Consider the following 922,746-nt stretch of genomic DNA (forward strand, 5'->3'; position numbering starts at 1 on the left):
CGATCGTGGTGTCGTCGCCGTGCCCGGTGTGCACCACCGTCTCCGGGGGCAGCGTGAGCAGCCGGGTGCGGATCGACTCGACGATGGTGCCGAAGTCGCTGTACGACCGTCCGGTGGCGCCCGGCCCGCCGGCGAACAGCGTGTCGCCGGTGAAGACCGCCCCCAGGTCGGGGGCGTACAGGCTGCACGCGCCGGGGCTGTGGCCGGGCGTGTGCAGCACCCGCAGCGTGGTCCCGCCGACGGTGATCGTCTGCCCGTCGGTCAGCTCGCCGTCCGGGGCCGTGTCCGGGTGCACCATGTCCCACAGCACCCGGTCGGCCGGGTGCAGCAGCACCGGCGCGCCGGTGGCCCGGGCCAGCTCGGGCGCGACCCGGACGTGGTCGTCGTGGGCGTGGGTGGCCACGATCGCCACCACCCACCGGTCGCCGATCAGCTCGCGGATGGCCGCCACGTCGTGTGGCGCGTCGAGAACGACGCACTCGGCGTCGTCACCGATCACCCAGACGTTGTTGTCGACGTCGAACGTCTGGCCGTCCAGGGAAAACGTGCCGGAGGTGACGGCGTGGTCGACGCGGGCGGTCACGGGAAGACCACCACCGAGCGCAGCACGTCGCCGTGGTGCATCCGGTTGAACGCCTCCTCGACCTGGTCGAGGGCGATCTCCTCGGTGACGAACGCGTCCAGGTCCAGCCGGCCCTGCCGGTACAGCTCGGTCAGCATCGGGAAGTCGCGGCTGGGCAGGCAGTCGCCGTACCAGCTGGACTTGAGCGCGCCGCCGCGCCCGAAGACGTCGAGCAGCGGCAGGTCGACCGTCATCTCCGGCGTGGGCACGCCGACCAGCACCACGGTGCCGGCCAGGTCACGGGCGTAGAACGCCTGCTTCCAGGTCTCCGGACGGCCGACCGCGTCGATCACCACGTCGGCGCCGAAGCCGCCGGTGGCCGCGCGGATGGCCTCCACCGCGTCGTCCTCGGAGGCGTTGACGGTGTGGGTGGCGCCGAACTTGCGCGCCCAGTCGAGCTTGCGGGAGTCGGTGTCCACCGCGATGATCGTGGTCGCGCCGGCCAGAGCCGCGCCGGCCACCGCCGCGTCGCCGACGCCGCCGCAGCCGATCACCGCGACCGAGTCGCCCCGGGTCACGTTGCCGGTGTTCATGGCCGCGCCGAGACCGGCCATCACGCCGCAGCCGAGCAGGCCGACGGCCGCCGGCCGGGCCGACGGGTCGACCTTGGTGCACTGCCCGGCGTGCACGAGCGTCTTCTCGGCGAACGCGCCGATGCCGAGCGCCGGGGTCAGTTCGGTGCCGTCGGTGAGCGTCATCTTCTGCGTCGCGTTGTGGGTGGCGAAGCAGTACCAGGGGCGGCCCCGGCGGCAGGCCCGGCACTGGCCGCAGACCGCGCGCCAGTTGAGCACCACGAAGTCGCCGGGGGCCACGTCGGTGACGCCGTCGCCGACCTGCTCGACGATGCCGGCTGCCTCGTGGCCCAGCAGGAACGGGTAGTCGTCGTTGATGCCGCCCTCGCGGTAGTGCAGGTCGGTGTGGCAGACGCCGCACGACTGGATGCGGACCACCGCCTCGCCCGGCCCCGGGTCCGGCACCACGATGGTGGTGACCTCCACGGGCGCGCCCTTGCGCCGCGACACGACTCCCCGGACTTCCTGGCTCACAGTGCCTCCCTTGTTGCGTACTTCTGCACCCCGAACCTACCGCTGATCATGACGCGCGAACCAATGAAGCCCGCCGGATTGTCCTGGTCATGACCGGGTACCCGGTGTGCCGGTTCTACCAGGTGGGACGGGAGTGATCATGAGGCTGTCGCATGCGCCGCTGCGGGTCGCCATCGGCGCGTACATCCTGAACTCCGGGCTGGGCAAGCGGGGCCTGGAGGGTGAGGCCGCCGCGGGCATGCACGGCATGGCGGTCGGCGCGATGCCGCAGCTGCGGCAGATCCCGCCGGACCGATTCGCCGTGCTGCTGTCCCGCGGCGAGACGGCGCTCGGCGCGGCGCTGCTCGCACCGTTCGTGCCGTCGTTGCTGGCCGGGGCCGCGCTCACCGCGTTCGGCGCCGGGCTGGTGCAGCTCTACTTGAAGACGCCCGGCATGCGGGAGGGCAGCAGCCTGCGGCCGAGCCAGGAGGGCATCGGGCTGGCCAAGGACGTGTGGCTGCTCGGCGCGGGGCTGACCCTGGTGCTCGACTCGCTGGTGCGGCACCGGCGCTGACGCGCCCGCGTACCACTGGTCCGTCCGCGTCCTCAGACGGGCGCCGCGGCCGTCGCGGCGGCCCGGTCGGCGGCGATCCGGCGCGCGGCGTTGCGGTAGCGCAGCACCTGCGCCGCGCCAAGCGCCCAGAGCAGGAACTGCACGGCGAACGCCCAGCGGAACGCGGACAGCGGCGGCGCGTCGTGACCGGCCGGGGTGGCCAGGTCGAGCACCAGGCCGACGGCCAGGATCAGCACGATCGAGGCGGCGAAACCGCCGACGTTGACGATGCCGGTGGCGCTGCCGATGCGGTGCACCGGGTTGAACGTGCGGGCGTAGTCGAACCCGATCATCGAGCCGGGACCGTTCACCGCGAGCACCACCACGAGCGCCACCAGCAACGCGTTCGGCGCCCGGCCGGGCCAGGCCAGCACCACCGCCCACATCCCGGCGGTGGCGGCGGTGATGGCGAAGACCAGCACCGAGCGGTGGAACGGGTAGCGGCCGCACAGGTGCGCGAGCACCGGCCCGCACCCGAGCGTCACCAGCGTCATCACGGTGAGCAGCCCGGCCGCCGCGGTGGGCGAGAAGCCCTGTCCCTGCACCAGGAACGGATAGCCCCACAGCAGCGCGAACACCGAGCCGGAGAACTGCGTGACGAAGTGCGTCCACAGGCCCAGCCGGGTGCCCGGCTCGGCCCATGCCTCGGCGAGCTGGCGCCGCACGGTCGCCAGGTCGGGGGCGAGCGCTGTGGCGGTCTCGGCGTGCGGGGTGTCGCGTACCGCGACGAGGATCATCAGCACCACTGTCGCGCCGAGCGCCGCGGCGGTCAGGAACGCCGGGGTCCAGCCCGCGCGGTGCAGCAACAGCACCAGGGGTACGGCGCCGAGCACCGCGCCGAGCTGGCCGACGGTGCCGGTGAGCTGCACCAGCAGCGGGTTGCGCCGGCCCGGGAACCAGAACGCCACGATGCGCAGCACGCTGATGAACGTCATCGCGTCACCGAGGCCGACCAGCACCCGCGCGGCGACGGCGGCCGGCACGTCGGTGGCGACCGCGAAGACGAGCTGCCCGGCCACCATCAGCACGCCGCCGGCCAGCAGCAGCCGGCGTGAGCCGTAGCGGTCCAGCAGCACCCCGACCGGGACCTGCATGGCGGCGTAGACGGCCAGCTGGGCGACGGAGAACGTGGCCAGCGCGGAGGCGTTGATGTGGAACCGCTCCGCCGCGTCGACCCCTGTGACGCCGAGTGAGCTGCGGTGGAACACGGCGGTCAGGTACGCGGTCAGCGCCACCGCGTACACCAGGGCCGCGGGCCGGCGGGACACGCTCACCGCAGCGTCCCGAGCATCCGCGCGGCGGTGTCGATGTGCCCGGCGACCGCGTCGCGCCACGCCTGCGGGTCGTCGCCGTCGAGCGCGGCGAGCTGACCGGCGTGCTCGGTCAGGGCGACCTCGGCCCAGCCGGGTGAGAGCCGGAAGCTCGCCTCGCCCATGCGCAGCTGCCGGTCGCGCAGCCGGTGGTAGAGCTCGGCCAGGATCTCGTTGCCGGCCGCCTCGACCACCGCGGCGTGGAACGAGCGGTCGGCGTCCATCAGCGCGCTGATGTCACCGGCGGCGTGCGCGCGGCGCATCTCCTCCAGCCACCGGGCCAGGTCGGCGCGCAGCGTGGCGCGGCGGCTCCAGACCCGCTCGGCGGCGTGCAGCTCGACCAGCCGGCGGGCCTCGATGACGTCGGCGATCTCCCGGGCCGACACCGGCCGGATCAGCGCGCCACGCTTCGGGTAGAGCTTGACCAGGCCCTCGGTCTCCAGCCGCAGCAGCGCCTCCCGGACCGGTGTGCGGGACACACCGGTCGCCTCGGCGATCTCACCCTCGCTCACGAGCTGGCCACCCGGGTAGACCTGTTCCAGGATGGCCTGCTTGAGGTGCCGGTACGCCCGCTCGGCGGCGGACAGCGCGGTCCGGCTGGGATGCGTCATGTATCTAAGCTTGCTCCCCGGGCCACCCGGGCGGTCCGGGGCGGGCCGGGACAGTGGCGCGGGCCACGGTCAGGCCCACAGCTCCCGCAGCAGCGTCTCCACCTCGGCGGTCCGCTCGATCTGCGGCATGTGCCCGGTGTCGCGGAACAGGTGGCTGCGCGCACCCGGCAGCCGGGTGCGGGCGTACGCCAGGTGCGCGGCGGGAAGGATGAGGTCGCGCTCACCCCAGACGAGCAGCGTGGGCAGGTCGAGCGCGGCCACCGCGTCGAGCAGGTCGGTGCGCCACCGCGGGCGGACCCCACGCCAGGTGCCCAGGTCGCGGACCAGTTCCCGCATCACCCGGGCCGCGTGCGGCTGCCCGGCCACGGCGAGCGCGAGGGCGATCCGCTCGTCGTTGACGTACGCCGGGTCGTAGAAGATGGCCCGCTCGGTCCGGCGGATGATCCTCGGATCGGGGCGCAGCAGCAGGCGGGCCAGCGGGCGTACCGCCAGCAGCCGCAGCGCCACCGTCACCTCGCGGCCGAAGCCGGCGCTGTTGAGCAGCGCCAGGCTGGCCGCCCGGCGCGGCGCGTCGGCGGCCAGGCGCATGGCCACCGCCCCGCCGAGGGAGTTGCCGACCAGGTGCGCCGAGCCGGTCACCCCGGCCACGTCCAGGAAGCGGGCCACCGCGGCGGCCAGCGCCGGGAGCGTGTGCGGGCCGTCCAGCGGCGCGGAGCCGCCGTGGCCGGGCAGGTCCACCGCGAGCACCAGGTGGTCGCGGGCCAGCGCCGTGTGCAGGGCGGTGAAGTCGTCGAGGGTACGGCCGATGCCGTGCAGCAGCACCACGGGCGGGCCGTCGCCGCTGATCCGGCAACGCACGCGCCGCCCGTCGACGGTGCGCTCGCCGGCCGGGGGCAGGGCGAGCGTCACGCCCGGCGCCCGGGCTCCGGCGCGGTCTCCTCGACGGTCCGGGGAGACGGAACCGGCACGGCGGCGCCGGTCGCGACGACGGGCGCCCCGGCGGCGGGCCGGGCCGGGACGGCGGGCGGCGTCGCGGGCGCGGCGCCGGGGCGGGCCGGACGCCGGCGCATGCCCAGGGCCAGCACCCTGCCGTACCCGGCCGGTGCGACGCGGGCGAGCAGGTCGGGCAGCTTCGCCGACCAGCCGATCAGCACCCGGCCGCGGCGTCGCTGCGCCCCGCGCAGGATCACCTCGGCGGCGACCGCCGGGTCGATGGTCAGCAGCTTCTCGAACTGCTTGCGCCCGGCCTCGTACTCCTCCCGGGAGACGCCGCTGCCCACGCGGGCGCTGGCGGCGATCCGGGTGCGGATGCCGCCCGGGTGCACCGAGGTGACGCCGATGCCGTCGTCGACGAGTTCGTGCCGTAGCGCCTCGGTGAAGCCGCGCACGGCGAACTTGCTCGCCGCGTACGCGGCCTGCCCGGCGGGGGCGATCAGCCCGAACAGGCTGGACACGTTCACCAGGTGGGCGCCGGGTTCGGCCTTGAGCGCGGGCAGCAGCGCGTGGGTCAGGCGCACCACCGCCCGGAAGTTGATCTCGATGACCCAGAGGAACTCCTCCAGGGTGACCTCGTCGAAGCGCCCGCCCAGGGCCACACCGGCGTTGTTGATCAGCAGCCGGATCCGGGGGTGCGCGCGGTGGATCTCGGCGGCGACCCGGTCGGTGGCGTCGGCGTCGGCCAGGTCGACCACGTGGGTCTGGACCTGCCGGTCCGGGTACGCGGCCCGGATCGCGGCCACGGTGGCGGCCAGGCCGTCGGCGTCGCGGTCGAGCAGGACCAGGTCGGCGCCGCGCCGGGCCAGGCCCTGGGCCAGCGCCGCGCCGATGCCGCCTGCCGCGCCGGTGAGCACGGCCGTGCCGCCGGGGAAGACGAGGTCACGCATCGGTTCCTCCCGAGGTGGTGGCGGCCGGGACGGGTGCGCCGGCGCGCGCGAAGCGTACGCCGTCGGTGAGCGGGCCGCGCCGCATCAGGCGTACGTCGCGGGGGTAGTTCTGGTGCAGCCGCCACGGCGCGCGCGGACCCTGCTTGGGCAGTTGGTCGACGGCGCGCAGCACGTAGCCGGACTTCAGGTCGATGATCGGCGCCAGGTCGTCGGTGTCCGGGGCGAGCGGCGTGACGATCTGCTGGCCGGTCTCGTCGAGGTGGCGCAGCAGCCGGCAGACGTACGTGGCGACGAGGTCGGCCTTGAGCGTCCAGGAGGCGTTCGTGTAGCCGATCGTCATGGCGAAGTTCGGCACGCCGGAAAGCATCATGCCCTTGTAGGCCACCGTCGAGGCGAGGTCGACCTCGGCGCCGTCGACGGCCAGTGTCATGCCGCCGAGCGCGAGCAGGTTCAGGCCGGTGGCGGTGACCACGACGTCGGCGGGCAGTTCCTCGCCGGAGGCGAGCCGGATGCCGTGCTCGGTGAACGTGCCGATGGTGTCGGTGACCACCGACGCGCGCCCGGCACGCAGCGCCGAGAACAGGTCCCCGTCCGGGACCACGCACAGCCGCTGGTCCCACGGGTCGTACCGGGGCGAGAAGTGCCTGTCGACGTCGTAGCCGGCGGGCAGCCGGCCCTTCGCGGCCCGGCGCAGGAACCGCGTCACCACGCCCGGGGCGCGGCGGCTGAGCTGGAAGTTGGCCACCCCGAGCGCGACGTTCTTCCACCTGGCCACCGTGTACGCGGCCTTCGGGGGCAGCCAGCGCCGCGCGACGTCGGCGAACGGGTCGCGCGACGGCAGCGCGATCACGTACGTGGGTGAGCGCTGGAGCATGGTGACGTGGGCGGCCCGCTCGGCCATCGCCGGCACGAGGGTGACGGCTGTGGCGCCGCTGCCGATCACCACGACCCGCTTGCCGGTGTAGTCCAGATCCGCCGGCCAGTGCTGCGGGTGCACGAGCGTGCCGGCGTACCGCTCGACGCCGGGGAAGCGCGGCGTGTAGCCCTCGTCGTAGCGGTAGTAGCCGGAGTTGGTGAACAGGAACCCGCAGGTGAGGGTGACGTCCTCGCCGGTGTCGTCGCGGCGGGCGTGGACCGTCCAGCGTGCGGTGGCGCTGTCCCAGTCGGCGCGCACCACCCGGTGGTGGAAGCGGATGTGCCGTTCCACGTCGTACTCGCGGGCGGTCTGCCGCACGTACGCGCGGATGGCGTCGCCGTCGGCGATGGCCTTCGGGTCGGTCCACGGCTTGAACGAGTAGCCGAGGGTGTACATGTCGGAGTCGGAGCGAATGCCCGGGTAGCGGAACAGGTCCCAGGTGCCGCCGATGGCGCCCCGGGCCTCCAGCACCGCGTAGGTCTTGCCGGGGCATTCGCGTCCGAGGTGGACGGCGGCGCCGATGCCGGACAGGCCGGCACCGACGATGAGGACGTCGACGTGGTCTGCGGCCATCGCTTCTCCCGTTCGCACCGGCGGTGGACGGACCCTATCCATGGCCGTCGAGCGCAGTCAACACCGTGTCGAGCTTAATCGACAGGGTGTTGAGCGGGTGTAGCATCAGCCGACATGACCACCGCCCGTACGCCGGCCGGCGCCGCGCCCAGCCGCGGGCGGCGGGCCGGCCGCTCCACCGGCGACGAGCGGGAGACCGCGATCCTCGCCACCGCGGAGCGGTTACTGCGGCAGCGCGCGTTCGGCGACATCTCCATCGACGACCTGGCGCGCGGCGCGGGCATCTCCCGTCCCACCTTCTACTTCTACTTCCCGTCCAAGGACGCGGTGCTGCTCACCCTGCTGGACCGGGTCACCGAGGAGGCCGACGCGGCGGCCGGCGGCGTGTTCGACCGGCTCGCCGAGGACCCGCGCGCCCGCTGGCGGGAGCTGATCGCCCGGTTCCACGCCACGTTCGGCGGGCACCGGGACGTGGTGCTGGCCTGCGCCCAGGTACGCGGCACCAACGCCGAGGTGCGGCGGCTCTGGGCCGAGGTGCTGGAACGCTGGGTCCGCGCGGTGCAGGCCGCGATCGAGGCCGAACGCGCGCGCGGCGCGGCCCCGGACGGGCTGCCCGCCCGGGACCTCGCCATCGCGCTGAACTCGATGAACGAACGCGTCTGGTACGCCACGTTCGCCGGGGACGGCCCGGCGGTGGCCGAGCGGGACGTGGTGGACGTGCTGCTCGACGTCTGGCTGACCGCGATCTACCGGACCACCACCCCGCCGGTCATGCCGTCCGCCGGAACTCCATGATCCAATTGGTCTCCCAGGCGTGCCCGCCGTCTGTGGAGAACGCCTGCTCCCAGCGGCAGGAGACCGGGGTGATCTCCGACCAGAGGAACCGGCAGCGCACCGGGCGGGCCTCGTCGGTGTCGTCGGCGTGGAACTCGCCGACACCATCGGTGAACCGGCCCACCACCGGCGGCAGCTCCAGCACGCCGCGGTGGCTGTGCATCCAGTAGATCGACCACAGCCCGGTCGACGGATTCAGGATGCGCACCGTGGAGCCGGAGAAGCCCCGGCTGGGGCAGCGCATCTCGTCGAAGCTGCCCGCGCCGTCGAAGAACGAGCGGGCCTCGCTGACGCCGGTGAACTCGTCCCAGTCGTCGCTGCCGACGTGCCGCTGCCGCAGGCGCCGGTTGGTCACGTCCCAGGCGCCGGCCAGGAAGTCGAAGTCGCCCATCAGCGCCCCACCGGCCCCTCGGCTCGGGCGTCGGCCAGGTAGCCCGCCAGGTCCGGCTCGTCCGGAGCGAGCACGTGCCGGATCCAGGCGGCGCGCTCGTGTTCCAGCACGCCCAGCTCCCAGACGCAGCCCACGCCGGGGCGGTCCAGGTCCACGAAGCGCGCCGGGTCGTCGTCCGGGCAGTTCAGCGCGGGCTGGCCGGCGATCGCGATGCGGCACTCGACCACGTTGTCGAAGAACCAGCTGTACGCCAGCAGGTACGCGCCGCTGTCCGCGCCCCGGTGCAGCACCGTCCAGCTCGCCGGCGGGGTGCCGTCCGGGGCGGGCAGCAGCTTCGGCAGGTACGCGTACGCGGCGTCGACCACACGTGGTTCGAGGCGGCGGTCCGGCTGGTCGATGTGGTAACGCTTGACGTGCCGGCCGGCGACCTCGATCGCCCCCGGCACAATCAGCTCCTTGTCGTGGAAAGCCATGATCGGGACGGTAGAGGCGGTCCCCTGACAGCTAGTGTCAGGAGAATGCGGGCCAGCCGACTCCTGTCAATCCTGCTGCTCCTGCAGGCGCACGGCCGGCTCACCGCCGCCGACCTGGCCGCCCGCCTCCAGGTGTCGGTACGCACCATCTACCGGGACGTCGAGGCGCTGCACACCGCCGGCATCCCGCTGTACGGCGAGGCCGGACACGACGGCGGCTACCGGCTCGTGGAGGGCTGGCGGACCCGGCTGACCGGACTGACCGCCGAGGAGGCCGACCGGCTGCTCTTCGCCGGGCTGCCCGGACCGGCCGCCGAGCTGGGCTACCAGTCGGTCGTCGCCGCCGTACAGCTCAAGCTGCGGGCCGCGCTGCCCGCGCCGCTGGCCGACCGGGCCGCCCGGCTGGAACAGCGGTTCCACCTGGACACGCCAGGCTGGTACTCCGACGGCGACCCGTCGCCGTACCTGGCCCAGGCGGCCGAGGCGGTGTGGCGCGAGCGCCGGATCCGGGTGCGTTACCGCGGCTGGCGCGGCGAGACGACCCGGGTGCTCGAACCGTACGGGCTGGTGCTCAAGGGCGGGCGCTGGTATCTCGTGGCCGCCCGGCCCGATCGCGCCGAGCCGGCCACCTACCGGGTCAACCAGATCCTCGGCCTGAGCCCGCTGGACGAGCGGTTCGAGCGGCCGGAGTTCGACCTGCCGGCCTGGTGGCGCGCCCACGTGGTGGAGTTCCGGGCCGGCCTGCACCGCGACGAGGCGCACATCCGGCTGTCGCCGCGCGGGTTCGCGCGGCTGCGCGAGATCGGCAGCGACGTGGTGGTGGCCGCCGCCGAGGCGAGCGCCGGCCCGCCCGACGACACCGGCTGGGTGCGCGCGGTCATCCCGATCGAGTCGCTCACCCACGCCCACGGCGACCTGCTGCGGCTCGGCGCCGATGTGGAGGTCCTGTCCCCGGAAGAGCTGCGCGCCCGCCTGGCCGAAACCGCCACCGCCCTGGCCGCCCTCTACCACCCCCCACCCCCGCCCGTCCCGCCTCTCCCGCCGGTCCCGCCCTCCCCGTCTCTCCCCCGTTGATCAAGGAGTTTGTGTCCGAAATGATCTCCGTACCGGACACAAACTCCTTGATCACCGAGGCGGGTGGGTGCGGCGGAGGGGCGGAGGGGGCGGGGTGGGTGGGTCAGGGGAGGGCGTGGAGGGCCTCGGCCACTGTGGAGAGGGCTCGGTCGATCTCGGAGGGCGGGGTGGCCGCGTATCCGAGGACCAGGCCGGGCGGCTGCGGGCGCTGACCGTGCCAGGACAGCGGGTGGGCCTTGACGCCCCGGCGCAGCGCCTCCGCCGCGAGCGCCCTGTCGTCCACGTCGCCGGGCAGCGTGACCATCAGGTGCAGCCCGGCGGCGGCGCCGTGCACCACCGCCCCCGGCAGGTACGCGCGGACCGCCCGGATCATCGCGTCCCGGCGGCGTACGTGCCGGTGGCGCAGCAGCCGCAGGTGCCGCTCCAGCGCGCCCGACTCCATCAGCTCGGCCAGCACGAGCTGCGGCAGCGCCGCGTTGCCCAGATCCGCCGTCCGCTTCGCGTCCACCACGTCCGCGTGCAGCGCCGGCGGCACGAGCGTCCACCCGATCCGCAGGGCCGGCGCGAGCAGCTTGGAGATGCTGCCGGTGTAGCAGACCCGGTCCGGGGCCATGCCGCGCAGCGCCGGCACCGGCGGCCGGTCGTACCGGTGCTCGGCGTCGTAGTCGTCCTCCAGCACCAGTCCGCCGTCGCGCGCCCACCGCAGCAGCCGGCGACGCCGCTCACCGTCGAGCACCACCCCGGTCGGGAACTGGTGCGCCGGGGTGAGCAGCACGGCCGGCGCGCCGCAACGCGCGAGCAGGTCCACGCGCAGGCCCCGGTCGTCCACCGGCACCGGCGGCGTCGCCATCCCGGCGTACGTCAGGTGCTGCCGCACGCCGAGCGAGCCCGGGTCCTCCACCGCGACGGTGCGCGCACCCCGCTCGTGCAACACCCGCGCGAGCAGGCCGAGCGCCTGGGACACCCCGGCCACGACCACCACCTCGGCCGGGTCGGCGCGGATGCCCCGGTTGCGGGCCAGCCAGTTCGCGACGGCCAGTCGCAGCGCCGGCGTGCCGGTCGGGTCGCCGTAGCCGAGCGCGGCGGGTGTCGCCCGGTGCAGCACGGCCCGCTCGGCCCGCAGCCAGGCCGCGCGGGGAAAGGCCGCCAGATCGGGTACGCCCGGCGTCAGGTCCACCCGCGCGGGGGCGGCGCGCAGCGCCTCGAAGACGTCGAGGCCGGGCCGTCCGGCGAACACCTCCGGCGCTCTCCTCGGCTCGGGCGGCCGGGCGCGCGCGGCGGCGGGTGTGGCCACCACGACGGTTCCGGCCCGGCCGCGCCCGGCGACCTGGCCGTCCTCGCCCAGCCGCTGGTACGCCTCGGTCACCACGCCGCGCGAGACGCCCAGCTCGGCGGCGAGCACCCGGCTGGGCGGCAGGCGGGTGCCGACCGGCGCGCGGCCGTCGGCGATCGCCGAGCGCAGCCGGGCGGCCAGCCAGTCCGCGCGGCCGCCGGGCGGCGCCTCGCCGACGTCCATCTGGAGGAAGTCCGCGCCAGCCGATTTGGACCTCTTGGAAACGGCGGCTTTGGCCCTGTCCATCGGACCATTATGGTCACAGGCTGGGACCGTGACCATCGCCTTTCTGCTTACCGCAATCGTCGTCGCGGTCACCCCGGGCACCGGGGTCATGCACACACTCGCCACCGCCGTCACCGCCGGGCGCCGCGCCGGTCTGGCGGCCGCCGCCGGAGCGACGCTCAGCCTCGTCCCGCACGTGATCGCCGCGGTCACCGGCCTGGCCGCGCTGCTGCGCGCCGGCACCCCGGCGTTCCGGATCGTGACCTGGCTGGGCGTGGCGTATCTGCTCTGGATGGCCTGGGCGGCGCTGCGCGACCGGACCGCCTTCGCCGTGAACGGCGACCGGATGCCGCGCCCGGCGTCCGCGGTGTTCCGCGACGGGGTGCTGCTGAACCTGCTGAACCCGAAGGTGACGGTGTTCTTCGCGGCTCTCCTGCCGCAGTTCGTACCACCGGACGTGCCCGCCGCCGCCCTGCGCATGCTCGCCTGCGGCCTGGTGTTCATGCTTGTCACGCTGCTGGTGTTCGCCGGGTACGCAGTGCTGGCCGACGCGTTACGCACCCGGGTGCTGTCCCGGCCCCGGCTGACCGCGCTGCTGCGGCACACGGCCGCCGGCAGCTTCCTGGCCCTTGGCCTCGGCCTCGCGTTCACCGCCTAGCATCCGCGGCCGTCTGATCGCCGCCGGACGGCGGGTTGCTTGGCAGAGTGAGTACTCACTCCGCAGGTTGAGGGCCGTGGAAACTGGTCCCCGAGCTTCACGGGCGCGCACCCGCGCCCCAGGCATGACGCCCGAGCAACGGCGCAAGACAGTCATCCAGGCGGCGCTCCCCCTCGTCGCGGAGTACGGAAGTGCCGTGACCACCCAGCAGATCGCCCGCGCGGCTGGCATCGGGGAGGCCACCGTCTTCCGCGTCTTCACCGACAAGGAGGAGCTGCTGCAAGCCTGCGTGGCCGAGGCGATGGACAGCACGACACTGCTGCAGGAGCTGCGCTCCATCTCGCTGGAGCTGCCGCTGGCCGAGCGCCTCGTCGAAGCCGGCGAGGCGCTCGACGGCTATCTCGGCCGGATGGGCGCCGTCATCTCGGCGCTGCACGCGACCGGTTTGCAGCGCGGCCGGGCACCCGTCGACGGCGGCGGCACGGCCGACGAGGGCGGCGCCGAACGCGGGCGTCCCGACCCCACCCGGGAGGCGATCTCCGAGTTGTTCGAGCCGGAGCACGACCGCCTGCGGCACCCGGCCGGCACGCTGGCGGAGGTCTTCCTCAGCCTGACGTTCGGCCGCGGCCGGTTCCTCGCCCGCGGCGACGCGAAGATCGGCGCGGCGGACCTCGTCGACCTGTTCCTGCACGGCGCGGTGGACCGGGAGGAGACGGCATGAGCGCCGAAAAGCGTTCCTCGGAGGCCAGCGATGACGAAAGAAGGTAGTGCCATCAGCGCCCAGATTCCGGCCGCCACCACACCGGTGCGCTCCCGGCGACGCGCGCGTGCCCTCGCGGTCGCCGCCGCGGTGGCAACGCCCACCCTCATCTGGATCGTGAGCGCGTGAGAGTTCGGGCACCGGCTGGTGGAGACCGACGGCTCGGGCAGCCGCTCCCAGGAGATCGGGCTTCCCGCGGTCATCCTGCTGAGCCTTTTCGTCAGCCTCCTCGGCTGGGGCCTTCTCGCGGCGCTGGAGCGATTCACCACCCGGGCGCGGGTGGTGTGGGCGGCCGTCGCGGTCCGTGGCGCTCGGCCTGTCGATGCTGCCCCTCACCGGGCCCGGCACGGCACCGGCCACGCGCGTCGCGCTCGGCCTGATGCACGTGACCGTCAGGGCCATCCTGATCGCGGTGTTCTACCGCACCAGTACCGGGCGCGGGCGCGGCTGACGTCGGCCCGCGCCGGTGGGACGAGCCCTCAGCGCCGCCAGGAGACGCCGTTGTCGTCGATGGGCTTCATCGCCGCGTCGATGCCGTGCGCGCTGCGGTAGTCGTGCACGGCTTCCCGGCACACCTTGATGTCGCACTCGTCCACCATGTGCACGGACCGTGCGCGGAAGGGGTCACCCACGGCCGGAGCCGGGCCGCGGCCGTCGCGTCGCGGCGGCTAGCCACCGGGTCCGACGACACCGCCGGGCGAGTCGGGGTCGTCCGCCCGGTTGCGACTGCCGTACGCGGGTAGTGCGCGGACATGCCCGAACGATACGAGGGCTCTCGACGCGCCGTTCCTGTGCTCGCAGCGGGCCGCCCGGCGGATGCGCGCGGCCGGTCGGGGTGGCCGGATCATCAGCGTCACCAGCGTGCACGAGCACGCCTCCGGGTCGGCTCGTCGGCGTACTGCGCCGCGAAAGGGCGGGCTCGGCCTGCTCACCAAGGTGATGGTGCAGGAGCTGGCAGCCAACGATGATCTTGGTGTGCGGTCGAAGTCCTGACGCTCGCCCCCGGGTCGATGAACCAGTCACCCGGCGGTCGTTGACGTAGTTGCCGGCGCCGCACGCAGGGTGAAGGCTGCGCCCACCCCGCGTGCGGAGAAAATCCATGCCGTCGACTCAGTCGCTGATGCTGCCTGATCCGTAAGGGGTGCGCTCGATTTCCAGGCGGTACATCGCGTAGAGGCCGTTCACCCTCCCACTGGTGCACCCGAAATAGGACACGCTCCCCAACTTGACGACATTCCCGTTGTAGCAGTCGCGGATCTTGAATGATTCGCCACCCTGAAATGGCGTACAGACATTGTAGTTGAGGTAGTGCCCGGACCCGTTCGCCGGAATGTAGTCGGCCACGCAAGATCCCGAGAGCGGACCGCTGACGACACAACTAACGGAGTTCGCGAATGCAGGCGACACGATGAATGTGCTGGCCGACACTCCCACCGCGACCGCGGCGAGCATGCGTGCCTTCGAGCGCGCAAAAGTACTCATAGATTCCCCATTAACGATTGACCAGGCCGACTGACGACTAACTCACCATGGAAGTCGGGTCTGTCAAGTTAACGGCTGAACTTGGTTGTTGAGGTGGTCAGGCGTTGGCCGGGGTGAGCCGACCCTCGAAGGCGATCTGGAAGGCGTTCAGCGGGGCCTTCCAGCGCATCGTCCAATGCCGCCGGCCGGTGTCGGTCGGGTCGCGGCTCATTCCGAGTAACGGTTGGGGGCGTCGTGTGATCACGTCGTGCGGCGGTGGTCGACGTGGAGCAGGACCAAGGCGGCAGCGGTGATCCGGCCAATGCTCCAGGGAGACAGGCTGACGGTGCGCAGCGCTTAAGGGTCTTGAGCAGGGAGTTCCCGCGTTCGCCGATGGCGCGGACCTCGTTGTGGGCCTTGTTGAACTGCTGCTGTGCTCGACCTGCGCTACTGCTGGTAAGTGACGGTGTCGCGGGTCGCCGTCCGCCTGAGGCCCGACGGCCGGTCCTGGTGGTGCCGCTGGGGCGAACGCAGGTCGTGCCCCACGACCTAGACCGGTGCGTCTGCTCCCCGGTCGCCGGCCGGCCCGGACGGTGTCGGCCGTCGTTCCACAGTGGCGCCGTCGGGTGAGATCACGGTCGGCTCCACCGTGGGCGATGATCGGATGCTGGCAGGCCGTGGTGCCATCCAACAGATACCACCCTGAACTACCTCAATGGTCATCAGACCCAGGTGGACGCCAGCTTCCAGGTGACCCGCCCGGACCACGTCGGTTCAGATGCTTGACCTGTCAGTTTTCCGCCGGTAGCTTAAATTCACAACGATAAGCATCGATCTGAAGGCAGGGAAACCGTGCTGTTGAAATCCATCGCCATCGCCGCGTCCGTCGCAGGCGTGCTGGCCACCGCCCCCGCCGCCTCGGCTGCAGCACCCGGAGTGTCGATACAAGGCTGGGGGTCCGGGAACTGCCCGCAGGGCATGCTCTGCATCTGGCCCAACTGGAATCACCCGCCGCAGGGTCCCGTGGAGACGCCGTCTCTGACGATCAACAGCGAGTGGACCGGCAGCATCCAGGGATTCAACTTCTACAACGGCACAGGCCGCGACGCCGTAATATCCGGGTTCACTTTCGGCTCGTCGATTCCCTTCAAGAACTGCGCTCCTGCCGGCGGGACCGGGGGCGACCTGTATATACCGGTCAACGTGACGAGGGTGACTTGGCAGCTGACCCCCTGCTGATCCTCCACTGGGCCTTTCCGAGTAAGGGTTAACGACGCGCCCGGATCCGTTGCGGTGCAACGAGAAGACGCAGAACCCCGGTATGAAGATGGTCCTTCCCGGGATCACCGTCATCGAGGTTCTGCGTCGCCATGAGCGTCACATATGCCGCCATCCTGCCCGTACGCGAGGCGACCGTGTCGTTTCTGTCCGGCCTCCTACACGCCGAACGGCAACGGCTCGGCACCCGCGCCGGGACCCGGTCGTTGGGCTGCTTCAAACAGGCTGGTCCTGCTCCACATCGACCCGCCGCACGAGGTGATCACACAACGCCACCAACCGTTACTCGGAAAGGCTCCGTGAGCACCTGCAGCCGGTGCTTCGCGCCCTGACCGCCGTCACCGGCCCAGATCCCGACGATGTCACGGTGCCCGTCGACGGTGACCGCCATGACGACGTAGATCAGCCGGTTCGCGACCTGACCGTCCCGGATCTTGACGTTGATGAAATCGATGAACACCACCGGATACACCCGATCCAGGGGCCGACTCTGCCGCTCGGCCATCCCCTCCATCACCTTGTCAGTGATCGTGGAGATGGTCTGCTTCGACACCTCGGCCCCGTAGACCACGACCACGTGGGCGCTGATCTCGCCGTGGGTCAGGCCCTTCGCCGACAACGACAGCACCATGTCGTCGACGCCGGACAGACGCCGCTGCCGCTTGCGCACGATCTGCGGCTCGAACGTCCCGGCGGCGTCGCGTGGGACCCGGACCTCGACCGGCCCGACGTCGGTGAGCACAGTCTTGGTCCGGCTGCCGTGACGAGTGTTCCCGCTACCCCGACCCGCCCGGTCGTGCTTGTCGTAGCCGATGTGGTCGGTGATCTCACCATCCAGCGCGGACTCCAGGGCCCCGCTCCATGAGCTGCTGCAACAGCCCGCCCTCGCCGGTCAGCTGCAGCCCATCGCCACGAGCCCGGTCGACCAGCATCGCGATCAACTGCGCATCCGTGTCCGCACCGGCCGACTCGGCGGCCGCTTGCCCCACAGGGTCTCGGTCGTCATCTGGCGTCTCTCTCTTGATCGGTCGATCAGCCGCTATTTGTACAGTCCCCATCCTGGCTGAACCTGGTCGAGCGCTGGTTCGCCGAACCGACCGACAAGATGATCCGACGCGGCGTGTGCCACAGCGTCGCCGACCTCGTCACCGCGATCGAGGAGTACCTGCGCGTACACAACGACGACCCCAAACCGTTCGTCTGGACCTCCACCGCCGAAACGATCCTCGCCAAGGTCCGACGTGGACGAGTCGCCCTCCAGCAAATGGCTAGTCAAAACTGAGACAGAACACTAGCTGGCGGGGTAGTGGCAGGCGGTTTGTTGGGTGCGGCCGTCGCGGGTGGTGAGCGCGGGTTCTTCGGTGGCGCAGTGGTCGGTGGCTTTCCAGCAGCGGGTACGGAAGCGGCAGCCCGACGGCGGGTTCAGCGGGGTGGGGACGTCACCGGTCAGACGGATGCGGCCGGCGGGGCCGAGCGCTGTGACGTCGGGGATCGCGGAGAGCAGCGCCCGGGTGTACGGGTGCTGCGGCCGGGTGTAGATGTCGTCCCGGTCGCCGATCTCGACGATCTTGCCGAGGTACATGACGGCGACGCGGTGGCAGAAGTGGCGGATGACGGCCAGGTCGTGGGCGATGAACACGAACGCCAGGTCGAGGTCGCGTTGCAGGTCGCGCAGCAGGTTGATGACCTGCGCCTGGATCGACACGTCCAGCGCCGAGACCGGCTCGTCGGCCACGATGAGCTTGGGTTTGAGCGCCAGGGCGCGGGCGATGCCGATGCGTTGGCGCTGCCCGCCGGAGAACTCGTGCGGGTACCTGTTGTAGTGCTCCGGATTCAGGCCGACGAGTTCGAGCAGTTCCTGGACCCGCTTCTTGACCCCGCCGGGCGGGGTGATCCCGTTGACCTGCAACGGCATGGCCACGATCCGCCCGACCGTGTGCCGCGGGTTCAACGACGCGTACGGGTCCTGGAAGATGATCTGCAGGTCCTGCCGCAACGCGCGCAACTCACGCCGCCCACCGTGGGTGATGTCCCGCCCCGCGAACTCGATCGACCCGGCGGTGGGCTCCAGCAGGCGCACCAGCATCCGCCCGGTCGTGGTCTTCCCACACCCCGACTCCCCCACCAGCCCGAGCGTCTCGCCCGGACGCACGTCGAAGTCCAGGCCGTCGACCGCCCGCACCGCACCCCGGGCGCGCAGGCCCTGCCGCACCGGGAAGTGCTTCGTCAGCCCCCGCACCCGCAGCAGCGGCTCGCCCGCGAGCCGGGCCGCGCCGCCCGGGCCGTTCCCCGCCCCCGAGACGGCCACCACCGCCTGCTCGTTCGCCACACCGTTCATCGGGCCACCCCCACCTGTGCGACCTCGTCCCGATAGATCCGCTCCCGCGCCGCGACCGGCAGGTGACACGCCACCAGATGACCCGGCGCACCAGCGGGGCCCAGCTCCGGGATCTCGGTGCGGGAGCGGTCGCCGTTGACATCGGCCCACCGGCAGCGCGGATGGAACGCACATCCCGACGGCAGGTTGATCAGACTGGGTGGGTTGCCGGGGATCGGCACCAGATCCGCGTCGGCGTCGGCGTGCAACGACGGCACGCTCGACAACAACCCCCAGGTGTACGGATGCTGCGGCGTCCGCAACACCCGCTCCACACTGCCGTGCTCCACCGCCCGGCCGCCGTACATGACCAGCACGTCATCAGCCACCTGCGACACCACACCCAGGTCATGGGTGATCAGGATGATCGCCGAGCGGAACTCCTCCTGCAGGTCGCTGAGCAGGTCCAGGATCTGCGCCTGCACCGTCACGTCCAACGCCGTCGTCGGCTCGTCGGCGATCAACAGATCCGGGTCGTTGACGAGCGCCATCGCGATCATCGCGCGCTGCCGCATCCCACCCGAGAACTCATGCGGATACTGGTCGAACCGCTTGGCCGGCTGCGGAATGCCGACCCGCTCCAGCATGTCCACCGCCCGCGTCCGCGCCTCGCGCCTGCCGGCCCTCGGGTGATGCACCCGGTACGCCTCGGCGATCTGCTTCCCCACCGTGTAGTAGGGGTGCAACGCCGACAACGGGTCCTGGAAGATCATCGCCATGTCCCGGCCCCGCAACCGACGTACCTCCTCCTCGGACAGCCCGACGAGCTGACGCCCACCCACGGAAATCTCCCCCGAGACAGCCGTGCGCTTCGCGTTGTGCAGACCCAGGATCGCCAACGACGTGACGCTCTTGCCCGACCCGGACTCGCCCACGATTCCCAGCGTGCGACCCCGCTCGACAGCGAACGACACCCCGTCCACCGCCCGCACCACACCGTCCTCGGTGTCGAACCGCACCCGCAGATCCGTGACCCGCAGGTACGGGTCCTCGCCGCGTCGCGGCGCCGGAAGTTCCACCATGTCCGATCCCTCCTGTCAGCTCAGCCGGACCCGCGGGTCGATCACCGCGTACAGCACGTCGACGACGATGTTGGCGACCACGATGAACACGGCCGCCAGCAGCACCGTCGCCATCACCACCGGCAGGTTGAGGAACTGCACCGCCTCCACAGTCGCCTTGCCGAGACCCTGGAGGCCGAAGATGGTCTCGGTGATGAACGTGCCGCCGAGGCTGGTGCCGATGTCCAGCCCGGCGATCGTCACGATCGGCGTGATCGCCGCCCGCAGCGCGTGCCGGGTGTGCACCTGCCGGGCGGGCAGTCCCTTCGCCCGCGCGGTGCGGATGAAGTCCTCCGACAGGGTCTCCAGCATCTGCGCCCGGGACAGCCGGGCGTACAGCGCCGAGTTGAGGAAACCCAGCGTCATCCAGGGCAGCAGCAGCCCGGCCGCCCAGCGGGCCGGGCTCTCGGTCAGCGGCGTGTAGCTGGGGAACGGCAGCAGCCCGGTGGAGTAGACCAGCAGGTAGAGCAGGATCAGCCCGAAGAAGTAGACCTGCATCGACGCGCCGGCCAGCGTGACGCCGATGGCGGCGCGGTCGAACGCCGTACCCCGGCGCAGCGCCGACACCATGCCCAGCGAGATGCCGATGCCGAGCCAGAGCACCGCGCCGCCGAGGACGATGCTGAACGTCACCGGGGCGCGCTGCGCGACGATCTCGGTGACCGGCTGGTTGTTGCGGAACGAGTAGCCCAGGCAGGGCGCAGGACAGTCCTGCCGGAAGTCCCCCTCGCCGTAGGTACGGCCGGCGAAGACACCCCCGACGAAGTCCGCGTACTGCCGGGGCAGCGGCTGGTCGATGCCGAGGCGGCGCTCGACCTGGGCGATGTCCTCGGCCGTGCAGTTCTTGCCGCACATCACCTTCGCCGGGCTGCTCGGCACCGCGAAGAAGAGACCGAACGTGACGAGGCTGATGACCACAAGGGTCAGGGCGGCGACGAGCAGCCGCCGGACGACGAAACGAAACACGGGAGCACCTCCCCCGGGTGGGGCGCGGGGACGGCCGGCCGTGCCTGCCGTCCCCGCGCGGCTGTCACTTCTTCACGTAGATGCCGTTGAGCGAGATGATCCCGAACGCGTCGCTGAGGAAGGCGTTGCCGACCTTCGAGCCGTGCAGCTCGTAGGTGGCGTCGTAGTAGCAGGGCACGACCGGCGCGTGCTTCTCCATGATCATGCGGTCGAGCGCCATCCAGCCGGCGTCCTGCTCCGCTGCGGGCAGGGTGCGGACCCGGTCGATCTCCGCGCTGACCGACGACTCGTTCAGGTACGACAGGTTCTGGTTGCCCTCGGCCACGATGTCCCGTCCGTCGTAGACCGGCGGGATGACTGTGGAGCCGGTGGGCCAGTCCGAGCCCCAGCCGGTGAGGTAGAGGTCGTAGGGGTTGTCCTTGCGGCCCACCTCGTCGTAGTAGCTGCTGTTGTCGATCGGCTTCATCACGATGTCGAAGCCCATGTCGGTGAGGTTCTTGCGCAGCGCCTCGGCCTGCTGGGTGCGCAGTTCCAGGCTGGAGTGGGCGAGCACCAGCTTCGGCCGCTTGCCGGCGAGCAGCTCGGCGGTCCTGGCCTTGTCGCCGGTGACCGGGGCGTTGAACACGTCGTACGGGACGAAACCGGCGGTGGTGGGTGACATCAGCGTGGTGGCCGGTGAACCGGCGGCCTGCCCGCCGAGGACCTTGAGCAGGGCGTCCTTGTCGACCGCGTAGTTCAGCGCCCGCCGTACGTTCAGGTCGGTGACCCGCTGGGTGTTGATGCTCAGCACCCAGTTGTACTGCGTCGGGCCGCGGACCACCCGGTCGGCGACGCCGGCGCCGGTGGTGCGGGGCAGCACCGACGGCGGCACGTCCGACCAGCTCAGCGCCGCCTGATCGGCGGGCCCGTCGGCGACCAGGCGCTCGGCGATCTGGGCCTGCTCCAGGCCGAACGTCATCCGGATCGCGTCCGGGTACGCGTTGCGGATCGGGTCGGTCGCCGGGTCCCAGTTCGGGTTGCGTTCCAGCTCCAGCGACACGTCGCGCTGGTAGGACTTCACCCGGTACGGTCCGGACGAGAACGGCCGCAGGTCGTAGTTGGCGCGGGTGTCCTTGGCGGCGGGCACCGGCGCGCTGGTGGGCAGCGCCGCCGCGTACGGCAGGTCGCAGTGCGGCTGCGGGAACGTGAACCGGATGGTCCGGTCGTCGGGTGTGGTGACGCCGTCGGGCACCGGCTTGCCGCCGTCGTACGGTCCCTTGTAGGTGGCGTTGTACGCCCCGCCCGGGTAGAGCCACTGCTGGATGTAGTGCGGGCCCTCGTTGAGGTTCGCCGCGAACGACCGGGCGAGGCCGTGGGCGACGTCCTTGCTGCTCACCGGCGTGCCGTCCTCGTACTTCACGCCGTCGCGCAGGGTGAACTCCCAGACCTTGCAGTCGCCGTCGACGTCCTTGCCGGGGTTGGTGGCCAGGTCGCCCACGAGCAGCAGCTTGCCGGTGCCGTCCTCCTTGTAGCCGTTGAGCGCGCGGTAGAGCATCCCGCCGGCGACCTGCTGCACGTTGACGTAGTTGCGGGCCGGGTCGAGGTGTTCGAAGTCGGCCGGCTGCATGACGGTGAGGGTGCCGCCCCGGGACGCCCCGTCGACGGGCTTCGCCGGGCCCTGGTTGTCGGCGGCCTCGTACGAGATCGAGCCGCTCTGGGTCTTCGTCTTCTGGTCCTCACCGCCGCCCTCGTCGGGGGTGGGGTTGCAGCCGGCGGCGACCAGCGCCGCCGCGGCGAGGACACCTGTGAGTGTCCGGGTTCGTGCGCGCACGGTGTGCTCCCTTCGTGCCCGGCGGCCCCCGCCGGCCGGGCGTGTGATGGCCGTGGGGACTACCGGGTGGAGCGGGGATCCAGCGAGTCGCGCAGCGCGTCGCCGAGCAGGTTGAACGCCAGGACCAGCAGGAAGATCGTCAACCCGGGGAACAGGGTGTACCAGGGGTCGCTCGCGACGTAGCCGATGCTGTTGAAGATCATGCGGCCCAGGTCGGGCGTGGGTTCGGTGACGCCGATGTTGACGAACGCCAGCGCCGCCTCGATGGCGATGAACTGGGGCACCATCAGCGAGACGGTGACCAGGATCGGCGCCCAGATGTTCGGCAGCAGCTGCCGCAGCAGGATGTGCGCGGTGCCGGCGCCCGCGGCCCGGGCCGCGTCGACGAACTCCCGCTCCCGCAGCGAGATCACCTGCCCGCGGACCAGACGCGCGGTGTACGTCCAGCTGAACAGGCCGAAGGTGGCGACGATCAGGGCGACCCGGAAGGCCGGCGACGGCGACTCCCGATCGGAGTAGAAGCGGTCCTGGAGGATCGGGATGACCGCGAGGGCGAAGATGAGGAACGGGAACGCCAGCGTGAGGTCGATCAGCCAGTTGACGAGACTGTCCAGCCAGCCCTTGGCCCATCCGGCGAGCACGCCCACCGCGACCCCGATGCACGAGGCCAGCAGCGCTGAGGTGAACGCGATGAACAGGGACGTCCGAAGGCCGTAGACCAGTTGCATCAGGATGTCCCGGCCGCTGCCGGGTTCGAGTCCCAGCCAATGATCGGAACTGATCCCGCCGGCGTACCCGATCGGCATTCCGAAATCGTTCAACCGGTCGACGAACTTGTCGGTCGGGTCGATTCCGGTGAGCCGCTCGAGCAGCGGCGCGCCGAGCGCGACCACGGCGGCGACGGCGAGCGTCACGGCGCTGGCCCGGGCGGTACGGTCCCGCTTGAGCCGCAGCCAGGCGAGCTGGTTGGGTGATCGGCCGACGAACTCGGCGGTCCGGCCGGCGGGCTCGGTCCCGGCCTGGATCTCGGGGCCGGGAATCGTCGCGTCGGCGGCCGGGGTCCGGGGCGGCGGGTGCGAGAGGTCGCTCATGAACAGTCCCTCCGACGGGGGCGAAAACGCCCTGCCACCCGACGGTAAAGGGACCGGTGGCACCGGAAAGAATCGTTACGGTAACGGCCGTTCCGGTTGTCGTGCATTGACAACGATCCGGCCTACGGAATGCATCGGCGCAATAACGGACCGATTCGGTTGTCAGCCGTTCAGGTGGGCGTCACGCTTATTCGGAATGCGTTTGCGCGAGGCGCGGAAGCGGTTGTCAGCCGTTCGGGCATTCCCGTGCACCGATGTCACGCCGGGCGTGCGACCCGGCCGAGGGGCGCAACACTTCGTGACTCTTCGCGTTCACACCGTCCACCTAGGGTTCTCGGCGGCCCGGTTCACACGACGTACCCGGTCGTCCACCGGCCCCTCACCCTGGGGCCCCGACGGAAGGACCACCCATGCCCTTCGCCCGACGTACCGCCGCACTGGCGCTGGCCGCCGCGCTCGGCGGCCTCGCCGCGCCGGCCTCCCCCGCGGACGCCGCGCCGCGCCCCGGCCCGCAGACGCCCTCGGTGCTGCTGCTCACCGTCGACGACGGCGCCGACGTGCGCGCCACGGTGCTGACCTGCGGGCCGACCGGCGGCCTGCACCCCGACCCGGTCACTGCCTGCCGTCTGGTCGCCCGCGTGAACGGCGACCTGGACGCGCTCGACGTGGACGGCGCGCCGCGCACCTCCCAGTACGCCCCGGTCGTCGCCCGCGCCGCAGGCTTCTGGCAGCGCCACCCGGTCTCCTACACGCGAACGTTCGCCAACCCCTGCCTGATGCACCGCACCACCGCGACCCTCTTCACCTTCTGACGCCGCCCCTTCCCGCCCCTTCCCGTCTCTTCTCGTTGATCATGAGGTTGGCGGCGGTTCCGGTCCGTTTTGTCGCCGTCAACCTCATGATCGACGGGGTGGGTGGGGTGAGGGCGGGTCAGGTGCGGAGAATGGGTGCGGGTGCTCGGAGGGGGGACACGGTGCAGGTGGACGGGGGCACGGTCGGTGGTGGGCGGGAGCTGCGGGCGGACTGCTCACGCTGCGCGGGCGTCTGCTGCGTCGCACCGGCGTTCGCCGCCTCGGCCGACTTCGCCATCGACAAGCCGGCCGGACGGCCCTGCCCGAACCTGGGCGCCGACTTCCGCTGCGGCATCCACACCGAGCTGCGGCAACGCGGCTTCCCCGGTTGCACCGTGTTCGACTGCTTCGGCGCCGGCCAGCACCTCACCCAGCACACGTTCGCCGGACGCGACTGGCGCGCCGACCCGGCCACCGCGCAGCGGATGTTCGACAGCTTCGCGGTGCTGCGGCCCCTGCACGAGCTGCTCTGGTACCTGACCGAGGCGGTACGCCTGAGCCCGCCCGGCCCGCTGCGCGACGACCTGGACGCAGCAGTGGACGAGACGGGCCGGCTCACCGACGGCACCCCGGCGGAGCTGCTCGCGCTCGACGTGGACGCGCACCGGGACCGGGTCAACCGGCTGTTGGCCCGCGCCGCCGACCAGGCCCGTGCCGGGCGGGCCGGCCCGGACCGCCGGGGCGCGATGCTGCTCGGCGTCGACCTGCGCCGTACCCCGCTGGCCGGAGCGAACCTGCGCGGGGCCTGCCTGATCGGCGCCGACCTGCGCGGCGTACGGCTCGGCGCCGCCGACCTGACCGGCGCGGACCTGCGCGGGGTCGACCTGCGCGGCGCGAACCTGAGCGAGTGCCTGTTCATACACCAGTCGCAGCTCGACGCCGCTCGCGGCGACCACCGCACGGTGCTGCCGCCGGGACTACGCCGCCCGGCCCACTGGTCCCTGAAGCTGACTCCGGCCGGCCCCCGACCGCGCCCGCGCCGCCGCCGCTGACCCCACCCCCGACCCGTCACCTGCACCCGCCTTCGCACGGCGTTGACCAAGGAGTTTGTGGCTGGTCCGGGGCCGGATCGGGACACAAACTCCTTGATCAACGCCGTGCGAAGGGGGCCGGTGGGGTGGGGTTTGGTGGGGGTGGGGTGGGGTAGGCGGCGCGGACGACGGTCGACCGACGGGAGGGCCACCGGTGGGGTATCGGGCACGCGACGGTCAGGAGCCGGTCGACCCGGCGCACGCCGAGGACGAGGCCGGGCAGGTTCCGCTGGTGCAGACGGCCGCGGACACCGACGTGCCGGCGCCCGCTCCCGGCGCGCCGAAACCGGACGAGGTGACCGAGGACGACGGCTCGGGCATGGCGGGCGGCGCATCCGGCAGCAGCTCGGGCGGCTCCTCGATGCCGACCCACCCGGACGCGGCCCGCGGACCGGACGCCGCCCGCTGAACGGATGCCCCCGCTGAACGGGCGCGGGCACCCACCGAAGCCAGGCCACCGAACGGGCGCGGGCCACCGGACGTTTGCCGTCACCCGCTGCGGGCAGGAGTGCGACATGACCAGTGAAGAGTCCTTCGGCCGCGCGGCCGGCGACGAACCCGACGGCGCCACCGCGTACGAGGCGTCCCTGCGCCCGCCGGGCGAGTCCCTGCACACCACCGACGACACCGGTGACGACTTCGCCGACCTGCCCGCGGAGGACCGCCGGTCCGCGCGGGAGGTCAGCCGCGCCGGCTACGACGTCGAGGCCGTCTCCGGCACCGGCGACCCGTCGGAGGAGCCGGAGGAGATCGAAGAGGGCCGCCCGCTGCGCTGAGCCGTGCGCGGGGTGGTGGCGACGCCGCTCCGCGCCTCGGTCATGCCCCGGTTCGCCAGCGCGTCGGCGCGCTCGTTCTCCGGGTGCCCGTTGTGGCCCTTCACCCACAGCCAGGTCACGTCGTGCCGGGCACAGGCCGCCTCCAGCGCCTGCCACAGGTCGGCGTTCTTGACCGGCTGCTTAGCTGCGGTCAGCCAGCCGTTGCGCTTCCACGAGTTGAGCCAGCCGGTGATGCCGTTGCGCACGTAGGTGCTGTCGGTGTGCAGCCGTACCGTGACCGGGCGGGTCAGGCTCTCCAGCGCCCGGATCGCGGCGGTCAGCTCCATCCGGTTGTTCGTGGTCGGGGTGGCCTCGCCGCCGCACAGCTCCCGCTCGTGCCCGCCCCAGCGCAGCACCACGCCCCACCCGCCGGGCCCGGGATTGCCGCTGCACGCGCCGTCGGTCCAGATCTCCACGACCCGGCCGGTCTCCGCCTCCGCCATGCCCGGCAACCTACCGGGTACGCGAGCACGCGGGACCACCCGACCCGCCGCGCGCGGCAAGCGTGCGGGCATGACCACTCCCCCGGACTTCGCCACGCTCTGCAACTTCCGTGACCTCGGCGGCTGGCGGACCGGCGACGGCCGCACTGTCGCCCGGGGCCGCCTCTACCGCTCCGACTCGCTGGCCAAACTGGCCGGTGCGGATCTGGAACGGTTCGCGGCGCTCGGCGTGCGCACCGTGATCGACCTGCGGTACCCGTGGGAGATCGCCGACCGCGGCCGGGCCCCGGAGAGCCTCGGCGTCACCTGGCACAACCTGAGCATCGAGCACCGGCCGTACGTGCAGGCCGACACCGATCCCGACGTGGACCCGTGGCGCTACCTGGCCGACCGGTACGCCGAGGTGGCCGAGGACGGCGTGGCCGAGCTGCGCCGGGCGATCGAGGTGATCGCGGACGGCGAGCACCCACTGGTGTTCCACTGCGCCTCCGGCAAGGACCGCACCGGGCTGCTCGCCGCGCTGGTGCTGTCAGTGCTCGGCGTGGACGACGACCAGATCGCTGCGGACTTCGCGCTCACCGAGCACGCCACCGACCGCCTGGTCGCCGAGTGGCGGGACCGCAACGGCGGCGCGACGCCGGGCTGGCCCGCGTACGGGCGGGCGCCCGCCGAGGTCATCCGGCTGGTGCTGGCCGACCTGCGGGCCGCCCACGGTTCCGTGCACGGCTACGTGACCGGCCGGCTCGGTGTCGACGCGCAGACGATCGACGCGCTGCGCGCCCGGCTGCTCACCGGCGACACGAAGCCGCTGCCCACCCAGGGCGCCACCGGCAGTACGCCGACGCCGGCCGCCCGCTGAGCGAAAAGCAGACGACGCCCGTGCCGCGGTCTGGCACGCTGCGGGATCGTGGACACGCGGTGGGAGGGCCTGCGGGCCGAGGTACGGGCGGCGATCGACGATCTGGCCTCCTCCGGCCGGGAGGCCGGTGTGCAGGTGGCCGCGTACCTGGACGGCGTCGCGATCGTCTCCGAGCAGGCCGGGCTCGCCGACACCGCCACCGGCCGGCCGATGACCGCCGACACGCCCGTACACGCCGTCTCCACCGGCAAGGGCCTCACCGCCACCGTGGTGCACGTGCTGGCCGAGCAGGGGCGGCTCGACTACGACCTGCCGCTCGCAGCGGTGTGGCCGGAGTTCGCCCGGCACGGCAAGGACGGCATCACGCTGCGGCACGTGCTCACCCATACCGCCGGCCTGCCCGCGCTGCCCGCCGACATCACGCCGGAGGACTTCACCGACTGGACGCGCATGTGCGAGCTGCTCGCCGACGCGCGGCCGCTGTGGGCGCCCGGCGATCGGCTGGCGTACCACGCCTGGACGTGGGGCTGGCTGCTCGGCGAGGTGGTCCGGCGGGTCACCGACACGCCGGTGTCGCGGGTGCTCGCCGAGGAGGTGGCCGGTCCGCTCGGCGTGGACCGGGAGCTGTTCCTCGGCGTACCGGAGGCGGACCTGCCCCGGCTGGCCCGGCTGGAGGACGCCGGCCTGTCCGCGCTGATGACCTGGGCCGGGGCGAACCTGCCGCACTTCGACGCGGTCGCCCCACCCGCGGTACGCCCGGACACCGTCATCGGCTCCCGCCCCGACGTGCTGCGCGCCGACGTGCCGTCGGTCGGCACGATGAGCGCCCGCGCCGTGGCCCGGATGTACGCGGCGCTGCTCGGCCCGGTCGACGGGGTGCGGCTGATCTCCGCCGAGCGGATGCGCGACGTGTCCGCCCCGGCGGTCCGCGCGCAGGAGTGGGTGTTCGGGCAGGAGAGCACGTTCGGGCTCGGGTACGCGGTCGAGGACGACGGATCGTTCGGCACCGCCGGCAGTGGCGGCAGCCTCGCGTTCGCGTACCCGGAACTGGGTTTGACTGTGGCGGCGGTGCGCAACCGGCTCGGCGCGGGCGACGGCGACCCGATGGAGCAGCTGCGGACGCTGGTGCGCGACCGCGTCGCCGAGGCGACCGGCCACCGAGACTAGCGGCGCAGGCGGGCCCGCAGCCGGCCGGTCGCGTCGCCGAGCACCGCGCCGGTCATCGGCAGCAGCGGGCTGGACCGCATGACGGCCAGGTCCTCGACCGGGCTGGTCACGCCGTCGAGGAACCGCAGCACCCGCTCCGGCGGGTTGCGGTCGAACAGCCGCTCGAAGAACTCCACCCCGCCGACGTGTCCCCGGTCCAGCGCGCGCAGCGCCACCGCGTCCATCCACAGGTGCCGCCCCGGGTACGCGGGCGCGGGCACCGGCGGGCGGCCGGCGGCGAGCGCCCCTGCCACCTGGTCGGCCTGGCGCAGCATCGCGGAGAACGTGAACCCGGTGGACGGGCGGGTCGCCCCACCGGCGGTGCCCAGCCGCACCACCCGAGGGCTCGGGCGGGACTCGAACGGGCCGTCGGTCATCGGGATCACGCCGTCCTCGACCTCCCGCACCCGCAGCACGGACAGGTCCAGCCCGAGCAGGTCGGCGTACCCGCGCAGCGCCGCGTCGTAGCCCGCGTCGTCGAGCAGCTCCGGCCCGAACTCGGTGTACTCGACGAGCGCGAAGCGGTCGTCGACCGGCAGCACGTACCCGAAGGAGACGCCGCGCTGCGGCTGCGGGGTGCGGAAGTCCATCAGCACCGCCCGCTGCGGGTCGAAGGTCGGCCGGTCGGCGGCCAGCCACCAGCCGCGGAAGTGCTGCAACCAGCTGGTGCGCCCCGGCCGCTTCGGCCGCCGGGGCCGCGAGTCCAGCACCCACCCGGCCCGCACCAGGTCCCGCCCGTCCGGGTCGCGGACCGTGACCCGCTGACCGTCGTCGTGCAGCTCCCCCGCCGGGGCGCTGATCCGGACCGCGTCCAGCCGCCGCTCGGCGTCGGCAGCCCGGTCGTAGACCGGGGCGGAGCGGAGCATGGCGTACCGCAGGGGGTTGAGCGTCAGGACGCGGCGGCCGGCGGGCGTGACCACGTCGACCTGCGACCAGCTCGCGCTCAGCAGCGGGTCCAGGTCGTCGCCGGGCAGGCCCCAGAACGCCCAGGTGCGGTCCTGGCCGCGCTTGTGCACCGGGTCGACCACCGCGACCCGCAGCCCGGACACGCCGTGCCGGTCCAGCGCGGCCAGGACCAGGGACGCGGCGCCGCCGCCGCCGACCAGCGCGAGGTCGACGTCGACCGCTGAGGTTGCGTGCACCCGACCACGCTGTCACATCAGCGGGCGCGGTCACCGGCCGCCCCGCTCAGGCCACCGGAGCCGGCTCCTGCGGGGCCGGCTGGGCGTAGGCGGCGGCCACCGTCGCCCGGTCGAAGACCCGCCACGTCGCGGCGATCACCGCGACCGCCACCACGAAACCCACCCAGTACGGCGCGGTGATGCCGAACCGGGCCGCCACCACGCCACCGAGCAGCGCGCCGACGCAGTTGCCGCCCGCCGCGACGAACAACGTGGTGCTGCCGACCCGGCCCATCAGCGCCGGCGGGGTGAGCCGCTGCCGCAGCGAGTTCACCACGATGTTCCACAGCGCGCTGTGCGCCCCGAACGCGAACAGCGCGAACCCGACCACCACCGCGCTGCGGGACGCGGCGAGCGCCAGGTGCAGCCCCGCCTCGACCAGCAGACCCGTCCGCACCGTCCAGGTGGGCGTGATCGCGGCGATCAGCCGGTCCCCCACCACCGAGCCGAGCACCCCGCCCACCGCCATACAGGTGAACAACGCGCCGTAGCCGACCGAGCCGAGACCCAGCCGCTCGGTGGCGAGCAGCACCAGCACCGCCACCGCGGCGGTGAGCGTGACGTTGAGCAGGCCGATCAGCACCGTCATGGTGCGCAGCAGCCGCTGACCCCACAGCCAGCGGAACCCCTCCGCCACCTCCGCCCGCACCGAACGCCGCTCCTGCGGCGCCGGCCCGGCACGGTACGTCCCGGCGAGCAGCCCGACCAGCACGGCGCTGAGCGCGTACGTGCCGGCGTTGAGCGCGAACGGCAGCGACGCCGCCAGCACGAACAGGAACCCGCCCACCGGTCCGGCGATCATGTTCTGCATCACCTGCGTGCCGCCGCCGAGCCAGCCGTTGGCGCGTTCCAGCAACGAGCGCGGCACCACCGCCGGCAGTACCGCCTGCGCGGCGGTACGGAACACCACCTCGCCGGTGTTCACCACGAACAGCACCGTGTAGAGCAGCGCGATCCCGGCCCGGTCGACAAGCATCGCCACCGCGAGCGCGGCGAGCGCGGCGACGCGTACCCAGTCGATGAGCACCATCAGCCGCCGCCGGTCCACCCGGTCGGCCAGCACGCCGCCGGGCAACGCGAACAGCAGCCACGGCAGCCACGACACCGCTGCCCCGGCCGACACCACCAGCGGATCGTCGGTGATCGACGCCACGTACAGCGGCGCGGCGACAGTCGCCGTCCCACTTCCCAGCGCGGACAGCGTGCTCGCCGTCCACAGTCGGGCGAAGCGCCCGCCCAGCCGTTCCCCCGTCACGGCGAGGCAAATTACCAGCGACGACGTTCCCCGCCGACCGGTTTATGCGCGGCGGGAGTTGAGGCGGGCCGCCTGCCGGTTCAGGTGGTCGCGTTCGGCCAGGCTGGCCGCACGGCGGGCCGCCTCCGCGTACAGCGCGGCCGCCCGGTCCGGGTCGCCGTCGCGTTCGTGCAGGTAGGCGGCCACCGCCGCGTACCGGGGCAGCGTGTCGTCCAGTACCGCGAGCGCCGCCAGCCCGGCGCGCGGGCCGTCCGCCTCGCCGACCCCGACCGCCCGGTTGAGGCGGGCGATCGGGTTGCCGGTCAGGCGGACCAGTTCGTCGTACCACTCGACGATCTGCACCCAGTCGGTCTCGGCCGCGGTGGGCGCGTCCGCGTGCAGAGCCGCGATCGCGGCCTGGGCCTGGAACTCGCCGAGCCGGTCGCGGGACAGCGCGGTCTGCAGGATGCCCACGCCCTCGGCGATCAGCGTGGTGTCCCACCGGCTGCGGTCCTGCTCGGCCAGCGGTACCAGGCTGCCGTCCGGCGCGGTCCGGCCGGCGCGGCGGGCATGGTGCAGCAGCATGAGCGCGAGCAGCCCGGCCACCTCGGGGTGATCGATGGCGGCGGCGAGCTGCCGGGTGAGCCGGATCGCCTCGGCGGCCAGGTCCACGTCGCCGGAGTAGCCCTCGTTGAACACCAGGTACAGCACGCGCAGCACGGTGGCGACGTCACCGGGCTGGTCGAAGCGGACCCCGGAGACGGTGCGCTTGGCCCGGCTGATCCGCTGCGCCATGGTGGCCTCCGGCACCAGGTACGCCTGCGCGATCTGCCGGGTGGTGAGCCCGCCGACGGCGCGCAGCGTCAACGCGACAGCGGACGACGGGCTCAGCGACGGATGCGCGCAGAGGAAGTAGAGCCGCAGCGTGTCGTCCACGGCGGACACCGGGCCGGGCGGCGGCTCCTCGTCGACGAGGTCCTCGCGCCGGCGCCGGGCGGCGTCGGCGCGGACCACGTCCAGGAAGCGCCGCCAGGCCACGGTGACCAGCCAGCCCAACGAATCGCGGGGCAGGTCGGCCGGCCAGGCGCGCAGCGCCTCGACCAGTGCGTCCTGCACCGCGTCCTCGGCCGCCGCGAAGTCTGCTCCGCGGCGGACGAGGACACCGAGCACGCCCGGGATGAGGCTGCGGAGCGCGACCTCGTCCATCGGACGGGTCACTCCGTGATGGTGGGCGGCCCGGTCAGGAACGGGCGCAGCTCCAGCCACTCGTGGATCGGCTTGCCGCCCTGCCCGGGCGCGGCCGACAGCTCCCCGGCCAGTTCGACGGCCCGCTCGTAGCTGTCCACGTCGATCACCATCCAGCCGGCGATGAGGTCCTTCGTCTCGGCGAACGGGCCGTCGGTGACCGGCGGGCGTCCCTCGCCGTCGTAGCGGACGAACGTGCCCTCCGGGGCGAGCGCCTGGCCGTCGACGTACTCGCCGCTCTCCTGGAGCCGGGCCGCGAACTCCTGCATGTACCGCACGTGCGCGGTGATCTCCTCCGGCGTCCACTTGTCGATCATCGGCATGTCGGTGACCGGGGTCGGGCCGCCGCGGTAGTGCTTCAGGAGCAGGTACTTCATGTGTGTCTCCTCGTGGAGGGTGCGACCCATTCTGGCCGCGTTCACTCCGGGGACGAAGCCGCCCGTCCGTTCTCGACATCGGTGGCGCAGGAATTTCCGGTGTCACATCGCGTAGTGCGTCCTAGGAGGCTAGTTCTGAGGGCCGGGCCGCCTGCCCCCGTCGCGGCGGCCCGGCCCCGTCACCCGGCGGCGCGGCGCAGGCCGGTGATGAGCACCGTGCCCGCGACCAGGTGAAACGCCACCAGCGTCAGCGTCGCCGCCCGGCCCACTCCCCCGCCCAGCGGCCCGAGCAGGGACACCAGCAGCACCAGCGCTGCGACAGCCGTCCAGACGGTCCGGGCGCGGGCGGTGAGCCGTTCCAGCAGGGCCAGCAGCGCCCAGCCGGCCAGCCCGGCGAGCAACGTGCTCACCGCCACCGCCACCGGCGTGACCCGCTGCACGTCGGAACCGGTGCGCGCGGTCAGCTCCACCCCGGCCAGCGGCACCGCGATCACCCAGCCCAGCAGCGTGGCCACGGTGGCGGCGAGCACCGTCAGCAGCCGCACCCGGCGGCGAGTCGGGCGGGTGACGGCGGTCGGAATCGTGGTTTCCATCGGTGGCTCCTCGACATCGGGACGACTGCCGCAGACGCTAGGTCCGGCGGGCTGTCGCGCGGATCGCGCCGCGGAGCGGTTTCCGGCTCCGTCGCCGGACCGATCACCGGCCCGGATCTCCGTCTGGCGACCGATGAGAAGCGGTGAGCCCGCGGCCTAGCATCCGGACATGAGGTGCGCGTCCCGGTCCCGGTTCCTGCTGCTGCTCGACGGCGGCATCGCCACCGTGAGCCTCGCCGTGTGCCTGCTCGCGCTGCTGGCCTCCGACGCCGGCCCGGACACGAGCGGCGCGACAGCCGTCGCGGTCGGCCTCGCCGTCGCGCAGGCCAGCTGTCTGCTGTGGATCAGGCGCCACCCGGGGTACGCCCTCACCGTCGCCGCGCTGGCCGGCGTCGGCCTGGAGGCGCTCTGCCCGCAGCTCGGCTGGCTCGGCCTGGTCGCGGTGCCGATGGCGTACGTGGCCCGGCTGCGCCCGCCCCGGTACTCGCTCGTCGCGCTCGGGCTGCTGCTGGCACCCACCCCGTGGAAGCTGGTCACCGGCGGCTGGCGGGACCTGCTGCTGGCGGTGATCGCGCTGGACCTGGCCTGGGCGCTCGGCGAGTTGCAGCGGGCTCAGGCGCAACGGCGCTGCGCATGGGAACGGCAGGTGCTGGCGGCCGAGCGGGAACGCATCTCCCGGGAGCTGCACGACGTGGTGGCGCACCACGTCGCGGTCATCGCGGTGCAGGCAGCCGCCGCCGAGGACGTGTTCGACGAGCAGCCGGAGCAGGCCCGGGCCGCGCTCGGCGCGATCGACGCGGCGGCCCGTTCGGCGCTCACCGAACTGCGGGCCATGCTGCACGCGCTCGCCCTCGACGACGGGTCCGAACCGGACGGACCACAGCCCGGGCTGGCGCAGCTCGACGCGCTCGCCGACGCGGTACGGGCGGTGGGCCTGCGGGTGACGCTGCGGCGCGACGGCGACGGCGAGGCGCTGCCCGGCGGGGTGCAGCTGTCGGCGTACCGGATCGTGCAGGAGTCGCTGACCAACGCGCTGCGCCACGGGCACGCCACACGCGCCGACGTGGACGTCCACTACCGCGACGGGGTGCTGCGGCTGGAGGTCGTCAACGACGGCCCGGCGCCCGCCCGCCGCCCCGGTACGGCCGTCGGGCGCGGCATCGTCGGCATGCGGGAGCGGGCCCGGCTGCTCGGCGGCACGCTCGACGCCGGCCCGCTGCCGGCCGGCGGGTTCCGGGTCCACGCCCGACTGCCGGTGGAGGCGGCCCGATGACGGTACGGGTGGTGGTCGCCGACGACCAGGAGCTGATCCGCGCCGGGCTGCGCACAGTCCTCGACGCGCGCCCCGACCTGAGCGTGGTCGGCGAGGCCGCCGACGGCGTCGAGGCGGTGGCGGTGGCGACCCGTACGAGGCCGGACGTGGTGCTGATGGACGTGCGGATGCCCCGGCGCGACGGCATCGCCGCCACCCGGGACCTGGTGGCCGCCGGCAACCCGGCCCGGGTGGTCATGCTCACCACGTTCGACCTGGACGAGCACGTCTACGCCGCGTTGCGCGCCGGGGCGAGCGCGTTCCTGCTCAAGGACACCCGTCCGGCCGACCTCGCCGAGGCGGTACGGGTGGTGGCCCGGGGCGAGGCGCTGCTCGCACCCACTGTGACCCGGCGGCTGCTGGACCGGTACGCCGACCGGCTGCCCGCGCCCGCGCCCACCGGCGACGTACTCGCCGCGCTGACCGCCCGCGAGCGGGAGGTGCTGACACTCACCGCGCGGGCACTGTCCAATGCGGAGATCGCTGCCCGGCTGCACCTGAGCACCGCCACCGTGAAGACGCACGTCTCGGCGATCCTCACCAAGCTCGGCCTGCGTGACCGGATCCAGGCGGTGGTGCTCGCGTACGACACCGGGCTGGTCCGGCCGGAACCGCCGGCCCGGTAGGCGCGAAACGGACAGCGGACCCAGACGCGTCGAACCGGGACGGCACGCCGTCCGGCCTGGCCCGGCATGTCCACCCTCTGGTGGCGGCAGGGAGCACACCGGACGGCAACGAAGATTTCTCAATTACCCCCAGTGACCGCCGCAACCCTCCTAGTGTTGGCCACACCGGTGCTCGTCACGGAGTTGGCCACCCGAACGACGTCCCACGCCTACAGCGGACGAAAAGTGAGGGAAGACGCGGATGAAGGCACAGTCATTTCTCGGATCGGCGGCGTTCGGCGTGGGCCTCGGCGCACTGCTGCTCCCGGCCGCCGCGCTGGCGGACACCAGAGTCTCACCCGCCACCACCCCGGTCGGCGGCACCGTCGTGCTGACCACCACGTGCAACCCGAACGCCGGTGACGCGATCTTCCGGGTCACCGGCCCGGACCGGGACCAGAACGTCCGGTCCACCACGGCCGCCGCGGGCGGTGGCCTGAGCGCCGAACTGTTCACCGCCGGGTTCACGCTCGGCACGTACACGGTCGCCACCACCTGCGGCGACGGCAGCGACGGTGGCAGCGCCACGTTCACCGTCACCCCGATCGGCGGCGCGCAGGCCGGCGGCGGCGGACGCGACGGCGACACCGGGGTGCTGGTCGCCGGCGGCGTGCTGGCCGCCGGGGCGCTCGCCGGCGGCGCGTACGCGGTCATCCGCCGGCGCCGGGCGGGCGCCGTCGCCTGAGCGGCTCACCGAGCGACCGCCCGCGCCGGCACAACCCGGCGCGGGCGGCGCCTCCCTGCCGGACGGAGGTGGCACCCTGTCCCCGTCGCAGCACGGCGGCCGGTCACGGCTGCGCACCGCCGTGGTGGTCAGCGCCGTCACGGTGGCCGCCGCCACCGGCGCCGGACTGGTCTCGGCCGGGCTCGGCAGCACGTCGACGACACCACCGCAGCCCGGCGCCTCCGCCGCGCCCGCCACCGAACGCCCCGCCGCCGCCGGAGCGGCGCTGCCCCGATCCGCGCCGGTGCGCGTCACCATCCCCCGCATCGCCGTCGACGCCGACATCGTGCCGGTGGCCACCGACGCCGACGGCGCGCTTCAGGTGCCGCCGCTGGAACGCCCGGAGGTCACCGGCTGGTACCACCCCGGTCCCGCGCCCGGCCAGGCCGGCAACGCGGTGCTGGTCGGGCACGTCGACTCGCAGCACGGCCCGGCGGTCTTCTTCGACCTCGGCCGACTGCGCCCCGGCGACACGATCCGGGTGCTGCGCGCCGACGGCCGGACCGCCGCGTTCACAGTGGACGGCGTCGGGGCGTACCCGAAGGAACGCTTCCCCACGGCGCGGGTCTACGGCGGCGACGCGGCGCCCCGGTTGCGGCTGATCACCTGCGGCGGGCGGTTCGACCCACGGACCGGCAGCTACCCGGACAACATCGTGGTCTTCGCCACCGCCGCCCGCTGACCCGGCCGCTCAGCCCGCCAGGTCGTCCAGTTCCGCGCCGAGCAGCTTCGCCAGCAGCTCCACCCGGCCCGGGTCGCTGTCGGCGGTGATGTTGCGGCTGGGCATCTCGACGGTCATCAGCAGGTAGAGATACAGCCGGTAGAGGCCGAGCCGCCGCCGCACCCCGGCGTCGAGCGGGAACGGCGCCACCGTCCGGTAGGCGCGCACCAGCGGGTCGCCCGGCTCGTCCTCGACGCGGCGGAACAGCAGCGGCGACACCAGGTCCATCAGCGGGTCGCCCCACAGGTACCGCTCGCCGTCGACCAGGCCGCTCAGGCGCGGCTCGCCGTCCGGCCCGTCGACGGCGAGCACGTTGCCGGCCCAGCCGTCGAAGTGCAGCAGCGCCGGGCGGCGTACCGCGTCGAGCACCTCCGCGTGCCGCGCCACCAGCTCCCGGACCCGGTACGCGGGCACCGGCAGCGGCACCGCCCAGTCGGCGGCGTCGGCGAGCATGTCGTCGATCATGGCCGTGTAGGCGTCCCGCCACGTCGCGCCGCTGGCCCGGTCGCCGTCGTAGCCGTACCGCTCGCCGGTGACGGCGTGCAACGCGGTCAACGCGAGGCCGAACTCGGCGCGCAGCGGCCCGACGTCCGCGCCGGCCTGCGTCAGGTCCCAGAGGGTACGACCGGGCAGCCGCGCCATGAGCAGCCAGTCGCCCAGGTCGGGGTGGCGGCCGTGGTGCAGCAGCGCCGGGGCCGGCACCGCGGGCGCCCGCGCCGCCACCAGGCGCAGATAGTGCGCCTCCGCGCCGATCATGTCCCGCTCGTAGCGCAGCAGCGGCACGTGCGGCGGCGGACCGACCTTGAGCACCACGTCCCGGCCGTCGGCCAGGCGTATCCACCAGACGGCGGCGAAGCCGCCACCGGACAGCGGGCCGCAGCTCTCCACCTCAGCGTCGGGCCCGAGCGAGGCGGTCAGGTAGCGGCGGACCTGCGCGGGATCGAGGACACGCTGAGTAGGACTCACACTCATGGTGCAGAAAGCGTAGTGCGTCCGAGGCTTAAGGAAGGGCCCCCTTTTAACGCCTCCGGTAGAGGAAGGGCCCCTTCTTAACACCTCCCCGCCGCTTGGGAGAATCGTGGCGTGGCGAAACGGGGTGAACGGACGAGGGCCTGCCCGTGCGGCACCGGCCGGCCGTACGCGGACTGCTGCGCCCCGGTGCACTCCGGCACGGCGACGGCGGCGACCGCGGAGGCGCTGATGCGGTCCCGGTTCAGCGCGTTCGCGCTCGGCGACGCCGCGTACCTGCGGCACAGCTGGCACTCGACGACCCGGCCGGAGCGGCTGGAGCTGGACCCGGGCACCCGCTGGCTGCGGCTGGAGATCCTGCAGACCGGGCAGGGCGGCCTGTTCGACAGCGCCGGGACGGTCCGGTTCCGGGCGCGCTACCGCGAGGACGGCCGGACGGGAGTGCTGGCCGAGCACAGCCGCTTCGCCCGCGAGGACGGCCGCTGGGTGTACCTGGACGCGCTGCCGGAGTGACGCCGCCCTGCCGCGGAGCGTCGGGCGTTAACAAGGGGCCCTTCCTCTACCGGAGGCGTTAACAGGGGGCCCTTCCTTGCGCGCGGGCTAAGCGGGACGTGGGGTGGGCTGGGCCAGCTCGCCGATCTCGCGCGGCAGCTGGGACAGCGCGCGGTTGAACCCGGCGGGCCCGACCACCCGGTGCAGCGCCTGCAGCACCGCCCGGGCGCCGCGCTCGGCGTCGGACGGGGTCGCGCCGGAGCGCTCGGCGACCCGGCGCAGGAACTCGTCGTACCCGAAGACCTCGGGGTCGTCGACCCGGGCGCGGGCCAGCAGCGGACGCAGCTCGTGCGCGACGTGCGCGGACAGGTCGTCGGCCTCGCCTCCGCTGATCCGTTCGGCGAGCGTGCGCAGTGTCGCCTCGGTCAGCGTGCGGGCGGTCTCCACCGGCACGCCGGCGCGGGCGGACACCCGCGCGTAGAACTCCGGTTCGGCCATCGTCGGTCCTCCCGTCGCAACGGCAGCGTGGCTACCCGCCGCCGGCCGCGGCAAACACCGCCCCGGGCCAGGACCCTGCCGCCGGTCCCGGCGAACACGATGTCAGGCCAGGGCCCGCGCCGCCGAGACGATCGCGCCGACGCCGATGCCGGCCAGGTCGAGCTGCTGGGTGGGGGTGCCGGAGCCGGGCAGCCCGCGTACCGCCAGGTGGTTGACCCGGGCCGGTTCGCCCAGGTCGGCGAGCGCCTCCAGCACCGCGGAGCCCAGCCCGCCCTGCGGGTAGTGGTCCTCGACCACCACCAGCCGCCCGCCGGTCTTCACGACGGTCTCGGCGAGGCGCTGCCGGTCGACCGGCTTGATCGAGTACATGTCGATCACGCGCGCGTCGATGCCCTCGCGGGTCAGCTCGTCGGCGGCGGCGAGGCAGAGGTGCACCGTCACGCCGGTGCCGAGCAGCGCCACGTCGCCGCCGTCGCGCACGATCCGGCTGCCGCCGATCGGGAACGGCTCGCCGTCGTCGTAGAGCACCGGGTACTTGCCGCGCGTGGTGCGCAGGTAGCTGATGCCCGGGTGGTCGGGCAGCTGGGCGACCAGGGCCGCGCAGGAGACCGCGTCGGCCGGGCTGAGCACCGTGGAGCCGGGCACCGCGCGCAGCGCCGCGATGTCCTCCAGCCCCATCTGGGACGGGCCGTCGGGGCCGATCTCCACCCCGGCGTGCGAGCCGACCAGCGCGATGTCGGCCCGGGACACGCCGGCCATCCGGATGAAGTCGTACGCGCGCGACCAGAACGCGGCGAAGGTCGCCGCGAACGGCCGGTAGCCACGTACCGCCAGGCCCACCGCCGCGGCGGCGAGCTGCTGCTCGGCGATGAACATCTGGAAGAACCGATCGGGGTACGCGGCGGCGAAGCGCTCGGCCCGGGTGGAGTCGCTGACCTCGCCGTCGAGCGCGACCACGTCGGGCCGGGCCGCGCCGAGGGCGTGCAGCGCGTCGCCGTACGCGTCCCGCGTGGCCACCTTCGTCCCACGCTCGTACCGGGGCAGTTGCGGCTGCCCGTGCTCGGCCGGGGCGGTGCGCGGCGCGGGCGGTGGCTTCGGACCGGCCACCCGGATGCGCCGAGGGCCGCCGAGCGCCCGCACGGCCCGGTCGGCCAGTTCCGGGTCGAACGCCTTGCCGTGCCAGGCCGGGTCGTTCTCCACCTCCGGTACGCCCTTGCCCTTGACCGTGCGGGCCAGCACCACCGTCGGCCCGGTGGCCTCGCGCGCCTGCCCGTACGCCTCGTCGATCGCGCCCAGGTCGTGGCCGTCGACGACCATGGCCCGGCAGCCGAACGCCTCGACGCGGCGCCGGTAGGTGTCCAGGTCCCACTCCAGCTCGGTGGGGCCGCGCTGGCCGAACCGGTTGACGTCCACGATCGCGGTGAGGTTGCGCAGCCCGTAGTGCCCGGCCTTGTCCAGCGCCTCCCACACCGAGCCTTCCGCGGTCTCGCTGTCGCCGCAGAGCACCCAGACGTGCGCGGGCGACCGGTCGAGGTACTGGGCGGCGAGCGCCACCCCGACGCCGACCGGCAGTCCCTGCCCGAGCGAGCCGGTGGCGACGTCCACCCACGGCAGCACCGGCGTGGGGTGGCCCTGCAGGCGCGACCCGGACTGCCGGTACGTCTCCAGCAGCTCCTGCTCGCTGATCGCGCCGGTGGCCCGGAACACCGCGTACAGCAGCGGCGAGGCGTGACCCTTGGAGAAGATCAGGTGGTCGTTGCCGGGGTTGCCCGGGTAGGACCAGTCGTAGCGCAGGTGCCGGGCGACGAGCACGGCGAGCAGGTCGGCGGCGGAGAGGCTGGACGTCGGGTGCCCGGATCCGGCCGTCGTGCTGCACCGGATCGCGTCCACCCGCAGCTGGGCGGCGAGCTCCGCCAGCCCGGTCAGGTCCTCGTCGTGCAGCGTGCGCTCTGCTTCCAACGTCACCGCGATCGTCTCCCCCGGGTCGCCGATTTCCGGACCCACGCTAGGCCGGAGAGGCGACCATTGGTCCCTTTTCTGGCGATTCACGCTCGACCGGTGAGCAGCCACAGCGCCACCAGCAGGTACGGCAGCACCGCGACCGCGAAGGCCGCCGGGTTACCGACCGCGCCGGCGAGCAGCCCGTACCCGCCGTAGAAGGCGACGACGGTCAGGTCGGTGGCCATCCCGGCGAGCGAGGTGACTGTGGCCCGGGCCGACCCGGCGATCCGGGCCTGGAGCCGCACGTCGGCGAGCACCGTGGCGAGCTGGAACGCGGCGAACGCGGCGGCCAGCAGCAGGAAACCGGCCGGATGCCGCAGCAGCGCGCCGGCCGCCGTCGCGCCCGCCGCGAACACCAGCAGGCCCGCGTACCCCCGGTGGGACAGCCGCTCGCCCAGCGGCGCGAGCAGCCCGCCCACAGTCATCCCGGCCCAGACCAGCAGGAGCAGCAGCGGCACACCCACCTCGCCCATGCCGGTGTCGGCGGCGAGCAGTCCGGTGTACTCGTCGAGCCCACCCCAGATCGCGGTGACGGCCGCGACAAGCAGCACGGCGGCGCGCACGCGACGGTCGCCCCGCACCTGGGCAAGTCCCACGCGCAGGCTGTCGAGCCAGCCGGGCTCCTCGTCACCCGGCCCGTCCCCGGCCTCGTCGCTCACGCTCGGCCCGCCCGGGCCGGCGCTCGGGAGCGGCGCGGCGGGTGGCGGGCGGTGCTCCGGGAAGCGGGCCGCGACGGCTGCCGCCAGCAGACACGTCGCCACGCTGGCCGCGCCGACCGCGAGGTAGCCGCCGAGCGCGTACGCCGGCCCGGCGAGCACCCCGGACCCGACGGCGCCGAGCACCTCGGCGGTGCGGGCACGGCCGATCAGCCGGGCGTACCGGTCGGCCGCGCCGAGACGCTCCAGCTCGGTGAAGACCAGCGCCTCCAGCGCGCCCGAGCGCAGCGCGCCACCGGCGCCCCAGAGCAGGAAACCCACGGCGAACGCCGGGTAGGAAGGCAGCAGCACCCAGAGCGCGAAACCGGTGGCGGCGAGCAGCGGCGCCAGGCACAGCAGCAGCCGGCGCGACACCGCGTCGGCCCAGACCCCGGAGGGCACCTCCAGCACGATGCCGGCGGCCGCCCAGAGCACGAACAGCGAGGAGATCTGCCCGACCGACAACCCGGTGTCGGCGAACAGCAACACGTAGAGCGGGTAGAGCAGGACCAGGTCGGTGAGGAACGCGTACCCGTAGAGCGTCGCCGCGAGGCGACGGGTCGCGGGCACGCGGGCAGGAGCGACGAGCATGGAACCTTCCCACGGGACGTGACGGACACCGGCCGGAATGCACGGCGTCCGCGGCGGCCCGCGGCCTCGTCGCTCAGTGAGGCATCAACATCGCCAGGTCATGCCGCGATCCTAACCGGCGTCCGGCCCGCGAGGGGTCCCCCGCACACGCGGATCGGGGCGGGACCCTGCGGTCCCGCCCCGAGTGTCACGGCTGCCGGGTCAGCGGCGGAACTTCTCCACGTCGGCCTGCGGGATGACCATGGTGGCCTCGCTGTCCGCGGCCTGCTCGGCGGCCGACTGGTGCGGGGTGGTCGGCTGGGTGCGGTCGGAGTCCGCGTACGCCGGGATGTGCTGGGTGGCCTCCGCGCCCGCCTGCGGCGGCACCGGCGCGGTGACGTCGGCGTCGCCCGCGGCCGTCGCCGGCTGGGTGCCCGGGTACGCGGGGACGGCCTGCGTCCGGTCCGCCTCGGTGTCCCGGCTCACCGGCTGGGTCAGCTCGGAGTCCGCGTACGGGCCGGCGGCGGCCAGCCGGGCCTCGACGTCGCGGCGTCCGGCCCGGTACGCGCGGGCGTGCGTGGCGATCGTGCGCGACTCCTCCTCGGCCCGGGTCAGCCAGTTCTCCCAGCGGCTCTGCATCGGCCGGATCAGGCCGCCGCCGACACCGACGACCAGGATGCCGCCCACGGTGGCGAGCACCGCGATCAGCACCGGGGTGGTGACCGTGGTGGCGACGCCGATCTGGTTGAGCGCGGCGATGACGCCGAGGCCCAGGATGAACACCGAGGCGAGATTCGCCAGCACCCGGCCGTAGGAGAGGCCGCCGAGCGCGCTGGAGATGATGTCCTTCACGGCACGCGCGATGGCCGCGGCGACCACCACGATGACGATGGCGACGAACGCCCGGGGCAGCCAGGCGATCACTCCGGCGATCAGGTCGGAGATCGGGTTGGGGCCCCAGATGCCGAACGCGAGCTGGAGCGTGACCAGCAGCACCCCGTAGTAGGCGAGCTTCGCGACGATGTCGCTGGCGTCGTACTTGGAGCGGGCGAGCGCGGTCTTGATCCCGCCACGCTCGACGGCGCGGTCGAAGTGGACACGTTCCAGAACCTTGTCCACCAGCTTCCGGACGGCCTTGGCGACCAGCCAGCCGGCGACCAGGATGGCGACGAACGCGACCGCCTTGGGCAGGAACAGCATCACCGATCGGAACGCGTCGCCCACCGCGTCCCCGAAGTTGTCTCTCATCGAAGGGCCTCCACGCACATGGTCCAGGTTTGTTCGGGTGGGGCTACCCGGACCCGCGCGCGGGGAAACGCGATCAGCCGCCGGGGCAGCGGTACCTGACGCGGGCGCCGGCCTGCATCGGCGCCGGTTCGATGATGTTGACGGTGGCCGTGCCGGCGGTCGTGCCCACTCCGGAGAACGTCCACTTGAGGGTGAGGGTCGCGGTGTGCTGCCCGCTGCCGACCCGCTCGGTGAGCACCGCGCCGGGCGGGGCGTCCGAGCGGAACCACTGGTAGCGGATCGTGCCGGCGCGCCCGTTGGTCCGTACCGTGGCCACCACGTCCACCGTCACGTCGCACGCGACGCCGGCCGGCCGGGTCGCCGCCACCGACACCTGCTCGACCTCCATCGGGCGCAGCCGCTGCCACAGGTAGAGGCCGACCGTCAGCAGCAGCGCGGCGGCGAGCAGCGTGGACAGCACCGAGACGACACGCCGCCAGACCGGCCGCGGCCGGATCGGGGGCGCGGTCGGCCAGGGCGGCGCGGGCGGCGGCGTCACCGGCACGCCCGGCCCGAAGCGCAGTTCGCCGCCGGGCGCGGGCGCCGGGGCGCCGCTCACCGCCCGCGCGCCCACGGTCCGATCCGGGTACGCCCCGACGCCCGTCGCCGTCGGCGGCCCGCCGGCCTGGTGCCCATGCGGTACGCCGGTGGGCTGCCACGACACGGTCGGCTCCACGCCCGGGCCCCTGGTCGGCGGCGCCGGACGCGGACGCACTGTCGCCTGCCCGGTCGCGGTGCCCCGGGCCGGAGTCGGAGCCGTTGCCTGAGCCGGGGCCTGGGGCTGGGGCTGCGTCAGGGCTGGAGCCGGGGCCGAGGCCGGGGTCGGAGCCTGGGCTTGGCGGAGATGCACTGTTGCCTCGCCGACCGCGCCCTCGGGAAGCGGACGCAGGCTCACTGTCGGCTCCTCGGCCGGGCCGCCCACGGCGGGGCGCAGGCTCACCGTCGGCTCACCGGCGGCGTCGTCCGGAACGTGGCGAAGCTGCGTCGTCGCCTCATCCGCCGGAGCCGGGCGCAGGCGCGCTGTCGCCTCCCCCGCGGTGCTGCCCGACGCGGGAAGATGCGCCGTCGGTTCGCCTGCCGTGTCACCCGGAACCGGGCCCAGGCTCACCGTCGGCTCTCCCGCAGCATTGCCCGAGGCCGGGGTCTGGGCCGTCACCTCGCTCTGCGCGCCGGACCGGAGGTCCGCGGTCGCCTCTTCCGCGGAGCTGTCCGTGGCCGGACGCGGGACGCCGGTCGGCTCCCCCGCGGCCGGTGCCGATGCGGCCGGACCGGTGAGGTCTGCCGTGCCGTCGTCCTCGGCCGGGATCGGGCTCAGGTGGACGGTCGGTTCGGCAGCGGGCGGCTGTTCCGCCTCAGGCCGGACGAGCTGCACTGTGGGTTCCGCGTCGCCGGTGTCCGCCGTGGCCGCACGTGGAACGGTCGGCTCCGCACCGTCCACCGACAAGGCCACGGTGGGTTCCGCGCTCACCGCGGACAGAGAAACGGTCGGCTCCGCCTCGGTGGTGGCGCGGGGCGCGACGAGGTGGACGGTCGGCTCGGCGGTGTCGGCGTCCCCGGGCGGGGTCACCGGCAGGGCGCGGGTCGGCAGCGCCTCGGTGGGCTCGTCGGGCCGGGTCACGCCGGCCGTTCCCGGAACGGGCTGCGGTGCTGGGCAGCGGGCACTGTCGTACTCCTAGCCGGGGGTGCAGTCGTGGTAGAGCGTCACGTACACCGGTGACGCCGAGGTGGTGGTGTTGCCGGCGGCGTCGGCGGCGGTGACGCGGATCGGGATGCGGGCGCTGCGCCTGGGTGTGGACAGCGGGCCCAGCGTGCCGGTGAACACGCCGCGGCCGGCGGCGGTCATCCGGATCGTTCCGGTGGCGCCGTCGAGGGTGTAGCCGAAGTCGACGGTCAGCGCGGCCGGGCCGCTGCGGTCGTCGGTGACGGTGGCGGTGACGGTGCTGCTCTTGGCGCCGTAGGGGCAGCCCTTCGGGTCCAGCTCGCCCGGGTCGGCGCGCACCCCGTCCACGACCGGCGCGGTCACGTCCGGCGGCGGGGTGGTGGTGCTGCTGCGCGACGCGCTGGGGGTGGGCGCGCCGGTGCGGGTCGGCGACCCGGTCCGGTCCGGGGTGGCCGACGGCGCGGCCGGTGACGCGGTGGACGGGGTGGGCGTCGGCGACGGGCTCGGCGTCTCGGCGGCGGTCGGGTCCGGTGTGGGCGCCGCCGCGGTGGCCGGGGCGGCGCTCGCCGGGCCGGTGGGGGCGGCGGCGTCGGTGCCGTCGTTGGCGGCGTAGCTGTAGCCGGCGCCGCCGGCCAGGACGGCGGCGGCCAGCGCGCCGGCGGCCAGCGCGGTACGGGTGCGGCCCTTGCGGAACAGTCCGCGCCGGCCGGAGCGCGCGCCGAGCGCCGTGTTCGCCACCGCGGTGTGGGCGACGGCGGTGGCGCCCTCGGCCCGCTCGGGGAACGGCCACAGCGCGGCCAGCAGCGCTGCCCGGCGGCCCAGCTCACGCAGCCCGCGTTCCTCCCATTCCGGGCCGTAGCCGACGCCGGCCACCTGTTCCAGCAGGCCGAGGAACGCCTCGGCGGACTCGGGCCGCTCGTCGGGGCGCTTGGCCATGCCGTGGCGCAGCAGCTCGTGCACCGGCGGTGGCGCCGCCTCGGCGGGGATCGGCGCGGAGGCGTGCTGGTCGCGCAGGGAGAGCAGGTCCGGTCCCTGGTACGGGGGCCGCCCGGTGAGGCATTCGAAGAACGTGGCGGTGGCGGCGTAGACGTCGCAGGCCGGGGTGGCGGGGGCGCCGGTCCACTGCTCGGGGGCCATGTAGCGGGGCGTGCCGGAGACCGTGGTGTCGGAGCCCTCGCCGATCGGCATGGCGATGCCGAAGTCGGCGAGCTTGCTCAAGCCGGCGCCGGTGACGAGCACGTTCTCCGGCTTGTAGTCGCGGTGCACGACGCCGTGGCGGTGCGCGGCGGCCAGGCCGGCGAGTGAGCCCTTGAGGACGCAGAGCGCGGCCTCGGGCGTGGTCGGGCCGTGCGCGCGCAGCATCTGGCGCAGCGACACGCCGTCGACCAGTTCCATCACGATGGCCGCGCCGCGCGGGGACTCGACGTACTCGTAGAGGCGGCTGACGTGCGGGTCGTCGATCTCGCCGAGCAGCCGGGCCTCGGTGCGGAAGGCGGTCCGGAACGACGAGTCTTCGCCGAGGTCGCGGACCAGGTACTTGATCGCGACCGGGGTGCCGGTCCGGTCGTGGGTGGCGAGCACGACGCTGCCGGACGCGCCGGCGCCGAGCCGGCGGACCGGCGTGTAGCCGGACAGTTCCCAGCCGCTCATGCGACCCACTCCACCGCGTTCCACGGGCGGGTGTCGGATGCCGCCTCGCGGGTCATTCTCACCGGGCCGGGGTCGCCGGCCATCGGCGCAACGGCTGCTTCCGGTCGCCGGTCGGCGGCTCGTTGGTCGCGCGGCACGGCACGGCACGACAGGTGGTCGGTATCGGACACACCGCCACGATTACCAGACCCTGGCAACCCCTCCTCGTCGATCATGAAGGGAGCGGGCGGAGGGTCAGAAGCGGCGGGGTGGGGAGATGCCCTGGGGTGGGGGCTCGCGGAGCAGCCAGAGGGGGTTGCTGGCGCCGACGATCTCGCCCTCGCGGTCGCGTACCTGGGTACGCACGTACGCGCCGGCGCCGACGCGCACCGGCAGATCGTGCCAGCCCGGCCGCAACTGCCGCCACGGGACCTGCCCGACCCGGACCGCCGGAGTCGGATCCGCGACACCGGCCCGGTCGACCTCGCCGGTGACCACCTCCAGTGTGGCCCCGGCGGGCAGGTCGGTGGCGCGCAGCCGCACCGTGACGGTGTCCTCGGCGAGCACGGCGAGGGCGCCCATGCCGCTGCGGCCACCGAGTTCCAGGTCCAGCGCGCCCCGGTAGCCGGCCAGGTCGGCGAACCACGCCTGCCCGGCGCGCAGCGCCGCGACCAGGTCGTCGCGGCCGGTCGAGGCCGCCCAGACGGAGGTGACGTTCCGGTCCCGGCCGGCCCGCCAGTCGGTGCCGTCGTGGTCGTCGGTGACCCCGACGGCGGTCAGCGGGATCGCGTTGCGGGCGGCGACGTCGTACGCCCAGAGGTAGTCCTCGACCGGCCGGCGCCCGATCTCGATCAGGTCGACGCCGAGCGCGTTGCGGCTCACCAGCAGCCGGGCCAGTGATTCGCGGCGTTCGGTGTCCAGCGGATGGTTCCAGCACACCACCCCGCCGTGCGAGTGCAGGAACTCCACCATCTTCTCGGTGGCTTCGACGTCGTTGTCCCGGTACGGCGGGGACGGGAAGCTCGGCAGCGTGCCGTCGCCGCCGAACCAGTTGAGGTGCCGCACCATGGACACCTCGTACGCGCGGTGGTGGGTCACGCCCGGGTACGCCCCGTCGTAGCCGCGCAGCACCTCGGCGCGCATCTCCTCGCCCGCCTGCCCGGCGCGGCGGGCACGGTCGAAGACGAGCCGGTCCACCAGGTACGCGCCGCGCGCGCCGCCGGCCACAGTGACGCCGAGGCGCAGCCCGCGCAGCGAGTTGTCGCCCGCGACCAGGTCGGGCCAGAGCCGCCGCACGTCGGCGAGCAGCTCGAAGGTGTGCCGCCGCCAGGCGCCGGCCGGGGCGGGCCGCTCGACGGTGCCGAAACGGCCGTCGACGGAGTGCCGGACCGCGTCGACGGCGCCGAGGCGGTAACGCAGCACGAGCTGCCCGGCGGGGCGGCCGGGTCCGGCCGGGTGGTGCGACAGCGCGATCTCCACGGTGAGCGTGGCGTCCGGGCCGGCCGACTCGGGGCGTACGTCGAGGTGCAGCGTCGTGTCGGAGATGTTTGAGGTGTGCGTCCAGTTCCACGCCTTGCCCGCGTACCAGTGGGTGCCGGTCCCGGCGGCGACCAGGCGCAGCGCGCGGCCGGGGCCGTCGGGGGCGTCGGGCACGTCGACGAAGTCGGCGGCCGAGCCGGTGAGCCGTCCCTCGGTGGCCGGTTGCCAGGTCCAGGCCAGGGCACCCTCGCGTTCCTCGGGGCCGTCGAAGTGGACGACCCGGCGGTGGTCGTGGGCGGCGACCCGGAAGTCGTGGTCGGTCCACCAGAGCACGTCGACGGCGTTGCGGCGGGCCTGGTCGAGGTGGGCGGCGTAGCTGGCCACGCCCTCGCTGAACGAGGCGTGCAGGTGCATCGCCATGCTGACCGGGCGGCGTCCGCGCGGCGCGGGCGGCGGCTGCCGGTCGTTCGTGGCGGCCAGCCCGACCGGCACGCCGATCCCGGCCACCGCGAGGCCGCCCGCCGCGACGAGCACGCTGCGCCGGTCCAGCCGTGCGCGACCTGCCATGCCTCTCCCCCATCCCGCCGGGGCCAGCGTACGGGCGGACGGTCAGCGCGGGGGCGCCGCCACCCGGGCGGCGAGCGGGCGTCCGGCCAGGCGCCGGATCGCCAGGTACGCCTCGCAGCCCAGGCAGAGCCCGAACGCGGCGTTGAGGAACGCCGCGGCCAGCGCCGCGCCGGTGGCGGCCAGGCCGAGCGCGGGCAGTCCGGCGAGCCAGCCGGCCGCGCCGAGGACGCTGAAGCCCAGCCCGACGAGCTGGGCGAAGCGCACCGGCGCGACCGGTTCCAGCTCCGCCGGCGGGTCCAGCCGGGGCGCCACCAGGGCGCGGAACAGCAGGCCGTACGGGCCGAGGCGCGGGTTGAGCGCGGTGAGCGCGAACACGACGGCCTGGGCGAGCAGGAGCAGCCCGGAGCCGGTGACGAGGACGATCGCGAGGACGGCTGTGGTGAGGACGGCGGCGAAGCGCGGTCCCCGGGGGTCGAGCAGCATGGGGTGGTCCGTTCGTGCGGGGGCGGTCGGTCAGGCGGGACGGGCCGCCGCACAGAGGCTCGTGGCGAGCCGGCCGTGGTCCACCACCCGGCGGCGGGTCAGCCGTACGCCGGTCATCGGGCCGCCCCGGCGGTGAGCGCGGCGATCAGCTCGTCCCGGTCGGGCACCCCGGCGGCCCGGCGCACGATCCGGCCGGCGCCGTCCACCACGAGCACGGTCGGGGTGCGCCACACGTCCAGCTCCCGGGCCGCGTCGAGGTGTTCGTCCACGCCGACCTCCCGCACCGCGACCCCGTCGAGGCGTGCGGCGACGTCGGCGAGGACCCGCCGGGCGGCCCGGCAGGGCGCGCAGACCGGGGCGGAGAACTGCACAAGCGTGCGCTCGCCGGGGCGTACCCCGAGGACGGTGAGGGTGGCCCGGTGCGGCGCGGCGGCGTCCGATGGGCGCTTCCGGACGGCGCGCAGCCGGCCGTCGTGGCGGCGGCGCCACCAGCCGAACGCGGTGGCGGCCGCGAGCACCGCGACGAGCACGAGAATCCCGGCCGGGCTGGGCGACTGCACGGGTCCAGGCTGCCATGGCCGATCACGACGCGACATGGTCCGTCCCGGTCAGCGGACGTGACATCGCCTACTCCGGCGGTAGGAGCGGCCGACGAACGTCGCTTTTGTCCTCTGGCGCGCCGCGCCGGGGTGGCAATATTCTCCACCTCGCGCGCATCTGATGGAGTTCCTTTACATCCCCCGGCCCCGCCGGGGGATCGAGGAGGCGGAATGCACTTCGACCACCCCGAGCTGGACCGCCGTACGCTGCTGCGGGCCGGCCTCGGCGCCGCCGCGGTCGCGGTCGTCGGGAGCGAGCTCGTCCGGCCGGCCGCCGCGCACGCCGCGCCGGGCGCGGACCTCGACTGGATCATCAGCTGCGACGAGTGGGCCGCCCGCCCGCCGGCCGACCCGCTGTCGGTCAGCGCGATCCCCACCAACAAGATCATCGTGCACCACATGGCGTTCCCGAACGTCACGGACTACTCCGAGGAGCACGCCAAGCAGCTCGCCCGCGACTGCCAGGACCTGCACATGGACGGCAACGGCTGGTCCGACACCGGGCAGCACTTCACGGTGAGCCGCGGCGGCCACGTCCTGGAGGGACGCCACGGCAGCCTGGACCGGCTGCGCGCCGGCGACCGGCAGATGATCGCCGCGCACTGCCCGGGCGAGAACGGGCGGGCCATCGGCATCGAGAACGAGGGCACCTACGTCACCGAGACGCCGCCGGAGGAGCTGCTCGACGGACTGGTCCGGCTCTGCACCACGATCTGCCGGCAGTACGGGCTGCACGCCCACGACATCTTCGGCCACTGGGACTTCCGGGCCACGCTCTGCCCGGGCGCGATGTTCTACCGGGAGTTCCCGGCGCTGCGCCGCGCGGTCTTCAAGCAGCTCGGCACCAAGCTCGGCGACGTGCCGGCCCGCCGCTGGCCGGACATCTGGCGTTTCGTCGGCGGCCCGGTGGTCCAGGTCGCCCAGCGCCTGCTCACGTTCCGCGGCTGCACCGTGCCGGTCACCGGCGTGTTCGACGCGGCCACCGTCGCGGCGGTGCAGGACTGGCAGGCGCGCAACGGCGTTCCGGTCGACGTCGACGCCACGCTGACCGCGCCGACCTGGGAGACCCTCGCCCCGGAACTGGACCAGAAGTCCAGCGGGATCCCGGTGGCCGCCGCGCAGTTCATGCTCGCCTCCAAGGGCTACGCCGAGGTGACCGAGACCGGCGAGTACGACCACGCCACCCGCACGGCGGTGAAGGACCTCCAGCGCCTGCACGGACTACCGCCCAACGGCAAGATCAGCACCACCACCTGGTGCGCGCTGGTGGGGGGTGTGGTGCGCCAGTCGTTCCACAAGCACTGACGGCGCACCGGCGGGGAGAGCGGTGGGGGTGGCAACGACGCCACCCCCACCGCGTCGTTACGGGGTGAAGTCGGCGAAACGTCGGCATTGGCGGCTGGTGAACGACGGCTATCCCGGACGGCGGTTCTGCGTCGATCATTGCCCGGAGATAGATATGAGTCATTCTCACCTCCGGGTGGAACGCCCGGGCGCGGAGGGCGAGACGCCGGCAGCCGGGCGTACCGAACGGTCCGGCTCCGCGTCCCCGGAGGACCCCGCCATGCCACGACCCACCCTTCGCGCCCGCCTCGCGGCGCTGACCGCAGCCGCCCTGACCGCGAGCGTCCTGACGGCCATCCCGCCGTCACCGGCACTCGCCGCCACCACGTTCACCCCCGACGACTACTGCCTCGGCCAGTGCGCCGACATCCTGCCGCCCGGGCAGAACGGCAACGCCACGCTCGCCGGCATCCTGGCCCACCAGGCGCTCGGCACCCGCCCCGCGCACTCCAGCGACCAGCTCGACGAGTACGCGAACCTGGTCTACAACTACGCCGGGTTGACCGACGAGCAGATCGCCCACTTCTACAACGACGCCTCCTTCGGCGTCCCCGACGCACAGGTGGAGAGCAGGATCTCGCCGCGCTCGGACGTCACCATCGTGCGGGACAAGGCCACCGGCGTCCCGCACATCACCGGCACCACCCGCGCCGGCACCATGTTCGGCGCCGGCTACGCCGGAGCCCAGGACCGGCTCTGGGTGATGGACCTGCTGCGGCACGTCGGCCGCGGCAACGTCAGCTCGTTCGCCGGCGGCGCCCCCGGCAACCGCGAGCTGGAGCAGAGCGTCTGGGCCAACTCGCCCTACACCGAGGCGGACCTCCAGGCCCAGGTGAACGCGCTGCGCCTCAAGGGCACCCGGGGCCAGCAGCTCTACACCGACGTGGCCGACTACATCGCCGGCATCAACGCCTACATCGACAAGTCGATCGCCGACGACAACTACCCCGGCGAGTACGTGCTCACCGGCGCCGGCAAGCCCAAGCACTTCACCATGACCGACCTGATCGCCACCGCCGGCGTCATCGGCGGGCTGTTCGGCGGAGGCGGCGGCAGCGAGGTCCGGTCCGCGCTGGTCCGGGTGGCCGCCCGCGCCAAGTATGGGGCCACCGAGGGCGACCGGGTCTGGGCGGCGTTCCGCTCGCAGAACGACCCGGAGACCGTGCTGACGCTGCACGACGGGCAGAGCTTCCCGTACGGCGCGACGCCGCCCGGCGCCACCAGCGCTGTGCTGCCCGATTCCGGCACCGTGGTCGCCGAGCCGCTCGCGTACGACGCCACCGGCGGGGCCGCCGCCCGCACCGGCAGCAGCGCCGCCACCAAGGACCTGCTCGGCGGCCTGTCCACCCTGCGCACGCACGGCATGTCCAACGCCGTCGTGGTCTCCGGCAGGCACACCACCAGCGGCAACCCGGTGGCCGTGTTCGGCCCGCAGACCGGCTACTTCGCCCCGCAGTTGCTCATGCTCCAGGAACTCCAGGGCCCCGGGATCAGCGCGCGCGGCGCCGCGTTCGCCGGACTGAACCTCTACGTGCTGCTCGGCCGCGGCCAGGACTACGCGTGGAGCGCCACCTCCGCCTCGCAGGACCTGACCGACACGTACGCGGTGCCGCTGTGCACCACCGACGGCACCGCGCCGACGCTGCGCTCCAACCGCTACCTCTACCGCGGGCAGTGCCTGGCCATGGAGGTGCTGGAGAAGCGCAACTCGTGGTCGCCGACGCTCGCCGACTCCACCCCGGCCGGCGCGTACACGCTGCGCGCGCTGCGCACCAAGTACGGGCTGGTCGCCTACCGGGGCATGGTGAACGGGCAGCCGACCGCGTTCACCAAGCTGCGCTCCACCTACCGCCACGAGGCCGACTCGGCGATCGGCTTCCAGGCGTTCAACGACCCGGCGGCGATGGGCAGCGCGGCGGCGTTCCAGGCGTCCGCCGCGAACGTCGGGTACGCGTTCAACTGGTTCTACGTCAACTCGACCGAGGCGGCGTACTACAACTCCGGCGCGAACCCGGTGCGCTCCTCCACCTCCGACCCGAACCTGCCGATGAAGGCCGAGCCGGCGTACGAGTGGGTCGGCTGGAACCCGGACACCAACGACGCCACCTACGCCCCGGCGTCGGCCCATCCGCAGTCGGTCAACCAGGACTACTACGTCAGCTGGAACAACAAGCAGGCGCGGGACTTCGGCGCGGCCGACGGCAACTTCAGCTACGGCGCGGTGCACCGCGGCCAGCTGCTCGACGGTCCGGTGAAGGCGGCCATCGCCCAGCGCAAGCTCAGCCGCGCCGACGTCGTCCGGATCACCGCCGAGGCGGGGGTGACCGACCTGCGGGGCCAGCAGGTCCTCGGTGAGCTCTTGCGGGTGCTGGACAGCACACCGGTCACCGACCCGGCGCTGGCCGCCGCGGTGACCAAGCTGCGGGCCTGGCAGCAGGCCGGGTCCCGCCGGGTGGAGACGTCACCCGGCTCGAAGGTCTACCAGCACGCCGACGCCATCCGGATCTTCGACGCCTGGTGGCCGCTGCTGGCCGCGGCGCAGTTCCGGCCCGGCCTCGGCCCCGACCTGTACGCCGCGCTGGTCGACGCCCTGCAGGTCAACGAGTCGCCCTCAGGCGGGCAGAACGCGGCGCGCGACGGCACCGTGAGCTGGGGGTCGCAGGGGCAGGCGCACAAGGGCTCGGCGTTCCAGTACGGCTGGTGGGGTTACGTCGACAAGGACCTGCGCGCGGTGCTCGGCGACCCGGTGGCCGGTGGGCTCGGGCGCACGTACTGCGGCAACGGCAACCTGGGCGCGTGCCGGCAGGCGCTGCTGGACACGCTCGGCCAGGCCACCGCCGCCCCGGCGGCCACCGTCTACCCGGGTGACTCGTCCTGCGGGGCCGGGGACCAGTGGTGCGCCGACGCGATCGCCCAGTCCGGGCTCGGTGGCATCACCCACCCGCTGATCGGCTGGCAGAACCGGCCCACCTATCAGCAGGTCGTCTCGTTCCCGGCGCGCCGCGGTGACACGGTGACCAACCTGGCGCAGGGCCGTACCGCCACCGCGTCCAGCACGCAGTTCCTGACCAGCAACACCCCGGCCAAGGCGGTCGACGGCAGCCTCGGCACCCGGTGGGCCAGCAGCTACAACGACAACCAGTGGCTGCGGGTGGACCTCGGCTCGGCCCGCACGATCAGCCGGGCGGTGCTGCGGTGGGAGTCCGCCTACGCCACCGGTTACCGGATCGAGGTCTCCGGTGACGGCAACTCCTGGCAGCCGGTGTTCAGCACCACCACCGGCAACGGCGGCGTCGACAACGTGACGTTCGCGCCGGTCAGCGCCCGCTACGTGCGGATGTTCGGCGTCACGCGGGCCACCTCGTACGGCTTCTCGCTCTACGAGTTCGAGGTCTACGGCAGGTGAGGCGCACGCGGCCGGCCGGCGGGAGCCATCCGCCGGCCGGTCGCGTGTGTCCGGGCAGGTGAACGCCATTCTTTCGAACAGGTGTGCGAGGATGTGGCGGTGTCGAGCGAGGCCACCATCCTGCACGCCGACCTGGACGCGTTCTACGCCTCGGTCGAGCAGCGCGACGACCCCCGGCTGCGCGGCCGGCCGGTGATCGTCGGCGGCGGCGTGGTGCTCGCGTGCAGCTACGAGGCGAAGGCGCTCGGCGTGCGCAGCGCCATGGGCGGACGGCAGGCGCGGCGGCTCTGCCCGGACGCGGTGGTGGTGCCGCCCCGGATGGCCGCGTACACCGCTGCCAGCCGGGCGGTGTTCGAGATCTTCCGGGACACCACCCCGCTGGTCGAAGGGCTCAGCATCGACGAGGCGTTCCTCGACGTGGGCGGGCTGCGGCGGCTCGCCGGAGCGCCGGCCGGCGTCGCGGCCGCGCTACGCGAGCGGGTCCGCCGCGAGGTCGGCCTGCCGATCACCGTCGGCGTGGCCCGGACGAAGTTCCTGGCCAAGGTGGCCAGCGGGGTGGCCAAGCCGGACGGGCTGCTGGTGGTCGAGCCGGAGCGGGAACTGGCCTTCCTGCACCCGCTGCCTGTGGAACGGCTCTGGGGCGTCGGTCCGGTCACCGCCGCCCGGCTGCGCGAGCGCGGCATCCGTACCGTCGGGCAGGTGGCCCGGCTGGACGAGCCCGCGCTGGTGTCGCTGCTCGGCGCGGGCGCGGGGCGGCACCTGCACGCCCTGGCCCACAACCGCGACCCTCGGGCGGTGCAGGTGGGCCGCCGCCGCTCCTCGATGGGCGCGCAGCACGCGCTGGGGCGCGGGCCGCACTCCCCCGCCGAGCTGGACGCGGTGCTGGCCGGGCTGGTCGACCGGGTCACCGGACGGATGCGCGCGGCCCGGCGCACCGGCCGCACGGTGACGCTGCGGCTGCGCTTCGCCGACTACACCCGGGCCACCCGGTCGCACACGCTCGACGAGCAGACCGCGCAGACCGCGCCGTTGCGCGGCGCCGCCCGCGACCTGCTGCGCGCCGCGCTGCCGCAGATCGCGCTGCGCGGCGTCACGCTGCTCGGCGTCTCCGTGGGCAACCTCGGCAGCGGGCACACCCAGCTCGCCCTGCCGTTCACCGCCGACCCGGGCCCGGCGCTGGACGCCGCCGTCGACGCGGTACGGGACCGCTTCGGGTCGCGGGCGCTCACCCGTGGCGTGCTGCTCGGCCGCGACCCGGGCGTCGAGATGCCCCGGCTGCCGGATTGACCGGTCCGCCTCCTCCCCCGGTAGGAGACGCGCTCCGACCCGGGGCCGGGAACGCGGCCTGCGGGCGGGCGCGCCCGGCCCGGCCCGCCGCGAGCATCTACAGACATGACTACAGTGCGGAACCGGGCGGCCGGATGGCACCGCCCCCTGACGCTCCTCGTGTCCGCGATGGCGGTACTCACCGTCGTCGCCGCGGTCGGCGTCCTGGCCGACCAGCGCGTGCTGACCGGCGCGCCGATCTGGCTCAAGCCGATGAAGTTCGCGATCTCGTTCGTGCTCTACGGCGTCACGCTCGCCTGGATGCTCTCCCTGCTGCCCCGGCGCAGCCGGGCGGCCGAACGGGCGGCCACTGTGATCGTGGCCATGGCGGTGCTGGAGATGGTCATCGTCGTCGGCCAGGTGCTGCGCGGCACCACGAGTCACTTCAACGGCACCACGACGCTCGACGCGCTGCTGTTCAGCGTCATGGGCACGGCGATCACCGTGCTGTTCGCCGCCCAGCTCGTGCTGGCGGTCGTGCTGTCCCGCCGGTCCCTCGCGGACCGCGCCGGCGGGTACGCGGTGCGGCTCGGCCTCGCCGTGTCGCTGCTCGGCATGCTCGTCGCGTTCCCGATGGTGGCTCAGCATCCGGCCGGCGCGCCCGCCGGGGTCAGCGGAGCGCACAGCGTCGGTGTGCCCGACGGCGGTCCCGGGCTGCCGCTGCTCGGCTGGAGCACCACCGGCGGCGACCTGCGCGTGGGGCACTTCGTCGGGATGCACGCCCTGCAGGCGCTGCCGCTGCTGGCGATCCTGCTCGACCGGTTCCTCGGCACGCGGCTGGACGAGCTGACCCGGGCCCGGCTGGTGCTCGTCGGCGGGGCCGCGTACGCGGGACTCACGCTGCTGCTGACCGCCCAGGCCCTGCGCGGGCAGCCGCTGCTCGCCCCGGACGCGCTCACGCTCGCCGCGGCGGGAGTGCTGGTGGCGGCCACGGCGGCGGCCTCCGCGCTGGTGCTCGCCCGCCGGGCCCGCAACGCCGGGGTGGTGCTGGTCGGATGACCGAGATCCTGTTCGGCCTGACGTTCACGCTCGCCGCGCCGTTCTGGGCGCTGATGATCCTGGCGCCGCGCTGGTCCTGGACCACCCGGATCGTCGGTTCGCCGCTGATCGTGGCGCCGGTGCTGCTGACCTACGCCCTCCTCGTGCTCCCGTCGCTCGGTGCGGTGCTGCCGGTGGTGACAGCACCCACCCTCGACGGTCTGCGGGACCTGCTCGGCACTCCCGACGGCGCGGCGGCGGCCTGGGCCCACATGATCGCCTTCGACCTGTTCGTCGGCCGGTGGATCTGGCAGGACGCGCGGGAGCGCGGCCTGCCGGCCCTGCTCACCGCCCCGGTGCTGCTGCTCACCATCCTGCTCGGCCCGCTCGGGCTGGCCGTCCATCTCGGACTGCGAGCCGGTTGGCGGCGGCGCGCCGACGTGGTGGCTCCGGCCACGCCGGTTGCCTAGGCTGGCGCGGTGGGCTGGGTCGGTCGGCTGTTCGACGCACGCGACACGTTCGCGCGGATCCTGCTGCTGGATCTCAGCGGCGTCGGCTATCTGGTCGTCGGCGTGCACGGCCCCCCGGGGCCCACCGATACGCAGTGGGCGCTGGCGGTCCCGGCGTTCGCCGTGGCGCTGGCGTGCCACCGCCGGCCGCTGCTGAACCTGCTCCTCCAGTCGGCCCTGCTGGCGGCGGCGTTCCCCCTGATCGATGACGTGATGATCAACCAGGTCGGCGCGAGCTGGGCGCTGCTGGAGCTGACCATGCGGGCCACCCGGCCCCGCACCATCTGGGTGGGCGCCGGGCTGCTGGCCGCCGTCGACCTGAGCGACCAGATCGGCGTACCGGTCCGCACGGCGCTCACCGGGCTGTTCGGGCTCGCCGTCACGGTCTGCCTGCCGCTGCTGCTCGGGCTGGTCGTGCGGACCACGAGGGAGCTGGGCCGGCAGGCCGAGGAGCGCGCCGAGGCCGATCGGCGCCGGCGCGAATCGGAGAGCCGGGCGGCCCGCGCCGACGAGCGGGGCGCCATCGCCCGGGAACTGCACGACGTGCTCGCGCACCACGTCGCGTCGATGGTGCTGCGGGTCGGGGTGGCCCGGCACGTGCTGCCCGACGTCGATCCGCGGGTCGGCGCGGTGTTCGACGACGTGCACGCCACCGGCACGGCGGCGCTGACCGACCTGCGGCGGCTGGTGGCGGTGCTGCGTGACCCGGACGGCGTACGCGGCGACGCCGCCCTGACCGCGATCGAGCCGGCGGCGCTGCCGAGCGCGCTCGGCGCGGCGGTGGACCGGGCCCGGCAGGCGGGCGTCGTCGTGGAGGCCGACGTCGACCCGGCCGTCGGCACCCTCGACGCGGTACGCGGCCAGGCGGTGCTGCGACTGACCCAGGAGGCGTTGACGAACGTGGCGAAACACGCGGGCGCGGCGGCGCGGGCGCGGCTGACCGTGTCGGTCGAGGACGGCGCGGTGCACTGGAGGGTGTCCGACGACGGGCGGGGCGCGGCGCCGGCCGGGATGCCCTCCGGCGGCGGCCACGGCATCGTCGGCATGCGGGAACGGGTGGAGGTGCTCGGCGGGCGGCTGGAGGCCGGGCCCACGGAGTCCGGCTGGCGGGTACGGACCGTGCTGCCGCCCGCCCACGCCACTCCCCGGCCCCGCCCGGGCGCGCCGGAGCCGGCGTGATCCGGCTGCTGCTGGTCGACGACCAGCACCTCATCCGGGCGGGCCTGCGGATGCTCTGCGACGCCCAGCCCGACCTCGACGTGGTCGGCGAGGCCGACAACGGCCGGGACGCGATCACCCTCGCCGCCCGGCTGCGGCCGGACGTGGTGGTGATGGACCTGCGGATGCCCGGCGTCGACGGCATCACCGCGACCAGCCGGATCCTCGCCGACCGGCCCGCCACCCGGGTCATGGTGCTCACCACGTTCGGCGACGACGACCACCTCTACCCGGCGCTGACCGCGGGCGCCTGCGGGTTCCTGCTCAAGGACGCGCCCCCGGCCGATCTGCTCGACGGCATCCGCCGCGCCGCCGCCGGGGACAGCCCGTTCAGCCCGGAGGTCCTGCGCCGGCTGGTCGAGCGCGCGGTGCACGCCCGCGCCGGCGCGCCCCGGCGCACGGCCGAGCTGACCGCGCGCGAGCGGGACGTGCTGGACCTGGTCGCCGACGGACTGTCGAACACCGAGATCGCCGACCGGCTGCACATCGGCGTGACCACTGTGAAGACGCACATCACCAGCCTGATGACCAAGACCGGCAGCCCCAACCGGGTACGCCTGGCGCTGTGGGCGCGCGGCGGCTGAGCGCCCGGCGGCTCACTCCTCGATCGCGCCGCCCACCGCGCGCAGGTGCGCCCGGAACGTCAGCGCCGGGTCGGCCGCGCGGGCCGTCAGGTAGGCGGCGAACCCGACCTGCGACCGCAGCGACTCCCCGGCCCGGATCCGGTCGGCCTGCCGCCGCTCGGTGTCCCGGATGGACTCGGCCAGGTCGAACAGCTCCCCGGCCCGGTCCGCCGGCACGAACAGCACGCCGTCGTCGTCGGCCAGGGCCAGGTCCCCCGGGCCGACGGTGAACGACCCGACCCGCGCCTGTGCCAGCGCCCCGTCCGGGCGCGGCTCCAGCTCCAGCGGCCCGCTCGGGGTGGCGCCGAGGCTGAACACCGGCAGCCCGACCGCCACCAGGTCTGCGGTGTCGCGGTGCGCGCCCCACACCACCAGGCCGGCCAGCCCGGCGGCCCGCGCCTCCAGCACCACCAGGTCGCCGACGCAGGCCCGGTCGGTGCGCCCGTCGTCATCGACGACGAGCACGTCACCGTCGGCGGCCTGCTCGATCGCCTCGAGGAAGACGTCCACGCTGCCCACGTGCCGGGCCGGGCGGACCCGGCCGACCAGCCGCCGCCCGGGCAGCACCGGGCGCACGGCGGCCGGGGCGCAGCGGACCTCGACGCCGGCGCGAAGGCAGGCGTCGGCGACGTGAGCGGTGGTCAGCGCGGCGAACCGCGCGGCCGGGACGCTGTGACGGATGTCCATGGCCCGACGCTAGCGAGCCGGACCTGCCGCGACAGGTGCCAGTTGCCGCCCGGTGGCCTTCGGCCGGGCGGGCCGGCTCATCCGGGCCCTCCCGCACCAGCTCCCGAGCCCTGCCTGCGCGGAGATCACCATGGTGATCTCCAGTTGGCGAAGCCGGTTCCGGCCGGCCGCACCGCCCTCGGCACGGACCCGGGCCAGCGCGCTGCCGCCCCGCTCGACCGCCCGGTCCAGGGGCGAGCGGACGGTGTCGCCACGGCGGTCGGTCATGGCGGCGGTTACCCGCCTCCGGGGCGGTGAATCGTCCGCCCGGCAGGGCCGGCGCCCGGATCAGCGCCCGAAGGTGCGGTCGAGCAGGTCGAACAGCGCGGTCCAGTGCCGCTTCGTGGCCTGCTCGTCGTACATCGGCGTGTCCGACTGGGTGTAGCCGTGACGGGCGCCGGGGTAGACCTCGGAGCGGTAGGTGACACCGGCCGTGGCCAGCGCCTTCTCCAGCACGGCGATCTGCTCGGCGGTCATCGACGGGTCGGCGTCGGCGTGCCCGAAGTAGAGCTCGCCGGTCACCGCGCCGAGGGCCAGGTGCGGGCTGTCCGGGGCGTCGGTGACCACCCGGCCGGCGTGGAACGCCGCCACCGCGGCGATCCGGCCCGGAAGCGCCTCGATCGCGCGCAGCGCGTTCATGCCGCCCATGCAGTACCCGGTGATCGCCGCCGGACCCGGCGCGACGTCCGGCTGGGCGGCGAGGAAGTCCAGGTAGGCGGCGGTGTCCCGGGCCACCGTGTCCGGCGTCAGCGCGGCCATCATCGGGCCGATCCGCTCGAACAGTGCGCTGCGGCGGCTGTCGTCGGCGAGCGCGCCGAGGTCGATCAGCGGGGCGCGCCCGGCGCGGTGGAACAGGTTGGGCGCCAGCACGACGTACCCGCGGCCGGCGATCGTCGCGGCCATCTCCGCCACCCGGGGCCGCAGCCCGAAGGCGTCCATGAACAGCAGGACGGGCGGGAAGGGTCCACCGGAGTCCGGCCGCGCCAGGTAGGCGTCCGCCGTTCCGTCGGGGGTGGGCACGTCGACGATCGTCGGCTGCACTGTCTCGACCTCCTCGCTGTCGGGTTTCCCGCCGCACGCTACTCCCGGCCCGGCCCGGCAAGGCCAGGACCTCGGGTTTCCGCTCCGGGACCCGCCCGTTTGCCGGGGCCGAGCGCGGGAATCCCGCTGTCCCGGCGGAGGAAGGCGGCGAGATGGACCAGGATCAGTTCATCGGCGCGGTGGCCCAGCGGTGCGGCGCGTCCGCGGAGCAGGCCACGGCGATCACCCGGGCGACGTTGACGACGCTGGCCGAGCGGATCGACGGCGGGGAGGCCCGCGACCTGGCCGACCAGCTGCCCGAGGCGCTGCGGGCCTACGCGTTCGGCCCGGCCGAGGCCGCCGAGCCGTTCGGGATCGACGTGTTCGTGGAGCGGGTGAGCGGCCGCGCCGACGTGGACGTGGACGCCGCCCGGGACGGGGTCACCGCGGTGTTCGACGTGCTGCGCGACGCCGTCGACCCGGCTGCGTACGCGCAGGTCGTCGGGCAACTGCCGGCCGAGTACGGCGACGTGGCCGACCAGAGCGCCCCGTACGTGCGGCGCACGGCGTGACGGGGGCGCGATGAGCGAGGACGCGCTGCGCCGCCCGCCCGAGGCCGACGCGCAGGAACAGCGGCAGGACGAGACGCTCGTCGGCCCGCCCGACACCGTCGACACGGCAGTGCCCGAGGCGAGCGAGGCGGACCTTGCCGAGCAGGGCGTGCTGCGCCCGCCGAGCGACCGGGCGGGCCTGGGCGAGTCGGTGCGCGGCGACCTGACCGCCGCCGACGCGGTGGAGCAGAACACGGAGATCCCGCTGCCCGAGGAGGAGCACTGGGCCTGACGGTCAGTGGTCCGGGCTGTCGGCCCGCGCCATCAGCCGCAACGCGTTCGGGTCCAGGCCGACGCGGACCGGGGTCTGCCCGTACGGCTCGCCGTCGACCTCGATGCGGGCCGGCCGGTCGGTCTCCAGCCACAACTGGCGTACCGCCAGGAACGGCTCGTCGCCGAGCGTGCGGCGGTGGCCGGCCGCCGCGTTGCGCGCCGTCTCGCGCAGCAGCCCGCGCCGGGTCGGCCCGCCCACCGGGTACGCGACCAGCAGCCGGTCGTCGGCGGTGGCGTCGGCGGTGATCGGGCGGCCGGCGTGGAAGCCGCCGTTGGCCACGTACACCTGGTGCGTGGTGAACGTGTGCTCGCGGCCCTCGGCGCGGACCGTCACGACCAGCGGCCGGTGCCGGGCCAGCAGTCCCAACCCGGTCATCGGATACGCGAGCCGCCCGGCGACCCGCTTCAGCCCCGGTGGCGCGGCCTGCATGATGTCGGCGGACAGCCCGATCCCGACGTGGTTGGTGAACCTGGTGTCGCCGATCAGGCCCAGGTCGACGTCGATCACCTTCCCGCCGGTGAGGACGCCGATCGCGGCGTCCAGGTCGAGCGGGACGCCGACGGTGCGGGCGAAGTTGTTAGTGGTGCCCAGCGGCAGCAGGCCCATCGCGATGTCCCGGTGGGCGAGCAGCCGGGCTGCCGCGCCGACGGTGCCGTCGCCGCCGCCGGTGACCAGCAGGTCCGGCCCGAGGTCGGCGGCCTCGGCGAGCACCCGGTCCAGTTCGCCGGGCCGCTCCACCGGGTACGCGCCGAGCAGCGCGAAACCGGCCGCGCGCAGGCGCGCATGGACGGTGTCGTAGAGCCGCCGGCCCCGGCGGGAGTGGGCGTTTACCACGAGCGCCGCCCGCCGTCGTTCCCGGATCGCCGTGGTCAGCTCCCGCTTGGTCCGCACGGTGGTGACCCTAGCCGCCACCGCGCGCCGCGGGCCGGTCGCGCTGCCGATGTTGACCGGGTCGGTTATCGTCGCGGCGGCCGTGATCTTCGACCCGCGAGGATGGATGTCCAGATGAGCCAGCCGGCAGTGCCACAGGCGACAGTGCCAGCGCCCCAGCCCACCCAGCCGAGCCGGCGGGCGCCGGCCCTGATCGGGCTGGCGCTGATCGTCCCGGCAGTGATCGCCTGGGTCTGGTCGTACGTCCTGCCCACCCTGTCCACTGTGGCCCGCAGCTTCGAGGGTGACGGGCTGCGCCGTCCGTACGAATCGGCGGGTGTGCGGAACTACGAGGTCGCCTTCACCTCCGGGTTCGTCGGACAGGTCGGGTTCGCGGTGCTGCTCAGCCTGATCCCGCTGGCGGTGGCGCTGCTCGCCGCGCCGCTGCTCGCCGTCCTCGCCGACCGGGCCGGCCGGGTCGCCCGCCTGGTCACCCGGGGCGTGCTGGCGCTGCCGCTCGCCGCGTACGCGCCGGTCGCCGTGTACCTCGGCCGACGCGCCGAGAACATCGAGAGCGGCACCTACACCGAGAATCTGCAGTCCCCCCGGACGTTCCTCGTCTCGGCGCTGGCACAGGTGACGTTCGGGCTGGTCGTCGCGGTAGCCGCGACTCTGTACCTGAGCGCCCTGCGCCGCCGCGAGCCCGACCAGCGGCCCGCGCCCGCCATGCTGGCCGTCGGCGGGCTGCTCGGCTTGGGCGTTCTCGCCGCCGGCCTGCAGACCTTCACCGCCCCGTACATCCTGACCGGCGGCGGACCGCGCGGCGACTACACGGCGACGCCGGTGTTCAGCATCGCGCAGACCTCGTTCCGGACGTTGCGCCTGGGCGTCGGATCGGCCACGTCGACCCTGCTGCTGGTGCTGCTCGGGCTGCTCGGGCTGGCCGCGGTGGCGCTCATCCTGGCCACCCGGCTGCGCATCGAGTTCGACGGCTGGCGGGACCGCCCGGCCGTCCGGGAGGCGGAGTCCTACTCCGGCCGCCGGCCGCTGTTGGTCGGGCTGACCGCTGTCGCGCTCGTCGTCGTCATCGGCGTCACCGTCTGGGCGTCGTCGCCGTGGCTGCGGAACCTCTCCTCCGACACCGGGCCCCTGCCCAGGGGAGTCGAGACGTCGAACCTGTTCGCCAACACCTGGGTGCCGCCGCTGCTGTCCACGCTCGTCGCGGTGGGGCTCGCGGCGCTGGCCGGATTCGGGATCGGCGCGCTGCGACCGCTCGGACGCTGGAGCGAACTGCTGCTGGTGCCGTTCGCGCCCTGGTTGTTCGTCGGTGCCGGCCCGCTGGCCATCGCCAATTTCGAACGCACAATGGAGCGCGAACAGCTGGGCCTGTTCCTCGGCCTGGTGCCGCCGACCTGGCTGTCGGTGCCCGCGCTGTTCGCGTTCACGCTGCTGTTCCGGGGCCAGCACGAGCGGTGGCGTTCCGGCGGCGGCGTCGGCCGTACGCTGCTGCTGCCGGCGTTGCCGATGCTTGCCGTGACAGCGTTGCCGACCTGGCTGGCGCACGCCCAGTCACCACTGTGGACGACGCTGGTGGGCAAGGGGCCCGACAGCCTCACCGCTCCCGTGCTGGTGCAGATGGTCGCCAGCCGCGCCTTCGGCGCCGGGGGTGAGCTTCCGCTGGGCCTGATCCTGCCGCTGCCGATGCTGATCCTGTTCGTGGTGCTGTTCGTCGCGCTCATGGTCGGCTACGTGGATCGGCTCGCCATCCGGGTGGGGCGGCGCAGCGGCGCGGACGCGCCGCCCGCCGGTGCGGGCGGGCCCGTCGGCAAGGTCACCGCATAGGGAAACCCCCGATTACGGGCGGTGACGTCGCGCCTAGCGTCGGACGCATGGCAACTGACGCGCTCACACCGGCCCGGACCGCCCGCCTCCACCGCGCCCGCCTGGCGCTGCCCCTGGTGCTGCTCGCCCTGCTCGCGCCGGCCGGGTGCGACGCCGCCGGCGGTGACCCGCTCGACCCCACTTCGGCCGACGTCGCCGAGGACGCGGACCCGGACGCGGGCGCGATGGGCGGCGTCAAGCCACCGTGCCCGTTCACCGCCGCCCAGGTGTCCGAGATCGTCGGACAGAGCATGCGCGACGACGGCAACTGCCTGTTCGGCGACGGCAAGGGCGTGGCCAGCCTGGCCGTCACCACCGCCTCGCCGGCCGCCGGCAAGATGACCTACGAGTACCAGTACGACCAGGCCGGCAAGCAGTACGAGAAGGTCGTCGACCTGGACCGGGGCGAGCAGGGCTACCTGGCGGTCAAGGACATCAGCGGTGAGGCGGTGCTGATCGACGGCAAGGGCACCTACACCGTGACGATCAGCAGCTTCGGCGGCGGCACCGCCGGCAACGAGAAGATCCTGCGCCGCGCACTCGACGCGATCCCGGCCTGAGCGGGGCAGGCGTGCGAACCCGAGGACTGATCGCGCTCGCGCTGACCGCGACCCTGCTCACCGCCTCGGCCGGATGCGGCGACGACGAACCGCCGGCCGTCGGTGGCACTGCGTCCGCCGCGGGCGCGCCGGTCGCAGACCCGACCGGGGACGCGCCGGCCGAGCCGAGCACCGAACCGGTGGACGACGCCGCCGGGCCGGACGCCTGCGCGCTGGTGTCCAAGGCCGACGCCGAACGTCTCGCCGGCACGCCGCTCGACGAGCCGGTCGCCGCCGGGCAGTCGTGCACGTACACCGGACCGACGAGCGGGCCCACCGCCCAGGTCGAGTCGTTCGTGGGCGAGGGCGCCAAGAAGTACCTCGACATCGAGCGGCAGCTCGGGCACGAGATCCGGGAGCTGAGCGGGGTGGCCGACGAGGCGCTGTTCACCGCGGAGGCGTTCTTCCTTCGCAAGGGCGAGCTGTGGGTCGCGGTACGGCTGGTGCGGCTCAACGACCCGCAGGAGAACCGGGCGCCGCTGGAACGGCTCGCCCGTACCGTCGCCGGCCGGATGTGAGGCGGCCGGTGCGCGGCCGTCGGCTGCTCGCGGCCGGCGTGGCGGCGCTGCTGGCGGTGACCGGCTGCGCCGGGCCCACGCCCGGCCCGGCCGACGCGGGCGACGGGGAGCAGCCCCGCTACGGGCAGGCCCCGGCGCCGGGAAAGGACGTCACGCTGCAACCGGACGTGGTGCTCGTCGGCGGCGGCAGCCGGACCGTGCGGTCGGTGAGCCCGGACGGGCTGACCTGGCGGCTCGACCCGGACGCGCGCGACGCCGACCGGCTCGCGCCCGGCAAGGTCATGTTCCTCACCGGACGCGGCGTGGGACGGGTGCTCGACCTGGCCGAGGAAGGCGGCGACCTGGTCGTCACGATCGGCCCGGTCGCACTCACCGAGGTGATCCGCGACGGCACGTTCGGCGGGGACGACGTCACCCTCGACCGGCCGACCGTCTATGTAGCGGGTGAACCGTCGTGGACCCGGGACGCCGCAGCGGCCGGTGGCACGCTCGGCCGGGCCCGTCCGCTCGCCGTCGCCCCCGCGCAGCCTCCGCCCGCGCCGGGCGGGCAGGCGGCCGCCACCGCCCAGGGCTACCGGGTACGGACGTTCTGCTGCGCCGGCGGTGTCGGCACGCACTTCACGTACGACGACGGCGGCGTCCGGCTCGCCGGCACCCTCACGCTGACCGTCGGCCGTCCGGCCGCGTCGTTCCATTTGGCCATCGGCGCCGGCCGGGTGACCCGGGCCGAACTGGAGATCGGCGGCGGCTTCGGCATCAAGGTGGACTTCACCGCCGGCGTCGACGGCGGGCAGAACCACCGCAAGACGTTCCCGATCCCGGTCGACATCGCGTTCCCGATCGGGCTGATCGCCGGCCTGCCGCTGTCGTTCACGGTGAGCCAGACGCTGGAGGTGGCCACCGCGTTCGGCGCCCGACTGGGCACGTTCCGCGGCGCCGGCGAGTACGCGCTGGCCGGCAAGCTCGGCTTCGGCTACACCAACGGCCAGGTGGGCTCGCGCGTGACGGAGGGCTTCGCGCGCCGGGTGAGCCTGCTCGACTCGCTCACCGGCGTGCCGGTCGGCGTGATGGGGCTGGTCATCCGGCACGGCGTGCGGTTCACCATGGGCATCAGCGCGTTCCTGTTCACCGCCGGTGTGTGGTTCGAGCTGGTCACCTCGTACGGGGCCACGATCGGGTCCGCGCTCGGCGCGCCGTACGCGCTGTGCCGCGGCGTCGGCCTCGGCGTACGGGCGAGGTTCGGGATCGGCTACCGCATCCTGGAACCCGTCGTCCAAGTGATCAACAAGTTCCTCAGCCTGCTCAGCCCGTCCCGGGCGCCCCGGATCCCGCCGATCGCGGCGACCGCCGGACCGAGTTGGAGCGCCGACGTCTACCACGACGAGGAGGTCATCCCGCCCGTCTCGATATGCAAACAGGTTCCAGGCTAGGCCGCGCCGACGCTGGGTTCGCGGGCGCCGCTGTGCCACGATCCCGCCATGGACGCCGCACTGGTCGGCCGCGACGCGGTCGTCGAGCGGGTGTGGCGCGCCCTGGCGGCGGGCACTCCGGTGCTGCTCGACGGTCCCAGCGGCATCGGCAAGACGGCGCTGTGGCGAGCCGTGCTCGACCACGCCCGGCGCACCGGCTGGCGGGTGCTGTCCGCCGCGCCCACCGAGGCCGAGACGGCGCTGCCGTACGCGGCGCTCGCCGACGTGCTCCGCCCGCTGGCCGACGCGCTACCAGGGCTGCCGGCGCCGCAGCGGGCCGCAGCCGACATGGTGCTCCTGACCGGCGAGCACGACGGCGCGGCGGTCGACGAACGAGCAGTGGGCGCCGCCACCCGCACCCTGCTCGACACGGCGGTGACGGATGCGCCTCGCCTCCTGCTCGCCGTCGACGACCCGCAGTGGCTGGACCCGCCGAGCGCCCGGGCGCTGCGGTTCGCGCTGCGCCGGCTGTCCCGGTGGCCCGCCGTCCTGGCCACCCACCGCACCGGCGAGAACCCGCCGGCGCCGGTGCCGCTCGGGCTGGACGACGACCCGACCGGCCGGCACCCGCTGCTGCGCGCCGACGTACCGCCGCTGCCCGCGCCCGACCTGCACCGCATCCTGCAGGCCCGCCTCGGCGGCACGCTCAGCCGCCCGCTCGTCGAGCGGCTGGCGCGTGACGCGGACGGCAACCCGCTGCTCGCCGTGGAACTGGCCCGGGCGGTGCTGCGGCTGCCCCGCCCGCCCGCGCACGACGAAGACCTGCCCGTGCCGTCGTCGCTGCGCCGGCTGCTCGCCGAGACGCTGCGGACGCTGCCCGGCCCGAGCCGGGAGGCGGTACGGCTGGCCGCGTTGCTGACCGTGCCGGACATGCGGGACCTGACGGCGGCGGGCGTACCGCCCGGCGCGCTGGACGCGGCGGAGGACGCTGGGCTGGTCGTGGTCACGCCGAGCCGGATCAGCTTCGCGCACCCCCGGTACGCGGCAGCGGTCCGGGAGAGCATCCCGCCGGGGGCCCGGCGGCGCCTGCACGCGGTGCTCGCCCGAGCGGTCGCCGACCCGGACGAGCGGGCCCGGCAACTGGCCCGGTGCGCGGTCGCGCCGGACGCGGACGTCGCCGCCGACCTGGCCGCCGCGGCGGCCCGGCAGCGGATGCGCGGCGCGGCCGCGCTCGCCGCCGACTGGTACGCGCGGGCGGCCGAGCTGACCCCGCCGGCCGCGACCGCCGACCGCAACCGGCGTCGCCTGGACGCGGTGCAGTGCCGCATCGACAGCGGGGACTACGCGGCGGCCGGCCGGGCCGCCGAGGCCGCGGCCGCGGAGCTGGCCGGCGCCGAGCGGGGTGAGGCGCTGCTGCTGCGCGCGCTCGTCGCCTGGTGCGCCGACGACCTGGTCACCGCCGTGCGGGTGGCCGAGCAGGCGCTCGCCGCGGCCGGAGGGGACGGGCACCTGGCCGGGCGGATCCACACGCATCTGACGATGTTCCACGACCAGCCGGAGGCCGCGCGGGCGCACGCGCGGGCGGCGATCGCCCGGCTCTCCGACCGCGACGACCACCGCCCGCTGCTCACCGCCGCGCTGCTGCTGCTCTTCTTCCACGAGGTACGCGCCGGCGGAGAGGCGCCGACCGGGCTGCTCGACCGGGCGCTGGCGCTGGAGGCCGGCGAACCGTCCTACCTGGCCGGTTCGGTGCCGGCGATCTGGTGGAAGGCCGTCGACGACCACGACCGGGCGCGGGCCCGGCTGCACCTGATGCTGGATCGGGCGGTGGCGCGCGGGGACGACCCGCTGCGGCACGAGGCGCTCACCCACCTCGGCGAGACGGAACTGCTGGCCGGGCGTTTCGCCGAGGCCGGTACGCACATCGCCGCCGCCCGCGACCTGGGTGAGCAGCTGGGCACGGGCCTGGTGGGCGAGAGTTGGCTGGCCGGCATGCTCGACGCGCACCGTGGCCGGCTGGCGCGGGCGGGCGCCGCCGCGGCCGGACTGCGCCGCGACGACGACCGCGGCGACACCTGGAGCCGCCGGCTGCACCGCCAGCTCGCCGGGCTGGTGGCGCTCGCCTCGGGCGAATGGGCCACGGCCGCGGCGGCGTACGGCTCGCTCGCGGCCGACCTGGACGGTTCGGGCATCGCCGAGCCGCTGGGGCAGCGGTTCGAGCCGGACTGGATCGAGGCGTGCGTGGGCGCCGGTGACCTGGACACCGCGCACGCGGCGCTGGACCGGCTGGCCCGGCGGCACGGGCGGCTGCCGCGACCGTGGACGACGCTCGGGCTGGCCCGCAGCCGGGTGCTGCTGGCCGGCGCGACGGGAGCGGACCCGGGCGAGGCGCTGGACGCGCTGGCGCAGGCCCGGGCCGCCGTGCCGGAGGCGGTGCTGCCGCTGGACCGGGCCCGCTGCCTGCTCGCCGCCGGCCAGGCGTACCGGCGGGTGCGTCGCCGGCGGGAGGCGCGGGCGGCGCTCGACGCGGCGGTGGCCGAGTTCGACGCCCTCGGCGCGTCCGCCTTCGCCGACCGGGCGCGGGCGGAGCTGGGCCGCATCGGCGCCCGCACCCCGGCCCCGACGACGCTCACCGCGACGGAGGAGCGGGTGGCCCGGCTCGCCGCCCGGGGGCAGACGAACCGGCTCATCGCCGACGCGCTCTACATCAGCCCGAAGACGGTCGAGGCGAACCTGGCCCGGGTCTACCGCAAGCTGGGCATCGCCAGCCGCGCCGAACTGGGCGCGGCGATGGGGCGGCCACCCGGGCAGTGACCGCGCTCAGGGCGCGGCGAACGTGTCCAGGTACGCGCCGAGCAGCTCGCGGGCACGCCCGGGCGGCATCCGCTCGGGGTACGTCAGCGCGTGCAGCGCGAGCCCGTCGAGCAGGGCGTGCAGCCGCGCGGCGGCCGCGGGGTCGGGCACCGGTTCCCCGGTGAGGAGACAGACGGCGAAGTCGACGGCGCGACGGATGCCGTCGTCCGCCTCGGTCATCCGGGACCGCGCGGCCGGGTCGGTCTGGGCGCGCGCGGCGAGCAGCAGCCACACCTCGGCCTCGCGGACGCGCTGGCGGTCCAGCGGCAGCAGGTGTTCCAGCACCCGCTGGGCGACCTCGCGCGGAGGGCCGGTCCGGTCGTCCGCGGCGATCCGCTCGGCCGCCTCGGCCTGTACGTGCTCCATGGCGAACACCAGCAGCTCGGTCTGGGTCGCGAAGTAGTGCCGCAGCGCGCTCGGTGACCAGCCCGCCTCGGCCGCGATGCTGCGCACGGTGGCGGCGCCGACGCCGTCGCGGTAGACGACCCGCCACATCGCCCGCGCCAGTTCGGCACGGCGCGCGTCGTGGTCGACGATCTTGGGCACGCGCCCTCCGGAATCTGGTTGACGGCCGCTGTTACGGTTATCGTACAGCGTACTAGAAAAGAGGGCCGCATGCTCGTGGCAGTGATCGTCGGGTGCGAGGTGGCGTTCTGGGTGGTCCTGCTCGCCGGACTGATCGCCCGGTACCCGCTGCGGCGGCCCCGCCTCGGCGCGGCGCTGCTGATCGCCGTGCCCGTGGTCGATCTCGTCCTGCTGGCCGCCACCATGATCGACCTGCGCCGGGGCGCCACCGCCACGTTCGCCCACGGCCTCGCCGCCGCGTACCTCGGGTTCTCGGTGGCGTTCGGGCACAGCATGGTGCGCTGGGCCGACGAGCGGTTCGCCCACCGGTTCGCCGGCGGCCCTCCCCCGCGCCGGGCCCCCCGGTACGGGATGGCGCGGGCCCGGCACGAGTGGCGCGAGTGGGGCAAGGGCATGATCGGCTGGGCGGTCGCCTGCGCCGTGTTGCTGGCCGGCATCGCAGTGGTCGGCGACGGCGAGCGCACCGCCGAGCTGTGGGCGTGGACCGGCCGGCTCAGCGTGGTGATGGCGGGCTGGCTGGTGTTCTGGCCGGTCGCGTACACCGTGTTCCCGAAGCGGGCACCGCGCGGCGCGTGAGACTCACCCCTCCGCGGGTGCTGCGCGGCCCATCGGGGCGGAGCGGCCCGGCGGTCAGCCGGCGTCCGGCCAGGCGGCACGGACCAGCGCGGGCAGCACCTCGCCGGCCGGGCCGCGCAGGTTCACCGCGCAGATCGCGTCCAGCGGCGTCGGCACCGGGTTCACCTGCACCACCGGCGCGCCGAGGCGGGCCGCCACGAGCGGGATCTCGGCGGCCGGATGCACGAGCGCCGAGGTGCCCACTGTCAGCAGCAGGTCGCAGGCGGACGCCGCCTCGACCGCCGCGCTGAGCGCGGTCTCCGGCAGCGCCTCGCCGAACCAGACCACGCCGGGCCGTACCGGCGCCCCGCATCCGGCGCACGCGGGCGGGATCAGCGGCCCGTCCGGCGGTTCCGGCGCGTGCGACTCCACCCCGCCGTGCGGTTCCGGCCCGCCGGGCGGTACCGGCGGATCGGCGGGCGGCGGCAGGTCGGGCGGCACCGGCGCGGGGCGGGCGCAGGCCGAGCAGCGGGGCGCGAACAGGCTGCCGTGCAGGCGTACCGGGGCGGGGACGCCGCCGCGCTCGTGCAGGTCGTCGACGTTCTGCGTGATCACCACCGTCTCCGACAGCCGGGCCGCGATCGCCGCGACCGCCCGGTGCCCCGGATTCGGGCGGGCCCGGCGCACCCCGCGCCGCCGTGCCTCGTACCATCCCCACACCAGCGCCGGGTCGGCCCGGAACGCGGCGGGGGTCGCCAGCTCCTGCGGGTCGTAGCGCTGCCAGAGCCCGGTCTGGGCGTCCCGGAACGTCGGCACGCCGCTCTCGGCGGACATGCCTGCGCCGGTGAACACCACCGGCCGCTGCGCGGCGGCGAGCAGCCGGCCCGCCTCGGCCAGCTCCGGCCCGGTCACACGTCCACCGTCAGCCGCACGTCGACCCGGTCACCCAGCTCGATGCCCTCGGCCCGGCGCGCCGCGACCCGCAGCGGCACCACGTACCGCCCGTCCTTCGGCCACAGCGACGTCCGCCAGTCGGTGCCGCCGATGCTCACCGTCACCGGGATCATGCCCCAGCCGTAGGTGACCGACGCCGAGGCGGCCTCGATCGCCGCGCTCTGCTCGTCGGGCACCGTGACGAAGTGGTACGGCGCCGGGCCGCGCCAGAACCACACCTCGCCGCTGAACGCCAGCTCCATCCGGTCAGGATAGGGGCCGGGACCGACGGAACCCGAGCAGCCGCAACCCGGCCGCCGTCACCCAGGCGAACAGCGGGAACACGGCGACGCGTTCCATGCCGCCCACGCCGATGCCGGCGTCCACCCGGGACAGGAACAGCACGGTGCCGGCCAGCCCGAGCAGGCCCAGGAGCGCGCTGACGGCCCGCAGCCCGCGCAGCAGCGGCGACCGGCCGGCGAGCGCGGCGGCGAGCATCGCGGCGTTGCCGAGGGCGAAGACCAGCAGCGCGCCGAGCACGTGAAGGTTCTCGTCCACGTCGGCCGGGTAGAGGCCGGCCAGCACGTACCCGCACCCGGCGGTCACGATCGACGCGACGGCGACGGCCGCGGCGCGACCCGGGCGCAGCGCGCGGTGTGCGAGCAGCGCGCCGAGCGCGAGCAGCAGCCCGGCGCCGACGAGGACGGCGTTCATGGCCGGGTGCCACGGCGAGCAGACCGGGCGCGGGCGGCTGGTGTCCCACACGCCGCAGGTCACGTTCCCCAGGTCGCTGATGTTGTGCTCGGCCCAGCTGAACCCGGGTTGCTCCCAGGCCAGGCCCACGATGACGTTGGCGGCCAGGAACGACGCGGTGGCGAGCAGCCAGCATGCGCCCGCGAGGCGGTTTCTCATCCGCCGAGTGCACCGTCTCGCGGCGGCCCGGCGCACGGGGTGTGGCGGGCCGGTTCGGGGTAGGGCCAGACCTACCCGGAGAGCGGGGTCCAGCCGGCTGGGCCGGGCGGCGCGGCCTGGCTAGCGTCGGGCCATGACAGTTGATCACGGGCTGGCCGTTGCGTTGCGCCGCCGCCGCTACCTGCTCTCCGCGTGGCCGTGGCGGGCGCTGGCGTACGCCCTCACGACCCTGCCCCTGGCCGGCGCGGCGGCGTTCGGGGCGGCGGTGGTCGCCGCGCCGCTGCTGCTGGTCGTCAGCGCGCTGCGGCGGGGCCGCCCGGTCGACGCCGAGGCGCTGGCGGTGCTGGCCGTGGTGGCGCTGGCGGTGGTGGCGTTCGCCCCGCTGGCCGGCGCGCCGGTGGCGGCGGTCGAGCGGTGGCGCCTCGGCCTGGTCGACGACCGTCCGGTGACCGCGCCGAGGTGGCGGGGACTCGCCGCCCGTTTCACCACCGCCACCGGGTGGCGGGAGGGCGCGTACCTGGCCGTGCTGGGGGTGGTGCTGCCGCTGGCGTACGGGATGTTCGGCCTGCTCGTGCTGCTGGACGTGGCGCTCGTCGCCGGTCCGTGGCTGGCCGGCGGCGAGGACCGGATCGTGCTGGTCTGGGCCACAGTCGACTCCCCGGCCGAGGCGGTCCCGTACGCGCTCGCCGGTCTGCTGGCCGTCCCGGCGCTGGTCTACCTGGCCGGGCTGCTGGTCGCGGCCCAGGCGGCGGTGGCCCGCCGGCTGCTCGACGACGCGCCCGGCGGCGCGGCCCTGCGCGAGGTGACCCGGTCGCGCGCCCGCCTGGTGGGCGCCTACGAGGCGGAGCGGCGCCGCATCGAGCGGGACATGCACGACGGCGCGCAGCCGCGCCTGACCGCCCTGACGCTTCAGCTCGGGTTGGCCCGCCTCGACGTGCCGGACGACTCCCCGGCGGCGAAGCCGCTCGCGGTGGCGCACGAGCAGGCCAAGGAGCTGATGGTGACGTTGCGCGGAATCGTCCAGGGCATCCGCCCGCAGCAGCTCACCGAACTCGGCCTGGCCGGGGCGGTCGGCGAGCTGGCCGCACGGTCGGTCGTACCGGTCACCGTGCGCGCGGACCTGACCCGCCCGGTGCCCGACCTGATCGAGACCACCGCCTGGTACGTGGTCTCCGAGACGCTCGGCAACGTCGCCCGGCACGCCGGGGCCGGCCGGGCGCAGGTGCGGCTGACCCGCGACGACCGGCGGCTGGTGGTGGAGGTGCGCGACGACGGCCGGGGCGGCGCCGACCCGGCGCGCGGCACCGGCCTGACCGGGCTCGCGGACCGGGTGGCGGCGGTGGAAGGGCGGCTGCTGCTGTCCAGCCCGCCCGGTGGGCCTACCCTCGTCCGGGTGGAGCTGCCGTGCCGTCCGTGACCCGGGTCGTCCTCGCCGAGGACGAGGTGCTGCTGCGGGAGGGCCTGGTCGGTGTACTGACCCGGTTCGGCTTCGCGGTGGACGCCGCCGTCGGCTCCGCCCCGGAACTGCTCGACGCGGTCCGCACGCACCGGCCCGACCTGCTGGTGACCGACATCAGGATGCCGCCGCAGCACCGCGACGACGGCCTGCGCGCCGCGGTCACGCTACGCGCGGAACGCCCGGACCTCGCGGTGGTGGTGCTCAGCCAGCACGTGCAGAGCGGGTACGCCGCCGCGCTGCTCGACAGCGGCGACGGCAACCGGGTCGGCTACCTGCTCAAGGACCGGGTCGCCGACGTCGCGGAGTTCGCCGAGACGCTGCGCCGGGTGGCGGCCGGCGGCACCGCCGTCGACCCGGACGTGGTGCGGCACCTGCTGCGCCGCCCCCGTGACCCGCTCGCCGCGCTGTCGCGGCGGGAGCGGGAGGTGCTGGGGCTGGTCGCCGAGGGCCACTCGAACACGGCCATCGCCTCCCGGCTGCACGTCACCGAGGCGGCCGTCGGCAAGCACGTGGGCAACATCCTGGCCAAGCTCGGCCTGCCGCCGGACGAGGACACCAACCGCCGGGTGCTGGCGGTGCTCGCCTACCTGCGCGCGGAGAGTTGACCGGCGCTACAGGCTCATCGGCACGGGGTCGGTGGCCAGCGCCCGGAACCGCTCGCGCGGGTCGGGCACCAGCCGCCGCTCGGCCAGGTCGAGCAGCCCGCCGACGCCGCTGACCGAGGCGACCGGGGTGCCGTCCGCGCGGGTGAACTCCTGGCTGATCCGGAACGTCTTGCCCTCGCCCCAGTGGAACTCGCAGGTGACGTCGACCTCGTCGCCGCCGCGCAGCTCCCGCAGGTAGCGCACCGTCACCTCCAGCGCGACCGGCCCGACGCCACCGGCGAGCAGCCGTTCCTGGCCGACGCCGGACGCCCGCAGACACTCCCAGCGGGCGTGCTCGGCGTACTGGAGGTAGACCGCCTGGTTGAGGTGCCCCTGCGTGTCGAGTTCGTAGCCGCGCACCGTGACGCGTACCCGGAACGGATCTGCCATGCCGGCAGCCTAGCCAGCGGCGCCGACAAATCGGCGTGCGGTCCGGGCCGCGCGGCTCTAGCCTGCCCGGCGTGACTCTGGAGATCGTGACCCTGGCGCAGCGGCCCGACCTGGCGCCGCTGCTCGACGCCGACTTCGACGGCGCCTGGCCGCCGTTCATGCTCTGGGACCCGATGGGCGCGCTCTACTACGGCGTCGCGCACGACCTCTACCCGGAGTTCGTCTTCGCCGCCGTCGACCCGGCCGAGCCGGGCCGGGCCGTGGCCCGGGGGTACGCGGCGCCGCTGCGCTGGACCGAGGACGAGCTGCCCGACGGCGGCTGGGACCGGGTGATCCAGCGGGCCACGCTCGGCCGCCTCACCGGGTCCACCCCCAACCTGGTGTCCGCGCTGGAGATCTGCGTGCGCCCGGACCGGCGCGGCGGCGGCGTGTCCGGGCTGATGCTCGACGCCATGCGCGCCGCGGTGGCCCGCGCCGGGTTCGACACGCTGGTGGCGCCGGTGCGCCCGAACGGCAAGGCCGCCGCCCCGGACGTGCCGATGACCGAGTACGCGGCCCGGCGCCGCCCGGACGGGCTGCCGGCCGACCCGTGGCTGCGGGTGCACGTACGGGCCGGCGGGGTGATCGAGCGGGTGGCGCCCCGGTCGATGACGGTGACCGGGACGCTCGCGGACTGGCGGCGCTGGACCGGGCTGCCGTTCGACACCTCCGGGCCGGTACGCGTGCCGGGCGCGCTGACGCCGGTGCTCGTCGACGTCGACCACGACCACGCCGCGTACGTGGAACCAAACGTGTGGGTGCGCCACCGTCTCTGACCGGTCAGGCCGGCCAGGCGTGACCGATCCCGTCGAGCAGCAGGACCACGCCCTCGGTGGCCGCCTCCCGGTCCCGGGAGATCTCCCGGTACTCCGGCGAGGTGGACCAGCGCTCGAAGTCCTCCCGGCTGTCGAACGACAGCAGAACCGCCTTCTGGTGCGGCCACTCCCCCTCGACCACGTGCGGGCTGGTGTCGGCGGCGAGCAGCCGCCCGCCGTAGCGGGCCAGCACCGGCGGGAAGGCGGCGGCGTACCTGTCGTAGCGAGCCCGGTCGTGGATGGTGAGCTGCGCGAGGGCGTAGACGGTCACCGGCTCAGGTTACCGATCGCCCGAGCGCTCCGACCTCGTCCGTCGGGCCGGATCCCGCGCCGTCGCGAGCCGGGTCAACTGTCCGGTGTGCTCTAGCCATTATGGTCCTGACCTGCGAATACTGGTGGCAGGTCCGCGCGGCGTGGGGGGAAGATGTGGGGACGACCTGTACCAGCAACTCGCGGTGCTGTCCCCGCGCGACCCCGGGCGGGCGGAGGCGCTGCGCGCGCAGCTGTCCAGGGTCGAGGGGGTGCTCGGGCGCAGCGGCGTGGTCGAGTGGCTGCGCGGCGGCAACCTGGAGTACGCGTGGCAGACCATCCACTCGGTGGAACGGGCCATGGTGGCGCTGCGCAGTTCGGACGAGCTGACCGGGCTGCTGCCCGCGTACCGCAGCGCGGCGGCGCAGGTGCTGCCGGCCGACGACAAGGTGTTCACCGATCTCGACCCGGCGGCCGGCGCCCCGTCCGAGGCGCTGCTGCGCGCCCGGGTGCAGGCGCTGCTGCTGCGCTACCACTCCGCGTCCGACGAGTTCCACGAGTCGGCGCGGCGGCTGCGCAACCGGATGCTGGGGCTGTCGGTGTTCGCGCTGCTGGCGGAGGTCCTCGTGGTGCTGGTGCAGTGGCGCAGCCACGACGTACGGCTGCTGGAGGCGCCGACCGACGCCGGTGGCGTGCCCGCCTGGCGGCTGCTGTTCTTCGTGCTGATCGCCGGGGCGCTCGGTGCGTTCCTCAGCGCGCTGCCCTCGATGATCACCTCCCGGTCCGGCGGGCTGCCCTACAAGCTGCCGTTCCAGCAGGGGCTGCTGAAGCTCGCGATCGGCCCGCTGGTGGCGGTGGTCGGCATCATGCTGGTCATCGGCGGCTTGGTGAAGACCAGTGTGAGCAGCACCGCCGCGCTGCTGGGCCTGGCGATCGTGTTCGGCGCCGGGCAGCAGGCGGTCACCGCGTTCGCCGACCGGCGGGCGGCCGAACTGCTCGGCCCGGCGGCCAAGAGCTGATCGGGCGCGGGTCACCGCCGGCCCTGGGTAGCCTGATCCCATGATCTTCATTACCGCCAAGTTCCGGGTCCGCCCGGAAGACGCCGACAACTGGCCGCGGATCGCCGCCGACTTCACCGCCGCGACCCGGGCCGAGCCCGGCTGCCTGTGGTTCGACTGGTCGCGCAGCCTGGACGACCCGACCGAGTACGTGCTGGTAGAGGCGTTCCGCGACGACGAGGCGGGCGCGGCGCACGTGCAGTCGGAGCACTTCCGGGCCGCCCAGCGCACGCTGCCGCCGCACCTGGCCGAGACGCCCCGGATCGTCAACGTGACGGTGCCGCAGCAGGACTGGTCGCGGCTGGGCGAGATGGCCGTACCCGGCGACGCCTGACCGGACGGCGCGGCCCGGGAACGCGCGGTCCGGCGCGGGCGGCGCGGCGGCCGCCCGCGCGGGCCCGTCAGGGGATCGTCAGGCCGTACGCGGCGAGGATCTCCAGGATCGGCTGGTAGTAGCTGGTGCCGCCGCTCGCGCAGTTGCCGCTGCCGCCGGAGAGGACGCCGATGACGGTGCCGGTCGCGGCCACGTAGAGCGGTCCGCCGCTGTCGCCCGGCTCGGCGCAGATGTTCGTGCGGATGAGCCCGGTGACGCTGCCCTCGGCGTAGTTGACGGTCGCGTTCAGCCCGGTGACCGAGCCGCACCGCACGCCCGTGGTGGCGCCGCTGCGGCAGACCGCCTGCCCGACGTACGCGCTGCCGGCCGCGGTGACGGTGACCTGCCCCGGGTAGGTGTGGATCGCGCTCGGGTGGGCGACGGTCCCGGTGTAGCGGACCACGCCGTAGTCGTTGCCGGGGAAGCTGCTTCCGGTCCGGCTGCCCAGCACCGTGGCGCGGGCGCTGTCGGCGTACCAGGTGGCGGCGAGGCGGGTGCAGTGCCCGGCGGTGACGAAGTACCAGGTGGCGCCGCTGCGCACGTTCGCGCCCAGTGAGCAGCGCCCGCTGCCGCCGTAGATCGCCTGGCCGCCGGCGATGAGCGTGCGCAGCCGCCCGGGTTCGTGGCGCAGGACCGCGCCGGCCCGGTCGGCCGTGCGGCGCAGCGCGGACAGTTCGCTGCCGCGTACCGTGTCGTCGGCGGTGACGGTGAGCCGGCCGGTGGCCGGGTCGTGTCCCCAGGCGGTGCCGGGCGTGCGGATCCCGGCGAGCACTGCGGGTCCGGCCGGCGCGGCGACGCCGGCGCGGGCGACCGCCGGGGTGCCGGCCAGCAGCGCGGCGAGGGCAAGTACGACGAGCGAGGGCCGGCGCATCCGGAGGACCCCTTCCATCGTCTACGGTCGATTAGCCAAGCATCGGTCCGGGGACGCGATCCACTCAAGCGGCAGGCACCGTCGCCGGCTCGCGCGCGGGCGGCTCGCCCCGAAACTTCCGGAGCCGCGCCGGGCGACGCAGCCATGCCCGCCCACCGTCCCCGCCCGGGGTTTCACCCCTCCACCCCGGCACCGGACGCCGGCAGGTCGACGCATCGAGGTGATTAAGTTTTCGGAACGCTTCCGGTAGGCTCCGGGCAGAGATTCGCTTCGATCCACTCACGATGTGCCGGGGAGTCACTCCCTGATCTGGCGCGGCCACCGGGCGGCCGCGCGGAGCCGACATCGTGGCGGGCGGTGGCCGGAGCGAGCCCATCCCTTTGACAGGCTAGGAGAGGCGTTCAGATGGACAAGTTGCTCGCCCGCGGCAGCGGGAGCGCGGCAGCCCGGTCACGCCCGCGGACCGCAGTGGTCGCGATGGTGGCGGGGGCCGCGGTGGTCGCCGCGACGATAGCGGTGGCGACCAGCGCCAGCGCCGGCACGACGCTCGGCGCGTCGGCGGCGGAACAGGGCCGCTACTTCGGCACGGCGGTCGCGGTGAACAAGTTGTCCGACAGCACGTACGTCGGCATCCTGAACCGCGAGTTCAACATGGTCACCGCCGAGAACGAGATGAAGTGGGACGCCACCGAGCCGTCCCGGAACCAGTTCAACTTCAGCAACGGCGACCGGCTCGTCGCGCACGCCCAGGCCAACGGCATGCGGGTACGCGGCCACGCGCTGCTCTGGCACCAGCAGCAGCCCGGGTGGACGGGAAGCCTGTCCGGCAGCGCGCTGCGCGAGGCGATGATCAACCACGTCACCCAGGTCGCCACCCACTACCGGGGCAAGATCCACTCCTGGGACGTGGTGAACGAGGCGTTCGACGACGGCAACAGCGGCGCCCGCCGCAACTCGAACCTCTAGCAGACCGGCAACGACTGGATCGAGGCCGCGTTCCGTGCCGCCCGCGCCGCCGACCCCGGCGCCAAGCTCTGCTACAACGACTACAACACCGACAACTGGTCGTGGGCCAAGACCCAGGGCGTCTACAACATGGTGCGGGACTTCAAGGCCCGGGGCGTGCCGATCGACTGTGTCGGGCTCCAGTCGCACTTCAACAGCGGGTCGCCGTACCCGAGCAACTACCGCACCACGCTGCAGAACTTCGCCGCGCTCGGCGTCGACGTGCAGATCACCGAGCTGGACATCGAGGGTTCGGGCAGCAGCCAGGCCACCGCGTTCGGCAACGTGACCCGGGACTGCCTGGCCGTGGCGCGGTGCAACGGCATCACCGTGTGGGGCATCCGGGACACCGACTCCTGGCGGGCCAGCGGCACCCCGCTGCTGTTCGACGGCAGCGGCAACAAGAAGCAGGCGTACACCGCCGTGCTGAACGCGCTCAACGAGGGCGGCACCCCGCCGCCGACCACCGCGCCGCCGACCAGCACCCCGCCCACGTCGACTCCGCCGACCAGCACGCCGCCGACCAGCGAGCCGCCGACGACTCCCCCGCCGACCGGCGCCTGCACCGCCACGATCACCACCAACCAGTGGCCGGGCGGCTTCGTCACCAACGTCCGCATCACCGCGGGCTCCAGCGGGCTCAACGGCTGGGCCGTCTCGCTCACCGTGCCGTCGGGCTCGGCGGTCACGAACACCTGGAGCGCCCAGGCCAGCGGCACCAGCGGTGCGGTGACCTTCCGCAACGTGGACTACAACCGCCAGGTCGGTGCCGGTGGCACCACCGAGTTCGGATTCCAGGGCACGGGTACCGCGCCCTCCGGCACGCCGACCTGCGCGGCCGGCTGACAGTCGACGCGACCCGGCACGGGACCACCGTGCCGGGTCGCGTCCCCGGCGGGCGCCGGTCCGCGACCGTACAGTGGGACAGGTCCTGTCCCACCGTTTCGCCGGAAGGACCACAGTGAACCGACGCATCAGGACCGCCCTCGGCGTCGCCCTGACCGCCACCCTCGTCACCACCGCCGCTCCGGCCCCGGCCGCCGCCCACGACCGCCGCCCGGCAGTCATCGCGCTGCCCGACGGCTTCCAGCCGGAGGGCATTGACACCGCCGGCCGCTACGCCTGGTTCGGGTCGCGGGCCACCGGTGAGATCTACCGCGCCGACCTGATCACCGGGGCGGGCAAGCAGGTCAGCCCCGCCACCGGCACGCCCTCACTCGGCCTCAAGGTCGACGCGCGGGGCCGGCTCTTCGTCGCCGGCGGCACCGCCGGGGACGCCCGGGTCATCGACACCCGCACCGGCGCCGTGCTCGCGAGCTACCGGTTCGCCGAGGCGCCGACGTTCGTCAACGACGTGACGCTCACCCGCGACGCCGCATGGTTCACCGACTCGAACCGGCCGGTGCTCTACCGCCTGCCGCTGGGACGCGGCGGCAAGCTGCCGCCCGCCGACGGCTTCACCACGCTGCCGCTGACCGGCGACTTCCAGCAGACCGGCACCGGCGTCAACCTCAACGGGATCGTGCCCACCCCGGACGGGCGCGCGCTGATCGTCGTGCAGTCGAACACCGGCACGCTGTTCCGGGTGGACCCGGCCACCGGTGTCACCACCGCCGTCGACGTGCCGGGCGCCACGTTCCTCAACGGCGACGGCCTGCTGCTGCTCGGCCGCACGCTGTACGTGGTGCAGAATTTCCTCAACCAGGTCGCCGTGGTCGACCTGAACCGCTCCGGCACGGCCGGCGTCACGCGCGGCGTCATCACCGACCCGGGCTTCGACGTGCCGACCACCGTCGCCGCCGCGCTCGGCCGGCTCTACCTGCCGAACGGCCGGTTCACCACCCCGCCGACGCCGACCACCCCGTACACGGTCGTCGCTGTCGACGCGCGCTGAGCCGCCCCGGCCGCCACCCCGTCCGGGTGGCGGCCGGCCGGCTCACTCCTCCATCTCCGGCCCGAGCAGCCGGATCTCCTCGATGTCGATGGCCGCCTGGAGCTGCCGCAGCACCGCGTCGTCGATCTGCCTGGTGTTGCGCAGCCGGGTGATCTCCTGCCGCTTGTGGTCCAGCACCCGCAGCCGCAGCCGGCGGGCCATCTCCCGCTCCCCCTCCGCGTCCTCGCCGCCCGGGTCACGAACGTCGGCCAGGTGGTCCTCGTAGTCGGCGCGCAGCCGGTCCACTGTGTCCTGGGTGGCGCCCACGTCGCTGGCGGCCCGGGGCAGCGCCTCCAGGGCGGCCTCGGTGGCCCGGATCCGGGCCCAGCGCACCTCCTCGTCCCGTTCCCGGTCGCCGTTCAGGCCGGCCCAGCCCACGACGGCCGGCAGCGTCGTGCCCTGCACCAGCATGATCAGCACGATCACCACGACGGTGACGAAGATGATCAGGTCGCGTTCGCGCACCGGAGTGCCGTCGTGCATGGTGACCGGCACGGCGAGCGCCGCGGCGAGCGAGACGGCGCCGCGGAACCCGGCCCAGCCCACAGCGGTACGCATCCGGAAGTCGAAGTGCCGCGCCCGGCTCGACTCGCGACGGTCCACCCGTTGCAGCACCGACACCGACAGGTGCACCCAGACCAGCCGGATGGCCACCACGACCGCCGCGACGAGCACCGCGATGCCGAGCGAGGCGGTCGGCGAGTGGCTGGTGATGCCGCGCAGCGAGCGGGGCACCTGCGTACCGAGCAGCACGAAGAGGCCGCCGTTGACCATGAAGGTGGACAGGTCCCAGAACGCGAACGCGGTGACCCGGGAGCGGGCCCGGATCACCCGGGGCGCGGCGTAGGACAGCACCAGCCCGGACACGACGACCGCCAGCACGCCGCTGGCGTGCACCGCGTCGGCGAGCAGGAACGCGACGAACGGGGTGAGGATGCTCAGCCCGCCCTCGCGCATCGGGTCGTCCACGTGCTTGCGGATCAGCACCACGACCGCGCCGACGAGCAGGCCGGCGGCCACCCCGCCGGCCGACTTGCCGATGAACTCGCCGGTGAGCAACAGCGGCCCGGGCACCGTCCCGCCCGCGACCACGCCCGCCGCCACGGCGAAGAGCACGAGCGCCGTACCGTCGTTGACCAGGCTCTCCGCGCGCAGCGTGGTGAGGATGCCGCGCGGCATCCGTTTGGCCAGGCCGGCCACGGCGGCGGCGTCGGTGGGCGCCAGGACCGCGCCGAGCACCCAGGCGGCGGCCGCCGCCACGCCGAGCGCCTGCGCGGTGAACGCGACGGCGGCCATCGTGACGATCACCAGCACGACGGCGAGGCCGATGATCACGATCAGGTTGGCCCGGATCTCGCGCAGGCTGATGACCAGGCTCTCCCGGTAGAGGATCGCCGGGAGGAACAGCACCAGCACGACCTCGGGTTCGAGGATCAGGTTGTCGAACGGCGGCAGCAGACCGATCAGCGCGCCCATGGCGATCAGCAGGACGGGCGGCGCGACACTGTAGCGACCGCCGATCGTGGTGCCGACAAGCACTGTCGCGCCGAGCACCGTGATCAGCAGGAGTGCTTCCACGCCGTACCCCCGTCACCGTCCCCCGGGTCCCTACCGTGCCCCACGACGGCGCCCGGACGGAGCGGAATCGGTGATCGCTACTCGAAGCGGGCCGGGTCCCCGGCGCCGCGACGCAGGATCTCCGGCTCGTCGCCGGACAGGTCGACCACGGTGGTCGGCTCCAGCCCGCAGTCACCGGCGTCGACCACTGCGTCGATCAGGTGGTCGAGCCGTTCCTTGATCTCCCAGCCCTGGGTCATCGGCTCGTCCTCGCCGGGCAGCAGCAGCGTGCTGGACAGCAGCGGCTCACCCAGCTCGGCCAGCAGCGCCTGGGTCACCGTGTGCCTCGGCACCCGCGCCCCGACCACCCGCCGCCGCGGGTCCTGCAACCGCCGGGGCACCTCGGCGGTGGCCGGCAGCAGGAACGTGTAGCTGCCCGGGATGACGGACTTGACCTGGCGGAAGACTGCGTTGCTGAGCTTGACGAACTGGCCGAGCTGGGCGAAGTCGGCGCACATCAGCGTGAACGGGTGCCGGTCGTCGAGCCGCCGGATCTCGCGGATGCGCTCCACCCCGTCGCGGTTGCCGATGCGGCAGCCGAGCGCGTAGCAGGAGTCGGTCGGGTACGCGATCACCCCGTCGGCGCGCAGCAGGTCCACCACCTGCCGGATCACGCGGGGCTGGGGATTGTCCGGATGCAGGTCGTAGTACCTCGCCACGACGGCCAGCCTATGTCCGCGTCGGGCCGGACGCAGGTTTGCCGGGCTGCGATTCCGGAAACAGGTGAGGGCCGTTCACGACAGGGGGACCGAATCATGTCCGAAGCCAGCACAGACCGCGTCGCCGACCGCCCCGCGGAGGTGACCGATCCGCTGCTGTGGGACCTGGCCGCCGCGGTGGCCGACGCGCACCAGCCCGACGCCGAACGTGTCTGCGCGAGCCCGAGCTGCGCCGGGGCCGCCTGGCCGTGCGCCGCGTGGAACGCCGCCCAGACCGCGCTGACCACGGCCCGGACGCCGCGGCCCGGCATGCCGTCGCGCCCCGCCGGGACCGGCGCCCCGGCCACCCGGCTGCACGCCACCGGCCAGCCGGCCGCCGCTGACGCCACGGAGCGGCTCGCCGCCACCGCCGCCTGAGCACGGGTACGCGCGGCGCCGCCCCGGTCACCGGCCGGGGGCGGCGCCGTGTGCGGTCGTCCGCCCTGCTCACCGGGCGTACGGGAGGCTGCTGCGGAGGGTCAGCTACAGCGGTGGAGAGCGCTCTCTTTGGTAACAGGACATTGACGGATCCGTAACCCGAACCTTAATGTCCCTTCTCAAGAGAGCGCTCTCACAGCGATCGACCATCACCCCGTACCCCCGCTTCTCCTCCGTGAAGGGGACCTCCATGACCCTCCTGCGGGACTTCTCCCCCGACCCCGTACCCGCGACGCCCATCCCGTCCCCGACCCGGCGGCGTGGCCGGCGGGCAGCCGCCCTCGTCGCCGCGTCGGTGCTCGCCGCCGGCCTGCTGGGCGTCGTCGTCGGCGGTGGCGGCACCGCCACCGCCGGCGCCGTCGGCGCTGGCAGCTACACCGAGACGCGACCGGCCGGCGCCCTGCTGCCGAAGGGCTGCGGCGCGATCAGCACCAACCCGAGGACGTTCACCACCGCCGACGCGCCGGCCGGCGCGATCCCCACCAACGACTGGTGGTCCTCGCTGATCTGGAAGCGCAACAACTGCACGGGCAGCGAGGTCCTGCACGCGCATCCGCTGGCGTACAAGGCCGAGAACAACGGGCTCGGACTCTCCTACACGACCACGCCGGCGATCAGCGGCACCGCCACCGGCGTGGGCGAGTTCCACTACCCGTACACCGAGGACGTGCGCGTCGGGATGCCCGGCCTGGCCGCGCCGGTGGTCAAGGCCGCCGGCTGGACCGACTGGACGGTCACCGCCGACTGGAGCGACGGCAGCCGCACCATGCGCGCCACCATCGGCCACGGCCTGCCGATCGGCTACTACACGGTCAGCGGCGGCACCGCGCAGCTCACCGCCGCCGGCACGCCCACCGTCTGGCGCAACTCCGGCGCCACCATCGGCTTCACCGTCCGCGGCCACGACTACGTCGCGTACGCGCCGACCGGCGCGACCTGGACCGTCAACGGCACCGGCATCAGCTCGACGCTGGCCGGCAAGGGGTACTTCTCGGTGGCCGCGCTGCCCGGCGGCGGCGACCGGGCCGCGCTCGCCGACACCTACGCCCGCTACGCCCACGCGCACGTCACCGGCACCCGGATGAGCTACTCCTACGACCCGTCCGCCGGCACCGTGCGCACCACGTACGCGTTCACCACCACGCCCCGCGAGGGCAGCGAGACGAAGACGGTGGTCGCGCTCTACCCGCACCAGTGGCGCAGCCTCACCGGCGCCACCCCGATCAGCCCGACGTACGTCTCGGCGCGCGGCGCCATGCGGATCCTCACCGGCGTGCCGTCGTTCACCACCACGATGCGCTTCACCGGCGTGCTGCCCGAGGTGCCCGCCGTCGGCGACTCCAGCGGCGCGGACCTGTCCACAGTCACCGGCTACCTGAACGCCGAGCAGGGCAACCCGGAGGGCGTCAGCGGCCCGGACACGTACTGGGCCGGCAAGGGACTCGGCCGGGCCGCACGGATCGCCGAGATCGCCGACCAGCTCGGGCAGACCTCGGTCCGTGACTCCGCGCTGACCGCGATGAAGAACCGGCTGACCAACTGGCTCACCGCGGGCTCGGGAGAGAGCGGCCAGCTGTTCTACTACGACCGCAACTGGGGCACGCTGATCGGCTACCCCGCCTCGTACGGCTCCGACGAGGACCTCAACGACCACCACTTCCACTACGGCTACTTCATCGCCGCCGCCGCCACGGTCGCCAAGTTCGACCCCGGCTGGGCCGACGACAGCCGCTACGGCGGCATGGTCGACCTGCTCATCCGCGACGCCAACAACTACGACCGCGCGGACAGCCGCTTCCCCTACCTGCGTGACTTCGACATCTACGCCGGGCACGACTGGGCCTCCGGGCTCGCGCCGTTCTTCGCCGGCAACAACCAGGAGTCCTCGTCGGAGGGGATGAACTTCGCCAACGCGCTGATCCAGTGGGGTCAGGCCACCGGCGACACCGCCGTCCGCGACGCCGGCGTCTACCTGTGGACCACCCAGTCCGCCGCCATCTCCGAGTACTGGTTCGACGTGTACGACCAGAACTTCCCGTCCGCGTTCGGGCACAAGACCGTCGGCATGGTGTGGGGCGACGGCGGGTCGTACTCCACCTGGTTCTCCGCGGCGCCGGAGATGATCCAGGGCATCAACATGCTGCCGATCACCGGCGGTCACCTCTACCTGGGCGACTTCCCCGAGTACGTCAAGGCCAACTACGCCGAGCTGGTCACCAACAAGGGCGGCCCGCCGACGGTGTGGCAGGACATCATCTGGGAGTTCCTGGCCCTCGGCGACGGCGAGCAGGCGTTGCGCAACTTCCGCGCCAACAGCGGATTCACCAGCGAGGAGGGCGAGAGCAAGGCGCACACGTTCCACTGGATCCGCAACCTGGCCGCGCTCGGCACCGTGGACACCACTGTGACCGCGAACCACCCGTTGGCGAAGGTGTTCGTCAAGAACGGCGTCCGCACCTACGTGGCGTCGAACATCACCGCCCGCCAGCTCACCGTCACGTTCTCCAACGGCGTCACGCTCACCGTTGCGGCCGGGAAGACCGCCACCTCCGGGGCGTACACCTGGAGCGGCGGCAACGCCACCGGCGGCGGAACCGTGCCGACCGGCACCCCGACGACCTCGACGCCCAGCCCCACCCCGACCACCGCGAGTCCCACGCCGACCAGCGCGAGCCCCAGCCCGAGCACGAGCAGCCCGGCGACACTGAAGCCGGTGCGGTACCTACGCTCCGGCGGCGGGCTCGACGGCGCCGCCGGCACGAGCGGCACGGTGAACGTGACGGCGGCGAACGGCAACCACGACGGCACGCCGGCCAACCCGCAGGTCTTCACCGCCACCGGGCTGACCGGCACGTTCACCGGCGGCGCCACCGCGTTCGACCTGGCCGTCGACGCGGGCACCGCGGTCGGCAACGGCGTCCAGATCCGGGTCTCCTACGACCTGACCGGCAACGGCAGCGCCGAGCGGGTGGAGACCTACCGGTACTTCGCCACCGACCCGATCCCGGGCGCGGAGCGCTACCTACAGACCCAGGGCCTGCTCTCGGCCACCGGCACGCTCGGCAACCTGTCGGGCGGGACGGTACGCGTCGAGGTGTGGAACGCCATCGGCGGCGCGCCCACGATCCTCGGCGTCGGCAACACCTCGACGGTCACGCTGCCGTACCGCTGACGGCACCGGTTCCGGCGCCCCGGCTCACCGCCGGGGCGCCGGTCCACGTCCGGGGTCACGGCCAGCGGGTGGCGGTGGCCTCGAACAGTTCGCCGTCGCTGGCCACCGGGATGACGCAGAGCAGATGCCCGCCCGGCGCGCGCAGCACGTGGCAGTCGAGCCAGCGGGACACCGGCGTGGCGCCCAGCCCACGCAGCCGCTCGACCTCGGCCGCCACGTCGTCGGTCTCGATGTCGAGGTGGTAGCGGGGCGCGTCGTCTACCGACTGCACGGCGGTGATCAGCCCTGGCACGACGTCGGCCAGGCCGGTGAACTGCGGTTCGGCCGGATCGGTGCGCAGGCCGGCGCCGAGCGCGGCGGACCAGAACGCGGCCGCCTTCCCCGCCTCGTCCCGCGGCGCGTCGATGATCAGGGCATACAACCGCGATCGATGCATCGTCCGAGCCTAACCGTGCCGGCCGTCGGCGGCGGCCCGGCGAGGTCAGGCGGTCACGTGGGCGCTGTCGCCCGCTGTCGCGGCGAACGACGTGCCGCTGACCATCCGCGCCGCGTCCGAGGCGAGGAACACCACGAGCGGCGCGACGTCCTCCGGCTCCACTCACGGCACGCCCAGCGGCGTCTTGGCCCGCAGCGCCTGGATCGCGGCGTCTTCCACCTCCGCGAGGTCACCGGAGGCCGGCTTCCCCGCCTCGACCAGCGCCTGCACGTAACGGTCCCGGCGCCGGGTCAGCGCGGTGTCGACCAGCCCTGGGATCACCGCGTTCACCGTCACGCCGTGCGGCCCGAGTTCCAGCGCGGCGGACTTCATCAGCCCGATCAGGCCCCACTTGGACGCCGAGTACGCGGACCCGTTCGTGGTGCCGTGCTGCCCCTGGGTGGACGACGTGATGATGATCCGCCCGCCGCCGCGCCGTACCAGCAGCGGCGCGAACACCTGCAGCACGTTGGCGGCGCCGGTGAGGTTCACGTCGATCTGGTCGTGCCAGTGCTGGTCGGCCATCTCCAGCAGCGGCGCGAACGCCTGGATGCCGGCATTGGCGAACAGCACGTCCACTCCGCCGTGCTCCCGTTCGACCGCCTCGGCCACCGCCCGTACCGCCCCGATGTCGCGCTGGTCGGCCTGGTGCGCCGACCAGCGAACGCCGGCCGCCGTCACCCGCCGGCCGGTCTCGGCCAGGTCGTCCGGGGTCGAGGGCTGCAGGTCCAGGATCGGGCTGACCGGCCCGGCGACGTCCATCCCGGCGACGTCCGCGCCCGCCTCGGCCAGCGCGACCGCGGCGGCCCGGCCGATCCCGCGTGCCGCGCCGGTGACCACAGCGACCCGCCCCGACAACATCCCCGCCGCCACCGCGTCACCCCTCCCGTGGACTCCCCCACTCGCACCGTAAGCCCTGCCGCCCTCGGCCCGCCCGCAATCGAGACCCTGGTACGCCCGCCCAGCTCAAGGCCCCCGGTCCGCTCACCACCGACGCCTCCCTCAACCGCCACACCGCCTCGATCACGCAACCCACGCGCCCTCGCCCAAGCCACAATCAGCACCACTACGGGGACGTGGTGCCATCCAACCCACCCGGACCCCACCACCACCCCGAACTGGTGTCGATCACGCAAGCAACCGGCACTCGACCGACGCCAAGGTCAACACCAGTGCGGGGAAATGGTCACATCGAACCCGCCTGAACCAGACCACTCCCCCGAGCTGGTGTCGATCACGCAACCCCACGCGCAACCGGCCAAGCCAAGGTCAACACCAGTACGGGGAAGTGGTGCCATCCGACCCACCCGGACCCCACCACCTCCCCGAGCTGGCGTCGATCTCGGAGGACGACACACCACTGCGCCGGACCGCTACGGCGAGGTGGCCTCGGCCAGCAGCTCCAGCAGGTGCCGGTACGGCTGCCCGGTGGCCCGCGCCAGCCCGATCTCGCAGGTGCGGTTCACCGAGGCGTACCCGCCGAAGGGCCGGGACGCGACGGCGGCGGCCTCGGCCCGGGTGGCCGACGCGGTCAGCTCCGGGTGCAGCAGTCCCCGGTCCCCGGCGAAGCCGCAACACTGCCAGCCCTCCGGGACCACCACCTCGTCGGCGACCGCGCGAGCCACGGTGAGCAGCGCGTCGTCCAGGCCGAGCCGGACCGACGAGCAGGTGGGGTGCAGCGCGAGCGAGCCGATCCGGCGGCGCACGGTCAGCCTGGGCAGCAGCGTGCCGGCGGTGTACGCGACCGCGTCGACGACCCGCACGTCCGCGGCGCCGTCGAGCAGCCGCTCGAAGCCCTCCGTGCAGGACGCGGCGTCGCTGACCACAGGCAACGTGCCGTCGCGGCTGGCCGCGCGCAGCACCGGCGGGACCCGGTCGCGCACGGCCCGGTAGCCGTCTGTGAGTCCCTTGGACGACCAGGGGGTGCCACAGCAGAGGTCGCCGATGCCGTCCGGCACTAGTAGCCGTACGCCGGCCCGCTCGGCGAGCGTGAGCAGCGCGGCGGCCACGCCGGTGCCGCCCTGCGCCGGGGCGAACAGCGTGCCCAGGCAGGAGGGCACGAACACGGCGTCCGGGTCGTCGGCCGGGTGGGGGTGCCGCGCGGTGCCGCCGCGGGGCAGGTCCCGTTGCCACCGCGGCACGCGGTCGGCGCCGAGCACCGCGCGGGCGGCCCGGGTGGCGGCCTCGGGCAGCGCCGCAGGCAGCGCGCCGGCCAGGTCGAGCCCGCGGGCCATGCCCCGGGTGGTCGCGCCCCACCGACGGGCCGCCGCCCGCCAGCCGGTCGACGTGGCCCGGCCGTGCTCCTCGGCGCGCAGCCGCTTGACCAGGTCACCTGTGTTGATCAGGACCGGGCAGGCGGTGGCGCACATGCCGTCGACGGCGCAGGTCTGCACCGCGTCGTAGTCGTAGTCGTCGGTCAGTTCCCGGACCAGCGCGGTGTCGCCGGCGGCCTGCGCGGCGGCGATCTCCCGGCGCAGCACGATGCGCTGCCGGGGCGTGGTCGTGAGGTCGCGGCTGGGGCAGACCGGCTCGCAGTAGCCGCACTCGACGCAGCGGTCCACCTCCTCCTCCACCGTCGGCACGGTCTTGAGGTGCCGCATGTGGATCTCCGGGTCGTCGCTGAGCAGCACGCCCGGGTTGAGCACGCCGTCGGGGTCGCAGAGCGTCTTCAGCTCCCGCATCACCTCGTACAGCTCGTCGCCGAACTGGCGGCGCACGTACGGGGCCATCACCCGGCCGGTGCCGTGCTCCGCCTTGAGCGTGCCGCCGTGGCCGAGCACCAGGTCGACCATCTCCTCGGTGAAGTCGGCGTACCGTGCCGGGGCCTCGCCGCCGTCGAACCGCTCGTTGAGCATGAAGTGCAGGTTGCCGTCCTTGGCGTGGCCGAAGATGACGCTGTCGGCGTACCGGTGCCGCTCGAACAGGTCGGCCAGCGAGGCGCAGGTGCCGGCGAGGGCCTCGACCGGCACGGCGATGTCCTCCAGCAGCGCCGTGGTGCCGGACGGGCGCGCGCCGGCCACCGCGGCGTACAGGCCCTTGCGGATGTGCCACAGCGCGGCCCGCGCGGCGGGCTCGCCGCTGAGCCGGGCCGGGGCGCTCAACGGCAGGCCGGCGAGCACCGGGCCGGCGTCGGCGACCCGCGCGGCCAGCGCCTGCGGGTCGGACTCCTGCCACTCCACGAGCAGCGCGGCGTGGCCCCGCACGGCCAGGCCACGCAGCGCGGCGTCCGCCTTCGGGTCACGCTGGGCCACCCGCAGGGCGACGGCGTCGAGCAGCTCGACCGCCGCCGGCCCGGCCGCCACCAGGGCGGGCATGGCGGCCGTCGCCGCGCCGAGGGAGTCGAAGACCAGCAGGCCCGTCGCGGCGTGCCGGTGCACGGGTACGGTGCGGAACGTCGCCGACGCGACGAACGCGAGCGTGCCCTCGCTGCCCACCACGAGCCGGGTGAGCAGATCGGCCGGGTCGTCGTGGTCGAGGAACGCGTTCACGCCGTACCCCATGGTGTTCTTCATGGCGTACTGGGCGCGGATGCGGCGCACCGAGTCGCTGTTGCCGCGTACCCGGTCGCGCAGCCGCAGCAGCCCGGCGTGCAGTGCCGGTTCGGCGGCGCGCAGCCGGGCGTCGGCGTCCGGGGCGCCGGTGTCGAGCACGGTGCCGCTGGGCAGCACGAGCACCAGCGACTCCAGCGTCCGGTACGTGTTGAACTCGGTTCCGCAGGTCATGCCGCTGGAGTTGTTGGCGACCACGCCGCCGACCGTGCACGCGGACTCGCTGGCCGGATCGGGGCCGAATTTGCGGCCGTACGGCGCGAGCCGGGCGTTGACCTGCCGGAGCACCACTCCCGGTTGCACCCGCACCCGCCGGCCGTCGTCGAGCACGCTCAGGTCGCGGAAGTGCCGCCGTACGTCGACGAGCAGCCGGTCGGTGACCGCCTGGCCGCTGAGGCTGGTGCCGCCGGAGCGGAACGTCAGCGGCGTGCCGGTGCGGCGGCTGTGCGCCAGCAGCGCGGCGACCTGGCCGGCGTCGGACGGGGTGATCACCGCGCCGGGGTGCAGCAGGTAGTGCGAGGCGTCGTGGGCCATCCGCAGCCGGTCCGCGGCCCGGGTCGCCACGCCGCCGGGCACCACCGCCTCAAGCCCGGCCCGCGCGGACGCGCTCAGCTCTCTCATGATCACCACAACCTCCCCCGCCCCACACTAGTCACGTCCCGGGCGGCCTCAGTCCGGGGCGATCCGGGCCAGCACCCGGCGCTGGAAGGCCCGCGCGGCCGGACCGGACGGCGGGATACCGCCCCGGCGGGCGTCGATCGAGGCCCGGATCAGCGCGGCGTCCGGGTCGTCGGCGGCGACCCGCAGCCCGGCCTCGACCTTGCCCAGCCAGACGCCGTCGCGGCTGCGCACCAGCGCGCGGCACGCGCCGAGCACCGCGTCCTCCGCGCCGGGGGCCGGTTCGTCGCCGGGTGGCGTGGGCAGCGCCAGCCACCAGCGCAGCGCGTCGGCCAGCAGCGCCCGCAGCTCCTGCGGGGACGGGTCGGCGAACATGTCGGCGGCGGGTGGGCCGAGCAGCGTCCGGCCGGACTGGCGCAGGATGCTGCGGTCCAGCGCGTACCAGAACCGGCCGTCGGCGGCGGGCCGGTCCGCCGGGTCGCAGGTGGCCCGGAACGGCATTGTGGCACCGGTGTTCAGCTCGACCTCGAAGCCCGGCTCCGGGGTGCCGGAGGCGGCCACGTCCCGGCGGTAGACCACCAGCTCCAGGCCGCGCGCCGGGCAGGGCAGCGACTCGTGCCGCAGCCGGTCCACCAGCGCCCGCTTGGCCGCCTCCGGCAGCGGCCCGGCGACCAGCAGCGCCACGTCCACGTCGCTGCGCCCCGGCTGGTACGCGCCCAGCCCGACCGACCCGGCCGCGTACGCCCCCACGAGGTCGTCGCCGAGCACGTCCCGGGAGCGGTGGACCAGTTCGTCCAGGTAGTCGCGGATGTCGTCGCGCATGCCGGCATCCTGCCCCGGCGCGGGCGCGGTCAGTCCGGCGGGTCGGGACAGCACACGGTCAGCGCGCCCGGCACCACCTTGACCTTGAGCCGTTTCGCCTTGCCCCGGGCGCCGCCGTCCAGCTCGTACGTCTTCGGCGCGTCGAACCGCACCGTGATCTTGCGGCCCCGGGTGATCCGCACGAACGGCGACTCCTCGGAGCGCCCGGCGGCCATCCGGCCCAGCGTGCGCGCCCAGTCCACGGCGCCGCTGGCGGTGGCCACGCCGACCTCCAGCGCCCCGTCGTCGGGGCGGGCGTCGTCGAAGGCCGGGATGCCGCCGGTGATGGTGCCGACGTTGCCGAACAGCACACAGCTCGCCTCGTCGTCGAACCAGTCCGCGCCGTCGACCCGGATCCGGGTCCGTACGCACTCGCCGCGCACGTGCCGCAGCCCGGTCCACACGTACGCGATCCGGCCGAACCGGCCCTTGAGCTGCCGGTCGGCGTCACGGATCAGGTCGCCGTCGAACCCGGCGCCGGCCATCACCGCGAAGTGCTCCCCGTTGATCCGGCCGAGGTCCAGCTCGCGGCGGCGGCCGTGCAGCGCGATCCGTACCGCCTTCTGCAGGTCGACGGGGATGCCGAGGTTGACCGCGAACAGGTTGGCGGTGCCGGCCGGCAGGATGCCCATCGGCACGCCGCTTCCGGCCAGCGCGTCGGCGCACCGCTGCACCATGCCGTCGCCGCCCCACACCAGCACCAGCTCGGCGCCGGAGTCCAGCGCCGCGCGGACCCGCTTGGGCGCCTTGCGGCTCTTCGGCACCTCGTACCAGAGAAGCCGCCCGACGCCGGCGCCGACGAGCCGCGAACGCAGCTCGTCGAGGCCGCCCCCGAAAGTCTTCTTCCGATGGGCGACGACAGCGACCACACCGGACGGAGGTACGGCGGGGGCGGTGTCCGGGCGTTCGGCAGTGCTCGTCTCCATGGCCCCGCTGGTACCCGGAGGGCGCGCGTCCCACGCCTGCGCCGGGCGCGACGCGCCCGGAACGCGACGCGCGCGAACCGGCCGGCGTCGTACTGTGCCCGGACGGCCACGTTCGGTACAGTGCGGGCGATGATCCGCGCCGCGGGGCGCGGATCCGGAGGGTGTGCGATGACGCGACGGACCGGGTGGGTGGCGCACTACACGCTGCGCCTCGGTCTGCTGCTCGGCGGCGTGGCCGCCGCGTGGGGCGCGCACGAGGTCGTGGCCGGCTCGGCCGCCCATGCCGCCGACCGCCCGCCGCTCACGGCCGCCGTGGAGACGCTCACCCACACGCTCGGCACGGTTCTCGGCCTGCCGACGTCCGGGTCCGACAACGTCGAGCCCACGCCCGCCGCCGCGCCGACGACGCCGGAGGCGGTCCCGGCCGCCGCGACGCCGGTCACCGAGGGCCTGTGCCCGGCCACCGGCCCGGTACGCGATCACCTGCTCACGCCGGTCGCGGAGGTCCTGCGCCCGCTCACCGGCCCGGTCACGACGGACGTGCTCGAACCGGTCGCGGACGTGTTGTCCCCGGTGGTGGAACCGCTGAGCCCGATCCTCGGCCCGGTCTGGCGGGGCCTGGAACCGGTGGTCGCACCGCTGGACCCGGTGCTCGACCCGCTCAGCCCGGTGACCGATCTGCTCGACCCACCGGCGGCGCCGGTGCCCGGACCGGCCGACCCGGCTGACGCGACCGATCCCGCTGACCTGGCTGACCCGGCTGATCCCGCCGACCTGGCTGATCCGACCGGCCCCGCTGATCCCGCCGCACCGGCCCCGACGGCAGCGCCCGCCCGCAGAAGCGCCGGCGTTCCGGTCGCCGCCTACCCGCAGACGCGGGCCTTCGCCGTCGGACCGCAGGGGGCCGCCGTCCGTACCGGCACACCTGCCGTCCGCACGGCGGCCGACTTCGCGCCGACACCCGTCGCGCCGCAGCCGTTCGACGGCGCGAGCCACGCCGGCGGCGCGGTGCACAGCGAGGCGGCCGACGCGGACGCGTGCCGCTGGGGGCTGCCGACACTCGCCCACCAGTACGGGCGCCCGGCACACGAACGCCTGCCGGCCTCCCGCACGTCGCGTCCCGGCACCAGACCCGCCTGACCGGGCTCCACAGGCACCACAGTCGATCCGGATCACGGGTGTGTCCCGCCCGACTGCCGCGTTCGCGCGGCGGCGCCGTCGTCCGGCGCCCGCAACCGACCCGATCAAGCCTGTGAAACAGGAGTTCGTTCATGAGCACTGCCCTGCCCGTCGCGCGCGCCCGGTGGTGCGACATCGGCCGCATCGCCGATCTCGTCGCCGAGGCCCTGACGCCCACCGCCCTGGCCGGCTGGCTCGTCCCCGACGCGCCGCGCCGCCTGCCGGTCCTCGCCGCCGTGGCGCGGATCTGGACCGAGCACGCGCTTCTCTTCGGTGACGCGTTCCTGCGCCCCGACGGCAACGCCGCCACCGTGTGGTTCCACCGCTACCGGCCGATCCCGGCGCCCCACCGGTACGCCGATCGTCTCGCCGCCGCCGCCGGCCCGCACGAGGAGCGGTTCCGCCGCCTCGGTGAGGCGCTGGCCGCCCGGCGTCCGGTCGAGCCGCACAACCACCTGGCGCTGCTGGCCGCTCCCCGGGGCGGAGCGGCGGAGGCGCTCGCCGGGGCACAGCGCCGGATGGACACATTGAGCCTGCCCACGTACGCGCACCCGTGCGCCGGGGAGCAGGAGGACCTGCTGCGGCGGCTCGGCTACACCGCAGGGGAGACCTTCGCGGCCCCGGACGGCACCGAACTGCGGGCGCTGTGGCGGTCAACGCCGTTGCGTGCGGGCGGCGGCGGCAACGACCGCTGGCCGGTACGCCACCGCGGCCCCGGCCGCGCGGACCGCGACGGCCGGGCCGCCCGCTGGGCGGCACGCTGACCGGTTGACCCGGGCCGGGGCGGCCGCTCAGCCGCCCCGGCTCCGGCTCGCCGACTGCCGGCAGCCGGTCCACGCCCGCCGCCGGTCAGCGGTGGGAGTCGCGGGCCGCGGACGCCGGTTCCCGCCACACCGGCCGACGTCGTCGGCCGGTGCCGTCGCCGCGGCTCGGTTAGCCTGCGAGCCGGGCACGACTTCGCCGAGCAGCCGGAGGTAACGGTGCGAGGAACGGGAGAGACCCGGGGACCGGCCGGCGCCACCGCCGCGAGCCCGAAGCGCAAGCGGCGGCGTCTGGCGGTCGTCCTCGCGGTCTGCGTGCTGCTGGCCGGGTGCGGGCTGGTCGCTGGCGGCTACTACTTCGACAGCGTGCCCACGCCCAGCGACCTGAAGCTGCCCGAGTCGACAACCGTCTACTACGCCGACGGGCGCACGCCGATGGCGAAGCTGGGCGCGCAGAACCGCACCATCGTGCCGTACGACCAGATGAACGACTCGGCCAAGCAGGCGATCGTGGCGGCCGAGGACCGGACGTTCTGGACCAACCGCGGCATCGACTTCAAGGGCGTGCTGCGCGCCGCCTGGGCCAACGTGAGCGGCGGCCAGCGGCAGGGCGCGTCAACGCTCACCCAGCAGTACGCGCGCATCGCCGCCGACCTGCGCGGGGTCACCTACTCCCGCAAGCTGCGCGAGGCGGTGATCGCCTGGAAGCTCGACGACGCGTACTCCAAGGAGGAGATCCTCGGCTTCTACCTGAACACCGTGCCGTTCGGCCGGGGCGCGTACGGGATCGAGGCGGCCGCGCAGACGTACTTCGGCAAGACGGTGCGCCGGGACGCGCCGCCCGAGCGGCAGCTCACCCAGGCCGAGGCGATGGTGCTCTGCGCCATGGTGAAGCAGCCGGAGGCGGATCCGGCCGACCCCGAGGGCACGCCCGGCTACGACCCGCGCCGCAACGCGCTTGCCAGACAGAACTCGATCGACCGCTGGAACTACATCCGCGACGGCATGGTCAAGCTCGGCTATCTGACGTCGCAGCAGGCGGCGGACCTCGCGTACCCGGACACGGTCCGCCCGATCGACAAGGACGCGGGCCGGTCCGACCTGGACCGGCCGACCGGCCTGGTGGTCAACCACGTGCTGGCCGAGCTGCGCGGGACCGAGCCGTTCCGCGGCAAGCCGGACGAGGTGATCCGCGACGGCGGCTACCGCATCGTCACCACCATCGACAGGCGCGTGCAGGACGCGGCCGAGGCGGCGGCGGACATCCGCCGGGACACCGCCCCGCGAGCGGTGCGCGGGCAACCGCGGAACTGGCAGGCGGCGCTGGTGGCGGTGGAGCCGGGCACCGGCCGGGTGCTCGGCTACTACGGCGGCGACAAGGGCTCGGGAGCTGACTACGCGGGCTGGTACTCCGACGAGGACGGCCAGGCCCGCGGCTTCGGCCAGCATCCGCCGGGGTCGTCGTTCAAGGTGTACGACCTGGCCGCCGCCGTACGCGACGGGATCTCGGTGAAGGAGCGGTTCGACTCGCCGGACACCAAGGAGTTCCCCGCCTCGGGGCGCACGAAGGGCAGCGCGGCCGGGCCGATCCGCAACGCCGAGCGTGCGCCCTGCCAGCCGGACTGCGCGCTCTGGGAGGCCACTGTCGCCTCGCTCAACGTCACCTATTTCGAGCTGACCGAGCGGCTCGGCACCGACAAGGTGATCGAGATGGCCCGGCAGGCGGGCGTGGAGTCGATGTGGGAGACGGTCCGGGGCAACCCCCGGCCGCAGCGCGTCGACCTGCGCAGCGACCCCGCCGACGAGGTGGCGGAGCGGTTCTCCACCGAGGTCGGCATCGGGCAGTACGGGATCACCGTGCAGGACCATGCGAACGGGATGGCCACGTTCGCGGCCGGCGGCAAGCGGGCCGACGCGCACTTCGTCCGGTCGGTGAGCAAGGACGACGAGGAGGTGTGGACCGAGCAACTGCGCACCACGGACCTGGGGCTGGACCGGGAGGCGATCGACCAGCTGAACTGGACGCTGCGCCGGGTCCGGGCGGCCAAGCTGGACAACGGCTGGGACTCCGCCGGCAAGACCGGCACCTGGCAGGCCGGGCAGAGCACCACCCAGAACGTGCACACCTGGATGGTGGGCTGGACCGGCGCGCTGGCCTCGGCGGTGTGGCTGGGCACCACCAACGGCAAACCGCTGCGGACGAGCGGCGGCAGCTACGAGGTGTACGGCTCCACGGGCGCCGCGCCGATCTGGCGGCAGTTCATGACCAAGGCCACCGAGGCGATGAAGCTCGACCCGGACAAGTACCGCTTCGGTGAGCCGAAGTTTCCCGGCGACGCCCCGGAGCCGACCGGGTCGGTGCCGCCGCCGTCCACCGCCGCTCCCACGCCGTCCGGCTCCCCGAGCCCGAGCCCGACCCCGTCGAGCCCCAGCCCGAGCCCGGAGCCGACCGGTCGGCCGACGTCGCGGCCCACGCTGACGCCCTCGCTGCCGCCGCCGCCCACCGTCGCGCCGACGCGGACCCGCGGCCCGCGCTGACGCGGCCGGGCGCCCGGCCCTGGTCGGCGGTGGGTCCGCGCGGCGGTGGCCGGCTCGGGGCGGTGGCCGGCTCGGGGCGGTGGCGGCCTCGCGCCTATGTGCGCCATTCGCGCACATAGGCAACGCCCGCAATTTGCACGGGACTCCATCCACGGTCGGCGATGTTCGCCCTGATCAGGCCCTATTGAAGATCATGGTTGCCTGAAACGACGCGCACGGCGACGCGCCCGACTGTCAGTCGTTGCCCAGGTCACCCATTGCTCCCGGCTCGCGCGGCGTGTGATTGTGCACCAGCGAGCCGCCGACCCCCGGTGACTCGCGACGGTCGATCTGTCGACCCGGAGCCACGCCGGCAGCTCCGGTGACCGGCCGTCACCCTGCCTCGCACCACCGCGCCGCCCGTCCCCACCGGGCTCCGTGCGGCGCGCCTGTAGAACAGGAGCAAACCCCCGTGAAACTCTCACCTCGCCTCGCCGCGCTCACCGGCGCGGCTGCGGCCGGCGTGATCGCCGCCGGCACCGCCGCAGCCGTGCAGGCCGCGCCACCCGGGCCCGCCGCCCCCAACCCGGCCCAGGCCCGCGCGGCCGCCGCCGACTCGACTCGCGCGCTGGTCGCGAACCGCCCCGCCTACCTGCAGGCCGGCGCCGACGACGCGTTCGTCCAGAAGCCGGTCATCTCCTCCGAGGGCACCCAGTACGTGCCGTACGAGCGCACCTACAAGGGCCTGCCTGTGGTCGGCGGCGACTTCGTGCTGGCCACCGACTCAGCCGGCAACCTCAAGTACGCCTCGGTCGCGCAGCAGCGGCCGATCGGCGCCCTCGCCACCACGCCCGCGCTGACCCCGGCCGCCGCCGCGACCACGGCGCGCGCCCAGTTCAAGACGGTCAGCGCGGTCGAGGGCACCACGCTCGTGGTCTACACGCTCGGCGCCGCACCGGCGCTGGCCTGGGAGACCACGGTGCGCGGCACCAGCGCGGACGGCCCCAGCCGGCTCACCGTCGACGTCGACGCCCGTACCGGCGCGGTCCTGCGCAAGCAGGAGCACGTGGTACGCGGCACCGGCACCGGTGCCTGGAACGGGCCCAGCCCGCTCACGCTCAACACCACCCAGTCGGGCTCCACGTACACCATGAAGGACCCGACCGTCACCAACCTGAGCTGCCAGGACTCGGCGAACAACACCACGTTCAGCGGCTCCGACGACGTGTGGGGCAACGGCACCGCCACCAACAAGGAGACCGGCTGCGTCGACGCGCTGTTCTCCGCGCAGACCGAGCACAAGATGCTCGCCCAGTGGCTGGGCCGCAATGGTGCCAACGGCAACGGTGGCTACTGGCCGATCCGGGTGGGCCTCAACGACCAGAACGCCTACTACGACGGCAGCCAGGTGCAGATCGGCAAGAACACCGCCGGCCAGTGGATCGGCTCGCTGGACGTGGTGGCGCACGAGATCGGCCACGGCATCGACGACAACACCCCCGGCGGCATCTCCGGCGGCGGCACCCAGGAGTTCGTGGCGGACACGTTCGGCGCGGCCACCGAGTGGTTCGCCAACGAGCCGTCCAGCTACGACGCGCCGGACTTCCTGGTCGGCGAGAAGATCAACCTGGTCGGCTCCGGCCCGATCCGCAACATGTACAACCCGTCGGCGCTCGGCGACCCGAACTGCTACTCCAGCAGCATCCCGTCGACCGAGGTGCACGCCGCGGCCGGGCCGGGCAACCACTGGTTCTACCTGCTGGCGAACGGCAGCAGCCCGACCAACGGGCAGCCGTCCAGTTCGACCTGCAACAGCAGCAGCGTGACCGGTCTGGGCATCCAGAAGGCCATCAAGATCATGTACAACGCCATGCTGCTGAAGACCTCGTCCTCGTCCTACCTGAAGTACCGCGTCTGGACGTTGCAGGCGGCGAAGAACCTCTACCCGAGCAGCTGCGCCGAGTTCAATGCGGTCAAGGCGGCCTGGGCGGCGGTCAGCGTACCGGCCCAGTCGGGTGAGCCGACCTGCGCCGGCGGCACCCCGACGCCCACGCCGACGGCCACCACCACCCCGCCGTCGGGCGGCTGCTCCGGCAACAAGCTCGCCAACCCCGGCTTCGAGTCGGGCAACGTGAGCTGGACCGCCTCGTCCGGCGTCATCACCACCGACAGCGGCCAGGCGGCACACGGCGGCTCGTACAAGGCGTGGCTGAACGGGTACGGCTCGTCGCACACCGACACGTTGAGCCAGTCGGTGACGATCCCGGCCGGCTGCCGGGCGACACTGAGCTTCTGGCTGCACATCGACAGCGCGGAGACGACCACGAGCACCGCGTACGACAAGCTCACCGTCAAGGCCGGCAGCACCACGCTGGCCACCTACTCCAACCTGAACAAGGCCACCGGCTACGTGCAGCGGTCCTTCGACGTCTCGTCGCTGGCCGGCACCACGGCGACCATCTCGTTCAGCGGCGTGGAGGACAGCTCTCTGCAGACGTCCTTCGTCGTCGACGACACCGCGGTCACCCTGAGCTGACCGTGGCGTAGCGCGGCCGGTCGTCGTCCTCCCGGCGGCCGGCCGCCTCGTCGTCTCAGGCCGGGCGCCCGGCCCGGGACGAGGTGCCGCGGTCGCGGTGGATCCGGGCGGCCGCCTCGTGCATCGCGCGGCCGAACAGCTCGGCCTGGTCGCCCATGCTGCCGAGCCGGGCGGCGAGCGCGTCGGCGTCGGCTCGCGCCGACGCGCTGACCTGGGCGTCCAGCTCGGACAGCGCGGCGTTGGCGGCGGCGACGAGGTGTCCGCTGAGGACGTCGAGGGGCTCGCCGGCCAGCTCCGGGTCGATCGTCACGGAATCCAGCCGGCCACCCTGGACGGCGACCGCGCGGACCCGCCCACCGGCCGCAGTGCCCTCGGCGCGCAGCAGGTCGGCCGGTTCGCCGTCGGCGTGCACCGAGGCCCGGGAGCGCATCGAGGTGAGCGCCTGCTGCGTGCGGGTCAGCAGCTCGTCGAGGCTCGCGGCCGCCGAGAACGGGTCGTTGGTCATATCCGCGCTTTCTTCACGTCTTAGCCGATCATCGTGACCCTAACAACCGGCTCCGACGAATCGCGGTCACCGGCCGTCGCGGGCCGCGTCCCGGCGCCGGGAGCAGGCCGGACACCGGCGACACGGCGTGTCGCGGACGGCCGGAAGCCCGGCCGGGACGAACCGGCCGGGCGTCCGGATCAGGTCAGCGCAGGCGCAGCCGCTGACCGGGGAAGATCAGGTCGGGGTCGTCGCCGACCACTGCCCGGTTGCGCTCGTGCAGGGCACGCCAGCCGCCGCCGACGCGCTGCGCCACGGCGATCTCCGACAGCGTGTCCCCGCGCCGGACCACGTACGTCCCGACGCCGGACGACGGCCGTGGCGCCGCCTTCGTCGCGGCCCGTTCCGCCGCGGCCCTGCGCGTGGCGGTCTTCTTCGGGGCGGCCTTCTTCGAGGTGGTCTTCTTCGGGTTCGCCTTCTTCGGGGTGGCCCGCTCGGACCGGGTCGCGGCGGCGCTCGCCGAGCCGCCCTTCCTGCCGCAGACCGGCCACGCGCCGATGCCCTGCCCGCGCAGCACCTTCTCGGCGACGGCGATCTGCTCGGACCGGCTGGCCAGGTCGGCCCGGGCGGCGTACTTCTGCCCGCCGTAGCCGTTCCAGGTGGCGCGGGAGAACTGGAGCCCGCCGTAGTACCCGTTGCCGGTGTTGATCTTCCAGTTGCCGCCTGATTCGCAGCGCGCGACCGCGTCCCAGTTGACGCCGGCGCTGGCCGGAGCGGCCGGGCCGAACAGGGTCGCGGCGCCGACGGCGGCGCCGGCCAGTACCGCTCCGAGAGCGGTGCGGCGGCCTCGGGCTGAGTATTCAGTTGCCATGTGGATTCCTCCACGCCGACGAGGTGAGCTGTCGGGTTCGGGCCGAGGAGCCCGGCCGCCGGTGGCGGCTTCACCCCGAGGTGACGAGGCACCGTGGTACGTGTGGTTCCCCCGCTCCCGCACGACGTCCGGTAACCGCAGCCGGCGGCGGGACTAGGCGTTTCCGGCCCACGGTGTCCACGAATGCGAACGGAACCGACGCTATGGACGGTTTATGACGATCGCCCACTTCTTGTGACCCTGTTCACCCGGCCGGGCTACCACCTGTGGAGCTACGGTGGCAGGGCTGAGCAAGATCACGGGAGGGCGGGACGGATGACCGATCGCGGACACGAGCTGACCTTCGGCAGCTTCATCACCCCCGCCGCCGGGCAGCCCGACCAGGTGGTGGCGCTGGCCACGCTCTGCGAACAGGTCGGGCTGGACCTTGTCACGTTCCAGGACCACCCGTACCAGCCGGGCTTCCTGGACACCTGGACGCTGATGTCCTACGTGGCCGCCGCCACCGAGCGCATCCGCCTGGCCGGCAACGTGCTCAACCTGCCGCTGCGCCAGCCGGTGGTGCTGGCCCGCAGCGTGGCCAGCCTGGACCTGCTCACCGGCGGACGAGTCGAGCTGGGACTCGGCGCGGGCGCGTTCTGGGACGCGATCGAGGCGACGGGCGGGCGGCGCCTGTCCCCCGGCGCGGCGGTCGAGGCCCTGGACGAGGCGATCCGGGTGATCCGCGAGGTGTGGGACACCGACCGGCGCGGCATGATCCGGGTCGACGGCGAGCACTACCGGGTGGTCGGCGCCAAGCGCGGCCCGGCGCCCGCGCATCAGGTGGGCATCTGGGTCGGCGCGTACAAGCCGCGCATGCTCCGTCTGGTCGGCCGCGCCGCCGACGGCTGGCTGCCCTCCCTGTCCTACCTGCCCAAGGGACCGGACGAGCTGCCCGCCCTGAACGCGCTCGTCGACGAGGGCGCTCAGGCCGCCGGGCGCGACCCGGCCGAGATCCGCCGCATGCTCAACGTGAACGGCACGTTCGCCCGCTCGTCGGCCGGCTTCCTGGCCGGTCCGCCGGAGCAGTGGGTGGAGGAGTTGGCCGGGCTCACGCTGGAGCACGGCGTCACCACGTTCATCCTCGGCAGCGACGAACCGCGCGCGATCCAGATCTTCGCCCAGGAGGTCGCGCCCGCGGTGCGGGAGCTGGTCGCCGCCGAGCGCACCGCGCCGGGCAGCGGCGCCCGCGCGGTCGCCGACGAGACGGCCGCCACCGGCGGCCCGGCCACGCTGGCGGTCACCCCCACCCCAGACCCGGGGGTACGCCTGAGCGCGCGCCGCCCCTGGGACGAGTCGACCCGGCCGACCGCCCCGCCGCCACCGGCCGGACAGGTCTACCCGGCCCGGGGACAGGCCGCCGGGCAGCACCTGGTGGACGTGCACGACCATCTGCGCCAGGAGCTGGCCCAGGTGCGCGACCTGCTGGAACAGGTCAAGCGAGGCACTGTCTCGCCGGGCCGGGCGCGGGCCGCGCTGAACGAGATGACCATGCGGCAGAACAACTGGACGCTCGGGGCGTACTGCGCGGCGTACTGCACCATGGTCACCCAGCACCACGGGCTGGAGGACGCCTCGATCTTCCCGCACCTGCGCCGCTCCGAGGCAGGGCTGGCGGCCGTGCTGGACCGCCTCGAGGAGGAGCACGTGGTGATCCACGGCGTGGTGGAGAGCGTCGACCGGGCGCTCGTGGAGCTGGTCCGGCGGCCCGGCGACTTCACCGAACTCCAGGAGGCGGTGGACCTGCTCACCGACACGCTGCTGTCGCACCTGTCGTACGAGGAGCACCAGATCGTCGAGCCACTGGCCCGGCACGGTTTCTTCCCCGGCCAGCTGTGAGGTAGCTGACTTCTGGTTTCCTAAGTCAGGGGGTACCGTCAACGTCATGACGGACCTCCTGGCGCAGCGTGACTCCTGGTCCACCGCCAACTGCTCGATCGCCCGGGCGCTGGAGGTGGTCGGCAACCGCACCACGCTGCTCCTGCTGCGGGAGGCGTCATTCGGCACCCGCCGCTTCGACGACTTCGCCCGGCGGGTCGGCGTCAGCGAGCCCGTCGCCGCCACCCGGCTCAAGCAGCTCGTCGCCGACGGGCTGCTCGACCGGCGCCCCTACCGCGAGCCCGGGCAGCGCACCCGCGACGAGTACGTGCTCACGGCCAAGGGCAGCGACCTCATCCCGGTGCTCGTCGCGCTGCGGCAGTGGGGCGACACGTACGCCGCCGACGAGGCGGGCCCGGCGGTCCGGGTGGCCCACGACGAGTGCGGCGCTGCCGTGCACGCCCGGCTGCGCTGCGACGCCGGGCACGACGTACCGCCCGGCGAGCTGGCCGTGCTGCCCGGTCCGGGCCTGCTGTCCGCCTGACCTCCCTTCCTCACCACCTCTCGGAGCGAGACATGAAGATCGCTGGAAGCACCGCCCTGGTCACCGGCGCCAACCGTGGCTTCGGCCGGCACCTGGCCGCCGAACTCGTCGCGCGCGGCGCCACCGTCTGGGCCGGCGCGCGCAACCCGGACACCGTGAACCTGCCCGGCGTCACCCCGGTACGCCTCGACATCACCGACCCCGCGTCGGTGGCCGCCGCCGCCGAGCGGGCCGGGGACGTGACGCTGCTGGTCAACAACGCCGGCGTGAGCACCGGCGCCGACCTGCTCGACGGGGATCTCGCGCAGATCCGGCTGGAGCTGGAGACGCACTACCTCGGCACACTGTCGGTGGTACGCGCGTTCGCGCCCCGGATCGCGGCGAACGGCGGCGGGACGATCCTGAACGTCCTGTCCGCGCTGTCCTGGTTCACGTTCCCCGGCATCGGCGCGTACGGCGCGGCCAAGGCCGCCGAATGGTCGATGACGAACGCGCTGCGCCTGGAGCTGGCCGGCCGGGGCGTCCGCGTCGCAGGGCTGCACGTGGGCTACATGGACACCGAGATGGCCTCCGCCGTGCCCGGCCCGAAGTCCGACCCGGCGGAGGTCGCCCGGCTCGCTGTCGACGGCGTCGAGGCCGACAGCTACGAGATCCTGGCCGACGACGTGGCCCGCCGGGTCCAGGCCGGCCTGTCCGGCGGAGTGGCCGCGCTCTACCCCGCGCTATGCCGACCCCCGGCGTGATCCACACCAGCTCGGCGAGGTGGCGGGGTCAGAGCCCGTCGGATGCGCCACTTCGACGCAATAGTGTCGATCAAGCAGCAGCCACGACAACCGCTCGGACACAGCCGATCAGCAGCCGCCGATATGAGCCCGACATCAGCCGGCGCCCGCCTCGCGGCGCTCCGCCACAACCACCCCGACCCACACCATCCATCCGGACCGCCCTTCCGACGCGGGCGGGCGCCGCAGGCCACCCCACCAGGGCACCCACTCACCCAGCGCCCGCCCTGGGCATCCCTCCACCTGGGATCGATCTTCCTCATTCTGGGAAACCCAGCGTGATCGACACCAGCTCGCCGGGGTGGCGGGGTCAGAGCGCGTCCGACACCACCACCTCGGCGAGCTGGTGTGGATCAAGCAGCGGCCAGCCGCTCGCACGAGCGCGCCGAAGGACTGACCCGACAACCGTCCGACCATCGACTTCCCGAACGTGATCGACACCAGCTCGCCGAGGTGGCGGTAGCGGAGGCATGCCGACACCGCCACCTCGGCGTAATGGAGTCGATCAAGCCAGCCGGCCAGGTCGGGCCGGGCTAGCCGGGCCAGGTCAAGCCAGCCGGGTCGCGTCGGGCTAGAGGCTGCGGGCCAGGCGGTCGGCCAGGATGCGGGTGAACCGGGCCGGGTCGGCCAGTTCGCCGCCCTCGGCCAGCAACGCCATGCCGTACAGCAGCTCGGCGGTCTCGGTCAGCGCGGCGGTGTCGCCGCCCTCGCCGTGCGCCTTGCGCAGGCCGGTGACCAGCGGGTGGGCCGGGTTCAGCTCCAGGATCCGCTTGACCTGGGGCACCTCCTGGCCCATCGCCCGGTACATCTTCTCCAGCGTCGGCGTCATGTCGTGCGCGTCGCCCACCACGCAGGCCGGTGACGTGGTCAGCCGGGTGGACAGGCGCACCTCCTTGACGCTGTCGGCAAGCGCGCCGCCGAGGAACGTGAGCAGGTCGGCGTACTCCTGCCGCTCGGCCTCGGCCTTCTCCTTCTCCTCCTCGGTCTCCAGGTCCACCTGGCCCTTGGCGACCGAGCGCAGCGTCTTCCCGTCGTACGCGCCGACGCGCTCGACCCACACCTCGTCCACCGGGTCGGTGAGGATCAGCACCTCGTAGCCCTTGGCGCGGAACGCCTCCAGGTGCGGCGAGTTCTCGATGGTGGCCCGGTTCTCGCCGGTGGCGTAGTAGATCTCGGTCTGACCGTCGCGCATCCGCTCGACGTACGCGCGCAGCGTGGTCGGCTCGGCCGGGTCGTGGGTGCTGGCGGCGCGGACCAGTTCCAGCAGCGTCTCGGTGTTGTCCGGGTCCTCCAGCAGACCCTCCTTGACCACCGCGCCGAACTCGGTCCAGAACGTGCGGTACGACTCGGCGGGCATGTCCTTGAGCGTGGCGAGGACCTTCTTGACCAGCCGGCGGCGTACCGCGCGGATCTGCCGGTCCTGCTGGAGGATCTCCCGGGAGATGTTCAGCGACAGGTCGTGCGCGTCCACCACGCCCTTGACGAAGCGCAGGTAGTTGGGCATCAGGGCGTCGCAGTCGTCCATGATGAACACGCGCTTGACGTAGAGCTGCACGCCGCGGCGGCCCTGCGGGGAGAACAGGTCGAGCGGGGCGTGCGACGGCACGAACAGCAGCGCCTCGTACTCGAAGGTGCCCTCGCCGCGCATGTGGATGGTTTCGAGCGGGTCGGCCCAGTCGTGCGCGACGTGCCGGTAGAACTCCTTGTACTCGGCCTCGTCGACCTCGTCCCGCGAACGCGCCCAGAGCGCCTTCATCGAGTTGAGCGTCTGCTCCTCGCGGGTGGTCTCGCCGTCCTCGCCGGGCTTGCCGACTGTCATCCGGATCGGCCACGAGATGAAGTCGGAGTAGCGCTTGACGATCTCCCGGATCGTCCACTCGGCCGTGTAGTCGTGCAGGTTGTCCTCGGTGTCGACGGGCTTGAGGTGCAGCGTGACCGAGGTGCCCTGGGGCGCGTCCTCGACCTCCTCGATCGAGTACGTGCCCTCGCCGGTGGACTCCCAGCGGGTGCCGCCGGACTGTCCGGCGCGGCGGGTCAGCAGCGTCACCTTGTCGGCGACCATGAACGTGGCGTAGAAGCCGACGCCGAACTGGCCGATCAGCTCCTGGGAGGCGGCGGCGTCGGAGGACTCGCGCAGCTTGCGCAGCATCTCGGCGGTGCCCGACTTGGCGATGGTGCCGATCAGGCGCACCACCTCGTCGCGGGCCATGCCGATGCCGTTGTCCCGCACGGTGAGCGTACGGGCGTCCTTGTCGGCCTCGATCTCGATGTGCAGGTCGGAGGTGTCGGCCGACAGGTCCTTGTCGACCAGCGACTCCAGCCGCAGCTTGTCCAGCGCGTCGGACGCGTTCGAGATCAGTTCGCGCAGGAAGACGTCCTTGTTCGAGTAGATCGAGTGCACCATCAGCTGCAGCAGCTGACGGGCCTCGGCCTGGAACTCCAACGTCTCGACCCCGTCGCTCACACCGACTCCCTTCGCTCTGGCGGCTCCTACGGCGAAAGGATACGAGGGGTCACCGCTGCGGTACGCACCGGCCGCCCCGGAATTCGACTGGTACAACCAGTTGACGGGTTGACGTGCGCGGGGCCACACTGCTGCGCATGACCTTCGATCCCGCGCCCCGCGTGTCGGTCTCCGACCACGTCTTCGGCCGGCTGCGCGACGCGATCGTCTCCGGCCGGTACGCGCCGGACGAGACGCTGCCCGGCGAGCGGGAACTGGCCGGCGCGTTCGCCGTCAACCGGCACGCGGTCCGGGAGGCGCTGCGCCGCCTGCAACAGCTCGGCCTGGTCCGGGTCAGCCAGGGCGGCGCGACCCGGGTGCTCGACTGGCGGGTGCACGCCGGGCTGGACCTGGCGCTGTCCCTGGCCCGCTCCGGCGACGTACTCCCGGTGGAGACGCTGGTGCGCGACATGCTGGAGATGCGGGCCTGCGTCGGGATCGACGCGGCCCGGCTCTGCGCCGAGCGCGGCGACGCGGCCGTCGTCGCCGCGGTGGTCCGGGCCGCCGAGGAGTACGGCGACCTGGCCCCCGACCTGGACCTGATGAACGAGGCGAACATCGCCATCTGGCGGCTGGTCGTGCGCGGCAGCGGGAACACCGCCTACCAGCTCGCCTTCAACAGCCTGGTGGCCGGCACGTTCGCGGTCGGCGACGTCCCCCCGGACGCCCGCGCGGCCGAACTGCTGAACGTCGCCGGGCACCGCCGTCTCGCCGCCTCGATCGCCTCCGGTCAGGGCGCGGCGGCGGCCCGGCACGCCCGGGAGCTGCTGACCGCGCCGGTCACCACCACCCCCACCCCCACCACCTCCGGAAGGGAAGCGCGCGCATGATCCCCGCCGTGCTGTACGCCGTCCCGGCGTTCCTGCTCCTGATCGTCGTCGAGGCGGTCTCCTACCGCTTCCTGCCTGACGACGACGAACGCGGCTACGAGCTGCGCGACACCACCACCAGCCTGTCGATGGGGCTGGGCAGCCAGATCATCGGCTTCCCGTGGAAGCTGCTCACTGTCGGCCTCTTCGCGGCGCTGTGGACCGTCGCGCCGGTACAGCTGTCCCCCGGCGACTGGTGGACCTGGGTGATCCTGTTCTTCGCCGACGACCTGGCCTACTACTGGTTCCACCGCTCGCACCACGAGGTACGCGTGCTCTGGGCGAGCCACGTGGTGCACCACTCCAGCGTCCACTACAACCTGTCGACGGCGTTGCGGCAGAGCTGGACGCCGATGACCTCGCTGCCGTTCTGGCTGGCGCTGGCGCTGCTCGGCATCCCGCCGTGGATGATCTTCCTCCAGCAGTCGGTCAGCCTGCTCTACCAGTTCTTCCTGCACACCGAGCGGATCAAGGTGCTGCCCCGGCCGATCGAGTGGATCTTCAACACGCCGTCGCACCACCGGGTGCACCACGGCTCGAACACCGAGTACCTGGACCGCAACTACGGCGGCATCCTGATCATCTGGGACCGGCTGTTCGGCACGTTCGAGCCGGAGCGGGCCACCGCGCGCTACGGGCTGACCAAGAACATCGGCACCTACAACCCGCTGCGGGTGGCCACCCACGAGTTCGCCGCGATCTGGTCCGACGTACGCCGGGCAAGCTCCTGGCGACACCGCCTCGGCTACCTGTTCGGCCGTCCCGGCTGGCAGCCGGTCCGATGAGGCGCTCCTGGCTGCTGCCCCTGTTCGGGCTGGTCGCCGCCGTCGAACTGGTCGGGGTCGCGCTGGACTCGACAGTGCTCCAGTGGCTGGCCAAGCCGCTGCTGGCGCCGGTGCTGCTGGCGTACCTCTGGGCGCACCGGCGCCGGGTGGACGCGGTGGCGGTCGGCCTGGTCGCCGCCACGGCCGGCGACGTCGCCCTGCTCCTGCCGGGCGACACCGCGTTCCTGGCCGGAATGGGGTTCTTCCTGGTCACCCAGGTCGCGTTCATCACCGCATTCGTGCGGCACCGTCGTGCGCCGGCCCTGGCGTGGGCCGGCTACCTGCTCGCCTGGGCCGGCGCGAACGCGCTGCTGTGGGGCATGCTCGGGCCGCTGCGAGTGCCGGTGCTCGGCTACAGCCTGGCACTGTGCCTGATGGCCGCCGCCGCCACCGGGGTGTCGGCGCGGGTCGCCGCGGGCGGCGCGTTCTTCCTCGTCTCCGACCTGCTCATCGGCGTGGGCGCGGCCGGGGTCGAGCTGCCCGGGCGGGGCCTGCTGGTGATGGTCACCTACTGCGCGGCGCTGCTGCTGATCACCACCGGCTGGGTGACCGCGACCCGCCCGGCGACCGGTCCGCAGCCGCCGCCCGCGGGTACCCTGCTCACGTGGCCAGGGAGAACGGGCGCAAGCTGATCGCCTCGAACAAGAAGGCACGGCACGACTACGAGATCCTCAAGACGTACGAGGCGGGCATCGTGCTCGCCGGCACCGAGGTGAAGTCGCTGCGCGAAGGGCGGGTGTCGCTGGTCGACGCGTTCGCCCAGGAGCGCGACGGCGAGATCATGCTGTACGGGCTGCACATCGCCGAGTACGGCTTCGGCACCTGGACCAACCACGCGCCCCGGCGCACCCGCAAGCTGCTGCTGCACCGGGTGGAGATCGCCCGCATCCTGGAGAAGCTGCGCGACGGCGGCGTCACGCTGGTGCCGCTGTCGATGTACTTCGCCGACGGCTGGGCCAAGGTGGAGCTGGGCCTGGCCCGGGGCCGCCGGTCGTACGACAAGCGTCAGGCGCTGGCCGAACGGGACGCCAAGCGGGAGATCGCGCGGGAGATGGGTCGCCGGCTCAAGGGCCGGACGACCGCGCGGCGGGGCTGAGCGCGCCGTTTTCTGTCCCAGGCCGATGGCAGGCTGAGCGCATGACCGACCTGACCTGGAACCCGCTGCTCCGCGAGCAGCTCACCTGGCACTGGACCTACCAGTTGCGGGACCGCCTCGCCGGACTCACCGACGCCGAATACCTCTGGGAGCCGGTCCCCGGCTGCTGGAGCGTGCGTCCGCGCGGCGACGGCGGCATCCCGGCGATCGACTTCGCGCTGCCGCAGCCGGACCCGCCGCCGTTCACCACCATCGCCTGGCGGCTGGCCCATGTCATCGTCGGCGTGCTCGCCATGCGCAACGCGTCGCACTTCGGCCGCGCGCCGACCGACTACGCCTCGTTCCCCTACTCCCCGACCGCCGCCGGCGCGTTGGCCCAGCTCGACGAGGAGTACGCCGCCTGGACGGCAGGGGTCGAGGCGCTCGGCGAGGACGGTCTGGCGCGCCCTTGCGGCCCGGCCGAAGGGCCGTTCGCCGACGTCCCGATGGCCACCCTCGTGCTGCACATCAACCGGGAGGTGATCCACCACCTGTCCGAGGTGTGCCTGCTGCGCGACCTGTACCGCCACACGCCGGCGGACGCGCGATAAATACAAGACTCCTTGTACATCATTCCTTGTCGGTCTAGCCTGGCGGCATGACGGACGGAACCGGCAACCGGCGAGTGAGCGACCCGCGAGCCATGCGGGCGCTGGCCCACCCCACCCGGCTGCGGCTGCTCGGCGAGCTGCGCCTGCGCGGCCCGCAGACGGTCGGCATGCTCAGCGAGCGGACCGGCGAGGCGGTGGGCTCGGTCAGCTACCACGTCGGCAAGCTGGCCGAGCACGGCTTCGTGACCGAGGCCCCCGAACTCGCCCGGGACCGGCGCGAGCGGTGGTGGCGGGCCGCGCACGCCACCACCGACTGGGATCCGCTCGAACTGCTCGACGACCCGGAGCGCCGGCTCGCCGGCAACCTGCTGCGCCAGGCCGCCATGCAGCGCTACGTGGACCGCTACCAGGCGTACCTGGATTCCGAGGCGAGCCTCGACCCGGCCTGGGTACGCGGCACCACCAGCAGCGACATCGTGCTGCGCCTGACACCGGAGGAACTGGTCGAGCTGCGCGACGAACTGTCCGCGCTGGGCCGGCGCTGGCAGGAGCGCGGCGCACCCGGCCGAGCCGGCGCCGAGATGGTCACGCTGATCTGGCAGGCGTACCGGGGGCCGCAGTGAACCGCGACCGCCGGCCCCTGGCCGGACTGCTTATCGGGCACGCCGTCTCGCTGACCGGCAACGTGCTCACGCTCATCGCGCTGCCGCTCTACGTGCTGGCCGAAACCGGCTCACCGGCCGCCACCGGGCTGGCCGGGGCGTTCGCCACCGCGCCGGTGGTGCTCGGCGGCGCGTTCGGCGGCGTGCTCGTCGACCGGATCGGCTACCGGCGCTCCAGCGTGCTCGCCGACGTGGTCTCCGGCGTGACCATCGCCGCCGTACCCCTGTTGCACGCCACCGTCGGCCTGCCGTTCCCGGCGCTGCTGGCCCTGGTCTTCGTCAGCGGACTGCTGGACACGCCGGGGCAGACCGCGCGCACCGCGTTGCTGCCGGAGGCCGCGGCGGCGGCAGGTGTGCCGATCGAGCGGGCGGCCGGGTGGGAGGACGCGACCTCGCGCGGCGCCCGGATGATCGGCGCACCCGTGGCCGGCCTGCTGGTCGGCGTGTTCGGGGCGGTGCCGGTACTGGCGCTGGACGCGGTGACCTTCGCCGTGTCGGCCCTCGTGGTGACGCTGCTGGTGCCGCGTGGGCTGCGACCGTCCGACGACGGGAGCGAGCCGGAGACCGGCGGCTACTGGCGGCAGTTCGCCGCCGGGCTGCGCTTCCTGGTCCGCGAGCCGCTGCTGCGCGCCATGGTCCTGCTGGTGCTGGTGACGAACCTGTTCGACGCGGCGAAGAGCAACGTGCTGCTGCCGGTGGTCGCCGAACGGGAACTCGGCGGGCCGGCCGCGTTCGGCCTGCTGGTGGGCGTCATGGGTGGTGGGGCGCTGGTCGGCTCGCTGGTGTTCAGCGCGATCGGGCACCGGCTGCCCCGCCGGGCCACGTTCGTCACCGCGTACGTGCTGTGCGGCGCCCCACCACTGTGGGCGCTCGCCGCCGCGCCGCCGCTGCCGGTGGTGGCCGCCGTGGTGGCGATGGCCGGGCTGGCCGCCGGCGCGCTCAACCCGCTGATGGGCGCGGTCCAGTTGGAGCGGGTGCCGCCGGCCATGCGGGCCCGGGTGTACGGCGTGATCGGCGCGGGCGCGTGGGCGGCCATGCCGGCCGGCGCGGTCGGCGCGGGATTCGCCGCGGACCGGTTCGGCCCCACGTCCACGCTGGTCGTGATGGGCGCCTGCTACCTGCTTGTGGTGCTCACGCCGCTGCTGGGCGGCCCGTGGCGGGACATGCGCCGCCCCGCTGTGGTGCGGCAGCGCGAGCCCGAGCCGACGTCGGAGCGCCAGCGGGAAACGCTCTCTTGACATCGACCGACTTCGTTCATACCTTCATCGAAGTCTATTTGTATGGTTTGTTTACCGTTGGGTGGGGCCGGCCGCCGTGACGGGAACAGCCACCACCCCCGCAGGAGGCGCCCCGTGCGCACCATCCGTACCCTCGCCGCCCTGGTGGTGACAGCGGTCGGCCTCACCGCCGCCCTCGCCGCCGTCCCCCACTCCCCCGCGATCGCCGCCCCCGGCGCGGTCACCTGGTCCGACGACTTCAACGGTCCCGCCGGCGCCGCGCCCGACGCGAGCAAGTGGCGCTACGACATCGGGGGCGGCGGCTGGGGCAACAACGAGTTGCAGTACTACACCAACAGCACCCGCAACGCCGCGCTCGACGGCAACGGCAACCTGGTCATCACCGCCCGCAAGGAGAACCCGGCCGGCTACTCGTGCTGGTACGGAAGCTGCCAGTACACCTCGGCCCGGCTGCTCACCAACGGCACGTTCGCCCAGGCGTACGGGCGGTTCGAGGCGCGCATCAAGGTCCCGCGTGGACAGGGACTGTGGCCGGCGTTCTGGATGCTCGGCAACGACATCGGCACGAACCCGTGGCCCGGCAGCGGCGAGATCGACATCATGGAGAACGTCGGCTACGCGCCGTCGACCGTCTGGGGCACGCTGCACGGCCCCGGCTACTCCGGCGGCAGCGGCGTCGGCGCGTCCACCTCGCTACCGGGCGGGCAGGCGCTCGCCGATGCCTTCCACACCTTCGCTGTGGACTGGGCGCCGGACTCGATCACCTGGTACCTCGACGGCGTGGCCTACTCGCGCAAGACGCCCGCCGACATCGGCGGCAACCGCTGGGTCTTCGACCACCCGTTCTTCATGATCATGAACGTGGCTGTCGGCGGCAACTGGCCCGGCTCGCCGGACGGCAGCACCACGTTCCCACAGACCATGACCATCGACTACGTCCGGGTGCAGGCCTGGGACAACGGCGGCGGGGGCACCGGCGGGCAGATCGTCGGGTACGGCAACAAGTGCGTCGACGTGGCCAGTGCCGACACCGCCAACGGCACGCCCGTGCAGCTCTGGGCCTGCAACGGCACCGCCGTCCAGCGCTGGAGCTGGAACGCCGACGGCTCGGTACGCGCGCTCGGCAAGTGCCTCGACGTGGCGGCCGGGTCCACGGCGAGCGGCGCCAAGGTGCAGCTCTACGACTGCAACGGCACAGGCGCGCAGAAGTGGGTGTTCAGCGCGGCCGGCGACATCGTGAACCCTCAGGCCAACAAGTGCCTGGACGCCACCGGTCCCAGCTCGGCCGACGGCACCCGGCTGCAGATCTGGGACTGCACCGGCGCCGCCAACCAGAAGTGGCGCCGCTGACCGGCGTCCCGGGCCGGGGCGGGCGGCACGAACCGCCCGCCCCGGCGTCGCCCTCTCCCCCGCCGCCCCTCCCCCGCGATCTTGCACTTTCGGCCCGAGCGGTGACGCGAATGTCCCATCTGCCCGGGCACAAACTGCAAGATCAGCAGGGCTGGCTGTCCTGGGGGGCACGAATGGCGTTGCGGTCTGGGATACCGTGAGGTCCGTTTCGCTGCCGCGAGACCAGGTCATCGATCTTCTGGAAGCGCGATCATGGATGAACTGACCGGCGCGCTGACGTCGATGAGCGGGTTCACGCCGGAACCCATCCCCACCGCACGGCTGAACCTGCTGCACCTGGCCGTCGAGCACGCCCAGGAGATGGCCGCCGTTCTCGCCGACCCGGCGCTGCACACGTTCATCGGCGGCGAGCCCGCTTGCCCGGCGGCGTTGCGGGCCCGCTACGAACGGCTGGTCGCCGGCTCGCCCGACCCGGCCGAGTCGTGGTGCAACTGGGTGATTCAGCTCCGGGACTGCTGCCGGCTGACCGGCTTCGTCCAGGCCACGGTCACCGAACCACACGGGACGGTGGCGGACACCGCCACGGCCGGCGCGCGGGCAGTCGGGCACCGGCACCTCGACGAGGCGACACCGGCCACCGCGGGACCGGTCGCGGAGATCGCCTGGGTGGTGGGAACACAGTGGCAGGGGCGCGGGATCGCCACGGAGGCCGCCCGTGGAATGGCCGGCTGGCTGGGGCGGCGCGGTGTGCGTACCCTCGTGGCCCACGTCCATCCCGACCACCGCGCGTCGGCCGCGGTGGCCACGGCCTGCGGCCTGGCCCCCACCGACGTGTGGCAGGACGGCGAGGTCCGCTGGACCGGACCTGCCGCCCCGCCTCCCCCGCCTGCCGGAGTTGACCAAGGAGTTCGTGTCGGAGACGACGTCTGATCCGGACACAAACTCCTTGATCACCGGGGCGGGCGGGGCGGGCGGAGGACGCGGGGGTCAGAAGGGGGCGTCCACGGGTAGGCGGCGGACCTGGGTGAGGTAGGGGTCCAGCTCGCCCACCTCGAACCGGCACGTGCCGATGACGTGCCAGAACTGGCCGCCCGGGTCACCGTCCAGCTTGTAGCGGCCGTCCGGGCTGACCGCCGCCCACCCGTCCGGCAGGCCGATCAGCGTGGTCCGCAGCTGGGCGTGCTCCGGGTCGGCCACGTCCCACAGCCGTACCGTGCCGTCGTCACCGGCGCTGGCGAGCAGGCTGCTGTCCGGGCTGAAGTGCACCGACCAGACGCGCCGGGTGTGCGCGGCCAGGGTGCCGTGCAGGCGGCCGGTGACCGGGTCCCACAGCCGGATCACCAGGTCGTCCCCGGCAGTGGCGAGCAGGTTGCCGTCCGGGCTGAACGCGCACGACCAGAGGCGGCCGTCGTGTCCGGTGAGCACGACGCGCGGCTGGCCGGTGTGCACGTCCCAGACCACCGCCGTGCCGTCGTTGCCGGCGCTTGCGAGCAGCGTGCCCTCGCTGTTGAAGCCGACCGAGTAGACCCGGTCGGTGTGGTGCTCCAGCGTCATCCGGCAGGTGGCGGTGGCGGCGTCCCAGAGCCGTACCGTCTGGTCGTCGCAGCCGGTGGCGATGGTCTCGCCGTCCGGGCTGAACGCCACAGTGCGCACCCGGCCCCGGTGCGGGGTGAGCGTGGCGAAGTGCCGGCCGGTACGGCGGTACCACAGGCGTACCGTGTCGTCGTCGTTCGCCGTGGCCAGCGCGTCGCCGTCGGGGCTGAACGCGACCGCCCAGACGTGGTCGGTGTCCACGTTGAGTTCCCGCTCGTCGGCGCCGGTGTCGGTGTTCCACAGGTGCACGCCGCCGTCGCCGCTGGGTGAGGCGACGAGCGACTCCTCGGGGCAGAACACCACCGACAGCAGCCGGTCGGCGGGGCTGGCGAGCTGCCGCAGCAGGCGGCCGGTACGCGGTTCCCAGAGCCGGATCACGCCGTCGTTGCCGCAGGCGGCGAGCACTTCCCCGTCGTCGCGGAAGGACAGCGCGGTGACCCGGCGGCCGTGCCCGCGCAGCGTGTGCTGGAGCTGCCCGGAGCGCACGTCCCACAGCCGGGTGGTGCCGTCGTTGCTGCTGGTGGCCACCTGGTTCTGGTCCGGCCGCCAGACCACCGGCCACACCGAGCCGCGGTGCCGGGTCAGCTCGTGCCGGACCTGCCCGTCGTCGGTGTCCCAGAGCTGGATCGCGCCGTCGCTGGCGGCGGTGGCGAGCAGGCTGCCGTCGCCGTTGAACCGGACGCTGTAGATGGCGCCCCGCTGCCGCCCGAGCACCCGGACCGGCCGGCCGGTCTCGGTCTCCCACAGCCGCAGCGCGCCGTGCGTGTCGCCGGTGGCCATCAGCGTGCCGTCGGGGTGGATGTCGAGGGCGTACACGTCGGCCTCGTGGCCGCGCGGCGAGCGCAGCAGCTCGCCGTCGCCGGCCCGGCGGATCCAGACCCGGCCGTGCTGCCCGACCGCGGCCAGCAGCCGCCCGTCCGGCGTGTGCGCCACCCGGTAGACGACTTCCGGCTCCCGCACCTCGAAGGCCAGGCGACCGGTGGGGATGTCCCAGCCGCGTACCGTGCCGGCGCTGTCGGCCACCACGACCCGCCGGCCGTCCGGGCTGAACGAGGTGCCCCAGATCGGCGCGGCGTGGCCGGGCCACTCGTGGCGCAGCCGGGCGGTGCGGGTGTCGTACAGCCGGACCACGCCGGCCGCGTCGCCGACCACCAGCCGGCCCCGGCGGCCGTCGGTGAGCAGCGGCCAGACCCAGCCGGCGAAGACGTCCTCGATGACGTGCCGCACGTCGCCGTGGTCGGCGTCCCACAGCCGTACGGTGAGGTCGGCCGCGCCGGTGACGAGCTGGTGGGAGGCGGCGTCGTAGCGGACCGCGTACACCCGGGACCGGTGTCCCTGGAGCGTGCGTACCGGCAGCCCGGTGGCGGTGTCGCAGAGCAGCACGCCGCCGTCGTCGCTGCCGACGGCGAGCACCGCGCCGTCCGGGCTGTACGCCACCGGCACCGGCAGCCGGCCCACCTCGAAGCCGTAGCCGACGCCCACGGCGGGCGGGGCCAGGCCGGGCGCGACCGGACGGCCCGGCGCGACGACGGCACCGCGCAGCTCCGGGGCGCGCAGCAGCGCCGCGTCGGCGCTGACGTCGATGAGCGCGGTGCGGTGCCAGCTGCTGCCGGCGACGCGCGCGCCGCGCAGGTCGGTACGGAACAGCCGCGCCCCGGCCAGCTCCGCGTCGCGCAGATCCGCCCCGGCGAGGCGGGCCTGGTCCAGGCGGGCGCCGCGCAGGCGGGCGTGTTCCAGCCGCGCCTCGGTCAGGTTGGTGGCGATCAGCCGCGCGTCGGTCAGGTCGGCGCCGGTCAGGTCGGCCCCGGCGAGTTCGCGGTGCGACAGGTCCTCGCCGCGCAGCACCGCGCCGCGCAGGTCGGCCCGGTCGGGCAGGCGCAGCCGGGCGGACAGCCGCAGCGCGTTGGCGCGCAGCGTCTCCCCCGCCGACTCGTCGCCGAGCACCCGCGCGGTCCAGGCGGTGCAGCGGGCCGGGTCGGCGAGGTCGCCGAGGAACTCCACGGCGAGCGCGGACAGCGACCGCACCGCCAGCGCGGCCGGCTCCTCGCCGCGGTTGAGCTGCTCGGCCACGCCCTCGGCGACGAGCCACTCCATGACCGAGGTGTGGATGAACCCGAACAGCCCGTCGTCGGTGCGGACCAGCAGGCTGCCCGCGCCGACCGCGTGCGCCGCCTGCGGGCCGGACAGCCGCGAGTCGGCCCGGCCGGCGAGCTGGCCGGTGGACTCGGCCAGCTCGGCCAGCCGCAGGTACGCCTCGCCGCTCTCCCAGAGCTGGAACGCCAGCCGGCTCACCGCCTGCCACAGCTCGGGGCGGCGCAGGCTCACCGGCGCGCCGGGGATGCCCTGGGTGCGGCGCTCCTCGAAGTCCAGCCAGGACTCCAGGATCTCCCGGTACAGCGCGGCGGCGCTGAACGTGCCGCCCGCGCCGGCGACGGCGGCGAGCCGCCCCTCGTCGAGGTTGGCGATGAAGCCGAGCATGCGCGGGTTGCGGGAGAGCCCGAGCAGGTCCTTGACCCCGGCGAGCAGGTCCATCCGTTCGCGGGCGGCCCGCTCGTCGCCGCCGTACCGGTTGCGCAGGAACGCCTCGATCTGCCCGGGGGTGAAGTCCTCCACGGCGAGCACGCGCCGGTGCGGCAGCAGGCCGACCCGCTCGCCGAGCGCGGTCAGCACCTGGGAGTTGGTCTTGAAGTGCTGGGTCCGGCTGCTCACCACGATCTTCGCGTTGCCCTCGGCGGCCTGCAGCAGCGTCTCCAGGTGGTCGGCGGCCCGGTCGTAGGTGACCCGGGCGACCAGCTCGTCGAACCCGTCGAAGAGCAGCACGATGCGGCCCTGGCGCAGCATGTAGCGGAACGCCTTGAGGTCGATGACCTGCTCGCCGTGGTTGGCCAGGTGCGCGGCGACCAGGCCGTCGACGGAGTGCGCCTTGTCCAGCGCGCGCAGCTCGACCAGGATCGGGATCAGGTCGGGCGCGGCGGTGGGCAGCCGCCGGGCCACCTCCCGCAGCGCGAACGTCTTGCCGCGGCCGAAGTCGCCGAGCACCAGCACGAACCGGCCGTCCGGGGCGGAGACGGTCTCCAGCAGCTCGTCCACCACGTCGTCGCGCACGCGCTGGTCGGCGCCGACGAGGTGGCGGTAGCGCTGCGGCACGTACTGCCCGGGCGGGTAGAGCCGGTCGGCCTGCAGGCGGGCGGTCTGCGCGGCGACGTACTCGCGCAGGTCGAGCAGGCCCTGGAACTCGGTCAGGTGCAGCACGCGCACGCCCCGGCGTTGCGCCTCCTCGGCCAGTCCGCGCGGCACCCGGTCACCGTCGTAGACCAGCTCGGAGGCGATGTCCGGGTCGGTGGCGTGCACCCGGCGGGCGAAGACGTCCACGTCGGCGGCGGTGGGGGTGCCCACGTGCGCGCCGACCCGCTGCTGGCGGACCACGCCGTCGGAGCGGTAGCTGATGTACAGGTGCGGCGGGTCGGTGTCGACGCGGCGTACCACCACCCGGTCGTAGCGGGCCTCGCAGACCTCGGCGAGCCGGTCCAGCAGGCGCTGCACCGGGGCGACCGGCGCGGCGGCCACCGCCGCGCCCTGGGTGGCTCCCTCGACCGCGACCGGGCGGCGCGGGTCGGGCACCTGGGCCGGACCGGACGCGCCGAAGGTGGCCTCGGCACCCGGCCAGTTCACCGCCGTCACCGTGCCGGAGTCGAGGCGGTCGTCGCGGCCGAGCACCCAGCGGGTCATGCCGTCGCCACCGAGCCGCAGCACCTGCGCCCGGCCGTCGCGGGGGGCCGCGGCCAGCGGCACCACCGGGTCCACCCGCGCCGACGGCGCGGCGTCGGAGAGCAGCAGGTTGAGCATCGGGCCGACCAGCCGGTTGACCGCGCCCCGGTCGCGCAGCGACACCGGGTCCGGCGGCACCTCGTCGGCGTACGGGCTGCGCGCCCCGGGGGCGTGCGCCATCGCGCCCAGCCGCAGCCAGCCGGACTGCTGGTAGTGGCGCAGCCGCTGGGCGAACCAGCTGGACTGCGCCTCGCCGAGGAAGCCGTACCGGTCCTCCTCGCGGTGGGTGATGGCGATGGTGGAGTTCAGCCCGGCCACCACCACCCGCAGGTCCGGGACCGGGAACAGCGTCCAGGGCTGCTCGCTGTCGAAGATCCGGTCGTCGAGGCCCTGGTAGAGGTCGTCGAACAGGCGCGCGTAGTGCCGCCACTTCGGCCAGTACGGCGGCTGCGGGTCGACGTCGTCGGCCTCGCAGGTGGCGAAGTACGCGCGGCAGGCCGCCATGGTCACGTCACGCGGCCCGGGCACCACGATCAGGCGGTGCGGCTCCAGCCCGAGCAGCACCCGCAGGCCGGTGAGGAAGCTCAGCGCGTCGGAGAACTCGCGCGGGCTGCCCGACTCGGTCAGGTTGCCGGCGACGACGAGCAGGTCCGGCCGGGGCACGCCGTCGTTCATCAGCAGCGTGAGGTCACCCATCAGGTGTTCCTGCACCTCGCCGGGGGTGACCGGCGCGCCGGGGGTGATCACGCCCCGGCCGAAGCGCGGCCCGGCGACCTGGAGCACGGTGACGGTGTCCCGGGCGGTCGGCGGCGCCACGGCGGCCGGCGGGAACGGCGGCGGGTTGATCGGGGTACGCCGGGCGCGGCGGGGCGCGGGCGCTCCGGCGGCCGGCGCGGCGAGCACCCCGTGCGGGTCGGCCGGGTGGTGCGGGAACGCCGGCTGCCGCATCGGTTTGGCCCGGCCGTCGAGCGCCTCACGGATGCGGTCGAGCACCCGGTTGCGGGCCTGCGCCGGATCGTCCACACCGACCAGGTCCACATAGGTGATGGTGGCGAGCAGCCCGTCGATCGGGCAGTCCTCGACGCGTACCGTGACGAGCTTGTTGCCGGTGCCGTCCGGGTCGGCGCGCAGCGCGGCCTGCCACTCCAGCTTGCCGTAGGTGGAGTGCAGGTAGCGTTCGGACAGCACCGCCACCACCACCTCGGCCTCACGGACGCCACGGTCCATGAAGTCGATGAAGTTGGTGCCGGCCACGAAGTCCCACGCCTGCAGCAGCGTGCGGTAACCGGCCGCCTCGAACTCCCACGCCAGCCACGTCGCCCAGCGCTCGTCGGCCGGGGAGTAACTGATGAAGAAGTCGATGGGGCGATCGGACCGGGTGGGGTGCGCGCCTACAGCCACATGGTCATTATGGCCACCGACGGTCAACAGATCGACACCCTCGGCAGCCCGGATCGCGACCACGTCGGGCTCCTGCGCCCGCACCGCCGTGTGCGAGGATCGTCACTCGTGGAGACCCCCGGCGATCCGCCGAACGCCGTGCCCGACCGATCCCGCTGGGGCCGTCTGCACGTGCTGGACTGGATCGCGATCGGGCTGGCCGTGGTCGGGCTGGTGTGCGTGCTCACCGGGTTGCTGCCCCGCGCCGACGCCGAGGCGACCATGCGGCGGATCGTCCCCATCCTGATCTTCCTCGGCACGGTGGTGGTGCTGGCCGAGCTGACCGCTGTGGCCGGGGTGTTCGACGCGCTCGCGACCCGGGTCGCGGTGACCGCGCGGGGCAGCTTCCGGGCCCTGTTCTGGCTCTGCGTCGGCTTCGCCTCGGTGACCACGATCGCGCTCAACCTGGACACCACGGCGGTCCTGCTCACGCCGGTGATGATCGCGCTGGCCCGGGCGCTGAACGTGCCGCCGACGCCGCTGGCGATGACCACCGTGTGGCTGGCGAACACGGCGAGCCTGCTGCTGCCGGTGTCCAACCTGACGAACATCCTGGCCAGTGACCGGGTCGATCTGGACCCGGTGCCGTGGGCGGCCCGGATGTGGTGGCCGCAGCTCGTCGCCGTCGCGGTGACCGCGCTGCTGCTGTGGTGGTGGTACTGGCGTCCGGCGCGCGCCGGGGCCGACCCGTTCGACCCGCCGCCGCCGTACGTGCCGCCGGACCGGGTGCTCTACCGCACGGCGCTCGCCGCCTGCCTGCTGTTCGTCGCCGGGATCCTCGCCGGGGTGGAGATCGGCGTCGCCTCCGGGGTGGCCGCCGCGATCCTCGTCGCGGGCTTCGCGGTCCGGGCCCGGCACCGGCTGCGGCTCGCGCTGGTGCCGTGGCGGCTGCTGGTCTTCGTGACCGGACTGTTCCTGGTGGTGCAGACCATCGGCCGGTACGGCCTGGACACCGTGATGGGCACGCTCATCGGCACCGACCCGGGCGCGGAGGGCGCGCTGCGGGCGGGCGCGGTCGGCGCGCTGTTCAGCAACGTGGTGAACAACCTGCCCGCGTACCTGGCCGGCGAGGCGGTGATCGCGGCCGACCGGCACACCCAGTTGCTGGCGCTGCTGATCGGCACGAACGTGGGTCCGCTGGCCACGCCGTGGGCGTCGCTGGCGACACTGATCTGGTACGAGCGCTGCCGGGCCGCCGGGGTGGGCGTGCCGCTGGGCCGGTTCGTGGCGACCAGCGCCGCGCTCGCCGTGCTGGCCACCGCCGCCACCGTCACGGCGCTTCTTGTCGGTCCCGGCGCCTAGCATCGCGCCCATGAGCAACCCGCCCGAGATCGTCCGCCGCTACTTCGCGCTCGCCGGCCAGGCCGACAAGGAGCCCTACCTGGCGCTGTTCGCCGACGACGCGGTGGTTGAGGACGAGGGCCGCACCCACCGCGGGGTCGCGGAGATCCGCGCCTGGCGCAGCGGCACGCCGCTGGTGTCGTACGAGATCACCGACGTCGAGCAGACGCCGGCCGGCACGGTGGTGACGGCGACGATCAGCGGCGACTTCCCCGGCAGCCCGTTCGCAGGGCTGCGGTTCCGGTTCGAGGAGTACGACGACACCCACATCCGCCGGCTGCGCATCGCCCCCTGACCCGGGGCGGGAAAACCGCTACGACCCGGCCGTGGGCAGTGACTACCGTGCCCGCATGACCGTCGCGCCCACCCTGCACTTCTGCACCGACCCGGACGAGTTCCTCGCCGCCGCCGAGGCGTACCTGGCCGCCGACCCGGTGATCAACACCGTCGTCGCCAGCGTCACGCGCCGGATGGCGGCCCGCCGCGCCGAGGGCGTCGCGCTGCCCGAGGACGACTGGTGGCTGGTGGTGCGCGACGGCTCCGGGGCGGTGGTGGGCGCCGCGATGCGTACCGCGCCGTTCCCGCCGCGACCGCCGTTCCTGCTGCCGATGCCGCCGGAGGCCGCCGTGGCGCTGGCCCGTGCGTGGCACCGGCGCGGCGAGCGGGTCCGCGCGGTCAACGGAGCGCTGCCCGCCGCACGTGCCTGCGCCGACGAGGCCGCACGCCTCGACGGCGGCCGGGTCGAGGTCGCCCAGCACACCCGGCTGCATGTGCTGGACCAGTTGGCGCCACCGGCCCCGGTGCCCGGCGCGCTGCGGGCCGCCGGGCCGGACGAGGTCGACCTGGTCGCCGCGTGGTTCGGCGCGTTCACGGCCGACGCCGACGAGCAGGCGGGCCGCCCACCCGGCACCAGCGCACACGAGACGCCCGACCGCGCCGAGTTGCTGCGCCGCATCCGGGACGGGCGGGTCTGGTTCTGGACCGACGGGTCGGGCGTCCCGGTGCACCTGACCGCCGCCAACCCGCCGTCGTACGGCGTGGCCCGTGTCGGACCGGTCTACACGCCTCCCGAGCAGCGCGGACGCGGCTGGGCCGGCAACGCGGTAGCCGAGGTGTGCCGGCTGCTCACCGCCGAGGGGGCGCGGGTGTGCCTGTTCACCGACCAGGCCAACCCGGTGTCGAACCGGCTCTACGCCGGGCTGGGTTTCCGGCCGGTGGTCGACATGGCCAACCTGGTTCTGGTCGACTGAAGCGGCTCCGGGTCAGCCGGCGAGACCGAGCGCGGCCAGCCGGCGCGGGTCGGCGATCACGTGCACGGCGGCGATCCGTCCGCCGGTGACGGTGAACGCCATCACCGACAGCGGGCGGTCCCCGGCGCTCACCAGCACCCCGGCGGCGCCGTTGACCAGCACCGGCCGGGCGTGCGGGAACAGCCGGCCGAACGTGGTGGCCTGCGCTGCCACCACCGTCGCGCCGGTGAGCACGACGGTGTGCCGGGCACGGGCGCTGCCGGCGTCGGAACGCAGCACCACGTCCGGGTGCAGCACCGCCACCAGGGCGTCGAGGTCGCCGTCGCGGGCGGCGGCGAGGAAGGCGTCGACCACCGCCCGCTGCCGGGTCAGGTCCGGGTCGGGCGCGGGCGCCTGTCCGCGTACCCGGCGGCGGGCCCGGCTGGCGAGCTGCCGGGCCGCCGCCGGTGAGCGGTCGACGAGCGGGCCGATCTCGTCGAACGGCACCCCGAACATGTCGTGCAGCACGAACGCGAGCCGCTCGGCCGGGGTCAGCGTGTCCAGCACCACGAGCAGCGCCAGCCCCACCGAGTCGGCGAGGACCGCGGCGTGCGCCGGGTCGTCGGCGCCGGTGTCCACCACCGGGTCGGGCAGGCGGACGTCCAGCGGATCCTCCCGGCGGGCGGCGCGGGACCGGAGCGTGTTCAGGCTGACCCGGGCGACCACAGTGGTCAGCCAGGCGTCCAGGTTGTCCACGGTGGCCGGGTCGGTGCGGGCCAGCCGCAGCCAGGTCTCCTGCACGGCGTCCTCGGCGTCGGTGAGCGAGCCGAGCAGCCGGTAGGCCACCGCGCGCAGCCGCAGCCGCTCCCGCTCGAACCGCTCCGCCAGCCCGTGGTCCATCACCTGAGCCTCCCCTCCCGCACGTCGTCTCGACCCGCCACGGCCCGCTGATGTGACCGGAGGTGACCGCTGTCACATCTGTCACGTCGGCGGGCCGCCGCGGGTCGACGTGGCAGCACAGGCGACGGAGGGGAAGACGATGAACCCACACATCCTGGTCACCGGCGGCACCGGCACGATCGGCCGGCACGTCGTACCGCTGCTGCGCGCCGCCGGGCACCCCGTGCGGGTGCTCAGCCGGCGCGGCGGGCGGTCCGGCGACGGCGTCACCCACGTGACCGCCGACCTGCTCAGCGGCGCCGACCTCGGCCCCGCCCTGCGCGGGGTGCGCACGGTGCTGCACCTGGCCGGCGGCGCGAAGGGCGACGACCGGGCCGCCGCCCACCTGGTCCGGGCCGCACGCCGGGCAGGGGTGACGCATCTGGTGCACATCTCCGTGACCGGCGCCGACCGGGTGCCGCTTGCCTGGATGCGGTCCAAGCTCGACGCCGAACGCGCGGTGGCGGACTCCGGCGTCCCGTGGACCGTGCTGCGCGCCGCGCAGGCGCACGACCTGGTGCTGACCATGCTGACGGCGATGACCCGGCTGCCGGTGGCGCCGGTGCCGGGCGGCCTGCGGTTGCAGCCGGTCGACGCCGCCGAGGTGGCGGCCCGGCTGGCCGAGCTGACGTCGGGCGCGCCCGCCGGGCTGGTGCCGGATCTGGCCGGGCCGCACACGTACGGGATCGGTGAGCTGCTGACCGGCTACCTGGCGGCCACCGGGAAGCGCCGCGCGCGACTGCCGGTCCGCATCCCCGGGCGGGCCGGCCGGGCGTACCGCCAGGGCGCGAACCTGGCCCGGCCGGGCGCCGCGAGGGGCGTGCGGACCTGGGCGGACTTCCTGGCCGCCCAGACGCCGTCAAGGCCCTGACCCGCCGCGACGCCCGTCAGGCGTCGGCGGAGCGCGACGCCGGATGGAACTGCTCGAACATCACCTCGTAGCCGTCCGGGTCGAGCCCGTAGAAGATCCGCGCCCAGCCCACGTCCTCGGGTTCGAGCGTGACCGGCAGCCCCTCGTCGCGCCACAGCGCGTACGTGGCGTCCAGGTCCGCGGTGGGCACTGTGAGCACGACACCGAGCCCCGGCGGCCCGGCCTTGACGTCGCGTTCCCGCTGCGCGTTGTGGTGGCCGTGGCGGTGCAGGTCGGACAGAATCAGCCAGGTGTGACCGAAGGTCAGGTAGCGCAGGTTCGTCTGCTCGGCGTTCGGGATCTCCTTGAAGCCGAGTCGCCGGTAGAGCCGGTGCGAGCGGTCCAGGTCGCGGACCCGGAGCCCGAGCTTGAGCTGTTTGGCGGCCATCCGGCCGAGGCTAGCGGATCGCGCCTCACCAGCCGACCGAGCCGAGGCTGACCGGGGTGAGGCGGCGCACCTGCGGCTCGATCCACTGTGCCGCGGTGACCAGCTTGACCAGCCGGTCGATGGTCTCCGGCGGCCCCGCCACGAAACTGCGCTGGTCCGCCGGGCAGCCGTACCTGTCGTCGAACGTGCCGCCGTCGAGCGCGCGTACCGCCATGCCGGCTTCGACGGCGAGCAGCATCCCGGCGGGCAGGTCGACCGCCTCGGGCCGGTAGCCGACGATGCCGTCGATGTCGCCGCGGGCCAGCATCACCCAGGACAGCAGCGGCGCCCACAGTTGCAGCACCCGGCGGGCGGTCGTGTCGAGCACCACCTTCAGTGCCCGGGCGGTGCTGTCGTCCCGGCGTACCTCGTGCCCCTGGGTCCAGGCCAGCACCGGAGCGGGCGGCACCGGGCGGTGCGCGGCGCGCAGCGGCCGCCCGGCCGCGCCGGAGGTGTGCACGAACGCGCCCCGGCCCCGCACCGCCGACCAGGTACGGCCGGCGACCGGGTCGTGGACCACGCCGAGCACCGGCGAGCCGTTGTCGCACAGGGCGATCCCGACCACGTACGCGGGCAGCCCGATCGCCACGTTGTTGGTGCCGTCGAGCGGGTCGACAAGCCACGCGAAGGCGGTGTCCGGAGCGTACTCGCCGCCCTCCTCGGCGATCACGCCGTGCTCCGGCCAGCGGGCCCGGATCCGGTCGACGATCAGCCGCTCGGCGGCCAGGTCGAGGTCGGTGACCAGGTCGCCGGTGTCGTTCTTGACCCGGGCGTGCACGTCCCCCCGGGTGCCCCGGCGCAGCAGCCGACCCGCCGCCTGGGCGGCCTCCACCGCGAACCGGTGCGCCTCGCGCAGGTCGGGCCCGCCTCTGCTCGGCTCCACGTCCATGGCTCCTCCAGCCAGTCAGCCCCGTGCCACAAGTCGCGCGATCGCCCGCGCCATCCGCGCGGTCTCCGCCGCGTCGCATCGGTCCCGGCGTACCCGGTGGCTGCGCCCGTCCACCGCGCCGAGGCTCAGGTCGCACGCGCCGGGAGTGGTCCGGCCGAGCGCCACTGTCACCGCCGGCTCACCGGCGTCGACCTCCGAGGTGTGGAAGCCGCCGGCGCGCAGCGCGTACGAGTCGCCGGCCGAGTGCGTCTCCACGGTGGCGGTCATCGCGGTGACCAGCCGATCGGTGGCGGCCATCTCGTCCACCTCGCCGAGGCTGCGCACCTCGTAGACCCGCCAGGACGGGTCGGCGGGCTCGTCGTCGACCTCGATCAGCTCGTTGCGGACGGTGCCGTGCAGCACGTGGCTGAGCAGGTCCCAGCTGTGCGAGTGCATGGTGGAGGTGGTCGGGCGCACCTGCGGCGGGTCGGCGGGCCAGGCGTGCACGCAGACGCCGTCGGGGCCGTCGCGTTCCACCGGCAGGCAGGTGAAGCCGAGCGGGTGCCGGACTGCGCGCAGCGGGCGCCGCCCCTCGGCGACGTCGTCGAGCACGTCCAGCACCCAGCCGCGTAGGAGCTCCGGCCGGGTGCCCCGGTCGATCTCCCGTTCGAGGTCTGTGTAACTGGTCATGAGTACGGATTCCTCGCCTGGACGGCTTTGCCGATGATGTCGGCCACCTCGCGGTCGCCGAAGGAGCGGGGCAGCGTCAGGCCGAGCGCGGCGAACAGCCGCCGTACCTGCTCGACCGACGGCTCGTCGTCGAGCTTGACCTGGGCCGCGGCCTCGATCGGCACGCGCCGGCTCTGCCGGCGGCTGTAGTCCAGCTCGATGTTGAAGCGGTTGTAGTAGACCTCGCCGCGGTCGATGCGCAGCGCGGGCGTCTGCGGGTTCTCCTGGGTGATGACGACGCAGGAGGAGGAGAGGTCGTAGCGGAACGTGGTCATCTGCGCGGAGAGCCGGACGTCGACGGTGAGCAGGCCGGAGCGTTGCAGGTGCCAGCAGGCGGCCAGCACCGTCGCGTAGGACTCCTTGCGGGTGCGGTCGACGGTCCACGGCTCGCCCGGCGCGTCCGGGTCGAGGCTGCGCCGGAACCGCGCGTACCGCTCGCAGACCTCCTCGTCGGTCGGGTCGATGATCTCGATCGCGACGGTGAGCGTGGCGTTGCGCCGCCGGGCGTGTTCCAGGCAGTCCGGCAGCGTGACCGCGCGCAGGAAGGTGCCGGTGCCGCCCTTGAAGCTCCACTGGTCGGTGTGCCGCCGCGCGTCGGCGAGCGCCTGCCCGACCTCGCTGCCGTGCAGGACCCGCACCATGGACACGCTGTCGATGGCCTCGCGGGCCCGGTTCAGCGCGCCTTCGGGGCCGGTGATCTCCTGCATCTGCGGCACCAGGTCGGTCAGCCGGTCGCGGGTGTCCGAGATGACCTGGCGGACCTCCCGCTCGGTGGTGCGCCGGCGCAGCCGGTCGCGCAGCATCGCCTGTGCGAGCAGACCCAGGACCAGCAGGATCGCGCTGTTGACGACCTCCTGGTCGACCGCGTTGGTCAGGCCGAGCACGGACACCGTGAGCGCCAGCACCAGGCCGATGAACGCGTCGAGATTGGTCACGACCCAGGCGAGCAGGCGCGTCATGACATCCCCCGGTCGACGACGGAACCTCCATGATAGCCCGCTGTCAATGTCGCCATCACACCCTGTTTCCGGCCGGTGGCGGCCCGCCCTGCCGGCGGGCGGCGCAGATCAGGGAGCCGCCGAGCCCGGGCGCGGCGCGGGCCAGCCGGCGCGAGGCCACCCACCGCCCGCCGGGCAGCCGCCAGCCGACCTCGTTGGAGCGCAGGGCCACCGGCGTGAACCCGGCGCGGCGCAGCGTCCGGCGCAGCAGCGAGGCGGTGAACGGGCGGATGTGCAGCCACAGATAGGGGTGCAGCGGGTCCACCTGGCGCGGCGCCCGGCCGGCGAGGAACGCCAGCCGGTCCTGCACCGGCGCCAGATTCGGGGTGGTGAGCACCAGCAGCCCGTCCGGCGCCAGCACCCGGTGACACTCCCGCAGCAGCGCCAGGGGGTCGTACACGTGCTCGATCAGTTCCCCGGCGAGCAGCCCGGCGAAGTGGCCGGCGCGGAACGGCAGCCCGCGGGTGGCGTCCAGGCAGACCGGCAGCGCCCGGCCGCCGGTCACCGCGCGGGCCGTGCCCAGCGCCGCCTCGGCCATGTCGGCGAGCACGAGCGGGCCGGGCAGCGCGTCCGGGTCGAGCATGCCGCGCGGCCCGCAGCCCAGTTCCAGCACCGGCCCGCCGCCGGTCACCCCTTCGGCCATCAGCCGGGCCGCGACGGCACGGCGCACCCGGTGGTACGGGTCGTCGACGTACCCGTCGACCTCCGCGCCGTCGTGGTACCGGCGGTGGTTGGCGTGCCGGCCGTGCGCCAGCGCGCGGTGCGACGACGTCCCGGTCGGCGGCTCGGCCATCACCCCTCCACAGCGGACACCGGCCCCGTCGGCGGTGTCCGCACCAAGCCTCGCACCGGTCGCGCCCGGCGGCGCGCACATCCGCACCGCCGGGCGTGGGGGCGGGCGTCAGAGCGCGCGGGCCCAGTCCAGCCGGGTGCTGTCGTCGTACTCGTCGCCGGGGATCCACCACTGCTCGCCGAAGCCGCTGGTGGACACGATGATGTTGCCGCCGTCGGGGTACTCGTTCTCCGGCGGGACCGACAGCGCGGCGCAGTACCGGCCGTCCGGGGAGAACACCGGCGACAGGTAGAACCGGGGTTCGCCGGTGAGTCTCTTCAGGCCGGTGCCCCCGATCCGCACCGACGCCAGCGAGTGGTTGCTGGACTCCAGGTCGGGATACCAGCGGTCGGTGCGGAACACCACGCGCCCGGAGTCGGGCATGAAGACCGGCGAGCCGAAGAGCTCGCCCGGTGCCCCGGGCGTGTAGAGCCGCCGCGCCGTGCCGGTCGTCAGTTCGAGCACGCGCAGTTGCGGGCCCTCCGAACGGCTGTGCCACCGCAGGACGATCATGGAGCCGTCCCGGGACCAGTCCGGGTCGGCCATGGAGTGCCCCTGGACCAGGACGCGGGTGCCGCCGGTCGCGACGTCGACGGCGATCAGCCGGTCGTGGTTCTCCCCGGTGACCAGGGCGATCTCGGTGCCGTCCGGCGACCAGGTCGGCGCGCCGTAGCGGACGCCGAACGGGTCGGCGAGCAGCGTGCGCTTCTGGCCGGTGATCCGGTCGTACACCGCCACGAACGGCTCCAGCGAGCCGTCGCCCGAGCGGGCCGTGTTGACCCAGGCCACGTACCGGCCGTCCGGTGAGGTCTTGGCGTGGTCCCCGTTCGGCAGCAGCTCCCGTGGAGTGGTGCGGCCCGGTTCGATCTGGAGCACACCCCAGCCGACGCTGACCAGCCACGGCCCGTTGACCGCCTCGGCGGCGGGCGCGGCGGCCCCGGCGGTGGACGTGGCGGCCAGCCCGGTCGCGGCCGCGACCCCGGTCAGCGCGGCGGTACGCAGCAGGGCACGACGATTCATTGCTGTCATTCGACAACCCCCGTGAGAGACGTGACCCTCACCCTCGCGAGTGGATCGATCGACCGGAATCGGACGAGCGGCTCCTTCACGTTCGGCTGCTCGTCCATCACCGGCGGTGAGAGCGGCGAGGACCGGTACGCTCGCTCCGATGACCTCCGACGCCCTGCGCCGCGCCCTCACCGAGCCGGGTGACCCGCCGCTGCTCCCGCTGCCCGGCGTCGCGGTCGAGCTGCTGGCCGCCGTCGCCGCTTCGCCGCGCCTGGGCGCGCACCTGCGGCTGGTGCACGACGTCGCCTGGCACCTGACCGCCGCGTTCGCCGACCGGTTCGCCGCGGTGCCGTTCGACAGGCAGGCGGTGCTGTTCGGCGCCGCGGTGCACGACTTCGGCAAGGTCGAGCATCCCGCCGAGCTGACCGGCCCGGGCTCCGCGCACGAGGAGGCGGGCTACCAGTTGCTGCTGCGCTTCGGCGTACCCGAGGAGCGGGCCCGCTTCGCCGTCACCCACGCCGCCTGGCACTCCCCCGGCGTGCAGTTGGAGGACCTGCTGGTCAGCCTCGCCGACAAGGTGTGGAAGGGCCGCCGGGTCACCGATCTGGAGCAGCTCGTGGTCGACCGGCTAACCGCCATCACCGGCCAGGAGCGCTGGCAGACGTTCCTGGAGCTGGACGACGTGCTCGCCGAGCTGGCCGCGGGCGCGGACCGCCGGCTGGCGTTCCAGGCCGAACACCCGGTGCACGACTGACGCCGGTCCGACGGCGGCGATGAGTCCGGCGCCGGTGCGCGGTCTTCACTGGGTCGGTGTTCTCCGATCTCCGGGAGGAAGCCTGAGCAGCAGCGAAGCGCGGGGCCGGGTGCGGGCGTTCGTCACCGTGTCCCTGGACGGCTACGTCACCGGTCCGGACGACCACGCGGGCCAGGGGTTCGGTGTCGGCGGCGAGCGGCTGCACCACTGGGTGATGGGCGGGCCGTGGACGTACGACACGCCGCGCGAGGCCGGCGCGGGCATGGCCGACGAGGACCGCGCGTACTTCGACGAGTTGCTGGCGGGCACCGGCGCCGCGCTGTGCGGCCGGGGCATGTACGACGCCGCCGGCGCCTGGGGCGGCCGCAACCCGTTCGAGGCGCCCCTGGTCGTGCTCACCCACCGCACCGCCGACCAGCCCCACCCGGACGCCGGTTTCCTCATGGTCGACGGGTTCGACGCGGCGCTGGCGGCGGCCCGGCGTACGGCCGGTGACGGCGCGGTGGTCATCGGCGGGGGCGCCGACGTCATCCGGCAGGCGCTCGCGGCCGGCGTGGTCGACGAGCTGGGCCTGTCCACCGCGCCGGTGATCCTCGGTCGCGGGAAGCGGCTGTTCGAGGGCTTCGACCGGGACGTCGACCTGGAGATCCGCGCCGTGCACCACTCGCGCTACGCGGTGCACGTCCGGTACGCCGTCGGCCGCCGCTCGAGAGGCACCGCCTGACGTCAGCGGCGTTCAGCCGGTGACGGCCTCCCACGCCTGCTCGGTGGCGTCCCGCGTCCGCTCGGCGGACCGGCCGTCGCGGGCGGTGACGGTCACGACGAGCGTGTCCGCCCGCCGCCAGCAGGTGGTCGACCCGTCGGCGCCACTGTGGCAGGTGGTCTCGGCGCCGGGCGCGGCCGTGCCGCCGCCGAGGCGCGACTGCAACGCCCGCCCCACAGAGGTGATGCCGACCGGATTGCCGTAGTAGGCCTCGAGGGTCAGCGGCGGCGGGATCGCCTCGCCGTACCCGTTGATCACCACGGCGAGCCCGGGTGGGCCGTCAACCAGCGGCGGGAGTTTGTCGCGCCCGGTGTCCTGACGGGGCAGGCCGGCCAGCTCGGCCGGAGCGGTGAGCCGGTCGAGCTCCAGCGGGCCGGACCGGGCCGGATCCGGCTCGTCCCGCCCACAGCCGGCCGAACCGATCGAGACGGCGACGGCCAGGGCACTGGCAGCCAGTCGGGCAGCGCGACGGGGATGTCCGGTCACGAGATCCTCCCTCACCGTGGGGCGACTGTGTAGCGTCGGTATCTCCAGGTCGCAAGCGGCGCGAACATGAGCAGGATGCCGATAGTCCATCCTATCGACATCCAAACCGGATGCTCGGCGGCGAATCCGTTCGGCGGTGCCGTGCCGGCCCCACCGGCCGCCTCTCGGACGGCCTGCGTCACCGCGCTCACCGGGTTCCAAGTCGCTATCCCCCGAAGCCCGGAGGGCAGTTGGTCGATCGGCACGAATGCGCTCGACAGGAACGTGGCCGGAAAGAGCCAGATGAGGCTCGCGCTCTGCGCCACCTCGGCGTTGCGCACCGCCAGGCCGAGCGTGGCGGTGACCCAGGTCAGCGCGTACCCGAAGCCCAGAACCAGCGCGCCACCGGTGAGCAGTCCGGCCGCGTCGCCGGCCGGCCGCCATCCCACTGCGAGTCCCGCGCCTGCGCAGACCAGGACCACGAGCACCATGCTGAGCAGATCCCCGGCCGTGCGCCCGACCAGGACCGCGGCACCCGCCATCGGCAGCGACCGGAAACGATCCACGATACCGCGTCGCACGTCGTCCGCGAGGCCGATGGCGGTGATCGCGGAGACCCACACCGCGCTCTGCACGATGACGCCCGGCATCAGGTACGCGCGGTAGTCCGACCCGGGCACCGTGATGGCATCCCCGAAGACGTACGCGAAGAGCACGACGAACAGCACCGGCTGGATCGTGGTGAAGACCAACAGGTCAGGCACCCGGCGGATGCGGATGGCGTTGCGCCAGGTCAGGATCGCGCTGTCGGTGAGCGCCCCGCGCAGGGTCGTCATCGGTGTCCGCCTTCCTCCGCCGCAGTCAGGGCCAGGAAGACGTCGTCTAGACTGGGCCGCTCCGTGCCCAGTTCCAGCGGCTCCACACCGTGCGCACGGAGGTCACCCGCCAGCCCGATCATCGCGACGGTGGCGTCGGCCACCGGCACGGAGAGCCGGCACCCGTCCGGGCTCCGGTCCGGCTCCCGCAGGCCGTGTGCCGCCAGTAGACGCGCCGCGCGGTCAGCGTCCCGCCGGTCCACTGTCACCGCCAAACGATCGCCGCCGAGGCATTTCTTGAGATCCTCGGGCGTGCCCTCGGTCACCAGGCGGCCGCCGGCGAGGATCGCGATGCGATCGGCGAGCCGGTCCGCTTCGTCCAGGTACTGCGTGGTGAGCAGCACGGTCACCCCGTCCTCGGCGAGCCCTCTGACGATGTCCCACAGGGCCCGGCGGCCGGCCGGGTCCACTCCCGTCGTCGGCTCGTCCAGGATCAGCACGTCGGGACGCCCGATCAGCGCACAGGCCAGATCGAGGCGTCGACGCATCCCGCCGGAATAACCTCGGGCCGGGCGGTCCGCGGCGCTGTCGAGCCCCAGCCGCCGGATCAACGATTCGGCTCGGCTGCGCGTGGTGCGGCGGTCGAGCTGGTAGAGACGGCCCACCATGGTCAGGTTCTCCAGACCGGTGAGGTACTCGTCGACTGCGGCGAACTGACCGGAGAGGCCGATCCGGCGCCGGACCTGGGCGGGCGCGGCCACCACGTCGACGCCGCAGATCCGGGCGCTTCCGGCGTCCGGTGGCTGCAACGTCGACAGGATGCGGACCAGCGTCGTCTTGCCGGCCCCGTTCGGGCCGAGGACCGCCACGATGCTGCCGCGCGGGACCGCCAGGCTGAGGCCGTCCAGAGCAGGCGTGCTGCCGTACGACTTGTGCAGATCGCGCACGTCGATGGCCGGCTCAGTCATCGGCCGGCTCCCCGACGAGACGGCGGGCCACGTCGACGGGCGCGGCGGCGAGGTAGCGGGACAACACCCGTCGCGCGGCCCGGCGGTCCTCGGCCGGCACCGCTTCCGCCGACGGGTGCCGGCCGGGCGAAGCGGCGTACTCGGTGGCGAGCAGCGACGAGACGACGGCGTGGTGGAAGCGCCCGTCGAGGTAGAAGTAGTCGCGGAGCACCCCTTCCACCGTCAGCCCCAACGCCGCCACCGTCTCGATCATCATGCGGTCGAAGGTGGCGGTGACCAGCTCCACGCGGTGGGCGTTCAGGGTACGGAAGAGGTAGCCGAACAACAGGGCGAACGCCTCCCGGCCGGCGTCGGCACCCCAGCGTTCCGGATCGCCCACCACGTGCTCGATCGTGTAGCCGCCGGTGACGCCGGCACGTCGCCACGACAGCGCGCCGATCGGGTCGCCGTGCGCATGCTCTACGACGAGAGTGGTCTGCCGGGTCCCCCCGATCACCTCCCGGGCCTGTGACGGCGTCAGGAACCGCGGCCCTCGCGACGAGTGCACCACGGTCTCCGCGGCCAGCCAGCGCGCCACCAGTGCCACGTCGTCGTCATCCAGGGCGCGTAACCGGACCGACGTCCCACCGAGCATGCTCATCGGGGCGCCCCGGACACCGTCATCGCGTGCTTGATCCTGCTGTACTCGTCCAGGGCGTAGATGGACAGCTCCTTGCCGTGACCGGAGACGCCGAAACCTCCGTGTGGCATCTCCGAGGCGAACCGCAGGTGCGTGTTGATCCACACGCAACCGAACTCGAGCCGCCGGACGAGCTCCATCGCCGTACCGTGATCGCGGGTCCAGACGCTTGCCGCGAGACCCTGTTCCACCCCGTTGGCCAGGTCCAGCGCCGTCTCCAGGTCGTCGAAGGGCTGGACGGTGACGACCGGGCCGAAGGTCTCCTCCTGCACCAGGCGGTCATGCTGTCGCACGCCGGACACCACTGTCGGTTCGAAGAAGTAGCCGGTCTCGCCGATCCGCCGGCCACCGGTGTGGATCCGGGCGCCCGGTGTCAGAGCGGACAGCAGGGAGGTCAGCCGGTCGAGCTGAGCGGCGTTGTGCAACGGGCCGAGGTCGCAGTCGTCGCCGGGCGGGCCCACCCGCAGCGACTCCGCGCGTTTCACCAGCGCCGCCACGAACTCGTCGTGCCGCTCGGCGGCCACGATCACCCGGGCCGCCGCCACGCAGTCCTGGCCGGCGTTGCCGAAACCGGACGTGGCGACCGCGTTCACGGCCTCGGTCAGGTCCGCGTCGGCCAGCACCACCACCGGCGCGTTGCCCCCGAGTTCGAGGTGTATCCGTTTCAGTCTGTCGCCAGCGGCCGCCGCGACTTCACGACCGGCGCGGGTGCTTCCGGTGAGCGACACCATGGCGACGTCCGGGTGGACCGCCAGCAGTCGCCCCGTTTCGGCGTCTCCGCAGACCACGTTGACCACACCAGGTGGCAGATGCGCGCCGGCGAGCTCGGCCAACCGCAGGGCCGTGACCGGGGTGGACGGGGCCGGCTTCAGCACCACGCAGTTCCCGGCGGCCAGAGCCGGGGCGAGCTTCCACACGGCGGTCAGCAGTGGGAAGTTCCAGGGCAGGATCTGCGCAGACACCCCCACCGGTTCCCTGCGCACGAGCGAGGTAAGGCCGGCTTCGTACTCCCCGGCGGCCGGCGCCAGTGCGAGGCGAGCCGCCCCGGCGAAGAAACGAAGATGGTCCACGGCCGGCGCGATCTCGTCGGCGGCGACCAGGCGGGCCGACTTCCCGGTCATGGCAGCCTCCGCCTCCGCGAGAGCGGTGGTCTGCCCCGCCACGGCGTCAGCCAGCGCCAGCAGCGCCGCCGCTCGGCGTGCGGGCGGTTGCCACCGCCAGTGCCCGAACGCCGACGTGGCGGCGCGCACCGCCTCGTCCACGTCCGCAGCGTCGGAGCGGGGTGCAAGGTACGCGGCCCGGCCGGTCGACGGGTCGTTCACCGTGTCCCACCGTCCCGACCGGGGCGGCACGGCCGCGCCGGCGATGTGGTTGTCGTATCGCGGTGGGTGATGGTGCTCCGGTGTGCCGGACATGCGCCCCCCTGGTCTGCCGCGGTTCATGTGGGGGCGAAGCTACCGCTCGCCGCGACGCGTTCCGTAGTGGCTGGCCGGTAGCGGCCAGCGGCGTTGACCAGCCGGCGCGGACGTTCCTACGTTCGGCGCACAGTCCGTATGACGAGCCGGGAATGGGGCTGATTCACCGTGCCGCAGAACGAGCGCGAACCGACCGCCGACAGCGCGAAGGCCGTTCCGGAGTTCGGCGGCCGGCGTCTGCTGCTGGTCAGCAGCGGCGCGGTGGCGGTGATGCACCTGCCGTTCTGGCTCAACTGGATCAGCACCAACTATCCGGATCTGCAGATCCAGGCGGTCGTCACACCGAGCGCCCAGCGCTTCGTCAGTCAGGACGCGCTCACCCTGCTGACCGGACGCCGGGCCCACCTCGACCGGTGGCCGGCGCAGACCGACACTGGCGCACTGCACGCGCAGTGGGTGGAGTGGGCCGACTGCGCCCTGGTCTACCCCGCGACGCTGAACTACCTCGGTCGACTCGCCTCAGGGCTGGGCGACAGCCCGAGTCTGCTCGCCCTCCAGTGCGCTGCCACGATCCCCATCGTGGTGGCGCCGTCCCTGCCCCCCGGTGCCACCGACAATCCGATCGTGCAGGAGAACCTGCGACGGCTGGCCACCCGGCCGAACCTCGTGGTCGCACCCACGCAGCCGGCCCGGAGCGCGACCACCGGCCGGCGCGACGCCGCGGGCGCGGTGCCGGTCTGGTCAGCGATCGTCCTCCTTGAGCGCTGCCGCCGGGCGCTGGCCGGAACCGGCGACGAGCAGGTGACACCACACCGCACGACCCAGCCTATCCGCAGCGCCTGAGGGGGACGCCGATGTTCGAGCTCAAACAGGTCTACTGCTTCGCCGACCAGGTCTTCTTCGACGACGTGAGCAACTGGCGGGACGGACCGGGGTTCGATACGGCGGCAGGATTCCGGGTCGACGTACGTCAGCCGCCAAACGGGTGGACGCGTGTCGAGCGCGGCATCTGGACGGTGCTACGTCCCGATCGGACGGAGGGTCCGGAGCAGGGGTGGAAGATCCACGCCGCTGCCACGCCGCAGAACGCGGACGAGGTAATCTCCCGGGTGTGGGACTACTGCACGGCGCGTGACATCCGGTTCAAGTACCTGCGGAACCCGAACGTGCTGGTCGCGCTGAATGCCAAGTACGCGCCACGCTCGGCCAGCGGCAAGGCCGTGACGATCTACCCCGTCGACGAGGCGGCGCTACGCCTGATCCTCGAGGAGCTCGATCCGCTGCTCGCCGGGCTCTCCGGCCCGTACATCCTCAGCGACCTTCGCTACGGCGCCGGCCCGCTGTACGTCCGCTACGGCGGCTTCCGCCGCATGGAGTGCCTCGACGACGCCGGTCAGCTCGTGCCCGCGATCCGGGACCCCGACGGGACGCTCGTGCCGGACGTCCGGCGGCCCGTCTTCGCGCCACCCTCGTGGGCGACCCTGCCGGAGTTCCTGCGGCCACACCTCGCAGCGCGTACCGCGGGCAGCGGCGGTGAGCTGCCGTACCGGGTGGAGCGGACCCTGCACTTCTCCAACGCCGGGGGCGTCTACCAGGCCGTCCGCACCACCGACGGCAAGCGGGTGGTGCTCAAGGAGGCGCGGCCGTACGCCGGTTTCGACGAGCACCGGCAGGACTCGGTGGCCCGCATGCGGCGGGAACGATGGGCGTTGGAGAAGCTTGCCGGTGTTCCCGGCGTGCCGGAGGTGTACGGCTCTGTCGAGGCCGGCGGCCACCACTTCCTGGTCCAGGAGTTCCTGGATGCTCAGTCGTTGCACGTCTGGCTGGGCTGCAACCACCCGTGGGTGGTACTGGCCGACCCGACCCCTGACGACTTCGCCGCCTTCACCAAGCGGGCGCTGGCCATCGCCGAACGGATCGAACGGCTCCTGGCCGCCGTCCACGAGCGGGGGGTCGTCTTCGGGGACCTGCACCTGGGCAACGTGATGGTGCACGCGGACGACTCGGTCTCCCTCATCGACTTCGAGCTCGCCTTCGATGCCGCGCAGGCCGACTGGCGGCCGGGGCTCGGGGCTACCGGCTTCACCAGCCGGGACCGCAGCGGCGCCGACCTGGACCGGTACGCGCTGGCCGCCGTCCGCCTCGGCATGTTCATGACCTTGAATCGTGTTGTCGCTCTCGACCCCGACAAGGTGGTCCAGTACGCCCGCGAGGCAGAGCGGCACTTTCCGCTCCCGGCCGGCTGGGCGGACGAGATCATCGCGGAGCTGCGCCCACCCGGCGCGAAGGTCCACAAGCCGTGTGGCGACGAGCCGCTCGCGGTCGACCTAGACGCGTCCCTCCCGGACTGGTCCGCTGCCACCCGGTCGATGGCACGGGCCATCATGGCCTCGGCCACCCCGGACCGGGAGGACCGGCTGTTTCCCGGCGACACCCGGCAGTTCTCGGTCGGCGGGCTGAACCTCGCCTACGGCGCGGCGGGAGTGCTGTGGGCCCTGTCGGCGACCGGGCAGGGGCGGTGGCCCGGTCACGAGGAGTGGTTGCTGTCGGCGGTACGACGGCAGACGGGCATGCGACCGGGCTTCTACGACGGGGCAGCCGGTGTGGCGTACGCCCTGCACCACCTGGGGCACGAGGAGGCCGCGTACGACCTGGTGGCACGCTGGGGTGGCGGGCCGGGCGCCGTGCTGCCGATGGACCTCTTCTCGGGGTACGCCGGCGTCGGGCTCAACCTCCTGCATCTCGGCCGAGCGGCCGGGGAGTCGAGCTGGCGGACCGACGCACTCGCCATCGGCGACCGCCTGGCCGACGCGGTCCGGTCCGGTAACCCGAATCTTCCCCGGGGCGAGCGGCGCCCGCCCCGCACTCCGGTGGAGGCGGGCCTGATGCGCGGCTGGTCGGGCGTGGCCCTGTTCCTGCTGCGTCTGTACGAGGAGACCGGTGACCGCGGCTTGCTGGACGCGGCGGTGACCGCGGTGCACCGAGACCTCGACAGGTGCACGACAACCGCCGACGGATCCCTCCAGGTCGAGGAGGTCGGGGTCCGGACGCTGGGGTACCTCGAGGTGGGCAGCGCCGGCATCGCCCTGGTCGCGGACGAGCTGCTGGAACACCGCGACGACGACCGGGTGCGGGCGAGTCTGCCCGCCCTGCTGAGTGCCTGTGCCCGGGGCTTCGTCATCCAGGTCGACCTGTTCCGGGGACGGATAGGGCTCGGCGCGACGCTCGCCCGGATCGCCGGCAGGCACGGCATCACCGACGTGGAGTCCGCTGTGGACCGGCATCTGCGCCGGCTCTCCTGGCACGCCATCGCCTACCGCGGTGAGCTCGCTTTCCCCGGGGACCTCGACTTCCGGCTGTCGATGGACCTCGCGACCGGCACCGCGGGTGTGCTCCTGGGTATCGCCGCGGCGACCGGGCGCACCCCGGACTTCCTGCCGTTCCTCTCACCCCGCCCTTGATCGCCCCCCGGGGCACCGCGCCGGTATGCCGCCGTCCGCACCGGACGGCCGTCTCACGAGGACAAATCCGGCGCCGTCCGGGGCACGGCCCTACAATGGTCGTGCCCCGGACGCCCACCCCCGGCTGAACCGAGAGGGACCACCCGTGACCAGGAGGCCACGATGATCGCCGGTCTCTTCGGCCTCGCCCTGCTGGACAGTCTCAATCCGTCGGCGCTCGCTGTCACGGTCTATCTGCTGCTCTCGACGAGACCGCCCGGGGCCCGCGTGCTCGTCTACGTGGGTGCCATCTACGCCTCGTACCTCGCCCTCGGCGTGCTGCTGTTCCTCGGCGCGGATTCGTTCCTCGACCGGGCGGGTGGATACCTCGCCAGTGACGCGGGCTACGTGCTGCAGGGTGTGGTCGGCGTGGCGCTGCTGCTCTATAGCTGGCTGGCCGGCCGTCGCCGAGGCGGCGAGCGGCTGACGCCCCGCCGGCCCCGATCCCACTCCTACGCCGCGATCGCGTTGCTCGGTGTGATCGTGACCGTCGCGGAGTTCGGCACCGCGCTGCCCTACCTCGGCGCGATCGGCATCCTGGTCGGCGCGGACACGTCCATCCCGCAGGCGATCGTGCTGCTGGCCGCCTACAACGCGGTGATGGTGTTGCCGCCGCTGCTGGTGCTCGCGGCCTACCAGGCACTGGGTAACCGGATCCGGCAACGGCTCGAGTCCGCTGGCACATGGCTGATGCGGCAGGCCGCTGAACTCTGGCTGTCGGTACTCAGTGCGGCAGGGGCACTGCTGGTCCTTAGCTGCGTGCATCACTTCGAGCTGTGGAAGAAGATCGGCTGAGTCAGTCGGCGCGGATCTCGTCGAGCGCCCGGTGCGGTGACCCGGTGCGGTCCGGATCCGCCAGCCGTGCCGCGACGAACCGCTCAATCGTGTTCACCGAGCGAAAGTCGGCCAGGTCGAGAGCGTCCTCGGCCAGCGGGACGGACCATCGGTCACCCAGCCAGGCCACCACGACATAGACGCCCAGGCTGTCCAGGATTCCGGTTGCCACCAGGTCTTCGTCGAAGGAGAGTTCGTTGGCCGGCACGCCGGGCAAGAACTCGGCCAGCAGGAAGTCGCGGATCTCGTCGTGGCGGCTCACGGCGTCGCTCCAAGATGGACGCGGGCGGTGGCGATCCGGTCCGGCTTGCCGCTGCCGGTGCGTGGCAGGGGTGTGGTGACCAGGTGGAACCTGCTCGGGACTGAGGTGCGGGCGAGCTGGCCGGCGCAGTGCCGCCGCAGAGCCATCTCACCGGCCGGGGCACCGCCGGCGGTGCGTACCACGGCGTGCAGGCGCTTGCCCGCCACCGGGTCGTCGAGGGCGACGACCACCGCCTCGGCTACCCCCGGACACTCCAGCAGGACCCGCTCCACCGCCTGCAGGTTCACCTGGACGCCCCGCACCTTGACGTGGAAGTCGATCCGGCCCTGCAGATGCAGCGCGCCGTCGGTGCAGCGCCGGACCACGTCGCCGGTGCGGAAGAACGGCTCGTGGGGAACGCCGGCCACCGGGACCGCGAACCGCTCGGAGGTACGCGCGGCGTCCAGGTAGCCGCTCGTCTGGAAGGGGGTACGCACCCACAGCTCACCGGAGCCAGGGCCGTCGACGGGCCTTCCGTGGTCGTCGGCCAGCAGCCATTCGACGCCGGGCACCGGTTCGCCCAGTGGCACCGGATCCGGCGCCGGCCGGCCGGGAGGTATCTGGTAGACGAAGGCATCGTTGATCTCGGTACAGCCGTACACGCTGCTGATCGCGGCCCGCGGTAGGAGACGAGGCAGTTCGGCGAGGAGCCGGGCAGGTGCCGCATCGCCGCTGTAGAGCACGTGCCGCACCGACGGCAGCGGCAACCGAGGCCGGGCGGCCACGAGGAGCTGGTAGAACATCGGCACGGCCTGGACTATCTCGGGCCGTTCCCGGGCGAGCAGATCGAGCAGCCGCCTTCCGTCGGTGGCGTCGTTCCGGGCGACGGGCACGACACAGCCGCCCCGGTGCAGGGTCGTCCATACATCGAGCAGGCTGAGGTCGAAGTTGAGCGGCGCGTAGCTGAGCACCCGGGTGCCGGGCCCGATCCCGAAACGTCCACCCGCCCATCCGGCGAACCGGTGGATCGCACGGCCGGAGACCGGCACCACTTTCGGCACGCCCGTGGACCCCGAGGTCGTCAGCAGGAAGGGGGTATCCGCCGGGACGGCCGCGGACGGGTCGGTGACCGGTTCGGCCGAGGGCACCACCGTCACCTCGTCACCGTCGGCGACGACCTGGTGCCGGCAGCCCGCCTGCCGCAGTAGCGCCGACAGTGTCTCGGCGGGCAGTTCCCCGGAGGGCAGCAGTACCGGCGCACCGATCCGGTGGCAGGCGAGGATGAGGGCGACGGTGTCGGGCGCGACCGGGGCCACCACCGCGACAGGGTGGCCAGCCCGGATTCCGAGCATCGTCAGCCGGCGTCGGTGGCGGTCGACGAGACGGGTCAGGTCGGCGTAGGTCACGTCCTCGCCGAGCCAGCGCATTGCCGTCGAGGCGGGCGCGCGCTCGGCGTGCCCGGTGACCCGCTCGGCCAGGGTTCGGATGCCCGGTCCCGGAGTCATCGGCTGCCGTCCTTGACCGCGCGCCGGTTCCGGTGATGTCGTAACGCGAGATGCATGCCGAGCTGGAATCGGCTCCGCGCTCCAGTGGTGGCCATCAGAGCCTGGATCTCCCGGCGGACGGTCCGTTCCCCGATGCGCAGCGCCGCGGCGATGGCGGCGTCGGTCAGTCCGCGAGAGAGTCCCGCCAGTATGGCCTCGCGGCGATCCCGGGGACCGCTGTCGCCGTCCGGGAGTGGATGGCTCGCCGCCCACATCCGCTCGAACGTACGGGTGAGTTCGTCCAGGGTGTCCGAGCCCCGCACGAGCACCGCTGAGCGCTCCGGACGCACCGTGTTGAGCGACACGATCGCCATCCTGCGGTCCACCATCACGATCGGAAGCGCTGCCGAGTCGACGGGCTGGATGCGGGCCTCGGTCGCCGGCAGCGCCTGCACCACCGGCGCCGCCGGGTCGGGCAGATGGATCAGCCGTTGGACGGTCTCCCCCTGGCCGCCCCGACACCTATCGACCAGATCGGGCGCGATCAGGCGCGTCACGCGGTAGGGCAGAGCGGCGGAGAACTCCGTCATGCAGCCACGGACCGCCTCTAAGTGCGTGTTTGAGAAGGTCTGTTGTGGACGGCGTGGCGGCATGACATCCAGCGATGGGGCGGGCAGGGTGGCGCGGTGTCTGCGCGTCGCGGTTACCCCTCGGACCTGACTGATGCCCAGTGGTCGCTGATCGAGCCGCTGTTGCCGGAGCCGAACACGGACGGCCGGCGGGAGAAGCATCCGCGGCGGGAGATCGTCAACGCGATCCTGTACGTGGTGCGGTCGGGGTGCCCGTGGCGCTATCTGCCGGCTGACCTGCCGCCGTGGCAGACGGTGTACTGGTACTTCACCCGGTGGGAAGAAGCCGGCGTGACGGAGAAACTCCTGACCACGCTGCGGATCAAGGCACGGGTGCAACAGGGCCGCCAGCCGGAGCCGTCGGCGGGGATCATCGATTCGCAGAGCGTGAAGGGCGCTGACACCGTCGGCCGGGACAGTCGGGGCTACGACGCGGGCAAGAAGATCAACGGCCGGAAACGGTTCATCATCACCGACACCCTAGGACTGCTGGTCACCGTCACCGTGCTCGCCGCGAGCTGGCAGGACCGCGACGGAGCCAAGACGGCCCTGCTCAGCGCTTACATGGTCACCCCGATCCGGCACGTCTTCGCCGATCAGGGATTCGCTGGGCGACTCGTCGACTGGACCCGCGACACGCTGCGCACCACGCTGGAGATCGTCCGCAAACCCGCCGACCAACGCGGCTTCGCTGTCCACCCACGCCGCTGGGTCGTGGAACGCACCCTGGCCTGGCTCACCGCCTGCCGCCGGCTCGCCCGCGACTACGAGCGCCAACCTGCCGTCTCCGCAGCCCTCATCCGCTGGGCCGCGATCGCCGGCATGACCCGCCGCATCACCCACGGCCAACCAGCACGCCGGCAAGCCCGCCGGACCTTCACCTGGACCTAACCAACCCCATCTCAAACACGCACTAAGACAGAGCGGAGATAGAGCTGGCGGTCGACTCGGACGATGGTGGCTTCCGCAGATCCTGGCGCTGCATCGCTACCTCCAATTGAGGAGACAAGACGGCGCAGTTCATGCATAGCGAGCCCCCGCAGCGCTTAGGTGCACTTCAATTATTGCCGAGAGATTACCTGGCATGAATCTTCGTAGCAACCCCTCGCAGGAAACTCACAGGCGCTCAATGCGGTCGAATGACAATTGCGAGTTCTCATTCCCCGTCAACACCCCGCCACGTGAACAATTCGGTCAATCCATCCTTGATCGCCCCGATCGGAGTGCCGCCATCTGCATGATGGCCGGATGCTGCCATCGGCTTGACGCTCACATTGAACCGACCATAACCTCTGACTCAGCCTCAACAAAGCTTTTCCGGTGCCACGAAACTCGCTGCGCCAAGCGCCCGAGACAAGCCCATAGGCACCGAGTTGACGCATCTGATCCGCTGGCCGATGCAGTCCGACGACTACGCGCGTCGCAATTGGCCAGCGCTGTTTTCGGAACACCATCCGGTGATTCCGTGAGCACGCACAGGGAAGGGGGTGGAGAAAATGGACCTGTCCAACGTTCTGGACCTTCAGGGCACCGAGGTGGTCGTCGAGCACGTCGACCTGCCGGCCAGCTTCGACAGCTCGACCTGCTGATCGCGGCGCACCACACCGCGCGACGTGGACCTCTCCGGTCCACGTCGCGCGGTACCCCATCGTTCGTACCCACCAGCCCGGCCCCTCCGGGAAGGAAGCCACCCATGACAGCGCAACAAGCACCGGCGGCCTACCGGGCGCTGACCGCGGGAGCGCCGGCCGTCCCCGTCGGCATCGTCGGCTCAGGGCTGTACGTACCCGAGCGGGTGGTCGGCAACTCCGAGATCGCCGACGGCCTGGACACCACCGAGGCGTGGATCGAAAGCCGGACGGGCATTCTGACCCGTCACTTCGCCGCCGCCACCGAGTCCACCTCCGACATGTGCCTGCGCGCCGTCCACAACGCCCTGGAGGGGGCACGGATCGACCCGGGCGAGGTGGACGCGGTCATCGTTTCCACCATCACCGCCGACCAGCCTCTGCCCTCCACGGCGGCGGCGGTCGCCGAAGCGCTCGGCGCTCACGCCGCCTGGCCGATCGACCTCACCCAGGCCGCCTGCGCGGGCGGGGTGCACGGCCTGGTGCTCGCCGCCCACCTCCTGCAGAACCCCGAAATCGGAACAGTGGTGGTGGCCGGCGCCGAGACGCTGTCCCGGATCACCGATCCGGCCGACCGCACCACCAGGGTCTTTTTCGGCGACGCCGCCGGCGCTGTGGTGCTACGCCGGACCAAGCCGGGTAGCGGCCTGCTCGCCTGGGACGCCGGCTACAAGCTCTCCTACCGCGTCGGCATCACCGCCGGCGGCAGCCGACGGCCTCTGACCCCGCAACGGGTGGCCGACGGCGAGCACTTCCTGCGGATGGACGGCCGGGCGGTCTGGCGGGAAGCCACCCAGGCTCTGCCCGCCAGCATCCGCAACGTCGCCCGGCGCGCGGGAGTCGCCCTCGACGATCTTGATCATGTGGTGCTGCACCAGGCCAACCTCAACATCATCCACGAAGTGATGGACCAGCTCGGCGTGCCCCGCGGCCGGGCCACGACCACTGTCGGCGACCTCGGCAACACCGGCTCCGCAACCGTCTTCACGGTGCTCCACCAGTTACTCACCTCCGGTCGGCTGCGCCCCGGCGACCTGGCCGTCGTATCGGCCATCGGCGCCGGGTTCGTCTGGGGATCGGTCTGCCTGCGCCACCATTGATCCGAAAGGTCTACACATGCGCGACGAACTCCGGGAGCTCTTCGTCTCCACCTACGATCTCGACCTGCCACCGGGCGATGTCGACCCCACCGAACCGCTGTTCGGCACCCGCTCACGGTTCGGCCTCGACTCGATGGACACCCTACGCTTCATCGCGCTGCTCAACGAGCGCTACGGCCTGGACATCGCCGCCACCAACACGGACACCTTCCGGACCATCGAGCGCATCGAGGCCGTTCTCGGACCCCGGCAGGCGACAACGGTACGGGAGGAGCGCTGATCGTGGAGGGCATGCTCGTCCGGCTCAGACCGGTCAGCGAGGACGACTACGGCCGGCTACCGACGTGGACCCGGCACTCGGCCGCCGGAGTACTGGTAGGCGGAGGACAGAGCGACGGGCTTGATGCCGCGGGATGGCGCTCGGCCATCGAGTCCGGCCACACCGAGTACGCCGCCATCGAGACCCGCATCGACGGCGAGACGATAGGGATGGTCTCCTGGCGGCCCCTGGCGCACGACCGCAGCTTCGCCGTCGGCGCGGTCGTGGGCGATGACCAGTGGTGGGACAGCGGAGCCGGCCTGGAGGGGGCGCTTCTGCTGGTCGACCACCTTTTCCAGCGGGAGCGGGCACACCGGCTGGAGCTGCTGGCGGCCTGTTACAACCGGCGCTCGGTGGCCTTTCTCGCCAAGGGGGATCTCGTCGTGGACGGCGTCCTGCGCGACTACCTTTACGTCGACGGCGGCTACCACGACGCCGTGATCTGCTCCATGAACCGCGAGGAGTACCTCGCTCCCCTCGACGGCTACCTGCCGTCGCTGCGGTTGATCTGCGACGCCGACGCCGACGCCGCGGCCGGCACGCTGCGCCGGTACCTCGCCGGTTCCGGCGGTGACCACCTGCGTGGTGTGCTCTCCGACTGGCGGATGCCGGAGGCCGCGCATGCCTGAGGAAGCGACCACTGCTGCCGCGGACCTGGTCGCCGATCTGGCGGCCACCGCGGAGAGGCTCGCCGGCCTCGGAGCGGTCCCGGACCGGCTGCTCCAGACGCACGCCGGCCAGATCCCGCGCGACCTCCTGGCCCGCCTGAGCAGGCAGGTGGGCCGGCCGCCGCGGCACAGTGGCGCACTGCTGGTCCGTGGTCTGCTCGCTCCGCTGGCCGCGAAGTGCGGGCCGACGCCCGCCCACTGGTCCGCCGCGCCCACCGGCCCGATGGACCTCGCCCTGGTGCTGGTCGCCGCCGCGCTCGGCCAGGTGTTCGGCTGGGCGGGGCAGCAGGACGGGCGTCTGGTCCACAACATCGTGCCCAGCCAGGGCTACGAGAACCTGCAGGTCGGTGCCAGCAGCAGCGTGCCGTTGGAATGGCACACCGAGGACGCCTTCCACCCCGGCCGGGCCAGCCTGCTGATGCTCGCCTGCGTCCGCAATCCCGCCGGCGTCGGTACCCGGATCGCGTCGGTACGTGAGCTGGGACTGCCGCACGAGGACCTGATCCGGCTCGGCCGACCGGTCGTGCGCATCTCCCCCGACGCGTCGTACCCGGCGACGGGGAGCGGGCCGGGTACGACGCGGCCCGGCGTACCGACGGTGTGGTGGGCGCCGGACGGCCCCTGCCTGCGTTACGACCCCGCCTACAGCACCCGCAGCCACGACGATCCCGCCTTCGAAGAGTCCTACCGGTCCCTGGCGGAGCGGCTGGAACAGGAGGCTCGTTCGGTGCCGATGGGCGCAGGCGATCTCGCACTGATCGACAACGATGTGGCGGTGCACGGGCGTGTGCCGTTCACACCGCGGTACGACGGCACGGACCGTTGGCTCAAGCGCATCATGGTGCGATTGCCCAGCCAGCGCCCGGAGGCCGAACGTCGCGAGGACGGCTACGGCCAGGTCGAGATCGTCCTGCCGACGACAGCCGGAGCCGTCCGGTGAGCCCGACGACGCGGATCGGCCTGCCCGAGCACCCGGTGCCGGAGTTGAACGACCTCCTGCGCGCGCCGGTCAACGAGCAGTTTCCCGGGCTGCGCGGCGCCGGCCACCGCTTCGACGCCCCCGGCGGCACATTGGTCCACGCCGCCGTGGTGCGGGCGATGAGCAGGTATCTCGGCAGCCGGCACGTGGCCAACGACCACGGCCCCTTTCCGGCCAGCGCCTACTCCGACGTGATAGTCGAATGGGCCGCCGACCGTGTCCGGGCCCTCCTCGGGGCCGCCGGTGGACACGTCCTGTTCGGCCCGAACATGACCACGCTCACCACTATGTTCAGCCGTGGGGTCGCCGGCGATCTGCGGCCGGGAGACGAGATCGTCTGCACCGAGCTCGATCACGAGGCCAACCACTGGCCGTGGCGTGCGGTGGCGGAGCGGACGGGCGCCCGGGTCCGCCTCGCGCGGTTGCACCCGGACGGCACCCTGCCGGCGGAGGCGATCATCCGCGAACTGACCCCACGGACCCGGTGGGTGGCGATCAGCGGCGCCTCGAACGCACTCGCCACCGTGCCGGATGTGGCCGCGGTCTCCGCAGCCGCGCACCGGGTAGGCGCGCGTGTCTACGTCGACGGGGTGCAGCGGGTGGCGCACAGCCGGGTGGCTGTCGACGAGTGGGGAGTCGACGCCTTCGTCACGTCCGCCTACAAGTGGTACGGCCCGCACTGCGCGGCGCTGTGGCTCTCCGACCACCTGGACCCACTGCTGCCGGAGCAGGTGCCGTCCGCCGGGGACGCCCTGCCCGGCAGGCTGGACCTCGGCACCACCCAGTTCGAGGCGGTGCTCGGCACCGGCATCGCGGCCGAGGTGCTGTTGGGCTGGGACCGGACCGCCATCGCCGAGCGCGAGCACGCCCTCGCGGAGCGGATTCGCACGTGGCTGCGGGCGGACAGCCGATTCAGGGTGCTCGGGCCGGCCGGGGGAACCCTGATGCCGATCATCACTTTCCAGGTGGCCGGAATGGCTGCGACGGCAGTGGCGACCAGCCTCGCGGCGCGGGACGTCGCGGTCTGGGACGGCACGTTCTACTGCGGGCCGGCGTTCCAGGCGTTGTCGCCCGCGACGTCCGGCGCCGTCCGGGCGGGCGTCGCCGCCTACACGACCGACAACGACGTCACGGCGTTCCTCGACGCGCTGGTCGAGGTGACGCGGAAGAAGCGGGCCGGCTGACGCCGGCCGGCATCCGGTAGGCAGGAGGAGAACGGGTGGACCTCACAGCTCGCGTCGCAATGGTCACCGGCGGGTCGAGTGGGATCGGGCGAGCGGTCTGCCTGCGCCTGGCGCAGGCGGGCGCCCGGGTGGTGATCGGCTATCGCGGCAACCGCGACGGCGCCGACACCACCGCGCAGGCGATCCGGGACAAGGGATGGCCGGAGCCCGCGACGGTCCGTGTCGACGTCACCGATGCCGAGGACACCCAGCGAGTCTTCGGGCACGTGGTCCGGGCGAACGGCAAGCTGGACATCCTGGTCAACAACGCGGGGGTGGGCCAGCCCTCCGCAGTCGTGCCGATGAACCCGGTCGGCGAATGGGCGGCCAGCGTCGAGACCAACCTGCTGGGAACGCTGCACTGCATCAAGGCGAGTTCCCTGCACATGCTCGTGGCCCGCTCAGGCTCGATCGTGAACATCTCCTCGATCGCCGGCCGCGTCGGCATACCCGGTCTGAGCTCCTACTGTGCGAGCAAGGCCGGCATCGAGGGGATGACCCGGGCATTGAGCCGGGAGTTCGCCCCGTACGACGTCCGGGTCAATGCGGTGGCGCCCGGGTACACCGCCGACACGGGGATGGTCGACCGGATCGACGACAAGCGACTGAGGGAGTTCCTCGACCGGATCGCGATGAAGCGGCTCGCGGACGCACACGAGGTGGCCAATGCAGTGGCCTTCCTGGCAAGTGACGAGGCGAGTTACATCACCGGGCACACGCTGGTGGTCGACGGAGGGCTGACCGCATGAACCGGGAGACGCCCGACGCGGTGCTGTTCAACCCCCAGGTGGTCGTCGAGCCCGGCGACCACCGGGACTTCTACGACGAGTTCCCCGAGGTGCGCCGCCGGATGGCGGAGGCGTCGGACGTGCTCGGCGTCGACCTCGCGGCGCGCTTCTACGCGGAGGACCCGGCGGCCATCAACGACGGGACTGTCGTGCGCCCGGCCTCGGTCGCGATCGCGGTGGCGATCTGCGATGTGATCGGCCTGCGTGAACGACCGCCCCGGTACATGGCGGGCCTGAGTCTCGGTTCGATCGTGGCCGCGCACCTCGGCGGATTCATGTCGTTCCGGGACACCATCCGGATGGTGTCCACCATGCCCGCGGTTGAGGACCGGGTGGTGGCGGGGCGGCCGTTGGGCGTGGCGTTCTACTACAACGTCGACCTCGACCGGTTCCAGGCCGAGATGCGGGAGGTATCCACCGCCGAGTCGCCGCTGCTGACCTGCGCGATCACCGCCGACAACCAGATGATTGCCACCGGCGCGGTGGCCGGGCTGCAGGAGCTCAATCTGCGGGCCGCCTCGATCGGCGGCGTCGGCCTGGTGATCCCCTACGGACCGCCCGCGCACAGCCCGCTGCCGGTGCTGTACGACATCAAGGAAACCTTCGCCCGCGAATGGAGCTATCTGGATCCGACGTCGGATCCGCAGGTGCCGCAGCTATGCAATCACACCGGGGCGGTCATCGACCGACGCGAGGACCTGATGGCCGCCTTCGTCGAGCAGTACACGAGAACGGTCCGCTGGGACCTGGTGGTGCGACGGCTCGCGGACCTCGGCGTCAAGCAGGTGACGGTCGTCGGGCCCGGGCACTTCGTGTACCGGTCGATGCAGTTCGTCGACGTGTCGTACCAGGTGCAGACGGTGCTGACCTGCGCCGAACTCCGGAGCGCGGCCGAATGACCGAGGCGGTGCTGCTTCCCGGGCTCGCCCCCTCGAATCACCGCGCGGTGGGTGAGTTCATGGTGACCGATCCCTATGCCCGCCGCCGGGTGGCTCAGGCCGACGCGGTGCTGGGCCGGTCGCTCGTGGACGGTTTCCGGACGGCCGGGCCGGCCGGCAACGCTGACAGTCAGCTCGCGTTCATGGTCAACTGCATCGCGCTGGCCGATCGCGCCGAACAGGCCGGCATGTCCGCCCGGCTGGCCATCGGTCCGAGCTTCGGCCAGTTCGCTCTCGCCGCGCACCTGGGCGTGCTGCCGTTCGAGATCGCCGTCGAGCTCGTCATCGCCTTCTCCGACTGCGAGCTGGAGTACTTCCGAACCCGGCACACCGGCCTGGTGACCCGGTTCTTCTACCGGCTCGACACGACAGGTCTGGCAGTGGTGCGCCGTGAGTTGACCGTGCGCGGCGCCTGGAACGAACTCTCCTGCGATCTCGACGCCGGCTTCGCCGCGCTGACCCTAGCCAGAGACGCGGTGCCTGCTCTGGACGCCGCGGTGCGAGCGATCGGCGGAATCCCCCTCTACAGCCTCTCGCCGCCCGTGCACAGCTCGGCCTTCGGTGAGCTCCGGGATCGGTGCGCCGAGGTCTGCCACGGTGTCGACTTCGCCGCGCCTCGCATGCCGGTTGTCTCCGACCACGACGGCACACTCGTCACGACCGGGCCAGGCGTACGTGAGCTCCTGCTGGCCGGGATCGTCCGCCCGGTGCGGTGGCCCGCCGCGATGGCCGCCCTGACCGGGGCCGGGGTGCGCATCGTCTGGGTTCCCGGACCGAGCAACCTGTTCGACCGGCTGGCGCGCACCGCCTTCGAGGTGCGCGCGGTCAACCCGGAGAACGCAGCGACAACGCGTGAGGCGATTGACTTTCGATAGGTTCCGCGCGATAGTCGATACATGCTTACGGCACACCGCGCGGTGACACCACTGCGCGCCTTCCTGGTCCTGCTGTTCGCGATCCTGGTGCTGTTCCAGACCATGTCGCTGCCCGGGCAGTTCGCGCACATGGCGCGCGAGAACCCGGACATGGCGTACCTGCGGTGGCCCGCCACCGCCGTGACGATCTTCTGGGTGCTGTGCGTGCAGGTGGTGATCGTCTGCACCTGGCACCTGCTCACCCTCGTCAAACGCGACCGCATCTTCACCGAGGCGTCCCTGGGCTGGGTCGACGGGATCGTCTGGGCGGTCGCCGCCGCCTGGGTGGTGCTGGTCGGCGTGTTCGGCTACGTCGGCTTCAACGCCGACGACCCGGGCCTGCCGCTGCTGCTGTTCCTGCTGGTCACCGGCGTCAGCGTGCTGGGGCTGCTGATGGTCGTGCTGCGCGCGCTGCTGCGGCAGGCCACCACGCTGCGCACCGACATGGAAGCGGTGATCTGATGCCGATCGTCGTGCGCATCGACGTGGAGCTGGCCAAGCGCAAGATGAGCGTCGGCGAGTTCGCCGAACGTGTCGGGCTCACCCCGGCGAACGTCGCCGTGCTCAAGAACGGCCGCGCCAAGGCCGTCCGGTTCAGCACCCTGGAGGCCATGTGCCGGGTGCTCGACTGCCAGCCCGGCGACCTGCTCGAATGGGTCGCCGACGAGGAGGACCGATGAGACACCTGGCCGCCGCCGCCGCCCTGCTCGCCGTCGTGCTCGGCGTCACCGGCTTCGTGTACGGCGAGGCCGACGACTCCCCCGGCCTCCAGTTCCTGTCCGCGCTGCTCGTCATCGGCGCGGTCGCCATCGGCGTGCGCGTCGCCCGGCGTACCCGATAGGGCCGGCGCCCCCTCGACGCCGGCCCTGTCGCTCAGCCCTTCACGCAGACGACCTGCTTGAGGTGGGCGACCACCTCGACCAGGTCCTCCTGCTGGGCCATCACCTCGGTGATGTCCTTGTACGCGCCGGGGATCTCGTCGACCACCCCGGCGTCCTTACGGCACTCCACCCCGGCGGTCTGCGCGGCCAGGTCCGCGGTGCTGTACATCCGCTTCGCCTGCCCCCGCGACATCCGCCGCCCGGCGCCGTGCGACGCCGAGCAGTACGCGTCCAGGTTCCCCTTGCCGCACACGATGTACGAGCCGGTGCCCATCGAGCCGGGGATGATGCCCAGGTCCCCCTTCCCGGCCCGGATCGCGCCCTTGCGGGTCACCAGCACGTCCACCCCGTCGTAGCTCTCCTCCGCCACGTAGTTGTGGTGGCAGGAGATCGGCTCGTCGTAACCCGCGTGCGGGAACGCCTCCCGCACCACCTGGCAGAGCAGCGCGAGCATGACCGCCCGGTTGCGGCGGGCGTACTCCTGCGCCCACCACAGGTCCCGCCGGTACGCCTCCATCTCCGGCGTGCCGGCGAGGAACACCGCGAGGTCCCGGTCCGGCAGGTCGGTGTTGTGCGGCAGCCCGCGCGCCACCGCCATGTGCCGCTCGGCCAGCTCCTTGCCGATGTTGCGGGAACCGGAGTGCAGCATCAGCCAGACCCGGCCGTCGTCCGGGCCGCCCTGCTCCAGGCACACCTCGATGAAGTGGTTGCCGCCGCCGAGCGTGCCGAGCTGCCGCTGCGCCCGCGTCTGGAGCTGCGCGACCTTCCGGTCCAGCGTGCCGAACCGCCGCCAGAACTCGTCCCAGCCGGACTGCTCCAGGCCCCGGACCCGGCGCGGGTCGACCGCGTCGTCGCGCATCGCGAAGCCGACCGGAATCGCCGCCTCGATCGCCGAGCGCAGCGGCGCGAGGTCGTCGGGCAGGTCGGCGGCGGTCAGCGAGGTCCGCACCGCGGACATGCCGCAGCCGATGTCGACGCCGACCGCGGCCGGCGACACCGCCTGCCGCATCGCGATCACCGAGCCGACAGTGGCGCCCTTCCCGAAGTGCACGTCCGGCATCACCGCGACGCCCTGCACCCACTGCAGCGCGCCGATGTTGCGCAGCTGCCGGGCCGCCTGCGCCTCGATCGTGTAGGGGTCGGTCCAGACCCGGACCGGCGCCCGGGTACCGGCCAGCGGGGTGAAACCCATCGTCGTCTCCTTGCTCGTGTCCGTCTGACGTAGGCCGTACGGGACTCGAACCCGTAGCCTCCCGGATGAGAGCCGGGTGAGCTGCCAGTTGCTCCAACGGCCCAGGACGGCGTACGCCGTCGGCGGAGCTGCCCCGGAAACGGAGAACCGCCCGGCTCCGGTCTCGGGGCGGGCGGTTCGCGCGGATCGTCGCGCCGGCGCTAGACGCGCCACCACCCTGGTTGCCACTGCCGTCGCCGGCCCGTGCCCGGTTCGGACAGCAGGACACCGGCGCGCGGCGCTTGCCGCTCGGCGCGGGTGCGGTTCTGCTGCGACACGGTGGACTCCCCTGGTGGATCAGAACGTTGCCGCTCACGGTACGGGGCACCGCGCACCGGCGGCAACGTGAATTTGCGAGTGAAGCCCTCGTATGAAGGAGGTCTCTGCGGAGGGATCAACTTCACGAGGAGCTTTAGGTGAGTACCAGCGACAGACCGTCAGGACGGAACCTGGGCAAGCCTGAGCACGTATTCGAATCCGCGTTTCTGCGCGGGCGAATCCACCATTGGCAGGATCAGCGCTGGTATGCCGACGGAAACCGATCCGCCGTCGCCAGCGGGATGATCACCGACCATCAGGGTCTGGCCCGGTGCGGCATGGAGGGCTTCGAGGGCGGCGACCCAGATCCGAGCGTCCGGTTTGACGAAGCCGACCTCGTAGGACAGTACGAACGCATCGACATAGCCGTCGAGTCCGTGCCGGGCAAAGCATTTGCGGATGTCCCAGCCGACGTTGCTGACGACGCCGATGCGAACACCGCTGTCACGCAATGCGGACAGGGTGGCGACGGTGTCGGCGTACGGCTCGATTGCTTCGGCGTGTGTTTCGTGCATGGCCGATGCCAGCGCCTGGTCAACCCCAGGAATCTGTTCCAGCACGGTGAGGATCGCCCGATCCCAGACTCGCGGATCTAGATCTCGGGCGATGTGGGCCGGATCCGCGGCCGTCTCCCGCAACAGGTCCGCGAAGTCGCCAGCAATACGGTGCGCCTCGCCGGCAGCCAATGCCCGGTCGATCGATGCCGCCGCGTTGCCCACCCAACGTTCCGAGTCTCTGGCGAACAGAGTCCAGGCGAAGTCGAACAATACTGTCGTCACGCGCCCGGCGGTCATCGCATCACCCTAGATCAACACGACGCGTCCGGGAGTGGTGGTCGACCTGGGTCGGGCAGGGCTGAGCCACCGGGCCTCACCCGGCGTGGGCGACCGGGTGGCGCCGCATCTCCTCCATGAACGGGTAACGCGCGGTCAGCTCGGCGAGCGTGATCCCGGCCCGCCAGGCGGCCGCGACCTGGGCGACCTGGAGCAGGTCGGTGGCGTCACCGCGGGCCTGGACGTCGCCGTCCACCCGCAGGTCGATCATGAAGTAGCGGGCCTGGGAACCGAGGCTGACGCAGACGACGCCCCGGGGTGAGGTCATCTCGGCGCAGGTGAAGCGGCTGCGCCCCTGCTCGGGCGCGGTGACCTCGCCGACGTCGAGCTGGTGCGCGGCGGCGGTCGCCACGAGCGCGGGCGCGAGACCGCCCGGCTCGACCAGGTCCGGGTAGAGGCGCACACCCAGTGCGGCGGACACGTCGCTCATGCCTGACTCCCACTTCCTTGTGACAGAGACCAGCAGCGCGCAGGTTACGGGTGTGTTACCGGCACGCACGGCCATCCTTTCCCGTACGACCGTCCCGGGGCAATAGGAACGCCCTCATCGAAGCCCTGCGAGGTACGCTGCCGCCTCATGGCGCACATCCGGTGTGACTTCTTCTCCGAGGCGCTCGGCGTGGGCACCTCGATGACGGTGCTGCTGCCCGACCGGGGCGCCGCCGGGATCGGCATGGCGGGTTCCGGCGCGGACGGTGACCCGCCGGTGCTCTACCTGTTGCACGGGCTGACCGACGACGACACGGTGTGGACCCGCCGCACGTCGATCGAGCGGTACGTGGCGCCGCTGGGACTGGCCGTGGTGATGCCGCAGGCGCAGCGCAGCTTCTACTGCGACGAGGCGCACGGCAACCGCTACTGGACGTTCCTGAGCGAGGAGTTGCCCGAGGTGTGCCGGTCGTTGTTCCGGCTGTCCGACCGGCGGGAGGACACGTTCGTCGCGGGCCTGTCGATGGGCGGCTACGGCGCGGTGAAGTGGGCGCTGCGCCGGCCGGAGCGGTTCGCGGCGGCCGCCAGCCTGTCCGGGGCGCTGGACGTGACCCGCCGCCGCCACCATCCGACCCACCCGGTCGACCCGGCGGTGTGGCACACGGTCTGGGGCGACGACCCGGTGCCCGAGGACGACGACACGGTGGGGCTGCTGGAGCGCTCCGGCGACGACCGGCCGGCGCTCTACGTCGCCTGCGGCACCGAGGACTTCCTGTACGAGGACAACCTGCGGTTCCTCGACGCGGCCCGGAAACGCGACGTGCCGGTCACAGTCGACTTCGGTCCGGGTGACCACGACTGGGCGTACTGGGACGCGCGCATCTCCGACGTGCTCGCCTGGCTGCCGCTGCGCGGGCGCTGACCGGGCGGGCTCAGACGCCGACGGCGCCGTCGATCGCCTCCCGGATCAGGTCGGCGTGCCCGTTGTGCCGGGCGTACTCGTGCAGCATGTGCAGCATGACCAGGCGCAGCGACACGTCCTCGCCCCAGCGCGCCTGGTGACCTGTCACGTCGAGCGACGCGGCCTCCCGCTCGATGCGCCGGGCGTACTCGATCTCCCGCCGCCACGCCGCGAACGCCTCCGCCACGTCGGCGTCGCGGGCGTCGTACGCCTGCTGGAAGTCGCCACTGTCCGACCACACCAGCGGCACGTCCTCGGCGGCGATGACCCGGCGGAACCAGGTGCGCTCCACCTCCGCCATGTGCCGGACCAGGCCGAGCAGGGACAGCGTGGACGGCGGCGACGCCTGCCTGCGCAACTGCTCGTCGGTCAGCCCTTCGCACTTGAGGGCCAGCGTGGCCCGGTGGAAGTCGAGGAACGCGCGCAGCGACTCCCGCTCGTCGGCGAGCAGCGGCGGGCCGATCCGTTCGGTCTTCACGAGGGTCCAGCCTAGCCGTCGTGGATCATGGGAGCGACCGGGTCACCGCAGCGACGAGCCGGCCACCGGGAAGTCGAACCAGGTGTCCGGGTACGGCTCGTCGACGTACCGGTAGTGCCACCACTCCAGCGGATAGTTCTCGAAGCCCTGCGCGGACATCAGCCGGCGCAGCAGGTCCCGGTTGGTCCGGGCGGTGTCGCTGATCCGCGCGTCGGCGGTGTGGGCGCGCGGGTCGAAGCAGTCGAACCCGGTGCCCATGTCGATCGAGTCGTCGGCGAAGCGGCGGCCGGCCGGGTCGGTGCAAGGCACCAGCGGCTGGCCCGGCGCGTACGCGGCCTGCGTCGGCCCGGACACCGGCACCAGGGTCAGGTCGACGGTGCTGCCCCGGCTGTGCGCGGTGGGCGCGCCAATGTACCCGTCGGCGAACAGCCGGTCCTTGGGCACGGCGGGGTAGAACTCGCCTTTCATCAGCTGGTCGCCGGGGAGTTTCGCCCAGGCGACGAAGTCGTCCGCCGCGCGCTGCGGCCGGTAGCAGTCGTACACCTTGAGGCTGTGCCCACCGGCCAGCGCGGCGGTCTGCACCCGGTGCAGCGCCTGCGCCGCCGGGCGGGTGAGCAGGCAGCGTGGTTCGGCGTACCCGTCGATCGGGCGGCCGACGAAGTTGTGCGGGCCCGCGTACCGGATGTCGGTGCGGACGGTGGGGTCGACGGCGCTCAGGTCCACGATGTCCGCCGGCGCGCGCGGCCCGGTCGGGGTGGGTGACGGCGGCGCGGACGGCGACGGCGACGGGGGCGGCCGCTGGCAGGCGGCGGCGAGCAGCGTGGCCGCCACGGCGAGGACCGCCGTCGTGCGTCTGCCGGTGCCCACCCGCCGTGTCTACCAGCCCCGGCGGGCCGGCATCGGCGGAACCGGTGGTCAGCCGCCCAGCGTGGTACGGAGGAAGTCGACAGCGGCGGCGTCGTCGTCGATGCCGCCCGCCTCGTGGCCGTTGAACCGCCACACCGTCAGGTCCTTGTCGCCGCGGTAGTCGTGGTAGGCGGCGTAGACCGTGGACGGCGGGACGATGTCGTCCATCAGCGCGACGGAGAACCGGGCGGGCGCCGTGGCGCGGCGGGCGAACGCGACGCCGTCGACGTAGCCGAGCGTACGCAGCGCCTGCTCCTCGCGGTCCCGGTGCACGGCGAGGTAGTCCCGGATCTCCCGGAACGGCGCGGTGTCGGTGATCGTGATCGCGCGCGGGATGTCACAGAGGAACGGCACGTACGCCACCGCCGCGCGTACCGACGGCGCCAGCGCGGCGGCGGCGAGCGCGGCGGCGCCGCCCTGGCTGTGACCGAGTACGGCGATCCGGTCCGGGTCGACGGCCGGCAGCTCGCGCGCGGCGTCCACGGCGCGGACCGCGTCGGTGAGGAAACGCCGGTAGTAGTACCTGTTCGGGTCCTCGATGCCGCGGGTGGCCATGCCCGGCGCCTGCGGACCGGCGGCGGCCACGTCCGGGGTGTCGCCCCGGCTCCACCCCGAGCCCTGGCCGCGCGTGTCCATCTGGAGGTGGGCGAACCCGGCGGCGGACCAGAGCAGGTTCTCCAGCGCGTGGCCGCGCCCGCCGCCGTACCCGACGTACTGGACGATCGTGGGCAGCGGGCCGGACGCGCCGCGCGGCACCCGCAGCCACGCGCGGATCGGCTGGCCGGCGAAGCCGGGGAAGGTCACGTCGAAGACGTCGACAGCGGTCAGCGGGGTCGGCAGCGGGGTCGCCGACACGGGGTCGCCGCACGAGCGCGCCTGTGCCAGAGTGTCAGCCCAGAAGGCGTCGAAGTCCGGCGGCTCGTGCAGGTCGCTGCGGTAGGTACGGAGTTCGGCCTCGGTCAGGTCGGTGAACACGCCTCGGTTTTCCTCGTCGTTCGTCGGGGGTGGACGGCGAGCCGTCGGGAGATGACGGGGGCATTTCCGGAAAGTTTCCGCAACTCGTGCGAACGCTAGGGCCGGTCCGGCCTGTCGTCAAGGGCTCGGCGTACGGCAAGATGTGCGTGGGGCGGGACGGTCTACCGGTCGGTTCCGGCAGCCGGCGAAGGGAACACGGGTGAGCGCGGACGACGAGCGCAGGGTGACCATCACCGCGATCGCACGGGAGGCCGGCGTCTCGGTCCCGACCGTGTCGCGCGTGCTCAACGGGCGTTCCGACGTCGCGCCGGACACCCGGGAGCGGGTCGAGGAGCTGCTGCGCCACCACGGCTACCGGCGCCGGGGCAGCCGTACGGTGCGCCGGGCGGACCTGGTCGACCTGGTCTTCAACGACCTGGACAGTCCCTGGGCCGTGGAGATCATCCGCGGTGTCGAGGACGTCAGCCACGCCGCCGGCGTGGGCACCGTCGTCTCCGCGATCCACCGCGAGTCCAGCTCCACCCGGCAGTGGCTGCACAACCTGCGCGCCCGCGCGTCGGACGGCGTGATCGTGGTGACCTCGCACCTGAGCGCGGCGGTGCAGGCCCAGTTGCGCCGCCTCAACGTGCCGGTGGTGGTGGTCGACCCGGCCGCCGGCGTGGCCGCCACGGACGTGCCGGCGATCGGCGCCACCAACTGGACCGGCGGCCTGGCCGCCACCGAGCACCTGCTCAAGCTCGGCCACCGCCGCATCGGTTTCGTGGCCGGCCCGCCGCACCTGCTGTGCAGCCGGGCCCGGCTGGACGGCTACCGCGCCGCGCTGGCCGCCGCCGGCGTGGCCGCCGACGACCGGCTGGTGCAGCCCGGCGACTTCTACCACGCCTCCGGCTTCACCGCCGGTGGCGCGCTGCTCGACCTCGACGACCCGCCGACGGCCATCTTCGCGGCCAGCGACCAGATGGCGTTCGGGGTGTACGAGGCGGTGCGCCGGCGCGGCCTGCGGGTCTGCGACGACGTGAGCGTGGTGGGCTTCGACGACCTGCCCGAGGCGCGGTGGGCCTCCCCGCCGCTGACCACCGTGCGCCAGCCGCTCGTGGAGATGGGCCGGCTCGCCGCGCGTACCGTGCTGCGGCTGGCCCAGGGCGAGGAGATCGACTCGCCCCGGGTCGAGCTGGCCACCGAACTCGTGGTGCGCGACAGCACCGCGGGGCCCGCCTGCCGCTGACCGGCCCACTCCCTTTCAGTCCTGTTCCGGAATTTCCGGCTCGCGCAGAACCGGCCCGGTCGACATGGCGGCGGCCGCCGCCGCGGCGTGCCGGCGACGCCGGGTCAGCAGCAGCGCTCCCCCGGCCGTCAGCACCGCGCCCACCGCCACCGTCACACCGGGGCCGGGCGCCGTGCCGGGACCCGTCGCGCCGCCGCGCAGGTCGGCGTGCCCGGCCAGGGCCGACGCCCCGCCGCCCGCCGGTGGCGCGGTACGGTCCAGCTCACCCGGCTCGACCAGCCGCCCGACCGAGGCGTCCCGGGGCTGCGCGAATCCCCAGTCCAGCAACGCGGCGCCCTGCTGCCAGCCCCGCTGGGCGGTCACCTCGGCGCCGAGCAGTGTGACCACGAGCCGCCGCCCGCCGCGTTCGGCGGCGCCGACGTACGTGTGCCGGGCCAGGTCGGTGAAGCCGGTCTTGCCGCCGATCGCGCCCGGGTACTGGTCCAGCAGCATGTTGTCGTTCGAGATCGCGAACGCCTTCTTCCGCAGCGCCGGCTGGGCCGGGATCTGCGTCGTGCGGGTGGCGGCGTACCGGCGGAATGCCGGGTTCGCGAAGCACGCCCGCGCGATCAGCGCCAGGTCGTACGCGCTGGTGAACTGGCCCGGACCGTCCAGCCCGGACGGGGTGACCGCGAGGGTCTGCCGGGCGCCGAGCCGGTGCGCCTCCTCGTTCATCGCCCGTACCCCGCCGGTCAGCCCGTCCGGTCCCCCGCCGAGGCGGGCCAGCGCGTTCGCCGCCTCGTTGCCGGAGCGCAGCAGCAGTCCCAGCCAGATCGTCTCGATCCGGTACCGCCCGCCCTCGACCAGCCCGACCGCCGAGCTGCCCGGCTCCACCGCGAGGTCCCCGGCGGTCACCGTGACCTCCCGGCCCGGGTCCAGCCGGGGCAGCATCGTGGCCGCCAGCAGCAGTTTCTGGACGCTCGCGGGCACGCCGTACTCGTGCGGGCCGCAGCCGCCGAGCACCGCGCCGCTGTCCAGGTCGGCGACCACCCAGGAGGTGGCGGTCACCGCCGGCGGCGCGGACGATGCGGGCGGGACGACCAGCCCGGCGGTGTCCAGCGCCGCGCCGCCGACCGCCCGCGCGGCCGGGTCGGGCGCGGGCGGCGGCTGCGGCGGCCGGGTCGCCGGGGGCGGCACGTTCGGGCAGGGCGGCGCGGACGGCAGCCGGCGTGCGGGCGTGCGGACGCCCGCCACGGCGGGTGTCGCCGACACCGGCACCAGCAGGGCAGCGGCCAGCGCCACGAAGGGTCCCCAGGTCCTCATGACCCGGACGCTAGCCACGCCGACCCGAACGGGTCACCGGCTCCGGGATTCGCGCCCCGGCGCCGGGGCCACGCGGTAGGCTCCCCCGCCGGCGCCCGGATCAACGCGCGGGCAGCCCGTGACCGCTGAGCGGGCCGACCTGCCATCCGCGGCGGCGGCACTCCGCCAGCACCCGCGGAAGCGCGGCGAGACCGGCGCGCCAGGCGCCCGGCGCGGCGGTACGGGAGGAGTCGTGCAGCAGGATCGTGCCGCCCCCGTCCAGCCCGGACAGGACGGTTCGCGCGACGGTGTCGGCGGTGGCCGTGGCGGTCCAGTCCCGCCCCCAGCAACTCCACAGCACCGGCCGCAGACGCAGCCGCCGGGCGGCCACCAGCGCGGCGGCGGTGAGCACGCCGTACGGCGGTCGCAGGAACCGGGGCGCACTGCCGGTCACGTCGGTGACCAGGTCGTACGCCCGGGTCAGGTCGCGGACGGTGCGGGCCGGGCCGCGCAGCAGCAGGTTGTCGTGCGTCCAGCCGTGCACGGCCACCTCGTGGCCGTCGTCGATCAGCCGGCGACCCAACGCCGGGTTGCGCCGCAGCATCGCGCCGAGCACGAAGAACGTGGCGCGGACCCGGTGCGCCGCCAGTACGTCCAGGACGTGGCCGGTGGACTCCGGGTCCGGGCCGTCGTCGAAGGTCAGCGCGACCCGGTCGGGCGTCCCGAGCCCGTGCAGCCCGGGCAGCAGCCGTCGCCGCAGCGCGGGCAGCGCCGTCACCGACGGCGCCGCGTGCAGCGCCGGCAGCGTGAGCGCGGCGACCCGGGCGAGGGTGGCCGCTCTCATCGCAGACCGCCGGTGGACTGCAGCAGCGCGGCGAGCACGGCGACCGCGTCGCCGACCGGGTCCAGCAACGGGCGGCGCGTACCGGCCGGGCCGGCGGGCGGCGCCCGGCGTGCCGCCTCGGCGACCAGGCCGGCCGGGTCCCGGGACGGGTCGTCGCGGGACGGGACCACCGGTGAAGTCCCGATCACCGCCGCGAGCACCGGCCCGAGCTGCTGCGGGGTGCCCGCCCACCGGCTCAGGCCGGCGCGGGCCAGGATCGCGGCGTTCGCCCGCCCGTGTCCGGCGATGGGCCGGTACGTGACCACCGGCAGCCCGGCCGCCAGCGCCTCCTGGCAGGTCAGCCCGCCGGCGTTCTCCACCAGCACGTCGACCGCGCGCATCAGGGCCGGCATGTCGTCGACCCAGCCCAGCACGTGCCGGCCGGCGCCGCGCAGCCGGTGGCGCAGCGCCGCGTTGTGCCCGCACACCACCACGGGGTGGACGCCCGCCGCGGCGACCTCGGCCACCGTCGCCGGAACCTCGCCGGCACCCCATGAGCCCGCGACGACAAGCGCGAGCACACCGTCGGCCGGCAGGCCGAACCGCTGCCGGGCCCGCCGCCGGTCCTCCGGGCCGGGCCGGGCGAAGGCGCGGGACACCAGCGGCTGCACCACCGTGACGTCGGCGGCGCAGTCCTGGTGCGTCTCGGCGTGAGGGACCGCGCAGTACACGTCCACGCCCGGCGCGAGCCAGGTCGGGTGCACCACGAAATCGGTGACGTAGGTGATCACCGGGACCCGGAGCCGCCCGTGCTGCCGCAACGGGCCGAGGAGCTGGTTGGCGAACGGATAGGTGCTGACCACGGCCCGTGTGTCGGGCGGGATGCGGCGGCGCAGGCGGCGGCGGAACGGCCGCAGCAGCGCGCGGATCGCGCGCACGGCCGTCGGCGAGCTGCCGGTCAGCCGGAACAGCGCGTGGTAGCTCCAGGGGAGCCGGTGCAGCACCCTTCGGTACGTCTCGCGTACCGCCCGGTGCACCGGTCGGGGCAGCAGGTGCAGAAGGTTCAGCCGGTCCACCGCGAAGCCCTGCGCACGCAGCCGTTGCGCCAGCTCGTCAGCGGCCCGGTCGTGTCCGGCCCCGATGTCCGCCGAGACCACCACGATCCGGCCCGGGTGCTCCATGCCGGGCGCATACCCACGGAATCGGCGTCCACGCGACCCGCCTCGGGCGCCGGGTCAGGCGCGGCGGCGTCCACGGCGGCGGGGGCGGCTCCGGCGGGCGGCGAGCACCGCCACCACCCCGCCGACGGTGAGGGCCAGCAGGCCGGCGACCGGCACGATCATCCGCCAGTCCCCGTCGCCGATGCGGCGCAGCGCGGTCCCGGCCGGCCCCCGCCACGGCGGGGAGACGGTACGGGCCGGCTCGGCGGCGGGAGCGATGCGGGGTTGCGCCGCCTCGGCGTCCCGCTCGCCCGGCTCCACCAGCCGGCCGACCGAGGCGTCCCGGGGCAGTCCGAAGCCCCAGTCGAGCAGCTGGGCGCCCTGCTGCCAGCCGCGCACCGGACGGGCCTCGGCGCCGAGCAGCGTCACCACGAGACGGCGTCCGTCCCGCTGCGCGGCACCGACGTAGCTGTGCCGGGCCAGCTCGGTGAAGCCGGTCTTGCCGCCGAGCGCGCCGGGGTAGCGGTAGATCAGCTGGTTCTCGTTCTGGATCTGGAACCCGCCCTTCTTCAGGGCGGGCTGGGCCGGGATCTGCGTGCGTTCGGTGAGCGCGTACCGGCGGAACGCGTCGTCGGCGAAGCAGGCCCGCGCGATCAGCGCCAGGTCGTACGCGCTGGTGAACTGGCCGGGACCGTCCAGCCCGGACGGCGTGACGGCGTGGGTCTGCCCGGCGCCGAGCCGCCGGGCCTCGGTGTTCATCTCGGCGACGCCGGCCCGCGTGCTGCCGGCGCCGAGGCGTGCCAGCATGTTCGCGGCGTCGTTGCCGGACTGCAGGATCAGGCCCAGCCAGAGCGTCTCCACGCTGTAGCGGCCGCCGACGAGCAGCCCGACGGCCGAGCTGCCCGGCTCGATGTCCAGGTCCTCGCGGGTGGCGACGGCGACCTGTTTCGGGTCGAGCCGGCTCAGCATGGTGGCGGCCAGCAGCAGCTTCTGGGTGCTCGCCGGCGTGCCGGGCACGTGCGGGCCGCACGCGCCGAGGACAGCGCCGGTGTCCAGGTCGGCCACGAGCCAGGTGGTGGCGGTGACCGCCGGGGGCGCAGGGCTGCCCGGTGGCGTGACCAGCCCGGCGCCGGCCAGCGCCTCGCCGCCCACCACCTGCTGCTCGGGCGTCGAGGGCGGCGGCGTCGGCCGGGGCGGCCGGCTGACCTTCGGGGCGGGCAGGCGCGGGCAGGGGGCGGTGGCGACGGGCGCGACGGCTGTCACGGGAGCAGCTGTCACGGGAGCGGGGGTCCCGGCGGCGAGCAGGCTGACGGCGGTGGCGGCGGCCAGGACCCGGGCTCTCATGAGAAGGCACCCTACCGAGGCCGATGATCTGTCCGCGTGGCTCACCGGGTCGTGACGCCGCGCCGATCGCGCCGCCCCGGTCGGTGACCGGCCGGGGGTCAGCGGACGCCGCGCAGCCACCACCGCTGCCACGGCGTCTCCACCGCTCGGCGGTGATAGCGGGCCCGAACCCAGGTCACCGCCTGGGCCGGCGGCAGCCCGTCCAGCACGGCGAGGGCGGCCAGCGCGGTGCCGGTGCGCCCGACGCCGCCGTGGCAGGCCACCTCGACCCGCTCCCCCGCGTACGCGCGCCGCCGCGCCTCGCGCAGCGCGTCGAGGGCGTCGGCGCGGTCGGCCGGGATCCAGAAGTCGGGCCAGCGGATCCGTCGTACCGGCCAGTCCGGCTCCGGGCCGGGTGCCAGGAGCAGCGCGAAGTCGGCGGGTGATCCGGGCTCCGCGACCCGGCGCCCGCGCACTGTGGCGCCGCCGGGCAGCGTCAGCAGCCCGGCCTGATCGGTCCACTGTCGCGTCGTCCCCATCGGCTCATTGTGCGCGACGGTCCGGACACGCGGGTGCCCGCCGGACCAGGTCCGGCGGGCACCCACGATCGGGCCGGTCGTCCCGGCTCGGCCTCGGGTCAGCCGAGGCGACGGCGGCGCCAGGCCATCGAGGCCAGCAGCAGCACCGCACCGGCGGCGGCCAGGCCACCACCGAGCTTCAGCGGCGTGCCGATGCTGTCACCGGTGACCGGCAGGCCGCCCTTGTGCGGCGGCCGGGTCGGCTTTGGCGGACAGACGGTGCCGGTGGCGCTCGCCTTCAGATCGGACGTCAGACCGGTGGCGGTGAACGTGTACCCGCCCGGCCGGGTCGGCCGGTAGGGAACGGTGAAGTTGCCGGCGCCGTCGGCCGTCACGGTGAACGTGGTCGGCGCGGGCTGCGGCTGAGCCCGGTTGGGCGTGTAGGCGACAGGCGCCATCGCCACCGTGCTGCCGTCGCTGCGCCGGGCGGTCCCCTCGGCCGGGGCGGCCGCGGGCAGGCCCGAGATCTCCACGTCGATCCGCACCGACTCGTTCGACGCGAAGTTCGAACCTACCAGGGTAAACGTCCCGCCGAGGCAGAAGGCCAGCGGCGACAGGGTCAGCGACTCTTTCGGCGCGTAGACCGGAGGCTGCGGCTGCGCCGCCCCGGCCGCGGTCGGCACGGCCGCTACGGCCAGGCCCACCGTGAGCGCCATGATGATGCGGGATAGCCGCATGATGGTTTCCCTCCTACTGTTCACAGCTTGGTGCGTTGACTACTTGGGTGGTCCATGGGGTGACGGTGGGCGTGTGCACCAGCTCGGCCGTCCCGGCGCCGGTCTGGCCGGTGAGCACCGTGACGTCGAGCGTGCGGGTCTGCCCGGGGCGGGTGTCGACCTTCGCCACCGCCACCTGGCGGCGGCCGTCGATCCCACTGCCCATAGCGGTGTCCCGGCCGTCCAGCCGCCCGGTGAGGACGACGCCTCCGGTCGGCGTGTGCACCGAGACGAAGGTGCGTGCGGTGTACTTGTCGCCGGAGAGGGCCAGCCCGGTGACCGACTTGCTCAGGCCCGACTTCGGGGCGGTGGAGTGCACCGTGACTCGCAGCCGCAACTCGCGGCGCCCGTCCGGCTGGCACTCGCCGACCGTCACGGTGGCCGAGAATCTGAGGTAGTAACCGAGCTTCGCGGCGCTGCCGTCGTTGAGGAACACGCCGACAGTCGGCACGGTGTCCTTCTCCGGGAGCTGACCCGCCAGCCGGGTGTCGGCCAGCGCGCGCTGCTCATCGGATCGGACACTCCAGAACAATATCCGACGTTCATTGATAGAACGGCTGAAAACGGTCAAAAGCGACCGAGGGTCAACCGTCTTGGTGAACAACGTGTCGAATACTCCCGACGCGGCCCGGGCGAAGAACACGTCCTGGTCCTTCGTGTCCAGGTCCCGGTACGAGTCACTCAGCAGCGTCCGCACGGCGGTGGCGGCGGCCAGCGACGGCCCGTCCGGCACCTTCACCGGGCCGACCACGCCGAGCAGGTACGACAGGACCACCGGGTCGACCGCCAGCACGCCGTCCACTGTGGTTCCGGTACGGCGGCGCACCATGTCCCGGTAGAGCGCGGCGGCGGCCGGGAAGTCCGGGTTGAGGTTCACGTCCGCCGGATAGATGCCCGGCAGGTCGCCCCAGAGCCGCCGCATCTCGTCGTCGATCTTGAGCGGCGGGTCGAAGGGCCCCATCCCGGACGACGTGCCCTGCTTGACCAGCCGGACCCGGCCGCCCTCGGCCCGCAGCACCGCGTACGCGCCGATCATGCCGCCGGTGGCGCGCAGCTCGGCCGGGTTCTGCGAGACGAGCAGATAACTGCGTGGCCCGTCCGCGCCGAGCAGTGGCGGCAGCAGCCGCGCGCCCCGGTCCGCCGCCGAGGTCAGCTCGCCCAGTTTGTCCAGCTCCGTGCGCAGCGCGGTGACCGCGTCGCGGACCTGCGCCACGAGGTCGTCCACCGGCACCTGCCGCAGCCGCTGGGCGGTGGTCCGGACCGCCTGGTCGGCGTCCGACACCTCGGCCGAGACCGCGCGCAGGCGGGCCAGGTCCAGCCGGCCCTGCTTCGGCACCAGCGAGGCGAGGTCCACCCGGAGCAGCGTGGGGAACGCGAGCCGGGCCAGGTCGTCCACCGCCACCGAGATCTGCCGTACCGCCGCCAGGTTGTCCCCCGCGTACGGGGTCTGCTGGCCGGCCCACCAGACCGGGTCCCCGGTCGCGCCGCGCGCGGCGGCCGCCTGCTCCTGCAACGCGGCGAGCGTGCGCTGTGCCCGGGCGACGTCGCCGTCGAGTACCTGGGCGCTGAGCTCCCTGGCCAGCCCGGCGGCGTTGACCAGGTGGGCGCGGGCCTGCCAGCCCCGGAACGCGACCCAGCCGCCGGCGCTGAGCAGGACCGAGACGACGACCAGCCCGGTCAGCAGGATCCGGCGGACCCGGGCGCGCCGGCGCCGCCGCGAGCGCCGCCGCCGGCCGGGCGAAGGACCGGGTCCGGACACAGAATCCTCCTACGGGACGAATAGGACACTTTTCGCAATCGAGTTGCTTTCTAGCATGGAAAAGCGCATGTAAGTCGGCTATTCAGCCACTCTGGTGCCTTACATCGCTTCGGCGAGGCTTCCCCGGCTCGGCTCCACGCCCGCCGCCTCGTGCAGCAGGGCCTCGATCCGGTCCACGCCGGCCCGCATCGACATCTCCCGCAGGTACGCGCCCCGGCCCCGCCTGCCCATGTCCATCCGGGCGGCCGCCGGGATGGCGGCGGCCAGCCAGAAGCGGTCGGCGAGCGCGGCCCAGTCCTCCGGCGGGCAGGACAGCCCGGCACGGGCCCGCTCGACCAGCTCCGCCGTCTCCCCTCCGGCGGAGGCGACCACCGGCGCGGCACAGGCGAGCGCGGCCTGGAGCTTGGCGGGCACGGTCCCCCGCAGCTCGGGCAGGTCGCGCTGCGCGACGAGCTGATAGTCCGCGGCCGCGTAGAGCTGCGGCATGTCCACAGCGGACCGCCGCTCCACGAACCGGACGTTGTCCGCGCCGAGGTCGGCGGCGAGCCCTCGCACCCGCCGCTCCTGCGGGCCGGAGCCGACCAGCACCAGGTCCATCCGGTCACCGAGCGCCGCCGCCGCGCGGACCGCCGTCTCCAGGCCCTGGCGCGCGCCGATCGTCCCGGCGTGCATCACCACGCAGCGGTCCTCCCGGCGGACCATCCGACGGACGGCCGGACCGGCCTGGGTCGGGCGGAAGATGCGCTCGTCGGTCCAGTTGAGCACCGTCCGCACCCGCGCCGGTTCGACCCCGCGGGCGCGAACCAGATCTCCCATGGACGGCGAGCTGACCGCCACCAGGGCCGCCTCCCGGTAGAGCCGGCGCGTGGCGGTCTCCAGCCGGGCCGGTTCCCGGCGGCTCCGCTCCGGGTCCGGCTCGTGCTCGGTCCAGACGTCCTGCACGTGCAGGACGGTGGGCGTACGGCCGAGCAGCCGCAGCAGCCCGGACGCCGCGAACGTGACCGCCGGGTGACCGAAGACGTAGAGCGCGTCGACGCCGCGCAGCAGGCCCGGCCCGGCGAGCGCGGCGCTGCCGGCGAAGGAGAGCCAGCTCGCGGTACGGCCCCGGGGCGAGCCGTCGCCCCCGGCGTACCGGGGCACCCGCCGTACGGTCAGCCGCTCGCTGTGCGTCTGGTGCCGCCAGCGCTGCCGCCAGCCGGGATAGACGTGGCCGCCCGGGTAGTCCGGGAATCCGGTGAGCACCCGCACCTCGTGGCCCCGGGCCACCAGTTCCTCGGCCAGGCTGCCCGGGACGAACGCCGGCTCCGGCGGGAAGTGGTAGGACAGGATGCCGATCCTCATGTCCACGCTCCCGGCGCGGCTTGCCGGACGGGCGCGCGGCGCGGCGCGTACGATTCCGGCAACCCCTCTGCGTCCGGCCGCGACCGCCGGAAGAACGCCGTCGCGGCACTCTGCGCCGCGACCGTGCCGACGAGAGGGGTGCAGATGGTCGACGAGGTCCTCTTCGTCTGCCACGCGAACATGTGCCGGTCACCGATGGCGGAGTTCATCGCCCGCCGGATGCTGGCCGGCCTGCCGCTGGCGGTCGCCAGCGCGGGCACCGACGCGATCGACGGGGCAGCCATGCACCCGTACGCGGTCGAGGTGACCACCCGGACCGGCGCGGACCCGGCGGCCTTCCGCACCCGGCGGCTGCGCCCGGAGCACCTGACCGGAGCGGCGCTGGTGCTGACCGCGACCCGACGCCAGCGCTCGGCCTGCACCGCGCTTGCCCCGGCCGCGCTGGCCCGGACGTTCACGTTGCGGCAGTTCGCCCGGCTGGCCGCCGAGGCCCGGGCGGACGAGGCGGAGGCGGGCACGCCGTTGCGGGCGGCGGTGTCGGCCGCCGTCCGCGCCCGGGGGCGGCTGCAACCCGCCGCCCCCGACGCGGACGACCTGCGCGACCCGATCGGCGGATCGCCGGCCGACTTCCGGCGCTGCGCGGAGGAGATCGAGCGGTCGATCCGCCCCGTGCTCGCGCTCATCGCGAAAGCCGGGTGAGTTCCTGCGTCCGGCCGCCCCCGGCCTTGGCGCCCCGGCGGCTGCCGGCCCGGTCGGCCGGCACGGAGGGCGCGGCGGGCGGCACGACCACCTTGTACGCCTCGTACTGGTAGGCGTCCGACTTGGCCACCTTGGCCATGTTGAGCACGCAGCCGAGCAGGCGCACCGAGACCGAGCTGAGCGCGTTCGCCGCCGCCGCCACCTGGCTGCGCGAGGTCCGGCCCTGCTGGGTGACCAGGAGCGCGCCGTCGGCCTGCACGGCCACCACCACGCCGTCGGTGACGGCCAGCAGCGGAGCGGTGTCGATCACCACGATGTCCGCGGAGTCCCGCAGCGCCACCAGCAGGTCCGCCATGGACTTCGAGCCGAGCAGCTCGCTCGGGTTGGGCGGGGTGGCGCCGCTGGGCAGCACCAGCAGGGACTTCTCACCCCAGCGCTGCACCACGTCACCGACCTGGACGTCGCCGACCAGCACGTCGGTGAGGCCGACGCCGCCGTCGAGCCCGAGGTAGTCGGCGACCTTGGGACGCCGCAGGTCGGCGTCGATCAGCAGCACCCGCCAGCCCGCCTCGGCGAGCGCGATGGCGGTGTTGCAGGCCATCGTGGTCTTCCCCTCGCCCTGCAACGCGCTGGTGACCGCGATGACCCGGGCCGGCTCGTGCACGTCCACGAAGCGCAGGTTGGTGCGCAGCTTGCGGACCGCCTCGGCGCGGGCGGAGGTCGCCGCCGCGCCGACGATCAGCGGCGCCGCCTTCGCGCCGGTCTCGTACGGGATCTCGCCGAGCAGCGGGCTGCCGGTCACCCGTTGCAGCGCGATGCCGTCGCGCATCCGGACGTCGGCCAGCCCGCGCAGCACTGCCAGCGCGGCGCCGAGCAGCAGGCCGAGCAGACCGCCCATGACCAGGTTGCGCGTGGGCTGCGGCGAGACCGGGCTGGAGGTCACCCGGGGACCGCTGACGACCTCGATCTTGATCGGCGGGGCCTTGCCGTCCGGCGGCGTCTCGACCTTGCGCACCAGCTCGGTGAACTTCGTCGCGAGCGTCTCGGTGGTCTTCAGCGCCCGGGTCTGGTCGGTGTCGGTGATCGTCGCCTTGAGCAGGACCGTGCCGGTCGTGCTGGCGGTACGGATCCGGCTGCGCACCTGGTCGGCGGTGAGGCCCAGCGGCGCGTCGGCCACCACGCTCTGCGCCAGCCGGTCGCTGGTGAGCAGGTCACCGTAGGACTTCACCCGCTGCTGGAGGAAGAGGCTGCCCTGGTAGGCGTCGGTGACTCCCTGGCTGGGCGTGGTGACGAAGAACGTCACCGAGGCCTCGTACCGGGGCGCCGTCCGGACCGTCACCAGCGCGGCGGTGCCCACGGCGAGCATCACCGTCACCAGCACGATCCACCAGTGTCGTCGGACCAGGCGCAGGTAGCCGAGAACGTCCATCACGCTCCCCCTCGCGACACGCCGGTCTGCCGATGAAACTGCACGAAAGCCCCCTAAAAGCCCCAGTCGCCGTGCCAGGATCGAATCGCCTATTCACGACGTTACGTGACTTAACGAATGTAAACGACCGAACAGGCACAGAAGGTCTAATCCTTTCAATCCGGATAGGACACAGAGGGCAGCCCATGGATAGTGAAGCCAGCACAGCCGTGCGACCGCACAGCCGGATCACCCACCGCGCCGCCACCCTTTCCCTGTTAACGCTGGACACGGCCGCGTGGTGCGGAGGATTTATCGGCGCCACCTGGACCCGGTACGAGCTCGACCTCACCGCCGCCGCCAGCGCCCGTACGCTCGGCCTGGCGCTTGCCTGCGCGGCGCTGTACGCCGCGCTCACGCTGCTGCGGTCCCGGCTCTACGGCCGCTACCCGATCGGCAGCTCCGGAGACGCGCAGGGACTGGCCGTCACCGTCGCGCTGGTGGCGATCGTCGGCTTCGCCGCCGTCCTGCCGTGGACGCAGCGGCCGGTACCGGCGAGCACGCCGCTCGTCGGCGGCGCGGTCGCGCTGGTGGCGATGGCCGCCGCCCGCGGACTCTGGCGGGCCTACGCCGACCGCCAGCACCCCGCCGCGCGACACGCCGAGCCTTGCCTGGTGTACGGGGTGGACGCGGCAAGCGAGCGGCTGGTCCGGGTGCTGCTGCACGATCCGGGTAGCCGCTACCGGCCGGTGGGCCTGCTCGACGACGCGCCCGACAGCCGCGGCCTGCGGCTGGAAGGGCTGCGCGTGCTGGGCGGTCGCGAGCAGGTCGGCGACGCGGTCCGGGCGAGCGGGGCGAAAACTGTCATCTTCTCGATGAGCGGCTCGAACCGGCAGCTGCTGCGCGACGTGCGCACCCGCACCCTGGAGGCCGGCGCGGCGTTCAAGGTGCTGCCGCCGGTGCGCGAGCTGCTCGACCGTCCGGTCGCCGCCACCGACGTACGCGACGTCCAGCTCACCGATCTGCTGGGCCGGGCGCACCGGGTGGCGGAGCTGAGCGTGGAGCGGGGCGGGCTGGCCGGCCGGCGGGTGCTGGTGACCGGCGCGGGCGGCTCGATCGGCTCGGAGCTGTGCCGGCAGATCGCCCGCTGCGAGCCGGACGAGCTGATGATGCTCGACCGGGACGAGTCGGCGCTGCACGCGCTGCAGATGTCGCTGCACGGGCGGGCACTGCTGGACGGGCCGGAGCTGATCCTGGCCGACATCCGCGACGCCGAGGGCATCGCCCGGGTGATCGCCGACCGGCAGCCCGACGTGGTGTTCCACGCCGCCGCGCTGAAGCACCTGACGCTGCTCCAGCGCCACCCCGGCGAGGCGATCAAGACCAACATCCTGGGTACGGTCAACGTGCTGGAGGCGTGCCGGGACGTCGCCGAGTTCGTCAACATCTCCACCGACAAGGCGGCGAACCCGGCGAGCGTCCTCGGCTACTCCAAGCGGATCACCGAGCGGCTCACCGCGTACCACGCGCAGCGGCTCAACGGCACCTACCTCAGCGTCCGGTTCGGCAACGTCCTCAGCAGCCGCGGGTCCGTGCTCACCGCGTTCCAGACGCAGATCCGCGCCGGCGTGCCGGTCACCGTCACCCACCCCGAAGTCACCCGTTACTTCATGACCGTCCAGGAGGCGGTGCACCTGGTGCTCCAGGCCGCGACCATCGGCCGGGGCGGCGAGGCGCTGGTGCTCGACATGGGCGAACCGGTCCGGATCGCGGACGTGGCGCGCCGGCTCGCCGCCGAGGCGGACCGGCCCGTGGAGATCGTCTTCACCGGGCTGCGACCCGGCGAGAAGCTGCACGAGCACCTGTTCGGCGCGGACGAGGTGGACACCCGCCCGCTGCACCCGTTGATCTCCCACGTCCCGGTGCCGGAACTGGACCCGGACGAGGTGCGGACGCTGGACCCGTACGCCGACCCGGACGAGCTGATCAAGCGGCTGGCGACGCTCTGCGAACCGGCCGGCGCCGTCCTGCCGGCGCTGCCCGGCCAGCGCTGACCGCACGCCGGTGGGACGCGCCCGCCCACGAGGCGCGCGGCGCGTCCCACCGGCCCGGCTCGCCGCCGGTCCCGGCGGACGTTAGGGTTGGTCCCGGTGTGCCGGGAAGCCTGGTCGGCGATGATTTCGCCGATCCCAGCTCCCGAACGGACGCCGCATGACCCACACCCCGCCCCCGTCGCGCCTGCTCTCGCGCCGGTCCTGGCCGGAAGCCCGGTTCCTGGCCGACGTGCTGCGCACCGAGACGGTCGGCGGCGCTCTGCTGCTGCTCGGCGCCGTGGTCGCCCTGATCTGGGCCAACTCGCCGTGGCGCGCGGGGTACGCGGAACTGGGCCACTGGGTGCCCTGGCCCGGCGGCGCGGCGCTGCACCTCGACCTCAGCCTGCGCACCTGGGCCGCCGACGGGCTGCTGGCGATCTTCTTCTTCGTGGTGGGCCTGGAGCTCAAGCGCGAGTTCGTCGCCGGTGACCTGCGTGACCCCCGCCGGGCCGCGCTGCCGGTGATCGCCGCCCTCGGCGGCATGGTCGCGCCCGCGCTGATCTACCTGGCGGTGACGCTCAGCGCCGGCGGGGCCGGACTGCGCGGCTGGGCCATCCCCACCGCCACCGACATCGCGTTCGCCCTCGCCGTGCTCGCCGTGGTCAGCTCCCACCTGCCGCAGGGGCTGCGCGCGTTCCTGCTCACGCTTGCCGTGGTGGACGACCTCTTCGCGATCACCGTCATCGCGGTGTTCTACACCGCCGACTTCCACCCGCTGCCGCTGCTCGGCGCGCTGCTGCCGATCGCCGCGTTCGGGTTGCTCGTGCAGCGGCGCCGCACCTGGTGGTGGGCGCTGATCCCGCTGGCCGTGACCGCCTGGGCGCTCGTGCACGCCTCCGGCGTGCACGCCACGGTGGCGGGCGTGCTGCTCGGCTTCACGGTGCCCGTGCTGCGCGGGCGCGACGGCGCGCCCGGCCTGGCCGAACGGCTGGAGCACCGGTGGCGGCCGGTCTCCGCCGGCCTGGCCGTACCGGTCTTCGCCTTCTTCGCCGCCGGGGTGACCCTGGTCGGCGTGGACGTGGGTGGCGTGCTGAGCAACCCGGTGGTGATCGCGGTGGCCGCCGGCCTCGTGCTGGGCAAGGTCGTCGGCGTGTTCGGCTCGACCTACCTGCTCGCCCGGTTCACCCGGGCCGAACTGGACGAGGAGATCACCTGGGCCGACCTGCTCGGGCTGGCGCTGCTGGCCGGCATCGGCTTCACCGTGTCGCTGCTCATCGGCGAGCTCGCGTTCGGCGCGGGCAGCCCGGAGGAGGACGGCGTCAAGGTGGCGGTGCTGCTCGGCTCGCTGACCTCTGCCCTGCTCGCCTCGGTGGTGCTGGTCCGCCGCAACCGGGCCTACCGCCGGATCAGCGAACGGGAGAACCGGGACGCCGACGGCGACGGCGTCCCGGACGTCTACCAGGGCGGCGCCGCCTGACCTGCGTCGCGCCGGCCGTCCCCGCGGGGCGGACGGCCGGCGCGACACCTGCGGCTCAGTTCAGCTCCGCCACCGCCTCGAAGATCAGCCACAGGCCGCAGATGGCGAACAGCACTGCGGCGCCGTAGCGGATCGCCCGTTCCGGCAGGCGCCGGCCGAGCATCCGGCCCACCAGGATCGCCAGCGCGTCCGCGGCGACCATGCCGAGCGTCGACCCGAGCCAGGTGCCGAACCAGCCGTACTTGGTGGCGAGCGTGATGGTGGCGAGCATGGTCTTGTCACCCAGCTCGGCCAGGAAGAAGGCCACACCGACCGCGAGGATCGCCGACCGGTTGCTGCGCTCGGCCTTGCGCTTCTCCTCCTCGGTCAGCTTGTCGCCGCGCAGCGTCCACGCGCCGAAGCCGAGGAACGCCAGGCCGGCGATGAGCGAGATCCATCCGGTGGGCAGCGCGGCGTTCAGGCCGTACCCGATGGCCACCGAGGCCAGGTGCACGATCGCGGTGGCGATCGTGATGCCGATGAGCACCGGTACCGTCTTGAACCGGGTGGCGAACGTGAGTGCCATGAGCTGCGACTTGTCGCCCAGCTCCGCAACGAAGATCACGCCGAAGCTGACCACCAGCGCGACGAAGAAACCCTCCATGTGAACCTTCCCGATCAAGCCGGGAGGAGGAACGGGGGCGCCCTCGACCCGGCTGCGACAGCCTGAGTCGAAGGTCTCGCCCGCCCCGGAGACCGGGGCCGCGTGGCCGGATGCGGAACGCACCAGTGTGTCGACCACGACATTGGGGGCTACTCCCCTTCGCGCCGCCAGCCTAACCGATCACCCGCAGCGCCCGTCAGCGGGTGTGGCCCGGACCACCCGGACCTCAGTCTGCCCGGGCCAGGCTCACCCCGAACAGCCCGTCCGGGTCGGTCCAGAACGCCTGCCTGTCGAACCCGGCGGCGGCCAGCTCGGCAGCGATCCCCTCCGGCCGGAACTTGGCCGACACCTCGGTACGCAGCTCCTCGCCGGCGGCGAACACGACGTCGATGTCCAGCACCCGCACCCGGGTCGGGCGCTCGGCGCGCAGCCGCATCTCGATCCACTCCCGCGCCGGGTCCCAGACCGCCACGTGCCGGAACGCGCCGAGGTCGAAGTCCGCGCCCAGCTCCCGGTTGATCACCCGGAGCACGTTGCGGTTGAACTCGGCGGTCACGCCGGCCGCGTCGTCGTACGCGGGCACGATCACGGCCGGATCCTTGACCAGGTCGGTGCCGATCAGCAGCCAGTCGCCGGTCTCCAGCGCCGCACGCATGGCGGTGAGGAAACCGGCCCGCTCCACCGGCAGCAGGTTGCCGATGGTGCCGCCGAGGAACGCCACCAGACGCCGGCCGCCGGTGGGCAGCCGGTCCAGGTGGCGGGTGAAGTCGCCGACGATCCCCCGCACCCGCAGTCCCGGGTACGCGGCGGCGATCTGCTCGGTGGACGAGCGCAACGCGCTCACCGACACGTCCAGCGGCACGAACGTGCCCAGGTCGCCGTGCCGGGTGAAGGCGTCCAGCAGCAGCCGGGTCTTCTCCGACGAGCCCGACCCCAGTTCGATGAGCGTCTTCGCGCCGGTCATGGCGACGACGTCGTCGGCGTGCGCGGCGAGCACGGCCCGCTCGGCCCGGGTCGGGTAGTACTCGGGCAGGCGGGTGATCTCCTCGAACAGCTCGCTGCCCCGGGCGTCGTAGAACCACTTCGGCGGCAGCCACTTCGGCGTCGCGGTCAGCCCCACCCGTACGTCCTCGCGCAGGCCCCGGTCGAGGTCACGCTCCTCCAGGTGGATCTCCAGCGGCTCCGCGCTCATCAGGTGTCCTCTCTGTCCTGCCGGTGGAAGGGGATGCTCAGGCGGCGGTCGGCTCCCGGACGTCGAACCCGCCCGTGGTCGCCACCACGAGCCGGCCGTCCGGCACCTCCTGCCAGGCCGGGTCGTCGTCGAACGGCTCGGACGCCAGCAGCACCGAGTCCGGGCCGCGACGCGCCGACAGCGCGTGGCCGGCCGTGCTCGCCACGACTGTCGTACCGTCGGTGAGCAGCAGGTTCAGCCGCGATCCGGGAGCGGCGGCGGCGACCGCCGCGACGGTGTCCGCGACCGCGTCGTCCGGCGGCGCCCCGGCGCGCAGCCGGTGCCGGACCAGCGCCCACAGCAGCGCCGAGTCGGTCGGCACGTCGAGCGTGATCAGGTCGCGCACGGGCAGGCCGGCGGCGAGCGGGACCAGGCTGTCCGGCCAGCCCCGCACCACGCCGTTGTGGCTGAACAGCCACCGCCCCTCGGCGAACGGCGCCGCCGCCGTCTCGTGCAACGGCATGCCGACGGTGGCCGACCGGACCGCCGCCAGCACCGCCCTCGCCCGCGTCACGGCGGCCAGCTCCGGCAGCGTGGTGTCGCTCCACATCGGCTGGGCCCGCCGGTACCGGACCGGGTCGCCGTCGTCCGGGTACCAGGCGACGCCGAAGCCGTCGGCGTTGATGGTGCCGCCGCCACGCATGTCACGCGGCGCCCACGACTGGCGCAGCAGGCCGTACGGCGGGTCGGACAGCAGGGTGCGCAGCAGCACGGGTGGACCGAGGTACGCGAGGTGACGGCACATCAGGCCGGCTCACTCCTCCGGGCCGGCGTCACGGGCGCAGCGGAAACCGCTGAAGATCTGCCGCCGGATCGGGTAGTCCCAGTTGCGGAACGTGCCCCGGCAGGCGGACCGGTCGGTGCCGAACGAGCCGCCCCGCAGCACCCGGTGGTCGTCACCGAAGAAGACCTCCGAGTACTCCCGGTACGGGAACGCGGTGAAGCCCGGGTGGCCCCGGAACGGCGACGAGGTCCACTCCCACACGTCGCCGACGAGCTGGTGCACGCCCAGCGGCGACGCGCCGGCCGGGTACGCGCCCACCGGCGCCGGCCACAGATGCCGCTGGCCCAGGTTGGCGTGCTCGGCGCCCGGGTCCTCGTCGCCCCACGGGTAGCGGCGGGACCGGCCGGTCGCCGGGTCCCAGCGGGCCGCCTTCTCCCACTCCGCCTCGGTGGGCAGCCGCTTGCCGGCCCACGCCGCGTACGCCTGCGCCTCGTACCAGCAGACGTGCACCACCGGCTCGTCGTCGCGGACCGCCGACCAGCGGCCGAACCGGCGGTACGCCCAGCCGTCGCCGTCGCGCCGCCAGTGCATCGGCGCGCTCAGGTCGGCCTCGGTCCGGTGCCGCCAGCCGGCCTCGCTCCACCAGCGCGGCTCGTCGTACCCGCCGTCGGCGATGAACGCCCGGTACTGCCCGTTGGTCACCGGGGCGGCGTCGATGAGGTACGCGGGCAGGTCGACGGTGTGCGCCGGGCGCTCGTTGTCCAGCGCCCACGGGTCGGTGGAGGTGCCCATGGTGAACGGCCCGGCCGGCACCCGTACCTCACCGCCGACCCGGGCCCGGGGCTCCGGCGGGGGCGGCGCGTGCAGCACCGGCGGGCCGGCCCGCAGCTGGTGGGTGGCGAGCATGGTCTCGTCGTGCTGCTGCTCGTGCTGCACGATCATGCCGAACGCGAACCCGTCGGCGACGAGGGGACGCTCGGTGAAGCGGATGCCGTCGAGCAGGTCGAACACCTTGTCCCGCACCGTACGCACGTAGACGCGCGCCTCGCCCGGCGGCAGCAGCGGCAGCGCCGGGCGGTCCTTGCGTGGCTGCTTGAACGCGTCGTAGAGGTCGTCGATGTCGTGGCGCACCGGTTCGCGTCCGCCGACGTCACGGACCAGCCACAGCTCCTCCTGGTTGCCGACGTGCGCCAGGTCCCAGACCAGCGGCGACATCAGTGTGGAGTGCTGCCGGACCAGGTCGTCGTCGTCCACCGCGTCGGTGAGCGACGCGGTGCGGGCGCGGGTCCGCTCCAGCTCCGCGGCGATCCGGTCGCGCAGTCGTTCGGCGTCAGTGCCCGGTCGGTCGGTGGTGGTCACCGGTGTCCCCTCTCCGTGGCGGCGCGGCGCCGCCGGATCGCTCGGTGGGTCTCCTCGTGGATGGCGGGCGGCAGGTCGAGCCGGGGCAGGGCCGTCAGGGCCAGGTCGAACAGCGCCGCCGCTGCGGTCGCCAGCGGGCGCTCGGCCAGTCCGCACCGGGCCGCCGCGCGCCACCGGTCGGCCACCGGCGCGGCCGCTGCCAGCGCGTCGCGGGTGGTCGCCGGGTCGGCGAAGAGCGCGGCCAGGACCACCAGCGGCACTGTCCACTCCGCGCCGGGCTGGGCGTCCAGGTAGCGCAGCTCCAGGTAGCCGCGCGGGCGTACCGGCGGAAACAGCGTGCTGACGTGGTATTCCAGGTCGTCGGTGGTGGGCGGGCGGGGCAGCGCGCCGGCCAGCCAGTCGGCGAACGTGACGTCCGGCGGCGCGGTCCAGTCGGGGCCGTCGCCGCGTACGCAGAGCAGCGGCGCGGCGAGCGCGTAGCCGGTCCAGGCGGCCACCGGATCCTCGTCGGCGCGGGCCGCCGACCACACCGGGCGGGTCCGGGCCGGGTCGATGGCGAGCCAGGTGGCCATCCGGGCGGAGGCCCAGCCGGTGGCCCGGCCCGCGTGCCGGCCGGCGGTGGCGAAGGCGGCCAGCAGCGGCGGGCCGACGGCGTGCGCGGCGGCCCACCGCAACGCGAGGTGTTCCGGCTCGCCCGCGTCGAGGCAGACCTGGAGCCCGGCCGTGCTGTACATCATCGCCCGCCCCGCCGGGCCGCGCCGGTCGAAGGCGCACCGCATGGCCCGGTAGCGGGGGGTTTCCACGACGGGTCGCGGCAGGCGCCAGGGGTCGATCCCGCTGCGGCCGAGCACCAGTCCGGCGGCGTCCAGCCGGGCCCGCAGCTCGGCGACGTCGGCCTCGGTGGCCAGGACGAGCGCGGCGACAGTCGGTCGCGGGGCTGCGGAGATCTCCACCTGCCCGCCGGGCTCGACTGTCACGGCGCTCGCGCGCCGGAGCTCGTCGGCCGGGCTGGTGGGGTCGAGCGTCACGGGGCTGTGCCGCCCCAGTGCCTTGCGTAGTCGTTCGCGGTCGACCGGGCGGGCCGGGTCCGCGGCGTCGTGCACGGTCCATTCCAGTTCGACGCCGACGAGCGTGGGCGGTCCGGTCTTGAAGCAGATCCGGGCGAGGTGGCCCCGGGCCGCCTGCTCGTCGCCCAGGACGACGGCGCGGTCCAGGTCCGGCGACATCACCATGGGGTGGCTCCTCCTCGGCGACGGGCGACCACGGTGTGGCGACGCGCCCGGCCCAGCCGGCGCGGGACGCCGTCCCACCATCCTCTGTCTAGCAGACGTGATCCGCTTGCCCGGAGAGATGAATTTTTGTCCGGAATCTGATTGCGCCTCGGCGCTCAGTCGTCCTCGTCCTCGTCCGGATCCGCGCGTCCGGGCTCCGGGCCCTCCTCCGGCGCGGCCACCAGGTCCCGGCAGTAGCTCTCCACGTGCTCGGGACCGCCCGCGGCGGCGACCAGGTCGGCGTAACCCGGCTTGGTCAGCGCCTTCTCCCGCTGCCGCTCCGGCTTGGCCAGGTAGGCACGGCAGTGGCCGACGAGCCGGTTGCCGGCCGCCGGGGGCGCGGGCGGCCGGGCCGGAGTGCTCGGCGTCGGTCTCGGCGTCGCCGACGGTGCCGGTGGTGACGCCGCGCCGGACGCCTCCCCGGCCGGTGTGCTCGGCGCGGGCCGGGACGGCCCGGTGGCGGTGGGCCCGCTGCCGGCCGGACCGGTCGTGGCCGGCGCCGGCGGGACCACCGGCTCGGGGTGGCGGTCCAGCTGGACGGCGGCGAAGGCCACCCCGGCGACCGCTGTGGCGGCCAGCCCGGACAGCGCGGCGGCGATCCGCAGGCGCCGGCGCGGCCGGGCCGCGGGCGCGGACACCGGCGCGGGCGCGGGCGCGGCGCGGGCGGCCCGGAAGGCGGCGACCGCCTGGTCCTCGCCGGCGACCTCGCCGGCGGTGGCCGGACCGGCCGCGGCCGACAGCAGCCGGGTCAGCGGGTCGGCCTCCGCCCCCGGTGGCGTCCCGGCGCGCGCGGCGTCGAGCAGCCGATCGGATTCCGCCCGGTCGCCGGGCCCGCCGGACCGGCGAGCGTGCATGCCGTCTCCCCTCACGTCAGCCCTCCGCCGGCTCGGCCTCGGGGGCGTGCGGCACCTGGCGGTCGGTACGGGGACGCGGCGCGACGGCGTACCGGGTGTCGTCCGGGACGCCGTCCGCCGCGGAGCGCTCCAGCATGCCGGCCAGCCGGCGCAGGCCCCGGTGCGCGGCGGTGCGCACGGCTCCGGCCCGCCGCCCCAGCACCCGCCCGGCGGTCTCCGCGTCGAGGCCGATGACGGCCCGCAGCATCACCGCCTCCGCCTCGGCCGGTGGCAGCGTACGGATCAGGGCCAGCGCGCTCTCGGTGGCGATGGCCTCACCGGCCCGGTCGGCGGTGTCCGCGTCGGCGGCCAGGTCGTTGAGCGCCTGCACCGGCACCGGGACCGACGGACGTCGCCGCTGGCGGCGCAGATGGTCCATGGCCCGGTTGCGGGCGATCGTGACCGCCCAGGCGCGGAACTCCCCACCGGTGAAGGAGGGCAGGTCGCGGGAGATCTGGAGCCACGCCTCCGAGGCCACGTCCTCGGCGTCGGCGCCGACGAGAGCGGTCAGGTAGCGCAGCAGAGCGGGCTGCAGGCTGCGGTAGAGGAACCGGAACGCCTCCTCGTCGCCGGCCTGCGCCGCGGTGACGGCCTCGTTCAGCTCGGCCGTCACGGTCGCCGTCCGGCCCGGGTCGCGTCCGGGCGACGGACGCGCCGGGGAGCCAGTGGCCACACCACCATCCGCACTCGCCCCCCGGTGAGTTGATCTCGCACGCGCACAACGATGCGTTGCGCCATGGACACTGCCGCGCGGCACGGGCGTCGGCGGACATACGGTACCGACGGCCCGGGGCGGCCGGGAGCCGGGCCGACGGCTAGGAAACATCGGGCGCTCCGGCAAGACGTTGAGGCCGGAGAAACAGAGAGAAATGTCTACGCCCGCCGGCGGCGTGTCGGGGTAACGCGACACACGGGATCGACGCTGTCCGGCGCGCGAGCGCACCCGGTCGCGCCGGGCGGGAAGCGCCGTGGTGTTCCCATTCTGGCCGATCGTGCCGGTCCGGTCACGGTGCGCCGATCGGCGTCCCGGCTGGTGGACGGGCCCGCTGAACGCCTTCGATAGGTCGCCGAGATCGCGGGAAATACTTCGGGCCTGCTGTGGGTACGGTATGGGGGTGCTGTCCTCAGACGTCGTACTCAGCGGTCGGTACCGCCTGGAAGACCGTGTCGCCACCGGCGGCATGGGCGACGTCTGGCGTGCCACCGACCTGGTCCTCGGTCGCCCGGTCGCGGTGAAGGTGCTCCTTCCCGCCCTGGTGTCCGACCCCGACTTCATCGCCCGTTTCCGTTCCGAGGCCCGGATCATGGCCTCGCTGCGCCACCCCGGCGTGGTCCAGGTCTTCGACTGCGGCGAGGACGATCTGCCCAGCGGCGGCCGGGCCGACTACCTGGTGATGGAGTTCGTCGCCGGTGAGCCGCTGTCGCGGCGGATCGAGGACGCCGGGCACCTCGAGGTCGCCGAGACCATGTCGATCGTGGCCCAGGTGGCACAGGCGCTGCACGCGGCGCACGGGCGCGGCATCGTGCACCGCGACGTGAAGCCGAGCAACCTGCTGGTGCAGGACGACGGCACCGTGGTGCTCGTCGACTTCGGGGTGGCCCGCTCGACCAACATCACGAGCATCACCAGCACCAACGCGGTCCCCGGCACCGCCCTCTACATGGCGCCGGAGCAGGCCGCCGGCCGGCCCGTCTCGGGCGCCACCGACGTGTACGCGCTCGGCGCGGTCGCCTACTGCTGCCTCACCGGCAGCCCGCCGTTCACCGGCGACAACCCGCTCCAGGTGGCCGTACGCCATCTCGACGACGAACCGCCGGAGCTGCCGGCGGAGATCCCGGATTCGGTGCGCGAGCTGGTGGCCCGGGCGCTGGCGAAGGACCCGGCCGACCGCTACCCGAGCGCCGCGGCGATGGCCGACGCGGCCCGGGCCGCGCGTACCGACTCGCCGACCGCGACTGCCACGCTGCGCGGCGCGGCGGGCCCGGGGCGGTCCCGCGACGACCAGCCGGCGGTCCGCCCGGGCGCCGCGGTGGCGACGTCGCGGCGGCGGAGCCGGCGCGGCACGCTCGTCGGGGCGCTGGGCGCGGTGCTGGTGGCGATGGGCGCGCTGGGCGCGCTCGTGGCCGCCGCGAACGACACCGCCGAGCCGGCCACGAAGATCGACTCGACACCCCCCGCGGTGGCGCCGAGCGACCCGGTCGCGGACCCGGTCGTCGACGAGCCCTCGCCGGGCGACGACTACACCTTCCGTCCGGTGGGTCCGGGCGACCGGCCGTCGGCCACGCCCTCGGTGACGCCGAGCGCCTCGGCGGTCCCGTCGGCGCAGCCGAGCGTCAGCGAGGAGCCGGCGCCCACCGGCGCGCCGACCACCACGCCGCCCAGCGCGCCGGCGACGACGGCACCCACCACTCCGCCGGCACCCGACCCGACCACCGCCGACCCCGGCACCGGCGGCGGCGGTGACACCGGCGGGCAGCCGGCCACCCAGCCCTGACCCACCACGAGCCGGCCCCGCCCAGGGCAGGACGAGGGTGACGTCCCCGCGGCGACCGCCGTCGGGTGGGTACGCCGGAAGAACACCGCCACCGCCGCCAGGCCGACCGCGAACGCCGGGACGCCGATCTGGCCGGCGACGTACGCGGAGACGGCGAAGAACACGACCACCCCGCAGAGGGCGGTGTCGAAGGCGATGCCGCGCAGCGGACGGCCGAGGATGAGGCGAGCCACGACTGCCCAGCCTGGGCCCGCTCTCCCGGCTACTCCCCCACCACCCCACGCCCCGGTGATCATGAGGTTGACGGACGTCGCCGTCCGATTTGTCGCCGCCAACCTCATGATCACCCCGGACGGGCGGGGTGTCGGGGGTCAGGGGGTCAGCAGGGCTCGCATGCGGGTGATCTCGGCGGACTGCTCGACGGCCACCCCGGTGGCGAACTCCTGCATGGCCTGATCGGCGCCGACCTTCAGCAGGTCGGTGGACATGACGATCGCGCCCTGGTGGTGGTCGGTCATCATCCGCACGAAGAGCTTGTCGAACGCCGCGCCGCGGGCGTCCGCGAGCTGCCGCATCGCCTCGGCGGACTGCATCCCGCGCATGCTGCCGTGGTCGTGTCCCGGCACGTCGGCGGGCAGGTCGCGGGTGCTGAGCCAGGCACGCAGCAGGCCGACCTCCGGCCCCTGGGCGGCACGGATCCGGTCGGCCACGGCGCGGATGCGGGGGTCGGCGGCGCGGTCGGGGGCGAGCGTCGCCATCTCCAGGGCCTGCTCGTGGTGCGGGATCATCATCCGGACGTACCAGACGTCGAGGCTGTTCCACCGGGGTGTCGACGCTCCCCGCACCTGGTCGGGCGCGCGGGTGGCGGCCGACTCCCCCGGACGGCCGGGGACCAGCAGCGGCGGCGCCGAGGGGGTGGCGCTCGCGCTCGGCGCGCCCGTCGCGGCGTTCCCCGCCGCCGTCGGGGGCCGGGTGTCGTCGCGCCCGGCGAGCGCCAGCCCGCCGATCACCACGAGCATGACGAGCGCTGTGACGCCCACCCACACGCGCGCCTGCCGGCTGGTCATACGACGCCTCCTCCGGTCAAGGTGAAGGCGATCCTATACATAGACAAAAGTTCCCTAGTGTGACCCGGGTCACATTGATGACGGTCTCCAATAGGTAAGGTTTGGCGAATCATCATCCCCTTTCGAAGGGTGTTGCCGGTGATCAGCCTCCGCACGTCCCGCACCCGCATCATCAGTCTCGCCGCCGCCGGCCTGCTGCTCGCCGGCGTGGTCGCCGCGCCGCCGAGCAGCGCCCAGGAGATCCCCCGCGCCCAGGCCGCGCCGGCCACCGTGGACAGCGCCGTCCCCGGTGTCGACGAGATCTCCAGCAGCCCCAACCTGCGGCAGGTGGCAAACCTGCCGAAGCAGGCGCCGTTCGACACCTCCGCCGCCCTCGGCACCGACATCGCCTTCCAGGGTCGGTACGCGTTCGTCGGCAACTACGACGGGTTCGTCATCTACGACATCCTGCGGCCGAGCCGCCCGACGATCGTGTCGCAGGTGCTCTGCCCCGGCTCGCAGAACGACATCTCGGTCCACGGCGACCTGCTCTTCCTGTCCACCGACTCCTCCCGCAGCGACGACTCGTGCGCCAGCACCAGCCAGCCGGCGTCGGTGAAGGAGTCCTGGGAGGGCATCAAGATCTTCGACATCCGCGACAAGCGCAACCCGCGCTACATCAAGTCGGTCGAGACGGCGTGCGGCTCGCACACCCACACGCTCGTGCCCGGCAAGGACAAGCGCAACGTCTACCTGTACGTCTCGTCGTACAGCCCGCGCGCCGAGTTCCCGGACTGCCAGCCGCCGCACGACTCCATCTCCATCGTCAAGGTGCCGGTGAAGAACCCCACCACGGCCTCGGTGGTCGCCACGCCGAACCTGTTCCCGGACGGCGGATACCCGGGCATCCCGGGCCAGACGTCGGCCACCACCGGCTGCCACGACATCACCGCGTACCCGGCGAAGGACCTGGCCGCCGGCGCGTGCATGGGTGACGGTGTCCTGCTGGACATCAAGAACCGTGAGGCGCCCCGGGTGATCGAGCGGGTGACCGACGCCGAGAACTTCGCATTCTGGCACTCGGCCACGTTCAACAACTCCGGCACCAAGGTCGTCTTCACCGACGAGCTGGGCGGCGGCGGCGCGGCCACCTGCAACGAGGTGGTCGGCCCGAAGCGCGGCGCGGACGCCATCTACGACATCACCGGCCGCGGTGACGCGCGCAAGCTGGAGTTCCGCAGCTACTACAAGATCCCGCGCGCCAACACCGACACCGAGAACTGCGTGGCTCACAACGGCTCGCTGATTCCGGTGCCCGGCCGCGACATCATGGTGCAGGCGTGGTACCAGGGCGGCATCTCGGTGTGGGACTTCACCAACTCCCGCAAGCCGACGGAGATCGCCTACTGGGAGCGCGGTCCGCTGGACGCCTCGCAGCTGCGCACCGGCGGGTCCTGGTCGGCGTACTGGTACAACGGCCACATCTACTCCAGCGACATCCAGAAGGGACTGGACGTGCTGGAGCTGCGTGACCCCCGTACCTGGCTGGCGCAGTTCCTGCTGGTTCCCGAGCTGAACGTGCAGACCCAGGCGGGCTACCTGAGCTGGTGACCCGCTGACCCGTCCCGGGCCCGGCGCTCCCCTCGCGGGGACGCCGGGCCCGGCGCGTGCGGCGGCCCGGAAACCCCTGGCCGCGCCGGCCGCCGCGGGCGATCCTGTCTGCGTGAAGCGGTACGTGAGCGACCCGCTCGACGGCGCCGACGTCGTGCTCGTCGGGCTCTTCCCGGCCAAGGACAAGGACTACGAGGCCCGACTCGACCGGCTCGCCGCCGTGGCCGAGGAACGCGGCGCCCGGGTGGTGGGCCGGTTCGCGCAACGCCGAGGCGTCTCCGACCGGTGGCACGCGCGTCCCGGCGGAGCTACCCGAATGTCCCGGCCGTTCTCCCGCCGGACGCTGCTGACGCACGGCAGGCTCCGCGAGATCGCCGAGGCGTGCCGGGAGGCCGGCGTCGACGTCGCCGTCTTCGTGAACACCCTGACACCGGTTCAGCGGACCGTGCTCGCCGACCTGCTGGGCTGCCTCGTGATCAGCGGCGACGACCTCGGCCGGAGCGGTCCACCTGGCCCGGATCAGCTCATCGGCAGGCGGTAGTCGCGGGCGCCGCCACCGGCCGTGACCACCCGCACCTCGCCGCTGCGCAGCCCGTACGTGACCGACCAGCGGGTGTGCGACTGGCGTACCGCGTTCAGCAGCCGCAGCGCCCCGGCCGCGTCGACCACCCCACCGGTGCGGTCCAGCTCCTTCGCCAGCACCCCGTACCGGCGGTCCTGGCGCAGTTCCCGGTCCGGCACCCCGACGGCCGGCACGTTCGTCAGCGCCTGCCACGGGCCGCTCCGCCGGTCCACTGTCATCTCCCCGTCGACGAACTCCACCACCGCGGACGCGCCGGTCGCGTCGGCCAGCAGGTAGTGCAGCGGCGGCCCGCCGTCGAAGTCCAGGTTGTAGCGCTTGAACACGGCGACCGCCTCGTCCACGGTGGCGGCCGAGTCGAGCACCAGGCGCAGGATGCGCACCGAGCCCACCTTCGGCAGGCCGGGCACCGGCTCGGCGCGCGCCCCGTCGTCGGCGGCCAGCCCGACCGCGAGACCCCGCTCGTTCATGCCGTCGAACGGCAGCAGCGGCGCGTCGAGCAGCCGCCGGTCCCCCGTCGGGTCGGCGGCCACGCCCAGGTAGGAGATGTCCACGAGGGAGATCGAGGCGTACCCGTCCGGCGGGTCGGTGCGCAGCACCAGCGCGGGGTTCGGCTCCCAGTCGAAGTTGCGGGCGAACATCGGCCGCTCCCGGTCGCCGAGCGCGGCGAACAGCGAGCAGCCGAACGGGCTCGGCGGCGTCGACCCGGCCAGCCCGGCGGTCGGGTCGTAGTCGCCGTCGTACGTCATCTCGTACATCGGCAGGTCGTCGACCTTGCGGAGGCTGGCCAGCGTCCGCTCGACCTGCCCCGGGTCCTGCCGCGAGGCGGTCGGCGAGCCGGCCGCGGCCGGCGGGTCGGACCGGCGGCTCTCCCCGCAGGCCGTGCCGAGCAGGAGCAGCGCGAGCCCGCCGGCGATGAGGGTCCTCCGCATGACAGCGACGCTAGAAGAGGCGTCCGCCGATGTCCATTCGGGACCCGGTCAGCTCCGCACGACGGCGAACATCCAGCAGCCGTACACGACGTTGCGGCTGTGCAGCAGGTCCACCGCCGGGTCGGCGAACAGCTCCGCGATCACCGCCTCCGGGTCGCCGCCGTCGTGTCGCCGTCCGCCTACGATGCGGCCCCGGCTGTCGTACGCGCGCAGCACCTGCTCCCGTCCGCGCCACTGGGACGGGTACGCCGTCACGTCGTCCGGGCCGGCGCAGCCGGCGGCGTGCGCGAACACCGGCCCCACCTCGCGGTACGGGCTCGGCGGCAGCGGCGGGGCGTACCCGAACAGCAGCAGCGCCTCGTCGGGCCGGGCGTCGCGCAGGCAGCAGCGCAGCGGCTCGCCGCCGGTGGCACGCCGGTGCTCGGGCGGCTGCCCGGTGGCGTCGCGGCCGGTACGGTGCAGCTCGGCGAGTGTCCCGGCGGGCAGCGGGCGGATCCGGAACGCGGTACGGGTGGTCGTCACGGTCCCAGCCTGGCGCGGCCCGGACCGCGGCGCTGGCGGTGATCGGACCTGGCATTCGGGTGTCGTGAGATTGAGCGCGGAACGGGCATCCGTCGGCCGCATCCCGCGCCGACAATGGCCGGATGGACGTCGACGACTACCGCGCCCACTCCCCGTACAGCGATCCCCGCCATCACGCGGCGCTGCTCGACGCCGTACCGGCCGACCTGCCCACAGTCGCGGCGACCGCCCGCAACGTGATCATCCACTACCGCGCCGGCGGCGTGGAGCTGCCGGACATCCGCCAGGCCGAGGTGAACCTGCGCTGGATGGACCGCATCCTCGACGCCGACCAGTCGCGGTTCCCGCTGCCGCTGACCGCCGAGCGCCCGGCCGCCGAGCGGGTCGCCGGCTGCTGCCGGGACCACACGCTGCTCACGGTCGCGGCGCTGCGCCAGCACGGCATCCCGGCCCGCAGCCGGGTCGGCTTCGTGAGCTACTTCCTGCCCGGCTGGCACCACGACCACGTGCTCGCCGAGTGGTGGAACGGAGAGCGCTGGGTCTGGTCCGACCCGGAGCTGGACCCGGCCGGCGACCAGCCGTTCGACGGCTACGACATCGACCCGGAGGCGGGGCACTTCGAGTCGGCGGCCCGGGTGTGGCTGGCGTACCGGGCGGGCCGGATCGACCCGGACACCTACGGCGTGGACCCGTCGGTGCCGATTCGGGGCGACTGGCTCATCCACGACTACGTGCTGCTGGAGCTGGCCCACCGGCACAAGGACGAGGTGCTGCTCTGGGACGAGTTCGGGGCGATGACCGAGGACCTGACCGCCGCCGATCTTCCGCTCGTCGACGAGGTCGCCACGCTGCTGGTGGCGGCCGACCGCGGCGACGCCGCCGCCGAGCGGGAGCTGACCCGGCGGTACGCCTCGGACGCCCGGTTGCGTCCGGGGCCGACGGTCCACTGCGCCGACCCGGTCTCCGGCGTGACCGCCGACGTGGACCTGCGGCGCTGACCCGGCTCACCCGGGCAGGGGCGCCTCGTCGCCTCGGGTGCGGCGCGGGTTGACCAGCCGCCGGACCATCGGCGCGGCGTTCCACCGGGCCGCGCCGACCAGGTCCCGGGCGTGTTCCAGCACCGTGTAGTCAGGCCGGGCCATGCCCTCGGCGATGGCCCGGTCGAGGTCGTTGCCGCACCGGGTGAGCACGCTGTCGAAGTCCCGCCGGACCGGTTCCAGCAGGTCGTAGCCGAAGGAGCGGTGCAGCCGGGCGAACAGTGGCTTGTAGAGGCGGGTCCGCTCGTGCAGGCCCGACGAGTACGACATCGGGTTCTTCGGCCGCTGCCGGACGTAGCCGGGCAGCAGATCGGCGAAGGCCTGCCGGACGATCCACTTCTCCTGCCCGTCGCGCAGCTTGAGGTCCAGCGGCAGCCGCATGGCCAGCTCGACGACGCTGAGGTCGAGGAACGGCACCCGCGCCTCCACGCCGTGCGCCATGCTGGCCCGGTCCACCCGTTGCAGCTCGGTCCGGCACAGGTTGCGGATCTTGTGCAGGAACAGCCGGCGGGACCGCTCCGGCCCGACCTGGTGGTACATCGGGTAGCCGCCGAACAGTTCGTCGGAGCCGTCGCCGGTGAGCACCACCCGTACGCCCAGCTCGCGCAGCCGCCGGAAGATCGGCACCGAGACGACGGCGTTGATGATGTCGCCGTACTCGGTCAGCTCGGAGACCCGGATCGCCTCGCGTACGTCGGCCAGCCGGATGTCGCGTGGGCGCAGCTCGATCACCTCGTGCGGCACGCCGAGGTCGGCGGCGAGCCGCCGGGCGTACGCGACGTCCGGGCTCTCCGGCACGCCGATGGTGACCGCCACGCAGTCCGGGTGCAGTTCCCGGGCGTGCAGCAGCGCCAGCGAGCTGTCCAGGCCGCCGGAGAGCACCACGCCGACGGTGAGGTCGGTGTCCAGCCGGGTCCGCATCGCGTCGGTGAGCGCGACGCGGACCAGCAGGGCCGCCTCGTCCGGGTCGTCGATCACCGGCAGGCCGTCGCCGAGGGTGAGCAGGTCGACGTGCGGACGCGGCCGGACCGGCCCGCCGGGTTCGACCCAGCCGTGATGTCCGGGCGCCACCTCGCTGATCGGCGCGCCGTGCCCGACCAGCGCCTTGACCTCGGAGGCGAGTTGCAGGCAGCCGGGCAGGCGGGACCAGTACAGGGGCTTGACCCCGAGCGGGTCCCGGGCCAGGTACGCCCGCCCGCTGTCCCGCTCGACGATGACGAACGCGTACTCCCCGCGCAGCCGGCGTACCGCGTTCTCGCCCCACTGGCGGAATGCGGTCAGCACCACCTCGGTGTCGCCGGTGGTGCGGAACTCATGCCCGAGCCGGGTCAGCTCGGCACGCAGCTCGTGGTGGTTGAAGATCTCGCCGTTGAAGCAGAGCAGGTGCCGCTCGTCCGGCGACATCCAGGGCTGCGTGGACCGCTCCCGGTCCACGATCCGCAACCGCCGTACGCCGGCGAGCAGGCCGTTCTCCTGGCGGGTCTCGGTGACCTCACCGCGCGGCGCGAGCGCGGCGAGCATCCGGCGGAAGGTGGCCGGGTCGGCCTCGGGGCCGATGCTCAGCGCGATGCCGCACACCGGGTCACACCCCCATCTCGGCCTCGTACGCCCGCCGGTAGCGGCGGCGGGCGTCCGGGGCGAGACACACGTGCCAGGCCTGTCCCTCGTCGACCACGTTCACCTCGCCCGCGTCCTGGCGGGCCAGCAGCAGTCCGGCGAGGGCCGAACGGGCGTCGAAGCGCTCGTACCACTCCAGCTCGACGTCGGCGGCCCAGCCGAGGCAGTGCCCGCTGGGCACCATCGCGGCGTACCCGAGGCGGCGCAACCGGTACTGGTGCTCGGCGCTGCGGGCCAGGCTGGTCACCCAGAGCGGCGGCGTGCGGTCCGGGGCGACGGCCGCGAACTCCCGGGCCAGGTCGTTGAGGAACGCGATCATCTCGCGGCGGGCCCGGCGGAACAGCAGACCGGCGGTACGCGGCGTGGCGTCCGGAAGCAGCCGCCGCCGCACCGCGCGCAGGCCCCGCCCCACGACCGTGGCGGCCTGCTCCTGATAGCGGAACTCGATCAGCCCGCGCCGGCGCAGCCACTCCAGGTCGACCAGTTCGGCGCTGGTGCGGACCTGGTCGTCGGTGAGGAACGTCGGGGCGTCCCGCCACCAGAGCACGTCGACGCGGGACAGCAGGTAGATCCGTACCAGCGCGGTGAGGTCCTGCGCCGAGCTGCGCGCGTTGGGCTGGTAGCGGGCCATCTCCAGCAGCAGCGTCTCGCGGGCCCCGATCAGCCCCTGGGGCGTGGCGTCGAGGACGGCGGCGATGGCCGGCTCGCGCAGCCGCTGGTCGAGCAGCACCTGGCGGGCGGTTGCCGACGGCGCGTCGGCCAGCGCGCCCACCTCGACCAGGAGTTCCGCCACCGCCGCCCGGTACGCGGACAGGTCCGGCGCGGCATCGGAGCGCCGGCCGGCGGCGGGCACCCGGCGGGCGGGAGCGGTGGACGTGACGGCGGGACCGGGCTGGCGACCGGGGCTGCGGCTGGGCACTCGCATGGTCTCCGTCCCCTCTCGGTCGGGACACGGCGTGACGTGATCTGCGCACACCGTAATTACCGAAGGGGGAGAGAATCTCCCATTTCTGGCGAAGGCGCCCGATCAGGTGGCGAACCGACGCGTTCGTTCCTGCACCTCGTCGTATCCGGGCGGCGCCGGCAGTCCCGCGTCGTGCCCGGCGGCGATCGCGTCCGCGAGGTGCAGCGCCGCGCCGAGGGCCGCCCGGAACAGCAGCGAGCCGGTGCTGACCCGGGCCGCGCCGAGCCGGCCCAGGGCGGCCGGGTCCGGGCCGCCCGGCCGGTACAGCACGTTCACCGGCAACCCCGCCTCGGCCGCCAGGACGCCCACCAGGTCGTCTGGTAAGCCGGGCACGAACAGGCCGTCCGCGCCGGCTGCACGGAACACCGCCGCTCGCCGCTGCGCCTCGCCCAGCGGCGACGGCACGTCCAGCCACCAGGCGTCGGTGCGGGCGTTGACGAAGATCCCCGGGACGGCCGCGCGGACCGCCGCGATAGTGGCGGCGACGTGCTCCGCGGGGGCCAGGCACCCGTCCGGGCGGCCGTCCTCCAGGTTCACGCCGACCACGCCGAGGGCGGCCAGCTCGCCGACGTAGCGCGCCACCTCGGCCGGGTCGTCGTGGAAGCCGTCCTCGATGTCGACGGTGAGCAGCGCCGGCAGGCGCCGCAGCCGGTACGCCAGCTCCAGCGTCTCGGCCCGGGTCGCGCGGACCGCGTCGGGCCGGCCGGCGGCCGCCGCGACGCCCAGGCTCGTCGTGCCGATCGCCGGGAATCCCCGGTCGGCGAGCGCCGCGGCGGACGCGTGGTCCCAGGCGTTCGGCAGCAGCAGCGGGTCGCCGGGCCGGTGCAGCTCACGGAACGCGCGGTACCTGTCGGTCATGGCAGGGTCACCTCCAGCCGGTCGGTCGGGAGCGGTTCGGTCGGGCGGCAGCGGCGGCGCAGCACGCCGACCACACCGGCGGCCAGGGCGAGCGCGTGCCGCTGCCCGGGGCAGGCGCGGGGACCGGTGCCGAAGGTCAGCGCCGCGCCCGTGGGATCGGTGCGGAACCGGCCGGGCTCCGGGAAGACGGCCGGGTCGCGGTTGGCGGCGTCGAACCGGAGCAGCAGCCGCTCCCCTGCCCGTACCGCCTGGCCGCCGAGACTCAGCGCGTCCGTGGTGACCCGGCGGGTGACCCGTACCGGTGGATCGAGGCGCAGCACCTCGGCGAGCAACGCGGCCGTGCCGAGCTCGTCCGGCGCGGCGAGCCCGTGCCGGACGGCCGCGCCGATCAGCCCGGCGGTGGCGTCGGCGGCCTGCACCAGCAGCCCGAGGAGGTTCGCTGTCGTCTCGGCCGGAGCCGGCGGGGACATCGCCAGCAGCGCCGCCACCGCCCGGTCCGCCCGCGAGACCGCCGCCGGGCCCGCGCCCGGATGGTAGGCGGCGGCCACCGCGGACACCTCCGCGACGGCCGCCGCCGGCTCGGCCAGGCCGAGCCGCTCCGCCAGCACCTCGACGGGTACGCGTCGAGCCAGCTCGCCCGTCACGTCCACGACGTCCTCGCGCGCCACGCCGTCGAGGATCTGCCCGGTCAACCGCGCGGCGGCAAGGCTCAGGTCCGACGGGTCGAGGGCGTCGAGTGCGGCCGTCCCGAGGGCGCGGCGCGCGGCGTGCTCGTCAGGTGGGCTGAACCGGCTCACCGTGCCGCGCAGCCACGCCAACGTGCCAGCCGCTCCGGCCGGCGCCGCCGGCACCACGCAGCGGCTGTCGGTCAGGGCGGCGACGACGTCCGCGTACCGGGTGACCACCCAGCCGTCGTCGCCGGAAGCCGGTGGTCCGCAGGGCGGGGTGCCGGGAGCGGCAGTGATCGTCGGTAGTTCCATCGCTCGACCGTATGGTGCGAACGGTTCGGTCCCGGCCGAACGATCCGCGCGCCCTCAGGCGCGTGCCGGGCCGGTGTCCCGGGAGGCGGGCGGGGCCAGCAGCGCCGGGTCGAGCGCGAGCGCCTCGGCCAGCGCGTCCCGCCCGGCCGCGGTGAGCCGCACCGCCCGCCCGGCGCCACGCGTCGTCCAGCCGAGGTCGAGGAAGCGACCGCACAGGGCCGCCCCGAGCGCCCCGGCCAGGTGTGGGCGCCGCTCGGTCCAGTCCAGGCAGTCGCGTACGAGGGGTCGCCGGGCGGCCCGCAGCGGTTCCACGGGTACGCCCAGTCCGGCCAGCCAGGACACTCCGGCGCCGGTCAGCGCCAGGCCGCCGGAACGGTCGAGCACGCCGCGGGTGAGCAGGGCGTCGTGCAGCAGCACGCCGAGCCGCCCGGCCAGGTGGTCGTAGCAGGTCCGGGCGTACGCCAGGGCGGTGGCGGCCGACGCGGCGCGCAACGTGCGGGGCGGGGTGTCCGGGGCGGGGGCCCGCGCGGCCAGGTCCTCGATGAGCTGGGCGACGGCCGGGCCGGCGAGGCGGACGTAGCGGTGGCGGCCCTGCCGCTGTTCGACCAGCAGGCCGCCCGCCACCAGCCGGGTGAGGTGGTCGCTGGCGGTGGACGCGGTGACCCCGGCGGCGCGGGCCAGCTCCCCGGCGGTCCAGGCGCGCCCGTCGAGCAGGGTGAGGCAGAAGCCGGCCCGGGTCGGGTCGGCGAGCAGCGCGGCGAACCCCGCCAGCCCTCGGCCGTCGGCGCGGATGGTCATCCGCCCATGCTGGCACGGCCACGGTTCGGGCCGCGCCGAACGGTGCCGGTGCTCTTTACACACGAGTCTCCAACGTTGTAGAAACGGTGGCACCGCACCTCCGTCTATTCCCGAGGGCAGGCCCGATGGGACACCTCCGCCGCGGTGGCGCGCTCGCCGCCGTACTCACGCTTCTGCTCGCCGGCGCGGCCCCCGCGTCCGCCGCCGGGCCCGACCGCTACCGCAACCCGGTCTCCGCCGGATTCGCCGACACCTTCGCCGACCCGGTCGTGGTACGCGGCGACGACGGACTCTGGTACGCCTTCGGCACCTCCGACCCGCTGCGCGAAGGCGAGGGCCGCGCGCACCGGGTGCCGATCGCCCGCTCCGCCGACCTCGTCGACTGGACCTTCGTGGGCGACGCGTTCACCGCCGGCCAGCGGCCCGCCTACGCCGCGCCCGGCTCGGCGTTCTGGGCGCCCGACGTGCGGCGCGTGGCGGGCCGGTGGGTCATGTACATGACCGTCACCGACACCACCGTCTCGGACGACACATTCGACACCGCCGTCGGGGTGGCCACCGCGCCGAGCCCGGCCGGTCCGTGGACGTTCGCCGACACGCCTGTGGTCGCGCCGCGGCCGGGCGCGGGCGGCGGTTACCTGTGGACCATCGACCCGAGCCAGCTCACCGGCGCCGACGGACGCCACTGGCTCTACTACGGCAGCTACTACGGCGGCATCTCGGTCACCGAACTGTCCCCGGACGGGCTGCGCGCCGTCGGCACGTCGACGCCGGTCGCCGTCGACAACAAGTTCGAAGGCGCGTACGTGCTGCGCCGCGACGGCTGGTACTACCTGTTCGCCTCCACCGCGAACTGCTGCGCCGGCCCGGCCACCGGCTACTCCGTCCAGGTCGGCCGCTCCCGTGACCCGCGCGGCCCGTTCACCGACCGCGACGGCCAGCGCCTCGACGTCTCCCGGGCCGGCGGCACCCCGGTGCTCACCCAGAACGGCAACCGCTGGATCGGCACCGGGCACAACGCGGTCCTCACCGACCTGTCCGGCCAGGACTGGATCGCCTACCACGCGATCGACCGCGCCGAGCCGTACCTGGACGAGCCGTTCGGCGTCAACGAGCGGCCGATGCTGCTGGACCGGCTCGACTGGATCGACGGATGGCCCACTGTGAACGCGGGCGCCGGCCCCTCCGACACCGCCCGCCCCGCGCCGGTCACCACCGGCCCGATCGACGCCCGCTTCGCCACCGCCGACCTGCGCGGCTGGCGGGCCGAACACGGCCGCTGGCAGGCCACCGGCGGAGCGCTGACCGGCAGCGGCACGCTCACCTCGCGTACCCGGATCGGCGGCGACCTGCGCGCGGAGACCGACCTGCGGCTGACCGGCGCGACCACCGCCGGGCTGCGGCTTCACGGCGTGGACGTCCGCGTCGGACGCGGCCGGCTCACTGCGGGCGCCGCGACCACCGCGCTGCCCGCCGGCCTCGACCTGCGCGACCGGCACAACCTCGCGATCGAGGTACGCGGACAGCAGCTCGTCGCCACGCTCAGCCCGTCGCGCCTCGGCGACCCGGTGGCCCAGGTGTCGGCACGGCTCCCCCGCCCCGCGACGGGCAACCTGTCGGTGCGCGCCGAGGGCGGGCGGGCCGAGTTCGACAACGTCAGCGCCGTCCGGCTGTACCGTCCGGCGCGGCACACCGTCCCCGACCCGCGGGTCGGCCCGGTGCTGCGCGGCTACTCCGACGAGTTCACCGGCGGGCTCGACCCGTCCTGGCAGTGGGTACGCCAGGACCCGGCCGCCACCGTGTCCGGCGGCGCGCTGCGCTGGCCGGTGCAGAACGCCGACCTGTCCGGCACCGCCAACAACGCCGGGGTGCTGCTGCACGACGCGCCGACCGGGAACTACGTCGCCGAGACGAAGGTGACGCTCGACCTGGGCGAGGACAGCGTGCGCAACTACCAGCAGGCGGGCCTGGTCGCGTACGTCGACGACGACCGGTTCGCCCGGCTGACCCAGGTGGCGATCTGGAACACCCGGCAGGTCGAGTACGGCTACGAACTGCCCTTCGCCGGGCAACCCGTGTACGGCGGCAGCATCGTCGGCACCCCGGGCACCACCACCTGGCTGCGGCTGGCCCACCGGGTCGACCCGGTCACCGGCGAGCACGAGTTCCGGGCCGGATCCAGCCGGGACGGCAAGCGCTGGACGTGGGGCGCGGTGTGGACGTTCCCGGCCGGCACCACGCCCCGGATCGGGCTGGTGGCGCACGGAGGGGCGACACCGGCGGTGACGGCCGAGTTCGACTACCTGCGCTTCCACAGCTGACGCTCGACAACGGCCGGCGGCGGCCCCTGCCTACGGGAGGAACGAGCCCGCCGCCGGCCCGGCTCGTCAGCCGCCCGGGGCAGCTCGGACACGTGGGTCAGATCGCGGTTCCGGGTGGAGATTTCAGGAAGGACGCCGCTTCGGCCGGGTAGCCGCCATGACCCGACCGGAGGGCGACGGCCGCCAGACGAATCAGGTCGATGTTGACGCCAGCGGCACCACTCGGGTCATGCACCTGCAGCCGCACCTCCACACTCACCGCCGTCTCGGCCCAGCCCTGCGCTTCGATGTTGAGGTGGGCGATCTTGTGGGATCGCAGATGCGGCATGTACGCCAGAGGCGCCATCTGGACCTTCCCGGACGACCCCAGGGCGTTCAGCTTGGACTGCTTCTTGGTGTTCGGGTTCTCGACCAGGTTGCGGAAGTCCTCGGTCCCGCCCAGATTGACCTGGTAGGAACTGCTCAGAGTGAGGCCACGCTCCTCGATCAGCCGCAGCAGTGCGTGGTGCAGCACGGAGGTGCCGAACTGGCTGGCCAGATCGTCGCCGAGCAACGGCACACGGGCTTCCTCGAAACGTGCCAGTAGTGACGCCTGCCTGGCCACCGGGTCCGACGTGGTGTTCACGAACGCGACTCCCGCCATCAGCGCCGCCTCGGCGTAAGCCCGAGCCGTGTCCGGCCGGCCGCTCGGAGCGGAGTAGAGCAGCACCTCCGCCCCTTCCAGCGCGTGCGCCACCCGTTCGACTTCCGTCGAGTCCACCAGGCCACGCCGCACCGTCACGCCGGCGGGCGGCAGTTCGGTGTCGAGGCGCGGGAAGTTGTTGGGCGGCATGAATATCGCCTCGTGGAGATCCTTGCCCACCTTTCGGTCGGACATGGCGAAAGCGGCGACGACGTCGATGTCGCTGACGCCCAGTCCCGCGATCTCTGGCCGGTGGAGCCCGACCAGGCTGCCGGTGTTGCGGTAGAAGGCGATGCCCTGCACCAACGCCGACGTGTTGTTGCCTACACCGACGACCGCCAATCGAACACTGTCGATCATGGGACGAAGAGTACCCGGATCTGCCCACGCCAGGGGTCCCGGTCAACGGAACCGACGGCCACCAGCGCCGGGTATGACTTCTCGGTCAGCCGCCGGAACGCGGGCAGGCGGTGGTCAGCTCGCTGACCGTGCGGGTGTCGCCGTCGTAGCTGCGCGCCGCCACGAACGCACCCGCCGGCGGGTGCGCCCCGGCGACCGCCCGGGCGCGGCGCCGGTCCGCCGCGCCGAACCGCAGCGCGAGGCTCAGGTGCGGCACCCACCGGCCGGGCTGGTGCCACGAGTGCCCGCCGGACGCCTCGGCGAGCACGTCCCAGACCGCGCCGTGCAGCGCGACGAGCTGCGGTGTCGGCCGGACCAGCCACACCAGCGGCGCGCTGCCGTCGAGGACGGCCACCCGGCCCAGCCGCACCGGCAGCGGCAGCGCGGCGTCGCAGAGGTCGGCCAGGCGCTGCTCGGCGCCGGGCGGAAACTCCTCGACCGAGGCGAGCGTCAGGTGCGGCCGGTTCGTCGGGTGCGTGTTGCGGGCCAGGCTGGGCAGCCCGGCGGCGGCGAGCCGGTCCCAGGCAGCGCGCACCGCCGCTTCCAGCTCCGGTGAGCAGAGCAGTTCGACCGTCCGCACGTGATCAGGCTAGTCGCCGGCGCCCGGCCATGCCGTCCCGTACGTCAGAGCCAGCCGGCCTCACGCGCCCGCCGTACCGCTTCGGCCCGGTCGGCGGCGCCGAGCTTCTGCACGCAGGCGCTCAGGTGGTTGCGGACCGTGCCGGCGGCCAGGTGGGTACGGCGGGCGATCACCGCGACCGGGGTGCCCAGCTCGGCCAGCCGCAGCGTCTCCAGTTCGCGTGGCGTCAACGGGCACTCGGGCAGGGTCAGCGCGTCGGCGGCGAGCGCCGGATCGACGTACCGCGCCCCGGAGTGCACCCGGCGGATCACGTCGGCCAGGGCGCTGCCGGGTGCGCCCTTGGCGAGGAACCCACGGACCCCGGCGGTGAGCGCCGGCCGGAGCTGGGCGGGGCGGCCGTGTCCGGTGAGGATCACCGGGGCGCAGCCGGGCAGCGCCCGGGTCAGCTCGGCGGCGACCTCGACCCCGCCGGGCGGCGGCATCTCCAGGTCGAGCACGGCCACGTCCGGGCGGTGGGCCAGCGCCGCGTCCAGGGCCGCGCGCCCGTCGCTCGCGTGCGCGACCACCTCGATGTCCGGCTCCAGGTCGAGCAGCGCGGCGAGCGCGAGCCGGATCAGCTCCTCGTCGTCGGCCAGCAGCACCCGGATCACTGGGACACCGGCACTGTCGCCACCAGACTGAACACCCCGTCGGCGGCGTCCGCCCGGACCCGGCCGCCGGCCGGGGCGAGCCGGTCGGCCAGGCCGCGCAGGCCGCCGCTGAGCCGGTCCGGGCCGTCGTCGTCACGGACGCCGTCGTTGCGCACGGTCAGCGTCACCGCGCCGTCCTCCCGGGTGATCTCGATCCGGCACCAGCCGGCGCGGCTGTGCCGCAGCACGTTCGTCCCGGCCTCGCGCAGCACGGCGGCCAGGTCGGCGGCGACCGGCGCGGGCACCTCACCGGCCGGCGGGACGACTGTCGTGCGTACCCCGCTGGAGCGCAGCACCTCCCCCACCGCGGCGGCCTGCTCGGCCAGGTCGACGGCGCGGTAGCCGTGCACCGCCGCGCGTACCCGGGTCAGCGCCGCGCCGGCGAGCCGCCGGGCCTCCGCCGCCTCCCCGGCGGCCCGGGCGGCGTCAACCGGCGCCAGCCGCTCGGCCAGCTCCGCCTTCAGCGCGATCACGGTCAGGTCGTGGCCGAGCAGGTCGTGCACGTCCCGGGCGAAGCGCAGCCGTTCCTCGGCGGCGGCGAGCCGGGCCTGGGCGGCCTGTCCCTGCCGGGCCTCGACCAGCAGGTCCCAGAACCAGACCTGGACCCAGGCGAGCGCGGCGATCCCGGTGCCCACCACGCCGGTGACCAGCAGCGCCCGGGGCATCGACCCGCCGGTCGACCCGGTGACGGCGGCGGACGCGGCGAGCACCCCGGCCGCCGCCACCGCCGCGACGGCAGGCCGGAACAGCAGCGGCGCCATGCCGACCAGTGACGCGCCCAGCCAGGCCCAGGTGGGCCAGGAGCCGGCCGCGACCGGGCCGAGCAGCGGCACGCTGAGCAGCGCCGCCACCGCCAGCGCGACGTGGCGGCGACGACGGGCCGGTACAGGCAGCCACGGGGTGACCGCCGCGTGCAGCACCGCGATCTGGGCGACGGCGAATCCGAGCAGCGCGGCGGCGCCGAGCGCGACGCGTACCGGGTCGGGCTCGCGGGCCAGGCCGACGACGGGCAGCAGCACCGTGGTCCACACGTTCGTGGCGAGCGACAGCAGGGTGACCCGCCGGGCCCGGCGCAGCCGGCGGTCAGCGGAATCGACTGTCATGCCCGCCGATCCTAGGGCGTGGACGGGCCCGCTCACGCCCGGGAGATGTCACGGCCGACCCGTGTGATCCGCACGGTTCTCCCGTGACGGACACGCCTGGTCCGGTGCGCCGGACGGCGGCAGGGTCGGGGCATGACAGAGATGACTGTGGTCGTACCCCGGCGGTGGGCCGGGTGGGCGCGGACCCGGCACCTGGCCGCGATGGTCGTGGCGATGCTGGCCGGAATGGTGCTGCTCGGGCCGCTGTGGCAGGTGGGCGCGGACGTCCTGGGCGGCGCGGCGGTGCTGGCGCGGCCGGACGTGGGCGCGCTGGTGATGGCGACGAACATGGCGCTGGGCATGACCGCCTGGATGTGGCACCGGGGGGACGGCTGGGCCGCCACCGGCGAGATGTCGGCGGCGATGTATGTGCCGTTCCTGCTGCTGCTCCCGCCCTGGTGGGCGGGGTGGGTCGGGGACGACACGCTGCTGCTCGGCGGTCACCTGCTGATGGTGCCGGCGATGCTGCTGGTGGCGCTGCGCCACCGGCACGCCGCCGTCGCGCCGCGCCGGCACCCGCTCGCTGCGGCGGTGGCGCGGGGGTGGCCGGCCGGGCTGGGCCTGCTCATGACGGTGGACATGTGGTTCGCGCCCACCGTCTTCGCGCCGTGGACGCTGCTGGTCCTGCCCGCCGGCTATCTGCTGCTCGGCACCTGGCGGCGGCAGTGGGGCGACCGGCGCGCGCTGGCCGTGCAGCTCGCCGGGGCGGCCGTGTGGGGCGGCCTGTCGGTCGTGGCGACGGTGGCGTCCGCCGACGTCGCCGGGGTGCTGGTGGGCGTGGGCTGGTTCGTGCACGCCGGCTGGGACGCCTGGTACCACCGCACCGGCACTGTGGTGCCGCGCGGTTACGCGCTGTGGTGCGCGGTGTTCGACGTCGGGGTGGGCCTCACCACGCTGCTGGCCGTCCTGTCCCGGTGATCCGGCGGGGGCACGGGGCTGCGCCGGATCACCCGGAGGGGACGGCACGGCGTGGCGTGGCGAACGTTTGCCCCGGTCGCCGCGACCGCCGGTGGGCGGTGATGAAAAACTTGCCGGATGAGCGCCGCACCGACCCCGACCGACCCTGCCATCTCCGCCGACGCCGAGGACACCGCCGCCTTCGCGGACCTCGGGCTGCGCACCGAGTTGCTGGGCGCGCTGGCCGCGCTCGGCTACGAGGAACCCACCCCGATCCAGCGGGAGGCGATCCCTCCGCTGCTTGCCGGGCAGGACCTGCTGGGGCAGGCGGCCACCGGTACGGGCAAGACCGCCGCGTTCGCCCTGCCGCTGTTGCAGCGGATGCCGGTGGGGCGGCCGGACGGCGACCCGGTGTCGCTGGTGCTGGTGCCCACCCGGGAGCTGGCCGTGCAGGTCTCCGAGGCGTTCCACCGCTACGGCAAGGACCTCGGTGCCCGGGTGCTGCCGATCTACGGCGGGCAGCCGATCGGCCGGCAGCTGCGCGCGCTCGACCACGGCGTGGACGTGGTGGTGGCGACACCGGGCCGGGCGCTGGACCACATCGCCCGGGGCACGCTGCGGCTGGGCGCGCTCAGCACCGTGGTGCTGGACGAGGCGGACGAAATGCTCGACATGGGCTTCGCCGAGGACATCGAGGCGATCCTGGAGCACGCGCCCGCCGGGCGGCAGACCGTGCTGTTCTCGGCCACCATGCCGGCCCGCATCGACGGGCTGGCCCGGCAGCACCTCACCGATCCGGTCCGTATCCAGATCGAGCGGGAGCGCACGGTCGCCGGGGAGGCGCCCCGGGTGCGGCAGAGCGCGTACATCGTGGCCCGGGGGCACAAGCCGGCCGCGCTGGGCCGGGTGCTGGACGTGGAGTCGCCCACCGCGGCGATCGTGTTCTGCCGCAGCCGCGAGGAGGTCGACCGGCTCACCGAGACGATGAACGGCCGGGGCTACCGGGCCGAGGCGCTGCACGGCGGGATGAGCCAGGAACAGCGGGACCGGGTGATGGGCCGGCTGCGCGCCGGCACGGCGGACCTGCTGGTCGCCACCGACGTGGCCGCCCGAGGGCTGGACGTCGAGCAGCTCACGCACGTGGTCAACTACGACGTCCCGTCGGCGCCGGAGTCGTACGTGCACCGGATCGGCCGGGTGGGCCGGGCCGGGCGGGAGGGTGTGGCGATCACGCTCGCCGAGCCGCGCGAGCACCGGATGCTCAAGACCATCGAGCGGGTCACCGGCCAGCGGATCGCCATCGACAAGATCCCCACGGTGGCGGACATGCGTACCCGGCGGCTGGAGCTGACCCAGGCCGCGCTGCGGGAGAGCCTGCTGGAGGACGACCTCGACCCGTACCGGGTGATCGTGGAGTCGCTGACCGACGAGTTCGACCTGGTCGAGGTGGCGCTGGCGGCGGTGAAGCTGGCGCACGAGGCGACGTCGCCGGGCTCGGACGACGAGGAGGAGATCCCGCAGGTTCCGGTCCGGGGCCCGCGCGAGGGACGTCCGGAGGCCGGCGGCCGGGGCGAGCGCCGGGGCGGGACGCGACCGCGTACCGGGGGGACCACCCAGGTCTTCATCGGGCTGGGCCGGCGCGCCGGGGTACGGCCGCAGGACCTGGTGGGCGCGATCACCGGAGAGACCCGGATCAACGGCCGGGACATCGGCTCGATCGAGATCGCCGACCGGTTCTCGCTGGTCGAGGTGCCGCAGGGGGTGGCCGACGAGATCATCGCAGGGCTGCGCGGCACCACCATCAAGGGACGTAAGGCGACCGTACGCCGGGACCGTGACGGCGACGGGCCGGGCGAGCGCCGCGACCGGGGGTACGAGCGGCGCGACCGCCGCTGAGCGCGACCGCGCCCCGGCCGCAGTGGGTCTGTGGCCGGGGCGGGTCGGTCGTCAGGCGGCGGCGAGCGCCTGCGTGTCGATCTCGGCCGGGCGCAGCGCCAGCGCGAGCACGTCCGCCACGTCGGACAGCGTGTGCACGGTCAGCGCCTCCCGCACCTCGGCCGGCAGGTCGTCCAGGTCCGGCTCGTTGCGCTTCGGGATGATCACCTCGGTGAGGCCGGCCCGGTGCGCGGCGAGCAGCTTCTGCTTCACCCCGCCGATCGGCAGCACCCGGCCGGAGAGCGTCACCTCGCCGGTCATCCCGAACTCGGGCCGCACCGGCCGCCCGGTCACCAGGGACGCCAGCGCGGTGACCATGGTGATGCCGGCGCTCGGCCCGTCCTTGGGCACCGCGCCCGCCGGGACGTGCAGGTGGATCCGCCGCCCGGCCAGCGCGTTCGGGTCCAGCCCGTAGCGCCGTCCGTTCGACCGCAGGTACGACCACGCGATGTGCGCGGACTCCTTCATCACGTCGCCGAGCTGACCGGTGAGCGTCAGCCCCGGCTCACCCTCCATGGTGGTGGCCTCGATGAACAGCACGTCGCCACCGGCGCCGGTGACGGCCAGCCCGGTCGCCACGCCGGGCACGGCGGTGCGTTCGGCCGACTCCGGGGTGAACTTCGGCCGGCCCAGGTAGCGGGCCAGGTTGCCGGCGTCGACGTGCACCGGCGCCGGGTCGCCGGCCAGCGCGACGGCCACCTTGCGAAGGATCTTGGCCAGGGCCCGTTCGAGCTGCCGGACGCCGGCCTCCCGGGTGTACTCGCCCGCGATCAGCGCCAGCGCCTCGTCGGCGATCGTGACCTCCCCGGTGGTCAGCCCGGCCCGTTCCCGCTGCCGGGGCAGCAGGTGGTCGCGGGCGATGGCCACCTTCTCGTCCTCGGTGTAGCCGTCCAGCGTGACCAGCTCCATCCGGTCCAGCAGCGGGCCGGGAATCGCCTCCACCACGTTGGCGGTGGCCAGGAACAGCACGTCGGACAGGTCGAGGTCGACCTCCAGGTAGTGGTCGCGGAACGTGTGGTTCTGCGCCGGGTCGAGCACCTCCAGCAGGGCCGCGGCCGGGTCGCCGGAGTAGCCGGCGGCCAGCTTGTCGACCTCGTCGAGCAGCACGACCGGGTTCATCGAGCCGGCCTCGCGCAGCGCCCGCACGATCCGGCCGGGCAGCGCGCCGACGTAGGTGCGCCGGTGGCCGCGGATCTCCGCCTCGTCCCGGACACCGCCGAGGGACACGCGGACGAAGTTGCGGCCCAGCGCCCGGGCGACCGACTCGCCGAGGCTGGTCTTGCCCACTCCGGGCGGCCCGGCCAGGGCGAGCACCGCGCCGGAGCCGCGTCCGCCGACCACGCCGAGGTTGCGCTCCGCGCGCCGGTTGCGCACCGCGAGGTACTCCAGGATGCGGTCCTTCACGTCGGCCAGGCCGGCGTGGTCGGCGTCGAGCACCGCACGCGCCGCGGCCAGGTCGGTGTTGTCAGCGGTACGCGTGTTCCACGGCATCTCCAGCACGGTGTCCAGCCAGGTACGGATCCAGCCCGCCTCGGGTGAGGCGTCGCTGGCCCGTTCCAGCTTGCCGACCTCGCGCATCGCCGCCTCGCGCACCTTCTCCGGCAGGTCGGCGGACTCCACCCGGGAGCGGTAGTCGGCGGACCCGTCCGGCTCGTCCTCGCCGAGTTCCTTGCGGATCGCGGCGAGCTGCTGGCGGAGCAGGAATTCGCGCTGGGACTTCTCCAGCCCCTCGCGTACGTCGCTGTTGATCTGCTCGGTGACCTCCTGCTCGGCCAGGTGCTCCTTCACCCAGCCGACCAGCAGTTCCAGCCGGGCGGTGACGTCCGGCGCGGCGAGCAGCTCGGTCTTCTGCGCCAGGCTGAGCCAGGGCGCGTAGCCGGCCGAGTCGGCCAGCTCGGACAGGTCCGTCATCCGCTCCATCGCGTCGATCACCTGCCAGGCGCCACGCTGCTGGAGCACTGACGTCATGAGCGCGCGGTACTCGCGGGCGAGTTCCCGGGCGCGGCCCGCCGGGGCGGGCTCGTCGAGGGTCGCCGCCTCGACCCAGAGGGCGGCGCCGGGCCCGGGCACGCCGGAGCCGATGCGGGCGCGGACGAGACCGCGGATCACCGCGGCCGGCTCGCCGCTGGGCAGCCGGCCCAGCTTCTCGATGGTCGCGACCACGCCGACGGAGCCGTACTCGCCGTCGAGGCGGGGCACGGCCAGGAGTTCCTTGTCGCCGGTGGCGCGGGCCGCGTCGACAGCGGCCTGGGTGGTGGGGTCGAGGGTCACCGGGATGACCATCCCGGGCAGCAGGACGGCGTCGGTCAAGGGAAGTACCGGAAGAGTTGCCATCGGACACCTGCCATCACGTCGGTTGAGCGTGTCTGGCTCAAGTAACAAAACGTGCCCCTTGTTCCGGGTTGTGACCCACGCCACTGCGGCCGCCACCCCGGCTCGGTTCGGGCACCGGCCCCCTATTGGCCGCGACGCTTACCGGCGCGACCCGCCGAATGCAAAGAGGCGGGTATTGTTGCGAAATTACCGCCAGGTAAGTCAGACTCTTAGCACACCCCGCCCGACACAGGGAGTAATGGCGATGGCAAGGAAAGTAATCACCGTTCTGACCGACGACCTCGACGGCGGAAAGGCCGATCGGACCGTCGAGTTCAGCCTGGACGGCGTGGCGTACACGATCGACGTGTCCGACGAGAACGCGGGCGTTCTGCGTAAGGCACTGGACCCGTACATCAGCGCTGGCAGGCGGATCGGCCGTGGTGCGGCCGAGGTCGCGCGCACCACCCGGCGCACGGGCCGGCCGAGCACCTCGGGAATGGACCGCGAGCAGAACCGCGCCATCCGCGAATGGGCGGCCAAGAACGGGCACGAGATTTCCGAGCGCGGGCGCATCCCGGTGTCGGTCGTCGAGGCGTACAAGAACCGCTGAGCGCTAAACACTCACCGTCGGGCATCCCGGGGTCACGCTGAGAAATCGGAGCGGGCCGCCCGGCCTATCGTGTCGTCGATGATTTTCATCGGGCTGGATTCCGACGGCACGAATTTTCTTCCCGGATCCAATCCCACGCTTCCCTGCCGGACCCGCCACGCGGACATGCGACGGCCGCGGCCACCCGGAAGGTTCCCCGGGCGACCGCGGCCGTCGCACGCTCTCAGTTGACCCGGATGCGCACCACGTCGATGGCGGGAGTCTGGTTCGCCCGCTCCATCATCGGGATGCGGTGCGAACCGTCACCGGCCCAGACCGCGCACTGCGCCACACCCGACTGCGCCAGGCCCGGGATCTGGATCAGCACGTCGTCCGGCTGGTTGCCGCCACGGCCGTCCTCGGTGGCGACGAAGAACGCCGGCACGTCCTGCGGGTTCGGGGGCTGCCGGGTGCTGCCGAGCATCCGGCAGGCGGTGTGGAAGTGGCCGCGCACCAGGCCCTCGCCGTTGAGCAGCGAGCTCTCCAGGTAGTAGCCGCCCTGCCCGGCCGCGAGGAAGCGGTCCCGCACCAGGTTCTTGGTGGTCACCCGGAGCGTGAACGGCTGATTGCGCCGCACCTGGTTCGGGAACTGCGTGATCAGCAGCGACGGGTTGTTCGCCGCGGCGCCCACCTCACCGAACGCGGTGCTGACGCACCGGTTGCCGTTCTGGAAACCGTCGTGCCCCTGCAGCTGGCTGCCGGAGCAGTCCTTGGCGAGCACGTTCAGCCCGTTGCCGCCACCGTTGTTCTGACCGCCGCCGTTGTTGTTCCCGCCACCGTTGTTCCCGGCGGTCGGACCGCCGGTCGGACCGCCGGTCTGGCCACCGTTGTTGCCCCCGTTCTGGCCACCGCCGTTGCGCGGGACGTCAGTCAACGCGCACCGGGCGAACTGGTCCAGGCCCTGCGGACGCTGGGCGAACCGGCCGATGGCCGTGGCGATCCGGTTGAGCGCAGCGGTCCGCTTGTCCGCGAGCGGGCCCAGGATCGCGTTGTTGATGAACTCGCCGCCGTTACGGCCCTCCGCCGCCAGCCGCCGGTTCGCGTCGGCGATCTGCGACGTCAGCGCCGCCAGTTCGCGGTCCACCTCGGCGCGGGCCCGGCCGGGCACCTGCGGCAGCCGGCCCTGGACGTCCGGGCAGGCCACGGTCGGGGTGCCGGCGCCGGCGCCGCCCGCGGTCGTCTGCTGGCACTCGGCCGGCGACATCTGACCGTCGCCCCAGTGGTTGCGGACCCAGCGGCCGTTCTGCCAGGTACGGGTGGTGCTGCCCTGGCCGTCCGGGGCGGTCGCCCCCGGGCTGGCGGGCACACAGGACGCCGAGGCGGCGCGGGTGGTCGTCCGCCGGTCCTGGGCGGACGAGATCTGGGTGACGGCGACGATGCCGCCGAAGACCGCGAGCGTGCCGACCACTGCCAGCACCCGCTTGCTCCGCGCGTTACCGGATGACCGGCGCGCCCGTGTGGACCTGCGCATCGAATTGCTCTCCTTCTCGATCCGGTAGTTGACTGGTGATCCCGGCGGACCGATGAATTCGGGGTGTGAGATCACTGCGACGCTCGGGTCGCGCGTCGATGGCCGACGATGCCCTTTCCGCACCGTCTCCGCGCCGTCCGGGCGCGGCGGGGAAATCTGCGTCCATTCCCGATGAGGTACGGAGCGCCGTCGGCGAAGGTTCAACCGGAGATCGAAAAAAAAATTGGGACGTGCCGGTGCGGCCACCGACCGCCCGGCGGAGAAGAAGGCCGTCAGTCGGCGCAGAGGTGGTCGAAGGCGAAGCCGCCGTCGAAGGAGTCCCGCCGGGCCGCGAGCGCGCGCACACGCCGGCGAAGCTCCTCCCGGTCCACCAGTGACGACGCGACCGCGTCGAGATCCCGCAGCCGCTCCCCCAGCGCCAGCGCGGCCAGGTCCTCGGCGAGCCGGCCCGGGTCCACGCCGCAGGAGAACCCCCGCGACGTCAGCCGGACCCGCTCCAGCAGGCAGCGGCCGGGCCGCACCTCGACCCAGCCCCAGCCCTCCGCCGGGCCGTCGGTCCAGCGCACGTGCAGCCCGCGCACGATCGGGTCGGCGAGCCGGCCGGCCACGTACGCCTCGACCGCCTCGACCCGCGCGAGCGCCCCGAGGTCGTTCACCGGTCCACGCCGGCCGTCGGGCAGCCGGCCGATGATGTCGCGGAAGCCGACCGCGTCCCCGGCGTCCGGGTCGATGCCCTCGGCGTAGGCCCGCGCGTCGAGCACGTACTCCGCGAAGCGGCGGACGTGATCGGCGCCGTCGAGCGTCGGCGACTCGATCCGCAGCAGCGGCAGGCCGACAGCGGCGGACACCGCGTCGGTCAGCCGTTCCTCCCGGCGGGCGGGCGACCCGTCGGACGCGGGCGCGGTGAACCGCACCGCGAAGCGCGGCAGGCCGGTGTCGGCGGCGCTGACCACCAGGTCCAGCGGCGCCCGTCCGGCCGTGCTCCACTGGTTGCCGGTGACCCCCGGCGGGCGGCCCTGCACCAGCTCGCCGAGCCGCCGGCCCGCGTACCCGACGTGCCCGCAGCGGGTCAGGCACGGCGTCGTGCCGGACGGGATCGGCCGCAGCCAGGAGGCGGTCACGCTGCCGGTGCTCGTCATCTCGCCCCGCTCCCCCCGTCGTCCGGTCGACGCCCGAGTGTAGGGCGTCGGGCGACCGCCTCGGCGGTGCGGTGGAGCACGTCGGGCCCGCCGACCGGTGCGCGGCCGCCTCCCTCCCTCTAGGCTCTGCCCGTGCACAGCGGACGGACCCCGGAACAGTTCACCAAACGCAGTCTCGTCGCCGTCTCCCATGCCATCGAGCGGGCCGCGCTCGCCGAGGCCGAGGACGGCCCGCTGGTCGTGTTCGCGCTGTTCCAGCGGCTGCCGTACTTCGACCGGGAGCGCGAGGTCTACCGGCGCGTCGCCGGCCGCGCCGCGGCGACGGTGGTGGCGATGGTCGGCGGGCCGCCGCCCGACCTGCCCGAACGCACGTACGGCGTGACGCTCGACGAGACGGAGGAACTGGCCCGCGAGTGGAGCGTGGTGGTGCTGAGCCCTCGCTTCGGCGCCACCCTCGTGGCCCACGACCGCGGCGACGTGGCGCCCGCGCCGACGCTGGAGTCCGGCCGGCTCTTCGACGGCCGGTGGGGATTCCGCCGGGACGAGGCGCTGCACGAGGCCATCCGGCTGCGCGAACAACTCGCCGAGCGGCTGCCCGCCGAGGCGCGCACCGCACTGGACGAGGCGATCGCCCGGGTGCGGGACATCCCGGCCGGACCGGGCGAGCCGCGCGCCGAGGCGGCGCTGCGGCTGCTGGCCCGCCGTGCCGACCGGAATACGCGGCCGGACACGCCGACCGAGGCGATCCTCGACGAGCCCGGCCTGCGCCTGTGGGCCGGCATGGACGGGGTGACGGCCTCCGGCACGCTGCCGGTGGCACTGGTCGGCCTGCGGGTGGACGAGCCGCCCGGCTCGCCGGAACGATTCCTCCGGCGCGGCGCCGCCCGCGAGGGGCACGCCGTGCTCACCGCGATCACCGCCGTGCTGCGGCCGGTCGACCGTGCGCTGCGCGTCGCCGACAACGAGTACCAGCTCCTGCTGCCCGGACTGGACGAGCCGGCCGCGCTGGAGGTGGTACGCCGCCTGCACGACGCGATCGGCGCGCTGGCCCGGTCGTACCCCTTCCTCGCGTACACGATGCACGCCGCGGTCGGGGTGACCACCCGGCGGCCGCTGCCCACTGCGGACCTACGGGCCGCTGTCGACTGGGCGGCGCGCAAGGGCCTGCCGGTGGCGGGCCTGCCGCCGGAGACGGCCGACGCCGCTCCGGCTCGCTGACCTGCGGTACGAGGAGGAGACGCCGTGCGGGTCGTGTCGCTGGTGCCGTCGCTGACCGAGGCGGTGGCGGCCACCCGCCCGGAGGTGCTGGTCGGGGCGACCGACTGGTGCACCCATCCGGCCGGGCTGGACGTCGCCCGGGTCGGCGGGACGAAGTATCCGGACCTGGACCGGGTGCTCGCCCTGGAGCCGGACCTGGTGCTGCTCAACGAGGAGGAGAACCGGCTGGCCGACGCCGAGGCGCTGCGCGGGGCCGGGGTGCCGGTCCAGGTGACCTTCCCGCGTACCGTGCCGGAGGCTCTCGACCAGCTCGGCGAGCTGGTCGTCACGCTCGGCGCGCCGGCCGAGCCGCCGTGGCTGACGGCGGCCCGCCGCGCCTGGGCGGCCGTGCCGGCCCCGGAGCGCGTCCGCACCGCCGTGGTGCCGGTGTGGCGACGCCCGTGGGTGGTGCTGGGCCGGGACACGTTCGCCGGGGACGTGCTGGCCCGGCTCGGCGTGGTCAACGGCTGGGCCGGGGACGCGGAACGCTATCCCCGGCCCGGTCTCGACGAGCTGCGCGCCCGCTCGCCGGAGCTGGTGGTGCTGCCCGACGAGCCGTACCGGTTCACCGCCGACGACGGGCCGGAGGCGTTCCCGGGGGTGCCGGCGGCGCTGGTGTCCGGCCGGCACCTCACCTGGTACGGCCCGTCGCTGGCCGAGGCGCCGGCGCTCCTCGCCGCCCAGCTCGCCGGCGCCACCGGATGACGGCGCCGCCCGGCGCGCTCAGGCGACCGGCGTGGCGTGCACCGGGTCCAGCTCCATCAGCGTGGTGTCGTCCAGGTCGTACCCGATCGCGTTGTGCACGGCGACCACGCCCGCTACCTGCCCGGCCAGGCGGCCGGCGAGCTCGACGGCGCTGCGCCGGTCCAGCCGTCCGTCCATGGTGACCTCGCCGCCGCGCACCTGCACCGTGACCAGTCCGTCGCGTACCGACAGCACCCGGCGCAGCACCTCGTGCACCACCTCCTCGCGGATCTCCGCGTCGGTGCGCAGGTGCACCCGGAGCAGGTCACCGCGGGTGACGATGCCGGACAGCCGGCCCAGGTCGTCCAGCACCGGCACCCGCTTGACCGCCTCGCGGTCCATCAGCCGGGCCGTCGCGGCGAGCGAGGCGCGTTCGTGGGTGGTGACCGGCGGGGCGGTCATGAGGTCCCCGGCCACCAGCGCGTCGGCCTTCTCCCGCGCGGTACGGCGCCGCCGCCCCTCGAACACCCGGCGCTCGTCCGGGTGACCGGCCCGCTCCACCTTGTGCAGCAGGTCCGCCTCGGAGATCACGCCGAGCACCCGGTGGAACGAGTCGACCACCGGCACCCCGCTGATCCGCTTGCGCACCAGCACGTCGACGATCTCGCGGTACGGGGTCTGCTCCGTCACCGCCGCGACGTCCCTGGTCATCACGTCGGCCACCTGCCACGTCCTCATCACGACCTCCTCGTGCCGGCCCTTCACCTACGACCGTAAGCGGCCACGAACGCCCTGGTCAGGGGCGGCGGACCGGTGGGGACGGGCCGACCGGACCGGGTACGGACGGGACCAATGACCCGGTCACCAGGGCACCGGTCGGCCCTGCTCCGCGACGCCGCGCGGCGGTGGAATGAATGTGCCACCGGAAAGCGCGGTGCGAGGCACAGGAAGGGACGTGGAGACCATGACCGCGACAATCGAGCGGACCCCCGCCGTCACCACCGCACCGGCGGCCGAGATCGAGACCACCCGGCAGAAGGCCACCCGGTACGTGTGGGCCGGTCTGCGGCTCGCGCTGGGCTGGGTGTTCCTCTGGGCCTTCCTCGACAAGATGTTCGGCCTCGGCCACGAGACCCCGGCGAAGAACGCCTGGATCAACGGCGGCAGCCCGACCAAGGGCTTCCTGGGCAACGCGGTGGAGGGCCCCTTCGCCGGCTTCTACCAGGGCCTGGCCGGCGCGGCCTGGGCGGACTGGCTGTTCATGCTCGGCCTGCTCGGCATCGGTGTCGCGCTGATGCTCGGCATCGGCATCCGGCTCGCCGCCGTCGCCGGCGGACTGCTCCTGATCCTGATGTGGACGGCCGTGCTGCCCCCGGCGAACAACCCCTTCATGGACGACCACCTCATCTACGCGGGTCTGCTGGCCGGTCTGGCCCTGGTGGGCGCCGGCAACACCCTCGGCCTCGGCCGGGTCTGGGCGAAGCTCCCCCTGGTCCAGCGGCTCCCCTGGCTGAAGTGACCAGCTCGCCCCGGAGCGGGCGTCGCCGAGAGGCGACGCCCGCTTCTTCGTGTCCCCGCCACGCCGGTGTGCGGGGACCGGCGCGTATCGGCCGGTCGCGATCCGGCAGGATCGACGGTGACCACACCGTCAGCACCCGAGGAGACCGTTCATGGACAAGCCCCAGGTCGGCCCGATCGAGGGCGCGCCGCCCGCCGATCTGGTCGTCGAGGACATCACCGTCGGCGACGGCCCGGAGGCCCGCCCGGGCCAACTGGTGAGCGTGCACTACGTGGGCGTGGCCCACTCGAACGGCCGCGAGTTCGACGCCTCGTGGAACCGGGGTGAGACGTTCGAGTTCCCGCTCGGCGGCGGCCAGGTCATCGCCGGCTGGGACCAGGGCGTCGTCGGCATGAAGGTCGGCGGCCGGCGCAAGCTCACCATCCCGCCGCACCTGGGCTACGGTGCCCGCGGCGCCGGCGGCGTCATCAAGCCGAACGAGACGCTCGTCTTCGTGGTGGACCTGCTCGGCGTTCGCTGAGCGTCAGCCGTTCACCGGGCCGTCGGCTACATGCCGGCGGCCCGGTCCGCGCTCAGGCCGGGTGCCCGCTCGGGCCGCCGCTCGCTCGCTCGCTCAGGCTGCGGCGCAGGTCACCAGCTCGCGGGAGCGGTCGGAGCGGCGCACGGGCAGGACCCGCTGCAGGCCGGTCACCCGCAGCACGCGGGCCACCACCGGGTCGGGATCGACGAGCACCAGCTCGCCGCCGCGGGCACGCACGCGCAGGTGGGTGGCGACGAGCGCGCGGACACCGGCGGCGGACAGCAGCCGCACACCGGACAGATCGACCCGCAGCACCGGCCGCGCCGGCGCCGCCCAGAGCGCGGCCCGGAACGCCGCCACGGTGGCGATGTCGATCTCGCCGACCGGACAGAGTTCGACCACGTGATCGTGCACGTCCATCGTCACGTGGAAGCGGTCGCCCGTGTGTCCCATGCGCTCGAACCTACCCGCGCCCACCGACATTTCCCGACGTCGCGGCGGGGGTTCCGGGTAGCGCCGGGGTACCGACCCCGAGCCGTCTCAGGGTCATCCCGCAGCTGCCGCGCCACGCCGCGCGGGGCGTGGCGAAACGCCGTCGGAGACTGCCGTCCGGGACGTCTCGGGGCCACAATGAGCCGATGGCCGTCCCGCGCCCACGCGCCCCACTGCTGATCCGGCCGGTCCGCGAGCCGGCGACCGTGCCGCCGCCGCTGACCGGCCCCTGGGCGCCCGAGGACACCCGGCTCGACCGGGCCGACCTGCTGCCGTTGCCGGCCGGCGGGCACGGGCCGGAGGACGTCGTCGTCGACGCCGACGGCCGGGTGGTCAGCGGCGACGAGGGCGGCCGGCTCTGGTGGTGGCCGGCCGACGCGCCGGCCGGCACCCGCCCCACGCTTCTCGCCGAGACCGGCGGGCGGCCGCTGGGCATCGAACGCGATCCGGCCGACGGCGGGCTGCTCGTCTGCGACGCGTACCGGGGACTGCTGCGGGTCGACCCCGCCGGCGTGGTGCACGAGCTGACCGGGACCGCCCCGCCGGTGCACCTGGCCGACAACGCCGCCGTCGCGAGCGACGGCACCGTCTACTTCACCGACTCCTCCGACCGGTTTCCGCTCTCGCACTGGAAGCGGGACCTGCTGGAGCACCGGCCCAACGGACGGGTGCTGGCCTACGACAGGCGCACCGGGCGCACCGACGTGGTGGCCGACGGGCTCTACTTCCCCAACGGGCTGGCGCTCACCCCGGACGAGTCGGCGCTGATGCTCGCCGAGACCGCCACCCACCGGCTGCTCCGGGTCGACCTGCCGGGCGGGCGGGCCACAGTGCTGACCGACCTGCCGGCATACCCGGACAACATCTCCGCGGTCGGTGACGGGACGTACTGGGTCGCGTTGCCCAGCCCTCGGCTGGCGGCGATGGAACGGCTGCTGCCGCATCCGCGCGTCCGCCAGCTCGTCGCGCTGCTGCCCGGGGCGGTGCAGCCGCGGCCGCGCCGCTACGGGCTGGTCGCGCTGGTCGACGGCGCGGGGCGGGTGCTGCGGACGCTGCACGGCCCCAGCGGGGCGTACCCGATGGTCACCGGCGTGCGACAGCACGGCCGCCGGCTCTGGCTGGGCAGCCTGACCGCGACCGGGGTGGCCCGCGTCGACCTGGACTGAGCACGGCACGGGGCCGGCCGCGCGACGCGGGCCGGCCCCGGGGCCGTTCCTCCCCTGGTTCAGCCGCCGCTGTTGCTCCGCGACGGGGCCGGGGCCGGGGCCGGTGACGACCCGCCGGCCACCGCGCCCGGGTGCGGCGTGGCGCTCTGCGTGGGCTTCAGCCCCGCCGGTACGGGCAGCGCGCTGCCCTTGGCGAACTCGTCCCAGCTGACGTTCCAGGCGGTGAAGCCGTTGCCCTGGTCGAGTTTCACCTCGGTGCCCCGCACTGTGACCAGGTCACCGACCTGCGTGACGCCCATCAGCCAGTCCGCGGCGGTGGCCGAGACGTTCGTGCAGCCGTGCGAGACGTTTGTGCTCCCCTGGTCCCCCTCCGACCAGGGCGCCGAGTGGATGAACTCGCCGCCCCAGGTCAGCCGCTGCGCGTCGTCCACGTCGACCACGTAGCCGCCGTTGGGCTCGCCCCGGGTGTCGAACGTGGTGTGCTCGTGCTTCTCCATGATCACCATGGTGCCGCTGGACGTCGGCGTGCTCGCCTTGCCGAGACTGACCGGGATCTTCTTGAGCACCTTGCCGTCCTGGTAGACGGTCATCTGCTTGGTCTCGTTGTCGATGTCGAGCGTCATCTGCCGGCCGACCTTGGCGGTGGCGACGCGGTCCGAGTCGCCGATCGTCTCCTTGCCGATGGGCAGCCCCTGCAGCGCGCTACGGACACTGATCTTCGTGCCCGGCTTCCAGCGGTCGGGCGCCCGGTACTCCGCCTGCTTGCCGTCGGCCACCCACGACCAGGTGCCCGGCTGCGGCGGATCGGTCTTCACGAACAACCGGCGCTGGACGTCCGCGCGCGCCTCCTTCGGAATCGGCGGGTCGAATCCGAGCACGACCGGCATTGCCGTCCCGTACGTCTGATTCGGCCGGAAATACAATTCGCTGGTGACGGCCGGTTTGGTGGACTTGGCCATCGTCGTGAACGTCGTCTTCTGCGTGGCGGTCTTTCCCGAATCGCCGGTGGCGGTCACCTCCGCCGTGTACGTCCGGGAATTGGCCAGCGGGCGGTCCGGCACCCAGCCGGAGCCGTCCTCGCGCGGCTGGGCCGGCACCTGGTTGCCCTTGTCGTCGGTGAGCTTCACCGCGGTCACCTTGCCGTTGCTGACCGTCGTGCCCACCTCCGCGCTGATCGGCACGCCCTTCGTGCGATCGGCGGGTGTCACGGTGACCGACGGCGGCGCCGCCTCGGCCTGTTTCCCCACCGACTTCGGGCCGGCGGTGCACGCGCCGACCGCCAGCGGCGCGGCTGCGACGGTCATCGCGAAAAGCGTCAGTCGGCGCCTCGCAAACATATTTCGCCCCCCATTTCCGAACCCTCTCGTCCACATTCTGTAGGCCCGGGATCACGCCGTGGCACCTTCGGCGGAATTGCTCGGAAAAGGCTGCGGAGAATCGTGCCGGACAGGTAATTCCCGTCCCGGCTTGCGCCCGACGCGCCCTCCGCCCGGTTCCCCACCCCTCACCCGCCTCTCGGCGCGCCCCCCACCCGTCGATCATGAAGTTGACGGCGAACGGCGTCCGTTTTGTCCCCGCCAACCTCATGATCGACGAACGAAGGGAGGCGTGAAGGGCCGGCCCGGGCGAGATCTCGGTACGAAACGGCCCTCATAGGGGCACTTTGCTACCAAGATCTCGACGAACCCCGCCCACGGCCCCGCAAGACGGGCAGCGCTGGACGTTCTCGCCCACGCCACCCGCACCGCTGCCGCGATCTTGCAGGACGGGCGCGGCCCCGGCCCTCCGTGAGGAGGGCCGGGGCCGGGAGCCGGGCCGGTCAGACGTTGGCGACCAGCAGGGCGGGCTGCTCGACGCAGTCGGCTACGTGACGGAGGAAGCCGCCGGCGACACCGCCGTCGCAGACGCGGTGGTCGAAGGTGAGGCTGATCTGGGTCACCTTGCGGACGGCGAGCTGCCCGTTGACCACCCACGGCTTGTCCACGATCCGGCCGACGCCGAGCAGCGCCGCCTCCGGGTGGTTGATGATCGGCGTCGAGCCGTCCACGCCGAACACGCCGTAGTTGTTGAGGGTGAACGTACCGCCGGTCAGCCGCGCCGGGGGCAGCGTGCCGGCCCGGGCCGCCGCCGTGGTCTCGGCAAGCGCGGCGGCGAGTTCCCGGGTGGTCAGCCGCTGCGCGTCGCGCAGCACCGGCACGACCAGGCCCCTGTCGGTCTGCGCGGCGATGCCCAGGTGCACGCCAGCGGACTGGATGATCCGCTGCCCCTCGGTGTCGACGTGCGCGTTGAGCTGCGGGAACTTCCGCAGGCCGCTGAGGCAGATCCGGGCCAGCAGGGCCAGGATGCTCACCGGCGTCTCCGGGGTGGCGGCGTTGATCGCGGCGCGCGTCTCCAGCAGGCCGGTGGCGTCCACGTCGACCCAGATGGTCACCTCGGGGATCTCCCGGCGGCTGCGGGAGAGCTTGTCGGCGATCACCTTGCGGATGCCGGTGAGCGGGATGACCGTGTCACCGTCGCCGGCCGGGGCGAGCCCGACGTGCGCGGCCGGAGCGTCCGGCACCGCGGCCAGCCGAGCTGCCGGGGCGGGAGCGGCCACGGCGGCGTCCAGGTCGGCCCGGCGGATCACGCCGCCCGGCCCGGTGCCGCGCAGCGACGCCAGGTCGATGCCGTGCTCCTTCGCCAGCCGCCGCACGATCGGCGAGATGACGAGCGGCGCTGCCGCCGGTCCGCCGGTCTGCGCCGGGTCGGCAGCACGGTCCGCCGAGGCGGGCGCGCCGGGCTCGGGGGCGAGCGCCAGCCGTGGGCGACGACGACGCCGGCCCGTGCCGCCGTGGCCGGTGCCGTAGCCGATCAGGACGTTGCCGGACCCGGCCCGCTCCTCCTCGCGATAGGTGGCGTGCGGGTCGGGGGCGTCGTCGAGCGGGGCGATGGTGATCAGCGGCTGGCCCACCGGGCGTACCTCACCGGCCGCGCCGTGCAGGGCCACGACCCGGCCGGCGTACGGGCACGGCACGTCGACAACGGCCTTGGCGGTCTCCACCTCAACCACGCTCTGGTCCACAGTCACCACGTCGCCGACGGCCACCCGCCACTCGACGATCTCCGCCTCGCTCAGTCCCTCGCCCAGGTCGGGAAGAAGGAAGTCGCGGGTCCCCACAGCCGTGGTCATGCCGTGCCGGCCGGGCATTGCCTCACGGCCCTCGCTCCGCTCGGTGCGTTCGCTCATGCCGCCACCCACCGGCTGTCGGGCTGGTCGTCCCACTGCAGGCGGGCCACGGCGTCCAGCACCCGGTCGACCGAGGGCAGGTGGGTGTGCTCCAGCATCGGCGCCGGGTACGGGATGTCCAGCCCGGACACCCGCAGCACCGGGGCGTGCAGCGCGTGGAAGCAGCGTTCCTGCACCCGGGCGGCGATCTCCGCGCCGACACCGGCGAAGCCCTGCGCCTCCTGGATCACCACGCACCGGCCGGTACGGCGTACCGAGGCGGTGACCGTGGCGTCGTCGAACGGCACGATGCTGCGGACGTCGACCACCTCCAGGTCCCAGCCCTCCTCGCGGGCGGCCTCGGCGGCGGCGAGCGCGACCGGCACCGCCGGGCCGTACGCGACAAGCGTGGCGTCGGTGCCGGGACGGCGCACCACGGCGCTGCCGATCGGCGCGGTACGGGCCGGCAGGTCCGCCTCGGCGCTGGTGAAGTAGAGCTTCTTGGGCTCCAGGAACACCACCGGGTCCGGGTCGTCGATGGCGGCTCGCAGCAGCGAGTACGCGTCGTCCACAGTGGCCGGGGTGACCACCTTCAGGCCGGGGGTGTGCGCGTAGTACGCCTCGGACGAGTCGCAGTGGTGCTCGACGCCGCCGATGCCACCGGCGTACGGCACCCGGATGACGATCGGCACGCTGAGCGCGCCTCGGGTGCGGTTGCGCAGCTTCGCCACGTGCGAGGCGATCTGCTCGAACGCCGGGTACGCGAACGCGTCGAACTGCATCTCCACGACCGGCCGCAGCCCGGACATGGCCAGGCCGACGGCGAAACCGACGATGCCGGCCTCGGCGAGCGGGGTGTCGAAGCAACGCTTGTCGCCGAAGCGGGCCTGCAGCCCGTCGGTGATCCGGAAGACGCCGCCGAGCTGGCCGACGTCCTCGCCGAAGACGACGACCCGCTCGTCGTCGAGCATCGCGTCGGCGAGCGCGGCGTTGAGGGCCTTCGCCATGGTCATGGTGGCCATCAGGCGTCCCCCTCCGCGTCGGCGGCCAGCTCGGCCCGGACCATCTCGCGCTGCTCGACCAGTTGCGGCGTCGGCTCGGCGTACACGTGGTCGAACAGGCTCAGCGGGTCGACAGTGGGCTGGGCGTCCATCCGGCGGCGCAGCGCGGCGGCGTACTCCTCGGCCTCCGCCGCGATCGCCGCGACGGCGGCGTCGTCCAGCACGCCCCGGGCCCGCAGGTACGCCTCGAGCCGGGCGATCGGGTCGCGGTCGCGCCACGCCTCGACCTCCTCGGCGTCGCGGTAGCGGGTCTGGTCGTCGGCGTTGGTGTGCGGCTCCATCCGGTAGGTGTGGGCCTCGATCAGGTAGGGGCCCCTGCCGGCGCGGGCGTGCGCGACGGCGCGCTCCAGCACCGCCAGCACGGCCACCGGGTCGTTGCCGTCGACCTGCTCGCTGGGTACGCCGTAGCCGACGCCCTTGTACGCGAGGCTCGGCGCGGCGGTCTGCCGGGACAGCGGCACGCTGATCGCGTACTTGTTGTTCTGCACGAGATAGACGACGGGGGCCTTGAACACGGCGGCGAAGTTGATGCCCTCGTGGAAGTCGCCCTCGCTGGTGGCGCCGTCGCCGATGAACGCCAGCGCCACTGTGTCGCGCCCCTGGTACGACTCGCCGTAGGCCAGTCCGGCGGCGTGCACGCACTGGGTGGCCAGCGGGGTGCACTGCGGCGCGGTGTGGGTGACGGCCGGGTCGTACCCGCAGTGCCAGTCGCCGCGCAGCAGCGTGAGCACCTCGACCGGGTCGATGCCGCGCGCGGTGAGCGCCATCGACTCGCGGTAGGTGGGGAACACCCAGTCGGTGTCGCGCAGCGCGAGCACGCCGCCGATCTGGCACGCCTCCTGGCCGCGCGCGGACGGGTAGACGGCGAGGCGGCCCTGCTTGGTCAGCGCGGTGGCCTGCACGTCGAAGCGGCGGCCGACGACCATCCGCCGGTACATCTCGCGCAGCGTGTCGGCCGGCGGCTCCGGGTAGTCGTCGCGGGCCGGCAGCGGGGTGCCGTCCGGGTTCAGCAGCCGGACGGGCTCGCGCTGCGGCATGAGGCCGGCCGACGGGTCGGGTGCGGCCGGGGTGGCCTTCCGGCGGGTACGCGGGGATGCCCTGCGGACCGCCTGGGGTGTGGTCGTCACGGCGGGGACCTCCTGGACGTGTGGTGGCCCTATGCTCCCGGTCGTGGATGATTGACTCAACATGCGGGATGAACGCGGGACGAATGGCACGGAAGGGCGGCTGAGGTGAGCCAGGAGACCGGCGCCACACCGGGCGCGGCGGGCGGAACGGGACGTTCGGCCGGGCCGCTGGACGAGGTGGACCGGCGGATCCTGCGCGAACTGGTCCGCGACGCCCGGACGTCCATCCGTACGCTCGCCGAACGGGTGCACGTCTCGCGCACAAACGCGTACGCCCGGGTCGAGCGGCTGCTGCGCGACGGGGTGCTGACCGGGTTCACCGCGCGGGTCGCGCCGGAGCCGGCCGGGCTGGGCACGTCGGCGTACATCGCGCTGACCATCGAGCAGAACACCTGGCGGGAGGTCTCCGCCGAGCTGGCCCAGGTGCGCTACATCGAGCACGCGGCGCTGCTCAGCGGCGAGCACGACGTCCTCGCGCTGGTCCGGGCGCCGGACAACGCGACGCTGCGGGACGTGGTGCTGGACCGGGTGCAGAGCATCGCCGGGGTGCTGTCGACCCGTACCTGGCTGGTGTTCGAGGAGTTCGACGGCACACAGAGCCCCTGGGACTGACCGGTCAGCGCTCCGGCGGCGGCTCCAGCCCTTCGGCGTCGGCCCGCTCCAGCAGGGGTTCCAGCGAGTACCGCCGCCCGTCCAGCCCGGCGTGCGGGTCGCCGCGCCCGGCGAACCGCGCGGGCATGCTGACCACGTCGAAGTCCTCCGGCCGGGCGTCGTCCAGCTCGGACCAGTCCAGCGGCGCCGAGACCAGCGCCGCGGGTGTCGGCCGGATCGAGTACGCGGAGGTCATCGTGTGGTCGCGGGCCATCTGGTTGTAGTCGACGAAGACCGGCCGGTCCCGCTGGTCGCGCCACCAGGTGGTGGTGACCAGGCCGGGCAGGCGGCGCTGCATCTCCAGGCCGAGCGCCAGTACCGCCCGCCGGCACTCACCGAAGCTCCAGCGCGGCTCGATCGAGACGTAGATGTGGATGCCGCGCCCGCCGGTGGTCTTCGGGAAGCCCTCCAGGCCCAGCTCGGCCAGGTACGCGCGTACCTCGTGCGCCACCGGCACCACCTGCGCGAAGTCGACGCCCGGCATCGGGTCGAGGTCGATGCGCAGCTGGTCGGGGCGTTCCACGTCGCCCTTGGACACCGGCCACGGGTGGAACCGCAGCGTGCCCAGGTTGGCCGCCCAGATCACCACCGCCAGCTCGCTCGGGGCCACCTCGTCGGCGGTACGGCCGCTGGGGAACGTGATGTGCGCGGTGCGCACCCAGTCGGGCGCGCCCGCCGGGAGCCGCTTCTGGTAGAACGCGTCGCCCTTGTTGGTCTGCCGGGTGGCCACCTTCGCGCCCTCGAACACGCCGCGCGGCCAGCGTTCCAGCATGGTCGGCCGGTCCCGCAGCGCACGCAGGATGCCGTCGCCGACGGACAGGAAGTAGCGGACCACGTCCAGCTTGGTCAGCCCGCGCTCCGGGAAGTAGGGCTTGTCGGGGCTGGAGACGCGGACCAGCCGCTCCCCCACCTGGATCTCCTGCGCCGCCGTGGTCGCCACCGTCACACCGTAGCGATCCTTCCCGGCCGCGGGGACCGGCTCACCGGGACTCCGCCGTCACCGACAACCGGATCCAGGCGTCCACCCAGGCCCGTACCGCCGGTTCGCCGGGGTCGGCGCCGAGTGCCAGGGCCAGGCCGGACAGGGCCGCGCCGCAACGGTCCAGGCCGACCCCGGCGAGCCCGGCCGCCGTCGCGCGCAGCCGGTCCGGGAAGCCGGCCGGCAGGTGCCGCAGGCCGGTGTGCGCGGCCTGCGCGAGCAGCGCCGACGCCGTACCCAGCGCCGCGGCGACCGGGTCGGGCCGGGCGTCGACCGCGCCGGCCAGCCGCCCGTCACCGGCGCCGGGCGCCAGATCGGGTACGACCACCGCGTCGGCGACCACCGCCAGCGGCTCGACGACGAGGCCGTCGGCGCCTCGGCGCACCGTGCCGCTGACGTAGCGCGGCGGCCCGTGGGTACCGTCGAGCGCCGCCGCGAGCGCGTCCAGCGCGCCTGGTGCGGCGGAGTGGTGGGTCGCGGTGACCGTCGCCGTGCCGCCGTCGGCCCCGGCCACCGTGGCGTCGAGGCGCTGCTCACCGGCCGCGTACCCGATGGCGCGCACCTCGCCCAGCGCGAGCACCCGCACCGACTCGGCGGCGGCGCGCGGGCGCAGCAGCCGGGGTGGTCGCGCCGCCAGCTCGGCGGCGAGCGCGTCCGGGTCGCGGGCCAGCAGGCCGGGCGGCAGCCCGGACCACTCTCCGGCGCCGGGGGTCACAGTGGTGCGGGCCAGCCGGCCGGCGGCGAACCGGAGCCGGTGCGCGGCGCTGCGCACCGCCGACTCGGAGACCACGTTGCCGGTGGCCAGCGCGCCGAGCGTGGCGCCGGTGACCCGCCGCCCGACCAGCTCGTGCCCGGTGGGTGCCCCGTCATCGGTGACCGGGTAGGTGCGCCGCAGCACCAGCACCGAGACGGCCGCCGGGTGGGCGAGCACCATGTCCACGGCTATCTCCCCGGCGCTCTCGCGGACCCGGGCGCCGAGACCGGTCAGCCGCAGCCGCCGCAGCGGTGTCTCGGCCGGCTCGTGCGCGCCGAGCACCCGCTCCGCCGGTGTCGCGCCCGCGTTGACCACCGCGCGCCGCCGCGCGGGCAGCTCGGCGAGCAGGTCGGCCAGGGTCTCCGGGCGGTACCGGGCGCCGCGAGCGGCGTACGCCTCCAGTTGCCCGGCCAGGTCGTCCACCGCCAGCAGCGGCCAGCGCAGCCCGGCCGCGTCGAGATCCCGCCGGACCGCCGCCAGCCGGGCGTCCGTGCCGGAGCCCAGGTGCGCGGCCCCGGTCAGCAGCACGTCGGCGGCCAGCGCCACCGCCGCGTCCAGCGCCGCCAGGTCCGTCACGGTGGCCGGCCCGCCGACGCGCACCTGGGCCTCGGGCCGGTCCGGGTGCTGCCGGTCGGCCGCCCGGCACGCCCACACGGCGAGCGCGATCGACTCGCCACCGTCGTCGGCCGCGTCGCCGCGCGCGTACCCGATCTGCCCCGGCACGAGGAATCGGACCGTGGCGGTGGGCAGCTCCACGCGCGGGACCGGATCGGCGGCGTCCGGCCGGTGGACCACGGCGGAGTAGCCGCGCCGCAGCCGTCGTCGAGCGGCGGCGAGCGCGGGCGCGCCGATCGCGACGGCCAGTTCCTCGTCGGTGACGTCGCCCGGCGACCACCGCGATGGCTCGCCACCGGCCGCGGCGTCCTCCCGGCCGGGCTCAGCTCCACGGTCCTGCGACGCGCCGGGGCCCGGAGCGGCCTGCCCGCCTGGGCCGGCGCGCCGGCCCGGCACGGCCTTCCCGTCCAGCGCGGATTCCCGGTCCGGTGCGGCCTTCCGGTCGAGGGCGGCGTCCTGGCCCGGCGCGGCGTCGTGGCCCGGCGCGGCGTCGTGGCCCGGCGCGGCGTCCTGGCCCGGCGCGGCGTCCTGGCCCGGGGCGGCGTCCTGGCCCGGCGCGGCGTCCTGGCCCGGGGCGGCGTCCTGGCCCGGGGCGTCGGCGTGCGTGCGCTGGTAGGTGAGCACGACGGCGAGCAGGTGCCGGCACACGCCGGGCGCCGGGCAGGAGCAGCGGGCGGCCGCCAGGCCGCCGCCGGGCGGGAGCGTGACAGTCACCCCGTCCGGGTACGCGGCGCGCACCGCGCCGTCCGTGTCCTCGGTGAGCACCGGCCGCTCACCGGCGTCGACCTCTTTGGTGGCGCGTTTCACCAGGCCCCTGTTGCTCAGCGCGGCCAGCACGTCCGGGGTGAGCGCGATCAGGTCCTCGCGGGTCATGGCGGTCCCCCTACCGGCCCACGTGCTCGGCCACGAACGCGGCCAGCTCGCCCGGCGTCATAGCGCCGACCGCCGCGCCCACGTCCGCAAGCCGCTGGGCGGTGTTCCGGTCGTAAGCCGGGTCGGCCTCCTCGTCCAGCGCGGCCAGGGCCAGCACGTGCGTGCCCTGCTCCACGAGCTGCTGCACCGACCGGACCAGACGCCCGGCGTTCCCGCCCTCGTAGAAGTCGGACACCAGCGCGACGATCGCGCGGCGCGGGTTCTCCACGAGCTGCGCGCCGTACGCGACAGCGCGGGCGATGTCGGTGCCGCCGCCGAGCTGCACCTTCATCAGCAGCTCCACCGGGTCGTCCACGTCGGAGGTCAGGTCGACCACGTCGGTGTCGAAGGCGACCAGGTGGGTCCGTACGCCGGGCAGCCCCCACAGGCAGGCGGCGGTCACCGCGGCGTGGATCACCGAGCCGAGCATCGAGCCGGACTGGTCCACCAGCAGGATCACCTGCCAGCGGTCCAGGTGGCGGCGGGTACGGGAGAAGAAGTGCGGCTGCCGGACGTGCAGCCGGCGCTCCCCCGGCTGCCAGTGGGCCAGGTTCGCCCGGATGGTGCGCCGTACGTCGAAGTTGCGGGCCTGCCGGAACCGGCTGGGTCGTCGCGCCCGGGGACCGGAGAACGACTGCCGCACCTCCGCGGCCAGCCGCTCGACGAGTTGCCGCACCACCGCCTCGACAAGTTTCCGGGCCAGCCGCAGCACGTCCGGGTTCATCAGGTGCTTGGTGCGCAGTACGGCGCGCAGCAGCGCCGGGTTCGGCTCGACCCGGGCCAGCACCGCCGGGTCGGTGACGACGTCGTGGATGCCGTACCGCTCGACCGCGTCCCGCTCCAGCCGCTGCACCGTCTCCTTCGGGAACAGCCGGGTGATCCCGTCCAGCCAGTCCACAGTGGTCAGCATGGACGGGCCGGACCCGCCCCGCCGCACGTCGCGGCGGCCGAGTTCGGCGTCGCGCCCGTAGAGCCAGTCCAGTGCCGCGTCCCGGCCCGCCGCCTCGGCCGACAGGCCGCCCAGGCTGTCCTGCGCGGCGTCGCCGAGCACCAGCCGCCAGCGTTCCCGCATCGGGTCGCTCACCTCCCGTCCCCCTCCCACAGCCCCTCCCGGATCAGCACCGCGTCGACCCGCTCCTCCACCGCGCGGGCGGCGGCCACCAGCAGCGGGTCCGCGTCCAGCCGCAGCACGTCACCGGGCGGCGCGTCGCCGCCGCGCAGCGCCTGCACGTGCCGGGCCACCGCCGCCCGCTCACGCGGCGGGAACCAGCCGAACGCCTGCCGCAGCGCCGGCAACGCCACCAGGAAGTCGTGCGCGCCCATCCCGGCCAGCAGGTCGTCGACGACTGTGAGCAGCGCGGCGTCGCCGGCCACCACCTCCTCCCGGGCCAGCGCGAACAGCCCGGACAGCCAGTCGCCGAGCGTGTCCGGCGCGGCCACGGCCCGGACCGCCCGGGAGGCGTCCGGCACGTCCCCGAGCGACCAGGCCAGGCCCAGGGCCGCGCCGCGCAGGTCCGGCGGGGCCGCCGCGTCGGCCGCGACCCGCCCGGCCACCGCCAGCGCGCCGTCCCGGTCGAGCCCGAGCGCCGGGCCGGCATGGCGGATCGCGTCCCGGACCGCCACGAGCGCGACCAGCCGTCCCGGGTCGGCCGGCACGGCCGCCGCACGTACGCCCTCGACAAGCCAGAGCGCCCGGCGTACGGCGGCGGTGATCAGCGCGCCGAGCGGGGCCGTCCCGGCGCTGCCGAGGAGATGGTCGTGCCGCCACAGGGCCAGCGCAACGGCCAGCGCCCGGCCCAGCGCCCGCAGGTCGGTGACCGAACCGGTGGCGCGGGCGATCGCGGTGAGGGTCCGGGTGGAGTGCTCGGGCAGCCCGGCCGGCGCGGTGTCGAACAGCGTCGTGGCGAGCGCGTCCACGTCCGCGCCGAGCAGCGTCACCCGCTCCTCGACCCGGGCGGTGACCGCGTCGGAGACGGTCGGCCCGTACCCGCCGGCCTCGATCACCCGGGCGAGCCGGTCCGCCGACGGCGCGGGCGACCAGCGTTCGGTGAGCAGCGCGTCGGCGCCCACGCGCGGGCCGCGTTCGCGGACATGACCGGGTACGTCGAGCAGCCGCAGCCGGTGCAGCAGGCGGCTGCGGGCCAGGTCGCCGGCGTCGGTCAGGTCCAGCTCGACCGTCTCGTGCGGGTCGATCCGGTGCCGTGCCAGCTCGGCGTCGACGTCGTGCACGAGCGGCGGCAGCGGCGTGCCCGGGTGCAGGCGGCCCACCCGGTCACCGCTGAGCGCGGCCACCATCTCCACCACCACCGGGTGCGCGCCGGGCGCCAGGGTTCCCCGGGTCGCCCACGGCAGCGGCTGGTCGAGCGCGTCGGTGACCAGCGCGGACACCAGCCCGTCGAGCACGTCGACGCGGCCCGGGTGGGCGTGGCCGCGCAACCGGGCGAGACCACCGGCCATCGTCCGGGCGGCGATCAGATCGGCGGTGGAGACGGGCTGCCGCCGGGCGCGCAGCCGGGCCGCGACCGCCTCGGTGAGCGCCTCCGCGGCCCGGCGCGGACCGTCCTGCCAGACCCGCTGGTAGTACGCCGGGGACGGCATCCCGGACTGGTAGCCGACGAACGCGTCGAGCCGCCGGAACGAGTACGGCACGAGATAGCTGCCCGCCACCGCGTCGGGCGCCGGGGCGGGCACCTGCGGCCAGTCGTCGTCCTCCGGCCCGTCGTCCCCTGCCCCGGCGGTGAGCCGGACCAGGGCGGGACGGTGGAAACCACCGGTCACCACAAGCACCGGGCGGCCGGCGGCCCGGCGGCGGGCGGCGCGTACCCAGCGGGCCATGTACGCCTCCCGGGCGGTGTCGTCAGCCCCGGCCGCCGACTCGCCGCGCAGCACGTCGAAGTACGTGTCCAGGCGCTCGGCCAGCCCGTCGTCCGGGCCGATCTCGAACAGGTGGTCCCAGAGCGCGTCCACGTTGTCCACTGCCAGCGTGGCGCAGAGCCGCCGGACCGCCTCGGCGTACCGCTGGTCGGCGTCGGCGTACCGGTTGGCGCGGTCGCTCAGCGCGGGATGCCACGCGGGCAGGTCGATGAAGCGCAGCTGCGCGCCCACCTCCCGGCCTGCGGTCAGCGCCACCCACTCCGGCGAGTACGCGCAGAACGGGCTCCAGGAGGCGTGCCGCCGCGTGCCCTCGCGGTGCGCGGTGAACACGGCGATCGGCAGCTCGTGGTCGAGCAGCAGCTCGTCCATCCGCCCGTTCAGGTCCGCCGGACCCTCCACCAGCACGTACGCCGGGCGCAGGCGCGCCACAGTGGCAGCCACAAGCCGTGCGCAGGCCGGGCTGTGGTGCCGGACGCCGAGGAACGTGACGCCGCCGGGCGCCTCGACGGCGCTCACCCGGGCAGCAAATGCCGGGCGTCGTGCACCGCCCGCCACTGCGCGCCGGAGCGGCGGGACACCTGCTGCTCCAGGTAGCGCCGCAGCCGGGCCAGGTCCTCCGCGTCGTCCTTCGCGGCGGTGCCGGCCAGGCAGGCGACCAGGTCGGCGGCGTCGCCGGGCTCCCCGCGCAGGAACCAGCCGCGCAGCCCGACCGCGTGCGCCACCGAGACCGCCTCGGCGGTGCTCATCACCGCGGACAGCCGCTCCATCGCGTCGCCGCGTTCGGTGATCCCGGTCCGCAGCTCCCGGAACGTGGTGACCAGCACCTCCAGCAGGTCCCGCCGGGGCGGCGCGGTCACGCCGGAGCGGCGCAGCAACTCGCCCGCCTCGGCCTCGACCAGTTCCAGCTCGGTGCCGAGGTCGGGGATCGGGAACACGGTCTCGAAGTTGAACCGCCGCTTCAGCGCGGCGCTCATCTCGTTGACGCCCCGGTCCCGGGTGTTCGCGGTGGCGATCACGTTGAAGCCCTCGCGGGCGAACACCATGGCGTCGGCGCCCGGCAGCTCCGGAATGGCGAGCACCCGGTCCGACAGCGGGGAGAGCAGGCAGTCCTGCACCTCCAGCGGACAGCGGGTGATCTCCTCGAAGCGGACCACCCGCCCTTCGGCCATGCCGCGCAGCAGCGGCGCCGGCACCAGCGCGCGCGGCGACGGGCCGTCGGCGACCAGCAGCGCGTAGTTCCACGAGTAGCGGATCTGGTCCTCGGTGGTGGCCGCGCCGCCCTGGATGGTGAGCGTGGAGTCGCCGCTGACCGCGGCCGCGAGCAGCTCCGACAGCAGCGACTTGGCGGTGCCGGGCTCGCCGACGAGCATCAGCCCGCGGCTGGTCGCCAGCGCCACCAGCGCCCGGTCGATCAGCGACGGATCGCCGACGAACTTGCGCCGGATCGCGGCGGCCGGGTCGCCGAGGATGAACCGGCGCGCGGCGCGCAGGCTCAGCCGCCAGCCGGGCGGGCGCGGATCGCTGTCGTTCGCGGCCAGCGCGGCCAGCTCGTCGGCGTACCGCACCTCGGCCGGAGGCCGCTGCGCCCGCTCGGCGGCCGGGTCGAGCACGGTCACCGGGTCACCTCCGCCAGGTCGCGCAGCACCTCGGAGACGGTGACGTCGTCCAGGTCGCGGAGGCGGACCTTGCCGCCGCGCTGGAACCAGTCGCCGTACGGCACGTCGTTGACCCAGATCGCCTCGATCTTCTGGTCGGGGAACATGTCCACCAGGCCGACCGCGATGCCGGGGTCGAGGTCGATCACCACGGCCCGGCCGCCGGGGACCTCGCGTTCCAGCCAGCTCTGGATGCCGGCGTCCTGCGGGGCGCCGCGCCGCCAGCCCCGCCGTTCCAGGCTGAGCAGCCGCCCGGCCGGGACCGTAACGCCCATGTGCCGGTGCAGCAGCTTCTCCGTGCGCTCGGCCTCGTCCAGCCGGTGCACCTCGCGGCCGAGCTGCGGGAAGGGCTGGAGGATCTCGTAGTCGGCGAAGACCTCGGCCCAGGCCGGCACCGCCGCGCCGAGGTGCAACGGGTGCGCGATGGTCACCGTCGCGTCGTCCGGCAGCGTGTACGTCTCGTCGTCGACGTCGGCGAGCGTGCGGTCCTCGGCAACCCGGAACGCGGCGCCCACCGCGCCCGCGTCGTCCACTGTGACCCAGACCAGCCGGCGCACGACGTGCCACAGCAGCGGGTGGGACAGGAAGTAGCGGCGGAAGTCCGCGGCCGGCCAGCGCCGCCCGGTCACCATGGCCGTCTCGAATCGGCGGATCTGATCGGCGGCGAGCGTGCGCACGTCCTTCTTCAGGCCGGCGAAACGCTTGTGCGCGGCGGGCGCCAGCGTGGCGTCGTCCCTGGCGCCGGGCTTGGGCAGATCCTTGCGGCGAGCCCCCGCTCCGTCCACCACGTACGGCTTGAGCTGCTCGTCGAAGCCCACAGTGAACCGGCGCGGCCCGTAGTCGAGGATTAGGCTGCCGTCGGCGTCCAGCCCGAGGTCGGGCACCAGCCGGTCGCCGAGCTGCTCGGGCGTCAGGCCCAGCCCGTCGGCGACCTCAATGACCTTGCGCGCCGCCTGCTCACGCAGGCCCCGGAACTTCACCTTCTGCGAGATGCCGTACAGGTGCATCAGCGCCACGTCGGTGCCGATCTGCGCCAGCACCTCCAGGCCGGTCACCGCCCGCGTGTGCTGGCTCTCGCCCGGCCAGGCCCGGACCAGCGGCGCGAGCTGCCGCGCTGTCGAGTCGTCGCCGAGCAGGCCCAGCCCGGTGAACGCCCAGCCGTCCTTCGACGGCGCGCCGGCGCCCTGCCAGCACTCGAACAGCGCCCAGGCGAACTCCGCCAGGGAGTCGGTGTCGCACGCCGCGCGGACGATCTCCACCCCCGGGTACGGCTCGCCGGGCGAGGAGATGGCGAGCATCGTGCAGAGGTGGCGTACCGCGTCGGCGGGCAGCGCCGCCGAACGGTCCCGCAGCAGCACCTGCGGCAGCACCGCCGGGTCCAGCCACGCCGGCAGGCTCGGCATCCGGGCCGGGAGCTGGGCCAGCGGGTCGGCGTCGAGCATCACCGTGGCGGCGGCGAGCGCCTCCTCGCCGTGCTCCCGGGCCACGCCCAGGACCAGATCCCGGTGCTCCGCGGCGACCAGGCGCAGCGCCCGCTCGGCGGCGCGGCGGCGTGACCCGGGCGCGCCGAGGGCCGCGGGAAGCAGCGCCCGCGTGGCGAACTCCGGGTGCCGCCGCAGCCAGGCCCGGGCGACCGGGCGGACCGTCTTGAGCCGGTCGAGCCAGTCGGCCATCAGGTCGGCGACCTCGCCGTCGGCGTACGGCAGCAGGACCTCGCCGACGCTCTTCGGCGCGGTGCGGGCCAGGTGCAGCGCGGCGGGCAGCGCGTCCAGCTCGTACCGGCCGGCGAGGCGGAGCATCCACCCGTCGGCGCCCCAGGACTCGTCGGGCCGCCAGCCGGGCAGCAGCGGCCGGGCCAGTTCCTCGCCGGCCCGGACGAAGAAGTGGATCGCGGCGTAGGACCCGGCCCCGCCGGCGGCGACCTCGGCGGCGAGCACCGTCATGTCGTTGCCCCGCCAGTAGCCGGACCAGCCGGGCACGATCGCGGCCCACCGCTCCCGCTCCCCCGGCAGCCAGGCCGTCGTGGAACCGGCGGGCCGGTCCAGCCCGCTCAGCACCGGCGGAGCGGATCGCGTCCGGCGGACCGACCAGGGCGGCGTCACCAGCACCGGCGGCAGGCGGTCCGGTCCGGCGACCGGCAGCCCGGAGGCGCTGTCGCGGACCTGCTCGATCCGTTCCCGCTGCGCCGGGGTCAGCACCGGCAGCGCCGCCTCGACAGCGGCCGGGTTGGCCAGCACGTGGGCGCGCAGCAACGTGGCGGCCTCCCGCGCGGCCGGGCTGCGCCCCTCGGCGGCCGGGGAGAGCAGGCGCACGCCGCGCACCGGGAAGCGGCGCAGCATCTCCGTCACCGCGGGCGGGACGTACCTGCGGTCCAGCCGGTCGAGCAGCGCCGCCATCGGCTCGTCACCGGGCAGGGCCGCCAGCAGCGACACCAGCCGCTGCCGCGCGTCCCCGCCACTGTGCTCGTGGTCGAACCAGCCGATCAGCACCGGCGCGATCGGCGACCCGACCGCCGCGGTGGCGGTGACGATCGGCGCCATGTCGTACATCAGCCGGTAGACCGTCTGCTGCCCCTGAAGGGCGTGGACGGCGTCCACGTCGTCGACCGCGCAGAGCAGCAGCTCCGCGAGCAGCGGACCCCCCTCGCGCGCCACGTCGGCGACGTCCCGGGCCACCCACTCCCGCTCGGTCGGCAGCAGGAACGAGGTGACCGCCCGCGCCGGCAGCGGCCCGGACCGGTACGGGACCAGCGCGGCGCGGGCCGCGCCGTAGTCGGCGTCGCCGGCCGCCGCGAGGTGCGCGCGGACCCGGCGCAGCACCGACCGGCGCAGGCGCCAGTGGATGTAGTTGTGGGCGTTCGTCGCCTCGGTGCGGCTCAGTGGAAACGAGGGCACCGATCCGGCGGCCACGGTGATCTGCTCGGTCGCGGCGACCGCCGCGCCGGCCGGGCCGAGGTCGGCGACCAGCAGGTCGGCGAGGGCGTGCCCCTGCTGGTCGCGCATCCGATAGTCCAGCGCCGCGCCCACCGCCGCCACCAGCGCCGCCCCGCCCAGCGGACCGGGCCGACCGTCGAGGTAGCCACGCAGCGCCGGGCCCAGCTCCGGATCGACGGAGACCCGTGCGGTGGAGGCGGCCTGGCCGGCCAGCGACTCCAGCAGTTTCTGCCCGGCGGCGCGGCCTTTCGCGGCGGACGGCAGGGCCGGGGCGGGTGTGCCGTCCCGGCGCGGGATCAGCATCCGTCGCCAGCCGGCCGGGACCTCGAACGCGTCCTCGTCCGGCAGCTCACCGGCGGGCGACGGCGCCCCGGCCGGGTCACTACCGGCCGAACCAGCGCCGGCCGAACCAGCGCCGGCCGGATCGGCGCCGGCCGCTTCCGGGTCGTGGCCCGGCGCAGTCGGCTCGACGACGGGCGCTCCGGTGTGCCCGGCGGAAGGCGCGACTGTCGTCTCGGCGTACCCCTTGCGCAGTTTCTCCGCGATCAGCCGGTCGGCGTGCGCGGCGGCCTCGGCCGGCGAACCCAGCTCCTTGACCTGGGTGCGGCCCTGGGAGCCGATGGATCCATAGCGGACCGTCACCGTCGCGTCGCTCTGCCCGACCTCCCAGAACTTGGCCGAACCGCCGCCCACGAACTCGAATCTGCGCACACCGTCTCCTTGATCGCCCGCAGTGTGCGGGGACCATAACCGGCCCCACCGACAGCGCGAAGATCAGGTGATCAGCAGCGCCCCGACGACGATCAGCGGCACCGAGACGAACAGGAAGATGCCGACGCCGGTAAGCACGCGGCCACCACCGCCGTCCTCCCGCTCCGGCGCCAGGCCGAACGCCGACCGGGCCGGCAGCATGCCGATGCGGCTCAACGTGAGGTCGCCGGTCATCCCGATCACGGCGCCGACGAGCATGAACGCGACGCCGAGCCGATGGACGAAGTTCCCGCCACCGACCGCGACCCAGATGCCGACCGCGGCAGCGATCACCACCGCGGCGATCAGGAAGAGCACGAGCGCCTCCCGCAGACCCCTGACCACCGTCGACATGTGCGCCCTCCCGCCCCGGACCGTCCCGAGCCGTGGGACATCCTGCCGGGTCGATGCCCTGCCGCGCAGCCCTCGCGAGCCACCCGTCCGGCGCGGTTATCCCCCGCCGTGCCCGGGTACCGGGAGCCGCATGGCGGAGTTGGCATCGCTCTGGATCGTCCGGCACGGGGAGAGCACGGCGAACGTCGCGGCCACGGCGGCCGAGACGTCCGGCGCCGAGCTGATCGACCTCACCCACCGGGACGCCGACGTGCCGCTGTCGCCCACCGGCGAGGAGCAGGCGCGGGCGACCGCCCGGTGGCTGGCCGAGCTGCCGGACTCGCAACGGCCGGACGTGGCGGTGGTGTCGCCGTACCTGCGGGCCGTGCGGACCGCCGAGCTGGCACTGGACGGCACCGGGATCCCGGCAAGCGTCGACGAGCGGCTGCGCGACCGGGAGCTGGGCATCCTCGACGGGCTCACCGGCCACGGCGTGACCCGGCGCTACCCGGATGAGGCGCAGCGGCGCACCCGGCTCGGCAAGTTCTACTACCGGCCGCCCGGCGGCGAGTCCTGGACCGACGTGGCGCTGCGGCTGCGGGCGCTGCTGGGCGACCTGCGCCGCGACCACGAGGGGGGCCGGGTGCTGCTGTTCGGCCACGACGCGCTGGTCTTCCTGCTGCGCTACCTGGTGGAGGGGCTCACCGAGGCGGAGCTGATGGCGCTGACCCGCGAGCACGTGATCGCCAACTGCTCGGTCACCGGCTGGCACGCCGACGACTCCGGCCGGCTCGTGCCGGACGTGTTCAACGACGTCGCCCACCTGCGCCGGCAGGGGGCGAAGCCCACCAGGGAGGACGAGGTCCATGCCGAGCCGGTCTGACGTGATCACCCCCGCGTTGCTGCGGGACTGGGCGCTGCCGGTGCCCACCGGCGGCAAGGAGGCGCGCGGCACCGTGCTGGTGGTCGGCGGTTCCCGGTTCACCCCCGGCGCGGTGCTGCTGGCCGGGGTGGCCGCGCTGCGGGCCGGGGCCGGGGTGCTCCAGCTCGCCGCGGCCGAGTCGACGGCCGCGTCGCTGAGCATCCAGGTGCCCGAGGCGCTCGTGGTGGGCCTGCCGGAGACCGACGACGGCGCGGTCCGCGGCGACCCGGGCGACCTGCTCGGCGGCCTGGTCGCCGAGGCGGACGTGGTGGCGGTCGGCCCCGGCCTGAAGGACATCGACGCCACCGGGGAACTGCTGCGCCTGGTCCTGGACGCGGCCGGCCGGAAGACCGCGCTGGTGCTCGACGCGTACGCGCTGGGCGCGCTCAGCCACGCCCCGGACCTGCTGGTCGGCTCCGGCCGCAAGGTGGTGCTCACCCCCAACCTGACCGAGGCGAAGCACCTGCTGCACCGCGATCCGGGCGACGACCTGGACGCCGAGGCGGTGGAACTGGCCGGCCGGTACGACGCGGTGGTGTCGCTCTACGGGCACATCGCGACGCCGGACGGCCGGGCCTGGCGGGAGGAGAGCGGTGACGCCGGGCTGGGCACCTCGGGCAGCGGCGACGTGCGCTCCGGGCTGCTCGCGGGCCTGCTCTCCCGGGGCGCCGACCCGGCGCAGGCCGCCTGCTGGGCCGCGTTCGCGCACGCGGTGAGCGGGCAGCGGCTGGTCCCCCGGTACGGGCGGATCGGCTTCCTCGCCCGGGAACTGCTCGACGAGATCCCGTACACGATCGCCACGGTCTGACGATCCACGGCTCGGCGGGGTGAGGTGTGTAACAACCCGCCATCGGTGGGCGCTGTTGCGGCGAGGCGTGCAGCCTGCGCGTCTCCACCGGGCCGTACCCCCGTCCAGGGAGCGGCCCGGCCGCACCAACCCCCTGGGAGTCTGTGTGAACAATCTCCGTCGCAAGACACTCGGCGCCGCGTCCGCCGTGACGCTCGGCGCCGGTCTCGCCCTGATCGGCGTCCCGGCGCCGGTGGCGGCCGCCGGACCGGAGACGTCGTACCTGGTCCTCGCCCCGCAGGGCAACGGCACCGCCAAGGCCGCGGCGCGGGTGGCCGCCGCCGACGGCACTGTCGTCGCCGCGTACGACAAGATCGGCGTGCTCGTCGCGCGCTCGTCCGCCCCGGACTTCGCCACCCGGGTGGCCGGCGCCGGCGTCGAGTCGGTCGCCTCCACCGCCGGTCTGGGCACCGCCCTCGACGAGGGCGAGACGGTCGAGGTCCCGGCCGCCGACATGGTCCGCGCCGCGGGCGACCCGACCGCCGAGCCGCTGTACGGCCAGCAGTGGGACATGGACATGATCCGCGTCCCGCAGGCCCACGCGGTCACCGGCGGCAGCCCGTCCGTGGTGGTGGGCGTGCTGGACAGCGGCATCTCCAGCAGCCACCCGGACCTGGCGACCCAGATCGCCAAGGACAAGAGCACGTCCTGCATCGGCGGCGTCACCGACACCGCCGAGCCGGCGTGGAACCCGACCACCAGCGATCACGGCACCCACGTGGCGGGCACCATCGCCGCCGCGGTCAACGGCGTCGGCGTCACCGGTGTCGCCCCGGGCGTGAAGGTCGCCGCCGTGAAGGTGGTGAACGACGACGGCTACATCTTCCCGGAGGCCGCGGTCTGCGGGTTCATGTGGGCCGCCGAGCACGGCTTCAAGCTCACCAACAACAGCTACTACATCGACCCGTGGCAGCTGAACTGCCGCAACGACGCCCGCCAGCGTCCGGTGTGGCAGGCCGTGCAGCGGGCGCTGCGCTACTCGCAGTCGCAGGGCGTGCTGCACGTGGCGTCGGCCGGCAACGCGAACTTCGACCTGGCCCACAAGATCACCGACACCGGCAGCCCGAACAACGGCACGCCGGAGGAGCGCCAGAACCTCACCAACGCCTGCCTGGTCCTGCCGGCCGAGGCGCCCGGCGTGGTGACCGTCGCCGCCGTCGGCCCGACCGGTGACAAGAGCTACTACTCCTCGTACGGCCAGGGCGTCATCGACGTGACCGCGCCCGGTGGCGACACCCGGTTCCGGACCCGGGGCGCGGCCTCGACGTCCACCGACGGCATCCTGTCCACCACCTTCAACACCGCCACCCGCACCAACGGGTGGGGCTACAAGCAGGGCACCTCGATGTCCGGCCCGCACGCCGCCGGCGTCGCGGCGCTGGCACTGTCCGCGCACCCGGGCATGACGCCGGGCCAGCTCTCCTCGTTCCTGGAGCGCACGGCGGTGGCGAAGTCCTGCCCGGCGGGCGTGTACAACCCGGTGCCGCTGATCCCGGCGGGCCCGAACGCCTACGACGCGACCTGCTCCGGCGGGAAGCGCAACGGGTTCTACGGCGCCGGTGTCGTCGACGCGTACAACGCGGTGAAGTAGACAGCGATCCCCGTGGACCGGGCCCGGCGCGTTTGCCGGGCCCGGTCTGTTTGTCCTGGTCGGGCGCCGGGTAGGGGGGCACCGTCAGCCGACTTAGGAGGTAACGGTGTCCACCGACGCGATCGTCCTGCTCAAGGAGGACCACAAGGAGATCCGCCGCCTGTTCAAGGCCTTCCAGGAGGCCGAGGAGGGACCGGCGAGCAAGCGCGGGAAGATCGTCAAGCAGATCCTCGAGGCTCTGACGGTGCACACCTACCTGGAGAACGAGGTGATGTACCCGGAGGTCCGCAAGCTGGTGCCCGACGTCGAGGACGACATCCTGGAGTCGTACGAGGAGCACCACGTCGCGGACGTGCTCTGCTTCGAGCTGTTCACCATGGACGCCGACGACGAGCGGTTCAACGCCAAGACGACGGTGCTGATCGAGAACGTGCTGCACCACGTCGAGGAGGAGGAGCAGGAGTGGTTCCCGAAGGTCCGCGAGGCGCTCGGCCGTAACCAGCTCCAGGAGATCGGCCAGCGCATGCTCGACCTGCGCCCGAAGGCCCCGAAGACGCCGACCGCCCCGAAGGCGCTGAAGAAGTCGCTGGACGCCATTGTCGCCTGACACCGCGCCCCGAACGCGAGCGGGACCGCCCCTTCCACCGGGCGGTCCCGCTCGCGTCGTGCTCAGTCGCCGGAGCCCGGCTCGGCCATCTTGCGGTGCTGCTCGGCCTTCAGCCGGTCCGGGATGATCTTGCCGGCGGCCACCTGGATCTTGTTGACCAGCGACCCGGCGGCGACCTTGTGCTCCCCCTTCATCAGCGCCTCGAACGCGTCCTCGGCCACCTTCCGGGGGTCGTCCTTGGGGCCCTGACCGACCCGGGTGTCCGCCATGTCGGCCCGGTCGAAGAACTCGGTGTCGGTCGGGCCGGGCATCAGCGAGGTCACCGTGACGCCGGTGTCCTTCAGCTCGTTGCGCACCCCCTCGGCGAAGGACTGCACGAACGACTTCGAGGCGTTGTAGACCGCCTGGTACGCCCCCGGCATGGTGGCGGCGATGGACGAGGTGAACAGCACCCGTCCGGCGCCCCGGCGGACCATCTCCGGCAGCAGCAGCTTGGCCAGGTGCACTGTCGAACGGACGTTAAGGTCGATCACGGTGAGCTCGTCGGCCAGGTCGGTGCCGCCGACGAAGCCCCCGCCCGCGCCGCGCCCGGCGTTGAGCGCCAGCGCGTCCACCGGGCGGCCCAGGCCGGTCACCTCGCCGGCCAGCCGTTCCACGCCCTCCGGGTCGGCCAGGTCCACCCGGACCGGGTACACCTCCGGACCGCCGTCGCGCCGCAGGTCGCCCGCCGCGCGCTCGATCGCCGCGTCCTCGGCGGTGACCACCACGTCGTACCCGTGTTCGACGAACTGGACCGCCAGCTCGTACCCGATGCCGCTGGACGCGCCGGTCACCACGGCGAGCGGCCGTCCGGTGCTCGGTGTGGTCATGGTCGTGCCTCCTCTCCCCGGCCGGGTCGGGGCCGGCCCTCCCTCACGGTGTGCCCCGCGACGGGCGGCCCAACCCCGCCGGCCCGGGCCGGGCCGGTAGGATCGGCACAGGCCGTGACTGGCGCGTGGAGATGGAGCACCATCGGAGCGGCCTCGTCATGAGGACGCATGCCGAGCGCCTGGGCCTTCCGCACGTCACCAGGAGGTCGCATGTCGCGCAACGCCGAGTCCACCGCCTTCCGCAGCGCGCTGGAGGTCGTCCGCGGCGTCGAGCCGCGCGTCGCCGACGCCATCGCCGCGGAACTGGCCGACCAGCGCGAGTCGCTCAAGCTCATCGCCAGCGAGAACTACGCCTCCCCCGCGACGCTGCTGGCCATGGGCAACTGGTTCAGCGACAAGTACGCCGAGGGCACCGTCGGGCGCCGGTTCTACGCCGGCTGCCAGAACGTCGACACCGTCGAGGCGCTCGCCGCCGAGCACGCCCGGGAGCTGTTCGGCGCGTCCCACGCGTACGTGCAGCCGCACTCGGGCATCGACGCCAACCTGGTCGCGTTCTGGGCGATCCTGGCCGACCGGGTCGAGTCCCCCGCTCTGAAGAAGGCGCAGGCCCGGCAGGTCAACGACCTCACCGAGGCCGACTGGTTCGCGCTGCGCCGCGAGCTGGGCAACCAGCGGATGCTGGGCATGTCGCTGGACGCCGGCGGCCACCTCACCCACGGCTTCCGGCCGAACATCTCCGGCAAGATGTTCGACCAGCGCAGCTACGGCACCGACCCGGCCACCGGCCTGATCGACTACGACCGGGTGGCCGAGGCGGCCCGCGAGTTCAAGCCGCTGATCCTGGTCGCCGGTTACTCCGCGTACCCCCGGAAGGTCAACTTCCGGATCATGCGGGAGATCGCCGACTCGGTCGGCGCCACGTTCATGGTCGACATGGCCCACTTCGCCGGGCTGGTCGCCGGCAAGGTCTTCACCGGCGACTTCGACCCGGTGCCGCACGCGCACATCGTCACCACCACCACGCACAAGTCGCTGCGCGGCCCGCGCGGCGGCATGGTGCTCTGCGGTCCGGAGCTGGCCGACCAGGTCGACCGGGGCTGCCCGATGGTGCTGGGCGGGCCGCTGCCGCACGTGATGGCCGCCAAGGCTGTCGCGCTGGCCGAGGCGCGCCGGCCCGACTTCGCCGACTACGCCCAGCGGATCGTGGACAACGCGCAGGCGCTCGCCGACGGGCTGCTGCGCCGGGGCGCGACGCTGGTCACCGGCGGCACCGACAACCACCTGGTGCTCATCGACGTGTCCGGGTACGGCCTGACCGGCCGGCAGGCCGAGCAGGCGCTGCTGGACTCGGGCATCGTCACCAACCGCAACTCGGTGCCGCAGGACCCGAACGGCGCCTGGTACACCTCCGGCATCCGCATCGGCACCCCGGCGCTCACCACCCGGGGCCTCGGCGCCGCCGAGATGGACGCCACCGCCGAGCTGATCCACACCGTGCTCAGCCAGACCACGCCCGGCACCGGGCCGGACGGCGCCGCGTCGAAGGCGAAGTACGTGCTGGACCCGGCGGTCGCCGAGTCGGTCGGCAAGCAGGCCGCCGACCTGCTCACGCCGTTCCCGCTCTACCCGGCGGTCGACCTGGGCTGAGCGCCTGAGCAACACGAAGCGGCACCCCGGGAGATCCTTCTCCCGGGGTGCCGGCGGTAACGGGGGGTCAGCGCAGCGGGCGCTTCAGGTGGTAGCGGTGGACCTCGGTGCTGCCCTGCACGTTGTTCACGTCCTCGGCGGCGGACACCAGTTCCCAGCCCTCCCGGCCGACCCGGTTCAGGTGCGCGATGGCGGTGTCGCCGTACGCGGTCACGTCGGTGCGTGACCCGTCCGGGCCGTACCACACGAACGAGACGTGGAAATTGCGTCCCTGACCCTGATACCGACGAACGAGCAACGCGTACTCCCAGGCAACCATTCGTCCATTATCAACAGAGAAACGGCGCCAGGAAACACGCGCTGTACCGGAACCCTGACACTCCGGCGTCACACCGGCGCGCCCACCCCGGCCGTGGTGTCCGCGACCAGCGCCGCGAGCCGGTCCAGCCCCAGATCGATCGACTCCGGTGTGACAGCGCTCACCGACAACCGCAACGCATTCACCGGTTTGCCCGCGTCGTAGAAGTGCGCCATCGGCGTCCAGAGCACGCCGTACTCGCGGGCCGAGCGGTGCAGCAGCGCGTCGTCCACCGGGAACGGCACGCTCACCACCACGAAGAACCCGCCCGCCGGCACGGTCCAGGTGACCGGCCCGCCGGCCGGGAAGCGCCGGGCCATGCCGTCGACCAGGTGGCCCAGGTTACGGGCGTACGCGGCCCGTTCCCGCACGTTCGCGGCCACCAGCGAGCAGTCGTGCGCCAGCAACGCGCCGCCGATCACCGCCTGGCTGATCGGTGACGTGTTCACGGTGACCATGCTCTTGATCTTCGCGAGGTGATCGGCCAGCGGCACCACGGTGCCGTCGGCCTCCCCCACCCGCTGGTCGGCGACCACGTAGCCGACCCGGGCGCCGGGCAGCACGGTCTTGGCGAACGAGCCGAGGTAGACCACCCGGCGCGCGGTGTCCAGCGCCTTGAGCGTGGGCCGCCGCGCGGTGCCGTCGGCCGGGAACAGGCCGTACGGGTTGTCCTCGATCAGCAGCAGATCCTCCTCGGCGGCCAGTTCCAGCAGCCGCCGCCGCTGTCCGGTGGTCATGCTGACCCCGGACGGGTTGGCGAAGTCCGGCATCACGTAGCAGGCCCGGGGCGCCAGCCCTTCCGCGCGGGCCCGGCGCACCCCGGCTCGCAGGTCGGCCAGGTCGACGCCGTCCGGCCCGCCGGCCACCGGGCGCACCGGCAGGTCCACCAGCCGCGCCGCGCCGGTCAGCCCGACGTACGTGGGCGCGACAGCGAACAACACGTCCGCCGGGCCGGCCCGCAGCGCGCGCAGCACCAGGAACATCGCCTCCTGGCAGCCGACGGTCACCACTATCGACTCCGGGTCGACGGTGAGCCCCTCGTCCACGGCGAGGTTGCGCGCGATCAGGTGGTGCACGACACCCTTGGTCCGGCCGTACTGCAGCAGCGTCCGGTCGACGGCGGCCCGGTCCAGCCCGAGGTCCTCGGTGAGGTGCCGGCGGAAGCGGTCCAGGTGCTCGTGCAGCAGCGCCGAGTCGAAGAACTCCTCGTACGGGCGCCCGGCCGCCAGCGACACCGCGTCCGGGTAGTGCTGCGCCACCTCGTTGAGGAAGTTCATCGAGTTCAGGGCCGGGTCGCCGACGCTGCCGTGCAGCGCCGTGACGGCCAGGTCGACCGGCTCCACGTCAGCCTCCGATCCGGGTGCGCAGCCGCCGGGCCGAGGCCGGGTCGGGGCAGCCGCTGAGGATGAGGGCGTCGCGCAGTTCCGCCGCGAGCAGCGCGAGCGCCGCCTCGGCGCCGGCCCGGCCACCGGCCGCGAGCGCCCAGAGCAGCGGCCGGCCGAGCAGCACGCCGTCCGCGCCCAGCGCCAGCGCGCGCAGCACGTCGACGCCGCCGCGGACGCCGCTGTCCAGCAGCACCGCGCACCGCTCGTCGACCGCCTCGACCACCTCGGGCAGCACGCTCGCGCTGGCCGGGGCGGCGTCGAGCTGCCGGCCGCCGTGGTTGGAGACCACCACGGCGTCCACGCCGGCGTCCGCCGCGCGGGCCGCGTCGCGCGCGTCGAGGATGCCCTTGACCAGCAACGGCACCGGGGTACGCGCGCGCAGCCAGTCGAGGTCCGCCCAGCTCAGCGCCGGGGCGAACACCGCGCCGGTGTGCACCGCCACCGCCGACACGCCGGGCGTGCCCTGGTGGGCCAGGTCGTCCCGGCCGCCGGGCAGGTTCGCGGCGGTGACGTGCGGCGGCAGCGCGAAGCCGTTACGCGCGTCGCGCAGGCGCCGCCCGAGCACCGGCACGTCCACTGTCACCATCACCGCGGCGCAGCCGGCCGCCGACGCCCGGTCCAGCAGGTCGGCCACCAGCGCCCGGTCGCGCAGCCAGTAGAGCTGGAACCACACAGTCGCGCCGGTCGCCGCGATCTCCTCGATCGGCGTGCTGGCCAGCGTGCTGGCCACGTAGGGCACGCCCGCCGCGCGGGCCGCCGCCGCGAGCGCCGGCTCGCCGTCGGGGTGCAGCAGCCGCTGGTACGCCATCGGCGCGACAGCCACCGGCAACGCGGCCCGGCCGCCGGGCAGCGTCGCCTCGGTGGACGGGTCGTCCACCCCGGCCAGCATCCGGGGCAGCACCGCCACCCGGTCCAGCGCGGCCCGGTTGGCGGCCAGGGCGGTCTCGGCGCCGCTGCCGCCGTCGACGAAGTCCCACACGTCGGGTGGCAGCACCGCCCGGGCCAGCGCGGCGAAATCGGCCAGGCTGACCGGCGGCACGAACCCGTCCGCCGGGTCAACCATGGCCGGCACCCGTCGCCGCCGTATGCGCCGGGTCGAGCCCGAATGAGCGGCGCAGGAAGGCGGCGGCCCGCTCCTGGGCCTGGCGACCCGCGTCGAACACGCCGGGCATGGCGAAGAACCCGTGCACCATCCCCGGATAGTGGGCCGTCTCGGTGGGCACGCCGGCCTCGCCCAACCGCTCGGCGTATCGCCGGCCCTCGGCGCACAGCGGGTCGTACCCGGCGGTGACCACGAGCGCCGGTGGCAGGCCGCCCAGGTCCTCGGCGAGCAGCGGCGACGCCAGCGGGTGCGCCGCGTCGCCGGGGTCGGGGAGGTAGTGGCTCCGGTACCAGCCCACCGAGTGCCTGTTGAACAGCATCGGGTCCTCGTCGTCGCCGGGGCGGTGCCCGGGCCGCTGGTCGGTGTTCGGGTAGACCAGCAGCTGGGCGGCGAGCCGGGGACCGCCGTCGGCGCGGGCCAGCAACGTGACAGCGGCGGCCAGGTTCCCGCCCGCGCTGTCCCCGCCCACCGCCAGCCGGTCCGGGTCGGCGCGGAACTCGGCGGCGTGCGCGGCGAGGTGCCGCACCGCGGCGTGGCAGTCCTGGACCGCAGCCGGGAACGGGTGCTCCGGCGCGAGCCGATAGCCGACTGTCACGGTCTGCACGCCGCTGAGATTGACCAGCCGGCGGCAGATCCCGTCGGCGGTGTCGACGCTGCCGAGCGTCCAGCCGCCACCGAAGAAGTAGACGAGCGTCGGCAGCGGGCCGTCGCCTTCCGGCCGGTGGATCCGCACCGGCAGCGGCCCGGCCGGGCCGGGCACCGTCGTGTCGCGTACCTCGGCGACCGGCTCGACCGCGCCGGAGCCGGCGCGGATCGCGGCGAGGTCGGCGGCGCGGGCCTGGGCGAGGGTCTGGGTGTAGAGCGGCACGGCGCCGCCGGCCGCCCGCGCGGCCCGCCACGCGACCACCTGCGGATCGAGTGTCATCCGGCCTCCCCTGTGGTGACGAAGAGTTTGTCGATGCCGCGCAGGAACAGGCTCCCGCTGTAGGTGTACGGCTGGGTGACGGCCAGCCGGGGGAAGCGCGCGAACAGGCGCGGCAGTGCCAGACGGCCCTCCAGCCGGGACACCGCCGAGCCGAGGCAGAAGTGCAGCCCCACGCCGAAGGCCAGCGACGGCGGGCCCGGACGGCGCGGGTCGAAGCGGTCCGGGTCGGGGAACCGGGCCGGGTCGCGGTTGGCCGCGGCGATCAGCAGCAGCACGTTGTCGTCGCGGTCGACCGGCACGCCGCCGAGGTCGACGCCGGCCGGCGCGGAGCGGGCCAGGAAGTGCACCGGGCTCTCCATCCGCAGCACCTCCTCCACGCAGCCCCGGGCCAGTGAGTCGTCGCCGGGCAGCGCGGCGGTCACGTGCGGGTGGTCCAGCAGCAGCGGCAGGCCGTTGCTGAACATGTAGACGGTGGTGACGAAGCTGGCGTTGAACAGCACGATCAGGTTGCTGATCAACTCCTCCTCGGTCAGGTCGACGCCGCCCGCGTCGAGCACCTCGACCAGCCCGCTGATCAGGTCGTGGCTCGGCGCGCGGCGCCGGTGGGCGATCAGGTCACGGTAGTAGACGCGCAGTTCCTCGGCGGCCTGGTTGGCCCGGGCCAGCCGCTCCGGCGTCTTGCCGGACACGTCCATGTACTCGTCGATCCAGTCGACCCGCTGCCGGTACCAGGCCAGGTCGGCCGCGGGCAGGCCGATGAACTCGGCCATCACCAGCGCCGGGACCGGGTAGGCGAAGTCGGCCACGAAGTCCACCTCGGCGCCGTCGGCGCCCGCCTCGGCCATGTGGTCCAGACGTTCGGCGACGACCCGCTCGATCACCGGCTCCAGCGCGACCAGCCGGCGCGGGGTGAACGTCTTCGCGAACACCGCACGCATCCGGGTGTGGTCGGGCGGGTTGACGAACATCATCGAGGTCAGGAACGTCCGCAGGATCTCCTGTTCCTCCCAGCCGGGCGGGAAGCCCTTGTACCAGCCGGGATCGCGCAGGATCCGGTCCACCATGTCGTACCCGCCGGCCACCGCGCTGACGGTGCTGTGCTCGGCACGGGCCGGAACGGCGTTTATCGGCCCGTGCTCGTGCAGGGCCGCGTAGAAGGGATAGGGGTTCTGCCGGCCCTGTTCGCTGTAGAGGCCGGTCAGGATCTCGCTGACGTCCACGGTCTTTTTCCTCCCCAGGAAAACGGCGGCGGGGGCGGCGTCGTGTCGACCGCCGCCCCCGCCCGGTGTCACAGTCCGAGCAGCTTCAATGGCACCGCGTTCGCCATCGCCGCGGCTCCTGTGTCGTTCGGGTGGATGTGGTCACCCGAGTCGTACGCCGGCAGCAGCCGGCTGGGCTGCGCCGGGTCGCGCATCACCGCGTCGAAGTCGACGATGCCGTCGAACTCGGCCCGGCCCGGCCCGCGCAGCCAGGTGTTGACGGCCTGGCGGGTGGCGTCCTTCTCCGGGGTCCACACGCCCGGCCCGCCGTTGCCCTCGTACGGCATGAGCGTGCCGGCGATGCTGGTCAGGCCGCGCGCCTGGACCTGCCGGTTGATCTGGCGCAGGGAGGCGATGATCGCCTCCGGGCTGTCATCGCTCATCCAGATGTCGTTGATGCCCAGGTGGGTGATGACGGTGCGCACCCCGGTCTGCGGGAACACGTCCTCGTTGAGCCGGGCCAGCGCGTTCGGGCCCAGCTCGTAGTAGCCGGGGAAGCCGCCCGCGCCGGGCTCGGTGCCCTCGTGGTTGAGCCGGTTGCCGGCCAGGCTGAGGTTGAGCACACCCGGCGTACGCGGCTCCGGGCGGGCGTCGATCAGCCGCTTGGCGAGCAGGTCGGGCCAGCGGCGGTCGGCGTTGACGGTGCTGCCGTTGCCGTCGCTGATGGAGTCGCCGAGCACCACCACGGAGCCGGGCGTCGCCTTGCGCTCCACGTCGATGCCGGACAGGAACATCCAGCAGCAGTTGGGCCGGATGGTGAAGCCGGCGCCGTCGGCCGCCGAGGTGAGGTCGGTGGCGCCGATGAAGTTGGTGACCCGGGACTGGCCGTGGAACGTGACCGGCCCGGTGAGCACCGGGAAGTACAGGGTGACCACCAGGTCCTCCTGCTCGGCCACCGGGAAGGCCACCGGGTCGCTGAGCAGTTCGGCGCCCTTGTTGATGGTCGCCGAGTCGGTGCCGGAGAACGTCAGCTGGCGGACGCTGGCCGGGACGATGTCGGACAGGTCGTCGGCGGTGGCGGTGTTCGGCCGGGCGATGGTGGCGCGACCGACCTGGATGGCCTGCTGGCCGTAGAGGTTGGTCAGCCGCACCCGCAGGCGCGGCCCGCCCACCGAGGTCTGCACTGTCATCCGGATGCTCTGGTTGTTCAGGCCGGTCTCGGTCAGGCCCACGGTGTTCCCGCGGGTCACCGCCGCGGCCCAGGTCCCGGCCCACTCGGCGCGCCCGTGCCCGGCGCGGTCCTTGTCGGTCGGGCCGGCGCTCGCGGTGACCGCCGGGGTGGCGGCGATCAGGAGCGTTACGGCGGAAGCTATGACGTGCCATCTCTTCGGGGTCGGCATCGATCCTCCATGGTCGGCAGCCCCGGGCGTGACGCGGTCGGCGGCACCGGCCCGGGCGATGGACCGGAAACTAGCTTCCGGCGGTGACGAGCGTCAATCAACCTGATCGACATGATCAAATGCCCACGGGGCGGGACGCAGCGACGATCGGCTCTGTCCGCCGTGGACCGCCGCTGCCTAGGCTCGGAGCTGGCGGCGGTGCGGTCGCCGACCTGGCACCTGCCGTCATGTCCCGGCCCTGACCTGGCCGGACGCCGCTCGCGGACCATGATGGGGGCTGCCCGATGACCGACCGGCCGAACTACGTGCACGAGGCGCTGGAGCTCTTCGCCGGCTTCGGCGACCGGGAGGCGCTCGTCGGCGGCGGACGCCGCCTCACCTACCCCCAGGTCGCCGCCGAGGTGCGCGGCCTGGCCGCCGCGCTGCGCCGGCACGGGGTACGCCCCGGCACGGCGGTGCTGGTGATGCTCGGCAACACGGTCGAGGGCCCGCTGCTGCAACTGGCGCTGCACCTGCTGGGCTGCCGGAGCATGTGGATCGCCCCGGTGACCTCGCGGCGGGAGGTCGACGAGTTCGTCGCGCTGTCCGCGCCGGAGGCGTTCGTGCACGACCCGCGTGACCCGCAGGCGGTGGAGATCGCGGCCGGCCTGTCCGGCGTACCGGTGCTCTGCCTCGGCCCCGGCGGCGCCGGGCCGGACCTGACCGCCGCGACCGGTGAGCCGGCCGCGGAGCTGCCCGCCGGGGCGTCCGCGCCGGAGTCGTTCCTGCAGACCAGCGGCACCACCGGCACGCCGAAGCTGGTGCACCACAGGGAGAGCTTCTACCGGCAGATCCTCGCCCTGGCCGCCGATTTCCGGGGCGCCGGGTTCCCGCTGCTACGGCACCTGTCGCACTCGCCGATGTGGCTGGCCAGCGGGCAGATCACCACGCTGTTCAACCTGTTCACCGGCGGCGTGCTGTTCCTGCGCGAGCAGTGGGACCCGGCCGCGTTCATCGCCACCGTGGACGCCGAGCGGCTCACCTCCACGTTCGTCACCCCGCCGATGCTCTACGAGGTGCTCGACCACCCCGACCTGCCGGGCGCCGACTTCTCCGCCATGTTCATGTTCAACGTGGGCGCCGGGCCCGCCGCGCCCGCCCGGCTGCGCCAGGCCATCGCCCGCTTCGGCCCGTGTCTGCGCATCGTGTACGGGCTCAGCGAAGCGGTGGTCATCTGCGCGCTGCCCGGGTTGACCGAGGACCCGGAGCACCCGGAGCGGCTGCGCTCCTGCGGCCGCCCGTACGGCGACGTGACCGTGGAGATCCGCGACGCCGACGGCCGGGTGCTGCCGCCCGGCGACGACGGCGAGGTGTGGGTCCGCACGAAGCTGAGCTTCGCCGGCTACCACGGCCGGCCCGAGCTGACCGCGGAGACGCTCGTCGACGGCTGGGTCCGCACCCGCGACATCGGCCACCTCGACGCCGACGGGTACCTCTACCTGGTCGACCGGTTGCAGGACCGAATCCTCACCCGGGCGCGCAGCTGGCCGATCTACTCCCGCCCGATCGAGGACGTGCTCGCCGGTCACCCCGAGGTGCGGGCCGCCGCCGTCATCGGCGTGCCGGACCCGGTGGCCGGGGAGCTGCCGTACGCGTACGTGGTGCCGGCGCCGGGCGCGTCGGTGACCGGCGAGGAGCTGATCGCGCTGGTGGTGCGGGAGCTGAGCGAGACCTGGGCGCCCGGCGCCGTGGAGTTCGTCGACGCGCTGCCGCTCAACCGGTCCGCGAAGGTGGACAAACGCGCGCTGCGGGCCCGGTACGCCGCCGCGCATCCCGCCGACGCCGACTCGCTGGGCACTGTGATCGGCAGCCCGGCATGAACCCGCGCCGGGAGTTGTACACCCTGGTCGGCGCCGACCTGCTGTCCAACCTCGGCACCCGGATCTCCGTGGTGGCCATCCCCTGGCTGGTGCTGGAGACCACCGGCAGCCCCACCAAGATGGGACTCGTCGCGGCGGCGGAGACGCTGCCGTACATGCTCTCCAGCGCGCTGGCCACACCGTGGGCGGACCGCTTCGGCATCCGCCGTACCTCCGTGTTCGTGGACGCGGCGAGCGCCGCCGCGATGGCGGTGGTGGCGCTGGCGCCCTGGCTCGGGTTCGGCACGCTGCTGGTCCTGGTGGCGGTCGCCGGCGGGCTGCGCGGCATCGGCGACCGGGTCAAGCACGTGCTGTTCAAACCGGCCGCCGAGCGGGCCGGGGTGCCGCTGATCCGGCTCACCAGCGCCTACGACGGCCTGGCCCGGGGCATGACGCTGTTCGGCGCGGTGCTCGGCGGCCTGCTCATCGACTGGGTCGGGCTGACCCAGGCCATCTGGATCGACGCGGCCACGTTCGCGGTCTGCGCGCTGCTGATCGGCGTGCTGGTGCGCCCGCACGCGCCGGCGCAGCCCGCGCCCCGGGAGCCGTACCTGCGGGCGTTGCGCGGCGGCTTCGCGTACCTGCGCACCGACCGGACGCTGATGATCATGCTGCTGGTGGTCTCGGTGTCGAACATGTTCGCCAACGCCAGCGTCGCGGTCTGGATCCCGCTCTGGGTCAACCAGGTGCTCGGCGACCCGGCCGGCTTCGGCCTGCTGCTCGGTGTGTTCTCGGCCGGCGCGCTGCTGGGCAACGTGCTGTTCACGATGTTCGGCACCCGGCTGCCCGCCGGGACGACGTTCGCGCTGGGGCTGACGCTCAGCGGCGCGCCCCGGCTGCTCGCGCTGGCGCTCAGCGACGACCTGGTCGTGGTGCTGGTGGTGACGTTCCTGTCCGGCATCGGCATCGCGGCGGTGAACCCGCTGCTCGGCGCGTCGCTCTACCAGCGGGTGCCGGGCGAGCTGCAGACCCGGGTGCTGGGCATCTCCGGGTCGGTGGCGTTCCTCGGCCTGCCCGTTGGCGCGCTGCTCGGCGGCTGGTCGGTGGCGCTGCTCGACCTGACCCCGGCGCTGCTGGTGATGTCGGTGGTCTGCCTGCTGCTGACCGTGGGACCGCTGCTGCTGACCCGCGCGTCCCGGCGCCCGGAGGTGAAGCCGGCCACGCCGACACCGGTCTGAGCCCTGCCGGTCCGAGCCGGCGTGTCGGTGGGCGGCGGTAGGGTCGGGGCCATGGCGACCTGGGACGACGTGCGGCGCATCGCGCTGGCCCTGCCGGAGACCACCGAGCGCGGCTCGTACGACGACCTGCCCGCCTGGCGGGTGCGCGACAAGATGTTCGTCTGGGACCGGCCGCTGCGCCGCAGCGACCTCGAGGCGCTCGGCGACACCGCGCCGGACGGCCCGATCCTCGGCGCCCGGGTGCCCGACCTGGGCGCCAAGGAGGCGCTGCTCGCCGACGACCCGGCGGTCTACTTCACCACGCCGCACCTCGACGGCTACCCGGCGGTGCTGGTCCGGCTCGACCGGATCGCCGTGGACGACCTGACCGAGCTGATCACCGAGGCGTGGCACGCCCGCGCGCCGAAGCGGCTCGCCGCAGCGCACCGGGCCGGGGCCGCGTGAGCCGCCCGGTGGACGCCGTCGTCTTCGACATGGACGGCACGCTCATCGAGTCGCACGAGGTGGTGCCGGCGGCGTACCGGGCGGCGGTGCGTGCCGGTGGTGGCCCGTCGTACACCGACGCCGAGGTCATCGCCGGCTACTCGATCGGCTCACCGTCCGACCTGCTGACGCACCTGCTCCGGCGCCCCGCCACCGCGGCGGACCTGGACCGCTACCACACCGAACTGGCCGCGACGGCCGGGCGGGTGAGCGTCTACCCCGGAGTCGCGGAGATGCTCACCGACCTCGCCGCCCGGGTGCCGGTGGGCGTGTTCACCGGCGCGAGCCACCGGGCGGCGGAGATCATGCTCGACCGGGTCGGCCTGCTCGGCCACTTCCGGGTGGTGCTCGGCGGCGACCAGGTCACCCGCCCCAAACCGGCGCCGGAGGGCGTCGAGGTGGCCTGCCGGCGGCTCGGCGTGCCGCCCGGCCGTGCTGCGTACGTGGGCGACTCGCCGCTGGACCTGCGCGCCGCCCGCCGCAGCGGCGCGGTGGCGGTGGCCGCCGCGTGGGGTCATCAGTACGACAGCGCCGAACCCGCCGACCTCAGCCTGTCCCGGCCCGGGGAACTGCTGGCCCTGCTGACCTGAGCCCCCTTTTGCCGCGCCGGACGCTCGGCTAGCCTGCCGATCATGCCATCGACGACGACCGAGGCGACGGACCCGTGGTGCCTGCGCCCGGGCGAGGCCACCGAGCTGCTGCGCGGGCACCCGTGGCGCCGGTTCGTGGTGCTCGGCGACAGCGTCGCGGAAGGACTGTGCGAGCCGGTCGACGGCTACCCGGACCTCCAGTGGGCCGACCGGATCGCCGCCGAGCTGCGGGCCGTCCGACCGGAGCTGGCGTACCTGAACCTGGGTCGGCGCGGGCTGCGCGCGCACGAGGTACGGGCCACCCAGCTGGCCGACGCGCTGGCCTTCGGGCCGGACCTGGCCCTTGTGGTGTGCGGCGGCAACGACGCGTTCCGGTCCGCCTACGACCCGGAGGCGGTCGACGCCGAGCTGACCGCCATGGTCACCGGGCTGCGGGAGGCCGGCGCGGACGTGATCACGGTGGGCATGTTCGACGTCTCGCACAGCCCGGCGGTGCCGGAGACGCTGCGCGCGGGCCTGGGCGAGCGGATGCGCCGGCTGTCCCGGCACACCCGGAGCGTGGCCGAGCGGCTGGGCACGCTGCACGTGCACCTGACCGACCACCCGCTGGTGGCCGACCCGTCGCTCTACAGCAGCGACGGCCGGCACGGCAGCGCCCGCAGCGACGCGATAGCCACAGCCGAAACCCTGAGGGTCCTCTCCACCCACCTCCCCCACCCCTGAACCCCTCTCCGCCCTCTCCCTTACGCGCCTGCCCTGCCCTGCCCTGCCCTGCCCTGCCCTGCCCTGCCCTGCCCTGCCCTGCCCTGCCCTGCCCTGCCCTGCCCGACGATCATGAAGTTGACGGCACTGAGTGTCCATTTTGTCCCCGTCGACTTCATGATCAGCGGGATCAGGGGCACCGGTCGGTCAACCTGCGGCCCAGATCCAATCCGTTGACCAAGGAGTTTGGGTCGGCGATCCGCCCCGGTGAGGACACAAACTCCTTGATCAACGTGCCAGGGCAGGCCTGAGGGACAAAAGACGAAACGGAGCGGCCGGACGGGCGGCCGACCCCGGTCCGGCCCAATCCAATCCAATCCAATCCAATCCAATCCAATCCAATCCACCGATCATGAAGTTGACGGCGTCGAGCGTCCGATTTGTTCCCGCTAACTTCATGATCAGCGGGATCAGGGGCACCGGTCGGTCAACCTGCAGCTGGGTCCACTCCGTTGACCAAGGAGTTTGGGTCGGCGATCCGCCCCGGTGAGGACACAAACTCCTTGATCAACGCTGGGAACGAGGGTGAGAAGGTGCGGGCGACGGCGGGTCAGTCGGTCAGGAGGATGCCGGTCAGGAGGACGCCTCGGGCCAGGTTGAGGACCTCGTCGCAACCCGGGTAACCCACCCGCGCGAGCGCGCCGGAGCCGGTGCGGCCGAACAGGTACGGGGCGAGGCTGTACGGGACATCGGCGGTGACCGTCTCACCGGTCTCGATCTGCACGAAGTCCATCGCCACCCGGTCGGCCTCGTGATAGCGCTGCAGGATGTTGCCGCCCTCGGCGATCGCCGCGCGTACCCCGTCCGCCCACGCCACAGCTGTCATCTCCCGGCCGATGAGCACCCCGTGCCCGGCCGATCCGCCGGCCGGCTTGGCGACCAGGTCGGCCTGTTCGGCGAGCGCCCGGTCGAGCTGGTCTGCGGTGAGCGCGACGGTGTGCGGCACGTACCGGCGGATCAGCGTCCGGTCGGCCTCCGGCAGCAGGTCCAGGTCGTCCCAGAGCCAGGCGTAGTTCAGCTTGTTGCTCAGCAGCCAGGCGGCGCTGCTGACGAACATCGGCAGCGTGCCCGCGGCGAGCGCGCCGGCCACCGCGTCCAGGCCGGGGCTGGGGGTGACCCGGTTCGGCACGAACAGCCGGAACAGGGCGTCCACCGGGGCGCCGCCGACGACCAGCCGACTCTGCTCGTCCAGGCCGGCGGTGGCGACCGGGGCGATGACCAGGTCGATGCCGAACGGGCGGGCCTGGTCGATCAGCGGGGACAGGATCCGGATGAACGTCTCCGGGTCGTCCAGGCCCGGGTAGTCGGCTTCGAAGTCCATCAGCAGCGCCACCCGGGCGCCGTCGGGCAGGCCGAGCGTGTCCCGGATGGCGGCGAACCGCTGGTCCAGCAGGGACGGCGCGGGCCGTGCGCCGTCGAGCAGGCCGTGCGCGCGGTACAGCTCGGCGTACCGCTGGATGACTGTGTCGGCGTCGAAGCCACCGCCGAGGCTGCTGTCGATGTTGTACTCCACGATGCACGGCACGCCGCCGGAGAACAGCACGTCCGGCCGGTACGCGGCGAGAAGCCCTTCGTGCAGCTCCTCGTCCGGGTCGAGCAGCTGGGTCTCCCCCTCCGGCACGTCGAGGAGCCGTTGCAGCTCACCGGCGGTACGCGCGCGGCGCCGGCAGGCCTCCAGGATGAGCTGGGCGATGCGGTCGCAGACCTCGTTCAGCTCGCCGAACGCGTCGGCGGTGAACACCGGCGGGCGGGCCAGCCGCCACTGCTTGTTGTACGTGGCCCGGCCGTGGAAGATCTTCTCCCACGCCGCGGCCCCGGTGGTCACCATCGCGGTACGGGTGGACTCGGGCAGGTCGGTCCACGCCTGACCGAGTGGCGGCCACGTGTAGTTCGGGTCCATCGTTCATCCGTCCTTGAGGGTCAGTTGGATGGCGGCGGTGAGCTGGTCGCGGCCGGGTTGCACGGCCCGGTCCAGGGCCGGGGCGAAGGGCAGCACGGCGCCGTCGGGGCGGGTGACCCGCCGGGGCGGCGCGGCCAGCCGCACCCGCTCGACCACTGTGGCGATGATCTCCCCGGCGATGCCGCAGGAGCGGTTGCCGTCGTCGACCACGACCAGGCGGCCGGTGCGGCTCACCGACTCGACCAGCCCGTCCCAGTCGAACGGGTAGAGCGTGCGGGGGTCGAAGACCTCCACCGACGCCTGCCCGGCCAGCTCCTCGGCGACGGCGAGCGCGTCGTGCACCAGGTGCCCGACCGCCACCACAGTCACGTCGGCGCCGGGACGGCGGACGATCCCGCGGCCCAGCGGCACCGGCGTCAGGTCGGTGACGTCGGCGCGCAGGTCAAGGGCGCCGGCCGGGGCGAAGACCACCACCGGGTCGTCGCAGCGGATCGCGGAGACCAGCAGCCCGTACGCGTCGGCCGGGGTGGCCGGTACGACAGTGGTCACGCCGACGTGGGCGAACAGCGCGTACGGGTGGTCGGAGTGCTGCCCGGCCCAGCCGGTGCGGGAGCCGGAGCCGGGCACCACGTAGGTGACCGGCACCGCGCACTGGCCGCCGGTCATCAGCGGGAACTTGTGCGCGTGGTTGACGATCTGCTCGAAGACCAGGAACAGCAGCGACGGGATCTGGAACTCCACCACCGGGCGGGCACCGGCCAGCGCCGCACCGGTGGCGAAGCTGGTGAACGCCTGCTCCGACAGCGGGGTGTCGCGGACCCGCTCCGGGCCGAACTTCTTCAGCAGGCCGGTGGTGACGTTGGCGGCGGCCACCCGGATGTCCTCGCCAAGCACCACGACGGACTCGTCGCGGGTCATCTCGTCGGCGAGCGCCCGGGTGAGCGCCCTGCGGTAGGAGAGCCGGGGCATCAGCCACCTCCGGTCCGGGCGGTGAGCCCGCTGGCGTACAGGTGGTCCAGGGCGGTCGCCGGGTCGGGGTGCGGACCGGCGAGCGCGAACTCGACGGCGGCGTCCAGTTCCGCCTCGACGCCGGCGTCCACCTCGGCCCGCACGGCCGGGTCCAGCCGCGCGCCGGCGATGTCGACGGGATCGCGGGACCGGCCCTGCGCCACCTCCTCCGGCGGCCGGTAGTCGAGGCGTACCTGATGTTCGAAGGTGTGGTGGGCGTCGAAGCGGTAGGTGCGGGCCTCGATCAGCTCGGGGCCGCCGCCGGCGCGCATCCGCGCGACGGCGGCGGCGGTGACCTCGCGTACCGCTTCGGGGTCCTGCCCGTCGACGGCGGCCGCCGGCATGCCGAAGGCGGCGGCCCGCCCGGCGATGGTGCCGGCGACCGCGCCCTCGACGGGCATGGTGGTGGCGTAGCCGTTGTTCTCGCAGACGAACAGCACCGGCACCCGCCAGAGCGCGGCCAGGTTGAACGCCTCCAGGAGCATGCCCTCGTTGACCGCGCCGTCGCCGAAGAAGGTGGCGCCGACGATGTCGGCGCCGCGCCGCCGGCGCTCCCACACCGCTCCGGTGAGGATCGCGCCGGCGGCTCCGACGATGGCGTTGGCGCCCAACACGCCGACGCCGAAGTCGGCGGCGTGCATCGACCCGCCCCGGCCCCGGTTGAGGCCGGTGACCCGGCCGCACAGCTCGGCCAGCATCCGGGCCGGGTCGGCGCCCTTTGCGAGCACGTGCCCGTGCCCGCGGTGGGTGCCGGTGACCAGGTCCTCGCGGTCCAGCGCCGCGCAGACGCCGGTGGCGATCCCCTCCTGACCGAGGTACGGGTGGATGCCGCCGACGATCTCCCCGGCGCGGACCAGCTCGATCGCGCGCTCCTCGAAGCGGCGGATCAGCCGGACCGTCCGGTAGAGCCGGAGCGGGTCGGAGCCGGTCACGCCGGACGGCCCTCCTTGACGGCGGCGAGGATGTCGTCCCAGAGGCGGGCGCGGGCGGCCAGCGCGGCGTTCACCGTGTCGGCGCACTCCTGCCACTTCGTGTCGTCGTCGCCGCACAGGTCGGCGAGCATCTGCATGGCCATCGGGGTGTGCTGCTCCCCGTCGACCTCGATGTGCCGCTCCAGGTAGTCGACGAACTTGTTGAGCCGGTTGCTGCGCTCGTTGACGGCGACGACCTGGGTGAACATCTCCGGGATCAGGTCCTCGCGGCCGAACGCGAACGCCGCCGCCTGGCAGTGCACCGGGGTGGTCTCGATGATCCGCCAGGTGGTGCCGGCGAACGCCGCCGACGCCGCGGGGACGCCCGCCGCGCCGAACGCCTCGGTGACCGGGGTGCCGTCGCGCAGCAGGTCGACGAGCTTGTTCACGGCCGTGGTGTCGGCGCCGGCCTCGGTCATGCCCTGCACGTACAGCTCGAAGTGGCTGATGTAGCCGTCGCCCAGCTCGTCGCTCTCCTCGACCATGACGATGTCGTTGATCAGGCGGCGGCTGCCGGTCGGGCCGGTCGGGATCCACGGGACCGTGACGCAGGTGAGCTGCCGCTGCAACGACTTCAGCAGCGACATGAAGTCCCACACCGCGAAGACGTGGTGCTCCATGAAGGTGACGAGCGCGTCGTGGGTGTCGAGGTTCGCGTAGAGCGGGTGCTTGACCACCACGTCGCGGCGTTCGGTCACCGCCCGCTCCAGCCGCTCGATGCCCGGGTGCGTCTTTCCCCAGTCGTACCGTGACATTGTCAGCCTCCCTGCTGGGCGCGGTCGCGCCAGATGACCGGGCAGTAATCGGGGTCCGCGTAGTCCGGCCGGCCCTCGTGGGTGCGGCGGACCAGCACGTCGTGGTTGTACGCGGCGAGCGTGCCGTCGGAGAGCGGGTACTCCCGCCAGGCGTTGTCGCCGTCCTGCAGGTGCAGCGAGATGGCCCGGCGGGGCCGCCCGCTGACGTTCGCACCGCTGCCGTGGTAGGTGCGGCAGTGGTGGAAACTCATGTGTCCCTTGGGGATCACCATGGGGATCTTGCGGATCGTTGCCCCGTTGTACGCCGCGTTCTCGGCGAGCATCGCCTCGAGCTGGTCGCGGTCCCGGTCGGCGAAGTGCCGCACCACAGTGTCGTCGGCGCCGATCTCCCGCCAGCGGTGGGAGCCGTCGACCATGGTGATGGTGCCCATCTCCTCGCCGCAGTCGTGAAACGGGATGAACGCGGTGAGCATGTTCTCCGACGACGAGGACGCCCAGTAGTGCTTGTCGAAGTGCCAGGGCACGATGTTCGACGGCTCACCGGCGATCGGCGGCTTCCAGATCAGCGTGGACTGGAAGATGCGGATCTCGACGGCCCGGGCCAGCCGGGCGGCGACCGCGCCGATCAGCGGCTTGCGCAGGATGCGCGCGATGCCGTCGTGCTCGTGGTGGACGTAGTCGTTGTGCCGCTGCACGTCACCCCTGGCCGGCTCCCAGTAGGCCAGCTTCGGCGGCCGGACCGGCAGCCGCCGGTCGCGTTCCCCGGCGTAGTAGCTGTCGGTGGCGGCGACCAGCTCGTCCACCTCGTCGTCGGTGAGCAGCTTCTTCGACAGGTACCAGCCGTGCTCGGCGTAGTGCCGGACGTCCTCGTCGGAGGGAAGCAGCGCCTCCTCCTCGGCGGTCAGCCCGGGATCGATGGTGGTCATGCCGTGCCGGCCGGGCATGGCCTCACGGCCCTCGCTTCGCTCGGTGCGTTCACTCATGCGCTTACCCCTCCGGCCGCGACGCCGGGGGTCGCCCCCGCCGCGGCCAGCTCGCGTTCCTTGGCCTCGTAGAGCGCCTTGATGTTGCCGCTGCCGAAGGTGCGCGCCCCGCGTCGCTCGATGAGTTCGAGGAAGAGGGTCCGGCGCACGTGCATCGACTCGGTGAAGATCTGCAGCAGCTGCCCGTCGTGGTCGGAGTCGACGAGGATGCTCAGCTCGCGCAGCCGGTCCACCGGCGCGTCCAGCCGGCCGACCCGCTGCTCCAGGCCGTCGTAGTACGCGCCGGGGGTGCTGGCGAACCGCACGCCCCGGCCGGCGAGCGCGCCGACGGCGGTGACGATGTCGTCGGTGCGCAGCCCCAGGTGCTGCACCCCGGCGCCGGCGTGCCAGCGCAGGAAGTCCTCGATCTGCCCCGGCCGGGCGCCGGTGTCCGGCTCCAGCAGGACGAACGTGACGGTCCCGGACGGACTCTGCACCACCTTGGAGTTCATCGCCTGGCCGGCGACCTCGATGTGCTCGGTGAAGATGTCGGCGAAGCCGAACACCTTCTCGTAGTGCGCGACCGTCTCGTCGAGCTGCCCCGGCGGCACGCAGATGGCCAGGTGGTCCACCTCGGCCAGCAGCGAGTCCCCGTCCGGCGCGGCCACCGGCTCGATCGCCCCGGGCAGGAACACCTCCGGGTCGCCGCGCCGCTCGACGAGGCGGTGCACGACGTCGCCGAAGCCGCCCACCTCGGCGACCACCACCTCGGCGTCCGCGCCGGTGAAGGTGCGCGGCGGGCTCAGCGCTGTCGCGCCGCGGGCCACCAGCTCCGCGTACGCCCCGGCGGCGTCGTCGACGGCGAGCGCCACCACGGCGATGCCGTCGCCGTGCCGGTGCACATACGTGGCCGCCGGGTGCTCGGCGGACAGTCCGGTGGTCAGCAGCAGCCGGATGCCGGCCTGGGCCAGCAGCAGCGAGCGCTGCCCGTCCAGCCCGGTCTCCGGCCCGCCCTGCCCGCGCAGCCGGAAACCGACGGCGTTGTCGAAGTAGAAGGCCGCCTGCCGGGCGTCTCCCACGTACAGTTCGAGATGGTCTATCCCGTTGATGGTCATGGGCTTCCCCTGTTCCCCCCGTGATCACGACCCGGACGACGCCCGGGATTGGAGTCCGGTCAGTCCGCAGCCGGGGTGGCGCCCCGGCGGGCCGGCCCGGAGAGCCGGCGCAGGAGCAGGCTGACGTTCTGGCCGCCGAACCCGAACGAGTTCGTCAGCGCGTGGTCGGCCCGGGTGGGCCGGGGCACGGCGCGGACGTGGTCCGCCTCGCACTCCGGGTCCGGGTCGTCCAGGTGGTAGGTGGGCGGCAGCAGGCCGCTGTCGAGCGCCAGCGCGGTGGCGGCGGCCTCCAGCACCCCTGATGCGCCGAGCAGGTGCCCGGTGAGCGCCTTGGTGGAGCTGACCGGCACGCCGCCGAGGCCGAACACCTCGACCAGCGCGGTGGTCTCGGCGACGTCACCGAGCTTGGTGCCGGTGCCGTGCGCGTTGACGTACCCGACGTCGGCCGGCCCGATCCCGCCGGCGGCGAGCGCCCGGCGCATGCACGCGGCCGCTCCCGCGCCGTCCGGGCGCGGCGCGGTCGGGTGGTACGCGTCGGTGTTCGCCCCGAAACCGGCGACCTCGGCGTAGCCGCGCACACCCCGTCCGTCGGCGTGCCCGGCGCGCTCCAGCACCAGCAGCGCCGCGCCCTCGGCCAGCACGAACCCGTTGCGCCGCTTGTCGAACGGGCGGCTCGCCTCGGTGGGCTCGTCCCAGCCCCGGGCCAGCGCCCGGGCGTTGCCGAACGTGTCGGCGAACGTGCCGAACAGCGGCGCCTCGCTCGCCCCGCACACCACCACGTCGGCCTCGCCGGAGCGGATGAGGCGTACCCCGTCGGCGACGGCCTGGGCGCCGGAGGCGCAGGCCGTGCCGACCGACGAGCTGTAGCCGCGGATGCCGTGCGCGATGGCGATCCGCGCCGAGGGCATGTTCGGCAGGATGCCGGTGAGCAGGTACGGGCTGACCGCCGCCCGGCCCCGGGCGGCCCGCGCCAGCACCTGGCTCTCCAGCGTGGACATCCCGCCGACGCCGCCGACGATCACCGCGATGCGCTCCGGGTCGACGTCGCGGCCCACCTCGATGCCGGCGTCGGCGAGCGCCTCGGCGGCGGTGATCAGGGCGAGCAGCACCACCCGGTCGAGCACCTTCGTCTCCGGGCCGGAGGCGACGCTGCGCGGGTCGATGTCCGGGAGCACGCCGGCCACCTCCAGGCTGCCCGCCGCCGGGTGTCCCTCGGGCGGGCGGCGCAGCCCGGAGCGGCCGGTGAGCAGCGCGTCGAACGTGTCCGCGACGCCGCGCCCGGCGGGGGTGAACAGGCCCATGCCGGTGACGACGGCGGTCACGACGGCGCCTCGGTCAGGTAGCGCTCGCGCAGCGCCACCTTGCGCACCTTGCCGGTGACGGTGACCGGGATGTCGTCGGCGCGCACCGGGACGATCCGGCGCAGCGTGGCGGCCACGTCCGGGCCGAGCGCGGCACGGACCTGCTCGGTGCGGTCCGCGTCCGGGTCGGCCCCGGCGGCCAGCTCCAGCAGCACGTCGGTGGTGACGGTGCCGTCGTCCGCCTTGACGATCACCACGGTGCAGTCGGTCACATCGGCGCAGGCGGCGAGGATGCGTTCCTCGGACAGCGCGGTGAAGAACCACTTCCCGTCGCCCGCCTCGACCGAGTCGACCGCCCGGTCCAGGTGGTAGTAGCGGCCGTCGTCGTCGGCGTACACCAGGTCGCCGGTGAGGTACCAGCCGCGCAGCCGGAACCGGTAGGTGGTGACCGAGTCGTTCCAGTAGCCGCGGAACAGCGACGGCGAGTCGATGCCCAGCCAGCCGACCTGCCCGGGCGGCAGCTCGTTGCCCTCGGTGTCGAGCACGGCGACCTTGGCGAACCGGTACGGCCGGCCGACGCAGCGGCCGTACCTTTCGGTGCCGGTGGTGTGGGTGATGTGGAACATCGAGTGGCCCATCTCGCTGGAGCCCAGGCCGTCGATGAACGCCGAGCCGGGTACCCGGGTCACGCCGCCGCGGGTCACCACGTCCCGGGAGCCGACAGCGACCAGCCGCCGGACGTGCGGCTCGTGCGAGCAGTCGCCGGTGTTGAACCACAGCCGCACCGAGTCCAGGTCGTAGCCGGACAGGTCGAAGCGGGCCAGCTCGGCCCAGGTGACCGAGAAGCCGAACACGCCGTCGGGACGCCACCGCTGGATCGCGTCGAGCACCCGCTCGCCGCCCTGCTCGGAGAGCAGGAACATCTCCGCCCGGTTGCCCAGCGCCTGGTTGACCATGAGCACCGTGGCGGTGTGCGGGGCGGGCAGCGCGTTGAGGATGCGTGTGGTGCCCTGCGCCTGCGGCATGGACAGCAGGTGGCGGGTGGCGGCGAACAGGCTGGCGTGCGAGTGCAGCACCGCCTTCGGCACGCCGGTGGTGCCGGAGGTGTGGGTGATGACGATCGGGTCGTCCGGGTGGTGCCGGTAGTGTGCCGGCGCGGCGTCCGGGTCGCCGGTCCCGGCCTGCGCGGGTTCGCCGAGCATCGGAGCGCCCAGGTCGTGCCCGGCCAGCGCCTCGGCGTGCGCGGCGTCGGCGAGCACCCCGGCGGCGCGCAGCCGGCGGATGTACTCGGCGGCGATCTCGGGGCGCAGCCTGCCGTTCATCAGCGCCGGGATGGCGCCGAGGCGGGTCAGCGCCAGGAACGACAGCACCATGTCGGCGGCCGTGCCGGCCCAGACCGCGACCGGGTCGCGGGGCTTCACCCCGCGTTCGTGCAGCCAGGCCGCCCGGGCGGCGACCATCCGGTCGAGCCGGCCCAGGGTCAGCGGAGTCTCGGCCGGGTGGCCGTCGATCTCGGTGTCGAACGTGAGCCCCGGCCCGTCCGGGTCGGCGCCGTGGGCCAGCACCCGGGCGAGCACGTTGCCCGCGCCCAGTTCCGCGTCGGCCGCGAGCGCGCCACGCAGTCCCTTCGTCCTCATTGACGTGTTCCCTCCCCCAGCAGCACCGCGGTCGCCTCGCCCGGCGTACCGTCCGGTGCCAGTTCGATCAGGATCAGCAGCGCCTGTGCGGCGTCGCCGTCGTACAGCAGCAGGTCCGCCTCGGCCTCCCCCTCGGCACGCGCGTCGCCGGTCGGGCTCAGGCACACCACCGGCCCGTCCAGTCCCCAGCGCGCCGCGACGTGCCCGGCCACGCTGTTCGGCACGGACTGGAAGAAGAACAGCGGCCCGATCCGGTCACCGGCGGCCACCGCGGCCCGGACGTGCGCCGCGCTGGCCGTGTCCCCGCCCGCGCTGACCAGCACCACAGCCGTCGCGTTGCCCGGCGGCAGCGGCCCGGTGCCGTACCGCCGCGCGAGACACCGCTCGGCGACCGCCACCACCAGCGGCGCGAACGCCGAGTGCACGAACCCCGGCACCCCCGCAGGCCCCGTATCCCCGTCCCCGTCCTCGGGCCACCGCGCCTCCGCGTCGTTGCGCGATCTTGCGGTTGGTGCCCGCTCGGCGGGCGTTGTGCCCGTTTCGCCGGGGCCGGGAGTGCAAGATCGCGGGGAGCCGGGGTGGGGGGTGGGGGCGGTCATGCGGCGCTCACCAGGAGGGCCGTGTTGGCGCCGCCGAAGGCGGCGTTGAGGGTCAGGGCGTGCTCGGTGCGCGCGGGGCGCGGAGCGTCGCGGATGACGTCCAGCGGGCACTGCGGGTCGGGGCCGAGCCAGCCGGCGGTGACCGGCAGCTTGCCGTGCCGCAGGGCCAGCACGGTGACCAGCAGTTCCAGCAGCCCGGATGCCTCCAGCGCGTGCCCGTGCACCGACTTGGTGGAGCTGACCGGCAACCGCCCGGCGCCGTCGCCGAACACCCGGGTCAGCGCCGCCGCCTCGGAGGCGTCGCTGAACGGGGTGCCGGTGGCGTTGGCGTTGACGTAACCGATCGCCGCCGGGGGCAGCCCGCCGCGGCGCAGCGCCGCCTCGACCGCCCGGGCCAGGCCGAGCCCGTCCGGGTGCGGCTGGCACGCGTGGTACGCGTCCCCGGCCCGCCCCCATCCGGCCACCGTCGCCACCGTCTCGGCGCCCCGCCGGGCGGCGGCGCCCGCCGACTCCAGCACCACGGCCGCCACCCCGTCACCGAGCAGCAGGCCCTTGCGGCCGGCGCTGAACGGGCGTACCGCGCCGTCGGCGGCGAGCGCCCGGCCGGCGTCGAAGAGCGCGTACTGGTCCGGTTCGACCAGGTAACCGGCCGCGACCACGACCCGTTCCACCTCACCCCGGCGGATCAGCGCGGCGGCGTCGGCGACAGCGGTGCTCGCCGACACGCAGGCTGTGGTGTAGACCCGGGTACGCCCGCCCAGGCCGCACCGCCCGGCCAGGTGACCGGCGAGCGCCGGCACCGTCGGCGCGTCCCGCCCCTCGGGTACGGGCAGCGAGGGCGGCCCGCCGTGGGTGGCCAGGAACAGCGCCGACTCCGCGCGCCCGGCCCGGTCCAGCCCGGCGGCCCGGGCGGCGGAGTCGATGGCGTCGGCCAGCTCGTCGGCGAGCGTGCCGACCTCCGGCAGGGTGGCCGCCACGGTGACCCGGCGGCCGGTGGTGTCGAAACGGCGCACCGGCGCGAACGCCGGGGCGCCGGTGAGCACCCCGGCCAGCAGCGCGTCCGCGCCCCTGCCGAGGGCGCTGAGCGCGTACGTGCCGGTGATCCGTACGGTTTCCCGCTCAGCCATCTGCGGGTGCGGTCAGCGAGCCGCGGAACACCGCAAGCGCGTCGTCGACGGTGCGGATGCCGGCGAGCTGGTCGTCGCTCAGGTCCAGCCGGCGGTCGTAGCGTTGCTCGACCATGTGCACCAGCCAGGCCAGTTCCATCGAGCCGAGCCGGTCCGGCACCTGGTCGACGGGCTTCGCGGTCAGTTCGGCGAGCATGCTCAGCAGGTCAGCTCGCCCCAGGTCGGGCTGACCGGACATCAGGACTTGTCGCTGTTCGCGGCCACCCGGTCGGTGACCATCGTGGTGAACTCGCCGACCGTCATCAACGCCAGCTTCTCCGACTCGTCGTCGGCGAACTTCAGGCCGTACCGGTCCTCGACGCGGACCGCGAGGTCGGCCAGGGCCAGCGACTCCAGGTCGACGCCGGAGGGGCCGAGCGTGGTGTCGTCGTCGAGCTCCTCCACGTCGTAGTTCATGTCGGCGAGCTGCTCGACGACGAAGGTGCGGACCTCGTCTCGCATGGATTCAGACCTCATTTCCGTGAACCAGCTGACGGTGCCCGGTCGGGACACCGCGTGCGTGTGGTCCGGGGTCACCGGCGGTCAGCGGACGCTGACGCGGTGCCGGCTCGGGCGCGCTGGTGGCGCGTTGCCCGGCCGGACCGGGGTGGGAATCGGGGTGGGCCGGACGCCCGGCGGGCGGCCGGTGGTGCTCGGACAGCGGGCCGGTCACGAGGCGGCGTCCCGCAGGGCCGGGACCGACCGGACCAGCTTTCCGGTGGTGGTGCGGGGCATCTGGTCGAGCAGATGCAGTGTGCGGGGACGCTTGAAGCCGGCCAGCCGCTCGGCGATCAGCTTGTCGAGCGTCTCCTCGCTCAGCGAGCCGTCGGTCTGGACGTACGCGGTGATGCCGTCGTCCCAGACCACCACCGCGGCGGTCACGCCGGGCAGCCCGGCCACAGTGGCCTCCACCTCGGTCAGGTCGACCTTCAGGCCGCCCACCGACACCTGCGAGTCGAGCCGGCCCTTGATGGTGACCAGGCCGGTGTCCGGGTCGACCACCCCGGCGTCGCGGGTGTGCAGCCAGCCGTCGGACCAGCGGGTCGGGTCGGCCAGCCCCACGTACGGGTTGTCCGGGCAGCTCACCCACAGCTCGCCGTCCTGCTCGCGGACGCGGATGCCGGGGGCCGGCGCGATGGCGGGCCGGTGCCGCCCGTGCAGGTCGGTGCCGATGACGCCGACCTCGGTCATCCCGTACATGTTGCCCAGCGGCACGCCGTAGCGGCCGGTGAACGCGTTCGCCACGGCGGCGCTCACCAGCTCGCCGCCGGTGGTCATGCGCTTGAGCTGGGGCAGCGGCCCGGCCGGTGTGGTGGAGGCGAGCAGCCCGATGTGGAACGGCACGCCGAGCACCGTGGCCGGGGTGTCCTGGGCGGCGACGGCGGCGAGGATCGCGTCGCCGCTGAGCCGCTCCGGCGGGCACAGCTCGACGCCCGCGTGCAGCCCGTAGAGCAGGCCGCCGACCAGGCCGAGCACGTGCACCATGCTGGGCAGCAGGATGATCCGTTCGCCGGGCAGCGCGACGCCGTCGATCCGGGTGTAGCGGTGCACCTCGGCGACCAGGTCGGCGGCGGTGCGGCCGATCACCTTGGACGGCCCGGTGGAGCCGGAGCTGAGCTGGATCACCGCATGCGGGCTGCCCGCCGGGCGGTCGGAGTAGGCGCTCACCCCGGCGGTGACGTCGACGAAGATCCGCAGCGCGCCGCCGCCGGAACGGACCGGCGCGACCACCACCTGCGGGCCGAGCCGGCGCAGGGCCTGGTCGACCTCGTGGTCGGTGAGCCGGTGGTCCAGCAGCACCGCCTGGGCCCCGGTACGCCAGGTGGCGAGCAGGTGCGCCACGTACGCCAGCGAGGGCGGCAGGCGCAGCGCGGCGGCGCCTCCGGCCCGCAGCCCGGCCTCGGTCAGCCGGTTCTGCGCCTCGCCGACGAGCCGGCGCAGCGTGCCCTTGTCGACCGGCTCGGGCAGGCGGAGACAGATGTCGGTGTCGCGTCCGGTGAGGAGGATGTCGTCCACCCAGTCCACCGTCGAGGCAGGGTCTTCCGCCACGGGATGTGCAGTCACGACCAGCCACTTCCACTGAGGAACTGGGCGGATCCGCCCAGCGGGTACGTCGTTCGGGTACGGACGGAACCCTACGACGCCCCTTCTCCGCATCGCCAGATGCAAATGGCTAGATCCAAAACGGCGGCTGGGTGGATTGCTCAGGCTCGATCGGACAGGCAGGATCGGGGCACGCCGGCAAGGTAGCCCGCCGGCCGCCGCATGCTGTGCGCGCGGCCCCCCGCGCGGACGGCGGGCGACTACGCTCCCGTTATGTTCCGTACGGCCCGGCCCGACGACTTCACCTCGGTCATCCGCCTCTACCGGCAACTGAACCCGGACGACCCGCACCTCGGCGACGGCTCCGACGAACGGGCCTTCGCGCGGATCCTGGCCACCGAAGGTCTGCACCTGTTCGTGCTCGAACTGGACGGCGCGGTCGTCGCCACCACGTACCTCAACGTGATCCCCAACCTGAGCCGGTCGGCGTCGCCCTACGCGGTCGTCGAGAACGTGGTGGTCGACGAGTCGCGGCGCGGCGCCGGCCTGGGCAGGCAGATCATGGCCGGCACGCTGCGGGCCGCCTGGGACGCGGGCTGCTACAAGGCGATGCTCATGACCGGGTCACGCTCGCCCGCGACCCACGCCTTCTACCTGGCCTGCGGGTTCTCCGGCGACGCGAAGACCGCCTACCTGGCCCGGCCGTCGTGACGGTCAGCGGTCGCCCGCCGGTGGGGGCGCGGCGCCGCGCAGCACCAGCGCGCTGTTGAAGCCGTCGAAGCCGCGCGCCCCGACCAGCGCGATCCGGCTGCGCGGCGGGCGTGGCTGCCGCAGGAACGTCAGCTCGCAGCCGGGCGCCGGCTCGTCCGGGCCGGCGGAGGCGGGCAGCATCCCCCGGCGGAACGCCAGCAGCGCGGTGGCCGCGTCCAGCGCCGACCCGCCCTGATGGGCGCGGCCGGTCAGCGGCTTCTGGGTGGTCACCGGCGGGGTCCGGGCACCGAACACGGCGCGCAGCGCGTCGGCCTCGGACCGGTCGTACGCGGGCACCCCGAGCGCGTCCGGCCAGATCACGTCCACGTCGTGCGGGCGTACCGCGGCGCGTTCCAGCGCCAGCCGCATCGCGCGGGCGTAGTGGGCCGGGTCCGGGCCGACGGCCGGGTCGGTGGGCGCGGCGTCGTGGGTGGCGGCCCAGCCGGTGATCTCGCCGTAGACGCGGGCGCCCCGGGCCAGCGCGTGGCCCAACTCCTCGACCACGAAGACCGCGCCGCCCTCGGCCGGCACGTAGCCGCTGGCCGCGACGTCGAACGGCCGGTACGCCCGCTCCGGGTCGGCCACGTCGCTGAGCAGGCCGGACCGTAGCTGGCAGGCGAGCGCGTACGGGCTCAGCGGGCACTCGGTGGCCCCGGCGATGACCACGGGCGTACCCCGGCGGACGGTGCGCACCGCGTGCGCCAGGCTGTCCAGCCCGCCGGCCGACTCGGAGACGGTCACCCCGGACGGCCCCTTGAACTGGTGGCGGATCGACAGCTGCCCGACGCTCGCCGCGTAGAACCAGGCGATCGACTGGTACGCCCCGACGGTGCGGCTCGGCCCGCCCCAGAGCCGTTGCAGCTCCCGCTGCCCGAACAGGTTGCCGCCCGAGGAGCTGGCGAGCGTGACCGCCCACTTGTACGGGTCCGGTGACACCTCTGGCAGCCCGGCGTCAGCCAGCGCCAGCTTGGTGGCGGCGAAGCCGAGGTGGGTCCACCTGTCGGTCTGCACCCGCTGCCGGGTGTCGCTGGACCCGGCCGGGTCGAAGCCGGCCACCTCCCCGGCCACCCGGGTCGGATACCGCTCCGGGTCGAACAGTGTGATCGGCCCGGTACGCCGGGTGCCGGCGAGCACGGTGTTCCAGTGCGCCTCGGCGCCGATGCCGCTGGGCGCGACCACGCCGATGCCCGTCACCACGGCCCGGGCGGTCACGGTGCCGTCCTTGTTCGCGACTGCGGGGCTCGCAAACCCGGCTCACTCCTCGCGCTCACAGTGGCGTCACCGCGAGCCGGCGGAACACCATCGCGGACTGGAAACCGCCGAACCCGCTGCCCACCGACAGCGCCACGTCCACCGGCACCTCCCGGGCCTCGTTCGGCACGTAGTCCAGGTCGCACTCCGGGTCGCGGGTGGTCCAGTTGGCGGTGGGTGGCACCACGCCGTACTCGATGGCCAGCGCGCAGGCGGCCATCTCGATCGAGCCGATGGCGCCGAGCGAGTGGCCGACCATCGACTTGATCGAGCTGATCGGCACCCGGTACGCCGCCTCCCCCAGCGCGCGTTTGAACGCGGCCGTCTCGTGCCTGTCGTTCTGCCGGGTGCCGGAGCCGTGCGCGCTGATGTACGACACGGCTGACGGGGCGAGCCGGGCCTGGCGCAACGCGTCGCTGATGGCCACCGCCATCTCGGCGCCGTCCGGGCGCAGCCCGGTCATGTGGAAGCCGTTGCTGCGGCTGGCGTACCCGGCGACCTCGCAGTAGACGTGCGCGCCCCGGCGGCGGGCGTGCTCGGCCTCCTCCAGCACCAGCACCGCGGCGCCCTCGGCGAGCACGAACCCGTGCCGGTCGGCGTCGAACGGCCGGGAGGCGTGCTCCGGGTCGTCGTTGTCCGGGCTGGTCGCGCCGATCGCGTCGAACGAGGCGACGGTGACCGGGGAGATCGGTGAGTCGGCGGCGCCGGCCAGCACCACGTCGGCCTCGCCGTCGGCGACGAGCTGGTGGGCGTACCCGATGGCGTCGATGCCGGAGGTGCAGCCGGTGGAGATGACCTGCGCCGGGCCGTGCAGGCCGTGCCGGCACGCCACGTCGGCGGCCAGGCTGCTGGGCACCAGCGCCTGGTAGAGGTACGGCCCGCCGAGCGCGTGGTCGACCAGCCAGTCCCGGCCGGAGTCGCTGACCCGCACGTACTCCTGCTCCAGCGCCATGGTCCCGCCGACCGCGGTGCCGAGCACCACCCCGGCGCGTTCGCGCTGCGCGTCGGTGAGGCTCAGGCCGCTGTCCGCGAGCGCCTCGGCGGAGCAGGCGAGCGCGAACTGCACGTACCGGTCGGCGCGCTGCCGCTCGGCGAGCGTGATCCCGGCGGCGTCCGGGTCGAAGTCGCACTCGGCGGCGATCTGCGAGCGGAACGGCGACGGGTCGAAGAAGCTGATCCGCCGGGTCGCGGTGCGCCCCTCGGTGATCGTCTTCCAGAACCGGTCCCGGGTGGCGCCGCCGGGCGCGACCACGCCGACACCGGTGACCACTGTGCGCCGGCCGGTCACGACGGCTCCCGTGGCGGCGGCGCCGCGCTCTCGGTGTCGACGTGGCCGAGCTCCGGGCGCGGGGCGAGGGGTCCGAGGTGGAACACCACCTCGGCGGGCTCGTCACCGGTGTTGCGCAGCCGGTGCCGCACGTCCTTCGGCACGTAGAGCGCCTCACCGGCGGCCACCGGCACCGGCACGTCGTCCAGGTCGACGGTGATCGCGCCGCGGGCGACGTAGAGGAACTCCTCGCTGTACGGGTGGTAGTGCTCGGCGATCCGCTCCCCGGACGCGAGCGTGGCCACGCCCATGAAACCGGAGGTGCTGCCGACTGTCTTCGGGCCGAGCAGCACCCGCAGCTCCCCGCCGCGGCGGCGGTCGGCCGGTACGTCGTGGACGGAGACCCGGGCGGTGGTGGTGTCGGTCATCGCGTGCCTCCCGCGTGCGCCCGCTCGATCTTTTCCTTGATCACGGCGAGCTGGATCGCGCTGTTGGTGTTGATCCGGTCGGTCATGCCGGCGTTGTCGACGGGTGCGCTCGGTTTCATCGCGAAGTCCTGCGTCCATGTCATCCGGGTACCGCCGGGGATCTCCTCGTACCGCCAGTGGATGCGCATGTACTCGAACGGCCCGGTCTCGACGCGCCGGGCGTGCACCTCGCGGGTGGCCGGGTCGGCGGTGCGTTCGCTGACCCAGCTCCACGCCACGCCGTTGGAGTCCGGGTGCATGGTGAGCCGGAAGCGGACCGTGTCGCCGTCGCGGTGCAGGATCTCCGCCACCGCGTACTCGGTGAACAGGTCCGGCCAGCGGGCCACGTCGTTGGTGATCTCCCAGACCAGCGGCAGCGGCGCGTCGATGTCGACGGCGTTCTCGGTGTGCCCGGGCGGGTCGGCCTTGCGGGCGACCAGGTCGGCGACGCCGGCGATGCTGAGCTGCCCGGCCTGTTCGGGGATCTTCACCCGCCACCGGTCGGCCACCACCGCCGACAGTTCGAGCAGCGCCAGCGAGTCCATGCCCAGCTCCTCCAGGCTCGCTGCGGGCGTGCTGGCGGCGGCGTCCGGATCCAGGCCGCAGTGCGTGACCAGAATGTCGGTGATCTCGCGGGCGAGCGGGCGGTCGGGGGCAACGGTCATCGGTTCCTCCAGGTGGTCGGGCCCGCGGCGGGCGCGGCGCTGACGGGGGTGCGGCCGGCCGGCTCGGCCGCGCCGCGCGGGTCGGGCACGGCGGCGCGTGCGGCGTCCTCGGCGGGCGGGGCGAGCAGGCGGTCCACGACGTCGGTGGTGTGCCGGGCGGCGCGGAACGCGGGGTCGCGCAGCACCCGCCGGGCGAACGGGATGGTGGTACGCACGCCGGGGCCGGCCACGTCGAACTCGGCCAGCGCGCGGTCGAGCCGGTCCAGCGCTGCGTCCCGGTCCGGCGCCCAGACGGCCACCTTCGCCAGCAGCGAGTCGTAGTGCGGGCTGACCAGATAGCCGGCGTGCCCGTGGGTGTCGACCCGGGTGAACGGGCCGCCGGGCGGCCGGAACCGGTCCAGCCGACCGGGCGCGGGCGCGAAGTCGCGGTCCGGGTCCTCCACGTTGACCCGGCACTCGATCGCCACGCCGGTCAGCCGGACGTCGGACTGCCGCAGGCGCAGCGGGGTGCCGAAGGCGATGTGCAGCTGCTCCTGCACCAGGTCCACGCCGGTGATCATCTCGGTGACCGGGTGTTCCACCTGGATCCGGCAGTTGATCTCCAGGAAGTGGCAGCGTTCCGCCTCGTCCACCAGGAACTCCACGGTGCCGGCGCCGGTGAAGCCGACCGACAGCGCGCCGCGCAGCGCCACCTCGGCGACGGTGTCCAGCGTGGCCTGCCGCAGCGCCGGGGCGGGCGCCTCCTCGATCAGCTTCTGATGCCGGCGCTGCACCGAGCAGTCCCGGGTGCCCAGGTGCACGCCGTTGCCGTGGCCGTCGCAGAGCACCTGCACCTCGACGTGGCGGGCGTCGGCGAGGTACCGCTCGACGTACACCCGGTCGTCGCCGAACGCGACCTGCGCGGCGGCGCGGGTGCGGGCGTACGCGCGGGGCAGCTCGGCGGCCGAGCGCACCACGGTCATGCCGCGCCCGCCCCCGCCCGCCGCGGCCTTGACGATGACCGGGTAGCCCACCTCGGCGGCCACCTCCTGCGCCTCGGCGACCGTCGCCAGCGTCCGGACGCTGCCCGGCGGCAGCGGCAGCCCGGCCCTGCTCATCAGCGCCCGCGCTGTCGACTTGTCGGCGAGCGCGGCCATCACCTGCGGCGGCGGGCCGACGAAGACCAGCCCGTTCCCGGCGCAGATCTCGGCGAAGTCGGCGTCCTCGGACAGGAAGCCGTAACCGGGGTGGATCGCCTGCGCGCCGGTCTGCCGGGCGGCCTCGACGATCGCCGCCGCGTTGAGGTAGCTGCGCCGGCTGGCCGCCGGGCCGATCCGGACCGCCTCGTCGGCCAGCCGCACCGGCAGCGAGTCGGCGTCCGCGCTGGAGTGCACCACCACAGTGCGCACGCCGAGTTCCCGGCAGGCGCGCAGCACCCGCAGCGCGATCTCGCCCCGGTTGGCGATCAGCACCTTGTCGAACATCAGCCGTCCTGTCCGGTGACCGGTTCCAGGGCGATCAGCGGCTGGTCGTACTCGACGGGCTTGCCGTCGTCGACCAGCACCTCGACCACACGTCCGGCCTGGCCGGCGGTCACCTCGTTCATCAGCTTCATGGCCTCGACGATCCCGACCACCTGGCCCGGCCGGACCATGTCGCCGACCGCGACGAACGGCATCGCCCCGGGCTCGGGGGCCCGGTAGAACGTGCCCACCACCGGCGCCCGCACCGTCGGCCGGTCGGCGGGCGGCGCCGCCTGCCGGGCGGCCTCCTCGATCCGCGCGCCCACCGGTTCGGCCCCGGCGCGCGGCGCCGGTGCCGCCGGGTCGTGCCACTCGACCTCCAGCACCGACTCGCCGCTGCGCAGCCGCACCCGGCGGACCGGCCCGGCCAGGTCGGCGACAAGCTTGCGGGCCTGCCGGCGCAGCCCGTCGAGCACCTGCTCGGCCTCCGCTTCGGCCATCACGCCACCTCCGGCCGCTCGGCGGCGGGCGCCGTCGGGGCAGGACCAGCGGCGGCCGAGCGGGCCGCCCCGAAGCGGCGGAAGCGCTGCCGGCGACGGCGTACCAGGGTGGCCGACGGGACGGTGAGCAGCGGGGCGAGGTTCGCCGCGACCGCGCGGCGCAGCAGCTCGGCCGCGCCGGACGGGTCGGCGTGCGCGGCGGGACGCGGTTCCGGCACCAGCTCGTCGACCACGCCGAGGCGGCACAGGTCGGCGCCGGTGAGCCGCAGCGCGCGGGCCGCCTGCGGGGCGGCCGAGCTGTCCGGCCAGAGGATCGCGGCGCATCCCTCGGGGCTGATCACCGAGTAGACGGCGTGTTCCAGCATGAGCACCCGGTCGGCGACCGCGAGCGCGAGCGCGCCGCCGCTGCCGCCCTCGCCGGTGACCACCGCCACCACCGGCGTGGGCAGCACGGTGAGCGCGAGGATGTTCTCCGCGATCGCCGCCGCCTGGCCCTGTTGCTCGGCGGTCACCCCCGGGTCCGCGCCGGGCGTGTCCACGAGCGTCACCACCGGCAGCCGCAGCCGGGCCGCGAGGCGCATCAGCCGCAGCGCCTTGCGGTGCCCGGCCGGGCTGGCCATGCCGAAGTTGCGGGTGACCAGCTCGGCGGTGGTGTGTCCCTTCTGGTGGCCGATCACCATCACCGGTCGGCCGTCGAGGCGGGCGATGCCGCCGACGACGGCTGGGCAGTCCGCGCCGAGCCGGTCGCCGTGCAGCTCCACGAACCCGTCGAACGCGGTCTCCAGGTAGTCCAGTGTGGTCGGCCGGCCCGGGTGCCGTGCCGTGCGTACCGTCTCCCAGGGGTCGCGGTCCGGCGCGGCGGGCACGGCGGTCACGGCGGGTGCCGGGCGCGGCGCGGGCGCGGTCACCGGCGCGCGGCGGCCGGAGTCGGCGGCGGCGAGCAGCGCGGCGAGCCGGCCCCGCAGCGCGTGCCGGGGCACCACCATGTCCACCTGGCCGTGGCGCACCAGGTACTCGGCGGTCTGGAAGCCCTCCGGCAGCGTGGCGCCGGTGACCTGGCGGATCACCCGGGGGCCGGCGAAGCCCAGCCGGGCGCCGCTCTCGGCGAGCACCAGGTCGGTGTTGGTGGCGAAGGACGCGGCCACCCCGCCGTACGTGGGATCGGTGACCACGCTGACCGTGAGCAGACCCGCCTCGCGCATCCCGGCCAGCGCCTGGCTGACGGTGGCCATCTGCATCAGCGACAGCGCGCCCTCCTGCATCCGCGCGCCGCCGGACGCCGTCACCAGCACCAGCGGGACGTCGTCGGCCAGCGCCCGCTCGGCGGTACGGGTGATCAGCTCACCGACCGCGCAGCCGAGGCTGCCGCCGAGGAAGCGGAAGTCCATCACCGCCAGCGCCACCGGGTGCCCGCCCACCCGGGCGGTGCCGCAGAGCACCGCCTCGTCCAGGCCGGTGCCCGCGCGGGCCGCGCCGAGCCGGTGCGGGTACGGCAGCGCGTCGACGAACTCGATCGGGTCGACGCGTACCGCCCGGTCCGGCAGCGGCGTGAACGAGTCCGGGTCGGCGAGCTGCGCCACCCGGTCCGGCGCGTCGAGCCGGGCGTGCGAGCCGCACTCCGGACACACGTCCAGGTTGCGGCGCAGCCGCTTGCGGTAGAGCAGCGAGGCGCACCCGTCGCACCGGGACCAGAGCTGCTCGTCGCGCGGGGCGGTGGTGGTCACTGTGGCCGCCCGGCGGCGTCGTGCAGGTGGGCCGGGGCGTCGTACCGGTAGAAGCAGTGCGCCATCGCGTCGCGGGGCGAGCGCCACGTCGGCAGGTACGGCGAGATGAACGGCCGCAGCCGTTCGCTGATCCGGACGAACTCCGGATGCCCACGGTTGTCCTCCACCGCGCCCTGCGCGGGCGTCTCCGTCTCCAGCAGATGGACGTAGAGATCGTGCAGCCGGTACAGCGAACGGTGCCGGACACCGACCAGGCCCGGCAGCTCGGTCGCGTCGGACTCGGCGAAGATCTCGGCCACCCGGTCCTCGGCCGTGGGCACCACCTTGGCGACGATGAGCGAACGGTCCATTCGCGGCCTCCCTGCGTACGTCCCGGTGCGCGGCGAACCGGTCGCGCCGCACGGATCGCCACACGGTGCCGCCGAGGCCGTCTACCGGGCGTCAACCGCGCCCCATCGCGCCACAAACATGGTGACGCTGCGTTGACGGAAGCTGTGCGCGAGCTATGGGAAGATCGCCTTCCGGGTTCCAGCGGCGACACTTATTCGCAGATCACGGGCGTGTCACGGGGCCTACTGCGGACAGTCGGGTGAACGACCGACCGTTGACTGAGAGTAACAGGCGTTGATATTCTCCGTCTCGGTCAGCCCGGCCACGGTGGAGGTTTCCGACCGTGGCGGAGGCGTTCCGACACCGGCGTCGCGGGCGACGGGCCGGGAGACGAGGTCGGGACGAGGGTTCCGGTGCTGGGGGGTGCGCCGTGTCGGGTGGATCGAGGATGCCGACGGCGGGCGAACCCGCCCCACGGGTGGCACTGCACCTGCTCGGCGGATTCCAGTTGCTGCACGACGACACACCGGTGGTCGTACCCCGGGGCCTGCAACGCGTCATCGCCCTGATCGGCCTGCGCCCGGCCGCCACCCGCAGCCACCTCGCCGGGCTGCTCTGGCCCGAGACCCCGGAGGAGCGCGCGTTGTCGTCGCTGCGTACCGCGCTGTGGCGGCTGCGGCAGGACCCGTGCTGCCCGCTGCGCACCGACGGCGACACCGTCCGCCTCGGCCCGACGGTCCGCCTCGACGTGGACGACCTGGTGGAGACGGCGACGCTGGTACGCGAGGGCGCCGTCCCACGCGGCGCGGCCGGCGCCGGCCGCCACGACCTGCTCCCCGGCTGGTACGACGACTGGGTGCTGCTGGAACGCGAGCGGCTGCGCCAACTGCGCCTGCACATGCTGGAGGAACTCGCCGGCAACCACCTCACCGCCGGCCGGCACGGCGAGGCGCTGGAGGCGGCGCTGGAGGCGATGGCCGCCGAACCGCTGCGGGAGACCCCGCACCGCCTGGTGGTCCGCATCCACCTGGCCGAGGGCAACGCGTTCGAGGCGGTCCACTCCTTCTACGTCTACCGTGACCTGCTCCTGCGCGAACTGCGTCTGGAACCCTCCCCGGCCATGACGGCGCTGCTGGACGACACGCTCGCGCCGATCCGCCGCGCCAGCCGGCCGGAACCGCCGCCACGGCGCGCGGACCGCAGCGCCAAGCCGGCGCCGCGCGCGCCCGCCGCTCCGCCGCCACCATCAAAGCCCCGGGGTACGCGGTGACGGCGAGGTGACAGCGCGACCGACACGGTGAGGCCAGCACCGGTGCGGCAGAGGGGGTCACGATGAGTCGACTGTTGGTGGTCAGCCGGATCGTGCCGGGCGCACAGGGACGGGTGGCGCAGATCTTCGCCGAGTCCGACGCGACGGAACTGCCCCACCTCACCGGCGTCCGGCACCGGTCCCTGTACTACCTGCACGACCTGTGCGTCCATCTGATGGAGACGGTCGACGTGGCGCCCGACCTGACCGCGGAACTGCGCGACAACCCGCTCTACGAACAGATGAACAAGCGGCTGTCCGCGCACACCTCGCCATACCTGCCGACCTGGGACTCGCCCCGGGACGCGGTGGCCGGCTGCTTCTACAGCTGGACCGCCGCCGGCACCCGTGCGCCCGACCGGATCCGCTGACCGGACACGGGCGACGGACGGGGCGCCCCGGAACCACGCACGGCACCCAGGTTCCGGGGCGCCTCCCGGCCGTTCACAACTCGATTCCCGCTGACCGCCTGGCCGTGCGCCGGCAGGTCCTCCACCGTCCGCCCGACGCACGCTCGGTCACTTTCCGGCCACCGGCGGGCACCGCCCGTCCCGCCGTCGCGGCCCGCCACCGGCCTGCCTGTCGTCGGCGGCGCGCGTGTGCGAAGCTGCCCCGAGTCTTTCGCCATCGTCGTGCACGTACATAGAAGGAGGTTGGCCATGCCGTCGAGCTTCGGGCAGTGGCTGTTCGTGATCCTGGCCCTGCTCATCGGACTGGTCGTCGGCTGGGTGGTCAGCGGCCGCCGGCCCGGCGCCGCGACGCCCACGGTGGAGACCACCCCCGCGGTGACCGCCACCATCGACGAGCCGCGTCCGGTCGCGGTCGTCGACGAGCCCCCGGCGGCCGCCACCGTGTCCGAGCCCGCCCTCGCCGAGTCCGCGACCGTCGAGCCGGCCGTCGCCACCGCCGCCCGCTCCGCCGACGAGCCCGCCGCGGCCTCCCTCGCCGCCTCCGAGCCGGTCGCCTCCGACCCGGTCGTGTCCGAGCCCGAGCCCGTTGTTTCCGACCCGGTCATGTCCGAGCCCGTCGTGTCCGAGCCCGTCGTGTCCGAGCCCGAGCCCGTTGTTTCCGAGCCGGTCGTGTCCGAGCTGGTGTCGACCCCCGCCGAGAACGAGCCGGTGGCCACCGAACCGATTGCCGCGCCCGCGCCCGTGGCCGACGCCGACCCGGTGACGGCTCCGGCCACCGTTGACGCCGACCCGGTGACGGCTCCGGCCACCGTTGACGCCGACCCGGTGACGGCTCCGGCCACCGTTGACGCCGACCCGGTGGCGGCTCCGGCCACCGTTGACGCCGAGCCGGTGGCGGTTACGGCCGCCCAGGACGAGCCGGTCGCGGAGCACGAGCCCGCGGTTGGCACGACCATCGACGCGCAGGCCGTCGAGGCCGCGCCCGTCGAGGTCACCGAGCCGGCCGCCGTGCCCGCGCCGCGTACCTCGGTCGAGAACGACGTACCGGCCGCTACGGACACCGACGTGCCGGACGACTTCCGGCGGATCCAGGGCATCGGGCCGAAGCTGGCCGCCGCTCTGCAGGAAGCCGGGATCCGCACCTACCGGCAGCTCGCCGAGCTGGACGAAGCCGCGCTGCGGCAGACGGTGAAGGCCGCCGGCCTGCGCTCCGCGCCGGGTCTGGCCACCTGGTCGCAGCAGGCGAAGGTGCTGGCGGGTGCCGGCGCGGACGCCGACCGGGTGCTCCCGGCCGCCGCCGAGTAGACGCTCCTCCGCATTCCGGGCCGGTGGTGACAATGGTCGCCACCGGCCCGGCGCGTTTCCCCACCCCGCCACCTCCCCGACCTGACAGCCCGCCCCGCCACAACCCCGAACTGGCTACCTCACCACCCCATCGACCCCGCCACCTCACCGAACTGGCGCACCAACCCGCCAGAACCCCGACGTGGTGGCATCACCACCCCGTCACCCCGGACCGGTATGCCGGAAAACTGACCGCACGCGGGCGGGCATGACTACGGTCGGTGAAGGGCCGGCACGGCCCGCCGCACGAACCGCCACCCGCAGGAGCAAGTCGTGCCCACCGCAGCGCCGGAGCCCGCCGGCCGGCGAGCGCCGGTCCGCGATCCGGAGGCGCCACGCCGGGTCACGCTGCTGGAGCTCTTCTTCGACCTGGTCTACGTGGTCGCGCTCACGCTGATCTCGCGCAACCTGGTGGCCGGTGTCAGCTGGCAGCAGGCCGCCGAGTCCCTGGTCATACTGATGGCGATCTGGTGGACCTGGGCGATCACCACGCTCGTCACCGACATCTACGATCCGCAGCGCACCGAGATCAAGCTGCTGATCGTGGCGGTCATGTTCGGCGCGCTGCTGATGACCACAGCAATCCCGGAGGCGTTCGCCTCCCGCGGCCTGGTGTTCGGCGGCACGTACGTGGCGATCCATCTCGGACGCGGCCTGTTCCTGATGCCCGCCGTGCGCCGGCATACGCAGAGCAGCCGCCGGGCCATCCGCATCTTCGTCTGGTTCGCCGTATCGGCGGTGCCCTGGTTGATCGGCGCGCTCGCCGCGCACGGCACCGCCCGGTTGTGGTTCTGGGCCGGCGCCCTGGCCATCGACTATCTCGGGTTCCGGCTGGCGTATCCGGTGCCCTGGCTGGGCGCGGTGCCGCACGCCCAGCGCAACGTGACCGCCGAGCACCTCTCCGAGCGGTACCAGCAGTTCTTCATCATCGCGCTCGGCGACGCCGTGCTGGTCGCCGGCACCGTGTTCAGTACGCACCACTCGGAGGTGGAGAACCTGGCCGCCTTCGCCGTCGCGTTCTTCACCACGCTGCTGCTCTGGCGCATCTACGTGCACAAGTCCGGTGAGTTGCTGCCGCACGCCATCGCGCGGGCCGCCCAGCCGAGCCGGTTCCTCAACACCGCGCCGTACACCCATCTGCTGATGGTGGCCGGCGTGGTGGCCACCGCGGCGGGCTTCGACCTGGTCCTGCTGGAACCGACCGGCCACACCCCGCCGGCCTGGCTGGCGGTGATCCTCGGCGGCCCGGCGCTGTTCCTGGCCGGTCGGGCCGCCTTCGAGTACGAGGTGTTCAGCCGCGTCTCGCGGTCCCGCCCCGGCGGGGTGCTGGCGCTGTTGACGATCGCGCCGGCCGCGTTGTTCCTGGCGCCGGTCTACGCCTCCGGGGGCGCGATGCTGGTCCTGGCCGGGGTGGCCGTCGCCGACTACCGCCGGAGCCGGGGCCGCCCGCCCGAGGAGCCGGTGCCGCCGCACTGACGGACGCCGCCGGTAATCGGAATCGGCCGCGCCGGGACCGGCGCGCCGTTTGGCGGATCACCCGCCCGGGGTACATGGCCTCCACCTCGAATCCACCACAACCCCAGTGGAGGCAACTGATGCGCGGCACCTCGATATTCGGCGTCCTGGTCGTCATCTGGCTCATCATCGGTGCCATCGCCGCCGGTCAGCGCGGCTACTACGGCAACGACGAGACGAACTGCGCGGAGGCGGGCACGATCCTGGTCACCATCGTGGCCGGCCCGCTGAACTACATCGGCGCCAACCCGAAGGTGGACTGCAAGCTTCCCGAGCCGTCCAAGTAGGCCGCCACCCCCGTACTCCCCTCTCGGCCCGCGCCCGCCCAGCGAGCGCGGGCCGTTCCGTGCGAGCCGGGCGGTGTGCCACTACCTCTCAGGCGTCCTAGGAGGCTGGGTTTAGTCGGGGTTTGCCGGGCGGAGGGGTGGGAACGGCAGCGGTTCGCCGACGACGGGAACGGAGAACCGGGCATGCGGATCGGCTACAAGCTCGCCTCGGAGGCGTTCGGGCCCCAGGAACTGATCCGGCAGGCGATCCGGGCCGAGGAGGCCGGCTTCGACTTCGTCGAGATGAGCGACCACTACCACCCCTGGCTGGAGTCGCAGGGGCACTCCTGCTTCACCTGGAGCGCGCTCGGCGCGATCGCCGCCCGTACCGGCACGCTCGGCCTCGCCACCGGGGTCACCTGCCCCACCGTCCGCTACCACCCGGCGATCGTCGCGCAGGCCGCGGCGACCATGGCGCTGATCTCCGACGGGCGGTTCACGCTCGGAGTGGGCGCCGGCGAGCGGCTCAACGAGCACGTCATCGGGCAGGGGTTCCCCAGCGTACGGGGGCGGCACGAGCGGCTGCGCGAGGCGCTGGAGATCATCCGGTTGCTCTGGCAGGGCGGTTACCGGTCCTACGAGGGGCGGCACCTGAAGCTGGAGGACGCCCGGATCTGGGACCTGCCCGACGATCCGCCGGTGATCGCCGTGGCGGCCAGCGGCCGGGAGTCCGCCGGCCTGGCGGCCGAGCTGGGCACCGGCCTGTTCGCCACCGAGCCGAAGTCGTCCATCGTCGACCAGTACCGCAACGCCGGCGGCCGGGGCCCCCGTTACGCGGAGGTGCCGATGGCCTGGGCCACCGACGAGGAGTCGGCGGTACGCGCGGCGAAGGAGACCAGCCGCTGGGCGGTCACCGGCTGGAAGGTGATGAGCGAGCTGCCGAACCCGGTGAACTTCGACGCCGCCACCACCTGGGTCGAGGACCACCACATCCGCAGGCAGTTCTCCGTCGGCCCGGATGCCGGGCCGCACGTGGAGAAGGCCCGCGCGTACGTCGAGGCCGGCTTCGACCACATCGTGCTGCAGAACGCCGGCCCGGACCCGGACGGCTTCCTCGACTTCTGCGCCCGCGACCTGCTCGCCCGGGTCCGCGCCCTCGGGTCCTAGCCGGGCGGGTCAGCCGCCGACGTGGATGCCGGGACGGCGGGTGGGATCCGGCTCGGACTTGCGGATGATCTCCCGCACCACCGGCGGGGTGTCGCCGCGGCCGAGGATGAGGTAGCGCAGCAGGTGAGCGATCGGGTTCCCCTCCGACCACTCGAAGTGGCAGTGCGGGCGTACCCCGGTGGCGTCGCGCAGCGCCAGCAGGATCGCGGCGATCGCGTTCGGCGCGGCCGGGCTGCCGGCGCGCAGGATCCGGTAGCCGCCGGCCTCCACCCCGTGCACCCGCAGCACCTGGCTGAACTGCGACGGGTCGCTCACGTCGATCTCCAGGAAGAGCACGTCGGCGGCGCCGGGCACCGGATTCATCGACCGTTGCGCCCGCTCCTTCACCCGGTACTCCTTGACCGACCCGCGCTGCCGCTTGTTGGCGATCAGGTGCAGCCGCCCGTCCCGGGCCACCGACTCGTCGACGAACCGGCGGGCCGTCTCGTCGAACTCGATCCGCTCGGCGCGCAGCTCGGTGGTCCGGGTGACCCGGGAGATCAGTGACACCGCGACGATCCCGGCGATGAAGAACCCGGAGATCGTGATCCCGTCGGGCTTGGCCACCACGTTCTCCGCCAGCGCGTACAGCAGCACGGCGGTGAGCAGCGCGAACCCGGTGCCGGCCGCGCGGCTGCCGGCCCGCAGCGCCGCGATGGTCACCGCTATCGCGCCGGAGACCATCATCGCCAGGATGCCCGTGGCGTACGCGCCGGCCTGGGCGTTGACGTCGGCGGAGAACGCGATGGTGATGGCGACGCTGATCGCGGTGTAGACAAGCACCACCGGGCGGACCGCGCGGCCCCACTCCGGCGCCATGCCGTACGACGGCAGGTAGCGCGGCACGATGTTGATCAGCCCGGCCATCGCCGAGGCGCCGGCGAACCAGAGGATGAGGATGCTGCTGATGTCGTAGACGGTGCCGAACGCCTGGCCGAGATGCTCGTGGGCGAGGAACGCGAGCGCCCGGCCGTTGGCCGGCCCACCGGGCTCGAACGCCTCGGGCGGGATCAGCACGGTGGTGACGAACGTGGTGGCGATCAGGTAGACCGACATGATCAGCGCGGCGGCGGTGAGCAGCCGGCGGGTGTTGCGGATGCGGGCGGCCAGCCGCTGCTCCGGATCGTCGCCGCCGCCGCGCACCAGCGGCATCATGCTCACCCCGGTCTCGAAGCCGGACAGGCCGAGCACCAGCAGCGGGAACGCGAGCACGCTGGTGGCCAGCACGTCCCCGGGCCCGCCGGCGTCGGCCAGCCGACCGGTCCAGTCGGCCAGCGGCGCCGGGTCGGCAGCCAGCTCGGCCACCCCGGCGACCACCACCACCGCGTTCAGCGCCAGGAACACCGCCACCAGCGGGATGGCGACCTGCACCGCCTCGCTGAACCCGAGCAGGAACACGCCGCCGAGCACGAGCAGCAGCGCCACGGTGACCAGCACCGCCGCGGTCTGCCCGTGCGGGAACGAGGCGGGCAGCACCGGGTTCTCCAGCAGGTGCACGCTGGCGTCGGCGGCGGAGAGCGTGATCGTGATGATCCACGAGGTGGCGACGAAGCCCAGCAGCACCAGCACGAAGACCTTGCCGCGCCAGAACGGCAGCAGCCGCTCCAGCATCGCCACCGAGCCCTGCCCGTGCGGGCTCTCCCGGGCCACCCGCCGGTACATCGGCAGCATCCCGAGCAGGGTCAGGGCCACGATCAGCAGGGTGGCCAGCGGGCTGAGCGCGCCGGCCGCCACGACCGCGATGCCCGGCAGGTAGGACAGCGTGGAGAAGTAGTCGACGCCGGTCAGGCACATCACCTGCCACCACGGGTGCGACCGGGCCTGGTGCTCCCGGACCTCCGGGCCGACCGGTTCGACGCGGTGGGCGAACAACCACCGGTGCAGCGGGCCGGGCGGTGGGGCCGGACGGGCCGGGGCGGCCACCCGTTCCGGCAGCTCCGGCACGGGACGAGCGGGCCGCTCGGCGTGGTCGCCGTGCCGGCCGGCCCGGGCGGCCGCGGCGGCGTGCGCCTCCCGGCGCCGCGCCCGCGTACGCCTGGGCTGTTCCGCGTCCCCCGCCTGCCCCATCTGCTCCCCTTCGTCCCCCTGGCAAAGACGGTAGGGGTTGTCCCGGCCGTGGCCCGGTCGAACCGGTCAAAGATCCGCTGCGTCGGCGGTCACCGCGTCGCGCAGCGCCGCCGGGTCGGCCACGGTGACGGTGACCGCCGGATGCCGTGGCCACGGACCGGGCGCCAGCGCCGGCACCGGCTCGGCGAACCGCAGGCAGACACCGGCGGCCACACCGGCGCCGAAGGTCACCCCGCCGTCGGCCAGCGACAGGTGCGGGCCGATCGCCCGCCACCAGCGGTACGGCCCGCTCAGCTCGGCGCCGGTGACGTTGTCCCTGGAGGTGCGCAGCAGCCACGGGCCGAACCGGACGAGCAGGCCGTCCGGGCCCCACTCGACCCAGGCCGTGGCGGGCCGTATGCCGAGCAGCGCCAGCGGCAGCCGGAACGCCGGGTCGAAGCGGAACGGGAAGCGGAGGGTCGGTTCGTCTCGCGGCACTGCGGCGAGGTACCCGGTCCGGCGGCGCCGACACCCGACGGCGGCGTCCCCGCGTCCCGCGCCCGGACGGCGGGACGCGGGGACCCCCCGTCCCGGCTACTGCAGGAACGCCCCGAGGGGCGACAGCAGCAGCCGGCCGAGCAGCGCGGCGTTGTCGTCCAGCCGCGTCCGCTCACACTCGCGGGCCTCCGGGTCGTGGCGGCAGCGCCAGATCTTCTGCGCGTTGCGCCAGGCCACGTTCCGGGTGTACTCCACCAGTTCGCCCTGGTACCAGTCGTCGATGTCGCCGTTCACCATGTCGATCATGAGCTGCCACCTGTCCAGGTAGCCCCGGCGCAGCTGCGGGATCCGCTCGGCGAAGATCTTGTTGATCTCCAGGTAGTCGCAGTGCTGGTCACTGCCGTCGATCGGCTCGGAGTCCAGGCTGTCGAACGTCGTCACCAGCGCGAACGGCAGGTCGTAGTTGATGTGCGCGTTGACGCCCGCGGCGGCCGAGGGCAGCGGGCGGGCGTCCGGGCCGCGCATCCGCTTGAACAGGCACTCCCACGCCCGGGGCGTGCTCGGGCTGGAGTCGGTCCAGAACCGCAGCGCCTCGAAGTAGCGGGCCGCGAACTCCACGTCCAGGCGGGCCAGGAAGGGCGGGTCGTGGAACCGGTCCTCGTACAGGCCGTCGAGCACGGTGCTGGTGATGACCAGGTAGAGCTTGTTGAAGTCGGCGAGGGGGCAGCTCTCCTCCAGCGGCGGGAGCCGGACCAGCAGATCCTGAAGCTTGGTGAGATGGTCCACGACCGCCGGCACGTCGGCCGGGTGATCGGCGAGCAACCCGACGATGTCCTGGTGCACAGGACCCCAGACCGGTTCGGTCATCTTTCCTCCACGATGGTCGGCGCCCCCACGATGCGCCACTGCTCCGGCGCACAGCGTGCCAGCCGGCGACCGCCCGCCGGATCGGTAGAACGACGTATTGCCGACGTACGTCTATGCCGGACGGTTACGCAGGAAGATGGCGCTGGCCTGCACCCGCGTACGGACCTGCAGCTTGTCGAAGATGTGCGAGACGTGGACGCCGATGGTCCGCTCACTGATGAACAGCCGCTGGCCGATCTCCCGGTTCGTCAGCCCCTCGGCGACCGCCGCGAGCACCTCCCGCTCCCGCGCGGTGAGCGCGGCCAGCTCGTCCACAGTGGGCCCGGCGGGGGCCGCCCGGGGCCGGGGCACCGGCGCCGGATCGGGCGCGGCGTCCACTGTCACCCGGGCCCGCGAGGCGATGGTACGGATCTCCGCGGTCAGCGGCGCCGCGCCGAGCGACTGGGCCGTCCCGTACGCCTGCCGCAGCAGCTTGCCCGCGGTCGCCACCCGGCTGCGTCGGGCCAGCAGCGCCTCGGCCTGCCGCAACCGGGAGTACGCCGCCGGATAGGGGTGGTTGCGCCGGTCCCACTCGAGCGCCGAGCGCTCCCACAGCGCGGGGTCGCCACGGCCGTCGTCGAGCCTGCTCAGCTCGGCGTCGCAGAGCGCCAGGAATCCGTCGGCGACGTACCGCACCGGCGCGCCCGCCTGAGCGCTCTTGCGGGTCGCCCGGTCGACCGCCTCGCGCAGCCGGCGTACCGCGTTCGGGTCCGGCTCGATGGTGCGGCCGGCTGCGGCCTCGGCCTCCGCGCGCAGCCCGTGCCAGGCCAGCGTGGCCAGCACGATCACGTCGTCAGACCGGCTCTCGGTCAGGCCCCGCTGCACCGCCTGCCGGGCCAGGTCGTGCCGGCCCTGCCACATCGACAGGCCGGCGCGCAGGATGAGCATCGGCAGCACGTGCCGGGCGCCACCGCCGGCCAGCATGGTGGCCACCGCCTCCAGGTCCCGGTCCGACGCCTCGACGTCGCCGTACCCGACGGAGAGCCGGCACCGGGCCAGCAGCAGCTCGACCGCGTCGGCGCCGGAAGGGCGGTGCCGCAGCGCGGCGGCGACGACCTTCTCCGCCTCGGCCCACTGCCCCACCCGGAACAGCCCGTTCGTCGCCACCGCCAGCAGCCGGGTCTCCCAGGTGCGGCCCAGCCCCAGCTCGGCGACCCGTTCGGCGCCGCGGCGGGCCACCACCACACCCTCCTCAAGGATGTTCAGCGGGCCGGTCATCAGCTCGGCCAGGTGCAGGTACGCGCACGCCACGTCCTCCGGGTGGCCGGAGCGCTCGGCGGTGTCCAGCGCCCGGCGCATGACCGCCAGGCCGGACGTCGGGTCCTCCAGGAACGCCTCACTGAACCCGAGCGCGGCGCTGGCCATCACCACCTCGGAGGTGGAGTCCGGCACGTCGGCGGCGAGCGCCAGCGCCTCCCGGGCCAGCTCACCGGCCTCGGCGTAGCGGCCCAGGTGCAGCAGCAGCTCGGCCAGCCGGGCCGCGGCGGCGCAGCGCTCGTACGGCGTGCAGTCGGGCGAGGCCAGCACCTGCCGGTACTCCTCCTCGGCCGGCGCGGAACGGCCCGCCGCCGCCAGGTAGCGGGCACGCCGGATGTGCAGCGCGCAGACCGGCGGCCCGGACGGGTCGGTGGCCAGCTCCTCCAGCAGGGTCAGGGCGCGGGCGTGCTCCCCGCTGTGGTGCGCGGCCTCGGCGGCGTTGCTGAGCAGCTCGGCGCGGTCCACCTGGACCGGCTCGGGCCGGCCGCCGTCCGGCAGCACGGCAGGCGGCTCGGTGGCGAGCGTCAGCGCGGCGGACCAGTGGCGGTGCGCCTCGGCGTACCCGTGCAGCCGCTCCGCCTCGCGGGCGGCGGCCATCGCGGCGGGCAGCGCCCGGGCCGGCTCGCCGGCGTGCCGCCAGTGGTGGGCCAGCCGGGCCTGGTGCAGCTCGCCCGGGCCGGCGGTGAGCGCCTCGGCGAAGCGGCGGTGCAGCGCGGCCCGCTCGGCGGGCAGCAGCTCGCCCGCCAGGACCTCGGCGACCAGCCGGTGGCGCAGCCGGTAGCCGTCGTCGGCGCCGACCAGCAGGCGGTGCGCCACCGCCTCACGGACCGCGTCGAGCAGCTCCTCCTCGGGCAGCCGGACCACCTGGGCCAGCAGCCAGTGCGCGACCGGCTCGACGCCCACTGCGACCGCGTGCACCACGGCGTGCGCGGGCTGCGGCAGCGCGTCGACCCGGTCGAGGAACACCTCGCGCACGGTGTCGGAGATGCCGTCGCGTCCGTCACGCCGGTCGCGGGCCAGCTCCTCGGCCACGAACGGGTTGCCGCCACTGCGCTGCCAGAGCTGGTCGGCAGCCTCCGGCGGTAGCGGCGCGCCGACCACGGCGGCGGCCAGCTCGTCGGTGGCGGCCCGGTCCAGCGGCAGCAGATCGACCACCCGCACCGAGCGCAGCCGGCGCAGTTCGGTGAGGACCCGGCGCAGCGGGTGCGCGCCGCGCAGCGACTCGGCCCGGATCGCGGCCAGCACGGACAGCTGGAGGTCGCCCAGGCCGGCGAGCAGGTAGAGCAGGAGCTGGCGCGTGCTGCGGTCGACCCACTGCAGATCGTCGAGGACGAGCACCAGCGGCCGCCCGCCGGCCACCAGGTGCAGACCCTGGGCGACGCGCTCCAGCAGCGCCCCGGCGCCGTCCGGGCCGGGCGTCTCCTCGTCGAAGACCTGCAACAACCCGCGGATCGCCGACGCGGTACGCGCCTCACCCTGCTCGGCGTCGAGCCGGCGCACCGCCTGGCGTACCGGGTGCAGCGGCGAGGCGTCGCCGATGTCCAGGCAGGCGCCGGTCAGCACCAGGGCCCCGGCCTGCCGCAACTGCTCACCGGCCTCGGTCAGCAGGCGGGTCTTGCCCACTCCGCTCTCACCGGTGAGGAACACCGCCCCGGTCCGCCCGGGCCGCAGGTCGTCGAAGAGCGCCGACCGCAGCGTCGCCATGGTGCCGGTGCGGCCGACGAGCGGTGCGGTGTCCACTTCGCTGGCCATGGGACGCAGCCTAGTCACAGGGCCCCGCACCGTTCTACGGCCGCGGGGCCGGACTCGTACTCCTCGCGTCGACTACACGACTAATGGTTGCGGGTGGCCGACATACGTCGTCCTACCGATCCCCCGAGAACCCGGTGGTGAAAGTCTTCGGAGGTCGTCAGGCACCGGACCAGGGAAAGGGTGGGTGCGATGTTGATCACCACGCCCGTGGGGAGCCGGGAAGCAGTCGTCGCGGTGTGCCGGCCGCTGCCGGAGGAACGCCGCACGGTGACCGTCCTCTTCGTCGACATCGTCGGCTCGACCCGGCTGGTCGAGCGCCTCGATCCGGAGGACGTTCGGGCGTTGCAGCGCGCCTACTTCGGCACCGTCGCCTCGGTGCTGCGCCGCTGGCGGGGCGTGGTGGAGAAGTACGTCGGCGACGCGGTGATGGCGTTGTTCGGCGCGTCCGCTTCGGACGGCTTCGACGCGTACCGGGCGGTGCGGGCCGGGCTGGACATCCAGGCCGCGCTGGACCGGCGGCGGCCCGGCGGGATCCGGCTGCGCGTGCGGGTCGGCGTGGCGACCGGCGAGGTGCTGCTCGACCTGGCCTGCGCCCACGACGGGGGCCACGGCGCGGCGAGCGGCGCGGTCATCACCACCGCGGCCCGGCTCCAGGAGCACGCGCCGCCCGGCGGTGTGGTGGTCTGCCCGGTCACCCGCGACGCGGTGGCCGGCCTGGTCGAGCAGCGTCCACTCGCCACCATGACCCTCGCCGGCAAGTCGCTGCCGCTGGACGTGTGGCGGGTGACCGGGACGGCCGGGCGCCGGCCGGCGCGGCACCGCGCCCCGCTGGTCGGGCGGCGGCGTGAGCTGGCCACCGCGGCCGAGGAGGTGACCGCGGCGCTCCGGCAGCGGCGCCCTCGGTGGATCTCGCTGGTCGGGCCGCCGGGCAGCGGCCGCAGCCGGCTGCTGCACGAGGTGATCCGCGCGGTGTCGCGGGTGGACGGTGTCCCGGTGTGCCGGCGCGTGGCGTACTGCCCGCCGTACCCGGCCGGCGAGCTGGCACCCCTGGCCGACCTGCTCCGTACCCGGGTCGAGGCCCTCCACCCGCTGCCGGGCGCGGCCGTCGCCGACGGTCCGGGCGGCGGGGCGCTGGCCGCGTTCCTGGCCGCGCCGCACGACGACACCGCGGCGGCGCGGGCCGTGGTGGCCTGCCGGGAGGCGCTGCTCGGCCTGGCCACCGAGGCGCCCGTGGTGGTGGCCGTTGACGACCTGGACCGGGCCGCACCGGCGCTGCGCCGGTTCCTGCGCCAGCTCCACGTCGCGGCGAGCGACCGCGGGCTGCCGCTCGCGGTGGTCACCACGTACGGCTCCGGGTCGGCCGACCCGCTGCCCGCCCCGGGAACCCGGCGGATCCCGCTGCGCCCGCTGGGCCCGCTGGAGACCGGACGGCTGCTGCGGCACCTGCTCGGCCGCGCCGGCCGGCCCCCCGCGCTCGCCGCGCGGCTGCTCCCGCTGGCCGGCGGCAGCCCGGCCGTCGCGACCGCGTACGCCCTGACCGACCCGGCGGACGAACCGGCCGGCGTGCCCGCCGCCGCGCGCCGGCTGGTGGACGCCCGGATGGACCGGCTGGACGGCACGCACCGGGCGGTGCTGATGGCCGGCGCGGCCCGCGGTGGCCCGGTGGCCGCCGCGACGGTGGAGGCGATGCTCGGCTGGCCCGCCGGCCGGGCGACACCGGTGCTGCGCGCCCTGGCGGTGGCCGGACTGCTGCGCCCCGCCGCGACGGGTGGGTGGACGGTCGAGCCGCTGGTGGGGCGGGTGGCCGCGCACCGGCTCTCCCGGGCCGTACGAGCGGACTTCGCCCGCCGCCTTCGCGCCGTGTCGGAGGGCGGCGACATCGGCGCTCCGGACGCGGTGGCCGACGGCGATCGCGTCGCAGCGCGCGCCGGTCTCCGGGCCGTCGGCGTGGCCGGGACGCCGGGCGCGGTGGCCGGTGGCGGACACGCCGCCGCCCGGGCGGCCGGAGCGGGCGCGGGTCGGCATCCGGCCCGCGTCCCGGAGGACACCGCTGCCGGCTTCGCGCCGGCAGCGGGAACCGGTGTCCCCACGTGGGACACCGACGAGCGGGGCATTTTCCCGCTCGGGGCGGGACGGTCGCGCCGGTCGGGTGGAGGGGCCCGACCGGCGCCCGTCCCGCCGGACCGGGGCGACGCGCTCCGGGCCATGCCCGGCTTGCCGGCCCGGGCCGGCCCGGCGGCCGGCGATCTCACGGCGTGGCCCGGGTGGCGGACCGTCCCGTTACCCGGAGCCGCGGCGCGGCCCGAGGGGGTGGGCCGCGCGCGGCGACGAGCCGGGCCCGGCGGGTACGCGCCGGGACTCGCCGCCTGACCGTGACGTCCGGGTCGGAGCGGGCACGGGGCCACTCCGGCCCGGACGGTCACCGGCCGGGCAGCACCAGGGCGACGGCCGCGGGAGGCGCCGGGGCGTCAGTCGCGGGCGATCGTGCGGCTGCGCCCCCGGAACTCCGCCACCACCTCGTCGCCGCGTCGCACCGTGACGTCGTAGATGCCGCTGCGGCCGTGCCGGACCCGCTCGGTGGCGTACGCCTCCAGCACGTCACCCTCGCGCACCGGGCGCAGGAAGCTGATCTCGCCGCCGGCCGCCACGGTGGCCGGGCCGTGGCTGTTGCAGGCGAGCGCGAACGCCGTGTCGGCGAGCAGGAACACGAAGCCGCCGTGCCCGATCGCGTGCCCGTTGAGCATCGCCGGTGTGACCCGCATCCGCGCCACGGCCGCGCCGTCGCCGGCCGAGACGAGCTCGATGCCGAGCCCCTTGGACGCCACGTCGGCGTCGAACATGTCGTGCGCCGCGGTACGGCCGCCGTCGCCGGCCATGTCAGGACTCCCGCCGCTGGTCGACGATGCGGCGCATCTTGCCCATCGACCGTTCCACGCCGTCCGGTTCGATCACCCGTACCGCGACGGAGACGCCGATGGTGTTCTTGACCTGCTCGGCCAGCGCCACGCCGGCCCGCTCGGCCTCGTCGGCAGCCGCGTCCGCGCGCCGCTCCACGTGGACGGCGAGCGTGTCCATCCGCCCCCGCCGGTCGAGCACGCACTGGAAGTGCGGCGACAGGGCCGGGGTACGCAGGATCAGCTCCTCGATCTGGGTCGGGAAGACGTTCACCCCCCGGACGATCATCATGTCGTCGGTACGCCCGGTGATCTTCTCGATCCGCCGCATCGGGCGGGCCGTGCCGGGCAGCAGCCGGGTCAGGTCGCGGGTGCGGTAGCGGATGACCGGCATGGCCTCCTTGGTCAGCGAGGTCAGCACCAGCTCGCCCCGCTCCCCGTCGGGCAACACCTCCCCGGTCACCGGGTCGATGATCTCCGGGTAGAAGTGGTCCTCCCACAGGTGCAGGCCGTCCTTGGTCTCCACGCACTCGACAGCCACACCCGGTCCCATCACCTCGGAGAGCCCGTAGATGTCCAGCGCGTGCATGTCCAGGCGCTGCTCCAGCTCACGGCGCATGTCCTCGGTCCACGGCTCGGCCCCGAAGATCCCGACCCGCAGCGAGGTGGCGCGCGGGTCGACGCCCTGGCGTTCCATCTCGTCCACGATGGCGAGCATGTAGCTCGGGGTCACCATGATGACCTCCGGCGCGAGGTCGCGGATCAGCATCACCTGGCGTTCGGTCATGCCGCCGGAGACCGGGACGACAGTGCAGCCCAGCTCCTCGGCGCCGTAGTGCGCGCCGAGGCCGCCGGTGAACAGGCCGTAGCCGTACGCGACGTGCACCCGGTCGCCGCGGCGGCCACCGGCGGCCCGGATCGAGCGGGCCATGAGCTTCGCCCAGGTGTACAGGTCGGCGCGGGTGTAGCCGACCACCGTGGGGCGCCCGGTGGTGCCGGAGGAGGCGTGCAGGCGGGCGATCCGTTCGCGGGGCACCGCGAACATGCCGAACGGGTAGTTCTCCCGCAGCTCGGCCTTGGTGGTGAACGGGAAGCGGGCCAGGTCGGTCAGCTCGCGCAGGTCGCCGGGGTGCGCGCCGGCGCCGTCGAACGCGCGGCGGTAGTGCGGCACGTTGTCGTACGCGTGGCGCAGCGAGTGGCGCAGCCGGTCCAGTTGCAGGGCGCGCAGCTCGTCGACGCCGATCCGCTCGACGGGATCCAGCTCGTCCGGACGAGGGGTGCGGTCCTGCACGGCTACCTCCTGGCGCGACGGGCCCCGGACGCCGCCGCGCCGGGCGCTGAGCCCACCGTACGCCCGCCCTCACCCTCCCGCCCTCCCCCGCCACCCCCTCCCCCGCGATCTTGCACTTGCCGCCCCTCGGGTGTCCCCTTCGCGCGCAATGCCGGGGCCGAAACCGCAAGATCGCCGGAAGCCAAGGGCCGGGGGTGGGAGAGCTTCGGGGTTATGCTCGCGGGTGGCGGTGGGGCCCGCCGTTCCGGCGGGCGCCGGGAGAACCGCGACGTCGCCAACGGTCCCTGCCAGTGACGAGTCCTGGTGGGAGGTGCCGTGTCCGATCCCCGCGTCGATCCGGACGTCGACCTGCGCGTACCGGCCGACCGGGCGGAGCTGCCCGCGCACCCGGCGGCGGTGCTCGGCGTGATCGCCGCCGGTGGCGTGTGCGGCGCGCTGGCCCGGGCCGGCGCGCAGGCCGCCGTGCCGCACCAGCCGGGCGGCTTCCCGTGGGCCACCTTCGCCGTCAACATGACCGGCTGCCTGCTCATCGGCGCGCTGATGGCGGTGCTCGCCGCCCGTGCGGCCCACCCGCTGACCCGGCCGTTCCTCGGCGTCGGCGTGCTCGGCGGGTTCACCACGTTCTCCGCGTACGCGGTCGACGCGCAGCGGCTGCTGACCGACGGCGCGGCCGGTACGGCGGGTGTGTACCTGGCCGCCACGGTGCTCGCCGCGCTGGCGGCGGTCGCGGTCGGGGACATGGTGACCGCGCGGCTGCTGGCCGTCCGGGACGGGAGGCGACGGTGACCGTCCTGCTGATCGCGATCGGCGCCGCCGTCGGCGCCCCGCTGCGGTACCTGACCGACCGGGCGGTGCAGGCCCGGCACGGCTCACCGTTCCCGTGGGGCACCCTGGCCGTGAACGTGGCCGGGTCGCTGCTGCTCGGCGCGCTCCTCGCGGCGCCGGTCGGCCCGGAGGTGACCGCGCTTGTCGGCACCGGCTTCTGCGGCGCGCTGACCACGTGGTCGACGCTGAGCTACGAGACGCTGCGCCTGGCCCGCACGGCGAAGCGCCGGCTCGCGTACGCGAATGTGGCGCTCAGTGTGGCCGCGGGCCTCGGCGCGGCGTTCCTCGGCTACGCCCTCGTGACCGCGGTGGCCGGCTGAGCGCGCAGGTCAGCGGGGCGGACCGTCAGCGGGCCCGGCGTTCCGGGTGCGCCCGGTTCCACGCCCGCATCCGCTCCGGGTAGCCGGTGCGGGCGGCCTCGTACAGCGGCAGCGCGTGCTTCTGCGCGATCTTCGCGGCGACCCGGGGCGAGCCGGTACGGCGGCGGATCCACTCGCCGTCGTGCGCGATGGCGACCACGGTCGTGTCGGTGGCGGTGGTCTCCGGTTCCAGGTAGAACTCGACTCCGCTCCGGCTGGTGACGAACGCCTCCAGCTGCGCGAGGTCCTCCCGGTTCGCCTCGCGGTCGAGCTTCGTCGGGGTCGTCGGGTCGGCGGCCCGGCGGCTGAACCAGCCCATGCCCGCCTCCTCTCCTCGGCGTTCGCTCCAGTGCAGCACGCCCGCCTGGCAGGCGGCTGGGAGCCCGGTGGGAGTCGACTGGGCCGGCTCGGCCGACCGTCACCCCCGGCTCAGCCGACCTTGATCCCTGGGGCGCCGGCCGGCGCGTCCGGCGCGGCGGGGCGCTCCCGCAGCACCGGCACCAGCGCGAGCGTGGGCAGCAGGAGCAGTGGCACCACGCCGAGCGCGGACAGCACGCCGAAGTGGTCGCCGAGGAAGCCGAGCAGCGGCGGGCCGGCGAGGAACGCGGTGTAGCCGATCACCGCGACCACGCTCACCCGGGCCGGGGCCTTGTCCTCGTCGTCGGCGACGGCGCTCATCCCGACCGGGAAGCCGAGCGAGGCGCCGAGTCCCCACAGCGCGACGCCGACCACGGCGAGGGGGCCGTTCCCGGCCAGCACGGCGAGCGCGGCGCCGGCGGACGCCATCGCGATGGTGGTGAACAGCACCGGCACCCGGCCCCACCTGTCGATGGCGACGGTACCGACGGTGCGGCCGATCGTCATGCCCACCACGAACACGCCGAACACGGCGGCGCCGACGGCCTCGTCGACCCCGTACCCGTCGACGAACGCCACCGCGAGCCAGTCGTTGGCGCTGCCCTCGGTGAACGCCATGACCAGCACGAGCAGCCCGATCAGCAGCGTGCGGGGCTCGCGCCAGGCGGCCAGCAGCGCCTGCCGCCGGGCCGCCGGCTCCCCGGCCCCGGCCGCCTCGGCGGTGGCCGCGAGGAACGCCCGGGCGCCGACCAGCGTGCCGGCCAGGATCAGCACGGACAGGACCGGCAGGTGTACGCCGACGGGTACGCCGAAGTGCGCGGCGCCGGCGCCGAGCCCGGCCCCGGCCACCGAGCCGAGGCTCCAGGCGGCGTGGAACCGGGGCAGGATGGTGTAGCCGAGGCGCTTCTCCACGGCCGCGCCCTCGACGTTCATCGCCACGTCGCACAGGCCGGAGCCGAAGCCGAACGCGGCGAGGCCGAGCCCCACCCCGGCGACCGAGCCGGCCAGGCTGGCGGACAGACCCGCCACGGTCAGGCCGAGCGAGACCAGCACCACCGAGACGGCCACCGTGCGCGCCGGCCCGAGCCGCTGGGTGACCAGGCCGGCGGTCGGCATGGCCAGCAGCGAGCCCGCCGACGCGCAGAGCAGCAGCAGGCCGAGCCGGCCCGGGCTGAGGTCGAGCGCATCCTGGGCCGCCGGGACCCGGGAGAACCAGCTCGCCACCGCGAGCCCGTTGAGGGCGAAGACGACGGCGACGCCGTTGCGGGCGCTTCGCACCGCCCGGGGCGCCGGTGGCCGCTTCCCGGCCGGTGCGTCGATGGTGCTGCTCACGGTGCGGTGGTCCCTTCCCCCGTCTGGTTCCCGACGACAATCGCACACCTGAGAGCGCTTCCACCACAAGCGCCGTTATGGCTTAGCCCATCCGCGCCCGAGCAGGCATGATGCGGACATGGATACGCCGACCGCACGGCCCGCCACGCTCGAAGACGTGGCCCGCGACGCCGGGGTGTCCCGGGCCACCGCCTCCCGGGTGCTCGGCGCCTACGGGTTCGCCTCGACGGACGCCCGCGCCCGGGTGCACGCCGCCGCCGAGCGCCTCGGCTACGTACCGGACGTCACCGCCCGGGCGCTCGTGCGCGGGGCCGGGGTACGCCTGGTGGTGGCCGTGATCGGCCGCGACGGCACGGTGCTGGACGACCCGTACGTGCACCGGGTGGTGAGCGCGGCGTCGCGGGTGTGCGCGCCGCACGGCGTCGGGGTGGCCCTGGAGTGGCTGTCGCTGGCCGACCCGTCGGGGCTGACCCGGCTCGGCGCGGACCGGGGCGCCTGCGGTGTGATCCTGGTCAACACCACTCAGGCGGCGCTGGACGCGGTGCCGCCGAGGCTGCGCGGCCGGGTCGTCTCGATCGGGCAGGGCTCGCCCACGGTGCCGTCGTTCGACGTCGACAACGCCGGTGGCGCGGGCGAGGTGCTGCGTCACCTGTACGCCACCGGCCGGCGTCGCATCGTCATGGTCACCGGGCCGCGCTGGCTGAGCTGCGCCGAGCGCTCGGTGACCACGTACCGGGAGCTGATGCGGGAGTCGGGGTCACCGGAGCGGCTGGTCACCGGCGACTTCACAGCGGCACGGGGCGGCCGGGCCGCGCTGGAGGCGCTGCGCCGGTGGCCGGACGCCGACGCGGTCTACGCGGCCAGCGACGCCACCGCGTTCGGCGTGATCGCGGCGCTGCGCGGGCGCGGCGTACAGGTGCCGCACGACGTGGCGGTGGCCGGGTTCGACGACCTGCCGTACGCGGCCGTGAGCAGCCCGCCGCTGACCACGGCGACCCATCCGGTCGACCGGATCGCCGCCGCGGCGGCCACGGCCGTGCTGACGCGCGCGCCGGCTGCCCCGAGCACCGCGTTCCCGTCGACGCTGGTCGCCCGGGAGAGCGCCTGAGCGCCGGTCAGCGCTTCGGCGGCGAGCGCGCCACCGGCGGCCCGGACGGCCTGGCCCAGGCTCCGCGGCGCGTCGCCCAGCCCGGCCGGGACGGGGGTGGACGGGTACGGGCCGATCGGCCCTGGCCGCCACCGCGCGCCTGCCGGTCAATGGGTACGGGCGAAGGAGGGGTCCGATGGGCGGTGTCATAACGTGGATGTACCGGGGCGGCCGGCCGAACCGGCCGGCCCGGATGTTGAACGCGCTGTCGGCGTGGCAGTACGGCGTCGGCCTCGCTCCGCGGCACTGGATGACCATGGAGGTGCCCGGCCGCCGCACCGGGCGGATCGTCTCGGTGCCGATAGTGGTCGCCGATCACGACGGCGAGCGGTACGTCGTGTCGATGCTGGGCGAGCGGGCCAACTGGGTGGCTAACGTGCGCGCCGCGGGCGGCCGGGTGGTGCTGCGCCGTCGCCGCCGCGAACCGGTCCGGCTGGTCGAGGTGCCGGTGGCGCAGCGGCCACCGATCCTGCGCCGGCACCTCGCGCTCGCCCCCGGCGCGCGCCCGCACGCGCCGGTGGACCGGCACGCCCCGCTCGCCGACTTCGCCCGGGTCGCCGCCGGCATCCCGGTCTTCCGGATCGTCGCGGCGGAGCCCTCGACGCGGTGACGGCGGGTCACGCTCCGGTGAACGCGCGCAGCAGGGTGCGTACCGCCGCTCTGAGGTCGTCCCGGCCGGCCGGGGTGCCGGGCGGTGGGGCGCTGAGCGCGCCCGCGCCGACCAGGCGGTCGAAGAGCAGCCCGTCGACGAACGCCACGAACTGGTCGCCCTGCCGCAGCGGTTCCGCGGCGCCCGCCCGGGACAGCAGCTCGCGGGCCTGGACGCGCAGGACGCTGCCGTGGTGCAGGATCGCGCGCAGCTCCGGCCGGTGGGTCGCCTCCAGCAGGCGGCCGTCGCGCTGCGTCGGCGCGGATGGCGCGTCACGGTGTTGGAGCGCGCGGACCGCCCGCGCGAACTCGGCACCGGCCTGACGCTGATGGCCAACGCGCTGCGCGGGCTCGACGCGCTCGGCCTCGGTGACGCCGTGCGGCGCGACGGCCGGCCCGACACGCCCGGTGGACTTCGCACCCGCGACGGCCGGTGGCTGTCCCGGATCGAGGGCGCCGACCTGGAGGCCACCCTGGGCACCGCGGCCCTCGGCATCCACCGGACCGCCCTGCACCGCCTGCTGCGCGACGCGCTGCCGTCCGGGGCGCTCCGCACCGGCGTCGAGGTCGTCGACGTCGACGCCACAGCGCCGTCGGTGACCTGCCGGACCGACGGCACGACCGACGTCCTCGCGGCGGACCTGGTCGTCGGCGCGGACGGGTTGAACAGCACGCTGCGCCGCCGGTTGTGGCCGGCGGCGCCGCCACCGGCGTACTCCGGCTCGACGGCCTGGCGGGCGGCGATCGCCTGGCCCGTGCCGGTGGCGACGGCAGTCACCTGGGGGCGGCCGCGAGTTCGGCACCGTTCCGCTCGGCGACGGCCGGCTCTACTGGTACGCGGCGGACGTCGCGCCGCCCGGCGGGCGCGAGCCGGACGAGCTGGCCGCCGTGCGGGAGCGGTTCGGCGACTGGCACGAGCCGATCCCGGCGTTGCTGGCGGCCACGCCACCGGAGGCGGTGCTCCGGACGGATCTGCTGCACCTGGACACTCCGCTGCCGACCTACGTCCAGGGCCGGGTCGCGCTGCTCGGCGACGCCGCGCACGCGATGACGCCGCACCTGGGCCAGGGCGCGGGGCAGGCGATCGAGGACGCCGTGGTGCTGGGCGCCGTCTGCGCCACCGGCACGGCGGACCTGGCCGGCGCGCTGGCCTCGTACGACCGGCAGCGGCGACCGCGCAGCCAGGCGGTCGCGCGCGCGGCCCTGCGCACCGCCCGGTACGGCCAGCAACTGCGCAACCCGGTGGCGGTGGCCCTGCGCGACACGACGATCCGGCTGACCCCGTCGAAGGCGGCGCTGCGCGGCATGGCCCGGTACGCCGACTGGCAGCCGCCGGGCTGACCGCGGGCCACCGGCCGGGCCGGCGCGGGGACCGTCGGCGAATCGGAGTCGCGACAATCCTTCAGAATATCGATCGCTCGCGTTTTCGAGGTCGTCCGAATGGGAGAGGTGGCCGGTAAGATCGGCGACAGAACTGCGACCGATCACGGACTGCCCGGCGGCCGGCGTCAGCTCACACTGAGCGCATGAATACGAGACTCCGCCGCAGCCGGGCATTCCGCCTCGCGGTGTGTCTCGCCCTCGTGGCGATATTGAGCGGCTGCATGCAGCTCAACCTCGGGCTGACCGTGAACGACGACGACACCGTCTCCGGCCAGCTCCTGCTCACCGCGCCGAAGTCCGTGCTCAGGCAACGCAACCCGGACCCGGCGGTCGCCTTCGCGCAACTGCGGCCGAACATTCCCTCACTTCCGCCCGGGGCGGAGAGCCGGTACGAGGACGCGACCTCGTACGGCATTCAGATCACGTACCGGAAAACGCCGCTGGCGCAATTCACGAGCGAAAGCGTGAATCTTGTTCGAGACGATGATCTGTATCGCTTCTCGCTCCCGCTGGACCCGAAGAAATACGGCGGGATGGTCGGGCAGCAGGATCCGCGCCAGCAGCAGGCTTTCATGACCCTGATGGCGTTCGAGATCTCGGTGACGTTCCCCGGCCGGGTGCTCGACACCAACGGCACGGTCACCGGGCGCTCGGTCAGCTGGAAGGTGGTCGCCAACCAGCCCAAGCCGGCCGAGCTGCGCGCCGTCGCCCAGGCGCCCCCGCCGCCGGCCACCAGCCCGGCCGCGGTGGTGACCGGGAACGGCTCCTTCCCCTGGCTGCCGGTCGTCGGCGCCGTGGTCGTCCTGCTGCTGGTCGCCGCCGTGGCGTTCGTGCTGCTGATGCGGCGACGGCGCTCCCGCGGCGGCCCGGACGCGACGGCCACCACCGACCCGGGCGGCACCACCGGCGCCGCCCTCGGCCCGGGCGCCCTCACCGGCCCGGGCGCGTCAGCCGGCCCCGCTCCGGCCACCACCGGCGCCCCGGCCGCACCCGACACGCCGACTCGACCCGCCGGTCCGCCGGCCTGAGCCGCTCCGACCACCGACGGCGCCCGCGCCGGCGGCCCACCACCGCACCGGGCGGAACCTGGGTCCAGCACCCCGGAACGCCGCCGCACCATCCCACCCCGGCCGCACCACCGCACCATCGAAAAAGAGGGGGATCGCCGTGAACGATCTCTTCACCTGGGCCGCCCTGGGCAGCCTCACCGGCGCCAGCGCCGCCACCCTGCTCGCCACGAACGTCATCGGCGGGCTGATCGGCCCGAGCGGCGACAAGGCCCGCAAGTGGATCGCGCTGGGCTTCGCGCTGCTGCTGTCCTACCTGACCGCCGCGTTCGCCACCGACGCAGGCCCGGAGAAGTGGATCATCGCGTTCTTCAACGGACTGGTGATCTTCTCCGCCGCGCTCGGCGTCAACCAACTCCCCCCTGGCAACCGGCAGGCGACGCAGGCGTCGCCGACCCAGCTCGCCCAGGGCCGCGAGCCCCGCTACGTCCGCTCCTGGGTCTGAGAGAGGTGACCCCCATGATCTTCGGCATCCTCAGCGCCGCCGTCCAGGTCGTCTTCGGCGCCGTACTCGGGCAACTCGCCGCCGGCACCGTCGGCCTGCTGGTCGGCGCGGTCGTCGGACTGCTCCTCGGCGCGCCCTTCGGCTGGGCGTCCGCCTCCGCCGGCACGTACGGCCCCGACCCGAAGGGGATCTTCCTCTTCGTGGTCGACCACACCTGGAGCCTGCTCAACACGTTCGCCGGGGCGCTCTTCCTAGCCCTGCACCTGGTCTTCGGCCACCAGCTCGACCGGATCGTCTCGGCCGGCAGCGGCCGGGTCAACGTGATCGAGGGCGTCTCCCCCCGGTACGCCACCACGATCGGCACCGTGTGCGCCGGATCCAGCCCGGGCATCCAGCGCCACGAGGACGTGCACGTGTTCCAGGCCCGGCTGCTCGGCCCGTTCTACCTGCCGCTGGTGGCGCTCAACTACGTGCTGTTCACCATCGCCCCGGTGTGGCTGCTCTGGCACGACCACACCAACGCGCCGATCAACCGGTTCACCCGCTACTTCGAAATCGGCGTCTACCCACACGTCTGGAACGAGGCCATCGCGTACCGGATCCAGGGGACGCCACCGCGATGACCGGAGCGATCGAGGCGGCCGTCGAGGACGTCGCGAGCTGGCTGACCGGAGCCGCGGGTGAGCCCGTACCGGTCGGTCCGCCGCGCGACGACCCCGACGGCGGCCTCACGGTCTGGCCGCTGGAGCTGCGGCCGGCCCGGCAGACCGCCGCCGGCGGCGCGGCGCGCGAGCCGTACCGGTTCGTGGTCCGGCTGCTGGTCGCGGGCGGCGGGCCGGCCGCCCTCGCGGCGCTGGACCGGGTGCTCGCCGCCGCCACCACGGCGGGCCGGCCGGAGCTGGTGCTCGCCACCGGCGACCCGGCGCTGTGGCGGGCACTCGGCGTGGCGCCCCGGCCGGCGTTGCTGCTGGACGTGCCGGCCCGCATCGACCGGCCGGTCCCGGCCGCGCCGCCGGTGCGGCACCCGCTGCGACTGCGGCAGCTCGGCATGCGCACGCTCGACGGCCGGGTGGTCGGCCCGCAGGACCAGCCGCTCGCCGCCGTCCGGGTGGAGCTGGTGGGCAGCGCCCAGGCCACCGAGACCGACGCCGCCGGCCGGTTCCGGCTGGCCGGCGTGCCGCACGACCCCGACTCGCCGGACGCTCCGGTGCGGATCCGGCTGATCGGCGCGGGCCGCGTCCACACCGCCGAACTCGACCCGGACGGCGACCACCTGGTCGTCGTCCGCGCCCCCGACTGACGTCCGAGGAGGACCGATGCCCACCTACTTCTCCCCCGGCATCTACGTCGAGGAGGTGCCCAGCGGGGCCCGCCCGATCGGACCGGTCGGCATGAGCACCGCCGCCTTCGTCGGGGTCGCGCCCAACCGGACCGCCCACGTCGGCGAGGTGCTGGCGGTGAACAGCTGGACCGAGTTCCTGCGGCTGTACGCCGACGGCGAGCACCTGGAGAGCACCCCGCTGGCCCGCGCCGTGTTCGGCTTCCTGGACAACGGCGGCACCCGCTGCTGGGTGGTGAACGTCGGCGAGGGCGGACGGCTCACCGGCACCGGCGGGCGGCGCGGCGGCCTGGAGCTGCTGGAGGCGATCGACGAGGTCTCCATCCTGGCCGCCCCCGGCTACCACGATCCGGTCTCGCACGAGGCGCTGATCAGCATGGCCGAGCGGCTGCGCACCATGGTGGCCATCTGCGACCCGCCGCCCGAGGTCACCGACGTCTCCCGGCTCACCCGGGTCGCCACCCCGGGCAAGCCGCCCAAGCCCGCGTCGGCCGCTTCGACCTCGACGTCCGACAAGCCCGCCGAGGGTACGCCGGGCGACGCCGACGACGAACCGCCCGGCACCGGCGGCGACCGGCCCCGGCAGTCGGACTTCGCCACCTTCTACTTCCCGTGGATCCGGGTCCGTGACCCGCTCAGCGGCGACCTCGTGCTCACCCCGCCGAGCGGGCACGTCGCGGGCATCTGGGCCCGCACCGACGCGCTGCGCGGCGTGCACAAGGCACCCGCCAACGAGCCGGTACGCGGCGCCGTCGACCTCGCGTACCGGGTCACCCGCCCTGAGCACGACGTGCTCAACCCCAAGGGCGTCAACGTGATCCGGTTCTTTGCCGGGGAGGGCATCCGGCTGTGGGGCGCCCGCACGCTCGCCGCCGAGGCCAGCGAGTGGCGCTACCTGAACGTGCGGCGGCTGTCCATCTCCATCGAGCAGGCCATCTCCAACGGCACCCGCTGGATGGTGTTCGAGCCGAACGACTTCACGCTGTGGCGCTCGATCCGCCGCGACATCGGCGCTTTCCTGACCCGGGTGTGGCGCGACGGCGCGCTGCTCGGCCGTACGCCCGAGGAGGCGTTCTTCGTCAAGTGCGACGAGGAGACCAACCCGGCCGACGTCCGCGACGCCGGAATGGTGGTGGCCCACATCGGCATCGCGGTGGTCAAGCCCGCGGAGTTCGTGGTGTTCAAGCTGAGCCAGTGGGCCGGCGGCACCGAGACCGAGACGATCGGAGGCTGACATGCCCACCACCGCGACGCCGCAGCCGGGAGCGCCCGTCGACCCGTACCGGGCCTACCACTTCAAGCTGCTGATCAACGGCGTCACCAACGGGCACTTCACCGAGGTCAGCGGCTTCGAGGTGGCGATACCGGCGCTGTCGTACCGGGAGGCGGGCAACGAACGCATCCGGGCCGTGCCCGGCCAGGTCGAGTACGCCCCGGTCACGCTCCACTTCGGCCTGACCAGCTCACGGGAGCTGTGGGACTGGGTGAACGCGGCGGCGAAGGGCACCGTCAACCGGCGCAACGTGTCGGTGGTGCTGCTGGACCCGGCCGGCACCGCCGAGGTTCTGCGCTGGAACATGATCAACGCCTGGCCGACCCGGTGGCGGGGCGCACACCTGAACACCCTGTCGCAGGAGATCGCCATCGAGGCGCTGACCCTGGCGTACGAGGGCCTGGAGCTGGAGGCCGGCGGTGCCGCCGCCCCGGCGACCGCGTGACCGGCTGGCCCGCGCGCTGCGGGCCACCGCCGACCGCCTGTCCGGTCCGGGCACACCGTCCGCGCCGGACGACGCGCCACGTCCTCCCGGCCAGGCTCCCGAGCACTGGCGGCGCCTGGTGGCGGCGCACGCCCCCGGCCTGCTGCGCGACCTTCCCCCGCCCGCCGATCCTCCCCTGCCCGCCGACCCTCCCGCGCTATCCGCTCCTTCCCCGCCCTCCGCTCCTTTCCCGACCTCCGTCGAACGGCGCCAGAGGGGCCGGTGGCGGAACTGGATGGCACGTTTGATCAACGGACTCGCCGCTTCCCGCAACGGCCCGCCGAGATCTTGGTACGAGATGGCCCCCATAGGGGCCGTTTCCTACCAAGATCTTCCGCATGTCTTGGAGGGTGGGACGGGGATCTCGGAGGGTGAGAGATCCGCTGGACCGCTCGGACGGGGTGCGGCACTGCTCGGGCTCGGAGCGGCGTCCACACGTCCGGACGGTGTGGAGGGCGCGGCGGGGCCGGAGACGTTCCCGCCGACGGTGGACACTCGGTGCCGCTCGGGCCAGGCGGTACGCCCGGACGGTGCCAGGTCACGTGAGGACGCTCCGGCGTGTGGGTGCGTAACGTCACGCGGCCCGGCCGGATCGGCGTGCGTCGCCGAAGGATCCGGGTCGCGGGACGCCTTCGGCAGACCACGCACCCACGGCACCCCGGCCACCGGCGTCGGCACCGGCACCGGCACCGGCACCGGCACCGGCGTCACAGCAACAGCCACAGAGAGCACAGCGACCGCCGGTGCCGGACGAACAACAGGGGCAGGGACCAGCAGCGCCGGCACCGGCACCGGCACCGGCACCGGCACCGGCACCGGCAGCAGTGATCGCAACAGCACCGACAGGTCAACCGGCGCCAGCAGGTCAACCGACACCGGCGCGCCCACCAGCACCGGCCGGCGCACCGGCCCGGACGGCAGCCGTGACGCGACGGGATCGCCGGGCCGCGTCACCTCAGGCGACTCGGCCCCGCCGTCAGCCGCGGAGCGGTGGCCCGGCCTCAGCACGGGCCGGGCGCTCCGGAGCCTCGCACAGGTCCGCCGAAGCCGCTCCCGGGAGGCCGCTGTTGAGGCGGACCTGCCGCCCGATCGAGGGGACGTGCCCTCGCTCGTCTTCGCCACGGCGCCACCGTCGTTGCCGCACGAACCAGCCGAACGCACGAGGGACGGCCGAACCGGATACGCGAACGGTCGCCGCGGGACCGGATCGGTCGACCGCCCCCCGGCGCGGACCGCGGGCTCGCCGTACCCCAATGGGCACGACCCGGCCCGCGGCGGCGAGCTCCGGCACGCGACCGACGGACCGTGGCCGGCCCTGCCGGACGACACCGGCCCGTCCCGGACGACGAACCCGGCCGGCGCGGGCCGGGCGACCGACGGTGGACCCACGGACCCGTGGCCGGCGCTCCCGGCCGAACCGGCGTGGCATCCCTCGCGGGCCACGCCGTGGAGTGACACGGCCCGGCTGGACCGGGAACAGGCGGGTGACTGATGGAACGCGTCGCCTTCCTCGTGGACGAGTCCGGCACCCGGGTCGACTGCCTGCTCAACCCGGAAACCGTGCAGGTGACCCGGCTGGCCGGGGTACGCCCGCGCGGCGGCCCGGACGGTCCGCTGACCGGTGCCGGGCTGGCCGACGATCCGCTGGTCTTCACCGGCGGCGGCCGTACCGAACTGGTCCTCGATCTGCTCTTCGACGTCGACTTCGTGGAGTCGCCGGCCCGGCCGCAGGACGTGCGCGCGCTGACCCGGCCGTTGTGGATGCTCGCCGAGAACTCGACGGTCGAGCACGGCTGGCTGCGCCCGCCGCTGGTCCGCCTGGTCTGGGGCAAGACCTGGAACGTCCCGGGCGTGATCACCGCGATCGCGGAACGCTTCGACGCGTTCACGCTCACCGGCACACCCCGGCGTTCCTGGTTGCGGCTGAAGCTGGTCCGGGCCGCGGAGAGCGCCGAAGCGGCACGCGCCGGATTCGAGGAGGAACTGGCCGCCGCGAGCACGCCTGCCGTCGCACCCGGCTCGGCGGTGGTCGCCGCCGCCGACGGCGCGGCCGAGCCGGGCTGGTCAGGGGTGCGCTTCGACCTGCTCGCCCACGACGCGCTGGGCTCGCCGCTGCGCTGGCGGCTGCTCGCCGAGCACAACCGCATCACCGACCCGCTCACGGTGCCCGCCGGCACCGCGCTGGCCGTGCCCCCGGTCGGCGCCGTCACCGTCCCGCCGGATGCCGTCACCACAGGGGGTACGCCGTGAGCCGGGCCGCAATGGTCACAGTCGACGGCCGGCCGCTGGCCGACCCGGCCCGGCTGCGCGCCGTCCGGGTCGCCGCCCGCCTGGACCGCCCGGCGCAGTGCGAGCTGACGCTCGCCGCCGCCCCCGGCGCGGGCCCTCTCGACCCTCCGGTACGCCCCGGCGCCACCCTTGACGTGCGCCTCGACGGGCAGGCGGAGGCGCTGTTCACCGGTGAGGTGACAGCCGTCGAGCGGGAGTACGCCGGTGACGGCGTGCCGCTGGCGCGGATCCGGGCGTACGACCCGCTGCACCGGCTGCGCAAGCGCCAGGAGCTGCGCGTGTTCGAGTCGGTGACCGCCGCCGAGCTGGCCGCCGAGCTGTGCGCCGGGCTCGGGTTGAGCGTGGCGGCCGAGGACGACGGGCCGCGCCTGGACCGGCTGCTCCAGCACCGGCACACCGACCTGGACCTGCTGTGCGAGGTGGCCGGCCGGGCCGGGCTGCACCTGAGCGTGGACGGCGACCGGTTGCGGCTCGTCACGCTGGACGGCTACGGAGAGCCGCTGCCGCTGACGCTCGGCGAGACGGTGCACGCGCTGCGGATCACCGAGAACCTGGACCGGGCGGGCGCGGCGTGCGCCGTCCTCGGCTGGCACCCGCAGCGCGCGGAGGCGCTGGGCCAGCGCGCGGACGAGGCCCGCAGCGGACGGCGCATCCCACTGCGCGCGGAGCCGGGTGACGTCGGCGCGGACGGCGTCCGTACGGCCGTCGACCAGCCCGGCCGCAGCGACGACGAGCTGGCCGCGCTGGCCCAGGCCGGGCTGGACGCCCGGGTCGCCGCGCTGGTCACTGCCGAGGGCACCGCGGAGGGCGATCCGGCGCTGCGGCCCGGCCGGCGGATCGCGCTGGCCGGCGTCCCGGACCCGGTCGCCGGGGTGTACGTGCTCACCGAGGTGGTGCACACGGTGGACGCCGACGGGCACCTGACCCGGTTCGCCACGGCGCCGCCCGGCCCGCCGCCGACGGCCGCGCCCCCGGCGGCGACGGTCACGCTCGGCACCGTCACCGACGTCGACGACCCGGACGGGCTGGGCCGGGCCCGGGTGACGCTTCCCGCGTACGGGGATCTGGACGCCGGCTGGCTCGCGGTGCTCTGCCCGGGCGCGGGCCGGGGCAAGGGCATCGTCGCGCTGCCCGACCCGGACGACACCGTGCTGGTGGCGCTGCCCGGCGGTGAGCCGGCCTCGGGCGTGGTGCTCGGCTCGCTGTTCGGCGCGGTCGAGCCGTACGACACCGGGATCGTGTCCGGGCGCTCGCGGCGCTGGTCGATGCGGACCGGCACCGGGCAGTCCATCGTGATCGACGACGACGGGCGCACGCTGCGGCTGGCCACCGACGCGGGCAGCTTCGTCGAGCTGCGCCCCGAGCTGACCACCGTGCACGCCGCCGGTGACCTGGTGCTCTCCGCGCCCGGCCGGGCCGTCGTGGTGCGCGGCCGCACCGTCGACTTCCTGCACGCCCCGGCGGCCGAGGACGCCGAGACCGCCGCCGCCCAGGCCCGTACGCTCGCCCGTTCCGCCGGAGGTGGCTGATGCGCTGGATCCACCGCGACTCGCTGATCACCTGCGGACACGACGGGCGGGTGAGCAACCGCCCGTCCCAGGAGTGGGTGACGGTCCAGGCCGTGCCGGTGCTGACCCGTCCCGACCCGGAGGGGCGCGACATCACCGCCTGCCCGAACTACGGCCCGACGATCAAACCGTGCCTGCACACGCTGACCGTCACAGTGGGTTACAGCACGTGGGTGCGGGTGGACCGGCAGCCGGTGGTGCTGTCGCACCTGGACGGCCTCACCGACGGCACCCCGCCGGGCACCGTGCACCACCAGGTCCGCGACGTGCGGCAGAGCTTCCTGGGGGCGGACGCATGAGGGCCTTCCGCTTCGTCGGCGCCGGCTTCGACGCCGGCCGCGCCGGTGGTCTCGCGCTCACCGCCGCCGGCGGGCTCGCCATGACCGACGGCGACGAGACGGTACGCCAGGCGCTGTACCTGCTGCTGTCCACCACGCCCGGGGAACGGCTGATGCGCCCCGGGTACGGGTCTCGGCTGCACCGGCTCGTGTTCGCGCCGAACGACGACACCACCGCCGGGCTGGCGATCCACTACGTGCGGCAGGCGATCCGCCGCTGGGAGCCCCGGGTCGAGGTGCTCGATGTGGACGCCGGCCCGGACCCGGACGACCCGTGGCGCCTGGTGATCCGGCTCGACTACCGGGTGCGGGCCAGCCTCTCCCCCGGCCACCTGGTGTTCTCCGTCGACCTGCTCCCCGCCGACGAGGAGACCGCAGACGAGGAGGGCACGTCATGACGCTGCCGGTGCCGCACCTGGACGACCGCGCCTTCCTCGACCTGGTCACCGAGGCGCGGGAACGCATCGCCCGGTCCTGCCCGGACTGGACCGACCTGTCGGCGCACGACCCGGGCATGGCGCTGGTGGAGGCGTTCGCCTACCTGACCGAGGTGATGATCTACCGGCTGAACCAGTTGCCGGAGAAGGCGTACGTGGCGTTCCTGAACCTGCTCGGCGTCACCCGGCACCCACCGGCGGCGGCCTGGGCGGACGTGCGCCTGACCCGCACCGGCCCGGACCGCGGCCCGGTGCGGGTGCCGGCCGGCACCCGGGTCGCCGCGGCCCGCGGCGCGGACCCCCGGCCGGTCGTCTTCGTGACCACCGAACCGGCGGTGCTGCCCGCCGGGGAGACCACCGTGACGGTACGGGTGCACCACTGCGAGCCGGTCGAGGCGGAGCTGCTGGGCACCGGCACCGGACAGCCCGGTCAGGTGTTGCGTGCCGCCCGCGCGCCGCTGGCGCGTACCACCGAGGCGCTGGACCTGCTGCTCGGGGTAGAGGTGCCGGCCGGCTCGGTGGAGCTGGGCGCCGCCGCCCGCGAGCACGAGGGGCGCACGTACGAGATCTGGCGGCCGGTGGACAGCTTCGCCGGTGTCGGCCCGCAGGCGAAGGTCTACCTGGTGGACCGGGCTTCCGGGGTGGTCACGTTCGCCCCGGCGCTGGACCTGCGCCCGGTCGTGGGCGCTGCGGCCGTCGAGGGGGCGGCCGGGGCGACCACTGTGGCGGCGGTGCCGCCGGCCGGGCGGCAGGTGCGGCTCTGGTACCGCTGCGGCGGCGGGCCGGCCGGCAACGTGGCAGCGGGTGTGCTGACCAGCCTGCGCGACCCGCTGCCCGGGGTGAAGGTGGACAACCCGGCGCCGGCCACCGGCGGACGGGAGCTGGAGTCGCTGGAGTCGGTGCTGGCGCGCGGGCCGTACGAGTTCTTCGCCCAGCAGCGCGCGGTGACCGCCCGGGACTTCGAGATCCTGGCCACCGGCTCCGGGGCGGTGGCACGGGCGCGGGCGTTCACCCGGTCCGCCGTCTACAGCTTCGCCCGGCCCGGCGAGGTCGAGGTGGTGCTGGTGCCGTACGTGCCGGACGCGGCCCGCCCCGGCGGACGGCTGCCGGTGGAGGTGCTGCGCGAGCACGAGGTGGAGGAGGCCCGCCGCCGGGTCGAGGCCGACCTGGAACGTCGCCGCGCCCTGGGTACGGCGGTGCGGGCGGGCTGGGCCCGGTACAAGGCGGTGTCCATCCAGGCCCGGGTGGTGGTGCGCCGCGAGGAGGACGTGGACGCGGTGCGCCGCCGCATCCACGACCGGCTGCACCAGACGCTCAGCCCGCTGCCCACGCCGCTGAACCCGGCCGGCTGGGCGTTCGGCGAGCCGCTGCGCGCCTCCAACGTGTACCGGATGCTGGAGCACGCCGAGCCGGGCGTGCGCTACGTCGAGTCGGTGCGGTTCGTGGTCGACGAGGCACCTGACGCGCAGGTGCGCACCGTGGCGGTGGACCAGTACCAGGCCGACACCTGGTACGCCGGCGGCGGCCCGGTGCTGTTCCGCTCCACGAACGCCGGGGCGGGCTGGGAACCGGCGGGCCGGTTCGACGGCGAGACGGTGGTACGGGTGGTGCCAGCGCCCGCCCCGGTACGCCCCGGTGTCGTCCCCCGGGCCGGTTCGGTGGCGGTGGTGACCACCCGCGACGCCGGTGGCTCCCGGGTCCGGCTGAGCACCGACCTGGGCGAGACGTGGACGCTGCTGACCGACCTCGACTCCGGCGTACGCGATCTGGCCTGGATCGACCGCGACGGCACCGGCGCGCTGCTGCTGGCCACCGACGCGGGCCTGTACGAGGTGCCGCTGCTGCCCGGCGCGGTGCCGTTGCAGATCCTGGTCGACCCGGCCGACGCGGACCGGGGCTTCTACGCGGTGCGCGCGTTCGTCTCCGAGCGCGGCGCGCCGGGGGTGGCGGTGGCCGCGCAGGCCGGGTTCGGGGTCTACCTGTCCACAGCGGCCGGACGGCCCGGCACGTTCGCCCACGTCGGCCTCGCCAACGTCGACAACCGGGTGCTCGCCGTGCAGTACGACGGTCCGGCCACGCTGCTGTGGTGCGGCGCGGGCGAGCCGGACCCGAAGAAGCCCGGGCAGGGCTGCCACCGCACCCGGCTGTTCGAGTCGGACGTGAAGTGGCAGTCGATGGCGTCCGGCTGGATCGGCGGCACCTGCCGGGACCTGGCGTTCAGCGGCCCGCTCGCGCTGGCCGCGACGCAGAGCGGCGGCGTGGTCCGCCTCGACACGCTCGCCGGGCAGCCGCAGTGGTCGCCGGTGATGGTCAACTGCGGGCTGCCGCTGCGGGACCGGACCCGGTTCGTCCCGGTCGACGCCATCGCCGCCACCGCGCCCACCGGCACGTCAGGCGCCGGGCGCCTGGTGCTCGCCGGTGGTGAGCGCGGCGTGTTCCGCAGCGGCGACGGCGAGGACTGGACGGCGAGCGCCAACCAGGCCACCGCCGACGTGGTCACCGTCCCCGGCACCTGGCTGCTCTGCTCCGGCGAGCACGACATCGAGGTGGTGCGGCAGGATGCGCCGAGCGGCGATTGAGCGGCTGCTGCCCGCCGCGTACCAGCGGGCCGCCGGGCCGGGCAGCGTGCTGGGCGCGCTGCTGGACGTGATGGAGGCGCTGCACGCCCCGGACGAGGCGGTGCTCGCCGACGTCGACGCGCTGTTCGGGCCGTACCGGACGCCGGACGGGTTCGTGGCCTACCTGACCCGCTGGGTGGCGATGGACCACGTGGTCGCCGCGCCCCGCGCCGACGCGCCACTGCCGTTGCCGATGGGCCGGCTGCGGGACCTGGTCGCGCACGGCGCGCTGCTGGCCCGGTGGCGCGGCACCCCGTACGGGATGCGGACCGCGCTGGAACTGGCCACCGGCGTGACCGGGTTCGTGCTGGACGAGCCGCCCGAACGGCCTTTCCACCTGGTGGTGCGGGTGCCGCCGGCCGCCGCCGACCGGCTCGCGCTGGTCACCCGCATCGTCGAGGCGGAGAAACCGGCAGCGGTCACCGTCGAGGTGCTCGCCTCCCCGGCCGACGCTGAGACGCCCGAGCCGGACGACGCCGAGCCCGCCGCCGGGGTGGCGACGGTCCGCGCTGTCGGCCGGGCCCACGTACCAGCACCCCTGCCCCACGATCCGCCCGAGGAGCCGTCATGACCACCGAATGGACAGTCGTCGCCGCCGCCGAGCAGTTCACACTGGACGCCCGTAACAACGGTGAGCTGACGTTCACCGTGTCGAACCCGGGCACCGCGCCGGACACCGTCGTCTTCGACGTCGCGCCCGGTGAGGGCAGCCAGCGTGCCTGGTTCACGGTGGCCGAGCCGCAGCGGGTGGTGCCCGGGCAGGGCTCGGTGTCGTTCCTGGTGCGCCTCGCCGTGCCACCAGGCACGCCGCCCCGGCGCTACGACATGACCGGGTTCGCGTACTCGGCGAACACCGCGCCGGAGGAGAGTTCCCGGTCCAGCGGCCGGGTCACGTACGACGTGCGGGCCGTCGTACCCCCGAAGCGCGCGCCGTGGCCGTGGATCGCGGCCGCCGCGGCGCTGGTGCTGGTCGTGGCCGGGGTGGTGGCCTGGCTGGTGACCCGCGGACCGGACACCCCGGCCCCGCCGCAGGCGAATGCGGTGACCGTGGAGGCGGAGACGCTCGTCTCCGGCGCGGCGGTGCAGTCCCCCACCGGCGTGAAGGCGGAGGTGGTGGCGCAGAAGAACTGCTGCGACGTGGTGTGGTCCGGTGACGCGCAGCTGTTCTTCCTGGGCCGGGGCGTGGGCGACCGGGTGACGGTGCAGGTGGACCTGCCGGCCGACGGCACCTGGCGGTTCTCCACCGTGCGGACCACGTCGTTCGACTACGCGAACACGATCTGGCTGGTCGACGGCCGGCAGGTCGGCGACACGTTCTTCGGGTTCAGCCCGACGGTGGTCCGCACCGACGAGGTGGACGTGGGCACCGTGGAGCTGACCCGCGGCCCGCACAAGCTGACGCTCGTGGCGGTGAGCAAGACCCAGGGCACCGACAGGTACTTCGCCGGGGTGGACGAGATCCGCTTCACGCCCGTCGTCCGGCCGTGAGCGCGAGGAGTGAGCCGGTGTTGCGAGCCCCGCAGTCGCGAACCGAGACGGCACCGTGAGCGGGCGGCAGAAGGTGCTGCTGGTGGCGGTGGCCGTGCTGCTGGTGGCGCTGTACGTGGTGGCGGTGGCCGGGGGCCACGACGACCCGGGCGACCCGGCGGCCGGGCCGGGCGCGCTCGCTCGCCTGGGGCGCGGATCCGGGACGGTCGACCCGGCGACGGTGGCGGTGACGTGCCTGCCGCCGGCCGCCGAACCGGCCACCACCGCCGACGGGGTGACGCTCGCCTTCGGGACGGTGTGCCGGCTGCGGGTGGCCGACCCGGGCGCGCTGCGCACGCTCGTGCTGCGCGGCACGACGCCGTTCCGGGTGACCGCCCCCGCTCCGGGCGACGCGGACGTCACGGTCACCGACGAGGTCGCCCCCGACGCGAACGGCCCGGCGGTGGCGAAGGTGGCCGTGGACCGGGAGACCGAGGTGCTCCTGCGCTGTCCGGGAGGTGGCGGATGCGCTGTCACGCTGGCCCGGTCCTGACCGGGACGGAGACGCGGCATGGGTGAGTTGCGCAAGCCGTTCCTGCTGCTGGCCCTGCTCGCGGTGGCGCTCGTGGTCGGCGTGGAGCTGGGCGCGGCGGCGCTGACCGGCGGCGGCGACGCCAGCGGCGCGCTGCGGGGCAGCGCCGGGCAGCTCGGCGTCGAGCTGGGCGATATCGGCGCGGTGTCCGAGCCGTCCGGGCGGGGCATCGGCTATCTCGCGCTGATCGACGTGGTGGCGCTCTGGACGACAGGGCTGTTCTGCCTGAGCCTGGTGCTGCCGGATCGGGTGCAGGGCCGGGTGCAGGGCGTGGCCACGCTCGTCTTCTCGATCGTGCTGCTGCTGGTGGCGCTGGTCCTGCTGATCATCGCGTTCGTCGAGCTGACCGTGATGGTCTCGCTGTTCCTGGCGCCGCCGTTCGGCACGCTGGCGTACCTCGCGGTGTGGGGGTTCTTCCCGGTCGACGACGCGGCGGCGCTGCTCGGGCTGGCGCTGCTGCTCAAACTGGTCTGGGCCGGGCTGCTGCTCGCCGCCCAGCCCCGGTTCCTGCGCAACAAAGGGCTGGTGCTGCTGGCGCTGACCACGCTGCTGTGCACAGTGGTGCTGCAGTTCCTGCACGCCCTGGTGCCGGTGATCCTGGTCAGCATCCTGGACGACCTGGGCGCCGTGGTGTTCGCCGTGGTGGCGCTGATCTGGGCGCTGGTGCTGCTGATCGGGTCGATCCCGGCGATCGTCAAGGCGGTCCGGACCACCGCCACCACGTCCGGCCGTACGGTCAGGTGACCGCGCTGCCGGCTGCGAGCGTGGCCAGGCGCGGCAGTTGCGCCGGGTCGGTGAGCGCCGACCCGACCGCCACCACTCGCGCCCCGGCGGCGAGGAAGTCGCCCGCGTTGCCGGCGTCGACACCGCCGGTGGCCACGAACCGGGCCTCCGGCAGCGGCCCGGCGACCGCCCGGAACCAGGCCGGACCGAGGCTGACCGCCGGGAACGCCTTGAGCCACACCAGGCCGTGGTCGAGCGCCCGCTGCGCCTCGGTCGGGGTGGCCACGCCGGGCAGGTGCGGCACGCCGTGCCCGGCCGCCGCGTCGGCCACCGCCAGGTCCAGGCCCGGCGCCACTGTGAACGCCGCCCCGGCGGCCACCGCCTGACCGACCTGCGCCGGGGTACGCACAGTGCCCGCGCCGACGATCCGGTCCCGCCGCCGCCCGGCCGTCACGGCAGCGCGCAGCGCCGGCACCGCTTCCGGGGTACGGATGGGCACCTCCACCACGGCGATGCCGAGATCCCAGGCCAGTTCCGCCAGCCGGACCGTCTCACCGGGCGGCAGGTCGCGCAGGATCACCATCACCCGCGCGTCGCCGAACAGGGCCTCGAAGTCGTGCCCGCTCATCCTCTGCTCCCTCCCCCGACCTGCTCGGTCCACATCGTCTCCGGCAGGGCCAGCGCACGCACGATCGTCTCCGGGTCCGGCGGCGGGGCGGTGTCGCCGGGCACGGCCAGCACCGGCGCGGCGGTGAGGTGCCCCAGCCGCAGGCAGGCTCGCAGGTCGAGGCCACGCAACAGCCCGGAGAGGAACCCGGCGGCGAACGCGTCCCCCCCGCCGACCGGCTCGACCACGTCCACCGGTAACGCCGGCACGAACACCGCCGGCCCGGTACGCGGCAGCGCCGTCGCGCCGACCGGACCGTCCTTGACCACCACCAGCTCCGGGCCGGGCAGCAGCGCACGAACAGCGGCCGGATCGTCCGCCGACCAGAGCACCGCCGCCTCGTCCAGGCCGACGAGCACCACGTCGGCGCGGTCTGCCAGGTCACGCAGGACCGGGCCGGCCCGGTCGGCGGGCCAGAGCGCCGGGCGGTGGTTCACGTCGAAGCTGACCCGGGCGCCGGGCAGCGCCCGCCCGTCCAACGCGGACACGAGCAGGTCACGGCAGGTGCCGGAGAGCGCGGCGGTGATGCCGGACAGGTGCAGCAGGCGTGCCCCGGCCAGCCCGGGACGCGCGAGGTCGGCGGCGCCGAGGCGGCTCGCGGCCGACCCGGCACGGTGATAGTGCACGCGGGTGCCGTCCGGCCCCGGATCCTTCAGGTAGAGCCCGGTCGGCGCGTCCGGATCCACTGTGACCAGGCCGACGTCCACGCCCGCGGCGGCGACCTCGGCCATTACCCGCCGCCCGAACGGGTCGTCGCCGACCCGGCTGACCCACGCCGCGCGGTGCCCGAGCCGGGCCAGCCCGGCCGCCACGTTGGACTCCGCGCCGCCCACGCCGACAGTCAACCGCGCGGCGTGCTCCAGCGACACGCCGTCATCAGGGGCGAGCACCACCATCGTCTCGCCCACGCAGACCACCTCCGGCCCGCCCCCGGCGCGGCCCCGGCCTGCGACCGCGGCGCCAAGCGGCTCGCTCACCGGATGACCGCCGCGTCCACCCGGCCCGCGATGTCGGCCGGGTCGAGGTGGCCGTCGGCGACCAGCACCCGGTGCCGGTTGTGCCGGGGCCGCCCGGCCGCGACCACCGCCGGGCTGTCGAACGCGTACGCGACGCAGACGCCCGGGTACATCGCGGTGCGCACGAACCACCTGTCGCCCGACCCCAGACCGGTGAACACCAGCGTGTACGCGCCACCTCCGGGCGCGGAGGCGGACAACGCCAGCCAGGGCGCGGCCGAGCCGTTCACCGCCTCCTCGCCCGCCGCCTCGGCGGTGCGCACCAGCGCTTCCCCGTCGGCCACGGCACGCCAGAAGAATCCGCCGTACCCGGCGCCGCCCGGGCGGCCGTTCGTGGCCGGGCTGCCCAGGCGCACGTCGGCGCCGGTGGCGGAGGTGAGCGTGGCGGACAGGTCCAGCCACCAGGCGTCCTCCCCGGCCGGGGTGGCGGTGATCCGCCGGTGCTCGCGCAGCAGCGCCCGGCCGTGCCGGTCGCGCCACTCCAGGTCGTGGTCGAGCCGGTCGGCGGTCCGCTCCCGCCAGCCGGTGTGCGCGATCACGCCGTGGTCGTCGCGCCAGGTGTAGCCGGTGCCGCGCACGTACGTCCGGCCGCCCCACAGGTTGACGCCGTTCACGTCCTGCACGGTCAGTGACGCGCCGAGGTGCCAGACGTGGTCGGCCGGGAGCGCGTCGGTGACCGGGGTGCCGGCCCGGGTCCGCACCGGATGCAGGTACGGCCGGGGCCCGTGGCGCGGGTCCAGGTCCGGCCGGACCAGGTACCGGGCCACCTCGACACCGCCCACCACCAGCCGGGGTTCGGCGGTCACGACGGGTCCGGGGCGGGGACCGGGCGGCGGGCGTCGAGCGCGTGCAGCGCGGCGAGGGCGTACCCGCCGAGGATCGGCACCGCGACCGGCGTGACCAGCACGCCCAGCAGCACGGCCAGCGCGCAGATGCCGGCGGCGGCGGCCCACACGCCGGGGCGCTCCGGGCAGGCGCGCGCCACCCGGCGGGCGGCGGCCCGCCACCCCTGGCCGCCGGTGCGCCCGACCGCGACGGCTACCAGGCCCGCGTACCCGAGCAGGACCGCCACCACGACGGCGGTGAGCGCGAGCGCGAGCCCGCCGCCGGGCACCCGGCCGGTGGCGAGCGCGACCAAATCGGCGGCGAGCAGCGCGGCGGCGGCGAGCGCGACGGCGCTGACCGCGAGCCCGGCGGGCAGCGCCCGGCCGAACCGGGCCAGGCTGGTCCGCGCGTCGGGCCAGGAGCCGGTGACCGACCTGTCGTGCAGCGCGGCGCTGGCGGTGGCGAGCGCCGGGGCGAGCGTGAGCACCGGCAGTGCGGCGAGCGCCACGGCGAAGCCGAGCAGCGCCAGGTCGGTCGCCTCGCGCAGCGTGTCCCGCCAGTCGGCGCGGGCCGACGCGGGGTGGGCGGGTACGGCGTCGGTGGAGGCGGACACGGTGGTCATCCCTTCAGCCCGCTGGTGTTGATGCCCTCGACGAGCATCCGCTGGAAGGCCAGGAAGAACAGGAACACCGGCAGCAGGGACAGCACCGACATGGCGAACATCGGGCCGACGGCGCTCTGGCTGGTCGAGTCGATGAACAGGGTCAGCGCCACCGGGACGGTGTAGTCCTCCAGGCTGGACAGGAACACCAGCTGCCGGAAGAAGTCGTTCCAGGTCCAGATGAACGAGAAGATCGCCGTGGTGACCAGCGCCGGGCGGCTCAGCGGCAGGATGACGTGCCGGAACACGCCGTACGGGGATGCGCCGTCGATGGTGGCCGCCTCGTCCAGCTCGCGCGGGATGCCGCGCATGAACTGCACCATGAGGAAGACGAAGAACGCCTCGGTGGCCAGGAACTGCGGCACCAGCAGCGGCAGGTACGGCCAGTCGCCGCCGACCAGGCCGAGGCTGCGGAACAGGATGTACTGCGGCACGATCAGCACGTGCCCGGGCAGCAGCAGCGTCCCGATCATGACGGTGAACCACAGCTTGCGCAGCCGGAACCGCAGCCGGCCCAGGGCGTACGCGGCGAGCAGGCAGGACAGCGCGTTGCCGACGACGGTGAGCCCGCTGACCAGCGCGCTGTTGAGGAAGAACCGGCCGAAGCTGATGTCGAAGTTGGTCCAGCCGTCGAGGTAGTTGCCGGGGGTGAACCGTTCCGGCAGCAGGCCGACGTTGTTGACGATCTCGGCCTGCGACTTGACCGAGGTGCCGAGCATCCAGAACAGCGGGTAGAGCACCACCGCGACGATCGCCACGAGCACGACGAGCCGCAGCACGTTCCGGCCGCTGCCCGGCCGGCGGGTGGCAGCGAGCGCTGTCATGAGTCGTCTCCGTCCGAGTAGTGCACCCAGAACCGGCCGGTGCTGAAGAAGACGGCGGTGATCACGCCGATCGCCAACAGGAACACCCACGCCATCGCCGAGGCGTAGCCCATCTCCAGGTCGGTGAAGCCGGAGATGTAGAGCTTCAGCGTGTACATGAGGGTGGAGTCGACCGGGCCGCCGGTGCCGTTGCTGAGCACGAACGCGGCGGTGAAGCCCTGGAAGCCGTTGATGGTCTCCAGCACCAGGTTGAAGAAGATCACCGGGGAGAGCATGGGCAGGGTGACCGCGCGGAAGCGCCGCCACGCCCCGGCGCCGTCCACCGCCGCCGCCTCGTACAGCTCGGTGGGCACCTGCTTGAGCCCGGCCAGGAAGATCACCATGGGCGCCCCGAACTGCCAGATCGCCAGCACCATCAGCGTCTCCAGCGCCCAGTCCGGGTCGCTGACCCAGGGCAGCCCTTCGACGCCGAACAGGGCGAGGAACGAGTTGAACGCGCCGTCCCGGTTGAACATGTTGACCCAGACGATCGCCAGCGCGACGCTGCCGCCGAGCAGCGACGGCAGGTAGAACAGGCTGCGGAACAGCCCGACGCCGCGCCATGCGCGGTTGAGCAGCAGCGCCACGCCGAGCGCGGCGGCCAGCTTCAGCGGTACGGCGATCAGCGCGAACGTCAGCGTGACCCGCACCGCGTGCCAGTACGACGGGTCGGCGGTGAACATCCGCTCGTAGTTGGCCAGCCCCACCCACTGCACCTCGGACAGCGGCGTGAGGATGTCGTAGTCGGTGAAGCTCAGCCAGAGCGACAGCAGCATCGGGATCGCCGTGACGCCCATCAGTCCGATGAGCCAGGGCGAGAGGAAGACGTACCCCGCCAGGCCCTCACCGAGCCGGGCCCGGCCGGCCCGACGCCGCGTGGGGCGGGGGCCGGCCGGTCCGGTGCGCGGGGTCCGGCCGGGCGCCGTGGTGAGAGCCACGGGACCGGTCCTTTCGTGGGGTCAGGCGATCGCGGACTTGCAGGCGGTGACGAACTGCTCCGCCGCCTGGGCCGGGGTGGCGCGGCCGTACTGGGCGTTCTCGGCGGCCTTGACCAGCTCGGACTTGACCTTGCTGTGCCCCTTGATCGGGACCTGCGGCGAGGCGCCGAACTTCTGCGCCAGGTCGGACTCGACCTGGATGGACTGCTTCATGGCCGGGTCGGTGGCGGTCTCGCTGACCTTGGCGCGCAGATCCATGTTCGACGGCAGACCGCGGTCGGTGCCGAGCAGCGCGACCGCCTCGGGGTCGTTGTTCAGGAAGTTGATCACGTCGACGGCGACGTCCTTGTGCTTGCTGCCCTTGAACACCGACCAGTACATCGAGGCGCGCGCCCACTGCGCGCTCGGGTCACCCGGGTACGCGACCACGCCCAGCTCGTCCTTGGTGTTCTTCTTCAGGTCGGGCATCTGGTTGACCCAGACCCAGGAGGTGGCCGACTTGCCGGTGACCACCAGCTGCTTGGTGATGTCGCTGGAGTTGCCCTCGTGGATGACATCAGGCGTCGGGGTGGCGCCCCGGTCCCGCGCGCCCTTCCACAGCTCGAACCACTTCTTCACGTCCTCGGCGGTGAACCCGAGTTCCTTGCCGTTGTACAGGTCCTTGCCCTGCTGGCGCAGCCACACCCAGAGCGCCTTGTAGTCGGCGCTCGGGTCCTGGGTGCCGGGCACCTTCGTCTTCTTCGCCACCTGCTCGGCCCAGGCGATGTGCTCCTCCCAGCTCATCCCGGTGGTCGGCTCGGGCAGCCCGTTCTTGGTCAGCAGCGTCTTGTTGTAGACCAGGCCCTGGGTGTTCTCCCCGGCGGCCACCCCGGCGAGCTTGCCGTCCACCACGCCGTACTCCAGCAGGCTCTTGGGGAACTTCGACACGTCGAGCTTGCCGGAATCGCTGTAGCTGCCCAGGTCGAGCGTGGTGCTGCGACCGGCGTACTCGGCCAGGTAGTTGTCGTCGATCTGGAACAGGTCCGGCGGGTTGCCGCCGGCGGTCAGCGTGGCGAGTTTGTCGAAGTAGCCCTGGTTGGCCTGCCAGGTCTTCTCGAACGTCACGTCCGGGTGCTTCTTTGTGTAGAGGGCCAGGGCGTCCTCGGTGAGCTTGGCCCGGGCCTCACCGCCCCACCAGAAGACGGAGAGTTTGACCGGGCCGCCGTCGTCGCCGGCGGAGTCGTCGCCGCAGCCGGCCGCGCCCAGGGCGAACGGCACGGCGAGCGCGACGGCGGCCAGGCCACTGACGAGTCGGCGTCGGGTCAGAGGGGTACCGTGATTCCGCCCGGCGGGTACGCCGGCGGTGGGGGACGTTGCGGGCTGCATCTGCGCTCACTCCTCGGCTGTGGGAGGCGACGACGTCACCGGCGGCCGTCCACGGGCCGCCCGGGTCCGCAGTGCTGTGCGGGCCCGGGCCACCTGCTCAGGCCCCGGTGCCGTCCCGGCCGGGCGCGGGGACGGGCCCGGTCGAGTCGCGGACGACCAGTTCGGTCTGGAGCATTACCTGTGCGGTGGTGCGACGGTCGCCGGCCGCCGCGCCCCGGCCCCGGACGCCGCGTGGCGCGTCGGAGTCGAGTTGCAGCAGCATGTCGACGGCCGTCCGGCCGGCGGCCGCGGTCGGCGTGGCCACCGTCGTCAACTTGGGGCGGGTGAGCCGGCTCAGCGCGATGTCGTCGACGCCGACGACGCTCACGTCGTGCGGCACCCGCGACCCGAGCGCGTCCAGCCCTTCGATCAGGCCGATCGCCATCAGGTCGTTGTAGGCGAGCACGGCGGTGACGCCGCTGCGGCGTACCTGTTCGGCCAGGGCGCTGCCGCCGGTCTCGGTGGGCTGGTTGGGTCCGAGGACGGTCAGCTCCGCTCCTCCGCCCCGGGCGGCGGCGGTCGCGGCGCGGCGCATCTCCCGGGCGGTCCAGGAGCCGCGCGGGCCGCCGAGCAGCGCGATCCGGCGGTGGCCGAGCCCGAGCAGGTGCTCGATCGCGGCCCGGGCGCCCTGCCCGACGTCCATCATCACGCAGGGCAGGCCGGCGACCTGGCGGTTTATCACCACCACCGGGACCTCGCGGCTGACCTGCTCGATCAGGCTGTTGCTCATCCGGGGACTGCACAGCAGCACGCCGTCGACCTGCTTGGCCAGGGCGTGGACCAGGTCCTCCTCGGCGACCGGGTCCTCGTTGGTGTCGGCCACGAAGACGTGGTAGTCGCGGTGCCGGGCCTGCCCCTCGGCCGCCTTGATCAGCGGCGGGAAGAACGGGTTGGCGATGTCGGCCACGATCAGGCCGATGTTGTGCGTACGGCCGGTGATGAGGGCCCGGGCGGCCCGGTTGGGCCGGTATCCGAGGTCCTCCGCGCAGGCCAGCACCCGGACCCGGGTCTCCGGGTTGACCAGGTGCGGGGCCGAGAACGTACGGGACACGGTGGAGATGTGCACACCGGAGGCGCGGGCGACGTCCCGGATGGTGGCTGGCACGGCGGGCTCCCTCGTCCGATGTGGTGGGGGTCACGGGTGCCGCCCATTAATGCAAACGGTTGCGCCCGTGTCAACGGTCCATTGTTGCGGCTCGATTGCGTCGACGGTCCTTCCGGGTGCGCGAAACCTCATCAATGCGGATGGATAGGGCGGCTTGACCGGCAACCGTTGACGACGTATCCACCGTCGTGGTTTCTTCGGCTGCAAACCTTTGCAGCCGACTGCCGGGGAGGCCGACGTCATGTCACCACCGGCCCGGGAACGGGTCCGCCACGCCCTGGTGGGCGCCGGGGCGCGCGCCGAGATGTTCGTCCGCGCCCTGGCTCTCGACCACGCCGACACCGCCGAACTGGTCGCGCTCGCCGACGTCAACCAGAGGAGGATGGACGCGCACAACCGCTGGCTGGCCGAGCTGGGCCACCCGCCGGTACCCACGTACGCCGCCGGCGACTTCACCGCCATGCTCGCCAAGGAGCGCATCGACGTGGCGCTGGTGACCAGCGTGGACGCCACCCACGACGAGTACGTGACGGCGGCGCTGCGGGCCGGCTGCGACGTGGTCGTGGAGAAGCCCATGACCGTCGACGCGGATCGGTGCCGGCGCATCCTGGACGCGGTCGCCGAGACCGGCCGGCGCGTCACAGTCGCGTTCAACTACCGCTACAACCCGCTGCACGAGCAGGTCCGGCGGCTGCTCGCCGACGGCGCGGTGGGCGAGATCGGGTCGGTGCACTTCGAGTGGCTGCTCGACGTGCGCCACGGCGCCGACTACTTCCGCCGCTGGCACCGCGACAAGTCCGTCTCCGGCGGGCTGCTCGTGCACAAGTCCGGCCACCACTTCGACCTGGTCAACTGGTGGCTGGACGCCCGCCCGGTCGAGGTGCACGCGTACGGCCGGTTGTTCTTCTACGGCGCGGACGGCCGCCGGCACGGCTACGCCCGCGACTACGACCGGGCGCACGGATCCCCCGCCGCCGACGGCGACCCGTTCGCGCTGCGCCTGGCCGACCACCCGCGACTGCGTGAGCTGTACCTCGACGCCGAGGCCGAGGACGGCTACCACCGCGACCGCAACGTCTTCGCCCCCGGCGTGACCATCGAGGACGACCTCGCCCTGCTGGCCCGCTACGACACCGGCGCGACAATGACCTACCACCTGACCGCGTACGCCCCCTGGGAGGGCTACCGGGTGATGGTCAACGGCAGCCGGGGCCGCCTCGAGCTGGAGGTGACCGAGAGCGACCACGTCAGCCCGGCCGTCGCCGGAGCGCTCAAGGGCGCGGCGCTGCACGGCGACGAGGCGGCCGTGGAGCAGGGCGCGGCCCGGCTCACGCTGCGCCCGTTCTGGGCGCCGCCGGTGGAGATCCCGGTCGACGGCTGGACCCGGCGCGGGCACGGCGGCGCGGACGCCCGGATGACCCGGGTGCTGCTCGGCGGCGAACCCGACCCGCTCGGCCGGGCCGCCACCGCCCGCGACGGCGCGCTGGCGCTGCTCACCGGCCTGGCCGCCAACCGCTCGCTGGAGACCGGCGCGCCCGTCCGGGTCGCCGACCTGCTCACCCTGCCCTGACCGAGGAGCCCGCCCCCGTGCCGATCATCTCCCCCAGCGATCTGCTGCTGCCCGCCGAGCCCGGCCTGCGAGCCCTGGCGCGCGAGCTGTACGCGCTCGCCGCCGAGCAGCCGATCATCTCCCCGCACGGGCACGTCGACCCCGGGCTGCTGGCCGAGGACCAGCCGTTCCCCGACCCGGCCCGGCTGCTCGTCGTACCCGACCACTACCTGACCCGGATGCTGCTCAGCCAGGGCGTGCCCCCGGCCGACCTGGGGGTGCCCAGCGTCGACGGCAGCCCGGTGGAGACCGACGGGCGGACCGTCTGGCGGCGCTTCGCCGCGCACTGGCACCTGTTCCGCGGCACCCCGTCACGCCTGTGGCTGGAGCAGACGTTCCGCAACGTGTTCGACGTCGACACGCCGCTGAGCCCGGCCACCGCCGACACCGTCTACGACGCGCTCGCCGCGCGCCTGGCCGAACCGGGGTTCCGGCCCCGGGCGCTGTTCGAGCGCTTCGGCATCGAGGTGCTCGCCACCACCGAGTCGCCGCTGGACGACCTGGGCCGGCACGCCAAGCTCGCCGCCGACGGCTGGGGCGGGCCGGGCGGCCGGGTCGTCACCACGTTCCGCCCCGACGACGTCGTGGACATGGAGTTCGGCAACTGGTCGGCCAACGTGGACCGCCTCGCCGAGGTCTCCGGCGAGGACACCGGCACGTACGCCGGTTACCTGGCCGCGCTGCGGGCCCGGCGGGAGGCCTTCGCCGCCGCCGGCGCCACCTCCTCCGACCACGGGCACCCGACCGCCCGTACCCTCGATCTCAGTCCGGCGCAGGCCGCCGCGCTCTACGACAGGGGCCGGCGCGGCCTGGCCGACGCGGCCGACGCGGAGGCGTTCCGCGCGCACATGCTGCTGGAGTTCGCCCGGATGTCGCTCGACGACGGCCTGGTGATGCAGCTGCACCCCGGCGCGGTACGCAACCACAACCGATGGCTGCACGCCCGGCACGGCCGCGACGTGGGCGGCGACGTGCCGCAGGCCACCGAGTACGTGCACGCCCTCGCCCCGCTGCTGGACGCGCACGGCAACGACCCGCGGCTCACAGTGGTGCTCTACACGCTCGACGAGGACAGTTTCAGCCGGGAACTCGCCCCGCTCGCGGGCGGCTACGCGGCGCTGCGCCTCGGCGCGCCCTGGTGGTTCCTGGACTCCCCCGAGGTGCTGCGCCGGTTCCGGGAGGCGGTCACCGAGACGGCCGGCTTCTACAACACCGCCGGGTTCGTCGACGACACCCGCGCGTTCTGCTCCATCCCGGTACGCCACGACGTGGCCCGCCGGGTCGACGCCGGTTTCCTCGCCCGCCTCGTCGCCGAGCACCGGATGACCGGGGACGAGGCCGCCGAGACGATCGTCGACCTGGCGTACCGGCTGCCGAAGCAGGTCTTCAAGTTCGGAGGTGGGCCTTCATGACCACGATCGTCGACGTCGAGGTGCACGACGTGCGCTTCCCCACCGCCGCCAGCGGCGACGGCTCGGACGCGATCAACCGGGGCGACTACTCGGCCACGTACGTGGAGCTGGCCACCGACGGCGGCCCGACCGGCACCGGGTTCACGTTCACCAACGGGCGGGGCAACGAGATCACCTGCGCGGCGGTCCGCGCGCTCGCCCATCACGTGCGGGGACGCACCGTCGCCGAGATCGCCGCCGAACCTGTCGCGTTCTGGCGCTCGCTCACCGCCGACGTGCAACTGCGCTGGCTCGGGCCGGAGAAGGGGGTGATCCACATGGCCACCGGCGCGCTCGTCAACGCGGTCTGGGACCTGCGCGCCAAGCTGGCCGGAAAGCCGATGTGGCGCTTCCTCGCCGAGGCGCCCACCGACGAGCTGGTGGCGACAGTGGACTTCCACCACATCACCGACGCGCTCACTCCCGACGAGGCGGCGGCCATCCTCGACAAGGGACGCGACGGCCTCGGCGACCGGCTCGCCGGGCTGGAACGCGACGGGTTCCCCTCGTACACCACCTCGGTGGGCTGGCTCGGCTACCCGGACGAGCGGGTGCGCGCGCTGACCCGCGACGCGTACGCGCAGGGGTGGCGCGCCATGAAGATGAAGGTCGGCGGGCGGATCGAGGACGACCTGCGGCGGGCCCGGATCATCCGGGCCGAGATCGGCCCGGACGCGCTGCTGATGATGGACGCCAACCAGGTGTGGGACGTGGACGAGGCGATCGCCGCGATGAGCGTGCTCGCCGAGGTCGACCCGTACTGGATCGAGGAGCCCACGCACGCCGACGACGTGCTCGGGCACGCCCGGATCGCCCGCGCGGTCACCGAGCTGACCGGCGGACGCTGCCGGGTCGCCACCGGCGAGGTCGCCGCCAACAAGGTCATCTTCAAGCAGCTGCTCCAGGCCGAGGCGATCGGCGTGATGCAGATCGACGCCTGCCGCGTCGGCGGCGTGGACGAGGTGCTCGCCGAGCTGCTGCTGGCGGCGAAGTTCGGCGTGCCGGTCTGCCCGCACGCCGGCGGCGTGGGCCTGTGCGAGTACGTGCAGCACCTCGCGATCTTCGACCACCTGCGGGTCGGCACGAACCTGGACGGCCGCATGGTCGAGTACGTCGACCACCTGCACGAGCACTTCACCGACCCGGTCCGCACCCGGGACGGCCGCTACCTGCTGCCCACCGCGCCCGGCTACAGCGCCACCATGCGCCCGGAGTCGATCGCGCAGTTCCGCTTCCCGGAGGGTCCGGCATGGCGCTGACCACCGACCGGCTCGGCCTTGCCACACTGCGCCGCCTACCAGAGGCCAGCCGGCCGCTGCTGCGCCCCGGCACCGTGCCGGCCGGCATCGTCCACCTCGGCGTCGGCGCGTTCCACCGCGCCCACCAGGCGGTGCACACCGAGGCGGCGGTCGGCGCGGCCGGCGGCGACTGGGGCATCGTCGGCGTCGCGCCGCGCAGCACCGGCGTGGTCGACGCCCTGGCCGCGCAGGACTGCCTGTTCAGCGTCACCACGCTCGCCCCCGGCGGCGCGGCGACCCGGGTGGTCGGCGCGCTCGCCGGGGTACGGCACGCCGCGAGTGACCCGGACGCGGTGGTCGGCCTGCTCGCCGACCCGGCGATCCGGGTGGTCACGCTCACGGTGACCGAGAAGGCGTACCGGATGGACCCGGTGACCGCCGCGCTGACTGTGGACGCGGACCTGACCGCCGACCTCACCACCGACCGTCCTCCGCGTACCGTGCCGGGCCTGCTGGTGCGCGGGCTGCTCGCCCGCGCCGCCGCCGACGCCGGGCCGATCGCGTTGGTCTGCTGCGACAACCTGCCCGCCAACGGGCGCCGGCTGCGCGGCCTGGTGGAGCAGTGCCTCGCGCTGGCCCGGGTGCCGGACGCGAGCGCCGAACGGGTGCTCACGGCGGTGACCTGCCCCGGCACCATGGTCGACCGGATCGTGCCGGCCAGCACCGGCGAGACCCGGGACACCGCGCGGCGGGCGCTGGGCGTGACCGACCTGGCGGCGATCGCCGCCGAACCGTGGTCGCAGTGGGTGATCGAGGACGACTTCCCCGGCGGCCGCCCGGCCTGGGAACACTCCGGCGCGGTGCTCACCGACGACGCCGGCCCGTGGGAGCGGCTGAAACTGCGGGCGCTCAACGGCGTGCACTCCGCCACCGCGTACCTGGGCGCGCTGGCCGGCGCGGAGACGGTGGCCGAGGCGCTGGCGCTGCCGCACCTGGAGGCGGTGCTGCGGCGGCTGGTCGCCGAGGAGATCACGCCGAGCTTCACGCCGCCACCCGGCGTCGACGTGAGCGCCTACGGCGAGCAGGTGCTCGCCCGCTTCGCCAACCCGGCGATCCGGTACCGGACGACGCAGGTCGCCATGGACGGCTCGCAGAAGCTGCCGCAGCGGGTCCTGCCCACCGTCGCCGACCTGCGGGCGGCCGGCCGGTCGGCGCGGTGGAGCGCGCTCGTGGTGGCCGCCTGGCTGCGGTTCCTGCTCGGGTACGCCGACGACGGCCGGCCGCTGCCGCTGGACGACCCGCTCGCCGACCGGCTGCGTGCCGCGCTGGCCGCCGGAGCGCACACCCCGGCCGGGGTGGTGGAGGCGGTCTTCGCGCTGCGGGAGGTGTTTCCGGCCGACCTGGCCGACGACGACGAGTTCCGCGCCGACGTGACCGGCTGGCTCACCGCGCTGGAACGGCACGGCGTCCGGGCCACGCTGGCGGACGCCCGGTGACCGGCGGCGGGCCGCGACCAGCCGGGGGTGGCCGGTGAGCGGCGGGCCGCCGCGGGTGGCGCTGATCGGGGCGAACGGGCACGGCCGCTGGCACCGCCGGACCATCGCCGAGCTGCACGCCGCCGGACGGGCGCGCCTGGTCGCGCTGGTCGACGTGCGCCCGCTGGAGGACGAACCGGACGCGCCGGTCCCGCCGGAGACCGGCGTGTTCACCGACCACCGCGCCATGCTCACCGCCGCCCGCCCGGACGTGGTGGTGATCTGCACACCGCCGCACACGCACCTGCCGATCGCGCTCGACGTGCTCGCCGCCGGCGCGGACCTGCTGCTGGAGAAGCCGCCAGTGCTCGACCTCGCCGAACACCGGGCCCTCTCCGCCGCTGCGGACGCCGCACGCCGGGCCGTACAGGTCAACTTCCAGGCGCTCGGCTCGGCCGCGCTGACCGAGCTGACCGGCACGCTCGGGCGGCTCGGCGCGGTCACCGGCATCGCCACGCTCGCCGCCTGGCAACGCCCGGACGCCTACTACGCCCGCTCCGCCTGGGCCGGGCGGCGAACTGTCGACGGCCGCCCGGCGCTGGACGGCGCGCTCGCCAACCCGCTCGCGCACGCGCTCATGCAGTGCCTGGCGGTCGCCGAATCGGTCGCCGGCGCGCCGGTACGCCCGGCCCGGATCGAAGTGGAGCGCTACCGCGTCCGCCCGATCGAGGTGGACGACACCGCAGTGCTGCGGCTGACCCCGCGCACCGGGCCGCCGGTGCTGGCCGCGCTCACCCTCGCCGCCGAGGAACACGTCCCCGGGGAGGTGCTGGTCACCGGCGAGCGGGGCCGGGCGGTACTGGAGTACCCGACCGACCGGCTGCGGCTACCCGGCGACGACGCCCCACGCCCGGTGCCCGGCCGCCGCGGACTGCTGGCGAACCTGCTCGACCACCGCGCTGACGGCACGCCGCTGATCGCGCCGCTGGCGCGTACCGGACCGTTCACCGCGGTGCTGGACGCGCTGCGGGACGCGCCCGTTCCGATGCTGCTCGACGGGGACCTGGTGCGCGTGGCGGGCGACGGCCCGCAGCGGGTGCGGATGGTGCGGGGCGTCGGCGCGGTGCTGCGGGCCGCCGCGGAGTCCGGCGCGCTGCCGTCCGAGGCGGGCGTGCCGTGGGCGGTCAAGCCGTACGTGGTGGACCTGCCAGTGCAGTGAATGTCCCTCCAGGAGAACGGAACGAGTCATGCGTACCCGAACCGCAGTCGTCGCGGCGCTGACCGCCGCGCTCGTCCTCACCACCGCCGCGCCCGCGCCGGCCGCGACCGGACGGCCGTCCCGGGCCGCCGAGCTGATCGGCCGCCAGGCCCTCGCCGCGAACGACGGCTGGGCCGCCGCCGGCACCGGCACCACCGGCGGGTCGGCCGCCGCGCCGGACCGGGTGCACGTCGTGCGTACCCGGGCCGAGCTGGTCGCCGCGCTCGGCGGCGACAACGCCACGAACGCCGCCGACGCCACCGGAAAGATCGTGTACGTGGCCGGAACAGCCGACGGTTTCGAAGGGCCCGACGGCACGCCGCTGGACTGCGCCGACCTGGCCGACCCGGAGTACTCGCTGCCCGCCTACCTGGCCGCGTACGACCCGCAGACCTGGGGCCGGGTGAACCCGAGCGGGCCGCTGGAGGCCGCCCGGGTGCGGTCGGTGGCCAACCAGACCCGCCAGACCCAGATCAACGTCGGCTCCAACACCACGATCATCGGCCTGCGCGGCGCCCGGCTCACCGGCCTGACGCTGATGATCGACCGGGTGGACAACGTGATCGTGCGCAACATCGAGTTCGCCGACGCCCGGGACTGCTTCCCGGCCTGGTCCCCCACCGACGGCGACACCGGCAACTGGAACTCCCAGTACGACCAGATCTCGGTGCGGCGCAGCGAGCACGTCTGGATCGACCACAACACGTTCACCGACGGCGACAACCCGGACAGCGCACAGCCCGTCTACTTCGGCCGGCCCTGGCAGGTGCACGACGGATCGCTGGACGTCACGCACACCGCCAGCCTGGTCACCGTCTCCTGGAACCGGTTCACCGGCCGGGACAAGGTGATGCTGATCGGCTCGTCCAACACCGTCGGGCCGGACGTGGGCCGGCTCAACGTCACCGTCCGGCACAACCTGTTCGACGGCACGCTGCAACGCCTGCCCCGGGTCCGGTTCGGCCAGGTCGACGTGCACGAGAACCACTACCGGCTCGGCGGGCCCGGCTTCGCGTACGCCCTCGGCGTCGGCGTGCAGTCCGCGCTGTACGCGGAGAACAACTTCTTCACGCTCACCGGCGACACCGGCCCCGCCGACCTGCTGTACGACTGGGGCGGCACCGCGCTCACCGAGCGCGGCAGCTGGGTGCGCCAGGGCGACCGCCTGCCCCGGCCGGTGAGCCTGCTCGCCGCGTACAACGCAGCCCACGACCCGGACCTGGGCGGCGACGCCGGGTGGACGCCGACGCTGCGCGCCGCGCGGCCGCTTCCGGCCCCGCTGGTCCCGCTCGCCGTCGACGCCTTCGCCGGCGCCGGGCGGCTGCCGCTCTGACCTGCCCCCGGGCCCGCACGCATACCGCCTCGACGCCGTCGGGGTGACCGCCGCCCGCGCGGGCCGCTCGTCCCGGGTCGGCGTCCCCTCCGGGGTCGCCGGCCCACTGCCGTTGCCGCCTCGCGGGGCCGCCGGCTGACACGCCGCCCTCGATGCGCAATGATCATGTTGACGGACAGCGCCGCCGGGGATTGAAACGGCGGTCACCGGGGACAACAGGGTGAGAATCGGGCGGTGGCAGCGCGAGTGGGCGCCCAGGTCCGAGGATGGGCACGGGACGGAGGGCCGGACGTGACGGGTGGGACATCCGGGGTCGTCGGCCCGGTCCTCACCATCGACCTGCCGGCCGACCCGGGCCAGCTGGCCGCCATTCGGGAGCGGCTGCGCGGCTGGCTGCACGCCCGGGGCGTCAGCGAGTGGGACGTCGAGACCGTCCTCATCGCCACCGGCGAGGCGTGCGCCAACGCCATCGAGCACGGGTACCGCTTCGCCCCCGAGGGGATCACCACGCTGCGGGCCGAGCTGCGTGGCGACCGGCTGGAGATCGAGGTACGCGACCACGGCGGCTGGCGGGCCGCCGACGGCGACGAGAGCGGCGACCGGGGGCGCGGGCGGCTGATCATGGCGCGGGTGATGGACGAGGCCACCATCGTCGGCACGCCGGAAGGCACCTGCGTACGCCTGGTCAAGCGCCTCACCGGCGACGTGAGCGGCCCGGCGGGCACCGGATCTAGCGAAGATCAGCTATAAGGGACGCATGGAGTTCCCCGCGTACCTCGCCACCATGCCGATGCACGCGATCACCGAGATCCACGGTGAACCCGGCCTGCTGGCCCGGTTCCGGCTGGAGATCGAGGCGTTCGACGAGGCCGACCGCGACCGGCTGACCGAGGCGCTCGACCTGGCCGCCGACCTGCACCGCGACGATCGACGGGTACGCGAGCCGTACCTCAACCACCTGCTGCGGGTGTCGATCCGGCTGATGCACCACTACCAGGTGCGGGACGTGGACGTGATCGTCGCCGGGCTGCTGCACGACGCGGTCGAGGACCACCCCGCCGAACTGGCCGGGCTCGACCCCGACACCGGATCGGACGCGACCCCGGCGGCGCTCGCCGCGCTGTCCGACCGGTTCGGGGCGCGGGTCGCCCGGCTGGTCGCTGCGGTCACCAACCCGCAATACGATCCGGAGCGGGACCGCGACGAGCAGTACCGGGAGCATGTGGCCGCCAGCCTGGAACGGGAGCCATGGGCCCGGGTGATCAAGGTGTCCGACTTCACCGACAACGGCGTGGGCGTGATCCACACGGTCGGGCCGAAGGTGACCCGCGCCGCCACGAAGTACCGGCCGCTGGTGCCGGTCTTCCGCGACCTGGTCGCCCGCCCGGACACGCCGTTGTCGGCGCCGGTCAAGGAGCACATCTTCGCCCAGCTGGACCTGGCCGAGGAGCGCTTCAGCGCCATCCTCGACCAGCCGGGCTGACGCCACCCGGCCCGCACTCACCCTCACCTTCGCCACTCCCTCGAAGTGGCGACCGCCCACGCCACCACCCCGAAGTGGCCGCAACCCCACTCACCGGACCCAACCACCTCCCCGAACTGGCGCACGGCCCACCACTACGGCGATGTGGCGGCAACCCCACCCACCAGGCCCCGCCACCTCGCCGAACTGGCGGCCATGATCACCGTCCGACATCGCCACTGGAGATCCGCGTGGGCGCGGCCGGGCCGGGCCGGCGGCTTCGGGGAGGTGGCGGGGAAACGGCACCCGGTCAGCCGGTTGCGGGAGGTGGGCCGGTGAGCCGTCCGCCGAGCACGGCGGCGACGCGGGCGCGCAGGGCGGGCAGCCGGGCCGGGTGGTCGCGCAGCACCACCCGCAGCGTCTCGTGACCACCGGCGGCGACCGCCCCGAGCACGTCGAGCAGCGTGCCGAGCTGGGCGGGTGGCTCGTCGGCGAGCAGGTCCGCCGCGTCGGTCACTACGACTGTCAGCGGACCGGCGTCGAGGCGGTCGGCGAGCGCGTCGGCGAACGCGTCCCAGTTTCGGCCGTACCAGTCGGGCAGCGCCAGCGCCGCGGCCAGCGTCTCGTGCAGCCCGGCCCGGGTGCGGGCCTGCGCGCCGGAGACCAGGACACCGTCCGGCTCGGACGGCGCACCGTCGTACGCCAGCCAGGCCGGCGGCCGCGTGGACGCTGCGCCCATGATCCGTCCTTTCCCGACGGCGCCGGCCGGGCGTCGCGGGCCCGGCCGGCGTCGAGGCTGCTCAGAGCCGGTAGAAGTTGGCGTAGTGGTCGGGTGAGAACCAGGTCACCCCGGTGCTCTTGTTGACCACGATCCGGTACGCGTCCCGGGAAGCGTTGCAGGCGCGCGGGTAGACGTCGTACTCGTAGTAGGTGGCGCCGGAGGGCAACTGTCCCTCGTAGTTGTAGAACCGGCCGCCGGCGAAGTTGCACTTGCCGCCGCTCCACGAGTTCCAGCCGCGGCTGGTCGGGAAGCTCTTCGCGGACCAGCCGGACCGCGCGGTACGCGCGTCGGCGCAGCGGGACTGGGTGCAGGAGCCGTAGACGGCGGCAGCGGCCGGTTCGGCGAGCCGGGTGGAGACCGTGGCGGGGGCGACGAGTGCGGCGGCGGCCACGGCGGTGACCAGGGCGGACGCGGCGAGGGCGCGGCGGACGCGGGTGACGGCGGCGCGGAACGGGGTCAAGGGATCCTCCTTGAACGGGACGACGGCACATCGATCGACGTTGATGGCCGATCGAAGCTCAGTCTGTCGGGGATCCTGCCCGCGGTACAGCCCTGATCGGGCGACGGCGCCCCGAACCCCGCGTGAACACACGGCGGCGGGTACGGACGGACGACCGGAGCCGCCCGTCCGCACCCGCCGCGTGGATCTAGTGCGAGAACGCCTGGAACTCGGCGATCCGCACGTTCTGCGCCTGCGGGCTGGCGGTGGCGCAGTCGGTCGCCGCCCGCGGGTCGTCGTCCTGCTCACCGGCGTAGTCCGGCGCGCCGGTGCACTGGTTGGTCAGCACCTCGACGCGCAGGTGCGTGGCCTTAATACGCGGGATGTCGAACGACCGCATGATCAGCTCGGGCGCCCGGGGACGCGGCGCCACCGACGGGAAGGCGTCCGGCTTGCTGGTGTAGACCGGCCGGAAGTCGGCCGCGTCGGCGCACGTCACCGGCCCCTGCGCGGTGCAGGCCAGGACCCGGAACTGCCGCAGCGCGGAGTACCGGCTCTGGGTGCCGGCGTCCGCGTCACCTGTGACGGGCGGGCGCAGCATCGCGCTGACCTGCACCCGGCGCACCTGCTGGACGCCGCCGACCAGGTCGACTGTCACCTGCCGGCCGGCGACCGGCGCGCCGAGCGAGGCCCAGTTGGTGGCCTCGTCGTCGTCGACGATCTGCGGCAGGTTGATGCCGTCACCGGCGACCGTCGCGCCGGTGGTCGCCGAGGCCAGGTTGGGTCGCAACGTCACCGGCAGCGTCCGGTTCTGACCCGCCTTGATCGTCACCGGGCCGATCCGGGTGTGCCCGTAGCCGGGGGCCCGCACCACGAACTCGTACGTGCCGGGCACCAGGTCCACCCGGTCGGTCAGCGGGGTCGCCGCGTCGGTGTCCGCGACCGGTACGGCCCGCGCCTGGTAGCGCCCGACGAACAGCTGCGCTCCGGCCACCGGCCCGCGCTCGCCCACCGGCAGGAGCCGCAGCGAGCCTTCCCGGGCGTACGGGGAGGTGAAGCCCGGCGTGGGGTCGGGGTCGGTGTGGCCGACGCTGGCCGCACCCTCCCCCAGGCCGCGCTTGGCGAACGCGTTCCAGAGCAGGTCCTGGTTGGCCCCGCCGAAGCGGATCCGGTCGGCGGCGAGCATCGCGTCCCGGGCGTCGACCATGCTGACCTGGCTGACCGCCATCAGCAGGAACGAGTCGAAGACCAGCTGGATCCAGCGCCGGTTGCCCGGGCAGGCGGTCACCTCGCGGGCGCCGGTGGCGCACGCCTTCTGGACGGCCGGGGTGCCGCTGCCCCAGCGGCGCATCATGGCCGCGCGGATGTCGGCGTTGGTGGCGCTCCACGTCTCTCCGGAGGCGTGTACCTGGAGGCCGACGAAGTCGTAGTCGAGCGAGCTGTAGTTCAGCGGGCTGTCGCTCATGTTGTAGTTGCGGATGCCCGCGTTCGGGTCCTGCGTGGTGTACTCGCCGACGGTGAAACCGCGCCGGCCGGGTGCCGCGTACCCGTGCTCGAAGAGGTACTCCACGGCGAGCTGGTCCGACCAGCTCTCGCTCATGCCCTGCGGCGTGCTGACCCCGGCGCTCGGGCCGGCGATCATGCGGTTGGTGACCGCGTGGCCGTACTCGTGGGCGATCACCGACATGTCGAAGTCGCCGTCGACGCAGGGCGCGTAGAACGAGCCGGCGGTGGGCTGCCACAGGTACATGTTGGTGGTCGGCGCGACGCCGTCCGGCGGGGTGATCTGGTTGGCGTTGTTGCGGGCCGGGAACGTCGGCGGGCCGCCGCTGACCCCACCGGCCTGGGCGTTGCCCTGCTCGGGGTCGTTACCGAGACCGCCCCGGCCCAGGTTGTCCTGCTGCATGTTCCAGGTCTCCTCGGTGAACCCGAGGTGGTACGTCCAGTCGTGCATCCGGTTGTGCATGGCGAACAGGTTGGCCCGCGCCGCGTCGATGTCGTTGGCGCGCGGCGAGGTGAACACCTCCGGGTTGCAGCGCTGCTCCTGCCACTGGTTGGTCCACGGGTAGGCGTACCTGCGGTCCGGGCGCGGCGTGGCGGTCTCGGTGCCGACGCTGAACGGGTCGTTGCTGAACCAGTTCTGCACGGCTATCGCGTTGTTGCCCTTGGTCGTGGTGGTGGACTCCCCGGTCGCCGGGTCCACGTCCCAGGCCGGGTGCCCGGGCACGCCGACCACTTCGGCGCAGCCGCGCGCCGGGACGGCGCACCACCGCTTGCGGGTGTCGACCGAGGACCTGTCGACCCGGGGCGAGTTCGGGAAGACCTCCCAGGACGGGTGGTCCGAGGCGTGGTCGATGAGGTCCTCGCGGACCAGCACGGCGCCGTCGCGGGCGTCCACGTAGGTGGAGTAGGCGGCCGGGTCCGCGCCGGTGGTGTCCGCGCCGAGGACCACCTCCCACGCCGCGCGCGGCCCACGGTCCGCGGTGGGCACCGCGACCAATGAGGTACGCATGACCTGCGCGTCGGCGCGGCCAGCGTCGGCGATCGCCGCCTTGCGGGCCTGCTCGGCGCTGATCGTCGCAGGGGCCGGCGTACCGGCGTCGCGGGCGAGCGAGGAGCTGACGTGCCACACCGCTTTGTCACGTACGCCGACCGACAGCATGCCGTCGACGGCGGCCGGCAGGTCGCCGAAGCGCTGCCGGAACAGCACCGTCGCGCCCCGCCCCATCGGCGCCACCGTCAGCAACTCCAGCGCGGCGGCACCCTCGGCGGTCAGGCCCAGCACGTCCCGGTTGGCGGCCACGTACGCGCGCGCGGCGGCGGCCGGGTCGGCGGGCAGGCCGGTCGCGAGCGGCTTGCCGGTCGAGGTGAGCGTGGCGGGCGTACCGAAGTCGGACCAGCGCACGCGCGCGCCGAGCGCGGCGGCGCGATCCCGCTGCCGCTCGGTGGCGGCGACGCGGCCCTTGCGGTTGTCAGTGGCCTTGGTGTCGTGCCGGTCGCCCGGCAGGTGGTCGGGTGGCGCCTGGGTACGGGTCTGTTCCCGGGGTGCCGCCTGGCCGCCGCCAGCGGCGGTCAGGACCAGGCCGGCTGCCAGCAGCAGCGCGGTGGTCCCCGTCAACGCACGGGATGGTGTGCGCACGGTCCCTCCTGTCATCGTCGAACGGCGATGTCCGTTCCGCCATCCGACCAGCACGATCGACGCGCCGACACCATCCGAACATCCATAAATGTTGTTGCGTCGATTTCTCTGCGGATCAGAGGAGGTGTGTCACGCGCACCGGCTCTGCGAGGGTCGCTTCCGCTCCCGGAAGGTCGGCGAGCCGCGATGCCAGGGTGGCGACGGCGAGCCGGTGCGGCAGGGCGGCGCTGAACTTCAGGCCGGTCACCGCGCGGTCGTCGACGAAGGGCAGGCACAGTCGACCGGCGGCTCCGCCGATCCCCGCGCGCAGCTCTTCGCGGGTCAGACCGGCCCTCAGCCGGATCGACGCGTCGTCGGGACGCTGGGTCGGATCGGCCAGTTCACTGAGCGTCGACACGAGGGTGGCGTTCGCTCGGTAGCCCGCCCACGTCCACCACCGTGCCTCGCCGTGACGGTCCTGCACCACAAGCGTGCCGGCCGGATGGACCAGCGCCGTGTGTTCCTCGCGCAGGCCGGCCAGCCGGTCGGTGGCACGTCCGGTCAACGCGACGGGCGGATCTGCGCCGAGGAGGACCTCCCGCATCGCCCGGACCATCCGATACGAACGCCCGGTCGGCGTCCCCCCGGTCATCCAGAGGGCCTTTCCACCGCCGTCGGCGGGTTCGACGAAGCAACGGTGGCGCTTCCAGTCGATGTGGGTCACCCGCCAGCTGCGCCCACCGAGCAGCAGTAGGCGTGGCCCCTCGGCCCGGGACGTGAGGAGAGCCGGGTCGGTACGGCCGATCTCGGTGCGACCCGACATCACCGTGAACTGGGGCGGCGCCGTGAAGACCGCCAGCATGTCCATGAAGTGCCGCCGGCCGTATCGCCGTTCCGCCTCCGGGCCGATGAACAGCAGTCCGGAGTCCGAGTCGAGATAGCCGTTGTCGACCAGGTGCCGCATGATCGGTTCGGCGCCGCTGTCGAACGGCTGCAGGTCGTTCCACTCGTGCCGCCAGAGCCGGTCGCCGACGCGGTTCTGCTGCAGCGCCAGCGCGAGCATCTGCTGGGCCACGATGTGCCGTGGTTCGGGGGGTGGCACGACCTCCTCCACCCAGCCCTGGCTCCAGAGGTGCAGCAGCGCGGTCGCCTGAAGCAGCCCGTCGCCGTCGAGGGCAAGGAACAGGCAGTTCCTCGTGGTGCCGGGGCGGCGTCCGGTCCGGCCGATCCGCTGCAGGAAGGCGGCGACGGTTCTCGGGGCACCGATCTGTACGACCCGGTCCAGGTCGCCGACATCGATGCCGAGTTCAAGGGTACTCGTGGCGACGATGACGCAGTCGCGTTCCTGCGCGAACGCCTCCTCGGCGCGACGCCGCTCGTCCACCGACAGCGAGGCGTGCGACAGGAAGGTGGTCACGCCGAAGCCGCGCAGCCGCTGTCCGAGTTCCTCGACGAGTGCCCGGGATTCGCAGAACACCAGCCGCTTCTCCCCCCGGTGCAGCGCGGCGAGGACCTTCGCCGCGTTGTGCACCGAGCCGACGTAGTCGACCTCGACCTCACCGGGCGGACGCCCGCCGCCCCGGGAGGCAGGCGACGGCGCGGGCGCGACGACCTGGCCGGGAGCGCGGTTGCGGCCGGAACCCTGCAGCCAGGCCAGAAGGGTGTCGGGGTTGCCGACAGTCGCGGACAGACCGACGCGCTGGACAGGGCGTCCGGCGACTCGGCTGAGGCGTTCCAGTACCGCCAGCAGGTGCCAGCCCCGGTCGTCCCCCGCGAAGGCGTGCACCTCGTCCACCACGACCGCCCGGACGCCACGGAAGAACTCGTCGTGGTCGACTGTCGCGCTGACCAGTATCGACTCGAGGGATTCAGGTGTGGTCAGCAGGACATCGGGGCGCTCTCGCACTATCGTCCGCCGCCGTGCCGTGCTGACGTCACCGTGCCACAGCGCGGCCCGTCGCCCCAGCCACCCGGTGTACGCCTCGATCCGGGGCAGCAGGTTGTTCAACAACGCCTTGAGCGGGCACACGTAGAGCACCGAGGTGCCGGACCACTGCTCGTTCTCCATCCGTGAGAGCAGCGGGAACAGCGCCGCCTCAGTCTTTCCGCCTGCGGTGGGCGCGAGGACGAGCGCATCCGACCCACCGAGCAGCGGCCGCACCGCCGCCTGCTGCATCGGCCGCAGGCCCGGCCATTGCAGCGAGTTCACCACGTGGTGCAGGAGCACGGGGTGGAGCAGCTCGGCATCGTTCGCCATACCGCTCGCCTACACGTCCAGCTCGACGTCGGCGGCGCTGGTGGCGTTCCGTTCCACCTCGGTCATCTCGGCCGTGGACAGGGTCGGCGCGTAGTGCAGACGCGGGTCGAACTCGGCGAACTGGTCGACCCGGTCGAGCACGTCGCCCACCAGTTTTTTGAGGAACAGCCGGGGCGCCACCCCGACTCTGCCACCCAGGCCACCGGCGACGGCCCGGGCCAGGTCACCGAGGTACGCATCGTCGACGAGTGTCAGTACACGCTCCGGGGCGGCGGAGCCGTGCGCGTACAGGTCGCGCACGCGCGAGCCCAGTTCGACCAGCGAGTCGACGGTGAACCCTGGCAGCCGCACCTGAACCGCGCGCGGGTTGTCGAAGCGGGGGTCGGTGGTGAAGTCGACCGCGAGCCGCTGTGCGAGCGGCGCCAGTCGCTGGACGCCCTGCGGTCCCTCGTAGAAGGCCGGTGTGCCGGTGATCAACAGGTAGAGGCCGGGAAAGCGGCCCGAGTGCACTTCGTCGATGAGCTGGCGCAGCGCGTTCAGCGCCTTGTCCCGGGCGTCGGAGCGGACCCGCTGCAGCGTCTCCACCTCGTCGAGGACCAGCAGCAGTCCGGGGTGGCCGCTGTCCCGCAGCACGGCGAGCAGGCCTTGCAGGAAGCTGAGCGCCGCGAAGTGGTCGAGATCCCCCCGTACACCCGCCACCCGGCGAGCGGACGCGGCGACATGCGGTTGACCACCGAGCCAGGCGAGCACGGCATCGGCCGTCGCCGGGTCACCTCCGAGGTTCGCGGTGCGGTAACCACGTAGCGCGGCGGCGAAGGCGGGCGCGCTACGGCTGACCTCGGCCAATCGCTGGTCCAGCAGCACACCCACCGCCCGGTCCAGCGCATCCGTGTCCTCGGGCGGCACCTCCCCGGCCGCGAGCACGTCCTCTTCGAGGGCGTAGAACCAGCCGTCGATGACGGGCCGCAGCGCGCTCGGCGGGAATGTGGCGGTGGTCAGACGCTCGGTCAACCGCCGGTAGACGGTTTCGAGCTTGTGCAGCGGTGTCTCGTTCTCGGAGATCTGCACCTCGGCGGTGGCGAGGTTGGCCCGCTTGGCCTGCTCCGCGATCCAGCGCGTGAAGAACGTCTTGCCGGAGCCGTACTCGCCGCGGATCGCCTTGAACACCGATGCGCCGGCGATGACCGTCTGCAGGTCCTCACCCACCGCGCCGGCGAACCGGTCCAGCCCGACGGCGAAGAGGTCCAGGCCGGCCGAAGGCACCGCCCCACGCCGCAACGCGTCGATGACCTCGCGCCGCCGGGCCGGACTGACGCCGCTCATGCCGCCACTTTCGGCAGCCCGAACTGGGTACGCAGCAACGCGACGTCGAGCCGGACGGTGCGCCCGTCGTCGATCACCGACAGCACCGGGTAGTTGTCGACGTTGAAGATGCGCTGCAGGGTGTTGACGAAGCCGCCGGCGCGCGCCGGCAACTCGCCGGCCCGCTGTGCGAGCACGGCGGCGGACAGCACGCCCTTCGCCTCGACGAGTGCCCGCATCGCTGCCGCGATCTTCGCGCGGTCGACCTTGCGCGGGGTCAGGCCGTGCTGTGCCGTGAACAGTTCGGTCCCGAGCAGCGCAGTCACGAGATCGCCGCCGGCCGCGGGTGCCGCGGACGGTGACGGCGGTTCGGGCATGTCGAACAAGGCGGCCTCCCCCGCGACCGCCGGTGCCTTGCGGCGGGTTCTCACGGGCGCAACCGCCGCGGGCGCCGTCTTGGCGACAGGTGCGCTCGCCTGCCACCATCCGGGTCGGCGCTCCTCCACCGGCGCCCAGCCCTGCGGGACGTCGGCGACGTTGGGCAACAGATAGGCCAGCAGTGGGATGGTCACCTCGGCCAGCGAGGCCCCGCCGTGATAGCCGGCCTTGGTGGGGCGGTAGCGCCGGAGGGGATCCCAGAGTGCGATGATCCGGTTCCCTTCGGACAGCACTCGCGGACCGCTCAGTTCCACCTCGCCCGGGCCGGCGGGGCCGGGACCGGTGCGGTGCCGGGCCGACGCGGCGTCGGCGGCCTTGACGTACTCGCCGCCGCGTTCGAGCACGTGTCCGTGGTCGCTGGTGATGACGACCGCCCGGCCGGAGGATCGGGCGAGGTCCAGCAGGCTCCGCAGGAATCCGAGATCCCCGAGCTGCCAGCCGGCCTCGTCGCCCTCCCGGCCGTGGGCCAGCGCGTCGTCCACCGTGTTGATCACCACGGCGACGAGGCGTGCCGGGCCGGCGAGCGCTTCGCTGAGTTCACCGGCGAGCACCTCGCCGGCACCACCGCGGCCCGGGCCCTTGTGGAAGATCCGGGCGTCGTCGCCCCACCGCCCTTTGTCGAAGATCTGCTGCTCGGTTGCCTGGGTGCCGAGCCGGAGCGCACCCGCGAACAGCGAGGTCCGCGACACGGCCGTCAGCGTCGGCAGGGCAGCCGCGACACCCCGGCGGCGCCCGGCGCCTCCGTGAGCCAGCGGGTCGTACTCGACCCAGTGCTGGGACAGTTCGTCGGCGAGTTCGACGCCGACTGCCGCACTCATTCCGTCGAGCACTACCAGCAACACCGGCCGGTCCGCGCGGACCAACGGATCGATGACCCGGTTGAGCAGATTCTCCACAGTCAGGAGGTCACCGTCGTTGCCCGGCCCGGCAGTAGCCCAGGCCGCGAGCCGGTTGGCGAAGGCAGCGTCAAGGTCCCGGCGTCGCTGCTGCGCGCGCTCGTGAACCGCACGGAAAGCGCGCTGCAGTTCGGGGTGCGCGTCTTCGCCGGCCCAGACGTGGTTGAGCGCCAGGTCGACCCAGCCCCACTCCGCGATCTGCCGCTGTACACCGTCTGCGACGCTGGCCGGTGGCTCGACAGTCGTCCCGAGCCACCGGACGAGCCGCTGGGCCATCCGTACCCGCCGGACCCGCTCCGCCTCCGCCTCCGCCAGCCGGTGCCCGGCCAGTCGGTCGACGGCGATGTCCAGGGTCGGATCGGCCGGATCCGTAAGGCCGGCGAGGAGCGCCTGCGCCGCGTCGCCCACCCGCCGAGCGAAGCCCGTACGCAGGACAGGGCTGTGAGCGGCACTGCCGGTGGCGTTGAACAGGATGAGCAGCTGCTCGGCGCGGTCCAGGACGGCATGCCCCTGCCGCCGGACGTCCGCGTCGCGGTCGGCCAGCATGGCACCGACCACCTGCACGGCCGACTCGGCGAGCCCGCGCACCGCCCGATCGTCGTCGAGGTTGCCGACGTACTGTTCGATGCGGCCCTGGGCCCGCACGGCGTCGGGCGTGTCGGTGGTCCAGAGCGCATCGCAGACCAGGCCCAGCGGCAACGCGTCCGCGCCACGGCCGGCAGCGACGAGCGCGAAGAGCGCCCGGGCGGGACTGCCGAACTGCTCGACCAGCCAGCGCGCCAGACCGTCGCGCTCCTCCTGGCGGATCAGGCCGAACGCCTCGACCGCCCCGGGCTCGACGCTCCACCGCAGCAGGGTCGCCACATCGAGATCGTCGGAGGCGTTTCCCCGCCGCTCCAGGCCGAGCCGCACGGCGGCCAGGTGACGGAGTGCGACGTCCCGCGTCAGCACCTTGGTGGTGAGCCGAGGCCACCCGCCCGGCGGCATTGCGTCGAGCAGCGCCGGGCCGGCCCATCGCTCCGCCTCCAGAGCCATGTCCGGCACCTGAGCCCCGAACGCGTCAACGACCAGGTCCCATGGCTCGACGGTGATCACCTGTTGCCGGAAGATGCGGCTGCGCACCCCGGGGCCGAGAACGGTCCCGGGAATGTCGGTGAGCACCACGAGCACCTCGTCACCACGTTCGGCGACGAGACGCTCCCAGACGGCCAGTGGCGAGACGCACGGCACGACGCGGGCCTGGCGGCCGCCGGGCAGCGGCAGCACCGGTTCGTGCGGCCAGGCCGGCTCCGCGCGGACCACAATGACCGGGTACGGATCCCCGTTGCGGTGCCGGTCGAGTTGCTGCGCCACCTTCTGAGCCAGCGCTACGGGGCTGATCCGCAGCGCTTGGTCGAGCGCCGGCGCCTGCGTCACGACGGCACTCTCCAGGTCACCTCGATGACGGCGCCGGGGTGGTCCCTGGCGAACGCTTGCAACTGCTCCACCGCCCGGTCCATCTCGCCGGCCGGAACCAGGACCCGGCCGTTCGGCAGGGCGCCGCCGCCCTTCGACACGTCGCGGACGTCCTCGTCTGTCCCGGAACGGATCTTGCGAGTGTCGTCGATGACCCTGGGCGGGGTGTTGCTGGTGGCGCGCTTGAGCAGCGCCGTAGCCTCGGTCTGAGCGCGGCGCAGCGCCGGGGCCAGAGGTGCGGTCAGTTCATCTGCCTGAGCGACCCGACGGAGTTCGGCGAGAATCGCCTCTGCTTCGGCCGAGTAGGGTTCCGGCAGACCGGCGACGATCTCGAACGTGTCCCAGGGCGCGGCGGCAAGCGCGGCCGCCACCTGGCCGGCGCTGCTGATGCTCTTGCCGGTCCGGTCCGCCGGACCGGCAAGTTCACCGCGCGCGAGCCGTTCGACGGCTTCCTTCGCCGACCGCCCCGTCGCCAGCGCCTCGAGCAGATCCGTTGCCGCACGAGCCGTGGCGAAGCGGCCGGTCTCCCGATCGAGCCGCAGCCAGTTCGCGTGCTGTTCGAGCCGGTTCGCCAGCGTTTGCGCGGCCTCCCGGTGCCGGGATGCCGCAGTGGCCAGATCCCGGCCGAAAATCGCCACCAGCCGGCCCCGGCGCAGGGCGAGCGGCTGGAATCCGAAGATGGCGGCGGCGCGTGTCCGGGCCCGGTCCCAGTCGTCCTGGCCGGGCAGGCTCTCCTCCCGCAGGGTGTGATCGGCGCTCACCTTGCCCGGCTCCGGTGCCGGGATCACCTGACTGCCGTGCAGATGGAACGCCCGGTCGGTCTGCTCCGCGAAGGCCGCCACCACGAGTTGCGCGACGACGGAGTCGAGGCCACGCGGTTTCGGCTCGTCGATCCAGCGCAGCAGGTCAGCCACGCGCAGCTCGCCGGTGATGCCCTCGGCGGCGGCCTTATGCTGGAAGTGCTGGACCCACTCCCCCTCGATGACGAACGCCGCCTCGTGCATGGTGCCGAGCCGCAGGGGGTTGGCGATGCGGCGCATGGTCTGCCGGTGCGCCCGCTCCACCTCCACCCGCCCCTCCGGCGACTCGACCGCCCGCTGGACGTACCCGAAAACGGTCTTGACCTCGGGGAGCCGCACCGGCTCGCCCTTGCGGTCGGGGTCGAAGTCCGGGTGGGCGGGGTACTGCTGGGTGAGCATCTGGTCGCCGATGCTGCGAAGCGCGTCGTCGAACGTGGCGCCCATCGGCAGCTTCGGCTCCAGCGCCCGGGTCAGTGAGTGGAGGTGGTCGTCGAAGCCCAGCTGCACATCGGTCGGCTGCTTGGCGGCCAGCCCGTACGCCTGACGCAGAACACCCTGCATCTTGGCCAGCAGCGCGCTGCGCTGGTTGGTGAGCGCCGCGTGCGCGCGCCGCCGGTCGTCGGGGTTGAGGTGCTCGGCGTGGCTGTCGAATCGCTGCCCCTCGAGCAGTTTGTCGATGATGACGAGCTTGCCCAGTTCGTTGCGGCGCTCGACGGTCAGCGCTGCCGGGATCCAGCAGACGGTGCGGGAGTTGCTCCGGCTGAGCAGGTCCTGCACCCGCTGCCGGTCGTCGGCCGGCCCGTGGTTGCCGTCGTCGAACGGGTAGTCGACGATCATCCGCCAGCCGGACGGGTCGTTCGGCTGGAACGCCTCGTCGCGGATGTCGTTGGGGTCGCGGACGTTGCCGTAGACCAGCTCGATGACGCGCCGGCTGCCCCGCCAGGTCAGCCCGGCCTCGGCGAAGAACGAGTCGCTCCACGGCACGCCGAGCTGCCTCCAGAGCAGCCGCTGGACGATGTGCTTGCGCGCGCCCTCGTTGTCGTAGTGCTTGGCGGTGGCGAGCACGCTGTCGACGTCGACGCCGACGAGTTCCAGCGACACCACCGGGTCGTCGCCTTCCCCGATCCGGATCTCGGGGAACTGGCCCGCCCAGTCGGCGAGTTTCCGATTGACCTGCGCGACCTCACCACCGGGGATCGGGCTGGTGATGCTGCCGTGGTTGAGCGCGGAGAGACGCCGGCCGGTGAGGTTGCGCAGGGCCGGGACGCTGGGGGCCAGGGCGGCCAGCAGCAGCGTCTTGATGAGCCGGTCGTCGCCGGTGAAGGCGCGGACGCGACCGGTCACCTCCGGGCTGAGCTGGTCTCCCCGGCGGGCTGCGTCGAGGTCCTCCTCGGTCAACCCGTGCTGGCCCAACAGGTGGGGGCGCAGTTTCAGGTCGTACAGCTTCTGGGCCATCTCGAACTCGGCCTTGAGCTTCTCGGTGAAGGGCTGGTCGCCGCCGCTGCTGATCACGTCGTAGAGGTCGCCGAGCGGGACGAGCTGGCCCAGGCGGAGCGTCTCCCGCCGGTCGACCAGGAGCTGCCGCATGAGCTTGAGCGCGGTGCGGGACCGCTGGAGCGCGCTGGAGACGTGCACCAGGGTGGAGATGAAGGCCGGGCTGAACGGGTACGTCGACCGGAACGCGTCGATGTCGGCGCCGCTGCCGGAGTCGCTGCCGAGCAGGGTGTCGAAGACCTCCCGGCGTACCTTGGTGGTGCTCTCGAAGGCGCGCGAGATCGCCTCGCCGGCCTCGGGCGTGACGGGCTTGAGCAGGCGCCGGCGAGCGATCTCGGGGAGGTTCCGGTCCTCCAGCCTGATCACGTCGAACCGGCCGCTGGCCAGGTTGAGGGTGTCCTGGTAGCTCAGCTCGTTCGCGCCGACGACCTCTTCGCCGACCAGCTCCCGCAGGTCCCGCTGGCGGGCGATGAAGCTGATCACGGGGATGGGACGGCGGGTGTCACCACCCTCGACGAAGTTGGTGATCTTCTGGATCTCCCGGGAGACGAACTGCTGGTCGCCGATCGAGTTGGCCAGCCAGAGGATCAGCTCGTCGAGGAAGAGGATCAGGCCGTGGTAGCCGAGCTCCTTCGCGTGCCGGCTGATCTCGGTGAGGCCCCGGTCGAGCGAGATGAAGGCCTCGGCGTCCTCGCGGGCGTTGCTGAAGAAGCCCTTGTTCCAGCTGGTCAGCAGGTCGTTGACGAGCTTGCGGCGCAGCTCGTCGCCGTACGCGCCGGCGAACGCCTGGTCCAGCCGCTCCGGTGTCCAGAACGCCTCGGTGTCGCCCCACTCGTCCTCGGCGTCGTCGCCGGGAAGCCCGGCGATGAACTGGGCGTCGCCGATCTTCTCCCGCAGCGAGGCGGCCTGCTCGAGCAGCGCGTCGGTGCGGTGGACCGCCGGGATCGGCGCCTCCGGGTGCAGCGCCCGTACCCGGTCGACGTAACCGCCGAGCACGCGCTGTTCCAGCGACCGAGCGTCGAGCAGGTGGTAGGGGATGAGCAGGAACCTACGGCCGTCCAGCCAGATGCTGTGCTTGGCCACCAGCGGGGCCATCTCGTCGCGGCCGCGGGCGGCCGGCTCACCCCGCAGCAGCGCGTGCAGCACCGCCATGAAGTGCGACTTGCCGGAACCGAATGAACCGTGCAGGTACGCCGCCTTGGAGGCGTGTCCCTCGACCGCGGAACGGATCAGCCCGAGCGCCTCGTCGAAGTTGGCCAGCAACCGATCCGTTACCACGTAGTCGCGGAGGGTGGCGTCGGCGTCGTCGACACTGTCGGAGAGCCTGAGCACGAAGTCGCTCACGCTCGTGCGCTCCGGGATGTCGATGAACTCCCGGAGCAGCGGCGCAGGGGTGGGCGAAGACATGCCGCATACCGTACCGAGTGAACCGGATACGCCCGGGCCGGCCACGCAATGCAGGCGACGAGATGGCCCAGATGGCGGATCAATTCGCAACCGGACAACGCCTGCCAGCCGGCATGGGCGCGGCACGGAACAACTGATCATGGGGTGGACAGCCGAAAGCCGACAGGGTAGGACATCTTCAGGGCCTATCGACGCCGCCCGAATCCTGCCCCACCGCAGATGGGGCTCGGGCTCGGCTTTCACGTTCTCACCATGAAGAGGTTGTTGACTGATGCACGTCGACAGGATCGAACGGTCCATCGGGAAGCTCATCGAGGAGATCTCGAACGGTGAAATTTTGCTTCCCGAGATTCAGCGTGAATATGTCTGGAAGCCGACACAGGTCGCCAAGCTGATGGACTCCATCTACCGCGGCTATCCCTTCGGATCGCTGCTGTTCTGGGAGACCGACGAGGCCCCGGAGACACGGGACATGTTCATCAGCGGACCCGAGGCGGCGCCGACGAAGCCGCCGTTGTTCCTTCTCGACGGTCAGCAACGCCTGACCTCGCTGCATCGGGTGTTCACCGACCACCCGGGGGCACAGGTCGTCTTCCACGTGGAGAACCAGAAATTCCAGAACCAGAGCGCGGCAACCCAACGCGACCCGAAATGGGTGAAGGTGGCGGACGTCCTCGACCAGAAGGCGTCGATAATGCGCCTGGCCCAGCGGCTGCTCGATGCAGGCTCGTCACTGCCGGACCACGAGATCGAGGAACGGCTGGGCAGGATCAAGGAGCTACGCAACCGCCGTTTCGTCATGGAGGTCCTCAAGGGCTTCCCTTATGAGGAGGTCGCGGAGATCTTCGTCCGCGTCAACAGCGGTGGACGTCGCCTCGGCACCCTCGACCTGGCGATGGCCACCCTGTCCACCCGGTGGAAGGGAGTGCTGGCCGAGCTGCAGAGCGAGTCGGAGCACTGGCTACGCCACGGCTACGGGCACATCGACGTCAACTTCCTGTCCCGCGCGCTGGCCGGGGTCGTCCTCGGCCGAGGCCTGTCCGTGTGGTCCCACAGCAAGCTGCGCCAGACCAGTGACACTGATCTGGAACGGGGCTGGGAGGTGGTCAAACGCGGATTGCGGCGACTGATCCCTCTGCTCCGGTCCCACCTCAAGCTGACCCGTTCCGACCCGCTGCCCTCGATGATCGTGCTGATCCCGTTGGTGGTGCTTCTCGGGGAGCGCAGAGATGACACCATCGACCCGGAGACCTCGAACGGCGTCATCTACTGGCTGCTGCTCGCCACCATCCGGACCCGTTACAGCGGGTCCACCGATACCCGGCTCAGCCAGGACATCCGCGCCGCCCGGCAGGAAGATCCGGTCCGCTCCCTGCTGGAAGGACTCAATGTCGAGAGTTCCCGGGCCGAGGTCACCGAACGAGCGCTGCGCGGGCGCACCAAGGAGAGCCCCTACTTCTTCCTGAGCCTGCTGGTGGCCCTGGTCGGCAACGCCCGGGACTGGTGGACCGGCACCGAGATCCTTCCGGACGTCGGCGACGCGCCGCGGCTCGAGCATCATCATGTCCATCCCCCGTCGACCCTCGACGACCCTCGGTTCGACAAGGGCATGATCAATGACCTGGCGAACCTCGTGTTCATCTCCGGGCAGGCGAACAAGAAAATCAACGGGCGGAGCCCGGCCGAGTACTTCCCGGAGTTGAGCGATGAGGAGCTACGGTCCCACCTGGTGCCTCTCGATGAGGCGCTGCGAAACCCGGACGGGTACCAGCGGTTCCTCAACAACCGTCGGGCCCTGCTCGCAGATGCCATGAACTCGCTTCTGGACCGGTTCCGTCCCCCGTTCCTCAACGAAGTGGCCACAGAGAACGCCGACCCGAGTGCCGGCCTGTCACTCGATCTGGCGCTGTACGGCGGGATTCGCGACGGCGGCCGGATCGTGTTCACCGCCTCCGGGGACGGCTTCGCTTGGGCTGGGTCGGCCAGCATGGGTGAATTGGACAACGCGATCGAGTCGGCCCGGGTCGCCGGAATCGACAGCGACGTGACGATCGCCGGCGAGTCCGTCCCGGTGGAGATGATCGAGGATTCACTACAGGTGCCGATCGGCCCGTTCCTGGTCACGGGGACACCGGAGGAATGGCGCGCCGTGTTCGACCGGGAACTCGAGACGTCGCAGCCGCTGTCCGCCCTGCCGCCAATCGATGCGAAGCAGTGGGACGGCAACCTGACCAAGTTCGCGATCACCAGCACCGACTGACCGCGTAGGGACAGAACTGGGGAACCACATGGCACAGGCGTGGATCGTGCGGGCCGGACGCGACGACAACTACGACGCGCTCGCCCTCGACAAGGACCTGATCGCGGTCGGTTGGGCCGCAGCAGGCGATCTGACCGATGCGGGCGATCCCCATGCGATCAAGGCACGTGTCCGGGCAGCCTACCCCGACGTCGAGAGACGCGCGATGGAGAACTACGCGATCCAGCTGATCGCGTTCCGCTCGCGTATGGCCGAGGGCGACATCGTGCTCTTCCTTCGCGCAACGAGCCCCGACGTCGCAATCGGCAGGGTGGTGGGGCCTTACCAGTACCGGACGGACCTGCCGTCCGGGATTCGCCATGTGCGCGCCGTGCAGTGGTCCCGTACTGACATTCCACGGACCTCGGTGGAACGTGAGGTGCTCGCCCTGCCGTCGCTCACCACTGTCTATCGGATCAACCAGGCCGAGAGCCTTGCCCGCCTCGAACGGCTGCTGGGAGCAGCGGTGCCGGTGTCCACCGTGCCGGAGCAGCCCGCCGTCACAGACCTCGACCACGACGACGTGCCGTTCACGAGCCTCAAGCGCAACCTGAACTACGCGCGTAGCCTGGCCACGGCCGGTCAGCATCTGGCACAACTCAAGGTGGGTGCCTTCGAGGTCTCCGACGTCTTCCGCGCCGCTTGGGTGCAGAGCGTGGCCGCCCTCGACCACTGGGTGCGCCAGGAGATCCGGGCCCGGATGCTCAAACTCGTCGCCCAGCCTTCGCTGCCGAAGCCCAGGGGGTTCGCCGCCTTTCAGATCTCACTCGGTCTGATCGAGGAGGTGCAGCTCGGAAAGAAGACGTGGGTGCAGGCGCTCGATCAGCAGCTACGCGACCAGGGCCACCTCGTCTACCAGAACCCGGACAAGATCCGGGACGGCTTCGCGCTCGTGCACGACGTGAAGGGTTTCTGGGATCGCGTGGCCAAGGTACTCACGCAACAGGGTGGGGACGGTGTCTCGTTCACCGGCAAGGAGGTCCAAGAGCAGCTCAAGCAGATTGTGCAGCGCCGGCACAAGATCGCCCACGAGTACGACGACGACCCGGACACCCCCGGGGGGAAGCGGCCGATCGACGGCGCCGAAACCACCCGGACGATCGACTACATCGAGCAGGTGGCGGCTGCGATCCTGGATGTCCTGCAGAGCGCCGAGCAGGCGGCGGCCTGATCCCATGGGGAAGTACGACGGGCTCCGTGACCACCTTCGACGGCGCACGGCAGAGGTCGACATGAGCTTCGAGGAGGTCGCCAACCTCGTTCCGGGCGGCCTGCCTCGCTCCGCGTACCGGCATCCGGCTTGGTGGTCGAACAACGACCGGACGCACCCGCAGTCGCATGCGTGGCGCGCCGCCGGCTTCGCCGCCCGCCCAGATCTGATCAGCCGCCGGGTTCGGTTCATCCACGTGAGCGACGGGCCGACTGTCGATCCTTGAACCACGATCCGCTTGGTGGCACTCTCCCTCCATGCCGTTGCCGATCCTCGCTCCGCCAGCGCCGGTATGACGCTGTTCCGCTCGCGGCCTCACATCGACCGCGACGGGAGCCAGGCGATCATTTCGGCGGCCACGTCGCTCTCGTCGATGTTCGATGTCGCCTGGGAGGTCGACGACGGAGCACCGGCACGAAGCCTGGGAACCAGTGTCGACATGCTCCGCCGAGGCGGGCGACGGGGCGCGCCCCTGAGGCTTCCTGCGGAAGCGCGAGAGTGGTTCGGCCTGACCTTCGAGATCCCCGAGGCCGCCTACGCCCTGGCGTTCATCCTCGTGTGGTCGATGGCCGCCACCGATACAGCGGCCGAGGCGTCGAGGCACGACCCCCTGCAGGTGGCGTTGTGGCACGTCACCCACCTCCTGCCGATGTCGGCACGTCGGGTGCTGCCCGATGTCGAAGAGGCGCTGCGAACCGCCGGCCAGGACTACCTCAGGTGAGCCGCTGGCTGCCTCGGCCCATCCCGCGGAAAGACCTCTCCAGGTGCATCAGCAGCAGAAAGGGCCTCGCCCGCTGCGCGGCTTTCCGCCACGTTAGGGCACGAAGCCCGTACTTGAAGACGACGGTCGGGGGCACTGTGGCACCGAGGACGTCCCAAACCACCTCCTGCGCCACCTGGCCGCCGATTTGTGGCCGAGCGAACTCGGCAATCGTCTCGCGGTAGCGACGGGTCAACTCACGGGCGGTCGCCTCCGGCGTCAGGACCGGGTCGTGCCCGCGCGCGACTGCCAGCAGAGATTCATCCAGCAGTGACCGGAAGCCGGCGTTGTAGCGGCGGGACTGCAGGATCTGGTCGACGGTCAGCAGGTGCAGTGGCCCGATCCTCAGTTGCCCCAGCACATCCCTGACCACCGTGGCCTCGAAACGTTCGGGCCCGGGCGGGCCGAGGTGTCGGGTGAGTTGGGCCCGCACCGCAGGGTTGGACAGCAGGCCGTCCTGCTTGAGTTCCGAAGAGATGACGAGCGACGCCATCTGATTGCGCAGGCTCACGATCTCCGCCGCCCCCTGGCGAAGCCGGCCGGTGTCGTCACCTTCCGAGCGGCGGTAGGCCTCCTCGCGGATCGCCCGCATCACCTCGTCCATGCGGATCAGGCTCGCGCGCATCTGCTCCTGCGGAATGACCAGATCAGCTCGCCGCCGTCGCCCCGATTCCAGTCCGAAGCGCAGTCTGCCGCTGTCATCGACCTCGTACTCGTGACCCCACAGCCGCAGCAGCCCGGCCTCATGCAGCTCATCGATCCGTCGGTTGATCTCATCTGCGCGCTCACGATAGGGACCCGCGATCGCGAAGGACGCCCGCAGGACCACGCGATCGGAGAAGAACACCACCGACTGGAGGACCCTGTCGATGGTGTAGGGATCGATGAGACCACTGTCCAGAAGCGTGAGCGACCGCTTCACGGCGCATCCGTCAGATAGGTGAGGTAGTCGACCTCGTAGATGTGGGCGCTCCAGGAGTGGTAGCAGATCCTGCTGCCCCTCATGCCGAGCGCGAGGGCGGCGTCCGCCGCCAGTTGGGCGAAGGTCAGCAGTTCGGGCACCAGGCCGACCCACACGTCGACGCTGCGCGCGGTCAGGAACAGCACCAGGTGGTCGTCCACGATTCGCAGGGCGCCGCCCACAGGCGAGACAGGAAAGCGGCCTCCCAGGTCCTCGTCCGGTCGCCACATCGAGAAGACCGCAGCCCTGTTGTGTTCGTCGTGTTGCAGGAGGGCCGTCGCCTGCGCAAACTGGTCCACCGGTGAGCCGTCCGGCCCGATCCATCCTCGTAGCCGCTGGTAGAGGAGAGACGATTCCCGCTGGTCACCGAAGATCCGGTCCCGGTAGTCCTTGATGAGTTCGGGATAGAGGTAGCCCTGTGGCGGGGTCAGGTCCGCCGGGTTACGGACCCACACGGTCAGGCCGGGGATGTCGAAGCAGACTCCGTGGCGCGTCGTGACCCGTGCTGGCTCCCGGCGCGAGAAGACCGACAACACGTCGGTCCAGCCCGACGCGACCGTGGCCGCCTCAATCTCCATGCGCAGGTCCCCCGACGACGTCTGCTCGTTGGTCGCCGCCTCGGGCGAAACTCGGCATGGGGAGCACCGGCAACCCGGCCGTAACGCCCCGATCAACGAAGGATGCCTTGGTGACAAGGCACATGTCGGTGGCGAGCAGGGGCACGTCCATGTCCAGCCCGTTCGCGGCGAGTGTCTGGCCGGAGGTCACCAGCAGCACCCCGGCGCCGTGATCGTCGACACGGATGATGCCCTCGGTCGAGCCGCGCATCCGTACGATCCGGGCGGAGTTCTGCCGCGTGTGTGCCCTCAGCCACGCCGCGGTGATCGCCGGGTACTCGGTGTAGATGGTTTCGACCTTCCTACCCGCGACTGTGCAGTAGGTGACAAAGGAAGTGCGAGTGGCGGGCAGGGCATACAGAGCGAGCGGCTCGTCATGAGCGAGGGACCACTCCACGCAGACGTCGTATCCGGTGACACCCGCGTCGACGGATCCCGATGCCACCAACTCGGGAACGTCGAAGCCTCGGCACTGGACGAGAACATCCGCGCCGGCTCGGTGCCACAGTGACCGTGATCCCGTTCCGTTCAGACCACTGAGAAGCCGGCCGACAACTTCGGCGGCAGGGCCGAACAGGCGGCTGGACGGACCGGGAGCGGCGATTATCACGGCGACCTCCGCGCCGCGACGTCGGCATGACCGATCGACCGCACGCCGTCGGTAATGGCGTCCACCGGCACGACGGCATCGACCAGCGCCCGTAACGCGAGTTCGGCCGGCTGCTCGGAGAACAGGATTGTCTTTCCCTGCCCGGCGGCATAGCCGACCTCGATGCAGACGCTTGCTCCCGCGTAGCCGTCGTTGGCGATCACGAATACGGCATCCGATCTGTCGATCTTCGCCAGGAACTCATGAGTGAGCCGGGCCTTGTCCGGCTCGTCAACGGTCACGAACTGCTCGTTGTAGTCGTAACGGGGGGTGTAGACGGTCATACCGAGGGCGCGCAGGGCCGCTTCCGCCTCCCGCGCTGTGTCATAGAACTTGGAGCTGCTGCATATCGTGACGGACGTGAGGACTGACATCGCTCCTCCAGAGGCAGGCGGAAATTCGTGCTCAGCTGAGCGGTACCAGATGACGCGGTCGGGCGAGGTATCCGACACCCACGTGTCTCCGGAGGATTCCTTCCCACGTGACTGAGGGAGCTTCACTCTCCGTCGGCCGCGGCAACCGCCGCCTGTCGGCCAACGCCGGATAGTCCAGGTGGAAGGGCCGGACCGCAAGGCGCCGTACAAGCCCGGGGCTGATCCGGGTCAGTTCCCAGAAGAGGGACTCAAGTTGTGCGGCGGACCAGTCGGTGGCCCCGATCGCCGGGAACACGTCGAAGCCGATGTCGAGTGCCAGGGCCAGGCCGTCACGGATGGCCGGCCACTCGCGACTGTCGGGCGGGTGGTGCAGCGTCGTGTGGAGCTTGATCCTGCGCATCGATGCGCGTTCGGCCGGGCCGGGGTCGGCGCGGCCTTGCCGCCACGCGTAGGTCAGGGCGGACAGGTTCGACTCCACTTTGAGGACCACGGCATCCAGTAGGTCACGCTCGGCCAGAACACGATGAATGTCGATGACGAGACCAGGTGCGAGCAGTGGCTCTCCGCCGCTCACGCGAAGCAGGCTGAGCCGTTGGCCGGCCCGAAGCGTTGCCGCTCTCAGCGCGATGAACTCCGCCACGACGGCGTCGGCGGTCGCGGTGAACCGGTCACCTCCGGCCAGGTGGGCGTAGTCGACGTAACAGTAGGAGCATCGGAAGTTGCAGGCGGCGACGTGCGTGATGGCCGCCAGGTTGTGCTCGGTCCAGTGGCCGCCGAGTTCCGCGGCGACCGTCACGGGGCTGTCGGACAGATTCGCCAGGTGCCGAAGTTCGGCAAACTCCGGCAGTGACGTGGGCAGCCGCATCCGCTGCCGCCTGATCGGTGTGAAGAGCCGGAACTGCCGTGTCCGCACATCACCCAGGCTCGTCTTGCGAAGGTCGGTGAAGGCATAGTGGCCGTCACCGGCGTTGACGATCTGATGCGATTTGAGCAAGAGCGGTCGTTCGCCCGGCGCGTTTGGCTGCACCCTGCCTCCCCGTACCACTGGCCAGCGCAAAAACAGCTACTCATCGATGCTCACCGAATCGTCGCGCCCGATGCCGGTCCGGGTCAAGGCGCGCGGCTAGATCTCGATCACCGCATTCGGGTCCGCCCAGACGGAGCGCAGTTCCACGATGTCGTTGAGCGGCGAGTGCTTGGCGACCTCCACGATTCCGGTCACGCAGGCGCGGATGGTTTCCGGGTCGCGGTCCTCGATGGCCTTGTCGAGCCGGGTGAAGAAGCCCTGATGCAGTTCCCGGCGCTCGGCGAAAACGCGATCCAGATAATCCCGCAGGCCCTGACTCGCCGCGCTGATCCTGGCGATCTCCTTGTCGCGTTCCGCTTCGATGCGGGTGCGTTCGGTCATGTTCGCGTCGACGCGCTTCGCCACATCGACGATCGCCATGAGGAACTGCGCGGCGTCCGGGGCAGTGGCCATCCAGCCGAGCTTTCCGTCGGCGCTTCCGCGGGCATCAGGCATGTGCGCGCTCCGGGTCGTAGTCGCGGTATTTGATCACGAGGAATTCACCACTGGGGTCGAGCGTCAGATCCTCGTTCACGACGGGCGCCGCGCTGACCTCGGCGACGCCCTTGACGACGAGCAGCGCCGTCTGGAGGAGGTGCGCGTGGTCGTCACGGGCGAGATCGAAGCCGCCGGGCTCGCGCTCGGCCTGCTCCAGGCTGTCGATCGTCTCGCCTGCGCGCCGCACGAGATCGGCCAGCACGTCCTGCATCTCGTCGACCCGCTCGTCGATGCCGCGAAGGAGTTCGTCCTGGTGGTGGAATTTGGCGATCGCCGTCTTGACGTCCGCGTCGTACTTGGCAATCGCCGTGTCGGCGTCGGACTTCGATTTGATCATCAGCCCGATGGTGAGCGCGACCGCCGGCACCGCGGTGATGATGTTGAGCCGGAGCGCACCCGCCGCGATCCCCCCGCCCCCGGCGACCTTGGCGCCGCCCCCGATCGCCGCGAGGGTGGCGTTCTTCGCCGCCGCACCGCTCAACGCGTTGATCGCCGTTCCGGTAGAAGCCGTGGCCACCTTCGCCACCGTGGCGTAGGCGGCGGCACCGAGGCCGTTGCCCGCGGCGGCGGACACGATGCCGGCCATCGCGGCCGCGACCTCACCGGGGCCGGAGACCTCGGGGGACGCCTCGATCTCGCGATTCTCGGGCGCCTCACCGTCCTCGACGATCTGGCGTCCACGCATCCGCAACTGGCGCTCGTTGCGCTCGGCGAACGCCTTCATGCGGGGGATCACGGAGTCAAGAGCCGCCTGCTGGTACTCGCCCAACCCTCTCAGCTTTTCCGAGGTGGAATCGGCGGCCGCCCGGTGCTTCGCGTACTCCTCGTCGTGCTCGCTGGTTATTTCTTCCAGCTTGCCCTTCGCCTGATTTTCAATGATCTTGTTTCCGATAAAGCTGACCGCCGTCGTTCCCGCGGCGACGGCGACCAGGACTATAGGGAACGGCACGGGTCCACCTCGAAAATTGATAGTTGCTTCCGCGAGCGACACCCTAGCAAGCACTTTCCCCTGAGCGCACCGGCCAACAGTCCCGGCATATTCATCCGACCGCCGCCGTCATGAGCTTCGCGCGCCACGTCGGCTCCTCCTCGCCGGTCAGCAACAGCACTCCGCTACCGGCGCAGATGGCCGGCCAGACCGGATCGGTGCACCGCGAGACCAGCAGGACAGCGGTGGCGGCAACGCCCCGGGCGGCCAGCCGGTGGCGGTACTCCAGCACCTGCCCGAGACCGAGCCGGAGCTGCTCGACCTCGTTGCCGTCGATCACGCTCTTCACCTCGGCGATGAACTGGCGTCCGTCGACGTCGCGCCACGCCAGGTCGACGTGCACCCCGGCCAGGCCGGATCCGGCTACCAGGCGCGAGCGGGACAGGTGGGCGATCAGCGTCCGGCAAAGGCGGTCGTGCTCGTCCACCCCGGCCCGGTAGGCGTCGGCGTCGAACGACCGCTGCGCCGGCAGGTCGCCGGTCGTCACACCGGTGTACGGCCGGTCGAAGCCGTTCCCGCCACCGGGCAGCGCGTCCGGGTCCTCGCCGTCCAGCAACTGCGACGCCTGCCACGCTCGTGCGACGACCTCCGGACGGTATCGGCTCTCGAACGAGTACGGTCCGGCGGCCACCCAACACGACAGCAGCCGCACACCGGCGATAACCGGCGGCTGCCGCAGCAGCCAGCGCGCCGTGGCGAGGTCGGGGCAGGTGAGGAGCACCTTGTCCTCCGCGAGGGTCCTGGTGCTGTCGTCCGCCACGTCGATACCGCGGCGCTGCCACTCCTCCAGATCGACGGCACCGGCGTCCATTGCCGACAGGATCGGCGCGGCGTGGGACCGGAGCCAGATCTCCTCACCCGTCTCGTACAGGCCGAGGATCTCCAGCATCCCGACCGTCAGCCGCAATGTGGCGGGTGCGGCATCGTCCAGGTGGGACAGAATCCAGTACCTGCCGGCGGTGCCCGTGGCGTCCGGAACCACAGTGCGGGCCACCCAGCCGGCGAGCGCCCACGCTTGACGGCCTGTCTCGTCGAGGCCGGACGCCCAGTCACCGTCGACGGCGTCGGGCGCCGGGTCGAGCGGCGACGGAGCAGGAGCCTCAAAGACCCAGGCGGCCAGATCGGCGGGAGCCATGAGCTGCCAGAGCCGGGAGCCACGCGCGGCGAGCATCTCGGTCACGTCCGCCACGTCGTCCGCGTTCCACCATCTTCCACCGGCATTGGCCTCGGCCTCGGTCAGGTCGGCCACGCGGCCTCCAGTTCTCGTCGTAGGAAGACGTCTCAACGCTTCTTCTCGTGAGGCCCCACGTAGGTGTGCGTGTCGGGCAGCTCGCGCTCCACGATCTGGAAGGAGCGCGCCGCTTCCTTGAATGCCTCGATCCGCTCTTCGGAAGCCTTCGCCCCAGGCGGGAGCCGTCGCAGGTGACCGGGCACTTTGAAGCCTCTCCGGTGCGGATGCCACTCCGTGGGCGTGGCCCGGCGCGTCTCCACGGCTTCCACTCGTGGGACGTACCGCAGCAGCGAAACGCGGTGTCGGTCCGGCTGAGGCGGGTACCAGGGCCGCCCACTGCCGTCCAGGCTGCCCTGCACGCGCTGAATACGACCGGAACGCAGCAGTTGGTCGACGGCGCTGCCGATGCGGCTCGCACGGTGGCGCGGAAGCCCGAGAGCGAGACAGTTCCGCACGAGTGCCTCCTCGACCAGCGTGGCGGTGCCGTCGACGCTCAGGTAGCCGAGCTTACGCAGGGCACGGAGGACCCAGCTCGCGTCGGACAGGTCCGGAACCTCCCGATCCTGGTCGAAGCCAGGGGCACTTTCCCGGGTCACCACCTGGGCGTCGTATCGATGCAGGAACTCGACGCCGTCTACCTGCTCCGGCTGCGGCAGCAGGGCCGTGCGCGCCTTGATCATCGAACCGCCCGGCCGCCGGCGGAAGGTAACGATGACACCCGGTGCGAGGCCGCGGGGCCAGCGAATGTCGCCGAGTTCCCACTGTCCGCCACGGCGGCGCACGGTCACCTCTTGGACCTGGCCGACCGACGGGCGCCGCGTCTCCTCGTGGTCTATCCGCAGGCGTAGTCGTCCCTCCTGCCATGACTCCCCCGTGCGTGGTTCGGGCAGCGCACACCATCCGCCGGCGATGTGCATCCGATACAGAGCGGTACGCCACGCCAGCTCGTGCGGACGGGACGGCCCGTTCTCCTGCGCCGGCAGCCACCAGGCGTGGTCGCTCTCCTCGTCCGGGCTGGTGGGCTTGTAGCCGACGCCCCTGCCGACTTTGCGAGCGATCATGTCGAGGTCGACGCGCACACGGCCCTTTACGCCCCGGCCCCCGTCTGCGGAGAGCGCGAGCGCGGCAAGGTGGCCGGCGGTCTCGGCACCACGGTGTGGACGCGGGCACAAATCGGCGTGGACAGAGATGTGCTGACGGAACGACGCCACGTCGACGAGAAGTTCGACTGTGTCGTCCGACAGCGAGAATCCCGGATCCGGCGGAACGGTGCCGGTCCGTAGGACGAGCTGCACGTAGGCGACCGCTTCGGGGTCCCGGGCGACCAGGTGTACGCGCGGCTGGTTCTCGCCGATCTCGAGAGCGGCTCGGCAGACGGCCTGGACCGACGCGTCCTGCGGGTTCGCCGCAGCGCCGACGCCGGTGTGCATCTCGCCGGCCTCCGTCACCCAGGCGTAGCCGAACCGTGGTGTGTCAGGCACCGTGTGCGTCTCTACCACCGCGAGCTCGGCCGGCGTCTCCGGTGCAAGCCGCTCCCGTGCTGCTGAGCAGACGAAGGCGGTCGGGTTGTCGGCGGCAGTGGACACCGGACCAGCCACCTGCTGTCTCAGTTCCGCGATGGCCTTGTCGGCCTTTGCCTCGAGCGTCACTTTCGGGGTGGGCACCGTCTCCGCCCGCTGCGGAGTTCGGTGCTGCCGTACCCGCTCGGCGACCTCTTGGACGCAGGTGGCGCACGGGTGCGGGTCGTTGACCTTCGCGCACCGGGCACGGTGGTCGGCGCATGCCGACGCGACCAGTGCGCCGAGTTTCGGGTCGGCGCGGGTGAGCCGGGCCGCGGCCTCGGTGAGACATGCGGCGCGCAGGCGTTGCATGGGAAGGGTCCGGTGGAATCGCACGGCGCGCAGCCGCAGTTCCTTTAGCCTGAGCCCGGACATGGCCCGACGCGCGCCGGCCCGGGCGACCGCCTGGACGTCTGCCCGCAGACGGTCGGGTCGCACGCCTGCCCTGATGCCTCCGGACGTCTCGAACTCGGCCGCGCTCTGGTCGCGGGCCGCCCTGATGTGGGAGTACACCTGGCCGGAGTGGGTGTGCCACCGTTCGACAACGGCGGGGTGGCCGAGGAAACCGTTCGGCCGGGTGCCGTAGGCGTCAGCGTGCAACACCCGCAGGAACGCGTGAGCGTCCATTCGCCGCAGTTCCCGCACCGGGGGCGGCAGGGCCCCTTCCGCGTACGCCGGGTCGATCCGGCTGTCCGCGAGCCAGGCCCAGTATCCGCTGGTCGGCACGTCGAGCGCACCGAGCTGCAATCCGCGCCGTCGAAGAACGGCGGCCAGGGCCTGCCGGAACGCCTCGCCGCCGACGTGCTGCATCACCATCGCGGCAAGATAATCCGGTGCCTTCGATGCCGCGCGGACGGCGGCGAGCCGCGTCTCGTACCGCTTGTGCAGCCGCTGGAGGGCGACGCCGCGCTCTGCGGCGAGAATGCCCGCGACGCGGGCGAACCGATGGTGGGATCGGTGGTCGAATTCGACCTGCGCCACCAGGGCGTCGCCCTCGGCCAGCAGTTCCGCATAGCGCAGGGCGACGGCTGTCTCGTTCTCGTCAGCCAACGCGGTCAGTGCCTTGAGGTCGGCCTTCGCGAGCCGGCGCTCACCCTCCTCGGCCCGGATCCGCAGCAGCTTCGCCAGCTCGGCGATGTTCTTGCGCAGGTGATCGGCACGGCTTCCCCGGGCACCACCCACCGAGGCGGGTACTTGCGTCGGCGCGTCGGAAGCAAGAGCATGCGCCGCGAGCGGGGCAGACGACGCCTGCTCCTTCGACAGAAGGCCGTAGCAGCCGTTGCAGAGCAGCGACGACCAATGCCCGGCAACGACGCAGACCAGCCGGGACGTCTTCTCCCGGTCGCAGCGCGTACAGCGGAACGCGACGCGGTCCTGGAGCCGGAACTGTTGCAGCCGCCCGCGAGCCGGAAGGGCCGTGCTGACCCTCCACCCGAACGGCAGACCCGCGTTCATCGCTCCTCCCCCGGGAGAGTGATCAGACACGTCGAGATCGCATGATCCAACCTCAGCGAGTGACACGAGTCGGCCCTTCCGGCGTGATTCTCAGGTCAACCAGTTCGGCAAGTCATCTTCGGCGAGCAGAACGACATCGCTGTCATCGCAGGTACCCCACCATGCGTGGTCGCGGTATTGCGACACCAGCAGGACGGCAGTGACCGGCACGTCGAGCATGGCCAAGCGATGGCGGTACTCCAGAACCTGACCGAGGCCGAACCGAAGCTGTTCGCTTTCGTTGCCGACCGTCGTGCTCTTCACCTCGGCGATGAACTGTCGATCCTGACCGTCCAGCCAGGCCAGATCCACCGGTACGCCGTGCAGGCCGGCGCCGGCTGTCAAGCCCGAGCGGGCCAGGTGCCCGATCAGGACCTGACAGAGCCGGTCGTGCTCCCGAACGCCGGCCAGGTAAGCGCGGCCGTCGTACGACCGCTGCTCCGGCGCCCGTGACGGTACCGTGTCCGGTGTGTACGGATCGTCGAACCCCTGGTGGGTAGCGGGGGATCCGGCCTGTACGGCGGCCCAGACCGCGCACCAGATCTCGCCCGCCAGCCATGCCTTCGTCGCGTAGTCACGCCGGTACTTGCGCTGGAACGAGTAGCCCTTTGTGGACAGACCCGCGCCGAGCATGCGAAGACCGGCCATGACCGGTCGCTGCAGCAGCAGCCCGAGCGCCGTGCTCAGGTCCGGGCAGGTGAGCAGGATCTTGTCCTCCTCGAAGGTCACCGTCGGGTCGTCGGTGAGTTCGATCCCCTGCTCGGGCCAGTCGTTCTCGACGTCCAGCATGCCGGCACCGGCCGCGATTTCGAGCGGCAGCTTGGCCAGCCGGAGCCGTACCTCTCCTCCGTCCTCTGGGAGGCAGAGGAGTTCCAGCGGCCCGACGACCAGCCGCAGCAACGGACCCTCACCGAGATCGAACCTGGCAACATGCCAGTGCTCACCCGCGGTGGACAGCGCCTCGGGTACAGCCATGCGGATCACGAAGCCCACCAGTGCCCAGGACATCAGCTGGGTGGCGTTCATCTGCTTCTGCCAGGCCGGGGCGATGTCCGCCGGAGCCGGTTCGCGGGGAGCCGGGACGGGATCGGCGAAGACCCAGTCGGCGACCGTGGCCGGTTCGGTCAGGTGCCACAGCCTGGACTGCATACGGCCCGTCAGCCACCACTCGACGTGGGCAACGTCCTCGGGGAGCCACCACGTCGTCTCCGCCTGGGCGGTCGAGCTCACTGCTTGGCCTTCCGGCCGCGGGTGGCCTTGGGCGGGCGCCACGAGCTGAGCGCCTCGTCGGTGAGGTGCAGCCGGTTGGTGGTCTCGGCGAGGAACCCGGCGTAAATGTCCGCGGGCGAGGCACCCCACTCCGGGTCGAACTCGCCGTGCCACTGGCGTACCCAGGGAAGGATCTCGCGCAACCCCGCGACCAGCGGCAACAGCCGGTCGGCGGCCCAGCCGTCCTCCTGCTCGCGGGCGACGACCAGGGTGGCGAGGGCCTGGGCCTGCTCGCGGTGGTCCCAGCCGGCCCAGCCGACCAGCAGCGACGGGTCACCGTCGCGACTGGCACCGGGGTACGAGACGAAGCGTTCCTTCGGTACGTCGAGCTTGCCCCGGTGCTTCCAGTAGCTGGCCTTGAGGAAGTCCGCCGAGGTGTACTTCGGTGGCACCGGGATCTGCTTGCGGAACTCCCGCTTTGCGGCCTCGTCGGGCAGTGCATCCTCGGCCCGCTGCAGGTCCCACACCTGCTCCCAGTCGGCCCGCTTGGCGAGACCGGAGTCCTTGTAGCGCAGCGCGGCCAGGTGCGGCACGTGCTCGTCGGCGACCAGGTCGGCGATCACCTTGCCGAGGTCCTGGCCCGGTGCGTAGAGGCCGGCGACGGTGAGCACGTCGTGGTCGCGGCGCAGCTCGTCGGCGAGTTGCGCGGTGGTCAGCGGGCGCGGCTGCTCAAGGCCGTCGACGTGGTGATACCACAGCTCCCGTGCCTCGCACCGGTCCAGCAGCCAGTCGCGCAGCGCCTTGCGCCGCATCACCTCCCAGCCGTCGGTGGCCCACCGCCGCTTGCACTCCGGCCGCTCGATCAGCCCGATGTTGCGGTTGCCCTCGATGAGCTCGATCCGCCGCTCCACGACCGCCCGGTACTCGTCGGACCAGTGGGCGGGCAGCTCGGTGATCGGCTTCGACTTGTGGCGCTCAAACCACTGCGTCTCCAGGCCCTCGTCGCGCATCTTGCGGGCGAGCACGATCTCGAACGCCCGCTCCCCCAGCGCCAGCATCGGCGGCCGGACGCTCTCCGGAGCGGTGAAGTCCTCGTCCAGCAGCCCGTAGAGCGAGTAGACCTGCCAGTCCAACTCCTCCTGCAACGCGATCATCGCGCCGCGCACGTAGTGCCACTCGTAGGCGGCGGCGTCCAGCCGCTCGCGGGTCGGCACCCCGGAGGCGGCGACCGCCGCCGGGGTCACTGTGGCGAGCCGCTGCGCCAGGCCGTCGATCTCCCGGCTCAGGTCGAGGGGGTACGCGGACGGAAGCGGAAACCGTGCGAGATTCGTCCCGTTGAATTGGTAGAAGTCTTCCCAAGGGACTGTTGTCTGCCTGGCACCCTGTGAGTCGACCGTGCTTCCCTTGCAGTGGCAAACCTGCTTCAGCCAGAAGCATGCCGTCGAGCTGCCCAAGAGCCCGATGACCTGCAGGTGATCTTCCTCCGTGGCCCCCCGCCGCAGCTTGACCAATGGGGCCGTCTGCTTGAATACGTTGTCGCCCCGATCGAGAACGACGTGATTATGGGTGGCAACCTCGGCCAGACAGATCGTCCATTCGTGCACGCTCGCGTCTCTGGTGAGTTGGTGCCACTCGTACCAGGGCCGGCCCTCGACAAAGTAGGTCTTCTTGCTGAAAGTCGCCCGGTTACCCATCACCGTTCGGCACGGCCACAGCCACTTATGCCAACCGCTGCCAGGTTGCAGCGGTCGGAGCGAGAAGTCCTCGCCGTAGGGGAAGAATGCAAACTCCCCATCCTCGAAGATCCAATTTCGGATCTCATCTCCGGCGACGAGACGGCGTCTCATCTCTGAACCACGAACGCGCCGGCGCCATGCTCCGTCAGGTGCGAGCATGACATCATCGGCGTTGGTCATGCCGAATACGCCGATTCGAGATGCATACGTTGCCAGGCTGGAACGGGAGCCTTCGATCGCTTCTTTTAGCGTCGTCGCTCCACCGCCACTCAGGCTCCAAGGGTGCGCTGCGAGTTGAGCGCGGGGTATGTCGCTCGCCGTCACCCACTGACTTTCCGAGCCGGGGTAGTCGACCTGGCCAACGATCGCCTGCCAGACAAGGCCCTGGCTGGGATCCTTGGGCGTGCTGGGCTCGCCCCGGATGCCCATGACGCTGCGGATGCTGCCGGTCCGGCCGCGGTTGGTGTTGCAACCTACGAGGATGACCGTCGGGGTGCCGTGGCCGGGGATGTAGGCACCGGAGGTGTCGATGACGTGGGTCAGGTTAACCTCGATGGCGAAAAGCTTCTCGATCATCTTCCTGCCGAACTCGCGCTTCATGAACGAGTTGGCCGTGATCTGCCCGACGCGCCCGGCACCCTTGCCTTCGCCGTCGCCGGGCTTGGCCAGCTGAAAGAACCGCTGCGCGAAGGGCACGGACAGGGCGTACTTGCCGGAGCATGCAGGATACATCTCACGGTAGGCGTCGTTGAGGCCCTTGTCCTTGACAGTGATGTAGGGCGGGTTGCCTACTACAACGTGATAACGCCCAGGGCTGAGGATGCCAGGGTGCTCTTTCAGATCCTCAGTCATATAGGCGAACTCCACCATTGCGTCGCCGCTCGCGTCCATACCGGGAAGCGTGTCCTGCCGCCGCTTGATGAGGGAATCACCGACAGCGAGGCGCATCGGAAAGACATAGCCGGCGGAGTCAGGGAGGGTCTTGATACTGCAGGCGCGGAGCGCAGCGACCAAAAGACGGAAGCGGGCGATGGCTACCGCGAACGGGTTGATGTCGACGCCGTGCACCGCGTCGAGCGCGAGGCGTACCCGCTCGTGGGGGTCGCGATTGGGAGCGTGCTGCTCCCACTCCTTCAACAGCCGTTGAAAGGCACCGAGGACGAAGTGGCCCGAGCCGCAGGTCGGGTCGATCATCTTGACCACGTCGTGGCCGAATTCGGCGATCGCCGGGGTCAGCGTCAGGTCAAGGATGAACTCCTCGACAAACTCGGGGGTCTGGAGCAGCGCGTACGTCTTGCGGGCAGCCTCGGACAGGTCCTGGTAGAGGTCGCCGAGGAAGCGGGTGTCCCACTCGGCGTCGGTGAAGTCGTGGACCATGCCGCCGGTCTCGCCGCGCCGACGCCAGAAGGCGATCAGATTCTTCGCCTCGTCGTGGGACATCGGGATCTGGTAGAGCGGGTTGTGCCGCCTGTCGAACAGCGATTTCCCGGCCTGGGTGCCGGCGATGGCGTCGAAGCCCTGGTGCAACCAGTCGCGGAGCGTCTTGTCGGGCTGGTCGCGGAAGAACTGCGCCTCGGCCTCCTCGGCGAGCACCAGACGGTCCCCCGGGCCGGCGAGGTAGGGGTCGGGCAGCAGGCCGTTGTCCTCGCAGAAGCGCACGAAGACGGTGCCGAGCACCCAGGCGACGGCGGCCTGTGTCACTCGCTCGTCGCGCCAGGTCGCCCAGGTGGCGGCGGTGCGCCCGACCTTGAAGGCGTGGTCGTACTCGCCACGCAGCTTGAGGCGCACCTCCTCGACCGACTCGGCCTGCTCCCGCAGGTCCTTTTCCAGGTTCTTGACCTGCTTCTGCAGGTCGGACAAGAGCAGCTTCCGGTCGATCACGCGAAGACTCTAGCCGTCCCGCCGTCGGGACTGCGGCACCCGTAAGTACCGATCTCCTCGACGGACCGCTACCTATGGCTCACGCATCCAGAGTTTCGGATCGTTCACGAAGACACCTTTGCCCTGGTGCCGCCAGATCACCCGAAGCGCTTCGAGCCGCACGTAGACCTGCTTGACGGTAGACGGGCTGACGCTGTGCGTCGCGGCGAGCCGCGAGATTGACGGCAGCTTGTCGCCCGGCTTGAGCCTCTTGGCCCTGATGTCGGCGACGATCTCGTCGGCGATCCGGATGTAGTCGGCGGTAATCGGCATGGCTCCCCCTGCGTGGCACGCCAATTCGATCACGCAACGACATCTTGCAACAACTCAACGTTTGACTAAGGTGACTGGGACAGCTAAGTTGGCAACGCCCCTTCCCTTGCGTGGCAACAAGGAGCAGGGGCTCCCCCGGTCGGGGCGGGTGTGCGTACCCGTCCCGACCCCTCCGGACTGCTCCGCCTCCGTACCGCCGATCTGGGCTGCGGGGGCGGAGCGGGCGGGCCACCCGCAGCCGGCGTGCGGACGGCCCGCCCTTCCAGACCCACCGCACCGACCCGCCGCGTCTCCGCCTGCCCCGGAAAGGACCGAAGTGACGCAGTATCGATCCGGCCGGATCTACCTGAACGGCCTACCGGCCCGGATGACCCCGCACGAGGTACGCACCCACGCCTTCGATCCCCGTCGGCGGGGTGTCGACCCCGATCAGGTACGCGAGTTCCAGGCCCGCGTCGCCGACGAGCTGACCGAGCTGCACCGGCAGGTACGCCTGCTCGCGCAGGAGAACGACAGGCTGAAACGCGCCCTGCGGGACTGGCAGACCATGCACGCCCGGGAGTGCCGCCCGCCGAACGACGGCCCCTGGTAGCGGTGCGCCCGCAACCCGGCGACCTGCTGCGGGTCGACGGCCGCGCGTCGGTGCAGTTCGGCGGCGATCGCGCCCTGACGTTCCGGGTCGTGTCGGTCGGCCCGGAGGTGCCGCACACCGGCTGGATCTGGCTGACCGGCTACGTGCTCAACCGTCGAGGCACCGCGACGGTCAAACGGGAGATCTTCGTCCAGCGCGCCGGCCTCCGCCGGGCCACCAGCACCCTGGCTCCGAGCCGCTCTCGTGTCACCCGCCCCTATGCTTCCCAGGCATGACAATGGTGACGGCGCAGCAGCTCGCGACGGCGCGGGGCTGCGTGCTCGGGCTGATGCTCGGTGACGCAATCGGTGCCACAGGCGGCAACGTGCCGGCCAGCGGGACTCTGCGGGCCACCAGTGCCGGCCAGCTCGCCTGCTTCACCGTGACGGGCATCATTCGAGCCAACATCCGAGCCACCCACAAGGGGATCTGTCATCCGCCCAGCGTGGTGCGGCACGCGTACACGAGGTGGGCGGCGCTGCAGGGCATCCCGGGGATCAAGCGCTGGCAGGAGGAAGACTGGCCGGATGGCTGGCTCGCCCAGGTGCCGGTGCTAGCGGTCCGGCGAGGATCCGCGCCGGCCACGGTTTCCGCCCTGCAGAGCCAGCCAGTCTGGGGTCACGAGGACAGCACGTGGACCAGCACCGGCGCACACGGGCTTACCCGAACTCTGCCTGCCGGGCTCATCCAGTGGTGGGGGCCGGAGCCCGGACGGTTCGCCGTCGAGGTGGCGGCCACCACGCATGGCCAGGAAGCAGCAGACGCCGCCGCGCTCGGCGCAACGGTGATTGGCAACATCGTCAAGGGCCAGGACGTCGAGCAGGCGGTGGAGCGGGCACAGCGGGAATGCGGGTCCTTCGTGCGAGTCATGACCGCACTGCCACTCTCCACCGCCGTGCACGGCGCACGGGAGCACCCACGCCTCGCCACGGTACTGGCTCAGCTCACGCCAGATGCTCGGGCGGCTTCGGCGCTGACCGGGGCCGTCTATGTGGCTCTCTCGTTTCCGGACCGAGCGCAGCTGCGCGATGCCCTCCTGTTCGCCGCGTCCGTACCGCACGGTAAGCACGTAGCCGCCACTGCTGGGGCGTTCCTTGGCGCCGTGCACGGCGTCGACGCCCTCCCGGTCGGGTTGGTCTCCCGGCTTGAGTTGGCGTGGGTCGCCGACATTCTTGCGCGAGATCTCATCACCGAATTCGTGGACAGACCGTCCGGCAGCGGGTATGGCGACGCAACCGATCCGAACTGGTGGAACCGGTACCCGGGGTGGTAGACCATTCCTTCCAGATGGTGTGACGAGGCGGGGCATCGGCCAGCAGTCGCGCCGTTGCACCAAGAGGCCGCACGTTCCACAACACGGAGCCGACACCGACGAGGACCAACCAAATGCGGGCGGTGGTGCGCGTCAGCTTTGGTGAGGCTCCGCCACTGGCGGCTTCACCTCCACGGCCAACCAGCGGAGCGTCCCGTGGGTGCCACCGATCTCGGAGTAGTCCTGCCAGGCGAGCGGATAGCTCCCGAACAGGTGTCGCTCGCTGGAGTCGGACCAGCTGCCCTCGATCCCCCACCGCAGCATCCCGGTGAGCGTCCGGCCCTCGTTGATCCGGAACTGATGGTCCCGGGTGCGCCGGGCCGTGGCAGCCGGGTTCCACAGCCTCTCGTCGTTCGACAACATGACGGCGAACCCGTTCATCTTTCCGTCGGGAACGCAGAACTGCTCCAGCCGGGCGATGTCGAAGACGAAGCCCTGCCGACCCAGGTCGGTTGCCTCGTGGCCGCGGAGGTGAAACGGCTCAGCCGTGTGCGGGTCGGCGCCGACCCAGAGCCTGGTGAAGTACTTGAGTTCGATCGCCGTTCGGTGCCCGTCGGCACCGAGACACAGGAGATCGAGATGGCGCCGGCCCCTCCCCAGCACCTGCGGGCCATCCTGTGGGACCTCCAGCCGGACGCCGACCGACGGCGCCAGCCTGTGCAGCGTCCACGCGAAAGCGTGCTGGAAGTCGGCCTCGGAGTGAAAGACGGGCCGCACCGTAGCCAACTCGGCCATGACGGCGGTGAGCTTCACGGATCCTGCGATCTCCATGTCGGCACGGTGCCACATCCGCAGGCTGCACGGCGTCCTCCGCGAGGCTGCCGGACGCAGCACGGTCAGCCCACCCGCACCCGGATCCGCTCGCCACAGTGACCGACATCGGCATGCGGAAGGCTCACGAGGCGGCGACGGTGCTCCGGTGGGCGTTGACGACCCAGGCGTCCGGCAGCCCGATCCATTCGTTGTCGCCCACCCGCACCACAGTGCCGTCCAGCTTCGGCAGCGTCGCCGGGTCGTCCATCGGGCACAGCACCCACAGGGCGCCCACGCCCCGCGCCGCGTCTGCCAGCTCGTGCAGCCCTGCCATCGCTCGGTAGCAGGCCAGCACCGCCGCGTCGTGCAGCAGCACCGGCCCGGCGTCGGCACGCAACTGGGCCCGCAGGCGCGGCAGGACGAGCCGCCACGCCTGCTCCACGTACTCGCCGAGCTTGATGGCGGCCCGCGAGTTCTCCGGCGCGTTGTCCGCGCCCACCACGGTCTCCCAGGTGGGTTTCGGCCGGGCGTCGACCAGGCCCCGCAGTTCCCGTACGAACTCGGCGGCCACGCTGACGGGCCGGGCGTCGAAGCGGCGGACCAGCTCGTCGCGGGCCGGCGCGGCGCGGTTGAGGCGTACCGTCAGGGCCCGGAACCCGCCCGCGGCCCGCGCGCCGGTCAGGCGTTCCTCAGCGCGCATCGCCTGGGCCAACTCCGGCGACTCGGCCGCCCACCGGCTCGGCAGGGCGCTCGCCGACGACTGCCGCTGGATGATCGACATCGATGACGAGCCGGTGCGGGGCGGCGGCGAGACATACCGGCCCCGGTCCCAGCGCAGCTCGAAGCCGGCCTCCACAAGCAGATGGCCCAGCTTCGGGTGCGGCGGCAGCGGGTCCAGCTCCGGGAAACGCGCCGTCACCCGCTGCTGCACCTGCTCGGGGCTCACGGCCCGCAGGTTGTCACTGCCCGGAGACACCACGCCGGCCTGGGCGATCCGCAGCGCGCGTACCGGGTCGAGGTCGCGCGGGTACAGCTCCAACCGTGTGGTGGCGGCGGCACGCTCCGACGCCACGGCGGCGAGCTGCACCCGCCGCCGCTCGTCGATGACGTCGGCGGCGCCGCCGGGAGCGGTCACCGTGGCGAGGGTGCGCATCACAGTGGCCGCACTGGGCAGCACCTCGCTGGCGGCGAGCCGGTCGGCGGCCTTGCCCAGCCCGTCGGCATAGTCCAGCAGGGCCGGAGCCGCCGGGGTGTCCGGGGCGTCGTCGTCACCGGCCTCCAACGCGACGAGCAGGCGGTCGCCGTGCGGGTGCGGCCGGCCGTCGATGTCGGCTCGGGCGTGCCGGCGCAGCAGGAGACGCGGTTCCTCCTCCAGCGCGTCGATCTCGACCGCGGCCCGCACGGCGGCCACCGCTATCGCCAGGCGCAGCGCGTGGCCGGTGCGGACCGAACCGCGGCTGGTCAGCAGCGCCGCCGCCAGCTCGGCGACGCCCATCACGCGGCCGCCGTCGCGCAGCAGCTCCACCACCTGGGTACGCACACTGCGCACCACCGGCAGGTCTTGCCAGCGCTTGCGCTGTTTGCCGAGGATCTGCGCGATGCGGCCGGGGGTCACACCGACGGCGGTGGCCACCAACGGCTGCTGCGGCCAGAGCGGCAGCGCGGACAGCGTGCCGGTGGCGTCGGGCAGGTTCAGCAGCAGCCGCGTCGCCTCGATCTCGGCGGTGTTGCGGCCGTTGGACGCGGGTACGAGCAGCGTCGCGATCGCGTCGAGACCGACACGAACCAGGTCGGCGCCGCCTCCGGTGGTCTCGGTAGCGGCCTCCGCACCGGCGGCCCGCCGCGCGGCCGGGGACGTCGGGATGGTCTCCCGCTCCCCCAGCCGGTTACGCCACTCCTTGACTCGCCGCTGCAGCTCCTTGCGCGTCTTCGCACCGAGGCCGGGAAGCGTGGCGAAGGTGTTGTTGCCCACCGCGAGCAGCTCGCCCACCGTGGTCGCCTCCACCCGGTGCGCGGCCGACACCGCCCGGGGGGTGAGCCCGGCGGCCTCCAGGACGGTCGCCCGGGTCGCCTTCGCCGCGGCTTCCTCACGAACCTGCTCGGCGAGCTGCTCGTCCGGCTCCTCGGTCTCCGTCTCCGGATGCTCGGAGCCCACCGGAGTGCTCGCGTCGGAGCGGCGGAACACCTGCTGCCAGGCGTCGCGCATGTCCTTGAGCGAGCCGAAGCGGCGACGGTGGTCGCGGTGCAGCGCCTGCTGGAAGAACTCGACCAGACCGTCGCGTACCGCCGGGTCGAACGCCTCGACCGCGAGCACCGGAGGACCCTCGGTCAGTTGCGGCTCGGTGCCCCCGTCGCCCCACACCGGCAGCTCACCGGAGGCCATCTCGTGCAGGGTGACCGCGAGGGCGTACCACTCGGCGTGCTTGTCGTAGACCTGCCGGTTCGCAGTGCCCAGGAACGGGTCCAGATAGCGGGGTGTGCCGGCGGACAACTCCTTGACCGAGACTCCGGCCAGGGAAAAGTCGAAGAGCACGAGCTGGCGGGTGCGGTTCGGCCGTACCCGGACGGCGATGTTGTCCGGCTTGATGTCCCGGTGGTAGACGCCCTCGCCCTCCAGGTAGTCAAGCGCGCCGAACAGGTAGTCGCTGTAGGTCTCCAGCTCGTCGACGGTGAGCCGGCCCTCGTCGCGGAGCTTACGGGCCAGCGTCAGCTCGCCGGCGTGCTCCAGCACCACCACCGTACGGTCGGCGATGCGCAGCGGCTCCGGCCGGGCCAGCCGGATCACCCGGGAATCGGTCAGCGGGCCGAGCACCTTCGCCTCGTGGGCGAGCCGGGCCGCCTTCTCGTCGGACAGGCCGACCTTGAGCACCTCGTCACGGCCCGTGCGCTCGTTGTGGGCGAGGAACGCCCGGCAGGTCGACCCGGTGCCCAACTGCTTGCGAATCGTCCACTCGCCGACCCGGTCGCCCCCGCGCGCCTCCAGCGGATCGGTCTCCTCCGGCTCCGGCTCGTCCCTGGGCGCGGGCGGGGCGGTCAGCTCGTTCTCGACCTCCTCCAGCATCTCCACGAAGTCGGCGACGGTGGTGAGGCGCTGCGCCGGCACCGGAGCGGTGGCCGCCTGGACCAGTTCGTCGGCGAACTCGCTTATCGCGTCGGTCGCCGACGAGGGGCGCAGGCCGTTGTCGCGGGCCAGCCGGGACAACAGCTCCTGGCGCTTCGCCGCCGGCGGCTGGCCGGTGAGAATCAGATAGGCCAGCGCGCCCAGCCCGAACACGTCCATCGCGATCGGGTCGGGTCGCGGCGCGCTCAGCTCAGGCGCGAGATACGCCTCCGCCGACAGCTCGATATGTGCGGCCGCGTGCGAGGAGAGGGTGACCGGATCGCCGCTGCTGCCCGCGTTGGTGTCCACCGCTCGGGTGGCGGCCTGCCAGTCACTGATATGAAGCTGAGGCGTCAGCCACGCCTCCTCCTCGCTGCCTCCGCGTCGCCGCCGGCCCGGCACGACCAGCACGCTGCGGGCAGAGAGCGCGCGGTGGTGCAGGTGGCGCCGGTGTGCGTACGCGATCGCGTCGGCGAGTTGGCGCACCATGGCCACCCGGGTCAGCGGGTCGAGCCGGTCGCCGTACTGCGCGACATAGTGGTCGAGGCGGACGGCGCGAGGATCGTGGCGGAAGATCAGCGCCGGTCCCGCCTCGTGCGACTCGAGCGAGTCGACCCGCACGATTCCCGGGTGGTTGATGCCGTGCAGCACTGTCATCTCACGCCGGGCCGCGCGCTCGATGCTGGCCCGGTCGGCCTGGACGGCGTTGCGTTCCACCAGGTAGATGCGGATCCGGCGGTGCTCGCGTTCCAGCTCGCGGTGCCGGGCGTGATGGTCCTGCCAGGTCGGGCCGAGGTCGTACGGCCGCGACTCCAGCTCCCATGCCCCGACCTGGTAGTGCTTGCGGCTACGCGCTATGCCCACGGCTTCGAGAAGACCGGGCAGGGCTGCGGAGACCTCCTTGCTGAGCCGTTGCCGCTCGTCCTGCGGGGGGCGTTGCAGAAGCGAGCCGATGGTGGGTAGCGACCCCGGCTGGTGTCCCGGGGCGGGCTCGGGACCGTAGACGTTGTGCAGGTGGTGCTCGGACAGCGCGATGTGCAGGCCGGGCTTGGACAGGAACACCGCCGCCTGGACGAACGGCACCCGGATCGGGGCGCCCGGACGGCGGCCGGCGGCGGCCTGGAGCAGACTCTTGAGCTTCTTGGCCTTCTGATCGGCCAGGTGCAGCGGGTTGTCGAAGGTCCGGGTGCGGCTCGGACTGGTCTGAATCCAGTTCGAGCCGCTGGACGTCAGCCGACCGGTCAGGCTCTTGATCTCGATCAGGTAGAGCCCGCCGGGGCCGGCCACCAGGAGATCCACCTCGTAGGGGTGCCCGGTCTGGGCGGTGAAGGTGAAGTTCGACCAGGCGCGGTAGGGCTCGGTGTCCGGCAGCAACGCCTGGACGTGCGCCAGCGCCTCCCGCTCGTGCGCGAACTGCGACGGGGTGATCGTCGTCCACCGGCCTTCCTGCATGCAGGAGATCCTAGGCCCCCAGCTGACCGACCTCGGCCTGCCGCTCGACGGCCACGTGGAGCCCGGCCCTGCCGGTCTTGAGGACACCCGATCAGTCCTGCGTGCCGGCGAACAGCGTCCAGGCGTCGATCTCGGTCGGGGCGAGGGGCCGCGCCGGCAGGTAGGACGCCAGGTCGCGGAAGTCCGCCACGGCGTTGTGCACGCACACCGCGAGCGAGAAGTGCAACAGTTCCCGCAGCGCCTGCGCGTCGGGCGCGGTGGCGTCGTCGAGCAGCGGACTGCGGACATCCAGCGCGAACACCACGTGGCAGGCGCTTTGGTCGGGCTTGACGACGCAGTAGTAGCGTCCCGCCTCGGCCAGCCGGTTGCGGATGTTCGCCCAGGCCATGGCCCCGGAGATGTCCGGCACGTCGGCACCGGCCGCGCAGGCCATCCGGAAGACCCAGCGGGCCGGGTCCTCCGGCGACACCGCGCCGTAGACCAGCACCAGGCCACCGCGGTGGAAGACGGCGAAGCCTTGCACGTCGGGGCTGAGGTGCAGGAAGTCCGGAGTCCAGACCCTGTCGTACTGCCGCTCGGCCAGGGACCGCACGTATGTCACGGTCTGGCCGGCGTCGTGGCGAGCGTCTACGCCCATGCGTTCTGGCCCTCCCCCGAAGGATCGCGGAGCCTCACGCTACGAAGCGCTTCGACAACAGATCAAGGCATGCCGATCGAGTTTGGATGGTCGGTCCCGTGAACGGGACCAAACCCGCCCGAGTCCCACGGATAGGACTACGGGACGGCTCGTCCGATCGGTCAACCGGCGGGGCGGAGCCGTCCGCGCGGCTGCGCGCGTACACCGGTCGCTGTTGTTAGCGTGGATCGCGGACCGCCAGGGCAGTCCGCCACCCCTCGCCCGACGGCCCGCGCGTCCCGGTGACGCCGCGGGACGCGGTGCCGCGATCCGGCATGGAGGGGGTGCGATGACCGCGGTGCCGGGGGATCCGGGGCCGGCCGACCAGCGGCCCGCGCCCGGCGACGGCTGGCGGCGGCGCTGGCGGGTACGGGCACGGGCGCTCGGCGACGCGGCGCGGCTGCGGACCCGGCGCTTCTGGGACGGCGCGCAGCCCACGCTGCGGCAGCTCTGGTGGACCGAGGAGCCGGAGACGCCCGTGACCACCGTCGACCGGCGCGCCCCGGAGCCGCTCGTGGTGCCGGCGCAGGGCCAGGTGTACGTGTTCCTGGTCCGGGCCACCTACACCTGGTCGTCGGAGACCGCCCGGCCGGAGCTGTTCGGCTGGTACGTCGACTACTTCCAGCAACAGGCCACGCAGCGGCTGCACCGGCTGGCTGTCCGGCACGCGGTCGAGGTGCCGCCGCACCGGCCGCGTGACCTGCACGCCGCGCTGACCGCCGCGCTCGCCGAGGACGATCCGCCGCCCTGGACGTACGCGCGGGGGGAGGTGACGTTCGCCTGCGAGCCGGACGTCACAGTGCATCTGGACGAGCGGGTACGCAGGCTGCTCCAGCCGTACTGGGAGCAGCGCATCGCGCTGGAGTGCGAGCGCGACCTGGCCCGCCGCCGCGCCGAGTTCGCCGACGAGCGCGACCGGCGCGACCGGCAGCCGGAGGCGACGGGCGCGAGGCCCGCGCCGCGAGCGCCGGACGCCAAGGACCTGTTCCCGTTGGAGCCGCTGCTCCCCCCGCCCGCGCCGCGCCCGGCCCCGGGTCAGCGACCGCGTCCCGGCGAGCCGCAGCCACCGGCGGTCTGACGCGGAAGTCCGCCGCGCCGCACGCGCGGACGGCGGTCAGCCCGCTACGGCGGCCTCCTCTGGGCGGGTCCGGCGGGCGGTCAGGTACGCGGCGAGGCCGGTGCCGTCCTCGCTGGCCAGGAACGCGCCACGCGCGTTGACCAGCGTCTCGTCGGCGTGAGTCAGGCAGCCCCACACCGTGTCGCCCCAGGAGTCGGCGAGCTTGACCTCGGCCGGGTCGGCGCAGGGCTCGCCGCGCGGTCCGCCGATCTGACAGTGGGCGGGCGCGCCGTCGCGCCGGGCGGCCACTGCGGCGGCCCGGCGGACGTGCGAGGGTCGGCCGTCCGGCTCGGCCTGCGGGGCCGGGGCGGGCCGGACCGGCGACCGGGTGAACAGGACCGTGTTGCCGTCGGGGTCGATGGTCCGGCACTCGCCACCGGGCACCTGGTCGACCGGGTGACCGGCCGCGACGAGGCGGTCGGTGGTCGCGGCGACGTCGTCGACGTGGAGGTAGAGCGCGGCCGGCACCGCTGTGGCCTCGACGAGCAGCAGTGTCAGCTCGCCGCAGCGCAGATGGAACCGCCCGTCCCCACCGGGCTGCCCGGTGTAGCCGAACAGCGCGTAGAACCTCCCGGCCGCGTCGGCGTCGCCGACGTACAGCACCGGCATCTGAGCCTGCACCCCACTGCGCACCGCGACACTCTACCTATCTGCGAGCCATAAATCACGTCTCGCAGATCGGGTTTCGGCCGGGCGGCCCACCGCCCGCGATCAGCAGCCGTTGGTGCTCTTCTGGTTGCGCTTCAGCCCGTCGGACCAGGTCACACCCTGGACGACGGCGACCACGACGCTGCCGTTGTGGATCTGCTCGTAGTGCAGGTGCGGGCTGAGGTCGTACTTCGCCGACGTCGCGCCGACCCGGCCGATGACGTCGCCGCGCTTCACCGTGTCACCAGTGGCCACCGCGCGGGACTTGAGGTGGGCGTACCGGGTGCGCCAGCCGTCGCCGTGCCCGATGACGATGGTGTTGCCGTAGCCGGAAGTGGTGGAGTAGTACGACTCCAGCACGGTGCCGGCGGCGCTGGCGACCGTCCGGCGGTTGAGGTCGTCGGGGCTGCCGTTGGCGTCATAGTGGTTCCAGTCGATGGCGTGGGCCGGGCTGTGCCCGTTCCAGTTGTTGCCCTGCCAGGTCTGGCCGCACAGGAACGGCATCCGGAAGCCCGGCCGGGCGGCCTGCGCGGGCTGCACGCCGAGCATGGCACCGGCCACGACGGCGACAGTGAGCATCGCGGGCACGCGCATCCGGGCAGCGGTGAACGTCAGGGACATCGCCTCTCCTCTTCATCGACAACGATGTAGATCGATGCTAGGGCCGCCGCCCGGACGGGTAAATAGCTACACAGATGAATGTCAGGGCAAAAGTTTTCTACATCTCCGTCGACCGCCGGCGGTGGCCGGGCCGGGCGCGCGTACGTCAGCCGACCAGGGCGGCGTAGCGGCCGCGCCGGTCCAGCAGCGCGTCGTGGGTGCCGGACTCGACGATCCGGCCGTGGTCGAGCACGGCGATGCGGTCGGCGTCGCGGACCGTGGAGAGCCGGTGCGCGATGGTCACCACCGTGCGGCCCCGGGCCAGCTCGTCCAGGGCCCGCTGGACCGCGCGCTCGGTCTCGGTGTCCAGCGCGCTCGTCGCCTCGTCCAGCACCAGGATGCGCGGGTCGCGCAGCAGGGTCCGGGCGATCGCCAGGCGCTGCTGCTCGCCACCGGAGAAGCGGTGGCCGCGCGAGCCGACCATGGTGTCGTACCCGTCGGGCAGCGCGGCGATGAGGTCGTGGATGCGGGCGGCGCGGGTGGCGGCCTCGATGTCGGCGTCGGTGGCGTCCGGGCGGGCGTACCGCAGGTTGTCCCGCACGGTGCCGTGCAGCAGGTACGTCTCCTGGCTGACCACGCCCACGACGGCGGCCAGGTCGGCCGGGCGCAGGTCGCGCAGGTCGATCCCGTCGATGGTGATCCGGCCGGCGTCCGGGTCGTGCAGCCGGCTGATCAGCGCGGCGAGCGTGCTCTTGCCGGAGCCGGTCTCCCCCACCAGGGCGAGGCTGGTGCCGGCCGGGACGTCCAGGCTGACGCCCGCGAGGGCGGCGGTGTCGCTGCCCGGGTAGCTGAAGGTGACGTCCTCGACGCGCAGGTGGCCGCGGGCGGTGGCCGGGTCGAGCGGGACCGGGCGGGCCGGCTCGGCGACCTCGACGGGCAGGTCGAGGTATTCGAAGATGCGGGCGAACAGCGCGAGGGACGCGGTGAGCGTGACGCCCACGTTGAGCAGCCCCATCAGCGGCCGGAACAGGTTGCCCTGCAGGGCGGTGAACGCGACGAGCGTGCCGATGGTGAGCGTGCCGGCGGTGCCGGGCAGCCCGGCGCCGAGGTAGATCACGGCGGGGATGGCGGCGAAGACGATGCTCATGGCGGCCATCCGCCAGCGTCCGGCCAGCTCGGAGCGCAGTTCCAGGTCGACCAGGCGGGCCGAGGACGCGGTGAACCGGTCGACCAGGGCCGGGCCGGTGCCGAGGGTCTTGGCCAGCCGGACGCCGCTGACCGACAGCCCTTCCTCGATGGTCACGGTGAGGTCGGCCAGCTCGCGCTGGCGCTGGGCGGTGATCTCCCGGCGCAGCCGGGCGACGCGGCGGGTGAGCCAGAGCGCGGGCGGCAGCACGACCGCTGACACGAGGGTGAGCCGCCAGCTCAGCGCCAGCATGGCGATGGTGGTGGCGACCACGGTGGTGAGGTTGGCGGCGATCGAGGTGGCGGTGGAGGTGACGACCGCCTGCATGCCGCCGATGTCGTTGGTGATGCGCGACTGGACCTCGCCGGTGCGGGTGCGCACGAAGAAGCCGATCGACTGCCGCTGGAGGTGGGCGAAGACGTCGGCGCGCAGCCGGTGCATGACCTGCTGGCCGACGCGGGTGGAGATCCACGTCTGCGCGACGCCGAGCACGGAGGTGACAGCTGCCACCGCGACCATGCCCGCGACCAGCCAGGCCAGCAGCGTCAGGTCACGCTCGGGCAGGGCCCTGTCGATCACGGCACGCAGCAGGAACGGCGTGGCCATCGCGATGATCGAGGACGCCACGATGATCGCCACCACGGTGGCGAGCGGGCCGCGGTGGGCGGTGAACAGGCCGCCGATCCTGCGCAGGGACACGTCGCGGGCCTGGGCCTTCTCGGCCGGGGAGACGGTTCGGCCGTCGCGGCGGCCGTCGGGGATGCGATCCAAGGGTGCTCCTCATGTGGGGATAGTGCTGAGGTTACCTCAACATGAGGGAACAACACGAAAGCCTGTTACCGTATTCCCCGTGGACGGCAGCGACGAGAGCCTGGCCGAGACGTTCTGGGCGGTGACCCGCCGGCTGCGGCACCAGACCAAGCGCGCGCTTGCGCCGTGGGAGATCAGCCCCGGGCAGGCGCGGGCGCTCGGCGTGCTGATGCGCCACGGCGCACTGCGCCCCGGCGCGCTCGCCGAGCACCTGCGCATCGCGCCGCGCTCGGCCACCGAGGTGGTCGACGGATTGCAGGAACGCGGGCTGGTCGAACGCCGCCCCGACCCGGCCGACAGGCGGGCCACGCTCGTCGCGCCCACCGCCGAGGGCGAGCGGGTGGGCACCGCGATCCGGCAGGCACGGGCCACCGAGGCGGAACGGTTCTTCGGCGTGCTCTCGCCGGACGACCAGGCCGAGCTGGCCCGCATCCTGCGCCGCCTGCGCGAGGAGTAGATCTCCCGGCTTCCCCGATTTCACCCGTTCCGGGTGAGGCGACAGGCCCCGTAGCGGGGAATAGCGCCATCGGGAGGAGGGCCGATGGTCGACGCCACCGAAGAGTTCTTCCGGGGCCTGGGGCAACGCAGGCAGCGCGGCCTGACAGCGCTCCACGAGGGCACCGTCCGGTTCGACATCGCCGGTGACGGGTCGGTCGACCACTGGCTGGTCTCCATCGCGCGGGGCGAGGTCACCGCGGCACGGCAGGCCACCGGCGGGGACGCGGTCGTCCGGGCGGACCGGGCCGTCTTCGACCGGATCGCGCGGGGCGAGGCGTACTTCCTGACCACCGTCCTGCGCGGCGAGGCCGAGGTGGAGGGCAGCCCGCGGCTGTTCGCGACCGTACGCCGGCTGTTCCCCTCCCCGCCCGGCTCCCGCCCGGAACGACACCGGGGCGACGGCCATGGGTGACGAGCACGTCGGCATCTTCGACGGGACGATCTTCCTGGTCTGCGACCGGGCGGGCGACATCGTCCCGGCGGCCGACGGCACCCACGGCCTGTTCGCCCACGACACCCGCCTGCTGTCCCGGTGGCAGCTCACCATCGACGGCGAGCGGCTCAGCACGCTGTCCATCGACGACATCCAGTACTTCGAGAACCGGTTCTACCTGGTCCCGGGCGCTCAGGACGTCTACGTCAACAGCACGCTCGAGGTGCGCCGCACCCACAGGCTGAACAGCGGACTCCAGGAGGAGCTGCTCCTGGTCAACAACGACCGGCGAGCCGTCGACCTGACCGTACGGATCGAGGTGGACGCGGACTTCGCTGACCTCTTCGCGGTGAAGGAGGGCACGACGAACCGCGAGGGACGGCACTACCGGCGGGTCGACGGCCCGCGACTCGTCCTGGGATACCAGCGCGAACGCTACCGCCGCGAGACGATCGTGTCGGCGACGGCTCCGGCGGAGGTGGACGAGGGCGGCCTGACGCTGCGCGTGCACATCGAGCCGCACGGCCGGTGGCAGACCCGGCTGACCGCCGAGCCGGACCTCAGCCTGCCCCGGGGGCTGGAGCGGCTCAGCCTGCCCGGACGGGTCGGGGGCCACGCCCGCAACAAGCCCGCCGAGCTACGGGAGTGGCTGGACCGGGCACCGCGGCTGGAGACCAGCTGGGGACCGTTGCAGAACACCTACCGGCAGAGCCTCATCGACCTGGCCGCGCTGCGGTTCAGCCCGTTCCTCGCCGGGACCGGGTGCGTGCTGGCCGCCGGGCTGCCCTGGTTCATGAGCCTGTTCGGCCGCGACAGCATCCTCACCAGCCTCCAGGCGCTGCCGTTCGCACCCGAACTCGCCGCCACCACGCTCACCGTGCTCGCCTTCCGCCAGGGCAGCCGGATCGACGACTTCCGGGAGGAGGAGCCGGGCCGGATCCTGCACGAGATGCGCTACGGCGAGCTGACCGTCTTCGACGAGACACCACACAGCCCCTATTTCGGCAGCGCGGACGCCACTCCCCTGTTCCTCGTGCTGCTCGACGAGTACGAACGGTGGACCGGCGACGCCGCCCTCGTCCGCGCGGTGGAGCAGGAGGCGCGGGCGGCCGTCGACTGGATCGACCACTACGCCGACCGGGCCGGCAACGGGTACGTCTCCTACGAGCGGCGCAACCCGGTGAACGGCCTGGAGAACCAGTGCTGGAAGGACTCCTGGGACAGCATCTCCTACCGCGACGGCCGGCTGCCGGGCTTCCCGCGCGCCACCTGCGAACTCCAGGGGTACGCGTACGACGCGAAGGTGCGCACCGCCCGGCTGGCCCGCGAGATCTGGCACGACCCGGCGTACGCGGACCGGCTGGAGCGGGACGCCGCCGAACTCAAGCGCCGCTTCAACCACGACTTCTGGATCGACGACGGCGAGTACATGGCGCTGGCGCTCGACGGCGACGGCAGCAAGGTGGACGCCCTGTCGTCGAACATCGGCCACCTGCTGTGGAGCGGCATCGTCGAAGAGCCGAAGGCCGAGGCCCTGGTGCGGCACCTGATGTCACCGGCGATGTTCAGCGGCTGGGGTGTCCGCACGCTGGCCGAGGGCGAGGCCCGCTACAACCCGGTGGGCTACCACGTCGGGACCATCTGGCCGTTCGACAACTCGTTCATCGCCTGGGGCCTGCGGCGCTACGGCTACGCCGACGAGGCGGCCCGCATCGCGGCCGGAATCCTGGACGCGGCGGCCTTCTACGACGGCCGGCTGCCGGAGGCGTTCGCCGGACACGCCCGGTCCGAGACCCGTTACCCGATCCGGTATCCGACCGCGTGCAGCCCGCAGGCCTGGTCGGCCGGGGCCCCGCTGCTGCTCCTGCGGACGATGCTCGGCCTCCGGCCGGTCGGCGACGATCTCGTGGCCCGGCCCGCCCTGCCTGCTAGCCTCGACTACGTGGCGCTGCTCGATGTCCCCGGCCGCTGGGGGCGCCTGGACGCCTTCGGCAGGAGCACCGCCGCCGGCGGCCTGAGCCGCTACGAGCTGGCGCCGCAGCAGCTCTCCGCACCGTGACGGGACCGACATGCAGCGCATCGACTGGACAGACACCGCGGTCGTGGGCGTCCACTGGCAACACGAGGTGGTCAGCCCGGACGGCGTCTTCGGCCCGTTCTTCGCCGGCCAGGTGGCCCGGCACGGCGTGGCGGCGAACGCGGCCCGGGTCGCCGCCGCCGCGCGGGCGGCGGGCGGCCTCGTGGTCTTCACCCGCGTCGCCTACCGGCCCGGCTATCCCGACCTGATCGCCAACACCCCGAGCTTCGCGATGATCAGGGAGCGCGGGGCGTTCCTGGAGGGCGACCCGAAGACCCGGATCGTCGACGAGGTCGCGCGACAGCCCGGCGACGTCGTCGTCACCTCCACCCGGCTCGGCGGCTTCTCCGGCACCGAACTGGACCTGATCCTGCGCGGCCGGGGCGTGCGGACCGTCGTGTTCACCGGCGTCGCGACGAACCTGGCCGTCGCCTCCACCGCCTACCAGGCGGTCGACCAGGGGTACCGCATCGTCACCGTCTCCGACGCGTGCACGGCGGCCACCGACGAGCTGCACGACGCCTACCTGAGCACGCTGGGCCAGCTCGGCGAGGTGGCCACCACCGGCGAGATCGCCTGACCGGCCGCCGGGGCGCTCAGCGCAGGCCGCCGGGAGCGCTCAGCGCAGGCCGGCGGCGATCGCGTCGACCAGCAGCGCGCCGAGCGTACGGGCCATCACGGCGCGGGCGGCGTCGACGTCGAGCTCCATCGAGTCGCGCATCATCGACCAGGCCGACCAGGTGCCGGCCACAGTGAGCGCGTCCAGCAACTGCGCCCGCCCCGGCCCGGCCTGCGTCAGCTCCGGGGCGAACACCGCCTCGATCTCCTGGCGGACCCGGGCGATGGCCGCATCCCGGTTGCGGCGCAACTGCGGGGAGAACGGCTCCCGCAGCGCCGACGCGCGGGCCGAGGGTGCCAGCAGCTCCAGCAGCCGGGCCCGCTGGTCGCAGAACGCGGCGATCCGGGCGGTGAGCGGCAGGTCCGGCGGCACCGGCTGCCAGGCCGCTGCCTGCCGTTCGCCGACCCGCCGCCCGGTCGCGGCGAACAGCGTCTCCATGTCCTTGAAGTTCGTCCAGAGCGTGCGCAGCGACACCCCGGCCCGCTCGGCGATCCGCTCCCCGGTGGGCCGCAGGTCACCGGAGTCGATCAGGGCCAGGTGCGCCTCCACGATCGCGGCCCGGGTCCGCTCGGCCCGCGCCGCCCGGCCGTCCACCCGTTCCGGCGGGTCGGTCTCCAGCTCGATCATGGGTACGGGTTCTCCTGTTGCTCGGGTACCGGCGGCCACTCTACGGTCGTGCCGCCGGGCAGCAGGCACCCGGCTGCCCGGCGACACGAGCGAGGTCAGGGGGTCGGTACGGCGTCCGCCGGCGGGGCGGTCGGCGGCTCGGTGAACTCGGTGACCGCGCCGTCACCGTCGTCGGTGGTGTACGCGGGACCGAAGTACGCCTGGGCGCCGTTGCTCACCTTGGTCAGCCGCACGCCGCCGTAGCCGGCGTGCACGCCGTCGGCGTACCGGAACGGAACCAGGCCGGGCCCGCGGAAGCCGCCCTTGCGCACGGCCTCGATCAGCTTCTCCCGGGTGGGGTCGGGCCCGGCGGCGAGCATCGCCTGGACGAACGTGTACGCCATCGAGTAGCCGTAGATCGCGTTGCCGTCGACCGGGTTGCCGGCGTTGTACTTCTGGTGGATCTTGGTGAACTCCTGGATCCACGGGTTCGCGGTGTCGCTCACGTTCGGCAGGTAGTTGTCGGCCACCATGCCCTCGAGGATCACCTTCTTGTCACCGAGCTGGGCGGCCAGCGTGGTGTAGTCGGCGCCCACGTTGGAGACCACCCACTGCGCCTTGAAGCCCTGCCCGGCGGCCTGGCCCATGGCGAGCGCGGTGAAGCCCGGGATGGTCGCCGAGATGACCACCTGGCAGCCGGCCGCGCGCAGCGCCCCGATCGCCGGGCCGACCTGCTGGTTGGTGGTGGTGTACGTCTGCTTCGCCGCCACCGGGCCGAGGACCTGCTCCACCCCGGCGAGCGAGTCCCGCCCGAAGTCGTCGTTCTGCCCGAAGTGGCAGACCTTAGCGCCGGGGAACTCGCGCTTGACGTAGCTGGCCAGGATCTTGCCCTCGACCGTGTAGTCGGGCTGCCAGCCGAACGTCGTCGGGTACTTGTCCGGCTGGTTCCAGTTGCGGCTGCCGGAGGCGACGAACAGGTCCGGCACCCGCTGCGTCTTGACGAACTCCAGAACGTTCGTGTGCGTCGGCGTGCCGAGGCCGCCGAGCAGCGCGAAGACCTTGTCGTCGAGCACCAGCTTGCGGACCACGTTCTCGGTGTTGGCCGGGTTGTAGCCGTCGTCCATGACCTTGTAGACGATCTTGCGGCCGTGCACGCCGCCCTTGCTGTTGACGTGCTCGAAGTACGCCTTGGTGGCGGCGGAGATCTTCGAGTAGCCGGGCGCGGCCGGTCCGGTGAGTGGTTGATGGGTGCCGATGACGACCTCGGAGTCGCTGACGCCGGGAACGTTCTCGGCGGCCTGCTTCTCGTCGTCGGCGCAAGCCGGCAACGCGGCCAGCAGGGCCAGGCCGGCGGCGGCCGCGAGAACGCGGCGGGTGGTGGTGCGCATGGTTCTCCATTCCGGTGCGACGGTGCGAACGGTGTGGGTGGAACCGGTGAGGTCAGCGGTCCGGCGACCGGCGGGTGGCGGGACGACGGCGGACGGCCCTGCGCAGGCGGGTGGTGAGGGCACGCACCCCGCCCTGCAGGCCGCCCGGGGCGGCGAGCATGACGACGATGAGGACCAGGCCGAACACGGCGAGCGCGAGGTTGCCCTCCAGCCGCTGGGCCAGCCCGGCGGACAGGCTGAGGTGCTCGGTGAGCAGGCCGGGCAGGTCCTGCAGCGCCACCAGCAGCAGCGCTCCCCAGACCGCGCCGGCCAGGCTGCCCAGCCCGCCGATCACGATCGCCATGAGCAGGAACAGCGACAGGTCCAGCGGGAACTTGCCGGGCGCGACGGTGGCGGTGAGCATGGCGTACACGCCGCCACCGAGGCCGGCGCACGCGGCGCTGACGACGAACGCGAGCACCTGCGTGCGGGCCACCGGGATGCCGGCGAGCCGGGCCGCGACCTCGTCGTCGCGGACCGCCCGCAGCGACCGGCCGAAGCGGCTGCGCGCCAGGTTGGCCAGCAGCAGCATGGTGAGCAGGGCGGCGGCCAGCGCGATCCAGGCCAGCCAGCGCTCGGGCTGGAAGTAGGCGCCGAGCGCGGCCGGTGGCGTCTGCGCCGGGAACGACAGCCCCTGTTCGCCGTTGAACACGCCGGTGAAGATCGTGGTGACCGCCGGGACGAGCGTCGCCACGGCGAGCGTCACACCGGCCAGGTAGGGGCCGCGCAGCCGGGCCGCCGCCAGCCCGACGACGAGCCCGCCGAGCGCGGTCACCGCGACCCCCGCGAGCAGCGACGCCGGCAGCGTCCACCACCCGCGTACGGCCCGCTCGTCGAGGGCCTGCTGGGTCAGCGCCACGGTGTACGCGCCGGTGGCCATCAGCGCGCCGTGCCCGAGGGAGAGCTGGCCGTTGAGCCCGACCAGCACGGTGTGCCCGGCGGTGACGCAGAGGAACGCGCAGACGCGGGCCACCTGGAGGTTCTGGTACGGCGCGAGCTGGTTGGTGACCAGCACGACGAGCGTGCCGACGAACACGGCCACGGCGAGGTGGCGCAGCAGCGTGGAGCCGCGCGGCTCGCGTCCGGCCGGCGCGCCCGGGAGCAGCCGGCGCAGCGGGGACGCCGGCGCGGGCGCGGTCTCGGTGGGGGTGGTCGTCACACGTGCCTCGCTCTCGCCGCGGAGAAGAGCCCGCCGGGGCGGACCAGCAGGACAGCCAGCAGCAGCACCAGGACGGCCAGCGGGGTGGTGTCCGGTCCCAGGTAGCCGGTGACGTAGGACAGGATCAGCCCGACCAGCAGGCCGCCGACGACGGCGCCGACCGGGCTGTCCAGGCCGCCGACCACGGCGGCGGTGAACGCGATCACGAAGACCAGGTCCATGGCGTGTGAGTGCAGGCCGAGTCCGGTGGGGACGACGAGCATCCCGGCCAGCGCGCCGACAGCGGCGGCGAGCGCCCAGCCCAGTGTGAGCATCCGGCCGACGCTGACGCCGAGCAGCCGGGACACCTCGGGGGCGAACGCGGCGGCCCGCATCCGCAGCCCGACCGGGGTACGGGTGAACAGCACCGCGAGCAGCGCCACCACCGTGAGCGCCGCGCCGAGCACCCAGAGGTCGTACGGGGACAGCGCGGCCACCCCGCCGATGGTGAGCGCGTCGGTGTCGAACGGCGCCGGGGCGGGCCGGTACTCGTTGCCGAAGATCATGCCGAGCATCGCCTGGATGACGAGCACCAGCCCGAGCGCGACGATCACCTGGTTGAGCGGGCCGCCGGGGCCGGCGAACCGCATCAGCACCCGCTCCACCAGCGCGCCCAGGGCCAGTCCGGACAGGATCGCGGCGGCCAGGCCCAGCCAGTACGAGCCGGTGGCGGAGACGACCGCGTAGCCGACGTAGGCGGTGGCCACCGCCATCGCGCCCTGGGCGAAGTTGACCACCCGGGCGGCCCGCCAGATGAGCACCAGCGCGAGCGCGAACGCCGCGTAGACCGCCCCGCCGGCGAGCCCGTCGAAGGTGAGGAACCAGAACCGCTCCATCCGCGACCCCTTCCTAGAATCCGAGGTACGCGTGCCGGAGCTGGTCGTCGTCGCGCAGCCGGGCGGCCGGCGCGGCGGTCACCACGCGTCCGAGCGACATGACGATGCCCTGGTCGGCGACGGAGAGCGCGCTGCGCACGTTCTGCTCGACCAGCAGCACGGTGAGCCCCTGTTCGTCGCGCAGCCGCCGCAGCAGCGCCATGATCTGCGCGGTGACCTTGGGCGCCAGCCCGAGCGACGGCTCGTCGAGCAGCAGCAGCCGGGGCCGGGCGATCAGCGCGCGGCCGATCGCGAGCATCTGCCGTTCGCCGCCGGAGAGCTGGTGTCCGGCGTGGTCGCGGCGGCGGGCCAGCGCCGGGAACAGCTCGTACACCTCGTCCTGCGCGCGCCGGGCGTCGGCCCGGTCGCGCCGCCACAGCCCGCCCAGGCGCAGGTTCTCCGCCACGGTCAGCTCGGTCACCACGCCGCGCCCCTCCGGCACGTGCGCCAGCCCGCGCCGGACCAGGTGTTCCACCCGGACGCCGCGCAGGTCCTCCCCCGCGTACCGGATCCGGCCGCTGGTGGGCCGCAGCAGACCCGAGAGGGTACGCAGCAGCGTGGTCTTCCCGGCGCCGTTGGCACCGAGCACGGCGGTGACGGTGCCGGCCGGGACGGTGAGCGCGACGTCGCGCAGCACCGGCACCGGGCCGTAGCCGCAACTGAGCGCCTCCACCTCCAGCACGGCGGTCACGACGCGCTCCCCTCGGCGGGCACCTCGGCGCCCAGGTACGCCTCGGTGACCCGGGGATCGTCGCGGATGCTCTCCGGGGACCCGGCGGCGATCACCTTGCCGAAGTCGAGCACCACCAGGTCGTGGCAGACGGACATGACCAGGTCCATGTGGTGCTCGACGAGCAGCACGGCGCAGCCGTCCTCCCGGTCGGGCAACGCGCGGACCAGGTCGGCCAGCTCGGCCACGTCGTCGGCGCCGAGCCCGCCGGCCGGCTCGTCGAGCAGCAGCAGCCGGGGGCGGGCGATCAGCGCGCGGGCCAGCGCGACCCGCTTGCGTACCGCATAGGGCAGGGTGCCCGGCGGGGCGTCGGCGTACTTGTCGATGCCCAGCTCGGCGAGCAGGTCCAGAGCCCGGGCGCGCAGCCGCCGCTCGTCGCGGTCGCTGCGCGGCAGGCCGAACAGCGCGGCGGCGAATCCGGCCCGTGCGGTGTGGCTCGCGCCGGCCACCACGTTCTCCAGCACGGTCAGCCCGCCGAACAGTCCGACGCCCTGGAGCGTGCGGGCGATGCCGAGCCGGGTGAGGGCGTGCGGGCGGGGCCGGAACGGCCGGCCGTCGAGGGTGAGCGAGCCCTCGGTCGGGCGGACGAAGCCGCAGACCACGTTGAACAGCGTGGTCTTGCCGGCGCCGTTGGGCCCGATCACGCCGACGACCCGGCCGGGCGGTACGCGCAGCGAGACGTCGTCGAGGGCGACCAGGCCGCCGAAGCGTACGCCGACGTGGTGCAGCGTCAGGCCCTGATCGTCGGCGGGGGTGGCCGGTGGGCTCATCGTCACCTCGTGCCGGTCGACGGAGCGGGAAAACTAATTACACCGGGAGTGTACTTTTCTCTGCCGCCGCGTCAATGCCCAGACGATCACGGTTCATTTCCCGGGTTAACCGGCCTCCAACGTGCACTGTCGGTGTGATCATCCCGCCATCCGGTCGCGGGCACGGCGCAGGAACGTCTGCTCCGCCGCGTTGCCGGTGCCGGCGATCGCCGCGTCGTACGCGATCCGGGCCTGCGCCGGACGATCGAGGCGGCGCAGCAGGTCGGCCCGGATCGCGTGCCACACGTGGTATCCGGTCAGGTCCAGCCGGTCCACTTCGGCCAGAGCAGCAGCCGGTCCGCGTACCTCGGCCAGCGCGACCGCCCGGTTCAGCGCCACCACCGGTCCGGGCGTGACGGCCGCCAGCCGGTCGTAGAGCGCGAGGATCTGCCGCCAGTCGGTGGCCGCGGCGGTGGGCGCGTCCGCGTGCACCGCGCCGATCGCGGCCTGGATCTGGTACGGGCCGGGCCGGTCCCGCCGCAGGCACCGGCGGACCAGATCCTGGCCCTCGGCGATCAGCTCCCGGTCCCACCGGCCACGGTCCTGCTCGGACAGCGACACCGGCGCCCCGTCCGGCCCGGTGCGGGCGTCCCGGCGCGCCTCGGTGAGCAGCATCAGCGCGAGCAGGCCGAGCGCCTCCGGCTCGTCCGGCATCAGCGTCACCAGCAGCCGGCCCAGCCGGATCGCCTCGGCGCCCAGCTCGGCGCGGCCCAGCCGCTCCCCCACGCTGGCCGTGTGCCCCTCGTTGAAGATCAGATAGACCACCGCGAGCACCCCGCGCAGCCGGTCCGGCAGGTCGGCGTCGCGCGGCACCCGGTACGGGATACCGGCGTCACGGATCTTCGCCTTGGCCCGGACCAGACGCTGCGCCATGGTCCGCTCCGGCACCAGGAAGGCGCGCGCGATCTCGGCGGTGCTCAGGCCGCCGAGCAGGCGCAGCGTCAACGCCACCCGGGCGGGCGCGGCGAGCGCCGGATGGCAGCAGGTGAAGATCAGGCGCAGGCGGTCGTCGGGCACGGGCCCCTCCTCGGCGGGCGGGTCGGCGGCGTGCAGCAGGGCGGCCTCGGCGTGCCGGGCGGCCCGGGTGGCCTCGCGGCGCAACCTGTCGATCGCCCGGTTCCGGGCGGTGGTGATGATCCAGCCGGCCGGGCTGGGCGGCGGCCCGTCGGCGGCCCAGCGCGAGACGGCGATCGTGAACGCCTCCTGGACCGCCTCCTCGGCGAGGTCGATGTCGCCGAGGAGACGGACCAGGACGGCTACCGCGCGGCCGTACTCGGCCCGGAAGACCCGTTCGAGTTCGGTCATCCCTCGCCCTGGAACGGGCGGACCTCGATCGGCAGCGTGGTGGCCAGCGCGTAGCGGCGGCCCCAGTCCAGCGCGGCGTCCAGGTCGGGCGCCCGGATGATGGTGACGCCGCCCAGGTACTCCTTGCCCTCGGCGAACGGCCCGTCGGTGACCAGCACCTCGTCACCGGCCGGGCGCAGCACGGTGGCGGTCTGCGGGTCGTGCAGGCCGTTGCCGAACACCCAGCACCCGGCCTCCCGCAGATCCCGGCCGATGGCCTCGACCTCACGCATCACCCCGGCCAGGAACTCCGGGTCCGGGCGGCCCTCGCCGGCGGGCTGGTACATGCTGATCAGGTACTGCTTCATCGGTTTCTCCTCACCGCCGTCGGACGGCCCCGCGCCGTCCCTTCACCCTCCACACGAACGACTGACGCCGGTTTCGACACGCCGGGCCGGGTGAATCCGGCCGGGAGCGGGGTACGCCGTCGCGTGCGCCGCCACCGGGTCGTCGTCGTGGGCGCCGGGTTCTCCGGTCTGGCCTGCGCGCTCGCGCTGGACGCGGCCGGCGCCGAGGTGCGGGTGCTGGAGGCGCGGGACCGGGTGGGCGGCCGGACGCTCAGCCGCCCGCTGCCCGGCGGCGGCTGGCTCGATCTGGGCGCGCAGTGGATCGGCCCCACCCAGGACCGGATGTACGCGCTCGTCGCCGCGTACGGCCTGACCACGTTCCCCTCCCCCGCGCACGGCGCGCCGACGCTGCTGCTCGGCGGGCGCCCGGCCACCGGCGAGCCGCCGGGACTGTCCGGGCTGCTGGGCACGCTGGACGAGATGGCGGCCGGTGTCGACCCGGCCGCGCCGTGGCGGGCCGAGGGGGCGGCGCGGTGGGACCGGATCACGTTCGGCGGCTGGCTCGACGCGAGCGCTGCCGGCCCGGTGACCGCCGGGTACGCCGGCCGGATGCTCGCCGGTGGCCTGCTGGCCGCCTCGCCGGACGAGGTCTCGCTGCTGCACATGCTGTTCTACCTGCGCAGCGGCGGCGGCACCCGGTCGCTGCTGCGCATGGCAGGCGGCGCCCAGCAGGACCGGATCGCCGGTGGCCCGGCCGCGCTGGCCGAGCGGATGGCCGCCGCGCTGCCTCCCGGGAGCCTGCGCCTGCGCGCGCCGGTGGACGGCGTCGCGCAGGACGACGGCGGCGTGCGGGTGCGCTCCGGCGACGAGACGCACCACGGCGACGCGGTGGTGGTCGCGCTGGCGCCGACGCTGGCCGGGCGCATCCGGTACGACCCGCCGCTGTCGCCGTTGCGCGACGGGCTGACCCAGCGGATGCCGATGGGCGTGGCGTTCAAGGTCCACGCGCTCTATCCGACGCCGTTCTGGCGGGCCGACGGCCGCTCCGGGGTGTCCAGCACGGACACCGGACCGCTGACCGAGACGGTGGACAACTCGCTGCCGGACGCGCCGGGCGGGGTCCTCACCGCGTTCAGCTACGGCGCGCAGGCCCGGGCGCTGCGCCGGCTGCCGGCGGACGCGCGCCGGGACGCGCTGCGCGACGCGCTCGCCGCGATCTTCGGCCCGGCCGCCGCGCGCCCCGACGACCTCGTCGAGTACGACTGGTCGGCAGACGAGTGGACGCGCGGCTGCTTCTGCGGCGTGCTGCCGCCCGGCGCGTGGCGCGACTACGGCCCGGAGTTGCGGACGCCGGCCGGGCGGGTGCACTGGGCCGGCACCGAGACCGCGACCCGGTGGAGCGGCTACCTGGAGGGCGCGGTGACCGCCGGCGAGCGCGCCGCCGCCGAGGCGCTCGCCCAGCTCGGCTGAGCACCCTATACAGCGAGATTCTTCGATGCGTTCTATTGAAAAGTTTCTCCGCCCTGTGCACTAATGACGACAGTTCCTTTCGTCATACTCCCGCCGCCGGAGCGCGGCAACCCCCAGGGAGGACAGATGCACGAATCGATCCGATCGGCGCTGCGCGCGGCCGGAGCCGCGCTGCTCGCCACCGTCACCGTCGCCGCCGCGGCCCTGTCCGGGACGGCCCCCGCCTCCGCCGCCCCGGCCGGACTGCCCGGCATGGACGTCTCCAGCCACCAGGGCAATGTGAACTGGTCCGGGGCGTGGGCCAACGGCGCCCGGTTCGCGTACGTCAAGGCCACCGAGGGCACCTACTACACCAACCCGTACTTCGCCCAGCAGTACAACGGCTCCTACAACGTCGGGATGATCCGCGGCTCGTACCACTTCGCCCGCCCCGACACCACCAGCGGCGCCGTCCAGGCCAACTACTTCGTCGACCACGGCGGCGGCTGGTCCAAGGACGGGCGGACGCTGCCCGGCGCGCTGGACATCGAGTACAACCCGTACGGCGCGACCTGCTACGGGCTGAGCCAGGCGTCGATGCGCAGCTGGATCGCCTCGTTCGTCAACCAGTACTACGCCCGCACCGGCCGGTGGGCCACCATCTACACCACCACCGACTGGTGGAGCACCTGCACCGGCAACACCTCGCAGTTCGCCGCCAACAACCCACTGTGGATCGCCCGCTACTCCAGCAGCGTCGGCACGCTGCCGGCGGGCTGGGGCACGTACTCGTTCTGGCAGTGGTCCTCCTCCGGTGTCTTCCCCGGCGACCAGAACGTCTGGAACGGCTCGCTCGACCGGCTGCGCGTCCTGGCCTGCAACGGACCCTGCTGACCCCGGCCCGGGCGTGGCGGGCGGTGCCGGTCCCGCCACGCCCGGCCGTCCCTCTCTCCCGAGGAGCTGCGATGTCTGTTCCTGTCCCCCGGCGGACCGTGCTGCGTGGCGCGGTCCTGCTCGGCGCCGCCGCCGGCGTCGGCGCGCTGACCCAGATCGGCTCCGGCCCCGACGCGCGGGCCGCCGCCACCCGTGTCGACCAGCCGACCATCGCCAACTGCGCGACCTGGGGCGCCCGCCCGCCCTCGTCGCCGGTGAGCGTGGTGGCCAGCCGACCCAACAAGATCATCGTGCACCACACGGCGTTCCCGAACACGACCGACTACAGCCTCGCCCAGGCGTACCGCAACTCGCGCGACATCCAGAACCTGCACATGGACAGCAACGGCTGGCTCGACTCCGGGCAGCACTTCACCAACAGCCGGGGCGGCTACCTGACCGAGGGCCGCCACGGCAGCCTCTACGCGCTGCTGCACGGCCAGACCATGGTGCAGGGCGCGCACTGCGTCGGGCAGAACAGCCAGGCCATCGGCATCGAGAACGACGGCATCTACGTGGACGTGCAGCCACCACAGGCGCTCTGGAACAGCCTGGTCACGTTCTGCGCGTTTACCTGCCAGCAGTACGGCATCCCGCCGAGCGAGATCTACGGGCACAAGGACTTCAACAACACGCAGTGCCCGGGGCTGCTGCACGACCGCCTGCCCGAGCTGCGCCGTACCGTCGCCGCTCGTCTCGGCGGCTGACCACGGGGGTACGCGGGGCGCCCGGGTGCGACGGGCGTCCCGCGTATGTCAGTCCTCTTGCGTCATTGCTCGCTTATATAAGCGTGGCCTGATATACATGGTTCGTGCACGCCTTCGACGTCCTCGGCGACCCGGTCCGCCGCCGGATCCTGGAACTGCTCGCCGACGGTGAGCAGCCCGCCGGGACGCTCGGCGAGACGGTCCGGCGCGAGTTCGGCATCAGCCAGCCCGCCGTCTCGCAGCACCTCAAGGTGTTGCGCGAGCACGGCTTCACCACAGTGCGCGCCGACGGCACCCGCCGGCTCTACGCCGTGGACCCCGGCCCGCTGCGCGAGATCGACGCGTGGCTGGCCGGGTTCCGCCGCTTCTGGACGCCGCCACTGGCGGCACTCGCCACCGAGCTGGCCCGGGGCCGCCGCGAACGGCGGCTGCGCGAGGACGACACCGACAACGAGAGGACCGACCCATGATCGACGTGACCGGACAGATCAGCGCCGTCGAGCGCCGCATCGGCGACCGTACGCTCCCCGCCGGGCAGGCGCGGGTGCTCACCATCGCCCAGACGTACGACGCGGCGGTGGCCGACGTCTTCGACGCCTGCACCAACCCGGAACGGATACCGCGCTGGTTCCTGCCGATCTCCGGCGACCTGAGCCTCGGCGGCCGCTACCAGCTGGAGGGCAACGCCGCCGGCACTGTCGAGCGCTGCGACCCGCCGCACGGCTTCGCCGCCACCTGGGAGTTCGGCGGCGAGGTGAGCTGGATCGAGGTGCGGCTGCGCGAGGCCGGCCCCGGGCGTACCCGCTTCGAGCTGGAACACGTCGCGTACGTCGACGACCAGCGGTGGGCCGAGTACGGCCCGGGCGCGGTCGGCATCGGCTGGGACCTGGCGCTGGTCGGGCTGGCCTCCCACTTCGCCGCCGACGGCACTGGCGTCGACCCGGCCGCCGCGGCCGAGTGGATCGCCTCGGACGAGGGCCGTCGTTTCGTCACCGAGTCCAGCAAGAGCTGGACGGAGGCAAGCATCGAGGCCGGCACCCCCGCCGACGAGGCACAAGCCGCAGGCGAGCGCGTGCGGTCCTTCTACACCCCCACCCCCACCCCATAACCCTCCGCCCGCACCCCGCCCGCGCCCGCAGCCCTCGCCGATCTTGCAGTTCGGGCCCTTGCGATGCCCGTTTTCACCTGGATTGCGGGGCACCAAAGTGCAAGATCGGCGAGGCTGCGGGGACATGGTGGACAGTTGATGTTCACCCGGCGAGCGAGGGCTCTTCGGGATCTCGTGGGTCCGGCCGCTGACGTCGGCGGCCTCGCGGTCGACACCAGCCACGTCCTGCTGAACGACCGCGCTCGCCCCGCTTTGCCGTGATCGCCCCGCTCCGCCGTGCTCGGCTCGGCGCCCCGCCGCGTTCACGTCCCATGACACGCTTCACCGGTCGCCCTGGCGGCTCTCGCCGGGCGCTTGGAGATCTTGGCAGGAAACGGCCCTCATAGGGGCCCTCATAGGGGCCACTTCCTACCAAGATCTCTCTGCGTCTCGGAGTGCGGCACACTTTTCCCTCGATATAGGAGACGTGCCTCGCACGACGGGCAGGAGGCGGACTCCCGACGAATACGGCGAAGGCGACGGGCGTGGCGAGGCGGTCAAGGCCGGTGCGCGGAGGGCGCCTGGGATGGAGACGGCTCACGGTGGCGTCCACAATGGTCGCGCGGCGGTGCGTTGTCGCGGGGAAATGCGGCGGTGGGATGTCGGTGGGGTGGGGCAGACTGCGGGGCATGCCGATCCGCTCCGTCGCCGACCTGACCGCCGCCGTCGACGCCGGTCAGACGTTCAAGTACCTGCGCTTCTGGGGGCACCGGCCGCAGCGCGACGGCAGTGTCGGCGCGGGTTGCCTGAGCCAGTGGTGGCCACAGGCGTTCACAGTGGACGGCCGCGAGTTCGCCACCGCCGAGCACTGGATGATGTGGCACAAGGCCACGCTGTTCGGTGACCACGCGGTCGCCGAGCGGGTGCTGACCGCCGGGCATCCGCACCGGGCCAAGGCGCTCGGCCGGCAGGTGCGCGACTTCGACGAGGCGACCTGGGTGGCCCGCCGCTACGAGATCGTGGTGGCTGGCAGCGTGGCCAAGTTCTCCCAGCACGAGACGTTGCGACGGTTCCTGCTCGGCACCGGCGACCGGGTCCTGGTGGAGGCCAGTCCGACGGACCGGATCTGGGGCATCGGCCTGACCGCCGACGATCCGCGCGCCGCCGACCCGGCGACCTGGCGGGGCGACAACCTGCTCGGGTTCGCCCTGATGGAGGCACGCGCCGTGCTCGCCGATGGAGGGGGGTGACGCCTGACCTCCGGTCCCGGATGCGGGTAACGTGCTGCGGCGTGATCCCGTACTCGCACTGCTCCTTCTGCGGCGCGGCCTACCCGGCGGGCGCCGGGTGGCCGCGGGTCTGTTCCTCCTGCGGGGAGACGGTGTGGCGCAACCCGCTGCCGGTCGCGGTGGCGGTGCTGCCGGTCCGCACGCCGCAGGGGCTCGGCGTGGTCGTCGTACGCCGCGACATCGAACCGGCGCGCGGGCTGCTGGCCCTCCCGGGCGGCTTCGTCGAGTACGGCGAGGATTGGTCCGAGGCGCTCGTGCGGGAGCTGCGCGAGGAGACCGGGCTGCTGGCCGAGGCCGGCGAGGCGCGGCTGTTCGCGGTGCACGGCGCTCCGGCGGGCGGCACCATGATGGTCTTCGGGGTGCTGCCCGAGCGGGCGATCGGTGACCTGCCGCCGTCGGCGCCGACCGAGGAGGCCACCGAATGGCTGGTGCTCACCGATCCGGTCGAGCTGGCCTTCTCCACGCACACCCGGGTGCTCGCCGACTTCCTCGCCGGGCAACGCCCGCTCTGACCGGAACCGGGGCCGCCGGACGGACCGGCGACCACTCCTGGCGCGGTCAGCCGCGGGCCGGGACCGGCTGGGGTGAGAACGGCACGGCGGCCGGCGCCTCGGTCTCCGGCTCGCCGGCCGGGTGCCGCCACAGTCCGCGCCGCCGCAGGATCGGCAGTACGCCCTCGCCGAACCAGTACGCCTCCTCCAGGTGCGGGTGACCGGAGAGGATGAACTCGTCCAGGCCGAGCGCGTGGTACTCGGCGATCCGGTCGGCGACCTCGGTGTGGCTGCCGACCAGCGCGGTACCCGCGCCGCCGCGGACCAGCCCGAATCCGGCCCACAGGTTCGGTGAGACCTCCAGCCCGTCGCGGGAGCCGCCGTGCAGGTCGAGCATCCGCCGCTGCCCCTCGGACTCGCTGCGCCGCAGCCCTTCCTGCACCGCGCGCACGTCGGCCTCGGGGATGCCGTCGAGCAGCTTTCGCGCCTGGGCCCACGCCTCCTCGGCGGTGTCCCGGCTGATCACGTGCAGCCGGATGCCGTAGCGCAGCTCGCGACCGGCCTCGGCGGCGAGCCCGCGGATCCAGTCCAGCTTGCCGGCCACCTGGGCGGGCGGCTCACCCCAGGTCAGGTAGACGTCGCTGTGCCGGACCGCCACCGGCCCGGCCGCGCCGGACGACCCGCCGAAGTAGACCGGCGGCACCGGGTCGGGCACGCGGCTGAGCCGGGCGCCCTCGACCCGTACGTGGGCGCCGTCGTGGTCGACCGTCTCACCGCGCCACAGCGCGCGCACCACGTGCAGGAACTCGTCGGTACGCGCGTAGCGGGCGTCCTTGTCCAGGAAGTCGCCGTACGCGCGCTGCTCGGTGGACTCGCCGCCGGTGACCACGTTGAGCAGCAGCCGGCCGCCGGACAGGCGCTGGAACGTGGCGGCCATCTGCGCGGCGAGCGTGGGTGAGAGCAGGCCGGGCCGGAACGCGACGAGGAACTTCAGCCGCTCGGTGACCTCGGTGAGCATGGCGGTGGTCAGCCAGGCGTCCTCGCACCAGGCGCCGGTGGGGGTGAGCGCCCCGGCGAAGCCGAGCTGTTCGGCGGTGCGGGCGATCTGCCCCAGGTACGCCACGCTGGCCGGTCGCGCGCCGCCGGCGGTGCCGACCGGTACGCCGTGACCGCCGCCCACGATGTCCCGGCTGTCGCCGTAGGTCGGCAGGAACCAGTGGAAGGTGAGCGACATGGTGTGCCTCCGGTGCGCTGTCGGACGGCCGCCTCCTGAGTGGTGGGACGACCACGCCGACACACTACCCATAAAACCTATCGGGTTGGTAGGTTGCTGTCGCCCGTCGATGCCGGGCCCTTCCCCTCCCCGAGGAGTCGCCATGCGTACCCCCAGATCGCGCCGCCGCCCGGTGGCCGCGCTGCTCACCACCCTCGCGCTGCTCGCCGCGACGGCGCTGACGGCCTGCGGCGGCGAGGCGGCCGACGCCAGCGGCGGTAGCGACGGCCCGCTGCGGATCGGCTACCAGCGCTTCGGCGGGCTCAGCCTGGTCAAGGCGCGCGGCGACGCCAAGAACGTCACCTGGTCGCTGTTCGAGAGCGGCCCGGCCCTCACCGAGGCGCTCAAGGCCGGATCGATCGACATCGGCCAGGTCGGCGAGGCCCCGCCGGTGTTCGCCGCCGCCGGGAAGATCCCGTTCTCCGTGGTCGGCACGTCCCAGCCGATCCCGCAGGGCGAGGCGGTTCTGGTCAAGGCAAACAGCCCGTATCGTGGATTCGCCGACCTGCGCGGGAGGACTGTCGCGCTGAACAAGGGCTCCAACGTGCACTGGCTGCTGGTGAAGCTGCTGGAGGCCAACAGGATGACGCTCGCCGACATCAAGGTGAAGTACCTCAAGCCCGCCGAGGGGCGGCCCGCGTTCGACAACGGGCAGGTCGACGCGTGGATCATCTGGGATCCCTACTTCGCGCTGGCTGAACAGCCCGGCGTACGGGTGCTCGCCGACGCCACCGGCCTGGCCGGCAACCGCGAGTACGTGCTGGCCGCGCCGGACGCGGTGAAGAACCGCACCGACGACGTACGGGCGTTCCTGGACACGTACCGGCAGACCACCGACTGGGGAATCGCCCAGCCGACCGAGCGGGCCGCCGTCCTCGCCCCGGAGCTGAAGATCCCGCTCGACGTGACCACCCGGGCGCTGGCCCGCAGCGCCAAGCCGCTCGCCCCGGTCACAGCGGAGATCGGCGCGGAGTTGCAGGCCATCGCGGACAGCTTCGTGGAGCTGAAGCTGGTGCCCGGACCGGTCGACATCGCCGGGCGGGTGGACGGCCGGTTCAACGAGGCGTTCCAGTGAGCGGTCCGGCGCTGGCCGAGGCGACCGCGCCTGTCGTACCCGATCAGGCGGCGCCGCGGCGGTCGCGGGCCCGCGTCTCGCGGCGGTGGCGGCGCGCGGTGAGCCCGGTTGTGCTGGTGCTCGCCTGGGAGGTCGCCGCGCGCACCGGCCTGCTCGCCGCGGAGAAGCTGCCCGCGCCCAGCGCGGTGCTGGCGACCGGGTGGCGGCTGGCGCGCGACGGCACGCTCGGCGTGCACCTGCTCGACTCGCTCACCCGCGCCGCGCTCGGCCTGCTCATCGGCGGCGGTCTGGCGCTGGTGCTCGGCGCGGCCGCCGGGCTGCTGCGCCTCGGCGACGACCTGGTCGACCCGCCGGTGCAGATGGCCCGGATGCTGCCGCACCTGGGCCTGGTGCCGCTGCTGATCATCTGGGTGGGCATCGGCGAGTCGCTGAAGGTCACGCTGGTCGCGCTGGGCGCGTTCTTCCCGATCTACTTCAACACGTACGCCGGCATCCGCGACATCGACGAACGGCTGGTGGAGGCGGCGCGCACCTGCGGTCTGGGCGCGGCGGCCCGGCTGCGGCACGTGGTGCTGCCCGGCGCGCTGCCCGCGCTGTTCCTCGGGTTGCGGCTGGCCATCGGCGCGGCCTGGCTCAGCCTGGTCGTCGGCGAGCAGGTGAACGCGCAGACCGGCGTCGGGTTCCTGATGATGGAGGCGCGCGAGTTCAGCCAGACCGACGTGGTGGTGCTCGGCCTGCTCATCTACGCGCTGCTGGGTCTCGCCTCCGATCTGCTCATCCGATACGCGGAGAGGAGGACGCTGGCATGGCGACGCGGACTGCGCGCGACCTGACCGGGCTGGTGCTCACCGCACGCGCGGTGACCCGGTCCTTCGGCCCGGCGGTGGTGCTGGCCGGGGTGGACCTGACCATCGCCGCCGGGGAGACGGTGGCGCTGCTCGGCGGCAGCGGCTCCGGCAAGAGCACGCTGCTGCGCGTGCTCGCCGGGCTCGACGGCGACGCGGGCGGCGAGCACGCGGTGCACGGCACCGCCGCGGTGGTGTTCCAGGAGCACCGGCTGCTGCCGTGGAAGCGGGTCGCCGACAACGTGGCGCTCGGCCTGGCCGGGCCGGACGTGAGCGACCGGGTCGGCCGCGCGCTGGCCGAGGTGGGCCTCGCCGATCGGGGCCGGGCCTGGCCGGCCGAGCTGTCCGGCGGGCAGGCGCAGCGGGTCGCGGTGGCCCGCGCGCTGGTCCGCGAACCGGACCTGCTGCTGCTGGACGAACCGTTCGGCGCGCTCGACGCGCTGACCCGGCTGCGCATGCAGGGGCTGCTGCGGCGGCTGCGCGCCCAGCACGGCTTCGCCGCGCTGCTGGTCACCCACGACGTGGAGGAGGCGCTGCTGCTGGCCGACCGCGTCCTGCTCCTCGACGACGGTGTGATCGCCGAGGAGGTGGCCGTCGGCCTCGGACCGGCGCCGAGCCCTGACGACCCGGCCCTCGGCGCGCTGCGCCGCCACCTGCTCGACCGTCTCGGCGTACCCGCCGGCTGACCGCGAGGGAGAACCGATGACCCGCTGGACCCCCGACCCGACCTTCTACCCGTCCCCCACGCTCGCCGCCGCCGCGCCGGCCGAGAAGCTCGCGTACGTCGCCGCGTTCGACCGCGCCGGCCAGCGCCCCGACGCCATCGCGGTGCTCGACACCGACCCGGACTCCGACTCGTACGGCCGGGTGGTGGGCTGGACCGAGCTGCCGAACACCGGCGACGAGCTGCACCACTTCGGGTGGAACGCGTGCAGCAGCGCGCTCTGCCCGACCGCGCCGCACCCGCACGTGGAGCGCCGCTACCTGATCGTGCCGGGCCTGCGCTCGTCCCGGATCCACGTGCTGGACACCAAACCCGACCCGCGCCGGCCGAGCCTGGTCAAGGTCATCGAGGCGGAGGAACTCGGCAAGCGCGCCGGGTACTCCCGCCCGCACACCGTGCACTGCGGGCCGGACGGCATCTACGTCTCCGCGCTCGGCGGCTCCGACGGGCAGGAGGGACCCGGCGGCATCGCCGTGCTCGACCACACCACGTTCGAGGTACGGGGCGCGTGGGAGGCCGACCGAGGGCCGCAGTTCCTGGCGTACGACTTCTGGTGGCACTACACCCAGGACGTGCTGGTCACCAGCGAGTGGGGCACGCCGTCGATGATCGAGGACGGCATCGTCGGGGAACTGCTGCTGGGTCGCAGGTACGGGCATGCGATCCACTTCTGGGACCTGGCGAAGCGCCGGCACGTGCAGCGCGTCGACCTCGGCGACCAGTACCAGATGCCGCTGGAGCTGCGCCCCGCGCACGACCCGACGAAGTCGTACGGCTTCGTCGGCGTGGTGATCAGCGTCGAGGACCTGTCCGCCTCGATCTGGCTGTGGCACCGCGACGGCGACACCTGGGCGGTCACCAAGGTGATCGACATCCCGGCCGAGCCGGCCGACCCGGCCGACCTGCCGGACCTGCTCAAGCCGTTCGGGGCGGTGCCGCCGCTGGTCACCGACATCGACCTGTCCGTGGACGACAGGTTCCTGCACGTCTCCTGCTGGGGCACCGGCGAGCTGATCCGCTACGACGTCAGCGACCCGTTCCACCCGGTACGCGTCGGCTCGGTACGCCTCGGCGGCATCGTCAACCGCACGCCGCACCCGGCGTTCCCGGACGAGCCGCTGGCCGGCGGCCCGCAGATGGTGGAGATCAGCCGGGACGGCCGCCGCGTCTACGTCAGCAACTCGCTCTACGGCTCCTGGGACGACCAGTTCTACCCGGACGGGGTGGGCGCCTGGGTGGCGAAGCTCGACGTCGACCCGGAGAGCGGCGGCCTCGTGCCGGACCCGCGGTTCTTCCCGCGCGGGGAGGAGTTCCGCGGCCTGCGTGTGCACCAGACCCGGTTGCAGGGCGGCGACGCCTCGTCCGACTCGTACTGTTTCCCGTGACCGGCGCGACCTGGGCGGCGCTGGCCGGACTCGGCGCGTTCCACGGCCTGAACCCGGCGATGGGCTGGCTGTTCGCGGTGGCCCGGGGCCTGCAGGAGCGCCGCCGGGCGGCGCTGCTGGCGGCCCTGCCGCCGATCGCCGCCGGGCACCTGGCGTCGGTGGCTGTGGTCGCCGCGCTGGTCAGCGCCACCCGGTCGGTCACGGCGAGCACGGTGGTGGCGGTGACCGGCGGGGTGCTGCTGGTCGGGTTCGGGCTGTGGCGGCTGCTGTCCGACCGGCACTTCCGGTGGGCCGGGATGCGGCTGTCGGCCGCGCAGCTCACCGCCTGGTCGTTCCTGATGTCGGCGGCCCACGGCGCGGGCCTGATGCTGCTGCCGGTGCTGCTCGCCGAACCGGCGGTCGGCGCCGGCCCGCACGCCGGGCACCTCGCCGCCGCGCCGGCCGGCGCGCTCACCGGCCTGTTCGCCGCGGCCGTGCACACCGCCGCCATGCTCGGCGTTGCGCTGGCCGTGGCCCTGCTGGTGTACGAGGTACTCGGCGTCGGCGTGCTGCGCCGGGCCTGGTTCAACGTCGACCGGCTCTGGGCCGGTGTGCTCGTGGCGGCCGGTGTGGTGACGCTGCTCGGCGCGGCGTGACATTGTCGCCGACCTGCGATGGATCGACGGGAAGTCCTACTGGTTCAATAGGAAAGGCAGCGTCGCCCACCCCGGAGGTCAGCCGTGAGTCAGTACCCGTCCCCCGCCGAAGCCGTCCACGACGCCGACCGGAGCCGGCAGTGGCTCGCCGGGCAGGCCCACGGGCCGGGCGTCGACCGCGACCGGCTGCTGGAGGTGGGCACGGCGATGGCCGCGGTGACCGCCGCCGCCGCGGAGCGCGAGCCGGTAGCGGTGGCGTCCGCGCCGGTCGGCGTCGACCCCGGCGCGCCGATCGTCAAGCCGCTGCCGCCGGAGCTGCTGCGCCCGCTGGACACCAACGCCGAGATGCGCTGGCCGTCGATGGCCGGCCAGGGGTACGTGGTCCCGATCGACCGCTTCTTCGTCCGCAACCACACGGTCACGCCGTACCTGGACGCGGCCACCTGGCGGCTGCGCCTGTTCGGTGACGGGCTGCGCGGCGCGCCGACCCGGGACAACCCGGTCGAGTTCGACCTCGACGAGCTGCGCCGGCTGCCCGCCGAGGAACACGCGGCGCTGCTGGAGTGCGCCGGCAACGGGCGGCGCTACTTCGCCGAGCAGCAGGGCGACCCGGCCCCGGGCGTGGCATGGGGGCTGGGCAGCGTCGGCGTGGCCCGCTGGCGCGGCGTACGGCTCGGCACGGTGCTGCGCCTGGCCGGGCTGCGCGACGAGGCGGTCGACGTGATGCCCGAGGGCCTCGACCCGGACTACGTCAGCGGCGGGGTCAACCTCGGCCGGGTACGCCGTCCGATGCCCATCGCGAAGGCGCTCGACGACGTGCTGCTGGCGTACGAGATGAACGGCGAGCCGCTGCCACCCGACCACGGCTTCCCGGTGCGGGTCGTGGTGCCCGGCTGGGTCGGCATCTCCTCGATCAAGTGGGTGGGCGCGATCGAGGTCTCCACCACTGCCCTGTTCTCACCCTGGAACACGCAGTTCTACCGGATGTTCGGCCCCGGCCACCCCGACGACGGCACCGCGCTCACCGCCCAGCCGGTGCGCAGCGCGTTCGAGCTGCCCTGGGACGTCCGGGTGCCGGCCAGCGAGGAGGTGCTGCTGACCGGCCGCTCCTGGTCCGGCAACGGCCCGATCGCGCACGTCGAGGTGGACACCGGCGACGGGTGGCGTCCGGCCGACCTGGTCGAGGCGGACCGGGGCGGCCCCTGGCAGCGCTGGACCGTCCGCTGGCGCCCGCCCGCCGCCGGCCGGCACGTCCTGCGCGCCCGCGCCACCGACTGCACCGGCGCCGTCCAGCCCGACCGGGCCGCCGTGAACGACCTCGCGTACCTCTTCGACGCAGTGGTGGCCCACCCGGTCACCGCCTGCTGACCGCCGCTCAGGGGGCGCCGAGGTAGGCCGGCGGCACGCTGTCGGTGAGCCACACCCCGTTTGCCGAACGGTAGAAAAGGTGACCGGCAGCGGCCATCGCCGCCGCGTCCACAGTCAGCACCACCACCGCGCCGCCCCGGCGCGCCCCGACGCGCCGGGCCGTCGCCACATCCTGTGACAGGTGTACGTGGTGCCGCCCGCCCCGGCGCAGCCCCTGCGCCCGGATGGCGTCCAGCACGGCCTCGCCGGTGCCGTGGAACAGCCGGGGCGGCGGCGCGGCCGGGGTCAGGCCGAGGTCGACCGGGACCGAGTGCCCCTGGCTGGCACGGATCCGGTCGGCCCCGTCCGGACCGGCCTCCACCGCGAAGCGCTGCTTGTCGTTGCCCGCGACCACGGCGTCCAGTTGGGCGCGGCTGATCCCCAGCCCGGCGAGCACGTCGGCCACCGGCGCCCAGCCCGCCCGGTCCAGTCGCAACCCGAACGCGTCGGGCCGGTGCCGCAACGCCAGCGACAGGCGCTTGCTCACCCGAACGAGATCCCGATGTTCCACCCGCCCAGTGTGGAGCCGTACCCTTCCTGTGTCGACGCAGTTCCCCACCCGCACTCCCCTAGCCGGCCCCGCGCCCGTCTCGCCCCTTCCCCTGCCCCACCCCACCCTGCCCTGCCTGCCCCCGTCGATCTTGCGGTTTCCGCCCCTCGGGTGTCCGGATCGCGCTGTTTCCCGGGGCCGAAACTCCATGATCGACGGGCGGGAGCTGAGGGTGGGGAGGGGGACGCGACGGGGAAGGGCGGGTGGGCGGGACGGGTCAGGCGGCGGCGCGGGCTGGGAGAGTGCGGCGTCGGTGGGACGGGTCGGTCAGGGTGGGCGGGGACCAGGCGCCGTCGGGCTGGTAGAGGTTCGTGCCGGGCGGGACGATCTCGTCGATGCGGTCCAGCACCGCGTCGTCGAGCGTCAGCTCCGCCCCGGCGAGCAGCGCGTCCAACTGGTCCATCGTGCGCGGTCCGATGATGGTCGAGGTGACCGCCGGGTGCACGGCGGTGAACGCCACGGCGAGCTGCGGCAGCGTGCAGCCCACCTCGTCGGCGAGCGCGACCAGTTCCTCGACGGCGGCGTACTTGGCGGTGTTGCCCGGCAGCGCCGGGTCGAACCGGGCCGGGGTGAGCGCCGGGCGGCCGGCACCCAGGTCGACGGGCCGCCCCTGCCGGTACCGGCCGGACAGGAACCCGGAGGCCAGCGGGCTCCACACCAGCACGCCCATCCGGTAGCGGCGGCAGACCGGCAGCACCGACGTCTCGATGCCGCGTGCCAGGATCGAGTACGGCGGCTGCTCGGTGCGGAATCGGCCCAGCGCACGCCGCTCGGCGACGTGGTGCGACTCCACGATCTCCTCGGCCGGGAAGGTCGAGCACCCGAACGTGCGGATCTTCCCGGCCCGGACCAGGTCGGTGAGCGCCCCGAGCGTCTCCTCGACGTCGGTGGTGTGGTCGGGGCGGTGCACCTGGTAGAGGTCGATCCAGTCGGTGCCGAGCCGGCGCAGGCTGTCCTCGACCGCCCGGACGATCCAGCGGCGCGAGTTGCCGCCCCGGTTGGGTCCCTCACCCATCGGGAAGTGCACCTTCGTGGCGAGCACGACGTCGTCGCGCCGGCCGCGCAGGGCCTTGCCGACGATCTCCTCGGACTCGCCGGCCGAGTACATGTCGGCGGTGTCCACGAAGTTGATCCCGCGATCGAGTGCCGCGTGCACGATCCGGGCGCAGTCGTCGTGGTCGGGGTTGCCGACGGCGCCGAACATCATGGTGCCGAGGCAGTGGATGCTGACCTCGATGCCGGTGCCGCCGAGGACGCGATAGCGCATGTGAACTCCGTGGGTGACGCCGCGCTGACCGGGCGGCGGCCGGTGCGCCCACGTTAGGAGTTCGAGTGTGCTGGAGGTCAACCGTCGGCGGCGGGTTCCGCGCTGCCGGCGAGGTAACCGGCCGCCTGCAATTCGAACAGCTCCCGGTAGAGCCCGCCCTCGGCCATCAACGTGTCGTGGTCGCCTGACTGCACGAGCCGGCCGTGGTCCATCACGAAGATCCGGTCGGCGTGCCGCACGTTCGCCAGCCGGTGGGTGATCAGCACGACGGCCCGGTCCGGGTGCCGCCGAAGGTGCTGGAAGAGGGCGTGCTCGGCACGCGCGTCCAGGGCGGCGGACGGTTCGTCGCAGATCAGCAGCCGGGCGTCACGGTAGAGGCCGCGCGCGGCCACCAGCCGCTGCCACTGCCCGCCGGACAGGTCCTGACCGTTCTTGAACTGCCGGTCCAGCAGTGTCTCGTACCCGAACGGCAGCTCGCTGATCATGTCGTGGGCGGCGGCGTCCCGGGCGGCGGTCTCCACGCTGGGGCCGGGCCCGTCGGCGCGGTCGTGGCGGCCGACGCGGATGTTCTGCCGGGCGGTGAACGGGAACTTCCACCAGTCCTGGCTCATCACCGCGACCTGCGCGGCGGTCTGCCGTGGGTCCAGTTCGGCGGCGTCCACGCCGTCCCAGCGGATCGTGCCGCCGGTGGGGCGGTAGAGGCCGGCGATCAGCTTCGCGAGCGTGGTCTTGCCGGAGCCGTTCTCCCCCACCAGCGCGACCACCTCGCCGCGCCGGACCGTCAGGCTGACCTCGTCGACCGCCGCCGTGTCGGTGTCCGGGTAGCGCAGGCTGACCCGCTCGACGTCGATCCGCGTGAACCCGTCGACCGGGAGGTGACCGCCGGCCGGGATCCGCCGGGTGGCCCGGTCGAGGAAGTCGCGGTAGTCCTGGTAGTAGAGGGCGTCCTCGTAGAGCGAGTTGGTGGCGAAGATCGCCGTACGCAGGCTCGTCCGCGCGGACTGGAGCGCGAGCAGCGCGGTGGCCGCCGCCGCCAGCGCCACCACGCCGCCGACCAGCAGCGCGCCCAGCACCACGTAGAGGCCGAACGTGGCGACGCCGGTGATGGACAGGCCGATCGCCCGGGTGACCGTCTGCGCGCGGGCCAGGCGCAGCTCAGCACGGGTCTCCAGGCGCGTCATGAGGTGGTATTCGGAGAGCAGGAAGTCGCGCATCTGGTACGCGCGGATCTCGGCCGCGGTGTGCCGGTTGGCCATCAGGTCGCCGAGCATCCACTTGCGTCGCCGCCGGGTGATCCGGGCGAGCCAGTCGACGTGCTGTCGGCGGGCCATCCGTACCGCGGTCACCGCCTCCGGCGCGGCGGCGACGACCAGGCAGGGCAGCAGCAGCGGGTGGATGATCGTCACCGCGGTAGCCGTGGCGATCACGCCGACCACACCGGTGACCAGGTTGACCGTGTCGTTGACCAGGGAGCCCGCCTCGGCAAGCCCTCGGTCGCGGGCGCGGTCCATCTCCTCGGCGAAGCCGGCGTCGTCGAAGGCCGCCAGTTCCACAGCGGACGTCGTCTCGAACAGCCGCCGCTCCACCGTGAAGTTGATCCGCGGTACGAGCCGGGCCTGCGCCCATCCGGCGGCGATGGTCAGCGCTCCCCGCCCGGCCACGGCGGCCGCCGCCACCGCCAGGGCGGGCAGCGCGGCCCGGATCCGGTCCGGTGTCGGGCCCGCCGCGAACAACTGGTGGAGTACCCCGGTGGTGGCGAGCAGGCCCAGCGTGGTGAGGACACCGGCGGCGACGTTGAGGCCCAGCGAGGCGGCGGTGTCGCGGCGGCTGGTCGCCCAGGCGAGGCTGATGGCCTCGCGGATCAGCGCGGGCAACCGGCGCGCCACCGACCAGAACCCGGTGTGGGCAAGTTCGGTGGCCCGGTGCATCCAGTGCGGATCGACGAGCTCGGGCAGGGTCGTCTCCCCTGCCGGCTCCTCCGGGTCGGACGGCGGACGAGGACGGATCACCCCGGCCATGGCACCCCCTCGACGCGTTCGGGCAGCAACGCTGGATACTACGGTCCGCTATCGAAGGATGTCATTGCGTGACCGGCGTGTCGTACAGACGTCCCAACGGCGTGTCCGAGGGCGGCGGACGGAAAGAACCGCCCGCACGGTGGTCGCCGCCGGGTCGCGTCGCGCGCGGCCGGTCCGGGTGGCAGGCTTGTGGGGTTCGCCGGCGCAGGCCGGCCGACCACCCGTCGTGAAGGAGAAGATCGACCCGATGGCTGTGGACGTCACCACCACGGACGAATGGCAGGCGCTGCGCAAGCACGCCGAGGCGATGCGCGGCACGCACCTGCGTGACCTGTTCGCCGCCGACGGGCAGCGGGGTGAGCGGCTCACCGGTGAGGTCGCCGACCTGCACGTGGACTACAGCAAGAACCTGGTCACCGACGAGACGATCGCGCTGCTGGGCGCGCTCGCCGAGCGGGTCGGGCTGGCCGACCGGATCGCGGCCATGTTCGCCGGGCAGCACATCAACGTCACCGAGGACCGGGCCGTGCTGCACACCGCGCTGCGCCTGCCCGCGGACGCCTCGCTCACCGTGGACGGCCAGGACGTGGTCGCCGACGTGCACGCCGTGCTGGACCGCATGTCGGCGTTCGCGCAGCGGGTGCGCTCCGGCTCGTGGCGGGGCCACACCGGCGAGCGGATCACCACTGTGGTGAACATCGGCATCGGCGGGTCGGACCTCGGGCCGGTGATGGCGTACGAGGCGCTGAAGGCGTACCGGGACGCTGGCATCAGCTGCCGGTTCGTATCCAACATCGACCCGACCGACATCCACGACAAGACCGCCGACCTGGACCCGGCGAGCACGCTGTTCGTGGTGGTCTCCAAGACGTTCTCCACCCAGGAGACGCTCGCCAACGCCGACCAGGCGCGGCGCTGGCTGCTCGCCGGGCTGGACGCGGACGACGACGCGGTGGCCCGGCACTTCGTCGCGGTCAGCACCAACGAGCAGCGGGTCCGGGACTTCGGCATCGACCCGGAGAACATGTTCGGCTTCTGGGACTGGGTGGGCGGACGCTACTCGCTGCCGTCGGCGGTCGGCCTGTCGGTGATGCTGGCGATCGGGCCGGACCGCTTCCGCGAGATGCTGGCCGGCTACCACGCTGTCGACGAGCACTTCCGGTCCGCCCCGGTGGAGCGCAACGTGCCGGCGCTGCTCGGCCTGCTCAACGTCTGGTACACCGACTTCCTCGGCGCGGAGACCCACGCGGTGCTGCCCTACTCGCAGTACCTGCACCGGTTCCCCGCCTACCTGCAGCAGCTCACCATGGAGAGCAACGGCAAGTCGGTACGCGTCGACGGCTCGCCGGTGACGTACCCGACCGGGGAGATCTTCTGGGGTGAGCCGGGCACCAACGGCCAGCACGCCTTCTACCAGCTCATCCACCAGGGCACCCGGCTGGTCCCGGCGGACTTCATCGCGTTCAGCCGGCCCAACCACGACCTGGGCGACATGCACGACCTGTTCATGTCGAACTTCTTCGCCCAGACCGCCGCGCTGGCGTTCGGGCGGACCCGGGAGCAGGTGGAGGCCGAGGGCACCGCGCCCGAGGTGGTGGCGCACCGGGTGATGGCGGGCAACCACCCGACCACGTCGATCCTGGCGCCGAAGCTCACTCCGTCGACGCTGGGCCAGCTGGTCGCGCTCTACGAGCACATCACGTTCACCGAGGCCGCGATCTGGGACATCAACGCCTTCGACCAGTGGGGTGTGGAGCTGGGCAAGGTGATGGCCAACGAGCTCGCGCCGAAGCTCACCGGGCCGGACCCGGACCTGGCCGACGTGGACACCTCGACCGCCGAGCTGATCCGCCGCTACCGGGCCGAGCGCGGCCGGAGCTGACCGCGTGCCCGTGGCGTCCCGCGCGTACCGGGCGGGACGCCACGGGTCAGCGGCGCAGCAGGTCGGCGTGCGCGGCGCGCAGCCGGATCAGCCCCGGGTCACCGGCCGGGGCACGGCGGTCCAGCTCGGCCCACGCCTCGGCCAGCGCGTCGGCGAGCGCCCGCAGCTCGGCGGCGTGCCGCCGGCCGGACTGCTGGTGCAGCTCCTCCAGGCGACGGGCCCAGCCGGCGCTGATCGCGGCCACGCGGTCGGCGTCGGCGCGCGCCTGGGCCCCGGTGCGGGCGGCCGGCGCGGGCACGATCGCGGCGATCGGGCGGGGATCGCCGTCGCGGGTGACGAGGGTGACGGTGTCGGTCAGCTCGGCCAGGGAGACGAGCTGGGTGAGCCGGGTGCGGACCTCGCGCAGCGGCAGGGCGCGCGGCTGCGGGGACCGGTCGGCCAGTGCGGGGACAGCCATGGACACATGTTCACGTCCGGGTACGACAGTTTCAGCGGTCAGGCCGTCCACTCCGGCGCCAGCACCGACCAGACCTCCATGTCGGCGCGGCCCTCCGGCGTCGCGGCGGCCCCGCGCAGGACGCCGTCGCGGCTCATGCCGAGCCGCCGGGCGACGGCGATGCTGCGGTCGTTGCCGGCCTTCGTGACCCACTCGACGCGGTGGATGCCACGCTCCCGCACCGCCCAGTCGATGACGAAGCGGGCGGCGCGGGTGACCAGGCCCTGCCCCTCGGCGCCCGGTTCCAGCCAGCAGCCCGCCTCGCACACCCCGCGCGCGGTGCTCAGCGACACGAACAGCACGCCGCCGACGAGCGTGCCGCGCTGCCAGATGCCCCAGAGGCCGCCGTCGTCGCGGGCCCACCGGTCGGCGTACGCCTGCAGTACCTTGCGGGCCGACTCGGCGTCGGTGGCGACGAAGGACGCGCCGACCCACGGCGAGATGTGCTCGCGGCAGCGGTCGAGGTTGGCCAGGAACTCGTCGGCGTGCCAGGGCGACAGTGGACGCAGCTCGGCGTCGTCGGTGAGGGCGTGGGCGAACATCCGAGGAAGCTAGCAGGACCGTCGCGCTTTTGTCGGTCGGTCCCTCTACGGTCTGCGCCGTGAACGCCGTTCAGACGTACCGATACCTCCAGCCGTCCGCGCTGCGCACCGCCGGTCTCGATCTGCAGACCTGCGGCGGCCCGGCGGCCAACCCGCGCTTCTTCGCCGGGTTCCTCACCGCCCCGGCCGCGGCGGCGGCCGGGCTGCTCGCCGTCGCCGAGGTGGCCCGCACCCGCTACCACCAGCCGGTCAACCCGGCCAGCCTGGATCCGGTGGTGACCGGCAGCCGGGGCCGCCTGCGGTTCGAGTCGTTCTCCGGCTGCTGCGGGGTGTACGCGCGGATGGACGTGCTGCCGGCCGGGCTGGACGGGGAGATCAGCGGCCACGGCACCACGAACGTGGACGTGAACCCGCCGCTGCGGGAGGCGCTGGCCCGGGTGGGCGGCATCGAGCCGCTGCACGTGGCGGTCGGCCCGGACGACCTGACGGTCTCCACCATGGACGGCTGCGTGGTCGAGCGGAAGGTGCCGCTGCCCGGCCGCTGGCTGCGCGGCTTCGCCGAGGTGCACGTGCTCACCGCCGGCTTCGAGCCACGCGCCGAGATCCCGGCGACGGAGGCGGCGGCGTTCCTGCGCCGGCTGCCCGCCGCGAACGACCGCAGCGTGCTGTGGGCGGTGCCCGCCGGGCGTACGCTGCGGCTGACCTCCCGCCCGGCGCCGGGCGCGGTCTGCCTGGCCGGCGCGGGCCGGCTCGCGGCGCTGCGCGGCGTGCTGCGGCACGCGCGCACGCTGCGGGTGTACGGCCCGGCGGCGCGGACCGGCTCCCCCGCCGTGCCGAGCACGTGGGAGCTGGACACCGGGGCGCTGCGGGTGTCGCTGACGCTGTCCCCCGAGCCGTATCGGGGGTTCTCCGGTGAGGGCGCGGCGCTGGCGGCGCTCGCCGGTGACGACGTGGTCGACGACGCGGAACTGGTGGGCGCGCTGCTCAACTGGGATCCGACGATCGACGTGGCCGCGCTGGCCGACGCCGCCGCGCTGCCCGACGAGCGGGTGCGTGCCGCGCTCGCCCAGCTGGGCACCGCCGGGCGGGTCGGGTACGACGTGGCGGACGGGGCGTACTTCCACCGGGTGATGCCCTACGACGCGGGCCGCGCGGAACGGGACAACCCGCGCCTGCTCGGGGCGCGGGCGCTGGTCGAGCGCGGCGCCGTCGAGCGCGACGGCGAGGACGCGACGGTACGCACCGACGCCGAGGTCTACCGGGTACGCCGCCACCCGGACGGCGCGTACTCCTGCACCTGCCGCTGGTGGGCGCGGCACCGCGGGCAGCGAGGGCCGTGCCGGCACGCGCTGGCCGTGTCGATGGTCGCGGCGCCGGTGGAGGCGCTGTCGTGACCGGCTTCGTCGAGGCGGTGATCAGCGGCGGGATGTCCGAGGTCCGGTCGGCCCTGGCCGGGTTGGACGAGCCGGCCCGGCGGGCGCTCGGCGACGAACTGGTCGCCGAGGTGCGCCGCAGGCGGGACGCCTGGTGGTGGCAGGGCGAGGCGGCGACGCTGGCGGTGGCCGCGGTGGGGACGCTGAGCACGCCGACGAAGGTGGCCGCGCTGCTCGGCCGCCGCTCGGTCTGGCTGAGCGGCGTCGACGCCGCGCCGGTGGTCGACGTCGCCCGGGAACGCGGGGTGACCTGGCTGGCCGACGTGGCGTACAAGCTGGCCGACCGGCTGCCCCGGGACCGGATGGTCGCGGGCTGGCGGTTCGTCGCCGGTCTCCTGCTGGCGGAGAAGGCGCCGCCGCCGACCGGGGACGACTTCGTGCGTGGCTGGGCCGCGGCGCAGGGCTGGCCGGCCCCGCGCGGGACGCGCCTGCCGACCGTGGACCGGCTACGCGCGGACCCGTTCCTTGACGCGCTGCTGCCGCGCCTGTTCGAGGTGGACAGCGTGGGTACCGAACTGGCCCGCGGCGACGGCGCGGGCACGGACTCGCATGCGCTGCCCCGGGCGCTGGCGGCGCTGGCGGCGGAGGGCCGGCTCGACCGGGCGGTCCTGCTCAACGGCGTGCTCGGCCGGCTGCTGCGCGGCGACCGGCCGGGCGCGCTGCGCCCGTTCCTGGCGCTGCACGACCTGCTCGCGCCGGCCCCGGACGAGGTGGCGGTGCGGTCGAACGCCTATCTGCGGCTGCTCACCGACGGGCCGGGACCGGTGGCCCGCGCCGCGCAGCGGACGCTCCGGGAGGCCGGCGACGCCGCCGAGCCGGAGGCGTTGTGGGAGGCCGCCCGGACGGTCCTGGCCCGGCCGGAGAAGGCGCTGGTCCGGGCGCAGGTGTCCTGGCTCGACCGGCTGGCCCGGCAGCACCCGGATCAGGCCGCGGAGATCGGCGCGGTGCTCGCCGTGGCGGCCGACCACCCGGACGCCGGCCTGCGCGAGCGCGCGCTGACGCTGGCGCAGCGCCACGGTCACCGGCCGGTGGCCGTGGCCACAGTGGTCGAGGCCCGCGACGACCTGCCGCCACCACTGCCGGCAGCGGCCGCGCCGCCGCCTATCGACGACGTGGACGAACTGGTGGAGGAGGTCGCCGCGGCCCTGCGCGGGCAGTGGCCGACAGCGGTTCTCGAACGGGTCGTGGACGGCCTGGTGCGGCTGGGCACCCGCGAGCGCGACCGGGTCGCGGCGGCGCTGGGCCCGGTGCTGCGCCGAGCGCAGGTGACCGAGTACCACCAGACCTGGGCCCGGTTCCTCCCCGCTGCGCAGGTGAACGGGTTGCTGCTGGCCGCCGCCGGGATCGGGGACGCCACGCGCCGCCGGGACCACTGGGCCTCGGTGCTGGCGACGTCCCGGTCCGCCGAGGCGGCATCCGGGCGTCCCGCACCGATGTGGCTCTACCGCCTGCGCCTGGCCGAGGCCGGGCAGCGGCTGGATGGTCACGACGATCCCGGGCTGTTGTCCGCGCCCACCTCGGCCACCGGGGCGATCGAGCCGCAGGTGCTCTACGAGCGGCTGGCGGCGCTCGGCGCCCGGCCGTACTGGCAGTGGGACTGCGGGCAGGCGTTCCTGCGCCTGCCGGCCGACGTCGACGAGCCGCTGGCGGCACGCGCGGAAGCGCTCGGCACGACGGCCGGGATCGAACTGGCGGCCTGGCTGCGCGGCGAGATCGTGCCGGTGCCGGCGCAGGAGGTGGTGACGGTGGGCCGGCGGGAACGGTCCCGCGGACACGACTGGATCTACGACTCGCTGCCGGAACGACGCCGGCTGGTCGCGCTCACCCCGTCGGCCGACGTGGACGACCGGTTCGGCCTGATCACCCTGACGCCCCCGACGATCGGCACCCGGATGTTCGGTGCCGGCGACCTGTGGCCGGCCGTGCTGCCCGGGCACCGGGGCGTGGTCGCCGCCCAGGTACTCCCCGAACTGGCCATGGCCGCACAGGAGGATCTCGGCGGACGAGGGCCGGTGCTGCTGGCGCTCGCCGAGTGCACAGGCGCGGGCGGGCCGGCGCTGGACCTGGCCGTGGCGTACGGGCTGTGTGCCCGGCACGAGGCGGACCGGGTCGCCGCGCTCGACGCCCTACTGCTGCTGGCCGCCGCCGGTGACCTGGACGCCCCGGCGGTCGGCGGGCACCTGGGCGAGATCGGAGCGCAGGGACAGGTGATCCTCACCCGGGCCGTCACGCCGCTGCGGGACGCGCTGGCGGCGGGCGCCCGGCTGAGCGTCTGGCGGCTGCTCGCCGCGGCGTTGCCGCCGCTGCTGGCCGGGCCGACGCCACCCCGGGGCACGCCGGACCTGCTCGCGCTGGCGGCGGAGGCGGCGACCGCGACGGGGATCCGGATCGAGGTGCCCGGACTGGCCGACGTGGTGGCCCGGGGCGGCGGCAGCCGGCTGGTCGCCGAGGCCCGCCGGCTCGCCGGCGTCCTGGCCGTCTGAACCGGCGCCTCGCCACCCAGGCGGGCTGCGGGCCGGCGTGCGGACGTGCGCCGGCCCGGCCGTCAGGCACGGCACCCCAGCCCGGCTGTCAGGCGCGGCGCGCCGGGGCGGGTTGTCAGGCGCGGCGCGCCGGGCGGCGGGTGAGCGCCACCCCGAGGGCGATCATGCCGACGCCGAGGAACAGGTGCAGCCAGTTGTCGGCGCCGTTGAGCGGCACGAAGTTGGCGCCGCTGTCGTGGTCGATCACCAGGCCGTAGAGCCAGAGCACCAGGTAGATGGCGCCGCCGCCGATCAGGTACGCCCGGGCGCCGGAGACCGTCCGGGACAGCGCCAGCCCGGCGACGCCGAAGAGCAGGTGCACGATGTTGTGCAGGACCGACACCTGGAAAAGGCCCAGCAGCTTCGCCCGGGACTCGTGCCCGGCGAACATCATCGTGTCGTAGTTCGTGGTGATGCCGGGGATGAACCCCAGCACGCCCACCACCAGGAAGACGATGCCGACCACCTGGGCGGCCCGGCGTACCGGGGACGCGGGGGCGGTACGGGCGACGCGGGAAGAACCGGCCATGACTGACACCTCCGTTGGCGAAGTCTTCCGCGCTGACGGCGGCCGGCGAGCGGAATCCGTCCGGATCCCCGGATCGAGATCAGCGGTTCAGCCGGGCGGGCAGGTATCCGCGCAGCGCCTCGAACTGCGCCACTGTCAGGTACGAGGGATTCGCCGCCTGCGGCTGCCGGAGCACCTCGGCACCGGCCAGCCGCGGGTCGGCGCGCAGCACCTCGCGGCGTACCCGCAGCGGCTCGTCCAGGATCGTCAGGTCCAGCGGCGCGGTCCACGCCTCGCCCGGCGCGCCCGGCTGCGGCGCAGCGGCGATCCGCCCGACGCCCCAGACGCCGTACGGCGCCCGGCCTTTGCTGCCGCTGGCCCAGAACACCACCGGCTGGCCGGCGCGCATCAGGCGTACCCGGTAGCCGGGGCGCACGCACCAGCCGGTGACTCGCGGGTCGGCGGCGAAGCGGGCCGCCAGGTCCACCGCGTCCGCGTTGCCCTTGATCAGCCAGGCGCCGAGGTCGTCGACTGTCACCCGCCGGTCGCTCATCCGCCCATTCTGCGGTCCGCCCGGGCGTGGCGCCGGACGACGGCGGCGGGGCGGGCCGGGCCGGGGCGGGGCGGGGCGGGGCGGGGCGGGGCGGTCAGATGATCAGGTGGGTCCAGTAGGTGAGCCACACCGCGAACAACGCGCCCTGCAGCAGCGCCAGCGCGGCGGTGAGCCAGCCGTCGAGACCGGGCCGGCGGGCCCAGCGGGCCAGCACGAACGCGACCGGGAACGCGGCGAGCAGGTAGCGCAGGAGGCTCTTGTACACCGGCGGCCCCATCGACAGCGGCACCAGCACCACGACGAGCGTGTAGACCAGGTACGGCCAGTCGGCCCGGCGGCGCAGCCCGACGACCGCCACCACCAGTATCGCCACCGCGATCCAGACCCGCAGCGCGTCGGCCGAGTTGCCGCCGGTCAGCGCGGACACCGCCGTCGCGACCGGGTTCTGCAACCGGATCCCCCAGCCGGTCTCCTGCGTGTGCTGGTAGGCGAACCAGTCCCCGCTCTGCCAGCGGCAGAACGCCATGAACGTCAGCCAGCCCGCCGGGACCAGCACCAGCGGCCACCCCTCGCGCAGCAGGCGCGGCCACGCGCGGGGGCCGGCCCGCCAGCCGTGCTGGCGCAGCAGCACCAGCGCCAGCGGCGCCACCACGAGGAAGCCGACCGAGCGGCTCATCGCCAGGAAGTAGCCGACCACGCCGACGACCAGCCAGCGGCGTCGTTCGGCGTACCAGAAGGTGGCCAGCGCCAGACAGACGAACAGCGACTCGGTGAGCGCCGCCTGGAACAGGAACGCCGTCGGCAGGAGCAGCAGGTACCGGACCGCTCGCCGGCCGTCGGCCGGTCCCGCGCCGCCGAGCAGCCGGCCCCCCAGCCGGTACGCGAAGTAGAGCTGGAACAGCAGCGCCACGTTGCTGACCAGCAGCAGAGCCCAGGCGGTGTGCCCGCCGAGCAGCGGCGCGAGCGGCCGGGCCAGGAACGGATAGAGCAGCGGGAAGCCGAAGTCCGGCCACGGCCGGTCCAGCGGCAGCCGGGCCAGGTGCTCATAGAGGAACGAGTCCCAGGCGAACCAGAGCGAGAACCAGCGGTGCGACGAGATCGCGTCCTGCTGCTCCCGCATCCCGGTCTCGCCGGGCGGCGGCGCGCCGGGCACTCCGTCCCAGGCGGCCAGCACCAGCACGCCGAGCAGGCTGAGCACGAGCTTCGAGCCGACGAAGACGGCGAACACGAATCCCCACGGCTCGGGCAGCCGGCGGACGACCGGAGTCCTGCGCGACCACCACCGGGTACGCCCGGAGCGCGCCCCGTCGGCAGGGCCGGCCGCGCGGTCGGGTTCGGCCGCGCCGCCGGGATCGACCCGCCGCTCCTCCGCCATCGCGCTCCCACCGGTCCGCCCCTGGCCGACGTGCCCGGCCGGGAAACCCGGCCCGCATTCCCCATCCGGCCCCACCCACACCCGTCCGGCCCACCCACACCCGTCCGGCCCGCCCGTGCCCGCGTCGATCATGAGGTTGGCGGCGACAAATCGGACACCGATCGCCGTCAACTTCATGATCGACAGGGCCGGGCCGGGGGCGGAGGGCGGGACGGGGTGGGGCGGGCGGTGAGAGGGGGCGGGCGGTGGGTCGGTGCGGGCGCGCAGGTGAGGACGCCGGCAGGACGGGTATGCGCCGTGCCGCATCGGGAAGCTGGCGGCGGGGGGCGCGGACGGCATGGGTGACGGCGACGGAACCGTGATCATCGGGGCGGGGCCGGCCGGGTTGACCGCCGCGTACGAGCTGCTGCGGCACGGCGAGCCGGTCCGGGTCTACGAGGCCGACGACGTGGTGGGCGGGATCAGCCGGACCGTGGAGCGCGACGGCTGGCGCTTCGACATCGGCGGGCACCGCTTCTTCACCAAGGTGTCCCGGGTCGAGGACTTCTGGCACGAGATCCTGCCGGACGAGGACTTCCTGCTCCGGCCGCGGATGAGCCGCATCTACTACCGCGGGGCGCTGTTCGACTATCCGCTCAGCGCCGGCAATGCGCTGCGCAACCTCGGCCTGCTGGAGGCGGCGCGCTGTCTGGCCTCGTACGGCCGGGCCCGGCTGCGCCCGCCTAAGGACCAGTCGCACTTCGAGGGGTGGGTGTCGGCCCGGTTCGGCTGGCGGCTCTACTCGATCTTCTTCAAGACGTACACGGAGAAGGTCTGGGGGATGCCGGCGGACCAGTTGCAGGCCGACTGGGCGGCCCAGCGGATCAAGAACCTGTCGCTGGCGACCGCGATGCGCAACGCGCTGCTGCCCCGGCGCGACCGCACGGACGTGACCAGCCTGATCGAGGAGTTCCAGTACCCGAAGCACGGCCCCGGGATGATGTGGGAGCGCTGCGCCGAGGAGGTCGGCCGGCGCGGCGGCACGGTACGCACCGGCGCCTGGGTGACCGAGGTGCGGCGGGACCCGGCGGCCCGGCGGGCGACAGCCGTGACGCTCGTCGACGCGGACGGCGAGCGGACCGAGCCCGCAGGTCATGTGATCTCCTCGATGCCGATCTCGGCGCTGGTGCGGGCGATGCGCCCGGAGGCGCCGCCCGAGGTGCGGGCCGCCGCCGACGACCTGCGGTACCGGGACTTCCTGACCGTCGCGCTCGTGGTGCCGGCGGAGTTCTCGTTCCCGGACAACTGGATCTACGTGCACGACCCGGCGGCGCGGGTGGGCCGGATCCAGAACTTCGGCTCCTGGTCGCCGTACCTGGTCAAGGACGGGCGGACCTGCCTGGGGCTGGAGTACTTCGTGTTCGAGGGCGACGAGATGTGGCGGACGCCGGACGCCGACCTGGTCGCGTTCGCCACCGCCGAGCTGGAGCGGCTGGGCCTGGTGAAGCCTGGCTGCGTGGAGGCCGGTTACGTGGTCCGGATGCCGAAGGCGTACCCGGTCTACGACGAGCGGTACCAGCGCAACGTCGACGTGATCCGGGGCTGGCTGGCCGCGAACGTGCCGAACGTGCACCCGGTCGGGCGCAACGGCATGCACCGGTACAACAACGCCGACCACTCGATGCTGACGGCGATGCTGACCGCCGAGAACATCGCGCACGGCGCGGAGCACGACGTCTGGACCGTCAACGTGGAGCAGGACTACCACGAGCAGCGCAGCCCGTCGCGGCACGGCACCGGCCGGGACGCGCCGGTCGTCCCGGCCCGGCGGTAAGGCGCTGGGCGTGAGGGTGGTCATAACCGCTGGACGACCGCCACGGCGGTGCTGCTAGCCTTCTGGGCAGGTCATGAGCGCCAGCGTCAAGCCCCGGCTCGCTGGCCGGCAACCCTCCTCCGCGGTGGGGTGCCCCGGGTGAAGACCAGGCACCGGCAGCCGCCGGTGCAAGCGTGGCCTGGCACCCAGGTCAGCACCAGACCAGGGAGACCGATGTCCGTACCACCTTCCACCCCCTCCGGCGACGTCGCCGCGTACCCGGCCCGCTTCGCGCTGGTCAAGCGCCGCCACGTCGACCTGATGCGGGTGTGCAGCGACGCCTGTCGCCTCGCGCGCTGAGCTAGCGCCAACCCCCTCTTCCCGATCCACCCTTCTCCGGCCCGGCCGTCTGTCCGGCGGGCCGGCGCCGACGCGCACCCCGCGCGTCCATCCACTCTGGAGAGACATCGTGCGTTTCCGTACCGTCCTGACCCGCGCCGTCGCCGTCGGCGCGGCGGCTCTGCTCGCCGTCACCGCGCTCACCGCCTGCGGCGGCGACGACACCGACGCGGCCGACAACCCGTACGGCCTGCTCCAGCCCGGCGTGATCCGCGCCGGCACGCTCACCGACGCCCCGCCGAACGTCTTTCTCAAGGACGGCAAGTTCACCGGCTTCGACAACGAGCTGCTGCGTGCCGTGGCCGGCAAGGTCGGCCTGAAGGTGGAGTTCGTCGGCACCGACTTCTCCGCCCTGCTCTCCCAGGTCAACAGTGGCAAGTTCGACGTGGGCAGCTCCTCGATCACGATCACCGAGGCCCGGAAGAAGACTGTGGACTTCGGCAACGGCTACGACTTCGGCTACTTCGGCCTGGACGTGCCGGCCGGCTCCGCGCTCACCGGCTTCGACCAGCTCGCCGGCAAGCGCGTGGTGGTGGTGCAGGGCACCGTGCAGGACGACTACGCCACCAGGCAGAACCTCGACCCGGTGCGCGTGCCCGACTACAACAGCGCGATCAACCAGCTCAAGGCCGGCACCGCGGACGCCTGGATCGCCCCGGCGGAGATCGGCGACAAGTCCGCCGCGGACAGCAACGGCAAGATCAAGGTCGCGGCGAAGCAGCTCAGCCCCACCCCGACCGCGTTCGCGGTGGCGAAGGGCAACGACAAGCTGCGTGAGGCGCTGAACAAGGGCCTGGACGAGGTGATCGCCGACGGCACCTGGACCCGCCTGCAGGCGGAGTACTACCCGGGGCGGCCCGTCCCGGCCGACTTCAAGCCCGGCAGCGGGTCGGTCGCGGCGCCGGCGCCGTCGGCCGCCTCCTGAGCCGGTAACCGAGCACGAGCAGGGCGGACGGAGCGGACATGGACCCACTGAGCACCCTCTGGGAGACGTTCTTCGACTGGGAGTCGATGCGCGAGGCGCTGCCCGAGATGGTGACCGTCGGGCTGCCCAACACGCTCACCCTGGCGGTCTCCGCCGCCCTGCTCGGCTCGGTGCTGGGCATGCTGCTGGCCGTCGCCGGCATCTCGCGTACCCGGTGGTTGCGGTGGCCGGCGCGGATCTACACCGACGTGTTCCGCGGCCTGCCGGCCGCGGCGACCATCCTGCTCATCGGCGTCGGCCTGGCGCCGCTGGGCATGCAGGTCTGGGGCCCGAACCCCTATCCGCTGGGCGTGCTGGCGCTGTCCTTGATCGCCGCCGCCTACCTCGGCGAGATCTTCCGGGCCGGCATCCAGAGCGTGGAGGCCGCCCAGCTGGAGGGCGCGCGGGCGCTCGGCTTCTCCTGGGGCGAGGCGATGCGCCTGGTGATCATTCCGCAGGGCGTACGCCGGGTGCTGCCCGCCTGGGTCAACCAGCTCATCTCGCTGATCAAGGACTCCAGCCTGGTCTACTTCCTCGGCCTGCTGGCCAGCCAGCGGGAGCTGTTCCGGGTCGGGCAGGACTACGCGGCGAACACCGGCAACCAGTCCGCGCTGCTGCTGGCCGGGCTGTTCTACCTGACGCTGACCGTGCCGCTGACGCACGCGGTCAACTGGCTGGACCGGCGGCTGCGGCAGGGCCGCCCGGCCGCACCGCCCGAGCCCGAGCCCGAACCCGATGCCGAGCCGGTCGACCTCACCCCGTCCGGGAAGGACCCGCGATGACCACCACCACCTCGGTCAGCCTGGCCGTCCGCGACGTGCACCTGGCCTTCGGCGCGCACCGCGTGCTGCGCGGCGCGGACCTGGACGTGGCGCGCGGTGGCGCCGCCTGCGTGATCGGCCCGTCCGGCTCCGGCAAGTCGACACTGCTGCGCACGATCAACCGGCTGATCGAGCCGGACCGTGGCGACGTGCTGCTGGACGGCCGCAGCGTGCTGCGCGACGACCCGGACGCGCTGCGCCAGCGCGTCGGCATGGTGTTCCAGCAGTTCAACCTCTTCCCGCACCTGAGCGTGCTGCGCAACGTCACGCTGGCGCTGCGCAAGTTGAAGAAGCTCGACGAGGACGAGGCGGTGGCGCTCGCCCGCGCCCAGCTCGACCTGGTCGGCCTGGCCGGCAAGGCCGATTCGCGGCCGGCGCAGCTGTCCGGCGGTCAGCAGCAGCGCGTGGCGATCGCGCGGGCGCTGGCGCTGCGCCCGCAGGTGATGCTCTTCGACGAGGCCACCAGCGCGCTGGACCCGGAGCTGGTCAAGGGCGTGCTCGCGGTGATGGCCGACCTCGCCGCGGCCGGCATGACGATGGTCGTGGTGACGCACGAGATGGGGTTCGCGCGCAGCGTCGCCGACACGGTGGCGTTCATGGACGCCGGGGTGGTGCTGGAGTCCGGCCCGCCGGAGGCGGTGTTCGAGGCGCCGGAGCACCCGCGGCTGCGACGCTTCCTGTCCCAGGTGCTCTGACGCGCGCGGAAAGCTCGGAGCGCCCCCTCAGCCCTTCACCGCGCCGATCAGCACGCCCTTGACGAAGTGCCGCTGGATGAACGGATAGACGGCGACGATCGGCGCGACGGTCAGCACCACGACCGCCATCTTGACCGCCTCGGTCGGCGGCATGGTCACCCCGCTGCTGCTGCCGGAGGTGTGCGGGGCCTGCCCGGCCAGCAGGTAGCTCTGGAGCACCCGCTGGATCGGGTACATGTCGTTGCGGTCGATGAACAGCAGCGCGTCGAACCAGACGTTCCAGTAGCTGACCGCGTAGAACAGGCCGACCACGGCGATCACCGCGCGGGACAGTGGCAGCACGATGCGCGCGAGCGTACGGAAGTCGCTCGCGCCGTCGATGCGGGCGCTGTCCAGCAGCTCCGACGGGATGCCCTGGAAGAACCCGCGCACCACGACCAGGTTGAACACGCTGATCGCCGGCGGCAGCACCAGCGCCCAGATGGTGTCCTTCAGACCCAGGCCGGTGACCACCAGATAGCGGGGCACCAGCGGCGGGTAGACCAGGAACGGGATCAGGAAGTACGCGAGCAGCCAGCGGTGCCCCAGCGAGCCGGGCCGGGACAGCCCGTACGCGGCGAGCACGGTGACCGTCAGCGCGATGGCGGTGCCGATCACTGTGACGAGCGTGCTGATCCACAGCGCCCGGGTCACCGCGCCACCGGCGAAGATGGTCTCGTACGCGGACGTGTCGACGCCCCGGGGCACGACCACCATGCCGCCGGCCCGGGCGATGGTCTCCCGGGAGGAGAGGCTGGTCACCAGGATCACCCAGAGCGGGAACAGCACGCCCGCCACCAGCACTGTGAACGCGACGGCCTTGAGCCCCTGCCCGAGCGGGGTGGGCGGCTCCTGCCACACCGGCCGGCGGCTTCGGTTGCCGGACGTCCGGCGGATGAGCGTGGTCATGACTTCGAGTAGATCCCTCGTTCGCCGAGCATGTGCGCCACGCGGTTCGCGGCCAGGATCAGCACCAGCCCGATGACCGCCTTGAACAGACCGGCCGCGGCGCCGTACCCGTAGTTCCCGGTGGCGATGGAGAAGTGGTAGACGAAGGTGTCGAGCACCTCGGCGGCCTGCCGGCCGACGGCGTCGCGTTGCAGCAGGAACTGCTCGAAGCCGACCGAGAGCGCGTCGCCCAGGCGCAGGATGAGCAGCAGCACGATCACCGGGCGCAGGCCGGGCAGCGTGATGTGCCACAGCCGCCGCCACCGGCCGGCGCCGTCCGCGGCGGCGGCCTCGTAGAGGTTCTGGTCGATGGTGGACAGCGCGGCCAGGAAGACGATGGTGCCCCAGCCGACGTCCTTCCACACCGCCTCGACGGTGACCAGCACGATGAACGTGTCCGGGTTGGTCATCACGTTCCAGGGTTGCATCCCGGCTTCGCGCATGGTCTGGGCGAGCAGCCCCGCGCCGCCGAGCATCGCCACGAAGAACGTGACCACCAGCACCCAGCTGAAGAAGTGCGGCAGGTAGACGACGGTCTGGATGAGCCCGCGCAGCCGGCTGGACAGCAGGTTGTGCAGCCCGATGGCCAGCAGGATCGGCAGCGGGAAGAAGAAGACGAGCTGGAACGCGGTGATCGCCAGCGTGTTGCGGAACGCGTCCCAGAACGCCGGGTCGTCGAACAGCAGCTGGAACTGGCCGAAGCCGATCCAGTCGCTGTGCGCGAACGCCTGCCACGGGTTGTCGCCCAGGTAGGGGTTGTAGTCCTGGAACGCGATGATGTTGCCGGCGATCGGCAGGTAACTGAAGACCAGCAGGATTCCGAAGCCGGGCGCCACCATCGCGAGCAGTTGCCAGTCCCGGCGCAGCCGGGTGCGCAGCGGCACCCGGCGGCGGGACGGACGGCGGCGGGGCGGGCGGCCCGGTGGGGCCGGGGCGTCCGGCCGGGCCCGCTCGGGCCCGGCCAGGACGGCCGGCTCGCTCATCGGCCCGCCTTGGGCAGCGAGTCGGCGAGCAGCTTGCGGGCCTCCTCGCCGCCGTTCGCCTTCCACTCCGCGACGATGGCGTCCACGTCGCTCAGCGGGCGGCGGCCGCGCAGCACGTCGGTGAACTTGTCCTCGGTGGGCACCTGGTTGGCCTTGTAGGCCGCGGGCATCTCCAGCTTCACCCCGGCCCACGGGTTGGGCTCCATGTGCTTCACCATCTCGTTGGAGTACGCGAGCACGTCCGGCACGAACCGCGGGGTGTCCGGGAACGGCCCGATGGTGGGGTTGCGGCCGCTGATGAAGAAGTACTGGTTGGCGATCTCCTTGAACGCCAGGTCGGTCTTGACCGGCCCGTTCGGCGACGGGTTGTGGTGCTTGCCCGCGACGCCGAAGTCCCGCAGCTGCGCCTCCTGGCTGCCCAGCGGCGCGGAGCACCAGTTGATGATCCGCAGCAGCTCCTGGACCCGGTCCTTGCCGAGGCCCTTCTTGACGAACGTGTAGGAGATCGGCTCGTCGTCGCCCCAGACCAGCGGGGCGCCGCCGGTGGCGGAGAAGATCGGCACCGGCTGGATGTTCAGCCGGGGGTTGGTCTTCTGGTGCTCGGCCTGGGCGCCCTGCCAGAAGCCGACGCCGTCCTGGAGGAACACGATCGCGCCGTTCTTGGCGAACAGCTGCTTGGCGTCCGCGCCCCTGCTGGCCACGATGTCCGGGTGGACCAGGCCGTCCGCGTAGATCTTGGCCACCACCTCCAGCGCGCGGCGGAACTCCGGGGTCTCGTACTTGAACTCGGGGGTGCCGTCAGACTTGACCCGCCATCCGCCCTTGTGGCCCGGCACCCGGTGGAACATCTGGATCATGGCGAAGACGTCGTTGAACGCCCACACCTTGCGCGCCGGGTCGGTCACCTGCTTGGCCACGGCGAGCAGGTCGTCCAGGTTCGCCGGTACGGCCAGGCCGCGCGCGTCGAGGATGTCCTTGCGGGTGAACAGCGCCCACGGGAACGGCCCGTCGGTGGGGTTGGGCACGGACATGAGCCGCTCGTTCCACACCGCCCGCCGCCAGGCCCCGGTGGGGAAGCTCGCCAGCATCGGGTACGCGGCGGCGGCGTCGCCGCTGAGATGGTCGGTCAGGTCCTCGAAGAGCACCTTGATGGCGTCGGCGAAGCGCGGGATCTTCTCCACCTCCCACCACGGTACGCACAGCAGATCCGGCACGTCGCGCGCGCCGAGCATCGCGTTGAGCTTGTCGGCGTACGTGTTGCCGTCCTGGGTGGTGAAGCTGACAGGGGTGCCCAGCTCGGCGTTCACCGCCTGGAGGTAGGCGCTCTGCGCGACGCCGGGCGGCGCCGGGCCCCAGGCCGGGGTCATCGCGGTGACCTGCTTGCCGCTGGTGCCGGGCTTGTCGGTGACGGCGTCGACGAGGCTGGCCGGGTAGCGGGTGTAGCCGTCGGGCACCGGGCGGGTGCCCACGATGTCGGGCTTGACGCCGCCGGGCAGGTCCTTGTGGGTGGGCAGCACGCCGGAGACGGCGTCGAGGTTCTGGGCGGCGCCGGAGCCGGCCGGCTTCTCGGAGCAGCCGGCGAGCAGCGGGCCGGCGGTGGTGGCGGCCACGCCGAGGCCGACCAGGCCGAGGAAGCGACGGCGGGAGGAGCCCGGGTCGGGGTGGTGCGTGGTCATCGGTCCCCCTTCGGGAAGGGATGCGCAGTGGATTAGTTCGTATGGATGGTCAACAAACTAATCACGACCGTGAGCTTGCACAAGGGTGGACCGGGCGGGACGACGGGTCAGGCCGGGCAGCGCTCGGACAGCGCGTAGCGGGTGAGCACCACGTCGCCGATCTGGCGCACCTCGATCACCCTGGCCCGACGGCCCGGGTGCCACGGGAAGCGGCCGTCCCCGACGAAGCGCGGCGCCCGCCGGTCCCCCACGAAGAACGGGGCGACCACCAGGTGCAGCTCGTCGGCCAGGCCGGCGGTCAGGAACTGGCGGTGCATCGAGCCGCCGCCCTCCACCATCAGGCGCGTCACCCCGCGCCCGGCCAGGTCGGCCACCACCGCCTCCGGCGTGGCCGGATCACCCGCGTCGACCACCGTGGACACCGCGCCGACCTGCTCGTGGGCCTTGTCCACCACGCCGCTCGGGCAGTACACCAGCTTGAGCCCGTCACCCGTGGTGAAGAACCGCGCCCCCGGATCGAGGTCGCCACCGCCGGTCAGCGTCACCTTCACCGGCGACGGGGGCAGGCCGCGCGCCACCCGGTCGGCGCGCCGCCGCTCGCTGCGCACCAGCAGGCGGGGGTCATCGCGGCGCACGGTGGCCGCGCCCACCAGGATCGCGTCGCACCCGGCCCGGGTCGCGTCGACCCGGTCCAGGTCGTCGTCGTTGGACAGCACCAGCCGGTCGGTGGTCGCGTCGTCGATGTAGCCGTCGATCGACATCGCGCAGCTGAGCAGCACGTACGGGCGGGTGGTCACGGCACGAACGGCAGGTCGAGGGCGTGGTCGGCGCGGGTCACCTTGGCCGCCAGGTAACCGGCGTTGGCCGGCGACAGGTGCACGCCCGTGGACACCCGGTCGGCCACCGTGACGCCCAGCCGCTCGAGCTGGGCCGCCTTGTCCGGGTTGTTGCTGAGCAGGGCCACCCGGTCCACGCCCAGCGCGCCGAGCATCTGCGCGGCCACCGTGTAGTCGCGCTCGTCCGCGCCGCGCCCGAGCGCCAGGTTCGCCTCGTACGTGTCGAGGCCGTCGTCCTGCAGGGCGTACGCGTCGAGCTTGGCGTACAGGCCGATGCCCCGCCCCTCCTGCCGCAGGTAGAGCAGGTAGCCACCGGCCTCGGCGATCCGCTCGACCGCCTCGCGCAACTGCGGCCCGCAGTCGCAGCGCTGGCTGCCGAACACGTCCCCGGTGAGGCACTCGCTGTGCGGGCGGACCAGCGGCGGGTCGGCGTCGACGTGCTCGCCGAGCCCGAACGCCAGGTGCTCGCGTCCGTCGACGAGACCGTGGAAGGTGTGCACGCGCGCGGTCGTCACGTATCCGTCGGGGAACCGTAGCGGGACCGTCACGCGGGTCCGGACCGTCGCGGTGGGCAGGGTTTCGTCCATGGTTCTCCTGTCGTCCGGTCGCCGGGCGGACCCGGCGACGCACACCTCGCTCCCCCACCGTAGGCGGGATCACCGACAGTTGCCGGGCTCCCGCCGGGGCAGCCGCCGCGCCAGCAGCACCGCGGCGCCGGGCAGGCTGGCCACCAGCACCAGCGCGCCGTACACCGTGCCGGTCGCCACACCCTGCGCGGCGGTCAGCCCGGCCGAGGCGAACGCCCATGCGGCGACCCCCTCGCGCGGGCCGAACCCGCCCACGTTGAGCGGCACCGCCATGGCGAGCAGGGCGAGCAGCGTCAACGGCAGCAGGCGGGACAGCGGGGCGTCCGTCCCGGCGGTGCGGGCGGCCACCACGAACGTGGCCAGGTGGCCGGCGAACACCACTGTCGAGGCGATCACCACACCGGCCCAGGTCCGGCGGCCCAGCACGCCGGAGCGCACGTCGGCGACCGCGGTCCGGGCCGCCCGCGCCCAGCGGGACGCCCCGGAGCGGGGCACCGCGCGGGCGGCGAGCACCAGCGCAAACGCCCCCACGGCCAGGCCGACCGCCAGCCACGGCAGGTACCGGCGCACCGGCGACGGGAACGCGGCCAGCAACGCCACCGCGATGACCATCTGCACCACCTGCCCGGCGGTGCGCTCCCAGACCACCGCCCGTACGCCCCGGGCCACGTCCCCGGCGTCGCGGCCGTGCCGTACCGCCCGGTGCACGTCGCCGAGCACGCCACCGGGCAGTGTGGAGTTGAGGAAGATCGCCCGGTAGCAGTGCGCCACCGCGGCCCGCATCGGCAGACGTACGCCCAGCCCACCGGCGACCAGCGACCAGCGCCATGCGCAGCAGACGGTGGTGACCACCCCGATGCCGAGCGCGGCGGCCAGCGCCGGCGCGTCGATCAGGCGCAGCCCGGCCAGGAACGGGCCGGTGCCCACTGACGCGACGAGCACGGCCAGGACGGCGAGCCCGAGCAGCGGACGTACCCAGGCCTGGCTCAACCATGCTCGGCCCGCCCGGGCCCGGTGGGGCCGGGACGGCGCGGACGTGACGGCGGGTACGGGCCCGGCGACGGCGACGTGTGACAAACGGTCCTCCTTGTTCCCACCGGTTGTCACGCGCCGGCGGCCGGTACGGTTCAGCCGGCGAGCAGGTCGGCGTGGTGCAGCACCACCTCGAGCCGGCCGGCGGCGGCCTCGGCGAGCCGCCACTTCTGATACGTCCGGGCGGGCCCGGACAGATGCGGTTGTTCCTCGACGGCCGCGCCGACCCAGCCGGTGAGCCATTCCGCGGCCAGCTCCGCCTGCTCCGGCCCGAGCCGCCACGGGGTGGATCGCACCAGCGTCTCGACGCCGTGCCGGCGGAACGCGGTCACGGCCACGTCCACCGCGTCCGGTCCGAGCAGGGCCCGGCCGTCCACGGTGCGGCGCTGGTGGGCGTTGAACGCGGCGGTCAGCTCGGCGTCGAGCGGGTCCGGTGGGGCGAACTCGGCCCGCCCGGTCACGGTGAGCGCGAACAGCGTCGGGTGGCCGGCGCAGGCCGCCGCCATCCGCTCGACCTCCTCGGCGGTGAGCATGTCCAGCAGCGCCGACGCGGTGACCAGGTGCGCGTCGGCCAGGTCGGCGGCGGTCAGCCGGGTGATGTCCGAGTCGAGCGCCGTCACGGTGACCTCGGCCCCGTCGGCGGCGGTGAGCCGCGCCGAGCGGGCCAGCGCCAGCAGGTTCCGGTCGCGTTCGTGCAGCACCCAGCGTTGCGGGCCGGGCAGCCGGGGCGCCAGCCAGCGGGCCATCGAGCCGGTGCCGCTGCCCAGGTCGTGCACGACGAGCGGCCGGCCGGCAGGCAACCGGTCGCGGACCGCGTCGGCCAGCTCGGCGCTGCGGGCCGCCGCGTCGGCGGGCTCACGCAGCCGCAGCCAGTCCGCGAAGCCGGGCGGGAGTGAGGTGGTCATACCGCTGTCGCCTCCTTCAGCGCCGTCGCCAGCCGGTCCACGGTGACCGGCCAGCCGGTGAGGGTGTGCCGCCGCTGCCGGGCGGCGCGGCGCAGCCGGTCCCGCAGGCCGGGATCGGTGAGCCAGCGGCGCAGCGCCGCGGCGGTCGCGCCTGGATCGTCAGGTGGCACCAGCAGGCCGGGCCGCTCGCCGCCGGGGGCGTGCCCGAGCGTGGCCGGCAGGCCGCCGGTGTCGCCGGCCAGCACCGGTACGCCCCGGGCCAGCGCCTCGGTGACCACCATGCCGTACGTCTCCCGCCGTGAGGGCTGGACCAGCAGATCGGCGGCGGCGTACGTGGCGGCCAGGTCGGGCCCGGTACGCGGGCCGGTGAGCCGGACCCGGCCACCCAGACCGGTGGCGGCGAGCCGCCCGCGCAGCCGGTCGGCGAATGCCGGGTCCCGGTCCAGCGGTCCCACCCAGTCGCAGCTCCAGTTCAGGTCCGCCACCTCGGCGAGCGCGGCGGCGAGCACGTCGTGCCCCTTGACCGCTGTGACGGCGGCGACGCAGAGCAGCCGTCCCCCGCCGGGCGTGCCGGTGGCGACCGGCGCCGGGTCGACGCCGGGTGGGGCGACCGTCACCCGCTGCGGTGGCAGCGCGTACCGGTCGAGCAGGCGGCGCCGGGTCCACTCGCTGGTCGCGACCACGGCGGTGGCCGCCGCCAGCGACTGCGCCTCGGTCTCGCCCTCGATCGGCAGGTGCACCAGGACGACCAGGCGCAGCCGCGCGGCGTGCGGGGCGAGCACGTCCGGCACGGTGGAGGCGACCAGGCCGTCGAGCAGCACCGTCGCGCCGTCGGGCAGCCCGCCGAGCAGTCCGGCCAGGTCGGCCCGTTCCCGTGGCCCCGGGTGCGGCCAGCCGCCGGGCACCTGGTGTTCCCGGACCGTCCAGCCACGTTCGGCCAGGCCACGGCAGACGTGACGGTCGTAGGCGTTGCCGCCGCTGGGGTCCGCCGGGTCGTCGATGTCACCCGGCAGCACCGCGTGGACGACTGTCATCCGGTCAGAGCGACCGCTCGTAGCTCGCCCAGGCGATGTGTGACTCGTGCAGGGTGACGGTGATCCCGGTCAGGCCGCGCGCGCCCTCCCCCAGCCGGCCGGCCGCCACCGCGTCGGCGAGCCGGTCGGCCACCGTACGGGCCAGCACCTCGGTGGTGGTGTTCACCCCGGTGAAGGCGGACTCGTCGTCGAGATTGCGGTAGTTCAGCTCGCCGAGCACGGCCTTGAGCTGCTCGGTGGCCAGCCCGATGTCGACCACGATCCCGTCGTCGTCCAGCTCCGGCCGGCGGTACGTGGCATCGACGACGAACGTCGCGCCGTGCAGCCGCTGGGCCGGGCCGAAGACCTCGCCGCGGAAGCTGTGGGCGACCATGATGTGGTCCCGGACAGTCACGCTGAACACGTTCACTCCTCGCCGTAGGTGATGAGATGACACAGCGCCGGCAGACGGCCCGAGGCGAGCCGGTCCAGCACGTCGGGCAGGTCGTCGAAGTGGGACCGGCCGGTGATCAGCGCGTCGAACGCCGGGTCGGCGAGCAGGTCCAGGGCCAGGGCGAGCCGGTCGGCGTAGCTGCGGTCGGCCCGCCGGGGCGACACCGTGCCCACCTGGCTGCTGCGGATGCCCAGCCGTCGCGAGTGGAAAGCGCCGCCGAGCGCGAGCGTGACCGGCCGGTCGCCGTACCAGCTCAGCTCCAGCACGGTGCCCTCGGGACGCAGCAACTCCAGGCCGCGCTGCAGCCCGTCGGCGGTGGCGCTGGCGTGCACCACCAGGTCGCGCTCGCCGGCCGCGTCGGCGGGCGCGGCGAAGTCGGCGCCGAGCGCGGCGGCCACCTCGGCGCGGGCCGGGTCGGCGTCGACCAGTTCGACCCGGACGCCGGGGAAACGGGCCAGCAACGCGGTCACCGCGCAGCCGACCATTCCGCCGCCGATCACCGTGACCCGGTCACCGACCAGCGGCGCGGCGTCCCACAGCGCGTTCACCGCGGTCTCCACGGTGCCGGCCAGCACCGCGCGCTGCGCCGGCACGCCGTCCGGCACGACAGTCACGGCGTCGGCCGGGACCACGTACGCGCTCTGGTGCGGGTAGAGGCAGAAGACGGTACGGCCGAGCAGCCGCTCGTCGCCGGCCTCGACAGTGCCGACGCTGAGGTAGCCGTACTTGACCGGGGCGGGGAAGTCGCCCTCCTGGAACGGCGCGCGCATCGCGGCGTGCTGGTCGGCCGGGACACGGCCGGTGAACACGAGCGTCTCGGTGCCCCGGCTGACGCCGGAGAAGCGGGTACGCACGAGCACCTCACCCGGGCCGGGCGGAGCGAGGCGGACCGGCCTGATCTCGCCCTCGCCGGGGGCGCGGAGCCAGAACGCGTGGGCGTCGACCGTCACGAACTCTCCTCTTCCCCGCATTCCGACCGAGTTGTCGATCATAAACACGGATGCGGGGCGTCCACGGTTCGAACCGCCCGCGACGTGATCTCAGGCGGCGCGCCGCCGCTCCTCCGTACGCCAGGTCGCGGGCTCGTCGTGCTCGGCGTCGAGGTCCCCGGCCAGGCGCATGGCGCGGTGGGCGGCGGTCAGCGCGTCGCACGGCCCGGGCCGTCCGTCGCACAGCAGGCTCTCGCACCGGCCCGAGTCGTCGGGCTGGTGCGCGGCGGCCACGTCGTAGGCGGCACGCCACAGCAACGGGTCGGTGACGCCCCGTGGCAGGGCGGCGTCCTGACTGGACCTGATCCGCATCGTGTCGGGCACCGTGTTCCCCTTTGCGTCGTCGCTACCGTCCCAGTGACCGGTAGAGCGCACGTCAAACCTCTCACCTGCGCACATGTCCTGACCAGCGGTGTTCGTCACGCCGGATAGGCGCGCGTCTCGGCTGCCTTGACCGCCGCCCAGACCGGTCGGCCGGGGGTCAGCCCGAGGTGGGCCGCGGCGGCGGGCGTGACGTCGGCGGCCACCTCCACCGGCCCGGCGAGCTGCACGCGCAGGTTGTCACCGTGTCGTTGCACTCCGGTCACCGTGGCCGCCCACACGTTGCGCGGGCTGCCCTCGGGCCGGGCCGGGTGCAGCGCGACGGCGGCCGGCGGGTACGCGACGAACGTGTCACCGTGGACGGTGTCGGCGGTGGTGAGCGTCAGCTCACCGACGGTGACCGTGTGCCCGTCGGCGCGTCCACGGTGCAGATTGAGGCCGACCAGCCGGGCCACGTAGTCGGTGCGCGGCCGGGCCGTGACCGTGGCCGCGTCGCCTTCCTGCACCACCCGGCCGTGTTCCACGATGACCAGCCGGTCGGCGAGCACCAGGGCGTCGAGGGGGTCGTGGGTGACGAGCAGTGTCGCGCCGGGATGCGCGCCGAGGTGGCGCTGGAGTTCGGCGCGGGTGTCCAGCCGGGTCCGCGCGTCGAGCGCGGCCAAGGGCTCGTCGAGCAGCAGCAGGGCCGGGTCGACGGCGAGCGCGCGGGCCAGCGCGACCCGCTGCGCCTGCCCGCCGGAGAGCTGCCGGGGCCGGCGCCGGGCCTGGTCGCCGAGGCCGACCCGGTCCAGCCACGCCTGGGCGCGGGCGCGGGCGGCGCGCTTGTCGGCGCCCCGGCGGCGCGGCCCGAACGCCACGTTGTCCAGCGCGTTGAGATGTGGGAACAGCAGGTAGTCCTGGAACACGACGCCGACCGGCCGCCGTTCCGGCGGCGTCCACACCCGGCGGTCCGGCCGGTCCAGGTCGGTGCCGTCGAGCGTGAGGTGCCCGGCGGTGAGCGGGTGCAGCCCGGCGAGCACCCGCAGCGCTGTGGTCTTGCCGGCGCCGTTGGGGCCGAGCAGCGCCACCACCTCGCCGGCGGCGATGCGCAGCCGCACGTCCAGGGCGAACCCGTCCCGGTCCGCGACCAGGTGCGCGTCCAGCCCGCTCATGTCGTCCCGATCCAGCGGTCGCGCATCGCGGCGAGGATGACCACGGAGACGGTGAGCAGCATCAGGCTGAGCACGATCGCGGCCTGCAGGTCGGTCTCCAGCGCCAGGTAGACCGCCAGCGGCATGGTCTGCGTGCGGCCGGGATAGTTGCCGGCGAACGTGATGGTGGCCCCGAACTCGCCGAGCGCGCGCGCCCAGCAGAGCACCGCCCCGGCTGCCACGCCCGGGGCGACGAGCGGCAGCGTGACCCGGGTGAAGGTGGTGAACCGCCCGGCGCCGAGCGTGGCGGCGGCCTCCTCGTACCGGGGGTCGGCGCCGCGCAGCGCCCCCTCGACGGCGATGACCAGGAACGGCATCGCCACGAACGCCTCGGCCAGCACCACCCCGGCGGTGGTGAACGGCAACGTCACCCCGAACGTCTCGTCCAGCCAGGAGCCGATCAGCCCGCGCCGGCCGAAGACCAGCAGCAGCGCCACGCCGCCGACCACCGGCGGCAGCACCAGCGGCACCGTGACCAGCGCCCGGACCAGCCGCCGGCCGGGGAACTCGACGCGGGCCAGCAGCCACGCCAGGGGTACGCCGAGCGCCACGCAGAGCAGCGTGGCGATGGTGGCGGTCTCCAGCGACAGCCGCAGCGCGGTGAGCACGCCCGGTTCGGTCAGTCGCCGGGGCAGTGTGGTCCAGGGCGTCCGGAGCAGCAGGCCGGCCAGCGGCAGGACGAGGAAGGCCAGCCCGAGCCCGGCGGGCACGAGCAGGGCGATCGGCACCCGTTGCCGGCGTACGGTGCGGCTCATCTGCCCGACGGGGCCTGGAACCCGGCGGCGGTGAGCACGGCGAGCCCGGCGTCGGAGCGGACGAAGTCGACGAAGGCGCGGGCGCCGGCCGGGTTGGCGGCGCCGCGCAGCACCACGATCGGGTAGTCGTTCACCGCACGCCCCGACTCGGGGAACTCGACCGCGTCGAGCCCGGGCGCGGCGCGTACGTCGGTGCGGTAGACGAGCGCGGCGTCGACCTCGCCGAGGCGCAGCTTGGCCAGCGCGCCCTTGACGTCCTGTTCGAGCGTGGCGGGGGTGAGCCGCACACCTGCGGCGTCCAGCGCGGTGCGCGCGGCGGCGCCGCAGGGCACCTGCTCGGCGCAGAGCGCCACCTTGACGCCGGGGCGGGCGAGGTCGGCCAGGCCGCCGACCCGGGCCGGGTTGCCAGGGGGCACGGCGACGACGAGCTGGTTGCGGACCAGCACCGTCGGCTCGCCGGCCGCGTCACCGGCGTCGGTGACCGTCTTCATGGTGGCCGGGGAGGCGGCGGCGAACACGTCGGCGGGCGCGCCCTGGGTGATCTGGGTGGCCAGGCCGGAGCTGCCGCCGAAGTTGAACGTGACGGTGCGGCCCGGGTGGGCGGCCTCGTAGTCCTTGCCGAGTTTGGTGAACGACTCGGTGAGTGAGGCGGCGGCGAACACTGTCACCGGGCCGGCGCCGTCGGGCCCGGCCGGTTCGTCCGCGCCGCCGCAGCCGGTCAGGCCGAGCGCCGCCACCAGCGCGGCGGCCAGGGCGGCGCGGATCCACCGTACGGTCACGGGCCGGTCCTTCCCCTGGGGGTGGCTCGCTCGACCACGACGGTGGTCGACTTGATCACGGCGACGGCGACGGAGCCGACCCGGAGGTCGAGGTCGTCGACGGCCTCGCGGCTCATCAGCGACACCACCCGGAACGGCCCGGCCTGGATGTCCACCTGGGCCATCACGGTGTCCTTGACCACGGCGGTGACGATGCCGCGCAGCCGGTTGCGGGCCGAGGACAGTTCGGGGTGGCCGGGGGCGCGGACGAACGCGGCCAGGTCGGCGCCGTCGAGCACGCGGTGGCCGTGCTCGTCGCGGGTGGCCGGCAGTTTGCCGGCGTCGATCCAGCGGCGGACCGTGTCCGCGCTGACCCCGAGCAGTTCGGCGGCCTCGCCGATCCGGAACTCCGTCACCGGCTCACTTTAGCGGTGCGCAGGTGCGAGCGGGAAGGGGCGTATCCGCTCGCACCCGCGAGCCGGCCGGCGGGGCAGGGCCGGGAAATGCGGATCAGTCGGCCGGCGCGATCCGCACCCGGCGCAGCAGTTGGGCGTTGAGCGCCACCACGATGGTCGAGGCGGACATCAGCACCGCGCCCAGCGCCGGGCTGAGCGCGATCCCGGCCCAGGCCAGCACACCGGCGGCGAGCGGGATCGCGACCACGTTGTAGCCGGCCGCCCAGGCCAGGTTCTGCCGCATCTTCCGGTACGAGGCGCGGGACAGCCGGATCACGCCGCCCACGCCACGCGGGTCGGAGCCGGCCAGCACCACCCCGGCGGACTCGATCGCCACGTCGGTGCCCGCGCCGATGGCCAGCCCGACATCGGCGCGCGCAAGCGCCGGGGCGTCGTTCACGCCGTCGCCGACCATCGCCACTGTGAGCCCTCGATCGCGCAACTCGGCCACCGCCTTGTCCTTGTCGGCGGGAAGCACCTCGGCGAAGACCTCGTCGACGCCGGGCCGGAACCCGAGGTCGGCGGCGACCGCCTCGGCGACCGGGCGGGCGTCCCCGGTGATCATCACGATCTTGCGTACGCCGAGGTCGCGCAGCTCCGCCACGGCGGCCCGCGCCTCCGGGCGGACCTGATCCTCCATCGCGAACGCGGCGGCCACCTCCGGCGGGCCGCCCTCGGGCAGCCGGACCAGGTGCAGCACAGCGGCGCCCCGGCCCGACCATTCCTCGGCCGCGCGGCGCAGGTCGTCCGGCACCGGGGCGTCCAGTTCACGCAGCAGAGCCGGGCCGCCGACCGCCCAGTCCACGCCGTCCACGGTGGCCCGCACGCCACGGCCGGCCAGCGCCCGGAAGCCGCGCGCGACCGGACGCGCCGGGCCGGCCCCGGCCGCAGACGTCGGCCCGGCGTCGGACCCGGTCGCGGACTTCGGCCCGGGAGACGTCGGCCCGGCGTCGGACCCGGCCGCGGACATCGGCCGCGCGTCGGCGGCGGCGACGAGCGCCCGGGCCAGCGGGTGTTCGCTGTCGGCCTCCACCGCGCCGGCCAGGGCCAGGGCGGTGTCGGAGTCCAGCCCACCGGTGGCGGCCACGCCGGTCACCGTGTGCCGGCCGGTGGTGAGCGTGCCGGTCTTGTCGAACAGGACGGTGTCGACGGTGCGCATCCGCTCCAGCGCGAGCCGGTCCTTGACCAGGATGCCGGCGCGCGCCGACAGCGCTGTGGACAGCGCCACCACCAGCGGGATGGCCAGTCCGAGCGCGTGCGGGCAGGCGATCACCAGCACGGTGACGGTCCGTACCACGGCCTGGTCGGGGTCGCCGAGCAGCGCCCAGACCGCGAATGTGGCAAGGCCGGCGAACGCCGCCAGGTAGAACAGCAGCGCGGCGAACCGGTCGGCGAGCACCTGCGCGCGCCCGCCGGAGGCCTGCGCCTGCGCCACGAGCCGCCCGATGCCGGCCAGCGCGGTGTCCGCGCCTACCGCCTCGACGCGTACCCGGAGGGTGGAGTCGGTGGCCACGGTGCCGGCGACCACCCGGTCCCCGGCGGCGCGGGGCACCGGCCGCGACTCGCCGGTGATCATCGACTCGTCCAGCTCGGCGGCGCCCTCGACGATCCGCCCGTCCGCCGGCACCCGGCCGCCGGGGCGCACCAGCACCAGGTCGTCCACCCGCAGGTCGGCGACCGGCACCGGATGTGGCCGCCCGGCGGCGTCGAGGCGTTCGGCGTCGTCGGGCAGCAGCGCCGCGAGTGCGCCGAGCGCGCCCCGCGCCTGCCCGACCGCCCGCATCTCCTGCCAGTGACCGAGCAGCATGATGGTGACCAGCGCGGCCAGCTCCCACCAGAAGTCCAGGTCGAACAGGCCGAGACTGGTGGCGGCGGAGGCGAGGTAGGCGACCACTATCGCCATCGAGATCAGCAGCATCATGCCGGGGGTACGTTCGCGCAGCTCCCGCAGCCCGCCGGTGAGGAACGGCCAGCCGCCGTAGGCGAAAACCACGGTGCCGAGCACCGGCCCGACCCAGCTCACGCCGGGAAAGTCCAGGGAGTAGCCGAACCAGTCCATCACCATGTGACTGGTGACGACGATCGGCACGGTGAGCGCCAGGCTCAGCCAGAACCGGCGGCGGAACTGCTCCGGGTCGTGCCCGGCGTGCGCGCCGTGGCCGCCGCCGTGATCGGTGCCGTGGTCGCCGTGGTGGCCGGTGTCGTGACCGGATCCGTGCTCCATCGCACCACCATACCCCCTGGGGGTACCGGCCGGCATCGGCTCGGCGAAGTGGCGAGGGCGACAGGCGGAGGTCACTACCGGTCGTAGACGGTCACCGGGATGCCGCGCTCGGACAACGCGCGCCGGATCAACGGCTCGATCCGCTGCCACGAGCCGCCGGCCAGCCCGCAGCCGATGCGCGGCATGTGCACCGACGCGCCCAGCTCCTCGGCCCGGTCGGCCACAGCTGCGAGGCAGCGCTCCACCGCGTCGTACCGGATCGGCGGCCCGGCGCTGCCCCGGCGCATCCCGCGCTGGCCCACCATGTTGGCCACCCACAGGTCCGGCGCGACCCGGACCAGCCGGACGGCGCCCAGCCCGAAGTCGTTGCCGGCCCGGTGCCGGTGCCACTCCCGGTAGTCGCGTTCCGGCTCGGGCCACCGCCGCGAGACGGCGAGGACGAAGCCCTTTCCCCAGCCGCCCAGATCGTTGCAGACGTGCGCGACGATCTTGGGGCCCTTCGCCTGCGGGCTCGTCGCGTCACCGCGCACGATCCGGAACTCCGCCATGCCCGGCATGCTGCCGCAGGGGTACGACGCTCAGCGCTGGGGACGGGCGCCCACGCTCGGCCGGTCCGCCGGAGGGCGGCCCTGCCAGGGCCAACGGCCGTCCAGCTCCACCTCCAGCGAGAAGCTGAGGAAGGTGCGGACCAGCACGATCAGCGCCAGCACGCCGACGCTGGTGAACGTGGGCGACACCGCGACGGTCCGGATGATGTCGCCGCCGACCAGGAACTCCAGGCCGAGCAGGATGGCTCGGCCCACCCCCTGCCGGTACGCGCGGTAGTGCGCCACCACCTGCCGGGTCCGGGCGCAGCGCACCGCGAACACCGCCGTGGCGACCGCGACGCCGACCGCGATCACCAGCACCCCGGCCAGGTCCAGCAGCGCCCCGACGTGCTGGACGATCTCCTTCGTCGGCACCCGGCACCCCCGCACCAGCCTCGCGTACGGCCGGTGGCGGGGACGGGGTTTCCGCGCTCCCGCCACCCGGAGGGCGGGAGCGCGGATCGGCTCAATCCTGGGCCTGCCAGCGGTAGAAGACGGTGGCCACCGAGTCCTGCGGGCCCTGCCACCGGTCCGGCCGGTACGGCTCGATGTACGGGCCGAGGTCCTGCATCACCTTGCCGAAGGCGGGCTTGTCGCCGTGCTGGTCCCGGGTGGCCTCGGCCGCCGACGACTCCTGTTCGAGCAGGTGGACGTAGACGTCGTCGATCGAGTACAGCCAGCGCCCGGTGACCCCGAGGTCGGTCGGGAGCGACCCGGCGTCGGACTCGGTGAAGACCCGCGCCACGTCCGGCTCGGCGCCGGGCTTGATCCGCCCGACGATGACGGTGAGCGTGGTGTCGGCGGGCGGCTCGCCCTCGGGCGCCCAGTGGTAGAACTCCTTGGCCACCGAGTCCGACGGGTTCTTCCAGTAGCGCGGGTACGGGGTGACGTACGGGCCGATCTCCTCGGCGATCTTCTGGAAGGCGGGCAGCCCGCGGGTCTGCCCGGAGATCCGCGGGTCCTGCTCCCGCTCGATCACGTGGAGGTAGAGGTCGTGGTGCGACAGCAGGTAACGGCCGATGACGCCGAGGTCCTGCGGCCGGGTGGCCTGGTCGTAGTGGCCGAAGACGTCGCCGACGATCTGGTCGCTGCCGGGGACCATGTGACAGACGATCACGTTGCGGAAGACCATGACTGCTCCTTGATGATTGCGACGAGGGCGGCGGCGCGAGGCGGCGGCTCCGTCAGGCGGTGAAGGTGACCGGCAGTTCCAGCAGGCCGCGGAACGGTGAGGCGGCCGGGAGCCGGCGCACCTCGGCGAGCGGCACGCCCAGGCGCAGTCCGGACAGCCGGCGCAGGAGCGCGCCGAGCGCGAGCTCGGCCTCCATCCGGGCCAGCGAGACGCCCAGGCAGTAGTGGACGCCGTGACCGAACCCGAGGTGCGGGCCCCGGACCCGGCGCAGGTCCAGCCGGTCCGGGTCGGCGAAGTGCGCCGGGTCGTGGTTGGCCGCGTTTATCGCGACGCCGACGATCGCGCCGCGCGGGATGCGTACGCCCTGGTAGTCGACGTCCTCGGTGGCGATGCGCGGGCTGGCCACCGGCAGCGGCCCGTCGAACCGGAGCAGCTCCTCGATCGCGGCCGGCAGCAGGCGCGGCGTGGCGCGCAGCAGTTCCATCTGCTCGGGATGGGTGAGCAGCGCCAGCACGGCGTTGCCGAGGAAGTCGGCGGTGGTCTGGTGCCCGGCGAACAGCAGCAGGAACGTGGTGGTGACCAGCTCCGCCTCGGACAGCGTCCCGTCCTGGTCGACGGCCTTGACGAGCGCGCCGATGATGTCGTCGGCCGGGTCGTCGCGCTTGGCCCGGACCAGGCCGGCCAGGTACTGGTGCAGGCGCAGCTGGGCGTCCTGCACCGCCGCCCGCTCCTGCTCCGGCGGCCGGCTGGTGGAGCCGGAGGTGCGAATGACCTGGGTCCAGTCCAGCACCTGCCCGTGGTCGGCCGGCGGTACGCCGAGCAGCTCGCAGATGACGGTCATCGGCAGCGGGATGGCGAAGTCGTGCATCAGGTCCGCCTCGCCGTGCGGGGCCATCTTGTCGATGAGCTGGTCGACGATGGTGGCCACCCGGGGGCGCAGCGCCTCGATCCGCCGGGGCGCGAACGCCTGCGACACGACCCGGCGCAGCCGGGTGTGCTCCGGCGGGTCGGAGTTGAGCATGTTGCGGTTCAGGCCCTCCGAGTTCGGGCCGAAGATCTTCAGGTAGTGCTGCTCCGGGCCGTACAGGTCCTTGGACAGGCGCGGGTCGGTCAGCGCGGTGCGGGCGTCGTCGAAGCGGGTGATCAGCCAGGAGTCGAAGCGCGGCGAGCCGACCGGGCAGACCGGCCGGTCCGCGCGCAGCCGCGCCAGCGCGGGGTACGGGTCGGCCGCGAACGCGTCGGTGTACAGCTCGCTCGCCGGCATCACGTCGTCGCTCATCGCCCCTCCCCCGGCCCGCCGGCAACGCTGTGCAGCACCTGGTAGGTGTGCCGGTCGGCGGACTCACGCAGTTCCCGGATGACGCGCAGCAGGCGGTCGCGATGCGTGCTGCGGCCGAACGCGTCCAGCCGCTCGCGGTCGGCCCAGTCGCTGATGACCAGGTAGCTGCGCGGGTCGTCGGCGTCGCGGACCAGGTCCTGGTGCAGGCAGCCGTCCAGCGTGCGGATCTCCTCGGCGGCGCTGAGCCACTCGGCCTCGAAGCGCTCCTCGCAGCCCTCGCGGGTCCGCATCGCCAGCACGGTCCGGACCCGGCTCACCGTGCGCTCCCGAACACCAGGTGCAGGTGCTTGCGCAGCGCGTCCGGGTCGACCGGCGCGCCCCGGAACCCGATGTGCCCGTCCGGGCGGATCAGGTACAGGCCGGTGCCGGTCAGGCCGTACCCGGCGCGGAACCGGCGCTCGGCGTCGCGCACCACTGGTGGGTCGAGCAGGCGCGGCTCGTCGGCGTCCGGGTCGAGCAGCAGGTACGCGTCGAGTTCCCCGCCGGCCAGCCGGCGCGCGTCGGCGCACAGGCCGGTGAACGCGGCCAGCTCCGCCGCTTCGGCCGTGCCGTCGGCGTAGAGCAGCAGCGTGTGCCGGGTGCCCCGGGTCAGGTCGCGCAGCCGCAGCGGGTGGCCGACGCCGCGCCGGAGCAGCCCGTCGACGTCCGGCGCGAGGTCGCCGGGGCGGGGCGCGTCACCGAGCGCGGCCGGGTCGGCGACGGTCTCCCCGACCAGCGGGCTGCTCGCGTAACTGAGCAGCATGGACATCTCCTGGAGGAACTGCCGTTCCAGGTCGGCGCGGTCGACCTCCTCGGTGCCGGCCATCCGTACCGCCCGGCCGACGATCTCCTCGCCCTCCGGCCGCCGCTCGGTCTCGTAGCTGTCCAGCAGCCCGGGCGCGGCGAGCCCGCGTACCGCCAGCGCGAGTTTCCAGGCCAGGTTCCAGGCGTCCTGGATGCCGGTGTTCATGCCCTGGCCCCCGGCGGGCGGGTGCAGGTGGGCGGCGTCCCCAGCGACGAAGATCCGGCCCTCGCGGTAGCGGTCGACGATGCCGTGGCTGATCCGGAAGACCGACGACCAGCGCAGGTTGCTCGCCCGGGTGCCGGGTGGCGCGAGGCGGTCCAGCGCGGCCTGCACGTCGGAGATGGTCGGCTCGTCGAGTTCCTCACTGAACCCGGGCGGTGCGTCGCGCCCGCCGGTCTGGGCGAAGAACCGGGGCGGGGCCAGGGTGGCGATGCGGTAGCGGTGCTCGCCGCGCAGCGGTACGCAGACGAGCATCCCGTCCATCTGCCCGTCGGTCACGTGCAGGAACCGCAGCAGGTGCCCGTCCGGCATGTCCCAGTCGACGTCGACGTCCACCAGCATGAACAGCTGCGGGAACCGGCCCAGCCCGCCGGTGAAGGTGAGCCCGAGCCGCTCCCGGACCCGGCTGTGCGCGCCGTCGGCGCCGACGACGTACCGGGCGCGTACCGTCTCGGTGCCGCCGTCGGCGGTGCGGACGGTGGCGGTCACGCCGTCGGCGTCCTGGGTGAGGTCGACCAGTTCGGCGCCGCGCCGCGGGCGCACCCCGAGGGTGGCCAGCCGGTCGGTGAGGATGCGTTCGGTCTCGTACTGCGGCAGGCCGAGGTGCGCGTACGGCAGGCCGGGCAGCTCCCAGCTCATCCGGTGGGTCTGCGCGCCGTTGACGAAGACCATGTTGCCGGTGAGCCAGATGCCGGCGTCCATGGCCTCCCGTACGACGCCCTGCTCCTCCCAGATCTCCATGGTGCGGCAGTGCACGCCGATCGCCTTGTCGGCGTGCCCGGGCGGGGTGGCCTGCTTGTCGATCACCAGGCAGTCGATGCCCCGGCGGGCCAGTTCGACGGCGGCGGTCAGCCCGGTGGGCCCCGCCCCGACGACGAGTACGTCTGTTGTCCTGTGCACGTCGGCCTCCCAGCCCGTGGTGGGGTGACGGCGGCCGTCCGCGTCGGGCACGACGTGGAACAGGCGGCGCCGGATGTCGAGAAGGAACGGGGCGATCGGCCCGGCCTGCGCGGAGGCGTGGGCCGGGTCGCCGATCCAGGCGAGGAACGGAGCGGCTCCGTCCCACTCGGCGAAGATGTGGTGGATGTCCGAGCCGGGTTCGCGCAGCAGCTGCTCGCGGCGGTAGCCGGGTATCGCGCTCATCCGCCGTACCACCTCGGGATAGCCCCTGTGGAACTCGGCGAGCCGGTCGCGCGGCACTGTCAGCTCGACGTCCACGTAGACCGGGCCCTCGCCGTTCCCGGTCTCGCGCAGCGGCGGATAGCTCGGGCCGTCCACCGGTTCGGTGAGCGGCTGGAGCAGGCCGGCCAGGCGGGCCGCCACCGGCCCGCGCCGGTACGCGCGCAGCGCCGCCTCGTCGGCCCATTCGGTGACGACGACGAAGCCGCGCGGGTCCAGGGCGTCGCGGAGCAGCTCGTGCCGGAGGTTGCCGGCCAGCGCGCCGAGCTGTCCGGCGACGGTCTCGAAGGCGGGCCCGACGGCGGGTTCGCACCCCGGACGCGCGCGCAGCCGGAGCATCGTCCTGATCATGCAGCCCCCTCGAACCGTGCCGTCGTCGTGCCGCGACCCTGCCGCAGCCCGCGTCACCCGGTCGTCACCGTCGCCCGGTCGCACGTCCGGTCCCGGTGACGCCGCCGCGACGCTCAGCAGTTGTTGCAAAACTATGGCAACAAGCCTCGACAGGCGCCCCGACGGTAACTATCGTCAGTGACATGACTCCTTACGACTTGGACGTACGCGCCTGGCAGGAGAGCTGGGACCGGCAGCAGGAGGCATTCATGCCGGACCGGGAGCACCGCTTCGCCGCGATGCTCGACGCCGTCGAGGCGGTCGCGGACGACCGGCCGCCGCGCGTGCTCGACCTGGCCGGCGGCACCGGCTCGATCAGCCTGCGGGCGCTGGCCCGCCGGCCCGACGCCGAGGTGACGGTGCTCGACCTCGACCCGGTGCTGCTCACCCTCGCCGAGGCGGCGCTGGCCGGGCGGGCCACAGTGGTGACCGCCGACCTCAACAACTCCGGCTGGGCCGCCGCGCTGCCGCACCGGGACTACGACGCCGTGCTCACCGCCACCGCCCTGCACTGGGTGGACGGCCCGCGCCTGACCGAGCTCTACCGCGAGATCCGTGACGTGCTGCGTCCAGGCGGCGTGTTCGTCAACGCCGACCACATGCCCGACGACGCGATGCCGACGCTCACCGCGCGGCTCGGCGCACGGTCACGGGCGCGCCGGGACGCCCGGTACGGCGCCGGCGCGGCGCTGTCCTGGCCGGACTGGTGGGCGCGGGCAGCCGACGACCCGGTGCTCGGCCCGCTGGTGGAGAAGCGTCGGCAGATCTATCCGACCGGGCACAGCCCGGAGTGGAGCCCGCCCGCGGCGTGGCACCTGGACGCGCTGCGCGCGGCCGGCTTCGCCGAGGCCGGCGTGCTCTGGCGGGGCGGCGCGGACGCCGCGGTGGCCGCGCTGCGCTGACGGCGCCCGTACCGGAGTCCGGCGGTCAGGCCAGCAGGCGGGCCAGCTCGGTGCGGGAGCGCACGCCCAGCCGGTGGAAGACGTTGCGCAGGTGGTGGTCGACGGTCCGGGTGGACAGGGACATCCGGGTGGCGATCTCCCGGTTGGTCGCCCCCTGCGCGACCAGCCGGGCGATGTGCAGCTGCTGCCCGGTCAGCAGCTGCTCCGGGCCGTGCGGCACCGGCCCGACCGACTCCCCCGCCGCGCGCAGCTCCTCGCCCGCCCGGTCGGCCCAGACGGTCGCGCCGAGCACTGTGAACGTCTCCCGCGCGCGGTGCAGGTGGGCCCGGGCGTCGCGCGGGCGGCGCCGGCGGCGCAGCTCCCGGCCGAACAGCAGCTCGGTGCGGGCGCGCTCGAACCGGTCGGAGTCGGCCGGGTGCAGCCGCAGCGCCGTGTGGAACTCCCGTTCGGCCTCCGGGCCGCCCCGGGGCGCGAGCAGCGCGCGGCAGCGCGCCGCCAGGGCCCGCCGCGACGGGCTCGCCGTGCTGCTGGCCCAGTGGTCGAACACGGCGAGCGCGGCAGCCGGGCGCCCGCCGTCGTGGGCGGCGGCCTCCACCAGGTACGGCGTGGCCATCACCTGCACCAGCACCTGCCCCCGGCCGGTGCCGGTACGGGCCAGCGTGGACAGCCGGGCGACCGCGTCGGCGTACCGGCCGTCGATGAGGTCCAGCACGCCGAGCGCCCACCTGGCGTACGCGTCCGGCCGGCTCCCGGGCGCGGCCCCGTCGCCGATCTCGGCGATCCGGGCCAGCGCGCCGGCCCGGTCGGCGCGTACCGCGGCCAGCACCGCGAGGATGCCGAGGTGCACCTGGGCGCAGGCGTGCTGGCCGGTGGCGCGGGCGGCGCGCACGCCCTCGCGGGCGGTCTCCGCCGCGGCCTCGTGCCGGCCCAGCCAGTACTCGGCGACGGCCCGCAGCTCCAGCGACCGGGGCAGCAGGGACAGCTCGCCGCGCGTGCGGGCCACCTCGACCGCCCGGCCGGCGAGCCGGTGCGCGGGCCCGTCGACCGCCACCAGCAACGCCGCCGCGGCGGCGCAGACCAGCGCGCCCGGAGTGAGCGCGGGCCCGGACAGCCGGCCGCCGAGGACGACGACCCGGCGCAGCGCCGGGCCGCCGCGGGCGTGGTCGCCGCGCAGGGTCGCCCCGACGCCCACCGCGAAGGTGGCCAGCAGGTCCAGGTCGGGCGGGTCGCCGGGCCGCCGCAGCGCCTCGGCGCGGCGCGCCACCTCGGCGTAGCGGAACTGATCGCCGGTGACGCAGATGGCCTCGCCGGCGCGGACCAGCGCGAGCAGGGCGGAGCGGCGGTCGGCCGGCGCGACCGCGTCGGCGGCGGCCAGCAGCGTGGCGACCGCGTCGGCGGGCGCGTCGCACCGTAGCTGCATGTCTCCCCGTACCAGTTCGGCCGGGCCGTGCGCCGGTCCGCCGGTCAGGCGCCGCAGCAGCCCTCGGGCCTGGTCCGGGTCGCCGGCGGTCCAGGCGCAGCGGGCCGCCGCCACGGTCAGCTCGGCCGCCCGCCCGGGATCGGCGGTCAGCTCGGCGGCGCGGCGCAGCGCGGCGGCCGCGGCGGCGCGGTCGGGCGCCCCGTCCACGGCCGCCGCCAGTTCGGCGGCGAGCACGTCGGCCGGGCAGTCGGGGGCGGTGGCGTGGCGCAGCGCGCGGCCCAGCGGACCGCCGGCGAGCGTGCCGGTCAGCAGCAGGTGCGCCGCGCGCAGGTCGGCCAGCGGCGCGACGGCGGTGATCATCGTGCGGGCGAGCGGGTGCGGGAACGTCACCCCGCCGGGCCCGGTCCGCAGCAGCCCGGCCGCCTCGGCCGGGGCGAGCGCCTCGACCGTCAGACCGGCGGACCAGGCGGCGCGCACCAGCGTGCCCGTGTCGTCGCCGTGGTCGAGCGCGGCGAGCAGCACCATCCGCCGGGTCGGCGCCGGCAACCGGTCGAGGCGGGCCCGGTATGCGGCGGCGAACGCGCCGTCCACCGGCGGCGTGCCGGGCAATGGCGCCTCGCCGCGCCACTGGGCCGGGGTGAGCGTGCCGGCCAGGTCGGCCAGCGCCGCCGGACTGCCGCCGCTCAGCTCGGCCAGCGCGGCGGCCACCGGCGCGGGTGGCCGGTGGCCGCGGTCGGTGAGCATCGCGTGGCACTCGTCGGCGTCCAGCGGGCGCAGCCGGTGCGCCGGCACCCCGTCGACAGTGGCCGGGGCGGTAGCGGTCAGCAGCACCGCCACCGGCAGCCGGCGCAGCCGGCGCGCCACCACGGCGAGCGTCCAGGCGCTCTGCCGGTCGCCGATGTCGAGGTCGTCCACAGTGCACAGCAGTGGCCGGTCCCCGGCGACGGCGGCGAGCAGGGAGCGGACCGCCGCGGCGAGGGCGAGCCGCTGGTCGGCCGGGCAGCCGTCGCCGCCGAGCACGCGGCGCAGCAGCCGCCGCTGCCGCACCGGCAGCGCGGTGTCCGCGTCCAGCACCGGGTCGAGCAGGCGGTGCAGCCCGGCGTAGGGCAGCGTCGCCTCGTCGGCCAGGCCGGCGCCGGTGAGCACCGTGCGTCCCGTGGCCCACAGGCGGGCGTACGCCAACAGGGCGCTGCGCCCTGCGCCGGGCGGCCCGTGGAACAGCAGCGCGCCGCCGGAGTCCCGGTCGAGGAGCCGGCGGATCGCGTCGCACTCGTCGTCCCGGCCACGGAGGGCTATATGCACTGTCGATGCAGAAAGCATGCGTGCAGTGTCACAGATGGGCAACCCGTCGGAAAAGAGGCAGACATACTGCCGGGGTGGTCGTCGCGACGACCACCCCGGCAGCGGACGGGCTCAGGCGCTGGGGCAGGTGTTGCGGTACTCCTGGATCGCCGACCCGCTCGGGCCGGGGCAGAGGAACTGCTCGTAGCGGGTGTCGTCGTCGACGAACCGCTTCAGCCAGGCCACCATCTGCTTCGCCGTCGGCGTGTTCGTCGTCTGCGGGAAGAAGTGGCTCGCGCCGTCCAGCTCCAGGTACGCCTTCTCCGACGACGCCGGGATGCTGTTGTAGAACGGGATCGAGTGGCTCGCCACCGGCGCGACACTGTCGGTCTCGCCGCCGATGATGAGCGTCGGCACCCGTACCTCGGACCAGGTCTTGTCCAGGTTCCACGGCGCGAGCGGGACGGCGGCCTGCAACGACGGCCGGGCCGCCGCGGCCTCCAGGCTGCCGCCGCCACCCATCGAGTGCCCGGCCACGGCGAGCCGGGAGGAGTCGATCCGGCCCCGCACCGAGCTGCGCTGGGTCAGGTAGTCCAGCGCGGCCAGGAGCTGGCGGCCCCGGCTGTCCGGCTGGTCCAGCCGGGTGTTGGTCTCGATGCCGATCACCACGAAGCCGTGCGAGGCGATCCGCGGTCCGAGCCAGCTCAGGCTGGACCAGGAGGCGGTGTAGCCGGGCGAGATGGCGATCGCGCCGAAGGTGCCCTCGGCGGTGCTGGTCGGGTAGTAGATGACGCCGCCGCCGAAGCCGGTCACGCTCAACGAGGAGACGTTGGTCGACGAGGTGGCGAACGGGCCGCGGCTGGCCTCCAGGATGGCGCTCGTGGGCGCCGGGCCGCGCTCGTAGGGGCTGGCGGCGCTCGCCGAGGCCGGGACGGCGAGAGCGCCGCCCGTGGCGAGCAGCGCCGCCACGGCGAACCGGGCCAGGGCACGGACGGGGGTACGGGAACGGATGGTGGTGGGCACGTCGGTCACTCCTTGCGCCGGAATTACATCGACATGCGTCAGCATCGATGGCTACGGCGCGCCGCGCATCGGTGAAATCACCGGTCCGCGCGGACGGGGGTGACCCGGCCGTGACATGCACGGCGGACGATGACCTCATGCACCTGACCCGACGGCACCTGCTCGGCGCGACCGCGGCGGCCGGTGTCACCGGCCTGGCCACCGGCTGCGAGCCGGAGCGCCCGGCGGCGCAGGACGGGGCGGCGGACGACCCGCCAGCCCTGGATCCGGCCAGCTGGGACAGCGTCCACGCCCAGTTCGCGCTGGACCGCTCCCGGGCGCACCTGGCCACCTTCGTCTTCGCGCCGCACCCGGCGCCGGTACGGGCCGCCGTGGCCACCCACCGCGACGGCCTCGACCGGGACGCCTCGGGCTACCTGCTGGCAAACGAGGAACGGCTGGACCGCGCGGTGCTCGACGCGGCCGCCGGGCACCTCGGCACGAATCCGGACCAGATCGCGCTCACCGACTCCACCACCATGGGCCTCGGCCTTGTCTACAGCGCCATCCGGCTGCGGCCGGGCGACGAGGTGCTGACCACCGAGCACGACTTCTACGCCACGCACGAGTCGCTGCGACTGCGCGCCGAACGTGACGGCGTGACGGTGCTCCGGGCCCGCCTCTACCGCGACGCCGCCACCGCCGGTGTGGACGAGATGGTGGCCGGTCTCGCCGCGGCGCTCACCCCGCGCACCCGCGTGGTGGCGCTGACCTGGGTGCACTCCAGCACCGGCGTGAAGCTGCCGGTGCGCCGCCTAGCCGAGGTGGTACGCGAGCGCAGCCCGGAGGCGTTGCTCTGCCTCGACGCGGTGCACGGCTTCGGCGCCGACGCGTCCACACCGGAGCAGCTCGGCTGCGACGTGCTGGTCTCCGGCTGCCACAAGTGGCTGCTCGGGCCGCGCGGCACCGGCCTGGTGTGGGCCACCGGGCGGGCGTGGGCCCGGATGACCCCGGTGATCCCCAGCTTCGACGGACGCGTCATCGGGAGCTGGCTCGCCGGCGGCGGCGGGCAGCCCGCGCCACCGGGACCGGCCCACACGCCCGGCGGCTACCACAGCTTCGAGCACCGGTGGGCGCTCGCCGACGCGTTCGGGTTCCACAGCCGGATCGGCCCGGCCCGGGTCGCCGAACGCACCCGGGAGCTGGCCGACCGGCTCAAGGAGGGTCTCGCGGGCGTCCGGGGCGTACGGCTGGTCACCCCGCGCGCCGCCGACCTGTCCGCCGGCGTGGTCTGCTGCGAGGTGCCGGGCGTGCCGGTGGGCGAGGCGGTGGGCCGGCTCCGGTCGGCCGGGGTGGTCGCCAGCAGCACCCCCTACCGGCCCTCCTACCTGCGCTTCGGCGCGACGATCGCCAACGGCGAGCAGGACGTGGAGGCGGCGCTGCGGGCGGTCCGCACGCTGGTGTGAGCCGGCCCGGCTGTCACTCGGTGAACTCGCAGAAGGACAGCACCCTGTCGAACCGCCGGGCGGCGAGGTCGTCGTGGCGGATCAGGAACCGCGCGTTGACGTACTCCTCGTCCGGTACGCCGAACTGGGCCAACGGCACCCATTCGCGCATCACCCGCTGCTGTTCCTCGTACTGGGCCACCATCCGCTCCGCGCGGGGCAGGGACCTCGCCTGCCGCTGCCGCTCCTTGTCCATCATGATCACCTCGGGCGGGTCCTGCGCCGAGATGGTGTAGCCGCCGACGAAGACGTCTTCCGGCAGCGACCACTGGCGCTCTGGCCAGAGCTGCTCGAGCAGCGCGCTCATCTCCTTGCGGTGCGGCATGTCGCGCAGGAGCTGGATCTGGGTGGCGCTCAGCCAGTTCTCCGAGCGGTCGAGCCAGTCCGGCAGTTCCGCCTGGAGACCGGCGTACATCTCGTGCTCGGGGGCGAGGAACGGTTCCAGATCGGTTCCGGTCGGTACGACGTACTCACCGTCCATCGTCTCGGCGCCGGCCGGGACGTACACGACCCGTGCGAACTCCTGCTCGGCCTCGATGCCGCAGGCGTCCAGTGCGCTCTCCTGGTCGAGGAAGAACAGCAGCGTGCCGTCGGCCGGCAGGGCGAGGTCGGGAACCCGGGGCAGCGCCGCGCAGTCGAGCCGGAGCAGGAACGGCAACGGGAAACCCTCCGACCCACCGTCCGACATGGAGTGTGTCCGGCGCGGGACGGGGTCACGGCCCGGCGCGCGGCCTCGACGCCGCCGACCAGGTCACGTCGTAGCGCTCGCCGGCCACCGCCTCGGCGAACGCGGCCGCCGCGGCGGGCGCGCCGGCGATGCGCCAGTCCTGCTCCTTGTCCACCTCGAACCAGATCAGCCCGATCAGGTCCGGGTAACGGGGCAGCGAGCCGAACGTCTCCCGGATCCACCGGGCCTTGCGTCCGGCGGTGTCGGCGGCGCCGGTCTCGGTGACCACAAGCGGCTTGCGGGTGACCTTGCGGATCTCGGCGATCGTCGGACCGAAGATCTGGTCGAACGACCAGTACGTCTTGGTGAACGCGCCGGTGCCGTAGTAGCCGGTGACGCCGACCCAGTCGACGTAGTCGTCACCCGGGTAGAGCCCGGTCAGCCCGGCGGTCGTCTTGTCCCAGCGGGCGTTCGGGCTCCACACCCAGGTGACGTTCGTGGCCCCGGCCCGGGCGAACAGGTCGTGCACGTGCCGCCAGGCCCGCACGTAGTCGCCGGGGCGGTTGCCGTTGGCCCGCTCGCACCACGGATACCAGTCGCCGTTCATCTCGTGCGCGAAGCGGATCGCGACCGGGTAGCCGAGCGACCGGACCCCCTCGGCCCAGGACCGCAGGTGGGCGTCGAAGTCGCCGCGTGCGATCCGGTCCAGCCGGTAGTCCGGCTGGGTGGCCCGGAGCCGGTCGATCTGCCGGACCGCCAGGCCGGTGCGCCGGGCCGCCAGGTCGATGCTGTAATCCCACGGCTCCCAGCCGAGCATGGGCATCATGCCCCGGTCGGCGATCCGGTCGAACAGGCTCCGGTCGAACTCGGCCGACACCCAGTCGGCGCCGAAGAGCATCACCTGCGGCGACCGCCCGGCCGCCTCGACGAACCGGTCGACCGTCGCGAAGTCGTGCGGTCCCTTGTCGGTCATCACCCCGAAGAACGCCTGTCCGGCCGGGGGGAACAGGCCGCCACCCGGCGCGTCGGCGCTCGCCTGCGGCGTCGCCGGGACGCGACCGTGCGCCGACGCGCCCGTGCCCGGGTCGCGCCACGCGCCGGGCGCCACCACGAAGGCGTACGCGAGCAGCAGCAACCCGGCCAGCGCGAGGCCCACCCGGGGCGCGGTCGGCCTCAGCACGGGACACCGCCCTCAGCCGCCGCCCGCGCCGCCGCCGGCTGCTTTCGCGCCGCCTCCGCCGAGCGGTGCCGGCGGGCCCGCAGGCTCTCCGCCCAGGAGATCAGCGGCGGGGCGAGGCCGGTCAGCATCGTCAGCGCCGGCCAGACCCGCAGCAGCGGGTAGTCGTGACCGAGCGCGAAGCTCACCGCGAGCAGCCCGGCCGCGGCGAGCGCCCAGCACAGGTGCAGCCGGAACGTGCGCAGGGACTCGACGGTGCGCAGCGCCCCCTTGGCGGTCACCACGAAACCGAGCCGGCGGCGCAGCAGCGCGCCGGCCGCCGCGGCCACGTAGACCGGCCCGGCGAACAGGGCGAGCGCCATGCCGGCCATGCCCACCTCCTCGCGTTCGTGCGGGGCGATGTTGAAGCGGCGCAGCCAGAGCCAGAGCAGGAACCAGGTGCCGACGGTGGTGCCCCACAGCGTCGCCCACACCTGCGGGTCGAGCCGGCCGGCGTCCACGCCGGTCAGCAGGTAGAGCGCGGTGGCGGCGTTGCCCAGCAGCAGGCTCACCGCGACGCTCGGGTAGTAGAACTGGAGCAGGCGGTACTGCCAGCGACGGCGGCCGGGCAGCGTACGCGGCGTACGCATCTCGCGCCGGAGCAGGATCTCGCAGATGCCGGCGGCCCAGCGCTTCTGCTGGTTGAAGTAGTCCGCCCAGGAGGTCGGCCCCTCACCGAGCGCCACCACGTCGGGGGTGTAGACGCCCTTCCAGCGGCGCCCGGTGGCCGGGTTGACGGCGGCGTGCACCCGGATGCTGGTGAGGTGGTCCTCGATGATCGAGTCCTGGTAGCCGCCGATGGTCCGCCAGGCCGCCGGGCGGTAGAGGTGCCCGGTGCCGGTGAGCAGCGGCGCGTCCAGGCCGTTGCCGCCCCGGGCGATCAGACCGTTGTAGAGGTACTGCTGCACCGAGGCGCCGTGGGCGACGAAGTTCTGGTGCATGTTGCCGTACACCTGGGGCGTCACCACGAACGCCACGTCCGGGTCGCGGAAGTAGCCGAGCGTGCGTTCCAGGAAGTTCGGCAGCGGCACGTGGTCCGGGTCCACGTTCGCGACCACGTCGTAGCGGTGCTCGTGCTCGGCCCGCCAGGCGTTGTGGTTGCCGGACTTGGTCCGGGCCCGGAACTCGCCGCCGGGCTGGTTGTACTCGGGCCGGCCCTTGCGGGTGAAGTGGCGTACGCCCAGCCGGTCGGCCATCGCCCGCACCGCCGGGTCGTCGCCCTCGTCGAGGATCCACACGTCGACGTGCCCGCAGTAGACGATCTCCCGGAGCCGGCGCAGCGTGCGCTCCGCGACGTCCAGCGGCTCCTTGCTCGGCACGATGGTGGTGAGCAGCGCGACCCGCAGGCCGACCGGCGGGTCGACCGGCACCGGGTCCCGGGCGTGGAAGGCGAAGACCCACACCACCACGTTCTGCGCCAGGCGGATCAGCTCGACGCCGACGACGACGCAGAACGCGAGCCGGGCGGCGGCGGTCTGCCAGCCGCCGAGCCCGACGACGCCGGGGCCGGGCACGTGCTGCGGCAGCAGCAGCCAGCCGACGAAGACCAGCCCGGCGGCGCTGTTGACGAGCACCAGCAGCGTCAGCATCACCCGCGCGGCCACCGAGGCGGTGGGGCGGAACTCGACCGCCGCGTCCGGGCCGCGAGGCGGGCGCAGCGGACCGGCGACGGCGCCGCACCGGGCGTACGCCAGGCGGGCGCTGACGTTGCGCTGCCGGCGGTCCGGATCGGCGGGCGCCCCGGGCGGGACGGGCGCGGTCGGGCGGTCGCCCGGCGTCCCGGCCGTCGTGGCGCGGGACGGGCGTGTATCGGCGGCGACGGCCACGTTTCCCCCATGGTCTGATTCGGCTCAGGAGCCGCCCGAATGCTAAGCCGACAAACAACCGTAAAAGGAGCGAATCACGCAGAGATCGCCCGTTCGTCGACCGGTCACGACGGAAGCTGGGCCGCCACCCCGAGCACCACGACGAGCGCCAGCACGGCGACGGCCACGGCGGCGCGCGCCCGGGACAGGGCGACCCCGCCGAGCACCGCCCAGGCCGGCGCCGTGAACAGCAGGTTCACCGCCGACCAGACCGGCACGGCCTGCGCCAGCGCCAGCAGCGCGAGCGCCGGCACCAGCGCCCAGGCGGTGCAGATCGCGGCGGCGTACCGCAGCGGCAGGCTGAACAGGGCCAGCCCGGCCAGCACGCCACCGAGCGCGGCGACGCCGAACAGCTCTCCGGGCGTGGCCGCCAGCACGGCGGCGCCGGATCGCACACCGGACGCCAGGTGCCCGCCGCCGCGCAGACCCGCGCCGAGCAGCGCGGCGACCGGGAGCAGCCCGAGGGCCACGGCGGCCAGCCAGCGGACGGCGGCGCGGCGACGGAACGCCAGCACGACCCAGCCGTGCGCGGCGAGCAGCAGCAACGCCACCGGCTGGCACAGGCCGAGCAGCAGCACCGCGCCCGCGTAGGGCACGAGCCGCCGCGGACCCGGCCGGTCGAGCGCGGGCACCAGCAGCCAGGTGGCGAGCACGGCGGCGAACACCGCCAGGGCGTACGGCTGCGCCTCCTGCGCGTACCGGGCCGAGGTCGGCAGCACCGCGAAGATCATGCCGGCGAGCAGGCCGGCGGCGGGCGTGGCGATCCGGGCGGCGAGCGCGCCGACGAGCGCCGCGGCTCCCACAATGGCCAGCAGCGACGGTACGCGCAGCGCGAGGTCCGCCGAGCCGAACAGCTCCGCCCAGCCGCGCAGGAGCAGGTGGTACGGCCCGAGTGCGACGTCGTCGCCGGTGAGCCCGATCCCCTGCCGGGGCGACGTCGCCGCCCGGCGGGCCGCCAGCTCTGCGGCGCTCAGTCCCGACGTCGTGATCCGGACGGCGCCGAGCGCGGCGGCCAGGGCCGCCGGCAGCAGCCACGCCGCGATCCGCCACCGCCTCACGGCGGCGGTCGCGGCGCGGGCGGTTGGACGGCGCGGACGGTCCTCGCCCCACGGGTCCTCGATCGCGGCATCCCCGATCCGGGGCAGGACCATGGTGTCCGCGTCCATCATCGTGACTCACGCATCCCTGTGGGTGCCGGCGACCGGGATCCAGCCAGGGCTGGATGACATCCTGGAAGCCTACTGAGCCAAATCCGACATAACGCCAATATGAGATGAAAGGGTCCGCCGCCCGCCCCGTGGACGACCGGCGGACCCGGCTCAGCGGAGGTCGGTGGTCGTCCAGCGGGGCGAGGCGGCGGTGATCTCGACGGTGTCGCCGGTCAGCGTGGTCCGCGCCTGGACGTCCCGCCGGGCGCTCGTGCCCACCCAGACGTCGACCTCCCCGGGCTCCACCACACGGTTGAGCGCGCGGTCGGTGAAGGCCAGCCGCGTGGTCGGCACGGTCAGCTCGACGGTGACCGAGGCGCCCGGCTCCAGACGCACCCGCCGGTAGCCGAGCAGCTGCGCCACCGGCCGGGTCACCGAGGCGACCAGGTCGCGGCCGTAGAGCTGCACCACGTCGTCACCGGCGACCGCGCCGGTGTTTGTCACCCGCACCGACACCCGCAGCGCCCCGTCGACCGGCGCCTCGGCCGGCACGGTCAGGTCGCTGTACGTGAACGTGGTGTAGGACAGCCCGTGACCGAACGGCGCCACCGGCGTCGCCGGCAGGTTGGTGCCGTTCAGGCCCTCCCCCAGCTCCGGGTGCAGGTACGAGTACGGCTGCGCGCCGGCCGAGCCGGGCAGGGTGACCGGCAGCCGGCCGGACGGGTTGACCCGCCCGGAGAGCACACCCGCGATCGCGCCGGCGCCCTCCTCACCCGGGAAGAACGTCTGCACCACCGCGGCGCACCGGGACAGCGCCCAGCCCAGCGCGTACGGGCGGCCGGTGAGCAGCACCAGGACGACCGGGGTGCCGGTGTCCAGCACCGCCTCGACGAGCTGGCGCTGCACGCCGGGCAGCTCCAGGTCGTCCCGGTCGCAGCCCTCGCCCACGGTGCCGCGGCCGAACAGGCTGGCGTGGTCGCCGACCACGAGGACGGCCACGTCGGCGGCGGACGCGGCGGCGACCGCCTCGTCGAAGCCGGACCGGTCCGCGGAGTCCACCTCGCAGCCCGCCGCGAAGGTGACCCGGTCGGCGCCGAACTCGGCGCGCACGGCTTCGAGGACGGTCGGCACCTCGATGCCGGTCTCCACGCCCGGGTGGTGGGCCAGCACGTGGTTGAGGAACGAGTAGCAGCCGAACAGCGCGCCCTGTCGGTCGGCGTTCGGGCCGACCACCGCCACCCGGCGGCCCGCCGGCAGCGGGAGCAGGCCCTCGTTGGCGACCAGGACGACCGACTCCTCGGCGAGCCGGCGCGCGATCGACCGGTGCTCCGGCGAGTCGAGGTCGACAGCGCCCGGCGGCTCGTCGTCGAACGTGGCGTCGAGCAGGCCGAGTTCCTGCTTCTGGCGCAGGACGCGCAGCACCGCCCGGTCGACCAGCGCCTCGTCGACAGTGCCGGCCCGCACCGACTCGGTCAGGGTCAGGAAGGCGTCGCCGGTGGGCAGTTCGATGTCCAGGCCCGCGGCCAGCGCCTGCGCCGCCGCGTCCGCGTTGTCGGCCGCGACGTGGTGCAGCAGGTTGAGGAAGGCGACACCGTAGTAGTCGGCCACCACCGTGCCGTCGAAGCCCCACCGCTCGCGCAGCAGGTCGGTGAGCATGGTCGGGTCGGCGGCGACCGGCACGCCGTCGATCTCGGCGTACGAGTGCATGACACTGCGCGCGTCGCCGTCGCGGATCGCCATCTCGAACGGCGGCAGCAGCACGTCGGCGAGTTCCCGGGGACCGGCGTGCACCGGGCCGAAGTTGCGCCCGGCCCGTGAGGCGGAGTAGCCGGCGAAGTGCTTCAGCGTCGCGAGCACGCCCTGCGACTGGAGTCCACGCACGTACGAGGTGCCGATGGTGCCGACGAGGTACGGGTCCTCGGCGATGCACTCGTCGACCCGGCCCCAGCGCGGGTCCCGGATCACGTCGAGCACCGGGGACAGTCCCTGGTGGATGCCGAGCGCGCGCATCGAGGCCCCGATGGCCGCCGCCATCTCGGTGACGAGATCGGGGTCGAACGCGGCGCCCCAGGCCAGCGGCGTCGGGAAGGTGGCCGCCTTCCACGCCGACAGGCCGGTCAGGCACTCCTCGTGCACGATCGCCGGGATGCCCAGCCGCGTGCCGGTCACCAGCTCCCGCTGGAACCTCCACAGCCAGGCCGCGCGGGTCGCGGCGTCGACCGGGCGGGTGCCGTAGGCGCGGGTCAGGTGGCCCAGCCCGTGCCGGGAGAAGTCGTCCAGCCGGCCGGTGTCGGCGAACTCGCCCTGCAGGGGCGCGACCGCCTCACCGTCCTCCTTCTCCCAGAACCCGACGATCTGCGCGACCTTCTCCTCGATCGTCATGCGACCGAGCAGTTCCCGTACGCGCGCGTCGGGGTCGTGCCCGTCCGGCCGGTCGTGGTCCGGACCCGCCTGAGCCGGCGCCGGGCCGTCCACCACCGCATGGACCTCTGTCATGGTGTGCCTTTCCACTGGTTGTGCTGGTACCGCTGCCGCTCAGCCCTTGACCGCGCCCTGGAGGCCCCCGACGATCTGCTTCTCCGCCAGGGTGAAGAACAGCAGCGCCGGCAACATCGCCAGCGACGTGAAGGCGAGGACGCCGGCGGTGTCGGTGGTGTACTGGCTGGAGAAGTTCTGCACGCCCAGCGGCAGGGTGTGCAGGTTGACGTCCCCGAGGACGAGCAGCGGCAGGAGGAACGCGTTCCAGCTCGCCACGAACGCGAGGATGCCGACGGTGACGATCGCGGGCCGCGACAGCGGCAGCACGATCCGCCAGAGGAAGCCGAGCCGGCCGGCGCCGTCGATGGCGGCCGCGTCCTCCAGCTCCCGCGGGATGGCCGACAGGAACGGCCGCAGGATGACGATGGTGAGCGGCAGCGAGAACGCCACCTGCGGGAGGATCACCGCGTAGTAGGAGTTGATCAGGCTCAGGTCACGCAGCAGGAGGTAGAGCGGCAGGATCGCCGCCCCGGCCGGGAAGAGCAGACCGAGCGTGAAGAAGGTGTAGAGCCACTCACGTCCCCGGAACGAGTACCGGGCGAGCACGAACGCGGCGGCCATGCCGAGCACCACCACGCCGAGCGTGGTGCCGAGAGCGATCACCGCGCTGTTGAACGCCTGCCGCCAGAAGTCGCTCTGCGTCAGCACCCGGTAGTAGTTGTCCCAGACCCACGGGTCGGGCAGGCCGGCGGGATCGTTCACGATCTGCGGCGTGGTTCGGAAGCCACCGACGATGACGTAGACGACCGGGGCGATCGACACGGCCGCGACCGCGAGCGCGATCGCGTACGTCAGCGGCGAGCTCCACTGCACCGGGCGGCGCCCGGCCGAGGGGGCGGGTGCGGAGTTCACGGCCACTGTCACTTCCCCTTCCGGGTGATGGCGCCCTCGATGTCACGGCTGAGCAGGAACCGCTGGAACAGCAGCGCCGCCACGAACGAGATGGCGAACAGGATCACGGCGACGGCGTTGCCGTAGCCCCACAGCCGGGCGAAGAAGCCGTTGTCCACCATGTACGTCGCCATGGTGGCCGAGGCGCCGAGCGACCGCACCGCGGGCACGGAGGTCACCCAGACCATGTCGAAGACCTGCAACGAGCCGATCATCGACAGGAACATCCAGATCCGGATGGTGGGGCCGAGCAGCGGCAACGTGACGTGACGCTGGATCTGCCACCAGCTCGCGCCGTCGATCTCGGCGGCCTCGTTCAGCTCGGGCGGCACGTTCGACAGGCCGGCGAGCAGCAGGATGATGGCGAAGCCGACGTACTTCCAGGTGAGGACGAACAGCAGGGTCCAGATGACCACGTCGAGGTCGGCCAGCCACGCCTGCACCAGCCCGCCCAGCCCCACCGACCGCAGCAGCGCGTCGAGCGTGCCGCCGTCGGTCAGGATCAGCTTCCACATGATGCCGACGGTGACCTCGGCGAGCACGTACGGCACGAAGACCAGGAGGCGGAACGCGGAGCGCCCGCGGAAGCGGCGGTTGAGCAGCAGGGCGATGCCGAGCGCGACGGGAGCCTGGATGAGCAGCGACCCGAAGACGATGATGGCGTTGTTGCGCAGCGCGTCGAGGAAGATCGGGTCCTGGAACGCGAGCGTGTAGTTACGGAAGCCGACGTACTCGGTGGGCGGCCCGACCCCGCGCCAGCGGAACAGGCTGTAGTAGAACGCGAAGCCCATCGGCACCAGCACGAACAGCACGTAGATGAGGACCGCCGGCGTGGTCAGCCCGATGATCTCGTACCACTTGCGGCGGGTCTCGGCGCGGCGTGAGGCGGCTCGTGCGCCGGGCCGGAGGCCCGCCGGCGGCGCGAGAGCGCCGCCGGCGGGCGTACGGGTCTGCGATGCGGACGTCACTTGCTTGCGGCCGCCTTCATGGCCGAGACAACCTTCTCAGGTGTCCCGTTGCCGGCGAAGATCGCGACGATCGCGTCGTTCATCGCGGTGCCGACGGTGCTGCCGAAGGCCGTGTCCAGCCAGAGCTGCACGTAGGTGGCCGACGCGGTGGACTCCAGGATGGACTTCAGCGCCGGGTCGGTGACGCCGTCGGCAGCGCCCTTGGCGACCGGCAGGCCGGTGCCGGTGGCGGCGTAGCCCTTCTGCACCTCGGGGCTGACGATGTACTTGAGGAACTCGACGCACTCGGCCGGGGCGTTCTTCGAGCAGGCGAAGCCGTCGCCGCCGCCGAGGGCCGCCTTCGGGTCACCGGCGGAGCCGGAGATCGCCGGCACCGGGAACCAGCCGAGGAACTTGCCCAGGGCCGCCTTGTCCGTGGCGACGGTGTCCAGGGTGCCGCGGTTCCAGTCGCCCATCAGCTCCATCGCGGCCTTGCCGTTGGCGAGCATACCGTTCGCGCTGGTCGGGTCGTTCTGGCCCGGCGTGGCGATGAAGTTGTTCTGGAACGGCTTGGTGTCGATGAAGGCCTTCAGGTCCTGACCGGCCTTGACGAAACACGGGTCGTCGAAGGTCCGGTCCTTTGTCGCCTTCTTCAGCGTGTCGACCGAGCAGGCCCGCAGCGCGAAGTTGTACCACCAGTGCGCGGCCGGCCACTTGTCACCGGCGCCCAGGGCGATCGGGACGACGTTGATGGCCTTGAGCTTGGTGACAGCGGCGTTGAGTTCCTCGAAGGTGGTCGGCGGCGCCGAGATGCCCGCCCTCGCGAACATGTCCTTGTTGTACCAGATGCCCTCGATGCCCATCCGGAACGGCAGGCCGTACTGCTTGCCCTCCACCTGCCAGATCTCCGAGGCGCTGCCGATGTCGGCCACCTCGCTCTTCACCTGGTCGGTGATGTCCTTGAGGTAGTCGGCCTCGACCTGCTCGCGCATCTCGCCGCCGCCCCACGCCTGGAAGATGTCCGGCGGGTCGTTGCTCAGCAGCGCGGCGGGCAGCCGGGTGCGCTGGAGTTGGTTCGTCTCGATCGCCTCGATCTCGATCTTGACCGTCGGGTGGGCCGCGGAGAAGTCCTTCGCGACCTTCTCCCAGTACGTCTTGCCGGGGCCGTCCTGCGAGGCGTTGTGCCACCAGGTCAGCGTCACCGGGTTCTTGAACAGCTCGCTCTCGGCGGCCTTCTCGTCGTCGCCACCGCTGGTGCACGCGGAGGCCAGCAGAGCGCTTGTCACAAACAGTGCCAGGACGGCACCAGCACGGCGCTTCATCGCCATAGATGTCTCCTCGACCACTTAGCCGGGTTACCTGCCGGGGAGTTTTACAGGGCCGTAACGTGAAGTCAATCGGTATCGATAACGTTTTCGACATCGTCTTCGATCCACCGGGAAGGGCCCTCTATCATCGTCGGCGTGGTGTTCCCGCAGCGCGTCAAGATGTCGGACGTGGCACGTACGGCCGGCGTCTCGGTGGCGACTGTATCGAAGGTTGTCAATGGCCGGTACGGCGTCGCACAGGCCACCGTCGAGCGCGTCCAGCAGGTGATCCACGAACTCGGCTACGAGGCGAGCCTGGGGGCGCAGAGCCTGCGCAGCCACCGCACGAACGTGCTGGGCATCCTGGTCGCCGAGTTCGAGCCGTTCTCCACCGAGCTGCTCAAGGGCGCGTCCCGCGAGGTCGCCGGCAGCGGCTACCAACTGCTCGCCTACTCCAGCGGGGACGGCGAGGGCGCGGCCATCGGGTGGGAGCGGCGCTCGCTGGCGCGGCTCTCCGGCACGCTCATCGACGGCGCGGTGATCGTGACGCCGACGGTGGTCGAGACCAAGCACGGCTTCCACGTGGTGGCCGTCGACCCGCACACCGGCCCGTCCGGCCTGCCCACTGTGGACTCCGACAACTTCGCCGGCGCCGTGCTGGCCACCGACCACCTGCTGTCGCTGGGCCACCGCCGGATCGCGCACATCAGCGGCCGCCCCGACCTGGAGTCGGCCCGCCTGCGCGAGGCCGGGTTCCGCAAGGCGATGGCCGACGCGGGCGCGCCGGTGGACGAGCGGCTCGTGCGGGTGGGCGGCTTCCGCGCCGAGACCGCCGCCAGCACGGCCGCCGAGCTGCTCGCGCTCCCCGACCGGCCGACCGCGATCTTCGCCGGCAACGACCTGTCGGCGATCTCCACCCTGGACGTCGCCCGCGGCCTCGGCCTGCGCGTACCGGACGACCTGTCGCTCATCGGCTTCGACAACATCCCCGAGTCGGCGCTCGTCGACCCTCCACTCACCACGATCCGGCAGCCGCTGCAACGCATGGGCGCCGAGTCCCTGCGGCTGCTGATCGACCTGATCGCCGGCGTCGAGCGGGACACCCACATCCAGCTCCCCACCGAGCTGGTCGTCCGGGCCTCCTGCCGGCCCCTGCGCTGACGCGCCCCGCGTCCGGCCCGGCCGGGCGCTCCTTCCCGAACGGTGATTGACGGGCGGCTATCGAGGTCCGTAAGGTTTCGGGCTACTTCCGGAAGATTCTCCGGAAGTTTTCGGAAGCCGCACCGCCCGCCCGGGCACCCGCCGCTCCGTTCCACGCCGCGGCAGCCCCGGCACCGCCACCGCCGGCCCTCGGGCCGAGCGCACCTCCCGGAAGGAACGAGATGAAGCTGAGACGCTGGCTCGCCGCCGGCGCGGTCGCCGTCGTGACCGCCACCGCCCTCAACGTCGTCCCCGCGACGGCGGGGCGCCCGTACGACCCGGCCGCGCAGAGCCTGCGCGAACTGGCCAAGCGCCACGGCCTGTACGTGGGCACCGCGGTGGACATGGCCGCGCTCAACGACGCCACCGAACCGCAGTACCGCCAGATCACCGCGTCCGAGTTCTCCACCGTCACCGCCGAGAACGTGATGAAGTGGGAGAGCCTGGAGCCCACCCGGGGCACCTACAACTGGGGCCCGGCCGACGAGCTGATCGAGTTCGCCCGCAAGAACAACCAGCGGGTCCGCGGTCACGTGCTGGTCTGGCACAACCAGCTGCCGGCGTGGCTGACCAGCGGCGTCGCGGACGGCTCGATCAGCAAGGCCGAGCTGCGCCAGATCCTGCGCAACCACATCACCGCCGTGGTCACCCACTTCAAGGGCAAGATCTGGCAGTGGGACGTGGTGAACGAGGCGGTCAGCGACCCCTGGGACACCCCGTCCACCCTGCACTACAAGGGGTTCTGGGCGCAGAACCTCGGGCCCGGCTACCTCGCCGACGCGTTCCGCTGGGCCCGCGCCGCCGACCCGAAGGCGCTGCTGTTCTACAACGACTACAACATCGAGGCGTTCGGCTCCGGCAACCCGGCCGACGACAAGACGCAGTTCGTCTACAACATGGTCCGTGAGCTGCGGGCCAAGGGCGTGCCGATCGACGGCGTGGGCGCACAGGGCCACCTGGGCACCCAGTACGGCAACTTCAGCACGCTCCAGGTGGTCGCGGCCCTGCGCAAGTTCGCCGGGCTCGGGCTGGCGACGGCGCTCACCGAGGTGGACGTGCGCAGCCAGATCACCGACGGGGTGGAAGCCGGCGACTCCGCGGAGATCAACCCGCGCCTGCAGGCGTCCGCGGCGAACTTCAGCGTGCTGATGCAGGCCTGCCTGGCCGAGCGGCACTGCCTGTCGTTCACCCTCTGGGGCTTCACCGACAAGCACTCCTGGGTGCCCGGCGCGTTCTCCGACCCGCCGGAGGGCCTGGCCACCGTGTACGACGAGAACTACCAGCCCAAGCTCGCCTACCACGAGCTCAAGGCCGACCTGATCTTCTCCGGTCCGCCCTACGTGCTCCCGCGCATCCCCCAGCATCCGCGCCGTTAGGCGACTGGTGCACCACGGCGGGGCCAGTCCGGTGACCGGCCCCGCCGCCTGTGGTGGCGCGGCCGGTCCGCGCTCACGCCGCGCGGCGGCGGCCCAGTTCCGACTCCAGCCGCCCGATGAGCGTCTTGCGGGCCTTGCCGCGCCGTTCCCGGCGCAGCGCCGCGTCGAGCTGGCGGGTGTCGAGGTCGCGGATCAGCTTGACCGCCTCGGTCACCGGCAACTCGTCGAGCTGCTCGGCGGCGGTGGCGTCCCGGCGGGCCCGCTTGGCCGGGCCGGTGTTCGGCACGTACTGGCGGCCGGAGCGCGACGCGCGACGCTTGCGGGTGTCGGTGTCGCGCCGCTCGGACTCCGACAACTCCTCCCACGCCTGTTTGGGCAGGTAACGACGGGTCTCGCCGCCGTTGCGGGCGCGCGCGTCACCGCTGCGGGTCTGCCACTGCTCGCCGCCCCAGCGTTGCAGGGAGCGCTGCCGTGCGTCCTTCGGGCCCTCGAATCCCCCGCCGGCCTTCTTGTACTCGTTCGTCAGCAGCTGCGACTTGCGGGCCGACCACTGCCCCGGCCGTCCGCCCTTGTCGGAGGCGCGGATCTCGGCCTTGAGGCGCTCCCGCAGCTCCGGCTCGGTGTACTTCGCCATGACGCAGCGTTACCCGCACCGGCGGCGGCCATGCCGGTCAGCCGGACGCCGGCCGGTAGACCAGATCCATCGTGTCGGTGCGGCCCGACCAGTCCAGCCGCAGCCGCCAGCACCCGGCGGCCGGCAAATCGACGATGGACGGCCCGGGCCCGCCGTCCACCTCGCGGACGACCGGGGCGCCCGTCCCGTCCTGCGTCGCGGTGATCACCAGAGGCGTCCGTGGCGCCGGTTCGGACCGGCCGGCCTCGGGGCGGGCCACCCAGAGGATCTTGTTGTTCGCGCCGTCACCGCGGTCGTGCACGAGCGGGTACGCGAACAGGATCGCCACGATCTCGCCCCGGGCGCCGAAGACGTGCCGCATGCTCGTGTCGCCGGTGAACCCGGCGTCCGCCCAGTCCGGCAGCCGGCCGGTCTCCACCCGTTCGGCGCACGCCGCCAGCACGGACGGCCCGGCGGCCGGGACCGTGGTCTGCGTGGTGGCCGGGACCGTGACCGGGCCGGTGCAACCGGCCAGCAGCAGGACCGGCGCCAGCAGAACTCTTCTCGGAACGGACATCCGCCCTCCCCCGTCGACGACTCTCGTCATCTCCGACACCGCCCGGCGCGCCGAGGTTCCGCCGCGCTCACTCCAGTGAGGACGCGACGTCCAGCGCCTGCTCGCGGGTCAGGTCGCCCTCCAGCCGGTAGCTCACCCCGGCCCGCTCCCAGATCAGCGTGGCGGCGGACAACCGCGCGGTCGCCACCCGTTCCGTCCCCGACCGGTCCACGTACGCCAGCGCGTGCGGCCCGCCGACCCAGACCGCGAACTCGCCGCCGACCTGGGTGAGCGTCACGTCCGCACCGGCGGTCCGCTTGTGGAACACGATGTCGAGCGAGCCGTCGAACGCGTCCAGCCGCACCGTGCCGCCCCGGTAGAGCAGGCTGGCGACCCGGTGGCCGCCGGTGCCGTCCGGGTCGGCCACCAGGACCCGTTCCGGCACGCCGAGGCGGGACGGCGCCCGGATCGGGAAGCGGACCTGGCGTTGCGCCTCGGCCAGGGCGACGTGACGCTGCGCGGGCAGCGGCGACGGCGTGCCGGGCAGCGGCGGGGCGGGCGCGGAGTCGACGACGACGCCGGAGAACCGCAGCAGCCCGGTCACCGCGTCGGCGAGCGCGGCCCGGCCCGGCGGCAGCGCCGCCACGAGCAGCGCGGCGAGCGCGGCGGCCAGCACGTACCGCCGACGACGGCGCGGCACCGGCGCGTCCAGCCGGGCCCGGACCCGCGCGGTGACGTCCGGCGTCCGCGCCGGCTCCAGCCAGCCGGTCAGGTCACGCAGCTCCCGCTCCAGGTCATCCACGGCGCGCCACCTCCCGGTCCAGCAGGGCACGCAGCTTCGCCAGCGCCCGGTGGGTCCGCGACTTCACAGTGCCCCGGGGCAGCCCCAGCACCGTGGCCGTCTCGTCCTCGCCGAGGTCAAGCAGGTAGCGGCAGACGATCGCCTCGCGGTCGCGGGCGGGCAGCCGCCGCAGCGCCCCCACCAGCGCGGCCCGGCGCTCGGCCGCCAGCACCGCGTCCAGCCCGTCGTCGACGCCGCTCGCCCCGACCGGGTCCGCCGCCGCCGCCGCGCGCAACACCAGGCCGTCGCGCCGGCTGCGCGTCCGGTGCAGGTTCCGGGTCTCGTTGGCGACGATCGCGAGCAGCCAGGACCGGAACGACGCCTCGGCCCGGTAGCGGGACAGTTTCCGGTACGCCTTGACGAACGCCTCCTGCACCACGTCCTCGGCGTCCGGCCCGGCGCCCAGCAGCACCGCCGTCCGGTACGCCGACGCGGAGTGCCGGGCGACCAGGGTGTCGTACGCCTCCCGGTCGCCGGCGCGTACGCGGGTGACGAGCTCGTCGTCGTCCAGGGCAACCTCCGCCGTCGGTCCGCTTCCATGACACCGCCTGCGGCGGCCGGGTTCCATCAGGCGTTTGACCGGTGACCGTGCCGGAAAGAGTGGCGGGATGAGCTGGGCGAGAAGAGCCGTACCCGCAGCCGTCGCCGCCGTCGCCGCGCTGGCGGCGCGGGACCTGCTGCAACGCGACCACGCGCTGCGCCGCAACTTCCCGGTGCTGGGCCGGGCCCGGTACCTGATCGAGTCGATCGGTCCGGAGCTGCGGCAGTACATCGTGGCCGGCAACGACGAGGAGCGGCCGTTCACCCGCGACCAGCGACGCTGGGTGTACGCCTCGGCCAAGCAGGAGAACAACTACTTCGGTTTCGGCACCGACAACGACATCGAGCACACCTCCGGCTATCCGATCATCAAGCACCGCACGTTCGGCCGGGCGGTGCCACCGTCGACGCCGACCGCCGGGCACGACGTGACGCTGCCCTGCGCCAAGGTGCTCGGCGCGGCGCGCGGCCGGGCGCGGGCGTTCCGCCCCGAGTCGGTGGTGAACATCTCCGGGATGAGCTTCGGCTCGCTGTCCGGCAACGCGGTGGAGGCGCTCAACCGGGGCGCCGCGCTGGCCGGCTGCCTGCACAACACCGGTGAGGGCGGGCTGTCGCCGTACCACCGCAACGGCGGTGAGCTGGTCTTCCAGCTCGGCACCGCGTACTTCGGCTGCCGGGACGAGCGCGGCCGGTTCAGCCTGGAGCGGCTCAAGGACCTCGTCGCGGCCGAGCCGGTACGGGCGCTGGAGATCAAGCTCAGCCAGGGTGCCAAACCGAGCCTGGGCGGCCTGCTGCCGGCGGCGAAGGTCTCCGCCGAGATCGCCGCCACCCGGGGCATCCCGGCCGGACGCGACTGCGTCAGCCCGTCCCGGCACGCCGAGTTCTCCGACTGCGACAGCCTCCTGGACTGGGTGGAGCTGCTCGCCGCCGAGACCGGCCTGCCGGTCGGCATCAAGTCCGCGGTCGGCGACCTGGAGTTCTGGGAGGAGCTGACCACGCTGATGCGCGACACCGGGCGCGGCGTGGACTTCGTGACCGTCGACGGCGGCGAGGGCGGCACCGGCGCCGCGCCGCTGATCTTCAGCGACTCGGTCTCGCTGCCGTTCCAGCAGGGCTTCTCCCGGGTCTACCGGACGTTCGCCGAACGCGACCTGCACGAGCAGGTGGTGTTCGTCGGCGCCGGCAAGCTGGGGCTGCCGGACAACGCGGTGGTGGCGTTCGCGCTCGGCGCCGACATGGTCAACGTCGGGCGGGAGGCGATGCTGGCGATCGGCTGCATCCAGGCGCAGAAGTGCCACACCGACACCTGCCCGACCGGCGTCGCGACACAGAACGCCTGGCTGGCCCGGGGCCTCGACCCGGCCCGCAAGTCGGTGCGGGCCGCGAACTACATCCGTACGCTGCGCCGCGACCTGGTCAAGGTGGCCGAGGCGTGCGGCGTCGAGCACCCCGGACTGATCGGCACCGACGCGGTCGAGATCCTCGACGGCCGGACCTCGTCGATCCCGCTGGACCGGGCGTTCGGCTACCGGCCGGAGTGGGGGATGCCGTCGGCAGCCGACCGGGCGCAGATCGTCCGGCTGATGACGGCCGAGGCGCCGCAGGGCGGCAGCGCGCCGCCCTCCCCCACCGCCGTCGGCTGACCCGGACCGCGGGAAATCCGGTCGGCCGCCGCACCGCCGCCGCGTACAGTCCGCCGCATGGCTGTGGACACCACGCCGGCGGTGCGTGCCGGCCGATTCCGGCTGCTCCCGCTGGGTGTGGTGTTCCTGACCGTCGGCCTGTCCACCGCCGTGGTGCTGCCGTTCCTGTCGCTGTTCCTCGACCGCGAGGTCCACGCCAGTCCGATACGGGTGACAGTGTTCCTGGTCGTCGCCCCGCTGTCCGGGGTGGTCGCCTCCGCGCTGATCGGCCGGCTGTCGGACCGCCGGCCGATCCGGCGCGCGCTGCTGGTCGGCGCCGCGCTGGCCGGCGTGGTGGGCGCGGGCCTGACCGCGTACGTCCGCGACTACTGGATCCTGCTGGGGCTGACCGCGACCGCCACGGCACTGGCGAACTCGCTGTTCCCGCAGTCGTTCGCGTACACCCGGGCGCTGTTCGACAGGGACGATCCGGCGCGGGCCGCGTTCGGCGTCAGCCTCATGCGTACCGTGTTCTCGCTGGCCTGGGTGGCCGGGCCGGCGCTGGCCGCGGTGCTGCTCGACGTCGGCGGCTTCCGCCTGGTCTACGGCATGGCCGCCGTCATGTACGCGCTGGCCGCGCTGGTGGCCGCGCTCCGGCTGGAGGAGCTGCCGCTGCCGGCGCGGCCGGTCGCGGCCGATCCGGACGGCTCGGCACCCGGCCCGCCCGGCGCGTCCCGGCTGCGGCTGGCGCTGACGGCGCTCACGTTCGTGCTGCTCCAGTGCCCGCTGACGGTCGGCGTGCAGGCGATGCCGCTGTTCATCGACACCGAACTGAACGACGACCCCTCCCGCGCCGGGCTGGTGCTGGGCCTGTGCGCGGCGCTGGAGATCCCGCTGATCCTCGGGCTGGGCGCGCTGACCGCGCGGGTCCGGCTGCGGCCGCTGATCCTGGCCGGAGGCGCCTGCGGGGTCGCCTACTACGCGAGCGCCGCGCTGGCGCCGAGCGTGCCGTTCCTGCTGCTCGCGCAGCCGGTGAACGCGCTGTTCATCGCCGCGGTGTCCGGCGTCGGCATCGCCTACGTGCAGGATCTGCTGCCGGGCGAGCCGGGCCGGGCCACCACGCTGTTCACCAACACGTTCCCGATCGGCGCCATGCTCGCCGGGCCGCTGCTCGGGCTCTCCGCGCAGGTCGGCTACCGGTGGGCGTACGGCATGAGCACCGCGCTGTGCGCGACCGGGCTGCTGGTGCTGCTGCTGACCCGGCCGGCCGCGCGGGCCTGACCGGCGCGGCGGTCAGCGGCGCCGCACCAGCACCACGTGGTCGATCAGCTCGCCGGTCTGGCCGTCCGGGCCGGTGGCGGTCCGACGCGCCGCGCCCAGCCGCTCGGTGTCCCAGCCGTCCGGGTCGAGGTCCATCGCGGCCAGGATCTCCTCCGGTTCGGCGAACCGGTGGTGGCCGGTGTCGGGTCCGGCCCACGGCGGCGGCGCGCCGTGCTCGACGACGAGCAGCCGGCCGCCGGGCGCGACCGCCTCGGCGGCCGGGGGCAGCACCTTCTCCCGGGGCAGGACGAGCGGCGACTGGAAGAACTGCGCGGACACCAGGTCGTACCGGCCGGGCGGGAAGCCCTGGGTGAGGTCGTGCCGGACGGTGGTGATCCGGTCGGCCACCCCGGCCCGCCCGGCCTCCACGGCGAGCCGGTCCAGCGCGACGGATGAGATGTCCACGGCGGTGACCCGCCACCCCTGCGACGCCAGCCACACCGCGTCGCCGCCCTCGCCGCTGCCCAGGTCGAGCACGGTGCCCGGGGGCAGCGTGCCGGCCACCTCGGCCAGGACCGGGTTCACCCGGCCGCTCCAGATCCGGTCCCGCTGGCCGTACCGCTCGTCCCAGAACCGGGCCGGGTCGGTGTCCGCCGCCGGGTGTTCGTGGTGGTGCCCCGTCATGTCCGCCTCCTCGCCGCCGGGCGTCTCCCCGCCCGGGCCCCACCATCGTGCGCCGCCACCCGCTCGGCAGCAAGGAACCTTGCCGTTCCGGCAAATACGCCGGGCGGCAACCGTGTCGGAATATACCCCCGGGGGTATGCGCTACAGTTGTCGTATCGCCCGACATCACTGCGCGAAGGAGTGCGTCCCATGCTGTTCACCCAGTACTACCTCGACTGCCTGTCCCAGGCCTCGTACCTGATCGCGGACGACCGCACCGGCCGGGCCGTGCTCGTCGACCCTCGCCGGGACATCGACGAGTACCTCACCGACGCGAAGGCGCACGGCCTGACGATCGAGGGCGTCGTCAACACCCACTTCCACGCCGACTTCCTCGCCGGGCACCTCGAGGTGGCCGCCGCGACCGGCGCGTGGATCGGCTACGGGAGCCGGGCCGAGACCGAGTACCCGAGCCGCAAGCTCGCCGACGGCGAACGGATCAGCCTCGGCGACGTGACCCTGGAGATCATGGAGACCCCGGGTCACACGCCGGAGTCGATCAGCGTCCTGGTCTACGAGCGCGCCGACGACCCGGTCCCGTACGGCGTGCTGACCGGCGACGCGCTGTTCATCGGCGACGTCGGCCGCCCCGACCTGCTCGCCTCGTTCGGCGTGACCGCCGAGGAACTCGGCCGCATGCTCTACGACAGCGTGCAGCGCAAGCTGATGGGCCTGCCCGACGAGGTGCGCGTCTTCCCCGCACACGGCGCCGGCTCGGCCTGCGGCAAGAACCTGTCCACCGAACGGCAGTCCACCATCGGCGAGCAGCGCCGCACCAACTACGCCTGCGCGCCGATGAGCGAGGAGCGTTTCCTCGCCCTGGTCACCGGCGGGCAGCCGGCCGCGCCCGGCTACTTCGCCTTCGACGCGGTGCTCAACCGCAAGGCGCGGGAGCTGTTCGACAACGCCCGGCCGGCCCGCCCGCTCACCCCGGCCGAGTTCCTGGCCGCCCGGGCCGACGGCGCCGTCGTGGTCGACGCCCGCGACCCGCAGGAGTACGCGACCGGGCACCTGCGCGGCGCGCTCAACGTCCCGGCCGACGGCCGGTTCGCCGAGACCGCCGGCAGCGTGGTCGCGCCCGACCGGCCGGTGCTCGTGGTGGCCCCGCAGGACCGGGAGGAGGAGATCGTCGTCCGCCTCGCCCGGATCGGCTTCGACCGGGTGATCGGCTACCTGCGCGAGCCGGAGACGGCCTTCCTGGAGATGGTCGCCGAGATGACCCGGGCCAGCCGGGTCACCGCCACCGAGCTGCGCGCGGCACTGGAGCGTCCGGACGCGCCGGTGGTGCTCGACGTCCGCAACGCCGGTGAGCGGGAGCAGGGCGCGGTGCACGGCTCCCGGCACATCCCGCTGGCCGAGCTGACCCACCGCCTCGGCGAGGTGCCCGCCGGCCGGCCCGTCGTCGTGCACTGCGCCGGCGGCTACCGGTCCTCGGTCGCCGCCAGCCTGCTGCGCGCCGCCGGTCACGCCGACGTGTCCGACCTGCTCGGCGGGTACGGCGCCTGGCAGGGCCTGCACGCCGCCGCGTGAGGCACAGGTCCGGCCCGGCCGCCAGGATTAGCACTCCCCTCGCATGGGCAGACATTTGTCATCAGTCACGCGACCCAGGGAGCTGACGGCATGGCGAAGGGCGACATCGACACCTACCAGCAGGACGGGCAGTGGAAGAACCGCCCGGAGGGCAACGAGCGCGCGAGCAGCCGCCACGACACCAAGGCGGAGGCGGAGGCGGCCGGCCGGGAGATGGCGGTCGAGCGCGGCACCGAGCACGTCATCAAGAAGCAGGACGGCACCATCGGCGAGAAGAACACGTACCCCCGCGAGCGCGACCCACGGGACATCCCGGGCTGAGCCCGCACCGCAGGCACGTCACGGCGCCGGACCCGCAACGGGTCCGGCGCCGTAGCGCGTACCGGCGGGTAGTGAGTGGCTGGCTAAAAAGTTTTGTTCGGTTCCTACAACGGCTCCCGCTCAGGCTTCGGCCGTTACGACATGGCGCCGCCCGCGCACAGGCGGAAGGGTGAGGCAAGCCGGGGGCATCGCCGCGCCCGGCGCGCCACCGTGGGTCTACCGAAGGGGACGGTCACGTGTTCAGCCGTGTCGCCATCGTCAACCGTGGTGAGGCCGCGATGCGGCTCATCCACGCGGTCCGGGAACTGGCCGCGGAGACCGGCACCCGGATCGAGACCGTCGCGCTCTACACCGACGTCGACCGTACCGCCACCTTCGTCCGCGAGGCGGACGTCGCCTACGACCTGGGCCCCGCGTCCGCCCGCCCGTACCTCGATCTCAAGGCGCTGGAGCGCGCGCTGGTGGAGACCGGCGCGGACGCCGCCTGGGTGGGCTGGGGCTTCGTGGCCGAGGACCCCGCGTTCGCCGAGCTGTGCGAGAAGATCGGCGTGACGTTCGTCGGGCCCAGCCCGGACGCCATGCGCAAACTCGGCGACAAGATCGGCGCGAAGCTGATCGCCGAGGAGGTCGGCGTGCCGGTCGCGCCGTGGAGCCGCGGCGCGGTGGAGAGCCTGGAGGACGCGCTGCGCGCGGCGGCCTCGATCGGCTACCCGCTGATGCTCAAGGCGACGGCGGGTGGCGGCGGGCGCGGCATCCGGGTGATCCGCAGCGACGCCGAGCTGGCCGACGCCTACGAGCGCACCAGCCAGGAGGCGGCGCGGGCGTTCGGCAGCGGCGTGGTGTTCCTGGAGCGCCTGGTCACCGGCGCCCGGCACGTCGAGGTGCAGGTGATCGCCGACGGTCAGGGCACCGCCTGGGCGCTCGGGGTACGGGACTGCTCGGTCCAGCGGCGCAACCAGAAGGTGATCGAGGAGTCCGCGTCGCCGGTGCTCGCCCCGGAGCAGGCGGCGGAGCTGAAGACGTCGGCGGAGCGCCTGGCGGTGTCGGTCGGCTACCGGGGCGCGGCGACTGTCGAGTTCCTCTACCACCCGGGCGACCGGCTGTTCGCCTTCCTGGAAGTGAACACGCGCCTCCAGGTCGAGCACCCGATCACCGAGGCGACCACCGGGTTCGACCTGGTCAAGGCGCAGCTGCACGTGGCCGGTGGCGGCCGGCTCACCGGTGAGCCGCCGGTCGAGCGCGGGCACGCGATCGAGGCGCGGCTCAACGCCGAGGACCCGGACCGCGACTTCGCGCCCTCCCCCGGGCGGATCACCCGGCTGGACCTGCCCGCCGGGCCGGGTGTCCGGGTGGACACCGGGGTCAGCGAGGGCGACACCATCCCGGCCGACTTCGACTCCATGATCGCCAAGATCATCGCGTACGGCCGGGACCGGGACGAGGCGCTGGGGCGCCTGCGCCGGGCGATGGCGAACACCACAGTGGTCATCGCCGGCGGCGCCACGAACAAGAGCTTCGTGCTCGACCTGCTCGACCAGCCCGAGGTCATCGACGCCAGCGCGGACACCGGCTGGATCGACCGGGTACGCGGCGAGGGCCGGCTGATCACGCACCGGCACTCCGCCGTCGCGCTCGCCGCCGCCGCGATCGAGGCGTACGAGGAGGACGAGACCGCCGAACGGCAGCGGCTGCTGTCCACCGCTGCCGGTGGACGCCCGCAGGTGCAGCACCGCAGCGGCCGGCCGCTGGACCTGAAGCTGCGCGGCGTGACCTACCGGATGCGGGTGGCCCGGGTCGGCGCACACCGGTTCCGGGTCGGCGTCGAGGCCGCAGGCGACGTGCGCACCGCCGACGTCGAGCTGGACCGCTTCGACCGGCACACCGGCCAGATCGCCGTCAACGGCGCCCGGTTCCGCCTGCTCACCGACACCCACGGCCCGGTGCACCTGGTCGAGGTGGACGGCGTGACGCACCGGATCAGCCGCGACGAGGGCGGCGTGGTGCGCTCCCCCATGCCGGCGCTGGTGGTCGCCACGCCGCTTCAGGTCGGCGCGGAGGTCGAGGCCGGCGCGCCGGTGCTGGTGCTGGAGGCGATGAAGATGGAGACGGTGCTGCGCGCGCCGTTCCGGGCCCGCCTCAAGGAGTCGTCGGTGCAGGTCGGCACCCAGGTGGAGGCGGGCGCGCCGCTGCTGCGCCTGGAGCCGCTCGCGGAGTCCGGCGCCGAGGCGGCCGACGACCCGGCGGGTCCCGCCGTCGAGCTGGACCTGCCCGTGCCCCCGGCGGACGTGCCGGCGCGGTCCCGGGCCGAGCGCGGCCAGGAGGACCTGTGCGCGCTGCTGCTCGGCTACGACGTCGACCCGCACGACGAGCGCCGGGTGCTCGACGACTACCTGGACGCGCGGCGCTCCGCCACCGAGGCGGGACACCGGCCGCTGGCCGAGGAGCTGGAGCTGGTCGGCGTCTTCGCCGACCTGGCCGAGCTGAGCCGCAACCGCCCCGGCGACGACGGGCCGGCCGGGCACGTGCACAGCGCCCGCGAGTACTTCCACACCTACCTGCAGAGCCTCGACGTCGAGCGGGCCGGTTCCCCGGAGTCGTTCCAGGCCCGGCTGGCGAAGGCGCTCGCCCACTACGGCGTCACCGAGCTGGACCGCTCCCCCGAACTGGAGGCCGCGGTCTTCCGGATCTTCCTGGCCCAGCAGCGGGCCGCCGCGGACGCCACGGTGATCGCCGCGCTGCTGCGCTCGTGGCTGCGCGAGCCGCCGCCGGACGAGGCGCTGCGCGAGCCCGCCGGCCTCACCCTGGAGCGCCTCGTCGCGGCCACCCAGGTGCGCTTCCCGGTCGTCGCCGACCTGGCCCGGGGCGTGGTGTTCGCCTGGTTCGCCCAGCCGCTGCTGCGCCGCAACCGGGCCCGGGTCTACGCGCGGGTCCGCGCGAACCTGCGGCACCTCGACGCGCACCCGGACGCGCCGGACCGCGCCGAGCGGGTCGCCGAGATGGTACGCAGCACCGAGCCGCTGGTCCGGCTGCTCGGGCAGCGCCTGGTTCGCGACGACCTGGACAACGCGACGATGCTGGAGGTGCTGACCCGCCGGTACTACGGCAACAAGGCGCTCAACGAGGTCAGCACCCGTACCGCCGGTGGCTGCACGTTCGTGGTGGCCGGGCGGGACGGGTCGAGCGTCGTGTCCGCCGCGGTGCGGTTCGACGCGCTCGGCGACGCGCTGCGCGGGCTGGCCGAGGTGGCCGGGGACCGCGACGCCGTCGACGCGGACGTCTACCTGTCCTGGGAGAACCAGCCCGAGGACTTCGACGCCACCGCCGCCGCGCTGCTCGACGTGCTGAACGCGCACCCGCTGCCGGCGGGGGTACGCCGGATCACCACCACCGTCGCCGGGCGCGGCGGCGCGGTGATGCACCACCACTTCACGTTCCGTCCCGGCGAGGACGGGATGGCCGAGGAGCGCCTGATCCGCGGCCTGCACCCGTACATCGCGCAGCGGATGCAGCTGGAACGGCTGCGCGAGTTCGACCTGACCCGCCTGCCGTCGCTGGACGAGGAGGTCTACCTGTTCCAGGCGGTGGCCCGGCAGAACCCGTCCGACCAGCGGCTGGTCGCGTTCGCGCAGGTACGCGACCTGACCGGGCTGCGCGAGCAGGACGGCCGCCTGGTCTCGCTGCCGACCACCGAGGACACGGTGGCGGCCTGCATCGACTCGATCCGGCGGGCGCAGTCGCGGCGGCCGTCGAAGGCACGGTTCCCGACCAACCGGATCGTCATCTACGTGTGGCCGCCGAGCGAGCTGACCCGCGAGGAGATGGAGCTGATCGCCGGGCGGGTACGCCCCACCACTGTCGGCGCGGAGCTGGAGGAGATCCTGTTCATCGCGCGCCAGCGCGACCGCCGTACCGGCGAGCTGACCAAGGTCGGCGTGCGGATCACCTTCGACGTCACCGGGCGCGCCCGGCTCGACATGGGTGAGCCGCCGAGCGAGCCGGTCGAGCCGCTGGACGAGTACCGGCTGAAGGTGCTGCGGGCGGCCAGCCGCAACACCGTCTACCCGTACGAGCTGACCGGGCTGCTGGGCGAATTCGTCGAGCACGACCTGGACGCCGACCACCGGTTGGTGCCGGTGGACCGGCCGAAGGGCCGCAACAGCGCGGCCATCGTGGCCGGCGTGGTCACCACCCCGACGCCCCGGCACCCGCAGGGCGTGACCCGGGTGGTGCTGCTCGGGGACCCGACCAAGTCGCTGGGCGCGCTGTCCGAGCCGGAGTGCCGGCGGGTGATCGCCGCGCTGGACCTGGCGCAGCGGATGGGCGTGCCGCTGGAGTGGTACGCGCTGAGCGCCGGCGCCCGCATCTCGATGACCTCCGGCACCGAGAACATGGACTGGGTCGCCGCGGCGCTGAAGCGGATCGTCGAGTTCACCCAGGACGGCGGCGAGATCAACATCGTGGTCGCGGGCATCAACGTCGGCGCCCAGCCGTACTGGAACGCCGAGGCGACGATGCTCATGCACACCAAGGGCGTGCTGGTCATGACGCCCGACTCGGCAATGGTGCTCACCGGCAAGCAGTCGCTCGACTTCTCCGGCGGCGTGTCCGCCGAGGACAACTTCGGCATCGGCGGCTACGACCGGGTGATGGGCCCGAACGGGCAGGCGCAGTACTGGGCGCCGGACCTGCCGGGCGCGCGGGACGTGCTGATGGCGCACTACGACCACACGTACGTCGTGCCGGGCGAGCACGCGCCGCGCCGGGCGGTCACCATGGACCCGGTGGACCGGGACATCTGCGGCTACCCGCACGCGGTGGCCGGCAGCGACTTCGCAACGGTGGGCGAGATCTTCTCCGCCATCGCGAACCCGGACCGCAAGAAGCCGTTCGACATCCGTACCGTGATGCGGGCCCTCGCGGACCAGGACCACCCGGTGCTGGAGCGGTGGGCGGGCATGGCCGACGCGGAGACGGCTGTGGTGCAGGACGTGCACCTCGGCGGCATCCCGGTGTGCCTGCTCGGCATCGAGTCCCGGTCGGTGCCGCGGCACGGCTTCCCGCCCACCGACGGCCCGGACACCTACACCGCGGGCACGCTGTTCCCGCGCTCGTCGAAGAAGGCCGCGCGGGCGATCAACGCGGCCAGCGGCAACCGGCCGCTGGTCGTGCTGGCGAACCTGTCCGGCTTCGACGGCTCACCGGAGTCGATGCGCAAGCTGCAACTGGAGTACGGCGCGGAGATCGGCCGGGCGATCGTCAACTTCCAGGGCCCGATCGTGTTCTGCGTGATCTCGCGCTATCACGGCGGCGCGTTCGTGGTGTTCTCCAAGGCGCTCAACCCGGACATGACAGTGCTGGCGATCGAGGGGTCGTACGCCTCGGTGCTGGGCGGCGCGCCGGCCGCCGCCGTGGTGTTCGCCGGTGAGGTCGCCGCCCGCACCGCAGCCGATCCCCGGGTACGCGAGCTGGAGGGCCGGGTCGCGTCCGCCACCGGCACCGGGCGGGCCACGCTCAGCGCGGAGCTGGACGAGCTGCGCGCGTCGGTGCGGGCGGAGAAGCTGGGCGAGGTGGCCGCCGAGTTCGACCGGGTGCACAGCATCCAGCGGGCGGTCGAGGTCGGCTCGGTCGACGCGGTGGTCCGCGCCGCCGAGCTGCGACCCCGGGTCATCGAGGCGATCGAGGCGCACCTGCGCTGACACGTTTCACTGCGGGGCGGCGGGCGGGCCTTCGGGTCCGTCCGCCGTTTCGCGTGCGCCGGCGCTGCTGTCGGCGGGGCGAGACGCGTGTTTGATAACGGAAACCGTGTTCGCCCGATGCGGGTCAGGCGGCGCAGCGGTCGCAGGTGCCGAAGATTTCCAGCGTGTGCCCGACGTCGGTGAAGCCGTGCTGGGCGGCGACCTGATCGGCCCAGCGCTCCACGGCCGGCCCGGCCACCTCCACGGCCCGGCCGCAGCGGCGGCAGACCAGGTGGTGGTGATGGCGGCTCTGGCTGCACCGCCGGTACAGGTGCTCGCCGCCGGGCAGCCGCGCCGAGTCGATCTCGCCGTTCTCCACCAGCAGCTGCAACGTCCGGTAGACAGTTGTCAGGCCCACCTTCGCCTGCCGCTGCACGAGCATCTGGTGCAGCTGCTGCGCGCTGTGGAAGCCGTCCAGCTCCCGTAGCAGCGCCAGCACCTCGGCGCGCTGGCGGGTGTTGCGGGTCGCCCCGGTCGTCGCCTGGGTCACCGTCCGCCCTCCCTCGTCCGGGCGCCCTCTCCGGCCACGGCCGCGCCCGGCGCGCCACGTGACACCCGGAACCATTATGCCTTCCGCGCGCGCCCCGGTCCCGGCCGCCGTGATCCCGGACGGCGTGTGACACGACCTACTCCCCGGGCCGGAACTATCCGCTGTTCCGCCCCGACCAACGGTACGAACACCGGATCTTCGAGGGGACGACGTCATGCCCAGCACCACCAGCCGCCGGTTCCTGCGCCCGGCGGCCCTGATCGGCGCCGCCGTGCTGGCCGCGTCCGTCGCCGCCTGCGGCTCCGCCGACGCCACGCCCACGGCCACGCCGTCGGCGTCGGCGCCTGCCTCGGCCCCGGCGAGCGCGGCGGCGGGCGTGCTCACGATCCGCGACCCGTGGGTGAAGGCCGCCGACAAGGGCATGACCGCCGCCTTCGGCACGCTCGTCAACGACAGCGACACCGACGTCACGATCACCGGCGTGAGCACCGACGTCTCCCGGGCCGAGCTGCACGAGATGGCGATGAAGGACGGGAAGATGGTCATGCAGGCCAAGCAGGGCGGCGTCGTGGTCAAGGCCCGCTCCCAGGCCGCTCTGGAGCCCGGCGGCGACCACCTCATGCTGATGGACCTGACCCGGCCGGTGCGCCCCGGTGACCAGCTCGACATCACGCTCACCTTCGCCGACGGCCGCACCCAGACGTTCACCGCCGTGGCGAAGCCGTTCACCGGCGCCCAGGAGTCGTACGCGCCCGGACACGGCGCCACTGGAGCGTCATGACCGAGACCACCGCACCCGCCCGCCGGATGAGCCGGCGCGGCCTGCTCACCGGCGGCGCGGTCGCCGCCGGGGGCGCACTGGCAGGCGCCGGCGCGCTCGCCGCCGCCCGTTCCGGCGATCCCGGGGTACGCGCAGCCGAACCCGTTCCGGTGGCCCACGTCGGCAGCGCTGTCGAGCCGTTCCACGGCGCGCGCCAGTCGGGTGTCACCACCGAGCCGCAGGCACACGCCGCGTTCGTCGCGTTCACGCTGCGCCCGGGCACCGACCGGGCCGCGCTCGGGCGGATGCTGCGGCTGCTCTCCGACGACGCCGCCCGGCTCACCCAGGGCCGCCCGGCGCTCGCCGACACCGAACCGGAACTGGGCCTGCTCCCGGCCCGGCTGACGGTCACGTTCGGTTTCGGCCCCGGGCTCTACACCGCCGCCGGGCTCGACGACCGGCGGCCCGCGTCGGTGGCCGACCTGCCGGCGTTGCGCATCGACCGGTTGCAGCCGCGCTGGTCCGGCGGGGACCTGCTGCTGCAGATCTGCGCCGACGACCCGCTCACCGTCTCCCACGCCCAGCGGGTCCTGACCAAGGACGGCCGCCCGTTCGCCACCGTCCGCTGGGTGCAGCAGGGCTTCCGCCGGGCCGCCGGCGCCGAGCCGGGGCGCACCCAGCGCAACCTGTTCGGCCAGCTCGACGGCACCGCCAACCCGAAGCCCGGCGCACCCGCCGACACCGCCGTCTGGGTGACCGACGGACCGGACTGGCTGCGCGACTCCACCACCCTGGTGGTACGCCGGATCAGCATGAACCTGGAGACCTGGGACCTGCTGGGCCGCGCCGACCGGGAACTCGCGGTGGGCCGGCGCCTCGACACCGGCGCGCCGCTGACCGGCCAGGCGGAGCACGACGAGCCGGACTTCGCCGCGCTCGGGCCGGACGGGCTCACCGTGATCCCCGACTTCTCGCACCTGACCCGGGCCCGCGTCACCGACGACCGGCAGAAGATCCTGCGCCGGCCCTACAACTACGACGGCGCGCCGACCGCCGAGGGACACGCCGACAGCGGGCTCGTCTTCGCCGCGTACCAGGCCGACATCGCCCGTCAGTTCCTGCCCATCCAGCGGCGGCTGGCCGAACAGGACCTGCTCAACGAGTGGACCACCCCGATCGGCTCCGCCGTGTTCGCCGTACCGCCCGGCTGCCCCGAGGGCGGCTGGATCGGCCAGCAGCTGCTCGGCTGACCACGACGCTGACCACTACCAGGAAGGCGCGTCATGCGTACCCGTACCGTCTCCGCACTCCTCGCCGCACTGTTCACCGCGGCGCTGCTGCTGGTCCCGGCCACGCCCGCCGCGGCGCACAACTCGCTGCAGGAGGCCACACCGGCGCGCGACGCCCGGCTCACCACCGCGCCGACGCAGGTGACGCTGCGGTTCATGCAACGGCTCAACCCGGCCTTCACCACCATCACGCTGCGCGACGCCGCCGAGCGTCCGGTGCCCGCCGGCGCACCCGCCGTGGACGGCGCGACGGGCACGGTGACGATCGAGGAGCCGCTGGGCAACGGCACCTACACGGTCGCCTACCGGGTGGTCTCCCGCGACGGCCACCCGGTCCAGGGCTCGTACCGCTTCACTGTCGCCGACCCGGCCGCTCCCCCGGCGGCCGTCCCGTCACCGACCGCCGACGCTTCGGCGGGCGCTTCCGCTTCGGCTCCGGCGGACGCTTCGACAGGTGCGGACGCCTCTGCGGCGGGCGCCGACGCCTCGGCGGGCGCCGACGACGGCGGTCTGCCGGTGGGGCTCCTGGCCGGCGGAGCGGTCGCCGCGGTGGCAGCAGCCGCCGTGACCACGCTGCTGCTCCGACGTCGCCGCCCTTCCTGACCCGTCACCCGCTACGCGGGTCCGCCCGGAGATCTTGGTACGAAACGGCCCTCATAGGGGGCTGTCATGTCCCGGGACATGTGTCAACGGGAAGTCCCGATAGATGTGTCAGGGGTTGTGGGTCATGGGGGTGGGGGTGAGGGGGATGTAGTTCTTGTCGGGGTTGAGGTGGAGGTAGCCGATGGGTTGGCCGTCGGGGTGGTAGATGGTGACGTGGTTGTTGTCGCGGATGGCGGTGACGGTGGTGCCGGCGTGGGTGGTGCCGACGCTGGTGCGGTGTCCGGCGACGGCGATGGCGCCGTTGCTGGCCACGGGGCAGTGGTGCAGGGTGGCGTCGGTTTGCAGGGGTGTGCTGGTGGGTCCGCCGAGGGTGGGTGCGTGGGTCCAGGCGTGGGCGGGTGTGGTGCGGCGGGGTAGGGCGCTGTGGCGGCGTTGGGTGTTGTAGTAGCGGCGGTAGGTGTCCAGGAGTGCTTGCAGGGCGGTGAGGGTCTGCGGTGGGGGTTGGGTGCTCAGCCATTTCTTGAGGGTTTGGTGGTGGCGTTCGACCTTGCCGCAGGTTTGTGGGTGGTAGGGGCTGGAGTTGATCGGGCGGGCGCCGTGGTCGATCAGGGTCTGCACGAAGGTGGAGATTGATCCGGGTCGGGTCCGGCGGCTGGTGAACGCGATGCCGTTGTCGCTGAGCACGATGGCCGGCACGCCGTAGGCGGTGAACGCCTGTCTGATCGCGGTGATCGCGGCTCGGGCGGTCTCCGCGGCGGCGGCGTGGCAGGCGACCAGGGTGCGGGTGCAGTCGTCCAGGACGTCGAAGACGACGACAGTGCGGCCGTCGGCGAGTTTCACTTCGGTGGCGTCGATCTGATAGCAGTCGCGGGGCCGGGCATAGCTGAAACGCCGCCACGAACTACGCGGTCGTTTAGCCGGAGTAGCCACGAGCAGGTCATGTCGGGCCAGCACCCGGTTGACCGTCGAGCGTGACGGCACCGACCAGGACGCGTCGGTGCGCCGGCGCACATCGTCCAACGCGTCTCGGATGAAGTCCGCCCCGTTGTCCGGGCCGAGTTCAGCGCGCAGTTTGCAGATCCACGCGTCCACCTCCGGCGGCGTGACCCGCGGACTGCTACGCGGACGCCGGGATCGTTCCTGCCACTGACCCTCGGCCCGGATACGTGCGCGGTGCCGGTACACCGTGCGCACCGACACCCCGTGCTCACGCGCGAACTCGGCCGCGTTCACCCGAACCCCCGCCGCCAGCTGCGCGTCCAGCAGGTTCATCACATGCCGCCGAGAAGCCATGCCCGGCAGCACATACCACCCGACCCAAGATCCCTACCACGTGACACATGTATCGGGACTTCAACGCTGACAGATGTCATGGGACTGAACAGCATAGGGGCGCTTTCCTTCCAAGATCTCCGGGCTTGCTATAGAGCGGGAGCGGTCGCGCTTGGCGCGGGACGGGCGGGGACACGGCGCCGCAGGGCGGAACGCGGGTCCCGGCGAGGGCGGGTCGGGGCTGGGTTAGGCTGCCGGGAGCGCTGGTTCACCCGGTCGGCGACGGCCGGGTGTCGTAAGAGGGAACCCGGTGGAAGTCCGGGACTGCCCCGCAGCGGTGAGTGGGAACGACCGCCGTCAACAGCACTGGGCCACCGGCCTGGGAAGCGACGGCCAGTAGGCGACCTCGTGTCAGGCCCGCGAGTCCGAAGACCTGCCCGCGTCGCGCGTACCACCGGTGCGCGCTGCCGTCGACCTCGCGGGTGGGTCGGGCGGGTGACACGCCGGGCGCGAGCCGTCGGCGTGCCTCGACGTGCACACCCCGTCCGGTCGGCGGTCCGCTTCTGCGTAGGACGGAACCGCACGATGACCGACGCCATCACCCTGACCGGCCGACCACCGTCGGCCTCGCACCTGACCCTGTCGCAGATCATGGACCAGCACCACACCAACCTGATGGGTACGGTGCACGGCGGCCGGATCCTCAACCTGATCGACTCGGTCGCCGGGGTGGTCGCCGCCCGTCACTCCGACGGACCGGCCGTCACCGCCGCGATCGACGAGACGGCCTTCCTGCGCGCGGTCCGCGTCGGTGACGTGGTCCACGTGGACGCCCGGATCACCTGGGCCGGCCGCAGCTCGATGGAGGTGGCGGTGAAGGTCAGCGCGGACCGCTGGGACCGTGCGGTGCCACCGGTGGACGTGGCCACAGCGCACCTGGTGATGGTGGCGGTGGACGACGAGGGCCAGCCCCGGCCGGTGCCGCCGCTGCTGCCCGGCACCGACGGTGACCGGCGGCGCTACCGGGAGGCGCAGATCCGGCGCGAACACCGGCTGGCGCTGCGCCGGGCGCTGCTCGACGGCGTCGAGGAGGGCTGAGGCGTGCTCGGACTGTCGGCGGCCACGCTCGCGGGTTACCTGGCCGCGATCGTGGTGCTCATGCTCACCCCCGGCCCGGACATGATGTTCGTGCTGGCGAACGCCACCCGGTACGATGCGCGGGCCGGGGCTGTGGCGGCGCTCGGGGTCGCGGCCGGGGAGGCGGTGCACGTCGCCGCCGTGGTGGCCGGTCTCGCCACCGTGATCGCCGCGTCCCCGGTGCTGTTCACCGCGATCCGGTGGGCGGGTGCGGCGTACCTGATCGTGCTGGGCCTGCGGGCGCTGCGCGGCACGGGCCGGACCGGTCCAGCGGCCGGTGGGCCGGACGGCGGCGCCTCGCGGGCGTTCCGGCGCGGACTGCTCACGAACCTGCTCAACCCGAAGATGATCCTGTTCAGCGTGGCGTTCCTGCCGCAGTTCGTCCGGCCCGACGCGGGCCCGGTGGCGGCACAACTGATGCTGCTCGGCGCGCTGTTCGTCGCGGTACAGCTCACCGTGGACCTGGCTCTCGGCCTGGGCGCGGGGCGCTTCGCCCGCCGCTGGGGCGACAGCCGCTGGTCGCGGCGGGTCGACCGGCTCTGCGCTGTCGCCTTCGTCGCGCTCGGCGTCCGGCTGGCCGCCGGCTGAGACGCGCCGGAGCCGGAGGCGCGACGAGGCGGGTCAGGCGGCTTGATCGACTCCAGCACGCCGGGGTGGCGGCATCAGGAGGGCTCCGACCCCGCCACCTCGGCGAGCTGGTGAGGATCATGCTCCGACGCCCGGGGCGGGGTGGCCGGCCGCTCGCGGTCCAGGTGCAGACGCAGCAGCACCCAGCCCAGCGACACGCCGCCGATGAACAGGTAGGCGGGCTGCGTGCCGAACGTGTCCCAGCAGGTGTGCAGCATGACGGCGGCGGCAAAGGTGAGCAGGAACGCCGCCAGTCTCCGGCCGCCGGGCGCGGCGGCGAACGTGAACAACGCGGCGGCGGTCAGCCCGGTCCAGGCCAGGTGCGCGGCGGGCGCGGTGAGACCGCGTACCAGCAGCGTCCGCTCGACCGCGCCGAGGCTGCCCTGCGACCCGACGAACGCGGCGAACGCGTACCCCATCGTCTCCAGCGCGGCGAACCCGGCACCGGAGGCCACCCCGATCACCAGGCCCTGCGCCGGTGACCGGTGCCGCCGCCAGAGCAGCAGGATGCCGGCCGGCACGATCAGCTTCGCGGCCTCCTCGGCCAGGCCGACGAACGCCATCGGCAGGACTCCGAGCCGGTGCAGCGTGCCGTACTCCAGCCAGCCGGCGGCGACGACGCCGATCACTCCACCGAGGAACGCGGCGACGCCGACGACCGGGCCGGGCACCCGGCGGTGGCCGGGCCGCCCCTGGGCGAAGGCCAGGAACGTGGCCGGGGCGACTGACGCGCCGAGCACGATGAGCGTCGGAACGAACGTGACGGTCCCGGTGCCGGCCAGCGTCTCCAGCACCAGCAGGTGAAGCCCGACGCCGACGAGCAGGACCGCTATCCACGCCCAGCGGCGCCCGGCATTCCCCATGCCGCCGAGTATCGCGCCCGCCGGGTCGCGCCGGAATCGGGGGTGGGCACTGTGGACGGTGAGATCAATCCGACACGCCGACACGACATCTGGTGTTGCCAGACATCCCTCACCGCCATATATGGTGGTGCCGCAGCTGGTTCGGCCGAGCCCACCCGGGCAGGGCCGAGGCAAGAGGGAACCCGGTGCAAGTCCGGGACTGCCCCGCAGCGGTGAGTGGGAACGACCGCCGTCAACAGCACTGGGCCACCGGCCTGGGAAGCGACGGCCAGTAGGCGACCTCGTGTCGTGCCCGCGAGTCCGAAGACCTGCCAGCGCGCCGTGCGCCTCCGCGTACGGCGGTCGGAGGTCGCGCGGGACGACCGACGCCAGCAGCCGGGCCGGCCGTGCGCCGCGCCCGTTGGCGTCTCCCGCCGTCTCCAGACGGTGACAGCGAGGAGAGGTCATGACGGTCGTGCAGGAACGTCCCCCGTCCACCGCCGGCGGGTCCGAGCCCCGCCGGCTGGCGATGCGGGTACGCAAGCGGGACGGCGACACCGAGCCGGTGGACGTCAACAAGATCGTCCGGGCGGTCGAGCGCTGGGTCGCGGACCTGGACGAGGTGGACCCGCTGCGGGTGGCCACGAAGACGATCAGCGGCCTCTACGACGGGGCGAGCACCGCGGAGCTGGACCGGTTGTCGATCCAGACCGCGGCGGAGCTGATCGGCGAGGAGCCGCAGTACTCGAAGCTCGCGGCGCGGCTGCTGGCCGCGTACGTGGACAAGGAGGTACGCGGGCAGCAGGTGGCGAGCTTCAGTCAGTCGATCGCGTACGCGCACGGGCTGGGGCTGATCGGCGACGAGACCGCCGCGTTCGTCTCGCGCCACGCCCGCAAGCTCGACGACGCCGTGGACCCGGCCGGTGACCTCCGGTTCGAGTACTTCGGGCTGCGGACGGTGGCGGACCGCTATCTGCTGCGGCACCCGCAGTCGCGGCTGGTGGTGGAGACGCCGCAGTACTGGCTGCTGCGGGTGGCCTGCGGGCTGTCCCGCACCCCGGGCGAGGCGGTCGGCTTCTACCGGCTGATGTCCAGCCTGGCCTATCTGCCCAGCTCCCCCACGCTGTTCAACTCCGGCACCCGGCACACCCAGATGTCGTCCTGCTTCCTGGTCGACTCGCCGCGCGACGAGCTGGACTCGATCTACGAGCGGTACCACCAGGTGGCGAAGCTGTCGAAGTTCTCCGGCGGCATCGGCATCTCCTGGTCGCGGGTGCGCGGCCGGGGCGCGCTGATCCGGGGCACCAACGGGCGGTCCAACGGCATCGTGCCGTTCCTCAAGACGCTCGACGCCGGGGTGGCCGCGGTCAACCAGGGCGGCCGGCGCAAGGGCGCGGCCTGCGTCTACCTGGAGCCGTGGCACCCGGACGTGGAGGAGTTCCTGGAGCTGCGGGACAACACCGGCGAGGAGTCCCGCCGGACCCACAACCTCAACCTGGCCAACTGGATCCCGGACGAGTTCATGCGCCGGGTCGAGGCCGACGCCGAGTGGTCGCTGATCGACCCGTCGGACGCTCCGGAGCTGCCCGACCTGTACGGGGAGGCGTTCAACGCCGCGTACCGGGCGGCCGAGAAGAACGCGGTGCGCACGGTACGGGCCCGGGATCTGTACGGGCGGATGATGCGCACGCTGGCGCAGACCGGCAACGGCTGGATGACGTTCAAGGACGCCGCGAACCGGCTGTCCAACCAGACCGGTGAGCCGGGCAACGTCATCCACCTGTCCAACCTGTGCACGGAGATCCTGGAGGTCAACGACGACGCCGAGACAGCCGTGTGCAACCTCGGCTCGGTGAACCTCGGCGCCCACGTCACCGCCGACGGCGTGGACTGGGAGCGGCTGCGCGCGACGGTACGCACGGCAGTGGTCTTCCTCGACCGGGTGATCGACATCAACTACTACCCGGCCGAGCAGGCGGCGGCGTCCAACCCACGCTGGCGGCCGGTCGGGCTCGGGCTGATGGGCCTGCAGGACGCGTTCTTCACGCTGCGCCTGCCGTTCGACTCGCCGGAGGCGAAGGAGTTGTCCACCCGGGTGCAGGAGGAGATCCTGCTGACCGCGCTGGAGACCTCCGCCGGGCTGGCCGAGCGGTTCGGGCCGCATCCGGCGTACCCGCAGACCCGGGCCGCCAAGGGTGGCCTGCACCCGGACCTGTGGGGCGCGGAGCCGGCGCAGACCGGGCGGTGGGCGGCGCTGCGCGAGCGGATCGCCGGGCACGGGCTGCGCAACTCGCTGCTGGTGGCGATCGCGCCGACCGCCACCATCGCCTCCATCGCCGGCTGCTACGAGTGCGTCGAGCCGCAGGTGTCCAACCTGTTCAAGCGCGAGACCATGTCCGGGGAGTTCCTCCAGGTCAACACGTACCTGGTGCGGGAGCTGAAGGCGCGCGGGCTGTGGACGCCGCAGGTCCGCGACCGGATCAAGCGGGCCGAGGGCTCGGTGCAGGGCGTCACCGAGCTGCCCGCGCCGGTGCGGGAGCTGTTCCGCACCGCCTGGGAGCTGCCGCAGCGGGCGCTGATCGACCTGGCCGCCGCGCGGGCGCCGTTCGTCGACCAGTCCCAGTCGCTGAACCTGTTCCTGAGCGCGCCGACCATCGGCAAGCTCTCCTCGATGTACCTGTACGCCTGGAAGGCCGGGCTGAAGACCACGTACTACCTGCGATCCCGTCCCGCCACCCGCATCCAGCAGGCCACCGTCGCGCCGGTGCTCGCCCCGGTCTCCGGCGTGGTTTCCGCCGTGAGTGACGACGAGGCGCTGGCCTGTTCCCTGGAGAACCCCGAGAGCTGCGAGGCATGCCAGTGACCACCACCGCGCCGACCCGGCACATGCTGCTCGACCCCGGCATGGACCTGACCCTGCGGCCGATGCGCTACCCGCGCTTCTTCGACCGGTTCAAGGACGCCATCAAGAACACCTGGACGGTCGAGGAGGTGGACCTGCACTCGGACCTGGCCGACCTGGCGAAGCTGTCGGCGGCCGAACGGCACCTGGTGTCGCGGCTCGTGGCGTTCTTCGCCACCGGCGACACCATCGTCGCCAACAACCTGGTGCTCAACCTCTACCAGCACGTCAACTCCCCGGAGGGCCGGCTCTACCTGTCCCGGCAGCTGTTCGAGGAGGCGGTGCACGTCCAGTTCTACCTGAACCTGCTTGATACGTACGTGCCGGACGAGAAGGAGCGGTTCGCCGCGTTCGCGGCGGTGGAGAACATCCCGTCGATCGCCCGCAAGGCGGAGTTCTGCTTCAAGTGGATCGACTCGATCTTCGAGCTGCGGGAACTCCGGACCCGCGACGACCGGCGGGCGTTCCTGCTCAACCTGATCTGCTTCGCCGCCTGCATCGAGGGCCTGTTCTTCTACGGCGCGTTCGCCTACGTCTACTTCCTGCGGTCCCGGGGCCTGCTCAACGGGCTGGCCTCCGGCACCAACTGGGTGTTCCGGGACGAGTCGATGCACATGGCATTCGCGTTCGACGTGGTGGAGACCGTACGCGCCGAGGAGCCGGACCTGTTCGACGCCGAGATGGAGCGGCAGGTGAAGGAGATGCTGGCCGAGGCGGTGGAGTGTGAGGTGAGCTTCGCCGCGGACCTGCTGGGGCAGGGCGTGCCCGGGATGTCGCTCGCGGACATGCGCGAGTACCTCCAGCACGTGGCCGACCGCCGGCTGGCGGTGCTCGGCATCGCCCCGATGTACGGCAGCGCCAACCCGTTCGCGTTCATGGAGTTGCAGGACGTGCAGGAGCTGTCGAACTTCTTCGAGCGGCGGGTGTCGGCGTACCAGGTCGGGGTGACCGGTTCCGTCACGTTCGACGACGACTTCTGACCGCCGGCCCCGCCCCGGCCGTCACGGCCGGGGCGGGGCCGGGCTCTCGCCGGGCAGCGCCGCCGCCCGGACCCGCCCGATCAACGCCACGACGGCAAGCGCCAGCACGGCCACCACCACGAACGCGGTACGCAGGTCCAGCGCGCCGGCGAGCAGACCGATCACCGGCGCCGCGAGCAGCGCGCCCGGCCACTGGCCCATCGCCACCACGGAGACGCCCTCGCCGGACGTGAGGCCCGGCTGCTCACCGGCGAAGCCGAGCACCGTCGGGGTCACGCACGCCAGGCCGAACCCGAGCAGTCCGAAACCGGCCATCACCGCCGCCGGATGGGGGTACGCCACCGGCAGCGCCACGCCGACGGTCGCGACGAGCGCGGACAGCCGGACGAAGCGGATCCGCCCGACCCGGCCGGCCAGCCGGTCGCCGAACAGCCGGGCGACGGTCGCGGCCAGCGAGAGACAGGTGTACGTGGCCGCGGCGAGCACCGCCGTGGCGCCGGCCACCTCGGTCGCGTACAGCGCGCTCCACTGGGCGCCGGCCATCTCGATGAACGAGGCCAGGAAGGCGATCACCGCGAGCAGCAGCAGTTGCGGGGTGAACCGGTCACGCAGCCGGCGCCGCGCCTCGCCGTCCTTCGTCTCCTGGCGGGGCGTGTCGGGCAGCCAGCGGTGCGTGCCGACCAGCAGCGCGCCCAGCAGGACACTGGTGACGGCCATCTGCGCCGACGGCGACATCCCGATCGCCGCGGCGCCGGTGCCGCAGAGGCCGCCGACCAGCATGCCGATGCTGAAGCCCGCGTGGAACGTGGACAGGATGGGCCGCCCGTACCGCTTCTGCACCTCGACCGACTGGGCGTTCATCGGCGTGGCCAGCAGATTCGCCGCGAAGCCCCAGACCGCGAGCCCGCCGACCAGCGCCACCACAGTGGTGGACGCGGCCAGCAGCGGCGCGTTGAGCAGGATCAGCGCCGCCCCGGCCAGCGCCAGCCGGCGGGTGTTGATCCGGCTGATCAGCACCGCCACCACGACCAGGGAGACCAGTTCCCCTGCGTTCGTGGCGATGTTCGCCAGGCCCCAGCCGGTGTTGCCGACCCCTACCGCGTCGCGGACGTCCGGCACACGGGCCGACCAGCCGCCGATGGCCAGACCCATGATGACGAAGAGCAGCACCACCGACCAGCGGGCCTGTACGGCCGCGCGTGGCACGGGCGGCGCGGGCGGCTCCGTCGTGTGCTGGTTCGTCGAGGTGTCCGTCATATCGTCGTACCTCTCTGGGAGCGGTCCGGTCCTCTCCTACCCGATCGCGTGGTCGAGGAAGCACGCACCGTCAGGCAGGCGCACCTGCCCCGGGGACATGTCGGGAGTGGTGACGAGTGCCGACACCACAGCGACGTAGTCGTCGATCAGCCCGCGGACGAGGTCGTCGCCGAAGACGCCCCGGTTGCGGATCACCACGCCCCCGGCCCGGTCGTCGTCCACCACGACGATCGGTGAGCCCCGCTTCACCCAGACGGGCAGGCACTCGGACGGCACGTCGGCGGCGACCACCGGCGGCGGGGTGCCGGGCGCGGGCCGGGCGGTGATGTCGACCGGCTCCACCAGCAGGTCCGGGCAGTGCAGCACCGGTGACGCCGACGCGGCGGACTGGAACCAGGCGTCGAACAGGTGGTTGTCCGGCCAGGGCCGGATCGCCGGGAAGTCGGGGCGGACCGACCGGGCCACCCGGTGGAACGCGGTGGCGTGCGCGACGGCCTCGGCCAGCGAGGCGTGCGCGGCCTCGACCACCGCGCGCATCGGCGCGTCCGGCTCGACGGTGACCGGCAGGTAGACGTTGTTCGTGAACTGACCGACGAGCCGGCGGGACAGCGGGCTCTCCCGGCCCAGCGTCGTGGTGCCCAGCACCACCCGGGACCGTCCGGCCCGCCGCGCCAGCAGCACCAGGTACGCGGCGAGCAGCAGCACGTACGGGCTGGTGCGGGCCCGCCGGGCGGCCGGGCGCAACCGCGCGGTGACCTCGGCCGGGAACGCGAAGCGGGTGGCCACCTCGGCGCTGAGCGCGACGTCCGGCGCCGGTGGCGACGCCGGGAAGAGCTGGTACGGCTCCACCGGCCGCAGCCGGTCCCGCCAGTACGCGGCCCGGGCGGCGGCGTCGACGCCGTTCCCGGCCTGCTCCGTCTCCTGGAGCGCGGCGAGCGCGGTGAAGTCCACGCCGAGCGGCGGCTGCGGGTCGGCCGCGCCGAGTCGGGCCGTGTACGCGTGGCACAGGTCCTCCACCACGACCCGGCACGACCAGCCGTCGGAGACCATGTGGAAGAAGCAGAGCGCGAGCACGTGCTCGGTCGCGGAGAGCCGGACCAGCGCGGCCCGCCACAGCGGCGCCCGGCCGGGGTCGAACGCGTCGTTGCGGTGCGCGTACGCGATCCGCTCCACGCGGGCCTGTTGCTCGGCCGGCGGCAGGCCGGACAGGTCGACGTACTCCAGCGGGGACTCCACATGCGGCAGGATCCGCACCGCCGGCTCCACGCCGACGCGGTCGAACCGCATCCGCAGCGCGTCGTGCCGGTCCACCACGTCCTGCATCGCCTGCCGCAGCACGTCGACCCGAAGCGTGCCCCGCAACCGGCGGAACTCCACCACCACGAGCCGGGCGGCGCCGGGGTGGGCCGGGTCGAGCGCGGTCATGAACTCCCACATCATCTGCTGGCCGGGGGCCAGCGGCAGCGTCGTCGCCACGGCCGCCCCCTCAGGCCGCCACCGGCGGCGCCGCCACCGGCGGGATCGGCTGGTAGTCCGCCTCGTCCGGCGCGCGGAAGCCGGTGAAGAGCAGGTCCGGGCGGCCGAGCCGCAGCGAGGTGACGAACGCGGCCCCGTCGAAGAGCGTCTCGATGGCCACGCAGGCCGCCGACTCGGCCACCGCGCGCGGTCCCCGGTCACCGCCGAGCCGGCCGGGTGTCTTCGCGGCGATCACGGCGACCGCGACGGCCGGCACCGCGAGCAGGCTGCGTCCCCCGCTGCGCCGAGCGGTCAGCAGCCCGGCCAGCGCGGTCACGGCGAGCGTGCTGGCGGTGTTGAGCACGAACCGGCGCCGATGCGGGTGGGCCAGGCAGAGCCACTGCTCGGAGCGCCCGTACGTGGTGAACCGGTAGGCGACCGCGCGGAACGTGTCGGCGACGCCGGTGTCGTGGGTGACCACGCCGTCCGGGTCGGTGAGCAGCACGTAGCCGGCGTCGGTGAGGAGCAGCCCGAGGTGCAGGTCCTCCCCGCCCAGCGGCATCGGGGAATCCTCCGGGAACCCGCCGACCGCTTCGAAGACCGCGCGCTTCACGGCCATGTTCGCCCCGGCGCCCCAGGACACGCGCTCGTAGTGCAGCGGCCGGGTCAGGTCGCCGAGCAGCAGGTAGGAGCGGCGCATCACGCGGAAGAACGCGCTGTCGCCGGGCTCCACGAGCACCGGGCCGGTGACGCCGGCGACCTCGTCGCCCGAGGCGCGCAGCCGGGCCGCGTACCGGGTGATCAGGTCGGCGGGCACCCGGCAGTCGGAGTCGGTGAACAGCACCAGGTCGTGGCGGGCGTGCCGGACGCCCAGGTTACGTTTGGCCCCGACGTGCCGGGGTCCGCGCACGTAGCGGGCGCCGTACTCGGCGCAGGCCGCGCGGTGGGCGGCGGCCGCGGCGGGCGCCGAGTCGTCGACGACCACCACCTCCACCGGCTCCGGGCAGTTCGGGGCGGCGTCGCGCAGGCTGCGCAGCTGGCGGCGCATCTCCGCCACCCGGTCCTTGACCGGGATGACCACGGAGACGCCGCGCGTGACGGCGTGGGGTTCGGTCGGTTCGCCCACGGGCGATGCGGATCGGCTCATGCACCGAGAGTCGACCACCGGGATACAACGCCGATACACGGCGCCGCCCGCCCCGGACATCGCGTGTGTACCGCTGATGTATCGACGAGCATCAAGGTCGAAGGCATGACGACCTCCATCCCCATCGACCGGCGGCTCGCCGTGGACGGCGGCCGGCCGGTCCGCCCGCCGGACCGCCCATGGCCACGCTGGCCGACCCCCGCGCCGGACGCCGCCGCCAACCTGACCGCGGTGCTGACCGGCGGCCGGTGGGCGATCAGCAGCCCGTCCGTCGGCGACGGCGTCCTGTTCGAGCGCCGCTTCGCCGCCGACTTCGCCCGCTACGTCGGCACCCGCCACTGCGTACCCGTCGACCACGGGTCCAGCGCCCTGGTGGTGGCCCTGGAATCACTCGGCCTCGGCTACGGCGACACAGTGCTCGTACCGGCGCTGACCTGGACCGCCTCCGCCACCGCCGCGCTGCGCGCCGGCCTGGTTCCGGTGCTCGTCGACGTCGACCGCGACACCGGCTGCGTCGGGCCGGACGACCTCGACCTGTCCGTGGACCCGCGGGCCGTGGTCGCCGTGCACTGGGCCTCCAACATGGCCGACGTGCCGGCGCTCGACGCGGTCACCCGGCCGCGCGGCATCTCCGTCGTGGAGGACTGCGCGCAGGCCCACGGCGCCACCTGGCAGGGCCGCCAGGCCGGCTCACTCGGCCGGCTCGGCTGCTTCAGCTTCCAGCACGGCAAGGTCCTCACCTGCGGTGAGGGCGGGGCCGTCGTCACCGACGACGACACGCTCGCGCCGGTGCTCGAGGAGCTGCGGGCCGATTCGCGCCGCTACCGCGGCGACCGGACGCCCCCGGGCGAACTGGACCTGGAGGAGAGCGCCGGCGTGCAGGGGGCCAACTTCTGCCTGGACGAGTTCTCCGCCGCCGTGGCCTGCGCGCAACTGGCCGTCCTGGACGACCAGCACGACGTGCGCAACCACAACTACCGGCTGCTCGCCGACCTGCTCGACGGCGTCGACGGCGTACGGCTGCTGCAACCCGCGCCGGAGCAGACCCGCATCTCGATCTACGAGGGCACGATCGTCTTCGACGAGCTGCCGGCCGGCCTGGACAACGCCGCGGTGGCCGCCGCGCTCACCGCAGAGCTGGGCCGGCGGTTTTACTGCACCGACGAGCCGCTGCACCGCAGCCGGCTGCTGCAGCCGTGGACCAAGCCGCTGCTCGCGCCGCTGGCCGAACGCTTCGCGGCGATCCACCGGGACCGGACGTACCCGAACACCGAATGGCTCGCCGCACACACCGTCCAGACGCACCACAGCACCTTCCTCGGCACCGAGCAGGACATGCACGACGTCGCCGCCGCCGTCGCCAAGGTGCTCGCCCGCTGATCCGCGCCATCGCCGGCGCACCAGAGAAGGGAACTTCCCGTGACCGTCACCCATCACGAGACCTCGCACGCCTCGACTCCGTCCCCCGACACGGACGCACCCGTCGGCGTGTGGCTCAACGGCGCCCGCGGTTCGGTCGCCACCACGGCGATCACCGGTCTGCTGGCGCTGCGCGCCGGCATGGCCGACTCGACCGGCTGCGTCACCGACACCGGCATGCTGCGCGACGCGCCGCTGGCGAGCTGGACCGACCTGGTGGTCGGCGGGCACGACATCGTCGACACGCCGCTGGAGAAGAAGGCCGAGTCGCTCGTCGACTCCGGCGTCATCCCGGCGCCGGTGCTGGCCGCCGTACGGGGCAGCCTGCCCGAGGTCGAGCAGAACCTGCGCACCGGCTACGACGCGCGTACCGAGACCGGTCCGCTGGCCGAGGTGGTCGAGCGGCTGGCCGGCGACATCGAGGAGTTCCGCGCCCGCAACGGGCTGTCCCGGGTCGTCGTCATCAACGTGTCCTCGACCGAGCCGCCGGCCGACCACCGGCCCGAGCACGACGACCTGGACGCGCTGACCCGCGCCCTGGCCGACCCGGACGACAAGGCGCTGCCGGCCAGCTCGGTGGTCGCGTACGCGGCGTTCCGGGCCGGCTGCGGCTTCGTCGACTTCACCCCGTCCACCGGGGCCCGGCTGCCCGCGCTGGAGATGCTGGCGCAGCGGGAGCGGGTGCCGTTCGCCGGCTCCGACGGCAAGACCGGGGAGACGCTGCTGCGCACCGCCCTGGCGCCGATGTTCACCAGCCGCGCCCTGCATGTGCTCTCCTGGGCCGGGGTGAACCTGCTCGGCGGCGGTGACGGCGCGACGCTGGAGGACCCGCGCAACGCCCGCAGCAAGCTCAGCTCGAAGTCGGGTGTGCTGCCCGCGCTGCTCGGTGAGGACGTCACCGCCCCGCTGCACATCGACAACGTGCCGGACCTCGGCGACCACAAGACCGCCTGGGACCACGTGTCGTTCGAGGGCTTCCTCGGCGTCCGGATGTCCATGCAGCTCACCTGGAGCGGGGTGGACTCCACGCTGGCCGCCCCGCTCGTGCTCGACCTGGCCCGGCTGACCGCCGCGGCGCACCGCGCCGGACACGTCGGCCCGATCGAGGAGCTGGGGTTCTTCTTCAAGGACCCGATCGGCACCGACGAGCACGCGCTGGCCGAGCAGGCGCACGCGCTCGCCGCCTGGGCCAACGGGCTGGACGGCCGCGGCGACAGCTGACCTTCTTCACCGGCCGCCGGCGCGGCAACTCCCGCGCCGGCGGCCCCGCCCCCACGTATCCGCATCGAGGAGCCTCCCATGTCCCCACACGTCCCGAACGCGCCGGACCGGCCGAGCACGGATCCGGTGTGGACGCCGATCCTGACCGGTCTGCACGCGACCGCGCTGGACTGTCTCCAGACGAGCTTCGCCCTGCTCGCCGACTACGCCAACGGGTCCGGCAGCCACCTCGCCCTCGGCGCCCGGTACGGGTTCCGCACCCGGGATCAGGACGCTCTGATCTCCGTCGAGGCGACCTCGGACGACCGGGCCGCCGAAGCGGTAGACCTGCTGGGCCTGCGGGTCGAGGGCCGGTGGATGCAGCTCGACGGCCCGCAGGTCCGCCGGCTGTGCGCCCCGGGCCAGCCGCTCTACGTCACGGCCGACGCGTACGACCTGCCGTGGTGTCCCTACCACGGGCACGAGCACATGCGGCACAGCTTCCTCGTCACCGACGCCGGGCCGGATCAGGTCACAGTGGTCGACGCCTACCAGAACGACACCGCCTGGGGCCCCGCGCGTCCCGGCGTGTGGCGGCTGCCCACCGCCGCGTTCGACGCGGCGCTGGCCGGGGGCGCGCACACGCTGGCGGTGACGGCACACCCGGCGCCGGCGATCGACGTACCCGCCATGCTCGCCGGCAACGCCGCCCGGGCCCGGCGGGCTCGCCCGGAGATCGCCCGCTACCTGGACCGCACCGGCGCCGCCCTGGACACCGTGGCCGGGCTGCACCGCTTCGTGCTCGACGTCTGGCTGCTGGCGCGCGCACGCGACCTGCACGAACGCTGGCTGGCCGCGGTCCGGCCCGAGGCCGTCGCCGCGCTGGCCGGGCAGGCAGCCCGCTGGCAGCAGCTCGCCACGCGCAGCTACGTGGCGCTGCGGCGGGCCCAGGCGGGCCGGCCGGCCGCGCCGGAGCTGGTGGACGCGCTCGGCACGCTGATCTCCGACCACCTCGCCGCGCTGGAGTCGATCGCCGAACCGGCCGCCATGCCCGGCCACGACGCCGTGCCGGCCGCGCCGGACCCGGCAGGCGGGGACGGCGTACGCGCGGCGGTGCTCGGCGCGCTGGGCGACACCCTGGACCTGGACGGCTCGACGCTGCGCACCACCGACGTGCTCCGGGAGCTTCCCGGCTTCGACTCGTTCCGGCTGGTCGACGTCATCGACCGGGTCGAGCGGCGGCTCGGCGTCGAGGTTCCGGCCACCGCGCTCTCCGCGGCCGACCTGCGCGACGTCGGCTCCCTGTGCGCCATGTTCGGCGCCGCCACCGGAGGTGCCCGATGAGTACCGAACTCCTGCACGACCTGCTGGACCGCACCGCCGGCGCGCGCCCCGACGCGCCCGCCGTCGGGGACGGGACCGTCGGGCGCACGTACCGCCAGGTGCGGGCCGACAGCCTGCGCCTGGCTGGCTGGCTGCGCGGGCAGGGCGTCCGGCGCGGCGACCGGGTGCTGGTGGCGCTGCCCGCCGACGCGACACTGCCGGCGCTGCTGTACGCGGTCGCCCGTACCGGCGCGGTCTTCGTCGTCCTCCGGACGCCGGCCCCCGAGGTCGCCCTCGCCCACGTGCTGGACGACGCGGAACCGGTCCTGGTCCTCACCGACGACCGGGTTCTCACCGACCTGTGCCACGCCCGTGGCGTCCGGGTGTGCGACGCCGCCGCGCTGCGGCGCGCGGCATCCGCCGTGGCCGGCGGCGACGCGCCGGCCGGGCCGGGCCCGCTGGCCGTCGACCCGGTCTGCCTGATCTACACCTCCGGCAGCACCGGCATGCCGAAGGCCGTCGTCTCCACGCACGCCCAGGTCACGTTCGCGGTCCGGGCGATCCAGTCGGAGCTGCGCTACCGGCCCGACGACGTGGTGCACGTCCTGCTGCCGCCCTCGTTCGACTACGGCCTCTACCAGATCTTCCTGAGCACCGTCGCCGGCGCCCGGCTGCGCCTGGGCGACAGCGCGGAGACCGGTGGCCGCCTTCTGGTGAGCCTTGTCGAGTCCGGCGCCACGGTGCTGCCCTGCGTGCCGTCGCTGGCGATCAACCTGCTGCGGCTGCTCGGCCGGGCGGGCGCGCCGCGCCCGCCACTGCGCCTGCTCACGAACACCGGCGCCGCCATGCCGCCGGAGGTGCTGGCCGGCCTGCGCCGGCTGCTGCCCGGCCTGGCCGTCCAACTGATGTTCGGTCTCACCGAGTGCAAACGCGCGGCGATCATGCCGCCGGACGCCGACCTGCGCCGGCCCGGCGCCTGCGGGCGGGCGCTGCCCGGCACCGAGATCTTCACAGTGGACGCCGAGGGGCGGCGTCAACCACCGGGCGTCCCCGGCGAGCTGGTGGTACGCGGCCCGCACGTGATGGCCGGCTACTGGCGGCGGCCGGAGCTGACCGCACAGCGGTTCCGGCGCGCACAAGGGCTCTTCCCGCAGCTGCACACCGGCGACCACGGCCACGTGGACGACGACGGGTACGTCCACTTCGCCGGCCGGCGCGACGACGTCTACAAGGAGAAGGGCACCCGGGTCAGCGCCACCGAGGTGGAGGCCGCCGCGTACCGGGTCGACGGCGTGGACGCGGCCGGGGTGCTGCCGCCGGCCGACGGCCACGACGGCGCGACGCTGTTCGTGGTGGCCGCGCTCAGCCCCGCCGACGTGCTGCGCCGGCTGCGGGAGCAGCTCGAGGAGATGAAGGTGCCAGCGCGCTGCGTCGTGCTGCCCGACCTGCCGCTCACCGGCAACGGCAAGGTGGACCGGCGGGCGCTGGCCCGGCTGGCGGGTGAGCACAATGGCTGACCTGCCCTTCGACACCCCGGCCTACCGCTACGACCTGGCCCGGGTACGCGCCAACCACGCAACCCTGGTCGCCGCGCTGCCCACGCCGAGCCGGCTGTTCTACTCGCTCAAGGCCAACCCGCACCCGGCGCTGGTGGCGGCGCTGCACACCGCCGGCTGCGACGCGGAGATCTGCTCCCCGGGCGAGCTGGCCGCGGCGCTGCGGGCCGGCGTGCCGGGCGACCGCATGCTCTACACCGGACCCGGCAAGCGCGACGCCGAGGTGGCCGAGGCGGTGCGCGCCGGTGTCCGCTGGTTCTCCGTCGACTCGCCCGAGGGCCTGGACCAGGCCGACCGGATCGCCGCCGCGCACGGCGTCGAACTGCGGTGCCTGCTGCGGGTCAACGACCGGGTGCCCAACCCGGGTCAGGGACTCACCATGACCGGCGTCGCGTCCCAGTTCGGCGCCGACGTCGACTGGATCGAGCAGGAACCGCAGCGGTTCCGCTCCCGCCCGTCGGCCCCGGTCCGCGGGTTCCACCTCTACACCGGCAGCAACGTCGACTCGGTGGAATCGCTGGTGGCCCAGTTCACCGCCGCGGCGCGTACCGCCCGGCGGCTGCGGGACCTGCTCGACATCGACCTGACCCTGCTCGACCTCGGCGGCGGCTTCGGCGCGCCGTTCGCCCGGCCCGGCCACAACGCGGACCTGACCGGTCTCGCCGACCGGGTCGGCCCGGCCCTGGACGGGCTCTTCCCCGGCTGGCGCGACGGCGCGCCCACGGTGGCCTTCGAGTCGGGACGGTTCCTCACCGCCACCGCCGGCACGCTGCTGACCCGGGTGCTGGACGTCAAGCGGTCGCAGGGCACGCCGGTGGTGGTGCTGGAGTCCGGCATCAACCACCTCGGCGGGATGTCCGGCCTGCGCCGGCTGCCGCCACTCGTGCCCACCCTGCACGCCGCTGACGACCGCGACGGCGCGCCGCTCGAGGCCGCGATCGTCGCCGGACCGCTGTGCACTCCGCTGGACACCTGGGCCCGCGCCGCGAGCCTGCCCGACGTACGGCCGGGCGACGTGCTCGCCGTGCCGAACGTCGGGGCGTACGGGCTCTCGGCGAGCCTGCTGGCCTTCCTCGGCCACCCGGCGCCGGCCGAGGTCGTCTGCGACGGCGACCACGTCGTCGAGACGTCCCGGCTGACCCTGACACGGCACCCGGTGGACACGCCGGGAGCCACTGACGAACCACGAGAAGAAAGGTGACGTCATGAACGCCGAATTCACCGAGCTGCTCCGGCCGTTCCTCAAGTTCGCCGGCCCGGACGAGATCACCGAGGACGCCCGGCTGCGCGACCTCGGCCTGGACTCCATGCGCGAGATCGAGCTGCTCTTCGCCATTGAGGAGACGTTCGGGGTCGCTGTGCCCGACGACAAGCTGGTCGACTCCACGTTCGCCACCGCCGGCGGGCTGTGGGGCGTGGTCGAGGAGCTGCGCACGCCGGTGGGCGGTGGTTCCCGATGACGGCCGTCGCCGGGTACGCCCCGGCCGTCGAGACCGTCGCCGGCGTCGCGGCGGAGCACGCCCGGGAGGCCGACGAGGCCGCGGCCTTCCCCACCGAGGCGCTGGCCGCCATGCGTCGTAGCGGGCTGCTGGGGCTGCTGGTCCCGGTCGCCGAGGGCGGCGCCGGCGGAACGCTGCCGGACCTGGTCGACGTCACGCTGGCGCTGGGCCGGGTGGACATGTCGGTGGCGATGGTCTTCGCCATGCACTGCCAGCAGGTCGCCGCGATCACCGCGTACGGCGGGGAGAAGCTGCGCGCCGAGGTGCTGCCGTCGGTGGCCCGGGGCGAGCGGTATCTCGGCTCGGTCACCACCGAGGCCGGCAAGGGCGGTCACCTGCTGACCGCCGAGTCGGCGCTGGAGCACGACGGCGAGATGCTGCGCGTCGACCGGCAGGCCCCGATCGTCACCGGCGGCCCGTACGCGGACGCCTTCCTGATCACCACCCGCGCCCCGGGTGCCGACTCGGCGGCTCAGGTGGACCTGGTCTACGCCGACCGGGACCAGGTGGAGGTCGAGGTGACCGGCGGGTGGCGTCCGCTGGGCATGCGGGCCACGCACAGCGTCCCGATGCGGCTGCGCGGCGCGGTGCCGCAGTGGCAGGTGATCGGCGAACACGGCGGGTTCCGGGAGATCGCCACCACTGTCTTCGCGCCGCTGGCGCACGTCGGCTGGGCGGCGGCCTGGATCGGGGCGGCGGCCGGCGCGTACGCCCGGGTGCTGCGGCACGCCCGCAGCGAGGCGGGACGGCGGCAGTTCGCCCCCTCCTCCGAGCTGGTGCTGCTGCGGCTGGCCGGGATCCGGGCCCGGCTGGACGCGGCGCACGCGCTGCTGCGGCACACCGTCTCGGTGGTCACCGACGCGCCGGACATGTCGGCGGCGCCGGTGCAGATGCTGCTCAACACGCTGAAGATCCGCGCGGCCGAGGAGTCCTTCGCCGCCGCGCACGAACTGGTCGAGCTGGCGGGCCTGCGCCACGGCTACCTGACCGACTCGCCGCTGGCGCTGGAGCGCACGTTCCGGGATCTGCGCTCGGCCTCGCTGAACTACGCGAACGACCGGCTGCGCCTGGCGAACGGGGCGCTGTCACTGCGCGACCCGGGGGTGCGTCTTGCCTGAGCCGACACCGACACCGACGCCGGCCGGGGACCACGCCGCCCCGGTGGGCGCCGCGCTGTCCGGAGTGGACCCCACCGACCCGGGTGCGGTGTGGCGCGCGCTGGGCGCCGCCGGGATCGTCGAGGCGCTCTACGGCGACGGCGTCCAGCCCGACCCCCGGCGGCTGTCGGCCCTGCTCACCGAACTGGACGCCCGGTGCCCGCTCGGCGTGACGCTGTCGGTCTGCGTCCAGGTCGCCACGGTGCTGCCGCTGCTGGCCGGCGCGACCGGGCCGGCGGAGCGCGCGCGGCGCGGGATGCTGCGCGGCGAGACCGTGGTGGCGCTGGCCGTCACCGACGCCGCCGGGTCGGGCTCGGACCTGCTCGACGCCGCGACCCGGGTGAAGCTGGGCGACGACGGCGCGGTCCTGGACGGGGGCAAGGACTGGATCACGAACGCGACGAGCTGTGACGCGGCGCTGGTGCTGGCCCGGCACCGCGAGGCGCGGCACTTCACCAGCTTCTGCTGGGTGCTGGTGCCGGCCGACGCGCCCGGCGTGACAGTCGGATCCGCCGGCCGGGCGTTCGCCGGGTCCGGCGTGGGCCACCTGCGCTTCGCCGGCGTGGCGCTCGGCCCGGACGCCGTGCTGGGCCGCCCCGGCCGGGCGCTGGCCGGGTTCGCCCGGCAGGTCGGCGTCGAACGGGTCGCCGGGGCGCTGTGGGCCCGGGCGATGTGCCACCGGATGCTGACGGGCCTGCGCGACTGGCTGCGGCGGCGGCCGGCCGGGGCGGGCACGCTGTGGGACCGCCCCGCGGTCCGCGAGCGGTACGCCCGGTGCCTGGTCGCCGTGCACCAACTCGACGCGCTGTGCGCGCCGCTGCTGGACGCGCCGGCGGCCGTCCCGTCCGCGGTCGCCGGGATGCTGCTGAAGGTCAGCGCCGCCGAGACCGTGGACCGGGTCGCCGCCGAGGCGGTGCGCCTGCGCGGCGCGGACGCGTTCCGCGACGGCGGGGAGGCTCAGCTGCGCACCGAGGCGGCCATGTTCGGCATCGCCGGTGGAGCAACCGGAGCGATGCTCGCCGGCATCGCCGACCACGCCGACGAGCTGGCCGGCGCGGTGACCTGACGGGCGTCCCGCGCCCGGTGGCGGCGGGACGCCGATCGACGACAGCACAGCGAAGGGAGCAACGTCGTGAGTCTCTACCAGTGGTTCGAGCGAACCGTGGCGCGGGTGCCGGAGGCGGTCGCGCTGGAGGTCGGCGGGGAGTCGGTGACCTACCGCCGGCTGCGCGACCTCGCCGACGGCCTCGCCGGCCGGATCCACGCCGAGGTGGGCCGACGCCCCCGCGCGGTCGGCCTGCTGGCCGCCCGCAGCCTGCCCGCGTACGCCGGCTATCTGGCCGCGCTGCGCGCCGGAGCGGTGGTGGTGCCGCTCAACCCGGCCTTCCCGCCGGCCCGCACCGCCCGGCTGTGCCGGGACGCGGGGGTGGACGCGCTGGTGGTCGACGACGCCGGCGCCGCGACGGCGGCGCAGGTCGCGGGCGGCGCCGTGACGGTACGCCTCGACGGCGCACCGGGCGTCCCGCCGCCGACCGCCCCGGTGGCGCCGGACGACGTGGCGTACCTGCTGTTCACCTCCGGGTCGACCGGGCGGCCCAAGGGCGTGCCGATCCGGCACCGCAACGTCGACGCGTTCCTCACGTACTGCCGGGACCGCTACCCCGTCGGCCCGGGCGACCGGCTGTCGCAGACCTTCGACCTGACCTTCGACCCGTCCGTCTTCGACTTGTTCGTCGCCTGGGGCGGCGGCGCCACGCTCGTGGTGCCGCAGCCCGACGAGGTGCTGACGCCGGTGCGGTTCGTCAACGAACGACGGATCACGCACTGGTTCTCGGTGCCCTCGGTGGTCTCGCTGGCCCGCCGGATGCGGATGCTCTCTCCCGGCGCCATGCCGAGCCTGCGGCACAGCCTCTTCGCCGGCGAGGCGCTGACGCTGGAGCAGGCGCGGGCGTGGGCCGCGGCGGCGCCGGGCAGCGGGGTGGAGAACCTCTACGGGCCCACCGAGCTGACCGTGACCTGCACCGGTCACCGGCTGCCGGCGGATCCGGCGGCCTGGCCGGCCACCTCGAACGGCACCGTGCCGATCGGTGACGCGCACCCCGGGCTCGACGCGATCCTGCGCGGCGAGGACGGCACCGTCGGCGGTGACGACGGCGAGCTGTGCGTGCACGGGCCGCAGCGGTTCGACGGCTACCTCGACCCGGCCGACGACGAGGACCGGTTCGTCACGTACGCCGGTCACCGGTACTACCGCACCGGGGACCGGGTCCGCCGCGAGCACGGCACGCTCGTGCACCACGGCCGCCTGGACGACCAGGTCAAGCTGCGCGGCTACCGGATCGAGCTCGGCGAGATCGAAATGGTCCTGCGCGGCCACCCGGGGGTGCAGGACGCGGTGGTGCTGGCGTTCGGCGCGGGCGACGACGTCGCCCTGCGAGCCGTCTACACCGGCGCCGCCGGGATCACCGCCGAGTTGACCCGCCGGTGCGCGGACCGGCTGCCCGGCTACATGGTGCCGGCCCGGATCCACCACGTGGCCGCGCTTCCCACGAACGCCAACGGCAAGACCGACCGACGCCGGACCGCCGACCTGGTCGGCAGCGCGACGAGAGGAGAACGACGATGACCGGGACAGGAAACGGACACGAGCAGGAAGGGGCGTTCCGTTCGGTGGCCGGGCGGTTCGCCACCGGAGTGGCGGTGGCGACGGCCGTCGGACCCGACGGCCCGGTGGGCATGACGGTGAACTCCTTCACCACCGTGTCGCTGTCGCCCCGGATGCTGCTGGTCTGCCTGCGGCGGGACTGCCGGCTGCTCGGCGCGGTCCGGCGTACCGGGCGCTTCGCGGTGACAGTGCTCGCCGACGACCAGCGCGCGGAGGCGGCCTGGTTCGCCAGCCGGGGACGGCCCAGCGGCGCCGACGGCTTCACCGGCGTCACCTACGACGCGGAGCGGGCGACCGGCTGCCCGCGCCTGACCGACGGGGTGGCGTACTTCGGCTGCGAGGCCGTCTCCGCCGACCCGGCCGGTGACCACGCCGTGCTGATCGGCGCGGTCCGCTCCGCCGGCCTGCTCCGGCCGACCCCGCCGCTGCTGTTCGTGGACGGCCACTACGCGCGGGTCGCCGCACCGGCGGAAGCGCAGGTGGCGCGATGAGCATCGGCGCCGCTCCCGGGGACCTGCGCTACCTGAGCCTGCGCGCCGCGCGGGCCGGGGCGGACGCGATCCGCGAGGCGCGGAGCCAGGGCTTCCGGACCATGCACAAGGGCGGGGCGGCACAGGACCCGGTGACCACCGCCGACCACGCCAGCGAACGGGCCATCCTCGACCTGCTCGCCCGCGACCGGCCGCAGGACGCCGTCCTGGCCGAGGAGTCCGGACTCAGCGCCGGCTGCTCCGGCCTGCGCTGGATCGTCGACCCGCTCGACGGCACGCTGAACTTCAGCCACGGGGCGAGCCGCTACGCGGTGAGCATCGCGGTGGCGACCGGCTGCGACGACGGCGACGGCCAGGTGGTCGCCGCCACCATCCTGCAACCGGCCACCGGCGCCTGCCTGGTGCTCGACGGCGACGGCGCGCTCGACGGCGACGTCCCGGTCACCGTCGACCGGGAGGCCGCGCCGGGGCACGCCCTGGTGGCGTTCGCGGTGCCGAACGCGCCCGGGCCGCGGCGGCGGGCGTACCAGTCGCTCGTCGGCGTCGCGCCCCTCGTCGCCGACCTGCGCAACTCCGGCTCCACGGTCTGCGACCTGGCGGCGGTGGCCCGGGGGGAACTGGACGCGTTCGTCAGCTTCGACCCCGCGCCGTGGGACGTCGCGGCCGGCACCGCGCTGGTCGAGGCCGCCGGCGGGGTGAGCCGGCGGTGGCGCCACGACGGGCTGGCGGTCCTGGCCACCGGCGCGCCGGCCGTCGTGGACGCGCTGGCCGGCTGGCTGAGCCCCGACCGTACGAACGGCGCCGACGAGAAGAAGGGAACCGACGATGACAGGCAGCGATGAGTTCCGGCTGGCACTTGTGGGAGCGGGCCGGATGGGCCGCCACCACCTGCGGGCCCTGGCCGACCACCGGACGGTCCGGATCCGGCACGTCGTCGACCCGGTTCCGGCGGCACGGGCGGAGGCCGCCGCGGCCGGGCTGCCCGCGTACCCGAGCGTGGCGGACCTGCTCGCGGACGCCGTGCCGGACGGTCTCCTGGTGACCGCGCCCACCGGCCGGCACGGCGAGCTGGTCGCGGCCGCCGCCGAGGCCGGGCTGCCGGTGCTGTGCGAGAAGCCGGCCGGGCTCGACCCGGCCGAGGCGGCGGAGGCGGGGCGGGTGGCCGCCGCCGCCGGGATCCCGTTCCAGGTCGCCTACTGGCGGCGGTTCGTCCCGCAGCTGCGCCGGCTGCGCGAGCGGATCGCCGGCGGCGCGCTCGGCGAGGTCCTGTTCGTGGCCGCGTCGCAGTGGGACGGCGAGCCGCCGGCGGCGGCGTTCCGCACCGGCAGCGGCGGGATCTTCGTGGACATGGGCGTGCACGAGTTCGACCAGATCCGGTGGCTGACCGGGCAGGACATCGACCGGGTCGCCGCGCAGCCGGCCGGTCCGGTCACCGACCCGGCGGTACGCGGCCGGGACGTGGACAGCGCGCAGGCGTTGCTCGGCCTGTCCGGCGGCGGTACCGCGCTGGTCTCGCTCGGCCGGCACCACCGGGGCGGCGACATGGCGACGGTGGAGGTGTTCGGCACCCGGGACCACGAGCGGCTGACCTTCCTCGACCCGGCCGACGGGGACGCCACCATGTACGCGGCCCTGGCGCGCCAGGCGGAGGACTTCGCCGAGCTGGTCCGCGCGGGCCGGTCGGCGGGCGCCGGGGTGGCGGACGCGGTGGCGGTGCTCGACGCGGCGCACCGGGCGACCGCGCAACTCACCCGGGGTCACGAATTACACACCGTTCGGTGACTACTTGCACCATCTGGGATCGAGGTATTCCCCAGCCGAAGGTGGGAAATCCAGCCGTACACCACACTGTGGACGGTACTGCGGAGCGGGGGAATACATCGATGCGATTCAGTGTCCTCGGTCCGCTGGCCCTCCACGTGGACGATCGCCCGGTCACGCTCACCGGCACCAAGCCCCGCCTCCTGCTCGCCGTGCTGCTGCTGAGCCCGGGGCGCACGGTCGCCACCTCCCGGCTGGTCGACGGCCTGTGGCCGGACTCGCCGCCCGCGTCGGCGGTACGCAACCTGCGGACGTACGTACACCGGCTGCGGCAGGCGCTGGACCGCGGCGGCGACTCGGCCGACCGGCTGGTCCACGACGGCACCGGCTACCACCTGCGGGTCGACGAGGACGAGCTGGACCTGCTGCGGTTCCGGCGTCTCACCGACGAGGCCCGCCGGGCCGCGCGGGGGGACCGGCCGGAGGCCGCCGCCGAGCTGTTCGACCGGGCGGTCGAGCTGTGGGGCGGGCACCCGCTGGAGGACCTGGCGGATCCGGGCACCGACCTGGGCGCGAACGTCACGGCGCTGCGGGAGCAGCACCGGGAGATCACGACCGAGCTGTTCGACCTGCGCCTGCGACTGGGGCAGCCGGCCCGGGTCATCCCGTCGCTGCGCCGGATGGTGGCCGAGGAGCCGCTCGACGAACGCTGGCAGGCGCAGCTGGTGACCGCGCTGACGCTGGAGGGGCGTGTGGCCGAGGCGCTGGCCGTGTACCAGCAGGCCCGGCGCGGCATCGTCGACGAGCTCGGCGTCGACCCCGGTCCCACCCTCCAGGGCGCCCTCCAGGCCGCGCTGGACGGGGACTCCGCCGAGGTCCGGCCACCGTCCGGCTGGCCGGCGGCCCTCGGCGCCGGGCCCGCGGCGCCGCCCGGCCCGCCGCCGAGCCCGCAGGCCCTGCCGATGAAGCCGCCGTCCCTGGTCGGCCGGGACACCACGGCCAGCCAGCTCCGCACCATCGCCGAGGGGATCGCCGACCCGGCCGGCACCGACGAGCACGCCGGGGTCGTGCTCGTCTCCGGCGCGCCGGGCGTCGGCAAGTCGTCGTTCTCCGTGTCCAGCGGGTACGACCTGGCCGACCTCTTTCCCGACGGTCAGCTCTTCGTCAGCTTCGACAGCAGCGACGAGCCACCCCGCGGCAGCGGGGAACTGATCAGGGAGCTGCTCGTCGAGCTGGGTGTACCGCTGGCCGGCGTGTCCGAGGACATCCGGGAGCGCTCCGCCGCGCTGCGGTGCGCGCTCGCCGGCCGGCGGCTGCTGCTCATCATCGACGACGTCGACTGCGCGCAGCAGGTGCGCCCGCTGCTGCCGGGGGCGGGCCGCAGCCTGGTGCTGATCAACAGCCGGCAGCGCCTGCTGGACCTGGACGTCGGCTGGCGGTTGACGCTCGGCGCGCTCGACCGTGCCGACGCGGTGGAGCTGCTGGCCACGATCGCCGGTGAGCGCCGGGTACGTGAGCAACCGGAGGTGTTCGGCCGGATCGCCGCGGCCTGCGACCGGCTGCCACTGGCGCTGCGGATCGTCGGCAGCCGGCTCGTCACCCAGCCCGACGTCGCCCTGCCCGGCTTCGCCGCGCACCTGGAGGACGAGGAGAACCGGCTGTCCGAGCTGGCCGTCGGGGACATCTCGGTGCGCGGCAGCCTCTCGGTCAGCTACCAGGCGCTGGACGTCGACGCCCGCCGGGCGCTGCGCGCGCTGGCCCGCGCCGGCTCGTTCATCACCCCGGCCAGCGCGGTGGAGATCCTGCGCCTGCCCCGGCAGCAGGCCAACCGGATGGTGGAGCACCTGGTCCAGCACAATCTGCTGCTGCCCGTCGACTCGGACGATCCGGGCCAGCACTTCCACCTGCCGGAGCTGCTGCGGCTCTTCGCCCGCGAGTGTGTGGACGCGCACGGCCGCCCGCTGCCGGCCACCTGACCCGCCGGAAGCCGGATCGGGGTGTGCGGGTCAGCCGACGCGCACACCCCGATCCGGGTCTCCTCACTTGAGGAAGCGGTCCAGCGCGGCCTCGATGGTGCCGCTGTCCGGCGACGCGTACGACTTCATCGTCACCTTGTTGTAGGAGATGAAGCTCGGGCAGCGGGCGGCCGGGGCCGTCACCGTGCCGCCGTCACCGACCTTCTCGCCGGTCTTGGCGGCGTGGAACGTCAGCGTGTACCGCGAGGAGATGTAGTCGACGGTGACGACCTTGTCCTCGCTGTTCTTGTACTGGCACTTCTTCGGCGTGCCCTCGCTGCCCTCGACCATCTTGAGGCAGCCGATGACCGACACGGTGGCGAAGTCCGCCGACTTGGCGTAGTAGGGCTTGGCCGAGCTGACCGTCTTCTGCGACCAGAACGTCGGCCGGTCCGGGGAGTTGGAGAAGACGTACGCCTTCGAGCCCGCCGGCGCGGTGTACGGGGCGGCGTTGAGGATCGCTCCCCCGTCGCAGACCGCCGACATCTCGCTGGCGTACCGCGCGGTGATCGAGTCGTTGTTGGCGGGGCCGTCCGGCCCGGGCGACTCCGGCCCGTCAGCGCTGGGGGTCGCGGACGGGCTGCCGTCCGGGCCGGGGGTGGCGCTGCCCGAGGCCACCGGCTTCGGGTCCTCCTCGTCGCCGTTGAAGGCGACGTAGGCGAGGCCGCCGCCGCAGCAGAGCAGGGTCAGCGTGACCGCGCCGGCGGCGAGGCCGACGATCAGCCCCTTGCTCTTGCCGCCGCCGCCCTGCGGCGTGCCGGGCGCGTAGGGCGCGGCCGGCGGCGGGAAGCCGGCCTGCCCCGGGTACGACACCGCGGGCTGCGGCGCCCCGTACGGCGCGCCGGAGGCGGGCTGTGATCCGTAGGGCGCGCCGGAAGCGGGCTGGGCGCCGTACGGCGCGCCGGAGGCCGGCTGTGATCCGTAGGGCGCGCCGGAGGCCGGCGGCGAGCCGTAGGGCGCACCTGACGCCGGTGGCGAACCGTAGGGCGCGCCGGAGGCCGGCTGGGCGCCGTACGGGGCGTTCGGGTCGGGCTGGTTGCCCCACGCTCCGGCGTTCGGGTCCGGATAGCCTCCGTAGGGAGGGTGATTGTCACTCATCTGAGGTTCTTCCACCTGTCGTCCGTGGTTCCGGCGATCAACCACTTCGCAGCGTAATGACGGCTGCAAATCCAGGATCGCCGACATTCGATCGGTCGTTTACCAGCCGTGCCGGGGTGGCTCCGGTGCGTGCCTTCGCAAATCCGGCCCCGGCCCGCCCACCAGGGATGACGGCGCCGGGGAGCGTTGCGCCGCAACGAATCGACCCGTGGGCACGCTCTCCGCACCCGGCTCCGAGCCAGCCCAAAAGTGTGACGTACGCAACATCGGCAGCCGCATGCCCGACCCCCCGCCGGGCGGCGCCGGACCACATCCCGGGACACCTTTTAATGAGCCCTGTCTATATTGACGTAAGTCACAGGCGTGGACAGAATCCCAGCACCACCACCAGGACCCCTCCGGGAGGGCCCCATGAACCGTCCCCGCCTGCCGCTGATGCGGACCGCCACCCGACTTGCCGCGGTCGCCGCGGCCACCGCCGGCGTACTGCTCGCGGTCACCGCACCCGCCGTCGCCGCCGCGCCCACCGGGCGGTACGTGGCGCTCGGCGACTCCTACACCTCCGCCCCGCTCGTGCCCACCCAGGTCGACCTGAACTGCCTGCGCTCCAACCGCAACTACCCGTCGCTGGTCGCGGCGTCCGCCGGCTCGTCGTCGTTCGCCGACGTGAGCTGCTCCGGGGCCACCACCGAGGACATCCTGTACGGCGGCGACGGCGCGCTGGGGATCGCGCTGCCGCCGCAGGTCAACGCGGTCACCTCCGGCACCACGCTGGTCACAGTCCAGATCGGCGGCAACGACATCGGCTTCTCCGGCATCATCGGCGACTGCGCCGAGGCGAGCGTGAGCAGTCCCCTCGGCTCGCCCTGCAAGGACCGGTTCACCGCGGGCGGCACCGACCAGTTGCGGGCCCGGGTCGCCGCCACCGCGCCGAAGGTGACAGCGGTGCTGCGGGCGGTCCGCCAGGCCGCGCCGAACGCGCGCGTGGTGGTGCTCGGCTACCCGGCGATCCTGCCCGACAGCGGGTACGGCTGCTGGCCGGTGGTGCCGATCGCCTACCAGGACGTGCCGTACCTGCGTGGCGTCCAGAAGGCGCTCAACACGATGCTCGCCGACACCGCGGCGGCGGGCGGGGCGAGCTACGCCGACGTCTACACCCCGTCGATCGGCCGGGACGCGTGCAAGAGCAGCGGCACCCGCTGGGTGGAGGGGCTGGTGCCGCAGAACTCCGCCGCGCCGTTCCACCCGAACGCGCGGGGCGAGCAGGGCATGGCCACCGCCCTGCTGGCGCACCTGAACTGACCCGGCCCGGGTGAGCCGGTCCCGCCGCGGCGGGACCGGCTCACGTCCCGCGGCTCAGACCCGGGTGATGCGGACCGCGTCGGCGACCACGTACCCGGTCCCGGCGCTCCAGCGGCTGACCCCGACCTTGTCGCCAGTCCCGGCGGCGAGCGTGAACACGCCGAGCGAGACCCAGCGTCCGCCGCCGGCGCGCTGGTCGACAGCCACCGTCCGGTTTCCGGTCGTGGTGACCACCAGGTACGGGGTGCGGTCGTTGTAGCCGCTGTCGGCCGGGTACCACACCGAGACCTCGTAGCTGCCCGTCACCGGCAGGGTCGCCCGGTACCAGGCGACATCGCTCGCCGCCGTCGGCGTGGCGAAGCGGTAGTCGGCGCCGTACCGCTGCCCGGAGTACGCCGAGGTGCCCCACGCCGCGCCGGCGGTGAACCCGCCCGCGGTGCCGTTGTCCACTGTCACGCTCCACGGCGCGGGCGTCGCCGTGCCGGCCCGGACGTCGAGGTAGTTGCGGTCGATCTTCATGGTCACGCCGCCCCACGTCTCGGTGACGTCCCCGGCGTACTGGTGCAGGCGCTGCTGGTCGGCGTACCGGTCGTCGGCGCAGTACGCGCCCCCGTCGGTGTCCGCGACGCCGTTCCACCAGGCGATCCAGATCTGGTCCAGACGCAGGTAGCGGGTGTCGTCGTAGGCGTCGCAGACGTCCTTGATACCGGACGAGCCGCTGGAGTACATGCCGGCGAGGTAGCCGCGCGTGTGCAGGCGCTCGACCCAGCCGGAGAGGAAGGAGAGCACCGCGGCCCGGCAGGAGGCGTTCGTCGGGTACTGCTCGATGTCGTTGTAGAGCGTGCTGCCGGCGCCGATGCCGAGCGCCGCCGCCGCGGCGACCGCGCTGTCCGCCGCGGTCCTGCCCTGCCCGCGGGCGGTGGCCGGGTCGGCGGACATCTTCGGCGTACGGGTGCCGCACGGCGCCTGGTAGCCCAGCTCGATCGGGATCAGCCGCCAGCCCTTGCGGGTCTGGTCGGCCACCCAGGTCGCGGTCAGGTTGGGCTGGGCGCACGTGCGGCTGCCGCCGCTGATGTAGACGCCGACCGCGCGGTACGGCGACGCGGCAAGCCAGGCGTCCATCGCGGCCTGGGACGGCGCGGTGCAGGTGTCGAAGCCCTTGCCGGTGAAGGTGCCGGGCTGCGGGCCGACCGCTGCCGCGACGGCCGGCTCGGCGGTGCCTGTCGTCCCGGCGCGGGCCGGGACGGCCGGAGCCGGGAGGGTCGCGGCCGCGACCACGGCGAGCAGTGTCAGGGCCGTGGTGATCGCTCTCATCGGCGCCCCTCCTGTGAAGGATTCCCCGCCGGACGGCGAGACCTGGGCAGGATTTCTACCACGCATCGACGGTTGACGACAGATGGCCGTGGCGAAAGTTTTCACAATGGAAACGATCATTGAAGGGTATCGACAAGCACCCGGTGCCGGGATAGCGTGCCAACACTCACATGCGTCGATCAGTGAAGCGCCGTCACCCGAGGAGCGCCATGCCCACGTCACGATCCCCCCGTCTGCGACGCCGAGGTCTGCTCGGCGTACCCGCCCTGGTGGCCGCCGCGGTCACCGTGGCCGTCCGTCCCGGCGCGGCGCACGCGGCGCCGAAGGCCGAGTGCCTCGCCGACCTGCTCCGGGAGCAGTGATGGCCACCATTCCCTGGCTGGTGGACGTGCTGCGGGGCGCCGGCGTGCAGGTCGTGGTCGAGGGCGACTGGCTCAACCGGATGCGCTCCGGCTCGTTCGACCCGATCGGCGTGCTGTGGCACCACACCGCGGCCACGTCCAGCGCCACCAACCCGCACCCGGCGCTGAACATCTGCATCAACGGCCGGTCCGACCTGCCCGGCCCGCTCTGCCAGGCGCTCGTGGACTACCACGGCGTGTTCCACGTGATCTCGGCCGGCCGGTGCAACCACGCCGGCACCAGCGGCGGCAGCGGCCCGATCCCGGTCGGCGACGGCAACACCCTGATGATCGGGTGGGAGATCGACTACAACGGCGTCGACCAGCGGATGACCACCGCCCAGTACAACGCGAGCATCGCCGCCACCGCCGCCGTGCTCAAGCGACTCGGCCGGGACTCCAGCTACGCCCGCGGGCACCGGGAGACCAGCACCACCGGCAAGATCGACCCGTCCTTCATCGACCTGAACACGATGCGCGCCGACGTGGCCGCCAAGATGGCCGGCGGCGGCACCGGCTGGACGTCGATAGTGGACAACGCCACGGCGGGCCGGTTCACCGCCAGCGCCAACTGGGGCACCTCGACGTACTCCGGGCAGCGCTACGGCGCCGACTACCGCTACGCGGACCCGGTCGCCGCGAGCGACGCGGCCTGGTACAAGTTCAACGTCCCGCGCACCGGCAACTACCGGGTCGAGGCGTGGTGGCCGGCGAACGCGGGCTACAACGCGGCCACGCCGTACATCGTCGCCACCACCACCGGCAACAAGACGGTCACCGTCGACCAGCGGGCGACCGGCGGGCAGTGGCGCTCGCTCGGCACGTTCACGCTGCCGGCCGGGGACGCCAACCGGGTGGCGGTCAGCCGGTGGAGCTCCGCCGCCGGCCTGGTCATCGCCGACGCGGTCCGGTTGACCGAGGTCTGACCCGGGCGTACGGACGCGGCCCGGTGGCGTCCACCCGGCCGCGTCCGGTCGTCGGTCAGCGCAGTGACCGGAAGGCCGCCCGCATCTCCTGCGCGAACAACTCCGGCTGCTCCCAGGCGGCGAAGTGCCCACCCCGGTCCAGCTGGTTGTAGTGGATCAGGTTCGGGTACGCCCGCTCCGCCCAGCTTCGCGGCGCGAGCAGGATCTCCTCCGGGAACTGGCTCACCGCGGCCGGCACCTGCACACCCTTCGCGGCGAAGAACGACAGCGCGTTCTGCGCGTACAGCCGGGCCGAGGACACGCCGGTGTTGGTCAGCCAGTAGAGCGTGACGTTGTCCAGGATGTCGTCGCGGCTCAGGCCGCCGGGGCGACCGGCGAAGGCGGCGCAGATCAGGTCCAGGCTGGCCGCGTCGTGGTCGAGCATGAACGTCGCCAGCCCGGCCGGCGAGTCGGCGAGCGCCGTCAGCGTCTCCGGACGGGTCGTCATCATCAGCGCGTACGCGGAGTGCTTCCAGAAGAAGTCGATCCGCTCGCAGGCGGCCCGCTCCTCGTCCGAGAGCCCGGCCGGCAACTCCGCGAGGGGGTTGTTCACGCCGGTGATGCCGCGCTGCAGCAACGCGTCGATGTCCGGCGGCACCACGCAGGGCATGTTGGTGTGGATGCCGGCCAGTTCCGGCGGCGCCTGCACGCCGAGCATGTCGGTGATCAGCGCGCCCCAGTCGCCGCCCTGGGCCACGAACCGGGTGTAGCCCAGCCGCCGCATCAGCTCGGTCCAGGCGCGGGCGATGTGCTGCGGGTCCCAGCCGGGCCCGTCCGGCTTGCCGGAGAAGCCGTAGCCGGGCATCGACGGGATGACCAGGTGGAACGCGTCCGAGGCGCGGCCGCCGTGCGCGGTCGGGTCGGTGAGCGGACCGATGATCTTCAGCTGCTCGATCACCGACCCCGGCCACCCGTGGGTGACGATCAGCGGCAGCGCGTCGTCGTGCCGGGACCGGACGTGGATGAAGTGGATGTCCAGGCCGTCGATCTCGGTGACGAAGTTCGGCAGGGCGTTGAGCCGCGCCTCGACCTTGCGCCAGTCGTACTCGGTCGCCCAGTACCGGGCCAGCGCCTGGCTGGTCTCCAGCGGCACGCCCTGGGACTGGTCGTCCACTGTCTGCCGCTCCGGCCACCGGGTGGCCGCGAGCCGGGTCCGCAGGTCCTGCAGGTCCGCCTCCGGCAAGTCGACGCGGAACTCGCGGATGTCGGTGCCGGTACGCGTCGGCGTCAGGGTCTTGACGGCCACGGGCTGTCCTCCTCGGGTCGGGTCAGGGACCGAACGTGAAGACGTACGCGCGGAGACCGGGCCGCTCGGCGCGCAGGGTGAGCCGGTGCTCCCCCGGCGGCGCGCCGTCGACCAGCCGGATCATGGCCGCCCGGTCGGCGGACGCCTATCGGGCGGCAGCCGGGTCGCCACGGCAGGGCCGTCACGCGATGCGCCGGTCATGCCCGGCTCCCTTCCTCGGCGGTCCGGCGGCGGTTACCCGGACGGCACGGCTTCGAACGGCCGCCCGCCGGATCCGCGCGGCGTTTGCCGACGGCCCGGCGGGGTAGGACGCTGCGCCGCCCGAGGGCGGGCCGTGCAGGCGGCGAGGGCGGCGCGGAGGGTCGATGACGGCTGGACCAGGGCGAGCGCAGGCCCCGTCGGGCGAGGTGGTGGAGCTGCGGGTGCACGGCGTCTCCTCGGCCGGCGCCGCCGAGGTGCTGGACCGGCCGCTGGTACGGCAGGTGGCGGGCGACCGCAGCGCCGGCTTCTACCGTCCCCGTCCCGGCCTGTCCGACGAGCGCGGCACGGGCGGCGTGACGCTGGAGGCGTACCGGTGGAGCGACCTGCCCTCCGGCACCGCGCTGCGGACCCTGTCGCTGCTGTTCCTGTTTCCGTTCATGCTGATCAACGTGGCCGTGTGGATGCGTCCGGGCGACGCGCTCGGCGGCGCGGTGGTACGGGCGCTGTGCCGGGTGCTGGGGCTGAGCCTGACCTCGCTGTACGTGCTCGCCGGCGCCGGGGTCGCGCTGGACCTGGTGGCCTGGCAGTGCCTGTCCTCCCCGGCCTGCCTGTCCGACCGCGAATGGCTGTCCTGGCTGGGCGGCCGGCCGGTGGGCCTGCGGCTCGTGGTGCTGGCGCTGGTTCCGTCCGCCGCGGTGAGCCTGCTCTGGTGGGGCGCCCGGCGGCCGGGCCGCTCGTTCACCGCGTTCCGGGCGCCGGAGCGGGCGTCCGCCGGTCCACCGTTGAGCACGATCGGGCAGTGGGACACCGAGCCGCTGATGGGCCGGCTGCGTTCGATCCACATCGCGGCGGCCTTCGCCACCCTCGACGGCAGCCTCCTCGCCGCCCGGGCCGCGCAGGGCGTCCCGCCCGCCGTGGCGGCGCTGCTGGCGGTGACCGGCGCGGTCCTGCTCGCCTGCGTGGTCCTGGTCTGCGTGCCGCCGCTCGTCGACCGGGCGCCCGGCGACCCGCGACGCGACCGGATCGCCCGGGCGCTGCGCGCCACCGCGATCGCCCTCACCGTCGCGGTGGCCGGCCACCTGCTGTTCGCCCCCGCCCGCTGGCGTGCCGACGGTGGCCTGCCCGGTTACGGCTCGATCCTGACCTGGCTGCTGGTGACGCACGCCGTGCTGCTGGGCGCGCTGGGCGTCGTGCTGCTCTGGCACCGCCTGCGGGCACGCGGTCACCAGCCGCCCAACGGACTCGGCGCGCTCGTGGTCGCGGCGGCGGCGGGTGGGCTCGCTGTCGCGTACTCCGCCGAACTGGTCCAGCGCGCCGCCGACCTGCTGGACCGGGGCAGGTCCCCGGCGGACGCCCTGCCGGGTCCGGCGCGCGCGTACGACTGGGCGATCTACGGCTTCTTCCGGGCGTTGCTGGTCACGCTGGTGGCCGCCGCCGTGGTGGCGCTGGTCTCCCGGCGCGGCCGGACACGGGCCGCCCAGGCGGTGGTGGAGCGCGACTTCCCGGCTCCACCGGCCGAGGCGGCGCCCCGGCTGCGGCAGGTCCGGGCGGCGATCGTCCGGGCCCGGTTCACCGACCTGCTGGTGCCGTTGGCGGTCCTGTTCGCGATCATGGCCGGGGCGGGCGCGGCGACCACCGCGATGGCGTTGCTTCGCCCCGACCCGGGTGAGGCGCTGCAACGCCGGACGCACGTACCGGCCGAACTGGTCATGTTCGGCATCGAGGTGGGCGGTGTGGCGCTCTCGGCGGCGGTGCTCGCCGTGGTGGTCGCCGCTGTCTTCGCCTACCGCAGTCCCGGGTTCCGGCGCCACGTCGGCGTGCTCTTCGACCTCGCGACGTTCTGGCCCCGGTCCGCGCATCCGTTCGCGCCGCCCTGCTACGCCGAGCGGGCCGTGCCGGAACTGGCCCGGCGCATCACGTTCCTGGTGCAGAGCGGCAACGGCGTGCTGCTCGCCGGGTACAGCCACGGCTCGGTGCTGGTCGCCGCCACCGTCCTGCAACTGCCCGCCGAGATCAGCGCGCGGGTCGCGCTGCTCACCTACAGCTCCCCGTTGCGCCGGCTCTACGCCCGGCTGTTCCCCGCCTACGTCGGCGACGAGATGCTGTGCGGCATCGGCGGCCGGGTCGGCTGGCGCTGGCTCAACCTGTGGCGGGACACCGACGCGGTGGGCGGATGGATCTTCTCCCCGCACCGCGCCGACGAGCCGGCCGGTATCACCGGCCCGGCGGCCACGGTGGACCGCCGGCTGCGGGATCCGGACGGCCTGGTCGCCCCGCCCGGGGACAGCGTCCCGCCGCCGATCAAGGGGCACTGGCCGGCCGAGTCCGACCAGGCGTACGGCGCCGCGGTGCGGGATCTGGCCGCTCGCCTGCGCGCCGCCGCGCCGTGACCGGCGCGCCGGTCACGGCGCCGGATGGTCCGCCTCGAACCGTTCCCGGGTCAGGAATGCCAGCCGGGCCCGCTTGTCCGGCATGTCGATCTCGTCGCCGAGCGTGAAGCCCTCGATCCGCAGCCGGCGCAGCATCGCGTCGTTTCGCACGTCCGGTTCGAGCACGATCCGTCGCGCGGCCGGGTCGCGCAGCAGGAACCGCATCAGGGCCGGGAAGACGGCGCTGGTCACGCCGCGCGGATACCGCCGGGGCGGATCGAGCAGCAGGTGCGCGCCCACGTCGCCGGGGCGCACCGGATACCGCTCGCCGACCGGGTCCGCCTCCGGCTGGTAGGTCTGGAACAGCCCGATCGGCTCGCCGTCGAGCCGGATCAGGTACGCGTGGTGGGTGTCCAGCCCGTCGACGAACGCGTAGATCTCGCGTACCTGGTCGACTGTGTGCGAGCCCATGCCCCAGAACCGGTTGCGGGGCCGGATCACCCAGCCGTGCAGCAGTTCGGCGTCCCGGTCGGGGCGGACCGGCTCCAGCGCCAGCTCGCCGAGGCCGGGGATCGGCTCCAGGTGGATCACGTCGTCTCGTCTCCCGTCAGTGGGCCGGCGGGCACCGGGATCAACGTCCCGGCGGCCCAGTGGGTCAGTTGGTCGGCGAAGTGCGGGTCCCCGGGGCGCCCGGACGCGCCGAACGGGACGACCCAGCGGCTGGCCGCCCGGTCGGTCAGGTCCCACACGTAGCGGGCCACCGGGCCGCGCCAGCAGGCGTCGGAGACGCCCGGCACGCTGGAGGTCGCCAGCACGCAGTCGGTGTCGCCGGACAGCGCCACCCGCTCCCGCATCGCGGTCACCGCGTCGGTGACCGCCGGGTCGACGCCCAGGTGCACCGGGTGCAGCAGGTGCCGGCTGCCCCACGCGCCGGGCGCCGGACCGGCGGCCACCTCGGCCAGCGCCTCGGCCGCCGGTTCCGCGAGGTCGAACCCGGCCGCGAGGTGGTCCAGCGCCAGGCCGATCCGGGCCGCCGGGTCGGTCCAGGGGGCGAACAGCTCGTCGAATCCGCACGGCTCGTCCAGGGCACGCAACAGCGGGTGTACGCGCAGCCGCCGCGCCAACGCCGCCCGCCAGGCCGCGTACGCGCCGGCCTCGGCCGATCCGGCCGCCATCGCGCGGTCCCATTGGCGCAGCCGCCGCAGCAGCGCGCGGGCGGGTTCGTCGAGCCGGCCCGGGTCGAGGCGGTCGAGCAGCCGGTACAGCGGTCCGGCCGGGAGCCGGTCGTCGGTGTGCACTGCGGACGCCTCGGCGCCCTCGGCGAGCAGCGCGCGGATCCGGCGCGCCCGGTGCGGCGGGGCGAAGTCGTCGCCGTGCGCGGCCACGTCGTCGCGGCGGTCGTTGGCGCACACCGCCACGCCGTCGACCGGCTCGTCCACCGGCGGCAGGTAGTCGCCCCGCCACCGGTAGGCCGGCTCCCAGGCCGGCACCGGCTCCCGGCGGCACCGCTCGTCGCGTACCGGGACCAGGCCGGCGACCAGCCGGCGGACGCCGCCCTCGGTGTCGGCGACGAGCACGCTGTTGACCGGCTCGACCCAGTGGCGCAGCGCGTCGGCGACGTCCCCGGCACGACGGGCACGCAGCAGCGGCAGCAGCGCCTCGAAGCCGAGCCGGGCCTCCACCCGGCTCGGGGCGCGAAGCGCGATCGCCTCGCCGGTGACCCGGTCGTGGTCGATCACCGGGCCGCGCGGCGTCTCGATCACCTCGACCGTCTCCGGGTCGCCGCCGCGAACCTCGATCTCCTCGACGTGGCGCGAGACCGGGGTCCAGCCGTCGACGTCGCGCGCCAGCACCCGGTCGCCGTCGCGGCGCAGCCGCTCGCGGTAGAGGTCCTGGTAGTCGGCCATCGCGTTGGTGACGGCCCAGGCGACACGCCCGGTGTGGCCGAAGTGCGGCAGGCCCGGCACGCCGGGGAAGGCGAGACCGACCACGTCGAACTCCGGGCAGGCCAGCCGGACCTGCTGGTAGACGCCGGGCAGTTCGAGCAGCCGGTGCGGGTCCCCGGCGATCAGCGGGCCGCGCCCGGTGGCCGGGTCGGCGGGCAGCGCCCAGGCGTTGCTGCCCGCCGACGACGGTCCCTCCACGGCGAACAGTCCGGCCGCTTCGGGGCCGAGCGTGCGGGCCACGTGCGCGCGCCAGAGCTTGTTCGGGAAGGTGGAGAAGAGCACGTGCTGGACGAGGAAGACGCCGAGCGGCGACCAGGGGCGCCAGGGTTCGGGCGCGCTGCCGGTGGCGGCGAACTCGGGCGCGGCGGCGGCGCCCTCGGCGAGTCCGGAGTTGACCCCGTCGACGTACGCCTCGACCCATCGCCGGGTGTCCGGGTCCAGCCGCTCGTAGCAGCGCCGGGCGGTGTCGTCGAGCCGTACGCGGCGGGCGAACCGGTCCCATGCCAGCTCGGACGGGCCGACGTGGGCGGCCAGGCGGCCCTCGGCGCGCCATCGTTCGACGCTGATCTGCCACGCCCGGTCCGTCGCGGCGACCCGGCCCTGCAGGCGGGCCAGCGCGTCGGCGTCGCCGGCCCACAGCTGCGGCACGCCCCACCTGTCGCGATCGACGCGCGTCACCGTCTTGCCCCGCCCTGGCGCCTCGGGCGGCGGTTCCGTTCCACAGTCAACTTAGGATAACCTCCCCTAACCGACGGCGACCTTACCGCGACTGGCGGGATGCGCCAACCGGCGGTACATCCGGGACAAAGCATCCCGAGTCGCGCTTGCTAGTTAGGCCAGCCTAACCTAACCTGATCGCCGCGGCTCTGGCCGCACGCCCTGTCCGTACGACCGCTGGGAAGTCGCATGAGTTCGATCGGGAGCCCGACCGGCGCCGCGCCCACCGACACCGGCCGCGCCGCCGCCACGGCCCGCGGCCACCTGTTCAACGCCGGCTCGCTCGGGCGGTACCGGGACGTGCTGGCGCGCGGCGTCGACCGGGTCGCCCGGCGGGTGGGTGAGGTGGACACGCCGTTCACCGGCGTCACGCCCGACGAGCTGGCGCCGCTCATCGGCGGCATCGACCTCGACCGGCCGCTGGGCGACACCGACGCCGCTCTGGACGAGCTGCACGACGTGTGGCTTCGCGACGCGGTCTGGTTCCACCACCCGCGCTACCTCGCCCACCTCAACTGCCCGGTGGTCATCCCGGCGCTGCTCGGCGAGGCGGTGCTCAGCGCGGTGAACTCCTCACTGGACACCTGGGACCAGAGCGCGGGGGCCACGCTGATGGAGCGGCGGCTGATCGAGTGGACGGCCGGGCGGATCGGGCTGGGTCCGACCGCCGACGGCGTGTTCACCAGCGGCGGCACCCAGTCGAACCTCCAGGCCATGCTGCTCGCCCGGGAGGAGGCGTACCGCCGGGCGGTGGGCGGCGCGGCCACCCGGCCCGACCGGCCTCAGGTGCTGTCCCGGCTGCGCGTCATCACCTCCGCGGCCGGGCACTTCAGCGTGCAGAAGGCCGCCAAGCTGCTCGGCCTGGCCGCCGACGCGGTGCTCACCGTGCCCACCGACGCGAGCCGCCGGATGCGCGCCGACGAGCTGGCCCGCACGATCGACCGCTGCCACCGCGACGGCGAGGTGGTGATGGCAGTGGTCGCCACCGCCGGCACCACCGACTTCGGCAGCATCGACCCGCTGCCGGAGATCGCCGACATCTGCGCCGACGCGGGCGTCTGGATGCACGTCGACGCCGCGTACGGCTGCGGGCTGCTCGTCTCCCCCACCCGCCGGCACCTGCTCGACGGCATCGAGCGGGCCACCTCGGTGACAGTCGACTACCACAAGTCGTTCTTCCAGCCGGTCAGCTCCAGCGCGCTGCTGGTACGCGACGGCCGGTCACTGCGCCACGCCACCTGGCACGCCGACTACCTCAACCCGGCCCGCGCGGTCGAGCAGGGCATCCCGAACCAGGTCGACAAGAGCATCCAGACGACCCGCCGGTTCGACGCCTGCAAGCTCTGGCTGACCCTGCGGATCATGGGGCCGGACGCCGTCGGCGAGCTGTTCGACCAGGTCGTCGACCTCGCCGCGCAGGCGTGGCGGCGCCTCGACGCCGATCCCCGGTTCGAGGTGGCCGCACAGTCGCAGCTGAGCACAGTGGTCTTCCGCTACCGGCCACCCGGGCTCGCCCCCGACCTGGCCGACGAGGCCAACCTGCACGCCCGCGACGCGCTGGCCGCCTCCGGCGCCGCCCTGGTCGCCGGCACCAAGGTCGACGGCGCGCACCACCTGAAACTCACACTGCTCAATCCCGAGACCACGGTGGACGACGTCGCCCACGTGCTGGACCTCATCGCCGACCACGCCGCCTGGTACGCCCGGACCGCGACCGCCGCCGAGCTGTCCTGCCCGGTCGGCTGACCCCCGTCGAGGAGAACGAGAACCCCATGTCGACCCACGACTTCATCGCCGTCGGGCTGGGCCCCTACAACCTCGGCCTGGCCTGCCTCACCGCACCGATCGACGACCTCGACGGGCTGTTCCTGGAGGCCCGCGACAGCTTCGACTGGCATCCCGGCATGCTGCTGGAATCCACCCGGCTCCAGACGCCGTTCATCGCCGACCTCGTGACGCTCGCGGACCCCACCTCGCCGTACTCGTTCCTGAGCTACCTCAAGGAGACCGGCCGGCTCTACCCGTTCTACATCCGGGAGAGCTTCTTCCCGCTGCGCGCCGAGTACAACGACTACTGCCGCTGGGCCGCCGCCAAGCTGCCGAACCTGCGCTTCCGGCACGCCGTCACCGCCGTCGAGTACGACGAGACCGACGACCGCTACGTGGTGCGCGCCGACACGCCGGACGGGCCGGTCACCCACCGGGCCCGGCACCTCGTGCTCGGCACCGGCACCCCGCCTTACCTGCCGCCGGCCTGCGCCGGACTCGGCGGTGACCTGATCCACAACTCGCGTTACCTGGAGCACCGGGAGGCGCTGCGGGCCAAGGACAGCATCACGATCGTCGGCAGCGGTCAGAGCGCCGCCGAGATCTACCACGACCTGCTCGGCGACATCGACACGTACGGCTACCAGCTCACCTGGGTGACCCGCTCGCCGCGGTTCTTCCCGCTGGAGTACACCAAGCTCACGCTGGAGATGACCTCGCCGGACTACGTGGACTACTTCCACGCGCTGCCCGAGCCGACCCGCTACGCGCTGGACGCCGCGCAGAAGCCGCTGTTCAAGGGCATCAACGCCGACCTGATCAACGACATCTACGACCTGCTGTACGCCAAGAGCCTGCACGGCCCGGCGCCGACCCGCCTGCTGACGAACACCGAGCTGGTCGAGGCGGCGTACGCCGACGGCCGCTACCGGCTCGGACTGCGCCACACCGAGCAGGACCGCGCGTTCACGCTGGAGACCGAAGGGCTGGTGCTGGCCACCGGCTACCACTACCGGGTGCCGGAGTTCCTCGCGCCGATACGCGACCGGCTGCGCTTCGACGCCCACAGCCGTTTCGACGTGGCCCGCAACTACAGCGTCGACCACACCGGCCGCCGGGTGTTCCTGCAGAACGGCGGCACGCACACGCACAGCATCACCTCGCCCGACCTGGGCATGGGCCCGTACCGCAACTCGTGGCTGATCCGGGAGATGACCGGCCGGGAGCACTACCCGGTGGAGAAGACCATCGCGTTCCAGGAGTTCGGCGCGCCGGCCGGAGTGCCGGCATGAGCGAGCGCACCGAGCGAAGCGAGGGCCGTGAGCGCATGCCCAGCCGGCCCAGCATGAGCGAGCGCACCGAGCGAAGCGAGGGCCGCGAGCGCATGCCCAGCGAGCCCCGCATGACCGTGTTCACCCGCGTCGACGACGCGCTGGGCGAGTTCACGCTGCGCCCGCTGGACCCGGACGCCGACGCGGCGCTGCTGCACCGCTGGGTCACCCATCCCAAGTCCGCGTTCTGGCTGATGCAGGACGCCGACGTGGCCGCAGTGGCCGCGGAGTACCGGCGCATCGCCGACCACCCGCACCACGACGCGTACCTGGGATCGTGGCGCGGCACTCCAGCGTTCCTGGCCGAACGGTACGACCCGGCGCACGTCGAGCTGGCCGGCCTGTACGACCCGGAGCCCGGCGACGTCGGCATGCACTTCCTCTGCGCGCCCGCCGACACGCCGGTGCACGGCTTCACCCGCGCCGTCATCACCACGGTGATGGCGTGGCTGTTCGCCGACCCCGCCACCCGCCGGGTGGTGGTCGAGCCGGACGTGCGCAACACCGCCGTGCACGCGCTCAACGCCGCAGTCGGCTTCACAGTCGTCGGCCCGATCCGCAAGCCCGAGAAGGAGGCGCTGCTCAGCGTCTGCACCCGGGACCAGTTCCGGGCCGCCACCGGCGCGCCCGCCACCGAGGAAGGGGCACCGGCGTGAACGCCAGCGCATCAGTGGACCACCTGACCCCCGAGGCGTGGGCGACCGCCAACCGGCTGCTGGTGCGCAAGGCGCTCGCCGAGTTCGCCCACGAACGCCTGATCACCCCTGAGCCCACCGGCCCCGGACAGTGGCTCGTCCGCAGCGACGACGGCGCCGTGGAGTACCGGTTCGCCGCGCAGCGGCTGGCGCTGGACCACTGGCAGATCGACGCGGACAGCATCGTGCGCCACCGCGACGGCGCGGACCTGCCGCCCGACGCCGTGGATCTCTGCGTGGAGTTGCGCGGCGCGCTCGGCCTCACCGACGCGATCCTGCCGGTCTACCTGGAGGAGATCACCTCCACGCTCGCCGGGACCGCGTACAAGCTCGCCAAGCCCGCGGTGAGCGCCGCCGAACTGGCCGCCGCCGACTTCCAGGCGATCGAGACCGGGATGACCGAGGGGCATCCATGCTTCGTGGCGAACAACGGCCGCATCGGCTTCGGCGTGCACGAATACCACGCGTACGCCCCGGAGGCCGCCGCGCCGGTACGGCTGCTCTGGCTCGCCGCGCACCGCGACCACACCACGTTCACCTGCGCCGACGACCTGGACTACGACACGCTGGTGCGGGCCGAGCTGAGCGAGCAGACACTGGCCGGGTTCACCGCCATGCTCACCGGGCTGGGCCTGGACCCGGCCGACTACCTGCTCGTGCCGGTGCACCCGTGGCAGTGGTGGAACAAGCTCGCCGTCACGTTCGCCGGTGAGGTGGCCGCGCGCCGGCTGGTATGCCTCGGCGAAGGCCCGGACGAGTACCTCGCGCAGCAGTCCATCCGCACCTTCTTCAACGTCAGCGACCCGGCCAAGCACTATGTGAAGACCGCGCTGTCGGTGCTGAACATGGGCTTCATGCGCGGCCTGTCCGCCGCGTACATGGAGGCGACGCCCGCGATCAACGACTGGCTGGCCGGGCTGATCGAGAACGACCCGGTGCTCAAGCGCACCGGCCTGTCGATCATCCGGGAGCGGGCCGCGATCGGCTACCGGCACCGGCAGTACGAGGCGGCGACCGACAGGTACTCCCCGTACCGGAAGATGCTGGCGGCGCTCTGGCGGGAGAGCCCGGTCCCCGCCCTGGAGCCCGGGCGGCGGCTGGCCACCATGGCGTCGTTGCTGCACGTGGACCGGGACGGGCGGTCCCTCGCGGCCGCGCTGATCGACGAGTCCGGGCTGGCCCCCGTCGACTGGCTGCGCCGCTACCTGGACGCCTACCTGGTGCCGCTGCTGCACAGCCTGTACGCCTACGACCTGGCGTTCATGCCGCACGGCGAGAACGTCATCCTGGTGCTGCGCGGCGGCGTGGTCGAACGGGTCGTCTTCAAGGACATCGCCGAGGAGATCGTGGTGATGGACCCGGACGCGGACCTGCCGGAGCGGGTACGGCGGATCCGGGCCGCGATCCCGGAGGACGAGAAGATCCTGTCCATCTTCACCGACGTGTTCGACTGCTTCCTGCGGCACCTCAGCGCCGCCCTGCACACCCAGGGCGTGCTCGACCAGGACGAGTTCTGGCGTACGGTCGCCGCGTGCGCCACCGGCTACGCCGAGACCGTGCCGCACCTGGCCGACCGGATGCGCCGGCACGACCTGTTCGCGCCGGAGTTCACGCTGTCCTGCCTCAACCGGCTCCAGTTGCGCAACAACCAGCAGATGGTGGACCTGTCCGACCCGTCGGCCGCGTTGCAGTTCGCCGGCACCCTGGTCAACCCGCTCGCCTCGCACGCGCGGCGCGGATGACGAAGCGGGCCGGCGCGCCGTGCGCCGGCCCGCTTCAACGGCGGTGGGGACGATCAGTTCTCCGCGCGACCGGCCCGCCAGTAGCCCATGAACGCCACCGCGCGCCGGTCCATGCCCCGCTCGGTGACCAGGTGCCGGCGCAGCCCGCGGATCACCGCCGCCTCCCCGGCGAGCCAGGCGTAGACCGCCGCGCCGTCGGGCCGCTCCGGCACCTCCCAGAGGATGTCCCGGTCCACGTCCACCTCGGCCAGCGGCGCCGCGGCCGGCCCGGCCGGTACGGGCACCAGCCGGTCGGCGAGGCTCGTCACGGCCTGGGTGAGCCGGCTGCCGTGCGGGGCGCCGGCTCGGGCCAGCCAGGTCACAGTGACGCCGGCCGGGGCCCGGCAGGGCAGTTCGTCGCCGGCCTCCGGCACCTCCACGAGCGCGTGCCCGCGCGTGCCGGCGGGCAGCCGCTCCAGGATCGCGCAGATCGCCGGCGCGGCGGTCTCGTCGCCGGCGAGCAGCAGCGTCGCACCGGCCGGCGGTTGGAACTCGACCCCGCCGTGCGGGCCGTCCCACCCGGCATCGGGGCCGACCACAGCGATCCGGTCGCCGAGGCGTGCCCGCCGCGCCCACCGGGTGGCCGGGCCGCCGTCGCCGTGCAGCGCCATGTCCACGTCCACCTCGTACGCCTCCGGGCGGACCGCGCGGACCGTGTAGGTGCGGATCGGGCTGCGCAGCCCGTCCGGCAGCTCACGCCACCGCGGGAACCAGTCCGGCCCGTCGGGCAGCTCCCCGGACGCGCCGTCGACCGGCGGCAGGGCCAGCTTGATCCGCTGGTCGTACCCGTTGTCGGCGAACCGGTCCAGGTCCGGGCCGGTGAGCGTCACGCGCAGGAACGACGGGCCGAGGCGGCGCAGCGCGCGGACCTCGACGGCGAAGACGCGCCAGGGCGCGACGGCCAGGGTGCTGGTCATGCGTTATTCCTCTCACGGCCGGCGGGCGGCGCGTCGGTGAACGGGCTAACGGGCGGCTGCGGCGGCGCGCGAACGCCACAGCAGCCAGACGAAGTACGGGGTGCCGATCAGCGCGGTGACCAGACCTGCGGGGACCTGGGCGGGCGCGATCACGGTGCGGCCGAGCGTGTCGGCGAGGCTGACCAGGGTGGCGCCGAGCAGCACCGCGACCGGCAGGACGCGGGTGTGCCGCCCGCCGACGAGCGCGCGGGCCGCGTGCGGCGCGACCAGGCCGACGAAGCCGATCACGCCGACCGCCGACACGGCGGTGGCGGTGAGCAGCGCCGCCAGGCCGAGCGCGACCAGCCGGGCCGGTTCCAGGCGCACGCCGAGCACCCGGGGGGTGTCGTCGTCAAGCGCCAGCAGGTCCAGCTCACGGCGCACGGCGGCCACCAGCGGCAGCGCCAGCAGCAGCGCGATTGCCACCGGCAGCACCTGCGGGGCGGTACGCCCGTAGGTGGAGCCGGACAGCCAGGTCAGCGCCTTGCCGGTGTTCCACGGGTCGGAGGACACCACGATGAACGTGATGATCGCCGCACCGCCCTGCCAGACCGCGAACCCGATCAGCACGAGCCGGTCGGAGTTGAGTCCCCGCCGCCGGGCCAGGCCGTAGACCAGCGCGAACGCGGCGACCGCGCCGATGCCGGCAGCGCCGGACAGCGCGAGCACGCCGGCCATCGGCGCGAACGTCAGCAGCGAGACCGCGCCGATGCCGGCGCCGCCGGTGATGCCGAGGATGCCCGGCTCGGCGAGCGGGTTACGGCAGACCGCCTGCACCGTGGTGCCGGCCAGGGCCAGCGCGGCGCCGGCCAGCAGCGCCGCGGCGACCCGCGGCCAGCGGGCGTCCAGCACGAAGGTGTACGCCGGGCCGGTGCGGCCCTGCAGCCAGTTGACGACGTCGCCCAGCAGCACCCAGGTGTCACCGAAGAGCATGCCGAGCACCAGCGCGGCGGTGACGACGACCGCGCAGACCGCGATGACTGTGGCGACGAAGCCGCGGGAGCGGACGGCGGCGTGACCGCCCGGCGCCTGCCGGGTCGGTCCGGCGTCGCGGTGGCGGCGGGCCAGCCAGATCAGCAGCACCGCGCCGAAGAGCGTGGTCACCACGCCGGTCGGCACGTCGACGCCGGCCTGCCCGCCGAGCACGGCCCGCAGCAGCACGTCGGAGCCGAGCACGATGACCACGCCGACGATGCCGGCCAGCGGCATCAGGACCCGGTGCCGGTGCACCTCGGGCACCCACTTGCCGAGCAGCCGGACGATCACCGGCGCGCCGAGGCCGACGAAGCCGATCGGCCCGGCCATGGTGACCGCCGCGGCGGAGAGCAGCACCGCCAGCAGCACCACTGTGAGCCGGGTGCGGCGCACGTTGAGCCCGAGCACGGTGGCGGTGTCGTCGCCGAGGGCGAGCAGGTCCAGCCGGTGCCCGAGCGCCACGAGCAGCAGCGCGGCGACCCCGATCACGGGGGCGAGCTGGGTGAACGCGACCAGGTCGCCCTGCACGAGCGAGCCGTTGCCCCAGGCGAACAGGCCGATGGTGGACTGCTCGAACAGCAGCAGGAGCAGCATGGTCACCGAGGCCAGCGCCATCGCGGTGGCCGAGCCGGCGAGGATGAGCCGGGTGGTGGCGGCCTGGCCGCCGGCCGAGAGCAGCATGACCAGCGAGGCGGCGGCGAGGCCGCCGCAGAACGCCAGGCCGCCCGAGGGCAGCGCCGGCAGCGCGATCCCGAACGCGGCGGTGGAGACGATCGCCAGGTGCGCGCCCGCGTTCACCGCGAGCGTGTCCGGCGAGGCGAGCGGGTTGCGGGTGGTCGACTGCAGCGCGGCGCCGGCGAAACCGAGCGCGACGCCGACGGCGAGGCCGGTGAGCAGCCGGGGCAGGCGGGAGGCGACAAGGATCCGGGCGGCCTCGTCGTCACCACCGGTGAGCAGCCGGAGCAGGTCCAGCGCCCCCACCGACGACGTGCCCTGGGTGACGTGCATCGCGGTGATCGCGACGAGCAGCGCCGCGGCGAGGGCGAACGCGCCGGCGACCCGGCGGCACCGGGCGGGCGGCGGCCCGACCGGGGCCGGCCGGGTGGCCGGCCCCGGCGGGGCGGGGGCGGTCATCGCGCTCAAGCCGTGTAGACCGCGACGAGCTGGTCGATGTACTGCTTCGCGGAGAGCGTGCCGCCGAAGGTCCAGATGCCGTTGGGCATCTTGTGCAGCTTGTTCTGCTGGACGAACGGCAGGGAACGCCAGATCGCGTTGCCGGAGAGGCCGTCGGCGAACACGTCGGTGCCGTCCGAGGCGTTGTAGAAGAAGTGCAGGTCCTGGCTCTTCAGGACGTTCAGGCCCTCGACGTCGGTCTGGCCCAGGCCCCACATCTCGTCGGTCTTGCCGGTCCAGGCGTTCTTGAGGCCGAGCTGGATGCCGAGCTGGGAGACGAGCGCGCCCTGGCCGAACATCCGGATCGAGACGGTGCTGCCCTCCTTCCAGCCGTCGGCGATGGCGAACTGCTTACCGGCCGCCCCGGCGTCGGCGATCTTCTTCTTGCCGTCGGCGAGCGCGGCGTCGAAGTCGGCGAGCAGCTTGTCAGCCTGCGCGGTGCGCCCGGTGGCGGTGGCGATCATCTTCAGGTCCGAGCGCATCCGGCCGATGTTGTCGGAGGCGTCGCTGCCCTTGGTGACCAGCACCGGGACGTACTTCTCCAGCTGAGTGACGACGGCGGAGCCGCGCTCGGCCTCCATCACCACGAGGTCCGGCTGGAGGGCGACGATGGAGTCGACGCTCGGCTCACCCCGGGTGCCGACGTCCTTGACGCCCGGGTCGAGCGGGGCGGCGGTCACCCAGGTGGCGTACCCCTTGGGGTCGGCCACGCCGACCGGCATGACGCCGAGGCCGACGAGCATCTCGACCTCGCCCCACTCCAGGCCGACGACCTTTGTGGCGGGGCTCTTGAGGGTGATGGTCTTGCCCCGGCTGTCGGTGACGGTGACCGGGCCGGTGGGCGCGGCGTCGGAGGGGGACGGTGCGGCGGCGGGCTCCTCGGTGGTGCCGCAGCCGGCGATCAGCAGCGCGCTCGCCGCAGCGGCGGCGAGCAGGGTCAGGCGGGTACGCAACATCGGTTTCTCTTCTGTGTGCAGGGATCGGTCAGGCGGGGATGCGGGTCGTGTGCCGGCCGACGGGACGTGTGGAGAGCAGGTTGGTGACCGGGTCGACGATCACCTCGACGCGGATGCCGTACGCCTCGGTGAGCGCCGCCTCGGTGAACACCTCGTGCGGCGTGCCGGTGCCGCGGACCCGGCCTTCGTGCAGGAGCACGACCTGGTCGGCGACGGCGGCGGCCTGGTTGAGGTCGTGCAGCACCACACCGACGGCGACGCCGGCGGTGTCCGCGAGTTCGCGCATCAGGTCGAGGATCTCCACCTGGTAGCGCAGGTCCAGGAACGTGGTGGGCTCGTCGAGCAGCAGGATCGCGGTGTCCTGGGCCAGGCAGGTGGCCAGCCAGACACGTTGCAGCTCGCCGCCGGACAGCTCGTCGACCGGACGGCCGGCCATGCCGTCGACACCTGTCACGCTCATGGCCCGGTCGATCGCCGCGGGCCCGTCGGGGTCGTTGGCCCGCCACCGCTGCCGGTACGGGTGCCGGCCGTAGCCGACCACGTCGCGCACCGTGACCCCGCTCGGGGTGGGGCGGCTCTGCGCCAGCAGCGTGATCCGGCGGGCGAAGTCCCGGGCGGACAGCGCCCGGGCCGGGGTGCCGTCGGCGAGCACGACCTCGCCGTGTTCCAGCGGGTGCAGGCGGGCCAGCCCGCGCAGCAGCGTCGACTTGCCGCTGCCGTTCGGGCCGACCAGCGCGGTCACCGCCGCGGGCCGCAGCGTGATGGCGGCGTCGTGCACCACCGTCTTGCCGTGGTAGCCCAGCCGCAGCTCACTGCCCGTCAGGCCGTCGGCCCGCACCGCTCCGCTCGTCACGCAGGTTAGGCTAACCTAAGACTCGATCATCCTGTCAAGCCGGTCCTTCGGTCGGATCTCCCCTCCCCCGCGCTCCCCCTCCCACCCCGCCCCACCCGGTCGATCATGAGGTTGACGGCGTTGTCGATCTCCGATCCGGCCGCCAACCTCATGATCAAAGCAGTGGGGGCGCGGGCTGTCAGAGGGAGACGGCGCGGCCGCCGAGGGTCACCGTGAGGCGGCCGTCGGCGGCGAAGGACCAGGCCAGAGCCCCGGAGTACGTGGCGCACCGGGAGCCGTTGGAGCCGGACCAGAACTGGTTCGAGCTGTCCACGTTGCCGACCGTCTTGTCGTTCGATCCACTGCCGGCGAAGCGGCAGGAGGTGTTGTTCCGGAACACCGAGGTGCCGGCGTCGAACGAGAAGTTCCGTTCGGTGCTGTCGATGCTCAGGTTGTTCGAGATCGTCATGGCGCCCGGGTTCCGGTTGTACGTGAAGCCGTGCTTGCCGTTGCGGTACGCGATGGTGCGCCGCACGGTGTGGTTGACAGCGATGTCCTCGCCGCCGAGCTTGAAGCCGTTGCGGTCGCCGTTGCCGTTCTGGGCGCCGTTGCTGAGCGTGCCGTTGCTGTACGCGAGGGAGTCCTCGATGGTCACCGGTCCGATCGCCCCGGTGTCGGACTTGGTGTAGAGGTCCCACCCGTCGTCGATGTTGTGGTGCGACACCGCGTACCGGAAGACGTTGCCACTGCCCACTGTGAGCTTGGCGGCGAAGCCGTCGGCGTCCTCGCCGTCGGAGTCGGCGTTGTCGTGCGACTCGACGCTGACCATCAGGTTGTTGGCGGGCCACTGGTCGCGGGGCGTGCTGGAGGCGATCCGGGACAGTTGCAGCCCGGTGTCACGGTTGAAGCGGGTCACCGTCCGTTCGATGACGTTGTTGCTGCCGCCGACGAAGATGCCGTTGTCACCCGCGCGCTCGACCACGAGCCCCCGCACGTGCCAGTACGAGGCGTTGAGCGCCAGTCCCCGGTTGGCCGGGTCCTCGCTCATCGCCGAGAAGTTCAGGATCGGCGTCTCGCCCGGGTAGGCGTACAGGTTCTTGCGGGCGCTCGACGTGCCGTCGTTGCCGGCGGCGACGGTGACCGTCTGGGACAGGTTGTAGGTGCCGCCGCGCAGGTAGATCGTGCCGCCCGCGCCGACGCGGGTGATCGCCGCGGCGATCGTGGTGGGGCTGGCCTGGGTGCCGGCCGCCCCGGCGGTTCCGTTCGGCGCGGCGTAGATCGCCCCGCCCGCCGGCGGCGGCGTGCTGGGCGGCGGGGTGCTCGGGGGCGGGGTGCTGGGCGGGGGCGTGCTCGGGGGTGGGCTGCTCGGCGGCGGCGCGCTGGTCGGCGGCGTGCCGGTGGTGGGGGTGACGCCGCCGGTGCAGGTGACGCCGTTGACCGCGAACGCGGACGGGACCGGGTTACTGCTGTTGTTCCAGGTGCCGTTGAAGCCGAACGACGTGGTCGCGTTGGTGCCGAGGCTGCCGTTGTAGCTGACGTTGGCGGCCCGCACGGACGCGCCGCTGGCGGTGATCTCGGCGCCCCAGGCCTGACTGACGGTCTGCCCGGCGGCGAAGGTCCAGGTGACGGCCCAGCCGTTGAGCGGGTCGCCGAGGTTGGTCAGGTTGACGTTGGCGGTGAAGCCGCCGCCCCACTGCGCCGTGACGGCGTAGTCGACGCGGCAGCCGGCGGCGGCCTGGGCGGCGGTCGCGCCGACGGCCAGGCCGGACGCGGCGAGCGCCGCCGTCGCCGCGGCCGAGGTCCACAACACCGTACGGCGGTGTCGGTTGATCATGCTGCTCTCCTCCGGGTGATGGTGCGGTGCCCGCGCCGCAACCGGCACCGATGCCCGGTCGGTGTCAGGGGCGGGCCTTGTCGCCCGGACGTCCGCGTCATCACGGACGAACGCTCACGTCTCCCGCACAGTAAGCGCTTTCAGCGCAGCCTAACGACGGACGTCGATGCGGTCAAACATCCGGCGCACTGAACGATCTCGCGCCTCGGTCCGTATCCACCGCCGACGGGAACATCGGCCGGAACCGCGATGCCGGAGCGGACACGAGCACGATTCCTCCAGTCGTCACTTCGCACCGCGGAGGCGGCGCGGCAGCGGCCGCACCCCTCCCGGTCAACCAGAGGAGAGGTGCATGGCCAGGGGTACGCGCAAGACCGCGGTCCTGAAGCTTGGCGGGGTGGGCGCCCTCGCGGCGCTGTTGTTCGCCGGTGGGCTGCAACTGGCGTCGGCGGGCGAGAACAACCGCCCGGCCACCACTGCCGCCGCGCAGACCGTGAACTGCCCGACGGTGCGCGACAAGCTGCCCGCCGTACCGGCGGCGGCATCGGCCCAGGTGGAGCGGGAACTGGCCAACCTGGACCAGGAGATCGCCCGGCAGAACGAGCGGCTGGCCCGGCAGGCGGTACGCCCCGAAGGCGGACCGAACTTCATCGACAACGCGATTCTCAGCCCGCTGCGCAGCAAGCGCGTCGCCGTGCTCGACCGCATCGAGATCGCGTTCAACCGGATCGGCGCGCAGCGCCCGGACCTGGACTCCCTTGCTACCTGCTCGCTCAACGCCCCGGGCGTGCCGAGCGCCGTCAACGGCGGCGCCGGCCAGAACGCCGGCGGACAGAACGGCAACGCGGGCGGCCAGAACGGGAACGCCGGGGGTCAGAACGGGAACAACGGCGGACAGAACGGCAACGCGGGCGGACAGGCCCGGACGGTCAACTGCCCGCGCGTCGCGCTGCCCGCCGTCCCGGCGGCGGCCGTCGGCCAGGTGCAGGCCGAACTGGCCACGCTGGACAAGCAGATCGCCGACGCCAACGCCCGCCTCGCCCAGCTCGCGGTACGCCCCGAAGGCGGACCGGCCTTCATCGACAACGCGATCCTCGGGCCGCTGCGCAGCAAGCGCGTCGCGGCGCTCGACCGCATCGAGATCGCGTTCAACCGGGTCGGCGCGCAGCGCCCGAACCTGGACGCGCTGGCCACCTGCGGCCTGAACTGAGCGCCCGGTAGCGGCCCGGCGGTGCGCATCCCGCCGGGCCGCGACCCGGGGTCACAGCGGTCCGAAGACGTCGGCCGGGTCGGCGTCCAGCGCCAGCGTCTCCAGCACTGTCAGAAGCTGCCGCTCCTCGTACCGGAAGTGCGACTCCATGATCGCCGCCACGCCCTCCAGGTGCCGGGCCAACTCCCCCGGCGGGGCGTCGCGGGCCACCGCCGCGCTCAGCCCGGCCAGCAGGTACCCGATCATCGAGTGGTCCTGCCGCAGCCGGTCCAGCGTCTCGCGCAGCCCGGGATGCCACGCCGCGATCGCCGGGAAGAGGCTGTGGTCCTCGCCCGCGTGATGCGCGGTGAGCGCCGCGCAGAACCCGTGGCAGAACAGCAGCAGGTCCCGCGTAGCGGGCCGCGCCGGCTCACCGGCGGCGAGCGCCTGCCGGGTCACCTCCAACGCCTCGCGCAGCCGCTCGTGGACGGCGCGCATCTCTCGGCTCCAGGCCACCAGCCTGGTCTGTTCGCCCTCAGCCATGGGAAGAGGGCGAAGGGACGACGAGTGTCATCGTCGTGCTCCCTTCGGTCCGGCGCCTCCATGCCTGACACGGTCTGCCACCGGCACGCGACGCTGCGCGGAGCCTAACCGGCGGCACCGGCCCCATCAAGTAGTGCCAGCGCTACCCCGGTTCGGGCAGCAGGCGGTATGGAACGTGGAGCCCGATTCTCCGAGGCTTGAGGCCGTACCCGTTCACCTCCGTCGAGGAGTTCCCATGACCCGCCGTACCTTCCCGGTCGCAGTCGGCGCCACGGCCCTGCTGACCGTCACCGCGCTCGGTGTGCCGGCCGCGTCCGCCACGACCACCGACACCCGGCGTCCCGCCGCCGACGCCGTCCAGAAGCAACTGGACGGCCTGGTCGCCGAGCACGGCTTCCCGGGGGCGCTGGCCTCCGTCCGCCGCGACGGCCGGGTGCGCGACTACACCGCCGGGGTCGGCGACCTGCGCACCGGCGCCGGGATTCCCCGCGACGCCCGGGTGCGCGTCGGCAGCAACACCAAGACGTTCACCGCCGTGGTCGTCCTCCAGCTCGTCGGCGAGGGGCGGGTCGATCTGGACGCGCCCGTCGAGCGCTACCTGCCGGGAATGGTGCGCGCCAACGGCAACGACGGGCGGCGGATCACCGTACGCCAGCTGTTGCAGCAGACCAGCGGCCTGCCCGACTACGACGAGGTCGTGTTCAGCAAGGCGCAGGATCTGGTGGACCGCCGCAGCGACTACTTCGACCCGCGCCGGCTGGTGGACGAGGCGCTCACCCAGTCCCGGCGCTTCCCGCCGGGTGAGAAGTGGGAGTACAGCAACACCAACTTCGTGCTGGCCGGGCTGATCGTCGAGCGGGTCACCAAGCGCCCGGTCGGTGAGGAGATCACCCGGCGGATCATCGAGCCGTTGCGGCTGCGCGACACCTACTGGCCGCAGACCGGCGAGCAGGACCTGCCGGGCCGGCTGCCGCGCGGGTACGTGGCGGTGGAGCCGGGCGCGCCGTGGGTCGACGTGACCCGGATGGACCCGTCGCTGGGCTGGGCCGCCGGTCAGCTCGTCTCGACGCCGTCGGACCTGCGGACGTTCTTCGAGGCGCTGCTGGCGGGCAAGCTGCTCAAGCCCGCCCAGCAGGCGGCCCTGACGCGCACGGTGCCGGCGGCCGACTTCGAACCCACCGGGGTGTGGGAGTACGGCCTGGGCATCGCCCGGCACGAGCTGCCCTGCGGCGGCCACGCCTGGGGACACGGCGGCGACATCCAGGGCTTCCAGACCCGCAACCTGGCCACCACGGACGGGCGCAGCGCCGTGGTCGCGGTGACCGCGCTGCCGACCAGCCTGGAGATGCTGGAGGCGGTCACCAGCACCGTCGACGCGGCCCTGTGCGGCACCCACCGCTGATCCGGGTCACAGCCGCACAAGCGCCGCCTCCCCGGTGAGGCGGCGCGCCTGCGTGCGAGGTCTACCGTCGGCCGTCGAGGTAGCGCAGCACGGCGGTGACCCGGCGGTCGGCGCGGTCGTCCGGCGGCAGGCCGAGCTTCGCGAAAATGCTGCGGATGTGCTTGTGCACCGCGCCGTCGGTGACGAACAGCCGCTCGGCGATCGCGCCGTTGCCGAGCCCTTCCGCCATCAGCGCCAGCACCTCGTGCTCGCGCGGCGACAGCTCGGCCAGCGCGGTGTCCGGCCGCCGGTTGCGGGCCAGCAGCTGCCCGACCACCTCGGGGTCGATCACGCTGCCACCGCCCGCGACCCGGTGCAGCGCGGCGAGGAACTCCTCGACCCGCCCGACCCGCTCCTTGAGCAGATAGCCGAGCCCGGACGCGCCGACCGAGAACAGCTCGGTGGCGAACGCCTGCTCGACGTACGCCGACAGGACCAGCACCGCGAGGCCCGGCCGGCGGCGGCGGGCCTCGACCGCGGCGACGATGCCCTCGTCGGTGTGGGTGGGCGGCATCCGCACGTCGACGATCGCCACGTCCGGCCGGTGTTCGTCCACAGCGGCCAGGAACTCCCCCGGCGTGCCGGCGGTGGCTACCACGTCCAGGTCCTCGGCGCGCAGCAGCAGCGCCAGCCCTTCGCGCAGCAGCGCGTCGTCCTCGGCGATCACAATCCGCATGGCAGCTCCACGTGCATCCTCGTCGGTCCTCCCGGTGGACTGGTGAGCGTCATCCGCCCGTCGTAGGCCTCGACCCGGCGACGGATGCCGGTCAGCCCCGAGCCGCGCGTCTCGTCGGCGTCGCCGCGCCCGTCGTCGGTGACGGTCACCAGCAGCCGGTCCCGCTCACGCCGCACGTCGACCTCGACCGCGTCGGCGCCGCTGTGCCGGACCACGTTGGTCAGCGCCTCGGCCACCACGAAGTACGCGGTGGCCTCGACCGCCGCCGCGCAGCGGACGTCGACGTCGACCCGCAGGCGGCACGGCACCGCGCACTCCGCCGCCAGCCCGGTCAGCGCCCCGGCCAGCCCTCGGTCGCCGAGCACCGGCGGCAGGATGCCGCGCACCACCGTACGCAGCTCGCCGAGCGCCTGCTCCGCCGCGTTCTGCGCGCGTTCCAGGATCTCGTCGGCGCGGGCCGGATCGCGGCGCAGCGCCCGACGCGCGGCGCCCAGCAGCACGTTCACCGCGACCAGACGGTTCTGGGTGCCGTCGTGCAGCGAGCGCTCGATGCGGCGCAGTTCCACCGCGTGCGCGTCGAGCGCCGCGGCCCGGGTGGCGGTGAGTTCGGCGACCCGCAGCGACAGGTCGAACCCGGGTGGCGGGGGCAGCAGCCGGCGGCCCGGCCGGGCCTGGAGCCGCGCCAGCGCCGGGCCGCTCGCGACCGCGAGGACCAGCCATCCCACCCCGAGCAGGGCGACAGCGAGCGCGTCGCCGAGCCCGTCGATGTGCCACCACCAGATCCCGGGCGCGCCGGGCCCCGGCGTCACCAGCCGGTACCAGAGCGGGAACGTGATGTCCTGCACGGCGTAGATCGGCAGCGTGAGCGCGAGCAGCCCGGCGCCGAAGCCCAGGGTGCCGTGGGTGGCCACCCATCTCAGCTCCCGCCGCACGACCGGGTCACGCAGCGCCGTGCGCAGCCCGGCCGGCACCGGCCCGGGCTCCGGGATCGGCGGCCCCCACCGGGACAGCCGGGCGCGCTCGCGGTCGGCCGCCGACCGCACGGCCTGGAGCAGTCCGGGTACGAGCAGCAGTCCGACTCCGCCGACGCAGGCCGCCGCGACGACGACCGCCCCGAGCAGCGTGCCCAGGGCCAGCACCGCGGTGCCCAGCCCGCCGACGAGGTGCTCCAGCGCGTCCACCGAGGCACGGACCCGCCTACGCACGTGTTCCATCGCGGCCCCACCCCCGGGCGACACGATAGGTCACCGCGGTCACGGTCCGGCAGCCCAGGGCGCGGAAAGTACAGCCTGCTGTACCAGGACTGTCGTGCTGGCGGGATCGTTCCCGACCGGCCGGCTCCCTAGTGTCGGTCGTAGAAGAAATCACCGAGGAGGCAGCCGTGAACGACCTGGACCGTACCGCCGAGACCGCCGCCGCCCCGACGTCCGTCACCCGGATGCGCCCGCTGCTCTGGCTGGTGCTCATCGTGAGCGTGGCCGCGAACGTGGTGCTGTCGAGCGTCGTCGGCAACCCGTGGGCCGGCTCCGCCTTCGGCGCGCTGGCGCTGCTGAGCGGGGGGACCCTCGCCGTCAACCACTACCGCAACCGCTGACCCGTCGCCGGCCGCGCCGGCGCCGGACAGCCGGGCAGGGCGGGCCGTGACGACGACGGCCCGCCCTGCGGCGTTCGCGGCGCAGGTGAGCGTGCGACGGGTGCGTTAACGCTGCGAATCGATTGACAGCCAGCTATATGAACGCCAGGCTAAGGGGCGTTGTTAGCGTTAACGCGGCCGTCATCTCCACCGCAGAGAAAGGCCCCCGTCGTGCCCCTGACCCGACGCGCGTTCACAGTCGGCGCCCTGTCCGCGGCTGCCGCCGCCTCCGGCGCGCTCAGCCTGCCCCGCGGCGCGCTCGCGGCGGCGAACACCGCCTACGCGATGGCCTACTTCACCGAGACGCCGAACGGCCTCGGCGCCGACTACGGCCTGCACCTGGCGGTCAGCCGGGACGGGCTGAACTGGACGCCGCTGAACCAGAACAACCCGGTGGTCACCCCGACCGCCGGGCAGCTCGGCCTGCGCGACCCGTTCGTGCTGCGCAGGACCGACGGCACCTTCGTGGTGCTGGCCACCGACCTCAAGGGCACCAACTGGGGGCTGACCAGCCAGTACCTGCACGTGTGGGACTCGGCCGACCTGACCGCGTTCACCGGCTACCGGCGCATCCGCATGCACACGCTCGACACCCACACCTGGGCGCCGACCGCGTTCTGGGACGCCGCCCGCGGCCAGTACGCCATCGTCTACTCCGCCAACAACGGCCGGGACGTGTTCCTGGTCAACTACACCAGCGACTTCCGCACCGTCAGCGCACCGCAGGTCTACTTCAGCCCTGCCTTCGGCGTGCTCGACGGCGACGTGGTGGTCGACGGCGGCACCACGTACCTCTACTACAAGAACCTTGACGACGGATACCTCTACGGCGCCCGCTCCACCACTGCCGCGCCGAACAGCTTCACCACGTACACCAGCGGGCTGCGGCAGGGCAGCGCGATCGAGGCGCCACTGCTGCTGCGCACCAACGAGGGCGGCTGGCGGCTGTGGGGCGACTCGTTCAGCCCGGTGAACAACGACTACTACGCCTGGTCCACGACGACCATCTCCGGCAACTCGTGGACGCCGCTGAACCAGCGGGACTACACCCCGCCGTTGAACTCCAAACACGGCTCGATGATCGGCATCACCGACGGCGAGTACGCAGCTATGGTCAACCGCTGGGGCACGCCGAACTGGGTCCGGCTCAAGTCGTCGAACCTGCCCGACCGCTACGTCCGGCACGCCGACCGGATCGCCCGCGTCGACGCGTACCCGTTCGACCCGTACCAGGACCAGATGTGGCGGATGGTCCCCGGCCTGGCCGACGCCGCCGGCGTCTCGTTCGAGTCGGTCAACTACCCCGGCAACTACCTGCGGCACTACGACTACGCGGTCCGGCTGGACCCGAACGACGGCACCGCCACGTTCCGCGCCGACGCCACCTTCCACCGCACCGCCGGCCTGGCCGACGCCACCTGGTCGTCGTTCCGCTCGTACAACTACCCCACCCGGTACCTGCGGCACTACGACTACCGGTTGCGCATCGAACCGCTCGGCGCCGGCTCCCCCGCCGTCGACCGGCACGACGCCACCTTCCGGGTCACCGCGTAACAGTCCCCCGCCACCACCGTCCCCGCCACGGAGGCCGTCCATGCCCGCTCCCCTGGTGAACCGCCGATTCCTGCTCCGCGCCACCGGCGCCACCGCCGTCGCGGCCACCGCCGGCGCCGCCGCCGGGTCCGTCACCGCAGGCGGTACGGCGCACGCCGCGCTGCCACCGGCCCGCCCCGACATCGGCGTGTCCGCGTACGCCTTCGACAGCGGCCAGGTCCGGCTGACCGCGAGCCGGTGGCAGGACAACCAGAACCGCACGGTGGCCTACCTGCGCTTCGTCGACGTCAACCGGCTGCTCTACAACTTCCGGGCCAACCATCGCCTGTCCACCGGTGGCGCCGCCGCCAACGGCGGCTGGGACGCGCCGAACTTCCCGTTCCGCACCCACATGCAGGGTCACTTCCTGACCGCCTGGGCGCAGGCGTGGGCGGTGCTCGGCGACACGACCTGCCGGGACAAGGCGCTCACCATGGTCGCCGAGCTGGCCCGCTGCCAGGCCAACAACGGCGCGGCCGGGTTCAGCACCGGCTACCTGTCCGGCTTCCCGGAGTCCGACTTCACCGCGCTGGAGGCCCGGACGCTCAGCAACGGCAACGTCCCCTACTACTGCGTCCACAAGACGCTGGCCGGGCTGCTGGACGTGTGGCGGCTGATCGGCAGCACCCAGGCCCGGGACGTGCTGCTGGCGCTGGCCGGCTGGGTCGACCAGCGCACCGGCCGGCTCACCTCGGCCCAGATGCAGGCCATGCTCGGCACCGAGTTCGGCGGCATGAACGCGGTGCTGACCGACCTCTACCAGCAGACCGGCGACGGGCGGTGGCTCACCGTCGCGCAGCGGTTCGACCACGCCGCCGTGTTCAACCCGCTCGCCGCCAACTCCGACCAGCTCAACGGGCTGCACGCCAACACGCAGGTGCCCAAGTGGATCGGCGCGGCCCGGGAGTACAAGGCCACCGGCGCCACCCGCTACCGCGACATCGCCACCAACGCGTGGGCCATCACCGTCGGCGCGCACACGTACGCCATCGGCGGCAACAGCCAGGCGGAGCACTTCCGCGCCCCGAACGCGATCGCCGGCTACCTGCGCAACGACACCTGCGAGGCGTGCAACACGTACAACATGCTCAAGCTCACCCGGGAGCTGTGGCAGCTCGACCCGGACCGGGTCGCGTACGCCGACTTCTACGAGCGCGCGCTGCTCAACCACATGATCGGCCAGCAGAACCCGGCCGACGCGCACGGTCACGTCACCTACTTCACCCCGCTCAACCCGGGCGGGCGGCGCGGTGTCGGCCCGGCGTGGGGCGGCGGCACCTGGAGCACCGACTACAACTCCTTCTGGTGCTGTCAAGGCACCGGGCTGGAGACCAACACCACGCTCGCGGACGGGATCTACTTCCACAACGGCACCACGCTGACTGTCAACCTGTTCATGCCCTCCGTGCTGACCTGGAGCCAGCGCGGCATCACAGTCACCCAGGCCACCTCGTACCCGGTCGGCGACACCACGACGCTGACCGTGACCGGCTCGGTGAGCGGGTCGTGGACGATGCGGATCCGGATCCCGGCGTGGACCAGCGGGGCGAGCGTCAGCGTCAACGGCGTCGCCGCGGGCATCGCCACCACGCCCGGCAGCTACGCCGTCCTGACCCGCGCCTGGACCTCCGGCGACACGGTCACGGTCCGGCTGCCGATGCGCGTGGCGACGGTGGCCGCAAACGACGACGCCGCGGTCGCCGCCGTCACGTACGGGCCGGTGGTGCTCTCCGGCAACTACGGCAACACCACGCTGAGCGCCCTGCCGACGCTGGACCCCGCCTCGGTCACCCGGGCCGGCACGGACAGTCTCGCCTTCACCGCCCGTGCCGACGGCGCCACCGTCAACCTCGGCCCGTTCTACGACGCCCACGGCCACAACTACACGGTCTACTGGCGCGTCGGCGCGGGCGGTGGTGGTGGCGAGGCGAGTTTCCGGCTGGCGAACGCGGCGAGCGGCCTGGTGCTCGGCATCCAGAACATGTCCACCGCCGACGGCGGCCTCGCCCTGCAGTGGGGCGACACCGGCACCACCGACCACGACTGGCAGCTCGTCGTCGACGGGTCGGCGCTGCGGTTGCGCAACGTCAACAGCGGCAAGGTGCTGGGCGTGGAGAACATGTCCACCGCCGACGGCGCGCGGATCCTGCAATGGGCGGACAACGGCACCGCCGACCATCTCTGGACCGTGGTCGACGTCGGCGACGGCAGCCACAAGCTGCGCAACGTGCACACCGGCAAGCTGCTCGGCATCTCCGGCGGGTCGACCGCCCAGGGCGCGTTCGCCGTGCAGGACCCGGACAACGGCAGCCTGGACAACCAGTGGCGGTTCCTGCCCAACGGGGCGCGGCGGATCCAGAACCTCGGCAGCGGGCTGGTGCTCGGCGTGCAGAACATGTCCACCGCCGACGGTGGGCTCGTCGTCCAGTGGGGTGACACCGGCACCGCCGACCACCTCTGGACCGCGCTCGTGGACACCGGCGGCTACCTACGGCTGCGCAACGGCAACAGCGGCAAGGTGCTGGGCGTCGAGGGCGGCTCGACAGCGGCCGGCGCCCGGATCGTCCAGTGGGCCGACAACGGCACCGCCGACCACAGGTGGCGGCTGCGTCACGGCGGCGGCGGATGGTTCCGGATCCAGTGCGCGAACGGGGGCCGCGTCCTCGGCCTCAGCGGCGGCTCCGCGGCCCAGGGCGCGCAGGCGGTCCTCGCCGACGACACCAGCGCCGCCCACCAGCGCTGGCGCTTCCTCTGACGCACCCCGCCCCAGCTCGCCGATCTTGCACTATCGGACCCCGCGAAGTTCCAACCGGACACCCTGAGGGCCCGAAGTGCCAGATCGGCGAGGGGGTGGGGCGCGGCGCGGGCGAGTGGGGTCAGCGGGTGGGGGGTGGGCCTACGCTGCGGCGCGGCACCAGGGTGGGCGCGATCGTCTGCCGCAGCGGCCCGGCCTGCTCCGACTCGATCTGGGCCAGCAGCAGGTCGAGGCTGGCCGCGGCCACCGCCGTGAAGTCGGGCCGCACCGTGGTCAGCGGCGGGATGAAGTACGCCGCCTCGGGCACGTCGTCGAACCCGACGACGCTGATGTCGTCCGGTACGCGGCGGCCGTGCTCGTGCAGCGCCCGCAGCACGCCGAGCGCCAGGTGGTCGTTCGCCGTGAAGACCGCGGTGACCTCCGGCATCCGGGCCAGCATCTGCCCGCACCGGTAGCCCGCGGCAGCGGACCAGTCCGCCGGGACCAGCGGGGGAATCTCGGCGCCCGCCTGTCGCAGCGCCTCGCGCCACCCCTCTATCCGGCCGGCGCTGTCGAACCAGTCCGACGGGCCGGACACGTGCCAGACGGTGCGGTGCCCGGCGGCGAGGAGGTGCTCGGTGGCGGCCTTGGCGCCGGCGACCTGGTCGACAGTGACCAGCGGGATGGGCCGCCGCGGATCGCCGTCGACGGTGACCAGCGGCACGTCCTGGGGCAGCCGTTCGAGCGCCTCCCCGGCGGACTCGACCGGCGCGATCACCACTATGCCGGCGACCCGGTGCGCCAGGTGCCGCTCCACCGCCGCCGAGATGGAGCGGTGGTCGAGGTCGCGGACACTGCCGATGCTCACCGCGAAACCGGCCTCGGCGGCGGTCTGCTCCAGCGCGGCCAGCAGCGACGCCGGGCCGTACAGCGTGGTGTTCTGGGCGACCACGCCGATCACCTGGGATCGGCCGGTCACCAGCGCGCGGGCCGCGCGGTTGGGCCGGTAGCCGAGCTCGGTGATGGCGGCCTGGACCCGCAGCCGGGTCTGTTCACGCACATTGGGATGCCCGTTGAGGACCCGGGAGACCGTCTGGTGCGAAACCCCGGCGAGGCGAGCCACGTCCGTCATCGCAGGACCGCGCACGGCCACCTCACTTTCGCCACTGCCCGCGGCGGCCGCACCCGGTCGATCTCGACCGGACCGTCCCGGGTGGCGACAGTCTACGCCAGCGGTCCCATCGGTATCGGCACCGCCGATCGACCGTTCCCACCGTGGCGCGCCGATATCGAGGAATCGACCGCCGACTCATTCCTCCCGTTACGCAGTGGCACGAACAGGCAGCTCGGAGCGGGTGGAATTGGACCCGGGGTGCGGCATTTCCGGCGATTGCCGGAGCCGCACCCCGGGCTATTGAAGATGTGTCAACGGTCGCGAATGGTGACCGTTGTCACGGTGTCGTCAGCGAGAACTGCCGCACCGTCACCGCGCCGCCAAGGGATTGGGTGGCGTAGTTGAAGAAGCCGAACCGGTAGCCCATGAAGAACTGCCACGCGTTGTTGAGCGTCAACGCGTTGCCCAGCGACACGAAGTTCACCCCGTCCGTGCTGTAGGAGAACCGCGCCTGCCGCCCGGAGCCGGGCCGGATGTCGGCGTTCGCGCGCAGCCAGATCCGCCCGCCGGACACCGCCGCGCTGGCGATCTCCGTCCCGGTGCTCGTGGTGTTCCAGTTCGAGCCCATGGTCAGACCGTTGGTCATCACCACCCGGGTCGCGCCGTTGTCCCGCCGTACGCCGATCCAGGCCGAACTGTCCCGCAGCATCGCCAGGCCGGCCCGGTCACCGTCGCGCATGGTCGAGTAGTCCAGCTCGATGGTGCCGGTCGAGGTCGGACCCTGGATCCGGTGGGTGAGCGTGTTGCGGGCCCGGTACAGGTCGTTCGTGACGGTGGCGGTCTGCAACCGCAGGCCGTTGTTCACCGACCACCTGCTGTTGTCCGGGTTGTGGTTCCACTCGTACTGCACGCCGAGCGTGGTGCCGGAGAACGTGTCGGTGCCGGTGAGCGGCTTGACCGGACGGGTCGGCAACGGGTTCGGGTAGCTGGCGCCCCAGGCCCCGTTGACGGTCTGCACCTGCGGCCAGCCGTCGGAGGTCCAGGTGATCGGCGCCAGGGTCGGCATCCGGCCACCGGGGTACGCGTCGGTGAAGGCCATGTAGTACCAGGCGCCGGTCTGCGTCTGCACCAGCCCGCCCTGGTGCGGCACGCCGCCACCGGAGATCGGGCCGGGCAGGTTCAGCAGCACCTGCCGCTGCTCGTACGGGCCGAACGGGCCGTTCGTGGACTTCAGCACGTACTGGCCGTTGGCCGGGCGGGTCAGCCAGATGTAGTACGCGCCGTTGCGCTTGTAGAAGCGCGCGCCCTCCAGCGTGCCGATGCTCGACGGCGTCTGGTAGACCTGCTGGGCCCGGACCTGGCTGCGCCCGTCGGCGGAGAGCTGGGCCACGCTGATCGTGCCGTTGCCGTACGCGACGTACATGGTGTCGTTGTCGTCGATCAGCATGCCGGCGTCGTAGTAGCAGTTGGGGATGGTGCTCAGGCGGCTCCACGCGCCGTCGACAGCGGCGGCGGTGTAGATGTGGGTCTGCGCGAAGTCGATGCACCCGGCCCAGTAGAACGTGCGGTTGCTCGGCCGGTAGTTGAGCGTCGACGCCCAGATGCCGTCCACGTACGCCTGCTCGCTGCCGCTCAGGTCGTACTTGGTGCCGAACTCCAGCCGCGGCACCGAGTGCCCGGCGAACTCCCAGTTCACCAGGTCCCAGGAGCGCAGCACCGGCGCGCCCGGCGAGTAGTGCATGGTGGAGGCGGACATGTAGTAGACGTCGCCGACCCGGATGATGTCGACGTCGGCGAAGTCCTGCCAGACGGCCGGGTTGGTGAAGCTGCCGCCCGGGTTGCCCGGGTTGCCGGGGTCGTCGCCGACGCGGACGAGCTGCCACTGCTGGTTCGCGCCGTTCCAGTCGTCGTACTGGACGATGTTGCCGCCGTCGGCGGTGGAGGCGTTCTGCACCTCCATCACCTTGTTCGAGTTCCGGTTGATCAGCCGGACGTACCCGCTGTCGGAGTCGGCCAGCCGGAACTGCTGGTTGTTGCCGCCGTGGTCGGTCCACTGGACCACCGCGGCGCCGTTGGCGGTGGACGCGCCGGTCACGTCCAGCACCTTGCCGGAGTGCCGGGAGCGCAGCCGGTAGTAGCCACCGCCGGAGTCCACGAACTGCCACTGCTGCCAGGCGCCGTCGTTGCGCGTCCACTGGGTGATCCGCGCACCGTCGTTGGTGGCCTGGTTGTACAGGTCCAGCGCCTTGCCGCTGTTGCGGTTCACCAGCACGTAGTAAGCGCTGATGTCCACAGTGGCCGCGGAGACGGGTGCGGGCACGGCGCCCACCACCACGCCACCGACCAACAGCGCCACCACCCCGGCCAGCAGCCGGGACAGGCGTCCACGTCCACGGGACAGTCGAGCTGTCACCATGATCCTCCTTCGTCGACCGGAGCCCGGGCACGGCGGCACGCGCCGACGACGTCGGCGTTATCGCTAACAGCGATGCCCACCCAGGCGGGAGTCGGATCCCTGGCAACTGCGGCGCAGATCGCGCCCGGAACGGCCCGCGAGCGGTGCCGGTGACCCTATCCATCGACTGTGAGCGATAACATGCCGTTCGTCAAGGCGTAACACGAGCCGCCCGCCACGCGGGCCGCGTGGCGGGCGGGCGGGCCGGCGTGGCGGGCGGCGAGTGCTCAGAATCCCCGGGCGAGCCGGTAGTACGCCTGGTTCCAGCGCAGCTCGTCGGCGAAGCGGTGCGGGCGCGTGTCGGCGTCGATGACCACCAGCTCGGTCCGGGCCATCGCGGCCAGGTCGCGCAGCTCCTCCACGCCGACGGCCTGGGAGAGCACCGTGTGGTGCGGCGCGCCCGCGGTGATCCACGCCTCCGCCGAACCGGCCAGGTCGGGCTGCGGACGCCAGACCGCGCGGGCCACCGGCAGCCGGCGCAGCGGGTGCGGCGGCGGCACCACGTCCACCGTGTTGGCGACCAGCCGGAACCGCTCCCCCATGTCCGCCATGCCCAGCACCACGGCCGGGCCGGGCGCGGCGTCGAAGACCAGGCGCACCGGGTCCTCCCGCCCGCCGATGCTCAGCGGGTGCACCTCCGCGCTCGGCACGTCGGCGGCGATGCTCGGGCACACCTCCAGCATGTGCGCGCCGAGGATCAGCTCCTGGCCGAACGTCAGGTCGTAGGTGTAGTCCTCCATGAACGAGGTGCCGCCGGGCACGCCGACGGCCATCGCCTTGAGCGTGTGCACCAGCACCGAGGTCTTCCAGTCGCCCTCGCCGCCGAAGCCGTAGCCGTCGGCCATCAGGCGCTGCACCGCGATGCCGGGAAGCTGGCGCAGCCCGCCGAGGTCCTCGAAGTTCGTGGTGAACGCCCGGAACCCGCCGGCTTCCAGGAACGCGCGCAGGCCCAGCTCCTGACGCGCCGCGTACCGCAGCGAGTCGTGCCGGTCCCCGCCGGGCCGCAGCTCCGGCGCCACCCGGAAGGTGTCGTCGTACTCCTTGACCAGGTCGTCCACCTGCGCGTCCCCCACCTGGTCGACGGCCGCGACGAGGTCGTTGACGCCGTAGGTGTTCACCGAGACGCCGAAGCGCAGCTCCGCCTCGACCTTGTCCCCCTCGGTGACCGCGACGTCGCGCATGTTGTCGCCGAAGCGCGCCAACCGCAGCGTCCGCAGCGCCGACCAGCCGACGGCGGCCCGGGCCCAGGCCGCGATCCGGCCGGTGACGCGCGGGTCGGTGACGTGGCCGGCGACGGTCTTGCGGGCCACCCCGAGCCGGGTCTGGACGAACCCGAACTCCCGGTCGCCGTGCGCGGCCTGGTTGAGGTTCATGAAGTCCATGTCGATCTCGTCCCACGGCAGCGCCACGTTCGCCTGCGTGTGCAGGTGCAGCAGCGGCGTCCGCAGCGCGTCCAGCCCGGAGATCCACATCTTGGCCGGGGAGAACGTGTGCATCCAGGCGATCACCCCGACCGCGCCCTGCACGGCCGCGTCCCGGCACACCGCCAGGATGTCCGCGCTGGAGGTGAGGACCGGCTTCCAGACCACGCGTACGGGGATGTCCGGCGACTCGTCCAGGCGCGCGGCGATCTGCCGGGACTGCTCGGCGACCTGCCGCAGGGTGTCCTCGCCGTAGAGGCCCTGGCTGCCGGTGAGGAACCAGACCTCGGGCTGGGGGTGAGTTGCCATGTTGTTGCCTTCCGCGCTAGGAACCGTCACTTGAACCGGATGCCGATGAGCCGCTGGAGGAGGATGAACGCGAAGAGCAGCCCGCCGATCACGATCTTGGTCCACCAGGAGTTGAGGCTGCCGTCGAACGTGATCAGGGTCTGGATCACGCCGAGCACCAGCACGCCGAGCACGGTGCCGAAGACGTACCCGGAACCGCCGGTGAGCACGGTGCCGCCGATCACGACGGCGGCGATCACGTCCAGCTCCATCCCGACGGCGATCAGCGGCGCGCCGGAGAGCGTGTAGAACGACAGCAGGATGCCGCCGATCGCCGAGCAGAGCCCGCTGATCGTGTAGACGGCGATCCGGGTCCGCGCCACCGGCAGGCCCATCAGCAGCGCCGACTGCGCGTTGCCGCCGACCGCGTACACGTTGCGACCGAACCGCGTGTACGCCAGCACGTACGCCGCGATCAGCACCACCGCGAACGCGATCAGCACGCTTATCGACACGAAGTTGCCGGCCGGATCGCCGATGCGCTGCTGCGACATCGACGTCCAGAAGCCGTCGGTGATGGAGATCGAGGAGTCGCTGATGAACGTGCACATGCCGCGGGCGAAGAACATCCCGGCGAGCGTGACGATGAACGGCTGGATCTCGAAGAAGTGGATCGCGCAGCCCATCAGGAAGCCCAGCGTCGGGCCGATCAGCAGCGCGATCACCAGCACCAGGGCCGCGGGCAGGCCGTCGCGCAGCAGCGACGCCGACACCATCGCGGTCATCGCGACCACCGAGCCGACGGACAGGTCGATGCCGCCGGTGAGGATCACGAACGTCATGCCGACCGCGACGACGAGCACGAAGCCGTTGTCGATGAAGACGTTGAAGACGACCTGGATGTTGGAGAACGCGCGGTACTGGGACACGCCGATGCCGTACATGACGAGCAGCAGGGCGAGCGTGGCCAGCACTGGGACGTGCCGCCGCGGCAGGCTGGGCCGCCAGGAGCGGCCGGTGCTCAACGACGTGCTGCTCATGCGGGCACCTGCTCCTTCTCCCGCTGCGGCGCCGCCGGCCCGGGCTCGGTCCCGCGCCGCCGGCGCAGCCGGGCGCGGAACGCCGGGGCCTGCACGAGGCAGACGGCGATGACGACGACCGCCTTGAACAGCAGCGACGTCTGCGGCGAGATGTTCATGGCGTACACAGTGGTGGTCAGGGTCTGGATGATCAGCGCGCCGAGGACGGTGCCGCCGAGGGAGAACCGGCCACCGGCGAGCGACGTACCGCCGATCACGACCGCCAGGATCGCGTCGAGTTCGATCCAGAGGCCGGCGGCGTTGCCGTCGGCGCTCGAAACGTTGGCGGTGACCATGAAGCCGGCGAGCGCGGCGCATACGGCGCTGATCACGTAGACGAGGAAGACGATGCGGCGCGACCGGATGCCGGCCAGCCGGCTGGCCTCGGCGTTGCCGCCGACCGACTCGACGATCAGACCGAGCGCGGTGCGCCGGGTGAACGCGGCCACGAGCAGCGCGGCGGCGAGCGCGATCAGGATGGCCAGCGGCAGCGTCAGGAAGTGCCCGAGCCCGATGGCCCGGTACGGACCGGAGTTGATCGTGATGATCTGCCCCTCGGTGACCAGCTGGGCGATGCCCCGTCCGGCGACCATGAGGATCAGCGTCGCGATGATCGGCTGGATGCCGATGACCGCCACGAGTATCCCGTTCCACGCGCCGAGCACGAGCGCGGCGCCGAAGGCCAGGGCCAGCGCGGTGGCCACCGTGGCCGGGCTGTTCTGGTCGGCCGCCCCGCTGATGTGCAGGCAGGCGATCGCGCCGCTGATGGCGCAGAGCGAGCCGACGGACAGGTCGATGCCGCCGGTGGCGATGACGAGCGTCATCCCGAGCGCGACGAGGATCAGCGGCGCGCTCAGCCGCAGGATGTCGATGGGCGTGCCGTACAGGTGGCCGTTCTTGACCTCGACGGCGAGGAAGCCGGGACGGTAGACGGTGTTCGCGGCGAGCATCACCACGAGCACCAGCGCCGGCCAGAACAGGCGGTGGCCGGTAAGCGGGCGGAGGCGGTCGGCGACGGCGGTCATCGGGTCACCTCCTCCCGGGGGGTTCCGCTGGCGATGGTGCGCATGACGCGGTCGGCGTCGAGCGTGTCGTCGTTGTCGAGCTGGGCGACCATCTCGCGGTCGCGCATGACCGCGACCCGGTGGCTCAGGCGCAGCACCTCCTCCAGCTCGGCGGAGATGAACAGCACCGCCATGCCGCCGTCGGAGAGCTGCACCACCAGCTTCTGGATCTCGGCCTTCGCGCCGACGTCGATGCCGCGGGTCGGCTCGTCCAGGATGAGCAGGCGCGGCTCGGTGATGAGCCAGCGGGCCAGCAGCACCTTCTGCTGGTTGCCGCCGGAGAGGTTGCGCACCGGCAGTTCCGGGTTCGCCGGGCGGATGCTCAGCGCCTCCACGTATCTGCGGACCAGCTCGTCCTGGCGGCGGCGCGGGATCGGACGCAGCCAGCCGCGCGCGGCCTGCAACGCCAGCATCATGTTCTCCCGGACCGTCAGCTCCGGGACGATGCCCTCGGCCCGGCGGTTCTCCGAGCAGAAGCCGACACCCTGACCGATGGCCTGGATCGGGTTGCGCACCGGCGCCCGGCCGCCGTCGAGCCGGACCTGGCCGTGGTCGGCCCGGTCCGCGCCGAAGATCAGCCGCGCCACCTCGGTGCGGCCGGAGCCGAGCAGGCCGGCCAGGCCGACCACCTCACCGGCGTGGATGCGCAGGCTGAACGGCGCGACCGCGCCGCGCCGGCCCAGCTCGGCGGCGTCCACGAGCGGTGCCTCGTCGTCGGCGTCGACAGTGGCGCGCTTCTGCTGCTCGTCGAGCCGCTCCAGCACGTCCAGCTCCTGTCCGATCATCTTCTCGACCAGGCTGAACTGCGGCAGCTCCTCGGTGCGGTACTCCCCCACCAGCGTGCCGTTGCGCAGCACGGTGATCCGGTCGGCGATGCCGTAGACCTGGTCGAGGAAGTGTGTGACGAACAGGATCGCGATGCCCTCGTCGCGCAGCTGGCGCATGATCCGGAACAGCTGCGCCACCTCGCCGGCGTCCAGGCTGGACGTCGGCTCGTCCAGGATCAGCACCCGCGCCTGCACGTCGATCGCCCGGGCGATGGCGACCATCTGCTGCACCGCGAGCGAGTACGTGCCGAGCGGCGCGGTGACGTCGAGGTCGAGGTCGAGCCGGGCCAGCAGGTCTCGCGCCCGCCGGCGCATCTCGCCCCAGCGGACCGCGCCGAGCCGGCGCGGCTCGCGGCCGATGAACACGTTCTCCGCCACCGACAGGTTGGTGCAGAGGTTGACCTCCTGGTAGACGGTGCTGACGCCCGCCGCCGCGGCCTGCATCGGGCCGCTGAACGAGACCTGTTCGCCGTCGAGGGTGATGACGCCCGCATCGGTCCCGTAGACGCCGGTCAGCACCTTGATCAGGGTGGACTTGCCGGCGCCGTTCTCACCCATCAGGGCGTGGACCTCGCCCGGGAACAGCCGGAAGTCGACGTCGTGCAGCGCGCGGACCCCGGGGAAGGTCTTGCTGATGCCGGTCATGGTCAGGACCGGACGGTTACCCGTCATCCCATCGGACCTCTTCTAGACGGTGGTGGCACGGGGGCCGCCGTCTCGCGACGGCGACCCCCGGGGTGGGTCAGTACTTGCGGTTGGGCAGTGCCTCCTTGGCCTGCTCCTGGGTGAAGGTGGTCTCCTCGGTCTCGATCCGGGCGGGGACCTCCTCGCCGGCCTTGACCTTCTTGGCCAGCTCCATCAGCTGCGGGCCGAGCAGCGGGCTGCACTCGGCGATGAAGTTGAACTTGCCGTCCGCGAGGGCCTGCATGCCGTCCTTCACCGCGTCGACGGTGATGATGGTGATGTCCTTGCCGGGCGTCTTGCCCGCCGCGCTGATCGCCTCGAGCGCGCCCAGGCCCATGTCGTCGTTGTGCGCGAAGAGCACGTCGATCTTCGGGTTGGCCTTGAGGAACTGCTCCATCACCTGCTTGCCGCCGGCGCGGGTGAAGTCACCCGACTGCGAGGCGACGATCTTCAGGTTGGGGTTGGTGGCGATCGCCTCGGCGAAGCCCTTCTTCCGGTCGTTGGCCGGGGCCGAACCGGTCGTGCCCTGCAGCTCGACGATGTTGACCGGGCCGGGCGCCGCCTTCTTCTGCTCCACCAGCCACTCGCCGGCGAGGCGGCCCTCCTTGACGAAGTCCGAGCCGAGGAACGTCTTGTAGAGCGACTTGTCGGCCGAGTCGACCGCGCGGTCGGTCAGGATGACCGGGATCTTCGCGTCCTTGGCCTCCTTGAGCACGGTGTCCCAGCCCGACTCCACCACCGGCGAGAAGGCGATCACGTCGACCTTCTGCTGGATGAAGTTGCGGATCGCCTTGATCTGGTTTTCCTGCTTCTGCTGCGCGTCGTCGAACTTCAGCTCGATGCCGGCCTCGGCGGCGGCTTCCTTGATCGAGGTGGTGTTCGCGGTGCGCCAGCCGCTCTCGGCGCCCACCTGGGAGAACCCCAGGACGATCTTGTCGTTCCCGTCACCGGAATCGCCGCCGGTGTCGCTGTTGCCGCAGGCCGCCATGCTGCCGGCGAGCAGCACGCCGGCGAACGCGGCGATGACCCTGCGGGCCGTGCTCCTGGTTCTCATCGGTTCTCCTCCGGGGTTGGATGTTCCGGACGCGCGGCGGGGAGCCGGTGCGGCCGGGTGTGGTGGTGGGGTGGATGCGCGGCGCCCGGTCCGGGGTCAGGGCGCCGGCGGGCGTTGGCCGTAGACGTTCTGGTAACGGTCGTAGAGCGAGTCGATGTCGGCCGGCGCGATCGGCAGCGGCTGCCCGAGCGCTCGGGCCAGGTGCGCGGTACGGGCGACGTCCTCGCACATCACGGCGGCCTTGACCGCCGCCCGGGCGTCCCGGCCGATGGTGAAGACGCCGTGGTTGCGCATGAGCACCGCGGGCGAGCGGTGCCCGGACAGCGTGCTGACGATCCCCTTGCCGATGTCGTCGCCGCCGATCAGCGCGAACGGCCCGACCGGGATCTCCCCGCCGAACTCGTCGGCCTGCGCGGTCAGCCAGCACGGGATCGCCTCGCCCCGGGCCGCCCAGGCGGTGGCGTAGCCGCTGTGGGTGTGCACCACGCCGCCGACCTCGGGCATCGCGCGGTAGACGTAGGCGTGCGCGGCGGTGTCGCTGGACGGCGAGCCGCCGCCGTCGACGACAGCGCCGCCCAGGTCGCAGACCACCATGGACTCGGCGGTCAGGTCGTCGTAGTCGACCCCGCTGGGCTTGATGACCATCAGGTCCTGACCGGGTACGCGGGCCGAGACGTTGCCGGCGGTCCAGGCCACCAGTCCGTAGCGGGTCAGCTCGCGGTGCAGGCGGGCCACCGTCTCGCGCAACGCGGCGACCTGGCCGACGACGCCGGCGCTCATCCCACCACCTCCAGGCTCGCGGGGGTACGCGCCGGGGCGGCGTCGGCCGCCGCGTTGCGGATCGCCCGCAGGCGCAGCATGACGTCGTTCGCGCCGCGGCCGAAGTGGTCGTGCAGCGCGCGGTACTCGGCGTAGAGGGCGTCGTACACCCGGACGTTCTCCGGTACGGGCCGGTAGACGGCCTCCTCGATCCGTCCCATGGCGGCGGACGCCTCGTGGATCGTCGGGTACGCGCCCGCGGCGACCGCCGCGTGGATGGCCGAGCCGAGCGCCGGCCCCTGGGCGGAGCCGATGATGCTCAGCGGCCGGTTCGTGACGTCGGCGTAGATCTGCATCAGCAGCCGGTTGGAGGTGAGCCCGCCGGCCACGACCAGGTCGTCGACCGGCACTCCGGCCTGCGCGAACGCCTCGACGATCATCCGGGTGCCGTACGCGGTGGCCTCCAGCAGCGCCCGGTAGACGTCCGGCGGCCGGGTGGCCAGCGTCAGCCCGACGATCAGCCCGCTCAGGTCGTGGTTGACCAGCAGGGACCGGTTGCCGTTCCACCAGTCCAGCGCCACCAGGCCGTGCGCGCCGACCGGCTGGGCCGCGGCGGCCTCGGTGAGCCGCTCGTGCGAGTCGAATCCGGCCGGGGCGCCGTGGCGCACGAACCAGCCGAAGATGTCCCCCACGCCGCTCTGCCCGGCCTCGAAGCCCCAGGCGCCGGGGCTGATGCCGCCGTCGACCACGCCGCACATGCCCGGCACCTCGGCCGGGTGGGTGCCGTTGAGCACGTGGCAGGTGGAGGTGCCCATGATGGCCACCAGCCGGCCGGGCCGCAGCGCCTGGGCGGCGGCGGCGGTGACGTGCGCGTCGACGTTGCCGACCGCTACCGCGATGCCCTCGGGCAGGCCGGTCCAGGCGGCGGCGCGGGCGTCGAGCGCGCCGGCCCGCGCGCCCAGCGGCAGCAGCGGACCGTCCAGCTTGGTCACGAAGTCGGTGAAACCCGGGTCGAGCGCGGCCAGGTAGTCGGGTGACGGGTACCGGCCGTCCTGCCGGATGCCCTTGTAGCCGGCGGTGCAGACGTTGCGCGTCTCGACCCCGCACAGCTGCCAGACGATCCAGTCGGCCGCCTCGATGAAGCGCTCGGCGCGCCGGTAGACCTCCGGGTCCTCGTCCAGGATCTGGAGTCCCTTGGCGAACTGCCACTCCGCCGAGATCTTGCCGCCGTAGCGGCCGATCCACGGTTCGTCCCGCTCGTGCGCCAGCGCGTTGATCCGGTCGGCGTGCGGCTGCGCGGCGTGGTGCTTCCAGAGCTTGACCCAGGCGTGCGGCCGGTGGCGCAGCTCCGGGATCTCGCACAGCGGCGTGCCGTCGGCGAGCGTCGGCAGGACGGTGCAGGCGGTGAAGTCGATGCCGATCCCGACCACCCGCGCCGGATCCACACCGGCAGCGGAGAGCGCGGCCGGTACGGCGTGGCGCAGCACGTCGCGGTAGTCGTCGGGATCCTGCAGCGCCCAGTCCGGCGGCAACGCCGGGCCGTCGTCGGGCAGCGCGGTCTCGATGACCCCGTGCCGGTACTCGTGCACCGCTGTGCCGAGTTCGGCGCCGTCGCGGACCCGGACCACCAGCGCCCGGCCGGACAACGTGCCGAAGTCGACCCCGATCACGTACCGGTCGGACGCGTCCACTTCGCTCATTTGCACCTCCGCCGTGTCACGGAGTTAGTGTTAGCGCTCACATACACATCCGTCAAGACACGTCCGGGCAACAGCTACGTAACGAGGATCGCCGTCCGGGACCGACGCCCGCGGGCCCCCGTGGACCGGCCCGACCGCCGACCGCGGAGATCCACGCCGGGAGCGCCGGCGAACCCCGGGCCAGCCCTCTGTTAACGACAACAATCAATGGAACTTCCGGAAATTCTCTCGGCGGTTCCGGCACCCCGGTCCCAAGCGACCAGGTCCCGCCGCAGGGCCGCTCAGAGGGCCTTTCAGCGGCCTTTTCTCTCGCCGCGACACCGCCGGCAGCCGGCCGCCGCGGGCGACCCGGGACCCGCACTCCTATTTACATCTCTTGATGTCAGCGATAACATTTTCGCCATCCCAAGCGTTGTGGCGCCGCCGTCCGGGAAACCCCGGCGCCGCAGCCGGGCGGCGACGGACGGCGACCCCGTCGACCGCCGGACCCCCACCACCCACGAGCGCCCGCCGGCACCGTCCGGCCCTCTGGAAGTGCCGTGCCGCGTCCGTCCCCGTGGACCACGGGCGACGCCGTGCGACCGGCGGGCTGCTCCTTCCGGGCACCGGCACCGACCGCGCCCGGCCACCGAGGAGGACCCGTGCGCAGATGGACCCGACGGACGCTCGCCGTCCTGGGTGTCGCGGCGGTGGCGCTCACAGCCACAGTCACCGACGGGGCAATGGCCCCACGCCCGGCCCGGGCGCTGGACAACGGCGTCGCCCGTACGCCGCCGATGGGGTGGAACACCTGGAACACCTTCGGCTGCAACATCAACGAGACCCTCATCCGGCAGACCGCCGACGCGATAGTCGCCAACGGACTGCGCGACCTCGGGTACAAGTACGTCGTCGTGGACGACTGCTGGTTCAACCCGGACCGGGACGCGCAGGGCAACCTCCAGGCGCACCCGCAGCGGTTCCCCAGCGGGATGAAGTCGCTCGGTGACTACCTGCACGCCCGGGGCCTGCTGTTCGGCATCTACCAGGTACCGCTGGACAAGACCTGCGCCCAGGTCGGCGGCGCGTTCCCCGGCGCCACCGGCAGCCTCAACCACGAGTACCAGGACGCGCGTCAGTTCGCCGCATGGGGCGTGGACTACCTCAAGTACGACTGGTGCTCCGGCACCGGCACCATCAACGACCAGGTGGCGCGGTTCGGCATCATGCGCGACGCGCTGGCCTCCACCGGCCGGCCGATCGTCTACAGCATCAACCCCAACAGCTACCACGCCAAGACCGGGCCGCAGCGCAACTGGAGCGACGTGGCGAACCTCTGGCGGACCACCGAGGACATCACCAACGCGTGGAACACCGGCCAGACCAACGGCTACCCGATGGGCATCCAGAACATCGTCGACGTCACGGTGCCGCTGGCCGGGTACGCCGCCCCCGGCGGGTTCAACGACCCGGACATGCTGGAGGTCGGCAACGGCGGCATGAACGACACGGAGATGCGCAGCCACTTCGCGCTGTGGACGATGCTGGCGGCGCCGCTGATGATGGGCAACGACGTACGCTCCGCCAGCTCGGCCACGCTGGCGATCCTGCGTAACGCCAACCTGGTCGCGATCAACCAGGACACGCTCGGCCGCCAGGCGGTCCAGGTCTCCTTCGACGGCACCCGGCGGGTGCTGGCCAAGCCGCTGGCGAACGGCGACGTGGCGGTCGCCCTGTTCAACCAGGGCAGCTCGACCACTACCGTCTCCACCACGGCGGCGGCGGTGGGCAAGAGCGGCAGCTCGTTCACGCTGCGCGACGCGTGGACCGACGCCACCTCCTCCAGCACCGGCACGATCTCCGCCAGCGTGCCCGCGCACGGCACCGTGGTCTACCGGGTCAGCGGCGGCGGCACCACCACCCCGCCGCCGGTCCCGACCACGTTCCGGCTGCGCAGCGAGTCGTCCGGCCGGTGCCTCGACGTCGACAACGCCGGCACCGCCAACGGCACCGGGACGCTGATCTGGGACTGTCACAACAACGCCAATCAGCAGTTCACCGCCAACGGGCAGGCGTTGCAGGTGCTCGGCAAGTGCCTGGACGTGCCGACGAACGCGACCGCCGGCACCCGGGTGCAGATCTGGGACTGCAACGGCGGCACCAACCAGCAGTGGACGATCAACGGCAACGGCACGGTGAGCAACGTGCGCTTCCCGTCGCTGTGCCTGGACGTCGACAACGCGGGCACCGCCAACGGCACCCGGGTGCTCGTCTGGACCTGCCACGGCAACACCAACCAGCGGTGGAGCCGGGCGTGAGCGGCTGCGGCCGGTGAACGGCGGTCGGCCGGACGAAGGGGCGAGCGTCCGGCCGGCCGTCACCGGGCGCCGGCGGCCCGGCGCTTGTTCCAGATGTCGAACGCCACAGCCACGAGCAGGACGAGGCCCTTCACCACCGACTGGACGGACTGGTCGACGCCCATGAGCTGCATCCCGTTGCTCATCACCGCCATGATCAGGCCACCCACCACGGCGCCGACCACGGTGCCGACCCCGCCGGTGACCGCCGCGCCGCCGATGAAGGCCGCCGCGATCGCGTCCAGCTCGAACATGTTGCCGGCGGCCGGCTGGGCGCCGTTGGACCGGGACGAGTAGATCACGCCGGCCACGGCGGACAGGAAGCCCATGTTGACGAAGATCCAGAAGTTGACCCGCTTCACCCGGACGCCGGACAGCATCGCCGCGGGCAGGTTGCCGCCGATCGCGTACACCTGCCGGCCGAACACGGTGCGGCGGGTGAGCAGGCCGTAGATCAGCACCAGCACGGCCAGCACGATGAGCACGATCGGCAGGCCGCGGGCGTTGGCGAGCTGCCAGGCGAACCACATGACCACGGCGCCGACCACCACGATCCGCAGGACGAACAGCGGGAACGACTCCACCGGCTGCTCGTGGCGCACCCGGGCGACCCGGGTCCGGAACACGCTCACCGCGTACCCGACCACGGCGAACGCGCCGATGAACAGCGTGAAGGCGTCGTAGCCCTCGCCGCCCAGCAGACCGTTGAGGAAGCCGGCGGCGACCCGCTGGTACTCGGCCGGGAACGGCGACAGCGAGATGTTGTCCAGCACCCGCAGGGTGAGGCCGCGGAACAGGAGCATGCCGGCCAGGGTGACGATGAAGGCCGGGATCCCGGCGTACGCGACCCAGAGCCCGTGCCACGCGCCGACCGCGACGCCCACCGCGAGCGCGGCCAGCACGCCGACCCACCAGGGCATGCCTTCCCGGATGACGAGCACCGCGGAGACCGCTCCGGTGAGCGCCACCACCGATCCCACGGACAGGTCGATGTGGCCGCCGATGATCACGACGACCATGCCGATCGCGAGCACCAGGATGTAGGAGTACTGGAGCACGATGTTGGTGAGGTTGCCGGGGCTCAGCGAGACGCCGTCGGTGAGGACCGCGAACAGCGCGACGATCACCACCAGGGCGATGTAGATGCCGCTCTGGCGCAGGTTGCCGAGGATCAGCGTGCGCGGATCGCTGGTGCCGGTGTGCAGGCTCGCGGCCGCGCCGGTGTCGGGCGCGGCGACCTTCGGGGAGGTGGGCTTCGTGCTGGTCATCGGACGAGATCCCTGTCCTTGGTCATGAGTTCCATCAGGTTCTCCTGGGTGGCCTCGCCCACCGGCATCTCCCCGGTGATCCGGCCGGCCGCCAGGGTGTAGACGCGGTCGCACATGCCGAGCAGCTCGGGCAGCTCGGAGGAGATGAGGACGACCGCCTTGCCCTCGGCCACCAGCCGGTTGACGATCGTGTAGATCTCGAACTTCGCGCCGACGTCGATGCCCCGGGTCGGCTCGTCGAGGATCAGCACGTCCGGGTCGGTGAAGAGCCACTTCGCCAGCACGACCTTCTGCTGGTTGCCGCCGGAGAGCTTGCCCACCACCGACATGACGGTCGGCGCCTTGATGTTCATGTCGCGCCGGCCCCGCTCGGCGACCTGGATCTCGCGGTTGCCGTCGATCCAGCCGTTGCGGGCGAGCTTGCCGAGCGCGGCGGCCGAGACGTTGCCCCGGACGTCGTCGATGAGGTTGAGGCCGTAGTGCTTGCGGTCCTCGGTCGCGTACGCGATGCCGTTGGCGATGGCCTCGGCCACCGTGCGCGCCCGCGCCTCGCGGCCCTTGACGAAGAGCCGGCCGCTGATGTCCCGGCCGTAGGCCCGGCCGAACACGCTCATCGCCAGCTCGGTCCGCCCGGCGCCCATCAGGCCGGCGATGCCGACGACCTCACCGGCGCGCACGTGCAGCGAGGCCCGGTCGACCACCAGGCGGTCCTGGGTCGGGTGCCGCACGGTCCAGTCCTCGATCCGCAGCACCTCCTCGCCGGGGGTCACGTCGCGGGTCGGGTAGAAGGTGGCCAGGTCGCGCCCGACCATACCGCGGATGATCCGGTCCTGGGTCGCGGCGCCGTCGGTCATGTCCAGCGTCTCGACGGTACGGCCGTCGCGGATCACTGTGGTCGAGTCGGCGATCGCCGTGATCTCACCGAGCTTGTGCGAGATCATGATGCAGGTGATGCCCTGGTCGCGGAGGCTGCGCATCAGGTCCAGCAGGTGCGCCGAGTCGACGTCGTTGAGCGCTGCGGTCGGCTCGTCGAGGATCAGCAGCCGCACCTTCTTGGACAGCGCCTTGGCGATCTCCACCAGTTGCTGCTTGCCGACGCCCAGCTGGATGACCGGGGTCACCGGGTTCTCGTGCAGCCCGACCGACCGCAGCAGCGCCGCGGCCTCCGCGTTGGTGCGGTGCCAGTCGATGAGCCCGCCGCGGCCCCGGCGCTCGTTGCCGAGGAAGATGTTCTCGGCGATCGACAGGTACGGCACCAGCGCGAGCTCCTGGTGGATGATGACGATGCCGCGCGCTTCGCTGTCCTGGATGCCCCGGAAGCCGACCGGCTCGCCGTCGAAAACGATCTGGCCGTCGTAGCTGCCGGCCGGGTAGACCCCGGACAGCACCTTCATCAGCGTGGACTTGCCGGCGCCGTTCTCACCGCAGATCGCGTGGATCTCGCCGCGCCGTACGGCGAGCGAGACGTCCTGCAGCGCGGTGACCCCGGGGAAGGTCTTCGTGATGCCACGCATCTCGAGGATGTGGTCGCTCATGGGTATCCGTCCTGCTCGTGGTCGTGGTGTCCGGAGCGGGGCGGGCCCGGTGGCACGGCACGCCACCGGGCCCAGCGGTCGGATCAGCCGGCTCGGCCGGCGGCGACCTCCTGCTCGGTCAGGTAACCGGAGTCGATCAGGACGGACTTGATGTCCTCCTTGTAGACGGTCTGGACCGGCAGCAGGAACGCGGGCACGACCTTGACGCCGTTGTTGTACGCCTTGGTCTCGTTGGCCTTCGGCTCCTCCTTGCGCAGGAACGCCTCGGCGGCGATCGCCGCCTGCTCGGCCAGCAGCCGGGTGTCCTTGAACACGGTGGAGCTCTGCACGCCGTCGTTGATGAGCTTGACCGACGCGACCTCGGCGTCCTGGCCGGTCACCACCGGCAACTTCTTGGCGCCGCCGCGGTAACCGGCGTTCTGCAGGGCGGTGATGATGCCCCGGGACAGGCCGTCGAAGGGCGACAGCACGCCGTCGACCTTGCTGCCGTCGTTGTAGCTGGAGGTGAGCAGGTCCTCCATCCGCTTCTGCGCGGTCTCCTGCTGCCAGCGCAGGATGGCGGCCTGCTCGATCTTGATCTGCCCCGACTTGACCTTCAGCGTCCCCGCGTCGAGGTACGGCTTGAGCGTGTCCATCGCGCCGTTGAAGAAGAAGCCGGCGTTGTTGTCGTCGAGCGAGCCGGCGAACAACTCCACGTTGAACGGGCCGGTCGCGGTCCCCTTGGACCCGTCCTTGTTCAGCAGGCCGAGGCCGACCAGCAGCGCGTTGGCCTGCGCCACGCCCACCTTGTAGTTGTCGAAGCTGACGTAGAAGCTGACGTTCGGGCTGTTGCGGATGAGCCGGTCGTAGGAGATGACCGGGATCTTCGCGGCCGCGGCGGCCTGGAGCTGGCCGCTGAGCGCGGTGCCGTCGATCGGGGCGATGACCAGCACGTCCGCGCCCTGGGTGATCATCTGGTCGATCTGCTGCGACTGGGTGGGGATGTCGTCCCCGGCGTACTGCAGGTCGACCTTGTAGCCCTTCGCCTGCAACTTCTCCTTCACCGAGTTGCCGTCGGCGATCCACCGTTCCGAGGTCTGGGTCGGCATCGAGACGCCGATCGTCAGGTCGCCGGGCTTGGCGGAGCTGGTGTCCGAGCCGCCTCCGGCGCCCTCGCCGCTGCACGCGGCCAGGCTGATCGCGAGCGCGGCGCCGCTGACTGCGGCAAGGAATCGTCTGCGCACGAGCGTCCTCTCCCCTCCGTGGGCCCCTGTGACACAGGTAACCGTCACGGCGAGTGTTAACGCTCACAAGTTGCCCCGTCAACCAATCGCGCGAAATGTGCACGTCTCTTTCTTGTAACAGAGACGGCGGTCCAGGTAGGACGCGTCCGGGACACGCGGGGACGGCACGTCGCGCCGCCCCCGCGGACCCGGCTCAGGAGGCGGAACAGGTGGGCGTCATGCCCGATCCGCTTCCGTTGCCCTGGAACCCGAACTCGGTGCTCTGGCCGGCGCCGAGCTGGCCGTTGTAGTCGACGTTCGCGAACCGCACCGTGCCGCTGTTCCCGCTCGCGGTGGCGCTCCAGGTGTTGGTGATGCTCGCGCCGCCCGGCAACGTCATGGTGACGGTCCATCCCCGGGTGCCCGACGAGCCGGCTGTCACCTTCACGTTGGCGACGAAGCCACCGGTCCAGGAGTTCAGCGTCACCGAGGCCGTACACCCGCCCTGACCCGGCGGTGGCGTCGTCGGGTTGTTCGGCGGCGGGGTCGTGGTCGGCGGCGGGTTGTTCCCGCCCGCGTTGAGCGCGTCGAGCACGGCGTTGTACGCCGCCTTCTTGTTGCCGGAGCAGTCGAACAGCAGCGCGTTGTCCGAGCCGCGCCACGAGTCGCAGTCCCGTACGCCCCACACCGTGATGCCGGTGCAGCGCGACACCGCCAGGCAGGCCCGGGTGACAGCGGCGTAGATGTTCGCCTGGTTGCCGCCGGTCATCACGTCCAGCTCGGTGATCTGCACCTCCACGCCCAGGTCCGCGAAGCGCTGGAGGTTGGCCTGGTAGTCACCCGGAATCGTGGTGCCCAGGTGCGACTGGAAGCCGACGCAGTCGATCGGCACGCCACGCGACCTGAAGTCGCGCACCATGTTGTAGATGCCCGTCGACTTCGCGTTGATGCCGTCGGTGTTGTAGTCGTTGTAGCAGAGCTTCGCGCCCGGGTCCGCGGCGCGGGCCGCGCGGAACGCGGCCTCGATCCAGTCGTTGCCGGTGCGCTGCAGGTTCGAGTCGCGGCGCCCGCCGCCGCCCCCGTCGGCGAACGCCTCGTTCACCACGTCCCAGGCGTAGATCTGCCCCCGGAAGTGGGTGGCGACCTGGGTGACGTGGTTGATCGCGGCGTTGCGCAGCGCGCTGCCGGACATGCTCTGCGCCCACGGCGGCTGCTGGGCGTGCCAGAGCAGCGCGTGGCCGCGCACCGACATCCCGTTCGCGCGGGCGTGGCTGACCAGCCGGTCGCCGCCGCTGTAGCTGAACCGCCCCTGCTGCGGCTCGGTGGCGTCCCACTTCATCTCGTTCTCGGCCACCACGGAGTTGAACTCGCGGTTCAGCACCGTGGCGTACGTGTTGTCGGACAGCTTGTTGGTGGCGACCGCGGCGCCGAAGTAACGGCCCTTCTCGGCCGCCGCCGCGCGAAGCGTGGTGCCGGCGCTCGCGGCCGGCGCCAGGGCCACCGCCATGCCGGCGGCTAGCGCGCCGGCCAGGATGCCGGTGGTCAGCAAGGCTCTCTTTCGTCTCATGCGGATTCCTCTTCCGGGGGTTACGCGATGGTGGTGGTGCGAGTCCCCGACTCCGCGTCCGGTGACGGTGTCGAGGTACGACCAGCGCGGCTCGCCCGGTGAGCCTTGCGGCGCTCATGCCCTGCCATCGACTGTGAGCGATAACATCCCCCGGCGTCAACCCCCTGCGAGCACCCCGGTGCTAGGGGTACACGTCCTCGTGCGCCTTGCGGTAGTCGACGATCTCGTCCAGCCGGCCGGTCGCGGCGTGCGTCACCCAGGCCGGGTTGCCGAGCAGCGCGCGACCCAGCGCGACCAGGTCGAACTCCCCGTCCGCCAGCCGCGCGGCCAGGCCCGCCACCGACTCCGGGCCGCCCTCGCGCAGAAACTCCCGGCGCAGCCCGACCGAGCCCACGGTGATCGACGGCAGGCCGGTGAGACGCTTCGCCCAGCCGGCCAGGTTCAGCGCCGAGCCGGGGAACGCCGGCTGCCAGAAGCGGCGCTGCGAGGCGTGCAGGACGTCCGCGCCGGCCTCGGCGAACGCGGTGAGGATCTGCGCCAGCTCGGCCGGAGTCTCCGCGATCCGCGCGTCGAACGCGCGCTCCTTGAACTGGGAGAACCGCACGATCACCGGCCGGCCGGCCGGGACCTGCGCGCGTACCGCGCGCACCACGGCCGCCGGGAACGCCGCCCGCCGCGCCGGGGAGCCACCGAACGCGTCGGTCCGGCGGTTCGTGTACGGCCACAGGAACTCGTCCAGCAGGTAGCCGTGCGCGGCGTGGATCTCGATCGCGTCGAAACCCGCCCGGACCGCCACCCGGGCCGCGTCCGCGTACGCCGCCAGCAGCTCGTCCGCGTCGGCGGCGGTCATCGCGTGCGGCGCGGGGCGGCCCGGCTCGCGTACCCCCGAGGGAGCCCACGCCGGGCGGCCGTCGACCGGCTCGCGCAGGCTGCCCAGGTGCCACAGCTGCGCGGCGATCCGGCCGCCGGCGGCGTGCACCGCCTCGACCACGCCCCGCCAGCCCGCCTCGGCCGCACCCGCCGTCATCCGGGGAACGGTGTCCTCGTGGCCGGCGCTGGGATGGTCCACCAGCACGCCCTCGGTGACGATCAGGCCGATGCCCGCCGCGGCGCGGCGCCGGTAGTACTCGGCCATCTCCGGCGTCGGCACGCCGCCCGGCGCGCGGTTGCGGGTCATCGGCGCCATCACGAAGCGGGACGGCAACGACAGCCCGGCGACGGTGACCGGTTCCAGCAGCGGCGTCACCGGCGATCCGGTGTCCAGAGTCGCGTTCATGACCCGACGTTAGGAGTTGACACCGGTGTCAAGGGCAAGCGCTCAGGCGGCCGGCTTCCGGGTGTCCTCGGTCACTGTCATGTCGGCCACCACGTCGTCGAGCACCGCGACGGCGTGCGCGAGCCGTGCCATCTCGGCGGTCATCCGGGCCCGTTCCTCGCGCAGCCGGTCGGTCAGCCATGAGGTGCGGATCTCCGGGTCGGTCACGCAGGGCAGCAGCTCGGCCATCCGGCGGCTGCTCAGCCCGGCGTCGAACAGCCGCTGGATGAGCCGGACCCGGTCCACCGCCGACTCGGCGAAGACCCGCTGGCCGCTCGGTGTGCGCAGGGCGGCGAGCAGGCCCTGCTGCTCGTAGTACCGGATGGACCGGGCGCTCACCCCGGTACGCGCCGACAGCTCCCCGATCCGCATCGCGCCTCCCCGCTCGCCGGACCTCCATCATCGGGCATGCCGCGCCGGTCAGGACAGCAGCTCGACGTACCCGGCGGTGCCGTGCACGCGGATCCGCCCGCCGTCGGGGATCAGCCGGGTCGCGTCCGGCACCGCCACCACGGCGGGCAGCCCGTACTCGCGGGCGATCACCGCGCCGTGCGTCATCTGGCCGCCCACCTCGGTGACCAGGCCCGCGACTGCCACGAACAGCGGCGTCCAGCTCGGGTCGGTGTGCGCGGTGACGAGGATGTCGCCCGGTTCCAGATCGGCCCGGGCCAGGTCCGTCACGATCCGCGCCCGCCCCTCGACCACGCCGGCCGAGACCGGCAACCCGGCCAGGGCGCCCGGGGGCACGTCTTCGCGCCGGTACGACCCGTTGAGGGCCTCGCCGTCGGAGGTGAGCACGCGGGGCGGGGTGAGCGCCTGGTGCGCCCGGAACTCCTCCCGGCGCCGCCGGATCAGCCCGGCGTCGGCCCACCCCGTGGCCGAGACCTCGCGGAACTCGTCGAACGTGAGGTGGAAGACGTCCTCCGGGTCGGCGAGCACACCGGCCCGCGCCAGCCGGCCGGCCTCCGCGAGCAGCGCGCGCTTGTAGACGGCGTAGCGGCTCACGATGTCGTACTTCGGGTACTCCCGGTAGCCGATGAACGTGCGTACCCGGTCGATCATGCGCTGCGTCTCGGCGGCCTTGCGTTCGCCGTCGGGCAGCGCGCGCAGCCGGTCGAGCACCTCCCGGGCCTTCGCCTCGGCCCGTTCCCGGCCGTGCGCGAAGCGGCGCGCGGCCGCGCCCGGGGTGAAGGTGCGGACGTTGTCCAGGATCAGCGGCACGAGCGTGGCGGGGCGTTCGCTCCACCGTGGCCGGGTGATGTCGATCTCGCCGACGCAGCGCATGCCGTACCGGTCGAGGTAGCCCTCGACGGCCGCGCGCGCCTGCGCGCCGCCCGGCAGTTTCGGCAGCTCGTCCAGGAACCCGTCGTCGGCGTGGTCGCGCAGGAACGCCACCACCTCGGGGTACGGGCGGATCACGTCGGCCACGTCGAGCAGCGCCAGTCCCATCTCGGAGGTGACGTTGCCGGGCGCGGACAGCGTGAGCGTGTCGGCGGCGTCGCGCTCGCCCAGCCACTCCCCCAGCTTGTCGTTGAGCCACCAGGTGGCCTGCATGCCCGCCATGATCACCTGGGCGCTCAACGGGTCGGTGAGCACCCGCTTGTGCTCGGCGAACGCCTCGGTGAGGAAGTCGAACAGTTCGGGTCCGGAGCGGGCGCGGATGTCGCGTTCCAGCGTGGCGACGGACTCCCGGCTGCGCGCGACGAGGCCGGTGACGATCGCCGGATCGGTCTCGATCGGCGGCGGGCCGCCGGCCGGCGGCCAGGCCGGAGCCGGGTCCGGCGTCGTCGGCACGACGTCACGCGCCAGCACGGTCTCCAGCGCGTCCAGGGTGAGCGGGTCGGCCCGGCCGATCAGGTCCAGGAACGCGGTACGGCCCGCCTCGGTGGCCAGGTGCGGCGTGGCGTCGACGAACAGCCGGCCGCCCGCCTCGTGCATGGTCGCCATGGCGGTGAGCCGCCACATCGACAGGCCCAGCGGCTTCATCGCGTCGGTCATCATCTGCTGGTGGCCGACCGACAGGTAGACGTGGAACGTCCCGTCGGCGGCGGCCGCCGGCACCGGGAACAGCGTGGTGATCGGCCGGCTCTGCAGGATGTGCACGTCGTCGCCGGTGAGCGCCCACTCGACGTCCTGCGGGCGGCCGAAGCGCGCCTCGATCCGCCGGCCCAGCGCGGCGAGGCGTACCGCCTGCGCGTCGGTCAGCGCCGGCTGTTCCCGCCGCGCCGGGTCGACCGCCCGTTCCCGGGTGCCGCCGCCGGGCGCCGCGTGCACGGCCCGCGCCTTGACTCCGATCGTCCTGGCGACGACCGCGCCGTCGCGCACCGTGAACACGTCCGGGTTCACCAGGCCGGAGACCAGGGCCTCACCCAGGCCGAAGCCCGCCTCCACCGAGACCACCGTCCGGTCCCCGGTGACCGGGTCGGCGGTGAAGAGGACCCCGGCCGCGTCCGGGAAGACCATCCGTTGCACCACCACTGCCATGTCCACGGCGCGGTCGTCGATGCCGTGCCGCCGCCGGTAGGTCACCGCCCGCTCGGTGAACAGCGACGCCCAGCACCGGCTGACGTGCCGCAGCACCTCGGCCTCGCCCACCACGTTGAGGTAGGTGTCCTGCTGGCCCGCGAACGAGGCGGTCGGCAGGTCCTCCGCCGTCGCGCTGGAGCGCACGGCGTACGCGGCGTCCGCGCCGAGCGCCGACAGCGCGCAGTCGACCGCCGCCGCGACGTCGCCGGGCAGGGCGATCCGCTCGATCGCGCGACGGACCTCGGCGGCGGCCGTCCGGAGCGCCGCCGGGTCGTCCGCGCCCACCCGGTCGAGCCGGTCCAGCGGGCCGGCGAGCGACGGCGTCCCCGCCAGGGCGAGACGGAAGGCGTCAGTCGTGACGCAGAAGCCGGCGGGCACACCGACGCCGTCGATCCGCGACAGCGCCCCCAGGTGCGCGCCCTTGCCGCCGACGGCCGCGATGTGCGTCTCGTCGATCGCGTGGAGTTCCCGTACGTACCGTCCGGTCATTGCCCTGCCCCCCGTTTTCGCAGCTCAACCGCATCCGGCCGAGAATTCTGCGGGATGACGGGGGCCTTGCGGCAAGACCAGGGGTGCGATATATGTTGATAGTGGCGAGGAGAGCTGTCTCCTCGCCTTCGTCTTGTGGTCCGCACGAATCCCTGCCCTCACCCTGGCGTCACGTGAGTCAGATCTCCCCGCCCCGGATGGAGTGCCGGGGGCGCGACGGGGCAAGAAGCGACCACGGGGACGCGGCGTGACACGGCGCGGACTGGACGAGCGGGATCGGTTGGGGTGGGGGAGACTCGGGCGATGAGCGGCGCAGACACCGACCCGCGTGCGCGTGGCGACGTCTTCGCCGTCGACGGTGAGATCGGGCCGGACCTGGCGCGGGTCGACTGGTCCGCGCACCCGCTCGGGCCGCCGGACACCTGGCCGCAGAGCCTGCGGACCTCGGTGCGGATCCTGCTGTCCTCCCGGTTCCCGATGTGGATGGCCTGGGGACCGCAGCTGACGTTCTTCTGCAACGCCGCCTACCGGCGGGACACGCTCGGCCGAAAGTACCCGTGGGCGCTGGGCCGCCCGGCGAACGAGGTGTGGACCGAGATCTGGGACGACATCGGCCCCCGCGTCGACACCGTGCTGCGCACCGGCGAGGCGACCTGGGACGAGGGCCTGCTGCTGTTCCTGGAACGCGCCGGCTACCGGGAGGAGACGTACCACACGTTCTCCTACAGCCCGCTGCGCGACGACGACGGCAGCCTGGTCGGGATGCTCTGCGTGGTCAGCGAGGACACCGAGCGGGTCATCGGCGAGCGGCGGATGGCCACGCTGCGCGACCTCGGCTCGGACCCGAGCGTCATCCGCACCGAGCAGGAGACCCTCACGTTCGTCAGCCGCCAACTGGCCCGCAACCGGCAGGACCTGCCGTTCACCCTCACCTACCTGTACGACGGCGGCGACGCCCGGCTGGTGGAGGCGACCGGGCTGTCGGCCGGCCACCCGGCGGCCCCGGCCGTGCTGTCCCTCACCGACCCCGCCGCCCCGTGGCCGGCCGGCGCCCTCACCGAGGGCGAGTCGGTACGGGTGGCGCTCGACGGCCCGACCTTCGCCGACCTGCCCGCAGGTGTCTGGCCCGCCCCGCCGGCCGAGGCCCTGGTGGTGCCGCTGCGGCAGCAGGGCGGCGCGCCGTACGGGTTCCTGGTGGCAGGGCTGAACCGCTACCGGGCGCTGGACGACGGCTACCGCGGCTTCGTGGAGCTGACAGCTGGGCACCTGGCGACCGGCATCGCCAGCGCCCGCAGCTACCAGGCGCAGCAGCGGCGGGCCGAGGAGCTCGCCGAACTGGACCGCGCCAAGACCGCCTTCTTCTCCAACATCAGTCATGAGTTCCGCACCCCACTGACGTTGATCATGGGACCGGTGGACGAGCTGCGCGGCCGGCTGCGCGACTCCGACGAGCGGGTCCGCGCGGAGCTGGACGTCATCCGCCGCAACGGGCTTCGCCTGGGCAAGCTGGTCAACAGCCTGCTCGACTTCTCCCGGATCGAGGCGGGCCGGATGCAGGCCCGCTACGAGCCGGTGGACCTGGCCGCGGTGACCGCCGACCTGGCCAGCATCTTCCGGTCGGCGATCGAGCGCGCCGGACTCTCCTTCGAGGTCGACTGCCCGCCCCTGCCCGAACCGGTGCACGTGGACCGGGGGATGTGGGAGAAGGTGGTGCTCAACCTGCTCAGCAATGCGCTGAAGTTCACCTTCGACGGGACCGTGCGGGTGCTGATGCGCACCGAGGACGGGATGGCCGTGCTGCGGATCGCCGACACCGGCATCGGCGTCCCCGCCGAGGAGATGCCGCGCCTGTTCGAGAGGTTCCACCGCATCGAGAACGCCCGCTCCCGCTCCGACGAGGGCAGCGGGATCGGCCTCGCCCTGGTCAAGGAGCTGATCTCGCTGCACGGCGGCGACATCGACGCCCACAGCACCGTGGGCGGCGGCACCACCTTCACCATCCGGGTGCCGTTCGGCACCGCCCACCTGCCCGCCGACGCGCTCGCCCCGGCCGCCGCCGGCCGCACGCCCGTGTCCGCCGAGCCGTTCGTGCAGGAGGCGCTGCGCTGGCTGCCCGCCGACCCGGGTGCCTCGGCCGGCGGGGACGACCCGGCCGCGGCGGACGGGCCGGTCCAGCCGCTGCCCGGTGGGGCGCCGGCCCGCATCCTGGTGGCCGACGACAACGCCGACATGCGGGAGTACCTCGCCCGGCTGCTCCGCTCGGCCGGGCACGAGGTGCACACGGTGGCCGACGGGCGGGCCGCGTTGGACGCCGCCCGCGCGCGGCGGCACGACCTCGTGGTCAGCGACGTGATGATGCCCCGGCTCGACGGCCTGCAACTGGTGGCCGCGCTGCGCGCCGACCCCCGTACGGCCGGCACCCCGGTGCTGCTGCTGTCCGCCCGCGCCGGTCAGGAGGCCTCGATCGAAGGGCTGGAGGCCGGCGCCGACGACTACCTGGTCAAGCCGTTTCCGGCCGCCGAGCTGCTGGCCCGCGTACGCGCGAACGTGGAGCTGGCGCGGCTGCGCAACCACCACGCCCGCTGGCGCACCGCGCTCGTCGACTCGTTGCAGGAGGCGTTCTTCGTCTGCGACGAGGACGGCGCCGTGGTCGAGATCAACGCGGCGTTCACCGACATCCTCGGCTACGGGACCGAGGGCCTGCCCTATCCGGCGGTGCAGCCGTGGTGGCCGGACCAGGAGGCCGAACCCGAGGCGCACCGCCAGGTGGCCGACGCGTTCTCCCTGCTGGTCGGCCAGTCCCGGGGCACCTACACCGTGCCGGTGACCCACCGCGACGGGCACCGCATCTGGATCTCGGCCGCGTTCAACCAGGTCGACGACCCGGACAGCGGCCGGCGGATGATCGTGGGCACGTTCCGCGACGTCACCGCCGAGCACTACGCCGTCCAGCGGGAGACCGCCCTGGCCGGGCTCAGCATGCGGCTGTCCCATGCCGACGACCTCACCGACGCGCTGCTCGGCGTGCTGGACGAGCTGCGCAAGCTGTGGCGGGCCGCGGGCGTGCTCACCGCCGTCTTCGGTGACGAGCCCGCCCCCCTGGTGACCGCCACCGACCCGGCGGCCCGGTGGGAGACGCTGCCCGGCAAACGCCGGCAGGCGCTGCTCGCGCTGCGGGACACCCCGCTGCTGACGCCGGTGGCGACGCGTACGCACGGCGCCGGCATCGCCGTCGAGCACCCGCACGGCACCATGGCGCTCTGGATCGACCTGGGCGAGAAGCGGCCCTTCACCGAGCAGGACCAGACCCTGCTGGCGCTGCTGGCCGGCCACATCGGTCAGGGGCTGCACCGGGTGCACCAGATCGACCAGCAGCGGGAGACAGCGCTGGCCCTGCAGCGGGCGATCCTCGGCCCGGCGCAACTGCCCGCCGGCTTCGCCGTGCGGTACTCCCCCGCCGCGGTGCCGTTGAAGGTCGGCGGCGACTGGTACGACACGGTGGAGCTGCCGGACGGGCGCATCGGCATCGTGGTCGGCGACTGCGTGGGACACGGCCTGGGGGCCGCCACCGTGATGGGGCAGCTGCGCAGCGCCTGCCGCGCCCTGCTGTTGCAGGACCCCGGCCCGGCCCGGACGCTGGCGGCGCTGGACCGGTTCGCCGCGCTGCTTCCCGGCGCGTCCTGCGCCACCGTCTTCTGCGGCGTCCTCGACCCGGCCACCGGCCTGATGCGCTACTCCAGCGCCGGTCACCCACCGGCCATCGTGGTCGGCGCCGACGGCACGCCCCAGCTCCTGCAGCACGGCCGGTCCCGGCCGCTGGCCGTGCGTCCGGGTGAGGAACGCCCGGAGGCGGAGGCGACGGTGCCGCCGCGCGCCACCCTGATGCTCTACACCGACGGCCTGGTGGAACGCCGCCGCCAGCCGATCACCGTCGGCATCGCCCGCGCCACCGACGCCATCCAGCAGGGACACCACGCGCCGGTGGAGGTGCTCGCCACCGAGATCATGGACCGGCTCACCCCCGACGGCGGCTACCACGACGACGTGGCGTTGCTGCTCTACCGCCACCCCGGGCCGCTGGAGCTGGACTTCCCGGCCGAGTCGACGCGGCTGGCCGAGGTTCGTAGCGCGCTGCGGGGCTGGCTGGACCGCTGCGGGCTGGCCCCGGCCCACGCCTACAACATCCTGGTGGCGGCCGGGGAGGCGTGCGCCAACGCCATCGAGCACGGGCACCGCGACAATCCGGGCGGGCGGATCCGGCTGCGCGCCGCCGCCACCGCCGACAACCTGCGCCTGAGCGTCACCGACAGCGGTCACTGGCGGGAGCGGGAGCAGGCTCCCGACCCGCACCGCGGCCGAGGGCTCGTGCTCATGCGCGCGCTGATGGACAGCATCAGCGTCACCCCGGGGGCCACCGGCACCACAGTCGACATGCAGGCGAGGATCACCGCATGAGCGCGTCCCTGACTCTGACCACGAGCGACCGCCCCGACGGCGTGCGCGTGCTGACCGCCGTCGGCGAGATCGACATGAGCAACGCGTCCTCGTTCGCCGAGGCGCTGGCGGAGGCGGCACGGCCCGAGGGCGAACCCCTGGTCGTGGACCTCACGAAGGTCGAGTACCTGGACAGCGCCGGCCTGGCCGCCCTGTTCCCGCACGCCGACCGGATCGCGCTGATCGCCGGTCCGCTGCTGGAGCCGCTGCTGGCCATCTCCGGGCTGGCCGACCTCACCACCGTCCGCCGCGCCTGACGTCGCCGCGCGGTCAGGAGGCGTTGCGCACGATCACCAGCGGGGACTGGGCGTGGTGCAGCACCGCGTGGCTGACCGAGCCGAGCAGCAGCCCGCCCAGCGCGCCCCGCCCGTGCGCGCCGACCACGACGAGCCGGGCGGACTTCGACTCCTCCACCAGCACCCGGGCCGGGGCGCCGCGGACCGACCGCTGCCGTACCGGCACGTCCGGGTAGCGCTCGGCCCAGCCGGCGATCGACTCGGCGACGACCCGCCGGGACTCCTCGGCCAACTCCGCCGGGTCGTACACCAGGGGCAGGATGTCGCCGGGCCCGAGCGGGGTGGGATAGAGCCAGGCGTGCACCACGACCAGCGGCGCGTCCCGGCGGGCGGCCTCCTCGTACGCGAAGCCGACCGCCGCGGTGGACAGCTCGGAGCCGTCCACACCGACCACGACGGGGCCGTCGGCGCGCGCCTCGCCGCGCGTCACCAGCACCGGGCAGTGGGCGCGGGCGGACACCTGGAGGGTGACCGAACCGATCAGCAGGCCGGCGAAGCCGCCCAGGCCACGGTGGCCGAGCACGACCAGCGCGGCGTCGCGGGACTCCGCGACCAGCACCGCCGCCGGCGCGCCGTCGACGACCACACCGGTGACGGGTACGTCCGGCGCGACCTTGCCGGCCTCGGCGACCGCCTCGGCGACGCAGCGTTCGGCCTGGTTGCGCAGGCCGGCGCCGGCGGGCGCGCCCGGGGCCGGGGTGAGCGGCGCGCGGGTCAGCGGCCAGATGAACGCGTGCACCACCTGCAGCGGCCGATTCCGGTCGGCGGCCTCGCGGGCGGCCACCCGGACCGCGTCCAGCGAGGCGGCGGAGCCGTCCACGCCCACCACGACGGGGGCCTGCGAGTGGATTGTCATGTCGTCCTCCTTCACTGATCCTCAGCCTGCCCGTCGGGCGGCCGGCCGGGCAGGGTCCGGGGTCTCGGCCCGAGGGCCGTTGGTCCCGTGGAAGCGGCGGGTCAGCCGCAGCGCCAGCCCGGGCAGCACGCCGATCGCGGCGCAGGCGAGCAGGTCGAGCGCGCTGAGCGGGGACGTGCCGAGCAGCTCGCGCAGCGGCGGCAGCAGCACGCCCGCCACCTGGAGGACCGCGGAGATGGCGACCGCCACCGGCAGCGCGAGGTTGCGCTCACGGGAGCCCGGGGTGCGGATCGCGCGGACGGCCAGCGCCACGCCGAGCTGGGCCAAACCGAGCACCACGAAGACCACCGACTGCCAGGGCCGGTCCGACGCCGCGGCCCACACGCCGGCGCCGAGCGTCGCGGCGGCGATGAGCGCGCCGGTGACCAGCACGTCCCGGCCGAGGCCGCCGCCGAGCACCGACTCCTGCGGCGAGCGGGGCCGGCGGCTCAGCGTGCCCGGCTCGGCCGGCTCCGCGCCCAGCGCCACCCCGGGTACCCCGTGGGTGAGCAGGTTGATCCAGAGGATCTGTGCCGGCAGCAGCGGTACGGGCAGCCCGAACAGCGGGCCGAGCAGCATCACCGCGATCTCGGCGACCCCGCCGGCGAGCGCGTAGCGCAGGAACCGGCGGATGTTGTCGTAGATCCGGCGGCCCTCGCCGATGGCGGTCGCCACTGTGGTGAGGTCGTCGTCGACGAGCACCAGGTCGGCGGCCTGCCGGGCGACCTCGGTGCCGCCGCCCATGGCCACGCCGATGTCGGCGCGGCGCAGCGCCGGGGCGTCGTTGACGCCGTCGCCGGTCATCGCGACCACGTGTCCCCGGTCCTGGAGGCCGGCGATGATGTCGAGCTTCTGCTCCGGCTGGGTCCGCGCGTACACCCGGGTGTCGGGGTGGGCGCCGCCCGGGTCGCCGTCGTCGCCGTTGGCGAGCGGGTCGCCGTCGCGCCAGAGCCCGAGCCGGCCGCCGATCGCGGCGGCGGTCGCCGGGTGGTCGCCGGTGATCAGGACCAGCCGGATGCCGGCCTCCTCGAAGCCCGCGGCGATGCCGGGGGCCGCCGCGCGCAGCGGGTCGCCGACCGCGACCAGTCCCAGCGGGCGCAGGCCGGTCGGCCGGGCCGGGTCCGGCGCGGTGTCGACCACGGCGGAGGCGACCGCCAGCACCCGCAGTCCTTCCGCGGCGAGCCGGTGCGCGGCGTCGGTCAGCTCGGCCAGCTCCTCGGCGCCGGCGTCCATCAGCGGCGGGGCCAGCAGGTTCTCCGGCGCGCCCTTGCAGACCACGAGGTAGCGCCCGTCGCAGCGGCGGTGCACTGTGGTCATCCGGCGCAGGTCCTGGTCGAACGGGGCCTCCGCCACCCGGGGCCAGGCCTCGCGGGTGGTCTCCGGGTCCAGGCCGCAGCGGGCCGCGAACGTGACGAGCGCCGCCTCGAGCGGGTCGCCGATCGCTGTCCACTCCGGCCGCTCGTCGGTCGGCGGGGTCAGCGTGGCGTCGTTGCAGAGCAGCCCGGCGCGGGCCAGGCCGCGCAGCTCGTCCGGGGCGCTCACCGGCTCGCCCCGGTGGTGCACCTCGCCGTCGGGCGCGTAGCCGGTGCCGGTCACGGCGTAGCGATCGCGGCCGGGCACGACGGCGTGCTGCACCGCCATCCGCCCCTCGGTGAGCGTGCCGGTCTTGTCGGAGGCGATCACGGTGACCGAACCGAGGGTCTCCACCGCGTGCAGCCGCCGGGGAATGGCCCGGCTGCCGGCCATCCGGCGCGCGCCCAGGGCGAGCGCGAGCGTGACGACGGCGGGCAACGACTCCGGTACGGCCGCCACCACCAGGCTCACCGCGGTGACCGCCATCTGCGTGACCGGGCGTCCGTCGAACACGCCGATCGCGAAGACCAGCCCGGAGAGCACCACGGCGGTCAGGCCGAGCACCCGGCCGAGCGAGGACAGGCGGCGTTGCAGCGGAGTGGGCGCCGGGCGGGTCGCGGCGACCAGGGCGCTGATGCGGCCCAGCGCGCTCGCCGCGCCGGTGCGCACCACGGTCCCGGTGGCGCGGCCGGTGGTGACCACCGTGCCGGCGCTCGCCTCCTCCCCCGCGACCCGGGTCACCGCCACCGACTCACCGGTGAGCGCCGACTCGTCCAGGCTCAGCCGCACCGCGTCGGTGAGGTCCAGGTCGGCGGGCACCACGTCGCCGGCCTCCAGCCGGACCAGATCGCCCCGGACCAGGTCGGCGGCGGGCAGCACGAGGTCACGGCCGTCACGGACCACCCGCGCCGTCGGCGCGGCGAGCCGGTCCAGCGCCGCCACCGCGCGGTCGGCGCGTACCTCCTGCACCACGCCGATCGCGGTGTTGATCAGGACGACCAGCACGATCACCGCGGTGTCGGGATAGTCGCGCAGCAGCGTGGTCACCACGGCGGCGGCCAGCAGCAGCGCCACCAGGGGGTCGGTGAGCTGGCGGAAGATCCGGCCGGCCAGCCCGCGCTTGCGCGGCGCGGCCACCGTGTTCGGCCCGTCGGCGCGCAGCCGGGCGGCCGCCTCGGCCGAGCCGAGGCCGCTCGCGGGGGCCGGAGAGATCTCGGTGGGCGTCGTTGTGCCCTGCCCGCCGTTGCTCACCACATTGCCCTCCATGTCGTCGCCGCCCGCGCCGGGCAATCCCAGCATGCCGCGCGGGCGGGCACGGATCGCAGGGCCGAGGGCCTGTCGGATCCGGGACCAACGGCCCCCGCGGTAGAGGGGGCAGCGCGGCGCGCGGCTCGCCGGTAACGTCCGCGCGGTGAACCGGACACGCAGCGCCGTCGGGCCGAAACCGCCGTCCCGTCACCGGCCGGTCCGCTGGGCGCTCGCGGTGCTCCTGCTCGCGTCGGCCGGATGCGGCAGGGGGATCGGGGAGCAGAGCGGCGACGCGCTGGCGCGCGACACCGCGGCGGTGGAGGCGAAGCAGCTCAACACGGAGCTGGGGCACCGCAACCGGGCGCGGGACGCCGGGTCGATCGCAGCGGCCGAGATCGTCCAGGATCCGAAGGACGCCGCGTCGGGCGGCGGAACGACGGTCCGGCGGGAGGCGCTGGCCTGGTCCGGCCGCACCGCCGGGGACGAGCGGGCCACCGTCGACGTGCGGTTCGTGGTGACAGTGCCGGAGCGGCCGCCGGTGTCGATCGGTGGCGCGAGCAACAGCGCCGGTGAGGCAACGCGCTGCTACCGCTACGAGTTCGAGCTCTACCGCTACACGACGTACAAAGAGATCGACTGTCCGAGCGGCCCCGCTCCCTCACCACCCACCGCCGCGCCGGTGCCGAGGGTGCCCGAGGACGGGCAGAAACGGCTCACCGCCGTGCTGCGTACCGCCACCCCGGAGACGCTGGCGAGCGCGGTGCGGGCGGCGTTCCCGCAGGACTGGATCACCGTCGACACGACAGCGCGCGACGGTGCGCTCGTCGCCGCCGTCGGCGTGCCTGCCGAACGGGACTGCCTCCTGCTCGTCCGCACCCCGGCCGGGAAGATCGAGTCCCCCGGGTACGACCGGATCTGGCTGGAGCCGGGCGAGATCGGCTGCCGGACCGCCCTGTACCTCGCGCCGCCGCGCTGACGTACCGGTTTGCCGCGCGGTCGCCGGGGCACCTGACGGTCATGACTGATCCGGAGCGGTTCCAGCGGCAGCAGGAGGGCGCGCTCGAGCGCGGGCAGGTGTTCCAGGACGCCGAGGGGCGGCGGACCCGGGACCCGGGCGCCGGGGCGGAGAACGCGGAGAGCGAGGCGGACCGCAACGCCGAGCGCCTGGCGCGCGGCGAGGTGGGCCCGGGCGTCCCGGAGGACTGACGCTCCGCAGCCACTTGTCAATGTAGCGTTGACGGGTGACCCTGGCCGGCCTGTCCGAGATCGCCGCGGCCCGGGTCCGGCTGGACGACCGCGAGCTGGACCTGATCGACCGGGCGCGGCATGACGGCGCCACCTGGGCCGAGATCGCGCGGGCGCTGGGTCTCGGCAGCCGGCAGGCCGCCGAGCAGCGCCGGCAGCGTCTCGCGGCGGCCCGGCGGGCCCGCGTGACCCGGCTCGACCCGGCCTGTTCCCCCGCCGTGCCGGCGCTCCGGGCCGCCGTCACCGACCTGCACCGCTGGATCGAGGCGGACCGCTCGTGGGACGCCCGCTTCCCCCGCGCGGCGTTGACGCGCCGCACCTGCGTGCTCGCGCTCGACGCCACCGCCGGGCCGCTGTACGCGTTGGCCGCGCACCTCGCCGACGATCTGGCCGGGGCCGGACCCCGGCTGCCGGCTCCGGCACGCGACGCCGCCGGGCGCATGACGGCGACCCTGTCAACAGGGCATTGACGCAGGCGAGAGGTATTGCCTGGCTGCGACTCACGTCCCGAGGATGAGTCCTCCAGGCTCAACTCTCGGGGGATCCATGCGCCGCAACGCCTGCCTGTTCGTGGCCATCTCGCTGCTGTCCGGCCTGGGCGGAAGCGCCATGGCCCTGGTCTCCGGCATCTGGATCCTGGACCTGACCGGCTCCACCGGGCTCGCGGCGCTGGCCGGCCTCTGCGTCTACGCCCCGACCCTGGCCGGCCCCTGGCTCGGCGGCCTGCTCGACCGGGTGCCCCGGCGGCCCCTGGTGATCGGCGTGGACCTCACGCTCGCCGCCGCGCTGCTGAGCCTGCTGGCGGTTCGAGGGCCCGGCGACACGTGGCTGATCTACGCCGTCTCACTCGCGTACGGCATCGGCTACGTGCTCGTCGACGCCGGCGAGACCGCGCTGCTGCCCGCCGCGCTCCCCCCGGCCCGGCTGGCCGACGTCAACGGCTGGCGGTCGAGCGCGCAGGAGGGCATGAAACTGGTGGCGCCGCTGGCCGGGGCGGGCCTGTACGCGTGGCGGGGCGGGCACGTCGTCGCGGTGCTCGCCGCCGTCGTACCGGTGCTCGTGGCCGCCCTGTACGGCGCGCTGCGCCTGACCCGGGCGGAACCCGCTTTCCCGACCGCGCCCGCGGCAGGGCTGCGGGACGGGCTCGCCGCGCTGCTGGCCCGGCGGGCGGTACGCGTACCGGTGGCGCTCGCGGCGGTGTCCATCGCGATGTCCGGCTTCACCACCGCGGCGCTGTACGACGTGGTGGTGACGAGCCTGGCGCTGCCGTCGACATTCCTCGGCGTGCTGGCCAGCGCGCAGGGCGGCGGCTCGCTGCTCGCCGGGCTGTTCGTCGGGCGGCTCGTCCGCCGCCACGGCGAGATCGCGGTCGGGGTCACCGGCGCCGTCCTGTTCGCCACCGGCTGTCTGGGACGCTGCCTGCCGTGGTGGCCGGGCACGCTCGCCGCCTCGGTGGTGATCGGCGTCGGCCTGCCGTGGACGCTCGTCGCGGCGGTCACCGCCGTGCAGACGTACACGCCGCAGGCGATGCTCGGGCGGGTCGCCGGGACGGCGAACACGGCGATGTTCGGCCCGATCACGCTGGCCATCCCGCTCGGGTCGGCGGCGGTCGCCGTCGGCGGCCGGCCACCGCTGGTGGCCGCCGCCGTGGCGTGCCTGGCCGCGGCGCTGGCGGCGTCCGTCCGGCCGGGTGGTCAGCCCGCGGCCGGCGGGCCGGACAGGTGGCGGATCAGCTCCGGCCGGGAGCGCAGCCGCAGCTTCCGGTAGACGTTGCCGAGGTGGTACTCGACGGTCTTCGGTGACAGGAAGACCCGGGCCGCGATCTCCCGGTTCGTCAGGCCCTCCGCCGCGTGCAGGGCGATCAGGCGTTCCTGGCCGGTCAGCCGGTCGACGGTCCGGTCGCCGGGGTCCGGCGGCCGCCGGCCGGTGGCGTCGATCTCGGTGCGGCACCGCCGCGCCCAGCCCTGCGCGCCGAGCGCCTCGAACAGCCGCAGCGCGGCGTGCAACTGGACCCGCGCGTCCCGGCGGCGCCGTGCCCGGCGCAGCCGCTGCCCGTAGCTGAGCAGCGTCCGGGCTCGTTCCAGCGGGACGACGGCGGGATCGCACCGGGCCAGCGCCGCCGCGAAGACCTCGTCCAGGTCCCGATCGGCGGCGAGCAGGCCCTCGACCCGCCCAGCGGCGGCGCGGGCGGCAGGCCCACCCGTGCCGGCCAGGTCGCGCAGCCGCCGCGCCGACCGCTGCGGGTCGGACAGGTGCGCGTACGCCTCGGCCAGCTCGCCCGCGACGGGGAGCCACCCCGGTTCGGCGATGCCGCCGTCGCGCTGGGCGCGGCGGACGAGTTCCAGCTCGGTCACGGCCTCGCGCCAACGCGCACCCACCACCGCCGCGACGCCGATGGCGTAGCGCAGCCGGACCTCGATCTCCCGGAACTCGCCGGGCAGGAGGCGGCGGGCGTCGTCGACGTGCGCGAGCGCCTCCGGCTCCTCACCGAGCAGCGCCTCCACCAGGGCCAGCGCGGCCAGCGTCTCCGCCCGCAGCACCGGAAGCGCCACCTGCTCGGCGATCCGGACCGCCTCGGATGCGGCCTGGTACGCCGCGTGCAGCCGGCCGGTGCGCCACTCCAGTCCGGCGAGCCGGGGCAGGGCGTACGCCAGCAGGAACACGTCGTCGGTGGCGCGCGCCGAGCCGCCGGCACTCGTCGGCGCGTCCGAGAAGGGCGTCCCCACCGGTGTCCGTGGCCGTGCCGACGCCACCGGCCGACGCCGGTCCGCTGCCCATGACCGCACGCTAGCCGCCGGCGTGGTCCGGGCGGGCGGGCTCGACGCGAACCCGACAGGGGCCCGGAACGCCCTCGTCGACTAGGAGGAACCCGGATCCAGGGACCGCCGGGAATCCCTAGCGTCTGCACCAGCCGTCCGGGCCGTGGCCGGACAGGGCCGGCAGATCCGGGGCGGCGGAACATCCGATCCGAGGGGAGACATCATGATCAGGAAGAGAGCGGCCACTACGCCATCGTCAACTACGGCAGCGGGAAGTGCCTGGAGGTGGACCGGTTCGGCACGCCGTCGTCACTCGGCGGGCCAGTGGTGCAGCGCACCTGCGACGGGCAGGCCGTGCAGCGCTGGTCGCCGGTGGGCCAGAGCACCTACACGTTCGTCAACCAGTTCAGCGGCATGTGCGTGGACGTCCGCAACGGGGTCAACGCCGACGGCACACCGTTGCAGCAGTGGGCCTGCACCGGCACGTCGAGCATGAAGTGGACGGTCAGCCCGAACTCCTTCGCCGGGGTGCACCAGATCAAGTCGCAGATCGGCGGCCGGTGCATGGACGTGCGGGGTGGATCGGACGCCGACGGCGCGACCGTCCAGATCTACCGCTGCACCGGGTTCGGCAACCCGGCCCAGGTCTGGTCGTTCGCAGCCGTCTGACCGGCGCGGATGCGGCCCGTCCCCGGAGGTGAGGGGGACGGGCCGCACAATCGTCAGCGCCAGGTGTCTGTGACGGCGCGGGTGCCGCCGGCCGGCGTGGTGAGCGTCCGGTTCGTGCCGGACTCCCAGGTCACCGTCCCGTCCGGGTTCTTCTTGACGTACTTGTACTCGACAGCGGTGTTCGCGGGCAGGTCGACGGTGGCCCGCCAGACCGGGTACGCGGCCGACGAGAGTGCCACGGCCGCCGCCGGGTTCCAGCTGCCGAGCGCCGGCGTGTTGCCGACGACGAACAAGTTCTGCCCGTAGGCGGTGGTCGCGGTGACGGAGAACGTGGTGGCGACCGCCGTGGAGACGGTGTCGCCGCGGAACGTCTCGGTCACCGCGTACGTGCCGGAGGCCGGGGTGGTGAGCGTCCGGTTCGCGCCGGACTCCCAGGTGACCGCGCCGGAGGCGGTCAGCTTGACGAACTTGTACTCCACAACGGTGGACCGGGGCAGGTCGACAGTGCCGCGGTAGACGCCGCCGCCCTGCGCGGCCAGCTTGACGCCGCCCGCGGGCGTCCACGACCCCAGCGCGGGGACGCTGCCGACGACCCGGACGTCCTGCCCGGCGGCCAGGTTCGCGGTGACGGTGAACGTGGTGGCGATCCGGTCACTCGGGCTGACCGTGGGGGACGCGGTCGGCGAGGCCGACGGGGACGCGCTGGTGCCGGGACGCGCGTTGACGTGGATCGCGACCGCGTCGTTGGCGGGGACGGACACTGTGGCCCGGCCGCCGGACACGGTCACCGTGCCGCCGGTGCAGCCGCTCGCGGTGGCGACGCCGGAGATGACGTCGCAGTACCGGCCGTCGGCGAGCCCGGTGGCGAAGGTGGCGGTGGTGGCGGAGCCGGAGTCGTTGATGCCGATCCAGGCCCGGTCGCCGCGGTGGAAGCCGATCACGTTGCTGTTCACGGTGGTGAAGTCCGAGACGGTCTTCACCGCGCGGGCGGCGTTGGCCCAGCCGACCATGCCCTTGACGCCGGTGGTGCGGCTCAGGCAGGTCCAGACCGCGCCGCAGACCGTGTCGGTGACGCGTCCGGTGCCGTCGTGCGGCGGGGACTGGTTGCGGTTGGACCAGGTGAAGCTGTCGTACACCGACGGCTTGCCGTGCGGGTAGGCCAGCGCGAAGTAGTTGGCCAGCACGTAGTCGGTGCCGTTCTGGTACGACAGGACCAGGCCGTCGCGCTCCAGGTCGTGGTTGGTGACCATGGAGAAGACGTTGGCGCCGGGCGCGTCGAGGTTCCAGTTCGGCACGTTCGCCAGCGCCGAGATGGAGCCTTGGAAGGCCGAGCGGATGCCCTTTGCGTACGCGAAGTCGAGCACGTCGCCGTTGCCGATGTACGCGCGGGCCTGCAACGCGGGGTTGCTCGCCCCGTCGAAGATCTCCTGCGCGACGTACGGCCGCCGGCCCTCGACGACGGTGTTGTTCAGCTTGCCGAGGATGGCCGCGAAGTCGTCCTTGCGGATGTGCTTGACCGCGTCGACCCGGAAGCCGTCGACACCGAGCCCGATCAGGTCGTTGAGATACGCCGCGATCTTGTTCCGGACCGCTTCCTTCTCGGTGTAGAGGTCCGACAGGGACAGCAGCTCGCAGCTGGTCACCTGGGACTCGTTGTTCCAGTCGCTGATCGAGCCGCCGGTCGGGCAGTTGTCGCCGGGGCGGTGGAAGTCGCCGGCGCCGTACGGCACGGCCGGGTAGCTGTAGCCGGAGAACTCGGTGCCGGCGTAGCCGCGCGTACCGGCCGGGTTGTTGGTGCCGGCCATGTGGTTGACCACGGCGTCGACGTAGACGCGCACACCGGCGGCGTGGCAGGCGGTGACCATGGCGACGAACTGCTGGCGGTTGCCGAACCGGCTGTCCAGCTTGTACGACACCGGCTGGTACACCTCGTACCAGGGGTAGGCGCCGTCGGCGCTGGCGGGCAGCTGCACCGACTCCTGCGGCGGGGCCACCTGCACCGCGCCGTAGCCGGCGGGTCCGAGGTGGTCGGTGCAGGCGGCGGCGACCGAGGTCCAGTTCCATTCCCAGAGGTTGGCGGTCACCTCGCTGTCGTTGAGCACGACGGCGGCGCGGGCGGGTGCGGCGGTGGTGGTGGCAGCCGCGACGGCAACCGTGCCGCCCGCCGCGACGAGCGCGGCGGCGAGCAGCAGGCGACCGGCACGGCCACGGGGGTGCGGCCTGACGGAATGCATGGCTGGGGGACCTCTTCCGTGGGTTCGAAAGGGTGAGCGGGGGTGGGGCGGCCGTCCCGGGTAGCGAACACCATGCGACATCCATGAAAGACTTTGCAATACCTTGCGGCAAAGTTTTCGAAACCAGCAGGCAACATCGAGGCACTTAGGTGGCCCTCCACCTGGATTCATCCAGACAGGACAGTGCGAATCGGCCACGGACGCGAGTCCCGGCGCTCGGGACAACCGGCCGTTTCGCGGGACGGTCGCAAGTTCCGAGCAGGTTTTCCAACGTTTGCGGCCCGACCGCATCCACCCTCGCCGGATCGCCCGCCGAAGGCGGGCCTGGGTGAGGCCGGCCGGGTCAGTAACGCCGGCGCGGCAGCCACCCCAGAAAGCGCGCCCTGGCCTGTGCGAGCGGCATGGCCGGCATGTCCTTGGTGGCGGCGACGAGACAGGCGCCGAGATAGACGGCGAGCCCCGCGGTCGTACCGCCGAACTCGACGAGCAACTGGCTCTGCTTGGTGGGACACGGCCAGGCGGCGGCGCAGCCGCTGCACTGCCAGCTCGGCGGCAGCGGCAGGTGCGCGGGCGGGGCGTAGCGGCGGGCCGCGCTGTTGCGGCTTCGCCGGTCCGGGCGCCCGGCTTCCGGCACCGGCCCCGCGAGGCGCTGGCGGGCCCGGGTCAGCGCCGCACCGACCTGGCCCAGCGCCTCCACCCCCACCCGCTGGGCCAGCACGGCGGTGAGCAGATGATGCCCCACCGCGTCGAACTCGGCCAGGGTCCATTCGCGTCGCTGGCAGAACTCGCGCAGCGCGTGGCCTTCGGCGCTGGACGGATGCGCCAGGGCCTCCTGCAGTGTCTCCCGCACCGCGGCGCCCAGCGCCGGCTCGTGCCCCCGGAGCCGGCCCACCACACGATGATCATCCAGCAGCTGCCGGAGCGACTCCGCGGCCGCTTTCCGGGCCACGTCCCGCGCGTACGCCATGTCCACCTGTGCCCCCTCGACCCCTCGCAGCGAGCCACAACGGCGTCGACTTTTCCGCACTGTCCAATGCGGAGCTAGACCCGTGAGCGCACAGAAGACACGCCACTGATCGCTTAGCGCAAAAACCATTGATGGGATTCACCATATGCAGGAATCCCATCAGGTAATAGCATTGGGAGAAGCGAGAATGTTTCGCGCTCGTTACGACGGCTTCCATTTCCGGGCGAATGCGGCAGGAGGGCGACGTGAGGTGTCACCCCATCGTCAGCCACCACTTCAGCAGCCGACGGCCGGACGTTGTTCACCATTACCTCACCGAGGCGTACGGCACGCAAGGCATGCGCATCCGCGGCGGCGGATACCGCCTCAGCCACCACCGAATCAACGCCGGCTCGTTCCGGATGGACCGGGTCGCGCAGTCCGGCGATCTGCGCATCGACGTCGAGCAACTCGATTCCGTTGTCGTCTGCCAGAGCACGAGCAGCATGGTGAGCCGTGTCAGTGACGGCGAACTGCGTCCCTTCCGCCCCGGAGACGTGTTCCTGAACGCGCATCCGGGCCGTCCGTACCGGATCCGGTGGCGCCGGGGCGAGGTGCTCCTGGTCCAGCTGGACGCCGGCCTGCTCCACCAGGTCGTCTCCCCCGCACCCGGACGCCGGCCCGCGCCGATCCGGTTCACCGACCTCCAGTCGGCCTCCCCGGTCCTGGCCGAACACTGGCGGTCCACCGCCCGCTACGTCCGCCATGCCGTGCTGGGCAACCCCGAGGCGAGCCGCCAGCCGCTGGTTCTCGGCGCGGCGGCGCGCACCCTCGCGACGGCCGCGCTGGCCGTCTTTCCCAACACCGCACTGACCGACCCGACGCGCCAGGACCGGCGGGACGCCGGAGCGCCGGCGCTTCGCCGGGCCATCGCCTTCATGGAGGAGAACGCCCACCGGGACATCAGCCCGGCGGACGTGGCCGTCGCCGCCGCCGTGTCCGTGCGATCCCTGCAGTTGGCCTTCCGGCGGCATCTGGACAGCACGCCGGCGGCCTACCTGCGGCGCATCCGGCTGGAGCGGGCACACCAGGAGCTGTGCATGGGCGATCCGCGGCGCGAGACCGTCAGCCGGATCGCCACCCGCTGGGGTTTCCTGAGCCACAGCAGGTTCACCGCTCACTACCGGTCCGTGTTCGGCATCCCACCGAGCCGTACGCTGCACGGCTGACCGGACGAGCCCCGGCCCGTCGCGGCGCGACGGGCCGGGGCTCGCTGGTGTCCGGCGGATCAGGCCAGGTCGAAGCGGTCCAGCTCCATGACCTTCGTCCAGGCGGCGGCGAAGTCGCGGACGAACTTCTCCCGCGCGTCGTCGCTGGCGTAGACCTCGGCGAGCGCCCGCAGCTGCGAGTTGGAGCCGAAGATCAGGTCGACCGCGGTCGCGGTCCACTTCACCTGGTCGGTCGCCAGGTCCCGGATCTCGTACACGTGCTCCTCGGACTCCGACGCCTTCCACCGGGTGCCCGGGGAGAGCAGGTTGGCGAAGAAGTCGTTGGTGAGCACGCCGGGCCGGTCGGTGAGCACGCCGTGCGACGCGCCGCCGACGTTGTTGCCGAGCGCGCGCAGGCCGCCGACCAGCACGGTCATCTCCGGCGCGGTCAGGTTCAGCATGTACGCCCGGTCGACGAGCAGCACCTCCGGCTGGGTCTTCTCGCCCGGCCGCAGGTAGTTGCGGAACCCGTCGGCGCGCGGCTCCATCACCCGGAACGACTCGACGTCGGTCTGCTCCTGGGTGGCGTCGGTACGCCCCGGGTGGAACGGCACGGTCAGCTCGACGCCGGCGTCCCGCGCCGCCTGCTCGACAGCGGCCGAGCCGGCCAGCACGATCAGGTCCGCCAGCGAGATCTGGGCGCCGCCCGCGGCGTTGAACTCCTGCTGGATGCCCTCCAGGGTGGCCAGCACGGTGGCGAGCTGCTCCGGCTGGTTGACCTCCCAGTTGCGCTGCGGCTCCAGCCGGATCCGCGCGCCGTTGGCGCCACCGCGCTTGTCGGTGGAGCGGTAGCTCGCGGCCGAGGCCCAGGCGGTGGAGACCAGCTGGGCGGTGGTGAGGCCCGACTCCAGCACCTTCGCCTTGAGCGCGGCGACGTCGGCGTCGCTCACCAGCTCGTGCGCGACGGCCGGCACCGGGTCCTGCCACAGCTGGGCCTCCGGCACCCACGGGCCGAGGAAGCGGCTGACCGGGCCCATGTCACGGTGCAGCAGCTTGTACCAGGCCTTTGCGAACGCCAGCGCGAACTCGTCCGGGTTCTCCAGGAAGCGGCGGGAGATCTTCTCGTACGCCGGGTCGACGCGCAGCGACAGGTCGGTCGTCAGCATCGTCGGCTTGTGCTTCTTCGACGGGTCGTGGGCGTCCGGGATGATCGCCTCGGCGTCCTTGGCGACCCACTGCTTGGCGCCACCCGGGCTGGTGGTCAGCTCCCACTCGTAGCCGAAGAGGATCTCGAAGAACCGGTTGGACCACTGCGTCGGCTTGTCGGTCCACGTCACCTCGAGACCGCTGGTGATCGTGTCCCCGCCCTTGCCCTTGCCGTACGTGCTGAGCCAGCCCAGGCCCTGCGCCTCCAGCGGCGCGGCCTCCGGCTCGGGGCCGACGTGCTGGTCGGCGGGGCCCGCACCGTGGGTCTTGCCGAACGTGTGGCCGCCGGCGATCAGCGCGACGGTCTCCTCGTCGTTCATCGCCATCCGGCGGAACGTCTCGCGGATGAAGTGCGCCGCCGCGAGCGGGTCGGCGTTGCCGCGCGGGCCCTCCGGGTTGACGTAGATCAGACCCATCTCGGTCGCGCCGACGCCGGCCACCATGTCCTTCTCGGAGGCGTACCGCTCGTCGCCGAGCCAGGCGTCCTCGGGGCCCCAGAAGATCTCCTCCGGCTCCCAGACGTCCTCACGGCCGAAGCCGAAGCCGAAGGTCTTGAAGCCCATCGACTCCAGCGAGACGTTGCCGGCGAGCACCAGCAGGTCGGCCCAGGAGATCTTCTGGCCGTACTTCTGCTTGACCGGCCAGAGCAGCCGGCGGGCCTTGTCCAGGTTGGCGTTGTCCGGCCAGCTGTTCAGCGGGGCGAACCGCTGGCCGCCGTCGCCGGCGCCACCGCGGCCGTCCTCGATGCGGTAGGTGCCCGCGGCGTGCCAGCTCATCCGGATCATCAGGCCGCCGTAGTGGCCGAAGTCGGCCGGCCACCAGTCCTGCGAGGTGGTGAGGACCTCGGCGATGTCCCGCTTGAGCGCCTCGACGTCGAGCTTGGCGAACTCCTTGGCGTAGCTGAAGTCCGGCCCGAGCGGGTTGCCCTTGTGCGAGTGGGTGTGCAGCACCGACAGGTCGAGCTGGTTGGGCCACCAGTCGCGGTTGGAACGCGGACGACCGCCGGTCTTCGGGGTGGGCGAGTCGATCGCCGGGTTCTCGCTCTCGCTGCCGTGCGCGGTCACGGAGTCGTGCGCGACCGGGCAGCCGGCCGCCTCCTTGGCGTCCACGCCCTGCGGGCTGACGGGCCGGTTGTCCTGGGTGTCGCTCATCTGTTTCCTTCCGAACTGGCGGATCACTGGGCGGTGCGGTCGGCCGCACAGCCGGGGCAGGTGCCCCAGTAGACGACCTCCGCCTCGTCCACCACGAAACCGTGGTCGTCGGAGGCGGTGAGACAGGGGGCGCTGCCGACGGCACACTCGACGTCGGCGATGGCGCCACAGGAACGGCACACGACGTGGTGGTGGTTGTCCCCCACCCGAGACTCGTAGCGGGCCGTGGCGCCGGCCGGCTGGATGCGCCGGATCAGGCCGGCGTCGGTGAGTGCCCGCAGCACATCGTAGACCGCCTGGTGGGACACGGTGGGCTGCTCTGCGCGGACCAGCGCGATCACGGTGTCGGTGTCGACGTGCGGGTGGTCGCGCAACGCCGCGAGCACCGCCAGCCGGGGCCGGGTCACCCGCAACGAGACCGCCCGGAGCTGCGTCTCGAAGTCGGCCGTCATGCGACGACCTTAGCCCGGTCTTTTGGAATGAATCAAGTTTTTGCCCAGGTGTGTCGGCCGCCACCGCGGCCGTCCGCACACGAAAACGGGGGTGCCGCGCCAGGCGCGGCACCCCCTCCCCGGAAGAGGGTTCAGGCGGCTGAGCAACTCGCGGTGGGCGTGTTGCTGTTGCCGTTCTTGTAGAGCGTGATGCCGAAGTTGTTGCCGTTGCCGTTGGGACGTGCGGTGAGCGTGCCGCTGGTGCCGCTGACCGACGCGTTCCAGCTGTTCTGCAGGCTCTGGCCGCCCTGGGTCTGGATGTTGACGACCCAGTTGCTGGAGCCGCTGACCGAGAAGGTCACGTTGAACCGGTCGCCCCACTCCTCGGCCCGGCTGACGCTGACCGTGCAGCCACCGTTGTTCGGCGGCGGGGTGGTCGGGTTGCCGCTGGTCCCGCCGATCGTGATGTTGGAGTTGCCGCTGCTCTGGTAGCCCTCGGTGGCCAGGATCTGGTAGTCGTGCGAACCGAGGTTCATGCCGTAGCGGGACCAGGCGTCGAAGTGGTTGCCGGAGGTGATGGTGCCACCCACGCGCTTCTGCTGACGGACGCTCCAGTACTGGTAGAACGTCCGCGTGCCCTCGATCGAGGGGGCGTTGACCCGCTGGGTGCGGTAGACGTCGTACGTGCCGCCGTCGGAGGACACCGAGCCCATGTAGCCGCTGCCCGGCGGGCGCCAGCTGCCCCAGCTGTCGACGATGTAGTACTCGACGAGCGGGTTACGCGTCCACCCGTAGAGCGTGAGGTAGGCGTTGCCGGACGGGTTGAAGCTACCGGAGTAGCTGACCGTGCGGCGGCTGCCCGGGTTCCAGCCCTTGCCGGCGACGAAGTTGTTGACGTTGCTCCACTGGGTGCTGTACTGACCACCGTTGCCCATGGTCATGGAGACGTTGCCACTGTCTTTCCAGAAGGAATAGAAGTAGCCGTTGTTGGTGCCGGTCGAGTTCGACGTGACGGTGGTGTCGGCGTAGGCCGGGCCGGACGTGACCGCCGTCGTCCCGGCGGCGATCAGCGCCACGGCACAGGCGCCGCCGAAGAGCATCCGGAGGCGTCCGCGCCTGCGGATGCCCGTGCGGACGGGGGCGTCGTTCATGGACGGGTTTCCTCCCTCTGACGGCTGGCGCGGCCAGCCGGGTGGCGCGAGCTGTGAGCGCTCGTCCCTGATGGACGGCGGGACGGGCGATGCCGCGCCAGGCGGTGGACGGACATCGACGTCAATCGAGATACGCCGATGGCCACAGTATTGGAGGATCGATTCACCGTGTCAACAAGTTCCGGAAATGTTGTGGAAACCCGAAGTACCACAAATCGGACTTAGCGCTACCGCGCAAGCCTGGCGCGGCCACGTCGAGGGCCTCACGAGCGAGCTGATTGGGTGATGGCGGCCGGAAGTTTCGGTGGCTTTCCGGATCAAGGCCGGCCCGCGCCGGCACCGCTATCCGGTCGAGCCCAGCAGCAACCCGAACACGCCGCAGCAGATCGCCCCGCCGACGACGAGCGTGACGAGGGCGACCGTGTAGTTCGACCACAGGCCGAACCGCGTCACGTCGGCGCCGTACCCATCGTGGACCCGGTTGCGCCACCCGCCGAAGCGGAACACCAGGTGGTGGGCGGCCCCCGGCTGGACCATGAGCGACGTTGTCATCAGCGGGACGCCCATGAAGTCGGTGTAGCGGACGTCGTGCGCGCCGGCCGGGACGGCGACGTGCCACGTACCCTCGCCCGGGATGGCGACCAGCTGGCGGTCGATCTTGAAGCGGCTGGTGACCGGCGCGGGAATCATGTACGGCCCCCGGTTCACCGAAACCACTAGTACTCCGCAGCCCGGCGGCGGGGCGATCGGGTGCGGGTAGGCGATCAGCGGGACGACACCGTGCATCGGCGGATACGGCTGCGAGGGGAGGTAGGACACGGCCAGATTCTGGCACGGTCGCGCCAGGTGTCGATCTCCCCCGGTCAGCCCGCGCCGGGCGCCGCGGCGCCGACGAGCAGGCGCTGTCGCATCAGGAACTTGCGGACCTTGCCGGTGGGCCCCATCACCACGTCGTCGTCGGGGACGGTCACCACCCGGCGCAGCGTCGCGGCCACCGCCGGGCCGAGCGCGGCCCGGACCCGGTCGGTACGGTCGCGCGCCGGATCCGCGTCCTCGGCGAGCAGGAGCAGCACGTCGGTCACAGTCGTGCCGTCCTCCCCCGCCGCCGCGACCACAGTGCAGTCACGGACGTCCGGGCAGTGCCGCAGGACGCGCTCCTCGGACAGCGCGGTGTACAGCCAGGTCCCGCCGCCCAGGTCGACCGCGTCGCTGGCCCGGTCGACGTGGTGGTAGTTCCCGTCGGCGTCGCGGTACATCAGGTCACCGGTGAGGTAGTAGCCGCCCAGCCGGGTGCGGTACGTGGTGACCGAGTCGTTCCAGTACCCGAGCGCCAGCGTCGGCGACTTCAGGCCGACGTGCCCCACCTGCCCCGGCGCGACCTCCTCGCCGGTGTCCACGTCGAGCAGCGCGATCTCGGCGAACGGGTACGGCTTGCCGACGCAGCGGTCGTAGCGGTCGCTGCCCAGCCGGTGGGTGATCCGGAACGCGCCGTGCCCCATCTCGGTGGAGCCGAGCATGTCGACGAACTTCGAGCCGGGGACGTCGACCATGCCGTCGCGGGTGTACGCGGGATGGCTGCCGACCGCGACCAGCCGGCGTACGTGCGACTCGTGCGCGCAGTCACCGGTGTTGAACCAGTTGCGCACCGAGCTGAGGTCGCGGGTGGTGAGGTCGACCCGGGCCAGCTCGGACCAGGTCACCGCGAAGCCGAAGACGCCGGTGGGGCGCCACCGTTCGATCGCGTCCAGGATCGTCTCGGCGCTGCGCGCGAACGGGCCGCCCTGCGCGGACAGGCAGAGCAACTGGTAGCCGTTGCAGAGCGCCTGGTTGAGGGTGATGATGCCGGCGGCGTGCGCGGCCGGCAGCGCGGACATCTCCCGTACCTCGCCGTACGGCCGGGACTCGGTGAGCCGGACCGCGCGGATCGCGGCGAACAGGCCGTGGTGCGAATGGACGATCGCCGCCGGCACCCGGGTGGTGCCCGAGGAGTGGGTGATGACCACCGGGTCCTGCGGATGATGCCGGTGGTGCGGCGGGGCCTGCGCCGGGTCGCCGGCGCCGGTGCCCGCCGCGTCGCCGAGGATCGGCGCGCCGAGGTCGTGCTCGGCCAGGGCGGCATGGTCGGCGTCGATCACCACCCCGGCGCCGCGCAGCCGCCGCACGAACTCGGCCGCCAGCTCGATCGGCATGTTGCCGTTCATCAGCGCCGGGATCGCACCGAGCCAGGTCAGCGCCAGGAAGTTGAGGAACACGTCGGGCGCGGAGGTCACGTACACCGCGACCGGGTCGGCCCGGCGGACGCCGCGCGCCCGGAACCACGCCGCCCGCGCCGCGACCCGCTCGGTCAGGGTGGCGAGCGACAGCGGCGTCCAGGCGGGGATGCCGTCGACGTCGACGTCGAACGTCACCCGGGGCATGTCCATGTCGGCGCCGTGCTCGGCCAGCCGGAGCAGCACGTTGCCCGCGCCCAGCTCCATGTCGGCCGCCAGCGTCGCGCGGAAGTTGTCGGCACCCAAACGAGTCGCCTCCTCAGCTGACACACGTCACGGCCGCGCCGCCGGCGTACCGGCCGCCGAGCGGGGACACGATCAGGCTAGAGCGCCCGCCACGCTGAGACAATGCTCGATGTACGCTCGGTCAGGACACGTCGCGGTTGAACAGGTGCGACGACCAGAACAGGCTCGCCGCGGCCAGCCCGGACATGATGAGCGCGCCCTGCCAGACCACGGCCTGGGTGATCTGGCCGGCGAACAGCGCCCGCATGCCGTCGGTGGCCCAGGCGAACGGGTTCCACACCGCGACCCGCTGGATCCACATCGGCGCCAGCACGAGCGGGATGAGCACGCCGGCGAGCAGCGACACCGGCTGCCCGACAGTGTTCACCAGCACGCCGAGGCTGTTCTCGTTGCGGACCAGCAACGCGATGTCGTACGAGATCGAGGTGCTCAGCAGCACCATGACCGACAGCAGCGCGTACGACACCAGCAGGTTCGCCAGGTGCACCCGCAGGCCGAACGGCAGCGCCACGAGCGTGACCACCATGGCCTGCACCACGTTGAGGCACACGTGCATCAGCGCGCGGCCCAGCAGCAGGCCGGTGCGGCTCACCGGCGTCACCCGGCACCTGTCGATGATGCCCGCGCGCAGCGCGCTGAGCAGCCCGTAACCGGCGAACAGGCCGCCGAACAGGCCCATCGCCACGAACAGGCCGGGCACGTAGATGCGGTACGCGTCGGCGTAGGTCGAGGCGCCCCGGTCGACCATCACCACCTTGAGGAACGGCGCGAAGAGGATCAGGTAGGTGATCGGCTGGGCCAGGCTGAACGCCACCATCACCGGGTTGCGCACCATCAGGCCGGCCTCCTGCTGGAAGATCAGCCAGGTGTCGCGGACGAGTTTCACGCCGTACTCCTCTCGGCGTCCGGTCACTCCGCGAGCGACCGGCCGGTCTTGGCCAGGAACACGTCGTCGAGGCTGGGCCGGCGGGCCTCGATCGCGCCGGGCTCGATGCCCCGGTCGTAGAGCGCCCGCATGACCTGCGGGATGGCCGTGGCGGCGCTGTCGACGTAGAGCCGCAGCGTGCCGTCGACCGGCTCGGCCGCGTGCACGTACGGCGCCTCGGCCAGCAGCTTCGTCGCGGCCGGCAGATCGCCGCCGGTTTCGTCCGCGACGTCGGCGGAGGCGAAGTCGACGGCGACCACGTCGCCGGAGATCTCGCGCTTGAGCGCCGACGGGGTGCCCTCGGCCACGATCCGCCCGGCGTCGATGATCGAGACCCGGTCGCAGAGGCTGTCGGCCTCGTCCAGGTAGTGCGTGGTGAGGAAGATGGTCATGCCCTCCTCGCGCAGCCGCCGCACCTCCTGCCACATCCGCACCCGGCTGGGCGGGTCGAGCCCCGCTGTCGGCTCGTCCAGGAACATCACCTGCGGCGAGTGGATGACGCCGAGCGCGACGTCGAGGCGGCGGCGCTGCCCACCCGAGTACGTCTTGATCTTGCGGTCGGCGAAGTCGTCGAGATGGAACGCGCGGATCGCCGCGACGGCCAGCTCCTGCGCCACCGATTTCGACAGCCCGTGCATCCGGGCCTGGAGCACCAGGTCCCGCCGGGCGGTGGAGTCGTCGTAGGTGCCGCTGGCCTGCGCCACGAAGCCGATCCGCCGCCGCACCTGCGCGGGCGCGCGCAGCAGGTCGACCCCGGCGATGGTGGCCACTCCGCCGCTGGGCCGGATGAGCGTGGCGAGCATCCGCAGCGTGGTGGACTTGCCCGCGCCGTTCGGGCCGAGAAAACCGACGATCTCGCCGCGCCGCACCGCGAAGTCGACGCCGCGTACCGCCTCGACTGTGGTGGCGCCACGGCCGCGTCCGACCCGGAACGACTTGCGTAGGCCGGTGGCCTCGATCATCGAGCCTCCTCGTGCGGCGCGACGCCGGCGCGGGTGCGTCAGGTCAGGCTAGTTCGGCCCCGACGGTTGGACAACGGTCGATGCGTCAGGTGTCGGGAGCCGTCCGTGCCAACGCGGCCAGACGCGCCGCCGCCGCGCGGGCGCCCCCGGCCGCCGCGAACGACTCCCCCACCCGGCGCGCTCCCGCCCGGTACGCCGGATCGTCGAGCACCGCGCTCAGCGCGGCGGTCAGCTCCGCCGGGGTCGCCGAGTGAAAGGAGACCTCCAGTCCGGCGCCGGCCCGGCGCACCTGCCGCGCCACCGCCGGGTGGTCGTGCCGGATCGGCGCGACCACCACCGGCACGCCGTGGGCGAGCGCCTCGGACACCGTGCCCAGCCCGCCGTGCGACACGACGGCGTCCAGCCGGGGCATCAGCTCCAGCACCGGCACCCGGGGCGCGACGAGCACGTGCGGCGGCGGGTCGGGCACCAGGCCGGCGCCGGCGACGAGGATCACCTGGACCCGGTCGGCCAGCGGCGCGGTCGCCGCCGCCACCCGCCGGTAGAAGTCGGCGGCGAGGTGCTCGGCCATCGTGCCGACGGTGACGAGCACGTGCCGGCGGCCGCGATCCCAGTCCTGCCAGGCGAACGCGGGCGCGTTGCGCCGCCGCCCCAGCGCCGGGCCGGTGAGCACGCAGCCGGGCGGCAGCGGCGCCGGGCCGGTGAGCGCCGTCGTGGTCAGGCCGATCACGAGGTACGGCGAGAAGCGCAGGTCGATCGTCTCGTCCACCGGCAGGTCGGTCATCGCCCACACCCGGCGGACCTGGGCGCCCACCCAGTCGGTGAACTCGGGCAGGTCCTCCGTCGGCGGCGTCAGCTCCAGCACGCCGACGCAGAACGTCGCCCACGGCAGCCCGCGGCGGTGCGCGGCGAGCGCGCCGGCCAGCGCGTACTGGTCGGCCACCACCACGTCCGGCCGGTACCGCTCGACGGCGGCGTCGGCGGCGTCGCGGATGAACCGGTTCGCGGGCAGCACGTGCCCCTCCCAGAGGCTGCGCACCGCTGCCATCCCGGACGCGCCGTCGGAGCGGTAGTAGCGCTTGCCGGTCGGGAACAGCGTGGCGTCCGGGCCGACCAGCGGGCGCAGGTCGCTGCGCGGCCCGACCCAGGCCACCTCGTGCCCGGCCGCCTCCAGCTCCTGGGCGATGGCGACCGGGGCGTTCAGATGGGACTCCACCGGCAGGACGACGAAGAGGAAGCGAGCCACGTCGATATGATCGCACGCGCGTTGACATCCATCGGCGTCACTGATCTGATCCGTGTCGTGACGGTACGCGCATGACGGCTATCGACGCCGTCTCGGTGTTCCTGCCGCAGCGCCGGGTGCCGGTCGAGAGCCTGGCCGCGCCGCTGGGCCTGACCGACATGCAGGTCCGCCTGTTCCGCCGCTTCCACGGCCTGACCGAGGTCCGCCGCGACCCCGAGCTGTCCCTCACCGACCTGCTGCTGCGCGCCGCGGACGGCCTCACCGCGCTGCACACGCTGCGGCGGCGGGTGCGGTTCGTGGTGTACGGGCGGGCCTTCCCGGTGGTCACCCCCTACCCGGTCAACCCGCTGTACGAGGTGTGCCGCACGCTCGGGCTGGGCCACGCGCTCGCGTTCACGCTCACCCAGCAGTCCTGCGCGAGCGCGCTGGCCGCGATCGACGTGTCCGGGCGGCTGCTCGCGTCCGAACCGGACACGCCGGACGGCCCGCCGCTGGCGCTCGTGCTGACCGGGGAGAAGGCGTTCACCCGCGACGCCCAGTTCATCCCGGAGACGTCGGTGTTCAGCGAGGGCGCCTCGGCCTGCCTGCTCAGCGCCGGTGGCGGCCGGGACCGGCTGCTCGCGTACGCCTGCCACCAGCGGGGCGAGTTCGACGTAGCAGGCGGCGAGTCCCCGGCGCGGTTCCAGCGGGCGTACCGGCCGGCCCTGGCCGAGGTGATCGGCCGGGCGCTGGACCGGGCCGGCACGGCGCTGTCCGAGCTGCGGCTGGTGCTGCCGCACAACGTGAACCTGATGACCTGGAAACGGCTCTGCCGGCTGATCGGGCTGCCGCTGGACCGGGTGCTGCTGGACAACGTCACCGAGACCGGCCACGTGTTCTGCGCCGACGCGTTCGTCAACTACCGCACCGCCCGGCAGCGCGACCTGCTCCGGCCCGGTGACCGCTATCTGGTCGCGGCGGTGGGCGCCGGGGACGGCGCGACGTTCGCCGCCATGGTCTTCGAGCACTGAGCGGCGGAGGCCACCATGGAGACCGGACTCCGCCTGCTGCGGGCCGCGCGACGCACGTTCACCGGCCCGGCCGCGCTGCTCGGCGACCCCGTGCTGCGCGAGCGCGCCGCCGGCTACCTGACGGACCTGACCCGGCCGTACGGGCTGCGGGTGCCCGACGGCCTGTTCGACGCGCCCTCGGCGGCGCTCGGCCAGTCGTACGGGGAGATGGCCGCCGAACTGATCCCCGCTGTCGTACCGCCGGACGAGCCGGTGGACCTGCTCGTGCTGGCGTTCGCCGTGCACGACATGCTGCCCGGCCGGGCCACCGCGGCGTATCTCAGCCACGTCTGCCCGGGCACCCCGATGTCGTTCGCGCTCTGCGACCAGGGTTCGGCGGCGGCGTTCACCGGGCTGCGGATCGCCCGCGGGTACGGGTGCCGACGCGCCCTGCTGGTCACCGTCGAGCAGGCCGTCCTGCCGTACGACGCGGCGGTGGCCGTACCGGCCCGCCACCGGGCCGTGGCCATGCTCTACGGCGTGGCGACCGCCGACCCCGCCCGCCACGCCGACGACGGCGCGACCGGCGGCCATGACGACAGCAGGAGCAACAGCGACGGCGGGGCCGGCGGTCCGGAGCGGATCGGGCTCGGCAGCGGCGCGCGGGTCACGGCGCTGCGCCAGCACGCGGACGTCCGCGTGGACGACGTCGCAGCGCTCGCGGCGGCCGAGGTGGCCGGGCTGACGGCCGGACGCGGTGATGTCGCGGTCGTGCTCGGCGCGGACCTCGCGGCGGCGTGGCCCGGGCCCGGCGGCCACGCGGTGACGACCGGTCCGGGGAGGCAGCCGTCCACCGGTGTCTGGTGGGCGCTGCTGGACCGGCTCGCCGGGGACGCGGCGCGGCCCCGGACCGTCCTGGCCGCCGACTACGAGCCCGGACTGGGCTACCTGAGCGTGGTCGCGCTGGAGCCGGCAGGCCGGTCAGAGCCCGTCGGCGAGCGCCGCGCGGACGAACGCGCGCAGCCGCTCGTTCGCCTCCGGAGAACCGACAGTGATCCGGACCCCGGCGCCGGGCAGCGCCATGACCAGGATGCCGGCCTCCCGGGCCCGGTCGGCGAACGGCACGGCCCGCTCCCCCAGCGGTAGCCACACGAAGTTGGCCTCGCTGGGCGCCACGGTGAGCCCGAGGCCGCGCAGCGCGCCGATCAGGCGGGTACGCTCCGCCACCAGCTCGGTGCACCGCCGGGTCAGCTCGGCGCCCACCTCCGGCGTCAGGCTCGCCACCGCCGCCGCCTGGGCGAGCGCGGAGGGGAAGAACACCGCCCCGGTGAGCGCGGCGGCCCGGGTGAGCCGGGGCGGCACCACGGCGTACCCGACGCGCAGCGCGGCCAGCCCGTACGCCTTGGAAAACGTGCGCAGCACGCAGACGTTGTCGTACGCCCGGTACAGGTCCATCCCGTCCGGCGAGCGCGGGTCGGTGACGAACTCGCGGTACGCCTCGTCCACGATGACCGGTACGTCGGCCGGGATGCGGTCCAGGAACGCCTCGACGTCGTCGCGGCGCAGCGCCGCCCCGGTCGGGTTGTTCGGGTTGCACAGCAGCACGCAGCGGGTCCGCTCGGTCACCGCGTCCGCCATCGCGGGCAGGTCGTGGGCGTACCCGTCCATCGGCACCGGCACGGCGCGGGCCCCGGCGTTGCCGATGATCAGCGGGTAGCCCTCGAACGACAGGGCCGGGTGGACGACGTCCGGCCGGGGCCCGAGGGACTGCACGAGGTGCTGGCACAGCCCGGCCGAGCCGGGGCCGACGAGGATCGCCTCCGGCCCCACGCCGAGGCGTTGCGACAGCGCGGCCACGAGCGCCGCCGACGTGCGGTCCGGGTAGCGCTGCAGCGCCGCGGCGGCGTCGGTGACCACCCGCCGGACGCCCGGCAGTGGCGGGTAGGGGGTCTCGTTCATGGACAGGTCGGCCGGCGGGTGCGTCCCGACGGCGGTGCCAGGCGTCATTGTCGCTCACTTTCCGAGGGGACCGGCGGGGTGTGCGCGTGCCGGTCGGCCAGGAGCCCGAGCTGGTACAGCCGGTCGACCGCGGACAGCGGCCGGACGTCGGTGCCGGAGAGGTTTCCGGCGGTGAGCCCGAGCAGGCGGGGGTTGGCGGCGGTGCGGCGCATCATCCGGGCGCCGAGCAGCTTCGGCAGCCCGGACAGCGCGGTGATCATGCGGGAGGCGTTGTGGCTGACTGTCGCGACGTGGTCCAGCCGGGGCCGCCGCGCCGCCTCGAAGGCGAGCAGCGCCCGGTCCACCGCCGCCGGGTCCGGCGTGCCGCCCTCGGCCGCCAGGCAGGCGGCGAGCGTCTCGGCGTCGCCGAGGGAGCTGTTGACGCCCTGCGCCGCCATCGGGTGCACCGCGTGGGCCGCCTCGCCGGCGAGCGCGAGCCCCGGCACGGCCAGGCGCGCGCTGCGCAGCCGATAGACCGCGAGCAGCTGGCGCCGGTCCAGGCTCGCGCGCAGGGCCGCGCCCAGCGGGCGGATCGCCGGCACGTCGGCGAGCAGCCGGTCGCACCACGCGCCCAGGTCGACGCGTCCCCGGAACTCGTCCGGCGCCACCTGCGCGTACAGGCGGCACCGCCCGCCCGGCAGCGGGTAGACCAGGCAGAGTCCCCGGCCGGTGCGGTAGGCGGACACCTCCTCGGCCACCTCGGCGCCGGCCACGTCGAAGGCGACCAGGCCGTGCGGGTACTCCTGGCGCCGCACCCCGATCCCGGCGCAGCGGCGCAGTGGCGACGACATGCCGTCGGCGGCGACCACCAGCGGCGCGCGGATCTCCTGCTCGGCGCCGTCCGCGACGACCCGGACGCCGCCGACCCGTCCGTCGCCGTCGCGCAGGACGTCTGTGACACGCGCTCCCCACCGGATGCGCGCTCCGGGGGGCAGCCGGTCGGTGAGCACGCGGCGCAGGTCGCCGTAGTCGGCGCAGAGGATCTGCCGGTACGCCCCGGGCAGCCCGGCGTAGTCCAGGCAGAGCAACGGCTCGCCGGCCGGGTCGCGGATGGCCAGCCGCCCGACCGGGCGCGCGCCGGTGGCCCGCAGGGCGTCCAGCAGACCCCAGGAGTCGAGGATGCGTACCGTTTCGGGCTGCAGGATCTCGCCCTTGGCGATCGACGCGGGGGTGCGCTGCCGGTCCAGCACCAGCACCCGCAGGCCGAGCGCGACGAGCGCCCGGGCGCAGGCCAGGCCCCCCGCGCCCGCGCCGGCCACCACCACGTCGGGGGTCATCGGGTCACCGCGCCCGGCGCGACGTCCGGCCGCGCGGCGGCGACCCGGCGGTACTCGCCGAGTGCTCGCAGCGCCAGCGCCTGGGTGATCACGGCGTTCGGGTAGCGCATGTGGTGGCGGATGTAGTTGCACACCCGGGCCGCCGGCCAGGTCCCGTCCGGCCCGGCGGCGGCGACCAGCCAGGCCACGCCCCGGTCCACCGCGCCGGTGGCGTCCGGGTCGCCGGTGGAGAGCAGGCCCTGGACCGCCCAGGACGTCTCCTCGACCGAGCCCGCCGTGCCGTCGCCCGGCCCCCACGAGCCGTCGGGCAGCTGGGTGTCGCGCAGCCACCGGGCCGCCCGGCGCACCACCTCGTGCCGGGCGTGCCCGACCCGGGACAGCGCGCCGACCACGACAGCGGTGCCGGAGGTGTGGTCGCGGTACCAGAGGTTCTCGAACGTGCCGTCGGGCGCGGCCCGGGTCAGCAGCCAGGCCGCCGCCCGGGTGATCGCGGGGTGGTCGCCCGGGTGGCCGGCGTCGTGCAGCGCGAGGATCGCCTGGCTGGTAATGGCCGGGCAGGGGCCGTCGTTGGCGAGCCGGGTGTCGCGTACCCACAGGCTCCACGAGCCGCGGCTGTCCTGGCGGCCGACGAGCCACGCCAGTCCGTCACGCAGGACCGGGTCGCCGTCGGCGCCGGGGAAGCCGGCCAGCGCGGAGAGGATCTCGGCGGACTCCAGCGTCACCGGCCAGCCGCGCGCGTTCGAGTAGCTCCACCCGCCCGGCGGCACGTCCAGCACCTCGAACGCCTCCGGTTTGCGGCCGGCGTGGAGGAACTCCCGGGTGGCGCGCAGCCGGGGGTCGTCGGCGTACCCGGCCGCGTTCAGCCCGGTCGCCGCGTACCCGGTCCGGGTCAGGTCCAGGTTGGTGACCGCGTCCCAGGCGCCGTCGGGGCGTACCGCCCGGCGCAGCCAGCCGACGACGGCGCGGGCGATGTCCGGCGCCTCACCGCTGCGGGCCAGGCCGAGCAGCACCAGCGCGGCCGGCCACGGGTCCTCGCTGAGCGCGCCGGTGCGGCCCTCGTGGTCGTGGATGGACCGCAGCAGCCGCAGCGCCGTCGGCCGGGCCCGGCGCAGCGTGGCCCGGCGCAGGCGGCCGGTCGGCAGCAGGTCCGCCTGCATCAGGGCGAGCCCGATGAACGGCGCGGTACGGAACGACAGGCGCTGCCGGCGTACCCGGTCGAACAGGACGATCTCCAGTGGCAGCCGGCGCAGCGGGCCGGCCTCGGCGGTCATCCCGGCCATGGTGAGCAGCTGGCGGCAGAGCAGGGAGATGGCCGGGTCGGTGACGGTGTCGACGCCGCCCAGCGCGGCCAGCCGGGCCCGGCCCGCCGCGATCGCCTCGGCGCTGTCGGACGGCGCGGTCAGGGCCAGCGCCGCGATCGCGACGGCGGTGGGCACGACAGCGGTTCCGGCGCCCACCACGCCGCCCCAGCCGCCGTCGTCGTGCTGCTGCCGGCGTAGCCACGCGGTTCCGGCGCCGACCAGGTCCGCGCTGCCGGCCGGGTCGGCGGCGTGCAGCGCGGCCACCGCGCCCGCGGTGCCCAGCACCGAGGCGGGCGGGTCGTCGCCGAAGGCGCCGTCGGGGCGACGCCGGCGGAAGAGCGCCTCGGCGCCGGCGGTGACGGCCTTCCCGACGGCCTCGGCGGTCACAGTGGTCATCGCGCGTCCTCCACCGGTACTCGACTGTGGGTGGCGAGGGTCAGGCCCGCGACCGGCGGGCCGAGTTCGTGCCGGGCGCGCATGGCGCGCTGCGCGACCCAGGTCAGCACGACCATCGGCAGCGCGAGCGCGAGCTGCACCGCGAAGCCGAGGCCCAGCCCGACCGCCGCGGAGGCCAGCGCGACCCGCTCGACCACCAGGACCGAGTGCGCGCGCAGCGCCACCACGACCGGCATTCCGCCGCGCCGCCGCACCAGCGGGGCCAGCGCGACGACGCCGGTCAGCAGGACCACGAGCACGGTGACCAGGTACGCGGTCCGCGCGCCCCGGCCGGCGAGCAGTCCGGCGGCGACGGCGGCGGCGATCGCGACGGCGTAGAGCGCCAGCACGGTCCGCACCGCGAACGGCACGCCCCGCCCCACCGGCAGTGTCCGGTAGCCGCCGGCGCGGTCGCCGTCGATGTCGCGCAGCGCGCCCACCAGGTTGGACATCGCGTCGTGCGACCAGAACGCGACGGCGAGCGCGAGCAGCACCGGCGCCGCCGAGGCGCGGTCCGGCGCGAGGCCGGCGGCGAGCGCGCCGTAGACGAGCGCGACCGCGCCGAGCGCGCCGCGGACCAGGTTGCCGGCGATGCCGCGGGCCTTGAACCACCTGCTGTACGCGACGATGCCGCAGCCGGCCAGCAGCGCGGCCAGTGTGGTGCCCCACCCGCCCAGCACGGCCAGGACGCCGAGCAGCGCGAACCAGGCGCAGCCGCACCACAGCGCGGTGCCCGCGCCCAGGCGGCTGGAGGGGATGGGCCGGTGCGGTTTGCTGCCGGCGTCCAGGTGCCTGTCGAAGTAGTCGCCGAGGTAGTGGCCGCCGAGCCAGCCGGCGGTCGGCGCGGCCCACGCCGACAGCAGCACCCACGGATGGTGCGGGCCACCGGCCACGGCGGCGCCGGCCAGGCCGACGAGCCCGACGTACCAGAGGGTGTAGGGCCGCCAGGTCTCGACGTGGGCCCGCAGTGCCCGCACGGCGGCGGCTGTGCTCACGCCGTCCCGCTCGTCATCCAGGCCGCGATGCCGGTGAGCACGTCCGTTCCCGCGGACGGGGTGAGCACGGCCAGCTCGGCGCGGGCCAGCTCGGCGTGCCCCACCATCCGCAGGCGGGCGCCGTCGACCGCGCCGACGTCGCGGAGCAGCGCGGCGATCCACTCGACGTCGCCGGGACCGGCGCCGCGCCGGTGCAGCACCGCCAGCAGCTCCACCCGGGTCGCGTCGGTGACCGCGTCGTACGCCAGCAGCAGCGGCAGGGTCGGGCGGCCGTTGTTGAGGTCGCTCGTCGCGGGCTTGCCGGTCTGTTCCGGGGTGGCCAGATAGGACAGCAGGTCGTCGCGGATCTGGAAGGCCATGCCGAGGTGCTCGCCGTACCGGGCCAGCGCCGAGGCCACCGGCTGGTCCGCGCCGCCGAGCAGCGCGCCGATCTCGCACACCGCGCGGAACAGCGCGCCGGTCTTGAGCCGGATCATCTCCGGATACCAGCGGGCGCCCGCGTCCAGGTCTCCGACGAGCCGCGCCTCCAGCGCCTGCCCCCGGCAGAGGTCCTGTCCCGCCTCGGCCAGCGCGGCCACGGCCGCGACGACCGGGCCCGGGGGCACGCCCCGGCCGCCCTCCACCACGGCCCGGAAAGCGTGGAAGATCAGGTGGTCGCCGGCCACGATGGCACCGGGGATGCCGTACTTCACCGGGACCGCCGGGCGGCCGCGGCGCAGCGTGTCGGCGTCGATGATGTCGTCGTGCACGAGCGTCGCGACGTGCAGGTACTCGGTGGCGAGCGCCGCGGCGAGGACGTCGCGGGGCGATCCGCCCACCGCCTCGGCCGCGTGCAGCGTCATCATCGGGCGCAGCATCTTGCCCGCCGGCAGCAGCGCGTAGCGCACTATCGCGTCGAGCTGGTCGGGTGTCTCGGGCCACCGCCGTCCGAGTTCGGCGCGCAGCAGCCGCCCCGATTCGCTGCGGGCGAGATCGTCGATGAAGGGCGGATATCGCGTGGAGCCAGCAACCGTCATGACGCGTCGACCCTTTCGCGAGGGATCGGCTAGTCGCCACGCGAGACGTTACCGGCCACCCGGTCCGCGGACAACCATTGATAAATGCGCGGGGATATGGGTGGTCGCAAATGTCGTGACCGCATTTCTCAGCACATTGACCGATGACCAGAGAAATCCGCCGTTCCACCCAGGGCCGCCATGTCGATGCATATACGTCAATGATCGGGCGCACGGGACGGCACCGGACAGGTGCGACGCGCCTCAGGCGCCGGCGGCAAACTCCATGAGCGTGAGCCCGTCGGCGCCGTGGTAGGTGCGCCGGGGCGACAGGCCCGCGGCGGCGGCCAGCTCGGCGTACTCGGGCACCCCGCGCTCGCGGCCACCGACGAGCACCAGCATCCGCAGGTCGTACGGGGACAGGTACGGCACGTGCGGCACTGTCGGCAGCACCTCGATGACGAGCACCCGTCCGGCCGCTCCGGCCGCCTCCGCGCAGCGCCGCAGGATCGCCGTGGCGTGGGCGTCGCTCCAGTCGGTGAGCGCGCGCGAGACCACGTACACGTCGGCGCCGGGCGGCAGCGGGGCGAAGAAGTCGCCGGTCACGGCCTCGGCCCGGTCGGCCAGGCCGCACTCGGCGAACGTGGCGGCGGCGGTGGCCACCGGCTCGGCCCGGTCGACGAGCGTGCCCCGCAGGTGCGGATGGGCGCCCAGCACCTCCCGCAGCAGCCCGCCCGCGCCCCCGGCCACGTCCACCACGTGGCGCGCCTCGTGCCAGGGATAGAGCGCCGCGACCTCGGGCGCGGTGAACCGCTGCTGGCTGAGCATCAGCGCGTCGAAGTAGGCCCGGTGGTCCGGGTGGGCGTCCAGGTCGGCCCAGAAGTCCCGCCCGTGCACCTCGCGGTAGCCGGGCCCGCCGGTGCGGATCGCGTGCGGCAGACCGGCCCAGGCCAGGTCCATCCGCGCGCCGAGGCCACCGAGGTCCAGGTAGGCGCCGAGGCCGCCGCCCTCGCGGTCGCAGAGCAGCTCGCCGACGTCGGTCAGTCCGAAGACGTCCGGCGACACCTCGACGAACACGCCCCGGTGCGCGAGGTAGCGCAGCAGGCGGCCCAGCGCGGCGGCGTCGGCGCTGCACGCGTCGGCCAGCTCGGGCAGACCGGTGACGCCGTCGGCGATCAGATCCGGCACGCGCAGCGTCACCACCGTGCGAACCGCGAACGGGGTGGCCAGGTCGGTGAGCCGGTCGAGCCGCTCGGCCGCGTCACCCTCGATCGGGGCATCGATCGCCACCCGCGCCTCCTCCCACGTCGCGGGGCGGCCTCGCCGCCCGCCGGCCCCGAATGGTTCCAGGCGCACGCGGGGTGAGTCAACGACGACGGCTGGTGAGGACATTCACGGACGTGGAACAATTCGCGGACCAGCCGTGGCGCGCAGACCGGAGGGATCATCGATGACCACATCCATCGCGGCCGAGGTCCGGCTCGTCTCCGGCGCGCTGGGCGCCGAGATCCACGGCATCGACCTCAACACGCTCACCGACGAGGGCTTCGCGCTGATCCACGACCTGCTGCTCAAGCACCAGGTGGTCTTCCTCGCCGGCCAGACCGGGCTGACGCCGCAGGCGCACGTGGCGTTCGGCCGCCGCTTCGGCGAGGTCGAGCTGCACCCCTACCTGCCCCGGCTGGACGGGCACCCGGAGATCGTCGTGATCGACTCCGCCGACGGCGGCAAGGTCGACGTCTGGCACACCGACATGACGTTCCACCAGAGCCCGCCGATCGCCTCGATCCTGCATCTGGTCCAGCTGCCCGAGGTCGGCGGCGACACCATGTGGACCAACCAGTACCGGGTCTACGAGGCGCTCTCCGCGCCGATGCGGGACCTGCTCGACGGGCTGACCGCCATCCACGTCATCCGGATCGGCACCGAGTTCACCAGCCGCGCCGAGCACCCGGTGGTCCGGGTGCACCCGGAGACCGGGCGCCGCTCGCTGTATGTCAACCGGCTGTTCACCTCGCACATCCCGCAGCTGACCCGCAACGAGAGCGACGCGCTGCTGGAGCACCTGTTCGCCTTCTCCGAGAGTCCCCAGTTCACCTGCCGCTACCGCTGGCGGGCCGGGGACGTCGCGGTCTGGGACAACCGGGTGACTCAGCACTACGCGGTGAACGACTACGAAGGACTGCGGCGCGGGCAGCGGATCACCGTGCTCGGCGACCACCCGACCGGGAACCCACCGCGCTGGGAGCACTACGTGCCCGCGCCCGGCCAGCGTTACTGGCCGGACCGGGTCAACGCGGTGGAGAGCTACTGACCGCCGTTCACCAGGTCACCGGGAACGAGGCGATGCCGCCGTTCATCCGGTCGTGCCGCCACGGGATCTCCGCCGGCGGCACCGCCGGCGACAGCGCCGGCATCCGGGCCAGCAGCGCGCCCAGCGACAGCTCCACCTGCATCCGGCCCAGCGCCGTGCCGAGGCAGAAGTGCGGCCCGAAGCCGAAGGTCAGGTGCGGGACGTCGGGCCGGCGGTCGATGTCGAAGACGTTCGGCTCCGGGAAGAACCGGGGGTCGCGGTTGCCGGCCCACGGGACCGCCATCACGCAGTCCCCGGCGCGCATTGCGACGCCGCCGAGGACCAGGTCCTCCCGGACCACCTGTACCCGGAACATGGCGCTCACCGAGGTGTAGCGCAGGATCTCGTCGGTGGCGCGGGAGAGCTTCTCCGGCGCCGCGCGCAGCTTGGCCAGCTGCTCCGGGTGCTGGAACAGCGCGAGCAGGCCCGCGCTCGTCGAGTTGATCTCCAGCCCGCCGAGCAGCACGCCCATGGCCAGCTCGACCAGCTCGGCGTCGGCCAGCTCGTGCGTGCCGCGGACCCAGGCCGAGAGCAGGTCGTCGCCGGGCTCGGCCCGCTTGCGCGCGAGCTGACCGGCCAGGTAGTCCCGCAGCTGGGCCTGCGCGTCCGCGGCGTCGGCCGAGCCGTACGCGGTGACCGAGTTCAGTCCCTCGATCCAGGCGTAGAAGCGGGGACGGTCGGCGGCCGGCACCCCGAGCACGTCGCACACCACGAACACCGGCAGCGGCGCGACCAGCCCGGCCACCACGTCGGCCGGGCGCGGACCGGCGAGCATCGCGTCGACCAGCTCGTCCACCAGCCGCTGCACCCGGGGCCGGAACGTCTCGATGCGGCGGGCGGTGAACGCGCGCGCGGCCACCCGGCGCACCGCCGCGTGCGGCGGACCGTCCATGTTCAACTCCCGGGGACCGCCGCCGTCCGGCGTCACGGTGGCGCCGAGCGGAAGCCGGGAGAAGCGGGGGTCGGCCAGGACGGTGCAGCAGTGCTCGTAGCCGAGCACCAGCCAGGCGGCCCGCCCGTCGGGCAGCCGAACCCGGCTGACCGGCTCGGCCACGACCATCTCCAGCAGCTCGGCGGGAAGATCGCCGGTGAATGGTTCGAACGGATAGGAACGCAACCCGGAATTGACGCTCACGGCACCACCCGCCTGCTGATCGCGGTCCACCTCGGGCATCGGCCAAGACTCCAGCATCGGTTAGCCCGGCGTCAATATCCATTGCGGTCGTGCGCGACCTTCCGCGTACCGCGTCCATCACCTAGCATCGGTTGGCCAGGACTGCCGTTTCGCGCGCGGATTGGTGGGATTTGACTGCGGCTCTGCGAATTCTGATGTCGACGTGGGGCTGGCGGTCGCATTTCTACAGCCTGGTCCCGCTCGGCTGGGCGCTTCAGGCCGCCGGCCACGAGGTGCGAGTGGCCAGCCACCCCTCGATGGTCACCGCGATCAGCTCGGCCGGGCTCGCCGCCGTGCCGCTGGGCGCCGACGTCGACTTCGCCACCGCGTTCGCCGGCCGGATCGGCGCGGTGGCCCCACTCGGCGGGCCCGCCACGACGGGCGCCGTCGAGCCGGCGATCACCGCCGACGGCGGGGTGGTCCGGTTCGCCGACGCCGTCCTCGACGAGCTGGTCTCCTTCGGCCGGTCCTGGCGGCCGGACCTGATCCTCTGGGAGCCGTTCAACCTGGCCGCGCCGGTGGCCGCCGCCGCGCTCGGCGTACCCGGCGTGCTGAACCTGTGGGGGCCGGACTCCTCGACCACGCTGCGCCTGGACCCGGACGCGGTGGTCGGGCCGCTCGCCGCCCGGTTCGGGCTCGCCGCCGCAGAGGTGGCGTTGGACGGCGTGCTGACGCTCGACCCGGTGCCACCGCCGATGCAGGTGCCGATGCGGCGCCCCGGCCGCCCGGTGCGGTTCGTGCCGTACAACGGCCCGGCCGTGCTGCCGCCCTGGCTGCGCCGCCCGGCGGACCGGCCCCGGGTGTGCGTCACGGCGGGCACCATGATGGCCGGCGCGGGCCTGGACGACCGGCTCGACCTGGTCGGGGTGATCCGCGCGGTCGCCGGCCTGGACGTGGAGGTCGTCGTCGTGGTCGAACCGCGCCAGCGCGAGGCGCTGGGGCCGGTTCCGGCCGGGGTCCACCTGGCCGACGGGCCGCTGGCGATGCGGCTGGTGCTGCCGACCTGCGCCGCGCTGGTGCAGCAGGGCGGGGCGGGCACCACCATGACCGCGCTCGCGTACGGCGTGCCGCAGCTCGTCCTGCCGCAGGTCAGCGACCAGCACTTCAACGGCGAACGGGTGGCGGCCACCGGCGCGGGCGCCTGGCTGACCCGCGAGCAGGCCACCGGCGCCGCGGTGCGGGACCTCGTCGGTGAGCTGGTCGCCGACGGCCCGTGGCGGCGCGCGGCGGCGCTGATGCGCGACCGGGTCCACGCCATGCCCGCCCCCGCCGAGCTGGTGCCGACGCTTGCCGCCCTGGCCCAGGGCCGCCCGATCTGACCGCCCTCGAAGGAGTCGCAGATGACGCAGGAGCCACCGGCCATCCCGTACCCGCTCGCGCCGGCTCCCACGATCTACCACCCGTCGCCGGACTACACCCGGATGCGCGAGACGTGCCCGGTGGCCCGGGTCGAGCTGCCCGACGGGGCGTGCGCGTACCTGGCCACCAGGCACGCCGACGTGCGCCGCGTCTTCACCGACCAGCGGTTCAGCCGGGCCGCCGCGGCCGGCCCGAACCGCCCCACCCGGGAGCTGGGCTCGCTCGCGGAGGACTCGCTGATCGGGATGGACCCGCCCCGGCACACCACGATGCGCCGGGCCGTGTCGCACGCGTTCACCGTCCGCCGGGTGGAGGAGCTGCGCCCGAGGGTGGCGGCGCTCGTCGACGTCATGATCGACGACCTGGTGGCCGCGGGTCCGCCCGCCGACCTGATCACCCACGTCTCCGGTCCGCTGCCGATCTCCGTGATCAGCACGCTGTTCGGCATCCCTGAGCGGGACCGGGAGCGGGTACGCCAGTGGTCGGACGCGCTCGTCGGCGACTGGGACGCCGACCCGGAGGCGCCCCGGGCCGCGCTGGAGGCGTTCCGCGAGCTGATCGAGCAGCGCCGGCGCGAGCCCGGCGACGACCTGATGAGCGCGCTCATCGCGGTCTGGGACGAGCACGACGACCTGACCGAACGCGAGCTGGTCTCGGTCACCGCCGGCATCTTCGTCGGCGGGCACGAGACCACCACCAACCAGCTCAACCTCTTCCTGCTCGTGCTGGCCCGCCACCCCGAGCAGCTCGCCGCGCTGCGCGGCGACGACCCGGTCGCGGTGGCCCGGGCGGTCGAGGAGCTGTCCCGCTTCATCCAGCTCGGCGACAACGGGGTGCTGCTGCCCCGGGTGACGACCGAGGAGGTGGAGCTGGGCGGCGTACGCCTGCCGGCCGGCGCCGCGGTGCTGCCGGCGATCGCGTCGGCGAACCGCGACGCCACCGTGTTCCCGGGCGCGGACACGCTCGACCTGACCCGCGCGCACAACCCGCACCTGGCCTTCGGCGCCGGCCCGCACCACTGCCTCGGCGCGGCGCTGGCCCGGATGGAGCTGCAGGAGGCGCTCGGCGGCCTGCTGCGCCGGCTGCCAGGGCTGCGGCTCGCGGTCGACGAGTCACAGCTGCGGTTCCGGCCGGGGCTGGTGGTGCGCAGCCTGGAGACGCTGCCGGTGACCTGGGACCGGTGACCGGTCAGCCGCCCGCCGATCCCGCTGTCACCCGGGTCGGCGCGGCGGGGTCGAGGGCCGCCTCCACCGCCACCTCCTCCACGCCGCGCAGCAGCCGTTCCGCCTGCGCCTCGGTGAAGCACCCGAAGTCGAAGATCACCTGGAGGTAGACCGTCTCCGGCTGGTCCTCGACGGTGATGAACATCTGCTCGGGCAGGTGGTCCAGCGGGCCGTCCCAGACCAGGAACGTCTCGTCGGACCGGCGGCGGAGCCGCTCGGCGGTCACCGGGTCGTCGCCCAGGCCGCCGTCGGCCGCCTGCCGCGTGGCCACCCGCCGGTCGTTGATCCGGCAGCTGATCCGCGCCGGATATCCGCGTTCGGCGTCCAGCCGGTCCGAGACCTCCGCGAGCTGGGCCGGGTCGTAGTAGGCGTACTTCCCGGCCGACACCGCGGCCCGGCGGGCACGCGCCACCACCTCGTCCACAGTGGTGTCGGCGGTGTCGAGGCGCAGCACGCCGTTCTGGCTCAGCGGGGCGATGGCCTCGGCGAAGCCCGGCCGGAACCGGTTGCCGACGATGAGCTTGGCGGTGAGCGGACTGACGCCGGTGGCCCGGCCGATCGCGACCGCGATGACCGCCAGCAGCACGCGCGAGGTGTCGGTCCGGGTCCGCGCCGCGATGGCCCGCACCGCCAGGTACGCCGCCGGTGAGCTGAACCGGCCGTGCCAGTACCGGTGCCCCTGGCGCCCACCGGCGGCCGGCTCGCCGAACGTCAGCGGCGGGATGTCCCGCAGGTGCTCCGCCCAGTGCCGGACGGCCCGGTCGCTGACCCGGCGCAGCGGCGGCGTCTCCTCCCGCCGGCCCAGGTCGAGGATCTGCACGGTACGCGGGTCGGCGACCCGGCGGACGGGGCGGCCGGCGAGGCCCAGATCGGCCAGGAGCAGCGACGTGGCGGTGCCGTCGACCACGAGGTGGTCGATCGTCAGCACCCGGTGCACCAGGGCGCCCCGGTGCCGGATCACCGCCATCTTCACCGACCAGTCGCGGTAGAGGTCGTAGTGGCTCAGCAGGCGGGCGTGTCCCAGGTCGTAGGCGAACGTGGCGACGTCGGCCGGGTCGGCGTCGTCGGGTACGTCCACCACGTCCAGGACCGTCTCGCCGGTGGCGGACACGACCTGGCACGGGCCGCCCCCGTCGCCGTCGCCCAGCCGCATGCGCAGCGCCGGGTGGCGGGCCATCAGCGCGGCGAACTCGGCCGTCACCTGCTCGACAGTGACGCCCGGCGGCACCGGGTGGGCGCCGCTGACGTTGTGCGTCCAGCCGGTTTCCCGCATGTCCTGCATGATCGCCTTCTGCCCCCAGGTCAGGGGCGCGACGCCGGCGCCCGGCCCGGCGAACGCGACGGGAACGTGGGCCTGGACCGTCTGCGCGAACACCGGTCAATGAGAGCAACGGGCATCGGTGTGTGTCAACGCGACGGCGCACCGTTACGCTGCCGTCCATGCGCGACGCCGTACGGGTCTGGGTGCTCCCGGCCGGGGCGGGCCCGGACGAGCTGGCCCGGTACCGGGCGGTGCTCGACCCGGCCGAGCGGGCCCGGGCCGCGCGGCTCGCCGCCGGCGCGCTGCGGGACCGGTTCACAGTGGCGCACGGCGCGCTGCGCGTGCTGGCCGGGCGGGCCACGGGCGCGTCACCGGCGGCGCTGACCTGGCACCGCGGCCGGTACGGCAAACCGGCGCTGACCGGGCCGTGGCGCGGCCTGCACACCAGCCTGTCCTACTCCGGCGATCTCGTCGCGGTGGCGCTCAGCGAGGGCCGCCCGGTCGGGGTCGACGTCCAGCACGTCGCGCCGGGCGGGGACCCGGTGTCGGCGTCCGCGCGCTTCTTCCACCCGCGGGAGGCGCGGCACGTCGCCGCCGGGTGCGACCAGGCTGTCCGGGGACGGCGGTTCGTCCGGCTGTGGGCCCGCAAGGAGGCGGCCGTCAAGGCGGCCGGGGGCCGGCTGTGGCCCAACCTCGGGATGCCGGTGGACCGGGCCGACGTGGTCGAGTGCGTCGACCCGGCCGGGCGGCACCGGCTCGCCGACGTGGTCGCGCCGCAGGGGTGCGCGGTGGCGGTGGCGCTGGCCGGCGACGAGCCGTACGCCGTCGAGTGCCGCGCCGATATCGGTGACTGCCGGTGACCATCACCGCACCCGTTGACACTCGCCGATGTCCCCTGCTCTGATGACTCCATGCTGGAGCGCGTGATCGATTTGTGGGAGCCCCGGTGCTAGAACACGACGCGCCGCCGCGGGACCAGGTCGTGGAACGCCTGACCGTGCTGCTGACCCGCATGCTGCGGCCGGACGCGCCGGTCACCGAGCAGACCCAGCTGATGGACGAGCTCGGCCTCAGCTCCTCGCTCGGCCTGGAGCTGCTGTTGGCGCTGGAGGACGAGCTGGAGATCCAGATCGACGTCGAGGAGCTGGACGAGGACCGGATGGCGACGCTCGGGGACCTGGCCGACTACATCACCGCCAACTCCACCGCGCGCTGAGCATGCCCACAGTGGACCGCCCGAGCCTGAGCGTGGTGGTGCCGGCGCACGAGAACCCGTCCGCGCTCGACACCACCCTGCGCTCGCTGACCCGGCAGACGCTGCCGCCCGGCGACTTCGAGGTCGTCGTCGGCGACGACGGGTCGGCTGTCGCGCTGGGCCCGGTGGTGGACGCGTACCGGGGCCGGCTGCGGATCGAGTACGTACGCAGCGACCGCAACCGGGGCCGCAGCGCCAACCGCAACGCGGCGGCGGCCCGGGCCCGCGCGGCCACACTGATGTTCCTGGACGCCGACACGGTGGCGCATCCCACGCTGCTCAAGCGGCACCGCGACTTCCACGCCGGGCGCGCCGGGCGGCCCGGGGTGCTGCTCGGGCAGCGGTACGACCTCGACTGGGCCGGCGCGGACGCGCTGCGCCGGGGCGAGCCGGTCGTCCCGGCGATGCTCGACGCCGAGCGCGGCGACCCGCGGCTGGAGGACATCGCCCTTCCGCAGCGGATGGGCGACTTCCCGAGCGCGCCCTGGGTGCTCGGCCTGACCCACAACGCGTCGGTGGACCACGAGTCGTTCCGGCGGGTCGGTGGCTTCGACGAGGCGATGGTCAAGTGGGGCTTCGAGGACCTGGAGTTCTTCTATCGGGTGTTCCACCTGCACGGCGCCCCGCCGGAGCTGTTCCGGCTGGACGTCGACGCGCTCTCCTACCACCTCCCGCACTTCCGCAAGACGTCCAACGGGATCGCCTCGATGGACAACATGAAGTACCTGCTGCGCAAGCACCTGCGGTACGACGTCGAGACGCTGTACGGGATCAACACGTTCGGCCGGCACCTGGGCCGGATCCGGCTCTACGGCGCGGCGATCGAGGCGTACCGCTCCGGTGGCCTGGGCCGGCCGGCCGCGCTGCCCGAGTCGCTGCGCGACGAGCTGGCCACGAGCGCCGCGCTTGTCGTCGGCAACGGCGTGTCCACGCTCGACCTGGGCGCCGGGTCGCACACGTTCGACCACGACGCGCCGGTCGGCGAGACGAACTCCCACCTGCTCGGCACAGTGCTCCAGCAGTTCAAGGCGGGCGCGCTGGACGTGATCGTCAACGTGGACATGTGGCGCTGCCTGCTCCCCGAGGACCTGCCGGCGTTTCTCACCCGAGGGCTGCTCAAGGCCGACCGGATCGAGCTGGTCGCCTCCCGTACCGGCCTCGACCAGCGCGCCCTGCTGCCGGTGCCGCTCGTCGCCGACCTGGACTACGTGGCCGACATGCTGCGCCCGCACTTCACCGTCGCCGTCGCCGCGTACGACGCCGCCACGGTGATCACGCTCCGCTGACCACCGTTCAGGCGGGGCGCGCCAGGACGAGGCTGACGTTGTGGCCGCCGAAGCCGAACGAGTTCGACAGCACCGCGTCCACGGCCGTCGCGCGTGCCCGCTCACGGATGTGGTCGACCTCGCCGTCGCGCTCCGGCTCGTCCAGGTTGTGGGTGGGCGGCAGCAGGCCGCGGCGCAGCGCCTCGACGCCGATGGCCGCCTCGATCACGCCGGAGACGCCGAGCATGTGCCCGGTCACGCCCTTCGTCGAGCTCAGCGGCGGCGGGTGCGCGCCGTAGACGTCGGCGAGCGCGGCCAGTTCGGCGGCGTCCCCGGCCCGGGTGCTGGTGCCGTGCGCGTTGACGTACCCGATGTCGCCGGGCGCCAGGCCGGCGTCGCGGACGGCCAGGCGCATGCACCGGGCCGCGCCGGCGCCGTCGGGGCGCGGCGTGGTCGGATGGTGGGCGTCGTTCGTGGCGCCCCAGCCGAGCACGTCGGCGTGCCGGCGGGCGCCGCGCGCGGCGGCGTGCGCGGCGCGTTCCAGGACGAACACGCCGGCGCCCTCGCCGAGGACGAGCCCGTTGCGGCGGCGGTCGAAGGGGCGGCTCGCGGCGGTCGGGTCGGCCCAGCCGTGGGCGAGCGCCCGGGCGTTGCCGAACGCGTCGGCGAACGTCGGGAACAGCGGCGCCTCGGCGCATCCGGCGAGCACCACGTCCGCGTCGCCGGCGCGCAGGATGCGCAGGGCCTCGCCGATCGACTGCGCGCCGGCTGCGCACGCCGTGCCGATCGACGAGGTGTAGCCGTGGATGCCGAACTTGATCGCGATCCGGGCCGCGCCCATGTTGGGCAGCGTGCCGGGCAGCATGTACGGGCTGACCCCGAACCGCCCGCGCGCGGCCCGCTGGAGCACCTGTTCCTCCAGTGTGGACAGGCCGCCTACGCCGGAGACGACGACGGCCACCCGGTAGCTGTCGACGTCGTGGCCGATCCGCAGCCCGGCGTCGGCGAGCGCGTCCTCGGCCGCGCGCAGCACCATCACTATCGACCGGTCCACGACGCGGGACTCGGGGCCGGGCAGTACGGTGGCCGGATCGATCGCCGGAGCGAACGCGGCGACGTCGACCACGCCGTGCAGCGGATGGTCGGCCGGTGGCCGGGTGAGCCCGGAGCGGCCGTCGCAGACCGCGTCGAACACCTCGGCGGCGGTGGCGCCGACCGGGCTGACGAGCCCGATGCCGGTGACCGTGACCCGTTCGCGCACGCTCACCGGACCCGGTGCACCGGCGTGGCCGCCGGGGCGTGACGCGGCCGGGTGCCGTGCCCTGGCATCGGTCAGTGCGCCGAGGCCGGGGCGATACGCGCCGCCACCGCGCGGCAGAACTCGCCGACTGTCATCATCGCGAGATCCTCCGCCTCGTCGTCGTCGAACGCGACCCCGAACCGGTCCTCCACCCGCACCGCGAGTTCGGCCAGGCCGAGGGAGTCCACGTCGAGCCCGGCCGGGCCGAAGACGGTGTCGTCGTCGACGTCGCTGACGTCGTACTTCATCTCGGTCAGTGCGGCGAGGAGGAACGCGCGGATCTCATCGGTCATGTCCGGTGTTTCCCTTCCACGATGCCCTGGCGGCGCGCTCGACCTGCTCGACGGAACCTCGGTGAGACACGGAACCGACACTCCGCGTAGCATCGACCTTACTCGATCAGGTTGGTTTGGCAAGGTACCTGGTCGGCCGATGGGTGGGCGCCGGTCAGCCGTACCGGCAGCCGGTCGTACCCGCGCAGCATCAGCGCGCGGCGCGGCCCGGGTTCGGCGGTCAGCGCCGGGAAGCGGTCCAGCAGGCGGGGCAGAACCAGCCGCCCCTCGGCGCGGGCCAGCGTCGCCCCGAAGCAGTAGTGCGGCCCGGCGCTGAACGCCAGGTGCCGGTTGTCGGCGCGGGACGGGTCGAACCGGTCCGGGTCGGGGAAGCGGCGCGGGTCCCGGTTCGCGGCGCCGGTCAGCACCACCACCGTCCGCCCGGCGGGCACCGGCAGGCCGGCGACCTCGGTGTCCGCGGCGGCGTACCGGACGGCGAAGTGCACCGGCGGCTCGTACCGCAGGATCTCCTCCACGTAGGACGCGGCGAGCGACGGATCGGCGCGCAGCTCGGCCCGGGCGCCCGGCCGCTCGGTGAGCAGCACCAGCCCGTTGCCGAGCAGGTTCGCTGTGGTCCGGAACCCGGCGTTGTACATGATGATCAGGTTGGCCAGCAGCTCGTCGGCGGTCAGCCGGCCGGGTTCGGCCTCGACGCCGCGCAGCAGCGCGGAGACGAAGTCGTCACGCGGCGTCGCCCGGCGCGCGGCGACCAGGCCGGTGAAGTACGCGGTCAGCTCCGCCGCCGCGACGTTGGCGGCCCGGACCTCGCGCATGGACCGGCGGCCGATCTCCAGCACCGCGTCGAACGCGCGGACCCGGGGCGGGAACCACTCCCGGTCCCCCTCCGGCACGCCCAGCAGCTCGCCGATGACGTCGCTGGGCAGCCGCAGCGCGAAGCGCGCCATGAAGTCGACGGGCCGCCCGTCCGCGCCCGCCTCGGCGAGCCGGTCGAGCAGGTCGTCGGCGATGCGCCCGATGGCCGGCTCCAGCGCGGCGACCCGGCGCGGGGTGAGCGCCTGGGAGAACAGGTGCCGGACCCGGAGGTGGTCGCGCTCGGCGGCGTTGAGCATGGACGACTGGAGGATCCGGGTCACCTGGTGCTGGCGCCAGCGGACGCCGGCCCGGTCCAGGTAGTCGGCGCCGAGCACCCGGAACACGGGGTCGCGCAGTACCCGGTTGACCGCGTCGTAGCCGTGCACGACGAGCGCGTGCGGGTCGGTGGGCCGCAGCCGGGCCGCCTCCCCCGCCTCGTGCAGCCGGGCGTAGAACGGGTACGGGTCGCGCCGCACCTCGTCGCCGAGCAGCTCGTCGAGGGAGACGGGGACGCCCATGGGCCACTCCTCGCGGTCACCGCAGTCCCGTGACCATAGACTCACCGGCGCCGATGTGTCCACGGACGGTCGGCGGTCACTCCAGGCCCGCCCCGCAGGCGTCCTCGCGTACGCCGGCGAGCATGTCGGCGGTCGTGTGCGCCTGGATGCCGGGCGGCACCGGATCGGCGAACCGCGCGACGACCGCCCGGACGTGCCGCTGCGCGGGTTCGGCCAGTCCGTCGTAGACGGCGGTGAACAGGTCCCGGGCCGGCCGGCGCAGCCATCCGGGCGGAAGCAGCTCCAGCGGCAGCCGCGGGTCGAGCGTGGGGAACCGCCGGTAGGTGTCCATCACCTCGGTGCGGGCCCGCACCGCCGCCGGGCCGTCGACGGACTCCAGCCGGGACGCCAGCGGGGTCCACCGGCGCAGGAACTCCTCGTACTGGGCGCTGATCGCGGCGATGTCCCAGGCGTCGACGGGGGCGCGCTGGCCGGTGACGTCCAGCGCGTCCTGCCGTCCCCGGAACACGGTGACCGCGCCGGGCGCGAGCTGCGCCAGGCGCGACCGGGCCGGTTCGCCCAGCTCGTACGGGGAGATCCACAGCCCGTCGTACAGCGGCGCGAAGCCGAGCCAGCGCAGTTGTCCGCGCAGGGCGCGGCGCTGTGTGCCGCGGTCCTGCGGCAGCGAGAACGCGACCACCGTCCAGCATCCGTCCCACGCCTGCGGGTCGACTGTGGAGGCGACGATCCAGCTCCCGCCGGCGGAGAGGTCGGCGGCGGCGGCGCGGCTGAGCCGGTAGAAGCTGTTGCGGCCCTGCCGGCTGCCCTCCAGCACACCGCGGCGGGCCAGCCGGCTGATCGCGGTACGGGCGCCGGCGCTCGTCACCCCGGTCTCGGCGAGCAGCTCGACGATCGCGGCGGACGGCAGCGGGGCCCGGGTACGCAGCGTGTAGTCGGCCAGGAGGGTCACCGCCACGCTCTGCGGAGAGGTGCCGGCCTGCCGCCGGGGCAGCCGCGGCGTGGGCGCCTCGTCCGGGTAGATCTCCTCGATGTCGAACGGGCTTGGCACACGCGCTCCGGGCTCGGCTCAGGGACGGAGCACCGACTCTAGACGAACGCCGCCGCAGCGCATCGGCGTGCTTCGATTGACAGTTCACCGCCCGACGGGAACACTATGTGCCATATGAGCGCGGAGCCGGGCCGGGCGAGCCACATTCCGTGAGCGAGGCGCGACACCGCTGCCGTCCGGGCGGCCGGCGCGGCGCGTGACCGCTCATTCCCGCCTGCACGCAGGCGATCGAAGGAGTCTCCGTGAAAATCAGAGCCAAGATGGTGGTGGCCCTGGCCGCGTCGCTGGTGGCGGCCGGCCTGGTCATCCCCACAGTGCAACCCGCGTACGCGGCGTCGCTGGCCGAGGTGACCAGCTTCGGCGACAACCCGGGGCGGATGCGCATGCACGTCTACGTGCCGGACAACCGTCCGTCCCGGCCGGCCACCGTGGTGGCCATGCACGGCTGCGGCGGTTCCGGCCCCGGCTTCTACTCCGGCAGCGAGTTCGCCGGGCTGGCCGACCGGTACGGCTTCATCGTGATCTATCCCAGCGCCACCCAGCAGGCCGGCTTCGGCAACTGCTTCGACACCTGGTCCGACGCGGCCAAGCGCCGCGGCGGCGGCAGCGACCCGGTGTCGCTCATCTCGATGGTCCGCTACGTGCAGCAGCAGTACGGCGCCGACCCGGACCGGGTCTACGCCACCGGCAGCTCGTCCGGCGGCATGATGACGAACCACATGCTGGCGCTCTACCCGGACGTCTTCAAGGCCGGCGCGGCGTTCATGGGGGTGCCGTTCAACTGCTTCGCCGGCGCCGCCGACTACCCGCCCGGGTCCAGCCAGTGCACCGGCGGGAACATGAACCGCACCCCGCAGCAGTGGGGCGACGCGGTCCGCCAGGCGTACCCCGGCTACACCGGGCCCCGTCCCCGGGTGCAGCTCTGGCACGGCACCAACGACACGCTCGTGCCGTACTCGCTGCTGCAGGAGACGATCGAGCAGTGGACGAACGTGTTCGGGCTCAGCCAGAACCCCACCTCCACCGACACGCCGCAGTCCGGCTGGAACCGGCGGCGCTACGCCGACTCCACCGGCACCGTCCAGGTCGAGGCGTACAGCATCCAGGGCGCCGGGCACAGCCTGCCGTCGTCCGGCATGGCCGCGGCGGCAGTGGCCTTCTTCGGCCTGACCACCACGCCCGGCCCGACCACGCCGCCGCCGGGACCGACCACGCCCCCACCCGGCCCGACCACGCCCCCGCCCGGGCCCACCACTCCGCCGCCGGGCCCGACCACGCCGCCGCCCGGCACCGGCTCCTGCTCGGTGAGCATCGAGCTGAACGCCTGGAACAACGGGCTGACCGAGAACATCACCATCAGCAACACCGGCTCGACCGCGGTGAACGGCTGGTCCCTGGCGTTCACGCTGCCCGGCGGCCAGACCATCACCTCCGGCTGGAACGCCTCGTACTCCCCCTCCTCGGGCCAGGTGACGGCGCGCAACGTCTCCTACAACGCGGTCATCCCGGCCCGTGGCTCGACCACCATCGGCTTCCAGGCCACCCACACCGGCAACACCGCGCGGCCCAGCTCGTTCACCCTCAACGGCCAGTCCTGCACGCTCACCTGACCGGCGCTCCCCGATCCCGGTGACGTCCGGCCGGCGGCCCCGCGACCCGAACGGTCGCGGGGCCGTCGCGCGTGTGCGGACCCGCGCCGCGCCGTCGAAGACATTGAACCGGAAGGTTCAGTGTCATACAGTGAACCATGTGGTTCAGCAAAAGACGCTCGACCGGGTCTTCGCCAGCCTGGCCGACCCCACCCGACGCGACATCCTGATCCGGCTCGGCACGGGTCCGGCCACCATCAGCGAGCTCACCGAGCCCACCGGGATGAGCCTCACCGGCATGCGCAAGCACGTACGCGCGCTGGAGGACGCCGGTCTCGTGGTGACGCAGAAGGTCGGCCGGTCCCGGCAGTGCCGGCTCAGCGAGGCCCCGCTGGACGCGGCGATGGCCTGGATCAGCTTCTACCGACGCCTCTGGGCACGCCGCCTGGACGGCCTCGACGCCTATCTCACTCTCACCACGGAGGACCGCGACCATGACGCTCCAGATCCACCTGACCCGACTCCTTCCGGGCACGCCTGAGGAGGCGTTCGACGCCTACACCGACGCCGGTAAACAGAAGATCTGGTTCGGCATCCTGGACGAGGAGCCGGGCATCGTGGAGATCGACGTCGACCTGCGGGTCGGCGGTAAGCAGACAGCGGTCTGGGGCCCCTCCCCCGAGATGCTGTTCCGCGAGACGCAGACGTTCCTGGAGATCGACCGCCCGCACCGCCTGGTCACCGAGTCGTCCGGCAGCAGCCCGGACGGCGAGACGATGACCACCCGCGTCGAGGTCACCTTCGAGGAGAGGGACGGCGGCACACTGATGACAGTGACGCAGAGCGGCTTCCCGGCCCCGGAGATGCGCGACTTCTTCGCCACCGAGGTGTGGACGGGGGCGTTCGCCCGCATCGAGGCGTACCTGGCACGGGAGCGCGGAACGCTGCCCTCGCCCGGCTGACCGGGCCGCCCCGTCACGCAGTGTGGTCGGGTAGACAGCGCCGGATCCCGCTTTTTGCCGACACCGTGTTGATAACATGCCGACATGATGTCGACAAATGTGAGAGGTGACGGCTGATGTTCCTGGCCATTCGCGAGCTGGGGTTCGCCCGGCTGCGGTTCGCCCTGATGGGGGCCGTGATCGTGCTGATCTCAGTGCTGATGGTGATGCTGTCCGGCCTGTCCGTCGGACTGGTCCGCGACGGCGTCTCCGGCCTGCAGAACCTGCCGGTCACCTCGTTCGCGTTCGCCCACGGCGTGCAGCACGACTCGGCGTTCTCGCGCAGCGTGGTGGACGCCTCGGCGGTGGACACCTGGCGCGACCAGCCGGGCGTGGCAGAGGCGACCCCGTTCGGCAACACGCTCATCAACGGGCGTACCGACCGGGGCACCGAGGTCGACCTGGCGCTGTTCGGCGTCGAGACCGACTCGTTCCTGTCGCCCGCGGTCAGCGAGGGCGACCGGCTCGGCCCGGCCGACGGAATCGTGGTGAGCCCCACCGTGATCGACGCGGGCCTGCGCGTCGGCGACACCGTGACGGTGGACCGGCTGGGCACCGAGCTGCGCGTCGTCGGCGTCACCGAGCAGCAGGACACCTTCGGCCACGTCGACGTGGCGTACGTGCCGCTGGCGACGTGGCAGGCGGTCAAGTCCGGCACCCCGGCCGGCACGCAGGTGCCGGCGCAGGCCGCCCAGGAGATCACCGCCGTCGCGGTCCGCGCGGCCGACGGCGACTCGGTGGACCTGGCCGCGGGCGACAAGGCCGCCGGCACGGAGAGCCTGACGCTGGAGGAGTCCTACGGCGCCTCGCCGGGCTACACCGCCGAGACGACGACGCTCCAGCTGATCCAGGGCTTCCTCTACGCGATCTCGGCGCTCGTGGCCGGCGCGTTCTTCGCGGTCTGGGCGATCCAGCGCAAGCAGGAGGTCGCCGTGCTGCGGGCGCTGGGGGCCTCGACCGGCTGGGTGCTGCGCGACGCCCTCACCCAGGCACTGATCCTGTTGGCCCTCGCCATCGCCGTCGGCATGGGGATCGGCCTCGGCCTCGGCGCGCTGATCTCCGGCGGCAACGTGCCGTTCGCGCTGCACCCGCAGAGCATCGCCGCCGCCGCTGCCGGACTGCTCGTGCTCGGCCTGGTCGGCGCGGCAGCCGCCGTCGTCCGCCTCACCTCCATCGACCCGGCGACCGCCCTGGGAGGCAACCGATGAGCAGCCGGCCCACCCCGTCCCCCTCGACACCGGGCACCGCCCCGGCCGACCTCGGCCTGGTCATGCGCGGCGTCCACCTGCGGCACGGCGACGGCGCGGAGACCGTGCACGCGCTCGACGACGTGGACCTGACCGTCGCGCCCGGCGAACTGGCCGCGATCGTCGGGCCGTCCGGCGCGGGCAAGTCCAGCCTCCTCGCCGTCGCCGGCGGGCTGGCCCGCCCGGACCAGGGCACCGTCACAGTGGCCGGCCAGGACATGACGGTGTCCAGCCGCCGAGCGCGCACCGAGCTGCGCCGCCGGCACGTGGGGTTCGTGTTCCAGTCGGGCAACCTGCTGCCCGCGCTGACCGCCGCCGACCAGCTGCGCCTGCCGCTGCGGCTGGGCGGGCGGCGGGACCGCACCGGACGCGACCCGCTGGAGATGCTCGCGCACGTCGGCCTGGCCGGTAAGGCCGACCGCCGGCCGCACCAGCTCTCCGGCGGCGAGCGCCAGCGCGTCGGCATCGCCCGGGCGCTGATGACGCAGCCGTCCGTGCTGCTGGTGGACGAACCCACAGCGGCGCTGGACCGGGCCCGCAGCCACGACATCGTCCAGCTGCTCGCACAGGAGGCACGGGAGCGGTCGGTGGCCGTGGTCATGGTTACTCACGATCACGACGTGCTGCAGTACTGTGACACCGTCTACGAGATGATCGACGGCAAGCTCGCCACGAGCAGCTGACCGCGACGGCAGGGCGCGACGCGGACCCGGTGCGCACACCGGAGACTTGGAGGTTGGCGTGCCGAAGATTCAGGCCTCAACCGTCGCCGAGCACCGGGCCGCCCAGCGGGCGGCGCTGCTCGACGCCGCCCGCGCCCTGCTGTCGCAGGACCCGGACCAGATCCCCAGCCTCGCCGACGTGGCGCGGCACGCCGGCCTGGCCCGGTCCAGCGCGTACTCCTACTTCAAGTCGCGCACCGACATGTTCGACGTGCTCGTCGCCGACACCTTTCCCCGGTGGTCGGCCTTCGTCGAGAACCAGATGGCCGAGGCCCACACGCCGGGGTCGAGGATCCTGGCGTACGTCGAGGCAAACCTGCAACTGGTTGCCCGGGGCGACCACGCGCTCGCCCGGGCGATGGCGACGGTGGGCAACAGCGAGGTGCTCGCGACCTCCAGCCGGCTCCTGCACGACAGCCTCGAGGCGCCGCTACGCGCCGCTCTCGCCGAGCACGGGGCGAGCGACCCGAACCGGATGGCCGAGGTCATCCAGTCGATCGTCTACGCCCTCAGCCGCATGATCGAGAGCGGCCTCGACCTTCCGACGGCCACCGGCCTCGCCCGCGAGCTGCTCACGCCGTACGTGCGCCCGGCCGCGGCCTGACCCTCACTCCGCACCCCCGCCCCGCGACCGCGGCTCCGACCGCCGTCGCGCGCGCCGGGCCGCCCGCCGGCGGATGTCCCTCCGAACCGGACGGTGCCGGCCCGGCCGACCGAACGCTCGAAGCGACCGCCGGCCGGTAGCCGGGCGGCGGCACTGTCATAGGGTCCGGCCACCCGAACGATCGAGCCACGAATCGACGAACCTGACCCGCCTGCGTTCCGCCTAGTGGAACAGCAGGTCAGAGGCAGTACGGTGGAGTAAGTTACCGATCAGTAGCCTGTTGACGGAGACCGGCGTCACCCCTACCGTTCCACTCAATCGAACGGCGTACGGTTCATCCGAACGCTCTCGGCCTCGCCGAGTGCGGCCCGAAACAGGAAGTCCGAGGCATGCCTGACGACAAGCTTCTCGCTCTTCTCTCCCCCACCCGGCTCGGGCGTCTCACATTGCGGAACCGGGTCTTCGTCCCCGGCCACACCACCAACTTCGGACTGAACAACGTGCCCACCGGGCGCCACGTCGCCTACCACGCGGAACGGGCCCGTGGCGGCGTCGGCCTGATCATCACCGAGGCGATCCGCGTGCACCCCACGAGCGCTGGCCGCAGCATCAGCCTCGGCAGCTTCGACGACTCGTCGATCCCGGCGTACGCGGCGGTGACCGAAGCCGTGCACGAGCACGGCGCCCGCATCTTCGCCCAGATCATGCACGCCGGCCGGCAGGCGAACGGGGACGCGACCCGCACCGCCGCCTGGTCCTCCTCGCCGGTGCCGTGGGCGGCCGGCTCGCACGTGCCGCACGCGATGGGCCGCCGGGACATCGCCGTCGTCGTCGAGGCGTTCGCCGCCGCCGCACGGCGGATGCGCGCGGCCGGCTTCGACGGCCTGGAGGTGCACGCCGGCCACGGCCACCTGCTGCAGCAGTTCCTCTCGCCGCACACCAACACCCGCGACGACGCGTACGGCGGCAGCCTCGACAACCGGATGCGGCTGACCCGCGAGGTGCTCACCGCGGTGCTGGCCGCCGCGCCGGACCTGCCCGTCGGCCTGCGGGTCAGCGCCGACGAGTTCCTGCCCGGCGGCCTCGACCCGGCCGCGGTGCTGGAGATCGTCGGAAAGCTGCGCGCCGACTTCCCGCTCACCTACGTGCACGTCAGCCACTCCGCCTACCACGGCAGCTGGTCGCTGGCGACGCAGATGGCGGACATGAGCTTCGGCCACGCCCCGTTCCGGCACCACGCGGCGCTGTTCAAGCAGGAGTTCCCCGACCTGCCGGTGCTGGCGGTGTGCCGGCTGGACAGCCTGCCGGAGGCCGCCGAGCTCGTCGCCGCGGGCGAGGCCGACCTCGTCGGCCTGGCCCGCCCGCACATCGCCGACCCGCACCTGGTCCGCAAGGCCGAGCAGGGCCGCCAGGACGAGGTGCGCGCCTGCCTCGCCTGCAACCAGGGCTGCATCGGCCGGCTGGAGACCAGCCTGCCGATCTCCTGTGTGGTCAACCCGGAGGTCGGCGCCGAGCGGGAATGGGCGCAGGCCTGGCCGGAGCTGCCCGGTCCGTCCGGCGCGCGGAAGGTCCTCGTCGTCGGCGGCGGTCCGGCCGGTCTGGAGGCCGCCCTCTCGGCGCACCGGGCCGGGCACCAGGTATCGGTGGTCGAGGCGCGCGGGCACCTCGGCGGGCAGGTGGAGCTGGCCGCGCGGGTACCCGGACGGGAACGGCTCGGCCTGCTCACCCGCGACCTGGCTCGCGACGTCGAGGCCGCCGGCATCCCGGTACGCCTCGGCCACCGGATCGGCGTCGAGGACGTGCTGGCCGGCGGCTACCAGGAAGTCGTCCTCGCCACCGGCTCCCGGCCCACCCGGCGGGAGCTGCCGGGCGGCCCGCCGGTGATCGACATCTGGCAGGCCGTCGACGCCCTGACCGACCCCGACTTCCGCCCCACCGGCGCCGTCGTCGTGCTCGACGACGAGGGCACCTGGGCCGCCGCCTCGGTGGCCGAAGGGCTGGCCCGGCGCGGCGCCCGCGTCCACCTCGTCTCCCCCACCGCCTCGGTGAGCGCCAAGATCACCACGTACTCGCGGCTGGCGCTGCTCAAGCGCTTCGCGGACCTGGGGATCGCTGTGCACCCGATGCGCACGGCGCGCCCGGCGGGCGCCGACGCGGTCGCCCTGGGCGGCCCGCTCGCCGGCGCCGACACCCTCGTCGAGGACGTCACCACTGTCGTCGACGCCGGCTCGGCGCAGGCCGCCGACGAGTTGTACCGGCAGCTCGACGCGCTGCCCGACGGCCCCCGGATCCACGTCGTCGGCGACGCGAACGCCCCCCGCACGGCCTTCGAAGCCGTCTACGAGGGGCGCATGGCGGGTGCGTTCCTCGGCAGCTACGACACCGCGTCCGCAGATCGCGTGCGGTACGCCCACTGACCCGTCCATCCCGGTCGCGGCCCGCCGCGGACCGGTCCCCTCCCCCACCTGAAGAGGAGACAAGCATGCTGGACATCGAGGAGCGCCTCACCCTGGATGAGCGTTCCGCCGTGGACTTCGTCCTCGGCCTGCGCAAGCGCTGGGCGGACACCGTCTACCCGGCGCTGCGCGAGGAGTACGGCGCCACCGGCGCGGCGGCCACCACGATCACCGACGCGAGCCAGGTGCTGCGCGGGCTTCCGCTCTACCCGTGGTTCAGCCACCTGGAGCGGGTACAGCAGAAGATGCTGTGGAAGGTCGCCGGCGACGCGGTGCTCAGCCGCCGCGAGGAGCTGACCGACCAGCTGACGTCGGTGCCCGAGCAGCCGAAGGGCTCGCTGGAGCTGAACCCCGACCTGGAACTGCCCGACTGGTACACCGACTACGACATCCACATCCAGCCCGGCAGCTTCTTCTCCGACGACATGTCGGCCTACGTGTACGAGTTCGGGGCGCGCATCGTCATGCTGCGCGACAACGACGGCTACAAGTTCCACACGCTGTTCGCCAAGACCGCCCTGCCCGAGCTGCCCGCGGCGACCCGGATCGTCGACATCGGATGCGGCTTCGGCAAGAGCACCCGGCCGCTGCCCGCCAAGTACCCGACCGCGCAGGTGATCGGCGTGGACCTGGCCGCGCCGGGTCTGCGGCTGGCCCACGCCGAGGCCGAGGCGACCGGACTGACGATCGACTACCGGCAGGCCGACGGCCGGGCCACCGGCATCGAGTCGGGCAGCTGCGACGTGGTCACCGGCACGATGGTGCTGCACGAGATGCCGGCCGCCGCGATCCGGGAAACGATCGTGGAGGCGGCCCGCCTGCTCAAGCCGGGCGGCTCGCTGCGCTTCCTGGAGTTCATGCTCACCGGCGACCCGCTGCGCGACGCCACCGTCTACGAGCACGCCGAGCGCAACAACGAGCCGTTCTTCCACGACCTGTTCGGCTCCGACCTGATCGAGGTCTGCGCCGAGGCGGGCCTGACCGACGTCTCGTGGACCCCGTTCGACGAGCGCCGCAACGGCGTCCAGCCGCAGGGCTGGGGCGACCGTCCCGAGTGGCACTTCCCCTGGGCCGTACTGGCCGCGACGAAGCCGGAGGCGTGATGAGCACCGAGTTCGACTACTTCGGAGACCCCAAGGTCGGCAAGCTGCTCGACCTGGTGCTGCAGCTCTCCACCGAGCTGCACGTGACCCGGCAGCGGGTACGTGTGGTCGAGACGCTGCTGACCCGTTCCGGCGTGCTGACCGAGGGCGCCGTCGACGGGTTCGTCTCCACCGAGGAGGAGCAGCGGGTCCTCGACCGGGAGCGGGACGCGCTGCTGGCCCGCCTGATGCGCATCCTCACCGAGCACGGCCCCGCGGAGCACCCGCTGCGGGACCAGTGGGAGGCGGCGCTGAGCGAGAAGACCGGCTGATGAGCGCACCGGACACGCCCGGCCTGATCGACCGGTACCTGCAGCTGTGCGAGGACCGCCGGCTCGACGAGGCCGGGAGCTTCCTCGCACCGCAGGCCCGGCTGGTCTTCCCGGGCGGCCGGGAGTACTCCTCGCTGCGGGAGATGGCGGCCGCGTCGACCGGCACCTACCGGTGGGTCCGCAAGCACCGGGACCGCTACCTGGTGGGTGACGACAACGGGCGGGTCACGGTGACCTCGCTCGGGCGGCTCTACGGGGAGTGGCTCGACGGCACGCCGTTCGAGGACATCCGCTACGCGGACGTGTTCGTGCTCGACGGCGCACAGATCGTCGAGCAGCACGTCTACAACGACCTGGCACTGGTCGCGTCGCTTCGCGACGCCTGATGGCACCGGTCGCGTCGCTTCGCGACGCCTGATGCGCAACGGACACGTCGCTTCGCGACACCTGATCCCCACCTCCGCCGCCACGGCGGCGGAGGTGGTCTCCCCCGACTCACGACGAGGTGTGTGCATATGAAACGGAAGTGGGCACTGCTCCCGGCGGCTCTGGCCGCCACGCTGGTTCTCTCCGCCTGCGGCGGCGGCTCCGACGACGACGCCGGCGGCGACGAGGGCAAGGAGGCGAAGCTGACCCTGGCCATCGCCTCGGCCGTCATCGGCCCGAAGGAGGAAGTGGCCGTCTACGCGGTCGCCAAGGAACTCGGCTACTTCGCCGAGGAGAAGCTGACCGTCGACACGATCAACACCGACGGCTCGGTCGCCGCCCTCCAGGCGGTCGCCTCCGGCAGCGGCGACATCACCCCGGCCGACGCCGGCTCGGTGCTCGGCGCGGCGGAGAAGAACGTGCCGGTCAAGGCCGTCGGCGGCCTGGTGCAGAACTGGCCGTGGGTGATGGCGGTCAAGCCCGACTCCCCGGTCACCGGCGGCGCGGACCTGCGCGGCAAGAAGATCGGCGTGATCAGCCTGGCCTCCGGCTCGGCCCCGTACGCCCGCGCCTACGTCAAGGCGGCCGGGCTGGACCCGGCCAAGGACGTCGAGCTGCTGCCGGTCGGCGTCGGCGCCCAGGCCGCCGCCGCGCTCAACGACGGCAAGGTCGACATGCTGGCGCTCTACACCCAGGCGTACGCGGTCATCGAGAACGCCGGCACCCAGCTGAAGTACCTGACCAACCCGGACGTGTTCTCCGGCATCCGGTCGCTCACCTTCAGCGTCGGCGCCCGTGACTTCGACGCCAAGAAGGACTCGTACGAGCGGTTCCTGCGCGCGGCGTACAAGGCGATGCTCTTCTCGGCCAAGAACCCCGAGGCCGCCATGAAGATCGGCTACAAGGTCTTCCCGCAGATCCTCGCCGGCAAGTCCGCCGACGAGCGGCTCAAGGCGGACACCGAGAGCCTCGCCGCCTGGCTGAAGACGGCCACGCCGGCCAGCGGTGAGCCGGAGCAGTTCGCCGACTGGGGCGCGATCAGCGACGACGAGTGGGCGAAGACCCAGGCGTACACCAAGGAGGCCGGCCAGATCTCCGGTGACGTCGACCTGAAGAAGCTCTGGGACCCGAGCCTGCTCTCCGGCGCGAACAACTTCGACAAGGCCGCGGTGCTGAGCAAGGCCGCGAACTACACCGCCTAGGCAGCGGACAGCGGAAGGGATTTCGATGGCCATCAAGGCGACGGCCCGCCGGGCGCAGACGCAGGCTCCGGCATCGGTGTCGGAAGACTCCTGGATCGAGATCGACGGGCTGGACAAGGAGTACCGGCCCCGAAAGTCGGCACCGACCCTGGCGCTGAGCGACATCAACCTGACGGTACGTCGCGGCGAGTTCATCTCGGTCGTGGGACCGTCCGGGTGCGGCAAGACCACTTTGCTGAAGATCCTCGCCGGGCTCAGCCCGAAGACCGGCGGCGCGGTAAGGATCGCCGGGCGGGACGTGACGAAGCCCCTTCCCGAGGTCGGGATGGTGTTCCAGGCACCGACGCTGCTGCCCTGGCGCACCATCTTCGACAACGTGATGGTGCCGGCGGAGATCCAGCGACTGGATCCCCGCCGGCACCGGGAACGCGCGCAGCAACTGCTCGAGATGGTCGGTCTCAACGGCTTCGAGCAGAAGTACCCGCACGAGCTCAGCGGCGGCATGCAGCAGCGGGCCGGCATCTGCCGCGCGCTCGTGCACGACCCGGCGGTGCTGCTGATGGACGAGCCGTTCGGCGCGCTGGACGCGATGACCCGCGAGTACATGAACGTGGAGCTGCTGCGCATCTGGCAGGAGAGCAACCAGACGATCGTGCTGGTCACGCACTCCATCCCGGAGGCGGTCTTCCTCTCCGACCGGGTGGTCGTGCTCAGCCCCCGGCCGGGCCGCATCGCGGAGGTCCTGGACATCGACCTGGAGCGGCCGCGTGACCTCGGCATCATGTCGTCCGACCGGGCCGGGGTCTACGTGGAACGGATCCGCCGACACTTCAACGCCGCCGGCGTAATCGACTGACGAGGGACAGCCATGGCAACAAGCAACCTGGTCCGCAAGCCGGCCCAGCCACCGGCGCCGTCCGCCCGGCCCGCCCGGCGCAAGTTCGACCTGCGGGAGAAGCCCCAGCTCTGGCTGGTCCCGACGGTCTTCGTCGTGGTCGTGCTGGCCTGGGAGTACGGCGTCCAGCTCCTCGGCGTGGACGAGTACGTCCTGCCGCTGCCGTCGAGCGTGGTCGAGTCGCTGTGGCAGCAGCTCGGCGACGACCAGTTCTGGGGTCACTTCTGGGTGACCACGCAGGAGGCGCTGCTCGGGTTCGTGATCGGCGTCGGCGCCGCCCTGGTGCTCGGCACGTTCATCTCCCAGATCAAGATCGTCGAAGCCACCTTGATGCCGTACATCGTGGCCTTCCAGACCGTGCCGAAGGTCGCCCTGGCCCCGCTGTTCGTGGTCTGGTTCGGTTTCGGCCTGACCAGCAAGGTGGTCATGGCCGCGGTGATCTCGTTCTTCCCGATGCTGGTGAACGTCATCGAGGGTCTGCGCGCGGCCGACGCCGACAAGATCCAGATGCTGACGGTGTTCGGCGCGAGCAAGACGCAGATCTTCCGGATGGTGCGGCTGCCCAGCGCGCTGCCGTTCATCTTCGCCGGCCTGGACATCGGCATCGTCTTCGCCATCCTCGGCGCGGTGGTCGGCGAGTTCATCGGCGCCAAGGAGGGTCTGGGCTACCTGCTGCTGCAGACGAACTACAACTTCGACATCGCCGGCATGTTCGCCGTGCTCGTGGTGCTGTCGGTGATGGGTCTGGTGGCGCACTTCGTGATCCGGCTGCTGCAGAAGCGGCTGGCCTTCTGGGCCGAGGACACGAAGGTGATCGGCGCGTGACGGCAGTTGACGGGACCGCCGTCACGTGTTGGGGGCACCGGTCGGGCGTGCGGCACGCCCGCCCGGCCGGTGGCCGGACCGGAAAGGCAGGACACGAGACATGAACACCGACCCGAACCGGTTCGACGGCCGGGTGGCAGTGGTGACCGGGGCGGCCCGCGGCATCGGCGCCCGCATCGCCGCGACGCTCGCCCAGCGCGGGGCCACCGTGGCCCAGGCCGACCTGCTCGACGACTGGGCCGAGGCCGAGCTGTCCGGGGGCGCGCACACCCGGCACCGGGTGGACATCCGGTCGGCCGGCTCCTGCGCCGCTCTGGTCGACGAGGTCCTGGACCGGCACGGCCGCCTGGACCTGCTGGTAAACAACGCCGGGATCGTCCGGCGCGGGCCCGCGGCCACCATGTCCGAGCAGGACTTCACCGACGTCCTGGACGTCAACCTCACCGGCACGTTCCGGATGTGCCAGGCCGCGTACCCGGCGCTGCGGCAGACAGGCGGCGCGGTGGTGAACCTCGGCTCCACGAACGGGCACATCGCGGTGCTGAACACGCTCGGCTACTGCGTGAGCAAGGCCGGCGTGATGCACATGGCGCGCGTGCTGGCCCTGGAGTGGGCGCCCGACCGAATCCGGGTCAACGCCGTCGGACCGACCATCGTGCCCACCGACATGACCTCCGACGTCCGCGGCGACGAGGCGTACCTCGCGGACAAGATGTCGAGCATCCCGCTGGGCCGGATGGCGCAGCCGCAGGACGTCGCCAACGCGGTCGCCTACCTGCTGAGCGACGCCGCCGCCATGACCACCGGCCAGACGATCTTCGTCGACGGCGGCGTCACCATCCACTGACTTCCCTGTCCGACCCCTTCTGTGAGGACCACCATGCCCAAACCGGATACCGCGGCCGCGCTGGCGGCCGTCGACGCGCACTTCGACGAGTTCGTCGAGGAGCTCCAGCAGCTGTGCCGCATCCGCAGCCGCCGCCAGGAGCCGGAGCAGATGGAGGCCACCGCCGAGTTCATCGCCGGATCGGTCCGCCGCTGGGGCGGCGAGGCCGAGATCATCCCGTGGGAGCAGTCGTACCCGTACGTGCTGGCCGAGGTGGCCGGCGAGGGTGACAAGGCGCTGCTGCACTTCACGCACTATGACGTGGAGGTCGAGCCGGCCGGTGACGACGCCGAATGGATCAGCCCGCCGTACGCGGCGGAGATCCACGACGGCCGGCTCTACGCCCGGGGCGTGGCCGACGACAAGGGCGTCATCATGTCCCGCATCCACGCGGCGGCGGCCTGGAAGCTGGCGGGGCTCACCCCGCCGGTGACCAACCGGATCATCTTCGAGGGCAAGAAGTGGCTGCACAGCCCGGGCCTGGGCTCGTTCGTGCAGGCGCACGCCGACCGCCTCGCCAGCGACGCGGCGCTGTGGGAGAACTCCTGGCTCGACGGCGAGGACCGGCTGCTGCTCAAGCTCGCCGAGAAGGGCGTGCTCTACCTGCGGCTCACCGCGCAGACCCTGCCGCGCGACCTGACCAGCCAGAACACCGCGCTGCTGCCGGCCGCCACGGCGCGCCTGGCCGCCGCCCTGGCGCAGCTGCAGCGTCCCGACGGCACCGTGACGATCCCCGGCTTCGCCGACGACGCCCGGCCGCCGACGGACGAGGAGCGGGCGCTGCTGGAGAAGGTGGCGTTCGCCGGGGACTTCCTGCGCGAGCGGGCCCAGGTCGAGCGGTTCACCGGCGACCTGGACGACCAGGCCGCGGCCGTGGCCATCCGGACCGTGCCGACGCTGACGGTGGCCGGCATCGCCGGTGGCGACATGCGTGACGACGTGACGCTGGGCATCCCGTCGACCGCCTCGGCGAAGCTGGAGATCCGGCTGGTGCCGGGCCAGGACCCGGAGCGCGTCCTCGGCTGCGTGCGCGACCACCTGGCCGCGACCGGCTTCGGTGACCTGCGCATCGAGGTGATGGCGACCAGCCGGCCCAACCTCACCGACCACCGGGACCCGTTCGTCGCGCTCGTCGCGGACGCGGCCCGCCGGGTGTACGGGACCGAGCCGGTGATCGAGCCGTACACGCAGTGGATCGGCAACCAGGGCGTGATCGCCGACCGGCCCATCGTCGGCGTCGGCGTCTCCCGCGCCGACTCCGGCGTGGACGGCCCGAACGAGAACATCCGGCTGGACGACTACAAGGCCGGCATCAAGCACGTCATCGAGGTCATGGCCGCGCTGGCGGTGGCCGAGTGACCCGGGCCCGCGGCAGGGCCCGCCGCGCCTACGTCGACGTGCCGTGGGGTCAGGTGCACTACCGGTACGGCGGCGACGCCGACGCCCCGGTGCTGCTGATCCTGCACCAGTCCCCGCTCTCCTCGGCCACCTACGACGCGGTGATCGAGCCGCTGGCCCGCCGCGGCCTGCGGGTGATCGCCCCGGACACGCCGGGCTTCGGCATGTCCGACGCGCCGCCGCGCCCGTGGTCCATCCCGGAGTACGCGGCCGGGGTGTGGCAGTTCGCCGACGCCCTCGGGCTGTCCCGGGTGCACCTGCTCGGGCAGCACACCGGCGCGATCGTCGGCGCGGAGGCGCTGATGTCGGCGCCGGAGCGGGTGCACCGGCTGATCCTGCAGGGCATCCCGCTCTACGACGAGCAGGAGCGGGCGGAGAAGAAGCGCTCGTACGCGCCCGGCTACGTGCCGGACCGCGACGGCGGGCACCTGAAGGTGATCTGGGACCGGGTGTACGGCCTGTACCCGGCGCTGACCCCGGAGGAGGCGAACCGCCAGGTCACCGAGTACCTGCTGACCGGTCCGGACTACGCCACCGCGTACCGGGCGGTGTTCGACCACCACGTCGACACGGCCGCCCTGGACGCGCTGCCCGTCGTGCTGCTGCACGGCGGCGACGACCTGCTGGACCGGATGACGCCGCAGGTGCGGGCCGCGCTGCCCAGCGCCGAGCTGGTCACCGTTCCCGGCGGCACCGACTTCGTGGCCGACGAGCAGCCGGAGGCGTTCGCCGACGCGGTCGCCGCGCAGGTGCACGCCGACCTGCGACGGGAGGTGCCGGCATGAGCGTCGGCACCCCGGCGTCCGAGGCAAAGGTCGTACCGGCGAACACCGTCTACACCGCGACTGTCGAGGTGTCCGGCGGCCGGGGCGGCAGCGCCCGGTCGCTGACCGGGTCGCTGCGGGTCGACCTGACCCGTCCCGCCCAGCGGGGCCCGGACGCGCCCGGCACCGATCCGGAGGAGCTGTTCGCCGCCGGCTACGCGGCCTGCTTCGACAGCGCGCTCGCCGTCGCCGCCCGCCAGGCCGGCGTGCGGCCCGGTCCGACGACTGTCACCGCCTCGGTCTCCCTCGGGCAGACCGACGACGGCCGGTACGCGATCGCCGTGGTGCTGGATGTGTCCGCGCCGCAGTGCCCGCAGGCCGACCTGGAGCGCGCGGTGGAGCTGGCCGACCGGATGTGTCCGTACTCGAACGCCCTACGGGGCAACACCGCGGTGGCGATCCGGGTCGATGGACACCGCTGACCTGACCCGGCCCGCGGCGGTCCGCCACCCGGCGGATCCGCCGCGGCCCGCCGGCCCGATGGCCCTGGCCGTCGGGCTCGGCGCGGTCTACCTGATCTGGGGCTCGACCTACCTGGGCAACCGGGTGGCCCTGGACAGCATTCCGCCGCTGGTGGCCACCTCGGCCCGGTTCCTGGCCGCGGCGCTGCTGCTGTTCGCGGTGGCGGCGCTGTGGCGGGGACCGGCGGGGCTGCTGCTGCCCCGGCGGCAGTGGACCGGGGTGGGGGCCAGCGGGCTGCTGATGGTCGGCGCGGGCAGCGCGCTGCTCGCGCTGGGCCAGCAGTACGTGCCGACGGGTCTGACCTCGCTGCTGGTGGCCGGGATGCCGCTGTGGGTGCTGGTGCTGCGCCTGGTGGTCGGTCCGCGGCCGTCCTCGCTGGCGGTCGTGGGCGTGCTCGGCGGCGTGGTCGGACTGGCGCTGCTGTTCGCGGTGCCCACGCAGGGGTGGCACCTCGGCGGGATGCTGCTGGTGGTGCTCTCCACGATGGTGTGGGCGCTGGGCTCGACGCTGTCGCAGCGGCTGCGCATGCCGGCGGACCACCTGGTCGGCACCGGCTGGCAGATGCTCGTGGGCGGCCTCGCGGTGGCGGTGGCCAGCGTGGTCAGCGGGGAGCTGGGACGGTTCCGCCCGGGCGACGTGACGGGCCGGTCCTGGCTGGCGTGGACCTACCTGATGCTCGTGTGCACGGTGGTCGGCTTCAGCGTCTACACGTGGCTGCTGCGCAACGCGCCGATCCAGCTGGCGTCCACCTACGCGTACGTCAACCCGGTGGTGGCGGTCCTGCTCGGCATGATGGTGCTGGATGAATCGTTGTCCGGACGCCAGGTGCTCGCCGGCGCCGTGGTGCTCGCCTCGGTGGCGCTGGTCATCGCGCGGGAGCGACCCCGGCAGGCGGACGGCCTGCCACCCGGGAAGACGCCGGTCGCGCCCGCCTGACGCCCGGCCGTCCCGCCCAACGTCGACAGTGGAGGAGAGAAGATGATCACCACAGCGGTTGTCGAGAACGCCGCCGCCGGCCGGACCCGCTCCGGCCTCGGGCGCGCCCTCGACATCGTCAACATCATCGCCGAACGGGCACCGGAGACCCTCGGCGTGTCGACGATCGCGCGGGAGCTGGGACTGCCGAAGGCGGTGGCGCACCGGATCCTCAAGGAACTGGTGGCCGACAGCTTCCTCACCTTCAACGAGGAGACCAAGCGGTACCGGCTGGGCAGCGGCGCGCTGGCGGTGGGACTGGCCGCGCTGCGCGCGCTGGACGTGCCGGACATCGCACGCCGGTACCTGGTCCGGCTGGTGCGCGACACCGGCGAGACCGCGACGCTGTCGGTGCGGCAGGGCTGGACCCGCGTCTACATCGACCAGGTGCTCTCGCCGCACGAGGTACGCATGTCGGTGTCCCTGGGCACCAGCCACGCCCTGCACTCCGGGTCGTCGTCGAAGGCGATCCTCGCGGCGCTGCCGGACTCGGAGGTCGAGGACTACCTCGACCATCACCCGCTGGACGCGGTCACGTCGGCCACCATCACCTCCACCGCGAAGCTGCGGTCCGAGCTGGGCCGGGTCCGCCGCCTGGGGTACGCGGTGAGCATGGGCGAGCGGCAGAACGGCGCGGGCAGCGTGGCCGCGCCGGTGCGCTACGCGACCGGGCAGGTGTTCGGCTCGATCTCGCTGTGCGGGCCGCAGAACCGGTTCACCCCGGAGGTGTGCGCCGCGCACGGGGCGCTCGTCGCCGCGGCGGCGGCGGAGATATCCGCCGAACTGGGTTTCCGGCCGCCGGCGCAGCGTGCCGCCGGCCGAACGGGTCAGGAACAGAACTGGGGAGGTGGAACAGGTGAGTGACGGACCGCTGACGGGCCTGCGCGTGCTGGACGTCTCGACGATTCTCGCCGGACCGCTGTGCTGTCAGATCCTCGGCGACTACGGCGCCGACGTGGTGAAGATCGAGCACCCGACCATGGGTGACAGCATGCGTGGCCACGGCAAGACCAAGGACGGCCATCCCCTGTGGTGGAAGGAGATCTCCCGCAACAAGCGGCTGGTCGGGCTGAACCTGTCCGCGCCGGACGGCGCGGCGCTGCTGCTGCGGCTGGCCGAGCGGGCCGACGTGCTGGTGGAGAACTTCCGCCCGGGCACGCTGGAGCGCTGGGGCATCGGCCCGGAGGAGCTGCACCGGGTCAACCCCGGCCTGGTGATCGCCCGGATCACCGGTTTCGGGCAGACCGGCCCGTACGCCTCCCGTGCCGGGTTCGGCACGCTGGCCGAGGCGATGAGCGGGTTCGCCCACCTGACCGGCACGGCGGACGGCCCGCCCACGCTGCCCGCGTTCGGGCTGGCCGACAGCATCTGCGGCATCGCCACCTCGTCCGCGGTGATGATGGCGCTGTGGCACCGGGAGCGTTCCGGCGGCCGGGGCCAGGTCATCGACATGAGCCTGCTGGAGCCGATCATGACCGCGGTCGGCCCGGGTCCCACCGTCTACGACCAGCTGGGCGTGGTGGAGCACCGGCAGGGCAACCGGTCGACGAACAACGCGCCCCGCAACACCTACCGGACCAAGGACGACTCGTGGGTCGCCATCTCCACCAGCGCCCAGGCGATCGCCGAGCGGGTCATGCGGCTGGTGGGCCACCCAGAGGTGATCGACGAGCCGTGGTTCCGCACCGGCGTCGGCCGGGTGGCGCACGCGGACCTGCTCGACGAGTACGTCGGGTCCTGGATCGGTGAGCGGACCCGCGACGAGGTGGCCGCGGCCTTCGCCGAGGCCGGCGCCGCTGTGGCCCCGGTCTACAGCGCCAAGGACATCGTCGAGGACCCGCACGTGCAGGCCACCGAGATGATCACGAAGGTCGAGGACCCGGACCTCGGAACGATGCGGATGCACAACGTCATGTGGCGGATGTCGGAGACGCCGGGCCGGATCCGCTTCACCGGCCGCTCCCCCGGCGCCGACACCGAGGCCCTGCTCGTCGAGGAACTCGGCTGCGATCCGGCCGAGATCGCCGACCTGAAAGCCCGTGGCGTCGTCGCCTGACGACGCCGACAGCCGAAACGCGAGGAACCCCGTGGGCACCACTGCCAGAACCGCCGACCGCCTGCTCGACGCCGTGCAGGCCGGCGTCACGATCTACGACCTGGGCCGGCGGCTGACCGTCGGCATGCCGCAGTCACCGAACCACCCGGCGTTCGGGCTCACCCTGCCGCGCCGGCACGGTGACATGGTGCGTGCCGACGGCGGCTCCGCCGCCAACGACCTGCTGGTCATGGGCACGCACGTCGGCACGCACGTCGACGCCCTCGCGCACGTGTCCCAGGACGGCCGGCTGCACGGCGGCGCCGACGCCGCCGCGGCGCAGGTCGGCGGCCGGTTCGACGAGCTGGGCGTGCACACCGTCGCGCCGATGGTCCGCCGCGGCGTGCTGCTGGACGTGCCCGCCACGCTGGGCCTGGACAGCTGCGAGGCCGGCTACGAGATCACCCCGGCCGACCTGGACGCCACAGTGTCCCGGCAGGGCACGCCGGTGGGCGCGGGCGACGTGGTGCTCATCCGCAGCGGCTGGGGCCGGTTGTTCGACCACGAGGACCGCAACCACTACATCGGCAAGGACTCCGGCGTACCGGGGGTCGGCGCGGACGGCGCCACCTGGCTGGCGCAGCGGGGCGTGCACGCGGCCGGCGCGGACACCATCGCCTTCGAGTGCCTGCCGCCGGGCAAGGGCCACAGCACGCTGCCGGCGCACCGGATCCTGCTGGTGGAGCACGGCATCTACCTGATCGAGACGATGGCGCTGGAGGAGCTGGCCCGCGACGAGGTGCACGAGTTCACCTTCGTCATGGCCCCGCTGCCGCTGTACGGCGCCACCGGCTCCCCGGTGCGTCCGCTGGCGGTGGTCAGCCGTGGCTGAGCCGACCCTGGGCCAGCACCTGGCCGCCTTCGCCGCCGACACCTCCGCCGCGACGCTGCCCGACGAGGTGGTCGCCAGCGTCCGGGCCCGCGTGCTGGACGTGCTCGGGCTCTGCGTGGCGGCGCAGCCGCTGCCGACCAGCCAGGCCGCGCTGGCGTACGTCGCCGAGCAGGGCGGCCGTGGCCAGGCCACCGCCGTCGGCGTGGACGAGAAGGTCCCGGCCGCGCTGGCCGCGTTCGCCAACGGGGTGCTGGCGCACTCGCTCGACTACGACGACACGCACCTGCCGTCGGTGCTGCACCCCAGCGCCACCGTGGTGCCCGCCGCGCTCGCCGCCGCCGAGATGTCCGGCGCCTCCGGGCAGGAGACGGTGGCCGCCATCGCGGTGGGCCTGGAGGCGTGCGTACGCCTCGGCATGGCCGGCTACGACCCGGCGGCCGGCAACTCGGTCTTCTTCGAGCACGGCCAGCACGCCACCTCGATCTGCGGCACGCTGGGCGGGGCGGTGGCCGCGGCCCGGCTGCTGAAGCTGGACGCGGGCGGCACGCTCGACGCGCTCGGGGTCTCCGCCTCGATGGCGGCCGGGCTTATCGAGTCCAACCGCAACGGCGGCACCGTCAAGCGGATCCACTGCGGCTGGGCAGCGCACGCGGCGGTCAGCGCCGCACAGCTGGCCCGGCACGGCGTGACCGGACCGCCGACCGTGCTGGAAGGACGCTTCGGCTTCTTCCAGGCGTTCCTGCGCGGCGAGTTCGACGGCGACGAGATCGTCCGCGGGCTCGGCTCCGAGTGGGCGGTTCCCGGCATCTTCTTCAAGCCGTACCCGGCGAACCACTTCACCCACGCCGCCATCGACGCGGCGATCGCGCTGCGCGAACGCGGGCTGCCGCTGGACGAGATCGAGTCGATCACGCTCGGCGTGCCCACGCCGACGGTGCGCACCATCGGCCAGCCGATCGAGCGCAAGCGTGCGCCGCAGACCGGCTACGAGGCGCAGTTCAGCGGCCCGTACGCGGTCGCCGCCGGCCTGGTCGGCGGCGGCGGTCTCGGCGTGGAGCTGGCCGACTTCACCGACGCCCTGGCGCACGACCCGCAGCGGCGGGCGCTGATGGCGCGGGTCGACGTGGTGGCCGACGAGCGGTGCGACAAGATCTTCCCGCACCAGTTCCCGGCGGTCCTGCGCATCGTCACCCGGGACGGACGTGAGTGGGTGCAGGAGGTCCTGGCCAACCGGGGCGGCCCGCAGCGTCCGCTGAGCGACGCCGAGCTGGCGGTCAAGTTCCGCACCAACGCCGCAGCCCTGCCCGAGGCCACCGCCGCCCGCATCGCCGACGAGGTCCACCGGCTCGACCAGGCCCCCGACGTCCACGGCCTGATGGGCCTGATCAACCGCCGCTGAACCGAGCACGAGGAGCAACACCATGAGCACCTACGACCTGCTGTTGACAAACGTCCGCGTCGTCCGGCACGACCGGCCCGAACCCGAGCTGATGGACATCGGCGTCACCGACGGGCGGATCAGCCGGATCGCTCCGCGCATCGACGCCGCCGGGGCGGCCCAGGTCGTCGACGGCGGCGGCCGGCTCGCCTTCCCCGGCGTGGTCGACGCCCACCAGCACTGGGGCATCTACAACCCGCTGAGCGAGGACGCCGTCTCGGAGAGCCGCGCCTCGGTGCAGGGCGGCGTCACCACGGCGCTGAACTACATGCGCACCGGGCAGTACTACCTCAACCGCGGCGGCCGGTACGCGGACTTCTTCCCCGAGGTCCTGGCCGCGACCGAGGGCCGCTCCTACATCGACTACGGCTTCCACCTGGCGCCGATGTCGCGCGAGCACATCGGCGAGGTGCCGTCGCTGGTGGAGGAGCACGGGGTCACCTCGTTCAAGATCTTCATGTTCTACGGCAGCCACGGCCTGCACGGCCGGTCCGCCGACCAGAACTCGTTCCTGATGATCCCGGAGGGCGAGCGGTACGACTACGCCCACTTCGAGTTCGTGATGCGCGGCGTCCAGGCAGCCCGGGAGCGTTTCCCCGAGCTGGCCGACGAGATCTCGCTGTCGCTGCACTGCGAGACCGCCGAGATCATGAGCGCGTACACCAAGCAGGTCGAGCAGGACGGCACGCTGCGCGGGCTGGAGGCGTACCACGCGTCGCGGCCGCCGCACTCCGAGGGACTGGCCGTGTCGATCGCGTCGTACCTGGCGCACGAGACCGGGCTGCCGAAGATCAACCTGCTGCACCTGACCTCGGAGAAGGCGGTCGACGCGGCGCTGCGGATGGCGCGGGCGTTCCCGCACATCGACTTCCGCCGCGAGGTGACCATCGGTCACCTGGTCGCCGACATCGACACCGCGCACGGTCTGGGCGGCAAGGTCAACCCGCCGCTGCGCCCGCGCGCCGACGTCGAGGCGCTCTGGGGGTACCTCCTGGACGGCAAGATCGACTGGGTGGTCAGCGACCACGCCTGCTGCCGGGACGAGGTCAAGTTCGGTGAGCCGCGCGACGACATCTTCGTCGCCAAGTCCGGGTTCGGCGGCGCCGAGTACCTGCTGCCCGGCCTGGTCACCGAGGGCAACCGGCGCGGCCTGTCGTACCAGCGGGTGGCGGAGCTGACCTCCTGGAACCCGGCGCAGCGCTTCGGCCTGCGCAACAAGGGCGCGCTGATGCAGGGCTACGACGCCGACATCTGCCTGGTCGACCCGAACTCGACCTGGACGGTGCGTGCGGAGGACTCCGAGTCGACGCAGGAGTACACGCCGTTCGAGGGCTTCGAGCTGACCGCCCGGGTCACCGACACCTTCGTCCGCGGGCAGCACGTGCTCGTCGACGGCAAGGTCGCGGGCGAGCCGGCCGGCCGCTACCTCGCCCGCCCGCAGCGGTAGGGGGAACGACTGATGGCGGCGGTGGCACGCAGCTACCTGTACGTGCCGGGCGACCGGGCGGACCTGCTGGACAAGGCGGCCGGGCGGGGCGCGGACGCGCTCGTGCTCGACCTGGAGGACGCGGTCACGCCGGCCCGCAAGGCGCAGGCCCGGGAGACGGTTGCCGGGTTCCTGGGCGCCGCCGCCCCGTCCGGACCCGAGCTGTGGGTGCGGATCAACAGCGACCAGGTCGAGGCGGACGTCGAGGTGCTCTCGAACGCGGTGGCCGGGGTCTGGGTGCCGAAGGCCGAGCCGGAGCTGCTCGCGGAGGTCGACGCCGCGCTGACCCGGGTGCAGCGGCGGCTCGGCCCGCACGCCCCGGCGTTCCGGGTCGTGGCGCTGATCGAGACGGCCCGGGGCGTGCTCACCGCGCCGCAGGTGGCCGTCGCGCCGCGGGTGCTGCGGCTCGGCCTCGGCGAGGCGGACCTCGCCGGTGAGCTGGGGTTGCAGCCGGGGCCGGACCGGGCGGAGTTCGCGCCGATCCGCTCCCAGGTCGTCGTCGCGTCGGCCGCGGCCGGGATCGCCCCGCCGGTGGGGCCGGTCGAGACGACGCTGCGCGACCCGGAACGGCTGGAGCGGACCACCCGGGCGCTGCTGCGGCAGGGCTTCCGGGCCCGCAGCGCCATCCACCCCGGGCAGATCGCGACGATCAACGAGGTGTTCACCCCCACCGAGGCCGAGGTGGCCTCGGCGCGGGCCGTGCTGGAGGCGCTGGAGCGGGCCGAGCGCGGCGGCTCCGGGGTGGCCACCGACGCCGACGGGCGGCTGCTGGACCGGGCGGTGGTGCGCGCCGCCGCCGAGGTGGTGCGCCGTGCCGAGGCGTCCGCCGGCTGAACCGCACGTCCCGGCCGGGGACCGTCGGCGGGTGCGACGCCGCCGGTCCCCGGCCCGGCGCGCGTCCGGCGCAGGTACGCCGCCGGTTCTCCCCCGGCGTCGAGAACGGACCGGACGGGGCGCCCACCGCACCCCCGCCCGGTCCGTTCTCCGCGCCCGGCCCGTTCAGACCACGGCGGGCTGGACCTCGGTGGCCATGGCGAGCGAGCCGAGCAGCGCGGCGTCCTGCGCGAAGTCCGACAGCACGATCTCCGGCGGGTACGGCAGCGTCCGGGTGAGCCGTTCGGTCAGCAGCGCCCGCACCATGTCGTTGCCCGCGACGCTGCCGACCAGCACGATCCGCTGCGGATCGAGCAGCAGGCAGCACGTCACCAGTTGGCGGGCCAGCTCGTCGACGCGCAGGCGGAGCTGGTCACGGACCGGGCCGGGCTGCTCCGCGGCCGCGCACAGGCCGGCCGCGCGGCCGTCCACGCCCAGCCGCTGCGCCAGCTCGTCCAGGGCCCGGCCGGAGAACGTCGCCTCCAGCATCGGTTCCAACCGGGGCGGCCAGCTGTTGTCGGTCAGCCCGTACGCGATCTCGCCGGACGCGCCGTGGCGGCCCGGCAGCACCTCGCCGTTGACGGTGACCGCCGCCGCCACCCCGGTCCCGAGCCCGACGACGAGTCCCGGATCGGCGTCGCGCAGCGCCCCGAGCCGCAGCTCGGCGTAGGCGGCGGCCTTCAGGTCGTTGGTGACCCGCACGTGCGCCAGGCTCAGGTGGGCGCGGACCGCGTCGGCCAGGCGCAGCTGCTCCCAGCCGGGCACGTTCGGCGCCAGTTCGATGCCGTCGTCGTGAACCACGCCGGGCGAGGCGATGCCGGCCGCGACGATCGTGCCGCCGGTCTGCTCGGCGAGTTCGCGGGCCCGGTCCAGCGCCCGGGTGAGGGCCTGCTGCGCGCCCTGCTCGGCGTTCGTGGGCAGGCGCTCGGAGACGAGCAGCCGGCCGTCGACGTCGCCCACGCCGATGGCCATCTTGGTGCCGCCGAAGTCGATGCCGAGCAGGCGCGGATTTGCCGGTCGTTCCATGGTGATGTCAGATCGCCCTTCGGGCCGTCGGTCCAGATCACGTGGTCGCCGCGACACGACGTCCGCGACCACGGCCAGCTGCGTCTGTCGCCCCGTCACGGGCCTACCCTCGCCGCGACCGCCTCGGCGAGAGCCGTGTCGGCACGGGTCAGCCGCTCGCGCAACTCCTGCGCCCGCTCCTGCACCGCGTCGAGCATTGTAGACAGTCGCCCGACCTGGTCCCGGACGGCCGCCTCGCCGGGGCCGTCGGCCTGGGCGCGGCGCAGCACGAGTTCGGGGCGGACCGCGGCGGCCAGCAGATCCTTCACCGCGGCGTCGTCGAGCGTCAGACCGAGGTCGGTGGCGGTGGACCGGACCAGCTCCCCGGTCCAGGTCGCGGGCGCGCCGCCGCGTACCAGGCGGCCGAGCAGCGAGTGGGCGCCCCGGAACGGCACGCCGTGGCGGGCCAGCGCGTCGGCCGCAGCGGTGGTGGTGGCGCCCGAGGCGACGATCTCCTCGCCCGACGGCGGGCGCAGCGGGTCCAGCTTCGCGATCAGGCCGCCGAGCAGCGAGAAGAACCGGTACGCCCGGTCGTCGCCGTCCCAGAGCCGCGCCTGCACGTCGGTGGTGGCGTTGTTGGAGTCCTCCCACCAGGCGGCGCCGACGTTGTTCAGCACGCTCGCCGCGTCGGCCGCCGCGGCGCCGGCCATCGAGACGAGGTGCTCCAGCACCACCGGGTTGCGCTTCTGCGGCATGATGCTGCTGCCCTGGGTGAACTCGCCGGGCGTGACCACCCAGCCCCAGGTCAGCCAGTCCATCAGCGTGCGGGCCAGGCGGGCGCCGGTGGCGAGCGCCTGCGCGTTGAGCGTGGCGACCCGGACCAGGTGGTCCGCGCCGGCCACCGCCTCGTACGAGTTGACGATCAGCTGGTCGAAGCCGAGCAGGTCGGCGAGCCGGCGGGGTGAGATGTCCAGGTCGGTGCCGGCGAAGGCGCAGGAGCCCAGCGGCGAGCGGTTCATCTCGTCCAGCAGGTCGGCGTACGCGGCCGCCTCGCCCGCCAGCGCCTCGGCGTAGCCGGCGAAGACGTGCCCGATGCTCGTCGGCTGGGCCGGGCGGCGGTGCGTGTAGCCGGTGACCACCACGTCGGCGTGCCGGTCCGCGCGGTCCAGCACGGTCCGGCCGGTGGCCAGCAGCGCGTCGAGCACCTGGAGCAGCTGGTCGCGCAGCACCATCCGGAAGACGCCCGCGTCGAGGTCGTTGCGGCTGCGCGCGAGCTGCACGCTGAGCTGCGACACCTCGATGCCGGCCGCGGCGGCGAGGCGCTTCTCCAGCGTGTAGTACACGTCCTCGACGCTGCCGTCGTACTCCAGGTCCCCGGGCCGGTCCCCGGCGAGGGCGACCAGGCCGCGCAGCATCGTCGCGGCGGCCTCGTCGGAGATCAGTCCCTGCTCGGCGAGCATGACGACGTGGGCCTTGCTGGCCGTGACCATCGCCGGGTAGAGGTGGGCGACGTGGTGCTCGAACACCACGCGGAGGTGGTGCTGTTGATAGACGGTCAGTGACGGGCTCATGGTGGCCTCCCGAGGTGGTGCGTTGTCGTGCGGCGTGCCGCGCGTGGTCATCCGGTCGTCTGGTCCGGCCGGTCGGCGCCGGGCGGTCCGGGCAGCGGCGCGGCCAGCCACGCCTCGACCAGCTCGCGCAGCCGGGCGCCCGCGGTGACGCGGATCCGCTCGCCGGCCTCCTCGCCGGCCAGCGAGACATGCCCCGACCAGCCCTGCCACGGGTCGGGCCGCGACTCCACGAGCACGTACGGGTACGGGGTGGGCAGTTTCGGCTTCGGCGGCAGGTCCGGCGCGGCGTCCAGGCGCACCGCGTCCGGGTCGAAGCCCAGCACCGCTGAGCTCTCGTACGCGCCGCCGTGTCCCCGGGCCGGCAGCTCACCGAACATCTCGGCCGTCTCGTCCGGGCCGACGAGCTGGAACCAGTTCACCAGCATCATGCTGGCCCGCTGCCGGCCGGACACCCACTCCATCGCGGCGCGGACGGTGGACATGTTGGCGTCGTGCCCGTTGACCACGAGCACCCGGGGGAAGCCCGCCTCGACGATGCCGGCGAGCACGTCGGCGAGGTAGCCGACGGCGATCTCCGGCCGTAGCGCCACGGTGCCCGGCCACTGCCGTGTCTGGCCCGGGCAGGCGGCGTACGGCGTGGCCGGGAACAGCACCGCCCGGGCGGACCCGGTGGCCAGTTCCCCGGCGAAGCCCTCGGCCAGGATCAGGTCGGTACCGATCGGCAGGTGCGGACCGTGCCACTCGACCGCGCCGACCGGCAGCACCGCCAGGTCGGCCGCCCCGGTCACGGCGGCGAACGCGTGCCCGGGTACCCGGGTGACCGGGAGAAGCCCTCCCCCGGTCCGCCACCGCTCGATCAGTTCGTCCACTGCTCGGCCCTCCGGGTCGCGGTCCGGCTGGTCTCCAGCCGCCCGGAGAACCACATCACCACGAAGATGAGCAGCACCTGGAGCATGCCGTAGGCGGCCGCGGTGCCCAGCTCGAAGCTGTACATCCGGTTGTTGATGGCGACCGAGATCGGCACCGTCGACGAGGTGTAGATGAGCACCGAGGCGACGAACTCGCCGACGCCGTGCACGAACGCCAGCAGCGCGCCGGCGAGCACGCCCGGCAGCATCAGCCGCACGGTGATCGTGTAGAACGCGCGCAGCCAGGAGGCGCCGAGGTTGCGGGCGGCGTCCTCCAGCGACGGGTCGATCAGCGCCAGCGTGGCGGAGCTGGACCGGAACACGATCGGCAGGAACCGCACGAAGTAGGCCAGCGGCAGGATCCAGAACGTGCCGACCAGCACCTGCCCGAAGCTGAACGCGTTGCCGGTGCTGAACGCCGAGATCAGGTTGATGGCCACGACCGTGCCGGGCAGCGCCCAGGCGATCATCACGGCCACGTCGAGCAGGCTGCGCCCGACGAACTTCAGCCGCCGCACCGCGTACGCGACGAGCACGCCGATCACCACGCAGCCGACGACCGCGAGCAGGCTCATCTGCACCGAGTTGAGGATCGGCTCGAACGCCTTGGGGTCGGTGAAGATGGTGACGAAGTTCTCCAGCGTGTACGTCGGCGGCAGCACCTCGGTGGTCCAGGACCGGTCCGCGGAGAAGGCGACGAGCGCGATCGCGGCGACCGGGGCGAGCAGGACCAGCGTGGCCAGCACCGAGGCGAGCGGGGCGAGCCAGCGGCCGATCGGGTTGGTGATCTCCCGCCGGACCGCCGAGATGCCCTTGGACTGCGACTGGTAGTTGCGCCGTCCCTCGTACCAGCGCATCGCCAGCAGGAAGATGATCGAGACGATGCCGAGCACCGAGGCGTACGCCGAGGCCATCGGCAGGTCGCCGTTGGTGCGGTTGATGTAGATCTGCATCGTCATGGTCTGGCTGACGTTGAACAGCAGCGGCGCCGTGTAGGACGCCAGCGACGTCATGAAGACCAGCAGCGACGCCGAGATCAGCGCGGGGGTGAGCATCGGCAGCAGGATGGTGCGCCACACCCGGAACCGGCCCGCGCCGAGGTTGTACGCCGCCTCCTCGACCGACGGGTCCATCCCGGCCAGCGCCGCGGACGCGGCCAGGAAGAAGAACGGGTACATGGTGAACGTGTGCACCACGAGCACCCCGGCGATGCCGTCGAAGGCCAGGACCGGCTTCTCGGTGCCGAGCAGCGCCTGCAGGCCGCGCGGCACGATGCCGATGTTGCTGTAGAGCAGCTGGAAGGAGACCGCGCCGATCAGCGGCGGCAGGGCCGCCGGCACCAGGATGATCGCCTCGATGAGCCGCCGGCCGCGGAAGTGGAACCGCTTGAGCAGGAACGCCATCGTCACGCCGACGATGCCGCAGAGCAGCACGCTCGCGGCCGAGATGAACAGCGAGGTGAACAGCGACTCGCGGGCCACCCCGGAGGAGGAGAGGAACTGGAGGTAGTTGTCCGTGCCGTTGGCGCTCACGCTCTCGCGGAAGGTGGCGAACATCGGCTGGACGACGAAGCCCCAGAGCACCAGGACCAGCGGCAGCACCAGCAGGTACGGGAACCACCGGGAGTTGGTCCCGCCGGCCAGGCGCCGGCCGAGGGCCACCGCCCAGCCGGGGGCGGTTCGGGTCGCAGCGGTCACGGCTTGACCACCCAGAGCCGCTCCGGTACGAGCCGCAGACCCACGACGTCGCCGAGCTGGAGGCCGGCCGGCGCGTCGATCAGGGCCGCCATCACCTCGTTGCCGTCGACGTCGACGCTGATGTGGGTGGCCATGCCGGTGAACTCGACGTGGCTGATCCGGCCGCGCATGGCCGCCGTGTCGTCGTCGCCGCCGAGCGCGATGTGCTCGGGACGCGCGGAGACGAGCGCGGTGTCGCCCTCGCCGAGCCCGTGCCCGGCGGGGGCGCCGACGTCGATGGTGGCGCCGCCGGGCAGGCGTACCGCGACGCTTGCGTCCGTCGCGCCGGTCACCGGCAGGCTCAGCACGTTGCTGCGCCCGATGAACCGGGCCACGAACGCGTTCGCCGGCTTGTAGTAGATCTCGTGCGGGGTGCCGACCTGCTGGACCCGGCCGGATTCCATGACCGCGATCCGGTCCGACATCGCCATCGCCTCGGCCTGGTCGTGCGTGACGTAGATCGAGGTGGTGCCGCTCTCGCGCTGGATGCGCCGGATCTCGGCGCGGGTCTCCTCGCGCAGCTTGGCGTCGAGGTTGGACAACGGCTCGTCGAGCAGCATGGTGCGCGGGCGGATGACCAGGGCCCGCGCCAGCGCGACCCGCTGCTGCTGGCCTCCGGAGAGCGCGTCGATGCGCCGGTCGCCGTACCCGGAGAGGTGCACCTGGGCGAGCGCCTCCTCGATCCGCCGGGCCTGGTCGGCGCGGGAGACCCGGCGGACCTTGAGCCCGTACGCGACGTTCTGCGCCACTGTCATGTGCGGGAACAGCGCGTAGTTCTGGAACACCATGCCGGTGTCCCGCTTGTTCGGCGTCCAGTGGGTGACGTCGTCGTCGCCGAAGTGGATGCGACCGGAGGTCGGGAAGTAGAAGCCGGCCACCATGCGCAGCGTCGTCGTCTTGCCACAACCGCTCGGCCCGAGCAGCGTGAAGAACTCGCCGGCTCCGATGGTGACGGTGACGTCATCGACCGCCGCGGAGTCGCTCGACTTGGCGAAGCGCTTACTGACCGCCGTCAGTCGGACATCGATCATTTCGTGGTCCTTCCAGGACGGAGCCGGGCCGTGCCGGAGCACGGCCCGGTCCTGAGCGTCTTAGCCCTTGCCCTTGATCTGGGCGTTCCAGTGGGTGATCCAGGCGGTCTCGTTCTTGCCGATCACGTCCCAGTCGACGTTCATCGGCTTGAGGTCGAGCTTGGTCAGCCACTCGGGCTTCTCGGCGATCTCGACCGCGGGGATCTGGAAGTAGTCCTTGGCCAGGCTGGCCCGCAGCGAGTCGTCGAAGAGGAACTCGAGGAACTTCTTCGCGCCCTCGGTGTTGCCGCCCTTGACGGCGGCCACGCCGTCGACGAGCACCGGCGCGCCGGAAGCCGGCATGACGTAGCCGAACGGCATCTTCTCGTTGGCCTGCAGCAGGATGTCCTGGAGGTTCCAGGCGCTGACCACGCCCTGCTCACGCGACATCTTCAGGTAGAGGTCGCTGGGGTTGGCGGCGTACTCGACGGTGTTGGCGTCGAGCTTGCGCAGCCAGTCGTAGCCGGGCTGCGGGTTCGACCCGTCGGGGGTGTAGCGCTGGATCATCGAGGCGTAGATCGAGCGCATGGTGCCGGAGGCGGCCACGTCCCGGATGATGATCTTGTCTTTCCACTTCGGGTCGACCAGGTCGTCCCAGTCCTTCGGCGCGGTCTCCGGGGTCAGCGCCTTGTTGTTGTACATGATGACCTCGGGCAGCAGGATCTCGCCGAACCAGCGGCCCTCGGCGTCCTTGTACCGCGCGTCGATCTTCGAGGCGAACGACGGCTGCCAGGGCTCCAGCAGCCCCTCGCCCGCGCCGGCGGCGAGGCCCTGCTGGGTGCCGCCCCACCAGACCGACGCCTGCGGGTTGGCCTTCTCGGCGCGGACCCGCTCGAGCACCTCCTGGGCGCCCATGTTGAGCACCTCGACCTTGCCCTTGTACTCGGGGTTCTTGGCCGTGAACTGCTCCACGACGTAGTCGGTGACCGACTTGTCGCGGGCGCTGTAGATGACGACCTTCTCGGCCGGCGCGGCGCCGGAGGAGCCGGCGTCCTTGTCGTCGTCGCTGCTGCCGCACGCGCTGACGGCCAGCAGCGCGCTGAACGCGACGGCCAGGGCCAAACGACGTTTCATTGGTACCTCCATTTTGCGGGGGAACTATCGGAAGCGGAGAAAGACGGTGTGTGCCCGGCCCGGGGCGCCGGCGGTGTGCGCCGGTTCCCCGGGGACGGGGTCGAAGGTCCGCGGGTCACGCCCGGAGCGGGGCGCGCCGCGTCGCGCCGCGACCGGTCGTCCGGGATACGGACGCGGTCGCCGCGACGGTGACTGTGGAGTGGGGTGTCGGGTCGGGGGGTGTCGGGGTCGTCGGGGGCCGGGGTCGGGTGGTGGTCAGGTGAGCGAGGAGCGGGGCACCGCCGCCGAGAGCGCGTAGCTGATCGCTCCGTGCAGCACTGCCTGGTCGCCGAGCGTGGCCCGGCGTACCTCGGTGGGGGCCGGGGTCCGGGCGGAGACGAGGGTCTGAAGCTGGTCGAGGGCCGCGTCGTCGAGTTCCGCGGCGGCGCCGCTGAGCAGCACCAGTCCCGGATCGACAACGCAGGCGCAGGAGAGGATGAGCCCGGCCCAGGCGCCGAGGACCTCGTCGAGGTACTCCCGGGCGGGCGCCGACGTCGCGGCGAGCCGGCTCAGCTCCCGTACCGGTGACTCGGGCCGGCGGCCCGGGTTGAGCGCGACGACCCGCTCCGCGATGGCGTTGACCGACCACCGGGCCTCGAAGTCGCCGACACCGCTGTAGCGGCGCTCGGTCGTGCCGCCCAGCGGCAGGAAGCCGACCTCGCCTGCGGCTCCGCTGGCGCCGCGGCGGACCTTGCCGTCGAGCACGAGGCCGGCGCCGATGCCGTCGGCGACGTGGATCAGCAGCAGGTTCGCCACGTCCGCGCCGGCGCCGGCGACGCACTCGCCGGCGGCCATGAGGTTGACGTCGTTGTCGACGACCACGGGTACGCCGAGCCGCCGTTGCACGGATTCGCCGATCGGCCACGCCTCGACCAGTCCGACCGACGGCGCGAGGCGTACCGCGCCGTTGCTGGACACGCCGGGCACCGCGATCGCGACGCCGCGCAGCGAGGGCAGGTTGTCGCCGACCAGGTCGAGGACGAACTCGCAGACGGTCTCCACCACGTTCGCACCGAGCCGCGCGACGCGGTGCGCGATGACCGCGCCCTCGCTGTCGGCGATCTCGCAGCTGATCCGGGGCGGCTCCAGTGACACCGCCGCGACGAGTTCGGCGCGGGGGTTGAACTCGAGCATCTCCCGGGGGCGGCCGGTGGTGGGCGCGCCGGGTCCGCGTTCGATGAGGTAGCCCTCGGCGACGAGTTCCCGCACGAGCGCGGTCACCGTGGCCGCCGAGAGGCCGGTCATCTCGGCCAGGTCCACTCGGGACAGCCGCCGGGCCTGCCGGGCGGCCAAGATCACCGAGAGACGCTTGATCTCACGGGACCGCTCACGGCTGACCGGGCTGGTCGGGGCTTTGTCAGACACGCTTTCTTCCTAGTGAGAAAAAAGTGTGGCGTCAAGTAACGAGATGATCTCGACGCTCCGACCAGGGAAATTCTGGGAAGCCGCAAGCCGGGCGCGCCGGGCCACCCCGACATGGCGCACAAAACTGGGCCGTCGCGTCCACATTGGGTGCCCAAAGCCGGGCAAAGAGTCCCCTAAGGCCGATGCCGCCCCCGAAGCCGGGTCGCTGAGCTGCGCGGATTGTTTCTTCGAATAAGGAAGAAAGTCGTCCGGACCTATTGACGACGCCTCCGCAAGATCCCTAGGTTACGGCCCGAAGGCCTTCCGGTGGATCGACCCGTTCCCACCGTCTGCACCGCTCACACCGTGACGGTGCGTGTACACCACCATCCCGTTGTCGAGCACCACGACCAGTGAGGACCTGACGGTCCTCAGTGGACAGCTGTCCGCGTCACGGCCCGGCACGAGCCACGTGTCAGCCGGCCCGCGCCGGGCCGTGACCGTCCCCAGCCGCAGCACTCTCGCTTCGAGACGAAGAGGTATGCCCATGAGATGGCGCACCACGGCAGCGATCGCCATGTGCGGTCTACTGTCGTTGGGCCTGGCCACTCCGGCCCAGGCCAACCCCCAGAACGCAGCACCGAAGCCACAGGCCAAGAAGTCCGACAAGCCCGTCGACCTGGACATCATGTTCATCGGCGCGCACCCGGACGACGAGGCGGGCCAGCTCGGCATGCTCGGATACTGGAACGAGTATCACGGCATGAAGGCGGGCGTCATCACCACCACCCGCGGCGAGGGCGGCGGCAACGCCTCCGGCCTCGAAGAGGGCCCCGAGCTCGGCATCCTGCGGGAGGCCGAGGAGCGCAAGGCCGTCGCCTGGGCCGGAGTCGACCACATCTACAACCTGGACGCGCTCGACTTCTGGTACACCGCGAGCGCCCCGCTGACCGAAGAGGTCTGGGGCCACCAGGAGACGCTGTCCCGGATCGTGCGGGTCCTGCGCACCACCAAGCCCGAGGTCATCCTCACGATGAACCCCTCGGCGACGCAGGGCAACCACGGCAACCACCAGAAGGCGGCCATGCTGGCCGTGGAGGCCTTCTACGCGGCGGCCGACCCGAAGGCGTTCCCGGAGCAGATCAAGAAGGAAGGGCTCCAGCCCTGGCGGGTCTCCCGGATCTTCCAGACCGGCGGCAGCGGCACCACCGGCACCAACGGCCCCGCCTGCGAGACGACGTTCACGCCGGCCGAGGCCAGCAACGTCATCTTCGGCACCTGGCAGGGCTACGAGTCGGCGCGGCACGACGGCAACCGGTGGAACACAGTCCAGACCTGGGCCCGCCGGGAGTACGTGTCGCAGGGCTGGGGCAACAGCTCCTTCCCGACGACCAACCCCGACAACATCGGCTGCAACCGGCTGACGCTGATCGACACCCGCACCGCGTACCCGGACCCGAACGTGGGCGCCGGCACCGGCGCGCTGCAGGGCGCCACCCTGCGTGCCCCGGGCGGGCTGCCGCTGGGCACCGAGGTCCACGTGCGTCCGCGCAACTGGGAGGCCGTCGGCGGCCAGTCCATCAAGGTGGACACCGTCCTCTACACCGAGAAGGCCATCCCGGGCGCCAAGGTCACCCTGGACGTCCCGGCCGGCTGGACGGTGAGCGGTAACGGCAACGTCGGCACGCTCAGCCCGCGCAAGGAGGTCGTGAAGACCTTCACGGTCACCCCGCCGGCGCAGGTCGAGGTGGGCACCCGCTTCAAGATCGACGCCACGCTGACCAGCAAGAAGGACGGCAGCGGCACCAGCAGCGCCCGAGTGCAGGGCACCGCTCCGGTGCGCGGCACCCTGGAGCCGCTGGAGGAGATCGCCGACTTCCGCGCCTGGACGGTGCGGAACAAGACGCAGCAGCTCGACGCGCTCATCGAGTCGCTGCTGAACATCCCCAGCGGCGGCACCCGCAGTGTCAAGGTCAACCTGACCAACCACGGCACCCGGGTCCAGTCCGGCACGGCAAAGCTGAACGTTCCCGCGGGCTTCTCCGTGGCCGAGCAGCAGCTGCCGTACAGCGGGCTCCAGCCGGGCGCCAGCACCTCGGTGACGTTCACCGTCACGAACACCGACACGTCGCTGCCGACTGCCAACCGGGCGCCGGACAACGGCGCCTACCGGGTGCAGATCGAGACCAGCTACGTCGGTGGCAGCGCCACCGAGCCGGGCGTGTTCAACCTGGTCCCGACCACCACGATCCCGAAGGCCGCCACCGCGCCGACTGTGGACGGTCACGGTCACGACCACGAGTACACCGGCGAGGTCATCGACATCTCCACCCGCTGGGAGGGCACCGCCGCCCCGGCGTCGGACATCTCCGGCACCGCCCAGCTGACCCACACCGACGACGCCCTGTACGCCATCTTCAACATCACCGATGACGTGCTCGGCACCGTCCTGCCGCCGGAGGACTGCAAGCGTCCGCGGCGTAACGACAACATCGAGTTCGGCATCGACCCGCGCGGCAACTCGGCGAACACCTCCACGGTGTTCAACATGGCGCTCTTCCCGGCCACGCGGGACCCGGCCAACGGCAACCCGCCGTGCTTCGCCCGGGAGCGGGACAACCACCAGGGCGGTCCGGAGACCGCGCCGGGTGTGGAGATCGCCTCCGTGGTGACCAGCAACCCGTACACCGGGTACCGGATCGAGGTCAAGATTCCGTTCAGCGTGCTGCCGGACACCATCGACCCGAGCCGGATGGGCCTGAACATCCTGGTCAACGACTCGGACACGCAGGACCTCAGCTCGCAGACCCGGGTCGGCTGGTCGACCTGGAGCGGCGTACGGGCGGACCCGTGGCGCTGGGGCAACGCGATCCTGCCGGACCTGCCGGCGAGGCCGTCGGCGCCCAAGGCTCCGATCATGCCCGACACCGCCGCGCTGAGCGTCGACTCGCCGCAGACCCTGCTGCAGTCGGTCTCGGACGGGGTGGCGCCGGGTGGGTACGCCAAGCTGGCGGACAACACCGTGAAGATCAAGAAGGTCACCCGCACCGCCAGCAAGGTCTCGGTGCAGCTCCAGGTGAAGAAGGCCGGCACCGCCCGGGTCTTCGTCTGGGACGGCAGCCAGGTCGTGGCGCAGACCCAGGCCAGCCTGCGGAAGGACGGCACCCTCGTCCTGCCGCTGAGCGGATCGCTCCCGGCCGGCACCTCGCTGCTCGTCTCGTACGAGAGCGGCGGCGCCACCACCGCTCTGGGGATGAAGCTCTGACCGGACGGTGAACGCGTCGACCTGACGCGCTGACGCGATGGGCCGGGCCGTGAGGTCCGGCCCATCGTGCCGTCTCCGGGCCGCTCAGCGTTCCGCCGCCGGGACCGGCCGGGGCCGGTCCGGCGATGCCGCGGCCGGAGCCGGCCACCAGCGGCGCGAGGCCAGCGCGGCCAGCCCGGCGCCGACGGTGTTGAGCAGGACGTCGTCCACAGAGGAGACGCGGTCGAGCCGGAGGACGTACTGCGCGACCTCGACCAGGATCGAGCAGGCCGCCGCGAGCGCCAGGATCCGCGGCACCGACGCCAGGGCCGCGAACCGCAGCGGGCCGAAGAATCCGAGCGCCGCGAACACCAGCAGGTTGCCCACGATCTGGACGGTCACCGTCAGCGGCCCGCTCGCCAGGACGGTGAGCAGGTCCCGCAGCGGCACCAGGCTCACCCGGCCGGGAACGGCGCCGGCCCGGTCACCCGGCAGCATGATCATCCAGACCCACGGCACGGTGCCGTAGACCATGCCGACCTCGGCCAGCGACCGGCGCCAGGCCGGCCCGCCGCCGCCGCGCCGGCGCGCCAGGAGCCACACCACCAGCGCGGCCAACGGCAGCGCGGCCACCGTGATGAGCACGACCCCGTTGATCGTGCCGAGCCAGCCGTGCCACCCCTTGATCACGCCGCCCCACTTTCTGTACGGCCGAGGATCCGCCCCCGGCCGGCGCGGGCCGGCTCCCCCGGCTCGCTCAGGGTGCCATCCTGCCCCCGGCGGTCCCGCCGTCGGCCCGGTGGCCTCCACCTCGGCAGCCGCGCCCGCACGACGGCCGGGCGCACGAGCACGGCACGGGCCGGCGGAACTACCGCCGACGCCCGCCGCCGAGCGTTCCCGGGCGCTCATTGAGCCTGTTCCACCTGGGTTTGCGCTGGTGGGGAGCAGGCAAGGGTGCCGGTGGCTGTGAGGTGAGGAAGCCCGGGCCGGTTGACGCCCCACCTCAATTTTGGTAAGACCTTAACATTATGGATGTCGCCACACTCTCGGCACAACGCCTCGTACTCACGCTTCACCGCGCCACCACGCTCGTCGACCGCGTCGCTGACACGCACCTGCGGAACATGCACGACGTGACCCTTTCGATGTTCGCCGCGCTGGTGACGATCCACGCAATCGGCCCTGCGCGACAGAGCAAGATCGCCCAAGCCCTCGACGTGTCCAGAGCGGCCGTGACGCAGCGCCTGGTCGAGCTCGTCGCGCGCGGGCTCGTCGAGGTCGCTCCGGATGCCACCGACCAGCGCGCGAATCGCGTCGCCGTCACGAGAAAGGGTCGGGAACTCCTCGACGCGGCATGGAAAGGGCTCGCCGAGATCGACGACGGCATCGACGACGGTGTCGATCTCGAAGCGCTGCAGGGCGCGCTGGACACGCTTGTCGCCAACGCCACACGCCATCTCGCCGGTCAGGCGGGGACGACATGAGCGTCGCCGCCGTCGTGGCCACCCTCGTGCTCACCGCACTCGCTGCGCTCCAGGTGCTCGTCGCGGCCGGCCGGCCGTACGGGCGGCTGGTATGGGGTGGGCAGCACGAGACACTGCCGCGGCGACTCCGCATCGGCAGCGCAGTGTCGGTCGTCGTCTACGCCGTCATAGCCTGGGTGTTGCTCGCGCGCGCCGAGATCTTCGGGCCCTCCAGGCCGTTCGTCGGCATCGCGACGTGGGTGCTCTTCGGGTACTTCGCAATCGGGATCGCACTCAACGCAATCTCGCGAAGCCGCGCCGAACGCCTGGTGATGACGCCGGCATGCGTGGTTTTGGCAGCGTGCTCGCTCACCGTCGCTCTCAGCTGAACCCGACCCCCTGGACCAGCGGCCAGGAGTTGCGCGCCGCCGGGATGCGTCGGCTACCGTTCCGACACCGCGCACGGTAATGCGATTGCACCGGCGGGGAGCCGATTACCGGTTCCGGCCCGTCGATTTCCGCACACCAATTCGCGTACCGTAACGGCGCCTGGAGCAGCGCGAGCGGGGCGCCGCACGCCCACCATGCGCCGGCAAACAAAGCCTTTCCTAACGAAGGTAAGCCTTATCTTGGTCGTCCGGAAGTTCGTGCGGGAACGGCTGCCAACCGCCGCCGAAGCCGCATTTCGCTGCTATGGTGAGCATGATCCTCACTTCGGGCGGACAGGTTTGACGCCCGGCCCGCACGGCTAATACCGAATGGCATTCGAGCACCACGAGGCCGGCCCATTGCTTCCGCCGGCCCGCATGACTTGGAGGCACCATGAAGACCCTGTTGCAGTCTCCGCCGGTACGTGAATGCGCCGCCACCGCGTGCAGTTTCAACGACAACGGGTGTCACGCCCCCGCGATCACCGTGGCGGCGAGCGCCGACGCCGCGTCCTGCGCGACGTTCGTCGAGTCGTCGCTGAGCGGCGGGATCGCGGAGGTCACCGGCGCGGTGGGCGCGTGCGCCCGGGCCGAGTGCGTGTTCAACACCAACCTCGCCTGCACAGCCGAGTCGATCACGGTCGGCCCCGGCGCCACGGTCAGCGACTGCCTGACCTACCAGCCCGCCTGACAAGCGGACACCACGCCCGGACGGGTCACGACGGTCACCGTCGTGACCCGTCGGCGTTGTGCGGCACCCGGCCCGCCGTTGCACAGGTAAGCCTTACCTACTACCGTCTGACCTGGCCGACTTCACCCTTCCCGGCCGAGGAGACAGACATGGCGTTGCACCCCGCCGGGCGTCCGGCCCCGCCGGCCGGCGTCGCCCCGGTCGCCGCAGGGCCGTCGGCGGTCACCTCCGCGCCCCGCGACGCCGTCGCCGCCCGGTGCGTGCTCACCGCCGCCTCCTCGCTGCGACTCACGCTCGGCGACACCACCGCCGACCTCCTCTCCGCCCACGCCGTCCTCCCGGACGGCACGATCGTCCTCGCCGTCGACGCGATGAGCCGCACCGGCGGCCTGCTGGTCGCCGCCCGGGGCCACGGCGGCGCGGTACGGCTCGACGTGACCCACCTCGCCCCGGTCGCCGTCCGCTCCCGGGTACGCGCCCGGCTGCGGATCACCGGCACGGCCCGCCGGTTCGACCCGGCCGCCCTCGACTCCTGCGACCCGGCCACCGTGATGTCGCTGCTCGACCTGCCCCCGGTGGCGTTGTGGGCGATCGAGCCGGCCGAGATCGTCCTGTTCCGCGCCGCCGGTTCCGCGTCGGTGGATGTCGGTGCGTACCGCTCCGCCCGGCCGGACCCGATCGCCGTCGACGAGGCCGCCCACCTTCAGCACCTGACGCGGTGCCACAGCGACCTCCTCGACCGGCTCGGCGCGCTCGTCGACCCCGCCACCGCCGCCGGATCGACCCGGATCGTCCCGGTCGCCCTCGACGCCGAGGGCATCGTGCTGCGCGCCGAGCGGCCGGACGGCCACGCCGACACCCGGCTGCCCTTCGCCCGCCCGGTCACCGCCGGGGGCGGCCTGCCCGAGGCGCTGCGGACGCTGCTCGGCTAGCGCGTCCAGCCGCTTTACCTGCCGGCCGCGTGTGCCGGCCCTTGAGGACCGCGGCCCGACCCGGTAGAAACGGCGGGACCGACGGGAGATCAGCCATGACCGAGGCCGACGGGCAGTTGTCCGCGACGCCGCGCACGAGCCTGCGCCGGATGAAGGAGAAGGGGCACCGCGACCGCGGCGCCCTGTTCGACGTGCTCCGGGCCGGCTTCGTCTGCCACCTCGGCGCGCTCGTGGACGGTGGCCCGATGGTGGTGCCGACCGTCTACGGGTTCGACGACCGGCACCTCTACCTGCACGGCTCGGTGGCCAGCCGGAGCCTCACCACCGACACCGACGTCTGCGTCACGGTCACCGTGGTCGACGGCCTGGTGCTGGCGCGCTCGGTGTTCGAGCACGGCGTCAACTACCGCAGCGCGATGATCTACGGCCGGCCCCGATGGGTGACGGACACCGAGGAGAAGCTGCACGGACTGCGGCTGCTCACCGAGCACGTCGCACCCGGCCAGTGGGACCACGCCCGCCGCCCGAACCGGCGCGAGCTGGCGGCCACGGCCCTGCTGGCGCTGCCGCTGGCCGAGGCGTCGGTGAAGACCCGCAGCGGCCCGCCGGACGACGGTGACAGCCCGGACGCCGCGCTCGGGCTCTGGGCCGGCGAGCTTCCGCTCGTGGCCCGCTGGGAGCAGCCGGTGACCGATCCGGCGCTCCCGCCGACCGCGCCGGTGCCGGCCCACGTAGCCGCCCGCGCGGGCACTCGCGCCGACCGCCGCTGACCGGCCGGGGCGCCCGCGCGTGCCACGCGGCCGCCCCGATCCACCGGTGACGTCCTACCGCAGTTGACGGGCGACCTCCGCGAGCGGCAGCCGGGGCTGGACGGCGGCGCGGGCGGCGACCACCGCCAGCGCCCGGGGCACGCCCGCGCAGTGGGCGATGATCTGCCGTACCGCCTCGCGTTCGGCGGTGAGGCGACGCTCGCCGAGACGGGCCGCCAGCAGCTCCCACGCCTCGCCGGCCGCCAGCTCGTCCACCACGATCGGACGCGCGGCCTCGCCGACGACCAGACCGGTGAGGCGGTCCCGGCTGGTCACCACCACCATGCAGCCGGGGACGCCGGGTAGCAGCGGCCGCACCTGGTCGGCGTCGCGCGCGTCGTCGAGCACGATCAGCATCCGGCGCCCGGCGAGCACGCTGCGGTACAGCCCGGCGCGCGCGGTCGGGCCGCAGGGAATGCCGCCGGGCACGTCGAGCGCCTCGATGAGGCCGCCGAGCGCCTCCGTGGGGGTCACCGCCGGCCGGCGCGGGTCGCTGCCGCCGAGCTGGACGTGCAGCACACCGTCGACGAACCGGGCGGCGGACCGGTGGGCCCAGCGCAGCGCCAGCGCCGTCTTGCCGATCCCGGAGCGTCCGATCAGGACGCACACCACGACACTGGACATCCGCCGCGGTCCGCCGTCGAGCAGCCGGTCGAGTTGCCGCAGTTGTGCCGATCGGCCGGTGAAGCCGGGAATCTCCAGCGGCAACTGCATGGGGCGGATCCGGGCCGGCGCCGGATGGGCCGGCAGGCCGAGCACGTCGCGCAGCAGCCGGACGGTCGCGGGCCGCGGGCGGGTCACCCGCGACGACTCCAGGTTCCGGATGCTCCGGACGCTCAGTCCGGTGCGGGCGGCCAGTTCCTCCTGAGTCAGGTTGGCCCGCCGCCGAGCGGTAGCAATTTCGTCACCCAACGTATCCATGTAGCCGATCACAGCGTCGTCTCCGTACCGGTTCTGGTGGATTCGTGCAGGAGGACCACCACGCCGCGGCCACTGAGCGGGCAGTCAGCGGCGCCATTGCCGGTGATCTGCCGGTGAAGCGCCTGTTGGCCAGACGAGGTTAGGTCCACAGTGGGACCGACGCTATCGACCGAAGTCGAATTGCCACTCCGGCAGGCGGCTGGCTCGGCGTCGCAGAAGCACCACTTACGGTCACTCTCCGCAAACCCTGATCCGTCCGGCGCGCCCGACGGGCGTCGCGCCGTCCAGGAGGACGAACATGCGAAGGTACGTCAGCGACACCGCCGAACTCACCGACGAGTACGGCATCCAGATCGGCCGCTGGACCCAGTACCGCGATCTCGGCCCGTTGCCGTTCGACGCCATGTGGTGCGTGATCCCGCCCGGCGGCAGCAGCAGCGAGGACGTCCACCCCGAGGTGGAGTTCGCCGTGGTGACCCGCGGCACCGCCATCTACGAGGCGGGCGGCGAGAAGGTCGAGGTGCCGACCGGCGGGGTGATCCTGCTCGAACCCGAGCAGCGCCACGTCATCCACAACCCCTCCCCCGAACAGCCGCTCACCATCCTGAGCATCTACTGGGTGCCGCGCCCCGAGACCGGGCAGCCGGACGCGGGTGACGGGACCGACCGTGGTTGACGGTCCGGCCGGGCGGGGCGCGGTGCTCCTGGTCACCCCGCCGCCGACCCCCAACGGTCCGCTGCACCTGGGGCACCTCAGCGGCCCGTACGTCGCCGGGGACGTCGCGGCCCGCGCGTTGCGCGCCGCCGGCCGCCGGGTGGTGACCCAGTGCGGGCTGGACGCCCACCAGAACTACGTGCTCGCCCGGGCGGAGGCACACGGCGAGACGCCCGCCGACACCGTTGCCCGCTACGGGTCGCTGATCCACACCGCGTTGCGCGCCGCGCGCATCCGGTACGACGTGATGGCCGACCCGCTGGCCGACGAGACGTACCGCCGGGCGGTGGCCGGCCTGCTCACCGAACTGGTCGCGGCGAAGGTGGTCGAGGTCGCCCCGGTGTCGCTGCGTGCCTGCGCGGCCTGCCGGCGGACCCTGCACCACGTCCGGGTCGCCGGGCGCTGCCCGGCCTGCGGGGCCGGCGCGAACGGCGGCACCTGCGAGGGGTGCGGCGGCTTCTGCACCGCCGCGAACCTGGTCGACGCGCGGTCGACCTGCTGCGACGCGCCACCGGAGCCGGTCACCCACACGGTGCCGGTGCTGCGGCTGGACGAGCACCGGGGACGGCTCGCCGAGTTCTGGTCAGGGGCGGTGCTGCCGCCAAGGCTGCGCCGGCTCGTCGCGTCGTACCTGGACGGCGGGCTGCCGGAGGTGCCGCTGGCGTACCCGACGGACTGGGGCATCGAGTGGGACGACGGCCTGCGCATCGACGTCTGGGCGGAGATGGCCCTTGCCAACCTGCTGCTGCCCGCCCGCCACCTGCGGCCGGACGCGGAGACGCTGGCCGGGTACCTCGACGCGTGGCAGGACGTGGACGAGCAGTGGATTTTCCTCGGGGTGGACAACGCCTTCTACTACGCGCTGCTCATCCCGGCCCTGCACCTGGCCGCCGGGCTGCCGGACCGGCCGACCGGCCTGGTCGTCAACGAGTTCTACCGGCTCACCGGCGCGAAGTTCTCCACCAGCCGTGGGCACGCGATCTGGGCGCACGAGCTCCTGTCCGGCGAGGACCCGGCAGTGGTCCGGGCGTTCCTGAGCTGGGACCGGCCGGACAGCTACGAGTCCGACTTCCGGCCGGAGGTGTACGAGGCGTTCAAGGCGCGGTACGCGGCGGCCCTCGCCGGCGCCGTACCCGGCCTGGACGGTGTGCTCGCCGACGTCGAGCTGACCCGGGGCGAGCAGGCGCTGCGCCTGGCGCACTTCGACCCGGCCACTGCCGTCCGGGCGGCGCTGGCCGCGTACCCCGGTGACCCGGACCGGGCGGCCCGCCTGCTCGGCGTCGTCGGCGGCGCGGAACCGGCGGCCTCCGATGGGTGAACCCCGGGTGCTCGTCGTCGGCGCCGGCCTCGCCGGCGTCCTGCTCGCCCGGCGGCTGCGGGACGCGGGCGCCGAGGCGGTGCTGATCGGCCCGCACGGCGGCGGCCCGGGCGGCCGGCACGCCGACGCCACCGCCGCCTCCGGCGGGCTGGTACGCGCCTTCGAGCCCGATCCGGTCGCCCGGTCCCTGGCCACCGAGAGCCTCGCCGAACTGCTGGACGAACCGGCCCTCGCCACGGCCGCCGGGTGGCGGGCCACCGGATCGCTCTACCTGCTCGACGCCGGGGCGGCGGCCGGGGCGGCCGGGGCCGAGGTGCTGACCCGCGACGAGGTCGCCCGGCGGTTCGGCTTCGACCGGCTGCCGGACGGCACGGTGGCGGTCTGGGAGCCCGGGGCCGGCTACCTCGACCCGGACCGGTTGCGCCGCAGCGTCCTGCGGGGCCTGGACGGGATCGAGACCACGCCGGTGGCCCGCCTCGGCGACGGCGCGGTCGAGCTGCGCGACGGCCGCCGGCTCACCGGCGACCTCGTCGTCGTGGCGGCCGGGGCCTGGACGCCGGGCCTGCTCCGCGCCGCCGGGCTGCCGACCACGCTGCGCACCAAGCACATCCAGTACGCCCACCTCCGCAGCGGCCGGGCCGACCTGCCGTGTTTCGTCGACGAGACGAGCGGCCTGTACGGGCGGCCCGCCGGTCCGGGGCGCGTCCTTCTCGGGCTGCCCAGCGACTGCTGGGACGTCGACCCGCCGGCGCCCGGGCCGGACACCGGGCTGGCGGCGCGGGTCCTCGCGGTCGCCGCACGGCGGCTGCCCGGCCTGGACCCGCGCCCGGACGGCCCGCCGGTCAGCGCCGCCGACTGCTACAGCGACCCGCCCGGCCTGGCCCTGCGCGCCGTGGCCGGCACCGTGCACACCTTCACCGGCGGCAGCGGCGGCGCCGCCAAGACCGTCCTGGCCGCCAGCCGGCTCGCCGCCACCGCCCTGCTGAACTCCCGATCCGCGATCCGTGTCCCGCACGGCTAGACACAGAGGCAGACTGATGACGCAGACCTATCACACAGTGGGAATCGGCGCGGGGCCGGCGAACCTGAGCCTCGCCGCGATGTACGACGCGCTCGCGCCGCACGACATCGCGCTGTTCGAGGCGCGGGACCAGCCGGGCTGGCACGACGGGATGCTGCACAGCGGCGTACGCATGCAGACCGGCTGGGTCAAGGACCTGGTCTCGCTCTACGACCCGACGCACCCGCTGTCGTTCCTCAACTACCTGGTCACCACCGGCCGGGTCTACGCCCTGCTGGGCGCCGGCTTCGACACCATCCCCCGGATCGAGTACCAGCAGTACCTGGTGTGGGCGGCGGAACAGTTGCCGCGCATCACCTACGGCACCCGCGTCGACCGGGTCGAGTTCGACGGCGCGATCGTCAGCCGCAGCGGCGGCGCGGAGGTCGCCCGCTCCCAGCACCTGGTGCTCGGCAGCGGGACCGTCGCTTTCGTACCGGACTTCCTGGACGCCCTGGATCCCCGGCACCTGTTCGTCGCCGACGAGCTGAACCGGCGCCTCGCCGGCGTGCCCGACGAGCCGGACCTGCCGTGGATCGTGATCGGCAGCGGCCAGACCAGCGCGGAGTGCGTCGCGGCCCTGCTCGCCCGCGGCTGCCGCGACATCACGTGGATCGGCCGGCGGTCCTGGTTCGCGCCGCTGGAGGACTCCCCCTCGGCGAACGACCTGTACCGGCCCGCCTACCAGGAGGCGTTCCTCAACCTGTCCCGCGACGTGCGGGAACGGCTGGTCTCCGGGCAGATCCTGACCAGCGACGGCATCTCCCCCGGCACGCTGCGCGGCGTCTACCAGCACAACTACGAGGAGCGGCTGCGGACCGGACGATTCCCGGTCACGATCATGCCGAGCCGTACCGTGACCGGCGCCCGGCAGCTCGACGGGGAGGTCGAGCTGGAGTGCCTCACCGCCGGCAGCGGCGAGGAACGGCACCGGGCGGTGAACGTGATCGTCGCGGCGGGACGGCGGCTGGCCCCGCTGCCCTTCGATCCGGAGCTGTCCGCGCTCATCGACGTGGACGAGCGCGGCGAACCGGTGATCGAGTCGGACTACTCGATCCGGTGGAAGCACGCCGACGACCACAAGATCTTCGTGCTGAACCGGGGGCGGTACGTGCAGGGGCTCGTCGACTCCAACCTGAGCATCCTGCCGATCCGCAGCGCCATGATCCTGAACTCGATCGCCGGCCGCACGGTCTGCCAGTTCCGTGACGACTACGTGAGCACCCGGTGGGCGTGAGCGCGATGACGACATTCGACTACGACGGCCGCGTCTTCGTCTCGGTGGACCACGACGCCGGTGACGGCGCCGAGCCGCTGCGGGGGCACTACCACCAGCGTGGCGACCTGGTCTGGGCGGAGATCACCGGCGGCCCGGTCCGGCACGGCCGGCTGGCCGGCACCTGCGACGCGCAGGGCGTCGTGCGCTTCGCCTACCTGGAGGTGCTCACCGACGGCACCATAGTGGTCGGCGAGTGCGAGTCCCGGCCCGAACGGCTGCCGGACGGCCGGATCCGGCTGCGGGAACAGTGGCGCCGGCACGGACCACGCCAGGACAGCGGCGTCTCCGTCATCGAGGAGGCAGTGCCGGCGCTCGCCGGAGGACAGGAGAGCCGGCGTCGTGTCTGACATCCAGATCATCAGTTTCGTCGCCGCCAGCCTGCTCATCATCATCGTGCCGGGCGTCGACTTCGCGCTCGTCACCCGGCAGACCGTCAGGTACGGCCGGCGGGCCGGGTTCGTGGTGCTGGCCGGGCTGTTCGTCGCCGCGCTGGTGCACGCGTCGTTCGCGACCGCCGGCCTGTCCGCCCTGCTGGTCTCCTCGCCGACGCTCTACACGGTGCTGCGCGTCGCCGGCGCGCTGTACCTGCTCTACCTGGGCGGCACGATCCTCTGGGCGACCCGGCCGCGCCGGACGGTCCCGGCGGCGCAGCCGGTCACTGTCGGCGCGGGCGGAGCCGGGCCGGACACGGACACCGGCGCGGCCGGGCCGGTTCCGGACAGGCCGGCCGCCGACGAGCCGCACGTGGCCCGCCGCTCGTTCGTCATGGGCGTCACCAGCCAGCTGCTGAACGTCAAGGTGGTCGTCTTCTACGTCTCGTTCGTGCCGCAGTTCGTCAAGCCCGGCGACGGGGCGGCGGCCCGTACGGCGGTGCTCGCCGCCACGTTCATCGGCCTCGCGGTGCTCTGGTGGGCCTGCTACATCATGCTCATCGACAGGTTGCAGCCCTGGCTGACCCGGCCGTCCGTGCTGGTGGTGATCGAACGGCTGACCGGGCTCATCCTGATCGTCCTGGCGATCCGGATCGCGCTGAGCCGGTGATCGACGACGGCGCCCGCCGAAAGCGGCGGGCGCCGTCGGTCTCACTGGTTGCGGGGGCGGTGGGCGACGGTGAGGACGTGGGTGGTCGGCCAGTCCAGCGGCCGGCCGTCGAGGTCGGTGAGGGACGCGACGGGTGCGATCCGGTTGTCGATCACCCACTCGTTGCGCACCGGCGCCGAGGCCGGGCCGATCTCGAACCCCGCCTCGGTGAGCAGGTCCGTCCAGTCGGCGAAGCTCAGGCCGCAGAACTGTTCCTGCGTCTCCGACAGCCAGTTGTCCGTGTAGTCCTTGCGGGTCAGATAGTCCATCGCGGCGCCCAGCGCCAGGCGTACCGCGCCGTCCGGGAGCGGCTCGTAGTCGAAGTCGAACGCGAAGTCGACGGCGAACTGGTCCAGCCGCGCCCGCGTCGACAGCCCGCCGACGTAGCGCCGGACCTCCGCCGAGGTCAGCTCGGCGAGATCCCGGCGGGGCGCGGCGGGGTTGTCGCCGTCGTCGGTGGACAGTCGCAGGAGCACCTGCCGCCGCGGGTCGTCCGGACCGCACACGTCGCTGTTGATCCAGACGCCGCCGGGCACCGTGTGGTCGTGGATGCGGCGGGCGAACTGCAGCAGTGACTCCCGCCGCCGCCCGTACGACCAGATCTCGTGGGTCAGCGCGAACGTGAGCGTGGTGTCCACCGAGCGGTCCTTGAACACCGCTCCGCCGAGGACGTTGCGGTGGAAGAAGTAGACGTTGGCGTTGCGGAACACGCCCTGCGCCTTCTTGTGCAGGCACTCCTGGTAGAGGTGGCGGGCGACCTCCACGCCGATCAGGTCGCTCTCGCGCAGCGCGGCCTCCCGGTCGGCGAGTTCCAGGACGGCGCCCGCGCCGCAGCCGATGTCCACGATGCGTCCGGGCTGCACGTACCGGCGTACCGAGTCCCACTTGCGCTGCGCGGCAGTGGCGAACGCCTCCACGTAGGTCCGGTAGTCGCGGGTCACTGTGAGACCGCCCTCGTCGCCGACGAGCGGGTCGTTCACCACCGACCGGATCGACTCGACCAGGCGGTAGCGCTCGAACACGTCGATCGTGGCCGGGTGGGTGAGCGCGCGCCAGGTCTCGTCCCCGGCGGCCAGGCGCAGCAGCACGTCCCACGGCCGTTCGGGCGGCTCGGGCAGGTCCGGGTCCGCCTCGACCTGCGCGATCGGGAAGCCGAGACGTTCGTACAGCTTCGCGACCTCCGGCGTGGAGCAGGCCAGCACGGTGTCGGCGGGGGTGAGTTCGAGCCCGGTGGCCACCGCGATGGACTTCAGCGTCACCTCGGCGAACGCGTCGGTGTACGCGGTGTCGAAGATCGGCACCACCACCGAGCGCAGCCCGCTCAGCACGCTGAACCGTTCGACAGCGGCTTCCCGCCGGTGGTACGGCACCGGGTTGCGCCTGGTGTTCTCGTGGTTGGCCGACGTCACCGCCCAGACCACAGTGGCGTCGTCCCCGGCCAGCCGTCGCAGGTAGCCGGCCTGGAAGCGGGTCAGCAGGTGGTGCCGACCCGGGAAGAGCACGAAGCGGGCCGGCGCGTCGGTCATGTTCCCCTCACCTGGGCCGATGGGCGGTGCGCGATCATACCGGGACGCTCCAGGAGCGCCACAGATGCCCGTACCGGCCGTCGGCGGCGAGCAGTTCTGAGTGCGTGCCCTGCTCCACGATCCGCCCGTGGTCGAGCAGGACGATCCGGTCGGCGGCGACCGCCTGGCTGAGCCGGTGGGCCACGATCAGCGTGGTCAGTCCCTCGGTGGCGGCCAGCGCCGCCCGGTCCAGGTCGCGGGCGCCGGCGCTGCCGGCCTCGGCGGTGGCCTCGTCCAGCACGGCGACGGCGGGCGCGGCCAGCACCAGCCGGGCCAGGGCGACCTGCTGGGCCTGCGCGGCGGTGAGCCGGTGGGCGCCCTCGCCGACCGCTGTGGCCAGCCCGTCCGGCAGCGCGCGCAACCAGGTGGTGGCGCCGACCCGGTCCAGCGCGTCGAGCAGTTCGGCGTCGGTGGCGTCCGGGGCGGCCAGGCGCAGGTCCTCGGCGAGCGACCCGGCGAAGACGTGCACCTCCTGGCTGACCAGCGCGACGTCGCGCCGCACGGCGTGCTCGCCCCGCTCGGTCAGCGGCACGCCGCCCAGGCGTACCGACCCGTCGGTGGGCGCGATGATCCCGGCGGCGATGCCGGCGAGCGTGCTCTTGCCCGCGCCGCTGGCGCCCACGAGCGCGACCCGCTCACCCGGGGCCAGGCGCAGGTCGACGTCGGCCAGGACCAGGGGGCCGTCGTCGTCGTAGCGGTGGCGGCGGACCGTGACGTCCAGCGCCGCCGGGCCGCGCCGCCCGGCCGGCGAGGGCGCCGGGCCGGACGGGGCGGTGTCGGGCAGCGTGGCCACGCCGACCAGCCGGGCGAGGCTCGCGCCGGCCTGCAGCACCGAGTCGGACTCCATCAGCAGCAGGCCGATGGGGTTGAACAGGCGGTGGAAGTAGAGCGCGGCGGTGGTCGCCGCGCCCACTGTGACCAGGTCGGCGCGGACCAGGAAGAACCCGGCGACGAGCACCGCGGCCAGGCCGAGGAACTCCGACCTGTTGATCCGCAGCCCGAAGCGGGTGTGCAGGTTGAAGATCTCCAGCGACAGGTCGCGCGCCACGCCGGAGCGCTCGGCGATCGCCGCGACGTGCGCGTCCTCGGTCCGGTACGCGCGCACGGTGGCCGCGCCGCGCAGCGCGCCGGCCATCGCCTGCGTCCGCTCGCCGGTGGCGACGCGCTCGCGGGCGTAGTACGGCACCGACCGGCGCAGGTACCAGCGCAGCGCCAGCGCGTAGGCGGGCGAGGCGACCAGCCCGGCGAGGCCGAGCCGCCAGTCGAGCGCGACCAGCCCGAACACGGTCAGCACCACTGACAACAGCGCGCCGACGAACGCCGGGCCGCTGACCGCGATCACGTTCGTCACCACCGCCACGTCGTCGCCGACCCGGGCCAGCAGGTCGCCGGTGCCGGCCCGTTCCAGCGTCGCCGAGGGCAGGTGCAGCGCCCGGTCGAGGACCCGCTCGCGCAGCCGGGCCAGCACCGTCTCCCCCAGGCGGGACGCGAGCGCGGCCCCGGCGGCGGTGAGCAGTCCGGTGAGCACTGCCGCACCGGCGATCACCGCCACCCGGCCGGCGATCCGGGAGACCGGAGCGTCGGCGATGACGTCGTCGACGAGGCGGCCGAGCACCCAGGGCGCGACCAGCCCGCCGGTGGCGGCGGCGACGAGCACGGCGGTCGCGGCGGCGCTGAGGCCGGGTCGCCGGCGGAACTCCGCGCCGAGCGTCGTCCAGGTCCGCCGGGCGGTCGCGGTGGGCAGCAACACCCGGGTGGGTTCGGCGGTACGCGGGTCAGCGGTCACCGCAGTGTCTCCTCGCGGTAGCGGGCGTCGGTGGCCAGCAGGTGCTCGTGCGTCCCCTCGGCGGCCACCCGGCCGTCGGCGATCACCACCACCCGGTCGGTGATCCGCAGCAGGGCGGGGCTGCTGGTGACCAGCAGGGTGCCCCGGGGCGCTTCGCGGCGCGCGCCGGCCAGTCCGTCGGCGAGTTGGGCCTCGGTGGCCGCGTCCACGGCGGTGGTGGGGTCGTGCAGCACCAGCACCGGCGGGTCGGCGTGCAGCGCCCGCGCCAGCCCGAGCCGCTGACGCTGCCCGCCGGAGAGGTTGGCGCCCCGCTCGACGAGCCGGTGGCCGAGGCCGCCGGGGTGCGCGTCCACCACGTCGTCCGCCGCGGCCGCCCGGACCGCGGCGCGCAGGCGCCCCTCCTCGGTCCTGCTCCCGGCGGCGACGTTGGCGGCCACCGTGCCCTCGAACAGCGTCACGTCGTGCGGCTCGACCAGCACGGCGCCGCGCAGCGCGTCGACGTCCAGGTCGTCGGCGGGTACGCCGTCGACGCGTACCGTGCCCCGGCGCCGGTCCGCGGGCACCCGCCCGGACAGCAGCGCCACCAGCGCGTCCGCGTCGGCCGGGTCGTACGCCAGCACGCCGACGATCTCTCCCGGGTCGACCCGCAGGCACACCCCGTCCAGCCCGGCGTGCCCGACGTGGTCGAGGACGAGCCGCGGCCCGTCCGTGCGGTCCGGCCGGGGCGCGCTGCCCGGCCGGGTCAGCGGCTCGGAGCCGAGCACGCGCGCGACCCGGGCGGCGGAGGCGCGGGCCATCGCGAACAGCTGCACGCAGTAACCCAGCGTCTGCACCGGCTCGGCGACGAACTGCGCGAGACCGACCACGGTGACCAGCTCGCCGATGGTGAGCCGGCCGCGCAGCGCGAGCCAGCCGGCGACCCCGGCGACGGCGGCGAGGAAGAGGCCGTTCGCGGCGGTGGTGAGCCCGAGGTGCAGGCCCTTGGTGTTGGCGGCGCGCAGCGTCACGGCGAGGGCGCGCCGGCTGGCCTCGGCGTACCGGCCGGCGGCGTGGTGCTGGGCGCCGATGCCGCGCAGCACGCGCAGGCCGGAGACGAGGTCCACGGCGAGCGCGGTGGTCTCCGCGAGGGCCTCCTGCTGGGAGGCGCTACGCCGGGACAGCAGCGGCGCCATCCGTTGCAGCGCCAGGACCAGCACCGGTACGCCGATGAGCACGCCGAGTCCGAGCGGGACGTCGATGACCAGCAGCGCGACCGCCGCGACGGTCAGCGCGCTCACCGCGGCGACGCCGAAGCCGGCCACCCGGACCACGTACGCGGAGAGTTCGGCGTCGGAGGCGGCGACCGAGAGCAGCTCGCCGTCGCGCAGGCCGGAACGGTGCCCGCGCGGGTCGAGCGCGCGCTCGGCCAGCTCGACCCGCAGCAGGTGCGCCTCCCGCTCCACAGCCGCGAACGCCTGGCGGGCGCCGTTGCGGTAGGCGAACGCCAGCACGGTGAACAGGGCGGCGAGGCCGGCGACGGAGTACGCGAGCGCCCACGGGTCGCCGGTCACCACGGCCCGGTCGATGATGACGCCGATCGCCACCGGCACGAGCGCCTCGGTGACCTGGTGCAGCCCGAGCAGGGTCACGCCGATCAGCACCCGGCGGCGCTGGCGGCGCAGCGCCTGGCGGAGCACGTGCCGGGCGGTGACGGCGTTGCCGGGGGGAAGCGGGGACACGAGGGGATGCCTCCAGTGCTGTGAAGTGAGGACAGCCTAACCTCAGCTTCACTGGTGGCCGAACCGCCGGGGGTGGCCGGGCTCACCACGCGCTCCGCCAGCGGGACGCGATCACCGCCGGTAATGTTGATCAGGCCGAGAGTATACGCAAATGTCCGCTGCCCCGAGGAGTGACAATGCTCGATCACGCATCCGGCCGCATCGACATCACACGCCTGCGGGAAGCGCTCGACGGCCGGTGGGCCGAGGTCCGCCGGGCGCACCGCGAACACCTCGACGAACGCTTCCTCCCGGTGTACGGCGAGACCGGTGACCAGGCCCGCGAGCGCATCACCCGGCTGCTGTCCGAACTCCCCGTCGAGCTGGGCATCGCCTCCGGTTTCCCCGCCGAGTACGGCGGCCGCGGCGACGTGGGCGCCTCGATCGTCGCCACCGAGATGCTGGCCCAGGTGGACCTGTCACTGATGGTGAAGGCCGGCGTGCAGTGGGGCCTGTTCGGCGGCGCGGTCGCCGCCCTCGGCACGAAGCGGCACCACGACGCCTACCTGCGGGACATCGTCGCGGGCCGGCTCTTCGGCTGCTTCGCGATGACCGAGACCGGCCACGGCTCGGACGTGCAGCAACTGCGCACCACCTGCACGTACGACCCGCAGACGCAGACCTTCGACCTGCACACCCCGCACGAGGCGGCGCGCAAGGACTACATCGGCAACGCGGCCCGGGACGGGCGGATGGCTGTGGTGTTCGCCCAGCTCGTCACCGGCGGGCACCGCCACGGGGTGCACGCCTGGCTGGTGCCGATCCGCGACGAGCACGGCAAGCCGATGCCCGGCGTGACCATCGGCGACGCCGGACCCAAGGCCGGCCTGCTCGGCGTGGACAACGGGCGGCTCAGCTTCGACCACGTGCGGGTGCCGCGGGACATGCTGCTGGACCGGTACGCGCAGGTCGCCGAGGACGGCACGTACGCCAGCCCGATCGAGAACGACTCCCGGCGCTTCTTCACCATGCTGGGCACCCTGGTCCGGGGCCGGGTGAGCGTGGGCGGCGCCGCGTCGGCGGCCACCAAGTCGGCGCTGGCCATCGCGGTGCGCTACGGCGACATCCGCCGGCAGTTCGCCGACGCCGACGGCGAGCGCGAGGTGCTGCTCAACGACTACCTGGCGCACCAGCGCAAGCTGCTGCCCGCGCTGGCCACCACGTACGCGCTGACCTTCGCCCAGGCGGAGCTGGTCGCGGCGCTCGACGAGATCCAGGGCGGCGACGGGCCGGTCGACGAGCACCGGCAGCGGGAGCTGGAGTCCCGGGCCGCCGGCCTGAAGGCGGCGCAGACCTGGCACGCCACCCGCACCATTCAGATCTGCCGGGAGGCGTGTGGCGGCGCCGGCTACCTGTCCGAGAACCGCCTGCCCAGCCTCAAGGCCGACACCGATGTCTTCACCACCTTCGAAGGCGACAACACGGTGCTGCTGCAACTGGTCGCCAAGGGGCTGCTGACCGGCTACCGGGACGAGTTCGGCTCGCTCGACGGCTGGGGACGCGCCTCCTTCGTGGCCGAGCAGGTACGCGAGATGGTGCTGGAACGCACCGCCGCGCGGGCGCTGATCGCACGTCTGGTCAGTGCCGTGCCCGGGCGCGACGACGAGGTCGCCGTCACCGACCGGGGCTGGCAGCTCAAGCTCTTCGAGGACCGCGAGGAGCACCTCCTCGACAGCGCGGTCCGCCGCCTGCGCGGTGGCGCGTCCACCAAGAAGGACCGCCCCTTCGACATCTTCAACGACGTCCAGGACCACGTCCTCGCCGTCGCCGCCGCGCACATCGACCGGGTGACGCTGGAGGCGTTCGTCGCCGGGATCGACGCCACCGCCGACCCGGCGGTCAAGGAGCTGCTCTCCCGGGTCTGCGACCTGTACGCGCTCACCGTGATCGAGGCGAACAAGGGCTGGCTGCTGGAGCACGGCCGGCTCACCCCGGCCCGCTCGAAGACCATCACCAGCGTGGTGAACGGGCTGCTCAAGGAACTGCGCCCGGACATGCGCACGCTCGTGGACGGCTTCGCCATCCCGGACGCGTGGCTGCACGCGGCGATCCTGCGCGAGGAGCCCGCCCGGCAGGACACGATGGCCGCGCACGACGCCGCCGGCGACCCGCAGGCCGTCCCCGCCTAGCCGGCCGGCGCCACGGCCCCCGGGTCAGCCTCCGGGGGCCGGCGCGGGTTCCGGCCGGGCCGGCGGGCCGGGCGTCGCGGCGGCGTCTCCGTCAGCGGCCTGCGAGGCGGTGTACGCACCGGCGCCGAGCGCCAGGTACAGCCCGCCGAACAGCCAGAAGGCGGCGAACAGGAAGCCGCGCTCGGCCATCGCGAGGACCATGACCAGCGCGCCGGCCAGCGCGGTCACGGCGTAGCCGGCCCGGATCCCGTAGGCGCACAGCGCGCCGGCCGCGAGTGGTCCGGCGATCCACAGCGCCGCGCCGACCCAGCCGATGCCGACCGAGCCACCGGCCGACGCGACCGCCACCAGCACGCCGGGCATCGCCACGAACCCACCGGTCAGATAGCGCCACCACCGTCCACCGGCTCCGCGCCGCACGGCCCACGGCACGATCGCCGCCACCCAGGCCATCAGCGCGAGCGGGAAGTAGTACAGGCCCGTCTCGCCGGCCGCGCAGGCGAACATCGTCAGGACCGTCGCGCCGGCGAACCGTACCCCGGCACGTACCCGGGCGGGCGCCACGAGCGGCGCGGCCGCGACGAGCGCGGGCAGCAGCGTGAGCAGCGCGACTCCCGGGCCGAGCCGGCGGAGGACGCCCTGCTCGCCGGCATCGGCCTGGATCGGCTCCACCGGCACCGTGGACGGCAGCAGGAAGCTCACGCACACGGCGATCAGCACGCCGACCGCCACCGCGACCAGGGACAGGGTCCGCCCGGCCCGGGCCGGGCGGTCCTGGGCCGGCAGCCCCAGTTCCTCCCGCGCCTGCCGGGCCACGTCCCGCGCGGCGCCGAGGCCGGCGAGGATCTCGCCGGTGCTCCGTCCGCTGTCCAGAGCGTCGGCGATGTGCGCGCGGACATCCGCGACGATCTCCTCCGCCGTGCCGGACGGGACGTCCGACAACTCCGCGTCAAGCGCGCGCAGATAGGTCCACGCCGCCTCCGGGAGGCCGTCGTCGCTCATGCTTCCTCCCCCATCAGCTCGTCCACGTGCGGCTGGATCTCCTGCCACACCGCCGCGAACACCCGCAGGTGCGCCCGCCCCTGGTCGGTGATCGCGTAGTACCGCCGGGCGTGCCCCTGCTCGGGGGCCACCCACCGGGTCTGCACGGATCCGGCCTGCCGCATGCGGGCGAGCAGCGGATACAGGCTGCCCTCGCTCGCGGTCAGACCGCGGACGGCAAGCCAGTCGGCCAGTTCCAGGCCGTACATGTCGCGCCGCGAGAGCAGGGCGAGCACGCAGTACTCCAGCACGCCCTTGCGGATGTTCGTGGTGATCCGCTCACGTGCCCCGTCCATGCCTCGCAAGATACCTTGCTATACAAGCCATCTTGCGAGGGGGCCGGAACGCGTACTGCCGGCCGCGCCCGTGGGCGCGGCCGGCAGCGTGGACCGGTACGCGGGGGTCAGTGCCCGTTCAGCTTGCTCTGGACGAAGTCGACGGCACGGTCGCCGATCTGCGGCGCGTACTGGTCGGCGGCCGCGACCGAGGCGGGGAAGTTCTCGCCGGCCCAGACCCGGCTCTGCCCGCACTCGGCGGCCCACTCCGAGTAGCTGTTCCAGGTGAGCATCATGTCGGCGGCCGGGGTCACGCCCGGTTCCACGATCGAGGAGCCCTTGCGGACCGGGATCACGACGGTCAGCTTGTCCGTGCCGGTGAACCGGCGCGCGACCTGGGCGTAGGCGACGCAGACCGCCGCGTTGACCGACGGGTACTCCGGCGCGGCGATGGCGACCGAACTGAGGTAGCTGCGCCACTCCTTGCCGGTGATGTCGTTGACCGTGCCCCGGCCCGGGCCGCCCCACGCGGTCAGCTTCTTGTTCGGGTACAGGTGGCGGATCGCGCTGAACGGCTGCACCGAGTCGTACTTGCGCATGTGGTACCAGGACGCGATCGCCACGTCGAACCCGGCGACGTCGGTCATCACGATGAACCGGACGGAGTCCTCGGTGTTGTACCGGCCCCGCAGGAGCGTGTGCGCGATGGCGCCGTACGGCGTGATGTTGTCGCTGAAGATCTCCGCGCTCATCTTCTTGCGGTCGTCCAGGCCCGCCGAGGCGCGCAGCACCTCGTCGGCCTGCTTCCGGTAGCCCTTCGGGTTCAGGAGATGGTGGTTCGGCGGCGGGGTGAGCCGGAACTGCTCGGGCCGCTCGAAGGTGATCGGCTTGACCCGGCCGAACTGGGGCGTCGCGAACTCCTGCGTCAGGACGACCTCGCGCTTGGAGATGGTGTTCGGCTGCCAGCGCGACGGGAAGCGCAGCTCGTACGGGCTGTTGACCGGCCGGTAGCCGGTGTAGTCGGCGTACGGCTCACGGTTGTAGCGACGGCCGCCCGCGTCGCCGTCGCGGTTCGTGCCGTCGTTCCGGCGCGCCGCCATCGCGTTCTTCGAGGCGAGGATGCCGATGCCGCTGGCGGTGGTCCGGTCCTCCGCGGTGACGGCCGGGTCCAGGCCGGCGGTGGCCATCATCCGCTGCCAGGTCGCCTCGTGCTGGGGGTAGAGCTTGCTGAGCGAGGTGTAGGCCGAGTAGATGACGGCGATGTTCTTGTTGCGCGTCGTGTGCTCCTCGGCGGGACGGCGGCCGATGGTGGAGAAGATGCCGACCGCGGTGGGGTGGTACGCCGCCAGGGCGTCGAACCACGGCAGTTCGATGAGCATGGCGCGGTCCGCGGCCCAGGACCCGGGCCGGCCGCTGTACTCGACCCGCGGCTCGGTGTTGAGGGCCGGGTAGATGACGTCGGTCAGGGCGTTCCCGTTGTCGAGGTCGAAGGTCGGCGCCTGCGGGGCAGCCGCCACACCGTTTGTCAGCGACGCCACCAGGGCGATCGCCGCGGCGACGGCCGCGACACCCCCGAGATGCCGTTTCCGCGGCCGCCTCAGAATGTTCACCGGGAATTCTCCTCTCCATTGGACCGCCGCAGAAATGTGCTCACAGAAAAATGAGGGGCAGCGGATCGAAGGAACATTAACGCGCGTTATTCAAGCCGGTCCACTACTCGATCGGGTAGTGGCCGCGACAGGTGGAATGCGACGCGCTGTCGGCAACCACCGTGAATATGCCGGCCGCCATTTTCACGCCCGGTCCTCCAGTTCCTGGGCGAACGCCAGCCAGGCGCTGGCGCACGAACGGGCCAGCTCGGCCACCGATTTGCGCCAGTACGGCGGCACGGCGTCGACGAACTCGCGCCAGGCTGCCGGATCCACCACGTGCCCGTCGGCCCAGCGGACGAAGGCCCGGCCCAGCTCGGCGTACTTCACCGCGGGGTCCCGGATCAGGTTGCCCCGTACCGCCGGCCAGTCGACAGGCGGCGCGGAGGGCTGGCCGAGCCGGCGTCGGCGCGCCTCCGGCCCGTCGTCGGCGGCCGGCTCGGGCTCGGCCGCCGGTCGCTGCGGGGTCAGGACGGGGTCCCGGCCCGCCTGCAACCGGGCGCGCACGTCCCGCGCCGTGCCCACCGACACCCCGGCCTCCTGCGCGATGGCACGCAGAGGCGCGTCCGGCCGGAGCGCGATGACCGCGCTGGCCCGCCGCCGGCCCGCCGAGCCGTCCAGCGGGCGCACCCGTCCGTCCCGTCCCACCCGGCTGCCCTCCCGCGCCGCCGGTTGCAGCAGGCGGCGCCGGATGCCGCTCGCCGTGGTCGGTGACAGCCCGGCGGCCGCGGCGACGGCGCGGTCCGACCACTGCGGATACAACCGCAGGATGCGGGTGGCGGCGGCCTCCCGGTCGGCGCGGGACAACGGCAGCCCGTGTTTGATGTTGGCGTCGACCGAGAGCAGGAACGCCGCGGCGTCGTCGCCGTCGAAGAACGTCACCCGCACCGTCTCGTCGCCGCGCAGCTTGGCGGCCCGCAGCCGGTGCATGCCGTCGATCACCCGCATCGTGCCGCGTTGCACCAGGATCGGCGGGAGGTCGTGCATCGCGGCCAGCAGCCGGATGTGCTCGACGTTCTCGCCCGCCAGCCGCGGGGAGTCACCGGGCAGCAGCGCGGAAACCGGAACCGTCTCGCCAAGCACAGACCGATCCTCCGTAGCTGCATCGGGCATGGGGAATCTCTCGTCGTTGCCCTTCACTTCCAGCGTGTTTGAGCTGCCCCACATTGGAAACACTCGCTTCAGCTGAGACAGGATTCAGTGCGGATAGGATGAGGTGCGCGGGTCACCGATCGAAGGATTGCGCCTTCTCACACATCATTGCGATGGGATTCCTGCTGAGCAACACCACCGACGGTCCCGGCACGGGTAGTTGACACTACCCACGCAAGTAGTGGACGACGAACTGCGGCGCGACTAGCCTGGCCGAATTTGCTCCGGCAGGTCTCCGTCTGTCAATTTTCCCGCAGTTCGGAAACGGTCGGCGCAAAGACCGGCGACGTCAGGCGGCGACCTCAGGCCGCGCCGAAGGGCCGGAGCGCCGCGGCCCCGGGCCGACCGTCGCGGTGTCCTTGGCCCACGCTTCGATCAGCTCAGTGGCCTGGCCCGGGTTGAGCCGCGGGTCGCACAGCGAGGTGTAGTGCCGCGCCAGGTCCTCCTCGCCGGCCACCGAACCGCCGACGCACTCGGTCACGTCGGTGGCGGCGACCTCGATGTGCAGCCCGGCGGCGTGCTGTCGCTGCTGGTCGAGGATGTCGCGGAACCACAGCGCCTCGGTGACCACGTCGGCGAGGTGGCGCGTCTTCAGGCCGACCGAGGCCTTGACGGTGTTGCCGTGCATGGGATCGCTCAGCCAGAGCACGGGGTGCCCCGCGTTCACCACCGCGCGGACGATCGGCGGCAGGGACTCCCGGATCCGGTCCCGGCCCATCCGCGGGATCAGGACGAGACGGCCCGGATCGCGCTGCGGGTCGAGCGCCTCGCACACCCGCAGGACGTCGTCCGGGTCGGCGTCCGGCCCGATCTTGCAGCCGACCGGGTTCACCACTGTGGACAGCAGGGCCACGTGCGCCTCGGCGGACCGGCGGGTCCGCTCCCCCACCCACGGGAGGTGGGTCGACGCCAGGTAGTGCTCGCCCGTGTCCGGGTCCCGGCGGATCAGGCGGGACTCGTAGTCGACGACCAGGGCCTCGTGGCTCGACCAGGGTCCCTCGGTCCGCGCGGCACGCCGGTTGCCCTCCCGGTGGGCGCGCAGGACCCGCTGCACCCGGTCGCTCGCCTCGTACGCCCACCACATGCGGCGCGGATCGGCCTTGCGCGTACCGGGCGCGGCCAGCTCGGAATTGATCATGTGGCCGCGGAAGGATGGGATGCTCAGCGCGTCGTGCCACTCCGTCGCCTGCGACCGGGGCTTGGCGAACTGCCCGGCCATCCGGCCCACCCGCAGCACGTTGCGCCCGGTGAGCTCGCTGAGCCGGTCCCCCAGCCGGTCGATGACCTCGATCTTGTCCGAGGTGTGCCGGGGGGTGCACTCGTAGAGGCTCTCGGCGCAGTCGCCCAACTGCAGCAGGAGCCCGTCGGTCGACGCCAGCTCCGACAACGCCTGCCGGAACCCCCGTACCTCCCCGGGTGGGACCAGCGGCGGGGCCGACGCCAACGCCTCACAGGTCTCCGCGTACGCCGGGTGGTCCTGCCAGTCCGGTTGCTGGACCGCCGGCATGCCCTCCCACGGCCCGAGTGGGCTGCGTTCCGCCGTTGAACCGGATTGCTGCATCTGTCCTCCAGTCGAGAGTCAGCCGGACCGGCCGGTCGCGTGTGCGCGTGACCCGGCCGCCGGTGACGGCACGTCGCGCCTATCCGCCACCCCGTACGCGCTGGACCACGGCGTCGGGGTCCGGCGGCGCGGTGTTGCCCCGCCAGGCGACGTGGTGGTCCGGCCGCAGCAGGACGAGGTCGCGTTCCCACAGCTCACGAGCCCGGGGGTCGGCCACCACGGTGTGGGTGACCGGGAGCCCTCGCGCAGCCGCCGCCGCCAGCAGCGGCCCGGCGGCGCCGTCACCGGTGAAGTCCACGAGGGTGAACGAGGCCGGGTCGAACCGGTCGAAGATCTGCTGCCCGTCGCTCAGCAGGAGGCTGGGCGGGCGGGCGCCGGGCCAGGTCGTCGGGGTGTACGCCCGCGGGTCGTCCGAGGGCTCCCCCGGGCCCTCCGGCCAGAGCACCGGCGAGCCGGAGTAGCGGTAGCCGAGCTCGATCCCCCGGTACTCGTTCTCGCCCCGCTCGGCGTCGAGGAAGGCCGCTACGGACGGCAGCGGGGCGCCGCCGCGCAGGAGCTCGCCCGCCCGCAGGTGCACGCCCAGGTGCCGGTGCGAGGTGTGCATGTTGCGCCGCCCCACCGGGCGGCGTTCGGCGTCGTAGCTGTCGAGCAGCGCGGGGCCGCCGAAGCCCCGGACGACAGCGGCCAGCTTCCAGGCCACGTCGACGGCGTCGCCGATGCCGGTGTTCATGCCGTACGCGCCGGTGGGGAACATCCGGTGGGCCGAGTCACCGGCGAGGAGCACCCGGCCGGCGCGGTACCGGTCGGCGAGCATGAAGCCGGGACGCCAGCGCGAGGTGAGCAGCACCTTGTCGATCCGCAGCTCGGTGCGGATCGTGTCGAGCAGGAACGCCTCCGGGTCGGCCGGCGGCTCGTCGAACTCGTTCGGGTCGACGCCGTTGACGTGCGCAGTCCAGGTGTCCACCTCGTCCTGGGCGATGATCACGTACCGGAACGCGAAGTAGTGCCAGAACCGGCCGTGCCGGTGCAGGCTGTCCAGGTCCCGGCTGGTGAAGTGCACCATGAAGGCGCCCGGCAGGCCGGGCACGTCGAAGCCCTCCTCGCCGATGCCCACGGCCCGGCGGACCTGGCTCGACGCGCCGTCGCACCCGACGACGTACTCCGACCGCACCCGGACCTCGCCGCCCGTGTCGTCGGCGAGGACGCTGGTGACCCCCGCGTCGTCCTGGGTCAGCGAGTCGAACCGCACGCCGAGGCGCAGGTCGACCAGGGGCTCCCGCCGGCAGCGGGCCCGCAGGACCGGTTCCAGGTCGATCTGGGAGATCCGCTGGCCGGGCTCGGCCGGCTGGGTGCCGTCGTTGTGCTCGGCGATGCGGCGCCACTCCTGCGTCACCGAGGGCAGGCCCCACCTGGTGATCGGCTCACCGGCCAGGCCGGTCGACCAGATGACGTCGGCCCCGTGCTCGGGCGCGACGCCGGCGGCGCGGACGTCGTCGGCGAGGCCGAACTGCCGGAGGAACTCCATGCTTCGGGCGTTGACGTAGTCCAGCTTGGGATGGACCGACGTCTCGAAGCCCTGGTCGACGAGGACGCAGGCGACGCCGTGACGGGCGAGCGCCAGCGCGGTGACCATGCCGACCGGGCCCGCGCCCACGACCAGAACCGGTACCGGATCCACAGTTGCCTCCCGAGGGGTGTGGGGCGGCGGAGGGGGCCGCCCCACACCGTTGCGGATGTTCAGCTCACCGGGCTGGGCGCCCGGTCCTGGCGGCCGTCGCGGTCCTCGTCGTCCACGGCGGCCGGCCGCGGCGGTCCCGTGACGACAGCTCCGGTGAGGGACCGGACCTGCATCTCGGCGAACGCGGCGTCGTCGCGCTCCCGGCTGGTGATCGAGCCGAGGTAGCCGAGCAGGAAGCCGACCGGCACCGTGATCAGCGCGGGCTCGACGTCCACGAACTTGAAGTTGCGGTCCGGGAAGATGGCGTCCGGCTCGCCCGAGACCCCGTTGGAGAACAGCACCAGGAACGCGGTGAGCGCGAGGCCGCCGTAGACCGTCCACTGCAGGCCGCGGGTGTTGAAGCGCCGCCAGAACAACGCGTAGACGACGATCGGCAGGACCACCGCGCCGGCAATGTCGATCGAGGTCGGGATGAAGATGTGGGTCCGTACCGGCAGCATCACGACCGCCAGCAGCACAGAACCGACGCCGATGATCAGGGTGTTGCGCTTGATGTCCCGCAGCTCGGCGGCCGGATCCAGCCGCCGGCCGCGGATCACGTTCAGGTCCTTGGTCACCGTCGTCACGGCGCTGTGCAGCAGCGGCGCGAAGACGCCGACGATCGTCAGGACCGCGACGCCGGCCAGGGAGCCGACCATCACCGGACCGCCGAGCTCGTCGGCGAGCTTGGGGAAGCTGATGTCGCGGTGGGCCTTGATGACACCGATGTTGTCCCGGCCGAGGATCGCGACGGCGCCCAGCCCGACGACGGACAGGCACTGGTAGAACCCGACGATGATCATCGACGCCCACCCGGTCGACCGGCGCGCGTCCCGCCCGCTGGTCACCGCGAAGTTGCGCATGAACAGGAACGGAATGGCCGCCACTCCCACGGCGATGGCGAACAGCTTCGACAGGTGCACGAGCGTGGTCGCGCCCTCGCCGAACAGCCGGCCCGGGCCCAGCAGGTCGCTGCCGCTGGGCACCGGCGCCGCGTTCGCCTCGGCCCGCTCCAGCAGGCTGAAGAGGTTCAGGTCGAAGCGGGCCAGCACCCAGGCGGTCAGCACGCCCACCACGACCACCGACAGCACCAGCTTGAACACCAGGATGCGGGTGACCCCGAGCATCCCGCCGAGGTACACGTACCCGACCGTGATCAGGCCGACGACGAACACCGGGAGGACCAGGCCGACGAGGGCGTCGACGCCGAACCAGCGGTTGAAGATGAACGCGATGGCGGCCATCATGATCACCGTCAGCATGACGTACGTCAGCAGCGTGAGCACCGCCGAGGCGATCCGCGCCGGCCGCTCGCGGGTACGGACCGCGAGCAGGTCACCGAGCGTGTAGCCGCCCACGTTGCGCACCGGCCCGGCGAAGAGGAGCAGCGCGAGCATGGTGCCCATGGTGAAGGCGGTCATCAGCAGGATGGCGTCGTAGCCGCTGAGCGCGATGTGGCCGGTGATGATGTACATCGTCGAGTACATCAGCGGCGCGGAGGCCACCGCCAGCGCGTTCTGCACCGGCCCGATCCGCCGGTCGGCCAGCAGGAAGCCGTCCGCGGTGGTGGTGCTGGCGCGCGCCGACCGGACCAGGTAGAGCACCGCGAGCGCGAGGACGACGGTGACCGGGACGGCGATCGCTGGCGTCGCCCACGTGTTGTCGACCGGGGGCGGCGGGTCGGCGAGGATGACGCTCATCGGGATGCTCCTTCCAGGTCGGCACGGATCTTCTCGCTGAGCGGATCGAGATGCGTGCGGGCGTAACGCAGGTAGAAGGCGGCGAGCGCCACCACGAATGTGAACGACAGGAAGACGAAGAGCAGGCCCACGTTGACCGGGCCGGCCACCTTCTCCCGGAAGAAGTCCGGCGCGTAGGTGGCGAGCAGGCTGCCGAGGAACCACCACCCGAAGAAGGCGACGCTGGCCCAGAGCGTGAACGTGCTCGATCGTCGCCGTAGTTCCCTGAACTCTGCGCTGTGATGGACGGCGAGGTAGCGACCGCCGTCCGTTGCCGGAGCTGCCGTGTCCATTGCTCTCTCCCCCTGGTGAGAACGTCGCAGACGATGCGGAGATGGGTGCGGCGTCAGTCTCGGCGACCGTTCACGCTCCGGCATGGCTTAATCACGGGATTTCCGGGGCGTGGCCGGCGCATTGGCGTGGCGGGTCCGGCCGAACCGCGTGAACGGGTGATGCCCACGCCCGGCCGGCGTCCGATGGTGACTGCATGACGTCGGCACTGAGAACCAGCGCGTGGACGTACGACGACTTCACCAGCCGCGAGCTGGACCCCGCCCGCTGGGCGATCATGTCGATCGCCGGCGCGGACGGGCAGACCCACAGGTACCAGGACCGCAACGCCCGCGTCCGCACCGGCGACGGGCGGCTGGAGCTGACCGTCGACCCGTTCACCCGTTTCCACGACACCGATCCCCGGCAGAACAACGCCAAGCAGATGTACCGGTCGGTGCGGCGCTTCGCCGTGCCGGCGGAGGGCTCGCTGACCGTCGAGGTGGAGATGGGCGTGCGGACGTACCGGCAGATCCCGCACGACCTGCTGGACGCGTTCGGCACGGTGAACCTGTTCGACCTGGAGACCGGCGTCGTGTTCAACGCTGCCGCCACGAACGACACCGTGTACGCGACGGTCGAGCGCCTGGTGCTGCCCGGCGTGACCCAGCCGCACGAGCACTACATCCACCGGGTGGTCCTGGACGTGCCGACGGAGCCGGGCCGGGCGCACGGATACGCCATCACCTACCGGGCGCCGACGTCGGAGGTGGAGTTCCACGTCGACGGCCGGCTCGCCTACTGGGCGCGGGTCCCGGTGCCGGTGGCCGGATTCCACGCCGGCATGGCGCTCTTCTCCGCCCGCGACCTGGCCCGGTACCCCCGCGAGCAGCGGGAGCACGGGCAGGGCGCGACCGGGTGGTGGGGGCCGTGGCGGATCGCCTCCGGCGTCAGATGAGCACGTCCCCGCCGTCGATGTTCAGGTTGACCCCGTTTATCGAGCGGTTCGTCAGCAGGAAGTCGATCGCCTCGGTGCAGTCCTGCATGGTGACCGGCCGGCGGCTGAGCGCGCGGGTCGCGGCGGCCTCCCGCGCGGCGGGCTTGTCGCTCCAGAACGGCGTGTCGGAGACGATGCTCGGGTGCAGGGCGTTGACCCGGACCGGCGAGAGTTCCACAGCCAGGGTCCGCACCAGCGCGCTGATCCCGCCGTTGGCGGTGGTGACGGAGGTGGAGCCGGGATACGGCCGGTGGCTGGCCAGGCCGCCGAGCAGCACGACAGCGCTCTCGTCGGTCATCCGCGGGGCGAGGGCGTGCAGGACCGCCGTGTAGCCGACCAGCTTGACGGTCAGCAGCCGCGCCGCGTCGCCCGGCCGGTACGCGCGGACAGTGTTGTAGTCGCGGTCCAGCGCCGCGATCACGAGCCGGTCGACGTGCGGCACGTCGGCGAGCGCGTCCGCGATCGTCTCCGGCTCGGCCAGGTCGAGAGCGAGCCCACGGGTCCGCCCGCCGATCTCGTCCGCGACGGTCTTGGTCCGGGCCGCCGAACGGCCGGTGATCACCACGTCGTCTCCGCGTTCGGCGCAGAATCGGGCGAAGTGCCGCCCGATCCCCGAGGTTCCGCCGACGACCACGACCCGAGTCCGATCCGACATCGAAAGTTCTCCTCATCGTTGGGTGCTGCTCTGATCCGGACGCGCCGCGCCGGCGGCGCCCGCCAGCCCGTCCAGCACATCCGCCGTCCACAACGGCACCGCGCAGCGGTCCGCGGCGTAGCGCAGCGCCATCAGGTGGTCCTCGCGCGACAGGTCGGCCAGCGCGTCCGCCACCAGGAACGCCTCGATGTCGCGGCTGAACGCGTCGCAGGCGGTGATCAGGCACCCCATGTGCGCGTACACGCCGCAGACCACGAGCTGGTCCCGTCCCGCACCGCGCAGTCGCTCCTCCAGGTCGCTGCGGAAGAACGCGCTGTAGCGCCACTTGGTCAGCACCGTGTCGCCCGGCTGCGGGGCGACGTCGTCGACGATGCCCCGGTCGTCCTCGGCGCCGCTCATGCCGGGGCCCCACAGGTCGTGCAGCAACCCGCGGTCCTGCCGGCTCATGCCGCCGGGCTGCGCCGTGTACAGCACCGGCACGCCGGCCGCCCGGGCCGTGGCGAGCAGCTTCGCGACGTTGGGGAGCAGTTCGGCCATCGGGGATTCCCCGGCCGCGAACGGGCGCAGGAAGTAGCGCTGCAGGTCGTGCACCAGCACGGCGGCCCGGTCCGGGTGCGGACGCCAGGGCAGCGCGGTGCCGGGCAGGTCGCCGTCGCCGGGCATGCGGTACGGCGCGATCGGGGTCATGGCCATCGGTTCTCGCCTCCGGTTTCCGTACGAGGGCGTCACACGTGCAGGGCCGCGCCGCCGTCGACGTACAGGTCGTGCATGGTCACGTGGCCCGCCTGGTCGGACACCAGATAGGCGACCGCCTCGGCCACGTCGCGCGGCTGCGCCAGCTTGCGCAGCGGGATGCCGACGCGGTACGCGCCCGGCGTGCCCTCGATCACCGCGCTCGGGTCGGCGCCCTCGCCGAGCATGGCCCGCAGCATGGGGGTGTCGGTGGAGCCGGGCGAGACCACGTTGCACCGGATGCCGTAGTCGGACAGCTCCAGCCCCAGGCAGCGGGTGAACTGCGCGGACGCGGCCTTGGAGGCGGCGTACGCGGCCATCTCGGTACGCGGCACCCCGGCGGCGTTCGACGCCACGGTGACGATCGCGCCACGACGGCGGCCCACCATCCGCCGCGCCACCGCCCGGGACACGTGGAACACGCCGTCGGCGTTCACCGAGAAGGTCCGGCGCCACTGCCGGTCCGACAGCTCGACGACCCGTCCGGTGTGCAGCACGCCGGCGGCGTTGACCAGGATGGCGACCGGCCCCATCTCGTCCTCGACCTGGCGCACCAGCGCGTCCACCGCCTCGCTGTCGCACACGTCGACGCAGTAGGCGCGCGCCGAGTCGCCCTCGGCGGCGAGCTTCGTCACGACAGTGGTCAGCGCCTCGGCGTTGCGGTCCACTGCCGCCACCTGCGCGCCCGCCCTCGCCAGGACACCGGCCACGGCGGCGCCGATGCCCTGCCCCGCGCCCGTGACCAGGGCGACCCTCGACTCGATCCCGGTCAGTTCCATCAGGCGCTCCCGCTGGTCGTGGTGGCTTTCTCGGCGTCGTACCCGAAGAGCCATTCGTGGCGGTCCAGGCCGGACGAGGATTGTGCGGCGACGTCCCGGCGGCGCTGGTCGGCGCCGTCGGCCAGGTGGAACATCTCGGCGTTGGCCCGGGACTGCCGCTGGATCCGGGTGGTCCGGGGCAGGCGGATCCGTTCGTAGCGGCGCAGCGCGGCGCCCAGGCCCGCCGGTTCCACGCCGGCCAGGCAGACCGCGAGCACCACCGCGTCCTCGACGGCCTGGTTCGCGCCCTGCGCCTGGAACGGCAGCATCGGGTGCGCCGCGTCGCCGATCAGGGTCACCCGCCCCGCGCTGAGCCGGTCGATGCTGTCCCGGTCGTGCAGCGCCCACCTGCCGACCCGGTCGGCCGCGGCGATCAGCCGGGTGACGTCCGGGTGCCAGCCCGCGTACGCGGCCGCGAGTTGCGTCACGTCGCCCCGGCCCGACCACGACTCCTGCCGCCAGTCGGTGGCGGGCACCGTCGCGCCGAAGCTCACCTGCCGGCCGGCGGACACCGGGTAGCAGACGCAGTGCTGGTCCGGCCCGAACCACAACTGCACCCGGGGTTCGGTGAGCAGGAACGGCACCCGCTCGGCCGGCACCAGCCCGCGGTAGATGGACTGCCCGGAGAAGCGCGGCCGGTCCGCCACGATCTGCTCCCGCGCGACCGAGTGGATGCCGTCGGCGCCCACGACGAGATCCGCCGCGACGGTGGTGCCGTTGGACAGGTGCAGGTACGCCTCGTCGGCGGTCTGCGTCACGGCGGTCAGGCGGGCGCCCAGGTGCACCCGGTCCGGCGGCACCAGCGACAGCAGGCTGCTGTGCAGGTCCGCGCGGTGCACCACGTAGTACGGCGCGCCGAAGCGGCGTCCGCACACGCTGCCCAGCGGGGTGCGTTGCAGCAGCGTGCCGTCGTCCCAGCGGCGCATCTCGATCGCCTGCGGCGCGACCGCCACCGTGCGCAGGCGGTCACGCAGGCCCAGCCGGTGCAGCAGCCGGGTGGCGTTCGGCGCGACCTGCACGCCCGCGCCCACCTCCATCAGCTCATCGGCCTGCTCGTACACGTGGCAGTCGATCCCGGTCCGGCGCAGGGCGGCGGCGAAGGCGAGCCCGGCGATGCCGGCGCCGGCCACGGCGACCCTCATCTGCGGCATGTCGGTTCCCTCAGTAGTAGAGGAGCGCTTTGCTCCAGTCCTCGTCCGGACCGAACAGGCTGCGTGGCTTCACCACGTCCGGCATGCTGGTCAGCGCGTCGAGCGGGATCAGGGTTCCCGGCGCCAGGCCGGTGACCTCGCTGTCCACGCCGAAGGCGGCCCGGATCGCGGCGGTCAGCTCCGCCTCGGCGGCGACCCGGTGCGCGGCGGCCACCTCGATCTCGACCCGCAGCAGCGCCGGCTCCGCCTTGGCCCGCCAGAACATCACCCGGTACGCCTCCGGCAGGGAGAAGACCAGTTCCTCCAGCTGGTGCTGGGTGATGGTGGTGCCGCCGACCCGGTAGCCGAACGCCGACCGGCCGAGCACCCGCACGGTGGGCAGCTTCCAGCCGCATCCGCAGTCGTCGTAGGAGACCGACACGTTGTCTTCCAGGTTGTACCGCAGCAGCGGCATCGCCTCCCGGAACAGCGGTGTGACCACGAGCTGGCCGGCGCCGTCCGCGCGGACGGCGCCGGTGTCCGGGTCGTACACCTCGAACAGCGCCCGGTCGGCCCACAGGTGCAGGCGGCCCTCGGGGCACTCCCCGGCCAGGCTGCCGGTCTCCGTCGAGCCGTACTCCTCGATGACCGGCACCCCCCACAGGCGGCTGATCCGCCGCCGGCGGGCGTCGGTCATCGGCTCGCCGCCGACGAACAGCGCGCGCAGCGCCGGGAAGTCGATGTCGGGCCGGTGCCCGGCCGCGATCGCCGCGGCGGCCCAGATCAGGCATTCCGTCGGCACCGACCAGGTGAGCGTGACGTCCAGGTCGTGCATCACCCGGACCACCCGGGCGTACGGCATCGCCAGCGACCGGTTGTCGCCGGGCACCACTGTGGCCCCGCGCAGCCGGGCGGCGGCGTGAGCGAGATGCCCGGTCAGCAGCAGCGCGTACGGCGTGCGGACCAGGAAGACGTCGTCGGCGGACATGCCGATCCACTTGCGGGCGAAGCGCTCCGCCAGGTCGGTCCAGTCCTCCGCGGTGTAGTAGGAGGGGGTGGGCTTCCCGGCGGTCCCACTCGACTCGTGGTAGGTCGCCAGCCGTTCGCGGGGCACGGCGAGCATGCCGAAGGGATAGTTGTCCCGCAGGTCCTGCTTGGTGGTCAGCGGCAGGTCGGCCAGGTCGGCCGGCGTCACCGGCGGCGCGCCGGACGCCAGCCGCGCCCGGTAGAACGGGGACCGGGCCGCCCAGGTGAACGTCTCCGCCAGTTGCTTCTCCTGGAGGCGCCGCAGGTCCTCGAGGCCGTGCCACTGGCCGAGCCGGGGCAGGCTCGAACTTGGCTCGCTCACCGCTTCTCCTCTCCTAGCAGTCGATGCGCGTTGTCCCAGGCGACCCGCCGCCACTGCTCCGGCGGCAGTCGCAACGCCTGGAACTTGGCCAGTTCCACGGCCGGGTGCTGCAGCGGGTACTCGGAGCCGAACACCACCCGGTCGTCGCCGAGGCGGCGCAGCGCCGCCTCGGCCACGCAGGTGTAGCCGCCGGAGGTCTCCAGCGAGATGTTCGGCTCGTCCTGGATCAGGGTCAGGGCGTAAAGGTCGATGTTGCCGACGCCGCTGTGCCCGAGCACGAAGCTCACCTGCGGGAACCGGCGGCTCAGGCCGACCAGGTCGGCCACGCCCGCGCCGGGCCGGTCCAGGCAGACCACGTACACCGGATGGTCGAACTCCGCCGCCACGGCCACGAGGTCGGCGACCCGCGGGTCGGTCAGGGCGACGCCGTGGACGGCGGGTGAGATCTCCAGGCCGCGGAACTCGGCGGCGCGGGCCCGGTACGCCTCGGCCGGCCGGTGCGGGTTGGCGAAGAAGAACGGCACCAGCCGGCCGTCGGTGCCGGCGCAGGCCGCCGCCACCGCGTCGTTGTCGGCGTCGGTCTCGACGTGGCCGCCGGTGACGAGCTGGCGGGACAGCCGGTCCAGGTCGATGGTGCCGCCCGCGCACACCACCGCCCGCGCCAGCCCGCACTCGCGCAGCGCGGCGAGCAGCCGCTCCCGCGCCCCGGGCCGGGGCGCCAGGCGTACGTGGAAGTCCAGCACCGGCTGCGCGGTCATCGCCCGCTCCTCTTCCCGCCGCCTGTCACTTCTCGATGCAGAACTCGTCGATCGGGTAGCCGACGTGCCGCTTCTCCACCGGCAGGTAACCGAGCACCTTCGTGCCGGCGGTCAGCTCGGTCACGTTGAGCACGGTGCCGCCCGGCCCGAGCACGCGCACGTGCCAGTCGTCCTGGACGATGAGGTTGACCCGTGTCCCGGAGGGGGAGACCGCGTCGATCGCCAGCAGCGGACGCGTCTCGATCTTGACCCGTCCCACTGTGACGACGCGGGACTTCCCCTGCGAGTCCACGGCGAGCACCCGGCCGCCGGACACCAGCTCGCTGAGGTAGTTGGTCCGCCCGCCGGCGGACAGCGTGTACGAGTGCAGCGCGCCGGCGTTTACCCGGAACGGCCGGGTCGGCATGTACGGCAGCGGGTGCGTCTCGCTGCAGCACAGGATCATGCCGGTGGAGTGCGAGCCGACCAGGATGCCCTCGTCCAGACGGAAGTTCGTGCACGTGTCGACGCAGGCGCGCTCGCCCATGCCCACCCGCCGGATGCCGGTGACCTCCAGCTCCACGAGCGACAGGTCCGCCGCCGTGCTCACCGCGGCGGTCCGCAGCTCGGTGGCCTCCCCCACGGCGCGGGGCGCCAGCATCACGCCGTCCGAGCCGTGCTCCAGGACGCCGAAGACGATCTCCGCCTCCTCGACGTCGGCGACCTGGGTGATGATGCTGCCCTCCGCGCCCGCCGCGGCGGCCAGCACGATCTCCAGCGGGATCTTGGTGGGGTCGCGGAAGTACAGCAGGCTCCACCGGTCGTGGCGCGCGGACCGGCAGGCGTCCTCCAGGCTGTCCGCGTCGACGATCTCGACGAACCGGCCGAACTCCACCTCCGGGTACCGGGCCGCCAGCTCGGCGGGCTCGCCGTGCCGGGCCGGCTCGACGATCACCAGGTCGGCCGGTTCCAACTTCTCCGGCAGCGGCCCGCCCTGCGGGAACAACACCTTCTTCACCGTCGGGGGAAGCGTCTCCAGGTCGGCCGGATCGGCCGCCACGACGGCGTCCACCCGCTGGTGGACCGCCTCCTCGACGATTGCCTCCTTGGCGCCGTTGACGTTACGGATGTCCAGCCAGCACAGCTTCACGGGTTTCTCCTCGGTGGACGGTCAGGAAGTCTCAGGACGTAAGGGCGAGCCGGTCGTCGACGTCGTACCGGTCCGGCACGTGCCGCGGCTCGTGCACCAGCCGTGCCACGGCGGCGGCCATCAGGCCGGGCTGCTCGGCCTGGAACACGTTGCGGCCCATGGCCATCCCGGCCACGCCGCCGCGCAGCGCGTCCGAGACGTAGGCGAGCACCGTCGGAGTGTCGGCCGAGCGCGGGCCGCCGGCCACGATCAGCGGGATCGGGCAGCCACGCACCACCTCGGCCATCTGCTCGGGCGTGCCCACGTAGTCGGTCTTGACGATGTCGGCGCCGAGGTCGGCGGCGAGCGTCGCGGCGTGCGCCACCAGCTCCGGCGCCCGGGAGTCGGTGATCTGCGGCCCGCGGGCGTACACCATGGCCAGCAGCGGGACGTTCCAGCGGTCGCACTCCCCGGCCACCGCCGCCAGGTCGGCGATCTGCCGCGCCTCCTGCGGTGAGCCGAGGTTGACGTGCACGCTGACCGCGTCGGCGCCCAGCCGCAGCGCCTCCTCCACGTGGGCGACCAGGTACTTCGCGTCCGGGTCCGGCGCGTGCCGGGTGCTGACGCTCAGATGCACGATCAGCGACATGTCGCCGAACCAGCCGTGGTCGACGTGACGGAGGCTGCCCTTGTGCAGCACCACGGCGTCCACGCCGGTGCCGGCAAGTTCACCGAGCAGCGAGTTCAAATCGCCGCGGCGCAGCGGCCCGTCGGTGACGGAGTGGTCGAGCGGGACGACGAGCAGGCGTCCGTCGCCGCGCCGGAACAGTCGGCGCAGACGCAGGCCACGAGCGAACGAAGCGTTGAGTACGGCCACGGTTTCCTACCTCTCTCAGGCGGTGGCGGAACGGCGGGAGGTCAGGGGCGTGGCGTCCGCCGGCTCGGGCCGGTCGAGGCGGAACGCGCGGTGCAGGGCTTCGACGGCGTCGACGGTGCGGTCCCGCGACACGATCACCGACAGCCGCATCTGGGAGGTGGAGATCCAGCTCGTCGAGATCCCCGCCGCGGCCAGCGAAGCCATCAGCCGGGCCGTGTGCTCGGGGCGGCTGAGCAGGCCCATGCCGACCACCGACACCTTGCCGACGTTCTCGTCGAAGTGGACCCCGCCGTCGAAGGACGCGGTGAGGTCGTGCAGCGCGGTCCGCACCGCTTCGGCCTGGCTGCGGCGGATGGTGAACCCCATCCGGAACTCGCTCTCGTAGGGTCCGGACCGGGCCACCAGGTCCGCCACCGCCCCCTGGGCGGCCAGCACCTCGAACACGTCGGGTGCCATGTCCCGGCGGCCGTCGCGGCAGTGCACCAGCACGCGGACGACATCGGTGTCGTGGGTGACCGCCACCACGGCCCGCCGGGTCTCCAGCGGCCGGTCGTCCGGCCGGTCCACGACTATCGTTCCGGGCGCCTGCGACGACGCGTTGCGCACGCGCACTTCGACCCCTTCCATGGCGGCCAGCTCGATGCATCGGGTGTGCAGGACCCGCGCGCCGGCGAACGCCATCTCCGCCATGACGCCGGGCTCCACCCACGGCAGGCAACGCGCCGCCGGAAGGATGCGGGGGTCGGCGCTGAAGACGCCGTCCACGTCGGTGTAGATCTCGCACGCCGACGCGCGGAGCCGGGCCGCGAGCGCCACCGCTGTCGTGTCGGAGCCGCCGCGCCCCAGCGTGGCGACGTCACCGGCCCGGTCGATTCCCTGGAATCCGGTGACCACGGCGACCTCGCCACGGCCCAGCGCCGCCTCCACCCGCGCGCCCCCGATCCGTGAGATCAGCGCGTCGCCGTGCCGGTCGGTGGTGTGGATCTCCGCCTGGTGCCCGGTCAGCGAGACGGCCGGCACTCCCAGCCCGGTCAACGCCAGCGCCATCAACGCCGCCGACTCGGACTCGCCGACTGCGAGCAACTGGTCGAGTTCCCGGGACGGGCCCGCGGCGCCGACGTCGGCCGCCAGCCGCAGCAGGTCGTCGGTCCGGCTGCCGCGCGCCGACACGACCACTGTCACGGCGGAGCCCCGCCGCCGCGCCTCCGCGATCCGCAGCGCGGCGTGCCGAACGCGGTCGAGGGTCTGCAACGAGGTGCCCCCGTATTTCTGGACCAGCACGTCCACAGTCGTCTTCACCGCCCTCGTCGTATCGGCATTGCGGTCGACAGTAATCGCGGTCGATCTGTGTGGGCACTACTCGCCCGAGTAGTAGCCAGCCGATTCAGTCGTTCACGCCATAACGTCGGCGCGTTACCGGAAACACGTGATGCCGTCGGCGACTTCACGTCATGTGCGACGCCTTTTGCCGGACGCAGTATCGACAGGCGATCTCTCAGGCAAAGGGAGCGACATGGACGGGACGGAATCGAACGTGACCGGATTCCAGGATCTGCTGTCCGGTCTCGGCGGCGACGGGCGCGCCTTCGCCCTGCTGCACCGGCCCGGCGCGGCCGGGTGCGCGTACGTGGAGGTTCTGACCGGCGAGGTGTGCGACGTGGACACCCTCGGCGAGCTGCCCCTGCCCACCGAGCCGGCGAACGGCGCGCGGCACGACCTGCTCGTGGCGGTGCCGTACCGGCAGGTCACCGAACGGGGGTTCGACTGCCACGACGACGGCGCGCCGCTGCTCGCGATGCGCGTCCACGAGCAGTTCGGGCTCGACCGCGGACAGGCGCTGGCGGGCCTGCCCGAACGCGGCGTGCCGGTGACCGACGCCGACTTCGACCTCAGCGACGAGGACTACGCGGCGATCGTCAAGCGGGTGGTGGGTGACGAGATCGGGCTGGGCGCCGGATCCAACTTCGTCATCCGGCGCACCTTCACCGCGCGGCTGGCCGACTACTCGATCGCCACGGAACTGGCGCTCTTCCGCCGGTTGCTGACCGGCGAACTGGGTTCCTACTGGACGTTTCTGTTCCACTCCGGCGCCGGCACGTTCATCGGCGCGTCACCGGAACGACACGTCAGCATGATCGACGGAACCGTCTCGATGAATCCCATCAGCGGGACCTACCGGCACCCCCCGGACGGCCCGGCCGTTTCCGGTCTGCTGGAATTCCTGAACGACCCGAAAGAGGCGAACGAACTCTACATGGTCGTCGACGAGGAACTGAAAATGATGGCGCGGATGTGCGCCTCCGGCGGCCAGGTGCACGGCCCGTTCCTCAAGGAAATGGCGCGGGTGACGCACTCCGAGTACATCCTGACCGGCCGCAGCGACCTGGACGTGCGCGACGTGCTGCGGGAGACGCTGCTCGCGCCGACGGTCACCGGCAGCCCGATCGAGAACGCGTTCCGGGTCATCACCCGCCACGAGACGACCGGCCGCGGCTACTACGGCGGCGTGCTCGCGTTGATGGGCCGTGACTCGGCCGGCAGCCGTACGCTCGACTCGGCCATCATGATCCGCACCGCCGAGATCGACGACGCGGGCACGCTCCGCCTGGGCGTCGGCGCCACCCTCGTGCGGGACTCCAAGCCGGAGTCGGAGGTGGCCGAGACGCGGGCCAAGGCGGGCGCCATGCGCGCGGCGCTCGGCCTCGGCGTCGACCCGGACGGCCCGGACGGCGGGCGGACGACGGCCGTGCGGGCGCGTTCGTCCCTGGCCACCGACCCCCGGGTACGGCGGGCGTTGCGCGAGCGCAACACCACACTGTCGAGGTTCTGGCTCGACGGCGCGGAGCGGCGAACCCCGAACCCGGCGCTGACCGGACGCCGCGTGCTCGTCGTCGACAACGAGGACACGTTCATGGCCATGCTCGACCACCAGTTGCGGGCCCTCGGGCTGCGGTCGAGTATCGCCCGGTTCGACAGCCGGCTGCGGCCGGAGGGATACGACCTCGTCATCGTCGGTCCCGGCCCCGGCGACCCGGGCGACCTGACCGACCCGCGTATGCGGACCCTGCGCGGGCTCACCCACGACCTGCTCGCCGGGACGGTGCCGTTCCTGTCCATCTGCCTGGGCCACCAGGTGCTCGCCGCCGAACTGGGGTTCCCCCTCGCCCGGCGCGCGGTGCCCAACCAGGGTGTGCAGAAGCGGATCGACCTGTTCGGACGGCCTGAACTCGTGGGGTTCTACAACACCTACACCGCCCGCTCCGCGCACGACGTGGTGGCCGGTGGCCGGCGGGGCCCGATCGAGATCAGCCGCAGCCCGGACACCGGGGACGTGCACGCCCTGCGCGGCCCGGGATTCCGGTCCGTCCAGTTCCACCTGGAGTCCGTCCTCACCCAGCACGGCCCACGGATCCTGGGCGACCTGCTGGTCTCCCTGCTCGCCGACGGCACGGCCGCCGCCGCGGCCGAGGCGGCGGGCGGGCGCGGGACCCGCCCGTGACGCCAGGGCGTTCAACTGTCCATGTTGACTGCCGTCGTGGCGTCCCCGCATTCTCCCGAGAACACATCGAGGCACCCGACCGGAGGCAACGCCGTGGATGAGGCCACTCCCCGATCTCCCGTCGCGGCGCGGCCCACCTGGTCGCCGGCCACCGCTCCGGTGTGGCTGGTCGGCGTGCTGGCCACCCTCGCCGGGGCCGTGGCCGCGGAGGCGTTCACGCTCGCCGCCCGGGGTTTCGGCGTACCGATGGAGGCGGCCGGCGTCTGGGAGGAGCAGGCGCAGGCGATCCCGGTGGGGGCCATCGCCCGCAGCGTCGTGCTCTGGTCGATCGGCGGAATCGTCCTGGCGGTGGTCGTGGCGCGGCGGGCCCGGCGGCCCGTGCGCGCCTTCGTGACCGGCACCGTCGCGTTCACCGTGCTGTCCCTCGCCGCGCCCGCCTTCGCCCGGGACACCGCGGTGTCGACGCAGCTGGTCCTCGCCGGCACCCACGTGATCGCCGGCGCCGTGATCATCTCCATCCTGGCCGCGCGGCTCGCCGCGTCCACCCCGCGCCGGTAAGGCACCCCGTCACCGCGTCGCGGCCACGGTGATCGTGGCCGCGACGTGGCCGGGCGTCGGTCGTCGGTCGTCGCGAGGTGGGGGGCGTCCGTCGGCGGCTCAGCCGCGGGCTGCCGGTTCGAACACCTCGACCAGGTTGCCCGCCGGGTCGGCGATCAGGAACTGACGGCCGCCCGGCCCGGCCACGACGTCGCTGCGCAACGTCACCCCGGCGCGCTCCAGCCGCTCCCGTTCGGCGTCGAGGTCGTCGACGATCAGGTGGATACGGTTGCGCCCGCACCCGGCCGCGTCCGCCGGGGTGACCCGGGCGCCCGAGCTGGTCGGCCCGGACAGCAGGAGCCGCAGCGGTCCGCGCACCACGTCTGCGAAGGCCGGCGGGAACGCGGTCGACACCGTGAAACCCAGGTGGGTGGTGTAGAACTCGATCGCCGCCGACACGTCGTCGACGATGTAGCGGACGCTGGCCAGGCCGTGCAGGTCTGCGGTCATGCGAGTCCCCTCAGTGTGCGTGGCTCGTGCTGGCGAAGGGCGTGGTGACACCGTCGTAGACGAGCCGCAGCATCATGCCCTGCTCCTGGTGCGGCAGGTTGTGGCAGTGGTTCATCCAGACACCCGGATTGTCCGCCCGGAACGCCACCTCCCACACCTCTCCCGGCCGCACGTCGAAGGTGTCCATCCACAGCGGGCTGCCGGAGTAGCGCCGGCCGTCGCGGGACAGGATCAGCACCGGATGGCCGTGCAGGTGCCACGGGTGGGTTTCCAGGCTCCGGTTGACCACCGTGAAGCGCACGACGTCCCCCTCCCGGACGAGCTGGTCGGGGACCGAGGGGTGTGCGCGACCGTCGACGGTCTGGGCGTAGGCGGGCTTTCCGTCGACCATGGCCAGGGCCCGGTCGAGGACGATGGTGAAGTGGCGGTCGGCGTCGTCGGCGTCGAACGGCACGGCCGCCGGCTCGCCGTAGTCCAGCAGGTCGAACTCGGGCCAGTCGGCGGTGTCCGGCAGCGGGCGGTCACCGCCGCCGACGCCCGGCGGTCGCAGCAGGATGCCCTGGTCGGAGTCGTTGTCGAGCAGCAGCGTGACCTTGGCCTCCGGCATGGCCAGGACCAGGTCGTACCGGCCTCCGGCGGGCAGGCGGAGCCCGACCTCGCGTACCTCGCCCGGCTGGTTGAGGTCGCGGCCGTCGACCGCCACCACCCGGAAGGACGAGCCGACGACGGCGAACCAGTGCGGGTTGGAGTCGGTGTTGATCAGACGCAGTCGCACCGGCTGGCCGGGGCGGACGTCGTGGACGGCGCGTCCCTCCTGGTCGCCGAGGATCACGACGTCGTCGAACGTGTGCACCGGCAGCGTCAGGTCCAGCCCGCGCTCCGCTTCCGGCCGGTCCTCGCGCGGCGTCACGACGAGCGTCCCGTACAGCCCCTTGCGCACGGCGGGGTGCGACGCCTGGTGGGTGTGGTACCAGTACGTCCCCACCTGGTCGGCCTGGAACCGGTAGACGAACTCGCCGCCGGGCTGCACGGCGTGCTGCGTGGCGCCCGGCGCGCCGTCCTCGCCGCACGGCACGTCGTACCCGTGCCAGTGCACGGTGACGCCGTCCTCGATGTCGGCGTTGCGGAGCGTCACCTCGATCAGGTCGCCCTCGGTCGCGGTGATGGCCGGCCCGGGCAGCCGGCCCTCGTAGCTCCAGGCATCGATAGCACGTCCGGACGGAATTGTGACGGTGCCCGTCCGGGCGGTGAGCACGTGGCGTCGCGCCGTGCCGCGCGCCGCCGGAGCGCCGGGGCCGCGCAGGTCCGCCACGGAGACCTGCGGGCGGGTGCCGCCGGCGTGTCCGGGGCCGCCTCCGGTGACCATCGCCTCGGGGTCGCGGAAGAGCAGGCCGACGCCGGTGGCGCCGGCGCCCGCCGCGACCACTCCCCCGGCCACGCCGAGGAACCGGCGGCGGGACAGCGCCGTGGGCCCGGCCGCCGCCGGCGTGTGCTCCGGGGAGCCGGCCTCCGCGGCCGGCGCGGCGGGTCGTCCGACCACCCGCGCGGTGAGCAGCGCGGCGGCGCAGACGAGGGCGACGGCGATCAGCGCGGTGCTCCACGTCAGCGGGTACCCGGCGGTGAACGTCACCACCAGGCCGGCCAGCGCGGCGAAGCCGGCGGTCAGCACCGCGACCAGCGCGCCGGCCGGCAGGCCCGCCGCCGGTGACTGCCGGGCCGCGAGCAGGCGCGGGCCGGCCAGGAGCACCGCGACGAGCCCCGCGGCGCCGAGCATCGGCAGCCCCAGCAGAACCTTCTCCTGGACGAACCACCAGCCGCGGTCGGCCAGCAGCGCCACGGTGCCCAGGCGGGCGACGGTCACCAGCACCGCGGCGCCGAGGAGGGCCAACGCGATCCGGTGGCGGCCGAGAGCTGCCGTGACACCGGTTGCGAACCACGTCGCGACACCGAGCAGCGCCACGACGTGGTCCACGAGGATCCATTGGAGCGTGCTCATGACGCCGTTCGCGCCGAGTCGGCCGCCGGACCGGTGACCGTCGTGTCCACGCCGGACGTGGTGGTCGTGTCCGGCGCCGCCCGGACGCTGCGCAGGATGACGCGGGCGACGGCCACCATCACCAGTCCGTTGACCGCGTGCAGGCCGAACACGTACCGGCCGACGGCCGAGTCGCCGAACGCCTTGGCGATGACCGCGATCAGGGCCTGCAGGATTCCCAGCCCGGCGACCAGGCCGGACAGGCCGATGATCCGGCCGGGCATCCGCATCACAGCGGCGGCCACCGTCAGCACCACGGCGACGAGGATGCTCCCCAGGCCCAGGATCCGGTGGGGGCGGAACGCCTCCTCGTTGGCCTCGCTGCTGAACGCGCCGCTGGCGGCCAGGAAGAACTGCACCACGAGCACGAGCAGCAGGAACGCTGCCAGTCCGGCGAACACTTTGCGCATGGGACTCCCCTTCGGGTTCGGTTGGGTCACCGGGGTGTTCGGTCGGCAGCGCCGGTCAGGCGGCGCGCCGGGAGCGGGTGAATGCCAGGCCGCCGACGGCGATCCCGATCAGCGCCAGCACGACGGCCACGATGGCGCCGCCACGGCCGTTGCCGCTGCCGACACCACCGTCGGAGCCGGCCAGGGCGACCACGCCGGCGATCAGGCCGGCCACCGCGAGCACCAGCGCGGCGATCGCGTTGCCACGACCGCCACCGCGCCCCGCGGAGCGCAACGCCCACCCGCCCAGGACGAGGCCGAGCAACGCGAGCGCGAGCGCCAGCACGGATCCGGCGCGGCCGGAACCACCGTCACCGTCGGCGGCCGTCACCTGGGCGGCCGCCGGTGCGACGAGTGCGAGCCCACCGAGGACGCCGACTGCGGCGGCGGTGAGCAAACGACGGATGAACATGGAAGCCCCTTCGGCTGCGGGAACAGGCATCTGCGCCAGCGTAGGTAACGACCCCGCTACGGGTCGTCATGCCGAAGGAGACAATCGATCTACTGCGGTGACGGTATCGGCGGGCTCCGGCGTCTGCGCGGGGAGCAGCCGCATACCGCAGCCGCAGCACTGCCGAGGCGACAGACCGGGCGGGCTGCCCGGTCAGCGATTGCCGGGTGACACCAGACCGGACTCGTAGGCGAACACCACCAGCTGGGCGCGGTCGCGGGCCTGCAGCTTGGTCATGGCGCGGTTGACGTGGGTCTTCGCGGTCAGCGGGCTGATCACCATTCGATCGGCGATCTCGTCGTTGGACAGGCCCCGGGCGGCCAGGGCGACCGCCTCGCGTTCCCGGTTGGTCAGCTCCTCCATGCCGGGTGTGACGTCCGCGCAGAGCGGCTCCGACACGTACCTGTTGATCAGCATCCGGGTGATCGACGGCGCGAGCAGCGCGTCACCGCGCGCGGCGACCCGCACGGCGTGCAGCAGGTCGTCCGGCTCGATGTCCTTGACCAGGAAGCCGGTGGCGCCGGCGCGCAGCGCGTGGAAGACGTACTCGTCGAGGCCGTAGTTGGTGAGGATGACGACGCGTACCCCGGTCAGCGCCGGGTCCGCGACGATCTGCCGGGTCGTCTCGACGCCGTCCATGACCGGCATCTGGATGTCGATCAGGGCGAGATCGGGCAGGTGCTGCCGGGCCAGCGCCAGGCCCTCCCGGCCGTTCCCGCCCTCGGCCACCACCTCGATGTCGTCCTCGGCGTCGAGGAGCGCGCGGAACCCGCTGCGCAGCAGCGGCTGGTCGTCGAGCAGCATGATCCTGATCATGGGACGCGCACCACCGGGAGTTCGGCCTGGACGGTGAAGCCGCCGCCGGTGCGGGGTTCCGCCCGCAGCCGGCCGCCCAGCGCGAGGACGCGCTCGTGCATCCCCAGCAGCCCGACGCCGGGCACCGGGGCGGCGCCCGGCCGGGCCGTACCGTCGTCGTCGATCCGGATGCTCAGCGCGTCCGGGCGGTAGTCGATCCGGACCGCGGCGGCCGCGGCGGAGGCGTGCCGGGCGGTGTTGGTGAGCGACTCCTGCACGATCCGGTACGCGGTGCGGCCCACCGCCTCCGGCACGTCCCGCTGGTCGCCCTCGATGGTCAGCGTGGTGGCCAGACCGATCTTCTCGGCCCCGGCCAGCAGCTCCGGGAGGTGGTCGAGCCCGTGCGACGGGGACTTGGTCAGGTCACGCAGCGTCTCCAGGGTCGCGCGCAGCTCCCGGGTCGCCGCCCGGCCGGCCTCCTGGATCGCCAGCAGCGACTCCGGCACCTGCTCGCCCCGCTTACGGGCCAGGTGGACCGCCACCTCCGCCTGCACCTTGATGATCGAGATCTGGTGGGTGAGCGAGTCGTGCAGCTCCCGTGCGATGTGCAGCCGCTCCTGGGTCGCGCGCAGCCGGGCGGTCTCCTCGCGGGTCCGTTCCGCCTCGTCCGCCCGCCGCTCGGCCTGCCGCAGCGCCTCGCCGGCCGCCGCCGCGGCGATCAGCCAGGCCAGTTCCAGCACGCCCCGCGACTGCGCGAGCGCCTCCTTGAGGGCGCCGTCCGCGGGCGAGACCATGATCGCCAGCGGCAGCACGACGAGCAGGGCGGCGCTCGCCCCGAGCGTGACGAGCCGGTGCCCGGCCCGGACCGCCGCGTAGACCGCGAACAGGTACGCGATGGCGGGCACCCCGAAGCCGATCGCGTTGTAGCCCACCACGCACAGCCCGGTGGCGACCAGCACGGCGACCGGGGCCCGACGACTGGCGGCCAGCGCCAGGCCGCTCGCCGTCACCAGCGCGAAGCCGAGCAGACCGAGGCCCTCGGGGGCGGGGTGGTCACCGGCCAGCGCGCTGATCATCAGCACCGCCGCCACAGCTACCGCGACGACCCAGTTCTTCACCCGGGCCCACACACTGGACAGTCCAGTCGTCATGCTCGCACTTTAGCGGAGCGCGCCAGTGTTGAACCCGAGCGAACAGGCATTGATCCCGGTTCCGCCGCCCGGCGCGTTCTCCGGCCCCGTGTCACCCCGGCCCGGCGGCGGAACCGGCCGGTGTGTCAAATGAAGTTCACCGCGCCCGGCTTCCATTTGTAGTGCGACTCGAGTTTGTAGTACTCGCCCTTGGGGGTCAGCGCCACGCCGTAGACGAACTTCCGGTCCCCGCCGCCGTACGGAACGCTTTTCACGAACTTCTCGATCTCCGGTTCCACGGGTACCGGAAGCGTGGTCAGGTCCGTGGTCGCCGCGGCATAGCAGATCCGCTCGATCTCCGGGGAGTCCCAGCCCAGCGTGACGTAGAGCCCGAACGCCCCGGCGCCGAGCCGGAGCATCTGCTCGCTCGGCTCGGCCATCCCGGTCCGCCGCAGCGTCGACCGGATGGTCTCCGGCTCGAAGCACTCACGCGGCACGTCGTTGAAGTAGACGTTCACGGTCCGGGCCGGGTAGTCGAATCCCAGCACGCCGACCCGGTCGTCGAGGCCGTGCCGGGTGAAGAAGTCGGCGTTCGCGGCGAGGCTGCGGGGCATCGCCGGAATGCCGGCGAGCGCCGTGGCCGCCTGAAGCTCGTCCGGGGCGAAGGCCGCGTAGATCTTCTTGAAGCCGCCGACCACCCCGAAGTCGATGCCGTGACTCTCCACCGGGCAGCGCCGGTGGACCTCGGAGAGCAGCGTGCCGATGGGGTGGTCCGTGCGCGGGGTGAGGCCCCGGGCGAGCGCCGAGGCGTACGGGTCCCGGTCGTCCGGATGCGTCCGGAACCGGCAGTCCAGCTCGCCCGCGTGACGCAGCGCGGTCGCCACCCGGAAGGCGACCACCGCCTCGGCATGGGCGAACGCGTCGCCGTACGCGGACAGGATGGGCCAGACCCGGTCGCGCGAACAGGGCACGTCCAGCTGCCGGGCCGATTCCTCGATGGTCGAGTAGAGCTCGGCCACCTCGGGAGTTCCGGACATCGATCCTCCAAGCATGGTTCGTTCGGTCAGGGCGGCCGGCGTGGCCGGTCCTATCGCGGCTCGTAGACGCGCTTGTGACCGGAGAGCCCGGCCAGCCGGTACGGCCCGGTGGTCACCGCCGGCGCCGGATAGTCGCCGCCGTCGACCGGGAAGGCGTGCTCGTGCAGCTCCCGGTACGTCGCGTAGTCGATCTCCTGCCGCCGGTCGATCGCCGCGCGGTGCTGGTCGGGTCGCGTGTGCGCGCGGTACCCGGGCACGACAGTGCCGGCGAAGAACTCGGCGACGCTGCCGGACCCGTAGCTGAGGAAGCCGACGGTCCGGCCGGTCAGGTCGTCGGCGGTGTCGAGCAGTGCCGCGAGCCCGAGATACATCGACGCGGTGTAGCTGTTGCCGATCTCGGCGTTGTACGCCGTGGTGCGCCCGACGGCCCCGGCGACCAGCGCGTCGTCGACGTCGCGCCCGCAGTAGTTGAGCAGGTGCCGGTGCGCCTTGTCGGCCATCCTCGGGAACGGCTGGTGGTAGCAGAACGCCCCGAACTCGTCCAGGGTGCGACCGCCGCGCTCGGTGTAGTCCTTCCACGAGCCCTCCAGCGCCTGCAGGTAGGCGGAGATGGACTCGTGCCCGTCGACCAGGGCGGTGGTGCGGTAGTTCGGCCGCCAGAAGTCCATGACGTCGGCGGTGTACATGCCCGACGGGTCCTCGACGCGTACCAGCGCCGGGTCCGCGCCGACGAGCATGGCGACCGCCGCGGCGCCCTGGGTCGCCTCGCCGGGCTCACCCAGCGCGTACTTCGACACGTCGCTGGCGATCACCAGGACCTGCTGCGACGGGTCACGGTGCACCAGGCCGATGGCGAACTGCAGCCCCGCCGTACCGCCGTAGCAGGCCTGCTTCAGCTCGACCACCCGGGTGGCCGAGGGGAGGCCGAGCAGGGAGTGGACGTGTATCCCGGCCGCCTTCGCCTGGTCGACCGACGACTCCGTGGCGAACACGATGGTCCGGATCCGGTCGGTGCCGTGGCGGGCGACCACCGGCGCGGCGGCGGCGGCAGCCATGGTCACGATGTCCTCGTCCGGGGCGGGCACGCTCATCGCCCGCAGCCCGATGCCACGGTGGTACTTGGCCACGTCGGCGCCGTTGCTCGCGGCCAGGGTCTCGTGTGTCAGCACGTGATGCGCCGTCGCGGCGGACAGGTCGTGGATGCCGACGGCGGGTCTCTCGGCCATCGTCAGGCTCCGATCTTCGTGGTCTCGGTCGGGCGTTCGAGCCGGACGTGCGCCCGCATCAGCTCGCCCGGGTTGGTCTGCGCGGCGAGCAGGGACAGCTCGCCGCAGAGCACCGTCGCGGCCGCGATGACCGCGAGCCGCCGGGCGTTCTCGCCCGGATCACGCGAGGCGCGGCAGCCGAGCCGCTCCAGGTTCTCCTCGACGAAGCCGAGCCCTTTGCCGTTGCCGACGGTGCCCACGATCAGGTTGGGCAGCGTGCAGGAGAAGTAGAGGTCGCCGTCGCGGTCCTCGGCGACCGTCACGCCCTGGGAGCCCTCGACGATGTTCGCGGCGTCCTGACCCGTCGCCAGGTAGAACCCGAGCAGCATGTTCGCGTAGTGGGCGTTGGCCGAGCGGATGCCGCCGGCGAGCAACGTGCCGATCATGTTCTTGTGCACGTTCAGCTGGGCGATCGCCGCCGCCGTCGTGTGCAGGCTGTCGTGGACGATCTCCCGCGGCACGACCAGTTCGGTGACCACGTTCTTGCCCCGGCCGAGAATGCCGTTTATCGCGGTGGCCTTCTTGTCGGTGCAGTAGTTGCCCGAGATCGAGCCGTACGAGATTCCCGGGATGGTGTCCAGGATGTGCCTCAGCAGCGCGTCGGCGGCCAGCGTCGCCATGTTGTGCCCGGACGCGTCACCGGTGGTGAAACTGAACCGCAGGAACAGCAGATTCGCGGTGATCTCGTGATGGAACCCGATCAGCTCGACGAACCTGCCGCAGGTGCGCACGATGTCACGCAGTTCGTCGAACCGCGCGTCGACCTCCAGCGAGGCCAGGTAGGCGGTCTGCGCGTCCTTGGCGCGTACGAACACGGAGCGGGTCATGCGCTCGTCGACGAGCGTGGCGACGATGCCCGCCTCGACCGTCCGGGAGATCTTCGCGCCCCGGCCGACGGACGGCCAGAGCGGCGATTCGTACGTGGCGAGCGGAACCTCCGTCTCGATCTGCGCCACGTTTCCCGAGATCCGCACGGGACCTACCCATTTCATGGGCACACCGGCGATCGCGTCGTTCATCGAATGCCTCCGATCATCTCGTGGGTGGCGCCGGAGCGGGTGGCGAGGCGGTGGGTGTCGATGCCCCGGGCCGCGCAGAACGCGCTCAGCCGACCCTGGATCAGCAGGTCGCAGCGGGTCAGGTCGGCCGGGGTCCGCGCGCCCAGGGCGGTCATCAGGGCTTCGATCTGGTCGAGCCAGGTGGAGATCAGCGACAGCAGCGCCGGCACGCCGCCGTCCAGGAGCGTGCGCAGGAACAGTCCGGACACCCCGGCCCCGCCGGCGCCGAGCGCCAGCCCACGGACCACGTCGAGCGGGTTGCGGATGCCGCCGGAGGCCAGCACGGGCAGGTCCACGCCCTGGGCGTCCAGCAGGCAGGCGGGTGCCGACTGTCCCCACCCGTCCAGGAAGGAGTAGTCGGCGGCGTCCCGCCGGTCGTTCTCGATGCGCGCGAAGTTCGTGCCGCCGCGGCCGGCGACGTCGGCCACCCGGACGCCCATGTCCCGCAGCCGCAGCAGCGTCTCGCGGCTGAGCCCGAAGCCGACCTCCTTGACGATCACCGGCACACCGACGCCGGCGACGATCTCCTCGATCCGCGGCCCCCAGGCGGCGAACGACCGGTCCCCCTCCGGCATCACCGTCTCCTGGATGGTGTTCAGGTGGATCTGCAGCGCGTCGGCCCGCATCAGGTCGACGGCCCGCCGGGCCCGTTCGACGGAGGCGGTGGCGTTGACGTTGGCCATGATGAACCCGTCGGGGTTCTCCCGGCGCATCACGCTGAACGTCTCGGCCACCGACTCGTCGGCGAAGTAGGCGCTCATCGACCCGGTGGCGATGGGTACGCCGGTCTCCCGGGCCGCGATCGCCAGGTCCCGGTTGATCAGACCGGTCTTGGTGCTGCCGCCGGTCATCGCGTTGATGCACAGCGGCACCGGCCAGTCGATGCCGCCGAACGACGTGGCCAGCGAGACGTCCGACCGGTCGATGCCGGCCAAAGCGTGGTGCACGAAGGACACGTCGTCGAACTCGTGGTGACCGCCGAGCCGGCCCTGCTGCTCGGCGGCGAGCCGGACGTGGTCGTCCTTGCGGTTGGCGATCATCGCGCGCTCCCGTTCGTCTGATGGACCTGGATCGGCATGGGGAGCACCCCGGCGGCGGCCCACTGCTCGCGCAGCCGCGTGGTCCGCGTCGCGGCGGTGGCGTCCAGCAACGCGATGCCGCAGTCCCCGCCACCGGCGCCGGACGGTTTGGCCGCGCCGCCGACGGTCTCTGCGGCGTCGCACAGCGCCGTCAGCCGGGGGGTGAAGATGCCGAGCCGGACCTCGTCGTCCAGCTCGGCAAGCACGTGCCGGGCCCGCCGGACCTGGTGCAGCAGTTCCTGGTCGTCTCCCCGTTCCAGCGCGTCGATGGCGGTACGCACACACTCCTGGCTACGGCTGGTGAAGCTCCACCGCGCCGGGCTGCCCCGCCACCGGGAGGCGGCCAGCCGCCCGGTCAACAAGCTGCTGCTGGCCGGCTCGCCGGTCCAGCCCACCTCCAGCGCGAGGCCACGCGGTGGTGGCAGCCGCCGGACCCGCAGGCCCGGCCAGGGCGCGCGCATCGTCTCCTCGACGCCGCGCCGCCGCGCCATCTCGCGCACGGCCGCGCGGTCGGGCGCCTGGTAGGCGATCCAGCCGCCCCAGACGCTCGCGGCCAGATCACCGCCGGAGGCGTCGGCGCCGTCGCGCACCGTCGCCAGCATCGCCAGCCGGAACCGCGATTCGAGCGACAGCTCCACCCCGTGGTACGCGGCCACTGCGGTCACCGTGGCGACTGTCACCGCCCCGCTCGACCCGAGGCCGAACTTCGTGCCGTCCCGGTGCAGCCGGCTGGTGATCGCCACCCGCATCGGCAGCGGGCGCAGCCCTCGCCCGGCCAGGAGTTCGCCGACCACCTCGATCGCCGAGACCACGGCGCCGAGGGCGTCGGGCGCCGGCTGCCCGTCGCCCGCGCCGACGAGCCGGCCGTCCTGCCACCGCAGGCACTCCTGCTCCGGGCAGAGGTCGGAGTCGACAACGAGGTGGGCGTCGGCGCCGGAGACGGTGACGTCCACTCCCCGGTCGACCGCCACCAGCAGCGCCGGGTGGCCCGGCTCCAGCACCGCGTACTCACCGGCGATGAACAGCTTGCCCGGCGCGTGGTGGCGCACGGCGCCCGGACCGGTCACGGCCGGCTGCCCGGGTCCGGCCGGGCCGCCGGCCCCGGTCCGGCGACGACCACGGCGCAGCCCGGCGCGGCGTCGCGCAGGGTGTCGGCAACCCGGTCGGCGTCCGCGCGGCGGCAGAGCACCTTGACGTTCGGTCCCGCGTCCATCGTGGCGTAGGCGGAGACGCCGTCGGCGCGCAGGCGCAGCACGCTGTCGAGCACGGCCACCGTGACCGGCGCCAGGTAGCGCACCGCCGGCCGGGCGGCCAGCATGGTCGCGTGCATGCCGAGGGCGTTGCGTTCGGCGATCTCGCCGACCGCGTCCAGGTCTGCCTGGAGCAGCGCGGCCCGCATCTCGGCCAGGTCGGCGCGGCCGGAGGCGACCCACGACGGATAGAGCGGGGAGGTCCGGACGGTTCGCCGCATCCCCTCGCGGCTCGACACCGCCTTCGGCCCGGCGTCGACGATCGCGATCACCAGCGCGACGTCGAAGGGCGCGACCGGCACCGGCTCGGCGTAGGAGCCGAGGTCCGCGGCGGCCCCGGCGCCGGGGCCCGCGTGGCACATCGCGAAGCCGCCGAAGACCGACCGGGAGGCCGACACGGATCCCCGCCGGGCCAGGCGGGACAGCGCGGTGGTGTCCAGGTCGAGGCCGTACGCGGCGGCGCCGGCGAGGGCGAGGGCGGCGAATCCGCTCGCCGAGGACGCCAGGCCGGCGCCGGTGGGCACGGAGTTGCGGGTGTCGACGCAGGCCCGTTCCGTGCGCCCGGCCAGCTTCCGTACCAGGTCCAGGAAGGTGACGACGCGCTGTCGCCGTTCGCCGTCGGTGGGCGAGCCGTCGAGGACGACCTCGTCGGCCGCCGCCCCGCTGTCGATCCGGACGGTGGTGGTGGTCGGGAAGACGTCGAGCGTCATCGACAGGCTGTCGGCGTACGGGATCATCAGCTGCTCGTCGCGCTTGCCCCAGTACTTGATCAGCGCGATGTTCGGATGGGCCACGGCGGTCGCCGGCCGGTTGAGCGCCGGCGCGGACGGCTCCGCCCGGTGGTCAGTCGTCATGGCCGGCGAACCTCCCCATCGGGACGGCCCAGGTGCGGACGGCGCCGGCCTGCTGGACGCTCCGCACCACCGCCGCGGACTCCCGGCGGTCCCGGGCCAGCGCGATCATGCAGCCGCCCAGGCCACCGCCACTGATCTTGGCGCCCGGGCTGCCCGCCGCGAGCGCGGCGTCGACCATCCGGTCGATCCGTCCGGTGCTGATGCCGACCTCGCGCAACAGCCGGTGGTTCTCGGTCAGCCGCGCGCCGAAGTCGGCGACCCGGCCCTGGAGCAGGTCGTGCGCCGCGGCCTCGGTCAGGCTGGTCACCCGGCTGACGAACTCGTCGCGCGTGCGCGGGGAGCGCTCGAAGGCGCCCCGCAGCAACTCCACCGCGTCCCGGGTGCTGCCGCTGACGCCGCTGTCGGCGATGACGAGCACCGCGTCGAAGCCGGCCGGGTCCGACCGTCGCGCGGTACGCGCGGTGCCCGCCATGGCGACCGGCAGTTCCCGGCCCACGCCGTTGCGGAAGATCAGCGGCGCGGTCGCACCGGTGGCCAGGGCGTCGATGCCGCTGGCCCGGCCGTGCGCCACGTTCTCCGAGGTCTGCACGAGATCGAACACCGTGGCGGCGTCGAGGCGGCGGTCGAACGCGTCCGCGAGGGCCAGCACCGCGGCGCGGGCGCAGGCGGCGCTCGACCCGAGCCCTCGGCCCTGCGGGATGGCGCAGTCCACGAGCACGTCGACGCGCATCGGCTCGGTGACGGCGGCCCGCTGCCGGAACTCCGTCACCAGATGTTGCAGGCCGTCGGTCGGAAGCGACGTCACCTCCGGGCTCTCCAGCCCGGCGATGGCGAAGGAGATCTCGTCGCCGCCGTCGCCGCCGGCCCGCCGCGCCTTCGCCACGGCGGTCAGTTGCGGCACCGGGACGGCGAGCGCCGGAGCGCCGTACACGACGGCGTGTTCGCCCAGCAGGATGGCCTTGCCGTGGGCGCGGCCGGTGCCGAGGCGGCCCGGCCCGTCACCCCGGTCGTCGAGAACGCCACGGGCGACGACGGTCACCGGCTCCGTGGACATCACTGGGCCCGCTGGGTGGCCTTGATCGCCATGTCGGCGAGCTGATGTTTCGCGGGGGCGGTGGCGCTGCTCGCCTCCAGCGCGGCCAGCGCCCGGTCGGTGCGCTGCGAGATCTGCCGCTCGATCTCCTCGACCGCACCGACGTCGCGGAAGATGCCGCGGATGCGGGCGATCTCCTCGTCCGCGAGGTCCGTGCCGACCTTCGCCCGCAGGTAGGCCGCCGCGTCCGGGTCCCGTTCGTCGGCGCGCTTGAGCGCCGTGGCGAGCAGGACCGTCCGCTTGCCCTCCCGCAGGTCGTCGCCGGACGGCTTGCCCGTCACCACCGGGTCGCCGAACACGCCGAGCAGGTCGTCGCGCAACTGGAAGGCGATGCCCACGTCGGCGCCGAAGGCGCGGTAGGCCGCGAAGAGGGCGTCGTCCGCGTCGGCGATCGCCGCGCCGAACTGCAGTGGCCGCTCCACCGTGTACGACGCGGTCTTGTACTGGTTGATGCGCAGCGCCGCGTCGACGTCCTCGCTCCGGCTCACCTGGCTGATCAGATCGAGCAGCTGGCCGTACATGACCTCGGAGCGCACCGCCGACCACACTGGCGAGACCCGCACGTGCGCGTCGGCCGGCAGGCCGGAGGCGCGGACCAGGACGTCGGCCCAGATCAGGACGAGGTCTCCGATCAGGATGGCGGTGCCGGTGCCGAACGTTCCCGGGTCACCGGAGAAGCGCCGCGCCCGATGCCGTTCGGCGTACGCGACGTGCGCGGCGGGATGGCCGCGGCGGGTCTGCGACGCGTCGATGATGTCGTCGTGGATGAGGCCGGACGCGTGCAGCAGCTCGAACCCGGCGCAGGCGTTCAGCACCGCGGTCGCCACCGGGTCCTCCGGGTCGCCGCCGGCGCCGATCCAGCCCAGCCAGGCGAAGGCGGGCCGGATGCGCTTGCCGCCCCGCAGGACGTAGCTCTCCAGCTCGGCGACCAGGGCCGCGAAGTCGTCGCCGAGCTCGCGTGCCTCGGCGCGGCGCTCGGCGAAGAAGTCTCGCAGCGCGGCGTCGACGGGCGCCGAGTCGGTGACCGCACCGAGATATCCGACGGTCATGCCCGCGTCTCCCGATCAAGACGGCAGTCACCATTACACTCACGCATCTCGGACTCCCCTGGATTCGCTGGACCAGTCGCGTCGAGCGGCGATTAGTCGATTCCGTTCCGGACGTTTGCGCCGGCGCGGAAACGACGCCGATCTCCCCATCGGCGTCGCCATTTCGTCCGCGCCGGCACGCCGAGTCCGGCATGGCCTGACAGTAATCGCGGCCCGACACCCTGCCCACTACTCACGCGAGTAGTGCGCGCTGCCAGCGACGTCGCCGACGAACGGCCGCAGATCCCGTATAACTGAGTAGCCCGCCCCGGTTCGGCGTTCAACTGTCCAGAACGGACGGTCGAACGCGGTGGGACATCGGCTCGCGGCGCACGTCGGACGATTCAGCAGAGGAAAACGGGATGGTCATCATGAATCGCATGGCGGGGCGCGGGCAGGAATTGTCCTCATTGGGGGAACTGCTCGACGCCACCATGCGGGGATCCGGGGGCTGCGTCGTCGTCGACGGGCCGTTCGGCATCGGCAAGACCCACCTGCTGAAGGTCACCGGCCTGGAGGCGGCGGCCCGCGGGCTGACAGTGGTGGCCGGGCGGGCAAGCGTGACGGATCAGCCGGTGCCCGTACACCTGCTCGTCAACTTCCTGCGCCACGCGATGCCCGGCGAAGCGGCTGTCGAGCAGCTCGCCCTGCCGGGTGCCAACCCGTTCTGGCTGATCGACCGGGTCGGCGATCTGGTCGAGGTCGCGGCACGCCGGCGCCCGCTCGTGGTCGCCCTGGACGACGCCCAGCGCATCGACGACGTCAGTGCCCTGGCCCTGCGCGGACTCGTGCCGCGGCTGGCGTCCTCGCCGGTGCTCTGGCTGCTGGCCCGCCGGCCGGTCGCCGCCGGGTCGATCGCTCAGCACGCCGTCGACTGGCTGGCCGAGCACGTCGCGGTACGGGTACGGCTGCGCGAGCCGGGCGAGGAGGCGGTGGCCGACCTGTGCGCCGGCATCCTCGGCGCCCGGCCGGACGCCTCCGTCCTGCGCTGGGCGGCCCGCTGCGGCGGCAACCCGAAGGTGATGGAGATCGTCTTCAGCGCGTTCATCAAGGCCGGCCAGATGATCATCGTGGACGGGGCGGCGTCGGTGGTGTCCGACGAGCTGCCCGACGGTGTCCTCGCCGGCGTACGCGCGCTGCTGGAGGAGCTGCCACCCTCGCTGCGGCGCCTGCTCGCGGCCGGCGGCCGGCACGGCCACACGTTCCCCGTCGACCGGGTGACGGGCCTGCTGGACGGGTCGGCCGCCGACGTGTCCGCCGCGATCGACGAGGCGGTGCGGGTCGGGCTGATACGACGCGACGGAGCGGAGCTGACCTTCGCCCACCCGGTGCTCGGAGAGGCGCTTCGCCACGCCGCGTACCCGGAACCGGAGCGTGCCGCGCCCGGATCCGCGCCGGCACCGGCGGCGGGCGACCCGGTCCGGCGCGGGCGGCCCGATCCGCGGCCCGTGACGCCCCACTCCCCCGCCGGCGTACGCGTCACGCGCTCCGCGCCGGACGCGGCCACGCCCGCCGCGACGGCGGAGCCGCGCTCGGGCCGGTGCGGGTGCGACGAAGTGGTGGCGGCCGCCGTGTCCCACCTGGAGAACCGATCCGCCGAGGCGCCACGAGCGCTGGCCCGTGCGCTGCGCCTGCTGGCCGGGGCGGGACGGGCCGCCGAGGCCGGCCGCCTCGCGGAGGTGATCCTCCGCCGCGACCTTCCGGCGGACGTCGAGGCGCAGCTCGTGCTCGAACTGGGACACGGGATGCGGGCCGCCGGCAGCCACCGCCTGGCGGCCGGCTTCCTGCGGCGGACGCAGGCCCGCCACGACGTGTGCGAGCTGGACCGCGCCAAGCTGGACCGGGCGCTCGCGGACACCACGAAGCACCTGGGCGGCGCCTCCCTCGCCGAGGCGGAGCCCTGGCACCAGTCGCCGGGCTGCGCGCCCGGCCGGCGGCCGCTGTGGACCTGGCTGGTCCGGGCGCTGGGCGCAGCCGATCAGCTCGACGAGGCGCAGGCGGTGCTGGCCACCGTGCGACCGCTGGCGCAGGAGCCCTGTCACACCGGCTCGGAGTCGCTCTGGCGCGGCCACCGGGCCGAGCTGCTGGCAGCGGCCGGACGGCTGGACGAGGCACGCGCCGAGGCGGAGGCGGCGCTGCGAGCCGCCGACCACTCCCGGCCGGCCGACTGCGTACCGGCGCGCCTGGTCCTGGCCCACCTGAGCGTGCACCACGGTGACCTCGCCACGGCCAGCGACCAGTTGCGGACGGCCGAGCGGCTGGCATCCGCCGACGACTCGGCGCGGACGGACTGGGCGCTGGCCCGGTTCCACGCGGCCAGCGGCCGTCCGGCGATGATGGTGCAGACGCTGATCAACGTCGCCGGACAGGTCGTACCCGATCCGCTGCTGTTCACCGAGGCGCCGGCCGCCGCGGCGACGCTCGTACGCCAGGCCCGCCGGGCGGGGCTCGACGCGGAGGCCGAGCGGGCCGTGGAGGTCGCCCGGCGCGTCGCCCGCGGCAACCCGTTCGTCCAGTCGCTGGCGGCGGCGGCCGAGCACGCCGCGGGTCTCCTGCGCGACGATTCGGCGGCGCTGCTGCGGGCCGCGGATCTGCACCGGCTCGCCGGCCGTACGCTCGCGGCGGCCGGCGCGGTGGAGGACGCGGCCCGCAGCACCCGGGACCGGGCCGAGGCCACCCGTCTGCTCGAAGCCGCGACGGACGGCTACCGGGAGTGCGGCGCGCGACGCGACCTGGAGCGCGTGGAGGCCGAGCTGCGTGTCCTGCCGGCTCACAACGTCCGCCCGCTGGTCCCCGACCGGCCCCGGTCGGGGTGGGAGAGCCTGACCAGCGCGGAGCTGCGGGTCGTGCGGGCCATCGTGGACGGGATGACCAACCGCGAGGCGGCGAGTTCGCTGTTCCTGTCCCCGCACACCGTCGACAGTCACCTGCGGCGCGTCTTCTCCAAGCTCGACATCAACAGCCGGGTGGAACTGACCCGCTGCTTCATCGCGCACGAGGCGGTCCGGCCGGCGCTGGCCACCACACGCCAGCCGGCGTCCGCCGGCTGAACCGGCCGGCGTGTGGTGGGGCGCGGTTCAGCCGGCGGACGCCGGAATGCGGTTCAGCTGGCCTTGCCGGTCATGGAACCGGCGCCCCAGTCCTGGTCGCCGCTCATGGAGTAGATCGCCGCCCGGCTGGAGTACGTGGCCGCGGCGTGCGCCAGCTCGGCCCGGGTGTTGAAACCCAGTTTCCGGTAGATCTTCCGCAGGTGGTAGTTGACGGTGTGCGCGGACAGGTGGACCTGCTTGGCGATCTGCCGGTTCGTCAGGCCCACGCTCACCAGGTAGGCGATCCGCTGCTCCATGTCGGACAGGGTCGACCAGCAGCTCGCCGGTGGGGTGGCGGCCTCCTCGGCGCGGGCCGGCGTCGCCGGCCGTCCCCCCGCCTGGGCCTGCGCGGCGTAGAGCTTGGCGAGTTCCTCGGTGGCCAGCGCCACCGAGATCGGGTCCCGTGACTGCACGATGATGAGCGCCAGGGCCGCCGGAGCGCTGTTCGCCAGCGCGTGGGCGTGCATGGCGGTGAGGCTGACGACCTGGATCCTGGGGTTGTCCGCGGCGAGCCCGTTGACCGTGTCGAGGACGCGGCGTTCGAGGTCACGGTCGTCCACGTCGCGGGCGAGCAGGACCAGGAAGGCGGCGGCGCTCGGCACCTCGACGTAGAGGCGGCGCTGCGTCGGCAGGCGGTGGTGCTTGCCCGCGAGTAGCTGGGCGGCGGCCCGCGGGCCTTCCTGCTTGACCGTGATCAGCACTTCCGCCCACGAGTACTGCACCGAGTCGAGGACCACTTGGCGGTCCGCGTCCCGCTGCCCCCGCCTGAGGTACTCGATCGCGGCGGGCAGGTCCCCCATGTAGAAGGAGGCGGTGCTGAGCACCGCGTAGGCGAGGGGCCGCAGCATCGGCACCGCGTCCCCCTCCACGGCGGTGGTGGCCAGCGCCGCCTCCCGACGCGCCTCCCCGATCCGCCCCGCCTGGAGCAGCAACCGGGACCGCATCACCGCCGTCGCGGCCGTCCAGATCGGCGCGGGCAGTCCGCGCAGGCCTGCTTCCGCCTCGTTGATCAACGCCTCGGCCTCGTCGAACTCGCGGAGGTTCGCGAGCTTCCCGGCGAGCGCGAGCTGGGCGTGCAGGCGCCACACCGGTTCGGCCTCCGAGCCCGCCCGCACCGCCGCCCGTCCCAGCTTCAGGCCCTCCGCCAGCTTTCCCGCCGACCACAGCCCGGTGGACCGGGCGGTCAGCGCCATCGCCAGCGCGGCGTCACCGGACTCGGCGTCGCGTTCGCGCAGGATCGCCTCGGTCATCGGGTCGCAGCCCTCCCCGCCGAGCAGCAGATCGGCCAGCACCAGACACGCCTCCGCGTCACGCCGGGCGGCGAGCGACACGGCCGGGCCGGCGAGAACCGCCTCGGCGACGCGTATACCGGCCTTCGCGTTCCCGTTCATTATCAGGCGGTGCGCCCGGGAACAGGATCCGGTGGCGTCCTCCCTGGTCGCGCTTACCGGCGCGGTAGGCGCCGCGTCCAACCGGCGATTCTGGTCGGCCGCCGGGCGCCGTCGCCCGGAAAGGCTCATCGCCTCGCGTCGTAAGGCGTCGCGGGCGGGTCCGGGAATGGACTCGATGATGCCGCGCAGCAGGAAGTCGCTCTGAAAGGCGAGCTGATGCTCGGCGGCGACGACGAAGCCCGAGGCGATCGCCTCGTCCACCGGCGGGAGCAGGGCCGCCGACGATCGGCCCAGCATTCTCGAAACGTCCTCCAGCATGAAGGATCTGCCCAATGCCGCGGCAACCTTCAAGAACTGCTGGCAGCCGGCGCTGACATCATTCAATCGCCGCATGACGAAACTCAGCACGCGCCGAGGAATTCGCCGGGACACCAATTCCGCCCGACCGTTTCTCTCCTGGATCAATCCCTCTTCGGCGAGCCCGCGCGCGAGTTCGGCGACCAGGTGCGGATTTCCGCCGGCGCCGCCCGCGAAGTCAATCAGCTCGCGGTGCACGTCGACCCCGAGGATCTCGCGCAGGACCTGCTCGTCGCTCCCTCCGCCCCACGGCTGGGACGCCGGCCCCCCGGCGGCGCACACCGGATTTCGTGCTGGGTCTGTCGCCTGGTTCTCCCGCGGCCGTCCCGTTGTCATAATCCCCCCGGAATATGCGCACACAGCTCAAGAAAAGCCTGGACTCGGCGGTGACGCTACCCCACTGCAACCACATTTGCCATCGATCACCGTCGTCGCTCATCATAGCTATCCGGCAGGCCCGGGCGTAGCCGTCATATATCAGGCAGCATCCCGCTGATATCGGACTTAACTAAACAATGCCACGATTGGCAGAACCCTCTCGCATGACCGAAATAGCCCTCGCGGGGAACCGCCCCGGCCGACGGCCCGAACGCCCGGAAGCCGCTCTGAGCAGGTGAAACAGACTGCGACCGAGCCGCGACGCCGAACCGGGCGGTCCGAGCCCGACCGGCCCTGCGGGCGCGTCGGCGGGCGGCGGGCGACCGCGACGCTCTGCCGACAGAGAAAGCGCAGGATACGGCGCTGACCGGATACCGACAGGTGTACTGCAAATGGAGTACCGCAACCGTGGTAGCGGCGACCAGGAAGTGCCTGCATCCGTACGGCGACACAGAAGTGCCTGTTCACGACCATTAGGTAGAGCGCTTATTGACTTGAGGAGAAGATGATGCCTACCGAGACTCCCCGCACAGACGGAGCTCTGGCGGGATTGGCGCGGTTCTGTTACCGGCGTCGTCGACTGGTGCTCCTGACCTGGATCGTCGGCGTCATCGCGCTGGCGTTCCTGGGCTTCCGCTACGGCGCCGCCCCGGACAACGTCTACTCCGGCGGAGACTCCCATTCGGCACGAGCCCAGGCCCTGATCGAGAAGCACTTCCCCGAGCAGCGGGGGGACACCCTCACCCTGGCCATCAAGGCCGAGCGGGGGATCGACGACCCGGCGGCCCGGCAGAAGATCGAGAAGGTCATCTCCGATCTGGACGCCTCACCGGTGACCGGACCGATCGTGTCGCCCTACGCCGACCGCAACCTGGTCACCTCCGACCGCCGCATCGCCCGGACGACGATCCCGCTGACCTCGATGGACGTGGAGAAGGCAGAGGCCAAGCCGCTCGTCGACACGGTCAAGGACGCCTCCGGCGACGGCGTGACGCTGGGGCTGGGCGGAGAGCGGGCGGAGAAGGCGGAGACGCCCCCACAGGGCCCGGCCGAGGCGGTCGGCGTGGTGACCGCCGCGGTGATCCTGTTCCTCGCCTTCGGCTCGCTCGTGGCGATGGGCCTGCCGATCGTGACCGCGTTGCTGGCGGTGCTCGGCGGGGTCGCGCTGATGAAGCTCGTCGGGCACCTGGTCCCCTCGCCGGACTTCACGGTGCTCATCGCCGTGCTGATCGGCCTCGGTGTCGGCATCGACTACGCGTTGTTCATCCTGACCCGCTACAAGGACAGCCTGGTGGAGGGGGACGATCCCGAGAGCGCCACTGTCAAGGCCATCACCACTGCCGGTCATGCCGTCCTCTTCGCGGGCACCACCGTGATGATCGCGCTGCTGGGCCTGATCGCCATGGGCCAGAAGATGATGAACGGCGTCGCGCTCGGGGCGGCGGCGACGGTGCTGGTGACGATGATCGCCGCGGTCACGCTGATGCCGGCCTTCCTGGGCTTCGCCGGTTACAAGATCCAGGGCCTGCGCGTGCCGCGCCGGGGACCCCTTCGCCAGGCCGACGCCGACTCGCCGAAGCAGGAGCGCCGCACGCTCGCCGAGCGCTGGGCCGGCGTCGTCCAGCGCCGCCCGGTCACCGCCGCGCTCCTGGCCACCGCGGCCCTGCTGGTGCTGACCGCGCCGCTGCTGTCGATGCGGCTGAGCCTGCCCGACGCCAGCGTCCAGCCCCGTGACCGGAGCAGCTACACCTCGTACGAGATCCTGTCCGAGGGCTTCGGTCCCGGCTACGGCGCTCCCCTGATCTTCGCCGCCGAGGTCGGCGACGGGAACAGCGACCTCGGTCCGGTCGTCGCCGCGGTGAGCGGCACCGAGGGCGTCGCGTACGCCACGCCGCCCCGGATCAGCCAGGATGGGCAGGCCGCCGTCTTCATGGCCTTCCCCCGTACCGGCGCCCAGGACGAGGCCACCGCGGACCTGGTGCACAAGTTGCGCGACGACGTGCTGCCCGCGGCCTCCGGGGGCCGCGAGGTCTACCTCGGCGGCCCGAACGCCGGCGCGATCGACCTCGCGGAGGAGACCAGCTCGCGACTGCCCGTGATGATCACCGTGGTCATCCTGCTGTCCCTGCTGCTGCTGGTCGTGCTGGTGCGGTCGGTCACGATCGCGCTGCAGGCGGCGGTGATGAACCTGCTGTCCATCGGCGCCTCCTTCGGTGTGCTGGTGGCGATCGTGCAGTGGGGCTGGCTCGGGTCCGCCCTCGGCTTCCCCACCTCGATGCCGATCACGACATGGGTGCCGATGATGATGTTCCCGCTGCTGTTCGGCCTCTCCATGGACTACGAGGTCTTCCTGATCTCGCGGATCCGCGAGGAGTACGAGCGCACCGGCGACACCCGCCAGGCCGTGACCCGTGGTCTGGCCCGGACCGCCAAGGTGATCACGGCGGCCGCCGCCATCATGATCGCCGTCTTCACCACCGGCATGCTCGGTCCCGACGTCTCGGTCAAGCAGGTCGGCCTGGGCATGGCCGTGGCGGTGTTCGTCGACGCCACCATCGTCCGGATGATCCTCGTCCCGGCCGTGATGGAGCTGTGCGGCAACGCCAACTGGTGGATGCCCGGACGGCGGGCGAAGACGACCCCGGTTCCCCCGGCCGGGGTCGAGGAAGCGGCCAGGATCTGAGCCCCTTCCCCCAAAGAGTGCGGGGAACCCTTGGACGGGTTCCCCGCACTCGCTGTCGTCCGGAACCGACGTAGGGTCACGCCATGCCCGAGCTGCTTCCTCCCCTCCTGGTCGCCCCGATGGCCGGAGGTCCGTCGAACCCGGCGCTGGTCACGGCCGCCGCCCGGGCCGGCTCGGTGGGATTCCTCGCCGCCGGCTACCAGTCCCCCGAGGCCGTCGAACACGAGGTACGCGCCATGCGCGCGGCCGGCGTGCCGTACGGGCTCAACATCTTCGTGCCGACCCCGGCCGAGCCGGACCCGGCGCCGGTGGAGGCGTACCGCCGGTTGCTGCTGCCGGAGGCGCAGCGATACGGGGTGGACCTGCCGCCGCCGCGCCCGCACGACGACGACCACTTCGCCGCGAAGGTGGACGTGGCGGTGGCGTACGCGGTCCCGCTCGTGAGCTTCGCGTTCGGCGTACCGCCGACGGGCGTGGTGCGGGCGCTGCGCGACGCCGGATGCCAGGTGCTGATCACCGTCACCTCGGCCGACGAGGGCCGCCGGGCGGTCGCCGCCGGCCCGGACGCGCTCGTCGCGCAGGCGGGCACGGCGGGCGGGCACGCCTCGACCACCGATCCGGCCGGCTACCGGCCGCGGGGCGAGGCGCAGGAACTTCTCGCCGCCGTACGGGCGGTCACGGATCTGCCGGTCGTCGTGGCCGGCGGAACGTCGTCCGCCGAGGATGTCGCGCGGCTGCGCGCGGGCGGCGCGGCGGCGGTCCAGAGCGGCACCGCGTTCCTGCTCGCCGACGAGGCCGGCACCCGGCCGGCGCAACGCGCCGCGATGCTCTCCGGCGACTTCCGCCAGACCGTGGTCACCCGGGCGTTCACCGGTCATCCGGCGCGGGCCCTGCGCAACCGCTTCACCGACGCCTACTCCGAGGCGGCGCCGGTCGCCTACCCGGCGGTGCACCACCTGACCGCGCCGATCCGGGCCGCGGCGGCGCGTCAGGGCGACGCCGAGGCGCTGAACCTGTGGGCCGGGACCGGTTTCGCGTCCGCCGTGCCGGGGCCGGCCGCCGACATCGTGGCCCGGCTGACGGGCTGACCGTCCGGACCGGGCCGGCAGGCGGGCGGAACGGGCGACGGGCAGGCGGATCGGGCCGAGGGGCGGAACGGGGCCGACGGCCGGGATGCCCTCACGGGGGGAACGGCCCGGTGCGGTCGCTCCCCTCGGCGGGCCGGCTCCACCTGGTCTGCCGAGGGGAGCCGGCCCGCCGGTCACCGGCGCCACTGCGGCCCGGTGTCGACAGTCGTCAGGGTGCGGTGGGACCGGCGGTGCCCAGGCCGGCGGGGTTGCTGATGACGCAGCGCCAGGCGCCGTCCGCGCCGCGCCGGAGCACGTCGACGGCGGTGCCCTCGATCCGTAGCGGGGTGCCGTCCGGCCCGGTTCCCTCGTGGACGTAGTCGTTGATCACCAGAGCGATGTCGCCGGTGACGTACTGGTGGCGGACGGCGGCCTTGATCGGCAGGAAGTGCTGCTCCTCCCGGCTGCGCGCGCGCCTCTCGTCGCCGGTCAGGACCGTGCCGGGGGCGAGGATCAGCAGGGCGTCCGGCTCGTAGAGCCGCTCGAGCTGGTCGAGATCGCGGTTGTTGAACGCGCGCTCGAACAGGGGCAGGAGCGCGGCGGGGTCGGTGGGTGCGGCGGGCGTTTCCTCGGAAGCGTTCGACATGGGCGCAGCACACCCGGATCAGGACGGACCGGTCAACGGCGACGAGCCGGTTCTGTCAGGTCGCGGGCCCGGCGGACGCCGAGGTGACTAACTAAGATCCGCGCCGTTTGCCGTGCGGGTCGCGGCCGACAGGATGCCCGTAGATGGTCCATGCGATGCCCAGGCGCATCGACTCGTGAGGAGCGTTCCTGTGATCAAGGTGGCAATCATCTTCCACTCCCGCAGCGGGAATACCTACCAGATGGCCGTTGCCGCCGCGGCGGCGGCGGTGAAGGCCGGCGCGGAGGCGCAGCTCTACAAGGTGCCCGACCTGCCCAGTCCGATGGTGCTCGACCACAAGGCGTACGCCGAGCTCAACGCCGAGACCGCCGACGTTCCGGTGGCCACGCTCGCGGACCTGGTCGCGGCGGACGCCATCATGATCGGCACTCCGGTGCACTACGGGCTGCCCGCTCCGCAGATCCTCGACTTCATCGACCACTCCGGACCGGTCGCGATCCCGGGTGATCTGGCGAACAAGGTGGTGTCCGTCTTCGCGTCCGGCTCGATGCCGCACGCCGGTCAGCAGGCGGCCATCCTGGCGCTGCACAACTGCATCTGCCACTGGGGCTCGCTGATCGTCCCGAACGGCTCCAGCGTGGAGGTGCTCGGCCTGCCGAACAACGGCGCGCCGTACGGCACGTGCAGCGTCTCCCGCCACGAGGCGAACAACGTCCACGAGGACAACCTCGCCGCCCTCGAGTACCAGGCGCTGCGGCTGGTCGAGGTGGCCACCGCGTACAAGATCGGCCGCGAGCAGACCACGTCGGCGATCAAGTACGTGGACCGCCGGCTGCTGGCGGAGAAGTTCGGCCTCTGACTCCGACGTGAACCGGCCCGCCCGGCGCGGGCCGGTTCGGCGTGTCCGGGGTCAGGTGGCGCCGACTCCGGCGCGGGCGGTCAAACCGTCCAGCACGTACGCCAGCCCGAGCGTGAAGTTCGTGTCCCAGTCGTCGTCCAGCAGGTGCCGCTGCGCGGCCAGGGTGGGATAGCGGGAGCTGTGCCGCTCGAGCATCCGCTGGCCCTCCCGGCGTTCCTCCGCCGACCACCGCAGCGTGGCCTGGCTGGCCGCTGAGCCCTGGACGTGGCTGTAGAGCACCCAGCTCGCCGCGGTGACGTCCCGCGACGCGAACCCGGCGCGGGTCAGGGCGGCCTGGAGGAACTCCATCCAGGCCAGGAAGCCGGGGCCGACCGCGGGACGCCGGCGCATCACCGCCGACCACGGGTGCCGCAGCAGCGCGGCGCGCCGCTCGGTCAGCAGCGTCGTGACGTCCGCCCGCCAGTCGTCGCCCGGCGGCGGTGGCGGCGTGGCGGCGAACACCGCGTCGACCGCGAGGTCGATCACGTCCTCCTTGGTGTCCACGTGCCAGTACAGCGTGGTGGTGCCGACGCCCAGGCGGTCGGCGAGGCGGCGCATGGTGAGCTGCCCGACGTCGTTCTCGTCCAGCAGCTCGACCGCGGCGGCGGTGATGCGCTCGAGGGTCAGCGGCGGATCGGGCCGCCCGGGGGACGTGGTCCGCAGCCACAGACTCCGGCTCCGCTCCGCCATCCCGTCACCCGCCTTGCCCGAAATCTGCCTGTTCCGCCCGTGAGCGTAGTACATTGGACGGGCACTGGAACGTTGTTCGAGTGCTGGACCATCGTTCGACCCTCGCGCCGGCGAAGAGGTGAAGCCAGATGAGACTCGTGGTGTTCGGCGCGAACGGGCCCACCGGCCGGCTGGCCACGGAGATGGCAATGACCCGGGGGCACGTCGTCACGGCCGTGACCCGGCGCCCGGAGTCCTTCCCGCTGCAGGGCGAGAGCCTGCGGGTGGTGGGGGCGGACGTGCTGGACGCCGCGGCTGTCGATGCCGCCGTCGCCGGTCAGGACGCGGTGATCTCCACGCTGGGTGTGCCGTACACGAAGGAGACCGTGCGGGTCTACTCGCAGGGCGCCACCAACATGATCGCCGCGATGCGGGTCCACGGCCTGCGCCGGCTGGTCTGCGTGACGTCGACCGGCACCAGCGGCGAACACGCCGAGGGCGAGACGTTCACCTTCAAGAAGATCATCGCGCCGATCCTGCTGAAGATGGGACGCACCGTCTACGACGACATGGCGCGGATGGAGAAGGTGGTGGCGGACAGCGGTCTGGACTGGACCGTCGTCCGCCCGGCCGGCCTCTTCGACGGTGACGGCGTCACCGACTACCGGGCCGAGCCGCGCCGGCTCCCCGGCCGGTTCACCTCCCGTACCGACCTGGCCGACCTGCTCGTCCGGGAAGCGACCGAGGACCTCCACGTCGGTCAGTTCATCGACGTGGTCACCACCACCGGCGCGCCGACCTTCGCGCAGATGTTCATCCGGGAGGCGCTGCACATCGGCAAGTGAAGGCCGCCCGCCACGCGGGCCGCCCGGCGACCTTGCGCCTCGGCCAACCACTGTGGCCCCGAGGGCGGTGCCGGCAGCACCTCGACCATCCTCGCCGCGGGTTCCAAGCTCGTTTGCATTCGCCGCCGCGCCGCGAGGAGGCAGGATGCTGCTGGACGAGGATCTGACGGATCTGTGTGACGACATTCTGGCCGGGCTGCCCCGCAGTGATCAGCGACGGCGCGGCCGGGAGTACGTCCGCGGGCTACTGCTGGCCCGGGGACGCAAGTCGATCCGCAACATCGCCGCGATCTCCACGGAACCCGCCGCGGAGCAGGCGCTGCACCATTTCGTCAGCGACTCGACCTGGGACTGGATGCCGGTCCGGCGGGCGCTCGCCCGGCACGTCACCCGGCTCTGCGGGGCACGGACCTGGGTGCTGCACCCGACTCTGATCCGCAAGGCCGGAACGCACTCGGTAGGCGTCGGCCGCCGGTACTCGCCGGGCCTGGGACAGTCCCTGAACGCGCAGCACGCGGTGGGTCTCTGGGCGGCCTCGGCGAGCGTCGTCACCCCGGTCAACTGGCGGCTGCACCTCAACGAGGACTGGTTGTCCGACGAGAAGCGCCGGCGCCGCGCGGCCATCCCGGACGACGCGGTCACCCAGTCGCTCGGGGCCTGCACTGTCGAGACGTACCTGGAACTGGGGGCACCGGCCGGCGAGCTGGTCGTGGTGGACGCGCGGGAGATGGACGTCGAGGCGGTGCTCCGCCGGCTGCGGGCCGCCGGAGCGCCGGTGCTGATCCGGGTGCCCGCCGGCCTGCGGCTGGTCCCGGCCGCGGGTTCGGCCGCCGAGCCGGCCGGTGACCTGGCGGCGACCGCGCGGCACCAGCGCCGGCCGGTCTTCGGACTCACGGCGAGCCCGCCGGTGCTGGCCGGCACCGTCGCGGTGCGGCTGCCCAGCACCCGCAGCCACGATCCCCTGCTGCTGGTGGAGTTGAGCGCGCCGGGCCGCCGCGAGCCCGGCCAGTTGTGGCTGACCAGTCGCGGCGACATCGGCCTCGCCGACCTGGTCCGCCGGACGGCGCTCGTCCGCCGGGTCACCGACGACCTGGAGGCCACCGGTGACCAGGTGGGTCTGCGCGACTTCACCGGCCGCTCGTACCGGGGCTGGCACCGCCATGTGACGCTGGCGTCGGCGGCGCACACAGTGCTCGCGATGCACAGCCGGCCGGAGCCGGCACTGCGACGCACCTCCTGACGCGGGCGGGCGCCGGTGACCGTGGGCCACCGGCGCCCGCCCCGGCTCAGCCGGCCCGGAGCAGTGTCATCCCCATGGACATCCCGCCGCCGAAGGCGGCGAGCAGCACGAGGTCGCCGGCGTGGACCCGGCCGGAGCGGCACAGCTGGTCGTAGGTGATGGGCACCGCGGCGGCGCCGGTGTTGCCGTAGGCGGCGTACGTGGTGGCGACGCGGTCGAAGGGGAGCCCGAGCCGCTCCGCCATCGAGGCGAGGATCCGGCCGTTGGCCTGGTGCGGCACCAGATGCCCGAGCCGGTGCGGCGCTACGCCGTGCTCGGCCAGGAACTCCGCGATGCCGGAGACCACGTGCGTGTCGATGAATTCGCGCACCCCGCGGCCGTCCATCCGGAAGTGGTGCGAGCCGTCGTGCAGCGTCTGCTCCGAGGCCGGCAGGCGACTGCCACCGGCCGCCACTCCGATCAGCCCGCGCGCCTCGGCGAAGCTGAGCAGCCGGGTGGCCACGACCCGGTGCGCGCCACCGACCCCGATGACCGCGGCGCCCGCGCCGTCGCCGAAGAGCACCACGGTACGGCGGTCCTGCGGCGACAGGATGCGCGAGTAGACGTCCGCGCCGATCACCAGCGCCGGACGGTCCCCCGCTGCCGTCACCAGCCGCTCGGCCACCGCGAGCCCGTAGCTGAAGCCGCTGCACACCGCGTTGACGTCGAACGCGGCGGTGCCCCGGCCGGCGCCGATCTCGTGGGCGACGACGCTGGCGGTGGGGGGTTGCGGCGAATCCGGCGTCGAGGTGGCCACCACGACGAGCGCCAGGTCCGCCGCGTCGACGCCGGCGTCCGCGAGCGCGACGCGCGCCGCGCCGATCGCCAGGTCGGAGGTCGCCTCGTCCGGCTTGGCCCACCGCCGCTGCCGGATCGCGGTCTTCTCGAACACCCAGTCGCCGGTCACCCCGGCGTGCTCGGCCGCCTCGTCGTTCGTCACCACCCGGCCGGGCAGGTAGGAGCCGGTGCCGAGCACACCGATCGGCCGGTCGCCACGCGAATAAGTGAGCATGCGCCAGGTCCATTTCTTCACCAGCCGTCGATCGCGGAATTGCGATAAGGACGGGCACCGACTTCGCGGCGAATAGTGTCGACGGTCCACCAGACCAGACCTGCGGTCAATGTATGGCAACCGAACCGGGCAGGGCAACCGCCGGAACCGACGTGACATATTAGCGCCGACCGCCTTGGCCAGGCGCGCTCCGATCACCACGATGCGGATGTGGACGCCAAACCCGTAATCGGTCCGGCCGGGTCACCGTGGATGGATGCCATCGACGTGCACCATCACATTATTCCCGATTTCTATGCCGCCGAGCTTCGCGAATTGGGCGGTTCCACGGTCCTTTCCGGAGTCGACCGTCCCACCTGGAGCCGGTCGGGCAGCATCGCCATGATGGATCGGCAGGGAATACGCGCCGCGATCGTCAGCCTGTGGCCGGGCGTACCCTCGCTGGACCGCGCCCGGGGCCGCGCTCTCGCGCGGCGGCTGAACGAGTACCTGGCCGAGTTCGTGGCGGCCGGCGACGGCCGCTTCGGCGCGTTCGCGGTGCTGCCCTTCCCCCACCTCGACGACTGCGTGGCGGAGTTCGTCCACGCGATCGACGTGCTCGGTCTCGACGGGCTCGGGCTGCTCACCAACTACGACGGGCTCTACGTCGGCGACCGCCGGCTCGATCCGCTGCTGGCCGAGGCCGAGCGGCGGCGCACGCCGATCTTCGTCCACCCGGCGGTGCCGCCGGCCGCCGGCCAGCCCAGCTTCGGGCTGCCGCTGTCGCTGTACGAGTTCCCGTTCGAGACGGTGCGGCTGGTGGCGCAGCTGCTCTACAACGGGACGTTGGAGCGGTTTCCCGAGCTCCGGATCATCCTGCCGCACGGCGGCGGCGGGGTCAGCTACTACGCCGACCGGCTCACCTACGGCCCGGTCATCAACGGCGACCTCGCCGACCGCCTGCCGGACGATCCCCTCGCCGTGCTCCGCCGCCTCTACTTCGACGTGGCGATGTGCGGCCGGCACGCGCTCGCCTCACTGCGGCTCTTCGCCGACCCGGAACGGGTCCTGGTCGGCTCCGACTACCCCTTCATGCCCGAGTCCTTCGGCGCCTCGATCGGTGCGGGAGTGGCGCGCCACGCGGACCTCGATCCGGCGTGGTGGGCCGCGGTCAACCGGTCCAACGCGGCGAAGCTGTTCGCCCGCTTCCCCTCGACAGGAGAGTGACCACATGCTCGACGACACGCTTGTCGACGCGTACCTGAACCGCATCGGTGTGGCCCGGCCGGAGCGGCTCGACGCCGAGGCGCTGCGGCTGCTGCACGCGCAGCACGAGCTGACGGTGCCGTTCGAGACCATCGACTACCACCTCGGCAAGGAGATCTTCATCGACGAGCGGGTGGTCGAGAAGATCGTGTACCAGAACCGCGGCGGCGGCTGCGGTGAGATCAACAACGCGTTCCACTACCTGTTGGAGGCGCTGGGCTTCGACGTCACGCTGCACCAGGGCCGCGTCTGGCTCGGGCATGCGTTCACGCCGCCGTACAACCACTCGGTGACCACGGTGCGCATCGGCGCGGACCGGTGGCTCGTCGACGTCGGCCTGGGCCGCAGCAGCCGCTACCCGCTGCTGCTGGAGTCGCCGCAGGCGCAGGAGGACCCGCACGGCACCTTCTCCACCAAGCGGGTCGCCGACAACGCCACCGACGTCTACCGGGCCGACGCGCTGCAGTACCGCTTCTACGACGAGCCGGTCGTGGCCGCCGACGGCATGCAGGTCCTGTGGTGGTACCGCACCTCACCGGACTCGCCGTTCCTGCAGAACCTGTCCTGCACGCTGCCGACCGAGAACGGGCGCATCATCCTGCGGGAGAACAAGCTCGTCGTCATCGACGGCGACGAGCGGCGCATCGAACGGCTCACCAACGACGACGACCTGCTGGCGGCGTACGACAAGTACTTCGGCATCAAGCTGGACGCGCCGCCGAAGCCGAGTCCGCACGTCAAGAAGTCGATGCGCATGTCGTACGAGCGGGACTGAGCCGTGCTGACCGACGAGCAGGTGCAGGGCTACCTGGACCGGATCGGCGCCGCGCGCCCCGAGCGACCGGACCTGGCGGCGCTGCGCGACCTGCAGGAGCGCCACACCTTCACGGTGCCGTTCGAGAACCTCGACTACCACCTGGGCCACGAGATCTACATGGACGAGCGGGTGCTGGACAAGGTGGTCCGCCAGCGCCGCGGCGGCGGCTGCTTCGAGATCAACACCTCGCTGTTCTTCCTGTTGCGGGCGCTGGGTTTCGCGGCGACCCTGCACCAGGGGCGCGTCTGGCTCTCCGGGCGGTTCAACGGGCCGCACAATCATCTGATGCTGACTGTGGACCTTCCGGAGACCGGCTCCCGCTGGCTGGTCGACGTCGGCTTCGGCAAGAACAGCCGTTTCCCGCTCCGGCTGGACGCCGCCGAGCCGTACGTGGACCCGCACGGCCGGTTCACCACCGAGCGGGTCGAGCCCGGGGCCGTCGACGTGTACCGCAACGGCGCGTTGCAGTACCGGTTCTACGACGGGCCGGCCGACCTGTCCGACTTCCGGCAGAACCTGTGGTGGTACCGCACCTGCCCGGACTCGCCGTTCCTGCGGAACATGTTCTGCACGCTGCCCACCGCCGACGGGCGGGTCACCCTGCAGGGCGACGTGCTCACCGTCATCGCCGGCGACCGCCGGACCGTCGAGACGCTCACCGACGACGACGCCCTGCTGGAGGCGTACCGGCGGTGGTTCGGGATCGTCCTGGACAAGCCGCCGACACCGAGCCCGTACGCGGACCAGTCCTCGCGCATGGCGTTCTTCCAGAGCGACGACGGCGGGCCGGCCCGCCGATGACGACAGTGCGGGCCGCCTACGTCGACCGGCTGGGCCCGGCCGCCGGGATCCGGTACGGCGAGTTGCCCGCGCCCCGGCCCGGCCCCACCGACGTGCTCGTCGACACGCTCGCCACCACCGTCAACCACGTGGACACGTTCGTGCGCGCCGGCACGTACCGTACGCCGGTCCCGCTGCCGTTCGTGGTGGGCCGGGACGTGGTCGGCGTCGTCGCGCACGCCGGTGACGGCGTCGCCGGCTTCCGCCCCGGCGACCGGGTCTGGTGCAACAGCCTGGGCCACGGCGGGCGTCAGGGCGCGGCCGCCGAGCAGGTGGTGGTTCCCGCGGACCGGCTGTACCCGCTGCCCGCGGCGGCCTCGGCGGAGGCGGTCACCGTCCTGCATCCGGCCGCCACCGCCTACCTGGCGCTGGCGGTGCACGGCCGCCTGCGACCCGGTGAGACGGTGGTGGTGGGCGGTGGCGGCGGCAACGTCGGCGCCGCGTTGATCACGACGGCGACGGCGCTCGGCGGGCGCGTGGTCGCCACCGCCGCGCCCCGGGACGAGGCGTTCTGCCGGGCCGCCGGCGCGGTCGAGGTGGTCGACTACGCCGCGCCCGACCTCGGTGACCGGCTCTCCGCGTCGTGCCCGGACGGCGTGCACGTCTACCTGGACACCTCCGGGACCAACGACCTGGACCTGGCGGTCGGGCAACTCGCCGTGCGGGGACGGATCGTGCTGCTCGCGGGGGCGCGGACCCGGCCGGCGCTACCCGCCGGCGAGCTGTACACGAACGACAGGTCGATAGTCGGTTTCGTCATCTCGCTGGCCACGACCGCGGAGCTCGCGGAGGCGGCCGGCTTCATCAACCGGCTGCTCGCGGCCGGCCGGCTGCGCCCGCGCGAGGTGGTGCGACTGCCGCTGTCCGCCATGCGGGAGGCGCACCGGATGGTGGAGGACGGCGAGATGCGCGGGCGCCGGGCCCTGGTCGTCCCGGACGGCGCGGCGTCACAGCTCGGTGAGCAGGCGGTGCAGTCGCAGCGCGAGCTGGATCTCCAGCGCCCGTGACGGGAGTTGCCAGGTCGGGCCGAGCAGGCGCTTCACCCGGTCCAGCCGCCGGGTGACGGTGTTCGGGTGCATGTGCAGCAGCTCCGCCGCATTGGTCGGGCTGCGGCCGGCCTCGAAGTACGCGTCGAGCGTGCGGGCGAGGTCGCCGTCGCGGTGCCGGTCGTAGTCGAGCACCGGCTGGAGGGTGGCGTCGATGAACTGGTCGATGCCCTCCCGGCCGGCCAGCAGCATCGGCAGGAAGCCCAGCTCCCGTACCGACACGCCACGACCGGCCAGCTCCATCATGATCATCACGTCGAGGCAGCGCAGCGCCTGCCGGTAACGCACGGCCACCCGCTCCGGCCCGGACCCGCTGTCGGACGCCGCGGCCGTCACCGGCCGGCCGAACAGCGCACCCGACTCCTCCGCGGCCGTCCGGGCGATCTCGGCCGGGTCGGCCTCACCCGGCAGCAGCAGCACGATGTCGTCGTCGTGCAGCGCGGAGAGGCCGTCACCACGGGCGGCGAACGCCGCGCTCCACATCGACGCCCAGTGCGGGCTGACCCCGTCCGGCCGCAGCACCACCACGACGTACGGCCGGTCCAGGTGCACGCCGAGGCGCCGGGCCCGCTCGACCAGCGTGCCCGGCGGCTGCGGCGTGGTGATCAGCTCGTTGAGCAGGGCACGGCGGGCCTGGCTCTCCCGGCTGTCGTCGAGCTGCCGCAGGATCACCGCCGCCGCCTGGGCGATCAGGAGCAGGAGCTGCCCGTCCGGATCGGCGAGCGGGCTGTCCATCTCCAGCAGCAGGTCTCCCATCCGCCGGTCGCCGGCCAGCACCGGGACGACCAGGCGGCGGCCGTCCGGCGCGCCCGGCTCCGGTCCGGCGGCGCCGGCGGCAGGCCGGCTCGCGGCGACCACGAGACCGTCGTCGGTGCACAGCCGCACCGACGCGCCGAGGCGCCGGTCGGCCTCCACGACGAAGGCCCGCGCGTCGCCGCGGGCCACGGCCAGGTCGATGAAGCCGTAGTGCGCCGAGCGCAGCGTCCGCAGCCGGTCCAGGTCGGCGGCGGTACGGGCGGACTGCTGCTCCAGCCCGTAGAGGCGGGCGATCGCGACGTCCAGCAGTTGCGTCTTCTCCATCGCCGCGCCGGCGAGCCGGGCGAACGAGGTCAACTGGACGCGCTCGCCCGCGGTGACCGTCCGAGGGCGACGGTCGGCGAGGTACAGCGCGGCCACGGTGCGGCGGGGGGCGTATCCGCGCAGGTGGCCCAGACGCACCGCGACCACCGCGTGCAGCGGCCCGTCGTCGTCCGGTCCGGTCACCGGCGCGGCGGCCGGCCCGGCTTCCGCGTCCCCGCACCACAGCGGCGACCCGTCCAGCAGCGCCGCGGCGGAGGGGTGGTGACCGGGCAGGTCCGGCGGGCCGCCCTCGTCGGGGCCGTCCACCGCCCGTACCGTGATCGTCGGTCCGTCCTCGGACACGACGGCGACGAAGGCGGCCGGCGCGTCGAGCAGCCGCCGGCCCTGACGGGCGATGTCCCGCAGCAGGCCGCTCTCGTCGTGCGGCACCTCGGGGTCGTCCGCCGGCTCGGCGACCGCTCCGGGCGCGGCGTCGTCGGCGGAGCCGGCCGGTAACGGCGCGTCCCCGGGCACGGCGGCGCCTTGTTCCCTGCTCCCCCGCATGACTCTTCCCGTGTCCGTAGTCGCGTCGCAGATCTGCGCCGGATTATAGGCGTCCCGGCGGCCGACGACGTCGAACCTGATGAATCAGAGTCGAACACTTTGACCCTTCGGGAAGCCGATAACGACGATTCTCCGCATGGCCGAAACCGAGACCACCACGCCACTGTTCGAATCGCAGGCGGAAATCGTCGTCGACGCCACTCCGGACGAGGTCTACGCGCTCGTCAGTGACCTTCCGCGGTGCCGGGAGTGGAGCACCGAGTGCACCGGAGGCGAGTGGATCAGCGGCCGTCCCGGCGCCGCCGGGGCGGTGTTCCGCGGCCACAACGTGCGTGGCGAGGACGTCGTCGCCTGGGCGCCGGTCGTCCGCGGCGTCTGGACCACGGAGTCGCAGGTGCACACCGCGATCCCCGGCGTCGAGTTCAGCTGGGCGATGCGGGACAGCCGGGGAAACGCCCAGAGCAGCGTGTGGGCCTTCCGGATGAGCCCGGAGGGCGCCGGCTGCCGGCTGACGCACCACTTCCGGATGGACCAGCCCACCGAGGGCATTCGCAAGATCACCCAAGACATGGACGACGACGAGCGCCGGCGCTTCGTCACCGAATGGGGCGCAAAAGTCGGTGCCGATCTGCACGAGACGCTGCGCCGCCTCAAGTCGATTATCGAGACCGAACGGTAGGAGCCGGACATGTTGCTGCAGACGATCGCCAATCGCGGCATCCGACTGGGCACACTCTTCGACCGGGCCGCGGCCCGGCACCCGGACAACAGCATCACCCTCGACCACGACCTCGACGTGGCGCCGGAACTCGGCCGGCGGCTCACCGTCGGCGCGGTCGCCGGCCTGGTCGCCGACCTGGCCGCCCGCCTGCACGCCGCTGGCGTGCGACCGGGCGACCGCGTGGTGGTCTACAAGTCGCACAACTTCGACATCACGCTGAGCGCGTGCGCGCTGGCCCGGATCGGGGCCGTGCCGGTGCTGCTCTCCCCCCACCTCGACGCCACCACCGTGGTCCACCTGATCCGCCGGGTCGGACGGCCGTACCTGCTGACCGACCGCACCACCCTCGACGGCGGACTGTCCGACACCGTGTTCCCCACGGTCGCCGGGGTGCTGCTCGCCTCCGGTGACCACCCGTCGGCCACGTCGCTGCGCGCCCTGACCGGTGTGCCGAACGTCCCGCCGATCCTCATGTCGCCCGACCACCCCACCCTGGTCACCCACACCTCCGGCACCACCGGGCTGCCGAAGCTGGCGGTGCACACCGGACGCACGCTGCAGGCGCGCTACCGCCCGCAGGCGTCGGTCGCCGCGCTGGTGCGGCGTCGCTGCCCGGTCGCCATCCACGTCTCGTTCGTGCACTCGCGGCTGTTCACCGCGCTGGCGATCACGATGTTGCGGGGCTTCCCGCTGCTGGTGCTCGCCGACAACGACCCGGACCAGGCCACCGACCTGTTCCTGACCCACCGTCCGGGCGTGCTGGAGACCCACCCCAACTCGTTCCTGCGGTGGGAGCGGCTGGCCGACGACCCGCGCGCGCCGCTGGCCACCGTGCGCTACTTCAGCAGCACCTTCGACGCCATCCACCCGCGTACGGTCCGGCGCATGCTCGGGGCCTCCGCGCATCCCAAGCCGGTGTTCGGCCAGCTCTACGGGCAGAGCGAGGTCGGCCCGGTCGCGGCCCGCGCGTTCACCCGCCGCCGGCCGGAGGACGCCGACGGGCGCTGCGTCGGCATGCCGTTCCCCGGCATGACAGACATCCGGGTGGTCAGCCGCAACGGACGCCCACCCACCCGCGACAACCCCGGCTACATCGAGGTACGCACCGACGGGCGCATCGTCACCTACCTCGGCGAGCAGCAGCGGTACGAGGGCCAGCGCCACGGCTCGTGGTGGCGGATGGGCGACCTTGGCTACCGCACCCGGTGGGGCTGCCTGCACCTGCTCGACCGCGAGGTCGACGAGATCGACGGGTTCGGCAGCACGCTGGCGGTCGAGGACACCCTCTTCACCCGGCTGGACGAACTCGTCGAGGTGATCATCCTGCCGGCGCCGGACGGGCCGCCCGTGCCGGTGATCTGCACCAGCGAGGACCTGCCGATCGACGTCGACCGCTGGGCCGGCGCGGTCGCCACGCTGCCCCCGATGGCCCGTCCGGTGCAGCGGCGCCTGGCAGACCTCCCGCAGACCGCCACCACCAAGATCAAACGGTTGGAGCTGGCCAAGCAGCTGCTCGACCGGGACAGCGCGGCCGGATGAGCACCCGGACGCCCGTGCGGGTGGTCGTGGCCGGGGGCGGCATCGGCGGGCTCGCCACGGCCCTGGCGGTGGCGGCGCACGGGCATCACGTGACGGTCCTGGAACGCCAGCCCGAGTTCACCGAGCTGGGCGCGGGCATCCAGCTGGCCCCCAACGGCCTGCACGCGCTGGACGCGCTCGGCGTGGGACCGGAGGTCCGGGCGACGGCGGTCGCCATGGCGGAACTGCGGTTCATGGACGGCGTGACCGGCACACACGTGACCAGCCTGCCGTTGACCGAGCGGTACCAGCGCCGGTTCGGCAGCCCGTACGTGGTGGTGCACCGCGCCGAGTTGCACCGCCGGCTGCTCGACGCCGCCCGGCGGCTGCCCCGGGTCACGCTGCGCCCGGCCGCCTCGGTGGCCGGCTACCGCCAGAGCGCCGCCGGAGCCGCGGTCCACCTGGACTCCGGCGAACGGATCCCCGCCGACATGGTCATCGGCGCCGACGGCATCCACTCCCGCATCCGCCGCCAGCTCGTCGGCGACGGCGAGCCGCGCAACTCCGGCATCACCGCGTACCGCGCCATCGTCCCCATGTCCCAGGTGCCCGACCGGGTACGCCGGGACGCGGTCACCTGGTGGGCCGGACCGGACTGCCACTTCGTGCACTACCCGATCAGCGGCGGGGCGTACCTGAACATGGCCGCCAGTCACGCCGACGGCGCGCCCACACTGTTCGCCGGCCGGCCAACCGACGGCGCCCTGGTCCGGGCCGCGATGTCGCGCCTCGGCGCGGTCGACGACCTGTTGCGCCTCACCGACGAGTGGCGGGCCTGGGTGCTCGTCGACAGGGCGCCCGTCGACGACTGGGCCGACGGCCGGGTCGCCCTGCTCGGTGACGCCGCGCACCCCATGCTGCACTACGCCGCGCAGGGGGCCTGCCAGGCCCTGGAGGACGCGGTGGTGCTCGGCGACCTGCTCGGCGACGGCGCGCAGCCGGTGCCCGAGGTGCTCCGCCGCTACGTCGCTCAACGGCGGGAGCGGACCGCAGCCGTGCAGGCCGTCTCCCGGGACAGCATCCGGCTCTGGCACGCCGCCGGGGAGGCGGCGACGGCCCGCAACCGGGCGCTCGCCGCCATGACGCCGGAGGAGCTGCACACGGCGGTGGCCTGGATGCACGCCGCCCGGGTGCGCGGCGAGCGCCCGAGCGAGGCCGTGCGATGACAGGCCCGCGGCATCTGCGGATCTGCATCGTCGGCGCGGGTCCACGCGGGCTGTCCGTCCTGGAGCGGCTCTGCGCCCAGGAACGGCACGAGCGGGCCTGCGCCAGCCTGACCGTGCACGTGGTGGATCCCGCCGCGCCCGGGGCCGGCGCGGTGTGGCGCACCGACCAGTCCCGGCTGCTGCTGACGAACACCGTCGCCTCGCAGATCACCGTCTACACCGACCCGAGTTGCCGGCTGACCGGGCCGATCGAGCCCGGGCCCAGCCTGTACGAGTGGGCCAGGAGCGTGGCGTCGGTGGGCCCGCTGGGCGCGTTGGACCGCGACGTGCTCGACGAGGCGCGCGCGCTCGGCCCCGACGACTATCCGACCCGGGCGTTCTACGGCCACTACCTGCGGGCCAGCTTCCGCCGGATCGTGCGCCGCGCGCCGCCGCACGTCTCGATCCGGTGTCACCGCTCCCGCGCGGTGGCCAGCGCCGACACGTCGGGCGTGCCGGGCGGTCCGCAGGGCGTACGGCTGGCCGACGGCACCCGTCTGCACCATTTGGACGCCGTGGTGCTGGCCCTGGGTCACGCCGCCGCCCGGCTGGATCCGCGGCAGGCACGCACGGCGAGCCTGTCCCGGGTCCACGGACTCACCTACCTCCCCCAGGCCAACCCCGCCGACGTCGACCTCAGCCACATCCCGCCGGGCGCCCCGGTGCTGCTGCGCGGGCTGGGCCTGACGTTCTTCGACCACCTGATCCTGCTCACCGTCGGCCGGGGCGGCAGCTTCACCGAGGAGGGCGGGCGGCTGCGGTACCGGCCGAGCGGCGCCGAACCGAGGTTGTCCGCCAGTTCCCGCCGGGGCATCCCGGCGCACGCCCGGGGCGACAACCAGAAGGGTGTGACCGGCCGGCACCTGCCCCGGCTGCTGACCGCGCAGGCCGTGGCGCGGCTGCGCGCCCGCCGCGCCCGCGGCGAGTCGATCCGGTTCCGCCGCGACGTGTGGCCGCTGATCGCCGCCGAGGTGGAGAGCGTCTACTACGCGACGCTGCTGCGCCGCACCGGGCACGCCGACCGGGCCGAGACCTTCACGGTGCGCTACCTCGCGACGCCGGCCGAGCGGCGGCCGGCGCTGCTCGACGAGTACCGGATACCGCCGGCGCGGCGCTGGGACTGGGACCGGCTGGCCCACCCGTACCGCGGCCGCGAGTTCCGCGACCGGGACGACTTCCGGGACTGGCTGCTGGACCACCTGGCCCGGGACGTGGCGCAAGCGCGGGCCGGCAACGTCGACGGGCCGCTCAAGGCCGCGCTGGACGTCCTGCGCGACCTGCGCAACGAGATCCGCCTGGCGGTCGATCACGGCGGGATCGACGGCGACTCGTACCGCGACGAGCTGACCGGCTGGTTCACCCCGTTCAACGCCTTCCTCTCGATCGGCCCGCCGGCCCGGCGCGTCGAGGAGACGATCGCGCTGATCGAGGCGGGTGTGCTGGAGCTGACCGGGCCGGACACCCAGATCGTCATCGACACCGAGACACCCGCGTTCGAGGCGACGTCCCGGACGGTGCCCGGTCCCCCGGTCCGCGCCGGCGTCCTCATCGAGGCGCGGCTGCCGGAACCCGACCTGCGCGGCACCGCCGATCCGTTGCTGCGCCACATGCTCGACACCGAACAGTGCCGGCCGTACCGGATCCCCTACGACGGCGGCACGTACGAGACAGGAGGACTGGCCGTGACCGAACGTCCCTACCGGGTCGTCGACGCCCAGGATCAGCCGCACCCCCGCCGGTTCGCGTTCGGTGTGCCCACCGAGTCGGTGCACTGGGTGACGGCGGCCGGCATCCGGCCGGGCAGCGACTCGGTCATCCTGGCCGACGCCGACGCGATTGCCGCCGAGGTGCGCTCGCTCGCGCCGGCCGGACATGTCGTGGCCGACCGCGCGGCCTCCGGGCCGGCCCGCTTCCCGGGGGTGATCGTGTGATCGACACCCTGGACGTGGCGGTCGACAGCGGCCTGCTCTCACCGGTGCGCGCCGGCACGAGCATCGAGCCGGTGGTCAGCGACCGGGCCTGGTTGCAGGCCATGCTGGACGCCGAGGCGGCGCTGGCCCGGGCCCAGGCGCGGCTGGGCACGCTGCCCGCCCAGGCCGCCGCGGTGATCACCCGGACCGCCCGGGCCGAGCTGTTCGACCTGCGGGACGTCGCGTTGGCGTCCCGGGACACCGCGAACCCGGTGGTGGCGCTCGTCGCGCAGCTGACCCGGGCCGTCGCCGAACTCGACCCGGCCTCCGCCGAGTACGTCCACCGCGGCTCCACCAGTCAGGACATCCTGGACACCGCGGCGATGACCGTCTCGCACCGGGCGCTCACCGTCATCGACGACCACCTCGCCGCCGCCGTCGACGCGCTCGCCGGACTGGCGCTGGCCCACCGGGACGTGCCGATGGCCGGACGTACGCTGGCCCTGCACGCCGCCCCCACCACGTTCGGGCTGAAGGCGGCGGGCTGGCACCAACTGCTCTGCGACGCCCGGGTGCGGCTGTGGCGGGTACGCGACCAGGGCCTGCCGGTGTCGCTCGGCGGCGCGGCCGGCACGCTGGCCGGCTATCTGGAGTACGCGGCCCTGGACGGTGCGGCCGAGCCCGATCCCGGCTACGTGGACCGCCTCGTGGCGGCGTTCGCCGAGGAGACCGGCCTGAGCCGGCCGACGCTGCCCTGGCACACCCTGCGTACGCCGCTGGCGGACCTCGCCGCGGTGCTCGCGTTCGTGACGGGCGCCCTCGGCAAGATCGCCGTGGACGTGCTCTCGCTGGCGCGCACCGAGGTGGGCGAGGTGGCGGAGCCGGCGGCCAGCGGACGCGGCGCCTCCTCCGCGATGCCGCACAAGCGGAACCCGGTCTTCGCCACGCTCATCCGCAGCGCCGCGCTCCAGGTGCCGCCGCTGGCGGCCGGACTCACCCAGGCGCTGCTCAGCGAGGACGAGCGGTCCGCCGGCGTGTGGCACGCCGAGTGGCTGCTGCTGCGCGAATGCCTGCGGCTCACCGGCGGCGCCGCGGAGGCGGCCGTGACGCTGACGCGAGGGCTCGTGGTGCGCCCGGAGCGGATGGCGGCCAACATGGCGCTGACGCGGGGCCAGCTCACCTCCGAACGGATCGCCGCCCGGCTCACCCCCGTCGTCGGCCGGGATCGGATCAAGGAGGTGCTGACCCGGGCCGCCGCGGAGGCCGACGTGACCGATCGCGCCCTGTACGACGTCCTGGCGGAGACGCCGGAGCTGCGCGGCCGCTACACCGCCGAGGATCTGGCCCGGATCGGTGACCCGTCGGGGTACCTGGGCGCGGCGGGCACGCTGGTGGACGGCGCGGTCGTGGCCCGGGTGGCACCGGAGCCGGCCCGGCGCTGACCTCTGCGCCCACGCGAACGGGTCCGCGGTCGGATCAGCCGATGCCGTCGACCGCGGCCCGGAGCGCGCTGATCGACGGGTCCCAGGTGAAGTTCAGGACGGGGATGCCGGAGGCGGCGGCGTTGCTGTCACCACCGAGGACCACCGCCCGCGGCTTGCCGGTGCCCTGGGGAACCACGAGATACCAGTTGCCCTTCACGTTCGCGATGAACACGTCGTCTGCCTCCTGGTCGGGCGGGTTCGGGTTGGCGACGTCTCCGGCCCAGCTCTCGAAATCGACTGTCGCGCGGAAATCCGTCGGGCTGGCGGTGTTCAGCCAGAGGCTGGTGTGCACGTGCGGTCCGACGCCGTACTCGCTGCCGTTGGCCGAGGAGCCGGAGTACGCGATCGTCTGGCCGCGCGACACACGCTGACCGGGTGAGACGGCGATCGCGGACAGGTGCAGGTGCCGGGTGTAGTTGCCGTCGTCGTGGGCCATCCCCACGACGCGCCCGGTCGCCGTGGAGGTGTCGGCCTTCACGAGACGGATCGTGCCGTTCGCCGCCGCCATGACGGGAGTGCCGGTGCCGACCGCGTAGTCGGTGCCCGGCTCGGCCGAGGGCGGCGTCCGGTTCCGGTGGTCCTGCCAGGAGCTGGAGATGCGGACGCGTCCGCACGGCCGCTGGTAGCCGCCGGCGGCGCGGGCGGAGCCGGGCAGCAGGGCGAAGGCGGCCGACACCCCGGACGCGGCCAGCGCGGCGCCGGTGATCAGCCCTCGTCTCGACAGTCCGCGCAGATAGGCGATGCCGCCGAGGTCCCCGGGCGGCGGAGCGCCGTGGCCGACGTCCCGGGACGACCCGTCACTGAGGATCATCGATGTAAGGTAAGACCACTTCCGGTCCAGGGCAAGGGTTCACCGGCGATCGCCGGCCGTCGGGATCACCGGGTTCGCGTCGTGTGCAGGAGTCATGGGCAGGGCCGGCCCGGGCAGACGTCGATCACCTTGCCGGTGAGCAGGAACACCGCCTTCTGCCGCTGCGCGCCGGGCTGCGCGCGCGGGAACTCGTGCGAGTCCTCGCCGTACTCCGGTCCGGCCGGGGCGAGGTTCGTCGGCGGTGGCGCGTACGCCGCACCGCTGTTCCAGACCACGATGGCCGAGCCGGCGTACGGGTACCTGCGGATCGGCGCGATGCCCCAGAACGGCCGCACGTCCGGCGACCAGCCGTCGGCGAGCGCCGGGGTGTGCAGGCGGGCGCCGATGGTGCGGGCCTGCACCTCCGCCGCCGCGGTGGAGACCTGCTGGTCGGCGAAGGCCACGTGCATCAGCACCCGGTGCGCCGGGGTACGCGGCAGCGGGCGGTCGGTCATGTGCTGGGCGTACCCGTTGGCCTCGGACCGGTCCCAGAGCATCTGCAGCAACGCGAGGATGAGCTGCTGGTCGATCTTGTCCGGGTAGTAGCCGTCCATGACCGTCTGGAACGGGGCGAAGTCGACGCTGCGTTGCAACAGCGTGGAGTAGTTCATCGCGGGCACGCCGAGCACCGAGCGGGTCCAGTCCTGGGCGATGGCGGTCAGCGCGCCGCCGTTGATGCCGCCCTGGCTGTTGCCGTCGTAGTGCAGCCCGCCGGCCACGTTGATCAACGGCAGCCCGGCGGCGTCGCGGAACGCCGGGTGGGCGGCGAACCCGTTGCGGTGGATCATCGTCCGGCCCAGGAAGAGGAAGTTCAGGAAGCTCTGCTGCAACCGGTCGGCCACCGCGGGGAAGGCGCTGAGGTCGGTGAAGGCGCCTGCGACATACGGGACGTCGGCTGCCGCCATGCCGATCCAACTCGTCGCGCAGAAGCTGAAGTCGTACGTCTGCGACATGGTCTTGACGTTGCCGGCGTTGATCTCGGTCGGCCGGCCGAGCAGCCCGTGGCCGTAGAGCGACAGGTGGGCCGGTTTCGCGGCGGACGCGCTGCGCGGGATGTTGCAGACGAAGTCGGCGGCCACCGTCGTGCCGGACGGTGTGGGCAGCGCGTTCGGCGTCGGCGGCGTGCCGTCGCCGCCGGGCGGCCCGTAGTGCAGCCGGGAGCCGGGACCGCCGTCGCCGGTCAGATAGGACGGTACGGCGACGGTGCCGGTCACCTGCCGGGCGATCAGCGGGTCCTGCTCGGGCGCGTAGTCGGTGACCTGGGTGACGGTGAACGAGGGGGCGCGGCGGCCGAGCGCGGCGAACGCGCTGTCCCGGACCGCCAGCATCCGCCCGGTCAGGCCGTGTCGGCTCGCCACTGTGAAGTCCCAGGCCAGGTAGAGGCTGTGCCGCTCGACGCCGGCCCGGCTCAGGTCGGCGAGGATCCGCTTCATCTGCGGCGCGCGGGGGTCCCGCCGGTCCAGGCCGGCGCCGGTCACGTACGCGCGGAACGCCTTCGGGGCCGGGATCAGCGCGCCGTCGCCGTCGCGCATGCCGCGCAGGCCGACGACGTACCGGGCGCCCTCGGTCAGCGCCACCGCCGGCCGGATGATCAGCACCTGCCGGTCCGGGCTGCCGGCGGCGTGCGCGTCCAGCTCGGCCCAGTACGGCGTACGCCGCCCGGTGCGGGCGTCGAGCAGCACGATCGGCGCGTCCGGCGCCAGCGAGCGGCCCACGTCGGTGACCGGCGCGATCCGGGTACGCGTGGCGTCGAGACCGGGTACGCGCGCCAGGATCGGCGAGCCGGGGCTGAACCCGTCCTGCCGGTTCCACTCCGCCGGGTCGATCGGGACGCCGAGCACGTTCGCCGGCATCGCGGAGGCCGCGAACCGCACCCGCTTGCCGGTCGGCGTGCTGCGGTCCGGCACTGTGAAGTAGTCGTTGGGGAACGGCAGCAGGCAGGCCGCCGGGTCGATCGGGTCGCAGGACCGCTGCCCGGCCGGGGCGGGAGGCGCGGACGGCGCCGCGGCGGCGCCGGAGCCGAGCAGCACTGCCGATGCGGTCACCAGCGCGGACATGGCGAGACGGAGCCGTCTGGGGGTGGGCACGCGCGTCTCCTTCGACATCGGACGGTGGTGTTCTTCCTACGCTCGTGAAGGGATCTCGGCAAGGGCCCGCAGGTCGGCGCTGCCGGATCAACGACGAAGAATCCGCAGGTCAGAGGCATAGCTCTACGGTGGGTCACGAAGTACTCACGTCCACTGGAGGACGTCATGACCACACCCGCCCCCACACCCCCGCCACAGCTCCAGGTCGCCCTCGGCACCGCCGGGGACCCCGGCTCGGTGCACGCCGTCACGGACACCGGCACGGCGCTGCTCGTCACCCACTACCCCGCATCCGGCGCCGGCCGGCTGCACGTGCTCGACCCCCGTACCCTCGCCCCGGTCCGCCCGTCCCTGCCGGTCGGCCACGAGCCGCGCGCGGTGGCCTGGCACCACGGACGCGGGCAGGCGTACGTGATGAACCGGGGGGTGCAGAGCTACAGCGTCTCCCGGTGCGACCTGGCCACCGGGACCGTCACCGACATCCCGATCGGCTTCGGGCTGATCGCGATCGCCGTGGACCCGGCGGCCGACCTGCTGTACACCGCCGACTGGGCGCACAAGCGACTGCACGTCATCGAGCTGGCCGACACCACGCAGCGGCACACGGTGCCGCTGCCGTCGGCGCCGATCCGGCTCGCGGTGGCCCCGGACGGCACCGTCTACGCGACGCTGTACGTCAAGGGCCTCGTCCCGGCCGACGACGCGCTCGCGGTGCTGCGCCCGGACGGGACGCTCACCGTGGCGCCGATCGAGCCCGCGCATCTTCAGCCGGGCGGCGTGGCGATCGCGCACGACGGGATGATCTACGTCGGCTCGCTCGGCGGCGGCACTGTGCACCCGCTGTTCGGCGTGCACGACCCGGACACCGGCCAGCGGCTCGGCGCGGTAAGGAGCGCGGCCGGCGTCCGCGACCTCGCGGCCGTGCCGGGACTGTCCCGGGCCTGGCTGGCCACCGACAAGGGCGTCCAGCTCGTCGACACCGCCAACCCGTACGCGCCGCGCACGCTCGACCCGATCACCACCGGCCACGCCCCGTACGCGGTGGCGGTCACCGCGAACGGCACCGCGTACATCGGCGACGTCGTGGACGGCACCGTGTCGCTGATCCGCCCGGACGTCGCGGACCTGCCCCTGGACGCGGTCGCCACGCTGCTCACCGAGGCGGGCTTCGCCCCGGCCGCCGGGCTCGGCGCGGCGATCCGGGCGTACCAGACGTTCCACGAGCTGCCGGTGACCGGACGGCCGGACGCTGTCACCGCCGCCCACCTGACCGCGCCCGGCTGCGGCAACCCGGACCGGACGACATCGGCGAGTTTCGTCCTGGAGGGACACCACTTCCGGCACACGAACCTGACCTACCACCTCGGCGACATGACGATGCCGCACGCCCGGGACGACTTCACCGAGGAGCTGAAGCACGACCTGATCAAGGTGTCGTTCGACGTGTGGCGCGAGGTGCTGGGCGAGAACTGGACCGGGCCGTTCGAGTTCACCCGGGTCTTCGACCCGGCCGAGGCGGACATCGTCTTCTCCGTCGGCGACGACCCGGTCTTCCACGACACCGGCTGGTTCCGGACCGTCTACGCGGTTACCAAGTGGGGGGCGGCTCCCGGCTGGCCGGACGCGGGCGGCCAGCTGCCGGTCATCTTCAACCGCGAGATCGGCTGGGACGCGCACGGGTACTTCGACGTCGACCTCTACGGACCGGACTTCCGGCACGTCGCCACGCACGAGATCGGCCACGCGTTCGGGCTCAACCACGGCAAGAGCAGCAACGTGATGCACCGCAACGCGAGCTGGTACCGGGTGCCCAAGTCCGACGACCGCAACGGCCTGTTCGCCATGTACGGGCGGCTGCCGTTCACCGACGGCGTCGGCCTGCGGGTGCTGCCGGACGTGGACCACGTCACCTACTCCGACTGCGAGCGGCACCTGGTGGTGCACTATCCGACGAGCGACGGGTGGACGTGGACCCGGCTCACGGACGAGGTGGGGGCGCCCCGGATGGCAAGGGGCAGCGCGCCGTCGCCGTTCTTCGCCCACGACGGCGTGCCGTCGTACGTCTATGCCGGCGACGGCGGCCACGTCTACCAGATCTGGTACGACCAGGGCCAGTGGTGGTGGGGTGACCTGACGCAGGACAGCGGCGGCCCGCCCGCCGTGCGGTACGGCCCGCACGCCTACCGCAACGGCGACACCCAGCGGGTCGTCTACAGCGCGACGGACGGCCGGACGATCCGGCTGTCCCAGGCGCCCGGGCAGGGCTGGGTCTGGCAGGACGTGTCGGTGGAGGGCGCGGTCGCGGCCGACGGCGCGCCCTACGGGTACGTCGACGGCGTCACCGCCCTCGACGTGATCGTCTACCGGGACGCCGAGGAGCACCTGCGGATGCTGTGGGAGGGCCCGAACGGCTGGGGGCAGATGTCGCTGACCTGGGCCACCCAGGCGGAGAACCCGCTACCGCTGACCATGATGCCGGTGTGGGGCGAACACCGCGCCGGCGAGCGGCACCGGGTGTTCGGCCTCGACCACCGGCAGGACATCCGGATGTACGCCGTGGGCGACGACGGCGCCTGGCACACGCGGTCGCTGACCGCCGAACTGGGCCTGCCGGAGTGCCGCGCGTCGGCGGTGCAGCGGCTGCCCGGCGTGGACGGCGCACCCGACGGCTGGCTGCTGGTCTTCGCCGACTTCGACGGCGGGCTGTGGAAGCTGACCGGCGACGGCGACACGTGGCAGCCCGAGCGGGTGCAGATCGACGGCATGCCGCCGGTCGGCTCGACCCTGCTGTCGGTGTGGCTCGGCGGCGGCCGCCTCCAGATCACCTACACGGCGGCGAACGGCAACATCCAGTTGCTGTCCCGCTCGCTCGGCGACCACGACTGGCAGCGCACCAACCTGACGCGGGTGTCCGACGTGGTGTGACGCGGTACCCGGCGCTCCGCCGGCCCGGCGCGGGTCGTCACCCGATCGCCGGGTCGGCGGGTTGTCGGGGCGCGACGAGCCGGGGCGGCCAGTTCCGGACCCGGGACGGATCGGCCCGGTGCAGGACGGACAGCCGCTCCCCCACCGACAGCGCGCGCGACAGTCCCCCACGCACCTCGTACCCGGCGGTGACGAACTTGGACAGGTAGTGGATGCCGACGCTGATCACGACCAGACCGAAGACGTACGCGTCGCGGTCGTGCAGGAAGCCGACCTGCAGACCGGCCGCGATGACGCAGATGACCGCCGCGTACAGCAGCATGGACCACCACCACTGTTCGAAGCCCCGCGCCACCCCGTCGCCGGCGGGCGGCACTGTCGACAGTCCGCTGGCCTCCCCGGCCCGCAGGATCCGCCGGCTGAGCAGCAGGAGCAGGAGATTCGTGACGGAGACAGCCACCGCCCCGGCCGCGCAGCCCCACGCCCACAGGGCGGGTTTCCAGAACACCGACAGCAGCACGGTCGGCAACGCGACGACGCACATCGCCCGCACCGCGACCTCCGTGCAGCGGGCCAGGGCGCCGGGAATGTGCCGCGCGGTGAGCCGCGCCAGCACGCTCTGGTAGTACTTCGCCCCGACCAGCGCCTGGCCGAACCCGATGATCACGGCCGCTCTCAGGTCGGCCGGAGGCAGCGGCTTGGCCGAGAAGGTCAGCACGTCGTCGACCTTCCACAGGGCCGTCTTGGCGCAGATGAACCACCAGCAGGCGGTGGCGACAAGCGCGAACCCCATCAGGTACGTGTCGTGCGTGACCTTCGCCGCCCGGGCCACCCGGAACTGTCTGTACTGCGTCCGGACCTCCCGGGAGGCGGGCGCGAGCCGGGCGACCCAGCGTCGCAGTGCCGACCGGCTGGTCTCCGACTCCTGCGCCGCCAGGTCGAAGGTGAGAACCATCAGCCGGTGCAGGTCGTCGAACCGGAACGGCCGGTCCGGCAGGAGCAGCAACCGGTCCTTCGGCTGCTCCTCGATGAAGTCGTCGAGCATCCGGGCGATGGTGGGACTTATCGCGTAGACGCGGTCCGGCACGCGCCCGTCGCGCGCGGCGCTGCCGACCATCACCTGGATGAGGATGATTCCCAACGAGTAGACGTCGGCCACCTCAGACTGGCCGCGGTTCTTCACCTCGGGCGCGATGTAGACGGCGTCGTCGTGCTCGGCGATGCCGACCTGGCGGCTGTACAGGTGGTTGACACCGAGATCGATGAAGTGGACCCGGCCGTCGGACAGGATGATGTTCCCGGGCGACAGGTCCAGGTGCTGTCGTTCCCGATGGTTCACGTCGACCGGCTCCGACCGCGCCAGCTTGTGCAGCGCCTCGGCGAGTAGAAGCCCGACCTGGCGGGCCTTGGCCACCCGGGCGCCCGGCGACGGCCCGGAACTCTCGAAGGCGATGAGGTGGTCGCCCAGTGTCTCGCCCTCCTGGTAGGGCATGAGCACCCACTGGTCGGTCGATGCGAGCGGATGCACGACCACGCTCGGTGTGTTGCCGGCGCCGTACCGGACCGCGTACTCGTCGGTGGCCTGCGCCACCGACGTCAGCTTGCTCCACGGAAAGAGCACGCACTTGAGTACCAGCTCGGGATGCAGGCCGGACTCGTCAACCGGTTCGAGCGTGGTGGCCTTGAGGATGAACGAGGTGGTCCCCGCGCGGTGGTACTCCAACGAGTCGAAGTCGATCTCGCGCCACCGGCGCAGGTCGATCTCGGAGATCGGCCGACTCACGCCCGGACGCCCGCCCGGCCGGTAGAGGGCCCGGATCGCCGCCGACACCGGCGTGGTCCGGAACAGTTCGCGGCAGTAGTCGTCCGAGGCGTCCTGCTTGGCGCGCTCGGGCGGCTCGAAGCGCCGGTCGAGGAGGGTGACGTTGAGGCAGAGGAAGGCCAGCAGCGCCGCCACCGGCGGGTCGTGGGGATCCGCGGCCTGGCGCAACCGTGCGAGCGCCGCCTGACAGCCGTCCAGGAAGGCGCCCACCCCGTAGATGGACTCGTGGTCCGCGGCCGTGTCCATCAGGTCGGCGAGGATCTGGTGTGTCGCGGCCAACCGCGCCTCGGGCGGCGACCCCAGCAGCCGTCCGGTCTCGTCGGCGCTGTTGCGGTCCCGGATCTCGCCGAGCAGAAGCTGCCGTACCGCCTCTACCGGCTCGCCGTCAGGTGCGGCGCCCCGTACGTCGTCCGCCACACCGTCAACCATAGGCGATCATCAACATGCCGGGGAGTGTCCGAAAGGCGACGGCCGGCCCCAGGCAGGCAGGCGCGCCGGCCGCCTCCCGCCGTCCGCCACCGAGGAGAGGGCGGACGGCGGGCGGGACCGGGCTGTCGGTCACCGGCTCGGTGCCGCCGTGACCTCCGGGCTGTCCGGAAGCGGCTCGCCCGCTCCGTCCGGCGGCGCGCCGAGGGCTGCCGACAGCTCCCGTCCGGCCCGCTCGACGCCGCCCTCCGCCGCCAGGGCGAACACGAAACGGTCCGGGCGCAGCACCACCAGGCCGGCGCGGTGACGCCGGAGCCATCCGTCCAGCACGCCGTCCACGTCCACGACGTCGACCCGGTCCGGCCGCTCGTCAGCGGACGGGTCCGGCAGGTCGGCGAGCGGCGTGCCGGACGGGTGGACCGCGACGAACCGCACCGGCAGCCCCGGCCGCCACGCTCCGAGCGGGTTGTCCACGCCGGCGCGGCCGAGCACGGCGAAACCGTCGCCGAGGGCCTCGTCGAGCAGGCGCTCCCCGGGCGCGCCCGGGACGAGGACCCGCGGCTGGGGGAACATGGTCCCGACCGCGCCGTCGCGCCGCCCGCCGGCCATCAGGCCCCGCCGGTACGCCGGCACCGGCTTGAACTCGAAGCGCTCCACGAACCGCCGTACCCGGGGGATCGTCTGGACGGCCCGCAGGGCGGCGTCGCGCAGGGCGGCGGCGACCCGGTTGCGGGCCAGGAAGACGTGCCCCAGCCGGACGCTCGTCCGCGCCATCTCCACAGTGTGCGGACGCCGCTCGGTCTCGTACGTGTCCAGGACGGCGGCGCCGGCGGCGCCGGACAGCACCAGGGCCAGCTTCCACGACAGGTTGGCCGCGTCGCGCAGTCCGCTGCACAGGCCCTGACCCATGAACGGCGGCATCTGGTGCGCGGCGTCGCCCAGCAGGAACACCCGTCCCTCCCGCCACCGTTGCGCGATGAGGTGGTGGAAGGTGTAGACCACCGCGCGGGTGACGGTGAACCGGGCCGGGTCGACGTACGGCGAGACGAGCGCGGCGACGGTCTCGGGCCGCCGCATCTCGTCCTCGGTCTCCCCCGGCCGCAGCATGAACTCCATCCGGTAGCTGCCCCCCGCGCCCGGGGACACGAACGCCGGACGCCGCCAGTCGCAGACGAACCGCGTGTCCCCGACCCGTACCGCGTCGGGCGGCACGTCGCCGGAGACCGCCAGCCACGGCTCGGCGTAGCTCGCCCCGGACAACGGGATCCGGACGGCGGCGCGGGTGGCGCTGCGCGCGCCGTCGCAGCCGAGCACGTACCGGGCGCGGACGGTCCGCCGCTGTCCGGTGGCCACGTCGGACAGCAGCACGGTGACCCCGTCCTCGTCCTGGGTGAGGCCGACCAGCTCGGTGCCGAGCGAGAGCTGGACGTGCGGGAAACGGTCCAGCCCGGCGCGCAACGTGTGTTCCAGTCGCGGCTGGTCGAAGAAGCGCAGCGGCGCGTGCCCGTACCCGAAGTCCGTCTCGGACAGCGCCATCCGGGCGAAGACCCGGCCGGCGCCGTTGACGTACTCGACGAGCGGCGGCGCGATCGTGGAGTCGCGTATCTCGTCGAGCAGGCCGGCCTGCTGGTAGATGCGCATCGCCTCGTCGTCGCAGGAGAAGGCCCGCGGCTGGCCGTGCGGGGCCGCGCTGCGCTCCACGACGAGCGTGGTGACGCCGCGGGCGCCGAGCAGGTTGGCGGTGAGCGCGCCCACCGGCCCGCAGCCGATGACGGCGACCTCGACCTCCTGGACCGCCTGACGATCCGGCGACTGAACTGATCCCATTGTGGTGCCCCTTCGGAACATGGTCCCGGACGGCTCAGGCCGTCCGACGCCGACCAGGGCACCAGCCCGGCGTGGAAAGGGTGTGGAGAAGGCGTGGAGGTGCGCCTCCACACCGGTCAGAAGGCCGCGAACCGGTGCAGCAGCAGCGCGGCTCCCTGGTCGGCGGCGATCCGGGCGCCGAGGTCCCACTCCGCGCGGTCGCGGAGCGCGGCCCCGCGGATCCGGTGCAGCTCCGCGACGAAGACGCGCTCGCCGAACCGGTCCGCCACGGCCAGCCCTTCCGCGGCCAGCGTCGCCGCGGTCTCCGGCCGGCCGGCGGCCAGGTACGCCTCAGCCATCGCGGCGCACGTGATGGTCCGGGTGGACCGCAGCCCGGGACGGTAGAACTCGTCGGCGGCGGCGCGCATCGCGTCGAGCCGGCCGTGGTCGCCGCCGAGCGCGGCGGCCCACTCCAGGAAGTACGCGCCGGTCGCCGTCATGTGCGGCAGGCCGGTGGCCCGGCCGATGTCCCGGCACCGGCTTCCCGCGGCGTCGGCCGCGTCGACGTCGTGTTCCTGCATCGCCAGCCAGGCCGCGTAGAGCGCCGCGTTCGCCCGGCCGTACGGGTCGTCCAGTTCCTCGGCGAGGGCCTCGGCGTCGGCGATGTCCGCCCGGGCGCCGGCCGGGTCGCCGCGCATCGACCGTACGAGCGCCCGGAAGTTGTGGCAGGCCAGCACCGGACGGCGGCCCACCTCCCGGCGCAGCAGCGCACGGTCGACGGTACGCAACCGTTCGATCCCGGCGCTGAGCCGCCGCTCGGCCTCGGCCTGGTGGCCGGTGAAGTAGCCGACCGCGCCGAGCAGGTACTCACCGGCCACGGTAATCAGACCGCTGCCGTCGTCCGCGGATCGCACCAGGCGCCCGGCGAGGTCGGCGCAGATCGCGAACTCGGCCCGGTTGGCGGCCAGCTCACCCAGCGCCCAGAGCGCGTGCCGGAGGTCGGTGTCCGGCCCGACGAGCGTCAGCAGCTCACGGGCACGGGCGCAGACCTGGTCGACGGCGTCGCTGCCGACGCCGACAGTCATCTGCAACAGCGACGCGCGGTGCAACTGGACGGTCAGTTCGGTGGACGCCGCGTCGGGCGAGACCTGGGCGGCCGGGGCCAGCCGGCGCGTGGCGCGTTCGAGGTGGCCGAGCGCGTCCTCGTAGGCGACCCGCCGCGTCGCGTCGTCGGCGGCGCGCAGCGACCACCGCAGGTGGTCCTCGCCGTGGCCGAGGCCGATCGCCTGACCGTAGTGGCGGGCCAGTTCGGCCGGCGCGACGCCGGCGGTCCGCTCGTACGCGCTCGCCAGCCGGGCGTGCAGCGCGGCGCGGCGCGGCGGGACCAGCTCGGCGTAGGTGACCTCGGCGATGAGCGGGTGGCGGAAGGTGACGGCGCCCGGCCCCGCCTCGGTGACCAGGGCGGCCGTGTACGCCGGGGCGAGCGCTTCGGCGAGCGCCGGAGCGGTGGTGTGCAGCGCCGCCGCCATCACCTGCAGGTCCAGGTCGTGTCCGGCCACGCTGAGCAGGTCGAGGCAGCGGCGGGCGGGCTCGGGCAGCCCGCCGATCCGCAGTCGTACCGTGTCGCGGATGCTCGGTGGCAGCTCCGCGTCGGCCGCCGGGTCGGTCCGGGCCCGCAGCAGCTCGGTGAGGAAGAACGGGTTCCCTCCGGTACGGGTGACGAGCCGGGCCACCACCGGCTCCGGCGGCGCCGTCCCGGTCCGGTGCCGGACGAGGTCGGCGACCGAGGAGGCGTCCAGCCCGGCGAGCCGGAGCTGACCGAAGTCCCGCCCGCGGGCCAGTTCGGCGACTGTGGCCACCAGGGCCGGGTCGTGGTCGTACGGCCGCAGGGTGGCGACCACGAGCGCCCGGGACGTGGACAGGCCGGCGGAGAGGAACCGCAGCAACAGCAGCGAGTCCGGGTCGGCGGCGTGCAGGTCGTCCAGCACGACCAGCAGACCGCGCCGCAGGGCTGCCGCGTGCACCAGGTCGGACGCCGCCTCGTACACCTGGAACCGCGCCGTGGGGTCGAGGCCGCCCTCTTCCGCCGGGCCGGGCAGCGACCCGGCGGCGAACCCGCCCAGGCGGCTCGCCGAGCCGGTGGCGCCGACGTCCGGCATGGCCGCGAGCGCGCGTACCACCTGGTTCCACAGCCAGAACGGCGGCGCCTGCCCGACGTCCGGACAGCGACCCCGGACGACCGGCACGCCGTCCGTGGCGGCCTGGGCGCCGAGCGCGGCGGCGAGGCTGGTCTTGCCGATGCCCGCCTCCCCCACCAGGGCCAGGACCCGCCCGCCGCGCCCGGTGGCCGCGTCGAGCGTCTCCCGCAGCCGCGCCAACTCGGCGCCGCGCCCCACGAGCGGGTCCGCGCGCCGGTCCGGCGACCCGCCGCCCGCGGCCGGGCCCGGTTCGGCACGGGCCGGCCGGGCCCCGGCCGTCCGCACGACCTGCCGGCCGGCCGCCGCCGGGGCTCCGGGCTGCGCCGGTACGGCCCGTTCCAGGATCAGCCGGTGCGCCGCCCGCATCTGTTCACCGGGGTCGAGCCCGTACTCGGCGGCGAGGACCCGGCGTCCCTCGTCGAAGGCCGCGAGCGCCTCGGTCTGCCGACCGGACCGGTACAGCGCCAGCATCAACTGCGCGCGGGCCCCCTCGCGCAGCGGATTCGCCGACACGAAGCGGCGCAGTTCCGCCAGCAGCGGCGCGTGCCGGCCCGCCGCGACGGCAGCTGTCAACCGGCCCTCCTCGGCGGTGAGCCGCAGTTCGGCCAGCCGCGCCACCTCCGGACGCACCGCGTTCAGCTCGCCGACGCCGGCGAGCGGCTCGCCACGCCACAGCGCCAGCGCCTCGGCGTACGTCCGCTCGGCGGCCGCCGGATTCCCGGCCGCGAGCGTGTCCGCCGCCTGGTCCACCAGGTGTCCGAATCGGATCGCGTCGACGGCCTCGGCCTCCACCCGCAGCTCGTACCCCCGGGGGCGGCTGCGCAGGACGCGCGCCGGCTCGCGGTGGGACCGCTCGGGCTCCACAGCCCGGCGCAGTCCGGCGACGTAGGTGCGCAGCGTCGTGTGGGCGCTGGCCGGCGGTCGCCCGTTCCACAGTGCCTCGACCAGCCAGTCGGCGGCGACGAACCGGTTCGGCCGCAGCAGGAACAGGGCCAGCAGGGCCCGCTGCTTCGGCCCGCCGAGCGGCACGCCTCGCCCGTCCCGGTCGAGGCCGGGCGGACCTAGCACCCGGAACCGCACGCATTCACCCTTACGACGACCCCACCTGTCCGATGCCGAGTATGGCAGCGGGGACACCACATCGGACATCGGCGAACCGGCTCGGGTCCGGCGCGTTCCGCGTGTCGCAGGGCGAACGTGCTGGTGACGGCCCGACGGCCTGGGAGCGGTACCAACCGGGGCCACAATTCGGGCCGCCCGGTCGCTACACTCCCCGAAAACGCCCGTAACCCCCCACGGACGGGCGGCGCTGATCCGAATCGAATGGAGACGCCTGTGACCCGCGACAAGGCGGCACCCCCCGGCATCGACCTCAACGTTCCCAGCGTCGCCCGGGTCTACGACTACTTCCTGGGCGGCAAGGACAACTTCGAGGTCGACCGGAAGGTCGCCGAGCACGCGCTGCGGATCACGCCGGACGGGCCGGCCGCCGGCCAGGCGAACCGGGCGTTCCTGCGCCGGGTGATCCGGTTCCTGGTGACCGAGGCGGGCATCGACCAGTTCCTCGACCTCGGCTCGGGGCTGCCCACGCAGGGCAACGTGCACGAGGTCGCCACCGAGCACAACCCGGCGGCCCGGGTGGTCTACGTGGACAACGACCCGATCGTGCTGACCCACGGGCGGGCGCTGCTCGCCGCGGAAGGCACCGCGACGGTGATCCAGGCCGACGTCCGGGAACCGCAGGAGATCCTCAACGACCCGGACGTCCGCCGGTTCCTCGACTTCGACCGGCCGATCGGGTTGCTGCTCTTCGCGATCCTGCACCACCTCGGCGACGACGAGGATCCGCGCGCGGTGGCGGCGGAACTGATCGACGCGATGCCGTCCGGCAGCTACGTGGCGATCTCGCACTTCCGCGACCCCGGCGAGCGCGACCCGGAGGGCTCCCGCAAGGCGCGCGAGGTCGAGCGGGTCTTCAACGAGTCGCTGGGCACCGGCCGCTGGCGTACCGACGAGGAGATCCTCGCCTTCGCCGACGGGCTGACGGTGCTGGAGCCGGGGCTGGTGCCGCTGGCCGAGTGGCGTCCGGATCCGGACGCGCTCGCGCCGCAGCAGACCGACACCTACCACACGTTCGTCGGGCTACTCGCCCGCAAACCGTAGGTCCGTCCCGGTCGCGCCGTCGATCGACACCGTCGCCAGCAGCGCCGGATGGTCGGTCGTCCCGCGCATGTCCACCGGCCGGTGGCAGCAGATCGTGACGTCGCTCGTCGTCACCATCTGCTGCCGGGCGCCGTCGTCGATCCGCCGGTAGCCCGCCGGCACGCACGATCGCACGTCCGGCGTGCCGCCGACGCGCAGGTTGAGGTCACCGGCGAGCACTGTCGGCGCGTACCCGCCGTCGCGGCGGATCGCCGGCACCACCGCGCCGACCAGTTGCGCGCACTGGGCCAGCGCGACGTCGCCACTGGTGTTCGCCAGATGCGTTGTGCACGCGTGCAGCAGCCCGGCGGCCCGCAGGCAGAGCCAGACCCGCTCCTCGGGGTCGGCGAAATCCTGCGCCGGGTAGGTGCCGCGGTGCACGGAGGGCCGCGCGTCGCGCGCGTCGAGGCGGGCCACCAACCCGATCCCGTACGGCTGGCCGTTGTTGCAGTAGGTGGGGGCGGCGTTGGGACGGTCACCGGCGGCCTGGAACGCGGACACCACGGTGCCGCCGGGACGGGCGCCCCGCAGCGCGCGCTCCAGCGTGTCCACGTCGTCGCGGCAGACCTCGTTGAGCGTGACCAGGTCGGGCCGCTCGGCGGCGATCACGTCGGCGGCCTGGCGGACGGCCCGGCCGGTGTAGCAGCCGGCCCGGCCGCTGTTGCACAGGTTCATCTGGAGCACCCGCAGCGTCCCCGACCCGGTGTCGCCGAGCGGCGCCGAGCCGGCGGGCAGCCCGGCCACGACGAGCAGGCACACCAGCGCCAGCACCCGGCGGGCACGCCGGGCGGGACGGGTGGCTGGCTGCTGGGACAGCGGGGCTCCGGCGGGTACGGGCGGCGGCGGGGTGCCGGTGATCCTATCCCCGGAACCGCTCCGGCCGCCGCCCGGTCAGGCGCCCAGGCGGCCTACCTCGGCACGGCCCTGAACCATGCCTCGCGGTCGGCCGGGTCGGGTCCGCGCCGGCGCAACGTCGGAGATTCCTCACCGGTGACCGGCGCGTAGTGGTCGAAGGTGGTGGTCAGGACCGCCTCGCCGCCGGTGAGGTCGGGAAGGGCGGCGACGACCTGCGGGACCCGCGCGGACGGCAGGGTGCCGCTCACCTCCAGGTATCCGCCGGCGACGCCGGTGTCGTGGACGACCGCTCCGAGCCGGGCGAGCAGCGCCAGCACCGTCTCCACCGCCTGCTGGGGAAGGTTGACGTCGAACCGCTCGACCGGGTGGCACACCCGGGTGCCGGCGCGGCGCAGCGCCGCGGCGACCACGACCGGGGCGAGGTGGCGGAAGTCCGCCGCCACGGTCGAGATCGACTTGTCGAACTTCTGGTGCGGCCTGCTCTGCCGGGGGAGGTACTGCGAGGCCGTCATGGTGACCACGCAGTCGGTGACCGGCCAGCCGTGCCGGCCCTGCCGCAGCGCGGCCCGCACGCCTTCCTCCGTGGCGGCGACGAACGCCGGCGGCAGCCGACCCCGCTCGACACCGGAGCGGAACTCGATGCCGTGCCCGACCGGGGCGGCCTCGATGCGCAACCCCAGCCCGGCCAGGTACGGGTTGCCGCGCTCCCGCACCCGCTCCTCGGCTGCGCCGGTGCCGGCGACCCGTTCGATGCAGGCGGTCAGCGTGCCGGAGAACCGCACCCGGACGCCGTACCGGTCCTCCATGAGGGCGGCCAGCACCTCCTTCTGGACCTCGCCGTGCAGGCGGATCACCGCCTCCGCCTGCTGCTCGTCGAGGCGCAGGTCCACCAGCGGGTCCTCGTCGGCCAGCTCGGCCAGGCCGGCGAACATCGCCAGGCGCTGCTCCGGTTCGACCGGCTCGACCACCGCCTGCCGGGTGGGCGGCGGGAACCGGTAGTCGTGCCGCCGCGGCGGCTGCCCGATGTGCTGCCCGATCCGCGCCGACACCCCCCGCACCGCGGCGATCTGACCGGCGGACACCGCCGTTCGCACCAGCACACCCTCGGGCTCGATGACGGCGATCTGGGTCACCGTCTGAGGTCGGGCTCCGGCGAGCAGCACCCGGTCCCGTACGCGCAGCCGCCCGGACCACAACCGCAACCAGACCCGCCGGCCGTGGCCGTCCCGGTCGACGGCGAAGACCGTGCCCGCCAGCGGACCGTCCCGCGTGTCGCCGTACGGCAGCAGATCGGCCAGGACGTCGCACAACTGGCGCACCCCGGCTCCGGTGATCGCCGAGCCGCACGCGGCCGGGATCAGGTCGCCACGGCGTACCGCGCCGCGGATCGCCCGCCGGACGTCGCGGACGCGTACCGGCTGATCGGTCAGCCACCGCGCCGCCACCGCGTCGTCGACCTCCGCCACCTCCGCGACCACCGGTTCGGCGTCGAGGCGCACGGCTCGCACCCGGGCCTCGCGCCCGCCCTGGCCGGCGACAGTGGTGAGCAGGACCGGACGCGCCCCGAGCCGCCGGCGTAGCTCGGCCGTCGCCCGGCCGACGTCGGCACCGCGGCGGTCGACCTTGTTGAGGAAGAACACCGTCGGTACGCCGATCCGGCGCAGCGCCCGCCAGATGGCGACGGTCTGCGGCTGGACCCCCTCCACGCTCGACACCACGAGTACGGCGGCATCCAGCACGGCCAGCGAACGCTCGACCTCAGCGATGAAGTCGGGGTGGCCGGGGGTGTCCAGCAGGTTGATGCTCAGATCACCGATGGTGATCGAGGTGACGGCCGCCCGGATGGTGATGCCACGCCGGCGCTCCAACTCCATCGAGTCGGTCCGTGTCGTGCCGGCGTCGACGCTGCCCGGCTCGGACACGGCGCCCGCCTCGTACAGCAGCCGCTCGGTCAGACTGGTCTTTCCGGCATCAACATGGGCGACGATTCCGAGGTTCAACAACGCCAAGGCAGGACTCCACGGTAGGACGGTCAAGGGTCCGGAGCGTGGAAGCTGCTCGCATTGTCACTCCTCGTCGTGGTCCTGGTGGCGGGCGTTCGCCGCCGGATGCAGTCCCACCTTGCCCGACCGTCGCGACCGCGGCGACCGAATTAGGTTTCGGTGGCGCCGGCTACGGCCGTCTCTGGTCGCAGTTGGCGCTGGTCAGGCGCACCGTGTACGCACGGTCGTCGGACGTGATGCCGGACGGCAGGCCGTCGAAGTGGGTCTCCACCTTCTCCCATCCCCGGCGCTGCTCGTAGTGCAGGTGCGGGGCGCCGGAGTCCCCGGTGCTGCCGACCCGCCCGAGCTGGTCGCCGCGGGCCACCCGCTGACCGGGCTTCACCAACGGCGGTTCGAGCAGGTGCAGGTACTGCGTCTCCCACTTCCCGCCGTGGTCGATCTTGACCCAGTAACCGCCGCCCCGCCCCTTCGGGCCGTTCGGGTCCTGCGGGGTGCGACCGCCGAGGGATCCGTTGACGCCCGCCACGGTGACCGTGCCCGCGGCGGAGGCAAGCACGGGCCGCCCCCACGCCTCGCCCGTGGTCGGGAACAGGTCGATGTCGTAGTCGTCGTGCCCGGGATAGGTCGAGAGACGCCACGTCTCGCCACAGGCCACAGGGAGCTGGAAGGCCGGTCGTGGGCCCGGTGGCCGCAGCAGCGGCACCACGACGTACGCGACGGCGGCCAATGCGGCGAGCACCCCGACGACAAACGCGGCGCGGGCCACGCGGCGGCGCGACCGACGGTGGTGGCGTGGGTCGCGCGGGCGCTCGGTGCTCATCGTTGCGAGCATGACACGAGCGGGCCCGGCTGCCGCCGCTCCCCCGGCCACCCCCGCCGCTCCGTCAGGTCAGCCGACCACCGCTGCTTCGCCCCCGCGAGTCGTACAGCGTCACCGGGGCCCCGGCCGCGAGCAGGTCAGTTGACCACGCCGAAGCCGCCGGACCAGGGAAGCTTCTCGTTCGCCGCCAGGCTGATCTGCAGGAAGCCGACGGCCTCCATCTCGCGGGCGCGGTGGAGGGAGCCGGCGTCGACGGCCTTCAGCCCGGCGGCGGTGACCACGCCCGCGAGGGCGGCCTTGGCGTCCGCGTCGTCGCCGGCGATGAGCACGGTGGTGGTGAGCGGTCCGACGGTCCCCTCGGCGAGGGTGCCGGCGAAGGTGGTGTTGAACGCCTTGACCACCCGGGAGCGTGGGAGCTTCGCCGCGATCTCCGCGGCGGCCGAGGAGTCGGCGGGAACGGTGAGCGAGTCGTAGGTCTCGAAGTTCAGCGGGTTGGTGATGTCGACGACGATCTTGTCGTCGAGCTGACCGGCGCGCTGAGCGAGCACCTGGTCCACCGCCGGGTAGGGCACGGCGAGCACCACGATGTCACCGGTGACCGGCTTGTCGAGATCGGTCTTGCCGAACAGTTCGACGCTGTTGTCGCCCTTGGCGGCTATCGCAGAGATGGCCTGGCCCATGTTTCCGGTGCCGATGATCGAGATATGCGTCATGAGGCTCTTCCTTCCAGGGATGTTGCCGATGCTTCAGAAGATTGAGCACGTAGTCGGTGATCCGCGGACAGGACGGCTATGTCTCAGCGGTGTGTCGGCAGCCACCTCTCGCGCGAGTGACGCTACCGATGCGCCCCACGGCGCGCCGCTGATTGGCCACCGTTCATCAGTGGGCCGCCTTCCGCCGGATCCGCCAGATCCGCAGCGCCACGACGGCGCCGATCAGGGCCAGCAGGACCCACTCCCCGATGCCCAGTTCCCGCTCCAGATACCGGTAGGAGGCGGCGCCCAGGTACCCCAGCACCGCCACGGCTGTCGCCCACACCAGCCCGCCGGCCAGGTTCGCCCGGAGGAACACCGGCCAGCGCATCCCACCGGTCCCGGCGATCAGGGGGACAACGGCCCGCAGCACCGCCACCCAGCGTCCGATGAGCACCGCCCACGCCCCGCGACGGGCGACCAGGCGGCGGGCCCGGGCAAGGTCGAGACGCCGGCGCAGCACTCGCGGGGCGCGGGCGAGCACGCTCGGGCCGTACCGGCGGCCCAGGGCGTACCCGGCCTGGTCACCGAGGCACGCCCCGACGGTCCCGGCGGCGACCACCGCCCACAGCGGTAGCGCACCACCGTGGGCCACCAGCCCGCCGATCAGGATCGCTGTCTCACCCGGTACGACCAGCCCGAGCAGCGTCGAGGACTCCAGAGCCGGCAGGACGACCACCAGGGTCAGGACCAGGACCGGCGGCAGCCCGACGAGCGCCTCCACCACCTTGTCCACCACCCGCTGATTGTCGCCCCCACCGGGTTGATCAGTGATGAACAAGACCGTCGGGTGGGTCGGCGATCCGTAGGGTTCGGGTCGACAGCAGGCATCTGTGCCGACTGAGGGGCGGCTCACCGCGCCGGGAGGCCGCCAACGCCACCTGAGGGGCAGCTGAGCGCACTCGCGCCGTCACTCCAGGGCATCGACGCCCACCGGCGTGGGGCGCCGGAACAGCCGCAGCAGGCGGGCCGCGACCTCGCCGTCGCCCCGGACGACGACGTCGGCGGCACGCAATGGCACGCCACCGAAGATGAGCGAGCGGAAGACCCCGACGCCGGCCTGGATCACCAGGTCGGAATCGGCGACGTCCACGCGTACCACGTCGAACCGTCCGTCCTCGACGGCGACGAGCAGGCTGTCGCCGTCGAGACGAAGCTGACACCGTACGGCGAAGTCGCGCGCCGCGGCCGGGTCGAAGGTGGTCTTCATGGCGAGGGCCAGCGCGTCCACACTCAGCTGCGCCGACGAGGCAAGCGGGCTCCGGCTCCCCCACCTGGCCAGCCCCAGCAGGGCGGGTTCGAGGTCCCGCCCCCATTCGGTCAGCTCGTACGCCCGGACGCCGGCCGGCGGACCGAGACGCCGACGGCGCACCACTCCCGCCTCCTCCAACTCGGCGAGCCGGGCGGTGAGCATGCTCTGGCTGGCACCGGGCAGGCCGCGCCGCAGGTCCGTGAAGCGCTTCGGGCCGAGCAGCAACTCGCGGACGACAAGCAACGCCCACCTGTCGCCGACCAGGTTGAGCGCCCGGGCCAGGCCGCAGGGGTCGTCGTATACGCGCGTCATGCACTGATGGTATTGTTACAGCACTGCTTGGTGCTAAATTCGCACCGTGACGACCTACATCCTGGTGCCCGGGGCCGGCGGCGACGCCTGGTACTGGCACCGCCTGGTCCCCCTCCTGGAGCAGCGCGGCCACGAGGCGACAGCCGTCGGCCTGCCGGCCGCGGACGACAGCGCGGGACTGCCGGAGTACGCGGACACCGTGGTCGACGCGGCCGGTGACCGCGGGGACCTGGTGGTGGCCCAGTCGATGGGCGGCCTGACCGCGCCACTGGTCTGCGGCCGGCTGCCTGTCGCACGGCTGGTCCTGGTCAACGCGATGATCCCGGCGCCCGGCGAGACCGGCGGCGACTGGTGGACAAACACCGGCCAGGACCAGGCCCGCCGTGAGTGCGACCGGCGCGAGGGCCGCTCCCCCGACGGGCCGTTCGATCCGCTCGTGTACTTCTTCCACGACGTCCCGGAGGACATCACCGCGCAGGCCATGGCGGGTGGGTCACCGCAGTCGGGCACCCCGTTCGCGCAGCCCTGGCCGCTGGACGCGTGGCCCGACGTGCCGACCGACGTCCTGTGCGGCAGCGCGGACCGGTTCTTCCCGGCCGAGTTCCAGACCCGGGTGGCCCAGCAGCGGCTCGGCGTCACGCCCGAGCGGCTGCCCGGCGGTCATCTGCTGGCCCTCAGCCGGCCGGAGGCGCTGGCCGCCGCGTTGAACCGCTGAGGCAACCGGTCCCCGCCGTGGCGGGGACCGGCAGACGCCGCGCCGGGCGTGTCAGGAGCCGGCGATGTCCGTGGTGAACGCGAGCTCGCGGCCGGCCTCGATGTCACCGGCGAGCGCCTCCACCCGAGCCTTGGCCAGGGCGTAGGAGTCGGAGCCGAGGACCTGGTGCAGCGGCGCCGCGCCACCGACGGCGACCTCGATGATGGCGGCCGCGGCCTTCACCGGGTCACCGAGCTGGCTCCCGGGCATCGCCAGGTGCGCCTCGGTCATCTCGCGGATCGCCCCGTAGCCGTCGGCGGTGCTCGCCGGCAGGCCGAGCGAGGACGTGCGCAGGAAGTCGGTACGCGTGTAGCCCGGCTCCACGACGTTGACCTTGATACCGAACTCGGCGACCTCGGCCGCGAGAGCGTCCGACAGGCCCTCCAGCGCGTACTTCGCCGAGCAGTACAGACCCCAGCCCGGGAAGGCGGTGAGGCCCAGAATCGAGGAGACGTTGATGATGTGGCCGCTGCGCGCCGCGCGCATCCCGGGAATGGCCGCGCGGAGCACGTTCCAGACGCCGAAGACCTGCACCTCGAACATCTTCCGCACCTCGGCGTCGCCGGCTTCCTCGACCGCGCCGAGGAAGCCGTAGCCGGCGTTGTTCACCACGACGTCGACGGCGCCGAAACGGTCGGTGGTGGCGCGGACCGCCGACGCCACCGCCGCCTCGTCGGTCAGGTCGAGTTCGAGGGGAAGCAGCCGCTGCCGGTCGACCGGACCGAGGGCCGCGCCGAGACGCTCGGCCGAGCGGGTCGTCGCCGCGACGTTGTCGCCCCGGTCCAGCAGTTGCCGGACCAGTTCGAGGCCGATGCCGCGGGATGTGCCGGTGACGAACCAGGTGGCCGGACGGGTGGTCGGGAAGGACATGAGAGCTCCTGAGCCTCGGTGCCGTGGCGTCCCGGCTGGGACACATCCCATGCTGCGGACGAGAAAGGGCCGAGAACACGGCGAGGCAGGCCCAGCGCTGCCTGGGAACGACACACCCACCCGGACGGTGTCGCGGAACGCCGGTCGCGGCCGATCATTGGGGCATGGCGGGACACTCAGACCTCGGCCGGTTCCTTCGCCGGTGCCGGGCCGCCCTGGCGCCGGAGGACGTGGGCATCGCCCCCGCGACGCACGGGCGCCGGGTCCGCGGGCTGCGCCGGGAAGAGGTGGCGTTGCTCGCCGGGGTGAGCGTCGACTACTACACCCGGCTCGAACAGGGCCGGCACACCAGCCCGTCCGCAGCTGTCGTCGAGGCCCTCGCGCGGGTCTTCCAGCTCGACGCCGCCGCCAGCGCCCACCTCGCCGACCTGGCGCGGCCCGTCCGGCGCGGCAACCAGGAGACGCCCGCCCAACGGGTACGTCCGGCGATGCACCAGCTGATCGCCTCCATGACGGAGCACCCGGCGCTCGTCCTCGGACGCCGGACGGACGTGCTCGCGTCGAACGCCCTCGCCCGTGCGCTGCTCACCGACTGGACACTGCTGCCGCCACGGCAGCGCAACTACATCCGCTGGATCTTCCTGGACCCGGCTGCCCGCGACGCCTTCCTGGACTGGCCCACGGTGGCTGCCGAGGTGGTCGGCACCCTGCGTCTGTATGCCGGCCGCAATCCCGACGATCCACAGCTCAGCCGGCTCGTCGGCGAGCTGACCATCAGGAGCCCGGAGTTCCGTACCTGGTGGAACGGGCACTACGTGCACGAGCGCACGTACGGCACCAAGCGGATGCGCCACCCGGAGGTCGGGCCGATCACCCTTCGCTACGAGGCCCTCGCGATGCCCGGCGACCCGGACCAGACGCTGTTCATCTACACCACCGACCCCGGCAGCCCGTCGCACGACAACCTACGCCTGCTGGGGTCACTGGTGGCCCGGTCCGGGTCGACGCCGGGCACCACCTCGGCCACCCGGACGCCGCGCGGCTGAGCCGGCCCGAGAGCGAACCCGGGCCGGCCCACCTTCCAGGCAGCGCGCGGTCAGACGCTGATCCGTCCGGCCCCGGCGCCCGCCGTCACGACGGCCTTCACGTCGCAGGCGGCATCCTGCGTGTACGGGTACGGGATGCCGGCGACGCTGCCGCCGGCCTGCCCGGCCCCCGAGTTGACGAAGCAGTTGTTGCGGGCGACCAGGGAACCGGGACCGGACGAGCCCTCGCCCCGGTGGTAGGGGTCGGCCGTGTTCTCGAAGTAGTTGCCCTCCACGAGGACCCCGGCGTTCATCGTCGACGCCACGCCGTAGCCGCCGACGTTGCTGTAGAGGTTGTTGTAGACGTGGACCGGGTTGCCGAAGCGCACCCGCGGGTGGCGCTGGTTGGAGCCGTCGAACCAGTTGTGGTGGTAGGTGACGCGCAGGTGCCCGACGTCCTGGCTGCCGTTGTCGTCGCTGTGGCCCAGCAGCATCGACTTGTCGTGACCGTAGACGCGGTTCCAGGACACGGTGACGAAATCGGAGCCGCGCTTGATGTCGACAGCGCCGTCGTACCCGTTGGTGAAGCTGTTGTGGTCGATCCAGATGTTGGTGGCCGACTGCTCGACGTTTATGGCGTCATCGCTCCAGTTGCGGAAGTTCAGGTTGCGGACGATGACGTTGCGGTCGCCGCTGACGGTGAATCCGCAGCCGGAGATCGTCGCGCCGGCATTACCGAGGATCGTCTTGTTGGAGCGGACCCGCAGCATGCCGGAGCAGGAGATCGTGCCGGACACCCGGATCACCGCGGCGCTGGACGACCCCAGCGCGCTGGACAGGGCGGACGCGCTGGTCACCGTGGTGACGGCGGCGTTGCCGCCACCGGTGGTGCCACCGTTCTGGGTGGCCCAGCCGACCAGCCCGGTCTGGGGCGTCCCAGGGCTGCCACCGCCGATCGGCACCAGTTGCCACTGCTGGTTGGCGCCGTTGAGGTCGGCGTACTGGGAGATCCGGCCGCCGTCGGCGGTGGACCACTCCCAGACCTCGACGGCCTTGTTGGAGTGCCTGTTGATCAGGCGGACGTAGCCGCTGTCCGAGTCGAGGACCCGGAACTGCTGGTTGGTCGCGTTCAGGTCGGGCCACTGCCGGTACTCCGCGCCGTCAGCGGTGTTCCATTCCCACAGGTCGACGACCTTGCCGCTGTTGCGGTTCTGCAGTCGGTAGTAGCCGCTGCCGGAGCTGACGAAACGGAACTGCTGCCAGGCCCCGTCGTTGCGGGACCACTGCTGGATCACCGCGCCGTCGGCCGTCGAGGTGTCCCGGACGTCGAGAACCTTGCCGCTGTTGCGGTTGACCAGCACGTAGTACGCGCCTGTGTCGATGGTGGCCGCCTGGGCCGAGGGCGACGCGACGACCGCGCCGACGGTGCCGACGACGAGGGCGCCGGCGGCGGCGACCAGGGACCGCCAGCGGTGCCGCCGGCGCCTTTCGGGGGTGGTGAGAGCCGTTGTCACGGGAACTCCTCCGGTGGACGGTGGTGGTGGGTGGTGGTACGGGGTGCGCGCCTGCGGCGCTCAACACCAGTTCAGCGTCGAGTTGACCCGCGTGACGTTGCTGATCGTGTTGTTCGCTCCGCCGCAGGGACTCTGGGTGATGTTCGTGTTGGTGACAGTCAGGTTCTGGAAGCGGATGCCGGAGGAGATCGGGAACTCGGTCCGGGAGGCGATGCGCACCTCGCCGCCGCCGGTCACCGTGCCGGACACCCCGGCGATCGTGACGTTGTAGCAGTTCTCCACGAGGATCGAGTTGTTGCCGGTGTTGGAGATCGTCACCCGGTCGATGACCGCGCCGCCGGACTCCGACACGCAGAAGATCCCCCGGCCGCCACCGGATGCGATGACGGTGCCGACCCGGATGTTCGTCGGGTACGAGTTGCCCACCCGGCCGTTGCGGTTGGCCATCCGGAACGCCGCGTAGCCGGTTCCGGTGCCGGCGCCCTGCGCGTCGACGGTGCCCACAGTGGCGTTGATCGTGTCGTTGAGCAGCAGACCGGAGTATCCGGTGTTGCGCGCGGTGACGGTGCCGATCGTCAGACCGTCCACGCCGTACGTCTCGACGCCGTGCGCGCCGGTCCCTGACACGTACACGGTGTCGATGCGCACGTTGCGCACCTTGACCGCCCGGTCACCGCCGTGGTTGTCGATCCGCACCCCCAGGCCGCCGGAGAGCCGCATGTCGATCTGGCCGAGCGTCAGGTTGTCGACGTTGCGCATGAAGATCCCGTACAGCGGAGCACCGGTGAGCGTCAGGTTCTGCACCTCGACGTCGGTGGTGCCACGGGAGTAGACGGGCGCGTAGTCGCCCGACCCCGAGCCGGTCACGTTGATCGTGCCGCAGACCGCCAGCGTCGTGTACGACGGCAGCGACAACCGAGAGCCCGCGCTCATCGAGCCGGAGCCGCGCACCACCACCCGCTGCTTCGCGGTCCGTCCCGCCGACAGCGAGTTCACCGCTGCCTGCACAGCGGCGAGCATGTCCGAGCCGGTGTACACGGTGGACGATCCGTTGCGGGCCGTCCAGGTGCCGCCGCCCAGCACCGCCTCGGCCTGGTACGAGCCGCTGCCGCACCCGGTGCTCGGTGGCGGCGTGGTGGGTGTGCCGGTACCCGTCGGGACCAGTTGCCACTGCTGGTTGGCGCCGTTGAGATCGGTGTACTGGCTGATCCGGGCACCGTCGGCGGTCGAACGCTCCCAGACCTCCAGGGCCTTGCTGGAGTGCCTGTTGATCAGGCGGATGTAGCCGCTGTCCGAGTCGAGGACCTGGAACTGCTGGTTGGTGCCGTTGAGGTCGGGCCACTGCCGGTACTCCGCGCCGTCGGCGACGTTCCACTCCCACAGGTCGATCACCTTGCCGCTGTGGCGGGCCCGCAGGCGGTAGTAGCCGCTGCCGGAGGAGACGAACTGGAACTGCTGCCACGCGCCGTCGTTGCGGGACCACTGCTGGATCACCGCGCCGTCGGCGGTCGAGGTGTCCCGGACGTCGAGGACCTTGCCGCTGTTGCGGTTGACCAGCACGTACCAGGCGCTGGTGTCGATGGTGGCGGCCTGCGCCGGTGGCGCGGCCACCACGGCGACGCCGACCGCGCCGGCCAGCGCCGCCACCAGGGCCAGCACCAGGCCGGCACGCCGGCGACGTGGGGCGCCGGGCGGCGACGTCACTGCGGGGTTGAGCATCGTGGACCTCCAAAGGGGTACGCCGAATGCGGCGTGACGGTTTTTCCGGGCGCCTACTCCAGGTGGAAGGTGGCCGCGGCCCGGTCGGCGCTGGTGCCCACCGCTTCGAGTTGGAGCAGTCCGTCGCGGTGGCGGACGTACCGGCCGCTGTAGTTCTGCGATTCGAGCGAGAGCGCCTCGGCCGCGGCCAGGCCGGGGCGGCGCTGGAAGCTCGCGTCGTTGTCGAACAGGGCCGAGCCGTCGTCGCGTTCGACGTAGAGGGCGAAGGCCCGGTGGCGCAGGAAGTAGCCGGGGAAGTTCGTCGACTCCAGGGACACCGATCCGCCGCCGGCGAGGCCGGGGACGATGCGGAACTGCGAGTCGGCCAGGTTCGTCACGTTCGGCTCGACCCGGGCCCGGTAGTCGTAGTGCCGGACGTAGCTCGTGGTCAGGTCGTGTGACCGCAGCCGGACCGGGGTGGCCCCGTCGGGTACGGGGATGCCGAAGTTCGGGGTGCCGTCGGCGTTCCAGTAGAGCTTCTGGATCCGGGTCCGCCGGTTCGGGTCGTTGAGCGGATCGCCGCTGATGTCCCGGTAGTTGCGGTCGTGGTAGACCAGGATGTCGCTCTGCCCGTCCTCGGAGACGGTGAAGGAGTTGTGCCCGGGGCCGTACTGGCCGGTGGCGGCGCTGCTGGCGAACACCGGGGCCGGGCTCTTGGCCCAGGCAGCGGCGTCGAGCAGGTTCGCGCCGGCGGACGCGGTCAGCATGCCGAGGCAGTAGTTGGCGTCGGTGGCACTCGCCGAGTAGGTGAGGAAGACCCGGCCGTTGCGCTGGATCACCGTCGGGCCCTCGGCCACCCGGTAACCACGGGTCTCCCAGTCGTACGTCGGGACCACCAGCCGGGTCACCGTGCCGGTGATCTGCCACGGGTTGGCGCCCATGCGGGCGAGGTAGACGTTGGAGTTGGTGGAGATGCCGGGCTCCTGCTGGGCCCAGGTCAGGTACCGCACCCCGTTCACCACGAACGTCGAGGCGTCCAGGCTGAACGTGTCCCACGGCGTGGTGATCCGGCCGCGTTCGGTCCACGAGCCGGACAGCGGGTTCGTGCTCGCGTTCTCCAGCACGTACATCCGGATCCGCCACACGTCGTCCGTGCGTCCGGCGGCGAAGTAGACGTACCACTTGCCGTTCATGAAGTGGATCTCCGGCGCCCAGATGTGGGCGCCCATCTCCCCGCTGGTGTGGCGGCGCCAGATCGTCGTCTCCGCGGCGCCGGCCAGTCCCTGCAGGGTGGTGGCCCGCCGCAGCACGATCCGGTCGTACTCCGGGACCGTCGCGGTCATGTAGTAGTAGCCGTCGGTGTGCTTGACGATGTGCGGATCGGCCCGCTGGTTCACCAGCGGGTTGGTGTGGTTCACGGCCGGCGCGGCCTGCGCGGGCCCGGCCACCGGCAGACCGGCGGTCACGGCGAGCACCGCGAGCGCCGCGGCCAGGACCGGCCGCAGGCGCCGGCGGGCAGGCGCGTCGGCGGGCGCCGCGCCGGCCCCTCGGCGGTGGGCCGTGCGGAGCAGGTGTCGAAGAGGCATGCGCCCTCCCAGGTGGGCCAGGTCGTCGGTCGGCGGCGGTGGGTCCGGGTCCCGGGTCAGTAGACGTAGGGCCAGGCGGCGGCGTCGTAGCCGATGCGGTTGATGCCGAGCAGCGACGCGCCGTTGTCGGCGTAGTAGTGGTAGAAGAGGACGTCGCCGTCGGTGTCGGCGAGGACCGCCTGGTGGCCGGGCCCGTGCACGCTGCCGTGCGAGGCCAGGATCTGGGTGCCGCCCCCGGCGAGCATGTCCCGGCCGGCGCGGTCCACGAACGGCCCGGTCGGGCTCGCCGAGCGACCGACCATGATCCGGTACGTGCTGGCGGCGCCCTGGCAGCATCTGTCGAACGAGACGTACAGGTAGTACCAGGCGCCGCGCTTGACCAGGACGGGCGCCTCGATGCCGGGGCCGTAGTTCGCGAGACCGTGCATGGAGGTGCCGAGCCGGCGTCCGGTGGCAGGGTCGATCGGGATCATCTTGATGCCGGACCAGAACGAGCCGAAGGTGAGCCACCAGCGGCCCTGGTCGTCCACTGTGAGGTTCGGGTCGATGGCGTTGAAGTCGTCGGTGGTCCGCGACTCGACGACCAGCCCCTCGTTGGTCCAGCTCCCGGAGGCTCCGGTGGTGCTGGTGGCCAGGAAGATCGCCGAGCGGTTGGAGCCGAAGGTCGAGGCCGAGTAGTACAGGTGATAGCGCCCGTTGCGGTACGACAGGTCGGGCGCCCAGAGGTTGCGCGCGCCGCCGGTGTACGTGGTGGTCCACGGTGCGCCACCGGGGAAGACGGCGCCCGCGTTGCGGTAGGCCACCCGGTCGGTGGAGGTCTTCAACGCGATGTTGTCGCCGGTGTGCGCGACGAGGTAGGTGCCGTCGGGGCGTCTGACCACTGTCGGGTCGTGCACGCCGATGTCACCGGTGACCCGGCCGGGCTGCGGATAGGCCGGCGCCGGAGTGGTCGGCGCCGGGCTGGTCGGTGTCCCGCCGCCGAGTCGGATCAGCTGCCACTGCTGGTTGGCGCCGTCCAGGTCGGAGTAACCGGCCAGCCGGCCACCGTCGGCTGTCGACCAGCCCCACACGTCGATCACCTTGCTCCACTGCCGGTTCACGAACCGCACGAACCCACCGGCGGAGTCCTGCAACCGGAACTGCTGGGTGGCCGACGACCGGTCGGTGGACTGCACCAACTGGGTGCCGTCGCCGCCGCTCGGCAACTCCAGCACCTTCCCGCTGTGCCGCGACCGCACCTTGTAGAACCCGCCACCGGCGTCCACGAACTGCCACTGCTGCACCGCGAGGTCGTTGCGCGTCCACTGGTTGACCGGCGCGTTCTCCGCCGTCGACCAGTCGTACAGGTCCATCGCCTTGCCACTGTGCCGGTTCACGAACACGTACGACGCGGTCGTATCCACCGTCGCCGCCGACGCCGGCGGAACCCCGGCCAGCACCCCCGCGCCGAGTGCCAGGGCCGCCGAAACCGCCACCGCAACCGTCCGTGTCGTCTGAGCGGTCCCTGCCACCGAAACCTCCTGCGCTTGGTCGCCTCCGCTCCGAGATCACGAACACGGGGCGAACGATCATGGCAGCGGCGTTACGTTCGGGTTACCAGTCATGTTTTCGATAACATAGACGGCTGTCAAGATGATGGCAGGCTCGAAGCTTTCGGAAGGCTTGCTTACGGTCGGCCCGCCGCACGCGTCAGAGAACCGCAGCGGCGCATGGTTAGCGCTAACAGTCCCGGCGGATCGGCCCTGGCGACACCGGGCCTCCGTCGGTCACCGCGGCTCGGCCGGACCCGGGTCGCTCGCGTCCACGAGGGAGACGGGTGTACCCAGCTCCACCGTCCGGGAGACGGTGCAGAGCCGGTCGTGCGACTGCCGCAGAGATCGTGGCAGGGCCGCACGGGCCCGATCGCCGTCCGCTCCGGCCGGAAACGCCACCGAGAAGGTGACGGTGAGGTTCCGCATCCGGTTACCGGCTTCCGGATCACGGATCTTGTCACCGCTCACAGTGACGGCGAACCGGGTCGGCTCGGCGCGACGGCTGGTCACCAGGTCGACGTCGACGGCGGTGCAGCCGCCGAGCGCCGCCAGCAGCAGTTCCACGGGCGTGAAGGTCTCGTCCTCCCCCGTGCCCATCGACATCTCGCCGCCACGGGCGTTGCGCACGACGTACCTGCCCACGCTGGTGCGCTCGATCTGCACCGACCGGAGCGTGTCCTCACTCATGCGACGAACCTACCGAAATCGCTCCGCGAACGTGCGGTATGGGCCGGGTCGCGCAACCCGTCCCGCACAGGGCATAGTGGCCCGCGGCTTCATCGACCGATGTTGCCCGCTCTCGGCGAAGGTGGTGGGAAGTGACGACGCGCTCCCGTGTCCGATGGGCCCGCGCGGCCGTACTGGCCACGCTGGCCGGAGGGACGTTCGCGGTGGCGGCAGCACCGGCCACGGCCGCGCCGGAGACGGTGAGCATCCTGAGCGTGTCGGCGGAGAACGTGAAACCCCGCGAGACGGTACGCGTGCAGTTCCGCGTCACCAACAACGGACGCCGGGCCGAGACGGCAATCGTGGTGGTGGGCGGCGGCCTGCGGTGCGCCACCGGCTGCCGGGCGGAGCCGAATCTCGGTCCCGGCCAGAGCCGAACCTTCGACGCGACACTCGTCGCCCCGGATGCCCGCCCGGGCGAGACCACCGGCCTCAACATCTCGATCGGCGTGCGGCTCGCCGGGCAGAACAGCTACGCCTACAAGATGGTCCACGTCCACGGAGCGGGTGCCTCGCCCACCGGCGGGGCCCAACCGGCGGCCGGGGTGAGTGGGGTCTCCGGCCGGGTCCTCGACGCCGACGGAAAAGCGATCGGCGGCGCGGACCTGACCATCCGGGACAGCGCCGGTCACGAGTACCGGACGACCAGCAACCGCAACGGCCAGTTCTCGATCACCTCCAAGGCCGGCCGGACGATCGCCGAGGGATCCATCACGGTCCGCGCGTCCATGGACGGCTACCGTGCCGCCCGCGCGACCGTCAGGGGCAGGGCCGGTGACGTAGCCACCGTACGGCTGACCCTTGCCGCGGTGGCCACGCCGACCACGATGTCGCCGTCGCCCGCCGCGGAGGCGAGCCCTCTCGCCGCAGCGGCCGACGACGACACGCCCGCGGCCGCGCCGCCCACGCTCAAGGCGGCCGGCGAGGAGAGCGGCAGTACGTCGATGTTCCTCCTGGGCGGCCTGCTGGTCGCCGCGGGCCTGGGCGCGCTCGCGCTGGCGCTGGTGCGCCGGAGATACGCACCGGTGGCGGTGGCGGCCGCTCCCCCGGCGACCTGGCTGCCGGCCGGCGGGAACCTGGCCGACGCGCCGACCGCGATCCTGCACCTCGGGCCGGCCGGCGGCGGGCCCGGCGGTCCGGAGAACGCGCTCCACGATCCGGCGCTCACGTACCGGCGCCGAGCTGCCACACCCGGAGGTTCCTGATCCGGGCGGCCCTGCCCGTGGCGCTCGGCGATCGCCCCGTCGGAAGACGTACGGTGAATCGGGCTCCCCGGCCCGGATGGCCCTCGGCCTCGATGGTGCCGTGGTGGCTGGTGACGACCTCCTGGAGCAGGGCCAGCCCCAGGCCGAAACGGCGGTCGCCGGCACCCGCGCCCCGGTGGAACCGGTCGAAGATGCGCCGGGCGTCCGCCTGGTCGAAGCCCTTCCCGGTGTCGGCGATCACGAACTCGGCGACGTCGTCAACGGCCCGCAGCGTCACGGTGATCCGGCCTCCCGCGGGGGTGTGGGCAAGCGCGTTCGCCAGCAGTTCGCCGACGACCCGGCGCAGGGCCGACTCGACACCCGGCACCGGCAGCGGGTCGCCCGGGACGTCCAGGACGAGCGTGACCTGGCGCTCGGCTGCCCGGTCGCCCTCGGCGGCGACTGTCGTACCGATCAGCGCGGTGAGGTCGACCGGCGGATCCGGCTCCCGGTCGGCGGGCGCGGCGGCGAGCCGGGCGGAGAGCAGCAGGTCGTCGACGATCTCGCCGAGCCGGCGGGTGGTGCCGATCAGCCGTTCCAGGTCGTCCAGGTTCGTGGCGGCGCCGTCGTTGCGCGCCCGGCGCGCGATCAACTGGGCCCGGGTGTGCACCTGGGCGATCGGCGTGCGCAGTTCGTGGCTGGCGTCCGCGACGAAGCGGCGCTGCCGGGTCAGGGCCTCCGCGAGTGGTGCGACGGCTCGACGGCCGACGACCATGCCGGTCAGCACGGCGGCGAGCAGCCCGACCACCGCCGCGAGGCTGAACGCGAGCAGGAGGTGCCGGCGGTCGGACAGCTGGAAACGGGCGTCGAACACCGCCTGGACGACGGTGTCGCCGCGGGCCTCGGTGCGTACGTGGTAGGTCGTGCCGTTACGCGTGAGAGTGGTGATCTCGGTGGCCCCGGTGGCCGCCACTGTGGCCAGCACGTCGTGCAGCGGGAAGCCCGGTGGTGGCGGCGGGTTCGCGCCGGTGTGCACGGTGGCGCCCTCGTACTCGAAGATCCAGCTACAGGCGGGCGGGCCGGCGATGGTGCCGTGTTCGGTGCCCCACGCCAGCTCACGCTGGATCTGCGCGTCCTGGCCCCGGACCAGTACCGCGTAGGAGATGCCGCCCGCCAGCAACAGCAGGGCACCGATGGTGAGGCCGACGAACAGGCCGATCCGGAGTCGGGTCCGCCGCACGATCGCCTTCTCGACCGCCTCCATCAGAGGGTCCCGAGGCGGTAGCCGAGGCCGTGCACGGTGCGTACCGCCGCGCGGCCGAGCTTGCGCCGCAGGTAGTAGACGTAGGTGTCCACTATCGACGCCCCGGCGGCCTCCTCGAAGACCTTGCGGCGCAGCACGGCTCTTGGATGCACGGTGTTCGGCCGGGCCGCCAGCACGCGCAGCAGCTCGAACTCGCGGGTGGACAGCGCCACCCGGGTGCCGTCGGCCAGCACCGCCTCGCGCGGCCCCAGGTCGAGCCGCCCGGCGCCGATGCGCAGCACGTCGGTCGGCTCGGGCCTGCGCCGGCACAGCGCCCGGACCCGGGCGCTCAGCTCGTCGAGGTCGAACGGTTTGACCAGATAGTCGTCGGCGCCCGCGTCCAGCCCGGCGATCCGGTCGTCCACGGTGCCGAGCGCGGTGAGCATCAGGGTCCGGGCCGGGATCGCCCGGGCGCGTAGCCGGGTGACCAGGTCGAGGCCGTCGAGCGCCGGCAACATCCGGTCGATGACCATCACGTCGTAGGTGCGGGTCAGCCCGAGATGCAGCCCGCGCTGGCCGTCGAAGGCCCGGTCGACCAGGTAACCTTCGTGGCCGAGCGTCTCGGTGAGCATCTCGGTCAGATCCGCATCGTCCTCGACCAGCAGCAGCCGGTTCGATGTTCCGCCCCGCATGTGTTAACGATCCCATAGATGACTGCCGATGGAAGCATCAGTATTTGCCTCTTCAACTATCTGAAACCGCCAGCGCGGGCTCGCGTACGGCGTCGTGCTGCCGGGCCTCCCGGCGCTCGATCCAGCTCAGCGTCGGCGTCGTCATCAGCGTGGTGACCAACGCGACCAGCACCAGCACTGTGAACAGGGCGGGGTTCACGATGCCCGCCTCCAGCCCGACGTTCAGCGCGATGAGCTGCATCAGGCCACGGGCGTTCATCAGCGCGCCGACCCGCATCGCGACGCTCGACGGCTCACCCCTCAGCCGGGCCGCCGCCCAGCAGGCGCCGAACTTGCCGACGATCGCCGCCGTCACGCAGGCCAGCGCGAACAACAGCACCGGCAGGGAGGCGAGCAGGCCGAACTCCGTACGCAGGCCCGAGTAGGTGAAGAACAGCGGCAGGAAGAGCGTCGCGGCGACCGGTGTGAGCGTGTCCACCACCTTGTCGGTGTTGTCGGTGCGGGGCATCACCACGCCGACCGCGAACGCGCCGAAGACCGCGTACAGCCCGATCTCGTCGGTGTACCAGGCGACCAGGAACAGCAGCGCGACGGTGCCGAGCAGCCGGGCCCGATCGTTGAGGGCCCGGTGGGTCATCAGCGTGGAGGCGGCCGCACGCCCGCCGAACCAGAGCACCAGCCCGAACAGGACCGCTCCGCCCGCGGTGACGATAGCGGGTCCGGCCCGGCCGGACGCGACCGCCAGCACGGCGGCCAGCATGATCCAGGCGACCACGTCGTCGATCGCGCCGCTGGCCAGGGAGAGTGTGCCGTGCCGGGTGCCGGCGTGCCCGTGCTCGGTGATGATCCGGGCCAGCATCGGGAACGCGGTGATGGCCAGGGCGACGCCGACGAACGCGGCCGAGACCCCGAGTGACGTCCCGTCGGCCTGGATCGGCACGGCGCCCGCCGTCACCAGCACCAGCAGCACTCCCAGCAGGAGCGGCGCGGTGACCCCGGCCAGCGAGATCACGCCGGCGGTGCCGGCCAGGCCGGTGACCCGGTGGGCGCTGAACGCGTACCCGGCCTGGAACATGAACAGCACCAGGCCGACCTGACCCACGACATAGAGGATCGGGAGCAGGGGGGCCGGGAACAGGGCGTCCTGCACGTCCGGCATCAGGAGCCCGAGCAGCGACGGGCCGAGCAGTACGCCGGCGAGCATCTCGCTGACCACGGCGGGCTGACCCGCCTTGCCGAGCAGCCACGCGACCCCTTTGCAGAAGATCAGGATCACGGTGACCGCGATGAAGAACCGTGGCGCCAGCTCCGTTGGTGTCATCGGACAGCCCTCTCGAAGTAGTTGGTGCACAAGCCCTGCCGGCGGGCGTCGACGACCATCCAGGTGCCGAACACCAGTTGCCGGATGCTGCGGCCCACGTCGGCCCACCGGTCCCGCGACCGCATCGCTGCGAGCCGCAGCCGCCCCGGGCCGGTGAGCCCGACCGGTGTCAGATACGCCGGGCCCCGGCTGGGCAGCGACCGGGTGTGTGAGGCGGAGGAGATCAGGACGTACCGGCGCAGCACCTCGCGGGTCGCGGCGCGCATCATCACCGGGGCGACGCCGCGGGCCGGGCAGGCCCGGTTCGCGGTGACCCCGTACGGGATGAAGTGCGCGTCGCCGCGCTTGAGCGCCAGCCACCGGTCCGGGTCGAACCGGTCGTCGCCGGCGGCCCCGCCGCGGTGGAACGCCAGGTAGTTGAAGAGCAGCACCGTTCCGGCGGGCAGTGCCGCCCCGGTGGGCAGCGTGATCGGCGCGGACGTGATCCGGTGCGCGACGCCGAAGAGCGGATGCACCCGCAGCGTCTCGTCGATCACCCGGTCCAGCGCGTCGTCACCGTCGAGTCCCCGCTGGACGTCGGGATGCGTGGCGAGGGCGAGCAGCACGTGCGCCATCGCCTCGGACATCTGCACGACAGCGGTGTTGAAGAACGCGCCCTGGAGGTACCAGGCCGTCTCCTGGGCAGTGAACGGCGGCGGCAGCGTCACCGGGCAGGTCCCCGCCTCGATCCGGTCGTGCAGATACCTGGTCAGCCGCTCGCGCCGCCGCATGTGCCGGAGTCCGGTGCACTTCAGCCCGCTGACCACGTCGTCGGCGTTGGCGACGATCAGCGCCCGCGCCTCCGGCGGGCACGCCTCACCGAAGACGAGTTCGTAGTAGACCTCGGCCCAGACCGGCATCATCAGGTCGCGCAGCCGGACGTGGCTGGTCCGGTCGGCCGGCAACCGGTCGAGGACACGCCGGGTGGCGGCGGTGGCGAGGTCGTCGCAGCGCTGGCGGCGTACCGCGAGCACCCGCCGGGTCGTGGCGGCCACGGTCCGGTAGCGCTCCCCCGGCTCCAGATGTTCCTGGTGCATCTGCGGTCCGGGCGCCAGCCAGTACCAGAACAGGTCCGACAGCCCGGCCCCGCGGCTGCGTCCGTCCGCCGCCGGATCGGAGTACACCCGCTCGAAGTGCTCCATGCCGACGGTGGGGCCCGGCACCGGAACGCCTTCGACACCGTTGACTCTGACGAACACCCACTCCCGCAGCCGGACCACCGTGCGGGGCAGCCAGTACGGGACGGTCCAGGCGATCCCCGCCAGGACCGGCAGGACGATCAGGGCGCTCATCCGCACGCCACCGTGGCGACCAGGTCGCCGCGCAGGTCGGCCGGCCCGGCGACGCCGGCCAGCGTCAGCGCCCGGTCGAGGTCGGCGTGGAGCAGGTCGAGCACGTGACGTACCCCGGCGGCGCCGCCCACCGCGAGCCCCCAGAGCACCGGGCGGCCGACCAGCACCGCGCTCGCGCCGAGCGCCAGCGCCACCAGGACGTCGGCGCCCCGCCGGACGCCGCCGTCGAGCAGCACCGGCACCCGCCCGCCGACGGCCTCGACCACGGCGGGCAGCGCGTCCAGGGTGGCCAGCGCCCCGTCGAGTTGCCGGCCGCCGTGGTTGGAGACCAGCAGACCGTCGAGACCGTACGAGACGGCCAGCGCCGCGTCGGCCGGATGCAGCACCCCCTTCAGCAGAATCGGCAGCGTGGTGACCTCGCGCAGCCAGGCGATCCGGTCCCAGTCCAGCCCGGCGTCCATCTGGATGTCGCGTACCCGGCCGGTCGCGTCGCGCATGTTCTCGCAGCTCATTCCGGGCGGCAGGTCGGCGAAGCCGTGCCGAAGATCGCGTTCCCGCCGGCCGAACACGGGCGAGTCGACGGTGACTACCAGGGCGGTGCACCCGGCTGCCTCCGCCCGCCGTACCACTGACGCGGTGAAGTCGAGGTCCGGCTGCGGGTACAGCTGGAACCAGAGCGGCCCGCCGGCGCCGGCGATCTCCTCGACCGGCCGGGTGGCCGCCATGCTGACCACCATGATCGTGCTCGCCTCGGCGGCGGCGCGCGCGGTGGCCACCTCGCCCTCGGGGTGGGCCAGCCGGTGGAACGCGGTCGGCGCGATCAGCACCGGCATCGAGATCCGGCTGCCGAACAGTGAGATCCGCAGGTCGCGCCGGCGCACGCCACGCAGGACGCGGGGCACCAGCCAGCGCCGGGTGAAGGCCGCCTCGTTGGCGCGCACCGTACGTTCCTCGCCGGCACCGCCGGAGAAGAAGTCCCAGTGCACCGGATCCAGGCGGCCCCGCGCGTCGGCGGCCAGGTCGGCCAGGTTCAGCGCCGGGCCGTCCAGCGCCGCGTCGAACGGACGCATCTCAACTGCTCAGGCAGCCGTCGAGGAACGCGACGAGCGGCGCGACGTGGGTCTCCGGCCGGTCCCATCGGTTCTCCAGGTTCTCCGCCAGGTGGTGGGTGGCGACGACCCGGCCCGCCCGGTGGTGGCGGACGACCGGATGCAGGTAGGCGGCGTCGTGGGCCTGGCCGGGGACGTCCTGGGCGACCCGGTGGACGGTGACGTCGAACGGGTCCACCTGATCGTGCTCGGGGCCGTACTCCAGGGTGACCACGAAGGCGTGCTCGTAGTCGTGGTCGGGGGTGCGCAGGCCGGTGCCGGTGAAGTACTCGACGGGCACCTCCTCGTGGTAGCGCGCGTCGGATCCGGCGACTGTGACCACGTCGGCGAGGAAGCCGAACTGCTGCCACAGCGCGGAGGTGCGGTTGACCCGCGCGATGACGGCGTCGGCGATCAGCTCCGCGGTGGCGTCCAGCTTCTCCGCCGGCCACGGCGTGTCCCCGTACCGTCGTTCCAGGATCCGGTGCAGCGCCCGGACGGCGTACCGGAAACCGTGGATGAAGCCGCTCGTCGAGCGTTTGAAGTCCCGTTCCTGGCTGATCGTGCCGGCGAAGTAGAGGCCGGGCACGTTCACCGACTCCCACTCCGGGGTCTGCGCCGGGAAGCGGTCCCGGATGGCGAGTTGCGGACGGCAGGTGTCGTCGAAGATGGACGCGTCGAAGGCGAACCCGGTGCAGGCGAGCACCCTGTCGTACCGCAGCTCCTTGACCACCTCGTCGGCGCGGGAGAACGAGAAGGTCACAGTGAAGCCGTCGCCGTCGCGCTCGATGCGTCTGACGTCGCCATCGAGGATCGCGTTCGCCGACTTCAGCTGGTAGGTGTCCAGGAAGTTGTTGTTCACCGCGCGCAGGTGCCCCACGTAGTGCGTGCGCCAGGCCATCCGGATCGAACTCGGCCCGGCCACGTGGATCAGCGTGGTGGTCTCCATCAGGCTGTCCGCGGTCTCGAACGCGGAGTTCCCCTTGCCGATGATCAGCACCTTCTGGTCGAGGTAGTCACGCGGGTCGACGGGCATCTCCGCGTACTGCTCGGCGAGCTCCAGGCCCGGGATGTCCGGCCGGTACGCCTGGGAGACGCCGGTGGCGACGACCAGCCGCCGCGCCCGGAAGACCTCCTCCCCCGCCCGCACCTCGAACACCCCGTCGACCTTGCCGACCGACGTCACCCGGGAGTTGTACCGGACCCGCGCCCCCGTCTTCGCGGCGAAGTCGGCCAGGTAGCGGACCATCACGTCGGCGTCGGGGAAGTACCGCTCCGTGTAGCCGGTGAACCGCAACGCCGGGTCGTCGCTGAGCAGTGAGTTCCAGTCCAGCCGCAGGTTCAGCTCCGGGTCGTCCGAGCCGGTGTGCGGCTTGTTGATGGAGATCAGTTGCCGGTGGCGGGGAAAGGTGGCGAAGAACGCCCCAGGGATCTCCGCCTGTTCCAGGACCAGATAGTCGCGCTTGCCGTCGGCCTCCAGCAGAGCCGCGAGTTGCAGGCCGGCCGGCCCGGCCCCGACGATCAGGTAGTCAAGCGTCATGTGCGTCCATCCTCAGGAGAAGGAAACGGAGAAATCCGCGATCACGTCGGCGGCGCGCCGCACGTCGGCGTCCAGCGGCCGGTCCGGGTCGATCGGCGGTACGGCCGCGGCCACCGCGGCCAGCGCCTCGGCACAGCCGGGCGCGGTCGGCGCACGCGCGCCGACGTACGCCGCCTGGCGCAGTCCCACCGCGAGTGACCCGACGACGAGGTGCAGCAACCGGGTCTGGTCCAGCGCCCGCAGCGCGGCCTGGGTGCCGAGCGGGACGACGTCCTGGTTGTGCAGGTTGGTCGGCACGCTCTGCATGCTCGCGGGCATGGTGTCCCGGCGGATCTCGGTGATCAGGGCGGTCGCCGCCAGTTGCACGCCCTGGAGTCCGTGCTGCTGTCCCGGGCCGGCCGCGAGCATCGGCGGCAGGCCGCCGTTGCGGTTCGGGTCGACGAGCAGGTCCAGTTGCCGTTCCGCGAGGTTGCCGACCTGCGCCACGACCATCGACAGCACGTCGGCGGCGAACGCGGCCGGCTGCCCGAAGAAGTTGCCGCCGTGCACCACGAGGTCCTCGTCGGGAAAGAACAACGGATTGTCGGTGACGCTCGCGAGGTCGGCCCCGACGACGGCGTCGACGTAGCGCAGCGCGTCCTCGGCGGCGCCGAGCAGTTGCGGCGCGCACCGGATGCTGTACGGCTCCTGCAACGGACGTGCCCCGGACGCGACGAGGCCAGCACCGACCCGGCGCATCCGCGCGCCCACGTCGACCGCGCCCGGGTGGCCGTACGCGGCCAGCAGCCGGGGGTCGAGGAACTGCGTGTCGCTGCCCAGCAGATCGGCGAGCAGGCAGGTGAGCACCTGGACCGCCCGGTGCGCGGAGCGGGCCGCGTCCAGCGCCAGCGCCGTAGCGGCGGTGGTCAGCGACGTGCCGTTGACCAGGGCGAGGGCGTCCCGGCCGTCCAGCGGCAGCGGTTCCAGCCCGGCCCGCTTCAGCGCCTCGCCCGCGGGTAGCCGTACCCCGTCCAGATAGGCGTGGCCCCGGCCCCGTAACGCCTGCGCGGCGGCGCCCAGCGGGATCAGGTCACCACTGGCGCCGACCGAACCGAGCCGGGGCACCGCGGGGACGAACGTGGTCGCGAGCATCGCCGCGAGGGCGTCGATGACGTGCGGGGAGACCCCCGACGCGCCGCGGGCCAGCGACGCGGCCCGCAGCAGCACTGTCGCGCGGACCACGTCCGGGTCGAGTTCCGGGCCCTGACCGGCGCCGAGGTGGGCGAGCGTGTTGTCGGCCTGGTCACGCAGGTCGGCGCGGCCCGCGTACCCGACGAGGGCGCCGAAACCGGTGGTGGCGCCGTACACCGCGCGGTCGTCGCCGAGCACCGCGGACAGGAAGGTACGGGCGGCCGTGACGCGCTCCCGGACCTGCGGTCCGACCACGACCTTGACCGGGTCGCGGGCGGCGCGGAGGTCGGCGATCCGCAGTGGGACATCGAGGTCCACCTCTGTCGTCATGCGATCGCACCCTAGAGACGAATTCTCAGAACGCTCTGAGATCGAGTCGCTACGTTGCGGCGCATGACGGTCGACTATCTGATCATCGGAGCCGGACCGGCCGGGTTGCAGCTCGCTCACCTGCTGGAGCGCGACGGCCGCGACTATCTGGTCCTGGAGGCCGGCCCGGCGCCGGGCACGTTCTTCACCACCTACCCCCGGCACCGGCAACTCATCTCGATCAACAAGGTGTGGACCGGATCCGACGATCCGGAGTTCAACCTGCGCGCGGACTGGAACTCGCTGCTCAGCGACGATCCGGCACTCCTGTTCAAGAACTACAGCCGGCGGTACTTCCCGGACGCCGCCGACCTGGTGCGCTACCTCGCCGACTTCGCCCGCGGCCTGCGGGTCAGGTACGACACCCGGGTCACAGAGGTCGCGCGCGACGGCGACCTGTTCGCCGTCCACATCGGCGACGACACCCTCACCGCCCGCCGCGTGGTCGTTGCCACCGGCGTGTCCCAGCTGTACGTCCCGCCGATCGAGGGCGCCGCGCTCGCCGAGCGGTACGACACCGTCAGCGTCGACCCGGACGACTTCACCGACCAGCGCGTCCTCATCATCGGCAAGGGCAACTCGGCCTTCGAGACCGCTGACGCCCTGGTCGAGACCGCCGCTGTCATCCACGTCGCCGGCCCGCACTCGATCAAGCTGGCGTGGCAGTCGCACTACGTCGGGCATCTGCGCGCGGTGAACAACAACTTCCTCGACACGTACCAGCTCAAGTCGCAGAACGCGGTCCTCGACGGCACCGTGGAGCGGATCGCCCGGCGCGACGACGGCGGCTACCGGATCGACTTCCGGTACGCCCGCACGGTCGAGGCGATCCGGCAGATCGACTACGACCGGGTCATCCTCTGCACCGGTTTCCGGTTCGACGCGAGCATCTTCGACTCGTCCGCCCGGCCACGGCTGGTCATCAACGACCGCTTCCCGGAGCAGACCCCGGCGTACGAGTCGGTGAACGTGCCCGGCCTCTACTTCGCCGGCACCCTTACGCAGCAGCGCGACTTCAAGCGCTCGACGAACGGGTTCATCCACGGCTTCCGGTACGGCGTGCGGGCCCTGCACCGGATCCTCGGCGCCCGCCACCACGGCACGCCGTGGCCGGCCACGCCGCTGGAGCCCACCCCGGAGGCGATCGCCGACGCGGTCATCGCCCGGATCAACCGCACCTCGGCGCTGTGGCAGCAGTTCGCCGTCCTCGGCGACGTCGTCGTCATCGACGGCGACACCGCGCGCTACCACGAGGAGGTGCCCGTCGCGTACGTGCACGACGGCGGCCTGGGCCCGGAACCGTTCGCGTTCGTGGTCACCCTGGAGTACGGGCCGGACCACGACCAGGTCGACCCGTTCGACGTCACGGTGCCCCGGATCGCCGAGAACGACGCCGCGCACGCGCACGACGCCAGCTACCTGCACCCGGTCGTCCGGGTCCACCGCGGCGGCCGGGTCGTCGCGGCGCACCACCTCGCGGAGAACCTGGAGAACCACTGGAATCTGCCGGACGTGCACCACCAGCCGCTCGTGCTCTTCGTCAAGGGCGTGCTCTCCGATGCCGGCTGAGGTCTGGCCGCAGCCCGTGCTGGACCTGCTCGCCACCGGTGACGACCGGCCGGTCTTCGAGGACGGCGACCGGACCGTCACCACGGCCCAGATGTACCGGCTGGTCCGGCGCATCGCCGCCGGGCTCCGTGCCGCGGGGGCCGGCCCCGGCGTCGGGGTGGCCCTGCGGCTCGGCGTCACCGCGGAGGCGTTCGCGGCGATCATCGCGGCGTTCGCGGTCGGCGCCCGGGTCTCCGGGATCCGCCCCGACCTGACGCCGGCCCACCGCGCCCGGCGCGGCGAGGGCGAACTGCTGCTCGACGACGTCCGGGTCGCCGAGCTGGCGGGCACCCCAGACGACGGAAGGCCGCTGATCGCCGCCGGTCGCCCGGACGACGTCGCCCGCATCATCTGGACCAGCGGCAGCACCGGCAGCCCGAAGGGCTGTGCGCAGACGTACGCGGCGATGAGCGCGGCCTGGGCCCCGTACCCGGACCGGTGGCCCCCGGCGATCGCCGACCTCGCCACCCGGCTCCGGCGCTATCTCGTCTTCGGCTCGCTGAGCAGCCAGGTGATGCTGGAGTACGGCATCCTCACCCTGGCCGCGGGGGGCACCCTCGTCGCGGCCCGGCCCCCGGGTTTCCCGGGCATGATCGCCCGGCACCGGGCGACCGCGAGCGTCATCACAGTGGGCAAGCTGTACCAGCTCGTGCACGACCAGCGCGCCCATCCGGTCGACCTGAGCAGTCTGCGGGCCCTGATGGTGTCCGGGTCTCCGGTCGCGCCGGGCCGGCTCGCCGAGGCGCTCGACGTGCTCGGTCCCGTCGTCTTCCAGGGCTACGGCCAGACCGAGACCGGAATGATCACGATGGTGACGCCGGCCGAGATGCTGGCGTCCCCGGCCGCGCTCGCCTCGGTCGGCCGCCCACCAGCGGTGACCGAGCTGTCCATCCGGGACGCCGACGGCCGCCCCGCCACCGAGGGGGAACTGTTCGTCCGCACACCGGCGCAGGCCGCCGCCTACTGGAACGATCCGGCCGAGACCGCCGGCGTCTTCGTCGACGGCTGGGTCCGCACCCGTGACCTGGCCCGGCTGGACGGCGACGGCTACCTGCACCTGCTCGGCCGGATCCGGGACGTCGTCATCGTGCACGCCAACCTGGTGTACGCCGGCCCGATCGAACGGATACTCGCCGCCGACCCGGCAGTCGCCGAGGCGTACGTCGTCGGCCGTCCCGACGACGTCACCGGGGAGGCGGTGCACGCGTACGTGGTGCCGGCCGCCGGTCACACACCGGATGCCGGACGGCTGCGCGCGCTGGTGGTCCGGGCGCTGGGGGAAGCGTCGGCGCCGCAGACGATCCGGTGGATCGACCGGGTGCCGGTGGGGCCGAGCGGCAAGCCGGACAAGCGCGCCCTGGCGTATCTGACGCTCACATGATCTTCACCGGTGGACCACCTGTGGCCTACCATCCGAGCATGACAGTCCTCGACGCCGCCGCGCTGCGTACCCGCTCCAGCCTGCGGAGAACCGCCGTCGGATTCGCCGCCCTGTGGTCCGTCGCCCTCGCCGCGTTCGCGGGCGTCAACATCCTGTTCGGGGCGCGGAACCGGGATTACCTGCTGCAGTACGGCAGCGACGCGGGTGACCGGTTCGCGACCAACGGCGTCATGCTGCTGTCGTGGCTCGGCATCGTCGCCGCTGTCGGCCTCGCCACGTGGATCACCACGCTGATCGTGCTGGCGCACACCCCCGAGATGCACAAGGGACTGCGTACCCGCGTCCGCGTCGCTTCGGCGGTGGTGCTCGTCGGCACGCCCGTCGTCACCGTCGCCGCGCTCGTCCTCGCGTACGCGCTGATCGTGCCGTGGATCTACGCGGGCGTGCAGGCGTGAGGCCCGGGGCGCCGTCCGCAGCCGGGAACACCTACGTGACGCGGTAGGCGGTGTAGCGCACCCGGTCGGCCTCGCGGATCGCCGAGGCCACGAAGACGCACTGCTCCAGCACTGCGAGCGCGGGCACCGACGTCTCCAGTCGTACGCCCAGCCGGAAGTAGTACTCGGCGGGGTCGACCGCGTCGCCGCGCAGCAACGCGTCGAGGATCTCCGGGCGGCCACTGCGGACGCCGAACGTCCGGAGGTAGACGTGGCCGCCGTCGGCGGTGCGCGCCGAGTAGCGCGTGTCGATCTCGATGGCGCCGTCGGGGCGGACCAGCTGCCAGTCGGCGCCGCCAGGGAGGATGTCGGCCTCGAACAGGCCGGTGACCCGGCCGCCGACGACAGGCACCACGCGACGGTGGCCCGCGCGGGTCATTCCGTGATCCTCCAGCGCGCCGAGCCGCACCTCCACCTCGAACGCGGCCTCCAATCCGGGAACCGCCGGGGCGCTCACCGCCCCGTGGCCGGCGGGTCGGCGCGTACTCATGGGGTGTCCTTGGTGTCCGCGAGCGCGTCGCGCAGGCGTTCCAACGCGGGCACCGCGGCGGCGAGGGCCGCGCGGTCCGCCGCCGGCAGGGTGGCCGCGGCGCGGGCGACCAGGTCTCCGCTCGCGAGGTCGAAGCGGTCGAACAGGTCGAGGGCCTTCGGAGTGGCGAGGACCTCGACGTGGCGGTGGTTGCCGGGACGAGGGCGGCGCTCGACGAGACCTTTGCCCTCCATCGTGGTGAGCAGGTTGCTGACCGTCGAGCGGCTCAGGCGGAGTCGTTCGGCGAGTTCACCGGGGCCGGACACGGTGCCGCGGGGCAGCGCCCGCACGATCTCGATCTGCGCGTCCGGGATCTCCGGCAGATGCTCGGCGGCGCGGGCGGCGGCGAGCAGCGTGCGGCGCAGCGGTGAGATCACCGACGCCAGGCGTGCCGCGTCCAGCTCGGTCGTCTCCGGGCCGGTCACGGCAGGACGCCCGAGAAGACCGTCGGCGTCAGGGAGGCCCGTTCGTTGAGATCGGCGGGCAGGAAGCCGGCCGCCTTCTTGTAGCCGGTGGCGATCTCGGTGAGCTCGTCCGGCGGGATGACGTCGTGGATGTGCGCGAACCCGTCCGGCGCGCGCTCGCGGGCGAGCACCATCACCTGCTCCGGGCCCTGCCGCCGGTTGCTCAGCACGAGCGCGGTGGTCGCCGGCCGCCGGTCCGCCGCGTAGGCGTCCAGCGCCGCCCGGACCGTCGGCGCGGTGGCGAGGTGGAAGGCGAGGGTACGCGCGTCCAGGATCGCCTGCGACGCCCCGTTGGAGCCGTTCGGATACATCGGGTGTGCCGCGTCCCCGAGCAGCGTCGTGTTCCCGTGGGTCCAGGTGTCGATCGGGTCGCGGTCCACCATGGGGTATTCGAGGATCTCGTCGGCGGCGGCCAGCAGTGCCGGCACGTCGAGCCACGGGAAGCGCCAGTCCGCGAAGAGCGCGACGACCGGCGCGGGGTCGACCGTCCGGTTCCAGTCCGCGTTCGGCCCGGCGAAACCGGGTCCGCGCCGCTCGGCCACCACGTTGATCACGCCGGGACCGATCGGGTACGCGACGAACTTCTGTTCCGCGTCCCCTGCCATGATCATGGTTCGCCCGTCCAGGAATCCGGGCGCCCGGGCCGTCCCCCGCCACAGCGTCAGCCCGTTCCAGATCGGCTCGCCCTCGTCGGGCTGGCGTTGCCGGCGCAGCGCGGAGTGGATGCCGTCCGCGCCGACGATCAGGTCGGCCGCGACGCTCACCTCCCCCGCCGCCGTCGCGAAGCGCGCGACGCCGTCGTGGACGCCGACCAGCCGGTGCCCGGTGCGCACCACGTCGGCGCCCAGCCGTTCCCGCACCGCGGCGAGCAGTTCCATCTGGAACCGGCCGCGGTGCACGGAAAGCTGCGGCCAGCGATATCCGGCGTCCAGCCCGCGCGGCTCGCTCCAGATCTGCTGACCGTAGCGGTTGTAGTAAGCCAGTGTGCCGGGCGCGGCGCCCAGCCTTTCCACTCGTTCCCCGAGGCCCAATTCGGTCAGCTCCCGGACGGCGTGCGGGAGCAGATTGATCCCGACGCCGAGTGGGCGCAGCGCGTCGGCGCGCTCATAGACGGCGATGTCACGGAAGCCGGCCCGGTGCAGGCTGAGCGCGGTGGTGAGGCCACCGATACCAGCGCCCACGATCACGATCGCCAAGTCGTCGCTCCCTTCGCCACCGCGCCACCAACCGCACAGTTTGGTCACAAAATCGTGGTGCGTCAAGACGCATTCTCATCGAGGTCGGACCACTCCGATCGCAATGCGAGTCGCCTTATCAGAATTCTTGACAATCAATCACCTCTGCATGACGCTGATCGACGCGGTCGGATGGTTCACCTCTCCTCGCCGGCCCCCACTCCTCCGGATGCACCAGCGCTTCGCACGGAAGGGCTCGTCCATGAAGAAGGTCACCGCCCTCGCTGTTCTGGCCGGCGTCGCGATCGCCCTCACCGGCTGCACGGACTCCGACGCCACCGATCCGTCCCCCGGGGCAAGCGGCGAACTGCGCAAGGTCCGCGTGGCGGCGTTGCCCATCAGCGAGACCGCCGCGCTGTGGGGCGGCATCAAGGCGGGCATCTTCCGGGAGCAGGGGCTCGACGTGGAGGTGGTGCCCGCACAGGGCGGCGCCCAGGCCATCCCGGCCCTGATCAACGGCGACATCGACTTCGCCATCGGCCAGCCGTTCGGCCCGTTCCGCGCCGACCTGCAGAACCTCGGCGTGGTGATCATCGGGAACTACGCGTCGTCCTATGCCGACGGTGACGACATCAACGCCGTGGTGGCGTCGCCGAAGTCCGGCATCACCCGGCCGTCCCAGCTCGCGGGGCGCAAGGTGTCGGTGAACAGCCTGGGCGCCGCCGGCGACGTCACGATCATGGCGGCGGTCGAGAAGGACGGCGGGGATCCCGCCAAGGTCAAGTTCGTCGAGGTGGCCTTCCCGGACGCGCCCGCCCAGCTCGCCGCCGGCAACATCGACGCCGCCTGGGTGACCGAGCCGTTCATCACCCAGCTGCGCAAGCGCGGCGACGTTCTCGTGGTCGCCCCGTACCAGGCCACTGTTCCCGGGCTCGCCACCCTGACCACGATCACGTCGAGCAAGCTGAAGGACTCCGACGCCGCGCTGGTCGCGGACTTCTCGTCGGCGATGAAGAAGACGCTCACCTGGGCCAAGGATCCGGCCAACGAGAAGGACCTCCGCCAGGCCATCAAGGACAACCTCGAGCTGCCGGAAGCGGTGGCGGACTCCGTACGGCTCCCGGCGTTCGGGTGGGAGCTCGACCGGGCCGGCCTGGAGCAACTGGCGACGCTCGCCCAGAAGTACCGCGTCCTCGACCGGCGACCCGACTTCGACCGCCTCATCCAGCAGCAGTAGCCGGCCGATGCGCAAGATCCTGCTGGGCGCCGTCGGCCTGCTGGGGTTCCTCGTCGTCTGGCAACTGATCCCGGCACTGGGACTGGTCGACCCGCACTACCTGCCGTACGCCACCGACGTGTTCGGACGGTTGGCCGAGGAGGTCCGCGACCTGGCGTTCTGGCGGCGGGTCCGGCTCACCATGACGTCGTGGGCGATCGGTCTGACGGTGGCGACGCTCGCGGCGGTCGCGCTGGGGACTGTGGTCGGGTTGGTGCCGTTCCTGCGTCGCGCGACGCACACGACAGTCGAGTTCCTGCGACCGGTGCCGTCGGTCGCGCTGATCCCGCTCGCGGTGCTGATGTTCGGCCTGCAGATGCGCGCCGCGCTGGTCATCATCGTCTACGCGGCGTTCTGGCAGGTGTTCGTGCAGGTGATCTACGGCGTCGCCGACGTCGACACCGTCGCCCGGGACACCGCGCGGAGTTTCGGCCTCACCCGCGCCGAGCGGCTGCGCTACCTCGTCCTGCCGACCGCTCTGCCGTACCTGATGACCGGCCTGCGCCTCGGCGCGGCGGTCGCGCTCATCCTGGCCGTCACCGCCGAGATGGTGATCGGCAACCCCGGCCTCGGGCGCATGATCGAGCTGTCCCGCTCCGCCGGGGACGCCGTCGGCCTGTACGGCCTCGTCGTGGTCACCGGGATCCTCGGCCTGCTGGTGAACGTCGTGTTCCGCTTCGTCGAACGCCGCTCGCTGGCCTGGCACCAGTCGGTGCTCGCGGACGAGGCAGCCCGGTGACCGCCCTCGGCGCGGGCCGCGCCCGCCCGCGCGGCCCGGGCGCGCGGGCCGCCGAGAACGTCCTGTTCGCGGTCGGGCTTCCCGTCCTGGCCGTGGGGCTCTGGGCCGTCTGGTCCACCCGGTCGGCGAACCGGTTCCTCGTCGGCCCCCGGGCGCTGCTCGACGCGTTCCGGCAGACCTGGATCGGCCCGGCGTTCGTCGACGACGTCCTGCCGAGCGTGTACCGGCTCCTGGCCGGCCTGTTCGCGTCGATCCTCCTCGGCGTCGCCGCCGGCGTCGTCATCGGCCGGATCCGCCCGCTACGCGAGATCCTCGAACCACTGCTGGAGTTCTTCCGCGCGATTCCGCCACCGGTGCTGATCCCGGTCGCGATGCTCCTGCTCGGCATCACCGACACCATGAAGGTCGTCGTCATCGTGTCCGGCGCGATCTGGCCGATCCTGCTGAACACGATCGAAGGCGTCCGGGCGACCGACAGCGTGATGCTGGAGACCGCACGCTCCTTCCGGATCTCCCGGTGGGACCGGCTGTGGCTGCTGATCCTCCCGGCGGCGAGTCCGCGCATCATGACCGGCGTCCGGCAGGCGCTCTCGGTGGCCCTGATCCTCATGGTCATCTCGGAGATGTTCGCGTCGTCAGCCGGCCTCGGCTACCGGATCGCCTACTTCCAGCGGAACTACCTCATCGCCGAGATGTGGAGCGGCATCCTCCTGCTCGGCCTCATCGGCGTCTTCCTCGCCGTGGTCTTCGGTGTCGTCGAACGCCGCGTCCTGCGCTGGTACCACGGAATGAAGGAGATCACCCGTGCCTGACGGGAGCCCGCTGCTGCGGGTCGAGCACCTGCGGAAGGTCTACGCCTCCGGCCGGGGCGAGGTCGAGGCGATCGGGGACCTCAGCTTCACGATGGATCCGGGCGAGCTGCTGTGCATCGTCGGTCCCTCGGGCTGCGGGAAGACCACGCTCCTGAAATGCCTCGCAGGTCTGCTCCGGCCCACCAGCGGCCTCGTCGAGATGGAGGGCTCACCGGTGACCGGGCCGAGCCCGGCGATGGCAGTGGTCTTCCAGGAGTACGGCCGCAGCCTCTACCCGTGGCTGACCGTCCGCGGCAACGTGGAGCTTCCGCTTCGCCACAAGAAGCTCTCCCGCGCCGAACGCGCCCGGTTGGTCACCGACGCCCTCGATGCGGTCGGACTTCCGCAGTCGGCGCGGAGCCACCCGTGGCAGCTCTCCGGCGGGATGCAGCAACGGGTCGCCATCGCCCGGGCCATCGCGTACCAGCCGGACGTGCTGATCATGGACGAACCGTTCGCCGCGGTGGACGCGCAGACCCGCGCGGACCTGGAGGACCTCGTCCGCGAACTGCACCTGACCCGGGGAATCTCCACTGTCTTCGTGACGCACGACATCGACGAGTCCGTGTACCTGGGCCAGCGTGTGCTCGTCCTGTCGAACTCACCGACCCGGGTGCAGGAGGACCTGGTGATCGACCTCCCGGGGGAACGCGATCAGCTCACCACCCGGGCGCTGCCCCGGTTCACCGAACTGCGGACCCACGTCTACGAGCAGATCCAGCGTGCCAAGCGCGGACCGGCCGCGGCGCCACAGCCGGCGCCGTGACAGCACCTCGCCGGCGCTACGGATCGGCGGCCGTCGCGCGACGTGGCGGGATCGACGCATCGCCATCGCGGGCCGAAGGTCCTGCGGCTTGCGGTCTGCGGCCCCGAGTGGCCGGGCCCGGCTGGGCCTAACCTGAGTCCGGACAAGACGAGATCAGTGAAAGGAAGCACGGTGACCGCGGTCGAATCCGAAATCCGTACGCTCGCCGAACTCGACGACACCGAACTCGCCGGTCTGGACGCGTGGTGGCGGGCGAACAACTACCTGACCATCGGGCAGATCTACCTGAAGGGCAACCCGCTGCTGCGCGAGCCCTTGTCGGCTGAGCACATCAAGCCGCGCCTGCTCGGCCACTGGGGAACGAGCCCCGGCCTGTCGCTGATCTACGCGCACGTCTCCCGGCTGATCCGGCACACCGGCCAGCAGGCGATCTACCTGGCCGGCCCGGGTCACGGCGGGCCGGCGCTGGTGGCGGCCGGCTATCTGGAGGGCGCCTACAGCGAGATCTACCCGGACGTCAGCCAGGACGAGGCCGGGATGCTGCGCCTGTTCCGGCAGTTCTCCAGCCCGGGCGGCATCCCGTCGCACGTGTCGGTCACCACCCCCGGCTCCATCCACGAGGGCGGTGAGCTGGGCTACGTCCTGGTCCATGCGTTCGGCGCGGTCATGGACAACCCGGACCTGCTGGCCATCGCGGTGGTGGGCGACGGTGAGGCCGAGACCGGGCCCCTCGAGGGCTCCTGGAAGGGCGTGTCCTTCCTCAACCCCGAACGCGACGGCGCGGTCCTGCCGATCCTGCACCTCAACGACGCCAAGATCTCCGGGCCCACCGTGCTGGGGCGCAAGGACCCCGAGGAGGTACGCCACCTGCTGCGTGGCCACGGTTACGACGTCATCGAGGTCGAGGGCTCCGACCTGCCCGGCATGCACCACCGCTTCGCCGCCGCCCTCGCCACCGCCTGGACGAGGATCCGCGACATCCAGACCGCCGCCCGTGACGGTTCCTGGGACGGCGCCCGCCCCACCTGGCCGCTGGTCATCCTGCGGTCGCCGAAGGGCTGGACCGGCCCGGACTCGGTCGACGGGGTCACCGTCACCGGAACGTGGCGGTCGCATCAGGTGCCGCTGTCCGGCGTCAAGGACAACCCGGAGCATCTGGCGCTGCTCGAGCGCTGGCTCAAGTCGTACCGTCCGGAGGAGCTGTTCGATTCCACCGGCGCGCCCGTGGCGCTGGTCCGGGACCAGGCCCCCGACGGTGACCTGCGGATGAGCGCCAGCCCGCACGCCAACGGCGGGCTGCTGACCCGGGATCTGGACCTGCCGGACTTCCGTTCCTACGCGATCGAGGTGCCCCGGCCGGCGCAGCAGCGGGCCGAGTCGACGCGCAAGCTGGGCGAGATGATCCGCGACATCTACACCCGCAACGCCGACCGGTTCCGGTTGTTCTGTCCGGACGAGACCAACAGCAACCGCCTCGGCAGCGTCTTCGACGTCTCCGACCGCGCCTTCATGGAGCGGGTGACACCGGAGGACGTGGCGATCAGCCGCGACGGCCGGGTCATGGAGGTGCTCAGCGAGCACAACTGCCACGGCTGGCTGGAGGGCTACAACCTGACCGGCCGGCACGGCATGTTCGCCACCTACGAGGCATTCGCCATGGTCAGCGCCTCCCAGACGGTGCAGCACGGCAAGTGGTTGCAGGAGGCGAAGCACCTGCCGTGGCGCGCGAAGGTGCCGAGCCTCAACGTGCTGCTCACCTCGACGGCGTGGCGCAACGACCACAACGGCTTCTCCCACCAGGGGCCGGGCCTGATCCAGGTGGTGCTCACCCAGCGGGGCGACGTCGCCCGGGTCTACCTGCCGCCGGACGCCAACACCCTGCTGTCGGTGGCCGACCACTGCTTCCGGTCGCGGTCGTACATCAACCTGATCGTCATCGACAAGCAGCCGCAGCTGCAGTACCTCTCCATGGACGAGGCGATCGAACACTGCGCCCGCGGCGCGGGAACCTGGGAGTGGGCCGGCACCGACGACGGCACCAGCGATCCGGACATCGTCCTCGCCTGCGCCGGTGACGTCGTCACCATGGAGACGGTCGCGGCGGCGCAGATCCTGCGCGACCGGCTGCCCGGTCTCAAGGTCCGCGTGGTCAACGTGGTCAACCTGATGACGCTGGCCCGGCCGAAGGACCACCCGCACGGCATGAGCGAGACCTTGTTCACCGAGCTGTTCACCGACGACGTCGACGTGGTCTTCTCCTTCCACGGCTACCCGGGCGCGATCCACCAGCTCGTACACGGCCGTCCGGACGCGGACCGGTTCCGCGTGCGCGGCTTCATCGAGCAGGGCACGACCACCACCCCGTTCGACATGACGGTGCGCAACAAGGCATCGCGGTACCACCTTGTGATGGACGCCATCAACAACGCCAAGCGCCTCCCGCGTGGCGCGGCGGACCTCAAGGCGTGGTGCCGCAGTCAGCTCGACCGCCACGAGACGTACGTCGTGGAGCACCTGGAGGACATGCCCGAGGTTCGCGACTGGGCCCTCGGCGACTGGGCCGAACGCGGCTGAGGTTGACGGAGACGGTGGCGCCGGTCGGCGTCACCGTCTCCGTCCGCGTACGCGCGGGTCCGCCGTCAGAAGACGCGCGTCCGGCGCGCCCCGGACGCAAGGCCCGCGATCGGGCCGACGGCGCCGTCCCGTCCAGGTTGCCGGGATTCCCCCACCAGGTCCACGTCCATGACGGCCGGGCTGCCGTCCGGCTCCTCGAACTCCGCGTCGGCGCACCGGACCCGTTCCAGGTCCCGGCCGGAGACCACGCCGACGCGAGCCTCGTCGAACGCCTCGGGCAGATCGGTGACGAGCCAGACCGCGTCACCCTCGGCGACGACCGCCGCCGACGCGGCGCTCAGTACCTGCGGCTCACGTTCACCCGCGAACGGCCGGGCCCCCGCGGCGTAGGCGTTCGCCCGGGCGTACACCGGTTGTTTCACGTCGAGGTACTTCTGCTGGTCGCTGGGCGGCTGTTCGTCGAGGCGGGTCAGGTACTCCGCGAACGACGCGGGATGGCCGTCGTATCCGGCGGTGCCGCCCAGCGGTGACCCCTGGCCCTCCGCGCCCGTGCCGTAGGCCGCGCCCGGGTCGCCGCCCAGGAAGAGGTTGCCCACGTACCTGTCGTCGCCGCCGTAGATCACCGCGTACCCGGCGACCTGGGTGCTGTGCGGCAGGTGGTACGGCGTAGCGCGGTCCAGCACCGGCTCCAGGCGCACCGTGCCGCAGATCAGGTTGTTGACGAAGGCGCCGCCCTGGCTGAACAGCTCCAGCGCGGCGGGTGAGCCGAAGATGTTGTGTTCGACCAGGTAGGGGCCGTGGCTGACCTCGACGAAGAGGTCCCGGCAGTTGTCGTGGTAGACGTTGCGGGAGAGCCGGGTGCCCTGCGCCTGCCAGTCCAGCCAGGTGCCGAGCGAGCAGCCGTGAATCCGGTTCTGCCGGATCACCACGTCGATGGCGGCGTGCAGCTTGATGCCGGCGATCTCGTACCCGTAGAACTCGCGCTTCACGCCGATGCCGTGGATGTGGTTGTCCTCGATCGTGGAGAACGCGCACCCGAGATGACCCACTATCGCGTTCTGCCCGCAATCGTAGATCGTGTTGCGGCGGATCACGTGCGAGCCGATGTGCTCGCGGTCCCACCCGATCTGGCGGGCCGCGAAGACCGACTCCAACTGGTACTGGTAGCCCGGCTTGTCGCCGCGCAGCGCCGAGAAGTTCTGCCCGGTGGAGCCCTCCTTCCCGATCGAGATCGCCGAGCACTTGGCGTCATGGATCACGTTGTCCTCGATGACCCACCCCTTCGCCCAGCCGGGCCCGATCAGGCCCGGCTGGTCGGCGGTCGGCGGCGCCCACGGGCTGGCCGCGTGCGCCAGCTCGAAGCCCCGGACGGTGATGTAGTCCAGGTGCGGCTGCTCCGGGTGGAAGACGCTGCGGCGTACGTTGATCTCCACCAGCTCCGTGTTCGGGTCGGCGCCCTGGAAGTTGGCCCAGATCGTCGTCTGCTCACCGACCTCGGCGTACCAGACGAGCCGGGTCTGGTCGGGATTGCCGATCGGGTGTGTCACGCCGGTCCAGTCGTCGACGACCTCGGTGCGCCGGGGCGGATCGTCGACCTCCGCCCGGGTCGCCACCTCGAAGAAGCTCAGGCCGTTCAGGTAGACGTCGCCGAGGTGCCGGCGTGGCGCGCCCTCGGGGTAGACGATCCAGTCACCGGCCACCTCCTGAGCGAACGGGTTGAACGAGCCGAACAGCGAGTTGTCGACGGTTGCCCGCCACACCGTCCCGCCGAGCGGCTCCCAGCCCGTGACGCGCTCCGATCCCTTGATCACCACGTGCTCTCCGGACGCCGCCTCGTAGGTGATGCGGCGGGAGTCGCTGAGGCCGCCGCGGCGTGGCTTCACCCACTCGCGGTACTCCCCCGCGTGCACCACCACCGTGTCACCGGGCTGGGCGACGCCGGCCGCCCGGTTGATCGTCCGGAACGGCCGCTCGGCGCAGCCGTCGGCGTGATCCGAACCGCTTGTCGCCACATGGAACACGAATGTCATCCGGGGAGCCCTTCTGGAGATGTCTGTTCAGGTCCACACCGGCAGGTCGATCCGGGAGGGGTGGGCGCCGCCGTGGGAGATCTCCTGCTCCGCCCGCACCGTGGTGGCCGCGGTGGCGGCCGGTTCTCCCGTGCCGGGATTGCGGGCGTAGCGCGGATGCGCTCCGGAGCTGACCTGCACGGCGACGCGGTGACCGGCGGCGAAGCGGTGGAACGCCGGCCACAGCGGCACCTCCAGCTCGACGAAACCGTCCTGGTCGGGCTGCGGGTCGGTGTCCGCGGCGCCGACGCCGCCGACGCGGCGGATGCCGTCGCACACGCTCATCGAGCGGCCGTCGGGGTGCACGTCGCAGAGCCGCACGAACACGTCCGCGCTGGCCGCCGTCGAACGGAACCGGACATGGGCGGTCGGCTCCCCGGCGAGGACGATCGGGTGGGCCAGCGGTGGACTGCGGAAGACGGCCACGTCCGCGCGGCGTTCGTGGGCGCTGTTGTCGACCGGCCCCGGGGCCGGGCCCATGCCGGGGCCACCGAGCGCGGGTGTGGGCCGGTCGGGATCGTAGGTGTAGCGGGTGCTGCCGGCGCGGGGGACGGCCGGGTCGAGCAGCCCGGACGGGTGCAGGTGCCACCGCTGCGCCGCGGTGCCCGGCGGCGGCCACGCGGGTAGGTCGCGCCACTGCTCCGCGCCGGTGAGGAAGGCGCGCACGGGCGCCGGCCGGGTCGTGGGCGCGCCGGCGAAGTGTTCCTTGAGGAACGTGATCGACTCGGCGAGAAACGGGCTCTGCGCACTGCTGTGGCCCCACGGTCCGATGGTCAGCCGGGGCGGACGACCGGCCGCGGCGAGTTGGGCGTAGTTGCGCAACTGCCAGGGCAGGAAGATGTCGTACCAGCCGGTGGCCATGTACACGGGCGCGGTGACGTCGGGCACCGACGCGGTGTGCGACTGCCGGGTCCAGTAGTCGTCGGTGAGCTTCTCGTGGGTCAGCCAGTCCTGGTACCAGCTGATCGGGTGGCCTGCCACCGCGGTGTCGCCGCGGGACAGCGGCAGCACGTCGAAGGCCGCCGCCAGTTCCCGGTCCGGCCGCCGCGCGAGCCGGGCCCGGACCAGGGCGCCGCGCAGGCCCCGCAGGTCCATCAGACGTGACCAGCCGAGCGAGCCCTCCAGCGAGAAGACGCCGTTGGTCCAGGTGATCGGGCCGAAGTCGGCCATCGTGACGTTCAGGCACAGGGCGTCCGGGGCGTTGCCGGGATCGTCCCGGCACATCCGTCCGGCCACTGCCCACTGGGTGTAGCCGAGGTAGCTCTCCCCGTACGTCGCGACGGCGCCGGTGCACCACGGCTGGCGGCGTACCCAGCGGTGGGTGGCCATGCCGTCGCGCTGCTCGTCGAGCTGGGGCCGGAAGCTGCCACCCGAGCCGCCGGTGCCGCGGCAGCTCTGCGCCAGCACCGTGAACCCCGCGCCGGCCAGCGCCGGCGCGTGGGTGAGCGAGCCGTGCCGGCCGTACGGCGAGCGGACGACGATCGTGGGCAACGGCGGTTCCACCGCGCCGACCGGCTGGTAGAGGTCCGCGACCAGCTCGACGCCGTCGTCCATCGGCACGCGCAGCCCGCGCCGCACGGTGAAGGTGTACGGGGGCTCCGTGGCCGCGTGGCGACGGGCGCGCCGGAGCCGGCCGGACAGTAGGCGGCCAAGACCTGTCATCGCTCACCCTCGGCTTGCCCGAGGCGGTTCGCGGCATCGACACTCATGACGGCGTCGTGCCCGTACGAGAAGGAGCGGAAATGGAACCGGAGCCCGCGTACGGCGAGTCCCTCGGCTACCGCAACCCGATCCTCCCGGGCTTCTGGCCCGATCCGAGCATCTGCCGCGCCGGTGACGACTACTACCTCGTGTGCTCCAGCTTCGAGTACACGCCCGGCGTGCCGATCTTCCACAGTCGCGACCTGGTCGACTGGCGCCAGATCGGGAACGTGCTCGACCGCGCCGGTCAGCTTCCGCTGCCCGCCGACACACTGGCCTCGCGGGGCATCTACGCGCCGACGATCCGCCACCACGACGACCGGTTCTGGGTCGTCACGACGAACGTCACGCTCGACCGGCACCTGATCGTGACGGCTACCGATCCCGCCGGCCCCTGGTCGGATCCCATCTACTTCGACCTGCCGCACGTGGACCCGTCGCTGGCGTGGGACGACGACGGCAACTGCTGGATGACGGTGTCCGGGGTCGAGTCGTACCGGATCGACCCGCGCACGGGAGAGGTGTTCGAAGGGCCGGTGGCGATGTGGTCGGGAACGGGTGGCCAGTACCCCGAGGCGCCGCACCTGTACCGGGTCGGCGAATGGTGGTACCTGCTCGTCTCGGAGGGCGGCACCCACACCGGCCACGCGGTGAGCGTCGCCCGCGCGCGCTCGCCGCGCGGGCCGTTCCAGCCCGGGCCGGCCAATCCGATCCTGACGCATCGCGGCACCGACCGGCCGGTGCAGGCGACCGGGCACGCCGACATGGTCGAGGCCGCCGACGGCAGTTGGTGGATGGTGCTGCTGGGCATCCGGCCGAAGGGCCACTGGCCGCCCTACCACGTCCTGGGGCGAGAGACGTTCCTGGTGCCGGTGCGCTGGGTCGACGGGTGGCCGGTGGTCGGTCCGGTCTCGGCCGACACCGGGTCGGCGGCGACGTCCCGGTGGGACGACCGGGACGACTTCGACGGCGACCGGCTGGGGCCACAGTGGATTTCTCCCCGGGTGCGGCCCACCTCGGCGTGGTCGTTGACCGACCGGCCCGGCTGGCTGACCCTGCACGCCACCGGCGACAGCCTCGACCGCGGTGGCGCCACCGTCGTCGGTCGCCGCCAACAGCACCATGACTGCCGGATCAGCGCCCGCGTCGATCCCGGCTCCGGCCGGTCGGGGCTGACGATCCGCATCGACGAGGCCCACCACTACGACCTGGAGCTCGCGCGGGGGCAGGCCCGGGTCATCGGCCGGGTCGGGCCGTTTCGTCAGGTGTTCGGGGAATGCCCGGTGCCCGCGGGCGCGGTGACCGTGGCACTGAGCATCCGGACCGCCGACGTGCTGCCCCCGACGGTCATCTCGTCCGACGCGCTGGCGCAGGCGGGCCTCGTGGGCGTGACGGCAGCCGGGAGTGACACGATCAGCTTCGAGGTCGAGACCGGGGACGGCTGGTCGCGCCTGGCGGAACTCGACGGCCGCTATCTGTCCACCGAGGTCGCCTCCGGGTTCACCGGCCGCGTCATCGGCATGTACGTCACCGAGGGGACCGCCGGCTTCGACTGGTTCGACTACCGGTCGGCCGGATGACAGGACCGGCACCTCATCCCTTGAACGCGCCTTCCATGATTCCCTGCACCAGGCGGCGTCCGACGAAGACGAACAACACCAGCAGCGGAATGGTGGCCAGGAAGGAGCCGGACATGGCCAGGCCCAGGTCGATGTCCCGGTTCTGCTGCAGGGCCTTGATGGCGATCTGGACGGTGTAGTTCTCCGGCGACTTCAACACGATGAACGGCCAGAGGAAGTCGTTCCACGCGTAGACGAACGTGAACAGGCCCAGCACGTACGCCGCCGGGCGTACCAGCGGGAAGGCGATCCGCCAGAAGATCTGCCAGGTGGTGGCGCCGTCCACGCGCGCCGCGTGCATCAGCTCGTCGTCGATGGTGCTGCCGATGTGCTGACGCATCCAGAAGATGCCGAACGCGCTTACCAGACCGGGAACGATCACCGCTTGCAGGCTGTCCACCCAGTTCAGCTCGGACATGATCAGGTACTGCGGTACCACTGCCAACTGCGCCGGCACCGTCATGGTCAGCACGACGATGAGGAACAGCGTGTTGCGGCCGGGGAAGGACAACTTGGCGAAGGCGAAGCCGGCCAGCGCGCAGAGCACCGCCTGGCCGACGGCGATCGTGGTGGCCACGATGAGGCTGTTGAGCAGGGACTGCACGAACGGCACGATGGTGAAGACCAGTTCCGCCAGGTGCAGGAAGTTGCCGCCGGGTGTGATCGTCGGCGGGAGGGTCGTCGCGGTGGCGGAGTCCGTCGTGGCCACCACGAACATCCAGTAGAGCGGGAAGACACTGACGAGCGCCACGAGGGTGAGCAGCGCGTACACCGCGATCGAGACGCGGTTGGCCTGGCGCCGCCTGGCCCGCTTGGGCGCGGCGGTCGAGGGTTCGGGCTTCATGGGCGCTCCGAGCGGACGCGGGTGACCAGCAGATAGTTGATTCCGGAGAAGGCGACCACGATGACGAAGAGCGCGACGCCGACCGCCGCGCCGTAGCCGAAGTGGAACTGTCCGAAGGACTGCTCGTAGAGGTAGAGGGTGACGGTCTGGCACTGCCGTGCCGCCCCGCACGTGAGCCCGCCCACCGGGTTGGCAAGCAGTGGCTCGGTGAAGACCTGCAGCCCGCCGATCGTCGACGTCACGACGGTGAACGCGATGATCGGCCGCAACGACGGGATGCTGATGTGCAGGAACTGTCTCCAGCCGTTCGCGCCGTCGGCGGCGGCGGCCTCGTACAGCTCCCGGGGAACCGCCTGGAGCGCGGCGAGGTACAGCAGTGTGTTGTATCCGGTCCAGCGCCAGGCGATCATCGTGGCGATCATGACGTGGCTGCCCCACAGCGAGGCCGTGAAGTCGATGTGCTCGAAACCCAGCAGCCCGAGGAACCAGTTGATCATGCCGTAGTCACGGTCGAACATCTGGGCGAAGACGATGGTCGTGGCCGCCACCGAGGTGACGTAGGGAACGAGCACCGACATCCGGAACAACGCGGCCAGCCGCAGCCGCGCGTGGTTGAGCAGGTGCGCCAGGCCGAGCGCCAGGAGCAACTGCGGCACCGTCGACATCACCCAGATGCTGAACGTGTTCCGCAACGCTCCCCAGAAGCGCGGGTCGTGCAGGAGTTCGGCGAAGTTGTCCAGCCCCACGAAGCGGTGCTCACCGATGGGATCCCAGTCGAACAGGGAGATGTAGAAGGTGAACAGCAACGGGAAGAGACCGAAGATCAGGAAGAGCACGAAGAACGGCGAGATGTACGCGTACGGCGCCAGGAACTCCCGTACGCCCTGCTTGATGCGCCGGTTGCGACCGGGCCTCCGGACGTCCGGCGGGATCGGGGCCGGGCCGAGCATGGTGGTCAAAGCGTCACCTTCCCGATGCGCGGCAGCCGGGCGGTACCCGGCTGCCACGCATCAGCCCTCCGTCATTCCCGTACGGCGTTCTTGACATTCGTCAGCGCGGTGTCCCAGGCGTTGGCCGGGTTCACCTTGCCCTGCTCGACGCTGGTGAGCGTGTTGAGGAACTCGGTGCCGATCGGGCCGTCCTGCGGACCGAAGTAGAAGGGCTTGATCCCCACCACCGACTGGGTGTAGATCTTGCCGATCGGCGCGTTGCTGAAGAACGGGTCGGTCTTCCCGACCAGCTGCGGGTCGGTGTAGACCGACGGCGTGGTGGGCAGCGATCCCTGCAGCAGGAAGTGGTCGAGCTGACCCTTCGGCGACTGCATCTCGGAGATGTAGTTCCACGCCGCCTTCGCGTTCTTGGCGCGCTTGGGAATGGCCAGGAAGCTGCCGCCCCAGTTCCCCGAGCCACCGGGAATGGTGGCGATGTCCCACTTGCCGTCCGTCTCGGGGGCGTTCGTCTTCATCTGGCTGAGCATCCAGGACGGTGAGCACACCACCGCGTAGTCGCCCTTCTTCATGGCCGCGGTCCAGCCGGAGGAGAACGACCCCTGCTTGGCGGAGATGCCCGCGGAGAACGCCTTCAGCGTGACGTCGAACGCCGCCTTGACCTGCTCGTTGTCGTAGTCCAGCTTGCGGTCGGCGCTGTAGTAGCGCTGGCTGCCCTGGTTGACCGCCTGGAAGAAGACGCTGGTCGGCGTGTTGTCCACGAACGGTTTGCCGGTCTTCTGGACGTACGTCTTGCCGACGTTGATGAACTCGTCCCACGTCGGCCAGAGCTTGGAGACCTCGTCCCGGTCGGTGGGCAGGCCGGCCGCCTTGAACAGATCGGTACGGTAGGCGACCGCCAGGCCGCCGACGTCGGTCGGCACACCGATGATCTTGCCGTCCTTGGTCGTCGACTGCGCCATCACCCAGTCGAGGTAGTTCCCCTTGATGTCGTCGGCGCCCAGCGTGGTGAGGTCGACGAAGTTGTCCGGAGACTGCATGAACTTCGGCAGGTCGTCGGCCTGGATCAGCACCAGGTCGGGCACCTTGCCGCCGGCCAGCGCGGCGGTGAGCGCCTGCGCGGTCTCGGTCGTGCTGCCCACCTCGGTGAGCTTGATACGCACATCGGGGTGCGCCTTGGTGTAGACGTCGACGTCGGCCTTCTGGTTGATGTTGGCAAACGACCAGAACTCGAAGGTCTTCGAGTCGGATTCGCCGTCTGATCCGCCACAACCGCCGAGGAGGAGCGCGGCGGTGGCGATGATGGCTACGGTGCTCCGGACGCGTTTCAACGGCCCTCCATACGGTGATCGTGCGGCGGTGGCGGGTGCCCGCGGCGAATCAGGGCGACGGTCCTACCGGCGGTGGGCACCGCAGGCAGAAGCCGACGAGTGGCCTCACCGACGGGTCAGCGGTGATCCCGTCGTCGGTGAGATCGTCGTCTCCGAAACTTATCGAGATATTTACATGCCACGATCGCGTGCGCTGAGGCTACTAAGTGCCCCGCCATCCGTCAACGACCCCGCTGCCAGCACGAGCGCCGGTCGGCGGGGAAACGTTCCGACCGGCACAGCGCCGAAAATTTTCGGAGCGAGCAGCGCGCCATGCGGCGGCTCCGATAGACCGAGGTAATTGGACGGCCCGCTAGCCCGCTCCCGGGCAGCGCCCTGCCACCGCTGTCGCCGCGTCGAACCCCATGAAACGGGCCCCGGCTCGACGGTCAGGCGAGATCCAGCTCCACCGTCACGTACGCGTGCGGGGGCAGCTCGACCTCCAGGCCTCGCGGGTGGTCAGCGACCCCGGCGTGCTCGCGGGGCGCGACGCCCGTGGTCGACGGCGTGTTGTGCGCGTCGAGCGCCTCGGCCGTCAGGACGGTGGCCCGGTGGGCCGTCACGTCCCGGCCGCGCAGGTCGAGGACGACAGTCACCGGACGCCGCGCGTCGAGATTCGACAGCGAGACCAGCGCCGTGTCGCCGCGCGTCGAGGCGGACGCCGAGAGCGTCGCCAGGCTCTCCCCCGCCACCTGGTGCACCGGGACATCGCCCTTGAAGGTCACGGCGAGCGACGCCGCGTCATGGTGGGCCCGGTTCATCGCGAACACGTGGTACGAGGGCGTGAGCACCAGCGCGCCCGTCTCCGGGTCGGTGAGAATCATGGCCTGGAGCACGTTCACGGTCTGCGCGATGTTCGCCATCACGACGCGCGCCGCGTGGCGGTGGTACGTGTCGAGGTGCACGGCGGCGACCAGCGCGTCGCGCAGCGTGTTCTGCTGGTACAGGAAGCCGGGGTTGGTGCCCGGCTCCACGTCCCACCAGGTACCCCACTCGTCCACGACGAGGCCGACCTTGCGCTGCGGGTCCCAGCGGTCCATGACCGCCTCGTGGCGCGAGACCAGTTCCTCGATCCGGGTCGCGTTCCGCAGCGCGAGGTACCACTCCTCCTCGTCGAAGCCGGTGGCCGCGCCCTTCGACGACCAGCCCCGGGTCATCGTGTAGTAGTGCAGCGAGACGGCCTGGAACGGCCAGGCGCGGGAGTCCGGCGCCGCCAGGTCGTCGAAGGAACGCATCAGCGTCTCGGTCCAGTGGTAGTCGTCGCTGTTCGCGCCCGCGGCGATCCGGTACACCGTGTTGTCGCCGTGGTCGCGGACGTAGGTGGCGTACTGGCGGGCCAACGAGGCGAACTGCTCGACGCGCAGGTTGCCGCCACAGCCCCACGCCTCGTTGCCCAGTCCCCAGAACGGGACCCGCCAGGGCTCGTCGCGCCCGTTCTCCCGGCGCAGGGCGGCCATCGGAGAGTCGTCGCCGCGGGTCAGGTACTCGGCCCACTCGGACATCTCCCGCACGCTGCCCGAGCCGACGTTGCCGGAGACGTACGGATCCGCGCCCAGCAGCTCGCACAGTGCCATGAACTCGTGCGTGCCGAAGGCGTTGTCCTCGACCACGTCGCCCCAGTGCGAGTTGACCATGCGAGGGCGCAGCCCGCGCGGGCCGATCCCGTCGCGCCAGTGGTAGTCGTCGGCGAAGCAGCCGCCCGGCCAGCGCAGATTCGGGATGCCGATGCGGCGCAGCGCCTCCACCACGTCGAGGCGGATCCCGTCCTCGTTCGGGATCGCGGGGTCCTCCCCCACCCAGAAGCCGCCGTAGACGCAGCGCCCCAGGTGCTCCGCGAAGTGGCCGTAGACGTGGCGGGAGATGGTGGGGCCGGTCAGGTCGAGGTCAATGACGGCGGTGACGGTCGAGGCGGTCATGGTCGTCCTTGGTGGAAGCGGCCTGAGGGGTGCGACGGGGCGGCCGGGCGGCTGTGCCGACCGGGGAACGGGGCTCGCGCCGTAACGTCGGCCACGATACAGGGACAGGCGATCATGTCGATCCCCCAGCCGCGGTCCACCCGCCGCGATCGTGCGGGCGCGTCGGCCTTCTTGACCGCCCACCTGCCGCTTTACTACGATACTAGTAAAGCAGCGAAGGGCTACCAGTGTTCGTCTTCCGGCTCGACAACCACTCCGGCGTGCCGCCGTACCTGCAACTCGTCCAGCAGGTCCGCCAGGCCGTGCTGCTGGGCTTCCTCCAACCCGGCGACCGCCTGCCGCTCATCCGCGAGGTGGTCGAGGACCTGGCGATCAACCCGAACACAGTCGCCAAGGCGTACCGGCAGATGGAGCAGGAGAACCTGGTCACCGGCCGGCCCGGCCAGGGCACGTTCGTCAACGAACAGCAGTCGGCCGCGATGTCGCCGTCGACGTACACGTCGCTTCGCCGCGGCCTGGCGACGTGGCTGCGCCGCGCCTACGCGGCCGGCCTCGACGAACAGGCGGTCGACGCGCTCTTCACTTCCGTCCACCAGCAGACGAGGAACGAGGACGTGGCGTGACAGGGACCGAGATCGCGCTGCGCACCGACGGTGTGGGCAAGCGGTACCGGAAGGGCTGGGCGCTGCGCGACTGCACCCTGGCCCTGCCGGCGGGCGGCGTGATCGCCCTGGTCGGGCCGAACGGCGCGGGCAAGACCACGCTGCTGCGCCTGGTCGTCGGGTTGCTGGCGCCGAGCACCGGCACGGTGGAGGTCCTCGGCCACGACGTCACGGCCAGCACCCCGCAGACCCTGTCCCGGGTCGGGTTCCTGGCCCAGGATCACCCGCTGTACAAGCGCTTCACAGTCGCCGAGATGCTCCGCTTCGGCCGGGCCTGCAACCTGCGGTTCGACCAAGGGCTGGCCGAACGCCGGCTGGCGAAGCTGGGCATCCCGCTCGACCGCAGGGCCGGCTCGCTCTCCGGCGGGCAGCAGGCCCAGGTCGCGTTGGCGCTGGCCCTGGCGAAGCGGCCGGACCTGCTTGTCCTCGACGAACCGGTGGCCAGCCTCGACCCGCTGGCCCGGCGCGAGTTCATGCAGGTCCTCATGGGCGCGGTGGCCGAAGGCGGGGTGACAGTCCTGTTCTCCTCCCACGTCGTGCACGAGCTGGAGCGCGTCTGCGACCACCTGGTCGTGCTCAACCAGGGCCGGGTCACGCTCACCGGTGACATCGACACCCTCCTCGCCGAGCACCGGCTGCTCGTGGGCCCGCGGACGGCCACCGACCTCGGCCGCTCCGGCGCGGTCGTGGAGGCCGTCCACAGCGATCGGCACACGACCCTGCTGGTACGCGACGGCGGGATCCCGGCCGCGCCTGGGTGGCAGGCCCAGCCGGTCGGGCTGGAGGACCTGGTGCTGGCGTACCTGCGCCGGCCGTCCGAGCCGGGCGCCGCGGTCCCGTCGGAGGTGGCGGCATGACGTGGTTGATCTGGCGCCAGCACCGCACCGAGGTCTGCGTCCTGGGTCTGCTCGTCGGCGTGTTCGGCATCGCCCTGCTCGTGCTCGGGACGCAGGCCCACGACCTGTTCCCCGGCGGTCCCGCCCGGTGCGCGGGAGAAGCAGGCGTCAACGAGACGTGCACGGTCGCCTTCCGCCGGCTCGACGAGGAGTACGGGTACGTCGAGAACCTCCTCGCGGCCTTCTATCTGGTCCCGGTCGTCATCGGCGCGTTCCTCGGCGCGCCGCTGCTCGCGCGCGAACTGGAGGACGGCACCTGGCAGCTCGCCTGGACGCAGGCCGTGCCACGGATGCGCTGGCTGGCGGCCAAGCTCGCAGCGCTGGCCGGCGTCACCGTCGCACTCACCGGGATGTTCACCGCGGTGCTCACCTGGTTCCGTCAGCCGTTCGACGCGTGGGAAGGACGGTTCCAGTACGACGCCTTCGACCTGGAGGGACTCGTTCCGCTGGCGTACGCGCTGTTCGCGTTCGGCGTCGCCACCGTCGCGGGGGCGATCCTGCGGCGCAGCCTGCCCGCGTTCGGCGTCGCGTTCGGGGCGTTCCTCGCCGCCCGGATGTCGGTGGCGCTGCTGGCCCGCCCCGCGTACGCCACGCCGCTCACCACCATGGAGCCGGTCCCCGCCGGCGGCACGAAGGGCCAGGCCGGGCCCAGCGTCGCCGACTGGATGATCGAACGCGGATACGCGGACGCCGCCGGGCGCAGGCTGAGCCGGAGCGAGTACTACGAACTGGAGGACGCCGCCAACCAGGCCGGCACCAACCTCAACCAGTTCCTGCACGCGCGGGGCATCCAGCAGTTCGGGGTCTATCACCCGGCCGACCGGTTCTGGACGTTCCAGCTCATCGAGGCGGCCCTGTTCGTCGCGGTCGCGGCGAGCCTGATCGGTGTGGTGGTGTGGCGGGTGCGGCGCCGAATGATCTAGCGCGCCGCGCGAGCGAGACCCCGTCCTCAACGAACAGGCGGTACGGACGCAAGGAATCCACAAGGAATCCGCCACGGGGGCTCGCGGAGCATGAGGCGACATCGCCGCATGAGGAGGTAGACCGGATGGTCAAATCGAAACTCGTCCGAATGCTCGCAGCGCTGCTTCTGGGCACGGGGCTCGCCGCCGTGGTGCCGCAGGCCGCCAACGCCAACGCCAACGCCAACGCCAACGCCAACGCCAACGCCTGTACCGATTTCTGCTACGACGGCAAGGACCCGGTGGCCCTCGGGTGCGGAAACACCAGCACGAAACACGCCGCACCCATCCAGGTCAGTGGCACCACGATCGGGATCATCGAGTTGCGTTACAGCTCGGCATGCCGCACCGCGTGGGGGCGAATCCAGATCTGGAAGGCGGAGTGGGAGAAGGGGGCGATCCCCTGGGCGTACGGCCAGGTCGTCCGCAACAGCTCCAGATACCCCGCGAACTACCGGTGCACAAGGCTCACCTGGAGCAGCGTCACCAGCTCATACACCTGCTACACGCCCATGGTCAACGACAAGAACCTCGTCTCGTTCGCCAACGCGGAACTGCAGTACTACAACGCCACGGGCATCTACGCCCAGACCGCAGAGTACTGACCGCGCGGAACCCGACACCTCGGCGCGACCGGAGCGCCATCGGTTGGTGGGAAGATTCACCCTCGTAGGAACGAATGCGCGGACGGCGTGCCATCGGGGGCGACAGGTGGATCTTCGGTTGCTCGGGGCGGTGGAGATATGGGGTCCGAGCGGGCTGGTCGATACCGGGCCGGCACGCCAGCGCACGGTCTTGGCCGCCCTGGCCTTCGACGCGGGCAACGTGGTCGACGCCGACCTGTTGATCGACCGGGTCTGGGGCGACCGGCCGCCGGATCGGGCCCGCGCGACGCTGCACTCCTATCTCGCTCGTCTACGCAGGATTCTGCTGGTGGCCGGCGGCGCGCGGCTCGTCCGCCGCTCCGCCGGCTATCTGCTCGACGGCGATCCCGAACTGGTCGACCTGCACCGGTTCCGGCGGCTGGTGACCCGGGCTCGAGTGCATCAGCACTCCGACGCCCAGCGGGCCAGACTGTTTCGGGAAGCCCTCCAGTTGTGGCGCGGCACCGCGCTCGCCGGCCTCAACAGCTCGTGGGCAGCCCAGGTCCGAGGTGTTCTCCGCCGCGAGTACCAGGACGCCACCCTCGCGTGGGCCGAGGTCGAACTGCGGGCGGGCAACGCCGCTGACACGGTCGGTCGCGTGACCCATCTCCTGGCCGCCGATCCGTACGCGGAGCCTGTCGCGGCGATGTTGATGCGCCTGCACTACAGCCTCGGCCGCACCGCCGACGCCCTCAATCTGTACGCGACCGTCAAGAGCCGCCTGGCCGAGGAACTGGGAGCGGACCCGAGCCAGGAACTGCAGGCGGTGCATCAGCTGGTCCTCCGTGGCGACGCGTCTCCCGCCGCACCGTGGCCGGCCGGACCGGCCGTGGGACCGACACTTCTTCCCCTCGACACCTACGGCTTCGTCGGTCGCAAGGAACCGCTGGACCGGCTCGACGAGGCCCTAACGCGCGCCGGCCGGCAGTCGACCGCCGTACCGCTCTGCCTCGTCACGGGACCACCGGGCGTCGGCAAGACCGCACTCGCGGTGCATTGGGCACATCGGGTCCGCGACCGGTTTCCCGGCGGGCAGATCTACGTCAACCTGCGCGGCTTCCACCCGAGCGGCACCCCGGTGAGTACCTCGGAAGCTTTACACATCCTCTTGACGGCCATCGGTGTGCCGCCCGCGCGCATCCCGGCCGATCCGGACGCGCAGGCGGCTCTCTACCGGACCGTGCTCGCTGACCGGCGTGTCCTGGTCCTGCTCGACAACGCTCGCGACGCCGACCAGGTGCGCCCGCTGCTGCCGGCGGCACCCGGCTCTCTCGCACTGATCACCAGCCGGCACGAACTCGCCAGCCTCGTCGCCATCGAGGCCGCCCATCCCGTACCCGTGGGCCTGCTCACGAGCGACGAAGCCCGGGCACTCCTCGCCGAACGTCTGGGCACGGACCGTACGGCCGCCGAGCCCGATGCCGTCAACATGGTCGTCGACCGCTGCGCACGCCTTCCGCTCGCGTTGGCCATCGCCGCAGCGCGCGCCGCCACCCGCCCGGGCGTGCCGCTCGCCGATCTCGCCGCCGATCTCGCGAGCGACGATGTCACCGGTTCTGTCACCGGCCCCGGCCGGCTCGACACGCTCAGCACGGGCGAGCCCGGGGCGGACATCCGCGCCGTGTTCGCCTGCTCGTACGACGCGTTGCGGCCCGACACGGCTCGGCTGTTCCGGCTGCTCGGCCTGCATCCCGGCGCCGACCTCCGCACGCCGGCCGCGGCCAGCCTCGCCGGGCTGCCGATCGCACAGACCGCACCGCTGCTGGCCGAACTCATGCGCGCCCACCTGATCGAGGAACCGGCCCGCGGCCGGTACAGCTGTCACGACCTGTTGCGGGCCTACGCCGCCGACCGGACTGCCGACGAGGATTCCGTACCGGCCCGCCGCGACGCGATCACCCGCCTTTTCGACCACTTCCTGCACAACGCCGAGTACGCAGTGGGCGTGCTGTTCCCGGCGGAGCAGAAGTCACCCTCGCGCACATCCGCTCCGGCGATCACCTTCGATGGGCCCGCCGCCGCGCGCGCCTGGCTGGACGCCGAACGTGCCAATATCGCCGCCCTCGCGTGCCACGAGGAGGTCCATGACTGGCCGGGCCGAACAACGGCGTTGGTCACGACGCTCTACCGCTACCTCGATTCCGGACACTGCACCGACGCGCTCCTGCTGCACACACGCGCCTATGACGCAGCGCGCCACGCGGGCGATCACGCCGCGGAGGCCAGAGCCCACAACGACATCGGCCAGGCGTACCGGCGATCCGGCCGCTTCGGTCACGCCCTGAGCCGTCACCGGCAAGCGCTGTCCCTCTTCCAGCGTGTCGGCGACCGCGCCGGCGAGGCCCGCACGCTGGGCCACCTCGGCGTCACCCAGTGGCGTCTGGGCGACTACCCGCAATGCAGGCAGTTCCACCAGGCTTCTCTCGACCTGTACCGCGAGATCGGTGACCGGCTCGGCGAAGCCAACCAGCTCAACGTCTTCGGCTTCGGCCATCGGCAGCTCGGCCAGTACGCAAAGGCCGTCGAGCTCCACCTCCAGGCACTCGCGCTCTTCCGGGAACTCGACGACCGGCTCGACGAAGCCGACACCCTCAACCATCTCGGCACCAGTTACCAACAGCAGGGCAGGTTCCCGGAAGCGGTCGACTGCATAGGCCGGGCCATCGAGGTGTTCCGGGAGCTGGGCTACCAACCCGGCGAGGTCCATGCCCTCAACAACCTCGGCCATACGTTGCTGCGATCCGGCCAGCACCGGGCGGCCTGCGAGCACCATCGCCGAGCGCTGAGCCTGGCCCGCGAAATCGGCGAACGCGTCTACGAGGCCGAGGCGCTCAACGGGCTGGGGATGGCGCTGCTGGCCGTGGGTGACATCGAAACGGCGCGTGCCCGGCTGCACGCCGCGCTGAGCCTCGCCGAACGGACCGGTGACCGCCGCGAACAGGCCAATGCACACGATGGCCTCGCTCACATCTGCCGCCACGTCGGCGACGTCGGCCAGGCCCGCCGACACTGGGAGGCCGCCCTGGCGGTCTACGCCGAACTCGGACTCCCCGAAGCCGACAGGATCGCAGACCAGATCAACGAGCTGTGACCGCCGGAGCCGACCCGGCGCCGGTCACCGGTCGGCGGAACGGATCACCGCGTCGAGCCAGCGCAGCTGCCGCCGGACGTGGACGGCCTCCCCGCCCTCGTGACCGTTGAACGGGTACGTGTGCATCTCCCGTAGCGGCACCGTCGATCCGGCGGCGGCGTACTGGTTGTAGGCGGCGAAGCCGGTGCTCGGTGGGCAGACCTCGTCGCGCAGACCGATCCCGAAGTGCGCCGGGGCGGTGGCGCGCCGGGCGAAGGTGACGCCGTCGACATAGGACAGCGTGCGTCGGACCGGTTCCTCGGCTTCGCGGTGCACCGCCAGGTAACTGGCGATCTCGCCGTACGGGGACGCCTCGGTCAGTTCGATGGCGCGCTGGATGTCGCAGAGGAACGGGGCGGTGACCAGGAGCGCGGCGAGGCCGTCGACGAGGCCCGCCGCCGCGAGCGCGAGCCCCCCACCCTGGCTGTTGCCCACCGCGGCGACGCGGGCCGGGTCCACCCCGGGCAGTACGCGGACGGCGTCGATCGCCCGGACCGCGTCGGTGATCAGCCGGCGGTAGTGGTAGTCGTCCGGAGACAGGATTCCCCGCGTGGCGGGGCTGGGCCCGCCGGGCGCGTCGTGCGGGTCGGGGGTGTCGCCGCGGCTGAACAGTCCGGCCTGTCCCCGGTTGTCCACCAGCAGGTGGGCGTAACCGGCGACCGGCCAGGTGAGCCGCTCGCCCGGCAGACCCCGGCCGCGCCCGTAGCCGGGGTATTCCACCACGGCCGGCAGTGGCGTGGACACCCCCGCGGGACGGGTGTACCAGGCCCGGACCGGTTCGCCGGCGAAGCCGGCGAACGTCACGTCCCACACGTCGACCAGCCGCAGATCGGTGGGTTCGGGACGGATGCCGACGAGCACCGGGGTGGCCGCGGCGGCGGTGAGGGTGGTGCGCCAGAACCGGTCGAAGTCGGCGGGTTCGACGACGTCCGGCGTGTAGCGACGGAGCTGTTCGAGGGAGATATCAATCGACGCTCTTGACACGATGATAACGATACCCATAAATTTCCGCAAAGCTTACGGCGCATTACCGGAAAGTTCCGGCCGACGTGCAGGCGGGAGGACGAGCTTGGCATCCCCGATCCCGCGCGGTCGTCGTACGCCCTGGCGGCGGGCCCTGCGCCGGGACTGGCAGCTCTACTCGCTGGCCGTCCTTCCGCTGCTGTTCTTCCTGACGTTCCGCTACCTGCCGATGCTCGGCAACGCGATCGCGTTCCGGCGCTTCCAGCCGGGCGGCAGCCTCTTCGGCGAGTACTGGACCGGGCTGCGGTACTTCCGGTTGTTCTTCACCGACCCGACCTTCTGGAGCGTGTTCACCAACACGCTCGTGCTGGGCGCGCTGACGCTGGTGTTCTGCTTCCCGCTGCCGATCGTGCTCGCGCTGCTGCTCAACGAGGTGCGCAACCGCGCGCTCAAGCGGTTCGTCCAGTCGGTGTCCTACCTGCCGCACTTCCTGTCGATCGTGATCGTGGCCGCCATGGTCCTCCAGTTGCTGTCGGTGGACGGCACGGTGAACCAGATGGTGAGTGCCGTGGGCGGTGAGCCGGTCCCGTTCATGCAGCAGGCCGGATGGTTCCGGACGATCTACGTCTCCTCCGAGGTCTGGCAGACCGTCGGCTGGGGCACCATCCTCTACCTCGCCGCGCTCACCACTGTCGACGGCGACCTGTACGAGGCGGCCCGCATCGACGGCGCCAACCGGTGGCGGCAGACCTGGCACGTGACGCTGCCGGGGATCCGACCGACGATGGTGACGCTGCTGATCCTCAACATCGGCACCTTCATGGCCGTCGGCTTCGAGAAGATCCTGTTGCTGTACAACCCGCTCACCTACCCGACGGCGGACGTGATCTCGACCTACCTGTACCGGGTGGGCATCGTCTCCGGGAACCTCAGCTACGCCGCCGCGATCGGCCTGTTCGAGTCCGTGATCGGGCTGACGCTGGTGCTGTCGGCGAACGCGATCTCCCGGCGCACGGTGGGGACGAGCCTGTGGTGAGCACGCAGGCCCGCACCCAGGCCCGTACGCGGGAACCGGCGGTCCGGCCGCGTGGCCCCCGGCCCACCCGGGGCTACCGGGTCTTCCAGGTGGTCAATGCCGTCGTGCTGACCGGCGTCGTGGTGGTGACCCTGTACCCGTTCTTCACCATCGTGGCCCGCTCGCTCAGCGACAACGCGTACATCGTCGCGGGTGAGGTGAACCTCGTACCGCGGGGGTTCAACCTCACCGCGTACCGCGTGGTGACGTCGGACCCGACGTTCTGGGTCAGCTACCGCAACACCGTGTTCTACACGGTGGTCGCCACGCTCATCTCCGTCGTGCTGACCACCTGCTATGCGTACGTGCTGTCGAAGAGACACCTGCGGGGCCGCACCGCGCTGGTCGGGATCGCCGTGTTCACCATGTTCTTCACCGGCGGCCTGATCCCCAACTACGTCCTGGTCACCAGCCTCGGGCTGAAGAACACCGTGTGGGCGATCGCCCTGCCAAACGCCATCAACGTGTTCAACCTGCTGGTGATGAAGGCGTTCTTCGAGAGCCTGCCGGTCGAACTGGAGGAGGCTGCCGCCGTCGACGGGCTGAACACGTACGGCACGCTGCTGCGGATCGTCCTGCCGCTGTCGAAGGCGATGGTCGCCACGATGGTGCTGTTCTACGCCGTCTCGTTCTGGAACTCCTGGTTCGCCGCGTTCCTCTACATGGACCGTCAGGAACTGCTCCCGGTGACCGTCTATCTGCGCAACCTGATGGCGGGCGCAACCGACGCCACGCAGACCGGCGGCGGCCTCGGCAGCGCCGGCGACGTCGTCCAGTCCGCCGCCACCATCCAGTCCGTGACCATCGTGCTGACGATCCTGCCGATTCTCGCGGTCTATCCCTTCATCCAGCGGTACTTCGTCTCCGGGATCATGCTCGGCGCCGTGAAGGGATAGCCGCCCAGGCACCACCACTCCACCACCGGAAGGAAGAATCCATGGCCAAGCTGTCCCGGCGCCAGGTGCTGCTCGCCACCGGCGCGGCCGCCGTCGTCTCCCTGGCGGGTTGCGGCGACGACGCCCCGGACAAGAAGGACCTCGACCGCAACCGTGCGGGCGCGATGGAGAAGTACGGCATCGGGGACCAGTTCAAGGCCACCGAGCCGGTCACGTTCTCGGTCCTCTACAACAACCACCCGAACTACCCGCTCAAGCCCGAGTGGTTGTTCTGGACCGAGCTGGCCCGGCGGACGAACGTCAAGCTGGACCCGGTCGCCGTGCCGCTGAGCGACTACGAGCAGAAGCGCGGCGTGCTGGTCGGCTCCGGCGACGCCCCGCTGATCATCCCGAAGACCTACCACCCGCAGGAGAGCTCGTACGTCTCCTCCGGCGCCATCCTGCCGGTCAGCGACTACCTCGACCTGATGCCGCACTTCAAGGACAAGATCGAACGGTGGAAACTCCAGCCGGAGATGGACACGCTCCGGCAGGAGGACGGCAAGTTCTACCTGCTTCCCGGCCTGCACGAGAAGCCCTGGCAGGACTACACCCTCGCGGTCCGCACCGACGTGCTGGAGCAGTTGAAGATCCCGTCCCCGACCACCTGGGACGAGGTGTACGCCATGCTCAAGGCGATGAAGGCGGCCCACCCGGACGTCATTCCGTTCTCCGACCGGTTCGGCAAGCCCAACCCGGCCGGCAACCTGCTGAACATGCTGGCCCTCGCGCACGGCCTGCCCGGCGCCGGCTGGAACTACCAGCCGACGAGCTGGGACGCCGGGGCCGGGAAGTACGTCTTCACCGGCGCCTCGGACGGCTACCGGCAGGTGGTGGAGTACCTCCACAAGCTGGTCGCCGAGGGGTTGCTCGACCCGGAGACGTTCACCCAGACCGACGACCAGGCCCGGCAGAAGCTCGCCAGCGGCAAGTCCTTCGTGATCAGCTCGAACGCGCAGACCCTGGTGAACGACTACCGCCCGGACATCGCGAAGATCAACCCGAACGCCCGGCTCGGCAAGATCCTCTTCCCGGTCGGGCCGGCCGGCCCTTTCAACGCGGCGAGCCGGCTGGAGAACGGCGTGATGATCTCCAGCAAGGCCCGCGACGGCAAGAACTTCGTGGCCATGATGCAGTTCGTCGACTGGCTCTGGTACTCCGACGCCGGCCAGGAGTTCGCCAAGTGGGGCGTCGAGGGGACCACGTACACCAGGGACGCCTCGGGCAAGCGCGCCCTCGCCCCGGACGTCAACGTCATCGGGCTCAACCCCAAGGGCACCAAGCACCTGCAGAAGGACTTCGGCTTCTACAACGGCGTCTTCGCCTACGGCGGCAAGCTCGACCTGGTGCAGTCGTTCTTCTCGCCCGAGGAGCTGGAGTTCCAGAAGGAGTTGAACGCCCGCCAGGCCGCGCCCTGGGTGACTCCGCCCCCCGCGCCGCTCAGCGACGAGGAGCGGGAGCAGACGACGCTGTGGGCGACCGCGCTGAAGGACCACGTCACCCAGAACACGCTGAAGTTCGCCCTCGGCCAGCGGCCGCTGAGCGAGTGGGACGCCTACGTCTCGGAGCTGAAGGGCAAGAACGCGCAGGCCTACATCGACCTGGTCAACAAGGCGTACGAGCGGTACCGCAAGAGCCACGGCTGAGCGGCGATGCGTGGCACCGTTCCCGAGCGGCCCGTCGGCCGGCTGACCGACGCCTGGCGTACGTGCGTGGGCACCGGCCGGTTCGACCTGGCGCTGCGACGCGACTACCAGGACTCGCTGGCGCTGGTGCAGCGGGACATCGGCTTCCGGCACATCCGCGGGCACGGGCTGCTCAGCGACGGCGTCGGCGTGCACCGCCCCTACACGTACCAGGGCGAGCGCCGGGTGCGGCACACCTTCACCTACGTCGACCAGGTCGTCGACGCCTACCTCGCAGTGGGCATCCGGCCCTTCGTGGAGCTGGGGTTCATGCCCTCGGCGCTCGCCTCCGGCGACCAGACGGTGTTCTGGTGGCGGGGCAACGTGACGCCGCCGGAGTCGTACACCGAATGGGGTGACCTGGTGCGCGCCACGGTGGCCCACCTGGTCGACCGGTACGGCCTCGACGAGGTGCGCGGCTGGCCCGTCGAGGTGTGGAACGAGCCCAACCTGCCGGCGTTCTGGGCGGGCGCCGACCAGGACGCCTACCACCGCCTGTACGAGGTGTCGGCGCACGCCGTCAAGGACGTCGACGCGGCGCTCCAGGTCGGGGGTCCGGCCCTCTCCCCCGGCGCCGACGAGTGGCTGAAGCCGTTCGCCGAGTTCGTCACCGACCGCGACGTACCTGTGGACTTCGTCAGCCGGCACGCCTACACCTCCGGCCCGGCGCGGCACCTGCCGTTCGGCACCCGGCAGACCCTGGCCCCGGCCGCGGAACTGCTGGAGCAGTTCGCCGCGCCCCGCCGGCACCTGGCCGGCACCGCGCTGGCCGACCACCCGGTGCACATCACCGAGTTCAACTCCTCCTACCGGCCGGACAACCCGATCCACGACACGGCCTTCCACGCCGCCTACCTCGCTCCGGTCCTGGCCGGCGGCGGGGACCTTGTCGACTCCTTCTCCTACTGGACCTTCAGCGACGTGTTCGAGGAGGAGGGGGTGCCCACCGCGCCGCTGCACGGCGGCTTCGGCCTGCTCACCCACCGGCAGGTCAAGAAACCCACCTACCACCTGTACGCGTTCATGGCCCGGCTCGGCGACGAGGTGCTCGCGCGCGGGCCGGACCACCTCGTCACCCGGCACCCCGACGGCCGGGTCGCGGTGCTGGCCTGGGCCCCGGTGGACGTCACCGGCCGGGAGCCGGCACCCGAGCGGCACACCCTGTCGCTGTCCGTTCCGATCGGCCCGCCGGGCACCACGTCGGCGTTCCTGCTCCGTTCGTCGGTGAGCGAGGACGCCGGCAACGCCTGGGCGGCCTGGCGGGAGATGGGCAGCCCGCACTCACCACGGCCCCGGCAGCTCGACGCGTTGCGGGAGGCCGCCGAGCCGGCCCGTACCCATCGCGCCGTGCCGGTCGCGGCCGGGCGGGCCGACGTCGACCTCGTCCTCGCCCGGCACGAGGTGACCCTCGCCGAGCTGACCGCGGTGGTGGACGAGACCCCGCCGTGGTGGGACGACAGGCTGCTCGACCCACCCGGGGACCGAGAGTGACCGGCGCGACCGGCGGGCTGCGGGAGTTCGGCGACGGGCCGTTGTCGCGGGCCGCCGCGATGGTCCACACCCTGCTCGTGGTCGAACTGCTGCTCCTGGTGAGCACGCTGCCCAGTCTGGCCGTGCTCGTGCTGCTCGACCGCGACAGCAGCAACCTCCCGCTGGTCGCCGCCGCCGCGCTGCCGGTCGGTCCGGCCGTCTCGGCCGCGCTGTACACGCTGCGGCACCAGCGCCCCGACCTGACCGATCTCCGTCCCGCCGCCGCGTTCCGCCGGGCCTACCGGGCCAACCTGCCGGGCGTGCTGCGCGTCTGGGCGCCGACGCTGCTGTGGCTGGCCGTCATCGCGGTCAACCTGGCGTACCTGCCCGCCGCCGCTGTCCCCGGGTGGTGGGCCGTGCCGCTGGTGGTGGTCGGGGCGGGGGTGGTCCTGGTCGGAGTCAACGCGCTGGTGATCGTCTCCCTGTTCACCTTCCGCACCCGCGACGTGCTCCGGCTCGCCCTGTACTACGTGGCGCGCAAGCCCGGCGTCACAGTCGGCAACGTCGCGCTGCTGGCCGCCGCCGCCGGTGTCACTGCGGTGTTCTCCGAGGCGGTGCTCGCCCTGCTGGCCGCGCTCCTGGTGCTGGCGCTGCTGCGGATCGGCGACCCGATGATCGACGACATCCGGGCGGAGTTCACCGCATGAGCGTTCCGGTCACCGGCCGGGCGTCGGCCGACGCCGGCGAGTCGGCCTGGCACGCCGCCTGGCTACCGCCCGCGGCGTTCCGCGAACTCGGCTCCCGCGGGGTGCTGGTGCACGGCGACGGCCTCCTGGTCGACACCGTCCTCGACGAGGTGAGCCGGGCCTGCGCCCGGTACGGCGGACGGGTCTGGCACGGTCCGCCGTGGCAGGTGGACGCCGAGCTGGTGCTGGCCCTGCGCGAGGCCGGCCCGGTGCCGAACGCGGTGGCGGAGGCGGCCCGGCTCGGTGCGACACCGGCGGTGAACGGCACTGGTGGCGGCGCCCTCGGCGACGAGGGGTACCTGCTGGCACGGGTGAACGGCGTGACTGTGGTCCTGGCCGACGCGCCGGCCGGCCTGCTGTACGGGATGTTCCACGTGGTCCGGCTCGGCGCCGCGGCCTTCGACGACGACCTTCCGCCGCGGCGGCACCGACCGGCGCTGGACCGGCGGATGCTCGACCACTGGGACAACGTGGCCGTACACCCGGTGTCGGGCCAGGTCGAGCGGGGCTACGCCGGCGGCTCCCTGTTCTGGCGTGACGGCGCCGCCCGGCGCGAGCCCGCCCGGCTCCGCGACTACGCACGCCTGCTCGCCGCCTGCGGCGTCAACGCGATCTCCGTGAACAACGTCAACGTGCACGACACCGAGGCGCTCCTGCTGACCGACCGGCTCGGCGACGTCGCGGAGATCGCCGAGGTGCTCCGCCCGTACGGCATCCGGGTTCATCTGGCGGTGACCTTCGCCGCCCCGGTCGTCCTCGGCGGCCTGCCCACCGCCGATCCGCTGGACGAGCGGGTACGGGCCTGGTGGGCCGCCGCCACCCGGCGGGTCTACCAGCGGATCCCCGACTTCGGCGGCTATCTGGTGAAGGCCGACTCCGAGGGCCGGCCCGGCCCTTTCGCGTACGGGCGCGACCACGCCGACGGCGCGAACCTGCTCGCCGAGGCGCTCGCCCCGCACGGAGGCGTGGTGCGCTGGCGGGCGTTCGTCTACGACCACCGTCAGGACTGGCGGGACCGGTCGACCGACCGGGCCCGGGCCGCCCACGACCACTTCGCGCCGCTGGACGGACGATTCGCCGACAACGTGATCCTCCAGGTGAAGTTCGGCCCGATCGACTTCCAGGCACGCGAACCGGTGTCCCCGGTGCTCGCCGCGATGCCGGCCACCCGGCTGGCGGTGGAGGTGCAGGCGACGCAGGAGTACACCGGCCAGCAGCGGCACGTCTGCTACCTCGGACCCTGGTGGAGTGAGGTGCTGCGGTTCCGGCCCTGGGGCGCGGCCGGGGACACGATCGCCGACGTGGCAGCCGGCCGGGCGGGCGCCGGTGGCGGCCTGGTCGCCGTGTCCAACGTGGGCGACGACCCGTTCTGGACCGGGCACCCGCTGGCCCAGGCGAACCTGTACGCCTTCGGCCGGCTCGCCTGGGATCCGCTGCTGGATCCCGGCGCGATCCTCGACGAGTGGATCGACCTGACCTGGCTGCCGGTCACCAAAGGCGATCCGGCACCGGTGCGGCGGACGATGCACGCGATCATGGACGACTCCTGGCGCACCTACGAGCGCTACACCGCCCCGCTCGGCGTCGGCTTCATGGTGCGGCCCGGCCACCACTACGGCCCGGACGTGGACGGCTACGAGTACACCCCGTGGGGCACGTACCACTTCGCCGACCGCGACGGCGTCGGGGTGGACCGCACCCGGGCGACCGGGACCGGCTTCACCGACCAGTACCCACCGCCGTGGTCGGAGGTGTACGAGTCACGCGAGCGCTGCCCCGACGAACTGCTGTTGTTCTTCCATCACGTCCCGTACCGGCACGTGCTGCACAGCGGCCGTACCGTGATCCAGCACATCTACGACACCCACTTCGCCGGGGTCGAGGAGGTGGCGGCGATGCGGGAGCGGTGGCGGCTCGTCGCCGGGGCGGTCGACCCGGCCGTCCACGACCGGGTGGCCGAGCGCCTCGACGAACAGTTCCGCAGCGCCGTCGAGTGGCGGGACCAGATCAACACCTACTTCTTCCGCAAGTCCGGGGTGCCGGACGCGCACGGTCGCCGCATCCACTGAACCGGCGCGTTCACCAGGGGTGCACGGTGCCGTCCGTCAGCCGGTTCACCGGCAGGTAGGCCGGCGCGTACGGGTAGCGGGCCGCGGCCTGTTCGTCGATGTCCACCCCGAGCCCCGGGGTCTCGGCCGGATGCAGGTAGCCGCCGTCGTAGTGGTAGCCGTGCGGGAACACCTCGTCGGTCGCCTCGGTGTGCCGCATGTACTCCTGCAGGCCGAAGTTGGGGATGGCGAGGTCCAGGTGCAGCGCGGCGGCCATGCAGACCGGGGACAGGTCGGTGGCTCCGTGCGAGCCGCTGCGCACGTGGTGCAGCGCGGCGAGGTCGAAGATGCGTCGCAGGTGGGTGATCCCGCCGGCGTGGACCACAGTGGTACGGACGTAGTCGATGAGCTGTTCCCGGATGAGCTGGGCGGCGTCCCAGATGCTGCTGAAGACCTCGCCGACGGCGATCGGCGTGGTGGTGTGCGAGCGGATGAGCCGGAAACCCTCCTGCAGGTCCGCCGGGACGGGATCCTCCATCCAGGTCAACGCGTACGGCTCCAGGCTCTTGCCGAGGCGCGCCGCCTCGATCGGGGTGAGCCGGTGGTGCACGTCGTGCAGCAGCCGGAGGGTGGGCCCGAACTCCTCCCGGACCCGGGCGAACACACTCGGCACGTGGGCCAGGTACGCCTCCGTCGACCAGGCCGTCTCGGTCGGCAACGCGGCGTCGGCGGGCTCGTAGAACATCTTGTCGGCGCTGACGCCGTACGTCCGGGGCAGGCCGGGCACGCCGCACTGCACCCGCACCGCGCGGTAGCCGAGGTCGACGAAACGGGCGACCTCGGTCAGCACCTCGTCGACCGTCTCGCCGTTGGCGTGTCCGTACACTGTCACGCCCTCGCGGGACCGGCCGCCGAGCAACTGGTAGACAGGCAGCCCGGCGACCTTGCCCTTGATGTCCCACAACGCGGTGTCCACGGCGGCGACGGCGCTCATCGTGACCGGCCCGCGCCGCCAGTACGACCCCTGGTAGAGGTACTGCCAGGTGTCCTCGATCCGGGCCGGGTCGCGCCCGATCAGCAGCGGCACCACGTGGTCGCGCAGGTAGGACGCGACGGCCAACTCCCGGCCGTTGAGGGTGGCGTCACCGACACCGGTGACTCCCTCGTCCGTGACGACCTTCAGGGTCACGAAGTTCCGGCCGGGGCAGGTCACGATCACCCGGGCATCGACGATTCTCATCCGGTCTCCCCTGCGGTCCGCGCGCCGGTCACCGCAGAATTATCCATCACCGTCGATCTGCCGGGCGCCCCGGTGCCCGCCGGTCAAGCCGGTTCGGGTACGCCCCCGGGCTCCCCGTCGTCGGGCATCGGCTCGACCGGCGCCTCGGGCAGTTCGCCGGGCGTGTCCGGGAGGAGTTCACCGGGGTCGTCCGGCACGTCCTCACGCGGGTCGATCGGCGGGTACAGCTCGGGATCGAGGTCGGGGTTGGTCATCGGCCCAGTATCCGACGCCACCGCCCGGACCGCCCGCCGAGCGCTCCGGCCCTTTCCCGCTCCGCCTTACGCATCGTCACGGGCTCTCAGCGTCGCCGGCCGCCGGCGTGGACGACCGGTCCGCCGGCTTGCGCAACCACAGCCACACCCCCGCCGACAGGCACGCCGCGCCCCCGATCGCGACCGCTGTCTCGGCCAGTTCGGAGAGATCGTCGAGGAACGGGAAGGTGTGGGTGGCCGCCATCGCCAGCAGCCCGATCAGCAACAGGAGGCCGGCGGCGATCCGCTGGAGAATCATGCGCTTCATTGGATCACGACGCTGCCACAGTCCCGCGGGGCGGGGAGCCGGTCAACGGCGGAAGGGTCCGGCGACGCAGTAGGTGATGCCGCCGGAGGACGAGCCGGTCGTGCCGCGCTGCGACGAGAAGTACAACCGGTGATGTCCCGCCCCCGCCGCTACGGACGCAGATCCGTCCTCGCCTTCCCGGTCGAGGGGTCGTACGGGTAGGAGAGGTGCTGGTGGGTCATCAGCCAGGCCCCGCCGCGTCGCTGGAAGACCCGGGTCCCCCGGGACCAGCTCTCGATCGGCGGACCACCGCTCGGGCTGACCGAGACGCGATTGAGGCCCCACGCGACGGCGAGGTCGCCGTCGACCAGGATCGTCAGGTCGGGCACGTCCCAGGCGACTGATCCGTCACCCGACGCCGCCAGGCCCGCCGCGCAGACCTCGCGGACCGCGTTCGCGCCGACGTATCGCAGCGGCTGGTCGTGCTCGTACGAGATCACGTCATCGGCGACGGCATCCATCAGGGCATCGAGGTCCTTGGCCGCGGTGCCGTCGAACCAGCGCCGGTGGAGCCGGCGCACCTCCGCCTCGGCGGCGGCCACGTCTGGAGCCGGCTCGGCGGTACCGACGAGCGGGAAGGAGTGGTGTTCGTGGGTGACGACCCATCGGCCCTCCCGCCTACACAGGCCGAAGGTCACCCGCAGGCGGTTCTCCGGATCCGCGGCGAAGTCGGCCGGCGTGCCGCAACGCAGGAGCGCGTACGCGAAGGCCACGTCCTCGCCGGCCTCGACGTCCAGCGACTCGACCTCGAACGACGCGCCCTGCGCCTGCCATCCGAAGAACGGCGGCCAGATCTCCCGGTAGGCGTCCAACCCGCGCACGCCCTCGTACGGCGGCGGCACGTCGAACATCACCATGTCCTCGGCATGGTCGGCCAGGACTCCGTCGAGGCTCCCCTCGTGAACCGCGGCGGCCCAGCGCTCGACCAGGGCGCGGATCTGTTCTTCGTTGCTCGGCATGTCGGCTCTGCCCTTCCTGGCTGGTGAACCCGTCAGGACTACAACCCCGGCCGAACCGCTAACTCATCGCCTCCGCGCGAACTTTCCGGCAGCCGGTCCGGTAGGTCGAAGGCAGGCAGGCGCGCGTCGAGGAACGAGACGACCTCGGCCACCCGGTGCCCCCGCAGCACGAGCAGGTCCAGCCCCGCCGGCAGGTAGGCGGCAGCCGCGTCGTTCCACAGGTACGTCCCGAAGGCGAGTTGCCCGTTGGCACTCGTCGGCAGGAACCGCCACCTCCGCCCAGCCGTCACCTCGGCCAGGAAACCGCGGAGCTGTTCGTGGCCCTCGTACCAGACGGTCAGCGGCGGCATCGAGTACCGCGCGTCCTCCGTCAGCATCGCCACGATCGTCTCGACGTCACCGGACTCCCACGCCGCGGCGTACCGCCTGGCCACCTCCCGCTGCCCCGCGTCGCCCAGTTCGGCGAGGATCCGCCGCTGGCTGCCGGACGGCGTCAGCCCGGCGACGATCCGGCGGGCCCGCTGCATCGCGCTGTTGACCGCGGCGACGGTGGTGACCAGCATCCCGGCGGTCTCCTCGGCGGAGTAACCGAGAACGTCACGCAGCAGCAGAACGGCACGTTGCCGCGGCGGCAGGTGCTGCAACGCGGCGACGAACGCGAGTTCCATGGTCTCCCGCGCGATCGCGCGAGTCTCCGGATCCGATTCGACGGACCGGACCGCAAGGCGGTCCGGATACGGTTCGAGCCAGCTCACCTCGGCCCGGGACATGCTCTCGGCAGTGAAATCGGTGGGCAGTTCACGCCGCCCGCGCGCGCCGAGGAGAGACAGGGCGCGGTTGGTGGCGATCCGGTAGAGCCACGGGCGGATCGACATGTGACCCTCGAACCTGTCGACGGCCCGCCATGCCCGGTCCATGGTGTCCTGGACCGCGTCCTCCGCGTCGTGAAAGGAACCGAGCATCCGGTAGCAGTGCGCACGGAGTTCGTCCCGCAGGGGTTCGACCAGGCGACTGAAGGCCGCGCCGTCGCCCGCGCGCGCCGCCGCCAGCATCCTCGCCGTCGCGTCCTCGCCCGACGGACCCGTTTCCGCCAATGGTTCGGCCTGACTCACCCGGCTCAATCTACTGCCCTGCAGCGCCCGGACCGGGAAGGAAACGAAGCTCGTCGATTCCTTGACACCCCAGATGCGATCGCCAACACTTGTCTGCAATGCGCACGTAACAACCAGAAGACATGTGTCTGCCTCGACGCAACGCGCCGGAGCTGCTCGGGCGGCACGTCAACGACGCCAAGACCGCGAAGCTCTTGGTTGTGCATGAATCAGCGATGTTAGCGCTAACAGAGCTGGCGTCCGGGGAGGACTTCACGCTGCCGCACCACGGCGGGCGGCGACGGCTTCGGGCGATCAGTCCGATGTCCGAACCCAGAGAGGCCAGATCAGTGATTGACCACCTCTTGACGCGGAGCACCCGGTCGTTACGCCGGCCGCTGATCGTGCTGGTGGCCGCGATGACGGCGATGGTTGGCGGCGTTGTCGTCATGTCGTCGCCGGCCATTGCCGCCACCAACCAGTTCCGCGGCATGAACTGGGCCGTGCTGGGTGACAACTTCAGCACCGGCCCCCTCGTCGTGCAGGGCCTGAGTTCCTCCGACAGCAACGCGACGGTACGGGCCAAGGCCAACGCCCTCTATGACGACATGGCTTCCACCATGGGGGTCAACACCGTCCGGCTGCCCATCAACACCCACACGGTCGGGACGGCGTGGTGGGACGCCTACCGAGGCGCCATCGACGCCGCCACCGCCCGCGGGTTCAAGGTCATCCTCGCCTACTGGGAGGACGGTGCCGCCTCCGGCGGCAGGATCACGAACCTCGCCGCGTGGAACGCGATGTGGTCCACGGTGACCAACACGTACGGCTCGAACCCCAACGTCTACTTCGAGCCGATGAACGAGCCGCACGGTTACAGCTCGACGGAGTGGCGCAACGTCGCGGCCAACTGGCTCAGCTACCACTACTCGGCGGTGCCCGGCCGGGTGCTCATCGGCGGCACCGGGTTCAGCCAGGACCTGCGGGACATCTGCAACGACACCCGCTTCGCCTCGACGCTGCTGTCCTTCCACCACTACGCCTTCTTCTACGGCGAGATGACCTACGACGCCTTCCGGAGCCACATCCAGACCCGCCTCGGCAACTGCGCCGGCCGGGCCGTCGCCACCGAGTTCGGCGCGCCCATGAACGACGGCCGCAACTACGCCGACGCGAACAGCACCGACAACTTCGTGCGCCACATCCGCGCCATGGCCCAGGTCATGCGCGACAACCGGATGGGCGGCACCTACTGGCCCGCCCTCGGCGGAAAGCCCGGCACCATCGGCTACGACTGGTACTCGATGTACTCGCTCAGCGGTAGCGGCACCGACCTCAACCTGACCGTCCGCAACACCTCCGGCGCCGACCAGATCCGGTATGCCTGGGGTGACACCATCGGCGGCGGCCCCACGACGCCGCCGCCGTCGACTGACACGTTCTACCGGGTCGTCGTGCGGCACAGTGGAAAGGCCATGGACGTCCAGGCGCCGAACACCGAGAACGGCTCGCGCGTCGGCCAGTACACGTACAACGGCAATACGTGGCAGCAGTGGCAGTTCCAGGACGCCGGCAGCGGCTACTGGCGACTCGTCAGCCGCAACAGCGGGAAGTGCCTCGACGTGGTGAGCGCGTCCACCGCCGACGGTGCCGAGCTGATCCAGTACACCTGTGGCACCGGCAGCAATCAGCAGTTCCAGATGGTCGCCAACGGCAGCTACTTCCAGCTCCGGGCACGACACAGCGGCAAGTGCGTGGACGTACCGGCCGCATCGACCGCAGACGGAGTGGTCCTCAAGCAGTACACGTGCAACACCGGCGCCAACCAGCAGTGGTCGCGTACGACCGTCTGACGAGCCCTTCCGGCCGCTGCCGGAAAAACGGGCCGGGTCGAGCAGGCCCACCGGCCACGGTCACCAGCCTGCCGCCCGCCGAGGATGCACGGCGGGCGGCGGTGCGCAGCCGGTGCCGGTCACCGGCGCAGGTGGCCGATGCCGTGCTGGTCGAGCCAGGCAACCGTCCGCGGCACGAACGTCGGCGCTCCCGAGCCGGCGCTGACGTCGGTGGCGACCAGCGGTACCTGGGCGGCGACCGGGAGCAGGGTGGACCGCCAGCAGGCCGGCGTGGCGCAGGCCGAGCGGTCGTCGACGCGCCAGGCCGCTGCCACGCTGCGACCGTCCGGGTCGGCCGGGCGGTACTCCAGCCACCGGCGCAGGTCGTTGCCGCCGTCGATCCCGGCGGCGAGGACCAGGTTGAACGAGCCCCGGACGCGAAGCAGGCGGATCTGCTCCTGCACGCCGAAGTTCGGCAGGCCGGCGCCGGCGCACTCGGTACCGCCGTCGCGCCAGCAGGTCCAGACCGCCGCGGGGTCAGTGCCGCCGGCCGCAGGGAAGTCGTAGGGCGAGATGTCGAAGACCACGGCGTTGTCGTCGCCGAACACCTCCGCCGCCGCGCTCCAGAAAGAACGGGTGGCGAGAATGTCGCTCTGGCGCAGCGACACAACGGGTGTGATGCCGGCCCGGACGAGCCGGTCGACGTACAAAGCCGCCTCGTCGAGGTAACCGACGCGGTTCTGCCTGTCGGCAGCGCTGCCGGTGTAGACGTAGCAGGCGTCGCTCAGCACGACCCGCACCGCGTTGACGCCGCGGGCCCGTAGCGCGCCCACGGACGCGTCGTCGACCGGGCCGTCCCAGCGGATCGGTCCCCACGCGCACTCGCCGGGCGCGGCCGACCTGATGATTCCGCGTGGCCGGTACGGCCTCGGGTCGGCGGTGACGGTGAGGATGCGGTTGCCGAATGCCTTCAGCGCGGGTGCGGCACCTGGTGCCTGCGGCGGGAGCACCCGGATGCCGCGGACCTCGGCGGTGGCCTGGGCACCGCCGCTGTCGTAGGCGGTGGCGGTCACGCGGGTACCGCTGTTCGGCGGCACGCCGCGCCAGTCGAACGCGTACGGCGCGGTGGTGTCCACGGCGAGCAGCCTGCCGCGCTCCCGGAACTCGACCCGCTCGATCCGCCGGCCGGCCGCCGCCGTGGCCTCCGCACGGATCGGGATGACGCCCGGCGCGGCGAAGAAGTCGTTGGGCAGGGGCGAGGTGAGCGCCACCGACGGCCCGCCCGGCAGCGGGCTGGGCAGCGGGCTCCCCGAGGCCGCCGGCGACGAGCCGGTCGGGCTGGCGACGTCCGCGTTGCACGGCTGGCCGCTCAACAGCCAGTCGGTCGGCTCGGGGTCGGCACCCCGGTAGTTGCCGCCGAACCGCACCGTCACCGAGGCGCCGGTCGGCAGCGTGGACCCCGCCGGTGGGCGGAGCATGGTCACCGGGTACATCTCGCCGCTGCCGAGCGTGTATCCGTCGGGCAGCCGGTCGAGGCCCATGGTGATCGTTTGGCCGTTGGCCTGCCGGAACCGCAGCCACCAGTCGGTGACGGGAGAGCCCAGGTTGGTGACCGTGAGCTCGGCCCAGAAGCCGCTGGACCATTCCCGGGTGATCTTGTAGTCCACCGTGCACGCCGTCGCGGCGTAGGCCGGCCGCAGCACCATCGTCATGGCCCCGCCGACGACGACCGCAGCGACCGTGGCCAGCGCGAAGATCCTGCGTCGCATCATGCCCCCCGCATTCATCGATACGCATCGCTTCACACAGCCTCAGCGGTCGGCGCACGTTCTGTCAATACCGCGAGCGCCAGAACGCCACCCATGCGTGGGCCGAGGTCGAACTGCGGTTGGGCAACGCCGCTGACACGTGGAACGCGTGACCCATCTCCTGGCCGCCGATCCGTAAGCTGCCCTCGCGCGCGCCGCTGGTCAGGTCCCCTCAGGACTCGGCGGTCGGCTCCAGCGTGTAGTGAATGGTCTGCGCGACGATCCAGCCGTTTTCGATGATGTACGAGTCGGCGCCGTCGCGGACCCGCACGCCCTGTGCGTCAGCGGTCCATTCCAGGAACCCGATCCGATCCTCGATCAGCACGGTCGTGTAGGTGAAGTGGGCGCCCGGAAGCTCCGCGCTCAGCCACTGAGCCAGCTTCCGCACCCCGGCGTGCCCCCGGAACACTCCCCTACGATCGAGGACAAGGCAGCCCGGCGACACGTTGCGCTCGATGTCCTCGGCGAATCGGCCCTCGTTCGACAGGTGCAGATGCTCGTCGAGCACCTCGCTTGCCGAGCGCGCCCGCAAGTGCTCGGTCATTCACCGCACCCTCTCCCGTACATGGACGACTCACCCCATCATCCAACGCCGATCGGTCGCTGCGTCGCCGATCAAGGATGAGGCCCAGAACCGGCAGTCCATCCGCACCGCCGTGCCGCAGCACCGCTGCGCCGTCGGTCACCCGACCCGCCCCTTTCGCTCGGGGTCGCAATGGCGACAGGCTGTGTTGGGCTGCTCACCCTACGCTCTGGTCGGATGCCCGCGGTGAAGGTCACGGCGGAGTCGGCCGGAGGAGTGTGGGGCCCATGCAGGCAGAGCGTACGGCTGCGCAGTTGCGCTATGACGAGACGGTCACGATCAAGGCGCTGCCGCGGCCGAAGGTGGAACCGACCCGGCCGACGGACAGCGAGAACCGGGTCTGCGGCGATGACCTGGTCTCGGCGTTGGACCGGCAGGTATACAAGACTCCACTGTTCATGATCGAAACCTGGGCGCGGGGGCAACAGGAGGCCTTCGGTCAGCAGCGCCCAGTGATCGCGATCGAGAAGTCGTACCGCAAGTGGGAAGGCACCGCCCACCTGGAGATCGAGTCGCCGGCGCTGCTGTCGGACGAGGGCCTGAAGCTGCACTTCAGCGTGACGGGCAACCCGCGGTACATGGCTCAGCCCCACGACCTGGTCCCGATCTACCTGGAGACGCCGACCGCGGACACGAAGAAGCCGGGCGAGCGGCAACTGTTGGTCGTGGTGATCGAGCCGACGTGGGACTACAACCACTGGGAGATCCGGGTCGAGTACACGCTGCGGCAGTTGGCGACGATTCTCAAGATCGATCCGAGCGGCCCGGTGACCGCTCACACGATCACTCAGCGGTACCGTGAGCTGGGCCTGCGTGCGCAGTGGCTCGGCGTGGCCGACCAGCAGCAGGTCCAGGTCAACGGGGTACGCCACGAGAGCGGCGGGCTGGATCAGAAGGGGGGCTCCGGCAAGCTGCGGCTGGTCCCGTACACCCTGCTGGAACTGACCGGCACCGAGAACCGGCGCAACACGTCCTGGAACATGAGCGAGAAGCTCAACACCAGCCGCCCGGTGTTCAACACCTTCCAGGAGATCCTGCAGGGCGGCAAGGAGATGATGACCACCCTGGAGTGCGAGGCGGAGTACAGGCTCGCCCGCGAGGGCGACCTCGCCCAGGTCATCGTCGCCATGAACAAGCTGCACGACGACGGCGAGATGCAGAAGCGGCTGGGCATCCTCAAAATGACCGGCGAGCAGAAGGTGTACGAGGACACCTACTTCGACCTGCCCAACCCGTACGACCTGCTGGCCAACCGGATCGTGCTGCGCCGACGGCACCGCAGCAGCGACGCCGGGGGCACGTTCCTGTTCGCGCTCAAGGGCAAGACGTACCAGGACGGCGAGGGCCGACGGCTGCGCCTGGCGGCGCAATGCCAGTTGAAGACCACCGCTCTGACGACCACGACCGGTCAGGCGCTGCTGCGGCGGTTCCTCACCGACGACTCGGCCGACAACGCGGTGGGCCGTACGATGCTGCACGCGCTGGACCACATCAAGCCTGTGATCAACCGTCTGAAGCAGGAGGACGTCGTCCCGGCGTTGACGGTCGTGTCGAACCGGGACACGTTCACGATGACGCTGGCCAACGGCACCCAGATCGACTTCAGCGCAGACAGGGCCACCGGCCGGCTCGGCGACGGGCGTTCGGCGACCGTGTACAGCTTCGAGTTCGGGGTGGGCCACCCGGCCCTGACCCAGGCCGCGACGACCGGAGGCCCGACCACCGGAGGGGACGGCGAGACGACCGAGAAGGTCTCGGTCAAAGACATGATCGGCCAGTTCGAGCGCGCCGCGCCGCAGATCGTACGGCCGTACCACGTGCCCGCCGACCTGGTGAACCCGGCGGTGTTCAACCAGCCCGACTACCAACAGTTCGTCAAGCTGCTGCACGCCGTCGTCACCGACGTGTTCCAGCTCGACATCAAACGTCTCGAACTGGGCGGCAACAAGGCCCACGACCTGGCGAAGCTTCTCGGTCTCATCTGACTCCTGGATCGTCACCACCGCTGACGTGGACCCGAGCGTGCTACCAACAGCCCACCACGAGGCCGCCACAGGGTTGACGCTGCCGCGCCTGAGCGGTTGGTGTTGACCTCGTGGCGGCGAGGCGGGTCAGGTCCAGCTACGCCGTGCCCTCACACGACCTCAACCGACCTGCCTGGCGGTACACCCACCTAGGTGAGCGCATGCACCAGTGCGGTCACCGCTCCGGCCAGGAGGGCCACGCCCGTGCCGGCACCGACGACGGCGCTAGGGGTCAGATTGCGTCGCCGGGCGACGGCGGCGCCGAGGAGCGCGACCAGGGTGACGAGCCCGGCCCAGATCGAGAGGGCCGGATACCCCAGAAGTGGCGCCAGGGGGAAGAAGTGCAGGCCGACGATCAGGGCGATCCAGACCGGAACCAGGGACGTGCGGCCGGCCCGCCGGAGCCAGATCGCGCCGGCGGCACAGAGGACCACCTCGATCAGGACGATCACACCGAAGAGCGGCCCCGTCCTCTCGTCCACGGAGTTGCCCTCGTCCCAGGTGCGCTCGGTGACGATGCCGCCGATGATCGCTGCCACCAGCGACAACACCGAGCCGATACCGAGCCACGGACGCCACGCCTTGGGCGGTGCCTCCTGCGCCCAGCCGAACCAGACCATCCCGAAGACTCCGAAGATCGCGGCGGTGGCGGCGGCGTTCGCGGCGAATTCAGCATCCATCGGCGCAGTCTAGGGGCAGATGACCGTCGCTCCGGACGGTGCCCGCGCGGGGCGCCACAACGCAAATCCGCTTGTGAACACGCTCAGGACGGCCCGCACCAGCGCCTCGCGGCAGGACGGAAGCAACAGGTGTCCTGGCCGGTGACACTGATCATTCCCTGGGGGTCGCGACGCACGACAATGACGCCTCCACCTTGGCGGATGGACGGTGCGGATGGCAGGGCAGCGGGTGTCGGCCGCTCGGTGTGGTCAGAGGCCGGCGGCGGCGTCGTACCGGCGCCGCAGGTCGGCCATCTCCGACGGGGGCAACGCTTCCCTGAGGGCCAGCTCCTCGTACTTGTCGGGGAACATCTCGCGAAGCCGGTCGACGAATCGGACGTCGGCGGTCGCCTCGACCACCTCGATGCCGGGAGGTCGGGTGGTCATGTCCATGATCAACGGGCCGACGAGTTTGACCGCTCCGTCCCAATGGCGCTTCTGTTCGGTGACGCCGCAGAGGTGGAAGCCGTAGACCGTCTCGACGTCGGCCAGTGTGGCGGCCCCGGCGGGCTCGTAGCCGTAGACATGGACTCCACAGACGATCGTCGGCGGGGCCTGCTCTCCGGCTGACGCCTCTGGGACGGTATGCCCGGCATGCTGATGATCTTTCGGGTCCGCCTGCTCGAGGGTCGTACGCATCCGGGTCAGGATCTCCTGGCGGAGAACTGCCGGGTCCGTCCTCGGGGTGGTCGAGGTGACCAGGGCGGCCACACCGATCGACGCGGCAAGCAGGCACACCTCGATCCATACGAAGACGCTTCGGTACCAGCCGCTGACGCCTACCCGGGAAATCATGGTCGTTCTTCACCTCATCGCGGTTCCTGGTGGTGGTGCAGGGCAGCAGGCGGGGTCTGTCGTGGTGGCGACCCCGCCGCACTGTCAGCCCCGGCGCAGGGCGACGGTGGGGTGGCGCGTGCCGCGCCACCCCACCGTCGATGCTGTTACCGGGCGGTGCAGGTGAGGGTGGGTGCGGAGTTGGTGCCGTTCCAGGAGGCGTTGAAGCCGAAGCTGGTGCTGGCGTTGGCGCTCAGGGAACCGTTGTAAGCGACGTTCGACGCGGAGACCGACGAACCGCTCGAGGTGACCGTCGCGTTCCAGGCGTTGGTGATGCTCTGGCCGTTGGGCCAGGTCCACGCCACCGTCCATCCGGAGATGGCGGCGTTGCCGGCCTGGACGGTGACCTCGGCGCCGAAGCCACCGGACCACTCGCTGGACTTGCGGTAGGTGGCGGTGCAGGCACCGTTGCCGGCCGGCGGCGGCGTGGTGGGCGGCGGAGTCGTCGGCGGCGGGGTGGTGGTGGGCGGCGGGGTCGTCGGCGGCGGGGTGCCGCCACCGCCGAAGATCACGTCACTGCAGAGGTAGTACGGCTGGTCGAGGTGGGATGCCTGCCAGATGGTGTAGACGACGTGCCGCCCGGTGCGGTTGCCCGCGTTCACCTGCGCCTCGTAGAGCCCGGTGGTCGGGTAGCTGCCGGTGCGCAGCACCAGTTCGAGGCTGTTCCAGGTGAGGGGCTGGGTGGTCGGGTCGAAGCCCTGCTTGGTGATGTAGATCAACATGTAGTCGGCACCGTGCTTGGCACCGTCGGTCAGCGTCAGCGTGAAGTTGTTCGGCATTGGCTTCGCGGTCCACGCGCCGACCGCGTCGAGCGAGGCGTACAGGCCACCCTGGGTGCGACCGCCGCTGCACAGCTGTCCGTCAGGGACGGCGGCCTGGTGGTTGCCGCCGACGTTCTCGCGGTACAGGCCGTTCCAGTTCCACATGGTGTTCGGGTTGGCCTGCCACGCCTGCCAGCACATCGGGTCGGTCTGGGCCATCGTGGGGTTGAGGTGGTCGGAACCCCAGCGCTCGTAACATCCGTAGTTGCGTGACGGCGGGTTGGTGACCGATCCGTGCGCCGAGGCCGGAGCGGCCTGGTTGACCACGACCATCGTGAACGAGGCGACGAGAACTGCAACCGCGCTCAGTCCCAGGCGGCGTGCTGTTCGTGAGATTTTCATCGATGCTCCAGTGGATGCGCCGGCGCCCAGTTGCCCTCGCTGGGTGCCCACCCCGGAGAATGTGACGCCGATCGATTAAAGCCGTCCGAGAGGTGGACGGCACTGCTGCCCAGCAGCGCTTGGCGACTCCCAGCCACGATGTTAGTAGAGACCGCCGTCAATGTAAATCGATACCGATGACACGACTCCCGCCTGGCGGTGGGCAGGTGGCCCGTGGGACGCTCCCGTCATGCGTATCGCCGAGCACATCGCCGTGCTGGATGAGGAGGGCGTCCGACTGGCAGAGGCGGCGCGCCGGGCGGGCCTGGACGCACCCGTGCCCACCTGCCCGGGATGGCAGGTCCGTGATCTGCTGCGCCATGTCGGCGGTGTACATCGCTGGGCCACTGCCCACGTGATCACGGGACGCCGTCAGCCTTTCTCCGATCGGGAAGAGGCGGAGTTCTTCGCCGCAGTCGATGACGACGAGCTGTCGGACTGGTTTCGGGAGGGCCACCGCGCACTCGTGGACACGCTGGCAGCGGCTGACGAGAGCGTGGAGTGTTGGATGTTTCTCCCCGCGCCCTCGCCGTTGGCGTTCTGGGCACGTCGGCAGGCTCACGAGACCGCAGTACACCGCGCCGATGCCGAGTCGGCCATCTCCACGGTTCCGCACTGGGACCCGTCCTTCGCCGCTGACGGCATCGATGAACTGCTCAGCGGCTTCTTCGGCCGGCCCGGTGGGCGTCTGGTGGCCGATCCATCCCGCAGCATGGCCCTGGTGCCCACTGACATCGACGCGGGATGGACCTTCCACATCGAGCCGGCCGGGCGCCGACTGGTCGCCGGTGAGATGCCGGCCCAGCTGACCATCGTGGGACCTGCATCCGAGCTCTACCTCTTGCTGTGGAACCGGAGCGGGACTGAACGCCTTGAACTACGCGGCGACGCGGCCGTCCTGGATCTCTGGCGGACACGGGCCACGGTCACCTGGAACTGACGCGGCATGTGCGGGTGCCTTCGACGTGCTGCTGCGCCGAGTATGAGCAGGCCGCCGCGAGGTGACGGGGAACGGGCCTGTCCGTTCGGTGGCGCCGCCGCCGGGCCACGCTCGGCCGAAGGCGCGACCCGACCCGGATCAGACCGCGAGGGCCGCGCGTACCTCCCGCTCCGCCGTCACTCCCCCGTCGCCGTGCGAGGTGACCCGGCCGGATTCGAGGACGTGGTAGCGGCTCGCCACCCGCAGCGCGAACCCGAGGTGCTGCTCGACGAGCAGCACGCTGAAGCCGGACTGCCGGGTCAGCTCGACGATCCGCTCCTGGATCTCGGCGACCACCGACGGCTGGATGCCCTCGGTCGGCTCGTCCAGCATGAGCAGCCGCGGCCGGGTGATCAACGCGCGGGCGATGGCGAGCTGCTGACGCTGACCACCGGAGAGCAGCCCCGCCCGCCGCCGCAGCAGCGGACGCAGCGCCGGGAACAGGTCCAGCACCTCCGCGGTCACCACCGCGCCGTCGCGCCGGGCGTCGGCGACGAGGCGCAGGTTCTCCGCCGCCGTCAGGTGCGGGAAGCACTGCTGGCCCTGCGGGACGTACGCCATGCCGCGCGCCACGCGCTCGTGCGGCGCGAGACGGGTGACGTCCTCGCCGTCCAGCTCGACGGTGCCGGCGGTCGGGCGCAGCAGGCCCGCCGCGACCCGCAGCAGGGTGCTCTTGCCGGCGCCGTTGTGCCCGAGCACCGCGGCCACCCCGTCGGGCGGGACGGCGAGGTCCACGCCGTGCAGCACCCGGGAACGTCCGTATCCGGCGTGCACCCCACTCAGGGTCAGCATCATGCCTCCAGACCGCTGGGGACCGACCCGGCGTCGACCGGATGGCCGAGGTAGACCTCCTGCACGCGCGGGTCCGCCTGGACCTGCGCCACAGTGCCCTCGCTGAGCACCTTTCCCGCGTGCAGCACGGTGACGCTGCGCGCGAAGCGACGCAGGAAGTCCATGTCGTGCTCGATCACCACCACCGTGCGATCCCGGCTCACCGTCGCCAGCAGGGCGCCCGTGGCGTCGCGCTCCTCGTGGCTCATCCCGGCGACCGGCTCGTCGAGCAGCAGCAGCCGCGCGTCCTGCACCAGCAGCATGCCGATCTCCAACCACTGCTTCTGGCCGTGCGCGAGCGTGCCGGCGAGCTGGTCGGCCCGGCCGGTCAGCCCGATGGTCTCCAGCGCGGCGGCCACCTCGTCGGGGATCCCCCGCCGACGCCGGGCGAGGGTGGCCCAGCTCCGGCGGGCGCCCGCGGCGATGTCGAGGTTCTGCACGACCGACAGCTCCTCGAAGATCGTCGACGTCTGGAACGTCCGGCCGACGCCGAGCCGGCTGATCCGGTGCACCGGGCGACCCAGCAGCTCCTGGTCGCCGAAGCGCACCGAGCCGGTGGCCCGCACCAGACCGGTGATCGCGTCGACAAGGGTGGTCTTGCCGGCGCCGTTCGGCCCGATCAGGAACCGGATGTCACCGGCGGGCACCTCCAGCGAGACGCCGTCCACGGCGGTGAAGCCGTCGAAGCTGACCCGCACGTCACGGACGGACAGCCCGTCCAGCCGGTCGTCGCTCATTGGTGCACCTCCGCCCGCTCGGCACGTCGTCGGCCCAGCACCGGCCAGCCGCGCCGGCTCCGCTCCGGGCCGGCGTCGCGGCGGCGGGCCAGCGCCCACAGCGACGCCAGGCCGCCGGGAAGGAACGCCACCACCACCACGAAGAGCAGACCCTGCAGGTACGTCCAGGTGCCCGGGAAACGTTCGGACAGGGCGGTACGCGCCCAGGCGACCGCCACCGCGCCGAGCACCGGCCCGAGCAGCGTGGCCCGGCCGCCCACCGCCACACCGATGACGAACTCGATCGACGGGACGATGCCGATGAGGGCGGGCGAGATGATGCCCACCGCCGGCACGAACAGCGCGCCGGCGAGGCCCGCCATGCCCGCCGCCACCACGTAGGCGACGAGCTTCACCGACGCCGGGTCGTAGCCGAGGAAACGGACCCGCTCCTCGCTGTCACGTACCGCCACCAGCAGTTCCCCGTAGCGGCTGTGGATGAGCTGGCGGGCCAGCGCGAGCAGCCCGAGCAGGACGCCGGCGATGATGAAGTAGACCATCCGCTGGTTGACCGGGTCGTCCAGGTCGTAACCGAAGAAGCCCTGGATGTCGGTGAGCCCGTTGGTGCCGCCAGTGGTCCCCTGCTGGCCGATCAACAGGATCACCATGGCGGCGGCGAGAGCCTGGCTGAGGATGGCGAAGTACGCGCCCCGCACACGACGGCGGAACACCAGCGAGCCGAGCCCGAAGGCGACGGCCATCGGCAGCAGAACCGTGGCCGGCAGCGCGAACCACGGGCTGGCGAACGGCCGCCACCAGACTGGCAGTTCGTCGAGCTGCCCGTACAGCTGCATGAAGTCGGGCATCCCACCGGGACCCGCGTCGGCGAGCTTGAGGTGCATGGCCATCGCGTAGCCGCCCAGGCCGAAGAAGACGCCCTGGCCGAGGGTGAGCATGCCGCCGCGCCCCCAGGCGATGCCGATGCCGACGGCCACCATGGCGACGCAGAGGTACTTGGCGAGCAGGGCCAGCCGGAAGTCCGACAGCGTCAGCGGCGCGACGGCGAACAGCAGCGCCGCGCCGAACGCGAACCCCGCCGCCGTGCGCAGCCGCGGCCGGTCACCGGACCGGCTCGGAGGCGCGATGTCGGCCGGGGCCGGTGCGCCCCCGGCGGTACTCGGCGGCGCGGGTGTCACGGCGGTCATGCGAGGCTCCTGGTCCGCAGGGTGAACAGGCCCTGTGGCCGCCACTGGAGGAACGCGACGATCGCCACGAAGACGATCACCTTGGCGACGCTGAGGGTCGTGAGGTACTCCCCGGTGGCCTGGAGGACCCCGAGGGCGAAGGCGACGATCACGCTGCCCTTGAGCTGACCGATCCCGCCGACCACGACGACCAGGAAGGCGTCGATGATCAGGTTGGTGCCCATGGTCGGGCCGATCGGGCCGAGGAGGGTGAGCGCCACCCCGGCGAGCCCGGCCAGGCCCGAGCCGAGAAAGAAGGTCGTCCGGTCGACCCGGGTGGTGGGGATGCCGGACACCGCGGCGAGGTCGCGGTTCTGCACGACCGCGCGGATCCGGCGCCCCAACGGGGTGAACCGCAGCGCCAGAGTGAGGGCGGCGACGGCGGCCAGGGCGAGGGCCAGGATGAACAGCCGGTTGTTGGCGACCGTCAGCCCGCCGGGCACCGCCACGTTGCCGGTGAGCAGGTCCGGCGCGCGGGTCTGCACGTTCGGACTGCCGAAGATGTCCCGGGCGAGCTGTTGCAGCATCAGGGACACGCCCCAGGTGACCAGCAGGGTGTCCAGGGGACGGGCGTAGAGCCGGCGGATCAGCAGGATCTCCAGCAGCACCCCCATCGTGCCGGCGACCACGAACGCCACCGGCAGCGCGACCAGCAGCGACAGGCCGGCGCCGGTGATGCTCTGTTGCAGCACGTACGTGGTGTAGGCGCCGGCCATGATGAATTCGCCGTGCGCCATGTTGATGACATTCATCTGGCCGAAGGTCAGCGCCAGCCCGAGCGCGATGAGCAGCAGCACCGCGCCGATGCTGATGCCGGTGAAGAGTTGACCGAAGAGGACTGTCACGGTGGGTACTCCCGTACTGCTGGTCGGGGACCCGGGCGGGGCGCGTCGTCGCGGTGCCCGCCCGGGGCCGGCGTCGTCAGCTCAGGCCGCTCGCCCACGGATAGGTCTTGAGGTACGGGTCCGGCGCGATCGGCTTGCCGGAGTTCCACACCTCGGTGATCAGGCCGTCCGCGCCGACCTTGCCGATGCGGGCGGTCTTGGCGATGTGCTGGGTCTTGCCGTCGACGGTGACCAGGCCCTCCGGCGCGTCGAAGGTGATTCCGTCGGAGGCGCCGCGGACCTTCTCGACGTCGAACGCGCCGGCCTTCTCGACCATCGCCTTCCACAGGTAGACGCTGACGTAGGCGGCCTCCATCGGGTCGCTCGTCGGCTTGTCCGCGCCGTACTTCGCCTTGTACGCGGCCACGAACTTGCCGTTCGCCGCGCCGGGCGTGGTCTGGTAGTAGTTCCAGGCGGTCAGTTGCCCCTCCAGGTACTGGGTGCCGATGCTCTTTACCTCCTCCTCGGCGATGGACACCGACACCACCGGCATCGCGGCGGCGGTCAGGCCGGCCGACTTGTACTCCTTGAAGAACGCCACGTTGCTGTCGCCGTTGAGGGTGTTGAAGACCGCCTTCGCGCCGGACGACTTGACCTTGTTGACGATCGTGCCGAATTCGGTGGACCCGAGCGGCGCGTAATCCTCGCCGACCACTGTCATCCCGTTCGCCGCCGCGTACGCCTTGATGATTTTGTTTGCCGTCCGCGGGAAGACGTAGTCGCTGCCGACCAGGTAGACCGACTTCGTCCCCTGGGCCTTGAGGTAGTCGAGCCCGGGGACGATCTGCTGGTTGGTCGTCGCGCCCGTGTAGAAGATGTAGGGCGACTGTTCCAGACCCTCGTACTGCACCGGGTAGAACAGCAGCGCCTTGTTCTTCTCGAACACCGGCTTGACCGCCTTACGGCTGGCCGACGTCCAGCACCCGAAAACGGCTGCGACCCGGTCCTCGGAGATGAGCTTCTCGGCCTTCTCCGCGAAGGTGGGCCAGTCCGAGGCGCCGTCCTCCCCGACCGGCTGGATCTTCTTGCCGAGGACGCCGCCGGCCGCGTTGATCTCCTCGACGGCGAGCATGATGGAGTCGCGGACGGTGACCTCGCTGATCGCCATGGTGCCGGAGAGCGAGTTGAGCAGGCCCACCTTGACGGTGTTGCCGGAGACGTCGGCGGTGACGCCGGCCGCGCCGCCCTCGTCACTGGTCTTGCTGCCGCACGCGGTCATGGCCGCCGCGGCGACGAGGGTCATGGCACCCGCCAGGATACGGCGGCCCCAAAGAACTGACATCTAATCTCCCTGCGGTGCACTCAAGTATCGAAAGGACGGTCGGTGCGGTCCGGTGGAGTTGGCGATGCCGAGGTCGACGGGTGGACGTCGCCTGTGGTCATCGCATCGGTTACGGGCACGCAAAGCGTTGACCGGCATGATTGCGCGGACGTTTCCCAGTCCTTAATTGACTGTTTCCCGCACACCTGGAGAGAACGCATGACACAACGGCTGACACCGTCGCACGTAAGACGGTTTCAGCCGTGATTAATTCGGTGAAGAATTGCCACCACAATGGTCGGCGGACAGATTCCGCCGACGGTGGACAGACGATCGTGGTATCCGCCCTCAGGGGTAGATACTTCACGCAGGAAGCATCTTATGGCCGGGCCGGGTGGACGTGTCAAGGGTCTGTACCGGGCGGTCAGAGCTGGGCGAGCACTGTGAAGTCGAGACCGTCGGCCTCGGCGAGGTAGATCCGCTGGCGCACGTGCCGTCGACGCAGCTGCAGCCGACCGCGCGGCCCGTGGTACGCCACCGTGTCGGCAGCCGTCTCGATCGCCCGTACGTCGAGGGTGCGGGCCTGCCCGATCAGGGCGGCGAGCAGCATCACGCCCTCGTAGCAGGACTCCCCCAGGCTGCCCAGCGGCGGCGCCTCCACCCCGAACCGGCGGGCGAACTCGCCGTGGAAGTCCAGGTTCTCCTGCGTCACGAGGCCGGCGAAGAAGCCCGCCGTGCTGTAGAGCCGCCGCGTCGCGCCCGCCCCGCTGGCCAGCAGCATGTTCTCGTCCATCAGGGTGCTCAGCCGCAGGCAGCGCTGGTCCATCGCGGCACGCGCGAACGCCCTGTTGAACCGCACCGCGTCCGCGCCGACGAGCAGCATCACCACGGCGTCGGCCGCGCTGCGCTCGATCCGGCGCAACACGTCGTCGAAGTCGTGCGTCTCCAACGGCAGGAACGCCTGCCCCACCACGCGACCACCGCCGCGCAGCGCGTACCGCTGGGCCGCCCGCGCGGTACGCCGGGGCCACACGTAGTCGTTGCCGACCACAAACCAGCGGCGCACGCCCTGCTCCCCCGCGAGCAGCCGCATCGCGGGCCACAGTTGCGCGTCCGGCGTCTCGCTTGTCAGATAGACCCCTTCGGTACGCTCACCGCCCTCGTACAGGGCGGTGTAGACGTACGGCACGCGGTGCGCGACCCGGGGCGCGAGCGCCTGCCGCACCGAAGAGATGTGCCAGCCGGTCACGCCCTGCACGGCGCCCATCGACACCAGCGCCTCCACCTGGGCGGCCACCTCGGCCGGCGGGGCGCCACCGTCGAGGGGCACCAGCCGCACCTCGCGGCCCAGCACCCCGCCACCGGCGTTGATCTCCTCGACCGCGAGCTGGGCACAGAGTTCGCAGGTCGGGCCGAACATTCCCGCCGGCCCGCGCATCGGGTACACCAGCGCGATGCTGACCACGGCCCGATCGACTGTGAGCCACGGCGGTGCCGGCGCGGACATGAGCCCATGATTGCCCGGCCGACGTGGGAAAACCATAGCTCTCCATGGACCGGGACGAGTCGCTACCATGGCAGGGCCACCGGCCCAGGGAGTTCCATGTCAGACGTGCCCGGGGCGCCAGCCGATCTGCTGCGCTCGCTCACCCGCGCCGAACGGCTGCTCTCCCGCCGGTTGGCCGCCGTGCTGGCCGACGACGACCTGACCACGGAGGCGTGGCGGGTGCTCTGCCTGCTCGCCGACGGTCAGGGCCATCCGATGAGCGAGGTGTCCGCCGAGGCGTCGTTGCCGCCGGGGACCCTCACCAAGCTGGTCGACCAGCTCGTCGACCGTAACCTCGTGTTCCGGCGGATCGACCCGCTGGACCGCCGGCGTATCCGGGCCTACCTGACCGCCCGGGGCCGCCGCGAGCACGCCCGCCTCGACGAGCGGGTCCGCACCAGCCTCGCCGAGGCGGACGTACCGGCCGACACCGCCCTGCTCGACCACCTCGCCGAGCTGATCGCCCGCCTCGACCCGGCGGGCCGCCGCGACATCGCCGAGGCGGCCGGCCTTCGCCGTTGACCCTCGTCTCAATCCACCTCGGTGAGCAGCGGGTCGCCTTCGAGGTGGGCGCGCAGCGTGTGCGCGTCGGGAGCGGTGGCTGTCCACAGTGTCGCCGTACCGCCTGCCAGGGGCAGCCGGGCGAGGGTGCCCTCGACAGTCGCGGTCTCGTGGGGAAGCGACGGGTCCACCACCAGCAGTGACCCGGTGGCCGGCGCGCCGCCGAGCACCGCGGGGCCGGCCCAGCCGGGCGCGCCCGGTCCCACGGCAAGCGACTGGCGCAGCAGCGGCCGGCCGTCGTAGTCGACCCGGGTGTGGACGACCGCGCCGCCCGGCGCCTCGCCGTACCGGCCGCAGATCACCTCGTCGCGCCAGGTCAGCCTCGCCCCGGCGGCCAGCTCGACCCGGGACTCGGCGAGGTGGGCGCAGCCGGCCGCGGCGACCAGTTGCTCGGGCAGCCAGTGCAGTGCGCCGCCGTCGTGCACCACGGCGTTGACCGCCATCCGCGACACGACGCCGGGCCGGCCGGGCAGGGCGACCGAGGCGGCGACGGTGTGTACCCGCACCGCCGCCCCCGGTCCCACGTCGATCTCCAGCCGCAGGTCGTCGCCGGCAAGCGGGCCGGCCGCACCGCCGACGACGTACACGGTCGCGACACCACCGCTGCCGGGCGTCTGTCGCAGCAGCAGCGGCGTCTCACCGCGCAGCTCGGCGAGGACCGTGCCGCCCCGGCCGTCGGCCCGGGCCACCAGCCGGGCGTGCGCGCGCATCAGGCCGGGCCGCCCCGCGCGGCGGCCGGGTGCAGAGCCGCGTGGTGGGCCAGTTCGTGGCGGATCCAGTCGGCGACCCGCCCCGCCGCCGGGTCGCCGACGATCGACAGGAACACGGTCGGCAGGTCGCCGCGCCGGGCCCGCGCGTCCCGGTCCATGACGGCCAGGTCCGCGCCCACCATGGGGGCCAGGTCGGTCTTGTTGATCACGAGCAGGTCGGCGGACGTCACCCCGGGTCCGCCCTTGCGAGGCACCTTGTCCCCGCCGGCCACGTCGACCACGAATATCTGCCGGTCCACCAGGCCCCGGCTGAACGTGGCGGTCAGGTTGTCCCCGCCGCTCTCGACCAGCACCAGGTCCAGCGGGCCGACCGCCTCGGCCAACTCGTCCACGGCGTCGAGGTTGGCCCCGATGTCGTCCCGGATGGCGGTGTGCGGGCAGCAACCGGTCTCCACGGCGCGGATCCGGGCCGGGTCCAGCACGCCGGCCCGCTTGAGGAAGTCGGCGTCCTCGGTCGTGTAGATGTCGTTGGTGACCACGCCGAGTCGCAGCTCACCGGCGAACGCCCGGCACAGGGCCGCCACCAGGGCGGTCTTGCCGGACCCGACCGGCCCGCCGATGCCGACGCGCAGCGCCCGGCCGGCTCGGGCCAGCGGCGGATGCGGGTCCACCCCCGGTTCGGGGTGGGTGTGCGGAACGGTCTCGTCGTGCGGGGCAGGATTCCGGCCGGCAGTGGGCGTAGCGGCCGGCACAACGGTGTCAGGACGCAAAGAGACGCACCTCCCAGGTGGCATGAGCTTCGGCATGGATGTCGGCAAGAGGAGCGGCCGCCGCGGGCAGCCGCTCGGGTGGATCGTCGGCGGCCCGGGCCGCCTCGGCGGCGGTGCCGTCGCACAAATCGGCGAGACCGACCAGCAGGGCCTGGACCTGGTACGGGTCGAGGCCGAGCAGGCGTACGGCCGCACTGGCCGCACCGGTCACCGTCCAGTGGGCGGCGACCGTGGCGGTCTCGGCGCGGCTCAGGTCGGCGGCGGCGCAGAGCAGCCCGAGCACCAACGGCTGGTGCGGTCCGCCAGGTGTGGAGGGCAGGTCGTCGAAGGACGCCTGCGGCCAGATGGCCCGGCCCGCGCGCAGCAGAGCCCGTCCCTGGCGACGGGACACCGTGCGCAGCGCCGGTGCCGCCGTCCGGGCGTCCAGCTCCGCGTCGAGCAACGCCAGCGTGGACCCGCGTACGGCGGAGCCGGCCGAGGTCACCGCCCGGTGCGCCGCCGCCGCGAACGCCGCACCGACCAGCCCGGCGGTGGCCAGCCGACCGGCCAGGAACGCCTCCAACGTGGCCAGGTCGGTGACCCGGCCGGAGGCGACGGCCGCCTCCAGGCCGCCTGAGTGGGCGTGCGCGCCGGCCGGGAAGCGACCGTCGGCCAGCAGCAGGAGCAGGCTCGACGTCGCCATCAGAACAGGAAGTACCGCTGGGCCATCGGCAGGCGTGGCACCGGGTCCGGCTCCACCGCCTGGCCGTCGATCCGCACCGTGAAGGTGTCCGGGTCCACCTCGATCCGGGGCATCGCGTCGTTCTCCGGCAGGTCGGCCTTGCCCCGCGAGCGCACGTCCGCGACGGGCACCACCCGTCGCCGCACGTCGAGGCGCAGCCCCGCGTCGAGGGCGGCCGGCGCGACGAACGCCAGGCTGGTGGCCGACGCCGCGGCACCGTACGCCCCGAACATCGGGCGCGGCAGCACCGGCTGCGGCGTCGGGATGGACGCGTTGGCGTCACCCATCTGGGCGTACGCGATCATGCCGCCCTTGAGCACCAGGTGCGGTCGTACGCCGAAGAACGCCGGATCCCACAGCACCAGGTCGGCCAGCTTGCCCGGCTCGACCGAGCCGATCTCCCGGTCCAGCCCGTTCGCCATCGCCGCGCAGATGGTGTACTTCGCCACGTACCGGCGGGCCCGGTGGTTGTCGGCCGCGCCGTCGCCCGGCAGCGCGCCGACCCGCTCCTTCATGACGTGCGCGCTCTGCCAGGTTCGCAGGATCACCTCGCCCACCCGGCCCATCGCCTGGGCGTCGGAGCCGATGATGGAGATCGCGCCGAGGTCGTGCAGCAGGTCCTCGGCGGCCATCGTGGACGGTCGGATGCGGCTCTCGGCGAAGGCCAGGTCCTCCGGCACGGACGGGTTGAGATGGTGGCAGACCATCAGCATGTCCAGGTGCTCGGCGAGCGTGTTGGCGGTGTACGGCCGGGTCGGGTTGGTCGACGACGGCAGAACGTTGGGCTCGCCGGCCACCGTGATGATGTCCGGCGCGTGCCCGCCTCCCGCGCCCTCGGTGTGGTACGAGTGGATGGCCCGGCCGGCGATCGCCCGCAGCGTGTCGGCCACGAATCCGGCCTCGTTGAGGGTGTCGGTGTGAATGGACACCTGCACCCCGGAGGCGTCCGCCACCCGCAGGCAGGCGTCGATCGCCGCCGGTGTGGTGCCCCAGTCCTCGTGCAGCTTGAAACCGCCCGCGCCGGCGCGCAACTGCTCCCACAGCGCCTCCTGCGAGACGGTGTTGCCCTTGCCGAGCAGCAGCACGTTGACCGGCAGCGTGTCCAGCGCCTCGTGCATGCGGGCCAGGTGCCAGGCGTTCGGGGTGACAGTCGTGGCCCGGGTGCCCTCGGCGGGGCCGGTGCCGCCGCCGACGAGTGTGGTGATGCCGCTGGCCAGCGCCTCGGTGACGATCTCCGGGCAGATGAAGTGCACGTGCGTGTCGACGGCGCCGGCCGTGAGGATCCGGCCGTTGCCGGCGATGACCTCGGTGGCCGGGCCGATGACCAGTTCGGGATGGACGCCGGGCATGGTGTCCGGGTTGCCGGCCCGGCCCAGCGCCACGATCCGCCCGTCGCGCAGGCCCACGTCGGCCTTGACCACGCCCCAGTGGTCGAGCACCACCGCACCGGTGATGACGGTGTCGAGGGCGCCCTCGGCGCGGGTCGCCCGCGACTGGCCCATCGACTCGCGGATCACCTTCCCGCCGCCGAAGACCGCCTCGTCGCCGCCCACGCAGTGGTCGGTCTCCACCTCGATCAGCAGGCTCGTGTCGGCCAGCCGGATGCGGTCGCCGGTGGTCGGTCCGTACAGGTCGATGTAGCGGTCCCGCCGCACGGCGCTCACCGCGCCGGCCCGTCGGTCGTCGGCGCCCCGCTCGCCGGCGCGTCTGTTTCCGGCGCGTCTGTTTCCGGCGCGGTCGGTGGCGCTTCGTCCAGCGGGCCGGCGCACTCGCCGCGCAGACCGGGCACGACGCGTGCGCCGCCGAGCGGGACCAGCTCGACGTTGCGGCTCACGCCCGGCTCGAACCGGACCGAGGTGCCCGCCGGAACGGCGAGACGCTGACCCCAGGCGACGGCCCGGTCGAACATCAGGGCCGGGTTGGCCTCGGCGAAGTGGTAGTGCGAGCCGACCTGCACCGGACGGTCGGCGGTGTTGACCACGACCACTGTGGTCACCGGCCGACCCACGTTGATCTCGACCGGGCCGGCCGCCGGCAGGATCTCCCCGGGGATCACGGGATCGGGTGGTGCACCGTCACGAGCTTGGTACCGTCCGGGAACGTCGCCTCCACCTGCACCTCCCTCAGCATTTCGGGGATGCCGTCCTGGACGTCCTCGCGGCCGAGCACAGTCCGGCCGGCGGACATGAGGTCGACCACCGACCGCCCGTCGCGGGCCCCTTCGAGCAGGAAGGCGACGATGATCGCGACGGCTTCGGGATAGTTGAGTCGCAGGCCGCGCTCGCGGCGGCGGCGAGCGACGTCGGCCGCGACGTGGACGAGCAGGCGGTCCTGCTCGTGCGGGCTGAGGAACACGGGATTCTCCGGTGGGGATCGGCGTGGCCCGCTCGCCGTCGGCTCCGCGCGGAGCCACGCCGGGCAGCACCACCCGGAGTACGAGCTGGAGTCACACGACCGCCGCGACACCGTCCACGGGGTGGCCCGGGACTCCACCATCCCGGCCCGCGCGACGGGCACCGGCGGTGTCGGTCGGATGCGGACCGCACCGCCCACCGCTTCAGCAGACCGTAGAGGATCGCCACCGGCGGGGGCAACAGGGTGCTCGGGATGAGGAGGCGAGCCGAGCCGGCGTTTCGGGTCGAGTCAGAACCTTCGCGAGCGACAGGTCGCTCTGGATCGCCTGCACCCGAAACAGATGTGCACATGCAGGACTCCGCCGCACCACACCGACCCAGGCAGAGATCACCACGCTGGTCCGGGCCTCGGGGACATCGCCACAGTGCTCCGCGATGCGGACCTGCCGACAAGGCTCAGGTATATGGCCGACTCGGCCTGCGGTTGACGTACCACCCACAAACGCAAACGGTGCGCGCTGAAGTCGATCTCAGCGCACACCGCAGGGTTATCGTTTGTGTCCGATGATCGACACGAATCGATGCCCACCCTGGCTTGTGTCGTCGACACTGTCCCTGTCAGCTGATCATCGGCCTTCTGGACTGGTAGGACCCAGGCTGTCACCGGGCCCTACCAGTTCCAGGAACTCCATCGCGAGCATCCTCGTAGACGGCTACATCGTAAGGTGCCCGGCGGCCTCCGGACGCTGCCGCACGCATCGTCTCCGTGCATCACAAGATGACAGCCACAAAGGCCACGACGCCGACCACTAGGACGCCTTTGGCCCAGGTGCGGTCCTCTGACGGCAACTGCCCCGCCAGCACCCCGGCGGCCGCCAGGACGGCAGCGGCCTTCACATCAGCGAAGCGAATCATCTCGTTGGCCTGCTGCAGGACAGCTCGTTCCGCTTCCCTCACGGAGCATCAAGCCGTTCCGCTAGGTCAGGACAGTTATAGGAGGAGAAGACTTGCCCCAGCTGCGTAAGCAGATAGCGGCGTTCGACGTCGCCAATCTGCCCAAGAATATCGTCGATCAGCTTGGCTATCACCAGGGACCGGGAATCGCCAACGCCCCCAAACTTTTCGGCGATTCCCTCGAAGTTGATAGTGAGTAGCTCGTCCGGACGGTCGGGATGATGGTAGAGCCAGCGGACCGCAGCGTGAGCATTGCGCGGCTACCGTCACGCTCCGATCGCACGATCTTTACGCAGCCAGCCAGGACCACGTGCACGTGCTGGGTGGTGTCGCCTTGGCGCAGCAGTACGGCGCGGGGCTCGAAGCGTACGGGGATTCCCGTGTCCTGTACCCGGCACCACTCGTCCTGCGGTAGATGTGCAACGAGTCCAGAGTCACCGTAGTCATGCATGCACAGAATGTAGTGTCGAAGGCTCAACGGGGACAGGCAGCGCGCGTTGGGGTTCGAATTACCTCGGAGGCTAGAGCCTCGAAACCGAGGCTGACCTGCGTGTTGGGCTTAGGCTTATGTCGGGATCGACACGAACCGATGCTCACCTCGGGTTGCACGTTATTGGTGCCATCCTGATCGGTTGACGGTCAACCTCCACGGACTGTACGGGTCCCCGGACCGCCAACGGGGACCCGTACGGCACCACGTCGAGGGCTGACCTGAGGTTTGGGCCAGTTGTTCCGCCGGTCGTGCTCGTAGCTGAGCTGCTTCTTCTCCTGCGGGGTCCGATGTACTCTGCGACGCTCACCGTCGATCGTTACCACCCGCCGAGTCCACGGCACTTCCTGGAAGGCGTTCCACGAACGTGCGATACACGGGTGTGCCCGGCAAGCCGTCGCGGATAGCGAACACCACGTGGTCGAACTGGTCGACCACCCGCAGCGCGTCGGCGAACGTGCCGGCCACCGTAGCGGGATCGTTGCGGAACACCCCGCACCCCCACGCGCCCAACACGATCGTTCGACGCCCGTGCGCAGCAGCGACCTCCAGCACCCGCCGGGCACGCCGGGCCAGCACCACCGGCACATCCGCAGCATGCTCGGGCTGGTTACGCACGATCGCACCGAGGTTCGGCGCCGCAGCCGTCAGAAACGACGTCGTGTATGGCTGGTCGAGCAGGTTGCCCTTGTCGTCCCGGAACACCGGCACGGCCGGGGAGTAGATCACCCTGTCGCTGTAACGCAGATCCCGCTGCCCGCGATGGAATGCATAAAAATCCGGTGCGGCAAGTAGACACGGGTACAGCGCCGACGAGCGAGCGATACTCTCCTCCTGCGCCTTCGCCCCGCCCAGGAACCCGCCACCCGGGTTTTTCGCCGACGCGAACACCAGACACGCCGCACCAGGCCCAAGCCGGTACGCCGCCTGCAACGTCGACTCGTACGTCACCTCCACCTTGCCGGCACCGGGCTCCGCGCTTCCCACCGCGAGCACCTCGTCCGGCAGGTAATGACGAGTGCCGGCGACCGCGGTACGTACTGCCCCGCCGATGACGACCTCATCACCTGCGCCATTGCGATAGCGCCCCGACTCGGCGATCGCCACCGTCTGCCGAGCAATCTCACGAAGACGGCCACTCATCCGGGGTACCTGCATGCACCAGGACCAATGATCTGCACGGTGAGCAAGCTAGGCAGTCCCGCCCCGACCGGCAACCGATTAGTGATCCCCGTTGGCGTCAACGTACCGCCGGAGACGCGATACCCGTGGCCCTGGTCTGATCTGCGCAAATCTAGCGGCGCCAAGAAGATCCGGTATCCGGCGCCGGCCGTGATCGGCCAGCGCCGACCAGGGCAGTGCGTCGGGGATCGCCGACGCCGACCACGACCCGGTCCTGGAGGTGGTTGACCAGCAGTCCACCTCGGCCGGTCGAGGCCAGCCCGGAGGCCAGGATCTCTCAAACGTCGATGGATCCAGGGCAGCGTTTTCCCCGGACTGAGGTTCGCTGTCGCCACCGCCGTCCCGACGCGGCGTTCGACGCCTCCGCACACTGCGACGTGACGCAGCCGGAGTTGGTGATGGTCGACCTCATCCGGTCGGATCAGCCGTCAGCGCTGCGCCGTCATGCAAGCGCTGGCGATCGGACAGGGGCGTCGTTCACTGCCCGAGAGGGCGGTAGCGGAGGTGTACGACGCCGTTTCGGAATCGGCGCTCATCGAGGAGTTCGAGGTCGACGCGCATGCCGGTCGGCAGGCTCGGCTTACCTCCGCCGACGACCACGGGCCAGACGAACAGTTGGCACTCGTCGACCAGCCCGGCCTCAAGAGCCTGCGCCGCGAGGTGTGCACCTCCAACGGTGAGATCGCTGCTGGCCGTGGCCTTCAGTTCGTGTACTTCGGCGGGGTCGAAGCGGCGTTCGAGTCGGGTGTCGGCGGTCGACACGGCGGCGAGGGTCGTGGAGTACACGACCTTTCTCGCTGCCTGCCAGGCGCTTGCGAAGTCGGACATGAGGTCGGACTGCGCGGCCAGAGCGGCGTCGGTTTCCCAGACGGCCATCGCCTCGTACAGCCGCCGCCCGTAGAGGAACGTCCCCACGGACCGCAGGAGATCGGTGTAGACAACGAACACCTCGTCGTCCATCGGCAACCAGGCGAACGCGCCGCGTTCGTCCTCCATGTAGCCGTCAAGCGACACGTTATTCACATAGATCAGCTTCGCCACGCCCCTACCTCTCGATGATCAACCGCAACAGCCTGGACACTCATCAGCGTGGTGAACATCTGGAGCCGGCGAACAGAGCCCGGCCCACGAAGGAGCCGTCCTTCACGCAAGGTCGCATCACCCATCACCTCCTGTGACCGCGACAGCACCCTCGTGGGCTGCCCCGCACACTGACTACGAACACCCCTGCCCGAATCCGACGCCTCCGGCCGACACCGACCCAGACAAGTTCAGCCGCGCTCTCACGGCCGCGAACCGGGCGCCTGTCCACCTCCATCGATTACTCATCGCGAGTGGCAGACGTGGGTCTTCGGACCGACCGCCATCGCAGCGCCCAGAACGCTTCACCTCGCCCATCAATCCGTCCTCTCTCAAAGCGAGGTGACGGAGGCCAAGAAGCGAGTGGTGCACGCCCACCGCCGCGTGTGCCGGCCGGGGCGACCGCCGGGCGGCTGCGTACGCTGGTGGCGGAGGTGCTGAGGGAACGGTCGGCCCCGCAGACGATCAGGTGATCGTCGCCCCCGCCGGCCCGCGTGCGGCTCAGGACCTGACGGCGGAAGCCGGACTGTCGGCGGGACCGCCGCGCGGCTGACCAGGAGACCGGAGGAGCGCCCAGGCGCCGCGCACCGCGCGGACTCTGGCGACGTCCCGCCGGACGGGCGGGAACCCGCGCCGTACGCACGGGTTCCCGCGGCCTGTCCCGGGTCCGCCGGGACTTGCCCTACCCCGTCCGCTGCGGGCCGACGACGGTCCAGCAGAGGCCGGCAGGGTCGCGCAACGTGACCTGGTGCGACGGGGCAGCCGGCGGCTCGACATGGGCGCCCGCGGCCACCGCCCGCCGCAGCACCGACTCGGGGTCCGTCCGCTCGATGGTCAACACCTCGTCACGGTTCGCGGCCACCGACGGGTCGCCCGCCTCCCACCACTCGCTCACGATCAGGCGATGACCGCCGACGGCCAGTTCCGCGTGCACGACATGCCCGTCGAGCAGGCACTCCCGTTGGATGGCCACGGCGTCGAAGACGTCCGTGTAGAAGGCGATCGCCTCGCTCGTGTCGCTGACCGTCAGGTGCGGTCCCGTCCGCTGGTCCTGTGCCCGCATGAGACTGCTGCGTCCCTTCGCTACTCGGCGATCCGGGTCCGGCCGGTCCAGCGGAAGACCACCGGCTCGACCGTCGCGGCGGCGGTGCCCCGCTCGAAGTGCTCGTACCCGCCGTAGTACACGATCTTGATCTTCTTCTCGGCCCTGGACACCCGACGGCTGCGCAGATCGGCCGGCAGGCCGGCCGGGCCGCCCTCCAGGACGACATCGATGACGCCGGCGGCGTCCCGGGCGACCGGATCAGCTTGCGAAACATCCTTCATGGCACGACCTCCGTCGCATTCCGCACACCCCACGAGCCGCCGCAGGGGCGACGCGGTTCGGTCCACACAGTCCAACGACACCCGTTGCCGGGTGAACGGACGCTCCGCGGTCGAACGTCCTTGTCCGGTGAGCGGCCACCCGTTCAGCTCCGAACGTAGTGCAGATCACATTTCGTGAGCACCCTTAGCGCACCCCTAGAAACGGCCCTGGGCAGCGACGATGCCCGGACCAGCCCGGTCGGGAGGCGGGCTCACTCCCAGCGGAAGAACCGCGTCGCCGCCAGGGCGGCGACGGTGGCCGTGACGGCCAGGGCGATCAGCTGCGGCAGCTCGGGGTCGGCCCCCGCCCACGCCGCGCCGATGGTGTCGACAGTCGCGCCGAGCGGCGAGTAGTCGGCCACGGCCGCCAGGGCACCCGGCATCCGGTCGCGGGGCAGCCAGGCGCCGGCCAGGAAGAGCAGCGGGAAGAACAGCGCGGGGCCGATCGACTGTGCCGCCCTGGCCGACGGCGCCAGCGCCGCGATCAGCAGGCCGACGGCGAACAGGCACGCGACCCCGAGGAGGAAGGCCAGCACGAACCCGGGCAGGTTGGCTGGCGCCGGCTGGTCCAGCAGGAACCGCACGGCGATCGAGGTGACCACCGCACCGAGCACGCCCATCACGAGGTTGACCACGACCTGGGCGACCAGCAGCAGCGCGGGCTGCACCGGGGTGGTCGCCAGACGGCGCAGGATCCGGCGTTCCCGGTAGATGCCCAGCGCCATCGGCAGAGTGAAGAGCGCGAGCATGCCGATGGTGAGAGCCAGCGCGAGCGACGGCAGGAACGTCTGCTCGGCGTGCTGGCCGGTGTCGGCGGCGGTACCGGCACGCTGCGGCAGGCCGAAGACGAGCATCAGGCCGATCGGCAGGGCGAAGACGAAGAACAACGACACGGGCTCCCGGAGGAACAGCTTCGTCTCGACGGCGATCAGCTTGGACAGGGCGCTCACGACGACCTCCCGTCGGTCGGGGACTGCGCGGCGGCCCGGCCGCCGCGGCCGGTCAGGGCGACGAAGGCGTCGTCGAGGGTGGGCTGCTCGACCCGCAGGTCCGTGTAGGTCGTCCCGCGCCCGTTGAGTACTGCCAGGACCGACTGGAGCACGTCCTTCGTGCCGGTCACCGTCACCTCCGCCCCGTAGCGGCTGACCCCGGTCACGTCGGGCGCGGCGAGCAGCAGGGCATCCTCGACCGGCTCCGCCGGGCGGAAGTGCACCCGGTGCTCGCTGCCGACCCGGGCGAGCAGGCCAGCGGGGCTGTCGATGGCCACCATCCGCCCCTTGTCGATGATCGCGATCCGGTCACAGAGTCGTTGCGCCTCCTCCATGAAGTGGGTGACCAGCACGACGGTGACGCCGCGGTCGCGAATCCGCTCGACGAGATCCCAGGTGTCCCGGCGGCCCTGCGGGTCGAGGCCCGTGGTCAGCTCGTCGAGGATGGCGATCTCCGGCCTGCCTACAAGCGCCAGGGCCACCGACAGTCGCTGCTTCTGCCCGCCGGAGAGCTTCTGGAAGTAGGTGTTGCGCTGCTCGGCCAGGCCGAGGTCGGTCAGCAGCTCGTCGATGTCGGCCCGGTTGCGGTAGAAGGACCGGTACAGGTCCAGCGCCTCCCGCACCCGCACCTTGTCCGGCAGCTGGCTCTCCTGGAGCTGGGCGCCGACGCGCTGGCGCACCTCGGTGCGGTCGCGCACCGGGTCCAGCCCGAACACCCGGACGGTCCCGCCGTCGGGACGGCGCAACCCCTGCACGCACTCCACCGTGGTCGTCTTGCCGGCGCCGTTCGGGCCGAGGACGCCGAAGATCTCGCCCTGCTCGACGATGAAGGAAACGTCGTCGACCGCGACCTTCTCGCCGTACCGCTTCTGCAGATGATCGACCTCGATGACCGGCATCCGGGATGGTCCTCCTTCATGTGCGGTTTGCCGCCGGGAAGGGCGGGCCCCTCGGCTGATCGCGGCGTCGGTTCACGGCAACGGGCCGGACCCGGGCCGACCGACGCCCGACATCATCCGCGCAACCGATGCGCCGATCAACTGATCAGGTGACGAATCGGGGGTGTCGATGCGGGAAACCATCCTCCACAGGGGTGCCGCCCGGCGACAGGGGTGTCGCCCGGTCACGCCAGGTGTCCGGGCGTCCGTCCGGGCGGGCGGCTCCGGGCGGCTTCTCGCCCACGGATACGGTGTGGCTCGTCACCGCCGTGCCGGGCAGAGCGGCAGCAGCTCGTCGAGCCGGGCCAGAACGACGTCCGGGCCGGCCGTGCGCAGCGTCTCCTCGTCGGACTCGCCCCACAGCGCGGCCACCGCCGTCACCCCGGCCGCCCGCGCGCTGGCCAGGTCGCTGGGCGCGTCGCCGACCATCAGCGCCTCCTCCGGCCGGGCCCCGAGCAGGTGCAGCGCCCGCCGTACGATATCGGGCGCGGGCTTCGGGCGGGGCACCTCGTCCGAGCCCACCACGTGGTCGACGAGCGGCAACAGGTCGAGCCGGCCGAGCAGGTCCCGGGCGCGTACGCCGCTGCGGCCGGTGGCCACGGCGAGCCCGATCCCCCGCCGACGCAGGGTGCGCAACAGCTCCGCCGCGCCGACGACCGGGCTGACCCGGTGTGCAAGGCGGTTGCTCTGCCGCACGAACGGCTCGGCGAGCGCCGCCGGCAGACCCATCAGCTCCAGCACCTCCGGCAGGTACCGGCCCGGGTGGCGGCAGTACTCCTCGACCGGGGCCATGCCGTCGCCGACCACCTCGGCGTAGGCGAGGGCGAACGCCTCCCTGGCCACGGCGAGGCTGTCGACCAGCACCCCGTCGAGGTCGAACACCACCGCCCGGACACCGTCGGGTGCCGCCGTCGCCCTCGCGACCACCGATGTCACCTCCCCTCCCGCACGACCGCCACGGCCGGTAGGGGTGGCAGGCCGCAGAGACCCCCGACTACGGTCAGGACCGTTCTCCCGGCCCACCGGCGCGGCGCACTCGCCCACCCGGATCCGGCGGTACCCCACGACCCTACCGGCGTCGCGGCCCCCGGCAGGGCTCGGACCGGGCCGCTGAGAGGATCGCACCATGCCGCTGCTGGGCTGGCTGACGAAGGGCACCGACGAGCACCCGGACGCGATCCGGGTCGACGGCCGGGCGGCGTCCTGGGTGGAGCTTCGCCGCCTTGCCACGGCGGTGGCCGACGAGCTGCGCGGCGTCGACCGGGTGGCGATCGAGGCCACCGCCACCCTGGAGACCGTGGTCGGCGTGGTGGGCGCGCTGACGGCCGGGGTTGCGGTCGTGCCGATCCCGCCGGACGCCGGGCCGATGGAGCGCGATCACATCCTGCGCGACTCGGGCGCGACGGCGCTGCTGGCCCCGGCCGGCGCGGAACGCGCCGTCGGTGACGCCGGCCGGCCCGTCGTACCCGTCGACCTGACCCGCCGGTCGGACACCGTCCACCCCGAGCCGGATCCGGCCTGCACCGCGGTGATCCTCTACACCAGCGGCACCACCGGCGCCCCGAAGGGCGCCGTGATCTCCCGCCGCGCGATCGCCGCCTGCCTCGACGGGCTGGCCGACGCCTGGGCATGGACGCCGGACGACCTGCTGGTGCACGGCCTGCCGCTGTTCCACGTGCACGGGCTGGTGCTCGGCGTGCTCGGACCACTGCGGCTGGGCGGCCGGCTGCACCACGTGGGCCGCCCCCGCCCCGACCGGTACGCCGCTGCCAACGGCACGATGTACTTCGGGGTGCCGACGGTGTGGTCCCGAATCGCCGCCGACCCGGACGCGGCCCGGGCGCTGCGTCCGGCGCGGCTGCTGGTCTCGGGCAGCGCGGCGCTGCCGGCGGCGGTCTTCGCCGACCTCGCCACCCTCGCCGGTCACCGGGTCGTCGAGCGGTACGGGATGACCGAGACCCTGATCACTGTGAGCGCCCGGACGGACGGCCCACGCCGGCCCGGCACCGTCGGGCTGGCGCTGCCCGGGGTCCGTACGCGGCTGGTCGGCGACGACGGCACCTCGCTCCCGGCCGACGGGGCGACGATGGGCGAGCTTCAGGTCACCGGCCCCACGCTGTTCGACGGCTACCTCAACCGTCCGGACGCCGACGCGGCGAGCCGTACCCCGGACGGTTGGTTCCGCACCGGGGACGTCGCCACCGTCGACCCGGACGGCTGGCACCGGATCGTCGGCCGGGCGTCGACCGACCTGATCAAGAGCGGTGGCTACCGGATCGGCGCCGGGGAGGTGGAGGACGCCCTGCTGACGCACCCGGGGGTCCGTGAGGCAGCCGTGGTGGGCACACCGCACCCCGACCTCGGTCAGCAGGTCACCGCGTACGTGGTGGGCGACGGGGTGGGCGAGGCCGAGCTGATCGACTTCGTGGCCCGGCACCTTTCGGCGCACAAGCGACCACGCGAGGTGCGCCTGGTCGACGCCCTGCCCCGCAACGCCCTGGGCAAGGTGCAGAAGACGCGGCTCAGCGCAGACGGTTAGGACGCGACCGCCGGGATGCTGATCGCGGTGACCACCAGCCCCCGCTCGACCAGGAACCTGCCCGCGAACGCCCGCACCTCGGCCCCGCCGAACACCGGACCGGGCACCAGCAGCCGGGCCTCGAACGTGCCGGCCGGGTCGAACACGATGTCCGCCTCGGAGAAGTCCAGCCACTGGCCGGTGAGCGGGAACCACGCCTTGTACACCGCCTCCTTGGCGCTGAACAACAGGCGGTCCCAGCAGACGGCGGGGCGGACCGCGCCCAGCGTGACGGTGCGCGACCGTTCGGCCGGCAGGGCGATCGCTCCAAGCACCCCGTCGGGCAGCGGGGCGTGCGGCTCGGCGTCCACCCCGAGGCTGGCGAACGCCGCCGTACGGCCGACGACCGCCGCCCGGTAGCCATCGCAGTGCGTCATACTGCCGACCACGCCGTCCGGCCAGAGCGGGGCACCGCGTGCGCCGGAGACGATCGGCGCCGGGGCGAGGCCCAACTCGCCGAGGGCCAGCCGGGCGCAGTGCCGCACGGTGGTGAACTCCCGGCGTCGTTTCTCCACCGACCGTGCCACCAGCGCCTCCTCCTCGGGGAACAGGGTCACGCCGGCGGGATCGGTGAAGGACTCGGACACCGCCACGGTGGGGGGCAGGATCTGCTCGATCACGTTGGCCGATGGTAGGCGCTGCGGCACCCCTCGCCGCGGCGGGCCTCGGCGATAGGTGCACCATAGGGGTCGGGTACGGGTGCCGGCCTGCACGGGACAGGTGCCACTCTGAGCGCCGTCCCGGTCCTGCGGGCGGGGCACCTGGATGTGGGGCGGATGGACGCGGGAATGGCGATGCTTACTGGCAAAGTGGTGCGGTTCGACGAGGTGCGGGGCTACGGGTTCATCGCCCCGGACGACGGCAGCGACGACGTGTTCGTGCACGCGAACATGCTCGACGGTGACAAGTGGTCACTGACGCCCGGCGTCCCGGTCGAGTACGACGCGGTGGAGACCGAGCGCGGGCCCAAGGCCGTGCTGGTGCGGGTGTCCGGCGTCGCCCCGGGTGCGGATCGCGTCCCGACGGCCGGTGCCGGGCTGTCCGCCCGGGCCGGCGTCACGGTCGGCGGCGGGCGCAGCAGGGACAGCGGGCAGGCCACGGGTGGCGCGGAGGACGACGAGGGCCTGTGCGACGTCCTCTCCGAGCGGGCCTTCTCCGCGGAGACCACCGAGGCGCTGGTGACCTCCGTGTCGGACCTGACCGGAGCGCAGATCGTGGCGGTACGCGCGAGGATGCTGGAGCTGGCCCGGCGGCACGGCTGGGTGGAGGGCTGACCGTGGCGGGGGCGGGTCACCGCTGCCCGCTGTCCGGCCGTCTCAGCCGCCGGCGATCAGCAGGGACTTCCTGATCCGCCCGAAGGCGCTGCGCGGCAGCTCGTCGACGAAGTGCACCCGCCGGGGGCGCTGGCCCGCCGAGAGGTACCGGCCGACGTGGTCGATGAGCACCTGCGCGGTCACCCCCTCGGCGACGACGTAGGCGGTGACCTGCTCGCCGAGCGCGTGGTGCGGCGTGCCGACGACGGCGGCCTCGCGCACGCCGGGGTGGCTCAGCAACGCCTCCTCGATCTGCCCGGCGGGCATCCGCCGGCCCCGGCTCTGCACCACGTCGAGCCCGCATCGCCCGATGATCCGGTACGTGCCGTCGGGGGCCACGCTGGCCAGGTCCCCGGTGGCGTGCCAGCGACCGGCGGCGAGGCTCCGCCCGCCGACGTACCCGCTGAACAGCATCGGCCCGCAGACGCTCAGCTCGCCCGCCGACTGGCCGTCGGCCGGCACCGGCCGGTCCTCGCGGTCCAGCACGCGCGTCTCGACGCCGGGCAGGGGGGTGCCGACAGCGCCCGGAACCGTACGGTCGCCGGCCCGCCCGGTCAGCGCGACGAGCGTCTCGGTGGTGCCGTAGGCCTGCACCGGCCGGTGCGAGGTGAGCAGTCGGAGCCGCTCGGCCACGGCGCGGGCCAGCGGGCCGTCCGCGGAAACGAGGATCCGCGCCGCGGACAGCGGCCGGGCCCGGTGGCCGTCCAGCGCTATCTTCGCCCACTGGTCGGGCGACGCCAGGTGCACGGAGCCGACCGGCCCGGTGCCGGCGTGGTCGAGGTGGACGAAACGGCTACCGGCCCGCAGCGCGCCGAGCAGGCCGACGACCAGACCGTACGCCCGGAACAGCGGGGTGCCCTGGACGACCACGTCCTCCTCGCTCCAGTGCCACGCACGGGCCAGAAGGTCGAGGTCGGCGGCGATGGCGCGGCGCGAGATGCGCACCCCTCGTGGCGGCCCTGATGCGCCTCCGGTGTAGAGGATGACGGCGTCGCTGCCCGGGGCGGGCTCGGGATGCCGCGTCGAGGCGTGTTCTCGCAGGTCGACCGGGATCGTGGACAGGCCGTCGGCCCCGGACGGGGCACGGCCGAGGATCACCGTCGCTCCGCACTGCCGCAGGATACGGCGGCGTTCGCGTTCGTCGGCGCCGGGAGGCAGCGGTACGAGCGGCGCCCCGGCGAGGAGGGCGCCGAGCATTCCGACCACCGCTTCCAGCGTCGGTGTGCCGTCGACCGCGACCGCGGTCGCGCCCCTGATCCGATCAGCGACGGCGGTGACGCAGCCCAGCAGGGCCTCGCTGGAGAGGGCTTCTCCGGCCACCGTGACCGCGTCGGCCCGATCCGCACCGAATCCACGCAGCACCGGCAGCAGTGTCATCTCCGCTATCCCCTGCGTGGGGCCGCAACGAGTCGCGGCGGCAGCTGGGACATCACGACGGCCACAGAACCCTTCAGGTCTCGGGCCTGCACGGCCCCATGTCCGGCTATCCAGACGGTGGAGACCGGGTGCCCCGAAATTAGGGCCGGGCTATCGTCGGGCACAACCCCTAGCCGCCGAGTCCGAATCCCCCTGTCCGGGCCTACTGGCCAGCTAGGACCGGATCCCGGCCGTCCTGACACAACGGCCGACCCGAGCGCTCACTCCGGCTCGGCGAACAATGCAGAGACCGCATTTATCCTCAGCGAGCGAAAATCGACCGTAAAACGTCTTTCTCGATGGCTGGCAGCTCGCCTTCACGGCTTTATCGCATTGACGCGTGCCGCATGAGATCAGCCTTCAGGCCGGATGGGACCGCAGACCTCCGCAACCAACAGGACACTCGGATGCGTAATTCTTTTTCATACATAATCGCAGAATCTCCCAAACGTCCGAATCGTGGCCCGCCGACGCACACCGAGCCTCGACCGCCGGCAGGGTCGGACCGGCATCGATCGCAGTTCCGGCATCAATGCCTTACATCGCAACAATCGAGCGCCTCCGGCAATTGCCGGAGCCCCGACCAGACCGCACAGCCCCACCCCGGGGGCGGACGGCACCTCCACGCCAGCTTCCGGCACCACGCCCGCACGCGCCGGGATCGGCACGGGCGGGGTCACGAACGCCGAGTTCAACGACGATGACGCTCAGCTCGACGCCTCCGCACGCCGCAACCGCGGCAGCTTCGAACCTCTCGGCCAGAGCGACCGGTAACGCCCGGACGCCGGATTAGGCCGGATTAGCACGGAAGAGCTAATTCGCCAATCAGCAGGCGGGCCGAATAAGCGGAACCATCGGCTCATGAGAGCGCTCTGTCACGGTACGGGACCAGCCGGCGACTTTCCGTCGCCACCCCCGGTCGGGTCACCCGAGACAAGTGACCCGTGTTTGCTCATCCTTTACACAACTCGGCTTGCCGCCCAATTGCCCAACTGCCATACTCCCACCATCAAGGAGGTCGATAGGAAGTGTCGACCCCGAGAGAGCTGGGGAATTATCGCCGACGCACACGGGAACACGGCTCGCAGCAGCCAACCGGTCAAGTCGGTCGATGGCGCACCGGCAAAGCTCGACACCAGTCGATCTTGCCGATAATGGAATGGGTCAAGAATTGCCGGTCTCCAATTTGGTCGAGCTGTCGGGCCGCACCGGGCACGCGGCCCTCCCCCGGAGGGGGCGGTGATGGAGCTGACCGAGCGTTCAAGCCAGCTCGGCCTGCTGGAGCGCCGACTCGCAGACCTGCTCCGCGGCGGCACCTCGCCGACCGACCGGCCGGTGACCGTGCTGACCGGCCCGGTCGGCTCCGGCAAGACCGCGCTCGCACAGGCCTTCGCCCGGCGCGCCTGCGACGCCGGAGCACGGGTCATCGGCGCGAGCGCCTCCCGCGCGGAGCGCAGCGTACCGCTGGAGGTCGTCCGGCAGCTCGTCCGCGCGGTGCCGTCGTGCGCCGCGGACGCCCCCGACATCCGGGCCCGCCTCGCCCGGCTGCTGGACGCGGGCGCCCTCGCATGGATCGACGCCGATCCGGCGGACGCGGAGAACGCCCGGCTCACCGCCGCCATCGGGCGCGCCCTGCTCGAACTGACCTCGCGGGGGCCGCTGGTCATCGTGGTGGACGACATCCACCACGCGGACGTGCCGTCGCTGCGCTGTCTCGATTACGTGGCCCGGCGGCTCTCCGGTCTATCCCTGCTGATGGTCCTGACGGAGGCGCCACGCACCCGGCCGTGGCAGGCGGACGTGCACGCCGAGATGCTGCAACCGGCGAAGCTGCACCGCATCCGCCTGCCGCTGCTCACCGCCGAGGGGACGTTCCAGCTGCTCGCCCAGCGGCTCGACATCCCGCTCGCCCGCAGCATCGCCGAGGAGAGCCACCGGATCAGCGGCGGGAATCCCCTCCTGGTGCATGCGCTCGCCGATGACCAGGCAGCCGCGCCACGGTCCGCCGACGCCCCGGCGGTCGGCGAGTCGTTCCGGGAGGCCGTGCTGAGCTGCCTGTACCGCTGCGACCGCCTGGTGCTCAACGCCGCCCGGGTGCTCGCCGTGACCGGCGAGCCGCTGCACGGCAGCCTGCTGCCGCATCTCGTCGACGCCCGGTTGCACCCCGCGCTGGGCGCTGTCGACAAGTCGACCAGCGCGGGGCTGATCGACGAACAGGGGTTGCGCCATCCGGCGGTGACCCAGGCCGTGATCGACGGGATGACCGCCGAGGAACGCGTACGGCTGCATCTGGGAGCAGCCCGCCTGCTGCACGACGACGGCGCGCCCCCGGCCCGGATCGCGCCGCACCTGGTGGACATCGGCGAGCTGGCCGAACCCTGGATGGCGCAGACCCTGCTGGACGCCGGCGAGCAGGCGCTGCTCGACGGCGAGGTGGAGACCGCCCTGCGGTACCTGCGCCGGGCGCACCGCAGTGGCGTCGGCGAGTGTCTGCGGGCGCGGATCCGCTCCGCGCTGGCGCGCGCCGAGTGGCGACTCGATCCGCAGGCCACGATCCCGCACCTGGTCAGCGTCGCCACCGCCATCCGGGCCGGGCACCTCGGCAGCCAACAGGCCGCCGGCCCCATCCAGTACCTCCTCTGGCACGGTGAGATCGACAAGGCCGTCGACCTGGTCAGGCACCTGAGCGAGCGGTCGGATCCCGCCGATCCGCAGTCCGTGGCCGAGCTGCTCATCATCACCGGCTGGATCTCGACGCTCTATCCCGGGGTCATGGTCGACCGGCCCGCGCCCGCCGTGGCCGCGCGGGATCCGCTCACGCTGGCCCGGGTCAAGCACGGGCTCAGCGGACTCATCCTGCTGTCCGGCGTGCTGGCCCGGGGTGACGCGGGCGTGGTCGAGGAGGCCGAGCGGACACTGTCGACCACCGGGCCGGACGACGAACCGAACATGTGGAGGGTCATCTGCGCCCTCGTCGCCATGATCTACGCCGACCAGCTCGACCTGGCCGACGACTGGTGCGACCGGCTGGACCGCCACCTCGCCACCCCGCACCACCCCACCCCCTCGGCCACGCTCACCGCCCTGCGGGCCGCCGTCGCCGGCCGGCTCGGCGACCTCCCCCGCGCCGGCAAGCTGGCCGACGAGGCACTGGGGCAGCTCTCGCCGAAAGGCTGGGGGGTGGTGATCGGGATACCTCTCGCCGTCCGGATACGGGCCCTGACCTTTATGGACCAGCTCGACACGGCGGCCGCCTGCCTTCAGGTGCCGGTGCCGCCGGCGATCTTCGAGACCCCGCTCGGGCTGCACTACCTGCACGCCCGCGGGACGCACGCCCTCGCCGCGGGAAGCCCCGAGGCCGCGCTGGCCGACTTCCAGCTCTGCGGGCAGCTGATGCAGCGGTGGCAGCTGGACTTCTCGGGCCTGGTGCCGTGGCGCACCGAGTCGGCTCGGGCACTGCTCCGGATGGGCCGCCGTCAGCAGGCGCGCAAGCTGGTGCGCGACGAGTTGGCCCGGCTGCGGCCCGTCCATGTCCGGTACCGGGCCGCGGCCCTGCGGGTTCTGGCCGCGACCGAGGAGGGACAGGAACGGATCCCGCACCTGCGCAGCGCCGTACGGCTGCTGCGGCAGTGCGGCGACCGGATGGAACTGGCGCACAACCTTGCCGACCTCGGTCACGCCTACGAGCAGGCCGGCGACCGGCGGCAGGCCCGCGCCGCGACCCGGTCGGCCCGGGCTCTCGCGGAGGAGTGCGGCATCCCGACGTTGTGGCCCAGCGCCCTGTCCACCAGAGACGGTGCCACCGGCAGCCGGGCAGGTGGGGCGGTCTTGGTCCAGGGCCTGACGGACACCGAATCCAGGATGGCCACCCTGGCCGCCCAGGGTCACACCAATCGTGAGATCGCCGAGAAGCTCTTCCTGACGGTCAGCGCGATCGAACAGCGAATGACGCGCATCTACCGGAAGCTGGACGTCAACTCGCGCAGCGAACTCGCCGGACGGCTGCGGTTCGACCGCCCCGGTACGACGGTGCTGGATCCGCTGAAGCGGGGCACGGACCCCCCGGGCGGCCGTCCGTCCGGCCCTCGGCCCCGCTGATCCCGGTCGGGCTTCCGCACGGAACAGCCGCCGGGCGTCACGCGACTGTCGCCCTCGCCGACCGTCGCGAAGAGTTCGCTCACCACCACTGTGGGTACCGCCGGCATGCGCCGGGAGTCGCGGTGTGGCACCATCAAGCTGTACGCCCCGACACCAGCCGCTCACCGGCGTGTCGCCTCCCCGGGCAGATCGGCTCCAACACCCCTCACCCCGAATCGCGCAACCCCTAAATGCCTTCTGGGACCGCAGGTTTGGGTGCGAAACGATGGGGTCTCACGCCCGTTGTCGCACCGTCATGCCGGTGCCAGACTCGCCTCGACACGCGGACCGTACGGCGAGAAGACCGGTCCGACGAAGGATTTCAGGTCCACCCGGCGTGGCCGCCCGGCGCGCTCCACCCCCACCCGTCGAGACGCGGGCGGAGGGGCGGCTGTCTCCGGCAGGGGTGGCGGTGTCGGGCCGCACCGGCGTTCCAGGCCCGCGCCGCGTACAAGGAGGGCTTACGCGCAGGTGTTGGTTCAGCAAGAGGAACAGATCACCCGTCTGCGGCGCGTGTTCCACGCGTGCGAAGAGCAGCAGCGCGGACACGTCGCGCTGGTCACCGGTGCCGTGGGCAGCGGCAAGACCAGCCTGCTGGAGTCGTTCGGCGAGTGGACGGCCGGCTCCCGCGGGCAGGTGATGAGCGCGACCGGCTCGCGGGCGGAGCGCGGTCTCCACCTGGGAGTCGTCGGGCAACTGTTCCACAGTGCACGACTCGCCCCGGAGGCCGCCGCCCACGTCGAGAAGCTGCTGCGCGACGCCACCTCCGCGGTGCCGTTGCCCGAAGTCGGCGGCGAGGCGTCCGACGGAGACCGGGCCTGGGCACCCCTGCTGCACGGCCTCTTCACCACCCTGATCGACCTGACGGCCAACGGGCCCCTGGTCCTCCTCGTCGACGACGTGCACCACGCGGACCCGGCCTCGCTGCACTGCCTGCTCTACGTGACCCGACGGCTGCGCCACGCCCGGATCATGGTCGTGTTCGCGGAGGCGTCGACGCTGCGCCCGCCGCACCCGCTGTTCCGCGCCGAGCTGCTCAGCCAGCCGCACTTCTCCCGGATCAGCCTGCCACCACTGACCGTCGACGCCGTCGCCCGGCTGGTCGAGGGCGCCGTCGACGACGCCGACACCCGCAGGACCGCGGAACACTACGTCCGGATGACCGGAGGCAATCCACTGCTCACCCGGGCGCTGCTCGACGAACGGGCCGGTGGCGAGGGCAGCGACCACGACCTTCCGTCCGTCGGTGACGCGTTCGACCAGGCCGTGCTCGGGTGCCTCTACCGCCACGAGCCCGGGGTACGCCGGGTGGCCCAGGCGCTCGCCGTGCTCGACCGGCCCGCGTCGACCGAACTGCTCGGCCACCTCCTCGACGTGATGCCCGCGACCACGGTCCCGGCGGTGCGGGTGTTGCGTACCTCGGGTCTGATGGAGTCCGACCAGCTACGCCACTCGCGTATCCTGCACTCGATCCTCGCTGACATGTCGGCCGACGAGCGGCGCGGCCTGCACCAGCGGGCCGCCGAGGTGCTGCACGACCGCGGCGCCGAGGCGAGCGTGGTGGCCGAGCACCTCGTGGCCGCCGGTGCGACGGTGGCCGGCTGGCGGGTGCCGGTGCTCCAGGACGCCGCCGGTCACGCGCTCTCGTCCGGCCGGCCCGACGTGGCGGCAGCCTGCCTGCGGCTGCTCGCCAGCGCGCCGGTGGACGAGCGGCAACGCACCGCCACCACCGAGATGCTGGTGAATGCCCGCTGGCAGCTCAACCCGTTGACGGTGAACGGGCAGCTGACGGAGCTGGTGCAGACGGCGCGGGCCGCCGGCTGGTCCACCGATGCGAGCCTCTCCGCCGTGCCGTACCTGCTCTGGCAGGGCCGCGTCGACGAGGCTGCCGAGGCCGTCGGCGGCTTCTCGGCGGACGAGGAGCAGGCTCCGGCCACCCCGCCCGGCCGCCTGCGGATCATGCAGCTTCTGGTCTCCCTCTCCCACCCGGACCACCTGGCGAGCGTGCGGCAGACCCCGGCCACCTGGAGCCGCGCGGCCGGCGCCCCGACCACCGTCAGCCCGCTCCTGCAGGCGGTCACGGTGCTCGGCACCGCGCTGACGCCGACCGCCGACAACGACACGGTGCCGACCGCCGAGCAGATCCTGCAGCGCCACCACACGGACGACGGCGCCCTCGGCCTGCTGACCGCGCCCCTGCTGGCGCTGCTCTGGGCCGGCCGGTCGGACCGGGCCGCGGTCTGGGGCGACGTGCTGCTCGACCGGCCGGTGGTTCAGCACGCGCCGGGCTGGCGGGCGGTGATCCGGGCGATCCGGGCGGAGGCGGCCCTGCGCGTCGGCGATCTGCCCGGTGCCGAGCACCACGCCCGCGCGGCCCTGGAGGACATGCCAGCCCCCGCCTGGGGAGTGGCGATCGCCGGACCGCTGTCTACCCTGATCGCGTCCGCAACGGAGTCGGGCCGGTTCGCCGAGGCCGACCGGTGGCTGGCCCACCCGACCCCGCCCGGCATGTTCCGCACCCCATTGGGCCTGCACTACCTGGCCGCACGCGGCCGGCACCACCTGGCCGTACGCCGGCCGCACGCCGCCACCACCGACCTACGGCGCTGCGGCGAGCTGATGCGCACGTGGGGGATCGACGCGGCCGGACTGGTGCCGTGGCGGCTGGAGCTGGCCCGGGTGCAGCTCAGCGTCGGCAACAAGACGCAGGCCATGCAGCTCCTGCAGGAGCAACTGCGGGTGCCGCACGGGGTCGACGACCGGACCCGGGGCCGTACGCTGCGCCTGCTCGCCACCACCGCCGCCCAGGACCACCGGCGCAAGCTGCTCTCCGAGGCGGTCAGCCTGCTCCAGTCCAGCGGCGACCGGTTGGAGCTCGTCCGCGCCCTCGGCGACACCGGTCAGACGCTACAGCGCGCCGGAGACTCCGCCCGCGCCCGGCTGCTCGTCCGCCGCGCCTACCAGCTCGCGCAGGACTGCGGGGCGTCGGTGCTGGCTCAGCGGCTGATCCGCCGGGAGCCGGGCAGTGGACTGCCGGCGTACCCGGCCGCCGCCGAACTCCAGGAACCGGACGACGGGCTGAGCGACGCCGAGCGGCGCGTTGCCGCGCTGGCCGCACACGGCCACACCAACCGCCAGATCTCCAGCAAGCTCTTCATCACGGTGAGCACTGTCGAGCAGCACCTGACCCGGGTCTACCGCAAGCTCGACGTGAAGCGCCGGACCGACCTGCCGTCCCGGCTCGTCGTGTACGCCGAGACGCTGGCCGACGAGACACAGAGCGCCACGTCCTGACGGCTGTCGCAGGGGCGCGGTGACCACCGGCCCCCTGCGACACGGGGCGAAAGCGAGGGCCCGAACCGCAGGTGCGGTTCGGGCCCTCGGCGGACCGCGTCCCGGGCGGTCAGTCCATGGCGCGACGCATGAAGCCACGCATGCCGATCGCCGAGAACGCCACGAAGACCCCGGTGAGGACACACATGCACAGCCAGAGCGGCAGCGACTCGACCCCCGGCGGGCCGACGAGCGACCGGGTCGCCTCGCTGATGTAGGTCAGCGGGTTCAGCGAACAGATCACCTGGTACCAGCGCAGCGAGTCCAGGCCGAGCAGCGGGAACTGGGTGGCACCGGTGAACATGATCGGGGTCATCACCACGGTGAACATGATCTGGATGTGCTGCGTGGGCACCAGGGTGCCGAAGGCGAGACCGACCGCCGCGCCGACCAGCGCGCCGATCGCCAACACCCCGACCACCTTGAGCACCACCGCCCAGGGCCAGGTGACGCCGAGCATGAGCATGCCGACCGGGATCAGCACCACACCGGCGATCAGGCCACGGATGCCCCCGAAAACGATCTTCTCCAGCGCCACCAGCGGGGTCGCCATAGGCGCCAGGAGGCGGTCCTCGATCTCCCGGGTGAAGGAGAAGTCCATCATCATCGGCAGCGCGGTGTTCTCCAGGCCGATCAGGAAGGCGTTCAGCGCGATGACGCCGGGCAGCAGCACGTTGGAGAAGTCGTCGCTGGCGTAGCCCAGGTCGCTGAGCACCTTGCCGAAGATCAGCAGCATGAACAGCGGCTGGATGAAGACCTGGAGCAGGAAGCCGACCAGCTCCCGGCCGGTGACGAACAGGTCCCGCGAGAGCACCGCGCGGAAGGTGGCGAGCTGGTCCAGCGCGCGCACCGGCGGCGGCGCCGCGGGCGGTGACGGCGCGGACGGGGGGGCGGGGGCGGTGACGCTCACCGAAGTTCCCTTCCGGTCAGGTGGATGAAGACATCTTCCAGACTGGGCTGGCCGATGTTGAGGTCACGAACCTCGCAACCCAGGTCGGCGAGGATCTTCATCGCCATCGGGATGGCGTTGGCCGGCTGACCGCTGGTGTAGACCCGGAAGGACAGGGGGGCGTCCGAGTCGGCGGGCGCGTCCGGGACCGGGGCGGGCGTCGGCATCGCCGGCATGCCGGGAAACGCCGGCGCGGCGACGGGCACCTTGGCGGTCATCTTGAAGTGTTCCACCCGCTCCACGTCGGGGATCGCATCGAGCGCGGCCCGCACCTCCTCGGCGGAGGCGCCGGGGGTCACCACGAGGGTCAGGGTGCTGCTGCCCGGCAGCGTACGGGTCAGCGCGGACGGCGTGTCCATGGTGAGCAGCTTGCCGTGGTCGACGATGCCGACCCGGTCGCAGAGCTTCTCCGCCTCGTCCATGTCGTGTGTGGTGACCACCACTGTCACGCCGTCCCGTTTCAGCTCGGCGATCCGGTCGTGCACGAAGAGCCGGGACTGCGGGTCGAGGCCCGCCGACGGCTCGTCGAGGAAGAGCACCCGGGGCGAGTGCATCAGCGCGCGGGCGATCATCGTCCGCTGGGCGAGGCCGCCTGACAGGAAGTCGGTGCGGTGGTTCGCGAAGTCCTTGAGCCCCATCTGGTCCAGCAACTCGTCCGCCCGCCGGATGCGCTGCGCCCGGGGCACCCGGTGGTAGGCCGCGTGGAACAGCAGGTTCTGCCGGACGGTCAGCGCCCGGTCCAGGTTCACCCGCTGCGGTACGACCGCCAGCAACTGCCGGGCGGCGGCGGGCGAGCCGATCACGTCCGCGCCGCACACCCGGGCCCGGCCCGAGGTGGCCCGCACCCGTGTGGTCAGCACCCCGATCGTCGTCGTCTTGCCCGCACCGTTCGGCCCGAGCAGGCCGAAGACCTCACCGGCGGCGACGGAGAAACTCAGCCCGTCCACCGCCGGTGGCATATTGGGCTGGTACCGCTTGACCAGCTCCGTGACCACCACTGCTTCGTCCACGTCGTCATGCTCCGTCCTGGAACGTCGGTCCGATAGATGTATGTGCGCCGATAGGGGGCGCTAGGGGCACGCCAGGGGCGGAACCGGTCACAGGCCCCGCGCGGCCAGCCAGCGCTGGACCGTGCCGGCGAGTTCCGGCCCCCGGTCGGCGACCATGCTGAAGTGGTCGCCAGCCGCGTCAACAGCCTCGTGCGGGTAGGGCCAGCGCGACCGCCAGCCGTCCGGTTCGCCGTCCCACTCCCCCAGCGGCTCGGTGGCCCGCACCAGCAGGGTCGCCGCCGCCATCTCGGTCGGCTGCCAGTCCAGGAACAGCGGCAGGTAGCCCGCCCACGCCGTCGTCCGCCAGTCGTCCATCGGCGTGTACGCGGTGTCCCGGTCGATCATCCCGTCGAGAAGCTGCGGCACCCACCCGCCGAGCACCTCGCTGTCGGCCGGGTAGGTGTCCATGAGCACCACCGCGTCCGGCGGGCGGCCCTGGCGTTCCAGCTCCCCGGCGAGCAGGTTGGCCACCATCGCACCACCGGAGTGACCGGCCACCACGAACGGGCCGGCACCGACGGTACGTAGCACCGTGTCGGCGTGCACCCGCAGCAGCGCGTCGAGGTCGGCGGGAAGCTCCTCGCCCACGCCGAACCCGGGGTTGGGCAGGGCCCACACGTCACGTACGCCCCGGAAGCCGGCGGCCAGCCGGGCGTACTCGTGCGCGCCGGAGAGCAGCGACATCGTGCAGCAGCACACCAACTGCGCCCGGGCGCCGCCCTCGGCCAGCCGGAGGATCCCGGCCGGGCGGGTGAGCTGCGCCGGCTCGCGGAAGCTGGGGCGGAACTGGGCGAGCTTGACCAGCAGTTCGGCATAGCCGGCCGGGTCCTCGCGCGCCTTCGGCTGGTTGAACAACCCGCCGAGCAGTCCGCTGCCGGCACTCTCCCCGGCAGGTCCACCGGCGTCGTCCGCGCCGTCCCCGGCCGCCGCCGCGCCGAGGAGCCGGCCGAGCAGGTGAACGGCCAGCGCCGTAGGGGTGGGGTGGTCGAAGAGCAGGGTCGCCGACAGCTCCACCCCGGTCTCCTGGCGCAGCGCGTCGCGCAGTTCCAGTGCGGTCAGCGAGTCGAAGCCGAGTTCCAGGAAGTCCCGGTCGGCCTCGACCGCGTTGGGCGAGGCGTGCCCGAGGACGGTGGCCACCCGCGCCCGGACCAGGTCCAGCAGGATCCGGTGCCGGTCGCCGGCCGGAACGCCGGCCAGCCGCTCACGCAGCGCGCGGGCGGGATCGGTCGCGGCATCGCCGGCCTCCGGCTCCGCGCCGGCCGTCGCCTCGGGCACGCCGCGCAGTAGCGCGCTGGGCCGTACGGCGGTGAAGGCCGGCACGAACGCGGGCCAGTCGAGGTCGGCCACGGCCAGTTGGTCGTCGCCGCGGACCAGAGCCTGCCCCAGCGCGGACAGGGCCACGTCGGCGGGCAGCGGCCGGACCCCCCGGCGGCGCAACTGCGCCGCGTCGGTGATCTCGTCCGCCCAGGGCACCCACGCGACGACGGTGGCCGGGCGGCCGGCGGCACGCCAGCCCGCGGCCAGCGCCGCCAGCCCGGCGCCCACGGCGGCGGCGACCGCCGCTCCCCCGCTGCCCCAGACGGCGGCCGTCGAGGCGAAGACGACGAACTCGTCGACCGGTAGGCCGGCGCAGGCCCGCCCGAGCAGTTCCACGGCGGCGGTACGGGCGGCCACGGCGTCGGCCAGGTCGTGCGGGTCCAGCACCGCCACCGGGTCGCCGGCCCCGTCGGAGTCGGCGACGTGCAGGACGGTGCGGATCTCGCTGCCGGTGGCGGCCAGCCGGTCCAGCACCTCGGGCAGCCCGTCCAGGTCGCCGACGGCGGTGACTGTGACGTCCGGGCCGGGCGGGTCGGCATCCGCCACCGGCCCCACGAGGACGAGGTGCGACGCGCCGCGCTCGGCGAGCCAGCGCAGCAGGTGCGGGGTACGCACCTGCGCGGACCCGTGCACCAGGACCGCGCCGCGGGGCCGCCAGTCCGTATCGGTGGCGCCGGCCGGGGCCCGGCGGAGCCGCCGGGCATACACCCCGCCGTTGCGTACCGCCACCTGGTCCTCGTCGCCGCCGGACGCGACGACCCGGGCGAGCGCGGCGAGCGCGACGTCGTCCGGCTCCGCCGGCAGGTCGACCAGCCCGCCCCACAGGCGCGGCTGCTCCAGCGCCAGCACCCGGCCCAGGCCCCAGAGGCACGCCCCGGCCACGCCGGGAGCGGCGTCGTGCGCGTCGACGGCCACCGCGCCCCGGGTCACGGTCCACATCGGCGTGCCGTTCCCCGCAGCGGCGAGGGCCCGCACCAGCGCGGCCGTCCCGGCGAGCGCGCCGGTTCCCGCGCCGGCCGCCGGGTCCTCCACCGCCAGCAGCGAGACCACGACCGACCAGGTGCCGTCGGCGAGCGGGGCCCGGACGACAGCGTCCAGGTCGTCTCCGACCGTGACCAGCGTCGGGTCCAGGCCCTCGGCGCGCAGCACGGTGAGCACCGCGGTGGCGTCGGTGCCGGCCCCGGCCACCAGCAGGCATCGGCCCGTCGGCGTGGTACGGGCGGGGGACAGGTCGACGCGTTCCCAGTCGGCGCGGTAGCGCAGCCCGTCCAGCTCCGATCCGCGACGCCGCCGGTCCCGGTAGGAGGCGAGGGCGGGCAGCACGTCGGCGAGCGCGTCCTGCCGGTCGGCGGGCAGGCCGAGCGCGGCGGCCAGCTCGGCCGGTCGTCCCTGCGCCACGGCCGCCCAGAACTCCTCGTCCTCTCCGGTAGCGGCGGGCGGGACGAGATCCACTGTGGGCGGGTCCGGCCAGAAACGCTCGCGGTGGAAGGCGTAGGTGGGCAGCTCGACGCGCGCGGCGTCGCTGCCGCCGAAGGGAGCCGCCCAGTCGACCCCGGCACCGCGCAGGTCGACCGCGGCCAGCGCGGCGAGCAGCGTGGTCGCCTCCGGCTGGTCCCGGCGGGCGAGCGGCACGAAGGCCGCCGGTTCCATGTCGGGCAGGCACTCCCGGGCCAGCACGGTCAGGGCGCTGTCGGGGCCGAGTTCCACGAAGGTTCCGACGCCGCCCGCGGCGAGGGTGGCGACGCCCGCGTGGAAACGGACGGTGTCCCGGACGTGGTCGACCCAGTAGCCCGGGTCCGTGGCCTGGGCGGCGGTGAGCGGCTCGCCGGTGCGGTCGGAGACGATCGGAAGGTTCGGCGGGTGCCACGCGACCTTCTCCGCGACGATCCGGAAGTCGGCCAGCATGGCGTCCATCCGGGCGGAGTGGAAGGCGTGGCTGACCCGCAGCCGACGGGACCGCCGGTCCTCGGCGGACAGCCGCCGCCCCGCCGCGAGCACGGCCTCCTCGTCGCCGGAGAGCACCACCGACCGGGGGCCGTTCACGGCGGCCAGGGACACCCGCTCGTCGAGCAGCGGGACCACCTCCGCCTCGGACGCCTGCACCGCCAGCATCGCCCCGCCGGGCGGCAACTGCTGCATGAGCCGGGCCCGGGCGGCCACCAGGGTCGCCGCGTCGGCCAGCGACAGCACCCCGGCGACGTGTGCCGCGGCCAGCTCGCCGACCGAGTGGCCGAGCAGGAACTGCGGGCGTAGCCCCCAGGCGGTGACCAGCCGGTATGCGGCGACCTCGTAGGCGAACAGCGCCGGCTGGGTGAACTCGGTACGGTCCAGCAGATCCGCGCCGGGCGAGTCGGCCTCGGCGAAGACCACCTCCCGCAGCGGCCGGCTCAAGTGCCGGTTCAGCTCCCCGGCCACCTCGTCGAAGGCGGCGGCGAAGACCGGGAACCGGCGGCACAGCTCAGCGCCCATGCCGAGGCGCTGGGCACCCTGCCCGGTGAAGAGGAACGCGACCTTGCCGGCCGGGCGGGCCACGCCTCGCACCACGCCGGGGGTGTCGCGCTCCTCGGCGACCGCGTGCAGGCCGGCCCGCAGCGCGTCGCGGTCCCCGCCGATCACCGCTGCCCGGTACGGCAGGGCCGCCCGGGTGGTGACCAGCGAGTACGCCACGTCGGCGGGGGTCAGGTCGGGGTGGTCGGCCAGATGCGCCAGCAGCCGCCGCGCCTGCCCGGCCAGGGCCGGTGCGGAGCGGGCCGAGACGATCCACGGTACCGGCGGGGCGGGCGTACCGGCCGGCCGGACGTCGTCGGTGTCCGTCGCGGCGGCCTGCTCGATGACGACGTGTGCGTTGGTGCCGCTGATGCCGAACGCGGAGACCGCGGCCCGGCGTGGCTGCCCGGTCTCCGGCCATGGCTGCGGGCCGGTCAGCAGGGACACCGCCCCGGCCGACCAGTCGACGTGCGGGGTGGGCTCGTCCACGTGCAGCGTGGGCGGCAGCACCCCGTGCCGCATCGCCAGCACCATCTTCATCACCCCGGCCACACCCGCCGCCGCCTGCGTGTGCCCGATGTTCGACTTCACCGAGCCGAGCCACAACGGCCGCTCCGCGGACCGGCCCTGCCCATACGTCGCGATCAGCGCCTGCGCCTCGATCGGATCACCCAACGTGGTGCCCGTACCGTGCGCCTCGACGACGTCCACCTGGTCGGCACCCAGCCCCGCGTTTGCCAGAGCCTGCCGGATCACCCGGCGCTGCGACGGGCCGTTCGGAGCGGTCAGCCCGCTGCTCGCACCGTCCTGGTTGACGGCACTGCCGCGCAGCACGGCGAGGACCGGGTGGCCGTTGCGGCGGGCGTCGGAGAGCCGCTCGACGAGCAGCATGCCGGCCCCCTCGGACCAGCCGGTGCCGTCGGCGGCGGCGGCGAACGACTTGCACCGGCCGTCGGTGGACAGGCCCCGTTGCCGGGAGAACTCCACGAAGACGGTCGGGGTGGCCATCACCGACACCCCGCCGACCAGCGCCATCGTGCATTCGCCCAGCCGCAGCGCCTGGCAGGCGAGGTGCAGCGCGACCAGCGACGAGCTGCACGCGGTGTCCACGGTGACCGCCGGCCCCTCCAGCCCGAGAGCGTAGGAGATCCGGCCGCTCGCCACGGCTGCGGCGCTGCCGGTGCCGAGGTAGCCCTCGACGCCGCCGGTGACCCCGGTGAGCAGGGCCGCGTAGTCACCCTGGCTGCTGGTGGCCGCGTAGACACCGGTGGGCGCGCCGCGCAGCCGGGTGGGGTCGATGCCGGCCCGCTCGAACGCCTCCCAGGCGGTCTCCAGCAGCAGCCGCTGCTGCGGGTCCATGGCGAGGGCCTCGCGGGGGCTGATGCCGAAGAACGCCGGGTCGAAGTCCCCGGCGGAGTAGAGGAACCCGCCCTCACGCACGTACGACGTGCCCCGGCTGTCGGGGTCGGGGTCGGGGTCGTAGAGCGCGCCCAGGTTCCAGCCCCGGTCGTCCGGGAACGCCGACATCGCGTCGCCGCCGGCGGCCACCAGGTCCCACAGTTGCTCGGGTGACCCGACACCGCCGGGGAACCGGCAGCTCATGCCGATGATCGCTACCGGTTCGCTGAGCGCGGCGGTGAGCTGCTGGTTCTGCTGCTTGAGCTTCTGGTTGTCGAGCAGGGACGCACGCAGCGCGCCGACGACCTCGTCCAGGGAAACATTCATCGGGCGCTCCTCAGGGCCGGCCGGGTCACGAGTCGGAGCCTTCCAGGGCCATCCGGACCAGGCCGGCGACGTCGAGTTCGCGGATCTGGGTCTCGGGTGCGGACGACGTGACCGGGGCAGCGGACGCCACGGCCGGCGTGCCGGCACTCGTACGGGCCAGCTGGAGCAGCTGGTCGAGCAGGCCCGCCCGCCGCAGCTCGTCGAGCGGGATCGCGGCGAGGGCCCGGCGCACGGACTCCTCGTCGCCGCCGTCGCCGTCGTCCCCCGCAGCGCCCGCGAAGAGCTGCTCGTACAGGTGGCCGGCCAGGCCGTCCGGGGTGGGGTAGTCGAAGACGACGGTGGTGGGCAGGTCGTGCCCGGTCGCCGCGGTGAGCAGGTTGCGCAGTTCCACGGCCGTGAGCGAGTCGAAGCCGAGGTCCAGGAAGCCCCGGTCGGTCTCGATCGCGTCGGCGGAGGGGTGGCCGAGCACCTTCGCCGCGTCGACCCGCACCATCTCCAGCAGTGCGGCCCGCCGCTCGTCGTCCGGCAGCGCCCGCAGCCCGGCGAGCAGGTCCCGGGCGCCGGGCGCGACCGCCTCCGGCGCCTCGGCGGGGGCGGCGGCCAGCCCGCGTACGGCCGGCAGGTCGGCCAGCAGCGGACTGGGCCGCAGCGAGGTGAACAGCGGCTGGAAGGTGGCCCAGTCGACGTCGGCGACGGTGACGCAGCTGTCGCCGACCGCCAGGGCGTGCCGCAGCCCGGCCATCGCCACGCCGGGCGGCATCACCTGGAGGCCGCGGCGACGCAGTTGCTCCGCCGCACCCTCGGTGTACATGCCCGACTCGGTCCACGGTCCCCAGGCGATGGAGGTGGCCGCCCGGCCCTGGCCGCGTCGCCGCTCGGCGAGCGCGTCCAGGTAGGCGTTACCGGCCGCGTACGCGCCCTGTCCGCCGCTGCCCCACACCGCCGAGATGGACGAGAAGAGCACGAACGCGTCCAGTTCGGCGTCGCCGAGCAGCTCGTCGAGGTGTTCGGCGCCGCAGACCTTCGGGGCGATGACGTACGCCAGGTCCTCCAGGGTGGTGTCGGCCAGCGGCACCACCTCGCTGACCCCCGCGGCGTGCACCACCGCGCGCAGCGGCGGCCCCTCCCGCCGGAGATCGGCCAGGAGGTCGGTCACGGCGGCGCGGTCGGCGGCGTCGCAGCGGACCACCCGGCAGTCCACGCCGAGCCCGGCCAGCTCGGAGATCAGCTCGGCGGCGCCCGGGGTGCCGGTCCCCCGCCGGCTGGTCAGCACCACCCGTTGCGCGCCCTCGGCGGCCACCCAGCGGGCCACGTGCCCACCGAGCGCACCGGCGCCTCCGGTGATCAGCACCGTCCCCTGGGGCTGCCATGGCGTGAGCTCCCCGTCGGTGGTGGTGGCCGGTACGAGCCGCCGCACCAGCACCCCGGACTCGCGGACGGCGAGCTGGTCCTCCACGCCGCCGCCGGTGAGGATGCCGCCGAGACGCATCGCCGTCCACGGCTCCAGGTCAGTGGGCAGGTCGACCAGCCCGGCCCAGCGGGCGGGCTGCTCCAGCGCGGCCACCCGGCCCAGGCCCCACAGCATCGCCTGCCGCGGGTTGGCCGGGGTGTCGCCGTCGCCGAGGCCGACGGCGCCCTGGGTGACGCACCAGAGCCGGACCGAGGCGTCGAGGTCGACGAGCTGCTGGAGCAGGTGCACGGTCGCGGCGAGGCCGCGCGGCAGCGCCGGGTGCTCGGCGTGCGGGGCGTCGTCCAGGCCGAGGAAGGACAGGATCGACAGCGGCCCGTCGCCCGCGCCGAGCGCCTCGGTGAGCACGTCGGCGAACCCGCCGCACAGCTCCTCGGAGTCGGCGGCGGTGTCCACGGGCACGATGCTCACCTCGGCACCCAGGGCCCAGGTGCAGGAGTGCAGGTCGGGGTCGTCCGCCCGGTCGGCGGGCAGCAGCACCAGCCACCGGCCGGGGTCCTGCTCCTGCGAGGTCTCCGCGATGGGCTCCCAGACCGCCCGGTAGCGGGTGCCGTCGACCAGGGCCTGCTCCCGGCCGCGCCGGCGCCACGCCGACAGGGCGGGCAGCACGGTGCCGAACGGCTGGTCGCGGTGCACGTCGAGGTCGCGGGCCAGCGACTCCAGGTCCTCGGCCTCGACCGCGGCCCAGAAGCGGCGCTCGACCTCGGTGGCCTCGTCGGCGGCCACGAGGGCGGCCCAGGGCGGCGGCTCCGGCCAGTAGCGCTGCCGGTCGAACGCGTAGGTGGGCAGCTCGACCCGCTGGGCGCCGGTACCGGCGTAGAGGACGGACCAGTCCGGGGAGACGCCGTGGGTGTGCAGCGCGGCGAGCGCGCGCAGCAGGGTGCTCGGCTCGGCGCGGTCCCGGCGCAGGGCGGGCACCACCAGTGGGGCCCGGCCGCCGGCCGGGGCCTCGGCCAGGACGGCCTGGGCGAGGGCGGTGAGCACCCCGTCCGGGCCGATCTCGACGTAGCCGGTGACGTTGCGCTCGCGCAGTGCCACGACGGCGTCGGCGAAGCGTACCGCCTCGCGGGCGTGGCGCACCCAGTAGTCGGGCGTGCCGATCTCCGCCGCGTCGACCGGCGCGCCGGTGACGGTGGAGACCATCGGGATGCTCGGAGCCGCGTACCGCAGCCGTCCGGCGACGGCGGCGAGGTCGTCGAGCACCGGATCCATCAGCGGACTGTGGAACGCGTGGCTGACCGCCAAGCGCCGGACCCGGACACCCCGGGCGGCCCACTGGGCGGCCAGTTCCTCGACGGCGTCGCCGGCCCCGGACACCACGACCGCGGCGGGGCCGTTGACGGCCGCGACGGAGACCCGGTCGGCCCGCTCACCGAGCGTGGCGGTCACCTCGGCCTCGGTGGCGGCGACGGCGAGCATCGCCCCCCCGGCCGGCAGCGCCTGCATCAGCCGGCCCCGGGCGGCGACCAGCTCGGCGGCGTCGGCCAGGGAGAGCACACCGGCGGCGTGGGCGGCCGCGATCTCGCCGACCGAGTGCCCGGCGACGGCGTCGGGGCGGACCCCCCACGCCTCGAACAGCCGGAACAGCGCCACCTCCACGGCGAACAGCGCCGGCTGGGTGAATTCGGTGCGGTCCAGCGCCTCGGCCTCATGCGTGCCGGGCTCGGCGAAGAGCAGTGGCTTGAGCGGGCGGTGCAGGTGCGCGTCGAGGGCGGCGCAGGCCTCGTCCAGGGCGGCGGCGAAGACGGGGAACGCCTCGGCCAGCTCGCGCCCCATCCCGGCCCGCTGGGCGCCCTGCCCCGAGAACAGGTACGCCACCTTAGGCCGGGGCACCGCCACGCCGGTGACCACCAGCGGCGCGTCCTCGCCGGCGCCGAGGGCGCGCAGCCCGGCGCCCAGCGCGATCCGGTCGGTGGCCAGCACGACGGCCCGGTGTTCCAGGGCTGCCCGGGCGACGGCCGACGACCAGCCGACGTCGACCGTACGTGGCGCCTCCAGCCCGGTGAGCTGCTCGGACCAGCGCTGCGCCTGGGCGGCCAGCGCGAACCCCGAACGGCCCGACAGCAGCACCGGCACCACCGGCAGCCGCGCCGGGTCACCAGTCGGCTGCTCGGCTTCGACCGGCTCCGGGGCCTGCTCCAGGATGGTGTGCGCGTTGGTGCCGCTGATGCCGAACGAGGAGACGGCGGCGCGGCGCGGGTGGTCGGTGACCGGCCACGGGCGGCCCTCGCCGAGCAGTTCGACCGCACCGACGCTCCAGTCCACCTGGTCGGTCGGCTCGTCCACGTGCAGAGTCTGCGGCAGGTAGCCGTGCCGCAGCGCCAGCACCATCTTGATGATCCCGGCGACACCGGCGGCGGCCTGGGTGTGGCCGATGTTCGACTTGATCGAGCCGAGCCAGAGCGGCTGCTCGGCGGGCCGCTCCCGGCCGTACGTGGCGAGCAGGGCCTGCGCCTCGATCGGGTCGCCGAGCTTCGTGCCGGTGCCGTGCGCCTCGACGGCGTCCACATCGGCCGGGGCGAGGCCGGCGTTGGCGAGCGCCTGCCGGATCACCCGCTGCTGCGACGGCCCGTTCGGGGCGGTGAGGCCGTTGGAAGCGCCGTCCTGGTTGACGGCGCTGCCCCGGATGACCGCGAGCACCGGGTGACCGTTGCGGCGGGCGTCGGAGAGCCGCTCGACGAGCAGCAGGCCGAGGCCCTCGCCCCAGCCGGTGCCGTCGGCGGCGGAGGCGAACGCCTTGACCCGGCTGTCCGGGGCGAGGCCCCGCTGCCGGCTGAAGCCGACGAACACCCCGGGGGTGGACATGACGGTGACACCGCCGACCAGGGCGAGTGAGCACTCCGAGCGGCGCAGCGCCTGGCAGGCCCAGTGCAGCGCGACCAGCGACGACGAGCAGGCGGTGTCGACCGAGACGGCGGGCCCCTCCAGCCCGAGGGTGTACGACACCCGGCCCGACAGGACGCTGCCGGCATTGCCGGTCATCAGGTGCCCCTCGGCGCCCTCGGCGCTGAACATCAGGTTGCGGTAGTCCTGGTAGTTGGTGCCGACGAATACGCCGGTGGCGCTGCCGCGCAGCGTGTGCGGGTCGATCCCGGCCCGCTCGACCGCCTCCCAGGACGCCTCCAGCAGCAGCCGCTGCTGCGGGTCCATGGCGAGGGCCTCGCGAGGGCTGATGCCGAAGAAGCCGGCGTCGAAGTCGGTGGCGCCGGTGACGAAGCCGCCCTCACGGGCGTAGCTGGTGCCCTCCTTCTCCGGGTCGGAGTCGAAGAGCCGGTCCAGGTCCCAGCCCCGGTCGGTGGGGAACTCCCCGATGGCGTCGCCGCCGGCGGCGAGGAGCTGCCACAGTTGCTCCGGGGTGTCCGCCCCACCGGGCAGGCGGCAGCTCATCGCCACGATGGCGATCGGGTCGTCGTCCTCGGCCGCGGCGGCCGGGGCGGGGGTGGTCGCGTCGGGGACGATCCCGGTGAGCAGTTCGCCGAGGTGCGCGGCGAGCACCGTCGGGTTCGGATAGTCGAAGGCGAGCGTCGCGGGCAGCCGCAGGTCGGTGGCGGCGGCCAGGAAGTTGCGCATGTCGACTGCCGTCAGCGAATCCAGGCCGAGGTCGCGGAAGGGCTGGGTGGCCGGGATGTCGTCGGCGGCGCCGTAGCCGAGGGCCGTCGCCGCGCACTGCCGCACCAGCTCCAGCAGTGTCGCGGTGCGCTCCCCCGGCGCGAGCGCGGCGAGCCGCCGGGCGAGGGCCGATGGTACGCCCGTCTCCTCCTCGGCGGCCTCCTGCCCGGCCGGCTGCGTCGCCTCCTGGGCCTCGGCGAGGTCGCCGATCAGCGGGCTGGGCCGCACCAGGGTGAACGCGGGGGCGAACCGGGCCCAGTCGATGTCGGCGACGACTGTGGTGGGCTCGTCGCGGCGCAGCGCCCGGGCGAGGGCCTCGACGGCCAGTTCCGGGTCCATGCCGATCATGCCGCCCCGGCGCAGCCGTTCCTGGGCGCGTTCGTTCTCGGCGGGCAGGCCGGCCCCGCGCCAGGCGCCCCAGGCCACCGAGAGGGCTGGCAGCCCCTCGGCCCGGCGCCGCTCGGCGAGGGCGTCGAGGAAGGCGTTGGCCGCCCCGTACGCGCCCTGCCCGGCGTTGCCGGTGGTTCCGGCCACCGAGGAGAAGAGCACGAAGGCGTCCAGGTCGAGGTCGCGGGTCAGCTCGTCCAGGTGCAGCGCGGCGACGCACTTCGACGCGGCGACGGTGTGCAGGCGCTGCGCGGTGACGGTGTCGACGATGCCGTCGTCGAGGACGGCGGCGGTGTGCAGCACGGCGCTCAGCGGGGCGTCGGCGGGGACGGCGGCGAGCAGGTCGGCCACCTGTGCCCGGTCGGCGACGTCGCAGCGGGCCACTGTGACCCGTACGCCGAGGCCGGTCAGCTCCGCCTCCAGCTCGGCGGCGCCCGGGGCGTCCGGGCCGCGCCGGCTGGCCAGCAGGACGTGCGCGGCGCCGGAGCGGCCCGCCCAGCGGGCCAGATGCCCGCCCAGTCCGCCGGTGCCACCGGTGATCAGCACGGTGCCGCGCATCCGCCGGGTGTCGTCCGCGTCGCCGGAGTCGGCCGACTCGGGTTCGGTGATCCGGGTGAGGCGGCGGACGAAGACGCCGGAGGCGCGGACGGCGAGCTGGTCCTCGCCCCGGCCGGACTGCTCCGCGCCGTCGTCGCCGAAGGCGTCTTCGCCACCGCTGGCGCCGAGCGCCGCGCAGAGCAGCGCGCCGGCCTGCGCGTCGAGCACGTCGGGCAGGTCGAGCAGGCCGCCCCAGCGGGCGGGGTGTTCCAGGGCGACGGCGCGGCCGAGCCCCCAGACGGAGGCGGCGGCGGGGCGCGGCGCCGGGTCGTCGGCGCAGGCCACGACGGCTCCCCGGGTGGCGCACCACAGCGGCGCCTCGACGCCGAGCAGCCCGAGCGCCTGCACCAGCAGGGCGGTGCCCGAGACGGCCAGCGAGGTGGCCGGGTGCTCCGGGTGCGCCCGCTCGTCCAGACCCAGCAGCGAGAGCACGGCGACGGGTCCGTCCGGGCCGGTGAGCGCGGCGCTCAGCCGCTCGGCCAGCGCCGCCGGGTCGTGTGTGACATCCAGCTCCACCGGGACGACGTCCGCGCCGAAGTTGCCGAGGGCCGACAGCACGTCGGTGACCAGCGGGTCGTCGCCCAGCGCCGCGGGCACCGGCACGAGCCAGGTGCCGGCGAGCCAGGTCAGCGGCAGGTCGGGCAGGGCCCGCCAGGTGACCCGGTAGCGCCAGCGGTCGATGTCCGGGGCGGCGTCGGCCGCGGTGAGGAAGAGCGGCGGCGCGGGCCAGTACCGGTGATGGTCGAAGGCGTACGTGGGCAGGTCGACGGTGGCCGCGGCGGGCAGCACCCTCGTCAGGTCGACGGGCAGGCCGACGGCATACGCGGTGGCGAGGTTGGTCAGCAGCCGGGTCGCGTCGTCGTCACCACGACGCAGACTGCCGATGGTGTGCCCGCTCACACCGGCGTCGTCGAGGATCGCGGTGACCGGCATCGTCAGCACCGGGTGCGGGCTGATCTCGACGAACGTGGTGTGCCCGGCAGCCACAGCCGTCCGCACGGCCGCGTCGAAGAGCACGGTCCGTCGCAGGTTGTCGTACCAGTAGTCAGCGGTCATCACCGCCGGATCCACCCAGTCCCCGGTGAGAGTGGACACGAGCCGGGTATGACCGGCCCGCGGACTGACACCGGCCAGGTCCGCCCGAAGCTGCTCGGCGACCTCCTGCACCGCGGGCGAATGCGACGCGTAGTCCACGGGGATCAGCCGGGCACGAACACCCTCGGCCTCGCACGCCTGCACAAGGCTGGCGACGTGCTCCGGCGGACCCGACACCACGACGGTGGACGGGCCGTTGACCGCCGCGACCCCGACACCCGGGAACGCGGGCAGCCGCTCGGCCACCGCCTCGGCCGACAGGTCCACCGACGCCATCGTCCCGGTACCCCGCAGCACCGTCAGCGCACGCGACCGCAACGCCACCGTCCTCGCCGCGTCCTCCAGGCTCAGAATGCCCGCCACACACGCCGCGCCGATCTCACCCTGGGAGTGACCGATCACCGCGTCCGGAACCACGCCCGCCGCACGCCACACCGCCGCCAGAGCGACACCGACGGCCCACAGCACAGGCTGCACCACCTCGACCCGGTCCAGCCACGACTCGTCCTCGCCCGTGAGCACCGACACGAGATCCACATCGAGATACGGCGCCAACGCCCGCCGGCACTCCGCCAGACACTCGTCGAACACCGGCGTACGACCCACCAGCCCTGCCGCCATCCGCGCCGACTGCGCACCCTGACCCGGAAACACGAAGACCGGACCCGCACCCGGACTCGACGCCACTCCCGTGACCACGTTCCCCGCCGGCTGACCGGCAGCGAAGGCATCCAGCCCGGCGAGCAACCCCTCGACGGACGACCCGACGACAACGACGCGATGATCGAACGCCGATCGGGTAGCCGCCAATGACCAGCCCACCCCCACCGGATCGATCCCACCCCGCTCACGCACGTGCCGCGCAAGCCGGACAACCTGACCGGCCAACGCCGTCCCCGACCGCGCCGACACCGGCCAGGCCACCACATCCGAAGCGACCAACCCCGCCCCACGCCCACACGCACCCGACTCGACCGGCTCAGCCGACTGCTCGATGATCACGTGAGCGTTGGTGCCGGAGATGCCGAACGAGGAGACGGCGCCCCGGCGTACCCGGCCCGTCTCGGGCCACGGGCGGGCCTCCGTCACCAGTTCCACCGCACCGGCCGTCCAGTCGACGTGCGGCGACGGCGCGTCGACGTGCAGCGTCGCCGGCACGAGGCCGTGCCGGATGGCGAGCACCAGCTTGATCACGCCGGCCACGCCCGCGGCGGCCTGGGCATGGCCGATGTTCGACTTCACCGAGCCGAGCAGCAGTGGCGGGGCCTCGTCACGGTCCTGCCCGTACGTGGCGATGAGCGCCTGCGCCTCGATCGGGTCGCCCAGCCTGGTGCCGGTGCCGTGCGCCTCCACCACGTCGACGTCGGCGGTGGAGAGCCGGGCGGAGGTGAGGGCCTGGCTGATGACCCGCTGCTGGGCCGGCCCGTTGGGCGCGGTCAGCCCGTTCGACGCGCCGTCCTGGTTGACGGCGGTGCCGCGGACCACAGCCAGGACGCGGTGGCCGTTGCGGCGGGCGTCCGACAGCCGCTCGACCAGCAGCCAGCCGACTCCCTCGGAGAAGCCGGCGCCGTCGGCGGCGGCGGCGAACGACCGGCAACGCCCGTCGGTGGAGAGTGCGCGCTGCCGGCTGGATCCGATGTAGAGGCCCGGGGTGGCCATCACGGTCACGCCGCCGGCCAGCGCCAGGTCGCACTCCCCCGCCCGCAGCGCCTGCACGGCGAGGTGCAGCGCCACCAGCGACGACGAGCAGGCCGTGTCGATGGATACGGCCGGTCCTTCGAGCCCGAGGGCGTACGACACCCGGCCCGACGCGACGGCCGCCGCGCCCCCGGTCATCGAGTGCCCTTCGTCGCCGTCGGGCGACATCATCAGCAGGGTGCCGTAGTCCTGCCCGTTGGTGCCGACGAACACCCCGGTCCGGCTGCCGCGCAGCGAGGCGGGGTCGATGCCGGCGGCCTCTACCGCCTCCCAGGAGGTCTCCAGCAGCAGCCGCTGCTGGGGGTCCATGGTCAGCGCCTCGCGCGGCGAGATGCCGAAGAAGGCGGAGTCGAAGTCGCCGGCCCCGTCGACGAACCCGCCCTCCCGGGCGTACGAGGTGCCCGGGTGGTCGGGGTCGGGGTGGTAGAGGCGCTCCAGGTCCCAGCCCCGGTCGTCGGGGAAGGGCGCGACGGCGTCCCGGCCGTCCCGCAACAGCTCCCACAGGTCGTCGGGGTTGCGCACCCCGCCCGGCAACCGGCAGCTCATCGCCACGATCGCCACCGGCTCCAGTTCCTGGGACTGGGCCTCGCTGAGTCGGCGGCGGGTGTCGTGGAGATCAGCCATGACCCGCTTGAGGTAGTCGCGGAGCTTGTCTTCGTTGGCCATCGGAGTGCCGCTTCCTCGAAAGAGACGGGAGAGAGCTGAAGCTGGGTCAGGAGATGCCGAGGTCCTTGTCCACCATCGCGAACAGTTCGTCGTCGGTGGCGTCGTCGAGGTGCCGGCCGATGTCGGCGCCACCGCTGTCCTGGCCGAGCCGGGAGAGCATCGCCTGCAGGCGTACGGTGGCCCGCACCCGGGCCGCCTCGTCCCGGGCGACCACGTCGAGGCCCTCGGCGATCCGGTCCAGATCGTCGAGGAGCGCGTTCGGGGTGACCACGTCGTCGTGGGCGACCTCGGCGTAGAGGTACTCCGCCAGGGTCGTCGGGGTCGGGTAGTCGAAGACCAGGGTGACCGGGAGGGCCACGGCGGTGGCCGCGCCGAGCCGGTTACGCAGCTCGACGGCGGTGACGGAGTCGAAGCCCAGCTCCCGGAACGCCCGATGCTCGTCCACGGAGTCGGCGGACGGGTAGTTGAGCACGGCGGCGACCTGGCCACGGACCAGGCCGAGCAGCACGGCGAACCGCTCGGCGGCGGGCAGCCCGGCGAGCCGCTCCCGCAACGACTCCGGGCCGTCGCCAGCCTCCACGCTGCCCATCGCCTCGGCGGCGGCGAGCCGCCGGACGTCCGGCAGGTCGCTGATCAGCGGACCGGGCCGGGTGGCGGTGAACGCGACGGAGAACCGTTCCCAGGCGATGTCGGCGATGGTGAGGAACGCCTCTCCATGGTCCACGGCCTGGTGCAGCGCGGTGATCGCCGCCTCCGGGGTCATCTCGGGTACGCCGTGGCGGTGCAGCAGCTCGCCGAGCGGCCCGTCGGCCATGCCGCCGCCGGCCCACGCCCCCCAGGCGACGGAGGTGGCGGTGAGGCCGAGGCCCCGGCGGTGCTGGGCGAGCGCGTCGAGGAACGCGTTGCTCGGGGCGTAGTTGCCGACGCCGGAGCTGGCCACGCTGCCGGCGAAGGACGAGAACATGACGAACGCGGACAGCTCGTGGTCGAGGGTCAGCTCGTGCAGGTTGTACGCGACGTCGACCTTGGCCTGCAGCACCCGTTCGATCTGCTCGGGCCGGATGTCGTTGATCATGGCGTCGTCGAGGACCGCGGAGGCGTGCACGACCGCGGTGAGCGGGTACTCGGCGGGGATCGCCTCGATCAGCTCGGCCAGGGCGTCGCGGTCGGAGGCGTCGCACTCGACCACTGTGGCCTGGGCGCCCAGCGCGGTGAGGTCGTCGACGAGTTGCTGCGCGCCGGGCGCGGCCATGCCCCGCCGGCTGACGACGACGATGTTCTCCACACCGCTGCGGGCCAGCCAGCGGGCGGCGTGCCCACCGAGCGCGCCGGTGCCGCCGGTGACGAGCGCCGTGCCGTACGGCTGCCACGGGTTGGCGGGCTGACTGTCGCCGAGCGGGACGCGGGTGAGCCGGCGGGCGAGCAGGCCACTCGGGCGTACCGCGATCTGGTCCTCGTCCCCGGCGGTGGTGAGGGCGGCGACCAGCAGGTCGGCACAGCGGTCCTCCACGGCCTCGGGCAGGTCCACGAGGCCGCCCCAGCGCTGCGGGTGCTCCAGCGCGGCGACCCGGCCGAAGCCCCAGACCAGCGACTGCGCCGGGGCGCGCAGCAGGTCGGCCATGCCTACCGACGCGGCGCCGGAGGTGACGCTCCACATCGGCGCGCGCAGGCCGATGTCGCCGAGGGCCTGGAAGAGCGCGACGGTGGCGGCGAAGCCGCCGGGCACGGAGGGGTACAGCGGGTGGGCCAGCTCGTCGAAGGCGAGCAGCGAGACCACGCCGGCGACGTCGGCGGTGGCGTCGCCGCCCGGTGCGGCGGCGAGCGCCTCCTGCAGCAGCTTGCCGAACTGGTCGCGGTCGACGTCGGGCGTGGAGACGGCCACCGGCACGAGCGTCGCGCCGGCCGCCGCGATCGCCTCGACGCAGGCGTCCTGCCAGGGCTCGATGATGTCGCCGGTCGGCATGACCACGACCCAGGTGCCGTCCATGCCCCGGTTGGCGACGCCGGTCAGGGGCTTCCAGGTGTCCTGGTAGCGCCAACTGTCGATGTCGGCCTGCCGGCGCCGCTGCCGGCGCCAGGAGGTGAGCATCGGCAGGGCCGGCAGCAGCGCGTCGAGAACCTCGTGTGCCGGGGTCTCCTCGGTGGCGATGGTCTCGGCGAGGGCCGTGACGTCCCCGCTCTCGACGGCGGCCCAGAAGCCCGCGTCGCCCGGGTCGCCGCTCATGCCCGACAGCAGGGTCTCCAGGTCGGGCCCGCCGCTGCCGTCGAGCCAGAACCGCTGGTGGTCGAAGGCGTACGTGGGCAGCGGCGCGACCTCGGTCTCGGCGAGGACGTCCGCCAGGTCGACGGGCAGGCCGACGGCGTACGCGGTGGCGAGGTTGGTCAGCAGCCGGGTCGCGTCGTCGTCGCCCCGGCGCAGGCTGCCCAGGGTGTGCCCGCTCGCGCCGGTGTCGTCGAGGATCGCGGTGACCGGCATCGTCAGCACCGGGTGCGGGCTGATCTCGACGAACGTGGTGTGCCCGGCGGCGACCGCCGTACGGACGGCGGCGTCGAACCGCACGGTCTGCCGCAGGTTGTCGTACCAGTGCTCCGCACCCATGGTGAGCGGGTCGGCCCACTCGCCCGTGAGGGTGGAGACCAGCCGGGTGTGGCCGGCCCGCGGGGTGACGCCGGCCAGGTCCGCGCGGAGCTGCTCGGCCACCTGCTGCACGGCCTCGGAGTGCGACGCGTAGTCCACGGGGATCAGCCGGGCGCGGACGCCCTGCGCCTGGCACGCCTGCACGAGGTCGGCCACGGGCTGCGGCGGGCCGGACACCACGACGGTGGACGGCCCGTTGACGGCTGCGACACCGACGCCCGGGAACTCCCCCAGGCGCTCGGTGACCGCGTCGGCCGACAGGTCGATCGACGCCATCGTCCCGGTCCCCCGCAGCACCGTCAGCGCCCGCGACCGCAACGCCACTGCCTTCGCGGCGTCCTCCAGGCTCAGGATCCCGGCGACACAGGCCGCGCCGATCTCGCCCTGGGAGTGACCGATCACCGCGTCCGGGACGACGCCCGCCGCGCGCCACACGGCCGCCAGGGCGATGCCGACGGCCCACAGCACGGGCTGCACGACCTCGACCCGCTCCAGCCACGACTCGTCGTCACCGGTCAACACCGCGACGAGGTCCACGTCGAGGTACGGCGCCAGGGCCCGCTGGCACTCGGCCAGCTTCGCGTCGAACACCGGCGTACGACCGACGAGCCCGGCCGCCATCCGCGCCGACTGCGCCCCCTGACCCGGGAACACGAAGACGGGACCTGCGCCGGCGCTGGTGACCGTACCGGTGACGAGGTTCCCTGCCGGCTGGCCGGCGGCGAGGGCGTCCAGCCCGGCCAGCAGCTCGTCGGTGGTCGACCCGACGACGGCGGCACGGTGGTCGAACGTCGAGCGGGTGGTGGCCAGCGACCAGCCGACCGCCGCCGGATCGATCTCGCCGCGCCTGCGCAGGAAGTCCGCGAGCCGGGCCGCCTGCCCGCCCAGGGCGGTCCTCGACCGGGCCGACACCGGCCAGAGGGTCACGTCCGAGGCGACCAGGCCCGGCCGGCGCGCAGGCTCGACGGCGCCGGTCCCGTCCGCCTGCCCGCCGTCGACGGTCGCCGCCTCGGCGACGCGCGGGCGGTACTCCTCCAGGATGACGTGGGCGTTGGTGCCGCTGACCCCGAAGGAGGAGACGCCGCCGCGGCGGGGGCGGTCCAGTTCCGGCCACGGCTTGGACTCGGTGAGCAGGGAGACCGCCCCGGCCGTCCAGTCCACGTGCGGGGACGGCTCGTCGATGTGCAGGGTCTCCGGCATGACGCCGTTACGCAGCGCCATCACCATCTTGACCAGCCCGGCGACGCCGGCGGCGCTCTGGGTGTGGCCGATGTTCGACTTCACCGAGCCCAGCCACAGCGGACGGTCGGCCGGGCGGTCCTGCCCGTACGTGGCGATGAGCGCCTGCGCCTCGATCGGGTCGCCGAGGGTGGTGCCGGTGCCGTGCGCCTCGACCATGTCGACGTCGGCGGAGCCGAGCCGGGCGTTGGCGAGGGCCTGGCGGATGACCCGCTGCTGAGAGGGGCCGTTGGGGGCGGTGAGCCCGTTGGAGGCGCCGTCCTGGTTGAGGGCGCTGCCCCGGATCACGGCGAGGACCGGGTGGCCGTTGCGTTCGGCGTCGGCCAGCCGCTCCACGACGAGCACGCCGCCGCCCTCGCCCCAGCCGGTGCCGTCCGCGCCGGCCGCGAAGGCCCGGCACCGGCCGTCGACGGACATGCCGCGCTGCCGGGAGAAGACGACGAACACGCCGGGGGTGACCATGACGGTGACGCCACCGGCGATGGCCAGGTCGCACTCGCCGCGGCGCAGGGCGTTCACGGCGAGGTGCAGGGCCACCAGCGAGGAGGAGCAGGCGGTGTCCACGGTGACGGCCGGGCCGTTGAGGCCGAGGGTGAACGAGATCCGGCCGGACGCCACGCTCGTGGTGTTGCCGGTGCCGATGTACATGTCGACGCCCTCGGGCACGTTCGGCAGACCCATGCCGTAGTTCGAGGTGCTCAGCCCGACGAAGACACCGGTGGAGCTGCCGCGCAGCGACAGCGGGTCGATGCCGGCCCGCTCGACGGCCTCCCAGGACGTCTCCAGCAGCAGCCGCTGCTGCGGGTCCATGGCGAGGGCCTCACGCGGCGAGATCCCGAACAGGGACGGGTCGAAGTCACCGGCGCCGTCGAGGAACCCGCCGATGCGGGTGTAGCTCTTGCCCGGCTTGTTCGGGTCGGGGTCATAGAGCGCCTCCAGGTCCCAGCCCCGGTCGTCCGGGAACTCGGTGAGCGCGTCCCGGCCGTCGGCGACAAGCTCCCACAGGTCCTCCGGCGACCGCACGCCACCCGGGAAGCGGCAGCTCATCGAGACGATGGCCAGCGGCTCCTGGTCGCGGGCCTCGACGGTCTGCAGCTTGCGCTTGGTGTCGTGCAGGTCGGCTGTCACCCGCTTCAGGAAGTACCGCAGCTTGTCGTCGCTCATCGGGTGGCCCCTGCCTCGATCCGAAGGTTGGTCATCTCAGGAGATTCCAAACTCTTTGCTGATGAAGTCGAAGATCTCGTCGTCGCTGGCCGAGTCGAGGTCTGGCCGGTCCGGTTCGACGGCGGGCCCGGCCGCCAGGTCGGACGCCTTGGCGAGCAGGTCCTGCATCCGGGCGGTGAACCGGGCGCGGGCCGCCGGGTCGAGCGGGATGGCGGTGAGCAGGCTCTCCACCGTGTCGATGCCCTGGAAGAGCGGCTGGGTGGAGGGCGCCGCGTCGGCGGCGATCTCGCTCGTCAGCTTCTCGGCGAGCGCCGTCGGCGTCGGGTAGTCGAACACGAGCGTCGCCGGCAGCCGCAGGCCGGACAGGCTGTTGAGCCGGTTGCGCAGGTCGACGGCGGTGAGCGAGTCGAAGCCCAGGTCGGTGAAGAGCCGGTTCGGGTCGACCGCGTCCGAGCCGGCGTGGCCGAGGACGGCGGCGATGTTCGCGCGTACCACGTCGAGCACCACCTTGAGCCGCTCCGGGGCGGCCAGTCCGGCGAGCCGCCGGCCGAGCTGCACCCCGCCGGAGCGGGCACCGGTGGCGTCCATGGAGCGTCGCAGCGGCACCCGGACCAGGGCCCGGAGCATGGGCGCGAGGGTGCCGGTCTCCGCCTGCCCGCGCAGCGTCCCGACGTCCAGGCGCATCGGCAGGACGGCTGCCGCGTCGAGCCGCCACGCGGCGTCGAAGAGATTCAGCGCCTGCTCGGTGGACAGGCCGGTGGCGCCCTGCTCGGCCATCCGCCGCACGTCGTCGTCGCCGAGGTGGCCCGTCATGCCGCTGGCCTGAGCCCACAGGCCCCAGGCGAGCGAGATGCCGGCGAGCCCGCGTGCCCGGCGGTGCGCCGCGAGGGCGTCGAGGAAGGCGTTCGACGCCGCGTAGTTGGACTGGCCGGCGCTGCCCAGCGTCGCCGCCGCCGACGAGAACAGGACGAAGGCCGCGAGGTTCGCGTCGGCCGTGAGGCGGTGCAGGTGCCAGGCGGCGTCGATCTTCGGCACGGCGACCGCGTCCACCCGTTCGGGGGTCATCGACTCCAGCACGCCGTCGTCGAGGACGCCGGCGGCGTGCACCACGGCGGTGAGCGGGTGCGCTGCCGGCACCCCGGCCAGCAGCGCCGACAGGGCCTCGGGGTCGGCGGCGTCGCAGGCCGCGACGGTCACCTCCGTACCGATGCCGGCGAGTTCGCCGACCAGGTCGCCGATCCCCTCGGCCGCCGCGCCGCGCCGCCCGGCCAGCAGCAGGTGCCGTACGCCGTGGCTGGTGGCGAGGTGGCGGGCCAGGATGCGGCCCAGCACGCCCGTGCCGCCGGTGATCAGCACGGTGCCGGCCGGGTCGATCCCGCCGGGCAGCGGCTCGACACCGGCCGGAACCCGGCCGAGCCGTGGGGTGCGGACCTGCCCGTCGCGCACGGCGAGCTGCGGCTCGCCGGAGGCGATGGCGGCGGCCAGCGCGGCGGCACTGTCCGGGGCGTCGTCGAGGTCGACGATCTGGCACCGACCCGGGTGTTCGAGCTGGGCGGCGCGCAGCAGGCCCCAGACCGGGGCCTGGCGCAGGTTCACCAGCTCCTGCTCCCCCGCCGCGACCGCGTCCCGGGTGACGAGCACCAGCCGCGAGTCGGCGAACCGGTCGTCGGCGAGCCAGGTCCGCAACGCGGCGAGCGTACGGTGCGTGGCGGCGCGCGCCTGCACGGCGAGCTCCGGGTCCGACGGGTTCCCGGCGTCGCCGACCGGGACGATCACCAGTTCGGGCGCCGGCTCACCCCCGGCGAGCAGGTCGCCGAGGGTGTCGAGCCCGACGTCGGTACGCACCCGGGCACCGGCCGCCTCGCAGGCCGCGCTGAGCACCAGGTCGTCGCCGAGCGCCACCCAGCGGATGGCCGCAGGCACGGGGCCGGTGGGCACCGGCAGCACGGGCCAGTCCACCTGGAACAGCGACTCGTGCCGGCCGGAGCGCGCCGCGCCGAGGGAGTCCCCGGAGACACGGCGCATGATCAGCGAGTCGACGTGCAGCACCGGGGCGCCGGTGGCGTCGGCCACCTGGAAGGAGACGCCGACCTCGCCGGCCGCGGCGACGCGCACGCGCAGGGCGGTGGCCCCGGCGGCGAGCAGGGAGACCCCGGTCCAGGCGAACGGCAGACGGGGCACGCCGGCGTCGGCGCCGTCGCCCATCCGGCCGAGGAAGCCGCCGATCGACATGGCCTGCAGCGCGCCGTCCAGCAGCGCCGGGTGCACGCCGAAGCGGCCGGCCTCGGCGTGGTGGCCGGCGGGCAGCTCGACCTCGGCGAAGACCTCGTCGTCGCGGATCCACGCGGCACGCAGACCCCGGAACGCCGGCCCGTACCCGAAGACGGTCGCCTCGATGCCGGAGTAGAAGTCGTCGGACTCGACACGCGTCGCGCCGGGCGGCGGCCACACCCCCAGGTCGAAGGCGGGCGCGGCGTCGGCCGGCTGCGGGCCGAGCAGGCCGGTGGCGTGGCAGGTCCAGGCGACGTCGGCGAGGATCTCGTCGGAGCCGTCCCGGTAGGGCCGGGAGTAGAGCTGGACGGTGCGCCGCCCGTCGTCGTCGCGGTCGCCGACCGTCAGCTGCACCTGGAGCGCGCCAAGTTCGGGCAGGACGAGCGGGGCGAGCAGCGTCAACTCCTCCACCGTCGGGCAGCCGGCCTGCGCACCGGCGTACGTGGCGAGTTCCACGAAGGCGGTGCCGGGCAGCAGGATGTTGTCCATCACCCGGTGCTCGCCGAGCCACGGGTGGGTACGCACCGACAGCCGGCCGGTGAAGACCATCCGCTCGCTGTCGGGGAACGTCAGCGTGGCGCTGAGCAGCGGGTGCCCGGCGTCCTGGAGACCGGCGGAGCTGACGTCCTGCGTCCGGTGCGCCGGCGGCTCGACCCAGTACCGCTGGTGGTCGAAGGCGTACGTGGGCAGTGCCACCACGTCGGTCTCGGCGAGGACGGCCGTCAGGTCGACGGGCAGGCCGATCGCGTGGGCGGTCGCGAGGTTCATCAGCAACCGCGTCGGATCGTCGTCACCACGACGCAAGCTGCCCAACGTATGCCCGCTCGCGCCGACGTCATCCAGGATCGCCGTCACCGGCATCGTCAACACCGGATGCGGGGAGATCTCCACGAAGATGGTGTGACCCGCCTCGACCGCCACCCGCACAGCGGCGTCGAACCGCACCGTCTGCCGCAGGTTGTCGTACCAGTAGTCCGCCGTCATCGAGGACGGGTCCACCCAGTCCCCGGTGAGGGTGGAGACGAGCCGGACGTTGCCCTGTCGCGGCGTCACGCCGGCCAGATCGGCGCGCAACCGCTCAGCGACCTCCTGCACCGCCTCCGAATGCGACGCGTAGTCCACCGGAATCAACCGCGCCCGCACCCCGTCGGCCTGGCAGGCCGCCACCAGGTCGGCAACCGGCTGCGGCGGACCCGACACCACCACAGTCGACGGACCGTTCACCGCCGCGACGCCCACCCCGGGGAAGCCCGGCAACCGCTCCGTCACCGCGTCCGCGCGGAGGTCGACCGACGCCATCGTCCCGGTGCCCCGCAGCGCGGTCAGGGCCCGGGAGCGCAACGCCACCGCCTTCGCCGCGTCCCCCAGCGACAGGATCCCCGCCACACACGCCGCGCCGATCTCACCCTGCGAGTGACCGATCACCGCCACCGGCACCACACCCGCGTGCTGCCACACGGCGGCGAGGGCGACGCCGACGGCCCACAGCACCGGCTGCACGACCTCCACCCGCTCCAGCCACGACTCGTCCTCACCGGTCAACACCGACACCAGATCCACGTCCAGATACGGCGCCAACGCCCGCTGACACTCCGCCAACCGCGCGTCGAACACCGGCACACGACCCACCAGACCCGCCGCCATCCGCGCCGACTGCGCACCCTGACCCGGAAACACGAACACCGCGCCCGCACCATGGGACATGGCGGTGCCGGCGACGACGTTCCCAGCCGGCGACCCCGACGCCAGAGCGTCCAGCCCCGCCAGCAACTCCTCCGTGCTCGACCCGACCACTGCCGCCCGGTGGTCGAACGTCGACCGGGTCGTCGCCAGGGACCAGCCCACCGCCGCCGCATCGACCTCGTCGTGCTCGCGCACGTGCCGGGCCAGCCGGGCCGCCTGGCCGGTCAGGGCTTCCCTCGACCGCCCCGACAGCGGCCATGCCACGACGCCGGAATCCACGAGGCCGGGCCGTGTGTCCACGCGTGCGGCGTCGACCGGCTCGTCACCCTGCTCGATGATCACGTGGGCGTTCGTGCCGGAGATGCCGAACGACGACACCGCCGCCCGACGCGGCCGGTCCACCGCCGGCCACGGCCGCGACTCCGTGGCCAGCTCGACGGCGCCGGAGGTCCAGTCGATGTGCGGGGACGGCTCGTCCACGTGCAGCGTCGCCGGGACGAGGCCGTGCCGGATGGCCTGCACCATCTTGATCACACCGGCCACCCCGGCGGCGGCCTGGGCGTGGCCGATGTTCGACTTGATCGAGCCGAGCAGCAGCGGCCGGTCGGCGGGCCGCTCCCGCCCGTACGTGGCCAGCAGGGCCTGCGCCTCGATCGGGTCACCGAGCGTCGTGCCCGTGCCGTGCGCCTCGACCACGTCCACGTCGGCCGCGGAGAGCCGCGCCGACGCCAGCGCCTGCCGGATCACCCGCTGCTGCGACGGGCCGTTCGGGGCGGTCAGCCCGTTCGAGGCGCCGTCCTGGTTGATCGCCGAGCCGCGCACCACCGCGTACACGGTGCGGCCCTGCCGGCGCGCGTCGGAGAGTCGCTGCACGAGCAGCATGCCCACGCCCTCGGACCAGCCGGTGCCGTCGGCGGACGCGGCGAACGACTTGCACCGGCCGTCGGCAGCCAGGCCGCGCTGCCGGGAGAACTCGACGAAGGCGGTCGGGGTGGCCATCACCATCACGCCACCGGCGAGGGCCATGTCGCACTCGCCGCGCCGCAGCGCCTGACCGGCCCAGTGCAGGGCCACCAGCGACGAGGAGCAGGCCGTGTCCAGCGACACCGCCGGCCCCTCCAGCCCGAACGTGTACGCCACCCGGCCGGAGATGACGCTGCTGGTCATCCCGGTCAGCATGTAGCCCTCGGCGGCCTCCGGCGAGTACGCGAGCAGCGAGCCGTAGTCCTGGCCGCTGGTGCCGACGAAGACGCCGGTGCTGCTGCCCCGTACGTCGGCCGGGTCGATGCCGGCGGACTCGAACGACTCCCAGGTGGTTTCCAGCAGCAGCCGCTGCTGCGGGTCCATGGCCAGGGCCTCGCGGGGCGAGATGCCGAAGAAGCCGGGGTCGAACCGGTCGACGCCGCTGAGGAAGCCGCCGCCACGGGCGTAGAAGGTGCCGGGGGCGTCGGGGTCGGGGCTGTAGAGGCTGTCGAGGTCCCAGCCACGGTCGGTCGGCAGGTCGCTGATCGCGTCGACGCCGTCGACCACCAGCCGCCACAGGTCGTCGGGCGACCACACGCCGCCGGGCAGCCGGCAGGCCATGCCGATGATCGCGAGGGGCTCGTCGTCGCCGACCGGCACGGTGGTCGTCGCGGGTCGCACGGGGACCGGGGTGCCGGCGATCTCCGTACCCAGGAAGCCCGCCAGGTCGTGCGGGGTCGGGTAGTCGAAGACGAGGGTGGCCGGCAGCCGCATCCCGAAGGCGTTGTTGAGCCGGTTGCGCATCTCGACGGCGGTCAGCGAGTCGAAGCCGAACTCGCTGAACGCCCGGCGCGGCTCGATGGCCGCCGGGTCGGGGTAGCCGAGCACGGCGGCGGCCTGCCCGCGGACGATCTCGACCAGCGCGGCGGCCCGCTCGGCGTCGCCCAGCCCGGCGAGCTGCTGCACCAGTGACGCGCCGGTGGTGGCCGCGGCGGCGCGCGCGGGCGTGCGGATCAGCGCCCGGTACAGCGGCGGGATGCTCCCGCCGGCGAACTGCACCTTCATCGCGGCGAGGTCCAGCCGGGCCGGGACGAGCGCGGCGTCGGTGGTGCGGCAGGCCGCGTCGAAGAGCGCGAGCCCCTCCTCGGCCTCCATGGCGGCGACGCCGGAGCGGGAGATCCGGTTGAGGTGGACGTCGTCCAGCTCGGTGGTCATGCCGCTGCGGTCGGCCCAGAGGCCCCAGGCGAGGGTGAGCGCGGCGAGGCCGCGCGCCTTGCGGTGCTGGGCCAGCCCGTCGAGGAACGCGTTGGCGGCGGCGTAGTTGCCCTGGCCCGGGCCGCCTGCGGTGGCGGCCAGCGAGGAGTACGAGACGAACGCCTTCAGGCCGAGGTCGGCGGTCAGCTCGTGCAGGTGCCACGCGGCGTCGACCTTGGGCCGCAGCACGCCGTCCATCCGCTCGGGGGTGAGCGAGGAGATGACGCCGTCGTCGCGGACGCCGGCGGCGTGGACGACGGCGGTGAGGGGGTGCTCCGCCGGGATGCCGGCCAGCAGCTCGGCCACGGCGGCGCGGTCGGCGACGTCGCAGGCGGCGACGGTGACGCTCACGCCGAGCGCCTCCAGCTCGGCGCAGAGCTCCGCGACGCCCCCGGCGGCGCGGCCGCGCCGGCTGGTGAGGATGAGGTGCCGGACGCCGTACGTGCTGACCAGGTGCCGGCTCATCAGCTGGCCGAGGGTGCCGGTGGCGCCGGTGATCAGGACGGTGCCGTCGGAGTCGAACGGGGCGGCCGGCGGCTCGGCCGGGGCGGGAACCCGGGTGAGCCGGGCGCCGGCGGCGACGCCCGCGCGGATCACGACCTGCGGTTCGTCGGTCGCGGCGGCCGGGACGAGCGCGGCGGCACAGCCGGCCACGTCGTCGACGTCGACAAGCACGAACCGGTCGGGGTTCTCCGACTGGGCGGAGCGGAGCAGGCCGATCACGGCGGCGCCGGCCAGGTCGGTCAGGTCGGCGTCCCGGTCGGTGGCGACCGCGCCCGAGGTCAGCACCACCAGCCGGGACACCGCGTAGCGCTCCTCGGCGAGGAACTGCTGGAGCACGGCAAGCACCCGGTGGGTCGCCTCGGCGACGGCGCGCGGCACGTCCGCCGACGCGGGCGGGTCGAGCAACGGCAGGACCAGCACGCCGGGCGCGTCCGTCCCGTCGTCCATCGCCGTGGCCAGGGCCGTCAGGTCGGGGTACGCCGCCACGGCCGTGCCGGTGGCCGCGACCGCGTCGGTGAGCGCCGCGGCGTCGCCGATGACCGCCCAGTCGACTGTGGACGGGCCGGCGGGCAGCGCGAGCGGCGCCCACTCGACCTGGAAGAGCGACTCGGTGCCGCCGCCGGAGGCGGTGCGGAGCTGGTCGGCGGAGACCGGCCGCAGGACCAGGGAGCCGACGGAGATGACGGGCGCGCCGGTGACGTCGGTGAGCAGCAGCGAGATGCTGTCGGGGCCGGTGTGCGAGACCCGGACGCGGGCCGCCGCGGCTCCGGCGCCGTGCAGGGCGACGTCGTTCCAGGAGAACGGCAGCCGGCCGTACCCCGGGGGCATGCCCGCCCCTGAAGGCTCTCCGGCCGGCGTGGTCAGGCCGAGGGTGTGCAGCGCCGCGTCGAGCAGGGCCGGGTGCAGGCCGTACCCGCCGGCCTCGGCGGCGGGGGCCTCGGGCAGCACCAGCTCGGCGAAGAGGTCGTCGCCGCGCCGCCACGCGGAGCGCAGGGCGATGAAGGACGGGCCGTAGTCGTAGCCCTGGGCGGCGAGGTTCAGGTAGAGGTCGTCGGTGCCGACCTCGGTGGCGCCCGGCGGCGGCCAGGTGGTCAGGTCGGACCAGTCGGCGGGGCCGCTCGGGACGGCGAGGCCGCTGGCCAGCACGCCGCTGGCGTTGCGGGTCCAGGTCCGCTCGCCCGCGCCCTCGGTCGGCTCGCCGTCCTGGGCGGAGTGCAGCGACACGGACCGGCAGCCGGTCTCGTCGGCCGGGCCGATCCAGAGCTGGATGTCGACGCCCCCGGTCTCCGGCAGGATCAGCGGCGACTCCAGGGTGAGTTCGCGGACGTGGTCCGCGCCGACGTGCGCGCCGGCCTGGAGGGCGAGTTCGACGAAGCCCGTGCCGGGCAGCAGCACGGTGTCGAAGACGACGTGGTCACAGATCCACGGGTGGGTACGCCGGGCCAGCCGGCCGGTGAACAGGAAGCCCTCGGCGTGCGCGACGCCGACGGCGGCCCCGAGCAAGGGGTGTTGCGCGGGGCGCAGGCCGACGGCGGTGACGTCGCCGGTCCACCCGGCGCCCGCCTCGGGCCAGTAGCGCTGGTGCTGGAAGGCGTACGTGGGCAGGTCCACCCGCCGGGCGCCGGTCTCGGCGAACCACTGCGTCCAAGTCACCGGCACGCCGTGCACGTGCAACTCGGCCAGCCCGCCCAGCAGCCCGTGCACCTCGGGCCGGTCCACGCGCTGCGCGGCGACGGCCAGCACCCCGTCGTCGGCGGGCAGGATGTCGCCGACCATCGCGGTCAGCACGCTGCGGGGGCCGATCTCCAGGAACGTGTCCGCGCCAGCGGCGCGCAGCGCGGCCACCCCGTCAGCGAAACGCACCGCCTGCCGGACGTGACGCACCCAGTAATCGACGGTACGGATCTCGTCGGCGTCGGCCAGCGCACCGGTCACGTTCGACACGACCGGCAGCACCGGCGCGGCGAACTCCAACCCGTCGAGAACGGCCCGGAAACCGGCGAGCATCGGCTCCATCAACGGACTGTGGAACGCGTGACTGACGGTGAGGCGGCGGACGCGTACACCCCGGTCCTTCCAGAGCCGCTCCACCTCGTCGAGGGCCTCAACGCCACCGGAGACCACAACAGCCTGCGGACCATTGACCGCCGCGATCCCCACACCGGCCAACCCGTCCAGCGCAGCCGCCACGTCAGCCTCGGCCGCCGCGACCGCCAGCATCCCACCACCGGCCGGCAGCGCCTGCATCAACCGACCCCGCGCCGCCACCAACGCGCAGGCATGCTCCAGCGACAACACACCCGCCACGTACGCGGCCGTGACCTCACCGACCGAATGCCCACCCACGAAATCCGGCACGACCCCGAAGGACTCGACCAACCGGAACAACGCCACCTCGACCGCGAACAACCCCGCCTGCGTGAACACGGTCCGGTCCAGCAGCTCGGCGTCGGCCGAGCCCTCGGCGGCGAAGAGCACCTCCCTCAACGGGCGCGGCAGCAGCGCATCCAGGTGCCCGCACACCTCGTCGAACGCCGCAGCGAACACCGGAAACTCGGCGTACAACTCCCGGCCCATCCCGGCACACTGCGCACCCTGACCCGAGAACAGCACCGCCAACGAACCCCGGCCGCCGGCCTGGCCCACGACAACCGCACCCGACGGCTGCCCGGCGGCCAGGGCACGCAACCCGCCCAGCAACTCCTCACGGCCGGTCGCGGAGACCACGGCCCGGTGCTCCAGGGTGGAGCGTGAGGTGACCGACGAGAAGGCCACGTCCAGGGGCCGCAGGGTCTCGTCGGCGGCGATCCGGGCCGCCCAGCGGCCCGCCTGCGCGGCGAGGCCGGCCGCGTCCCGGGCCGACACCGGCACCGGCACGACCGGCCGCTCGACCAGCAACGCGGCGGCGGCCGACGGGGACTGCTGGGGCGCCGGAGCCTGCTCCAGGATGGTGTGGGCGTTGGTGCCGGACACCCCGAACGAGGAGACGGCCGAGCGGCGCGGCCGGCTCACCGCCGGCCACGGCGTCGCCTCGGTCACCAGCGACACCTCGCCGGCCGACCAGTCGACCTCGGGCGTCGGCTCGTCCACGTGCAGGGTGGGCGGCACGACGCCGTGCCGCATCGCCATCACCATCTTGATCACACCGGCCACGCCGGCGGCTGCCTGGGCGTGACCGATGTTCGACTTCACCGACCCGAGCAGCAGCGGCGCGGCCTCGTCGCGGTCCTGCCCGTACGTGGCCAGCAGCGCCTGCGCCTCGATCGGGTCGCCGAGCCGGGTGCCCGTGCCGTGCGCCTCCACCACGTCCACGCCGCCGGTGGCGAGGCCGGCGTTGGCCAGCGCCTGCTGGATCACCCGCTGCTGCGACGGCCCGTTCGGGGCGCTCAGGCCGTTGGAGGCGCCGTCCTGGTTGACGGCGCTGCCCCGCACCACGGCGAGGACGGGGTGGCCGTTGCGCTGCGCGTCCGACAGCCGCTCCAGCACCAGGACGCCGACGCCCTCGGACCAGCCGGTCCCGTCGGCGGCGGCGGCGAACGCCTTGCAGCGGCCGTCGGCGGCGAGGCCGCGCTGCCGGGAGAACTCGACGAAGGCGGCCGGGGTGCACATGGCGGTGACCCCGGCGACGATCGCCAGGGTGCACTCCCGCTGCCGCAGCGCCTGCCCCGCCAGGTGCAGGGCGACCAGCGAGGACGAGCAGGCGGTGTCGATGGTGACCGCCGGGCCCTCCAGCCCGAAGGTGTAGGCGATCCGGCCGGAGACCACGCTGCCGGCGTTGCCGGTCATCAGGTGCCCCTCCAGGCCCTGCGCGGCACCCATCAGCACTGTGCCGTAGTCCTGGCCGGTGCTGCCGGCGAAGACGCCGGTGCGGCTGCCGCGCAGCGAGTGCGGGTCGATGCCGGCCCGCTCCAGGGCCTCCCACGATGTCTCCAGCAGCCAGCGCTGCTGCGGGTCCATCGCCAGCGCCTCGCGGGGGGAGATCGCGAAGAAGCCCGGGTCGAAGTCGGCCAGGTCGTGGACGAAGCCGCCCTGCCGCGTGTACGACGTGCCGCTCTGTTCGGGGTCGCTGTCGTAGAGCGACCCGAGGTCCCAGCCGCGGTCCTCGGGGAAGTCGGTGACCACGTCCCGGCCGGACGCGACCACCTCCCACAGGTCCTCGGGAGAGCGCACCCCGCCGGGGAAGCGGCAGCTCATGGAGACGATGGCGACCGGTTCCTGTTCACCGGCCTCCACCTCGCGCAGGCGCTGGCGCACCTGGTGCAGGTCAGCGGTGACCCGCTTGAGGTAGTCGAGAAGCTTCGCCTCGTCAGCCATGGACCGCGCACTCCTTGTGTTGACCCGTCGTCGTAGCAGCGATCACTTCAGGACATCCCCAGCTCGCGGTCGATGAAGTCGAAGACCTCGTCCGGCGTCGCGTCCTGGAGCTTCTCGGTGACGGTGTCGCCGTCCGCCGGGGCGTCGGCCTCGTTGAGGGAGGCCAGCAGCGCCCGCAGCCGTTCGGTGATCCGAATTCGGGCGCTGCGGTCCGGCGCCGAGCCGGAGAGTGCCGCTTCCAACCTGTCCAGCTCACCGAAGACCGGTGCGATCCCGGCCACGCCGCCGTCGACGATCGCGGCCCGCACGTATTCGGCCAGCCCGGCGGCGGTCGGGTAGTCGAAGACCACGGTGGCGGGCAGCCGCACGCCGGTCGCCGCGGTGAGCCGGTTACGCAGCTCCACGGCGGTCAGCGAGTCGAAGCCGAGTTCGCGGAACGCCCGGTCCGGCTCGACGGCATCCATCGAGGCGTGCCCGAGCACCGCGGCGGCCTGCCCGCGTACCAGCTCCAGCAGGGTCTTGCGTCGTTCGGCGTCGGTCTGCCCGGCGAGCAGGGCGGCCAGGGACTCCGCGGAGACGCCGGTGTCCTCGGCCCGCTCGGCGACGGCCCGCCGTGCCTCGGCCACACCCGCGATGAGCGGGCTGGGCCGCACGGCCACGAAGCCGGGCACGTAGCGGGCCCAGTCGATGTCGGTCACCATCGTCGCCGGCTCGCCCCGCGCGACGCACTGCGCGAGCGCCGTGAGCGCGGGCCCGGTGTCGAGGCGGGCCACGCCGGTACGCCGGCGGCGCTCCTCGACGGCCTGGTCGGTGGCGGCCATCCCGCCGGCCGTCCAGGGGCCCCAGGCGACCGAGGTGGCCGGCAGGCCCTGGCGGTGCCGCTGCTCGGCGAGCGCGTCGAGGTAGGCGTTGGCGGCGGCGTAGCTGCCCTGACCGGCGGCGCCGAGCTGGCCGGCCATCGCGGAGAACAGCACGAACGCGCGCAGTTCCCGCCCGAGGGTGAGCTCGTGCAGGTGCAGGGCGCCGAGCACCTTGGGTCGCAGGACGGTGGCGAGCCGGTCGGGGGTGAGCCCGTCGAGCACCCCGTCCTCCAGCACGCCGGCGGCGTGCACGACGCTGGTCAGCGGCGCGTCGGCGGGCACCTCGTCGAGCAGCTTGGCCAGCGCCGCCCGGTCGGCCACGTCGCAGGCCGCGACGGTCACCCGGGTGCCCGCCCCGGTCAGCTCACGGACGAGTGCCGTGGCGCCGGGGGCGTCCGCGCCGCGGCGGCTGACGAGCATCAGGTGCTCGGCGCCCCGGGCGGCCAGCCAGCGGGCCACCTCCGCGCCGAGCGCGCCGGTGCCGCCGGTGACCAGCGTCGTGCCCGGGTAGCCGGCCTCGTCGGTGGGTGCCTCGCCGCCGGGCGCGCGTACCAGCCGGCGGACGAGGACGGTGGCGCCGTCGACCGCTAGCTGGTCCTCGCCGTCAAGGCCGGCGAGGGCGGCGCAGAGCAGGTCCCAGCCGTGGTCGTCCAGGGTGGCCGGAACGTCGACCAGGCCGCCCCACCGCTCGGGGTGTTCGAGGGCCACGACCCGGCCGAGGCCCCAGAGCAGCGACTGCTCCGGGCGGCCGGCGGTGCCGCCCCGGGTGGTGCCGGCGGCGCCCCGGGTGACGCACCACAGCGGCGCGGCGACGTCGAGGTCCCCGAGCGCCTGGATCAGCGCCAGCGACCGGGCGAGGAACGGCGGCACCGGCTGGGTGTCGTCGACCGCGCCGTCGGCGAGGGCGAGCAGGGACAGGACCCCGTCGACCGGGGCCGCTCCGCCGTCGGAGGTACGGGTGACACCGCTCAGGTGTGCGGTGAGGGCGGCCCGGTCGGTCAGGTTCTCCGGCAGCGACACCAGCCGGACGTCGGCGCCCCGGCGGGACAGCTCGGCGACGGCGGCCTCGCCCTCCTCCGGGTGCCGCGCGTCGGCGATCACCCACCAGGCGCCGGGGAGGAAGCTGACGGGCGTGCCGGTGTACGGCTGCCAGACGGTGCGGTAGCGCAGGTCGTCCAGGGCGGACCGGTTGCGCTGCCGGCGTCGCCAGGAGGCGAGCACGGGCAGGGCCCCGCCCAGCCGCTCCAGGGATTCCGTCGCGTCCTGCTCGGTGAGTTCCGCGAGCGCGGCCAGGTCCTCGCGTTCGACGGCCGCCCAGAACGCGGAGTCGACGCCGTTCGGGGTCTCCTCGGCGCCGTCCTGCCCGGTCACGGCGGTGGGCCAGAATCGGCCGCGGTCGAAGGCGTAGGTGGGCAGTGCCACCACGTCGGTCTCGGCGAGGACGGCCGTCAGGTCGACGGGCAGGCCGATCGCGTGGGCGGTCGCGAGGTTCATCAGCAACCGCGTCGGATCGTCGTCACCACGACGCAAGCTGCCCAACGTATGCCCGCTCGCGCCGACGTCATCCAGGATCGCCGTCACCGGCATCGTCAACACCGGATGCGGGGAGATCTCCACGAAGATGGTGTGACCCGCCTCGACCGCCACCCGCACAGCGGCGTCGAACCGCACCGTCTGCCGCAGGTTGTCGTACCAGTAGTCCGCCGTCATCGAGGACGGGTCCACCCAGTCCCCGGTGAGGGTGGAGACGAGCCGGACGTTGCCCTGTCGCGGCGTCACGCCGGCCAGATCGGCGCGCAACCGCTCCGCCACCTCCTGCACCGCCTCCGAATGCGACGCATAGTCCACCGGAATCAACCGCGCCCGCACCCCGTCGACCTGGCAGGCCGCCACCAGGTCGGCAACCGGCTGCGGCGGACCCGACACCACCACAGTCGACGGACCGTTCACCGCCGCGACGCCCACCCCGGGGAAGCCCGGCAGCCGCCCCGCGACCGCCTCAGCAGACAAGTCGACCGACGCCATCGTGCCGGTGCCCCGCAGCACCGTCAGCGCCCGCGACCGCAGCGCCACAGCCCTCGCCGCATCCTCCAGGGAGAGAATCCCGGCCACGCACGCGGCACCGATCTCACCCTGCGAATGACCGACCACCGCCACCGGGGTGACCCCGGCGTGCTGCCACACCGCCGCCAACGCCACACCGACAGCCCACAGCACCGGCTGCACGACCTCCACCCGCTCCAGCCACGACTCGTCCTCACCGGTCAACACCGACACCAGGTCCACATCCAGATACGGCGCGAGGGCCCGCTGACACTCCGCCAGGCGCGCGTCGAACACCGGCACACGACCCACCAGGCCCGCCGCCATCCGCGCCGACTGCGCACCCTGACCCGGAAACACGAACACCGCACCGGTTCCGGAGGCCGTACCCGTGACGAGGTTCCCCGCCGGCGCGCCGACGGACAGAGCGTCCAGCCCCGCCAGCAACTCCTCCACGCCCGACCCGACCACAGCCGCCCGCTGGTCGAACACCGACCTCGTGACGGCGAGAGACCAGCCCACCGCCGCCGTGTCGATGGCAGCGTGCGCGCGGACATGCCGGGCCAGGCGGGCGGCCTGACCGGCCAGGGCGCCCTTCGACCGCCCCGACACCGCCCAGACGACGACGTCGGAAGCCACGAGCCCCGCGCTCCGGCCGGCGGCGGTCTCGGGTTCCGCGCTCTCGGTGGGCAGGTCCTCGGGCAGTTCGATGATCACGTGGGCGTTCGTGCCGGAGATGCCGAACGACGACACCGCCGCCCGGCGCGCCCGGTCCACGGCCGGCCACGGCCGCGACTCGATCGCCAGCTCGACGGCCCCGGAGGTCCAGTCGATGTGCGGCGACGGCTCGTCCACGTGCAGCGTCGCGGGAACCACGCCCTCCCGCATCGCCAGCACCATCTTGATCACACCGGCGACACCGGCGGCGGCCTGGGTGTGGCCGATGTTCGACTTGACCGAGCCGAGCAGCAGCGGCTCCTCGCGCTCCTGCCCGTACGTGGCGAGCAGGGCCTGCGCCTCGATCGGGTCACCGAGCGTCGTGCCGGTGCCGTGCGCCTCGACCACGTCCACGTCGGCCGCGGAGAGCCGCGCCGACGCCAGCGCCTGCCGGATCACCCGCTGCTGCGACGGGCCGTTCGGGGCGGTCAGCCCGTTCGAGGCGCCGTCCTGGTTGACGGCGCTGCCCCGCACGATCGCCAGCACCTCGTGACCGTTGCGCCGCGCGTCCGACAGCCGCTCCACCAGCAGCACGCCCACACCCTCGCCCCAGCCCGTGCCGTCCGCAGCCGCCGCGAACGCCTTGCACCGGCCGTCGGCCGCCAGGCCCCGCTGCCGGGAGAACTCCACGAACAGCCCGGGCGTCGCCATCACGGTCACGCCACCGGCGAGGGCCAGGTCGCACTCGCCACGCCGCAGCGACTGCACCGCCAGGTGCAGCGCCACAAGCGACGACGAACACGCCGTGTCCACCGACACCGCCGGCCCCTCCAACCCCAACGCGTACGCCACCCGACCCGACACCACACTCGCGGCGTTGCCCGTCCCCGCGAAGCCCTCCACCTCGTCCCCCGCCACCATCAGCAGGGCCCCATAGTCCTGACCATTCGTGCCCACGAACACCCCTGTTCGCGAACCCCGCAGAACCCCAGGCTCAACCCCTGCCCGCTCGACCGCCTCCCACGAAACCTCCAGCAACAACCGCTGCTGCGGGTCCATGGCCAACGCCTCGCGGGGGGAAATCCCGAAGAAACCGGCATCAAACTCCGCCGCCTCGTAGAGGAAGGCGCCGCTGCGGACGTAGGAGGTGCCGGTGGAATAGGGGTCGGGGTCGTAGAGGCGCTCGACGTCCCAACCCCGATCGCCGGGGAGGTCCGACACGGCGTCGCGGCCGGCGTGCAGCATCTGCCAGAACCGCTCGGGATCGTTGGCCCCGCCGGGGAAGCGGCAGGACATGGCCACGATGGCCACCGGCTCGTCGTCGCCGAACGCCACCGGGGCGGCCTCGACGGCCACGGCGGCCTCCCCGCCCAGTTCCTCGTGCAGGTGCCGGGCGAGCGCGGTCGGCGACGGGTAGTCGAAGACCAGGGTCACCGGCAGCCGCAGCGAGGTGGCGGTGGCGAGCCGGTTGCGCAGCTCCACCGCGGTCACCGAGTCGAAGCCGAGGTCGCGGAACGCGTGGTGCGGGTCGACGGCCTGGCCGTCGGCGTACCTGAGGACCGTGGCCGCCTGGTCGCGGACCAGGTCGAGCAGCGCCTGCTGGCGCTCGGCGGCGCTCATCCGGGTGAACGCGCCGGCCGGGCCGGCCTCGTCGGTCTCCTTCGTCTCGGCCAGTCCCTTGGTGGCCTGCAACCGCTGCGCCTCGGGGATCTCCGAGATCAGCGGGCCGGGTCGGGTGGCGGTGAACGCGACGAAGAACCGCTCCCAGGCGATGTTCGAGATGGTCAGGAACGTCTCGTCGTGCTCGACGGCCTGGTGCAGGGCCGCGACGGCGAGCCGCGGCGGCATCTCGGGTGCGCCGTGGCGGTGCAGCATCCGGCCGAACTCGCCGTCGGCCATGCCGCCGCCGCCCCAGGCGCCCCAACCGATGGAGGTGGCGGGCAGGCCGAGGGCGCGGCGGTGCTCGGCGAGGGCGTTGAGGAACGCGTTGCCGGGGGCGTAGTTGCCCACGCCGGAGCTGCCGACGGTGCCGGCCATCGACGAGAACAGGATGAACGCGTCGAGGTCCAGCTCGCGGGTCAGCTCGTGCAGGTTCAGCGCGGCGGTGACCTTCGCGCTGAGCGCGTAGTCGACCTGGTCCAGCGTCAGCGAGTTGATCACCGAGTCGTCGAGCACGGCTGCGGTGTGCACGACGGTGGTCAGCGGGTGCTCGGACGGCAGGTCGGCGAGGACGGCGGCGAGCGCCGAGCGGTCGGCGGCGTCGCAGGCGGCGACGGTCACCCGGGCGCCCAGTGCGACCAACTCGGCCTCGAGGTCGGCGATGCCCTCGGCCTGCCGGCCGCGCCGGCTCACCAGCACCAGGTGGGCGGCGCCGTTGGCGGCGAGCCAGCGGGCCATGTGCCCGCCGAGCGCGCCGGTGCCGCCGGTGACCAGGGCGGTGCCGGAGGGCCGCCAGGCGCGCGGGGCGGGCGTGTCGCCGAGCGGGGCGTGCAGCAGTCGCCGGCCGAACGCGCCGGCCCACCGCAGCGCGACCTGGTCCTCCCCGTCGGCACCGGCGAGGACGCGCACGAGCCGACGGCCGGCCGCATCGTCGAGCTCGTCGGGCAGGTCCACGAGGCCGCCCCAGCGGTCCGGGTGCTCCAGCGCGGCGACCCGGCCGAAGCCCCAGGTGAGCTGCTGGAGCGGGTGCGGCAGCGGGTCGGCTGGGCCGGTCGCGACGGCGCCCCGGGTGAGGCACCACAGGGGCGCGCGGACGCCGGCGTCACCGAGCGCCTGCACGAGGGTGACGGTGCCGGCGAAGCCGACCGGCACGGACGGGTACGCCGGGGCGGGCGTCTCGTCGAGCGACAGCAGCGACACGATCCCGGCGGGGCGGGGGCCGCCGTCGGCGAGGTCGCGCAGCCGGGCGGCGAGCGCCGCGCGGTCCGTGCGGTCGGCGTCCAGCGCCAGCGGTACGACGGTGCCGCCGTGGCGCCGCAACGCCTCGGCGCAGAAGTCGGCCTCGGCCGCGCCGGTGTCGTCGGGGCCGGTAAGCAGCCACCAGGTGCCGGTGACGGCCGGCTCGCCGGAGGCGTCGGGGGCGACGGGCGTCCAACTGTCCCGGTACCGCCACGAGTCCACGGTGGCCTGGTCGCGGTGCCGGCGACGCCAGGCGGCGAGCACCGGCAGCACGTCGGCGAACGCCGTCTCCGGGACGGGCCTCGGCTCGGTCGTGGCGGAGAGTTCGGCAGTGAGTGCGGTCAGGTCCTCCGCCTCGACGGCCGCCCAGAACCGGGCGTCGACCTCGTCGTCGGCCACGGCACCGGCGGTCCCGACCGCGGGGGCGGGCGCGGTCGACGGCTGCGGCCAGTAGAGCTGCCGCTGGAACGGGTACGTGGGCAGGTCGAGGCGACGCCCGGCGAGGCCGGCGAAGGCGGGCCGCCAGTCCACGGCCGTACCTCCGGCCCAGACCTCGGCCACGGCGCGCAGGAAGCGGCCGAGGCCGCCCTCGCCCCGGCGCAGGCTGCCGGTGACGGTGACCGCGTCCGGGTCGGCGGCGGCCAGCTCGACGCTCTCCTGCACGGCCATCGTCAGCACGGGGTGGGCGCTGACCTCGACGAAGGTCTGGTAGCCGGCGGCGACGAGGCTGCGTACCGCCTTGTCGAAGCGGACGGTCTGCCGCAGGTTGCGGTACCAGTAGTCCGCGTCGAGGGCGGCGGTGTCGAGCCAGTCCCCCTCGACGGTGGAGCGGAACCGGACCTCGCCGGTGCGGGGCCGCAGCCCGGCGAGCAGTTCCAGGAGCTGCTCGCGCAGTTGCTCGACGTGGGCGGAGTGGGAGGCGTAGTCCACGGGGACGCGGCGCACCCGCACCTCGCGGGACTCGTAGTGGGCGACGAGCTCGTCGAGGGCGGCGCCGTCGCCGGAGACCACGACGGAGGTGGGTCCGTTGACGGCGGCCAGGGCGATGCGGCCGGCCCAGCGGGCTATCGTCGCGGTGGCCTCGTCGGCGGTGGTGGCGACCGAGACCATGCCGCCGTCCCCGGCGATGCCGGCGATGATCCGGCTGCGCAGCGCGACCACGGCCGCCGCGTCGTCGAGGGTGAGGCCACCGGCGACGTACGCGGCGGCGATCTCCCCCTGGGAGTGGCCGACGACGGCTCCGGGGCGCACCCCGTACGACTCCCAGAGCGCGGCGAGCGAGACGCTGACCGCGAACAGGGTGGGCTGCACGACGTCGACGCGCTCCAGCGACGGGGCGTCGGGCGCGCCGCGCACCACGTCGGCCGGTGACCAGTCGACGTACGGGCGCAGCGCGTCGGCGCAGGCGGCGAACGTCTCCGCGAAGACGGGGGCGGTGTCGAGCAGCTCGGCGGCCATCCCGGCCCACTGCGATCCCTGGCCCGGGAAGACGAACGCGACCTCGCCCGGCGTGCCGGGGACGCGGGTGACGGTCTGCGGGCCGGGCCGGCCGGCGGCGAGCGCGTCGAGGGACGCGGCCAGGTCGTCGCGGTCGGCGGCGAAGACGACGGCCCGGTGGTCGTGGGCGGCGCGCGTGGCGGCCAGCGACCAGCCGACGTCGGCGAGCGCGTCGTCGTCCACTGTGCCAAGGTGCTCGCGCAGGTCCCGGGTGCGGGCGGTGAGGGCGTCGACGGTGCGCCCGGAGAGCACCCAGGGCAGCTCCCCGGTCGGCACGTCGGCCGCCGGTCCGGGCTTCGGCTCGTCGGCGGGGGCCTGTTCGAGGATGGTGTGCACGTTGGTGCCGCTGATCCCGAACGAGGACACGGCGGCGCGGCGTACCCCGTCGGCCGGCTCCCACGGCCGGGCGGAGGTGAGCAGCTCGACGCTGCCGCCGGTCCAGTCGACGTGCGGGGTGGGCTCGTCCACGTGCAGCGTGGGCGGCAGCACCCCGTGCCGCATCGCCAGCACCATCTTCATCACCCCGGCCACACCCGCCGCCGCCTGGGTGTGCCCGATGTTCGACTTGATCGAGCCGAGCCACAACGGCCGGTCGGCGGGCCGGTCCTGGCCGTACGTGGCGATGAGGGCCTGCGCCTCGATCGGGTCGCCGAGGGTGGTGCCGGTGCCGTGCGCCTCGACGGCGTCCACCTGCTCGGCGGTGAGTCCGGCGTTCGCGAGGGCCTGCCGGATCACCCGCTGCTGGGCGGGGCCGTTGGGGGCGGTGAGGCCGTTGGAGGCGCCGTCCTGGTTGACGGCGCTGCCGCGCAGCACGGCGAGGACCGGGTTGCCGTCGCGGCGGGCGTCGGAGAGCCGCTGGAGCACCAGCAGGCCGACGCCCTCGCCCCAGCCGGTGCCGTCCGCCGCTCCGGCGAACGGCTTGCACCGGCCGTCGGCGGCGAGACCGCGCTGGCGGGAGAAGCCGACGAAGATGCCGGGGGTGGCCATCACGGTGGCGCCGCCGGCCAGGGCCAGGTCGCACTCCCCCGTCTGAAGGGCCTGCGCGGCCAGGTGCATCGCGACCAGCGACGACGAGCAGGCCGTGTCGACGGTGACGGCCGGGCCGTGCAGCCCGAAGGTGTACGCCAGCCGGCCGGAGATGACGCTGGCGGAGGTGCCGGTGGCTAGGTAGTTCTCGTCGACGTCCCCGGTGGCCATCAGCAGCGAGCCGTAGTCCTGGCCGTTGGTGCCGACGTATACGCCGGTGCGGCTGCCGCGCAGGGCGGTCGGGTCGATCCGGGCCCGCTCGAACGCCTCCCAGGTGGTCTCCAGCAGCAGCCGCTGCTGCGGGTCCATGGCGAGGGCCTCGCGGGGGCTGATGCCGAAGAACGCCGGGTCGAACTCGCCGGCACCGGCGACGAAGCCGCCCTCCCGGACGTAGCTGGTACCGAGGTGCTCGGGGTCGGGGTGGTACAGCTCGGCGAGGTTCCAGCCGCGCTCGCCGGGCATCAGGCTCAGCGCGTCGGTGCCGGTGGCCAGCAGGTCCCAGAGCTGCTCGGGCGAGGTGACCCCGCCGGGGAAGCGGCAGCTCATCGCGACGATGGCGATCGGTTCGCGGTCACGGCCGGTGCCGTCGGCGACCACCTCGCCGGTGGTGTGCCCGGCGGTGAGGCCGTGCAGGTGGGCGGCGAGTTCGGCGACCGTGGGGTGGTCGAAGACCAGCGTGGCGGGCAGGGTCATACCGGTCTCGGCGGTCAGCCGGTTGCGCAGCTCGACGGCGGTGAGCGAGTCGAAGCCGAGGTCACGGAAGGTGCGCTCGGGCAGCGGCCGCCCGGCCGGGTAGCCGAGCACGACGGCGGCCTGGGTGCGTACGAGGTCGGCGAGCTGCGGCAGGGACCGGCCGACCACCACGGCGCGGACGGGACCGGTGGGCACGGCGGGCACCCCGGGCAGGGCGGCGATCAGTGGCGTGGGCCGGCCCCAGGAGGCGGCGAGGCGTCCCCAGTCGACGGCGGCGACGGTGACCGCCGGCTCGGCGGTGTTGACCAGCCGGCCGAGGGCGGTGACGGCCTCGGCGGCGGGGAGCGCGTCGACCCCGCCCCGGGCGAGCCGGGCGGTCAGGGCGGCGGCCATGCCGTCCTCGGCCCAGGCGCCCCAGGCGATGGCGGTGGCGGGCAGGCCCTGGTCGCGTCGCCAGGCCGCGAACGCGTCGAGATAGGCGTTGGCCGCCGCGTAGTTGCCCTGCCCGGCGCTGCCGATGACGCCGGCGAGGGAGGAGAAGAGCACGAACGCGTCGAGGTCGCGGTGGGCGGTGGCCTCGTGCAGAACCCGGGCGGCGCGGACCTTGCCGTCGAGGACGGCCTGCATCCGGGTCAGGTCGAGCCCGTCGAGGACGCCGTCGTCGATCACGCCGGCGGTGTGCACGACGGCGGTCAGCTCCGGCAGCCCGGAGACCAGAGCCTCGACGGCGGCCCGGTCGGTGACGTCACACCCCACCACCCGCACCGCACCCAACTCGGCCACCAACTCCGCCGCACCCGGCACTCCCGGACCCCGCCGCGAAGCCAGCACCACCTCACCGGCCCCGTTCGCCAGCAACCAACGCGCCACATGCCGACCCAACGCACCCGTACCACCGGTCACCAGCACCGTCCCGGCAGGCCGCCAACCCACACCCACCGGCGGCACGGCCGGCACCAGCCGCCGGCCGAAGATGCCGCTGCGCCGGACGGCCACCTGGTCGTGCCCGGCGTCGGCGAGGACGGCGAGCAGCGCGTCGGCCGTGGCGCGGTCGGCGCGGGCGGGCAGGTCGACCAGGCCGCCCCAGCGGTCCGGCTGTTCGAGGGCGACGACCCGCCCGAGGCCCCAGGCCAGGGCGGCCCACGGGTCGGTGAGGGTCTCGCCGGCCCCGGCGCGCACGGCGCCCCGGGTGAGGCACCAGAGCCGGCCGGGCAGGCCCGCATCGGCGAGCGCCTGGGTGAGGGTGAGCAGCAGCGCGGCGCCGACGGAGACAGCCGGGGCGTCCGGCAGCGCCCCGTCGGTCGCGGGCAGCACGCAGAGCACGCCGGCCCAGCCCTGCTCGCTGTGGCCGCGCAGCAGCCCGGCCAGCTCGGCGCGATCGACGCCCGGGGCGACGGTCAGGGTGTCGACGTGGGCGCCGGCACCGGTCAGCGTGCCGGCCACCCCGGCGTCGTCGTTGTCGGCGGTGACGACGAGCCAGCGGCCGGTCAGCGCCGGAACGGCGGCGGGGCGTACGGGCTCCCACTCGACCCGGTAGGTCCAGCCGTCCACCACGGCGTCGCGCTGCCGGGCCCGCCGCCACGACGACAGCACCGGTACGGCCGGGGCGAGCGCCTCCACTGCCGCGGGATCGTCCTGCACGGCCAGGTGGGCGGCGACCCCGGTCAGGTCGCCACGCTCCACGGCCGCCCAGAAGTCCCCCTCGGCGGCGTCACCCGGTACGGCCGTCACGGCGGTGCCGCCGACCTCGGGCCAGTAGCGCTGGTGCTGGAAGGCGTACGTGGGCAGGTCCACCCGCCGCGCGCCGGTCTCGGCGAACCACCGCCGCCAGTCGACCGCCACCCCGTGCACGTGCAACTCGGCCAGCCCGCCCAGCAGCCCGGGCACCTCGGGCCGGTCCACGCGCTGCGCGGCGACGGCCAGCACCCCGTCCCCGCCCGGCAGCACATCGCCGACCATCGCGGTCAGCACGCTGCGCGGCCCGACCTCCAGGAACGTATCCACACCCGCCGCCCGCAGCGCCGTCACCCCATCGGCGAACCGCACAGCCTCGCGCACGTGCCGCACCCAATACTCCGGCGTGCAGATCTCATCGCCAGCCAGGGCACCCGTCACGTTCGACACGACCGGCAGCGACGGCGCGCCGAAGGTGAGCTTGTCGAGCACCGCGCGGAACCGGGCGAGCATCGGCTCCATCAACGGACTGTGGAACGCGTGACTGACGGTGAGGCGGCGGACGCGTACACCCCGGTCCTTCCAGAGCCGCTCCACCTCGTCGAGGGTGTCGACGGCACCGGAGACCACGACGGCCTGCGGACCGTTGACCGCCGCGATCCCCACACCGGCCAACCCGTCCAGCGCGGCCGCCACGTCGGCCTCGGCCGCCGCGACGGCCAGCATCCCACCACCGGCGGGCAACGCCTGCATCAACCGGCCCCGCGCCGCCACCAGCGCGCAGGCGTGCTCCAGCGACAGCACCCCGGCCACGTACGCGGCCGTGACCTCGCCGATCGAGTGGCCGCCGACCAGGTCGGGGGCGACGCCGAAGGACTCGACCAACCGGAACAACGCCACCTCGACCGCGAACAACCCCGCCTGCGTGAACACGGTCCGGTCCAGCAGCTCGGCGTCGGCCGAGCCCTCGGCGGCGAAGAGCACCTCCCTCAGCGGACGCGGCAGGGCCCTGTCCAGGTGCCCGCACACCTCGTCGAACGCGGCGGCGAACACCGGAAACTCGACGTACAGCTCGCGGCCCATCCCGGCGCGCTGCGCACCCTGACCGGAGAAGAGCACCGCGAGCTGGCCGCGCGACGCGCCGGCGCCGAGCACGACGGTGCCGGCCGGTTCCCCGGCGGCGAGGGCGCGCAGCCCCGCGAGCAGGTCGTCGCGGCCGGTCGCGGACAGCACGGCGCGGCGGTCCAGGGTGGAGCGGGAGGTCACCGACGAGAAGGCCACGTCGAGCGGGCGCAGGGTGTCGTCGGCGGCAAACCGGGCGGCCCAGCGGCCGGCCTGGGCGGCGAGCGCGGCGTCGGAGCGGGCGGAGAGCAGCACGGGGGCCACCGTGCGGGCCGCCGGGCCCTTCGGCTCGGTCTCGGTCTCGGCGGGAGCCGGGGCCTGCTCGATGATGGTGTGCGCGTTGGTGCCGGAGACGCCGAACGACGACACGGCGGCCCGGCGCGGCCGGTCCACGGCCGGCCACGGCGTGGCGGCGGTGGCGAGGGTGACGGCCCCGGCGGTCCAGTCGATCTGCGGCGACGGCTCGTCGACGTGCAGGGTGGGCGGCACGACGCCGTGCCGCATCGCCATCACCATCTTGATCACACCGGCCACGCCGGCGGCTGCCTGGGTGTGCCCGATGTTCGACTTCACCGACCCGAGCAGCAGCGGCGCGGCCTCGTCGCGGTCCTGCCCGTACGTGGCCAGCAGCGCCTGCGCCTCGATCGGGTCGCCGAGCCGGGTGCCCGTGCCGTGCGCCTCCACCACGTCGACCTGCTCGGGCGTGAGCCGGGCGTTGCCGAGGGCCTGGCGGATGACCCGCACCTGGGAGGGGCCGTGCGGGGCGCTGAGCCCGTTGGACGCGCCGTCCTGGTTCACCGCGCTACCGCGTACCACGGCGAGCACCGGGTAGCCGTGCCGCTGCGCGTCGGAGAGCCGGGTGAGCAGCAGCATGCCGATGCCCTCGGACCACGAGGTGCCGTCCGCGCCGGCGGCGAACGCCTTGCACCGCCCGTCGGCGGCGAGACCGCGCTGCCGGCTGAAGCCGACGAAGACCGCCGGGGTGGGCATCACCGTCACGCCGCCCGCCAGGGCCAGCTCGCAGTCGCCGTTGCGCAGGGCCTGCGCGGCCAGGTGGATGGCGACGAGCGAGGACGAGCAGGCGGTGTCGACTGTGACCGCCGGCCCCTCCAGCCCGAGGGTGTACGCGACACGGCCGGAGATGACACTGGTGGCGTTGCCGGTGAGCAGGTGGCCCTCGCCGTTCTCGGCCTGCGCCATCATGCCGTCGTAGCCGTGCGACGACGCCCCGACGAAGACGCCGGTACGGCTGCCCCGGACGGCCGGCAGCGGCAGCCCGGCCCGCTCGAACGCCTCCCAGGAGGTCTCCAGCAGCAGCCGCTGCTGCGGGTCCATGGCGACGGCCTCGCGGGGCGAGATGCCGAACAGGTCGGCGTCGAAGTCGGCGGCGGAGTAGACGAAGCCGCCCTCGCGCACGTAACTGGTGCCCGGGTGGTCGGGATCGGGGTGGAAGAGGTTCTCCAGGTCCCAGCCCCGGTCGGCGGGGAACGGCCCGATCCCGTCGCCGCCGTCGTGCACGAGCTGCCACAGCGCCTCGGGGCTGTCGACGCCGCCCGGGTAGCGGCAGCTCATCGCCACGATGGCGATGGGCTCGGAGTCCCGGCTCTCCAGCTCGCGCAGCCGACGCCGGGTACGCCGCAGCTCCGAGGTCGTACGCTTCAGGTACTCGACGTACCTCTCGTCCTCGTTGCTCACCGTGGACCTACCTCACTCGGCATGCCGATGTCGTTGCGGCTGGTGGTCACGACGTCTCCAGCTCGCGGTCGATCAGGTCGAAGATGTTCTCGGCGGTGGCCGACTCCAGGTCGTCGTCGCCGTCCGCGTCCGCCTGCCGCTCGGTCAGCCGGCCCAGCAGGCCGTGCAGCCGGTCGGTGATCCGGCGGAACTCGTCGTCGGCCGGGTCCAGCCCGACGAGCGCCGCCTCCAGCCGGTCGAGTTCCCGGCCCGCCGCCGACGGCTCGCCGGCCGGGCTCACCGGGGCGAACTGCCCGGCCAGGTGGACGGCGAGCGCCTCGGGCGTCGGGTTGTCGAAGACCAGCGTCGCCGGCAGCCGCAGCCCGGTGGCCGCGCCGAGCCGGTTGCGCAGCTCCACGGCGGTCAGCGAGTCGAAGCCGAGTTCCCGGAACGCGCGGGTCGGCTCGATGCCGACCGGGTCGCCGTGGCCGAGGACGACCGCCACGTGCGCCAGCACCAGGTCGCGCAGGGCGCGTACCCGCTTGTCGTCGGGCAGGGCGCGCAGCGTCTCGGCGTACGCCTGCCCGTCGGCGGCCTCGCCGGCCGCGGCCCGGCGGCCGGCGGCGCGGACCAGGTTGGTCAGCAGCGGGTGTACGGGCGACCCGGGCGCGGCCACGCCGGTGACGATCTTCGCGGGCATGAGTGTCGCCCGCTCCGAGCGCCAGAGAGCGTCGAACAGGGCGAGCCCCTCGGCGTCGGAGAGCGCCGCCATGCCGCCCCGGTCGAGGCGGCGGATGTCGGCCGAGTCGAGGTGGCCCGTCATGCCGCTGGCCTGTGCCCAGCGGCCCCACGCCAGCGCGACCGCCGGCAGGCCGAGGGCCCGCCGGTGCTCCGCCAGGGCGTCGAGGAACGCGTTGCCGGCGGCGTAGTTGCCCTGGCCCGGACCGCCGAACACACCCGCGGCGGCGGAGAAGAGCACGAACGCGCTCAGGTCGTGGCCGAGGGTGGCCCGGTGCAGGTTCCACGCCACGTCGACCTTGGGCCGCAGCACCGCGGCGAGGCGGTCGGGGGTGAGCGACTCGACGGTGGCGTCGTCGAGGACGCCGGCGGCGTGCACGACGGCGCGCAGCGGGTGCCGCCGGTCCACCATGGACAGTACGTCCGCCACGGCGTCCGGGTCGGCCAGGTCGGCGGCGACGATCGACACGTCCGCGCCGAGCGCCTTCAGGTCGGCGAGCAGTTCGTCGGCGCCCTCGGCGTCCGGGCCGCGCCGGCTGACCAGCAGCAGCTGCCGGGCGCCGTGCGCGGTGACCAGGTGCCGGCAGAGCAGCGCGCCGAGGGTGCCGGTCGCCCCGGAGACCAGGACCGTGCCGTCGAGCCGGGGCGCCTGCGGAATGCTCAGGGCCAGCTTGCCGACGTGCCGGGCCTGGCTGAGGAAGCGGAACGCCTCGGGGGCGCGCCGGACGTCCCAGGTGCGCCGGGGCAGGGGCCGCAGCGCACCGGCGGCGAAGAGCGCCATCAGCTCGCCCAGCATCGCGCCGATCTTCTCCGGGCCGGCCTCGATGAGATCGAAGACCTGGTAGCTGACGCCCGGGTGGTCGGCGGCGACCCGCCGCGGGTCCCGCTTGTCGGTCTTCCCCATCTCGACGAACCGGCCGCCGTCGGCGAGCAGCCGCAGCGACGCGTCGACGTACTCGCCGCGCAGGGCGTTGAGCACCACGTCGACGCCCCGCCCGCCGGTGCGGTGGGCGAACTCGTCGGCGAAGTCGAGGCTGCGGGAGGAGGCGAGGTGCGCGTCGTCGAAACCGGTGTCGCGCAGCGCCGGCCACTTGCCGGGGCCGGCCGTGCCGTAGACCTCCGCGCCGAGGTGGCGGGCGATCTGCACGGCGGCCATGCCCACGCCGCCGGCCGCCGCGTGCACGAGCACGGACTCGCCCGCGCGCAGCCGGGCCAGCTCCACCAGGCCGTACCAGGCGGTCAGGAAGACCACGGGCACGGCGGCGGCGTCGGTGTAGGACCAGCCGTCGGGGATGCGGGTGACCAGCCGGCGGTCGGTGACCGCCGCCGAGGCGAACGAGCCGGAGAAGATGCCCATCACCCGGTCGCCGGGGGCGAGGTCGGCGACGCCCGGCCCCACGCCGAGCACCACGCCGGCGCCCTCGTTGCCCAGCACCTCCTGGTCGGGGACCATGCCGAGGGCCAGCACCACGTCGCGGAAGTTCAGCCCGGAGGCGCGCATCCCGACCAGGACGTGGCCCGCCGGCAGCTCCCCGCCCGCCTCGGGACCGGGCAGCAGGGCGAGGTTCTCCAGCGTGCCCTTCTCGGTGACGTCGAGACGCCACGGCACCTCGTCGGCGGGCAGCGGCAACACACCGGCGTCGCGGGCCCGGGCCAGCCGGGGCACGAGCGGCGCGCCGTCGCGCAGCGCGAGCTGCGGCTCGCCGGAGGCGACGGCCGCCGGGACGGCCGCCAGGGAGGCGGCGGCGTCGTCGGTGTCGAGCAGCGTGAACCGGCCGGGGTGCTCGGACTGCGCCGAGCGGACCAGCCCCCACAGGCTCGCCTGGGCCAGGTCGCACGGGGCCTCGCCCGGGGCCGCGCCGACGGCGCCCCGGGTGTGCAGCACGAGCCGGGACCGCTCCAGCCGGGGCTCGCCCAACCACTGCCGCACCAGCGCGAGGGCGTCGCGGGCCGCGTCGTGCGCGGCCTCACCGGCCCGCTGCGGGTCCGACTCCGCGCCGGAGCGCAGGTCCAGCACCACATCGGGTACGTCCCCGGACTCCCCGATCTCGGCGACCAGCGCCGCCAGGTCGGCGTAGGACCGCACCGGGTGCCCGGCGGCGGCGAGCGCCCCGGCGAGGCCGAGGGTGTCGTCGCCGAGCAGCGCCCAGCGGGCCTCCCCGGCCGCCGCGCCGGTGTCCGTCAGCGGCGTCCAGTCCAGGTGGAACACCGACGTGCGGCGCAGGGCGGCGGCCTCGTCGGCCCGGCCCGCGGCGACCGGGCGGAACGTCAGCGACTCGACGGTGGCGACCGGCTGGCCGGCGGTGTCGGCGAGCGTGACCGCGACGGTGTCCGGGCCGAGCGGGCGCAGCCGCGCCCGCAGCCGGGTGGCGCCGTGGGCGTGCAGGGCGACCGAGCGGAAGGCGAACGGCATCCAGCCCGCCCCCGAGGTGTCCGCCGCGTCGCCGAGCAGGGCGGTGACCCCGCTGGCCTGGAGGGCCGCGTCGAACAGGGCCGGGTGCAGCCCGAAGCGGGACGCGTCGGCGCTCGCCTCCTCGGGCAGGGCCACCTCGGCGTAGACCTCGCCGTCGCCGCGCCACACCCGGCGCAGCCCCCGGAAGGAGGGGCCGTAGCCGAGGCCGCCCTCGGCCGTCTGCGCGTACCAGGCGTCCAGGTCGGCGTCGACCTCGACGGCGTCGGCCGGCGGCCACTGCCCCGGTACGGCGGTCGGGGCGGGCAGCTGCGGCAGCAGGAGTCCCTCGGCGTGCCGGGTCCACTCGGCGTCGGCGTCCTCTTCGGGGCGGGAGTGCACGGTGACGCTCCGCTCGCCGGTGTCGGCGGGCGGGCCCACTCGTACCTGCACCTGCACCGCGCCGGTCGCGGGGAGCACCAGCGGGTTGATCAGCGTGAGGTCGCCCACCTGGCCGGCGTCGACCTCGTCGCCGGCCCGGACCACCATGTCGACGACGCCGGTGCCCGGGACGATCACCGCCCCGCCGACGGCGTGGTCGGCCAGCCACGGGTGGGTACGCACCGACAGCCGCCCGGTCAGCACCACCGTCCGGTCGTCTGCGACGGGTACGGCCGCGCTGAGCAGCGGGTGGCCGGTGTCCTGGAGGCCGGCCGAGCCGACGTCGCGTACGCGGTGCGCGGGCGCGTCCAGCCAGTAGCGTCCCCGTTCGAAGGCGTAGGTGGGCAGTGCCACCACGTCGGTCTCGGCGAGGACGGCCGTCAGGTCGACGGGCAGGCCGATCGTGTGGGCGGTCGCGAGGTTCATCAGCAACCGCGTCGGATCGTCGTCACCACGACGCAAGCTGCCCAACGTATGCCCGCTCGCGCCGACGTCATCCAGGATCGCCGTCACCGGCATCGTCAACACCGGATGCGGGGAGATCTCCACGAACATGGTGTGACCCGCCTCGACCGCCACCCGCACAGCGGCGTCGAACCGCACCGTCTGCCGCAAGTTGTCGTACCAGTAACCGGCGTCCATCGACGCCGGATCAACCCAGTCACCGGTCAACGTCGACACCATCCGGACATGGCCGGGCCGCGGAGTCACGTCGGCCAGATCGGCGCGCAACCGCTCAGCGACCTCCTGCACCGCCTCCGAATGCGACGCGTAGTCCACCGGAATCAACCGCGCCCGCACCCCGTCGACCTGGCAGGCCGCCACCAGGTCGGCAACCGGCTGCGGCGGACCCGACACCACCACAGTCGACGGACCGTTCACCGCCGCGACGCCCACCCCGGGGAAGCCCGGCAGCCGCCCCGCGACCGCCTCAGCAGACAAGTCGACCGACGCCATCGTGCCAGTGCCCCGCAGCACCGTCAGCGCCCGGGAGCGCAACGCCACAACCCTCGCCGCATCCTCCAACGACAAAATCCCGGCCACGCACGCCGCACCGATCTCACCCTGCGAGTGACCGATCACCGCCACCGGCACCACACCCGCGTGCTGCCACACGGCGGCGAGGGCGACCCCGACGGCCCACAGCACCGGCTGCACGACCTCCACCCGCTCCAGCCACGACTCGTCCTCACCGGTCAACACCGACACCAGATCCACGTCCAGATACGGCGCCAACGCCCGCTGACACTCCGCCAACCGCGCGTCGAACACCGGCACACGACCCACCAGACCCGCCGCCATCCGCGCCGACTGCGCACCCTGACCCGGAAACACGAACACCGCGCCCGCACCATGGGACATGGCGGTGCCGGCGACGACGTTCCCAGCCGGCGACCCCGACGCCAGAGCGTCCAGCCCCGCCAGCAACTCCTCCACGCCCGACCCGACCACAGCCGCCCGCTGGTCGAACACCGACCTCGTGACGGCGAGAGACCAGCCCACCGCCCCCGCGTCCACCACGGCTCCGGCGGCCCGCCGGAGGTGGCCGGCGCCGCCGTCGCCGCGCTCGCGCAGGAAGTCCGCGAGCCGGGCCGCCTGCCCCGCGAGCGCACTCTTCGACCGTGCCGACACCGGCCACACCACGACATCCGAGGCAACCAGGCCCGGGCCGTGCCCGACCGGAGCGGCGGCGTCGACCGGCTCGTCGGCCTGCTCGATGATCACGTGCGCGTTCGTGCCGGACATGCCGAACGACGACACCGCCGCCCGGCGCGGCCGGTCCACCACCGGCCACGGCCGCGACTGCGTCGCCAGTTCGACCGCGCCGGAGGTCCAGTCGATGTGCGGAGACGGCTCGTCCACGTGCAGCGTCGCCGGTACCACGCCCTCCCGCATCGCCAGCACCATCTTGATCACACCGGCGACGCCCGAGGCGGCCTGCGTGTGGCCGATGTTGGACTTGATCGAGCCGAGCAGCAGCGGCTCGCCGCCCTCGCGGCCCTGGCCGTAGGTCGCCAGCAGGGCCTGCGCCTCGATCGGGTCGCCGAGCGTCGTGCCCGTGCCGTGCGCCTCGACCACGTCGACATCCGCGCTGCCCAGCCGGGCGCCCGCGAGGGCCTGCCGGATCACCCGCTGCTGCGACGGGCCGTTCGGGGCGGTCAGCCCGTTCGAGGCGCCGTCCTGGTTGACCGCCGACCCACGCACCACCGCCAGGACCCGGTGCCCGTTGCGCCGCGCGTCCGACAGCCGCTCCACCAGCAGCACGCCCACACCCTCGCCCCAGCCCGTCCCGTCCGCAGCCGCCGCGAACGCCTTGCACCGGCCGTCGGCCGCCAGGCCCCGCTGCCGGGAGAACTCGAAGAAGGTGCCGGGGGTGGCCATGACCGTGACGCCGCCGGCGAGGGCCAGGTCGCACTCGCCACGCCGTAGCGACTGCACCGCCAGGTGCAACGCCACAAGCGACGACGAACACGCCGTGTCCACCGACACCGCCGGCCCCTCCAACCCCAACGCGTACGCCACCCGGCCCGACACCACACTGGCGGCGTTGCCCGTGGCCCCGAACCCTTCGGCCTGCTCCCCCGCAGCCATCAGCAGGGCCCCATAGTCCTGACCATTCGTGCCCACGAACACCCCTGTTCGCGAACCCCGCAGAACCCCAGGCTCAACCCCTGCCCGCTCGACCGCCTCCCACGAAACCTCCAGCAACAACCGCTGCTGCGGATCCATCGCCGCCGCCTCGCGCGGCGAGATCCCGAAGAAACCGGAATCGAACTCGCCCGCCCCGTGCAGGAAGCCGCCCTTGTCGGCGTACGTGGTGCCGGGGTTGGCCGGGTCGGGGTCGTAGAGCCGGTCGAGGTCCCAGCCCCGGTCGGTCGGGAAGTCGCCGATCGCGTCGACGCCGTCGGCGACGAGGCGCCACAGCCGTTCGGGGCCGTCGACGCCGCCGGGGTAGCGGCAGGCCATGGCGACGATGGCCACCGGCTCGTCGTCGCCCACGGCGGCCGGGACGGCGACGGGAGCCACCCCGGCGTCGACGCCGAAAAGGCCGGCGAGCAGGAAGCGGGACAGCACCACCGGGGTGGGGTGGTCGAAGACCAGGGTGGTGGGCAGCGCCTGCCCGGTGGCGGTGACGAGCCGGTTGCGCAGCTCCACGGCGGTCAGCGAGTCGAAGCCGAGGTCGCGGAACGCGGTGGTCGCGCCCACGGCGGCAGCCCCGCCGTCGTGGCCGAGCACGTCGGCGGCGAGTTCGCGGACCAGGTCGGCGACGGTCTCCTCGCGGCGGGCCGGGGTCAGCGCGGCGAGGCGCCGGCGCAGCGTGGCCGCGGGGCCGTCGGCGCCGTCGTCGGCCGCGGCGCCGCCGTCGAGGGCGGCCCGCGCCTCCGGTACGCCCTCCAGCAGCGGCCGGCGGCGCGCGGAGGCGTACGCGGGGGCGAACCGGGTCCAGTCCACGTCGGCCACCGTCACTGTGACGTCGTCGTGGTCGAGGGCCTGCTGCAACGCGGCCATGGCGACGGCCGGGTCCATGGCGGGCAGGCCCCGGCGGCGCAGGTTCCGCTCGGCGTCGGCGGCGTGCATGCCGCCGTCGGACCAGGGGCCCCAAGCGATGGCGGTGCCGGCCCGGCCGTCGGCGCGCCGCCGCCGCACCAGCGCGTCCAGGTAGGCGTTGCCGGCCGCGTACCCGGCCTGCCCGCCACTGCCCCAGGTGGCGGCGATGGACGAGTAGACGACGAAGGCGTCCAGCTCCCGGTCGGCGAGCAGGTCGGCGAGGTGGGTGGCCCCGGCGGTCTTGCCGACTGTCACCTCGGCCAGCTCGGCGGGGGTGACCTCGGCCAGCGGGGTGGACTGCGCGACGCCGGCGGTGTGCACGACGGTGCGCACCGGCGGGCCGTCGGCCTCGACCCGGTCGAGCAGGTCGGCGAGGGCGCCCCGGTCGGCGATGTCGCAGGCGGCGACGGTGACCCGGGCCCCGAGGCCGGCCAGCTCGGCCTCCAACTCGGCGGCGCCGGGGGCGTCGGGTCCGCGCCGGCTGACCAGCACGACGTGCTCGGCTCCGGCGGCGGCGAGCCAGCGGGCGGCGCGCGCGCCGAGCCCGCCGGTGCCGCCGGTGACCAGGGCGGTGCCGGTGGGCGTGAACCGGCGCGCCGGCGGACGGTCGCCGAGGGCGGCGCGGACGAGGCGGCGGGCGAAGACGCCGGGGCCGCGTACGGCGAGCTGGTCCTCGCCGGTCGAGCCGGTGAGGATCGCGGCGAGCCGGAAGGCGGCCCGGTCGTCGGGGTCGGACGGCAGGTCGACCAGGCCGCCCCAGCGGTGCGGCGCCTCGACGCCGACGACCCGGCCGAGGCCCCAGATCGCGGCCTGCGCCGGGTCGGCGAGCCGGTCGTACGAGGCGGCGGCGACCGCGCCCCGGGTGACCAGCCACAGCGGCGCTGCCACGCCGGCGTCGCCGAGCGCCTGCACGAGGGCGAGGGTGGCGGTCAGGCCGGGCAGGACGGTGCCGTCGGCGGTGCGTGGTTCCCCGGCGAGCAGGGACACGACGCCGGCGGGCTCGGTGCCGGCGAGGGCCGCCGCGAGGCCGGCCCGGTCGGCGTCCGGCTCCACTGTCAGCGGCAGCACGTCGGCGCCGGCGCCGGCCAGCGCGGCCCGGACGGCCCGCGCCGCCGGGTCGTCGGCGTCGTCGGCGGGCAGCGCCAGCAGCCAGGTGCCGGCCAGCCGGGCAGGGGCGGGCTCGGGGGCCACCTGCCATTCCTCCCGGTACCGCCAGCCGTCGAGGACCGAGTGTTCCTGCCGCTGCCGCCGCCAGTCGGCGAGGACGGGCAGCAGGGTACGCAGCGACTCGGCGGCGGCGGTGTCGGTGACGGCGAGGGTGTCGCGCAGCGCGTCGAGGTCGGCGCGTTCGACGGCCGCCCAGAACCGGCGGTCGAGCGCGCCGGGCCCGCCCGTCGTGGTGTCGTCGGCGGGCGCCTCGGCCGGCACCCAGTAGTGCTGCCGCTCGAACGGGTAGGTGGGCAGGTCGACGAGCCGGCCGGGCCGGCCGGCGAGGACGTCCGCCCAGTGCGGCGTCGTGCCGACGACGTGCAGCTGGGAGAGGGCGGCGAGCAGGGCACGGCGGTCCGGGCGGTCCCGGCGCAGCACCGGCACCACCACCACGGCGGAGGCGGCGTCGGCGGCGTCGGTCTCGATCCCGGCGAGGGTCTCCTGGACGCTGGCGGTGAGCACGGCGTCCGGCCCGACCTCCACGAAGGTGCCGACGCCGTGGGCGCGCAGGGCGCGTACGCCGTCGGCGAAGCGGACCGCCTCCCGGACGTGGCGCACCCAGTAGCCGGGGTCGGTGAGCTGCGCCGGGTCGGCCAGCTCGCCGGTCACGTTGGACACCACCGGCAGAGTGGGGGCGCGCAGGTCGAGGCGGGCGGCGACGGCAGCGAACTCGGCGAGCATCGGCTCCATCAGCGGGCTGTGGAAGGCGTGGCTGACCCGCAGCCGCCGCACCTTCACCCCCCGGCCGGTCCAGAGTTCCGCCAGCTCGTCGATGGCCGCCGCGTCGCCGGAGACGACGACGGCGTCGGGGCCGTTGACGGCGGCGACGGCGACCCGGCCGGTCAGCGCGGCGATCGACTCGGCGACCCGGGCCTCGTCGGCGGCCACGGCGAGCATCGCGCCGCCGGTGGGCAGGTCCTGCATGAGCCGCCCCCGGGCGGCGACGAGGGCGCACGCGTCGTCGAGGCTGAGCACGCCGGCCACGTGGGCGGCGGTCAGCTCGCCGACGGAGTGCCCGGCGACCATGTCGGGGGCCAGCCCCCAGGAGCCGAGCAGCCGGTGCAGCGCCACCTCGACGGCGAACAGCGCGGCCTGGGTGAAGACGGTCTGGTCGAGCAGGTCGGCCTCGGCGGTGCCGGGCTCGGCGAACAGCAGCGGCTTCAGCGGCCGGGGCAGCCGGTGGTCGAGGTGGCCGCAGACCTCGTCGAGCGCCTCCGCGAACACCGGGTACGCCTCGTACAGCTCCCGGCCGGCGCCGGCGCGCTGGGCGCCCTGGCCGGAGAACAGGAACGCGACCCCGCCGCGTTCGGCGGCGGCGCCGGTGACCAGCCCGGGGGCGGGCCGGTCGTCGGCGAGGGCGTGCAGCGCGGCGAGCAGGCCGTCGCGGTCGTCGGCGAGCACGACCGCCCGGTGCTCCAGGGGCGAGCGGGAGACCGCCGAGGTCCAGGCGACGTCGGCCGGGCGCAGGTGCGCGTCGTCGGCGACGTAGGCCGACCAGCGCTCGGCCTGGCGGCGCAGCGCGGTGCGGGTGCGGCCGGTGAGCAGCACCGGCGCGGGCGCGGGCGGCACCGGGTGGTCCGCCTCGACGCCGGCCGGTTCGGGCTGTTCGAGGATGAGGTGGGTGTTGGTGCCGCTCATCCCGAACGACGAGACGGCGGCCCGGCGCGGCCGGTCCACGGCCGGCCACGGCGTGGCCTCGGTGACGAGGGTGACCGCGCCGGCGGCCCAGTCCACGTGCGGGGTGGGCTCGTCAACGTGCAGGGTGGCCGGCACGACGCCGTGCCGCATCGCCAGCACCATCTTGATCACACCGGCGATGCCGGCGGCGGCCTGGGTGTGCCCGATGTTGGACTTGATCGAGCCGAGCAGCAGCGGCGCGGCGTCGCCCCGCTCCCGGCCGTACGTGGCGAGCAGCGCCTGAGCCTCGATCGGATCGCCGAGGGTGGTGCCGGTGCCGTGCGCCTCCACCACGTCGACCAGGTCGGGGGTGAGCTTCGCGCCGGCCAGGGCCTGCCGGATGACCCGCTGCTGGGAGGGGCCGTTGGGGGCGGTGAGGCCGTTCGACGCGCCGTCGGAGTTGACCGCCGAGCTGCGGATGACGCCGAGCACGGGGTGGCCGTTGCGGCGGGCGTCGCTGAGCCGTTCCAGCAGCAGCATGCCGACGCCCTCGGACCAGCCGGTGCCGTCGGCGGAGGCGGCGAACGACTTGCACCGGCCGTCGGCGGCGAGGCCCCGCTGCCGGGAGAACTCGACGAACGGGCCGGGGGTGGCCAGCACGGTCGCGCCGCCGGCCAGGGCGAGGCCGCACTCGCGCTGGCGCAGCGCCTGGCAGGCGAGATGGATGGCGACCGACGCCGACGAGCAGGCGGTGTCCACGGTGACCGACGGGCCTTCGAGGCCGAACGTGTACGCCAGCCGACCGGACACGACACTGGCGGCGGTGCCGGTCAGCACGTACCCCTCGACGCCGGGCGCTCGGTGCAGCACGGCGGCGTAGTCCTGCCCGGAGGTGCCCACGAAGACGCCGGAGCGGCTGCCTCGCAGCGACAGCGGGGCGATGCCGGCGCGTTCGAACAGCTCCCAGGTGACCTCCAGCAGCAGCCGCTGCTGCGGGTCCATGGCGACCGCCTCACGCGGCGAGATGCCGAAGAGCGCGGCGTCGAACTGCCCCGCGTCGCGCAGGAACCCGCCGGCGGTGGTGTACGAGGTGCCGGCGTTGTCCGGGTCGGCGTGGTAGAGCCGGTCCAGGTCCCAGCCGCGGTCGGTGGGAAAGTCGCCGATGGCGTCCCCGCCGGACGAGACGAACTCCCAGAGCTCCTCCGGCGAGCTGATGCCGCCCGGGTAGCGGCAGCTCATCGCCACGATCGCCACCGGCTCGGACTCCTCGGCGGTGACCTCGCGCAGCCGTTGGCGGGTCTGCTGCAGCTCGGCGACGACGCGCGTCAGGTATTCGCGCAGCCGATCTTCGTCCGCCATGACATCTCGCTTTCTCGTGACACCACAGATCCCCGGGCGGCTCAGGAGAGCCCGAGGTCCTGGTCGATGAGGTCGAACAGCTCCTGGTTGCTGGCCGCCCGCAGCCGGCCGGCCACCTCGGCGGTGTCCTCCCGGCGTTCCTCGGCGGCGCCGAGCCGTTCGAGCAGGCTGTGCAGGCGCATCGTGATCCGCACCCGGCCGATGTCGTCCGGGTCGCGCAGCGCGAGGGCGCCCTCCAACTGGTCCAGCTCCGCGAGGGTGGGCAGCGCCTCCACCGACGCTTCGTCGAGCAGTTCGGCCCGCAGGTGCTCGGCCAGCGCCTGCGGGGTCGGGTGGTCGAACACCACCGAGCTGGGCAGGCTGAGCCCGGTCGAGCGGGCCAGCCGGCCCCGCAGCTCCACGGCGGTGAGCGAGTCGAAGCCGAGGTCCCGGAAGGGCCGCCCGGCCTCCACGGCGTACGGGCTGTCGTGGCCGATGACCTCGCCCGCGGCGGTGCGGATGAGATCGACCAGCAGCCGTGCCTGTTCGGCCTGCGACAGCTCGCCGAGCCGCTTGCGCAGTTCGCCGGCGACCTGGTCGCCGTCCTCGGCGTCGGCGCGCGCCGCCGCGGCCTGGGCGGCCACCTCGGCGATCTCGCTGATCAGCGGCCGGGGCCGGGCGGAGGCGAACACCGGCGCGAAGCGTTCCCAGTCGATGTCGGCGACGGTGAGGGCGGTGTCGTCGCCGTCGAGGCCGGCGCGCAGGGCGGCCATCGCCGGTTCCCGGTCGAGCAGGGACACCCCGCGCCGGCTCATGGCCGCCGCGTGCGCGTCGGTCACCATGCCGCCGCCGGCCCACGGTCCCCAGTTCACCGAGAGGTGCCGGGCCCGCCCGGCCGGCCGGGACTGCGCCCAGGCGTCCAGGAAGGCGTTGCCGGCGGCGTACGCCCCGTGGTCGCCGACGCCCCAGACGGCCGCGATGGAGGAGAAGTGCACGACCAGGTCGAGCGGCTCCGGGTCGAGGAACTCGTCGAGGTGCCGCGCGCCGGCGATCTTGCCGGAGACGACGTCGGCGAGTTCCGCCTCGGTCACGGCGGCGACCGGGTTGAGCTGGCCCACCCCGGCGGCGTGCACCACGGCGTGCACGGTCTCACCGTCGGCGCGCAGGCCACGGACCAGATCGGCGACCGCGTCCCGGTCGGCCAGGTCGCAGGCCAGCACCCGCGCCTCGGCGCCGAGGGCGGCCAGTTCCGCCACCGCCTCGTCCGCGCCGGGGGCCGCCGCGCCGCGCCGGCTGACCAGCAGCAGTCGCCGCGCGCCGTGCCGGGCGAACCAGCCGGCGGCGTACCGGCCGACGGCGCCGGTGCCGCCGGTGACCAGGACGGTGCCCGGCGCCTGCCAGCCGGCCGGCGCCTCGGCGCGGGGCGCGCGCTCCAGCCGCCGCAGGTACGTCCCGGAGTCGCGCACCGCGAGCTGGTCCTCGTCGCCGGCGGCGGTGAGGGCCGCCAGGACTCCCTCGGCGGCGGCGGTGTCCAGGGTGGCGGGCAGGTCCAGCAGGCCACCCCAGTGCCGGGGGTGTTCCAGCGCGGTCACCAGGCCGAGGCCCCACGTGGTGGCCTGGGCGGGGTGGGCGACGGGGTCGTCGGCGCCGGTGGCCACGGCCTGCCGGGTGAGCAGCCACAGCGGCACCGGTGGCAGGGCGTCCGTGACCGCCTGCACCAGGGCCAGGTTCGCGGTCAGGCCCAGCGGCACGGCCGAGCGGTCGGGGTGCGCCCGCTCGTCGATGGCGAGCAGCGACACGATCCGGGTGGGCGCCGCCGCGGCGAGCTGCCCGGCGAGCGTGCTCCGGTCGGTCGTCGCCGGGTCGACGGCGAGCTGCCGCACGGTGCCGCCCCGCGCGGTGAGCAGTTCGGCGAGCCGGTCGACGACCGGCTGGTCCGTACCGCTGTGCACCAGGGTCCACGTGCCGTCGACGGCACCCGCGACGAGAGCCCGCGGGCGCCAGGTGATCCGGTAGCGCCAGCCGCCGGCGAGGGTGTCCTCCTGCTGCTGGCGCCGCCACCGGTCCAGGTCCGGCAGCAGTTCCCGCAGCGGCCGGTCCGCGTCGAGGCCGAGCCGGCCGGCGAGCGCGTCGCCGTCGCCGGACGCCACGGCCCGCCAGAACGCCGAGTCGACGTCGTCGTGCGCGGCGGCGGGGGTGTGGGTCGCCGCCGCGTCGAGGGTCGGCCAGAACCGCTGGTGGGCGAACGCGTACGTGGGCAGGTTCACCGGGGCCGCGGCGCCGGGCAGCAGTGCCGGGAAGCGTACGGGCACGCCGTGGCAGTGCAGCCGGGCCACCGCGCCGAGCAGGGTGGCCACCTCGTCCTGGCCGGGCCGCTGCACGCCGGTCACGACGACCGGCGCGTCCACCGGCAGCGCGGCGGCGGTCAGGGCGGTCAGCACGGTGTCCGGCCCGATCTCCAGGAACCGGGTCACCCCGTGGGAGTGAAGGTGGGTGACGGTGTCGGCGAAGCGAACCGCCTCGCGGACGTGGCGGACCCAGTAGTCGGGTGTGCAGAGCTGCTCGGGGTCGACGACCGTACCGGTCAGGTTCGACACCAGCGGCACCGTCGGCGGGGCGTACGACAGGGTCGCCGCGACGGCCGCGAACTCGGCGAGCATGGGCTCCATCAGCGGGCTGTGGAAGGCGTGGCTGACCCGCAGCCGCTTGGTGCGTACGCCGAGGTCGGCGAAGTGGGTGGCCAGTTCGGTCAGCACGTCCTCGGCGCCGGCGACGACGACGGCGGCCGGCCCGTTGACGGCGGCGACGGCGGGCTGTCCCGGCGTGCCGGACAGGGCCCGCAGCACGTCGACCTCGGGCGCGGCGACGGCGAGCATCCCGCCGCCGGGTGGCAGGGCCTGCATCAGGCGCCCCCGGTTGCCGACGAGCGCGCAGGCGTCGGCCAGGTCGAGCACTCCGGCGACGTGGGCCGCGCTGATCTCCCCGACGGAGTGCCCGGCCACGAAGTCGGGCCGGATCCCCCAGTGTTCGAGCAGCCGGAACAGCGCCACCTCGACGGCGAAGAGCCCGGCCTGGGTGAAGACGGTCTGGTCGAGCAGGTCGGCCTCGGCGGTGCCGGGCTCGGCGAACAGCACCGTGCGCAGCGGCCGCGGCAGGTACGCGTCCAGGTGCTGGCACGCCTCGTCGAGGGTCGCCGCGAAGACGGGGAACGTCTCCCACAGGCGTCGGCCCATCCCGGCGTGCTGCGCGCCCTGGCCGGAGAAGAGCGCCGCCAGCGCGCCGCCGGGCTCGGCGGTGCCCCGGGTGAGCCCGGGGTGGTCCTGCCCGGCGGCCAGGGCCCGCAGGCCGGCGAGGGCGGCGTCGGCGTCGGCGGCGAGCAGCACCGCGCGGTGCCGCAGCGGGGACCGTCCGGTGGCCAGTGCCCGGGCCACGTCGGCGGCGGGCGTTCCGCTGCCCGGCAGCCAGTCGGCCAGCCGGGCCGCCTGCGCCCGCAGGCTGTCGGCGGTGTCTGCCGATACGACCCACGGCAGCAGCGGCGTCCCGTCGGCGGCGCCGAGCGTGCCGCGGCTGGAGCTGGTCGTGGGCGCGTCGGCGCTGGCCGGACGGGGGGCGGCGGTGTCGGCCGGGGGCGTGGCGGGCGCCTGTTCGAGGATGACGTGCACGTTGGTGCCGCTGACCCCGAACGACGACACGCCGGCGCGGCGCGGCCGGTCCACGTCCGGCCACGGCTGCGCCTCGGTCAGCAGCGCGACAGCGCCGGCCGACCAGTCCACGTGCGGCGACGGCTCGTCCACGTGCAGGGTGGGCGGCAGCAGGTCGTGCTGGAGGGCCAGCACCATCTTGATCACGCCGGAGACACCGGCGGCGGCCTGGGTGTGGCCGACGTTCGACTTCACGGAGCCGAGCCAGAGCGGCCGGTCGGCGGGGCGCTGCCGCCCGTACGTGGCCAGCAGGGCCTGCGCCTCGATCGGGTCGCCGAGCCGGGTGCCGGTGCCGTGCCCGTCGACGGCGTCCACGTCGGCGGCGCTCAGCCGCGCGTTGGCCAGCGCCTGGTTGATCACCCGTTCCTGCGCGGGCCCGTTGGGGGCGGTCAGGCCGTTGCTGGCGCCGTCCTGGTTCATCGCCGAGCCGCGCACGACGGCGAGGATCCGCCGGCCGTCGCGCCGGGCGTCGGAGAGCCGCTGCAACATCACCAAGCCGACGCCCTCGCCCCAGCCGGTGCCGTCGGCGGCCCCGGCGAACGACTTGCACCGGCCGTCGAGGGCGAGCCCCCGTTGCCGGGCGAACTCCAGGAACGGGCCGGGGGTGGCCATCACCGTCACGCCGCCGGCGACCGCGACGTCGCACTCGCCCTGCCGCAGGGACTGGCAGGCCAGGTGCAGCGCCACCAGCGACGACGAGCAGGCGGTGTCGACGCTGACGGCGGGGCCCTGCAACCCGAAGTGGTACGCCAGCCGACCGCTGATGACGGCGGCGACGTTGCCCGTGGCCTGGTAGCCCTCGGTCTCGACCCGGGCGGCCATCAGCAGCGTCGCGTAGTCCTGGCCGTTCGTGCCGACGAAGACGCCGGTGTTGGTCTCCCGCATGTCGGCGGGCGCGGTGCCGGCCCGCTCGAACAGCTCCCAGGCGCTCTCCAGCAGCACCCGTTGCTGCGGGTCCATCACCATCGCCTCGCGCGGGGAGATGCCGAACAGGGCGGCGTCGAAGCCGGCGGCGTCGGTGAGGAAGCCGCCCTCGCGCACGTACGAGGTGCCGGGCCGGTCGGGATCGGGGTCGTAGATGGCTGCCAGGTCCCAGCCCCGGTCGGTCGGGAACTCCGCTATGCCGTCGCGTCCCTCGGCGACGAGTCGCCACAGGTCCTCGGGGCCGGCGACCCCGCCGGGGTAGCGGCAGCTCATCGAGACGATGGCGATCGGCTCGTCCAGCGCGGTGGCGGCCCGCACGGGCTCGGCCGCCGGGGTGTCGTCGCCCGCGAGCCTGCCCGCCAGGTGCTCCGCGAGGGCGTCGGGCGTCGGGCGGTCGAACACCAGGGTCGCCGGCAGGTTCAGTCCCACCGCCTCGGCGAGGCGGTTGCGCATCTCGACGGCGCTGAGCGAGTCGAAGCCGATCTCCCGGAACGACCGGTCCGCCGCCAGCGCCTGCGGCGAGGACATGCGCAGCACCGCCGCCGCGTGGACGCGTACGAGGTCGAGCAGGACCCGACGGCGTTCCGGTGCGGCGAGGCCGGCCAGCCGGCCGCGGAGCGGGGACCCCGCGTCGGGCGTGCCGCCGTCGCGCTGCCCGGCCGCGAGCAGCCGGGCCACCTCGGGGATGTCGGCGATCAGCGGCCGAGGGCGGGCCAGCGTGTAGGTCTGCAGGAACCGGTCCCAGGCGATGTCCGCCACGGTGAGCGTGGTGTCGCCGTGGTCGAGCGCCTCGGCCAGGACGGAGACCGCGAGGTCGGGGCGCATGGCCCGGACGCCCGAGCGGAACATCTGGTCGGCGGCGCCCTCGGCGTCGACCATGCCGCCGCCGTCCCAGGCGCCCCAGGCGATGGCGGTGGCGGCCCGTCCGCGCCGTCGCCGGTCCTCGGCGAGCGCGTCGAGGAAGGCGTTGGCGGCGGCGTAGCCGCCCTGGTGCCCGCCGCCCCAGACGCCCGCGCCGGAGGAGAAGAGCACGAACGCCGACAGTTCGTCGCCGCACGCCTCGTCGAGGTTGACCGCGCCGGCCACCTTGGCCCGCAGGGCGTCGGCGAGGTCGGCGACGTCGGTGGCCGCGACGGGCGCGGCGTGGGCGACGCCGGCGGTGTGGAACACGGCCCCGATGCGGGTGCCCTGCCCGGCGAGCCGCTCGACGAGGGCCCGTACGGCGACCGCGTCGGCGACGTCGCAGGCGGCCACGGTGACTGTGGCGCCGGCGGCGCGCAGTTCGTCGGCCAGCTCGTCCGCGCCGGGCGTGGCGGGGCCCTGGCGGCCGGTCAGCACCAGCTCACCCACGCCCTCGCGGGCCAGCCAGCGCGCCACCTGGGCCCCGATGGACCCGAGGCCGCCGGTGACCAGGACGGCGCCGCTGGCGGGACGCCAGTCCTGCGTCGCGGTGCGCTCGGCGCGGGCGCGGACCAGTCGCCGGGCGAACACCCCGGAGGGGCGCAGCGCCAGCTGGTCCTCCGCGTCGACGCCTGCCAGCACCGCCACGAGCCGGGCCCGGTCCCGGGGGTCCAGCTCGGCGGGCAGGTCCAGCAGTCCGCCCCAGCGGTCCGGGTGCTCCAGGGCGACCACCCGGCCGAGCCCCCAGAGCATCGCCTGGCGGGGGCGGTCGAGCTGGTCGGCGCGGCCGGTCGAGACCGCGCCGGCGGTGGCGCACCACAGCGGGGCGGTGACGCCGGTGTCGCCGAGGGCCTGGACCAGGGCGTACGTGGCGGCGAGACCCGCCGGGACGACCGGGTGGGCCGGGTGCGGCGCGTCGTCCAGGCCGAGCAGGGAGAGCACCCCGGCGACGGGCCCGCCGGTCCGCGCCAGCCGCTCGGCCAGCACCGGCCGGCCCGTCTCCGGCACGTCGATCCGGACGACCTCGGCCCCGCCCTCGCCCAGCGTCCGGGCGACGCCGTCGACCAGGGGGTGCTCGGCTTCGGCGGCCGGCACGACCAGCAGCCACGTGCCGGCGAGGGTGGCCTCCGGCGCGACGGTCAGCGGCTTCCAGGTCACCCGGTAGCGCCACGAGTCCACGGTGGACTCGTCGCGGCGGCGCCGGCGCCAGGAGGAGAGCAGCGGCAGCGCGGGGTCGAGGGAGCTGACCGTGGCCTCGTCGATGCGCATGGCGGCGGCCAGCGCAGACGCGTCGGCGCGTTCCACGGCCTCCCAGAAGTGCCGGTCCGCCTCGTCGGTGCCGGCGGGGGCGGGGGCGGCCGCCGCCGTCGGCTGCGGCCAGTAGCGCTGTCGCTGGAAGGCGTACGTGGGCAGCGGGAGCGGCGGGCCGGTGGGGGCGCCCAGGATCGCCGTCCAGTCGACGGGCACGCCGTGCACGTGCAGCCCGGCGAGGACCGTCAGCATGCGCTGCCAGCCGCCGGTCACGGTGTCGTCGGCGGCCACCACGACGGCGTCGTCGGCCCGCGCGCTCTCGCGGATGCCGACGGCGAGGACGGTCGCCGGGGCAGCCTCGAGGAGGACCCGGTGGCCCTCGTCGAGCAGGGCGCGTACGGCCGGTTCGGCGTCGGCGTCGGCGTCGGCGTCGGTGGTCAGGTCCCGGTACCACCGGGCGGCGTCGAGGCCGTCGGTGTCGACCGGGCCGCCGGTCGTCGCCGAGTACAGCGGCACCTCGGCCGCCCGGAGGGTGATCCCGGCCAGCGCGTCCGGGCCGTCCTCCGCCGGGCTGGCGAGGGCGATCGTCCTCGCCGCGTCCTCCAGCGACAGCGCGCCGGCCACGCAGGCGGCCGCGAGCGCGCCGTGAGCGTGCCCGAGCACGGCGGCGGGTCGTACGCCGAGGGAGCGCCACCAGCGTCCCAGCGAGACGGCCACGGCCCACCGGACGGCCGGCGCCACCCCGGGGTCGGCCGGGGTGGGGGCGCCGTCCGCGCCGCGCAGCACGGAGGCGAGCGACCAGTCCACGTGGGGGGCGAGGGCCGCCTCGCAGGCGGCGATCGCGGTGGCGAACTCCGGTGCCCGGTCCAGCAGCTCGACGGTCGCGGCGGGCCACGGGTCGCCGTGGCCGGGGAAGACGAGGACCGGGTCGGCGGCGCGCGCCGCGACGCCGGTGACGGCGGCGGTGGCCTCGCCGAGGTGGAACGCCTCCAGGGCCCGCGTCAGGTCGACGGTGTCGCGGCCGAGGACGACGGCGCGGTGGTCGAACGTGGCCCGGGTGGTGACCAGGGCGTGCGCGACGTCGGCCGGCGCCAGCTCCGGGTGTGCCGCGAGGTGCGCGCCCAGCCGGGCCGCCTGGTCGCGCAGCGCCGGGGCGTCCACGGCGGAGAGCACGAGGGGTACGACGTCGGCGCGCGGCCGGTCGGTGGGCCGCGCGCCGACCGTCTCGGCGGGCGGCTGCTCGATGATCACGTGCGCGTTGGTGCCGGAGATCCCGAACGACGACACCGCCGCCCGACGCGGCCGGCCCACCCGCGGCCACGGCATCGCCTCGGTCGCCAGAGCGACCGCCCCCGCCGACCAGTCGACATGCGGGGACGGCTCGTCCACGTGCAGCGTCGCCGGCACCAGACCGTGGCGCATCGCCATGACCATCTTGATCACACCGGCCACACCGGCAGCCGCCTGCGTGTGCCCGATGTTCGACTTGATCGACCCGAGCAGCAACGGCCGATCCTGCGGACGCTCCTGCCCGTACGTCGCCAACAACGCCTGCGCCTCAATCGGGTCACCCAGCGTCGTACCCGTGCCGTGCGCCTCGACCACGTCCACGTCGGACGGCGACAGCCGCGCCGACGCCAGCGCCTGCCGGATCACCCGCTGCTGCGACGGACCGTTCGGCGCCGTCAGCCCGTTCGACGCACCGTCCTGGTTCACGGCGCTGCCGCGTACGACCGCCAGGATCCGCCGGCCCTCACGCTGGGCGTCGGAGAGCCGCTGCACCAGCAGCACACCGACGCCCTCGGACCAGCCCGTACCGTCCGCCGACGCCGCGAACGACTTACACCGACCGTCGGCCGACAGACCACGCTGCCGGGAGAACTCGATGAAGGTGCCAGGCGTCGCCATCACCGTCACACCACCGGCCAGCGCGAGGTCGCACTCGCCACTGCGCAGTGCCTGCGCCGCGAGGTGCAGCGCCACCAGCGACGACGAGCACGCCGTGTCGACAGTGACCGCCGGGCCCTCCAAGCCGAACGTATACGCCACCCGACCCGACAACACGCTGCCCGACGTACCCGTACCGACGTAGCCCTCCACCTCATCGGCCAACCCCATGAGCTGCGACGCATAGTCGTGGTACATGACGCCGGCGAACACACCGGTCCGGCTGCCCCGCAGCCGCTGCGGATCAAGCCCAGCCGACTCGAACGACTCCCACGACGCCTCCAACAGCAACCGCTGCTGCGGATCCATCGCGAGGGCCTCACGCGGCGAAATACCGAAGAAACCCGGGTCGAACTCCGCAGCCCCATACAGGAAACCACCACGCCGCGTGTACGACGTACCACTACGCCCCGGATCCGGATCGAACAGCGACTCCAGATCCCAACCGCGATCCGCCGGGAACTCCCCGATCCCCTCGCCGCCGCCGGCCAGCAACGCCCACAGTTCGTCGGGGGATTCCACCCCGCCCGGGTAGCGGCAGGCCAAGCCCACGATCGCGATCGGCTCGTCGGCGCGGGTGGTGGTCCGCGCGCCCGGCGCGGCGGGGCCACCTGCGGCGCCGGCCAGTTCGGCGTGCACATGGGCGGCGAGCGCCTGCGGCGTCGGGTAGTCGAATACGAGCGTCGAGGGCAGCCGCAGGCCGGTGGCCGCGTTCACACGGTTACGCAGGTCGACGGCGGTCAGCGAGTCGAAGCCCAGCTCGCGGAACGCCCGGTCGGCGGGCACGGCTTCCGCCCCGCCGTGCCCGAGCACCTGCGCGACGAGGCCGCGTACCAGCACGTCGAGCTGGGCGCGCGCCTCGTCGGCGGTCAGGCCGCCGATGCGGGTCGCCCAGGTGGTGCCCTGTCCCGCCTGGCGGCGGGTCGTGGTCGTACCGACCAGGTTGCGGAGCATCGGCGGCACCAGGCCGGCGCCGGCCGCGGCCCGGAGGGCGGCCAGGTCGATCACGGCGGGCACCAGGGCCGGCCGGCCGGCGGTCAGGGCGGCGTCGAACAGCCGCAGCCCGGTGTCGGCGCTCATCGCGGTGATGCCGCCCCGGGTCGATCGCGCCCGGTCCGCCTCGTCGAGGGACGCGCCCATGCCGGGGGTGTCCCACATGCCCCACGCCAGGCTGACCGCAGGCAACCCGAGCTGCCGCCGGTAGACCGCCAGGGCGTCGAGGAACGCGTTGCCCGCCGCGTACGCCGACTGACCCGGCGAACCCAACACACCCGCCACCGACGAGAACACCACGAACAAGTCGAGACCAAGACCCGCCGTCGCCTCGTGCAACAACCAACCCGCCGACACCTTCGGCGCCAGCACCGCGCGAAGCCGCTCGGCGGTCAGCCCTTCGACCACGCCGTCGTCCAGGACACCGGCGGTGTGCACCACACCCGCCAACCGGCCCCCAGCGGCAACCTCACCGACCAGCCCGAACGCCTGATCCCGGTCCGTCACGTCACAGGCCACCACCCGCACCGACGCACCCAGCGCGGACAACCGCTCCGACAACTCACCCGCACCCGCAGCCTCCGGACCACGACGCGACACCAACACCAGCGACCGCACGCCGTACGCCGACACCAGATGTTCCGCCACCAACGCGCCCAGCGCGCCCGTACCACCGGTCACCAGCACCGCACCGTCACCCACAACCGGCGTCTCCACCGACACCGGGGCGACCGCACGCACCAGACGCGGCACGAACACCTCACCCGAGCGCACCGCGACCTGACCACCGAACGCCACCGGCTCGTCGGCCACGGAACTCAGCACAGCCAGCAGCCCCGCGTCCACGTCAGCGTCGACATCCGCCAGGACGATGCGACCCGGATGCTCCGACTGCGCCGAGCGCAGCAGACCCCAGACCGTCGCTGCGGCCAGGTCGGTGATCCGGTCTCCGTCCCCGACCGACACCGCACCCCGGGTCACCACGACCAACCGCGACTCCGCCAGCGCGTCGGCCGCCAGCCAGGACCGCACCGTCGCCAGCACCTGCGACGTCGCCGCCCGCACCGACTCGGGGCCATTGTCGACGGCGGCGGCGTGCATCTCACCGGGGACCGAAGCAGGTTCCGTCTCGACGTGAAGGGCCCGGCGCAGGCCACCCACCGGCACCAGCAACAGACGCGGCGCCACAGCCGACGCCACGGCGACCGCCTCGACGTCGGCGTACACCGGCAGCTCAGCGACGGCCGGCAGGTCGGCGGCGGCGGCGGGCGAGCCCAGCAGCGCCCACCCGGAGGCGTCCCCGGCCGGGGCGACCTCCTGGGCCTGCCAGGCGACCTCGAACAGCGACCGGGCCGACGCGTCCGGGGACGACGACACCCCGGTCAGCTCGCGCAGGGCGAGGGTGTCCACCGACACCACGGCCGCGCCCGACTCGTCGCACGCGACCAGGCGCACCGCCGAACCCGCGCGCGTGAGCCGCACCCGCAGCACCCGCGCACCCGATGCCCACACCTGCACACCCTCGAACGCGAACGGCACACGCGCCCCACCCGAACCCTCCGAGCCGGGCAGCAACCCGATCGGATGCAGCGCGGCGTCCAGCAGCGCCGGGTGCACGCCGAAGCGAGCCGCCTCCACCGCCGCGTCGTCCGGCAGCACCACGTCGGCGTACACGTCCTCGCCGACGGTCCACACCCGGCGCAACCCCCGGAACACCGGCCCGTACGACAGGCCACGCTCCGCCAGGGTCGGGTACCAGCCCGTGACGTCCACCTCGACGCCGTCGACCGGCGGCCACTCCCCCACGCCCGGCTCGTCGGCCGACGCCGGCTCCAGCACACCCTCCGCGTGCGAAACCCACTCTGCCTCGGGATCACCCTCGGACTGGGAGTGCACGGCCACGACGCGGATGCCGGCCTCGTCGGCGGCGCCGACGCGTACCTGCACCCGCACCGCACCCACCTGCGGCAGCACCAACGGCGCGGCCACGGTCAACTCCCGCACCCGCGACGCACCCACCTCGTCACCCGCCCGCACCGCCAACTCCACCAGGGCAGCGCCCGGCACGATCACCGCGCCGGAGACGACGTGGTCGGCGAGCCACGCGTGCGTCGACGTCGAGAGGCGACCGGTCAGCACCACCATGTCCTCGCCCGCCACGGAGACGGCCGCGCCGAGCAGCGGGTGCCCGGCCGCGCCGAGGCCGGCCCCGGAGACGTCCGTCCAGCGGCCCGCCGGCTCCAGCCAGTAGCGCTGGTGCTCGAAGGCGTACGTCGGCAGGTCGACGTGCCGGCCGCCGGCCCGGTCGAGCAGGCCCGCCCAGCCGACGGCGTGGCCGTGCACGTGCAGCGACGCGAGGGCCTCCAGGAGGGCCTGCGGCTCAGGCCGGTCGTGGCGCGACACCGGCACCAGCAGGGGCGCCGGCTCGTCCTCCGCGCGCTCGGCGAGGCAGTTCTGCGTCATGGCGGTGAGGACGCCGTTCGGCCCCACCTCCAGGTAGGTGTCGACCTCCTCGGCGCGCAGGCAGTCGACGGCGTCGGCGAAGCGAACGGTGCCGCGTACGTGGCGCACCCAGTAGCCCGGGTCGCAGAGCTGGTCGGCGTCGGCGACGCGGCCGGTCAGGTTCGACACCACGGGGATCGTCGGCGGCCGGAACGTCAGTCCCTCGGCGACGGCCGCGAACTCGGCCAGCATCGGGTCCATCCGGGCGCTGTGGAAGGCGTGGCTCACCCGAAGGCGGCGGGTCTGCACACCCTGCTCGGACCACACCCGCTGCACCTCGTCGAGCGCCTCGACGTCACCCGCGACCACCACGGCGGCGGGGCCGTTGACAGCGGCCAGGTCGAGCTGGCCGGGCAGCCCCGCCAGGGACGCGGCGACGGCGGCCTCGGCGGCGGCCACGGCGAGCATGCCGCCGCCGGCCGGCAACGCCTGCATGAGCCGACCCCGCGCCGCGACCAGCGCGCACGCGTCGGCCAGGGAGAGCACGCCCGCCACGTGCGCCGCCGCGATCTCACCGATGGAGTGCCCGGCCACCAGGTCCGGCACCACACCGAACGACTCGACCAACCGGAACAACGCCACCTCGACCGCGAACAGCCCCGCCTGCGTGAACACCGTCTGATCCAGCAACCCCGCCCCGGGCGTGCCCGCCGCGGCGAACAGCACCTCCCGCAACGGACGCGGCAGCAGCGGATCCAGGTGACCGCACACCTCGTCCAGGGCCGCGGCGAACACCGGGAACGCCCCGTACAGCTCACGACCCATACCGGCGCGCTGCGCGCCCTGGCCGGAGAAAAGGAAGGCCACCCGGCCACGCGGGGCCGACGCGCCGGTGGTGACGGCGCCGGTCGGCTCGCCCGCGGCGAGGGCCCGCAGCCCGGCGAGCAGGTCGTCCGCGTCACCGGCCAGGACGACCGCGCGGTGTTCGAGCCCCGCGCGGCTGACCGAGGAGACCGCGACGTCCACCGGACGTGGGGCGTCGACGCGGGCGAGGTGGTCGGCCCAGCGGCCGGCCTGCCCCGCGAGCGCCTCGGGCGTACGGGCGGAGAGGAACACCGGGGCGAGCGGGAGCGCGACCGGCGCGTCGACGGCGGAGGGTGCCTCGTCGGTGGACGGGGCGTCGTCGCCGGGCGCCTCCTCCAGGATGACGTGCGCGTTCGTACCGCTGATGCCGAAGGACGACACGGCAGCCCGGCGCGGCCGGTCGGTGGCCGACCACGCGCGCGCCTCGGTCAGCAGCGAGACCTGCCCGGCGGACCAGTCGATGTGCGGGGACGGCTCGTCGACGTGCAGGGTGGCGGGCATGGTGCGGTGGCGGATCGCCTCGATCATCTTGATCAGGCCGGCGGCGCCCGCGGCGGCCTGGGTGTGACCCAGGTTCGACTTGACCGAGCCCAGCCAGAGCGGCCCGCCGTCGCCCCGGTCCTGCCCGTACGTGGCCAGCAGCGCCTGCGCCTCGATGGGGTCGCCGAGGGTGGTGCCGGTACCGTGCGCCTCGACCACGTCGACGTCGGCTGGCGAGAGCCGGGCGTTGGCGAGGGCCTGCCGGATCACCCGCTCCTGCGACGGGCCGTTGGGGGCGGTGAGTCCGCTGCTGGCGCCGTCCTGGTTGACCGCGCTGCCCCGGACGACGGCGAGGATACGCCGGCCGTCGCGGCGGGCGTCGGAGAGCCGTTGCAGGAGCAGCACGCCGACGCCCTCGGACCAGCCGGTGCCGTCGGCGGCGGCGGCGAACGACTTGCACCGGCCGTCGGAGGCCAGGCCCCGCTGGCGGGAGAAGTCGGCGAAGGTGCCCGGGGTGGACATGACCGTCACACCGCCGGCGAGCGCGAAGTCGCAGTCCCGCTGGCGCAGCGCCTGCGTCGCGAGGTGCACGGCGACCAGCGACGACGAGCATGCCGTGTCCACAGTGACGGCCGGGCCCTCCAGCCCGAAGGTGTACGCCACCCGGCCGGACACCACGCTGCCGGAGTTGCCGGTGCCGATGTAGCCCTCGACGCCGTCGGGCAGGTCCAGCACCCGCGACGCGTAGTCGTGGTACATGACCCCGGCGAAGACGCCGGTCCGGCTGCCACGCAGCGCCTGCGGGTCGATGCCGGCGTGCTCGAACGCCTCCCAGGAGGTCTCCAGCAGCAGCCGCTGGTGCGGGTCCATCGCCAGGGCCTCGCGGGGGCTGATGCCGAAGAAGCCCGGGTCGAACTGTGGCGCGTCGTAGAGGAAGCCGCCCTGGTTGCTGGTCGACGTGCCCGGGTTGTCCGGGTCGACGTTGAAGAGCCGCTCCAGGTCCCAGCCCCGGTCGGTCGGGAAGTCGCCCACCCCGTCGCCGCCCCGGTCGACGAGGTCCCACAGCTCGGCCGGGCTGGACACCCCGCCCGGGAACCGGCACGCCATGCCGATGACGGCCATCGGCTCGCGGTCCTTGGCCTCCACCTCGCGTACCCGCCGGCGCGCGTCGCGCAGGTCGGCAGTGGCACGCCGGAGGTAGTCGAGGAACTCTGCCTCAGTGGGCATCGGGCCACTCCGTATCGGGGTTCGAGGTGTGCGACATGCCGGATCAGGCCGAGCCGAACTCTTCGTCCAGCAGGCTGAAGATCTCCTCGGCGGAGGCCGACTCGAGGCTGGTGCCCTCGTCGGCGGCGGAGTCCGCACCGGCCTCGGTGTAGGTCCACAGGGAGAGCAGTTCGCGCAGCCGGACGCCGACGGCGGCCCGGTCGGTGTCGCCGGTGGACACCGCGCGCATGGCGTGCTCCAGCTTGTTCAGCTCGCCGAGCACCGTCAGCGCGGACGTGCTGCGCTCCGCCAGCAGCGCGCCGCGCAGGTACTCGACGAGCGCGGCCGTGGTCGGCCGGTCGTAGATCAGCGTGGAGGGCAGCCGCAGGCCGGTGGCCGCGTTGAGCCGGTTGCGGAACTCGACAGCGGTCAGCGAGTCGAAGCCCAGCTCGACGAAGCCGCGCTCGGCATCGATCGAGCGGATCGACGCGTAGCCGAGGACGGCGGCGGCGTGGGTCCGCACCAGGTCGGAGAGCACCTGGTCGCGGTCGGCCTCCGCCGTGGCGGCGAGGGTCTCCCGCAGCGCCTCTGCCGGGTTCCGCTCGGCGGCCCGGGCCGCGCCGGTCGCCGCCGGCCGCACCAGCGACCGCAGCACCGGCGGCACCGCCGCCGGCCCGTGCCGGCCGATCAACGCGAGGTCCAGGTCGACCGGTACGACCACCGGCTCGGCGAAGCGCAGGGCCTCGCTGAACAGGTCCATGCCCTCCTCGGCGCCGAGCGGCACAAAGCCGCCCCGGTTCATCCGGGCCTCGTCGACGTGCCCGGTCTGCCCGTCGCCGGTGTCGTTGACCCACGGGCCCCACGCCAGCGAGAGCGCCGGGAGTCCCCGGTCGTGCCGGTGCTGGGCGAGGGCGTCGAGGAAGCAGTTCGCCGCCGCGTGGTTGGCCTGCCCGGGGCCGCCGAAGAGGCCGGCCGCCGAGGAGAAGAGCACGAACGCGGCCAGGTTCAGCTTCTCGGTCAGCTCGTGCAGGTGCCAGGCCGCGTCGACCTTGGGTCGCAGCACGGTGTCGAAGCGCTCCGGGGTGAGCGCCGGCAGGACACCGTCGTCGAGCACCCCGGCGGCGTGCACCACGCCGGTCAGTGGCAGGTCGGCGGGGAGCTGGTCGACCAGCAGGGCGAGCGCGTCGCGGTCGGTGACGTCGCAGGCGGCCACCCGGACGGTGGCGCCCAGTCCGGCCAGCTCGTCGACCAGCGCGGCGACGCCCGGGGCGTCCGCTCCGCTGCGGCTGACCAGCAGCAGGTGCCGTACGTCGTGCCGGGTGACGAGCCGGCGTGCCACGAGCCGCCCGAGCAGGCCGGTCGCCCCTGTCACCAGGACGGTGCCGGCGGCCAGGTCGGGGCCGGACGCCTCGGCCGGGGGCGGCCCGAGGCGGGTCAGCCGGGGCACCCGGAGCTGCCCGGCGCGTACGGCGAGCTGGGGTTCGCCCGTGGCGAGGGCGGCCGGCAGCAGCGCGGCGGCCGGGGCGTCGTCGTCGACGTCGAGGAGCACGATCCGGTCGGGGTTCTCCGACTGGGCGGAGCGCAGCAGGCCCCAGGCGGTGGCGGCCGGCACGTCGGCGATCCGCTCGTCCGGGTCGACCCGGACCGCGCCGCGGGTGACCACCACCAGCCGGGCGGCGATCAGGGCCTCCTCGGCGAGCCACTGCTGGGCCAGTGCGAGCATCCGGTGGGCGACCCGGTGCGCCTGGGCGGCCGGGTGCGGCTCGTCGGCGGCGGCTCCGGCGCAGGTCACCACCACCGCGTCGGGCGCGGCGGCGCCGGCGCGTACGTCGGCGACCAGCGTCGACAGGTCCGGGTGCCGGTCGGCGCCGGACCAGTCGGCGCCGAGGACGACCAGCCGGGAGGCGGTGTCCGCGCGGCCGGTGGTGGGGGCGAGCCAGTCGAGGCGGTGCAGGGACCGGCTGACGGAGCGGCGGGCGGCGCTGAGCTGCTCGCCGGAGATGGGCCGCAGGACCAGACCGTCGACGGAGGCGACCGGGGTCGCGCCCGTGTCGGTGACGGTCAGGGCCACGGAGCCGGCGTCGGTGGCGCGCAGCCGGATCCGCAGCTCGCGGGCACGGGTGGGCCGGATGGTGACGCCCGACCAGGTGAACGGCAGGCCCGGGCGGATGCCGGGGCCGCCCTCGGTGCCCGACGCGCCGCTGGCGGGGTCGCCGGCCGGGTCGTCGGCCGTGGCGCTGGCGCCGATGGCGTGCAGCGCCGCGTCCATCAGGGCCGGGTGCACCGAGAACGCCGTGGTGTCGGTGGACGCGTCGGCGTCCAGGGCGACCTCGGCGAGGATGTCCCGGCCCGAGCGCCAGGCGGCACGCAGCGCCCGGAAGGTGGGGCCGTAGTGGTAGCCCTGGGCGGCGAGCCGGGCGTAGAGCCCGTCGAGGGCGATCGGCTCGGCGTCGGCCGGCGGCCACACGGCGGCCGGCGCGGGGTCCGGGTCGGCGGTGTCGGCGAGTTGCCCGGAGGCGTGCCGCTGCCAGGGCCGGGAACCGTCGGCCGCGGTGTCGTCGTCGCGCCGGGTGTGAATGGCGACGGGCCGGTGCCCGGTCTCGTCCGGCGGGCCGACGCGTACCCGCAGGTCGATTCCTCCATCGGTGGGGATCGCCAGGGGCGCCTCCAGGTTCAGCTCGGCGACGGTCGCCGCGCCGGCCTGCCGGCCGGTCCAGGACGCGAGCTCCACCAGGGCCGTCCCGGGCAGCAGCACCGTGCCCAGCACGGCGTGGTCGGCGAGCCAGGGGTGGGTGGTGAGGGTGATCCGGCCGGTGAACAGCAGGCCCTCGTCGCCGGGCAGGTCGGCCACCGCGCTGAGCAGCGGGTGGTCCACCACGTCGAGGCCCACGGCGGGCAGGACGGAGCGGTGCGCGCCGGTGCGCTCCAGCCAGTAGCGGTGCCGGTCGAAGGCGTACGTGGGCAGGTCGACCGGTTCGGACTCGGGCAGCAGCCGGCGGTGCTCCACCGGCAGGCCGAGGGCGTGCGCGGTGGCGAGGCCGGTCAGCAGCCGGGTGGCGGCGTCGGCCGAGCCGCCGAGGGTGTCCAGGACGTGTCCGGGGGTGCCGGCGGCGTCGAGCGCGGCGGCGATCCCGGCAGCCAGTGCCGGCTCCGGCGAGACCTCCACGAAGGTCAGGTGTCCGGCCGCGACGGCGGCACGCAGGGCGGCGGCGAGCCGCTCCGGCCCCCCGTCCCCGGCGCCGGGGACGGCCGGGGCCGCGCCGGGGGTGGCCGGGTCGGTGCCCAGGGTGGCCGGGTCGGTCCAGTGGTCGACGCCGAGGCCCGCCGCGTCGGCCCAGTCCCCGGTGACAGTGGAGGCCAGCCGGGCGGTCCCGGGCTGCGGCGCGAGCCCCGCCAGGGCGGCGCGGAGGCCGTCGTGGTCCAGGCCGCCGGCGGCGGCGCGGGCCCGCATCGCCACCGTGCGGGCGGCGTCGGGCAGGGACAGCAGGCCCGCCACGTACGCGGCCACGACCTCGCCGTCGCCGGTGCCGACGACAGCGGCGGGGGTGACACCGGCGTGCCGCCAGACGGCGGCGAGCGCCACGCCGACGGCGAACCGGACGGGCCGGGCCAGCTCCGGCCGGTCGGCCCAGGCAGCGTCCGCGCCGGTGAGCAGGGCGGCCGGATCGACGTCGACCCAGGGCGCGAGGGCCTGCCGGCACTCGGCGAGGGTGTCGTCGAAGACCGGGCAGCGGCCCACCAGTGCGGCCACCGCGCCCGCCGGGGTGGCGCCCGGGAAGACGAACACCGGTCCCGCGCCGTGGTTGGCGACGGTGCCGGTCACGACGTTGCCGGCCGGGGTGCCGGCGGCGAGCGCGTCCAGGCCGGCCAGCAGTTCGCCGGGGGTCGCGCCGAGCACGGCGGCGCGCCGGTCGAACGCCGAGCGGGTCGCGGCGAGCGACCAGCCGACCGCCGCCGGGGCGAGGCCGGGGTGCGCGCGCAGGTGCCGGGCCAGCCGGGACGCCTGCGCGGCCAGGGCCGAGGTGGAGCGGGCCGAGACGGGCCAGGCCACCACGTCGGCGGTGAGCAGCCCGGCGGGGCGTTCCCCCGCCGCAGCGGCTGGCGGCGGCATCGGTGCGTCGGCCGCCTCGGCGCCGGCGGGCGCGTCGGCGGGCAGCTCGACGACCACGTGGGCGTTCGTGCCGGAGATACCGAACGAGGAGACCGCCGCGCGGCGGGGCCGGTCGGCGGCCGGCCACGGCCGGGACCGGGTCACCAGCTCCACGTCGCCGGCCGACCAGTCGATGTGCGGCGACGGCTCGTCCACGTGCAGCGTCGCCGGTACGGTGCCCTCCCGCATCGCCAGCACCATCTTGATCACGCCGGCCACACCGGCGGCGGCCTGCGCGTGGCCCATGTTCGACTTGACCGAGCCCAGCAGCAGCGGGCCCGCGTCGCCCCGGTCCTGCCCGTACGTCGCCAGCAGCGCCTGCGCCTCGATCGGGTCACCGAGGACGGTGCCGGTACCGTGCGCCTCGACGACGTCCACGTCGGTGACCGCCAGCCCGGCGCCGGCCAGCGCCTGCCGGATCACCCGCTGCTGGGAGGGGCCGTTGGGGGCGGTCAGCCCGTTCGACGCGCCGTCGGAGTTGACGGCGGAGCCGCGTACCACGGCGAGGACGCGGCGGCCCTGCCGCCGGGCGTCGGAGAGCCGCTGCACGAGCAGCATGCCGACGCCCTCGGACCAGCCGGTGCCGTCCGCCGTCGCGGCGAAGGACTTGCACCGCCCGTCGGAGGCGAGTCCGCCCTGGCGGGAGAACTCCTGGAACGCCGTCGGGGTGGCCATCACGGCCACGCCGCCGGCCAGCGCCAGGTCGCACTCGCCGCGCCGCAGCGCCGCCCCGGCGAGGTGCAGCGCCACCAGGGACGAGGAGCAGGCCGTGTCGACGGTGACGGCGGGGCCCTCCAGCCCGAGGGCGTACGCGACCCGGCCGGAGATGACGCTGTGCGCGGCGCCCGTCATCAGATAGCCCTCGACGCCCTCGGGTACCTCGGTCAGCCCCGTGCCGTAGCCGGAGGTGGAGGCGCCCACGAAGACGCCCGTACGGGTGCCCCGCAGCGACGCCGGGTCCACCCCGGCCCGCTCCAGCGCCTCCCAGGACGTCTCCAGGGTGAGCCGCTGCTGCGGGTCCATGGCGAGGGCCTCGCGGGGCGAGATCTCGAAGAACGCGGGGTCGAAGTCCGCCACGTCGTGGAGGAAGCCGCCCGCCGGCGGGTGCGTCCCCTCGGCCGGCTCGGGGATCTCCCAGCCCCGGTCGGTGGGGAACGGCGAGATGGCGTCCACGCCGTCGGCGACCAGCCGCCAGAACGCCTCCGGCCCGTCGACGCCCCCGGGGTAGCGGCAGGCCATGCCGACGATCGCGACGGGCTCGTCGGCGTCGACGACGACGGCCTGCGGGGCGTCGGCCGGGGCGGCGCCGGAGACCAGCTCGCGCAGGTGCGCGGCCAGCTCGGCGGGGGTCGGGTAGTCGAAGACCAGCGTGGTGGGCAGCCGCAGGCCGGTGGCCGCGTTCAGCCGCCCCCGGAAGTCCACGGCGGTCAGCGAGTCGAAGCCGAGGTCCTTGAACGGGCGCCCGCGCAGCTCGTCGGGGGTGGCGTGGCCCAGCACCGCCGCGGTCTGCTCGTTGACCAGCCGCAGCAGCTCCCGCTCCTGCTCCGCCGCCGGGAGCGCCGCGAGGTGGCGCAGCGGCGCCGCGACCCCGTCCGCCGGCGCGGCGGCCTCCTCCTGCGCGACGAGCGCCCGCACCTGCGGCAGGTCGCCGAGGAACGGGCTTGGCCGGGCCACCGTGAACGCGGGGTGGAACCGGCTCCAGTCGACGTCGGCGACGGTCACGCAGGGCGTCGGCCGCCGCAGCGCCCGGTCGAGGGCGACGAGCGCCTTCTCCGGATCGACGGGCGGCAGGCCCATCCGGTTGAGCTGCTCGGTGGCGACGTTCTCGGCGGCCATGCCGTGCGCGC

754 protein-coding genes, 1 tRNA gene, 6 pseudogenes and 5 riboswitches (2 of these 766 only partly in view) are annotated in these 922,746 nt (G+C 73.4%); of the genes and pseudogenes, 328 read left to right on the forward strand and 433 right to left on the reverse strand.

All coding sequences use genetic code 11. The features are described from left to right. Together FHU28_RS19890 and FHU28_RS19895 are read right to left on the reverse strand one after the other, a co-directional pair. Positions 1–583, reverse strand: the 5' portion of a protein-coding gene (locus tag FHU28_RS19890; protein ID WP_184686038.1) for an MBL fold metallo-hydrolase. Its footprint begins 47 nt before the window's first position; 583 of the gene's 630 nt are visible here — the first part of the coding sequence; it begins with the start codon at positions 581–583; its stop codon lies beyond the left edge, outside the window. Continuing rightward, on the reverse strand, positions 580–1,668 hold the full coding sequence (locus tag FHU28_RS19895; RefSeq protein ID WP_073829418.1) for an S-(hydroxymethyl)mycothiol dehydrogenase: 1,089 nt from the start codon (positions 1,666–1,668) through the stop codon (positions 580–582). Before FHU28_RS19895 ends, FHU28_RS19890 begins: the two co-directional genes overlap by 4 nt. A 139-nt stretch (positions 1,669–1,807) precedes the next feature. Between FHU28_RS19895 and FHU28_RS19900 the strand changes: the two genes are divergently transcribed. After that, positions 1,808–2,221, forward strand: coding sequence for a hypothetical protein (locus FHU28_RS19900; RefSeq protein WP_184686039.1), 414 nt, complete (start codon positions 1,808–1,810; stop codon positions 2,219–2,221). Between the two features lie 32 nt (positions 2,222–2,253). On the opposite strand, the gene FHU28_RS19905 is transcribed toward FHU28_RS19900, so the two are convergent. The 5 genes from FHU28_RS19905 to FHU28_RS19925 all read right to left on the reverse strand — a co-directional run bounded on the left by FHU28_RS19905 (position 2,254) and on the right by FHU28_RS19925 (position 7,553). Next, complete coding sequence (locus FHU28_RS19905; protein ID WP_184686040.1) at positions 2,254–3,534, reverse strand: MFS transporter; 1,281 nt, start codon at positions 3,532–3,534, stop codon at positions 2,254–2,256. Then, positions 3,531–4,181 (reverse strand): GntR family transcriptional regulator, encoded by a 651-nt coding sequence (locus FHU28_RS19910; protein ID WP_184686041.1) that lies wholly within the window; start codon positions 4,179–4,181, stop codon positions 3,531–3,533. Before FHU28_RS19910 ends, FHU28_RS19905 begins: the two co-directional genes overlap by 4 nt. Positions 4,182–4,250: 69 nt before the next feature. After that, positions 4,251–5,090 (reverse strand): alpha/beta fold hydrolase, encoded by an 840-nt coding sequence (locus FHU28_RS19915; RefSeq protein WP_184686042.1) that lies wholly within the window; start codon positions 5,088–5,090, stop codon positions 4,251–4,253. Then, complete coding sequence (locus tag FHU28_RS19920; protein ID WP_184686043.1) at positions 5,087–6,064, reverse strand: SDR family NAD(P)-dependent oxidoreductase; 978 nt, start codon at positions 6,062–6,064, stop codon at positions 5,087–5,089. Before FHU28_RS19920 ends, FHU28_RS19915 begins: the two co-directional genes overlap by 4 nt. Continuing rightward, a complete protein-coding gene (locus FHU28_RS19925; RefSeq protein ID WP_184686044.1) occupies positions 6,057–7,553 on the reverse strand; it encodes a flavin-containing monooxygenase in 1,497 nt (498 codons plus the stop codon). The genes FHU28_RS19920 and FHU28_RS19925 overlap by 8 nt, the downstream gene beginning before the upstream one ends. A 114-nt stretch (positions 7,554–7,667) precedes the next feature. Between FHU28_RS19925 and FHU28_RS19930 the strand changes: the two genes are divergently transcribed. Further along, a complete protein-coding gene (locus FHU28_RS19930) occupies positions 7,668–8,348 on the forward strand; it encodes a TetR/AcrR family transcriptional regulator (RefSeq protein WP_184686045.1) in 681 nt (226 codons plus the stop codon). Here FHU28_RS19930 and FHU28_RS19935 read toward each other — a convergent pair. Together FHU28_RS19935 and FHU28_RS19940 are read right to left on the reverse strand one after the other, a co-directional pair. Continuing rightward, on the reverse strand, positions 8,323–8,778 hold the full coding sequence (locus FHU28_RS19935) for a hypothetical protein (protein WP_184686046.1): 456 nt from the start codon (positions 8,776–8,778) through the stop codon (positions 8,323–8,325). The genes FHU28_RS19930 and FHU28_RS19935 overlap by 26 nt on opposite strands. Beyond that, the gene (locus FHU28_RS19940; RefSeq protein ID WP_184686047.1) at positions 8,778–9,251 is read right to left on the reverse strand and encodes a hypothetical protein; all 474 of its coding nucleotides are present in this window, start codon (positions 9,249–9,251) and stop codon (positions 8,778–8,780) included. The genes FHU28_RS19935 and FHU28_RS19940 overlap by 1 nt, the downstream gene beginning before the upstream one ends. Before the next feature lie 45 nt (positions 9,252–9,296). Here FHU28_RS19940 and FHU28_RS19945 point away from each other — a divergent pair, with 45 nt between their 5' ends. After that, entirely contained in the window at positions 9,297–10,325 is a 1,029-nt protein-coding gene (locus tag FHU28_RS19945) for a helix-turn-helix transcriptional regulator (RefSeq protein ID WP_184686048.1), read from the forward strand. A 103-nt stretch (positions 10,326–10,428) separates the two neighbouring features. Here the strand turns inward: FHU28_RS19945 and pdxR are convergent, their stop codons facing one another. Then, complete coding sequence (pdxR, locus tag FHU28_RS19950; protein ID WP_184686049.1) at positions 10,429–11,904, reverse strand: MocR-like pyridoxine biosynthesis transcription factor PdxR; 1,476 nt, start codon at positions 11,902–11,904, stop codon at positions 10,429–10,431. A gap of 28 nt (positions 11,905–11,932) precedes the next feature. Here pdxR and FHU28_RS19955 point away from each other — a divergent pair, with 28 nt between their 5' ends. The 4 genes and pseudogenes from FHU28_RS19955 (at position 11,933) to FHU28_RS19965 (ending at position 13,752) form a co-directional block, all read left to right on the forward strand. Further along, the gene (locus FHU28_RS19955; protein ID WP_184686050.1) at positions 11,933–12,541 is read left to right on the forward strand and encodes a LysE family translocator; all 609 of its coding nucleotides are present in this window, start codon (positions 11,933–11,935) and stop codon (positions 12,539–12,541) included. A gap of 124 nt (positions 12,542–12,665) precedes the next feature. After that, positions 12,666–13,262 (forward strand): TetR/AcrR family transcriptional regulator, encoded by a 597-nt coding sequence (locus tag FHU28_RS19960; RefSeq protein WP_184686051.1) that lies wholly within the window; start codon positions 12,666–12,668, stop codon positions 13,260–13,262. Between the two features lie 186 nt (positions 13,263–13,448). After that, positions 13,449–13,589: pseudogene (locus FHU28_RS33275) on the forward strand (DUF6069 family protein); the annotation flags it as partial. Positions 13,590–13,605: 16 nt separating this feature from the next. Continuing rightward, positions 13,606–13,752 (forward strand): DUF6069 family protein, encoded by a 147-nt coding sequence (locus FHU28_RS19965; RefSeq protein ID WP_184686052.1) that lies wholly within the window; start codon positions 13,606–13,608, stop codon positions 13,750–13,752. 28 nt (positions 13,753–13,780) lie between these two features. Here the strand turns inward: FHU28_RS19965 and FHU28_RS19970 are convergent, their stop codons facing one another. Beyond that, entirely contained in the window at positions 13,781–13,933 is a 153-nt protein-coding gene (locus tag FHU28_RS19970) for a TylF/MycF/NovP-related O-methyltransferase (RefSeq protein WP_184686053.1), read from the reverse strand. 229 nt (positions 13,934–14,162) lie between these two features. Here FHU28_RS19970 and FHU28_RS32760 point away from each other — a divergent pair, with 229 nt between their 5' ends. After that, positions 14,163–14,294 (forward strand): hypothetical protein, encoded by a 132-nt coding sequence (locus FHU28_RS32760; RefSeq protein WP_260413068.1) that lies wholly within the window; start codon positions 14,163–14,165, stop codon positions 14,292–14,294. A gap of 117 nt (positions 14,295–14,411) precedes the next feature. On the opposite strand, the gene FHU28_RS19975 is transcribed toward FHU28_RS32760, so the two are convergent. After that, a complete protein-coding gene (locus tag FHU28_RS19975) occupies positions 14,412–14,645 on the reverse strand; it encodes a hypothetical protein (RefSeq protein ID WP_184686054.1) in 234 nt (77 codons plus the stop codon). A gap of 378 nt (positions 14,646–15,023) precedes the next feature. Beyond that, a pseudogene (locus FHU28_RS19980) lies at positions 15,024–15,163 on the reverse strand (IS5/IS1182 family transposase); the annotation flags it as partial. 451 nt (positions 15,164–15,614) lie between these two features. Between FHU28_RS19980 and FHU28_RS19985 the strand changes: the two are divergent. Then, positions 15,615–16,001, forward strand: coding sequence for a hypothetical protein (locus tag FHU28_RS19985; RefSeq protein ID WP_184686055.1), 387 nt, complete (start codon positions 15,615–15,617; stop codon positions 15,999–16,001). 334 nt (positions 16,002–16,335) lie between these two features. On the opposite strand, the pseudogene FHU28_RS19990 reads toward FHU28_RS19985, so the two are convergent. Then, positions 16,336–16,972 (reverse strand): annotated as a pseudogene (locus FHU28_RS19990) (IS256 family transposase); the annotation flags it as partial. A 119-nt stretch (positions 16,973–17,091) separates the two neighbouring features. Between FHU28_RS19990 and FHU28_RS19995 the strand changes: the two are divergent. Further along, a pseudogene (locus tag FHU28_RS19995) lies at positions 17,092–17,322 on the forward strand (IS630 family transposase); the annotation flags it as partial. 9 nt (positions 17,323–17,331) lie between these two features. On the opposite strand, the gene FHU28_RS20000 reads toward FHU28_RS19995, so the two are convergent. The 5 genes from FHU28_RS20000 to FHU28_RS20020 all read right to left on the reverse strand — a co-directional run bounded on the left by FHU28_RS20000 (position 17,332) and on the right by FHU28_RS20020 (position 23,345). Next, positions 17,332–18,378, reverse strand: coding sequence for an ABC transporter ATP-binding protein (locus FHU28_RS20000; RefSeq protein WP_260413069.1), 1,047 nt, complete (start codon positions 18,376–18,378; stop codon positions 17,332–17,334). Then, positions 18,375–19,439: an ABC transporter ATP-binding protein gene (locus FHU28_RS20005; RefSeq protein ID WP_184686057.1), complete on the reverse strand. Its 1,065-nt coding sequence runs from the start codon at positions 19,437–19,439 to the stop codon at positions 18,375–18,377. Before FHU28_RS20005 ends, FHU28_RS20000 begins: the two co-directional genes overlap by 4 nt. A gap of 15 nt (positions 19,440–19,454) precedes the next feature. Next, positions 19,455–20,444 carry an ABC transporter permease gene (locus FHU28_RS20010; protein ID WP_073829403.1) on the reverse strand — a complete coding sequence of 330 codons (990 nt, stop codon included), beginning with the start codon at positions 20,442–20,444 and terminating at the stop codon, positions 19,455–19,457. Positions 20,445–20,508: 64 nt separating this feature from the next. Further along, positions 20,509–22,254: an ABC transporter substrate-binding protein gene (locus tag FHU28_RS20015; RefSeq protein ID WP_184686058.1), complete on the reverse strand. Its 1,746-nt coding sequence runs from the start codon at positions 22,252–22,254 to the stop codon at positions 20,509–20,511. A gap of 59 nt (positions 22,255–22,313) precedes the next feature. Then, positions 22,314–23,345 (reverse strand): ABC transporter permease, encoded by a 1,032-nt coding sequence (locus tag FHU28_RS20020; protein WP_184686059.1) that lies wholly within the window; start codon positions 23,343–23,345, stop codon positions 22,314–22,316. Positions 23,346–23,755: 410 nt separating this feature from the next. Here FHU28_RS20020 and FHU28_RS20025 point away from each other — a divergent pair, with 410 nt between their 5' ends. The 4 genes from FHU28_RS20025 to FHU28_RS20040 all read left to right on the forward strand — a co-directional run bounded on the left by FHU28_RS20025 (position 23,756) and on the right by FHU28_RS20040 (position 26,003). Continuing rightward, on the forward strand, positions 23,756–24,157 hold the full coding sequence (locus tag FHU28_RS20025) for an SSI family serine proteinase inhibitor (RefSeq protein ID WP_184686060.1): 402 nt from the start codon (positions 23,756–23,758) through the stop codon (positions 24,155–24,157). A 131-nt stretch (positions 24,158–24,288) separates the two neighbouring features. Further along, positions 24,289–25,188: a pentapeptide repeat-containing protein gene (locus FHU28_RS20030; protein ID WP_376700820.1), complete on the forward strand. Its 900-nt coding sequence runs from the start codon at positions 24,289–24,291 to the stop codon at positions 25,186–25,188. Between the two features lie 193 nt (positions 25,189–25,381). Continuing rightward, complete coding sequence (locus FHU28_RS20035; RefSeq protein WP_073829399.1) at positions 25,382–25,636, forward strand: preprotein translocase YidC; 255 nt, start codon at positions 25,382–25,384, stop codon at positions 25,634–25,636. A 106-nt stretch (positions 25,637–25,742) separates the two neighbouring features. Then, positions 25,743–26,003 (forward strand): hypothetical protein, encoded by a 261-nt coding sequence (locus FHU28_RS20040; RefSeq protein ID WP_073829398.1) that lies wholly within the window; start codon positions 25,743–25,745, stop codon positions 26,001–26,003. Here FHU28_RS20040 and rnhA read toward each other — a convergent pair. Next, complete coding sequence (gene rnhA, locus FHU28_RS20045) at positions 25,922–26,485, reverse strand: ribonuclease HI (RefSeq protein WP_184686062.1); 564 nt, start codon at positions 26,483–26,485, stop codon at positions 25,922–25,924. The two genes, FHU28_RS20040 and rnhA, sit on opposite strands and share 82 nt — an antisense overlap. Positions 26,486–26,555: 70 nt before the next feature. On the opposite strand from rnhA, the gene FHU28_RS20050 reads away from it, so the two are divergent. Further along, entirely contained in the window at positions 26,556–27,344 is a 789-nt protein-coding gene (locus FHU28_RS20050; protein WP_184686063.1) for a tyrosine-protein phosphatase, read from the forward strand. A gap of 48 nt (positions 27,345–27,392) precedes the next feature. Then, on the forward strand, positions 27,393–28,511 hold the full coding sequence (locus FHU28_RS20055) for a serine hydrolase domain-containing protein (protein WP_184686064.1): 1,119 nt from the start codon (positions 27,393–27,395) through the stop codon (positions 28,509–28,511). On the opposite strand, the gene FHU28_RS20060 is transcribed toward FHU28_RS20055, so the two are convergent. The 5 genes from FHU28_RS20060 to FHU28_RS20080 form a co-directional block, all read right to left on the reverse strand. Next, positions 28,508–29,692, reverse strand: a complete 1,185-nt coding sequence (locus tag FHU28_RS20060; RefSeq protein WP_184686065.1) for a lycopene cyclase family protein — start codon at positions 29,690–29,692, stop codon at positions 28,508–28,510. The genes FHU28_RS20055 and FHU28_RS20060 overlap by 4 nt on opposite strands. 46 nt (positions 29,693–29,738) lie before the next feature. Then, positions 29,739–30,986 (reverse strand): MFS transporter, encoded by a 1,248-nt coding sequence (locus tag FHU28_RS20065; protein ID WP_184686066.1) that lies wholly within the window; start codon positions 30,984–30,986, stop codon positions 29,739–29,741. 42 nt (positions 30,987–31,028) lie between these two features. Then, positions 31,029–32,171 carry an RNA polymerase sigma factor gene (locus FHU28_RS20070; protein WP_184689729.1) on the reverse strand — a complete coding sequence of 381 codons (1,143 nt, stop codon included), beginning with the start codon at positions 32,169–32,171 and terminating at the stop codon, positions 31,029–31,031. A gap of 8 nt (positions 32,172–32,179) precedes the next feature. Continuing rightward, the gene (locus FHU28_RS20075) at positions 32,180–32,587 is read right to left on the reverse strand and encodes a YciI family protein (RefSeq protein ID WP_184686067.1); all 408 of its coding nucleotides are present in this window, start codon (positions 32,585–32,587) and stop codon (positions 32,180–32,182) included. Between the two features lie 179 nt (positions 32,588–32,766). Beyond that, positions 32,767–33,180, reverse strand: coding sequence for a DUF6069 family protein (locus FHU28_RS20080; RefSeq protein ID WP_184686068.1), 414 nt, complete (start codon positions 33,178–33,180; stop codon positions 32,767–32,769). Positions 33,181–33,349: 169 nt separating this feature from the next. Between FHU28_RS20080 and FHU28_RS20085 the strand changes: the two genes are divergently transcribed. The 4 genes from FHU28_RS20085 to FHU28_RS20100 all read left to right on the forward strand — a co-directional run bounded on the left by FHU28_RS20085 (position 33,350) and on the right by FHU28_RS20100 (position 36,563). Further along, positions 33,350–34,453 (forward strand): sensor histidine kinase, encoded by a 1,104-nt coding sequence (locus FHU28_RS20085; protein ID WP_184686069.1) that lies wholly within the window; start codon positions 33,350–33,352, stop codon positions 34,451–34,453. Further along, positions 34,450–35,118, forward strand: coding sequence for a response regulator (locus FHU28_RS20090; RefSeq protein WP_184686070.1), 669 nt, complete (start codon positions 34,450–34,452; stop codon positions 35,116–35,118). The genes FHU28_RS20085 and FHU28_RS20090 overlap by 4 nt, the downstream gene beginning before the upstream one ends. A 241-nt stretch (positions 35,119–35,359) precedes the next feature. Then, positions 35,360–35,842: a hypothetical protein gene (locus FHU28_RS20095; RefSeq protein WP_184686071.1), complete on the forward strand. Its 483-nt coding sequence runs from the start codon at positions 35,360–35,362 to the stop codon at positions 35,840–35,842. 121 nt (positions 35,843–35,963) lie between these two features. Continuing rightward, entirely contained in the window at positions 35,964–36,563 is a 600-nt protein-coding gene (locus tag FHU28_RS20100; protein ID WP_311773623.1) for a class F sortase, read from the forward strand. A gap of 9 nt (positions 36,564–36,572) precedes the next feature. Here the strand turns inward: FHU28_RS20100 and FHU28_RS20105 are convergent, their stop codons facing one another. Beyond that, the gene (locus FHU28_RS20105; protein WP_184686072.1) at positions 36,573–37,574 is read right to left on the reverse strand and encodes a phosphotransferase family protein; all 1,002 of its coding nucleotides are present in this window, start codon (positions 37,572–37,574) and stop codon (positions 36,573–36,575) included. 111 nt (positions 37,575–37,685) lie between these two features. Between FHU28_RS20105 and FHU28_RS20110 the strand changes: the two genes are divergently transcribed. Continuing rightward, positions 37,686–38,084 carry a YchJ family protein gene (locus FHU28_RS20110; RefSeq protein WP_184686073.1) on the forward strand — a complete coding sequence of 133 codons (399 nt, stop codon included), beginning with the start codon at positions 37,686–37,688 and terminating at the stop codon, positions 38,082–38,084. 87 nt (positions 38,085–38,171) lie between these two features. Here the strand turns inward: FHU28_RS20110 and FHU28_RS20115 are convergent, their stop codons facing one another. From FHU28_RS20115 to FHU28_RS20160, 10 genes are all read right to left on the reverse strand, one after another. Continuing rightward, on the reverse strand, positions 38,172–38,561 hold the full coding sequence (locus tag FHU28_RS20115) for a DUF2267 domain-containing protein (protein ID WP_184686074.1): 390 nt from the start codon (positions 38,559–38,561) through the stop codon (positions 38,172–38,174). A 102-nt stretch (positions 38,562–38,663) separates the two neighbouring features. Further along, positions 38,664–40,526 carry a transketolase gene (locus FHU28_RS20120; protein WP_184686075.1) on the reverse strand — a complete coding sequence of 621 codons (1,863 nt, stop codon included), beginning with the start codon at positions 40,524–40,526 and terminating at the stop codon, positions 38,664–38,666. Between the two features lie 80 nt (positions 40,527–40,606). Next, on the reverse strand, positions 40,607–41,848 hold the full coding sequence (locus FHU28_RS20125) for an MFS transporter (protein ID WP_184686076.1): 1,242 nt from the start codon (positions 41,846–41,848) through the stop codon (positions 40,607–40,609). A gap of 201 nt (positions 41,849–42,049) precedes the next feature. Next, positions 42,050–43,075 carry a mechanosensitive ion channel family protein gene (locus FHU28_RS20130; protein ID WP_184686077.1) on the reverse strand — a complete coding sequence of 342 codons (1,026 nt, stop codon included), beginning with the start codon at positions 43,073–43,075 and terminating at the stop codon, positions 42,050–42,052. A gap of 73 nt (positions 43,076–43,148) precedes the next feature. After that, positions 43,149–44,732, reverse strand: a complete 1,584-nt coding sequence (locus tag FHU28_RS20135) for a hypothetical protein (protein ID WP_311773624.1) — start codon at positions 44,730–44,732, stop codon at positions 43,149–43,151. Between the two features lie 54 nt (positions 44,733–44,786). Continuing rightward, positions 44,787–46,424 (reverse strand): serine/threonine-protein kinase, encoded by a 1,638-nt coding sequence (locus FHU28_RS20140; RefSeq protein ID WP_184686078.1) that lies wholly within the window; start codon positions 46,422–46,424, stop codon positions 44,787–44,789. Beyond that, positions 46,421–46,639: a hypothetical protein gene (locus tag FHU28_RS20145; RefSeq protein WP_184686079.1), complete on the reverse strand. Its 219-nt coding sequence runs from the start codon at positions 46,637–46,639 to the stop codon at positions 46,421–46,423. Before FHU28_RS20145 ends, FHU28_RS20140 begins: the two co-directional genes overlap by 4 nt. Before the next feature lie 19 nt (positions 46,640–46,658). Next, positions 46,659–48,449 (reverse strand): CehA/McbA family metallohydrolase domain-containing protein, encoded by a 1,791-nt coding sequence (locus FHU28_RS20150; protein ID WP_184686080.1) that lies wholly within the window; start codon positions 48,447–48,449, stop codon positions 46,659–46,661. 42 nt (positions 48,450–48,491) lie between these two features. Continuing rightward, entirely contained in the window at positions 48,492–48,932 is a 441-nt protein-coding gene (locus FHU28_RS20155) for a DUF4395 domain-containing protein (protein ID WP_184686081.1), read from the reverse strand. A 113-nt stretch (positions 48,933–49,045) separates the two neighbouring features. Beyond that, positions 49,046–49,492: a thioredoxin family protein gene (locus tag FHU28_RS20160; RefSeq protein WP_311773625.1), complete on the reverse strand. Its 447-nt coding sequence runs from the start codon at positions 49,490–49,492 to the stop codon at positions 49,046–49,048. Between the two features lie 210 nt (positions 49,493–49,702). Between FHU28_RS20160 and FHU28_RS20165 the strand changes: the two genes are divergently transcribed. The 7 genes from FHU28_RS20165 to FHU28_RS20195 all read left to right on the forward strand — a co-directional run bounded on the left by FHU28_RS20165 (position 49,703) and on the right by FHU28_RS20195 (position 58,896). Beyond that, complete coding sequence (locus tag FHU28_RS20165; RefSeq protein ID WP_184686083.1) at positions 49,703–50,836, forward strand: peptidoglycan recognition protein family protein; 1,134 nt, start codon at positions 49,703–49,705, stop codon at positions 50,834–50,836. A gap of 259 nt (positions 50,837–51,095) precedes the next feature. After that, entirely contained in the window at positions 51,096–54,281 is a 3,186-nt protein-coding gene (locus FHU28_RS20170) for a penicillin acylase family protein (RefSeq protein WP_184686084.1), read from the forward strand. A gap of 99 nt (positions 54,282–54,380) precedes the next feature. Then, positions 54,381–55,568 carry a DNA polymerase IV gene (gene dinB / locus FHU28_RS20175; protein WP_184686085.1) on the forward strand — a complete coding sequence of 396 codons (1,188 nt, stop codon included), beginning with the start codon at positions 54,381–54,383 and terminating at the stop codon, positions 55,566–55,568. Positions 55,569–55,673: 105 nt separating this feature from the next. Next, positions 55,674–56,606 (forward strand): hypothetical protein, encoded by a 933-nt coding sequence (locus tag FHU28_RS20180; RefSeq protein WP_184686086.1) that lies wholly within the window; start codon positions 55,674–55,676, stop codon positions 56,604–56,606. Next, a complete protein-coding gene (locus tag FHU28_RS20185; protein ID WP_184686087.1) occupies positions 56,603–57,055 on the forward strand; it encodes an ABA4-like family protein in 453 nt (150 codons plus the stop codon). The genes FHU28_RS20180 and FHU28_RS20185 overlap by 4 nt, the downstream gene beginning before the upstream one ends. Positions 57,056–57,064: 9 nt before the next feature. Continuing rightward, positions 57,065–58,273 (forward strand): sensor histidine kinase, encoded by a 1,209-nt coding sequence (locus FHU28_RS20190; RefSeq protein WP_184686088.1) that lies wholly within the window; start codon positions 57,065–57,067, stop codon positions 58,271–58,273. After that, the gene (locus FHU28_RS20195) at positions 58,270–58,896 is read left to right on the forward strand and encodes a response regulator (RefSeq protein ID WP_184686089.1); all 627 of its coding nucleotides are present in this window, start codon (positions 58,270–58,272) and stop codon (positions 58,894–58,896) included. Before FHU28_RS20190 ends, FHU28_RS20195 begins: the two co-directional genes overlap by 4 nt. Before the next feature lie 12 nt (positions 58,897–58,908). Here FHU28_RS20195 and FHU28_RS20200 read toward each other — a convergent pair whose 3' ends face one another. From FHU28_RS20200 to FHU28_RS20210, 3 genes are read right to left on the reverse strand one after another with little or no spacing between them, the layout of a single operon-like run. Continuing rightward, the gene (locus FHU28_RS20200; protein WP_184686090.1) at positions 58,909–59,622 is read right to left on the reverse strand and encodes an RraA family protein; all 714 of its coding nucleotides are present in this window, start codon (positions 59,620–59,622) and stop codon (positions 58,909–58,911) included. Positions 59,623–59,631: 9 nt separating this feature from the next. Further along, positions 59,632–59,889 carry a hypothetical protein gene (locus FHU28_RS20205; protein ID WP_184690103.1) on the reverse strand — a complete coding sequence of 86 codons (258 nt, stop codon included), beginning with the start codon at positions 59,887–59,889 and terminating at the stop codon, positions 59,632–59,634. Between the two features lie 60 nt (positions 59,890–59,949). Next, positions 59,950–60,702, reverse strand: coding sequence for a dienelactone hydrolase family protein (locus FHU28_RS20210; protein ID WP_184686091.1), 753 nt, complete (start codon positions 60,700–60,702; stop codon positions 59,950–59,952). Between the two features lie 152 nt (positions 60,703–60,854). Here FHU28_RS20210 and FHU28_RS20215 point away from each other — a divergent pair, with 152 nt between their 5' ends. After that, a complete protein-coding gene (locus FHU28_RS20215; RefSeq protein ID WP_073828585.1) occupies positions 60,855–61,253 on the forward strand; it encodes a DUF2267 domain-containing protein in 399 nt (132 codons plus the stop codon). Positions 61,254–61,263: 10 nt separating this feature from the next. Continuing rightward, positions 61,264–61,524: a hypothetical protein gene (locus FHU28_RS20220; RefSeq protein ID WP_184686092.1), complete on the forward strand. Its 261-nt coding sequence runs from the start codon at positions 61,264–61,266 to the stop codon at positions 61,522–61,524. Positions 61,525–61,527: 3 nt separating this feature from the next. Here FHU28_RS20220 and FHU28_RS20225 read toward each other — a convergent pair whose 3' ends face one another. Continuing rightward, the gene (locus FHU28_RS20225; RefSeq protein WP_184686093.1) at positions 61,528–62,457 is read right to left on the reverse strand and encodes a diacylglycerol/lipid kinase family protein; all 930 of its coding nucleotides are present in this window, start codon (positions 62,455–62,457) and stop codon (positions 61,528–61,530) included. Positions 62,458–62,571: 114 nt separating this feature from the next. Here FHU28_RS20225 and FHU28_RS20230 point away from each other — a divergent pair, with 114 nt between their 5' ends. From FHU28_RS20230 to FHU28_RS20250, 5 genes are read left to right on the forward strand one after another with little or no spacing between them, the layout of a single operon-like run. After that, the gene (locus tag FHU28_RS20230) at positions 62,572–64,278 is read left to right on the forward strand and encodes a sugar ABC transporter permease (protein ID WP_184686094.1); all 1,707 of its coding nucleotides are present in this window, start codon (positions 62,572–62,574) and stop codon (positions 64,276–64,278) included. Positions 64,279–64,325: 47 nt separating this feature from the next. Then, positions 64,326–64,877 carry a hypothetical protein gene (locus FHU28_RS20235; protein ID WP_184686095.1) on the forward strand — a complete coding sequence of 184 codons (552 nt, stop codon included), beginning with the start codon at positions 64,326–64,328 and terminating at the stop codon, positions 64,875–64,877. A gap of 11 nt (positions 64,878–64,888) precedes the next feature. After that, positions 64,889–65,434, forward strand: a complete 546-nt coding sequence (locus tag FHU28_RS20240; RefSeq protein WP_184686096.1) for a hypothetical protein — start codon at positions 64,889–64,891, stop codon at positions 65,432–65,434. Between the two features lie 8 nt (positions 65,435–65,442). Then, entirely contained in the window at positions 65,443–66,864 is a 1,422-nt protein-coding gene (locus FHU28_RS20245) for a hypothetical protein (RefSeq protein WP_184686097.1), read from the forward strand. Between the two features lie 48 nt (positions 66,865–66,912). After that, positions 66,913–69,657 (forward strand): ATP-binding protein, encoded by a 2,745-nt coding sequence (locus FHU28_RS20250; RefSeq protein WP_184686098.1) that lies wholly within the window; start codon positions 66,913–66,915, stop codon positions 69,655–69,657. Between the two features lie 6 nt (positions 69,658–69,663). Here FHU28_RS20250 and FHU28_RS20255 read toward each other — a convergent pair whose 3' ends face one another. After that, positions 69,664–70,242: a TetR/AcrR family transcriptional regulator gene (locus tag FHU28_RS20255; RefSeq protein WP_184686099.1), complete on the reverse strand. Its 579-nt coding sequence runs from the start codon at positions 70,240–70,242 to the stop codon at positions 69,664–69,666. Positions 70,243–70,311: 69 nt separating this feature from the next. Between FHU28_RS20255 and FHU28_RS20260 the strand changes: the two genes are divergently transcribed. After that, a complete protein-coding gene (locus FHU28_RS20260) occupies positions 70,312–70,857 on the forward strand; it encodes a hypothetical protein (RefSeq protein WP_184686100.1) in 546 nt (181 codons plus the stop codon). Between the two features lie 54 nt (positions 70,858–70,911). Here FHU28_RS20260 and FHU28_RS20265 read toward each other — a convergent pair whose 3' ends face one another. Genes FHU28_RS20265 through FHU28_RS20275 form a run of 3 tightly spaced genes read right to left on the reverse strand, consistent with a single transcriptional unit; the run spans position 70,912 to position 72,681 of the window. Further along, a complete protein-coding gene (locus FHU28_RS20265; RefSeq protein WP_184686101.1) occupies positions 70,912–71,748 on the reverse strand; it encodes an SIR2 family NAD-dependent protein deacylase in 837 nt (278 codons plus the stop codon). Next, the gene (locus tag FHU28_RS20270; protein WP_184686102.1) at positions 71,745–72,032 is read right to left on the reverse strand and encodes a DUF1905 domain-containing protein; all 288 of its coding nucleotides are present in this window, start codon (positions 72,030–72,032) and stop codon (positions 71,745–71,747) included. Before FHU28_RS20270 ends, FHU28_RS20265 begins: the two co-directional genes overlap by 4 nt. 4 nt (positions 72,033–72,036) lie before the next feature. After that, positions 72,037–72,681, reverse strand: a complete 645-nt coding sequence (locus FHU28_RS20275) for a DUF998 domain-containing protein (protein ID WP_184686103.1) — start codon at positions 72,679–72,681, stop codon at positions 72,037–72,039. 133 nt (positions 72,682–72,814) lie between these two features. Here FHU28_RS20275 and FHU28_RS20280 point away from each other — a divergent pair, with 133 nt between their 5' ends. Then, positions 72,815–74,098: a sensor histidine kinase gene (locus FHU28_RS20280; protein WP_184686104.1), complete on the forward strand. Its 1,284-nt coding sequence runs from the start codon at positions 72,815–72,817 to the stop codon at positions 74,096–74,098. Then, positions 74,086–74,745 (forward strand): response regulator transcription factor, encoded by a 660-nt coding sequence (locus FHU28_RS20285; protein WP_184686105.1) that lies wholly within the window; start codon positions 74,086–74,088, stop codon positions 74,743–74,745. The genes FHU28_RS20280 and FHU28_RS20285 overlap by 13 nt, the downstream gene beginning before the upstream one ends. A gap of 6 nt (positions 74,746–74,751) precedes the next feature. Here FHU28_RS20285 and FHU28_RS20290 read toward each other — a convergent pair whose 3' ends face one another. After that, positions 74,752–75,174 carry an acyl-CoA thioesterase gene (locus tag FHU28_RS20290; protein ID WP_184686106.1) on the reverse strand — a complete coding sequence of 141 codons (423 nt, stop codon included), beginning with the start codon at positions 75,172–75,174 and terminating at the stop codon, positions 74,752–74,754. Positions 75,175–75,245: 71 nt separating this feature from the next. Between FHU28_RS20290 and FHU28_RS20295 the strand changes: the two genes are divergently transcribed. Next, entirely contained in the window at positions 75,246–75,989 is a 744-nt protein-coding gene (locus tag FHU28_RS20295; RefSeq protein ID WP_225980708.1) for an N-acetyltransferase, read from the forward strand. Between the two features lie 4 nt (positions 75,990–75,993). Here FHU28_RS20295 and FHU28_RS20300 read toward each other — a convergent pair whose 3' ends face one another. After that, positions 75,994–76,299: a DUF1330 domain-containing protein gene (locus FHU28_RS20300; RefSeq protein ID WP_184686107.1), complete on the reverse strand. Its 306-nt coding sequence runs from the start codon at positions 76,297–76,299 to the stop codon at positions 75,994–75,996. Between the two features lie 142 nt (positions 76,300–76,441). Here FHU28_RS20300 and FHU28_RS20305 point away from each other — a divergent pair, with 142 nt between their 5' ends. Both FHU28_RS20305 and FHU28_RS20310 read left to right on the forward strand, forming a co-directional pair. Continuing rightward, positions 76,442–77,296 carry a hypothetical protein gene (locus FHU28_RS20305; protein WP_311773626.1) on the forward strand — a complete coding sequence of 285 codons (855 nt, stop codon included), beginning with the start codon at positions 76,442–76,444 and terminating at the stop codon, positions 77,294–77,296. A 40-nt stretch (positions 77,297–77,336) separates the two neighbouring features. Next, a complete protein-coding gene (locus FHU28_RS20310) occupies positions 77,337–77,669 on the forward strand; it encodes a putative quinol monooxygenase (RefSeq protein WP_116505992.1) in 333 nt (110 codons plus the stop codon). Positions 77,670–77,736: 67 nt separating this feature from the next. Here FHU28_RS20310 and FHU28_RS20315 read toward each other — a convergent pair whose 3' ends face one another. Then, the gene (locus tag FHU28_RS20315; RefSeq protein ID WP_184689734.1) at positions 77,737–78,579 is read right to left on the reverse strand and encodes a S1 family peptidase; all 843 of its coding nucleotides are present in this window, start codon (positions 78,577–78,579) and stop codon (positions 77,737–77,739) included. A gap of 405 nt (positions 78,580–78,984) precedes the next feature. On the opposite strand from FHU28_RS20315, the pseudogene FHU28_RS20320 reads away from it, so the two are divergent. Together FHU28_RS20320 and FHU28_RS20325 are read left to right on the forward strand one after the other, a co-directional pair. Further along, positions 78,985–80,430, forward strand: a pseudogene (locus FHU28_RS20320) (glycoside hydrolase family 10 protein). A gap of 115 nt (positions 80,431–80,545) precedes the next feature. Further along, positions 80,546–81,478: an NHL repeat-containing protein gene (locus FHU28_RS20325; RefSeq protein WP_184686108.1), complete on the forward strand. Its 933-nt coding sequence runs from the start codon at positions 80,546–80,548 to the stop codon at positions 81,476–81,478. A gap of 42 nt (positions 81,479–81,520) precedes the next feature. Here FHU28_RS20325 and FHU28_RS20330 read toward each other — a convergent pair whose 3' ends face one another. Together FHU28_RS20330 and FHU28_RS20335 are read right to left on the reverse strand one after the other, a co-directional pair. Beyond that, positions 81,521–83,095, reverse strand: coding sequence for a Na+/H+ antiporter (locus FHU28_RS20330; protein WP_184686109.1), 1,575 nt, complete (start codon positions 83,093–83,095; stop codon positions 81,521–81,523). Between the two features lie 77 nt (positions 83,096–83,172). Beyond that, on the reverse strand, positions 83,173–83,793 hold the full coding sequence (locus tag FHU28_RS20335) for an L-threonylcarbamoyladenylate synthase (RefSeq protein ID WP_073828564.1): 621 nt from the start codon (positions 83,791–83,793) through the stop codon (positions 83,173–83,175). Between the two features lie 96 nt (positions 83,794–83,889). On the opposite strand from FHU28_RS20335, the gene FHU28_RS20340 reads away from it, so the two are divergent. Then, the gene (locus tag FHU28_RS20340; protein WP_184686110.1) at positions 83,890–84,210 is read left to right on the forward strand and encodes a hypothetical protein; all 321 of its coding nucleotides are present in this window, start codon (positions 83,890–83,892) and stop codon (positions 84,208–84,210) included. Between the two features lie 250 nt (positions 84,211–84,460). Beyond that, positions 84,461–87,442 (forward strand): glycosyl hydrolase, encoded by a 2,982-nt coding sequence (locus tag FHU28_RS20345; protein WP_184686111.1) that lies wholly within the window; start codon positions 84,461–84,463, stop codon positions 87,440–87,442. A gap of 55 nt (positions 87,443–87,497) precedes the next feature. On the opposite strand, the gene FHU28_RS20350 is transcribed toward FHU28_RS20345, so the two are convergent. The 5 genes from FHU28_RS20350 to FHU28_RS20370 all read right to left on the reverse strand — a co-directional run bounded on the left by FHU28_RS20350 (position 87,498) and on the right by FHU28_RS20370 (position 93,870). Continuing rightward, entirely contained in the window at positions 87,498–87,878 is a 381-nt protein-coding gene (locus FHU28_RS20350) for a VOC family protein (RefSeq protein ID WP_184686112.1), read from the reverse strand. 162 nt (positions 87,879–88,040) lie between these two features. Then, positions 88,041–88,790: an SDR family NAD(P)-dependent oxidoreductase gene (locus tag FHU28_RS20355; protein ID WP_311773627.1), complete on the reverse strand. Its 750-nt coding sequence runs from the start codon at positions 88,788–88,790 to the stop codon at positions 88,041–88,043. A 500-nt stretch (positions 88,791–89,290) separates the two neighbouring features. Beyond that, a complete protein-coding gene (locus tag FHU28_RS20360) occupies positions 89,291–92,086 on the reverse strand; it encodes an FAD-binding and (Fe-S)-binding domain-containing protein (RefSeq protein ID WP_184689737.1) in 2,796 nt (931 codons plus the stop codon). A gap of 48 nt (positions 92,087–92,134) precedes the next feature. Beyond that, positions 92,135–92,905: a nucleotidyltransferase domain-containing protein gene (locus FHU28_RS20365; protein WP_184686113.1), complete on the reverse strand. Its 771-nt coding sequence runs from the start codon at positions 92,903–92,905 to the stop codon at positions 92,135–92,137. A 29-nt stretch (positions 92,906–92,934) separates the two neighbouring features. Next, the gene (locus FHU28_RS20370; protein WP_184686114.1) at positions 92,935–93,870 is read right to left on the reverse strand and encodes a diacylglycerol/lipid kinase family protein; all 936 of its coding nucleotides are present in this window, start codon (positions 93,868–93,870) and stop codon (positions 92,935–92,937) included. Positions 93,871–94,038: 168 nt separating this feature from the next. On the opposite strand from FHU28_RS20370, the gene FHU28_RS20375 reads away from it, so the two are divergent. The 4 genes from FHU28_RS20375 (at position 94,039) to FHU28_RS20390 (ending at position 100,863) form a co-directional block, all read left to right on the forward strand. Beyond that, positions 94,039–95,010: a hypothetical protein gene (locus tag FHU28_RS20375; RefSeq protein WP_221453248.1), complete on the forward strand. Its 972-nt coding sequence runs from the start codon at positions 94,039–94,041 to the stop codon at positions 95,008–95,010. 131 nt (positions 95,011–95,141) lie between these two features. Then, positions 95,142–95,813, forward strand: coding sequence for a hypothetical protein (locus FHU28_RS20380; protein ID WP_184686115.1), 672 nt, complete (start codon positions 95,142–95,144; stop codon positions 95,811–95,813). A 216-nt stretch (positions 95,814–96,029) separates the two neighbouring features. After that, positions 96,030–98,348, forward strand: a complete 2,319-nt coding sequence (locus FHU28_RS20385) for a transglycosylase domain-containing protein (protein ID WP_184686116.1) — start codon at positions 96,030–96,032, stop codon at positions 98,346–98,348. Between the two features lie 451 nt (positions 98,349–98,799). Beyond that, a complete protein-coding gene (locus FHU28_RS20390; protein WP_184686117.1) occupies positions 98,800–100,863 on the forward strand; it encodes a M4 family metallopeptidase in 2,064 nt (687 codons plus the stop codon). 55 nt (positions 100,864–100,918) lie between these two features. Here the strand turns inward: FHU28_RS20390 and FHU28_RS20395 are convergent, their stop codons facing one another. Next, positions 100,919–101,368 (reverse strand): YbaB/EbfC family nucleoid-associated protein, encoded by a 450-nt coding sequence (locus FHU28_RS20395; protein ID WP_184686118.1) that lies wholly within the window; start codon positions 101,366–101,368, stop codon positions 100,919–100,921. Between the two features lie 184 nt (positions 101,369–101,552). Further along, positions 101,553–102,218, reverse strand: a complete 666-nt coding sequence (locus FHU28_RS20400; RefSeq protein ID WP_184686119.1) for a LysM peptidoglycan-binding domain-containing protein — start codon at positions 102,216–102,218, stop codon at positions 101,553–101,555. Continuing rightward, a riboswitch (cyclic di-AMP (ydaO/yuaA leader) is annotated at positions 102,217–102,375 on the reverse strand. Its footprint overlaps the gene before it by 2 nt. Positions 102,376–102,533: 158 nt before the next feature. Between FHU28_RS20400 and FHU28_RS20405 the strand changes: the two genes are divergently transcribed. The 3 genes from FHU28_RS20405 to FHU28_RS20415 are packed head-to-tail and all read left to right on the forward strand — an operon-like array spanning position 102,534 to position 105,362. Then, entirely contained in the window at positions 102,534–104,096 is a 1,563-nt protein-coding gene (locus tag FHU28_RS20405; protein WP_184686120.1) for an LLM class flavin-dependent oxidoreductase, read from the forward strand. A gap of 46 nt (positions 104,097–104,142) precedes the next feature. Beyond that, entirely contained in the window at positions 104,143–104,619 is a 477-nt protein-coding gene (locus FHU28_RS20410) for a winged helix-turn-helix transcriptional regulator (protein ID WP_184686121.1), read from the forward strand. Positions 104,620–104,651: 32 nt separating this feature from the next. Further along, a complete protein-coding gene (locus FHU28_RS20415) occupies positions 104,652–105,362 on the forward strand; it encodes an SDR family oxidoreductase (RefSeq protein ID WP_184686122.1) in 711 nt (236 codons plus the stop codon). A gap of 610 nt (positions 105,363–105,972) precedes the next feature. Here FHU28_RS20415 and htpG read toward each other — a convergent pair. Beyond that, positions 105,973–107,865, reverse strand: coding sequence for a molecular chaperone HtpG (gene htpG, locus FHU28_RS20420; protein ID WP_184686123.1), 1,893 nt, complete (start codon positions 107,863–107,865; stop codon positions 105,973–105,975). 137 nt (positions 107,866–108,002) lie between these two features. Between htpG and FHU28_RS20425 the strand changes: the two genes are divergently transcribed. The 9 genes from FHU28_RS20425 to FHU28_RS20465 all read left to right on the forward strand — a co-directional run bounded on the left by FHU28_RS20425 (position 108,003) and on the right by FHU28_RS20465 (position 115,463). After that, on the forward strand, positions 108,003–108,734 hold the full coding sequence (locus FHU28_RS20425; protein WP_184686124.1) for a FadR/GntR family transcriptional regulator: 732 nt from the start codon (positions 108,003–108,005) through the stop codon (positions 108,732–108,734). Beyond that, entirely contained in the window at positions 108,731–109,558 is an 828-nt protein-coding gene (locus FHU28_RS20430) for a sterol desaturase family protein (RefSeq protein WP_184686125.1), read from the forward strand. The genes FHU28_RS20425 and FHU28_RS20430 overlap by 4 nt, the downstream gene beginning before the upstream one ends. After that, complete coding sequence (locus FHU28_RS20435) at positions 109,555–110,229, forward strand: lysoplasmalogenase (protein WP_184686126.1); 675 nt, start codon at positions 109,555–109,557, stop codon at positions 110,227–110,229. Before FHU28_RS20430 ends, FHU28_RS20435 begins: the two co-directional genes overlap by 4 nt. Further along, a complete protein-coding gene (gene smpB, locus FHU28_RS20440; RefSeq protein WP_184686127.1) occupies positions 110,202–110,693 on the forward strand; it encodes an SsrA-binding protein SmpB in 492 nt (163 codons plus the stop codon). Before FHU28_RS20435 ends, smpB begins: the two co-directional genes overlap by 28 nt. Before the next feature lie 41 nt (positions 110,694–110,734). Next, positions 110,735–111,283 carry a DinB family protein gene (locus tag FHU28_RS20445; RefSeq protein ID WP_184686128.1) on the forward strand — a complete coding sequence of 183 codons (549 nt, stop codon included), beginning with the start codon at positions 110,735–110,737 and terminating at the stop codon, positions 111,281–111,283. A 47-nt stretch (positions 111,284–111,330) separates the two neighbouring features. Then, positions 111,331–111,906: a winged helix-turn-helix domain-containing protein gene (locus tag FHU28_RS20450; RefSeq protein ID WP_184686129.1), complete on the forward strand. Its 576-nt coding sequence runs from the start codon at positions 111,331–111,333 to the stop codon at positions 111,904–111,906. Further along, on the forward strand, positions 111,903–113,183 hold the full coding sequence (locus FHU28_RS20455; RefSeq protein ID WP_184686130.1) for an MFS transporter: 1,281 nt from the start codon (positions 111,903–111,905) through the stop codon (positions 113,181–113,183). Before FHU28_RS20450 ends, FHU28_RS20455 begins: the two co-directional genes overlap by 4 nt. Before the next feature lie 114 nt (positions 113,184–113,297). Next, positions 113,298–114,533 (forward strand): ricin-type beta-trefoil lectin domain protein, encoded by a 1,236-nt coding sequence (locus tag FHU28_RS20460; protein ID WP_184686131.1) that lies wholly within the window; start codon positions 113,298–113,300, stop codon positions 114,531–114,533. Between the two features lie 252 nt (positions 114,534–114,785). Then, positions 114,786–115,463, forward strand: a complete 678-nt coding sequence (locus FHU28_RS20465; protein ID WP_184686132.1) for a GNAT family N-acetyltransferase — start codon at positions 114,786–114,788, stop codon at positions 115,461–115,463. Positions 115,464–115,520: 57 nt separating this feature from the next. Here the strand turns inward: FHU28_RS20465 and FHU28_RS20470 are convergent, their stop codons facing one another. Then, positions 115,521–121,295 carry a WD40 domain-containing protein gene (locus FHU28_RS20470; RefSeq protein WP_184686133.1) on the reverse strand — a complete coding sequence of 1,925 codons (5,775 nt, stop codon included), beginning with the start codon at positions 121,293–121,295 and terminating at the stop codon, positions 115,521–115,523. 108 nt (positions 121,296–121,403) lie between these two features. Here FHU28_RS20470 and FHU28_RS20475 point away from each other — a divergent pair, with 108 nt between their 5' ends. From FHU28_RS20475 to FHU28_RS20485, 3 genes are read left to right on the forward strand one after another with little or no spacing between them, the layout of a single operon-like run. Continuing rightward, positions 121,404–122,636, forward strand: coding sequence for an ArsB/NhaD family transporter (locus FHU28_RS20475; protein WP_184686134.1), 1,233 nt, complete (start codon positions 121,404–121,406; stop codon positions 122,634–122,636). Between the two features lie 10 nt (positions 122,637–122,646). Beyond that, complete coding sequence (locus FHU28_RS20480) at positions 122,647–122,970, forward strand: nuclear transport factor 2 family protein (RefSeq protein WP_184686135.1); 324 nt, start codon at positions 122,647–122,649, stop codon at positions 122,968–122,970. 55 nt (positions 122,971–123,025) lie between these two features. Then, positions 123,026–123,925: a GNAT family N-acetyltransferase gene (locus FHU28_RS20485; protein ID WP_184686136.1), complete on the forward strand. Its 900-nt coding sequence runs from the start codon at positions 123,026–123,028 to the stop codon at positions 123,923–123,925. Between the two features lie 12 nt (positions 123,926–123,937). Here FHU28_RS20485 and sigJ read toward each other — a convergent pair whose 3' ends face one another. After that, positions 123,938–124,804 carry an RNA polymerase sigma factor SigJ gene (gene sigJ, locus FHU28_RS20490; RefSeq protein WP_184686137.1) on the reverse strand — a complete coding sequence of 289 codons (867 nt, stop codon included), beginning with the start codon at positions 124,802–124,804 and terminating at the stop codon, positions 123,938–123,940. A 139-nt stretch (positions 124,805–124,943) separates the two neighbouring features. Here sigJ and FHU28_RS20495 point away from each other — a divergent pair, with 139 nt between their 5' ends. Next, positions 124,944–125,714 (forward strand): SDR family oxidoreductase, encoded by a 771-nt coding sequence (locus tag FHU28_RS20495; protein WP_184686138.1) that lies wholly within the window; start codon positions 124,944–124,946, stop codon positions 125,712–125,714. Between the two features lie 16 nt (positions 125,715–125,730). Here the strand turns inward: FHU28_RS20495 and FHU28_RS20500 are convergent, their stop codons facing one another. The 6 genes from FHU28_RS20500 to FHU28_RS20525 all read right to left on the reverse strand — a co-directional run bounded on the left by FHU28_RS20500 (position 125,731) and on the right by FHU28_RS20525 (position 130,627). Further along, on the reverse strand, positions 125,731–126,141 hold the full coding sequence (locus FHU28_RS20500; protein ID WP_184686139.1) for a VOC family protein: 411 nt from the start codon (positions 126,139–126,141) through the stop codon (positions 125,731–125,733). A 25-nt stretch (positions 126,142–126,166) separates the two neighbouring features. Then, positions 126,167–127,069 (reverse strand): inositol monophosphatase family protein, encoded by a 903-nt coding sequence (locus tag FHU28_RS20505; RefSeq protein ID WP_184686140.1) that lies wholly within the window; start codon positions 127,067–127,069, stop codon positions 126,167–126,169. A 15-nt stretch (positions 127,070–127,084) separates the two neighbouring features. Next, positions 127,085–127,738, reverse strand: coding sequence for a sulfurtransferase TusA family protein (locus FHU28_RS20510; protein ID WP_184686141.1), 654 nt, complete (start codon positions 127,736–127,738; stop codon positions 127,085–127,087). Continuing rightward, positions 127,735–128,736, reverse strand: coding sequence for a hypothetical protein (locus FHU28_RS20515; protein ID WP_073828530.1), 1,002 nt, complete (start codon positions 128,734–128,736; stop codon positions 127,735–127,737). The genes FHU28_RS20510 and FHU28_RS20515 overlap by 4 nt, the downstream gene beginning before the upstream one ends. 55 nt (positions 128,737–128,791) lie before the next feature. Beyond that, positions 128,792–129,568, reverse strand: a complete 777-nt coding sequence (locus FHU28_RS20520; RefSeq protein ID WP_184686142.1) for a class I SAM-dependent methyltransferase — start codon at positions 129,566–129,568, stop codon at positions 128,792–128,794. A gap of 108 nt (positions 129,569–129,676) precedes the next feature. Beyond that, on the reverse strand, positions 129,677–130,627 hold the full coding sequence (locus tag FHU28_RS20525) for a TolB family protein (protein ID WP_260413070.1): 951 nt from the start codon (positions 130,625–130,627) through the stop codon (positions 129,677–129,679). A 148-nt stretch (positions 130,628–130,775) separates the two neighbouring features. On the opposite strand from FHU28_RS20525, the gene FHU28_RS20530 reads away from it, so the two are divergent. Both FHU28_RS20530 and FHU28_RS20535 read left to right on the forward strand, forming a co-directional pair. Next, entirely contained in the window at positions 130,776–131,369 is a 594-nt protein-coding gene (locus FHU28_RS20530) for an HD domain-containing protein (RefSeq protein WP_184686144.1), read from the forward strand. Positions 131,370–131,478: 109 nt separating this feature from the next. Beyond that, positions 131,479–132,093, forward strand: coding sequence for a dihydrofolate reductase family protein (locus tag FHU28_RS20535; RefSeq protein WP_311773628.1), 615 nt, complete (start codon positions 131,479–131,481; stop codon positions 132,091–132,093). Between the two features lie 12 nt (positions 132,094–132,105). Here the strand turns inward: FHU28_RS20535 and FHU28_RS20540 are convergent, their stop codons facing one another. The 5 genes from FHU28_RS20540 to FHU28_RS20560 are packed head-to-tail and all read right to left on the reverse strand — an operon-like array spanning position 132,106 to position 136,474. Further along, complete coding sequence (locus FHU28_RS20540) at positions 132,106–132,618, reverse strand: hypothetical protein (RefSeq protein WP_184686145.1); 513 nt, start codon at positions 132,616–132,618, stop codon at positions 132,106–132,108. An 11-nt stretch (positions 132,619–132,629) separates the two neighbouring features. Next, positions 132,630–133,433 carry an ABC transporter permease gene (locus tag FHU28_RS20545; protein WP_184686146.1) on the reverse strand — a complete coding sequence of 268 codons (804 nt, stop codon included), beginning with the start codon at positions 133,431–133,433 and terminating at the stop codon, positions 132,630–132,632. Further along, positions 133,430–134,380: an ABC transporter ATP-binding protein gene (locus tag FHU28_RS20550; protein ID WP_184686147.1), complete on the reverse strand. Its 951-nt coding sequence runs from the start codon at positions 134,378–134,380 to the stop codon at positions 133,430–133,432. Before FHU28_RS20550 ends, FHU28_RS20545 begins: the two co-directional genes overlap by 4 nt. Continuing rightward, the gene (locus FHU28_RS20555; protein WP_121685240.1) at positions 134,373–135,020 is read right to left on the reverse strand and encodes a GNAT family N-acetyltransferase; all 648 of its coding nucleotides are present in this window, start codon (positions 135,018–135,020) and stop codon (positions 134,373–134,375) included. Before FHU28_RS20555 ends, FHU28_RS20550 begins: the two co-directional genes overlap by 8 nt. After that, positions 135,017–136,474 (reverse strand): aldehyde dehydrogenase family protein, encoded by a 1,458-nt coding sequence (locus FHU28_RS20560; protein WP_184686148.1) that lies wholly within the window; start codon positions 136,472–136,474, stop codon positions 135,017–135,019. The genes FHU28_RS20555 and FHU28_RS20560 overlap by 4 nt, the downstream gene beginning before the upstream one ends. A 168-nt stretch (positions 136,475–136,642) precedes the next feature. Between FHU28_RS20560 and FHU28_RS20565 the strand changes: the two genes are divergently transcribed. The 3 genes from FHU28_RS20565 to FHU28_RS20575 all read left to right on the forward strand — a co-directional run bounded on the left by FHU28_RS20565 (position 136,643) and on the right by FHU28_RS20575 (position 140,769). Further along, complete coding sequence (locus tag FHU28_RS20565; RefSeq protein ID WP_221453249.1) at positions 136,643–137,317, forward strand: flavoprotein; 675 nt, start codon at positions 136,643–136,645, stop codon at positions 137,315–137,317. Positions 137,318–137,328: 11 nt separating this feature from the next. Then, positions 137,329–139,935, forward strand: coding sequence for a class III lanthionine synthetase LanKC (lanKC, locus tag FHU28_RS20570; RefSeq protein WP_184686149.1), 2,607 nt, complete (start codon positions 137,329–137,331; stop codon positions 139,933–139,935). 162 nt (positions 139,936–140,097) lie between these two features. After that, the gene (locus FHU28_RS20575) at positions 140,098–140,769 is read left to right on the forward strand and encodes a GAP family protein (protein ID WP_121685237.1); all 672 of its coding nucleotides are present in this window, start codon (positions 140,098–140,100) and stop codon (positions 140,767–140,769) included. A 1-nt stretch (position 140,770) separates the two neighbouring features. Here the strand turns inward: FHU28_RS20575 and FHU28_RS20580 are convergent, their stop codons facing one another. Genes FHU28_RS20580 through FHU28_RS20590 form a run of 3 tightly spaced genes read right to left on the reverse strand, consistent with a single transcriptional unit; the run spans position 140,771 to position 143,123 of the window. Then, the gene (locus FHU28_RS20580) at positions 140,771–141,070 is read right to left on the reverse strand and encodes a phosphopantetheine-binding protein (RefSeq protein WP_184686150.1); all 300 of its coding nucleotides are present in this window, start codon (positions 141,068–141,070) and stop codon (positions 140,771–140,773) included. Beyond that, entirely contained in the window at positions 141,067–142,554 is a 1,488-nt protein-coding gene (locus FHU28_RS20585) for an AMP-binding protein (protein ID WP_184686151.1), read from the reverse strand. Before FHU28_RS20585 ends, FHU28_RS20580 begins: the two co-directional genes overlap by 4 nt. Further along, positions 142,551–143,123, reverse strand: coding sequence for a helix-turn-helix domain-containing protein (locus FHU28_RS20590; RefSeq protein ID WP_184686152.1), 573 nt, complete (start codon positions 143,121–143,123; stop codon positions 142,551–142,553). The genes FHU28_RS20585 and FHU28_RS20590 overlap by 4 nt, the downstream gene beginning before the upstream one ends. A gap of 96 nt (positions 143,124–143,219) precedes the next feature. On the opposite strand from FHU28_RS20590, the gene FHU28_RS20595 reads away from it, so the two are divergent. The 12 genes from FHU28_RS20595 to FHU28_RS20650 all read left to right on the forward strand — a co-directional run bounded on the left by FHU28_RS20595 (position 143,220) and on the right by FHU28_RS20650 (position 152,560). Next, complete coding sequence (locus tag FHU28_RS20595) at positions 143,220–144,053, forward strand: IS5 family transposase (RefSeq protein WP_311773629.1); 834 nt, start codon at positions 143,220–143,222, stop codon at positions 144,051–144,053. Between the two features lie 802 nt (positions 144,054–144,855). Next, the gene (locus FHU28_RS20600; protein ID WP_184686153.1) at positions 144,856–145,890 is read left to right on the forward strand and encodes a 3-oxoacyl-ACP synthase III family protein; all 1,035 of its coding nucleotides are present in this window, start codon (positions 144,856–144,858) and stop codon (positions 145,888–145,890) included. Between the two features lie 16 nt (positions 145,891–145,906). Further along, entirely contained in the window at positions 145,907–146,170 is a 264-nt protein-coding gene (locus FHU28_RS20605; protein WP_121685232.1) for a phosphopantetheine-binding protein, read from the forward strand. 11 nt (positions 146,171–146,181) lie between these two features. Then, positions 146,182–146,838 (forward strand): GNAT family N-acetyltransferase, encoded by a 657-nt coding sequence (locus FHU28_RS20610; protein ID WP_233585998.1) that lies wholly within the window; start codon positions 146,182–146,184, stop codon positions 146,836–146,838. Beyond that, positions 146,831–147,817 carry a TauD/TfdA family dioxygenase gene (locus tag FHU28_RS20615; protein WP_184686154.1) on the forward strand — a complete coding sequence of 329 codons (987 nt, stop codon included), beginning with the start codon at positions 146,831–146,833 and terminating at the stop codon, positions 147,815–147,817. Before FHU28_RS20610 ends, FHU28_RS20615 begins: the two co-directional genes overlap by 8 nt. Next, positions 147,814–149,040: an aminotransferase class V-fold PLP-dependent enzyme gene (locus tag FHU28_RS20620; protein ID WP_184686155.1), complete on the forward strand. Its 1,227-nt coding sequence runs from the start codon at positions 147,814–147,816 to the stop codon at positions 149,038–149,040. The genes FHU28_RS20615 and FHU28_RS20620 overlap by 4 nt, the downstream gene beginning before the upstream one ends. Positions 149,041–149,075: 35 nt before the next feature. Further along, a complete protein-coding gene (locus FHU28_RS20625; protein WP_221453251.1) occupies positions 149,076–149,828 on the forward strand; it encodes an SDR family NAD(P)-dependent oxidoreductase in 753 nt (250 codons plus the stop codon). Further along, entirely contained in the window at positions 149,825–150,766 is a 942-nt protein-coding gene (locus FHU28_RS20630) for an ACP S-malonyltransferase (RefSeq protein ID WP_184686156.1), read from the forward strand. Before FHU28_RS20625 ends, FHU28_RS20630 begins: the two co-directional genes overlap by 4 nt. Then, the gene (locus tag FHU28_RS20635) at positions 150,763–151,680 is read left to right on the forward strand and encodes an ACP S-malonyltransferase (protein WP_184686157.1); all 918 of its coding nucleotides are present in this window, start codon (positions 150,763–150,765) and stop codon (positions 151,678–151,680) included. The genes FHU28_RS20630 and FHU28_RS20635 overlap by 4 nt, the downstream gene beginning before the upstream one ends. Positions 151,681–151,701: 21 nt before the next feature. Further along, complete coding sequence (locus FHU28_RS20640; RefSeq protein ID WP_184686158.1) at positions 151,702–152,181, forward strand: DUF2975 domain-containing protein; 480 nt, start codon at positions 151,702–151,704, stop codon at positions 152,179–152,181. After that, positions 152,181–152,399, forward strand: coding sequence for a helix-turn-helix domain-containing protein (locus FHU28_RS20645; RefSeq protein ID WP_013286536.1), 219 nt, complete (start codon positions 152,181–152,183; stop codon positions 152,397–152,399). The genes FHU28_RS20640 and FHU28_RS20645 overlap by 1 nt, the downstream gene beginning before the upstream one ends. Beyond that, positions 152,396–152,560: a hypothetical protein gene (locus FHU28_RS20650; RefSeq protein WP_184686159.1), complete on the forward strand. Its 165-nt coding sequence runs from the start codon at positions 152,396–152,398 to the stop codon at positions 152,558–152,560. Before FHU28_RS20645 ends, FHU28_RS20650 begins: the two co-directional genes overlap by 4 nt. Positions 152,561–152,592: 32 nt before the next feature. Here the strand turns inward: FHU28_RS20650 and FHU28_RS20655 are convergent, their stop codons facing one another. From FHU28_RS20655 to FHU28_RS20670, 4 genes are all read right to left on the reverse strand, one after another. After that, a complete protein-coding gene (locus FHU28_RS20655; RefSeq protein ID WP_184686160.1) occupies positions 152,593–153,792 on the reverse strand; it encodes an RtcB family protein in 1,200 nt (399 codons plus the stop codon). Positions 153,793–153,822: 30 nt separating this feature from the next. Then, positions 153,823–153,895: transfer RNA gene (locus tag FHU28_RS20660), tRNA-Glu, on the reverse strand. 373 nt (positions 153,896–154,268) lie between these two features. Beyond that, the gene (locus FHU28_RS20665) at positions 154,269–154,943 is read right to left on the reverse strand and encodes an HAD family hydrolase (RefSeq protein ID WP_184686161.1); all 675 of its coding nucleotides are present in this window, start codon (positions 154,941–154,943) and stop codon (positions 154,269–154,271) included. 76 nt (positions 154,944–155,019) lie between these two features. Then, the gene (locus FHU28_RS20670) at positions 155,020–155,412 is read right to left on the reverse strand and encodes a hypothetical protein (protein ID WP_073828521.1); all 393 of its coding nucleotides are present in this window, start codon (positions 155,410–155,412) and stop codon (positions 155,020–155,022) included. Positions 155,413–155,559: 147 nt separating this feature from the next. On the opposite strand from FHU28_RS20670, the gene FHU28_RS20675 reads away from it, so the two are divergent. Beyond that, entirely contained in the window at positions 155,560–156,333 is a 774-nt protein-coding gene (locus FHU28_RS20675) for an alpha/beta hydrolase (protein ID WP_184686162.1), read from the forward strand. A 10-nt stretch (positions 156,334–156,343) separates the two neighbouring features. On the opposite strand, the gene FHU28_RS20680 is transcribed toward FHU28_RS20675, so the two are convergent. Genes FHU28_RS20680 through FHU28_RS20690 form a run of 3 tightly spaced genes read right to left on the reverse strand, consistent with a single transcriptional unit; the run spans position 156,344 to position 158,731 of the window. After that, complete coding sequence (locus tag FHU28_RS20680; RefSeq protein ID WP_184686163.1) at positions 156,344–156,850, reverse strand: DinB family protein; 507 nt, start codon at positions 156,848–156,850, stop codon at positions 156,344–156,346. Between the two features lie 42 nt (positions 156,851–156,892). Next, entirely contained in the window at positions 156,893–157,717 is an 825-nt protein-coding gene (locus FHU28_RS20685) for a M15 family metallopeptidase (RefSeq protein ID WP_184686164.1), read from the reverse strand. A gap of 48 nt (positions 157,718–157,765) precedes the next feature. Then, a complete protein-coding gene (locus tag FHU28_RS20690; protein WP_184686165.1) occupies positions 157,766–158,731 on the reverse strand; it encodes an acetylxylan esterase in 966 nt (321 codons plus the stop codon). Between the two features lie 199 nt (positions 158,732–158,930). Here FHU28_RS20690 and FHU28_RS20695 point away from each other — a divergent pair, with 199 nt between their 5' ends. Further along, on the forward strand, positions 158,931–159,956 hold the full coding sequence (locus FHU28_RS20695) for a LacI family DNA-binding transcriptional regulator (protein ID WP_073828516.1): 1,026 nt from the start codon (positions 158,931–158,933) through the stop codon (positions 159,954–159,956). Between the two features lie 15 nt (positions 159,957–159,971). On the opposite strand, the gene FHU28_RS20700 is transcribed toward FHU28_RS20695, so the two are convergent. From FHU28_RS20700 to FHU28_RS20735, 8 genes are all read right to left on the reverse strand, one after another. Beyond that, a complete protein-coding gene (locus FHU28_RS20700) occupies positions 159,972–161,258 on the reverse strand; it encodes a D-alanyl-D-alanine carboxypeptidase family protein (RefSeq protein WP_184686166.1) in 1,287 nt (428 codons plus the stop codon). A gap of 100 nt (positions 161,259–161,358) precedes the next feature. Beyond that, the gene (locus tag FHU28_RS20705) at positions 161,359–162,081 is read right to left on the reverse strand and encodes a polysaccharide deacetylase family protein (protein ID WP_184686167.1); all 723 of its coding nucleotides are present in this window, start codon (positions 162,079–162,081) and stop codon (positions 161,359–161,361) included. Next, a complete protein-coding gene (locus FHU28_RS20710; protein WP_184686168.1) occupies positions 162,078–163,241 on the reverse strand; it encodes an MGDG synthase family glycosyltransferase in 1,164 nt (387 codons plus the stop codon). The genes FHU28_RS20705 and FHU28_RS20710 overlap by 4 nt, the downstream gene beginning before the upstream one ends. A 54-nt stretch (positions 163,242–163,295) precedes the next feature. Then, the gene (locus tag FHU28_RS20715; RefSeq protein WP_184686169.1) at positions 163,296–164,564 is read right to left on the reverse strand and encodes a D-alanyl-D-alanine carboxypeptidase family protein; all 1,269 of its coding nucleotides are present in this window, start codon (positions 164,562–164,564) and stop codon (positions 163,296–163,298) included. Between the two features lie 98 nt (positions 164,565–164,662). Further along, entirely contained in the window at positions 164,663–165,082 is a 420-nt protein-coding gene (locus FHU28_RS20720; protein WP_184686170.1) for a protein-tyrosine phosphatase family protein, read from the reverse strand. Positions 165,083–165,180: 98 nt separating this feature from the next. After that, positions 165,181–165,798: a hypothetical protein gene (locus tag FHU28_RS20725; protein ID WP_184686171.1), complete on the reverse strand. Its 618-nt coding sequence runs from the start codon at positions 165,796–165,798 to the stop codon at positions 165,181–165,183. A 13-nt stretch (positions 165,799–165,811) separates the two neighbouring features. Beyond that, positions 165,812–167,596: a DUF4012 domain-containing protein gene (locus FHU28_RS20730; RefSeq protein WP_184686172.1), complete on the reverse strand. Its 1,785-nt coding sequence runs from the start codon at positions 167,594–167,596 to the stop codon at positions 165,812–165,814. Positions 167,597–167,695: 99 nt separating this feature from the next. Continuing rightward, on the reverse strand, positions 167,696–168,937 hold the full coding sequence (locus FHU28_RS20735) for a glycosyltransferase family 4 protein (protein WP_184686173.1): 1,242 nt from the start codon (positions 168,935–168,937) through the stop codon (positions 167,696–167,698). 144 nt (positions 168,938–169,081) lie between these two features. Between FHU28_RS20735 and FHU28_RS20740 the strand changes: the two genes are divergently transcribed. Continuing rightward, complete coding sequence (locus FHU28_RS20740; RefSeq protein ID WP_184686174.1) at positions 169,082–169,636, forward strand: arsenate reductase/protein-tyrosine-phosphatase family protein; 555 nt, start codon at positions 169,082–169,084, stop codon at positions 169,634–169,636. Here the strand turns inward: FHU28_RS20740 and FHU28_RS20745 are convergent. After that, a complete protein-coding gene (locus FHU28_RS20745) occupies positions 169,617–171,065 on the reverse strand; it encodes a tyrosine-protein kinase domain-containing protein (RefSeq protein ID WP_184686175.1) in 1,449 nt (482 codons plus the stop codon). The two genes, FHU28_RS20740 and FHU28_RS20745, sit on opposite strands and share 20 nt — an antisense overlap. Before the next feature lie 185 nt (positions 171,066–171,250). Between FHU28_RS20745 and FHU28_RS20750 the strand changes: the two genes are divergently transcribed. Further along, on the forward strand, positions 171,251–173,098 hold the full coding sequence (locus FHU28_RS20750; protein WP_184686176.1) for a polysaccharide biosynthesis protein: 1,848 nt from the start codon (positions 171,251–171,253) through the stop codon (positions 173,096–173,098). Between the two features lie 157 nt (positions 173,099–173,255). Beyond that, positions 173,256–174,554 carry a Na+/H+ antiporter NhaA gene (gene nhaA / locus FHU28_RS20755; protein ID WP_184686177.1) on the forward strand — a complete coding sequence of 433 codons (1,299 nt, stop codon included), beginning with the start codon at positions 173,256–173,258 and terminating at the stop codon, positions 174,552–174,554. A gap of 55 nt (positions 174,555–174,609) precedes the next feature. Here the strand turns inward: nhaA and FHU28_RS20760 are convergent, their stop codons facing one another. The 7 genes from FHU28_RS20760 to FHU28_RS20790 form a co-directional block, all read right to left on the reverse strand. After that, positions 174,610–175,197: a TMEM165/GDT1 family protein gene (locus FHU28_RS20760; protein WP_184686178.1), complete on the reverse strand. Its 588-nt coding sequence runs from the start codon at positions 175,195–175,197 to the stop codon at positions 174,610–174,612. Between the two features lie 226 nt (positions 175,198–175,423). Beyond that, positions 175,424–176,389, reverse strand: coding sequence for an L-histidine N(alpha)-methyltransferase (gene egtD, locus FHU28_RS20765; RefSeq protein ID WP_184686179.1), 966 nt, complete (start codon positions 176,387–176,389; stop codon positions 175,424–175,426). A gap of 37 nt (positions 176,390–176,426) precedes the next feature. Next, positions 176,427–177,173 carry an ergothioneine biosynthesis protein EgtC gene (gene egtC / locus FHU28_RS20770; RefSeq protein ID WP_184686180.1) on the reverse strand — a complete coding sequence of 249 codons (747 nt, stop codon included), beginning with the start codon at positions 177,171–177,173 and terminating at the stop codon, positions 176,427–176,429. A gap of 9 nt (positions 177,174–177,182) precedes the next feature. After that, the gene (egtB, locus tag FHU28_RS20775; protein WP_184686181.1) at positions 177,183–178,511 is read right to left on the reverse strand and encodes an ergothioneine biosynthesis protein EgtB; all 1,329 of its coding nucleotides are present in this window, start codon (positions 178,509–178,511) and stop codon (positions 177,183–177,185) included. Continuing rightward, on the reverse strand, positions 178,508–179,743 hold the full coding sequence (gene egtA / locus FHU28_RS20780; RefSeq protein WP_184686182.1) for an ergothioneine biosynthesis glutamate--cysteine ligase EgtA: 1,236 nt from the start codon (positions 179,741–179,743) through the stop codon (positions 178,508–178,510). The genes egtB and egtA overlap by 4 nt, the downstream gene beginning before the upstream one ends. A 155-nt stretch (positions 179,744–179,898) precedes the next feature. Next, entirely contained in the window at positions 179,899–180,636 is a 738-nt protein-coding gene (locus FHU28_RS20785) for a hypothetical protein (RefSeq protein WP_221453252.1), read from the reverse strand. A gap of 16 nt (positions 180,637–180,652) precedes the next feature. After that, a complete protein-coding gene (locus FHU28_RS20790; protein ID WP_184686184.1) occupies positions 180,653–181,288 on the reverse strand; it encodes an RNA polymerase sigma factor in 636 nt (211 codons plus the stop codon). A gap of 502 nt (positions 181,289–181,790) precedes the next feature. Here FHU28_RS20790 and FHU28_RS20795 point away from each other — a divergent pair. Then, a complete protein-coding gene (locus FHU28_RS20795) occupies positions 181,791–183,170 on the forward strand; it encodes a serine/threonine-protein kinase (RefSeq protein ID WP_311773630.1) in 1,380 nt (459 codons plus the stop codon). Positions 183,171–183,541: 371 nt separating this feature from the next. Here FHU28_RS20795 and FHU28_RS20800 read toward each other — a convergent pair whose 3' ends face one another. After that, complete coding sequence (locus tag FHU28_RS20800) at positions 183,542–184,237, reverse strand: DUF305 domain-containing protein (RefSeq protein WP_184686186.1); 696 nt, start codon at positions 184,235–184,237, stop codon at positions 183,542–183,544. Positions 184,238–184,375: 138 nt separating this feature from the next. Here FHU28_RS20800 and FHU28_RS20805 point away from each other — a divergent pair, with 138 nt between their 5' ends. Both FHU28_RS20805 and FHU28_RS33100 read left to right on the forward strand, forming a co-directional pair. Further along, positions 184,376–185,827 (forward strand): LVIVD repeat-containing protein, encoded by a 1,452-nt coding sequence (locus tag FHU28_RS20805; RefSeq protein WP_184686187.1) that lies wholly within the window; start codon positions 184,376–184,378, stop codon positions 185,825–185,827. Positions 185,828–185,939: 112 nt separating this feature from the next. After that, positions 185,940–186,368 (forward strand): HflX-like GTP-binding protein, encoded by a 429-nt coding sequence (locus FHU28_RS33100; protein ID WP_221453253.1) that lies wholly within the window; start codon positions 185,940–185,942, stop codon positions 186,366–186,368. Here the strand turns inward: FHU28_RS33100 and FHU28_RS20815 are convergent. After that, positions 186,347–187,339, reverse strand: a complete 993-nt coding sequence (locus tag FHU28_RS20815; protein ID WP_184686188.1) for a carcinine hydrolase/isopenicillin-N N-acyltransferase family protein — start codon at positions 187,337–187,339, stop codon at positions 186,347–186,349. The genes FHU28_RS33100 and FHU28_RS20815 overlap by 22 nt on opposite strands. A 48-nt stretch (positions 187,340–187,387) precedes the next feature. Further along, complete coding sequence (locus FHU28_RS20820) at positions 187,388–187,861, reverse strand: DUF1203 domain-containing protein (RefSeq protein WP_184686189.1); 474 nt, start codon at positions 187,859–187,861, stop codon at positions 187,388–187,390. 122 nt (positions 187,862–187,983) lie between these two features. Here FHU28_RS20820 and FHU28_RS20825 point away from each other — a divergent pair, with 122 nt between their 5' ends. Then, entirely contained in the window at positions 187,984–188,859 is an 876-nt protein-coding gene (locus tag FHU28_RS20825; protein WP_184686190.1) for a transglutaminase domain-containing protein, read from the forward strand. A gap of 6 nt (positions 188,860–188,865) precedes the next feature. Here the strand turns inward: FHU28_RS20825 and FHU28_RS20830 are convergent, their stop codons facing one another. The 5 genes from FHU28_RS20830 to FHU28_RS20850 all read right to left on the reverse strand — a co-directional run bounded on the left by FHU28_RS20830 (position 188,866) and on the right by FHU28_RS20850 (position 194,115). Next, the gene (locus tag FHU28_RS20830) at positions 188,866–190,476 is read right to left on the reverse strand and encodes an asparagine synthetase B family protein (protein ID WP_184686191.1); all 1,611 of its coding nucleotides are present in this window, start codon (positions 190,474–190,476) and stop codon (positions 188,866–188,868) included. Between the two features lie 4 nt (positions 190,477–190,480). Beyond that, complete coding sequence (locus FHU28_RS20835; RefSeq protein WP_184686192.1) at positions 190,481–191,440, reverse strand: hypothetical protein; 960 nt, start codon at positions 191,438–191,440, stop codon at positions 190,481–190,483. Positions 191,441–191,542: 102 nt separating this feature from the next. After that, positions 191,543–192,337, reverse strand: a complete 795-nt coding sequence (locus tag FHU28_RS20840) for an isocitrate lyase/PEP mutase family protein (RefSeq protein ID WP_184686193.1) — start codon at positions 192,335–192,337, stop codon at positions 191,543–191,545. Continuing rightward, the gene (locus tag FHU28_RS33105) at positions 192,334–193,317 is read right to left on the reverse strand and encodes a cytochrome P450 (protein WP_221453254.1); all 984 of its coding nucleotides are present in this window, start codon (positions 193,315–193,317) and stop codon (positions 192,334–192,336) included. Before FHU28_RS33105 ends, FHU28_RS20840 begins: the two co-directional genes overlap by 4 nt. 54 nt (positions 193,318–193,371) lie before the next feature. Continuing rightward, entirely contained in the window at positions 193,372–194,115 is a 744-nt protein-coding gene (locus FHU28_RS20850) for an ArsR/SmtB family transcription factor (RefSeq protein WP_184686194.1), read from the reverse strand. Between the two features lie 125 nt (positions 194,116–194,240). On the opposite strand from FHU28_RS20850, the gene FHU28_RS20855 reads away from it, so the two are divergent. Then, positions 194,241–196,436: a glycoside hydrolase family 43 protein gene (locus FHU28_RS20855; RefSeq protein ID WP_184686195.1), complete on the forward strand. Its 2,196-nt coding sequence runs from the start codon at positions 194,241–194,243 to the stop codon at positions 196,434–196,436. Positions 196,437–196,533: 97 nt separating this feature from the next. Here FHU28_RS20855 and FHU28_RS20860 read toward each other — a convergent pair whose 3' ends face one another. From FHU28_RS20860 to FHU28_RS20875, 4 genes are all read right to left on the reverse strand, one after another. After that, positions 196,534–197,478: an inositol-3-phosphate synthase gene (locus FHU28_RS20860; RefSeq protein ID WP_184686196.1), complete on the reverse strand. Its 945-nt coding sequence runs from the start codon at positions 197,476–197,478 to the stop codon at positions 196,534–196,536. Between the two features lie 85 nt (positions 197,479–197,563). Next, positions 197,564–198,097 (reverse strand): 2'-5' RNA ligase family protein, encoded by a 534-nt coding sequence (locus tag FHU28_RS20865; protein WP_184686197.1) that lies wholly within the window; start codon positions 198,095–198,097, stop codon positions 197,564–197,566. Between the two features lie 44 nt (positions 198,098–198,141). Then, on the reverse strand, positions 198,142–198,747 hold the full coding sequence (locus FHU28_RS20870) for a response regulator transcription factor (RefSeq protein WP_184686198.1): 606 nt from the start codon (positions 198,745–198,747) through the stop codon (positions 198,142–198,144). Beyond that, positions 198,744–199,889 (reverse strand): sensor histidine kinase, encoded by a 1,146-nt coding sequence (locus tag FHU28_RS20875; RefSeq protein ID WP_184686199.1) that lies wholly within the window; start codon positions 199,887–199,889, stop codon positions 198,744–198,746. The genes FHU28_RS20870 and FHU28_RS20875 overlap by 4 nt, the downstream gene beginning before the upstream one ends. 132 nt (positions 199,890–200,021) lie before the next feature. Between FHU28_RS20875 and FHU28_RS20880 the strand changes: the two genes are divergently transcribed. Next, positions 200,022–200,846 (forward strand): hypothetical protein, encoded by an 825-nt coding sequence (locus tag FHU28_RS20880; protein ID WP_184686200.1) that lies wholly within the window; start codon positions 200,022–200,024, stop codon positions 200,844–200,846. 117 nt (positions 200,847–200,963) lie between these two features. After that, entirely contained in the window at positions 200,964–202,721 is a 1,758-nt protein-coding gene (locus FHU28_RS20885) for a DEAD/DEAH box helicase (protein WP_184686201.1), read from the forward strand. Positions 202,722–202,772: 51 nt separating this feature from the next. Here the strand turns inward: FHU28_RS20885 and lon are convergent, their stop codons facing one another. Further along, positions 202,773–205,094, reverse strand: a complete 2,322-nt coding sequence (gene lon / locus FHU28_RS20890; RefSeq protein WP_184686202.1) for an endopeptidase La — start codon at positions 205,092–205,094, stop codon at positions 202,773–202,775. 244 nt (positions 205,095–205,338) lie between these two features. Between lon and FHU28_RS20895 the strand changes: the two genes are divergently transcribed. Continuing rightward, positions 205,339–205,686: a histone-like nucleoid-structuring protein Lsr2 gene (locus FHU28_RS20895; protein WP_184689757.1), complete on the forward strand. Its 348-nt coding sequence runs from the start codon at positions 205,339–205,341 to the stop codon at positions 205,684–205,686. 223 nt (positions 205,687–205,909) lie between these two features. Here the strand turns inward: FHU28_RS20895 and FHU28_RS20900 are convergent, their stop codons facing one another. Both FHU28_RS20900 and FHU28_RS20905 read right to left on the reverse strand, forming a co-directional pair. Then, positions 205,910–207,196, reverse strand: a complete 1,287-nt coding sequence (locus FHU28_RS20900) for a hypothetical protein (RefSeq protein WP_184686203.1) — start codon at positions 207,194–207,196, stop codon at positions 205,910–205,912. 272 nt (positions 207,197–207,468) lie between these two features. Beyond that, the gene (locus FHU28_RS20905) at positions 207,469–208,335 is read right to left on the reverse strand and encodes a PDDEXK family nuclease (protein ID WP_184686204.1); all 867 of its coding nucleotides are present in this window, start codon (positions 208,333–208,335) and stop codon (positions 207,469–207,471) included. A 132-nt stretch (positions 208,336–208,467) separates the two neighbouring features. Between FHU28_RS20905 and FHU28_RS20910 the strand changes: the two genes are divergently transcribed. Beyond that, positions 208,468–209,553, forward strand: coding sequence for a DICT sensory domain-containing protein (locus tag FHU28_RS20910; RefSeq protein ID WP_184686205.1), 1,086 nt, complete (start codon positions 208,468–208,470; stop codon positions 209,551–209,553). Between the two features lie 24 nt (positions 209,554–209,577). Next, complete coding sequence (locus tag FHU28_RS20915) at positions 209,578–210,297, forward strand: helical backbone metal receptor (protein WP_184686206.1); 720 nt, start codon at positions 209,578–209,580, stop codon at positions 210,295–210,297. Between the two features lie 18 nt (positions 210,298–210,315). On the opposite strand, the gene FHU28_RS20920 is transcribed toward FHU28_RS20915, so the two are convergent. Further along, positions 210,316–211,014 (reverse strand): CBS domain-containing protein, encoded by a 699-nt coding sequence (locus FHU28_RS20920; RefSeq protein WP_116511387.1) that lies wholly within the window; start codon positions 211,012–211,014, stop codon positions 210,316–210,318. 217 nt (positions 211,015–211,231) lie between these two features. On the opposite strand from FHU28_RS20920, the gene FHU28_RS20925 reads away from it, so the two are divergent. Both FHU28_RS20925 and FHU28_RS20930 read left to right on the forward strand, forming a co-directional pair. Beyond that, a complete protein-coding gene (locus tag FHU28_RS20925; protein ID WP_184686207.1) occupies positions 211,232–211,795 on the forward strand; it encodes a DoxX family membrane protein in 564 nt (187 codons plus the stop codon). Between the two features lie 151 nt (positions 211,796–211,946). Next, positions 211,947–212,315 (forward strand): FKBP-type peptidyl-prolyl cis-trans isomerase, encoded by a 369-nt coding sequence (locus FHU28_RS20930; protein ID WP_030499930.1) that lies wholly within the window; start codon positions 211,947–211,949, stop codon positions 212,313–212,315. 93 nt (positions 212,316–212,408) lie between these two features. Here FHU28_RS20930 and FHU28_RS20935 read toward each other — a convergent pair whose 3' ends face one another. Then, positions 212,409–212,768 carry an anti-sigma factor antagonist gene (locus tag FHU28_RS20935; protein WP_073828479.1) on the reverse strand — a complete coding sequence of 120 codons (360 nt, stop codon included), beginning with the start codon at positions 212,766–212,768 and terminating at the stop codon, positions 212,409–212,411. Positions 212,769–212,953: 185 nt separating this feature from the next. On the opposite strand from FHU28_RS20935, the gene FHU28_RS20940 reads away from it, so the two are divergent. Beyond that, the gene (locus FHU28_RS20940) at positions 212,954–213,973 is read left to right on the forward strand and encodes an SMP-30/gluconolactonase/LRE family protein (RefSeq protein ID WP_184686208.1); all 1,020 of its coding nucleotides are present in this window, start codon (positions 212,954–212,956) and stop codon (positions 213,971–213,973) included. Positions 213,974–214,032: 59 nt separating this feature from the next. Here the strand turns inward: FHU28_RS20940 and FHU28_RS20945 are convergent, their stop codons facing one another. The 4 genes from FHU28_RS20945 to pdhA all read right to left on the reverse strand — a co-directional run bounded on the left by FHU28_RS20945 (position 214,033) and on the right by pdhA (position 219,399). Further along, the gene (locus FHU28_RS20945; RefSeq protein WP_184686209.1) at positions 214,033–215,310 is read right to left on the reverse strand and encodes a L,D-transpeptidase; all 1,278 of its coding nucleotides are present in this window, start codon (positions 215,308–215,310) and stop codon (positions 214,033–214,035) included. Positions 215,311–215,792: 482 nt separating this feature from the next. Then, positions 215,793–217,142 (reverse strand): dihydrolipoamide acetyltransferase family protein, encoded by a 1,350-nt coding sequence (locus FHU28_RS20950; RefSeq protein WP_184689759.1) that lies wholly within the window; start codon positions 217,140–217,142, stop codon positions 215,793–215,795. Between the two features lie 53 nt (positions 217,143–217,195). Next, positions 217,196–218,200, reverse strand: a complete 1,005-nt coding sequence (locus tag FHU28_RS20955; protein ID WP_184686210.1) for an alpha-ketoacid dehydrogenase subunit beta — start codon at positions 218,198–218,200, stop codon at positions 217,196–217,198. After that, the gene (gene pdhA / locus FHU28_RS20960; RefSeq protein WP_184689761.1) at positions 218,200–219,399 is read right to left on the reverse strand and encodes a pyruvate dehydrogenase (acetyl-transferring) E1 component subunit alpha; all 1,200 of its coding nucleotides are present in this window, start codon (positions 219,397–219,399) and stop codon (positions 218,200–218,202) included. The genes FHU28_RS20955 and pdhA overlap by 1 nt, the downstream gene beginning before the upstream one ends. A gap of 72 nt (positions 219,400–219,471) precedes the next feature. Here pdhA and FHU28_RS20965 point away from each other — a divergent pair, with 72 nt between their 5' ends. Further along, complete coding sequence (locus FHU28_RS20965) at positions 219,472–219,978, forward strand: Lrp/AsnC family transcriptional regulator (protein ID WP_073828474.1); 507 nt, start codon at positions 219,472–219,474, stop codon at positions 219,976–219,978. A gap of 4 nt (positions 219,979–219,982) precedes the next feature. Here FHU28_RS20965 and FHU28_RS20970 read toward each other — a convergent pair whose 3' ends face one another. The 7 genes from FHU28_RS20970 to FHU28_RS21000 form a co-directional block, all read right to left on the reverse strand. Then, positions 219,983–220,963: a DNA polymerase domain-containing protein gene (locus FHU28_RS20970; RefSeq protein ID WP_184686211.1), complete on the reverse strand. Its 981-nt coding sequence runs from the start codon at positions 220,961–220,963 to the stop codon at positions 219,983–219,985. Positions 220,964–220,997: 34 nt separating this feature from the next. Further along, positions 220,998–223,238 carry an SWIM zinc finger family protein gene (locus FHU28_RS20975; RefSeq protein WP_184686212.1) on the reverse strand — a complete coding sequence of 747 codons (2,241 nt, stop codon included), beginning with the start codon at positions 223,236–223,238 and terminating at the stop codon, positions 220,998–221,000. Between the two features lie 10 nt (positions 223,239–223,248). Beyond that, positions 223,249–224,361 (reverse strand): VWA domain-containing protein, encoded by a 1,113-nt coding sequence (locus tag FHU28_RS20980; RefSeq protein WP_184686213.1) that lies wholly within the window; start codon positions 224,359–224,361, stop codon positions 223,249–223,251. After that, positions 224,358–226,667 (reverse strand): DUF5682 family protein, encoded by a 2,310-nt coding sequence (locus FHU28_RS20985; protein WP_184686214.1) that lies wholly within the window; start codon positions 226,665–226,667, stop codon positions 224,358–224,360. Before FHU28_RS20985 ends, FHU28_RS20980 begins: the two co-directional genes overlap by 4 nt. Beyond that, positions 226,664–227,767, reverse strand: coding sequence for an ATP-binding protein (locus FHU28_RS20990; RefSeq protein WP_184686215.1), 1,104 nt, complete (start codon positions 227,765–227,767; stop codon positions 226,664–226,666). Before FHU28_RS20990 ends, FHU28_RS20985 begins: the two co-directional genes overlap by 4 nt. Then, positions 227,764–231,450, reverse strand: coding sequence for a DUF4132 domain-containing protein (locus FHU28_RS20995; protein ID WP_184686216.1), 3,687 nt, complete (start codon positions 231,448–231,450; stop codon positions 227,764–227,766). Before FHU28_RS20995 ends, FHU28_RS20990 begins: the two co-directional genes overlap by 4 nt. Positions 231,451–231,513: 63 nt before the next feature. Continuing rightward, entirely contained in the window at positions 231,514–231,843 is a 330-nt protein-coding gene (locus FHU28_RS21000; protein ID WP_184686217.1) for a hypothetical protein, read from the reverse strand. 130 nt (positions 231,844–231,973) lie between these two features. On the opposite strand from FHU28_RS21000, the gene FHU28_RS21005 reads away from it, so the two are divergent. The 4 genes from FHU28_RS21005 (at position 231,974) to FHU28_RS21020 (ending at position 235,789) form a co-directional block, all read left to right on the forward strand. Beyond that, on the forward strand, positions 231,974–232,705 hold the full coding sequence (locus FHU28_RS21005) for a histidine phosphatase family protein (protein WP_184686218.1): 732 nt from the start codon (positions 231,974–231,976) through the stop codon (positions 232,703–232,705). Further along, positions 232,689–233,552: an NAD(P)H-hydrate dehydratase gene (locus tag FHU28_RS21010; protein ID WP_184686219.1), complete on the forward strand. Its 864-nt coding sequence runs from the start codon at positions 232,689–232,691 to the stop codon at positions 233,550–233,552. Before FHU28_RS21005 ends, FHU28_RS21010 begins: the two co-directional genes overlap by 17 nt. 145 nt (positions 233,553–233,697) lie before the next feature. Then, entirely contained in the window at positions 233,698–235,182 is a 1,485-nt protein-coding gene (locus FHU28_RS21015; RefSeq protein WP_184686220.1) for a S8 family peptidase, read from the forward strand. Positions 235,183–235,288: 106 nt separating this feature from the next. Continuing rightward, a complete protein-coding gene (locus FHU28_RS21020) occupies positions 235,289–235,789 on the forward strand; it encodes a hemerythrin domain-containing protein (protein WP_184686221.1) in 501 nt (166 codons plus the stop codon). 62 nt (positions 235,790–235,851) lie between these two features. Here the strand turns inward: FHU28_RS21020 and FHU28_RS21025 are convergent, their stop codons facing one another. Then, positions 235,852–236,658, reverse strand: coding sequence for an SDR family NAD(P)-dependent oxidoreductase (locus FHU28_RS21025; protein WP_184686222.1), 807 nt, complete (start codon positions 236,656–236,658; stop codon positions 235,852–235,854). Between the two features lie 104 nt (positions 236,659–236,762). Then, a riboswitch (ZMP/ZTP riboswitch) is annotated at positions 236,763–236,850 on the forward strand. Between the two features lie 18 nt (positions 236,851–236,868). Between FHU28_RS21025 and FHU28_RS21030 the strand changes: the two genes are divergently transcribed. Next, the gene (locus tag FHU28_RS21030; RefSeq protein WP_073828462.1) at positions 236,869–238,305 is read left to right on the forward strand and encodes a glycine hydroxymethyltransferase; all 1,437 of its coding nucleotides are present in this window, start codon (positions 236,869–236,871) and stop codon (positions 238,303–238,305) included. Positions 238,306–238,372: 67 nt separating this feature from the next. On the opposite strand, the gene FHU28_RS21035 is transcribed toward FHU28_RS21030, so the two are convergent. From FHU28_RS21035 to FHU28_RS21060, 6 genes are all read right to left on the reverse strand, one after another. Then, complete coding sequence (locus FHU28_RS21035) at positions 238,373–238,624, reverse strand: hypothetical protein (RefSeq protein WP_013286617.1); 252 nt, start codon at positions 238,622–238,624, stop codon at positions 238,373–238,375. Positions 238,625–238,692: 68 nt separating this feature from the next. Further along, positions 238,693–240,006: an aminotransferase-like domain-containing protein gene (locus FHU28_RS21040; protein WP_184686223.1), complete on the reverse strand. Its 1,314-nt coding sequence runs from the start codon at positions 240,004–240,006 to the stop codon at positions 238,693–238,695. Between the two features lies 1 nt (position 240,007). After that, the gene (locus FHU28_RS21045; RefSeq protein WP_184686224.1) at positions 240,008–241,111 is read right to left on the reverse strand and encodes an alpha-hydroxy acid oxidase; all 1,104 of its coding nucleotides are present in this window, start codon (positions 241,109–241,111) and stop codon (positions 240,008–240,010) included. Further along, complete coding sequence (locus FHU28_RS21050) at positions 241,104–242,075, reverse strand: alpha/beta hydrolase (RefSeq protein WP_184686225.1); 972 nt, start codon at positions 242,073–242,075, stop codon at positions 241,104–241,106. The genes FHU28_RS21045 and FHU28_RS21050 overlap by 8 nt, the downstream gene beginning before the upstream one ends. Beyond that, a complete protein-coding gene (locus FHU28_RS21055; protein WP_184686226.1) occupies positions 242,072–243,295 on the reverse strand; it encodes a cytochrome P450 in 1,224 nt (407 codons plus the stop codon). The genes FHU28_RS21050 and FHU28_RS21055 overlap by 4 nt, the downstream gene beginning before the upstream one ends. Positions 243,296–243,363: 68 nt before the next feature. Continuing rightward, positions 243,364–244,674 carry an SGNH/GDSL hydrolase family protein gene (locus tag FHU28_RS21060; RefSeq protein WP_221453256.1) on the reverse strand — a complete coding sequence of 437 codons (1,311 nt, stop codon included), beginning with the start codon at positions 244,672–244,674 and terminating at the stop codon, positions 243,364–243,366. A gap of 284 nt (positions 244,675–244,958) precedes the next feature. On the opposite strand from FHU28_RS21060, the gene FHU28_RS21065 reads away from it, so the two are divergent. From FHU28_RS21065 to FHU28_RS21085, 5 genes are read left to right on the forward strand one after another with little or no spacing between them, the layout of a single operon-like run. Then, complete coding sequence (locus FHU28_RS21065) at positions 244,959–246,533, forward strand: class I adenylate-forming enzyme family protein (protein ID WP_184686227.1); 1,575 nt, start codon at positions 244,959–244,961, stop codon at positions 246,531–246,533. Beyond that, positions 246,530–247,750 carry an MFS transporter gene (locus FHU28_RS21070; protein ID WP_184686228.1) on the forward strand — a complete coding sequence of 407 codons (1,221 nt, stop codon included), beginning with the start codon at positions 246,530–246,532 and terminating at the stop codon, positions 247,748–247,750. Before FHU28_RS21065 ends, FHU28_RS21070 begins: the two co-directional genes overlap by 4 nt. Positions 247,751–247,801: 51 nt before the next feature. Next, complete coding sequence (locus tag FHU28_RS21075; RefSeq protein WP_184686229.1) at positions 247,802–248,194, forward strand: MmcQ/YjbR family DNA-binding protein; 393 nt, start codon at positions 247,802–247,804, stop codon at positions 248,192–248,194. Beyond that, entirely contained in the window at positions 248,191–248,823 is a 633-nt protein-coding gene (locus FHU28_RS21080; protein ID WP_184686230.1) for an HAD family hydrolase, read from the forward strand. The genes FHU28_RS21075 and FHU28_RS21080 overlap by 4 nt, the downstream gene beginning before the upstream one ends. 42 nt (positions 248,824–248,865) lie before the next feature. Further along, entirely contained in the window at positions 248,866–249,546 is a 681-nt protein-coding gene (locus FHU28_RS21085) for an SGNH/GDSL hydrolase family protein (protein ID WP_184686231.1), read from the forward strand. Positions 249,547–250,135: 589 nt separating this feature from the next. On the opposite strand, the gene FHU28_RS21090 is transcribed toward FHU28_RS21085, so the two are convergent. The 13 genes from FHU28_RS21090 to FHU28_RS21150 form a co-directional block, all read right to left on the reverse strand. Continuing rightward, positions 250,136–251,485 (reverse strand): ATP-grasp domain-containing protein, encoded by a 1,350-nt coding sequence (locus FHU28_RS21090; protein WP_184686232.1) that lies wholly within the window; start codon positions 251,483–251,485, stop codon positions 250,136–250,138. A 3-nt stretch (positions 251,486–251,488) separates the two neighbouring features. Continuing rightward, positions 251,489–252,454: an alpha-ketoacid dehydrogenase subunit beta gene (locus FHU28_RS21095; RefSeq protein WP_116506196.1), complete on the reverse strand. Its 966-nt coding sequence runs from the start codon at positions 252,452–252,454 to the stop codon at positions 251,489–251,491. Continuing rightward, positions 252,454–253,425, reverse strand: coding sequence for a thiamine pyrophosphate-dependent dehydrogenase E1 component subunit alpha (locus FHU28_RS21100; protein WP_184686233.1), 972 nt, complete (start codon positions 253,423–253,425; stop codon positions 252,454–252,456). Before FHU28_RS21100 ends, FHU28_RS21095 begins: the two co-directional genes overlap by 1 nt. Then, positions 253,422–254,219 carry a DUF3050 domain-containing protein gene (locus FHU28_RS21105; protein ID WP_184686234.1) on the reverse strand — a complete coding sequence of 266 codons (798 nt, stop codon included), beginning with the start codon at positions 254,217–254,219 and terminating at the stop codon, positions 253,422–253,424. Before FHU28_RS21105 ends, FHU28_RS21100 begins: the two co-directional genes overlap by 4 nt. A gap of 2 nt (positions 254,220–254,221) precedes the next feature. Beyond that, positions 254,222–255,145 (reverse strand): phytanoyl-CoA dioxygenase family protein, encoded by a 924-nt coding sequence (locus FHU28_RS21110; protein WP_184689764.1) that lies wholly within the window; start codon positions 255,143–255,145, stop codon positions 254,222–254,224. 53 nt (positions 255,146–255,198) lie between these two features. Then, the gene (hppD, locus tag FHU28_RS21115) at positions 255,199–256,296 is read right to left on the reverse strand and encodes a 4-hydroxyphenylpyruvate dioxygenase (RefSeq protein ID WP_184686235.1); all 1,098 of its coding nucleotides are present in this window, start codon (positions 256,294–256,296) and stop codon (positions 255,199–255,201) included. Positions 256,297–256,355: 59 nt separating this feature from the next. Continuing rightward, on the reverse strand, positions 256,356–257,618 hold the full coding sequence (locus FHU28_RS21120) for a beta-ketoacyl-[acyl-carrier-protein] synthase family protein (protein WP_184686236.1): 1,263 nt from the start codon (positions 257,616–257,618) through the stop codon (positions 256,356–256,358). Continuing rightward, entirely contained in the window at positions 257,615–259,234 is a 1,620-nt protein-coding gene (locus tag FHU28_RS21125; protein ID WP_184686237.1) for a class I adenylate-forming enzyme family protein, read from the reverse strand. The genes FHU28_RS21120 and FHU28_RS21125 overlap by 4 nt, the downstream gene beginning before the upstream one ends. Further along, complete coding sequence (locus FHU28_RS21130; protein ID WP_073828445.1) at positions 259,231–259,671, reverse strand: beta-ketoacyl synthase chain length factor; 441 nt, start codon at positions 259,669–259,671, stop codon at positions 259,231–259,233. Before FHU28_RS21130 ends, FHU28_RS21125 begins: the two co-directional genes overlap by 4 nt. Positions 259,672–259,829: 158 nt before the next feature. Further along, positions 259,830–260,960 carry a beta-ketoacyl-[acyl-carrier-protein] synthase family protein gene (locus FHU28_RS21135; RefSeq protein ID WP_184686238.1) on the reverse strand — a complete coding sequence of 377 codons (1,131 nt, stop codon included), beginning with the start codon at positions 260,958–260,960 and terminating at the stop codon, positions 259,830–259,832. Continuing rightward, positions 260,953–261,198 (reverse strand): hypothetical protein, encoded by a 246-nt coding sequence (locus tag FHU28_RS21140; RefSeq protein ID WP_073828443.1) that lies wholly within the window; start codon positions 261,196–261,198, stop codon positions 260,953–260,955. The genes FHU28_RS21135 and FHU28_RS21140 overlap by 8 nt, the downstream gene beginning before the upstream one ends. Next, positions 261,198–261,461: an acyl carrier protein gene (locus FHU28_RS21145; RefSeq protein ID WP_091417749.1), complete on the reverse strand. Its 264-nt coding sequence runs from the start codon at positions 261,459–261,461 to the stop codon at positions 261,198–261,200. The genes FHU28_RS21140 and FHU28_RS21145 overlap by 1 nt, the downstream gene beginning before the upstream one ends. A 207-nt stretch (positions 261,462–261,668) precedes the next feature. Further along, positions 261,669–263,024, reverse strand: coding sequence for a class I adenylate-forming enzyme family protein (locus tag FHU28_RS21150; protein WP_376700875.1), 1,356 nt, complete (start codon positions 263,022–263,024; stop codon positions 261,669–261,671). 291 nt (positions 263,025–263,315) lie between these two features. On the opposite strand from FHU28_RS21150, the gene FHU28_RS21155 reads away from it, so the two are divergent. Continuing rightward, positions 263,316–263,753, forward strand: a complete 438-nt coding sequence (locus FHU28_RS21155) for a GNAT family N-acetyltransferase (RefSeq protein ID WP_376700821.1) — start codon at positions 263,316–263,318, stop codon at positions 263,751–263,753. Between the two features lie 3 nt (positions 263,754–263,756). Here FHU28_RS21155 and FHU28_RS21160 read toward each other — a convergent pair whose 3' ends face one another. Genes FHU28_RS21160 through FHU28_RS21195 form a run of 8 tightly spaced genes read right to left on the reverse strand, consistent with a single transcriptional unit; the run spans position 263,757 to position 271,458 of the window. Next, a complete protein-coding gene (locus FHU28_RS21160; protein ID WP_184686241.1) occupies positions 263,757–265,004 on the reverse strand; it encodes a beta-ketoacyl synthase N-terminal-like domain-containing protein in 1,248 nt (415 codons plus the stop codon). A 55-nt stretch (positions 265,005–265,059) separates the two neighbouring features. After that, positions 265,060–266,331 (reverse strand): beta-ketoacyl-[acyl-carrier-protein] synthase family protein, encoded by a 1,272-nt coding sequence (locus tag FHU28_RS21165; protein ID WP_184686242.1) that lies wholly within the window; start codon positions 266,329–266,331, stop codon positions 265,060–265,062. Then, positions 266,328–266,738, reverse strand: a complete 411-nt coding sequence (locus FHU28_RS21170; RefSeq protein WP_184686243.1) for a cupin domain-containing protein — start codon at positions 266,736–266,738, stop codon at positions 266,328–266,330. Before FHU28_RS21170 ends, FHU28_RS21165 begins: the two co-directional genes overlap by 4 nt. Further along, on the reverse strand, positions 266,735–267,442 hold the full coding sequence (locus FHU28_RS21175; RefSeq protein ID WP_184686244.1) for an SRPBCC family protein: 708 nt from the start codon (positions 267,440–267,442) through the stop codon (positions 266,735–266,737). The genes FHU28_RS21170 and FHU28_RS21175 overlap by 4 nt, the downstream gene beginning before the upstream one ends. Then, the gene (locus FHU28_RS21180; RefSeq protein WP_184686245.1) at positions 267,439–268,905 is read right to left on the reverse strand and encodes an acetyl-CoA carboxylase biotin carboxylase subunit; all 1,467 of its coding nucleotides are present in this window, start codon (positions 268,903–268,905) and stop codon (positions 267,439–267,441) included. Before FHU28_RS21180 ends, FHU28_RS21175 begins: the two co-directional genes overlap by 4 nt. After that, positions 268,905–269,384, reverse strand: coding sequence for an acetyl-CoA carboxylase biotin carboxyl carrier protein (accB, locus tag FHU28_RS21185; RefSeq protein WP_184686246.1), 480 nt, complete (start codon positions 269,382–269,384; stop codon positions 268,905–268,907). Before accB ends, FHU28_RS21180 begins: the two co-directional genes overlap by 1 nt. Continuing rightward, positions 269,384–271,108 carry an acetyl-CoA carboxylase carboxyltransferase subunit alpha gene (locus FHU28_RS21190; RefSeq protein WP_184686247.1) on the reverse strand — a complete coding sequence of 575 codons (1,725 nt, stop codon included), beginning with the start codon at positions 271,106–271,108 and terminating at the stop codon, positions 269,384–269,386. The genes accB and FHU28_RS21190 overlap by 1 nt, the downstream gene beginning before the upstream one ends. Continuing rightward, positions 271,105–271,458 carry a TcmI family type II polyketide cyclase gene (locus FHU28_RS21195; RefSeq protein ID WP_073828432.1) on the reverse strand — a complete coding sequence of 118 codons (354 nt, stop codon included), beginning with the start codon at positions 271,456–271,458 and terminating at the stop codon, positions 271,105–271,107. The genes FHU28_RS21190 and FHU28_RS21195 overlap by 4 nt, the downstream gene beginning before the upstream one ends. A 428-nt stretch (positions 271,459–271,886) precedes the next feature. Here FHU28_RS21195 and FHU28_RS21200 point away from each other — a divergent pair, with 428 nt between their 5' ends. The 6 genes from FHU28_RS21200 (at position 271,887) to FHU28_RS21225 (ending at position 277,449) form a co-directional block, all read left to right on the forward strand. Then, positions 271,887–272,708, forward strand: coding sequence for an AfsR/SARP family transcriptional regulator (locus FHU28_RS21200; protein ID WP_184686248.1), 822 nt, complete (start codon positions 271,887–271,889; stop codon positions 272,706–272,708). 62 nt (positions 272,709–272,770) lie between these two features. Beyond that, positions 272,771–273,118: a TcmI family type II polyketide cyclase gene (locus tag FHU28_RS21205; RefSeq protein WP_184686249.1), complete on the forward strand. Its 348-nt coding sequence runs from the start codon at positions 272,771–272,773 to the stop codon at positions 273,116–273,118. A gap of 288 nt (positions 273,119–273,406) precedes the next feature. Then, on the forward strand, positions 273,407–274,462 hold the full coding sequence (locus tag FHU28_RS21210; RefSeq protein WP_184686250.1) for a helix-hairpin-helix domain-containing protein: 1,056 nt from the start codon (positions 273,407–273,409) through the stop codon (positions 274,460–274,462). Between the two features lie 312 nt (positions 274,463–274,774). Continuing rightward, positions 274,775–275,977 (forward strand): low temperature requirement protein A, encoded by a 1,203-nt coding sequence (locus FHU28_RS21215; RefSeq protein WP_184686251.1) that lies wholly within the window; start codon positions 274,775–274,777, stop codon positions 275,975–275,977. A 119-nt stretch (positions 275,978–276,096) separates the two neighbouring features. Continuing rightward, the gene (locus FHU28_RS21220) at positions 276,097–276,303 is read left to right on the forward strand and encodes a hypothetical protein (RefSeq protein WP_030504423.1); all 207 of its coding nucleotides are present in this window, start codon (positions 276,097–276,099) and stop codon (positions 276,301–276,303) included. A 183-nt stretch (positions 276,304–276,486) separates the two neighbouring features. Next, positions 276,487–277,449 (forward strand): TIGR03557 family F420-dependent LLM class oxidoreductase, encoded by a 963-nt coding sequence (locus FHU28_RS21225; RefSeq protein ID WP_184686252.1) that lies wholly within the window; start codon positions 276,487–276,489, stop codon positions 277,447–277,449. 9 nt (positions 277,450–277,458) lie between these two features. On the opposite strand, the gene FHU28_RS21230 is transcribed toward FHU28_RS21225, so the two are convergent. The 4 genes from FHU28_RS21230 to FHU28_RS21245 all read right to left on the reverse strand — a co-directional run bounded on the left by FHU28_RS21230 (position 277,459) and on the right by FHU28_RS21245 (position 283,947). Next, the gene (locus FHU28_RS21230) at positions 277,459–279,555 is read right to left on the reverse strand and encodes an APC family permease (protein ID WP_184686253.1); all 2,097 of its coding nucleotides are present in this window, start codon (positions 279,553–279,555) and stop codon (positions 277,459–277,461) included. A gap of 66 nt (positions 279,556–279,621) precedes the next feature. Further along, complete coding sequence (locus FHU28_RS21235) at positions 279,622–280,032, reverse strand: hypothetical protein (protein ID WP_184686254.1); 411 nt, start codon at positions 280,030–280,032, stop codon at positions 279,622–279,624. 96 nt (positions 280,033–280,128) lie between these two features. Beyond that, a complete protein-coding gene (locus FHU28_RS21240; RefSeq protein ID WP_073828424.1) occupies positions 280,129–280,899 on the reverse strand; it encodes a DUF5995 family protein in 771 nt (256 codons plus the stop codon). Between the two features lie 111 nt (positions 280,900–281,010). After that, positions 281,011–283,947 carry a helix-turn-helix transcriptional regulator gene (locus FHU28_RS21245; protein ID WP_184686255.1) on the reverse strand — a complete coding sequence of 979 codons (2,937 nt, stop codon included), beginning with the start codon at positions 283,945–283,947 and terminating at the stop codon, positions 281,011–281,013. Between the two features lie 189 nt (positions 283,948–284,136). Between FHU28_RS21245 and FHU28_RS21250 the strand changes: the two genes are divergently transcribed. Further along, positions 284,137–286,317 carry an adenylate/guanylate cyclase domain-containing protein gene (locus FHU28_RS21250; protein WP_184686256.1) on the forward strand — a complete coding sequence of 727 codons (2,181 nt, stop codon included), beginning with the start codon at positions 284,137–284,139 and terminating at the stop codon, positions 286,315–286,317. Between the two features lie 98 nt (positions 286,318–286,415). Here FHU28_RS21250 and paaI read toward each other — a convergent pair whose 3' ends face one another. Then, the gene (gene paaI / locus FHU28_RS21255) at positions 286,416–286,823 is read right to left on the reverse strand and encodes a hydroxyphenylacetyl-CoA thioesterase PaaI (RefSeq protein WP_073828421.1); all 408 of its coding nucleotides are present in this window, start codon (positions 286,821–286,823) and stop codon (positions 286,416–286,418) included. Between the two features lies 1 nt (position 286,824). Beyond that, positions 286,825–288,132, reverse strand: a complete 1,308-nt coding sequence (gene paaK / locus FHU28_RS21260) for a phenylacetate--CoA ligase PaaK (RefSeq protein ID WP_184686257.1) — start codon at positions 288,130–288,132, stop codon at positions 286,825–286,827. Between the two features lie 303 nt (positions 288,133–288,435). On the opposite strand from paaK, the gene FHU28_RS21265 reads away from it, so the two are divergent. After that, entirely contained in the window at positions 288,436–288,918 is a 483-nt protein-coding gene (locus FHU28_RS21265; protein ID WP_311773632.1) for a FluC/FEX family fluoride channel, read from the forward strand. Continuing rightward, the gene (locus FHU28_RS21270; RefSeq protein ID WP_116506243.1) at positions 288,915–289,277 is read left to right on the forward strand and encodes a fluoride efflux transporter FluC; all 363 of its coding nucleotides are present in this window, start codon (positions 288,915–288,917) and stop codon (positions 289,275–289,277) included. Before FHU28_RS21265 ends, FHU28_RS21270 begins: the two co-directional genes overlap by 4 nt. Positions 289,278–289,302: 25 nt before the next feature. Here FHU28_RS21270 and FHU28_RS21275 read toward each other — a convergent pair whose 3' ends face one another. Both FHU28_RS21275 and FHU28_RS21280 read right to left on the reverse strand, forming a co-directional pair. After that, complete coding sequence (locus FHU28_RS21275) at positions 289,303–289,635, reverse strand: hypothetical protein (protein WP_116506245.1); 333 nt, start codon at positions 289,633–289,635, stop codon at positions 289,303–289,305. Between the two features lie 110 nt (positions 289,636–289,745). After that, on the reverse strand, positions 289,746–291,005 hold the full coding sequence (locus FHU28_RS21280; protein WP_184686259.1) for an MFS transporter: 1,260 nt from the start codon (positions 291,003–291,005) through the stop codon (positions 289,746–289,748). 118 nt (positions 291,006–291,123) lie between these two features. Between FHU28_RS21280 and FHU28_RS21285 the strand changes: the two genes are divergently transcribed. Next, positions 291,124–292,113 (forward strand): LacI family DNA-binding transcriptional regulator, encoded by a 990-nt coding sequence (locus FHU28_RS21285; RefSeq protein ID WP_184686260.1) that lies wholly within the window; start codon positions 291,124–291,126, stop codon positions 292,111–292,113. A 175-nt stretch (positions 292,114–292,288) separates the two neighbouring features. Beyond that, a complete protein-coding gene (locus FHU28_RS21290; RefSeq protein WP_184686261.1) occupies positions 292,289–292,762 on the forward strand; it encodes a nitroreductase/quinone reductase family protein in 474 nt (157 codons plus the stop codon). 7 nt (positions 292,763–292,769) lie between these two features. On the opposite strand, the gene FHU28_RS21295 is transcribed toward FHU28_RS21290, so the two are convergent. Then, the gene (locus FHU28_RS21295; protein ID WP_311773702.1) at positions 292,770–293,039 is read right to left on the reverse strand and encodes a TetR/AcrR family transcriptional regulator; all 270 of its coding nucleotides are present in this window, start codon (positions 293,037–293,039) and stop codon (positions 292,770–292,772) included. Between the two features lie 39 nt (positions 293,040–293,078). On the opposite strand from FHU28_RS21295, the pseudogene FHU28_RS32780 reads away from it, so the two are divergent. The 17 genes and pseudogenes from FHU28_RS32780 to FHU28_RS21375 all read left to right on the forward strand — a co-directional run. After that, positions 293,079–293,429: pseudogene (locus FHU28_RS32780) on the forward strand (FAD-dependent oxidoreductase); the annotation flags it as partial. 259 nt (positions 293,430–293,688) lie between these two features. Next, positions 293,689–294,141, forward strand: a complete 453-nt coding sequence (locus tag FHU28_RS33110) for an FAD-dependent monooxygenase (RefSeq protein ID WP_311773633.1) — start codon at positions 293,689–293,691, stop codon at positions 294,139–294,141. A 185-nt stretch (positions 294,142–294,326) separates the two neighbouring features. Continuing rightward, positions 294,327–295,211 (forward strand): LppM family (lipo)protein, encoded by an 885-nt coding sequence (locus tag FHU28_RS21305; RefSeq protein ID WP_260413071.1) that lies wholly within the window; start codon positions 294,327–294,329, stop codon positions 295,209–295,211. Between the two features lie 139 nt (positions 295,212–295,350). Beyond that, a complete protein-coding gene (locus FHU28_RS21310) occupies positions 295,351–295,695 on the forward strand; it encodes a hypothetical protein (protein ID WP_116506252.1) in 345 nt (114 codons plus the stop codon). Positions 295,696–295,709: 14 nt separating this feature from the next. Beyond that, entirely contained in the window at positions 295,710–296,318 is a 609-nt protein-coding gene (locus FHU28_RS21315; RefSeq protein WP_073828411.1) for a glycine zipper family protein, read from the forward strand. Continuing rightward, positions 296,315–296,995 carry a carboxypeptidase-like regulatory domain-containing protein gene (locus tag FHU28_RS21320; RefSeq protein ID WP_184686262.1) on the forward strand — a complete coding sequence of 227 codons (681 nt, stop codon included), beginning with the start codon at positions 296,315–296,317 and terminating at the stop codon, positions 296,993–296,995. The genes FHU28_RS21315 and FHU28_RS21320 overlap by 4 nt, the downstream gene beginning before the upstream one ends. A 16-nt stretch (positions 296,996–297,011) precedes the next feature. Next, on the forward strand, positions 297,012–298,268 hold the full coding sequence (locus FHU28_RS21325; protein ID WP_184686263.1) for a phage tail sheath family protein: 1,257 nt from the start codon (positions 297,012–297,014) through the stop codon (positions 298,266–298,268). A 1-nt stretch (position 298,269) separates the two neighbouring features. Beyond that, a complete protein-coding gene (locus tag FHU28_RS21330; RefSeq protein ID WP_073828408.1) occupies positions 298,270–298,752 on the forward strand; it encodes a phage tail protein in 483 nt (160 codons plus the stop codon). A 1,530-nt stretch (positions 298,753–300,282) separates the two neighbouring features. Continuing rightward, entirely contained in the window at positions 300,283–301,041 is a 759-nt protein-coding gene (locus FHU28_RS21335; RefSeq protein WP_184686264.1) for a CIS tube protein, read from the forward strand. Beyond that, positions 301,038–302,609, forward strand: coding sequence for a contractile injection system protein, VgrG/Pvc8 family (locus FHU28_RS21340; protein ID WP_184686265.1), 1,572 nt, complete (start codon positions 301,038–301,040; stop codon positions 302,607–302,609). The genes FHU28_RS21335 and FHU28_RS21340 overlap by 4 nt, the downstream gene beginning before the upstream one ends. Beyond that, positions 302,609–302,947, forward strand: coding sequence for a hypothetical protein (locus tag FHU28_RS21345; RefSeq protein WP_184686266.1), 339 nt, complete (start codon positions 302,609–302,611; stop codon positions 302,945–302,947). The genes FHU28_RS21340 and FHU28_RS21345 overlap by 1 nt, the downstream gene beginning before the upstream one ends. Then, positions 302,944–303,384, forward strand: a complete 441-nt coding sequence (locus FHU28_RS21350) for a GPW/gp25 family protein (protein WP_073828403.1) — start codon at positions 302,944–302,946, stop codon at positions 303,382–303,384. Before FHU28_RS21345 ends, FHU28_RS21350 begins: the two co-directional genes overlap by 4 nt. Further along, a complete protein-coding gene (locus tag FHU28_RS21355; RefSeq protein WP_184686267.1) occupies positions 303,381–306,002 on the forward strand; it encodes a putative baseplate assembly protein in 2,622 nt (873 codons plus the stop codon). Before FHU28_RS21350 ends, FHU28_RS21355 begins: the two co-directional genes overlap by 4 nt. Beyond that, positions 305,983–306,612 (forward strand): phage tail protein, encoded by a 630-nt coding sequence (locus tag FHU28_RS21360; protein ID WP_184686268.1) that lies wholly within the window; start codon positions 305,983–305,985, stop codon positions 306,610–306,612. Before FHU28_RS21355 ends, FHU28_RS21360 begins: the two co-directional genes overlap by 20 nt. After that, a complete protein-coding gene (locus tag FHU28_RS21365) occupies positions 306,609–307,529 on the forward strand; it encodes a hypothetical protein (protein ID WP_184686269.1) in 921 nt (306 codons plus the stop codon). Before FHU28_RS21360 ends, FHU28_RS21365 begins: the two co-directional genes overlap by 4 nt. A gap of 55 nt (positions 307,530–307,584) precedes the next feature. After that, entirely contained in the window at positions 307,585–308,061 is a 477-nt protein-coding gene (locus tag FHU28_RS21370; RefSeq protein WP_184686270.1) for a hypothetical protein, read from the forward strand. Positions 308,062–308,079: 18 nt separating this feature from the next. Further along, on the forward strand, positions 308,080–308,844 hold the full coding sequence (locus FHU28_RS21375; RefSeq protein ID WP_184686271.1) for a hypothetical protein: 765 nt from the start codon (positions 308,080–308,082) through the stop codon (positions 308,842–308,844). On the opposite strand, the gene FHU28_RS21380 is transcribed toward FHU28_RS21375, so the two are convergent. From FHU28_RS21380 to FHU28_RS21415, 8 genes are all read right to left on the reverse strand, one after another. Then, positions 308,837–309,451: a bifunctional 4-hydroxy-2-oxoglutarate aldolase/2-dehydro-3-deoxy-phosphogluconate aldolase gene (locus FHU28_RS21380; RefSeq protein WP_184686272.1), complete on the reverse strand. Its 615-nt coding sequence runs from the start codon at positions 309,449–309,451 to the stop codon at positions 308,837–308,839. The two genes, FHU28_RS21375 and FHU28_RS21380, sit on opposite strands and share 8 nt — an antisense overlap. After that, a complete protein-coding gene (locus FHU28_RS21385; protein WP_184686273.1) occupies positions 309,448–310,467 on the reverse strand; it encodes a sugar kinase in 1,020 nt (339 codons plus the stop codon). Before FHU28_RS21385 ends, FHU28_RS21380 begins: the two co-directional genes overlap by 4 nt. Further along, positions 310,464–311,312 (reverse strand): DUF6807 domain-containing protein, encoded by an 849-nt coding sequence (locus FHU28_RS21390; RefSeq protein WP_184686274.1) that lies wholly within the window; start codon positions 311,310–311,312, stop codon positions 310,464–310,466. Before FHU28_RS21390 ends, FHU28_RS21385 begins: the two co-directional genes overlap by 4 nt. Continuing rightward, positions 311,309–311,953 carry a hypothetical protein gene (locus FHU28_RS21395; protein WP_184686275.1) on the reverse strand — a complete coding sequence of 215 codons (645 nt, stop codon included), beginning with the start codon at positions 311,951–311,953 and terminating at the stop codon, positions 311,309–311,311. Before FHU28_RS21395 ends, FHU28_RS21390 begins: the two co-directional genes overlap by 4 nt. Continuing rightward, on the reverse strand, positions 311,950–312,816 hold the full coding sequence (locus tag FHU28_RS21400) for a carbohydrate ABC transporter permease (protein WP_184686276.1): 867 nt from the start codon (positions 312,814–312,816) through the stop codon (positions 311,950–311,952). Before FHU28_RS21400 ends, FHU28_RS21395 begins: the two co-directional genes overlap by 4 nt. Then, entirely contained in the window at positions 312,813–313,793 is a 981-nt protein-coding gene (locus FHU28_RS21405) for a carbohydrate ABC transporter permease (protein ID WP_184686277.1), read from the reverse strand. The genes FHU28_RS21400 and FHU28_RS21405 overlap by 4 nt, the downstream gene beginning before the upstream one ends. Positions 313,794–313,814: 21 nt before the next feature. Next, a complete protein-coding gene (locus FHU28_RS21410) occupies positions 313,815–315,158 on the reverse strand; it encodes an ABC transporter substrate-binding protein (protein WP_184686278.1) in 1,344 nt (447 codons plus the stop codon). 97 nt (positions 315,159–315,255) lie between these two features. After that, entirely contained in the window at positions 315,256–316,302 is a 1,047-nt protein-coding gene (locus tag FHU28_RS21415; protein WP_184686279.1) for a LacI family DNA-binding transcriptional regulator, read from the reverse strand. 241 nt (positions 316,303–316,543) lie between these two features. Here FHU28_RS21415 and FHU28_RS21420 point away from each other — a divergent pair, with 241 nt between their 5' ends. From FHU28_RS21420 to FHU28_RS21455, 8 genes are all read left to right on the forward strand, one after another. Next, on the forward strand, positions 316,544–317,872 hold the full coding sequence (locus FHU28_RS21420) for a Gfo/Idh/MocA family protein (RefSeq protein WP_184686280.1): 1,329 nt from the start codon (positions 316,544–316,546) through the stop codon (positions 317,870–317,872). A gap of 17 nt (positions 317,873–317,889) precedes the next feature. After that, the gene (gene uxaC, locus FHU28_RS21425; protein WP_184686281.1) at positions 317,890–319,323 is read left to right on the forward strand and encodes a glucuronate isomerase; all 1,434 of its coding nucleotides are present in this window, start codon (positions 317,890–317,892) and stop codon (positions 319,321–319,323) included. Continuing rightward, entirely contained in the window at positions 319,320–320,621 is a 1,302-nt protein-coding gene (locus FHU28_RS21430; protein ID WP_184686282.1) for an enolase C-terminal domain-like protein, read from the forward strand. Before uxaC ends, FHU28_RS21430 begins: the two co-directional genes overlap by 4 nt. Further along, positions 320,612–322,096 carry a mannitol dehydrogenase family protein gene (locus tag FHU28_RS21435; protein ID WP_184686283.1) on the forward strand — a complete coding sequence of 495 codons (1,485 nt, stop codon included), beginning with the start codon at positions 320,612–320,614 and terminating at the stop codon, positions 322,094–322,096. Before FHU28_RS21430 ends, FHU28_RS21435 begins: the two co-directional genes overlap by 10 nt. A 34-nt stretch (positions 322,097–322,130) precedes the next feature. After that, positions 322,131–323,294, forward strand: a complete 1,164-nt coding sequence (locus FHU28_RS21440; RefSeq protein ID WP_311773634.1) for a Gfo/Idh/MocA family protein — start codon at positions 322,131–322,133, stop codon at positions 323,292–323,294. 28 nt (positions 323,295–323,322) lie between these two features. After that, positions 323,323–324,666, forward strand: coding sequence for a pectate lyase family protein (locus FHU28_RS21445; protein ID WP_184686284.1), 1,344 nt, complete (start codon positions 323,323–323,325; stop codon positions 324,664–324,666). A 291-nt stretch (positions 324,667–324,957) separates the two neighbouring features. Beyond that, positions 324,958–325,416 (forward strand): ATP-binding protein, encoded by a 459-nt coding sequence (locus FHU28_RS21450; RefSeq protein WP_184686285.1) that lies wholly within the window; start codon positions 324,958–324,960, stop codon positions 325,414–325,416. A 7-nt stretch (positions 325,417–325,423) separates the two neighbouring features. Continuing rightward, complete coding sequence (locus tag FHU28_RS21455; protein ID WP_184686286.1) at positions 325,424–326,149, forward strand: HD domain-containing protein; 726 nt, start codon at positions 325,424–325,426, stop codon at positions 326,147–326,149. A 289-nt stretch (positions 326,150–326,438) separates the two neighbouring features. On the opposite strand, the gene FHU28_RS21460 is transcribed toward FHU28_RS21455, so the two are convergent. The 7 genes from FHU28_RS21460 to pglY form a co-directional block, all read right to left on the reverse strand. After that, a complete protein-coding gene (locus tag FHU28_RS21460; protein WP_184686287.1) occupies positions 326,439–326,867 on the reverse strand; it encodes a barstar family protein in 429 nt (142 codons plus the stop codon). A gap of 61 nt (positions 326,868–326,928) precedes the next feature. After that, positions 326,929–327,369 carry a ribonuclease domain-containing protein gene (locus tag FHU28_RS21465; RefSeq protein ID WP_184686288.1) on the reverse strand — a complete coding sequence of 147 codons (441 nt, stop codon included), beginning with the start codon at positions 327,367–327,369 and terminating at the stop codon, positions 326,929–326,931. 187 nt (positions 327,370–327,556) lie between these two features. Beyond that, positions 327,557–330,466 (reverse strand): M36 family metallopeptidase, encoded by a 2,910-nt coding sequence (locus tag FHU28_RS21470; protein ID WP_260413072.1) that lies wholly within the window; start codon positions 330,464–330,466, stop codon positions 327,557–327,559. A gap of 136 nt (positions 330,467–330,602) precedes the next feature. After that, positions 330,603–332,723: a DEAD/DEAH box helicase gene (locus FHU28_RS21475; protein ID WP_184686290.1), complete on the reverse strand. Its 2,121-nt coding sequence runs from the start codon at positions 332,721–332,723 to the stop codon at positions 330,603–330,605. A gap of 9 nt (positions 332,724–332,732) precedes the next feature. Beyond that, positions 332,733–334,046: a BREX system ATP-binding protein BrxD gene (gene brxD, locus FHU28_RS21480; protein WP_184686291.1), complete on the reverse strand. Its 1,314-nt coding sequence runs from the start codon at positions 334,044–334,046 to the stop codon at positions 332,733–332,735. Further along, positions 334,043–336,775 (reverse strand): BREX-2 system phosphatase PglZ, encoded by a 2,733-nt coding sequence (gene pglZ / locus FHU28_RS21485; protein ID WP_184686292.1) that lies wholly within the window; start codon positions 336,773–336,775, stop codon positions 334,043–334,045. Before pglZ ends, brxD begins: the two co-directional genes overlap by 4 nt. Then, on the reverse strand, positions 336,772–340,515 hold the full coding sequence (gene pglY, locus FHU28_RS21490; RefSeq protein WP_184686293.1) for a BREX-2 system ATPase PglY: 3,744 nt from the start codon (positions 340,513–340,515) through the stop codon (positions 336,772–336,774). Before pglY ends, pglZ begins: the two co-directional genes overlap by 4 nt. Positions 340,516–340,786: 271 nt before the next feature. Between pglY and FHU28_RS21495 the strand changes: the two genes are divergently transcribed. The 4 genes from FHU28_RS21495 to FHU28_RS21510 are packed head-to-tail and all read left to right on the forward strand — an operon-like array spanning position 340,787 to position 344,745. Then, positions 340,787–342,775: a GmrSD restriction endonuclease domain-containing protein gene (locus FHU28_RS21495; RefSeq protein WP_184686294.1), complete on the forward strand. Its 1,989-nt coding sequence runs from the start codon at positions 340,787–340,789 to the stop codon at positions 342,773–342,775. Positions 342,776–342,803: 28 nt separating this feature from the next. Continuing rightward, the gene (locus FHU28_RS21500; protein WP_184686295.1) at positions 342,804–343,985 is read left to right on the forward strand and encodes a restriction endonuclease; all 1,182 of its coding nucleotides are present in this window, start codon (positions 342,804–342,806) and stop codon (positions 343,983–343,985) included. Between the two features lie 4 nt (positions 343,986–343,989). After that, the gene (locus tag FHU28_RS21505; protein ID WP_425326178.1) at positions 343,990–344,250 is read left to right on the forward strand and encodes a DUF7662 domain-containing protein; all 261 of its coding nucleotides are present in this window, start codon (positions 343,990–343,992) and stop codon (positions 344,248–344,250) included. A 15-nt stretch (positions 344,251–344,265) separates the two neighbouring features. Continuing rightward, entirely contained in the window at positions 344,266–344,745 is a 480-nt protein-coding gene (locus FHU28_RS21510) for a hypothetical protein (protein ID WP_184686297.1), read from the forward strand. On the opposite strand, the gene FHU28_RS21515 is transcribed toward FHU28_RS21510, so the two are convergent. The 12 genes from FHU28_RS21515 to FHU28_RS21570 form a co-directional block, all read right to left on the reverse strand. Next, positions 344,738–345,706, reverse strand: a complete 969-nt coding sequence (locus FHU28_RS21515) for a hypothetical protein (protein WP_184686298.1) — start codon at positions 345,704–345,706, stop codon at positions 344,738–344,740. The two genes, FHU28_RS21510 and FHU28_RS21515, sit on opposite strands and share 8 nt — an antisense overlap. Further along, a complete protein-coding gene (locus FHU28_RS21520; protein ID WP_184686299.1) occupies positions 345,703–346,323 on the reverse strand; it encodes a thymidylate synthase in 621 nt (206 codons plus the stop codon). The genes FHU28_RS21515 and FHU28_RS21520 overlap by 4 nt, the downstream gene beginning before the upstream one ends. Further along, positions 346,313–346,972: a hypothetical protein gene (locus FHU28_RS21525; protein ID WP_184686300.1), complete on the reverse strand. Its 660-nt coding sequence runs from the start codon at positions 346,970–346,972 to the stop codon at positions 346,313–346,315. Before FHU28_RS21525 ends, FHU28_RS21520 begins: the two co-directional genes overlap by 11 nt. Further along, complete coding sequence (locus tag FHU28_RS21530) at positions 346,969–347,385, reverse strand: nucleoside 2-deoxyribosyltransferase (RefSeq protein WP_184686301.1); 417 nt, start codon at positions 347,383–347,385, stop codon at positions 346,969–346,971. Before FHU28_RS21530 ends, FHU28_RS21525 begins: the two co-directional genes overlap by 4 nt. Before the next feature lie 31 nt (positions 347,386–347,416). Continuing rightward, positions 347,417–348,412, reverse strand: a complete 996-nt coding sequence (locus FHU28_RS21535) for a radical SAM protein (protein ID WP_184686302.1) — start codon at positions 348,410–348,412, stop codon at positions 347,417–347,419. A gap of 96 nt (positions 348,413–348,508) precedes the next feature. Beyond that, the gene (locus FHU28_RS21540) at positions 348,509–348,907 is read right to left on the reverse strand and encodes a hypothetical protein (protein ID WP_184686303.1); all 399 of its coding nucleotides are present in this window, start codon (positions 348,905–348,907) and stop codon (positions 348,509–348,511) included. After that, a complete protein-coding gene (locus FHU28_RS21545; protein WP_184686304.1) occupies positions 348,900–349,898 on the reverse strand; it encodes a hypothetical protein in 999 nt (332 codons plus the stop codon). The genes FHU28_RS21540 and FHU28_RS21545 overlap by 8 nt, the downstream gene beginning before the upstream one ends. Before the next feature lie 91 nt (positions 349,899–349,989). Further along, positions 349,990–351,186, reverse strand: coding sequence for a hypothetical protein (locus FHU28_RS21550; protein ID WP_184686305.1), 1,197 nt, complete (start codon positions 351,184–351,186; stop codon positions 349,990–349,992). 32 nt (positions 351,187–351,218) lie between these two features. Beyond that, positions 351,219–354,182, reverse strand: coding sequence for a coiled-coil domain-containing protein (locus tag FHU28_RS21555; RefSeq protein ID WP_184686306.1), 2,964 nt, complete (start codon positions 354,180–354,182; stop codon positions 351,219–351,221). A 90-nt stretch (positions 354,183–354,272) separates the two neighbouring features. Beyond that, positions 354,273–355,451, reverse strand: coding sequence for a hypothetical protein (locus FHU28_RS21560; RefSeq protein ID WP_184686307.1), 1,179 nt, complete (start codon positions 355,449–355,451; stop codon positions 354,273–354,275). Continuing rightward, positions 355,448–359,047: a BREX-2 system adenine-specific DNA-methyltransferase PglX gene (gene pglX, locus FHU28_RS21565; RefSeq protein ID WP_184686308.1), complete on the reverse strand. Its 3,600-nt coding sequence runs from the start codon at positions 359,045–359,047 to the stop codon at positions 355,448–355,450. The genes FHU28_RS21560 and pglX overlap by 4 nt, the downstream gene beginning before the upstream one ends. Before the next feature lie 72 nt (positions 359,048–359,119). Then, on the reverse strand, positions 359,120–359,359 hold the full coding sequence (locus FHU28_RS21570) for a winged helix-turn-helix domain-containing protein (RefSeq protein WP_184689770.1): 240 nt from the start codon (positions 359,357–359,359) through the stop codon (positions 359,120–359,122). Positions 359,360–359,675: 316 nt separating this feature from the next. Here FHU28_RS21570 and FHU28_RS21575 point away from each other — a divergent pair, with 316 nt between their 5' ends. From FHU28_RS21575 to FHU28_RS21585, 3 genes are read left to right on the forward strand one after another with little or no spacing between them, the layout of a single operon-like run. Then, a complete protein-coding gene (locus FHU28_RS21575) occupies positions 359,676–359,951 on the forward strand; it encodes a DivIVA domain-containing protein (protein WP_184686309.1) in 276 nt (91 codons plus the stop codon). Between the two features lie 2 nt (positions 359,952–359,953). Then, positions 359,954–360,226, forward strand: coding sequence for a hypothetical protein (locus FHU28_RS21580; protein WP_184686310.1), 273 nt, complete (start codon positions 359,954–359,956; stop codon positions 360,224–360,226). Further along, complete coding sequence (locus tag FHU28_RS21585) at positions 360,223–361,263, forward strand: ADP-ribosylglycohydrolase family protein (protein ID WP_184686311.1); 1,041 nt, start codon at positions 360,223–360,225, stop codon at positions 361,261–361,263. The genes FHU28_RS21580 and FHU28_RS21585 overlap by 4 nt, the downstream gene beginning before the upstream one ends. 132 nt (positions 361,264–361,395) lie before the next feature. Here FHU28_RS21585 and FHU28_RS21590 read toward each other — a convergent pair whose 3' ends face one another. From FHU28_RS21590 to FHU28_RS21600, 3 genes are all read right to left on the reverse strand, one after another. Continuing rightward, the gene (locus tag FHU28_RS21590; protein ID WP_221453259.1) at positions 361,396–362,073 is read right to left on the reverse strand and encodes a hypothetical protein; all 678 of its coding nucleotides are present in this window, start codon (positions 362,071–362,073) and stop codon (positions 361,396–361,398) included. Positions 362,074–362,197: 124 nt separating this feature from the next. Next, positions 362,198–366,607 carry a BREX system serine/threonine kinase PglW gene (pglW, locus tag FHU28_RS21595; protein ID WP_184686313.1) on the reverse strand — a complete coding sequence of 1,470 codons (4,410 nt, stop codon included), beginning with the start codon at positions 366,605–366,607 and terminating at the stop codon, positions 362,198–362,200. Between the two features lie 91 nt (positions 366,608–366,698). Then, entirely contained in the window at positions 366,699–367,199 is a 501-nt protein-coding gene (locus FHU28_RS21600; RefSeq protein ID WP_311773635.1) for a hypothetical protein, read from the reverse strand. Positions 367,200–367,572: 373 nt separating this feature from the next. On the opposite strand from FHU28_RS21600, the gene FHU28_RS21605 reads away from it, so the two are divergent. Continuing rightward, entirely contained in the window at positions 367,573–368,361 is a 789-nt protein-coding gene (locus FHU28_RS21605; protein ID WP_184686314.1) for a hypothetical protein, read from the forward strand. Positions 368,362–368,397: 36 nt separating this feature from the next. Here the strand turns inward: FHU28_RS21605 and FHU28_RS21610 are convergent, their stop codons facing one another. The 3 genes from FHU28_RS21610 to FHU28_RS21620 all read right to left on the reverse strand — a co-directional run bounded on the left by FHU28_RS21610 (position 368,398) and on the right by FHU28_RS21620 (position 371,605). Then, positions 368,398–369,033, reverse strand: a complete 636-nt coding sequence (locus FHU28_RS21610; protein WP_184686315.1) for a VOC family protein — start codon at positions 369,031–369,033, stop codon at positions 368,398–368,400. 78 nt (positions 369,034–369,111) lie between these two features. Further along, positions 369,112–369,669: a M23 family metallopeptidase gene (locus FHU28_RS21615; RefSeq protein ID WP_184686316.1), complete on the reverse strand. Its 558-nt coding sequence runs from the start codon at positions 369,667–369,669 to the stop codon at positions 369,112–369,114. A 145-nt stretch (positions 369,670–369,814) separates the two neighbouring features. Further along, complete coding sequence (locus FHU28_RS21620) at positions 369,815–371,605, reverse strand: ABC transporter ATP-binding protein (protein ID WP_184686317.1); 1,791 nt, start codon at positions 371,603–371,605, stop codon at positions 369,815–369,817. 79 nt (positions 371,606–371,684) lie between these two features. Here FHU28_RS21620 and FHU28_RS21625 point away from each other — a divergent pair, with 79 nt between their 5' ends. The 4 genes from FHU28_RS21625 (at position 371,685) to FHU28_RS21640 (ending at position 375,232) form a co-directional block, all read left to right on the forward strand. After that, complete coding sequence (locus FHU28_RS21625) at positions 371,685–372,101, forward strand: MarR family winged helix-turn-helix transcriptional regulator (RefSeq protein ID WP_184686318.1); 417 nt, start codon at positions 371,685–371,687, stop codon at positions 372,099–372,101. An 84-nt stretch (positions 372,102–372,185) separates the two neighbouring features. After that, positions 372,186–372,554, forward strand: coding sequence for an SCP2 sterol-binding domain-containing protein (locus FHU28_RS21630; protein WP_184686319.1), 369 nt, complete (start codon positions 372,186–372,188; stop codon positions 372,552–372,554). Beyond that, positions 372,547–374,634 carry an amylo-alpha-1,6-glucosidase gene (locus FHU28_RS21635; protein ID WP_184686320.1) on the forward strand — a complete coding sequence of 696 codons (2,088 nt, stop codon included), beginning with the start codon at positions 372,547–372,549 and terminating at the stop codon, positions 374,632–374,634. The genes FHU28_RS21630 and FHU28_RS21635 overlap by 8 nt, the downstream gene beginning before the upstream one ends. 10 nt (positions 374,635–374,644) lie before the next feature. Continuing rightward, positions 374,645–375,232 carry a cysteine hydrolase family protein gene (locus tag FHU28_RS21640; RefSeq protein ID WP_184686321.1) on the forward strand — a complete coding sequence of 196 codons (588 nt, stop codon included), beginning with the start codon at positions 374,645–374,647 and terminating at the stop codon, positions 375,230–375,232. Between the two features lie 39 nt (positions 375,233–375,271). Here the strand turns inward: FHU28_RS21640 and FHU28_RS21645 are convergent, their stop codons facing one another. The 8 genes from FHU28_RS21645 to FHU28_RS21680 all read right to left on the reverse strand — a co-directional run bounded on the left by FHU28_RS21645 (position 375,272) and on the right by FHU28_RS21680 (position 382,568). Next, positions 375,272–375,898 (reverse strand): TetR/AcrR family transcriptional regulator, encoded by a 627-nt coding sequence (locus FHU28_RS21645; protein ID WP_174534918.1) that lies wholly within the window; start codon positions 375,896–375,898, stop codon positions 375,272–375,274. A gap of 95 nt (positions 375,899–375,993) precedes the next feature. Then, positions 375,994–377,265 (reverse strand): ABC transporter substrate-binding protein, encoded by a 1,272-nt coding sequence (locus FHU28_RS21650; protein WP_184686322.1) that lies wholly within the window; start codon positions 377,263–377,265, stop codon positions 375,994–375,996. 52 nt (positions 377,266–377,317) lie between these two features. Further along, positions 377,318–378,463, reverse strand: a complete 1,146-nt coding sequence (locus FHU28_RS21655) for a branched-chain amino acid ABC transporter permease (protein ID WP_184686323.1) — start codon at positions 378,461–378,463, stop codon at positions 377,318–377,320. Continuing rightward, the gene (locus FHU28_RS21660; protein ID WP_184686324.1) at positions 378,460–379,338 is read right to left on the reverse strand and encodes a branched-chain amino acid ABC transporter permease; all 879 of its coding nucleotides are present in this window, start codon (positions 379,336–379,338) and stop codon (positions 378,460–378,462) included. Before FHU28_RS21660 ends, FHU28_RS21655 begins: the two co-directional genes overlap by 4 nt. A 13-nt stretch (positions 379,339–379,351) precedes the next feature. Next, entirely contained in the window at positions 379,352–380,068 is a 717-nt protein-coding gene (locus FHU28_RS21665; RefSeq protein ID WP_184686325.1) for an ABC transporter ATP-binding protein, read from the reverse strand. Beyond that, on the reverse strand, positions 380,065–380,877 hold the full coding sequence (locus FHU28_RS21670) for an ABC transporter ATP-binding protein (protein WP_184686326.1): 813 nt from the start codon (positions 380,875–380,877) through the stop codon (positions 380,065–380,067). The genes FHU28_RS21665 and FHU28_RS21670 overlap by 4 nt, the downstream gene beginning before the upstream one ends. A gap of 138 nt (positions 380,878–381,015) precedes the next feature. Then, positions 381,016–382,221, reverse strand: coding sequence for an RNA polymerase sigma factor (locus FHU28_RS21675; protein ID WP_184686327.1), 1,206 nt, complete (start codon positions 382,219–382,221; stop codon positions 381,016–381,018). After that, positions 382,218–382,568 carry a YciI family protein gene (locus FHU28_RS21680; RefSeq protein ID WP_013286726.1) on the reverse strand — a complete coding sequence of 117 codons (351 nt, stop codon included), beginning with the start codon at positions 382,566–382,568 and terminating at the stop codon, positions 382,218–382,220. The genes FHU28_RS21675 and FHU28_RS21680 overlap by 4 nt, the downstream gene beginning before the upstream one ends. A gap of 90 nt (positions 382,569–382,658) precedes the next feature. Here FHU28_RS21680 and FHU28_RS21685 point away from each other — a divergent pair, with 90 nt between their 5' ends. The 7 genes from FHU28_RS21685 (at position 382,659) to FHU28_RS21715 (ending at position 388,524) form a co-directional block, all read left to right on the forward strand. Continuing rightward, the gene (locus FHU28_RS21685; RefSeq protein WP_311773636.1) at positions 382,659–384,017 is read left to right on the forward strand and encodes a flavin monoamine oxidase family protein; all 1,359 of its coding nucleotides are present in this window, start codon (positions 382,659–382,661) and stop codon (positions 384,015–384,017) included. A 126-nt stretch (positions 384,018–384,143) separates the two neighbouring features. Next, complete coding sequence (locus FHU28_RS21690; protein WP_184686328.1) at positions 384,144–384,890, forward strand: lysozyme; 747 nt, start codon at positions 384,144–384,146, stop codon at positions 384,888–384,890. Between the two features lie 71 nt (positions 384,891–384,961). Next, positions 384,962–385,636, forward strand: coding sequence for a peptidoglycan recognition protein family protein (locus tag FHU28_RS21695; RefSeq protein ID WP_184686329.1), 675 nt, complete (start codon positions 384,962–384,964; stop codon positions 385,634–385,636). A 104-nt stretch (positions 385,637–385,740) separates the two neighbouring features. Then, positions 385,741–386,106, forward strand: a complete 366-nt coding sequence (locus FHU28_RS21700) for an ArsR/SmtB family transcription factor (RefSeq protein ID WP_184686330.1) — start codon at positions 385,741–385,743, stop codon at positions 386,104–386,106. Beyond that, positions 386,103–386,744, forward strand: coding sequence for an SRPBCC family protein (locus FHU28_RS21705; RefSeq protein ID WP_184686331.1), 642 nt, complete (start codon positions 386,103–386,105; stop codon positions 386,742–386,744). The genes FHU28_RS21700 and FHU28_RS21705 overlap by 4 nt, the downstream gene beginning before the upstream one ends. Positions 386,745–387,382: 638 nt before the next feature. Further along, positions 387,383–387,973, forward strand: coding sequence for a riboflavin biosynthesis intermediates N-glycosidase (locus FHU28_RS21710; RefSeq protein ID WP_184686332.1), 591 nt, complete (start codon positions 387,383–387,385; stop codon positions 387,971–387,973). Between the two features lie 41 nt (positions 387,974–388,014). Continuing rightward, positions 388,015–388,524 (forward strand): NUDIX domain-containing protein, encoded by a 510-nt coding sequence (locus FHU28_RS21715; protein WP_184686333.1) that lies wholly within the window; start codon positions 388,015–388,017, stop codon positions 388,522–388,524. Positions 388,525–388,570: 46 nt separating this feature from the next. On the opposite strand, the gene FHU28_RS21720 is transcribed toward FHU28_RS21715, so the two are convergent. Continuing rightward, positions 388,571–389,737, reverse strand: coding sequence for an LLM class flavin-dependent oxidoreductase (locus FHU28_RS21720; RefSeq protein WP_184686334.1), 1,167 nt, complete (start codon positions 389,735–389,737; stop codon positions 388,571–388,573). A gap of 142 nt (positions 389,738–389,879) precedes the next feature. Here FHU28_RS21720 and FHU28_RS21725 point away from each other — a divergent pair, with 142 nt between their 5' ends. From FHU28_RS21725 to FHU28_RS21750, 6 genes are all read left to right on the forward strand, one after another. Continuing rightward, positions 389,880–390,851: a sulfonate ABC transporter substrate-binding protein gene (locus FHU28_RS21725; protein ID WP_184686335.1), complete on the forward strand. Its 972-nt coding sequence runs from the start codon at positions 389,880–389,882 to the stop codon at positions 390,849–390,851. After that, positions 390,848–391,684: an ABC transporter permease gene (locus FHU28_RS21730; protein WP_184686336.1), complete on the forward strand. Its 837-nt coding sequence runs from the start codon at positions 390,848–390,850 to the stop codon at positions 391,682–391,684. Before FHU28_RS21725 ends, FHU28_RS21730 begins: the two co-directional genes overlap by 4 nt. Beyond that, positions 391,657–392,382, forward strand: a complete 726-nt coding sequence (locus FHU28_RS21735; protein WP_184686337.1) for an ABC transporter ATP-binding protein — start codon at positions 391,657–391,659, stop codon at positions 392,380–392,382. Before FHU28_RS21730 ends, FHU28_RS21735 begins: the two co-directional genes overlap by 28 nt. 16 nt (positions 392,383–392,398) lie before the next feature. Beyond that, complete coding sequence (locus FHU28_RS21740; RefSeq protein WP_184686338.1) at positions 392,399–393,805, forward strand: selenium-binding family protein; 1,407 nt, start codon at positions 392,399–392,401, stop codon at positions 393,803–393,805. After that, positions 393,802–394,440, forward strand: coding sequence for a hypothetical protein (locus tag FHU28_RS21745; protein WP_184686339.1), 639 nt, complete (start codon positions 393,802–393,804; stop codon positions 394,438–394,440). Before FHU28_RS21740 ends, FHU28_RS21745 begins: the two co-directional genes overlap by 4 nt. An 84-nt stretch (positions 394,441–394,524) precedes the next feature. Further along, entirely contained in the window at positions 394,525–395,808 is a 1,284-nt protein-coding gene (locus FHU28_RS21750; RefSeq protein ID WP_184686340.1) for a sulfite oxidase, read from the forward strand. A gap of 7 nt (positions 395,809–395,815) precedes the next feature. Here FHU28_RS21750 and FHU28_RS21755 read toward each other — a convergent pair whose 3' ends face one another. The 3 genes from FHU28_RS21755 to FHU28_RS21765 form a co-directional block, all read right to left on the reverse strand. Continuing rightward, positions 395,816–396,358, reverse strand: coding sequence for an RNA 2'-phosphotransferase (locus tag FHU28_RS21755; protein WP_184686341.1), 543 nt, complete (start codon positions 396,356–396,358; stop codon positions 395,816–395,818). A 256-nt stretch (positions 396,359–396,614) separates the two neighbouring features. Next, a complete protein-coding gene (locus FHU28_RS21760; RefSeq protein WP_184686342.1) occupies positions 396,615–397,664 on the reverse strand; it encodes an aldo/keto reductase in 1,050 nt (349 codons plus the stop codon). A gap of 77 nt (positions 397,665–397,741) precedes the next feature. Beyond that, positions 397,742–399,682 (reverse strand): ABC transporter ATP-binding protein, encoded by a 1,941-nt coding sequence (locus tag FHU28_RS21765; RefSeq protein ID WP_184686343.1) that lies wholly within the window; start codon positions 399,680–399,682, stop codon positions 397,742–397,744. Between the two features lie 247 nt (positions 399,683–399,929). Here FHU28_RS21765 and pgi point away from each other — a divergent pair, with 247 nt between their 5' ends. After that, a complete protein-coding gene (gene pgi, locus FHU28_RS21770) occupies positions 399,930–401,564 on the forward strand; it encodes a glucose-6-phosphate isomerase (protein WP_184689774.1) in 1,635 nt (544 codons plus the stop codon). 46 nt (positions 401,565–401,610) lie between these two features. On the opposite strand, the gene FHU28_RS21775 is transcribed toward pgi, so the two are convergent. Both FHU28_RS21775 and FHU28_RS21780 read right to left on the reverse strand, forming a co-directional pair. After that, positions 401,611–402,021 carry a type II toxin-antitoxin system Phd/YefM family antitoxin gene (locus tag FHU28_RS21775; RefSeq protein WP_184686344.1) on the reverse strand — a complete coding sequence of 137 codons (411 nt, stop codon included), beginning with the start codon at positions 402,019–402,021 and terminating at the stop codon, positions 401,611–401,613. A gap of 38 nt (positions 402,022–402,059) precedes the next feature. After that, positions 402,060–402,602 (reverse strand): GNAT family N-acetyltransferase, encoded by a 543-nt coding sequence (locus FHU28_RS21780; RefSeq protein ID WP_184686345.1) that lies wholly within the window; start codon positions 402,600–402,602, stop codon positions 402,060–402,062. A gap of 59 nt (positions 402,603–402,661) precedes the next feature. On the opposite strand from FHU28_RS21780, the gene FHU28_RS21785 reads away from it, so the two are divergent. Both FHU28_RS21785 and FHU28_RS21790 read left to right on the forward strand, forming a co-directional pair. Then, on the forward strand, positions 402,662–403,996 hold the full coding sequence (locus FHU28_RS21785) for an SWIM zinc finger family protein (protein ID WP_184686346.1): 1,335 nt from the start codon (positions 402,662–402,664) through the stop codon (positions 403,994–403,996). Further along, entirely contained in the window at positions 403,993–406,518 is a 2,526-nt protein-coding gene (locus FHU28_RS21790) for a hypothetical protein (RefSeq protein ID WP_184686347.1), read from the forward strand. The genes FHU28_RS21785 and FHU28_RS21790 overlap by 4 nt, the downstream gene beginning before the upstream one ends. A 115-nt stretch (positions 406,519–406,633) precedes the next feature. On the opposite strand, the gene FHU28_RS21795 is transcribed toward FHU28_RS21790, so the two are convergent. The 3 genes from FHU28_RS21795 to FHU28_RS21805 form a co-directional block, all read right to left on the reverse strand. Beyond that, positions 406,634–407,086: a DUF4383 domain-containing protein gene (locus tag FHU28_RS21795; protein WP_151499938.1), complete on the reverse strand. Its 453-nt coding sequence runs from the start codon at positions 407,084–407,086 to the stop codon at positions 406,634–406,636. Positions 407,087–407,165: 79 nt separating this feature from the next. After that, positions 407,166–407,618 (reverse strand): EVE domain-containing protein, encoded by a 453-nt coding sequence (locus FHU28_RS21800; RefSeq protein WP_184686348.1) that lies wholly within the window; start codon positions 407,616–407,618, stop codon positions 407,166–407,168. A 94-nt stretch (positions 407,619–407,712) separates the two neighbouring features. After that, positions 407,713–408,993, reverse strand: a complete 1,281-nt coding sequence (locus FHU28_RS21805; protein WP_184686349.1) for a hypothetical protein — start codon at positions 408,991–408,993, stop codon at positions 407,713–407,715. A gap of 337 nt (positions 408,994–409,330) precedes the next feature. On the opposite strand from FHU28_RS21805, the gene FHU28_RS21810 reads away from it, so the two are divergent. From FHU28_RS21810 to FHU28_RS21825, 5 genes are all read left to right on the forward strand, one after another. Beyond that, complete coding sequence (locus FHU28_RS21810; RefSeq protein WP_184686350.1) at positions 409,331–410,806, forward strand: NAD(P)/FAD-dependent oxidoreductase; 1,476 nt, start codon at positions 409,331–409,333, stop codon at positions 410,804–410,806. A gap of 69 nt (positions 410,807–410,875) precedes the next feature. Beyond that, positions 410,876–410,986, forward strand: a riboswitch (SAM riboswitch). 33 nt (positions 410,987–411,019) lie between these two features. Beyond that, positions 411,020–411,145 carry a hypothetical protein gene (locus FHU28_RS32790; protein ID WP_255358569.1) on the forward strand — a complete coding sequence of 42 codons (126 nt, stop codon included), beginning with the start codon at positions 411,020–411,022 and terminating at the stop codon, positions 411,143–411,145. Between the two features lie 109 nt (positions 411,146–411,254). Next, positions 411,255–412,109: an ABC transporter substrate-binding protein gene (locus FHU28_RS21815; protein ID WP_184686351.1), complete on the forward strand. Its 855-nt coding sequence runs from the start codon at positions 411,255–411,257 to the stop codon at positions 412,107–412,109. A gap of 38 nt (positions 412,110–412,147) precedes the next feature. Beyond that, positions 412,148–412,930, forward strand: coding sequence for an amino acid ABC transporter permease (locus FHU28_RS21820; protein ID WP_184686352.1), 783 nt, complete (start codon positions 412,148–412,150; stop codon positions 412,928–412,930). Further along, the gene (locus FHU28_RS21825; protein ID WP_073828334.1) at positions 412,927–413,664 is read left to right on the forward strand and encodes an amino acid ABC transporter ATP-binding protein; all 738 of its coding nucleotides are present in this window, start codon (positions 412,927–412,929) and stop codon (positions 413,662–413,664) included. Before FHU28_RS21820 ends, FHU28_RS21825 begins: the two co-directional genes overlap by 4 nt. A 27-nt stretch (positions 413,665–413,691) precedes the next feature. Here the strand turns inward: FHU28_RS21825 and FHU28_RS21830 are convergent, their stop codons facing one another. From FHU28_RS21830 to FHU28_RS21935, 22 genes are all read right to left on the reverse strand, one after another. Continuing rightward, the gene (locus FHU28_RS21830) at positions 413,692–414,612 is read right to left on the reverse strand and encodes a carbohydrate ABC transporter permease (protein WP_184686353.1); all 921 of its coding nucleotides are present in this window, start codon (positions 414,610–414,612) and stop codon (positions 413,692–413,694) included. Next, positions 414,609–415,634 carry an ABC transporter permease gene (locus FHU28_RS21835; protein WP_184686354.1) on the reverse strand — a complete coding sequence of 342 codons (1,026 nt, stop codon included), beginning with the start codon at positions 415,632–415,634 and terminating at the stop codon, positions 414,609–414,611. The genes FHU28_RS21830 and FHU28_RS21835 overlap by 4 nt, the downstream gene beginning before the upstream one ends. Next, entirely contained in the window at positions 415,631–417,310 is a 1,680-nt protein-coding gene (locus FHU28_RS21840; RefSeq protein WP_184686355.1) for an extracellular solute-binding protein, read from the reverse strand. The genes FHU28_RS21835 and FHU28_RS21840 overlap by 4 nt, the downstream gene beginning before the upstream one ends. Before the next feature lie 107 nt (positions 417,311–417,417). Next, positions 417,418–418,107, reverse strand: a complete 690-nt coding sequence (locus tag FHU28_RS21845) for a RibD family protein (RefSeq protein WP_184686356.1) — start codon at positions 418,105–418,107, stop codon at positions 417,418–417,420. Beyond that, a complete protein-coding gene (locus tag FHU28_RS21850) occupies positions 418,104–418,733 on the reverse strand; it encodes a GTP cyclohydrolase II (RefSeq protein WP_030499246.1) in 630 nt (209 codons plus the stop codon). Before FHU28_RS21850 ends, FHU28_RS21845 begins: the two co-directional genes overlap by 4 nt. A 69-nt stretch (positions 418,734–418,802) precedes the next feature. Then, the gene (locus tag FHU28_RS21855; protein ID WP_184689776.1) at positions 418,803–419,723 is read right to left on the reverse strand and encodes a lysylphosphatidylglycerol synthase transmembrane domain-containing protein; all 921 of its coding nucleotides are present in this window, start codon (positions 419,721–419,723) and stop codon (positions 418,803–418,805) included. A 137-nt stretch (positions 419,724–419,860) separates the two neighbouring features. Continuing rightward, the gene (locus FHU28_RS21860) at positions 419,861–420,670 is read right to left on the reverse strand and encodes a small ribosomal subunit Rsm22 family protein (RefSeq protein ID WP_184686357.1); all 810 of its coding nucleotides are present in this window, start codon (positions 420,668–420,670) and stop codon (positions 419,861–419,863) included. Further along, positions 420,667–421,704 (reverse strand): glycosyltransferase family 4 protein, encoded by a 1,038-nt coding sequence (locus tag FHU28_RS21865; protein ID WP_184686358.1) that lies wholly within the window; start codon positions 421,702–421,704, stop codon positions 420,667–420,669. Before FHU28_RS21865 ends, FHU28_RS21860 begins: the two co-directional genes overlap by 4 nt. Positions 421,705–421,708: 4 nt before the next feature. Further along, positions 421,709–422,107 carry a 6-pyruvoyl trahydropterin synthase family protein gene (locus FHU28_RS21870; protein ID WP_184686359.1) on the reverse strand — a complete coding sequence of 133 codons (399 nt, stop codon included), beginning with the start codon at positions 422,105–422,107 and terminating at the stop codon, positions 421,709–421,711. A gap of 2 nt (positions 422,108–422,109) precedes the next feature. Further along, entirely contained in the window at positions 422,110–423,129 is a 1,020-nt protein-coding gene (locus FHU28_RS21875; RefSeq protein WP_376700822.1) for a zinc-dependent alcohol dehydrogenase, read from the reverse strand. Positions 423,130–423,177: 48 nt separating this feature from the next. Beyond that, positions 423,178–423,450, reverse strand: coding sequence for a hypothetical protein (locus FHU28_RS21880; protein ID WP_184686361.1), 273 nt, complete (start codon positions 423,448–423,450; stop codon positions 423,178–423,180). Positions 423,451–423,545: 95 nt separating this feature from the next. Further along, a complete protein-coding gene (locus FHU28_RS21885) occupies positions 423,546–424,598 on the reverse strand; it encodes an ABC transporter ATP-binding protein (protein ID WP_184686362.1) in 1,053 nt (350 codons plus the stop codon). After that, a complete protein-coding gene (locus FHU28_RS21890; protein ID WP_184686363.1) occupies positions 424,595–425,392 on the reverse strand; it encodes an ABC transporter permease in 798 nt (265 codons plus the stop codon). Before FHU28_RS21890 ends, FHU28_RS21885 begins: the two co-directional genes overlap by 4 nt. Next, positions 425,389–426,171, reverse strand: a complete 783-nt coding sequence (gene modA, locus FHU28_RS21895) for a molybdate ABC transporter substrate-binding protein (RefSeq protein WP_184686364.1) — start codon at positions 426,169–426,171, stop codon at positions 425,389–425,391. The genes FHU28_RS21890 and modA overlap by 4 nt, the downstream gene beginning before the upstream one ends. Beyond that, positions 426,168–426,566 (reverse strand): TOBE domain-containing protein, encoded by a 399-nt coding sequence (locus FHU28_RS21900; protein WP_184686365.1) that lies wholly within the window; start codon positions 426,564–426,566, stop codon positions 426,168–426,170. The genes modA and FHU28_RS21900 overlap by 4 nt, the downstream gene beginning before the upstream one ends. A gap of 94 nt (positions 426,567–426,660) precedes the next feature. After that, a complete protein-coding gene (locus FHU28_RS21905) occupies positions 426,661–428,829 on the reverse strand; it encodes a heavy metal translocating P-type ATPase (protein WP_184686366.1) in 2,169 nt (722 codons plus the stop codon). 74 nt (positions 428,830–428,903) lie between these two features. Then, positions 428,904–429,377 (reverse strand): macro domain-containing protein, encoded by a 474-nt coding sequence (locus tag FHU28_RS21910; protein WP_184686367.1) that lies wholly within the window; start codon positions 429,375–429,377, stop codon positions 428,904–428,906. Between the two features lie 30 nt (positions 429,378–429,407). Further along, the gene (locus FHU28_RS21915; protein WP_013286772.1) at positions 429,408–429,791 is read right to left on the reverse strand and encodes a DUF1622 domain-containing protein; all 384 of its coding nucleotides are present in this window, start codon (positions 429,789–429,791) and stop codon (positions 429,408–429,410) included. Positions 429,792–429,882: 91 nt separating this feature from the next. Beyond that, the gene (locus tag FHU28_RS21920; RefSeq protein ID WP_184686368.1) at positions 429,883–430,548 is read right to left on the reverse strand and encodes a TcmI family type II polyketide cyclase; all 666 of its coding nucleotides are present in this window, start codon (positions 430,546–430,548) and stop codon (positions 429,883–429,885) included. Between the two features lie 52 nt (positions 430,549–430,600). After that, positions 430,601–431,827, reverse strand: coding sequence for a cytochrome P450 family protein (locus tag FHU28_RS21925; protein ID WP_184686369.1), 1,227 nt, complete (start codon positions 431,825–431,827; stop codon positions 430,601–430,603). Next, positions 431,824–432,144 (reverse strand): putative quinol monooxygenase, encoded by a 321-nt coding sequence (locus tag FHU28_RS21930; RefSeq protein WP_184686370.1) that lies wholly within the window; start codon positions 432,142–432,144, stop codon positions 431,824–431,826. Before FHU28_RS21930 ends, FHU28_RS21925 begins: the two co-directional genes overlap by 4 nt. Continuing rightward, complete coding sequence (locus tag FHU28_RS21935) at positions 432,141–434,420, reverse strand: FAD-dependent oxidoreductase (protein ID WP_184686371.1); 2,280 nt, start codon at positions 434,418–434,420, stop codon at positions 432,141–432,143. Before FHU28_RS21935 ends, FHU28_RS21930 begins: the two co-directional genes overlap by 4 nt. Before the next feature lie 182 nt (positions 434,421–434,602). On the opposite strand from FHU28_RS21935, the gene FHU28_RS21940 reads away from it, so the two are divergent. Continuing rightward, positions 434,603–435,361 carry a class I SAM-dependent methyltransferase gene (locus FHU28_RS21940; RefSeq protein WP_184686372.1) on the forward strand — a complete coding sequence of 253 codons (759 nt, stop codon included), beginning with the start codon at positions 434,603–434,605 and terminating at the stop codon, positions 435,359–435,361. Positions 435,362–435,386: 25 nt separating this feature from the next. Here FHU28_RS21940 and FHU28_RS21945 read toward each other — a convergent pair whose 3' ends face one another. Continuing rightward, the gene (locus FHU28_RS21945; protein WP_184686373.1) at positions 435,387–438,101 is read right to left on the reverse strand and encodes a helix-turn-helix transcriptional regulator; all 2,715 of its coding nucleotides are present in this window, start codon (positions 438,099–438,101) and stop codon (positions 435,387–435,389) included. A gap of 93 nt (positions 438,102–438,194) precedes the next feature. Beyond that, positions 438,195–439,085, reverse strand: coding sequence for an alpha/beta hydrolase family protein (locus tag FHU28_RS21950; RefSeq protein WP_184686374.1), 891 nt, complete (start codon positions 439,083–439,085; stop codon positions 438,195–438,197). Positions 439,086–439,222: 137 nt separating this feature from the next. Between FHU28_RS21950 and FHU28_RS21955 the strand changes: the two genes are divergently transcribed. Then, entirely contained in the window at positions 439,223–440,530 is a 1,308-nt protein-coding gene (locus FHU28_RS21955; protein ID WP_184686375.1) for an aminotransferase class V-fold PLP-dependent enzyme, read from the forward strand. Between the two features lie 13 nt (positions 440,531–440,543). Here FHU28_RS21955 and FHU28_RS21960 read toward each other — a convergent pair whose 3' ends face one another. The 8 genes from FHU28_RS21960 to FHU28_RS21995 all read right to left on the reverse strand — a co-directional run bounded on the left by FHU28_RS21960 (position 440,544) and on the right by FHU28_RS21995 (position 451,169). Continuing rightward, positions 440,544–441,227: a DUF1963 domain-containing protein gene (locus tag FHU28_RS21960; RefSeq protein WP_184686376.1), complete on the reverse strand. Its 684-nt coding sequence runs from the start codon at positions 441,225–441,227 to the stop codon at positions 440,544–440,546. Between the two features lie 55 nt (positions 441,228–441,282). Continuing rightward, a complete protein-coding gene (locus FHU28_RS21965; protein ID WP_184686377.1) occupies positions 441,283–442,416 on the reverse strand; it encodes a glycoside hydrolase family 26 protein in 1,134 nt (377 codons plus the stop codon). Next, on the reverse strand, positions 442,410–444,278 hold the full coding sequence (locus FHU28_RS21970) for a glycosyltransferase family 2 protein (RefSeq protein ID WP_184686378.1): 1,869 nt from the start codon (positions 444,276–444,278) through the stop codon (positions 442,410–442,412). Before FHU28_RS21970 ends, FHU28_RS21965 begins: the two co-directional genes overlap by 7 nt. A gap of 104 nt (positions 444,279–444,382) precedes the next feature. Further along, a complete protein-coding gene (locus FHU28_RS21975) occupies positions 444,383–445,486 on the reverse strand; it encodes a glycosyltransferase family 39 protein (protein ID WP_184686379.1) in 1,104 nt (367 codons plus the stop codon). A gap of 150 nt (positions 445,487–445,636) precedes the next feature. After that, complete coding sequence (locus FHU28_RS21980; RefSeq protein ID WP_184686380.1) at positions 445,637–447,961, reverse strand: beta-xylosidase/alpha-l-arabinosidase; 2,325 nt, start codon at positions 447,959–447,961, stop codon at positions 445,637–445,639. A 39-nt stretch (positions 447,962–448,000) separates the two neighbouring features. Continuing rightward, positions 448,001–448,867, reverse strand: a complete 867-nt coding sequence (locus FHU28_RS21985; RefSeq protein ID WP_174536926.1) for a carbohydrate ABC transporter permease — start codon at positions 448,865–448,867, stop codon at positions 448,001–448,003. Next, positions 448,864–449,862: a carbohydrate ABC transporter permease gene (locus tag FHU28_RS21990; RefSeq protein WP_184686381.1), complete on the reverse strand. Its 999-nt coding sequence runs from the start codon at positions 449,860–449,862 to the stop codon at positions 448,864–448,866. Before FHU28_RS21990 ends, FHU28_RS21985 begins: the two co-directional genes overlap by 4 nt. Continuing rightward, a complete protein-coding gene (locus FHU28_RS21995; RefSeq protein ID WP_184686382.1) occupies positions 449,859–451,169 on the reverse strand; it encodes an ABC transporter substrate-binding protein in 1,311 nt (436 codons plus the stop codon). Before FHU28_RS21995 ends, FHU28_RS21990 begins: the two co-directional genes overlap by 4 nt. A 135-nt stretch (positions 451,170–451,304) precedes the next feature. Between FHU28_RS21995 and FHU28_RS22000 the strand changes: the two genes are divergently transcribed. Together FHU28_RS22000 and FHU28_RS22005 are read left to right on the forward strand one after the other, a co-directional pair. Next, positions 451,305–452,309: a LacI family DNA-binding transcriptional regulator gene (locus FHU28_RS22000; RefSeq protein WP_311773637.1), complete on the forward strand. Its 1,005-nt coding sequence runs from the start codon at positions 451,305–451,307 to the stop codon at positions 452,307–452,309. Between the two features lie 221 nt (positions 452,310–452,530). Further along, the gene (locus FHU28_RS22005) at positions 452,531–453,724 is read left to right on the forward strand and encodes an endo-1,4-beta-xylanase (RefSeq protein WP_184686383.1); all 1,194 of its coding nucleotides are present in this window, start codon (positions 452,531–452,533) and stop codon (positions 453,722–453,724) included. A 73-nt stretch (positions 453,725–453,797) separates the two neighbouring features. On the opposite strand, the gene FHU28_RS22010 is transcribed toward FHU28_RS22005, so the two are convergent. The 4 genes from FHU28_RS22010 to FHU28_RS22025 all read right to left on the reverse strand — a co-directional run bounded on the left by FHU28_RS22010 (position 453,798) and on the right by FHU28_RS22025 (position 456,302). Beyond that, complete coding sequence (locus tag FHU28_RS22010) at positions 453,798–454,358, reverse strand: DUF5872 domain-containing protein (RefSeq protein ID WP_184686384.1); 561 nt, start codon at positions 454,356–454,358, stop codon at positions 453,798–453,800. 37 nt (positions 454,359–454,395) lie between these two features. Beyond that, positions 454,396–454,914 carry a hypothetical protein gene (locus tag FHU28_RS22015; RefSeq protein WP_184686385.1) on the reverse strand — a complete coding sequence of 173 codons (519 nt, stop codon included), beginning with the start codon at positions 454,912–454,914 and terminating at the stop codon, positions 454,396–454,398. A 67-nt stretch (positions 454,915–454,981) separates the two neighbouring features. Beyond that, entirely contained in the window at positions 454,982–455,695 is a 714-nt protein-coding gene (locus FHU28_RS22020; protein ID WP_184686386.1) for a hypothetical protein, read from the reverse strand. Next, complete coding sequence (locus tag FHU28_RS22025; protein ID WP_184686387.1) at positions 455,688–456,302, reverse strand: RNA polymerase sigma factor; 615 nt, start codon at positions 456,300–456,302, stop codon at positions 455,688–455,690. Before FHU28_RS22025 ends, FHU28_RS22020 begins: the two co-directional genes overlap by 8 nt. Positions 456,303–456,342: 40 nt before the next feature. On the opposite strand from FHU28_RS22025, the gene FHU28_RS22030 reads away from it, so the two are divergent. Both FHU28_RS22030 and FHU28_RS22035 read left to right on the forward strand, forming a co-directional pair. Next, positions 456,343–457,917: an FMN-binding glutamate synthase family protein gene (locus FHU28_RS22030; RefSeq protein ID WP_184686388.1), complete on the forward strand. Its 1,575-nt coding sequence runs from the start codon at positions 456,343–456,345 to the stop codon at positions 457,915–457,917. A gap of 57 nt (positions 457,918–457,974) precedes the next feature. Further along, positions 457,975–459,177 carry a sugar efflux transporter gene (locus tag FHU28_RS22035; RefSeq protein WP_221453263.1) on the forward strand — a complete coding sequence of 401 codons (1,203 nt, stop codon included), beginning with the start codon at positions 457,975–457,977 and terminating at the stop codon, positions 459,175–459,177. A 12-nt stretch (positions 459,178–459,189) separates the two neighbouring features. On the opposite strand, the gene FHU28_RS22040 is transcribed toward FHU28_RS22035, so the two are convergent. Beyond that, the gene (locus FHU28_RS22040; protein ID WP_184686389.1) at positions 459,190–459,840 is read right to left on the reverse strand and encodes a class I SAM-dependent methyltransferase; all 651 of its coding nucleotides are present in this window, start codon (positions 459,838–459,840) and stop codon (positions 459,190–459,192) included. Between the two features lie 189 nt (positions 459,841–460,029). Between FHU28_RS22040 and FHU28_RS22045 the strand changes: the two genes are divergently transcribed. The 3 genes from FHU28_RS22045 to FHU28_RS22055 all read left to right on the forward strand — a co-directional run bounded on the left by FHU28_RS22045 (position 460,030) and on the right by FHU28_RS22055 (position 467,426). Then, entirely contained in the window at positions 460,030–461,409 is a 1,380-nt protein-coding gene (locus FHU28_RS22045; protein ID WP_184686390.1) for an MBL fold metallo-hydrolase, read from the forward strand. A 90-nt stretch (positions 461,410–461,499) separates the two neighbouring features. Continuing rightward, positions 461,500–461,730, forward strand: coding sequence for a DUF2188 domain-containing protein (locus FHU28_RS22050; protein WP_043323386.1), 231 nt, complete (start codon positions 461,500–461,502; stop codon positions 461,728–461,730). Between the two features lie 236 nt (positions 461,731–461,966). Beyond that, positions 461,967–467,426, forward strand: a complete 5,460-nt coding sequence (locus tag FHU28_RS22055) for an ATP-binding protein (RefSeq protein ID WP_184686391.1) — start codon at positions 461,967–461,969, stop codon at positions 467,424–467,426. 124 nt (positions 467,427–467,550) lie between these two features. Here the strand turns inward: FHU28_RS22055 and FHU28_RS22060 are convergent, their stop codons facing one another. Next, complete coding sequence (locus FHU28_RS22060) at positions 467,551–467,955, reverse strand: Fur family transcriptional regulator (protein ID WP_184686392.1); 405 nt, start codon at positions 467,953–467,955, stop codon at positions 467,551–467,553. Between the two features lie 214 nt (positions 467,956–468,169). Between FHU28_RS22060 and FHU28_RS22065 the strand changes: the two genes are divergently transcribed. The 3 genes from FHU28_RS22065 to FHU28_RS22075 are packed head-to-tail and all read left to right on the forward strand — an operon-like array spanning position 468,170 to position 470,607. Further along, a complete protein-coding gene (locus tag FHU28_RS22065) occupies positions 468,170–468,736 on the forward strand; it encodes a copper chaperone PCu(A)C (protein WP_184686393.1) in 567 nt (188 codons plus the stop codon). 26 nt (positions 468,737–468,762) lie between these two features. Further along, positions 468,763–469,965 (forward strand): Dyp-type peroxidase, encoded by a 1,203-nt coding sequence (locus FHU28_RS22070; protein WP_376700877.1) that lies wholly within the window; start codon positions 468,763–468,765, stop codon positions 469,963–469,965. Between the two features lie 33 nt (positions 469,966–469,998). Next, positions 469,999–470,607 carry a copper resistance CopC family protein gene (locus FHU28_RS22075; RefSeq protein ID WP_184686395.1) on the forward strand — a complete coding sequence of 203 codons (609 nt, stop codon included), beginning with the start codon at positions 469,999–470,001 and terminating at the stop codon, positions 470,605–470,607. 108 nt (positions 470,608–470,715) lie between these two features. Here the strand turns inward: FHU28_RS22075 and FHU28_RS22080 are convergent, their stop codons facing one another. Then, positions 470,716–471,900, reverse strand: coding sequence for a DDE-type integrase/transposase/recombinase (locus tag FHU28_RS22080; protein ID WP_184686396.1), 1,185 nt, complete (start codon positions 471,898–471,900; stop codon positions 470,716–470,718). Positions 471,901–472,126: 226 nt separating this feature from the next. Further along, positions 472,127–472,334, forward strand: a riboswitch (cobalamin riboswitch). Between the two features lie 130 nt (positions 472,335–472,464). Here FHU28_RS22080 and FHU28_RS22085 point away from each other — a divergent pair. Together FHU28_RS22085 and FHU28_RS22090 are read left to right on the forward strand one after the other, a co-directional pair. Continuing rightward, complete coding sequence (locus tag FHU28_RS22085; RefSeq protein WP_073828221.1) at positions 472,465–472,977, forward strand: acyl-CoA thioesterase; 513 nt, start codon at positions 472,465–472,467, stop codon at positions 472,975–472,977. 3 nt (positions 472,978–472,980) lie between these two features. Beyond that, positions 472,981–473,604, forward strand: coding sequence for a LysE family translocator (locus FHU28_RS22090; protein ID WP_184686397.1), 624 nt, complete (start codon positions 472,981–472,983; stop codon positions 473,602–473,604). A gap of 74 nt (positions 473,605–473,678) precedes the next feature. Here the strand turns inward: FHU28_RS22090 and FHU28_RS22095 are convergent, their stop codons facing one another. Further along, on the reverse strand, positions 473,679–474,506 hold the full coding sequence (locus tag FHU28_RS22095) for a PrsW family intramembrane metalloprotease (RefSeq protein WP_184686398.1): 828 nt from the start codon (positions 474,504–474,506) through the stop codon (positions 473,679–473,681). Between the two features lie 119 nt (positions 474,507–474,625). Further along, positions 474,626–474,836, forward strand: a riboswitch (cobalamin riboswitch). Between the two features lie 115 nt (positions 474,837–474,951). On the opposite strand from FHU28_RS22095, the gene FHU28_RS22100 reads away from it, so the two are divergent. Both FHU28_RS22100 and FHU28_RS22105 read left to right on the forward strand, forming a co-directional pair. Then, the gene (locus FHU28_RS22100) at positions 474,952–477,348 is read left to right on the forward strand and encodes a ribonucleoside-diphosphate reductase subunit alpha (protein ID WP_184686399.1); all 2,397 of its coding nucleotides are present in this window, start codon (positions 474,952–474,954) and stop codon (positions 477,346–477,348) included. Further along, the gene (locus tag FHU28_RS22105) at positions 477,339–478,367 is read left to right on the forward strand and encodes a ribonucleotide-diphosphate reductase subunit beta (protein WP_184686400.1); all 1,029 of its coding nucleotides are present in this window, start codon (positions 477,339–477,341) and stop codon (positions 478,365–478,367) included. The genes FHU28_RS22100 and FHU28_RS22105 overlap by 10 nt, the downstream gene beginning before the upstream one ends. Positions 478,368–478,388: 21 nt before the next feature. Here FHU28_RS22105 and FHU28_RS22110 read toward each other — a convergent pair whose 3' ends face one another. From FHU28_RS22110 to FHU28_RS22120, 3 genes are read right to left on the reverse strand one after another with little or no spacing between them, the layout of a single operon-like run. After that, on the reverse strand, positions 478,389–479,624 hold the full coding sequence (locus FHU28_RS22110) for an MFS transporter (RefSeq protein ID WP_184686401.1): 1,236 nt from the start codon (positions 479,622–479,624) through the stop codon (positions 478,389–478,391). Positions 479,625–479,660: 36 nt separating this feature from the next. Beyond that, the gene (locus FHU28_RS22115; protein ID WP_184686402.1) at positions 479,661–481,100 is read right to left on the reverse strand and encodes a condensation domain-containing protein; all 1,440 of its coding nucleotides are present in this window, start codon (positions 481,098–481,100) and stop codon (positions 479,661–479,663) included. 10 nt (positions 481,101–481,110) lie between these two features. Continuing rightward, entirely contained in the window at positions 481,111–482,226 is a 1,116-nt protein-coding gene (locus FHU28_RS22120) for a glycosyltransferase (RefSeq protein ID WP_260413074.1), read from the reverse strand. A gap of 105 nt (positions 482,227–482,331) precedes the next feature. Here FHU28_RS22120 and FHU28_RS22125 point away from each other — a divergent pair, with 105 nt between their 5' ends. The 13 genes from FHU28_RS22125 (at position 482,332) to FHU28_RS22185 (ending at position 497,273) form a co-directional block, all read left to right on the forward strand. Further along, on the forward strand, positions 482,332–483,606 hold the full coding sequence (locus tag FHU28_RS22125; RefSeq protein WP_184686403.1) for a DegT/DnrJ/EryC1/StrS family aminotransferase: 1,275 nt from the start codon (positions 482,332–482,334) through the stop codon (positions 483,604–483,606). A 39-nt stretch (positions 483,607–483,645) separates the two neighbouring features. Then, positions 483,646–484,866: an inositol-3-phosphate synthase gene (locus tag FHU28_RS22130; protein ID WP_116506492.1), complete on the forward strand. Its 1,221-nt coding sequence runs from the start codon at positions 483,646–483,648 to the stop codon at positions 484,864–484,866. Between the two features lie 78 nt (positions 484,867–484,944). Beyond that, complete coding sequence (locus tag FHU28_RS22135; protein ID WP_184686404.1) at positions 484,945–486,189, forward strand: acyl carrier protein; 1,245 nt, start codon at positions 484,945–484,947, stop codon at positions 486,187–486,189. Beyond that, a complete protein-coding gene (locus FHU28_RS22140) occupies positions 486,186–487,685 on the forward strand; it encodes a class I adenylate-forming enzyme family protein (protein ID WP_184686405.1) in 1,500 nt (499 codons plus the stop codon). Before FHU28_RS22135 ends, FHU28_RS22140 begins: the two co-directional genes overlap by 4 nt. Then, entirely contained in the window at positions 487,678–488,925 is a 1,248-nt protein-coding gene (locus FHU28_RS22145; RefSeq protein ID WP_184686406.1) for an alanine racemase, read from the forward strand. Before FHU28_RS22140 ends, FHU28_RS22145 begins: the two co-directional genes overlap by 8 nt. 4 nt (positions 488,926–488,929) lie before the next feature. Further along, entirely contained in the window at positions 488,930–489,184 is a 255-nt protein-coding gene (locus FHU28_RS22150) for a phosphopantetheine-binding protein (protein WP_073828194.1), read from the forward strand. Beyond that, positions 489,181–490,341, forward strand: a complete 1,161-nt coding sequence (locus tag FHU28_RS22155; protein WP_184686407.1) for an acyl-CoA dehydrogenase family protein — start codon at positions 489,181–489,183, stop codon at positions 490,339–490,341. Before FHU28_RS22150 ends, FHU28_RS22155 begins: the two co-directional genes overlap by 4 nt. Then, positions 490,334–491,446 (forward strand): acyl-CoA dehydrogenase family protein, encoded by a 1,113-nt coding sequence (locus FHU28_RS22160; protein ID WP_260413075.1) that lies wholly within the window; start codon positions 490,334–490,336, stop codon positions 491,444–491,446. The genes FHU28_RS22155 and FHU28_RS22160 overlap by 8 nt, the downstream gene beginning before the upstream one ends. A 66-nt stretch (positions 491,447–491,512) precedes the next feature. Continuing rightward, complete coding sequence (locus FHU28_RS22165) at positions 491,513–493,006, forward strand: amino acid adenylation domain-containing protein (protein ID WP_184686408.1); 1,494 nt, start codon at positions 491,513–491,515, stop codon at positions 493,004–493,006. Then, positions 493,003–493,536 carry a flavin reductase family protein gene (locus FHU28_RS22170; protein ID WP_073828184.1) on the forward strand — a complete coding sequence of 178 codons (534 nt, stop codon included), beginning with the start codon at positions 493,003–493,005 and terminating at the stop codon, positions 493,534–493,536. The genes FHU28_RS22165 and FHU28_RS22170 overlap by 4 nt, the downstream gene beginning before the upstream one ends. Continuing rightward, positions 493,533–494,378: an inositol monophosphatase family protein gene (locus FHU28_RS22175; RefSeq protein WP_184686409.1), complete on the forward strand. Its 846-nt coding sequence runs from the start codon at positions 493,533–493,535 to the stop codon at positions 494,376–494,378. Before FHU28_RS22170 ends, FHU28_RS22175 begins: the two co-directional genes overlap by 4 nt. After that, on the forward strand, positions 494,362–495,318 hold the full coding sequence (locus tag FHU28_RS22180; RefSeq protein WP_184686410.1) for a Gfo/Idh/MocA family protein: 957 nt from the start codon (positions 494,362–494,364) through the stop codon (positions 495,316–495,318). The genes FHU28_RS22175 and FHU28_RS22180 overlap by 17 nt, the downstream gene beginning before the upstream one ends. A gap of 101 nt (positions 495,319–495,419) precedes the next feature. After that, positions 495,420–497,273: an AfsR/SARP family transcriptional regulator gene (locus tag FHU28_RS22185; RefSeq protein ID WP_184686411.1), complete on the forward strand. Its 1,854-nt coding sequence runs from the start codon at positions 495,420–495,422 to the stop codon at positions 497,271–497,273. 63 nt (positions 497,274–497,336) lie between these two features. Here the strand turns inward: FHU28_RS22185 and FHU28_RS22190 are convergent, their stop codons facing one another. After that, positions 497,337–498,410: a hypothetical protein gene (locus FHU28_RS22190; RefSeq protein WP_116506516.1), complete on the reverse strand. Its 1,074-nt coding sequence runs from the start codon at positions 498,408–498,410 to the stop codon at positions 497,337–497,339. Between the two features lie 411 nt (positions 498,411–498,821). Between FHU28_RS22190 and FHU28_RS22195 the strand changes: the two genes are divergently transcribed. Further along, positions 498,822–499,712 carry an SGNH/GDSL hydrolase family protein gene (locus FHU28_RS22195; protein WP_184686412.1) on the forward strand — a complete coding sequence of 297 codons (891 nt, stop codon included), beginning with the start codon at positions 498,822–498,824 and terminating at the stop codon, positions 499,710–499,712. A 54-nt stretch (positions 499,713–499,766) separates the two neighbouring features. On the opposite strand, the gene FHU28_RS22200 is transcribed toward FHU28_RS22195, so the two are convergent. Continuing rightward, positions 499,767–501,026, reverse strand: a complete 1,260-nt coding sequence (locus tag FHU28_RS22200; protein WP_184686413.1) for a glycoside hydrolase domain-containing protein — start codon at positions 501,024–501,026, stop codon at positions 499,767–499,769. A gap of 209 nt (positions 501,027–501,235) precedes the next feature. Here FHU28_RS22200 and FHU28_RS22205 point away from each other — a divergent pair, with 209 nt between their 5' ends. Both FHU28_RS22205 and FHU28_RS22210 read left to right on the forward strand, forming a co-directional pair. Next, the gene (locus FHU28_RS22205; protein ID WP_174533668.1) at positions 501,236–501,388 is read left to right on the forward strand and encodes a hypothetical protein; all 153 of its coding nucleotides are present in this window, start codon (positions 501,236–501,238) and stop codon (positions 501,386–501,388) included. Next, on the forward strand, positions 501,388–502,353 hold the full coding sequence (locus tag FHU28_RS22210; protein WP_184686414.1) for a golvesin C-terminal-like domain-containing protein: 966 nt from the start codon (positions 501,388–501,390) through the stop codon (positions 502,351–502,353). The genes FHU28_RS22205 and FHU28_RS22210 overlap by 1 nt, the downstream gene beginning before the upstream one ends. A 55-nt stretch (positions 502,354–502,408) precedes the next feature. On the opposite strand, the gene FHU28_RS22215 is transcribed toward FHU28_RS22210, so the two are convergent. Beyond that, positions 502,409–503,638 (reverse strand): epoxide hydrolase family protein, encoded by a 1,230-nt coding sequence (locus FHU28_RS22215; protein ID WP_184686415.1) that lies wholly within the window; start codon positions 503,636–503,638, stop codon positions 502,409–502,411. A gap of 365 nt (positions 503,639–504,003) precedes the next feature. Here FHU28_RS22215 and FHU28_RS22225 point away from each other — a divergent pair, with 365 nt between their 5' ends. Beyond that, complete coding sequence (locus FHU28_RS22225; RefSeq protein ID WP_184686416.1) at positions 504,004–506,229, forward strand: hypothetical protein; 2,226 nt, start codon at positions 504,004–504,006, stop codon at positions 506,227–506,229. A gap of 12 nt (positions 506,230–506,241) precedes the next feature. Here the strand turns inward: FHU28_RS22225 and FHU28_RS22230 are convergent, their stop codons facing one another. Both FHU28_RS22230 and FHU28_RS22235 read right to left on the reverse strand, forming a co-directional pair. Further along, positions 506,242–506,799 carry a GNAT family N-acetyltransferase gene (locus tag FHU28_RS22230; RefSeq protein WP_184686417.1) on the reverse strand — a complete coding sequence of 186 codons (558 nt, stop codon included), beginning with the start codon at positions 506,797–506,799 and terminating at the stop codon, positions 506,242–506,244. Then, positions 506,796–508,832, reverse strand: coding sequence for a penicillin acylase family protein (locus FHU28_RS22235; RefSeq protein WP_184686418.1), 2,037 nt, complete (start codon positions 508,830–508,832; stop codon positions 506,796–506,798). The genes FHU28_RS22230 and FHU28_RS22235 overlap by 4 nt, the downstream gene beginning before the upstream one ends. 228 nt (positions 508,833–509,060) lie before the next feature. On the opposite strand from FHU28_RS22235, the gene FHU28_RS22240 reads away from it, so the two are divergent. The 4 genes from FHU28_RS22240 (at position 509,061) to FHU28_RS22255 (ending at position 514,406) form a co-directional block, all read left to right on the forward strand. Continuing rightward, positions 509,061–510,617 carry a pyridoxal phosphate-dependent decarboxylase family protein gene (locus tag FHU28_RS22240; protein WP_260413076.1) on the forward strand — a complete coding sequence of 519 codons (1,557 nt, stop codon included), beginning with the start codon at positions 509,061–509,063 and terminating at the stop codon, positions 510,615–510,617. Positions 510,618–510,643: 26 nt separating this feature from the next. Beyond that, positions 510,644–511,930, forward strand: a complete 1,287-nt coding sequence (locus tag FHU28_RS22245; protein ID WP_184686419.1) for a lysine N(6)-hydroxylase/L-ornithine N(5)-oxygenase family protein — start codon at positions 510,644–510,646, stop codon at positions 511,928–511,930. 110 nt (positions 511,931–512,040) lie between these two features. After that, on the forward strand, positions 512,041–512,625 hold the full coding sequence (locus tag FHU28_RS22250; protein ID WP_184689784.1) for a GNAT family N-acetyltransferase: 585 nt from the start codon (positions 512,041–512,043) through the stop codon (positions 512,623–512,625). Then, a complete protein-coding gene (locus FHU28_RS22255; protein WP_184686420.1) occupies positions 512,622–514,406 on the forward strand; it encodes an IucA/IucC family protein in 1,785 nt (594 codons plus the stop codon). Before FHU28_RS22250 ends, FHU28_RS22255 begins: the two co-directional genes overlap by 4 nt. Before the next feature lie 53 nt (positions 514,407–514,459). Here the strand turns inward: FHU28_RS22255 and FHU28_RS22260 are convergent, their stop codons facing one another. The 5 genes from FHU28_RS22260 to FHU28_RS22280 all read right to left on the reverse strand — a co-directional run bounded on the left by FHU28_RS22260 (position 514,460) and on the right by FHU28_RS22280 (position 521,171). Beyond that, complete coding sequence (locus tag FHU28_RS22260) at positions 514,460–515,362, reverse strand: siderophore-interacting protein (protein ID WP_184686421.1); 903 nt, start codon at positions 515,360–515,362, stop codon at positions 514,460–514,462. Positions 515,363–515,407: 45 nt separating this feature from the next. Beyond that, positions 515,408–517,510, reverse strand: coding sequence for an iron ABC transporter permease (locus FHU28_RS22265; RefSeq protein ID WP_184686422.1), 2,103 nt, complete (start codon positions 517,508–517,510; stop codon positions 515,408–515,410). Between the two features lie 5 nt (positions 517,511–517,515). Next, complete coding sequence (locus tag FHU28_RS22270) at positions 517,516–518,505, reverse strand: ABC transporter substrate-binding protein (protein WP_184686423.1); 990 nt, start codon at positions 518,503–518,505, stop codon at positions 517,516–517,518. 28 nt (positions 518,506–518,533) lie between these two features. Further along, entirely contained in the window at positions 518,534–519,343 is an 810-nt protein-coding gene (locus FHU28_RS22275; RefSeq protein ID WP_184689786.1) for an ABC transporter ATP-binding protein, read from the reverse strand. 193 nt (positions 519,344–519,536) lie between these two features. Then, complete coding sequence (locus tag FHU28_RS22280; RefSeq protein ID WP_184686424.1) at positions 519,537–521,171, reverse strand: cellulose-binding domain-containing protein; 1,635 nt, start codon at positions 521,169–521,171, stop codon at positions 519,537–519,539. A 352-nt stretch (positions 521,172–521,523) separates the two neighbouring features. Here FHU28_RS22280 and FHU28_RS22285 point away from each other — a divergent pair, with 352 nt between their 5' ends. Further along, positions 521,524–522,381 (forward strand): hypothetical protein, encoded by an 858-nt coding sequence (locus tag FHU28_RS22285; protein ID WP_184686425.1) that lies wholly within the window; start codon positions 521,524–521,526, stop codon positions 522,379–522,381. A gap of 51 nt (positions 522,382–522,432) precedes the next feature. Here FHU28_RS22285 and FHU28_RS22290 read toward each other — a convergent pair whose 3' ends face one another. Next, complete coding sequence (locus tag FHU28_RS22290; RefSeq protein WP_184686426.1) at positions 522,433–522,903, reverse strand: hemerythrin domain-containing protein; 471 nt, start codon at positions 522,901–522,903, stop codon at positions 522,433–522,435. 235 nt (positions 522,904–523,138) lie between these two features. Here FHU28_RS22290 and FHU28_RS22295 point away from each other — a divergent pair, with 235 nt between their 5' ends. After that, positions 523,139–524,305 (forward strand): serine hydrolase domain-containing protein, encoded by a 1,167-nt coding sequence (locus FHU28_RS22295; protein ID WP_184686427.1) that lies wholly within the window; start codon positions 523,139–523,141, stop codon positions 524,303–524,305. Positions 524,306–524,366: 61 nt separating this feature from the next. Here the strand turns inward: FHU28_RS22295 and FHU28_RS22300 are convergent, their stop codons facing one another. Both FHU28_RS22300 and FHU28_RS22305 read right to left on the reverse strand, forming a co-directional pair. After that, positions 524,367–525,020 carry a response regulator transcription factor gene (locus FHU28_RS22300; protein ID WP_184686428.1) on the reverse strand — a complete coding sequence of 218 codons (654 nt, stop codon included), beginning with the start codon at positions 525,018–525,020 and terminating at the stop codon, positions 524,367–524,369. After that, entirely contained in the window at positions 525,008–526,234 is a 1,227-nt protein-coding gene (locus tag FHU28_RS22305; RefSeq protein ID WP_184686429.1) for a sensor histidine kinase, read from the reverse strand. Before FHU28_RS22305 ends, FHU28_RS22300 begins: the two co-directional genes overlap by 13 nt. A 167-nt stretch (positions 526,235–526,401) precedes the next feature. Here FHU28_RS22305 and FHU28_RS22310 point away from each other — a divergent pair, with 167 nt between their 5' ends. From FHU28_RS22310 to FHU28_RS22320, 3 genes are all read left to right on the forward strand, one after another. Continuing rightward, positions 526,402–526,614, forward strand: a complete 213-nt coding sequence (locus FHU28_RS22310; protein ID WP_073828120.1) for a hypothetical protein — start codon at positions 526,402–526,404, stop codon at positions 526,612–526,614. Between the two features lie 210 nt (positions 526,615–526,824). Further along, positions 526,825–528,207: a glycoside hydrolase family 43 protein gene (locus FHU28_RS22315; protein ID WP_184686430.1), complete on the forward strand. Its 1,383-nt coding sequence runs from the start codon at positions 526,825–526,827 to the stop codon at positions 528,205–528,207. Positions 528,208–528,247: 40 nt separating this feature from the next. Further along, on the forward strand, positions 528,248–531,001 hold the full coding sequence (locus FHU28_RS22320; protein ID WP_184686431.1) for a beta-L-arabinofuranosidase domain-containing protein: 2,754 nt from the start codon (positions 528,248–528,250) through the stop codon (positions 530,999–531,001). Between the two features lie 121 nt (positions 531,002–531,122). On the opposite strand, the gene FHU28_RS22325 is transcribed toward FHU28_RS22320, so the two are convergent. The 9 genes from FHU28_RS22325 to araB form a co-directional block, all read right to left on the reverse strand. After that, a complete protein-coding gene (locus FHU28_RS22325; RefSeq protein WP_184686432.1) occupies positions 531,123–532,112 on the reverse strand; it encodes a LacI family DNA-binding transcriptional regulator in 990 nt (329 codons plus the stop codon). A gap of 319 nt (positions 532,113–532,431) precedes the next feature. After that, positions 532,432–534,510 (reverse strand): RICIN domain-containing protein, encoded by a 2,079-nt coding sequence (locus FHU28_RS22330; RefSeq protein ID WP_221453264.1) that lies wholly within the window; start codon positions 534,508–534,510, stop codon positions 532,432–532,434. A 266-nt stretch (positions 534,511–534,776) separates the two neighbouring features. After that, entirely contained in the window at positions 534,777–536,279 is a 1,503-nt protein-coding gene (gene araA / locus FHU28_RS22335) for an L-arabinose isomerase (protein ID WP_184686433.1), read from the reverse strand. A gap of 26 nt (positions 536,280–536,305) precedes the next feature. Beyond that, positions 536,306–537,298 (reverse strand): galactofuranose ABC transporter, permease protein YjfF, encoded by a 993-nt coding sequence (gene yjfF / locus FHU28_RS22340; RefSeq protein WP_073828112.1) that lies wholly within the window; start codon positions 537,296–537,298, stop codon positions 536,306–536,308. After that, positions 537,295–538,362, reverse strand: coding sequence for an ABC transporter permease (locus FHU28_RS22345; RefSeq protein ID WP_116506551.1), 1,068 nt, complete (start codon positions 538,360–538,362; stop codon positions 537,295–537,297). The genes yjfF and FHU28_RS22345 overlap by 4 nt, the downstream gene beginning before the upstream one ends. Beyond that, positions 538,359–539,900 (reverse strand): sugar ABC transporter ATP-binding protein, encoded by a 1,542-nt coding sequence (locus tag FHU28_RS22350; protein WP_184686434.1) that lies wholly within the window; start codon positions 539,898–539,900, stop codon positions 538,359–538,361. The genes FHU28_RS22345 and FHU28_RS22350 overlap by 4 nt, the downstream gene beginning before the upstream one ends. Before the next feature lie 70 nt (positions 539,901–539,970). Further along, complete coding sequence (locus FHU28_RS22355; RefSeq protein WP_184686435.1) at positions 539,971–540,966, reverse strand: ABC transporter substrate-binding protein; 996 nt, start codon at positions 540,964–540,966, stop codon at positions 539,971–539,973. 96 nt (positions 540,967–541,062) lie between these two features. Further along, the gene (locus FHU28_RS22360) at positions 541,063–541,746 is read right to left on the reverse strand and encodes an L-ribulose-5-phosphate 4-epimerase (protein ID WP_116506553.1); all 684 of its coding nucleotides are present in this window, start codon (positions 541,744–541,746) and stop codon (positions 541,063–541,065) included. Further along, positions 541,743–543,425 (reverse strand): ribulokinase, encoded by a 1,683-nt coding sequence (gene araB, locus FHU28_RS22365; protein WP_184686436.1) that lies wholly within the window; start codon positions 543,423–543,425, stop codon positions 541,743–541,745. Before araB ends, FHU28_RS22360 begins: the two co-directional genes overlap by 4 nt. Positions 543,426–544,066: 641 nt before the next feature. Between araB and FHU28_RS22370 the strand changes: the two genes are divergently transcribed. Beyond that, the gene (locus FHU28_RS22370) at positions 544,067–545,722 is read left to right on the forward strand and encodes a glycoside hydrolase family 27 protein (protein ID WP_184686437.1); all 1,656 of its coding nucleotides are present in this window, start codon (positions 544,067–544,069) and stop codon (positions 545,720–545,722) included. Positions 545,723–545,781: 59 nt separating this feature from the next. Here the strand turns inward: FHU28_RS22370 and mmsB are convergent, their stop codons facing one another. From mmsB to rph, 7 genes are all read right to left on the reverse strand, one after another. Then, the gene (gene mmsB, locus FHU28_RS22375) at positions 545,782–547,029 is read right to left on the reverse strand and encodes a multiple monosaccharide ABC transporter permease (protein WP_184686438.1); all 1,248 of its coding nucleotides are present in this window, start codon (positions 547,027–547,029) and stop codon (positions 545,782–545,784) included. After that, positions 547,026–548,564, reverse strand: a complete 1,539-nt coding sequence (mmsA, locus tag FHU28_RS22380; protein ID WP_184686439.1) for a multiple monosaccharide ABC transporter ATP-binding protein — start codon at positions 548,562–548,564, stop codon at positions 547,026–547,028. Before mmsA ends, mmsB begins: the two co-directional genes overlap by 4 nt. A gap of 83 nt (positions 548,565–548,647) precedes the next feature. Beyond that, a complete protein-coding gene (chvE, locus tag FHU28_RS22385; RefSeq protein ID WP_184686440.1) occupies positions 548,648–549,787 on the reverse strand; it encodes a multiple monosaccharide ABC transporter substrate-binding protein in 1,140 nt (379 codons plus the stop codon). A gap of 193 nt (positions 549,788–549,980) precedes the next feature. Further along, positions 549,981–551,333, reverse strand: a complete 1,353-nt coding sequence (locus tag FHU28_RS22390) for an endo-1,4-beta-xylanase (RefSeq protein ID WP_184686441.1) — start codon at positions 551,331–551,333, stop codon at positions 549,981–549,983. A 181-nt stretch (positions 551,334–551,514) separates the two neighbouring features. Further along, positions 551,515–552,609 carry an oxidoreductase gene (locus FHU28_RS22395; protein WP_184686442.1) on the reverse strand — a complete coding sequence of 365 codons (1,095 nt, stop codon included), beginning with the start codon at positions 552,607–552,609 and terminating at the stop codon, positions 551,515–551,517. Positions 552,610–552,651: 42 nt separating this feature from the next. Beyond that, positions 552,652–553,020 (reverse strand): MerR family transcriptional regulator, encoded by a 369-nt coding sequence (locus FHU28_RS22400; RefSeq protein WP_184686443.1) that lies wholly within the window; start codon positions 553,018–553,020, stop codon positions 552,652–552,654. A 48-nt stretch (positions 553,021–553,068) separates the two neighbouring features. Further along, positions 553,069–555,663, reverse strand: coding sequence for a rifamycin-inactivating phosphotransferase (rph, locus tag FHU28_RS22405; protein ID WP_184686444.1), 2,595 nt, complete (start codon positions 555,661–555,663; stop codon positions 553,069–553,071). Positions 555,664–555,966: 303 nt separating this feature from the next. Here rph and FHU28_RS22410 point away from each other — a divergent pair, with 303 nt between their 5' ends. Further along, complete coding sequence (locus tag FHU28_RS22410) at positions 555,967–560,118, forward strand: SpoIIE family protein phosphatase (protein WP_184686445.1); 4,152 nt, start codon at positions 555,967–555,969, stop codon at positions 560,116–560,118. Next, positions 560,115–560,414, forward strand: coding sequence for an STAS domain-containing protein (locus FHU28_RS22415; protein WP_184686446.1), 300 nt, complete (start codon positions 560,115–560,117; stop codon positions 560,412–560,414). The genes FHU28_RS22410 and FHU28_RS22415 overlap by 4 nt, the downstream gene beginning before the upstream one ends. A gap of 13 nt (positions 560,415–560,427) precedes the next feature. Here FHU28_RS22415 and FHU28_RS22420 read toward each other — a convergent pair whose 3' ends face one another. Beyond that, the gene (locus FHU28_RS22420) at positions 560,428–561,309 is read right to left on the reverse strand and encodes a universal stress protein (protein ID WP_184686447.1); all 882 of its coding nucleotides are present in this window, start codon (positions 561,307–561,309) and stop codon (positions 560,428–560,430) included. 21 nt (positions 561,310–561,330) lie between these two features. Then, positions 561,331–564,000, reverse strand: a complete 2,670-nt coding sequence (locus FHU28_RS22425; protein WP_184686448.1) for a cation-translocating P-type ATPase — start codon at positions 563,998–564,000, stop codon at positions 561,331–561,333. A gap of 112 nt (positions 564,001–564,112) precedes the next feature. Here FHU28_RS22425 and FHU28_RS22430 point away from each other — a divergent pair, with 112 nt between their 5' ends. The 4 genes from FHU28_RS22430 (at position 564,113) to FHU28_RS22445 (ending at position 566,961) form a co-directional block, all read left to right on the forward strand. Beyond that, positions 564,113–564,925, forward strand: a complete 813-nt coding sequence (locus tag FHU28_RS22430; protein ID WP_311773638.1) for a hypothetical protein — start codon at positions 564,113–564,115, stop codon at positions 564,923–564,925. Positions 564,926–564,966: 41 nt separating this feature from the next. Beyond that, positions 564,967–565,155 (forward strand): ribonuclease, encoded by a 189-nt coding sequence (locus tag FHU28_RS22435; protein ID WP_116506572.1) that lies wholly within the window; start codon positions 564,967–564,969, stop codon positions 565,153–565,155. 35 nt (positions 565,156–565,190) lie between these two features. Further along, entirely contained in the window at positions 565,191–565,664 is a 474-nt protein-coding gene (locus tag FHU28_RS22440) for a hypothetical protein (RefSeq protein WP_184686449.1), read from the forward strand. Positions 565,665–565,740: 76 nt separating this feature from the next. Beyond that, on the forward strand, positions 565,741–566,961 hold the full coding sequence (locus tag FHU28_RS22445; RefSeq protein WP_184686450.1) for an MFS transporter: 1,221 nt from the start codon (positions 565,741–565,743) through the stop codon (positions 566,959–566,961). Here FHU28_RS22445 and FHU28_RS33115 read toward each other — a convergent pair. After that, positions 566,889–567,920: a helix-turn-helix transcriptional regulator gene (locus FHU28_RS33115; RefSeq protein ID WP_184686451.1), complete on the reverse strand. Its 1,032-nt coding sequence runs from the start codon at positions 567,918–567,920 to the stop codon at positions 566,889–566,891. The two genes, FHU28_RS22445 and FHU28_RS33115, sit on opposite strands and share 73 nt — an antisense overlap. Before the next feature lie 234 nt (positions 567,921–568,154). Between FHU28_RS33115 and FHU28_RS22455 the strand changes: the two genes are divergently transcribed. After that, positions 568,155–568,622, forward strand: a complete 468-nt coding sequence (locus FHU28_RS22455) for an RICIN domain-containing protein (RefSeq protein ID WP_311773703.1) — start codon at positions 568,155–568,157, stop codon at positions 568,620–568,622. A gap of 53 nt (positions 568,623–568,675) precedes the next feature. Here FHU28_RS22455 and FHU28_RS22460 read toward each other — a convergent pair whose 3' ends face one another. Both FHU28_RS22460 and FHU28_RS32800 read right to left on the reverse strand, forming a co-directional pair. Next, entirely contained in the window at positions 568,676–570,856 is a 2,181-nt protein-coding gene (locus FHU28_RS22460) for a carbohydrate-binding module family 20 domain-containing protein (RefSeq protein WP_184686452.1), read from the reverse strand. A gap of 343 nt (positions 570,857–571,199) precedes the next feature. After that, positions 571,200–571,829, reverse strand: coding sequence for a hypothetical protein (locus tag FHU28_RS32800; RefSeq protein WP_260413077.1), 630 nt, complete (start codon positions 571,827–571,829; stop codon positions 571,200–571,202). Between the two features lie 239 nt (positions 571,830–572,068). On the opposite strand from FHU28_RS32800, the gene FHU28_RS33120 reads away from it, so the two are divergent. Beyond that, positions 572,069–573,031, forward strand: a complete 963-nt coding sequence (locus tag FHU28_RS33120; RefSeq protein WP_184686453.1) for an AraC family transcriptional regulator — start codon at positions 572,069–572,071, stop codon at positions 573,029–573,031. A gap of 59 nt (positions 573,032–573,090) precedes the next feature. On the opposite strand, the gene katG is transcribed toward FHU28_RS33120, so the two are convergent. From katG to FHU28_RS22510, 8 genes are all read right to left on the reverse strand, one after another. Next, on the reverse strand, positions 573,091–575,367 hold the full coding sequence (gene katG / locus FHU28_RS22475) for a catalase/peroxidase HPI (RefSeq protein ID WP_184686454.1): 2,277 nt from the start codon (positions 575,365–575,367) through the stop codon (positions 573,091–573,093). Between the two features lie 23 nt (positions 575,368–575,390). Next, positions 575,391–575,819 (reverse strand): Fur family transcriptional regulator, encoded by a 429-nt coding sequence (locus FHU28_RS22480; protein ID WP_116506581.1) that lies wholly within the window; start codon positions 575,817–575,819, stop codon positions 575,391–575,393. Positions 575,820–575,950: 131 nt separating this feature from the next. Further along, positions 575,951–576,949: a glycoside hydrolase family 11 protein gene (locus tag FHU28_RS22485; protein WP_184686455.1), complete on the reverse strand. Its 999-nt coding sequence runs from the start codon at positions 576,947–576,949 to the stop codon at positions 575,951–575,953. A 342-nt stretch (positions 576,950–577,291) separates the two neighbouring features. Further along, positions 577,292–577,768: a hypothetical protein gene (locus tag FHU28_RS22490; protein WP_184686456.1), complete on the reverse strand. Its 477-nt coding sequence runs from the start codon at positions 577,766–577,768 to the stop codon at positions 577,292–577,294. A 44-nt stretch (positions 577,769–577,812) separates the two neighbouring features. Further along, positions 577,813–579,465, reverse strand: a complete 1,653-nt coding sequence (locus FHU28_RS22495) for a class I adenylate-forming enzyme family protein (RefSeq protein WP_376700823.1) — start codon at positions 579,463–579,465, stop codon at positions 577,813–577,815. Positions 579,466–579,586: 121 nt separating this feature from the next. Then, complete coding sequence (locus FHU28_RS22500) at positions 579,587–580,351, reverse strand: ABC transporter permease (protein WP_073828054.1); 765 nt, start codon at positions 580,349–580,351, stop codon at positions 579,587–579,589. A 23-nt stretch (positions 580,352–580,374) separates the two neighbouring features. Beyond that, complete coding sequence (locus FHU28_RS22505) at positions 580,375–581,352, reverse strand: ATP-binding cassette domain-containing protein (protein ID WP_184686457.1); 978 nt, start codon at positions 581,350–581,352, stop codon at positions 580,375–580,377. Positions 581,353–581,437: 85 nt separating this feature from the next. Beyond that, a complete protein-coding gene (locus FHU28_RS22510) occupies positions 581,438–582,598 on the reverse strand; it encodes a glycosyltransferase (protein ID WP_184686458.1) in 1,161 nt (386 codons plus the stop codon). 71 nt (positions 582,599–582,669) lie between these two features. Here FHU28_RS22510 and FHU28_RS22515 point away from each other — a divergent pair, with 71 nt between their 5' ends. Then, on the forward strand, positions 582,670–583,608 hold the full coding sequence (locus tag FHU28_RS22515) for a 3-oxoacyl-[acyl-carrier-protein] synthase III C-terminal domain-containing protein (RefSeq protein WP_184686459.1): 939 nt from the start codon (positions 582,670–582,672) through the stop codon (positions 583,606–583,608). A 960-nt stretch (positions 583,609–584,568) separates the two neighbouring features. Here FHU28_RS22515 and FHU28_RS22525 read toward each other — a convergent pair. From FHU28_RS22525 to FHU28_RS22550, 6 genes are all read right to left on the reverse strand, one after another. Then, the gene (locus FHU28_RS22525) at positions 584,569–585,594 is read right to left on the reverse strand and encodes a histidinol-phosphate transaminase (protein WP_184686460.1); all 1,026 of its coding nucleotides are present in this window, start codon (positions 585,592–585,594) and stop codon (positions 584,569–584,571) included. Then, positions 585,591–586,862 (reverse strand): FAD-dependent oxidoreductase, encoded by a 1,272-nt coding sequence (locus FHU28_RS22530; protein ID WP_184686461.1) that lies wholly within the window; start codon positions 586,860–586,862, stop codon positions 585,591–585,593. The genes FHU28_RS22525 and FHU28_RS22530 overlap by 4 nt, the downstream gene beginning before the upstream one ends. Continuing rightward, entirely contained in the window at positions 586,859–588,559 is a 1,701-nt protein-coding gene (locus tag FHU28_RS22535; protein ID WP_184686462.1) for a prenyltransferase/squalene oxidase repeat-containing protein, read from the reverse strand. Before FHU28_RS22535 ends, FHU28_RS22530 begins: the two co-directional genes overlap by 4 nt. Further along, a complete protein-coding gene (locus FHU28_RS22540; RefSeq protein WP_184686463.1) occupies positions 588,556–589,593 on the reverse strand; it encodes a UbiA family prenyltransferase in 1,038 nt (345 codons plus the stop codon). Before FHU28_RS22540 ends, FHU28_RS22535 begins: the two co-directional genes overlap by 4 nt. Beyond that, the gene (locus tag FHU28_RS22545; protein WP_184686464.1) at positions 589,590–590,609 is read right to left on the reverse strand and encodes a polyprenyl synthetase family protein; all 1,020 of its coding nucleotides are present in this window, start codon (positions 590,607–590,609) and stop codon (positions 589,590–589,592) included. The genes FHU28_RS22540 and FHU28_RS22545 overlap by 4 nt, the downstream gene beginning before the upstream one ends. Before the next feature lie 243 nt (positions 590,610–590,852). Beyond that, on the reverse strand, positions 590,853–591,878 hold the full coding sequence (locus FHU28_RS22550) for a methyltransferase (protein WP_184686465.1): 1,026 nt from the start codon (positions 591,876–591,878) through the stop codon (positions 590,853–590,855). 160 nt (positions 591,879–592,038) lie between these two features. On the opposite strand from FHU28_RS22550, the gene FHU28_RS22555 reads away from it, so the two are divergent. Then, positions 592,039–592,902 (forward strand): TauD/TfdA dioxygenase family protein, encoded by an 864-nt coding sequence (locus FHU28_RS22555; RefSeq protein WP_184686466.1) that lies wholly within the window; start codon positions 592,039–592,041, stop codon positions 592,900–592,902. 7 nt (positions 592,903–592,909) lie between these two features. On the opposite strand, the gene FHU28_RS22560 is transcribed toward FHU28_RS22555, so the two are convergent. Next, the gene (locus tag FHU28_RS22560) at positions 592,910–594,076 is read right to left on the reverse strand and encodes a cytochrome P450 (protein ID WP_311773639.1); all 1,167 of its coding nucleotides are present in this window, start codon (positions 594,074–594,076) and stop codon (positions 592,910–592,912) included. A 194-nt stretch (positions 594,077–594,270) separates the two neighbouring features. Here FHU28_RS22560 and FHU28_RS22565 point away from each other — a divergent pair, with 194 nt between their 5' ends. Together FHU28_RS22565 and FHU28_RS22570 are read left to right on the forward strand one after the other, a co-directional pair. Continuing rightward, positions 594,271–595,434 carry a nucleotide disphospho-sugar-binding domain-containing protein gene (locus tag FHU28_RS22565; RefSeq protein ID WP_184686468.1) on the forward strand — a complete coding sequence of 388 codons (1,164 nt, stop codon included), beginning with the start codon at positions 594,271–594,273 and terminating at the stop codon, positions 595,432–595,434. Positions 595,435–595,455: 21 nt separating this feature from the next. After that, the gene (locus FHU28_RS22570; protein WP_184686469.1) at positions 595,456–596,658 is read left to right on the forward strand and encodes a cytochrome P450; all 1,203 of its coding nucleotides are present in this window, start codon (positions 595,456–595,458) and stop codon (positions 596,656–596,658) included. 4 nt (positions 596,659–596,662) lie between these two features. Here FHU28_RS22570 and FHU28_RS22575 read toward each other — a convergent pair whose 3' ends face one another. Next, on the reverse strand, positions 596,663–598,072 hold the full coding sequence (locus FHU28_RS22575) for a condensation domain-containing protein (protein WP_184686470.1): 1,410 nt from the start codon (positions 598,070–598,072) through the stop codon (positions 596,663–596,665). 65 nt (positions 598,073–598,137) lie between these two features. On the opposite strand from FHU28_RS22575, the gene FHU28_RS22580 reads away from it, so the two are divergent. From FHU28_RS22580 to FHU28_RS22590, 3 genes are all read left to right on the forward strand, one after another. Then, entirely contained in the window at positions 598,138–598,818 is a 681-nt protein-coding gene (locus tag FHU28_RS22580; RefSeq protein ID WP_184686471.1) for a 4'-phosphopantetheinyl transferase family protein, read from the forward strand. An 86-nt stretch (positions 598,819–598,904) separates the two neighbouring features. Further along, entirely contained in the window at positions 598,905–599,174 is a 270-nt protein-coding gene (locus tag FHU28_RS22585; RefSeq protein WP_184686472.1) for a phosphopantetheine-binding protein, read from the forward strand. Between the two features lie 2 nt (positions 599,175–599,176). After that, positions 599,177–600,499: a glycosyltransferase gene (locus FHU28_RS22590; protein ID WP_221453265.1), complete on the forward strand. Its 1,323-nt coding sequence runs from the start codon at positions 599,177–599,179 to the stop codon at positions 600,497–600,499. A 7-nt stretch (positions 600,500–600,506) separates the two neighbouring features. On the opposite strand, the gene FHU28_RS22595 is transcribed toward FHU28_RS22590, so the two are convergent. The 4 genes from FHU28_RS22595 to FHU28_RS22610 form a co-directional block, all read right to left on the reverse strand. Continuing rightward, positions 600,507–601,745, reverse strand: coding sequence for a beta-ketoacyl-[acyl-carrier-protein] synthase family protein (locus FHU28_RS22595; RefSeq protein ID WP_184686474.1), 1,239 nt, complete (start codon positions 601,743–601,745; stop codon positions 600,507–600,509). Between the two features lie 65 nt (positions 601,746–601,810). Beyond that, positions 601,811–602,071: an acyl carrier protein gene (locus FHU28_RS22600; RefSeq protein WP_184686475.1), complete on the reverse strand. Its 261-nt coding sequence runs from the start codon at positions 602,069–602,071 to the stop codon at positions 601,811–601,813. A gap of 98 nt (positions 602,072–602,169) precedes the next feature. After that, the gene (locus tag FHU28_RS22605; RefSeq protein ID WP_184686476.1) at positions 602,170–603,441 is read right to left on the reverse strand and encodes a cytochrome P450; all 1,272 of its coding nucleotides are present in this window, start codon (positions 603,439–603,441) and stop codon (positions 602,170–602,172) included. Between the two features lie 76 nt (positions 603,442–603,517). Continuing rightward, the gene (locus FHU28_RS22610; RefSeq protein WP_184686477.1) at positions 603,518–604,489 is read right to left on the reverse strand and encodes a PaaX family transcriptional regulator; all 972 of its coding nucleotides are present in this window, start codon (positions 604,487–604,489) and stop codon (positions 603,518–603,520) included. Between the two features lie 242 nt (positions 604,490–604,731). Here FHU28_RS22610 and FHU28_RS22615 point away from each other — a divergent pair, with 242 nt between their 5' ends. The 24 genes from FHU28_RS22615 to FHU28_RS22730 all read left to right on the forward strand — a co-directional run bounded on the left by FHU28_RS22615 (position 604,732) and on the right by FHU28_RS22730 (position 628,100). Continuing rightward, a complete protein-coding gene (locus tag FHU28_RS22615) occupies positions 604,732–606,099 on the forward strand; it encodes an extracellular catalytic domain type 1 short-chain-length polyhydroxyalkanoate depolymerase (protein ID WP_184686478.1) in 1,368 nt (455 codons plus the stop codon). A gap of 139 nt (positions 606,100–606,238) precedes the next feature. Further along, entirely contained in the window at positions 606,239–606,619 is a 381-nt protein-coding gene (locus FHU28_RS22620; RefSeq protein ID WP_184686479.1) for an ArsR/SmtB family transcription factor, read from the forward strand. After that, positions 606,573–607,040: an SRPBCC family protein gene (locus FHU28_RS22625; protein ID WP_184686480.1), complete on the forward strand. Its 468-nt coding sequence runs from the start codon at positions 606,573–606,575 to the stop codon at positions 607,038–607,040. The genes FHU28_RS22620 and FHU28_RS22625 overlap by 47 nt, the downstream gene beginning before the upstream one ends. A gap of 116 nt (positions 607,041–607,156) precedes the next feature. Beyond that, positions 607,157–608,287, forward strand: a complete 1,131-nt coding sequence (locus tag FHU28_RS22630) for an ABC transporter permease (RefSeq protein WP_184686481.1) — start codon at positions 607,157–607,159, stop codon at positions 608,285–608,287. Beyond that, positions 608,284–609,009, forward strand: a complete 726-nt coding sequence (locus FHU28_RS22635) for an ABC transporter ATP-binding protein (protein ID WP_184686482.1) — start codon at positions 608,284–608,286, stop codon at positions 609,007–609,009. Before FHU28_RS22630 ends, FHU28_RS22635 begins: the two co-directional genes overlap by 4 nt. A 58-nt stretch (positions 609,010–609,067) precedes the next feature. Further along, positions 609,068–609,652, forward strand: a complete 585-nt coding sequence (locus tag FHU28_RS22640; RefSeq protein ID WP_184686483.1) for a TetR/AcrR family transcriptional regulator — start codon at positions 609,068–609,070, stop codon at positions 609,650–609,652. A 389-nt stretch (positions 609,653–610,041) separates the two neighbouring features. Continuing rightward, positions 610,042–612,069, forward strand: a complete 2,028-nt coding sequence (locus tag FHU28_RS22645; protein WP_184686484.1) for an oxidoreductase — start codon at positions 610,042–610,044, stop codon at positions 612,067–612,069. Positions 612,070–612,134: 65 nt separating this feature from the next. Continuing rightward, positions 612,135–613,211: a class I SAM-dependent methyltransferase gene (locus FHU28_RS22650; RefSeq protein WP_184686485.1), complete on the forward strand. Its 1,077-nt coding sequence runs from the start codon at positions 612,135–612,137 to the stop codon at positions 613,209–613,211. Next, a complete protein-coding gene (locus FHU28_RS22655; protein WP_073827995.1) occupies positions 613,211–613,522 on the forward strand; it encodes a hypothetical protein in 312 nt (103 codons plus the stop codon). The genes FHU28_RS22650 and FHU28_RS22655 overlap by 1 nt, the downstream gene beginning before the upstream one ends. Further along, positions 613,522–613,908, forward strand: coding sequence for a nuclear transport factor 2 family protein (locus tag FHU28_RS22660; protein WP_184686486.1), 387 nt, complete (start codon positions 613,522–613,524; stop codon positions 613,906–613,908). Before FHU28_RS22655 ends, FHU28_RS22660 begins: the two co-directional genes overlap by 1 nt. Before the next feature lie 129 nt (positions 613,909–614,037). Beyond that, a complete protein-coding gene (locus FHU28_RS22665; RefSeq protein WP_184686487.1) occupies positions 614,038–615,150 on the forward strand; it encodes an ABC transporter substrate-binding protein in 1,113 nt (370 codons plus the stop codon). A 25-nt stretch (positions 615,151–615,175) separates the two neighbouring features. Further along, on the forward strand, positions 615,176–616,006 hold the full coding sequence (locus FHU28_RS22670; RefSeq protein ID WP_184686488.1) for an ABC transporter ATP-binding protein: 831 nt from the start codon (positions 615,176–615,178) through the stop codon (positions 616,004–616,006). A gap of 12 nt (positions 616,007–616,018) precedes the next feature. Beyond that, positions 616,019–616,870 (forward strand): ABC transporter permease, encoded by an 852-nt coding sequence (locus FHU28_RS22675; protein ID WP_184686489.1) that lies wholly within the window; start codon positions 616,019–616,021, stop codon positions 616,868–616,870. A gap of 100 nt (positions 616,871–616,970) precedes the next feature. Continuing rightward, the gene (locus tag FHU28_RS22680; protein WP_184686490.1) at positions 616,971–617,717 is read left to right on the forward strand and encodes an SDR family NAD(P)-dependent oxidoreductase; all 747 of its coding nucleotides are present in this window, start codon (positions 616,971–616,973) and stop codon (positions 617,715–617,717) included. 33 nt (positions 617,718–617,750) lie between these two features. Next, positions 617,751–619,115: a M20/M25/M40 family metallo-hydrolase gene (locus FHU28_RS22685; RefSeq protein ID WP_184686491.1), complete on the forward strand. Its 1,365-nt coding sequence runs from the start codon at positions 617,751–617,753 to the stop codon at positions 619,113–619,115. Further along, positions 619,112–619,939, forward strand: a complete 828-nt coding sequence (locus FHU28_RS22690) for an alpha/beta fold hydrolase (RefSeq protein WP_184686492.1) — start codon at positions 619,112–619,114, stop codon at positions 619,937–619,939. The genes FHU28_RS22685 and FHU28_RS22690 overlap by 4 nt, the downstream gene beginning before the upstream one ends. Continuing rightward, positions 619,936–620,400: an Ohr family peroxiredoxin gene (locus FHU28_RS22695; protein ID WP_184686493.1), complete on the forward strand. Its 465-nt coding sequence runs from the start codon at positions 619,936–619,938 to the stop codon at positions 620,398–620,400. Before FHU28_RS22690 ends, FHU28_RS22695 begins: the two co-directional genes overlap by 4 nt. Then, positions 620,387–621,376: an EamA family transporter gene (locus FHU28_RS22700; protein ID WP_184686494.1), complete on the forward strand. Its 990-nt coding sequence runs from the start codon at positions 620,387–620,389 to the stop codon at positions 621,374–621,376. Before FHU28_RS22695 ends, FHU28_RS22700 begins: the two co-directional genes overlap by 14 nt. Before the next feature lie 42 nt (positions 621,377–621,418). Then, positions 621,419–622,279, forward strand: a complete 861-nt coding sequence (locus FHU28_RS22705; RefSeq protein WP_184686495.1) for an IclR family transcriptional regulator — start codon at positions 621,419–621,421, stop codon at positions 622,277–622,279. Continuing rightward, on the forward strand, positions 622,272–623,471 hold the full coding sequence (locus tag FHU28_RS22710; RefSeq protein ID WP_184686496.1) for a CaiB/BaiF CoA transferase family protein: 1,200 nt from the start codon (positions 622,272–622,274) through the stop codon (positions 623,469–623,471). Before FHU28_RS22705 ends, FHU28_RS22710 begins: the two co-directional genes overlap by 8 nt. Before the next feature lie 31 nt (positions 623,472–623,502). Beyond that, entirely contained in the window at positions 623,503–624,342 is an 840-nt protein-coding gene (locus tag FHU28_RS22715) for a cyclase family protein (RefSeq protein ID WP_184686497.1), read from the forward strand. Next, complete coding sequence (locus tag FHU28_RS22720) at positions 624,335–625,741, forward strand: MmgE/PrpD family protein (protein WP_073827983.1); 1,407 nt, start codon at positions 624,335–624,337, stop codon at positions 625,739–625,741. Before FHU28_RS22715 ends, FHU28_RS22720 begins: the two co-directional genes overlap by 8 nt. Positions 625,742–625,763: 22 nt before the next feature. Beyond that, the gene (locus FHU28_RS22725) at positions 625,764–627,227 is read left to right on the forward strand and encodes a dihydroorotase (protein ID WP_184686498.1); all 1,464 of its coding nucleotides are present in this window, start codon (positions 625,764–625,766) and stop codon (positions 627,225–627,227) included. Positions 627,228–627,239: 12 nt separating this feature from the next. Then, on the forward strand, positions 627,240–628,100 hold the full coding sequence (locus FHU28_RS22730) for an HpcH/HpaI aldolase/citrate lyase family protein (RefSeq protein ID WP_184686499.1): 861 nt from the start codon (positions 627,240–627,242) through the stop codon (positions 628,098–628,100). A 165-nt stretch (positions 628,101–628,265) separates the two neighbouring features. Here FHU28_RS22730 and FHU28_RS22735 read toward each other — a convergent pair whose 3' ends face one another. The 7 genes from FHU28_RS22735 to FHU28_RS22765 all read right to left on the reverse strand — a co-directional run bounded on the left by FHU28_RS22735 (position 628,266) and on the right by FHU28_RS22765 (position 636,907). Next, the gene (locus FHU28_RS22735; RefSeq protein WP_184686500.1) at positions 628,266–629,165 is read right to left on the reverse strand and encodes an ROK family protein; all 900 of its coding nucleotides are present in this window, start codon (positions 629,163–629,165) and stop codon (positions 628,266–628,268) included. Between the two features lie 95 nt (positions 629,166–629,260). Beyond that, entirely contained in the window at positions 629,261–630,715 is a 1,455-nt protein-coding gene (locus tag FHU28_RS22740) for an argininosuccinate lyase (RefSeq protein ID WP_184686501.1), read from the reverse strand. 47 nt (positions 630,716–630,762) lie between these two features. Next, the gene (locus tag FHU28_RS22745) at positions 630,763–631,584 is read right to left on the reverse strand and encodes a creatininase family protein (protein WP_184686502.1); all 822 of its coding nucleotides are present in this window, start codon (positions 631,582–631,584) and stop codon (positions 630,763–630,765) included. Continuing rightward, a complete protein-coding gene (locus tag FHU28_RS22750; protein ID WP_184686503.1) occupies positions 631,572–633,320 on the reverse strand; it encodes an ABC transporter permease in 1,749 nt (582 codons plus the stop codon). The genes FHU28_RS22745 and FHU28_RS22750 overlap by 13 nt, the downstream gene beginning before the upstream one ends. Further along, the gene (locus FHU28_RS22755; protein ID WP_184686504.1) at positions 633,317–634,390 is read right to left on the reverse strand and encodes an ABC transporter ATP-binding protein; all 1,074 of its coding nucleotides are present in this window, start codon (positions 634,388–634,390) and stop codon (positions 633,317–633,319) included. The genes FHU28_RS22750 and FHU28_RS22755 overlap by 4 nt, the downstream gene beginning before the upstream one ends. 60 nt (positions 634,391–634,450) lie before the next feature. Continuing rightward, on the reverse strand, positions 634,451–635,503 hold the full coding sequence (locus FHU28_RS22760; protein ID WP_184686505.1) for an extracellular solute-binding protein: 1,053 nt from the start codon (positions 635,501–635,503) through the stop codon (positions 634,451–634,453). Between the two features lie 255 nt (positions 635,504–635,758). Continuing rightward, entirely contained in the window at positions 635,759–636,907 is a 1,149-nt protein-coding gene (locus tag FHU28_RS22765) for an ROK family transcriptional regulator (RefSeq protein WP_184686506.1), read from the reverse strand. A 526-nt stretch (positions 636,908–637,433) separates the two neighbouring features. Here FHU28_RS22765 and FHU28_RS22770 point away from each other — a divergent pair. After that, positions 637,434–640,151, forward strand: a complete 2,718-nt coding sequence (locus tag FHU28_RS22770; protein WP_184686507.1) for a sugar-binding protein — start codon at positions 637,434–637,436, stop codon at positions 640,149–640,151. An 84-nt stretch (positions 640,152–640,235) separates the two neighbouring features. Here the strand turns inward: FHU28_RS22770 and FHU28_RS22775 are convergent, their stop codons facing one another. Further along, the gene (locus FHU28_RS22775) at positions 640,236–640,820 is read right to left on the reverse strand and encodes a VanZ family protein (protein ID WP_184686508.1); all 585 of its coding nucleotides are present in this window, start codon (positions 640,818–640,820) and stop codon (positions 640,236–640,238) included. Positions 640,821–641,158: 338 nt separating this feature from the next. On the opposite strand from FHU28_RS22775, the gene FHU28_RS22780 reads away from it, so the two are divergent. The 5 genes from FHU28_RS22780 (at position 641,159) to FHU28_RS22800 (ending at position 644,414) form a co-directional block, all read left to right on the forward strand. Beyond that, positions 641,159–641,614, forward strand: a complete 456-nt coding sequence (locus FHU28_RS22780; protein WP_184686509.1) for a MarR family winged helix-turn-helix transcriptional regulator — start codon at positions 641,159–641,161, stop codon at positions 641,612–641,614. Next, positions 641,611–641,982, forward strand: a complete 372-nt coding sequence (locus FHU28_RS22785) for a hypothetical protein (RefSeq protein ID WP_184686510.1) — start codon at positions 641,611–641,613, stop codon at positions 641,980–641,982. Before FHU28_RS22780 ends, FHU28_RS22785 begins: the two co-directional genes overlap by 4 nt. Before the next feature lie 433 nt (positions 641,983–642,415). Next, positions 642,416–642,712 (forward strand): DUF1540 domain-containing protein, encoded by a 297-nt coding sequence (locus FHU28_RS22790; RefSeq protein WP_013286940.1) that lies wholly within the window; start codon positions 642,416–642,418, stop codon positions 642,710–642,712. Positions 642,713–642,861: 149 nt separating this feature from the next. Next, positions 642,862–643,644 carry a DUF2470 domain-containing protein gene (locus FHU28_RS22795; RefSeq protein ID WP_184686511.1) on the forward strand — a complete coding sequence of 261 codons (783 nt, stop codon included), beginning with the start codon at positions 642,862–642,864 and terminating at the stop codon, positions 643,642–643,644. Between the two features lie 95 nt (positions 643,645–643,739). Further along, the gene (locus tag FHU28_RS22800) at positions 643,740–644,414 is read left to right on the forward strand and encodes a pyridoxamine 5'-phosphate oxidase family protein (RefSeq protein WP_184686512.1); all 675 of its coding nucleotides are present in this window, start codon (positions 643,740–643,742) and stop codon (positions 644,412–644,414) included. 54 nt (positions 644,415–644,468) lie between these two features. Here FHU28_RS22800 and FHU28_RS22805 read toward each other — a convergent pair whose 3' ends face one another. Continuing rightward, complete coding sequence (locus tag FHU28_RS22805; protein ID WP_221453267.1) at positions 644,469–645,374, reverse strand: helix-turn-helix domain-containing protein; 906 nt, start codon at positions 645,372–645,374, stop codon at positions 644,469–644,471. A gap of 298 nt (positions 645,375–645,672) precedes the next feature. Between FHU28_RS22805 and FHU28_RS22810 the strand changes: the two genes are divergently transcribed. From FHU28_RS22810 to FHU28_RS22835, 6 genes are read left to right on the forward strand one after another with little or no spacing between them, the layout of a single operon-like run. Further along, the gene (locus FHU28_RS22810; RefSeq protein ID WP_116506688.1) at positions 645,673–646,050 is read left to right on the forward strand and encodes a cupin domain-containing protein; all 378 of its coding nucleotides are present in this window, start codon (positions 645,673–645,675) and stop codon (positions 646,048–646,050) included. Then, the gene (locus FHU28_RS22815) at positions 646,043–647,407 is read left to right on the forward strand and encodes a class I tRNA ligase family protein (RefSeq protein ID WP_184686514.1); all 1,365 of its coding nucleotides are present in this window, start codon (positions 646,043–646,045) and stop codon (positions 647,405–647,407) included. Before FHU28_RS22810 ends, FHU28_RS22815 begins: the two co-directional genes overlap by 8 nt. Beyond that, positions 647,400–648,428, forward strand: a complete 1,029-nt coding sequence (locus FHU28_RS22820) for an NAD(P)/FAD-dependent oxidoreductase (protein ID WP_184686515.1) — start codon at positions 647,400–647,402, stop codon at positions 648,426–648,428. Before FHU28_RS22815 ends, FHU28_RS22820 begins: the two co-directional genes overlap by 8 nt. 16 nt (positions 648,429–648,444) lie before the next feature. Further along, positions 648,445–649,704: a lysine N(6)-hydroxylase/L-ornithine N(5)-oxygenase family protein gene (locus tag FHU28_RS22825; RefSeq protein ID WP_184686516.1), complete on the forward strand. Its 1,260-nt coding sequence runs from the start codon at positions 648,445–648,447 to the stop codon at positions 649,702–649,704. 5 nt (positions 649,705–649,709) lie between these two features. Then, complete coding sequence (locus FHU28_RS22830) at positions 649,710–650,093, forward strand: avidin-fold protein (protein ID WP_073828624.1); 384 nt, start codon at positions 649,710–649,712, stop codon at positions 650,091–650,093. Beyond that, complete coding sequence (locus tag FHU28_RS22835) at positions 650,086–650,787, forward strand: LysE family translocator (RefSeq protein ID WP_184686517.1); 702 nt, start codon at positions 650,086–650,088, stop codon at positions 650,785–650,787. Before FHU28_RS22830 ends, FHU28_RS22835 begins: the two co-directional genes overlap by 8 nt. 41 nt (positions 650,788–650,828) lie before the next feature. Here FHU28_RS22835 and FHU28_RS22840 read toward each other — a convergent pair whose 3' ends face one another. Genes FHU28_RS22840 through FHU28_RS22850 form a run of 3 tightly spaced genes read right to left on the reverse strand, consistent with a single transcriptional unit; the run spans position 650,829 to position 655,895 of the window. After that, entirely contained in the window at positions 650,829–652,352 is a 1,524-nt protein-coding gene (locus tag FHU28_RS22840; protein WP_184686518.1) for a class I SAM-dependent methyltransferase, read from the reverse strand. A 34-nt stretch (positions 652,353–652,386) separates the two neighbouring features. Then, entirely contained in the window at positions 652,387–654,177 is a 1,791-nt protein-coding gene (locus FHU28_RS22845) for an ABC transporter ATP-binding protein (protein ID WP_184686519.1), read from the reverse strand. Continuing rightward, entirely contained in the window at positions 654,174–655,895 is a 1,722-nt protein-coding gene (locus FHU28_RS22850; protein ID WP_184686520.1) for an ABC transporter ATP-binding protein, read from the reverse strand. Before FHU28_RS22850 ends, FHU28_RS22845 begins: the two co-directional genes overlap by 4 nt. Positions 655,896–656,071: 176 nt before the next feature. Between FHU28_RS22850 and FHU28_RS22855 the strand changes: the two genes are divergently transcribed. Then, positions 656,072–658,063, forward strand: coding sequence for an acyl-CoA dehydrogenase family protein (locus tag FHU28_RS22855; protein WP_184686521.1), 1,992 nt, complete (start codon positions 656,072–656,074; stop codon positions 658,061–658,063). Between the two features lie 24 nt (positions 658,064–658,087). Here FHU28_RS22855 and FHU28_RS22860 read toward each other — a convergent pair whose 3' ends face one another. The 8 genes from FHU28_RS22860 to FHU28_RS22895 all read right to left on the reverse strand — a co-directional run bounded on the left by FHU28_RS22860 (position 658,088) and on the right by FHU28_RS22895 (position 667,490). Then, positions 658,088–659,065, reverse strand: coding sequence for a DUF1700 domain-containing protein (locus tag FHU28_RS22860; protein WP_184686522.1), 978 nt, complete (start codon positions 659,063–659,065; stop codon positions 658,088–658,090). Further along, the gene (locus FHU28_RS22865; protein ID WP_116506702.1) at positions 659,062–659,400 is read right to left on the reverse strand and encodes a PadR family transcriptional regulator; all 339 of its coding nucleotides are present in this window, start codon (positions 659,398–659,400) and stop codon (positions 659,062–659,064) included. The genes FHU28_RS22860 and FHU28_RS22865 overlap by 4 nt, the downstream gene beginning before the upstream one ends. Before the next feature lie 107 nt (positions 659,401–659,507). Continuing rightward, positions 659,508–660,989 carry a vanadium-dependent haloperoxidase gene (locus tag FHU28_RS22870; protein WP_221453268.1) on the reverse strand — a complete coding sequence of 494 codons (1,482 nt, stop codon included), beginning with the start codon at positions 660,987–660,989 and terminating at the stop codon, positions 659,508–659,510. Between the two features lie 183 nt (positions 660,990–661,172). After that, entirely contained in the window at positions 661,173–662,111 is a 939-nt protein-coding gene (locus FHU28_RS22875) for a ParB/RepB/Spo0J family partition protein (protein WP_221453269.1), read from the reverse strand. Positions 662,112–662,469: 358 nt separating this feature from the next. Next, positions 662,470–663,687: a 3-deoxy-7-phosphoheptulonate synthase gene (locus FHU28_RS22880; RefSeq protein ID WP_221453270.1), complete on the reverse strand. Its 1,218-nt coding sequence runs from the start codon at positions 663,685–663,687 to the stop codon at positions 662,470–662,472. A 133-nt stretch (positions 663,688–663,820) separates the two neighbouring features. Then, on the reverse strand, positions 663,821–665,419 hold the full coding sequence (locus FHU28_RS22885) for an FAD-dependent monooxygenase (protein ID WP_221453271.1): 1,599 nt from the start codon (positions 665,417–665,419) through the stop codon (positions 663,821–663,823). 59 nt (positions 665,420–665,478) lie between these two features. Further along, positions 665,479–667,158, reverse strand: a complete 1,680-nt coding sequence (locus tag FHU28_RS22890) for a solute symporter family protein (protein WP_184686525.1) — start codon at positions 667,156–667,158, stop codon at positions 665,479–665,481. Beyond that, positions 667,155–667,490, reverse strand: a complete 336-nt coding sequence (locus FHU28_RS22895) for a DUF485 domain-containing protein (protein ID WP_184686526.1) — start codon at positions 667,488–667,490, stop codon at positions 667,155–667,157. Before FHU28_RS22895 ends, FHU28_RS22890 begins: the two co-directional genes overlap by 4 nt. 194 nt (positions 667,491–667,684) lie before the next feature. Between FHU28_RS22895 and FHU28_RS22900 the strand changes: the two genes are divergently transcribed. After that, positions 667,685–668,425 carry a DUF6081 family protein gene (locus tag FHU28_RS22900; RefSeq protein ID WP_184686527.1) on the forward strand — a complete coding sequence of 247 codons (741 nt, stop codon included), beginning with the start codon at positions 667,685–667,687 and terminating at the stop codon, positions 668,423–668,425. On the opposite strand, the gene FHU28_RS22905 is transcribed toward FHU28_RS22900, so the two are convergent. Genes FHU28_RS22905 through FHU28_RS22945 form a run of 9 tightly spaced genes read right to left on the reverse strand, consistent with a single transcriptional unit; the run spans position 668,418 to position 677,189 of the window. Continuing rightward, entirely contained in the window at positions 668,418–669,119 is a 702-nt protein-coding gene (locus FHU28_RS22905; protein WP_184686528.1) for an SDR family NAD(P)-dependent oxidoreductase, read from the reverse strand. The two genes, FHU28_RS22900 and FHU28_RS22905, sit on opposite strands and share 8 nt — an antisense overlap. Positions 669,120–669,131: 12 nt before the next feature. Further along, complete coding sequence (locus tag FHU28_RS22910) at positions 669,132–669,812, reverse strand: isochorismatase family protein (protein ID WP_184686529.1); 681 nt, start codon at positions 669,810–669,812, stop codon at positions 669,132–669,134. Between the two features lie 32 nt (positions 669,813–669,844). Continuing rightward, positions 669,845–670,630 carry a 2,3-dihydro-2,3-dihydroxybenzoate dehydrogenase gene (locus tag FHU28_RS22915; RefSeq protein ID WP_184686530.1) on the reverse strand — a complete coding sequence of 262 codons (786 nt, stop codon included), beginning with the start codon at positions 670,628–670,630 and terminating at the stop codon, positions 669,845–669,847. Beyond that, positions 670,630–671,820: an FAD-dependent monooxygenase gene (locus tag FHU28_RS22920; RefSeq protein ID WP_184686531.1), complete on the reverse strand. Its 1,191-nt coding sequence runs from the start codon at positions 671,818–671,820 to the stop codon at positions 670,630–670,632. The genes FHU28_RS22915 and FHU28_RS22920 overlap by 1 nt, the downstream gene beginning before the upstream one ends. Positions 671,821–671,830: 10 nt before the next feature. Next, the gene (locus FHU28_RS22925) at positions 671,831–673,147 is read right to left on the reverse strand and encodes a phenylacetate--CoA ligase family protein (RefSeq protein WP_184686532.1); all 1,317 of its coding nucleotides are present in this window, start codon (positions 673,145–673,147) and stop codon (positions 671,831–671,833) included. After that, complete coding sequence (locus tag FHU28_RS22930) at positions 673,144–673,905, reverse strand: amidohydrolase family protein (RefSeq protein WP_184686533.1); 762 nt, start codon at positions 673,903–673,905, stop codon at positions 673,144–673,146. Before FHU28_RS22930 ends, FHU28_RS22925 begins: the two co-directional genes overlap by 4 nt. 25 nt (positions 673,906–673,930) lie before the next feature. Continuing rightward, positions 673,931–675,034, reverse strand: coding sequence for a 3-dehydroquinate synthase II (locus tag FHU28_RS22935; RefSeq protein ID WP_073827939.1), 1,104 nt, complete (start codon positions 675,032–675,034; stop codon positions 673,931–673,933). Positions 675,035–675,065: 31 nt separating this feature from the next. Next, a complete protein-coding gene (locus tag FHU28_RS22940; RefSeq protein ID WP_073827938.1) occupies positions 675,066–675,890 on the reverse strand; it encodes a 2-amino-3,7-dideoxy-D-threo-hept-6-ulosonate synthase in 825 nt (274 codons plus the stop codon). Between the two features lie 15 nt (positions 675,891–675,905). Next, positions 675,906–677,189, reverse strand: coding sequence for an aspartate kinase (locus FHU28_RS22945; RefSeq protein WP_221453272.1), 1,284 nt, complete (start codon positions 677,187–677,189; stop codon positions 675,906–675,908). A gap of 214 nt (positions 677,190–677,403) precedes the next feature. Between FHU28_RS22945 and FHU28_RS22950 the strand changes: the two genes are divergently transcribed. Together FHU28_RS22950 and FHU28_RS22955 are read left to right on the forward strand one after the other, a co-directional pair. Continuing rightward, positions 677,404–679,389 (forward strand): anthranilate synthase family protein, encoded by a 1,986-nt coding sequence (locus FHU28_RS22950; RefSeq protein ID WP_184686534.1) that lies wholly within the window; start codon positions 677,404–677,406, stop codon positions 679,387–679,389. Between the two features lie 93 nt (positions 679,390–679,482). After that, complete coding sequence (locus FHU28_RS22955; protein ID WP_184686535.1) at positions 679,483–679,947, forward strand: DUF6069 family protein; 465 nt, start codon at positions 679,483–679,485, stop codon at positions 679,945–679,947. 99 nt (positions 679,948–680,046) lie between these two features. Here the strand turns inward: FHU28_RS22955 and FHU28_RS22960 are convergent, their stop codons facing one another. From FHU28_RS22960 to FHU28_RS23025, 14 genes are all read right to left on the reverse strand, one after another. Further along, complete coding sequence (locus FHU28_RS22960) at positions 680,047–680,436, reverse strand: VOC family protein (protein WP_116506727.1); 390 nt, start codon at positions 680,434–680,436, stop codon at positions 680,047–680,049. A gap of 10 nt (positions 680,437–680,446) precedes the next feature. Continuing rightward, positions 680,447–682,432: a multicopper oxidase family protein gene (locus FHU28_RS22965; RefSeq protein ID WP_184686536.1), complete on the reverse strand. Its 1,986-nt coding sequence runs from the start codon at positions 682,430–682,432 to the stop codon at positions 680,447–680,449. Then, entirely contained in the window at positions 682,429–682,881 is a 453-nt protein-coding gene (locus tag FHU28_RS22970) for a DUF6220 domain-containing protein (protein WP_184686537.1), read from the reverse strand. The genes FHU28_RS22965 and FHU28_RS22970 overlap by 4 nt, the downstream gene beginning before the upstream one ends. Before the next feature lie 55 nt (positions 682,882–682,936). Further along, entirely contained in the window at positions 682,937–683,332 is a 396-nt protein-coding gene (locus FHU28_RS22975) for a DUF6223 family protein (protein WP_184686538.1), read from the reverse strand. Positions 683,333–683,524: 192 nt separating this feature from the next. Continuing rightward, complete coding sequence (locus tag FHU28_RS22980; protein WP_184686539.1) at positions 683,525–684,187, reverse strand: response regulator; 663 nt, start codon at positions 684,185–684,187, stop codon at positions 683,525–683,527. After that, on the reverse strand, positions 684,184–685,317 hold the full coding sequence (locus FHU28_RS22985) for a sensor histidine kinase (protein WP_184686540.1): 1,134 nt from the start codon (positions 685,315–685,317) through the stop codon (positions 684,184–684,186). Before FHU28_RS22985 ends, FHU28_RS22980 begins: the two co-directional genes overlap by 4 nt. Before the next feature lie 125 nt (positions 685,318–685,442). Further along, positions 685,443–686,333, reverse strand: a complete 891-nt coding sequence (locus tag FHU28_RS22990) for an aromatic prenyltransferase (RefSeq protein ID WP_184686541.1) — start codon at positions 686,331–686,333, stop codon at positions 685,443–685,445. 50 nt (positions 686,334–686,383) lie between these two features. Further along, a complete protein-coding gene (locus FHU28_RS22995; protein ID WP_184686542.1) occupies positions 686,384–687,559 on the reverse strand; it encodes a hydroxymethylglutaryl-CoA synthase in 1,176 nt (391 codons plus the stop codon). Between the two features lie 2 nt (positions 687,560–687,561). Beyond that, complete coding sequence (locus tag FHU28_RS23000) at positions 687,562–688,617, reverse strand: hydroxymethylglutaryl-CoA reductase (protein WP_184686543.1); 1,056 nt, start codon at positions 688,615–688,617, stop codon at positions 687,562–687,564. Next, positions 688,614–689,696 (reverse strand): type 2 isopentenyl-diphosphate Delta-isomerase, encoded by a 1,083-nt coding sequence (gene fni, locus FHU28_RS23005; RefSeq protein ID WP_184686544.1) that lies wholly within the window; start codon positions 689,694–689,696, stop codon positions 688,614–688,616. Before fni ends, FHU28_RS23000 begins: the two co-directional genes overlap by 4 nt. After that, the gene (locus FHU28_RS23010) at positions 689,693–690,802 is read right to left on the reverse strand and encodes a phosphomevalonate kinase (protein ID WP_184686545.1); all 1,110 of its coding nucleotides are present in this window, start codon (positions 690,800–690,802) and stop codon (positions 689,693–689,695) included. The genes fni and FHU28_RS23010 overlap by 4 nt, the downstream gene beginning before the upstream one ends. Beyond that, positions 690,799–691,839 carry a diphosphomevalonate decarboxylase gene (gene mvaD / locus FHU28_RS23015; protein WP_184686546.1) on the reverse strand — a complete coding sequence of 347 codons (1,041 nt, stop codon included), beginning with the start codon at positions 691,837–691,839 and terminating at the stop codon, positions 690,799–690,801. Before mvaD ends, FHU28_RS23010 begins: the two co-directional genes overlap by 4 nt. Next, positions 691,829–692,893 carry a mevalonate kinase gene (gene mvk, locus FHU28_RS23020; RefSeq protein WP_184686547.1) on the reverse strand — a complete coding sequence of 355 codons (1,065 nt, stop codon included), beginning with the start codon at positions 692,891–692,893 and terminating at the stop codon, positions 691,829–691,831. The genes mvaD and mvk overlap by 11 nt, the downstream gene beginning before the upstream one ends. Then, positions 692,893–693,981 carry a polyprenyl synthetase family protein gene (locus FHU28_RS23025; RefSeq protein ID WP_073827925.1) on the reverse strand — a complete coding sequence of 363 codons (1,089 nt, stop codon included), beginning with the start codon at positions 693,979–693,981 and terminating at the stop codon, positions 692,893–692,895. The genes mvk and FHU28_RS23025 overlap by 1 nt, the downstream gene beginning before the upstream one ends. A gap of 410 nt (positions 693,982–694,391) precedes the next feature. Between FHU28_RS23025 and FHU28_RS23030 the strand changes: the two genes are divergently transcribed. Beyond that, positions 694,392–697,070: an AAA family ATPase gene (locus FHU28_RS23030; RefSeq protein ID WP_184686548.1), complete on the forward strand. Its 2,679-nt coding sequence runs from the start codon at positions 694,392–694,394 to the stop codon at positions 697,068–697,070. A gap of 53 nt (positions 697,071–697,123) precedes the next feature. Here the strand turns inward: FHU28_RS23030 and FHU28_RS23035 are convergent, their stop codons facing one another. Beyond that, positions 697,124–698,797, reverse strand: coding sequence for a LuxR C-terminal-related transcriptional regulator (locus FHU28_RS23035; protein WP_221453273.1), 1,674 nt, complete (start codon positions 698,795–698,797; stop codon positions 697,124–697,126). A gap of 1,021 nt (positions 698,798–699,818) precedes the next feature. Here FHU28_RS23035 and FHU28_RS23040 point away from each other — a divergent pair. Together FHU28_RS23040 and FHU28_RS23045 are read left to right on the forward strand one after the other, a co-directional pair. Further along, positions 699,819–701,918: an MMPL family transporter gene (locus FHU28_RS23040; RefSeq protein WP_221453274.1), complete on the forward strand. Its 2,100-nt coding sequence runs from the start codon at positions 699,819–699,821 to the stop codon at positions 701,916–701,918. An 83-nt stretch (positions 701,919–702,001) separates the two neighbouring features. Continuing rightward, a complete protein-coding gene (locus FHU28_RS23045; protein ID WP_184686550.1) occupies positions 702,002–703,006 on the forward strand; it encodes a nitronate monooxygenase in 1,005 nt (334 codons plus the stop codon). Positions 703,007–703,214: 208 nt separating this feature from the next. Here the strand turns inward: FHU28_RS23045 and FHU28_RS23050 are convergent, their stop codons facing one another. Continuing rightward, positions 703,215–703,631, reverse strand: a complete 417-nt coding sequence (locus FHU28_RS23050) for a YybH family protein (protein ID WP_116506751.1) — start codon at positions 703,629–703,631, stop codon at positions 703,215–703,217. Positions 703,632–703,821: 190 nt separating this feature from the next. Between FHU28_RS23050 and FHU28_RS23055 the strand changes: the two genes are divergently transcribed. Next, entirely contained in the window at positions 703,822–704,490 is a 669-nt protein-coding gene (locus FHU28_RS23055) for an NAD(P)H-dependent oxidoreductase (protein WP_073827920.1), read from the forward strand. A 51-nt stretch (positions 704,491–704,541) separates the two neighbouring features. Here FHU28_RS23055 and FHU28_RS23060 read toward each other — a convergent pair whose 3' ends face one another. Beyond that, entirely contained in the window at positions 704,542–705,219 is a 678-nt protein-coding gene (locus tag FHU28_RS23060; RefSeq protein ID WP_184686551.1) for a TetR/AcrR family transcriptional regulator C-terminal domain-containing protein, read from the reverse strand. A 128-nt stretch (positions 705,220–705,347) separates the two neighbouring features. On the opposite strand from FHU28_RS23060, the gene FHU28_RS23065 reads away from it, so the two are divergent. Continuing rightward, positions 705,348–706,043 (forward strand): NAD(P)-dependent oxidoreductase, encoded by a 696-nt coding sequence (locus FHU28_RS23065; RefSeq protein WP_184686552.1) that lies wholly within the window; start codon positions 705,348–705,350, stop codon positions 706,041–706,043. Positions 706,044–706,188: 145 nt separating this feature from the next. Continuing rightward, on the forward strand, positions 706,189–707,283 hold the full coding sequence (locus tag FHU28_RS23070; protein ID WP_184686553.1) for an IS701 family transposase: 1,095 nt from the start codon (positions 706,189–706,191) through the stop codon (positions 707,281–707,283). 46 nt (positions 707,284–707,329) lie between these two features. Here FHU28_RS23070 and FHU28_RS23075 read toward each other — a convergent pair whose 3' ends face one another. Beyond that, on the reverse strand, positions 707,330–708,334 hold the full coding sequence (locus FHU28_RS23075; RefSeq protein ID WP_184686554.1) for a 3-oxoacyl-ACP synthase III family protein: 1,005 nt from the start codon (positions 708,332–708,334) through the stop codon (positions 707,330–707,332). Between the two features lie 252 nt (positions 708,335–708,586). Here FHU28_RS23075 and FHU28_RS23080 point away from each other — a divergent pair, with 252 nt between their 5' ends. Genes FHU28_RS23080 through FHU28_RS23095 form a run of 4 tightly spaced genes read left to right on the forward strand, consistent with a single transcriptional unit; the run spans position 708,587 to position 712,243 of the window. Continuing rightward, entirely contained in the window at positions 708,587–709,540 is a 954-nt protein-coding gene (locus tag FHU28_RS23080) for an amidohydrolase family protein (protein ID WP_184686555.1), read from the forward strand. Positions 709,541–709,544: 4 nt separating this feature from the next. Continuing rightward, positions 709,545–710,354 carry an arylamine N-acetyltransferase family protein gene (locus FHU28_RS23085; protein ID WP_184686556.1) on the forward strand — a complete coding sequence of 270 codons (810 nt, stop codon included), beginning with the start codon at positions 709,545–709,547 and terminating at the stop codon, positions 710,352–710,354. Positions 710,355–710,357: 3 nt separating this feature from the next. Then, a complete protein-coding gene (locus FHU28_RS23090; protein ID WP_184686557.1) occupies positions 710,358–711,197 on the forward strand; it encodes an arylamine N-acetyltransferase family protein in 840 nt (279 codons plus the stop codon). Next, positions 711,194–712,243: an alcohol dehydrogenase catalytic domain-containing protein gene (locus FHU28_RS23095; RefSeq protein WP_221453275.1), complete on the forward strand. Its 1,050-nt coding sequence runs from the start codon at positions 711,194–711,196 to the stop codon at positions 712,241–712,243. Before FHU28_RS23090 ends, FHU28_RS23095 begins: the two co-directional genes overlap by 4 nt. Here FHU28_RS23095 and FHU28_RS23100 read toward each other — a convergent pair. Next, complete coding sequence (locus tag FHU28_RS23100; RefSeq protein ID WP_184686558.1) at positions 712,184–713,905, reverse strand: helix-turn-helix domain-containing protein; 1,722 nt, start codon at positions 713,903–713,905, stop codon at positions 712,184–712,186. The genes FHU28_RS23095 and FHU28_RS23100 overlap by 60 nt on opposite strands. Positions 713,906–714,041: 136 nt before the next feature. Here FHU28_RS23100 and FHU28_RS23105 point away from each other — a divergent pair, with 136 nt between their 5' ends. From FHU28_RS23105 to FHU28_RS23125, 5 genes are read left to right on the forward strand one after another with little or no spacing between them, the layout of a single operon-like run. Continuing rightward, positions 714,042–714,584, forward strand: a complete 543-nt coding sequence (locus FHU28_RS23105) for an SRPBCC family protein (RefSeq protein ID WP_184686559.1) — start codon at positions 714,042–714,044, stop codon at positions 714,582–714,584. A gap of 9 nt (positions 714,585–714,593) precedes the next feature. Next, on the forward strand, positions 714,594–716,165 hold the full coding sequence (locus FHU28_RS23110) for a class I adenylate-forming enzyme family protein (protein ID WP_184686560.1): 1,572 nt from the start codon (positions 714,594–714,596) through the stop codon (positions 716,163–716,165). Then, on the forward strand, positions 716,162–717,370 hold the full coding sequence (locus FHU28_RS23115) for an FAD-dependent monooxygenase (RefSeq protein ID WP_184686561.1): 1,209 nt from the start codon (positions 716,162–716,164) through the stop codon (positions 717,368–717,370). The genes FHU28_RS23110 and FHU28_RS23115 overlap by 4 nt, the downstream gene beginning before the upstream one ends. Beyond that, positions 717,367–719,340, forward strand: coding sequence for an FAD/NAD(P)-binding protein (locus FHU28_RS23120; protein ID WP_184686562.1), 1,974 nt, complete (start codon positions 717,367–717,369; stop codon positions 719,338–719,340). The genes FHU28_RS23115 and FHU28_RS23120 overlap by 4 nt, the downstream gene beginning before the upstream one ends. After that, a complete protein-coding gene (locus tag FHU28_RS23125; RefSeq protein WP_184686563.1) occupies positions 719,337–720,761 on the forward strand; it encodes a nitrosuccinate lyase in 1,425 nt (474 codons plus the stop codon). Before FHU28_RS23120 ends, FHU28_RS23125 begins: the two co-directional genes overlap by 4 nt. Before the next feature lie 34 nt (positions 720,762–720,795). On the opposite strand, the gene FHU28_RS23130 is transcribed toward FHU28_RS23125, so the two are convergent. Both FHU28_RS23130 and FHU28_RS23135 read right to left on the reverse strand, forming a co-directional pair. Continuing rightward, complete coding sequence (locus tag FHU28_RS23130) at positions 720,796–721,614, reverse strand: M23 family metallopeptidase (protein ID WP_184686564.1); 819 nt, start codon at positions 721,612–721,614, stop codon at positions 720,796–720,798. A gap of 92 nt (positions 721,615–721,706) precedes the next feature. Beyond that, positions 721,707–723,740, reverse strand: coding sequence for a hypothetical protein (locus tag FHU28_RS23135; protein ID WP_184686565.1), 2,034 nt, complete (start codon positions 723,738–723,740; stop codon positions 721,707–721,709). A gap of 165 nt (positions 723,741–723,905) precedes the next feature. Between FHU28_RS23135 and FHU28_RS23140 the strand changes: the two genes are divergently transcribed. Then, positions 723,906–726,665, forward strand: a complete 2,760-nt coding sequence (locus FHU28_RS23140) for a matrixin family metalloprotease (RefSeq protein ID WP_184686566.1) — start codon at positions 723,906–723,908, stop codon at positions 726,663–726,665. Between the two features lie 37 nt (positions 726,666–726,702). Here FHU28_RS23140 and FHU28_RS23145 read toward each other — a convergent pair whose 3' ends face one another. From FHU28_RS23145 to FHU28_RS23155, 3 genes are all read right to left on the reverse strand, one after another. Beyond that, positions 726,703–728,904, reverse strand: a complete 2,202-nt coding sequence (locus tag FHU28_RS23145) for a protein kinase domain-containing protein (RefSeq protein ID WP_184686567.1) — start codon at positions 728,902–728,904, stop codon at positions 726,703–726,705. A gap of 141 nt (positions 728,905–729,045) precedes the next feature. Then, on the reverse strand, positions 729,046–730,740 hold the full coding sequence (locus FHU28_RS23150) for a bifunctional 3-(3-hydroxy-phenyl)propionate/3-hydroxycinnamic acid hydroxylase (protein ID WP_260413080.1): 1,695 nt from the start codon (positions 730,738–730,740) through the stop codon (positions 729,046–729,048). Between the two features lie 116 nt (positions 730,741–730,856). Beyond that, positions 730,857–733,997 (reverse strand): ATP-binding protein, encoded by a 3,141-nt coding sequence (locus tag FHU28_RS23155; protein ID WP_184686569.1) that lies wholly within the window; start codon positions 733,995–733,997, stop codon positions 730,857–730,859. 255 nt (positions 733,998–734,252) lie between these two features. On the opposite strand from FHU28_RS23155, the gene FHU28_RS23160 reads away from it, so the two are divergent. Next, positions 734,253–735,080 carry an SAM-dependent methyltransferase gene (locus tag FHU28_RS23160; protein ID WP_184686570.1) on the forward strand — a complete coding sequence of 276 codons (828 nt, stop codon included), beginning with the start codon at positions 734,253–734,255 and terminating at the stop codon, positions 735,078–735,080. Here the strand turns inward: FHU28_RS23160 and FHU28_RS23165 are convergent. The 6 genes from FHU28_RS23165 to FHU28_RS23190 all read right to left on the reverse strand — a co-directional run bounded on the left by FHU28_RS23165 (position 735,060) and on the right by FHU28_RS23190 (position 741,113). Continuing rightward, positions 735,060–735,890: an endonuclease/exonuclease/phosphatase family protein gene (locus FHU28_RS23165; RefSeq protein WP_184686571.1), complete on the reverse strand. Its 831-nt coding sequence runs from the start codon at positions 735,888–735,890 to the stop codon at positions 735,060–735,062. The two genes, FHU28_RS23160 and FHU28_RS23165, sit on opposite strands and share 21 nt — an antisense overlap. Before the next feature lie 137 nt (positions 735,891–736,027). Further along, positions 736,028–737,983, reverse strand: a complete 1,956-nt coding sequence (locus tag FHU28_RS23170) for an elongation factor G (RefSeq protein ID WP_184686572.1) — start codon at positions 737,981–737,983, stop codon at positions 736,028–736,030. A gap of 163 nt (positions 737,984–738,146) precedes the next feature. Continuing rightward, positions 738,147–738,797 carry a M23 family metallopeptidase gene (locus FHU28_RS23175; protein WP_116506773.1) on the reverse strand — a complete coding sequence of 217 codons (651 nt, stop codon included), beginning with the start codon at positions 738,795–738,797 and terminating at the stop codon, positions 738,147–738,149. 137 nt (positions 738,798–738,934) lie between these two features. Next, entirely contained in the window at positions 738,935–739,510 is a 576-nt protein-coding gene (locus FHU28_RS23180) for an NADPH-dependent F420 reductase (RefSeq protein ID WP_116506775.1), read from the reverse strand. Between the two features lie 166 nt (positions 739,511–739,676). Next, on the reverse strand, positions 739,677–740,288 hold the full coding sequence (locus tag FHU28_RS23185; protein ID WP_184686573.1) for a DedA family protein: 612 nt from the start codon (positions 740,286–740,288) through the stop codon (positions 739,677–739,679). A gap of 171 nt (positions 740,289–740,459) precedes the next feature. Further along, positions 740,460–741,113: a winged helix-turn-helix transcriptional regulator gene (locus tag FHU28_RS23190; protein WP_184686574.1), complete on the reverse strand. Its 654-nt coding sequence runs from the start codon at positions 741,111–741,113 to the stop codon at positions 740,460–740,462. 46 nt (positions 741,114–741,159) lie between these two features. On the opposite strand from FHU28_RS23190, the gene FHU28_RS23195 reads away from it, so the two are divergent. Further along, on the forward strand, positions 741,160–741,828 hold the full coding sequence (locus FHU28_RS23195; protein WP_184686575.1) for an alpha/beta fold hydrolase: 669 nt from the start codon (positions 741,160–741,162) through the stop codon (positions 741,826–741,828). Between the two features lie 51 nt (positions 741,829–741,879). Here the strand turns inward: FHU28_RS23195 and FHU28_RS23200 are convergent, their stop codons facing one another. Beyond that, complete coding sequence (locus FHU28_RS23200) at positions 741,880–742,737, reverse strand: SDR family NAD(P)-dependent oxidoreductase (protein ID WP_184686576.1); 858 nt, start codon at positions 742,735–742,737, stop codon at positions 741,880–741,882. Between the two features lie 164 nt (positions 742,738–742,901). Between FHU28_RS23200 and FHU28_RS23205 the strand changes: the two genes are divergently transcribed. Next, complete coding sequence (locus FHU28_RS23205) at positions 742,902–743,783, forward strand: helix-turn-helix transcriptional regulator (protein ID WP_184686577.1); 882 nt, start codon at positions 742,902–742,904, stop codon at positions 743,781–743,783. A 50-nt stretch (positions 743,784–743,833) separates the two neighbouring features. Here FHU28_RS23205 and FHU28_RS23210 read toward each other — a convergent pair whose 3' ends face one another. From FHU28_RS23210 to FHU28_RS23230, 5 genes are all read right to left on the reverse strand, one after another. Continuing rightward, a complete protein-coding gene (locus FHU28_RS23210; protein WP_184686578.1) occupies positions 743,834–745,276 on the reverse strand; it encodes a pectate lyase family protein in 1,443 nt (480 codons plus the stop codon). A gap of 60 nt (positions 745,277–745,336) precedes the next feature. Further along, positions 745,337–746,995, reverse strand: a complete 1,659-nt coding sequence (locus FHU28_RS23215; RefSeq protein WP_184686579.1) for an RICIN domain-containing protein — start codon at positions 746,993–746,995, stop codon at positions 745,337–745,339. Positions 746,996–747,048: 53 nt separating this feature from the next. Continuing rightward, positions 747,049–748,560: a family 43 glycosylhydrolase gene (locus FHU28_RS23220; RefSeq protein ID WP_260413082.1), complete on the reverse strand. Its 1,512-nt coding sequence runs from the start codon at positions 748,558–748,560 to the stop codon at positions 747,049–747,051. A 56-nt stretch (positions 748,561–748,616) separates the two neighbouring features. Then, positions 748,617–750,035, reverse strand: a complete 1,419-nt coding sequence (locus FHU28_RS23225; RefSeq protein WP_311773640.1) for a family 43 glycosylhydrolase — start codon at positions 750,033–750,035, stop codon at positions 748,617–748,619. Positions 750,036–750,326: 291 nt separating this feature from the next. Continuing rightward, positions 750,327–750,779 (reverse strand): OsmC family protein, encoded by a 453-nt coding sequence (locus tag FHU28_RS23230; protein WP_184686581.1) that lies wholly within the window; start codon positions 750,777–750,779, stop codon positions 750,327–750,329. Between the two features lie 131 nt (positions 750,780–750,910). Between FHU28_RS23230 and FHU28_RS23235 the strand changes: the two genes are divergently transcribed. Then, the gene (locus tag FHU28_RS23235; RefSeq protein ID WP_184686582.1) at positions 750,911–752,023 is read left to right on the forward strand and encodes a carboxypeptidase-like regulatory domain-containing protein; all 1,113 of its coding nucleotides are present in this window, start codon (positions 750,911–750,913) and stop codon (positions 752,021–752,023) included. Here FHU28_RS23235 and FHU28_RS23240 read toward each other — a convergent pair. Genes FHU28_RS23240 through FHU28_RS23270 form a run of 7 tightly spaced genes read right to left on the reverse strand, consistent with a single transcriptional unit; the run spans position 751,983 to position 760,717 of the window. Further along, a complete protein-coding gene (locus FHU28_RS23240) occupies positions 751,983–753,266 on the reverse strand; it encodes a sensor histidine kinase (RefSeq protein WP_260413083.1) in 1,284 nt (427 codons plus the stop codon). The two genes, FHU28_RS23235 and FHU28_RS23240, sit on opposite strands and share 41 nt — an antisense overlap. Beyond that, positions 753,266–753,937: a response regulator transcription factor gene (locus FHU28_RS23245; RefSeq protein WP_184686583.1), complete on the reverse strand. Its 672-nt coding sequence runs from the start codon at positions 753,935–753,937 to the stop codon at positions 753,266–753,268. The genes FHU28_RS23240 and FHU28_RS23245 overlap by 1 nt, the downstream gene beginning before the upstream one ends. Before the next feature lie 52 nt (positions 753,938–753,989). Next, the gene (locus FHU28_RS23250; protein WP_184686584.1) at positions 753,990–755,258 is read right to left on the reverse strand and encodes a cation:proton antiporter; all 1,269 of its coding nucleotides are present in this window, start codon (positions 755,256–755,258) and stop codon (positions 753,990–753,992) included. Continuing rightward, positions 755,255–756,589: a cytochrome P450 gene (locus tag FHU28_RS23255; RefSeq protein WP_184686585.1), complete on the reverse strand. Its 1,335-nt coding sequence runs from the start codon at positions 756,587–756,589 to the stop codon at positions 755,255–755,257. Before FHU28_RS23255 ends, FHU28_RS23250 begins: the two co-directional genes overlap by 4 nt. Beyond that, positions 756,586–757,659, reverse strand: a complete 1,074-nt coding sequence (locus tag FHU28_RS23260) for an alpha-hydroxy acid oxidase (RefSeq protein ID WP_184686586.1) — start codon at positions 757,657–757,659, stop codon at positions 756,586–756,588. The genes FHU28_RS23255 and FHU28_RS23260 overlap by 4 nt, the downstream gene beginning before the upstream one ends. Position 757,660: 1 nt before the next feature. Continuing rightward, positions 757,661–759,217 (reverse strand): NAD(P)-binding domain-containing protein, encoded by a 1,557-nt coding sequence (locus tag FHU28_RS23265; RefSeq protein ID WP_184686587.1) that lies wholly within the window; start codon positions 759,215–759,217, stop codon positions 757,661–757,663. 12 nt (positions 759,218–759,229) lie between these two features. Continuing rightward, positions 759,230–760,717, reverse strand: a complete 1,488-nt coding sequence (locus FHU28_RS23270; protein ID WP_184686588.1) for an HAL/PAL/TAL family ammonia-lyase — start codon at positions 760,715–760,717, stop codon at positions 759,230–759,232. A gap of 63 nt (positions 760,718–760,780) precedes the next feature. On the opposite strand from FHU28_RS23270, the gene FHU28_RS23275 reads away from it, so the two are divergent. Genes FHU28_RS23275 through FHU28_RS23285 form a run of 3 tightly spaced genes read left to right on the forward strand, consistent with a single transcriptional unit; the run spans position 760,781 to position 764,200 of the window. After that, a complete protein-coding gene (locus tag FHU28_RS23275) occupies positions 760,781–762,325 on the forward strand; it encodes an NAD(P)-binding domain-containing protein (protein WP_184686589.1) in 1,545 nt (514 codons plus the stop codon). Continuing rightward, a complete protein-coding gene (locus FHU28_RS23280; protein WP_184686590.1) occupies positions 762,315–763,745 on the forward strand; it encodes a class I adenylate-forming enzyme family protein in 1,431 nt (476 codons plus the stop codon). Before FHU28_RS23275 ends, FHU28_RS23280 begins: the two co-directional genes overlap by 11 nt. Positions 763,746–763,783: 38 nt before the next feature. Further along, complete coding sequence (locus tag FHU28_RS23285; protein WP_184686591.1) at positions 763,784–764,200, forward strand: hypothetical protein; 417 nt, start codon at positions 763,784–763,786, stop codon at positions 764,198–764,200. A gap of 31 nt (positions 764,201–764,231) precedes the next feature. Here the strand turns inward: FHU28_RS23285 and FHU28_RS23290 are convergent, their stop codons facing one another. Genes FHU28_RS23290 through FHU28_RS23300 form a run of 3 tightly spaced genes read right to left on the reverse strand, consistent with a single transcriptional unit; the run spans position 764,232 to position 766,419 of the window. Beyond that, positions 764,232–764,729 carry a DUF3237 domain-containing protein gene (locus FHU28_RS23290; RefSeq protein WP_184686592.1) on the reverse strand — a complete coding sequence of 166 codons (498 nt, stop codon included), beginning with the start codon at positions 764,727–764,729 and terminating at the stop codon, positions 764,232–764,234. After that, positions 764,726–765,193: a MarR family winged helix-turn-helix transcriptional regulator gene (locus FHU28_RS23295; RefSeq protein WP_221453278.1), complete on the reverse strand. Its 468-nt coding sequence runs from the start codon at positions 765,191–765,193 to the stop codon at positions 764,726–764,728. The genes FHU28_RS23290 and FHU28_RS23295 overlap by 4 nt, the downstream gene beginning before the upstream one ends. Further along, positions 765,190–766,419, reverse strand: a complete 1,230-nt coding sequence (locus tag FHU28_RS23300) for a flavin-dependent oxidoreductase (RefSeq protein ID WP_311773704.1) — start codon at positions 766,417–766,419, stop codon at positions 765,190–765,192. The genes FHU28_RS23295 and FHU28_RS23300 overlap by 4 nt, the downstream gene beginning before the upstream one ends. Positions 766,420–766,669: 250 nt before the next feature. On the opposite strand from FHU28_RS23300, the gene FHU28_RS23305 reads away from it, so the two are divergent. From FHU28_RS23305 to FHU28_RS23325, 5 genes are all read left to right on the forward strand, one after another. After that, on the forward strand, positions 766,670–767,644 hold the full coding sequence (locus tag FHU28_RS23305) for an ABC transporter substrate-binding protein (RefSeq protein ID WP_184686594.1): 975 nt from the start codon (positions 766,670–766,672) through the stop codon (positions 767,642–767,644). 7 nt (positions 767,645–767,651) lie between these two features. Then, a complete protein-coding gene (locus tag FHU28_RS23310) occupies positions 767,652–768,422 on the forward strand; it encodes an ABC transporter permease (RefSeq protein ID WP_184686595.1) in 771 nt (256 codons plus the stop codon). Further along, a complete protein-coding gene (locus FHU28_RS23315) occupies positions 768,419–769,234 on the forward strand; it encodes an ABC transporter permease (RefSeq protein ID WP_184686596.1) in 816 nt (271 codons plus the stop codon). Before FHU28_RS23310 ends, FHU28_RS23315 begins: the two co-directional genes overlap by 4 nt. After that, positions 769,227–770,039, forward strand: a complete 813-nt coding sequence (locus FHU28_RS23320; RefSeq protein ID WP_184686597.1) for an ABC transporter ATP-binding protein — start codon at positions 769,227–769,229, stop codon at positions 770,037–770,039. The genes FHU28_RS23315 and FHU28_RS23320 overlap by 8 nt, the downstream gene beginning before the upstream one ends. A 171-nt stretch (positions 770,040–770,210) precedes the next feature. Further along, a complete protein-coding gene (locus FHU28_RS23325; protein ID WP_184686598.1) occupies positions 770,211–772,613 on the forward strand; it encodes a phosphoketolase family protein in 2,403 nt (800 codons plus the stop codon). Positions 772,614–772,678: 65 nt separating this feature from the next. Here FHU28_RS23325 and FHU28_RS23330 read toward each other — a convergent pair whose 3' ends face one another. Together FHU28_RS23330 and FHU28_RS23335 are read right to left on the reverse strand one after the other, a co-directional pair. Then, a complete protein-coding gene (locus FHU28_RS23330; RefSeq protein ID WP_184686599.1) occupies positions 772,679–774,643 on the reverse strand; it encodes a right-handed parallel beta-helix repeat-containing protein in 1,965 nt (654 codons plus the stop codon). Between the two features lie 27 nt (positions 774,644–774,670). After that, on the reverse strand, positions 774,671–776,344 hold the full coding sequence (locus FHU28_RS23335) for a CocE/NonD family hydrolase (RefSeq protein ID WP_184686600.1): 1,674 nt from the start codon (positions 776,342–776,344) through the stop codon (positions 774,671–774,673). An 80-nt stretch (positions 776,345–776,424) separates the two neighbouring features. Here FHU28_RS23335 and FHU28_RS23340 point away from each other — a divergent pair, with 80 nt between their 5' ends. Continuing rightward, positions 776,425–777,963: a glycoside hydrolase family 43 protein gene (locus FHU28_RS23340; protein WP_184686601.1), complete on the forward strand. Its 1,539-nt coding sequence runs from the start codon at positions 776,425–776,427 to the stop codon at positions 777,961–777,963. Between the two features lie 13 nt (positions 777,964–777,976). Here FHU28_RS23340 and FHU28_RS23345 read toward each other — a convergent pair whose 3' ends face one another. From FHU28_RS23345 to FHU28_RS23360, 4 genes are all read right to left on the reverse strand, one after another. Beyond that, the gene (locus FHU28_RS23345) at positions 777,977–778,846 is read right to left on the reverse strand and encodes a carbohydrate ABC transporter permease (protein WP_184686602.1); all 870 of its coding nucleotides are present in this window, start codon (positions 778,844–778,846) and stop codon (positions 777,977–777,979) included. After that, complete coding sequence (locus tag FHU28_RS23350) at positions 778,843–779,796, reverse strand: carbohydrate ABC transporter permease (protein ID WP_184689816.1); 954 nt, start codon at positions 779,794–779,796, stop codon at positions 778,843–778,845. Before FHU28_RS23350 ends, FHU28_RS23345 begins: the two co-directional genes overlap by 4 nt. A 71-nt stretch (positions 779,797–779,867) precedes the next feature. Beyond that, complete coding sequence (locus FHU28_RS23355) at positions 779,868–781,124, reverse strand: ABC transporter substrate-binding protein (RefSeq protein ID WP_184686603.1); 1,257 nt, start codon at positions 781,122–781,124, stop codon at positions 779,868–779,870. Positions 781,125–781,552: 428 nt separating this feature from the next. Next, positions 781,553–783,079, reverse strand: a complete 1,527-nt coding sequence (locus FHU28_RS23360) for an alpha-N-arabinofuranosidase (RefSeq protein WP_184686604.1) — start codon at positions 783,077–783,079, stop codon at positions 781,553–781,555. Positions 783,080–783,306: 227 nt separating this feature from the next. Here FHU28_RS23360 and FHU28_RS23365 point away from each other — a divergent pair, with 227 nt between their 5' ends. From FHU28_RS23365 to FHU28_RS23385, 5 genes are all read left to right on the forward strand, one after another. Then, positions 783,307–783,702: a GntR family transcriptional regulator gene (locus tag FHU28_RS23365; RefSeq protein ID WP_184686605.1), complete on the forward strand. Its 396-nt coding sequence runs from the start codon at positions 783,307–783,309 to the stop codon at positions 783,700–783,702. Next, entirely contained in the window at positions 783,699–784,598 is a 900-nt protein-coding gene (locus tag FHU28_RS23370; protein ID WP_184686606.1) for an ABC transporter ATP-binding protein, read from the forward strand. The genes FHU28_RS23365 and FHU28_RS23370 overlap by 4 nt, the downstream gene beginning before the upstream one ends. After that, complete coding sequence (locus tag FHU28_RS23375) at positions 784,595–785,560, forward strand: ABC transporter permease subunit (protein ID WP_184686607.1); 966 nt, start codon at positions 784,595–784,597, stop codon at positions 785,558–785,560. Before FHU28_RS23370 ends, FHU28_RS23375 begins: the two co-directional genes overlap by 4 nt. A gap of 149 nt (positions 785,561–785,709) precedes the next feature. Continuing rightward, on the forward strand, positions 785,710–786,204 hold the full coding sequence (locus FHU28_RS23380) for a DUF2690 domain-containing protein (RefSeq protein WP_184686608.1): 495 nt from the start codon (positions 785,710–785,712) through the stop codon (positions 786,202–786,204). 106 nt (positions 786,205–786,310) lie between these two features. Then, positions 786,311–789,334, forward strand: coding sequence for an AfsR/SARP family transcriptional regulator (locus FHU28_RS23385; RefSeq protein ID WP_184686609.1), 3,024 nt, complete (start codon positions 786,311–786,313; stop codon positions 789,332–789,334). 24 nt (positions 789,335–789,358) lie between these two features. Here FHU28_RS23385 and FHU28_RS23390 read toward each other — a convergent pair whose 3' ends face one another. Beyond that, positions 789,359–790,375: an acetylxylan esterase gene (locus tag FHU28_RS23390; protein WP_184686610.1), complete on the reverse strand. Its 1,017-nt coding sequence runs from the start codon at positions 790,373–790,375 to the stop codon at positions 789,359–789,361. Positions 790,376–790,442: 67 nt separating this feature from the next. On the opposite strand from FHU28_RS23390, the gene FHU28_RS23395 reads away from it, so the two are divergent. Genes FHU28_RS23395 through FHU28_RS23420 form a run of 6 tightly spaced genes read left to right on the forward strand, consistent with a single transcriptional unit; the run spans position 790,443 to position 798,316 of the window. Continuing rightward, the gene (locus tag FHU28_RS23395; RefSeq protein ID WP_184686611.1) at positions 790,443–791,372 is read left to right on the forward strand and encodes an ABC transporter permease; all 930 of its coding nucleotides are present in this window, start codon (positions 790,443–790,445) and stop codon (positions 791,370–791,372) included. Continuing rightward, complete coding sequence (locus FHU28_RS23400) at positions 791,369–792,307, forward strand: carbohydrate ABC transporter permease (protein ID WP_311773641.1); 939 nt, start codon at positions 791,369–791,371, stop codon at positions 792,305–792,307. Before FHU28_RS23395 ends, FHU28_RS23400 begins: the two co-directional genes overlap by 4 nt. 41 nt (positions 792,308–792,348) lie before the next feature. Continuing rightward, positions 792,349–793,992, forward strand: a complete 1,644-nt coding sequence (locus tag FHU28_RS23405; protein ID WP_184686613.1) for an ABC transporter substrate-binding protein — start codon at positions 792,349–792,351, stop codon at positions 793,990–793,992. A 6-nt stretch (positions 793,993–793,998) separates the two neighbouring features. After that, complete coding sequence (locus FHU28_RS23410) at positions 793,999–795,522, forward strand: GH39 family glycosyl hydrolase (protein WP_184686614.1); 1,524 nt, start codon at positions 793,999–794,001, stop codon at positions 795,520–795,522. Beyond that, positions 795,519–796,208: a hypothetical protein gene (locus FHU28_RS23415; protein WP_184686615.1), complete on the forward strand. Its 690-nt coding sequence runs from the start codon at positions 795,519–795,521 to the stop codon at positions 796,206–796,208. Before FHU28_RS23410 ends, FHU28_RS23415 begins: the two co-directional genes overlap by 4 nt. Continuing rightward, positions 796,205–798,316, forward strand: coding sequence for an alpha-glucuronidase (locus tag FHU28_RS23420; protein WP_184686616.1), 2,112 nt, complete (start codon positions 796,205–796,207; stop codon positions 798,314–798,316). The genes FHU28_RS23415 and FHU28_RS23420 overlap by 4 nt, the downstream gene beginning before the upstream one ends. 10 nt (positions 798,317–798,326) lie before the next feature. Here FHU28_RS23420 and manD read toward each other — a convergent pair whose 3' ends face one another. The 5 genes from manD to FHU28_RS23445 form a co-directional block, all read right to left on the reverse strand. Continuing rightward, a complete protein-coding gene (gene manD, locus FHU28_RS23425) occupies positions 798,327–799,535 on the reverse strand; it encodes a D-mannonate dehydratase ManD (protein ID WP_091416341.1) in 1,209 nt (402 codons plus the stop codon). 83 nt (positions 799,536–799,618) lie between these two features. Next, positions 799,619–799,789 (reverse strand): hypothetical protein, encoded by a 171-nt coding sequence (locus FHU28_RS23430; protein ID WP_184686617.1) that lies wholly within the window; start codon positions 799,787–799,789, stop codon positions 799,619–799,621. Between the two features lie 76 nt (positions 799,790–799,865). Continuing rightward, positions 799,866–800,087, reverse strand: a complete 222-nt coding sequence (locus tag FHU28_RS23435) for a hypothetical protein (RefSeq protein WP_260413084.1) — start codon at positions 800,085–800,087, stop codon at positions 799,866–799,868. Between the two features lie 158 nt (positions 800,088–800,245). After that, positions 800,246–801,094, reverse strand: a complete 849-nt coding sequence (locus FHU28_RS23440; RefSeq protein WP_184686619.1) for a nuclear transport factor 2 family protein — start codon at positions 801,092–801,094, stop codon at positions 800,246–800,248. A gap of 38 nt (positions 801,095–801,132) precedes the next feature. Then, the gene (locus tag FHU28_RS23445) at positions 801,133–802,146 is read right to left on the reverse strand and encodes a sigma-70 family RNA polymerase sigma factor (protein ID WP_184689818.1); all 1,014 of its coding nucleotides are present in this window, start codon (positions 802,144–802,146) and stop codon (positions 801,133–801,135) included. A 458-nt stretch (positions 802,147–802,604) separates the two neighbouring features. On the opposite strand from FHU28_RS23445, the gene FHU28_RS23450 reads away from it, so the two are divergent. Beyond that, positions 802,605–804,038 carry an RICIN domain-containing protein gene (locus FHU28_RS23450; RefSeq protein WP_260413085.1) on the forward strand — a complete coding sequence of 478 codons (1,434 nt, stop codon included), beginning with the start codon at positions 802,605–802,607 and terminating at the stop codon, positions 804,036–804,038. Positions 804,039–804,157: 119 nt separating this feature from the next. Here the strand turns inward: FHU28_RS23450 and FHU28_RS23455 are convergent, their stop codons facing one another. After that, positions 804,158–805,789, reverse strand: a complete 1,632-nt coding sequence (locus FHU28_RS23455; RefSeq protein ID WP_184686621.1) for an Ig-like domain-containing protein — start codon at positions 805,787–805,789, stop codon at positions 804,158–804,160. A 208-nt stretch (positions 805,790–805,997) separates the two neighbouring features. Further along, positions 805,998–806,369, reverse strand: coding sequence for a nuclear transport factor 2 family protein (locus FHU28_RS23460; protein ID WP_184686622.1), 372 nt, complete (start codon positions 806,367–806,369; stop codon positions 805,998–806,000). A gap of 266 nt (positions 806,370–806,635) precedes the next feature. On the opposite strand from FHU28_RS23460, the gene FHU28_RS23465 reads away from it, so the two are divergent. After that, positions 806,636–808,393: a hypothetical protein gene (locus FHU28_RS23465; RefSeq protein WP_184686623.1), complete on the forward strand. Its 1,758-nt coding sequence runs from the start codon at positions 806,636–806,638 to the stop codon at positions 808,391–808,393. 188 nt (positions 808,394–808,581) lie between these two features. Here FHU28_RS23465 and FHU28_RS23470 read toward each other — a convergent pair whose 3' ends face one another. The 3 genes from FHU28_RS23470 to FHU28_RS23480 all read right to left on the reverse strand — a co-directional run bounded on the left by FHU28_RS23470 (position 808,582) and on the right by FHU28_RS23480 (position 811,148). Further along, a complete protein-coding gene (locus FHU28_RS23470; protein WP_184686624.1) occupies positions 808,582–809,112 on the reverse strand; it encodes a hypothetical protein in 531 nt (176 codons plus the stop codon). Positions 809,113–809,361: 249 nt separating this feature from the next. Beyond that, positions 809,362–809,946: a hypothetical protein gene (locus tag FHU28_RS23475; RefSeq protein ID WP_184686625.1), complete on the reverse strand. Its 585-nt coding sequence runs from the start codon at positions 809,944–809,946 to the stop codon at positions 809,362–809,364. Between the two features lie 146 nt (positions 809,947–810,092). Then, positions 810,093–811,148, reverse strand: coding sequence for a lytic polysaccharide monooxygenase auxiliary activity family 9 protein (locus tag FHU28_RS23480; protein WP_184686626.1), 1,056 nt, complete (start codon positions 811,146–811,148; stop codon positions 810,093–810,095). A 229-nt stretch (positions 811,149–811,377) separates the two neighbouring features. Here FHU28_RS23480 and FHU28_RS23485 point away from each other — a divergent pair, with 229 nt between their 5' ends. Beyond that, entirely contained in the window at positions 811,378–812,127 is a 750-nt protein-coding gene (locus tag FHU28_RS23485) for a maleylpyruvate isomerase family mycothiol-dependent enzyme (RefSeq protein WP_184686627.1), read from the forward strand. 138 nt (positions 812,128–812,265) lie between these two features. On the opposite strand, the gene urtE is transcribed toward FHU28_RS23485, so the two are convergent. From urtE to FHU28_RS23515, 6 genes are all read right to left on the reverse strand, one after another. Next, positions 812,266–812,958: an urea ABC transporter ATP-binding subunit UrtE gene (gene urtE / locus FHU28_RS23490; protein ID WP_184686628.1), complete on the reverse strand. Its 693-nt coding sequence runs from the start codon at positions 812,956–812,958 to the stop codon at positions 812,266–812,268. After that, positions 812,958–813,734 carry an urea ABC transporter ATP-binding protein UrtD gene (gene urtD / locus FHU28_RS23495; protein WP_116506871.1) on the reverse strand — a complete coding sequence of 259 codons (777 nt, stop codon included), beginning with the start codon at positions 813,732–813,734 and terminating at the stop codon, positions 812,958–812,960. The genes urtE and urtD overlap by 1 nt, the downstream gene beginning before the upstream one ends. Continuing rightward, a complete protein-coding gene (gene urtC, locus FHU28_RS23500; RefSeq protein WP_184686629.1) occupies positions 813,731–814,918 on the reverse strand; it encodes an urea ABC transporter permease subunit UrtC in 1,188 nt (395 codons plus the stop codon). The genes urtD and urtC overlap by 4 nt, the downstream gene beginning before the upstream one ends. Next, positions 814,915–815,802, reverse strand: a complete 888-nt coding sequence (gene urtB, locus FHU28_RS23505; protein WP_184686630.1) for an urea ABC transporter permease subunit UrtB — start codon at positions 815,800–815,802, stop codon at positions 814,915–814,917. Before urtB ends, urtC begins: the two co-directional genes overlap by 4 nt. 76 nt (positions 815,803–815,878) lie before the next feature. Then, on the reverse strand, positions 815,879–817,084 hold the full coding sequence (urtA, locus tag FHU28_RS23510) for an urea ABC transporter substrate-binding protein (RefSeq protein WP_225980764.1): 1,206 nt from the start codon (positions 817,082–817,084) through the stop codon (positions 815,879–815,881). A gap of 442 nt (positions 817,085–817,526) precedes the next feature. After that, on the reverse strand, positions 817,527–818,609 hold the full coding sequence (locus FHU28_RS23515) for a substrate-binding domain-containing protein (RefSeq protein WP_184686631.1): 1,083 nt from the start codon (positions 818,607–818,609) through the stop codon (positions 817,527–817,529). Positions 818,610–818,705: 96 nt separating this feature from the next. Between FHU28_RS23515 and FHU28_RS23520 the strand changes: the two genes are divergently transcribed. Further along, positions 818,706–819,170 carry a MarR family winged helix-turn-helix transcriptional regulator gene (locus FHU28_RS23520; protein ID WP_184686632.1) on the forward strand — a complete coding sequence of 155 codons (465 nt, stop codon included), beginning with the start codon at positions 818,706–818,708 and terminating at the stop codon, positions 819,168–819,170. Positions 819,171–819,178: 8 nt separating this feature from the next. Here the strand turns inward: FHU28_RS23520 and FHU28_RS23525 are convergent, their stop codons facing one another. From FHU28_RS23525 to FHU28_RS23555, 7 genes are all read right to left on the reverse strand, one after another. Further along, positions 819,179–819,919, reverse strand: coding sequence for an urease accessory protein UreD (locus FHU28_RS23525; protein ID WP_184686633.1), 741 nt, complete (start codon positions 819,917–819,919; stop codon positions 819,179–819,181). After that, positions 819,919–820,689 (reverse strand): urease accessory protein UreG, encoded by a 771-nt coding sequence (gene ureG, locus FHU28_RS23530; RefSeq protein ID WP_184686634.1) that lies wholly within the window; start codon positions 820,687–820,689, stop codon positions 819,919–819,921. Before ureG ends, FHU28_RS23525 begins: the two co-directional genes overlap by 1 nt. Next, a complete protein-coding gene (locus FHU28_RS23535) occupies positions 820,679–821,371 on the reverse strand; it encodes an urease accessory protein UreF (protein WP_184686635.1) in 693 nt (230 codons plus the stop codon). The genes ureG and FHU28_RS23535 overlap by 11 nt, the downstream gene beginning before the upstream one ends. After that, positions 821,371–823,074, reverse strand: coding sequence for an urease subunit alpha (locus tag FHU28_RS23540; RefSeq protein ID WP_184686636.1), 1,704 nt, complete (start codon positions 823,072–823,074; stop codon positions 821,371–821,373). Before FHU28_RS23540 ends, FHU28_RS23535 begins: the two co-directional genes overlap by 1 nt. After that, positions 823,071–823,466: an urease subunit beta gene (locus tag FHU28_RS23545; RefSeq protein ID WP_184686637.1), complete on the reverse strand. Its 396-nt coding sequence runs from the start codon at positions 823,464–823,466 to the stop codon at positions 823,071–823,073. The genes FHU28_RS23540 and FHU28_RS23545 overlap by 4 nt, the downstream gene beginning before the upstream one ends. Continuing rightward, positions 823,463–823,765, reverse strand: a complete 303-nt coding sequence (locus FHU28_RS23550; RefSeq protein WP_073827834.1) for an urease subunit gamma — start codon at positions 823,763–823,765, stop codon at positions 823,463–823,465. Before FHU28_RS23550 ends, FHU28_RS23545 begins: the two co-directional genes overlap by 4 nt. Positions 823,766–824,535: 770 nt before the next feature. Next, the gene (locus FHU28_RS23555; protein ID WP_184690105.1) at positions 824,536–824,721 is read right to left on the reverse strand and encodes a Pycsar system effector family protein; all 186 of its coding nucleotides are present in this window, start codon (positions 824,719–824,721) and stop codon (positions 824,536–824,538) included. A gap of 50 nt (positions 824,722–824,771) precedes the next feature. Here FHU28_RS23555 and FHU28_RS23560 point away from each other — a divergent pair, with 50 nt between their 5' ends. Then, a complete protein-coding gene (locus FHU28_RS23560; RefSeq protein ID WP_184690107.1) occupies positions 824,772–824,918 on the forward strand; it encodes a hypothetical protein in 147 nt (48 codons plus the stop codon). Here the strand turns inward: FHU28_RS23560 and FHU28_RS33280 are convergent. The 8 genes from FHU28_RS33280 to FHU28_RS23600 form a co-directional block, all read right to left on the reverse strand. Next, positions 824,849–825,169 carry a cyclic nucleotide-binding domain-containing protein gene (locus FHU28_RS33280; RefSeq protein WP_184686638.1) on the reverse strand — a complete coding sequence of 107 codons (321 nt, stop codon included), beginning with the start codon at positions 825,167–825,169 and terminating at the stop codon, positions 824,849–824,851. The two genes, FHU28_RS23560 and FHU28_RS33280, sit on opposite strands and share 70 nt — an antisense overlap. A gap of 345 nt (positions 825,170–825,514) precedes the next feature. Then, positions 825,515–826,351, reverse strand: coding sequence for a TIGR02452 family protein (locus tag FHU28_RS23570; RefSeq protein ID WP_184686639.1), 837 nt, complete (start codon positions 826,349–826,351; stop codon positions 825,515–825,517). Between the two features lie 516 nt (positions 826,352–826,867). After that, the gene (locus FHU28_RS23575; RefSeq protein ID WP_184686640.1) at positions 826,868–827,431 is read right to left on the reverse strand and encodes a dihydrofolate reductase family protein; all 564 of its coding nucleotides are present in this window, start codon (positions 827,429–827,431) and stop codon (positions 826,868–826,870) included. 721 nt (positions 827,432–828,152) lie between these two features. Further along, positions 828,153–828,533 carry a VOC family protein gene (locus FHU28_RS23580; protein ID WP_030498880.1) on the reverse strand — a complete coding sequence of 127 codons (381 nt, stop codon included), beginning with the start codon at positions 828,531–828,533 and terminating at the stop codon, positions 828,153–828,155. 20 nt (positions 828,534–828,553) lie between these two features. Then, the gene (locus FHU28_RS23585; protein WP_116506900.1) at positions 828,554–828,796 is read right to left on the reverse strand and encodes a DUF5988 family protein; all 243 of its coding nucleotides are present in this window, start codon (positions 828,794–828,796) and stop codon (positions 828,554–828,556) included. A 251-nt stretch (positions 828,797–829,047) separates the two neighbouring features. Next, positions 829,048–829,785 carry an ABC transporter permease gene (locus FHU28_RS23590; RefSeq protein ID WP_184686641.1) on the reverse strand — a complete coding sequence of 246 codons (738 nt, stop codon included), beginning with the start codon at positions 829,783–829,785 and terminating at the stop codon, positions 829,048–829,050. Beyond that, the gene (locus FHU28_RS23595; protein ID WP_184686642.1) at positions 829,782–830,723 is read right to left on the reverse strand and encodes an ABC transporter ATP-binding protein; all 942 of its coding nucleotides are present in this window, start codon (positions 830,721–830,723) and stop codon (positions 829,782–829,784) included. Before FHU28_RS23595 ends, FHU28_RS23590 begins: the two co-directional genes overlap by 4 nt. A gap of 300 nt (positions 830,724–831,023) precedes the next feature. Then, the gene (locus FHU28_RS23600; RefSeq protein ID WP_184686643.1) at positions 831,024–831,689 is read right to left on the reverse strand and encodes an HAD-IA family hydrolase; all 666 of its coding nucleotides are present in this window, start codon (positions 831,687–831,689) and stop codon (positions 831,024–831,026) included. 199 nt (positions 831,690–831,888) lie between these two features. On the opposite strand from FHU28_RS23600, the gene FHU28_RS23605 reads away from it, so the two are divergent. Next, a complete protein-coding gene (locus tag FHU28_RS23605; protein ID WP_184686644.1) occupies positions 831,889–833,301 on the forward strand; it encodes an acyl-CoA synthetase in 1,413 nt (470 codons plus the stop codon). On the opposite strand, the gene FHU28_RS23610 is transcribed toward FHU28_RS23605, so the two are convergent. After that, positions 833,298–833,960, reverse strand: coding sequence for a 4'-phosphopantetheinyl transferase family protein (locus tag FHU28_RS23610; protein WP_013477263.1), 663 nt, complete (start codon positions 833,958–833,960; stop codon positions 833,298–833,300). The genes FHU28_RS23605 and FHU28_RS23610 overlap by 4 nt on opposite strands. Positions 833,961–834,116: 156 nt before the next feature. Here FHU28_RS23610 and FHU28_RS23615 point away from each other — a divergent pair, with 156 nt between their 5' ends. Beyond that, positions 834,117–834,614, forward strand: coding sequence for a cold-shock protein (locus tag FHU28_RS23615; protein WP_116506912.1), 498 nt, complete (start codon positions 834,117–834,119; stop codon positions 834,612–834,614). Positions 834,615–834,656: 42 nt separating this feature from the next. Here FHU28_RS23615 and FHU28_RS23620 read toward each other — a convergent pair whose 3' ends face one another. Beyond that, the gene (locus FHU28_RS23620; RefSeq protein ID WP_184686645.1) at positions 834,657–836,030 is read right to left on the reverse strand and encodes an AMP-binding protein; all 1,374 of its coding nucleotides are present in this window, start codon (positions 836,028–836,030) and stop codon (positions 834,657–834,659) included. Between the two features lie 1,281 nt (positions 836,031–837,311). Here FHU28_RS23620 and FHU28_RS23625 point away from each other — a divergent pair. Both FHU28_RS23625 and FHU28_RS33125 read left to right on the forward strand, forming a co-directional pair. Continuing rightward, positions 837,312–840,167: an AAA family ATPase gene (locus tag FHU28_RS23625; RefSeq protein ID WP_184686646.1), complete on the forward strand. Its 2,856-nt coding sequence runs from the start codon at positions 837,312–837,314 to the stop codon at positions 840,165–840,167. A gap of 510 nt (positions 840,168–840,677) precedes the next feature. Further along, the gene (locus FHU28_RS33125; protein WP_184686647.1) at positions 840,678–843,500 is read left to right on the forward strand and encodes a helix-turn-helix transcriptional regulator; all 2,823 of its coding nucleotides are present in this window, start codon (positions 840,678–840,680) and stop codon (positions 843,498–843,500) included. A 109-nt stretch (positions 843,501–843,609) separates the two neighbouring features. Here the strand turns inward: FHU28_RS33125 and FHU28_RS23635 are convergent, their stop codons facing one another. The 10 genes from FHU28_RS23635 to FHU28_RS23680 form a co-directional block, all read right to left on the reverse strand. Continuing rightward, positions 843,610–844,449, reverse strand: a complete 840-nt coding sequence (locus tag FHU28_RS23635) for an ABC transporter permease (protein WP_030498870.1) — start codon at positions 844,447–844,449, stop codon at positions 843,610–843,612. After that, positions 844,446–845,498 carry an ABC transporter ATP-binding protein gene (locus FHU28_RS23640; RefSeq protein WP_104112191.1) on the reverse strand — a complete coding sequence of 351 codons (1,053 nt, stop codon included), beginning with the start codon at positions 845,496–845,498 and terminating at the stop codon, positions 844,446–844,448. The genes FHU28_RS23635 and FHU28_RS23640 overlap by 4 nt, the downstream gene beginning before the upstream one ends. An 87-nt stretch (positions 845,499–845,585) precedes the next feature. Continuing rightward, positions 845,586–851,066: a type I polyketide synthase gene (locus FHU28_RS23645; protein WP_184686648.1), complete on the reverse strand. Its 5,481-nt coding sequence runs from the start codon at positions 851,064–851,066 to the stop codon at positions 845,586–845,588. Between the two features lie 25 nt (positions 851,067–851,091). Further along, the gene (locus FHU28_RS23650) at positions 851,092–860,586 is read right to left on the reverse strand and encodes a type I polyketide synthase (protein WP_184686649.1); all 9,495 of its coding nucleotides are present in this window, start codon (positions 860,584–860,586) and stop codon (positions 851,092–851,094) included. A gap of 46 nt (positions 860,587–860,632) precedes the next feature. Continuing rightward, positions 860,633–865,627, reverse strand: coding sequence for a type I polyketide synthase (locus tag FHU28_RS23655; RefSeq protein WP_184686650.1), 4,995 nt, complete (start codon positions 865,625–865,627; stop codon positions 860,633–860,635). Between the two features lie 36 nt (positions 865,628–865,663). Beyond that, complete coding sequence (locus FHU28_RS23660) at positions 865,664–876,655, reverse strand: type I polyketide synthase (protein WP_483403773.1); 10,992 nt, start codon at positions 876,653–876,655, stop codon at positions 865,664–865,666. Between the two features lie 8 nt (positions 876,656–876,663). Further along, positions 876,664–890,781, reverse strand: a complete 14,118-nt coding sequence (locus FHU28_RS23665) for a type I polyketide synthase (RefSeq protein WP_184686652.1) — start codon at positions 890,779–890,781, stop codon at positions 876,664–876,666. A 46-nt stretch (positions 890,782–890,827) separates the two neighbouring features. Then, on the reverse strand, positions 890,828–902,062 hold the full coding sequence (locus tag FHU28_RS23670; protein WP_184686653.1) for a type I polyketide synthase: 11,235 nt from the start codon (positions 902,060–902,062) through the stop codon (positions 890,828–890,830). 41 nt (positions 902,063–902,103) lie between these two features. After that, entirely contained in the window at positions 902,104–916,770 is a 14,667-nt protein-coding gene (locus tag FHU28_RS23675) for a type I polyketide synthase (protein WP_184686654.1), read from the reverse strand. A 43-nt stretch (positions 916,771–916,813) separates the two neighbouring features. After that, positions 916,814–922,746, reverse strand: partial view of a type I polyketide synthase gene (locus FHU28_RS23680; protein ID WP_184686655.1) — the 3' portion only. Its footprint extends 4,165 nt past the window's final position; the window shows 5,933 of its 10,098 coding nt (coding positions 4,166–10,098); its start codon lies off the right edge, out of view; its stop codon occupies positions 916,814–916,816.

The sequence above is a fragment of the Micromonospora echinospora genome, assembly GCF_014203425.1.
GTDB classification, from domain to species: domain Bacteria; phylum Actinomycetota; class Actinomycetes; order Mycobacteriales; family Micromonosporaceae; genus Micromonospora; species Micromonospora echinospora_A.

Bases quoted from the DNA above. Each gene is read 5' to 3' on its own strand.
- FHU28_RS22790 (WP_013286940.1), top strand. From the start codon at position 642,416: ATGAAGACCCTGTTGCAGTCTCCGCCGGTACGTGAATGCGCCGCCACC.
- FHU28_RS22670 (WP_184686488.1), top strand. From the start codon at position 615,176: ATGGCCATCAAGGCGACGGCCCGCCGGGCGCAGACGCAGGCTCCGGCA.
- FHU28_RS21230 (WP_184686253.1), bottom strand. From the start codon at position 279,555: ATGGGGCAGGCGGGGGACGCGGAACAGCCCAGGCGTACGCGGGCGCGG.
- FHU28_RS23115 (WP_184686561.1), top strand. From the start codon at position 716,162: ATGAGCACCCGGACGCCCGTGCGGGTGGTCGTGGCCGGGGGCGGCATC.
- FHU28_RS21890 (WP_184686363.1), bottom strand. From the start codon at position 425,392: ATGAGCCGCACCGTACGCCGGCAACGGGTGCCGATCGCCCTGCTCGTG.
- FHU28_RS21410 (WP_184686278.1), bottom strand. From the start codon at position 315,158: ATGCAGCCCGCAACGTCCCCCACCGCCGGCGTACCCGCCGGGCGGAAT.
- FHU28_RS19960 (WP_184686051.1), top strand. From the start codon at position 12,666: ATGACGCCCGAGCAACGGCGCAAGACAGTCATCCAGGCGGCGCTCCCC.
- FHU28_RS20310 (WP_116505992.1), top strand. From the start codon at position 77,337: ATGATCTTCATTACCGCCAAGTTCCGGGTCCGCCCGGAAGACGCCGAC.
- FHU28_RS32790 (WP_255358569.1), top strand. From the start codon at position 411,020: ATGTCCGTACCACCTTCCACCCCCTCCGGCGACGTCGCCGCGTACCCG.
- FHU28_RS20025 (WP_184686060.1), top strand. From the start codon at position 23,756: ATGCCCTTCGCCCGACGTACCGCCGCACTGGCGCTGGCCGCCGCGCTC.
- FHU28_RS20020 (WP_184686059.1), bottom strand. From the start codon at position 23,345: ATGAGCGACCTCTCGCACCCGCCGCCCCGGACCCCGGCCGCCGACGCG.
- FHU28_RS20180 (WP_184686086.1), top strand. From the start codon at position 55,674: ATGACTACAGTGCGGAACCGGGCGGCCGGATGGCACCGCCCCCTGACG.
- urtD (WP_116506871.1), bottom strand. From the start codon at position 813,734: ATGAGCGACGACCGGCTGGACGGGCTGTCCGTCCGTGACGTGCGGGTC.
- FHU28_RS20105 (WP_184686072.1), bottom strand. From the start codon at position 37,574: ATGAGTGTGAGTCCTACTCAGCGTGTCCTCGATCCCGCGCAGGTCCGC.
- FHU28_RS21050 (WP_184686225.1), bottom strand. From the start codon at position 242,075: ATGACACTCGATCCGCAGGTGGTCGCGTGGCGGGCCGCGCGGGCGGCC.
- FHU28_RS23035 (WP_221453273.1), bottom strand. From the start codon at position 698,797: ATGCTGGGCCGATCGTCGGCGGCCCTGCTCCCGCCGGTGGACGAGGCG.
- FHU28_RS20260 (WP_184686100.1), top strand. From the start codon at position 70,312: ATGCTCGTGGCAGTGATCGTCGGGTGCGAGGTGGCGTTCTGGGTGGTC.
- FHU28_RS21780 (WP_184686345.1), bottom strand. From the start codon at position 402,602: ATGTTCGCCCACGCCCTCACCGACGACGCCGAGCTGCGTCCACTGTCG.
- FHU28_RS21520 (WP_184686299.1), bottom strand. From the start codon at position 346,323: ATGGAGATTGAGGCGGCCACGGTCGCGTCGGGCTGGACCGACGTGTTG.
- FHU28_RS21180 (WP_184686245.1), bottom strand. From the start codon at position 268,905: ATGTTCGACAAGGTGCTGATCGCCAACCGGGGCGAGATCGCGCTGCGG.
- FHU28_RS23070 (WP_184686553.1), top strand. From the start codon at position 706,189: ATGCTGCTGGACGAGGATCTGACGGATCTGTGTGACGACATTCTGGCC.
- FHU28_RS21910 (WP_184686367.1), bottom strand. From the start codon at position 429,377: ATGGCGGAGTTCCGGATCGTGCGCGGTGACGCGACGAGCCCGCAGGCG.
- FHU28_RS23445 (WP_184689818.1), bottom strand. From the start codon at position 802,146: ATGCTGGCGGCGGCGCGCGCGGGCGACGGCGCGGCCTTCAGTCGCCTG.
- urtA (WP_225980764.1), bottom strand. From the start codon at position 817,084: ATGACCCTCGTCGCCGCGGCGGCCATGACCGCGTGCGGCAGCAAGACC.
- FHU28_RS21805 (WP_184686349.1), bottom strand. From the start codon at position 408,993: ATGGCGGAGGAGCGGCGGGTCGATCCCGGCGGCGCGGCCGAACCCGAC.
- FHU28_RS21615 (WP_184686316.1), bottom strand. From the start codon at position 369,669: ATGTCCCTGACGTTCACCGCTGCCCGGATGCGCGTGCCCGCGATGCTC.
- FHU28_RS23475 (WP_184686625.1), bottom strand. From the start codon at position 809,946: ATGATTTCCCGGGTAGGCGTCAGCGGCTGGTACCGAAGCGTCTTCGTA.
- FHU28_RS21350 (WP_073828403.1), top strand. From the start codon at position 302,944: ATGAGGGCCTTCCGCTTCGTCGGCGCCGGCTTCGACGCCGGCCGCGCC.
- FHU28_RS23470 (WP_184686624.1), bottom strand. From the start codon at position 809,112: ATGGATGCTGAATTCGCCGCGAACGCCGCCGCCACCGCCGCGATCTTC.
- FHU28_RS21315 (WP_073828411.1), top strand. From the start codon at position 295,710: ATGATCTTCGGCATCCTCAGCGCCGCCGTCCAGGTCGTCTTCGGCGCC.
- FHU28_RS22460 (WP_184686452.1), bottom strand. From the start codon at position 570,856: ATGCATTCCGTCAGGCCGCACCCCCGTGGCCGTGCCGGTCGCCTGCTG.
- FHU28_RS23570 (WP_184686639.1), bottom strand. From the start codon at position 826,351: ATGAGTGGCCGTCTTCGTGAGATTGCTCGGCAGACGGTGGCGATCGCC.
- katG (WP_184686454.1), bottom strand. From the start codon at position 575,367: ATGAGCGACACCCAGGACAACCGGCCCGTCAGCCCGCAGGGCGTGGAC.
- FHU28_RS23120 (WP_184686562.1), top strand. From the start codon at position 717,367: ATGACAGGCCCGCGGCATCTGCGGATCTGCATCGTCGGCGCGGGTCCA.
- FHU28_RS22050 (WP_043323386.1), top strand. From the start codon at position 461,500: ATGGCGAAGGGCGACATCGACACCTACCAGCAGGACGGGCAGTGGAAG.
- FHU28_RS20415 (WP_184686122.1), top strand. From the start codon at position 104,652: ATGAAGATCGCTGGAAGCACCGCCCTGGTCACCGGCGCCAACCGTGGC.
- FHU28_RS21110 (WP_184689764.1), bottom strand. From the start codon at position 255,145: ATGACCACCATCGATCCCGGGCTGACCGCCGAGGAGGAGGCGCTGCTT.
- FHU28_RS19930 (WP_184686045.1), top strand. From the start codon at position 7,668: ATGACCACCGCCCGTACGCCGGCCGGCGCCGCGCCCAGCCGCGGGCGG.
- FHU28_RS21925 (WP_184686369.1), bottom strand. From the start codon at position 431,827: ATGAGCGACGACGTGATGCCGGCGAGCGAGCTGTACACCGACGCGTTC.
- FHU28_RS23265 (WP_184686587.1), bottom strand. From the start codon at position 759,217: ATGACGCTTGACTACCTGATCGTCGGGGCCGGGCCGGCCGGCCTGCAA.
- FHU28_RS22355 (WP_184686435.1), bottom strand. From the start codon at position 540,966: ATGAGAACCAGGAGCACGGCCCGCAGGGTCATCGCCGCGTTCGCCGGC.
- FHU28_RS21875 (WP_376700822.1), bottom strand. From the start codon at position 423,129: ATGATCGACAACTCGGTCGGAATGCGGGGAAGAGGAGAGTTCGTGACG.
- FHU28_RS22920 (WP_184686531.1), bottom strand. From the start codon at position 671,820: ATGCCGCAGATGAGGGTCGCCGTGGCCGGCGCCGGCATCGCCGGGCTC.
- FHU28_RS20400 (WP_184686119.1), bottom strand. From the start codon at position 102,218: ATGGCAACTGAATACTCAGCCCGAGGCCGCCGCACCGCTCTCGGAGCG.
- FHU28_RS21360 (WP_184686268.1), top strand. From the start codon at position 305,983: ATGCGCCGAGCGGCGATTGAGCGGCTGCTGCCCGCCGCGTACCAGCGG.
- FHU28_RS22070 (WP_376700877.1), top strand. From the start codon at position 468,763: ATGAGCCGGCGCGGCCTGCTCACCGGCGGCGCGGTCGCCGCCGGGGGC.
- FHU28_RS20670 (WP_073828521.1), bottom strand. From the start codon at position 155,412: ATGAGCGACGTGTCCGCCGCACTGGGTGTGCGCCTCTACCCGGACCTG.
- FHU28_RS22985 (WP_184686540.1), bottom strand. From the start codon at position 685,317: ATGACGACTGGACTGTCCAGTGTGTGGGCCCGGGTGAAGAACTGGGTC.
- FHU28_RS22345 (WP_116506551.1), bottom strand. From the start codon at position 538,362: ATGACCGCCGTCGCCGACCGCCTCCGCCCGCTTACCGGCCACCGCCTG.
- FHU28_RS23420 (WP_184686616.1), top strand. From the start codon at position 796,205: ATGAGCGTTCCGGTCACCGGCCGGGCGTCGGCCGACGCCGGCGAGTCG.
- FHU28_RS20745 (WP_184686175.1), bottom strand. From the start codon at position 171,065: ATGGACGTTCTCGGCTACCTGCGCCTGGTCCGACGACACTGGTGGATC.
- FHU28_RS22580 (WP_184686471.1), top strand. From the start codon at position 598,138: ATGCGCGACGCCGTACGGGTCTGGGTGCTCCCGGCCGGGGCGGGCCCG.
- FHU28_RS21005 (WP_184686218.1), top strand. From the start codon at position 231,974: ATGGCGGAGTTGGCATCGCTCTGGATCGTCCGGCACGGGGAGAGCACG.
- FHU28_RS21505 (WP_425326178.1), top strand. From the start codon at position 343,990: ATGGGGAAGTACGACGGGCTCCGTGACCACCTTCGACGGCGCACGGCA.
- FHU28_RS22200 (WP_184686413.1), bottom strand. From the start codon at position 501,026: ATGAGAGCGATCACCACGGCCCTGACACTGCTCGCCGTGGTCGCGGCC.
- mvaD (WP_184686546.1), bottom strand. From the start codon at position 691,839: ATGACGACTGACCACCGGGCGGAGCCGTCCGCGCCGGCGCTCAACCGG.
- FHU28_RS21585 (WP_184686311.1), top strand. From the start codon at position 360,223: ATGACAATGGTGACGGCGCAGCAGCTCGCGACGGCGCGGGGCTGCGTG.
- FHU28_RS21830 (WP_184686353.1), bottom strand. From the start codon at position 414,612: ATGACCACGCTCATCCGCCGGACGTCCGGCAACCGAAGCCGCCGGCCG.
- FHU28_RS20215 (WP_073828585.1), top strand. From the start codon at position 60,855: ATGGACCAGGATCAGTTCATCGGCGCGGTGGCCCAGCGGTGCGGCGCG.
- FHU28_RS23290 (WP_184686592.1), bottom strand. From the start codon at position 764,729: ATGAGTACGCGCCGACCCGCCGGCCACGGGGCGGTGAGCGCCCCGGCG.
- FHU28_RS21980 (WP_184686380.1), bottom strand. From the start codon at position 447,961: ATGACAGAGGTCCATGCGGTGGTGGACGGCCCGGCGCCGGCTCAGGCG.
- araA (WP_184686433.1), bottom strand. From the start codon at position 536,279: ATGGCAACTCACCCCCAGCCCGAGGTCTGGTTCCTCACCGGCAGCCAG.
- FHU28_RS22170 (WP_073828184.1), top strand. From the start codon at position 493,003: ATGACCGGGACAGGAAACGGACACGAGCAGGAAGGGGCGTTCCGTTCG.
- FHU28_RS20675 (WP_184686162.1), top strand. From the start codon at position 155,560: ATGGCGCACATCCGGTGTGACTTCTTCTCCGAGGCGCTCGGCGTGGGC.
- FHU28_RS23485 (WP_184686627.1), top strand. From the start codon at position 811,378: ATGCGTATCGCCGAGCACATCGCCGTGCTGGATGAGGAGGGCGTCCGA.
- egtA (WP_184686182.1), bottom strand. From the start codon at position 179,743: ATGGTGATGTCGCCGGACCTGGACCGCGCCGTCGTCCTGGGCGACGAG.
- FHU28_RS20405 (WP_184686120.1), top strand. From the start codon at position 102,534: ATGACCGATCGCGGACACGAGCTGACCTTCGGCAGCTTCATCACCCCC.
- FHU28_RS23585 (WP_116506900.1), bottom strand. From the start codon at position 828,796: ATGAAGGATGTTTCGCAAGCTGATCCGGTCGCCCGGGACGCCGCCGGC.
- FHU28_RS22890 (WP_184686525.1), bottom strand. From the start codon at position 667,158: ATGAGCGTCATCCTCGCCGACCCGCCGCCCCCGGTCGACAACACGTGG.
- FHU28_RS21765 (WP_184686343.1), bottom strand. From the start codon at position 399,682: ATGGCCGGGGTGATCCGTCCTCGTCCGCCGTCCGACCCGGAGGAGCCG.
- FHU28_RS22125 (WP_184686403.1), top strand. From the start codon at position 482,332: ATGACGACCTCCATCCCCATCGACCGGCGGCTCGCCGTGGACGGCGGC.
- FHU28_RS21155 (WP_376700821.1), top strand. From the start codon at position 263,316: ATGTTCCGTACGGCCCGGCCCGACGACTTCACCTCGGTCATCCGCCTC.
- FHU28_RS23670 (WP_184686653.1), bottom strand. From the start codon at position 902,062: ATGGCGGACGAAGATCGGCTGCGCGAATACCTGACGCGCGTCGTCGCC.
- FHU28_RS22145 (WP_184686406.1), top strand. From the start codon at position 487,678: ATGGCTGACCTGCCCTTCGACACCCCGGCCTACCGCTACGACCTGGCC.
- FHU28_RS22240 (WP_260413076.1), top strand. From the start codon at position 509,061: ATGAGTTCGATCGGGAGCCCGACCGGCGCCGCGCCCACCGACACCGGC.
- FHU28_RS22425 (WP_184686448.1), bottom strand. From the start codon at position 564,000: ATGCTGGGATTGCCCGGCGCGGGCGGCGACGACATGGAGGGCAATGTG.
- FHU28_RS20935 (WP_073828479.1), bottom strand. From the start codon at position 212,768: ATGGGACACACGGGCGACCGCTTCCACGTGACGATGGACGTGCACGAT.
- FHU28_RS20155 (WP_184686081.1), bottom strand. From the start codon at position 48,932: ATGCTGCTCGACCCCCGGGGACCGCGCTTCGCCGCCGTCCTCACCACA.
- FHU28_RS20510 (WP_184686141.1), bottom strand. From the start codon at position 127,738: ATGACCAGTTACACAGACCTCGAACGGGAGATCGACCGGGGCACCCGG.
- FHU28_RS22970 (WP_184686537.1), bottom strand. From the start codon at position 682,881: ATGCGCAAAGTGTTCGCCGGACTGGCAGCGTTCCTGCTGCTCGTGCTC.
- FHU28_RS22865 (WP_116506702.1), bottom strand. From the start codon at position 659,400: ATGGACGGGGCACGTGAGCGGATCACCACGAACATCCGCAAGGGCGTG.
- FHU28_RS21435 (WP_184686283.1), top strand. From the start codon at position 320,612: ATGGCGCTGACCACCGACCGGCTCGGCCTTGCCACACTGCGCCGCCTA.
- FHU28_RS22505 (WP_184686457.1), bottom strand. From the start codon at position 581,352: ATGATCGAGGCCACCGGCCTACGCAAGTCGTTCCGGGTCGGACGCGGC.
- FHU28_RS21695 (WP_184686329.1), top strand. From the start codon at position 384,962: ATGTCTGTTCCTGTCCCCCGGCGGACCGTGCTGCGTGGCGCGGTCCTG.
- FHU28_RS23460 (WP_184686622.1), bottom strand. From the start codon at position 806,369: ATGACCGAGCACTTGCGGGCGCGCTCGGCAAGCGAGGTGCTCGACGAG.
- FHU28_RS22960 (WP_116506727.1), bottom strand. From the start codon at position 680,436: ATGACCGCAGACCTGCACGGCCTGGCCAGCGTCCGCTACATCGTCGAC.
- FHU28_RS23605 (WP_184686644.1), top strand. From the start codon at position 831,889: ATGCCGCTGCTGGGCTGGCTGACGAAGGGCACCGACGAGCACCCGGAC.
- rnhA (WP_184686062.1), bottom strand. From the start codon at position 26,485: ATGGCGGAGGCGGAGACCGGCCGGGTCGTGGAGATCTGGACCGACGGC.
- FHU28_RS21940 (WP_184686372.1), top strand. From the start codon at position 434,603: ATGACTCCTTACGACTTGGACGTACGCGCCTGGCAGGAGAGCTGGGAC.
- FHU28_RS22700 (WP_184686494.1), top strand. From the start codon at position 620,387: ATGGACACCGCTGACCTGACCCGGCCCGCGGCGGTCCGCCACCCGGCG.
- FHU28_RS22730 (WP_184686499.1), top strand. From the start codon at position 627,240: ATGGCGGCGGTGGCACGCAGCTACCTGTACGTGCCGGGCGACCGGGCG.
- FHU28_RS20090 (WP_184686070.1), top strand. From the start codon at position 34,450: ATGACGGTACGGGTGGTGGTCGCCGACGACCAGGAGCTGATCCGCGCC.
- FHU28_RS20435 (WP_184686126.1), top strand. From the start codon at position 109,555: ATGAGGCGCTCCTGGCTGCTGCCCCTGTTCGGGCTGGTCGCCGCCGTC.
- FHU28_RS22635 (WP_184686482.1), top strand. From the start codon at position 608,284: ATGAGCAGCCGGCCCACCCCGTCCCCCTCGACACCGGGCACCGCCCCG.
- egtD (WP_184686179.1), bottom strand. From the start codon at position 176,389: ATGAGCGCGGAGCCGCTGGAGATCCACCTGGAGGAGCGTGACCTCGAC.
- FHU28_RS23650 (WP_184686649.1), bottom strand. From the start codon at position 860,586: ATGGCCAACGAAGACAAGCTCCGCGACTACCTCAAGCGGGTCATGGCT.
- FHU28_RS21720 (WP_184686334.1), bottom strand. From the start codon at position 389,737: ATGTCGCTCACCTTCCACTGGTTCCTGCCGACCTACGGCGACAGCCGG.
- FHU28_RS22185 (WP_184686411.1), top strand. From the start codon at position 495,420: ATGCGATTCAGTGTCCTCGGTCCGCTGGCCCTCCACGTGGACGATCGC.
- FHU28_RS20350 (WP_184686112.1), bottom strand. From the start codon at position 87,878: ATGCATCGATCGCGGTTGTATGCCCTGATCATCGACGCGCCGCGGGAC.
- FHU28_RS22225 (WP_184686416.1), top strand. From the start codon at position 504,004: ATGACGGCTGGACCAGGGCGAGCGCAGGCCCCGTCGGGCGAGGTGGTG.
- FHU28_RS21850 (WP_030499246.1), bottom strand. From the start codon at position 418,733: ATGGACGAAACCCTGCCCACCGCGACGGTCCGGACCCGCGTGACGGTC.
- FHU28_RS20315 (WP_184689734.1), bottom strand. From the start codon at position 78,579: ATGCGCCGGCCCTCGCTCGTCGTACTTGCCCTCGCCGCGCTGCTGGCC.
- FHU28_RS20200 (WP_184686090.1), bottom strand. From the start codon at position 59,622: ATGGACATCCGTCACAGCGTCCCGGCCGCGCGGTTCGCCGCGCTGACC.
- FHU28_RS22250 (WP_184689784.1), top strand. From the start codon at position 512,041: ATGACCGTGTTCACCCGCGTCGACGACGCGCTGGGCGAGTTCACGCTG.
- FHU28_RS21455 (WP_184686286.1), top strand. From the start codon at position 325,424: ATGGAGTTCCCCGCGTACCTCGCCACCATGCCGATGCACGCGATCACC.
- FHU28_RS23375 (WP_184686607.1), top strand. From the start codon at position 784,595: ATGACGTGGTTGATCTGGCGCCAGCACCGCACCGAGGTCTGCGTCCTG.
- FHU28_RS20220 (WP_184686092.1), top strand. From the start codon at position 61,264: ATGAGCGAGGACGCGCTGCGCCGCCCGCCCGAGGCCGACGCGCAGGAA.
- FHU28_RS22395 (WP_184686442.1), bottom strand. From the start codon at position 552,609: ATGAACGCGACTCTGGACACCGGATCGCCGGTGACGCCGCTGCTGGAA.
- FHU28_RS21240 (WP_073828424.1), bottom strand. From the start codon at position 280,899: ATGACCGAACCGGTCTGGGGTCCTGTGCACCAGGACATCGTCGGGTTG.
- FHU28_RS20165 (WP_184686083.1), top strand. From the start codon at position 49,703: ATGCACTTCGACCACCCCGAGCTGGACCGCCGTACGCTGCTGCGGGCC.
- FHU28_RS23435 (WP_260413084.1), bottom strand. From the start codon at position 800,087: ATGATTCTCCAGCGGATCGCCGCCGGCCTCCTGTTGCTGATCGGGCTG.
- FHU28_RS23280 (WP_184686590.1), top strand. From the start codon at position 762,315: ATGCCGGCTGAGGTCTGGCCGCAGCCCGTGCTGGACCTGCTCGCCACC.
- FHU28_RS21250 (WP_184686256.1), top strand. From the start codon at position 284,137: ATGTTGATCACCACGCCCGTGGGGAGCCGGGAAGCAGTCGTCGCGGTG.
- FHU28_RS21740 (WP_184686338.1), top strand. From the start codon at position 392,399: ATGACCCGCTGGACCCCCGACCCGACCTTCTACCCGTCCCCCACGCTC.
- FHU28_RS20905 (WP_184686204.1), bottom strand. From the start codon at position 208,335: ATGACGAGCACCGGCAGCGTGACCGCCTCCTGGCTGCGGCCGATCCCG.
- FHU28_RS21820 (WP_184686352.1), top strand. From the start codon at position 412,148: ATGGACCCACTGAGCACCCTCTGGGAGACGTTCTTCGACTGGGAGTCG.
- FHU28_RS21380 (WP_184686272.1), bottom strand. From the start codon at position 309,451: ATGAGCGGGCACGACTTCGAGGCCCTGTTCGGCGACGCGCGGGTGATG.
- FHU28_RS23150 (WP_260413080.1), bottom strand. From the start codon at position 730,740: ATGGGATCAGTTCAGTCGCCGGATCGTCAGGCGGTCCAGGAGGTCGAG.
- FHU28_RS22015 (WP_184686385.1), bottom strand. From the start codon at position 454,914: ATGTCCGTTCCGAGAAGAGTTCTGCTGGCGCCGGTCCTGCTGCTGGCC.
- egtC (WP_184686180.1), bottom strand. From the start codon at position 177,173: ATGTGCCGTCACCTCGCGTACCTCGGTCCACCCGTGCTGCTGCGCACC.
- FHU28_RS23000 (WP_184686543.1), bottom strand. From the start codon at position 688,617: ATGAACGACGCGATCGCCGGTGTGCCCATGAAATGGGTAGGTCCCGTG.
- fni (WP_184686544.1), bottom strand. From the start codon at position 689,696: ATGATCGCCAACCGCAAGGACGACCACGTCCGGCTCGCCGCCGAGCAG.
- FHU28_RS21090 (WP_184686232.1), bottom strand. From the start codon at position 251,485: ATGGACCCGAACTACACGTGGCCGCCACTCGGTCAGGCGTGGACCGAC.
- FHU28_RS22795 (WP_184686511.1), top strand. From the start codon at position 642,862: ATGGCGTTGCACCCCGCCGGGCGTCCGGCCCCGCCGGCCGGCGTCGCC.
- FHU28_RS22660 (WP_184686486.1), top strand. From the start codon at position 613,522: ATGAGCGCACCGGACACGCCCGGCCTGATCGACCGGTACCTGCAGCTG.
- mmsA (WP_184686439.1), bottom strand. From the start codon at position 548,564: ATGAGCGACCACATCCTCGAGATGCGTGGCATCACGAAGACCTTCCCC.
- FHU28_RS21800 (WP_184686348.1), bottom strand. From the start codon at position 407,618: ATGAGCGACCGGCGGGTGACAGTCGACGACCTCGGCGCCTGGCTGATC.
- FHU28_RS20445 (WP_184686128.1), top strand. From the start codon at position 110,735: ATGACCGACCTGACCTGGAACCCGCTGCTCCGCGAGCAGCTCACCTGG.
- FHU28_RS22860 (WP_184686522.1), bottom strand. From the start codon at position 659,065: ATGAGCGACGACGGCCTCCCGGAGGCGGCGTGGACCTATCTGCGCGCG.
- FHU28_RS20465 (WP_184686132.1), top strand. From the start codon at position 114,786: ATGGATGAACTGACCGGCGCGCTGACGTCGATGAGCGGGTTCACGCCG.
- FHU28_RS22950 (WP_184686534.1), top strand. From the start codon at position 677,404: ATGGACGGGACGGAATCGAACGTGACCGGATTCCAGGATCTGCTGTCC.
- FHU28_RS19900 (WP_184686039.1), top strand. From the start codon at position 1,808: ATGAGGCTGTCGCATGCGCCGCTGCGGGTCGCCATCGGCGCGTACATC.
- FHU28_RS20860 (WP_184686196.1), bottom strand. From the start codon at position 197,478: ATGATCGACAGTGTTCGATTGGCGGTCGTCGGTGTAGGCAACAACACG.
- FHU28_RS23595 (WP_184686642.1), bottom strand. From the start codon at position 830,723: ATGCCGGTCATCGAGGTCGATCATCTGCAGAAGCGGTACGGCGAGAAG.
- FHU28_RS20885 (WP_184686201.1), top strand. From the start codon at position 200,964: ATGAGCGCCGCACCGACCCCGACCGACCCTGCCATCTCCGCCGACGCC.
- FHU28_RS20585 (WP_184686151.1), bottom strand. From the start codon at position 142,554: ATGACTCCGGGACCGGGCATCCGAACCCTGGCCGAGCGGGTCACCGGG.
- FHU28_RS20450 (WP_184686129.1), top strand. From the start codon at position 111,331: ATGACGGACGGAACCGGCAACCGGCGAGTGAGCGACCCGCGAGCCATG.
- hppD (WP_184686235.1), bottom strand. From the start codon at position 256,296: ATGACCATCAACGGGATAGACCATCTCGAACTGTACGTGGGAGACGCC.
- FHU28_RS20700 (WP_184686166.1), bottom strand. From the start codon at position 161,258: ATGAGGACCTGGGGACCCTTCGTGGCGCTGGCCGCTGCCCTGCTGGTG.
- FHU28_RS21680 (WP_013286726.1), bottom strand. From the start codon at position 382,568: ATGAAGCAGTACCTGATCAGCATGTACCAGCCCGCCGGCGAGGGCCGC.
- FHU28_RS20340 (WP_184686110.1), top strand. From the start codon at position 83,890: ATGTCCGAAGCCAGCACAGACCGCGTCGCCGACCGCCCCGCGGAGGTG.
- FHU28_RS22555 (WP_184686466.1), top strand. From the start codon at position 592,039: ATGACCACATCCATCGCGGCCGAGGTCCGGCTCGTCTCCGGCGCGCTG.
- FHU28_RS20600 (WP_184686153.1), top strand. From the start codon at position 144,856: ATGACAGCGCAACAAGCACCGGCGGCCTACCGGGCGCTGACCGCGGGA.
- nhaA (WP_184686177.1), top strand. From the start codon at position 173,256: ATGACCCACACCCCGCCCCCGTCGCGCCTGCTCTCGCGCCGGTCCTGG.
- FHU28_RS20825 (WP_184686190.1), top strand. From the start codon at position 187,984: ATGGACGTCGACGACTACCGCGCCCACTCCCCGTACAGCGATCCCCGC.
- FHU28_RS21555 (WP_184686306.1), bottom strand. From the start codon at position 354,182: ATGAACGCGGGTCTGCCGTTCGGGTGGAGGGTCAGCACGGCCCTTCCG.
- FHU28_RS22840 (WP_184686518.1), bottom strand. From the start codon at position 652,352: ATGACCGACGCGCCGGCCCGCTTCGTGCTCTTCCCGGGTCGGCACCAC.
- FHU28_RS21995 (WP_184686382.1), bottom strand. From the start codon at position 451,169: ATGGCGATGAAGCGCCGTGCTGGTGCCGTCCTGGCACTGTTTGTGACA.
- FHU28_RS21030 (WP_073828462.1), top strand. From the start codon at position 236,869: ATGTCGCGCAACGCCGAGTCCACCGCCTTCCGCAGCGCGCTGGAGGTC.
- FHU28_RS21070 (WP_184686228.1), top strand. From the start codon at position 246,530: ATGAACCCGCGCCGGGAGTTGTACACCCTGGTCGGCGCCGACCTGCTG.
- FHU28_RS23410 (WP_184686614.1), top strand. From the start codon at position 793,999: ATGCGTGGCACCGTTCCCGAGCGGCCCGTCGGCCGGCTGACCGACGCC.
- FHU28_RS20750 (WP_184686176.1), top strand. From the start codon at position 171,251: ATGGATAGTGAAGCCAGCACAGCCGTGCGACCGCACAGCCGGATCACC.
- FHU28_RS20280 (WP_184686104.1), top strand. From the start codon at position 72,815: ATGACAGTTGATCACGGGCTGGCCGTTGCGTTGCGCCGCCGCCGCTAC.
- FHU28_RS21675 (WP_184686327.1), bottom strand. From the start codon at position 382,221: ATGACCGAACTCGAACGGGTCTTCCGGGCCGAGTACGGCCGCGCGGTA.
- pgi (WP_184689774.1), top strand. From the start codon at position 399,930: ATGGCTGTGGACGTCACCACCACGGACGAATGGCAGGCGCTGCGCAAG.
- FHU28_RS23230 (WP_184686581.1), bottom strand. From the start codon at position 750,779: ATGAGTGAGGACACGCTCCGGTCGGTGCAGATCGAGCGCACCAGCGTG.
- FHU28_RS20545 (WP_184686146.1), bottom strand. From the start codon at position 133,433: ATGACGACCCTGCGCGGGGCGCTCACCGACAGCGCGATCCTGACCTGG.
- FHU28_RS20205 (WP_184690103.1), bottom strand. From the start codon at position 59,889: ATGACCGACCGCCGTGGCGACACCGTCCGCTCGCCCCTGGACCGGGCG.
- FHU28_RS22400 (WP_184686443.1), bottom strand. From the start codon at position 553,020: ATGCGGATCGGGGAGCTGTCGGCGCGTACCGGGGTGAGCGCCCGGTCC.
- FHU28_RS21530 (WP_184686301.1), bottom strand. From the start codon at position 347,385: ATGTCAGTCCTCACGTCCGTCACGATATGCAGCAGCTCCAAGTTCTAT.
- FHU28_RS23620 (WP_184686645.1), bottom strand. From the start codon at position 836,030: ATGACACTGCTGCCGGTGCTGCGTGGATTCGGTGCGGATCGGGCCGAC.
- FHU28_RS21170 (WP_184686243.1), bottom strand. From the start codon at position 266,738: ATGACCGACACCACCACCGCCCGGGTCTCCGTCCACGACGTACCGGCC.
- accB (WP_184686246.1), bottom strand. From the start codon at position 269,384: ATGGCCGAAGCGGAGGCCGAGCAGGTGCTCGACGGGCTGCGCCGGCAG.
- FHU28_RS21690 (WP_184686328.1), top strand. From the start codon at position 384,144: ATGCACGAATCGATCCGATCGGCGCTGCGCGCGGCCGGAGCCGCGCTG.
- FHU28_RS19940 (WP_184686047.1), bottom strand. From the start codon at position 9,251: ATGGCTTTCCACGACAAGGAGCTGATTGTGCCGGGGGCGATCGAGGTC.
- FHU28_RS20590 (WP_184686152.1), bottom strand. From the start codon at position 143,123: ATGACGGAGTTCTCCGCCGCTCTGCCCTACCGCGTGACGCGCCTGATC.
- FHU28_RS20930 (WP_030499930.1), top strand. From the start codon at position 211,947: ATGGACAAGCCCCAGGTCGGCCCGATCGAGGGCGCGCCGCCCGCCGAT.
- FHU28_RS20270 (WP_184686102.1), bottom strand. From the start codon at position 72,032: ATGGAGCTGGCGTTCAGCGGCGAGGTGTGGTTCTGGCGCGGCCCGGCG.
- FHU28_RS21095 (WP_116506196.1), bottom strand. From the start codon at position 252,454: ATGCCCCGGCTCTCCTACCGCAGGGCGCTCACCCGGGCGCTCGCCGAC.
- FHU28_RS23255 (WP_184686585.1), bottom strand. From the start codon at position 756,589: ATGAGCGCCCTGATCGTCCTGCCGGTCCTGGCGGGGATCGCCTGGACC.
- FHU28_RS20800 (WP_184686186.1), bottom strand. From the start codon at position 184,237: ATGACCAGCCGGCAGGCGCGCGTGTGGGTGGGCGTCACAGCGCTCGTC.
- FHU28_RS21275 (WP_116506245.1), bottom strand. From the start codon at position 289,635: ATGGGCTGGTTCAGCCGCCGGGCCGCCGACCCGACGACCCCGACGAAG.
- FHU28_RS23465 (WP_184686623.1), top strand. From the start codon at position 806,636: ATGCAGGCAGAGCGTACGGCTGCGCAGTTGCGCTATGACGAGACGGTC.
- FHU28_RS23480 (WP_184686626.1), bottom strand. From the start codon at position 811,148: ATGAAAATCTCACGAACAGCACGCCGCCTGGGACTGAGCGCGGTTGCA.
- urtC (WP_184686629.1), bottom strand. From the start codon at position 814,918: ATGACCGCCGTGACACCCGCGCCGCCGAGTACCGCCGGGGGCGCACCG.
- FHU28_RS21085 (WP_184686231.1), top strand. From the start codon at position 248,866: ATGCCATCGACGACGACCGAGGCGACGGACCCGTGGTGCCTGCGCCCG.
- FHU28_RS21140 (WP_073828443.1), bottom strand. From the start codon at position 261,198: ATGTCCGGTCAGCCCGACCTGGGGCGAGCTGACCTGCTGAGCATGCTC.
- FHU28_RS20760 (WP_184686178.1), bottom strand. From the start codon at position 175,197: ATGGAGGGTTTCTTCGTCGCGCTGGTGGTCAGCTTCGGCGTGATCTTC.
- FHU28_RS22525 (WP_184686460.1), bottom strand. From the start codon at position 585,594: ATGACGCCTGGCACCGCCGTCGGGACGCACCCGCCGGCCGACCTGTCC.
- FHU28_RS21840 (WP_184686355.1), bottom strand. From the start codon at position 417,310: ATGACCACGCACCACCCCGACCCGGGCTCCTCCCGCCGTCGCTTCCTC.
- FHU28_RS20140 (WP_184686078.1), bottom strand. From the start codon at position 46,424: ATGAGCGGCTGGGAACTGTCCGGCTACACGCCGGTCCGCCGGCTCGGC.
- FHU28_RS23140 (WP_184686566.1), top strand. From the start codon at position 723,906: ATGACCACACCCGCCCCCACACCCCCGCCACAGCTCCAGGTCGCCCTC.
- FHU28_RS23045 (WP_184686550.1), top strand. From the start codon at position 702,002: ATGCCCGAGCTGCTTCCTCCCCTCCTGGTCGCCCCGATGGCCGGAGGT.
- FHU28_RS23335 (WP_184686600.1), bottom strand. From the start codon at position 776,344: ATGACAGGTCTTGGCCGCCTACTGTCCGGCCGGCTCCGGCGCGCCCGT.
- FHU28_RS23515 (WP_184686631.1), bottom strand. From the start codon at position 818,609: ATGTCCGCGCCGGCACCGCCGTGGCTCACAGTCGATCGGGCCGTGGTC.
- FHU28_RS22360 (WP_116506553.1), bottom strand. From the start codon at position 541,746: ATGAGCGCCGGCGTCGTCGGCCAGGTCGCCGCGTTGCGCGAGACGGTG.
- FHU28_RS23615 (WP_116506912.1), top strand. From the start codon at position 834,117: ATGGACGCGGGAATGGCGATGCTTACTGGCAAAGTGGTGCGGTTCGAC.
- FHU28_RS20290 (WP_184686106.1), bottom strand. From the start codon at position 75,174: ATGGCAGATCCGTTCCGGGTACGCGTCACGGTGCGCGGCTACGAACTC.
- FHU28_RS22445 (WP_184686450.1), top strand. From the start codon at position 565,741: ATGCGCCGCAACGCCTGCCTGTTCGTGGCCATCTCGCTGCTGTCCGGC.
- FHU28_RS20115 (WP_184686074.1), bottom strand. From the start codon at position 38,561: ATGGCCGAACCGGAGTTCTACGCGCGGGTGTCCGCCCGCGCCGGCGTG.
- yjfF (WP_073828112.1), bottom strand. From the start codon at position 537,298: ATGAGCAGCACGTCGTTGAGCACCGGCCGCTCCTGGCGGCCCAGCCTG.
- FHU28_RS20230 (WP_184686094.1), top strand. From the start codon at position 62,572: ATGAGCCAGCCGGCAGTGCCACAGGCGACAGTGCCAGCGCCCCAGCCC.
- FHU28_RS21195 (WP_073828432.1), bottom strand. From the start codon at position 271,458: ATGGACCGTTCGCTCATCGTCGCCAAGGTGGTGCCCACGGCCGAGGAC.
- FHU28_RS23220 (WP_260413082.1), bottom strand. From the start codon at position 748,560: ATGCCTCTTCGACACCTGCTCCGCACGGCCCACCGCCGAGGGGCCGGC.
- brxD (WP_184686291.1), bottom strand. From the start codon at position 334,046: ATGAGCGGCGTCAGTCCGGCCCGGCGGCGCGAGGTCATCGACGCGTTG.
- FHU28_RS22820 (WP_184686515.1), top strand. From the start codon at position 647,400: ATGGGTGAACCCCGGGTGCTCGTCGTCGGCGCCGGCCTCGCCGGCGTC.
- FHU28_RS20955 (WP_184686210.1), bottom strand. From the start codon at position 218,200: ATGGCCACCATGACCATGGCGAAGGCCCTCAACGCCGCGCTCGCCGAC.
- FHU28_RS23215 (WP_184686579.1), bottom strand. From the start codon at position 746,995: ATGCTCAACCCCGCAGTGACGTCGCCGCCCGGCGCCCCACGTCGCCGG.
- FHU28_RS20650 (WP_184686159.1), top strand. From the start codon at position 152,396: ATGAGACACCTGGCCGCCGCCGCCGCCCTGCTCGCCGTCGTGCTCGGC.
- FHU28_RS22485 (WP_184686455.1), bottom strand. From the start codon at position 576,949: ATGAACGACGCCCCCGTCCGCACGGGCATCCGCAGGCGCGGACGCCTC.
- FHU28_RS23200 (WP_184686576.1), bottom strand. From the start codon at position 742,737: ATGTCCTTCCCGACCACCCGTCCGGCCACCTGGTTCGTCACCGGCACA.
- FHU28_RS21210 (WP_184686250.1), top strand. From the start codon at position 273,407: ATGCCGTCGAGCTTCGGGCAGTGGCTGTTCGTGATCCTGGCCCTGCTC.
- FHU28_RS19935 (WP_184686046.1), bottom strand. From the start codon at position 8,778: ATGGGCGACTTCGACTTCCTGGCCGGCGCCTGGGACGTGACCAACCGG.
- FHU28_RS22415 (WP_184686446.1), top strand. From the start codon at position 560,115: ATGAGCGCGTCCCTGACTCTGACCACGAGCGACCGCCCCGACGGCGTG.
- FHU28_RS22760 (WP_184686505.1), bottom strand. From the start codon at position 635,503: ATGAAACGTCGTTTGGCCCTGGCCGTCGCGTTCAGCGCGCTGCTGGCC.
- FHU28_RS20725 (WP_184686171.1), bottom strand. From the start codon at position 165,798: ATGCGGCTATCCCGCATCATCATGGCGCTCACGGTGGGCCTGGCCGTA.
- FHU28_RS22295 (WP_184686427.1), top strand. From the start codon at position 523,139: ATGACCCGCCGTACCTTCCCGGTCGCAGTCGGCGCCACGGCCCTGCTG.
- FHU28_RS20720 (WP_184686170.1), bottom strand. From the start codon at position 165,082: ATGGGGACGACGCGACAGTGGACCGATCAGGCCGGGCTGCTGACGCTG.
- FHU28_RS23270 (WP_184686588.1), bottom strand. From the start codon at position 760,717: ATGACGACAGAGGTGGACCTCGATGTCCCACTGCGGATCGCCGACCTC.
- FHU28_RS21885 (WP_184686362.1), bottom strand. From the start codon at position 424,598: ATGAGCGGGCTGGACGCGCACCTGGTCGCGGACCGGGACGGGTTCGCC.
- FHU28_RS23305 (WP_184686594.1), top strand. From the start codon at position 766,670: ATGAAGAAGGTCACCGCCCTCGCTGTTCTGGCCGGCGTCGCGATCGCC.
- FHU28_RS20430 (WP_184686125.1), top strand. From the start codon at position 108,731: ATGATCCCCGCCGTGCTGTACGCCGTCCCGGCGTTCCTGCTCCTGATC.
- FHU28_RS21245 (WP_184686255.1), bottom strand. From the start codon at position 283,947: ATGGCCAGCGAAGTGGACACCGCACCGCTCGTCGGCCGCACCGGCACC.
- FHU28_RS22100 (WP_184686399.1), top strand. From the start codon at position 474,952: ATGACGGTCGTGCAGGAACGTCCCCCGTCCACCGCCGGCGGGTCCGAG.
- FHU28_RS20410 (WP_184686121.1), top strand. From the start codon at position 104,143: ATGACGGACCTCCTGGCGCAGCGTGACTCCTGGTCCACCGCCAACTGC.
- FHU28_RS22650 (WP_184686485.1), top strand. From the start codon at position 612,135: ATGCTGGACATCGAGGAGCGCCTCACCCTGGATGAGCGTTCCGCCGTG.
- FHU28_RS20370 (WP_184686114.1), bottom strand. From the start codon at position 93,870: ATGGAGACGAGCACTGCCGAACGCCCGGACACCGCCCCCGCCGTACCT.
- FHU28_RS23645 (WP_184686648.1), bottom strand. From the start codon at position 851,066: ATGAATGTTTCCCTGGACGAGGTCGTCGGCGCGCTGCGTGCGTCCCTG.
- FHU28_RS22910 (WP_184686529.1), bottom strand. From the start codon at position 669,812: ATGGCCATGACCCCGATCGCGCCGTACCGCATGCCCGGCGACGGCGAC.
- FHU28_RS21420 (WP_184686280.1), top strand. From the start codon at position 316,544: ATGTCACCACCGGCCCGGGAACGGGTCCGCCACGCCCTGGTGGGCGCC.
- FHU28_RS22135 (WP_184686404.1), top strand. From the start codon at position 484,945: ATGTCCCCACACGTCCCGAACGCGCCGGACCGGCCGAGCACGGATCCG.
- FHU28_RS21660 (WP_184686324.1), bottom strand. From the start codon at position 379,338: ATGGAGCGGTTCTGGTTCCTCACCTTCGACGGGCTCGCCGGCGGGGCG.
- FHU28_RS23330 (WP_184686599.1), bottom strand. From the start codon at position 774,643: ATGACATTCGTGTTCCATGTGGCGACAAGCGGTTCGGATCACGCCGAC.
- sigJ (WP_184686137.1), bottom strand. From the start codon at position 124,804: ATGGACCACGGGCTGGCGGAGCGGTTCGAGCGGGAGCGGCTGCGGCTG.
- FHU28_RS22270 (WP_184686423.1), bottom strand. From the start codon at position 518,505: ATGTTGCGTACCCGCCTGACCCTGCTCGCCGCCGCTGCGGCGAGCGCG.
- FHU28_RS23060 (WP_184686551.1), bottom strand. From the start codon at position 705,219: ATGGCGGAGCGGAGCCGGAGTCTGTGGCTGCGGACCACGTCCCCCGGG.
- FHU28_RS20785 (WP_221453252.1), bottom strand. From the start codon at position 180,636: ATGCACGCTCGCCGGTCCGGCGGGCCCGGCGACCGGGCGGAATCCGAT.
- FHU28_RS21630 (WP_184686319.1), top strand. From the start codon at position 372,186: ATGGTCGACGCCACCGAAGAGTTCTTCCGGGGCCTGGGGCAACGCAGG.
- FHU28_RS22780 (WP_184686509.1), top strand. From the start codon at position 641,159: ATGGATGTCGCCACACTCTCGGCACAACGCCTCGTACTCACGCTTCAC.
- FHU28_RS21010 (WP_184686219.1), top strand. From the start codon at position 232,689: ATGCCGAGCCGGTCTGACGTGATCACCCCCGCGTTGCTGCGGGACTGG.
- FHU28_RS20950 (WP_184689759.1), bottom strand. From the start codon at position 217,142: ATGACCACGGCTGTGGGGACCCGCGACTTCCTTCTTCCCGACCTGGGC.
- FHU28_RS22570 (WP_184686469.1), top strand. From the start codon at position 595,456: ATGACGCAGGAGCCACCGGCCATCCCGTACCCGCTCGCGCCGGCTCCC.
- FHU28_RS20125 (WP_184686076.1), bottom strand. From the start codon at position 41,848: ATGCTCGTCGCTCCTGCCCGCGTGCCCGCGACCCGTCGCCTCGCGGCG.
- FHU28_RS21495 (WP_184686294.1), top strand. From the start codon at position 340,787: ATGCACGTCGACAGGATCGAACGGTCCATCGGGAAGCTCATCGAGGAG.
- FHU28_RS20635 (WP_184686157.1), top strand. From the start codon at position 150,763: ATGACCGAGGCGGTGCTGCTTCCCGGGCTCGCCCCCTCGAATCACCGC.
- FHU28_RS22075 (WP_184686395.1), top strand. From the start codon at position 469,999: ATGCGTACCCGTACCGTCTCCGCACTCCTCGCCGCACTGTTCACCGCG.
- FHU28_RS20275 (WP_184686103.1), bottom strand. From the start codon at position 72,681: ATGAGAAACCGCCTCGCGGGCGCATGCTGGCTGCTCGCCACCGCGTCG.
- FHU28_RS22740 (WP_184686501.1), bottom strand. From the start codon at position 630,715: ATGAGCCCGTCACTGACCGTCTATCAACAGCACCACCTCCGCGTGGTG.
- FHU28_RS21200 (WP_184686248.1), top strand. From the start codon at position 271,887: ATGCCGACGGCGGGCGAACCCGCCCCACGGGTGGCACTGCACCTGCTC.
- FHU28_RS21445 (WP_184686284.1), top strand. From the start codon at position 323,323: ATGCGTACCCGAACCGCAGTCGTCGCGGCGCTGACCGCCGCGCTCGTC.
- FHU28_RS22175 (WP_184686409.1), top strand. From the start codon at position 493,533: ATGAGCATCGGCGCCGCTCCCGGGGACCTGCGCTACCTGAGCCTGCGC.
- FHU28_RS20050 (WP_184686063.1), top strand. From the start codon at position 26,556: ATGACCACTCCCCCGGACTTCGCCACGCTCTGCAACTTCCGTGACCTC.
- FHU28_RS22605 (WP_184686476.1), bottom strand. From the start codon at position 603,441: ATGGGCGTCCCCGTCTCCCTCGACGAGCTGCTCGGCGACGAGGTGCGG.
- FHU28_RS22040 (WP_184686389.1), bottom strand. From the start codon at position 459,840: ATGACGGGGCACCACCACGAACACCCGGCGGCGGACACCGACCCGGCC.
- FHU28_RS20575 (WP_121685237.1), top strand. From the start codon at position 140,098: ATGATCGCCGGTCTCTTCGGCCTCGCCCTGCTGGACAGTCTCAATCCG.
- FHU28_RS20085 (WP_184686069.1), top strand. From the start codon at position 33,350: ATGAGGTGCGCGTCCCGGTCCCGGTTCCTGCTGCTGCTCGACGGCGGC.
- FHU28_RS21735 (WP_184686337.1), top strand. From the start codon at position 391,657: ATGGCGACGCGGACTGCGCGCGACCTGACCGGGCTGGTGCTCACCGCA.
- FHU28_RS19920 (WP_184686043.1), bottom strand. From the start codon at position 6,064: ATGCGTGACCTCGTCTTCCCCGGCGGCACGGCCGTGCTCACCGGCGCG.
- FHU28_RS23075 (WP_184686554.1), bottom strand. From the start codon at position 708,334: ATGCTCACTTATTCGCGTGGCGACCGGCCGATCGGTGTGCTCGGCACC.
- FHU28_RS21305 (WP_260413071.1), top strand. From the start codon at position 294,327: ATGAATACGAGACTCCGCCGCAGCCGGGCATTCCGCCTCGCGGTGTGT.
- FHU28_RS22770 (WP_184686507.1), top strand. From the start codon at position 637,434: ATGAGATGGCGCACCACGGCAGCGATCGCCATGTGCGGTCTACTGTCG.
- FHU28_RS23380 (WP_184686608.1), top strand. From the start codon at position 785,710: ATGCTCGCAGCGCTGCTTCTGGGCACGGGGCTCGCCGCCGTGGTGCCG.
- FHU28_RS22535 (WP_184686462.1), bottom strand. From the start codon at position 588,559: ATGACCACTGTGACCGCCGAGGCCGTCGGGAAGGCCGTCACCGCCGGC.
- FHU28_RS22005 (WP_184686383.1), top strand. From the start codon at position 452,531: ATGAAGCTGAGACGCTGGCTCGCCGCCGGCGCGGTCGCCGTCGTGACC.
- FHU28_RS22895 (WP_184686526.1), bottom strand. From the start codon at position 667,490: ATGGACACGGCAGCTCCGGCAACGGACGGCGGTCGCTACCTCGCCGTC.
- FHU28_RS21225 (WP_184686252.1), top strand. From the start codon at position 276,487: ATGCGGATCGGCTACAAGCTCGCCTCGGAGGCGTTCGGGCCCCAGGAA.
- FHU28_RS21065 (WP_184686227.1), top strand. From the start codon at position 244,959: ATGACCGACCGGCCGAACTACGTGCACGAGGCGCTGGAGCTCTTCGCC.
- FHU28_RS20850 (WP_184686194.1), bottom strand. From the start codon at position 194,115: ATGACCATCCGCGCCGACGGCCGAGGGCTGGCGGGGTTCGCCGCGCTG.
- FHU28_RS20920 (WP_116511387.1), bottom strand. From the start codon at position 211,014: ATGAGGACGTGGCAGGTGGCCGACGTGATGACCAGGGACGTCGCGGCG.
- FHU28_RS22435 (WP_116506572.1), top strand. From the start codon at position 564,967: ATGACTGATCCGGAGCGGTTCCAGCGGCAGCAGGAGGGCGCGCTCGAG.
- FHU28_RS19925 (WP_184686044.1), bottom strand. From the start codon at position 7,553: ATGGCCGCAGACCACGTCGACGTCCTCATCGTCGGTGCCGGCCTGTCC.
- FHU28_RS21135 (WP_184686238.1), bottom strand. From the start codon at position 260,960: ATGGCTGAGCGGGAAACCGTACGGATCACCGGCACGTACGCGCTCAGC.
- FHU28_RS20170 (WP_184686084.1), top strand. From the start codon at position 51,096: ATGCCACGACCCACCCTTCGCGCCCGCCTCGCGGCGCTGACCGCAGCC.
- FHU28_RS23655 (WP_184686650.1), bottom strand. From the start codon at position 865,627: ATGAGCGACGACAAGCTGCGGTACTTCCTGAAGCGGGTGACAGCCGAC.
- FHU28_RS21025 (WP_184686222.1), bottom strand. From the start codon at position 236,658: ATGACCACACCGAGCACCGGACGGCCGCTCGCCGTGGTGACCGGCGCG.
- FHU28_RS20375 (WP_221453248.1), top strand. From the start codon at position 94,039: ATGACGCGACGGACCGGGTGGGTGGCGCACTACACGCTGCGCCTCGGT.
- FHU28_RS22260 (WP_184686421.1), bottom strand. From the start codon at position 515,362: ATGACCAGCACCCTGGCCGTCGCGCCCTGGCGCGTCTTCGCCGTCGAG.
- FHU28_RS23275 (WP_184686589.1), top strand. From the start codon at position 760,781: ATGACGGTCGACTATCTGATCATCGGAGCCGGACCGGCCGGGTTGCAG.
- FHU28_RS22285 (WP_184686425.1), top strand. From the start codon at position 521,524: ATGGCCAGGGGTACGCGCAAGACCGCGGTCCTGAAGCTTGGCGGGGTG.
- FHU28_RS22035 (WP_221453263.1), top strand. From the start codon at position 457,975: ATGGCTGTGGACACCACGCCGGCGGTGCGTGCCGGCCGATTCCGGCTG.
- FHU28_RS33105 (WP_221453254.1), bottom strand. From the start codon at position 193,317: ATGGAACTACCGACGATCACTGCCGCTCCCGGCACCCCGCCCTGCGGA.
- FHU28_RS22180 (WP_184686410.1), top strand. From the start codon at position 494,362: ATGACAGGCAGCGATGAGTTCCGGCTGGCACTTGTGGGAGCGGGCCGG.
- FHU28_RS23285 (WP_184686591.1), top strand. From the start codon at position 763,784: ATGACAGTCCTCGACGCCGCCGCGCTGCGTACCCGCTCCAGCCTGCGG.
- FHU28_RS20150 (WP_184686080.1), bottom strand. From the start codon at position 48,449: ATGGCAGGTCGCGCACGGCTGGACCGGCGCAGCGTGCTCGTCGCGGCG.
- FHU28_RS23110 (WP_184686560.1), top strand. From the start codon at position 714,594: ATGTTGCTGCAGACGATCGCCAATCGCGGCATCCGACTGGGCACACTC.
- FHU28_RS20940 (WP_184686208.1), top strand. From the start codon at position 212,954: ATGGCCGTCCCGCGCCCACGCGCCCCACTGCTGATCCGGCCGGTCCGC.
- FHU28_RS20640 (WP_184686158.1), top strand. From the start codon at position 151,702: ATGCTTACGGCACACCGCGCGGTGACACCACTGCGCGCCTTCCTGGTC.
- FHU28_RS22105 (WP_184686400.1), top strand. From the start codon at position 477,339: ATGCCAGTGACCACCACCGCGCCGACCCGGCACATGCTGCTCGACCCC.
- FHU28_RS20645 (WP_013286536.1), top strand. From the start codon at position 152,181: ATGCCGATCGTCGTGCGCATCGACGTGGAGCTGGCCAAGCGCAAGATG.
- FHU28_RS20705 (WP_184686167.1), bottom strand. From the start codon at position 162,081: ATGAGAGCGGCCACCCTCGCCCGGGTCGCCGCGCTCACGCTGCCGGCG.
- FHU28_RS21935 (WP_184686371.1), bottom strand. From the start codon at position 434,420: ATGATCAGGACGATGCTCCGGCTGCGCGCGCGTCCGGGGTGCGAACCC.
- FHU28_RS20495 (WP_184686138.1), top strand. From the start codon at position 124,944: ATGAACCCACACATCCTGGTCACCGGCGGCACCGGCACGATCGGCCGG.
- FHU28_RS23105 (WP_184686559.1), top strand. From the start codon at position 714,042: ATGGCCGAAACCGAGACCACCACGCCACTGTTCGAATCGCAGGCGGAA.
- FHU28_RS21035 (WP_013286617.1), bottom strand. From the start codon at position 238,624: ATGGTTGCCTGGGAGTACGCGTTGCTCGTTCGTCGGTATCAGGGTCAG.
- FHU28_RS22990 (WP_184686541.1), bottom strand. From the start codon at position 686,333: ATGTCCGGAACTCCCGAGGTGGCCGAGCTCTACTCGACCATCGAGGAA.
- FHU28_RS23085 (WP_184686556.1), top strand. From the start codon at position 709,545: ATGCTCGACGACACGCTTGTCGACGCGTACCTGAACCGCATCGGTGTG.
- FHU28_RS22210 (WP_184686414.1), top strand. From the start codon at position 501,388: ATGGCCACCATTCCCTGGCTGGTGGACGTGCTGCGGGGCGCCGGCGTG.
- FHU28_RS20525 (WP_260413070.1), bottom strand. From the start codon at position 130,627: ATGAATCGTCGTGCCCTGCTGCGTACCGCCGCGCTGACCGGGGTCGCG.
- FHU28_RS20360 (WP_184689737.1), bottom strand. From the start codon at position 92,086: ATGAGAGAGCTGAGCGCGTCCGCGCGGGCCGGGCTTGAGGCGGTGGTG.
- FHU28_RS20520 (WP_184686142.1), bottom strand. From the start codon at position 129,568: ATGGCCGAGCCGCCGACCGGGACGTCGTCGCACCGCGCGCTGGCGCAC.
- FHU28_RS22680 (WP_184686490.1), top strand. From the start codon at position 616,971: ATGAACACCGACCCGAACCGGTTCGACGGCCGGGTGGCAGTGGTGACC.
- FHU28_RS21475 (WP_184686290.1), bottom strand. From the start codon at position 332,723: ATGGCGAACGATGCCGAGCTGCTCCACCCCGTGCTCCTGCACCACGTG.
- FHU28_RS22410 (WP_184686445.1), top strand. From the start codon at position 555,967: ATGAGCGGCGCAGACACCGACCCGCGTGCGCGTGGCGACGTCTTCGCC.
- FHU28_RS22065 (WP_184686393.1), top strand. From the start codon at position 468,170: ATGCCCAGCACCACCAGCCGCCGGTTCCTGCGCCCGGCGGCCCTGATC.
- FHU28_RS23025 (WP_073827925.1), bottom strand. From the start codon at position 693,981: ATGACCGTCGGATATCTCGGTGCGGTCACCGACTCGGCGCCCGTCGAC.
- FHU28_RS20000 (WP_260413069.1), bottom strand. From the start codon at position 18,378: ATGAACGGTGTGGCGAACGAGCAGGCGGTGGTGGCCGTCTCGGGGGCG.
- FHU28_RS21645 (WP_174534918.1), bottom strand. From the start codon at position 375,898: ATGATCGAGCTGGAGACCGACCCGCCGGAACGGGTGGACGGCCGGGCG.
- FHU28_RS22195 (WP_184686412.1), top strand. From the start codon at position 498,822: ATGAACCGTCCCCGCCTGCCGCTGATGCGGACCGCCACCCGACTTGCC.
- FHU28_RS23100 (WP_184686558.1), bottom strand. From the start codon at position 713,905: ATGCGGGGGAGCAGGGAACAAGGCGCCGCCGTGCCCGGGGACGCGCCG.
- FHU28_RS20250 (WP_184686098.1), top strand. From the start codon at position 66,913: ATGGACGCCGCACTGGTCGGCCGCGACGCGGTCGTCGAGCGGGTGTGG.
- FHU28_RS21635 (WP_184686320.1), top strand. From the start codon at position 372,547: ATGGGTGACGAGCACGTCGGCATCTTCGACGGGACGATCTTCCTGGTC.
- FHU28_RS21365 (WP_184686269.1), top strand. From the start codon at position 306,609: ATGACCACCGAATGGACAGTCGTCGCCGCCGCCGAGCAGTTCACACTG.
- FHU28_RS23175 (WP_116506773.1), bottom strand. From the start codon at position 738,797: ATGAGCACCGAGCGCCCGCGCGACCCACGCCACCACCGTCGGTCGCGC.
- FHU28_RS23250 (WP_184686584.1), bottom strand. From the start codon at position 755,258: ATGACACCAACGGAGCTGGCGCCACGGTTCTTCATCGCGGTCACCGTG.
- FHU28_RS22030 (WP_184686388.1), top strand. From the start codon at position 456,343: ATGAGCTGGGCGAGAAGAGCCGTACCCGCAGCCGTCGCCGCCGTCGCC.
- FHU28_RS20835 (WP_184686192.1), bottom strand. From the start codon at position 191,440: ATGCGAGTGCCCAGCCGCAGCCCCGGTCGCCAGCCCGGTCCCGCCGTC.
- FHU28_RS21570 (WP_184689770.1), bottom strand. From the start codon at position 359,359: ATGCCGATTACCGCCGACTACATCCGGATCGCCGACGAGATCGTCGCC.
- FHU28_RS20500 (WP_184686139.1), bottom strand. From the start codon at position 126,141: ATGGCCGCCAAACAGCTCAAGCTCGGGCTCCGGGTCCGCGACCTGGAC.
- FHU28_RS22805 (WP_221453267.1), bottom strand. From the start codon at position 645,374: ATGGATACGTTGGGTGACGAAATTGCTACCGCTCGGCGGCGGGCCAAC.
- FHU28_RS22390 (WP_184686441.1), bottom strand. From the start codon at position 551,333: ATGAGACGAAAGAGAGCCTTGCTGACCACCGGCATCCTGGCCGGCGCG.
- FHU28_RS22480 (WP_116506581.1), bottom strand. From the start codon at position 575,819: ATGACGGCCGACTTCGAGACGCAGCTCCGGGCGGTCTCGTTGCGGGTG.
- FHU28_RS22245 (WP_184686419.1), top strand. From the start codon at position 510,644: ATGTCGACCCACGACTTCATCGCCGTCGGGCTGGGCCCCTACAACCTC.
- FHU28_RS20900 (WP_184686203.1), bottom strand. From the start codon at position 207,196: ATGCGCAGGTCCACACGGGCGCGCCGGTCATCCGGTAACGCGCGGAGC.
- FHU28_RS22080 (WP_184686396.1), bottom strand. From the start codon at position 471,900: ATGGCTTCTCGGCGGCATGTGATGAACCTGCTGGACGCGCAGCTGGCG.
- FHU28_RS19910 (WP_184686041.1), bottom strand. From the start codon at position 4,181: ATGACGCATCCCAGCCGGACCGCGCTGTCCGCCGCCGAGCGGGCGTAC.
- FHU28_RS21460 (WP_184686287.1), bottom strand. From the start codon at position 326,867: ATGGGCGCAGCGTCCACGCGGCCGCCGGCCTGGCTGGCGTACGACGGT.
- FHU28_RS20715 (WP_184686169.1), bottom strand. From the start codon at position 164,564: ATGAGAGCCCGGGTCCTGGCCGCCGCCACCGCCGTCAGCCTGCTCGCC.
- FHU28_RS20005 (WP_184686057.1), bottom strand. From the start codon at position 19,439: ATGGTGGAACTTCCGGCGCCGCGACGCGGCGAGGACCCGTACCTGCGG.
- lanKC (WP_184686149.1), top strand. From the start codon at position 137,329: ATGTTCGAGCTCAAACAGGTCTACTGCTTCGCCGACCAGGTCTTCTTC.
- FHU28_RS22785 (WP_184686510.1), top strand. From the start codon at position 641,611: ATGAGCGTCGCCGCCGTCGTGGCCACCCTCGTGCTCACCGCACTCGCT.
- FHU28_RS22545 (WP_184686464.1), bottom strand. From the start codon at position 590,609: ATGACGGTTGCTGGCTCCACGCGATATCCGCCCTTCATCGACGATCTC.
- FHU28_RS21345 (WP_184686266.1), top strand. From the start codon at position 302,609: ATGCGCTGGATCCACCGCGACTCGCTGATCACCTGCGGACACGACGGG.
- FHU28_RS23350 (WP_184689816.1), bottom strand. From the start codon at position 779,796: ATGCTCGGCCCGGCCCCGATCCCGCCGGACGTCCGGAGGCCCGGTCGC.
- FHU28_RS21760 (WP_184686342.1), bottom strand. From the start codon at position 397,664: ATGCGCTATCGCGTCCTCGGCGGCACCGGCATCGAGGTCAGCATCCAC.
- FHU28_RS22915 (WP_184686530.1), bottom strand. From the start codon at position 670,630: ATGGAACTGACCGGGATCGAGTCGAGGGTCGCCCTGGTCACGGGCGCG.
- FHU28_RS22350 (WP_184686434.1), bottom strand. From the start codon at position 539,900: ATGACGGGTAACCGTCCGGTCCTGACCATGACCGGCATCAGCAAGACC.
- FHU28_RS23430 (WP_184686617.1), bottom strand. From the start codon at position 799,789: ATGACCAACCCCGACCTCGATCCCGAGCTGTACCCGCCGATCGACCCG.
- urtE (WP_184686628.1), bottom strand. From the start codon at position 812,958: ATGCTGACCCTGAGTGGGGTGCACGCCGGATACGGACGTTCCCGGGTG.
- FHU28_RS21590 (WP_221453259.1), bottom strand. From the start codon at position 362,073: ATGGAGATCGCAGGATCCGTGAAGCTCACCGCCGTCATGGCCGAGTTG.
- FHU28_RS20345 (WP_184686111.1), top strand. From the start codon at position 84,461: ATGACCCTCCTGCGGGACTTCTCCCCCGACCCCGTACCCGCGACGCCC.
- FHU28_RS22095 (WP_184686398.1), bottom strand. From the start codon at position 474,506: ATGGGGAATGCCGGGCGCCGCTGGGCGTGGATAGCGGTCCTGCTCGTC.
- FHU28_RS20040 (WP_073829398.1), top strand. From the start codon at position 25,743: ATGACCAGTGAAGAGTCCTTCGGCCGCGCGGCCGGCGACGAACCCGAC.
- FHU28_RS21920 (WP_184686368.1), bottom strand. From the start codon at position 430,548: ATGGTCTTCCGCAACGTGATCGTCTGTCACATGGTCCCCGGCAGCGAC.
- FHU28_RS21860 (WP_184686357.1), bottom strand. From the start codon at position 420,670: ATGACCACCTCACTCCCGCCCGGCTTCGCGGACTGGCTGCGGCTGCGT.
- FHU28_RS21175 (WP_184686244.1), bottom strand. From the start codon at position 267,442: ATGACCGTTGCCCCCGACCGCCCGCTCGCCCGCGAGATCACCGACATT.
- FHU28_RS22705 (WP_184686495.1), top strand. From the start codon at position 621,419: ATGATCACCACAGCGGTTGTCGAGAACGCCGCCGCCGGCCGGACCCGC.
- FHU28_RS22045 (WP_184686390.1), top strand. From the start codon at position 460,030: ATGCTGTTCACCCAGTACTACCTCGACTGCCTGTCCCAGGCCTCGTAC.
- FHU28_RS21835 (WP_184686354.1), bottom strand. From the start codon at position 415,634: ATGAGCGAGCCGGCCGTCCTGGCCGGGCCCGAGCGGGCCCGGCCGGAC.
- FHU28_RS21605 (WP_184686314.1), top strand. From the start codon at position 367,573: ATGACCGCGGTGCCGGGGGATCCGGGGCCGGCCGACCAGCGGCCCGCG.
- FHU28_RS20380 (WP_184686115.1), top strand. From the start codon at position 95,142: ATGAGCACTGCCCTGCCCGTCGCGCGCGCCCGGTGGTGCGACATCGGC.
- FHU28_RS22825 (WP_184686516.1), top strand. From the start codon at position 648,445: ATGACGCAGACCTATCACACAGTGGGAATCGGCGCGGGGCCGGCGAAC.
- FHU28_RS23260 (WP_184686586.1), bottom strand. From the start codon at position 757,659: ATGCGTCCGTTCGACGCGGCGCTGGACGGCCCGGCGCTGAACCTGGCC.
- FHU28_RS20895 (WP_184689757.1), top strand. From the start codon at position 205,339: ATGGCAAGGAAAGTAATCACCGTTCTGACCGACGACCTCGACGGCGGA.
- FHU28_RS21075 (WP_184686229.1), top strand. From the start codon at position 247,802: ATGGCGACCTGGGACGACGTGCGGCGCATCGCGCTGGCCCTGCCGGAG.
- FHU28_RS20945 (WP_184686209.1), bottom strand. From the start codon at position 215,310: ATGTTTGCGAGGCGCCGACTGACGCTTTTCGCGATGACCGTCGCAGCC.
- FHU28_RS23345 (WP_184686602.1), bottom strand. From the start codon at position 778,846: ATGAAGCCCGAACCCTCGACCGCCGCGCCCAAGCGGGCCAGGCGGCGC.
- araB (WP_184686436.1), bottom strand. From the start codon at position 543,425: ATGAGCGAAGTGGACGCGTCCGACCGGTACGTGATCGGGGTCGACTTC.
- FHU28_RS33280 (WP_184686638.1), bottom strand. From the start codon at position 825,169: ATGCATGACTACGGTGACTCTGGACTCGTTGCACATCTACCGCAGGAC.
- FHU28_RS20655 (WP_184686160.1), bottom strand. From the start codon at position 153,792: ATGGGTTTCACCCCGCTGGCCGGTACCCGGGCGCCGGTCCGGGTCTGG.
- FHU28_RS21000 (WP_184686217.1), bottom strand. From the start codon at position 231,843: ATGTCGACGGTGGTCAGGGGTCTGCGGGAGGCGCTCGTGCTCTTCCTG.
- FHU28_RS21670 (WP_184686326.1), bottom strand. From the start codon at position 380,877: ATGAGCCCACCGGCCACCCCCGCCGACGATCAGGGCCTGACGCTGCAC.
- FHU28_RS20480 (WP_184686135.1), top strand. From the start codon at position 122,647: ATGAGCAACCCGCCCGAGATCGTCCGCCGCTACTTCGCGCTCGCCGGC.
- FHU28_RS21290 (WP_184686261.1), top strand. From the start codon at position 292,289: ATGGGCGGTGTCATAACGTGGATGTACCGGGGCGGCCGGCCGAACCGG.
- FHU28_RS22810 (WP_116506688.1), top strand. From the start codon at position 645,673: ATGCGAAGGTACGTCAGCGACACCGCCGAACTCACCGACGAGTACGGC.
- FHU28_RS21500 (WP_184686295.1), top strand. From the start codon at position 342,804: ATGGCACAGGCGTGGATCGTGCGGGCCGGACGCGACGACAACTACGAC.
- FHU28_RS22855 (WP_184686521.1), top strand. From the start codon at position 656,072: ATGCTCGATCACGCATCCGGCCGCATCGACATCACACGCCTGCGGGAA.
- manD (WP_091416341.1), bottom strand. From the start codon at position 799,535: ATGAGAATCGTCGATGCCCGGGTGATCGTGACCTGCCCCGGCCGGAAC.
- FHU28_RS22150 (WP_073828194.1), top strand. From the start codon at position 488,930: ATGAACGCCGAATTCACCGAGCTGCTCCGGCCGTTCCTCAAGTTCGCC.
- FHU28_RS22110 (WP_184686401.1), bottom strand. From the start codon at position 479,624: ATGACGGACACCTCGACGAACCAGCACACGACGGAGCCGCCCGCGCCG.
- FHU28_RS20605 (WP_121685232.1), top strand. From the start codon at position 145,907: ATGCGCGACGAACTCCGGGAGCTCTTCGTCTCCACCTACGATCTCGAC.
- FHU28_RS21955 (WP_184686375.1), top strand. From the start codon at position 439,223: ATGCACCTGACCCGACGGCACCTGCTCGGCGCGACCGCGGCGGCCGGT.
- FHU28_RS20740 (WP_184686174.1), top strand. From the start codon at position 169,082: ATGGTCGACGAGGTCCTCTTCGTCTGCCACGCGAACATGTGCCGGTCA.
- pdxR (WP_184686049.1), bottom strand. From the start codon at position 11,904: ATGGACAGGGCCAAAGCCGCCGTTTCCAAGAGGTCCAAATCGGCTGGC.
- FHU28_RS23360 (WP_184686604.1), bottom strand. From the start codon at position 783,079: ATGACCGCCTCGACCGTCACCGCCGTCATTGACCTCGACCTGACCGGC.
- FHU28_RS23190 (WP_184686574.1), bottom strand. From the start codon at position 741,113: ATGACGCGCGTATACGACGACCCCTGCGGCCTGGCCCGGGCGCTCAAC.
- FHU28_RS22975 (WP_184686538.1), bottom strand. From the start codon at position 683,332: ATGTTCATCCGTCGTTTGCTCACCGCCGCCGCAGTCGGCGTCCTCGGT.
- FHU28_RS21125 (WP_184686237.1), bottom strand. From the start codon at position 259,234: ATGAGGACGAAGGGACTGCGTGGCGCGCTCGCGGCCGACGCGGAACTG.
- FHU28_RS23180 (WP_116506775.1), bottom strand. From the start codon at position 739,510: ATGACGCATATCTCGATCATCGGCACCGGAAACATGGGCCAGGCCATC.
- FHU28_RS23525 (WP_184686633.1), bottom strand. From the start codon at position 819,919: ATGCGCGCGCACGCCCGGCTGGTGGCCCGGGCCGACGGCCGGGGCGGC.
- FHU28_RS19945 (WP_184686048.1), top strand. From the start codon at position 9,297: ATGCGGGCCAGCCGACTCCTGTCAATCCTGCTGCTCCTGCAGGCGCAC.
- FHU28_RS21220 (WP_030504423.1), top strand. From the start codon at position 276,097: ATGCGCGGCACCTCGATATTCGGCGTCCTGGTCGTCATCTGGCTCATC.
- FHU28_RS23095 (WP_221453275.1), top strand. From the start codon at position 711,194: ATGACGACAGTGCGGGCCGCCTACGTCGACCGGCTGGGCCCGGCCGCC.
- FHU28_RS23050 (WP_116506751.1), bottom strand. From the start codon at position 703,631: ATGTCGAACGCTTCCGAGGAAACGCCCGCCGCACCCACCGACCCCGCC.
- FHU28_RS22010 (WP_184686384.1), bottom strand. From the start codon at position 454,358: ATGGCGAAGTACACCGAGCCGGAGCTGCGGGAGCGCCTCAAGGCCGAG.
- FHU28_RS21285 (WP_184686260.1), top strand. From the start codon at position 291,124: ATGGATACGCCGACCGCACGGCCCGCCACGCTCGAAGACGTGGCCCGC.
- FHU28_RS20840 (WP_184686193.1), bottom strand. From the start codon at position 192,337: ATGACCGACAGGTACCGCGCGTTCCGTGAGCTGCACCGGCCCGGCGAC.
- FHU28_RS22320 (WP_184686431.1), top strand. From the start codon at position 528,248: ATGCCCGCTCCCCTGGTGAACCGCCGATTCCTGCTCCGCGCCACCGGC.
- FHU28_RS20365 (WP_184686113.1), bottom strand. From the start codon at position 92,905: ATGCGCGACGACATCCGCGACTACCTGGACGAACTGGTCCACCGCTCC.
- FHU28_RS21430 (WP_184686282.1), top strand. From the start codon at position 319,320: ATGACCACGATCGTCGACGTCGAGGTGCACGACGTGCGCTTCCCCACC.
- FHU28_RS23625 (WP_184686646.1), top strand. From the start codon at position 837,312: ATGGAGCTGACCGAGCGTTCAAGCCAGCTCGGCCTGCTGGAGCGCCGA.
- FHU28_RS23455 (WP_184686621.1), bottom strand. From the start codon at position 805,789: ATGATGCGACGCAGGATCTTCGCGCTGGCCACGGTCGCTGCGGTCGTC.
- FHU28_RS20615 (WP_184686154.1), top strand. From the start codon at position 146,831: ATGCCTGAGGAAGCGACCACTGCTGCCGCGGACCTGGTCGCCGATCTG.
- FHU28_RS22515 (WP_184686459.1), top strand. From the start codon at position 582,670: ATGACGGCTATCGACGCCGTCTCGGTGTTCCTGCCGCAGCGCCGGGTG.
- FHU28_RS23240 (WP_260413083.1), bottom strand. From the start codon at position 753,266: ATGGAGGCGGTCGAGAAGGCGATCGTGCGGCGGACCCGACTCCGGATC.
- FHU28_RS21375 (WP_184686271.1), top strand. From the start codon at position 308,080: ATGGGTGAGTTGCGCAAGCCGTTCCTGCTGCTGGCCCTGCTCGCGGTG.
- FHU28_RS22735 (WP_184686500.1), bottom strand. From the start codon at position 629,165: ATGGAACGACCGGCAAATCCGCGCCTGCTCGGCATCGACTTCGGCGGC.
- rph (WP_184686444.1), bottom strand. From the start codon at position 555,663: ATGACCGGACGGTACGTACGGGAACTCCACGCGATCGACGAGACGCAC.
- FHU28_RS23245 (WP_184686583.1), bottom strand. From the start codon at position 753,937: ATGCGGGGCGGAACATCGAACCGGCTGCTGCTGGTCGAGGACGATGCG.
- FHU28_RS20710 (WP_184686168.1), bottom strand. From the start codon at position 163,241: ATGGAGCACCCGGGCCGGATCGTGGTGGTCTCGGCGGACATCGGGGCC.
- FHU28_RS20875 (WP_184686199.1), bottom strand. From the start codon at position 199,889: ATGACAGTCGATTCCGCTGACCGCCGGCTGCGCCGGGCCCGGCGGGTC.
- FHU28_RS23535 (WP_184686635.1), bottom strand. From the start codon at position 821,371: ATGGCGACGTCGAGCCTGCTCCTGCTGCTGGCCGACGGTCGCTTCCCG.
- FHU28_RS23030 (WP_184686548.1), top strand. From the start codon at position 694,392: ATGAATCGCATGGCGGGGCGCGGGCAGGAATTGTCCTCATTGGGGGAA.
- FHU28_RS22665 (WP_184686487.1), top strand. From the start codon at position 614,038: ATGAAACGGAAGTGGGCACTGCTCCCGGCGGCTCTGGCCGCCACGCTG.
- FHU28_RS21710 (WP_184686332.1), top strand. From the start codon at position 387,383: ATGTCGGTGGGGTGGGGCAGACTGCGGGGCATGCCGATCCGCTCCGTC.
- FHU28_RS22300 (WP_184686428.1), bottom strand. From the start codon at position 525,020: ATGCGGATTGTGATCGCCGAGGACGACGCGCTGCTGCGCGAAGGGCTG.
- FHU28_RS22800 (WP_184686512.1), top strand. From the start codon at position 643,740: ATGACCGAGGCCGACGGGCAGTTGTCCGCGACGCCGCGCACGAGCCTG.
- FHU28_RS22830 (WP_073828624.1), top strand. From the start codon at position 649,710: ATGACGACATTCGACTACGACGGCCGCGTCTTCGTCTCGGTGGACCAC.
- FHU28_RS21825 (WP_073828334.1), top strand. From the start codon at position 412,927: ATGACCACCACCACCTCGGTCAGCCTGGCCGTCCGCGACGTGCACCTG.
- FHU28_RS23675 (WP_184686654.1), bottom strand. From the start codon at position 916,770: ATGCCCACTGAGGCAGAGTTCCTCGACTACCTCCGGCGTGCCACTGCC.
- FHU28_RS22685 (WP_184686491.1), top strand. From the start codon at position 617,751: ATGCCCAAACCGGATACCGCGGCCGCGCTGGCGGCCGTCGACGCGCAC.
- FHU28_RS22965 (WP_184686536.1), bottom strand. From the start codon at position 682,432: ATGAGCACGCTCCAATGGATCCTCGTGGACCACGTCGTGGCGCTGCTC.
- FHU28_RS22290 (WP_184686426.1), bottom strand. From the start codon at position 522,903: ATGGCTGAGGGCGAACAGACCAGGCTGGTGGCCTGGAGCCGAGAGATG.
- FHU28_RS20665 (WP_184686161.1), bottom strand. From the start codon at position 154,943: ATGACCGCCGGGCGCGTGACGACAGTATTGTTCGACTTCGCCTGGACT.
- FHU28_RS22600 (WP_184686475.1), bottom strand. From the start codon at position 602,071: ATGACCGATGAGATCCGCGCGTTCCTCCTCGCCGCACTGACCGAGATG.
- mvk (WP_184686547.1), bottom strand. From the start codon at position 692,893: ATGTCCACGGAGCCGGTGACCGTCGTCGCCCGTGGCGTTCTCGACGAC.
- FHU28_RS20425 (WP_184686124.1), top strand. From the start codon at position 108,003: ATGACCTTCGATCCCGCGCCCCGCGTGTCGGTCTCCGACCACGTCTTC.
- FHU28_RS21945 (WP_184686373.1), bottom strand. From the start codon at position 438,101: ATGCTTTCTGCATCGACAGTGCATATAGCCCTCCGTGGCCGGGACGAC.
- FHU28_RS22995 (WP_184686542.1), bottom strand. From the start codon at position 687,559: ATGGCCGAGAGACCCGCCGTCGGCATCCACGACCTGTCCGCCGCGACG.
- FHU28_RS20075 (WP_184686067.1), bottom strand. From the start codon at position 32,587: ATGAAGTACCTGCTCCTGAAGCACTACCGCGGCGGCCCGACCCCGGTC.
- FHU28_RS21355 (WP_184686267.1), top strand. From the start codon at position 303,381: ATGACGCTGCCGGTGCCGCACCTGGACGACCGCGCCTTCCTCGACCTG.
- FHU28_RS20080 (WP_184686068.1), bottom strand. From the start codon at position 33,180: ATGGAAACCACGATTCCGACCGCCGTCACCCGCCCGACTCGCCGCCGG.
- FHU28_RS23310 (WP_184686595.1), top strand. From the start codon at position 767,652: ATGCGCAAGATCCTGCTGGGCGCCGTCGGCCTGCTGGGGTTCCTCGTC.
- FHU28_RS22725 (WP_184686498.1), top strand. From the start codon at position 625,764: ATGAGCACCTACGACCTGCTGTTGACAAACGTCCGCGTCGTCCGGCAC.
- FHU28_RS22980 (WP_184686539.1), bottom strand. From the start codon at position 684,187: ATGATCAGGATCATGCTGCTCGACGACCAGCCGCTGCTGCGCAGCGGG.
- FHU28_RS20515 (WP_073828530.1), bottom strand. From the start codon at position 128,736: ATGACGCGCCTGCTCGCCTGGGTCGTGACCAATCTCGACGCGTTCATC.
- FHU28_RS20530 (WP_184686144.1), top strand. From the start codon at position 130,776: ATGACCTCCGACGCCCTGCGCCGCGCCCTCACCGAGCCGGGTGACCCG.
- FHU28_RS20855 (WP_184686195.1), top strand. From the start codon at position 194,241: ATGGGACACCTCCGCCGCGGTGGCGCGCTCGCCGCCGTACTCACGCTT.
- FHU28_RS20145 (WP_184686079.1), bottom strand. From the start codon at position 46,639: ATGATCGACGAGGAGGGGTTGCCAGGGTCTGGTAATCGTGGCGGTGTG.
- pglW (WP_184686313.1), bottom strand. From the start codon at position 366,607: ATGCAGGAAGGCCGGTGGACGACGATCACCCCGTCGCAGTTCGCGCAC.
- FHU28_RS22625 (WP_184686480.1), top strand. From the start codon at position 606,573: ATGACGCTCCAGATCCACCTGACCCGACTCCTTCCGGGCACGCCTGAG.
- FHU28_RS20550 (WP_184686147.1), bottom strand. From the start codon at position 134,380: ATGACTGAGCCGGCCATCGACGTGCGCGATCTGCACAAGTCGTACGGC.
- FHU28_RS23080 (WP_184686555.1), top strand. From the start codon at position 708,587: ATGGATGCCATCGACGTGCACCATCACATTATTCCCGATTTCTATGCC.
- FHU28_RS22565 (WP_184686468.1), top strand. From the start codon at position 594,271: ATGTCGACGTGGGGCTGGCGGTCGCATTTCTACAGCCTGGTCCCGCTC.
- FHU28_RS22155 (WP_184686407.1), top strand. From the start codon at position 489,181: ATGACGGCCGTCGCCGGGTACGCCCCGGCCGTCGAGACCGTCGCCGGC.
- FHU28_RS20735 (WP_184686173.1), bottom strand. From the start codon at position 168,937: ATGAGGATCGGCATCCTGTCCTACCACTTCCCGCCGGAGCCGGCGTTC.
- FHU28_RS23130 (WP_184686564.1), bottom strand. From the start codon at position 721,614: ATGATCCTCAGTGACGGGTCGTCCCGGGACGTCGGCCACGGCGCTCCG.
- FHU28_RS21400 (WP_184686276.1), bottom strand. From the start codon at position 312,816: ATGACAGCGCTCGCTGCCACCCGCCGGCCGGGCAGCGGCCGGAACGTG.
- FHU28_RS22695 (WP_184686493.1), top strand. From the start codon at position 619,936: ATGAGCGTCGGCACCCCGGCGTCCGAGGCAAAGGTCGTACCGGCGAAC.
- FHU28_RS21775 (WP_184686344.1), bottom strand. From the start codon at position 402,021: ATGGCTGTCCCCGCACTGGCCGACCGGTCCCCGCAGCCGCGCGCCCTG.
- FHU28_RS20975 (WP_184686212.1), bottom strand. From the start codon at position 223,238: ATGACCCGCGAGGACCTGATCGCGCTCACCCCGGACGTGCTGGCCGCG.
- FHU28_RS23450 (WP_260413085.1), top strand. From the start codon at position 802,605: ATGACGGCGATGGTTGGCGGCGTTGTCGTCATGTCGTCGCCGGCCATT.
- FHU28_RS22120 (WP_260413074.1), bottom strand. From the start codon at position 482,226: ATGAGCCGATCCGCATCGCCCGTGGGCGAACCGACCGAACCCCACGCC.
- FHU28_RS22590 (WP_221453265.1), top strand. From the start codon at position 599,177: ATGCCCACAGTGGACCGCCCGAGCCTGAGCGTGGTGGTGCCGGCGCAC.
- FHU28_RS21205 (WP_184686249.1), top strand. From the start codon at position 272,771: ATGAGTCGACTGTTGGTGGTCAGCCGGATCGTGCCGGGCGCACAGGGA.
- paaI (WP_073828421.1), bottom strand. From the start codon at position 286,823: ATGGCCGGCGACGGCGGCCGTACCGCGGCGCACGACATGTTCGACGCC.
- FHU28_RS22900 (WP_184686527.1), top strand. From the start codon at position 667,685: ATGACGTCGGCACTGAGAACCAGCGCGTGGACGTACGACGACTTCACC.
- FHU28_RS21330 (WP_073828408.1), top strand. From the start codon at position 298,270: ATGCCCACCACCGCGACGCCGCAGCCGGGAGCGCCCGTCGACCCGTAC.
- FHU28_RS21060 (WP_221453256.1), bottom strand. From the start codon at position 244,674: ATGCCGACCCCGAAGAGATGGCACGTCATAGCTTCCGCCGTAACGCTC.
- FHU28_RS22530 (WP_184686461.1), bottom strand. From the start codon at position 586,862: ATGACCCCCGACGTGGTGGTGGCCGGCGCGGGCGCGGGGGGCCTGGCC.
- FHU28_RS21325 (WP_184686263.1), top strand. From the start codon at position 297,012: ATGCCCACCTACTTCTCCCCCGGCATCTACGTCGAGGAGGTGCCCAGC.
- FHU28_RS23440 (WP_184686619.1), bottom strand. From the start codon at position 801,094: ATGCCGAGCAACGAAGAACAGATCCGCGCCCTGGTCGAGCGCTGGGCC.
- lon (WP_184686202.1), bottom strand. From the start codon at position 205,094: ATGGCAACTCTTCCGGTACTTCCCTTGACCGACGCCGTCCTGCTGCCC.
- FHU28_RS22905 (WP_184686528.1), bottom strand. From the start codon at position 669,119: ATGTCGGATCGGACTCGGGTCGTGGTCGTCGGCGGAACCTCGGGGATC.
- FHU28_RS21905 (WP_184686366.1), bottom strand. From the start codon at position 428,829: ATGGAGCACGGATCCGGTCACGACACCGGCCACCACGGCGACCACGGC.
- FHU28_RS21975 (WP_184686379.1), bottom strand. From the start codon at position 445,486: ATGATGGACGCGGACACCATGGTCCTGCCCCGGATCGGGGATGCCGCG.
- FHU28_RS20130 (WP_184686077.1), bottom strand. From the start codon at position 43,075: ATGAGAGACAACTTCGGGGACGCGGTGGGCGACGCGTTCCGATCGGTG.
- FHU28_RS20555 (WP_121685240.1), bottom strand. From the start codon at position 135,020: ATGAGCATGCTCGGTGGGACGTCGGTCCGGTTACGCGCCCTGGATGAC.
- FHU28_RS21865 (WP_184686358.1), bottom strand. From the start codon at position 421,704: ATGACAGTCGTCCACGCGGTGCTGCCGGGTGACATCGACGACCCGGCG.
- FHU28_RS22630 (WP_184686481.1), top strand. From the start codon at position 607,157: ATGTTCCTGGCCATTCGCGAGCTGGGGTTCGCCCGGCTGCGGTTCGCC.
- FHU28_RS23390 (WP_184686610.1), bottom strand. From the start codon at position 790,375: ATGGGTATCGTTATCATCGTGTCAAGAGCGTCGATTGATATCTCCCTC.
- pglY (WP_184686293.1), bottom strand. From the start codon at position 340,515: ATGTCTTCGCCCACCCCTGCGCCGCTGCTCCGGGAGTTCATCGACATC.
- FHU28_RS21650 (WP_184686322.1), bottom strand. From the start codon at position 377,265: ATGCGCACCACCACCCGCCGCGTTCTCGCGGCCGCCGCCGGCCTGGCC.
- FHU28_RS22420 (WP_184686447.1), bottom strand. From the start codon at position 561,309: ATGACAATCCACTCGCAGGCCCCCGTCGTGGTGGGCGTGGACGGCTCC.
- FHU28_RS22645 (WP_184686484.1), top strand. From the start codon at position 610,042: ATGCCTGACGACAAGCTTCTCGCTCTTCTCTCCCCCACCCGGCTCGGG.
- FHU28_RS23340 (WP_184686601.1), top strand. From the start codon at position 776,425: ATGGAACCGGAGCCCGCGTACGGCGAGTCCCTCGGCTACCGCAACCCG.
- FHU28_RS20030 (WP_376700820.1), top strand. From the start codon at position 24,289: ATGGGTGCGGGTGCTCGGAGGGGGGACACGGTGCAGGTGGACGGGGGC.
- FHU28_RS20235 (WP_184686095.1), top strand. From the start codon at position 64,326: ATGGCAACTGACGCGCTCACACCGGCCCGGACCGCCCGCCTCCACCGC.
- FHU28_RS22085 (WP_073828221.1), top strand. From the start codon at position 472,465: ATGACCGACGCCATCACCCTGACCGGCCGACCACCGTCGGCCTCGCAC.
- FHU28_RS22025 (WP_184686387.1), bottom strand. From the start codon at position 456,302: ATGGAACCCGGCCGCCGCAGGCGGTGTCATGGAAGCGGACCGACGGCG.
- FHU28_RS20395 (WP_184686118.1), bottom strand. From the start codon at position 101,368: ATGACCAACGACCCGTTCTCGGCGGCCGCGAGCCTCGACGAGCTGCTG.
- FHU28_RS21810 (WP_184686350.1), top strand. From the start codon at position 409,331: ATGGGTGACGGCGACGGAACCGTGATCATCGGGGCGGGGCCGGCCGGG.
- FHU28_RS21640 (WP_184686321.1), top strand. From the start codon at position 374,645: ATGCAGCGCATCGACTGGACAGACACCGCGGTCGTGGGCGTCCACTGG.
- FHU28_RS23520 (WP_184686632.1), top strand. From the start codon at position 818,706: ATGTCAGACGTGCCCGGGGCGCCAGCCGATCTGCTGCGCTCGCTCACC.
- FHU28_RS22205 (WP_174533668.1), top strand. From the start codon at position 501,236: ATGCCCACGTCACGATCCCCCCGTCTGCGACGCCGAGGTCTGCTCGGC.
- FHU28_RS22755 (WP_184686504.1), bottom strand. From the start codon at position 634,390: ATGATCGATGTCCGACTGACGGCGGTCAGTAAGCGCTTCGCCAAGTCG.
- FHU28_RS20485 (WP_184686136.1), top strand. From the start codon at position 123,026: ATGACCGTCGCGCCCACCCTGCACTTCTGCACCGACCCGGACGAGTTC.
- FHU28_RS21540 (WP_184686303.1), bottom strand. From the start codon at position 348,907: ATGCCTGATGCCCGCGGAAGCGCCGACGGAAAGCTCGGCTGGATGGCC.
- FHU28_RS21045 (WP_184686224.1), bottom strand. From the start codon at position 241,111: ATGGTTGACCCGGCGGACGGGTTCGTGCCGCCGGTCAGCCTGGCCGAT.
- FHU28_RS23205 (WP_184686577.1), top strand. From the start codon at position 742,902: ATGGCGGGACACTCAGACCTCGGCCGGTTCCTTCGCCGGTGCCGGGCC.
- FHU28_RS22655 (WP_073827995.1), top strand. From the start codon at position 613,211: ATGAGCACCGAGTTCGACTACTTCGGAGACCCCAAGGTCGGCAAGCTG.
- FHU28_RS21145 (WP_091417749.1), bottom strand. From the start codon at position 261,461: ATGCGAGACGAGGTCCGCACCTTCGTCGTCGAGCAGCTCGCCGACATG.
- FHU28_RS21705 (WP_184686331.1), top strand. From the start codon at position 386,103: ATGATCGACGTGACCGGACAGATCAGCGCCGTCGAGCGCCGCATCGGC.
- FHU28_RS22330 (WP_221453264.1), bottom strand. From the start codon at position 534,510: ATGGTGACAGCTCGACTGTCCCGTGGACGTGGACGCCTGTCCCGGCTG.
- FHU28_RS22930 (WP_184686533.1), bottom strand. From the start codon at position 673,905: ATGACCGCGCAGCCGGTGCTGGACTTCCACGTACGCCTGGCGCCCCGG.
- FHU28_RS22265 (WP_184686422.1), bottom strand. From the start codon at position 517,510: ATGACCGCCCCCGCCCCGCCGGGGCCGGCCACCCGGCCGGCCCCGGTC.
- FHU28_RS22140 (WP_184686405.1), top strand. From the start codon at position 486,186: ATGAGTACCGAACTCCTGCACGACCTGCTGGACCGCACCGCCGGCGCG.
- mmsB (WP_184686438.1), bottom strand. From the start codon at position 547,029: ATGACCAGCACGAAGCCCACCTCCCCGAAGGTCGCCGCGCCCGACACC.
- FHU28_RS21725 (WP_184686335.1), top strand. From the start codon at position 389,880: ATGCGTACCCCCAGATCGCGCCGCCGCCCGGTGGCCGCGCTGCTCACC.
- FHU28_RS20880 (WP_184686200.1), top strand. From the start codon at position 200,022: ATGACAGAGATGACTGTGGTCGTACCCCGGCGGTGGGCCGGGTGGGCG.
- FHU28_RS21395 (WP_184686275.1), bottom strand. From the start codon at position 311,953: ATGACCACCGTGTCCGCCTCCACCGACGCCGTACCCGCCCACCCCGCG.
- FHU28_RS22305 (WP_184686429.1), bottom strand. From the start codon at position 526,234: ATGGAACACGTGCGTAGGCGGGTCCGTGCCTCGGTGGACGCGCTGGAG.
- FHU28_RS20095 (WP_184686071.1), top strand. From the start codon at position 35,360: ATGAAGGCACAGTCATTTCTCGGATCGGCGGCGTTCGGCGTGGGCCTC.
- FHU28_RS21320 (WP_184686262.1), top strand. From the start codon at position 296,315: ATGACCGGAGCGATCGAGGCGGCCGTCGAGGACGTCGCGAGCTGGCTG.
- FHU28_RS22325 (WP_184686432.1), bottom strand. From the start codon at position 532,112: ATGACGGACGTGGCTCGCCTCGCCGGGGTTTCGCACCAGACGGTCTCC.
- FHU28_RS23065 (WP_184686552.1), top strand. From the start codon at position 705,348: ATGAGACTCGTGGTGTTCGGCGCGAACGGGCCCACCGGCCGGCTGGCC.
- FHU28_RS20815 (WP_184686188.1), bottom strand. From the start codon at position 187,339: ATGCGGAGGACCCTCATCGCCGGCGGGCTCGCGCTGCTCCTGCTCGGC.
- FHU28_RS20610 (WP_233585998.1), top strand. From the start codon at position 146,182: ATGCTCGTCCGGCTCAGACCGGTCAGCGAGGACGACTACGGCCGGCTA.
- FHU28_RS22190 (WP_116506516.1), bottom strand. From the start codon at position 498,410: ATGAGTGACAATCACCCTCCCTACGGAGGCTATCCGGACCCGAACGCC.
- FHU28_RS22280 (WP_184686424.1), bottom strand. From the start codon at position 521,171: ATGATCAACCGACACCGCCGTACGGTGTTGTGGACCTCGGCCGCGGCG.
- FHU28_RS22675 (WP_184686489.1), top strand. From the start codon at position 616,019: ATGGCAACAAGCAACCTGGTCCGCAAGCCGGCCCAGCCACCGGCGCCG.
- FHU28_RS20505 (WP_184686140.1), bottom strand. From the start codon at position 127,069: ATGGACGTGGAGCCGAGCAGAGGCGGGCCCGACCTGCGCGAGGCGCAC.
- FHU28_RS21335 (WP_184686264.1), top strand. From the start codon at position 300,283: ATGGAACGCGTCGCCTTCCTCGTGGACGAGTCCGGCACCCGGGTCGAC.
- FHU28_RS23580 (WP_030498880.1), bottom strand. From the start codon at position 828,533: ATGCGGGCACAGGACCAGCGGACGGGACCGCACCTGACGGTCAGCGAC.
- FHU28_RS20185 (WP_184686087.1), top strand. From the start codon at position 56,603: ATGACCGAGATCCTGTTCGGCCTGACGTTCACGCTCGCCGCGCCGTTC.
- FHU28_RS22880 (WP_221453270.1), bottom strand. From the start codon at position 663,687: ATGCCGGCGGTCCAGCAACCGGACTGGCAGGACCACCCGGCGTACGCG.
- FHU28_RS23405 (WP_184686613.1), top strand. From the start codon at position 792,349: ATGGCCAAGCTGTCCCGGCGCCAGGTGCTGCTCGCCACCGGCGCGGCC.
- FHU28_RS21795 (WP_151499938.1), bottom strand. From the start codon at position 407,086: ATGGCCGGTTCTTCCCGCGTCGCCCGTACCGCCCCCGCGTCCCCGGTA.
- FHU28_RS20560 (WP_184686148.1), bottom strand. From the start codon at position 136,474: ATGTCCGGCACACCGGAGCACCATCACCCACCGCGATACGACAACCAC.
- FHU28_RS21105 (WP_184686234.1), bottom strand. From the start codon at position 254,219: ATGTCACGGTACGACTGGGGAAAGACGCACCCGGGCATCGAGCGGCTG.
- FHU28_RS20070 (WP_184689729.1), bottom strand. From the start codon at position 32,171: ATGGACGAGGTCGCGCTCCGCAGCCTCATCCCGGGCGTGCTCGGTGTC.
- FHU28_RS20630 (WP_184686156.1), top strand. From the start codon at position 149,825: ATGAACCGGGAGACGCCCGACGCGGTGCTGTTCAACCCCCAGGTGGTC.